Consider the following 922,746-nt stretch of genomic DNA (forward strand, 5'->3'; position numbering starts at 1 on the left):
CAACGACTGGTTCGACGGCCTGATTCAGGTCGTCGCCACCAGCAGCTCCTCTGAATTGTTCGGCGGACGAAGGCCATCCGTCCTGCCCGCGAAGTAGCGCTGGGCAAGCGCGGCGGCCGATACGTGCTGGACCTCTCTGAAGCCCGCATCTCGGGCCAGCGCCAGCATCTCTGCCGGGGTGAAGAAGCTGATGAACGGCGTGCCGTTGGCTCTGGCCCCCGCTGCCGCGCGCTCGATCCCGGGGCGCACCTCGGGATCCGCCAGCTCGATCGGGAGCATGAACGACACGGCGAGCGTGGAGCCCGGTGCGAGCGCCGCGACCTGGCGCAGCGTCGCCGCGATGGCGTCCCTGGTCAGGTACATGCTGACACCGGTGGACGCCACCACCGCCGGCCGCCCCGAGTCGAAGCCCGACGCCGCCAGCCGCTCCCACCACGCGTCCCCTGCCTCGAAGTCGACCGGAACGAGCCGCAGGAACGATGGGACGCCGAGGCCGAGGTCGATGAGGCGCTGGCGCTTCCATGCCTGGGGGCTGGGCCGATCGATCTCGAACACGAGCAGGCGGGAGGCAAGCTCCGGCCGACGCTGGGCGAAGGTGTCGAGGCCCGCGCCCAGGATGACGTACTGCCCGACGCCACGGGCAGCCTGTTCCGCGACGAGATCTTCGACGAAGCGGGCGCGGGCCAGGATGGATGCGCGGAAGGGCCGCGTGAATGGGCTCATGTCCGGACGGCCGCGCCAGCCGTCGTCCGGAGCCGCCAGCTTCAAGCCGACGTCGTCTTCGAACACGTACGGCGGCGCGTCGGCTTCCACGTGCAGCGCCCGCCACAAGGCGACCCGAACCGCCGTGTCGTCTGGAGCCGCCGCTTGTTCATCCTGCATGACGTACTCTCTCCTGGTTTCTGATTGTTGGCGGCCAAACAAGATGGAATCGGGCGGAGCTTCTACGTTCGCGCCGCTCCCTGCGATCGGCCACAGTCCACGTAGGATTCAGGCTTGCCATCGGGATACACGGCGAAATCGTGTTCCATCTTCAGCTCGTCGTCGTCGACGATGATGGCGCGCGCCGTCTCATCAGCCGAAGTCAATTTCGCAGGACGTTGGGTCCAACGCGTGCAGCGCCCGAAGCACGCCGTCGATCCTCTCGACCATGAACGCGTCGTTCGCTGTCGCCCACGTCCGCAAAATCTCGAGCTCCGCGACGATGTCCGGGAGATCGTCGGGGGAAACCGTGGAGAGCGCCCCGTCGTGGAAGTGCGAGACGTATCGCAGGCCGAGATGAGCGCACGCGGGCAGCCAGCGACGCTTGAAGTAGTCGTTCGTGGCGATGGGCACGACGTCGAAGGCGCCGCTGTCGTGGTGCTTGATGCCCAGCGAGACCGTCATGCTCCTCCTTCGCGCAACGGTACGCAGATCCTCGCCGCCGCGCAACGCCCCCACTCGGCCCGCTGGCCGGGCGGACCTGCCGCGGCCGGGCAGAGCCCGACCATCGGCAGCAGCCATGAGTCAGGCTCAGCCTATTCCTTCCCCAGCAGCAGATCGATCACCCAGCAGCCGCGGACGTGCGGCGCCTCGCCACGGCAGTGGCCGAGCACGTCGGCGTCCTCGCACCCGGCCTCCAGCAGGGCGTCGGCCAGGATCGGCATCGGCCCGAAAACGCGGCTCTCGTACATCTGTCGGGCCAGCGCGACGGCCGTCGAGGTCCGCCAGCCCGGGTCGAACGCCACCGCGCGGAGCGGGTTGCCAAAGATGTCGCGGAGCAGCTCGGCCTGGGCGTGCTCTTCCGCGGCGCTGCTGGCGGTGAATGAAGCATCCCCAGACGCGGCGCCAGGATTGGCCATGGCAGCAGCTGCCAGATGAGCGTTGGACGAGGCGTAGTACGCGGCCTTCGGAGCCTGCGGCCGAACCACCTGAAAGCTCAGGGCCAGTGCGTCGTGCGTCGGTTGGAGCGAGATACGTTCGGCCCCATGGGACGCCCGCCACCTACCCTCCAGAGAGTCGAGCGCCTGCCGGACCAGAGCCTCGGCTGCCTGAAGCTCCTCCAGCGTGGCCAGGCCATCGGCGTGGCGGCTCGCAGTTTCCACTGCCGCTTCTGCGAGCTCATCGGGGAGCAGGGCGCGCACGCGGTGATAACATTCACAGGCGAACAGCCGCATCTTGCGGTCGCTCCCCCTGCACGCCGGAAACGTCTTGATGTCCGCAATCCGCAGCTCTTTCGGACCGAGTCCGAGCAGGAAGCGGAGCATGGGATGGGTCCGAGTACATACCAACCATTCCGTCTCGATCATCTGGCGTGTCCGGCCAGAGGGAGCGTGTAACACATTCGCGGCATCGATTCCCCTGTTGCTCGGCGGCGGGTTGGCCTTCTTGGTCGTCACCGGTCGACCTGCTCTTTCTGAGCGGTGATCAGCCGGGTCAGCGCTTGCATCGCAAGCTCTGGGAACGGCTCCGAAACTATCCGGTGGCTTCCCGCGGCGCTGGATGCCCTGTGGCCGCGAGCGCCGCGGCTGCCGCCAGCTTGTGGTTGGCCTGCCAGGGCGGACCGACCGATCGGCCCATCGCGGACAGAAGATCGCTCACGTCGTCGCGGCCGAGCGCCGTTGCAGCGTCGCGAAGCACGCGCTCGCGGTCGTACCAGCGCACGGACCAGCCGCGCGCTTCGGCCGCGGCCGCGAGGGCCTGGCGATACATGACGGAGTCGGCGACGGTCTGCGCGCGATTGTCGGCGATCCGCTCCTCGGTCGTCGGCGGGAGTTCGGGGCACACGCGGATCGCGATGCTCGCGATCGGCACGGGCACCGCCGCGGCCAGCGCCTCGAGGCCCTCGCGCGCGCCGCGCGCGGCGGACGCTCGCACGCGTTCGACGAGCGCCACGGCGTCGGCGAGCGAGAGCGCTCGCGCTCCCGGCGTGTTGAGGTAGCGGCCCACCGCCCACGACCCTTCGTGGTGATGCGGGTGCGTCGGCAAGCCCTCGGTGAGGTCGATGCGCCGGCGATCGAGGAGCTCGCCGCCGGGCGCGAGAGTGACGAGCACCGCCGAGTTGCCGTGCTCGGCGACGCCGACGGTCGCGGTTCGCTGCGTTCGTCCTCTCGCCACCTCTCCCTCCTTCGGGGGCGCGCCCCCGCGGCTGACGCCATCGCTCACTCTCGTCCGGGCAACGGCCACGAGCTTACCAGGGAAGCTCGCCACGTTCACCGAGACAGGAATCGGAATGTGAGGCTGATCCGCGGGCCCGCGGCCTCGACGGCGAGGACCGCATGTTGCCACCCCTCCTGAACGCTGGCGCGCATGATCAGGAGCGAGCCGGGCGCCAGGGCCATGTCGTGCCTCTCGTCCCGGCGACGGCTCCGGCGGAAGGTGAGGACGCGAGGGGCGCCCAGCGACAGGATCGAGGTCGTCGTCCCAGCCACGACGCCGGCGCTGGAATCCGAGTGGAAACCAATCTTCGCCGTCCCGTCGGCATAGAAGTTGGCGAGGCAGTTGTTGATCAAATGCCCCACCACGCCGGCGAGGCGGGCCGCGGGGTCCTGCACGAAGGGCGGCATCTCGCAGTCCGGGTAAGAGATGCCCGAGTAGTTGTACGCCACCCCGCACGAGGCGGTTCGACGTGAATGCATCCGGTCATCCCACGAGAGATTCCGCTCCGCCATGTCGAACATGGCCGCTGGATCCGCGACGAATCCCTCCACGTACTGAACGTCCAGGTCTTCCGGCATGAGTCGCTGCGATCGATAGAGTAGAGGAGTGGTCGCCGCCCGTCCAACGGCCTGCGGCGCGCGGCGGCGCTGCCCACGGCCGTCCACGGGCGCGGGGGGTGCGAGCGCAGCGGGCAGCTCTGCCGACGTTGCGCAGCGCACGACCGGCATGCGGGGGCTCTTCGACGCGCTTGACAAGCCCAGACCACCGCGATACTGGTAACCCAACGGTTACCTATATGGCCCCCGCGAAAGCCGACATCGATGTGTTCTTTGTCATCGCCGATCCAACCCGTCGCGCGATCCTCGATCGTCTGCGCGCGGGTCCTGCCCCGGTGAACGAGATCGCGGCCGACTTCTCTCAGAGCCGCCCCGCGATCTCGAAGCACCTCCGCGTGCTCAAGGCATCGCGGCTGGTGACCGAGGAGAAGGTCGGGCGCGAGCGCTTGTACACGCTGCGACCCGCGCCGCTGCAGAAGGCGATGGCATGGCTCGAGGGCTACCGCGCGTTCTGGGGCCGCAATCTCGAGTCGCTGAAGCGTTACCTGGAGGATACATGACAGCCAAGAGCATCCGAGCCCGTTCGATCGCCGATGTCGCGCAAGGGACGATCCTCGCTCGCATCGAGATCGCCGCGCCGCCGGAGCGCGTCTTCCGCGCGCTGACGACCGACGAGCTGACGAAGTGGTGGGGTTCTGCGGAGCTGTATCGCACGACCGCCTTCACGATCGACCTTCGCGCCGGAGGGGCCTGGCGGACCGATGGCGTGGGGGCAGACGGGAAACCGTTCCATGTCGGCGGCAGGGTTCTCGAGCTCGATCCGCCTCGAAGGCTCGTCCAGACATGGGAACCGTCATGGGATGCGGACGCGCCGCCGACGACGGTCTCCTATCTCCTCGACGCCATCGAGACGGGTACGCGCCTCACGGTCCGGCACGCTGGATTCGGCGCCCGTGTGGCATCGTGCGAGAGCCACGCGGCAGGTTGGGAGCGTGTCCTGGGTTGGCTCACGAACCACGTCGCGCCGCAACCGGAGCCGCGGTTCTTTCTCTGTCGGCTGCTCCCGTCGCGCCCGACCTTCATGCAGGACATGACGGCGGATGAGCGCGCGGTCATGCAGGCGCACGGCAAATACTGGCGCGGCAAGCTCGCCGAGGGCCACGTGATCGCCTTCGGACCCGTCGCCGATCCGGCGGGCGGATGGGGCGTCGGCATCGTTGCCGTCCGCGACGAGGCCGAGCTCCGTACGTTCCAGAGCGAGGATCCCGCGATCACGTCAAACATTGGCCTCCGGTACGAGGCGCTGCCCATGCTCACGGCCGTGTACTGACGGCTGATGGATCCAGGGCACCCAACTCCCGGCCGTGCTCGGATACTTTCCAGAGCTCAGGAGCCTTCAGAAAGGGCACCGCGCGATTCGCGGCCAGGCGAGCGTCGAGCCATACCAAGGATCCCACAGCCCACTCTTGATCGTACTCGCGATCACCGACCGGCAAGTACGACTGGAGATAGAGCGCCAGCGCATCGGATGCAGGGTGATCCTCGTAGCGCGCGGTCGCGACAGAGAAGCCCTGTCCCGCATAGCAGGTCGCGCTGGCGAGCAGTCTCTCTCCGATCACGCCTCGAAACGTCGCGAGCCGACGGGCCGCGATGATCCATGCCGCCGTCAGCTGCTCGCGCCACGATCCGTTGAGCCAGTAGCCAAGCTCGCGATCGGGGAGAGACGTCACCGCATCCAGGAACTGCCGCGCGAACGCATGCCGCCGCTCCGGCGGCTCGTCGAGGAAGTTCGCGTGCAGAAGGAGCAGGTAGAGTGGGGATCCGCGCCTTGACCAAGCGTCCATACGGTTAGTTTGGCTAACTATCCATCGATCGGCCAACCGAAGCCGTTAGGCCAGGTCTGTCCAGCTCGTCGCTTTCTGTGCCTTCCCTCACGAGAAATCCCACGCACCGGCGCTGCGCTGCAACGCCCCAATGCTGTGATGGCGGCGAGGGCCTGGCTCTGCGTCGAGGCGCTGACGTGCTGGTCGGTCGCCAGTCGCGCGAGAAACGCCTCGACGTGGGCCAGCCCGAGGTCGCGCTGACAGCGGCTGCCATCGCACCTCTGCGGCTCTCCCCTTCCTTCGCTCGCCGCTGGCTCCGAGCGCTACCGCCGGCCGCTCCTCCGCGCTACGTTCGCCGCCGTGGACGCCCCCCGACCGTCCGGCGCTCGCCGCGCGCTGCTCATCGGCCTCCCCGTCGCCGCGCTCGCCGCGGCAGCCTTCCTCTTCGTGGGTCGCGACGAGCGCCCCGCGCCGAACGCGCGCCCGCCGAGCGCCGAGTCCCGCGTGGCCCGTGAGCCGCAGCGCCGCGACGAGGCGCCCGTCGTCCCTCCCGCTCCCCCGCCGGCCGCTGCCACCGTGAGCGCCGCGGCACAGGAGTCGGAGCCGGCGCCGGACACCGACCCCGAGGCCAGCATCATCGACCGCATGCGCGCCGCCTTGACGACCAACCCCGAGGAGGTGCTCCGGCTCGACGACGAGGCGTCGCGCGACTTCGGCGACAGCCCCCGCGCCGCCGAGCGCGGCCTGCTCCGCGTGCGGGCGCTCGTGCGCCTGGACCGGATCGGCCAGGCCCGCAGCCTCGCGGAAGACCTCATCGAGCGCTACCCGGACGATCCCTCGGCGAAGAGCGCGGCCGCGTACATGGGGATCCACCCGAGGCCCCGCGGGCCGTCCAGGTAAGCGGCGATACCGCGGGTGCCCTTCGAAGCTCACGTGATATTCATCAGGGCCGCTGAGACCACGATCTTGTAGCAAGAGCAGAACGTTGCGCAGTGAGTCACTGAACCGATTAAGAGTTCGGGCTGGTCCGGCGCGTGTTTCTGGTGATAATCGGGCATGCGCAACTGGCTTCTTCTTGTCGGGGTTCTCCAGCTCTCCGTGGCTGGATTCGGCTGTGGCGACGGATCGGACGGCGGCGGCGAGGGCGGCGCCGGCGGCGAAGCGGGGGACAGCGGCCCCGCCGGGAGCAACTCCTCGGGCGCCGGGACACCTGCGAGCTCGGGCGCGGGCGCCGGAACACCCGCGAGCTCCGGCGCGGGCGCGGGCTCATCCACGGGCTCCGGCGAGCCCACCGGCGGGCCCGCGAGCACGGGCAGCGGCGATCCCGTGGCCGGCAGCAGCACCGGCAGCGGGGGAGAGCCCGGCGAATGCGCCGGCGCCGGCGAGGACGAATGTCCGTTCGAGGCAGGGGTCGAGATCGCCTGCCGCCTTCGCTTCATGTACGGCGTGAACTACGCCTGGCGCGACTTCGGCGCCGATTTCGGCGGTCAGTCCAAGTGGAGCCAGACGGGCATCTCGGGCAAGAAGAGCCAGGTGCTCGCCGACCTGCAGGACATGCGCGCCAACGGCGTGGACGTGGTCCGCTGGTGGATCTACCCCCGCTTCTACGGGGACCAGATCAACTTCGACGGACAGGGCAACCCGACCGGGCTCGGCGGCACCTCGACGCAGGACATCCTGGCGGCGCTCGAGCTCGCGGACCAGGCGCAGGTCAACGTGATGTTCACGCTGTTCTCCTTCGATGGCTTCTACAAGACATCGCACAACCCGCCGAACGGCCTGTCGGTCGCGAGCATGGGGCCCCTCGTCGCGGACGCGGGCCGGCGCGCCAAGCTCATCGAGAACGTCGTCCGCCCCATCGCCCGGACGGTGGCGTCGAGCCCGCACCGCGACCGGATGCTGGCCTGGGATGTCATCAACGAGCCCGAGTGGGCGATGACCGGGCCGAGCCTCTACGGCGGCGACCCGGCGTTCGAGGGGGACTCCAGCAAGTTCGATCTCGTCACACACCAGCAGATGGAGGCGCTCGCCAAGGAATCGGCCGCCGTGCTGAGGGGAGAGACCGGCGCGCCCGTGAGCGTCGGCAGCGCCGCCATCAAGTGGGGTCAGGCGTGGACGCGCTCGGACGTCGACTTCTACCAGGTCCACATGTACGGCTGGGTCAACGACTACTTCCCGTACAACAAGCCCCTCTCCGAGTACGGCCTCACGGACAAGCCGGTCGTCATGGGGGAGTTCCCGATCAACATGGCGGAGATGGACGTGCGCTACGACAAGTTCGTTGGCGACCTCTACAACATGGGGTATGCGGGCGCGCTCTCGTGGTCGATCACCGATCGGGACTTCTCGTGGTCGTCCAACAAGACCGCCGTGAAGGCGTTCGCCGATCAGCACCCCTGCGAGACGCGCTACTGAGCGCTGGGTGAGCGCCGCTGCCGGCGGCGCTCATCTTCCCTGCTTCCCTGCCCCGGCTCCGAACTGGGCCGCTGAGCCGGCCCGGCGAGCTCGTCCTCGATGACACGAGCCGCGCCTGCGTGACAGCTTGCCCCAGCGTGTGGCGCATTGTCACGCGGCGGCGCGATCCGGCCGAGAAGCCGTCTGTCGGGGCGCTGGCGCGCCTCTCCCCTCGACAGGGTTTCAACTGGGCACGTCGGTTGCTGAAGTTGTTGAAGCTGCTGAAGCTGAACAGGTGGAAACGGGTGGGCCCGCTGCTCGCGGAGGTGACCGCCTCCGTGCGGCTCGCGAGTTGTTCACCAGCACCCAGAGGGAGAGCGAGATGGCACGAGATCGCTACGAGGGCCGGGATTTCCGGGACGAGGGGCCGCGCGACGACTGGCGTCCCCGGGACGAGCGGTGGCGCGCGCCGCGGGACGACGATCAGCGCGGATTCCGCGGTCACGAGGGGGACCGCGACGCGTTCGAGCGAGGGTCGTACAGCCGCGGCAACTACGCGAACCAGAGCGGCGGCAGCCGGCAGGGAGAGCTGGGCCAGCTGCCGCGGCCGTACGGTCAGCAAGGGCGGGGAGATGGGAGAGACCCGTGGAGGGCGGGCGGCCAGCAGGCGCGGGACGAGCGCGGCGGCTCCGAGAGGCGCTGGCAGGAGCAGGGGGGCGCCGGCGCGCGCGGCTACCGTGAGCCCGAGGAGCGCCGCGCCTACGGACAGGACAGCCCCTCGTGGGAGGGGATCGGCGGGCGCGACGATCACTTCAGCGGGCGGGGTGCCGAGGACGAGCGAAGAGGGTTCGGCTCCGTGCAGCGAGGGCGCGACGAGAACCGCGGCTGGCGCGACGAGAACCGCGGCTGGCGCGATGAGAACCGCGGCTATTACGGCCGCGACGCGGGCCGCGGATTCTCCGGACCGGACGAGGACCAGGGCCGCGGCGCCTACGGGCGCCACGACCACGGCCGCGACGAGGAGGGCCAGAGCCGGCGCTACCAGGGCGACAACCACGGGCGAGACGACGACCGGGGCCGCGGCCATGCGCGAGACGACTATCAGGGCCGCGGCCATGCGCGAGACGACTACCAGGGCCGCGAGCGCTACCAGGGCCGCGACTACGGGCGAGACGATTACCAGGACCGAGAGCGCTACCAGGGCCGCGGCTACACCCGAGGCGACAACCAGGGCCGCGAGGATCAGTATCGTGGCCAAGGCTACGGGCGCGGCGAGGACCAGGATCGATATCGAGGCGGCGACGTGAGAAACGCCCCTCGCCACCAGGACGGCCGAGGCGACCACGGTCGCGGCTACCTGGGCCGCGGCGAGGAGCGCGAGGGCCGCGGCCGCAGCGAGGAACGCAGCGGATACGGCGACATCTACAATCGCCCGGAGCGCCGGCCCGGGTTCGGCCGCTTCATGGGCGACGAGCTCCCGCAGGGGTACTCGACCCGCGTCCACGAGCGCGACGACGTGCGCGCCTCGCAAGGCCAGGGCCACGAGCGCTCCCCCGCCGAGGACAGCAGGCGGTCCAGGTACCAGAGCCAGGACAGGACCTGGAACTGAGATCAACCGATCTCCGCAGCTCGACGCCCGCGCTGCGGTGTCTGCCCCTGCGCGCAGGAGGAGATTCGAGTTGTCCGCGCCACGGACCTAGAGCATCCTCGCGCGCATGAAACGACAAGCTTACTCCAATCTCCCCAGGCTCGCTTCCATCTGCTGCATCGCCTGGTCGGCGCTGGCCGGCTGCGGTGACGACGACTCGAATGCAACAACTGGAACGACGGGCTCGGGCGGTGGCTCACCCACCTCGAGCAGCGCCTCCGGCACGGGCGGCGACGGCGGCACGGGCGACGGCGGCGGAGGCGGCGACGGCGGCGGTGGCGCGGACCCCGGCACGGCCTCGTCGAGCGCGAGCGGCGCGGGCGGCGCAGACCCCTCCGGCGACACCATCCGCTTCATCGGGCGCTTCGATACGACGAAGGCGGAGGGCCCCCGCTTCTCCTGGGCCGGCAGCGCGATCGTCACGCGGTTCTCGGGGACGTCGATCGGCGTCCGCTTCAACGACGAGTCGACCGCGGCGCAATCCAACTTCTTCCAGGTGGTGATCGACGGCGAGGCGAAGGGCTTCATCAAGGTCAACAGCGAGGAGGATCTCTACACGGTCGCAGAAGGGCTGCCCGACGGCGAGCACGACCTCGTGCTCCACCGCCGCACCGAGCCGCTGGTCGGCGTGTCGCAGTTCCTGGAGTTCGTCCCGGAGCAGGGCGAGGCGCTCCTGCCGGTCCCGGCGGCGCCCGCGCGCCGGATCGAGGTGATCGGCGACTCGATCTCCGCCGGCTACGGCGTCGACGGCGCCAACGAGACTTGCCCGTTCACGAGCGATACGGAGAACAACTACCTCGCCTACAGCGCCCTGACAGGCCGGCTGGTCGGGGCCGACACCACGATCGTCGCCTGGTCCGGCAGAGGCGTGTACCGGAACTACGACGGTGAAGTCGCGCCCACGATGCCCGAGATCTACGGCCGGACGATCGCCGACGAGGCGCAGCCCGCATGGGACTTCTCGTCCTGGGTGCCGCAGGTCGTGGTGATCAACCTGGGCACGAACGACTTCAGCATCAACGTCCCGGGCGACGCCCATTTCCGCGGGCCGTTCACGGAGGCCTACGCGGGCCTCGTCGAGACGGTCAGGACGAACTATCCGGACGCGTTCATCTTCTGCACCATCGGGCCCATGCTGAGCGACTCGTACCCGGAAGGCGCCCAGGCGCTCACCAGGGCGCGCTCCTACATCGGCCAGGTGGTGGAGGACCGGAACGAGAGCGGCGACGACAAGGTGCGCGTCCTCGAGTTCCCTGCGCAGGACGGCGCGACGAACGGACTCGGCTGCGACTACCACCCGAGCGTCAAGACGAACGCGCTCATGGCCCAGCAGCTCGCGGAGGCCATCCGCGAAGAGCTCGACTGGTAAGGGCGGCGCGGGGCCGGGGCATCGTGCCACCGGCCCATCGCGACCGCTGTGGCACGACGCACCACGCATTCTAGGCCCCAGCGCAGCGCGCACCTCGCAGGGAGCGAGCGCCGGTCCCATCCGCTCGCCGTGGCGCGCGCGGATCGGCCATCCAGCGTCATGGTACACGCGGTGCATCTCTCGCCATCAGAACAGCGGAAGGGCGGCGGCGCCGAGAGCGCGTGAGAGCGCGTGAGAGCGCGCCGCCGAGCGAGGAGATCATCCATGCAGACCAAGCGAGACAGCTCCCTGCGGGCCATGGGCAGGAACCACAGCCATGATTTCATGGAGGCGGCGCGCAGGAGCGCCGGTCGCGCGGAGAGCCGAGATGCGTTCATCCCCGACCCGGGCGACGGCCCCACGGAGGTGGTCGACGAGCTCGCCGAGCAGATCGCCGAGCAGTACGTCGCCTCGGCGACTTCGGGCAGGGGCGACACCACCGAGGACTACGAAGACAGGGTGGAGCCAGAGGAGATCGGGGGCCCCTTCGTCATCACGACGGCCGAACAGGAGATCGGGTACAGCAGGGACTCCACGAACCCCGATGACGGCGAGGTGGAGCCGTTTCCTCTGGTCCATCGCTCGCCCCTCCGCTGATCGCGCGCTCGTCCGCGCGCAAACGATCGACGATCGCGCGACGATCGCGCGACGCTCGCCCGGGCAAGACCGCCCGGCCAGCGCAGCGCCGCGCGCCAGCCGAGCGGAGCTCCGGCCGGGGCAGCCTGGCTGGTTCTGCTTGGCGTCCGCCCTCGGCGCGCCTACGAGAGGCGCTGCCGCACAGCTGCACAGAGCACAGAGGAGGACGCGACCATGGCTGAGACCAAGTTCAAGGGAAGCCCCATCCACACCACCGGCGAGCTGCCGTCCGTCGGCGCGACCGCCCCCGACTTCACGCTCGTGAAGACCGACCTCTCCGAGCGAAAGCTCTCGTCGTACGCCGGCAAGAAGATCCTCAACATCTTCCCGAGCGTCGACACCTCGGTCTGCGCGAGATCCGTGCGCACGTTCCACGAGCGCGCCGAGAAGCTCCCGGGCGTGACGGTGCTCAACATCTCGGCGGACCTGCCGTTCGCGCACGCCCGCTTCTGCGCGTCCGAGGGCATCTCGAACGCGGAAGGCCTGTCGACGTTCCGGGGAGATTTCGGCCAGAAGTACGGCGTCACGCTCGTCGACGGGCCGCTCGCCGGCCTGCTCGCGCGCTCGGTCCTCGTGCTCGACGAGCAGAACAAGGTGCTCCACGTCGAGCTCGTCCCGGAGATCGCGCAGGAGCCCGATTACGACGCGGCCCTCGCCAAGGTGCAGTGAGCCGGAGCGCCCGCGCACGCCCGCCACGCGCGCGGGCGCCTCGCGATCTCACGCGCTTGCGCGCCTCGTGATCTCACGCGCTTGCGCGCCTCGTGATCTCACGCGCTGGCGCGCCTCGTGAAACGGATGCGCAGCCCCTCCGGCTGCATCGCGAACGCCATCCGCTCCCGCACCGGCGCTGTGTGATCCGCGAGGTGCACCGTGAAGCTCCGGAGCACCATGCCGACCGTCACCGCGCACTCCAGGAGCGCCATCGCGCGCCCCGGGCAGACGCGCGGCCCGCCGCCGAACGCGAGCGCCATCCTCGGCTCGTGGGGCAGCGTCGACGGCGCGCCCCCGAGCCAGCGCTCGGGGCGAAACGACTCCGGATCGCCGAAATACTCGGGCTTCCTCCCCGTCGCGCGCGTGAGCGCCACGACGCCGGCGCCGGCGGGCACGGCCACGTCGCCCACCGCGGTGTCGTGGTTCGCCTCGAGGAAGAGCAGCGGCGCGGCGGAGCGCAGGCGCAGCGTCTCCTGCGTGACGGCGGCCGTGTACTCGAGGCGCTTGCACTGCTCCAGCGTCGGGATCAGCCCGCCGCCGAGCACGCGATCGACCTCCTCGCGGGCGCGCGCCTGCACGTCGGGGCGCGAGCCCAGGTAATAGAGGATCCACGCGAGGGTGTTCGCGGTGGTGTCCTCGCCCGCGAGCAGCATCGTGAGCACGTTCGCGTAGACCTCGGCGTCCGAGAGGCGCGCCCTCGGGTCCTCGCCGTCCCGCGCGGCGATCATCAGCTCCAGCAGCGTCCGCGGGCGCGCGGGCCGCTCCGCGCCGCCCTCGATCTCGCGCCGCGCGGCGGTCACGAGCTCGAGGATGAGCCGCTTCACCGCGACCAGGGCGCGGTCGTAGGCGCGGTCGGCGGGCAGGCCCAGGTAGCGCCAGTAGGGCAGCGGCGCGAGCATCCGCCGGTTGAGCCCGAGGAACACGCGCTGGAGGTGCTCCTGGAGCGCGTCCGCCCCGCGCTCGAGCGTGTTGAGATCGCGGCCGAAGGCGACCGACGAGGTGACGTCGACCGAGTAACGCATGAGATCGCCGAGCACGTCGCGGGCGGCGCGCTCGTCGGCCGCCCGCGCCCAGAGCTCGCGCAGCCGGCCCGTGATGTCGCGGATGCTCGGGAAGAAGCCCTCGACATGCCTCGGATGGAACGTCGGGTGGATGAGCTGCCGCTGCTTCCGCCACACGTCGCCGTCCGCCGAGAACAGCCCGACCATGTCCGCCTCGCGCGACACGGCCTCGATGGCGCGCACCCGCCGGAACACCGCGGGGCGGCGCTGGAGCACGTCGCGCACGAGCTCGCCGTCCACGACGACGAGGACCGGCTGCCGGCCCATCCGCACGACGAACAGGTCTCCATGGGCGCGCCACCACCGCTCGAACTCGAGGTGCCAGCGGTCGGGGTGGAGCGCGAGCAGATGGCCAAGCACAGGCAAGCCCGGCGGCCCCGGGAGATCCGCGAGCGTCCGCCGAGGGCGCGCAGCCGCGTCGCCGCGGCCGATCGCGTCCTCCAGGGCAGGGAGCGTGGCGTTCATGCCCCCTTCATACAGAGGCGGTGCGCCCCGACGCAAACCCGACAGGCGCCAGAGAGGCGAGAGAGGACGCGCCCCATCGCGCTGGACGATGTCGGGCGGGCGGAGCGCCTGTGCTGGCGAGGTGGCATCGACACGGAGTAAGACGCGGACATGACGGAGCCGCTGGAGCGAGAGCTCGCGAACCTGTCCGGCGCGGAGATGGTGGCGGCGCTCGGCCTCGACGGGGCGCCGGCGTGGGTGCGCCGGGCCGGGCGCGCGGCCTTCGCCGTCCCTTCGTGGCCGCTCGGGCGCGTGCTCGCGCGCTTCGATCGGCGCACCGGCGAGGCGGGGCTCCACGTCGCGGCGCGGGAGGCGCTCGCCGGCTTCGGGGCGCGCTGGACGGCCGACGCGGCGCCGCCGTCGCGCGGGGCGCTGCTCGTCGTGTCGAATCACCCCGGCGCCTACGACGCGCTCGCGCTCATGGCAGCGCTCGGCCGGGAAGACCTCATGATCGTCGCGGCCGAGCGGCGGTTCCTGCGGGCGCTGCCCCACGTGAGCCGGCGGCTGCTCTTCGTGCCGATCGACGAGGGCGGCGCGATCGCGCTCGCGGCGCGGTCGGCCGGCGTGCGCCGCGCGCTGCGGCACCTGCGCCGCGGGGGCGCGCTGCTGCACTTCCCCGCGGGGCGCATCGAGGCGGATCCGGCGTTCGCGGGGCAGGGCGACGCGCTGCTCGCGGCGTGGCAGCCGAGCGCCGGGGCGCTGCTGCGCGCGGCCGCGGCGGCGGGAGGGCGCGCCGCCGTGGCGATCGTCTCGGGGGTGCACTCGCCGCGGGCGAAGCGGCTGGCCATCACGCGGTGGGCCGAGCGCCGCGGGATCACCACGCTGGCGCCGCTCCTGCAGGCGGCGCTGCCGGGCTTCGACGACGTCGAGGTGCGGGTCCGCCTGGGCGAGGCGCGGGACGCGGCGGAGGTGGCGCGCGGGGCCCGCGACGACGCGGCGCTCACGCGGCGGCTGAAGGACGATGCGGCGGCGCTGCTCGCGGGGGCGTGACGGCCCGGCGCCCCGGCGCGGCGCGATCCTGCCCGCTCTTGGCCGAGCCGGTCATCCGCTCACCCGCTCATCCGCGCGCGCGAGCGCCGCGCGCACCGCGGCCGCGGTGCCGTCCCAGGTGGGCAGCGTCGCGGCCCGGACGGCCGCCGCGCGGCTCATGCTCGCCCGGAGAGCGCCGTCCTCGAGGAAGCGGGCGAGCGCCGGCGCGGGGCCCTCGACGTCGTCCCAGAGCAGCGCCTCCGCGCCGTCCTGGACCGCCTCCGCGATCGCGCCGGCGCGGGCGGCGAGCACCGGAACGCCGGCCCGGACCGCCTCCGTGAGCACCATGCCGTAGCCCTCCAGCGACGAGGGCAGGACGAGCGCGTCCGCCGCCGCGAGCTCGGCCGCGAGCGCCTCGTCCCCGAGCACGCCGGGCGTCGAGACGCGCGCCCGCAGGAACGCGGAGCCGGCGATCGCGCGGCGCACCCGCCCGGCGTAGGCCGGGTCGCGCGCCGCGTCCCCGATGAGCACGAGCGTGGCATGCGCGCTCCCGACCCGCTCGAACGCCGCGAGGAGCTCCAGCAGCCGCTTGCGCGGGATGAAGCTCCCCACGAACAGGAGCCGCAGCGGGCCGCCGTCCCGCCGGGCGCGGGGGAGCAAGGGGAGCCGGTCCGCGCCCGGCGTCGCCACGTCGACCCGGGCGAGCCCGAGCTCGCGCCGGAGCCGCGCCGCGGTCGTCGCGCTCGTCGCGAGGTGCGCGTCGCACAGGCGGATCACCGCCGCCTCCGCGAGCGAGAGCGCCGCGCGCCGCGGGCCGGGCGGGAGCTCCCACGCGCTCAGGTGGTGCACGAGGAGCGCGCGCGCGATCCGCCGCGGCAGCGCCGCGAACGCCGGCCCGAGCTCCCGGAAGCAGAGCTCGTCGCCGACCACCACGGCGGGGTCGATCCGCGCGAGGCGCCGCGCGAGGGCGAGGCCGGCGAGCGCCCGCGACCGCGGCGCCGGATCGAGGGACACGACCTCCACGGCGTCGCCCCGGGCGCGCAGCCGCTCGACGACGAGCCGATCGTAGATGTAGCCGCCCGTTGTCTGGTCGAGGGCGCCGTAGACGATCCAGGCGATGCGCATGCGTCAACCCAGTACCACGGGACCTGGCCAGCCCCGCGCGGGCGGCCAGGCGCCGCGCCCGGGCGTCACGCGTCGCGCGGCGGCTACCGGCGCGCCCTCCACGCCGACAGCTCCCCCGCCGCGACGAGGCCGGCGCCCAGCGCGAAGCACACCAGCGAGGTCGCGAGCGCGGGCAGCGGGATGTCGCGATCGCCGCCGTTGTACGCCTCGACCGTGGACGTCAGCAGCCAGTACTGGAACGCGCAGAGCATCGCCACGGCGAGCAGCCTCGCGCCCATCGCGCCCTTCGCTCCAGGGCGCAGATCGTGTTTCGGTCCAGGGATCGGCATCGCTCACCTCACGTCGCACGCCGCCGCGAGAGGCCTACCGCGAACACCTTGCCGCCCTCGACCTCCAGCGCGATGCGCCCGAGCGGACGCAGGTCGCGCGGCGGACCGGACGTGCCCTCGCCCGAGGCCACGTCGAAGCGGCCGTTGTGGCAGTAGCACCGGAGGCACTCTTCCCCGCCCTCCCGCGCATAGGAGACCGGACATCCGAGGTGGGAGCACTTCTGCTCGAACGCCAGGAGCTCGCCGTTCTCGCGGCGGATCAGCAGCGCCGGCGTCGTCTCGTCCGGGTAGCGAAAGATCACGGCGCTCCCGGGCGCGAGATCGCCGACCCGCGCGATCTCCATGCGGCCGGACGGCTCCGCGGGCGGGCGGCGCGAGCGGAGGTACACCACGGCGTTGCCGGTCGCGAGCCCGCCGCTCAGCAGCACGAGGAAGCGGGCGAAGTCGCGGCGGGTCACGTGGTCATCGCCCTCGGACTCGTAGGGGAAGTCTTCTCGCCACTTGGGCAGATCCTCCGCGCCCATCACAGAAACTCCGCCTCCGGCCCCGCCTCCTCCGGCGCGCGCCCGTCGCGCGCGCCCGCCGCCAGCGCGGTCGCGAGCGCCGCGGGGCCGCCGCCCTCGTCGAAGGCGGGCAGGTCGACCGCCATCTCGTCCACGTCGTGCGGCACCATCACGTGCACGCGCGTCGCGATCCGCTGCTTGCCGAAGCGCCAGCGGTTGATCGGCTTGCTCGCAGGCCGCTGCTGCGCGATTTCCTCGCGCGTCCCGTAGAAGAGCGCGCCCGTAGGGCAGACCGTCGCGCACATCGGCTTCTTCCCTGCGCTCGTCCGGTCGAAGCACATGTCGCACTTCTGCATTTGCTGGATCTCCATCTTGATGATCGGGACTCCGAACGGACACGCGAGCTCGCAATTGCCGCACGAGATGCACCGGGGCTTGAGGCTCGAGTGCACGATCCCGTGCTCGTCGACCTTGATGGCGTCCGCGGGACAGACCGACGCGCAGGTCGGATCGGCGCAATGCATGCAGACCATCGGCGCGGTCTGGAGCGACACGCCCGGCGCGACCAGGTCCACGTGCACCATCGGCAACCCGCGGTGCGTGTGGCACTCCGAGCACGCCGCGGCGCACGCCTGGCAGCCGATGCACCGCTGAAAATCGATGAAGAAATCACGCACCACAGCGCTCATGAGGCCTCCAGCTTGAGCTCGGCGAACAGCGACCGCGCCAGCTCGGCTTCGCCGCGCGTGGCGGCGCGCACCCTGCACGCCGCGACCTTGAACTCCGGCATCTTGCTCACGGGATCCAGCGCGCGGACCGTGAGCTGGTTGGCGGCGAGCTTCTCGGGCCAGTGGTACGGGAGGAACACCGTATCCTGGCGGATCGTCTCGACGATCCGGAGCGGGACCGTTATCCCGCCGCGCCGGGTCTCGACCGTGACCAGCTGCCGATCTACGAGGCCGAGCCGCGTCGCGAGCGCGGGGTGCATCTCGCAGATCGGCCCGGGGCTCTTCTCGACAAGGAACTTGATCCGCCGCGTCTGCGTCCCGCTGAGGTAATGAAACACGCTCCGGCCCGAGGTCATGTACAGCGGAAACTCCGCGTCGGGCACCTCCGCGCTCGGGCGGTAAGGCGTGGGGAGCAGCTTGAACTTGCCGTCGGGGTGGTAGCTCCTCCCGTCCTCGAAGAGCCTCGGGGTGCCCGGGTGCCCTTCCGACGGGCAGGGCCAGAACACCCCCATCTCCCGCTCCACGCGCTCGTAGGTGATGCCCGCGTAATCGGCGGTCCCTCCCGCGCTCGCGCGGCGCAGCTCGTTGAAGACGTCCTCGCTGCTCGAGAAGCGGAAGTGCTCCTCCTTCCCGAGCCGCCTCGCGAGCTCGAGGAGGATCCACGTGTCCCGCCGCGCGTTGCCGGGCGGCTCCACGGCGGCGCGGACGCGCACCACGCGGGCCTCCGCCGTCGTCGAGGTGCCCTCTTCCTCCTCGTGCAGCGAGCCCGGCAGCACGACATCGGCGTAGCGGGCCGTCTCGCTCATGAAGAAGTCGATGACGCAGAAGAACTCGAGCCTCTCGAGCGCCTCGCGGGCGAAGCCCGTGTCGGGGTGGCTGACCATCGGGTTGAAGCAGATGTTGAGGAGCCCGCGGATCCCGCCCGCGTGGATCGCCTCGACGATCTCCACCGTCGTCTTGCCCTTGCGCGGCAGCTCGGCGTCGGAGATCCGCCAGACATCGCAGATGTGCTTGCGGTGCTCCGGGTTCTCGATGTCGCGGTTGCCGGGGAGCTGATCGCACTTGTGCCCGTGCTCGCGCCCGCCCTGCCCGTTGCCCTGCCCCGTGATGGTCCCGTAGCCGCAGCCCCTGCGGCCGATCCTGCCGGTGGCGAGCACGAGGTTGATCAGGCCGAGGACGTTCTCGACACCCTTCGTGTGCTGCTCCACGCCGCGCGCGTGCAGGAGGAAGCTCGTCTTCGCCTGCCCCCACGCCGCGGCGACCTCGCGGATGAGCGCCGCCGGGACGCCGCAGATCTCGCCGGCCCACTCGGGCGTGCAGCGCTCCACCGAGGCGCGGAGCTCGGCCCAGCCCGTGCAGCGCTGCTCGACGAACTCCCGGTCGAACCAGCCGTTGGCGACGAGCTCATGGAGCAGCGCCTGGTTGAGCGCGCTGTCGGTCCCCGGGCGAAGCGCGACGTGGTGGTCGGCGGTGCGGGCGATGGGCGTCTCGCGCGGATCGATCACGATGAGCTTCGCTCCCCGGTCGCGCGCCTTCCAGATGTAGTGCGTCAGCGTCGGGAAGCATTCGCTCACGTTGGTGCCCGCGAGCAGCACGACGCCGGCCTCGGGGATGTCGTCCCACGGGTTCGCGACGCGGTCGATCCCGAACGCCTTCTTGTTCCCCGCGCCCGCGGAGACCATGCAGAACCGGCCGTTATAGTCCAGGTTGGCGGTGCCGAGCGCGAGGCGCGCGAACTTGCCCACGAGGTAGCTCTTCTCGTTGCTCAGCGAGACCCCGCTCAGCATCGCGAACGCGTCCTTGCCCCGCTTCGCCTGGATCGCGCGCGCCTTCGACGCGACGAGATCGAGCGCCTCGTCCCAGCCCGCCTTCCTGAACCCGGCCCCCTCGCGGATCAGCGGGTCGGTCAGGCGGTCGGGGTGGTGCGTCTGCATGTACCGCTTGACCCCCTTCGGACAGAGCCGCCCCTCGTTGAACGGGAACTCCTCCCACGGCTCGATGCCGATGACACGGCCGCTCTTGACCTGCAGCTTCACGCCGCACTGCATCCCGCAGAAGCAGCAGTGCGTCTCGACCAGCCTGTCGGGCTCGGGCTTCGGCCCCCACCCGGTCACGGGCGAGTCCGAGACGTGCGGTCCGTACTCACGAATGTAGTCGGAAATAGGCAATCTCAGGTGAGCCATATGTCGTCTCCTCGGCTCCGTTACTCACGAGAAGCGGCCGCAGCGCGCGCGGTGGTGCGCGCGGCCGATGAGCATCCGCCGGCCCCGCGGGGAGATCTCGCTCCACGCAGGTCCGGTCCCCGTCCGCGCCGCGTAGTCGAACCCCACCTCCTCGAGCACCCCTTTGAGATCGTCGGTCTGGAGCTTCGCCGCGAACGCCTCGCGCGTGACCGGACAGACCGCCTTCTCGCCCCGGTCGCCCGCCTCCTTGTAGAACGTGACGCCCACCGACGCGGGGCGCTGGAACACGTGGAAGAGCTTGCCGAACGGCAGGTAAACGAGCGTCACGATCACGGTCAGCGCGTGGAGCTGGGCGAGCGCGCCGTAGAAATACCCGTGCAGCCACTCGTAGCTCACCCAGAGCAACAGCCCGCTCGCGCTCACGGCGAAGAGCAGGAGGAGCGGCAGGAGGTCGCGCTCGAAGCGCTGTGCCGCCACCGCGCCGCCCTCCCGCATGCGGCGGAGCATGGCGAGCATCACCCCCGGCATGACCATGAGGCCGCTGACGACGAGCGCGTGAAAGACCGCCCACCCCACGATGCCGTGGACCGGGATCTCCGAAACGGGGTATCCGAAGAGCACCACGCGATAGACCGCGCCCGCGCCGGACTCGAAGTGAAGCCAGCCGAACACGAGCGGGAACGTCACGGCCGCGGCGAGCGCGCAGCCCCACGCGATGAGCATGTGCGCGATCCACCGGGTCAGGCCGCGGCGCAGGATGAAATCCTGCGCGATGATCTTCGACCACAGCGCCTTGACGACGAGCGTCGGGCGGCGAATGCGCGGCCAGCGGCGCGGCGAGAAGAGCACCTCTACGCCGCGGACCCAGAACTTGCGGGTCGGCGGCTTGCTGAGCCAGACGGAGTACCGGTAAACGACCCCGAAGGTCATGAAGAGGCACGCGAAGGTGTAGCCCACGAGCGCGGAGTCGAAGTCGGCGAGATCGCGGCTTCCGAGGACGATGAGCGCCGCGAGCGCGGCGGCGGCGACGGTCCCGTTGCGGACCGCGCCCCAGTGCGCGAGCGGGGCGCGCTGCGGCGCGAGGATGGCTTGTACGGTGCCGTCCATCATGCGCCGCAAGCTCCGCGCTCGCTCCGCAGCAGCGCCAGCGCGGGTCGCTCCTCGCGCGGAAAGGGGGAGCAGCCCGCCTCGGGGCGCGAGAGGCGGACGAGGATCTCCCCCGACGCGCTCAGCTCCACCTCGAAGCACGCGAGCGCGCTGCACTCGGCGCCGATCGGGTGACCGGTCGACAGGTCGAAGGCGAGCCCGTGAAGAGGGCACTGGACGACGTTGCCCCCGAGGAGCCCGTCCGCGAGCTGCCCTCCCCGGTGAGGGCAGCGCGCCTGCACGGCGAACAGCTCCCCTGCCCGCGTCCGGAACACGGCCACCTCGTAGCCGTCGACATGAAACGCCTTCCCTTCTCCTTCGGGTATCTGGCCCAGGGGGCCAAGGTTGAAGACAGCCATCTCCTTCAGCGCGACCTCACTCATCACCCGAGCTCCTCCCCTGCCGGCGCGTGTGCCGGCCGGATGCCCCCCTCGCCTCCGCGGGCGCCGGGCGCTGGCCCGGCGCTCCTCTCCGCCGATCCACCGCCTATTCCGCCTGCGCGGGCGCGCCGCTCGGCGGCGGGAGCAGGGTCGTGAACTGGGACGGATGGATCGGGCTGTCGGCCTCGCTCCAGGGGTCCGCGTAGGCGTCGACCGAAGCCTGGACCTCCGCGTCGAGGCGCGCCGCGACCCCTTCGGCGTCGTCCACGATCACCCGCCGCACTCTCTCGATCCCGACCCGCTCGACGAAATCGTACGAGCGCTCCATGTACCTGGCCTGCTCTCGGTAATACTGCATGAAGCGGCCCGCGTACCTGATGACCTCCTCCTGCGTATCAACCACGCAAAGCAGATCTCCCTTCCTGACGCGCGAGCCGGCCCCGCCGCCCACGTAGATCTCCCACCGGCCTCCCTCGATGGCGACGGCGCCCACGTCCTTGGTCGTCGCCTCCGAGCAGTTGCGAGGGCAGCCGGCGGTGGCGAGCTTCAGCTTATGGGGCGCCTCGAACCCCTGGAATCGGCGCTCGATCGCGATGCCGAGCGCCGTGCTGTCTCCGACCCCGTAACGGCAGAACTCGCTGCCGACGCACGTCTTGCATGTGCGGAATCCCTTGGTGTAAGCGTGACCGGACGGCATGCCCAGGTCGCGCCACACGTCCGGCAGCCGCTCCTTCTCGATGCCGAGGAGGTCGATCCGCTGGCCGCCCGTGATCTTCACCATCCTCGCCTCGTAGCGCTCGGCCACGTCGGCGATCTTCCGGAGCTGGGCGGGCGTCGTGACGCCTCCATAGATGCGCGGGATGACGCTGAACGTCCCGTCGCGCTGGATGTTCGCGTGCACCCGATCGTTGATGAAGCGCGCGTCGCGCTCGTCCTCGTACTCTCTCCCCCAGATGCCCTTGAGCAGCGAGGCGAGCCCCGGCTTGCTCGCCAGGTCCTCCTGCCCGCCCGCGAGCTCCCGGAACACGGACGAGACGCTGCGCAGCCCGCGCTCCTTGATGAGCCGGACGAGCTCCGGCTTCGCGTAGGGCACGCCGGGCACGTAGTAATGGGCCGAGGGGTCCTCCGCCGCGCCGCTCCCGAGGACCAGCTCGAGGACGGCCTGCACCTGCGGCTTGCACGCCCCGCAGCCCGACCCGGCGCGCGTCGCGGCGCACGCCTGCCGGAGGGTGCGGCACCCGCCCCGCGCCGCCGCGGCGATCTGACCCTTCGAGACGCCGTTGCAGTTGCATATCTGCGCCTCGTCCGGCATGTCCCCCACGCTGGGCTCGCCCGCGCCGGCGTGGGCCCCTGCGGAGAGGAGAGCCGCGCGATCCTCGGGGATCTTGAGGCCCCGCTCGAACGCCTGGAGCAGCCTCCCGCCCGGCGCCCCGCCGCCGAGCAGGATGGCGCCCGCGAGGGTCCCGTCCCGGATCACGAGCTTCCGGTAAATCCCGCGCGACGGCTCGGCGTAGGCGACCTCTTCTTCCGCGTCGCTCGCGGCGCGCTGCTCCCCCATCACCAGGAGATCGACGCCCATCACCTTGAGCTTGGTGGAGACCTTCGAGCCCGCATACGCCGCGTCGGGCCGGCGCTCCGTGAGCCGATCGGCCAGGATCTGCGCCTGTTCCCACAGGGGAGCCACGAGCCCGTAGGTGCGCCCGCGGTGCTGGACGCACTCGCCGAGCGCATGGATGTCCGGATCGTCGGGCGAGCAGAGGTCGTCTCCCACGACGATCCCCCGCTCGACGGTGAGCCCCGCGTCGCGCGCGAGCTCTGCGTTCGGGCGGATGCCGGCGGAGATCACCACGAGATCGCACGCGAGCTCGCTCCCGTCCTCGAAGCGGAGCCCCTCGACCCACTCGTCTCCGAGGATCTCCCGGGTGGATTTCTCGAGGTGGACGGCGAGCCCCATGTCCTCCAGCGCGCGCCGGAGCACGGCTCCGCCGGCCGCGTCGAGCTGGACCTCCATGAGGTGCTTCATCAGGTGCACCACGTGCACCTCCAGGCCGAGCCCGAGCAGGCCCCGCGCGGCCTCGAGGCCGAGGAGCCCGCCGCCGATCACGGCGGCCCGCCGCGACCGCTTCGCGTGCTCGAGGATGCCGCTGCAGTCATCGAGCGTCCTGAACACGAAGACCCCGCTCTTGTACCCTCCCCCCTCCCGCTCCAGCCCCTCGATCCTCGGCACGAAGGCGCGGCTCCCCGTGGCGATGACGAGCTTGTCGTAGGCCTCGGCGACGCCCGAGGCGCCGCGGACAATCTTGCTCCTGCGGTCGATCGAGGCGACCCGGACCCCGGCGTGGAGGCGGACGCCGTTGTCCTCGTACCAGGACAGAGGGTTAATGAAGATCTCCTTCGGATCCTGGATTCCCGCGAGAACGTTCGACAGCAGGATACGGTTGTAATTGCCGTACGGCTCATCGCCGAACATCACGATTTCGAAGCGGTTTCTGCCCCCCCGCGCGACGAGCTCCTCCACGAACCGCGCGCCGGCCATCCCATTGCCGATCACCACGAGGCGCTCCCTCTCCCGTTTCAGGACCGCCTGCCCCCTCCTGCCGGTTGTGCCTCCCTCGACGACGGCAGATCCAGGTTCATCGCTCATGAGATCCAGTCCTCCTTGCCCAGGCAACCGTCCGACGCGCGCTGCGCGCGTCCCCGAGCGCTATCGCCCGCGGTCCCACGCGAGCGCTCGTCGGGTCATCCAGTACAGCGGCCCTCGACGTCACGAGGACGCGGCGGAGCAGGCTCGGTCGCGTTCTCGCATCGAGTTGCTGATGCAACATGAATACAAAAATCGATCCAGCCCCGCGCGGGTCGCCTTGATGTGCGGCGCCTTTGTGGCCCAGAAGACGGAACGGGGGGGTACCGGGTTCCGGACGTCGTGACGAATTATGAGGTTCCGATCGCATACCGCGAGGCACCACGGGTCTCCTCCGGGCGCCCCCGGACGGGCTACATGGCGTCTCTGTGAAGATCGCTTCGTCAGAGGAATAAGGGGGTCTCCGCCTTGTTATGCGGCGAATTCGACTGCCCTGTTCCCGCGCGAGCGCCGGAGCAGGCGCCGAGCCAATGGTCGCTCGGCCTCGGACGGACAGGCGCGCCTCACCGGGCTCAGGGGCGCTCGGCTCTGCCGGACGAGCGTCGCTAGCGGCCTGAGGCCGGAGAGAGCACGCGAGAAGGCCTGCAGTTAATGAAGCGGGCTCGGCCGACCGTTCGGACGACGCAGCAGCTCGTCAGACGGAGCCTAGAGGTCGCGCTCGAAGCCCGCGTATGCCGTGGGCGACTCGCGGACGAGCACCCGCAGGGTTGCGCCCGAGCAAGGCGCCTCTCCCGCGGGCAGCCTCGCGATCTCCTCGGCGAGCAGGCCGGCCACGTGCTCGGCCACGCGCTCGGTCGTGGAGGTGCGCCCGGGGAAGGCCGGGTGCTCGTCGAGGTTCGTGTAGTCGATCGTGTCGAGCACCCGGCGCAGCGACGCGTGCAGCGCGCCGATGTCCATGACCACGTGGTGCGGGCCGAGCGCCTTCGCGCGGATCTCGATCTCGACGGAGTACGTCGCGCCGTGCATCCGGGTCGCCGGGCCGAAGAACGGATCGGAGAAGCTGTGCGCGATCATCACGTGATCGCTGACGCCGAGGAGGAACATGGCGGTGGCTGGCCTCTGACTTCTAGGGTGCCTCTCGCGTAGCCGATCGTGCGCCGTACCGGAAGACCGTCTGCAGCCGCGCCCCGGGCTCGGCCGCGAGCTCCGCGTACACGGACGGCGCCGCGTCGAGCGGGACGGACGGGTCCAGCAGCGCGTCGAGCGCCGGGTCTTCGAGGAGGGCGCGGACGAGCGCGAAGCGCCGCGCGTGGTCCCAGCGGGGCGCGCGCTCCGGCGGGATCGTCGAGACCTGGCTCGCCCGCAGGCGCAGGCGCCGGCGGTGGAACTCCGCGCCGAGCGCGACCGGGCTCGTCCGCGCCCCGTAGAACGACGCGACCGTCACCGTCGCCTCGCGCGCCGCGTGCGCGATCGCGCGGTCGAGCTCCTCCGGATGGCCGGTCGCGGCGATCACGACGTCCGTGTCGCCGCGCGGCCGGTCGTCCTCGGGCCGGAGCGCCGCCGCGGCGCCGAGCGCGAGGCCGACCTGGCGCCGCCGCTCGCTCGGCTCGACGAGCCGGACCACGGCCCCGGCGCGCCGCGCGAGCGCCACGATGAGCAGCCCGACGACCCCGCCGCCGAGCACCACCACGGCGTCTCCGAGCCCCACCCCCGCGTCCCACACGCACGTGATCGCCGTCTCGAGGTTCGCGGCCAGCACCGCGCGCTCGGCCGGGATCGAGCGCGGCAGGCCGCGCGCCGCGCCCGGCCCGAGCAGGTGGAGATCGCCGTGGGGCGCGAGCGCGAAGACGCGGTCGCCCGGCCCGAGCGCCGCGCCCTCGCCGCGGGCGACGACCTCGCCGACCCACGCGTAGCCGTAGCGGCGCGGGTAGGTCGGCGCGCCTTCAGCGTCGGGCGCGTCGAGCGAAGGGTCGAACGGCGTCGGCCCCTCGCCGCGGAAGAGCAGCAGCTCCGTCCCCTGGCTCACGCCCGACGCGAGCGCGCGCGCCACGACCTCGCCGGGCCCGGGCGCGCGCGGCGCGGCCCCCGGGCGCACCTCGACGAGCCCTGGCCGGACGAACCAGAGCTCCCGGGCGGGGGGCGGGGCGGCGTCGCTCGGCGTGACGGCCCCGGGCGGCGCGGGCGCGTCAGTCGGGATAACGCACCTCCCCTCGCAGCAGCACGTTGCCCCCGAGGAGCTCGACCGCCGGCTCGCGCAGGTCGATCGCCGACGCGAGCGGCGCCTCTCCCAGCGCGCCGACCGCGGGGATCGCCGTGTCGCCGAGGAAGCGCGGCGCGATCTCGACCTCCGCGCGGTCGGCGAGGCGCGCGCGCAGGAACGAGGTGAGCACGGCGCCGCCCCCCTCGACGAGCAACCGCCGCACGCCGCGCGCGTGGAGCTCGGCCAGCGCATGCGGCAGCGAGACGAGGCCGCTGTCGTCCGCGGGCACGACGATCACCTCTGCGCCGCGCTCCTCGATCCACGCCTGCGCCGCGCGCGACGCGCGCCCCGCCGCGCCGAAGACGACAACGCGCCCGCCGGCCGGCTGCCCGCTGCCGGGCGGCTGCAGCAGGCGCGCCCCTTCCGGCATGCCGAGGGCGCTCGCCAGCACCACGCGCATCGGCTGGCGCCCCTCGCACCCGCGCAGGGTCAGCCGAGGATCGTCGATCACGACGGTGCGGATCCCCACGAGCACCGCGTCGTGCTCCGCGCGCGCCCGGTGGGCGCACACCAGCCCGGCGGGCGTGCTGAGCATGACGCGCTGGTCCCGGGCCGCGATCCGGCCGTCGAGCGTCTGGGCGAAGTGGAGCGTGACCCGCGGGCGCGGCAGGCTCATGGCACGCTCGCGGGTGCGCGTCCGGCGCGAGCGAACGCGCGGGGGAGAGGGGACTTTGCCGCGGTCCCGAGCCGACAGTGGAGCCTCCGGGGCACGACGGCACTCTAGACCAGAACGTGGCAACCGGGGAGGAGCACGCGCACTCGATCACCCAGCTCCACGCTTTCCCGGAACGCACTCATCTCCGCCCCCAACAGCCTCATCCGTCATCGAGCGACTCGAAGCATCGATGAAGATCAGAGAGACACGGTTCGAGCGTTCTCTGGCGACTCCGACCCTCGATGGGCGAAAAGACGATGTCGAGCGGCGCTCCCACGCGAACACGCAAAGCACCGAGGTCGCCGGAGCGACGCGAACCTGAAGAGCCTCGACTTCTACGTCGACGTGAACTGAGCGCCACCGCTCGCTTGCCGCGCAGGCCCAGGCGCCCTATCGCGCGGGGATGCCGATCAGCTGGCCGGATCTCTCCTCGCGCTGCGAGCGCGCTGGCCTCCCGCTCCGCGGCGGCTTCCACCCGCGCGAGGGCGACGGCGCGCCGGCGGCGGGTGACCTCCCCGCGGGGACGCTGGTCCTGCTCGGCAACGCCGGCCCGTCGATGTGGCGCGCGTTCTCGCGGGCCCGCAAGGACGCCCCTGATCTCGCGCTCGACGACTGGACCGTCGCGGTCGTCTCCCCGCTCGCGGCCGAGCTCGGCGCGACGGCCCTGTTTCCCTTCACCGGCCCTCCCTACTGGCCGTTCCAGCGCTGGGCGCAGCAGGCCGAGGCGCTGTCCCCGTCGCCCCTCGCCATCCTCATCCACCCGCGATTCGGCCTCTGGCACGGGTACCGCGCCGCCCTCGTCTTCGCGGAGCGGCTGTCGCTCCCGCCCCGCGAGGACCTGGCGAGCCCCTGCGTCTCGTGCGCCGGCCAGCCCTGCCTGAGCGCCTGCCCCGTGTCCGCGTTCTCCCCTGGCAGCTACGATGTCGGCGCGTGCGTCGGCCACCTCGACGCCGGGCCGGGCGCAACGTGCATGACCGGAGGGTGCCTGTCGCGCCGCGCCTGCCCGATCGGGCAGGAGCACATCTATCCCGACGAGCAGCGCGAGTTCCACATGCGCGCGTTCCGGCGCGCGATGTCGAGCACGGGCAGCTAGCGAGAACCACGGCGGCGCGGAGAGCGCGCTGGCCGGACGCACGGCGCGGCTCACTCCTTCCTGATGCGATATCCGGCGCGCGGGAAGTGCACCGCGATCTCCCCCACATCCGGATCGCTGCGTCGTATCGTGATCTCGGCGGCCGAGAGCCGCACGACCACGCCCCGGGTCTCCTCTGGACCGTAATCGTCAGCCGTGATCGTCACAGTGTCTCCCGGCGACAGGCCCTCTCCGGTCGCGGTCTCCCCGCCGGCGACGTCGGCCGGCTCGGACGCGCGGGCCGCCGCGAGCGCCTCGGCGGCGGTCATCGCTCGGACGTCGCCGGGGCCGAACGCCTCGATGCGCGCGAACCACGCCGCGAGCGCGGGCCGCGCCTCGATCGCGGCGGACAGCCTGGCGCTCCGATTCAGGAACCAGACCGGGTGAAAGCACGCCGCGTCCGCGATCGAGAACGCATCACCCAGCAGAAAAGGCCGGCCACGGAGCTGGCGCTCCAGCCGATCGAGCGACAGCAGCGCCTGGCTCAGGGCGTGCGGCGCCGCCTGGAAGATCGCGTCCTTGCTGAGCGCCGGCGACATCGCCGCGCGATCGGCCAGGATGCCGGGCGGCAGGACGGCGAACATCTCCACGACCACCGGCGGCACGGCCTGGGACATCAACCGATGATCCGCCCAGTCCTCGATCAGCTCGACCAGCCCGGCCTGGCCCGGCGGGACGCAGGAAGGCTCCGGTCGTATCTGCTCCAGGCGCCGCGCGATGCAGGCCGTGTCACAGTAGATGTCCGCGCCGATCTGCAAGACCGGGATCCGCCGGTATCCCCCCGTGAGCGGCGTCAGCTCCGGCTTCGGCGCCATCATCGGCTGCTCGACCGATCTCCACGCGATCTTCTTGTACGCGAGGATCCGGCGGATCTTCTCCGCGAAGAGCGATAACGGATAGTGGTGCAGGATGAGCTCAGCCATGGACGACCTCGTGCGCTGGCGACCTCTTCGGGTCGGCGTTCGCTGTCGAATCTAATGAGGGCGACCCGCGCCGTTCTTGGGAGATCTTGCGATCCCCCGCCCCCTCTCGAGAGCCCCGGGGCGCCGGATCAGTCCGCCGGCGCGGACCCAGACGCCGCTTGCCCGGGCGCCGCGCGCCCCGCATCGCCCGCGCGCGCCGCATTCGCTGCGCGGCGCCGCCCGCGAGCCGCTAGCCTCCGCTTCGGGGGGCGGCGCCGCGGTCTCGCGGCGCCCTTGAAGAGCCCTCCTGACTCGACAGGTCCCCGCGCCTCGCGCGGGACGAGGAGGCACCGCCCATGCTCGCCGGCCGCATGATGGATTACCCGCTCACGTTGACCCACTTACTCGACCGGGCGCGGACGTACCACGCGCGCTGCGAGATCGTGACCCAGAACCCGGACAGGACCGTCTCCCGCTCCACGTATGCCGATCTCCACCGCCGCGCGTCGAAGCTCGCGCACGCGCTCACGCGGCTCGGCGTCCGCGCGGGCGACCGCGTCGCGACGCTCTGCTGGAACCACGCCCGGCACCTGGAGCTCTACCTCGGCGTCCCGGCCATGGGCGCGGTCCTCCACACCCTGAACCTGCGCCTCCACCCGAGCGAGCTCGGGTACATCGCCTCGCACGCCGAGGACAAGGTCGTCGTCGTCGACCGCTCGCTCCTCCCGCTCTTCCGCAAGTTCGCGCCGGAGGTCCGCAGCATCCAGCGCGTCCTGGTCCTCGACGACGACGGGCCCGTGGATCCGGCGGCGGGCGACGGGCTCGACTACGAGGCGCTGCTCGCGCCCGAGCCGGATCACTTCGACTTCCCGAGCCTGGATGAGCGCGCCGCCGCCATGCTCTGTTACACGTCGGGGACGACCGGCAACCCCAAGGGCGTGGCCTACAGCCACCGTTCGATCGTGCTCCACACGCTGGTCTCCTGCATGCACGACGCGCTCGGCTTCCGCGACCGCGACATCGTCCTTCCCGTGGTGCCCATGTTCCACGCGATGGCCTGGGGGCTGCCGTACGCGGCGATCGCGACCGGCGCGCGGCTCGTGCTCCCCGGCCCGCACCTCGACGCCGCGTCGCTGCTCGATCTCATGGCCAGGGAGCGCGTCACGTTCGCCGCGGGCGTCCCCACGATCTGGCTCGGGATCCTCGCGCTCCTCGACGAGCACCCGAAGCGCTGGGATCTCTCGTCGATGCGCGCCATGGTGATCGGCGGCTCGGCGGCGCCCCCCGCGCTCATCGACGGCTTCCGCGCGCGCCACGGGCTCGTGGTCCTCCACGCCTGGGGGATGACCGAGACCAACCCGCTCGGCACCGTCGCCCACGTCCGGAGCAGCCTTGGCCGCCTCCACGAGGACCCGGCCGCCTCGCTGCAAACGCGCGCGTCGCAGGGTTACCCGGTCCCGTTCATCGATCAGCGCCACGTCGACGCGAACGAACGGCCGCTGCCCTGGGACGGCAGGACGATGGGCGAGCTCGAGGTGCGGGGCCCCTGGGTCGCCTCGTCGTACTTCGGCGGCGAGGGCGAGGACCGCTTCACGAAGGACGGCTGGTTCAAGACCGGCGACGTCGTGACGATCGACGGCGAGGGCTACATGCGCATCGCGGATCGAACGAAGGACGTGATCAAGTCGGGCGGCGAGTGGATCAGCTCGGTCGCGCTCGAGAACGCGCTCATGAGCCACCCGGCCGTCCTGGAGGCCGCTGTGTTCGCGGCGCGCCACCCCCTCTGGGGCGAGCGCCCGCTCGCCGCGATCGTCCTGCGGCAGGGCCAGAGCGCCTCGAAGGAGCAGCTCCACGCCCTCCTCGAGCCGCGCTTCGCGAAGTTCTGGCTCCCGGACGAGTACCTCTTCCTCGAGCGGATCCCGCGCACATCGACCGGCAAGTTCCTCAAATCGAAGCTGCGCGAGGAATTCGCCGATCTCCTGGAGAAGAAGGCATCCGGATGACGCGCTGACGCGCCCGCGCGCCCGGGGAGAAATCGCCGGAAGCTCCCGGCAAGGCGTGTACTACGCTGCCGCCATGGCCGAAGGGGAACCCGAGGATTTCGCCGCCGCGCTGAACACCGCGGCCATCGACGGCTGGATCAGCGCCATGGGTCTCCGGCTGATCCGCGCCACGCGCGACGAGGTGGAGGCCGAGCTCGACATCGGGCCGCAGCACCGGCAGGCCTATGGCATCGTCCACGGCGGCGTCCACGCCGGCATCGTGGAGACGCTGGCGTCGATCGGCGCCGCGCTCCATGCCCTGCCGGACGGCCGCTCGGTCGTCGGGCTCGAGAACCACACGAGCTTCCTGCGCGCGGTCCGGTCGGGGCGGCTGCGCGCCACCGCGCGCCCGCTCGACCGAGGGCGGCGCACCCAGGTCTGGGAGGGCTCGGTCTACGACGAGGAGGGCCGGCTCTGCGCCTCGGGGCGCGTGCGCCTCCTCGTCCTGGAGCCGGACGCGACACTCGCGGGGCAGCGCGCCGGCACGCCCGGGTGATTGCCGACCGCGCGCGCGCCTGACCGCCAGCTCCCCCTGACCCCTGATTGCCCGATCGCCGGCTCGCCTGACCCCCGGATTGCCCGCTCGCCCGATTGCCCGCTCGCCTGAGCGCCTTACACCCTTCGCGAGGTGCCCCCGTTGCGCGACGCAGCCGCCCTTCGGATGATCGACTCCATTCCCCGGCTCGGCTGGGTCGACGCGCCCTCGCCGGTCACGGCGCTGCCGCGGCTCGCCTCCGCGCTCGGCATCGAGTTCCTCGGCGTCAAGCGAGACGACCTCTGCGAGCCCCTCCACGGCGGGATGAAGATGCGGAAGCTCGACTACGTGCTCGCCGCGCCCCCCTTCTCGACCGCGGCGGCGTGGTCCGCGGCGGGCGGCATCGGCTCGGGCAACGTGGCCGCGCTCGTCGCCGCGGCGCAGCGGCTCGGCCGGAGGGTGCACGCGCACCTCTTCTGGACCGACCTCTCCAGGGGCGTGCTCGACAACCTCGCGTTCACCGCCTCGGGCCCGGCCTCGATCCGCTTCTACCCGTCGCGCATCGAGCTCGCGCTCGCGCGCCCGTCGCTCTTCCTGCCGCTCCGCGCCCGGGACGACGACGGCGCGGCGATCGTGCCGCTCGGCGCCACGTCGGCGCTCGGCATGGTGGGCGCCGTGCGCGCGGCGCTCGAGCTCGGCGCGCAGATCCGGGCCGGTGAGCTCCCCGAGCCCGCGCGCGTCTACGTGCCGCTCGGCTCCGGCGGCACCGCCGCGGGGCTCGCCGTCGGGCTCGCGCTGGGCGGCCTGCGCTCGCGGGTCGTGGCCGTCGCCGTGGTCGAGCGCCTCCTCGCCTCGCGCTTCCGCCTCCGCGCCCTCACCGCCGAGCTCCGCGCAGCGCTCGCGCGGCGGGGCGTCGCGCCCGTCCCCCCCGCGGCGCCGATCGACGTCGTGCACGGCTACCTGGGCCGCGGCTATGGCTCGCCCACGCCCGCGTCGCTCGCCGCCTGCGACGCCCTCGCCGGCGAGGGGATCTCGCTGGAGCCGGTCTACACCGGCAAGGCCATGGCCGCGCTCATGGCGCACGCGCGGGAGCGCCGGCTCGGCCCGGTGCTGTTCTGGCAAACCGCGCGGCGCGAGCCCCTGCCCCGGCACGACGGTTTCTGCGAGCGACTCCCGGCCGCGCTGTCGCGGCGCCTCGGCGCCCACTGCGGCGGCGGATCTCGATAAACGACCTACATCTCGGCGCCTGCCCGGCGCTCGTGCGCTGGCGCTCGGCTGCACTTTTCTCCGCTTCGGCCTCGTGCTGCCAGCGCGCGGCGGCAATTTTCTGGATCGCACCGCCATTCCAACGAGATAGAATTGCTGCCTCGCTTGCGCCCTCGGCGACCGTCCATCGCGGCGCTCGTAATGCCGCGGCCCGCGCGCACACAACGCGGGAAACATGCGCAAACCACGCACAACGGACGCGCGGACCACGCGCGGTATCCCCTAAAGAAGGAGTCTTCACATGCTTAGGCCGCTACAGTCGATCTGGTGTGCTCCGCTCGCAACCATGCTGGTGTTGGCCGGGGTCGCGTGTGGGGGCGGCACCGATGGTGCGAGCGACTCCAGCAACAGCGCCGGCGCCGGGTACGGCTCGGGCACGGGCGGCAGCGACTTCGGGTCCGGTGTGTCGGCGGGCGCGGGCAACGGGAACGGCAGCAGCGGCAGCGGCAACGGGTGCAACGCGAGCCTCACGGGCATCGTGCGCGACTTCCGCGCCTACGACGACGGCGAGGGGCACCCCGACTTCGAGACGTTCACGGGTCAGGGCCTGAAAGGCATCGTCGAGCGCGAGCTGGGCCCGGATCAGAAGCCCGTCTATGCGCATGACGGCGGTACCGCGCACACGACCGGGCCCGAGGAGTTCAACCAGTGGTACCGCGACGTCGACGGCGTGAACATGCCGATCCAGTTCACGATCACGCCCGTCGTCGGCGCGGACGGCATTGCCACCTACGAGAACCGGGCCTTCTTTCCCATCGACGAGCAGGGCTTCGGGAACGAAGGAAGGCAGCACAACTACCACTTCACGTTCGAGCTCCACATGACGTTCGTGTACAACGGCGGCGAGGAGTTCAGGTTCTCCGGCGACGACGATCTCTGGGTGTTCATCAACAACCGGCTCGCCATCGATCTGGGCGGCCTCCACGGCCCGCAGGACGACAGGCTCGATCTCGACGCGATGGCGAACGAGCTGGGGATCACGCCCGGGCAGGAGTACGCGCTCGACTTCTTCCACGCCGAGCGGCACACGAGCGAATCGAACTTCACCATCCAGTCGACGCTCGCGTTCACGAACTGCGAACCCATCTTCGTCGACTGATCCGCTCGACTGACCCGCTCGACTGATCCCGCTCCACCTCTCCTGCCCGGCGAGGGCGGCGGGCCCGCTTCCGCGAGCCCGCCGGGGCTAAGGCCGGAACGACCCGCTGACGAACGTCGAATCGGCGAGGCGGTACGGCACGCCCATGATCTCCCTGGGCCGCGGCCCGCGCACGAGCTCGCGCGGGAGCTCGTAGGTCTGGTCCATCAGCCGGATCTCGATCGGCCCGGAGTCCTCGACCTCCAGCGACCACTCGATACCTCCCGGCGGCAAACCCATGTAGGTGAACCCCCAGCGGACATCGCGCTTCGCGTCGGCCGCGCGACCCCGCTCCTCCACGCCCTTTCCGTCCACCTCGGCTCGGATCACCCGGTTCGGGGACGTCACCTCGGCGAACAGCCAGGGGGCTCCCCGGGATGAGGCGATGCGGAGCCGGAGCGCCCGCACGCCGTCGCGCCGGACGTCACCGAGCACCGTGAGCGATGGCGCCGGGAGGGCGAGGGCCGGCGCCTCGCCCTGGCGCGTCACGCGCACGAACGGCACGGCGAACGAGGGCGCCTGCCCGCGATCGTCCGGAAAGTACGCGGCGGTCCACGGGTCGAGGTCTCGGTCGGCCGAGAGCCAGTGGGCCTTCCCGGCGGCGGCGTCGACCGCGTAGGCGAGGCTCGCCGGTCGGGGCCGCGCCTCGGTGAAGCCCGTGGTGGCGCAGGCGACGAGGAGCGCCGTGAGGCCGGAGACGCCGAACGCGAGCGAGAGCCGCGTCGAGACGCCGCCGCCGAGCAGCTCGGCGTGCGGCAGGAAGAGCCCGAAGACGAGCGCGACGGCGAGGGCCGGCACCGCCGCCTTCGGCAGGCCCAGCGCGACGAAGAACAGGTACGGGCCGGGCACGGCGAGCGCGACCGCCGGCACCGCGGTCGCGACGAGGATCGCGGCGTCCGCGAGCGTGAGCGGGGCGTCGCCGCGCCGGATCGTCACCGCCGCGAGCCCGAGCAGGGCGAACGCGAGCGGCCAGGCGAAGTAGAAGCTCGCGCCCGGCATGAGCAGGCTGGCCGCGGCGAGGAGCAACAGCCACAGGAGCAGCGCGCCCAGGGCGAGCTCGCGCGCGCCGAGCCGCCGCCGGAAGAACCGGTAGCCCGCCGCGGAGGCCGCGAGCGCGGCGAGCGCGAGCGCGAGCCGGTACGCGGGCGCGTTGTACGGCTCGAACGGCATCACCCGGAGGGCCGGGTGCACGCTGCGGAGGATCCACGCGAGCCCGCCCACGGCCGCGGCGACGCCGAGGAGCAGCGCCAGGAAGGCGAGGAGCCCCGCGGCGATCCTGCCCGGCGAAGCGGCCCGCCGCCGCGCCGCGTGGAGCACCACGCCCGCGAACAGGCAGGTGACCAGCGCGGCGATCGGGAGCGTCCAGCCGATCGGGTGCGAGACGAGGTGGGCGCCCCACGTGTTGAAGTACACCGCGTCTCCGCGCCCGGGATCGCGCAGGTCGAGCGCGCCGAAGCGCCGCGCGAGCGAGAGCGCGTAGTCGCCGGCGTGCTGCACGCTCCGGAGGTCGAGGTTGTCCACGGTGTCGGACGGGGCATGGTAGTGCGCGGCGTCGTCGGTGAAGGCGAAGTTCAGCCCGGGGATCCCGGCCCGCTTGAAGACGCTGAGATCGGTGCTGTGGCCCATGCGCCGCGCGACCTCGGGGAAGAGCGACGACGCCACCGGGTAGGCCGCGGCGCTGGCGAGCTCGCGGACGGGGAAGGCGTCGCCGGGCCCGGTGTCGAACATCGCGACAACGCCGCCGGCCCCGCGGGCGTCGAAGTTGAGCGCGATCCCCACCTCGCCGCGCAGCGGGTGCTCGTCCATGAACGCCTTGCCGCCGAGGACGCCCCCCTCCTCCGCGTCGGTGAACAGGAGCAGAACGTCGTTGCGCAGCGGGGGGCCGCTCTTCAGGGCGCGCAGCGCCTCGAGGAGCGCCGCCACCCCGCTGCCGTCGTCGGCGGCGCCCGGGCTGCCGGGCACCGAGTCGTAGTGCGCGACGAGCGCGACCGCCCGGGTGCTGTCCGCGCCCGGCAGCCGCGCCACGATGTTCTCGACGTGCGCCGCGTCGTACGGCAGGCCCCACTGCCGGCTGAGGACCGAGGCGCGCTGGACCTGGGGCTGCACGCCGAGCTTCGAGAGCTCCCCGAGCAGGTAGTCGCGCGCCCGTTGGTGGCCCGCCGAGCCGGTGGGGCGCGGCTCGGCCGCGATCTGCACGAGGTGCGCCCTGGCCCGCTCGGCGGAGAACACCTCGGGCGGCGCGCTCGCCGGGATGACGTCGGGAGGGCTCAGCTGTGCGATGCGGAGCGCGACCAAGGCGACCAGCGAGAGGGCCGCGGCGAGGCGAGGAGACCACGCCATGACGGTCCGTCGGCCTCAGCGCACAGGCGCCGGAGGCTCCCCCTGGGCGACGTCGTCCTCGGGCCTGCGCGCGAGGCGCGCGGCCGCGCGCCGGTAGAGCTCCGTGAGCGGCGCGCGGTGCGCGGCGAGGAGCGCCGTGACCCCGGCCAGCCACAGCAGCACGAGCGGCACGAGCGCCGAGGAGGTCGTGTAAACGAGCACGGGGCGGAAGGCGCGCTCGCGCGTGACGAGCTCGCGGCGCGCTTGAACGGCCCGCTCGTAGTCCGGGAGCGACAGCGCGACCGGCGTCACCCCCTCCAGCACCGCGCCTCCAGGGGCGAGCGCGCCGCCGCCCTTGGCCAGATCGTCGTCCTTGGCCCTGCGCACGGCGGCGGGCGCCGGCGCCGCCGACTCGCTGTACGTCGAGTTCCAGCGCTCCGCCCTGTAGCTCCTCGCCGAGACGGCGAAGAGCCCGACCAGGAGCGCCAGGCCGCCCAGGCCGAGCAGCACCACCATCGCGGCGGCGCGTCCACGGCCTCCGAGGAGCCGCCCAGCGAGCCACGCCGCCACCGCCGTCGCGATGCCGACCAGGAGCGCCACGAACGTCGCGGGCGCCAGGAACCACAGGCCCGCCATGAGCACCCCGCCCAGCGCGCGCAGCGCGCGCACGCGCCCGCGGCTCGTCGCCCCGCCGGGGCGGACGGCGATCCACGCGGCCACGAAGCCGATCGCCACCGCGAAGGCGTCGCCGGCGTCCGCGAACCACACCGGCCGGTCGCCGCCGAGCAGCGCGAGCGGCACCACGCGATCGGGCAGCCCGACCGTCAGCGCCACCTCGCTCGCGGTGAGCGGGTAGCTCGGCATCGGCAGCTCCAGGGTCCCTCCGAGCGAGTGCACCGCCGCCTGCGCCAGCGACTGCACCTGGATCGTGTGGCTCCCCGTCTGCAGCGGCACGAGGACCTCCTCCGCGGCCTTGCCCTGGTGCATGATCCGCTGCGCCTTCCCGTCGGTGGCGAGGTAGATCGGCCGCCCGCCCGGCGCGTAGGTCAGGTAATCGATGCCGTTGTTCTCGTAGGTGAGCGCGTCGTCGGCCACGAGGTCTCCGCGCTCGGTCAGGACCAGCTTGCGGCGGTGATCGCGCACCACCGCCGCGAGGACCTCGACCCCCGAGAGCGGCTCGACAGCGACCTCGACGCGCTGCCCTCGCTGCACGAGCAGGAGCCGCGACGTCGCCTGGGTCCGCGGGATCGGCGACTCGGCGGCGTCGACCTGGCGCGCGTCGCCCTTCACCGTGAGGCGGTGCTCCGCGTCGGACTCGAACAGCCACCACTCGTAGGCGGAGCGCGGATCGGGCGAGAAGGCGCCGACCTCCGGGAGCGTGCCCGAGATCTTCATCTCCGCGGCGCGGCCCGAGGTGGGCAGCACGAGCTCGCCGCCCTCGACCCGGAAGCCGCTCGCGCCCGCGACGTCGAGCACCTTCTCCCCGAACGCGAGCGGCAGGCGCACGACGCCGAGGTCGCTGCCCGACCGCATGACGAGCCGGTACTCGAAGCCGATCTCCCGACCGACCCGCACCGCGCGCGACAGCTGGAAGACCGTGGGGCCCGCGCTCTGCGACCCCGCGCCGCCGTCGGGGGTGAAGTGGAGCGTCGCCCCGCGGAGCCCCGAGAGCTGCGCGCCCTCGGCGACGGACCCGCCGGTGATGTCGGCCTCGAACGTGTTGAGCGGACCGGCGACCAGGAGCGTGAGGTCGCCCTCGAGCCACAGGCTGCCCCGGAGCACGAAGCGGCGCGCGGCCGTCCAGAGGTAGTAGTGGTCGTCCTCGAAGCTGATCGGCGCGGCCTCGCGGCGCGACGCGGGCCGTCCATCGTCGAGCGTGGCCTCGATGCGGAGGTGCGCCGGCGGCCCGAAGAGCGGCACGGCCACGGGGCGGTCCGTGAGCACGCCGCCCGAGAGCTCGAACTGGAGCGGCCCCTCGCCCACCGCGCCCGTGATGCGCAGCCGATCGAGCGCGTAACAGCGCTCCTCGCAGCCCCCGGAGCCGCCGCGCTGGTCGACCCAGCGAGAGAGCATCTCCAGCTGTCCAGCCCACGAGTCCGGCGGAGGCCCGTGCGCCTGCGCCTGAGCCGCGGCGCCCTTCGCCGCGGGCGTCGCTGGCGCCGCGCCCGCGGCAGGCGCCGCCGTCGGCGCGTCAGGCGCCTGCCCCATCGAGAGCGACGGAACGACGAGCAGCGACAGCACCACGAGAAGCCACAACAGCGTTGGTGGCGTGGCCTTGTTCCAGCGCGCGAGCGACATAGGGTGACTCCCTTCCTTGACCTGCCGAGCGAACGCGATGGCCGCCGCAGCGTCCTCATCAAACAACCTAGGGAAAAACGACGGCAACAAAATCGACATGAGGCCTTGACAGTTAACGCGTCGCGTCGCAGTGTCGTGGCGTCGCGATTGTGCCTCCGACGAAGCCACAAGGTGGCTCTGTTCGCGGGCACGGCCGTGCGGCGGGGCTCCCCTCGCTCCAGTGCACATCGCGTCTTGCGAGCCCGCGAGAGCGGGCGACGCGCGGGGCACGGGGGCCAACGCTGGATTCATCATTTCTGTACGCCCGCGGTCGTCGCGGGGGGACATACCGAAGTGGGAGGCAGACCATGAGTGAGACCCAGAGCATCACGGAGCCGAAGGCCGAGAACAGCGTGAACGGGAGCGCCGGGCCCGCGCAGGCGGTGGACGCCGGCGCCGGGGCGCCGGTCAAGCCGCCGTTCGTCGAGACGCTGCGCGAGCTGGGCACCTCCTGGGCAGGGGTGGCCATCGGTTACGGGCGGATCGCGCTCGAGGGCGCCGCGCGCGCCCTCGAACGATCGGCGGGGAAGCTCGGCGAGCTTCAAGAGAAGCTCAAGAAGGGCGAAGTGGCCGCGGAAGGCGCCCGCTGAGCCTCCCCTCCAGCGCGCCGCCGAGGAGCGTCCATCACGGCGCTTCTGGCGGCGCGGGGACCGGCGCGCCGGCGATGCCGACGGCAACAGCGTAGATCGAGCCGGCTGCGCCTCCGACGTAAAGGGTCCTCGCATCGAACCCCGGGCCCGCGCCGAACTGCGCATTGGCCACCCCGGTCGGGAAGCGCGCCAGCAGCTCGGCCTCCCCCAGAGCGGCGCCGCCCGCGTCGAGCCTCACGCGATAGAGCCTCCGGTTGCCGTTATCGACCGTGTAGAGGTGACCACACGTATCGAGAACGAGTCCGTCGAGCACGGACGAGGCGACCGTGACCACGAGCGAGGGAGGTTCGCCAGGGTTGTTCAGGTCGATCTTGCGGATCTCGCCGGCAGAGGAGTTGGTGTAGAAAACCGCCCATCGCGCCGGGTCGAAGACGATTCCGTTCGGCTCGCTCACCTCGGGGGCGCCGCTCGCGATCTCGTCGATCGTGGCATCGGGGTTGAGGCGCACCACCCGATCGCCCGCGAGGTCGGTCGCCCAGACGTTGCCCAGCGCGTCCGGAGCGAGGCCGTTCGGGTCCGTGAGGCCTGTCACGTAGTCGTCGACCCTTCCGGTCGCCGAGATCTGGACGACGGCGCCCTGGTCCGGCAGCGCCGCCACGAGGGTCCCGTCGGGCCGGTACCGGAGCCCTGGCACGGGGCCCGGCAGTGACGCGAAGTTCGAGGTCCGGCCCGTGGCGTCGAAGCGAACGAGGTTCGGCCCCTGCTTGGCGACGAGGTAGCCGCGGCCGTCGAACGCGAAGTCCTCGCTGCCGCTGAACACGGCCGTGACCAGCGCCGGCTCGAAGGGCCCGGACGCGAGCGCCGCGCACTCGCCGCTCGGCCCCGCGCCAGCGCCGACAGCCGCCCCGCCGCCTTCTCCGGCGCCCACCGCCGCGCCGCCGCCCTCTCCGGTGCCCGTGGCCGCGCCGCCGCCGCCGCCGCCTTCGCCGGCGCCCGCGGCCGACGTCGCGCTCGCCCCGCTGCTCGATGCAGCGCCGACGTGGCCGCCGCTGCACGCCGACGGCGCCCCGAACAGGAGCAGCGCCCGGCCGAGCAGCCGGTACCCTCTCTTCATCTACCTGGCCTCCTCGCTGCGCACACTACACGCCGCCCACCGCATTGCCTACGGTCGACGGCGCGCGCCCGGGGCGCAAAGGCGGCCGGCGCGACGCGCCGTCGGAGCGGGGTGGGGTGGTGGCCCGCGAGCGCAGCGCAGCGCGTCTAGCGCCGCGAGACGATGACGACGCCGGCGCCGACGATGGCCGCCGCGGCCCAGGTCGTCGCGGAGGCCCGCTCGCCGGCGACCAGGACGCCGAGCGCGATGGCGACGATCGGGTTCACGTACGCGTAGCTCGTCGCGATCGCCGGGCGCGTGCTCCGGAGCAGGTACGTGTACGCGCTGAGGGCGATGATCGATCCGAACACAGCCAGATAGGCGAGCGCGAGGAGCGACCGCGACGAGGGCGCCGCCGCGAGGTGCTCACCCGAGAGCGCGCTCACCGCGAGCATCACCGCGCCGCCCGCGAGCATCTCCGCCGCGACCGCCATCGGCCCTTCCGGGAGCGGCAGCGAGCGGCTGTACAGCGAGCCGAGCGCCCACGACACGGGGGCCAGCAAGATGAGCAGGGCCCCGGCGTGCGCCGCGTGGAGATCACCGCCGAGGTGGAGCAGCGCCGCGCCCGCGAACCCGACGAGGAGCCCGATCCACTCGCGCCGGGAGACCTCCGGGGCGCCGGCGGGCGCGTGGACCGCGCGCGCGGCGCCCCGGCCTCGCGCGGTGGCGAAGAGCGCCAGCCAGAGCGGCATCGTGGACACCACGACCGCGGCGACGCCCGAGCTCACCCACTGCTGCGAGACGACGACGAACCCGTTGCCGAAGACGAGCAGCAGCACCCCGACCCGCGCCGCCGCGCCCCACTGCCGCAGCGTCGGCCGCGGTGCGCCGCGCAGCCGGAGCACGCCGTAGAGCAGCGCGCCGGCCGTCATGAAGCGCGTCCCGGCCAGCAAGAAGGGCGGCATCGTCTCGAGCGCGACCGAGACCGCCAGGTACGTCGAGCCCCAGATCACGTACAGCGCGAGGAGCGAGAGCAGCACCAGCCAGCTCCCCCGCGCCTTCGCCAGCGCCGCGCGCGCCGTCTTCCCAGCCTCGCCTCTCGCCACCGCGATCTGCGCCGGCTCGAGCGCCTCCACCACGAGGAGCCCGCGCCCCTCGCCTCCATAGCTGGAGCCGGCCTCCAGCACCACGTCCTCCGGCTCCCCTTCGCGGGTGATCCAGACCGCGCCGGCGGTACAGCTCAGGAGCAGCGGGCCGCCCCGCAGGCGGTGCGTCCACAGGCGCCCCTTCCCGAGCTCGATCCGCGACGCCTCCCGGCGGCGCGATGGCGGCTCCGAAACAAGTGAGGTCAATTTCATGCCCCGAAGGGTGGGGCCAAGCGAGCGACCGGTACAGAGGCAGTCGGCTGGTAATTGAGGCCGGTACAGTTTCCGGAACAGGCGACTGTGCTGGTCCTCACACCCGGCAGCTGTACCGGTACCGCAGGGCCCGCCCGGCTGTACACTTCGTCTCGTGCAGGTGCAGGCGCCCATCGAAGCCGAGGACGAGGCCCACCTCTACGACCGCGTCGCCGCGCACATCGCGGATCTGATCGCGCGCGGCGCGCTGCGGCCGGGCGACCGGATCCCGTCGGTGCGGCGGCTCAGCCGGCAGCAGGGGGTCAGCGTCGCGACGGTGCTGCAGGCGTACATGCAGCTCGAGAACCGCGGGCTCATCGAGGCGCGCCCGCAGTCGGGGCACTACGTCCGCGCCCGCCGGGGCACGGCGCTGCCCGAGCCCCGGGCCGCGCGCCCCTGCACGACCGCCACGCGGGTCAGCGTGAAGAGCCTCGTCTCCAAGGTCTACCGGGCGTGCCGGGACCCGCACATCGTCCCGTTCGGCGCGGCGTGCCCGAGCCCGGAGCTCCTGCCGACCGACAAGCTGAACCGGATCCTCAGCGCGATCGCGCGGAGCGCGGGCGGCGCCGGCGTCTCGTACGATCCGCCGCCCGGCCTGCCGGCGTTGCGGCGGCAGATCGCCCGGCGCTCGGTCGAGTCGGGCGTCGCGCTCTCCCCCGACGACATCGTGACGACGGTCGGCGCCATGGAGGCGCTCCACCTCTGCCTGCGCGCGGTCGCCCGCCGGGGCGACACGGTCGCGCTGGAATCGCCGGCGTACTACGGGCTCCTCCAGCTCATCGAGAGCCTCGGCATCAAGGCGATCGAGGTCCCGTCGCACCCCCGCACCGGCATGGACCTCGACGTCCTCGAGGAGATGCTGGGCCGCCACCGCATCAAGGCGTGCCTCGCGATCCCGAACTTCAACAACCCCCTCGGCAGCGCCATGCCCGACGAGGCGAAGGAGCGCCTCGTCGCGATGCTCGCGCGCCGCGAGGTGCCGCTCATCGAGGACGACATCTACGGCGACCTGCACTTCGGCGACGTCCGCCCCCGCCCCGCCAAGGCGTTCGACAAGAAGGGCCTCGTGATGCTCTGCTCGTCGTTCACGAAGACGGTGGCGCCGGGCTACCGGGTCGGCTGGACGGCGCCCGGCCGCTTCCTCGACGAGGTCGAGCAGCTCAAGTTCGCGCAGAGCGTGGCGACCGCGACGCTGCCGCAGATGGCGATCGCCGAGTTCCTCGAGATCGGCGGGTACGACCACCACCTGCGGACGCTCCGGCGCCGGCTCGCCGCCCAGGTCGCGCGCATGAGCGAGGCGATCGCCGAGCACTTCCCGCCCGGCACCCGCGTCTCGCGCCCCGCCGGCGGCTTCGTGCTCTGGGTCGAGCTGCCGCCCGGCACGAGCGCGCTCGACGTGCACGACCGCGCGCTCGAGCACGGCATCAGCGTCGCGCCCGGGCCGATCTTCTCGGCCAAGCACCGCTTCTCGAACTACATCCGGGTGAACTGCGGCTACCCGTTCACGGAGCTCAGCGAGCACGCGGTCCGGACGCTCGGACGGATCTGCGCCGAGACCGCCGAGGGATGACGCGATGGACGGCCGCGGCCCCGGCGGCGGCCGGCGCGCCCTGGATGCCGTACCCGCGCTGAAGTAGAACCTTCCCTCTCGATCGAGCGCCCGCCCCGACGAGCCCACGCCCTTGCGCCCCCGACATCCCGCGTCCCTTCCTTCGCCCTCGCCGACGCCCGCGCTGCGGCCTGCGCTCCCGATCCTGCCTGCGCACCGCCCGTCCGAGCCCGCCCGCGCCGCGGCGCCATCGCTCCCCCGCACGGCCGCGGCCTGGGCGCTCGCGGCCTCGCTCGCCGTCCTGCCCGCGTGCGGCGCCGGGGCGATCGCCGCCCTGGGCGCGCCGCCGCCGGAGACGCTGCGCGCGCTGCCGGATCGCATCGACGGCAGCACCCTCCTCGGCGGGGACGCGCAGCGCGCAGCGCAGGCGGGCGCGAGCGCGCTCCGGGTGATCGGCGCGGACATGGCGTCCGACGGCGATCGGCTCGGCGCCTTCGTCGAGGTGCCCGCCGGCGAGTGCATGCTCGCGATGGCGCGGGTCTCGCCGACGATCAGCGACGTCGACCTGTTCGCCTTCGAGGACGACGGCAGCGCCTTCTCGACGGACGAGGCCGCCGACGCGCGCGCGTCCATCCTCGTCTGCCCGCCGCACCCGCGGAGGCTCTATGTCATGGCGCGCGTCATGTCGGGCGCCGGGGCGGTGAGCGTCGGCGTGCAGAGCGTCCCGGTCAAGGCGGCCGACGCGGTCGCCCGCGCCGTCGGCGCGCGCGGCAGGTCCGGCGACGAGAGCGGGCGCCTCGAGTCGTGGCCCGGCCTGGAGGCGAAGGTCAGGGCGCGCCGCGCCGCGGTCGGCGCGCGCTGGGACGACGTCCGGCGCGTCGCGCTGCCCGTCGGATCGAGGACCGCGAGCCGGATCGGCGCCACGCTCGACGGCGGCCGCTGCCTCGACGTGCTCGTCTCCCCGAGCGACGAGGTCGCCTCGCTCGAGGTGGTCGCGGAGGACGAGACCGGCAGGGTCGTCGCGCGCGCGCGCGAGCGGGGCCAGGATCGCTCGCTGCTCCTCTGCTCGGCGGTCTCCGTCGAGCTCTCGATCGCGATCCGCTCGCGCGGCACGCAGGGCCTCGTGGCCGTGGTCGTGAGCCGCTCGCAGCCGGGCGCCGAGGCGGAGATCTCCGGCGCCACGCCGATCGAGCGCGTGACCGAGGGCCGCGACCTCGTCGAGGCGCGGGCGGACCACGCCCGGGCGCTCGCCGGCCGCGGCTACGGCGCGCCGCGCGTGTCGACCGGGGCCGCGCGGCTCGGCAGCCGGACGACGCTGCCGATCGAGCTGCCGGCCGGCTGCGCGCGGATCGACGTGCTGGCCGGCAAGCCGCTCGCCGACGTGCTCGCGGAGCTCTGGAGCGAGGGCCACGCCCTCCTCGGCCGCGCCCGGGGCGGCGCGCGCGCGACGCTCTTCACCTGCGGTCGCGGCGGCCCCGCCCGCGTCGACGTCGAGTCGATGGCGCAGCCTGGCCCGTTCGCCGTGGAGGTCCGCAAGGAGCCCGAGGCCCCGCCGACGCTCGTCGCCCATCCGCTCGCCGCCGCGAGGCTGCTCGGGCGCATGAGCGCCGCCGGCCCCGCCGACGCCGCGGGGGCGGCCGGCGCGCAGGCGGTGGCGCTCGACGCCGCGCGCCTCAAGATCCTCCCGCTCCCGATCCCGGCCAACACGTGCGCCGAGGTGATCGCGGCGCTCGACGCCGACGGCGCGGGCGTCGATCTGCGGCTCGTCGACACCTCGACGGGCGAGAGCTCGCTCGCCAGGGCGCGGCACGTCGTGTCCGACAGCCGCTGCGCCGGCCCGGCGGCCGTCCCCGCGTCGATCGAGCTGCGCCTCGCGGACGGCAAGGGAGACGCGCTCGTGCTGATCCGCACCTCGCCCAGGTCGCGCTGAGCGAGCAGGCGCCGAGGCGCGAGCGCTCGACCACCCGCCGCGCCTTGACAGCGGAACCCCCCGAGCCCTCAGATAATGGCCGAGGGGTCGATCGATGTCCTCGGGTCGCTTCGCCATCGCCACGCACGCCCTCGCGCTGCTCGCCCAGTCCGACGAGAGCTGCGCGAGCGACGCGCTGTCGGCGAGCATCAACACGAACCCGGCCTTCCTGCGGCGGATCCTCGCGCGGCTGTCGCAGGCCGGGCTCATCGAGGCGCGGGAGGGCCGCTCGGGCGGCTATCGCCTGGCGAGGCCGGCGAAGAAGATCCGGCTGAGCGAGGTGTACGCCGCCGTCGAGCCGGAAGGCGCCATCGCGCCGAGCCCGTGCGAGCCGAACGCGAGGTGCCCGATCGGGTCGGGGATCCAGCGGGCGTTCGATGAGGTCGCGGAGGCGGCCAACGCAGGGCTGCTGCGCGGCCTCGCGCAGAAGACCGTCGCGGACATCGCGCTCCGGGCGCAGCACCTCGGCCGCCCGGCGCCTGCGCCGGTCAAGGCCAGCTGATCGCGGAGGCGCCTGGCCGCGCGGCGACGCCGCACCCGGCCACCTGCCCCGGACACACGCGAAGCCGCCATCCCTGCGGGCGGCCGAGCCGCTCCCCTGGCAGAAACTGAAACCGTGCATATAACAGTTGGAGCGAGCGTGGCTGTCGAGGATCGGCCGGCATCGCGCCGGCGCATCGCAGCCAGGGCCCGCTCAATCCCGAGAGAACCGAAAGGACAGCGCCATGGGCAGCAGCCAAGTCATCGAAGTCAACGACCTGAATTTCGCGCAGGAGGTCCTGCAGACGGACACGCCGGTGCTCGTGGACTTCTCGGCATCCTGGTGCGCCCCCTGCAAGCGGCTCGCGCCGATCGTCGATGAGATCGCCGCCGAGACGGCCGGCCAGGTCAAGGTCGTCAAGCTCGACGTCGACGCGTCGCCCGAGGCCGCGCAGCGCTTCGGCATCCGCGGCCTGCCGACGGTTGTCGCCTTCCAGAAGGGCGAGCCCATCGGGCGGCACGTCGGCCTCACGAACAAGAAGACGCTGCTCGCGCTCCTCGGACGTTGACCGAGCTGAGCACCTCGAGCGCGCCGAGCGCATCGAGCCTCCGCCGGCGATCGTCCGCGCCGTGACGTGCCCCACACATCGCGCCCCCTGCGCGACGGAGACGCAACCACAGCGCGCGCCAGGACCGCTGAAACCCCGACACGGACCTGCATTACGTTAGCGGCTCCCGCCTTCACCCCGACCGCACGGGATGTGCGCGACGCGCCGCCATCGCATTGCGCGTCGGCCGTCTTCTACGGACGCAGCATCCCGTTGACATGACCACCCGATACGAGATTTTCTCGCCCGAGGAAGCCCAGCACTCCGCAACGCCGCTCGCTGCCGTCCGTCGAGGCGGTCGAGGGCCGCCACGCGGAGCCCTGCCGGTGTGGGTATTTCTGGCACGGCGCGACCGAGCCTGGCTTCCCGGACGCCATGGCCCTGTTCGACGACGACTTCGAGACGCTCGAGCAGCTCCCCGAGATGCGAAAATCTCGCGGAAAGGGCGGAGATTCGCACGGCCAGAGCCCCACCCCCGTGAGCCTCGGCCGCGCCCGCGCGGAGCTCACGGATCTGTCCAGCGACGGCCCCCGCTACGAGATGCGGTCGCTGCTCGGCGTCGGGGGGATGGGCGAGGTCCACTTCTGCAGGGACCGCCGCATCGGCCGCGACGTGGCCATGAAGGTCATCCGCGCCGAGCACCAGGGCGACACGACGCTGCGCCACCGGTTCCTCCGCGAGGCCCGGGTGCAGGGCCAGCTCGAGCACCCGTCGATCGTGCCCGTCTACGACCTCGGCGTGGACAGCAAGGGCTCGGCGTACTTCACGATGAAGCGCCTCCGGGGCCTCACGCTGGCGAGGATCCTGAACGAGCTCCGCGAGGGCGACCCGACGGCGCTCCAGAGCTTCTCGCGCCGCAGGCTGCTCACCGCCTTCTCGTCGGTCTGCATCGCCGTCGACTTCGCGCACTCGCGCGGCGTGCTCCACCGCGACCTCAAGCCCGCCAACATCATGCTCGGCGACTTCGGCGAGGTGTACCTGCTCGACTGGGGCGTCGCGAAGCTCATCGATACGCCGCTCCAGACGATCGACATGGGCGAAGATCCCATGAGCACGCGGACCATCCCGGGCGACGTGCTCGGGACCCTCGGGTACATGTCGCCGGAGCAGGCGCAGGGGTGCGTCGACACGCTCGACGTGCGCAGCGACATCTACTCGCTCGGCGCGATCCTCTTCGAGCTCCTCACGCTCAAGCCGCTGCACCCGAAGAAGGACCGCACCGAGATGCTCGACTCGCTCATCCACGGCGCCGACGCGCGGGCGTCGGTGCGCGCGCCCGAGCGCGAGGTGCCGCCGGAGCTCGACGCGATCTGCGTGACGGCGACGCGGCGCGAGCCCTCCGAGCGCTACCCGTCCGCCCGCGCGCTCTACGAGGCGGTCGAGCGGTTCCTCGACGGCGACAAGGACGTGGAGCTCCGCCGCGACCTCGCGGCGCGGCACGCGGGGCTGGCCGAGGAGCGCGTGACGGAGGCGCTCGCCGGCGGCAAGGAAGCCGAGGGCGCGAGGAAGACGCTGCTCAGCGAGGTCGGCCAGGCGCTCGCCTTCGATCCGTCGAACGAGCGCGCCCTGGAGACGCTCCGGCGCGTCCTGACCGAGCCGCCGCGCGAGATGCCGGCGGAGGTGCTGGCCGACCTGGACGCGGCCGCGGCGGCGCGGCACCGGCTCCAGCTGCGCGCGGGCATGCGCGCCGAGCTGCTCGCGACGGCGATCGCGACGCTGGTCGCCGCCGTGTGGCTGGGCATCCGGGAGTGGCAGGTCTTCGCCTTCATCCTGGGCTTCACCGCCCTGGCGGCGCTGATGAAGTTCCTCGCCGCGCGCGTCGTCCACCGCCCATCCGCGGAGTGGTACGCCTACGCCGGCTTCGTCTTCAACGTGCTCAGCTTCCTGTGCATCGGGCGCGGCTTCGGCCCGCTGCTCTTCATGCCGATGCTGCTCGTCATCCTCACGTACGGCAACTCGTTCACGTACCGGACGGCCTACCGCGTCGCCGTCGTCGTGACCAGCTGCATCGCGGTGCTGGCCGCCGCGTGGATCGAGTACTCGGGCGTCCTGCCCCGCTCGTACGAGTTCGCGGGCGGCGCGATGGTCATCCTGCCCCAGGCCGTCGAGCACTCGAAGATCGCGACGATGACGGCGCTGACGCTGACGACCCTGTTCATGCTGGTCGTACCGGCGTTCATGATGGGCCAGCACCAGCACGCGCTGCGCGCCGCGGAGCGACGCGCGTTCCTGCAGGCCTGGCAGCTCCGCCAGCTGCTGCCGGAGCGGGCCCAGCCCGGCGCCGCGGCCAGCCCAGGCCTGGAGCAGGCCCCGCGCCGCCGCCCGAGGCGCCCCCACGCCGCGGGGTGAGCGGGGTCAGTCCATCGGCCAGACCGCGACGACCCAGACCGGCGAGCCGCCGCGCGCGGACACGCGGAGCGCGGCGCTCTCCTCGATCTCGGAGCAGAACGCCACGCCGGCGCTCTCCCCGTTCTCGCCGGCGTCGTCGCGCCCGGCGCGGTCGCCGAGCTCGACGGAGATCCGGAGCGCGCGCAGCTCGCCCCGGGCCAGCGCCGCCGCCGCGAAGTAGCAGCGGCCCGGCTCGACCTGGACCGGGACGAGCGTGTCGCCCTGCGCGCCGATCGCCTCGGCGATCGCCTGCGCGCGCGGCGCGGGCGCGTGGCGGCGGCGCAGCGCGGCGGCCAGGTTGCCCCGGGCGCGCGCGCCGAAGTGCCCCGGCACGAACGCGGACATCGGCCACTGCGCGTCGGACAGCACGACCTTCACCGGCCCCGCGGCCCCGAGGAAGGGCACCTCGACGACCCCCTGCTCGCCCAGACAGAAATCGAGCCGCGCGTCGGGCGCGTCGGACCTGTCGCGATCGAGCAGCCTGCCCGTGGTCCCCTCGCGCGCCTCGGCGTCGAGGTCGGTCGCGCGGCGCAACGTGGCGCTCGGGACCTCGGCCATCAGGTCGAGGCGGTGGCAGCCCTCGGGGAGCTTGACCGAGAACTGCCCCGTCCCGATCGACGAGGCGCGCATGTCGGTCGGAGCGACGCGCGGCGCCCCTTCCGCGAGCGCGCGCCGCGCGGCCCGCGCGACCCGGGCGTCGAGCGGCCCCGGCTCGGAGGGCCGCCCGGGGTCGCCGCGGGGCGCGACGGGCCCGGACGCGCGCTCCGGCAGGATGGCCTCGACGCGCTCCAGCGGCCCGCTCGACGCGGCGACGACGACATCGAACGCGCTGCGCGTCGACAGCACCTCGATGGCCACGCGGCGCAGCCCTTCGCGCTCGGCCCCGCACCGCGTGATGGCCGCGACCCCGGCGACGCTAGGGACGCGGCGGTCGTCCTCGGGCTCCGCGCCGCGCAGCTGCTGGAGGAGGCCCTCGAGGGCGGGGACGCCGCCCGACGGCCCTTCGGGAGAGAGCGTGAACTCCGCCGTGCGCGGCGCGAGGAACGCGGCGGTGAGGCACTCGTCCGCCGCCGCGCCGGCCGCGCGGGCCGGGCCGGCGGGCGGATCGACCGCCACGACCCGGGCGCGGCCGTGCTCGAGGAAGATGGGGGGGAGGCGCGCCACGCGCGCGCCCGAGAGCGACCACATCCGCGCGACGCGCGCGGCGTCGTCGCTGAGATCCGCGCGCGCCGGCGTCCCCGCGGAGACGCCGGCGAGCGCGGCGAGGAGCGAGAGGGCCGCGGCGCGCGCCACGCGCGCCACCCGTGATACCGCGCGGCCCCGCTCGGCGGCGCCGCCCGCCGCGGCCCTCAGGCGCCCGCGACTACGACGAGCTGCGCATCGACTCGATGAGGATGCGCGCGACCTCCGGACGGGAGAACTCCGGCGGCGGCAGCTCGCCGCGCTGGAGCAGCTCGCGCACCTTCGTCCCGGACAGGTTGACCTGCGTCGACGCATCACCAGGCGCCGTCTTCGCCGTGGCCATCGCGCCGACCACCGTCGAGTAGAACGCGTTCTCGAAGTTGAGCGTGGTGATGCCGAGCTCTCCGGGGCTGAAGGCATTGAAGATCTCCTGCGCGTCGTACGTGCCGTAGTAGCTGCCGACGCCGGCGTGATCGCGCCCCACGATGAAGTGGGAGCAGCCGTAGTTCTTGCGCGCCAGCGCGTGGAAGATCGCCTCGCGCGGCCCCGCGTAGCGCATCGCCGCCGGGTAGATCGAGAGGAGCACGCGGTCCTTCACATAGTACTTCGCGATGAGCTCCTCGTAGCAACGCATCCGCACGTCCGCCGGGATGTCGTCCGACTTGGTCGCGCCGACGAGCGGGTGGATCATCAGGCCGTCGCAGATCTCCAGCGCCGTCTTGGTGATGAACTCGTGCGCCCTGTGGATCGGGTTCCGCGTCTGGAACCCGACGATGCGGCGCCAGCCCTTCTCGGCGAAGTACGCCCGCGTCGTCGCCGGGCTCCGGTCGTACGCCGGGAACGCCGAGTCGACGGGCCGCTCCAGCACCCGGATCTCGCCGCCGACGTACACGGGGCCCGTGCTCATCAGGTACGCGACGCCCGGGTGCTTCGTCTCGGTCGTCCGGAACACCTCCTGCGCCTCGATCTCCTTGTTCGGCCGCCACTTGTCGCTCAGCTCGATGACCGCGACGATACGGCCGTCGCGCGCGCGGAGCGCCGCCTCGGAGCCCACGCGGAGCCCCTCGGCCGCCTGCTCGGAGACGGCGAGCGTGATCGGCATCGACCACGGCAGGCCGCTCTCGAGCCGCATCTCGCGCACGACGCGCAGGTAGTCCTTCGAGTTCATGAAGCCGCGCAGCGGGGAGAACGCCCCGATCGCGATCATCTCGACGTCGCTCTCGGTCCGCTCGTCGAGCTCGATGACCGGCAGCCCCTTCGCTCGCTCCGCGAGCGACGCCTTCGCCGCGCCCTCGACCCACCGGTTCACGAGCTCGCCGCCGTGCGGCGCGATGAGCCCGCGCGCTCCGCCCGCGGCCGCCCCCGCGACGGCCGCGCCGGACACGGCGACCGCGGCGCCGCGGCGCGGTACGTAGCCGAGCTCCTCGAGCTTGGCGAGGATCTTGGCGAGGCTCTCCTCCTTCGTCTCCTTGCCGGTGTCGACGAGCACCTCGGGGCTCTCGGGCGCCTCGTACGGATCGTCGATGCCCGTGAAGTTCTTGATCTCGCCCGCGAGCGCCTTCTTGTAGAGCCCCTTCGCGTCGCGCTCGGCGAGCACGGGGATCTCGCAGGAGCAGAACACCTCGACGAAGTGGGGGATCTGGGCCCGCTGCTCGTCACGGATCGCCTTGTAAGGGCTGATGGCGGCCGTCATCGCGCACGCGCCCGACCGCGCGATGAGCTTCGCCACGTATCCGATTCGCCGGATGTTCGTATCGCGGTCCTCCTTCGAGAACCCGAGGCCCTTCGAGAGGTTGGTGCGCACCTCGTCGCCGTCGAGCACCTCCACGTGGACGGAGCGGGCGCGGAGCTCGGCCGAGAGCATCGCCGCGAGCGTGCTCTTGCCGGCGCCGCTCAAACCGGTGAACCAGACAACAAAACCTGACATTTAGGCAACTCCTTCGATGATCAAGTGACGACTACGGACTCGGCCGCTCCGGGCCTCGGGTGCAGACCCCTCAACGAGCGGAGGAGGGCTGCGCGAGAGTGCGCGGACGCGCGCCCCGGCGCAATGAGCTCAATCGACGACGGAGAACGTCGACGCGACGAACGCGGCGCCGTCCCACACGAAGAGGCGGTGCTCGGCGATGCGGGGCGCCTCCTCCGGACGCCCTTCGCCGGAGCCGCCGCGCACGCTGGTCACGAGGAACGCGAGCGGGAACGCCGGCCCGGGCCCCATCACGATCTGGCCCCCTTCGTCGGCCGGCGGCTCGCCGCCGCTCATCATGGCGGCGTCCGTCGGGCTGAAGTAAGCGCCGGCGTCGAGGTGCGAGTGATAGAGCACCTTCACCGGGCGCCCCGCCGAGGCGCCCTTCTCGACGGCGTCGGAGAAGCGCTTGCCGTTGAAATCGAAGAACGTGCGCGCCGTCCGGAAGTACCGCTCCGGATCGATGGCGTGGAGCTTGTTCGCGATGTTGTCCATCCGGACGTGCTCGTCGCAGAGCAGCGGCTCGTCCGCGGGCCCCTTCAGGTACCCGCAGGCCTCCTCGTCGCGCGTGTAGCCCGCCAGCGCCTCGTCCTCGACCGCCTTGAGCACGCTCGCCTTGAGGACGACCCCACCGGCGGTCCACGGCTGTGGAGACATCACCATACGTAACGCTTCTCCCATTTCATCGGCGCAAAATAGCGGTCGCCCCGGTCGGGGACAATCGCCACGACGCACCCTCCCTGCTGTTCGCGGTGCAGGCGCTTCGCGATCTCGAAGGCCGCGAAGACGGCCGCGCCGCCCGAGTGCCCCACGTGCAGCGCCTCCTCGCGCGCGAGGCGATCGGACATGTCCCAGCCGTCCTCCGTCGTGATGCGCATCGTCTCGTGGTACGCGCCCTCGTCGTGGATGGCGGGGACGAGCGAGCTCGGCAGGTGCTTGAGCCCCTCCAGCCCGTGGAGCGCCTCCGTGGGCTCCACGGCGATGCAGCGGATCGGGCGGTGGTGCTCGCGCAGCCGCCGGCTCGTCCCGACGATGGTGCCGCTCGTGCCGATGCCGGCCACGAAGTGCGAGATCCTGTCGCCGACCGCCTCCAGGATCTCGCGCGCCGTGCCGTGGTAGTGGGCGAGCGGGTTGTCCTCGTTCGAGTACTGATCCGGGTAGAAATACCGCTCCGGATCCTTCTCGACCAGCGAGCGCACGAGGCGGATCGCGCCGTCGGAGCCCTCCATCGGGTCGCTGAAGATGAGCTCCGTGCCGAACGCGCGCGCGATGTCCTTGCGCGCCTTCGACACGTTCGACGGCATGACGAGCGCCACCTTGAAGCCCATCGCCGCGCCGAAGAGCGAGTAGGCGACCCCGGTGTTGCCGCTCGTCGAGTCGATGAGCGTCTTCTGGCTGGTGAGGCGCCCGTCCGCGGCGGCGCGGGTCATCATCCGCAGCGCGGCGCGATCCTTCACCGAGCCGCCGGGGTTCGCGAACTCGAGCTTGGCGTAGACCTCGACCGACGGCGTGTCGCGGCCGACGCGCGAGAGGCGCAAGAGCGGCGTGTCGCCCACGGCGTCGACGACCGATCCCAGGCGTCGGGAGCGGGCGAGCGAGTGCCTCATGACGGGTCGACCTCCCCCGCGCTCCCCTGCCCCGCGCTCCTCGCGGCGCTGCCCAGCGCCAGCGCGGCACGCATCTCGGCGAGCGCCGCGCGCGCGCCGGCGAGCACGGCGCGCGCGGCGGGCGAGGCGACGAGGTCCGCGGGCGCGAGCGCGGCGAGGTCGATCGCGCCGTCCGCGAGCGCGCCGAAGCCGGCGCCGCGCGCGTAGCGCTCCGCCACCTCGTGCGCGAGCGGCGGCGCGTCGCTGCCGCCGCCGAGCACGCGCGCCGTCGCCGCCCCGAGCCTCGCCTGTCCCTCTGGACCGATCTCCGCGAGCAACACCTGACGGAGATAGCGCGGGTCGTCCACCTCAGCCCCCGGCGATCGCGGGCACGATCGCCACCTGGTCACCGCCCTTCACGGGCGTCTTCAGCCCGTCGAGGAAGCGGATGTCCTCGTCGCCCACGAAGATGTTCACGAAGCGCCGCACGCCCTTGTCGTCGAGGAGTCGGTCGCGGATGCCGGGGTAGCTCTTCTCGAGGTTCTCGATCAGCTCGCCGACGGTGCCGCCGGCGGCTTTGACCTCGTCCTGACCGCCGGTGAGCGTGCGGAGCGGGGTCGGGATGCGGACGGTCGCGGTGTCAGCCATGGTCTTGCTCTCCAGTCTTCAGGTGGGTCGAGGAGCCGCCTTCGCGGTCCCCTTCAACGTGGGTCGGGGATCCGCCTTCGCGGTCCCCTTCAACGTGGGTCGGGGATCCGCCTTCGCGGTCCCCTTCAACGTGGGTCGGGGATCCGCCTTCGCGGTCCTTTTCAACGTGGGTCGGGGATCCGCTCTCGCGGTCCCCTTCAACGTGGGTCGGGGATCCGCTCTCGGCCGGGCACGCGACGACGTAGCGGGACGCGTCGATCGTCGCGATCGCGGCGCGCGCTCCGCACAGGTCGCAGGCGGGCCGCGCGGAGACAGGGACGCTGCGCAGCGTGTCCGTGAGGCCGTCGTACGTCGCGATCCGGCCGAAGATCGACGCGTCGCCCGCCAGGATCGCCAGCGCGCGATCCGCCGCGATCGCGCCGGCCACGCCGCACACCGGACCAGCCACCCCGGCCGTGGCGCAATCCGGCGCGTCCCCGGTCGGCAGGTCCTCGAACAGGCAGCGGTAGCAGGGCGCCCCCTCCCCCGCGACCGCCATCACCGTCGCGCGCCAGCGGATCGCAGCGGCATGGACCACCGGCGTCCTCGTGAGGCGACACACGTCGGCGATCAGGAACCGCGACGCGAAGTTGTCGGTCGCGTCGACCACCACGGAGACGCCCGGCATCAGCCCCGCCGCCGCGCTCGGCGTGAAGCGGCCGTAACGGCGGTCGACGCGGAGCCCGGGGGAGCGGCGGCGCAGCGCCTCCGTGAACGCATCGAGCTTCGGCCGCCCGACGTCGTCGCCGTCGAACAGGATCTGACGATGCAGGTTCGTCAGCTCGACCTCGTCGTCGTCCGCGACCCGGAGCTCCCGCACCCCGGCGGCGGCGAGCGCGAGCGCGGCGGGCGCCGCGATCCCCCCCGCCCCGACGAGGAGGACGCACCCGCGGATCGCCTCGCCGCCGCCGCTCATCGGAAATACTCGTCCAGGCTGAAGTAGCGCTCGCCTGTGTCGCAGAGGACGGTCACCACGTTGGCGTCGGGGCCGAGCTCGCGGGCGACGTCGAGCGCGACGCGCACGGCCGCGCCGGCGCTGATGCCGACGAGCAGCCCCTCCTGCCGGGCCAGCGCCACCTTCGTCTCGTACGCGGCGCGATCGCTGACCGTCCGCACCTCGTCCACAACGCTCGCATCGTAGTTCGCGGGGACGAACCCGGCGGCGAGCCCCTGGATCTTGGTGGGCCCGCGCTCGCCGCGCGAGATCGTCGCGCACGACTCGGGCTCGACCGCGATGACGCGCGTCGCCGCCCGCATCCGCTTGAGCACCCGCCCGACGCCGCTCACCGACCCGCCCGTCCCCACGCCGGCGACGAACGCGTCGATCGTCAGCGACTGCCGGGGACCGGGCCGCCCCGGCGCGTCGAGGCCGGCCATCGCGTGCAGGATCTCCCGCGCGGTCGTCTCCGCGTGGACGCGCGGGTTGTCGGGGTTGTCGAACTGGCTGAGGATGAGCGCCCCCGGGATGTCCGCCGCGAGCTCGCGCGCCCGGGCGATGGCCCCCTCCATCTGCGCCTCGGCCTCGGTCAGGACGACCTCCGCGCCGTAGGCCTCGAGCAGCTGGCGCCGCTCCAGGCTCATGCTCGCCGGCATCGTCAGGATGCAGCGGTACCCCTTCGCCGCGCACGCGATCGCGAGCCCGATCCCTGTGTTCCCCGACGTGGGCTCGATGACCACGCCGCCCGCGCCGAGCAGCCCGCGCGCCTCGGCGCCCTCGATCATCGCGAGGCAGATCCGGTCCTTCAGCGAGCCGCCCGGGTTCTGCTGCTCGGCCTTCCCGAACACGCGCCCCCGGGGCGTCGCCGCGTCGACGCGGCGGATCTCGAAGAGCGGCGTGTCGCCCACGAGGTCGAGGAGGCTGTCGACCACGCGCGGGTGCGACGGGAGCGGCGGGAGCTGCGCTGCGCCGTCCGCGGGTGTGCGGGGGGCGCCGGTGGACTGTGCGGATCGTTCGGGGCTGCTCATGGTGTCGGCTCAGATCACGTAGGTCGAGCGCTCCGGCCGCCCCTTGCGGTGCACGCCGAGCTCGACGCCGCGCTCGCAGACGTCGGCGATCGACACCGAGTCGAAGCAGCGCTCGATGGCGAGCGCCAGATCGTGGAACACGGCCGTGGGCGGGTCGAGCGGCGAGCCCCCCGGCCGGCCGTCGTCATCCGGCGCGATCACGGCGACCGGCCCCTCCAGGGCGCGGACGACGTCGCCCAGGCTGATCTCGCTCGCGGGCCGCGCGAGGTGATAGCCGCCGCGCGGCCCCCGCTTCGAGCTGATGAGCCCGGCCTTCTTCAGGTCCTGGAAGATCTGCTCCAGGAAGCGCGCGGGGATGAGCTCCCGCTCGGAGATCTCGCGGATCTGGGTCGGCCGCCCGTCGTTGTGGAATGCGATATCGAACAATGCGCGCACACCGTAGCGACCCTTGTTCGAGAGCTTCACCGCCAGCCATATGCATTGGTGCATCGGAGAAGTCAAGAACTGCACATTCAGCGACTTCCGCTTCTTTCCGTGCGACACAGCACCCGAACAGCCCACAAAAACCAGGCATCGCGGCGAAATTACCAGCAGAGGTTCACCGTTCGCCGCGTCGGCGCGACGCAGCCTCCGGCTTCCTGTTGAACCGGGTGGGACGGGTTCAGTAGCTTCGAGCTCTATCGAGGCTGCGAGTCGCCGCGCGTGCATGGAGGGGCGCGCGGAACGTGATCGGCGCGCGGGCGTCGCACGGTTCGGGTTGCGGCGCACCAACCTAGGAGTCGGCCGGTGGCTTTCTATCAAGACCCCCCCACACTCGGGAACCAGTACGACGACGACCGCGTGCTGCGGTCCTACCTCGCGCGGGCCCTGCCGCGCGAGGTGGCCGCGTCGATAACGCCTTCGCTGCGGGAGATGGGCGAGCTCGCCGGCGGCCGCCTGTACCAGCTGCAGCTCACCGATCGCGCGAACGAGCCGAAGCTCACGTCATGGGACGCCTGGGGAAGGCGCATCGACCACGTCGAGGTGACCGAGCTCTGGAAGGAGGCGGCCCGGATCGCGTGCGAGCGCGGGGTCGTCGCGACGGCCTACGAGCGGGCGCACGGCGCCTTCTCGCGCGTCCATCAGTTCGCGCTGGCGTACCTCTTCGACGCGTCGAGCGATGTGTACACGTGCCCGCTCGCGATGACCGACGGCGCCGCGCGGACGCTCCTCGCGAGCGACAACCGCGCGCTCATCGACCGGGCGGTGCCCCGGCTCACGAGCCGCGACCCCGCCGCCGCGTGGACCTCGGGCCAGTGGATGACCGAGCGCACCGGCGGCTCGGACGTGGGGCGGAGCGAGACGGCGGCGCGCCTCGGCCCCGACGGGGCCTACCGGCTCCACGGGACGAAGTGGTTCGCCTCGTCGACCACGTCGGAGATGGCGCTCACGCTCGCGCGCCCCGAGGGCAACCCGGAGGGCAGCCGCGGGCTCGCGCTCTTCTACGTGGAGCTCGCGGGCGAGGCGGGGCGCCGCGAGGGCGTGCTGATCAACCGGCTGAAGGACAAGCTCGGCACCCGCAAGGTGCCGACCGCCGAGCTCACGCTCGACGGCGTCCTCGCCACGCCGGTCGCGGGCCTGTCGAACGGCGTCCGGGCGATCGCGCCGATGCTCAACGTGACCCGCACCTGGAACGCGATCGGCGCCATCGCCGGGATGCGCCGGGGGCTCGCGCTGGCGCGCTCGTACGCCCAGAGCCGAGTCCAGTTCGGCACGACGCTGGCGGAGAAGCCGCTGCACATGGACACGCTGGCCGAGCTCCAGGCCGAGTTCGAGGGCGCCTTCCACCTGACCTTCCGCGCGATCGAGCTGCTCGGGCGCGAGGAGACGGGCTCGCTCACCGACTCGGAGGCGAAGCTGCTGCGGCTGATCATCCCGCTCGCGAAGCTCACGACCGCCAAGCAGGCGGTGTCGGTGCTGAGCGAGGTGCTCGAGGCGTTCGGCGGGGCCGGCTACGTCGAGGACACGGGGCTGCCGCGCCTGCTCCGGGACGCGCAGGTCCTCACGATCTGGGAGGGCACGACGAACGTGCTCGCCCTCGACGCGCTTCGGGTGATCCTGAAGGACGGCTCGCTCGACATCCTCGCGGCCGAGGTGGCGCGCCTCCTGACCGGCGTCGTCGAGCCGAAGCTCGCCGAGGCCGAGACGTCCGCGTCGCGCGCGGTGTCGCACGCCCGCGCGTGGATCAAGGAGATGGCCGCCGCCGACCGCCCCGGCCTCGAGGCGGGCGCCCGCCGGGTCGCGATCACCCTTGGCCGGGCGCTGCAGCTCGCCCTGCTCGTGCGACACGCCGCGTGGGCCATGGACCGCGAGCGAAGCCGGACCGCGCTGGCCGCCGCCATCCAGTTCGAGCGCAACGGCGTCGACTGCATCCGGGACCACGATCGCGACACGATCGAGGCCCTCGCCGAGACGCGACAGCGGCCCGACACCTGAACAAAAGGTGGGGCCTACCCACTGAACAGATCCCTCCGGCAACCCGGGTGCGGCGACAGCGCGAGACGGGCGCGGCGCCGCGATCCGCGCCCCGTTCGCGACCCTCGACGATTTTTCCGTGGTCGCATCGCGTTCTGATCATACAGAATTAACGTTTGATTTCGGATGGTTGTGAACGCACGGCCGTCCTGGAAGCGGACGGCATTTGTCCTAGCGGTCTGCGAAGGCACTAGACGGGACAACCTGAACGGGCTTACAGTAATACGTAGCTGCGGCGCTGAACGCGTGCCCGACGCGGGCGACGTGCGGGCGGACCCGTCCATCGAGGCGGGCTCCGCCGGCGCGGCGACCCCGGTGGGGTGAGATCCGCCTGCGCGCGCCTCCGGCGCGTGCGTGGGACTTCGTCCGCCTCCTGGACGGATCGGGCTCGCGTGGCCCCGGGCACGCGTGCGGCGCGCGGCGTGGGCGAGCGCACACGACGAGCTGCGAGCTGCGAGCTGCGAAGAGGCGAGATGAAGACGCAATACACGCTGCTGTCCGGCGAGACGGTCGAGTTCCCGACGCCGACGGGCGAGCTGGGCGCCTTTCTGTCCCGGGTCCTGGCGGCGGGCAAGGAGCCGTCGGTGTCCGATGCTGAGCTGCTCGATCTCGTGCTCGGCCCGGAGAACCCGTTGCTGGACAGGACCGCCGTCGCCGGCCGGAGCGTCGCGACCGCCGACGTGTACCGCGACCCGGCCTTCCACGTGATGCTCGACTGCGTGGCGCGGAAGCGGCTGCCGCCCGATTCGGCGGTCGTCACGCCGCGGACGCGGTTCACGATGACGGTCCCGGACGCCGCGCACCAGCTCGGCATCTCGGAGAGCGCGGTGCGCCAGGCGATCTACGCGGGGCGGCTGCGCGCGAGCAAGGAGGGGGGCACCTACTACCTCGATCCGCAGTCGGTGGCGGGCTACCGGGTGAGCAAGCGGGGGCCGCGGCGCCAGGACCAGATGGCGAAGGGACCGCCCGGGGCCACGCTCGACGCGCGCATCGGCTCGGGGCCGGACGCGAGCTTCCGGGTGAAGCACAGCCGCGACGACTTCGAGCTGTCGGAGAAGCGCGGCCCCGAGTGGACGGGGATGATCCCGGCGGGGTGGCGCCGGATCGCGGTGCTCGGCACGTCGAAGGACCGCTCGCGCTACTGGGAGATCGAGCCCGCCGAGGGCGAGAGCGTGCTGCACTTCGAGGGCTTCTACCTGCGCGGCGGCTTCCGCATCGTGGAGACCGTGAGCACGTCGCCGCGGGCCGTGGCGGCGTTCAAGGACTTCCAGCCGCGATGAGCGCGGGCAGCCGCGGCGCGGCGAGCGGCGGGAAGCGCGGCGAGCGGAGCGCGACGAGCGCACATCGCCGGCGCGCGGTGAACGCGCGGCGCGGTCGCCGGATCAGAAGCGGGCCTGGAAGCTCGTGCCGAGGCCGAAGAAGTCGGGGTTCACGAAGGTGCGCAGGGCCACGGTGCCCTCGGAGGGATCGCGCTCCATGAACGTGCCGTTGTTGTCACGCACGTACTGAGCCCACGCGACGGCGGAGAGGATCGTGCTGATATCCCACCTGAGGCTCGCGCGGAGCTGGAAGATGGGGACGGCGGAGGTGTTGAAGGGGAGGATCGACACATTGCCCTGCTCCCGGACGACGGACGTGCGCGCGATCACTGCGCTCATGGCGTCGACGGACATCGTCCTGAACGCGGCAGGGAACTGCAGGCCGACGCCGAGGCCGGGCGTGAGCCGCGCGGACGCGAGGTGGTAGTCGGCCGCGAGCGCGAAGAACAGCTCGTCGGCCGTCGAGGTCTGGGCGGTCTTCGGGATCGTCTGGAAGGGGATGAAGCTCGGCTGGTTGCGCAGCACGAACGGCAGGTCCCGGTAGACACCCGTGACGCTCGCGCGCGCATATCCGGACTTGACGACCGCCTGAAGGGCGCCGGCGCGTGCCGGCTGGTGGGTGGTGGCACCGGCAGATTCGAAGTCCTTGAGGTTCTGAAAGAGGTTCGTCGCCTCGAGGATCACCGCCCATGTCGTCTTGCCCGGCGCGTACACCTCGGGCTTGAAGAGGATCTGCGGCTTGTCGGGATCGTTGCGATAGAGGAGGAAGTCGATCGACTGCGGGATGGGCTCGTTCCTGGCGTGCGCGACGATCCGGGCCGAGGCGCCGTAGGTGTAGACCGGGTCGCCGGCGACGTCGGGCAAGTCGAAGCGGCCCTGCTGGAAGTAGCCGGCGCCTAGGTCGACGTGAACGCAGGGGTGGAGATCCGCTTCCCCGCCAAGGAGAAATCCGTAGTTGGTCTGAGCGATCCGGACCTCCTCGGTCTCGCTCGTGCCGGGGGTGAGCACCTTCTGGACCTGGGTGAGGCTCGCGATCTTGAACCCCGCGTACACGCTGAACCGGTCGGCATCGAGCTGGACCTTCGCGCCGGGCGCGGGTCCGATGATGCGCGGGAAGATGGACTGGTTGATGGAGGCGTTCGTCCCGCCCCACGAGATCTCGTAGAGGTAGCCGAGACGAAACCGGTCCGTGTCGATGGGCCAGAGCGTGACACCGACGCCGGTCTTCCCGTCTGCCTTGCCGCCTATGTGATAGAAGGCGCCAATGAACGATCCGGCGTCGTAAAACGCCTGATTGAGGTTGTTGTTGTTCCTGGACAGCGCGGCGAGATCGATGCGCAGGATGAGCGAAGCCTCGGTGTCCAGCCGCTCGATGAACCCCGGCATTCTCTTGTAGAGCGCGAGGTGCGTCAGGTTCTCGCGCCCGGTGAAGCGGGAGTTGAGGTTGTCGAAGAAGAGCCGGTATTGCTTCCGATCGCCGACGCTGAGGTTGGGCGAGAGCGGCTGCGCCTGGCCCGTGTCGTGGAGCAGGTCGTCGTCGCCGAGCGTCCACGTGAGGCGCGTGTCCATCGCGTCCCCCGCGCGGACGGGCGGCTCGGTGGCCGCTGGCGGGAGGTAGGGTTCGATCCGCGGGAGGGCTGGGACGGCGGGCGCGGGGGCGGGCTGCGAGATCGGAGGCGGCGCGGCGGCTGCCGGGGCCGGCGCGGCCTGGTCCGAGCCTGGCGCCTCGGGCGCCGGGGCCGGCGCGGCCTGGTGCGGGCTCGGCACCGCCGGCGCCGGCGGCGGCTGCGGCTGGCCCAGCGCCGGCAGCGCGAGCGTGAACAGCAAGGCCGCGGAGGCAGCAGGGGCGAGGAGCGCGCTTCGGTGCATGACGGGCGGTGGCTTTCCTGGGCCTGGGTGAACCGGCGGGCGCGGCGCGGCCGCGGCGAAGGCGAGGAGGTGGCTAGTCGGTCTCCGCGTCGTCGTCGTCGAGGCTGCGCGTCCGGACGCAGGCCTCCTTCGAGGGCTTCGTGGCGGGCGCGCAGCCGGGCGCCCGGCAGACGAGGTCGTCCGGACAGCGGGCTTCTATCGTCCAGTTCAGCGAGCCGCCCGAGAAGTGTCGGAGCGTGCCAGTCACCGCGTCGATCACCTCGCCCCGGTGGGACGTCGGATCGAAGGCGCTCACCGTGCCCGTCTGGATCTGGATCCTGCTCGACCCGTCCGTGATCTTGTAGTTGCCGCGCGCGAAGTAGCTCGTCCACTCGCTGCACTCGGGGTCGTCCGAGCACGCGTTCGCGCAGCTCCTCTCGGCCTGGCTGTCGAAATCGACCTGCCCGTCGCCGTTCAGATCGCAGTTCGACTGCTCCGCGGCGAAGACGTTGTCCCTCGCGGGCCTCGGACCGAAGCGCTCGCCGATGTGGAACCCCTCGACGCGCACGAGCCCGCTCTCGAGGCGCTCCATGGCCAGGGCGCCGGCGATCGTCGGCCCGTCGAGCACCGTCGGCTCCGGGACCAGGCACTCCGCTCCTCCCTGCGCGCGCGCGATCTCGTACGAAGGGAACGAGAGCTGGGTGAAGCCGAAGAACTCGTCGACGGTGCCCGCGAGGTACTCGAGCCGATCGCAGACTCGCAGGTTGGCAGGTGTGCTGAAATTGTACGCGAAGAGGTGGTTGAAGCCGCTGCCCTGGCCGGCCAGATCGGTGACGTAGAAGCCGTCGCTCGAGACACGCGTGACGACGACCTGCTGGGGCGCCGCGGTGTCGATCCGCATCGCTTCGGACGGGTAGGGCGTCGCCGAGCCGCCGCCCTGCACGTCGGCGATGCGCGGCAACGCATAGGCGACCGGCTTCGAGACGCCGGCGCTGAAGGAGCCGCCCTCCTCGGTGTCGTCGTCCGCGAAGGCGCACCCGGGATCGGCGGGGAAATCGACGAGCACGTCGCCCGGCGCGTCGTCGTTGACGCCGTTGGCGCACGCAGGGCGGTCGCCCCGGGACGCGGGCCGGTAGCCGAGGTCCTCGACCCACAGCCGGACGGGCCCGTAGACGGCCGTCACGTGGGCGATCCCCTCGGCGACGCCGTCCCGCAGGCGGATGTTGCGGCCGACCGCGACGCCCTCGTCGTCCGCCTCGACGTCGAGCACCGCACCGGGATCGACGCTCAGCCTGACCATGGCGTCGAAGGGGGTCCGGCGGCCGGCAGCGTCGCGCGCCTCGATCCTGAACGACCAGGTGTCCACCGCGTCGCCGCGGTTGGCCGGCAGCGGCGCCTCGGCGGAGGGGGGCGCTTCCCCGTTCACCTGCACGACCTGGACCCAGAAGCTCGAGACGTCCGGGGGCGGCCCGCCTTCGCCGCCGCACCCGGCGAGCGCGGCGGCCGCGAGCGCCGCTCGGCGTCTCGCCCGCGGCGTCACTGGCCCACCATCCGCAAGCGGCCGTCGGAGAAGTTGCCGAGCCGCCGGTCGACGCACGCAAGGTACTTGCACTGCTCGCCCGCGGCGCTGCACGGGGCGAGCGCGCTCTCGCACTGCTCCCGCACCCAGTCGGTCGGCGCCTCGGCGCAGACGTCGCGCTGGTAGGCGGCGACATCGTCGCGGCAGCGCGCGAGCACACACGCGCCCCGGGAGCACGGCGCCTCGCCGGTCGTGCACGCCCGCCCCTCGACCACCGACTCGGGGCACGCGCAGACGAACCCCTCGCCCACGCCCGCGCAATCGGCGTCCCGCTGGCACGGCGCGAGCTCGCCGCGCTCGTCCGCGCCGCACGGGCTGCCCGCGCGGATGGCGTCGATCAGCGCGTCGCGCTGCTGCACCTGGGTGTCGAGCTGCGTCGTGTTGCGCTGGAGCACGCGGAACCCGCTGCCGCCCTGGGCGAGGTAGCTCGACGTCGCGAGCTCGTAGGTCGCGAGCGGATCGAGCGGCTGCCAGCAGCGCCTCGCCTCGACGTCGCAGCTGCCCTCCTCGCCGCCCGGACAGTCGGCGTCGCCGTTCGGGCACGCGATCGCCGGCTGGCGCGCGCCGATGTACACGTGGGTCGCGACGCCGGACGCGGCGCCGTCGGCCGGGCGCGCGGCGCAGTCGATGACGACCCGCGCGCCCGCGATCTGGGCCTGCGAGACGCACCCGCGGCCGCTCGATCGGCGCGCCACGAAGTCGAAGAGCTCCTGCACCTCGAGTCCGGAGAGCTGCAGCTTCGAGATCGAGTTGTCGAAGGGGAAGACGTTGAACATCTGCTCGACCGTCACCGGGCCGGGCACGAGGTCGGCGCGGATGCCCGTCGTGTTCGTGAGCGCGAAATCGGTCTGGATGCCGAGGCGCAGCCACATCGCCCCGGCGATGAGGTTGCCCAGCGGCGAGTCGCCGCCGCTCGCCGAGGCGCGGCGGGAGCCGCCCGGCGCGTAGCCGACCAGGAGATCGAGGTTCGCGAGCGCGTCGAGCCCCTGCGCGTAGGGCTCGAGCGCCGAGGCGACGATCGGATCGGCGGGCACGTCCTCGGTCACCGGGAAGAGCTCGTACCGGTCCGAGAGCACCTCGAAGCCGTTCAGCGGGTCGTAGCCGCCCGCGAGCTCGGAGGCGTCCCTGGACAGCACGAGGTCGAGCCGCCCGACGAACTTCGCGAACGCACCGGAGTGAGCGAGCACCACGTCGCGCGGCGCGCAGTAGCGCCGGCGCTTCGCGCCATCCCCGGGCGAGCGCTCGTCGTTCAGGAGGATGTAGTGGCGCTGCTCCTCGTCGTCGTAGTACCGCGAGCAGTCGCGGACGCGCTTCGGCGGCTGGAGGACGATGTGGTTGTGCCCGCCGAGCACGACGTCGATGCCCGTCGTGGTCTCGATCATCCGCTCGTCGCCGTCGAGGCCGAGGTGGGTGACGAAGACGATGACATCGACCGTGGGGCGGAGCAGGTCGACGTAGAACTGGGCGACCTCGGTCGTGTTCAGCGGGGTGACGCCGAGCCGGTTCGGCGCCTCGAAGATCGACGTCAGGCTGGAGAGGTTGCCCATCCCGACGACGCCGACCTTGAGGCCCTCGAGGTCGAAGACCGTGAACGGCTGCAGGAGGGCGCCCAGCGGAGAGGCGCCGGGCTGCGCGGGGTCCTCGAGCTGGTAGTTCGCCGCGAGGATGGGGAAGCCGGCGTTCTGCTGGAGCTGGATACCGAGGTTCAGCGCGCCGCGGTCGAACTCGTGGTTGGCGACGATCATGGCGTCGACGCCCATGGCGCCGAGGGCCCGGATCTCCGCCTCTCCCGAGTAGAAATTGAAGATCGGCGCCCCCTGGAAGCAGTCGCCGCCGTCGAGGTGAAGCGCGCGCGACGACCGGGCGCGCTCGCGGCCGAGGAGATGGGACATGCGCGCGGCGCCGCCGACGTTCGCGATCGAGGCCGCCGCGCCGAGGCCGAGCCCCGCGTCCACCTGGCCGAGCTGCAGGCTGTACGGGAAGAGCCGCGAGTGGATGTCCGACGTGTGGAGCAGCGTCAGGTGCACCTGCCCGACGAGCCGCGTCGGCGGCGCCTCCTCCTCGCAGCCCGCCGCGCACAGGCCGAGCGCCACCGCGCAGGCGGCCAGCGCGCGCGCCGCCCCGGACGCGACCGGCACCGCAGGCGTCGGCCCCACCGCATCGAGCGCGCCGCTCACCGCGTGGCGCGCTCTCCCGTGAGCAGGTCGTAGAGGTCCGGCGCGAACGAGGCGGCGACGCAGCACTCGACCTCCTCCGCCGTCGCGCAGGCGAGCGCCTCCGCCGCGACCGCCTCGGCCTCGGCGACCGTCACGCGCCGGAGCGTCTCCTTGATCTCCGGGATCGCCGCCGCCTCCATCGAGAAGTCGCGGAGGCCGAGGCCGAGCAGGAGCAGGGCGGCGAGCGGATCGCTCGCCATCGCGCCGCAAAGGGAGACCGGCCTGCCGAAATCCTGGCCTGCCTGGATCACTTTCGTGATCAGCCGCAGGATCGACGGATCGAAGGGCGAGGCCAGGTAGGCGAGCGAGCGGCTGGTCCGGTCGACCGCGAGCGCGTACTGGATCAGATCGTTCGTCCCGAGGCTCAGGAACGCGGCCTCGCGCGCGAAATGGTCGACCATGACCGCCGCCGAGGGCACCTCGATCATCACGCCGAGCGGGATCTCGTCGGCGCACGGCTGGCCGCGGGCGCGCACCTGCTCCTGCGCGCGGTGCAGCAGCGCGCGCACCTGCCGGAGCTCGCCGAGGCCCGCGACCATGGGGATCATGATCCGCACGTCGCCGTAGGCGGAGGCGCGCACCATGGCGCGGAGGTGCTCGAGGAAGACGTCGGGGCGCGAGAGCGCGAGCCGGACCGCGCGGAGGCCGAGCATCGGGTTCATCTCGGGCGGCACCTGGAACGTGGAGACGAACTTGTCGCCGCCGATGTCGAACGTGCGCAGCGTGACCGGCTTCGGGCGGAGCGCCTCGACGACGGCGCGGAAGATCTCGAACTGCTGGTCCTCCGAGGGCGGGGACGTGCGGTCGATGTAGAGGAACTCGGTCCGGTAGAGGCCGATGCCGTCGGCGCCCTGGTCGCGCGCGAGGATCGCCTCGGCCGGGAGCTCGACGTTCGCCCGGAGCGACACCTTGACGCCGTCCTTCGACTGGGCGGCCCGGTGCCTGGACTCCGAGAGCTCCTTGCCGAGCGCGACGTAGCGCTCGGCGCGGGCGCGCGCGTCCGCGAGCTCGGCCGGGCCGGGGCGAACGACGACCGTGCCGCGCAGCCCGTCGATCACCACGAGGTCGCCCGTGATCACGCGCTGCAGGACGTCGCTGACGCCGACCACGGCCGGGATCTCCAGCGCGCGCGCCATGATGGAGGTGTGGCTCGTGCGGGTGCCGACCTCGGTGACGAAGCCGACGACCGGCTCGTCGACCATCGCCGCGGTGTCGGCCGGCGACAGGTCGTGCGCGATGAGGATCGTCGGCCCGGAGAAGCGCGGGAGCGCCGCGCCGAACGTCGCCGGCATGGCGATCGAGTTCTGCAGCTCGATCAGGCTGCGCGTGGAGAGCGGCGAGGTGTCGCGCGAGGACGGCGGCTCCTGGGGCGGGAGGCTGAACGCGCGCACGAGGCGCTCGCCGACGAACAGGACGTCGTGGCTGCGCTCGCGCAGGTACGGGTCGTCGAGCGCGGCGAAGCGGCCGGCGATCGCCTCGCACGCGGTCGCCACCGCCCACTCGGCGCAGCGGCGCTCCTCGGTGACCTGGCGCTTCACGGCGTCGGCGAGCGCCTCGTCGCCGAGCATCAGCAGGTAGGCTTCGAGGATCGACGCCTCGGCGCGGTGGTCGCCGATGCGCTTCGCCATGTCGCGCAGCTCGTCCTGCGCGCGCTCGACCGCGGCCTCGAAGCGCTCGAGCTCGGCCGCGATCTCGCTGGAGCCGACGCGGCGGCGCGGGTGGTTCGTCCGGTGCCCGCCCATCACGACGGCCGCGCCGATGGCGACCCCGGGGGACCCGGCGATGCCCCGCAGCGTCTCCGTCCGGGCGCCGGGCGGCATCGAGTCGAGCCGGGCGCCGGGCGCCGCCGAGCCGCTCCGGACGGCGTCCGCCGGGGCGGGATGCTCGTCCGGGGCGTCCGACGAGAGCGCGCTCGGGCCGCGCGTCACTCGTGCTCTCCGAAGCGCCCGGCGATCAGCTCGCCGATGGCGGAGACCGCGTCGGCGGCCTGATCGCCCGTCGCGCTCACCTCGATCTGGGTGCCCATCGACCCGCAGAGCAGGAGCACGCCCATCACGCTCTTCGCGTTGGCCGACTGCCCGTCCGGCCCGCTCAGCGAGATCTCGCAGTCGTAACGCCCCGCGAGCTGCACCAGCTTCGTCGCGGCGCGCGCGTGGAGCCCGCGCACATTGATGATGGTGAATCGTCTCGTTACCGCCTCGGTCGTCACCGCTCGCCCCCCGTCACGCTCGTGTCCGACGCCGGGCGAGGCTCCGACGGGGTCGCTCCCGGCTGCGCCAGCCGGAGATCCACGCCGGGCGCCCCGGCCATGCCCTCTCCCACCCCCGAGGGTACACCACTCGTGCTCACCCGGGCGACGTCCCGGTGCACGACCGTGATGGGCAGCCCCGTCTTCCGCCGCAGGCTGTCGCTGAGCGCGTTGGTGAGCACCACGGAGCGGTGCCGGCCGCCGGTGCATCCGATGCCGACGGTGAGGTAGCTCTTTCCCTCGCTGGCGTAGCGCGGCATGCAGAACGAGAGGAGCTGCTCTGTCCTGCAGATGAACTCGAGGGCATCCGGGTTCTTCAGGATGTACTCCCGCACGGGCTCGTCGTTCCCCGTGAGCTCGCGGAGGCCGTGGACGAAATACGGGTTGTCGAGGAAGCGGACGTCGAAGAGCAGATCGGCGTCGAGCGGGATGCCGTACTTGTAACCGAACGAGACGAACCGGGTGGACATCCGGGGCACCTCGACCTTCGCGGGGCGCAGCCGCTCGATGACGACGCGGCGCAGGTCGTGCGTCGACAGCCGGGTCGTGTCGAGCTCGATGGTCGCCCTGGCCCGCAGCGACGCGAGCCGCTCGCGCTCGAGGAGGACGCCGTCGAGCATCGCGATGGCGCCGCTGCCGCCGGTCGTCAGCGGGTGCGGGCGCCGCGTCTCGCTGAAGCGCCGGAGCAGCGTCTCGTCCGAGGCGTCGAGGAAGAGGATCACCACGTCCCGTCCGGTCCGTATCGAGTCGAGCGCCGCCGTGGCGCCCGCCAGGAAGGAGCCCACCCGGACGTCGATGCCGAGCCCGATCCGGGTGATCCCGCCCGACTCGCACGCCTCGACCGCCGGCTGCACGAGCGACGTGGGCAGGTTGTCCACGCAGAAGAAGCCGAGGTCCTCCAGGGCGTGGAGCGCCGTCGACTTGCCCGCGCCCGAGAGGCCCGTGACGACGACGACGCGCCCCGGCGCGCCCTCAGGCCCGTGCAGGCCGTGCTGCTGCTGATCGCCTCCGTTGCTCACCCTGGCCTCCTCGGCCGCGGCAGGCTCACGGACGACTCCGTGGGGCTGAACCCGGAGCTCGGGCGATCGGGGGGCGGCCTGCCCCGATCCACGGGCGGCCGGAAGGCGCTGCTCGGGGGGTTCGGCGCGTCCACGCCGCGCCCGGGCGGCTGCGGCCGGGGCGGGCCGGGCGGCGCGGCGCTCCGCGGGGCGCCTTCCTCGGCGAGCCTCGCCGGCGGCGGGATCGACGACTCCTCCGGCGAGCGCTCGCGGAGCAGCTCGCCCTCCACATTGCCGAAGAACTCGCGGGCCGCGTGGAACCCGGCGTTCTTCAGGAGCTCGTTGCGGGCGGCGACCTCGAGGATCGACGCCATGTCGCGACCCGGGCGCACCGGGATGACGAGCTCCCGGATCTTCACGCCGAGGATGGTGTGGTACCGCTCGTCCAGCCCGAGCCGGTCGTACTCGGTGTCCTTCGACCACTCGACGAGCTTGACCACCACGTCGATCCGCTTGCGCTCGCGGATCGACGTGACGCCGAAGAGGTCCTTCACGTTGAGGATGCCGAGGCCACGCACCTCGAGGTGGTACCGGAGGAGCTCCGCCGGGGCCCCGAAGACCATGCCGGGAGGGCGGTAATCGCACTCCACGGCGTCGTCGGCCACGAGCCGGTGGCCGCGCATCACGAGATCGAGCGCGCACTCGCTCTTGCCGATCGCGCTCGACCCCATGAGGAGGAGGCCCACGCCGAAGACGTCGACGAGCACGCCGTGCAGCCGCAGGCGCGGCGCCAGGCGATCGTCGAGCAGCGCGTGCAGCGCGGTGATCGTGGCGCTCGACCGCACCGCCGAGACGAGGAGCGGCGTCCCCGTCTCCTCGGCGCACTGCGCGAGCTCCGGCACAGGGACGAACCCGATGCCGGAGCCGTTCGCCTCGAACGGCTGGTCGCCCTGCGTGAGGATGACGCAGCACAGGCCGAGCTCGAAGAAGCCGCGCAGCGATAGGAGCCGGTCCTCGCGGGAGAGCTTGTGGAGGAACGAGAGCTCGGTCTGCCCGAGGATCTGCACCCGCGTCGGGACGATGCCGTGGAAGTGGCCGACGAGCGCGAGCCCGGACTTCTGGATGCGGGTGTTCATGATGGGCCGGTCGAGGCCCGCGGCGCCGGCGATGAGCGTGAGGTCGATGCCGAGCCCCTCGTCGGCCATCAGGCTCCGCACCGCGATGGCGGGGCGGTCCGCCCGGCCTCCGCGGGTCGAGGGGGGCATCCGGCCGCCCCCTTCCCCTTCCTGTCCGCCGCTGCGCGGGCCGCTCATGACACCGACCTCCCTTCCTCGGCGGCGATGAGCTCGAACGCCGCGCGCCCGGTCGAGGCGCCGAGCAGCCGCCGCCTGAAGCTCTCGTCGCGCAGGAGGCGGGAGATGCGCGCCAGCGTCTTGAGGTGCTCGCCCGTGGCGCGCTTCGGCCCGATCACGGCGACGAGGATGGCCACCGGCGCCCCGTCGATCGCGTCGAAGTCGATCGGCTTCGGGCAGATCAGGACCGCGCCGATCAGCCGATCGACGCCCTCCATCGCGCCGTGGGGGATGGCCACGCCGCTCCCGACGCCGGTGGACTGCAGGCGCTCGCGCTCGCCGAGCACCCGCTCGATGTCATCGGCCTTGACCCCCGGCTGTCCTGCCGCGAGCAGGGCGGCGAGCCGGCGGAGCGCGTCCGCCTTGGAGCGGACGACCCCCTCCTTCTCGCTGGCGACGGATACCTGGTGCGCGGTCAAGATGTCGCGGACTTGCATGCTGATTTCGGCGCTCGGGCGAGGTGAGAGGGCTCAGGAACGGCGCACGTGGCACGGTCGGCGCGGCGCTCGGCCAGGGCCAAGCGAGCCGATGTGGCCATCGTACCCTGGGGACTTCGGGCACGCGACTCAAGGACGCTATCGCGGCGAGCGGCCCCGGAGGGAGCGTTCTTCGCGTTCTTCGCGTCGCGATCGCTGGGCGACCGCCGCGCCGCTCCAGGCAGGCCCCCCCGGGCAGGTCGGGCATGCGCAGGGGTAAGCTGATGGAGACGAGCGCGTGTCGCCGCCGCGCCCGCCGCGGCGAGCGCGGCGGCTCACCCGGAGGGAACGCGCCGCCTCGCCCGCGAGCGGCGGCTCACAGGAGGGGAGCGCGCCGCGCGCGTCGCTGAGGCGCGCGGCGGCCCTCGCTCCGGTTCGCGCGTCGCGCCTCGGCGACGCGCGCGGCGGCTCACGAGCGGGTGCGTCCCGTCGCGGCCACCGCTTCGCGCTCCACCTCGACGGCGTACTCGCCGGCGCTCGTGCCGCCGCGCTTCCGCGCGATGGTGTGACCCTTCCCATCCCGGATCTGCCGCTCGAGCTTGTCGTGGACCATGTCGATCGACGCGTACATGTCCTCACCCCGCTCGGTCGCATGGAAGGCTAGACTGCCGGAGGAGAGGCGAACGTCGGCGACGTGCGTCAGACCCTCGACGGAGAGGGTGACCTGCGCCGTCATCGCCTGCCTAAGGAACTTCTGAAGCTTGGCCACCTTCTCATGAGCGTAATTCTTCACGGCGTCGGTACCCACCATATGGCGGAACGTGATCGTGATGTTCATCGGGTCCAGCCTTCCTTCCCTGATGCGTAGATGAAACAATCGACTACGGCTACAGAGCACCCCTCCATCTGCATCGTAACACTGATGTAGAGCTCTGGTCTGCACTCAACGGCGCAGCGCTTTCGTTTTGTTTGGCGTCGTTCCGCTTCTGCGTGTCTTGCCGCGGGTTGCCGCGTCTTGCGCCAGCCTGCCGCAGCTTGCCACCTCTCGCGCACCTCGTCGTGCCCGCGCGTCACCGTGGTTTGCCGCGCTGCGTCCTGCGCGGCCAGCGCTCCTCCTCTTCAACAAGCCTTGGCACGCCCCGCTTGTTCCAGCGCCCGGCGCACCGTGTGCGGGGCGTGGCCCGAGGCCAGCGCGATCTCGCCGATCGTGGGTGTGCGTCCGAGCTCGGCCGCGAGCCGCCTCGCGCTCGCGACGACGGCGCGGAGCACCTCGACATCGCCCCGATCGAGCGGCTCGGCGACGCGGAGACCCTCGGACTCGAGCCGGTCGATGATGTACTCGACCTCCTCGTACGAGACCGCCCGGCGGTCGACGACTTCGGCGATGTCGTTGAGGTCCACCCGACCGGTCGACCGATGGCGTGTAAGGAGCTCCTGGATCATGTCGTCGATGACAGGCGGCACGGCGCTAGCGTGCCACCTTCGCGCAGGCCGCGCACGCGCCCGCGCGGGCGAAAGCGGGCCCGAAAGCCGAGCGCGAGACCGAGCTGATCGAGCGGCTCGGCGCCGCGCATCCCGGCCCTCCCCGCGGCCTCGCCGCGCGGAGCCTGGCCAGCCGGCTCGCCCGGCGCGGGCCCGCCGCCGCATCACAGCTCCTCATCACGGCGCTCCACGGTGGACCGCACCTCACCTCGTGTCGCCACGCTCGCCACGATCGACGTCTTCATCTGTTCAGCGATGCTTCCGCCAGGATGCGCGATGCATGACAGAAATGGACGCGTCATCGGGCGGATACACATCAGGAGATCTTCCATGCGCTGGGCCCCTCCCGAATCGCGATCGCGCTATGCGATCCGCGACCATTTCGAAGCAAACCCGGATCCGGTCACGGATCATCAGGAGATCGCATTTCTCTCGACGTGCTATGATTTCCCGTGGGACACGCAGCACGCCCTCGAGCTCGCGCTGTTCCGTGTGTTCGGGATCGCCAAGGGCACACCTCTCCTGGTGCAGACAGGGGAGTTCCTCCAGCGCCCCCAGAAGCGCTACGACGACACCGTCCTTATCCTCTCCGAGATGCTGGAGAACGGATACGACAGCGAGCGCGGCCGGGCGGCGCTGCGGCGCATGAACCGGCAGCACGGGCGTTACGCCATCCCGAACGACGAGTACCTGTACACGCTGTCGACGTTCATCTTCGAGCCCATCCGCTGAAACGAGCGCTTCGCCTGGCGCGCGCTGCTCGAAAAGGAGAAGCTCGCGGCCTACCATTACTGGAAGCAGGTCGAGACGCTGATGAACATGCTGCCTGCCGGCTCAGGGCAGCTGGCGCCGCAGGAACTTGAGCGCCTCCCGGGCAGCGCGGTTCACCGGCTCGTAGGCGTCCGGGGTCGTCCTGAGCGGGGCGCCGATCGGCTCGCCCCGGCGGACGCCGAGGATGCGCTCGACGTCCTCCAGGAGCGATTGCATCGAGTCGTAGCGGTTCCCGGGGGCCTTGCGGAGCGCGGTGGCGACCAGCGCCTCGATCCGCCGATCGATGCCGGGCCGGATCGAGCTGAGCCGGGGGGCCGGGGTGCAGGCGTGCTGGGCGACGACCACCACGTCGTCCGGTGAGGAGAACGGCAGCTGGCCGGCGAGCATGCGGAACATGGTGACGCCGAGGGCATAGACGTCGGTGCGGCTGTCGATGGGATCGGCGAGGGCCTGCTCCGGGGCCATGTAAGGGACCGTGCCCAGTACGAGACCGGCGGCGGTGGTGGGGCCCGTCTTCAGCTTCGCGAAGCCGAAATCCATCATCTTGAGCACGCGCGCGCCGCCCTGGGAGCGGACGAGGAACAGGTTGTCCGGCTTCACGTCGCGGTGGATGACGCCGGCCGCGTGCGCCGAGGCGAGCGCCGACGCCGCCTGCCGTATCAGCGGGAGCGCGACGGCCTCGCTCACGGCCACCTCGCGGCGGAGCAGGACGCCGAGCGACTCGCCGGTGAGCAGCTCGAGCACGATGAACGGGGACCCGTCCTTGCGCTCGCCCGCGTCGAGGACCCGGATGATGTTGGGGTGCCCGAGCTCGGCCGCCGCCTCGAGCTCGCGGAGGAACCGCTCGCGCTGGGCCCGATCGGCGGCGAAGCTGCGGTTCAGGATCTTGATCGCGACCTGCTCCTTCGTGCGGCTGTCCGCCGCGAGGTACACGCGCGACATGCCGCCGGCGCCGATGAAGCCCTGGATCACATAGCGATCCTCGAGGATGGCACCGAACTGCCGCGTCGGCTGCGCCGGCGGCGGCGCGGCCGACAGCGACTGGACGAGGCGCGCGCCGTCGTCGGGGCAGAAGCCGTACGAGCGATCGGTGTACGCGCGGTGGCAGCGCGGGCAAATCATGGGACCCGGGTCATGATGGCGGCGGGGGCGGGGATCCTCAAGGGACTTGCGGGCGGGCGGCGCGCGGCGCCGCTCCCGGCGAGGTGGATCGCGGCGCGCACCTCGGCTATGCGTGCGCCTTTCCTCGTCGACGCGACGATTCACCCCGAGATCGAGAGACAGCCCGTGACCTCACAGAAGCACCCTGCGACCCTCATCCCCGGCGACGGCATCGGCCCCGAGATCGTGGACGCGACGCTGCGCGCCCTCGACGCGCTCGGCGCGCCTTTTGAATGGGAGACGTGCGTGGCCGGCATGGCCGGCGTCAAGGACGCGGGCGACCCGCTGCCGCGGGCCACGCTCGACAGCATCCACCGCACGCAGCTCGCGCTCAAGGGGCCGCTCGAGACGCCGATCGGCGGCGGGTACCGCTCGTCCAACGTGCGCCTGCGGCAGGAGTTCAAGCTGTTCGCCAACGTGCGCCCCGCGCGGACGCTGATCCCGGGTGGCCGTTACGAGAACATCGACATCGTGCTCGTGCGGGAGAACCTCGAGGGACTCTACGTGGGCTTCGAGCACTACATCCCGATCGGCAGCGACGAGCACGCGGTGGCGATCGGCTCCGGCATCAACACCCGGGTCGGCTCGCGCCGCATCGCCGAGTTCGCCTACGACTACGCAGAGAAGAACGGCCGCAAGAAGGTCACCATCGTCCACAAGGCGAACATCATGAAGGCGCTCACGGGCATCTTCCTGGAGACGTCGCGCGAGGTGAGCAAGGGCTACGAGGGCCGCGTGGCGACCGACGAGCGGATCGTGGACGCGTGCGCGATGCAGCTCGTGCTGAACCCGTGGCAGTTCGACGTCATCGTCACGACGAACCTCTTCGGGGACATCCTCTCGGACGAGATCGCGGGCCTCATCGGCGGCCTCGGCATGGCGCCGGGGGCGAACATCGGCCAGCACGCCGCGATCTTCGAGGCGGTGCACGGCTCGGCGCCGGACATCGCCGGCAAGGGCGTGGCGAACCCGATCGCGCTCATGCTCGCCGCCGCGATGATGCTCGACCACGTGGGCCACCGGGAGCTCGCCGTCCGCCTGCGCGCCGGGATCGACGGGGCGCTGAACCTGGACGGGGTCCGCACCCGCGATCTCGGCGGCAAGGCGGACACGAAGACGCTCACCGACGCCATCGTGGCGCGCATCAAGAACGGCTGAGCGGGCGACGTCATCACGGCTGTTCTCGCGCCCTCGCCGCGACGCAGGCCGCGGTGGCCCGCGGGGTCAGCCGCCGCGCGAGAGCGGGAGCGTGAAGTGGAAGGACGTCGTCTCGTCCGGCTCGCTCTGCGCCCAGATCCTGCCTCCGTGCGCCTCGACGATGCCCTTGCAGATGTAGAGCCCGAGGCCCGTGCCGGGCGGGCGGCTCCTGGATGGATCCGACGAGAGCCGCTGGAAGCGCTGGAACAGCCTCGGCAGCTCGTCCGGGGAGATCCCCGGCCCGCGGTTCTCGATGGCGACCTCGAGCTCGGCGTCGCGGAGAGAGAGCGTCACGCGGATCGGCGCGTCGGCGTCGCCGTACTTGGCGGCGTTGAGAAGGAGGTTTCCGAGCACCTGGTCCATGCGCGCCGCGTCCGCGTGGACGGGCGGCACGTCGTCGTCGGCGGTGAGCACGACGGCGTGCTCCGGCCGCTCCGCAGCTGCGAGCTCGACGGCGGCGTGGAGGAGGGCGCGCAGGTCGGTCGGCCGCCGCTCGAGGGAGAAGCGCCGCGCCTCGAGCTTGGAGGCGTCGAGCAGGTCCTCGGCCATCCGCTCGAGGCGCTGGACGCTGGCAAGGATCTTCCCGCTCCACGCCTGGATTCCGGCGTCTCCGGATCGGCGCGACAGCATGCCCGCGCACGCGGCGATCGCGGTGAGCGGCTGCTTGAGATCGTGCGCCACGATGGAGAGCCATTCCTCGCGGAGCCGCTCGCGCTCCATGAAATGGGTGATGTCTTCGTAGCTGGCGATGGCGCCCAGGATCACCCCCTGGTCGTCGCGGATGGGGCCTGCGCTCACCACGACGGGGATGTTGGTCCCGTCGGGCCTCTGGAGATACAGCTCGGCGCAGATCGTCCCCTCGCCGCGCGCCGCGCGGACGAGGGGCATCTCGTGGTGCGAGAGCGGCCGTCCGGTCGGCGCGCACAGGCGCGCGTGCTGGGGAGCCCCGAACGTCATGAGGGGGTGAGGGCCGGCGCAGAGCTGCTCGCAGCGGCGGCTCGCGACGAGCGAGCGTCTTCCGCGCTCATCGAAGACGGCGATGGCAACGGGGAAGTCCTCGATGATGCTGCGCAGCCACTGCTGCTCCGCCGCGAGCCGGTCCTCTGCCTCCCTGCGCGCGGTCTGGGCGTCCCGGAGGAGGGCCTCGGCGCGCTGCTGCGCCGGCGAGCTCGCGCCGCCTGCGTCGTCGGGCCCGCGGTGGTGGAGCTCGGTTCGCTTGTCGCCCTCGCGCTCGGCGGACCCGAGCGCGAGGGCGAAGAGGGCGCCGAGCGCCTGGACGCGCGGGATGAGCTCGTGCGGTGTCGGGCTGCGTTCGCCGAAGGCGCAGGTGAGGACGCCCAGCGGCCGCCCGGCGCCGAGCAGGGGAGCGGCCAGCACCCAGCACGGCCTCAGGCAGGCATCGAGGGCGCGGACGTCGGAGAGGCGCTCGATGACCGCCGCATCCGCCGCGGTGTGCTCGATGCGGCAGCTCTCTGCGGCGCGCAGGACGAGGGACGGGGTGCTCGTGAGATCGTCGAGCGCGCCGTCGAGCGCGCCGGGCAGGCCGGAAGAGGCGAGCAGGCGGACGTGGAGCGCCCCCTCGGCCGGCGAGCGCGCCCCGTGGAGGAGCGCGATGTCGGCGCCGAGCAGCCGGATCGCCTGCTGGACGATGGTGGTGTGGATCTGCTGTGGGTCGAGCGTCCCGGCGAGCGCAGCGCACGCCTCGACGACCGCCTCCGCCAGCTGGGCCGCGGGCGCGAGCTCTCCGTTCGCGGCGGAGAGCTGGTCGTTCGCCGAGATCGTCGTCACGCGTCCCTCGAAGCCTTGGCCTAGCACCTGCTGGGGGAGGTGCCGCTCGAGCGGATGGGGTGACGTACCGGTCGAACGGAACGGTCGAGCGGGCGGAGGCTCACGTGTGCGGCTCTCATCGGGGGGGCGGGTCGAAGCGGCGCTTTGCCCAGCTCACGAGCGGGCTGTTGTCCCGGGCCCGCACGGCGCCGGGCGCGCCGCGGCGCTTCCGCCAGTCCCCCTCGCGGACGCGCCGGCACCCGGCCGCCTGCTCCATCGAGAGGAGGTATGCCTGGGCTTCCCGCCCGCCGGCGAGGCGGATGGGGGCTCGCCTGTGCAAGATCGGGTGTCCCCGGTGGACGTCGAGCGCGGCGAGCGCGGCCGGCGCGATGGCGTAGAGCTCGCCGGTCACGGCGACGAGCCCGCCTTGGACGAGAGCGCCGGTCGTGCCCAGATCGACGAGCGCGTACTCGGGGGTCGTTGTCGCCTCTCCGAGCGGCCGAGCTGTCGCGAGCCATTCGTGCTGCTCCTCGCCCTTCATGAGGTTGTCGTAAACGAAGAGCACCATCTCATGGGTCGTCATTGGCGTGGTCCTCGGGACGGGCTCTGCGGCCCGGCTCCGACGCTCGCAAAGCGAGGGCGCGAGCGCAAGGCTGCTCGGAGCGACGCTGGCGAGCCGCGGCGAAACTGTAGCCCCAGAGGAATGTTGCACCTGCGCACCTCTGAAGAGCTGCCGTTCTTGTGGAGGACCCCCCGATTCCAGGGCGCATCCACCACCAGTGTCCCATGCTCGCTTGACGCTCGCGTTCGTAATCATTCGAGCGCAATGATGCGCAGCAGCCCGATATTTCTCCTGTCCGGCGCGAATGCGGCATTCATCCAGCCGAGCATTCACCTTCTCGGGAGGCGACCTCGATCCATCAACAGCGATTCTCGACCAACTCGTGTAGAAACGATGTTCTTTATGGTCGCCGATTTCGTTGAAGCGGCCACAAGCCGACTCCGCTCGTCGCGATTCGATAGATCTTGAATTGCCCGCCCTGATGCACCGGCCTTACCGCGAGCGCACTCGGAAGACGCGCATCGACGTCGGGGCCGCTCCGCCCCCGGATCCCCCTCCCCCCACCACCGTAGCGCCGGCGGGAGGGTCCACGCGGCGGGGGCGGGTGGGCGCGGCGAGCACCGACCGAGGTGCCATCAGGTCGCAGGGGGCTCCACGTCCCAGGCGCGCCTTGTGTGGCGCGCAACATAACGTCCCAGCAGGCATGGCCCGAAGGGAGACATGCCGGGTGGTGTTCTCAGCGCAAGCGCATCGGCCCCGGTCTTGGCGGATGGCCGAGCGCCCACCCGCCCCCGCCGCGTGGACCCTCCCGCCGGCGCGGGCTTACGGGCTACCAGCTGACCAGGAACTGAAGCGTCTCCGCCCCCCGCACCTCGACCGAGATGGTCGGCTTGGCGCCGTACCCCATGACGAGCGCCTCGAAGTTCCCCAGCGGGTACTCCAGCGTGCCGCGGTGGCAGCTGATGTCGATCTGCACCTCCGACGGCCCCAGCTGCCGCGCCCTGGCCAGCGGCCCCTTCACGAGCGCGCCCAGGCTGCCCGTGTAGCGCATCAGCGCGGCGCCCGGGTCGGTGGCCAGGTGCATCGTGATCCGGCCGAGCGCGCTTTCCCTGAAGGCCCCGACCTGCTGCCGCGCGAGGCGACGGTAGCCTTCCCGCGAGCTCCGGTTCGGGTGCGAGAGCCGCGCAGCCGCGTCGTAGAGGCGCAGGAAGTCGCGCGTCGGATAGTCCGAGAACGGCAGGTAGAGCCCACCCCTCGGCGGGCTCGACAACGTCGACACCACCTGCGCGAAGCGCTCCCCGAGCGTCGCCGCCAGCGCGTTGAAGAACATCCCCTTCATCGCGTAGGACTCGGGGACCCCCGCCACCACGGCGTCGATGTCGATGTTGCCGAGGAGCGGATCGGAAGGACGCACCTCGAACGAAGCTCCGTTCGGCCCGACAAGCTGCCCCTCTGTGGACGGTGCGCTCGGCGGCGCGACGCTTCGGGGCACGGCGCGCATGACACCGCTCTTGGGGATGGGCGTCTCGTTCGCTTGCCGGCGCTGGTCGCTACGGACCTCTTTCATAGGGAGCTCGCCGCAAAAAAAAGACTCAACACAAAGGCCGCTTGCGGCAACCACCGCAGCGAAGGGCACGCGATCCACCTAGCAACGGCCATGCCGACCACTCAATGAACGAGTCACCGCGTGAACACGGGGTTCATGCCAGATTTCCCTTGCATGGATGAAACGCTGGTTCAGCGGTGCAACCGCGCGGAGATGACCGGGACGGCGTTCATCTCCGCTCTGGCCGGCCCACGCGTCTGCGGCGGCACACACCCGCCAGCGCCCCGAACCGAAGGAACACCGCGTCAACGCACCGTGAGGCCCGCGTCAAGTTGCCTCGAGGCTCGCCTCGATGTGCCTTGAAGTTCGCGTCACTACGCCACAAGACTCCTCTCGACGCGCCGTGAGGCTCGCGTTGACGCACCGGGAGTGCCGAGCTGGCGGAGCCTGGCTCGCGCCTCGGACGCTCCTCGGCCCTGAAGGACCGTCGAGCGGCGGCGGTTTCACGCGGGCACCGGCGAGCATCGCGTGCGCCTGCCCACGATGAATCTGGTGGGCGACGAGGTGGACATGCGCGCTCCCCACGCGCTCGACCTGGACGTGGCGCGCGTGCAGAAGCCGCACTTCGGCGCGCAGAAGCCGCACCTCGCCGCGCAGAAGCCGCACCTCGCCGCGCAGAAGCCGCACTTCCGCGTCGAGCGTGGGGAGCCTCTGGTTGACCAGGCGTCATGCTCTGCCATCGAGCGAGACGTGGTGAGGGGGGTTCATGCGCGAGAGCTCCGCGCCCCGCTCGCGCCGTCCATCGAGCGAGGCTGCTGACCGGACGCTGTCAGCAGGGGCGCCCTAGGATGCCGGCGCGTGGGTCAGGACCCCGAGGAGGACCTCATGAACACAGGACTGGGTGGCGTGATCGTCTATGTGCCCGACGCGGTGGAAGCCGCGGCGTTCTACGAGCGCGCGTTCGGCTTCGAGCGCAGCTTCGTCTCCAGCGGCAACGACTACTGCGAGCTGAAGGGCAGGGTGCCGCTCGGGTTCGTGCAGGAGGACTTCGCCCAGAAGGGCCTCCCGGAGCTCGCGAAGAACAGGTCGGGCGAGCGCCCCGCCGGGTTCGAGATCATCGTCACCAGCGAAGACGTCGACGCGGCGTTCGCGCGCGCCGTGAAGGCCGGCGCGGCCCCCGTGTCGGAGCCCCACGACAAGCCGTGGGGCCAGCGCGTCTCCTACGTGCGCGACCTGAACGGCGTCCTCGTGGAGATCTGCTCGCCCTGGACCTCTCCATGAGCTCGCCGCAGCTCACCTCATGAGCTCGCCGCAGCTCACCTCATGAGCTCGCCGCAGCTCACCTCATGAGCTCGCCGCAGCTCACCTCATGAGCTGACGCCGACCGTGCGATCGCGAGCGGTGCGGCGCGCCGCCCGCCGCGAGCATGCGCTCGTGCCCCTGACGGTGCTTCTCCTGACAGGCTTTTACGGCAAGTCCTTGCCGCGCCTGACGCGGCCTGCTTAACCTCCGGCCGTGAACGCGAACGGACGGACACGGGTGCACCTGCTCGTGGCAGCAGCGATCGCCCTGCTCGCGGCCGGCCCCTCGGGGCTCGGCGGCGGGCCCGTCGCGGAGGCCAAGGAGCCCGCCCGGGGAAAGAAGGCGAAGAGCTACGAGTGCCGCGTCCAGAGCCCGCAGAAGTTCCTGAAGCGGCGCACCTTCGTCCAGAAGGGGATGCTCAACCCGAAGAAGCACGCCAAAGCGGTCCGCTACCTCGCCGAGCACTACGGCCACGTCGAGACCGAGGAGACGCGGCGCCACAACGCCGAGAGCGCCCACTCCCAGGCGACGACCGTGCAGTTCATGGGCCTACCGATCTCCGTCCACGAGAAGATCGCGCCCGCGCTCCACTGCGTCGAGAAGCGGATCCGCTCGACGTGCACCCGCAAGTCCCGCCGCTACACGCCGCGCGCGGTCGGCGGGTTCCGCACGGCGAACAGCTACCGCGGCGCCGAGATCTCGAACCACCTCTTCGGCATCGCCATCGACATCGATCCCGACCGGAACCCGTGCTGCGGCTGCGTCGACCCGTGGCCCACGAGCCCGCTGTGCCAGGAGAAGAAGCGCTCTGCCTACGAGCGCACGGCGCTGTCCCGCTGCTGGATCAAGGCGTTCGAGCGCTACGGCTTCGACTGGCTCGGCCACGACGACCTCGAGGACACGATGCACTTCGAGTTCCTCGGGGATCCCGACCGGATCAAGAAGAAGTAGCGCGCGGCGATCACGCGCCGCGGCCGCCCCCGCGCCGCGAGAGCCGCCGCGCGCGCCGCTCCGCCGCGGCCTCGGCGAGGCGGCGATCGTCGTCCGTCTCGAGGCGGATCGGCGGCACCGAGGTCGGCCTGAGCGACGCGTCGACGGCCACGAACGTCACGAAGGCCGTGACCATGGGCCAGATGGCGCCCGTCATCGCGTCCTCCCCCTCGACCGACACCAGGATCTCGAGCGACGTGCGGAAGGTCGCCGTCACCCGCGCAGCCAGACGGACGACCTGACCGACCTTGATCCCATGATCGAACGAGAGGTCGTCGATGCCTGCGGTGACGACCGCGCTGCCGGTGTGCCGCTGCGCGCAGATGGCAGCGCACAGGTCGATCCACGCGAGCACCTGCCCGCCGAAGATCGAGCCGAGCGCGTTCGTGTGCGTCGGCAGGACGTACTCGGTCATCGTCGTGACCGACTCGGAGACGCGCTTCTCGTGCAGGGCCTTCACCCGGCATGCGTATCACGGGCGCCCCCCCGCGCCAGAGCACGCCGGCCCGCCCGGGCCGCCCGGCCTCAGCTGGAGGTCGAGGCCCTGCCCGGGCTCGGGAACGACGGCTCTTCGGGGGCCGGCGAGCGGCCAGGGCTCGCGCTGACCGACGACTTCGTGGGGACCGGCTGGCCCGGCGGGCCCGTCGGGAGCGTGGGCTCGTCCTCCAGGCGCACCGACGTGACCTTCAGCCGCGCGAAGATCGCCTCGGCCTTCTCGTTCATCGCCACCGCCTCGCGCCGCGCCGCCATGTTCGCCACGAAGCTGCGATCGGTCGTCAGGAACCGCGCGTAGGCCTGGAACGTGCGCGCGAGCTCGAGCTCGTTCCCCGTCTCCTCGAAGATGCTCACCGAGCGCGCGAAATAGGCGCGCGCGCTCTTCGTGTGCGCGCTGCCCCAGCCGCCCGCCGCCGTGATCTCGCCGAGCGTCCGGAGCGCGATGCCGAGGTGCACCTTGCTCCGGACCGAGGCGAACAGGTCCACCGCCCGGCTGATCGAGTCGCGCGCCTTCTCCAGATCGCCCCGGAGCATGTAGGCCTTCCCGAGGGCGCGCCGCGCCTCGGCCAGGCCGAGCCGGTCGCCGAGCTCGTCGCAGAGCTCCTCGGCCTGCTGCAGCACGCGCACCGCCTCGTCGGGATCGCCGCTCCGGTAGAGCGTCCCGCCGATGTTCGTCAGGATCAGCGCCGTCCGGTTGCGATCGCCGACCTGCCGCGCGACCTCCAGCGCCTCCTCGAAGAGCTCGAGGGCGTGGCGGTGATCGCGCTGGTCCTGCGCGATCATGCCGAGGTTGTTCAGGCTCATCACGACGCCGAGCAGGTCCGAGATCTCGCGCCGGATCGCGAGCGACCGCTCGAACGTGTTGAGCGCCTGCTTGAACTCGCCCGAGTCCTGCAGGGCGAGGCCGAGGTTGTTCAGCGACAGCGCGATCGAGCGGCGATCCCCCATCCGCTCGCGGCGGGCGAGCGCGTCGCGCAGCCATTTCAGCGCCTCCTGGTACTCGCCCCGGAGCCAGTGCAGCTTGCCGATGTCGTCGATCGTCGAGGCGATCCCCCGCTCGTCCCGCGCGCCCTCGAAGAGGCGGAGCGCGGTCGTGAGGTGCTTGCCGGCCTCGTCGAGCGAGCCGCTGTCGCGGTAGAGCCGCCCGATGCGGTTGTGCGCGGCCCCGCCCTTGCGCCGGTTGTCGAGCCGGTAGGCGAGCGTCAGCATCTCGCGGAACGCGGCGAGCGCGTCGTCGATGCGCCCGGCGAGCTGGAGGACGTCGCCGTAGTCGTGGAGCGCGTCGATGCGCCGCGCCACGTGCGCGTCGCCGAGCAGCGAGAGCCCGCGCGCGTAGTACTCCGCCGCCTTCGCGTTCGAGTAGCGCCCGCGCGCCACGTCCCCGGCGTCGAGCAGCGAGAGCCCCGCCCGCACCGCGTCGCCGATGCGCTCGCGGTGCGTCGCGAGCTCGGCGAGGAGCTCCTCGCTCGCGCGCACCGCCACCTGCTGCTCCAGCCACTCGGCGATCGCGTGGTGGTACCGCCGCTGGGCCGCGGCGCTCATCCGCTTCTGGAGCGCCTCGCGCTCCTTGGCGTGCACGAACACGTACTCGTCCGATCCCGCGAAGCTCGACTCGCTCTGCTTGCGCAGGTAGCCGCGGTCGCACAGCGAGCGCAGCGCGGCGTTGGTCCGGTCGAGATCCTTGTCGCTCTGCTCCTCCCCCCACAGGTCGGGGGCCTGACTGCCGGCCCTGCCGAGGACGAACAGCGCGCCGCTCCAGAACACCGGGCCGATCGTCGCGGCCTGCTCGAGCAGCTGCCGGCCGTCGTGATCGAGCGCGGCGAGGCGGACGTTCACGGCGTCCTCGACCGTCATCGGCAGGCGCGCCGTCGACAGCTTCCCGAGGTGCACGCGCCAGCGCGGCCCGCCCGCGGAGTCGGGCGAGAGCTCCTCGATCACGCCCTGCTCGTGGCAGATGCGGACCATCTGCTCAAGCAGCGCCGGGTTGCCGTTCGCGAAGGAGCAGGCCGCCTCGACGAGCTCCGACGGCACGCCCGGCTGGGACTGCGGCTCGGCGCGCCTCACATCGTCGACGACGTCGATGATGACGACATCGTCGCTCCCGCGCGGCGCGCAGGGCGCGAGCAGCGCCCTCGCCATCTCCGCCGCTGCGGCCTCGCCGAGCGGCGTGAGCTCGAGGAGCACGTGGCGCCGGTCGCCGACCTTGCCCCAGTCGTCCTGGCGGGTGAGCAGCTCCGGGCGGGCGGCGCAGACGATCAGGACCGGGCCCGTGAGGTACTCGATGAGGTAGCGCAGGAGCGCGAGGGAGTCGTCGTGGGCCGCGTGGAGGTCCTCGAAGATGAGGCACAGGGGGCCGTGGACGGCGTCCGCCTCGAGGAACGCCTTCAGGACGGCGCGGCGGATGAGGTCAGCCTGCGCGGGATCGTCCTGCACCGCGCGGGTGAGCGGGCTGTCGCCGAACGCGAGCCCGATGAACTGGCCGAGGAAGTAGATGACGTCGCCGACCTTGCGGTCGCCCATCACGTGCGCGACCTGCGAGCGGACCTCGGCGCGGGCCGCGTCCTTGTCCATGCCGTCGGAGAGGCCGAAGCGGGCGCGCAGGAGCCGCGTGAAGACGCCGTACGCGGACGCCATGTCGCCGGTGCTGCCCGAGGTGACGCGCAGCGCGGCGGAGCCCTGGCGCCGCCGCTCGAGGAACTCGCGCACGAGCCTGCTCTTGCCAATGCCCGGCGGGCCGACGAGCGTCACGGTCCGCGTGGAGCGCTCCCGCTCGACCGCGTCGAGCGCGCGGGCCAGGGCGGACAGCTCCGCCTCGCGCCCGATCAGCGGCGCGAGGGCGGGCGGCGCCGCGCCAATTGCACTGTCCTCTCGGCTCATCTCCTGGCCTCCACGTCCCCGGGTGCCGCAGCGCCGGACACGATGTCCGGAGCCTATACCAGGTTCGGCTTCGGTGGCGTGTGCGGTAAGCTGCCGAGCGTGGACGGCGAGGGCACGGGGACGTCGGGGAGCACGGCGCGCAGCGCCTCGGAGATCCGCGGGCGCATCACGGCTTGCTTCAGCCTGGCCGAGCTGCGCCGCTTCGCGGAGGAGCTCGGTGTGCCGGACATCCCCTGGGAGCGGGGGATCCAGGGAGCGGCGTACGAGCTCGTCCGCCGCTTCGAGCAGCGGCGCGAGCTCGGGCCGCTCGTCGAGCGCCTCCGCGCGGCGAGGCCGCTCGTGGAGTGGCCCGACACGCCGACGGTGCCGTCCGCCGCGTCGAGCGAACCGGCGCACACCGACATCCCCCGGCCGGCGCCGCTGCCGAACCTCTCGCCGATGGTGGCCCCATCACCTCCCCTGGAGGTCGCGACGCTGGTGCCGCCGTCGATGGCGCCTACCCCGCGGACACCGAACGTCACCGGGCCTCAGCCCGCGAATGCGCGGCCGCCCGGCGCCGCGGGGCCGGCGCTGCTCCCGGCCGGCTCTCCGCGCGCCGGCGCGCCGGCGCGCCGGCCGCGCCGCATCGATTCGCGGCTCGCGCTCGCCGCCCTGGGGCTCGTGGCGGCAAGCCTCATCGTGGCCTTCCTCATCGGCAGGGCGTCGAGCGCGCCGGGTGACGACGCGGCGCGCGGGAGCGCCGCGTCCGCGAGCGCCGCGCAGCAGGGCGCCCCACCGCCAGCGGCGCGGCCGGACGGGGTCGCGTCGCGCGCTGCCGCCGCGATCGACCATCGGATCGAGAGCCTGGCGCGGGCGTGCGAGATCCCGCCCGGCTCGGCGGAGGACGTGATGCGCCGCGCCTTCGAGCGCTGCGGGCCGTCGCCCGCCTCGGCGGGGCACCGGACGACGCCGGCGCAGCGGAGCGATCCGCCTGCCGCGCAGGCGCCGGGCGCGCTGCCGGCGTCTCCAGGGGCGGGGCCCCGTGCGGCGGCCGCGACCGGCCTTGCGCCCGCCGGCGGCAACGCCGGGTGCGTGGGGGCGTGCGAGCGGCGACACAAGGCGTGCAGGGCGACGCAGTGCGGTAAAGAGCCCACGCAGAGCACGCAGTACCAGCGTTACCAGGGCTGCCTGTCGGATTGTCTCGAGCAGGCGTCCAAGTGCCGCCTCGGCTGCCTCTGAGCCTCAGGGCGACGCGTCAGAGCGACGGCCGGCTGCGGCGCATCACGTTGACCGTGACGGTCGGCTCGTGCTCGGGGCAGCCGGTGCGACCGGCCTGGCTTGGATCGAAGTCGATGCGAAAGCAGGTCTTGCAGACGCAGAGATAGGCGTCGTGGAACTCGCGGAAGTTGAGGATGTCCGCGGCGAAGAGGCTGAGGACGATGTCGCTGAGCAGGTCTTCCTCGCGCGGGCACGGCTCCCACGGCCCGAGGCCCGTGGCGCGGAGGACGCGCCCGCTGTCGATGGCCGCCGCGAGGAAGCGATCGTCCGCGGCGGGCGGCATGAAGGCGCGCAGCGAGGCGAGCACCCGGAACCGCGCCGCGTCGACGAGCTGCTCGATCTCGGACGCATCCGGGGCCGCCGGGGCCTGATGGCCGAGCGCCACCTGCTTGGAGAAGCCCTCGGTCACGTAGGCTGGTCGCTGCATCCTCCCGGCTGCCACGAGGTGCTTCTCGAACCAGATCGCGAGCGCCGCCGCGCTCCGGGGAGGCCTGCCGACGAACGTGAGCGCCGCGAGCAGCGCGCGGCGCTCGTGATCGCTGGCGACGAGCGACGCCGCGGACGGCAGCGTGGGAATCGAGGTGTGGGAGTCCTCTTGCGGCATGAACACCCCTTTGTTCCGCCCCAGTCTGCCCGAGGTCTTCTCTCGGGGTCCAGGCGCGACGGTGCCCCGGTCGGAGATTGCGGAACTTCCTGCAATGCGTCGCGTTACCGGCTCTTTGCCGCTTTTGTGGTGAACGGCGCGCGGAGGATCTCAGTCCGTGATCTTGAGCGCTCCGCTGTCGTCGAGCGCGCCGCTCGCGTCGGCGCCGTCCGAATCGGCCTCGATCTCCGCCTCGGACGCAGCGGGACGCAGGAACGACAGATCGAGGCCGCCCATGGGCTGCTGCGCCGCCGCGCGCGTGGCGGCGAGCGGCAGCGCCTCGGCGTCCGCAGCGGCGTGCGGGGCGGCGCGGCGCGCTTCCCGTTCAGGTCGCTTGTCGTCGCGGCGCGAGGGCTGCGCCGGGTCGCGCCGGCCGGCGCCGGCCTCGCGGGGCCGCTCCGGCGCGGGCGCCGCGGCGGCCTTCGGCGGGCGCGCGGCCTCCGGGCGCGCGGACGGTGACGGCGTCCGGAGCGCCCTGTCCGTCTTCCTCGCCATGCGCGCGCGGGCGCGGGAAGGGGCGTTCTTCGCGAGCTCGATGCAGCTGCCGCGCATGGCCGAGGGGCAGGAGATGCGCACGTGCATGTGGTCGTCGTGCGACTCGGCGCCCGTGGGCTGCATCATCGCGAGCTGCGCGCGGACGATCAGCGCGCGGGAGACGCCGATCCGCTTGGCGTGGGCGATCAGCGCGGACCGGAGCGGATCGGCGATGAAGATGTGGCTCACGCGGGCGCGAGGATCGGTGAGCAGGTGCTGGACGAGCAGCCAGTTGCGCGGCAGGTCGAAGCGCGCCCCGGGCACGTTCGTCGAGGCGAGCCGGGCGTCGAACCGGAGGAAGATCGGCGCGTGGACCTGCTTGCCGCGCGCGTCGAGCGCGTAGAGGCCGAGGTCGACGTCGCGGCCGCTCTCGTGGGAATTGTGGCGGTGGACCTCGCCGCCGCGCTGGCGCGAGAGGTCCCCGACGTCGAGCACGGCGCCCGGGAAGCGCTTGGCCACGCCGCGCGCCGCGCGCTCGATCATGCCGACGAGCGCCGGTAGCCCCCAGCGGACGTCGGCGCCGGCGTAGGCGGGCACGACGCGGATGTCCTTGCGCGAGGTGTCGAGCCGCACGCCGCCCTCGAGGCGCCCTTCGTTGGGATGGCCGACCGACGAGGCGGGCGCCTGGGGCGCGGCCTTCTCCCTGGCCGGCCCGGACGATCGCGGGCCCGCGTCGCCGGCGCGGGGGCGGTGGCCCTTGCTGTCGTCCTTCGCGAGCCGCGCGCGCGGCGCGCGCTTCGTCGCCCCGCGCGCCTTGGCGGCAGCGGCGTCCCGCGGCTTTGCTTCCGCGGTGGGGCGCGCGTGTGAGCGCGCCGGCGCATCCGGCGCCGCGGCGGCCGTCTGGGAGCCGGACAGGGAGAGCGCCAGGATCGTGAACAGCACGGAGAGCGGTCGAGGCACACCGGTGCGTTACGGGGTTTCGGCGGGCCGGGCCAAGAAGCCGGCGCCGCCTGGCCGCGCCCTCCGCGGGCCGCTCCCGAGACGTGCGCCGAGCGCGCGCCGAATGTGCGCTGGCAAGTGCGGTGAACGAGCGCTGGCGGACGCCACGCGCGCCTCATGCACCCCGGACACACGAGAGGTTCCCGTGGCCCGCCGGAAGCGCGGCCGAGGAGCGCGGATCACCTCGTGACGCCGCGCCGCGGCCGGCGCCGCCCGGCCCCTGTGCCGCGCTGCGGCGCCGGCGCCACGGCATCTCGCGGCGGCAGCGGAGGCTTTTGCCTCGCGGCCAGTTGGGCTACCTCTCGGTCGGCCATGGACAAGGTCTACAAGAGCGCGCTGGACGCCGTGAGGGACATCCCTGGCGGCGCCACGATCCTCTCGGGCGGCTTCGGCCTCTGCGGCATCCCGGAGAACTGCATCGCGGCGCTCCGGCAGCTCGGCACGAAGGATCTCGTGGTCGTGTCCAACAACTGCGGAGTCGACGCCTTCGGCCTCGGGATCCTCCTTCAGAACCGGCAGATCCGGAAGATGATCTCGTCGTACGTCGGCGAGAACAAGGAGTTCGAGCGCCAGTACCTGAGCGGCGAACTCGAGGTCGAGCTCACGCCGCAGGGCACGCTGGCCGAGCGCATCCGCGCCGGAGGCGCCGGGATCCCTGCGTTCTACACCCCGACCGGTGCGGGCACGGCCATCAGCGAGGGCGGGCTGCCCGTGCTCTATGGCCCGGACGGCGCGGTGAAGAGGTACTCCGAGAAGAAGGAAGTGCGAAAGTTCGACGGCCGCGACTACGTGCTCGAGCCCGCCATCCGGGGCGACTACGCGCTCGTGAAGGCCTGGAAGGGCGACCGGTTCGGCAACCTCGTCTACCGCCACACCGCCATGAACTTCAACCCGATGATGGCGATGGCCGCGAAGGTGACGATCGCCGAGGTGGAGGAGCTCGTCGACGTCGGCTCGCTCGACCCGGACCACATCCACACGCCCGGGATCTTCGTGCACCGGATCTTCCAGGGCGAGCGCTTCGAGAAGCGGATCGAGCGGCGGACGGTGCGCAAGGCGTCGGCCGCCTAGGCGCGGGGACAGGGGACACGATGGGACTCACGCGGGAACAGATCGCGCAGCGCGCCGCGCTGGAGCTCAAGGACGGCTACTACGTCAACCTCGGCATCGGGATGCCGACGCTCGTCGCCAACTACATCCCGGCCGGGGTCGAGGTGGTGCTCCAGAGCGAGAACGGGCTGCTCGGCATCGGGCCTTACCCGGCCGAGGGCGCGGAGGATCCGGATCTCATCAACGCCGGCAAGGAGACCGTGACGATGCTCGCCGGCTCCGCGATCTTCTCGAGCGCCGAGTCGTTCGCGCAGATCCGGGGCGGCCACATCGACCTCGCGATCCTCGGGGCCATGGAGGTCTCCGAGAAGGGCGATCTCGCCAACTGGATGATCCCCGGCAAGATGGTGAAGGGGATGGGCGGGGCGATGGATCTCGTGGTGAGCGCGAAGCGCGTCGTCGTGATCATGGATCACGCGGCGAAGAACGGCGCGCCGAAGATCCTGAACGAGTGCGCGCTGCCCCTCACCGGGCGGGGCGTCGTCCACCGGATCATCACCGATCTCGCCGTGCTCGATGTGACGCCCGAGGGGCTCGTGCTGCGCGAGCTCGCGCCCGGCGTGAGCGCCCGAGAGGTGCAGGAGAAGACACAACCAACGCTCCGGGTCCCCTCCGACGTGAACGAGATGGACCTGCGGAGCGCCTGAGGGCTCGCCGATGACCTGGCCTGAAAAGACCCTGCCGACGACCGACGCGAGCGAGAAGCGCTCGCTGGGAGCGGGCGTGTTCCGTCGCTGCGACGGCTGCTCGCACACGCACGACGCCGCCGAGCTCGCGCGCACCTTCGAGGTGTGCTCGCAGTGCGGCCACCACCACAAGCTCGACGCCGACGGGTGGCGGAGGCTCCTGCTCGACGACGGCGAGCTCGCCGCGTGGGACGAGCACCTCGTCCCGAACGATCCGCTCCGGTTCAGCGACGGCAAGAGCTACCGGGACCGCGTCGCGGCGCTCCACAAGAAGGGCCGCGCGAAGGAGGCGATCGAGATCGGCCGCGGCAGGCTGGGCGGCCGCGACATCGCCTACGGCGCGTTCGTCTTCGCCTTCATGGGCGGGAGCATGGGCTCGGTCGTCGGCGAGAAGATCACCCGCCTGTTCGAGCGCGCGACGCGCGAGGAGCTCCCGGTGGTGCTCCTCCAGGCGTCGGGCGGCGCGCGGATGCAGGAGGGCATCCTCTCGCTGATGCAGATGGCGAAGAGCGTGGCGGCGCTCGAGCGGTACCGCAAGGCGCGGCTGCCGTTCCTGTCGGTGCTGCTCCACCCGACGACGGGCGGCGTCGCGGCGAGCTTCGCCTTCCTGGGCGACGCGAACATCGCCGAGCCCAAGGCGCTCATCGGCTTCGCCGGCCCGCGGGTCATCGAGAACACGATCCGGCAGACGCTGCCTGCGGGCTTCCAGCGGTCCGAGTTCCTGCTCGACCACGGGATGGTCGACGCCATCGTCCCGCGCCCCGAGATGAAGGCGTACATCGGGACGCTGCTCCAGCACCTCACGGCCAGCCGCCGGGCGCGGCGATGACCTCGGCGGCGCCGCGGCTGCCCGCGCTGCTCGAGGCGCTCGGGCAGCGGGCGCCGCGGGGGATGGAGCTCGGGCTCGGCCGGGTCCGCGAGGCGCTCGCCGCGCTCGGCGATCCCCACGAAGGCCTCCCGGCGGTGCACGTCGCCGGCACGAACGGCAAGGGCAGCGTGTGCGCGATGGTCGAGTCGATCGCGCGCGAGGCCGGGCTCCGGACCGGCCTGTACACGTCGCCGCACCTGTCTCGCTTCGCCGAGCGCATCCGCGTGGGGGGAGAGATGATCGGCGACGCGGCGCTCGAGCGCGCGCTCGCCGCGGCGCTCGAGCGTGTCCCCTCGCCGCTCACGTTCTTCGAGGCGCTGACGGTCGCCGCGTTCGTGGCCTTCCGCGAGGCGGACGTCGACCTCGCGATCCTCGAGGTGGGCCTCGGCGGGCGGCTCGACGCGACGAACGTGATCTCGGCGCCGCTCTGCACCGCGATCACGTCGATCGCGCTCGACCACCAGGCCGTGCTCGGCCCGACGCTGACGGACATCGCCCGGGAGAAGGCGGGCATCCTCAAGGCGGGCGCGCCCGCGGTGCTCGGCCCCCTCGATCCGGAGGCCGACGCCGCGATCGAGGCGGCAGCGCAGGCGATCGGCGCCGGGCCTCGCCTCCGCGTCGCGGCGACGGAGCGCGGCGGGAGCGCGGGCGAGATCGCGGTGGGGCGCGGCGGGCGCGGGGCGGGCGCGGCGCGCGTCGCCGGGCCGGGGCGCCGCGAGATCGAGGTGGAGCTCGGCCTCCGCGGCGCGCACCAGGTCGAGAACGCGGGCGTGGCGTGCGGCATCGCGTGGCAGCTCGCCGGGCGGTGGCCCGAGGTCGAGCGGGCGCTCGCGGGTGGGCTCGCCGCGGCCCGCTGGCCCGGTCGCCTGGAGCGGATCGACGCGGGCGGCGCCCGTGTCCTGCTCGACTGTGCGCACAACCCGCACGGCGCGCAGGCGCTCGCGGCATGGCTCGACCAGGAGGGTCCGGGGGCGGCGATCACCACGCTCGTGTTCGGGGCGATGGCCGACAAGGGGTGGGGCGAAATGCTACAGGTGCTCGCGCCACGAGCGCACCGTCGGCTCTATGTGACGCCGAAGGGCCGCGCGGCCGCCCCGCTCGACGCGCTGCGCGGGGTCGCGCCGGGCGAGATGATCGGCGATCCGCGCGCCGCGGTGGCGCGCGCGATCGAGGCCGCCGCGCCGGGCGGGCTCGTGGTCGTGGCCGGCTCGATCTACCTGGTCGGCGAGGTGCGCTCGGCGCTGCTCGGCATCGAGGCGGATCCGGTCATCACGCTCTGAAGCGGGCGCGAGCAGCGCGATGTGCAGGCGCGTCGCTGTCCGGCCGCGCGCGGCGGGTGGCACGGGCGATGCCGTCCTCCGCGGCATGGCGTTCAGGAAACGGCGTTCTCCGGTGCTCTTCTCTGCGGCGGCCCTCCTGGCGGCCGCGCTCGCGCGGACGGCGCTCCGCGCCCTGCGGCAGCTCGATCTGCGCGGCCGGGTCGTGGTGATCACGGGCGGCTCTCGCGGCCTGGGGTTGCTGCTGGCCGAGGAGTTCGGCCGGCACGGCGCCCGGGTGGCGATCGCCGGCCGCGACGCGGAGGCGCTCTACCGGGCGGAGCAGCGGCTGCAGGCGCTCGGCGTCGAGGTGCACGCGGCGGCGTGCGATCTCGGCGACCGCGCCGCGGCCGAGGCGTTCATCGACGGCGTGGCGAGGGCGTTCGGTCGGATCGACGTGCTCGTCAACAACGCCGGCGTGATCCAGGTGGCGCCCATGCAGGACCTCCGGGTGGAGGAGCTCGACGAGGCGATGCGCTCGAACTTCTGGAGCGCGGTCCACGCGACGCTGCGCGCGCTGCCGCACCTGAGGCGGCATGGGCGCGCGGCGCGCATCGTGAACGTGGTGTCCATCGGCGGGCGCGTCGCCATACCGCACCTGCTCGGGTACAACGCGTCGAAGTTCGCGATGATGGGCTTCTCGGAGAGCGTGCAGGCGGAGCTCACGCACGGCGGCGCGAGGGGCCCGCGCGTCACGACGGTGATCCCGGGGCCGATGCGCACGGGGTCGATCTACAACGCCGCGTTCGGCGGCAGCCCGCAGCACGAGTTCGGCTGGTTCGGCCTTGCCTCGTCGCTCCCGATCGCGACGATCGACGCGCGGCGCGCGGCGCGGCGGGTGGTGGCGGCGGCGCGCGAGGGGCGCTCCGAGGTGAAGCTCGGGCTGTCGTCGCACCTGCTGAGCTGGGCGCACGGCATCGCGCCGCAGGTGACGGTGAGGCTGATGGGCCTCATCAACGCGCTCCTTCCGCCGCCAGGCGGCGGCGAGGGCACGACGAAGGGCCGAGACCTGCGCACGCCGGCGCAGGGATCGATCTTGCTGCGCCTGAGCAACGAGGCAGCTCGGCGCAACAACGAGGCGCCGCCGGCAGCGGCGCGTTAGCGACCGCGCTGTAACCACGGCGCATTAGCGACCGCGCTGTAACCACGGCGCGTTAGCGACCGCGCTGTAACCACGGCGCGTTAGCGACCGCGCTGTAACCACGGCGCGTTAGCGACCGCGCTGTAACCACGGTGCGGTCGCTACCGCGCTGCAAAACGGCGCAGATGCGGCACGATAGCGGCCACGCCACAAAAGCAGCGTCGATGGAGGCCGCGTCACCGTCGCCGCGGCGGCGATTGGCCGTAGGCCGTCTTGGCAAAGGTTGCTAAGGGTGGTCTCCTCAGCCCCACACCACAGAGAGGGACCGTGCCGAAGCACACCAAGAAGGATCCTAGGGAGGGCGCTCCGTCGGCGACGGGCGCACCGCAGAAGCAGGCCTCAGGCCGCAAGCTCTTCGGCACCGACGGGGTGCGCGGCGTGGCGAACCAGCCGCCGATGACGCCCGAGATGGCGCTGCGGCTCGGGCGCGCGATCGCGTTCGTCGCGAGCCACGGGAAGTCGCGGCAGGTGCGGGTGGTGATCGGGAAGGACACGCGCCTGTCCGGCTACATGCTCGAGACCGCGATCGCGTCCGGCGTGTGCGCCATGGGCGGGCGCGTGATGCTGAGCGGGCCGATCCCCACGCCGGCGGTCGCGCAAATCACGCAGAGCATGCGGGCCGACGCCGGGGTCGTGATCAGCGCGAGCCATAACCCGTATCAGGACAACGGCATCAAGATCTTCGGGCCCGACGGCTACAAGCTGCCCGACACCGCGGAGGAGGAGATCGAGCGGCTCATGGAGAGCCACGAGCTCGACGAGGCGCGGGTGGTCGGGGCGGCGATCGGCAGCGCGGTGAAGCTCGACGACGCGCGCGGGCGGTACGTCGTGTTCTGCAAGAACACGTTCCCCGCGGCGCTCTCGCTGGACGGCGTGAAGATCGTCGTCGACGCGGCGCACGGGGCGGCGTACCGCGTGGCCCCCTCGGTGTTCACCGAGCTCGGCGCGAACGTGACGTCGCTCGGCGTGAAGCCGAACGGCCGCAACATCAACCGCGAGACCGGCGCCCTGCACCCGGAGCACGTGAAGGCCGAGGTGCTCAAGCGCGGCGCGGCCATCGGCATCGCGCTCGACGGCGACGCGGACCGGGTGATCATGGTCGACGAGCGCGGCGAGGTCGTGGACGGCGACGCGATCATGGCGCTCTGCGCGCTCCGGATGCTGCGCACCGGCAAGCTGCCGCGGAACACGATCGTGACGACGGTGATGTCGAACCTCGGGCTCGAGCGGGCGCTCAAGGCCCAGAGCGGGCACGTCGTCCGCACGGCGGTCGGGGATCGCTACGTCGTCGAGGCGATGCGGAACGGGGGCTACTCGTTCGGCGGCGAGCAGTCGGGGCACCTCATCTTCCTGGACCACGCGACGACGGGCGACGGCATCGTGGCGGCGCTGCAGGTGCTCGCCATCATGATGGAGGAGGACAAGCCGCTGAGCGAGCTCGCCTCGAAGGCGATGCAGCGGGTGCCTCAGGTCCTGGAGAACGCGACGTTCGCGACGCGGCTGCCGCTCGACAGCATGCAGCGGACGCGGGTCACCGTGGATCGCATCGAGAAGACGCTGGGCGACAAGGGGCGCATCCTCGTGCGCTGGAGCGGGACGGAGCCGAAGCTCCGCGTCATGGTCGAGGGCGAGGACGCGTCGACCATCGGGGCGTACGCGCTCGAGATCATCGAGGCGGCCAAGCAGGACGTCGCTGGGGCATCGGCGTAGCCAGGGCTGCCCGGCCCCCGGAGAGGGTGTCCTCTGCGCGGGGTGGGGGCCCCGCCGAACTCGGCGCCCCCATGGATCATCCGGCGATGCCGGATGATCCATGGGGGCGCCTCAAACATCGGCCCATCCCCCACCCCGCGCAGAGGACACCCTCTCCGGGGGCCTACCGCTGTCTTAGGGAGGCCCCGGGGCTGGCTACAGGGCGCGGCGCATGAAGAGGTCCTCCAGCGTCTCGCGGCGCGGCGCGACCTCGACGACCTGCGCGCCCGCCGCGAGCGACGCGCGCAGCACGTCGCGCACGCGCGCCTCGCCCTCCACGTCGACCACGACGACGTCGCCTCGGCGCGTGGTCGCGAAGCCCTTCGCGACGAGATCGGCGAGGAGGCCTTCGCTCGCGCCCGCCAGCGTGACCTCGGTGCGCAGCACGTCGCCCCGCAGCAGCTGGCGGATCGCGCCGCTCACCACCACCTGGCCCTCGCGCAGGATCGCCACGCGATCGCACATCGCCTCGACGTCGCTCAGGATGTGCGTCGAGAAGAAGATCGTCCGGCCCTGATCGCGCTCCGCGAAGATGAGATCGCGCACCTCCTTGCGGCCGACCGGATCGAGGCCGCTCATGGGCTCGTCGAGGATCAGCATCTCCGGATCGGCGACCAGCGCGGCCGCCAGCCCCGTGCGCTGCAGCATCCCCTTCGACAGCCGGCGCACCTGCCGATCCGCCGCGTACGCGATCTTCACCTGATCGAGCACCTCCATCGCCCGCCTGCGCAGCGCCGCGCCGCGCATCCCGGAGAGGCGACCGCAGAGCTCCACGAACTCGCGCGGGGTGAGGTAGGGGTAGACGTACGGGTTCTCCGGCAGAAAGCCGATCTTCCGGCGCGCCTCGGGCGACGGCACGCGCGCGCCGAACAGGTACGCCTCGCCGCCGGTCGGGGCGATGAGGCCCGTCAGCATCTTGATCGTCGTCGTCTTGCCGGCCCCGTTCGGCCCGAGAAAGCCGAAGATCTCGCCGCGCCGGACGTCGAAGCTCACCCCCTTGACCGCCTCGACCGCCCTCCGGCGCAAGAAGCCCACCCGGAACGTCTTCAGGAGGCCGCGGACGTCGATCAGCAGCTCGCCCTCCGGCGCCCCTTCCTCGACGGAGCTGGCCGGCGCGGCACCCCGGTCCCGCGGCTCGACGATGCGCTCGGCTGCGTTGCTCATGCGCCCTCCTCCCCCTCGGGGCTCTCGCCCGGCGCGCCGTCTGCCGGCCGCGCCCGGCCGCGCGCGTTGGCCGCGCTGTACTCGTGCAGCTTGTACTGGATCTTGCGCGGGCTGATCCCGAGGATCGTCGCGGCCTTCGAGGTCGAGCCCTTGCACGCCTCGAGCGTGCGCAGGATCGCGTAGCGCTCCAGGTCGTAGATGGTGCTCCCGGGGACGCGCGGCATCGCGTCGACGGACTCGGCCGGCTCGGACGACATCTGCGCCGGCAGGTGCCGGAGCTCGATGCGCGCGCCGTCGCAGAGCACCGCGGCCCGCTCGATCGCGTTCTCCAGCTCGCGCACGTTGCCGGGGAACGAGTAGGACGTCAGCGCCGACAGCGCCTCGTCGGTGAAGCCCTCGATCCGCTTGCCGTTCTCCTGCGCGTAGCGGCCGAGGAAGAACGTCGCGAGCTCGGGGATGTCGCTCCGGCGCTCGCGGAGCGGCGGGATCTCCAGGGTAACGACGTTGAGCCGGTAATAGAGGTCCTCGCGGAACACCCCCTCGGCGATGCGCTGGCGCAGATCGCGGTTCGACGCGGCGAGGATCCGCACGTCGATCTTGAGCGTCTCATTGCCGCCCACCCGCTCGAACGTCCGCTCCTGCAGGAAGCGCAGGAGCTTCACCTGCGTGGCGAGCGGGATCTCGCTCACCTCGTCCAGGAACAGGGTGCCGCCGCTCGCCTGCTCGAAGCGGCCCTCGCGGCGTCCGATGGCGCCGGTGAAGGCGCCGCGCTCGTGGCCGAACAGCTCGCTCTCGAGGAGCGACTCGCTCAGCGCGGCGCAGTTCAGCCGGACGAGCGGCGCCTTCGCCCGCGGGCTGGCGCGGTGGATCATCTCGGCGATGAGCTCCTTGCCCGTGCCCGTCTCGCCCACGATCAGCACGCTCGCGCGGCTCGGCGCCACCTGCTCGACCAGCCGGAGGACCTTCGCCATGCTCGGGTGGCTCGCGATCACGTGCCCGAACGCGTTGCGCTCGCGGAGCCGCTCGCGCAGCCGCGAGTTCTCCTGGAGGAGCCGCGCCCGCTCCACCGCGCGCTCGACAACGACCGCGAGCACCGAGAAATCGAGCGGCTTCGTCAGGTAGTTGTACGCGCCCTTCTTCACCGCCTCGACCGCGCTCGAGATGGTGCCGAACGCCGTCATGACGACGAAGGTCGCGTCCGGCAGCGCGAGCTGCGCCTTCTCCATCATCCGGATGCCGTCGAGCCCAGGCATCTTCAGATCGGTCAGGACCACGTCGGGCGCGAACTCCTCGAGCTTGCCGAGCGCCTTGAAGCCGTCGGCCGCTGTCTCGGTCGTGTACCCCTCCTCGCGGAGGATCTCCGAGAGCGCCGCGCGCGCGTTGGCCTCGTCGTCGACGATCAGGATGCGCCCGCGGGATGCCATGGTGATGGCTTTCCTAGCATGCGCGTCCGCGGAATTGGACGGCTGCTCGGCCCCGGCCGAGCGGCGGCGCGGACCGCGGGCGCTCTGGTCGAGCACGTTTGCGACCGAGGCGCCCGCGCGGCGGCGCGGCGCCGTGCCTCGCGCGGAGAAGGCCGAAAGGCTCGGCGTCACCGCGCGGGGATGCCGTACTTATCGAGCCGTGCGGCGCGCCTGTCGCGGAGCTGCTGCCAGCGAAAACCGCTGTTTCACGCGCCGCCCGGAGTGATACAACGGGCCGCGCGCGAGGTCTCCACCGTCCCGATTGGCGGGCGTTTCCTTGTTCGACCTCGCGGGTGAGGCTCGATGCATACGCTTCGGAAGGTGTTTGCCGACAGGCCCCGGCGCGCTGCGCTCACGGCGCTGCCGCTCGTCGGCTCGCTCACGCTCGCGGGCGCTGCCGAGGCGCAGCAGCCGCAGCCGCCCTTCGGACCGCAGCCGATTCCAGGCCAGCCCGCGCAGCCGCCCTTCGGACCGCAGCCGATTCCAGGCCAGCCCGCGCAGCCGCCCGGCGCTTTCGGGCCCGAGCAACCTCCCGCGCAGCCCGGCCCCTTCGGGCCGCAGCCCGGTCAGCCCGGTCCCTTCGGGCCGCAGCCCGGTCAGCCCGGCCCCTTCGGGCCGCAGCCGGGCTTTCCTGGCGATGCTCCGCCGCAGTTCGGGCCGCAACCGGGGTTTCCGGGCGACGCTCCGCCGCAGTTCGGGCCGCAGCCGGGCCAACCGCCGCCGGACGGGAGCGTCTCTTTCGGCGCGCAGGCGTCGGTCGGTGATCAGGGCCTCCAGGCCAGCGCGACGGCGCCGACATCCACCGCGTGGGACGAGGAGGAGCGGGCGCTCTCCCTCACCGCGCAGCCGAACCTGTGGGGCTCGACCGGCCTCCTCAGGACGTCGTACGCGGGCTCGGGCGCGCCGGGCACCTTCCGGGTGTCGTTCCTGCTCGACTGGTTCTCCACGAGCGGCTTCCTCTGCGATCCGGCGGAGTCGACGCTCGCCGGTCACCCGATCACGTGCGGTCCTGACGCGAAGGAGGACTCGGCGAGCCACGTCGGAGCGTTCTTCGCGCTGAACGCGACCCCCCTGCCCTTCCTCGAGGGGTACGCGTCGATCCGCACGTTCGCGAACGCGAACGACCAGGGTCGCCCGCGGCTGCTGCAGGTGCTCGGCGACACGACGTTCGGCGTGAAGGCGTTCACCCCCACGAAGATCGGCAAGCCGTTCTCCTTCGGCGGCGAGGCGCAGCTGCTCCTGCTCAACGGGACCGGCAGCGTCGGCCTCGCCGGCGGCGGCACGAGCGCGGTCTTCCGCGGGCTCGCGTCGCTCGATCTGCGCAAGCCGCAGGGCAAGGGGTTCCCGCTGCGGGTGAACGTGAACCTCGGCTACAAGCTCGACAACTCCGGCGTCCTCGTGGAGGAGGTCGAGAAGGCGCGCGCGAAGGCGTTCACGGACGATCGCGAGCGGCAGCCGATCTCGCGGATCGAGCGGTTCGGGCTCGGCATCAACCGCGTCGACTTCTTCCAGACCCACCTCGGCGTCGAGGTGCCGCTGCCGAAGGTGCAGCCTTACCTCGAGTACACCCTCGACATCCCGGTGAACCGGCAGGGTTACGAGTGCCACACGAAGACCGTGTCGCGCGGCGACGTCTGCCTCGGGCTCGACGACTTCGCGTCTCCTGACCCGCAGAACCAGGGCGGACCGGGTTATGCCGCGGCGCCGTCGCGGCTGTCGCTCGGCGTGCGGGTGACGCCGTTCGAGAAGGCGTTCCGCGGGCTCTCAGGACACGCGGCGTTCGACCTCGGCCTGTCGGCGACCTCCGTGTTCATCGAGGAGGTCGCGCCTCAGGCGCCGTGGACGCTCTATCTCGGGATTGGCTATGCGTACGATACGAAGCAGAAGGAGCCGCCGCCGGCCCCCGCGCCGCAGATCATCAAGGAGCCGCCGCAGCTCGTGCCGGCGCCGCAGACCTTCGCGCGCGGCTTCGTGCACGAGCAGAACAAGCCCGACGCGGCGGTGGCGGACGCCATCGTGACGATCGAGGGCGCGGCTCAGCCGCCGTACGCGACTGGGCCGGACGGCCGCTTCCTCACACGGCACCTCGATCCGGGGACGTACACCTTCAACATCCGGGCGAACGGGTACAAGCCCGGCACCTGCCAGGCGACGATCCTCCCTGGCGGGGCAGCGCCGGGGCAACCCGGAGCGTTCGGCGCGCAGCCTGGGCCTTTCGGTCCGCAGCCCGGGCAGCCCGGCGCCTTCGGTCCGCAACTCGGACAGCCTGGGCCTTTCGGTCCGCAACCCGGGCAGCCCGGCGCCTTCGGCCTGCAACCCGGGCAGCCTGAGCCTTTCGGTCCGCAACCCGGGCAGCCCGGCGCCTTCGGCCCGCAACCTGGACAGCCTGGGCCTTTCGGACCGCAACCCGGGCAGCCCGGCGCCTTCGGCCCGCAACCTGGACAGCCTGGGCCTTTCGGTCCGCAGCCCGGCGCCTTCGGCCCGCAACCTGGACAGCCTGGGCCCTTCGGCCCGCAGCCCGGACAGCCGGGTCCCTTCGGTCCGCAGCCGGGAGGGCTTGGCGCTGCGCCGAGCCCGACGCAGCCGCAGGGGCCGACGTTCGTGGACGTCGACTGCTCGCTCGAGGCGCTGCCCAAGACGGGCAACATCGTCGGGACGGTGAAGGACGCGGAGAGCGGGGACGCGGTCGCTGGCGCGACGATCCGGCTGGTCGACGCTGCGGGCCGCGAGCAGACGGCGACGGCCGACGGCAGCGGCGCCTTCCGTTTCCCCGACCTGCCGGCCGGCGCGGTGACGCTCAAGGTCGAGGCGCAGGGCTACATGAACCACGTCAACCAGGCCGACGTCCGGACGAGCGAGGACACGCGCGCCGCCCTCACGGTGAACAAGCGGCCGAAGATCTCGCTCGTGAAGGTGCTGGGCAACGAGATCAAGATCTCGCGGCAGATCCACTTCGAGACCGACTCGGCGAAGATCCTCGGCGACTCGAACGCGCTGATGGAGGAGATCGCGGACGTGCTCCAGCGGAATCCGAACATCCGCAAGGTCGAGATCCAGGGGCACACCGACAACACGGGCGGGCGTGAGCACAACCAGACGCTCAGCGAGGCCCGGGCGAACGCGGTGCGCGCCTGGCTGATCCGGGCCGGCGTGGACGGCTCGCGGCTGCTCGCGAAGGGCTACGGACAGGATCGCCCCGTCGCGCCGAACGTCACGCCCGCGAACAAGGCCAAGAACAGGCGCGTTCAGTTCATCATCGTGGAGAAGTGAGCCAGGTCCGCCGCCGGGCGGGCCCGCATCCGTCCGCGCCTCGGCGTCGCTTGTCGGCGCCGGGGCGCTGCGATAGGGCACGCGCATGATCAAGCAGGTCATCGCGACCGCGCTGGCCGTCGTGGCGGGTTGCGCGGCGCCCACCCCGGCGCCCGATGCCCGGCCAGCCGAGAGCGCCCGGCCCTCCTCGGTCGGCGCCGCGCCGACGACGGCAGCAGCGATGGCAGGCGCCAGCGCGGCTGAGGTGGCATCAGCGCCTCGCCCGGAAGACGCAAGCGCGCCGGAGCCGCGGCAGGACGGGGGCGATCGCGCGGCCGCCGACGCACCCGCGGCCGACGCATCGCCCGGCCCAGGAGCGGAGCCCAGCGCAGGCGCCGACCCCAGCGCCACGACATCTGCCCGCGTGGACAACAAGATCCTGCCGGCGCTCGAGAGCGAGGAGCTCACGGCGCGAGCCAGGGCGTTGTTCGACGCCATCGTGAAGAAGGAGCCGGCGCTGGCCGAGTCCTTCTGGTTCCCCAAGGAGCCGTTCATCCCGCTCAAGGACGTGAAGGACCCCGGCAAGTACTGGGACAACCTCCACGCCGCTTACGTGAACGACGTGAAGTCGATGCATCGGAAGCGCAAGAGCTGGGAGGGGGCGCGGTTCGTCGGCTTCGTGGTGGGCTCCAAGCCGACGTGGGTGCCTCCGGGGGACGAGGTCAACAAGATCGGCTATTACCGCTCTTTTCACGGCAAGCTGAACTACGAGATCGACGGGAAGCCGGCGAGCCTGGACGTCCACACGATCATCTCGTGGCAGGGCCGCTGGTACATCACGCACCTCGGCGACTTCAAGAAGCGCTAGGCGTCCGCGCCCGTTCTTGTGGACGCTGCGCGGGCGCGCCGCCATGGTCTCCGCGTGGCGCCGCTCGTCTCCGTCTTGCTCCCGTACCGGCAGGCGGAAGCGACGATCGAGGAGGCGCTGGAGAGCGTGCTCGCCGAGCGCGCGGTCGACCTGGAGGTGGTCGCCGTGGACGACGGGTCGACGGACGGCGGCCCAGCCAGGGTCGCGCGCGTCGCGCAGCGCGATCGCCGCGTCCTCCAGATCGCGACGGGCGGCGTGGGGATCGCGCAGGCGCTCTCGCGCGCGGCGGAGGCAGCGCGCGGCGAGCTCCTCGCCCGCATGGATGGCGACGATATCTCGGTCGGCGAGCGGCTCGCGCGACAAGCGGAGACGCTCCTCCGGGATCCGCGGCTCGGCGTCGTCGGGGCCCGCGTCGAGGCGTTCGCTGCCGGGCCGATCGGCGAGGGCATGCTGCGCTACGTCGACTGGCTGAACTCGATCCTCACCCCGGAGGACCACGCGCGGGAGATGTTCGTGGAGTCCCCGCTGTGCCACCCCTCGGTGATGCTGCGGCGGAGCGCGCTGGAGCAGGTCGGCGGGTTCCGGGAGGTCCCGTGGGCCGAGGACTACGACCTGTGGCTGCGCCTCGACGCCGCGGGCGCGCGGATGGCGAAGCTCCCGGAGCTCGGCCTGCGCTGGCGGCACCGCGAGGGGCGCGCCACCTTCGCCGATCCGCGGTACGCGATCGCGCGGTTCCTCGAGGCAAAGGCGCACTACCTCGCGAGGAAGCTCGGCCCAGCGCGCCCGGTGGCCGTGTGGGGCGCGGGAAAGACAGGCCGGCGGCTGGCGAGGGCGCTCGCCCGGAACGGCGTGGCGCCCGCGCGGTTCGTGGACATCGATCCGCGCAAGATCGGCCGGATCGCGCAGGGCGCGCCGATCGTCGACCCGTCGCGGCTGGAGCGCGGCGCAGAGACCCTCGTCGTCGCCGTGGGGGCGCGGGGGGCGCGCGCGCTCATCCGCGGCCACCTCGCGGCGCGCGGCTTCGTCGAGGGCTCCGACTACCTGTGCGCCTCCTGAGCGCGCGGCGGGCGACGCTTTGCAACGGCGCGCTCTTTTGGGAGGATTCGATCCCACAGCGATGCGGGTCCCGGTGCTCACGAGCAAGCTCGACTTCCCTCCGCCAGAGCGCGCGACCCCGGAGGGGATCGTGGCCGTGGGCGGCGAGGCCTCGCCGGAGCGGCTGCTGGCCGGCTACCGGCGGGGCATCTTCCCCTGGCCTCACGAGGGGCTGCCGCTGCTCTGGTTCTCCCCGGATCCGCGCTTCGTCCTGCCGCCGCGCGAGGCGCACGTCCCGCACTCGCTGCGCAAGCGGGTGCGCCGGGGCGAGCTCGAGGTGCGGACCGATACGGCGTTCGAGCGGGTCATGCAGGCCTGCAGCGCCGCGCCGCGCCCTGGGCAGAACGGCACGTGGATCACCGAGGAGCTCATCGCCGGCTACACGGCGCTGCACGCCGCCGGGGTCGCGCACAGCATCGAGGCGTGGTCGAACGGCGAGCTCGTCGGCGGCCTCTACGGCGTGTCGCTGGGGCGGATGTTCTTCGGCGAGTCGATGTTCGCGCGCGCGCCCGACGCCTCGAAGGTCGCGTTCGCGACGCTCCTCGGGAACCTCGTCGCCTGGGACTTCGCGCTGGTGGACTGCCAGGTGTACACCGACCACCTGGAGCGATTCGGCGCCGTGGAGTGGCCGCGGCGCGAGTTCCTCGGCGCGCTGAAGGTGGCGCTCGACGCCCCGACGAGGTTGGGACCGTGGCGCTTCGACCTCGAGCCCGCGCAGGCGATCGAGCGGCTCATCTCGCGTTGATCGCCGCCGAGCTTCGGCCGCGCGCCGCTCGACCCCGCGCTAGCGCTCGCCGCCCGAGGCGTCCTTGATCTCTCGGAGCAGCTCCTCGATCCGCCGCTCGGCGTCGGGACCCTCGTCGTAGAAGAAGCGCAGCGTCGGCACCACGCGAAGCCCCATCGTGCGGGCGACGTCCCTGCGCAGCCGGCCCGACGCCGCCTCCAGCCCCTTGAGCAGGGCGCGGCGCGCCGCTGCGTCCTCCGCGCCGAACTCGTGGCGCACGTGGACCTTCGCGCTCTGCAGGTCGTCGGTGATCTCCACGCGCGACACGAGCACGCCGGCGATCCGCGGGTCACGCAGATCCCGGAGCAGGTTGGACAGGTCCTCACGGAGCCGCTCGGCGACCCGCGTCGCCCGCTTCACCACGCCGCTCATTCGTCGTCCTCTGCGTCCTCGAACATGTCCGAGGACGCTCCCAGATCTCCATCGTCACGGCCGAGCGCCTGCTCGATGCCGCCCTGCACCCCAGCGCCTCCATCGCCGAACGGCACGATCTCGGTCGCCCGATCCGTGAGGACGGCGTGCGGCAGCGACCCCGCCATCGCCGCCACGTCCGCGAGGACCTTGTCGCACATGACCGACGAGTTCGAGACGACCGCGACGCCGAGCGTCGCCCGCCTCGGATCGTCGAGCACGCCGACCTCGGCGATCGAAACGCGCATCCGGCCCTGCGCCCGCTCCTTCAAGGAGCGCACCACGCTGCGCTTGTCCTTGAGGGAGCGGGCCCCGACGATATCGAGACGGAGACGGAGTACACCCACGAACATCGGATGAGGCTCAGAGCTTCGTCTTGACCTCTTCGATCTCGAAGCTCTCGATGATGTCGCGCTCCTTGATGTCCGAGTAGCCCTCGAGCGAGATACCGCACTCGAACCCCTCGACCACCTCTTTCACGTCATCCTTGAACCGGCGCAGCCCCGACAGGCGACCCGTCCAGACCACGGCGTTGTCCCGGATGAGGCGCGCCTCGCCGGTGCGCTTGACCGAGCCGCTGATGGCCATGCAGCCGGCGACCGTGCCCGCCTTCGTGATCTTGAAGACCTGGCGGACCTCGGCGCGGCCGAGGACCTTCTCCACCTTGGTCGCGGGGAGGAGCCCCTCCATCGCGCTTCGGATGTCGTCGACGGCGTTGTAGATGATGTTGTAGAGCCGGATCTCGACGCCTTCGTTCTCGGCCAGAGCGCCCGCCTTGCCGGCCGGCCTGACGTTGAAGCCGACGATGATCGCCTTCGACGCGACCGCCAGGTTGACGTCGCCCTCGGTGATGCCGCCGACGGCGCCGTTCACGATCGTGACCTTCACCTTCTGGGTCGAGAGCTTCGCCAGCGCGTGGACGATCGCCTCGACCGAGCCCTGCACGTCGCCCTTGATGATCAGCTTGAGCTCGAGCTGATCGGCCTCCTGCAGGTTCTTCGTGATGGACTCGAGCGAGACGCGCGAATCCTGCGGAATGAGCGTCTTCGACGCCTTCTTGCGGCGGGTCTCGGCGATCTCCTCCGCGGTCTTCCCGTCCTTGACGGCGTGGACGGGATCACCCGCGCTCGGCACCTCGTTGAGGCCGAGGACCTCGACGGGCGTCGCGGGGCCGGCCTCGGCGACGGAGCGCCCGAGCTCGTCGGTCATCGCCCGGACCTTGCCCCACGCGGCGCCGGCCAGGAGGATGTCGCCCGTGCGGAGCGTGCCGTCCTGGACCATGACGCGCGCGACCGGGCCGCGGCCACGATCGAGCAGCGCCTCGATGACGGTGCCGCTGGCGCGCTTCTTCGGGTTGGCGCGGAGGTCCTGGACCTCGGCGAGGAGCAGGACCGACTCGAGGAGCTGGTCGATGCCCTGCCCCATCTTCGCCGACACGCTGCAGAACATCGTCTCGCCGCCCCACTCCTCGGGCTGCAACCCGAGCGCGGCGAGGTCGCGCTTGATCTTGTCGGCGTCGGCGCCCGGCTTGTCGATCTTGTTCACCGCGACGAGGATCGGCACCTTCGCGGCCTGGGCGTGCGAGATCGCCTCCTTGGTCTGAGGCATCACGCCGTCGTCGGCCGCGACCACCAGGATCACGATGTCGGTGAGCGAGGCGCCGCGGGCGCGCATCGCCGTGAACGCCTCGTGGCCCGGCGTGTCGAGGAACGCGATCGTGCCGCGCGGCGTCTCGACGCGGTAAGCGCCGATGTGCTGGGTGATCCCGCCGGCCTCTCCCTCGGCGACCGTGGCCTTCCTGATCCTGTCGAGGAGCGAGGTCTTGCCGTGGTCGACGTGGCCCATGACGGTGACGATGGGCGGCCGGATCTCGACCTCCTCGTCGGTGTCGGCCCCGGCCTGCATGGCCGCGGTCAGCGTGTCCTGCTCGCTGACGGCCACGTCCTCGACGCTCCAGCCGAACTCGCTGGCGAGGATCTTCGCCGTCTCCGCGTCGAGCGTGCTGTTGATGTTCACGCCCGTCATGCCCATCGACAGGAGCCGCATGAGCACGTCCGTCGCCTTCAGGCTCATCTTCGCGGCGAGCTGCTGAAGCGTGACCTGCTCCTCGATCTTGATGACCTTCTTGTGCGAGGCCATCTCCTGCGTGGAGACCTGGACCGGCTTGCGCGGGAGCCCGCCGCCTCCCGGGCGCTGCCGCCCGAACATCCCCGGGCGAGTGTTCCGACCGCCCATGGGCCGACCGCCCGGACCGAAGCTAGGACCGCCAGGGCGCGCTTGCTGGGCGTTGGCGCGCGGATCGTAGGTCGTGCGGCGCGCCGGCGGTGTGCCGGTGCGTGCAGCCGGCATCGTGACGCCGGGGCGCCCCTGCCAGACCTCGATGCCGGTCTTCGGCGGCGAGGACGGGCGACGCGGCGCCTGTCCCGGCGCGCCGGCCGGCTCTTCCGGCTTGGCCGCGGGCGCAGGCGGCGTGGTCGGCCGAGCGCCCGGGCGGGCGGCGGCCGGAGCTGCAGGCCGCTGCGGCGCGGGCGGCGGCGACGTCGGCCGCGACGCCCCCTGCGCTGGAGCAGGCGCCGAGGGCGCGGCTTGCGGCCGGGTCGGCGTCTGCGCCGCGGCTGCTCCGGGCGCTGCGGCTGCTGCGGCAGGCGCAGGCGCTGCGGCAGGCGCAGGCGCTGCGGCAGGCGCAGGCGCTGCGGCAGGCGCCGCCGCTGCGGGCGCTGCGGCAGGCGCAGGGATCGGCGCGGGCGCAGCCGCCTGCGCGGGGGCGGCAGCTGGCGCCTCGGGCGCAGCCGCAGCGGGGACGGGCGCCGGCGCGGCGGCGGTGGCAGGCGGCGCCGCGACAGGCGGCGCAGGCTTCGGCTCGGGCGAGGTCACCTTCGTCTCCTCCGCGGCCGCGGACGCCGCGGCAGGCGCGGTTGCTGCGGGAGCGGGAGCCGCCGGGGGCGGCGGCGCAGGGGGCGCAGCCGCAACAGGCGGCATCGCCGGGGCAGGCGCATTGGGCGCGGGTGCGGGAGCAGGCTCGCGCGGGCTCACGGCGACGACCGGCTCGGGGGCCGGCGCCGAGGGCGCTGCGACGGGAGCGGCGGGCGGCGCAACGGGGCGGCGGGGCGCTTCTTCCTGAGCGGCGCGCTCGAGCGGCGGCGAAGCCAGAGCGGGCTCAGCCGCAGGCCGAGAGGGCGCAGGCTCCGGAGCAGCGCGAACGGGCGCCTCCGACAGGTCAGGCCCGCGGCCCGGCGAGGACGGCTCGGGCTCGGCCCCGGGCCGAGCGCGGCGCTTGACGACCGTGGGGCGGATCCTCTCCTCCACCACCTCAGGCGACTTTTGCCGCTCGAGGTGCCGCTTCACCCGCTCGACGACGTCGGACTCGACGGCGCTCATGTGATTGCGCACGTCGCCTATACCCATGGACTGGAAGAGCGCGACCAGCGTCTTCTGGTCCATGTTCAGCTGCTTGGCGACCTCGTAGACCCGGACTTTGCTCATGCACCTCGCTCCACGTTAACCAATCCGCCTCACCCATCCGCGCGGGCGACGATTTGCGGCCACTCTGTCCACCGTCGAGGCGCGTCCGGTAGGACCGGACACCGCCGCCCTGCCCCCGACCGCGCCGCCTCCCCCCATGCCCGGCGCAGTAGCAAGAAGCCGACCGGACCCACTCTCCGGCACCCGCCGCTCGTCGCGGCTGGTAAGCGCGCCCTCCAGGCTGCCGGGTCTTCCCCCGACATCCTCGGACACCGAGAGAACCCCGGCCCCGGAGTTCTCGAGCTCCACGCCCGACGTCCCCGGCCCGCGGCGACGCGAGAGGCCAGCATGGCCAGGCGGCGCCTTCCGTTGCTCGGGGCTCCCACCCTCTTCTGATCGGGCGGCCGCGCTGCGCGAAGGCCGCCCCCTGCGACCGGCGCCGCGGCGCCCGCCCTCCGCGGCTTCCTCGCCCCGCTCGACGCGCGCGCACGTGTCCACGACGTGCGCGGCGTTCGCGATGGCAGCGGCGATCGACGTCGCAGAGATCGCCATCACGGCCACGCCGCGCTCGCGCGGGCCGCCCGCCAGGGCGCCGAGCCCCTGCGTGCTGCCCCACGCGACGGCGCGCCCTTCGGCGACGGCGCGCCGGACCTCCGGCAGATCCGCGCCTGCCGCGGCGTCGCACGCGACCAGGACGAGCGCGGCCTCACCCCGCACGCACGACCCAACGACCGCATCGGCGCCGATCGCCGCGCTCTGGGAGCGGACGGCGGCACGGACGAGCCCGTGGAGCCGGCGCTCGGTAGCCCCTCGGATCGCCCGCGCCAGCGAGACGGTCGTGAGCGGCTCGACGCCCTGCGCCTGATCGCCGGCGCCCTCGGCGCCTCCTCCAGCGGCCCCCACGATCGCGTGGACACGTCCCTTCGCGGCGCGGGCGAGCCCCCGGGCGACCGCCGCCGAGAGGCAGCCCTGCTGCGGGTGGACGTGTGCGCCCCGCCCGAACCCGCCGTCGCCCGGATCGACCGCGAGCACACCGCCGGGACCAAGGATGAGCCGGACGAGCGGACGAGCGCCGCGGACGTCGTCGACGCCGACGCGCTCCCCGCAGCCGACGCACGTGCGCACTCGCCCCTTCTCGAAGGGCTCACGCTCACCCGCGTCGCTCTGTCTGCTCACTGCTGATCCCATCCTCGGTCCTCTACTTCTCCTCGCAGCCTACGCGTGCCTCACTTCTGCGGCGCGACGAACGTCCGCCCGCGCCGCATCGAGCACCTTCTGCTCGCTTTCAACGAAATCCCGCGCCCCCTGCTTGATGGCGCGCGCCTTCTTGATGCCGAGGCCGGTGCGGATCGCCAGCCGATCCTCGTCCTCCCGCAGCACGTCCTCGACGCTGCGGTACCCGGCCTCTTCGAGCAACACCACCGTCCGATCGCCGACGCCACGGATGAACATCAGCCGTTCGCGGTCGGTGAGCGGCTCGGTGCGCGAGCTCGCGGAGCGGATGCGCTCCTGCCGCAGCCGCTCCATCGTGGTGTCCGCCTGCGACTTGATGCGATCGGCGGCCTCGACGCCGCCGAGACCCGGGATGGCCGCGAGCTCCTCGACCGAGGCCTCGCTGACCTCCTCGAGCGCGCGGAAGCCGAGCCGGTACATGGACTTGGCGATCTGCTCCGTCACCACGTCCATCTGCTGCAAGGCGGAGATCGCCTCTTCTTCCATCTGCTTGAACTTGGTCTCGCTGATGATGTCGAGCTTCCAGTTCGTCAGCTGCGCGGCGAGCCGCACGTTCTGGCCCTTGCGCCCGATCGCGAGCGACAGCTTCTCGTCCGGCACCACGAGCTCCATGCGCCCGTCGGCCTCGTCGACGATCACCTTGTGCACCTCGGCCGGCTGGATCGCGGCGATGACGTAGCGCGCCGGATCGCGATCGAACGGCACGATGTCGATCTTCTCGCCGCGGAGCTCCTGGACGACCGCCTGCACGCGCGAGCCCTTCATGCCCACGCACGCGCCCACCGGGTCGACGTCCGCGTCGCGGCTGGTCACCGCGATCTTCGAGCGGGCGCCCGGCTCCCGGGCGACCGACACGATCCGCACGATGCCCTCGTAGATCTCGGGGACCTCGGCCTCGAAGAGCTTCTCGACGAGCCGGGGATCGGAGCGAGAGAGGATGACCTGCGGGCCGCGGGCCTCGCGATCGATGTCCTTCACGTACGCCACGATGCGGTCCCCGGGCCGGTACGTCTCGCGCGGCGTCTGCTCGCGGAACGTGAGCACGCCCTCGGTGCGGCCGATGTCGACGATGATGTTGTTGCCCTTCTCGAACCGCCGCACGATGCCGCGGATGAGCTCGCCCTTGCGATCCTTGTACTCGTTGAAGATGAGATCACGCTCGGCGTCGCGCACGCGCTGCAGCAGGACCTGCTTCGCCGTCTGCGCGGCGATGCGCCCGAAGGTCGTGCGGCCGTGCTTGAGCTTCAGGATGTCGCCGTATTCCTTGTCCTGATCGCGCGCCTTCTCCGCGTCCTCGGGCCGCCAGAAGACCTGGAAGCCGAGCTCCTCGCCCAGCGTCGCATCCAGCTTCAGCTTGTCCACGTCAGTGATGGAGATCTCGCGCTCCGGCTCCGTCACGGCCTCGACCACGGTCATGTACTGGAAGAGGTCGATCTGCCCGGTGTCCTCGTTGAAGCGCGCCTCGAGCTCGCGGGTGGGGCCGAAGACGCTCTGCGCGGCCTTCAAGATCGCGGCCTCGATCGTCTCGACGAGGATCTTCTTGTCGATCCCCTTCTCCTTCGCGACCTGATCGAGGATGCTGCCGAGGCTCGTCTCCGAGGTCGGCATCGCTGCCATCGTTGCCATGACGTCCCTGTCTCCTGATCTTTCTTCTCTCTACTTGCGCTTCTCGGAGCCGCGCTCGCTCCGCTTTGAGCCCGACCGCGGAGCCGCCTCCGCGAGCTGCTTCTTCTGCCCCGACTCCTTAGCGGGCTCCTTGCCCTGCCGCTGCCCCTTCTTGGGCTGCGCCGTGAGCTCGAAGACGAGGCGCGCCTCCACGACATCCGCGAACGGGACCGCGATCCGCTTGCCGTCGACCAGCACGGCGACCTGCCCCTCCGGAGCCTCGAGGAGCTCGCCCCGGAGCAACCGCTGACCGTCCTGCGCGGGGCGCGCCAGCTTCACCTTCGCTGTCCTGCCGAGGAAACGAGCGAACTCGGCCGCTGTACGCAGCCGCCGGTCGAGGCCAGGCGAGCTGACCTCGAGGTTGTAATGGTTGGGTATGAGATCCTCGGCGTCGAGGACCGATGAGACCTCGCGCGACACGTCCGCGCAGTCCTCGAGTGTGACCCCGCCGCCCACGTCGTCCGCGTGGTCCGCGTCCTGGCGCTCGATCGTGAACCGCAGCGTCCAGCCCGCCCGCTCCGTGATCCACTCCAGATCGACGAGCGTGACCCCAAGCGAGGCCAGCACCGGCGCGACGGCGTCACGAACGCGCCCGAGGTCGAACACGGCTCTGGTCGAAGGCTCTATGGGTTGCTGCATGTGAGAGACGTCACTTTCGGCGGATCCAGGTCCTCCCAGCGCGATCGGCCCCGAGCGAGGGCGCCCGGTGCCTCTGCGCCAAAAAAAAAGAGCCGATTCCCCGAACTGGGAACCCGGCTCGCGGATCCGCCTAGTTGTCGGCGGACAACCTAGTCGAATGCGGGCCTTCATGCAAGGGGGGATACGGGCAAACCGCCCCTGCGCGGACGGAGATCTCCCGCCGGTTCCTCCTCACGGCGGCCTGCGGCGCGTCAGCGCTGGAGCGCTCCCCGCCGCGCGGCGGTCACGCGACGCGCCCGCCGGGTCCGTCAGCGTTATGCCAGATTCGGCAGCGCGACGATATCGACGTGCAGGACCTCCTCGAACGCCGCGATTTCCTTCAGACAGGCCTCGCTCGGCCGGCCGGAGACGCGCATCTTCGTGCAGGTCGCAGTGGCCCCCTCGAAGACGGTGTTTGAAATCTCCTCGATGTTGATCCCGTGGCGTTTCATGACGCTGAGGGTGTTCGCGAGGACGCCGACCTTGTCCATCATCCGGACGACGACCGCGTAGCGGGCGGGCGACGTGGCGCAGATGTTGACCACGTTGGGCAGCTCCTCCTCCGTCATGAAGGCCCGGATGATCCGGGCTGTCTCGAGGGCTACCGCGCGCTGGGCCTGCTCCGTCTGCGCGCCGACGTGCGGGGTGCCGTAGACGAGCCCTCGAGCAAGGAGGTGCGACTCGAACGGCGCCGAGCTCTTGTCAGGCTCGGTGGCGAACACGTCAAGGCCGACCCGCAGCCCCTTGCGCGGGATGAGCTCCTCGAGCGCGGCGTAGTCCATCACCTCGGGGCGCGCGGCGTTCACGACGATGGCGCCGTCGGGGAGCGCCTCGAGGACGCTCCGGCTGACGATGCCGCGCGTCTGCGGGGTGGCCGTCAGGTGGACGGTGAAGATGTCAGAGCGGGCAGCCAGATCCTCCAAGGTCCGCGCATAGCTGACGTCCAGCTTGGCGGCGCGGCCCGGCGTCAACGAGCGCGACCAGGCGTGCGGCTCGAGCCCGAACGCGCGGGCGCGCAGGAGCACGTCACGACCGATCGCGCCGAGCCCCGCGATCCCGATCCGCCGACCGAACAGGCCACGGGCCACCGAGTACTTCGCCTTCTCCCAGCGGCCGGCGCGGAGCTCCGACGTCGCATCGACCAGGCGGCGGTCCAGCGCGAGGATGAACGCCATCGTCAGCTCTGCCACCGCGGTCGCGTTCTTGCCGGGACAGTTCGCCACGTAGATGCCGCGCGCGCTCGCGGCCGCGACGTCGATCGTGCCCACGCCGACCCCTGCCCTCACGATCAGGTTGAGCTGCCGCCCAGACGCGATCGCCTTCGCCGTGACCTCCGTGGAACGAACGACGAGAATGCCGATCCCGTCGAGGGCCGCTGGCAGCGTGTCTCTGGTGAGCTCCGGCCGGGACTCGATCTCGATCCCGAGCACCTTGAGCTCTTCCAGAGCCGAGAGGTCCATTTTGTCGGCTACTAGCAGGCGCATGCGGACGGGAACCGTAACAGAAAAGCTCTCGCTGACGATGGGCGTTCTACGCCTCGTCTGCGTCGTCTGCGTCAGTTGCGCCAGCTCATGCGCCAGCGATCATCAGGTTTCTCCCTGGGGTGCAGCGGGCAGACCGACGCTCGGCGCGTTCGTCGCGCCCCCGGACCTCGACGCTCGGCTGCACGCCATCGACGTGGAGGCCGCCGAGCTCGGGCTGAAGCTCGAGGTCGAGCTCCGCGGCGCGCTACGGCGCGTCGGCGAGGTGGTGGTGCGCGGCTACAGCGGGACCGACGCGCTCGGGCGCCGCACCTCGGCGGTCCGCGTGGCGACGCCGCACGGCGTGGTCATCGCCGCGGGGCCCCTCGACAGCGGGCGCGTGGACCGCAGACAGGCGACCCAGCTGATACCGTCGCTCCTCCCCGGCCACGAGCCGGAGGCGACGGAGCAGCTCGGGGTGTTCCGCTCCGGGACCGATCTCAACCGAGACGGCTCTCCGGACGTCGTGCTCAGAAACGAGGGAGGCGAGCTGGAGATCTGGGCCGTGCAGCCGCTCGGCGCGGCCCGGTACGCCGTCGAGCTCGCGGCGCCGCCGCGGTTCGCGCTCGACGTCGACCAGGATGGCATCCTGGAGCTCGCCGGCCGGATCCCGCTGGACGAGGGGGATCCCATCGCGCCGGATCTCCTCGACGTCGCGGGGTTCGAGGGAGATCGCTACACGCACCGCGGCAGCGTCGCTCGAGCGTTCCATCGAAAGCGCGCGGAAGGCCCCGGCGCGGAGAAGGCCGGCCAGGGCAAGCGACAGGAGCCGCCGAAGGACGACGCCGCGCGCCTGCGGGGAGCGCTCGAGCGGGCCTGGCACGCGGTGCTCGCGGGCAGGCCGGCGGCCGAGGCGCTCGCGACGCTCGACCGAGAGCCGGTGACGCCGGCGCTCCGAGGCGCGTTCTCGGCGCACCGCGCGCGCGTCGCGGGCGCGAGCGCGGCGGCCGCGAGCGGTCCACCGGCGCCGCCCGGCGCGGGCGGCGTCCCTACTCGTCCGCAGGGAGCATCGGAAACGCCTGCTCGAAGGTGACGAGGATGTCGCCAGGGAGCGCGTCAGGCTCCTTGTAGCCCCGCGTCAGCGGCACCCCCCAGTCGGCGCGCATGACGACGCGGCTGAGCTGCGGGAAGAGGGCCCGTACCCCGAAGCCAGCCGACTGCTTGAGGCGCAGATCATCGAAGCCGTCGAAGGCGTCGCCGGCGTCGAAGAAGGCCGCGCCCGCGACCTGGCACGACCAGATCTCGAGGGGCCGCGTGCGGAGCTCCAGGTTCGCGGAGAGCACGTCCTCGCCGATGAACGCCGCCGTCGGGTACCCGCGGAGCCGTGTGTCGCCGCCGAGGACCAGCTTCCGGTTCAGGTAGTTCCTGTACCGGTCGAACAGGCGCACGTCGAACACGAGCCGCCCGACGCCGAAGCTCGGCGTGTGAACCCGCGCGCGCGCCTCGATGGAGGCGTCGAAGATCTGCGAGCCGTCGAGCTCGGTGACCGTCTCGACCACGCCGCGCGCGAGGCCGTCGCCGAGCGCGACGGTGTACGCGGCCGCGGCGGAGATCCCGAGGAAGCTCCGGCTGGAGTTGAGCGCGGTCGTGACCGGATAGATCAGGATCGCGAGCTCGTGCCCCAGCCGGTAGTCCTCCTGCAGCGCGAGCGTGTTGAAGTCGAGGACGCGCAAGAAGCGGGTCGAGTACGTCGCGTACTTGAACGTCGGCGCGACACGGGTGTCGCTCACAGGCATCACGCGCTTTTCGAACTCGGCGATCGCGGCAGGAGCGAGGCCCCCGGGCGCGTCAAGGCGATAGGCCTTGCGGCTCGCCTCGATGCCCACCGAGACGTCGTGCTTCACGGCCGAAGACCTCGATGCGCCGCCGCCGAAGCTGCGCGTGACGGCGTAGCTGCCCACCAGGAGATCGCTCCGGTAGCGGTACGGGACGCGATCGTCCCCCGGCGTGGCCTCCGCGTCGAAGGTGGCGAGCTTCGTGCCGATGAAGCGGCGGGTCACCTCGTCGCGCCAGGAGATCTCGAGTTCCCAGGCCCACTCCGCCTGCGTGGCGTAGAGCGGCTGCCCGTAGATGAACTCGCCGCTCGATCCCTCGAGCTTGCCGGTCTCCCGGTCGGTGATCGCGTTCGCCTGGGTCCGCAGCCGCACGTGGCTGCCCCCGATGCGCGGCATCGCGTAGGTGACGCCGAGCGAGAGCGCGCCGGGATCGAGCGCGAGCTGCGCCGCGACGGAGTGGTGGATACCGAGCAGGTTCTGCTCGCTGGGCTGCAGGAACAGGTACTCGAGCTGCCCGCCGGCGATGCGGTAGTCCGAGTTGAGGCGCAGGCTCCAGACGTCCTTGGTGACGACGGCGACGCGCACCCGATCCGGAGCGCCGCCTCGCACGGCGAAGACGAGGACGAGCGACAGCTGGATCAGCTCGCGCAGGTGGCGCGCCGACTCGTCGGCGAGCGCCTGCTCGTAAGGGCGCCCGGCCGCGAGCAGCACCTCGCGCCGGATGACGTACGGCCGCGAGAGGGCGTGGAACCAGTTCAGGAAGGCGGGCGCAGGATCGCGGTCCTCGATCACCTCGAGCGGGACCACGTCGATCCCCTCGACGATCTTGCCCTCGGGGGCAGGCTCGAGCGTCGCGCCGAGGCGCGACAGGACACGCTCGATGGTGGCGCTCTCGTAGCTCGAATAGCCCTCGCGCCGGCCCGGCGCGGCGGTCGCTGCCGTCCCGCCCTGCTGGGCTTGCGCTTCGATCGCAACGAGCGCCCCGAGGGCCGGGAGCGCGAAGCGCATCAGGACGATCGATGCGCTACGCACGAGCCGCTCGCCTCAGAAGGACTCGTTGGCAGGGTACGTCGCCATGACGTTGATCTTGTACTTCACGTACTGGTGCGGGATCGTCCCCCAGTCGGGCGTCGGCATGGCCCGCTTCACGCAGCGGAGCAGCTCCTTCGTCTTCGCGCGGCTCACCGTCGTCGACTTGCCCACGTAGAGGTTGGTCCGCTTGCGCCGGAAGTCCATCTCGAGGACGAAGCTCACCGTGACGCCCGCCTTGCCGGAAGGGGCGCACTGGACGTTGTCGCGGATCGCGCGCGACAGGCCGTCCTCGAAGAACGTGACGTGATCGCAGCGCTCGGGCGGGGTGGTGCCCGGGCCCGGGTTCTCGCACTTGATCGTGGTGAACGGCGAGAGCTTGACGCCCTCCGACAGCTCGGCGCCCGCGTCGGCGAGCGCGCCCGCGTCCCAGGCGTAGGCGCCGGCGTCAGCCGTCGCGGCGTCCGCGGAGGGGATCGACTCGGGCTTCGGGCGCCGCCACAGGTAGAGCGGCACCGCCACCACGATGAGGCCCGCGACGAGCGCGATGATGATCTGGAGCCGCACGGGGCGCTCGCTGCCGCCGCGACCGAGGTAGCGGTACGGCGAGGGCTGAGACGGCGGACTGGAGGTGGACGGGAACGGAGGCCGGCTGTTCATCGGACGCGCTCAGGCTCAATCGATGAGCGTCCGCGCAGGGCGCCCAGGCTCGCCCTTCACCAGCGTCGCGCCGAGCTCGAGCGTCTCCGGGAGCATCCCCTGAACCTGCGCGACCACCTGCTCGACCACGTGACGGGCCTCGTCGATGCTCGGACCCACGATCGAGACCACGAACTTGAGCGGCCCCGTCCGGCCCGCGACGGCCGGCGTGAGGCTGAGCAGGAGCATCTCGGTCAGATCGATCACCCGCTGCGCCGCCTTCCGCAGGGCGAGCATCTCGAGGATGGTCGGGCGCTCGCTGACCTGGCGGTTCGGCCCGCGCAGCTCGTACCGCGCGACCTGCATCGGCACCTCGGCCCAGTCGGCGAACAGGCCGTCCTCGTCGATCGCCTTCATCAGGTGCTCGCGCACGAGCAGGCCGGTGAGGCCGTCGCGCTTCGCGAGGTACTGCTTCGCGCGCCGGTGCTGCGGGGAGTCCGGGCCGAACGTCACGAGCTTCATCCGGCACTCGCCGACCTGCACCTCGCCGCCGTGCAGCAGCGAGACCTGCGACTTGCGCTCGTAGTTGAAGTCCGCGTAGCTGCCGTTCGTGCTGCCCTGGTCCTCGATGAACCACGAGCCCGTCTGCCACTTCAGGATCGCGTGCGCCCCCGAGACGGTGGCCTCGGGCACGCACAGGCTCTGATCGCTGCGACGGCCGAGCGCGAGCTTCGTGTCGTGCAGCGGCAGCAGGGAGCCCACGATCTCGGGCGCGTTCGTCGCGTACGTCACGAGCAGCGACTGCGCCCCGGGGGTGAAGTTCAGCTTGAGCGCGCCGCCCGGCGGCGGGCCCGGATCGAGGCGCTCGCGCGGCAGCTGGATCGGGCTCGTCGTGAGCTGCGACGGGTTGAAGAAGCGCATGTGCCGCGCCTGCGGCCGCATCGACGGGTCCTCGTTGAGGCCGCGGAAGATCTGCCGCACCTCGTCGATCGACAGGCCCGCCGGCACGTCGAACATGATCTGCTGCTTCATCGTCTTGAGCCGCGGCTTGTAGCCGGGCTCCGGGACGCGGCAGGTCCACATCTCCCAGAGGGTCAACGCCATGGCGTACACGTCGTCCTCGGGGCTCGCGCCGCCGTTGCGCAGCCGCTCGGGAGACATGTAGTTCGGCGTGCCGCCGTCGGGCGGGGCGCCAGGGCGGCGCGCCGAGGCGCGCGCGCGCTCCTGGGCGAAGCCGAAGTCGAGGATCACCGCGCGGCCCTCGGAGACCATCACGTTGCCCGGCTTCAGATCGCCGTGCACGAGGCCCTGCGCGTGGATGGCCGCGAGCCCGTTGCAGACCTCGCTCGCGATCTTGCGGAACTCGTCCGCCGAGTAGCCGCCCTGGGCCTTGCGCTTGCGGATGTGCGTGTGGAGCGTCTGCCCGGGGATCTGCTCCATCACGAGGATGGGGCCCCACGGGCTCGGCGCGAGGTCGTGCACGCGACAGACGTTCGGGTGGCCCACCGAGCGCGCGAGGAGGAGCTCCTGGCGGAGCGCCTCGTCGTCGCCTGGCATGCGCGACTCTTCGCGAACCACCTTGAGGGCCACGGTCTGCTGCGTCGAGCGATCGAAGGCCAGGAAGACCTCGCCCATGCCGCCCTTACCGAGGCTCTGACGGATGTCGTAACGGTCATTGATGACCGTTCCGGCAGTGATGGGAGGAGGGGGTGTCTTGGTCACGGCCCGCGGTGGATAAAAGGAGCGCGAACCGGAGCGTGCCCGACACCGGCTGCGGCGCACAGCGTCGTCCATCTGAACGTCGAGCGCAACGGTCGTTCGGAGGGAGAGGTCAAACCCAGCGCGGCGGCGGCCGCCTACCCGCTGATTTGGGCCGAGATCGCCCCTCCGAACGTCCCGGCCGCCGGGATCTCTTGACGATGACGGCTGATTTGTTTACGCGGCTCGGCCAGCCCGGCGCGACCGCCGCGCGCGCCTGCGCTGGCGTGACGTGCGCCGGGCCAGCGAGCGGTTGAAGCCACGCCCCATCTGCCGGACGGGCGAGAAGAGTGGCTCCTCCGCGATGCCCAGGGGACGGCCAAGCGGACCGATGTTCGTCCGGGACGATGCAGACGGCGCAGAGGACGCAAAGGAAATCGTCCGACTGACGCTGTCCGAGGGCGTGAACTGGAGCGGCGAGGGCGGTCGCGTGCGCGCCGACAGCTCCCTGGCTCCGCGGATGGGCCTCTCGATCGGAGGCACGTCGCTCTCCCTCTCTCTTCATCGACGACTCGCCGACGACGCGAACCGCATCTGGATCGGCGGCCTCGCGCAGAACGCGGCTTCCTGCTCATGGTCGCGGTCCGCCGCAGATCGACCCCCTTCAACCCGCGCGCCGCGCAGCGCTCGCGATGGAGCGATCCGCGCAGACCGAGGCGATGCGCAGGCCGTGCAAACGTCCCGCTCCTGCGCGCGATCCGTCTACGTTCTTCACCGCACAGCGACGCGCCAGCGTCACCGACGTTCAGCCTCGCGCGGCCCGCCACGCCTCACCGACCGCACGGACGGCAGCGCACCACGCTCCACGCATTTCCTGCTTGTATCGTGGCACTGCAGATTGACACCTCAGAGTCGCCTCAGTCACACTGCTCGCGAGGCGGCTGCTGTGTGTCCAATCTTCACCTCCTCCCGCTGCCCGAGGAGAGGCGCGACATGCCTGATAGCCGACAGCGAGAGGTAACCGGCAGCTCGAAGGTCTCGAGGGCTGCCGCGACAGACCCGCTGCTGGGGCGTGTCATCAACGGCCGCTTCAAGATCGTCAGCGTCATCGCCCGCGGCGGCATGGGGAAGGTGTACAGGGCCGAGCAGGCGCCGCTCGGCCGCATCTGCGCGCTCAAGGTGCTGAGCCCCAAGTACGAGGGCGACCACGATCCCGAGTTCCACAGGCGCTTCTTCCTCGAAGCGTCGATCGCGGCGAAGCTCACGCACCCGAACACGGTCACCGTGTTCGACTACGGCCAGAGCGACGACGATATCTACTACATCGCGATGGAGTACATCGAGGGGAAGACCCTGCACCGCGTGCTCCGCGAGGAAGGGCCGTTCTCCGAGGCGCGCGCGGCCCACATCGCGCGCCAGATCTGCCGGTCGCTCCGCGAGGCGCACGGGCTCGGCGTCGTGCACCGCGACCTCAAGCCGGGCAACGTGCTGCTCGTCGATCACGAGGACGAGCACGATCACGTGAAGGTGCTCGATTTCGGGCTCGTCAAGGACACCCAGAGCGGCGAGGACCTGACGCAACAGGGCCTGTTCATGGGCTCGCCCAAGTACATGGCGCCCGAGCAGATCACCGACAGCGAGGTCTCGGCGCGCACCGATATCTACGCGCTCGGCGTGATGATGTACGAGATGCTGTCGGGCCAGGTGCCCTTCGACAAGGGCGCGGGCGTCGGGACGCTCATGTCGCACGTCCACGACCAGATCCCGCCGATGCAGGCCCACAACCCGCAGCTCTCCATCTCGCAGACGATGGAGGGGATCGTCTATCGCTGCCTGGAGAAGGACCCGGCGCATCGCTTCTCGTCGATGAACGAGCTCGTCAACGCGCTCAAGTTCACCGCAGGCGGCATCTCCACGCGAGACACGGGCGAGAACCCGCCCATGCTGTCCGGCACGACGGGCTACCGCGCGTCGCTGCCCTCGTATACGTCGGCCACGGCGTACCCGTCGGCGCCTTCGTATCCGTCTCCGTCGGCGCCTTCGTCTACGTCGGCCACGCCGTACCCATCGGCGCCTTCGCGTCCGTCGGCCACGCCGTACCCGTCGGCCGCTCCGCTCTCGACGACGAGCGATTTTCCGGGCCTCTCCACGCCGTACTCGTCGCCCCCCGCGAGCTCACCCGCGACCTATACGGGCCCCCTCGCCACGGACAGCGCCCTCAAGCCGCCGGCGGCGCCCGTCTTCGTCCCCCCGTCGATCACCGACGCGATGGGGTCGCGCCCTGCGCCGCCCGCGGAGGGGCACTCCTCCGCCCAGACCGGCGTAAGCCCAGGCCGAAAGGTCATCCCCTGGGCGCTCGCCTCGGTCGGGGTCGGCGTCGCCGCCGCCATGCTGGCGCGCGGGCCGGTCGCCCACACGAGCGCGGCGGCACACGAGCAGGGCGCGGTGAGCCCTCCTCCGCTCGCAGCGGCAGCCCCGGCAGCGCCGGCGCCCGCGGCGCGCGGGCTGCACATCGAGAGCACGCCGCCCGGCGCGGCCGTCAGGGAAGGCAACAAGGAGCTCTGCGCCGAGACGCCGTGCGAGATCGTCTGGCGAGGGGCCGCGGCCGCGCTCGCGCTGGAGCACGAGCTCGTGTTCGAGAAGCCGGGCTACAAGCCCGCCACGGTGCGCGTCTCCGGCGCCGAGGAGAAGGTGCGCGCGAAGCTCGACCCGGCCGCGTTCCCGGCGCCCGCGACCCCGAGCAAGCCCAGGGCGAACATCCAGAAGCCCGAGCCGTACAAGAGCAACCCCTACTGACGAGGGCGCGGACGCGCCCCGGCCGCTCTTCTGGTAGAGTCGCCGCGCTTTCGCGGCTGCGACCTCTTACCATGGCCGCAGCGGCTTCGCGTTCGCGCGAGGAGCTCACCGGACGCTCCCCGCGTGGACCCGTCGATGAAGTGTTCGGTGTGACGTGGGGAGCAGCGCCGTCAGCGCTCCCGAGCTCTCGCCGGGATCGCCTTCGCTCCCCGGCCCCGCTGAGGACAGGGCGAACTCATGTCGTCTTCCGATTCCTGCTCGCACCGCCGCCGCGACGACGTCGCGGCGCTCGACCCGACCGACGACGCCCGCGCGGCGCGGCCGCGCGGCGCGACGGCGCTCCGGCGGAAGCTCCTCGCCTGCGCCGTCGCCTTCGGCGCCATGACCGCCGCGCGCGGCGCGCTCGCCGACGCCCGCACCGAGGCGCGCCTCCACTTCCGGGCAGGCATGGATCTCATCGCCCAGAAGCAGTTCGACGAGGGCATCCGGCAGCTCCAGAAGGCCAACGAGATCCTCCCGCACCCGAACGTCACCTTCAACATCGCGCGCGCGCACGCCGAGGCCGGCCACATCGAGCAGGCGCTCGCCGCCTACCGCGAGTACATCGCGAGCGATCCCGCGGACCGCGAGCAGGTGACGCGGATCGTCGAGCAGCTGGAGCAGCGCCTCGCCGCGCAGCGCGCCGCGGCGATCCCCGAGCCGAAGCAGCCGCCGGCGCCCGCGCCGCCGCAGCAGCCGTCGCCGCAGCAGCCCGCCCCGGGCGAGGCGCCCGCCCCGCCGCCCCCCGCCGGGGAGCCCGCCGCGCAGGGCGCGCCCGCGACGGCCGCGACGAAGGCGCCAGGGGCGGGATCGAAGGCGGCCCCCGGCGACGCCGCGAGGATCGTCGGCGCGGCGCGGACCGAGGACGTCTACCAGGAGACGGTCGTCACCGCCTCGCGCGGCGCCCAGAGCCCGCTCGACTCCCCGAACTCGACGACCATCGTGACCCGGCAGGACATCCGGCTCTCCGGGATCACGCGCATCCCCGAGCTGCTCCGGCGCGTCGCCGGCATGGACGTCATGCAAATCACGGGCGGCGACGAGAACGTGTCGATGCGCGGCTTCAACAGCCGCCTCGCCAACAAGATCCTCGTCCTCGTGAACGGGCGCACGGTCAAGAACGACGTGCTCGGCTCGACCTTCTGGGAGGCGCTCTCGATCGACGTGGATCAGATCGAGCGCATCGAGGTGGTGCGCGGCCCGGGCTCCGCGCTCTACGGCGCCGACGCGTTCGCCGGCATCGTCAACATCATCACGATCGAGCCGGGCGTCGGGAAGAGCGGCTTCCGCGCGGGCTACGGCGATCACCGGCAGGGCTACGCGTCGGTGTGGGCCTCCGCGCGCGAGGGCGATTTCGCGTACCGCCTCTCCGCGGGCTACACCCGCTACCCCCGGTGGTCGCGCGAGGTCGCGGACGACCGCATCGACCTCGAGACGAGCGGCCAGAGCCAGGATCTCGGCGCGCAGAACGTCCGCATCGACCTCCGGACCTCGCAGCGGCTCGGGCCGCAGCGCGAGCTCACGGTGGGCGCCGGCTACGCCCGGAGCGAGCTCGACATCTACGGCATCGGCCCCTTCAACGACTACAACCTGGAGGTCGCCAACGCCGACGTCGCGGTCGCGTACCGCAGCGAGAACGTCAACGCGCGGACGTACTACTCGAACCTCGACGGGTACTCGCTGCTCAACGCCGCCTACCTCGGGCACACCCTGTTCGCAGGGCGGCCGCAGCAGCACGTCGTGAACGCCGAGCTCGAGTTCGTGAAGACGCTCCGCGCGCCCGCCCCCGTCGTGCACGACTTCCACATTGGCCTCGGCTACCGGCTCAAGGCGACGTCGTGGAGCTACCTCGAGGACGACATGCCGCTCGAGCACCAGGGCTCGGTGTTCCTCCAGGACTCGATGAAGCTCGGCGAGCGCGTCACGGTGGTCGCGTCCGGGAGGCTCGACTACGTGCCCTACCTGGAGCGGCTCATCCCGTCGCCGCGCGGCTCCGTCATCGTCAAGCCGACCGAGCGCCAGGCGATCCGCCTCTCCGGCTCGACGGCGTTCCGCTCGCCCACGTCGCTCGAGGCCTACGTCGACCTGCCCATCCAGCTCGCGCTGCCCGGCCTCGAGCTCCTCTCGACCTCGAGGACGCCGGGCAGCTCCGAGCGCCCCATCGACCCCGAGCAGATCATCACCGCCGAGGCGAGCTACCTGAACCAGCAGAGCGATTACTTCGAGTTCGAGGTCACCGCGTATTACAACCGCGTGAGCGATCTCATCGTGCTCGCCGAGCCGCAGCGCACGACCCTCTCGCAGCGTGCGCACGGGTCCGGGGGGCTGAACCCGGAGACGGGGAGATACACCTCCGGCTTCGGCGGCTTCGAGAACCAGAGCGACGTCTACCACGTCTTCGGCGGCGAGCTCGGCGGCCGCGTCTACCCCATCGAGGGGCTCGACATCTTCGCCAACTACGCGCTCAACCGCTCGGTGCACCAGCGCCCGGACGGGCGCGACGCGCTCGAGGACGCGCGCACCAGCCGGCACAAGGTGAACGCCGGGGTCCAGGTCCGCACGCCGATCGGCGTCGACGGCGAGATCACGCTCCACTACCAGTCCTCGCAGGTGTGGGCCGAGCAGGTCCCGACGGGGACGGTCATCGCCACGAAACAGTACGAGCTGCCCGCGTACACGCTGCTCAACGCGCGCGTCGGCTACCGCTTCCTGGACCGCGCCGAGATCTCCGCGACCGTGTTCAACGCGCTCGACGGGCTCGGCGACAACGCGCTGCAGATGCACCCGTTCGGCAACCGCATCGGCCGGCGCTTCATGGGATTCTTCAGCTACTCGCTCTAGGCAAGGCCATGCTCCGACCCAGCCCCCGCACCGGTCTCCTCCTGCTCGGCGCGCTCCTCGCGGCCCTCCCGGGCTGCGACGACGTGGAGGTCTTCGTCCCGCTGCCGGACCAGAGCGGCCCCGCCGGGGTGCTCGACGGCACGGTGACGTACTCCGGACCCCGGCCCTGCACGAAGGACGGCCACGTCGTCGGCGCCGCGATCGTGCTCGGCTTCGACACGCGCCTGCTGCCGCCGCCCGAGGGGCTCGGCACCTCGGCCGCGAGCATCGACGTGATCCCCGGCGACGAGCTCTTCGGAGGCCTGGGCGCCGCGCTCGATCGCTCGGAGGACGGCGCGCTCCACTGCCCCGAGCCGGACGAGCCGCCCGTCACCGTGAGCGCTACCTGGAGGCTTTCGCCCCTGGCCGCCGGCACCTACCAGGTCCGCGGTTTTTACGACCACGACGGCAATTTTGACCCCACCTTCAGCATCGCCAACCTGCCGACCCGGGGCGACGTGGCCGGAGGTGCGATCGAGAACGCGACCGAGGTGCTCGATGGCGCCGCCCCGCGGTACCGCGCGATCACGATCGCCGCCCCCATCCCCGAGACGGGCACACGCATCAGCGGCATCGCCGTCACCCTCGGCCTCCCGCTCCCGCTGGAGCGGCCGCTCTTCCACCTCGCCGAGGTGCTCGCGCCGGCGTCCGGCGTCACGCAGAGCCCGAGCGAGGTGGTCATGGCCTCGGACTTCCAGCTGGAGACGTTCAGCCCGGCCAACCCCGCCGGCACCGAGGCGTCGCTGCTGCGCCTGCGGCTCGCCGCGGGGGTGCCGGACAGCGAGGTCGCGCGCGCGGCGAAGCCCCCGCTCTCGCTGCCGGTGGGCGGCGAGCCCGCGCCGACCCTCCTCTACGCGCGGCAGGACGTGAACGGCGACGGGGCGATCGACGGCGACGATCATGTCCCCGACTCGGCCCTGATCCCGGCGCTCTTCCCGATCTCGGTGTTCGCGAAGCAGGACGACGAGGAGCCGCTGACCAGCCAGGCCGCGCCCGCTGTGATCCTCCAGGGGCTCACGATCTACGACGATCTCGTGACCACGGCCACGCTCGGCCCGGAGCCGCTGAACGAGCCGCGAGACAGCGCGCTCATCGGCGTCCGGCCCGCCGCGCTGTGCATGCACCCGACCGAGCCGGAGCGGGGGGGCGTGCTCGTGCTCAGCCACAAGACCGACAAGGAAGGCAACGACATCATCGCGGAGCGGGACGTGGCCCAGGTCGAGGAGGCGCTGAGCCGGCAGTTCGGGCGCACCATCGAGGTCGCGTTCGGCTGCCTGCCCGAGGGGAGCTATGCGCTCAACCTCATCTACGGCACCGGTCAGGCCTGGACCGTGCCCAACGAGGCCGGCGTGTGCGCGCCGTCGGAGGCCGAGATGGCCGACGTCTGCGGCGCGCGGCCGCGCCTCGCGTCGCAGAGCGTCGTGCTGCGCATCGGCCCGCCGGACGACAGCGCGTACTGCGCCGAGCATCCGACGCCGGCGGCCTGCGCGCGGTAAACGCCGCAACGCCGCGGCAGCGTCGGGTCGCGCGCGGCGCGCGGCGCGCGGGTCGCGCGCGGCGCGAAGGCCGACGCGATCCGGGCCCGGGCGCGGTGAAAGCGCCGGTTTCCTGCTGGAGGCGGCGGTTGCCTCGCGCGCGCGAACCGATGGTAGGGTCTCGGCATGCGCTGCACTTGCTTTCCCTCGCTTGCTCTTCTGGGGGCGCTCGGCGGCGCCGCGGCGGGCGCGCTCGTTCCATCCGACGCGTCCGGCGGCTGGCCGCCGCCCGCGTCGGCCAGCGCAGCGGACATGGCCGAGCCCGAGCACTGGCCGAACGACCCGGACTACGGCACGTCGGTCACGCAGAGCGGACAGTGGGGCTTCTACTCGTTCATCCCGGCCCCGAGCGGTTACGTCCGGCCGGAGGAGTCCGCGGCCGGCATGGCGATCGATCTCGCCTGGCGCTTCACCCAGGGGGACCCGCGCGTCAGGATCGCCGTCGCCGACTCCGGGATCTTCTGGGGAGAGGGGGACCTGCTGGAGAAGGTGTGGCTCAACCAGGGCGAGCTCGCGGCCCACATGCCGCGGCGCGCGGACGGCGCGGCGTGCGGCGGTGACGGCGCGCTCGCGGGCTTCGACTGCAACGGCGATGGGGTCCTCTCCGTCGCGGACTACAGGGACACGCCGGAGCTCACGCCCGCGGCGTCGGAGGGGCGGCCGCAGGGCGATCGGAACGGGAACGGCCAGCTCGACGCCGGCGACCTCATCCTCAACTTCTCGGACGGGATCGACGACGATCGGAACGGCTACGTCGACGACATCGCGGGCTGGGACTTCTTCAAGAACGACAACGATCCGTTCGACGACGCCAGCAACGGCCACGGCACCGAGGGCGCGAAGACGTCGGCCGCGCAGACGAACAACCAGCTGGGCGGGGCGGGCGTGTGCCCGCAGTGCAGGTTCATCCCGCTGCGCGTCGGCGAGAGCCACGTCGCCGACGCGCAGGACCTCGCGAAGGCGCTCCTCTACGCGGCCGACAGCCGGGCGAACGTCGTGCAGTGCCCGGTGACCGCTGTCGACAACACCGGCTTCGTCCAGGCGGCGCTCGACTACGCCCACGCCCAGGGGACGCTCGTCGTCGCGTCGATGGGCAACGAGGGCTCGCGCCACCACAGCGTGCCCGCGACGAGCAACCACGCGCTGCCCGTGAGCGCCGTCCGCCACGACGGCCAGAGCGTCGCGACGTCGACCACGTTCGTCGACGCGTCGCCGTGCTCGAGCTTCGGCGGCAACAACGTGCTCGCCGTGTCGAGCCCCGGCTGCGCCAGCGACGCGACCGCCGAGCTCGCCGGCGTCGCGGGGCTGCTCTACGCCGTCGCCCTCGACCGCGGCGTGTCCCTGTCCCCGGGGGAGGTGCAGGGCCTGCTCGTCGCGACCGCCGACGACATCGCCGTGCCGGAGTCGCAGGAGCCCGGGTCGCTGTACCGCTTCTCGCAGGCGGGGTTCGAGCAGCGGTTCGGCCACGGCCGCGTCAACGCGAACCGCGCCGTGGAGGCGCTCCGCGAGGGGCGCGTGCCGCCCGCCGTCGACATCACGTCGCCTCGGTGGTTCGAGGTCGTCTACAAGGATCAGGTCCAGGGCCCGGTGCCAATCGAGGGCACCATCTCCGCGAAGCGGGCGATGGCGTACGACTACTGGGTCGAGTGGGCGGCAGGCGCGCAGCCGCTCGCGGCGGATTTCAAGGTGATCCACAAGGAGACGAACGTCGCGCCGACGGTCGTCACCGGCGCCGAGGGCCCGATCGCCTCGCTCGACGTGCGCACGATCGACACGTCCCACCTCCGCGACCCCGACAGTCCCCACGGCGAGGACGATCGCGCGATCACGGTGCGCGTCCGAGCGAGGGCCCACTACGCCACCGGCAAGGTGGAGAGCGAGGCGCGGCGCACGGTCCACGTCGACAGCGATCCGACGCTGGTCCAGGGCTTCCCCGTCCACGTCGGCGACAGCGGCGAGGGTAGCCCGAAGATGGCCGACATCGACGGCGACGGCGTCCTCGATCTCGTCTACCCGACGGCCGGCGGCGCGCTGCACGTGCTGAAGATGACGCCGAAGGGGCCGCAGCCGCTGCCGCGGTTCCCGTACATGACCCGCGTCACCGACGGCCTGCTCGATCCGCCGGCGTCCCCGGCCACGCCCGCTTACCTCGGCGCCCCCGCGTACAGCAAGGTGAACAGCGAGCTCGGCCGCGAGCCGATCCTGAGCGCGCCCGCCATCGCGGACCTCGACGGCGACGGCAGGCAGGAGATCGCGATCTCCACCTGGCCGGGCACGATCTACGTCATCGGCGCGGACGGCGGCGACCGACGGGGGTGGCCGAAACGCCTGCCCGAGATCCCCTCCTGCCCCCTCGATCCCGGGGCTCCGGCGAGCGCGCCGTGCATGTCGGCGGCCGCGCGGATCGCGCGCGGGGCCTTCGCCTCGCCGGTCCTCGCGGATCTCGACGGCGACGGGCGGCTCGACGTGATCCAGGCGGCGTTCGACGGCACGGTCCACGCGTTCGACAGGGATGGCAACGCGCTGCGCGGCTTTCCCGTCGAGGTGCACTACGCGGGTCCGCTCGCCGAGGAGCCGGCGCGGAGCCGCCTCCTCGCGACGCCCGCCGTGGCCGACTTCAACGGCGACGCGCTGCCGGATCTGCTTGTCGCGTCGAGCGAGCGGCTCGGCGAGGACGGCGAGGCCGGGGCGGTCTACGTGATCGATGGGCGGGGCACGACCGCGCCCTCCGGGCCCGTGCTCGCTGGGTGGCCCATCACGGTGCCGTCTCTCTCGTTCGACCCGCTCGCCGCGGAGGGGCTCATGGCCTCGGGCGTCGTCGGGCGGTTCGACGGCGCGCTGGCGGGCGTCGTCCAGGGCAACGGCGCGCCGCCGCTCGTCCTCCCGGCCTCACCCGGCGAGCAGCGCGAGCTCCTGGCGACGCCGGCGGGCGCGCTGCCGCGGGCGAGCGACGGCTCCCCGGCCGGGCTCGACCCGACGTTCGGCCCCCTCTCGCCCGCCGCCGGCGCCCGGACGATGATCCCGCTGCTGTCGCAACCTGCGCTCGGCGACATCGATCAGGACGGCACCCCCGACGTCATCGCCGCGGGCGCCTCGAAGGCGGCCGCGCTCGCCCTCGCGGGCGCGCAGGGGGCGACGCAGCCGGGGCCTCACCTGCTCGCCGTCTGGAGCGGCAGGTCGGGCGCGATGCTGCCTCGCGCCCCGTTCGTGCTCGAGGACTACGCGATCTCGGGCAGCCAGGCGGTCGTCGATCTGAACGGCGACGGCTACCCCGAGGTGCTGAGCGGATCGAGCGGCTACTTCCTTCATGCCTTCGACGGGTGCGGCCGGGAGCCGCGCGGGTTCCCGAAGTTCACCGGCCAGTCGATCACCACGACGCCCGCCGTGGGCGACATCGACGGCGACGGCACGCTGGAGATCGCCGTGGGCACGCGCGACGGCTGGCTCTTCGCCTGGCACACCGACGCGACGACGGGCGCGCTCATCGCCTGGGAGAGCCTCCATCACGACAACCAGAACACGGGCAACCTCGAGACGCCGCTCAGGCAAGGGGTCACGCGGACGGCGCCGCGGCCGCTCACGGTGGACCTGTGTGAAGGCCCGCAGCAGGCCCCGCTCATCCTCCAGCTGGGCGGAGGCTGCGCGTGCGAGGCCGCGGGCGCCGAGCCGCGGCGCGGGTCCGGCGCTCGTGGCGCAGGCGCGGCGCTGGGCGCGGCGCTGGTCGGGGCGATGGCGCTGTGGGGGAGGCGGCGGAGGGGCTGCTGACCGCGAGGTGACCTCGACGCCGCGGCCGCCTTACCTGCACGGGCGCCATGCACGCCGCAGACGCCAGCGCTGAGCGGGCCGACTTCCGCCCGCCGGCAACGGCCCCGGCGCACGCCTCGACGCCAGCGACGGACCCGCGCTCGCCGACGCACCTCTCGACGCCTCGGGCGCGGAGCTGCTCCGGATCGGCCCACAGCTCCCTCCCGGACATCGCACGTCGTCACCTACGCAGAGGAGCAGAAAGAGGAAGGGCGGTCGACGTGGAAAGAGGCTGGTGGGAGCCGCTGTGAGAACCGAGAGGACGGTTCCCGACGTGACCTGTTCATGCCCTAAAGCCTTTGGTTTCTAGTTCGGAAGAGATGCAACACGCCTCAGGGAAGCACACATGAGCCCGGCACGCAGATCGCAATAGACGCGGCATGCGAACATTCAACGCTATCACCGTGGCCGCCATCTACTGTTCCGCCCCTTCGTGCACTGTTGACACATCAACAGAACCAGAGACCGTATTGAACGAGGAGACCCTAGAGTCGGGCGAACTGCTCACAGGAGCAGAAGAGAGGTGCCAAGACGCAATAGACGAGGGGGTCGATATCTGGCGCCTCATGTGCGGGGCAGCGATGGATATATTCTTAACACGCCCGGAAGTGGCTCACTGCATGTCGGAGGGCAACGAAGGGCGAGTCGCGGGCTACAAGAAGTGTCGTTCCAGTTGCCCCACTGCATGCTTCGCGCTGTCGACGCGATGGGAGCTTTATTGTGAAGAGCGCGCGCCCGTGCTCCTGAAGAGCTACTGTGAACAGGCGCGACAAAACGGGCAGAGGAAGTGCCTGAGCTCCTGTTGAGCCAGGGCGCTTGACATCACCGACGAGCGCGCTAGCTGGTGGGGCATGGCGGACGTGATCGCGCAACGTACCATCGAGCTGACACTTCCGAGCGGGACGCAAGGAAGCATCCGAGTTCGAGTGTGGGCACCCGAGTACAGGCCAAGGCCATCCGCTCCGTTCTGGGAAGCTGACGTGGAAGTCGCTGGAGCGGGAAAGACCCATAAGACCAGCGGCGTCGGCATCGATGCCTTCCAGGCGTTGTACTGCGCGCTTCAACTGATCCCGCCGATGCTCGGCATTTATGAGGACTTGGGCCGGCTCTCGTGGCTCGGTGCGGAGTGGCTCGGGTTCCCAGAGATCAAGCTCACCGAGCCGTGACTCCGGCGCGCTGACGCGCGAACGCGCGGCCGGACCAAGGGCGATCCGGTGACCACAAACTAGCCAGTTGAATCTACCCTGTCCGCGCCGCGTCGCCTGGCGCCGTGCCGGCACCTCCCGGCGGCTCCCCCAGCAACCCCGGGACGCGTGCCAGCACTCGCTGGTACGGCTCCTCGGACCTGCTGGTACGCTTCCTCGGACCTGATGGTACGGCTCCTCGGAGCTGCTGGTACGCTTCCTCGGACCTGCTGCTAGGCTTCCTCGGACCTGGTGGTGCGCTTCCTCGGAGCTGCTGGTACGCCTCCCCGGACCTGCTGGTACGCCTCCCCGGACCTGCTGGTACGGCTCTCCGGATCTGCTGGTACGCCTCCTCGGATCGCCTGGCACGATTCCCGGCCGTCTCGGCGGCGCTGGACGCGCTCTCCGGCTCGCTGGGTGCGCTCCACGGTCTGCTGGGTTCGCGCCCCGGCCAGCTGGGAAGCACCCCGGGCGCGCCGGCGCAGTCTCCCGGCGTTGACAACGTGCTCTCCGGACGGCCGAGCCCGTCCGGGTCATGACGAGCTCCACCGTGGTGTTACGCTCGCCCGCTCGCCACCCCCACTGGAGGTAGGTTATGGGAATCGAACTCTCACAAGAACAACACGCCGTCCTGAAGGAGACCCGCGCCGTCGCGACCCCCGCGGAGTTCCAGGCCCTTCTTGATACCGCGCGGCCCGAGATGGACCGCATCGTCCGCGAGGTGATGGAGCCGAGCCAACCCGTCTCGACCACCCTCACGGAGCTCCGGGATCTGTATCTGGCCGTCGTCCAGCACGAGGCGCCGCTCGCGAGCAAGGCCTATGGGCCCGAGCGTCGCGCGCTGCTCCGCGGCGCCATCCAGCTCCTCGATACGGCGAACCTCTGGTTCGGCGAGGGCAAGCGCACCGGCGCCTATCAGGTGCGGCCGATCGACCAGGTGATCAAGGCGAGCCGGCCGTGGCGCGCGCGCCTCAAGGCGTTCGCCGACCAAGCGTTCGCGTTCGAGCCGGACGTCGCCGAGCAGTTCGCCGACGTGAACACGAGCGGCACGCTCACCGAGGAGACCAGCGATCTCGCCATGCTGCTCCGGCTCGCCCAACAGCACCAGGCCCGCCTTGCGCCCGTCGGCCTCACCGAAGACTTCCTGCGCGAAGGCAGCGCGCTGCTCGACGAGGTGAGCGGCCGCGACCTGCTCGGCATCCTCGGGTTGCGCAACCGGGAAGAGGCGATGGTGCTCCGCAACTCCATCGTGACCTACGCCACGCTGCTCGGGAACGAGGCGCGCGCCGCCGGCGTCAACGCCTGCTGGGACATGCCCGAGGTCAAGCGCCGCTTCGGCGCCACCTCGTTCCGCAACGCCCTGCGGCGGCTCCGCCCGAAGCGCCGCGGCAGCGCCGCCGCGCCGGACGAGCCGGCGTCGGCCGAGCCTGCGCCGGTCGAGCCGACGGGCGCGCCGGTCTGACACCGCGCCGGATCGAGAACGCGGCGGGCTAGCGCTGCGGCCCCGCCGCAATCCCTCCATTATTCCGGCAGGAGCGCCTCGCTCAGCCGGTCGCGCTCCGCCAGAGCCGGGCTCTCCTCCGGGAAGACCAGGCTGACCAGCTTCGCGCCCCGCGCCAGGCACCGCACGAAGTCGGCGAGCCGCGCCAGGTCTCATCGGCGCGCGCTGGCCGTTTCGGGAGTGCCTGCGAGGGGCTGCGGCGCGGGTCTTCGGCCTGGGCGCGGCGCGGGCGGAAGCGGTGGGAGACCGCGCCTGCGCCGAGGGCGCGCGCCGCGAGCGCGCTCGGTGAAAGCGGCGCGCCGCTGCGCGAGGGCTCGCGACTCCGCGCGACGGCGGGCGGCCGGCGAGCCACGCGCGCCGCGCCGCGGCGGCCTCCTTGTGCGGCCGCCGCGCTCGGATCACGAGGCGCGCAGTCGCCCGTGGCGGGCGCAGGCCGAACGACTCGGCGGTGTGCTGCCGCGCCGCAGGCGCGGTCAGCACCAGCGCCTTGTTCGGCGGCGAGTCGCCGCGCGTGACCGTGGGCGTCGGCTACATCCACTCCGGCGGCCCTTCCCAATTACCCTCCATCTCTGCGATTAATTGCGCACGGTGCGTCCGGACGAATTGGATTTGCGGGATGCGAACCGCATGGGCCCGGCTCTGCAGCCCCTGGAGGAAACTATTGAAAGCCTCTAAGTCTCCGCCACCCGCCCTTCCGAAGAGCCGCATATACTCAGTCCCGAGTTCCTTCTTGTTGCGGGAATCGGGCGAGGACGTGAAGTCGTCGATGCTGGACGAGTCGACCGTGGCTACGGTGGAGCTCCCGACGGTTCTCATCGCCTGAAAATGCTCGTTCTGGAGATACATCTCCAGCTTGCCGCTCGTCCCAGCGGTGCACTCGTTGCGAAAACTGTTCAGGAAGCCGCACACGGCGAGGCTGAGCCTGCCGTCGCTCGGAACGAGCGTGTGGGCACGGTTCAGCACATCGACCGCGTGCTGAACGGCCTCGACATATCCTCGCAACGCGCTGGCATTGATATAGTTGGTGTAGCCCACTTCGCGCGCGAGCGTTGAAACCTGGGCCGGGGTCATCGCCGCGAGCTCGGTCACGCCGATCCCAAGTGCCGCCATCTTCTGCGTGAGGCGATAATATTCGTCCAGCTTGCCTTGATGGAGAAGTTCGGCACTGCCCTTGTAGCGGTCGACCCAAGACTGGATGACGTCTCTCGTGTCCATGAGGGAGACATCGGGGGGGGTGACGCGGGCGACCGATGACGAACTGCTCGAACTGCTCGAACTGGCTCCCCCTCGCGTTGCCGTTGGCGCGCGCACGGGCGTCATCGGCCTCGTCGATGACGAACTGCTCGAACTGCTCGAACTGCTCGAACTGCTCGAACTGCTCGAACTGCTCGAACTGGCTCCCCCCCGCGCTGCCGTTGGCGCGCGCACGGGCGTCGTCGTCGTCGTCGTCGTCGCGCGGGGCTTTGCGATGGAAACGCTGGGTGCGCTCTTCTTTCTGGGGCAATGCGGGCTCGCGTGGGACCGTGCGTAACAGTAGATACAGGGCATAGGTTCCACCTTCTACGCCCTTGAACAGTTTCAGAGGGCGCGAGTGGCGTCAAGCGGCGAGATCAACCAATGGGGCTCGCGTTGCGCGTAGGACCGGTGCTGCGGACGGGAACGGTAGCCCGAGCGCCCAAGGCCCGTCCGCCGAACGTCGCAATCAGCTGTAACGTGCGACATATCTACGCATTTTCAGATGATAGGCCGCGACCTTCCGGAGCCTATCTGCGGGATCGCGGAGATAGGCCGCCGCTGCGTACCTGCGTATTCCCGTTGCTAGGTCTCGGACGGCGACGGCGTGTCGTCGCGTAAGATTCGTGCCGACGGCTGGGTACCCATCCGCTTCCACAGGGGCAAGCCCCCACGGCAGATGGGCGCGGAAGAGGTCACGGCCATCCTCGACGAGCTTGCAGTCGCACGCCGCACCGCGGCATTCACGCAGAACCAAGCGCTGTGCGCCCGCCTCTTCCTTTACAAGCGGGTTCTCGACCTGCAGATACCCCGGCTCGAAGCGCTCGAACGCGCACGCCGGCCGAAGCACCCCCCCTCGGTCCTCTCGCGGCAGGAGACGCTCACCTTGCTCGAACACCTCGTCCCGCCTCTTCGGCTCATCGGCGAGCTCCTCTACGGAAACGGCCTCTGGCTCCTCGAAGCGCTTTCGATTCGCGTCAAAGACGTCGACCTCGATCGACGACAAATGTCGGCAGTGCAAAGGGCCGTGCACGATGCCGGACGCGCGGCGGAGCTCGCCAAGCGCGCGACATGCCAACCCCTCCGCCACAGCTTCGCGACCCACCTGCTCGAGGCGAGCATCGACATCCGGACGATCCAGACGCTGCTCGGCCACAAAGATGGGCGGATCACGATGATCGACACCTACGTCGTCGACCGTGGCGCTCTCGGCGTCATCAGCCCCCTTGACCGCTGACCGCCGCGTCAGCGGGGAGCGCCTTGAGCTCCGATCCCACCCCGTCGTGCCGGCCCCACTCATCGTGGAAAGGTAGCGTAGCTGACGGCTGCCCCGCCTTGTCAAGGAGACCAGCGCGTGTTCGTGCGGGCTTCACACTGGACGATTCGAGCTCGGCCGGGGGCGTCCACGTCGCGCGCTCGCGATGGGCCCCCCTCGCCGATCCCGTCATCGTCACGCCCACCGGGGCAGCTCCGTCCCGAAGCAGGCGGGCGGCCCAGGATCTGGGCGCCAGCGTGCCATGGGCTATGCCGCGCGCCAGGCACGTGACGTGGGCGCCGCCTCGTTCCGCAGCGGCCTCGAAGCGCTTGCCCAACGTTCGGGATCACAGCTCGCGGGGTCGTGCCTTGCGCGGCCGGCCCCGCTTCACCGGCGGTAGCTCCTGCTGGCGGAACAGCGCGCCAGGCCGGACGCCGAGCACGTCGGCCAGCTTCACGAGGACGGCCACCCCGACGTTGGTCTGGGCGTGCTCTACCTTCTTGAGGTTGCGGAGGCCGACCCCGGCCGCGTCGGCGAGCTCTTGCTGCGTCATCCCGCGCTTGAGGCGGATCCTTCGGACATTGGCCCCGATGAAGTTGAGCACCTCCTGCAGCCGGGGATCATCCATGGGGAGGTCGTCGGCTCTCGTGCGAGCTGGAATAGTGCCCGCTGGGGCACATTTCGATTGCCCGGTCCCCTTTCACCACCGTAATCTCCGTACAAGCAAGTGCTGCCCGCGACGGCGCCAACCGTCCGGGCAGCGTGGCCGAACCCCGCAGCAACGAGGTCCGACATGGAAAGAGTACGTCCACGCCCCGAACAGGGCCAAGAGATCGATCCGCCCTCACGCCGCCGGCCGCGCTCCACGGCGCGCGGCCGGCTCGCCCGCCCGCCCCAGCCCCATCACCAGCCGCTTCACCCCGCCGTCTACCTCGACGCCGCCGCGCTCCTCGAACAGGGCCCGTTCATCCGCAGCGCGCTGCGCGCCCGCGGCGTCCGCGCCGCGGATCTCGACGACGTCACGCAGGACACCGTGCTCGGCGCCTTTTGCAGCATGCGCGCCGGGCGCTTCCGGCCGTCCCCCGATCAGCCGCCGGGCGACGCCTTGCGCGCCTGGCTGGCCGCGGTCGCGTCGCGGCAGGCGTCGCACCACCGCGACAAGGCCTACCGCCGGCACGAGGTGCCCGCTGTCGATCCCGACCGGCTCTCTGCCCTCGCAGCTCCCTCGCCGGAGGAGCGCATCGTCGCGCGCGGGCTGCTCCGCGCCTTCCACCGTCTCCGCGCGGAGCTCCGCGAGGTCCTGGCGCTCACCGCCGCCGGCCTGACGATGCGCGAGATCGCGGCGGAGCTCGCGATCCCGAGGCCGACGGTGGCCACGCGGCTCCGCCTCGCTCGCCGCCTCTTCGCCCGTTCCCTCACCCGCCGACGGAGGTGGCCCCGATGAGCGGCGCACCCGTCGACGCCCCCGCCGAGACGGCGGCCGAGATCCCGACCGCGACCGAGGCCGGCCTGATCGAGATGGTGCTCGGCGTCCCGGCCGTGGGGCCGCGCGTCCTCGGCACGGCCGCCCTCCCGTCCCTTGGTCGCCTCTCTCCGGCGGCCATCGCCGAGCGAACCCAGATCGCGCTCGTGGACGCGACGCGGCTCGCCGCGGCCTTCGAGCTCGGCCGTCGCGCCCACGCCGCGCGGGCTCGCCGAGGCGCGCTCCTCACCGACGCCGCACGCGTGGCGCGGTACTTCGGCCCGAGGCTCGCGCCCCTCGTCCACGAGGAGCTCTGGATCGCAGCGCTCGACAGCCACGGCCGCGTGCGCGAGACGCGCATGCTCGCCCGCGGCGTCGACGACGCTCTCCACGCAGGTCGCTCGACCATCCTGCGCACGGCGCTGGACATGGCGGCCGTCAGCTTCGTCCTGGCCCACAACCACCCGAGCGGCGATCCGACGCCGACCGCGGAGGACCACGCGATGACCGAGGAGCTTCGCGATCTCTCCTACGCGCTGAACGTCCCGCTCCAGGCCCACGTCGTCGTCACGCCAAGCGGGCGGTACCACCCCGTGCTCGAGTAAGCCATCGCGGAGGCGGTGCACCCGCCTCGGTGCACCCGCCTCACCGAACCTCCTGCTCAGAGGGCCGGCCGGCGTACTTGGCGCCTCGGCCCTGGGGTCGTTCGAACGCCGAGACAGGCGCAGAACGTCACCGGGGCCCCGGTCCCCGGTAATAGGCCACCAGCTGGAGCCAGCGCTCATAGAGCGGCCGGTCGGAGCGCAGGCGCTGCTGCCACGCACGGTCGGCCGCGAGCCAGGCGTCCTCGCCCGCGATGCCTTGCGCCGCGAGGATCTCGGCGCCCCTCGCCGGCTCAACGAGGCGCCGGGCCGAGATCCACGCGTGCTGCTCGAGCGTGAGGGCCGGCGCGGCGGCCGCTGCGCCAGCGTCCGCCGGCGCCCTGAAGGGCAACCCGCCGAGGGACTGCCGCGCATCCGCGCTCCCGGCTCCTGCGGGCGCCGCCGGCTTGAACGGCAGCCCGCCGAGGGACTGCCTCGCGTCCGCGCCCGCAGGCGCCGGTTCCGCGGCGACGACTCTCTTGAACGGCAGGACGTCGCGCGGCACGTGCGGCGGGCCGCCCGATACCGGCGGCGCAGGCGCTTCCTCCTTCGGCCGCAGGACCCCGATCTGCGTCGTGGCGAAGGACGGCGCGTCGCCGGCAGGAGGAACCGAGGAGCCAGCGCGGGACACCGACGCAGGCCCCGGCGAGGGCGCCCCTTCCGCCGGCGCCACCGGAGGCGGGGCGGCGGGCGCCACGGGAGGCGGCGCGGCGTGCGCCGAGGGAAACGGCGCCCGCGATGAAGGTGGCGCGGGCGGGGAGAACGCGGGCGGCACAGGCAGAGGCGGCACGAACGGCAGCGCCCGGTCGCCGGTCGGCCACGCGGCCGGCCGCGCGGCCGGCGGCGCCGTGCCCGGCGGCGGGGCGAACGGGAGCGCGCCCGCCGGATCCGCCGGTCTGGAGAACGCGATCGTCGAGGCGAACGACGCCCTCGGCACGTTCGCGGGAGGGCGCGGGGCCGGGCGGCTGCGCGTCAGCCCGAACGCCCACCTGCCCGCAGGGAAGCCCTCGTCGCTCACGCGCTCGCGGAGCTCCGCCAGGTGGGCGCGCTGCCGCGCGACCCAGTCGTCGGGCGAGAACGCAGAGGCCATCCCCGTCGCGATCCAGAGCTCGAGCGCGGCCTCGTGGCGGCGCGGCGGGGGCGTCGACCTCGCCTCGAGCTCGTCGACGATCGACATCACCGCGAACGGCCTCCCGCCGCGCATGCGCACCTCCGGATCGAGCCGGCGCGCGCTCCGCCGCAGGTAAACCTCCCAGCGAGCGGGGTCGGCGACGATCTTCTCGACCTTGCGCACGGGGATCGGCAGCGCCTCGCCCAGGACCGCCGCCTCGACCTCGGGGGGCAGCTCCACCTCCCACGGCTCCTCGACCGTCTCGCGCAGCCCCGCGCCCGTGATCCGCTCGAGCGCCTCGGCCGCCGCCTCCACGAGCGGCTCGTCGCCGGAGCCGAGCAGGCTCACCAGGAAGCCGAGCGCCTCGACATGCCCGAAGCGCCCGAGGCCGCGCGCGAGCCGCGCGCTCGGCGCCGCGCCGGTGAAGGAGAGCAGCGGCCCGAGGTCGCCCGCGTTCCCGCCGAGGCACAGGAGCCACGCCACGCCCGCGGCGCGCGCCGGGCTTGCCCGATCCGCCAGCGTCGCGCGCAGGAGCGAGCGCGTCGGGCCGTGCCCTCGCCGCATCGCCGCCTCGGCGCCGGCGAGGAACACGGCGTCGCTCGCCGTGCACGCGAGCACGCCCTCGATCACCGCGATCGCCTCGTCGCGCGGGCCCGCCGCCGCGAGCGAGCGGACCGCGCGCTCCGCGAGCTCGGGCCGCGCCGACCACGCGAGCCGCGACGCCAGCTCGAACGGCACCGCCTGCCGGAGCGTGAGCACCTCGAGCGCCAGGGCGGCGAGCGGCGCGCGCGGGCCGGCCGCGAGATCGACCATCGCCGCGTCGATCTCGGGGTTCGGCGCGAGCCAGAGGCCCTCGATCCACCCGGGGTACGTCTCCGGCGCGCTGTGCTTCAGCGTGGCCACCGCCGCGTCGACCGTGTCGCGACCCTCGATCGCGCCGAGCGCCAGCGCGACGGCGAACGCGCGCCCCGGATCCGGCGCCTTCGCCTCCGCGAAGTAGAGCGACACGAGCGGCAGCGCCGCGGCGCCGACGCTGGCGAAGCAGTCGAGGTTGTCGAGCAGGCGCTGCTCGAACGGCTCCTGATCCAGCCACGTCTCGATGGCGTTCGGCGTGCGCAGATCGCGGTGGATGGCGATGTCGTCGAGGCAGTCGCGCCCGAGGCGCCGGAGCATCTCCGCCTCCTCGATCGCGGGCTCGTAGACGAAGCGCGGCGGCTCCTCGGCGGCGGCCTCCGGCGCGTGGTCCGCGCCGGAGGCCGCGCCGCCGCCGTCCTCGCCGAGCTTCTTCTCGATCTCGCCCGTCGCGGCCGCCGCCGCGAACGCCTTCAGCGCGTCGAGCGTCGCGGGCTGCTTCAGCTTACGCGGCGGCGGCTGCGCCTCGCGCAGCGGGACGACCGGATCGAGCGCGAGCTCCGGGACGAGCGGGCGCCGCGCGAACGCGTGCAGCGACGGCGTGCCCTGGCTCGCGCGGAAGGGCCGCTCGCGCGGCGGCTCGCTCGACCGGGCACCGCCGCCCGTGAGCTCGCTCCGGCGCGCGAGCTGGATCTGCGCCACGGCCGTCGCGCCCATCGCGAGCGCCGACGTCGCCAGGTCGAGCCCGCCGATCGCCCGGTCGAGCGCCGACGCCTCGCGGGGATCGCCGGCCTGCGCGAGCAGCGCGCGCGCCTCGCGCACCAGCGCCGCCGCTTCGGTGAGCCCGTCGTGGTGGACCGGCGCGAGCACGTCGCTGTCGAGCACCGCGTAGGCGCACTGCACGGCCCGGCGCAGCCGATCGCCGATGCCGGCGCGGTCCATCTGGAACGGGATCTCGGGCACGAGGGCGAGCGCGTCCTCGATGGACCGCTGGGCCAGCACGGCCGCATTCTTCCCGGGCGAGGGGGGCGGGGGCGCGCTCGAGGAGCTCATCGGACCGGATCGAGGCTGGCGAGGAGCGCGCCGCGCTCGGGGCCCTCGGCGTGGGCGCCGATGAGGACGCAGTCACCCGGCGCGCAGCGCGTCCCCCACCGAACCGTGGCCATCGCGAGCATCAACGGCGCGCTCGCGGCGCCGAGATCGCCGGTCTTGAGGAGCGGCTGCTCGCAGATCACGTCGGGCGTGAAGGACTCGAAGGCCCGCGCCATGACGTAGCTCCACTCGTCGACGCGGTGCCGCTCGTTCACGACGTCGTTCATCACCCACGGGATCCGCCGGGCCTTCGCGCCGACGGCCGCCGCCGCCCGCTTGACGGCCGACGTGATGCCGGCCGCGAGGCACGGCTCGTCCGACCCGTACGGCCGCGGCTCGGCGGCGACCGCGACGCCGAGCACCTGCCCGAGGCGCGGCAGGGAGCCCGCGCGCCCGCGGGCCGCGAGGACGACGAAGGCCGCGCCCTCGCCCGGAATGAAGCCATTCTCCGTGCGCATCGAGTGCAAGCGCAGCTCGCGATCGAGCCACTCCAGCGCGTCGGGATCGAAGAAGCTGTCGACCCCGCCCACCGCCACCGCGTCGTGCTCGCCGGAGCCGAGGCGCTGGAGCGCGATCTCGAACGCCTGCGCCGCGCCGCCGCGGCACCCGAGCACCAGGGCCGAGCGCGCGTGGTCGATCGGCACCTGCGAGCGCGCCTCGAGGCCGGCGAGGATCTGCGACTCGAGGCGCGGATCGAAGCCGGGGCGGCTCCTCGGCGGCAACGCCACGACGACCGGCAACGGGCGCGCCGCCCGCCGCCGCTGCCGCTCGGCCGACAGCCACGGGAAGGCGGCCTGCGTGAGCGCGGGGCCGCCGAGGGCGACGAGCCGATCGAGGCCCATCACGTGGTCGCCGATGGACGGCAGGCGGCAGGTCACCATCGGCTCGCCAGCGCGATCGATGAGGTGAGAGGCGCGCGGATCCATCTTCAGCGCGCGCACGCTCATCGTCACCTGGAGCGCGGTGAGCCCGTTCGGCGCGCGCGCGCCGGCGCCGACGATCACCGCCTCGGCCGCCGGCAGCGGCGGGAGCGGCGCGCGCGCCGGCGCCGCCGTGGGCTGCGCGTCAGGCGTGTTCGAGGTCATGGCTCGCTCCCTCCCGCGGCTCGTCCCGGCGCGCGCGCCCCCGCGTCACTCGAGCGCCGCGGACCACCGGCCCAGGTCGAGCTTGCGATGGCCCTCGAGGAGGCGCGCGTCCTCGGGGTTCTTGTCCGGGTCGAACGGGACGACCTCGAAGAGGTGCGCGAGATAGACGTCCACGCCGGGGTACGCGAGGCGGATCTCGGGCGGATCGGTGCGCATCTCGAGCACCGGGTACTCGCCGGCCGCGTCGGGCTCGCCGACGTAGAGGACGTCCCGCGACTCGCCGTCCTGCGCGCCGAGGACGTACGCCTCGCCGGGCAGCGCCTTCTCGACGCCCTCGAACATGCCCGCGAGCATCGGGTCGAGCTCGTCCGCCGCGATCTGCCGGAGCGTCCTCGGCGCGAACCGGGGCGACGCCGGATCCTCGAACAGCCGGAGGAAGCCCGCGTCGAATTCGAGGAACGCCGCGAGGCCGGGCGACAGCTTCTTCTTGTTGGGGAACGCGAGCTTCTTGAGCTTCGCCGCAGGGACCGGCCGCGGGTCCGGGATCGCGCCCGTGCCCGCGATCGCCTCCGTCACCTTCTCGATGAGCGCGCGCCCGCGGAGCCGCGCGGCTTGCCCTTTCGCGGCGGGCTTCTTCTTCGCGCCGCCGCCGGCGCGCTTCATCGCCGAGAGCACCTTCGTGGCCGACGGCAGGTCGTCCCACCCGAGCGCCGCCTCCCCGGCGGCCATCGCCTCGATGAGCGGCGCGTGGTCGGTCCGGCCGAGCTTGACGAGGGCGCGCGCCGCGTAGAGCACGACCTCCCGGCTCGGGTCGAGGAGCATCGCGGCGAGCGGCTCGGCGTCGCCGCGCTCGACGCACGCGTCGGCGAACCCGAACCGCTCCTCCGACTCCTCCCCGAACTGCCCGTCCTGCTTGCGCTCGAGCTCCAGCGCGGCGGCGCGCCCCGCGCCCAGCGACGCGATGGCCGCCTCGCGCGCCTTGGCCCAGGCGCGGGAGACGCGCCCGTCGATCGGCGAGTCGTCCGTGACCCATTTCGGCGCCTGGCGCGTGGCGAAGAGCGCGTAGTCGAGGCGGCCGCGGGCGAGGCAGGCGACCGCGTGCGCCCGCCGCTGCTCCTCGCCCTCGGTGAACGGGTTCAGGGCGTTCACCGCGCAGAAGCGCAGCCACGCGTCGTCCGACAGCGCGGGGACCTTCGCGAGGTCCGGCGCGTACGGCGGCGCCGTGGCCCCCTCCCCGCCGAGCGCGCCCGTCAGCCCGCGGAGGAACCCCTCCGAGTAGCCCGAGGACGCGAGGTACGCGAGGACGCCGCCCGCGCGGCCGCGATCGCCCGCGCCGGCCAGCGCCACGCCGAGCGTCACGAGCGCCTCCGGGTTGGTGGGATCCCACTCGAGCGCGCGCTCGGCGAAGCGCGCGGCCTCCTCGCAGCGGCCGAGGTGCACGAGGTCGTCGGCCACCGCGTCGAGCACGCGGTAGACCGAGGTGGGGTGCCACCGCGGCGTGAGGCGCAACGCGGTCAGGTGCACGCGGAGCGCGTCGTCGTACCGGCCCTGCCGCGTAAACGCCGTCCCGACGAGGCCCTGCAGGAGCGCGAACGAACCCCACCCCGAGATCGTCTCCGCGAGCGTATCGGCCGCCGCGCGCGCGTCCTTGCCCTCCCCGGAGAGCGCCACGTGCACCGTGCGCGAGAGCGGCGCTTCACCGAGCAGCCGGCGGCGGCTCGTCGCGGCGCCGAACGCCTGCACGGTGACGTCGTTCGCCAGAAAATCGCGCCAGGCGGCCTCGACGCCCGCAGCGTCCGCCGTGTTCACGAGCGCCATCCCACGCTCCTCCTCCTCGCCCCTCGTCCGGGTCCCGACGGCATCCCCGCGGCCCGCGGCGGTCACACCACCCGCTTATGGACCGCGTGGACCCACTCTAACATCTCGTACTTCCTGGGCAAAGGAATCGCCGCGCGCCACGTGAGCTCGACGCGCATCGCGTCCGCGTCGATCAGCACCGTATCGAGGTGCGTGCGGTGCTCGGCGCGGGTGCCGAGCGCGAAGCTCGTGAACCCGAGGTGCACGCGCGGCAGCGCGAAGGCCCACCGGCCGCCCGGGGTCGCGCCGGTGATCTCGATCGGCTCGTCGCCCCGCAGCGGCGCCGGCGACCACTGGTCCTCGGGCACGCAGACGTGGAATCGATCGTCGAAGTCGTCCGGCAAGAGGGGCATCTTCGTCTCCATCCATTCCGGGCCGTACGTGCCCGCATACGAGGCGCGAGGCTGCCAGTGACGGTGGATGGCGCCGAGGCCGGCAGGCACGTTGTGGCAGCCCCCGATCGGGTGAGCCGGATCCTCGATCTGCGCGGCCGGCTGATCGACGAGCGAGCGCGCGTCGCGTACGGCGCCGCGTCCGACGGTGTTCCTCGGCTCCCCGAACGGCCGCTCCGGGTCGGAGAGATCGAGGCCGCCCCACGCGAGCTCGTACAGGAGCGGGACCGGCTCGACGATGGGCTGCGCCGGCCCCGGCGCGAGCCCGCCCATCACGCCGTGGGTCCACGCGCGCTCGCCGAACGCCCGGACCGTCTTCGCGATGGGGCCCATCCGCAGCGACACGTCGACGTGCCTGGCCTGCCCCGGCGAGCGCGCGTGGGCGTGCCCGATCAGGAGCACGTCGGTCCCGGGCTTCTCGTCGAAGAGATCGGAGGGCTTGCGGATGCTCGCCTTCGCCGCGTCCGGGCCGTTGAACTCGTCGGCCAGGTACGGCGCGGGCCCCTCCGGATCGATCGCGACGCCGCCGCGCGCGTCCACGCGGAACGTGATCTTGATGATCACCGCGAGCCGATCGCGCCCGTCCTTCGTCTTGACCGGGACCGCGAGGTGCTTGCCTGGGGTCTGGTTGATGATGCGGATCATGGCCCGGACGCGACCTCGAAGCGCCGGAGCCAGCGCTCGATCGAGCCCTCGTCCCAGGGCGCGAAGAACGGCAGATCGACGCCGCTCGCCGCGCGGAGCGGGCGCACCAGCGCGTCGACCTCCCGGTAAGCCGGCGGCACCTGCCGCCGGTTCACGTCGCCGCGCTCGGGCGCGCCGCCCGCCTGGATCACCACCCCGTCGCCCGACGCCGCCTGGGTCGACAGGCGCGACGCGCCGAGGCCGCCCCGGGTCCCGAGCTCGTCGAGCATCGACGGCCCGAGCCAGGTGAGCCAGTTTACGGTGCGAATGCGGCGATAAAACGCCTCGGTGAGCCTGACGTACTCCGCGACGTCATATCCCCAGTACCTGCGCGCGTGCGCGTAGATCGCGGCCGCGGGCGCCTGGGAGTTCTGCGCCTCGCAGTCGGAGAACGTGTACCCCGCGGCCCCCCAGCGGAGCCGGAGCTTCGCCGCGATCGCGCAGATCCGCGCGTGGAAGTCCGCGAGCGGCCATGTCTCCGGGACGGTCAGGTGCAGCACGGCGTGGACCGGCAGGCTCAGCGCGTCCGAGCCCTCTCGCAGGTCGCCGATCTCCGCCCAGAAGCGGTACGAGGTGGGGGACGCCTCGAACGGGTCGCGCGCCCCGCTGCACACGACCGACATCTCGTCCCGCCCGAGCCGCACGAGGTGGGCGGAGATCTTCTGATCGTCCGGCCCGCCGCCGGGCACCGGGGCGACACCGAGGTTCGCGGCGTGGGTGGCGATGTAATCGAGGTGCGCGCGCCGGACGGGCTCGGGGCGATCGGCGCACGACAGCGACACGTGCGCCAGCGCGGGGCCGATCCAGCCCCACACCAGCTCGTTGACCTCGTCGAGCCGCGCCTCGTCCTCCGCGGCGAGCCGCTCGAGGTGGAAGATCGCGCCGAGCGCCCCGTAGACGATGGGCGTCCTGTCGGCGAGCCGCGCGAGCGGCTCCGGCGCGGGGTCGTGGATCATAGGGTCAGCCCGACGCGCGCGATGGGCGCGACGGTCCGGTGGAACCGGTAAAGGAGGTTCTCGAGCGCCGCGCGCGACGGAGCGCGCTTGTAGAGGAACTCGGCGTAATGCGCCCGGAACTCGGTGCGGCTCGACCCGAACGTGGGCAACGTCTTCGAGGGATTCATGACGACCTCGAGCCCGTCCTCCGAGACGTAGTTCCGGATGCAGTTGAGCCACCACAGGCTCGTCGCCTCGAGCTCGCCGCGGATCTCGGGGGTGATCGAGGTGGCGAGCTCGATGCGCAGGTCGGCGACATGATCGGCCGGCTCGGCGTGCACCGGGAACTCGCGGTGCGGCCACGCCTCGAGGTACGCCGCGCGGTCGTCGAGCCACGAGCGCACGAGGCCCTCGCGGACCGACATCGCGCTGCCGTCGAGCGGCAGCGACCCGACGAGGCTCATCCGCGTCACCGGGCGGTCCGCGCCCACGCGCCGGAGCTCCTCGACGATGTTGCGGACGAAGAGCGGCGCGACGCCGGCGACGCGCAGCGTCCAGCGGTACGACGGGCCGAGGACGCCGCCGTCGTCCGGGGGCCAGGAGAGGCGCTCGGCCGCGCCGAGGAGGGGGTCGAAGACGGCCCCGCCCGCGGCGCCACGGTTGATCGCCTCGATGAGCGCGCGCAGCGAGGCGAGCGACATCGGGAACTCGGCCGTGCCCTCCGTCGCCACCTCGATGTCGAGCTCCTGCGGCTCGGGGCTCGCGCGGTACGCGACGAGCAACCCGCCCGCGGCAAACTCCATGTCATAGAGAACTGGCACCGGTCCCTCTCACGTGGCGGATCTCGACCGCGGCGCTCACCCCGTCGAGGGCCGGCCAGGCCGCCCTCCTGGCCCCGGGCGCGGCGGCCGCGTCACTTGCATCCCCCGTTGGCGGTCTTCTTGTTGACGCAGTTGGCCGGAGCGCACGACTCGCAGCTGGGCACGATCGGCGGGTCCGGCTTGCTGAACGCCTGATAATCCTTCGCTTGCCCCTTGCTCATCGTGTCGCCAGGGCCCTTGATCTCGATCACCTGCCGGCCGATGAGCCCGTCCGGGAACTTCACCCGGACGCCCCGGTTCATCAGGCGGAAGAGCGCGAACTTGAGGCGATCGAACAGCGGCGCGCCCCGGCGCAGGCCCTCCATCGCGGCGAGGCCGACGACCCCCCAGGGGCCGCCCGGGATGCGGGGGTTCGCCAGCGCGCCGGTCACGGCGGTCGCGCCCGGCCCCGCCAGGGCGCGCACGCCCGCCTGGTGCGCGGCGAGGACCGCGTTCGCCGCGGCCCCGGCCGGTCCGGGCGCGTTCGTCAGGTTCGCCGCGAGCTGGCCCGCCGATCCGGCGGCCCCGCCGAAGACGACGGGCACCTCGCGCTGGATGCGGCCTGCCAGATCGGGGTTGTGGCGCCGGAGCTTGTCGTAAAACTTGTTGTTGAACGACCCGCGCTGCCCCTTCGGCTTCGAGCAATGCTCGTCGACGGCCTCGCGGAACGCCTGGCATATCACGTCCTTCAGGCCGGACGCCGCGAGCCCGCCTCCGCCGTGGACGAGCTGCTCAGGGGTCTGAACGGCCATCTCAGATGTTCCCGTTCGACTTGTCGCCGGTCCGCACGACGCCGCCGCCCTCGGCCTCCACGTCGGTCGACGCCATGAGGATGGCGACCATCCCCATGATCTTGTTGCTGACGACGCCCAGCGCGACGCCCGGCTGATCCCCGTTCGAGAGCGCGCTCTTCCCCTTCTTGGTCCACATCGGCGTCGCGATGCTGAGCGTCTTCGTCGTGTACCCCGGACCCATCGTCGAGGAGACGGCCACGTTGGGGTACGGCATGGGGACGGGGCCGCCGGGGGTCGGCGTCTTGCAGACGTCGAGCGGCCCCGACGCGACCGAGGTGTGGACCGACGCGACGCTCGCGCACATCTTGTTCTGGTTCAAGAGAGGCATCTTCGTTCGAGGTCCATCGCAGTGCGCGGCGGAGGCCTCCGCTACTTGTCCGCCACCATGGGGGCAAGCTCGGGCTGAGGTCCGGTCGCGGTGAGCTTGATCGTGGATGACTTGATGACGACGGAGCCGGCGGAGATCGTCACGTTGGATCCGCCGACCTTGAGCGCGATCGACGCGGCGTTCATCGAGAGCGCGCCGCCGACGGTGATGTTGAGCGTCGAGCCGCTCGAGATGGCGATGTCGCCGCCGGCCTGCGCCGCCCAGACGCCGCCGACGGTCGTGGCCTTGGCGCCGCCGACGTTGATCGCGACGTCCTTGCCGCTCGCCGAGATGAAGGCGCCGCCCACGGTCGTCGCGTGCGCGCCGAGCGTGAACGAGCTCGCGCCGGTCGCGCACGCCGCGATCTCGGCGCCGCCCACGGTGATGCTGGTGACGCCGGCGACGGCCATCCCGACGCCGAGCGCGGCCGCCTCGACGGCGCTGCCACCGACCGTCTCGCTGAACGACGCCGGCGTGCTCGCGCTGACCGACATGGGCGTCATCGTCGTGTGGCTGCCGCCGATCGTGAGCGAGCGCGAGCCTTTGACGTCGACCTTCTCATCGCCGCTCACGGTCTCGGTCCGCGACGCGCCGATCGAGATCGTCTGCGATCCGCCGATCTCCGTCTCCTCCTGCGCGCCGACGTCCAGCGTGGCGTTCGCGCCCACCGTCTGCTTGTGGTTCGAGCCGACGCCGAGCGTCGCGACGTTCGTGACCTTCTCCGTCTTGTTGTTCGCGACGACGACGTTGAGGTCCTTCTCCGCGTGGACGTGGACATGCTCGCTGCCCCCGCCGTCCTCCATGCGGATCTCGTTGTGGCCCCCGCCGCCGGGGCTCGAGGACGACTGCAGCGCCGACTGCGTCTTGCTGTCGGGAAGCTTGTACGGCGGGCCGTACTTGCCGTTGTAGACGCGGCCGAGGACGATCGGCCGGTCCGGGTCGCCCCCCTCGAAATCGACGACGACCTCCCAGCCGACGCGCGGGATCGCCACCGCGCCGCTCGAGTGCATCTGCGCGACGCGCACCCAGCACGAGCTCTTCTCGTCGCCTTCGCCGCGCCGGTCCCAGGGGAACTGCACCTTCACCCGCCCGTACGCGTCGGTGTGGATCTCCTCGCCCGCGGGGCCGGTCACGGTCGCGAGCTGCGGCCCCGGCACGTCGCACTCCGGCGCCGACGCGGGCGGCCGGAACGGGAGGTCCTTCGGCAGGAGGTGGAAGCGGTTCCTGTAGGAGCCCGCCCCGGGCGAGGGGCCCGCCGCAGGCGCGTCCTCCCACACGTGCTCGATCTCGCGGACGACCCACTCGCCCTCGAGCGCCTGCTCCGGCACGTCCGCGAGCGTCACGGTGTGGCCCGGCGCGAGCGAGGTCACGGTGCCCGCGCCCCGCGCGCCCTGCGACGCGGCGTCGAGCGCCTCGAGGCGGATCCGCGCGCGCCGCGCGCCCTCCGCGGGGTCGACGTAGCGGCCGGGGTAATCGTAGTGCTCGCGGCCGAGCGGCGCCTCGCCGCTCGCCGTGGCCTCGAGATCGAGCGCGGGCTTCTTGAAGTCGTGATCCCGGAGCGTGACCTTGGCCGGGCGGGCGCGCTCGAACAGCGCGAGCGCGGTGACGGCGTGGCCCGAGGTGAGCCCGCTCTCGGGCCGGAACGGGACCTCCGCGGGCGGCTGCGGCTCCGTGTACGCCGCGCTTGAGTCGCCGAAGACGACGATCGCGCCGTCGTCGCCGTGCTCGTGGAAATAGAAGATGCCGTCCTCCTCGAGGATGCGGGAGACGAAGGTGAACGTGTCCTCGCCGAACTGCGTGCACACCTCGCGCTTCGGGTAGCTGCCCGAGAGCCGCCAGCGGCAGCGCGACGCGTCGAGGCCCCGCTCCTCGAGCAGCGCCGTCACGATCTCCTGCGTCGTCTGCTCCTGGAAGATGCGGTGATCCGTGGTCCACCGGAGGACCGCGAGCGGCGACTCGAGCGTGACCGCGATCCGGCGCGCCTCGCTGCGGCTCGCGCGCTCGCGCGCGCGCGTGACGATGCCGCAGAAGAGCCGCGGCGCCCCGCCCTCGCCGGGCGCGACGATCGCCGTCGCGCCCGCGCCGATCCAGCCGCCGGGGTCGACGTCGGGCGCGGAGAGCTCGAGCTCGACCTCGACCTGGTACGAGAAGCTCAGCCCCTCGTGGGCGACGATGCTGCGCACGCGCGCGAGCTCCGGCGGCAGCCCCTCGGCCGCGAAGAACGCCTGGTGGAGGGAGGTCGCGTCGCTCATCCGTTGTGCTCTATCTTCGAGGCCTTCTTCGTGATCGTCGCGCCGGGCGCGGCGATCGCGGGCGCCTTCACCTCGACGCTCGACGGCTTGACGGTGAGCGACGCTCCCCCGACGCGGAGCGAGATCTCGCTCTCGGCCTCGATCTCGATCGTCGGCGCGTTCGCCAGCATCGCGCCGCCGACCGTGAAGGCGAGCCGCGACGTCGCGCTCTCGCCCACGTTCGATCCGGCGGCGATGACGTAGGCGCCGCCGACCGTCTCGGCGGCCGCGCCCTTCACCGAGACGGCGCAGCCGGCGGCGCCCGCGTTGATCTTGGCGCCGCCGACCGTCTCGGCGCACGCGCCGCCCGTCAGGGTCGCGAGCCCGGTCGCCGCGGCGCTGACCCACGCGCCGCCCACGGTGACGTTCGCGGTGCCGAGCACGAGGCGGTTCACGCCGAGCGCCGAGATCGCCATCATCGTCCCGCCGATCGTCACCGTGCGGCCCCCCTTGGCGTCGAGGCTCGACCCCCTGATCGCGGTGACGCTGCGCGAGGCGCCCACCGTCGTCGTCTCGGCACCGCCGACGACCACCGACCGGCCGCCCGACACGGTGAGCGACTCCGCGGCGCCGATGGTCACGTCCTGGTTCGACTTGACGCCGACCTTGCGGTTCGAGCCGACCTTCGCGTCGAGGTTCGCGCCGATCGTCTCCTCCAGGTCGACGCCGACCTTCTCCATCTTGTTATCGCCGACGACGACGTTCATGTCCTTCGACGCGTTGATGAAGATCTCCTCGCTGCCCTTCTTGTCCTCGAACCGGATCTCGTTCGACGAGCCGCCGCCCGGCGTCGTCGCGGTCTGCCACGCGGTTCGCGTCTTGTTGCCGGGCAGGCCGTACGGGACGGGGAACCGCCCGTCGTAGAGGTGCGCGCTCACGTGGGGGGAATCGATGTCGCCCTCGGCGTGGTGCGCGAGCACGTCCCAGCCGACGCGCGGCAGGACCATCGAGCCGCCGAGCGCGAACTGGCCGACGCGCATCCACGTCGACGCCTTGTCGTCGCGCTGGCCCTCGCGATCCCAGTAGAACTGCACGCGCACGCGGCCAGATTTGTCGGGGTGGATCTCCTCGCCCGGCGCGCCCGCGACGACGCCTGTCTCCGGGCCGGCCGGATCGCGCGTGACCGGCCCGCGGCGCGGCGCGCGGTACGACGTCGCCTTCGGGATCGCGACCCACGCGAGGCGGACCGGCTCGCTCTCGCCGGCCGACGCGCCGCGCTGGTCCGAGACGATGTACGTGACGCGCTCGACGAGGTAGCTGCCGTCGAGCCCCTCCACCGGGTGCTCCGCCAGATCGAAGGTGCGGCCGACGCGCAGCCGCGTCGTGGTCGTCTCGCCCGCGACGACGACGCGGCGCGCGCGCAGCGCCTCCAGCCGGACCTGCGCCCGGCGCTTCCCGTCGGCCGGCACCGCGAACCGCCCCGGGAAGTCGTAGAGCTCGCGCGCGCCGCTGCCGGCCTTCTCGTCGAGGCGGAGGCGCGGCTTCTCGTGGTTGCAATCGCGGAGGCGGACCGCCTCGTGGGCCACGGCGGCGCGCTTCGTCACCCGGTACACGGCGCCCTCCGCCTCGAGCAGCAGCGCGTCGTCCCTGTACGCGAGCTCCGCGCCGCCGTCGATCGGCGCCGCCGCGGTCGAGTCGTCGCCGAGGACGAGCTTCGTCGCGCCGCCCTCGTGCTCGAACCAGTAATAGATGCCCTCCTCGTCGAGGAGCCGCTGGACGAAGTCCCAGTCGCTCTCCCGGTACTGCGCGGTGTACGGCCGCTTCGCGTACGGCGCGCTCGTGCGCCACTCGACGTCGGTCACCTCGCCGCGCTCGAGGACCTTCTTGACGATATCGACGACCGTCATCTCCTGGAACACGCGGCTGTCGCGCCCGATCGTGAGCGCCGCGACGGGCGAGCCCAGCGTGAGCTCGAGCCGCGCGCCCTCCACGACGTCGCCGACGTGGCGGACGGCCGAGAGGACCACGCCGCGGACGGGCAGCGCCGCGCCGAAGCCGTCGGTGAGCACGAGCTCGTAGGGCTTGCCCAGGAGATCGCCGGGGCGCAGCGCGCCGCCCTGCGTGAACACGTCGGCCGAGAGCTCGAAGGGGCAGGACAGCGCGAGGGTGCCCGTCAGCCGCGAGACCTCGAGCGCGGCGCCGTCCACGGAGAGCTCGACGACGCGCGCCATCAGCCCACCAGGTTCGGGTTGCCGGAGATCTTGATGCTCCCCGAGGCGTCGAGGGTGATGAGGCCCGCGAAGCTCGCGGAGGCGGGCGTGAGCGTGAGCACGCCGCCGCCGCCGAGCAGGTTCGCCACCCCGCCGACGAGGATGTTGATCTTCTCCCCGTTGATCGCGATCTTGCCCGCGGCGTTCATCGACATGAGGCCGCCGACCGTCACCGCCGCGGGGCCCTTCGTGCCGCCGACCCGGTTCGCGGCCGCGGCGTGCACGCACGCGCCGCCGACCGTCGCGGCGTAGGCGCCGACGACGGACTCGGTGACGGAGGCGCCCGACGCGGTGATCTTCGCGCCGCCGACCGTCTCGGACTTGGCGCCCGCCACCGCGACCGAGACGCCCATGCCGGCCGCCGAGATCATCGACCCGCCGACCGTGAGCGCGTAGCTCGACGTGGCCGTCTTGTCGATGCCGAGCGCCGCGAGCGTCGTGTGGCTGCCCCCGGTCGTCTCGGTGTCGCTGCCCGCGATGAGCTGGCTGATGTTGCCGCTCACCGTCACGGTCTCGGACGCCCCGATCGACACGGTGCGATCGCTCTTGATCTGGACGCCCTGGTCGGCGCCCACGGTGGCGGTCTGGTTCGCTCCGATCGACACGGTCTGGCTCGCGCCGATCGTGATCTCCTCGTCGACGCCCACCTCCACCTTCTCGTCGACGCCCACCTTCTCGGTCTTGTTGTTGTTCGTCTGGCCGTCGAAGTCCTTCGACGCGTTGACGAAGAGCTCCTGCCCGCCGCCGCCGTCCTCCATCCGGATCTCGTTGGATTTGCCGCTCGCCGGGCTCGACGCGGTCTGGAGCGCCATCCGCGTCTTCGCGGCCGGATAGGCGTAGGGCGACGCCTTCTCGGCGTTGTACATCCGGCTCACGGCGATGGGCCGGTCGGGATCGCCGTCGAAATAGGCGATCGACATCTCCCAGGTCATCCGCGCGAGGGCCATGGATCCGCCGATGGGGAGCTGGACGACGCGCATCCAGCACGAGCTCGTGTCGTCGTCCTTCCCGAGGCGGTCCCAGAAGAACTTGCCCTTCATGCGGCCGAGCTTGTCGGTGTGGATCTCGCCGCCGGGCCCCGTGACGACCGCGGCATGCGCGCCCCGGAGCCGCGGGCGCGCGGCGGCCCGCGGCGGGCGGAAGGTGGCCGCGTGCGGGGTGGCGGTGAAGCGGTTGACGTAAGAGCGCCTGTCGTCGCCGTCGAGCCCGCGGCTCACGATCTCGTGCCGCACCGAGGTGAGCAGGTATTTCTGCGACAGGTGCGCGGCGGCCGTGTTCTCGAGCTCGAACCACGAGCCGGCGCGGAAAGTCCAGCGATCGCTGTGGCCGGTGCCGACGCGGGCCCGGGCGAGGAGCTCCTCGCAGCGGATCTTCGCGAGCGCCGCGCCCTCGTCCGGCGTCCTGTGGCCGGCGGCGTACTCGAAGCGCTCGCCGCGCGGCGACGCCGCGCCGGCGTGGGACGACGTGAGGTCGATCTGCGGCGTCTCGAAGTTGTAATCGCCGACGGCCGCCGATTCGGGCGTCGCGATCGTCTCCAGCTCGAAATCGAGCACGCCCGCGCCGTGCTCGCGCCCTTCGACGATGGACCATTGCGCGACGCCCTCGATGGGCGGGAAGCTCGATTGCGCGTCGGCGAAGGTGACGTGCGTCCCGCCGCTGTCGTCGTGGATGAAGTAATGAATGCCCTCGTGCTCCAGCAGCCGCGAGGCGAAGTTCAGGTCCGTCTCGCGGTACTGGACGCAGTACGTGCGCTTGCCGAGCGCGCGCTGCAGCGACCACGCCACGTCGCTGGCGGGGACGCCGGCGCCCTCGAGCACCTCGGACACGATTGTCTTGGCGTCCTTCTCCTGGAACATGCGCACGTCGCTGCGCAGGGACAGGAGCGAGAGCTCGTGGACGAGCTCGACGACATAGCGGCGCTGGTGGCCGTGCTGCACCCCGTCGAACCGCACAGCGGACACGACAAGGTGGAAATGGCGCACCGACGCGCCGTCGATGGCGAGGGAGAGGTGGGCCTTCTCGCCGACGGGCCGCTCGAGGTCGAGGTCGTCGGGGCCGACGAGCTCGACCGTGGCGTGGGTCGGCTGCGAGATGGCCTCCACGACGACCGCGGAGGTCGCGGCGAGGCCGCCCGGGATCGCGCCGCACTCGAGAGAGAGCGAGAGGAGTTGCTCCACCGTCGGCCTCAGTTGAGCCGGATGATGCGGCCGACGATCTTGTGGATGCCCGAGGCCCGCGCGGTGATGTCGTGCGCGAGGGTCTCGATGAGCCCATGGGCGCGGACGACCAGGCTCGCCGCGCCGCTCGCGATCGCGAACTCGTGCTCCGCGGCGACGAGCACGCGGCGCGCCTTGATGAGGAACTCGTCCCCCTCGTCGACGCCGGGCGTCGGCGCGGTGCGCAGGGCGCCGAGCACGACCCAGCCCTCGCCCTCGCGCTGGACGACGAGCCGCTCGCCGCGGACGAGCGCCGTGGCGAGCACGGCCGGCGAGAGCGCCTCGTCGAGCGCCGCGTCGATCTCGGCGCCGCCGAGCGACAGCCGGGCCGTGCGGGCCTGCGCGTCGAAGGCGACGAGCCGCGCGGCGAGGAGCCCGGCGGGCGCCGGTTGCTCCTGCGACGCGGGCGGCGCATCCGCGGCCGGCGCGCCCGCCGGGCGGGGAGGAACGTCGATCGCTCGCACCGCCGCAGCCCGCTTCGCTCGCACCGTCATGCGGTCCTCCTGTGTTCCTGAAGAAGCCTCGCGCCTCGCTCTATCCACCCGAGGATACACGAGGCGCGCCGCCACACACCCGTCGAAAGGCGCGCACGACACGGGCAACGGCAGGTTTCATCCAGGGATATTTCCAGAGCGGCGGGACGTCAGCGTGCCTGCATGACGCCATGCTTCCCGCGTCGCCCCGCGCCGTTCAACCCCGGCCAGGCCCCGGGCGCAGGGCGCGCAGCGAGGCGATCGACCCGGAGGCGGGGCCGGCGCTACCATCGATGTCGCCATGGGCCACATCGTCCGCCGCGCGACCTGGGGAGTCATCGATCTCGATACTCGAACCGGGCACATCTTCGTGCAGGAAGAGTGGCGCTATGTCTGGCAAATCGACCCCGGCGCCCGGCCGTGGACCCTGAGGGAACGGCGGCAGTTCCACGGCACCGTCGACAGGCACGTATGGGGCACGTGGAGCCGCCGCCTCCGGGTCCGGCCGACGGGCGCGCACCCGCTGTGCAATCCAGCGCGCGACCTCCCCGTCGAGTTCGACGTTCGGTGGGTCCTCTCCGGGGGCCACTGGACGGTCAACGTGAAGAAGCTCGCGCCGGGGACCCCCTCGCCGCGGAGCTGGGTCGATTTCGGCGCGCGCCGGATCCAGCTCGATCACCTCGACGGGATCCCGCACGCGGTCGGGAACGCCGCGAATCAAACGAGGAGCCGGTTCTACACGCTACCGCACGAGTTCGGGCACACGCTGCCGACGGCGGCCGGCAGCGCGCTGCCGGTGGACGACGAATACAGCGCCGGGCACGCGCACCTCGCCGATACCGACAGCCTGATGAACATCGGCCGTCAGGTGCGCAGCCGCCATATCCAGGTCGTCCTCGACGAGCTCAACGCCATGCTGCCCGACCTGCGGTTCACGATGGCGCCCTGAGCGGGCCCACGCGGACAGCGCGCTGGCGCGGGCTGGACACGGGCCGTGGGGGCGGCGACGATGCCCGGGTGCCGGCGGGAGGCAGGGACGAGGACGACGAGGAGACGGCGGCCCGCGGCGCGCCGCACGGCGTGACGCTGTTCGATCACGCGCAGATCTCCGCCGAGATCGCCGAGGGCGACCGCGCGCTCGCGCGGGTGATCGAGGCGCGCGGGCTCACGGAAGCGCAGTGGAACGAGGCGACGCTGTACTGGACGCAACGCATGGGCGACGACGTGATGGACCACGCGGAGCGCGCGCGCATCCCCCTCGTCTACTCGGACGCCTTCTCGAAGGCGCAGGACGCGCTCAGGCCGCTGCCGGCGATGGACGTCGAGGGGTATGCGGCGCTGGTCGCCGCAATCCAGGCGGCCGGCTCGCCGGCGCAGCCGCTCGCGGCGCGCGGGCTGTCGATCGCCGATTACCTCCGGCTCTCGCGCCACTTCGCGCGCGCGATGGCGGCGGACCCGGAGCAGGCCAGGCGGTTCTTCGAGGTGCTGCAAGCGCTCTCGCCGCCGGCGGAGGAGGTCGAGGTCTGACGGGCGCGGCGAGGTGAGCCGCCGCCGCGCCGGCAGCTCACCGGGGCGCGTCCGGCCCGGGCCGCGCCGCGGCCACCATCGCGCGGTAGGTCCGCGCGAGCGCCGGGTCGGCCGCGAGCCGCGCCGTCCAGGCGCGCTGGAGCCGGGTGTAGGCGGCGAGCGAGAGCCCGGCGCCCGCGAGCACGACGCCCGGAGGCTCGCCCGCCTCGATGCGCGCGGCTAGGCGGGCGTAGTCCTCGAGCGGCATCGCGGGCGCAGGCGGGCCGAGCGCCGCCTGCGCCGCGGCGTAGGCGAGGTCGAGATCCTGCCCGAGCGACAGATCCGCCTTGAGCGCGGCGGTCGCGACGCGGAGCAGCCACGTCCTCTCGACGTCCATCCAGCGGATCTCGTCGAGCCCGTACGAGGAGAGGACCCTGGCCCGCTCGGCAGGCGCCTCGGCGAGCTCGGCGGAGATGCGCGCGTAGGTGGGGAGATCGACGCCCTCGACCGGCGATCGCGGCACCGGCTGCGCCGGGTCGGGGCCGCCAGGGAGCTGCGGGACGGGCGGTAGCTCGACGTGGGGAGAGAGATCCACCCTGGGTGCGTCCTTCATCGAATCCACCTCGTGACCTTGCTTCCGACCCTGCGCTCCGCCGGGCTGGGCGCGGCGGCGGCATGGCCAACCGCGACGATATCGTCACGCCCAGCGGGCGGTACCACGCCGTCCTCGAGCAGGCCATCGCGGGGGCAGCGCTCCCGCTTCAGCGCAACCCCCTCGCCCCCGGAACCTCCCCGCGCCGCCGCTGTCATTCCGCAGGCACGACGGACAGCCGGCCAGCGCGGCCGAGCGCCCGCCTGAAGGACGCGGATCCGCGCGTCCTCCGCGCGGTTCCAGAGGACGTGAGCGCGCCGCTCCGCGCGGCGCACAGGGGAGATCTATGCCCAGCGCGAACACGACGGACGCCGGGGATGGCGGCGCCGCCACCCATCCGAACCTCACCGCCGCGAGCCAGCCCGACGCGGCGAGCACCGGCGAGGCCGAAGGGCCGGTGCGCTCCGTGGAGATCGTCATCTCCTGGGGCACGACCGTGCTCTTCGTCCAGCACCTGACGCCGCCGCGCGCGTTCGACGTCGGTGAGGGGCGCGACGACGGGCGCCCGTGCGACTGCTTCCTCCCGGGACGCGTGCTCGGCGCGCGCCGCGCGCCGCTCCTCGAGGTCGACGGCGCCGGGCGCGTCGGCTTCGTCCTGCCGGGCGCCGCGACGGGGACGCTCACGCTCGCCCCCGGCGGCGCGCCGCTGTCCGCGGCCGCGGCGCGGGAGCTGCATGTCGGCGTGGAGCGCGCGGCGCGCGCGGCGATCCCCGGGGCCACGCTCGTGCCCCTGCCCGCGCAGGGCCGCGTGGACGTCGAGATCGCGGGCGTGCGGATCCAGATCCACGCGGACGTCGCCGCGGGCGAGCGCGTGCGCCGCTCGCTCGTGAGCCGGAAGAGCCTCGCCCTCCACGCCGTCTCCGCGGCCCTGCACCTCGGGCTCCTCGGCGCCCTCGCTCGCTGGGCGCCGCCCCTCGTCGACCCGTCCACGGGCATGAGCGCGGATCGGATCGCGCTCGTGCAGCAGTACCTCGCGTCCGCGGACGAGCGCGAGCTGCGCGCGGCGATCGAGCGCGAGGGCGAGCCCGCCGCCGACGCGAAGGAGGGCGGCGCAGGGACGCGAGCCAAGGGCGAGGAAGGGTCGATGGGCCACCCATCGTCGTCCACGCCACGCGCGCTCGCGACGGGGAACAGGTGGGGGGTCAAGGGCCCGAGCGACAGCCCCGATCCGCACGTGGCGCGGCAGCAGGCGCTGCGCGACTCGGCCGAGTTCGGGATGATCGGGCTGCTCAACGCCGGGGGCGGCGGCGATCCGAACGCCCCCACGGCGCCGTGGGGGCTCGACGGCGCCGCGTCGTCCGCAGGCGGCGCGGGCCTCCCCCTCGCCGGTTACGGGGGCCTCGCCGGCGAGCGCGCGGCGTCCGGGCTCGGATCCATCGGGACGATCGGGCACGGCGCGGGCGCCGGGTCGGGCCAGGGGTTCGGGAGCGGCCACGGGCGCGCCGGCGCCTCCTCGCCGCCGGTCTCGGCGCGGAGCGCGGCCGCCTACGCTCCGGAGCCCGAGGTCGCCCTCGATCCGAACGGCCGCTTCGCCACCACGTACCGGCCCGGGGGCGGCCACCTCGCCGCGTTCGAGGCCGCCCTCGCGCGCGGCGTCGTGCCCGCGGCGGAGCGCGAGCTCGTCGGCGACGTCGGCGCCCGCTACGCCCCGGAGGTCCCGCTCGCCCCCGACAAGGCGCTCGGCCTGCGCACCGACCTGGAGCGCGCCGCGCTCGGCCCGCGCGGCGGCGCCTTCCACCTGCGCCTCGCGCTCCGCTCCGCGGCGGCGGCGGCGCCCGCGCGGCCGCACCTCTCGGTGCACCTCGTCCTCGACACGAGCGGCTCGATGGCCGGCGCGCCGATCGACAGCGCCCGCCGCGCCGCGCAGGCGCTCGTCGATCGGCTCGCGCCGGCCGACGACTTCTCGCTCACCGCCTTCTCCAGCGACGCCGAGGTGGTGATCGAGGACGGCCCGGTCGGCCCGCGCCGCGCGGCGATCCGCCGCGCCATCGAGGGGCTCCGCGAGGGCGGCGGCACCAACATCGGCGCGGGGCTCTCGCTGGGCTACGCGCAGGCGAGCCGGCCGGGCATCCCCGAGGACGCCGTGCGCGTGGTGCTGCTCGTCTCCGACGGCCGGGCGACGAGCGGCCTCACCCACAGCGAGCGCCTGGCGTGGCTCGCCCTCGACGCCTTCCAGCGCGGCATCCAGACGAGCGCGCTCGGGCTCGGCGACGACTTCGACGGCCAGCTCATGAGCTCGATCGCGAGCGACGGGGCCGGCGGCTACTACTACCTGCGCCACCCGGAGCAGATCGCGCCCGCGCTGTCGACCGAGCTCGACAAGCGCCTCGACCCGGTCGCGACCGCGGTCGAGGTGCGCGTACGGCTGAAGGCGGGCGTCGATCTGCTCCGCGCCTACGGTTCGCGCCGGCTGGACGGCGCCGAGGCCTCCCGCGTCCGCGCCCAGGAGATCGCGGCCGACGTCGCCGCCCAGTCGCGGGACCGGATCGCGGCCGACCGACGCGACGACGCCGACGGCGGCATGCGCTTCTTCATGCCCGTGTTCGCCCGCGATGATCGGCACGCGCTGCTGCTCAAGCTGAGCGCCGGCCCCGGCGCGGGGAAGCGAGCCGTAGCGACCGTCGAGCTCAGGTACAAAGATCGGCTCTCCAAGAAGAACGTGATCGAGGAGATCCCCATCGAGGTGCGCTATGCGGACAGCGACGCCGCCAGCGCGGCGTCCGTCGACGCATCGATGACGCGCACGCTTCAGGGCTTCGCCGCGGGCGAGTCGCTCGCGGAGGCCGCTGCCCGCGTGGCGCGCGGCGATCGCGCCGGCGCCGCCGCGCTCCTCTCCGAGCGCGAGGGCATCCTGCACGAGGCCGCGACCCGGCTGAACGAACCGCTGTTCCTGGAGGACGCGACGCGCCTGTCGCGCCTCCGCGCGCACATGGGCGCAGAGCAAGGCCTCGGCGATCCGCTCGTGCTCGCGATGTTGCTGGAGACGGCGGGGCGATCCCGCCTGCGCTGACGCGCAATCGCAGCGCGCGCACGGGCGGAGGCGTCGCCCAGGTGGTAGGCTGAGCGCGGCCATGACAGACAGAGTCTCATCGACCGGACGCGCTGCGCTGCGAGAGTCGCTGCTCCAGTTCTCCGCTTTCGCCGACGCGCTCGAGTCCCGTTCCATGCGCGAGGCCATCGATGCCTGCATCACCGTCCTGGACGCACCAGGGCCGCTTGACAAACGCGATCTCGCCCCGTGGCTCAAGGTCGTCCACGAGCGCGCGGCCGATGTCTTTCGGCGGGGTATCCGTCAGACCACGGGTGTGCTGCGCCAGCAGATGATGCACGGCCTGAAGCAGGCTGAAGAAGACGCTGTCTGGATGCAGCAGGCCATCGACGCGCTCAGTCGAGACCGCGCGAACTGACATGCTGAGCTGAAACAGCGCTCGTCGCCCACGCGCAGACGACGGCTCGCCGCGACAGGGTGAAAGCGAGCCGGCCGGAGGCGGGAGCAGGCGGCCGCGCACAGCGTGACACGACGCGCGCCGTCCGTGCTACGAGAAGGGACATGTTCGCCTCGGCGTTTCCGCTGCTGCTCCTCGGCTTCTCTCTCGGGATGCGCCACGCCACCGACGCGGACCATGTGATCGCGGTGGCGACCGTCGTGAGCCGGGTGCGGAGCCTCGGGACGGCGCTGCTGATCGGCGCGATGTGGGGCGTCGGCCACACACTCACGCTGATGGTGATCGGCGGTGCCATCGTGCTCTTCGGGCTCGTGGTGCCGCCGCACGTCGGCCTGGCCATGGAGCTCTCGGTCGCCCTGATGCTGATCGGCCTCGGGGTGTACCACCTGGCGCGGCTCTACCGGGCGGTCCGGCGGGGCGAGCCGCCGGCGCCCGACGTCGCTCCGGTCAAGCACGCTTCGCCTGGTGCGCATGTTGCGCATGTTGCTGACCACGACGGCCACCGGCACGACCTCGGCTGGGCGGACCGCGTGTTCGGCGGTTCGCGCGTCTATGCGAGCCTCCGGCCGCTGCTCATCGGCGTGGTCCACGGCCTCGCGGGCTCGGCCGCGGTGGCGCTCCTCGTGCTCACCACGGTGCGCGACCCGCGGTGGGGCATCGGCTACATCGCGCTGTTCGGCGTGGGCACGATCGCCGGGATGACGCTCATCACCGGGGTGCTCGCGCTGCCGTTCGCCTACGCCCGCGCGCGCACCAGCGGGATACACTACGCCTTCGGCGCCGTCGCCAGCCTCCTCAGCGTGGGGTTCGGCCTGTTCCTGGCCTACGACATCAGCTTCGGATCCGGGCTGTTCACCGCGACCCCGCAGTGGACGCCAGGCTGACGGCGCCCGGGCGGGCCGCGATCGCGCGCGCGTCGAAGGAGCGACGCTCGGCGCTCACCGGCTCGCGGTCGACCAGGCACGCTCGGCCTCGCGCGGCGACGCCGGCGCGAGGTGCGCGTCGATCTGGGTCATGAGCCAGTCGAGGAACTCGTCCTTCAGGATCGTTTGCGCCACGTGCAGATCGGTCCAGACGGGCGCGCGCGCGGCGGCCCGGTCGCTCGTCTGCACCACGACCGGGATCGTGCAGAACCTCGCGTCGTCGCGCATCGCGCGGATGAACTCCACCCCGTTCATGACGGGCATGTGGACGTCCACGATGGCCAGCGCGACGGGCTCGCGCGCGAGCAGCTCCAGGGCGTCGCGCCCGTTCTCAGCCTCGAGCACGCTGAAGCGCGGCTCGAGGATCAGCCGGTAGCACTCCCGGATGTCCGCGTCGTCGTCCACGACGAGGATGGTTACCCCCTCGACGGCGCCGAGCACGCGCTCGACGGCGGCGCGGAGCTCCCCCGCGGTGACGGGCTTGCGCACGTAGCCGGCGACCCCTCGCAGGATCGCCTCTGCCGGCTTGTTCACGACGGAGACGAGCATCACGGGCACCCGCTCGCGCGACTGCACAAGCCGGTTGAAGGCGAAGCCATCCATCTCGGGCATCAGGAAGTCCGCCAGGACGAGATCCGGCGTCCACGTCCGGAGGAGCTCCAGCGCCGCGCTCCCGCCGCGCACGGTCCGGACGTCGTACGCCGCGCCTTGCAGCGCCTCGGCCATCCACGCGAGCGTCCCCGAGTCATCGTCGACCAGCAAGAGCTTGGCCATGGCATCACCCCCCTTGCGCCTCGGCGCCACCCGACTCGCCGACACGCCGCAGCCGGAGCCAGAACCTCGCCCCACCTTCCGGCCGCGCCTCGTACCCGATCGCCCCGCCCCACCGCTCCACCGCGATCCGGGCGCCGTAGAGCCCGAGGCCGCTGCCCGCGCCAGGGTCGTGGCCGTGCGCGAACTTCTGGAACAGGCGCGGCGCGACGGCAGGGGAGACGCCAGGCCCATCGTCCTCCACCGTCACGCGAGCCCACCGGGGCTCATCGTGCACGGCGACGCGCACCGACCTGCGCGGAGGCGTGAACCGGAGAGCGTTCTCGACGAGGTTGGAGACCACGCGCGCGAGCCTGCGCTCCTCACCGACGACGGTGCACGGCCGCGCGCAGCCGATCTCCGGCGGCGCCTCCAGGCACACCCCCCGGCTGCGCGCCATGGGCAGGAGCGCCTCGACGACCCGAGCGACGGTGCCGCACACATCGACAACCGCGGCGAGGTCGCCGCCGGAGGCGTCGGACGCCATGCCCTCGGCGGTGAACACGTCGAGGATCTCCCGGATCAGCTCGCGCTGCCGCAGGGCGGCCTTCAACGCGACCACGGCGAGCGCGCCGCTCTTCTCCGGCAGCGGCTGCTCTCCCAGCAGGGACAGCGCGCCGAGGAGGCTGTTCAGCGGGCCGGAGAGGTCGTGAACGATGCAGTGGACGAGGACATCCTTCCGCTCGACCTCGCGCGACAGCGCCTCGTGGACGAGGCGAAGCTCGCGCGCCCGCTGGAGGACGCGGCGGCGCTCCTGGAACAGCGCGTCGTTCCGGGTGATCACGAGCAGCCGCGACGAGCCCACGCGGAGCGCCGTCGCCTCGAGGTGAAGCGCCTCGTCGCCGATCATCTGCGTCCAGAAGTCGGATTGCACGCCCGGCGCGCCTTCCACGGACCAGGCCCGCTCCGCCTCGGGGAGGAACACCTCCAGGAAGGGCAGCGCGCGATCGATCGGGAGCGGCGCGTCGCGCCACGGCGGCGCGAACCCGAGCCTCCGGAACCACGGCGGCGGCTCGCCGCGGATGACGAAGGTCCCGTCGCGCAAACGCTCGAGGACGAGCTTGTCCAGCGCCGCGAGGAGCCACGTGTCCACGTCCATCAACCCCGCAACGAAGGCGCTTCGCTCGCCAGCATGGCGCGCGCCAGCGAGTTGAACGCGCCTTCGACCCCGGCGCCGGTCTTGGCGCTCGTCCTGGTGATCCAGAGGCCCGCCCTCCTCAGCCTGGCCTCGGTGGCGTCGTCGATGTCCCACGCCGCGGTGAGATCGGCCTTGTTCAGGACGACGACGGCCGGGACCTCTCCGACGATCGTCCGCGCAGCGGTGTAGAGGTGGAGCCCGGTCTCCGCCGTGAGGCGCCGCGTGCCGTCGATGACGAGGAGCCAGCCCGCGGAGCCGCGCAGGTACGATGTCTGGACGGCCTGGAACTCGTCCTCTCCGCTCAGGTCCCAGAGGATGAGGTCGAGCTCGCCTTCATCGCACCTCACGCGCCGTGTCTCGATCGTCACGCCGATGGTCGTCCGGTAGGACTCGGAGAAGATGCTGCGCACGAAGCGGGCGACGAGGCTTGTCTTGCCGACCCCCGTCGCGCCCAGCACGCAGACCTTGCGTTTCTCCGCCATGACTCAGTCCTTGCTCTCCGCGCGCAGGTCCACAAGGAAGATCACGCTGCGCGCGCGGCGCTCGAGCGCGCTGGCGAGGCACTCGGGCCGCGCCGCGCCCCCGGCGCAGGACGGGGGCACGACCTCACGCCGCGTCCCCCCGCCGCTCGCCCGCAGGCGATCGGCCGGGATCCCCCGCGCAACGAGCTCGGCCGCGACGTGCTCCGCGCGGGCCTGGCTGAGCGCTCGATTCGACGCCTCCAATCCGACGGGATCCGCATAGCCGATCTCGCGGATCTCGGCGGTCATGCCGGCCTCGCGCCCGCGGGCGATCAGCCGCTCGGCAGCGGCCGCGACCTCGTCGAGACGTGCAGCCTGCTCGCCGGAGAGCCGCGCGGCGCCGCGGCGGAAGAAGAGCTCCATCGCCTCGAGGGATCGCGCCGCCGCGCGCGCGCGGTCGATCGACTCCTGCGCCCTCAGGCCCTCACCGTCGAACCCCGAGACGCCGGGGAGCACCGCCGCCGACCAGCGCGCGCGCTCGATCCAGCGCTCGGGCGCGACCCCGCTGGCCACGACGGCGCCGCCGCGCAGCGCCAGGGTGACCCCGGGCGGCGGCTCCAGAGCGCGCCCCACCCGGCGCTCGACGATCTGCGGATCGAGCGAATAGAAGGGCTCGAAGCGCAGGATGACCTCCTGGCGCACGGGGCCGCCGCGCTCGAGCACGGCCCTCGGGTCCGCGGCGAGCGGATCGCGGAGGCCCGTGAACACGGCCTGGCCGCCGCGCCGCTCCGCCGCGGTGACCAGCAGGCCGGGCTCGCGCCGCAGCGCCTCGCCCCAGCCGTCGATGCGGCGCTGTTCCTCCCGCGAGGCGCGCACCGAGAAGACGAGCGCGGTCGCGACGGCCGCGGCCAGCAGGGCGGCCGCTATCGGCACGGCCCGAGCTCGGCGCGGGACCGGCTGGCGTTGCTGCTGGAGGCAGCGCGAGAGCAGCTCACGGGCGCCCGAGAACGGCGTCCGATCGCCGCGGAAGCCGGCGAGCTCACCGCCGTACGAGAGGTGGACGCGCTCCAGCGTCTCGGACAGGACGAGCCCGTACGCGGGCGGCGCCACGCCGCGAACGATGGACACGAGGAGCGCCGACGGGCCGTGCTCGACCCACCCTGTCAGATCGCCCACGCGGAAGCGCTCCAGCCGCGCGTCGGTCCGGAACGCGTCGTGGGCGAACGCGTCGATGGCGGTGAGCATCGCCGTGACCTGATCGGGATCCCTGTAGGGGATCTCGTCGGCGCTGAGGTGCTCGAGGACGAGCCCCGTCCCGCGGTGGACGAGGAAGAGCTGCTCGGTCCGGTAGACCATCGAGCGGAGCAGCACCACCTCCGCGAAAGGACGCCCCGTGCGGCGCGCCTCGACGCGCCAGCGCACGCTCTGCCAGGACAGGCCGAGGGCGGCCGCCTCGTTGAGGCGCTGGATCATCGCCCGGAGAGCGCAGCGCACGGCCTTGCGGATGGCCGGCCCCATGGCGGGGGAGATCGCGTCCGCGAACGCCCCCGGGTCCTGGCGCACGCGCTCCTGGATCGCGCTCGAGATGAGCGGCTCCAGCGCCCACGAGAGCGCCTCCCCCTTCTTGCGGCTCTCGATCACCGCCTCGGGCAGCGCCCCCGCGACCATCTCGACCATGGACTGGTCCAGCCGCTCCTCGATCCGCTGGATCCGATGCTGCTCAGGGCCCACGAGCAGGGGGCGGAGGTCTTCGAGCGTCCTTCTCGGCGGAGGCGCCCCGCGGCGCGCTCTCGGCTCTCGCATCGTACTTCTCCGGACCGCCGCGCCCGCTCCGCTGGGCGGAGCGGCGCGGCCGCCTCACGCCGCCTCGTCCGAGCGGCGCTCCGTCTTCTGGTACCGCTCCGACGCCGCGGCCGCCTCGCGCGCCGGCGCGTCCGGCGCGGTCGCGTCGGCGCCGTCGGCCCACACGGCGGCCAGCTCACGCTCGAGCATCGCGCTCAGCTCGCTCCGCGTACGCCGCGTCTCGTCGACGAACGCTTTGGACTGATCGAGCATCTGCTGCCGGAGCTCGCGCTGCGTGCGCGCCACGAGCTCCTCCAGCCGCTGGACCCGCTGCGCGACCAGCTCGATCGCCTCCCGCGACTCGCGCGCGACGCTGCCGAGCGCGCCGTCGGCGGCCGCGCGCTGGGCCTCGAGCGACGCGCCGAGCGCCTCGATCTCCCTGCGCATGTGCGCCTCCAGCATGTCCAGACGCCGCCACGCTTCACTCCGCAGCTCCTCCGCCTGGGCGGCGACCTGAGCGTCGGTGTGCGAGAGCCGGCGAGCGAACTCGCGGAACTGGGCGCCGCACAGGATGTCGCGCACCTGCTCCAGGCTGTTGGTGATCGCGGACTCTGCGTGTCCTGCGGTGGCTTCATGCTCCGCCCGCCCGCTCGCCCTCATGGTCATGATCAAGGCCCCCTCTCCGTGCGTGTCGCGCTCGGCCAGCCGAGCTCGCTCGTCATCGCGCTCCCGTATCGCTTCGTCGCGCTCGCGACGCCTCACCGAGCTCGCTCCCCCAGGTTTTCTCTTCCGTCTGGACACGATGCCCCTCGCTCAGCACGTCACGCGCTGCGCAACATGGGTCAGCACCCCGGGTACGGGTAGCCCTTGGATGGTCGCGGGGGCGGCCGCGGCTCGGCCGGAGAACCGCTCGGCCGCTCCGAGGCGCCGCGCTGAACAGGAGCTCTCGGAGCCCGGTAAGATGGTGCCATGCGAACTCCGCGAACCTCCCTGGTGGCCGCGGCCTTTCTCGCGGCCTGCGGCGCTCCGGCCGGCGGCGCTCCTTCTGCGACCGCTCCTTCCGCGAGCGCTCCTTCCGCGAGCGCCGCCGCCTCGGGTTCCAGCTCTCCCCCGGCCGCCCCGCAGCCGCCGGCCCCGCAGGCCGCCGCCCCCGCAGCCTCGGCCTCCCCTGCGCCGGCGCCCTGCGGCGCGCTGGGCTGCCTCGCCTTCGATACGCCGGCCCAGGCCTTCGCCCACGTCCTGGAGAGCGGCCCGCGCGTGCTCGCGGTGGGCGAGGCGCACGCACAGCAGGGCTCGGAGGGCGTCCCCTCGACGACCCGACGCTTCACGGAGCTCTTCCTGCCCGCGCTCGCCGGCCGCGCCTCCGATCTGATCATCGAGCTCTGGGCCGTGGACCCGCGCTGCAAGAAGGAGCAGGTCGCGCGGGTCGAGACGGAGCAGCGGACGGTCACGCAGGGCCAGGCGGCGCAGAACCAGGACGAGTTCCTCGCGCTCGGCCACGCGGCGAAGCGGCTCGGCATCCGGCCCCGCCAGCTCACGCCCTCCTGCCAGGAGGTCGACGCCATCGTACGCGCGGGGCCGGACGCGGTGACGGCCATGCTCGAGATGATCACGCGCCTGACGGCCGCCGAGGTGAAGGCGCTGCTCAACCGCGAGGACGCCGCGGGAAAGGTGGTGATCGCCTACGGCGGGGCGCTGCACAACGACGTCGCCCCGCGCCCTGGTCGCGAGCGCTGGAGCTTCGGACCGGAGCTCTCCGCGATCACCGGCGGGAAATACGTGGAGCTCGATCTCATCGTCCGCGAGTTCATCAAGGAGTCGGAGTCCTGGCGGGCGCTCCCGTGGTATCCCCATTTCGACAGGGAGGAGCACCCGGACAAGGCGGTGCTCTTCAACCCCGCGCCGGGCTCGTACACGCTCATCTTCCCGCGCTCGTCCTGAGCCGGCACCGCCGCGCCGAGCGCCGCCCGGCGGCTTCAGGGCAGGAGGGTGCCTCAGGGCAGGATGGTGCCTCAGGGCAGGATGGTGAACGTGACCGGCGCGCCCGTGAAGGGACCGCCGCCCTGCACGATGCGGTTGTTCTCGAACAGCGCGCTGATCACGCTGACCGTGATCGGCGCACCGGCAGCGCGGAGCTTGTCCCAGGCCGCCGCGTCCGGCGTGTAGCTCAGCTTGGTCGTGAACACCCGGAGCAGCGGCTCGCGCTCCGCGGTCGTGAAGACCAGGAAGTAAGCGCGCCCGTTGATGGGCGTCCCGTGAGCCCAGGCGGCGCGCGCCGGCCCAAGGAGCGCCCCGAGCTCCGCGACGATCGACGCCCCCGGCGCGGCGAGCTCCCGCACGCCCGGCGCCGTGGCGGCCGCCAGCCGCAGCTCCGGCGCGGCCCGGGGCGCCGTCCGCTGCGCCGCCCCCGCGACGTGGTAGGTCAGCTCCGGCGCGGCGTCGCCGGGGAGCATCGCGCCCTCCTCGGGCGCGTCGAACACGGTGCCCTGCGAGGGCTCGTCCTTCGGCTCCACGGCGAGCAGCGCCTCCAGGGCCTCGTCGGTCGCGCCGCCCTCGAAGATGACGTCAGCCAGGCTCGGGTCGGACGACGCCCCGCTCGACGTGTGGTCGTGGCTGTGACCACACGCCCCGGTGTACATCGCGGCCGACGCGAGCGCCGCCAGCGCGGGCACGAGGAGCGCCCGGCTCAGGAAAGGCCTTCGGCTCACGGCGCCTCCGCCCAGGGATCCGCGAAGCGCGGGTCCTTCAGAAACTCGTCGTCCGTCAGGGTTTGCAAGAAGGCGATCACGTCCGCTCTCTCCTCTTCTGTGAGATCGAACCCGCTGATGAGCTCGCTCTTGAACTTGTTCTCGCTGCCCACACCGGCGTTGGGGCCATCCTCGATCGTGCGCCCTCCGGCGGCGTAATGGTCGAGCACCCCCTCGAGCGTCTCGATGCTGCCGTCATGCATGTACGGCGCCGTGACGGCGATGTTCCGCAGCGTGGGCGCGCGGAACCGGCCCATGTCCGCCTCTTTGTGGGAGATCTCGTAGACTCCCCCGTTGCCCTCCGGGTAAGCGCCGTTCCCGTCGATGTTGTAGAGCCCCGTGTTGTGGAACATCACCTCCGTGAAGGTGGTGCCGTCGTGCTCCACCGAGTCCGACAGGTTGAAGCCGCCGTGGCAATGGAAGCACTCCAGCTTCTCGGAGAAGAAGAGATCCATTCCCCGCAGCGCCGCATCGGACATCCCGGAGGGGTCGCCGCCGTATCGGTAACGGTCGTAGGGCGCGCGGTAGGAGAGCAGCGACCGCTCGAACGCCGCGATCGCCTTCGTGATGTTCGCGAGGCGGATGGGCTCGTCGTCGCCGGGGAACGCCTCGGGAAAGAGGTCCTGGTAGAGCGGCTCGCCCTGGAGCCGCTCCAGGAGCTCGTCCTCCATGCCGGCGAGCCCGAGCTCGACCGGCGTCTCGCCGAACATGGGGAGGAGCGCTTGCTCCTCGAGCGCTTCGACGAGCGGATTCGCCCAGGTCAGCGTCGTGAGGTAAGCGACGTTGGCCAGGCTCATCGAGCTGCGCGAGTGCAGCTGGTCGGTGGAGCCCCTGGCGTTCGCGAGGCCGTCGGTGAACGCGAGCTCCTGGCGATGGCACGAGCCGCACGAGTACGTGCCGTTGCCGGACAGGCGCACGTCGTAGAACAGCCGCCTGCCGAGCTCGACCTTCACCGACGACATCGGGTTGTCCTCGGGGACCTTGGGCACCGGAAAGCCCGTCGGCAGCCCCCACGCATAGGCGGCCGCGCCGCCTCCCCCATCGCCACCGCCGCCCTGGCCGCCGCCGCCCTGGCCGCCGCCGCCCTGGCCCCCGGCGCCCTCCCCCGTCGATCCACCCGGGCCTTGTGGCCCATCGTCGTCGCCGCAGGCACAGCAGAGGGCCGCGAGCGCGGCGAGGGCGGAGGAGATCGCCGAGCGGCGGAGAGCGGTCATCGAAGCGAACATCGCCATGGCGCCTAGTCTATCCTGAAGAACGACTGCTGATCGGGGCGCGGCGAGCCGTCGGCGCTGTCGATGCCGAGATGGGTGAAGAGCGGCAGACACTCGGAATCCGACGGATCCGACATACAGCCGGGGATGTCGTCGGCGCTCGCCGACAGGTCGCTGTCCGCGACGAGCGCCGCATAGTCGACGAGCACCTTCGTCGTGAGCGGGTCGATGCCCTCGAAGACGATCTCGGCGATGTTGGGGCGATCGCACGCGGTCACCCCGCCGTCCGCGCCGGGCATGCAGCCAGTGCTCCCGATGTGCACGAGGAACGGCTTGTCGTCTGCCGTGGAAACGCTGTCGAGGCGCAGGAACTTGTACCCGTCGTTCCAGCTCCAGAACAGCCCCGTCAGGTTGAGCGGCGACGGCGCGCTCGACGCGTCTCCGTGGTTCAGGTCGAACGGCACGCCCAGCTTGAACGACAGCCCGTCGTAGTCCCCGACCGGGACGGTCCCGCGCACCACGCCGTTCGTCTCCTGCGTCCCGTTGGCGCAGGTGCCCGATCGGTCCTCGAAATCGAGGAGCACGACGTCCTGGTACTGCCACAGCTCGTCCTGTTCGAGCGAGAGCGGCACCTCCTCGCCGTCCGCGCGGCGCAGGCGCACGTCGTGGATGTAGAGGCGGAAATCGTTCAGCCCCACGTCCGTCGAGGCGCTGCCGACAGCGTACGTCTCGCTGCAGGAGAACACCTCGTCGCGGACGCGGCCTTCGAACTGCAGGTCGACAGCGATCGTCTCAGCCCCGCCGCTCCCCCCGCCGCCACCGCCAACCCCGCCGCTCCCCCCGCCGCCACCGACGCCCGTCGAGGTCGACGCGCCATCGATAGGGTTCACCCCCTCATCGTCGCCGCACGCCATGAGCGCGAGCACCGCCCCGACCAGCGGGAACCAGAGCCGTGATGCACGAAGACCGGATTCCATGAGCGTCCTCCCAAGAACGATGCGCGCCACGGTAGGCCGCGTCGCCCCTCGCCTGAATGCGACATGTTGTCGCTATCGCGATCCGCCCGAGAGCGCGAGTCGATCCAGCGTCGAAAGAGGGCTCGCGGACGGCCTCGGTGCAGCCTTCGGCGGCCAGCAGACAGCGACGCCACCGACGAACGCACTCGCCGACTGCGACGTCGACCAAACCGCCGGCGCGCCCGCCGGGCGAGCGTGCTCGTCCGCGTGATAACACGAATCGATAAAATCGTGCTACTGGGCAGCCCACCTGTGATCCGCTCCCTGAGCACGGCGCTCCCGCTGCTTCTTGTCATCGCGTCCGCCGCGCCTGCGCGCGCCGGCGACAGCGCGGCGCCTGCACGCGCCGGCGCCTCGCCTCCGCCCGCGGCCGGGCCCGGAGCGGCAACGTCGGCGGGCGGCGATGCCTCCGGCGGCGCCAACGCAGCGGCGCCCGCATCCGGCGCCGCGGGCGGAGCGGCACCCGCGTCCGACGCCGCGCCCATCACGGTCGTCGTGCAGGGCGCGGCGCCGCCGCGCAGCGCCTCGGAGTCGGTGCGCGGGCAGGCGGAGATCCGGGCGGCGCCCCACCGGACGGCGAGCGACGTGCTGCAGCTCGTGCCGGGCGTGTTCACCTCCCAGCACAGCGGCGAGTGCAAGGCGCACCAGATCTTCTTCCGCGGCTTCGACGCGGTCCATGGACAGGACCTCGAGATCTGGGTCGCTGGCGCGCCGGTCAACGAGGTCTCCAACGTCCACGGCCAGGGCTATACCGACCTGCATTTCGTGATGCCGGAGGTGATCGGCGAGCTCCGCGCGCAGCCGGGGTCGTACGACCCGCGCCAGGGCGACTTCGCGGTCGCCGGCACGATGCGCTTCGATCTCGCCTACGGCGAGCCGGGGATCACCGCCACCGCCTCCGCGGGCTCGTTTGGCGCGCGCCGGCTCTTCCTCGCTTACCACCCCGAGAACGCGGACGACGCCACGTTCGCGGCCTTCGAGGCGTACGGGACCGACGGCTTCGGGCCCGCCCGCGCCGCCGGCCGGGCCTCGCTCGTCGCGCAGGCCGTCTACCGGCCGCTCGCCGGCGTCTCCGCCCGGGTGATGGCGTCGGCGTTCGCCGCCCGCTGCGGCTCCGCCGGCGTCCTGCGCCTCTGCGACATCGAGTCGGGCAAGGTCGACCGCTTCGCCTCGTACGATCCCGATCAGGGCGGCGACTCGTCGCGCGCGCAGCTCGTCGTCGATCTGCGCGGCTCGGGCGACGGCGCCGCCCGCGGGGAGGGCCTCTCGCTGACGCCGTTCGTCGTGCTGCGCGCGCTCCGGCTGCGCTCGAACTTCACCGGGTACCTCGCGGACCCCACGAACGGCGACGCCACCCAGCAGCTCAACGAGGCGATCACGGCGGGCGCCACCGCGTCCTACCGGCTCACCTTTCCGCTGCTCTCCGACCGCGACACGTTCGAGGCGGGCGTCGTCGCGCGCACCGACTGGATCGAGCAGTCGCAGCGGCGCCTCGCGGCCGTCGACGACAGGCCGACCGCCACGCTCATCGACGCGAAGATCCGCGCGACCGACATCGCCGGCTACCTCGACGCGTCGATCCGGCCGGCGCGGCGGATCACGCTGCGCGGCGGGCTGCGCGCCGACGGCCTCGCGTACCAGGTCGCCGACAACGTCGGCCAGGGGGCGCAGGCGCGCAGCGCGCAGGGCGTCCACGTGGGCGGCAAGGGCACGGTCGACGTGGCGCTGTTCCCCGGGCTCCGCGCGCTCGCCAGCGTGGGCCAGGGGTTCCGCTCGCCCCAGGCGCGCAGCCTGGGCGACGGCGAGCGGACCCCCTTCACGCGGGTGCTCTCCGCCGAGGCCGGGCTCCGCTACGCCGACGAGCTCGTGCGGGCGTCGGCGGCGCTGTTCCACACGCGCCTCAGCGAGGATCTCGTCTTCGACGAGGCGACCGCCCGCAACGAGCCCGTGCCCGCCACGGCCCGCACCGGGGTGGCCCTCGACGCGGTGGCGCACCCCGCGCCGTGGCTCGTGTCGAGCGTCGGCCTGACGTACACCCGGGCCGCCTTCACGGCCTCCGGCGGGCGCTACGCGGCGGGCGATCTCCTCCCCTTCGTGCCCCAGGTCGTCGCCCGCGCCGATCTCGCGGTGACGCCGCGCCTCGGCGCGCTCTTCGGCCGGCGCCTCGAGGCCCGCGCCGGCGCCGGCGTGACGCTGCTCCACGGCCGCCCCCTGCCGTACGGAGAGCTCGGCCACGACGCGCTGGTCACCGACGTGACGGCGCACGTCCGCTACCACCGCGTCGAGCTCGGGCTCGACGTCTACAACCTCCTCGACGCGGCGTGGTTCGACGGCGAGTTCGTCTACCCCTCGAGCTTCACCCGCGGCGCGGCGCCCGACCTCCTCCCCGCGCGGCACGTGACGGTCGGCGCCCCGCGCAGCTTCCTCGCTTCGCTCTCCCTCTACATCGGCTGAGGACCTCGATGACATCCACCACCGCACAGACCCTGTGCCGCCGGCGCGCCGCCCTCGCCGCGGCGCTCGCCGCGGGCGCGCTCGCCGCCGGGTGCGGCGCCGGAGGCGACGACGCGACCTCTGGCAAGCGCCTGACCCTGGCGACGCAGATCGCGCCCGACGCGGCGTCGGTCGCGCCGTTCACGAACGCGCTCGGCTGGACCATCACGCTGTCGAAGGCGCACCTGGCGATCGGATCGCTCCACTACTTCGAAGGCGCCCCGTTCACGGCGCGGCGGCCTTCGCCGGGCGGCGGCCCCTCGCTGCTGGAGCGGCTCGCCCGGTGGGCCGTGCCCGAGGCGCACGCGCACCCGGGCCACTACCAGGCCGGCGAGGCGAGGGGCCAGATGACGCAGGCGACCTCGGTCGACCTGCTGCTGGGGACGACGGCGCTCGCGGACGCGGACGCCGTGAGCGGCGTCGCGCGATCCGCGCGCTTCACGTTCGGCGCGCCTCCCTCGGGCCCGCTCGCCGCGGCGCTCGAAGGGCACGTCGTCGGCGTGGAAGGCCGCGCCGAGAAGGGGGAGCTCGCTCGGGTGTTCCGCGCGCGCGCGCTGGCCGCCGACGTGCTCGACGACGCGACCGGCGAGCCGTCGGTGGAGGGGTGCGTCTTCGAGGAGGTCTTCCTCGACGGGCCCGGCGTCGTCACGCTCGTCGTGAAGCCGGCGGTCTGGCTCGATCAGGTCGACTTCGAGGCCGTCGCCGCGAGCGAGGACGGCGCGCCGGTCGACCTCGAGCCCGAGAGCCAGGCCCAGCGCGGCTTCACGCGGGGCCTCAAGAAGGGGACGGCCTACGCGCTCTCGTTTGCGCCCGGCTCCCCGGAGGAGAAAGAATGACGATGAGGACCACGAAGGGACTGTGGATGGCGGCGGCGCTCGCCGCGGCGGCGCTCGCCGGCTGCGGCGAAGGCGAGCCAGGGGCCGGGAGCGTGGCGTTCTCGACGTGGGGAGAGGACTACATCGAGCAGGAGATCCCGGCCGCCGATCTCGCGGACGGCTGGAGCATCCAGTACGAGAAGTTCCTGTTCGTCGTCCGGAACGTCACCGTCGCCGATCGCGAGGGGAACGTCGGAGCGCGCATGCAGGGCTCGATCCTGTTCGACCACACGAAGGCCGGCGCCAAGCCGGTGGTGACCTTCGACGACCTCGAGGCGAAGCCCTGGGAGGCCGTCTCCTACGAGATCGGCCCGGTGGACGCGGACACAGCGCTCGAGGGCGCGACGGAGGAGGACAAGGCGCTCATGCTCGCGGCGGGAGCGTCCGTGCACATCGAGGCGATCGCGCGGAAGAGCGGCGACGGCGGCGAGGTCGAGAAGCGCCTCGACTGGACCTTCTCGCTCGCGACGCGCTACGCCGACTGCAAGGGCGACAAGGCCGGCAAGGAGACCGAGGGCGTCCTCGTCACGAACGGCGGCACCGACGACGTGGAGCTCACCATCCACGGCGACCACTTCTTCTACGACGACCTCCAGGCCGCGACAGCCGCGCGCCGGTTCGCGCCCATCGCCGCCGCGGACGCCGACGACGACGGGGCCGTCACCCTGGAGGAGCTCGCCGCGGTGCGCCTCGTCGAGATCGAGGAGGGCACCTACGGGACGGGCAGCGCCGGAAACATCAATGATCTCGGGGCGTTCGTCGCGGCGCTCTCGCGCACGATCGGGCACTACCGCGGCGAGGGCGAGTGCGTCTCCGTCGATCCCTGACGGGGCCGGCCGCGGGCTCGCCCGCGGCGATCACTCGATCCCGACCGCCGTCGTGACGTCCTGGAGCTCGCCCCCGTCGAACGCCGGGACCCGCGCGGAGCCGAGCAGCATCTGCACGCAGCTCCCGGCCGGGGTCATCGCGACCTGCGGCTCGATCGCGATGCGCTGCACGGTGCCCGCGGGGTTGAAGAACACCCGCGCCGTCACCGCCTTCGGACCCGCCTTGCCCTTGCAGTGGATCCGCGCGGTGGCGCCCTTCGCTTGCAGCGCCGCGTGGGCCGCGCCGCGATCGAACGGTCTCGCCGCGCTCGGCTGCGCCGTCGCCGCCGGCGCGGTGCCTTCGCGCGTGGGGCGCGGCGACCTCGGCGCGGGCGCCGGCGCCGGAGCGTCGCGAGGGCCAGGCGACGGCTGCCGCTCGCCCGCGCCGTCCGCGTCGCCCGCCGGCGCCGGCGAGCGCGCGTCGCCGCCGCGGCCCGGGCTGACCACCGTCGGGTGCGCCGGCACCGGCAGGCGCTGCACAAGCCGGACGTCGCTCTGCGCGCGGCCGGCGTAAAAGGCGATCACCGCCATCGCGAAGCCGCCGGCCAGGCTGCACGCGAGGAGCAGCGGCCCCCGCCGCGCGGGCCTCGGAGGGGCCTCCGGCGGCGCGCTGCTCGCCAGGACGGGCGCGGGCGTCACCGGGGGGCGCGCGCTGACGGGCGACGACGATGCGCCCGCGCCGGCGGGCGACGACGGCGAGCGCCGCGCGTCCGAGGCCATCTCGGTCGGTCCGGTCATCGACAGGCGCGAGGCAGGCCCCGCCGGGGTGAGCGCCGCCGCGGCGCTGAACGGCACCACCGAGATCGCGCCGCCGGCGGCGCGCACGCTGCGCGGGTCGACGAAGAGCGCCGGGCCGAGCGCGTCGAACGCGTCCTGCGCCGTCTGGAAGCGCTGCGACGGCTCCCGCGCGACGCAGCGCGCGAACCAGGCGTCGAACGGGTGCACGATACAGCCGGCGCGCCCGAGCGCCGTCGCGCGCACCGACGCCGGGTCGATCGCCTCGAAGAGGATCTCGCGGAGCAGCACCGGCATCGCGGTGCCCATCGGGTCGTTCGCGGCGCGCCAGTACATGCGCCCGGTGAGCAGCGCGAACGCGATCAGCCCGAGCGCCCACACGTCGGTCGCCGGCGAGATCTGCCCGCGCGGATCGGACTGCTCGGGCGCCATCCAGAGGGGCGTGCCGAGCGACGCGGTCGCCATCGTGCTCGCCTCCGCGGCGATCTTGGCGATGCCGAAGTCGAGGACCTTGACCGACCAGCGCGCCGTCGCGCTCTGCGTCTTCGCGAGGAAGACGTTCTGCGGCTTCATGTCCCGGTGGACCACGCCCGCCCGGTGGGCGGCGCCGAGCGCGTGGCAGACCTGCCGGAAGATCTCGTACACGTCCTGCGCCGAGAGCAGCCCGCTGCGCCTCATCCGCTGCGAGAGATCCTCCCCCTCGAGCAGCTCCATCGCGAGCCAGGGCACGCCGCTGGCGGCGTCCACGCCGGCGCCGATCACCTGCACGACGTGATCGCTCTCCACCAGCGCGCCGACGCGCGCCTCCTGCTCGAAGCGCTCGCGCAGCCGGGCGTCCGCGCAGAGCTGTGGGTGCATGAGCTTGAGGGCCCGCAGCTTGCCAGTGCTCGCCTGCTCGGCGATGTACACGGCGCCCATGCCCCCGGCGCTGAGGGGCCGAACGATCCGGAACTCTCCGAAGAGCATCCCGACCGCCGGCTGGAACGGCGCGACCATGGCGGGCGATGCTAGCATGGTGGCCATCGCGGGATGTCGGGGCTCACGGGCGCGCCTCGCCGCCTCGCCGCCTCGTCAGGCGTGCGCGCTGTCGGCGCTGCCCGCGCTGCGCGCGCGCGGCGGGAGCGACGCGACGAGGCGCTCGATCCCGATCCGGCCCGCGACGAGCGCGCCCGTCGCCGCGGCGCGGAGCACGTCGCCCGCCGGCTGGGCTCTGCCGGCGAAGTGCCGGACGCCGAAGCGCAGGAACGACGGCTCCCCGAGGAGGTAACGCTCGACGCGCTCCCGCGGCGCGCCGTAGAAGGCGCGCATCACCCGGCGCCGGAAGCGCAGGTCGAGGCCCAGCAGCGATCGCTCGACGCGCCGGCCCCAGTCGTGGAACCCGAGATCGCGGGCGTCGAGCTTCTCGGCGAGGTACTCGCCCGCGAGGGCCCCGTACGCGATCGCCTGGGCGATCCCCTCGCCCAGCATCGGATCGATGCCCGCGGCCTCGCCGACGAGCAGGGCGGCAGGCCGCGCGATCACGGCCCGCCGGTCGAGGCCTCGCTCGGCGAAGCGCTTTCGCCGGTACCGGTCCGGGTCGAGGCCGAGCGCCTCGAGCCGGCTCCGGAGCACGCGCTCGGCGTCGGGCGCGGGGCGCGCCATGCCGAGCGCGCCCTCGTGCAGCACGTAGGCCCCCCGGCAGACGAGCTCCCGCCCGTCGACGATCGTGGGGAAGTCCCACAGGTAGCCGGCGAACGAGCGGTCCCGCATCTCGAAGTGCAGGAGGTCGCGCGCCCGGTCCCCCGCGACGGGCTCGGTGTCGACCTCGACGGCCTGCGCGCGCAGCCTGCCGAACGGCAGCCCCATCGCGCGGCGAACGACGCTGCCGACGCCGTCCGCGCCGACGACGACGCGGCCGTCGAACACCCCGGCCGAGCTCTCGACGCGGGCGCCGTCCTCGCTCAGCGCGGCGCCCGTCACCCGCGCCCCCTCCACGATCCGGACGCCCCGCGCCAGCGCGGCGAGCGCGAGCGCGCGATCGAACTCGGCGCGCCGGACGACGCGGCCGATGTGGCCCTCGCGGAGCGCGACCTCGCCGGCCTGGAACGCCGCGCTGATGCCGTGCACAACGACCGAGGGCACGTCGATCGTCACCCCGATCGACGAGAGCGCCCTGTCCGCTCGCTCGCCGAGGCCGCCCGCGCAGGACTTGTCCCGCGGGTAGCGCTCCTTTTCGAGCACCACGATCCTGTCGGCGAGGGCCGGGCGATGGTGGGCGAGGAAGAGCGCCGTGCTCACGCCCGCCGGCCCGCCTCCGACGATCACGACTTCATGCGCCGCCATGCGGGGGCCGCTCTAGCACGGCGCCCCCGCCGGCGGGCTCACCGCCGCTCGTACAGGGGCACCAGCGTCCGGTAGGGGAAGAGGTACACGCTCTTGCCCGCGAGGTCCGGGTGGCTCGCGGCCAGCTCGCGGATCTCGTTCAGCACCGCATAACGCTCTTGCAAGGGGAGCGCCGAGATGTAGCTGATCGACGCGACCCGCTCGAGGAGCCCATCGAGGTCGAGCTCCTGCGTATGGGTGAACTCGTGCTCTCCGAGCGGCGCGAACAGGCGGGAGTCGGAGAACGTCCGGCGCCAGGCGCCGAACCTGTGTATCGGAGCATCCCGGCCGTGGCGGTCGAGGATGTGGGAGATGCGGGCGACCCAGTCGACGCGCTCGTCGCGCAGGTTGAAGAGCAGGGAGAGGCGCCCTCTCGGCCGGAGCACGCGGTGGATCTCGGCGAGCGCGAGATCACCGTGAAACCAGTGGAACGACTGCGCGGCGACCGCGGCGTCGATCGATGTCTCGGGCAAGGGGATGGCCTCGGCGACCCCATCGAGCGGGATGGCGGACGGGACCATCTGGCCCAGCTTGCGGCGCATCCCCTCGACCGGCTCGAGCGCGAGCAACCGCGCGCCCGTGGGCACCAGGAGGCGCGTGAGCTTGCCGGTGCCGGCGCCGAGATCGAGCACCGTGCTCGTCGCGTCGATGCGGAGCGTGTCGCGCAGGAGCTCGATCGCGCCGCGCGGGTAGTCCGGGCGCCCCTTCTCGTAAGCATCCGCTGCAGTCGCGTAGCCCTGTGCAGCGAGGCGATGGAGAGTCATGGTCTGCACCCGCTCCGCGTTAAGGAGGATCTCGCGCAGCGCCGGAGGGACCACCCACCCCGACGGCCCGTCGAGAGAGGCTACGCAACCGGGAGCCGCGTTGGAAGCGGGTTGTCGCTCAAAATGCGCATCACGTTCTCTCGAAGCACCTTGGCGATCACACGCTCGCTCAAGCCAGCTCGCAGCAGCGCATCCGTCAAGAGCGGAAGATGGGCCGCATCACGCAGCTCACGAGTGGGAATGATGAAACCGTCCCAATCGGATCCGAGCGCCGGCGTGTCCTCGCCGGCAACGTTGATGATGTGCACGAGGTGCTTGACGACGGGCGCGAGCCCGTTTCCTCCGAGATAGATCGGACAGAAGATGATCCCGGCGCACCCGCCGCGATCGGCGAGCGCGCGGAGCTGATCGTCATCGATGTTGCGCCAGTGATCGAACGCGCCGGCGATCCCCGTGTGGCTGACCATGGGTGGGCGGCGGGCGAGCGCGCATGCATCGAGGAAGCCTGCCCGGTTGATGTGCGCGAGATCGACGATGACGCCGAGATCCTCGGCGAGGCGCACGACGTCGCGGCCGAAGGCGGTGAGGCCTTCACCATCCCTGCGGCCGCTGCCGTAGGCGGGATAACACGCCTCGTTGGCGCTGAAATGACAGAGGCCGAGGTAGCGCACGCCGCGCCGCGCGAAGCGAGCGAGGGTGTCGAGATCGCCTTCGAGCGCGTGCGCCCCCTCGACGCCGAGCAGCGCCGCGACGGCGCCGCTGGCCCTCGCCGCCTCGATGTCCTCGGCCGTGAGCGCCTTCACGAGGCGGCCGGGCCGCGCGCGGACGGCCTGCTCCAGGAGATCGATCTGCTCCTCGACGACGGCGGCGAGCCCGCGCCGCTGTCCGATGGGCAGCGAGACCAGCCCGAAGAACTGCGCGCCGACGCCGCCCTCGCGGAGCCGCGGGACGTCGACGTGCCCGCCGAGGGCCGCGAGCGGCAGCGGCGGCTCGTGCCGCTCCTGCAGATCGTAACCGACCCAGCGCGCCCACATGAGGCTGTCGGCGTGGAGATCGATGGCGGGGTACTGCGCGTGCAGGGCGCGGGCTTCGGGTGTTCCGTGCATGGAGGGAAGGCTAGTCGACCCGAGGCGGCCGGTCGCGCGCCGGGCGACGAGGGCTCAGGGGCTCGCCAGCTTGAGGCCGAGGATGGACACAACGAGCAGCGCGAGGAAACCGAGCCTCGCGGCCGTGGCGGGCTCGCCGAACAGGAGGATGCCCGCGACCGCCGCCCCGAACGCGCCGATGCCGACCCAGACGGCGTACGCCGTGCCGATGGGCAAGGTCCGCGAGGCGCTCTCGAGGAGCGCGATGCTCGTGATGATCGCGCCGACCGTGAGCGCCGTTGGCAGCGGGCGCGTGAAGCCGTGTGTGTACTTGAGACCGATAGCCCAGCAGACCTCGAGCAGGCCTGCCAGGAGCAACGCCAGCCAGGACATGACGACTCTCCTCGTGATGCGGCTGCGTCGTCTTATCCTGACCGGGTACGGCGCGTCTCGTCCGGGACGCTCTGTCTGAAGGAGCGCCGCGGGGAACCTAGCAGCGGCGACGGCCTGCGCAACAGGCAGGCCAGCCGGCGCCGCGCCGCGCCTCGAGGCCGCACCGTCGCCGCCGCTCCCGCTCCGCTGGGCGGAGCGGCGCGGTGCGCTGGACCGCGCCGCGGCGCCTCGATCGCGCTCTCCTGGAGCTCGCTACTCGATCTACTCCTCGATTTGCTCCTCGATTCCCCCCTCGTCCGGGAGCATCGAGAAGCTGCCCCCCGCCTGGCGGATCAGCGCGGCGGCGAGCTCGTTGATGTACTCCTCGATCGCGGTGTATCCGGACGGCATCACCTTGGTGTGGTCGCTCGCGTTCGACGAGCTGAGGCCGCGCGCCTGCTCCCACGCGTCCGCCATGCCGTCGCGGTCGGCGTCCGCGGGGGCCGTCCCCGGGCTGAGCCCCTCCATCAGGTTGCTCACGTAGCGGGCGCCCCACGAGCCGTCGCGGCGCTCCATGTTCTTGAAGACGCCCTTCGTCACCACGTCGCGCGGCAGCGAGCCCGCCTGCGCGGCGACGAGCCGAGCCGCGTCCTGCGCGCGTTGCGTCGTCACCGGGATGTACCCCGGGACATCCCGCGTGAAATCGAACTGCGTCGCCGAGCGGTACGACTCGGGCTTGTTGAGCTTGCTGAAGCTCGGGTGGAGGTACGGCTGCTTCCAGGGGTTCTCGACGGTGCCCGTGAACTTCCCGGGATCGTCGATGTAGTTGTCGCCGAGGAAGTACTTGAGCCCCGCGCCGGCGCTGCCGTCGAAGTAGAACGGGATCAGCTGATCGCTCGGCCCCTTGATGTAGGTGTTGCCAACGATGTTGAACTGGCCGCTCGCCCGGTTGTGGTGCACGAACCCGTGCCTCACGTTGTAGGCCACGTTGTTGCGGATGTCGGCCGGGCCGTTCGCGACCGCGGGGCAACGCGCCTTGTGGTGGGCGAACAGGTTGTGGTGGAGCGTGATCCGGTGGCCATCAGGGCCGTTGATGAGACCGTAATTATGCATCCCCTCTGGATGCCCCGTGGTCGCCGACGACTCGATGGTGGACCACTGGACCGTGACGTCATCTGCCTCATAGAGGTCCACGGTCTCGTCGACGCCCCAGGCGATCGACATGTGATCGAGCATCACCTTCGAGTTCCGCGAGATCTGCGTCGCGTCGAACTGCTCTCCGGCCGAGCCGTCGTACACGGGCCGGACCCGCAAGAACCGTGCAATGATGTTGTTGACCGCGGTGGAGTACCTGGCGGTCAAGCGACCGCGGATGGTGATGCCCGCGCCGGGGGCCGTCTGGCCCGCGATCGTCACGTCGCCGTTCCGGATGACGACATCCCCTTCGATCACGCCGCTCACGTCGAAGACGATGATGCGCGGCCCGCTGGCGTCGAGGGCCGCCTGGAGGCTCCCCGACCCGCTCGTGCGCAGGTTGGTGACCTTGATGACGCGCCCGCCGCGCCCGCCGGTCGCGACGGCGCCAAAGCCCTCTGCCCCCGGAAACGACGGGAGCGCGCTGGCTGGAGCCGATATCGCCGTGAGCGCAGAGACCGCGGCGATCGCGCAGCCGAAGCGGCGGAGACCCTGTGCGCCGATGGAAGAGCAAGTAGGAAGGAATGCCATGTGTCTCGTTCCCCTTTCGTACGTATCAGGCGCCGAACAAGACCGGATCGAGCAAGGAAGCCCAGGGTGGGCGCGGCGCTGGGCGCGACGATGTGCCCTGATGAAGCAGGGCGACGCGGAGCAGCGACGCGATGGGCCCGCCCTCGGCTGCCTGGCGCAGGAGGTCTTGAGCGGCGCTCTTCACCGCAAGCCGTACTGTGATGACCCTACAGGAATCGATTCATCGATGGCAATCGACAATTGCCAATCTGTGCGACAGGGCACATCAAAATCGATCTGAGAATTCCATATCGCCAGATGAAGCGATGCTGGTTATCCTGCACGAGCAGCGCACGAGCGGGCTCATGACACCGCGAGTCCCCATCACGGCGTGCTGGCAGGATCCGCGGGATCGCTGCACGCGTCGCGCTCGTCGCCGTCGAGGGAGCCATCGGCGTCGCGGTCGAGCGCGACGCGCTCCCCGGAGCCCGGCGGCGCGCAGGTGAACGTCAGCCGGGCGCCGTCGCCCCGCGCGCCCACGAGGACAAGCGTGGTCACCAGGCAACCGGGGACGACCCCGGACGCCACACGTCGACGGAAGCAACGAATTCCCATGTTCCCCCCAATGCGTCAGACAGACCGGCTCCGTTCCGGCAGGACCGACTATCCCAGACGCAACTCACGGATCCTGCGCTGAAGCGCCCGCTTGGAGACCATGAGGCGCTCCACCATCGCGTCGATGTGTCCACCACACTCCGCGTAGCAGCGGGCGACCTCGTCCGGCGCGAGATGACTCGCCTGGCGGACCTGCGGGCAGCTCTCCACGAGCGCATAGAGCGACGTCCGCGAGACCCCGAGCTGCTCGGCGGCGGCCTTGAAATCCCACCGGCTCCGGCGGAGCGCGTCGATCAGCTCCTCTTCCCGCACGTCGGAGGGCTTGCGCCAGCCGGCGCCCTTCCCCGAGCCCGAGCTCGCCCGCGCCGCCGTGGCGCTCTCCGGCCGCGCCGCTCTCGCCGCAGCCGCGCGATCGCCGTCGGCGTGGCTCCGCTGCTCCGGGGCTGCCCGCTGGAGCAGGTGATCGAGCGCCGGCGCCCCCTCCAGACGCGCCGCGCCCTGGCTCCCCACGACCAGCTGCCGCGCCACGTTCCGGAGCTGACGGACGTTCCCCGGCCAGTCGTACCGCGCGAGCCGGGCCACCACGGACGCCGGCAACCACGGGGCGCCGTCGGGCCGCGGCGCGTCGAGCCGATGCGCATCGCCCGAGGCCGCCAGCTCCTCGCGCAGGAAGTGGAGGAGCAGGCGCCCGAGATCGTCCCGGCGATCGCGGAGCGGAGGGAGCGAGATCTCGTAACCGGCCAGGCGGTGGAGCAGCGGAGCGCGAAAAGCCCCCTCGGCCACCTTGGCCTCCAGATCGGCGTCCGTGGCGGTGATGAGTCGAATGCGCGTCTTCTTCGGCTGCTGGGCGCCCACCGCCTGGATCTCGCCCGTCTCGAGCGCCCTGAGGAGCATCGCCTGCACGTCGGGCGGCGCTTCGCCGATCTCGTCGAGGAAGAGCGTCCCTCCCTCGGCCGAGCCGAAGTAACCGGGACGGTCGCGCAGGGCGCCGGTATACGATCCGCGCTCGGCGCCGAAGAGCTCCGCCGCCGCCAGCAACGGAGGGATCGCCGCCATGTTGACGGCCACGAAGGGCTGATTGCGCCGGCTGCCGGCCTCGTGGATCGCCCTCGCGACGAGCTCCTTTCCCGTGCCCGTCTCGCCGCGGAGGAGCACCGCAGCTCCTAGGTCGGCGACGCGGCGGATATGCCACCGCGTCCGCTCCAGAAGGTCGCTATCACCAACCAGGCCAAGGCGCTCCCCCGGCTCGCGCGGGGACGGATCGACCATGTGGAGCAGCAGGACAACGCGACTGGCGAGCTCGATAACGACCCCCCGCGTCACCTCGCCGAGCGAGAAATCGCGGCTCCCCTCCAGCGGGGCGCCGTCCACCGCGACGTGGGAGCCGCGCTCCGCCGCGTCCAGCCGGATCCGGTCGTCGGGCAGCGCGATGATGCGCAGGGGTTTGCGGCTCAGGTGGGTATCCCCGAGCGGCGCATCGCCGATCGCACCCGGTGGACCGAAGTACGGCTCCATGCGCGACAGCGCGACCGCATCGCGAAGCGCGAGGTCGGCGAGGACGGCGCGCTCACCGATGCGCTCGAGACGAGGATGGTAGAGGACGGACAGGGACGGAGCGAGGCGTGTGCATGCCCGCCGCGAGGGGCTCGTGTCGGGGTGCAGCGTCGTCGCGTTCGCGATCGTGGTGAGCCCTGTTCGCTCGGTCACCATGGGGCGGGAGGATACGCGCCCACCGAAAAGACTTGCAAGCTCAGCGGAGCCGGCGTTCGGTTCCTCCACGCTCCTCCACGTCTTGCGCGACGCGCACATTCGAGCACACCGAGCCGCTTTGGCGCCGTCGTCGCCTGGGCGCGGATACCGTAACGCCAGTTGACACGATGTGCGCTCGAGCGTAGTAGTTTTCCTTTGTGAAGGGCCAAACGGTCGGCGGGAGATACGCGCTGCGGCGTGAGATCGGCCGCGGCGGCATGGGCATCGTCTGGGAGGCCTTCGATCAGATGCTCCGCCGGCCGGTGGCGCTGAAGCGGATGATGCCCGAGAACGTCGTCTCCTTCGACGCAAGGAGCAGCTTCGAGCAGGAGGCGACGACCGTCGCCCGTCTCCGTAACGAGCACATCGTCCAAGTCCACGACTACGGAATCGATGAGGGTTCTCCCTATATCGTCATGGAGCTGCTCGAGGGCGAAGACCTCGAGAGCCGGCTCCGCCGCACGCGCCAGCTCCCGCCGGCGGCTGTGCTGTCCTTGCTCCGGCAGCTCAGCTCGGGCCTCGAGGCAGCGAGCGCGGCAGGCATTGTCCACTGTGATCTCAAGCCCGCGAACATCTTCCTCGCCCGGGGTGCGTCCGGCGAGTCCGTGAAGATCCTCGATTTCGGCGTGGGGTGGCGGCTGTTCGATGCGCGTGACTGGAGCGGCACGCGCATTGGAACTCCCGCGTACATGAGCCCGGAGCAGGTCCGCGGCGCTGTTCCCCACCCCCTGACCGACCTCTGGTCGCTCGGCGTCATCGCCTACCGCGCGCTCACTGGCCACTTTCCGTTCTCAACAGAAAACCTGCCAGGGCTCATCGTCAGCATCTGCACCGATCCGTTCCCGCCGCCCTCGTCGCTCGACGCCGCCTTGCTCCCCGGGTTCGATCGATTCTTCGAGCGCGCCCTGGCAAAGGACCGGACCCGGAGATTCCAGTCGTCCCGCGAGCTCATCACGGCGTTCGCCGCGGTGTGCGACGCGGGGAGCAAGCCCGCCAAGATCCTCATCGTCGATGACGAGCCCGACATGCAGCTCCTGCTGAAGATGCATTTTCGGCACAACAAGAAGGGCTCCGCCTACGAGCTCATCTTCGCCGACAACGGCCAGCACGCCATCGAGGAGCTCCGGCGACACCCGGACATCGATGTCGTCGTCGCCGACATCAACATGCCCGTCATGGATGGGCTCACCCTGCTCGAGCACATCCCCGAGGTGAACCCGCTCGCGAGGACGGTGATCGTGTCCGCGTACGGCGACATGACCAACATCCGTCGCGCCATGAACCGGGGGGCGTTCGACTTCCTCTTCAAGCCGCTCGATTTCGCCGACCTCGAGACCACGCTGGAGAAGTCCCTCCGCTCCGCGGAGCAGCAGCGACAGAAAGCCCAGGCGAACGAGGAGAACGATATCCTGCGGAAGTTCACGAACTCGGCCCTGGTGGAGCGGCTCCGGGCGCTCGGGCCCGCGGGCGCAGCCGCGAGCGAGGCGCTGGAGGCGACCGTCGCGTTCGTCGATGTCTTCCGGTTCACCCGCGTGGCGCAGGAGAAGCCGCCCGCTGAGGCCACGCGGCTGCTCAACGCCAACTTCGAGGTGATCGTCCCGGAGCTCCTGGCGCAGGGAGGCATCGTGGACAAATTCGTGGGCGACGCCGTCATGGCGGTGTTCCACGGGCCGGAGCACCTCGACCGGGCGCTCTCGGCATGCGTCGCCGTACGCGAGCAGCTCGAGACGGTCGCCCGGCGTACGGGGAACGATTCACCGTACGCTCAGGGGGTATGCGCGGGCGTCTCGACCGGCAGCGTCCTGGCGGCGGAGGTCGGCTCGCACGCGTGCGCCCGGCTCGGCTACACGGTGCTCGGGCAGGCCGTGAACGCCGCCTCCCACCTCGCGCGCGCAGCGCTGTCCGGGGAGATCCTCGTCGACGAGTCGGTCTGCCGGGCCGCCCGGCAGGAGTTCAAGTTCGAGAGCGCCGGCGCGCGGAGCATCTGGCCCAGGGGTGAATCGACGACCGTCTACAGGGTGGCGGGGCGCGACGTGGCGCGGCCGCTGCTCGAGGGGGAGCAGACGGTCCAGATCTCCCTGGAGCCCAGGCCGGCGTAGGCGCCGCGCCGACATCATGTCGGCCGGCAGGGCGCCGCACGGCGCCGACATGTCCGCCCGCACGGCACCGGCACGGCGCCGAGACCTCGGCCGGCACGCCCGCCGACACGTCGGCCGACACGTCGGCCGACAGGTTGCCGCGCGCGCTCGACGGAACGCCCGCGGCCGCCGTCACATCCCGGTCTGGAAACGCCCGCATCCCCGCATGTCGGCCGGGCAGCGGACATGCACGCACGGCTGGTACGCGCCGTGCAGTTCCTATTCGCAGACGGTTCGGTTCGATCCCGGATCATTCTTGACCGGATCGAGCGGCTCGGAGCAGGCGGCTCTCTCCAGCGAGCGACGGCCCCGGAGAGCTCGCAGAGCACGCGATTCACCGGACCGCGCGCGCCTGCTGCGACGCGCGAAGTGCCCTTCAAGACCAGCACGTGAGGGAATAATGACGATGACCATAGAGAGAACGACAACTCCGCCCGGCGTCCTGTCATTGCTCTATCACCTGAGGTACACGGGCCTCAGCGTGAACGCGGACAAGAACAAGGTGCTGAAAGACTTTCGCCTGAGCGCTACCGAGAAGAAGGTGTTCAGCAAGTGCGGCGACATGGGGCACCCCGACGACGGCTGCGTCGCGAACGTCCTCTACCTCACGAAGGATGAGGTCAACGGGAGACTCTTCAAGATCACGAGCAACGAGGCGCCCGCCCCGTCGGCGGGCGGCGTGGTACGCAAGCCGGGTCTCCTGTCCTTTCTTTATCATCTTGTGCACACCGCGGAGGTCTACAATCGCTTCCACCCCGACGATGAAGCGCACAAGAACGAATCCAGGAGCTCGCTGATGAGCGAGTTCGAGCTGAGCGAGCGGCAGAAGAAGAAGCTCGACAACCACATCGCAAGGGGCCCGACCGACGACGGTTCGCTCGAGGCCCTGCTGGATCTCGCCGTTCCCGAGCTCAACGGCGACGCCTGGTACAAGGCCTGGTGAGCGGGTAGCCTCGAGCGCTGCTCGAAGGCCGACCGCGGCAGTCGGTGGTCATCACGCGGGCACGGCCCGGCAGGACGAGAGGTCGCTGCATGATCGTTCGGTCGATGGAGAAGACGCTGGAGCTCGTCGAGCCTCATGTCCCGCCGACGCTCGTATCACCGCGAGATTGGCGCGCCTTCGCCCGCTGCGCCCCGGCCCTGCTGGACGCCGCCTCGGTCCTGACCCTCGAATGTCATCTGGGGGCGACCGCTTCGCGGATCGACTTTCTTGCCTGTGTCCTGGCGGAAGGGAGAGAGCTCCTCGCGTCTCGGCTCCCGCGCTCGCGCCGCGAAGGTCCGGTCGCCCCCGGCGGCCTTCCGCCGGCGGAAGACGCCGATCTGCTCCGGGGCCCTCCAGGGCGTCTCCTCGCCGCGTGGACCACGCCCGGCACCCTCCTGTTCGAGCAGGTTCCCCTGCTCTGGTTCGAGTTCGATCAGCCGGCCGCTCGCCGTGGTCCGATCGAGCCGTCCGTGCTCCTCTGCCTGGATCCGAGGCCCCTCACGAACCTGGAGGCCCCGGAGGCAGAGCGCGATTTCAGCCCGAGCGGCAGGCTCCGGCTCGTCGAGGCGGCCCTCTCCGTGCTCCTCGATGGGCCAGTCCCGGCGGCGACCCAGGCCGCGCTGCTTCGCTGCTTCACCCTGTTGCCGGACGGCGGCCACGTCGTTCATCTGTCCGTCATGAGCGCCAGGCAGCCTGCGACACTCAAGCTCAACGTCTCGCTACCGCGCGACCGGCTCACCGGCTACCTGCTCGGGGTGGGCTGGCCGGGCAACCCCGGTGAGGTCGAGGAGCTGCTGGAAACGCTGCGCGTCGAGGACGAGCGCGTCACGATCGACGTCACCCTCGGAGACAGCGTCGCTCCTCGGCTCGGGATCGAGCTCTTCGATCTCGCGACCCGGAAGCTGGACCCGGGCCGGAGCGCGACGCTCGAGCGGCTCTCGTCGCTCGACCTCTGCACGCCCTCGCAGCGCGACGCGCTCACCGCATGGCCCGGCTCCTCGCGCGAGCGCTGCCGGGAGGACGAATGGCCGTCCCGCGTGCGCCGCTGGATCGACCTGAAGATCGTCCTCGGCCCAGATCGAGCACTGTCGGCCAAAGCCTACCTTGGTGTCTTACGCTGCTTCTCCCTCGCCTGAGAACCGACATACACGCTGTATTCTGGAGCGTCGCACCATGAAACGCCCTTCGTCCTCCATCTACAGATCGGCTTTGATGATCCTGGCGGGCGCGGCACACCTGTCGTGCACCGCGGCGGACCACCAGCAGAGGCCCTCTCCCCCGCCCTCCCCTCTCAAGAACACGAGCGCGTCCTCGCCGGTTGACGACGAGACATGCCGAACGGAGCTGTGGAGCAAGTTCCCGGGCTTCACCGACAAGCTGTGCTCGGCCCTCCCCCGAGACATCGATCCCGAGCTGCAAAAAAAAACCATAGAGAGGGGGAAATTCGCGGAAGGCAACCGTCTATACGACATCCTGGCATGGCAGTCCTTCATCGCGATGGCATGGCCGGTGACCGAGGACGGCCGCGCGCGGCCTCGCCTCGCGGATGATGGCGCCCATGGGTGGGACACCTGGAAGAGCAGTTACGACATCTTCAAGCCGGACGGCAGCCCACCCGATGCATGGAACCCTGCCGAGCAGCAGGCCAAGCGGAGCGCTCCGGACGCGAGCTTCCCGATCAATGCCTCCCGCACGCTACAGGACGACAGACAGGCCGATTCGCGCATCCTCTGGGACCAGAACGGCAACAAGGTGTATTACGAGGTGCTGTACAGCGAGCGTCTGTTCAAATACCTCAACGACAACGCGCTGTACAGCATCGACGGACAGATCGCCTACAGCGCGGAATACTGCGCCATCCCCGAGGAGGACTGCGCCAACCCCGACGCGCCCTGGGGCAACACGCAGCACGAGGATCAGACGCCAGCGATCGCGCTCAAGCTCGCGTGGAAGCTGCTGGACGAGAGCGAGAGTCACCTCGAGGGGCGCTTCATCCTCCGGAAGGCGTACGTCCGCACGGGCGCACGCCCGTCGCTGCAGACGTTCGGTCTCGTGGGCGCGAACGTCATGATCAAGACGCTCTCGGCCAAGAAGCAATGGATCTGGGCTGCGTTCGAGCACATCGACAACGTCGATGTCAACCGGCTCGAGACGCACAATGGCAAGCCGCTCAAGCCCTCGTTCAACAATCCGGATTGCCCGCTGTGCCCGATCAATGAGCCGCCGGAGAAGGGCGTCTGGCCGCCCTCGGAGGGTCCGTGGATCGGCCGCACGCAGGTGCACCGGCAGCAGCCGATCCCGGAGGACACAGCCGCCCTGAACAGCCAGGTCCAGGCGCAGCTCAAGAAGAACCGCTCTGCCCTGCAGTTCTACGAGCTCGTCGGCACGCAGTGGCCGACGGACGGCGGGGGCGAGCCGTCGCCGTCGGACAAGCTCCCCGATGCCATCGCGAACGAGTCCGGCGGCCGGCCGTACCGATCTTACCTCGTGAACACTGTCCTGGAGACCTACATGCAGAAAGGCAACGCGGTCGCTGCCGAGGTGAACGGCGCGCTACGCCCCGAGACGACCCGGATATTCCACACGTCGAGCTGCATGGGCTGCCACTCCGGCGCGAGGATCGCCAGGGGAAGGTCGCAGGATAAAATCACGTGGGGAGAGCGCGGCAGCGGTGATTTCTTGTGGAGCTATGCGACGAAGGCCAGCCCGAAGGCCGCCCCGGCGGGCGACAGGCAGGCCTATGGAATGACGAGCGCGGCCGCGGCCGACGCTCAGCCGAAGCAGCGGAAGTAGCTGCACGCGAAGGGCGAGCTCATGCAGATCCTCCCGGGCTACGATGTGACCGCGACCGTCGTCGAAGAGGCGCGGACTGCCACCTATCGGGCCATCCGATCCGCCGACGGGCAGCCAGCGCTGCTCAAGGCGCTCCACGTCGCTTACCCGACCCTGCTCGACGTCACGCGCATCAAGCACGAGCACCAGCTCGCCCAGATGCTCGACAGCCCGTACATCCTGAAGGTACAGCGGCTGGAGAAGCACCAGGGCGTGCCGGTGCTCGTCCTCGAGGATTTCGCGGGTGAGCCGCTGCACTCCGCCATCCCTGCCGAAGGGCTGGACATCGAGCTGCTCCTCCGCGTCGCGATCCAGCTCTGCCGAGCGCTCGAAGCGTTGAATGAACGGGAGATCACGCACAAGAACATCCATCCGGGAAGCATCCTGTTCGAGCGGGAGACCGGCCGCGCCAAGCTCACGGATTTCAGCATCGCTTCCCGGCTGCCTCGCGAGAGCCAGACGATCGAGAGCGTCGCCCGGATCGAGGGGCCCCTGGCCTACATGTCCCCCGAGCAGACCGGCCGGATGAACCGGGCCCTGGACCACCGCACGGATTTCTACTCGCTCGGGGCGACGCTGTACCAGATGCTCACCGGCCGGCCGCCGTTCCTGGCCACCGATCTGCTCGAGCTCGTGCACTGTCACATCGCCCGGCGGCCCACGCCGCCGGAGGAGCTGCGGCCGGGAGTGCCTGCCCCGCTGTCGAGCGTCGTCATGCGCCTCTTGGCCAAGGCGGCCGAGGACCGTTACCAGAGCGCGCGCGGGCTGCGCATCGACCTCGAGACCTGCCTCGCCGGGTGGAGCGCCGCCGGCGAGATAGCGCCGTTTCCGACAGGCAGGCAGGATCGCTCGGAGAGGCTGCAGTTCCCGCAGAAGCTCTACGGGCGCGACGCGGAGGTCGCCGCCCTCACGGGCGCCTTCGAGCGCGTCGCCCGAGGCGCCACCGAGATCGTGCTCGTCCATGGCTATTCCGGCGTCGGTAAATCGACGCTGGTCAACGAGCTCCACAGGCTCGTCGTCGGCCAGACCGGCAGCTTCCTCTCCGGCAAGTTCGATCAGTTCAATCGGGGTCTACCTTACAGCTCCCTCATCGAGGCGTTCCGGCAGAGCATCCGCCAGCTGCTCACCGAGGACGAGGCGCGGCTCTCTGTCTGGAGGACGCGGCTCGGACGCGCGCTGGGCCCCAACGGCCAGATCATCGTCGATGTGATCCCGGAGCTCGAGCTGGTCCTCGGCCAGCAGCCGGCCGTGCCCCAGCTCGGTCCAGCGGAGTCTCAGAACCGGTTTCGTCAGGTCTTCCAGAGCTTCATTCAGGCCTTCGCCCAGAGGGAGCACCTCCTCGTGCTCTTCCTCGACGACCTGCAGTGGGCGGACGCCGCGTCCCTGGATCTGCTCCGGTACCTGAGCGACAACCCCGCCGGCGGCTACCTGCTGCTGATCGGCGCGTACCGAGACAACGAGGTCACGGACGGCCACCCGCTGGGCCGCGCGTTCGAGCGCCTCCAGGTGGAGGCGACGAGGGTCACCCACCTCGCGCTGGCGCCGCTCTCCCAGGACGATCTCACGGGGTGGCTCGTCGACGTCCTCTCGTGCACGAAAGAGCGCGCGGGGCCGCTCGCGTCGCTCCTGGCCAGCAAGACGCACGGCAATCCGTTCTTCGTCATGGAGTTCTTGAAGACGCTCCATCAAGAGCGGCTGCTCGTGTTCGACCCGGCGCTCTCGGACGAGCGCGGCGTGGGCGCGTGGCGCTGGGACATGGATCAGCTCAGGTCCGTCGGGGTCACGGACAACGTGGTCGACCTCCTGGTCGGCAAGCTGCAGAGGCTCCCGCTCGCGGCGCAGAGCGCGGTGAAGCTGGCGGCCTGCATCGGGAGCCGCTTCGACTCGAACATCCTGTCCATCGTGTTCGAGCGCTCGCCGCGGGAGACGGCCGACGCCCTGTGGGAGGCCGTGCAAGCGGGCCTCATCCTGCCCACGGATCAGTCGTACAAGCTGCTCCTCGGCGCCGAGCCGGGAGATCCCTTCGATGAGTCGCTGGAGGAGCTCGCCGTCCCGTACGAGTTCCTGCACGACCGCGTGCAGCAGGCGGCCTATTCGCTCATCCCCGACCAGGACCGGAAGAAGACCCACCTCGACATCGGCCGCCTCCTCCGGCGGCGCCTCCCGGCCGAGCGCGTCGCGGAGCGGCTCTTCGAGGTGGTCAATCACCTGAACGCCGGCGCCGAGGTGGTGCGCGACACGACGGAGCGCCAAGAGATCGCGCAGCTCGATCTCACCGCCGGTCGCAGGGCAAAGGCGTCCGCCGCCTACGAACCGGCGCTGCGCTACCTCGCCGCCGGCACCGAGCTCGTCGGGGCGGAGGGGTGGAGCCGCTGTCATGAGCTGACGTTCGCGCTGCACCTCGAGCGGGCCGAGTGCGACTATCTCATGACCCGCTTCGCGGACGCCGATGAGAGGTTCGCGCTCCTGCTCCGCAACGCCCGCGCCGACGACGAGCGGGTCGCCGTGCATACCGCCCGTGTGACCCAGCTCCTGCACCTGCGCCAGTACGAGCAGGCCGTGGAGACCGGCTTGCTCGCGCTGCAGCTGCTCGGCATACGGCTGTCGTCCAAGCCGCACATCGGTGAGGTGCTGCTCGAGCTCGCCCAGGTTCGATGGAAGCTGCGGGGCAGGCAGATCAGCGAGCTCAGCGAGCTGCCGGACCGCATGACGCCGGAGATCCGGGCGGCGATGGGTCTGCTCATCACCCTCTGGTTCCCTGCCTACCTGCTGCAGCGCGAGCAGTTCATCGGGCTCATCATCCTCAAGCTCGTGCAGCTGTCGCTCACCTACGGCAACACCGAGGCCTCCTCGTTCGCGTTCGCCTGCTTCGGCATGTTCAACAGCTCGGTGCTCCGCGATCCCGAGACGGGCGCGGCGTACGGCAAGCTCGCCCTGGTCCTGGCGCGCAAATTCAATGATCCATCGGTGACGTGCAGGACGCTGTTCGTCATCGCGAGCTTCCTGGAGGTGTTCTCATCGCACCTGCGCGAGGCGCTCGATCTGCTCGTGGAGGCGATCCAGTGCGCCGTCGACTCCGGCAACCTGGTGCAGGCATCGTACTGCATGTGCCTGAACATCTACTGGACCTCTCTGGTCGACACCCCGATCGCCGAGGTCGCCGCGCAGGCTCGCCGGTATCTCGAGTTCGGACGACGGACGGACGCCCAGAAGGTCGTCCAGTGCATGCAAATCACCCTGCGCTGGACGCGAGAGCTACAGGACGCCGACCCCTCCGCGCTGCGCTCGAACGAGCACTCGCTCGAGCCGGACGCGTACGTCACCGACGACATGGAGCGCGCGCAGCACCTGCTGCTGGCGCTCCAGATCGGCTACCTGTTCGAGCGTTATGACGAGGTGGTGGAGATCGCGTCGCGGCTCGAGGCCTACAAGGACATGCTGGACCCGAGCTCGGCGTTCGTTCCGCACCACGCGTTTTACCGGGCGCTCGCGGCGCTCTCGCTGCTTCCGGACGCGGACGGCGCGGACAGGAGCCGCCTGCGCGGCGCGATCGACAAGGCAAAGCGGATCTTGCACAAGTGGGCCGAGCACAGCACGGTGAACGCCCGCCACAAAATTGCGCTTGTGCTGGCCGAGGAGGCGCGCGTGGAGGGCCGATCCAGGCAGGCGGCGAGGCTCTACGACGACGCGATCTCCGCCGCGCGGAAGAGCGAGTACCTCCACGAGGTGGCTTTGGCGTGCGAGCGCGCGGCGCTGTTCCATCTGAACAGGGGCAAACCGCAGCTGGCCGGCTCGTACCTCCAGGAGGCGCGCGGCTGCTATCTCACCTGGGGCGCGCACACCAAGGTCCGCGCGCTCGACGAGCAGTATCCGGTGCTCCTCATGCGGTCGTCTCCGGCGCAGGTCAAGCATCAGAGCGGCACCGCCGTGACGGCGTCGCCGACGCCCCAGGATCTCGACTTGACCACGGTCGTCAAGGCGTCCCAGGTGCTCTCCAGCGAGATCATGCTCGGCCGGCTCCTGGACAGGATCATGCAGATCATGCTCGAGAACGCAGGCGCAGAGAAGGGAGTCCTCCTCATCAAGGAAGACGGCCACCTGGTGATCGAGGCCAAGGGGACGATCGCGTCCGGCGAGGTCACCGTGCTGCAGTCGATCCCGATGGATCAGAGCCCGGATCTCCCGCACGCGCTGGTGAACTACGTCGCCAGGACGCGGGAGAGCGTCGTGCTGCGCGACGCGGCCCGGGATGAGCGGCTGGTCAGCGACCCCTACGTCGTGCGTTGCCAGCCGAGGTCGGTGCTCTGTGCCCCGCTCGTTCATCAGGGGCAGCTCGTCGGTGTGCTGTATCTCGAGAACAACCTCATCACCGACACCTTCACCTCGGATCGGCTGAAGGTGCTCCGACTGCTCTCGTCGCAGGTCGCGATCTCGATCGAGAACGCGCGGCTCTACAACGATCTCGAGCGGAAGGTCGACGAGCGGACCGAGGAGCTCAAGCGCAAGAACGTCGCGCTGGCGTCGACGCTCGAGCACCTCCAGCAGACCCAGCAGCAGCTGATCCAGGCGGAGAAGATGGCGTCGCTCGGCAACCTCACCGCGGGAGTCGCTCACGAGCTCAAGAACCCGCTGAATTTCGTCAACAACTTCGCCGAGCTGTCCGTTCGATTCGCGGATGAGCTCATCGGTCTCTCGACCGAGATCCATCTCGACGACCCGCACACCGGCGAGGTCATGGCGAAGATCAGGGAGGTGCTCCCGATGCTGAGGATCAACGCGAACAAGATCGCGGAGCACGGCAAGCGCGCGAACGCCATCGTGAACAACATGCTGCTGCACTCCCGTGTCCTGTCGGGCGTCCGAGAGCCGGTGAATTTGAACGCGCTTGTCGAGAAGTCGGTCGAGCTCGCGATGGTCGGCAAGCTCGCCGCGGCGCCCGCCCTGGACGTGGTGGTCGAGAAGGAGTTCGACGCTTCGCTCCCGCCGATCGAGGTGATGGATCAGGAGCTCGCTCGCGTGATCATCAACCTGGTCAACAACGCGCTCTACTCCGTGGGTGAGCGGGCGCGGGCGGAGAGGGGCGCCGCGGCGGAGCCACCTCGCATCCGGGTGTCGACGCGCCGGGTCGGGTCGATCGCCGAGATCCGGGTCTGGGACAACGGCACCGGGATACCGGAGCCCATCCGTGAGAGGATCTTCGACCCGTTCTTCACGACCAAGCCCAACGGGCAGGGCACAGGGCTAGGGCTCTCCATCTGCTATGAGATCGTGCGTCACGGCCATGGAGGCGTGATCCGCCTCGGGAACACCGAGAAGGGGCGCCACGCGGAGTTCATCGTGGAGCTGCCGGTGCGTGGCCCCGCGTCCCGCCCGTCCGCGGCCGCGCCGGTGGCTGACGTCGCGGTCAATCCGCTGAGCAAACACCGGAGCTGACCAGGGCCGGCGCCGCCGGCGGGGCGAGCGCGGCGCTGGCCGGCGCGGCCGGCCGGGCCCCCGCTACGGAGCCGGCGCGGGGCGCCCCTCGACCGCCGCGAGGTAGTCGCGCACGGACTGCTTCATCCCGACCTCGAGCGCGTGCGCCACGAGGTGGTGACCGATCGACACCTCTTGAATCTGCGGCGCCTCGCGGACGAGCGGCGCGAGGTTCTCCACGGTGAGGTCGTGCCCCGCGTTGATCCCGACCCCGGCCGCCACGGCGGCCCTCACGGTCGCGACGATCTTGTCGAGCTCCGCGCGGTGTTCGCCGCGATCGAACGCCTGCGCGTAAGGACCCGTGTAGATCTCGATGCGATCGGCCCCGATCTCCGCGACCACGGGCACCACCGCCGGGTCGGCCTCGACGAAGAGGCTTGTCCGGATCCCCTCCTCCTTGAGCCGCTTCACCACGGGCTGGAGGACGAAGCGCCATTTCGCGACGTCCCAGCCGCGATGCGAGGTGAGCTCGCCCGGAGTGACCGGGACCAGCGTGCACTGGGTCGGCCTGAGCTCGAGCGTGAGATCCAGGAACTCCTCGCGGAGATCACCCTCGAAGTTCGTCTCCACCGTGGTGATGTGGCGAGTCACCGCCCGCGCGTCGTCGGGCGTGATGTGCCGCCGGTCCGCCCTCGGATGGATGGTGATGCCGTGGGCTCCGTAGTCCACGATCTTCCGGGCGAAGGAGAGGACATTCGGGGCGTCGTGTCCCCGCGAGTTCCGCAGGAGCGCGATCTTGTTCACGTTGACGCTGAGCTTCATGGGACATCCTCTCGCCGGCTCGTGCGCGGCGCTCGCGACGCCGCTATACACGATCGACGCCGCGAGGCGAACACGCGGCGCGCCGCCAGCGCAGCCGGGAGCGCGCCGCCAGCGCGCAGCTGGGGAGCGCCGTCGGCGCGCAACTGGGGGAGCGCCGTTGCGCTCCCGGGCCGGCCCTCCGGCCGCGGCGGCGCTCCCCGCGCGGCGCGGCCGTTCGGCGCCTACACGCGCCGCGCGGCCCGCGAGCCCCGCACCGCGACGTCGGTCGCGAGGAGCGACACGACGAGGATGCCGACGGCGACGAGCGCGTTGTTCCACACCGTCGCCATCAGCAGCGCCGGTATCGTCCAGGCGCTGACGAAGAGCCACACCGCCAGGATCGCGGTGGCGTAACGCGCCCTGGGCGCCCAGAGCGCGATCAGGGCGAAGACGACGCACAGCGCGCCCACCACCCAGGTGTTGGTGAACTCCTCCCGGCCGTGGCGCCAGAGGAACGCGGAGATCAAGAGCCAGATCCCGAGCGCGATGTTGATGCCACGCAAAGCCGCCATCCGATGCTCCATTGGCCTCCCTCCCTCGCGGATCGCCGTGCCGGCGCCTCCGCCGCGCGACGCCCTGGCTCCCTCGCTCTGCCCGCTCGCCGCAGGCGTCCTGCCCCGAGCGGCCTCGGCCCGCCGATCGCGGAGCCCGCTCACCCCACCCGCCGAGCGCCGGCGTCCCTGCGCCCGGTCCACACACCCGAGAGCCCAGCGAACGCCGTGCGAATCCAGTGCCATGCGCCTCGCCCCGGGAGCGGCCGCGCGGCCAGAGGCCGCGTTCATGAGGGCCGCCGCGCGGCGGTTCGGCTAGAAGCCCCGTCGCCATGGACTTCTTCGCGACCGCCGCCAAAGGAACCGAGCCCGCCCTCCGCGACGAGCTCCGCGAGCACCGGTTCCGCGGCGTCCGCGCGGATCGCGGCGGCGTCCACTTCTCCGGCCCGCCGGACGAGGGCTTCCGCGCGTGCATCGAGCTCCGCACCGCCGTGCGCGTGCTCGTCGAGCTCGCCTCGTTCGACGCGCCCAGCGGGGACGCGCTCTACGAGGGCGTCTCGCGCGTCGACTGGGCCCCTTACCTGAGCCCGGTCCACACGCTCGCCGTCCGCGCCTCCTGCCGCTCGAGCGCGCTGACCCACACCCAGTTCATCGCGCAGCGGACCAAGGACGCCATCGTCGACCAGATCCGGCGCCGCGTCGGCGCCCGCCCGTCGGTCGACCTCGACGACCCGGATCTCGCCCTCTTCCTCCACCTCGTCCGCGACCGCGCGACGCTCTACGCCGACCTCGGCGGCGCCGCGCTCCACCGCCGCGGCTACCGCACGCACATCGGCGGCGCGCCGCTCAAGGAGACGCTCGCCGCCGCGCTGCTCCGCCTCTCCGGCTGGGACCGCGCCCGCCCGTTCGTCGACCCGATGTGCGGCGCCGGCACCATCGCCCTCGAGGCCGCGCTCTGGGCGCGGGACATCGCCCCCGGCCTGCGCGCGCAGCGCTTCGGCTTCGAGCGGTGGGCGTGCCACGATCAGGCCGCCGCGCGGCGCACGACCGAGCTCCGCGACGCCGCCCGCGCGCGGATCCGGCCGGATGGCCCCGCGATCGTCGCCGCCGACATCGACCCCCGCGCCGCCGAGATCACCCGCGGCAACGCCCGGATGGCCGGCGTGCAGATCGAGGTCCGCTGTCAGTCCATCACCGCGCTCGCCCCGACCGCGCCGCCGGGCCACGTCCTGACCAACCCGCCGTACGGCGAGCGCCTGCCGGGGACGCTGGCCCTCTACCGCGACATGGCGGCGGCGCTGTCGCGGCTCGCGGGCCACCGCGTCGCCATCCTCGCCGGCACCGAGGACATCGAGCACGCCATGCGCCGGAGGCCGGAGCGGTCGCTCGTCGTGTTCAACGGCCCGATCGAGTGCCGGCTGCTGACGTACGACATCCCCTGAAGCGGCGCGCGGCGTCGGAGAGGGCGCGCCGCGCGGGAGGGCGCGTGCGAGACGTGCGAGACGTGCGAGACGTGCGAGACGTCAGGAGAGCAGGCGCATCACAAGGAACATCGCCAGCGCCGTCAGGAGCATCCCGGCGACGAAGCCGATGATGAGCCCCCGCTTGCCGGCGAGCCAGCTCGGCTCCCGCGCCTGCGGAGGCGCCGGCGCAGCCGCGGGCGGCGCCTGGGGCACGACGACGTGATCGGGCATCGTCGCGCGGCGCTCCAGCACCGTGCGCTGCTCTGCGATGGTCGCGGCGAGCTCGAACGGCACCGACGCCGCCGGGGCCGCCGCCGGGGCTGCCGGCGAGGCGCTGTCGGCCGCGGCCGGCGCTCTCCGCACGACCGCCGCGGAGTCCCCGACGGTCTCCGCGCTCGCCGCGCCGAACCCCATCGCCCCGAACCCCTGCGGGCTCGCCGCCTGGAGCTCGCCGGGTGTCACCGTGGGCATCTGGCTCTCGGCCGGGGGGTGGGACGAGACCAGCCGGAGCGTGTTAGCGGCGCGCGGCGATCTCCTGTCCCACGCCCCCGCCGCCCCGCCGTCGAGCGGGCTCTGCGGCGTCGCCGGGACAGGCACGGAATCGACGCGCACCAGGCCGACCTCGGCCCGCTTCTCGGGTGTGCCCAGCCCGAAGTCCTCGGCGGAGCGGAGCGTCGCCTTCACCTCGCGGCCAGGAGGCGTGATGTCGAGCTCGTCGCCGTCGTCATAGGCCGCCGTGTGGACTCGCACCTTCGCCGGACCGAGCAGCTCGTCGCGACGGACCATGGTGAGCGTGCTGTCGTCGTCCCCGCTCGCGCCGTCGTCCGCGCCCGGCTCGTCCAGGCCGTTCCCCGAGAGCAGCGCCTCGCTGGGGCCGTGGGACCAGGACGGAAGCTGCAGCGAGATCTCCGGCACCGACTCCCCGGCCCAGCGCTGCGGCTCGGCGCCCGCCCCCGGCGCGACCGCCTGCGGATCGAGCGTCTGCGGGAGCTCCGAGGGAGGCGACCCGTGGTGAAGCACCACCGGCGGCGGACGCGCGGCCTCGGCGCCAGCCCTCCCGCCGGCCCCCCCGGAGACGAGCGTCCGGGCCGACTCGATCGAGAGCTCCGCCCTCGGGGCCTGGCCGGAGAGCGGCGCCGACGTCGAGCTCGGCAGCGACGTCAACGGCGGGAGCGACATCGGCCCCCGCTGCAGCGACGCGTCCCGCGAGAACAGCGAGCTCGGCTGCCGGCGCGAGATCGGCCCGAGCCCCACGGCCGTGTCGGGCAGCTCGGCCAGCAGGCAGTGCAGCGTGTACCCGAGCTCACGCGCCGTCTGGTACCTGTCCGCCGGCTCCTTGGCGAGCGCCTTCACGATCAGCGCCTCGAGGCGCGGATGGATCCCGGGCGCGCAGCTGCTCGGCGCCGGCACCGGCGCATGGATGTGGAGCGTCGCCGTGTGGAGCGGCGTCTCGCCCTCGAACGGCAGCCGCCCCGTGACGAGCTGGAACAGGAGGACCCCGCAGGTGTACAGGTCGGCCCGCTGATCCACCGGCAGCAGCCCGCACTGCTCCGGAGCCATGTAGGCCGGCGTGCCGACGAACGTGCCCGCGCGCGTCACGACGGACAGCGGGTCGGCGAGGAGCTCGGGCTCCTCGCCGGACGAGCCCGTGTCGAGGATCTTGGCGATCCCGAAATCGAGCACCTTCACCCGCTCGCCGTGAGGGTGCATGGGATCGGGGACCACCATGACGTTCTCGGGCTTCAGATCACGGTGCACGACGCCCATCTCGTGGGCGACCGCGAGCGCCTCACACACCTCCGAGAGGATGCGGACCGCCCGCGCCTGGCCGATCGCGCCGTGGCGCTCGAGGAGGACGTAGAGGTCGTCCCCCGAGAGCAGCTCCATCACGATGTAGCTGAGGGCGCCCTCGACCCCGTACTCGAAGATCTTGACGGAGTTCGGGTGCTTCACCCGCGCCGCGGCCTTCGCCTCGCGCTGGAAGCGCCGGATGAACGCGCGGTCCGCGGTGAACTCCGGGTTCATGATCTTGATCGCCACCCGGCGGGGCTCGGCGTCGCGCTCCGCGATGAAGACGCTGGCCATGCCGCCCTCGCCGAGGAAGCGGGTGATCGTGAACCGCCCGGCCACCTTGCGGCCGAGGAGCGCCTCATGCCTCATGCGCCAGGCACCTGCCGGCGTCTGCCCCGCTCGCCCGCTTCCGGGCGGCCGCGCCGCATGCCCGCCCCAGGGCGGCCGTGCCCCTCGCGCAGGAGAGCGCTGCGCCCACGGCTGTCCGCGCGCCCGCGCGACCCGCGCGTCCGATGCGAGGGAGAGTGCACGCGGCGACCATACCAAAGAACTCGACAGCCGACGACTTGTCGGCCCCCGGCGGCGCGCGTGCGCGCGTGCGCGCGGGCGCGCCGCGCGCCATCGACCGTCCCGAGCACCGCTGCGTCCGCCGTCACCCCGGAGACGGGCGCCGGTCGCGAGCTCGTCCGGCAACAGTTAACTCTTTAACGCCACCCCCGATGCGCATGTGCGACAGGTGCTTAACTTATCGAAAGAGCTCGCGTTCGAGCGTCGGCGAGCGTTGGCAACGTTCTTGCCTTGGGGGGACTACCTCGCGCTGCGCCCTGTGCGCCGTGAAGGGTCAGCTTGTGCGTCGATCTCGACAGGCAGCTTCCGGAGGATCGTTGATGAATCGAATTTTTAGGCGTGCGGTGCTCCTCGGCACCGTCGCGCTGACCGTCGTGGGGGCGGGCTGCGCCGAGGAGCGGCCGTCCATCAGAAGGGTGCAGAGCGATGCGCTCGCCAAGTCCTTCTTCGTTGGAGGGGACCTGAAAGACATCGTCGATGACCCCGAGTTCTACATGCGGGGTACGGTCGTCGACGTCGGGTACGGCGCCGCCCAAGATGGCCTCTTCACGTCGACCTACGCCCAGCCCGTCTCCCGGATCAAGTGGGAGATCACCGAGCGCCAGCTCAACGCCCGGCTCGCCTACGAGCGCATCGAGGGGACCGACGGCAAGGGCAACAACTACAACGGGCTCACCAAGAAGTCGACGAACGACGGCCAGATCGTCGCGAGCTACGCGATCGAGTCGCATTTCGACATCGTGCGCGACTACAACCCGTCGACCGGCGAGGAGTCGAACGTCATCGTCGAGAACACGAGCGACCGGCTCTGGTACGAGCGCGAGTACATCCGCGTCGACTGGTCCCGCAACCTCGCGACCGACGCCTACAACTTCGACACCCTGTCGCAGATCGGCCTCTACGGAGGTGTCGAGTACGAGCCGCTCGCCTATTACGTCAGCGACCCTGCCTCCGCCGACGCCCCGCGGTTCGACGGCAAGAACGGCTACTTCGACGTCACGACGAAGGCGTTCGCCACGCCCGCGATGCTCGACCTCTCGAGCCTCGGCTGGGGCATCGACAAGTACCCGGCCTGCATGCTCCCTGGCGACTTCGCCGGCGGCACCGACCCGTACGGCAACTGCAACCCGGTCGAGATCACGATCCGGCAGTCGTTCAAGAAGGTGGTCGACAACGACTACGAGCCGGTCGACTTCGACGGCGTGAGGTTCCAGGCCTTCGGCATCTTCAACTTCGATTACCGCTACGGCTACGAGCGCAACTACGGCATCGTGGACAACCAGTGGCGGCGCTTCGCGGCCCGCTACAACCTCTGGAAGCGCAGCCATTTCTACGCGGATCCCGAGGCGATGGAGGGCGCGATCGCCTGCGCGACCCGGGAGACGGCCCCGGGCGGCGACGTGAACGCCGATCCGAACCTCGATGACAACAAGGACGGCACCGCGGACGCGTGCGCGGCGGCCGGCGCCGGCTCGCAGTGCGACGTGTACAAGCAGAAGTGCACGCTGCCTTACACGGAGCGCGAGGCGGTCGTCATCCCCTGGTACGTCGGCGGCAACACGTCGGAGGACATCTTCGAGGCGACCCAGTGGGCGACCGAGGAGTGGGATCTCGCGATGAAGACCGCGATCCAGACGTCGCGCCTCGTCGAGTGCCGGAAGACGGGCGGCCAGGACTGCGACGCGAAGTTCCCGATGTGGAAGGGCCAGCAGGACGACATCGACGAGGCCGTCGCGCTCTCGCGCGCGCTGAACGCGTGCCGCCGCGAGCAGGGCTGGGACGCGTCGGTGTGCGACGACCAGGCCAAGCAGGCCGTGGAGCAGCTCTCTCAGCGGCGCGGCGGCGACCCGGCGACGCTCGCGATCGGGAGCGTCGTCACGCAGCCTTCGGTGATCGTGCTCTGCCACAACCCCATCATCGAGGGCGATCACCCCGCCTGCGGCGACACGAGCGTTCCCCTCGAGGAGCGCGTCGCCCCGCGGCTCGGCGACCTTCGCTACAACAGCGTGCTCATCGTCGAGAAGCCGCAGACCCCGTCGCCCTGGGGCATCATGGTCGACGCCGACGACCCGATCACGGGCGAGAAGGTGGCCGCCAGCATCAACATCTGGAGCCACGTCACCGACTCCGCGGCGCAGCAGCTCGTCGACATCGTCCGCTACATCAACGGCGAGATCCCGACCTCCGAGATCACCGACGGCAAGTACATCCGCGACTGGGCGCAGGCGAGCCGGATGTCCGGCGGCGGCCAGGGGCCCACGATGACGAAGCAGGAGGTCACGTCGCGGCTCGCGAGCGCCACGAAGCTCGACGCCGAGGCGTACGCGGGCCTCGTCGCGCAGGGCGTCTCCCCCCAGCTCAAGTCGCTCATCGAGCCGATGAAGGCGAAGGTCGCCGACATCGCGGTGCGGGGCGACCTCCCCTCCCCGCAGCAGGCGGTCGTGGGCGCCCGCATGAAGGCCGCCCGGGGCAGCCTCGCCGAGTCGGAGCTCCTGAACCCGGCGATGCTGAAGCGGGCGGGCGTCCCCGCCGGCCTGCCCATCGAGGGCCCGCTCGCGGACGCGGCGTCGCCGTTCGCGATGAACAACCCGAAGATGCACTCGCAGCTCCGCCGCATGCACGACAACGCGCTCGCCGAGCGCGGCGCCTGCATCCTGCACGAGGCCCCCGAGGCCTCGGCGATGACGGGCCTCGCGGAGGCGCTCCGCGAGAAGTTCCCCGTCGGCGACGGCGAGACGGCCGACGAGAAGCGGGGGCGCTACGAGAAGATGTTCAAGTACATCCAGCGCCGCTACCAGTACGCGGTCATCGCGCACGAGATGGGGCACTCCATCGGCCTCCGGCACAACTTCGTGAGCAGCTACGCCTCGCTCTTCTTCCGGCCCCAGTACTGGCAGCTCAGGACGAAGAACGGGAAGGTCAAGGCGGAGTGCACCGGTGAGGCGGGCGAGAGCCCGGAGGAGTGCGTCGGGCCCCGCTACTACGACGGGATCACGGACGAAGAGCAGAAGAACATGATCTGGATGTTCCAGCACTCCACGGTCATGGACTACCCGGGCGACGTCTCGCAGGACCTGGTGGGCCTGGGCGTCTACGACTTCGCCGCCGCGCGCTTCTTCTACGGCGACAACGTGAGCGTCTACGACAACGGCGACCGCAACTACCTCGCCGGCGGCAGGGTCGGCGGCGGGCTCCTCGCCGCGACGGACAACTTCGGCGGGCTGGCCGGCATCAAGTACGGCATGTTCGCGAAGGGCAACGCCACGAGCGCGCCCAGCGTCAACGACTTCCACTACTCCCAGCTGCAATCGCAGTACGAGGTCATCCGCGACTGCTACGACGTGGAGGCGACCCCGCCCGCGACGTGGAACGAGCAGCTCGACGGCAAGTGGCACCCGCTCCTCGACGGCGGCATCGTCAAGGTCGGCCAGGAGACGAAGCGCTGCCGCCAGCAGCCGGTGGACTACGTCGGCTGGAAGGAGCTGCGCAAGCCGCAGGACAGCGAGACCGCGATCGGCGCCTTCCGCGGCGGTCCGGCGGTCGACGCCCAGAACCGCGTCCGCGTGCCGTACGGGTTCGCGACCGACAACTGGGCCGACACCGGCAACGTCTCGGTCTTCCGTCACGACAACGGCGCCGACCCGTACGAGCAGCTGATGTTCCTGCTCACCACCCAGGAGAACAGGCACATCCTCGACAACTTCCGGCGCAACCGGACGACGTTCAGCGTCCGCGCCGCGGCGGACAGGTCCTACAGCCGCTACAACGAGAAGATGCTCGGCATCGCCGGCGGCATCGGGTTCTACGGGACGATCTACCAGGATCTCGCGACGAACCAGGGCCTGTCGTTCGACACGCTGTGGCCGCTCCTCGTCGAGGGCAGCCTGCAGGAGAACGTCGTGGCCGCGACGGTGGCGTTCGATCACTTCACGAGGCAGCTCGCCCGCCCGGAGGAGGGGCCGCACTACCTGCGCGATCCGCTGTTCAACGACCCGGTCCTCCGCTCGAACCTCGACGGCGACGACTACGGCGCCGGCGAGGACTTCGGCTCCTTCGGCGGCACGACCAACAGCCCGGTGCTTGTGCAGATCCCGAACGGCTCGACCGGCTACCTGAAGGACATCGGGTTCGGCGGTCACCCGCTCGAGAACAGGAACTCGGAGACCAACGGCGACTTCGACACCGACTACTCGTTCAACGCGGGCAGCTACTACGACAAGATCCACACGGCCATCCTGCTCTCCGAGTCGGAGGACCGGTTCGTGAGCCAGTCCCGCCGCGACTTCTACGACGCCCGCTTCCGCGCGGTCGGCATGGCCGACGTGCTGCCCGAGGGCTACCGCCGCGTGCTCGCCAACGCCCTCACCGGCGATCGCTCGCTCCTCGCGCCTCGCCTCGAGGCCGGCGAGGACGGCTTCCCGGTGCTCGACACGGCGAGCAAGGATCCCGACCCGCTGGCGAAGGAGTTCCCGGCGCGCCCGATGGGCTGGGTCAGCTGGTGGCCGAACGAGGGGCCGAAGGTCTGCTTCCCGACCGACGGGAAGAACCTCTGCACGAACTACATCGGCGGCGACTTCGACCCGGCCGTCGTGGACCGGACCGTCGCGGTCGATCCGCAGATCGGCTGGGAGGTGCAGAAGTTCCTGATCGCGTGGACGCTCGCGAACATCCCCGCGAACGGCAAGACGAACTGGCTCGACATGATGCGCGTCTACCGGCTCGGCAGCGACGCGGACCCGGGCTTCGAGCAGCGCATCGAGTGGCAGGACCCGACGTCCGGGCAGGTCTACTACGCCCGCACGTACGGCATGGAGTGCCTCTTCGGGGCCGGCAAGAACAGGGCGGCCTGCGAGGACTCCGGCGGCAAGTGGGTGCAGAAGGGCATCGCGGCCCGCGTGCTCGAGTACGCCAACGCCCTCACCGCGAAGGGCTACCAGCTCGACGCGAGGCACGAGGCGCAGCCGGGCAACCCGACGGACAGCATCCCCGCGGATCCCGCGTACGTCGCCGACTACGGCCCCGGCTTCAACAAGTACGGTCGCGCGATGATCACGTACCACCCGGACGGCGCCGCGATCATCATCCCGGATCCGGCGATCAAGGACGTGCCCGCGGTCGGCCCGCTCAAGGAGGTGCCGGCGTGCGATCAGAACATCAACGAGAACTGCACCCAGCTCACGATCTACAAGAACCACTACGCGTACGAGCTGAGGGGCTACAAGTCGGTGCCTGACTACCTGCTCAAGATGATGGCCCAGTTCGGCCTCGCCGACCCGGAGCAGCTGGGCATCTTCCCCGACTGAGCCGCGCCTCCTCACGCCGGGGCCCCGCGCCGGGGCCCCGCGCTCCCCCCTCATAAGCGGTTAACCAAGCTTCACGCCGCGTTCTCCTACATCCGAACGTTTACGTGGTCGTTCACGACCTATCGTTGACGACCACGACCACGTAAACGTTCACGTTGTTGACGCCCTGCGCGGCGTCCGGCCGTCCGGGGACATCCGGCCCGAGATCACCTGGCCGAGCCCGCCTGCTGCCGTTGGAGGTCGCGCGGGCGCCAGGGCGGCACTACGCTCGCCGTGGCGCTGCGCGCGCTGCGGCATGATCCCTTCCCCCGCCCTCCACGCCATCGCCCCGGCCCACCGCTCGGACGCGCGGGCCTTCGCGGCCTACCTCATCGAGCACGTCGCCGAGTCCGGCCGGCGCGGAGTGCCCCATTTCGCCATCGCGACGTCGCTCGCCCCCGATGAGGTCGAGCACGGCGCGCGCGACCGCTGGGGCAAGCGGCTCGACGAGCCGCTCTGGGGACGGGCCTGGCTGCTCCGGTCGAGCGAGCCGCGGGCGCGCATCATCGGGCACATCGAGCTCCGCGGCGGCCGCGTCTGGTCCGAGGGCCACCGCGCCGTCGTCGCGATGGGCATCCTCGGCCCCCACACCGGGCAGGGCCACGGCCGGCGCCTGCTCGAGACCGCTATCGCGTGGGCCCGCGACGAGGCGGGCCTCGAGTACCTGGACCTCGGCGTCTTCGCCAACAACGAGCGCGCCAGGCGGCTCTACGCGGGGATGGGGTTCGTCCCGATCGGCACCCGGGAGGACGCGTTCCGGGTCGACGGCGCCATCCTGGATGACATCCAGATGACCCTCGCGCTCCGCTCTCCCGACCCGCGCGCGGTCGCCCCGTCGGAGCGCTGAGCCGCGGCGCGGGCGTCCCCGGGCCCGCCCGCGGCCGGCCCGGGCCCCGCACGAGCGCCGGACGCGCGCTGGAGGGTACCCGCCGCGGCGCAGATGCGTCATGAGGACAGCGCCGTTCAGGCGCCCGTCCGGAGGCCCGGCCATCGCCGGCCCGGTCGCCGGCGGTCGTCACCGCAGTCCATCGCCACCGAAAGCCACCATGCTCCGCTCGCCGCTCCTGCCGATCTTCCTTACCGTCTTCGTCGACGTCCTCGGCCTCACGCTCGTCCTCCCCCTCCTGCCGTTCTACGCCGAGCACTTCGGCGCCAGCGAGCTCGTGGTCGGCGTGCTCGCGGCGAGCTACGCGGTCTGTCAGCTCGTCTCCGGGCCGATCCTCGGCCGGATCTCGGACCGGGTGGGCCGCAAGCCGACGCTGCTCGCGAGCCAGACCGGCACGTTCATCGGGTTCCTGGTGATCGGCTCGGCGGGCTCGCTCTGGATGCTCTTCCTCGGGAGGATCATCGACGGGCTCACGGCCGGGAACCTGACGATCGCGCAGGCGTACATCAGCGACGTGACCCGGCCCGAGGAGCGCACCAAGGCGTTCGGCCTGATCGGCATCGCCTTCGGCTCCGGGTTCCTGCTCGGCCCGGCCATCACGGGGGAGCTCGCGAGCCGCTTCGGCTACGGCGCGCCGGCGTACGGCGCGGCGGCGCTCTCGCTCCTGTCCGTCCTCCTCACGGCCACGCTGCTCCCGGCGAAGCCGCCCTTGCCGGCGGCCCAGGACGGGGCGACCTCCGCGGCCGCCCGGCCGGCGTCGCTCGGCCGCGGGGACGCCTTCCGCCGCTACTTCGACCGGCCGCTCCCGCGCCGCCGGCTGCTCGAGTTCTTCGCCTTCTCCCTCTCCTTCTCGACGCTCATCGGCGGCCTTGCGCTCTTCCTCGAGCGGCGCTTCGCGTTCGGCGTCAAGGAGACGGGCTACCTCTACGCCTTCTCCGGCCTCATCGGCGGCAGCATCCAGGGCGGCCTGATCGGCCGGCTGGCGAAGCGGTACGGCGAGGAGCGGCTCGCGCTGATCGGCTTCGCCACGATGGTGGTCGGCTACGGCCTGCTCGGCGTCGCGTACACCCTGCCCGTGCTGCTCGCGCTCGTGGGGATCGCGGCGTTCGGCGCGGCGGTGGTGCGGCCGGCCGTCACCACGCTCCTCACGAAGAGCGTCGGCCGCGACGAGCAGGGCGCGGCGCTCGGCGTGAGCCAGTCGCTGGCGAGCATCTCGCAGATCATCGGCCCCATCGGCGCCGGCTGGCTGATCGAGCACCGGGCGCTCGCGGCGTACGGCCTGATGGCGGCGACCTTCGCCGCCCTCGGCGTCCTCCTCGGCCTGCAGAAGATCCCCGTCAGCGAGCCGATCGAGCTCTGAGCGGCCTGCTCAGGCGCGCGCCCCCTTCACAAAGGGTAGGAGGGCGTCGACGAGCGCCGGCGTGGCGTCGTCGAGACGCCGGGGGTTGTGCCACGCGAACGGCTCGACGAGGCGCGACGGCCGGAGGCCGAGCTTGCCGCGCGAGCACTCCACGAGGAGCGACAGCGCCCCGTGGCGATCGTGGAGCCAGTCGATCTCCAGGCCCGCCTTGCGGACGCCCCAGGCGAAGCGGACGTGGGACATGGCGCGGTACGGCCTACGGTCCGCGGCGCGCGCGACGCGCAGCGCGAAGGCGCGGTGCTCGGCGGCGTCGGCCACAGGCCAGAGGCTGTGCGCCGGCGGGTACAGCACGGCGCCGCCGGCGCTGTGCAGCGACAGGGCGCGGTCGATCCGGCGCGACGACAGCGCGTGCGCGATGGCCTCCACCTCCGGCTCGCTGGCGGGGCGGCTGCCGGGCGAGAAGAGGAGCCCGATGAAGCGCTGGATGAGGCCGCGCTCGTACCATCCCGCGTCGAAGTTCCGGTTCAGGTCGACGCCCCGGGCATTGCCGCGCACGTACCGGTGTCGCCCCGCGCGGAGGTTCATCTCGACGCGGAGGAGCCCATCCGGGTTCACGATCGGGACGGCGAGGATCGACCGGCCGCCGAGATCCTGGGTCGCGAGGCGATCGAGCAGCGCGAGGTGGGCCTCGATGCCGATCCACTCGAGGGGGTGGATCCCGGACAGGATCACCGTCGTCCGCACGCGCTCGCGCGACCCGGCTCCCGTCGAGGAGCGCAGGCTGGCGCGCTCGGCGCGCTCGCTCAACGGAGCGAGCGCGGCGTCGCTCGGCGCCGGGTCGTCCGCGCCGCCCGGCGCGCGGCTGCCATCGGCATCCGCATTTGCATCCGGGTCTGCATCCAGCGTGCCGTGGAAAGGGACGCCATGGAACGAGACGCCGTTCGCAACGCTCCGTCCTCCGTGGGCGCTCGGCGCCAGGAGGCCCGCGGCTTGCTTCTCGCCGCGTGCAGCGGCCAGGCCGGCTGCGCCGAGGTGAACGGCGAGCAGCGGTTCGCCCCGGATCGAGCGCCCGATCAGCGTGACCTGCGCCCCGCGGTCGGCGAGCCGCTCGATCGCCTCCAGGAGCTCGCCGTACCCGCGGTAGGGACCGAGCCCGCGGCGAGCGAGCAGACGGGACAGCGGCGCGCGTCGGTGTACAAAGAGGGCCGCCCTCAGGGCAGCCCGGCCTTGCTCTTCCGACGCCTGATCGGACTTCGGCATGCAGGGCTCACCTTTACCCTAGATGGCACGAACTATAGACCACCGGCCGCGCGTTCGTGCGATCCGGACCAGGTCAAACCAGGGATTACCGTGGCAGCGGGCGCGCGTATGGAATTCGACGGCAACGGGTGGGCGGAAGGACGTATCGAGCTGCTGCCTCCGAGCCAGGGGTGGTCGCTGCTGTCGCCGGAGCCCGAGGCGCGGATCGACGAGCACCGCTGGGCACATCAGGCGCGCGTCTTCTTCGGAGCGGAGCTCACGCTCGTACAGAAGAAGGCGTACCCGTCGGGGACCACGCCGATGGCCGACGCCGTCGAAGTGGACATCGCGCGCACCGCCTCTTCTTCTACGCCGCGCACGTCGAGCCGCGTGCTCGTCGCGACGGTGCCGCTGGATCGCGCGCCGCTCGTGCGCGCGGCGGCCGCGGCGGGGGTGCAGGCGATCGGCGGGCGCGGGTTCGACGCGCTGCTCGCGCGGGCACGGCGGGTCTGGCAGGTACAAGAGCCGGCGATCGTCGGCGACGACGGGCGAGCGCCCCTGGTCGTCACCGCGGTGCTCGCGGCGGTGCTGCTCGCGCCCGTGGTGCCGCCCGGCGAAGAGACGATCTTCGGGGTGAAGGGGGCCAGAGAGCGGCTGCAGCGGCTCGGCTGGTGACGGGGCGGCGCGCCGCGCCCGTCCTCGGCCGCCTGCCGGGCAATGTTGTCCTCGGCGCTCTGAGGTGCCTGCTCGCCGGGCGCCTGTACTAGCGTGCGCGCCCGTGCGCTCCCGCTTCCCGCTCGTGGCCGCCCTGTTCTTCGTCTCTGGCGCGACCGGCCTCCTCTACGAGGTCGCCTTCTCCAAGCTGCTCGCCTACGTCTTCGGCGCCACCGCGTATGCCGTGAGCACGGTCCTCGCCGCCTTCATGGGCGGCCTCGCCCTCGGCGCGCACCTCGGCGGCCGCCACGCCGCGTCCGCGCGCCGCCCGCTCGTCGTCTACGGCGCGCTCGAGGCGATCGTCGGCGCGATCTGCGCCGTCTCGCCGTTCCTGTTCGAGGCGCTGACCTCGGCCTACGTCGCCGTCGCCCGCGCGGCGCCCGACTCGCTCGCGCTGCTCACCGCGGCGCGCGCCGCGCTGACCGCCCTCGTGGTCGTCGTCCCCACGGTCGCGATGGGCGCCACGCTCCCGGTGCTCTCGCGCATCCTCCGCGCCGGCGCCGCGCCCGACGGCGGCGCGCCCCCCGCCGCGGACCACGACGCCGCGCGCCGCCTCGCCTCGCTGTACGCCATCAACACGGCGGGCGGCGCGGCCGGCGCGCTCTCCGGCGCCTACGTCGTCCTCCCGCACCTGGGCGTCCGAGGCGCGCTCTGGTCCGCGGCGATCGCCAACCTCGCCCTCGGCGCCGTCGCGATCTCCGCCGGGCTCCGCGGCCCGGCGCCCGCGCTCGACGCCGCGGCGGCGGCTCGCGCTGCCGGGGCCCGCTCCCCCGAGGCCCGCTCCCTGGACGCCCCCCTCCCCGCCCCCGCCGACCGCGGCGAGCCGGCGTTCCTGCTCCCGCTCGCGTTCGCCTCGGGCTTCCTTGTCTTCGCCGCCGAGGTCGTCCAGACGCACCTGCTCGCGCTGCTCATCGGCAACAGCGCCTACGCCTTCGGGCTGATGCTCGCCGTCTTCCTCGTCTGCCTCGCGGCCGGCGCCGCGCGCTCGCATGTCCTCGCGCGCCGCCACGGCGAGGGCGCGCTCTGGCGCGGGCTCGTCTCCGCGGCCCTCTCGCTCGCGGCCACCATCCCGCTCTGGGACCAGCTCCCGCGGATCTTCGCCTTCGCGGGCAAGCACGTCGACAGCTGGGCCGGCCGCGAGGCGTGCCGCGCGCTCGCCGCGCTCGCGATCCTCGCGCTGCCCACGCTGTGCATGGGCACCACCTTCCCCCTCCTCCTCGCGCGCGCCGCCGCGCACGCCGACGTGGCCGCGCGCGTCGGCAGGCTCACCTCCGCCAACACCCTCGGCACGATCGCCGGATCCATCGTCACCGGCTACCTGCTCCTGCCCGCGCTCGGCTCGGAGCGCGCGCTCCTCGCGATCGCGCTCGCCTTCGCCCTGACCGCCGTCCTCGCCGCCGCGCGCGCCCGCGCCGAGCTCCCCCGCGCCCTCGCCCTCGCCGCCGCCGCGGCCGCCCTCGCCGCCCTCGCGCCCCGCTGGGACATGGCGCGCCTCACGAGCGGCGCGAACGTCTACTTCGCCATGGGTCCGCGCCCCGAGCGCATCGACTTCGTGCGCGAGGACGTGCACGGCGGCGTCACCACCGTCGCGCACCGCGCCAGCGTCTCGACCATGTACACGAACGGCAAGTTCCAGGGCGACGACGGCCCCGAGATGACGGCGCAGCGGCGGTTCGCGCACTTCCCCTCGCTCTTCGTCCGCGACGAGCGCGCCGCGCTCGTCATCGGCCTCGGCACCGGCACGACGACCGGCACCATCGCCGCCTACCCCTTCGAGCGCATCGACGTCGTCGAGATCTCGCCCGCCATCGTCGAGGCCTCTCGCCGCTTCTTCGCGGGCCCGAGCCTCCAGGCGCTCGACGATCCCCGCGTGCGCCTCTCGCTCAACGATGGCAGGAACGAGCTGCTCGTCGCGCAGCGCCGCTACGGCCTCATCACGATCGAGCTCTCCAGCGTCTGGTTCGCGGGCGCCGCGAGCCTCTACAGCCGCGAGTTCTACGAGCTCGCCCGGTCCCGGCTCGCCGAGGGCGGCGTCCTGCAGCAATGGGTGCAGCTTCACCACATCCGGCGGCGCGAGCTCGCCGTCGTGGTGCGGACGATGCGCAGCGCGTTCCCGCACGTCGCGCTGTTCGTGGGCGGCGCGCAGGGCATCCTCGTCGCGAGCGGCGCGCCGCTCGTCGCCTCGGAGGCGCGCCTCGCCAGGCTCGACGCGCGCCCGTCGCTCCAGGCGACGCTCGCCGGCGCGCGGCTCGAGGACCTCCTCGACGCCCTCGTCACCTCGGGCGACGATCTCGACCGCTTCGTCGCCGACGCGGCCGAGGACGGCGGCCCGATCCTGTCCACGGACGACAACCTCTACCTCGAGTACGCCACGCCGAAGGGGAACGTGCTCCCGTACGGCGCGTCGCTCGACGCGACGCTCGCGCTCCTCGAGCGGTACCGGACGCGGGCGCCGCGCACGCGGCACCTCGCGCCCTGAGGTCGCTCAGCCCCCGCCCGCGGGCGCCGCGCCCCCGCCGTCACGTGGCGGCGCGCTCTCCTTGGCCGGCGCGCTCGGCGCGGGGGGCTCGCCCTCCTGCGCTTCCGACGTGGCCCGCGGCTTGACCTGCACCGGCTTGATCTCGTCGCCCGTCGCCACGAAGCCCTTGCGGGGCGGCGGCGCCTTGAGCTGCGCGGCCTGCTCCGCGCGCTGCTTGCGCTGCTCGAGGCTCAGCACCTCCAGCGCCAGGCCGCCCCTGTACGGATCCTGCCCCAGGAAGGGGCGCCCGTTCACCTCGGCCACGTGGAACTCGACCCGGCGGTTCTCGCTGCGGCCTGCCGCCATCTCGTTCGGCCCGAGCGGGCGCGACTCGCCGAAGCCCACGGCGATCAGCCGGTCGCTCTCGACCTCGTGATCGACCAGCCAGTCGGCGACCGCGAGGGCGCGCCGGGCGCTGAGCGCCTGGTTGTGCTCCTCGCTCGACTGCGCGTCCGTGTGCCCCTCGATCCGCAGCCGCGTCACCTCGGGGTGCTCCTTGATGAACTGGAGCAGCGTCTCCAGCGTCTTCTCGCTGCCCGGCCGGATCGTCGCCTTGCTCGTGTCGAAGACGATCTTGCCCTCGATGTAGACCTGGCTCTCCCCGCCCTGCTCCGACCAGGGCTTCTCCGGGTACCATCGCGGGAGCGCCTGCTGCTCCTCGGCGCGCGGCAGCTCCCGCGGCGGCAGCCGGTTGTCGCTGCACCCCTGTCCAGCAAACGCGGCGGCCGCGAGCGCCGCCGCGAGCGCGAACGGCAGGGAGGTGCGGGCGGCCTGCTTCCTCTTCGGGTCCATGTCGCCCTGCAGCGTGTCAGAACCGGCGCTCGGACCGCAAGTAACCTGGCGGACGCCGGGCCGACCGGCGCGGAACGCGGCTTATGGTAAGAGGATCGCCATGTCCGCGCTGTCGTCCACGCCCGAGGGCTCGCCCATCGATCCCAAGCTCACCGGGCTGCGCGCCCGGCTCCGGGAGCTCGGATCGGTCCTCGTCTGCTACTCCGGCGGGGTCGACAGCGCCTTCGTCCTCGCGGTCGCGCACCAGGAGCTCGGCCCGAGGGCCGTCGGGATGACCGCGGTCTCGCCGAGCCTCGCGCCGGCCGAGAAGGAAGAGGCCACCTCGATCGCCCGGCTGATCGGCGCCGACCACCGGCTCGTCGAGTCGTCCGAGATCGACGATCCGAGCTACGTCGCGAACAACCCGGATCGCTGCTTCCACTGCAAGAGCGAGCTCTACCGGATCGCCGCGCGAAAGCGGTCCGAGTGGGCGCTCGCGGCGATCGTGAACGGCACCAACACCGACGACCTCGGCGACTACCGCCCCGGGCTGGAGGCGGCGCGGGAGGCGGGCGTGCTGAGCCCCCTCGTCGAGCTCGGCTTCAGCAAGGCCGACGTCCGCGCCGGCGCGGCGCGCGTCGGCCTGCCCATCTGGGACAAGCCGGCCGCGGCCTGCCTCTCCAGCCGGATCCCTTACGGGACCAGCGTCACGCGCGAGCGGCTCGCGCAGATCGGCGGCTTCGAGGCGGCGCTGCGCGGCCTCGGGTTCCGTCAGGTCCGCGTCCGCTACCACGACGAGCTCGCGCGCATCGAGCTCGACGCGGGCGAGCTCGCGCGCGCCGCCGAGCCGCCCGTGCGCGCCGAGATCGTGGCCGCCGGCAAGCGGCACGGCTTCCGGTACGTGACGCTCGATCTCGGCGGGTACAGGACCGGAAGCCACAACGAGGTCCTCGTCGGCCGCGCCCTCAAGATCGTGAGCTGATCTCGCTGGAGCCGCGCGGCCTCAGACGAGCGAGGAGCGCACGACCTTGGCGCGCTCGTCGCGTTCCTTCAGGTGCTCGAGGATGATCACCGCCGTCTCCTCGATGGCGCGCTTGGTGACGTCGACCACCGGCCACTCGGGGTGCGCGGCGAAGAGGCGGTTCGCGAAGTCGAGCTCCTGGCGGACGTGCTCGCGCATCGCGTAGTTGGTCTCGGAGGGCATCCCGAGCTGGCGCAGCCGCGCCTGCCGGATCTCGCAGAGCTGATCGATCCCGATGGTCAGCCCGACGACCCGATCCTGGTGGGCCTCCATCAGCTCGAGCGGCGGCGGGACGCCGAGCACCAGGGGCAGGTTCGCGACCTTGAGGCCGCGCTGCGCGAGCAGCGTCGACAGCGGCGTCTTCGACGTGCGCGAGACGCCGACGAGGACGATGTCGGCCCTCTTGAAGTTCCGCGGCTCCTTGCCGTCGTCGCTCTTCACCGCGAACTCCACCGCCTCGATGCGCCGGAAGTACTCCTCGCTCAGCGGGAGCATCGCGCTCGGCAGGTTGATCGGCTCCCGGTCGAGGAAGGTGCCGAGCCGGACGATGAGCGAGCCGATCAGATCGATCGCCTCGATGTTCAGCTCGGCGGTGGACGCGTGCAGGAACTCGCGCAGCTCGGGGCTCACCACGGTGAACACGACGAGCGCGCCCTCCCGTGCCGCGCGCTCGAGCACCGGCCGCGCGACCTCCGGCGTGCGCACCCGGGTGTGGAGGCGGATCTGCACCCCCGCGTCCGGGTACTGGAGGAGCGCGGCGCGCACGGCCTTCTCCGCCGTCTCTCCGGTGGAGTCGCTCAGGACGTCGATGAACTTCGCCTTGTCCATGTCCGATCCCTCCGTCGCCATTTCGGCTCAGGCGCTCGAGGCAGGGCTCGTGCCTCGGCGTTCAGCAGAGCGCGGAGGATCGCGCGCGGCCGCGCGCCACGTCAACCAAACAGCCCCTTCAGCTTCTCCATGAACGTGGCCTGCTGAGGCTGCACGTTCTCGCCGAGATCCTTCGCCAGCTGCGCGATGAGCTCCCGCTGCGTCGCGGTGAGCTGCGTCGGCACCTCGACGCTCACCTCGACGAGCTGGTCGCCGCGCCCGCCCACGACGCGGCGTGGTATGCCTCTGCCCTTGATCCGGAGCACCGCGCCGGGCTGCGTGCCCGGGGGGATGCGGAGCCGGCCCTTCCCCTCCAGGGTCGGGATCTCCAGCTCACCGCCGAGCGCCGCGCGTGCGAACGAGATCGGCACGGAGCACACCACGTCGTCGCCGACGCGGCGGAAGAGCTCGTGCGGCGAGACGCGGATGGTGAGCTCAAGATCGCCCGGCCCCCGGTCGGAGCGGACGGCGTTGCCGCCGCGCTCCACGAGCCGGGTCGCGCCGTTCTCCACGCCCGGAGGGATCGTCACCTCGATGGTCTTCTGCTTCGCCGCGAGGCCGGCGCCGCGGCACGTCCGGCACGGGTCGGTCACGATCCGCCCCGTGCCGCGGCACCGCCCGCAGGGGCGCTCGATCGCGATGGGGAACATCCCCTGCTGCATCCGGACGCGGCCGCGGCCCGAGCACGCCGAGCAGCGCTCGGTCGACGCGCCGGGCGCGGAGCCCGAGCCGGCGCAGTCGCCGCACGGCTCGACGCGATCGTAGGTGATCTCCTTCGTGCAGCCGAACGCCGCCTCCTCGAAGGTGATCCGCACCTCCTTCTGCAGCGTCCCGCGGTCGCCGACCCGGATACCCAGGGCGCCGAGGAGATCGCCGAAGATGGCGTCCAGGTTGAGGTCCTGCATGTCGAAGGGCACGCCCGGGACCCCCGAGCCGGCGGAGGCGCCGACGGCGGCGGGGCCGAACCGATCGAACGCCGCGCGCTTCTGCGGATCGCTCAGGATCTGGTAGGCCGCGTTCAGCTCCTTGAAGCGGACGTGCGCGCCCTGATCCCCCGGGTTCTTGTCGGGATGGTGCTGGCCGGCGAGCCGCCGGAAGGCGCTCTTGATTTCATCCTGCGTCGAGGAACGCTCGACGCCCAATACTTCGTACGGATCCCGCACGACGTGCGAAATAGCATCGATCGCCCTCCCGGGACAGCGGCTACCGGGCCGCCTAATCCGCGGATTTCCCTTCGGGCCCCGCGAGTTCGCGCTTCATCACCTTGCCCGTCGGGTTGCGCGGCAGCGCGTCGACGAAGACGACCTCGCGCGGGACCTTCGGGCCCGCGAGCCGCGCGCGGCAGTGGGTCCGGATGTCGTCCTCGCTCGCGGCCGCGCCGGGGCGCAGGGCGACGACCGCGCGCACGCGCTCCCCGAAGGCGCGGTCCGGGACGCCCACCACCGCGGCCTCGGCGACCGCCGGGTGCTCGTGGAGGATCGACTCCACCTCGGCGGGGTACACGTTCACGCCCCCCGAGATGATGAGCTCCCGCTTGCGGCCCTCGAGGTGGTAGCAGCCGCGCGCGTCGCGGCGGGCGAGGTCGCCGACCGAGAAGTAGCCGTCGCGCGTCGACTCGCGCGTGGCGCCTGGGTCCCTGTGGTAGCCGGAGACCAGCAACGAGCTCCTCACGTAAAGCTCACCCACCTCGCCGTCCTGGCACGGCGTCCCGTCCTCGCGCAGGAGCATCAGCTCGCTGCCGGCGACGGGGCGCCCGATGGTGCCCGGCGAGGCGCGCAGATCCCCGGGGCCCGCGATCGTCACGATGCCCGTCTCGGTCGCGCCGTAGAAGTTGAAGAGCCGGTCGCCGAACGCCGCCATCACCTCCGCCGCGAGCGCCGGCGAGAGCGGCGCACCGCCCACGAAGATCGCGGTGAGCGACGACGTGTCGTAGGCGCTGAGCCGCGCCTCGCCGAGCTCGAGGACGCGGTGGAGCATCGTCGGGACGACCGCCGTGGTGGTCACGCGGTACCGCTGGATCGCCTCGAGGAAGAGCTCGGGCTGGAACTCCGGGAGGATGACGATCGTGGCGCCGACGATGAGCGACAGGTTGACGAAGCCGAGCGCCGTGAGGTGGTAGAGCGGGCACACGGCGAGGTGCACGTCCCCCGCGCGCATCGGGGTCGCGCCGATGGCCCCGAGCGCCGGCAGGACGATGCCGCCGCCGAAGCCGCGCACCGCGCCCTTCGGCTTGCCGGTGGTGCCGGACGTGTACATCACCACCGCGGCGCGCTCGCTCCGATCCGGCGAGGCGCCCCGCTCGGCGGCGAGATCGTCGAACGCGGCGAGGAGGTCGTCGAGGTGCGAGAAGCCCGGGGCGCGCTCGCCGATCGCGATCATCTCCTCGGGCGGGATGCCCTCGAGCCGCGGCGCGGCCTCGCGGATCACGCCGGCGATGTCGGAGTCGAACAGGAGCAGGCGCGCCCCGGAGTGGCCGGCGAGGTAGGCGAGCTCCGCGGGGGTCGATCGCCACGAGGCCGCCACCACGGACGCGCCGACGCGGGCCAGCGCGACCTGGCACATCAGGAACTCGGGGCGGTTCTTGAGCGCGAGCAGCACGGTGACGCCCGGGCCGACGCCGCGCCGGTCGAGCGCGGAGCCCACCCGATCGATGGCCTCGTTCAGCGCGAAGAAGGAGTAGACCCGATCCTCGGCCGCGGGCCCCGCGCCTCGCTCCGCCGCGCGGGGCGCGAGGCTCAGCGGCTCGATCACCGCGATCCGGTGCGGGTTGTTCTCGGCGTGGAAACGGAACAAGAGCGACGGGTTCGCCTTGCCTCTCGCGAGCTCGCGCGCGAGCACCTTGAGCCCCGGCCAACGCAGCGCGGCGAGCAACCCCGCCTGCGTCACTGCCCGCCCGGCGGCGAGCGTCGCGTCGATCGTGCCTCGCCCGCTCGCCAGCGCGGCCCTGACCCCTCCGAGTCGCATGGCCGGCGACTTTACTCTCACCCGCATTGGCCCGCATGCGCCGTGGTAGGGTGGGTCCCGTGACGGAAGCTGACCGCCGCTCAGCCCAGCGTGCCGCGATCGAGCTGAGCGTAGAGTACAAACGGCTCAACACGTTCTTCGCCGACTACACACGAAACATCTCGAAAGGCGGGACGTTCATCCGGACGGATCGCCCGCTCGCGATCGGCACCGAGTTCGTGTTCGCCCTCTCGATCCGGAACCTGGCCGAGCCGCTCCGCCTTCGCGGGCGGGTGAAGTGGATCGTCACGACCGCCGAGGCGACGGAGTCGGCTCCGGCGGGGATGGGGATCGAGTTCCAGTACGCGAGCGAGGCGGAGCGCGCCGCCACCGAGGCGGTGGTCGAGCAGCTGATGATGAGCGAGCTCGGCGAGACGCTCGCCTCCAAGCTGCTCGGCCGCAAGCTCGGCGACGGCCCGCGGTAGCGCCTCCGAGGGGTGCGCTCACGCTCCCCCCGTGTACACTGGCTCGCAATGTCGCTGCCGCCCCTGTTCCCTCGGCGCCGTCTCGCTCGGGGTCTCGCCGCGCTTGCCCTCGCGCTCTCTCCCGTCGCCTGCGGGGCCTCTGGCTCGCCGGGGGCGAAGGGGCCGCCAGGCGCCGAGGGCCGCGTCGCCGCCGTCGAGGTCCGCGACGCCGATTTCTCCGCCAGCCTGTTCTCCATCGTGCGCGACGGCAAGCAGAGCCCGCAGCGCACGGGCCTGCTCATCGGCGTGGTCCGCAGGCAGCTCGCGCACGCCGCCGGGCGCTTCAACGCAGGGCAGCCCGACCGGGCCGTCGAGAGCGTCCTGGGCGCGCTGGCCCTCGTCCGTCCCGGCGAGGGGCGCGCCGAGATGATCGACGCCGTGGGCGAGCGCGCCATCGCCGGCGCGATCGAGCGGCTCAGCCCGCGCGGCGACGAGGGCCGGGTGCGGGCCCTCATGGAGCTCCGCTCCGCCGCGCTGCCGAGCGGGAGCCGGGCCCGCGCCGAGAGCGACGAGCACCTCGCCGCGCTCGAGCAATGGATGAAGGAGACGCGCACCGGAGGGCCGCTCGAGCAGCTCGGCGCGGACCAGCGCGCGGCCGTCTCGCGCGCCCTCGTCGACGGCCGCGCGGAGTCGATCCAGCGCGCGGCCGCCGCCACCGTGGCGTGGATCGATCGGGCGATCGAGTTCAACATCGAGTACCGGCAGGGCGGCGCGAGGCCGGAGCGCGAAGAGGCCGTCGAGGCGGCGCGCGCGCTCGAGTCGGGCGGCGCGAGCCTGGCGGCGCTGTTCCTCCGCTTCGGGGACGCGAAGGGCGCGATCGATCAGATCGACCGCACGAGCGTGCGCCGGGTGATCCCGCCCGGCCTGTACCAGCGGCTCAAGGCCGCCGCCTCCGACGACGACGCGGTCTCGTGGCAGGCGCTCGCCGCCGCCTTCGCGCAGCACGAGGCGCAGGAGCGCGACGCCGAGACCGGGATGCGGCAGGATCTGCTCGACGGGGCGATCTGGGGCGCCGCCCTCGAGGCCTACCGGCGCGACCCGCTGAACTACGACAGCGCAACGCTCCTCTCCCAGGTGATGATCCGCCTCGGCATGTCCGAGGCGACGCCGCTCGTGATCGCCGGCGCGCTCGGCGACCGGCCGAGCCCGGGCGCGCTCGGGGCCGCGCTCGGGCTCGTGCTGAGCGCGCTCTCGGAGGAGGCGTCAAACGACGATTTCGACGCGGCCCGGCGCACCTACAACGCGGCGGGGCCGCTGCTCGTGCTCGCCGATCGGGCGGCGCGCGGCGGCGGCGCGCTCGATCCGTCGGGCGCCCGCGTCCGTTCTCTCATGGCGTCGCTCGAGCTGCGCGCCGGCAACCTCGTGGCCGCGCTGCCGCTGCTCCGCGCAGCGACGGCGGCCGAGCCGACGGTCAACGGGCTCACCGTGCTCGCGATGGCCGAGCGGCAGGCCGGCGAGCACCAGGCGGCGCTCGAGGACGTGCGGCGGGCGCTGGGAGCTCCGGACGCGCGCAGCGCGCCGCTCGAGATCATCCAGGCGCACCTGCTCGCCTTCGAGCTCCACCGCGACGCTGGCACGCAGGACCGGGCGAAGGAGTCGCTCGACGCCGCGCTCGCCGCCGCGCTCGACACCCGGCAGCGCGCCCGGGATCCCGGCGCCAAGGCGCGGACGGAGCGGCTGCTCGGGCGCATCCTCGACGGCTATGGCGACGAGAAGGGCGCGACCCGGGCGTACGATCGGGCGTTCGCCCTGGTGGCGGCCGAGCCGCCGCAGCTCGGCGCCACGATGCTCGACGCCGTGGGGCGCGCGCTCGTGGAGCGCGATCTCCCCGCCGCGCGGCGGGCGCTGAAGCGCGGCCTCGAGGCGAACGTGGACGAGGACGATCTCATCTACGGCGGGCTCTGGGTCCTGCTGCTGGAGCGCGCCCTCGACGTCGCGACCGACGGCACCGCGGGCCGCGCGCTGGACAGCGCGACGAGCCGCGCGTCCTGGACGGGAAAGCTCGCGGCCTGGGCGAACGGTGGGCTCAGCGACGCGGATCTCGGCAGGCTCGCCCGGAGCGCGGCGCAGCGCGTGGAGGCGCAATTTTACACGGCGATGGCCAGGAAGGCGGCGGGTGATGCCGGCGCGGACGAGCGGCTCCGCGCGGTGTCGAAGAGCCCCGTGATCGACCTGCTCGAGGTGCACCTCGCGCGCGAGATGCTGGCGCCCGCGCTGCACCTCGATCTGCCCCGCAACGCGGGCCTTCCGTAGAACGGGCCAGCGATCGCGCGCGGGTATGGATGACCGGCGCCCGAGGTGCGATATGGTCTCCGCTGGTCAGGTGGCGAGTTGGTCGGATGACCAGCGCATAGCGCGGAGCGCTCATGGCGCGCGACGCCGCGCGATAAGAGCGCGCGGAAGGAACAAAGGGCTTCCACGCGTGCGCCTTGTCGTTCGATCATCGATGAATGTCCGATGACCGGATCGATCCGCTCGAGAAGCTCGCCGCCGCTCACCGGAGCCTGGAAGAGAACCTGAACGATCTCGCGCGCGCCGCGCGCGCGCTCAGCGATCCGCGCGGGCGCGCCGCCGCGCTCGAGGGTCTCTCCAGCGTGGTGGCCTACTTCGAGCGGTCGATGAGCCGGCATCGCGAGGACGAGGAGCGCTCGCTGTACCCGCGGCTCGCGGTGCTCGAGGCGATCGCGCCCACCCTCGAGCGCCTCCGGCAGGAGAACAAAACGCAACAGCGCGCGATCGACGCGCTGCGCGCCGCGATCGAAAGGGACGGCGGCCCCGAGGCCGTGGAGACGATCCCCCAGCTCATCGAGGACCTGCGCGCTGCGCACCAGCGCCATGTGGAGAGCGAGGAGCAGGAGGTATTTCCGGCCGCTCGCCGGTTCCTGCAGGCCTCGGCCAAGCAAGGGATCTGGAACGAGATGGAGACGCGCCGAGGGCGCGGCGGGCAAGGCAACCCGGCCAAGGGCATCAGCGGGCGCCCATACCGCCCCGGCGGGATCCGCAGGGGCCCGTAGGACCGCCCCGGAGGACACGCCTCGGCCGCGACCGCTCGGCGTTGTCGATGGGAGACCGTTCCTAGAATTGCTCCTCGCGCGCGCGCTCGAGCGCGGCGCGCAGGTAGTTCTGCGCTCGAAGCGTGTGCGCCCCGTCGGGGTGCTGGTCCAGGTGGCTGCGGAACGCCTCCGCCGATTGCATGAAGCTCCCCAGCCGATAGAGGCTGACGCCGCGGGCGAGCTGCCTGGGATAGGAGGGGTCGAGCGCGGCGAGCTCGTCGATCTTCTTCAGGCGATACTGCTCCTCGGCGCGCCGCGCCTCCGCGGCGCGGAGCGCCGCCGCGGGCGGCCCCGACCCGCCCACCTGCGCAAGGCGCGCCGCCGTCTCCTCGTCGGGAGGAGCCGGAAGGGTCTGCGCGCTCCTCGCGGCGGCGAGCGGATACGCGAGCAAGAACTTGAACAGCGCGCGCTCCTCGTCGAGCGTCGGGGCGAACGGATCTCGCTGGACGCCGACGATGGCGTTCCAGCGCTTCTTGAAGAGCACACCGAGCACGACGCCATCCATGGCGACGCGGCGGGCCCCCTCCCCGCCGCTTCGCTGCGCCGCGCCCCCCTGCCCCAGCCAGGCATTCCGGCGGAGCAGCCCGAGGAAGTCGCCGCCGACCTCGCGGAGCTCGTCGGACTCCTCGCCGGTCGCCTCGAAGCGGCGCACCTCGCGGACGAACGCCCTCAGCTGGTAGGCGCGCAACCGGAGCACCGCCTCGTCCCCCTGGGCGAGCGCGCGGCCCACGGCGTCGCTCACCCGCGCGCGCGCGGCGAGGAGCTCGGCCTCGGTGTGATCCGCGTCGGCGTCCACGAGCCCGAACGCGCGGATGGCGGAGCCGAGCTCGCGCACCTCGGCGTCGAGCCCGAGCTCCTCGGCCTCGCGGGCGCGGGTGGTGTCCGCGTCTCGCACGCGCGCGAGGGCTCGTGCGTCGGCGAGCGGCAGCGGCAGCTCGGCTGGCTCGACCGACCGCGGCACGGCGAGGATCGCCGCGGAGCCCGCGATGAACACGGCCACGAGCCCCGGCTCCCAGCCCTCGAGGTGCCGCTTCCAGCCGCGGCGCGCCCCCGCGTCGGCCCTCGTGGACGACGCGACCGCGACCGCGGGGGTGCTGCTGCCGCTGCTGTTCGATCGGGTCGAGCGACTCGGGCGACTCGAAGAAGAACTCGAGCGCGGCTCCCGGCGCTTGACAGCGACGCTCTCGGCTCGCGACATTGATCGTCTCCTCTACGCTCCAGAATACCCCACGCGGCGCGCCTCAGCGCCGCGCAGCTAGCCAGCGAGGAACGTGCGAGATCACCGGAAGCACCCGCGCAAGCAAATCGAGCTCTCGATCGCGTTCCGGATCGGTGACGGCCCACGCGTCGACGCGATATGCCGCGACCTCAGCCTCGGCGGGATGTTCATCGAGACGAGCTCGTCGGCTCCCTTCGGCGCGACCGTCGAGGTGCTGCTGTCCCTGCAAGGACTGAAGCAGGTCGCCGTGATCCCGTCGGTGGTGCGATGGACCACCCCTGAGGGGATGGGGGTGCAGTTCGGCATGATGGGCGCGCGGGAGACCTACGCGCTAACCCAGCTCCTCGGCTCCCTCTAGAGCGGCGATCACCCGCACAGGAAAGAGCGGCGGTCACCCGCACAGGAGACGGGTCCAGATCGGCGTTTTCGGCGCGCAGGCGCACTCCGGTGCGCTGAGCACCGAAAACGCCGAGATGGGCCCGTCTCCGAAGCGGGTGACCGCCGCTCGGGCTCAGTCGTCGATGGTCAGGGGGATGTCGAGCTGCATCGATCCTCCCGCGAAGCGCCCTCGGTAGAGGCCCTCGGCGCAAGCCTGCAGCGCGGGCCGGAGCGGCGGGTTGAAGCGCAGGGCGGCGACGCTGCCGTCGGGGCGCACGGAGACGTGCAGCGTCGAGACGATCGATCGGCGGACCGAGGACCTGCCGCCCGCGCTCTCCCGCGCGAAACAGCTCGACAGCAGCGACTGCACGGAGGCCGGCGTCAGCGCCGGCGGGCCAGACGCCTCCTGCGCCTCCGGGGCCGGCGGCGCGGCGGCGGGCGAGGGCTCGGTCGTCAGCGGCGAGAGCAGCGCAGTGGGCTCGGCGACCGCAGAGGCGGCGGGCTCCTCCGCGCGAGCCACGACCGCCGGGGCCGGAGCGGATCCGCCCGGCGGACGCGCGCCGGCAGCCGGCGGGGGCGGAGCGGGTGCAGGCGCCGGCTCCGGCGACGCGACCGCGGCGGCGCCCTCCTGCGGCGCGGGGCGATCGAGGAGGCGCGCCTCGCGGCCGCCGTCGAGCGAGAAGGTGCCGCGCGACGGGCCGACGAGGAGGTGGGCGGTGGTCGCGCCGCGGTACGCCGCAGGGCCGACCGCGACGGTGCCGTGCTCCACGTCGACCTCCACGCGGCCCTCCAGCCGGGTCACGGTGAACAGCGTGCCGTGCACCGCGACGCGGGTGCCGTCCACCTCGACGGCGAACGCCTCGACGAGCCCCTCCTCGGGCGCTCGCGTGACGACGTCGGCGCGCACCGAGCCCCGCTCGAGCGAGATCACGTGGCCGACCCCTGCCGCGCCCACGGCGCGCACGACGGCGCGGCTGTCCGGCAGGAGCGTCCAGCGCACCGAGCCGACATCGACGAAAGAGACCGCGTGGTCCGCGGCCTCGACCGAGTCGCCGGGCCGGAGGGCGCGGAAGTCCAGCTCGCCGGACGCCCGGTCGCCGCCGGCTGCCGCGGGGACCTCGGCGAGATCGCGGGCGCGCGGCGGCGTCGACGTCGCCGTGACGGGCGGGGCGGAGCGCCCGGCCGCGAGGACCGCGAACGCGATGGCCGCCGCCGCCGCCGCGAACCCGAGCGCGCGCCCGAGCGGCGAGCGCTGCGGCGGCGCGGCGCGGTGGACCGGAGCGGCCCGCTCGATCCGCGCGAACAGCTCGCGCTCGATGGTCTCCCAGCGCGGCTCGGGCGGCTGCTCGGCGCGGAGCACCCGCTCCATGTGCTCGCGTGCCCGGTCGTAATGCTTTGCGCCGCTCATGCGTCCTCCGCGTCGACAGCCGATGGATCCGCCGCGGGGTATCCCACGGCGGCGCCCCCCACGGAAACGCGCGTGCGCGCCGCTGCCGGCCCTGCGCCGTCCGCCTTGTCCGCGCCGCCCTCGGCCAGCTCGGCGGCGAGCTGGGCGAGCGCGGGCTCGGCGCGCATCATCGCCTCGATCTCGCGGCGCGCATAGAACAGGCGCGTCCGCACCGTCAGGACCGGCGCGCCGACGATCTCCGCGATCTCGGTCGGCGGGATCCCCTCGAGCTCGTGCAGGACGTAGACGACCCGCTTCTTCTCGGGGAGGCGCTCCAGCACCCGCCGAAACGCGTCGATCCTGCGAGCGCGAGCCGCGTCCTCGTCCGGGAGCATGCCGCGGTCCACCTCCATATCGGCGCCGAGCTCGCCCACGAACACCGGCCGGCAGCGCGCAGCGCGCCGCGCCATCAGCACGGCATTGACCGTCACCCGGTGGAGCCACGTCGTGAACTTCGATTGCCCGCGGAAGTCGCCCAGGCTCCGGTGCACCTGGATGAACACCTCCTGGATGACGTCCTCGACGTCGGCGGTCGGCCCGAGCATCCTGAAGACGAGGCGCGCGACGTCGCGGCGGTAGCGGCGGAAGATCTCCGCGAACGCCGTCGGGTCACCGCTCTGGAAGCGGCGGATCCACTCGCCCACGTCGTCGGGCTCGGTCACCTGCGGAAGCCTACCCGCCCCCTCGGCGCTCATGGAGCTCGACGGAGAGACGAGGAGCGCCGGACGACGAGAGCGGTCGCCACCCGCGAACGCGCCATCGAGCGGCGCGTGGGCGTCTCTTGCAACGCACTCGGGCAGATCGTCGCCACGGCCGTCCGGCGCAGCCGCGTCAGCAGGGAAGAACGACCGCGAGAGGTGCGCCCACAGCGACCCCGTCTCGACCGCCACGGTATGCACGGAGAGCTCTGGTGCGCCGAGCCGCCGGATCATTCATGGCGCCGCACGGCTGCTCTCCCGGAGCGGCGGTTACGCCGAACGCAGAAAAGTTGTTCCTTGAGCCACATTGGCGCGACCTTCCGGCGCATGATCTTCATCGCCGTATCGCTGACCGTGGCCCTCGTCGCCGCCGACCTGCTCGATCTGGGCTCCCGCCGCCGCGATCGCGTCTAGCGAGCGCCTTCAGCCCCTGACAAAAAGGGGCCCGGCTGGAGCCCGCGCCGGCCTCTAGGCCGACGCGCGCTCCAGCCGGGCGAGTCGAGAAGATCGCGGTGCCGTCCGGGTGGTCCCCGTCGGCTTCAGCCCGCGGCCTCGGCCCCCGCCGCGCCGCCCTTCTTGGGCAGCTCGAAGAGCGCCGACAGCTCGACCTTCTCCTGCTTCTTCTGCTCGAGGAGCCGGTTGACCGCGCGAAGCACGCGCGTCTTCGCGGGGCCGCTGATCGGCTTGCCCTGAAGCGCGGCGCTCAGCGTGCGGTCGGTCACGGGACGACCGCTGCGCGGCTTCTTGGTGCTGGCCGCCTCCTTCTTCTTGGCGGCGTCCTCGCTGCCACGCGCCAGCCGCTTGGTCAGGCGAATCGCCCGATCCTCCGGCTGCAGCCGTTCGATCTTCACCGACGCCGCGATGATGCGGCGGGGGTCGATCTTCTTTTCCTTCAAGAAATCTTCGATCTTGGTAGCCATCGTCGTCACTTGCCCCGAAAGGGCGGCGACCCTATCACGCGCGGCGCCGCCGTGCATCTGCGACGTTTACCCCCTGCGCCGCGCTGGGGTAGCTTGTCGGGGTGACCTCCCTGCCTGAGCTCGACGAAGCCGCGCGCGTCATTCACGAACGAATTCCAGCGCCTCCGCGCGTCGGTGTGGTGCTCGGATCAGGGCTCGGCGGCTGGGGCGACGAGCTCGCCGAGCTCGTGAAGGTGCCCTACGCGGACATCCCCGGCATGCCCCGGCCAGCCGTCGCCGGGCACCCCGGCTTCCTCTGCGCCGGCCGCGTCGGGGACGTGCAGGTCGCCTGCCTGCAGGGGCGCGCGCACCTCTACGAGGGGCACCCGCTGGCGAAGGTGGTGTTCGGCGTGCGGGTGCTCGCCCGGCTCGGCTGTCGCGCGGTGCTCCTGACCAACGCGGCCGGAGGCATCAACCCAGGGTTCGCCGCCGGCGACCTCATGCTGCTCACCGATCACCTGAACCTGATGGGGGCGAACCCGCTGGTCGGGCCGAACGACGAGGCGCTCGGCAAGCGCTTCCCCGACATGACCTACGCGCACGATCCCAGGCTGATCGAGCTCGCGAAGACAGCGGCGAGCGACGCGGGCGTCGCCCTGCGCGAGGGGGTCTACGCCGCGCTGCTCGGGCCGACGTACGAGACGCCCGCCGAGATCCGGATGCTGCGCACGCTCGGGGCCGATGCGGTCGGGATGAGCACGGTCCCGGAGATCATCGCGCTCCGGCACATGGGCGTGCCGGCCGCGGCCATCTCGTGCGTCACGAACCTCGCCGCGGGGCTGACCAAGCGCGAGCTCGACCACAAGGAGGTCGAGGAGACCGCGCGGGAGGCGCGCGCCCGGTTCACGGCGCTGCTCTCGGCGTGGGTCCGCCGCGTCGGCGCCGACGTCGCGGCCGGGAGCTCGGCGTCGTGAGCCCCCCTCCGCGCGACGCCGGCGACGCGCTCGCCTCGACTGAAGCGGCGCAGGCGATCGACTGGGACGCGCTCGACCAGGCCGCCCTCGCCGTCCGGACGCGGGCGCACGCGCCGTACTCCAGCTACCGGGTGGGCGCGGCGATCCTCGTGCGATCCGGCCGCGTGTTCACCGGCTGCAACGTCGAGAACGCCTCGTACGGGCTCACCATCTGCGCAGAGCGCTCCGCCATCGTGCAGATGGTCGCGGCCGGCGAGCGCGATCCGATCGCGCTCACCGTCGCCACCAGCGGGCCCGTGCTCGGCAGCCCGTGCGGGATGTGCAGGCAAACCCTCGCCGAGTTCGCCGTCGATTTCCCGATCCGCCTCATCGCCGCCGAGGCCGACGGCGTGGCGCCGCGGACCACCTCGCTGGCGGCGCTGCTCCCCGAGGCGTTCGGGGCGGCCGCGCTCTCGCGCTGATCGCCCCGAGCGCCCTCCAGGGAGCGCCGAGGGCTCACTCGATAGAGAGCGCCTCGGCTTGATCGATCTGCGACAGCGCCGCGGCGAGCGCCTCCCGCGCGCGCTCGAGCGAGACGCGATCCTCACCCCACTTCGAGCGTGCCTTCTGCAGGCGAGTGCGCTCGACGGCCAGGTGCTCGGTGAGCTGCTCGCCGTGCGCCCGCAGGGTGTCGCGCTCCTCGGTCCGCTGCGAGAGCTGAGCGCCGAGCTCGCTCCCGCGCCGCTCGGCCTCGGCGAGCTGGCCCTGGAGCGCCTCGATGGAGCGCGCCCGCTCGGCGAGCTCACCCAGCAGGCGCTCGCGCTCTCCGGCGGCCGCGGAGAGCTCGCCCGCGCGCTGCTCCAGCTGCCGATCGAGCTCCTGCTTCCGGGCCTCGAGGTCCGCGATCTGGTTGCGCGCTTGCCCGAGCTCCGTGGAGAGCCCGCGGGCGACCTCGTCCAGCTCACGCCGCTGCGCCGCCCAGGCGGCCTCCCGCTCGGCGGTCTCGGTCTGGTGCGCCGCGCGCGTGTCGGCGAGCGCCTGCGCGTGCGCGGCCTCGATCTGGGCCTGCTGCTCGGCGGCGCGCGCCTCGATCTCGGCCACCCGCTTCGCGTGGGCCTGCTCGGCCTCGCGGACGGCCTGCTCGCGCTCCTCGATGAGCTCGCGCTCCCGCGCCGCGAGCTGCGTTGCGAAGCTCTCCCGCGCGGCCGCGAGCGCCCTCGCGTGCTCCTCCGTCTGCTGCGCGATCGCCCGCGCATGCTCCTCGGCCTGCCCCTCGAGGGCGCGCGCGTGCTCGGTCTGGAGGTGTTGCAGCGCGCCCGCGTGCTCGCGATCCCGCCGTCCGATCTCGTCCGCGTGCTCGCTCCGGAGCCCCTCGACGGCGCTCGCGTGCTCGCCCCGCAGCGACTCCAGCGCGGACGCGTGCTCGCCCCGCAGCGACTCCAGCGCGGACGCGTGCTCGCCCCGCAGCGACTCCAGCGCGGACGCGTGCGCGGCCTGCTGCTTCTCGATCGCGGCGGCGTGCTCGTCGCGCGCCCCCTGGAGCGCGGCGGCGTGCTCCGCCTGGGCGCGCTCCAGGGCGGCGGCGTGCTCGCTCCGCGCCGTATCCAGCGCAGCGGCGTGCTCCCGGTCGCGCCGCTCCGTCGCGGCTTCGTGCTCGCGCCGCAGCGCCTCGACGGCGGCCTCGTGCTCGCGCCTCGACGCGTCGAGCGCCCCGGCGTGCTCTGCCCGCAGCCCCTCCATGGCGGCGGCGTGCTCGGATTTCGCCCCCTCCGCCGCCGCCGCATGCTCGGCCCGGAGGCGGTCAAGCGCCATGGCGTGCTCGCCGGTCAGCTTCTCGACGGCGCCGGCGTGCTCGCCGGTCAGCTTCTCGATGGCGCCAGCGTGCTCGCCGGTCAGCTTCTCGATGGCGGCGCGGTGCTCGGCGGCCTGCTGCTCGCGCCGGGCGGCGTGCTCGGCGTTGAGCCGCTCCACCTCCGCCCGGTGCTCCGCGGCCGCCTGCTCGAAGCGCTCGCGCTCCGCCTGCGCGCTCTCCTCGAGCTCGCGCTGCGCCGAGGCCTCGAGGGCGGCGATCGCTTGCGTCTTCTCGTCCGCCGCCGCGCGCAGCGCCTCCGTGTGCGCCGCCTCCGCGTCCATCAGCGCCTGCCGGGCCGACGAGAGATCGGCGTCGCGGGCCGCGATCTGCCCCTGCAGCTTCTCCGCGCGCGCCTTGAAGTCGTCCGCGCGCTTCGCGGCGAGCTCCTTGTCCGCGCGGAGCGACGCGACCTGTCCGTCGAGGTCCTCGCTCGCGCGCTCGAGCTCCAGGATCCTGTCGACCTGATCGGCCTTCTCCCGCTCGAGCGACAGCGACTGATCCCGGAGCTCCAGCAGCTCCTTGTCCTTGCGCGACATCTGGTCGCGGAGCGCGAGGATCTCCTTGTCCTTCTTGTTCAGCGCCTCGCGCAGATCCAGGAACTCGCGGCTCGACACGCCGCCGGGCCTGGAGCCGGCGCCGGCGCCGGCGCCGGACGCGAGCTTCACCTTGAGCTCGTCGAGCTCGCGCCGCAGGCGGGCCGCCTCCTGGCTGCCGTCGTTCGTCGAGGAGAGCTCGCCCTCGAGGCGGAGCGAGGTCGCGCGCGCAGCCGCGACTTCCTTGGTGAGGCGGACGATCTCTCCCTTGGACCTGTCCAGCTCGCCACGCAGACGCTCGATCTCGGCCGTATCGGCGTCGGAGCGAGGCGGCGCGGGCGGCGCGGGGGTCAGCCGCCCGCGCTCGGAGATCGGAGCCCGGTACGCCGCCCCGCGCTCGGAGATCGGAGCCCGGTACGCCGCCCCGCGCTCGGAGACCGGCGCCCGGTACGCGGCCACCGGCGACGAGCTCACGGGCGGCGGCGCCGAGGCCGGCACCGGCGTCTTCGTGGGCGCCAGCGTCCGGGACGACGGCGCGACCGAGGGCCTGACGTCGGTGCGCTCCTCCTCCTCATCGCGGATCAGCCGGGTGAACGCGCCGCCGATGAACTCCTCGATGTCCTCGTCCGACTTGCGGGCGTCCGACCGCGCGGCGGCGCCCTGCGGGGGCCTCGGCGGAGCTGACGCCCGGGCGCGATCGTGCGCAGCGGCGACAGGGGGCGCCGGCGGCACGGCAGACGGTGTGGCGGCAGGCGGCGGCGCCGCGGACGTCGGCCTCGGCGCGGGGGGCGGCGGCACCGCGGACGGCGGCCTCGGCGCGGGGGGCGGCGGCACCGCGGACAGCGTGGCGGCGGCAGGCGGCGGCGGCGCCGCGGACGGCGGCCTCGGCACTGGCGGCGGGACCGACGGCGCAACGGCGGGCGGAGGCGCGACGCTCCCGGGCGTGCCGTCCGAGCCCACGGCGGCCGTGATGATCGTGGGATCGCCGGAGTCCTCGTCGATCTCGGCCTCGAGCACCTCGGCCTCGTCGATCATGATCGGATCGGCCTCCGCGTCATCCCCGTCGATCGGGACGTAGGTGCGGATGTGCTCGAGGAGCTCGCCGAACGCGATCGGCTTGTGGATGTAGTCTTCCGCGCGCGTCCTGAGCTTGCGGTGCTGCTCGAACGTCTCTTCGCTCGACTCGCTCGACATGATGACGAGCGGGACGTCCTTGAGCTGCACGTCCTTCTTGAGCTTGTTGCAGACCGAGAAGCCGTTCATGCGCGGCAGCTCGATCGACAGCAGGATGAGGTCGGGGCGCTCGGCCGCGGCCGCCTGCAGGCCGACGTTGCCGTCGTCGACCACCTGAACGGTGCAGCCGAGGCGGCCCAATTCCGTGCGGAGCTCCCCGGCAAACGCCGGATCGCTCTCAAATACGAGGACTTTCGTCATGTTCCGGGGTGTGCGCGGGTTCGGAGGGGAAACCAAGATATCGGCCCCCTTCAACGAGTGTCAAACACGAGGCTGGCGGCCCAGCTCAGATCGCGCGGCCGCCGTCCGCCTGCCAATCCCGCCGACGGGGCGCCGAGCGGAAATCACCCGGCCAGGGGGCGATACCGCACAATCCTACATAGCTCTTGCCGAGGAGCAGGGAGACAGCGGAAGACCCGCGCGCTCGCCGATCAGGGCGCGACGAAGTGGCCGGGCGCCTCGTCTCCGAAGCACAGCCCCATCTCACGGGCCGTGACGACCGTGTCCGAGTCGAGCGGCACCGTCTTCGTCTTGCCGGCGACCTCCTCGAGGGGGACGAGCTCGATCCGGTTCGAGCGCAGCGCCACCATCCCGCTGCCGCAGTCCTCGACGAGGCAGCGCGCCGCGGCCGCGCCGAAGCGGAGGGCGAGCAAGCGATCCGCCGTCGTGGGTCCGCCGCCCCGCTGGAGGTGGCCGAGCACCATCGAGCGCGCTTCCTTGCCGGTGCGGGCCGCGAGCTCCTTGGCCACGCGCTCGGCCACGCCCCCGAGCACGGCGGTCCGGCGGAACGCGTCGCCCGCGTCCTTGATGATCAGCTCACCGCCTTGCGCGTACGCCCCCTCGGCCGCCACGACGATGGAGAAGCGGCGCCCGCGCGACTCCCGCAGGCGGATCTTCTCGGCGATCGCCTCGAACCGGAACGGGATCTCCGGCATCAGGATGGCGTCGGCTCCGCCGGCGATCCCGGCGTTGAGCGCGATCCAGCCCGCGTGCCGCCCCATCACCTCCACGACCATGATCCGCTCGTGCGCCTCGGTCGTGGTGTGGAGCCGGTCGAGCGCCTCGGTCGCGATGGAGACCGCCGTGTCGAAGCCGAACGTGAGGTCCGTGCAGCAGACGTCGTTGTCGATCGTCTTCGGTACGCCGATGACGAGGGGCAGCCCGCGCTGGAGCAGCTCGTGCGCGATCCGCATGGAGCCGTCGCCGCCCACCGAGATGAGCGCGTCGAACCCCTCCGCGCGGAACCGCCGCACGAGATCCTCGGATCGATCCCGGGGGACGAGCCCGTGCTCGCCAGGCGTCGGGTAGTGGAACGGATCGCCCCGGTTCGCGGTGCCCAGGATGGTGCCCCCGAGGTGCGCGATGCCCCGGACCCGCTCGCGATCCAGGCGGATGAGCCCGTCCGGAGCGTCGTCGAGCAGGCCGCGGTACCCTTGCCGGATCCCCCAGACCTCCCAGCCACGCTCGAGCGCGCCGAGCGTGGCCGCGCGGATCACAGCGTTGAGCCCCGGCGCGTCGCCTCCGCCGGTACTGATAGCGATCTTTCGTGCCGCCATGAGGCTCGCAGCATCGCGAGCCGCCCCCGGCGACGCAATAGACATCTCCTCCACCTGGCCTCGAAAGGCACGGATACGCGTGGCGATTCGACGGAGCGACGGCGGCGGACAGCGGCGAACGCGGCGCGCTGGACGAGCCCGGGGAGCGAGGCGAGCGAGGAGCGCCTGCGCGAAGCGACCTTCGCACCCGGCGCGCGTGCGCCGTGTGGTCGGGGCCGCCACGGGAGGGGTGTCGATCCGGAGGCGCGCAGGCATGACGGTCGCGAGCGCCGGCGACAGGGTATAGGGGCGTGCGCATGCGATCACCCCGGCTGCGTGCCCCTGTATGAACCGCGCCACCCTGATCCGAGGCATCCAGGTCATCGTCACGCTCACGCTCGCGTCGTTCGCTTACGTCCTCTACAGCGAGATCCACGACAAGCAGGCGAGCCTCGCCGCCGCGTTCGCGCACGTGCGCCCGGGCTGGCTGCTCGTCGGCGCCGTGCTGGCGCTGCAGGAGGGCGTGTTCGGAGGCCTCAGGATCTGGACCCTCGGGCGCGTCCTCTGGCCCGAGCTCCGCGTCCGTACCGCGGTGACCTCGGAGTTCGTGCTGATGTTCTGCGCCGGGGTGACCCCCGGCCAGGCCGGCGCGGCGCCGTCGCAGGCCGCCGTGCTCGTGCACGGCGGCATGCGGCTCGTCGACGTGGCCACGGCGGAGCTGCTCACCGCCTCGTGCACGATCACCTTCTTCCTCCTGTCTGCCGTGGTCATCTTCGTGCTGCAGCAGGGCGGGATGCTGGTCGTGCCGGCGGGCCCGCAGATCGAGTGGCTGCTCCTCTTCACCGTCGCGATGTTCGGCTCGGGCCTCGTCGCGCTCATCGCCGCGGCGGCGTACCCGCCCCTCCTCAAGGGGATCGTCCGCGCGCTGTCTGTGCCGCTCGGAAAGCTCCTGCGCGCCATCCTGCTGGGCGTCCGGCGCGTGCCCCGGCTGCGGGCCCGCGCCGAGGCCGCGCTCGCCTCCCCCGGCGCCACGACCGCGCGCCTGCTGCTGGGCGTGGACGAGTTCCACCACGGCTTCCGCATCTACATGCGCCGCGGAAAGCGCGCCTACGCCGCCGCGCTGCTGCTCACGTTCGGCTTCTTCTGCTCGCGGTTCGCCGTCGCCTACTTCATCCTGCTCGGGCTCGGCATTCCGACCTCGCCCTCGACGTTCGTCTCGGTGGGCCCGCCGATCGTGCAGGTCGTCCTGATCCAGACGCTGCTCAACTTCGCGCTCTACATGACCCCCACGCCCGGCGCGAGCGGCGTCGCCGAGCTCGGCTCGAACGCGCTCATGTCGCCCTGGGTCCACGGCGCGTTCGTGGTGCCGTACGTCGTCCTCTGGCGGGTGCTCACCCTGTTCCTCTGCATGTTCGTCGGGGGGGTCTACGTCTTCCGCTACCTCGGCACCGACGTGCTCGAGGAGCGCGTGAAGCAGACGGAGGCGGAGAAGCGCGCGCTCGCGGAGGCGGCGCGCGCCGCGAAGGCGCCGCTGGGTGGAGAGGACACCACCGACCGGCAGCAAGGCGTGGGGTGACGCGGGAACGGGGGTGGCGCGGTCGGCGCGGCTGGCGCAGGCCGGCTCGCGAAAGCCGCGCCAGCCACGCCCGGCGGAGGATCAGCGCGCGGAGATCGGCACGGCCGCGAACTGGACGAGCTTCCCGCGCCGCACCTTGAGGAGGGCGACCGACCCGTCCTTGAGCTTGGCGATGGCCGCCCGGAGGCCGGCGACGTCCTTCACCGGGGCGCCGTTCACCTCGAGGATCACGTCGCCCACCTCGATCTCCTGGACCTTGCTGCCCGAGGCGAACCCGTCGACCCGCACGCCGCCGCCCGGGGCCTCGGAGACCTGGATGCCGAGCTTCTCGGCGCTCAGCTGGCGCTCGGGCCGGGCGCCCTGGCTCGGCCGCGCGCGGCCCGCCGCGTCGCCCTCCTCGTCCTGGAGCGCGTCCAGCTTGGCCACGACCTGCTGCTGCTTCTGGGCGCGCACCAGCGTCACCGCGATCTCGGAGCCGGGCGCGTTGCGCGCCACGTTGCGCCGCAGCTCCTCGGCGTGCTGGATGGGGACGCCGTTCACGTTCACGATCACGTCGCCCGGCTTGATGCCGGCGCGCGCGGCCGCGCCGCCCGGCTCGACCTCGGCGACGAGCGCGCCCCGAGGCCCGTCCAGCTGGAGCGCCGCGGCGAGATCGCGCGTGACGGGCTGGAACAGGAGGCCGAGCTTGCCGCGCTCGACGAAGCCCTTCTCGCGGAGCTGCGGGAGCACGTCCTTCAGCGCGTCGATCGGGATCGCGAAGCCGATCCCGTTCGCGCCGGCCCGGATCGCGGTGTTGATGCCCACGACCTCGCCCCGCCAGTTGAACAGCGGGCCGCCGCTGTTGCCCGGGTTGATCGACGCGTCGGTCTGGATGAAGTCGTCGTACGGCCCCGCGCCGATCGCGCGCGCCTTCGCGCTGACGATGCCGAGCGTGACCGTGTGGCCGAGCCCGAAGGGGTTGCCGACCGCGAGCACGTGCTCACCGACCCGCAGCTGCTCGCTCGCCCCGAGCGGCGCCACAGGCAGGCCGCTCGCGCCCTTCAGGCGGAGGAGCGCGAGATCGAGCTTGGGATCGCGGCCGACGACCTCGGCATCGAACTCCCGCTCGTCGGCGAGCCGCACGCGGACGCCGGACGCATCGTGGATGACGTGCTCGTTCGTCACGACGTAGCCGCTCGGGTCGATGATGAAGCCGGTCCCGAGCGCCGTCTGCGTCGGCTGCTGGCCCCGCGGGTTGAGCCGTCCGCCGCCTTGCGGGCCGAAGAAGAACTGGAAGGGGTCGAGCCCTTCGGGCCCCTGGACCTCATGCGTCGTCGTGATGTTGACGACCATCGGCTTGACCCGGTCTGACAGGGCAGCGACATCGAAGGTGGCCGGCACCGGCGCCGTCGACGGCGGGAGCGTCACGGTCGCGACCGGCGGCGTCGCGGCCTGCGGCGAGGCGGCGGCCTGGGTGGAAGGAGGCGTGGCGTGGGCCTGTTGACCGCAGCCGCCGATGGCCAGCGCCGCTGCCGTGAGCAGCGCGAGGGCCGAAGCGCGAGGGCGATGGGAAACCGCTTGAATCATGAAATCTCCGTCGGGCAGTCGAAGGGTCCTGCGATCGACGAACATGGGATCGACTGCGTTCATTCCGCCGCACCAAGAACGCCGCGGCATCGGCTGACAAGAGCGCTCTCCTCGGCCCGCGCGGCTACGTGCCGCGCCTGCCTGCCCGTCCATGGCGGCACGCGCGGCACGCGCGGCACGCGCGGCACGTAGCCGCGCGGCGGTGTCCGTCGAGATTTGAGCCGCGCGCTCGGCAAGGCTGCTAGGGTGCGCGCTCCTGTGGAGGCGAGCGATGGCGAGCGATGAGGGTCTGCTGCGAGGGCGCAAGATCGGGTTTCTTGGCGGCGGAAACATGGCCGAGGCGCTCATCCGCGGCCTCGTCCAGGGGGGCGCCGTGGGCGCGGAGCAGATCCGCGCGAGCGATCTCAAGAGCGAGCGGCTCTCCTTTCTCCGCGGGCGCTACGGCATCGAGACCACCGAGGACAACGAGGCGCTCTGCCAGTGGGCTGACGTCCTCGTCATCGCCGTCAAGCCGCAGATCGTCGATCGCATCCTCGCCCCCATCTCGTCGGGGCTCGGCCGCTCGGACGTCGTGATCTCGGTGGCGGCCGGCGTGCCGATCGACGCCATCGAGGCGCGCCTGCCCGAGGGAGCGCGCGTCATCCGCAGCATGCCGAACACCGCGGCGATCGCGCTCGCCGGCGCCACGGCGATCGCCGCCGGGAGCCACGCCACGAGCGAGGACGTCGAGATCGCGCGGACCCTGTTCCAGGCGGTCGGCCGCGTCGTCGTGCTCGACGAGTCGCTGCTCGACGCGGTGACCGGCCTGTCGGGCAGCGGCCCCGCCTACGTCATGGTGATGATCGAGGCGCTCGCGGACGGCGGCGTGAAGGTCGGCCTCGGCCGGGACGCGGCGCTGCTGCTCGCGGCGCAGACGGTGTACGGCGCCGCCAAGCTCCAGCTCGAGACCGGCGAGCACCCGGGCCGCCTGAAGGACATGGTGACGAGCCCCGGCGGCACGGCCATCGCGGGGCTCCACACGCTGGAGGCAGGCGGCCTCCGCCGCACCTTGATCGACGCGGTCGAGGCGGCGTCCAACCGCTCGGCCGAGCTGGGCGCCCAGATGGCGCAGAAGCTCCGCCGCACCTGAGCCTGACAAGGAGCGAGCCTGTCCCCGAATGCTGACCACGAGCAGGGGAGCAGCCGCGCCACGCACGGTGTCACCGCCGGAGCTTGGCTTTGAAAGTACAAGACACTCCATGGCATGCAGCCGCGCCCGTTCTCCGACCTCAGGTGTTGGCGTTCGGCCGGCTCTTGACTATGTTCGCCGCGTCGCAGCGGGACAGGCGATCGCCGGCGGACGGGGAAACCCGGCCGCGGGAGGAAAGTCCGAGCTCCGCAGGGCAGGGTGCCGGGTAACGCCCGGTGAGAGCGATCTCGAGGAAAGTGCAACAGAGAACAGACCGCCGCGCCGCGCGCTCCGCGAGGGCAACGAGCCTCCCGCCCGGATGGGCCGGGCTCCGAGCCTCCGCTGGCTCGCCGCGCGGCAAGGGTGAAACGGCGGGGTAAGAGCCCACCGCGCCCTTGGCAACAAGGGCGGCACGGCAAACCCCACCTGGAGCAAGGCCGCGTAGGGAGGCGTCCGCGACGGCGACAGCCGGCGCGGCAAGGGCTGCCCGCCCCAGGCCTCCGGGTTGGCTGCTTGAGACGCGCGGCGACGCGCGTCCTAGAGGAATGATCGTCGGCGCGAGGGGGGCGACTCCCCGCGCAACAGAACTCGGCTTACGTCTCCTGCGACCACGAAGCTCCGCCCCGGCGGGGCTTCGTGCTTTTGTGCTCGCTCGCCGCTCACCTGTGGCAAGTCGCTACGCCGCCAGCGGCTGGAGGCGGTCGCGCAGCTTCTTCTTGGCGCGCGCCTCGAGCTGCCGAGCCCGCTCGCGCGACACGCCCAGGCGACGCCCGATCTCGGCGAGCGACAGCTCCTCCTCGGGATCCGCCATCATCCGGGTCTCGACGATGTACCGCTCGCGCGGGTCCAGGTTCTCCACCGCCTGCGTCAGCCGCTCCCGGAGCAGGGCCCCCTCCTCCGCGCGCGAGAAGCGCTCCTCCTGGTCCTGATCGTCCGCGGGCAGCGTGTCGACAAGCGACCGGGCGCCGTCCTCGAACACCTTCGTGTCGAGCGAGACGTCCCGGGCCTCCAGCCGGTGAGCCATCTCCAGCACCTTCTCCGCGGGCGCGCCGAACTTCTCGGCCAGCAGACGATCCCCCTCCTCCCCCTCGCCCACGAGGCCCGCGATGCGCGCCCGCTCCCGGCGCAACCGGAAGAACATCTTCGAGCGGAGCGGGCCCGAGCCCACGCCGACCAGGCTCCAGGAGTGGATGACGTGGTTCAGAATGTACGCCCGGATCCAGTAGGCCGCGTAGGTCACGAAGCGGTTTCCGCGGTCCGGGTCATACTTGCGGATCGCGTGGACGATCCCGAAGTTTCCCTCGGCGATGAGGTCGGCGAGCGGGATCCCGTACCGCCGGTAGCTGATCGCTATCGAGACAACATGCCTCAGGTTTGCGAGCGCGAGCGCGGCTGCGGCCTGCTCGTCGCCGTGGTCCCGCCACCGTCGAGCGAGCTCGACTTCTTCCTCGCGCGACAGCTCCGGGATCTGCCGAACATGCGTGATGTAGCGCGAAACAGCGCTGGCCTGATCTCGGGACGTTTGCACAGGGTTTCCTTCGAGGTCCGAAGACCCCGGTTCGGTTGGTGAGGCCGGCCGACGCCGGACCCCGTCTCCTGCTGTCGAGGTCGGCCGGGGCCGGACCTCGATCGCGTTGAACGCTCCGCCGGCACTTGCCGCCGAAGTGGTTGGTTCGAGATTCCGAAGAGAGCAGCCCACCCAGGCTGCGATGCAGCTGGCATGCCGCCCCGGGCGGGCAGCTTGTACACCATGGCTGCGAAGCGCTGGCGCACGCGCCTCTGGCGCGCCCGAACGAGGGACGAGCCAAACCGAAGGCGCTAGAGAGCCAGGAAGGCCGCGATGCTCCGGGCAGACGCGCTCACGCGGCCCGTGTGCATCTCGCGTCGGCCGCTCCAGAGACGAGCGGCGCGAGCCAGGACGGAAGCGACGCCCGCGAAGAGAGCGGGCGCGTATTCAGACGGAATCTGACGGAAACTGACGGAAACTGACGGAATCTGACGAATCAGACGGAGAACGAGGAGCCGCAGCCGCAGGTGCTCTTCACCGACGGGTTGCTGAACTTGAAGCCCGAGCCGTGGAGGCCTTCCACGTAGTCAATCTCCGTGCCGTCCAGGTACTGGAAGCTCAGCGGGTCGATGAAGAGCTTGATGCCCCTGTCCTCGAACTCCTCGTCGAACTCCGTCGGCTTGTCCTCGAAGTACAGGTCGTACGAGAAGCCGGCGCACCCGCCGCCCACGACGCGCAGGCGCAACCCCTGCCCCAGCAGCTCCTCCGCTGTCGCGATCTCCATCACCTTCTCGGCTGCCTTCTGCGTGATCGTGATCATCCTGGAATCTCCTCTGCGTGCTTTGTCGGCGGGGGACGGCAGGTCCTGTCTCTGACGGGGCGCGCTCGCCCCGCCGGAAGGCGAACCGTGCGGTGAGCCCGGCCGGCCGTGCCCTGGGGTGGGGTGCTCAGGGCTCGTCAAAGATACGCACCTTCAGCGATGTCCGCCAGTGCCTCAGCCGGAGCGGCGTCAGGCGGCGCCCGGGCCGGCCGTTCGTCCAGGGGATGACCACGAGCTCGCCGTTCGTCCCGCGCGCGCCCTGCTTCCAGTGCGCCCAGAGGCCACCCCCGGCCGCTCATCCAGCAGCATCGCGCAGCGCCCACGGATGAGCCCGCGGCAGGGACCACCGCCATCGCCCGCTCGCAGCCGACGCTTGACGCCGGCAGGCAGGCCCCGCAGCATTCAATCTGTTAATCCGGATTGAGAGATTTAACGTCTCGGTCCTGCCGCGTGGGACCGGGCTCGACCGTCCCCCCGGACCGCAAGCCGGGCGACGGCGGGCCCCGGGCCGCCCGGCCTTCGGAGCAGAACGGCTGCCCTGCAGCCGCAGCACTCACGGGAAAGAAGCCCAGGAGATGAGCAGAGCCATGAACGGAAGCGAACGCCCCGCGCGCCTCGAGGAGATCCTCGAACACCGGATCCTGTGCCTCGACGGCGCGATGGGCACGATGATCCAGCGCTACCGCCTGGACGAGGCCGACTACCGCGGCGAGCGCTTCCGCGATCACGCGATCGACCTCAAGGGCAACAGCGATCTCCTCGTGCTGACGAGGCCGGACGTCATCTCCGAGATCCACGGAGCGTACCTGGACGCCGGCGCCGACATCATCGAGACGAACACCTTCACGGGCACCTCGATCGCCCAGGCCGACTACCGGCTCGAGTCGCTCGCCTACGAGCTCAACCTGACCGCGGCCCAGATCGCCCGGAAGGCGGCCGACGCGTGGACGGCGCGCACGCCCGGCAAGCCGCGCTTCGTCGCGGGCGCGATGGGGCCGACGCCGAAGACGCTGTCGATCTCGCCGAGCGTGAACGACCCGTCGTTCCGCGCCGTCGGCTTCGACGAGCTGCGGCGGGCGTTCGCCGAGCAGGTGCGCGGGCTCGTCGACGGGGGGGTCGACGTGATCCTCGCCGAGACGTTCCTCGACACGCTGAACATGAAGGCGTGCCTCGTCGCGATGGAGGAGGTCTTCGCGGAGAAGGGGCGGCGCCTGCCGATCCTGCTCAGCGTGACGATCACCGACAGGAGCGGCAGGACGCTCTCCGGCCAGACGATCGACGCCTTCTGGACGAGCGTGGAGCACGCGAGCCCGCTCAGCGTCGGCCTCAACTGCGCCCTCGGCGCGAGCGACATGCGGCCGTACCTCGTGGATCTCGCGAAGCTCGCGCGGGCGCGGGTGAGCTGCTACCCGAACGCGGGCCTCCCCAACGCGTTCGGCGAGTACGACGAGCTCCCGGAGACGACGTCACGGCTGCTCGCGGAGTTCGCGGAGAGCGGGCTCGTGAACATCGTCGGCGGCTGCTGCGGGACGACGCCGGATCACATCCGCGCGATCGCCCGGGCGACGGCGGAGCTGCGGCCGCGGCCCGTGCCCGCGGAGCGCGACGGCTTCGGGCGCTTCGCCGGCCTGGAGACGCTCGTCATCCGGCCCGACACGAACTTCCTGATGATCGGCGAGCGGACGAACGTGACCGGCTCGGCCCGGTTCATGGAGCTCATCAAGAAGGGCGACTTCACGACCGCGCTGGAGGTGGCGCTCGATCAGGTGCGCGGCGGGGCGAACCTCCTCGACGTGAACATGGACGAGGGCATGCTCGACTCCGAGCAGGCGATGACGACCTTCCTGAACCTCGTCGCCACCGAGCCCGAGATCGCCCGCATCCCGATCATGGTCGACAGCTCGAGGTGGTCGGTCATCGAGGCGGGGCTCAAGTGCATCCAGGGCAAGGGGATCGTCAACTCGATAAGCCTCAAGGAGGGGCCCGAGGACTTCCTCGAGAAGGCGCGCGCCGTGCGGCGCTACGGGGCGGGGGTCGTGGTGATGGCCTTCGACGAGATCGGCCAGGCCGAGACGGTGGAGCGCAAGGTCGCGATCTGCCAGCGCGCGTACAGGCTGCTCACCGAGGAGGCGGGCTTCGATCCGCAGGACATCGTCTTCGACCCGAACATCCTCGCGATCGCGACCGGCATCGAGGAGCACGGCGACTTCGCGAAGAGCTTCATCGAGGCGACGCGGATCATCAAGGCGACCTGCCCGGGGGCGCGCGTGAGCGGCGGCGTGTCGAACCTGTCGTTCTCGTTCCGCGGGAACAACGTCGTCCGCGAGGCGATGCACTCGGCCTTCCTGTTCCACGCGATCCGGGCCGGAATGGACATGGGCATCGTGAACGCGGGGCAGCTCGCGGTCTACGAGGACATCCCGAGGGACCTGCTCGAGCGGGTGGAGGACGTCCTCTTCAACCGGCGCCCGGACGCGACCGAGCGGCTCGTCGAGCTCGCCGAGCAGGTGAAGGGCAAGGGCAAGAAGAAGGAGCTCGACCTCGCCTGGCGCGACGGCCCGGTCGAGGAGCGGCTCTCGCACGCGCTCGTGAGGGGGCTCGTCGACTTCATCGAGGCGGACGTGGAGGAGGCGCGGAGGAAGTACGAGAGGCCGCTCTCCATCATCGAGGGGCCGCTGATGGACGGGATGAAGATCGTCGGCGAGCTGTTCGGCGCCGGGAAGATGTTCCTGCCGCAGGTGGTGAAGAGCGCCCGCGTGATGAAGCGCGCCGTCGCGCACCTGCTGCCGTTCATGGAGGCCGAGAAGGCCGCCGGGGGCTCGTCGTCGCAGGGGAAGGTCGTGATGGCGACCGTGAAGGGCGACGTGCACGACATCGGCAAGAACATCGTGGGCGTGGTGCTCGGGTGCAACAACTACGAGGTGATCGACCTCGGCGTGATGGTGCACCAGGACAGGATCCTGGAGGCGGCGCTGCGCGAGGAGGCCGACATGATCGGGCTGAGCGGCCTCATCACGCCGTCGCTCGACGAGATGGTCAGCGTGGCGCGCGAGATGGAGCGGCGCGGGATCCGGCTGCCGCTGCTCATCGGCGGGGCGACGACGAGCCGGCAGCACACGGCGGTGAAGATCGCGCCGGAGTTCAGCGGGACGGTGGTGCACGTGCTCGACGCGTCGCGGGCCGTGGGCGTGGTGTCGAGCCTGCTCGATCGGGCGAACCGGCCGGCCTTCGACGCGCAGAACCGGCAGGAGCAGGCCAAGCTGCGCGAGCTCTTCGCGAGGAAGCGGGCGAAGCCGCTCGTGACGCTCGCCGCGGCGGACGAGGGGCGGCTCGAGATCGCGTGGCGGCCCGAGGACATCGCGAGGCCGTCGTTCACCGGGCGCCGCGTTGTGGAGGTGCCGCTCGCGGAGGTCGCGAGGTACATCGACTGGACGTTCTTCTTCACCGCGTGGGAGCTCCGGGGGCCGTTCCCGCAGATCCTGGAGCACCCGCAGTACGGCGAGGCGGCGCGCGAGCTGTTCGATCACGCGCAGAAGGTGCTGCAGCGGATCATCGACGGCAGGTTGCTCCAAGCGCGGGGCGTCTACGGCTTCTGGCCGGCGAGCGGCGAGCAGCGGGACATCGTGCTCTACGCGGACGAGGCGAGGGAGCGGGAGCTCGTCCGGTTCAACATGCTGCGCCAGCAGCAGGTGAAGGGGCAAAGCGGCGCCGAGGAGGACGGAGATGGCGGCGACAAGGCCGCGGGCGGGGTGAGGCCGCACCTGTCGCTGGCCGACTTCGTGGCGCCGCGGGAGCGCGGGCTCGCCGATCACGTCGGCGCGTTCGCGGTGACGGCGGGGCTCGGGCTCGACGAGATCGTGCGCGCGTACGAGAAGGACAAGGACGACTACAGCGCGATCATCGCAAAGGCGCTGGCGGACCGGCTCGCGGAGGCGTTCGCCGAGCTGCTCCACGAGCGAGCGCGCAAGGACTGGGGGTACGGCGCGGGAGAGGCGCTGACGAGCGAGGAGCTCATCGAGGAGAAGTACCGGGGGATCCGGCCGGCGTTCGGGTACCCGGCCTGCCCGGATCACACCGAGAAGCGCAAGCTGTTCGCGCTGCTCGACGCGCCGTCGGTCGGCATCGAGCTGACGGAGAGCTGCGCGATGACGCCGGCGGCGAGCGTCAGCGGCATCTACCTGGCGCACCCGAAAGCGCGGTATTTCATGGTGGGGCGCCTCGGCAGGGATCAGGTCGCGGACTACGCGAAGCGCAAGGGGATGACGGTCGAGGAGGTGGAACGGTGGCTGTCGCCGAACCTGGGGTATGACCCGAAGGCGGCTGTCGAGGGGGAGAGCGCCGTCGTGGCGGCTTGACGACGGGCAGAAGCGGCGAGGAGCCCAGGGGCGCACGTTCCGGCCCAGGGACGGCGTCGGAGCGCGGCGGCGATCCGACGCGGCCCGCGCGACGAACGTTGTGATAACAAGTTCCCCATGTCCGAAGCCGACTGGTTTGCGCTGAACCGCGCCGCCTGGAACGCGCGCACCCGCGTGCACCTGGCATCGAAATTCTACGATCTGGACTCGTTCCGGGCCGGCGCGAGCTCTCTCAAGCCGATCGAGCTCGATCAGGTCGGCGATGTGCGCGGAAAGACGCTCCTCCACCTGCAATGCCATTTCGGGCAGGACACGCTCTCCTGGGCGCGGCTGGGCGCCCGCGTCACCGGGCTGGACCTCTCCGACGAGGCCGTCACGGCGGCGCGAGCGCTGGCGCAGGAGCTCTCGGTGGACGCCCGCTTCGTCGAGGCCAACGTCTACGACGCCCCCGAGGCCCTCGGCGGCGAGACGTTCGATATCGTCTTCACCTCGTACGGCGTCCTCGGGTGGCTCCCGGACATGACGCGCTGGGCGCGCACGGCCGCAGCGTGCCTGAAGCCCGGGGGCGTCCTGCACCTCGTCGAGTTCCACCCTCTCGTGTGGACCTTCGACAATGCATTCGAGCAGATCACCTATGCATACGACGGACACGGGGAGCCGATCCTCACCGAGGAGACAGGCACGTATGCCGACAGGAGCGCGCCCGTGACGCTGAAAGAGGTCGGCTTCAACCACGGGATCGGGACGGTGGTGACGGCGCTGCTCGACGCGGGCCTCACGCTGGAGCGCCTGCGCGAGCTCGACTGGTCGCCCTACGACATCTTTCCGGACATGGTGGAAGGACCGCCAGGGCAGTTCCGCATGAAGAAGTTCGAGCGCCGACTGCCGCTCGTCTATGCGCTCGCGGCGCGGCGGCGTCCCTGAGCCCGTAGCGCACGAAGCTGCGTCCCGCTCGAAGAGCGGGGCGCCTTCAGGCGGCGATCGCGTTCAGCGGGCTCACCCGGCCGAGGCCGCCGTAGAGGTCCTGGACGCGGCCGAGCCACACGAGGAGAGGATCGTCGGCTTTGAGGAAGGGGGCGGTGGCGATGGACCCCACCCAGAGCAGGAAGCCCGCGACGATGTAGTCCGCATAGCCAGGGTCCGCCCCCGCGAGGAACGGCGCGCCCCCCTTGAGCGTGAACCGGACCGAATCGAAGCCGGCACGCGCCGCGTCGAGCCGCTCCGCGCGCCCGCTGGCCAGCTCCTCCAGCGTGAAGCCGAGCAGCTTCTCGCGGGTCTGCCGGAAGTACGCGCGATCTCGCTCGTGGGCATGGTCGTGGACGTCCTTCACATAACTCATCAGCAGCGACCGGCCGGCGCTCACGAACAGGCTGGCCTCGACGAAGCGACAGAGCTCACGCTCGGCCGGCGAGGCGAAGAGGGGCGGCCGGTCCGGATACGCCTTGTCGAGGTGGTCCGCGATCGCCCAGGAGTCGGAGACGGTCTTTCCGTTATCGTCGATGATCGGCACGGTCTTGTGCGCGCCGCCCTCGATCGCCGGGATGTCCGTGAGCCCGATCGGCACGGTGTCGAACGGGAGGCCCTTGTGGGCCAGCGCGTACTTGATCCGCCAGCAAAACGGGCTCGGCCGGCGGTCGTCCCGCACCTGGAGATCGTAGAGTCGGATCGCTGTCATGGCGGCGGCCATCTTCCGGTCGAGCTGCGCGCCGCCGCAAGCCCCTCGCACGCTCAGTGCGCCGTCATCCCCCGGCCGCGGCCAGCACTTGCCATCACGGACACAGGACGCGCTCGTCCAGGGGGAGGCGCGGGCTGCACTCCGGGCGCGCGAAGCTGTCGGGCGACCGCAGCACGCCGCCGAGGCGCGCGTCGGCCAGCGCCACGAGCGCGGCAGGCGCGGCGGGCAGCGGTCCGTCGCACGGGATGGGCTGCACCATTGCGTGGACCATCGGACCGGGCCGGAGGAGGCTCTCGTACAGCGCGTGGCCGAAGACGAGCGCCGCGGCCTCGCCCCGCTGCACGGCGTCCCGCACCTCGCCGGCGCAGCGCTCCAGATCGGAGGCATCGCCGAGGAGGGGCGCCTCGCGCGCGTTGTCGTAGAGCAGCAGGAGCCCGCCCTCGTCGAGGAGCGCGAGCCCGTCCAGCTCGCGCGTGCGCGCCGGGGGGAGCGCCTCGGCGCCGGGGTGGATGCGCGCGGCGATCGCCCGGTGCTGGCGCGCGTGGAGCTCCGCCTTCGCGCGCGGGAAGGCGGCCCACACCAGCATGTTGAGGAAGTCGTGCCAGTTGCTCGGTCGCGTGGGCACGCAGCCCTCGACGTGGATGCGCGCGTCGTAGAGCGCCGAGGGGTCGACGGGCCCGCGCCGCCCGCGCCGGCGAGGCCGCGGCTTTTGCTCCGCGAAGCGCACGGGGAACCCCTCGCCGAGCGCCCGGTTGTAGTCCTCGACCGGCGGCCAGCCGGCACACCCCGCGAACGCCTCGGCCGGGGGGCGGATGGGCCAGTAGAGCCGGCTCTTCTCGTAGAAGAGCGGCTCCCAGGGAACGGAGGTGCTCCCTGGCGCGCCGCTCGGGTGCGGCGCAGCTCGGCCGGCGGCGCTCACGCGGCGCAGCGTAGGAGCAGCGCGGCGAGAGCTCAAGCCGCGCGCGAGGCGGCGCCGGGACGCGCTGAGCACGAGGCGCCGGCCACGCGCCGGGATCAGCCCCGCCGGCCGCCCGGCGAGCGATCAGCCCCGCCGGCCGCCCGGCAGGCCCGCGGTGAACCGAGCGCACGGAGCGGGTCAGCAGGGCGCCGGTGTCCGAGACTCCCTGTCTCAACTCACCCAGTCTCCCTGGATATCCATGCTCGCCCTCATGCAGCCATCACGCAACGAGAGCTCGCGCCAAGCCTGGAGTGATGGCCGTTCGCCACGGACGTCGCCGCACCGGATCTGCCCCCACGCCCGCCGCCCGCGTGTCATCCTGAGATAACGAGATGGCTCGCCTCGAGGACAGCCTGCCAGAGAACGCCCCCGGCGATTACTTCGTCGACCGGTCGTGCATCGACTGCGACGTATGCCGGCAGCTCGCTCCCTCGGTGTTCGCGCGTGCGCCCGCCGTCGAGCAGAGCATCGTCGCTCGCCAGCCCGCGACGCCGGACGAGCACCTCCGCGCGGCCATGGCGCTGGTGTCGTGTCCGACCGCCTCCATCGGCACCGCCGCGCCGGCGGCAGGGATGGCCGCCGCGACCTTCTCCTTCCCCGAGCCGATCGATGAGGATGTCTATTATTGCGGCTATACCTCGTCGTCCTCCTTCGGCGCGGCGAGTTACCTCCTCGTGCGACCCGAGGGCAATGTGCTCGTCGACTCGCCCCGCGCCGCCAGGCCCCTCATGAAGCGCATCCGCGAGCTCGGCGGCGTCCGGGCCCTGGTGCTCACCCACCGCGACGACGTCGCCGATCACCGGATCTTCCGCGACAACTTCGGGTGCCATCGCGTGATCCACGAGGACGACATCGACGACGGAACAGCGCTCGCCGAGGTGAAGATCAAGGGGCTCGACCCCGTGCCCCTCGCGCCCGATCTCACGTTGATCCCCGTCCCGGGCCACACGCGGGGCAGCGTCGCGCTCCTCTTCCGGGACCGGTACCTCTTCACCGGGGACCATCTCTTCTTCTCCGGTGAGCTCGGGCGACTCGACGCGTCGCGCGACGTCTGCTGGTATTCCTGGGCGGAGCAGATCCGCTCGATGGAGCGCCTCCTCCAGCACCGGTTCACGTGGGTCCTGCCCGGCCACCTCCGCCGGTACCGCGCTCCCTCCGAGGACGCCATGCGCGCCGAGCTCGACGAGCTCATCGATCGCATGAAGAGGGCGTGACGCGCGCACAGGCCCATGCGCGGTGACGTGCGCGCGCTTCGGCGAGGGGCCCGCCTCGGTCCGCCGGGCGCCGTGGTACGATCGCGTCCCTGATGACGCCGGACCTCATCGTTCGCGGGTTGCGGGTGGTCACCGGGGGCGCCATGCGGCCGGCCTCGGTGCATATCCAGGGCGGCACCATCGTCTCCGTCGCCGGCTACGACGAGTTGCCGGAGGGCTGCCCCGTCGTGGACGCTCGGGGCGCGGTGGTGATGCCCGGGCTGGTCGATGCGCACGTGCACATCAACGAGCCCGGGCGGACCGAATGGGAGGGCTTCGAGACGGCGACGCGCGCCGCGGCCGCGGGCGGCGTCACGTCGCTCGTCGACATGCCCCTCAACAGCATCCCGCCGACGACCACGGTCGCGCACCTCGAGAAGAAGGCGCGCGCGGCGGAGGGCCGGTGCCTCGTCGACGTGGGCTTCTGGGGCGGCGCCGTCCCGGGCAACGCGGGGGAGCTGGTCCCGCTGCTCCAGGCCGGCGCGCTCGGCTTCAAGTGCTTCATGGTCGACTCGGGCGTGGCGGAGTTCGGCCACGTCGCCGAGGCGGACCTCAGGGCCGCGCTCGAGGTGCTCGCCGGCACGGGGGCGCCGCTGCTCGTGCACGCCGAGCTCCCCGGCCCCATCGACGCGGCGCGCGCGGCGATCGCCGGCCTGGATCCGCGCACGTACGCCGCCTACCTGCGCTCGCGCCCGCGGGAGGCGGAGGACCAGGCGATCGCCCTGCTCGCGTCGCTCTGCCAGGCGACGGGCGCGGCGGCGCACGTGGTCCACCTCTCGTCGGCCACGGCGCTCGACATCCTGCGGCGGGCGCGCGACGGCGGCGCCGCGCTGTCCGCCGAGACGACGCCGCACTACCTGCACTTCGCCGCCGAGGAGATCCCGGACGGCGCGACGCCCTTCAAGTGCGCTCCGCCGATCCGCGAGCGGCAGAACCGCGAGGAGCTCTGGGCCGCGCTCGCGGGCGGCCTCATCGATTTCGTCGTCTCCGATCACTCCCCGTGCACCCCCGAGCTCAAGCGGCTCGAAGCCGGCGACTTCGACGCCGCCTGGGGCGGGATCTCGAGCCTGCAGCTCGGCCTGTCGATCGTCTGGACCGACGCCCGCCGCCGGGGCATCCCGCTCGAGCGGCTCGCGGACTGGCTGTGCCGCGGGCCCGCGAGGCTCGCCGGACTGCGCCGCAAGGGGGAGATCGCGCGCGGGTTCGACGCCGATCTGGTGCTCTGGGATCCCGACGCGAGCTTCCGGGTCGAGCCGCCGACCCTCCAGCACCGGCACAAGGTGACGCCGTACGCCGGAGAGGAGCTCCACGGCGTCGTGGAGGCCACCTACCTTCGCGGCGAGAAGGTCCATGAGCGCGGGAGCTTCCCCGCGGAGGCGAGAGGGCGATGGCTGAAGCGAGAGGGGTGACGGGGCCGGCGTTCGCGGAGGCGCTCGATCTGGCCTCGGAGCGCCTGGGCGGCGCGGTGCTCGCGGCGAACGACGAGTTCTTCGCGCCGAAGGAGAACCTGCTCAAGGCAGGGAAAGCGGTGTTCCTCGAGCACGAGTACACCGATCGCGGGAAGTGGATGGATGGCTGGGAGACGCGCAGGCGCCGGACTCCCGGCTTCGACTGGTGCCTCGTCCGGCTGGGGCTGCCAGGGATCCTCCGCGGGGTCATCGTCGATACGGCGTTCTTCCGGGGCAATTACCCCGAGCACTGCTCCATCGAGGCGTGCGCGGCGCGGCCCGACGCGCGGGTCGAGGACTTGCTCGACCCACGGACACACTGGGTCGAGATCTTGCCGCGCTCGCCGCTGGCCGGCGACTCGCAGAACGCGTTCGAGCTGAGCAGCGCTTCGCGGTTCACGCACCTCCGCCTGAACATCTACCCGGATGGCGGCGTGGCGCGGCTCCGGGTGCACGGCGACGCCCTCCCCGACGTCCGCCGGCAGGGCCGCCCGGGCGCGGAGATCGACCTCGCGGCCGCGGAGAACGGCGGGCGCGTGCTCTCGTGCAGCGACATGTTCTTCGGGGTGCGCCACAACCTCATCATGCCCGGCCGGGCGGCGAACATGGGAGACGGCTGGGAGACGCGGCGCCGGAGGGGGCCCGGGTACGACTGGGCGCTCGTGGAGCTCGCGGTTCAGGGCGAGATCGCGCGGATCGAGGTCGATACGAACCACTTCAAGGGCAATTACCCCGACAGCTGCATGATCGAGGGGATCGACGCGGCGGGGCGCTCCGCGGCGGAGCTCGCCGGCGCGGGCGAGTGGCGGGAGATCGTGCCGCGGACGAAGCTCCAGGCGCACACGCGTCATCTCTTCGAGGAGGAGCTCCGCGCGGCGGGGCCGTTCACGCACGTGCGCCTGAACATCTATCCTGACGGCGGCGTGAGCCGGCTCCGCATCTTCGGCAAGGCGACCCGGAGCGGGGCGGCCGAGCAGCGGCTCCGCTGGCTCAACGCGCTCACGGGGCCGGAGGCCGAGGCGGAGCTCCGCGTGGCGTGCGGCTCGCCGGCGTGGGCGTCGCAGGTGGCGGCGGCGCGGCCGTTCCGCGACGAGGAGCACCTCTCCGCGGCGGCGGCGCAGGCCTTTGCGCGGCTCGCGCCGGAGGACTGGCTCGAGGCGTTCCGCGCGCACCCCCGCATCGGAGAGACCAGGCCGCAGGCGGAGGCCGCGGAGGCGAGCGCGACGGCGAGGCGCTTCTCGAGCCAGGAACAGGCGGGGATGAGCGCCGCGGCGGTGGATACGCGGGAGGCGCTCGCGCGCTTGAACCGCGTCTATGACGAGAAGTTCGGGTTCATCTACATCGTCTGCGCCACAGGGAAGAGCGCGGACGAGATGCTGGAGGCGCTGCGCGCGCGGATCGAGCACACGCCGGAGCAGGAGCTGCCCATCGCCGCGGACGAGCAGCGGAAGATCACGGCGATCAGGCTGAAGAAGCTCCTGTGGGGCGGATAGCGCCCCGGGGCGCGGCCCCCGAGGAGGGAGCCCGTCGGGCGAAGGGAGCGCCGGCGCATCGGGTGTCCGGGCGATCGGGTGTCCGAGCGTGGGGCGCTCAGCGCGAGAGCTGGCCTCGCAGCGCGCCGTCGGGGAAATCGGCGGTGCGCACGGCGACGTAATATCTCTCTGGATCACCGAGCAACGCGCTCAGATCGTCGCGGGCCGCGCTCACGCAGCCGCGGGAGCTGCCGCCGGTCGGCGGCATCAGCGTGATGATCCCGCGGCCCGCGCGGCCGGCGGAGCCCTCGTGGATGCGCGCCGCGGTGGCCGGCGCGATGCCGGCCACCGCGAGGTCGAAGCAGACCTCGCCACGCTCGAGATCGAGCGTGACGCGCGCCGTGCCGCTCCCCTTCGGGTCGCCGGGGCCGGGCACTTCGTCTTGCCCCGTGAGCGCCGCCGTGAGCGAGCGGATCGGGCGCTCGGGCAACGCCGCGCGCGCCAGCGCCGTCGCGAGGAGGACGGCGCCCAGCGCGAGCATCGTGAGGTGTTGCATGTCTCCCTCCTGCACATCACGGGGATGTGCGGTTCGAGGGCGCCACGAAGAGCAAAGACGACGCCGCCCACGCGCCGCGAGCCGCCCCGCACGTCGGTCGATCGCGGGGGCGGCGAGGAGGCCGCGACGGACACGGCGACTCGCCCCGATCGCCGAGGCGCGCTGGAGAGAGATAGAGGCGGACAGCGGACCCGGATCAGCACACGACGCGGGGAATCGGCATCGCCCGCGCGAGGTGGCGAGGCGGCCCGTGCTCCACACGGGCGGACAGGCCGCGGGCGCGGCCAGAGCAGCGGTGGAGGCAGCTGCATGAGCACGCCCGGTCCGTCGCGGGCGGGGGCTCAGGGTTGACGACGAGTCCGCCTTCTGCCAGGAGACGGACGCGCGCGAGGCGCGCGGAGAGCACGGCGGAGGCACACGATGAGCACAGAGATCTCGAAGACCGACAACGACGACTGGACCATGCCCAAGCTCATCGCGCTCGCGTTCACGACGCTCCTCGTGGCCTTCTCGGTCATCTACCTCATCTCTCCCTGAACGGCGCGCGTTCGCCCGTTTCCCGGCGCGCGCCGGCCCCACGAAGGGCGGCGCGCGCTACAGCTTCCTTGCGCAGCGCACGCCGAGCGCGTCCGTCACATCGGTCGGGTCCCAGCCGGTCCGCAAGCGAGCGGAGAGGTCCTGCGGTCTAGGCTGCCACCAGCTGCCGCCGCGGATCACCCGCGCGGCGCCGCGCTCGACGTTCGCGCAATCACGGCACGGCTGGGGGTACGTCCCCTCGAAGTCCAGGGTCCACTCCCACATGTTCCCGGCGAGGTCGGCCTGCCCCCACCGGCCATCACCCCTCGGCGATCTCGATCCGACGACGGCGCTGCCCGTCATGTCGAACACGGCGTAGGTCGAGTTCGGAAGCGCGTTGCCCCACGGATACGCCCGCTGCTCGCTCCCGCCAGCCGACGCGTAGTCCCACTCCGCCTCTGTCGGGAGCCGCCCGCCGTCCCAGGCGCAGAAGGCGAACGCGACGAACCAGCTCACGCAGCTGATCGGCTTGAGCTCGTTCCCGCCCGCCTCGTCGGTCCACGAGTGCAATCCCGGGTTGCACTTCAAGCCCTCCCTGAGCGCCGCCTGGCTCGCGGGCAGACGGGAGTCCCACGCCGCGTCCCAGCCGCTCCGCACGATCGCCGGGTGAGCTCCGGCGCCGGCCGCGGGTCGGCTCGCGGGATACGCCTCGACGAACTTGCGGAACCGTCCGACGGTGACCTCGTAGCGATCCAGGCGCAGATCGCTCACCTCCGCAGGATACGCCTCGTCGTTGCTCCGGTCGTACAGGCCACCCGGAACGCGCGGGCTCGCGCAGCAGGGCTGGTTCCGATCCGGCCCGCAGGTCTCGCCCGCCCCGGTCTCGCCCAGGCGGCAGCTCGGCGGCAGGATGCACCGGCCCGCGCCGCACCACCCAGCGCAACCGGCAAGACCCCACCGCCCGTCGCTGCCGCACACCTCGATGCGATCGCCGGCGCACCGCACCTCGTCGGGAGAGCACTCGACAGGGGTCCCCCCGCCCCCGCCTGCGTCACCGCCCCCGCCGCCGCCAGCCGCTGCGCCGCCGGCCTCGCCGCCGCCCGTCGCCCCACCACCCGCCGCGCCACCGCCGGTCGCTCCGCCACCCGCCGCGCCACCGCCGGTCGCTCCGCCGCCGGTCGCGCTGCTGCCAGCCCCGCCGCCACCGACCGCCGTGCCCGACCCACCACCTGCTCCGCCGCCAGCAGCGCCAGCGCCGCCGTCGCCATCGACGAAGCTCCGCACCCTCTGCTCGCAGCCCGACCCGAGCGCGGCCATCGCGACGGCCATCCAGCCAGCACCGCGCCGGCGATCCCGAGCTTCACCCGAACGAATCCGTAGAGCGCCCACCGTTCACCCTCACAGTCGCCCACCGACGGGCACCTGCCATCGTATCATGTGGGACACCTCCTTCACCCCGCCCGACCGTCGAGCTCACGGCGCCTCCGGGCGCACCACGGACGGCAGGCGCACGCGTCGCGCTCGCCGCGCGGGACGGCGCTCTCGCGCGGATGCGCGCTCAGCTGCCTCGGTACGTGGTGTAGCCGTGAGGGCTGAGCAGCAGCGGGACGTGATGGTGCTGCGCCGGGTCCCGGATCTCGAAGAGGATCGACACCGTGGGATAGAAGCTCTCGCACCCGAGCGCCGCGTAATAGGCGCCAGTGTGGAAGGTGAGGCGGTAGCGGCCCTGGAGGGGCCGTTCGCCGGGCGGCAGCAGCCCCTTCTGCCGGCCGTCGCCGTCGGTCGTGCCCCGTCCGACCTCCCTGTAGCCGCCGTCGTCGCCGACCTCCAGCACCACCAGCACGCCGCTCGCCGGGCAGCCCCGTGACGTGTCCAGCACGTGCGTCGTGATCGCGCTCATCGGTCCTCCTCGCCGCTCGGGCCCTTCGCGAACCGGGCCATTCCAGTGCTCTCCTATCACGCGCTCCGGCGCGCCACGATGGCTTGAAAGGATCGGCCCCTGAGCTCGTCCGGCGTCAGGCCGGTCCTCTCCGCCGCCTCGCCCTCCGTCATCGCCCCCGCGCCGATCGCGCGCAGGAAGAAGCCCAGCAGCCCCTGCCCCGTCGCGGCGTCGTCGAACACCGTCCCGGCGACGGTCGCCTGGGCGGCCCGCTCGACGAAGCTCCGCAGCCGCGCGGCGGCCGCGTCGACGCCCTCCAGGAAGAACGCGTACGTGGCCGCGTAGCGGACCGGCAGCTCCGCGGGGTGGAGGTCCCAGCCCTGGTAGTAGCCGCTCTCGAGCGCGCGGCGAACCTGCCCGTACTTCAGCCGCCACGCGCCCACGACCGCGCGACGGTTCTCCTCGCTCTGCTGCGGCGTGAGCGGCGCGCCGCCGGGGCGCGCGCGGTGCGGGCCGACGGGCAGGAGGTTGCTCGCGCCGTCGGAGAGCCAGAGCCCCGAGCCGGCCAGCGCGACCTGCATCACGTGCCGCGCGAAGTCGCACGCCGGGTGGGCGAGGTGCTGATGGGCGGCCGTGATCTCGCAGCTCGCCGTGTAGTCATAGGCCCCGAAGTGCGCCGCCACGCACCGCCCGCGGGCCGCCTCGACCAGCCCGGGCAGCGCGATCTCCCCGCGCGGGCCGATGATCGACGCCGGCGTCTCGACCATCAGCTCGATCCGGATCGAGCCGGCCGGCAGCCGCAGCGCGCCCTCGAGCGCGTCGAGGGCGTCGGCCAGGGCGGCGACCTGCTCGGGCGCGATCACCTTCGGCAGCGTCACCGCGAAGGCGGGCGGGAGCCCGCCGCCCGACGCGGCGATGAGCGCCGAAAAGAAGACGTCGAGCGTCCTCAGGCTCCGCTCGGCGCACCCGTCGCCGAGCGGCTTGATCCTGATCCCGAGGAACGGAGGCAGGCTGCTCGCCGCCATGCCCAGGGCGACCTCGCGCGCGGCGGCGGCGGCGTGCGCGTCCTCCTCGTTTCCGGGGCGCACGCCGTACCCGTCCTCGAAATCGATGCGCAGGTCCTCCACGGGCTCGCGGCGGAGCTTGTCGAGCACGCGCGCGTGCACCGCGTGCGCGAGCCGCGCAGCCCCGGAGGCGCCCTCGGCCGCGCCTCCGCCCGCCTCGATCGCGGCGGCGAGCGCGAGGGCGTCGGCGCGCCCCTCCGGGAGCCCCTCGGCCCCCGGCAGGCCGATCGCCCGCGCGAAGGAGGCGAAGTCGGGCGCGTGCTCCTCGACGGCGCGGAGGGCCACCGCCCCGAGCTTCCGGGCCGTGTCGGCCTTGAACAGGTGGGCGCCGCCGTAGACGGTGTGGACCGGCTGGCGCGCGCCGGTGTGGTCGAAGACAGAACGCCCGCTGCGGAGGCGCGAGAGCGCGCCGCGCAGCGCTTCGGAGGAGAGGCTCGTCTGGAACATGGTGTGCCTTCAGCGGGTAGGGCGTACACGAGATGCCGCCTGACTCGGCACGTCAAGTGGCGCTCGCGCTCCTCGCGAGGAGGCGCCATGCTGCGACCCGCGCCGCTCGAGCGAGCGCGAGGAGCGCCGCGCGCGGCGGCGGCGCTGCGCGCGCAACGGGGGCACCGGCGCCGCCGTTGCGCGCGCAGCGCTCGGGGTGTATCCGTCGTTGGAGGACTTGAATCGATGATGAGACGCCGAGACTTTCTTCGCGCCACCCTGGTGACCGCTGGTTCGGTGGTCGTGCCGACTGCCTGCTCCGATGATGGGGACGCCATCGGCGCATGCGACGTGCACCAGGATGACGCGTTCTTCCCGCAGTCGGTGGCCTCCGGCGATCCGCGGCACGATAGCGTCGTGCTGTGGACCCGGCTCATCGATAGGAAGCAGCCGCAGTCGGATCTCAACCTGGCGATCGTGATCGCGCTCGACGAGGGGTTCACGCAGCTCGTGGTGCTCACACCGGGCTCCGACAACGTGGCCACGGTGGGGTCGGGCAGTACGCAGCTCCGCGTGACCGCCCGGTCGGAGTTCGATCACTGCGTCAAGGTCAAGGTGAACGGCCTGAGCCCCGGCACCACGTACTATTACCGCTTCTACTACATGACAGGAGAAGGCTGCGTCAGCTCGCGCGTCGGGCGGACGCGGACGGCGCCCGCGCCGGGCGCGGACGTGCCGGTGCGCTTCGCCTTCGTGTCCGGCCAGGACTACATCGGTCGCTACTACAACGCTTATGTGGCCCTGGCGAAAGAGGAGCTCGACTTCGTCGTCCACCTCGGGGGCTACATCCACGAGACGACCGGGAACCCGAGCCTCCAGGCCCCCCCGGGGCAGCGCGGCATCTCCTTCTCCGACGTGGACGGCGCCCTCGCCTTCCAGCCGGCGGAGGGCGCGGCCTACCACGCCGCCAAGTCGCTGAGCAATTACCGGGAGCTCTACAAGACGTACCGGTCCGACCGGGCGCTGCAGCGGGTCCACGAGCTCTTTCCCATGATCGCTGTCTGGGGCGATCACGAGTTCTCCGACGATTGCCACGGCGCGACGGCGGCCTATCTGGACGGCCGAGAGCCGGAGACGGACGAGTACCGGCGCAAGTCGGCGAACCAGGCCTGGTTCGAGTACATGCCGGCCGAATACCCGAATGATCCGAAGGGCGACGAGTTCCGCTACGACAGAGCGGTCGCGTACCCGGACGATATCACCATCTACCGGGACTTCCCGTTCGGGAAGCACGTCCACCTCGTGATGACGGATCTCCGCTCCTACCGCGCGGATCACCTGATCCCGGAGGAGGCCTTCCCGGGGAAGGTCATCGCGCGGAAGGCGGACATCGAGGCCGAGTTCATCGAGGCAGAGGAGCTCGAGGCGTTGGCCCCCTACAGGAGCCACTACATCGAGGACATCGACGCGATGGGTCGATACAAGGATGCGCTGGTGCTCGCCGCTCCCCTGTTCGGCTTCGACCCGCGCCTCGGGTTCGCTCACGACGAGACGCCGCGCCCCGTCAGCGCCAGCGTCGTCAACGAGATCGTCGCGAAGCTGAACGAGCAGAGGCCCGACACCGCCCCGGTGCCCCTCATCAGCGAAAGCGAGATGAGCTTCATGGACGTCGGGTTCGCCTACGCCGATCTCGGAAAGACGGACTATTACAGCGCGTTCGGATCTCGTTACTTCGTCGTGAAAGAATCCTTCGACCCGATCTCGAGGATCGCTCTCAAGGCCGACGAGGCGCGCGGGGTCGTCATGGGAGACGCGCAGAGAGCCTGGTTCCAGAAGACGATGGAGGAGTCCCAGAGCACCTGGAAGGTATGGGGGAACGAATACCGCCTTTCACAGCTCGTCCTCGCCCACACAACGCAACCCGCGGAGCCCGAGCAGGAGCCGCTCACCCGGCACTTCTACCTGAGCTGTGACGGCTGGGACGGCTTCCGCAGGGAACGGGACGAGCTCATCGAGATGCTCGCCACGGTCGAGGGCAACGTGGTGTCGATCACCGGCGATCTCGGCGCCTTCCTCGCAGGGACGGCGGCTGTGGAGGGCGCCACGGCCAAGATCGTGGAGTTCGGCGGCGCCGCGATCTCGTCGGCCACGTACCGCTCGGTGCTGACGAAGCAGCTGGCGAGCCATCCGACGCTGAAAGACGTCCTGCAGGGGGAGGACATCGACGACAGCATGCAGAAGGCCAATCCGTACCTCGCCTTCAGCAACGCCAAGAGCAACGGGTTCTGTGTCGTCGAGGCGAATGCTGACGAGTTCGTCGTGAGCATGCACATGATCCCCGAAGACGCGCTCGCCGCCCCCCTGTACGACGAGACCGGCTCGGCGGCGCTCGACGAGCAGATCACGATCGCGCGGTACAAGACGAAGGCGGCCGAGTCCGAGCTGTACTTGGAGGACCAGGGCACCTGGACGCAGTGGATCCCGCGCACCGCAAGCTAGGACGCAGGATCGATCGACCGAGCTGGGCGGCCAGCGCTGCCGCCTCGCTCTAGCGCGCCAGCATCACCACGGTGCCGTCACGGCAGGCGATCGCCATCCGCTCCTCGCCGGCAGGGATGACGGCGACCGGCGCGGAGCAGACGCGCTCGGCCGCGATGGAGACATTGCCGTCCGCCTCGACGACGCCGGCGCGCCCGCCCGCGCGCACGAAGCCGACGCGGCCGGTGCGATCGATCACCACCGGCGGGCTCGGCTTCGCGTCCACCGGGCCGAAGAAGCCGGAGAGCCCGGCGTCGGCGGGTGGGGACCCCGGAGGCCTGTCGACCGCGACCCGGAACGCCAGGTCGCCCGACGCGTTGACCCCGAGGAGCAGGCCGGTCGTGGAGAGGACCACGGCCAGGCCCCCGGCGCCGATGGCGGGTGGCCCGTCGAGCGCGCTGAAGGCCGCGCCGGCGCGGACCCCGGCGGTCCCTGTCGGCAGATCCAGCGCGACGAGGCGGCGGGCATCGACGACAGCGAGCAGCGTGCGGGCGTCGGCGAGGGCCGCGCCGCGGCGAGGCACGCCTCCGAGAGAGCCGAGCCGCCTCGGCGCGCCGGGCGGACGCCAGGTCAGCACCGCGCCCGACTCGGTGGTCACGAGCGTGCCTTCAGGGCCCGCGAGCAAGGCGCCCGTCGCGCGATCCGCAATGTCGGCGCGGGCGCGCACGGTCCCGTCCGCGGCGAGCTCGACAAGGGAGCGCCCCAGGGCCGCCACGAGCCCGCCGTCGTCGAGCGCAAGGGGCGTCACGTCGGCGTCGCGCCCCCGGAGGCCGAGGGGGACGGCGAAGCGCACGCTCCCCGCAGGCGTGAGCCCGACGGCGACGCCGGACGAGGTGATCAGCGCGAGGGTGCCGTCGCTCGTGAGCACGGCGGGCGCGAGCGGCGCGCTGTCGCCGATGCGCACGCGCCAGCGCTCCCGGCCGTCCGCGCCGAGCTTGACGACCTCGGGGACCGTCAGCGTGAGGAGGAGATCGCCCGCGGCGTCCACGAGCGGCGCAGCGTCGATCCCGCCGCGGAGCTGCTTTCGCCACGCCTCGCGCGCCGGGAAGGGCAGCCGCGCGGCGGAGCGGCCCGTGCGGCGCGCGTCGAGCCGCTCGCTCGGGGCGAAGCCGCGGGGCGCGCCGACCACGATCGTGTGCGGCCGGCTCGTGTCGACGGCGTCGGCGAGGGCGAGCGGCGCCGCGGCGGAGAGCAGGAGCGCGGCCGCGGCGAGGCCCGCCGTCCGGGCGCGACGCGGCCTTCGCGGGCCGGGCGGCGAGGTGCGCGCGGCGCTCATCGGCCGCCCTTCACGGTGAACTCGACCTGCACCTCGGGGATCTCGGCGCCGCCCGGCGCGACGAACGGCGGCGCGACGCTGCCGTAGGCGGTGAGCATGTCCCCGCGCTGGGCGGGGTTGTCGGCGCCATGGACGAGGCGGACCTTGCACGCCTCCGGAGAGCGCGGCGCGGCGCCCGCGCTCGCGGCGGCCGCGCCGCTCTCCTTCCCGCCCGCGCAGCCGGACGCGGGCGGGATCGAGAGCAGGATCAGCGTCGCGTATCCCTGCCGGCGCACCTCGAGGACCTCGCCGGTCAGCGCGATCGGCTTGCCGATGGCGTCCTTCCCGCCGGCGGCGAGCTCGGCGTACCCGATCGGGCCGCGGCCGGCGAACTCCTTCGCGGCGGTGTCGAGCCGGTCGACGCGGCGCACCGCGAGCTTCGCGATGCGCGGCGCCATCCCCTGCATCTTCGCGCGCACCTCGAACTGGGTCGCGCCCACGGACGAGACGTTCATCACGTGCGCGAAGGTGCCGTCGGGGCGGACCGCGATCGGGTGCGCGCCGGCGAAGATCTGCGCGCCGCGGGCCGTGCGCCCGGCGAGCACGAAGCTCTCCTTGTCGATGACCACGCTCGGGCCGGGCGACTCGATGGTGAGCGGGACGATGCCGACCGCGACGCTCACCATGCCCTGCTCGCGCGGGCCGTCGGGCGGATCGACGGTGTACGGCACCTGCCGGCTCAGCGTCTTCGTCTCGTCCGAGGGCCCCGCGACGGCGTCGGTGACGTCGATCGACTCGATGGCCCGGCCGCTCGTGAGCGCGACCTCCTTGCCGTCGAGGATCACCTGCGTGCCCTTGCTCGCCTCGACGACGACCTGGATCGAGGGCCGCTCCCCTTGCAGCGTGCCGAGGTCGGGCCGGATCCGGTAGGCGACGTGGATGGAGACGCCGACCGTCTCGTCGCGCCCGCTGCCGGGGCGGTCGATGGCGACCTTCATCCGGTTTTCGCCGACGGAGAGCGGGCTCGCGAGCGGGATCTGCGCGACGCGGCCGGCGGTCGTCGCGCGCCCATCGCCGATGGAGACCGCGGTGCCGTCGGGACAGCTGTCGCACCGGAGCTCGATGACCTCGCGGCCCCCGGCGTCGGCGCGGGCGCGCGCGGTCACCGGGGGCGCGCTCGGCCAGAGGAGCGCGAACAGGACCGCGCCGAGCGCGAGCACGCCGCCCGCGACGACGACGGCGACGGCCCGGCGCGACGTGCGCGGGCGCCTCTCGCCCTTCGGCGCCGGGAGCCGCTGCTTCATGCGGTGGGGGCGCATGAGCGCCGGGTTCTGCAGCGGAGGGGCGCGGAAGCGCGCCGGCGCGATCGTGGCGCCGAGCTCGCCGGCCGGCTGGTAGCGCGCGTCGAGCTCGGGATCGGGCTCGGGGTCGGGCGGGGCGCCGGGCGCGAGCGGCGCGATGCCCGGCCGGGCGACGCCGACCAGCGTCCGCGATACGGCGGGCATCGGCGCCGGAGCGCGCGGCGCCGCGAGGCCCGGGCCGATCGGCACGGTGTGGTCGAGGCGCAGCTCGCCCGGCGCCGCGTGGAGCGGTGAGGCCGGCGCCGCGTGGAGCGGTGAGGCCGGCGCCGCGGGCGCGTCGAGGCGCGCTCCCGGGGCCACTGCAGCCGGGGTCCCGACGACGAGCGTGCCCCCGGCCAGGCGCGGATCGGCCTGCGCTTGCGGTGGCGCCGCCCCGAAGATCGCGGCGGGCATGCCGACGATCGTGCGCGAGGCGGCGGCCGGCCCGCCGGCCATGGGCGGCGGCGCGGCCTGGGCGGGGCCCGCGCCGGCCGGCGCGGCGGGGGCGGACGGCGTCTGTCGGAGCAGGTCGGGGAGCGTGACGCCGACCATGGTGCGGGCCGCGGGCTTCATGCCGTAGTAGCCGGCCGCTCCGCCCGGCGGCGCGAGCGCGGCGCCGCAGTGCGGGCACGCGATCGAGCCCTCGGGTACGGGTCTCCCGCAGTGCGGGCAGTGCATGGCGCCATGGTAGCGAGGAACCGCGGCGCGGTCAGGCTCCGGGCGCTGCGGCCGGCGCGCGGCGCCTCCCCGGCGGCCGGAAATCGCGGCAAAACGTGCGAGAGGCGCGCGAGGACGCCCCCCGCGGCGCCGGAGCGGGCGCACAGCGCAACAGTTGGCCCTGGCGTGGCAGGTGGGCTAACGCGGGACGTATGCTCGCGAAGCGCATCATCCCGTGCCTCGACGTCAAGGACGGCCGCGTCGTGAAGGGCGTCCGCTTTGTGGGGCTGCGGGACGCCGGCGATCCCGTCGAGGCCGCCCGCCGTTACGACGCCGAGGGCGCGGACGAGATCACGTTCCTCGACATCACCGCGTCGCACGAGAAGCGCGGCATCATCCTCGACGTCGTGGCGCGCACGGCGGAGGTGCTGTTCACGCCGCTGACGGTCGGAGGCGGCGTCAAGTCCGAGCAGGACATCAAGGCGCTCCTCGACGCGGGTGCGGACAAGGTCGCGATCAACACGGCCGCCGTCAACGATCCCGACCTCGTGCGGCGCGCCGCGGACCGCTGGGGTGCGCAGGCGATCGTCGTGGCCATCGACGCGCGCCGGATCGCGGATCCCTCGCGCGTGGCCTGGACGGTGGTGACCCACGGCGGCCGTCGGGACACGGGGCGCGACGCGGTCGCGTGGGCCGAGGAGATCGCGCGGGCGGGCGCGGGCGAGCTGCTCGTCACGAGCATGGACCGCGACGGCACGCGGGACGGCTACGACCTCCTGCTGACCGCCGCCATCGCGCGGGCCGTGCCGGTCCCGGTGATCGCCTCGGGCGGCGTCGGGACGCTGGATCACCTGCGCGCCGGCCTCGTCGAGGGCGGCGCCGACGCCGCGCTCGCCGCGTCGATCTTCCACGACGCCGAGTACACGATCGGCGAAGCGAAGGCGTACCTCGAGGCGGCGGGGGTGCCGGTCAGGCCGGCGCGCGCGGGCGGGCCGGGCGACGCGGCGGACCGGGGGCGCTCGTGAGCGCTTGCGTCACCCTGGAGGAGGTCGTCGCGGCGGCGCACGCGCGGAGCGCCTCGCTGGTGCCGGAGACCTCGGGTTACCTCGCGCTCGCCGTCAGCGACGCGACGTCGCGCCTCCCCCTCAGGCTCGACGATCGCGCGGTGTTGCTCACGACCGAGGGCACCGTCACGGTGCGCACGCGCGGCGACGCGGTGGCGCCGGCCGAGGCGGCGCGGCTGCTGCGCGACCTGCTCGCCCGGCTCCTCGCCGCGTCCGCCGGCAGCATGCCCAACCTCACGGCGACGGCGCGCCCGCGCCCCGCGCACGAGCAGGACCCGGAAGCCGTCGCGCGGGAGCTCGAGGCCGCGCTGATCCCGGTGAACCGCAACGCCGCCCGGCGAGCGCTGGCGCGGCTCGCCCGTGAGACGCTGCGCGCCAAGGAGGCCGGCCGGCTGAGGCGCCCGCGCCCGGAGGTCCAGGCGAAGGCTGCGGCGCCGGAAGCGGACGAGGTGCGGCCGCCGCCGCCAGCGGAGCACGCGCGGCGCGATGCGACCGCCGCTCCCCCGCGCAGCGACGCCCCGGCTGCCGCGCGCAGCGACGCCCCGGCTGCTCCGCGCAGCGACGCCCCCGCGGCCGCGCGCAGCGAAGCCCCTGCTGCCCCGCTGCCGAATCCCATCGTGGAGCTCACGCTCAGCCCCGGCCCGGTCGCACCTGCGGTCGTGGAGCTCACGCTCAGCCCCGGGCTCGTCGCGTGTGCAATCGCCGGGGTGGCGCACCCGGCGCCCGCGAGCGCAGGCGATGCTGCCGGGGCGGTAGCTGTCGAGCCGTGTCCCGAGAACCCATCGGCGCCTGCGCACACCGGCGAGCAGGTCGAGGCGCTGCCGGAGCCCACCCCGACCGTCGTGCAGGCGGTCGTTGAGCTCCATGAGGCCGCAGCGCCGGCCGAGATCCCGGCCATCCCGGAGCTCATCGAGCCTGCTCGGACGATCGCGCCGGTGGCGCCGCTCGCGCGCACGGCGGCGGGGATCGCTCCTGAAGAAGCGCGGCCCGTGCCCGCGCCATCGCTCGTCGTCTGCGGCCCCTCTGCCTGCAGCGAAGCGCTCACGAGCCCCGAGGGGATCGAGGTGTTCCTCGTCGACTTTTCCCCGGCTCCTCCCGGCGTCGCGCTGTCTTCCCGGGAGCCGACGCCGACCCAGTCGATCCTCGTCGAGTTCTCCCCGGAGCCCGCCGACGTCGCGCCGCTCTCGCAGGAGCCGACGCCGACCGTGGCCACGGCCGTCTGGGAGGAGAGAGAGGCGGCCGACGGGGCCGCGCTCTCCCCCGTGGCAGACGCGCCTGCCAGCGCGACCGAGGTCCAGGAGTCCATCGAGACGTCGCGCGCGCCCGCCATCCAGTTCATGGCGGCGGACGCGGCGCTCCAGGTCACACCGGCCTATGGCACCTGGCCGCTCGTTCGTCGGGCGGACCTCGCCGTGCCCGCGGTTCCTCGAGCGGCCGTCGCGCCGTTCGACGAGACGCCAGCAGCGCGTCACACGCTGCCCTGGCCCCTTCCGGCGCAGCGCGACGACGCTCCGGCTGCGCCGCACCCGACGGCTCCGGCCGCGCCGATCGAGGCGTTGCTGGCTGCGGAGGCCGACGGTCCGGAAACCGCGCACGCCGGCACGCCGCCCGCGGACGCAGCACCCCAGGAACTGTCCGCGGACGCAGCAGCTCCCGAGGAACCGCGCGCCGATCTGGCTCCCGAGCTGCCATCCGCGAACGCAGCTCCCGAGCTGCCGCCTGCTGTTCTGGCTCCGGAGGAACCGCCCGCAGACGCAGCTCCCGAGCTGCCGCCCGCTGATCTGGCTCCGGAGGAGCCGCCCGCGGACGCAGCTCCCGAGTTGCCGCCAGCTGTTCTCGCTCCCGAGGAACTGCCCACGGACGCAGCAGCTCCCGAGCTGCCGCCCGCCGATCTCGCTCCCGAGGAACTGCCCGCGGACGCAGCTCCCGAGCTGCCGCCCGCCGATCTCGCTCCCGAGGAACTGCCCGCGAACGCAGCTCCCGAGCTGCCGCCTGCTGATCTCGCTCCCGAGGAACCGCCCGCCGACGCAGCAGCTCCCGAGCTGCCGCCCGCCGACCTCGCGCCCCCGGATGCAGCATCGGCGCAGCCTCCCGCCGACGCAGAGCCGGAAGAGACGCCGTGCCCGGCGGAGCTCGGCCCCATCGACGCGATCGTGTGGAACGCCTCGCGGCGATCGCGGAGCGCGCGCCCGCCCGCGGATGGCGTCGGTGCAGGCGCTTCCCGGGTCGACGAGCTCGTCGCGCGCTTCGTCGCGCAGTCCGAGCACAGCGCGCAGCGCCGCGCGGCGCGCAGCATGAAGGCGCTCGCTGGCCTCGACCTCACCCTCACGCCGCCGCCGGTCGCTGCGGTCTCCGGCGGCACCTCCGCGCGCGCCATCCCCGGCGCGCGCCCGCCGCTCGCCGGGGCGCTGAGCCCCGCTGCATCCGGGCGCGCGACGCCCGGATCCGCTCCGGTCGCCCCGACGGACGACGGCAGCAGGCCCCCTGTGCCGCTGGTGGCCCCGCGCCGGCGAGGTCTGTCCTTGTGGCTTGCGCTCCTCGCGCTCGCCCTGCTCTGCGCCGGGCTCGCTGGAACGCTGCGGCCGGAGGTCTTCGCCTCGCTGGCGGAGCCGCTCGCAGGGGGAGCGCTCCAGATCGTCCCGCGCGCCGAGGCGAGGACGCCCTCCCCTCACGATTGACGTTGCCCCGGGGGAGCGACGACACTCGTCGCCATGCAAGAGCAGAGCATGGCGATCGTGAAGTCGCTCGTGAGCGTGGCGTGGGCGGACGGCGAGTTCCACGAGGCCGAGCGCGAGATGGTGGAGGGGCTGATCGCGGCGTTCGAGGCGAACGAGGACCAGGCGAAGGAGATCCGCGCCTACGCCTCCCAGCGAAGGACCCTGGACGACGTGCCGCTCGGTGAGCTCGGCGGCGACGACCGCCGCGCGCTGCTGCAGCACGCCGTGCTGCTCACGTTCGTCGACGGCGAGCAGCATGACGCGGAGAAGCAGTACATCGCCGCGCTGACAAGGAAGCTCGAGCTCTCCGAGCCGGAGTCCGCGGAGATCATCCAGGCGGCCGAGGCCCGCGCCCGACGCCTCCTGACCTTGCTCTGACGCAGCCTGCGCGGCGCCCGAACGCCGCTCGCCCGGCCGCCGCCGGGACTCCCGCTGCGACCGCGGCCGGCCGCCCTCTCCGGCCGACCGCGATCCGCCGTGCTCCGCAAGGAAACCGACCCCCCAGGCCGAGTCGCTTCGCCGCTACGCGCCGCGCGGTCATGGATCGCCGAGCAGGCTGCCCGCGCGCGAGGCGCCCCAGACAGCGTCGCGCAGCGCAAGGCGGGCATCGTCAAAGGCGCTCCACACGCCGCGCTCCCCCACCCCAAGCGCCATCCCCACACCTTCAGCTCCAGGCGGCATTTCCAGCAAGGAAAGGCCTTGGCCGGATAGCGACAGCAGAATCTCTTGACAGCGTGGACGGCATGCAAGACTATATCCAACAAAGATAACGACTTTCATTTTCATATTCATGAAGGGATCGCCGACCATGCCTGTGAAGAGAACCTGGTTGTCCGCGCAGCGGACCGTGCTCGCGACGTTCGGACTTTCCTGGTGCGTGCTGCTCGGCGGAGTGGCTGCGTGCGGAGACGACTCCGGCGACGCAGCGAACTCCGGGGGCGGCGGCGCTGGCGGCGCTCCCTCGACGACCAGCAGCGGCGGCGGCGGAGCAGGCGAAGGCGGCGGCAACGACACCGGCGGCGGCGGCGCCGGCGAGGGCGGCGGCACCGGCGGCGCTGGCGGCACCGGCGGTGCTGGCGGTAGCGACACCGGCGGCGGCGGCGCTGGCGAGGGCGGCGGCACCGGCGGCGCTGGCGGCACCGGCGGCGCTGGCGAGGGCGGCGGCGCTGGCGGCACCGGCGGCGCTGGCGAGGGCGGCGGCGCTGGCGGCACCGGCGGCGCTGGCGAGGGCGGCGGTACCGGCGGCGGCGACACCGGCGAGGAGCCCTGGTCGACCGGATTCGCGGGGGTCGTGGCGCTCGACGAAGCCACGGACGACCGCTTCTGGGCCGTCGCGTTCGACGCCGAGTCCAGAGCTTACGCTGCCGGGCACGTGGCCGTGGCGGGCGACACGTACATGGCGGTGGCGCGCTTCAAGACCGATGGCTCGTTCGACACGACCTTCGGCACGAACGGGGTCGCGAGGGTCAACGTGGTCGCAGGCAAGACCACGGAGACAGCGCGCGGCATCGTCCTGCAGTCCGACGGGAAGGTCGTGCTCGCCGGCCAGGTCGAGCACGACCCGAGCGCCACGCCGTCGGACGCGGATCTCGCGGTCGTGCGGTTCAACACCGACGGCACGCTCGATACGACCTTCGGCACGGAGGGCATCGCCATCCACGATCTCGGCGCCGGCGAGGGCAACACGGGCGATCTGCTCTGGGGCGCCGACCGCGACGCGAGCGATCGGCTGGTGCTCTTCGCCAGCAGGAAGCCGGCGGCTCGCGCCGATCGGGATCGCGCGATCGTGCGGCTCACCGCGAACGGCGCCCTGGACACCACGTTCGCGACGGAGGGCGTCCACACGCTCGACGTCGACGGGCTGAACCTCGGCGACAACCCGCGCAACGGGTTCGTGCAGGCCGACGGCAAGATCTTCTCTTCCGGCTACACGAGCGTGGGCGGGAGGAACCAGATCGTGCTGCTGCGGCTGAACCAGGACGGCACCCCGGATACGACCTTCTCGTCGGACGGCGTCGTGAGGCTCGCGCCGTTCCCGCTCGGCATGGCCGAGGCCTACGGCGCGGCTCGCCAGTCGGACGGCAAGTACGTGACCACCGGATACGGGCGCTCCGAGGAGAGCGGCGCCGTGGATCTCGTGTCCTTCCGCGTCACGGCCACGGGCGGATTCGACCCCTCGTGGGGCGTGGGCGGCGGCGTCCTCCTCGACGTGGCCGGCGACAACGACCGCGGGCGCAACCTCCTCGCCCTGCCCGGCGATCGCGTCGTGATGGTCGGGAGCGCCACCCCCGCGACGGGCAACGTCGACGGGATGATCGCCCTGTTCGACAAGAACGGCGCCCTGGACACGCGCTTCGATCCCAGCGGATACCGGCGCTACAGCTTCGATCGCCCCGATGACTCGCTCTACGGCGTCGCGCTGTCGCCGAACGGCGCATGGCTCGCGGCCGCCGGGTACCGGTCCGACGGCGACGGGCCCGAGGACGACGACGCGACGCTCGTCCTGCTGCCGGTCCCGGCGCAGAGGGACTGACGCTCACACGACCGACGCGCGCCGGGAGGCGCCCCCCGCCGCGTCGTGCTGACAGGCGGGGGAGCGCTCCCTCCGTGTTGACGGGCAGGGTACGACGGACGATTCTCGCGCGAAACGAGCTCGGGGCCGCCGCGACGCCGGCGGGCCCCGGGCGCGCGCCCGTATCTCGGAGAGGCTGCATGAACAGCGTGAGGCCGACAATGAACCGCGCCCGGAGCGAGAGGGCGGGCCACCGCCTCTCGACAGCGCTCCTGCTGTCGCTCGTCGGCGTCGCCGCGGCCGCCGGGTGCCGCAAGCCGCCCCCGGACGAGGTGGTCTATACGGGCCAGGGCGCGGGGCCCGGCGCCGCGCAGCCGTCAGGCAGCGGCGGGTCTGCGCCCGTGCCTTCGACCGGGAGCGGCGCCACGAGCACCTCGGCGGCCTCCTCCGCGATCACCACGACCGCTGGCGCGGGGGGCGCCGCGAGCGCCGGCGGCGCAGGGGGCGCCGGCGGCGGCGAGCCGGCCCCCGGCGACGTGTGCCCCCCGGTCCCCGTCGCCGAAGGCCCCTTCAGCAAGGCCAAGCTGATCACCGCAGCGGCGGACTGCGCGCTGAACCGCGCCTGCGAGTTCGAGGCGCAGGCGCGCGCGCTGCACGAGAGCGCCGCGGCCCTCGCCCGCGGCCCGGGCGAGCCGAGCGCCGCCGCCGCGCGCGGCGCCTGGCTCGCCGCCATGGCGGTCTGGCAGGAGGTGGAGCTCTTCCGCTTCGGCCCCGCGGCGAGTTCCACGCAGCCCGGAGGACTGGACCTCCGGGATCAGATCTACTCCTGGCCCCTCGTGAGCCGGTGCAAGGTCGAGGAGCAGATCGTGAGCCGCGCCTATGCGCAGCCGAGCTTCTCCTCGTCGCTCATCAACGGGCGCGGCCTCGCGGCGCTCGAGTACCTCGTCTTCTACGGCGGCGGCGACAACGCCTGCTCGCAGTACTCGCCCATCAACGCGAACCGCACCTGGGCGGCGCTCGCCGCGGGAGAGCTCGCGCAGCGCAAGGCCGATTACGCCGCCGCAGCGGCCGCGGACGTGCTCGCCCAGGCGGGCGCGCTCGCGCGCGCATGGGCGCCCGAGGCGGGGAGCTTCCGGGAGAAGCTCACCCAGGCCGGCCAGGGGAGCCCCGTCTTCGCGACCGAGCAGGACGCGCTCAACGCGGTGAGCGACGCGATGTTCTATGTCGAGCGAGAGCTGAAGGACTGGAAGCTCGGGCGCCCGCTCGGCTTCACCGAGGACTGCGTCACGCCCACCTGCCCGGAGGCGCTGGAGTCCCGCTTCGCCCTGGCCTCGGCGGCGCACATCCGGGCCAACCTGCGCGGCTTCCGGCGCCTGTTCCAGGGCTGCGGCGAGGGCGGCGAGGGCGTCGGGTTCGACGACTGGCTGCGCGCGGTCGACTCCGCCGATCTCGCCGATCGCATGCTGGCGGCGCTCTCGGGAGCCCAGTCGGCCGTGGACGCGCTCGACCTGCCGCTGGAGCAGGCGCTCTCGACCGACCGGGCGAAGGTCGAGTCGGTCTACACCGCCGTGAAGGCCCTGACTGACTTGCTCAAGACGGAGTTCGTCAGCGCGCTGAACCTCGAGCTGCCCCAGTCGTCGGAAGGTGACAACGACTGAGCCCCCTGGCCGCGCGGGCCCCCTTGGGCTCGCGGCGGCGTGGTCGCGCGCGTCCGCGGCGCTGCATCGAGCGCTGTTTCGCCCGATCGACATCGCCTGGCTCGCGGCGTTCCGCGCCCTGTTCGGGCTCACGATGTGCGTGAGCATGGCGCGCTTCATCGCGTATGGTTGGATCGACGAGTTCTTCGTCAAGCCGGGCTTTCACTTCAAGTACTGGGGCCTCGCCTGGGTCGAGCCGCTCCCGCTGGCCGGGATGCACGCCCTGTTCTGGGCGCTCGCGGCGCTCGCCCTGGCGCTCGCCCTCGGCTTCATGTTCCGCGTCGCGGCGCCCCTGTTCGTCGTCGGCTTCACCTACCTGCAGGTCATCGACGTCACGACGTACCTCAACCACTACTACCTGGCGAGCCTGCTGGGCCTCTTGCTCGCGGCGTCGCCCGCGCACCGCGCCTGGTCCATCGACGCGCTGCTCTCGCGGCGCAGCGAGCGCTCCGTCTCCGCTGCGTGGCTCTACCTGCTGCGCTTCCAGGTCGGCGTCGTGTACACGTTCGCGGGGCTCGCCAAGGCCCACGCCGACTGGCTCCTGCACGCGCAGCCGCTCCGCATCTGGCTCGGCTCGCGCACGGACATGCCGGTCATCGGCCCGCTCTTCACGCACCCGTGGGCCGCGCCGCTCATGAGCTGGGCGGGCTTCCTGTTCGACACCAGCATCGTCTGGCTCCTCCTCTGCCGGAGGCTCCGCCCCTTCGCGTACGCCGCGGTGATCCTGTTCCACGTCGTCACGCGCGCGCTGTTTCCGATCGGGATGTTCCCGGTGATCATGGTCCTCTCCGCGCTCGTGTTCTTCCCCCCGGAGTGGCCCCGGCGGTTCCTCTCCCGGCTCCGAGCGCGCGCGCTCCCCGCCCGCGGCGGCGCCGGCGCGCCGCACGCCCCGCTAGCGCCTACAGACGAACCTGCCCTCCTCCCGGCGGCGCCGCCCTCGCGATCGCTGCGCGCCCTCGGGCTCGCGCTGGGCGCCGCGTACTGCGCGGTTCAGCTCGCGATGCCGCTCCGTTTCCTGGCGTATGGCGGCAACGTGCGCTGGCACGAGCAGGGGATGCGCTTCTCCTGGCGCGTGATGGTGCGCGAGAAGAACGGGAGCGTCACCTTCATCGTCCGCAGCAGGCAGACCGGCCGGACATGGCATGTGAGCCCGCGGGAGTACCTCACGCGCCTGCAGGAGCGCGAGATGGCGGGCCAGCCCGATCTCATCCTGCAGCTCTCCCATCACATCCGCGAGGACTTCGAGCGCCGCGGCCGAGGGCCGGTGGAGGTGCGCGTCGACGCCCTCGTCTCGCTCAACGGCCGCCGCATCGCGCGGCTCATCGATCCCGGCGTCGATCTCGCCGCGGTCCGCGACGGCCTCGGCCCGGCGCCCTACATCCTTCCAGGTCCAGACGGGCCTCCTCCCCACATCCGGCCCCTCTGATCGAAGCGGGTGACCGCGGCTCTAGAACGACGCCTTGGCCCCGATCTGGATCCAGCGCGGCGCGTTCGGCCGGGCGCCGAAGGGCCGGCGCGACACGATGTACTGGGAGCCGAGGATGTTCCGCGCGTTCGCGTAGAGCACGAGCGGCCCGACGACACGCACCCTGGCGCTCGCGTCGAAGAGGAGCTGCTCGTCGGTGGCGAGCGCTCGAGACATGGGCTCGCTGCCGGCCTTCTCCCGCATGGCGGACATGTAGGTGGCGCCCACGGCGACGCCGGCGCGCTCGTGCTCGACCCCGACCGAGAGGCTCGCCTGGTGCCGCGGGACATAGGGCATCTCGTCCCCCTTCACGACGCGGCCGAAGATGGGGTCGTCCGAGGCGAAGCTCGAGAGGAACTCGGTCCGGGTGAGCGTGTAGGCCGCGGTGATCGGCAGCTTGAGCTGGCCGAGCGCGACCTCGTGCTCCGCATACGCCTCGACTCCGTAGATCCGGGCCTCGCCCGCGTCGTACTGGCGATCGAGATCCGCGTCGAGACAGCCGCTGGAGAGCGTGCAGACATCCGTGATGTTCGAGTAATCGTTGAAGTAGCCGATGATCTCCGCGCGCAGCGGCCCGTCGGCGAAGCGAGCGCCGCCCTCGTAGTTCACGCTGAGCTCCGGCTCGACGTGCTCGTCGCTCCCCGGGGCCGGGGGGCTGAACCCTCGGTAAGCGCCGGTCAGGAGGCCGAGGGCATCGGTGATCGCAAGGTAGGCGCCGGCGCCGGGCAGGAGCGCCTGCGCGAGCCGCGTTTGCTCGCGCCCGGCCGCGCGATCCACGAGGGCAGAGCGCATGAGCTCGACCCGGACGCCGGGCGTCACCGTGAGCGCTCTCCACGTGATCGCGTCGCTCGCGTGGAGCGCGACCGCCTCGGTCCACGCCTCGTTGAACTGGGTCACGACGGTCGGTCCGCCGTCCGGCACGAGCGCGCCGCCGAGCACGAGAAACCCGTTCTCGCTGTGGCGGCGCTCGACCCGATCGTGGTGCAGGCGCAGGCCGTACTCGACGCGGTGCGAGACGGGCCCCGTGGTGACGTTCCAGCGGACGCGGGTCTCGACGCCTTGCGAGACGAAGTCGCGCTCGTTGGGGCCGATGAGCAGCGCCTCGCCCGGCGTCGAGCTGTCGAGCTGCCCGGTCAGCACGGCGTAATACACCGCGTTCTGCGGCGTCTCCGGGGCGGCGAGCACGTCGAAGAGGTTGGCCCCGCGGAAGCCGTTCACCTTGCGCCACACGCGCGAGAAGTCGTTCCGGTACACGGTCGTCGTCACCGAAAGGTCGCGCGACGGCTCGAGCACGTGGGTCACGGCGACCGCGGTGCGGTGGTTGCGCATGCGGTCGAGCGCGGTCACCCCGTAACGGCGGAGCGGGTTCTCCTTGAAGTCCCCGTCCGTGATGCCGAGGTACGTCTCGTTGGAGAGCTCTTCCGAGTAGGTGAGCTTGAGGCGGAGCTCGTTCTTGATGCGGGCGGCCGGGTCGACGAGGTAACTGCCCTTGACCATCACCTCGTTGCGGTAAAACCCTGTGTCCGCGCCGCTCGGGAGCTCCTTGAAGCCGTCGCTCCGCAGGTGCACGCCCTCGACGAGGAAGTCCATCTGCCCGTCGCTCGTCCCGAGATAGGCGTGCGCCTTGCCATAGCCGTACTGGCCCAGCGCGAGATCGAGCGCGCCCGACGCGAGCGACGGGGCGGAGCGGGTGACGAGATCCACGGTGCCACCCACGGTCTGCGGGCCATAGGCGATGGCCCCTGGCCCCTTGATCACGCGCACGTTCGACATGCGGGTGATGAGCGGGAAGTAATAAGCGGCCGGCGCGGAGTACGGCGCAGGAGAGATGGGGACGCCATCCTCCATGAGCGTCACCTTCTTGCTGCGATCGGGGTTGACGCCGCGAACACCGATGTTCGGCCGCAGGCCCAGCCCGTCTTCGCCCCTCACGTACACGCCGGGAACGCTGACCAGCACGGCGTGGGGATCGTCGTACTCGAAGCGCTCGAGCTGGCGGCTCTTGATCACATGAGCCGAGCCCGCGGTCCGCGTCACGCGCGTGCCCGCGACCGTCACCTCCACCGGCGCATCGCCTGCAGGCGCCGCCGGCGCCGGTGCAGCGCCTTCCTGGCTCGCCGCCGGCGCTCCCGTGCCCGGAGGCGCTGCCGGCATCGCTGGATCCCCCGGGGCCTCCGCGCTCGGTTCAGGAGACTGCGCATGAGCGACCCCGGCCACGGTGATCAGAAGCACGGGAACAGCGAGCCCAAGACGGGCCCGTAAGGGACGGGTCTGCGTTGACATGTAATATATATTACTAATCTACCGAATCCCACAGCATCGCGAGCTCGGTGGGCTCGCGGCGTGTCGAACTCGCGGTCATCAGGGGCCTACTACAAATGAAAGTCAACATCGAGTAGCCCTTGAACAGCGCAGGCCGACGTGCGCTCACGCGAGACGGCAGCGCAGACGACAAGGAGCGTGCACCGCCGCCCGCGCAGCCACAGAAGGTCTCCGCCGGTCCGGGGGAGGCCGCCTCGTTCTCAGGCGCAGGAGCGCGTTCGGAATGGGAATGGAAGAGGACGGGCGTCTCGACGACGCGCCTCCGATGGGCTGCCCCGCAGGGCCGAAGCTTCCACGCGATGTTGCCGCGCCGTCGCAACCACGTCGCCCCTTCAGCGCATCTTCCCGCCGCTCGGACCGCCCCGGAGCGTTCGTCGTCGAGGAGTGCTCATGAATTACGACATCGGCATGATCTGCCCAGCCTGCGGCTGCGTCACCATCTTCCAGGCCGGCACCACCACCCCGCGGCGATGCGCGCGCTGCCACGACATGGACGCGGATACGCCGCTCCCGCCGCCAGCGTACGAGCGGCCGACATTCGCCGGCGGGCGCAGCCGAAGGCCCGATGCCGCTCAGCGCGACTGGATGGAATGATCAGACCGGCGCGCCGAGCTGCCGAAGGAGCTCCCGCACCACCCCGCAAGCGCAGTGCTCCCGGTAGGCGCGCGTCGAGCGCACGTCGTCGATGGGCGAGATGTCCTGCGCGACCGCCGCGTCGATCTCCGCCGCGGTGAGCTCGGCGAGCGGACGGGACATGCAGAGCGCGCGCACGCTCGGCAGGAGCGCCGTCGTCGGCGCGACCGACGCCATCCCCAGCCCGAGCCGCGCGGCGCGCCCGGATCGCACCTCGGCCACGCCCGCGAGCGCGACCTTCGAGATCGCCTGCGCCCGTCGCGCGCCGATCTTCCGCCAGTACCAGGGCGACCCGGGCGCCGGCAGCGCGATCTCCACGGCGACGATCACCTCGTCCGGCGCGCGCGACGTGCGCTTGTAGCCCGTCTGCAGGGCGCCCATCGGGATGCGCCGCTCCCCGCGGACGCTCTGCACCACGACGGTCGCGTCGTAGGCGGCGAGCGCGGCCACGCCGTCGGCGGCCGGCGACGCCGTGGCCAGGTTGCCGCCGAGCGTGCCGCGCGCCTGGATCTGCACCGCGCCCACGTCGCGGCTCATCCGCGCGAGGAGCGGCGCACGCGCGGCGATGGCGTCGCTCCGGAGCATCTCCAGGTACGTCGTCGCGGCGCCGACCCGGAGCGTGTCGCCGGAGAGCGAGATGCCTCGCAGCTCCGAGAGCCGGGACACGTCGACGACGAGCGGCGCCGCCGGGCTCCCTGCCGCGACCTCGAGCGGAGGCCTGAGCTCCTGCTCGACGACCCAGTCGGTGCCGCCGGCCAGGAGCGTGACCGGCGCGCCGAGCGCGGCCCGCTCCGCCACGATCTCGCAGAGCGGACCGAGCCCGGCCACGCGCCGCATCTCGAACAGGCGCAGATCCGCGAGGCTCACTGCGCCGCCCCTCCCCCGCCGCGGCGCAGCGCGGCGGCGGCGCGGACGCTCTCGACGATCCGCTGGTACCCGGTGCAGCGGCACAGGTTGCCAGCGAGCGCCTCGCGCACCTCGAGCTCCGAAGGATCCGGGCTCCGCGCGAGCAGCGCCTCCGCCGAGAGCAGCATGCCCGGCGTGCAGATCCCGCACTGCGCGCCCCCCTCCTCGACGAAGCAGCGCTGCAGCGGCGACAGGTGTCCGGCGCAGGCGAGGCCCTCGACGGTCGTCACGTGCCGCCCCTCGCACTGCCCGATCGCGACGAGGCAAGCGTTCACGGGGTCGCCGTCGAGCAGCACCGTGCACGCGCCGCACTCGCCCTCCGCGCACCCCTCCTTCGTGCCCGTGAGCCCGAGCGGCCCCCGGAGCGCGTCGAGCAGCCGCGAGAGCGGCGGCAGATCGACCTCGCGCGGCGAGCCGTTGACGACGAGCGATACCTTCATAGACGCTCTCCTCTCCCCGCCAAAGGGCGTGACGCCGCGGCGCCCCGAGCCGCCTCGAGCAGGCGCTCCGGCGTGAGCGGCAGCGCGCCAACGGCGATCCCCGTCGCGTGCTCGATCGCCGCGGCCACCGCAGGCGCGCCGCCATCCATCGGCATCTCGCCGATGCCCTTGGCCCCGCCGCCCGGGCCGAACGGGAACGGCTCCTCGACGAGCACGACATGGAACGGCGGCGCGTCGAGCGACGTCGGGATGATGTAGTTGGTCATCCGCGGGTTCTTGATCTTGCCGCCCTGCCAGACGATCTCCTCGGAGAGCGCCCAGCCGATCGCCTGGAGGCTGCCGCCCTCGATCTGCCCCTTGCACATCACCGGGTGGATCGCCTTGCCCACGTCGGTGGCCGACCAGAAGTCGACGACCGTCACCTCGAAGGTGTCGAGGTCCACCTCGACCTCGGCCACGTCGCACGCCCAGCCGAAGCACGGGTACGCGTCTCCCTTGTACGCCTCGTCGTCCCAGCGCACGTAGCCCGGCGGCTCGTACTGCTTGAGCGACGTCACCTGGCCCTCGCGCGCGAGCAGCCGGTCGGCCGCCTCCTCGAAGCTCAGCGCCGCCGGCGCCGACGCCTGCTCCGCGCGCACGCGGCTCGCCAGCTCCCGCGCTGCGGCCTCGACGATCGAGCCGACCACCATCACCGTACGCGACGCCACCGTGGGGCCCGAGTCGGGCACCGTCGTCGTGGACGGCACCGCGAACTCGACCCGATCGAGCGGCAGCCCCGCCGCGTCCGCGGCGATCTGCCGGAACACCGTCTCCGTGCCCTGGCCGATGTCCGTCGACGCCGTGCGGATGCGGAGCCGCCCGCCGGGCGCGAGATCCAGCGCGACCTTTCCCTTGTAGTAGCGCTCCCCCGACCCGGTGAAGCCCGCGCCGTGCATGAACACAGAGAGCCCGATCCCGCGCGCCACGCGCCCGCGGACGACCGGCCCGGCCGCGCGCTTCTGCCGGTAACCGCTCGCCGCGATCGCCCGCGTGATGCACTCCTCGCCCGCGACGCTCACGCGGAGCACCTGCCCCGTCGCTGTCGAGTCGCCGGGGCGAAGCACGTTCTTCGCCTTCAGATCGAGCGGATCGCAGCCGAGCTCCCGCGCGACGCGGTCGAGGTGCCGCTCGATCGCCCAGATCGTCTGCGGCGCGCCGAAGCCGCGGAAGGCGCCGTTCGGCGGCGTGTTCGTGGCCACGGCGGTCGCCTCGATCCACACGTCGTCCCAGCGGTAGGCGCCCGCGGCGTGGAGGGCGCCGCGCGACAGGACCACCTGCGTCAGCGTCGCGTACGCGCCGCCGTCCATGAGGATCCGGATCTTCAGCGCGCGCAGCGCGCCGTCGCGATCGCAGCCGCTCGTGATCTCGCAGGACGCCGGGTGGCGCTTCGTCGTCGCCTCGATGTCCTCCGTCCGGTCGTAGATCATGCGCACCGGGCGGCCGCTCTTCCTCGCGAGCAGCGCCGCGTGGAGCGCGATGATCGACGGGTACTCCTCCTTGCCCCCGAAGCCGCCCCCCGTCACCGACTGGGTGATGTGGATCCGATCGGGAGGGAGCCCGAACGCCTTCAGGAACGCCTTGTGGACGTAGAACGGGCACTGGATCGAGCCCGTCGCGTGCGCGCCGGCCTCGTCCCACCAGGCGATGACCCCCTGCGGCTCGATGTAGAGCTGCTCCTGGTGGTGCGAGGCGTACGTCCCGGTGACGACCACCTCGCAGCGCGCGAGCGCCGCGTCGATCGCGGCCTCGCTCGCCTCGCCCCGCTCCCGCGCGGCGTCGGCGCGCCCATGCGTGATGAGGTACCGCTTGATGACGTTGTCGGCGCCCCAGAGGATCTCCCCGCCATCGAGCGCGGCGCGCGCGTCGAGCACCGGCGGCAGCGGGTCGATGTCGAGCGCGACGGCCTGGACCGCCCGCGCGAGCTTCAGCCGGTCCGCGCAGCCGAGCAGGACGATCGGCTCGTAGGCGTGGTTCACCTTTCCGGTCGCGAGGATCGGCTGATCGTCCAGGATCAGCGCGACCACGTTGACCGGGACATCCTCGGCGAGCACGACGGTGACGTCGCTCCAGTCGAACGCGGGGTCGAGCCGCACTCCCCGCAAAATCCCGCGGGGCACGGGGCTCCGCACGGTGCGCCCGAAGATCTCCCCCGGCATCGCCGGGATGTCGTCGACGTAGCGCGACGCCCCCGTGACCTTGTGAGGGCCGTCGGTACGGGGCACGCTGCTCCCCACGGTGCTCGCTGACGCTGGAGGGCTCGTCGCCATTCGTATGCTCCTCCTCACCGACGATAGCCCGGTCCCCGGGGACGCGTCGACCCGAGCGCGCCGCGCGGCGTGACCCGCGCAGAGGGACGATCGCCGGCCGCCTTCAGGCGAGAAAACGCGGTGGGCCCCCGAGCACGCGGATCACGTCGACCGGCACATTCAGGTCGTGCAGCACCCCTGGATCGTCCACCTCCTCGTCGACGCACCTGTCGCCGAGCGCCCTCAGGTGATCCCGGAGCGGGGGTGGATCGGCCTCCAGGTAGCGCTGGAGCGCCTCGGTGCGCAGCACCACCGGGTGCCCGCCGCGGCCGAGGTGCCGCGGCCGCACCGCGAGCGGCGGCGTCGGCGTCGTCAAGCAGGCGCCCGCCTCGAGGCGGGCGAGCAGCCGCGCCACCGTCGCGGCGCGCGCGGGCGGCACGTCGACCGGCGTCACGATGACGGCGTCGGCGTCGCCGATGCGCGGCGCGGCGACGGCCAGCGAGCCCGCCGGCCCGAGGTCGTCCGGCGCGGACCACGAGACCAGGTCGATGCCCGGCTGCACATGGGCCAGCAGCGCGTGAAAGACGGAGCTGCGCACCACCACGAGCACCCGCGCGCTCTCGGCCGAGAGGCGAGCCTCCGCGTGCGCGATCGCCAGCGGCCGCTCGGCCCCGCCCTTCGTCGATGACGGCCAGGCCAGGAGCGCCTTCGGCCCCCCGAGCCGCTTGCCCGCGCCCGCGGCGAGCACGATCGTGGTCACTCGATTCATCCAGCCTGCTCCTCTCCGGCGGACGTCGTGCCGGCCGATGACCATCGAGCGCGCTGCCGCCCCGCGCGCCACGCGACGAGCTCCGCGGCCAGGGCGACGCCGATCTCGGCCGGCGTGCGCGCCCCGATGTCGAGGCCGACCGGCATCCTCACCCGCGCGACGTCGCCCTCCGCCACCCCCTTCGCCTCGAGCCGCGCGCGCGTTCGCGCTGCCTTCGCGCGGCTCCCGACGCCGCCCACGTACCCGAAGCCGCGCGCGAGCGCCCACGCGAGCGCCTCCTGATCGAGGGCGTGGTCGTGCGTCATCACGAGCGCCGCCGCCTCGCCGAGCTCCCTCGGCAGGCCCGTCAGCACCTCCGGGTCGTCGTGCTCGGCAAGGACGAGCCGCACCTGCTCCCCCGGCGCCGGCGCCAGATCCCGCGGCGCATCGTCGTACGCCGACGGCGCGCGGGCGAGCGCCGCCGTCGGCACGCGGGCGGGGTCGGCGGCGGCGGCGCGCGTGTCGCAGAGGGTCACGCGGAAGCCAAGCGACGCGAGGAGCGGCCCGGCGAACGCGCCCACGTGCCCGGCGCCGATCACGAGGACGTGCACAGCGGGCAGCATCGGCTCGATGAGGACCTCGACCGAGCCGCCGCAGCACATGCCCAGCGTCGGGCCCAGGCGGAACGTCTCGAGCTTCGGCGCGCTGGCGAGCTCGTCGAGCGCGCGCCCCATGATGCCGAGCGCCGCCCGCTCGACGGCGCCGCCGCCGATCGTGCCGATCGCGGTGAGATCGTCGAAGAGGCAGAGCTTCTGCCCCGGCGTCGACGGCGCCGAGCCGTGCCGCGCCACCACCGAGGCGAGCACCACCCGCCGCCCCGCCTCGAGCGCGTCCAGGGCCGCCCGAAGCACGTCGTGCGGGAACGCCGTCCTCGGGATGACCTGGCTCAGATCCGGCATGGTTGAGACTCTAGCGACCCGGCGACCGAAAACGAGAGCGCCGAGAGCCCCGGCGCCGAAAGAGCTTGCTGGAAGGCCGCGCTTGTCGCGAAAGTCGAGCGCGCTCGGAGAGCGGCGCAGGCGTCCCCCGAGATCCCGCCCCGCTGTGACCGCCGGGATCCAAATAAAAACGCGGAGTTACAAGCCACGATGACCTCCCCCGCCACGCTCGACGCCGACCTCCAGCGCGCCCTCTCCGATCCGGGCTTCACGCCGGGCCGCCGCCACTTCGCCGCCCTGATGGATCTGCTCGAGACGGCCGATGAGCCCGCCGAGCTGGCGGAGCGGGCGCTGCGGCGCGCCGGCGCCGCGGCGCTGCCCGCAGCGCTCGAGCGCGCGGCCGGCGCGGCGCCGGCGCTGCGCGCGCCGCTCACCCGGCTCGTCGGCAAGCTGATGGCCTCGGGGCCGATCGATCCCGAGGTCTCGGAGCGGGCGCGCGACTACCTGCTCGCCTGCCTCGGCGACGACGATCGCCGCACGCGCCGCATGGCGGCGGTGGCGCTCGGCAAGCCGCGCGCGGCGGACGCCGGGCGGGCGCTCGTCGAGCAGGCGCTCGCCGAGGCGGCGCGCAGCGAGCGCTCGCCCGACGTCCGCCGCGCGCTGATCGACGCGCTCGGCAAGGTCGGCGGCGGCGCCGCGCTCGAGGCGCTGGCCGAGCTCGACGGCGACGACATCGCCGGCGTGCGCGCGCGCGCCGAGCTCCTGGCCAGGAGGACCCTCACGCGCGGCGAGCTGTCCGAGATCGCCGGCGATCGCGCGCCGGAGCGCCCCCTCCGGGTGGCGGTGCGCTGCCGGCGCGGGCTCGAGGCGATCCTCGCCGAGGAGCTCGCGGCGCTCGACGCGGGCTCTCCCGGCGGGGCGCTCGTCCCCGAGCTCCGGAGCGATCCGTGCGGCGGCGCGCGAGTCGAGGCGGTGCTGAGCGGCCGCCTCGACGCCCTGTTCGGGGCGCGCACGATGCTGTCGTTCGCGTTCCCGCTGCCGCTGCGGAAGCTCGACCAGGGCGCCGACCTCGCCGCGGCGGTCGCGGAGCGGCTGCTCTCGCGGGAGGCGCGCGAGATCCTGCGCCGCTTCACCCAGGGCGCGATCCGCTACCGCATCGACTGGGCCGGCGGCGGCAAGCGCCGGGCAGCGGTGTTCCGCGCCGCGGCCGCCGTCGAGGCGGAGGCCCCGGAGCTCGTGAACGATCCGACCCAGAGCACGTGGGACGTTGTCGTCTACGAGGGCGCTGGCCGTGTCCGGATCGAGCTCGCGCCGCGCCTGCCCGACCCACGGTTCGCGTATCGCCGGGGCGACGTGCCCGCGGCGTCGCACCCGACGATCGCGGCCGCGCTCGCGCGCATCGCGGGGGCGCGCGGCGACGACGTCGTCTGGGATCCGTTCGTCGGCTCGGGCCTCGAGCTCTGCGAGCGCGCCCTGCTCGGACCGTACCGGCGGCTCGTGGGCTCGGATCGCGATCCTCGAGCCCTGCAGATCGCGCGCGAGAACCTCGACGCCGCGGGCGCGCGGGGCGCGGAGCTCCTCCAGCGCGACGCGGGCGGCGCGCCGCCCCCGGGCGAGGCGCCCACGCTGATCCTGACGAACCCGCCCCTCGGGCGGCGCGTCGAGCGCACGGGAGACCTCGACGCCATGCTCGATCGCTTCGTCGAGGGCGCCGCGCGCGCGCTCGCGCCGGGCGGCAGGATGGTGTGGATCTCGCCGTTCCCCGAGCGGACCGAGGCCGTCGCGCGCCGCTCAGGCCTCCGGCCCGAGACGCTCCTGCGCGTGGACATGGGCGGCTTCGACGCGCAGATCCAGAGCTTCCACAAGGAGGCGCTCCGGCCGGCCGCGAGCCACGATCGACGCGACGGCCGGCGCGGGGACCGGCTCGACCACCCCCCTGCCGGGCGCGGTGGGCGCGGCCCCCAGCAGGCCGAGCTGAGCGGCGAACAGCATCGCCCCCCCCGCCAGGAGCAGCGCCACCACCACCGCGATGATGATCCCGAGCCGCCCCGAGCGGTCAGGCGGCGCGTCGGTGATCAGACCGAAACCGTCGGCCGCGCCGAGGGGCGACGGCCCCGGCGCGGCTGAGCCCTGCGCTGCGCGCTGAGCGGGCGCTGCGCTCTGCTGCGCGGCACCGGCGCTGTGCGTGACCGACGAGGCTTGCTGCGATGGGCTGAGCGCGCCGGCTGCGCCGGAGGTCGGCCCGAAGGGCGCGCCGCCCCCACCGTCGGCCCTCCTGGACGACGCGGCCGCGGGCGCCCCCGCGGCTCGTTCGAGCGGCGCCGCAGCGGAGCGACCTGTCGCCGCATCAGCGAGCGCCTGGGACGCGCCCAGCGTCGGCGTCGCGTCGACCAGGGGCGGCACGACCGGCGTGGGAGCTTCCCGCGTCCGCGTGGGGACGTCGTCGTCATCGTCATCGTCGCGGTCGTCGACGACCGTGGGCGCATCGAGCGTGGGCTCGTCGAGCATGTCCCCGTCGAGATCGCCGAGGAAAGGCAGCTCCCCGCTCCGCGGCTGAGGTCTCGCGACAGCTTCGGGCTCTGCGTCCGGGCGCTCGCGCCCCGGGAACGCCGGCGCTGGCGCCCCGACCGCGACCTGCTCTCGAGGCCCTCCAGCCGGCGGCGCCGCGCCAGGCGCGGGCCGCCCCGCGTCGGGCGCGCGATGCGCGGCGGGCGCCGCTCCTCCGGAGCGCGCAAGCGCTGCGGCCGCTGGCCCAGCGGGCCCGCGGAGGTTCAGGGGCGTCGCCTCCCGCGTGGCCATCCTGGGCTCCGAGCCCTCACGGGCGTCGCCGGACGTCTGGGTCACCGGGACCGCCCCCACGCCCGGAACGCGCGCTCGCGCGACCGGGGGGCGCCCTTGCGTGGCCGGAGCCGCGGCGGGCGCCCTGGGGATCGGGGCGGCGCCCGGCCTGGAGGCCGACGCGCCGAGTTGCGCCGCCGGAGGCCGCGCGCGCTCGGCCGGGAGGGGCGGCGCCGGTTGACCCGCGGCCACTGCCGCCGCGCGCTGCGCGATGACCTCGTCGAGCTGGCTCGAGCTGAACGGCGAGACCCGCATCAGCGTGCGCACCTCGTCGTCGTCCTCGTCGTTCGTCGCGTCCTCGTCGTCGAGCGGGAGCAGCGTGCGCACCGCGGGATCGGGGTGCCATTCCTCGAGCGCGCGCCGGAACGCGGCGGCGTTCGTCGTCCGCGCGGAGCGATCGCGCTGGAACGCATCGTCGAGGACCCGCTGGAGATCGTCGTCGCCCACGTCGAAGACGGCGAGCGGCGCCGGCGAGGAGCTCGCGATCCGTTGCCGCGTCTCGGCGTCGCTCCCGCCGCCGAAGGCGCTCGCCCCGGTCAGCACCTCGTAGAGCGTCGCCGCGATGGCCCACACGTCGTCGCCGGCCGAGAGCGTCCCGCCCCCCACCCGCTCGGGCGACTGGTACGCGATGCGGCTCGGCGTCTGGCGCAGGTCGGCCAGGATCGCCTTCGACGTGCGATCGACAGCGGTCGTGAGCACGCACTCCGGCGAGATGGCGCCGTGCGCGACGCCGAGGGCGTGAAGCGCCTCGATCCGCTTCGCAAGACGAATGGCCCAGCCGACGGCGTCGAGCTCGTTCACCGGGCCATCGCGCAAGATCCGAGTTGCAAGCGTTTCCACTTACGAAGCCAGGGTAGTACCGGTCCGCCGAAGTTTGTACCTGGATCCGCGCGCCGTTCGTCCCCGGGGCGACCGATTCCAGGGTGCGCGCCTCGCCGTGTACGCTCGGAGGCGGCGCCCCTGACGGACGGCGCTGGCGCGCCGATCCGCGGCGCGGGGAGCCGCGCTCGTCATGACCGCTCGCCCCCGGCCGCGTCGGTCGGGACGATGCGAACGCGCCGTACCCGCCGGCCGGCGACATCCATCGCCACGAGCGTGTAGCCCTCGCACTCGACGCGCTCGCCCGCCTCGGGTGGGTGCTCGAGCCGGCCGAGCATGTAGCCGCCGACCGTCTCGACGGTCTTCACCTCGGGCAGCAGCACGATGTGCGCGTCGCGCTCCAGGTCCGTCAGCAGGACGCGGCCGTCGACGTCGACGATGCCCCCGCCACGGCGGTGGATCGGCGGCACCTCCTCGTCGTTCTCGTCGCGGATCTCCCCGACGATCTCCTCGATGAGGTCCTCCATCGTCACGAGCCCCATGAACTCGCCCGAGGCCGACGTGATGATCGCCACCGGCACCTGGCGCGCCTGCATCTCGAGGCGGAGGCGCTCGACCGAGGTGTTCTCGCGCGCGAAGATCGGCTTGCGGAGCAGCTCGGCGACGCGCGCCGCGCGGCGGCGGTGGCTCAGGACGTCGAACAGGTCGCGCAGGTGCAGGTAGCCGAGCACGTTCTTGCCCTGCTCGTCGAGCACCGGGTACCGGGAGTACCCGGCGTCGGCCACGATCCGCACCGCCTCGTCGATCGTCATGTTCGCGCGCAGGGTCGCCGCGTCGGAGCGGAGCGACATCACGTGCCTCGCCGTGCGGCGGCGCAGGTCGAAGATGCGCACGAGCATGCTGCGCAGCGCCGGATCGAGCCCCGCGGGGCTCTTGGTCAAGAGCAGCCGGAGCTCCTCCGACGTGTGCGCGATCTCCTCCTCGCCCACGGGCCGGAGCCCGAAGAGCCGGACGAACCCGTTCGCCATCGAGTTGAGCACCCAGATGACCGGCCACATCAGGACGAAGAACCCGTGCAGCGGCCGCGCCGCCCAGAGCGTAACCTTCTCGGTCCGCTGGATCGCGAGCGACTTCGGCGCGAGCTCTCCGATCACGGTGTGGAGCGACGTGATCAGGATGAACGCGATGCCGACGGAGATGGCGTGCGCGCCGATCCCCGACCAGGCGTCGAGCGGCGCGAGCAACGGCTCGATCAGCTGGGCGATGGCCGGCTCGCCGATCCAGCCGAGCCCGAGGGACGCGAGCGTGATGCCCAGCTGGTTGGCGGACAGGTACGCGTCGAGCCGCTGCGACATCTGCAGCGCGAGCCGGGCCCGCGCGTCGCCCTCGCGCACGAGCTGCTCCAGCCGCGTCGGCCGCATCTTGACGATGGCGAACTCGGACGCGACGAAGAACGCGTTGAGGAGCACCAGAAGCAAGGTGCCCAGGAGGTAGACCAACGTCATGCCGGTCGACGTCCTCCTCCCGGTGCGCCCGCCGCCCCGCGCCTCCTCGGCGACGAGCCGCGGCTAGATCCTCGCACGTTCGAGGATCTTGCTTCGCAGGTCCGGGTCGTCGTTGCTGAGTCCATCGACCAGAGCATCGGCCGGGGATTGCCCCTTGGCGATGAGCGCGCTGAGCCGATCGAGGTGGACGCGCTCGTCCTTGCCGTTCTTGTTCAGGCGCGCGCGCCGCTCGAGGCCGCCCGAGGAGATCGAGACGAGCCGCTCGGCCAGCGCCGCGAGCGGCTTGCCGCGGAACGTGGCGCGGAGCGCGCGCTCGGCGATCTTCGGGCGCACGGCCTCGAGCTCGTCGAACCTGAAGCTCTCGGACAGGGCGTCGGCCTCGTCGAGCGCGCGCGCGTCGTAGAGGATGCCCGCCCAGAGCGCCGGGAGCGCGCAGACGAGGTTGGCCGGCAGCGAGTCCGCGCCGCGGACCTCGAGGGTCCGCTTCAGCCTGACCTCCGGGAAGAGGGTGTTGAGGTGCATCTCCCAGTCGCCGCGGGTGGCCCGGTGCCCCTCGAAGCCGCGCTCCAGGAACTCGCGGAAGGTCTGCCCCGTGTTCTCGATCACCTCGCCGTCGCGCTTGATGAGGAACATCGGCGCGTCGACCGCCCACGCGACGTAGTCCGAGAAGCGGCGCCCGCGCTCGAGCACGTTGCGGATCAGCCCCTGCCGCGCGGCGTCGACGTCGAGCCAGACCTTGGCGCGGTAGCTCCGCCCGCCGAACAGCGCCCCCTCGTAGAACGGGGAGTTCGCGAAGATCGCCGTCACGAGCGGGGAGAGCCGGAGCGACACGCGGAGCGCGCGCATCGCCGCCTCCTCGCTGGCGTAGTCGAAGTTCGCCTGCACGGTGGCGGTGCGGCGCATCATGTCGAGGCCGTGCGCGCCGCGCGTCGGCAGGTAGCGCCGCATGATCGCGTAGCGCGCCTTGGGCACCCAGGAGAGATCGGCTTGCCTCGCGAAGGGGTGGAACCCGATGCCGAGCCAGGCCAGCTTGAGCTCGGCGGAGATGTCTCGCAGCTCCGCGAGGTGCCCGCTCATCTCCATACAGATCTGGTGGATGTTCTCGAGGGGCGCTCCGGACAGCTCGAGCTGCCCGCCTGGCTCGAGGGTCACCGAGGCGCCAGCCCGGGCGAGCGCGATCAGCGGACCGCCGGGGGTCTCGTGCTCGGGCGTCCACCCGTGCCGCTCGACGAGCGCCTGGAGGATGTTGAGGACGCTCCGCTCGCCCTCGTACGGGATGGCAGCGCCCGTCCTGGCGTCGACCCCGAACTTCTCCGCCTCGGCGCCGATCCGGTGAAGGGCCTCGGGCTTCGTGGCTTCGTGGAAGGGAAACAGCAGATCGTCGAACGTCTCCAGCGGTTGAGACTTCGAATCACTCCCGTGGCTTGCATCGGCCATCATCACGTTTCCGGTTGGGTTTCGTTCTCGCTTAGAGCGCGCGCCTGAGAAGGGGCGCGCGCTGCGTCGTACGGAGCATCTTCGCGAGCGCGCCCAGGTGCGCCAGCGTTGTCCCCGTCCCTCCCCCGAGCATTCGCGCGCCCGCCTCGATGAGCCGCGCCGCCGACACCGCCCAAGCATCGCAGATCTCGGCGGGCGTGATGCGATCGGCACCGTCCGCCTGCGCAGATTCCGCGCCGAGCAGCACGCCGACCTGAACCTCATGCGCCACGCCCTCGAGGCGCCGGAGCACGTTGAGCCCGAGCTCGACCGACGGCACCTCGAAGAGCAACGCGTCCGCGCCGCTGTCGAGGGCCGAGCGGGCGACCTCCTCGAAGCCCTCGCCATCGGCGGTGCGCCCTGCGCCGTCGAGCTCCACGAGCGCCCACGTCGCCAGCTGCGTCGTGCTGGCGCTGACCACCGCCGCGCGGCGCGCGAGCCGCGCGACCGTGGGGCCGACGCACGCTGCCTGAGCTGGATCGAAGCCGCACGCGACGAGGATCTCGCAGCCGGCCGCCGCCAGCCTGGCCGCATGGACGGCGTAATCCTCCGCGATCCGGTCGGCCATGGGCGCGGCAGCAGTGTGGCCCAGGATACCCGCCACCGCCACGCGGCGCGCGGCCGCGCCCGCCGCCTCTGTAGCGAGCTCGACCGCGGTTCCGGTCAGCGCGGCGGCGCGGAACGCCATGCCGATGGGCGCCAGAGCGCGCGTCGTCGTCGCGGACGTGAGCGCCCGGACCACGTCGATCCCCAGCGCGATCTCCTGCTCGTGCAGCTCAGCGACCGCCCGCGGCGACTCGCGGAGCAGCCGGCCAAGGGCGGTGGTGGAGGAGACCGCGGTGCCTCGTCCACGGAGCGAAGCGAGCGGATCGCCGCTGATGATGAGCGGACGACCCACGGGAGGCCGAGAGGTGGAGGCCTCGAGCGCATTCACGTCCTTCGCTGCTTTCCAGGGCTCCTCTACCACCGGTCTATAAGGGGAAACTAGCCCAAGACGGCCCTTCCGCGTCGCGAAATGGTGCAGCCCAGCGGGCTGGAGCACAGCGTTCCACGCAGCGGAGTCGGGGACAACCTGACGGACGCACACCGGCGCTCGGCGCGGCGCCGGGGAGGAACGGGGGATCGGCCTTCATGAGGGGCTCCGCTTTGCCATGGTCCGTCATGTGGCCGGGAGGCGCCGGCCCCCTACCCCTCGGCCCCGGCGCGCGACGAACTTCCGGTCGAAGAGCCGCACCCGGCGGACGAACAGATCGAGCAGGAACACGACCATCGCAGCGTAGATGAACTGCTGCCAGAGCTCCTCGTGGAACGTCACCTTCTCCCCTGCCGGGTCGAAGATGGCCGCCACGCCGTTCGGATCGACCGCCCCGCCGGTCGACGTCGCGGCCTTCTCGAGGATCGCGAGCTCGGGCTCGAAGCTCGCGTACTCGCGCGGGTACGGGTTCGAGACGTGGCCGTAGCTGACGGCGACGGGCCGGAGCGAGCCGTCCTCGGCCTCGCGCAGGTGCTCCGCCCGCAAGAGGAACGAGCCGTACCGATCCAGCGCAAGCGCCGTCTCGTAGCGCCCCGGCGCGGTCTGACGCATGTCGACGACCCGCGTCGCGCCGCCCGGCTCGGGCCCGATGATGCTGAGCCGGGAGGTCAGGTTGTTCTCGAACCGGTCGTCGGCCCCGAACGCGTCGACGGACGCGCGCAGCTCGCCGTCGACGATCTCGGCCCTCATGTCGAGCTCGCGCCGGTGCTTCTGGCGCATGTGCTCGTGGACGAGCTGCCCCCAGAATTTCTCGAAGCCTGGCCACCTCAGCCACTCGACGGCCCAGCGCGCCTTGACGTCGGTCGTCCAGGCCAGCGTCCACCCGAGGCCGACGCGCCAGCGCGCGAGGATCGGCTCCTCGGTGTCGCTCGTGAGCAGCTCCTGGGCGGGCGGCGGCTTCAGCTTCGTCGAGACGTAGCCGTGCAGGTTGGGCGCCGTGCGGACGTCGACGCCGCGGAGGAACGCCGCGTCGCCGACCTGGGTCACCGGGAACCACTCCTCGACGGCGGCGGCGCGCGCCACCATCTCGGTCTCCTTGGTGAAGATCCGCGGCAGGTTGTTCGGATCCGGGACCGCGTGGAAGCGCCCCCCGCCCACGTCGGCGATCATCTTGAGCAGCTGCTCGTCGAGGTCGTTCCCGAGGCCCACCGTGGTCACGGTGATCGACTCGGCGATCATGGCGGACACGAGGTCCCGGATGCCGCCCGTCGACGCCTTGCCGTCCGTGAGGAGGATGACGTGCTTCTTGCGCGCCTGCGTGACGGTCATGTCCTGGTAGGCGGCGTCGAGCGCGGAGAAGATCTCGGTCCCGCCGCCCGGCTGGATGCGCGCGATCTCACCCGCGATCCGCGACCGGTTGCGCGCGGGCTGCATCTTCACGTAGCGCGTCGGCGCCGAGTCGAACGCGATCACCTCGATCAGATCGTCCGACGACAGCACCCCCGCGGTCGCCTTCGCCGCGGCCTTGGCCATCTCGAGGGGCAGCCCGGTCATCGATCCCGAGCGATCCATGACGAGCGCCATCGCGACGCTCGGCATGTCCTTCTTTCGCTCGTTGTCCATCCGAACGGGCAGGATCCGCTCGATGGTGGTGCGGTACCAGCCGCCGAGGCCGTACCCCGACTCGCCGCCGGCGAAGAGGAACCCCCCGCCGAGATCCCGCACGTAGCTCTCGATGATCTCCTGCCCCTGCAGGCTGAGCGCTTCCTTCGGGGTATCGGACACGATCAGGAAGTCGTAGCGCTCCATCTCCTTGAGGGAGCCCGGGAATCCTGCCGGCGGCCTGACGTCGACGTCGAGCTGCTGCGCGGTGAGCGCGCTCGAGAGCGGGCCGGCGTGCTGCGGCGTCCCCTCGATGTAGAGCACCGACGGGCGCCCAGGCACGTCGATGGTGGTCGCGTACCGGTTGTTCTCCTTGAACTTATCGTCCGCGATCTGGTCGAGCTCGAGCGCGTAGGTCACCTGCCCCGCGATGCGCACGACGCTCTTGAACACGACGTCGTTCGGCCCTGCCTTGAGCTCGAGGTCCCGGATGCCCTCGAGGCCGTTCAGCGCCTCCCCCTGGAAGAGCCGCGCGCGCGCCTTGGTGGCGCGGCTGGCGTAGATGTCGGCGTGGATCTCGAACGTCTCCCCGACCTTGACCCGGTCGGGCATCCTGAGCTCTCGCACCGCGACCTCGGGGGGCGCGGGCCGCCGGTACGGGATGGAGAACAGCCGCACGCCGACGTCGCGCGCCCGGTTGGCCTCGGCGAGCACGTCGCCGTCCGTCTGGACGCCGTCCGACATCAGCACGGCGCGCTTGAGGTAGCCGGGCGGATACAGCCCGTACGCGAGCTGCAGCGCGGCCTGGAGGTTCGAGCCCGCGCCGAGATCGCCGCGCTGTCCGTTCGCGTCGACGTGGCGCCCGATGGGCGGCGCGCGCCGCTCCGCCTCTCGACCGGCCGCCTCGCCGGCCGCGCGCTCGGCGAGCCGCGGTCGCCGCGCGAAGGTGATCACCTTGATGACGCCGTCCTCGGGCTTCTCGGCGAACGCCTTGTCGAGCGTCGCTCGCGCGTCGTCGAGCGCCTCGTCCGTGACCGACTCGGAGACGTCGATGAGGTAGATGGTGGCGACCTTCTCCGTGGTCGCGGACCTCGCGAGCCGCGACAGCCCGAGCGCGATCAGCGCGACGAACGCGACCCGCAGCAGCACCGAGAGCACGCGCTGCGGCAGGGGAAGGTCGGCGAGGGAGCCCGCGAGCACCCCGACGAACCAGGGCGCGAGCAGGATCGCGCCGAGCATCTTCGGGTTGAGGAGCTCGTACTTCACCCCCTCGCGCACCCACGTCAGCGTCGGATCCGGGTGCAGGAGGACATACCTCCGGTACGCCCAGAACAGGATCCCGCCGAGGGCGACGCATGTGATGGCCCACGCGGCGATGCGCAGCCTGCGACCACGGAACGCGCTCACACCGTCACCCTCCTGTGGTACGTGAACCACTCGATCGCGGTCACGAGGAGCACCGCCGCGAGCAGGTAGACCCAGAGCTCACGGCGAACGCCGATCTTGAACTCGCTCACCGCGCCCGCGCCGCGGCCGTCGACCTTGAGCTCGACGGCGGGGGCGATCGCGCTCTCCTCCGGCGCCGAGAGGTTCGCGGCGAACATGCTCTCCTCCTGCGCGCCCGCGGCGCCGACGCGCAGCGTGTAGAAGCCGGCGTGCTGCCCGAGGAACACGGCGCGCCCCTCCTGGATGGGGACCGCGCGCGTCGTCCCGTCGGGCTGCTCCAGGCTGGCCACCTCCGCGGACGAGGACGCCGGGATGTGCCAGACGGAGCCCGTGCGGAACGAGGAGATGTAGCTCGTGTCCTCCTCGACGAAGTTGTTGATCGCGTTGAGCAGGAAGAGCGGCCAGGCGATGCGGAGCGGGAAATCGCTCTCGCGCACGTCGAAGCCGAGCGCGACGAATTTCACGCCGCTGCGCCGCCCCTCCAGCAGCAGCGGGCCCTTGTAGCTCCGGCCGACGACCCTGTCTTCCTTGTTGCCCTTGAGCACGTGGGCGCGCGCGACGTTCACGTCGCTGAGCGCCGTGTAGCGCAGGAGCGGGTGCTTCGCGTCGAGCTCGTCGAAGCCCAGGCGGTAGTTCGGGTCGTCATCGAGGACCTCCTTGCCCACCTCGAACGGGACGCTGGTCCCGGTCGGGTTGAGGTAGAGCAGGCTCCCGCTCCCCGGCGCGACGCTCGGCGCCACGCCGTCGAAGATGGTCACGTCGAACGACGAGGCCGCCGGGTACCGCTGCGGGTCGACGAAGGTCACGTCGAGGTACTCGTCGAGGAGCAGCGCCGCCTCGAGGAACATGTTCCCCGCGGAGACGACCTGGACGCGCGCGCGGCGCCGCTCGGGGAGGAGCGCGTAGGCGCGGTTGTCCGCGGGGAGGTCGTCCGAGCTGCCGTCGGCCAGCGCGAGCTTCGCCTCGAGCGTCTTCGACGCGCCGGAGAGGTTCGGGTAGAAGCGGGGCAGCTTCTCCTTGGGTTTGAGCCGGATGCGCGTCAGATCCGTGAGCTGGCCGTCGCCGAGCAGCGACAGCTCGAGATCGAGGGGCTCGTCGCTCGTGTTGGTGACCTCGAGCATCACCTCGTAGCGGCTCTTGTCGAGCGGGTAGCGCCGCACCGAGAACTCGGTGATGGCGGCGTTCCTCGATCCCTTGCCGATCGGCAGGTACGAGAGCTTGATGTCGCCGAGGCGCACCTGTCCGCCGGCGTCGGTCGGCTCGCCGAGCGCGCCGTCGCTCACGACGATGACCTCCGGCGACGGGAGCCCGCTCAGGGTGTCGCTCGCGAAGCGGAGCGCGCGCGCGAAGTCGGCGGTGGCGTCGGTCGGCCTCACCGCCGCGACGGCCGCCTCGAGCTCCGAGATCTCTCCGGTGAGCGTCGACAGGGGCGTGATGGCCGCGTCCATCTGGGCCAGCAGCATGCGGTCGCTGCCGGAGAGGCCGCGGACCATCTTCCTGACCTCTTCCTTCGCGAGCTCGATGCGCGAGGGCGCGACGTCGATGGCCTGCATGCTCGCGCTCGCGTCGATGAGGACGACGATGTTGCGCCCCTCGACGAGGTTCGCCTGCGGGCGCGGATCCCCCAGCGCGAGCAGGAGCAGCGCGAGGAGCGCGAGCTGCAGCAGCAGCGACAGGAGCCGCTTCAGCTGCGAGAACAGGCTCGTCGCCTCCTTGTCCCGGAGGATGCGCTCCCAGATCCTCGAGAAGGGGACCGCGACGGGCCGCCGGCGCAGCTTGAGGATGTAGAAGACGACGACCACGGCCCCGGCGAGGGCGCCGATCTGGAGCAGTGTCTGCAGCGGAACGCCGGTGAAGTGCAGCATCGCTACCGGAGGAAGCCGCCTCTGCGGAACACGCGAAGGATCAGCTCATCGAAGGGGACGGACACGTCCGCGCGGAAGTAGCTCACCTGCCGCGACGTGCAGAAGCGGCGGATCTCGTCGAGGTACTGCTCGTAGGCCTCGGCGTAGCGCTCGAGCACCTTGGGGGTCACCGTGACCTCGCGCTCGTCTCCGGTCTCGCAGTCGTAGACGCGCACGTCCCCGCGCAGCGCAGGCCGGGCCTCGCGCGCGTCGACGACGTGGAGCACGAACGGCTCGAACCGGTTGTACCGGAGGACGTTGATGCCGCGCTCGAAGCCCGCCGGATCATAGAGATCGCTGAGGATCACGGCGAGGCCGCGCCGCTTGTGCTGCGCCACGAAGGTCTTCATCGCCTCGCCGAGGTCGGTCGGGCCCTCGGCGCGCGCCTGCCCGAGGAAGCGGAAGATCCTGAAGATGCGCGCCTTGCCGCGGGTCGACTGCATGCGCCCGCTGATCTCGTCGGTCGCGGTGACGATCGCGATGCGGTCGAGGTTGGCGAGCCCGACGTACGCCAGCGCTGCAGCGAGGCGCTTTGCGTGCCGCAGCTTCTCGCCGTCGCCGAACGCCATCGACGCCGAGGTGTCGACGATGAAGTAGATCGAGAGGTCCTCCTCCTCCTCGTAGAGCCGGATGAGGAGCCGGTCGAAGCGCTGGTACGCGGCCCAGTCGAGGTACCGGAAATCGTCGCCGGGCGCGTAGTCGCGGTGGTCGGCGAACTCGACCCCGGAGCCGGTCTTCTTGGTCCGCCGCTCCGCGCGCATCGCCCCCGAGAAGACGCGGCGGCTCACCATCGCGAGATAGTCGAGCTTGCGCTGGAACTCGTCGTCGAAGAGCTCCTCGTCGGGGGCGCTCGCGGAGAGCGCGGAGATGCGGCGCAGCGGCGCGGCGGCCCTCTTGAACGCGTCGAAGAGCCCCATGCTACCTTCGACGGCGCCTCATTTGCTCTCCGGAAGGTGCTTGAGGATCGCCTGCAGCACCTCGTCGGTCTTCACGCCCTCCGCCTCGCCCTCGAAGTTGAGCAGCACGCGGTGCCGGAGGGCGGGGAGCGCGCACGCGCGCACGTCGTCGACCGACGCCGCGAACCGCCCTTCGAAGAGGGCGCGGATCTTCGCGGCGAGCAGCAGCGCCTGCGCCCCGCGCGGCGACCCGCCGAACTTCACGAACCGCTTCACCTCGTCGAGGCTGCCTCCCTCGGCGGGGTGGGTGGCCTGGAGGAGCCGCACCGCGTAGTCCTGGACGTGCTTCGCCACGGGCACCTCGCGGACGAGCCGCTGCATGGCGATGATCCGCTCCTTGTTCAGGACCGGCCGCACCTCGATCGCGTCGGTGCCGGTCGTCCGCTCGAGGATCGAGTTCAGCTCGTCGCGGCTGGGGAACGGCACGTGCAGCTTGAAGAAGAACCGATCGAGCTGCGCCTCGGGCAGCGGGTACGTCCCCTCGCTCTCGAGGGGGTTCTGCGTCGCCAGGACGAAGAACGGCTCTTCGAGCGTGTAGCTCTGCCGCGAGACCGTGACCCGGTGCTCCTGCATGGCCTCGAGGAGCGCGCTCTGCGTCTTCGGCGTGGCCCGGTTGATCTCGTCGGCGAGGACGATGTTCGCGAAGATCGGCCCCTTGCGGAACGAGAACGACCGCTGCCCGCCCGCGTTCTCATCGATGACCGTGGTGCCGATGATGTCCGCGGGCATCATGTCGGGCGTGAACTGGATGCGCGAGAACTGGAGGTCCAGCGCCTCGGCCATGGTGCGGACGAGCATCGTCTTGCCGAGCCCCGGCACGCCCTCGAGCAGCGCGTGCGAGCCGGCGAGCATGCACGTGAGCACGCCGTCGACCACCTCGCGGTTGCCGACGATGACCTTCCCCACCTCCTCGCGCAGCTCTCCGATGCTCGCGCGGAACTCGTCCACCTCGGCCCGCGCTGCTTCCTTCGTCTTCTCGGCCATGACTTCCTGCTTCGCGCCCGCTGTCGCGGAGCGCCTGGTGAGGCGCGGTCGCGTTCGAGCCGCCGGCTCGACTCACTCGCGCGGCCTGATGAGCTGGAAATACCGGTTCACGTAGAACCGGTATCCATCAGGGATCTGATCCTTGTTGATCTGCTGCTCTGCGACCGTGTGATAGTCGGTGAAGACCTTCTTGTAGCCGGTCCCCTTGAAGCCCCGCTCGGCCGCGCTGAGGATCACCTCGCTGTTCGAGGGCCCTTGCTGCGTGTCGAGCCCCTGCGCCTGGACGTCCTGGGTCCCCATCTTCGGGTCGGTGCGCTTGCCCGCGACCTCGCCGCCGCGGCCGGAGCCGACGCCGTCACCCCCGGGCTGGTTGCCGCCGTTGCTGTTGCCCTGGCCGCTCCCCGGCCCCTCCTGCCCCTGCCCCTGCCCGCCGCCGGGTATCAGGATCTTCTTGCCGCCGGGCCCGATCACCAGCTCTTGCCCCTGGCCTTGCCCGCCCTTGCCCTGACCGCCCTGGCCTTGCTGGCCCTCCTGCCCTTCCTGCTCGCCGTCGCCCTGCCCCTGCTGGCCCTGCCCCTGCTGCTCCTCACCGCTGCCCTGACTGCCGCGCGCGCGCTTTCCGAAGCGGAGCATCCTGGCCATCCGCTGCTTGCCCCCCTGCCCTTGCTGGCGCACGAGCTCCCGGAGCTCCTCGAGCCGCTGGCGCAGCTCTTCCTTCTCCTGCTCGGACATCTCCTCCTGCTGCATCCGGTTGATGTCCTCGGCCGCCTGCTCGAGATCGTCCGCTGACATCCCGAGGTCGCGCATCAGATCCTCGGCAGCCTTGGCGAGCTCGCGATCGAGCCGGTCGAGCTGGCGCCCGGTCCGCTCCTTCTGCTCGGCCTCGCGGTCGAGCCGCTCCAGCTCGCGCTCCTTCTTCTTGAGCAGCCTCTCCTGCTCGGATCTCTGCTGATCGTTCGCGGAGGCCTTCTGCTTCTGCTTGAGGAGCTGCTCGCGCGCCTCGGCGCGCTTCTCGTTGATCGCGGCGAGGGCCTCCTTGCGGCGCGACGCCGCCTCGGAGAGCGCCTTGCGCAGCCGCTCGACCTCTGCCTTGTCGAACTTCTGCTTCTTGTCGCGGAGCTTCTCGGCGAGCTCCTTCAGGTCCTTCTTCGCCTTCTCGAGATCCTTCTTCTCGAGGGACTCCCCCACGCCCTTCGCCAGGTCGCTCTTCTTGAGGTCGAGCCCCGTCTCCTTGAGCGCCTCTTCGAGCGCCTTCAGATCGGCCTCCGCGCCCTTCAGGAGCTCTCGCTCGAGCGCCTCCATGCGGCGGAACGCCTCGGTGCGATCGAGGCGCTTGTTGGCGATGTCCTCGATGAGCTGGTTGAACCGCTCGACCGCGGACTTCATCTCCGGGCTCTGGTCCTGCCGATCGAGCGCCTTCGCCGCGTCCTTGAAGAGCTCGATGTCATCGGGCGACATGGCGAGCGCGTCGATGGTCGCCGCCACGGGCGCCTGCTTCCGCGGGGTGCGCACCTCCAGCAGCGCCACCGCCAGCACGCCGAGGCCCACCGCGGCGGAGGTCCACAGCTCGCGAGGGAGCGCGAGCGGCGCGGCGCCAGCGGGGCGCAGCCCTGCGGCGTGTTCGCAGGCGTCGTCGATCGCCGCTTCCATCAGGGGGGTGCGCTGCGCTGCGGGCAGCGCGTCGAAGGCGAGCGCGATCGTCAGCCGATCGTGGAGGCCGTGGTGCCGATCGAGGGCGATGGTGCCGGCGCGGGGAGGCAAGCGGCGCAGCATCGCCACGACGAGGGTGGCCAGCACGAGCAGCCCGGCGCCGAGGAGGAGCTGGCGCGCGCGCGGCTCGCCGAGGTACGCCGGGAGCGCCTTGTGCACCGCGAGCGTCCCGGCGGCGAGCGCGAGCGCGAGGGTCAGCGCGCTCGGCAGCGCGCGCAGCGCGCGCCCGAACCGGAGCCTCAGCTCGACCGCGAGCGCGGCGCTGCGAATGCGGTCCAGTTGCTTCGTGCGAGAGTCGCTCACGGTGCTCAGCGCTCCGGGCGCCCCCCGCGGGGGCCCTCGAAGGGGAAACGTCGCAGCATTGTACCTGCTGACGGGTCAGGCGCCCGAAAGTTCCTGGGAGGCTCCGCGCGACGTACGTGGGAGGCTGCGCGCGACGTACGAGGGAATGACGCGCGGCGAGCCCTGATGATTCCCGTGCAGGGCAGCCTCTGCGCTCAACGCGCCGCCCGCATGGATGCGCGTTGACGGTGGTGGGTGGGGGTCTTCCCTCGGGGCGCTGATCGGGCGGCTCTTCTGCGCCCGGCTCGGCGGCGACACGCGTACGTTGCGTGGGAACAAGGTGACGGGCCACTGCGCGCGGCGCCCGCCTCGGATTGGATCACTTCATCGACTTCTTCTTGGACGCCGCCTTCGTGGCGGCCGGCTTCTTCGCCGCGACCGGCTTCTTCGCAGCCTTGGCGGCCGGCTTCTGCGCAGCCTTGGTGGCCGGCTTCTTCGCCGCGGCCGGCTTCTTCGCAGCCTTGGCGGCCGGCTTCTTCGCCACGGCCGGCTTCTTCGCAGCCTTGGCGGCCGGCTTCTTCGCCACGGCCGGCTTCTTCGCAGCCTTGGTGGCCGGCTTCTTCGCCACGGCCGGCTTCTTCGCGGCCTTGGTGGCCGGCTTCTTCGTCGCGGCCGACCGCTTCGCAGCCGCCCTGCTCGCCGTGGCGCCGTTTGCCCCCGACTTCTTCGCCCCCGTCGCCCGCTCTCTGGAAGACGGCTGCGCCGCGGCTTCACGCTCCTCGCCAACCGCGCTCGCCTGAGCCCTGGCGCCGTTCGCATCAGGGACCTGCTTCGCATAACGCGCGAGCGTCTCGCGCACCCGCGCGTCCAGATCCGAGAAATCGAACGGCTTGTTCAACCAGGCGTCCGCGGCGAAGAGCGGCGAGGTCATCTCGTTCAGGTTCTCGCCGATCCCGGTGAGCATGATGACGCCGGTGCTCGCGAACGGCCGTCCGTCGGACGTGTCGCTCTTCAGCCGCTTGCAGATCTCCCAGCCGCTCATGCCGGGCATCATCACGTCCAGGATCACCAGATCCGGCTGGTGCTCGCGCGCGAGCTCCCAGGCGGCATCGCCCTCGGAAGCCTCGATCACAGAGAAACCCAGGTTCCTCAGGTGACGCGCAACGAGGCTCAACATCGCCGGTTCGTCTTCGGCCACCAGCACACGGGGCGGCATCGTGCTCGCGAAAGGCATCGTGGATGCGGATGAGAGTACGTGCGCGCGAACCGGTCAAGAGAGAACGAGAGCGCGCGGCCGCGGCGAGCGCTCTTCACCGTCGCCGCCCGTCGCCGCCCTCCCGAGCGACCCCGAGCGCCCGGGAGGATGCGCTCACGCGGCGCGCGCGAGGGCGATCTTTTCCGTCTGCCCCGCCGCATAGAAGCGTCGCAGCGCCGCGAGAAGCTCGGCATGACGCCCATGGCGGGCAAACTCGGCCTCGAGTCGGCCCGCGAACCGCGCCGCCAGATCGTTCGCGATCCGGTAGCGATCGCCGGTCTCCGTGCCCGGTGGATCCATGAAGGTGACCCGCTCGAAGAGATGGGCGCGGATCCGCGCGGCGCGCTCGGGCTCGAAGCGCCCCGCCCCCGATGGGGCCGCCTCGTGGCGGCGTCCGAGCGGCGGGCCAGGCGGCTCGACCTCGTCAGCCAGATCGCCGTAAACAAGCAGCACGTATTTGTCGACCTCGGCCTGGAGCTCGAGCTCGAGCTGGGTCGCCGGCAGCTCCCTGCGGGCCCGCTCGGCCACATAGAGGAAGTGGCTCACGCCCTCGACGATCTGGCAGATCTCGTCGAACGTCCGCTCTCGCCCCCGCGTGATCGCCCGGCGGGGCAGGTGCAGCGCGATCTCGATATCCCCGTCGGCGTGCCGGATCAGCAGCGCTTCGCGTGCGCTGCCGTCCGTCAGCCGGATGAAATCGTCGACCGCGGGCGCGTCATCGAGCGCATAGGTGCGCGCCAGATGCTGCTGGATCCGGGACGGAAAGGTCGCCCCCAGCATCAGTTGAGCCCGCCCGTACCACGGCTCGGCACGAGCCCTCGTGCCCCGAGCTCATCCGCGAGGCGGCTCGATCCCGTACGAACCCAGCGCTCGTACAGCCGGAGCACCGAGCGCTCATCCCGAGCCCCCGACGCGAGCGTACCGTCGGCCACATCGTTCAGGACGCTCACGAACCGCTCGAATTTCTCGGCCATCTCCGAAAGAACATCGGGCCCCTGGCCGACGCGCGCATTGAGGCGCAGCATAGCGGCGGCATGGTGGTAGGCGGTCGACCCGACCCCGACCACGTAGCCGCGATCGACCCCCTTGAGCTCGATGTGGCCGCCGAAGAAGCCGACCACGTAGAGGACGCTGTCTCCCAGGTTGCGCAGCCGCTGGAAGCGCTCGGCTCCGGAGGCCTCCAGCGCGTCGCGCAGAAGAAAGGTCAGGGGCTGGTTGAAGGCAGACTCGGCATGCTCGTCCGGGTGAGCAAAAGCACAGAGCAGACCGACGAGGTAACTCGACGCCGCCTCGGTGACGGCGACGTTCCGAACTCGGAGCGCCTCGTCCACAACCTCCTGGAAATAGCGGGTCATGCTCGGGGAGAGAGAGATCGCTTGGCTCACAGCGGCACCTCACTTATGCGGGTGCCCTGGATACCGACGTAACCCGGGCCACCGCGCGCTCAGGTCAACCAGACACGTCCTGACGGCCTCCCTCGGGCTGGAGGCCCTGAGGGCATCGCGTCACTGTGCTGCCGCAGCTTTGCCCTCATAAGTGCATTTTAGCCGACGGGCTCCGCCGAGCCCAGCCTTGCGCCACGCACCTTCCCCTGCGATCTCCAGGACTTACAGCCACCTCTGCGCCTGGCTGCCAACGCGCAAAGTGCCGGCCAGGGGCCACTCTTGACACCCTCCAGGGGGTGGCTATCTTCCGCGCGCTCGCTAGCACTCGCCACAGGTGAGTGCTAGCAAAGTGCCCAGACTGCAATCGTAGGGGGCCTTCCGGCGCGCTCCATCGCGCCGGCTGGGTCCGCCGTTCGTGGGACGCGGCGCTCGTCCCCGGAGGACTTGCAAAGATGAAGATTCGACCGCTCCAGGACCGCGTGATCGTTCAGCGCGTGAAGGAAGAAGAGAAGACCAAGGGAGGTCTCTACATTCCGGACACCGCGAAAGAGAAGCCGATCGAGGGGACCGTCGTCGCCGTCGGCAACGGCAAGGTCGCCGAGGACGGTACCGTGCGGAAGCTCGACGTCAAGGAGGGCGATCGCGTCCTCTTCGGCAAGTACTCGGGCACCGAGGTCAAGATCGACGGCGAGGAGCACCTCATCCTCCGCGAGGACGACATCCTCGGCGTGATCGAGAAGTGACGCGGGCGACAGAAGGAACTTAGGAGAGACACCATGGCAGCCAAGGAAATCATCTACAACGAGTCCGCCCGCAGCATGATCCTCGCGGGGGTCAACGCCCTCGCCGACGCGGTCAAGGTCACCCTCGGCCCGAAGGGGCGCAACGTCGTCATCGAGAAGAGCTTCGGCTCGCCGACGGTCACCAAGGACGGCGTCACGGTCGCCAAGGAGATCGAGCTCGAGAACCGCTTCGAGAACATGGGCGCCCAGATGGTCCGCGAGGTCGCCTCGAAGACGAGCGACATCGCCGGCGACGGGACGACCACCGCGACGGTGCTCGCCCAGGCGATCTACCGCGAGGGCTCCAAGCTCGTCGCGGCCGGGCACAACCCGATGGAGATCAAGCGCGGCATCGACAAGGCGGTCGAGGCGATCGTCGAGCACCTCCGCAGCTCCGCCAAGCAGACCAAGGACGCGAAGGAGATCGCGCAGGTCGGCACGATCAGCGCGAACGGCGACGAGACGATCGGCAAGCTCCTCGCCGACGCCATGGAGAAGGTCGGCAAGGAGGGCGTGATCACGGTCGAGGAGGCCAAGAGCGCCGACACGACCCTCGACGTTGTCGAGGGCATGCAGTTCGACCGCGGCTACCTCTCGCCGTACTTCGTGACCGATCCCGAGGCCATGAAGGCGAACCTCGAGGACTGCTACATCCTCATCTCGGAGAAGAAGATCTCCAACATGAAGGACCTGCTCCCGGTGCTCGAGGCGATCGCCAAGAGCCAGAAGCAGCTCCTCATCATCGCCGAGGACGTCGAGGGCGAGGCGCTCGCGACCCTCGTCGTGAACAAGCTCCGCGGCACGCTGCACTGCGCGGCCGTCAAGGCGCCCGGCTTCGGTGACCGCCGCAAGGAGATGCTGAAGGACATCGCCACCCTGACGGACGGCCAGGTGATCGCGGAGGAGCTCGGCCTCAAGCTCGAGAACGTCACGATCAGCGATCTCGGCCGCGCGAAGACGGTCCTCATCGACAAGGACAACACCACGATCGTCGGCGGCCAGGGCAAGAAGGACAAGATCAAGGCCCGGCAGCAGGAGATCCGCGCTCAGATCGAGAACACGACGAGCGACTACGACCGCGAGAAGCTCCAGGAGCGTCTCGCGAAGCTCGTGGGCGGCGTCGCGGTCGTCAAGGTCGGCGCTGCGACCGAGACCGAGATGAAGGAGAAGAAGGCCCGCGTCGAGGACGCGCTCCACGCGACCCGCGCGGCCGTCGAGGAGGGCATCGTCCCGGGCGGCGGCGTGGCGCTCATCCGCGCGCAGAGCTCGCTCGAGAAGCTCAAGGTCAACGACGAGCAGCGGTTCGGCGTGAACATCATCCGCCGCGCCATCGAGGAGCCCCTCCGCCAGATCTCGGCCAACGCCGGGGAAGAGGGCTCGATCGTCGTGCAGAAGGTGCGCGACGGCAAGGACTCGTACGGCTACAACGCCGCGTCGGGCGACTACGGCAACCTGCTCGAGATGGGCGTCATCGATCCGGTCAAGGTCGTCCGGTCGGCGCTCCAGAACGCGGCCAGCGTCGCCAGCCTGATGCTCACCACCGAGGCGCTCATCGCCGAGCGGCCGAAGGAGGAGAAGCCGGCGGCTGGTGGCGGCCACGCGGGCCACGGCCACGACTTCTGATCGCGACGCGCCGCGCTGACCGTTAAGCCCGGCGGGCGAGGGCCGACTTCCTCCTCAGGAAGCCGGCCCTTCGCCATTTCGACTTCCGGCGGGCCGCGGCGCATGATCTGATCCGGCGCAGGTTCGCGATGAGCACCCTGACTACAGAGCGCCTGGCGCTCACCCCGGTCTCGCTGCCCCTGCTCGAGGCGGTCATCCGCGGAGATCGCGCCGAGGCCGAGGCCCTGTCCGGCGCGCGCTTCCCTGGCGCCTGGCCCGGGCGCGCCCTCGTCGAGCGCGCCTTCAGCTCGCCGCTCGACCGGCTGCGCGACGATCCAGAGGCGTTCCTGTGGGGCACGCGGCTGATGGTGACGCGCGCGCAGGAGGAGCGCGTCGTCGTCGGCAGCGTGGTGCTGAACGGCCGGCCCGACGAGACCGGCACGGTGGAGATCGGCTACGGCGTCGAGGGCAAGTCCCAGGGCCAAGGCTACGCGACGGAGGGGTCGCGCGCCGTCCTGCACTGGACGCTGCAGCAGCCGGGCGTGAGGCGCGTCATCGCGACCACGCCGGCCTGGCACCGCGCGTCGCTCCGGGTGATCGAGAAGCTCGGGATGCGCCCTGCCGGAACGCTCGATCACGACCTCCTGGGCGAGCTCCTCGTCTTCGAGCGCTACCCCGAGTAGCGCCCCTCCGTCCACGGACAGGGGCCCGCCTCGGCGCCGCTCACCCTCCTGCGCGGCTCACGCCGCCGCGCGGGTCGCGCCGCCGGGCCCACTCGCACAGGGTCATGCCCGCCGCGATCGCCACGGGGTACGAGTGGTTGATCCCGTACATGGGGATCGCGATCACGTCCTCGCACGCGTCGAGCAGCGCCTGCGGCAGCCCGTCATCCTCGCTGCCGAAGAGGAACACGAGCCCGCTGGGGAACGGCGCCTCCCAGAGGGTGCGCCGCGCGTGATCGCGCTCCACGCCGATGAGCGGGCGGCCGCGCGCCGCTTCGAGGAAGCTCGCCTCGTCGGGGCACTCGACGATGGTCTCGTACTTCTGCATGCCCATCGAAGCGCGCTCGTAGTAGGGCTCGGTCCCGATCAGGAAGATCTCCCGCACCAGGAACGAGTGCGCGACGCGGATGATGGCGCCGATGTTGAACGGGTTCTTCGCGCGGCAGACGGCGATGGAGAAGTCGCTCCGCAAGGGGGCGAGCTCTTCGCGGATCTCCCGGGTGGTGAGCCCGAAGGGCGGGATCTTCACGGCGCGCTGGCTCCCCTACTCGGCGGCGGCGAAGCGATCGAACAGCGGATAGATGGGCCCCTCGTGGACCCTGATCCGCTCGGTCGTGCCCGTGGCGTGCTTGACCAGGAGCACGAGCCCCGCGCGCGGCACGGCGTCGAGCGCGCCCCGGATCGCCGCGACGGACATGCGCCGCACTGGCTGCCCGGCGATCTCCAGCACCTCGTCGTCCTTGCGGAGCCCGGCGCGCTCTGCAGGCCCGCCCTCCATCGTCCGCGAGATGAATGCGGAGCCGGAATGCAGCTGGTACCAGAGGCCGAGGCCGAACTTGGCGTGCGCCGGCTGGAACGCGAGCGTGAGCGAGCCGCCCGCGTCGAGCTCGACCTCGATCTCGCCTGCGGCTCGGTGCGTATCGCTCGGACGGCCGATGTCGCGCACCCCGATCGGCTTGTCGATGAGCGGATTCGCTTCCCAGACCTCCACCCGGAGCCGGTCCTCGGGCAAGATCTGGAAGTTTCCGCTGGGTCCTTCGGGCCAGGTCGGCTCCAGCGTGTTCGCTTGCTCCGCCGTCCGAAAGATCTCCGCGCCGTTGACGAAGACGCGGACATAGGGGTCCGGGAGGTCGCCGGCGCCGGAATCCCAGGCGCGGCCGTCCCGAGTGCGCTCCGGGATTCTCGCCCGGACGACCCTTAGCCATCGGACATCCTCGGGCGGCGGAGGATGCAGCTCCTGGTCTGAAGGAGGCTCGTGCAGGCGGGTCGAAAGCTCGGGATAGAGCGCCGAGCAGCCGCCCGCGGCGAGCGGTGTGCCACCTGCAGCGAGCAGCAGGATGAACGCGGGCAAGCAGAGCGATAGCGCGCGATGCCGTTGGAGGACCAAGATGGCGCCATTTTTGGCCGGAGCCGGCGTCAGCCGCAACTAAACCGTGCTATTTCGGGCTCCCATGCAGGATCAGCCCGTCATTGCTACCAGCGACCTCAGCGCGCACGTCGGCAGCACTGTCGTGCTCCGCGGATGGCTCTACAACAAGCGATCGAGCGGCAAGCTCCACTTCCTCGAGCTGCGCGACGGCTTCGGCACCGTCCAGTGCGTGATGGCGAAGAGCGACGTCGGCGACGAGGTCTTCGCGGCCGCCGACAAGGTCACCCAGGAGAGCGTGATCGATGTCGTCGGCGAGGTGAAGGCGCACCCGAAGCGCGCGGGGGTCTACGAGATCGCCGCGTCCGGCTTCCGTGTGCTCGGCCCCACCGCCGGCGAGTACCCGATCTCCCCGAAGGAGCACGGGACCGACTTCCTCATGGATCACCGCCACCTCTGGCTGCGATCGAAGCGGCAGCACGCGATCTTGCGCGTCCGTCACACCATCATCCAGGCCATCCGCGACTTCTTCGACGGGCGCGGGTTCACGCTCGTCGATGCGCCGGTCTTCACGCCGAACGCGTGCGAGGGGACGAGCACGCTGTTCCAGACCGACTACCACGGCGAGAAGGCGTACCTCACCCAGTCGGGGCAGCTTTACATGGAGGCGGCAGCGGCCGCGTTCGGAAAAGCGTACTGCTTCGGGCCCACGTTCCGCGCGGAAAAGTCGAAGACCCGACGCCACCTGGCCGAGTTCTGGATGGTCGAGCCCGAGGTGGCGTTCATGGACCTCGCGGGCGACATGGACCTCGCGGAAGACTTCCTCTGCTTCATCGTCGAGCGGGTTCTCGAGCGGCGCCGCCCCGAGCTCGCGGTGCTCGAGCGCGACGTCGCGAAGCTCGAGGCCGTCAAGAAGCCGTTCCCGCGCATCCGCTACGACGAGGCCGTCGCCATCCTGAACGAGGCGCGCGCGGAAAAACGCAAAATGGCCGGAGAAGCCGAAATTCCGGATTTTCCCTGGGGAGAAGACTTCGGCGGCGAGGACGAGACGATCATCTCCGGCCGGTACGATCGCCCCGTCATGATTCACCGCTATCCGGCTCAGGTGAAAGCCTTCTACATGAAGCGCGATCCGACGGACGACCGGGTCGCGCTCTGCGTCGATGTCCTGGCGCCGGAAGGTTATGGAGAGGTGATCGGGGGCGGGCAGCGCGAGGATGATCTCGCCACCCTCGAGCGGGCAATCGAGGCGCATCAGCTGCCCCCCGAGGCGTTCGGCTGGTACCTGGATCTGCGCCGGTATGGCACCTTCCCGCATGCGGGCTTCGGGCTCGGCGTCGAGCGGAGCGTCGCCTGGATCTGCGGTCTACCGCACGTGCGCGAGACGATCCCGTTCCCGCGCATGCTGAATCGGCTCTCGCCTTAGTGCCGCGCGTCAGAGATCCTGCCGGAAATTCTGGGCGCCGCTTGGCAGCGCCTCGTTCACGGCGCGATGCGCCACGACGCCGACGCAGCGGGCCGACGCGGGGGAGCGTGGAAGCGTGAAAGCGTGGGAGCAGACGAGGCTAGCCGCTCCTCGCGCGCACCCACGCGTCGGAATCGCGACGCTGTGCGAGGAGCGTGAGTAAGAGGTAACGCGAGCGGCAAGCCCACGCGACGCGCGACAACGGCGGGCAGTGTGGTCAGGCCGTGCCCGTGCCCCGCCTCGCCGCTGGGGATCCGTTTTTGCTCCGCTTGCAGGGCGACTCTGTCGTATCAAGAAAGCATAGGGCGCAACCCGCGACCCACGCTCACTCGGCCGACCGACGGAGCCACCCCTGCTTGCAGATGAGGGAGCGCTCTACCGGCGAGCCGGACCCTGCCCCCGCCTCCCCGACCCAACTCGCGAGGACAAAGCTATGGCTCGTCTCGTCGGCTTTATCGGTAACCGTCCGGATCTCGGCGCGCGTGCGATCGAGCTCGAAGAACGTGCCCTCACGGTTCGCCGAAGGGAGGGCGTGATCCCTGGCTGGGGGGTCGGTTTCTACCAGGGAGGAGAGATTCTCCTCAAGCGCCGGCCGATCGACGATCGACCCGAGATCAGCCTGGTCGACATGACCAAGGACGTGCGCGCCGACATCCTCGTGGCGCATGTCCGGGCTGCGACCGTCGGCAGCCTGCGCACCGAGAACACGCACCCCTTCCGTTATCGGCAGTGGCTGTTCGCCCACACGGGCACGGTCGAAGGGTTCGCCCGCCTGCGGAACCAGCTGAGCGACTCGCTGCCGCAGTTTCTCCAGCGCGACGTTCGCGGCGAGACGGACAGCGAGCTCCTCTTCCACCTGTTCCTGTCCTTCCTCCACGACAGCGGCCAGCTCGATCGACCCAACGTGGACGCGGCGAGCGCGCGGACGGCCCTCCGGTCCTCCATCGCGCTCGTGGACCGGCTCTGCGCGGAGGAAGGGGCGGGGCCGAGCGCGATGAACATCGTGGTCACGAACCCCGAGTACCTGCTCGCCGCCCACGGCGGCACGTCGATGGCGTACCGCATCTACCAGGGCAGCGAGGACATGGAGCGGCTCCTCAGCGACGGCGGGTTGGGCCGAATGCGCATGCCGGACTATGCCGCGAGCCGGTTGACGCTCGTCGCGTCGGACTTCGATGACGACCAGGCCCCCGCGGGGTGGACCCACGTCGGCGAGCGTGCGATCGTGACGTTCACCCGCGCCGATGCTCCCGCGATCGAGCCGATCTGAACGCCCGGAGGGCCCGCAGGAGGCCAGGGCCCATGCGCCGCCGGCCGGCGCTCCGGACGCCTCTCGGCCGTCGCGAGCGTGTCCATCGCTGCTCGTCGCCGTGATCGCGGGCGGGTCGCTCCTGGGGTGCGGCCGCGGAGGACCGGCCTCCTTTCCCACCGCCGCCGAGCTCTCTGACGAGCGCCGCCGCCCCGACGGCGTGGCGCTCGATCCGGCGAGCACCCCGCCGCCACCGACGAACCAGGCAGACGTCGAGGACAGCGTCGTGACCCTCCGGACGCCTCTCGGCATCGGCGCCGCGCTGGACGTCGTGGACGAGTTCTTCCGGCGGGTGGTCGCCGAGGACAGCGAAGCCTTGAGCGAGTTGCTGACGCGCGATGCCCTCGCGATCCACACCGGCTCGGGCGGTTCGGGGCAGCCGCCGAGCGCCGGGCTCTGGTGGGAGCAGCGGTTCCGGCGACTCGAGTACGGAAAGCTCGCCGGAGAGCCGGTCTATCGGGAGTCGGAGCTCCAGATCTTCCGGGCCGAGGACGCGCTCGCGACGCCGCAACACCCCGCGATCCAGCCGGAGACGCTCGATGACCAGGACGTCGTGATCCGCGTGCCGATCGCGACCGCGCGGGTCGCAACGGATCGCCTGCTCGGCGACGAGATCGTCGTCTGGCTGCGCCGCGACGGCCCGCGATTCAGGATCTATCGGCTGCTCGAGGACTTCCAGTTACAGTAGGCTTTGCGCTTGTGCCATATCTCCGACAAGATCGGGGCTCGATGAGCCGCCTCAAGATCGCGTTCGTGGGCTCCGGGGGAGCGGCGCGAGGCCTTGCGCACCTCGGCGTGCTGAAGGCTTGCGAGGAGCTGGGCATCCATCCAGAGATCTACGTGGGCGCGGGAGCGGGCGCGCTGGTCAGCGCGACGTACGGGCAAGACATCCCGCTCGATGTGCTGCTCGACGCCTACCGCCTCCCCTGGAGACGGCGTCACCGCGGGCCTCGCCTCCACGTGTCGAGCTTCTTCGGAGCTCCCGCCCTGCGCGATCTGCTCGACCCGGGATACCTCTGCTCGGGGGTGTTCTCGATCGACAAGCTCGAGCGCTACGTGCGCCGGACGCTGCCGATCAACGACTTCCGGCAGCTGCCGCACGCCGTCTACGTGACGGCGGTGGACGTGGACAGCGCCAAGCGCGTCGTGTTCGGCCCGGGCTACGACGAGGCCACGCCGATCAGCCAGGCGGTGGCCGCCAGCTGCTGCGTGCCCGGCCTGTTCCGGCCCTACCGCATCAACGGCCGCTATCACTTGAGCGGCGAGGTGATCCGGACGCTCTCCGCCGATGTGGCCGTGAATGCCGGCGCGAACATCGTGATCATCTCCAACATCTACCGCCCCGAGGAGCGCGACGAGTCGCAGCGCTCGATCGCGAGGAGCGGCGCGCCCAGCGTCGTCCGGCAGTCGCTCAGCATCCTTCTGGCCGAGAAGGAGCGCCGGGGCGTCGAGCTCCTCTCCAAGCTCTACCCGAACGTCACCTTCCTGGACGTGGCGCCCGCGATCGGCCGGTACAGCTACATGAACCGGTTCGCCGCCAAGCCGCTCGTCCTGCGCGGCTACCGCACCGCGCTCCGCATACTCGCCGCCGCGAAGGAGAAGGGCGTCTTCGATGCCCCCTCCTCCAAGAGCGCGCTGAACTAGAGCGGCGGTCTCGTCGCGCAGCGACCGACCGCTACATCCCCGCGACGATGCGGTACCCGTCCTGGTACTCCACCAGCTCCAGCCGGTTGTCGTCGACCTTGCGGCGCCACTCTTCGCCCTTGCCCCCCGGGATGCGGTAGCTCGCGCTGAAGGTGTAGTCGACGTAGATGACGTCATCCCCCTTCAGGACGCGCCGGTAGCGGATCTCGTAGCGGATGGCGCGAGCGTCCTGGAACTTGCCGGCGAGGTACGCGCGCAGGCCAGCGTAATCGAGGTCGTCCGCCGCATCGATGTTGCCGCCGTCCTCGTAGTACTTGGGCGACGCGAGCTTGAGCAGCTCGCCCACGTTCTTGCTCTCCACCGCGTTGCGATACTTCTCGCAGAACGAGATGATCTTGCGGTTGTCGTCGTTGTCCTCCACGTCTGTGTTCGGGATGTAGTGGGTCGCGCACCCGGCGAGGACGGCCGAAGCAACGACGAGGAGCGAAGCGACAGCTTTTGTTTGGCGGCAGAACATACGCGGGCAGGACAACGCTCGGGGGAAGCAGCTGATTCCAGCTGGGAACCTTGCCAGATCGAGGCGCGGATCGGCAAGCGAAGCGATCACGACCACCAAGGATGACGGGGACGGGCAGCCGCTACGCGTGCTCCTCGAGCCAGCGGAGCAGGGCGAGATGGCCAACCGGACCCTCGTGGTCGACAGGAAGGTCCGGATCGACCTTGCGCAGGCGCTCTTCGTCGCCGGGATCCGCCTGCAGCAGGAGCGCGACCGCGCCGCTGGCGAGCGCGCGGTGCTGGGCGCCGGTGAGTCCGAGCAGCTCGCGCGCGACCGGCCCCGCGTCGTCGGCCGCGAGGACGACCATGCGGTCGGCGTCGGAGGACGCGACGAGCTCGGCCGCGGCGCGGAGCGCCTCCAGCGCGCCGCCGAGCCCGGCGCCGACCGCGAAGCTCGGCCCGGTGAGCTGGTACGCGATGGCGCACTCGCCCGCGATCGCGTTCGGCGACGTCGCAGGGAAGAGGCGCGGCTCGACGAAGCGGGCTCCGCGGGCGCGGCGGCGGGCGTCGTACACATCGTTGGTGTCGATCGTGGCGAACGCGTGGCCCGCGACGATGCCGGCCCCCCGCAAGCGATCGGCGCCGACGATGGCGGCGAGGGCTGCCACCGCGGTCAGCCCGAGCCGGCAGAGCGGGTCGAGGCGCGCGAGGCGGTCGCGCGCGATGCCTGTCGCCTCGGCGAGGCGCCCGAGATCGGAGCCCGTCACGTGCGCGTGCGCGCGGAGAACCACGGCGCGAGGGCGCGGCGGGCGGCGCCCGCTGGCGGAGGACGTGAGCAAGAGGGCGGCGTTGGCGCCGCCGAACGCTGCCGAGAGCTTGAGCGCCGAAGAGAGCGGGCGGGGCTCGGCGCGGTCGAGCAGGTGAGCCGGCGCGTCGGGGTCGAGCTCGCCTTCGGAGGCCGCCGGCGGAGCGATGGACGCCTGGAGGGCGGCCGCTGCGGCGAGCGCCTCGAGCACGCCTGCGGCCCCGAGCGTGTGCCCTATCTGAGCCTTGAACGGGTGGACCACCGGCGGAGGCGCATCCGCGCCCAGCAGCGCGCCCGAGCCCTCCACGGCGCCGCGCGGCGAGAGCAGCGCGGCGATCGCGCGCGACTCCATCGCGTCGTTGTAAGGCGTCGCCGTGGCGTGGGCGCTGATCAGACCGACGCGCGACGCAGGCCACCCGGCGTCGGCGAGCGCCGCGGCGCCAGCGCGCGCGAGCCCCGAGCCGGTTCGATCCGGGGCGGTGATGTGCACCGCGTCCGTGGAGGCGCCGAAGCCGGCGACGCGGACGATCACCGGGGCGCCGCGGAGACGGTCCTCGCGGACGAGGGCGACGACGGCGGCGCCCTCGCCGAGCGCCATGCCGTCACGGCCGACACGAAACGGGCGCGACCTGGACGCCGTTGTCGCGCGGAGCGCCTCGAAGCCGGCGGCCACGAAGATGCTGAGGGCGTCGTAGCCACCGGCGAGCACGAGATCGCAGGCGTCGCGATCGAGCCAGCGGAGACCGAGGCCGATCGCCAGGGTGCTCGCCGCGCACGCCGCGAGCAGGTGTGTGCGCAGCGGGGTCCGCTCGAGCCCGAACGCCGCGAGCGCGTCGTTGAACGGCGCGAAATACGTCGCGCGCGAGGCCAGCGCGGCGAGCGATCCGGCGTCGGCGCCCTCGGCGCGGGCGGCGAAGAACCGCTCCGCGGTGAGCATGCCGCCGCTGGAGGTGCCGAGGGCGATGCCGATGCGCTCGCCACGAAAGCCCGGACGCACGCCCTCCAGCGCCGCGAGCGTCTGTGAGAGCGCCGCCTTCAGCAGGTCCGTGGCGCGATCGGCGCCTGGAGCGACGCCGAGCTCCGCCGGCGCGCGCGCGGCGAACGGCCGCAGCAGGCCGGCGCGAGCAAGCTCCGCGTCGCGCGCGATCGCGACAGGCGCAGGCTCGCCAGCCCGAGGGACGCGGTAGGCGAGAGGGCCGAGGCCGAGCGCCGAGACAGCGCCCGAGGCGATGACGCAGGCGTCGCTCATGAGCCGCCCCCCGGCCGGAGCGCGTCGGGATCGACGAACGCGCGCGGATCCGGCGCGCGATCCCGCTCCTCGGCCTCGCAGATCACCGTGATGAGCAGCCCGGTCGAGGCCTGCGCGTAACGGACGTTGCCGCAGCCCATGCCCTCGGCGATCACGACCTCCTCGTCGAGCCGGCGCCGGCGGGCGCCCTCCGCCGTCGACCACGTGGTGCGGCGCGCGCCGATCACGCCTCGGTCGTTGACCCGCAGATCGATCACGGCGTCGCCGTCGCGCAGGACGAAGGAATCCGTGCTGTCGGCGCGCGAGTACCAGAGCAGCGTCCCCGCCGCCGGGTGGAGCATCCACCAGCGCAGGAAATCTACCGGCAGACCGCGGAGCGCAGTCCGTGGCGTCGAGGCATCGCCGCGCCTCAGCAGATCGAGCGCGGGAACGGCGAAACGGAAGCGATCGCCGCGGGCCCACAGGTCGAGCGCGGTGGTGCCGCCCGGGCCGAGGAGGATCATCCGCAGCGCGCCCTCGGGCGCGAGAATGTCGCTCCCCGCCGCGCGTGCTCGCCCTTCGATCGCCGGCGGGGCGACCGCTATCGCGCCGCGCGCCTCGAGCACGTGGCCTGTGCGTGGCTCCCGCAATGCCAGGCGGACGCGGAGCGTGCGCGGGCCAGCCCCCTCGACCTCGCGGCGGAGACCTGCGAGGCGCTCGCGCCCCTCCCGCCACGCGGAGGGGTCGAGCCGCGCGGCGGACGTGCCCGCCGATGGGCCAGGCAGGAGGCGCGCCAGCTCGGCGTCGAGCGCGCCGCCGCGCCGCGGGGCGCTCGCGGCGCAGGCAGGGAGGCTCGCGAGCAAGAGCAGGAGGCGCCCGGCGCTGACGAGGTGCCGCGCACGACGGCGGGGAGCGGGCAGCGATGTCCTCACGCGTCGCCGGGAGCGACCAGCAGGATGGCGTATCCCCGGTCGGGTGCGCCGCCCACGACGAGCACGCTCGCGAGGTCGCGGCAGGCGAGCGCCGCGACCGCCGCAGCGGCGGCGAACCCGCCGGCGCCCTCGTGATCGCCTGAGCGCGACGCGAGCGTGGAGCGCCGCACCTCGGCCCACGGTGAGCCCTGCAGACAGGCGACGAGGCGCTCCTCCTCCCGTCCGACGAACACGGCGGCTGGCGACGGGACGGTGGCCTGTGCTCGCAGGGCGACCTCTCCCGGAGCGCCGAGGCGCGCCGGCGCTGGCGCTCCCGCGAGCATCCCCACGCCGTCACCCCGCCAGGAGTTCCACCAGGACACCATCGCCACCGGGCGCGCCCCTCGCTCACGCACACGCTCGGCGCTCTCGAAGAGCAGCACGGCAGCGCCCTCGCTGCGGACACCGCTGCTGACGACCTGCGAGCAGATCGGACCGAGGCACCGCTCGATCATCGGGCTCGTCTCCTCGACGCTGCCCGCGGCGAGCGCCTCCCCCTCCCCGGCCGTGATGAGCTCGATGGCCGTGACCATGGCCGCTTCCGCGGTCGCTCCGAGATCGGCCATCGCGAACACCGGGCCACGGAGGCCCAGGTAGATGGAGGCATGCCCGACCGGCGACGAGGGGACCAGGTTCGGAAAATCGGCGGGGCTCGCGTACTTCGCGCCCTTGTCGTAGATGCGCCGCATGTAGGCGGTCGAGGCGTCGACGCTGCCAAAGGACGCGCCGACGATGGCGCCGGGCAGGGTGCGGCTCGGCGCGACGTCGGCCGCCGGATCGCCCGCGCCGGCCTTGGCCTGTACCGCGCCTCCGAGCCCGGCCTCAGAGAGGGCCGTGAGGATCGCGGCCGTCGTCAGCCGGCCAGCTCGGTCGAGCCGCCTCGCCCGCGCGAGATCGAGGTGCGCGGCCGTGTTGAAGGGGATGGCCCCTTCCGCTGGCGGAGGGCCAGGCTCGAGATATGCGGCGCCGCCGCGGGACGCCAGGACGCCGAGCGGGCCGATCGTCGCGGCCGCGGTCACGACGACCGAGCGCCGCCGGGGCGCGCTGCCGGCGTCGAGCGGAGGTGGGAAACGGCCGGGCTGCGCGAGCACGAGCACGCTGTCCGTGCCGCCGAAGCCGAACGAGTTCGACATCGCCGACCGGATCGGCGCCTCGCGCGCCTCCTTGAGGTGCACGAGCTGGCAGTCCGGATCGACCTCTTCGAGGCCGCCGGTCGGGGGCATCACGCCGCGCGCGATGGCGAGGGCGGTGATCGCCGCCTCGACCGCGCCCGCTGCGCCGAGCGTGTGCCCGATCTGCCCCTTCGATGAGGAGACGGCGATGCGGTTCACCTCGGGGCCGAGGCAGGCGCGCAGGGCGGCGCTCTCCATGACGTCGTTCAGCGGCGTCGCGGTGCCGTGCGCGTTGACGTAATCGAGATCCGAGGGCGTGAGCGCCGCGCACCGGAGAGCGTCGCGCATGACGCGCGCGGCGGTGCGCCCCTCGCGCTCGGGGTTGGTGATGTGATGCGCCTCGGCGCCGGTCGCCCATCCGCGGAGCTCGACGATCGGCTCCGCCCCGCGCGCGCGCGCGGCGTCCTCGGACTCGAGGAGCAGGAACGCCGCCGCTTCGCCGAGGTTCAGACCGGCGCGCCGCCGATCGAACGGGCGGCACGGCTCCGGATCGACGGCCGCGAGCGCGCCGAAGCCGGTGTACGTCAGCCGGCACAGGCCGTCGGCGCCCCCCGCGAGCACGCGGGTGGAGAGGCCGGCGCGGAGCCAGGCCGCGCCCAGCAACACGGCGTTCGCGCCGCTCGAGCAGGCGCTGCAGACGCTCCTCACCCGACGGAACGGACCGACGGCGGCGCGGACGTGGTCGGCCGTCGAGGAGAGGGGATGCGAGAGCATCCGCTTCAGGGGGGCGATCGCGCTGGGGTCGTGCGACAGCCAGGCGAGCAAGTCCTCCGTCTCGAACATCCCGGCGGTCGTCCCGCCGACCACCAGGTCGACTGGAACGGCCCTCGGGTCGATGCCCGCGTGTCCGAGCGCCTCGCGGGCCGAGAGCACGGCCATGGCGTCGGTTCGAGACCACCCTTCCGCCTCGCCCGGCGGCGCGATCTCCTCGGGGGAGAGGTCGCGGACCTCCGCGGCGATGCGCCCGCGCGTCCCGGGGATCTCGAACAAGGAGAGCGGCGCGAAGGCCCGTTCTCCTGCGATGAGCCGGTCCATCGTCTCGCTCGCCCCGCGCGCCAGGGGCGAGACGACCCCGATGCCCGTCACCCAGATTCGCACGCCCGAACGGCTCTCTGCGGCGCGTTCACGCCGCCGCGGTCGACTTGACGATGTGGGCCACGAGCGCGTCCACCGATGCGAAGATCGGCCTGGCTTCGTCGCCCTCCGGGATGCGGACGCCGAAGCGCTCCTCCACGCTCATGGCGAGCTGGAGCGCGTCCAGCGAATCGAGGCCCAGCCCCGCGCCGAACAGCGGCGCGGCGTCGTCGATGTCGGCCGGCGTCTTCCCCTCGAGGTTCAGCTCCTCGACCATGAGTTCTTTTAACTTCTGCCGCACGTCCTGCGCGTTCATGAGCACGTCCCAGCGGGGTAGCACAATTCCGCGCCTTTCCACCAGGGGGCAGCGCTTTTTCTGACGGTTTGGTAAAGAGCGCCCATGGCCCTCGTCGACTACGCCACCTCTGCAGGCGTCGCGCTGCTTACGCTCAATGATCCGCCCGTCAACGGCTACACCCACGAGATGATGAAGGACCTCGACGCGGCCATCCTCGAGGCCCGCTTCGACAACGATGTCCATGTCATCGTCATCACCGGGCACGGCGAAAAGTTCTTCTGCGCAGGAGCGAACATCAACATGCTCCGCGAGTCGGACCCGACGTTCAAATACTACTTCTGTCTCCACGCGAACGAGACGTTGAGCCGCCTCGAGCACACGCCGAAGCTCTGCATCGCCGCGCTGAACGGCCACACGGTAGGCGGTGGTCTCGAGATCGCGATGGCCTGTGACCTCCGCATCGCCCGCAAAGGCGCCGGCAAGGTCGGCCTCCCCGAGGTCACGCTGGGCGTCCTTCCAGGCACCGGAGGCACCCAGCGCCTGGCCAGGCTCATCGGCAAGTCACGGGCGATCCAGCTGATGTGCGAGGGGCAGACGTTCGATTTCGAGACAGCGCTCGCGGTTGGCCTGATCAATGACGTCTGGGAGACGGCCTCCCATGACGAGTTCATGGACCGGATCCTCGCGTACAGCCACACGTTCACGCTGCCGGACCGCGCGGCGCTGGCGGTCGGGCGCATCAAGCGCGCCGTTCAGACGGGCTTCGAGGTAGGGCTTGAACAGGGGCTCGCCCTCGAACGAGAGCTCCAGGCCGAGCTGTTCACGTCGGAGGACGCCCGCGAGGGGCTCGCTGCGTACATGGAGAAGCGGAAGCCGGTGTTCCAAGGCAAATGAGCGCATGCCGCGGCAAATGGGCGCACGCCGCGGCAAATGGGCGCACGCCGCGGCAAATGGGCGCACGCCGCGGCAAATGGGCGCACGCCGCGGCAAATGAGCGTACGCCGCACGTCGAGCAATGCGCTGCCTCGCCGTTCTTCTCCGTGGGCAGCCGGATCACGCTGACGCCGCCTTGAATGTAACAAAAATCACTTATTGCTGGTAGCGTCGGAGGGTTGGACGATTTTCAAATCAGAGGGGGCTGCTGCACGTAAGTTCAGGCATGCAACAGCGTGTTGAGCATGCGCCCCTTCTGGAGCGGCCCAGCTTCGAGACCGTGTACACTGTCGGGCTGTCATTCCTCCGACAAGCGCTTCGCTGGCTCGGCGTGGCAGAGCGCGACGTCGACGACGTCGTGCAAGAGGTCATGATCGCTGCGTATCACGCGCTGGATCGCTTCGATCCGAGGCGCTGCTCAGACGAGGCGCGCACCAGACATCCCCCCTGCGGCCACGCCTCGAGCCTGGAACGCGGGGCGCCACAAACGGCGAGCCCGCTCGGCGAGCCCCTCAGGCGCTGGCTGTTCGGCATCGCCTGGCGACAGGTCGGCCACTATCGCGGGCGCGCCCACCGCCGCCGAGAGATCGCGGTCGGCGCCGGGGCGAGCTGGCCGTTCGAGCCGGCCGACCCCGGCTTGACCTCGGAACAGCTGCTCGCACGCGAGCAAAGCGGCCGGCTCGTCGGCAGGCTGCTCGGCGGGATCGACGCCGAGCGACGCGTGGTCTTGATCATGCACGATCTGCTCGATGTGACGACCGCCGACATCGCGCGCGACCTGGACGTGAAGGAGAACACGGTGCGCAACCGCCTCCGGCTGGCCCGCGAAGACTTCCGCGTGGCGGTGAAGCGCATGAACGCCGAGGACCGACGCGCACTCCACGATCCGTTGAGCCTCCAGGTCGCCGAGCGCTCCCGCGGGGCGGACGAAGAGCCGCTCATGAGCACCGCCAGGCTCATCCCCGAGGTGCCGGACGCACTCCGGCGCAGGATCTGGCTCGCCGTCACGCGCGCGATCGCCGAGGCGCACGCGGTGGGCCCGAACCCCACGGCTTGCGCCGCGCCAGCTCCGTAGGCGACCGTCGCACGCACCGAAAGGAGGCCGGCGCAACCGAGGGCCCGGGATCGGCCGCTCTCAGCGCTCCAGCATCCTGCCGTAGTGCTCGGCGAGCGCCGTCCCTCCCAGGCGGGAGAAGAAGGAGGAATAGCATATCCAGATCGCCAGCCCGTTCATGTCGTCGAAGATCGGCGGGAGATACGGAGGCGGGCGGATGATCCCGTCGGTCACGTGCGCGTGGAGGACAGGGACGTCCTCGTGCGCGACCTTCCCCACGAACAAGAAGGGAATCAGCATCGCCCGATCGTGCTGAATGGCCGCGCGCATGAAGGCGTAGTTGAGGACGATCCCCTTGCAGTAGCAGGCGTCCTTCGTGAACGGCGCCCCTCCCGCAAGCACGCCGCCGCGGAAGACGCGCCTGGCATTCTGGAAGCACTCGTCTTCTTCGTAACCTTCGGTGCGGTACCACTCGAACACGTCGAGGAACGACGCCCCGTCCTCCGCCTTGTCCACCGCGAGGATGCGGTCGTTCAGCTTCTTCGCGCGACGCGGCGTGCTCCTGAAGGTGAGGATCTCCACGAGAACGGCGAGCCCTTCCTGAACCGCCGTGGTGCGCGGAGGCCCTTTCGCGAGCCAGCGCGCCACCGGCTGAGCTTGCCCGTTCAAGCTGGTCGCCACGTGCACCCACCCCTCGTGCGCCTCGAGGATGTCGACATCGCTCTTGGCGAACATCGCGCCGCTCCGGATCTTCACGTAGTCGCTGCCGGCGGCGGCGTCCGCGAGGAGCGAGTCGTCCACCTGCACGCGGATCGACGCGCCGCCGAAGAAGCGGTCGAAGCGGGCGTTCAGATCGAGCGCCGCCATCTCCGCCGTGATCTCCCGCTGCTGCGACGGGCCGAGGCGCTCACCGCCGATCGCCGTCAGGAGGTCGTAGAGCACGACCCCCATGTCCCGCACGCTCGTCTTTCCGTCTGGCAGCTTGTCCTTCGGAGATCCGTAGAGCTCGCGGGACAGCGCGTAGAACGCCTTCGTTCCCCGTCCGATGAGCATGCTCACGACCTTCCGGTACTCGTCCGCCGTCGCGCGGAGGATCTGCCCGAGCCGATCGCGCTTGCCGAGCTCCCGCTCGGCGTCGCGCAGGATCTCCTCGAGCTCGCGCTGCTTGGCCTCCGGGTCGAACCCCAGATCGTCCGAGTAGGCGACCTGCGGCAGCTCGCGCTGCTTCGAGCGGAGAAATTGCTCTTCGACGTCCGCCTCCCAGCGGAGCGCCTGGAGGATGCGGATCGGCCGCTGCGCATCGAGCACGCGCTGGGCCAGCGTCGCGAGGATCTCCTTGTAGGAACGCCACGGCCCCGCGACCGGCGGGAGCGGCGCGTGCGGGATCGGTCCGTCGTGCAAGCTCAGGGACTCGAGCGGCGCCGACGGCGCTTCACCGCTCTCCGCACCGCCTTCCCCAGGGCCGCCCTGGCCGCCGGCCTCCGCCGCTCCCGCGCCGTCCTCCGCCGCGCCAGCGCTGCCGCTGCTCGGCTCGTCGGCTGGCTCGCTCACCTTGAGCTCGCGCTGCGCCTCCACGTCCGCTGCGTGCGCCCCCCTCCTCTCCCGGGCCTCAGAGCTCTGCGCCATTGCGATCGATTGCTAACACTGGCTCACCTGTCCGAGCAAACCTCCACGGGCCAGGACAAGCGCCGCGGGGAGAGCCGGCTTCGCCGGATCCTTGTCGGCATCGCCGCCTCGGGGTACGAGCCCTGCCCGTATGAGCGATCCCGAGCACAGGAATGACGCCGAGACGACCGCCGAGGAGGAATCGACCGCCCTCTCGGATGCCGCGCTCCTCGAGCGCACGGCGGAGGGGGCCAGGCGGCTCCGCTCGGCGATCGCGGCGGCGGTGGTAGGGCAGGACGATGTCGTCGAGGCCATGCTGATCACGCTCGCCGCGCGCGGGCATGCGCTGCTCGTCGGCGTCCCGGGGCTCGCCAAGACGCTGCTCGTGTCGTCCCTCGCGAGGGCGCTCGACCTCAGCTTCGGGCGCGTCCAGTTCACGCCTGACCTGCTGCCCGCCGACATCACGGGGACCGATGTGCTGCACGAGCAACACGGGTCGCGGAGCCTGCGCTTCCAGCCCGGCCCCATCTTCCACAACCTCGTCCTCGCGGACGAGGTGAACCGGACGCCGCCGAAGACGCAGGCCGCCCTGCTCGAGGCGATGCAGGAGCGCAAGGTGACCGTCGGGACCACCACGCACGCCCTCCCCGACCCGTTCCAGGTGTTCGCGACGCGAAACCCGATCGAGCAGGAAGGGACTTACCCGCTGCCAGAGGCGCAGCTCGACCGCTTCTTGCTGGAGATTCACGTCACCTACCCGAGCGAGGCCGAGGAGCGCGAGGTGGCGCGACGGACGACCTCGGGGAAGCCGCCGGCGATCGCGGCGGTGCTCAAGGCGAGAGAGGTGCTGGCGATCGGGCGCCTCGTCCCGAGGATCCCGGTGACCGACGAGGCCGTGGACCTCGCGGTGCGCCTCGCCAGGGCGACGCGGCCGGGGGCGGAGCGCGCGGCGCAGGAGGTCCGGGACTACGTGCGCTACGGCGCGGGGCCGCGCGGGAGCCAGGCGCTGGTGATCGCGGCCAAGGCGCGCGCTGCGCTCCGCGGCGAAGCAGCCGCAGACGTGGACGACGTGAGGGCGCTGCTGATCCCGGCGCTGCGGCACCGGATCGTGCTGTCGTACCGCGCCGAGGCGGACGGCGTCCGCGACGTCGACGTGCTGAGCGCCGTGGAGAGATCGGTGCGCTGAGCGGCGCCGCGGCGCGGACGCCCATCACCGGGCGCGAGGCGCCTGTTGCTGCGCTTCCTTCACCGGCGTGACCGCCTTCATGGCCTTCAGATCCAGCGCGAAGCGCAGCGTCCCCGGCCCGCGCCCGTCCCAGCTCACCGCGACGACGCCGCTCTTCTTCAGGCTCAGGCCGGCCCAGCCGCCATCGCCGAGCAGCGACGTCACCAGCGCCGACAACGAAGGCTCGTGCCCCACCAGCGCCAGCGGCTGAGCCCCCTGGTGCTGCGAGAGCCGGCGAAGGATCTCGGCCGTGTCGCGCGAGGGAGAGAGCTCGGCGACCACCGACACCTCGTCGGTCAGCCGGGCGGCCTCGGCGATGATCTCCGCGGTCTGCACCGCGCGCACGAGGGGGCTCGTCCAGATCACCCCAGGACAGCGGTCCTTCTGCTTCGCGAGCCATTTGGCGACGCGCCGGGTCAGCTTGCGCCCCTTGCCCGTCAACCAGCGACCTGCGTCGCCGAGGTCCGGCGCGTCATCCACGGCATGGCCATGGCGGATGATCAGGATCTCCATGACCTGACCTTAGCCCGGACGAGCGCCAGCCGGGGAGCGCCGTGCGCGCGAAAGAGGCGGCGGCGCCGCCTCGACGCCCATCAGAACTCGCACTGATGGGTCGCATCGTTGCAGTGCGAGCCCGGCGCCACGAAGGGACAGATGCTCCCGCGGAAGCTCTCGCACGGGAAGCCGCACGTGAATGAAGTGTGCGTGTAGCAGCTCTGCCCCTCGTCGCAATCGGCGTCGGAGGCGCATCGGCAGTTGAAATCGTCAGGGAACCCGTTCCCGTTTTCATCAAGGCCGTTGCAGCACTCGGTCACGTAGACGTCGCTCGCGCTGCAGTCCTCGTCCGCGCAGTCCAGCGCGCCGTCGCAGTCGTTGTCGATCCCGTCGGTGCACGCGGCGGTCCCGAACTCGGGGCCAGGCGCGGCGCCGTTCGCGCAGCTCCGGCATGAGCCGAAGGTGGCGCAGCCGGGATCAGCGCAGTCGACGTAGTGATCGCCGTCGTTGTCGAGGTCGTCGTCACAGATCTCGCGCGGGTTCGGGGCGATCTCGACGTTGAGCACGAAGGGGCCCTCGTTCGGTCCGCTCGCGGGATCGATCGTGAAGCCGTCGAGGAAGACGAAATAGGTGCCGGGGTACAGGATGCTGAAATCGAGCAGGGAGGCCCGCGACCCGCCGCTGTCGTCGTCGCAGCCGATCTCCCGGCCGGAGTTGCAGACGCCCGTGCGGACGTAGAGCGCCGTGTCGAAGGCCGACCCGCGCGAGTCGACGCGCACGCGCGACGGCGCGGTGAGCACGAAGAAGAAGACCGCCTCGCCGGCGTCGCCGCCGCACTCACCCCGGGTCTCGCTCACGTGCCCGGTGGTGTCCCCCGTGTAGGTGCCAGTCCCGGGGATGCGCCTCGGCGACAGGCAGTTGGCCTGCTCGAGCACGCACACCGGGCTGCTCGCGCAGTCCGGGTCCTGGCAGTCGACCAGGGCGTCGCCGTCGTCGTCGACGTCGTTGTTGCACCGCTCGGGCGTCGGCTCGCAGCTCGGCGCGAAGGCGCAGGCGCTGTCCGCGCAGTCGACGCGCTCATCGCAGTTGTTGTCGACGCCGTCGTCGCAGATCTCCGGCACGCAGCGCTTGCAGGCCGGCGCGGAGACGCACTGCGGATCCGCGCAGTCGACGCGCCCGTCGCAGTCGTTGTCTGCGCCGTCCTCGCACCGCTCCGGCGAGCCGGGCGGCTCGCACGCGCACGGGAAGATGCCGCGGCAGTCGGGATCGCCGCAGTCGACCAGGAGATCGCAGTCGTCATCCTCGCGGTTGTCGCAGCGCTCGCGCCGGGAGCTGCAGGCGCAGAGCGGCTCGGAGCCGCAGTCGGCGTCGTCGCAGTCGAAGGCGAGATCGCAGTCGTCATCGACGCCGTTGCCGCACTTCCCGGCCTCCGAGGTGGAGCAGCCGCAGACCGGCGTCCCCGAGCAGTCCGCGTCGAAGCAGTCGACGATCGTGTCGCAGTCGTCGTCGGCGCCGTTCTGACAGCGCTCGCCGGCAGGGCTCGGGGTACAGCCGCAGATCTCCCCCGCTGCGCAGGCGGGATCGAAGCAGTCGCTGACGCCGTTGCAGTCGTTGTCCGCGGCGTCCGTGCAGATCTCCGGCGCGCCCGGGAAGACGGACGGGTTGAGGTCGTTGCAGTCGCTCCCGCCGCAGAACGTCGGGCCGACGCCGTCCCGATCGTCGTCGCGGGGACGATGGTCGCAGCGCCCGTCTGCGCAGTCGTCGCTCGTGCAGTCGTCGCCATCGTCACAGTCCGTGGGGCCGCCGCACGCGTCGAAGCCTCCGACGCCCTCGCCTCCGTTCGATGAGGTCGACATGCTGCCGCTCGTCGCTCCACCAAAGCCGCCCCCTCCAGCGCTGGCGTTCGAGAGGTCGGGGAGGCTCGTCCGGCCGCACGCTCCCGCCAGGGCGCCGAGCGCCACCCATGCGCCGAGCGCCATGAGGTACCGTCGAATCCGGGAAGGCCGCGGAAGCGCCCCCTCGACCCACGCTGAAGAGCCCGGCTTCATCTCTCACCCTCTCGCACCGGCCGCACGCTGCCCGCGCTTCGGTCTACTTTACAACCCCGAGTTTCCAGGAAAGCAAGTTCTGATCCGTTGGCGCTGGCCGGTCGGCGAGGCGTTGCTCTGGAGCGCGCTGCCTCGCTCTGCGCGGCTGGCGCGAGCAGCTGCGAGGGCTGCTCACGAGCTGGCCTGCACGCCGATCCGGCCAGCCCGCGCCACGGGATCAGTTGCGGGTCGGAGCATCCGCGTGTAACGAGGGCCGGTGGGCGCGCAGCTCCAGATCGAGTACGAGCGGCCGCCTCCTGGCCTTCAGCGCGGGCGTTACCCTGCGCCACAATGGGTCATCCTGGGGATCGGCGCCGCGGTGGTGCTCATCGCAGCCGCCGTCCTGACCTGGCGAGCGCGGCGCGCCTTCAGCGCACGCGGGAGAGGCGGACCCCGCTCCTCGAGACGAGGGTGACGGGAAACGAGGAGCCAGGCGAGCACTTCAGGGGGAGGAGGAATGATCAACCGCAGTGCGATCGCAGGTTGACACCGAGCGGACCGGACCGGTAGGCACCATAGAGGGATGCGCACCCGGTCGGCCGATGTAGAGAGCCGACCGAGCGCGCGACGAGCCTGCAACAGCCGGGGCCCAGAGACGCGGCCCCAGTGAGGCCCTTTGGGTCCTGAAGAACACCGCGCAACCGCGGCCCGTGGATACATGGCACCGATCGAACGTGGCGTTGAGCTTGTGCATCGCGTGATCGCGCAACTGAAGAAGCGCCCTTCCAGCCATACCGCCGAGGGAGCGAGCCAGGCGGCTCTCGATGCGCTCGAGTCCAGGCTGATGGTCGAGCTGCCGCCCACGCTGCGGGCGTTCCTCGAGTTCGATTTCAGGCTCGATAGCCTGGGCCCGCGGTTCAAGGGGCGGCATCGCTTCGGCCAGGATCCGGCGGCGCCTCGACCGAAGCTCACCTCGGTTCGCAAGCTGGCCGAGGCGAAGACCGACCTCGGCTGGACCGAATCGCGGCTCCGGGCCAAGGTCGTGAGGCTGCCCAACCTCCCCGGTCAGCCGTGGAACGCGCTCTACCTCGGGGAGGCCAGGCGGGACGGCGAGCTCGTCATCCTCGGCCTCGACAACGAGGACACGAACGTCCGGGTCTTCCCGCGCTACACCGCGTTCGACCTGTACCTTGCCGAGCAGTGCGGCCTCATCAAGCTGCGCGAGTCGCATCGGCTCGAGGACCTCGAGTCGCACGTGGCGCTCAACCCCGAGCTCGGGTCCGCCGAAGAGGACGACGAGGGCGACACGGAGTATTGATCGCTCGGCCGCGACGCCCTCACCCCGGCGCCGCTCGGCCGTGGACGACGTCGGTGACGAACGCGATGGCTGCCGGTGCAGGAGCGCTCCACTTCCGGTTCCGGGTGGACGACGGCGACCCTCGTGACCGGCTCGACAAGCTCGTCGTCCACCTGCTCGACCGCGCCGGCCATGCGGCCTCCCGCGCGGCGGTGCAGCGGTGGATCGCCGCCGGTCGGGTCCTCGTCGATGGGGAGCCCGCGCGCGCGTCGGTGGCGGTGCGCGCAAGCGCGCTGGTCGAGGTCCGCCCCGAAGAGCCGTCGCCCTCGCCCACCGCGGCCGATCCCGACGTGGCCATCCCGGTGGTGTACGAGGATGAGCACCTGCTCGTCATCGACAAACCTGCCGGGCTCGTCGTGCATCCGGCCCGCGGCCACGCGTCCGGCACGCTGGTCAACGGGCTGCTGGCCCTGCCCGGGTTCGCCCTGGCGCCCGCCGATCCGCGCGATCCCATGGGCCATGTCCGCCCGGGGATCGTGCACAGGCTCGATCGAGGGACGAGCGGCCTGCTCGTCGTGGCGAAGGACGAGCCCACCCGCGAGGCGCTGAAAGATCGGTTCGCCAGGCACGAGATCGAGCGCGAGTACGCCGCGATCGTCGCCGGCGAGGCGCGAGACGCCACCTACGAAACGCTCCACGGCCGGCACCCGACCGACAGGCTCCGGTTCACGTCATGGATCCGCGGCGGCGCCGGCGCACCCAGCGCTGGAGCCGGCGCGCCCGGTTCACGCGTCGCCACACCGCGCCGCGCCGTGACGCACGTCCGCGTGCTCGAGAGGCTCGGCGACGCCGCGACCGTCGTCGCGTGCTCGCTGGAGACGGGCCGCACCCACCAGATCCGGGTGCACCTCGCCGAGCGCGGCAGGACACCCGTCCTCGGAGACCCCCTCTACGGCAAGCCGCCGAAGAAGCCGGCGGTACGGGCGATCGCGGAGGAGCTGGGCCGGCAAGCCCTCCACGCGCGCGTGCTCGGGTTCATCCACCCCGCCACGCAAAAGCCCGTCCGCTGGGAGAGCGCGCTGCCAGCGGACATGCGCAAGGCGCTCGACCAGCTGCGGGCGCTCGCTACCAGATCTTCGATTTGATGTGGCCCTTGGACTTGATGAGGATGTCGACGAGGGCGCGGTCGTAGAAATTCTTCTGGTAGAGGTCCGGCGCGACGCGGCTCTTGTAGAGGGCGCGCCCTTCCTCGATCTCTTCGGACAAGACCGTGAAGAGGTCATCCTGCTGGATGCCCTGCACGATCTTCTCCTCGTTGTAGAGCGAGAGATCGCTCGCGATGGCGCGCGCGAGGCGGCGCGCCGCCTCTTCCGTTTCAATCAAGGGCATCCGTCTCTCCTCCAGGTTCGCCAGCCGGGGGCACGCGCTCCCGAGCCGACGGGGGCCTAGGATGCAGCAGCCCAGGCGGCGCTGTCAAAGTAGCTCGTCGTCCGACGACCCGACCCCGCACCCGCGCGGCGGCGCGAGGGGCGCGGCGGGCATGGGGGTGGTCGCGCGGGGCGCGCCGGCGGCAGGCCGATCCGCATCCTGGCGCGCCGCGGCGAGGGCGGCGAGCCCCGAGAGGAGCGGGAACGCGACCAGCGCGTAACGCCCGGCACCGAAGAACACGGCGTGCGTCGCCGCGGTCGCAGCGAGGACGGCGAGCGCGGCGCCTACGAGCACCGGCGCCCGGAGGAGCGCGCGGCCCTTGAGCAGCGCGAGGCCGAGGAGCGCGAGGTAGCCAACCCATGCATGGACGTGCAGCGCGGCGACGACCCCCAGCGCGAACAGCGCGAGCCGAGCGATGTCGAGCGCGCGGTGCGCGAGCGAGGGGCGGCGAGCTGCGCCGGGCGCCTGCGCGGGCCTGCGCGCCGCCCACACGAGCGCGGCGAGGAGGACGACGCGCTCGAAGACGGTCTCGACGGCGCCGAGCGCGACCTTGTGGGCATCGCTGAACGCCGACGGGTTCGAGGCGTGGAGGTACCACCCGGCCGCGCCGCAGTAGTCGAACGTCGCCGCGAGCTTCCTGGGCACGAGCCCGAGCCATTCGCCCGGGTGCTCCGCGATGTACCGGCGCGCCTCGCGGCCGAAGCAGGCGTCCTTGCCGGCTTCATCGAAGACCTCGCGGCACGCCTCGGGGACCTGGACCGGCGCCCAGGCTCCGGTGGACGCCGGATCCGCCCCGATGAGGAGATTCCATCCGCCGTTCACGCTCACCAGGGCGCACTGGTTCATCCGCAGGCAGTTGCGCGCGGTCCAGGGCGCGCACACGAGGAGCGCCGCGATGACGGCCAGCAGGACGGGCGCCGCGCGCGCGGCGAACGGGGGGAGGAGCCGGGGACCGCCAGCAGGCGGAGAGCCCGAGAGTGCGAGGCCGGCGAACAGGGGCGCGAGCAGGAGCGCCTGCGGGCGGACGAGGGTGGCGGCGCCGATGAGCAGCCCGATGGCGGCGAACGGGGCCAGCGCGGGGCGGCGCTCGCGCGCCCTCGCGGACGCCCACGCAGCGCAGGCGACGAGCGAACCGGTGACGCCCTCGGTCATGAGCGCCGGGGTGTACGCCACGAGCCCGGGGTGGAGGGCGACGAGCCCGCCGGAGAGCGCCGGCACGGCGCGCGAGCGCGGCGCGGCGCGGGCCGCCAGGCGATGGACGGCGAGCGCCGCGAGCGCGCCGAGCACGGCGTTCAGCAGCATCGCGACCGCGGGGTGCGCGCCGAGCAGCGCGTACAGCGCGCCGACCGCGCCCGGATAGCCCACCGGGTAGTGCGCGGCGTACGTGACGACGCCGTCCGGCCATAGCCACGTGTAGCCGAGCCCCGCCGCGATCCGCTCGGCGATGCGCTGGTAGTACGTCCCGTCGGCGGTAGGCGGGAAGCGCCCGGCCGCCCAGACGACCGTGGCGAGCCGCGCGGCGAGGGCGAGCGCGAAGATCGCGCCCGCGTCGCGCCGACGCGCGACGACCGAGGCGCCGTCGCTCATGACGAGCGCGCGAGCGACAGCGGGAAGCGCGCAAGCAAGCCGGTGGCCCGCAGCGCAGCGACGACCTCGCACGCGGGCAGACCGACGACGTTCGAATAGGAGCCGTCGATGCGCGCGACGGCGAACGCGCCGATGCCCTGAATCGCGTAGGCGCCGGCCTTGTCGAGCCCCTCGCCGGTCGCCGCGTACGACGCCACCTCGTCGTCGTCGAGCTCGCGGAAGCGCACCCGCGTGACGACCGTCTCGGCGTGGAGCGCCTCGGCGAGGCCCGGGGCGGACGCCGTCGCGGCCTCGGCCCGATCGCCGCCGGCGATCGCGAACCGCGTCCATACCTGGTGCTCGCGGCCCGAGAGGGCGCGGAGCATGGCGCGCGCGTCGACCTCGTCACGCGGCTTGCCGAGGATGGAATCGCCGAGGATGACCGACGTGTCGGCGACGAGGATCGCGCCCGCCCCGGCCGCCTGGCGCAGGCGCCGCGCGGCCGCGAGCTTCGCCAGGGTGACGCGCTCCAGGTAGGCAGCGGCGTCCTCGGCGGCGCGCCCCGCCTCGTCGACCTCGGCTGCCGCGACGCGGAGAGGCAGGCCAAGCGTGGTCAGGATCTCTCGCCGGCGCGGCGAGCCGGAGCCGAGCAGGAGCGGGTGTGAGTCGTCGATCATGGTCGTGCTGACGCCGGCGGCGCCGGCCCCGGCCGGGCGTGGTCCTAGCACGGCGCCAGCGCGACCGCGGGGCACGACGCAATCCGACGCAAACCGAGCCTCGGACGCCACCCGGACGCCAGCGGATCGCGACGCGTCGATTGCTCTTTTGACTCTCCCCCCGGCAGTAGTAGAGGGTCGGGCGCGATGCGCGCCAACCGGAGGGAGCCTGCACGATCGAGCCTCCCGCTGCTGGTGGCGTCCGGGGTCTTGATGGTGGCCCTCCTTCCGGCGCCGGTGCGCGCGGACGAGTGCGCGCCGGCCAGCAGGCTGTCGGGCTGTATCGATGCCGACAACCTCTGGCCTCACGCAGGCGGCGGCCCTTTCTTCGCCGTGGGGAGCACAGGGACGGCTCCGAGCTCGAAGGCCTCGTTCGGCCTCGTGGCGAGCTACCTGTCGCGGCCAGTGGGCCTGCGCACCGACTCGCCCGACCCCGAGGGGACGGTCATCCATGCGCTGGACAACATGGTCGACGCGACCTTCCTGGCGTCGTTCGGGCTCACCGATCGCCTGGAGGTCACGGTCGCCGCTCCCGTCACCCTGTACCAGGACGGGGCAGGCTTCTCCGACGTCCTCGGCACCGACACGGAGCTCCAGCGCAGCGTGGTGCGCGACGCTCGCCTGGGCGCCACGTTCGCGATCTTGCCGCCGGCCCAGCGTGGTCCGCTCGACGGCTTCTCGCTGGCAGCGCGCCTCGATCTGGGCGTGCCCACCGGCGACGGGTCGGTGTTCGCCAGCGCCGGGACCGTGACGCTCGCGCCGAGCGTCACCGCAGCGTACCGGCTCGGCAAGCTCCTGCTCGCGACCGAGGTCGGGGCCCGGCTCCGTGGCTCGAGCATCCTGATCGACGCCGAGGTCGGCCCACAGCTCCTCGGCGCCCTCGGCGCCTCGGTCGACGTGCTCCCGGACCGCTGGCTCACGGCGTCCGCGGAGGCGTTCGCCCTCTACACGCTCGCCGAGCAGCCCGCCGGAGCCCCGGCGCTGGTGCCGGCGGAGTGGATCCTCTCGGCCACGAGCGCACCGCTGCTCGCAGGCGACGTCTCGCTGTCCGCGGGCGGCGGCGGCGCCATCCCGTTCGCCTCCGACGGCGCGCTCACCGTGCCGCGCTTCCGGTTCAACCTGGGGCTCCGCTATGCGCCGACGGGGCGCGATGCGGACGCCGACGGCGTCCTCGATCGCGACGACGAGTGCCCGCTCGTCGCGGAGGATCGCGACGGCTTCCGGGACGGCGACGGATGCCCCGATCCCGACAACGACGGCGATCGGATCCCCGACGGTCGCGACAGGTGCCGGGACGAGCCCGAGACGATCGACGGCTTCCAGGACGGCGATGGCTGCCCGGACGCGGACGACGACAGCGACGGCGTCCCGGACGACGCCGACGCCTGCCGGAACGACGCCGAGGACCGCGACGGCTTCCAGGACAGCGACGGATGCCCCGATCCCGACAACGACGGCGACGGGATCCTGGATGCGCGCGACACGTGCCCCATGGGCGCGGAGGACGTCGACGGCTTCAAGGACGACGACGGCTGCCCCGATCCCGACAACGACATCGACCAGGTCCCTGACGCCAGCGACCAGTGCCCGGACAACGCCGAGGATCGCGACGGCTTCCAGGACGACGACGGCTGCCCCGAGCGCGACAACGACGAGGACGGCGTGGCCGACGCGGCCGACGCATGCCCCATGACCGCCGAGACGATCGACGGCACGAACGACGCCGACGGCTGCCCTGAGCCGGCCGGCAGGTCGTTGCCGCGGTGGTCCGGCGATCAGGTCGTCCTCGACGGCCTGGCCCGCTTCCCAGCAGCGAGCGCCCGCGTGCCGCCGGCCCTCGCGGCGCAGCTCGGCATGATCGCTCAGCTCATGCGCGGGCGCATGCCCCTCGACATCGTCATCGTGGAGGCCTACGCCGATCGTCAGGGCGATCAGTCCGCGCGCGCCCTCGACCTCGCGGGCGCGCGCGCGAGCGCCGTCAAGGAGCTCCTTGCAACCGCGGGCTTGCCGGCAGAGCGGATCACGGCCGCCGCTGGCGACCCATCAGCCAAGCGCGCACCAGGCGCACCCCAGATCGAGGTGACGGCGACCCGCGCTCGGCGCTCTGAAGGAGCTCCGGGTGCTCCGGGCGCAGCCACCTCGACGACCGGAGAGAAGAAACAGCGATGAATGTCCTCGAGGCACGCCGTGCCCGCCATTTGATCATCCGCCTGGACCGGGGCGAGGAGCTCCCTGCAGCGCTGGTGCGCGCCCTCGATGAGGCCGAGGCGCGCGCCGGCTGGATCGAGGGGGTAGGCTCGCTGGAGAAGGCCGAGGTCGCGCTGTTCGATCAAGCTTCCCGCACCTACGCGAAGACGCGCGTCCTCGATGGCCCGTGCGACGTGGTGGCGCTCTCGGGGAACATCGCGCTCCAGCAGGGAGAGACCTCGCTTCGGCTGTCGGCCACGCTGGCCCGCGAGTCGGGCGTCGGCCTCCAGCTCGCCGCCGGCGAGCTCGTGTGGGCGCGCGTCTACGGGCTCGAGCTCCGCGTCACGGCGTTCGACGATCTGCCCCTGGTGCGGGTGTTCGACGATCGAACGGGCGCGATGCAGCTCGCGACCCAGTCGTCCGCCATCCCCGCGCTCGCGGGCGAACCGCCCCGCCTGGCGCCTCCGGTGCAGGCCGCGGAGCTGCCGCGCGCGACGCCCCCGGCGCCCGCCATCGAGCCGCCGCGCGCGACGCCTCCGGCGCCCGCCATCGAGCCGCCGCGCGCGACGCCTCCGGCGCCCGCCATCGAGCCGCCGCGCGCGGCCTCAGCGGGCTCCGCGGAGCTCGCCGCCGCGCCGCTACCGCAGCGCCCGACCCGTCCTCGCCAGGACGACGAGCTCTATCCGGAAGTGGGCGACAGCGTGACCCACTTTCACTTCGGCGACTGCACCGTGATCAGCTCGGATGGCGAGCGGATCCGCCTCCGCCAGGAGCGCGACGGCCGCGTGCGCGAGGTCTCGCTGACGATGCTCCGCATCGAGCCTCCCACCGTCGACGCGGCGACAGGCAGGAAGCAGTTCCGCCTCGCGCGGAAGAACTGAGAGCGACCGCGCCACCTCGTCGAGAGGTGGCGGACGGCGCCTGCGCGCTCAGAAGACGCGCTGGGCGATGTGGATCGAGTCCCCTGCCTGGAGCGGCACATCGGGGATCTTGTTGTCGATGATGTCCTCGACCGAGACGGTGGTGAACACCGTCTTGCCCTGAGACTTCCTGCGGATCGTGACCCGATCCTTGTCCGCGATGCTGTTGAACCCTCCCGCCATCGAGATGGCGCGGAGCAGCGTCATGCCGGGCTGGAGCGGCAGGGACCCGGGCTTCTGCACCTCGCCGAGCACCTCGACCCGCTTCGAGTTGTACTCCTTGATGCTCACGCTCACGCTGGGATCGGTGAGGACCTGCCCCTCCATGAGCTTCGCGCGCACGAGCTCCGCGACCTCCTGAGGCTCGAGGCCCGACACCTTGAGCCGCTTCACGTAAGGGAAGTCGACCGTGCCGTCCGGCGCGACGGTGAACGTCGAGGGCAGCTTGTCTTCTCCGACGATGCGGAGCTCGAACACGTCGCCGACCCCGATGGTCGTCGCCTCCACCGGCGGAGGCAGGTTCGCTGGCTGGGGCGCTCGCGATGAGCACGCAGCGAGCGCCAGCGCGAGCACGGCGGCGGTCCACCGACCAGCGCGCCGCATCACATGAACCAGCGCACGCCCAGGTAGGCTTCGAACTGCTGCCATCCGAGGTAGTTCGGCGTCGTCTCGCCGGCGGGCGTCAGCGATGTGCTGCTGATGTTGTTGCCGTAACGCAGCGTCGAGTTGATGCCCAGCGAGTCCCCTATCCGGTACTCGCCGAACAGGGACGCGTCGACGCGGACGTCTGTCCAGGGATCCGCAGATGTGGAGGCGGCTCCGTTCCCCGGAATCGCGGGATACACGTGGGCAGCCACTCCGCCGTCGGCGATCAGCAGAAAACGCCCGCCGAAGAAGTAGGTGAGCTTGAGGTAACCGCGATCGCGCTCGTAGTAGGTCGAGAGATAGCTGTCGTGGAAATCGCGCGTGAAGCCGGCCGACAGCGACGACAGCGCGAGCGTGGCCGCCTCGGGATCGGCCGAAGGGTTCGGCGTCAGGTACCACTTCAGCTCGAGCTGGCCGATGACGCTGTCGAAGTCGTGCACCTCGGCCTGGCTGTCTGACGTGTAGAAGCTCGCGCCCCAGCCAGCCATCGCGAGGAGGCCAAACGACGACGTCACGAGGCCGTTGATGCCGAGCTGCGCGCGCAGGGGATGAGAGGAGAGCTGGGCAGCCGGGTTCGGGTAATTCACGAACCCGAGCGACGCGTCGTAGATGAGCGCTGTGCGGGGCAAGAAGCGCCAGCGACCCCGCGTCCGGATCGTGTGGTGCAAGTTCGTCAGGCTGTCGAACTCGTCGACCTCGAAGAACGTGCCCAGGAAGCGATAGCCTAGCCGCCAGTCGAGCAGCCCCCCGCCCGGCGTCCACACGAGCTCCGCCCCCGCGTCGGCGTGGACGCGCCGAAAGCTCTGGTTGGAAATCCCCAGATCCGAAGAGGCGATGGTCCGGCCGAGCGACGCATCGAGGATCCCGGACCAGGGGCGCCGGGGCAGGATCGTCAGCTTGGCGTCGAGCAGGCCGCCGATGTTCCGCTGCTCACTCAGCCGGTCCTTCCCTACCTCGCTGCCGGATACAGGGAAGAACTCTTCATAGGTCGCCGCGATGCCGGCGCGAAACTCGACGTCTGGCGGCGGCGCGTCGGGCGTCACCTCGTAGCGCTGCTGGCTCAGCGTCGAGAGCGAAAACGACGGCGTGATACGGAGCCGCAACGAGCCAACAGGCCCGAGATCATCGAGGCCTGCATAATCGTCTTCGTCTCGGCGGAAGAAGTTGGAGTCATAGCCGAACTCCGCGGCGACTCCGGGATGCAGCTCGAGATCGCCGGTGCGTATCCCGATGCCCTCGGTGTAGCGCCGATCCTTGAGCCACGGCTGATCCTGCGCCAGGGCCAACGCCGGGGACAGAGTGAGTGTGACTGCGGCAGCGGCTATGGTTTCACGAAGTTTCATCGCCTATTGGGCAGTGGCAATCCGAGAGAGGCGGTCGCCTACCGAAAACAGCTACTGCACGCAGGCGGCTCGATGATGATCTGGCTGACGGGATACTCGGAAGGATCGTCCTTGGGGAGGTTCGGATCGATCGTCGCCGTCACGGCGCTATCGCCGATAAAGCCCGCTTCCTGTCCGATGCACTGGTTGGCCTCGGCCGTCAGCTGCTCAGTCCGCTGCCGCAGCACCGTCAAGATAGTGAACTCATGGTTGGAGAGATCGACGTCACGCCGATTCACGGCGAGCTCCAGGCCCTGCCGCCGCTCGCGGGCGGAGCGGATGGCGACATCGATCTGATTCAGCTTGTCGTCAAGACAGAGCGTCTTCACGACGTCGCGCTGCGACCGGGCCGTCTCCAGCTGGCGACGAACCGACGTGCGGGCTCCGTCCATCCGGGCGAGGTAGGTCTCGCTCTGCGCGAGCTGCTCTGCGGGCGAGAGCGTCACCTGCCGCGCGAGGCCGGCGGAGGCGTCCGGCGGAGGCGCCGTCTGCGCCTGCGCAGCGGCGATCCCGTGGCCGACAACGACCGAGATCAGCGCCACAGCGGCGAAGCCAGGGATCTGTTCACGCTTCATCGAAGCCTCCGGAAATCAGACCCGCGCAGTATAGGTGCGGGTAGACGTAATTGTCAAAACGCAATGAACATGCCGAGCAGCCAGCTGCGCGCGTCCGTCGGGAGCCCCCGTACGGCGCTCTCTCCGTTCGATGCGCGACGTCAGCACGCCATTCACGTGCAAGCGAGGAGAGAGAATTGCGTCTTGTTCACGGACCCGGAAAGCCTCGGGGGCTATTGGCTCACGAACGTGACAGGAATCACAACCGTCGCGCCGCCGCCCTCAGGCGGCGCGAACTGCGCGCTCTGGACGCGCGCGACGACGCACGAGACCACCGTGCCGGACAGCCCGCCGCCGCCGGAGGGGGTCGCCGAGAGCACCTCGCCGTTGGGGCCGATCTTCGCGGTGATCCGGACCGACCCCTTCATGCTCGGGTCCTCTTGAAGACCTTTGTTGTAGCAACGGCGGAAGCCGGCGGTCATACCGGCCACGACGGAGGGCGCGTTCGAGACGCTCCCGCCGGAGACCGCGGCGCCGCCCACCTGGGCGTTGCCCACCGGCCCCTTGACCGTCTGTGCCGAGCCGGCCGTCGCAGGGCCGCTGGTCCCGGTGTTGCCAATCGTGGCGAGCCCGCCGCCGCCGGCCGCGCCAGGTCGCACGGTGCCACCCCCGGCGCCGCCCATGTTCAATCCCGCCACACCGCCCTTGCCGACGCCGGCCCCTGACGCGGCCGCGTTTTCGAGCAAGCCGGTGGGCACGTCGCCCGAGCTCAGGACGCTGGCGGTCGCGTTCCCGCTCGAGTTGAGCGCGCCCAGCATCTGCATGTCGAGCTGCGCGAGCTCGTTGGTGAGCGCCGACGCGCGGGCGTCGTTCATCCCGCCAGAGCCCTTCCCCGGGCTGGCAGCCCCCGCCCCCTTGTTCCCACCGCCAGCGGCCTTGGGCGCTTCGGCAGCAGGCGCCGCTGTCGCGGCCGGCGCCTCGACGTCCTCCTTCGGCTGCTCCACCGGCGGCGGGGGCAGCTGCTTCACGGACTCAAGCAGTTGCGCGACGTCGATCTCATCGTCGACCACCGGGTCCATCCAGTCGGAGTAGATCGAGCCCACGGCGCCGAAGTGGAACAGGAACGAGAACGCGGCGATGATCGTGGTCGTCCAGTCGATGTCGTTCGCGATCCCCGACCGCACCGAGACGGGCAGCTGCGGCTTGGGCTGCACCGGCGGCGGCGCGACGAACTGGAAGAGGAACGTCGTCTCCCCCACGACGAGCTTGCCGCGCGCCTCCTCGCTGAGCTGGACCTGGTAGGCCTGGACATTGCCGACCGCCACGCGCTTGGCCGACGACTTGAGCGCGGAGAGCTCGGAGACGCCGCCCTTGAAGGCGACCCGACCGGTCATCCCGTCCAGGAAATTGAGGAAGTACTCGCCCCCCACGAGCTCGAACACCCGAAAATTCGGCGGGATGCTCTTGCTCGGGATGACGAACATGCTCTTTTCGCTGGGGCCGATGGTGACGTGGGTGCGCTGCTTGATGACGCGCTCCTCGATCACCTTTCCCCCCTGAACCAGGCCGATCCTGAGCACCTTCGGGCCGGTCACCGGTGCGACCGCCCGCATGACCGCGGTCATCTGCCCGGGCTGCCCGGGGCGCGACGGGGTGGGGTGCGGGGGCTGCTGGGTCATTCCAAAGGACTCCGGGAGAGGGGGGACGAAGCGGGCGCCGATCGCGATCGCGCGCGGCTTGCGGAGCCGCGCCCCGGGGCCCGGCAGGCCCCGGGCCCGGATCCGCGAGCGACGCGCCGCGCAGCGGAGGGCACCATAATTTGCGAGGGTACACGGACAGCTCGGGGCGGTCCAGGAGAGCGCGCGGCGCTCAACGGGGCGCCCGGCGAGAGCGTCGAGGCGATCCGGAAGGGCGCACGGGGCCCCCGACGCCATCGGCGCTATCGGCGCTATCGAGTGGTTCCAGGGCGACCCGCACGAGCGCGTCGATCGCCTCGCGCCCTCGTGCGGCAGCGGCGCGGCTGGCCCGCCCAGCGGCCGCGGACGCGATCGCGCCGGCGCCCCCCGCGCCCAGGACGAGCGCGATGACCGAGGGCCCGGCGTGCGCGAGGTACGAGAGCGTGGCCAGGAGCAGCGCGGCGAGCGCCGACAGGCGCGCCGCCGCGCGCGGCCACCCCGCGCCGGCGTCGAGCCGCTGCTCGATCTCGGCGAGGAGCTCGTTCGCCACCGCGATCTTCGCGCGCGGGTCGGCGGCGGCCATGACCTCGAGCGCGAGGCGGCGCTCCCAGCTGTCCGGCGGCGACCGCCTCGCGAGCTCCGCCAGCCGCGCCTCGCCGGGCAGCGCGCGGAGCGAGCGCGCGAGCGACATCAGGTCGCCGCCGGTCGCGCGCGCGACCTGCGCGGGGTGCTTCCACGAGACCGCGGCGCAGGCGGCGCTCGACGCGATCGACAGCGCGCTCAAGAGCACGGCGACGGCGGACACACCGGCCGCCTAGAACGGCTCCTTGAAGATCGCCTGCTCGATGCGGTCCAGGAACGGCTGACGCAGCTCGGCGAGCGTGAGCTTGGGCTGGATCCGGCTGACGTCGACGGCCGCGATGGGCTTCTGGATGCGGCCCGTGATCGTCACCTCCGCGAGCGTGATGACCCCGCGCTGCTTGCCCTTCTCCTGCGCGCTCGCCGGCGCGCCGTGGCCGAGGATCGCGAGCAGGACCGAACCCAGCGCAAGTGCCTTGTACATGCTCATGGTCTCCCTCACGTGTCGGTCGCGGCGTCGGCGACGCCTCCATCCGGCGCGGCGGCAGGAGGAGGAGCCGCGGGCTGAGCCGCGGCGGCAGCCGCGTTGAGCTCCCCTTCCTTCAGCTTGGCGCGGTTCAGGAGCTCCTCCGAGTCGTCGCGCTGGCCCTTGTTGCGCAGCTCCTGGAACCTCGTCAGCGATTTGATCGCCTCCGCCACCTGCTGCTTCGGCGTCATGCCAGGGACGGCCGGGGCGAACAGGTAGAGCAGGCCGAGGTCGTAGTGGACCTGAGCCAGGTTCGGGTCGCGGCCGAGCACCCAGTCGAACTCGCGCTTCGCGTCGGCGTAGCGCTCGAGCAGGCGGTACGCGTCCCCGAGGTTGAGGTGCGCGGCGACGTGCTCGGAATCGAAGCGGACGGCGCCCTCGAGGAGCGGCAGCGCCTCCTGCGCGTTGCCCGCCTCGAGCAGGTAGGTCGCGAGCTGCACCCGCGCCTCGACGAGATCGGGGCGGCGCGTCACCGCCTTGCGGAACTCCTCCAGCGCCGCGGCGCGCTGCCCCTGCTCCCGGTAAATCAGGCCGCGGAGCAGCAGCGCCTCGGCGTTGTCCCTGTCGCGCGGCGGGTTCTCGCTGACCGGCTCGAACCCGTCCAGGATCGCCTGGAGCGCGTACAGCGCGAGATCGAGGCGCCGGTTCCTGTAGTGATCGCGGGCGATGATCACCATCGCCGGCCGGTAGTCGGGGTTGATCTTCAGCGCCTCCTGCGCGATCCGCTGGGCAGCGCCGGTATCCCGCTGGAGCGACTTGACCTCCGCGAGCGTCGCCGCGACGGCCGCCGACTTCGGCATCTGGCCGCGCTTCTCGCTCAGGAGCCGCTCGGCCTCGCCGAGCTGGTTCTTCCTGGCGAGGAGCATCGCGTACGCGATGATGGCGGGCTCGTAGTCCGGCACGAGCGTGAAGGCCTGGCGGTAGCTCGCGCCGGCGCCCGCGTCGCGGAGCCGCTCCTGCACCACGCCGAGCGAATAGAAGGCCTGGTGCGCGCGCGGATCGGCCTGCGTCGCCTGCCCGAACTGGGCCCTCGCGTTGACGAGATCGCCGGTCGCGAACGCCTGCAGGCCGCTCTGGTAGAACGCCGCCGCCCGGGCGTTCATGGCCGGCGCAGCCGTCTGGGCGGGCAGATCGTAAGGGCCCGCCGAGCTCGGCATGTCGTTCATGCCGTACGGCGCCTGGACGGGCGCGGTCGCCGCGGGCCCCGCCGGAACCGTGGGCACCTTGGGCGGCGGCGTCGCCTCCTCGCCGCAGGACGCGAGGGCGAACGGCGACATGACCGCGAGCAGGCTGGCGAAGAGGGTGACAGGGAGGCGGCGCATCATGGGACGACCGGCAGGGGCAGGGGGAGGCCGTCGGGCGCGAGCGGCGGGGTCATGCCGGGCCGCGTCCGGAGGAAGAGGCCATCCTTGTACTCGAACGGGCGCTTCGTCTCGGGATCGATGACCCCCTGGCTCCACTCGCGGAGCTTGGCGTCGCCGAGGATGTCCGTGAAGAACGCGAGCCGCTGGATCGCGAGGTCGACCGCTGGATTCCGGACCTTCCACGCCTTCGCCCAGACGACGGACTCGACGTAGAACTTGACCATCGCCTTGTCGGCATCGTTGAGGAGCCGCTCGCGCGCCGCGCGCCACTGCTCGCGCCGGTTCTGCCGGAGCGCGTCGGCCGTCTCCTGGAGATCCTCGCGATCGCTCGTCTCGGCGAGCTTGAGCAGCTTCTCTTCCTTGTCCGTGTACAGCCTCAGCCCCGGCGGGCGGGCGTTGTAGAGGCCGGTGCGGCAGGAATCGTAGAGCGAGCCCTGACGCGCGCGCGCGGCCACCGACCACGGGCGCGACTCGTAGGCGGTGATGACCTCCTGGAGCTCCTTCCAGTACCTGTCATTGGCCTTGGTGATATCCGCCTCGAAGGCCCGCTTCACCTGATCGATGACCCCCTCGTAGCGGTGATGGCCGGTGTCGTAATCGAACTCGGCCTTGATGCGATCGTCGATGGCCTTGTAGGCGCACTCCGCCGCCATGTCGGCCTGCACCGAGCCGAGGGCCTTCACCTTGTCGCCGGTCGCCGAGCTCCGGAAGGACGTGAACGCCGTCATGGTGTTCTTGCACCAGTCCCGCGCCTTCGGATCGCCGCCGGCGGAGCGCATCTTGGATGCATGGTACGCCGCCTGGACGACATACCCGCTCGCGGCCGGGTTGTTCTTGTTGGCCGCGTAATAGGCCTCCATCGACTGCGTGGCCTTGGTCCGGGCGGCGCGGTTCGGGCCCTCGTCGGCCCCGCGCTCGTCCCAGGCCTTCAGGTCCGCCGAGGCGACGAGGAAATCGATGTCGGCCTTCTGCTCGGGCGGCGGGTTCAGGCTCATGAAGGTGGCGCGCGAGGCGGTCATCTTGTCGCGCTCCCCGATGTTCGCGTAGAGCAACACCGAGTTCCTGGCGGCGTCCCGGCGCGCCGCCTGCTCGAACCGGACGTTGCGAGCGATGGTGTCGTAGGTCTCGGCCGCGCTGCGGTAGTTGAAGAAGAGGACGTACGCGGCGGAGAGCGCGTCGTAGGCCTGCTTCAGGTACTTCACCCGCTCGGCGTAGCGCTTCGGATCGGGGTTCTTCGGGGGGCTCGCGCCCGGATCGCCCTTCTCGAGCTTCGACAGGTTCTCCTCGCTGCCGTACTCCTTGATGAACAGGGAGTACATCGCGATGGCCTGGTCGTAGTCGCCCACCTGCTTGTAGCAGTAAGCGCCGTTCATGGCGGCCTCCGGCGCCTCGTCGCGGGCCGGCGCCTTCTCGAGCGCGACCTTGTAGAGCGCCGCGGCCTCGCGCCAGGCGGCGACGCGCGCGGGGCCGTCCGGCATCTTCTCGGCCTTCTCGAAGGCGCGGGCGGCGTCGATGTAATAGCCGCGAGAGATCGTCGGGCGGGCGATGTCGCCCTCCTTCAGCTTCTGCTCCTCGCTGACGGCGCAGCTCCGCGTGAGCGCCGCCTCGGCGAGCTTGCGGCTCTGCTCGACGTTGTTCTCGAGGTTCGACATCGTCGTGAGCCGCTCCCACGCCTTGTAGCCGAACTCCGTCTTGCCGCACTGCGCTTCGTAGATGGGCTCCATCCGCTTGCGCGCCTCGGCGAACTGGCCGTAGAGGAAGTAGTAGTCGGCCGCCTGGAACGCGTAGAGGTCGATGTTCTTCGGGGCGTCGAGCGCGGGAGGGACCCGCTGGATGTACTCGTCCCGCGCGGTGACGGCCGCCTGGACCTGGGGGGGCAGCGGCTCGGCGACGACGCGCTGCTGGTCGCCCTCGCCGACGATCTTGACCTTCTCGCGCGGCTCGATGCCCTCGGCGCCGCTCGTTCGCTGGAAGAGCTTGTTTCGATCCAGGAGCGCCTGGTGCGCGGTGTCGACGACCATGTACGCCGCGGGCTGCAGGTACTTGTCGTCCTCATTGGAGTCCCGCACGCCGACCGCCGAGCTCCTCGCCTGCTCGATCTCGTGCGTCGCGGGCGAGCGATCCATCGCCACCGTGATGACCACGACCATGTGGTTCGCGTCGGCGAGCCAGTACCGGCTCTCGTACGCGTCCGGGGCGTTCTCGTCCTGGGCCAGGTAGCCGGCCCAGCCCTGCGCGGCGAGGCGGTACTCGCCGAGCGCCCGCTCGAAGATCGGGTCGCGCGTCTCCTTGTCGTCGACGGTCAGCGCCTGCTGCACGAGCGCGCTTCCGGCGTTGGTGTGATCGGCGGCAGCACGGCGCAGCCCGCCGCGCACGAGCCGCTCGGCGGTCTGGATGGCCTCGGGATCGTCCTTGTTCGCCTCGACCCACGGGGTCGTCCCGACGTACTGGGCGAGCTTCGTGCGCGCCTCGAGCGCCTTCGCCGAGTTCATCGCCCGCTCGGCCGTCCCCTCGCGCGACTGCGAGGTGAGCGTGTCGTAAATGTCCGCGATCTGGTTCTGGACGACGGGCGCGTCGCGGTGCATCGGCCACTTCTTGAGGAGGATCTCGCTCACCTCGATCGTGTTCCGATACTGATTGAGCTCCTTGAACTCCAGCGCGAGCGCCTTGTAGATCTCGACCGTCCACTTCTGATCCTGCGGGATCAGCTTGGGATCCTGGACGCGCTCGATGGCGATCCGCATCTTCTGCTCGGCCATGCGCGGGTCGGTCTCGACGTCGAGGACGTCGTTCCGCGGGACGTAGGGCTCGTCCGGTCCGGGGCCGACGAAGTCGAGGTACGTGAGCGAGCCGGCGATGTAGGTGTACGCCTCCGCGCGAAAATCCGCGCCAGGATCGCCCGTCAGCTTCTCCTGTTCGTCGGTGTAGCGGAGCAGCTCGATGAACTGGCGTACCGAGGTCTCGTAACGCTGCTGCTTGAAGTACGTCCAGGCGAGCTTGTACATCGCGACGCCGTGGACAGGGGGCTTCTTGTACTTGATGGACTGCCGGTACGCCGACTCCGCCCTGTTGTAGTTGAACGGGCCGCCGGCGCGGTCGATCTCGTTGAAATGGTAGTCGCCGATCTGCCACCAGACCTCGGCGATGTAACGGGGCTCCGCGCCGAGCGCGGTCTTCTGCGGGATCGGCTGGCAATCGTCCGGATACGGATCGACGTACGCCGTCTCGTCCTCGGTGACGGGCGCGCGCCCCCGCGCGCCCTTCCGCGTGGCCTGGAGCGCCCGGCCGCCCGGCGTGGACCCGATGGGCGTCGGGTGACGCGCCTCCCAGCCGGTCCAGTAATCGTTGTCGTGGTCCTGCGGGAGCTTGCCGACGGTGTCGCGCGTCGGATCCTTCGGGTCGACTTCAACCGGGTAGGGATACTTGGTGTGGCACACGAGCGAGCGCCACACCTGCTGCGCCTCGGGGAACCGGACCGAATCGTTCAGCGCATGGCCGAGGTAGTAATAGATCCCGGCGAGCTCGCGGTACTGGGGAAACTCGCGGATGACGCGCTTGTAGAGCGCGATGGCCGGGAGCAGCGCGACGCTGAGATCCTCGCTCGCGTCCGTGTCGGTGCGCGCGCGCTCCTCGTAGAGCGCGGCCAGGCGGAACATCGCGTCGGGCGTGTTCTCGGGGTGGGCGTTGGGGCCGCTGTAGCGCTCGACGAACACCTCGAGCCTGCGGATCGCCTCTTCCCGGGCGTCGCGGAGCCCCTTCCTCTCGATCTCGATCTCGCGGTCGAGCGACGAGAGGATGCGGCGGCGCCGGTCCTCGTAGTGGTGCTGCACGATGCGGGTGATGGCGCTCCGGTAGTCGCGCGCCGCCTTCTCGTAGGCGGCCGCCTCCTTCTCGAGCGCGGCGAGCGCCGCCAGCTGGGCCGGCGTCGGAGGAGGAGGAGGCGGCGCCTGCTTGCGCCCGACCGACATCGGCGGCGCGAAGGGTTGCACCGCTGGCACAGCCGGCGCCGTGGCGCCAGGCGCAGGCGTGGTCGGCGCAGCCGTGGCGCCAGGCGCAGCCGTGGTCGGTGCAGCCGTGGTCGGCGCAGCCGCGGGGACGGCAGACGCCGCCGGCGCTGGCTGGCCACCCGGCTGGGAGAGCGCGAGCGGCGCGACCGCCAGCACCAGGGCAAGGCTGGCAAACCCGAGCGCGCCGCGCGGGCGACGGCGTCCCGTTCGCACAGCGCCGAGCGGCGCGCGCGCGACCGACGGTCCGAGGATCTGCGCCCCTGCCCCTGTTCGCGGCGCGCCAGAGATCTGCGGCGCGCTCGCGCCACCACGCTCCTTGCTCACTTCTCGTCCTCCGGATCGCCGCTGTCGTCGAGGACCTCGTTGAGCTCCTCCTTGAGGACCCGATCCTCACGGGCGCGTTCGACCTGCAGGCTGCGAACGCGCGTCATCTGCTCCTCGCGGACCTCCCACGCCTCCTCGGTGATGCCGACGTCGGCGCGCAGGATGATGTTCTTCAGCCGGTCGCGGACGAGGCCGAAGTTTCGCATCGCGACCTCGCCGACGACGAGGCGCGCCTCCCTGTCGAGCCCATCGAGCTGCACCGAGTAGTGAACGACGTTCGCCGTCTCACGACCGACGATCTGCCGGAGCCCCGAGGACTTCTGGGCGACCTCCCCCTCGATGTCGCGGAGCGCCGCCTCGACCCTCGCGTCCGCCGCGTCGCCGGCCCGGAGCACCGGCGTGATGCGCTGCGCGTACGCCGCGAGCTCCGCACCGCCGGCGCCCGCCGCGGCCAGCTCCACCTCGCGCGTCAACGCGTCGCGGTGGGCCTTGCGCACCTGCGCGTCCTCGATGAAGCGCTGATCGCCGAAGCCGACCTGGACCCGGCCCGCGCTGACCTGCTTGCGGAGCACGTCGGCCTGCTGGCGGTAGAGCGCGAGGTCGCGCTCGTTCTGGGCGAGCTCGATCTCGAACCGGGCGATGCTCGCGGGATCCCGGACGACCCCGGCGTGCGGGCCATCGCGGAGGAGCCGCCGGAGGCCGTTGACCGTCGCCTGCAGCGAGTCCATCTGCAGCGTGAGCTGCTGCAGGCGCTGCGACTGGGTGTTCCACTGCTTGAGCGCCTGCGCCTCGCGATCCTGGAAGTCGGCGTCCGTGACGGGCACCCGCGCGAGGCGCTTCTCCAGCGCCCTGCGCCTCGCGCGCGCGCCGCCGATCTCGCCCGAGAGCGAGTCGTCCTCCACGTCATCCATGCCCTGGCCGAGCGCGAGGCGCGCCAGCGCGACCCGGTTGAGCAGCGAGAGCGCCTGCTCCTCGCCGGCCTTGAGCTCCGGGAACGCGCGCACCCGGTTGGGCGAGCTGAGAACGGCGTTCAGCTTCTCGATGAGCTCGTTCGACTGCTTGATCAGCTCGCGGCAGTGGTTGATGTCGTCGATCACCGCGAACGCGGCCGGGCCGTCCTCGGCCTCGCGCGCCCACTGCACCGCCAGCGGCGGGAGCGAGGTGGTCGTGTCGAGCGCCTCGAGCTGCTCCTGGCTCAGCTTGTCGTAGTAGACCGCGGGATCGCTCGTCGAGCCGAGGAAGGCGTCGACGCGCGCGCGCATCGGGTCGTAGGTGGCGCGGACCCCCTCGTACACCTTCAGCGCCTTCTCGAAGCGGCCGGCGCGCAGCATCAGATCGCCGCGGAGCAGCGAGCCGTCCGCGATGTTCTGGCTGTCCGGCTCGGCGATCGCGAGGATCTCGAGCGACCGCTGGGCGCGATCCACGTCGCCCAGGCGGACATACACCCACGCGAGCTCGTAGAGCATCGCCCCGAACTCGGGCGAGACGCGGTCGATGTGGCCGTAGGCCTGCACGGCCTGGGACCACTGATCGGCCTCGTAGAAGAGCCGCCCGATCGCGAGCCACGCGAGGTCGATGACGCGCCGGTGCTCCGGGGTGTCGGCCGGCAGCTGCGTCACCTTCTGGAACAGATCGATCGCTGCGACGTAGCGGGTCTTGGGCACCGCCGGCGGCGCCTCGCCCTCCTTGAGCGGCTCGGGCGGGGGCGTCGCCTCCTTCACCGCGATCAGGCCGAGCAGGTACCTCGCCTGGTGGAAGTACTCGCTCTGCGGGTCGACCGCGCCGAGCGAGGCCTTCGCGCCGCCGAAGTCCTTCTTCACGTAGAGGCCCTTGCCGCGCGCGTACGCGAGGGCGCTCCCCGCCGTGGAGGCCGGGACGCTGTTCATCGACGCGAAGACGGCGTCGAGCGCGTCGTAGTCCTTGATCCGGAGGCAGATGTCCACGAGCCGGCCGAGCGCCTTCGCCTGGTAGGCGGCGAAGCGCGGCTCGGCGCCGCTCGCGACGATCCGCAGGAAGACCCGGCGGGCCGAGAGGTACTGCTTCGAGCGGAAGTACGTCTCCCCGAGCAGCGTGAGCGCGTCCGGGAACGCCGTCGGATGGTCGGGGTACTTCTCGACCACCTGGTTCAGCACGTTCGCCGCCCGCTCGTAATCCCTGGAGCCCATCAGGAGCTGGGCATCTGCGATGCGCTGGGCCGGCGTGCGCTGCTCGCCGCGGGATTTGTGGATCGCCGCCTGGATGGCGCCCAGCCCGGAGGTGACGCTGCCGATCTGCTGAGAGGCGCTCGTGTAGGCGCGCTCAGCGTCCAGGGCCCACGCTTCGGCGGGGGCCGCGGTCGTCGCCGCGCCGAGCGCGAGCACGCCAAGCAAGGCAGGGAGTACCCGCGATCCGGTGTCCCAGGTCATGGTGGCTTGTCCTAACGAGCTCGAACCTACTTCCCACCCGCGGCGGCGGACGGCTGCCCGGGAGCATCCGAGAGGCCGCTCACGATCTTCTCGACGAAGCGGATGGCTGGCCGCTCTTCGAGCGGGGTCGTGACGCCGCCCTTCTCGAACGCGACCGCCTGAAGGTTGATGGTCTTGCCCTCGACCGCCGTGAAGGAATGGCTGGAGCGCACCTCGAAGCGGTAGCCCCTGAGGTAGGAGAACACCCCGTAGCCGTTGCCCTGCAGGTTCACGAGCACCTGGAGCGTGTGATCCCCCGGCGGAACGGAGCCGTTGAAGATCGGGATCTCGCTCTGCTCGGCAAGGGCGCCCGACTGATCGGTCTTGTTGTACTGGACGGCGCCATCCAGGACGATCAGCACGCGCGTGACGCGGAACGCGGACGACAGCTCGTTGTTGAACCGGATCGCGGCGCGCGAGCCGGCGCCGCCGCCGGAGAGGATCGTGTCGCTGAGGAGCGAGAGCCGCGTGTGGCTGCGGCGGATCTGCTCCTTGAGCTCGTCGATGCGTTGCTCCAGATCGCGCAGCCGCACCGCATAGGTCGGACCATCCATCGCCGGAGCGGCGGCCGCGCCGGCAGCCGGCGCGCTCGTCGGGGCAGGAGGCGCCGCCGGGGCGGCCGCCGCGCCGGCAGCGGGGGCGACCGTCGCGGCAGGCGCCGCCGCCCCCGCAGCCGGTGCGACCGTCGCGGAAGCAGGCGCAGGAGCCGCTTTCGCTCCGTTGACAGGCGCAGGCGCTGCGGGGACAGCGGGTGCTGTGGAGGCCGCCGGCGCCACAGAGGCGGCGGGAGCAGCGGCCTTGCCGGTCGCGCCGCCCGGGGCTTGCGCGAAGGCGGGCATCGACATCAAGAACGAGGCTCCCACCCCCACTGCCAGCATCCTGATAAGTCGCATCGAAAGGTAACCTCGTGGTTGAACCCTCGTCAGCAGAGGGGGGCGACCTCACGCCCGGTGCCGGGGAGTCTAGTGGCGGCGGGCTTCCGAGCGCAACGACCTGGACACCTGCCTCCTCCTCCGGCGCAGGCTCCCGTCGCTCACCGCGCGAGGACAGCACGGCGCAGCCGAAATCGTGTGAGGGCCCCCCCGCGGCGGGCGCGGACCGCGTCCTCGGCCGTTCCGCAGGGCGCTGCCCCGGGAACGTCACGCGAGCGCGACCGGCTCTCCCCACCGGCGGCGTGCGGCGTGCGTAAAGGTCCGCGCACGCCCGTCCCCCTGCCCTTCCCCGGCCGCGGGCGCTGCGGGCGAAGGGGGCTCGCTCGCTCGGGGGCGGATCCGCTAAGGTGCGCTTGTGTCAGGGGAAGGAGTGCTCCTCAGATCTTCGAGCCGCGCCGCGCGTCCGATCCGACGCCGCGGCCGCCGCCGCGAACACCCCGCTGTCCGGGCCGCCGAAGGAGCGCCGCAGAGGCTCGGCCGCTCCGGGAGCTAGGATGGTCCCGATTTCTCGAGAGGAGGTCACGGACGAAGCCCTGATGATGCGCTTCCAGGGCGGCGACCGCGCGGCGTTCGCCGGGCTCGTCCGGCGGCACAAAACGTCCATCTACAACTTCATCCTGCGACAGGTCCGCGGGCCTGCGATCGCCGAGGATCTGGTGCAGGATGTGTTCGTGAAGATCGTGCAGAGCGCCTCCGACTTCAAGCACGAGGCCAGGTTCACCACCTGGGCGTTCGCCATCGCGCGCAACGTCTGCATCGATCACCTGCGCAAGATGTCGCTCCGGCGCCACCCGTCGCTCGACCAGGGCTCCGGGGAGGGCGGCGACGGCCCGACGCTCGGCGAACGGACCGCGGACCCGGCGCCCCAGGCCGCGGTGGACCGGGTCGCGATCGGGACCGAGATGGGGCAGCGCATCGTCCGCGCCGTCGAGGGTCTCCCGCACGAGCAGCGGGAGGTCTTCCTGCTCCGGGAGATCGGGCACGTGCCCTTCAAGGACATCGCCCACATCGTGGGCGTGCCCGAGAACACGGTGAAGAGCCGGATGCGCTACGCCCTGGAGCGGCTCCAGGAGGCCCTCTCGGAGTACGAGGATTACGCGAGGGCGCTGCGCTAGCGCTCCGGAAGAGCTGTCTATGGACTGCGAGAAGTTCGACCAGCACGTGATGGACGCGCTCTACGACGAGCTCGACGAGCTGACGTATGCGGCCATGAAGCGGCACATGGACGGCTGCGCCCGGTGCGCGTCGGCCTTCGCGGGGCTGCGCGCGGCCCGCGACGTCGGCGCCTTGCCGTTCGAGGAGCCAAGCGAGGAGCTCGAGGCGCGGATCCTCGACGCCGTCGAGGTCGCGCAGAAGAAGACGCCGTTCCGGCGCAAGGCGCTCCGCGCGCTGGCCTGGGCCGGCAGCCACGCGATGCGGCCGCAGCTGGCGATGGCGGCGCTGTTCGTGCTCGTCATCGGATCGAGCCTGCTGCTGCTGCGGCCGAAGACGGGCGTGGCGCCGGTGCGGGTCACCGAGTGGGGCCAGCCCGCGTCGTCGGATCAACACGAGGCGCCCCGCAGCGTCGCGCCTACCCCCACGGCCGTCGCGATGGAGGAAGGCGACGGCCGGCGCTCGGCCGAGGCCAAGGCGAACGAGGCGCCCAGGGCGGAGGCGGCGAAGGAGAAGAGCGCGCGTGCGTCCGCGTCCCCGGACGACGGCGCGAGCGCCGCGCTCCACGAGGCGCAAGCGCTGCAACGTAAGTCGGGCTGCGCGGCCGCCGTCGGCAAGCTCGACGAGGTCGGCGCGCAGTACCCGGGCACGCCGTCCGCGCACGCCGCGATGTGGGAGGCGGCCCGGTGCTACCAGGCCTCCGGCGACACAGCGAAGGCGCGCGAGCTGCTGCTCGCGCTGCGCTCCGCGAAGGGCTACGGCGACCGCGCCGAGCAGCAGCTCGCGGGCCTCGAGGCGAGCGCCGCCGGCGCGCAGGCGCAGAACTCGGCGCCGGCGGCCGCCGCCCCCGCCGCTGCGGCGCGGCGCGCTGCGGCCAAGGCGGCGATGCCGGCGGCGCCGCCGCGCAACGCCGAGGAGCAAGGTGCCGCGAGCCCCTCACAGGCGGCGCCCGCCGACACCGCGATGTCCCGCTGACAGATTCCGGGCGTCGGCGCGGCCCGCGCCTCCGCCGTCCCCGGCGCCGCGCCTCGACCTCACCGCGCGCGCCGCGGTGGCGCCAGCGTCAATTCGGCCTCACCGGCGCGTCGCGGATGTAGGCGATCGTCCTGATCGTGCCGACGATGCGCTCGCGCTCGTCCGGCGTGAGATCGACGAAGCGGATCCCCATGCCCGGGTTCGGGTTGTCGTGGAGGGGGCGCACCTCGTTGATCCACTGCACCGTCCCCTCGAGCACGTACGAGCCGTCGGTCCCCGGCGGCGAGAAGCGGAGCGTGAGCCGCGTGCCGATCGAGAGAGGCTGCGTCGTGCGGACGAAGATGCCCATCTCCGAGATGTTGGTGATGGACGCGTAGAGGAACGTGTCATCGGTCTCGCAGTCCACGAGCCAGGTGACGTCGAGGCGCTCGGACGAGCGCCGGTCGAGCGAATCCGGGGCGGGGATCTCGTGCTCGGCGTCCTCGCCGGGGCGATGCGCGTCGCCGTAGGCGCCGGCTTGCGCGCAGGACGGCGACGTACCGCCAGGCGCGTCGGGCGGATGGTTCGAGTCCCCGCGGCCCCCGGTCATGAGTCTGCGACTAGCCGCTTTCCGCACGCGCGTCGAGGGCGCTCGACGACGAGAAGCACGCGTGCGTCGCCGGGCCGCGCAAGACGAGCCGCGCAGCGCGGCATGCGTCGGGAAGCCCACGAGGGCAGCTCACCGCACGCGGATGACGCCGCCGCGGATGCGGTCCTCGTGCTCCGGCCCGCGCGTCACCTGAAAGCGCGTCTCACCGGCGAAGAGGCCGAAGTAGAGCGTGTAGTCGCCCGGGGTGAAGTTGGGCTCGAGCTGGAGCTCGTGGTCGTCCACGACGACGTCGCCCGGCTGCCACAGGCTCAGCGGGTAGCGCCCCTCGAGCACGGGATGGTCGCCGTTGTATCGACGCTGGAACCCGTCGATGTGAACGAACATCTTCCAGTTGCCGGTGATCGGCCGGTGGACCCGGAAGTACGTCCGCAGATGGTAGCTCTTCTGAGGGACGACGCTCGAGACCTTCTGGCCGTCGTCGTCGGTGAGCTCCCAGCCGAGCACCTCCAGCTGATCCTCGAGCATCGCGTCGAGCGGGTTCTCGGGAGCGGCGGGCTCGTCGAGGACGATACGGCCGAGCCAGCTCTCGTTCGGCCTGCCCCCGAGCTCGTTCGACGCAAGGAGGATCTGGCTGGAGCGGCCGTCGAGGACGGGCAGGTTGCGCCGGTAGCGCTTGCGAAAGAGGCTGTTCAACCGGGGCAGATCGTCGGACTTCACGACGAGCCAGCGGCGAGCGGCGGGGACGATCGGAGCGGCGACGCCGTCCACCGAGCTCCCCGCGGTGAGCCAGTCGAACGCCTGCGGGACATCGGTGAACGAGGTGACCTCGCCGCCCTGGTAGTAGGCCGCCGTGCGGCTCCGGACGCCGAGCGTCGCGAGCGGCTCGCCGGGCTTGCGAAGGGACTCGTAGGACGCGAAGACCTCCTTCGGCGAGAGCTGGGCCGCGAGCGCCGGATAGTACCAGAAGCTCAGCGCGAAGCCGGCGACGAGGCCGGCGAGCGGCGTGCCGACGGCGCGCGGGATGGAGGCGCGCGCGACGGCGTGGCGGAACGCGTCGCGCGCCACGAGGAGCAGCACGGGGCTCGCCGCCATCACCATGGGCAGCGCCCACCAGGCGTTCATCCCGTACGCGGCGAGGTGGTTCGGCATCGTCGCCACGGTGCCCCACCCGATGCGCTTGCCGACGAAGAGCATCGCGCCGACGCCGACGAGCGCCGCCTCGATGACGATCAGCAGGAAGAGCAGGTTGCCGTTCCAGATGCGAGCGAGCTCCGCGGCGCCGGCGTGCACCTCGTCGAGGACGCGCCGCGCCCAAGCGCTGAAGCTGCGATCGAGCTCGCGGGGCTGCTCTTCGAACCAGGTGAGCGCGACGAGGCCGGCGAACGCGAGCAGGACGAAGCGCATCGCCGAGGCCGCTTCGACCTCGAAGCTCTTCGGGAAGACGGGCTTGTCGACCGAGAAGACGCTGAGCGCCCTGTCCGGTGAGGTGACGAGATCGCGGTAGAGGACGAAGGCGAGCACGGCGCAGCCGACGGCGAGCGCTCGCGAGGAGGGGGCGCCGCGCTCGAGATCGCGGATGGCGAGCGCGGCGATGGCGGCGAGGAGCGCGGGGCCGCTGAACGGGAGCGCCCCGGCGTGCGGCGCGAGGACCGCGAAGGCGCCGTAGGCGAGCGCAGACGTGACGATCAAGGCGATCCGGACGCCGGCCTCGCGATCGAGGAGAGGGGCGACGACCTCGCCCGCTCGGTCCGCGGCGGGGGCCCGGAAGAGCCGGCCGACGGCGAACGGCAGGAAGGCGCTCCACGGAAAGAGGGCGTGGCCGAACTGGCGCAGCGTGAGATCGAACGTGGACTCGACAGGCGGCTTCTTGAGGAGCACCACGCCGAGGGCGCGGGGGAGCGGCTCGCCGGCGCTGGAGCTCGCGAGCACGAGGGCGCCCTGCGCCGCCGCCGCGACGCCGAGCACCAGCGCGGCGGCGCCCACGAGGTCGCCCAGCGTGGGCCCCCGGCCTTCCGGCTCGGGCCAGGCGCCGGACGTCCGGAGCAGGAGCCAGGTCAGGCCGGCGCCGAGCGCGGGGACGGCGACCCCGATCAGCAGGCCGCGGCTGAGGTATCCGGCCACGACGCCGAGGAGCCCCACGGCGAGCCACGCGGCCGACGCGGGCAGGGCGCCGCGCTGCGCCCCTCGCCCGCCCTCGAGCAGCGCGCCGGTCAGCCCGCAGAACGCCATCGTGAGCGCGGCCATCGTGACGATGTCGCCGAGCAGGGTGCGCGCCTGCATCACGTAGAGCGGCATCGTCACGAGCACCGCGACGCCGTACAGGCCGGCCCTTCGATCGACGAGGCGGGCGAGGAACTCGTAGAGCACGAGCGCGCCGGCGAGACCCCACAGCGCGAGCGGGAGGCGCCCGGCCCAGTCGTGCAGACCGAACACGCGGAAGCCGAGCGCCATCGAGGTGAACCCGAGCTCGCCCATGCCGAGGTCGGTCAGGGTCGGCAGCTGCCCCGGAGCATCCGGGAGATCCACGCCGCGCGCGCCGAAGACGTGGATGGCGATGCGGCGGGCCAGATCGGCACGGTCGAGCTCGTAGGGGTCCCAGATGCCGCTCTTGCCGATGAGCGGCAGCAGCGTGAGGGCCGCGAGCGCGAGGGCCGCGAGCCTCGCGAGGCCGGCGCGCCCGCTCCCGGCGGCCACGAGGCCGCGGTCCAGGGCCGGCGCGTCACCGATCTCAGCCGAGCGCGCCTCGGGAGGGGGCACCTCGGCGCGGGGTGGGGCTCCGTTCGCGTGCGGGTCGGGGGCGGCGGGCGGGGCTCCGCCCTGTGGGTCCCCTCGGTGGACGCTCGACATGCAGGGCATCCCCTTACCGCCTTCGCGCGCGCGTGACCACGGATCGTGGGGAAGCGTTTGTAGCCCCCCTGGGCGTCTGCTATCGCGCGCGGCGTGGTGAAAGCCCGTCCCCAGAGCGCGCCCCAGGGCGCGAAAGCGCGCCCGCAGGCGCCGAAGCCCGCCCCGGCTTCCCGCGGCCCCCGTCCTGCCAAGAAAGACAGCCGAGGCAGCCGCCGGGGAGCGCAATCCAGCGAAGCCCCCCGGGCGAGCGACGCGGCGATCCCGCGAGGTCGCCCTCCCCGGCGCGAAAATGAGGCGCACGCCGACGATAGATCGCGACGCGCGAGCGAGCAGGGCGGCGCGACGCGCGCTGCCGAGCCGGGCAAGGAGAAGGAGCGGCGGGCCGGCGCGGCCCGCGCTACCGAGCCGGGCAAGGAGAAGGAGCGGCGAGCCGGCGCGGCCCGCGCTACCGAGCCGGGCGAGGGGGAGAAGACGGCCAAGCAGAGGGGCTCCGCGGCGCGCTCCTCCGGCGCGGCCCGCGGCCGGGCAGGGCGCGGGCCCCGCGCGGGAGGCGGCGAGGAGAAGCGACGGCTCCCGGACGGGAGGCCTGCCAGCCGAGGCGCCGCGCAGCAGCAGCGCAGGAAGGCGGCCGAGCCGAGGCGGACGGAGGAGACCGACGCATCGCTGCCGAAACGATCCGGGCGCGTGGCGCTGGTCGGGCGCCCCAACGTGGGCAAATCGACGCTGCTGAACGCGGCGCTCGGCCATCCGCTCGCGATCGTCTCGCCGACGCCTCAGACGACGCGCGACGCGATCCTCGGGGTCGTGCACCACGGCCCGGCGGAGATCGCGCTGCTCGACACGCCCGGCCTTCACCGGCCGCGCACGGAGCTCGGGCGCGTGATGAACCAGGCGGCGCGCGAGGCGGCGCGGGGCGCCGACGTGATCGTGTTCGTGACCGAAGCGCCGGATCCCGCGCGCCTGCCGCGGCGCGTGAAGGAGGATGAGGACGGCCCGCCGCTCGCGCCGCACCCGAGCGATCTGACGCTGCTCGCGGACCTGGGGAGCGAGGCGCCGGTGGTGTTCGTGCTCAACAAGGTCGACCGGATGCGGGACAAGGCGCTGCTCTTGCCGCTCCTCGACGCGTTCGCCAAGCTCCGGGAGTTCGCGGCGATCGTCCCCATCTCGGCGCTGCGCGAGGACGGCGTCCAGCGCGTGCTCGACGAGGTGGCGAAGCTCTGCCCCGAGGGGGACTGGGGCTTCGCGCCCGATGAGCTCACCGACAGGCCGACGCGCTTCTTCGCCGCCGAGTACGTGCGCGAGCAGATCCTGCGCGCGACGAAGGCGGAGGTGCCCCACGCGAGCGCCGTGCAGATCGAGCGCTACGTCGAGCCGACGGGCGAGGGCGCGCTGCACATCGACGCGACCATCCACGTGGAGCGGCCCGGGCAGAAGAAGATCCTGATCGGCGCCGGCGCGGAGCAGCTGAAGCGCATCGGCACGGAGGCTCGGCTCCGGATAGAGGAGCTCGTCGGCCGGCAGGTGAACCTCAAGCTCTGGGTCCGGGTGACGCCGGAGTGGCGTGAGTCGCGAGAGCGGCTGGACGAGCTCGGTTACAACAAGGGAGAAACCTCGTGAGCGCGGCAAAGCCAGCCCTTTCCAGATCGAACAAGCGCAGCCAGGGAGCCGCCGGAGGCGGGCGGACGGCGAAGAAGGGCGACGCCCCCGAGAAGAAGAGGGGCGGCGTCGCTCCCAGGAAGGGCGCTGCCGCCTCCGGCAAGGGCGCTGCCGCTCCCGGAAAGAGCGCAGCGGCCTCTGGAAACAGCGCCGCCGCTCCCGGAAAGAGCGCAGCGGCCTCCGGAAAGAGCGCTGCCGCTCGCGGAAAGAACGCGGTGGCGCCCGGCAAGAGCGCCGCCGGCTCGAAGAAGGGCGGCCGATCAGGCTCGAGCAAGGGCCGCGCGCTCGCCGGGCCGATCGGCCACGAGGCGGAGCAGGACAGGGAGGAGCTCGCGGCGGACCTGGCCGAGGAAGTCATCGCGGCCGCCGAGGACGCCGCGGCCGATGCGCCTGCGCCGCCCCCGTCGGCCGGGATCGTGGCGCTGGTCGGGCGGCCCAACACCGGCAAGAGCACGCTGTTCAACCGGCTGATCGGCAAGCGCGTCGCGATCGTGCACGACGAGCCCGGCGTGACCCGCGATCGCCACTACGGCGACGTCACCTCGCGGGGACGGCGCTTCACGCTCGTCGACACGGGCGGGTTCGACCCCGAGAGCGATGATCCCATGCGGCAGGGGATCAAGCGGCAGATCGACCTCGCCATCGCCGAGGCTGACGTCATCGTGTGCGTCCTCGACGCCGTGACGCCGGTCACGCCGTCCGAGCACGCCGAGCTCGGCTTGCTGCGCCGCGCGGGCAAGCCCGTGATCTACGTCGCCAACAAGGCGGACTCGCAGAAGGCCGAGGTGGAGGCGACGGAGCTGTACCGCCTCGGGATGGATCGGCTCATCCCGATCAGCGCCCTCCATGGCCGCGGCATCTCGGATCTGGAGATGGCCATCGAGGCGGCGCTCCCCAAGGAGCCCGCGGCGCCCGAGGAGTCGGCCGAGGGGGCGCTCCGCATCGCCATCATCGGGCGGCCCAACGCGGGGAAGTCGTCGCTCGTCAACCGCATCGCGGGCGAGGAGCGCATGCTGGTCGACGCGACGCCCGGCACGACGCGCGATCCGATCGACACGCTGGCCGAGCGCGACGGGAAGCGGTTCTTGCTGATCGACACGGCCGGCATCCGGCGCAAGGCGAAGGTGACGAAGGAGGACAGCGCCGTCGAGGCGGTCAGCGTGATCCACGCGATCCGCGCCATGGAGCGGGCGGAGGTCGTGCTCCTGCTCTGCGACGCGGCCGAGGGCGTGGCCGAGCAGGACGCGAAGATCCTCGGCCTCGCGGTCGATCGCGGGTGCGGCGTCGTGATCGGCCTCAACAAGATCGATCTCCTCGATCGCAAGGCGCTCGCCAAGGCGGAGCAGGACGCCCGCGACAAGCTCTCGTTCGTGCCGTGGGCGCCGATCGCGCACGTGAGCGCGCGCAGCGGGCGCGGCGTGGCGAAGCTCATCGAGACCGTCGCCGAGGTGGCCGACGCCTACCGCAAGCGCGTGCCCACCGGGGAGCTCAACCGCTTCTTCGAGCAGATCCTGCTCACGCACCCGCCGCCGACGCACGGCGGGCGCGCGCCCCGCCTGTTCTTCGTCACGCAAGCCGAGACGTCGCCGCCGCTGTTCGTCGTCGTCGCGAGCGATCCCGACAAGCTCCACTTCAGCTACCGGCGCTACGTGGCGAACCAGCTCCGGCAGGCGTTCGGGCTGGAGGGCGTGCCGGTCCGCGTGAAGTACAAGGAGCGCAGACGGCGGGGATAGCGGGGACAAGCCGGGGGCAGCCCAGCTGCCTCCTCACAGACCGTTCCGAGTTACCCCAGGGCAGCCAGAAGAACCGACGAGCTGCCCCGGGCTACCCCGCCGCCCCGGGCAGCGGCGCCAGCACGTCGGCGATCCTCGCGAGGCCGGCCACGTCGTGGATGTCGTACGGGAACGCCGGGACGTCGACGCGGACGCTGCCGGCGCTCTGCTCGTCTTCGAGCGCCGCCTCGAGGGCGATCAGGTTCAGCTGATCGAGCTTGCCCATGCGGCTCTCGTCCTTGGCGGCCTGAAGCAGGCGCGCCGCGGCGCCGGAGGCGAGCGCAAGGCTGCTCCCGTCGAGCGCGGCGGCGATCTCGCCGACGCCGGGGAGCGCGCCGTACACCGGGTGGACGCGGTTCACGACGAACGCGTCGCGGTGCATCTGCTGCTCGCGCAGGCGATCGGCGAAGTACAGCACCTCGCGCACGCAGAGCGGATCGGGCGTCGTGACGAGCACGTAGGCCACGTCGGGGCCGCGGAGCGCCGACGCCACCGCGTCGGCCCGCTGCTTCCAGCCGCCGAAGACCGCGTTCATCTCGCTGATGAACCCCGCGATCTGCTCGAGGAAGCCGCTGCCGGTCAGCTTGCCGATGCCCCGCAGCACCGCGGCGGTCGAGCGCGCCAGCAGGTTGAGCGAGAGCTTGCCGGAGCTCTGGAAGGCCTGCACGAACCACCGCGTCGCCGCGCCGTCGATGGCGCCGACGAGGCGCTCCGGCGCGTCGAGGAAATCCAGCGCGTTCGCCGTGGGCGGGGTGTCGAGCAGGACGAGGTCGTAGCTCGGGTCGCTCCTGACGGCGTAGAGCTTCTCCATCGCCATGTACTCCTGCGTGCCCGCGAGCGACGTGGAGATGTACTTGTAGAGGACGTTGCCGAGGATCCGGTCGCGCTGCTCGGGCGTGGGGGCGAGCGACGCGACGAGGCCGTCGAAGGTCGACTTCGTGTCGAGCATCATGACCGTCATCGAGCCGGGCACGTCGACCCCCGCCCTGGCGAAGCGGACGGGCTCGATCGTCTGCGCCTCGGTCGTCATCTCCTCGAGCCCGAGGCTCTGGGACAGCCGCCGCGCCGGATCGATCGTCAGGCAAAGGACGCGCTTGCCGCGGCGGGCAGCGGCCAGGCCGAGCGCTGCAGTCGTGGTCGTCTTGCCGACGCCGCCGCAGCCGACGCAGAGGATCACCCTGCGCGAGGCGAGCAGCGGGGCCAGACCGGCGTGGTCTGCCTGAAGGGAGGCGTCGGCGGGCGGGCTGTTCCGGGGGGGTGCGAGCGAGCCGGGCATTGCGCGCGACCTGAGGCCGCGGCCCCTTGTAGCACGAACCGGGGGGGCGCGAGCGCCCAGCCTGCGGCGTCGCGAGCGGCCAGCTGCGGCGCAGCGACCGCTCAGCCTGCGTCGGCGCGGCCGCTCAGGCGGCGCGGAGGATGCGCAAGCACCCCGCAGCGGCCCGGGCAATGGAGGCGCCACGCTCCGCCGTGCCGCCACGGCCGCAGAGCAGCACCTCGCCGCCCGACACCGAGAGGCTCTGGACCTCGACGTCGGCGGTGAGCGTGGCGATGCGCGAGCCGACCGCCGCGCTCTGCACCGCGTCCGGGTTGGCGAGGAGCGGGGCGTAGGCGGCGAGCTCCTCACACGCCGGCCACGCGCCCGCCCCGGCGACGAGGCAGCCGCTGTCGTCCACGAGGACCACGACGTCCAGGTTCGCCTCGGCGCGGGTCGTCGAGAGCTGGTAGTGCAGCGCGGTGACCGGATCGTCGCTGCGGCGGCGCCGCCGCTCGGAGGCGGGGATCCCCTCATCCAGGGCCGGTATGCCCTGCTCGACCGAGGGCGCGCCGGGATCGACCGGGCGCTCGGCGCGGCCTCCCGGCCTGCCGCCGCGCTGGCCGCCAGCGCAGCCGTCCGACGCGAGCTGAGGCACAAGCTGCTGGTTCGATAACGAGAGCGACACGAACACCTCCTCGACGCGAAGGATGGTCGCAGCGCACGAGGGCGGCCAACTTTGCTAAGTTCTGATCGACGATGCGCGGCTTCATCGATCTGCACTCCCACTGGGTCGCCGGCGTCGACGACGGCGCCCGCACCGTCGAGGAGAGCCTCGCCCTCCTCACCGCGCTCCGCGGCGCCGGGTTCGACACCGTCGTGGCGACGCCGCACATGCGCCCCGGGATGTTCGACAACACCCGGCACGGCCTCCAGGCCGCCTACGACGCGACCTGCGCCGCGCTGCGGGCCGCGGCCGGCGCGCGTGACCTGCCCGCGCTCGATCTGTCGTCGGAGCACTTCTTCGACGACATCGTCTTCCAGCGCCTCCTCGACGGCAGCGCCCTCCCCTTCCCGGGCGGCCGCGCCGCGCTCGTCGAGTTCCCGACCCGGAGCTTCCCCGCCCGGGCCGCGGAGCGGATCTTCGATCTCAGCCGCCGCAAGCTCCGCCCCGTCATCGCCCACCCGGAGCGCTACGAGCCCGTCTTCGACGACATCTCCTCGCTCGATCCGCTGCTCGACGCGGGCGCGGTGCTCCTCCTCGACGTCGCGGCGCTCACCGGCAAGTACGGGCGCACCCCCCGCCGGGCCGCCGAGCAGCTGATCGAGGCCGGCTACTACTACGCCGCGTGCAGCGACGCCCACGCCGCAAAGGACGTCCCCGACGTGCGCGACGGCATCAAGGCCCTCTTCGCCAGGGTCGGCGAGGAGGAGGCGAGCTTCATGCTCATCGACGGCCCGCGCGCGATCCTCGAAGGCACCGTCGACCCCTGAGGCCGTGATCCGCCCGCTCGCTTGACGGGCCGGCGCCCATCGCTATAAGCGAACGCCACGTTCACTATTCGCCATGGCGCAGTACCTCAAAGACAACGTCCAGGAGAGCATCACCTCCGCCGCGCTGACGATCTTCGCGCGGAAGGGGTACGAGAGCGCGACCATGGCCGAGATCGCCCGGGCGGCCGGCGTCTCGACGGGCAACATCTACAGGTACTTCGCGAACAAGGACGCGCTCTTCTACGGGATCGTCGACGACGGCTTCGCCCGCGCCTTCACGATCCTGCTGCGCCGCCGCGTGAAGGCGCTCGACGGCGTGGAGGACGTCCGGGCGCTCCCGCCGACGGCCACCTACCACCTGATCTCCGAGGAGCTCCTCCGCTTCTGCATCGAGAACAGGCTACGCGTCGTGATCCTCCTGGGGCGGGCCGGCGGCTCCAGGTACGAGCGGTTCTCCGAGGAGACCGTGGAACGCCTCATCGCGCTGGCGATCGAGCACTTCCGCGCCCTCGACCCATGCCTCTCGGTGACCGAGGCGATGCGGTTCAACCTGGACCAGATCTACCAGGGCTTCGTCAGGACGATGGTGAACACCCTCGCCCGCTTCGAGGACGAGGACGCCATCCGAGAAGCGGTCCACTGTTATTCGAAATACCACCTTGCCGGACTCAGGAGCTTCTTCGTGTAAGCTTCGCTTCGCCTCGCCTCAAAAGTGAACGAACCATTCATCATTCACCCATCGAGCTCGACCCCTCGCGGAGGCGAGGGGCGCAAGGAGGCCCATCATGCTGGAGAGCACGCTTGATCTGCCCGTCGAGGCGCGCGCCGTCCTCGAGGAAGAGGCCACGCTCCTCGAGCGCGTGCGCGCCGCGCTGGCCAGGGCCCAGGAGCGCGCCGCGCGCGCCTTCGGGCGCGCACCGCGCGAGCTCAGGTCCGTCGCGGCGCTCCGGGAGCTCCGCGACGAGGCCGCCGCGGCCTCGGCCGACGATCTGCCGGCGGTGCTCCTCGAGATGAGCGTGCGGCAGCGCCTTATCGAGCAGGAGCCCAGGGAGACGCTGCCCGACCCGCTCTGCCCGTACCTCGCCCACCTCCGAGTCGACGAGGGCAAAGGGGCGAAGGACTACCTGCTCGGCCACGCGACGTTCCTGGATCCGTCGGCCGACGTGCGCATCCTCGACTGGCGCGTCGCGCCGGTGGCGCAGATCTTCTACCGGTACCGCGAGGGCGACGAGTACGAGGAGGCCTTCCCGGGGCGCGTGGCCGAGGGCGTGGTGAAGGCGCGCCGCATCGTCGTCGTGGAGCGCGGCGCCCTCACCCAAATCGTGGGCGACGGCCTCGTCCTGACGCGGCGACGCGACGGGCGATGGACCCTCGCGGAGCGCGCGGCGCTCGCCATGCAGCCGGGCGGCGCGGGCACGGCCGCCCGACCCGGGAGCCTCGGCGTCGGCGCCGGCGCCGCGGACCACGCGAAGGCCGCGGAGGTCACCGCCCTGCTCGACGCCGACCAGTACGCCGCCGTGTGCGCGCCCCCCGAGCAGCCGCTCCTCGTGCTCGGCAGCGCCGGGAGCGGAAAGACGACCGTGGCGCTGCACCGCCTCGCCCGGATCGCCGCGCTCGATCCGGCGCGGTGCCCGCTCCCGGCCATGAACGTCGTCGTCCCCGAGGAGGGCCTCGCGCGCCTGTCGCGCCGCCTGCTCTCGCCGCTCGGCGCGGGGGAAGCCCAGGTGAAGACGCTCGACGCCTGGTCGTCGGCGACCGCGCGCGAGGTCTTCGGCAAGCCGATCGCCCTGTGCGACGATCCCCCGGCGCTCGTCTCCAGCCTCAAGCGCCACCCGGCGCTTTACCGCGCGTTGCGCGAGCGGTTCGCCAGGCTCGCCCCGGCGAACACGACGCTCCCGCGGCTGCGCCGCCGCCTCGCCGACCTCTTCACGGATCGAGGGTTCCTCGAGGGCGTCGTCGCCGCCTCGGGCGGGGACCTCCCCAGGAGCGCGGTCGAGGAGACCGTCCGGCACACCCTGCTGCAGATCGCCGAGCCGCTCGACCGGCAGCTCGCCTCGATCACCGTGGCCTCGATGAAGCGGGCGCTCGACGGCCGCGCCATCGCCGAAGGGACGCCGGACGAGCTCGCGGGGACGCTCGACATCGACGATCTGCCGATCCTGCTCTTCCTTCGCGCCGCTCGCCGCGGCCTGGACGGGGCGGGGTGGTCGCACCTCGTGCTCGACGAGGCCGAGGACTTCTCGCTGTTCGAGCTGTTCGTCCTGGGGAAGCTCCTTGGCGAGACGCGCAGCGTCACGCTCGCCGGCGACGAGGCGCAGCAGACCTCCTCGAGCTTCGCCGGGTGGGACGCGGCGCGAGCGGCGCTCGGCGTGGGCGACGCGGCGACCTGCCGCCTCGCGGTGTCGTACCGGTGCCCGCAGCCGGTGACGGAGCTCGCGCGGCGGCTCCTCGGCGAGCTCGCGCCCGAGGCGCCCGCGCGCGCGGCCCGGGACGGCGCGCCGGTCGGGCTCTTCCGCTTCCCGAGCGAGGCGCAGGCGCACCTGTTCCTCGCCGGCGCGCTCCGCGATCTCGTCGGACGGGAGCCCCGCGCCTCGGTGGCCGTCATCGCGCGGGACGCAGGCGCCGCGCGGGATCTCCACGCGCTGATCGCGGACCTGCCGGAGGCGAGGCTCGTGCTGGAGGGAGCGTTCTCGTTCGAGCCGGGCATCGACGTCACCGACGTGGACAGCGCGAAGGGGCTCGAGTTCGACTACGTCGTCGTGCCCGACGCGACCGCGGCGGCGTACCCGATGAACCACGAGGCCCGCCGTCGGCTCCACGTCGCGGTGACGCGGACGTCGCACCAGCTCTGGCTCATCTCCGGGGCGGCGTGGTCGCCGCTCCTCGGCGACGTGGGGGCGAGCTGACGCTCGCCGCGGCGCCCTGGGGGCGCGGCCCGGCCGGCGCGGAGACGGCGGCGGGAGGGAGCGGGCTGTCCCTCACCGCCGCGGTCCCGGCGAGCGCGACCCCGAGGACGGCGGCCCCGAACACCAGCAGCGCCTGCAGCCAGCGCCGCGGGGCGGGCGGAGGCTCCACCTCGTCGTCGGCCGAGCGGTCCCCGGGATCGAGCGACTCGAGCGCGGCGCGCAGCTGCTGCGTGCGGAGGTGGGACGCGTCGCCCAGGATCTGCGCGAGCCAGCCGGCGACGAGCGCGTCGTTGCCCGGGTTCGCGGCGCCCGGGATCGCCTCCTCGAGCGCGCGCATGAGCTTCGCGGCCGTCGCCGTGCGCGCGGTGGGCGACTTGGCGAGCGCCTCGGAGACGAGGCGATCGAGCGCGGGGGGGATCGGCTCGGGCGGCGGCGGCGCGCTCAGGCGCTCCGCGAACCCGCGCCGGGACGGGACCGCCCGCGACGACAGCGGCGCGGCAGGCCGCTCGCTCGCGATGTGGGTCATCGTGCTCTCGCTGTCGTCGGCCTGGAACGGATGAGCGCCCGACAGGAGCTCGTAGAGGAGCACCCCGACCCCGAAGAGATCGGACCGCCGATCGCACGGCTGCCCCCGGATGTGCTCCGGCGCCATGTACGGCGCGCTGCTCCGGAACAGGAACGCGCCCCCCTCGCCGCCCGCCGCGCCCACCGTTGAACCGCGCCCGCCGTCCCCGCGCAGCGCCTGCGGCCGTCGCTCGGACATCCCCCCTTCCTCGAGCTTCGCGATGCCGAAATCGACCATGCGGACGAGCCCCTCGGACGTGATGAGGACGTTGTCCGGCGAGACGTCGTAGTGCAGGAGCTCCCGGGGGTTGCCGCCCTCGTCCCGCAGCTCGTGCGCGGCGTCGAGGGCCGCGCAGATCTGGTAGGCGAGCCTCGCCGCGACGAGCACCGGCGCCGGGCGCCCGCGCGCGGCGCGCAGCACCGACGAGAGCGGCTCCCCGCTCACCCACTCCATGACATAGAAGAACGTGCCATCCGTCTCGCCCAGATCCACGACGGGCACCACGTTCGGGTGCCTGATGCGCGCGGCCAGCGCGGCTTCGTCGAGGAATGTCCGGACGGCATCGGGATCGGGCGAGAGCTCCGGGCGAAGCACCTTGATGGCGAAGAGCCGTTGAAACCCGTGCTCCCGCCTCAGACGCGCCGCCCAGACCTCGCCCACGTCGCCTGCGGCCACCCGCAGGACGAGCTCGTACCGGCCCAGGGAAAACCCCGGGAAAAAGCGCCCCCCGCCCCCCACGCGGAAGATGTGGCCCACAGTTGAAGAGCCCGCCAGTGCTCCCTGTGTGCGACGATCACGATTGTTGCCCTGGTTGTGAGACTCGACCTCAACAAGGAACCGCTTCCGACCGCGACATCACCGCCCTCCGGAGCGCCCGCCGGGCCAGCCCGCTGCTCGGACGTTTTCGGTCCTATCCCGGATGCGGGGGTCTTGCTTCCTGAACAACCGGACAGTAAAGCTGCCGGAAACTGTTGCCCCGCGCGTCGTGGGTCCACCCCCGCGGTCCCCCCGCCGTCGCCCCCCTCCTATCGCTCCCTCCCGAGGTACGCATGAGTGACGAGAAGAACACCAAGCAGAAGTCTGCCGCCCTCGAGCTCGCGATCGCCAGCGTCGAGAAGGAGTACGGCAAGGGGGCGATCATGCGCCTCAAGGACGGGCAGACGCTGCACGACGAGGTCGCGGCCGTGGCGACCGGCTCGCTCGGCCTGGACATCGCCCTCGGCATCGGCGGCTACCCGCGCGGCCGCATCGTCGAGGTCTACGGGCCGGAGTCGAGCGGCAAGACGACCCTCACCCTCCACGCCATCGCGGCCGTCCAGCGGGCGGGCGGGACGGCGGCCTTCATCGACGCCGAGCACGCCCTCGACGTGAACTACGCCAAGAAGCTCGGCGTGAAGACCGACGAGCTGCTCATCTCCCAGCCCGACTACGGCGAGCAGGCGCTCGAGATCGCCGACATGCTGGTCCGCTCGAACGCCGTCGACATCATCGTCGTCGACTCGGTCGCCGCGCTCGTCCCCAAGGCCGAGATCGAGGGCGACATGGGCGACAGCCACGTCGGCCTCCAGGCCCGGCTGATGAGCCAGGCGCTCCGCAAGCTGACCGGCACGACCTCGCGCTCGCAGTGCCTGCTGATGTTCATCAACCAGATCCGGATGAAGATCGGCGTCATGTTCGGCAGCCCCGAGACGACGAGCGGCGGCAACGCCCTCAAGTTCTACGCCTCGGTCCGGCTCGACATCCGCCGCATCGGCGCCATCAAGGAGGCCGCCGCGGGCGGCAAGGAGCCGGCGGTCGTCGGCAACCGGACCCGCGTGAAGGTCGTGAAGAACAAGATGGCTCCCCCGTTCCGCGAGGTGGAGTTCGACATCCTGTACGGCCAGGGCATCAGCCACAGCGGGGACGTCATCGACCTCGCGACCGAGGCGAGCATCATCGAGAAGAGCGGCTCCTGGTTCTCGTTCCAGGGCGAGCGCATCGGTCAGGGCCGGGAGAACGCCCGCACCTACCTCGAGCAGCACCCGGCGGTGCTCGACAAGATCGAGTCGATGGTCCTCGCGAAGCACGGGATCTCGCGCGTCGGCGGGGCCGCCCCGACGAACGGCGCCGCGAGCCCCGGCCCGAAGGGCGGAGCGGCTGCGGCGGAGGCCCCCGCGCAGGCGAAGGGTCGCGGCGAGGCAGCCTCGTCCGGCCAGGACGCCCGCCGTCCCCCGGGCAAGACGAACTGACGCCGGCCGCCACCGACGCCATGCACCTCTACGTGATGCGGCACGGCCCGGCGGAGGAGCGGGCGACCAGCGGGCGCGACGCGGACCGGAGGCTCACCCCCGAGGGCCGCGAGCGCGTGGCGCGGGTCTCGCTCGAGCTCCACCGCCTCCGGGGCGGCGCCCCGCTGCCGCTGGTGCTCGCGAGCCCCCTCGCGCGCGCGAGAGAGACCGCCGAGATCGCGGCGCCGATCTGCGGCGCGCCGGAGGTCGAGCTCCGGGACGAGCTCGCGCTCGACGCCGGGCTCCCGATCTCGCTGGTCGCCGCGCTCGCCCGAGGCGGCGCCGACGCGCTGCTCGTCGGGCACCAGCCGAACGTGGAGCACCTCGTCCGTACGCTCGTCGACACGCCCGGCCGGGGCGCGACAGCGCTGCTCCTCGCCGGCTTCTGTACTGCCCTGGTCGTCGCCCTCGAGCCGGAGCCTTCCCGGCACGCGCAGGGCCGCTGGCGCACGACGCAGATCCTCGATCCCCGGGCGCTCGCCTCGCGATGAGCGAGGCGGTACGCACACGCCGTGTCATGGCGGGAGAGAGAGCAGGAGCAGAAGACGCGCGTCCGAGGCGGAAGGCGGCCCGACCGGGGCAGGCGCTCGTGGCCTTCACCACAAACACATGAATTTGCAGTGGAAATCCAGATCACCGGCGAGCGGCGGCCGGGACGCCGTCCGTCTCCCTCCGGTGGGGCCGGCCACCCGCTTACATAGTCACAAATCCGAATGATTTCGATGTTCTCGGCCGCTCGCTTGACAAGGATCCCACCCGAGAATACGCCCAAATAAGGAGGATTGAGATGGCGGGACAGATGGCCTTCCCCTTCGCTCAACCCCCTCCAGGCCGTCTGTCGCGCAGCGGTGGGAAGGGCGCGGCGCGTACTTCCCTGCTGCCGCGTGTCGCCCGGGCGGTCGTCCGGGTGCCGGACCCCCGTCATCATCCGATCGACATCGATCTGCCGCCGGGCCAGCCGCACATCTACGTGCACGAGGGGGCGCGCCAGGCGCTCATCCGGCGGCTGGAGCTGGCCCAGAAGCGGCCGGTCCTCCTCTCGGTGACCGACAACTACCGGCAGATGATCTCCTCCTCGCTCCGGGAGGGCATCCTGCAGGCGCGCGTCCACCACATGTTCCTGGATGCGCCGGCGGTCGTGCAGGAGGCGCTCGTCCGGTACGTCGTGACGCAGGACCGCGCCGCCTCGCTCGTGGTCGGCCAGTACATCGACGAGAACGGCCACCGCATCCGGGCGAGCCGGCCGGTGAGCACGCCGCTCTCGACGCAGGGGCGGACGCACGACCTGCTGATCCTGTTCCAGAAGCTGAACCACGGGTACTTCGGCGGCGGGGTCGACGCGCTGATCACCTGGGGCAAGCGGACCAAGGCGCGGAAGCCGCGGCGCACCATCAAGCTCGGGAGCTACTCGGCGGTCGAGCGGCTGATCCGCATCCACCCCGTGCTCGACCGGCCCTGGGTCCCCCGCTACTTCATCTGTTACGTCATCTACCACGAGATGCTCCACCACGTGATGCCGGCGAGCCACGGCAACGGGCGCCGGATGCTCCATCCGCCCCAGTTCCTCGCCCGCGAGCGGCTCTTCCGCGACTACGAGCGCTCCCTCGCCTGGGAGCAGGACCACGTGGGGCGGCTCCTCCGCACCTGACGCATCCATCGCCTGCGGACGCACGTCATCCGGCGGCGTGTCGAGCGACGAACGCGACCAACGCAACGAACGCGACGAACCATTGCGCGAAGGTGCGGCTGGCTCTAAACCGGCGAACCCCCGTTCGGGCCGCGCCAGCCGGCGCCCCGTGGGCGACCCCGTAACCTCGAAAGTGTGGAAGGCCAGCGTGCAGGAGATTCTCACCCAGGAAGCGAGCCCCAAGCGGGCGATGGAGGCCCTCGAGTGGGCCGTCCAGCGAGCAGAGAAGGCCGAGGCCGAGCAGCCCGAAGCGGGCACCGAGCCACGCGCCTCGTCCAGGGTGATCTCCGGGCGGCCCGCCGACTTCAAGGCCGCGGCCGCCGCCTACCTGCCCGATGTCCGCAAGCTGCTCGACCGGGTCATGATGAGCGACGACGCCGAGGCCGGGCTCGACGCCCTGCTCGAGTCGGGCGCCCTCGCCGCGATGCTGCCCGAGGTCGAGGCGATGGTGGGCTTCGGCGACGGGGAGTGGCGCCACAAGGACGTCTGGAAGCACACGAAGCAGGTGGTGCGTCAGGCCGTCCCGAGGCTCGAGGTCCGCTGGGCGGCCCTGCTCCACGACATCGGCAAGACGAGGACGCGATCCATCTCGCCGACGGGCGAGGTCCACTTCTTCGGTCACGCCGAGGTCGGCGCGCGCATGTTCGACAAGATCGACCGGCGGCTGCCGCTCTTCACGAAGGAGGATGCGCTGAAGAACAGCATCCGCTTCCTGATCCTGCACCACCTCCGGGCGAGCCAGTACGACGCGTCGTGGACCGACAGCGCGGTGCGCCGGTTCGCCAAGGAGATGGGCGGCTGCCTGAAGGACGTGCTCGACCTGTCGCGGGCGGACATCACCACGAAGCGGCCCGAGAAGAAGCGGAAGGGGCTGAAGCAGATCAGCGAGCTCGCCGAGCGGGTGCTCCATGTCCAGGCGGAGGACGCGGTGGTGCCGCCGCTGCCGAGCGGCATCGGCGACGTCATCATGCATGCGTTCGGGCTGCCGCCGTCGCGGCGGATCGGCGAGATCAAGCGCGCGCTGGAGGAGGCGGTCGAGACGGGCGAGGTGGCGTCGCACCAGGAGGCGGACGTCTACATCGCGTTCCTCCGCGAGCACGCGGCGCGATTCGGGATCTGAGGGCGTAGAGCAGGGGGCCCGGGAGGGGGTGCCGGCTGCCCGGCCCCCCATGAACCAGGACGCTCAGCGCAGGGGCGCTTCGCAGGTGAGGCAGCGCTGGGGGACGCCTTCCTTGTGGTAGTGCTCGCCGCAACGACCGCAGAGACGAGCGTCGGCCTCGAAGGCGATCAGCTTGTCGGTCGCCTTGCAGCGGAGGCCGGCGACCTGCGGCGGCTCCAGCGGGCGCACCTCGCCGGCGGCATCGTCGGGCGGAGGCAGCGCGCCTTCCTTGATGTCCGCCGCTCGCGCGGGGATACGCACCCTCGCCTCGGCCAGCACGCGCGCGGCCGCCGGGAGGTGCGCTCGCAGCGGGATGGCGATCGCCGTGCCGCTGCCCTGGACCGTGAGCGCGGTCTCCGTGAGCAAGAGGCCCGTGACATCGTGCCAGCCGATGCGCTCGATCTCGCCAGGTCCGCTCTCCAGCCCCACCCCGGCATCACCGACGCGAAGCGACTTCATCGACCATTGACCGAAGAGCCCCACCGCCGCCCCGAGGAGCAAGGCGCCGAGGAGCAGGTACGTGGCTGCCGGGTGCGCGCCCGCGTCCTCACCCCGGAACCACTGGCCGTAAACACCCGCCCCGGCCAGCAGCGCCGCGACGGACATGCCGAGCATCGTGAGGCCGAGCTCGAGCGACGCCTTCGGCTCGAAGCGTCGCTCGCTCCGCGGATCGGTCCGCTGCCGCAACACGACCTCACCGCCCTGCCCCGTGGTCCCCGAACCCTTGCGCTTGCGCTTCACCGGTCTGTCGGCTGCCATTGGCGGCTTCCTATCGGAGGAGACGCCCGGACGCAAAGGGGCTCAGCCCAGGCCAGCGCTTCGCGCGGGCAGCCAGACGGGAGCCGCGCCCCGCCCCGCCCGCGCCCCGCGCGGCAAGGACGGAGAGGTATGCTGGGACAGTGATGCTCTCGATGCCCAACGCAGCGACGTACGTCCTGCCCGCGCTGGGCATCGGGATCGCAGCCCTCGCGATCCTGGGGCCAGGCGCGCCACGCGTGGCCACCGGCGTGCGGGTGTGGGGGGCGCCAGTCGCCGGAAGCGAGGCGCTGGCGCTCCGCGTCGAAGGGGTGCGCCGCCTCCACGGCGCCGACGATCCGGCGGCGATCCCGCAGATCGAGGTGAGCGCCACGTCCGCAGGGTCGCCGCTCGAGCGATGGACCGGCTCGCTCGACAAGGACGGCATCGGCGAGGCGCTGCTGCGCGCGCCAGCGGGGCTGCGGGAGCCGGTGACCGCGCGGATCGCGCTGGGTGGCGACACGCTCCTGGAGCGGCAGCTCCCGCTGCTGCCTCCGCTCTCAGGGGCGGACACGGGCGCGCTGCCAGGCGCGGCGCACGCGACCGCGCTGCCAGGCGCGGCGCACGGGGAGCTCCGCCTGCAGGTCACGGCGGCGCGGGGAGCCCTTGCAGCTCCGTTTCCGGAGCGGGTGCGGGTCGCGATCGAGACGCAGGACGGAACGCCCGCGGCAGGGGCTCGCCTCGAGGCGAGCGCCGTCGGGGCAGAGATCGCGGGGCGCGGCAGCGATCCGGCGCAGATCACGACCGATGCGCGCGGCGCCGCGGAGCTCACGCTCAAGCCGCTGGCGCACACGGTCGAGCTCACGCTCCGCGCGACCCACCCGGGGAGCGCACCGCCAGGGACACGGATCGCGAGCGGCACCTGGGAAGGGAAGCTGCCCGTGATCCCAGGAGCCATCTGGCTCGATCCGGGCGGTCTCGATGGCGAACGGCCCGAGCTCCGGTTGATCTCCCCGACGCCGAGGCCACGCGCCTACGTCTCGATCGGAGGTGTGCGCGGCCGTGCGCTCGGGACGATCGTCCCGCTCGCGGCGGACGGGGCGGGCTTCTTCTCGGGGAGGGTGATGCTCCCGGACGGCGCCGCGTCCGGGGAGGCGGACTGGGCCGTTGTCGCGAGCGACCCCTACGAGCAGGGCGCGGGCACGGTGGCCTGGCCGATCACGTCCGCGGCGGCGTCCGCCTCGCCGCGGCGCGTGGAGCTGCTCGCGGACGGGATGCCGGCGGCCGAGGCGCGCGAGCGGGCCCGCGCCTCGCATGCGCGGCGCGCTGGCCTCGGGGTCCTCACCGCCTCCGCGGTGGCGCAGGTGCTGCTGCTGGCGCTGCGATCCAGGACCGCACGGCGCCGCCTGGAGGCGCACGTCGCCGCCGCCTCGGGCGGCGAGGGCAAGGACGGGACCCATGGCGCGCCGCTGTCCAGGGAGGATCGCGACCGGCTGCTCGCCGCCGTGCGGGCGGAGCCGCTGCTGTCGGCGCTCGCCCTCGCCGCGCTCGTCGGGCTCTCCTTCGCGGCGGTCGCGGCGCTCGCCACGTTCCGATGACCCGAGGGCGCGTGCCGCCTCGTGGATTTGATCCGCGACGGGTCCCGAGCCGCTAGACTGGACGGCCAGGCGGCACGGGGCGGGAGGACGACAGACAGGGCATGTCCGAGCAGCAGCGGTACCGGGTCATCAAGCGCCTCGCCTCCGGAGGCATGGCGGAGGTCTTCGTCGCGGAGAGCGCGGGGATCGAAGGGTTCAAGAAGCAGGTCGCGATCAAGCGCGTCCTGCCGCAGCTCAGCAAGAAAGAGCAGTTCATCGCGATGTTCCTCGACGAGGCGCGCCTCTCGGCGCACCTCTCGCACTCGAACGTCGTGTCGGTGTTCGACATCGGCGTCGGCGACGGCACCTACTTCATCGTCATGGAGTACGTGGACGGCGCCGACCTGAGGGCCCTCCTCGATCACCAGAAGAAGGTCGGCCGGCCGATGACCGTCGAGGTCGCCGCCTTCATGGCCGCGAAGATGTGCCAGGGCCTCGCCTACGCGCACGATCTCGCGACCGGGGACGGGAAGCCGCTCCAGATCGTGCACCGGGACATCACGCCGGCCAACGTGCTCATCACCCGCTACGGCGAGGTGAAGATCGTGGACTTCGGGCTCGCGAAGGCGTCGAGCCAGCTCGCCGAGAGCGACGCGGGCATCATCAAGGGGAAGTTCGGCTACCTGGCGCCCGAGACGGTGCTCGAGCAGGGCGTCGACCAGCGCGTCGACATCTTCGCGCTCGGGATCATCCTCTGGGAGATGCTCGCAGGGCGCCGGCTGTTCCTCGGCGACTCCGACTACATCACGGTGCGGCTGGTGCGCGACGCGGTGATCCCCTCGCTCCAGCAGATCAACAGCGATGTGCCGCGCGAGCTGGAGCAGATCATCCGCCGGGCGCTCGCCCGCGACCCGGCGGCGCGCTACCTGTCGGCGCGCGAGCTCGGCCGCGACCTGACCCGCTTCCTCTACCGCTACGGCCGCCCGGTGAGCGAGGACGACGTCGCCTCGCTCGTGGAGCGCGCCAAGGGCGGGCCGGCGCGGGCGGTCGACGGGACGCAGAAGATCGCCGAGCTCATCGACATGATGCTCCTCGAGTTCAAGTCGCTCACGAAGGAGCCGACCGCCGGCGGCAGCGGGCTGAGCCTGCTGCCCACCCTGGAGGGCGCCGCGATCCTGACGCACGGGAACGAGCACCCGAGCTCGCCGCCCCCGCGCAGCGAGGGGCCGCTCGGGGGGCTCGCCGACGAGCTGGAAGGCCCGGACTCGCTCCACCAGGACGAGTCCTCGTCCTCGGTGACGGCCTGGTTCCGGGGGCTCATTCCGCGCTAGATCCCGTGCAGGGAGGCCAGCGACGTGACGTCCGCGCCGCCGCGCTGTCCCCCATGACCGGTCACCGGCCAGGGGAGCGTTCCTCCGGCCCACAGCAAAGGCAAAGAGAAGATGAGCGTCGAGATTGGTAAGCCGTTTCCGCGCTTCGCCCTGCCGAACCAGGACGGCAAGACCGTGAAGCTCGAGGATTTCGCGGGCAAATGGCTCGTCCTCTACGTCTATCCAAAGGACGACACGCCGGGATGCACGATCCAGGGCAAGTCGTTCACGGCCTCCAAGGCCGATTTCGACGACGCCAACATCGCCGTGGTCGGCGTCAGCGAGGACGACGTCACGTCGCACAAGAGCTTCTGCGACAAGTTCTCGTTCACCATCGACCTGCTCGCCGACACGCGCCACGAGCTGCTCAAGGCCGCGGGCGTCGGGCAGAGCGAGTGGAAAGGCACCCTGTACTGGGACCGGACGACATTCGTCATCGATCCGTCGGGCGTGCTGCGAAAAACCTACCTGAAGGTGAAGCCCGACGGGCACGAGCAGGCCCTCCTCAAGGACATCGCGGAGCTCAAGGCCCAGGCCTGAACGCCGCGACCGCCTGCGAGGGCAGGGCGCACGGAGGAGGGCGCTCCGCCCGCGCAAAAACTTGCTCACGCTGGATTTGCTGGCATGTCGCCCCTACCCTGTCGCCCTTGTGGCACCACGCCCTCCTTTCGCTCGCGGTCGAATCGTATCGCTCACGATCTTCGCGGTGATCGCCGCGGCGGCGATCGCGAGCGCTTCCGTGGTGGGCGCCTGTAAAGGCGCCGGGGGCGGCGGGTCCGTCGGCTCGAGTACGGGCGACGCCAGCGGCTGTCCGATGGGGCCAAGACAGGCGCTGTTCACCATCACCGTGCGCGCGAGAGGCGCCACCGTCCCGCCGGACACCACCGTTCACATCGCGTGGAGCGCCGCGGACGAGCCGATCTTCGTCCTGAGCGATCCGACCACATGGAAGACGCTCGACGAGGCCAACCTGGTGTGCGCCGTCGATCGCGCACAGCCGCCTCCCGAAGCGCTGGAGACGCTCGTCTGCGAGCTGTGGACGGCCGGGGTGACGTGGGTGAAGATCTCGGGGACAGGCTACGACGACTTCGAGCAGACGCTCGCGCCCGTCATGAACGACGAGTGCGAGAGCTTCCTGCCTCAGAACGTCGATATCGAGCTCGTCCCGGCGGTGGACGGGGGCACGGGCGAGTAGCCGGTAGCCGGAGGGCGGCGGACCGGGGCGATGTGATCGCTGCCAAGCCCAGGCGCGCTCTCCTGTCGAAGGCAGCATGCGCCCCCAACTGCTCTTTCCCCTGCTTCTTCCCGCCTTCCTCTCCGCTTGCAGCTCAGCTCCGGAGGCCAAGGCCCCGGCGCCCGGCGGGCAGACGTTCCCCGAGGCGGTCGCGATGATGTGCGACGTCGACAGGAGAGCCGGGCTCGACCCGGAGGCCGATCCGATCAGCGTCGGGCAGATGCGGTCGGCTTGGATCACAGAGCACGTGGAGAGCCCCGATGGAATCGAGCTCCGCACGATGCTCAGCGTGAAAGGGGCCGCAGAGCAGGGCGCGATGTTGCGCGAAGAGGCCAAGAAGGCAGGACTCGCGCGCTGCGCGCTCGCGGACTCGCTGGAGGCGGACGGGACAGGCGGGCTATCGCCATGAGGCGGTCCCATTGAGGCATCTCGGGACGTGATCACGGCTTTGATGCGCTGCTCCAGCTCTCCACCGCTGGCCGCTCACGCTCTCACGAAGACATCTGGAGACCGTGTCTCATCGGCTCGCCGGGCCGCTTTCGTCCGCCGTCAGGAGAGCACTTCCGTGGCATCCTTCGCCGCGAAAACGTTATCGATCCAGCGGTCGAGGGTCGTGATGTCCATGCATGCCTGGATGCGCGCGCTCTCGCACTCGGCGAGCACGATCCCTGCGCGCGCGAGAAGCCGGAGCAGCGTGCCCCTCTTGGCCTTGAGCTCGCCCTCACGCAGGCCCTCGAGCTTGCCGCGATCGATGAGCTTCTGCACGAACGGGGGGAAATTTGCCTCGCCTTCGATCTGCCGTTCCATGACCAACGCCTCCAGAGCCCGCCGCATGGGCTCACGCAACGCGTTCCAGATGACCTGAAAATAGACCGCCGCGTGCTCCTGGTCGAGCCGGCCGAGGGCGGCGAGCGCGGCCTGGACCACGTTGAGCCCGCTCGGCCCGTTGCCGTGCACCACGGCCGAGAGCACGGCGAGTTCGATCTCATTCTCCGCCTCGTTCGGGTCGGTGATCTCGGGGACCACGGCTGGACCGAGCACCAGCGGCTCGACGTGGCCCAGCCCCAGGCCGAGGTCGATGTTCTCCGCCGCCCAGGTGGCCACGCCCGCGTCCGGCGCCACGACAAGGACGACCGTGCCGCAGCGCTTCCTGGCGCGCACGACCGTGACGTACGTCGGCCACGAGAACTTCTTGTCGGGATCCTCGTCGCGCTGGACCTCGAGGACGATCGCCAGCGCGAGCGCGCCGCTCGCGTCTCGAAGCTCGAGCACCAGGTCGGCGCGGAACTCGACTGGGATGAGCTGGTCGAGCGACGACTCGACCACCGCAACCGAGGTGTGCGGCGGTACCTCGACGTGGAAGAGCGTCGCGAGAAAGCGGGGCGCGAGCTCCGGGTGCTCACGGAAGATCTCGACGAGGGCGTTGTGCTCGAGCGTCGGCATGACGAGGGGTCTCGAGCACGCACCGTGCCGAGACGAAACGACGGGAACTCGCGAGGAGAGAGCCGACTCCGGGGTGGCGGCGCCATGGCGGACCTGCGAAGAAGCTCTCCGTCACGGAAAGGCGGCGGCCTATCGAAGCTCGAGAGAGCACGCCCTGGTGACGATCCTCCCACGGGCTCACCGCCCCAGAACCGCGGCGGCCCCCATCGCCCCCACCGCCCTCGCCGCCGCTAACGAGAGGCGCCCTCACTTCGCCGGGTGGCGAGCACCTCCCGCTCTGGCGCCACCTCGCTGGCTCGCCCTCCCCTCCCCGCCTATCCTGATCTCATGGCCGCGCCGACCCCTCTCCGCCTCGCCTGGGCGACCGACGTCCACCTCAACTTCCTCTCCCGCGAGGACCTCGCCGCCTTCTGCTCCACCCTCGCGGCCACCGCCTCCGATGCCGTCCTCTTCACCGGCGACATCGCGGAAGCCACGAGCCTCCGCCCCCTCCTCGAGACCGTCGCCCAGGCCATCGAGCGCCCGCTCTACTTCGTCCTCGGCAACCACGATTTCTACCGCGGGAGCATCGCCGCCGTGCGCACGATGGCCGCCGAGCTCTCGGTCACCTCCCCGTGGCTCCGGTGGCTCCCGTCGATCCCCCACGTCGAGCTCGGCCCGGACACCGCCCTCGTCGGGCACGACGGCTGGGCCGACGCCCGCCTCGGCAATTACGAGAGATCGCCCGTCATGCTCAACGATTACGTGCTCATCCAGGAGCTCACCTCCCTCGACCGGCGCCGCCGGAGAGAGGCCCTCCACCGCCTCGGCGACGAGGCCGCGGAGTACCTGCGCCGCGTCCTGCCCGTGGCCCTCGAGCGGTACCGGCGCGTCATCGTCGCCACCCACGTCCCCCCGTTCAAGGAGGCCTGCTGGCACGAAGGCCAGATCTCCAACGACGATTGGCTCCCCCATTTCACCTGCAAGGCCACAGGCGAGGTGATCCGCGGGGCCGCCGTGCGGTACCCGGAGCGGCAGATCGAGGTGCTCTGCGGCCATACGCACGGCGCCGGCGTGGCGGAGATCCTCCCGAACCTCGTTGTGCGCACCGGCGGCGCCGAATACTACGAGCCCGCGGTGCAAGGCGTCATCACGACCGCGTAGGCCACCATCGCGCCGCGCGCCCCGGCTCCCCACCGGACCACTGCCCTCGCGGGCATCCATCCCAGGTACCCACCTCCTCCGGCACGACGTATCCTGCGCGTCCACGACCTCCGCCGACCTCGGCAGAACGGTGAGCCATGCCGACGAACGACCCCGACAGTCAGCTCGACGAGCTCCTTCGCGCGCTCGACGCAAACCCTCGCGCCGCCGACGTCTTCTATCCCAGGCAGGTGAAGACGAGCCCACCCGCCGGCGCGACGGACTACGACATCCCCGTCGCCCCCGGGGTGACGCTCGGCGCGCGCTGGCACCTGTCCGACCCACGCAATCCGACCGTGCTCGCGTTCCACGGCAATGGCGAGACCATCCCCGACTACGACGACATCGCCGAAGGCTGGCATGACATCGGGCTCAACCTCTTCATGGTCGATTACCGTGGCTATGGCTGGAGCAGCGGGCAGCCGTCGCTGCGCTCTCTCCGTGAAGATCCCTTGAAGGTCTCCGACTTCTTCCTGCGCGAGCTCGCCGACAAGAGCCGCGCCGCAGGCCTCGATCAGCCGCCGAAGCCGCTGCTCTTCGGCCGCTCTCTCGGCAGCTCCCCGGCGTCGCGCATCGCCGCGCACCGCGGCGACGCGTACCGCGCGCTCCTCCTCGAGAGCGGGTTCAGCGACGTGCGGCAACTGCTCGCCCTCTTCGAGATCGACCTCGGCGATCTGCGAGACGAGGCGCACCGCAGCTTCTCGAACCCGGAGCTCCTGAGGAACGTCGAGATCCCGGTCCTCGTCCTGCACGGCGCGCGCGACAGGCTGCTCCCGCCGGACCACGCCCGCGAGAACCACGCGGCCGTCCCCCACGAGAGGAAAGCCCTGCACCTCATCGACGGCGCCGGGCACAACGATATCCTCCTCTTCGCGTCCGCCTATTTCGGAGCGATACGGGCCTTCCTGCAGAAGCACTGAGAGAAGCGCCGCGCAGGACCGCCGAACGGAGCTCGCTTTACACCTCGAACAGCAGAAACGGCTTGCCGGTGAGCTTCCTCAGCAGCGGCATCGCCACGTTGTACACCGGAGTCCCGTTCGACGTGTGCCCCTCGAGCGCCCCGTGGTGCGCGTGGCCGTGGAAGACCACGTCGGCGCCGTACAGATCGATCGGCGCCGCAAGGCGGCTCGTCCCAAGGAACGGCCTTATCTCCACGTTCTCGCCGACGGTCGTCTCGAGGATCGGCGTGTAATGCATGATCACGATCTTCTTCTCGCTGTCGAGCTGCGACAGCGCCGCCTCGAGCTTCAGCGCCTCGGTCACGGCCTCCTGCACGAACGCCTTGAGCGGACCCTCGCCGAACGCCTGCAGCGTCGCGCTCCCGAAACCGCCCATGAAGCCCTTCACGCCGGCAACCCCGATGTCGTCGCGCAAGATCAGGTGATCCCCGTCGAGCACCTCGACGCCCGCGTCGCCCAGGAGCTTCGCTATCTCGGCGCCCGCCCCCCGGTCGAGATCGTGGTTGCCGAGCACGGCGGCGCACGGCATCGAGAGCCCGGCGAGCGCGTCGGCCAGCACCTTCGCCTCCTCGGGATGGCCACGATCGGTGAGATCGCCGCACAGCACGAGCAGCTCCGCCTCCGCGTTCACCGCCTTCACGAGCTCGCGCATCCTGGCGCCGTGCTCCGGCCGGCAGTGCAGATCCGAGGACGCCGCGATACGGCGCTTGCCCGGCTCCCCGTTCCCTGTGGCGGCGGCGGCGCTCATGATCCCGGCTTGCGGACCCGCGCCGCCTCGACCTCCACCCCCGGCCCCTCCGCGCCGCCCGGAGCCCCGTCACGGCGCGGCTTGCCCTTGCCGAGGCGAGGCCGCCCCGCCGCAGACGGCCGGCGCTTCCTGCACAGCGCCCCCCGCGCCGCCTCGGGCGCGGACGCAGCGGACCCCACGACGAGCCCGAGCTTCTCGTAATCGTGCACGTACTGCTGCCTGCTGATCAGGTTGCCCCGGCATACCCGGAGCGGCGCGTCACCGGCCCGCGTCTGCTCCAGCGTACGCCGGCAGAGCTCGTCGATGATCCACCCAGGCACCCGGCTCCGCGCGCCCGGATAGACGAAGCGGTACAGGGTCAGGTGCGCGAACAGGACCTCCCAGTAGGGACCGAACCGGGCGAGGAGCCTCTCCCAGTCCATCTCGTCCCCACACGCGTAGATCAGGTGGTTCACGTCGGCGCCGTCGTACCGCTCCCGCTCGTCCACGAACGCCTTCGTGAAGATGATCTCCTCGACCGGCGCGATCAGGCAGGAGTGCCCCAGGATCGTGGCCGGACGCGCGTGCTCGAACCAGCCGCCATCCACCACGGCCAGGCCGTTGCTCGACGAGAAGATGAGATCGATGAATCGGTCGCCCGCGTAGGCCTTCCCGATCCACCGCGGATCGACGAGCTCCGTCTCGAAGCCGGCCCGCTCCAGCGCCCTGAACGCCGCCGGCACCTCCCGCTCGTCCAGCATCACATCGAGATCCTTCGTGTCCCGGAAAATGCCCGTGTACGCGAAGAAGGCATACGCCCCCGCCACCATGAACGGCACACCGGCGCAGAGGAGGGCGTCCATCGCCCTCACCCTCACCTCCAGCTCGCCCGCGCGGGAGAGCTGACCGGCGGGGTCGTCGAAGGCCGGAGGAGCGAGCGCCGCGCGCTCGCCGGCGCGCGTCGCCCGGGCTGAAAGCGCGTGCTCCGCGTCGCCTGCGACAAGGGATCCGCTGCGGACCATCCCCCTCTGCGTAATGAACAGGACGTGCGATGGCGACCCCCCTCCCCCCTCACGCGCCCGGAACATGCGAGGACTGCGTGGACGCCGTGGACCACGCCGGAAGACGCCGGAACGACGCGAACGAAGGAAGAGAAGCGGTCTCGTCCTCGCTGACCATTGCACGACGTGGCGGGTCTGGCTCAAGCTCGCCTGCCGGGACCGCTCGGCGCGCTCCGAGCTGGCTGGCAACGAGCCGCGGCCCCCGACGCTCGAAGAGGAGGCACATCCGTGAACACCGCCATCGCGACGATCAATCCAGCGACCGGAGAGACGATCGAGACGTTCGAACCCCTCTCCTCAGCGGCGCTGGAGCAGAAGGTGGCGCGCGCGCACGCCGCGTTCCGCAGCTTCCGGCAGACCCCGGTCGCCGAGCGGGCCCAGAAGCTGCGCCGGGCAGCCGACATCCTGGACGGCGAGAAGGAGCAGCTCGGGCAGCTCATGACGCTCGAGATGGGGAAGACCATCGGCTCCGCCATCGCCGAGGCCCAGAAGTGCGCGACCGCGTGCCGCTACTACGCCGACAACGCCGAGCGCCTGCTCGCCCCCGAAGAGGTCGCCACCGACGCGGGCAAGAGCTACGTGGCCTTCCACCCGCTCGGCGTGGTGCTCGCCATCATGCCGTGGAACTTCCCGTTCTGGCAGGTCTTCCGCTTCGCCGCGCCGGCGCTCGTCGCCGGCAACGTCGGCCTCCTCAAGCACGCCTCGAACGTCCCCCGCTGCGCGCTCGCGATCGAGGACATCCTCCGCCGGGCCGGCTTCCCGGAAGGGGTCTTCCAGGCGCTGCTCGCCGGGACCGACGTCGTGCCGCGCCTCCTCGCCGACCCGCGCATCGCGGCCGCGACGCTCACCGGCAGCGAGAACGCGGGGCGCAGCGTCGGCGCCCACGCCGGGAAGCACCTCAAGAAGGTGGTGCTCGAGCTCGGCGGCAGCGATCCGTTCATCGTCATGCCGAGCGCCGACCTCAACGCCGCCGTGGGGACCGCGATCCGGGCGCGCATCATCAACAACGGCCAGTCCTGCATCGCGGCGAAGCGCTTCATCGTGCACGAGTCGATCGCGCCCGAGTTCGAGCAGCGCTTCGTCGCGACCATGCGGCGCCTGCGGGTCGGTGATCCGATGGATCCGTCGGTCGACGTCGGGCCGCTCGCCACGCCGCAGATCGCCGCGGAGCTCGAGGAGCAGGTGCGGGCGTCGGTGGCCGCGGGCGCGCTCCTCCTCACCGGAGGCAAGCGGCTGAAGGGGCCGGGCAACTACTTCCCGCCGACCGTGCTCACCGACGTCCAGCGCCCCTCCCCCGCCGCCGACGACGAGCTCTTCGGCCCGGTCGCGGCGGTCTTCCGCGTCACCGACCTCGACGAGGCCATCCACATGGCGAACTCCACCCGGTTCGGCCTCGGGGCGAGCGCCTGGACCCGCGACGCCGACGAGCGCGAGCGGCTCATCAACGAGCTCGATGCCGGCCAGGTGTTCATCAACGGGATGGTCGTGTCCGACCCCCGGCTGCCGTTCGGCGGCATCAAGATGTCCGGCTACGGCCGCGAGCTCTCCTCGTACGGCCTGCGCGAGTTCGTGAACGTCAAGACCGTCTGGATCGCCAAGGACGAACGGCCGAGGGGCCTGCCTGCATCCGAGTGATCCGAGGAGGATCGAGATCGACTCGTCCCCGGGCAACCCCCACGGGATCCCGCGCACCGCCCATTCGGTCCTGACGCGCGATCTTGTCGACCGCGAGGGCCACCCGACGCGCGAGGCGCTCTCGCGCGTCCTCGCCTTCTTCCGCGAGCGACTCCACCCCTGACCGCCCACAACGGAAGCCGCGCCCAAGCCGGAACGCGACGCGACGCGACGCGATCACGAAACCACGCGACGAGGCACCGCCGGTTGCGTCTCCGTGAACGTCGACTTACCGTTATTGATTGTGTCGGACGATCCGGCCGTGGCCGCTCTGCTGAGCGAGTACCCCCCTGCAGCGCAACAGCTGACCTTGCGCGTGCGCAAGCTGCTCCTCCGCATCATTCCCGACGTCCACGAGCACGTCTATCCAGGCTGGCGGCTCGTCAGCTTCCGGATGGGCAGCGGCGACCAGCACACGATCTGCTGGCTCGCCCCGCAGCGCGTCGGCGTGACCCTCGGCTTCGAGCGCGGCGCCGAGCTGCCGGATCCGAACCGCCTGCTCACCGGCGAAGCCAAGCAGGCCAGGAACCTCCATATCCGCGCTGCCAAGGACGTGGACGTCGCCGCGATCGCCACGCTTGTCGCGGCCGCCGTCGCGCTCCACCGGGACCGGTGAGGATCGCGCGGAGCGCCGCTGCGCGACGGCCGCGCCCGCGGCTCAGCGGCGCCCGTGGACGACCCGCCCGCCCGTCTTGCCGAGCGCGTACGAGAACCCGAGCTCCAGCGTGGAGCGGGTGACGATCGCCCCGAGATCGAGCCCCTGCTCCACCATGAGCCGCGCGGCCTCGGGCGCGATCCCGACGAGCACCACCTCGGCCCCGAGCAGCCCGGCGGCGCGCGCCGCCTGCGCGAGGTGGTTCGCCGCGCTCGCGTCGACCACCGCCATGCCGGTGACGTCGATGATCACGACGCGCGCCTGGTGCTCGGAGATCTCCTTCAGCATCGCCTCGATGAAGCGGCCGGAGCGGTGCGTGTCCAGCGCGCCCACGATCGGCATGACGAGGACGCCGCGCGCGATCGGCACCACCGGGCTCGACATCGCGGCGATCGTCTCGAGGAGCGCCTCCTGGCGGCTGCTCAGCGACTCGAGCGCCCTCGTCCGCTCCTTGATCCGCGACAGGAGCCGCGCGTTCTCGATCACGACGGCGGCCACCGCGGCCACGCGCTCGATGAGCGCCAGGTCGGTCGCCGAGCACGCGTCGGGCTGCGGGCTGGCCAGGACGAGGACCCCGAGGACCGCCTCCCGGGAGAGCAGCGGCACGCCGACCAGCGTGCGCGCGCCGCTCCGGCGCGCCTCGGCGACGTCGCGGAAGTGCTCGTGCTCGCTCGACGCGGTGTCGATGACGAGCGAGCTGCACGAGCGCATCACCCGGCCCACGAACGAGTCGTCCGCGACGGGCGCGCGCTGGTCGTCGACGAGGCTCTCGCGCTGGGCCATGCCGATCACCAGGAAGTCGAGCGCGCGCTCGTGCCCCCCCGCGCCCAGCCTGCGGTTCGCGATCCTGCGCGCGGAGCTCGAGGCGAGGTGATCCGAGAGGGCGCTCGAGAACGGCGTGCGCTCGAGGGTCACGAGGTCGACCCCCGTGTCGATGCAGCGCGACGCCGGCAGATCCGCGAGGGCCTCCGGGACGCCGCGCGTGGCCATCTCGTAGAGCGCCTGCACGCCGCGGTACCCCATGTCGTACTCGCGCTGCACGATCGCCGCGTGGATCACGCCGTCCTGGAGCATCGCGACCGTCGAGGTGACGAGATCGAAGGCGACCACCTTGAGATCGCCGGACCGCCCGAGCTTCATCGACGCCAGCCCCAGGCTGGGGCCGTTCTCGCTGCACACACCCAGGGCGCCGGCGAGGCCGGGGTTCGAACGCACCGCGTCGACGGCGAGCACGATCGAGCGCTCCACGTCGAACTGGTTCTCCGAGAGCGAGTCCACGCGGACCGCCGAGCCGGCGATCGCCTCGCGGAAGCCCTCGATGCGCCCCTGGGCGTTCGGCACGGCGAAGGACTCCGCCTGGATGGTGATCTCGCCTCCCTGCGGCAATAACCGCAGCATCGCCTCGCCTGCGATCCTCCCGGCGGCCCGGTTGTCGGTCCCGACGTAGAGCAACGACCGGCTGCCCGGCGCGGCCGGCGTGTCGATCGTGATGACCGGGATGCCCGCCGCCATCGCGCGGCCGATGGCCGGCTCGAGCGCCACGGGGTCGATGGGCGCGATCGCGATCCCGCCCACCCGCCGGCGGATCCCTTCTTCGAGGAGCGCCTCCTGAGCCGCGGCGCCGGCGGACATGACGCTCCTGAACTCGACCCCGACCCGGAGATCGCGCCCCGCCGCCAGCGCGCCGTCCCGCAGGTTGTTCCAGTACGCCGTCATCGGCCGGCGGGGAGCCTTGTAGACGCGGATCATCGGCTGGCCTGGCGCGCGGCTCGCGGCGTACGATCCGCGCCCCCCATCGGCGACGCGCCCCTCGCCGCCGGCATCCTCCAGGACGGCGAGGTCGATCGCGCTCCAGCGCGGGCCGGTCTGAACGCTCCGGATCCCGTCCGCGAGCGTCTCGATGAGCTCGAGGGGATCGACCGACTCGGCGACGGAGCTCAGCACCTCCTCGAGCAGGCGCAGCTCCTGGGCGCTCTGCGCCTTCTCCTCGAAGAGGCGGCGCCGCTCGAGCGCGGCGCCCACGCTCGCCGCGACCGACTCCACGAGCGCGCGGCGCGGGCCCGAGAGCGGCGTCGCGTCCGGCTGCTCCAGGGCGAGGTAGGCGCCCGGCGCGCCGAACATGGGCACCGCGATGACGTGGACGTGGACGCCGTCGGGCAGCCAGCCAGGCGCTTCCGCGAGCTCGGGCAGGTGCGCCCGGTACCACGCGGTCGCGGGGACGAGGCACGGGCCGTTCGCCGCCTCGGGCGCCGCGGCGGGGCCGAACGGAGCCGACGCGCTGAGCGCCCCGCCGTCGGACGGCATGTTCACCCGGCCCGGCAGGAGGCCGTCGAGCCCGACGACCGCCCTGTACGAGAGGCGCCGGCCGGTGCGTATCAGCAGGCTCCCGCGCCGCGCGCCCGGGAGGCCCTCCATGGCTCGCCGCACAAGGTCGTGGAGAGTCGAGAAAACGTCCAGTCCGGTGGTCATGCAGATCCGTTCAGCCGCTCGCTCGCTCGCTGCGCGGCGCGCGTGCGGGCGCATCCCGTAGCAGGCGTGAGCGGGCTCGTGCTTGTCAAGCGGAGACGATGGGACCACCGTAGGACCACGAGGAGCTCGCACCCGCATGAAGCTCGCCTCTCTCCGCGGCCCAGGCCGCGACGGCACGCTCGTCGTCGTCCGCCGCGACGGCCTCGCCTACACGCCTGCAGGCGAGGCCTTCCCCACGCTCCAGGCCGCGCTGGACGACTGGGAGCGCGCCGAGCCCGCGCTCCGCCGCATCGCGGCCGACGTCGAGTCCGGCGAGGCGGCCGTGACGCCGCTGGTCGCGGAAGAGCTCGCTGCGCCGCTTCCGCGCGCCTACGAGTGGATCGACGGCTCGGCGTACATCCACCACATCGTGCTCGTGCGCAAGGCGCGCGGCGCCGAGCCTCCCGAGACGCTGACGACCGATCCGCTCGTGTACCAGGGCGGCTCCGGTGTTCTCCTCGGCCCGACCGACGACATCGTCTTGCGCGACGAGGCCTGGGGCCTCGATTTCGAGGCCGAGGTCTGCGTCATCCTCGGCGACACCCCGCAGGGCACGCACCGCGAAGAGGCCCACCGGCACATCCGCCTCTTCCTGCTGGCCAACGACGTGACGCTGCGCAACCTCGTGCCCGCCGAGCTCGCGAAGGGGTTCGGGTTCTTCTGCTCCAAGCCCGCCACCGCGTTCTCGCCGTTCGCGATCACGCCCGACGAGCTCGGCGACGCGCTCCGCGACGGGCGCGTCCACCTGCGGCTCCGCTCGACGTACAACGGCGCGCTCATCGGCGATCCCGAGGCCGGCCCGGAGATGCACTTCTCGTTCTTCGAGCTCATCGAGCACATCGCCAGGACGCGCGGCTTCACGGCGGGGACCCTCCTCGGCAGCGGCACCGTCTCCAACGAGGACCCGGCGCGCGGCGTGTCTTGCCTCGCCGAGCGGCGCATGCTCGAGATCCTCTCGGACGGGGCGGCCAGGACGCCGTTCATGAAGCCAGGAGACACGATCATGATCGAGATGCTGAATCGCGCGGGAGAGAGCCTGTTCGGGCGCATCGCGCAGCGGGTGGTGACCCGATGAGCGCCACGGTGAAGGGGCTCGCGCTCTACGGCTACTGGCGCAGCTCGTGCAGCTGGCGCGTGCGCATCGCCCTGGCCCACAAGGGCATCGAGCACGCGTACCGGCCGGTGAACCTCGTCCGGGACGGCGGCGAGCAGCTCCGCGACGAGTACCGGGCCAAGAACCCGATGGCGCAGGTGCCCCTGCTCGAGTTCGAGCAGGGCGGCGCCGTCCGGCGTGTGTCCCAGTCGGTGGCCATCATCGAGCTGCTCGAGGACCTCTTCCCCGCGCCGCCGCTCCTGCCCGCGGATCCGTACCTGCGCGCCAGGGCGCGGCAGCTCGTGGAGATGATCAACTCCGGCACGCAGCCGATGCAGAACACCGCCACGCTGAAGTACGTGAGGGACGAGCTCGGCGGCGACGAGAAGGCCTTCGGCCGGCGCTTCATCGCCTCTGGCCTCGCCGCGTTCCAGGCGGCGGCGAGCGAGCTCTCCGGGCGGTTCTGCGTCGGCGACGAGGTCAGCGTGGCGGACGTGTTCCTCGTGCCCCAGCTCTACAACGCGCGGCGCTACGAGGTCGACCTCGCGCCGCTCTCGACCCTCACGCGCATCGAGGCCGCGTGCATGGATCTGCCCGCGTTCCAGGCCGCCCACGCCGACCGCCAGGTCGACGCGGTCGCCTAGCTCGCCCCCTGCGTTACCCCTCGCGACGGAGGACCCGGATGGCCAAGGTGGAGTCGATCGGCATCAAGCGCGTGGAGGCGCTGCACTACTACGTGCGCGACCTGGAGCGGAGCCGCAGGTTCTACACGGAGCGGCTCGACTTCGCGGAGATCGCCGCGAGCTCGCCGGAGCTCACGGCGGCGGCGGCGCAGCGCTCGGTCGTCTTCCAGGCCGGCGAGTGCGTCGTCGTCTGCTCGCAGCCCGCCGGCGAGGGGGGGCGGGCGTGGCGGTACCTGCGCAAGCACCCCGACGGCGTGGGCACGGTCATCTTCGAGGTGGAGGACATCGACCGCGCCTTCCGGCTGCTCGACGGCCGCGGGGGCACGCCGATCGACGAGATCCACCGGGTGACGGAGGCAGGCGGCACCTTCGCCTCGTTCTCGATCACGACGCCGTTCGGAGACACCACCTTCCGCTTCGTGGAGCGGCGCGGCTACCCCGCGCTGTTCCCCGGCTGCGTGGCCTACGACGCGCCGCGCGGCGGCGAGAACCGCTTCGGGATCGCCCGGTTCGATCACATCACCTCGAACTTCCAGACGATGGCGCCCGCTCTGCTGTGGATGGAGCACGTGCTGGGGCTCGAGCCGTTCTGGCAGATCGCGTTCCACACGAACGACGTGGCGAAGGACGCGGACCACGGCTCGGGCCTGCGCTCGGCCGTGATGTGGGACCCGGCCTCGGGCGTGAAGTTCGCGAACAACGAGCCTTACCGGCCGCACTTCAAGAGCTCGCAGATCAACGTCTTCAACGAGGAGCACCGCGGCGACGGGGTGCAGCACGTGGCGCTCGCCGTGGAGGACATCCTCGCCGCCGTGCGCGCGATGCGCGGCCGCGGCGTGGAGTTCATGCCGACCCCGGCCGCCTATTACGACATGCTGCCCGAGCGCCTGCAGCGGCTCGGCATCGGGCAGATCGACGAGGACGTGGCGGAGCTGCGCGAGCTCGAGGTGCTCGTCGACGGCGACGGCGCGAGGTCCTACCTCCTCCAGATCTTCCTCAAGGAGTCGTCGGGCACGCACCGCGATCCCGACGCCGGGCCGTTCTTCTTCGAGCTCATCCAGCGCAAGGGGGACCGCGGCTTCGGCGCCGGCAACTTCCGGGCGCTGTTCGAGAGCATCGAGCGGCAGCAGAAGGCGGGGCACGGCTGATGCTCGATCGCGTCGTCGCCGGGATCGTCCCGCCCAAGCACCACATCGCCCTGCGGAGCGAGGCGGGGGATCTCCGCTACGAGGAGTGCCTGACGCGGGCGGGCTTCGACGGCCCCTACACGATCGCCTACCACGAGCGCCGGCCGCACGAGCACCGGGTCGCGGAGGCCGCGCACGGCTTCACGCTGCCGGTCGCCGCGCCGGCGCGCCCGCTGGCGAAGCGGCACTACCGGTCGCAGGATCTGCCGCGGCGGGGCGGGCCCGCCGTCGACTGCCGCGTGCCGCTGCTCTTCAACGACGACGTGGTGATCGGGCTCGCCCAGCCGGACGTGGCCGATCCTGTGTACTTCGCGAACGCGGACGCCGACGAGCTGTTCTTCGTCTTCCACGGGGGCGGCGTGCTGCGCACGATGCTCGGCGATCTCCGCTTCGAGCAGGACGACTACGTCGTCATCCCGAAGGGGCTCTTTTACCGCTTCCTCCCGGACGCCGCGCCCCAGCGGTGGCTCTCGATCGAGGCCGCGGACATCCACCTCCCGGGCAAGTGGCGCAACGACGTCGGTCAGCTGCGGATGGACGCGCCGTACTCGCACCGTGATTTCCGGCGGCCCACGTTCGTCGGCCCCCTCGACGAGGGCATTCGGTCCCTGGTCGTGAAGCGCGGCGGCGCCTTCCACGGCTTCACCCTCGAGCGCTCGCCGCTCGACGTCGTCGGCTGGGACGGGGCGGTGTACCCGTTCGTGTTCCCGATCCAGCGCTTCCAGGCGCGCGTCGGGCTCGTCCACCTGCCTCCGGACTGGCACGGGACGTTCGCCGCGCGCGGCGCCCTCGTCTGCAGCTTCGTGCCGCGCCCGACCGACTTCCACCCGGAGGCGATCCCCTGCCCGTACCCCCACGCGTCGGTCGATTGCGACGAGTTCCTGTTCTACTGCCGCGGCAACTTCACCTCGCGCCGCGGCGTCGGCCCCGGCAGCATCTCGCACCATCCGGCCGGCGTCCCGCACGGGCCGCACCCGGGCGCGTACGAGGCGAGCCTCGGGGCCCGCGAGACGAGCGAGCTCGCGGTCATGCTCGACACGACCCGCCCGCTCTCGGCCACCGCGGCCGCGCTCGCGGTGGAGGACCCGGGCTACCAGGACAGCTTCATCGCGGGGGCAGGGGCGAGTTGAAGCAGGCGGTCGTGCACTCGTTGAAGCGCTGCGACTCCTCGAAATCGATCCCGTTCAGCCCATTGCAGGACATGCCGAGGATGCAGCGGGCGTTGCACACGATCGACCCGACGCAGTCGTCGGGGTTGGTCGAGAACGGGAATCCCAGCCCGCACGCCATGAAGACGTCGTTGGCGTCCTCGCAGACGGTGCGGAAGATCGAGATGCCGCAGCCACGGAGGCTGTCTCGATGGCCGTCGCAGCTGTCGAACAGGTAATTCTCGTCCTTGCATTCGAGCTCCTCCTCGACGCAGGTCACGTACTCGTCGAAGGAGCCGGTGCAGCTCGCCTTCACGGCGGCCGCCCGCGCGGTCTCCGCCTTGTCGACGCACTCGAGGTACCTCGCCTCGCTGCAGCCGGAGCAATCGCAGATGCGGTCGCAGGCGCGCTCCTCGGGCGAGGGGCAGCCAGCGGACACGAGCGCGCCAGCGGCGGCGGCCAGGGAGAGGAGCAGCCGGTGGGTGAGCGGCGGGCGGCGCTTGGGGGCGAGCACGGTGACCTCCTCCCCCTACTCTATTTCATTTCGGCATCTTGCCGAGCCGCTCGAGCAGCGCACGCACGAGGAGCGGCCACGCGACCGTGGCGTCCGCGTACACCTCGGAGAAGCGCCCGCCCTCCTGCGGCGGGGTGAACTTCCCCCAGCTCACGCCCTCGGAGTACGTGCAGCCGGACAGGCCGCCCCAGTGAACGGGCTCGGGGCAGATGCGGACGCCGTACTGGAACCGCGGGTGATCGACCTCGATGTCCAGGCGATCGCCGACGATGTCGTAGAACGGCGCGACCTGCTGGGCCCAGTTGCGCGGCACGCCGCCGCCGATGGTGAAGATGCCGAGGCGCTTCTTCTTGCGGACCAGGCGGGCGTAGCTCAGCAGATCGAGGAACGGATTGTACGGCGGCGGCACGGCCTCGCGCCACAGGTCGAAGCCCGGCTTGTCGCCGTGCTGCGCCTTCACCTTGCGCAGCATCCACGTCGCCACGTCGAGGCCCATCTCGCTGTCGGTGAAGGCCGGCACATAGACGGGCACGTCGCGGAGGTACGCGCTCCGGAGCACGCCCGGCGAGTCGCCCATCTCGGCCAGCGCCTTGCCGAGCTGGCGGCAGATGATCTCGCTCGACCAGGGAGAGCCCGGGTCCAGCTTGTCGAGCTCTTTCCGGACGAAGACCTCGATCGCGTTGAGGTTCTTCTCCATCTCGAGCGTGTCGTAGACGCGGTTGTACCCCTTCTCGAAGTACGTCTCGTCGGAGATGCCCGGGTTCGCCTTGTAATGGGTCAGGCCGACCGCCTCGCTCAGCCCGTGCGCCATGAGCGCTCCCGTGCTGATGATGCAGTCGATCATGCCGGCCTCGATCATCCTGACGATGACGACGCCCATCTTGGCGACCGTCATCGCGCCGGAGAACGTCGCCACGACGAGGCAGTCCTCATCGCGCACCATCGCCTCGAGCACGTCGCACGCCTCGCCGAGCGCGCGGCCGCTGAACGCGGTCCTGCTCATCGCGCGGAGCAGATCGTCGAACGAGTCAATCTTCAGCGGGTCGAGCGCGGCGAGCGGGACGAGCTGGTCTTCGACGCCGTCGCCGAGCTGGCGGTGCGAGGAACGAGGATGCTTCGGAGAGGACATAGGGCGCGAACATATACCCGCGCGGGGGGTGGGCCGTCGAGCGCGAAGCTCCCCGCGAGAGCGGCGAACTCAGGGCCGGACGGGCAGCGAGCACGCGAGGCGGCGCGCGGATCTGTCCGCGGGTCCGCCCGCTGGTCTGCCCGCTGCCGTGCCCTCCGTTCCGCCGGTTCCGCCGAGCTTCCCGGCGCCCTGGCCGATCCCGCGATCGCCGCCTTCGGCGCGCCGGGCCGCGAGATCGGCGCGAACGAACACGAGCGGGCCATCGCTGGGCTGGCCGTCGGTCCGCCGCTCCAGATCGATCAGCGCGGCGATCTTCGCCACGCAAACGTCACGACCTGACACACGGACGTCATAGACAGCCGTGCTCGCGGGCGCGCGGCGGCCATCGACCGTCGCGAACGCGCTCGCGCGATCGAGCAGGAAACGCGCGCCGGGCGGGCGCGCGGCGCACGCCGGCATGCGGGTGAGCTCGGTGCGGACATTCGGGACGATCTCCCAGCCGTCGAGCGGCAGGAGCGGCGGGGCCTTCGCGGTCGCTCCTTGCCCCGTCGCCGCGGCAGGCACGATCGGCACCGTCCGGCCGAGCGTCAGGCCGTGGAAGCTGAGCAAGAGGGGCACGCCGGCGCTCGTCGGCTGCCCCAGCGCGGGCTCGCCGAGGTTCGCGAGCGAGGCGATCGGCCGCGGGGCCTCGCCGGAGGACCACGCGACGAGCGACGCCCCGCGGAGCCACGCGACGGGGCCATCCGGCGCCTCGCTGAAGGCGACCTCCGCCTCGGGCATCAGCTCCAGCGGCACCTCGGCGACCTCGGCGCCGCGGCCCGGCCTCACCTGGATCAGCACGTCGCGGCCCGACGCGCGCACGCCGAACAGGATCCGGCCCCCGGACGCCGCGAACCGGGCGAGGATCGCGTCCCGGCCGACGCCCTCGGGCGCCGGGCCCGTCCACGAGCGGACCCTGGCCTGGAGCTCGGTCGGGTCGAGCCAGCGCAGCGTCCACGTCGCCCGCGGCGCGGCGGAGGCGCCGCGCGCCTGGAGATCGGCGCCGGCGCCTCTGGCAGCGGCGCCGTCGGGCGAGCGCACCTCGAGCGCGGCGACGGTGGAGAGCTGGCCCCAGCGCCTGTCGCTCACCGACGAGACGCGCCGCTGGCCGTCCGGTCCGGGCTTCATGTCGCGGACGAGCAGCGCGAGCGCCTCCTGGGTGCTGCGCGGCGGCGGCACGCCCGCCGGCGAGAGCGGCGGCCCCGGCTGTGTCGTGCAGGCCAGCGCGCGCTCCGGCAGCGCAGGGGCCGGCGGCGGGCGGAGCGGCAGGAGCGGCGCGGCCCCGAGCGCGGGACCGCCGGACGGCGCTCCCTGCGCGGGCAGCGGCGGCCCCCAGCCGACGCGGAGGTGGGTCGAGATCCTCAGGCCGGCCTCGTTCACGGCCAGCATCCCGGGCTCGGCGAGCAGGTCGCCACTCCGGGCGATCTCCGCCGCGGCCTGGGGTGGGACCTCGATGGGCGACCACGTGCGGCCGGCGTCATCCGACGCGAGCACCTTCCCTTCCCCGACGGCGATCCCGCGGCCGGCGTGGACCACGGCGTGCGCGGCCCCGGCGAGGCGAGCCCGCGAGGCCTCGCCGCCGGAGGAAAGCACGACGGCGGTGAGCTCTCCGGCCTCGTCGGCCACCACGAACGACAGCGCGCCGTCCTGCCCCTCCTCGATCGGGCTGACCACGTTGACGTCGTCGCCCCCGCCGCGCAGCCAGCCGAGCGGGAGCAGCGGAGCCTCCCTGCCGCCGGCGTCGATCACCGCGACATGGGCGCCGGGCGACGCGCCCTCGTGGCCGTCACCGCGCGGCGCGGGCTCGTCGCGGGGCGCGACGTCGCTGTCCCAGAGCCCGCGCAGGATCGCGATCCGGCCATCGGCGAGCGCGCCGGCGCCGCGCCAGCGGACGTCCGTGCCCGGGCGGACCGTGCTCCACCGGCCGCTCGGCTGGCGCACGCACACGCTGCCCTCGTCCTCCGCGTCGCACGGCGCGAGCAGCAGGGCGCCGCCGCTCGGGGACACGCGGAGCTCGGCCTCGCCGCTCCGCACGAGGACCGGGGGCTCGCTGCCGAGAGGGCGGTCGGGCTTGACCTGGAGCACGCCGAACGGATCGTGGCGGCCGTCCGGCCCGCCCTCGCCGAGCGCGCAGGCCACCCACGCCGCTCGCCCCGCGCGGCCGACGCCGCAGACGTTCAGCCAGTCGCCGCGGCCGAAGGGGGCGACCTCGTGGAGCGCGCCGGTGGCGAGATCCACACGGGCGAGGACGCCGTGGCTCGCCGTGATCGCGGCGGACGTCCACGCCGCGCCGCTCGAGATCGCCGCCTCGAGCGGGTGGCGCCCCGTCGCGCGGATCCAGCGGAGCAGGGGCGCTCCTGGGCCGGGATCGGACGCGTCGTCGACGGGCGCGGGCGCGGGCCCGAGCCGCGCCTCGGCGACCAGGATCCGCGCCTCGCGCTGCCCGGACGACGAGGCCCTGCCCTGCGTCACGGCGATCAGCTCGCCGTCTCGCAGACGGACGTCGGCGACGCGGAGCAGCGCGGCGGGGTCGGCGCCCTCTCCGTCGCCGCCCGGCGCCGGCGCGACGGGGCGCCACGACGCGCCGCCGTCGGCCGTGACCGCGAGCCCTGCCGCCTCGAAGAGCCCGGCGCCGTGCCGCGCGTCGCGGAACGCGAGGGCGCGCAGCGGCAGGGCGGGCAAGCCCGGCAGCGTGCGCGGCTGTCCCGTCTCGATGTCGAGGAAGATCGGGGAGTCGGCGATGGCGTCCCAGACGGCGACGACGGCGGGCCCTCCGCCGATGCGCTGGAGGTCCGCCTCGGACCGGGCGAGGACCGCGGGCGCGCCGAGCGGGTCATCGAACCGGTAGACACCGTGGACTCCGCGCCCGACGAGCCGCGGGCCGGTGGCGGACGGAACCAGCACGAGCTCGATCAGGGGTTCGGGGCACGCCGCGGTCTCCGGCCGTGCCGCGCCGTCGGCCCCGACGAGGACGCGCTGGCCGCCGACGAGCGCGAGCGTGCCGCCGGCGACCCGGGGCCCGATCGCTGTCGCGCCGCTCGCGTCGACCCAGCGGGCGGGCACGGGCGCGGGCGGCGGGGGGCGCTCCGCCGCGGGCGCGCCGCGCTCTTGCGGCGCGGGTCGGGGCGGCGCGCCGCCGCAGCGGGCGAGCGCGAGCGCAGCGAGGAGCGCGGCCGCGCGCCGCGACCTGCGCGGTGGCGCTGCGAGGCGGGGAGCGCCCGCCGCTCTGGACTGCATCATCGGGGCTGAGACTACCGTGATTCGCTGGCCGCCGCGGCGCCGTGACGGGCCCGCGGGCAGCGCCCTGCGGCCGGCATGCGCCCGCCAGAGGTGCGGTGTCCATGGGGCGGTACACGGAGGCAGCGCCCGCGACAGGGACGCAGCGACCGCGACAGCGAGGCTCAGTGGACGGCCGAGCCTGCCGGGACCGGGGCGGTCTCGTCTGCCAGCGCGGCTGCCCTGCGGGCGAGGAGGGCCATGAGCCCCCTGGCGCCGACCACGGCATGGTCGGACACGCAGTTGTTGAAGATCGCGTGCACCTGCTCTGCCTCCTGGGAGAGCCGCGCGACGGTCTCCGCCCAGGGAGCGAGCTCCACAGGATCGTAGACGTACCTGAACTTCTCGTTCACGCCGACGGGCGCGTCCCAGGTCTCCTCGCGCCGGCCGTGGAAGCGCACAACGGCGAGGCGAGGATCGGCGACGAGGGGGGTGGGAGGCATGCTGTTGTCCTTGCCCTGCGGCTCATCGACGATGACGTAGAATGCGCCGAGGTCCCGGAGGAGGTCCGCGACGCGCTCGATGCGTCCGGGCATGCCCCATGACCCGTGCCGGAGCTCGACGGCGAACGGGAGCCCGTCCATCCGTCTCCGGCAATCCTCGATCACACGCACGTTGCCGCGCGTCGCCGTGAACCACGGAGGGAACTGGAAGAGCACATACCCCAGCTTGCCCGCCTGGCGCAGCGGATCGAGCGCCAGCCGGAAGCGTTCCCAGAGCGCGTCTCTGACCTCGGCCGGCAGGTCTGCCGGGTAGAGGCGCCGCCGGTCGAAGAGCGAGGCTGGCAGCGCGCCCTGGACGTCCGGGGGGAGGCGGGCGGGCTCCACGGGGTGCTGGGTGAGCGGCGCGAACGCCTTCATGTTGAACACGAAATCAGGCGGAGTCCGCTCGACCCACTGCGCCACCATCCCCGGACCCGGGAGGGCGTAATAGCTCGAGTTGACCTCGACCACGGGGAACTGGGAGGCGTAGAACTTCAGCCGTTGTGCCGGGCTCGACACGCCCTTCGGGTAGAATCGATGGCTCTTCACCAGGGTCGGGTCCGTCCACCCGGCGGTCCCGGCGAGGGCGTTGCCGATGCGGGCGGGCACAGGCGCGCACGCCGCGAGCGCCGCGGCCCGCGCGAGCCGCTGCTCCTGCTGGAGTGGAGCCTCCTCTGAAGGCGACCGCGGCGGGTCGCGCAGGGCTTCTTCGTGCATATCGGGAGCAACCTAAGGCCTCTTTCCGGCGATGGAACCGCGCGCCCGGAGATACGGCGGCAGGCGCTCATTGCATCTCACGAAGGTCCTCTCTCCAGTCGTGCGCATACGCTGGTCGTGCGCGTACGCTCCCGCTCGCTCGACGAGCTCCCGGATTGCCAGATCCTGATCCAGGCGGTCTTCCGTCACCCTCTTTCTCCGCGGTTGAAGCCGCGAATGCAGAGCGCCGACAGCGTGGAGAGCCCAGATTGTGCATGCGCGGACCGGTCGCCTGCGCTATACTGAATAGGGGCCAGGGGGATTGATATATTCCTGCCCGGCAGGACAGAGGTGATCGATGTACTCAGCGAATCGTCGCCGGAATATCGAGCGGGAGGAGCGCATGCTGCTCCGCGAGAAGCGGGAGCATGCGGCCGGCAAGCTCCTTCAAAAGGTGCCGCAGCTCACGAGCCTGAACCTGGAAATTCGAGAGAGCCGGCCCAATTCGTCCACGAATGACACGCAGTACATCCGTCGCGTCGTTGTCGAGCATGCGCATGCGCTGTTCGAAATGCCGTGCTCGTACTCTTCCTGTGACAACGGCGGCTACGACGTGACGCAGGAGATCCTGAGCGGCCTCGCTTCGCGCACGGCGCGGTTCGAGGGGGAATGCGCCTGTCGAGGGAGCTGTGGTGCCGAGTGCTGCTCCCGGGTCCTCCGGTACGTCGCCACGGCCACGTACCGGAGCCCCGAGGCGTAGGGCGGGCGCTTATCGCCCGGGACGGCGTACGCCGCGAGCGGCGGCCGGGGCGCTGTCCGCGCCTCGGCTCGCGCTCCACGCTTCACTCGGTGATGGGAGGCTGTGGCCCCGGGACGATCCCTGCGATGTCCGGATCCTCCCCCGGTGCCCCGCCATCCCCGGGGCCCTTGTCCTTGCGGCGCGCGAGACGGTTCGCGTCTTTCTCGCGCTGCTTCTCCTGCCGGGCGCGTTCTTTTTGCCGCTTCATTGCTGCCTGTTTCTGCTGCATAGGGAGCCAGGCCTTTCAGCGCCTCCGGGCGGCGCGTTCTTCAGCACCTCGCGGTGCGTCCTGAAGGCGCAGGCGCGGCGCACGAGCGGCGCCGCGCCGCGCCCGCGATCAGTACCGGTCGCCGCGACCGCCGCGGCCGCCGGAGCCGCCGCGACCGCCGCGGCCACCACCACCGCCGCCGCCGAAGCCGCCGCCGCCGAAGCCGCCACCGCCGCCGCCGAAGCCACCACCACCGCCGCCGCCGCCGAAGCCGCCACCACCACCGCCGCCGCCGAAGCCGCGCGCCGGGCGCTCCTGCGCTTCGTTGACCTTGAGCGCGCGGCCATCGAGGACCGCGCCGTTCAGCTGCGAGATCGCGCTGTTCGCGGCCTGGGCCGAGCCCATGGTCACGAACGCGAAGCCGCGCGGCTGCCCCGTCTCGCGGTCGGTCGGCATCGCGATCTCACGGACCTCGCCGGCTGCGGCGAACGCGGACTCGAGGGTCTCGCGGGTGGTGCTGAACGAAAGGTTTCCTACGTAGAGACGATTTCCCATGCCATCCTGCTTTTTTTACGGCTTTCTGGTGCGCCACTGCGGCGCTCTCGGCCTGCCATCCGACGAAGCCGTACGGATCGAACGGAGACGTGCCGCGCGGAACTCCCGCGCGGTCACACGGTGCGTCGTCCAGTCGTCCGAGCGAGCTGCAGGCTCCCTCACGAGAGGGAAACAGGAAAGCGTCGTATCGAGGGCCAGGGACGTTCGTGAGAAGAAGCATCCTAGCCCGATGCGCCGTCTTTCGCAAGCGGGCCGTCCGTGGTCGAGGCCACTGCGCGTCGCCACCTCGCGCCACCTCACCGCGCGCCACCTCGCGCCTCGCGCGGGCGCGCCAGCTCCACGCGGCCTCCTGTTCGCCTCGCCGCGCCAGCTGGCTGTGCGCTTACGGGCGGCTCGGGTGATCGCCGGTACGGGCGAGGCCGTCCGCTGCGGCCGCGACGTCCCCCCGCGGCGCGGGTGAGGCCGCGGCGGCGCCGGCCTCGGCGGGGGCGGAGCGGCTCGCGATCCAGAGCCAGAGGACGAGGGCGCCGAGCGCGACGCGGTACCAGCCGAACGGCGCGAGGCCATAACGCTTCAGGTAACGCAGGAAGACCGCGATCACGAGCAGGGCGACGGCGAACGAGACGGCGAGCCCGACCACGAGCGCCACGATCCCGCCGGGGGCGTCGAGCAAGGCGCGGCCGTTCTTGACGAGATCGAAGACGGTCGCGGCGCCGAGCGTGGGGATGGCGAGGAGGAACGAGAACTCGGCGGCCGCGGCGGTGCTGAGGCCGGAGAGCTGCCCGCCGACGATGGTGGTCATCGAGCGCGACGCGCCGGGCCAGAGCGAGAAGCACTGCGCGAAGCCGATCGCGAGCGCGCGCTGGAGCGTGACGTCCTCGACGCGCGGAGCGCCCTGATCCGGCCGGCGGCGGCGGACCGACTCGACGCCGATCATCAGGAAGCCGCCGATGATGAGCGCGGCCGCGACGGGCCCCGGGCCGAACAGGTGCGCCTTGATGGCCTTGTGGAAGAGCAGGCCGACCACGGCGGCGGGGAGAAACGCGAGGGCGAGGGCGAGCGCGAGGCGGAGGCTGTCCGGATCCCGCCGGACCATCCCGCGGACGGTGGTCGAGAGGCGCTCGCGGAAATAGACGACGACGGCGAGCACCGCGCCGAGCTGGATCACGATATCGAGCGTCTTCGCCGCCTCGCTCTGGTGGCCGAGCCACGCGCCGAGCAGGATGAGATGACCGGTGGACGAGACGGGAAGGAACTCGGTCAGACCCTCGAGGATCCCGAGCAGGACGGCATCGAACCAGAACATTGCGCCGAGTCTACCCTCACGCGGGCCAGAGGTGCGCGAGCGCGCGCACGGGATCGACCTGCGTGGCGGGATCGCGGCGCGGCCGCGGCGGCGCGGTGGAGAGCGCCGGCCGTCGGCGCGAGCTCCCGTGGAGGCTGGGCCTCCGAGCCCCGCGCCGCCAGCCACGCGGGCGATCGGCGCCGGCGCCAGGGCGCTGTCCGCGGGGACACGCTCGACCGCCCGCGGGGGCACGCTCGACCGCGACGCGCGCGTCGTCCTGGCGGGGGCGATCTCACCGGCGATGGCCGCGCAAGGCGCGAAGAGCGGCGCGTCCCGGAGCCGCGCGCCGCCGTGTTCGCGGCCGCGCATGGAGGACGCGGAAGAGAGCGTCGTAGTCGGCGCTCACCTGGGCCAACGAGCGGAGAGGGCGCCAGCAGCACAGCGGTAATCGCCGCAGCCCCCGTTTACCTCGATCACGAGCCGTTTCACGAGCCATCGCTTGGCGAACTCAACAGGAGTGCTCCAGGCACCTGCCCATCGCTACCGCAGTTCGCCCCACGGCTCGACGCGGGCGATCGCACGGACCGACGCAAGCTGCAGAGCACGAAAACGCCAGCTCCCCACGAACAGGGCACCTGGGACAGGGGAAGTCCCGACAGAAACAGGGAAGTCCCGATCAGCCCGTAGGCGCCAGCCGTGCGAAGCCGTGCGAAGAAGAGAAGAAGGGCACCGCAAGTACCGAAGCTCACACAAGAGCCATGTGAAGATTCGAACAAGTTACATTTGTTTCCGGCGTGCATCGCGACCGTGAACCAAGGCGGGCGCCCGCAGCCGCACTGAACTGGGCCGTTCGCGTTGCATCTTCGACGTCCCGAGTGCCTCCACGACACCGTCCAAGCAGGTCGAACGGAACTCTAGATCTTCGTGCTGGCCTGTCGAGAGGGCATGTTGCGCTGTTGACTCGAACAAACATCGTCGTGTACACCTCGATGGAAGAGGCCGTCGGCGCCGGGGGGTGCCGCCGTGCAGGCCATCGACACCACGCAAGCGCGCTCGCGCACTTCCGCGGCACAGCGGCAGGAGATGCGGGCCCGCGATCGTCGGAGGGAGGCAGCACTGTGTCATCGATCGTAAGAGCCCATCGCACCTCTTCACAGGGTCAGCACAGGGACGCCACGATCTCGTCTTCCCGACGAAAGTATTGCGTCCTCGTCGTCGACGACGACGAAAGGGCCCTGAGGTCCATTTCTGCAGTCCTCTCCGGGGACGTCGACGTCGTGGAATGTACGTCGGCTGAGCAGGCGCTCGCATTGCTCGAAACCAGGGAGTTTCACCTGGTCTGCTCCGACGTGGTGATGCCTGGGATGAAAGGGGACGAGCTGCTCCGGAGGGTGGCGAACATGCCCGTGTACACGAGCTGTCTCCTCATCACCGGCGCCGAGGAGTACACGCGCTCGAAGGAGGCCGTGTATCACCACGTCCTGCTCAAGCCGTTCAATCCGGCCCGGCTCACGGCGCTCGTCCTTCAGCTGGCGCGCCTCACCGAGATGAAGCGCTCGGTCCACTCGATGGCGGACTCGCTCACGCCGACGGACGCCGGGAGCGAGCTCGTGTCGTGCGGCTGGCCCGACGCCGGGATGGCGCCGGAGTCGTCGCACGCGCCGAGATCCACGAGGCTGGAGGCCTGCGTGACGTGCGGCGCCACCCCGCACGATCTGCCGCACGAGCCGGAGCCGGCGAGGGCCGCCGCGTCCGCGCTCCGCGCCCGGAAGCGATGGGCCCGGTGAGCCTGCGGCCGCGCCGCCGCGTCGCGGGCGGCGGCGCGACGGCGCGGCCGACGCGCGGGTCAGGCGCCGCTCGGGCCCTGCTCCTCCCACCACCTCGCCATGCGCACCTGCATCTCATCGACCGAGACGTCCTCGATGACGGCCGACAGGATCCACTGGTGCCCGAACGGGTCCTCGATCCTGCCCTCGCGCCGGCCGTAGAACTGGTCCGCGATCGGGTAGATGGTCTTGGCCCCCGCCTCGATGGCGCGCGCGGCGACCGCGTCGGGGTCCTCGACGTTCAGCGTGAGGACGATCGGTGAGCCGCCGAGCGCCTTCGGGCCGCGCGCGTTCCACTGGGGGGCCTCGTCGGCGACGCTGATGACGGAGTCGCCGATCACGAGCTCGGCGCAGACGATGGCGCCGCCGAGCTTCGGGTCGGCGAGGCGCAGCTTCTCGGTCGCGCCGAACACCTTCTTGTAGAACGCGATGGCGTCGGGCGCGCCGGCGACGACGAGGTGCGGCACGACGGCGTGGTACGGGGGCGGGGCGATAGGGTGGGGTCGCTGGGTCATGGGCGAAGGATGCCCACGCGGCCGGACCGGGTATTGTAAAAACATGCCGGCCTGCCGAGCCGGATGAGCCGACAGCGCCGGCTCAGCCATCCCCGGTGGTCAGCCGTCGAGCGGGACATGGTTCCGCTCGCGGCGCCTGGTCACGTACTCGGTGGGCGTGAGGCCGGCGAACGCGCGGAAGTCGTGGATGAAGTGCGCCTGGTCGTAATAGCCACACGCGGCCGCGACGCCCGCCCAGGAGACGCGCTCGCCGCGCTCGATCGCGGAGACCGCCTGCTGGAAGCGCTGCACACGGCAATAACGCTTCGGGGTGAGCCCGACCCGCTCGGTGAAGCTCCGGATGAACCGCTTCGAGCTCATCCCGAGCTGCCCTGTCACGTCAGCCACGGTCCACGCGCGGGACGGGTCCGCGAACGCGGCGAGCGCGAAATCGACCGAGGGATCGCGCTCGAGCGGCGCGCGCGGGCGGAGGAGCCGCGACGCGAGGGCGGACTCGAGCGCGCGGAGCCTCTCCTCGGGGGTCTTCGCCTCGAGCACGCGCTCGCGCACGAGGGCGGCCTCGCGCCCCCACAGCGCGTCGAGCGAGACGTGGGCGCCACCGAGCGCGGCGGCGTCCGGGCCGAAGAACGGGGCCGCGCCGCCCGGGGAGAGCTCCGCGCCCACGATCGCGCGCTGCTCCGCCGTGTCGATCGCGAAGTGCTCGGCGTGGGCGCCGCAGACGGCGATGCCGGAGAGGCGGTGGCAGCGAGCGGGGGCGGGGGGATCGCCGTCGGCAGCGCCGTGCTCGGCAGCGCCGTCGTACCAGCGCAGCTCGTCCTCGGCGAGGTTGATGAGCAGGCTCATGGCGCCGCTGGGGAGCACGCGCTCCAGCAGGTCGGGGAGCTCGGGGGCGGCGTAGTACCAGAGCAGGCGGACGAAGCGGCCGAGGGGGGGAGGCGGGGTGTACGTGACGAAGCGCATGGGGAGGCCCGTGAGGGGCAGCATGCCATGGACAGAGGCGTGAGGAAGCCGTTCCAGACGCGTGGCGTAGCCAGGGAGGCGCGTCCCGGAAGGAGCGCGACGCTCGGCGGCTGGACGGTGAGGAGGGCGATCTCTAGGATGCCGGCTCGTGACGACGGCCGTACGAGAGGCGAAGACCCGGGCGGGGCGAGGCAAGACCGTCGGGGCGAAGCGCCGCTCCAAGATGGAACACACGGCGACGGAGTCCAAGGAAGCGGTGCTCGACACGGTCTTCGCCGACGCGCCGGCGGCCCCTCGGGCGAGCGGCGACCTGCCCGAGATGGTCCGCAAGAACCGGCGTGAGCGGGCAAGGCGGCGGCTGCTCGATGCGCTCGAGGCGCGAGGGCCTTATCCCGTTCCGGAGGGGCTGCGCGGCGAGCTGCGCGCGCTGGTGGAGCGGTGGGGGCAAAAGGGCTTCGAGGATGCCTTTCCGGATGCAGACGTGTTCGAGATCCGGTGCGCTGAAGAGCGCGCGGTGCTCGAGGCGGCAGCCAGGGGCGACGAAGAGGCGCGCTTCGCTGCCGCGGAGCGGGCCTACCGGCGGGAGATCGAGGCGAGGTACGGGCAGATCGAGATCCGCGGACTCCAGCTCAGCATGCGCGTCCCGCAGGATCTCGAGATCGCCTATATACCGTTGCACGTCGAAGAGCCGTCCGAGGAGCCGCGCGCGGCGAAACCCAGGAAAGGGGCGGGCAAGCGACCCAAGAGAGGCGCAACGGCGGCCGAAGCGGAGGCAGCGAGCGCCATGCTGCACGCCCTCGAGCGGCCACGGGTGCTCGCCACAGACGCGCTCGTGAGCCACCCACGGCTTCTGATCATCGGTGAGCCGGGGAGCGGCAAGTCGACGCTCCTCGCCTACCTGGCCACGCGCGCCGCTCGGAACGAGCTGACCACCTCGACCCAAGGACGCGATCGGGCATCGATTCCGTTCGTCGTGCCGGTGAGGGCACTTCAAGAAGCCGCTGCGACCCCGGAGGAGATCGCTCGCGCCGCCGGCGCCGAGGCCTGGTTCGTGGGAGCAGCGCTCCAGCGCGGCCGTGCGCTGCTCCTCGTCGATGGCCTGGATGAAGCCCGGACGCACGTGGCGGGGAAGGTGCTCCCGACCCTCACGGCGATGCTGGATGCGTATCCGGGGATCCCGGTCGTCGTCACGACGAGGCCGGCCGCCACGCCCGGGAAGGACGAGGCCGCGCCCAGGGGCTTTGCGCGCGCGCGCCTCGTGCCGATGACGCGCGACGAGGTCGCCGTCTTCATCGATCGCTGGTGTCTCGCCGCCGAGCTGAGCCTCAACAAACCTCGCGGACAGGCCGAGGTCGACGCGCGCGCCGCCGCAGACGACCTGAAAGAGCGGGTGCGGGCGAGCCGGGCGATCGAGAAGCTCGCACAGACTCCCCTCCTCTGCTCCGTCATCTGCGTCGTCCACCGCTTCCTGGGTCAGCGGATCCCGGAGCGACGGGTCGCCCTGTACGAGGCGATCACCAACGTGCTGCTCTATGAATGGGACCGGGCCAAGTTCGCGGACGGCGCCGCCATCGGCAAGCTCGACGCCCACGCGAAGCGTGCCCTGCTCGCCCGGCTCGCGCTCTCGATGCACAGAGCGCGCGTGGCGGAGCTGCCCGCGGAGGAGGTCGTCAAGAGGCTCGCGGCGCACCTGCCGGATCTCGGCCGCCCGGAGGAGGAGGCGGAGGCGATCGTGGCCGAGATCCGCGACCGCAACGGCGTGCTCGTGGAGCGGGCGCCGGGATCGTTCGCGTTCTCGCACCTGACGTTCCAGGAATATCTCGCCGCGATGGAGCTCGTGAACGCGCACGCCTACAACGAGCTGCTGCGCAATTACCGGGACAAGTGGTGGCACGAGGTCATCGTCCTTTCCGCCGGGTTCCCGGGGGCGCACGCGGACCGGATCATTCGCGGGCTGCTCGACAGGGACGGCGAGGGCGTAGCTGTAGGGACGATGCTCGCGGCCCAATGTACAGAGACCGCCATCGAGGTCAGGCAGACGCTCCGGAAGGAGATCGAGAGACGCGTCGCACGGCTGGTTCCGCCGGCGAGCGCGGTGGAGTTTAGGACGCTTTTCCATCTCGGCGAGGTGGCTGGACCGGTGCTCCTCCGCTCGCTCGACAAGGCGAGCACGGAAGGGAAGGCGTCGATCATCCTGGCGCTTACCTATATACTGTATGAACCAGCGACGAGGGCTGTCCTCAAATTCCTGAAGGATCCCAGTCGGACGAGTCATCCGTTTGCCGACTTGGGAGGAATGAACCATCGACGCTACACCCTCGCGATGTGCGCTGGCATGTTCGTCAAGTACATGAGCGAGTCCTCGGAGGCAGTATTCTCTGCGTCCCTCGACGCCATCGCCTCGGCCGACCCGAGCGCCACCCAGCTTCTGCGAGGTTTCCGGAATAGCGAGGATAACCCTCAGGAGATCGCCAAGCTCGAAGCGCTCATCGCCCGCGCCGATGCCGCGCACGCGAAGGTTTCCTCCGCTTCCGCTGCCCGCCCGCCCAGACGCGCCGCACGTTCTGGTTGATCGCCTCGGAGAACTCATCGGGGCCGTCGATGAGTAGCCTCTCGAGCTGAAAGCCAGGGCGGCCTATCAACGGAACAATGTACTTGAGGTATCTCTCGATCGCCTTTCCCCGGTGCCAGGTCAGCCAGTCCCGCCTTAAACCGAGATCCTTGATCGTGCGCTTCGCCTGCTCATCTCCCTTACGGGCCCTGATCGCGCCGCTCCTCATAAACACGAAACGGTTTCCCGGCTCGCCGTCGTCGGGCCGGACGTATCCCCCGCTCGGCCACGCGTCACCCTTGGCTACGTTGCACCCCATGCAGGCAAGAAAGTAGTTGTTCCAGTCGTATGCCTGCGCGGGGAAGCGCGCCTTGGGGCGAAAGTGATCGACCTGCCCGGGCGGCCTTTCCTTGCCTCTTGTCCCGGGGTGCGTCGAGCTGACCGGTGACTGGCAGTACGCGCAGAAGCCGTGCGACATCGCCGCGATAGCCATCCGGACGCAGGCCTCGGCGCGCCACACAGCAGGGAAGTCCCGCTTCCCCTTCCGGTTGGCTGGCAGCACGCCCGGCGCGTAGGACGTGAACCCCTTCTTGCGCTTCGCCCCTTGCTCGGCGAGCTTCTCGAAGGCCTTCGCCTTCTTCCAGAACGCCGCCGCATCCGGGAACGCCGCGTCGACCGTCTCTCGCCAGTCAGCGGGCGCTTCGACGCCTTCTCGCCGGAGCCGGATCATCCCGTCTTTTTCCCTTCTCGGAGAGCTGTGAGTCCAGTTGCTTCAGCAACGCGATCTGCGTCCGCGCGATCCCGGACAGAAGCGGTCCATTGCCCTCACGCTCCTCCTCCCGCGCAAGCACGCCTTGGAGATCATCCAGGTGCTTGAGCAGCGTCTGCCGGTCGCGCGCCGTCGCCGTGCCGTCCTCCACCTTCCGTGTCAGCTCGGCGGCCTTCTTCTCCAGCGCCTCGTACGTCGGCGAGAGGCGTGACGGAACATCGAAGACAGCATCGTCGACCATCACCGAGTCGACCTCGGCACCGTCGAGCCGCTCCAGATCGCCCTTCGTCAACCGCCGCACCCTCGAGCCCTCGCCCGGCTTCTCGTCCAGCACGAGGACCGCGATCGTGCGCTCCTTGTCGTCGATGGCGGCCTGCACCACCGCGGGCGAGTGCGTGGTCAGCACGAAGCGCGTGCCCGGAAACAAGCTCGTGAGCTGGTCGATGATCCGCCGCTGCCAGCGCGGGTGGAGGTTGAGGTCGACCTCGTCGATGGCCACCATCGCCTCGCCGGCGAGCGGATCGTCGAGCGCGGAGAAGGTCTGCGCGTAACGGATCGCGAGATCCAGCACGACGGAGAGCATCGCGCGGTACCCGTCGGAGAGTTCGATGATCGAGAGCGAGACGCCCCCGCGACGGAACGCCACCACCCGGCGCCCTCCCTGCTCGACGATCTCCACGTCTTCGATGCGCGTGTCGAGCCCCACGAGCCACTCGCGGAGCCGCTTCCAGACCGCCCGCGCTGCGGGGTCGTACTCTCCTCGCTCCTCTAGGAGCGCGACGTACGCGGCGAGGTCCCGGAAGAGGTACTCGTCGAAATCGACGAGCGTGCGCGTGGCCGGCCGGCGCAGCGCGTCTTCGAGGTGCGTCGGAAGCGGCCGGACGAGCGCCGGCTCCCACTCCGGACCGAGGAGCGCGGGCCCGGTCGCCTGGCGCGGCCTGACCGGCGGGCGCAGGGCGCGATACTGTCCATAAGCAAAGATGTGGTGCGCGCGCGGCAGCCGCGCGCGCTCGGAGCGCCCTGCCCCATCGGTCCAGCGCGCGATCGGCTCAGGGCCAGCACCGTAGAGCGCGATCGACCCGGCCGACCCGCCGTGGCGCAGCGGAAACCGGTCGAGCCCCTCGCCGTCGCCGGGCGCGAGCGAGGCGAGCGCCTCGACGATGCTCGTCTTGCCGGAGCCGTTCTGCCCGATGATGACCGTGACCTGCGCCCCGAGCGGCACCTCGCTGTGCACGAAGCAGCGAACGTTCTCGAGGACGAGCCGTGATCCATCCACGGTGCCCGCCCCCATCGGGGGCACGGGCGACGACTTGCTCTGCTTGCGACGCTTCGTCACCCGCCGACTATAGCCAGAAGCACCGCAGAGAGCGCGCTTACCGGCGTGTCTTCAATAAGCCAGGGCGCCCGCTCAGCGTCGCCTGTGCTCGAAGGCACCTGGAGCGCAAATGCTACCACGACCGTCGCCCCACCTCAGTAAGGCGGCAGCATCCTCCGGAATCCGTGGCCCAGCGCCAGCGCCAGGAAGATCAGGTTGCGCAGCGGCAATACCGGCCAGAAGAGGCTGAGAGGCCCTTCCGCTCGGGCGGTTCGCTCCGCCCCAGCCGCGGCGCCCTCGTCGTGCTCGCCCCGGAAACGCCGCGCGAGTCGCGCGCCGAGCCGCCGCATCCACGCGACCGAACGCGGGAAATCGGCGATCCCGTCGAGCCACGCTCCAGGGATCCCGCGCGCCCCCAGCGTCGCGCCCGCGAGGCCGCCGACGATCGCTCCCGTGCTGTCGGCGTCGCCGCCGAGCAGGATCACGTCCTCCACCGCGCGGCGGAAATCGCCCGGGTGCGCGAGCCAGCAGAACAGGGCCGCTGGAACGGTGTCCACGATGAAGCCGCTCACGCCCTGATGGAGGCCTGTCGCCGCGGCGAAGTCCTCCGCCGAGGCGCGCCGGCCGAGCAGCTCCGCCGCGCGGTCGAGCCTGCGGCGGAGCTCCTCGTCCGCGACACGCTCGCGGAGCAGCGCGAGCAGCTCGGCCGGACTCACCTGCTCGGGCGTGCGCACCGCGGCATACGCGGCCGCGAGCGCGATGATCCGCGCGCCCTCCTCGGCGCGTGGATCGGTGTGCGTGATGCGCGTGGACGCGCGCACCACGGAATCGATGCGCGAGGGCGTGAGCGCGAGGGCCGCGCCCAGGATCGGCGCGCGCATCGCGGCGCCGTTGCCCGCGGAGAAGACGCCGCTCCGCTCCGGAGAGAACCCGAGCCACAGCTTGAGGATCGCCCGCAAGGTGGCGTAACCGACGCCCGCCGGCAGCGAGGCGAGCCAGCCGCGGAGCTGCCACGCGAGAGCGCGCGCGAACCGCGCCGCGTCCCCCGGCGCGGCCAGGAGCGCCTGGGCCGTCATGCACGCGTGCTCGGCGTCGTCGCTGATCATCCCGCGGCCGAGCACGAAGCGGTGCTCGATCGGCGACGCGCCGAAGAGGCGAGCGGCGCGGCGGCGCGACAGGCCCTCTCTGGGCAGGCCGAGCGCGTCGCCGACCGCCGTCCCAAGGAGGACGCCGGCGAGGCGGTCCTCGCGATCGATGGGTATCGTCTCGATGGACATGCGAGCACGTGTTTCACGTTCCGTGCCCGGAGAGCGCAGCGGAGATCCGCGCTTTCACCCGCCCTGGCCAGGGTGGCGGCTCGCCAGGATGGCAGTCCCTCGACAGGCGGATCGACACCGTGTCGCGAGAGCCCCGGTAACCAGCTCCGGAACCAGGCCCTTCTCGGCTCCTTCGGCGCTCCGCCCGCGTGGCTGGCTACGCCCGCCGGCGCCGCCGCGCGAGCGCGAGGCCCGCGAGGGCGGCGAACGCAGCGGCGCCTCCGCCCGGGCCCGCCGAGCCGCCAGCGCTGCAGCCGGCCGCCGCCTGCGCACCTTCGGGCGCGTCGCCGGCGAGATCGGTCGCCTCTTCGACGTCGGACAGATCCGGCAAAGCGTCGGACTCGTGGCTCCTCAGCAGCGCCGGCTCGTCCTCCAGCGCGTCGTCGGCGATCGGCCGGACGACGACCTCCTTGAAGTAGCCCTCCAGGCCCTTCGAGCCGGCTCGCAGCGCCGCGACCGGCGGCGCTGCGGCGCCGGTCGCCTCGACCCGGAACAGCGTGTTGCCGAGCGTCACATACCAGCGCCCGTCGAACCAGCGCGCGTGGCCGAGCGCGCTGCTGATCTCCTCGGGCGCGGCGCCCGGGCGGCCGATGTAACGCTTGCCCTCGTTGAGGAACACCACCTCGCCAGAATCGCTGATGCCGTCGTGGCCGATGCGGAGCTTCTGCTGATCGAGCTGGCTCGAGGTCTCGAAGGAGCTGAGCTGGTGCAGCTCGCCGTCAGGGGTCCGCAGCCACACCTGGTTCACGTCCCCGTCGCTCCTCAGGAACCCGGCTTGCCCCGCGTGCAGGAGCAACCCCGCGGGGTCGCCCGCGATCGAGTCGCCGAGAGCCACCTCTTCGCCATCCGCCGTGTACAGGAAGCTCGAGCTCGTGCTCCCGTCCGACCACCGGCCAGCGACGTTCGTCCCGTCGGTGACGGGCCGCTCCAGGTTGCCAGGGTGGTCTCCAAGGGTGCCCACGAGCAGATGGCGGATGAACGGCTCTTCGTGCGTCGCGTAATAGATATCACCTGTGGCCGCGATGTCGGACTGGAACGGCGAGTCGCTGCCTGTCCGGCTCCAGATGCCCCGGCTGTGCCCCGTCGACATCGTGTGCGCGTAGGCCCTGCCCCCGTCCTCCGTGACCCACACCAGCGAGTCGCCGTTCACCGCGTCCAGCCGGCCCGTCGTGATCCTGGTCCACACGCCGTCGACCGACGTGAAGATGCGGCCGTACCCTGACTGGATCGCGGCGCCCGACGGCGTGAGCGCGCCGTAGGTGGGGGTGCTCCCGGGTGGATCCTGCGGCAGCGTCGCGAGCCAGCTCACCTGCTGCGAGGCGCGGTCGAGGACGCCGAGCGACTGGAACTGATGCAGGAACAGGACACGGGCAGCGTCGAAATCGAGGATCGCCCCCGGGGCGCGATGCACGGCGACGAGCTTCGGGCTCCGCTCGATAAGGAGGGGCCCGAAGGTCGCCGTGGCCTCGGAGCCGGCGCCCGCATTGCCCGAGAGCGTCACGGTGAGCTCTTCCCCCGATTCGAACGCCGGGAAGGGGCGAGTGAGGAGCATCAGCGTCCCCGGAGGCGAGCTCGGGGTGCGGTCGATGCAAGCGCTCGCCGTCTGCGTCCGGCCTCGGACCTCCACGCAAAGGCGCTGGCACGCCTGAGTCGATGTCGCGAAACACCTCACGTCGAGCGGCACGTTCCCCGAGATGACACTGTGCGGGCGCGGGCTCGAGAGGTACAGAAGCGGCGCCTCCTGGGCCAGCGCAGCCGCGGCCGTGAGCGACAGGAACGATGCGGCGGCGATGCTGATCAGCGTACGACAATCGCGCATGGGACCTCCACTTGATGAACACTTGGATGCTGCCCCGTGGCGCCGTGTTCACGGCATCCCTCGCCAGGGGCAGCGCGCGCGGCTCCTTGGAGCAACGCGAGCGCGAACGGAAGCGGCTTCGCCCCCGCTCGCACGCTGTCATCAGATCACCCCGGTCACTCGAGCGCTCGAGCCTGCCAGCTCCAATGTGCTCCGAGCACCGACGGCGAGCTCAGCGAAGCGGCCATCGCCGAGCCCGCCCTCCAGGACGCCTGCGCCTCAGGGGCAGCGCGGAGCTGTGTACTCGCCGCTGGGATCGGTCTCCCAGAGCGAGCCCACGCTGACACGGAAGCGCACCTCGGCCTCGTCGATGGAGAGGATCTCGAGCGTGCCCGGTCCAAACGACCCACCGCCCCACGGGCAGTCGTCCGGCTGGGGAGAGTAGGGCTCACCCGTCTCGCTCATGTGGCTATAGCTGACGAGCGCTGGATCCTCGAGATCGTAGACGCCGACCTGCTGGTAGGCGCTGGGCAGCACGATGCTCAGCGCCCAGTGCCCGCCGCAGGTGAGATGCGTGGTCGGGGAGCCGCACGAGACACCGAGATCCGATGCACGAAGGAAGAGGTCATTGGGATCGAGCGCCGGGCCGCCGCCGCCCGACCCGCTGCTGCCCCCGACGTCACCCTGGCTCTCCCAGTACCGGTCCCAGAGCACCTCCATCTGAGCCCGCGTCAAGGCGACAGCCGGCAACGCATCACCTGGCTCGGCGTCGCCCCCGGAGCTGCCGCTGCCCGCAGGGTCGATCGAGCCGCTCTCGACCGGCGGATTGGCGGGATCGTTCGAACCGCTCTCGTCCGACGGATCGGCGGGGTCGTTCGCCCCGCCGTCGTGCATCGCGCCCTCGATGAAGCTCACGTCACAGGCGGCCAGCAGGAGGGGCGCCAGGACCCACAGCATGGAAGCGTTCTTCGTCGTCATGGCGTCCACCATTGCACGACCAGCGCCAACCTGACGACAGACCAAAACCACGGCAAAACGACGGTGCAACACGCGACCTGTGCCGCGGGTGTGCCAGCGTGCGCCTTGACGCCCTGGCCCCGTCCTCCGGTTGTGCCGCCGGCTTCCTGGCGTTTCTGGGGGGCTTCGTCACCACGATGAGCGCTGAGCGACCGCACTCGCCCGTCGCACCCCCGGCAGCGTCGGGGGTGCGAGGCGCGAGCTCACCACGTGGTCAGCTGAGCTTCGATCCTGTGCAGAGTCGCCTGCTCGTAATCGTAGGCGAACCCCAGCAGCTCAGCCTCGCTCCAGTGAGGGCCGACGAAGATCAGGCTGAAGGGAGCCCCGTCGCTGTATTGACCAGCGGGGACGACCACCCCGGGCAAGCCCGAGATGTTGATCGCGGACTCCGTCGTCGCGGGATAGGTGTCCGAGCCAGACAGCTCCGGCACCGTGTCATAGGTCTGCGGAAACGCGAGGCCGTCCAGATCGTGCGTCGCCATCACGGAATTGAAGACGTTCACGTACTGGTCCCGCAGGGCCCAGAAGCCCGACAGATCGGGCGCGTCCTCGGGGAAGAGCAGCGAGGCGGCCAGCACGGGGAGCTCGTCGACGTACCAGGACAGCGGCCCGCCGACGGGATCGAACGGAGATATCCCCGTGAAGGCCGCCAGTCCGTCGATCGAGCCGACGACGGTCCCGCCGATCTTGACCCCCTTGAGGTAGCGCTGGAAGTCGTAGGCCACAGACTCCGTCCCTCGCATGTCATAGGGCTCACCGGGCAAGGCCAGATTGGCGAAGCCGCTCCCGGCGAAGGGATCTTCGACGACGATCGCGCCCTCGTCCTCCAGCTCCTCGATCGCTTGCTCGTACAGCGCCTGCGTCTCGGGAGACAGGCCGCCGTTGCGCCACCCTGAGCCGTACAGGCCGATTCGCTTTCCGCAGAGGGCGGTCTTGCTCAGCTGGCTCGTGTAGCCCCCCACGGGCAGGTGTCCATTGGACAGGCTCGTCTTGGGGTCCTCCGGGGAGTAGCCCGCGAGGATATCCATCACCATGGCGGCGTCGCGGACAGTCCGCGCGATGGGGCCCACCACGTCCCTCGTGCTGCCGGCCAGGGGCACGACGCCGGCCGTGGGGACGAGGGCGAACGTCGGCTTGATGCCGACGAGGCTCTGCGCGGCCGCAGGGTTCTGGATGGATCCCCCCGTCTCCTCCGCGAGGCCGAGCACGGCGAAGTTGCCGGCCACCGCCGTGGCCGTGCCGCTGCTGCTCGCCCCGGGCACCAGGGTCGGGTCCACGGCGTTGTAGGTGGGCCCCGCCCAGCTGCTGTTCGCTCGGGTGCCGTCGTCGCTGAAGGCCGGGATGTTCGTCTTCCCAAGGATGATGGCCCCGGCGGCGATCAACCGATCGACGACGACGGAGTTCTTGATGGGGAGCAGATCGACACCGCCGGCGACCTGCGAGCTGAGCGGAGCCCAGCCCGCCGTCGACGGCAAGCCGACGTGATCCATCGACTCCTTGATGACGACGGGGATCCCGGCCAGGGGGCCGAGGGCCACGCCGTTCCTCCGCTTCCTGTCGATCTCGCGCGCCTGCGCGACGGCGTTCGGGTTCATCGAGGTGAACGCGTTGTAGGACGACTCGTACTGCGCGATCCTCGAGAGATAGGCGTTCGTCAGCGCCTCCGCCGTATAACGGCGCATCAGGTACGCCCACTGCACCTTCGAGATCGTGAGCTCAGATATGTCGATAGCGGGAACGCCAACCGAGGCGGTCACACCATAGGCGGTGCTGGGGGCCCCTGCGGCAATACCAACGAAAATGGCTGCTACCAAGGCAGCGCCAGGAAGAATGTTCTTGTTCACGATGGACTGCTCCCTCTCACTTCAGGATATCGACCCTATGCCGGATGAACCTCCGCCGTCGGGTGCCGATTCGAAACCTCGAGCTCGAGTCACACGAGCACAGCGGACCAGAGCTCGACGAGGCATGGAATCGTCGAGATCCGTTCGATCAAGGCCATGTGATGGCGCCCGTCGTCGAGGACGAATCGCCAACCCGTGACAATGACAATACCAACCCGTCCAGCGAACCAACTGGCTCGCACCATCTCGACGGTTCGTCGAGAGCCAATTTAGCTAGGATGTACAGCGGCCTTGAGCAGAAGATTCTTCGTGGCTTTTTACCAGCCAAGCAGGTGACACAGAGACAGAAGATGCGCGCCTCGAACGCAGTTGCTCTCCTACAAAGATGAAGAATATGCGAGAGCTAGGCGCATCATACTTCATGTAAGATATAGCAAGTCGGGGTTCGGTGGCAAGTTGATGTTCGAATTTTTTGAATAGTTAGCTGGTATCGCCGGGGGCGGGGCGGCGTCGCTCCTGTCCATCCGGCACGGGGCGTTGCGCGGTGCGCGGTGCGCGGTGCGCGGTGCCCAGCCGCCCAGCGATGCGCGGCGGGCACGCTCGTCGAGGTGGCCGCTGCCCGGGGCGGGCCCGCGTCGTTCAAGGCGCTTCGGCCAACCGACGGTCAGCGGAGGCCTGCCCCCGGGGTGGGAGAGCATTCTGTGGAACCATGTGTTCCGTTCTCCTTGGAAAGTGACAGCCAATCAACAACTCAAGCACCCCTCGAAGGGGCCTCCTTATACATACTCCGCAGCCTGCGGACGCTCGTCCACGTCGGCCCGGCTTCGCCCCCGGCGGGGCGATGCCGCAGAGCCAAGCGCCGCGCGGCGCGCCGGCGCACGCTGGCGCACGTCGTCCCCCCCATGTCAGAGAAGCCGTCACCCGATCTGGACCTCTCACGGAGGATCAGAACACCGGTCTCGGGGAACAGAGACAGGCCTTGAGGGGAGAGAGGACTCAGGATCCTTCACAAGAAATCGTCCAATGGCTCCTCGCCCATGCTGGACGGACTGCGGTGAAGCTGGCCACGGACACGGGGCGACGCTCCGCGCCTGCCCAGACGTCGGCCTCCGCGGCCAGCCCCGGCGCTCGCCGTGGACTTTCACGGCCGATGACGCCGATACTCGAGGGGATGCAACCAGGGGAAGTGCTCGGAGGCCGCTTCGAGATCGTGAGCCGGGCGTGCGCCGGCGGCATGGGGGAGGTCTTCCAGGCGGTCGATCGGCGCTCGGGCGAGGTCGTGGCCGTCAAGGTGTGCCTCGACGAGCAGAAATCCGGCGACGAATCGCGCCTCTCTCGCGAGTCCAGGGTGCTCGCAGAGCTCTCCTGCCCAGGTATCGTGCGCTACGTCGCGCACGGGCTCGGCGCCTCGGGCGCGCCGTGGCTCGCCATGGAGTGGCTCGATGGCGAGGATCTCGAGCAGCGGCTCCAGCGCGAGGTGCTCACCGTGGACGAGGCGATCGCGCTCCTGGTGGGCGCCGCCGCCGCGCTCGCGGCGGTCCACGCGCGCGGCGTCGTTCACCGCGATCTCAAGCCGAGCAACCTGTTCCTGGTGAACGGCGACGCCGCACGCGTGAAGCTGCTCGACTTCGGCATCGCCGGGATCCCCGACGCCACGCAGCTCACGCGGACGGGCGCCTTCCTCGGGACCCCGGCGTACATGGCGCCAGAGCAGGCCCGGAGCGGGCAGGACGTCGATGCCCGCGCCGACGTCTTCGCGCTCGGCTGCGTGATGTTCGAGTGCCTCACCGGCCAGCCGGCCTTCTGCGGGGCTCACCTGATGGCCGTCCTCGCGAAGATCCTCCTCGACGAGGTGCCGCGGATAAGCGCCCTCTGCCCAGGCGTCCCCCCCGCCCTCGACGCGCTCTGCGCCCGGATGCTCGCCAAGAACCCGGACGACCGCCCCCGCGACGGCGCGGAGATCGCCGCGGCGCTCGAGGCCATGGGCGTCTCCCCGCTGTCGCGCGCGCCGTCGGAGCCGCCGCCTTCGAACCGGCGCCGCCAGTCCTCGCTGACCCACAAGGAGCGGCGGGTGCTCTCGGTGGCGCTGATGGGACCCGGGCCGCGGCTCGCCGCTTCCCCGGGGCGGGCCGACTCCGAGACGGTGGTCGCCGTCGTGTCGCCGGAGCTGCGCCGGGAGATCGAGGCGCTCGGCGCGTGCCTGGAGCTCCTGGCGGACGGGTCGATCCTGGTGATCCTCCTCGGAGCGGGCGTGGCGACGGATCAGGCCGCGCAGGCGGCCCGCTGCGCGCTCCTGCTCCGCGCCGCCGGCGGGGACCGACCGGTGGTCCTCACGACCGGCCGCGTGGAGGTCACGGGCGGCCGGCCCGTCGGCGACGTCATCGACCGCGCCGTCCGGATGCTGGCGCAGCCCACGGCGGCGCTCCCGGGCGCGCCGGCGGCAGGACGCGGGACGCCCATCGCCATCGACGAGGTGACCGCCGCGCTGCTCGACGCCCGCTTCGAGGTCGTCGAGACCGAGGCGGGCCTGTGGCTCCGGGGAGAGGAGCCGCTCGCCCGCGGCGCGCGCATGCTCCTCGGCAAGCCCACGGCCTGCGTCGGGCGCGACTGGGAGGTGGCCACCCTCGAGGCCCTCCTGGCCGGGTGCATCGAGGAGTCTCGGGCGCGCGCCGTGCTCGTCACCGCGCCGGCGGGCCTCGGCAAGTCGCGCCTCGCCTACGAGATCATCCGCCGCGTCCGGCAGCGCGACGAGCCCGTCGCTGTCTGGATCGGCCGCGGCGACCCGCTCCGCAAGGGCGCCCCGTTCGGGATGCTGCGGCAAGCCCTCCAGGGCGCGTGCGGGATCCGCGACCGAGAGCCGATCGAGGCGCGCCGGGAGAAGCTGCTCGCGCGGGTGACCGAGCGCGTCCGCGCGGCCGACGCGCAGCGCGTGGCGGAGTTCCTCGGCGAGCTCCTGGGCGCGCCGTTCCCCGACGAGGACAGCGCGCCCCTCCGCGTCGCCCGCAAGGACGCCCCGCTGATGGGCGATCAGATGCGCAGGGCCTGGCTCGATTTCGCCTCGGCCGCGTGCGCCGCGCAGCCGCTCCTCCTCGTGCTGGAGGACCTGCACTGGGGCGACCTGCCCACCGTCCAGTTCATCAACGACGCCCTGCGCCGGCTCGTGGACCAGCCCCTCCTGGTGCTCGCCCTGGCGCGCCCCGAGGTGTACACGCTGTTCCCCGGGCTCTGGGCCCACAGGGATCTCCAGGAGCTCCGGCTCAAGGAGCTGAGCTCCCGGGCCGGCGCGCGGCTCGTGCGGCAGGTCCTCGGCGACGGGGTGAGCGCCGAGACCGTGGCGCAGCTCGTGGCGCAGGCGGACGGCAACGCGTTTTACCTGGAGGAGCTCATCCGGGCGACCTCCGAGGGGAGCCAGGGCGCGCTCCCGGAGACCGTGCTGGCGATGGTGCAATCCCGGCTGGAGCGCCTCGACAGCGCGGCGCGGCAGGTGCTGCGCGCGGCGAGCATCTTCGGGCGGGTGTTCTGGCGGGGCGCGGTGGAGGCGCTGCTCGGCGGCCCCGGCGGCGTCTCCGGGCTCGCGGAACACCTCGATCGCCTCGAGCGGCTGGAATGGATCGGCGCGCGCGACGAGGCGAGGTTCGAGGGGGAGCGGGAGCTCGTCTTCCGGCACGCGCTCGTGCGCGAGGCGGCTTACGGGATGCTCACCGACCAGGATCGCACGCTCGGCCACCGGCTCGCCGGCGAGTGGCTCCAGCGCGCGGCCGAGCCCTCGGCCGCGGTGATCGCCGAGCACTTCGATCGGGGCGGCGAGCCGCTGCGCGCCGCCGCGTTCTATCGTCAGGCCGCGGCGCAGGCGCTCGCCGCGAACGACCTCGTCGTGGTGCTCTCGTCGACCGGGCGCGCCATCGAGCTCGGCATCAGCGGCGAGGCGCGGGGCGAGGTCCTCCTGCACCGGGCCGAGGCGCACCACTGGCGCGGCGAGCTCGTCGAGGCCGCGCGCTGGGCGACCATGGCGGTGGAGGAGCTGCCCCGGCGCAGCGCGCCCTGGTACGCCGCCGTGCGCGAGGCCGCGATCGTGCTGGCCCGGCTGGGGCAGCACGATCGCCTCGCCAGCCTCAGCGGCGATCTCGCGGACGCCTGGACGGGAGAGGGCGCGACGGGCCCGCTCCTGGCGGCGTCCGCGGGGACGGCGCTCTACCTGACGATCAGCGGCCTCTACGCGCACGCCACGCCGCTCCAGGCGCTCATCGACGCCGCGGCCGAGCGCTTCTGCGACGACCCGGCCGTGAGCGGGGTCGTCCTCCGCGAGCGCGGCTGGCGCGAGCTGTACGCGGGTCGGCACGGCTCGGGCCGGGCGCTGTTCGCGCGCTCGGTCGCCTCCCACGAGCGCGCGGGGAACCTGCGCCTGGCCTGCTTCTGCCGGCTCGATCTCGGCTTCCAGGAGCACCAGCTCGGCGCGTACGGCGAGGCGGAGGCCATCCTGCGCGGCGCGCTGGCGGACGCCGAGCGCATGGGCCTCGACGGCTGCATGGCGGTCGCGTGGAGCACCCTCGGCGCGCCCCTCTGCCGCCTGGGCGCGCTCGACGAGGCGCGCGAGGCCCTGAGGAAGGCCATCGCGTTCCTGGAGGCGCAGGGGGATCGCCGGCTCGCGGGCGCGTCGCGCACCTACCTCGCCGGGTGCCTGATGCGCGCGGGCGATCTCGCCGGCGCCGAGGCCGAGGCCCGGCGCGCCGTGGCGCAGCTGGAGAGGATAGGCCCGCTCGTCGTGCTGGCGCGGGCGACGCTGGCGGCCATCCTGCTCGCGCGCGGCGAGACCTCCGAGGCGCTGGCCGAGGCGCGCGCGGCGGTCGCGTTGCTCGAGCGGCTGGGCATGGTCGAGGAGGGCTCGGCGTTCGCCCGCCTGGTCCACGCCGAGGCGCTGTTCGCGGCGGGCGACCTCCCGGCGGCCCGGACCGCCATCGCGCACGCCCGGGCGAGGCTCCTCGACGTCGCCGCCCAGCTCGACGATGCCGCGCGGCGCGAGCAGTTCCTCCAGCGCGTCGAGGAGAACGCACGCACGCTCGAGCTGGCGCGCGCGTGGGTCGACGAGGCGGGCTCCACGGGACGGCGAGGCGTCTAGCGTCTGTCGCTCTTCACGGCGAAGGTACACAGGCCGCTCAGGCCGGCGAGATCGGCAGTCCCCTCGGAGAGCTCGCGGCCGCCGCGCCCTGCGCCGGCGCCGGCAGGCTCGGCCCGTCGAGCAGCGCTCCGACCGCCGCGAGCGCCGCGAGGAGGACGGCCGCCCCCGCCCACAGCGGGCCCGCGGCCATGTTCGGTGACGCGTAGAGGAACGCGATCGCGCCGAGCAGCGCCGCGAGGAAGAGCGCCGCGGCGAGCGCGCGCGCCCGGCGGGGGCGCGCCACGTCGTGAAGGACGTAATCCGGGTCGGTGCGCAGCGGGCCCTCGTCGGGCGAAGTCGCGGTGGACCGCCACTCCGGCGGCCGGAACCAGACAAGCAGCTTGCCGGAGAGGCGCGGCTCCGCCGCCGCCATGCGCGCGAGCCTCCGCCACGGGTCGACGTTGGCGCGCAGCGCGCTGAAGCTGGCCAGCGGCTGGACGACGCCGTACCGCGGGGGCGCCCCCTCGGCGCGGAAGGTGCCGAACAGCCGATCCCAGACGATGAGCACGCCGCCGTGGTTCCTGTCGAGATACGCGGCGTCGACGCCGTGGTGCACGCGGTGATGAGATGGCGTGTTCAGCACCCACTCCAGCGGACCGAGGCGGCCGACGAGCCGCGTGTGAATCCAGAACTGATAGAGGACGTTCAGCGTATAGGTCGTGACGACCATCCCCGTGGGGAAGCCGAGCACGGCGAGCGGCCAGAAGAACGGCCAGTACAAGGCCCGCTGGAGCCAGCTCTGGCGCAGCGCGACCGAGAGGTTGTAGTCCTCGCTCTGGTGGTGGACCGCGTGCGCGGCCCACATGAAGTTCACCCGATGGCTCGCGCGGTGCGCCCAGTAGTAGCAGAAGTCGACCGCGACGAAGCAGGCCGCCCAGCTCCACAACGCGCCCTCCGGCAGCCGCGCGAGCGCGGCGCGCTCGTACAGGAAGAGATAGACGAGGACTCCGCCGCTCACGACGGAGACGATGACCTGCTGCCCGACCCCGCACGAGAGGTTGGCGAGCGCGTCGGAGAAGCGGTAGTCGCGGCGCCCGCGGCGGCGACAGAGCCAGAGCTCGACGCCGATGAGCGCGAAGAAGGCCGGCACCGCGAACAGGATCAAGCTCGGCGACATCCCCTGTCCTCCATGGAGCCGCCGCGCTGCGGATCGGCTCGCGTCCGCCCAGTCTAGCCTGGAACGCCGCCGGCGCGCCCGGAGACGCACCACGCGAGAGGCGCCACACCAGCCGACCTCTTCCCTGTTGACGCTGAACCGTTTAAGTGGTCTGCCACGGGCCACGCCGGCGCGCGAGCGACCCCCCGGAGCGGAGATTTGGTTCGTCGCGGATTCAGGGGGAGCTCACCGCCGGCGCCGGCGATGCCACCCCGCGACGGTGGCGCAGCAGCTCGGCAGATCCCTGCGAACCGGACGCGCGCTCCGGGCGGCAGGGCTCAGCGATCCGTGAGGAACGACACTCGAACCACATGAGGAACCGACCATGAAGAAGACCGTCTTGCTCGCTTTGGGTTTGCTCTCCCTCGCCGCGTGCTCCTCCTCCGACCCGGCGGACCCCGCGCCCTCCGGCGGCACGGGCGGGTCCGGCAACACCGGCGGCGGCGGAAGCGGCGCGACCGGCGGAAGCGACGCCACCGGCGGCGGGGGAAGCGGCGCGACCGGAGGAAGCGACGCCACCGGCGGCGGCGGGGACGGAACCGGCGGCGGCCAGGAGCTCGACTGCGCCCAGCAACCGGAAAAGTGCTACGTCCGCGCCGAAGGTAGTAAGCTCACGCTCGACGGGAAACCGTACAGGTATATGGGCACGAACTTCTGGTCGGCTCCCTACATCAGCCGCGAGCGCCTGCGCACCGAGCTCGACATCCTCGAGGCCCACGGCGCCCTGAACCTCAGGATCATGGCGCTCAGCGAGGGCGACATCCCCGCGGCGCAGCAGAACGATCAGACGTACGGCCCACAACGGATCTTTCCGGCGTCGTCCGACAAACCGTGCGCCGATGCGCAGCTCGAGGCGTTCGCCGACAACCTGGCGACGGTGCTCGACGAGATGCACAGCCGCGGGATGAAGGCGGTGATGACCCTGAACGACTTCTGGCACTGGTCCGGCGGTATGCCCCAGTACATGAAGTGGGCGCACGAGCAGCCGACCCTCTCCTGCGGAGAGGACTTCAGCGCGTACCAGGTCGGCCTGACCCACCCCACGACGGGCGCTGCCCTGCTCGCGGCGGACCACCACGTGCCGTTCACCGGCTCGATCCGGTTCCAGCAGGGCACAGGCCAGGACTGCCAGGCCGTGGCCATCGGCGAGTGGGCCATCCCTCACTCGGGCACGCTCGATCCGAACACGAACCCGTGGCCCGACCAGATGGATCTCTCGTCGCTGTTCTTCTGCAACAAGAAGGCCCAGGAGTTCTACTTCAGCCGGGCCAAGGTCCTGATCGAGAAGCTCAAGGACCATCCGGGGATCATGGCGTGGCAGCTCGGGAACGAGCCGCGATCGTTCAAGGGCTGGGGCCCGCTCTTCAAGCTCTGGGTCGAGAGGAACGCGAAGTTCATCAAGGACATCGACCCGAACCACCTCGTCTCCATCGGCTCGGAGGGCGACCTGTCCTATAACTGGGGCGACTACGCCAACAGCGATTACAGGGCGTTCCACGACGTGCCCGGCGTCGATTACCTCACCTTCCACGTGTGGCCCGAGAACTGGGAGTGGTACGACCCGTCGCTGCCGATGGACAGCGCCGCCGACAAGGGGCTCCTGGCCGCGATCACCAAGAGCAACGGGTACATCGACGCGCAGCTCGCGCACGCGAGGGCGCTGGACAAGCCGATCGTCGTGGAGGAGTTCGGGCTCGCCCGGGACGACAAGTCCGAGCCGGTCTCGTCGCCCGTCGCCAAGCGGAACGAGTATTACGCTTCCATGTTCGACGCCGTCGTCGAGAACCCGGAGCTCGCCGGCGTCAACTTCTGGGCCTGGGCCGGGATCGGGAGGCCGTCGGACGACGGCAACGACTACTGGCTCCTCGGCAACGACTACATCGGCGATCCGCCCCATGAGCTCCAGGGGTGGTACTCGGTGTACGATGACGACACGGAAACCTTGAATCTTATCATGAGCTACGCCGACCAGCTCAACTCGACGCAGTAGCGCCGGCGGCCATAACAGAGCCCCTATCCAATTCATCTCATGCGGAGGTCACCTTGATTCGTCGCTCCACCTTTCTCATGGCGTTGTTCTCGCTCGCGTTCTCGGCCGGTTGCTCGAAGCCGGAGGCTGAAGGCGGAGCAAGCGCGAACAAGCCCGAGGCAACAGCCGCCAAGGGTGCGGAAACCAAGGGTCCGGAGAAGAAGAAAGACAAGATCACGATCGGCTTCTCCATGGACACCCTCAAGGAGGAGCGGTGGCAGCGCGACCGCGACCTGTTCAAGGCGAAGGCCGAGACGCTCGGCGCCCAGGTGCTCGTGCAGTCCGCGAACAGCGACGACGCCCTCCAGAACTCGCAGGCGGAGAACCTGCTCACGCAGGGCGTCGACGTGCTCGTTGTCGTGCCCCACAACGCCAAGACGACGGCCACCATCGTCGAGTCGGCGCACAAGCAGGGCGTGCCCGTCATCGCGTACGACCGGCTGATCCTCGACTCCGACGTGGACCTCTACGTGTCCTTCGACAACGTCAAGGTGGGCGAGCTCCAGGCCGAGGCCCTCGTGAAGAAGTTCCCGAAGGGGAACTACATCCTCATCGGCGGCTCCCCGACCGACAACAACGCGAAGCTCTTCCGCGAAGGGCAGATGAACATCCTGAAGCCGCTCATCGACAAGGGCGACATCAAGACGGTGGCGGACCAGTGGGCCAAGGACTGGCAGCCGGTCGAGGGCCTCAAGATCACCGAGAACGCCCTCACCAAGAACAACAACAACGTCACGGCGGTCGTCGCGTCGAACGACGGGCTCGCGGGCGCGGCCGTCCAGGCCCTCGGCGAGCAGAAGCTCGCCGGCAAGGTCGGCGTCTCGGGCCAGGACGCCGAGCTCGCCGCCTGCCAGCGGATCGCGGCCGGCACCCAGAGCATGACCGTCTACAAGCCGCTCAAGCTGCTCGCCGAGAAGGCCGCCGAGCTCGCCGTCAAGCTGGCGAAGAAGGAGCCCGTCGGCGAGAAGACGCAGACGGTCAACAACGGCAAGAAGGACGTCCAGAGCGTGCTCATCACGCCGGTCGCCGTGGACAAGGACAACCTCGCCGCGACGGTGATCGCGGACGGCTTCCACAAGGTCGAGGACGTCTACAAGGACCTCCCCAAGGACCAGTGGCCGGCCAAGTAGGCCCCTAGCTGGACATCCAGGGCCCGGCGAGCGCCCCGGCCGCCGCGAGGCGACCAGCCGCCGGGTCAGGTCCGCCCCTCCCCCTCTGCGACCGTCTCGACGGCCGCGATCCTGAATGAGGCTCTTCGCCCGGAGAGCCACCGGCGCGCAACATCCCCTCTCGCCCGCGGCCCGTGGGCGGCGCATCGTCCGAGGCGACCCCGCTCCGCACGGCGGAACGCCGCGCGTCGCCGGGGGCCTTGCGATCATGGCGATCCTCCGTGATCCAGGGGCTCCTCGAATCCGGTGCTTCCTGCGTGGACCGGAGCCGTGCGCTGGTCATGATGCTGCGCCCTCGCAGCGCCGCGCGAGGCAAGGAGACGCGATGTCCTCCATGAAGCGACGAGAGCCACGGAAGCACGGTCCGACCGCGACGGTGTCACGGCGCTCCGGCGAGGTGGCGTGGTGAAGGTGGCCGTGTCCATGTGTCCGGCCGTCCCGGGCTCGGCCCCGACCCTCTCCGGCGCCGCCATCCCCAGGTACACGCGCCCGTTGCTCATCCCACAGGTCATGCCCCTGGCCACGGGGCTCGGCGCGGGCAGCGCGGGCCACGATGCCTACGAGATCGCTGTCCGGCAGTTCGAGCAGCACATCCTGCCACCCGAGATGGGTTTGCCCCCGACGACCGTCTGGAGCTACGGCTCCATCCATCATCCGGAGACGTTCGCCTATCCGGCGCTCACCGTCGAGGCGAGGTACCGCAGGCCGGTGCGGGTGAAGTGGATCAACGATCTCAGGGACCCTGAGACCGGCCGCTTCCTCCCTCATTTGCTCCCCGTCGACCCCACCCTGCACTGGGCCAACCCGCCCGGCGGGGCGCAGGGCCGCGACAGCCGGCCCGCGTTCCCTGGCGATTGCCCGCCAGGACCGTACCGGGGCCCCGTGCCGATCGTCACGCACCTCCACGGGATGGCCAGGATGGGGCAAGAGAGCGACGGTTATCCCGAGGCCTGGTATCTCCCCGCGGCGACCGACATCCCCGAGGGGTACGCGGCGACAGGCACCTTCTACGACTACTACCAGCGCACGTCGCCGCTCGGGGGCCTGTGGGAGCCGGGCGCGGCCGTGTTCCAGTACCCGAACGACCAGCGGGCCGCGACGCTCTGGTACCACGACCACACGCTCGGCATCACCCGGCTCAACGTCTACGCGGGGCCGGCCGGCTTCTACCTGATCCGCGGCGGGCCGGACGATCTGCCGCAGGGCGTCCTGCCCGGACCCGCCCCGCGACCGGGAGACCGCCCAGGAGCGAGGGTGTACGAGATCCCGCTCTTGATCCAGGACCGCTCCTTCAACGACGACGGGTCGCTCTTCTATCCAGCGTCGCGCGGGCTCGCCCCCGAGCTCGCGGACATCTACATCCCGAAGGGCGATATCCCGCCGATCTGGGTCCCGGAGTTCTTCGGCGACGTCCTCGTCGTCAACGGCCAGGCATGGCCCTATCTCGAGGTCGAGCAGCGGCGGTACCGCTTCCGCATCCTGAACGGCAGCGCCTCGCGGTTCTTGATCCTGAAGATGGATAACGGCCTCCCGTTCTGGCAGATCGGCTCGGACGGCGGATTCCTCCCTTCCCCCGTGGAGCGCGGGACCCTCCTGCTCGCTCCGGCCGAGCGCGCGGACGTGATCGTGGATTTCAGCGGCGTCCGCGCCGGCGCCGAGCCCGTCCTCCTCAACCTCGGTCCGGACGCGCCGTTCACCGGCGGCCCGCAGGCCGCCGCCGATCCGGCGACGACAGGGCAGGTGATGCAGTTCCGCGTCGTGCCGGCGACCGGCGCGGACTCGAGCACGCCACCGCACCGGCTCGCGCTGCCGCGGCTCGCCCCCCTCGGAGATGCGGCGCTCGTGCGCCAGGTGTCCCTGAACGACCTGAGCTCCGCGCTCCGGCCCGACGCCGGCCTGAGCGTGGCCGCGCTGGGCACGCTGGAGCCTCCTCCGGGCTCCCGCGCGGCGAGGCCGCTCTTCTGGCACGATCCCATCACCGAGAACCCGGCCCTGGGATCGACCGAGGTGTGGGAGATCTACAACTTCACCGTGGACGCACACCCGATCCACGTCCACGAGGTCCACTTCGCGATCGTCGATCGCCAGCCGTTCGACGGCGCCCCTCGCCCGCCGGAGGCCGGGGAGGAGGGCCGCAAGGACACCGTCGTCGCGCTGCCGTTCGAGATCACGCGCATCAAGATGGTGTTCGAGAGCCCCGGCCGGTTCGTGTGGCACTGCCACATCCTCGAGCATGAAGACAACGAGATGATGCGGCCTTACCAGATCGGTCCCACGCCGCCCGGGATCCCGACTCGCTGATCTCCCGCCCGGCCTGACGCCGCGCGACGTTGCGCGACCCCGCGCACGCCTCGCGCGGCGGCGCAGGTCCTGCGAGCGCCAGGCCCGGTCCCGGCCGCCGTGCCCGCGCTCATCAGCCCGCCGAAGGCTCCGCGAGGTCCAGGATCCGACCGCTCCCCGAGGTGCTGCTGGAGCAGGCTCGTCAGCGATGCGGTCTGCTTCTTGCTCCGCGCACCCTCACTCGAGCACGTCGCCACATCCGAGGAGACCATGAGCGCCCCGTCGGTCCTGCCTGAATTCGATCCCGCACGCCCGGTCCGCGAGCTCATCGATGCGGCGTTTCCTGAGGCGCGCGTCGAGGAGATCACCGCCCTCGGACCCGACAACCCGTCGGGCCACGACCAGACCGAGAAGGCCGCCGGCTACGGCGTACCCCGCCGGATCACGGTGGTGAGGCCCGATGGCTCCAGGCAGAAGCTGGTGCTGCACACGTCGACGGCGGACGCGTTCGGCCACGACAGGCGGGCGGATCGCGCGGCGGCGGCGCTGCTCGCCTTCGACACCTTCGGGTCGATCCCGGCGCACGTCGAGGTCGTGGACGTCGGCTCGCTGACGCGCGACGGTCACTTCCTGTCCCTGCGGGATGCGGGCGAGTTCTATCTCCTGACCACGTACGCGGAGGGAGACGTCTACGCCGCGGATCTGCGCCGGATCGCGAGGGAGCGGCGCGCGGGCCCCGGGGATCTCGCGCGCTGCGAGGCGCTCGCCAGGTACCTCATCACCCTCCACGGCGCGAAGGGCGCGCAGCCGGGCAGCTACCGCCGCGCGGCGCGCGATCTCGTGGGCCACGGTGAAGGCATCTTCGGCATCATCGACGGCTATCCGGACGACGTGCCCGGCGCGCCGCCCGAGCGGCTCCAGGCGATCGAGCGGCGCTGCGTGGCGTGGCGATGGAAGCTCCGCGGCCGGGATCATCGGCTGGCCCGCACGCACGGCGATTTCCACCCGTTCAACATCGTGTTCGACGAGGCGTCGCGGCTCACGCTGCTCGACACGAGCCGCGGGTCCCAGGGCGATCCCGCGGACGACGTCACCTGCCTCGCCATCAATTACGTCTTCTTCGCGCTGGACGCGCCCGGTGCGTGGGAGGGCGGCTTCCGCGCGCTGTGGCGGCGGCTCTGGGAGGTCTACCTCGGCTCGGGCGGCGCCGCGGGGCTGCTCGACGTGGCGGCGCCGTTCCTCGCGTGGCGCGCGCTCGTGCTGGCCAACCCCGGGTGGTACCCCGCGGTCACGGCGCGGGCGAGGGACGCGCTGCTCTCCTTCGTGGAGCGCGCCCTCGACGCCCCGCGCTTCGATCCGGACGACGCCGAGAGGCTCTTCGCGTGAGCGGCGGGGTCGTCTGGATCACGGGGCTCCCGTCGTCGGGCAAATCCACGCTGGCCGCGCGGGCGCACCGGGCGCTGCTCGGCGAGGGGCGGGCGAGCTGCCTCCTCGACGGGGACGAGGTGCGCGACGCCCTGGTCCCGCGGCCCGGCTACGACCCGCGCGCCCGCGACGATTTCTACGAGACGCTCGCGCGCCTCGCGGCGCTGCTCGCGCGCCAGGGGCCGATCGTGATCGTGGCGGCGACGGCGCACCGCCGCGCCTACCGGGAGCGCGCCCGCGCGCTCGCGCCGCGGCTCATCGAGGTCCACGTGGACGTCGCGCCGGCGACCTGCAGGGAGCGCGACCCGAAGGGCCTCTACCACGCGGCCGGCGCCGGGGAGATCGGCGCGCTCCCGGGCGCGGGCGCCGACTACGAGGCGCCGCTCGCGCCGGAGCTCGTCGCGCGCGGCGGCGAGGACGAGGCGGCGCTCGCGGCGCTGCTCGAGCGCGCGAGAGCCTGGTCCGCCTCGGCGGGGGCGGGGCCGTGATAGACACGGTCACCGTGCCCGCGCAGGAGACGCTCTTCGACGAGATCAAGCGGTACGTCCGCTTCAGCGAGCAGGACGAGCGCTGGCTCGCCGTGCTCCGCGCGCACGCGGAGCCGCACTTCCCCCGCATCGCCGACGAGTTCTACGATCGCATCCGCGAGCACGAGGGCGCGCACGACGTCTTCACCGGCGAGGAGCAGGTGGAGCGGCTCAAGCGATCGCTCGTCCGCTGGATGACGCGCATCTGCACGGGGCCCTACGACGGCGCGTACTTCGACGAGAGCGCCAAGATCGGGCGGATCCACGTCCGGGTGGGCCTCCCCCAGCGGTACATGTTCACGGCGATGACGCTCATCCGGCTCGCGTTCCACGAGATCGCCCAGGGCGCGCTCGGCGCGGAGGTGATCCCGGTCAGGGCGGCGGTGAGCAAGGTGCTCGATCTCGAGCTCGCCATCATGCTCGAGACGTACCGCGACGACTTCCTCGCGCGCGCGCAGCGCGCCGAGCGCCTGGACCGCGAGGAGGTCGGCCGCACGCTCGCGCGCACGGAGCACCGGTACAAGAGCGCGGTCGAGCTGGCCCGCGTCCTCGTCGTGGGCCTCGACGCGCACGCGGTCGTGCGGCTCTTCAACCGGGAAGCGGAGCGGATCACGGGGCTCGCGCGCGAGGACGTGCTCGGGGTGCCGTTCGTCGAGGCGCTCCTCCCCGAGGAGATCCGCGCGGATCACGGCGCGCTCGTGGAGGACGTCGCCGCGGGCCGGCGCCCCAGCGTCGATCTGCTGGAGAGCATCGTGCGCACGCGCGCCGGCAAGATCCGCGATCTGCGCTGGCAGCTCGCGTACGCCCCTTCCGCGGCCGACGACGAGGTGGTGCTGTTCGCGATCGGGCAGGACACGACCGACGAGAACGCGCTCGCCGCGCGCGTGCGCCAGAGCGAGAAGCTCGCCGCGGTGGGGACCCTCGCGGCGGGCCTCGCGCACGAGATCAGGAACCCGCTGAACGGCGCGCAGCTCCACGTGACCTTCCTCGAGCGGGGGCTCGCGCGCGCCGGCCTGAAGGACCCGGACACGCAGGAGGCGATCCAGGTCGTCCGCGACGAGATCCGCCGCCTCTCGGCGCTCGTCAGCGAGTTCCTGGACTTCGCCCGGCCGCAGCCGCTGTACCTCCGGCCGACGCCCGTCGTCCCGCTCTGCGAGCGGGCGGCGCGCGTCGCGGCGTCGTCGGACGGCGCCGGCGCGCAGGCCGCTGTGAAGGTCGACCTGCCCTCGACCGACATCGTGCTCGACCTCGATCCCGCGAAGATCGAGCAGGTCCTCTTGAACCTGCTCCGCAACGCGATCGAGGCGGTGGACGCGTCCGGAGGCGGCACGGTCACCCTCCGCGCGCGGCGGCAGCCGCGCCACGCCGTCGTCGAGGTGGAGGACGACGGCCCCGGGATCGCGAGCCCGGACGCGCCGATCTTCGATCCGTTCTTCTCGACGAAGCCGAACGGCACCGGGCTCGGGCTGGCGATCGCGCACCGCATCGTCACCGATCACGAGGGGACCATCGAGTTCCAGAGCCGCCCGGGGAAGACGCTCTTCCGCGTGACGCTCCCGCTGCGCCGCTCCGGCTGACCTCCGCCGCTCTCCTGGCCGCGCGCGACGGCCGCCCCAGGGCTGGCACGCAACTTGGTAGAGATCCGGGCGTGGAACCGCGCAGCACCGAACAACCGCTGATCCTGCTCGTGGACGACGACGTACAGAGCGCTCGCCTCCTCGAGCGCCTGCTCGAAGAGGACGGCTTCCGGGTGGAGCTGGCCACGAACGGCGCGCTCGCCATCGCGCGGCTGTCCCGGCGTCCGATCCCGGACATCCTGGTGACCGATTTCCGGATGCCCCACGCCGATGGAATCGCGGTCGCGCGCTACGCGAGATCGCTCCGGCCGGATCTCCCGCTGTTCTTCTTCACCGGGTATCCCGACCTCGTGGCGCGCCTCGGGCGAGGGCTGGAGCCCGCGGCGGTTGTGCACACGAAGCCGATCGACTACATCGCCCTGAGCGACGAGCTCCGCGCCACCGCGGACGCGGCGCTCGGAGGCGCCTCGCGCGCCACGCGGCCGAGCTCCCCCTTCCCTTCCCCGGCCTGAGCAGGGGGCGCCAGGCCCGGCGAACGGCTTGCGCCCGCGTGCAACGGCTGCGGCGCCCGCCGCCTGCCCCGGCGCGGCCGTCCCGCCGGCATCGTCGAGCCGCGCCGCCGCGCCGCCGCTGAACGAGTGTCGCAGCGCCTCGCGGACACGGTATGTTCGGCAGGAACGATATGAACGCTGAGAAGAGGCAGAGCTCGAGGGTGCTCGTCGTGGACGACGAGGCGAGCGCGCGCTCGGGGCTGGAGAAGCTGCTGCGCCAGGAGGGTTATACCGTCGACGCGGCGGCGGACGGCGTCGAGGCGGTCGAGGTCGCGGCGGAGCGGCCGCCGGACGTCGTCATCACGGATCTGAAGATGCCGAGGATGGATGGGGTGGCGCTGCTCGGGAAGCTGCGCGAGCAGGATCCGGCGCTGCCGGTGATCGTCGTCACCGCGTTCGGGGACGTGACCTCGGCGGTGCTGGCGATGCGGGCGGGGGCCGAGGATTACCTGACGAAGCCTGTCGACTTCGACGCGCTCCTCCTCACGCTGGAGCGCTCCCTCGAGCGGAGCGCGCTCCGGGTCGAGGCGGAGAACCTCCGCCGGCAGCTCCGAGAGCGCCAGGGCGAGGGCGTGGAGGGGCTCATCGGGACGAGCCCGGCGATGCAGAAGGTCTACCGGATGGCCCGGCAGGTGGCCGGCGCGCGGGCGACGGTGCTCATCACCGGCGAGAGCGGCACGGGCAAGGGCGAGCTCGCGCGCGCGATCCACGCGAAGGGCTCGCGCGCCAAGGGGCCCTTCGTGACCCTGCACTGCGCGGCGCTCGCGGAGTCCCTGCTCGAGAGCGAGCTGTTCGGCCACGAGCGCGGCGCGTTCACCGGCGCCGACAAGCGGCGCATCGGGCGGTTCGAGCAGGCGCACGGCGGGACGCTCTTCCTCGACGAGGTCGGCGAGATCGCCCCCTCGACGCAGGTGAAGCTGCTCCGCGTCCTCCAGGAGAGGACGTTCGAGCGCGTCGGCGGGAACGACTCCGTGACCGTCGACGTGCGGCTCATCGCGGCGACGAACCGCGATCTCGCGGCGGCGGTGCAGGAGGGCCACTTCCGGGAGGACCTCTACTACCGGCTCAACGTCGTCCACATCGACATGCCGCCGCTGCGCATCCGCGACACCGACGTGCTGCTCCTGGCGAACCACTTCCTGCGCCGGTTCGCGGCGGAGAACCACCGCAAGATCGAGGGGTTCACCGACGAGGCCCGGGCGAAGCTCATCGCGCACCGTTGGCCGGGGAACGTGCGAGAGCTCGAGAACGCGATCGAGCGGGCGGTCGTCCTGTGCGACGACGCGCGCATCGACGCGGAGCACCTCCCGATCGACGCGGCGCCGGTCGCCAAGGGGGCCCTGAGGATCCCGGGCGCCACCATGGCGGAGATCGAGCGCTATGCCATCCTGTCGACGCTCGAGGCGACGAACGGCTCCACGACGCGCGCGGCCGAGCTCCTGGACATCAGCATACGCACCATCCAGTACCGCCTGCACGAATACGGGCTGACGGCGAAGTCCAAGCGCCCGCCGGCGGCGTAGTAGAGCGGTTTTCGCCCCCTCTGCACCATGCCGAGCAGAGCGGCGGTCAGACCACGTCGTGCATCCAGCCGTGGCGATCTTGCGCGAGGCCGTGCTGGATGTCGAGAAGCGCCTCGCGGAAGCGCGCCGCCACGGGGCCCGTCTCGTTGTTGTGGATGGAGAAGGTCCCCTCGCGGGACTTCACGGCGCCGATGGGCGTGATGACCGCGGCCGTTCCGCACGCGAACGCCTCGGTCATGCGGCCCTCGCGCACCGCCGCGCGCCACTCGTCGAAGGTGACCCTGCGCTCCTCCGCGGAATAACCGAAATCCCGGGCGAGCTGGATGATGCTGTCGCGGGTGATGCCCGGCAGGAGCGTGCCTGTCAGCTCGGGGGTCACGATCACGGGGCGCCCCCCCTCCTCGTAGACGAAGAAGATGTTCATTCCCCCCATCTCCTCCACGACGCTGCGCTGGACGGCATCGAGCCAGACCACCTGCGCGCAGCCCTCGGCCGCGGCGTTCATCTGCGCGAGCAGGCTCGCGGCGTAGTTGCCCGCGAACTTGGCCGCGCCCGTGCCGCCCGGCGCCGCCCGGACGAAATCCTCGGAGATCCAGACCGTCACCGGCTTCACGCCCTGAGGGAAATACGCGCCTGCAGGCGACGCGATCACCAGGAAATCGTAGTCGCGCGACGCCCTCACCCCGAGCGCCACCTCGGTGGCGAACATCAACGGTCGGACATACAGGCTCTCGCCCACGGGCGAGGGGACCCATGCGCGATCCTGGCGGATCAGGGCGTCGACCGCGCCGACGAACAGATCAACCGGCATCTCCGGCATCGCCAGCCGGCGGGCAGAGCTATTGAAGCGGCGCGCGTTCGCCTCCGGCCGGAACGTCTTGATGCGCCCGTCCGGCTGTCGATAGGCCTTGAAGCCCTCGAAGATCGCCTGACCGTAATGCAGCACCATCGCCGCAGGATCGAGCGTGATCGGCGCGTACGGCCGGAGCTGCCCCCGGAGCCAGCCCCTGTCCGCCGCGTACGGGATCACGACCATGTGCTCCGTGAACACGCGCCCGAAGCCAGGGTTCTGCATGCGCTGCGCGCGCTCCGCGTCGCCGAGGGGATGCGGCGTGGCTAGGATCTCGAGATCGACCTTCGTGGCAGGCGCGCTTTCGGTGCTCATCGTGCTCGACTTCCGCGGCGGACAGCGGTCGACCCGGCTCGAGTGGGCCGACGCGCGTCATCGTCGCGCGGCATTTTTCGAAAGAATCCTGCCGGGATGCAAGCACTTTCTCGCGAGAAAGCACCTCGGCGGCGTGCAGAAGCGAGCGCGCAAGCGGGCGGCGCGTCACGACCGAAGAAAGGGATTTCTGTCGCGCTCCTCGCCGATCGTCGTGGAGGGGCCGTGTCCGGTGACGACCCGGGTCGACGGATCGAGCGTGAGCAGCTTGCCCCGGATGGATGAGACGATCGCCCGCGAGTCGCCACCCCACAGATCGGTCCGGCCGATGCTGCGCCGGAACAGGGTGTCCCCCGTGAACGCGACGGCGCCCGACGCCGCGAGCACCAGGAACGAGACGCTGCCCGGCGTGTGCCCCGGCGTGTGGAGCACGTGCAGATCGAGCCCGCCCGCCTTCACGACCGCGCCGTCGTTCAGGTCGCCGTCGACCTCGCACCGCTCCGGCAGCGCAATGCCGAGCATCGCCGCCTGGACGGGGAGCATGTCGTAGAGGAAGCGGTCGGCCTCGTGAATGCGGGCCGCGGCGCCGGACCAGCGCTGGAGTGGCGCCGTGGCGCCCACGTGATCGATATGCGTGTGCGTGTGCACGATGGCAGCGACCGTCGCCCCGGCCTGCTCGACGCGCCCGCGGATCTTGTCGAAATCGCCGCCGGGGTCGATGACCACGGCGCCCTTGCTCACCGGGTCGACGAGGATCGAGCAGTTGCACCCCAGCGGACCGACGGAGAACGTCTCGAGCAGCACAGGGCGAGCTTGTAGCACGCGGAGCCCCGACCTCCACGCGCGACATCGTCGGCGAGGCGGCGCCGCGAGCTCCGATCGAGCACCGCCCGGAGCGCGCGGCGCTGAAGGACGCGCGGAGACGTCGGGTCCTCGCGGACCTCGGGCGCTCGATCCCGCGCGCGCTGGCCGCCCGCGACCGCTACTTCGGGGCGCTCACGATGGTGCCGCCCGTGCCGAGTCCGTTGGTCCAGTAGACGCGGGTCGCGTCGAGGGCGATGCCGTAGGGCGAGGGCTCGCCGGCCGCAACGGCCCCGATGATGCCGTTCGGCAGCATCCGCATGACGTTCGGTGAGGTAGGGTCCGTCCAGTAAACGCCCGTCGCGTCGGCGGCGATACCCCTCGGGTTCCCCTGCCCGCTCGCGATCACCGTGGGCTCTCCGCCGGTCTTGGCCACCCGCATCACGTTGCCGGTCCTGCTGGTCGTCCAGTAGACGTGCGTCGCGTCGACGGCGATCTCGCGCACCTGGCCTTGATCCGCCGCCAGCGTGGTGAACGGGCCTTCGCCCATGGAGTCTTTGGGCGCGGACATCACCATGCCGCGCTCGTCGCGCACGGTCCAGTAGACGTGCGTCTCGTCGACCGCGAGGGCGTGCGTCGTCCCGCCCCCGTCCGAGATGACGGTGAACGGCCCGTTGCCGTTCGAGTCCTTCCGCGCGCGGACCACGGAGCCGCCTTCCTCGCGGTTCGTCCAGTAGACGAACTCCTCGTCGATCGCCACGCCGAACGGAGCCGGCTGCCCTGCGGCGATCGCCACCGGCGCCTCCTGGCCGCCGACCCGCGCCCGCATCACCTGACCGTCGCTCTCGCCGGCCACGCCCTGGTTGGCCCAGAAGACGTGGGTGGCGTCGGCCTTGATATCGGCCGGCTGGACCTGCGCGGTGGCGATGTAGACCGCGACAGCTTCGCCCTGCGTCCACTGCCTGACCACGCCCTGCTCCCCGTTGGTCCAGAACACGACGCCGTTGGCGACAGCGAGGTACAGCGGATCCTGCTGGCCCGAGACGTGGAGCGAGGTGCGAATGCACGTGCCGTCCCGGCAGGTGCCATCGCACTCGACGGGGCAGGTGCCGCAATGGAGGGCGTCGTTGGTCACGTTGACCTCACAGCTGTTCTCTGCATCCGCGTCGCAATCGACGTAAACGTCCCCGCAGACCGGCGGCTCGTCGACGATGGGCCCCACGCCCCCGCTCCCCCCGGTCCCCGCGGTCGCTCCTCCCACGCCCGGCTCGCCCCCGGTGCCCTGGCCGCCCACGCCCGCCGCGCCCCCCGTGCCCGTCGCGCCGCCCTCGCCTCCTCCCGCGGAAGCCGTGGTTCCCGGACCGGACCCGCCGGTAGTGAAGAGGTTCGACGCCTCAGGCGTGGAGCAAGCTGCTACGGCGAGTCCGGAAACGAGCCCGAGGAGAACGGTGCGACGCATTGTGCTGTGCATGGAAACCTCCACCCATACAGGCTACACGAGCCTGTCGAGAAAACGCATCTGTGAACTTGATGTGTTTTGAAACCTAATTCGTCCGCGCACGACCGGGCACGCCTCGTGCGGATCCGGAGGAGGATGACGCCGATGCAGCGGGCGAGGGCGCTCGTGGCAGGACAGCGGGCTCGACCCCGACGCGCGCGGGTGTGCAGGTGCGCTGGTTCGGCCGCCCCGCGCGGGCGCGCGCGGCAGGAGCTCCGGCAATGTCGCTGGATCTACCGACAAGTGGTCGCGCTCCGCCGGCGACGGGCGAGCGCCGCCCAGCGCGCAACGGGCTCTCGCCACGTCGGGGCCGCGGGCGCGACTCCGCATCTCGTGCCGCCGGCGCTCCCCGTCGCGCGGCCGTGAGACACAGGCAGGAGGGGTCTCCGGACGCCCTGGCCGGAGACACGATGAGGCAGCGCCATCAGGGCAGGAGACGGCGCAGCCCGGCGACTCACGATCACGGCGGAGCGGTGGAATCTCGAGCGTCGAGCGTCGAGCGTCGAGCGTCGAGCGCGCGGCCGCGGCGGTGGGTGCGATCTCCCGAAGGCCGCTCGGGAGGCCCGGCGCACGCGCGCTCCGTGAGCTCCAGCCTCAGCGCCGCCCGCTCGCTCCCCCGCAAGCGCCTCGCCCCGCGCCCAACCGGGAAGATGGCGCTGGGCGCGCAGGGGCGCTACCCTCCGGACGCCGCGTGTGTGAACGTACGATGTCATCCAGGGTGGATCCGCTGTTCCGCCGCGTGGCGCGCGGTCACGGGGGAGCGCGCGGCGCGGCTGTGCGTGCCCTGCGCTGCGGCCTCGTCGACGACGACGCCGCGCGCGGGGCTCGGCCTGGAGGCGCCAGCGCATGAGCGAGTCCGTGTTCATCGCGGGAGGCCAGGCGAGCTCCGCGGCGCGAGAGCGCGCGATGACGTTCGTCGGGCGCACGCTCGTCCACCGCTATCGCCTCGAGGAGCTCGTCGCGATGGGCGGCATCGCCGCCGTCTTCAGGGCAAAGAAGCTCGCGACCGGCGAGGACGTGGCCGTCAAGGTGCTCCACCCGGACGCCGAGGAGCTGCCGGAGCTCATCGAGCGCTTCGAGCGCGAGGCGCTCGCCGGTCGCCACATCTTCCACCCGAACGTCGCGGCGGTCTACGAGATCAACCAGCTCGACGACGGCGCGTGGTTCATGGTGATGGAGTTCATCCGCGGCATCACGCTGCGGAAGCTCATCGACCAGGGCCCCGTCCCGCCGCTGCGCGCGGCGAACATCGCGCGCCAGCTCGCGAGCGCGCTCAACGCGGCGCACGACTTCGGGATCGTGCACAGGGACGTGAAGCCGCTCAACGTCATGGTCCTCGACGGGCCGGAGGAGCGCGTCCTGCTCATCGACTTCGGCCTCGCCAAGGTGCCGATCGAGCAGTTCTCCATCACCGACGACGGCTCGCGCCGCTCGCTGACGAACGCCGGCGTGCTGCTCGGCACGGTGGCGTACATGGCGCCCGAGGCGGCGCTCGGCATGCGCTCTGTCGACCGGCGGGCCGACCTCTACGCGCTCGGGGTCATCCTCTACGAGATGCTCGCGGGCAAGCACCCCTTCACGGCGGTCGAGCCGTCGGCGCTGTTCGCGCAGCACCGGTCGGCCGTGCCGCCGCCGATCGCCGAGCGCTCCCCCGGCGTCGTCGTCCCGCCCGCGCTGGAGGCGGTCGTGATGCGCCTGCTCGCCAAGGACCCGGACGACCGCTTCCCCCACGCGCGCGCCGTGCTCGTGGCGCTCGACGCCGCCATCCAGAAGATGAGCGCGCCCGAAAGCGGCATCGCCCTCGCCGCCCCGTCCAGCCTCCGGGCCGCGGCCAGCTTCATCGAGCGGCGGACGTCGCGGGCCGTGATCGCCGGCGCGGGCATCGTGTTCTTCGCGATCGGGAGCGTGATCGCCTGGCTGCTCGCGTCGCGCTGAGCGCGCGGCGCCATCGCGCGCGCGCTCAGCGGCGCTCGACGTCGTCGCGCGCTCAGCGGCGCCCGGCCGGCTCGCAGGTCCCCACGGGGAGCCCCGCGAGCGCGGTGTGATCCGCGCACCGCTCGCCGATCGGGCACGGCGCGGCGCGCTCGCCGCGCGGATCGCAGAGCGCTCTGCAGGTGTTCGAGGGGTCGCAGATGCTGCCGGGCGCGCACGCGAACGACGCGTCGCACGGCTGCCCGTCCGAGCCCGCGCCCGCGTTCCAGCACGACGTCGAGCCGTTGCCCCAGAACACGCAGGCAGCGCCGTTGTCGCAGTCCTGCGCGAAGAGATCGCAGCCGTCGCCGTCGATGCAGGCCCCCCTCGTGAACGAGCCGCCATCGAGGAAACACGCGCTCCCCGGCGCGCAGTCCGAGGCGGCGCTGCAGGTCGCGGCGCAGACCTGGGCCGGGTTGCACGACTGCGCGGGCGCGCACTCCGACGCGGCGAGGCACGTCTCGCCGGGGCCGGCGCCCGTCCTGGGCTCCCGCGCGAGGCTCGTCTTGCGCGGCAACGCGAGCGCCTCGCGATCGAGGAGGACGCCCGACTTGTAGACGCGCGACACGCGCTCGAGCGCGCGGACGTCGGCGAGCGGATCGCCGTCGACAACGAGCACGTCCGCGAGCGCGCCTCGCTCGAGGCGCCCCAGATCAGCCCGCCCGAGCACGTCGGCGGCGCGGCGCGTGGCGGCGGCGAGCGCCTCGAGGGGCGGCACCCCGACCTCGACGAGGAGCGCGACCTCGCGGCGCAGGCTCAGCCCATGAAAGACGCCCGGGTTGCCGGCGTCGGTGCCGGCGGCGATCGTGACCCCGGCCCGGTAGCAGGCGACGAGGTTCGCGATCGCCTGGTCGCGCCGCCGCTTCACGAGCTCCAGGAAAGGCGCCGTCCTGAGCTCCGCGAGCAAGGAGGGATCGCGCAGGGCCGCGATGACGCCGGCCGGCACGTCATCGACGAGGGCGGGGTCGTCGAGCTCGGTCAGCGCTCCGTGGGCCGTGCGGTACAGGCCGTCGGCCACCGCGAGCGTGGGGACGACGACGGCCCCGGCGGCGGCCATCCTCCGCGCGAGGTCGGGTGAGATCCGGTCCTCGTCCGGGACGTGCGCGAAGAGCGTCACGCCGCCGTCGAGCGCGGCCTCGATGTCCGAGGCCGCCGTCGCGTGGGCGATCACCCGGACGTCCGCGGCCGCGGCGGCCTCCTGGATCGCCGCCACGGACGGGCGCGTCAGGCGCGGGAGCGGCAGCGATCCGCCCCCCTCGAGCACGATCTTGATGAAATCGGGCGCCCTCGGGAGGAGCGCCTCGAAGGCCTTGTCGACGTCGGCGGGCGAGTCGATGAAGACGCAGTAGTCGCCGGGCGGGCTGCCTTGATAGCAGGGGTGCCCTCCGGTCGGCGTGAGCAGCGGCCCGGCGGCGAAGAGCTGCGGCGCGAGGAGGTCGCCGGCGTCGATGCGCGCTCGCTGCTCGAAGATGACGTGCTGGGATGAGCCGAGGTCGAGGTACGAGGTCACGCCCGCCCGGAGCATCGCCTTCGTGTGGTCCTCGAGGTGGAGGTCGCCGTCATAATAAGCATAGGGCCCGGCGACGCTCAGCGAGTGGACGTGGAGATCGATGAGCCCGGGGAGGACCGTCTTGCCAGCGACGTCCACGACCTCGCCGCCCCCGGCCTCGACGCGGGGCTCGGCGTCGCCGAAGACGACCTGCTTCACCCTGTCTCCCTCGATCACCACCGTTGCCCTGGCCGCGCGCGTGCCGTCGAACACCATGCCTCCCTTCAGCACGGTGCAGCCCGCACACCCCACCTCGGCCGCGCTGGGCGTCGAGGGGCTCTCCGCGACGCCGCAGCCTGCGAGCCACGTTGACCCAGCGACGAACCACAAAGCGAGACGACCCATCGCCAGTCCGAGCGAAGTACGACGCATGACACTCCGTTATCGATGGGCGCCAGGAGCACCCGAGAAGCGGCAGACCGCGTACCGGACACGGCGCACGAAAGCAATCGAATGAAGCGGCGCGCACGGCGCGGTGCACGCGCGCCCGCAGCGTGCCGCGTTATCCAGGATTGTTCGTATCGAGGCGGGCGGCTCGAGCGAGGCGCTTTGTCCCCGACGGCCCCTGGGCATCTCCGGCCCGAGCGGAGGACGGCTCCAGATCGCAGGCGAGCTTGACAGACGTGCCTATACCGGAAGTCCAGCCGCCCGGGCACACGGAGGGAACGCAGGGAGTCACGCGCGATGTTGTTCCGGCCTTCTCTGCTGCTCCGGCGGCGATCCGGGTTACCCGGAAGAGCCACCGATGTGGGGCGAGCATGAGAAAGGAGCCGGCGGACGCCCTCCTTTGGCGGCGGCGTCTCTCGCACTATCCACCGATCGGGTGCGCCCTGGAATGATAGGGAGTCCAACCGAGCTTCCGTCGCGCGGAGACGAACCACCGTATTGACGAAGACCCTTTGCGTGCCTCACCTACCTGTGGGAGGCTCTGCGATGAGTGATCCGAAGATCGAAAACAATTCTCCGAAAGATCTGGAAGTGACCGTGAAGGAGCTGCGCAACGCCATCAACGACTTGTCGGCCAGGCTGGACGACATGGCAACAGCGACTCCGGCCAACTACCACTGCGGCGGCTGCGGCGGTTGCGGCGGTTGCGGCGGTTGCGGCGGATGTCGTTGCGGCGGATGTCGTTGCGGCGGTTGCGGCGGTTGCGGCGGTTGTCGTTGCCGCTGTAGCTAGCCCTGAGGCCGACGAGGCCGAGCGATAGAGCCCTGGAGGGAGACGAGGAGCGCGAGAGTTCGAGAAAGGCACCTTCCCGTCTTCCCCGGCTCACCACGATCGCGCGACGGTGCGCGATCGTGGTGAGCTTGCGAGCTTCTTCTCTCCTTTGCTTGTCGGAGCGCCGCTCCCCGAGCACCAGAACTGAACCTCTTTACCGAAAGTGCAGGACGGCGCTCGTCGAGGCGCCGCCGCGCTGCGCTTTCCTGGAGTTCTCGCGTGGCCACTCAACTGCCCAGCTCAGCGACCACCGCTCCCGCGCTCGAGGGGACCGCCCCGCCTGCGCCGGCCGAGGCGCGCGAGAAGCTCGCGCGATCACGCGTCCTCATCGTCGGGCTCGAACCGTGGGGCGTCATCGCGGCCACCGAGCTCGCGTGTCTGGGCGTCGGCGCGCTCCACGTCCTCGACGACAGGGAGGTCACGGCCGACGATCTCGGCCCCTTCGCCGAGGCGGATCTCGGAGAGGATCGAGCGCGCGCGCTCTCCGCAGCGCTGTCGCGGCTCGCCCCCGGCTGCGCCGTCACGCCCGGGACGCTGCTCGCCGCCGCGGAGCGCCCGATCGTCCAGGAGGACACCGGCTGGGACCTGATCCTCGCCTGCGTCTCCGGCGATGATCTCCTCGTCCTTCAGGGCGTCGCCCGCTTCGCTCACGCGGCGTCCGTGCTGTCGCTCAGCGCGCACCTCGAGGGGCTCGAGGCGGTGATCGGACCGGCCGTCGTGCCGGGCGAGACAGCATGCTGGGACTGCTGCCGCCTGCGGAGGCTCGCTCTCAGCGATCAGCCAGAGGCGGATCTCGCGCTCCACGCGTCGCTCCTCGCCGCGCGCCCGGAGCGCCGCGCGCGCACCTACCTCGCCCCGATGCCGGCGTTCCTGGGCCACGCCGTTGCGCTCGCGGCCGTCGATCTGCTGGTGAACCGAGCCGCGTCGCGGCTCGCGGGACGGTTCATGGTCCAGGGCCTCGTCGACCCGGAGGCGTCGCTCCACGCCGTCCTGCAGATGCCCTGGTGCGCGGTCTGCGGCGGCGCCGCCGAGGCCCTCCGCGCCGGAAGCGCACGTCGGGGCTCGAGCGCACACCTGCGCGACGCGCCCGACCCCGCGGCGCTCCGGCGGATGCTCGCCGGCGTCGTCGACGCGCGGGCAGGCATCGTCCACCGCCTCACGCTGGACGCGGCGAGCCCGGCGCTCGCCCCTGAGGCGTGCGTCACGGCCACGGCGTTCCTCGGCGAGTACACCGACGGCTCGCCGCACGCCCGCCGCTCGCGCGAGCCGCAGGCCGGCATCGGAAAGGGCCTCACGGCCGTCGAGGCCCTGATCGGAGCGACCGGCGAGGCGGTCGAGCGCTACTCTGCCGAGCTCGTCGACCGAGAGCAGCTCCTTCGCTCCTCGGTCGCCGGCATGAAGGGCGACTTCATCGCGCCGGAGCAGCTCTGTCTCTACAGCGAGGAGCAGTATGCAAAGCCCGGATTCCCCTACGCGCGGGTCGATCCGGCCGCGCCCATCGACTGGGCCCTCGGGCGCTGGATGGACACCGGCGCGCCCGTGTACGTTCCGGCGCTCCCGACCTACTTCGGCTTCTGCGCAGGACACCACGCCCACCACTTCTGCCAGGTGACCTCGAACGGGCTCGCCGCGGGCGCGACGCTCGAGGGCGCGTCGATGGGGGCCGCGCTCGAGCTCATCGAGCGCGACGCGTTCATGATCTCGTGGCTCGCCCGCCGGCCCGGGCGGCGGATCTTGCCCGACGACTCGCTCGACCCCGAGCTGCACGAGATAGCGAGGCAGCTCGAGGAGCGCGGCGCCCGGATCGAGCTGTACCTGCTCGACGCGGGCGTCTCGGTCCCCGTGGTGATGTGCGTCGGTTACGGCGACGGCAAGCGGTGGCCCGGCGCGGTGGTCTCGATCTCCGCCCACCTGAGCCCCCTCACCGCGATCCGGAAAGCCATCCTCGAGCAGGGCCAGATAGGCAATTACGCCTTCCGCCTGATGACGGGCGAACACGTCGCCATCCCCGAGCGGCCGGAGGACGTGCTCACGCTCGAGGATCACGCGGTCTACTACCTCCCCCCGAGCCGCGCCGCGGCCTTCGCCTTCCTCCGCCGGGGGAGCACGGTGACCGCCGCCGAGCTCGAGGAGCCCGAGGAGGTGTCGCTGCCCGAGCTCACCCGGCGCGTGCAGGCCGCGGGGCTGCGCATCGCGATCGTGGACGTGACGTCGCCCGACCTCGCGGCGACCCCGTTCCGTGTCGCCCGGGCCCTCGGGCCCGATTTCCAGCAGATCCATTTCGGCCACGAGCTCGTGCGGCTCGGCAATCCGCGTCTCCGTTCGATGACCCCCCACGGCATCAACCCTGACCCTCACCCGATGGCCTGAGAGAGGACACCATGGCAAGGAGCAAAGAGGCGGACGTTGCGCGGCTCTATCATCTCCAGTCCTCCCACGTGAGGTCGCGGCCGCTGGAGCCGCCGTTCGACGGGGATCTCCAGCCGCTCAACTTCCGCACCTACGTCGGCGCGGCGCGCACGCCGCTGCCCGGGCGCGATTTCGCGATCGACGCCCCGCTCGGCGCGGTGCTGGAGCAGCGGCGGTCGCAGCGCGAATTCGCCCTCGAGCCGATGTCCATCGAGGCGCTCGGGCGGCTCCTTCACGCGAGCTACGGCGTCCGTGGCACGCGAAACGTCGAAGGGGCATGGACCTGCGATCGCCCGGCGCCCTCGGCCGGCGGCCGGTATCCGCTCGAGATCTATGTCGCGACGCAGGCCGTCGATGGGGTCCCGGACGGCCTGTACCACTACGACCCCCGTGCGCACGAGCTCGAGCTCCGCCGGGAAGGCCTCGCGCACGGCACGCTCGTGGATCTCACGGCGGGTCAGGACATGATCCTGAACACCAATGTCGTGGTCATCATCACGGCGGTGCCGTTCCGCACGATGTGGAAATACGGCCAGCGCGGATATCGATTCCTGTGGCTGGACGCAGGGCACCTGGGCCAGAACCTCTATCTCGTCGCGACGGCCATGGGCCTCGGCCCGGTGGCGATCGGCGGATTTTATGATGAGGAGCTCAAGGCCTTCCTGGCGCTCCCGGCCGAGGAAGACACCCTGTACATCGTCTGCGTCGGTCAGCCCGCGCCGGCCGGGGGCCGGAACGGGCCTCAGCGAGCCTGAACCAGAAGCGTCGGAGAGCACCATGCCCAGCATTCGACTCAGCCGCTCGGCCAGCATCACGCCCACCGACGTGGGCGTCATCCTCCGCTCCGATCTCGGCACCTTCCAGCTCACCGGCCTGGACGTGAGCGCGTTCGTCGAGCGGATGGTGCCGCTGCTCGACGGGTCGCGCGACCGGGAGGCGCTCGTCGAGGCGCTCGCGGACTACTCGCGGCAGAGCGTGACGGCGTTCCTCGACCTGCTCGAGGCGCGCGGGCTGGTCGAGCCGGTGCCCAGAGGGGCGCCGTCCGGCGACGGCGAGCGCCTGCGCGGGCAGCGCGAGTTCCTCCGCAAGTGGTCGTCGGCCCCGGAGCAGGCGGCGCAGCGGATCGCGAACGCGCGCGTGCTCGTGGTGGGCCTCGAGCCCTGGGGGGCCTCGGCCGCCCTGGCGCTCGCGGGGGCGGGCGTCTCGGCGCTCCGCCTGATCGACGGCGGCGCCGTCGGCACGCGCGACGTCGCGGTGGTCCGCGCGCGGGGGGAGGCGGCGCTCGGCGCGCCCCGCCGCGGCGCCGTGGCCGCGCTGATCCGCGAGCACGCGCCGCTCTGCCGGGTGGACGAGAGCTCCTCCGCCGCGCTGGAGGGGGACGACCTCCTCTCGCCGGAGGGGCGCCCTCACCTCCTCGTCGCGGCGGTGCGCGGCGACGACGCGGAGCTCCTGGAGCGCGTCGCGCGGTTCGGCCATCGCGCAGGGCTCGCCTCGCTCTTCTCGCACCTCGCGGGGACGACGGCCGTCCTGGGCCCCCTCGTCTTCCCGGGGAAGACGGCGTGCCGGATCTGCGCGACGACCGAGGCGCTGAGCCCCTCGCCCGCGGCGCGCTCCCTGGCCGAGCCCGCGCCGCACGCCGGCACGATGGGTCAGCTGCTCGGCCACCTCGTGGCGATGGAGGCCCTCAAGGTGCTCTCGGCGTACACGCCCTCCAGGCTCGGGGGCAGGTTCCTGATCCAGGACCTCGCGACGCTCGAGACATCGCACCACACGCTCGTGAGGTTGCCCTGGTGCAGGGTGTGCGGCGAGGGATGACGCGGGGCTGGAGGTGCTCTAGCCTGCGGCCGTGAAGAGGCCTCCCCTTCCAGCCGCCTCCCGCATCGCCGGCGCGCCCGCCGCCGGCGCCCATGGCCCGGGCCTCGCGCGATGATCGGTCGAACCCTCGACGACCGCTACACGATGCTCCGGCTGCTCGGCCAGGGCGGGATGGGCGCCGTCTACGAGGCCCGGCACGCGGGCACCGGCCGCCGCGTTGCGGTGAAGGTCATCCTCGGCCAGGCCGCGGACGACGAGCTCGTCCGCCGCTTCCAGCGCGAGGCGCGCGCTGTCGGCGCGGTCGAGTCGGAGCACATCGCGCAGGTGTTCGACACCGGGCGCGACCGCGAGACCGGCGCGCCGTACATCGCGATGGAGTTCCTCGAGGGCGAGGACGTGCAGGCCCTCATCGAGCGGCTCGGCCCGCTCCCGGTCGATCTCGCGCTCCGCATCGGGCTGCAGGCGTGCCTGGGGCTCGAGCGCGCGCACGAGGCCGGCATCGTCCACCGCGACATCAAGCCGGCCAACCTGTTCCTCGCGAAGAAGCAGGGCGGCCAGCGCGTGGTCAAGGTGCTCGACTTCGGCGTCGCCAAGGTGACGGACAACAGCCTCGGCAACGGCGGGATGACGAAGAGCGGCGCGCTCCTCGGCTCTCCCCTCTACATGTCGCCCGAGCAGGCGCGCGGCAACGGCGCCATCGACGCGCGCTCGGACGTCTGGTCGCTCGGCGTCAGCCTGTACCACGCCCTCTCGGGCCATCGGCCCAACGAGCACCTGACCGGCCTCGGAGAGCTCGTCCTGGCCATCTGCACGACCCCGGTGCGCTGGATCCAGGAGATCGCGCCCTGGGTGCCGCCGGAGGTCGCCCGCGTGGTGCACCGGGCGCTGGTGATCGATCCGGCGGGCCGCACAGCGAGCGCCGGCGAGCTCGCGGCGGCGCTGCGCGCGTTCCTGCCCGGCGGCGAGGCGATCGTCGAGGCGATGCTGGTGCCGCTCGACCCCGTCACACGCGCGTCGCGCGCGTCGTTCGGCGCCATCTCGGCCTCCGCGCACGCCTCGAGCGCGCCGTTCGGCGCTGCGCTGACCCCGCCGCGCGGGTCGGCCGCGCCCTTCGAGGCCGCGGGGCGCCCGTCGGGCGGGCCCTCCGGACCGTTTGCGCTGTCGGCCACGGCGCCCGCCACGAGCGTGCGGCTATCGAACCGCCCCGAGCGTCCGGCGTCGCGCCCGCCCGTCGCCCTGATCGTCGGCGGCGTGCTGGCCGCCGCGCTCGCGGGCGGGGCGGGCGTCTACTTCGCCGTGCGCAGCGCGCCGCCGACCGCGCCCGCGCCCTCGGCCGAGCCGGCGCCGCCTGCGCGCGCCGAGGCCGAGCCGCCTCCGTCCGCCCGCGTCGAGCCCATGCCGACGCCGTCCGCCAGCGCCGAGCCGCCGCGCGCCGACACGCCCGTGGATCCGCCGGCCGCGGCCTCGTCGATGCCCGCGGCGCAGCCCTCCGCTGCGACGACCGCCCGCGCCGCCGCGTCGGCGCCGGCGAGCGGCGTCGCTCGACCGCCCGCGCCGAGGCCGTCTGCGCCCAGGCCGCCCCAGAGGCCCCCGAGGAATGACGATGACGAGACATCGAGGAAATAGCCTCCGCGTCGCGTGGTGTGTCGCCGCGCTCCTGTCGCTCTCCGCGGGTGTCGCCCGCGCGGAGCCGTCCGCGGACCAGGCGGCCGCGGCCGAGGCGCTCTTCCGCGAGGGGCGCGATCTCGTCGCGCAGGGCAAGCTCGCCGAGGCGTGCCCCAAGTTCGCGGCGAGCCAGCGGCTGGACCCGGGTTATGGCACCCAGTGGAACCTGGCGGACTGCCTCGAGCGGCTCGGCCGCAGCGCGAGCGCCTGGGCGGCGTTCCGCGAGGCGGCGGACATGGCGAGCCGGGCCGGCCAGGCGGACCGCGAGGCGAAGGCGACCCGCCGCGCGGCCGATCTGGAGAAGAAGCTCGAGCGCCTCGCGATCACGGTGGCCACGCCGGCGGACGGCCTCGTCGTGAGGCGCAACGGCGCGGTCCTCGACGCCGGCGCGTGGGGCGCGCCGCTCCCGGTCGATCCGGGCAAGCACCGCGTCGAGGCGACCGCGCCCGGCAAGAAGCCGTTCTCGGTCGAGGCGCAGACCGCCGGCCCCGGCCAGGTTGTCACCGTGGAGGTCCCGCCGCTCGAGGACGACCCCGCGGCGACCGCGGCGACCCTGCCGCCCGGCGCGCAGCCCGGGCCGCTCTCCGCGCCGCTCCGGCCGGCCGCGGGCGGCGATGGAGACAGCGGCGCGGGCACCCGCCGCACCCTCGCCTTCGTCGCAGGCGGCGTCGGCGTCGCCGGCGTCGTGACCGGCTCGATCTTCGGGCTCCTCGCCAGCTCGCGGTGGAACCAGGCCCAGGACGATCACTGCCGGACCGAGACGCTCTGCGACGCCCGCGGCGTGACGCTCGTCGAGGACGCCAAGAGCGCCGCGAAGCTGTCCACCGCCGGCTTCATCGTCGGCGGGGTCGGGCTCGCGGCCGGCGTCGCGCTGTTCGTGACGTCGCTCGGCGACACGGAGCCCGCGGCGGCGCGGATCGTGGTCGCGCCTGCCGTCGGCACGACCGGCGGCGGGCTGGCGATCCACGGCCGCTTCTGACCCCCCGGCCGCGCCCAGCGCCACGGCGCGCCGCGGCGGCCGGCCCCGCTGCGGGCCAGCCGCCGTGCCCGGGAGGGCGCGACGCGCCGCTCCCGGGCGAGCGCGCCTCACTCGTCGATCACGAACTCCACGCGGCGGTTCTTCGCCAGGCTCGCCGGGTCGGTGCCCTCGGCCACCGGCCTGTCCGACCCGAAGCCCTCGGCCGTGAGCCGGCCCGGGCTGACGCCCTTCTGGATCAGGTACTTCCGGACCGCCTCGGCGCGCTGCTCGCTCAGCTCCTGGTTCAGCTCGGGCGTGCCGGTCTCGTCGGTGTGCCCCTCCACCCGCAGCCGCTCGATCTCGGGGTTCGCCTTCATGACGAGCGCCACCTGGTCCAGGGTCCTGTACGAGTCCTGCTCGAGCTCGGCCGAGCCGGTCCGGAAGCGGATGGTGTCCCGGATCACGAACTCACCCTGCTCGTACGCGACCCGCGGCTCACCCTTGTCGGGGCAGCCGTCGTCGTCCTCGACGCCGTTGATCGTCTCCTTCTCGTCCGGGCACTCGTCGTCCGCGTTCGGCACGCCGTCGTGATCGTCGTCGGCATCCTCCTCGGGGCAGCCGTCGCTGTCGTAATCGGCGTCGCGATCCTCCGGGACGTCGGGGCACTGGTCGCGCTCGTCGTCGACGCCGTCGTGGTCCCTGTCGTGCGAGGTCGGCGTGTACTTCACGCCCGCGAACACGCGGAAGATCGGCACGCCGTAGCCGGCCAGCGCGCCGATCCCCGGGCCCGCCGTGATCTCCCACTCCTCGCTCGGGTTGATCTTCACGTAGCCGAGCGCCTCGAGCGGCGTCTCCTCCTCGTCGAGGCTGTCCGCGGCGATGCCGATGCCGCCGTTCGCCTCGGCGCCGATCTCGACCTTCCCGTCGATGCCGCCGAAGCGGTAGCCGAGCGCCGCGGCGTACGTCAGCTCGCTCGCCGCCTCGACGTTCGCGTACGTCGTCCCCTCGCGGATCGCGACGCCCGCGTTGACGCCGAACCGGAGGCCGGGCGCGAACCGGTGGTCGAGCACGATGCGCGGCCAGAACACGACGTTGCGCGCACCGCCCGCGAAATCTCCTGTGTGCGTCGGGACGCGCAGCTCGGCCACGAGGCCGAGGCCGATGGAGTCGCGGTCGTCGAGCAGGCGCAGCTTCGGCACGAGCCGGATGTCGCCGAGGCCCGCGAACGACGGGGAGCCCTCGCCCGACTGCGCGAGGAAGAACGGGATGTCGAGGCCGAGCGCGAACGGCTCGGCGATCGTGACCGACGCCATGAGATCGGCGCCCAGACGGCCGCTCACGATCTGGCTCCGCACCTCGCCGTCGCCCGTCGCGACGATCAGCGGGTTGCGGGCGTAGTTCAGGAACAGCCCGAACGCCCATGGGTCGCCGGGCTCGCGGACGCCGGAGCCCTCCGTGACGACGAAGGCGTCGTGGGTGACGGCCGGCTTGAAGCGCTCGACGTCGATGTCCGTGCTCTGCGCCGACGCGGGCGTCGCGGCGGCGAGGACCGCGCAGGCAGCGCAGGTGGTGGCGGCGAGGATCGGTGCGCGCATGGATCTCCTCTTCATCGGGTTCATCGGGCGGCTCCGGGTCCGCGGCGCGGGCGCCTCCGCAACCGGAGCGCGAGCCCGCCGGCGGCGAGCAGCGACAGGGCTCCCCCTCCGTACGGCGCGGGCCCCGCCGCGCAGGCGCAGGCGCCGCCCTGGACCGCATCCCCCGGCATGAGCTCCGGTTCGCCCGGGCCGCCCGCGCCGCTCGACGCCCCGCCGTCGACGCAGCGCCCGGTCGGCGCGCAGCGCAGGTCCGCGCCGCACTCGGACGCGCTCGGCGAGCACGGGCCGCACTGCCCGCTGACACACACGAGGTCGCCGCACTGGGCGTTCGACGTGCAGGTGTCCCCGGGCGTGGGGACGCACCGGTGGTCCGCGGAGCAGTCCTCGTCCGCGTCGCAGTCGACGTCGTCGACGCACGACACCGGCAGGATGCAGTCGCCGTCCACGCAGATGCCCCTGCCGGCGCAGTCCGCGTCGCGCGTGCAGCCGGAGGGGGGGACGATCACGTCGGGCACGCGATCGCCGTCCGCATCGCCGGCCACGCACGGGGCGGAGAGGCCGATGTCGAGATCGCCCGGCCCGAGCGCCGCCGCGTCGTTCACCGACCGGAAGTACAGGTTCGCCTCGCACGCCACGCCGACGCCCACGAGGTCGAGCGCGATGGATGCCTGCGCGTACCCCCGCGTCGGGTCGTTGATCAGCAGCGGGTCGAGGTCCGTCCCTGCCTCGGTTGCGACCTGCGCGTCCGTCACGTCGACGGGCTCGTACCGCCCCGACGCCCCGGAGAAGGACCAGACCCTCACGAGCGTGCCGTCGCCCTTCACGCCGAGCACGACCTCGTAGCCGCCCGGCGACTCGTCGATCGTGAACCGGTCGTCGATCCCCGCCGTCGCGGCGGTGCCGCCGGTCTGCCGGTTCCTGTCGGTGTCGATGAACACGAAGAGCGTCGCCTCCGCGCTGATCGCGGCCGTCTCCGACACATACCCGCGCACCCAGAACCGCCCGTCGGCGGCGACCGCGTACGCGGAGCGGAAGTCGATCGATCGCTCCGGCGTGTCGAAGGTCCCGCCGTCGCCCGCGACGTCCTCGTCGCCGTAGGGCCACCGCGGCTCCCCGGTCCTGTCGATCGCGACGATCTCGTCGAGCACCGGCGTCGTCCGCCCGCCCGTCCACGTCTGAGCGGACGAGCTCCTCGGAAGGAGCGCGACGCCGAGCGCCGCGCCCACAGCCAGCGGCGCGACCCACGAGCGCCCCCGCGCGCACCCATCTTTGTGTTGTGCCATGGCGGGGAGCATCCTCGCACAGGTCGCCGCAACCCTTACAAATGAAAGGCGATTCGCGCCCAGAGTGCGCAAGGGTGCGCGCCTGCAATACCATGCATCCACACCTCCGTTCGCGCGCGAGCGGGAGGCGTGAGAGGCGCTCACCGTCGATGCGATGTCGATGCGATGTCGACGCGCTCACCCTCCTTGCCGATTGGGCAGCTGATCATCGCTCCTCCCCGCACGCACGAGCGAAGCGCGGAGAGCACGGCAGAGGGCGATCCGCGCGCGCCGGAGGCGCGGCCTCCACGCGCGGCGGCCCGGAGCGCCGAGCGACCGTGACGCGGGCGACCGAGCGCCCCTTCTTTTCATCAACAAGCGGCTCGCCGGGGGCTCCGGCGCGATCACATGGCTTGGCCACGCGCCCGGGTTCTGTAACTGTCCCGCGGTCAGTTACGCGTCGCTGCGCCGCCGTGGGCTCGGGGGGTCCGAGCGCTGGCGCCTGGCCTCGCGACATGAATCCCTCTTCCGATCGAAGGAACCGCGATGCACTGCACACTCCAGAAACACCGCCCCGGAGCGCTCCGCGTGGCTTGCCTGCTGCTCGGGTCGCTCGCCGCCGCGTGCTCGGACGAGGGTCCGGCGCCGCTCGAGGGGAGCGCGTTCGACGTCGAGCGTTACGACCTCCGGGGCGAGTTCGACTGGGAGCGGAGCCGCCTCGTGGCGACGCTGGGCGTCACGCTGTCGCTCACCGGAGACGGCCCGAGGGCGGTGGTCCTCGACAGCGCCGTCGCCGAGGTGAAGGAGGTCCGGCGGAAGGGCGGCGGGGCGCTCCCGCACGCGCTCGATCCGCAGCGCCAGGCGCTCGCGATCGACCTCTCGAGCGAGCCCGAGGCGATGAGCGGCGCGCCGATCGCGCTCGAGATCGACTACGAGGCGCTCTCCGGCGACGCCCTCCGCGCGGTGCCGGCGCGCATGGGTGATCCGGTCGCCGTGCGCGCCGTCTACACGGTGTCGGAGCCGCTCGGCGCGTCGCGGTGGATGCCGTGCCACAACGCGCCCTCGGACCGGGCCATCTTCTCGGTCGCGATGCGCGTCGACGGCGGCGAGGCGCTGATCGCCAACGGCGATCTCGTCGGCGACGAGGATCTCGGGGCGTCGGGCCACCTCGTCCGGTACGAGACGGCCTACACGCTGCCGCCCTACCTCATGGCGTTCGCGATCGGCGACTTCGAGGTCGAGCGCGGGACGAAGGGCGATCTCCCCATCGCGGTCTGGCACCGCCGCGGGTTGCCCGGCGATCACGGCAGGATGGCGGACGAGCTCGCGCGCGCCATCGGCCGCTTCGAGGAGCTGCTCGTGCCGTACCCCTTCGAGAAGTACGCGCTCGTGCTCCTGCCGGACTTCTCCGTGGGCGGGATCGAGCACGCGAGCATCAGCTTCCAGCGCGAGGAGCGGAGCACGCAGCCCGCGCTCGCCTCCGATCTCGAGCTCACGACGCACGAGCTCGCGCACCAGTGGTTCGGCGACCTCGTGACGGTGGAGACCTGGGACGACCTCTGGATCAAGGAGGGGATGGCGACGTTGCTCGCGCAGGAGGGCGTCCGTGTCTACACGGACGAGAGCGGCGCGGGGACGCTGAACGGCGACGAGCTCGGCCCCCGGGAGGGCGACGCCGTCCGCGATCCGTCGCTCGCTCCGGGCGAGAAGTACACGAGCGGCCCCTACGGCCGCGCCGCCTGGCTGCTCACCCAGATCCGCAGCCTCGCCGGCGAGGAGGCGTTCTGGTCGGCGCTCCGCGGGGTGCTCGAGGAGCGCCGGTTCGGGACCATCGGCACGGACGCGTTCCTCGACGCCTTCGCGCCGGCGCTCGGCCCGGAGGCGGCCGCGCGCGCGCGGCGCGCGGTCGTGGCCAAGGCGCTCCCGTGGCTCACGGTCGACCCCGCGCCCTCCGGCGGGGCGTTCGTGACGGTGCACGACCCGGAGGGCGCGCTCGTCGCGCCCCTGGAGCTCGCGTGGGTGGCCGGCGACGGCCCGACCCGCGTGCAGACGCTCACGCCCGGCGAGCGCGTCGAGGTCGCGCCCGCGCGCCCGGGCGAGCTCCTCGTCGTCGATCCGCAGGACCGCCACCCCGAGTGGGCCTTCCTGACAACCGATCGCGATCTCGAGGCCTACGCCGCGACGCTCGCCCCGCGCCGCGTCCCCGCGGATCCCGAGGGCGTCTCGTGCTTCCTCGACGTGGGCGGCGCGCACCAGCTCGCCGCGCTCCAGGACGGCCTGCCCGAGGGGCTCGCGCCCGAGGAGTTCGAGGCGTTCGTCGAGGGCCTCGACGGCGAGGCGGCCCGGGCGGTATCGCTCGCCGCGGCGTGCGACGTCGCGTGCGCGCCGGGCCTCGACGCCGACGTCCGCGGCGCGTGGTCGAGCGTTCTCACCGGCCTCTTCGCTGGAGCGCCTTACAGCTACGGCCTCGACTACGTCGGAAGCTACGCGTCGTGCAGCGCCGTCGTGTCCCCCGAAGCGCTGTTCGCCGAGGACTGGTCCGCGCTCGAGACCGGGCTCGCCTCGGGCGGAGTCTCCGACGTGCGGCTCCAGTACCTGTCCAAGTTCAAGCTGCCGCACGAGGCGGCGCTCCGCACGTGGGGCAGGGTCGCGCAGAGGGCGAGCTCGGTGCGCGCGCGCGTGCTCGCGATCCGGCACCTCGCGACGTACGTGGACGGGCTCGACCCGGCTGCACTCTCGGGCTTTCGCGCCTTCTTCGCCGGCGTGCTCGGCGCGACCGATGTGTCCGACGTCCTCGCCGCGGATCTCCGCGCCGTGGTGGCCTCCGCCGCGCCCACGGCGGCCGGCAACCAGGGAGCGCTGGACGGCCTCGCCCGGGTGCTCCGCTCGCCCGCGGCCCGCTCGGCCCACCCCGCCGCCGTCTGCGCGGCGGTCGCGCTGACGAGGGGTGACGAGCAGGCTTTCCGCCGCTTCGCCGCGGGGATCGAGGGCGCCGACGTGACGGACACCACCGCCGATCTGCTGCGCTCTCCCGTCCATTGCCTCTGACGCGCGCTCGCCGCGACATCGCATCTCGCACCTCCCGCCGCCGGCCTCGCTCCAGGGCGAGGCCGGCCCTCTGCGCCGCAGCCGAACGCTGCTATGCTCCGCTGCCCATGTCGGAGCTCGTCCAACTTCTTCGCCAGAACGCCCCGATAGCTCGCATCGCCGAGCACCTCGATGGCCTGACGCACGAGGAGCGCCGCAGCGCCCTGTCGACCACGACGCGCGCGGATCAGCGGGCGCTCTATGCCGCCGCGAGCCACGCCCCCCCGATCACGCTCGACTTCTTCGTCCCGGACGGCACCCCGCGCCGCGTGGCGGTTCGTCACGAGGGCAGGAACAGCCTTCCTCTCCCGTCCACATTCCGCTTCTTCGAGAAGCGTTTTGCCTTGCCCGAGGACGGCAGCGCTCGGCTCTTCGGCTACAACGAGGGTTCCACGCGTCCCTGGATTGGCCCGGGCTTCTTCGTCGCGGTCCCGACTGCCGGCAACCCTGCGTGGCAGGAGCGTGGCGCCATCGTGATCGACTACTTCCAGGTGCCTGATGGGCCTGTACCTGACGGCTGGCCCCGGGTCGTCCCCAACAGCAAAGGACTCCAGTTCTTCGTCTACAACGGAACCCGTGATTTCATGCGTCGGGTCTCGAAGGACGTGTCCATCGGCGCGGCGTTCAAGGGCGAGCGTTCGCTCGACCATTACTTCACGCTCTGCCGCTCGCCGTCCGCGTAGCCGTCACCAATGCGAACGTGAACGTGAACGTTTACGTGGTCGTGGTCGTGGTCGTGGTCGTCAACGATAGGTCGTGAACGACCACGACCACGACCACGTAAACGTTCGGAGGTGGGAGAACGCGGCGCGAGGCTTGGTGAACGCCTACGCCCCCTAGTTTGGAGGGCTCCCCCCTCCCAGCCGCGACAGCATCCCCTTTCGCAGGAGCCCCACCTTGTTCCGCATCGCGGTCACCTGTTGCCGCATGCCGTCCGCCTGCTCCGCGAGGTCGACGATCCCCGCGGCCGTCGCCGCCTGGGCGAGGGCTCGCGCCTCGTCGGCGAGGCGCCCCATTCGCCCTTCCACCTCGTCCATCGCCGCCACCACCTCGTGGATCTGCTCCGGCGTCGTCGCGTCCCGCTGGCGCGCCGCGGTCTCCTGCACCAGCTGGTTGATGCTCCTCCCCTCCTCCCCGAGCGCCGCGAAGCGCTGGAACAGCTCCCCGAGCTGCTCCGCCCTCCGCTTGATCTCCTCGCCGCGCGCCGCGAGCGCCGTGGCGGTCGCCTCGTGGCGATCCCGCGCCGCCGCGATCGCCGCGATGAGCGACCCGAGCGCCAGGCTCACGCGCTGCTGCGCCTCGGCCGCCTCGGTCGTCGACTTCGCCGCGCGCTCGATCCCCTTGCGGGTGTCGAGGGAAAGCCGCCGCGCCGACTCCGCGAGCTCCTCGAAGCGGACGAGCTCGCGCTCGAGCGCATGCGCCGCTTCCGCGAGCTCGCCCCCGCCCTTGCCGTGATCGTCCTTCCCACCCCCGCGGCCGTTCTTCTCGCGCTTGTTCACGTCACACTCCCTGCGCTGCCTGTCCCACCTCCTGGGAGGCCCCGCCGTTTCGCCTGCTGGCGATGTTTGGACCGGTGTACTGTATCAAAACGACGGCTCGTACGTCGGACGCACCTCGGAGGAACGGATGCGAAGCGCGTGGCTCGTCCTCGTCGGAGTTCATGCCCTGCTGGGCTGCGGAGCTGCGCCGCGGAGAGAGCCGGCCGCCGACGCCGACCCCACGCACGCCGGGGTCTCCGCCCCGCGCGCCGTCCCGGAGGGCTCGACCCGCGAGGCGCGCGCCGCCCTGCGCTCGCCCGAGGAGAAGCAGCGCTCCGCCCTGCGCCCGCCCAGGAGCACGCGCGCCCGCGACACCGCGCCCGAGGTCCCGAAGCCACGCGCCCCGATCCCGGTGTCCGACAAGACGAGCACGCCTGTCCGCTCCGCCGGAAATACCGGAAACAACCGCCCGCCCGCCCGCTCGCCCGTGAAGGAGCGCGCCCCGATCTCCCTCCCCGGGAAAGGCGGCGCCGCGCGCTCGATCGAGGCCGACTGCAAGGCGCTCGGCCCGGAGGTCCAGAAAGCCTCGAGGATGATCGAGGTGCTCCGGCAATCCGACCTGAACACGCCGCCCGACGTGCTCGGGAGGATCGCGGATCGGCTCGACCTCTGGGCCCGCGCGGCCGCGGTCCAGGCCTCCGATCCGGAGCTCGCCCAGGGCGCCAAGGGCATCCGGGAGAGCTTCGCCCGGACCGGCGCCGCGGCCCGCAAGCTCCAGGCGTCGCTCGGCGCTCACGACAGCAAGAAGGCCGGTGTCGCCCGCGCCGCCCTGGAGAGGGAGCTCGACCAGGACGCCAAGGCCGTGAGGGGCATTGCCGCCCGTTGCAAGAGCAACCCCTATGACCCGATGAAGGGCAAAGCCCATATCCCGCCTCACGTCGTGCGGAGCGTCGTCCAGGAGCGCTTCGGCGAGATGCGCGCTTGCTTTGAAAAGGGCCTTCGCCAGAACCCCAAGCTCCAAGGGCGCCTGCCCGTACACCTCGTCGTCGACGGCGAAGGGAAGGTCACCTACGCGGGTGACGCCGACCGCCCGCCCGAGGACGCGCCGCTCCTGATTGCGCTGCCCTCGCCCGGCGCGACGCCGCCGTCGTCGCCCGCTCCCCCGCTCCGCGACGCCAAGGTCGTCGGCTGCGTCCTCGAGGTCTTCCGCGGCCTCCGATTCCCCTCCGCCGCAGACCGCAAGAGCGTTGCGACGGTGGTCTATCCGGTCGTCTTCGGTGTGGACGACAACCGCTCTCCAGCGACCTCCTCCAGGTGACGCACAGCGCAACCGCGGCAGCGAGGCGCTGGCCCCTTGCCGTCCGGGCGAGGCCGACGCCAAGCACGCTCAGCCTCACTTGCGCCACTTGCAAAGTTATTTCCTTCTCAGGGGCCTGAGGGTAAGCATTCCGCCGATGAAGCTCTCGCTCACCGAGCTCCAGGACATCCGCCGCACGCTCGCGGCGCGCATCGTCTTCGGCCTCTCCACGCCCGGCACCGAGATCGCCGCGCTCCCTGCCTATCTCGCGCCGCCGCCGGGAGGGATGATGGGCCGCGCCGTGGTGGTCGACGCGGGCGGCACGAACCTGCGCGCCGCCATCGTGGAGCTCTTGCCGGGCGGCGAGTCGCGCATCGTCGCCGGGCCCGTGCCTGCGAAGTTCCCGGGCGGACCGGAGATCACGGGCGACGCCTTCTTCGACGTGCAGGCGGAGCTGGTCGAGCGCCTGGGCGCCGTGCACGGCTTGCCGGTGGGGTACTGCTTCTCGTATCCGTCGGAGACGCTGCCGTCGCTCGACGCGCGGCTGCTCCGCTGGACCAAGGGCGTCCAGGTCGCCGGGGTCGAGGGCACCAGCGTGGGCGAGCGGCTCGGCCGGGCGCTCGGCGCGCGGAGGCTCCGGCCCGGTCCGGTCCGGGTGCTGAACGACACGGTGGCGAGCCTGCTCGGCGGTGCCTTCGCGCACGGCGGGTCGCAGCCCGCGGCGTTCATCGGGCTCATCGTGGGGACGGGGACCAACATGGCCACGTTCCTCCCCGCCGGCCGGATCCCGAAGCTCAAGACGGGCCACTTCGTCGCGCCGATGGCGGTCAACCTCGAGAACGGAAACTTCAACCCTCCGCACCTCCAGCCGTTCGACGCGGAGCTCGACGCGACCTCGGAGAACCCCGGCGCGCAGCGGTTCGAGAAGGCGGTGTCGGGGGCCTACCTGCCCCGGCTCTTCGGGCGGCTGTGTCCGGACCATGCCCCGCTGACGAGCTCCGCGGATCTCGTGCGGCTCCGCGACGAGGGCGCCGACGAGGAGCGGCAGGTTGCTGGCGACCTGCTCCAGCGCTCGGCCGACCTCGTGGCGGCGGGGCTCGCGGCCGTCACCGACGTGCTCGACACCCCTCCCGGGGTCGGCATCCTCGCGGAGGGCAGCCTCTTCTGGGGCGATCCCCGCTATGCGCCGCGGGTGCAGGAGACGCTGCGCGCCCTCGTCGGCTCGCGCATCGAGCCCCGGGTCGCCCGGCTCGAGCACGTCAACCTCATCGGGTCGGCCTGCGCCGCGCTGTTCGCCTGAACGGGTCCGAGGCGGCAGGATCACACATTTCTGGCCGAATCCGTTTTTTGCGACCACCATGACGCAGCATTGACCCCATGGGAGGAGCTCGTCCGGTGATGTGTGAAACAACAGCGCGCATCGGCTCGACCGGACCGGTCGGGCGGGTGGGGCGCTTCCGGTCGTCGCGGGCGGGCCCCGGTGGCCGGAATGGCTATTGTCTTTAGAGAGATGCTCCCGTCGAACCGCAGACTCGCGTTCCGCAGGCAGCCGCACCTGCTCGACGACACCGGGAGCGTCGGCGTGTGGATCACGCAGCCGGCGGGCATGGTCGTCCAGCTCTTGCGGGAGACGGTGGCGACCGGTGAGGCCGCGCGCTTCATCTCGGTCGACGCGTACCAGAAGCTCGTGGGCGTCATGCGCCCGGGGGAGCGGGCGTTCTTCATCTACGACATGGGGCTCATGGTGCGGTACGAGAGCGAGGCGCGCGTGATCCTGACCCAGTGGGGACTCAACGTGCGCGACAAGATCGAGCACATCGTCGTCCGCCCGCCCCCGGAGATGAACAAGCTCGGGCGCATGGGGATCCAGACGATCGGGGCGGCGATGAGCCTGGCGGGGGTGCAGCTCGACATCGTGGACGATATCGAGCCGTTCCTGCGCGAGCAGAACCTGCGGCCGCGGATCAGCCTCACCTGAGACGAGGCCTCGGCGGCCGCCGGGCTTCAGTGACCGCCGCCGGTGCCCTTGATGTCCAGCTGAGGACGGGAGGGGTGCGGCCAGTCGAGGTGGAAGAACTTGCCGCGCGGCTGATCCGTGCGCTCGTAGGTGTGCGCCCCGAAGTAGTCCCGCTGCGCCTGCAGGAGATTCGCAGGCAGGTGGGCCGCGCGGTACCCGTCGTAATACGACAGGGCCGACATGAACGCAGGCGCCCAGACGCCGTTCTGCGCCGCGATCGACACCACCTTGCGCCAGTTCGACTGCCCCTGCTTGATCTGATCGTTGAAGTACGGATCGAGCAGCAGGTTCGTCAGGCCGGGATTGCGCGTGTACGCCTCCGTGATCTTCTGGAGGAAGCGGGCGCGGATGATGCAGCCGCCGCGCCAGATGCTCGCGATCGTGCCGAAATCAAGCGTCCACTTGTACTCCGCCTGCGCCGCCGCCATGAGCTGGAAGCCCTGCGCGTAGGCGCAGATCTTCGAGCAATACAGCGCGTCGCGGATCGCCGTGATCGTCCCCTGCCGGTCCGCGACCGGGGTCGGGGTCGGGCCAGAGAGCTGCTTCGAGGCCTCGACGCGCTCGTCCTTCAGCGCAGAGAGGCAGCGGGCGAACACCGCCTCAGCAATCGCGTTCGCGGGGATGCCCATGTCGAGCGCGTTGCTGCTCGTCCACTTGCCCGTGCCCTTCTGCCCCGCCGTGTCGAGGACGAAATCGACGAACGGCTTGTCCTTCTGGACAGGGTCCTTCTGCTGGAGGATATCGGCGGTGATCTGGATGAGGTACGAGTCGAGATCTCCGCTGTTCCACTCGGAGAAGACCCGGGACATCTCGTCCTTCGACATCCCGAGCAGCCCGTCGAGGAGCGTGTACGCCTCGCAGATGAGCTGCATGTCGATGTACTCGATGCCGTTGTGGACCATCTTCACGTAATGGCCCGCGCCGTTCGGCCCGATGTACGCCGTGCAAGGGACCCCGCCCTCCACCGGCTTGCCGGGGGACGCGCCCTCGATCGGCTTGCCGGTCGCCGGATCGACCTTGGCGGCGATCGCGCGCCAGATCGGCTCCAGGTGCTGCCAGGACGCGGGATCGCCGCCGGGCATCAGCGAGGGGCCGAAGCGCGCCCCCACCTCGCCGCCGGAGACGCCCGAGCCGAAGAACTTGCACTGCTTCGCGTACTCCTGCTCCCGGCGGATCGTGTCGGTCCAGAGCGAGTTGCCCAGATCGACGACGATATCGTCCGGCTCGACGCCCGCCTCGATGAGCTGCTTGACCACCATGTCCACCGGCGGACCGGCCTTGACCAGGATCACCGCCTTGCGCGGCTTCTTCAGCGCGCGGACGAAGTCCTTCAGCGTCTCGCAGCAGACCAGGCCGCCGGGCGTGCTCGGGTTCCTCGCGACGAAGTCCTTCGCGACCTGCACCGTGCGGTTGTACACGGCCACCTTGAAGCCGTGGTCGGCCATGTTGAGCGCGACGTTCTCGCCCATGACGGCCAGCCCGATCATGCCGATGTCGCAGCTGGATGTGGCATCATTCATCCCGGTTCTTCTCCTTCACACGTGGCTCTTTCGCCGCCAGCGACCGCTGTGCTGCACGGCCAAGATGACGGGTCAGCAAGCCGCGAGCCGCGAATCGCAGGCCGCAGGCCCGCGCGCCGTCGATCTCGCTGGGTCGGCTGGGAGCCACGGGCGCGCATTCTGAGCAGGCCGGCGGCGCGGCGTCCAGTGCGCTCGCACGCCATGGTAGGCTCTCGCCGATGCGACCGGGCCCGGCGCTCGCAGGCCTCCTGCTCCTCGCCTCCGCGGCGGCCTCGGCCTGCGGGCCCGCCACGTACAACGTCCGCGCCGCCCGCGCGTTCGCGAACGAGGACGCCCGCCGCGCCATCATCGACGACCGCGCCGCGGACCTGGAGCGAGCGGCCTGGCTCGCCGACGAGGTCCTCTCGAGCACCCCGTACTCCCCGGGAGACGCGTGGATCGCGGCGCTCCGCCTCGACGACGACGAGGGCGAGCGGCTCCGCGCGCGCCTCGAGAAGACGCCCCCCTACGACGGAGAGCACGAGGTCCCGCTCGCCAAGCTCTACCGCGCGAAGCTCGACGAGGCGCTCGCCCGCGCGCCTCTTCAACAACGCGCGCGCGGTGAGCGCGGCGCGCCGCCCGCGTTCGCGCGCCTCTTCGACGCGCTCGCGGCGCTCGCCGCGCCGTCGGGCGAGGCGAGCGCCGCGAGCCGCCTGCCGGCCGCGTGGCAGGCGCTCGCCGAGCACGCGCGGGCGCTCGCCGCCGAGGAGCGGAGCGTCGAGCGGCTCTCGGCCGGGAGGCCCCTCGGCGCCCCCGACACGCCCGAGCTCGCCGCCGCGAAGGCGAGGGCCGCAGCGCGGCGGCGGGCGCTCGCCGGAGCGCACCGGGACGTCGCTCTCGCCGCCGCCGCGCTCCGCGCGGCGAGCGCGGGGCAGGAGCCCGCCCGGACGATCGCGCGCGACGCCCTCCAGGCGCTGTCGTTCGTCCTGCGAATGCACATCGAGGCGCTCGCCGCGGCGCCGTACGTCGTGAAGCAGGCCCGGCGGGTGGCGCGGGACGAGCCCGGCTACAGGGCCGCCGTGGCGCGCGCGGAGGCGATCTCCAGGGTGCTCGAGGAGCAGCGCGCGGCGCTCTCCGCCTGCGCCGAGGCGCTCTCCGCGCCGGCGCGGACGCCGCTCGAGGACACGGCGGGCTTCGAGGCGCAGGAGGGCTTTCTCGAGCAGGGCCGGGCGATCAGCCTCGACGCCGTCCACCTGAAGCTGAAGGGCGACGTCGAGCTCCTGTTCTTCCACCAGCTCGCGAGCGCGGGCTCCTCCGGCGGCGTCAACGATTACCGGGGCAGGACGCGGCGGCTCGCCTACGACGTCGATCCGGTGTTCATGGTCGGCGGCCGGGCGCTGCTCACGTACGACTTCGACCACGCGCGCGACGCCGCGCGGCTCAACGCCGGCTTCACGACCGACCGGCTGTTCTCGTCGGGCGGCGACATCCAGTACGACGGCTCGCTCGGCAGGCTCGTCGGGCTGAACGGCTTCGCGAGCGACGTCTTCGACATCGGCGCCGACCTCGCCGGCGTGAGCACGAGCCTCAAGATCGCGCGGTTCACCGCCGGGAACGTGACCGAGCTGGCCGTCGATCCGGCGACCGACCGCGACGCCGGCCCCGTCGCCAGCGCGCCCTTCCAGCTCTTGCTCCGCCAGATCGACGTCGGCTTCGACCTGACGAAGCTCTTCCCGGAGGCCGCGGACGACCTCTACCTCGAGGAGCTGCTCGCGGGCTTCAGGTACATGGACTACAAGCTCCCGCGCATCTTCTATGCGCTCCGCGAGCGGGACCCGGGCGAGGGCGACGTCTACGTCTTCGAGCGGCAAAGCCCCGCCCAGAGCGTGACGTCGCGGTTCTACCAGGGCGGCTTCAGCGTGCGGATGGGCAACGGCGAGTGGCCGCGGCTCGCGCCGTTCGGCGATCTCGGCCTCTACGGCGGCGCCGGCCCGGTGCGCTACGCCTTCTCCGCGGATCCCGCGGTCCCCGGCGCCCCGCGCGAGGTCGACGAGGCGACGATGATCGCGCTCTCCGGCAACGTGTCGGTGGGGCTCCGGCTCCGCTTGACTTCATACCTGAGCCGGCTCCGCCTGCTCACCGAGCTGTCCTACAACGTGGAGGCGATCGGCCAGGGTATCCTATCGAGTATCCGCGCGACCAGACGCGGAGACGAGACGATCTACACGATCGGTCGCAAGCTCGATATCGGCGGGTTCGACGTGTTCCACGGGCCCCGGCTGCTGGCAGTGCTGGTACTCTGACGGGACAGGCGGCACCGGCGCTCCGCCGGTGCATCTGACGATGTCGATGTGTCTGTCGTGAAAAACGATCAGAACGGACGGGCGCCACATCACCGCTGAAGGGCCCCGTAAGCCACGGAATCACGGGATCTTCTCGCGACGACGAGCGACCACGAGCGACGACGCGCGACGACGCGCGACGACGGTCGGTGCTCCGCGCGAGCGGCGCCAATCAGCGCAGAGCGCTTACCTGTTGCCTGGTGCGCGCAGATCCAACGAACGCGCCCTACATCGGGAGTTTCATGTGGGGAGTCTTACGGTCTACAAGTTTGTAAGGTCTGCAAGTTAACGAGTGCGGCCGTCCGACCAGGTGGTGTAACCTCGTTCGACGCGGGTGAGACTATGTCGCTGAACTTCAACGAGGGGATGCTGTTCGCTGGTAGGTACCGCGTCGTGCGCAGCATCGCGACGGGTGCGATGGGGGCGGTCTACGAGGTCGTCCACGTCGAGACGGATCGGCGGCGGGCGCTCAAGGTCATGCACCCGCACCTCGCCGAGAACCCCGAGTTCCACGCGCGGTTCAAGCTCGAGGCGCGCATCGCCGCGCGCATAGCGACCGAGCACATCGTCGAGGTGTTCGACGCCGGGATCGACCTGGACACCGGCATGCCGTTCCTCGTGATGGAGCTGCTCCGCGGCGAGGAGCTCAGCAAGCGCATCCGCCGCGGCGGGCGTCTACCACCTGAGAACGCCATCGCCTACCTGCGCCAGACCGCGCACGCCCTGGACAAAACGCACGCGGCCGGCGTGGTCCACCGCGATCTGAAGCCCGCGAACCTCTTCCTCGCGGCGAGCGACGACGACGACGAGATCCGGATCAAGGTGCTTGATTTCGGCATCGCCAAGCTGGTCGCCGAGACGGCGGTCGAAGGGGCGAACACCGCCGCCCTCGGGACGCCTCTCTACATGGCGCCCGAGCAGTTCAGCGGCGAGACGATCACGCGGGCGGTGGACCTCTTCGCGCTCGGCATGATCGCGTACACCACCCTCGTCGGCAAGGCCTACTGGCTGAACGACATGCGCGAGTACAGCAACTCGCTCGCGTTCGCGGTGATCGCGATGCACGGCCCGCAGGAGCCCGCGTCCACGCGCGCGGAGACGGAGGGGGTGAAGCTGCCCCCCGGCTTCGACGCGTGGTTCGCGAAGGCGACGGCGCGCGAGCCCGAGGCGCGCTTCCCGACCGCTTCGTCCGCGGTGGAGGCGCTCGCCGAGGTCTTCGACATCGCCCCCATGACGATCAGGTCGTCGCGCCTCCTCGGGCTGGAGACGCCGGTCCCGCGGATGAGCCAGCTGAACCAGGGGCCCGCGTCGTCGATGCCGGTGGCCGCCCAGTCGTCCACCGGCGTGGAGACCAGGGTCGGCACCGGAACCGGCACGACGGCGGCACCGCGGAGCCGATCCGCGCTCGCCGTCGCGGCCATCGCCCTTGTCGGCGGCAGCGCCATCGCCTTCGCCGCGTTCAGCAAGGGCCGGTCCCCCGCCCCCGGCCCCACCGAGCACGCGCAGGCGGCGCAGGCTGCGGCCGTCGCGCCCCCCTCCACGCCGCCCGAGGCCGCCCCCGGCGCCGCCCGCCCCGAGGCGGCCGGCACGCCTGAGGCGGCCGGCACGCCTGAGGCGGCCGGCACGCCCGAGGCGGCTGGCAAGGCGGCCGCCATGCCCACGTCGACCGATCCCGCGGCGCCAGCGACCTCCGCCGCCGCGCTGCCCTCGGACGGCGGCCTGGCCATCGCTCCCGAAGTGCTGGCGAACGCAAAGGCCTCGCCGGCGACGCGCACCCCGGCGGCGCGCACCCCGGCGCCGCCGCCCGGCGCCTGGCGCAAGATCGCGCCGACCGCCTCCCCCGCAGCGAACGCAGCGAAGCCCCGGGAGTCGCTCTACGGGGCAGACTGAGCGCGGCCCTACAACGCGCTGATTTTTTGCCTGGGGCGGTCCCAAAGAAGGTATCTCCTGTTATCTCCGATGCGAACCTTCTGGCCCGGGTCCGTCTTGAGCGGACTCCTGTGCATTGCTATCGCCGCGCCGGCGAACGCGCAGCCTGACGCCGTGGCCGTGGCCGAGTCGCTCTTCAACCGCGGCCTCGCGGACATGCTGGCGGGGAAGTTCCAGACCGGCTGCCCTGCCCTCACCGAGAGCTACCGGCTCGATCCTCGCGCAGGGCGGCTGTTCACGCTCGCCGAGTGCGAGGCCAAGTGGGGGCGCACCGCGACCGCGGTCGCGCGCTACAACGACTTCCTTTCGTTCTACTCCCGCCTGTCCGAGTCCGAGCAGCTCAAGCAGTACGATCGCTACAAGCTCGTGCTCGAGCAGCGCGACGCGCTCGTGCCGCTCGTACCACAGCTCACGCTGTCGCTGCCGGCCGACGCGCCCGCCGGGACGCAGGTGCAGCGCGATGGCATCACGCTGGAGGGGCCTTCGCTCGGGATCGCGCTCCCCGTCAACCCGGGCGAGCACGTCGTGACGACGAAGGCGCCGGGCGGGCCCGCGCACGAGGTGCGGTTCACGATCGAGAAGTCGGAGCAGAAGACGATCGAGCTCGAGGTGAAGCTCCCCGAGGCGCCGCCGCCCGCGCCGCCGGCGGATCAGCCGCTTCCTCATCAGCCCGCCTTGTCGCCGTCGCAGCGCGACGAGGGCGCGTCGCGGACGCCGGCGCCGACCGGGACCAGCGGCCGGCGCGTGCTGACGTACGTGACGGGCGGGCTCGCCCTGGGCGGGCTGATCGCCGGGGGCGTGACGGGAGCGATGGCGCTCAGCGAGAGCCGCCACGCGGAGGAGGACTGCGACGACGTCGGCTCCGGCAGGGCGGTATGCAAGACCGCCGAAGGGCAGGCCGCTGGAAAGCGCGCGAAGGACCTGGGGCTTGTGAGCACGATCGGCTTCGGCGCCGGGGCGGCGCTGGCCGGGACGGCGCTCGTGCTCCTCCTGACGGAGCCCTCCTCGTCCGGCTCGCAGGCCAGCGCCGCGCCCTACCGCCAAGCAGGCGCGGTGAGCTGGTCGCTGCTCGCGGGACCGACCGGCGGCGGCGTCGTGGTGCGCAGCCAGTGGTGAACCAGCCCGCGCCTGTCGCCGCCTTCGCGCACGCACGGTAGCGCGGCGCACGCGCCACCACGGCGCGCCGCGCGCGCGCCACGACGACGCGCGCGCTCACGCCGCCTCGAAGCCGCGTCGCGATGCGATGTCCAAGGGAAATCCACGACGGCCGCGCCGCGCACCGTCGGAACCTTGCGCCTCGTCGTGGCGCGCGGCCGAGCGTAGTATCCCGTGGAAAACTACAGGCCGACGCGCCCTGGCGGGTGAGGCGGTGAGGAAAGGGAACTCATGATCACGAAGACCACGATGGCCATGTTCGGGGTCGCAGTCTCCGGTCTGCTCGCAGGCTGCACGGAGACGCTCGACTCGCAGCAGATCAAGACCGGAGGGATCTCGGCGACCCTGGAGGCGATCGCCGAGAGCGCGTCGTCGACGACCCTGCGGGCCACCCTCAAGGCCGGCGGCGACGAGAGCAACACGTACGTCATCCTGAGCGCGGGAGATCGGATCTCGGCGACCGTGGACGGCGAGGCGGTCGCGATGTCCGCCGAGAGCTCCGGGGTCTATGAGGCCGACGTCAATGTCGGCGCCGGAGGCACCGAGATCAAGGTGCTGCTGGACCGCGACGACGAGGGCGACGACGACGCGACGAACAACGTGGGGACGCTCCCCGATCCGTTCGACCTCGAGGCGCTGCCCAGAGAGCCAGTCCCGCGCGGCGAGGACCTCACGATCGCCTGGGCGCCGAGCGCGTCCGGGGACGACATGGTGATCGACGTGAAGGGCCACTGCATCTTCTCCAAGACGTTCGATGTGGGGGGCGACCCGGGGACGTTCACCATCGACGCGGACGAGCTGGAGGCGACCAGCTCGCAGGAGCCCGAGAGCTGCGACGTGGACGTCGTGATCCGCCGCTCGCGCAACGGCACGACGGACAACAACCTGGACCCGGAGAGCTCGTTCGAGCTGAGCCAGGTCCGGGGAGGCCGCTTCACCTCGGCCCCCTGAGGCTCAGGCGAACAGCGCGGCGTAGTCGTCCTCGCGGAAGCCCACGAGCACCCGGTTTCCCTTCACCAGCACAGGCCGCTTCACGAGCTTCCCGTCCTCGGTGAGCCACCGCGTGACCTCGTCGTCGCTCGCGGCGTCCACCCGCGCCTTGCCGAGCGCGCGGTAGCTCTGCCCGCTCGTGTTGAGCCACCGGCGCACCGAGAGCCCGCTCGCCGGGACCCACCGGGCGAGCTCTGCCGCCGTCGGCGGCTCATCGACGATGGGGCGCACGGCGACGTCGATGCCGCGCTCGCCGAGCCACTTCAGCGCTCGCTTGCAGGTGCTGCAGCCGGCATAAGAGAGGATCTGGACCTTGCTCATGCCGGGCCTTCTGCCCCCTCGGCCGCGCGACATCAAGCGCGGACGAGCGTGAAAAAAGAGATGGAAAGCGCGCGCATAGCAGGAGAGAAAAAAAAGGGCTCCTGTGCAATGCGCCCGGAATGCGCCGGGAATGCGCCAGAAGACGAGCAATGAACCGATTGCCCGCGGGCGGTTCATGGCGCGCGCCGGCGCCGACGGAGGACGAAATGCCGCATCGCGCGACGGGCCGTCTGGTATAGGGGGCGCGGAAAGGAGCCGCCCCCAGCGGCAGCGCCCCTCGTGATCCGTCTCGATTCCATCAGCAAGCAGCACGGCAAGCAGATCCTCTTCCTCGAGGCCTCCGCGGCGGTGAACCGCGGCGAGAAGGTCGGCCTGGTGGGGCCCAACGGCTCGGGCAAGACGACCATCTTCCGGATGATCACCAAGGAGGAGGCGCCCGACGGCGGCCAGGTCGCCATCGATCGCGGCGTGACCGTCGGCTACTTCAGCCAGGACGTCGGCGAGATGAAGGGCAGGAGCGCCGTCGCCGAGACCATGGACGGCGCCGGCCCGGTCTCCGACGTCGCCGCGGAGCTCCGCGAGCTCGAGGCCGCGCTCGCCGACCCCGAGCGGATGGATGAGATGGAGAGCTTGATCGAGCGCTTCGGGCAGGCCCAGGCCCGCTACGAAGAGCTCGGCGGCTACGCGCTCGACGCCAAGGCGCGCGAGATCCTCGCGGGGCTCGGCTTCAGCCAGGCCATGATGGACGGCGACGTGGGCGCCCTCTCGGGGGGGTGGAAGATGCGCGTCGCGCTCGCCCGCATCCTCCTCATGAGGCCCGACGCGCTCCTGCTCGACGAGCCGACCAACCACCTCGACATCGAGTCGATCATCTGGCTCGAAGGGTACCTGAAGCAGTATGCAGGGGCGCTCGTCATGACCTCGCACGATCGAGAGTTCATGAACCGCATCGTCACCAAGATCATCGAGATCGACGGCGGCGAGCTCACCAGCTACTCCGGCAACTACGAGTTCTACGAGCAGCAGCGCGCCATCAACGAGCAGCAGGCCGAGGCGCAGTACGAGCGCCAGCAGGCGATGCTCGCGAAGGAGATGCGCTTCATCGAGCGCTTCAAGGCCCAGGCCGCCAAGGCGGCGCAGGTCCAGTCGCGCGTGAAGAAGCTGGAGAAGATCGACAAGGTCGAGCCGCCGAAGCGCAGGAGGACGATCCGCTTCGAGTTCAAGCCCGCGCCGCGCTCGGGCGACGACGTGGCGCGGCTCAGCGGGGTGAAGAAGTCGTACGGAGGGCGCTCCATCTACGACGGATTCGACCTCCTGATCCGCCGCCGCGAGCGCTGGTGTGTGATGGGCGTAAACGGCGCCGGCAAATCCACCCTCCTCAAGCTCGTCGCGGGGACCTCCGCCCCGGACGCAGGCGGGGTGAACGTCGGCGCGAGCGTGAAGCTGGGGTATTTCGCGCAGCACGCGATGGAGCTCCTCGACCCGACCCGCTCCGTCTGGGAATCCATCGTGGCGGCCTTCCCGCAGGCCTCGATCGGCTCGCTCCGCACGCTCGCCGGCGCGTTCGGCTTCTCGGGCGACGACATCGACAAGCCCTGTCGCATCCTGTCCGGCGGCGAGAAGGCGCGCCTCGTGCTCGCGATCATGCTCTATGATCCGCCGAACTTCCTCGTGCTCGACGAGCCGACGAACCACCTCGACATGGCGACCAAGGAGATGCTCGTCGGGGCGCTCTCCTCGTTCGAGGGCACCATGCTTTTCGTCTCGCACGATCGCCGCTTCCTCGCCGCGCTGTCCAACCGCGTCCTGGAGCTCCTGCCCGACGGGCCGCGCGTGTATGGCGGGGGATACCTGGAGTATGTCGCCCAGAGCGGACACGAGGCGCCAGGCATCCGGAGCTGACCCGCGCCGACGTGGCGCTCGCGGCGTGTGGCGCGTGATGCGCGTGGAGCGCGCCGCGCGCGGCGAGCAAGCTCCGCCCGGGAGCGGCGCTCTCTCGTCGATTTCGTCGATTCGAGTCGGCGCTAGGTGAACACGCGCTCAAGGATTCGCGCTATCGTGAGGTCCCCGATGGATCTGCTCGGTAGACCGAACCCAAAGCGGCTCTCCGACTTCATCCAGCGCCACCACGACGCGCTCCTGGATGCCTGGAAGTACCGAGTCCAGGCGCTCAGCCCGGCGCGGCGGCTGCCGGCGCCGAGGCCGACCGATCACCTGCCGGACATCCTCGCCTACATCGCCGAGGGCACGCGCAGCGCGGGCACGGCGGCCGCGATCGACCGGAAGCACCGGGGGCTCCCTGGGCTCCATGCGTTGAGCCGGCTCGCCCACGGGTACGATCTCGCCGACGTCGTGATGGAGTACGCGGCGCTCCGCGCGGTGATCCTGGAGCTCTGGGAGCGGGACGGCGGCGACGGGGGGCGTGAGATCATCCAGCTGAACGGGACGATCGACGAGGCGATCGCCGACGCGGTGTCCCGTTACCAGGCGGCGCGCGTGCGCCTGCTCCAGGCGCTCGACGCCATCTCCACGGCCGCGCTCGGCAGCAGCGATCTGGACACCTTCCTGAAGGCGCTCCTCCGCGCCACCCGGGAGGCGGCGGCCGCCGTGGACGTGGCGATCGTCCTGCTCGGGGACGGGGACGCCCTCGAGGTCCACGCGACAGCGGGCATCGACGACGGGCCGCTGCCCGGGCCCCCGCTCGAGGCGGCGCGGGAGTTCGCCCGCGCGGTCCTCGCGCTGCGCGGGCCCACGTCGCTCGACGCCGCCGCCGGCGGCTTGCCCGTGACCGCGCGGGAAATCCGGGCGAGGGGGCTGCGCGCCGTCTACGGCGTGCCGCTGATCCACGAGGGGCACTCCATCGGCGTCGCGATCCTCGGCTCCCGCAACGCCGAGGAGTTCTCCGAGGACGACGCGCTGATGCTGCGCACGATGACCAGCCGGGCGACCGGCATCATCGTGCAGGCGCAGCTCGTCGCGAAGGAGCGCGCGGCGCGGCGCCAGGCGGACGACGCCCGCGCCCTGCTCGCGACCGTCGTCGAGCAGATGCCGACGGGGCTCGTCATCGCCGAGCCGCCGACGGGGCGCGTCCTCCTCTCGAACCCCCAGGCCGGGACGATCTTCGGGCTGCCGCTCCTGGAGATCAGCGACATCGATGGATACGCCGTCGGCCGGGGCTTCGACCCTCGGTCGGGCAGGCCGTACGAGGCCCGGGATTGGCCTCTCGCGCGGACGATCACGACCGGCGAGGTCGTGATCGACGAGGAGATCGACATCGTCCGCGACGACGGCGCGCAGGGGCGGATCCTCGTGCGCTCGGCGCCGGTCCGGGATCCGGTCGGGCGCGTGATGGCGGCCGTCGTGACCTTCTTCGACATCACGGAGCGGACGCGCGCCGAGCGGGGGGAGCGCTTCCTGGCCGCCGCGAGCGCCGCCCTCAGCGACACCCTCGACTTCCAGGGCACGCTCGACCGGGTGGGGCACCTGACGGTCCCCGAGCTGGCAGACTGGTGCGTCATCCAGACGCTCCCGGACCTCGAGCAGTCGCGCGGGATCACGGTGACGCACGCGCGCCCGGAGGAGCTCCAGAGGGCGCGGGCGCTCTTCCGCGAGCTGGATCCCCCGCCGCCGCTGATGGCGCTGCTGGAGCGGGCCCTCTGCAGCGAGCGCCCGGAGCTCATCGGGGATCTGTCGCACCCGCTGGTCGCCTCGCTCGACGAGAACGGCGCCTTCCGCCGGTTCGCCCGGGCGCTCGGGATCACGTCGGCCCTGGTGGTCCCGATGGTCGCGCGGGGCCGCACCTTCGGCTGCATCACGCTGGCGACGGCGGGGTCCGGCCGGGTCTACGACGAGGCGGACCTCGCTGTGGCGCACGACCTGGCGCAGCGGGCGGCGCTCGCGGCGGACAACGCCCGCCTGTACGAGGCGGCGCAGCGCGCGATCGAGCTCCGGGACAACGTGCTCGCCACGGTGTCCCACGACCTCAGGAACCCCCTGAGCGCGATCCTCACGGCGGCCGCCGTGATGACGAAGCGCGCGGCGACGCGGGGGGAGAAGGGCGACACGAAGGCGATCCAGGCGATCCAGCGCTCGGCGCACCGGATGGATCGGCTGCTCCACGACCTGCTCGACTTCGCGAGCCTGCGCGCCGGCCGGCTGGCGCTGCGCCGGCAGCCGCAGGATCCGCGGGAGATCGGCCGGGAGGCGGTGGAGACGTTCGAGTCGCAGGCCCAGGAGAAGGGGGTCCAGCTGGGGGTCGTGGCGGCCGACGACGTCCCGCTCGTCACGTGTGATCGCGATCGGGTGCTCCAGGTGCTCACCAACCTCCTGAGCAACGCGCTCCAGGTGACGGGCGCCCAGGGGGCGATCACGCTGCGGTGCGAGCGCGGGGAGGAGCACGTCGTCTTCTCGGTGGCCGACACGGGGCCGGGGATCCCGGAGAGCGAGCTGCCCCACCTCTTCGAGCGGTTCTGGCGCGGCCAGCGGAACGGCTACAAGGGCACCGGGCTCGGGCTGGCCATCGCCCGGGAGCTCGTGGCGGCGCACGGGGGGACGATCCACGTGGAGAGCCGCGTGGGCGTGGGGACGACGTTCAGGTTCACGATCCCCGTCATGGACGAGGGGTGAGCCGGGGGCGGCGGGCAGACGGGACAGCCGCCGCAGGGGAGGAGTGGACGATCGAGCGCGCCGGTCCCAGGAGTCCTCGGGAAGGAGGAGACATGGGAGTCGATACGACGCACGATCCGCCGGGCGACCCGCGCCTCGCGCACGAGGTCAGCGAGGAGAAGCGGCCTCTTCCGCAGGCGGATGTCCCGGGCGTTCGCGGGCCGATCACGCCGCCTGGCGAGCTCGAGGACACTGCCCCCGACGAGGTCGATAGCTGGGGCAGCGAAGGCGGCGCCGGCTCGTACGCGGGGGGGCCGATCATCTCGGACACGACGCTCCCCGCGGGGAGGTCGAGGGGCAAACCTAAATAGCGGCGCAGCGCGCATGTCCCTGGGCTGGTCCGGCCAAGGGAGCGCTACGATCTCGTCGCCCAGGCTCGTTCCTGGTTGCGCATGAGGCATTGCCGAACCGCCCGGCCGGCGACACGGACACTCCGAGGCCTGCACGGACACGCCGCCCGGCGACACGGACACTCCGAGGCCTGCACGGACACGCCGCCCGGCGACACGGACACTCCGAGGCCTGCACGGACACGCCACTCGGCGACACGGACACTCCGAGGCCTGCACGGACACGCCGCCAAGCGACACGGACATGCCGAGGCCTGCACGGACACGCCGCCCGGCGACACGGACATGGCGGCCGCTCGCACGGCCGCGCCGGGAGCTTCGCCGGCCTCCGGACCGAAGCACGGCCGGACCGTGTCGCGCCGCCGGCTGTCCAGGATAGGGGCGCAACGTACCGAATAGGCGTCATCATGCGCAATGCGTGCAACGAGCACGACGCATTCTTGCTAGCGGCTCGCCCGCGAGCGCTTGTGTCGATAAGGTCGCATCATGGCGAAAAAACCGTCCCAATCACCGTACGAGCGCTGGCTCGATCAGGCAAAAGCGGTCGCGCAGGCAGAGAATCCGCTCCGGATGCCTTATGACGTCTTCCTCAAGGAGGCTGGCCAGGTCGCGGGCTTCGTGGCGGCGCGCTGGGAGCCGACGGCGTCGCTCCCCGGCCTCCAGCGCGTCAAGGCGCGGCTGCCGGCGAGCACCGCGGACGACATCCTCTCGCTCGTCCATGCCGCGCAGACCGCGCAAACCACGCTCCTCCTCCTCGTGGATCCGGTCGTCATCGACCATGGCGAGCGCGCGCGCTTCCTGATTGAAGAGCTCGAGTCGGCCATCGAGTTCCTCCTGGACGACGGCGTCGACGAGCCCGCCGATACGCAGCTCGCGACGATCCAGGCATTCCACGCCGACAGCGCGCAGCGCTCCAGCGCGCTCCACCAGGCGCTCAGCGATTATGCCGGCCTGGCGGAGTCGCTCAAGGACCGGCTCATGGAGATCGACGAGGCGTTCGACGTGGCGCTGATCAAGGAGGCCAGAGAGCTCGCCAGGGCGCTGGCGGCAGCGCCGGCGGCGCCGCCGCCCGCCGATTCCGAGGTGAAAGAGGCGACGAGGATCCGCAACGGGATGCTCGTGCTCCTGATGAGCAAGATGGGCCTCGTGCGAAAGGCGGCCGCGCGGGTGTTCCAGCGCCATCCGGAGATCCTCCGCGAGGTGACGAGCACGTACGAACGCCGGCGCCGCGCGGCGGCCCGGCGCGCGAAGGCGCAGCAAGCGCCCAAGCCGGCGGCTCCGGCGGCGCCGATCGCCGACCGAACCGCCGCTCCCGAAGCCCACTGACCGCCGATTTTCTGGCCGCTGGCGAGGCCGTTTTCGGAATATCTTGGCGACCGCCGCAGCCGCTCCTGCCGGCCGTCCGTGGACGCCATGACCCACCGTGACCCTACCAGCGACGATCCGCCGCCTTCCGGCACGTGGAGCGCGACCACCTCGTCGAGGAACGGAGCCGACGCGCCGGGGACCGACGCGCTCGCGGCGTGGATGCCGACCGAGCGGGTCAGCGCGTGGCCCTGGGGACAGTGCGCGCTCGAGGTGGGCGAGACGCTCGCCGACGAGGAGGACGGCGGCGGAAAGTACCGGATCGTGCGCCTGATCGGCCGCGGCGGCATGGGCGAGGTGTACGAAGCGGAGCGCGCGGGCACCGGCGAGCGGTTCGCGCTGAAGTGCATGCGCATGGGCCGGGCGGACGATCCGAAGATCGTGCGGAGGACCCAGCAGGAAGCCATCGTGCTCCGGAGCCTGCGGCACGCGCACCTGGTCCCCGTCCACGCGATGGGCCTGCGGAGCGACGGGCTCGTCTGGATGCTCATGGAGCTGCTCGTCGGCTGGACGGCGGGGCAGCTCCTCGACGGCCTGGGGAAGCTGCCGGTGCCATGGGCGCTCACGATCGCGCGCGACGTGTGCCTGGGGCTCCAGGCCGTCCACCCGTTCGCGGTCCACCGCGACATCAAGCCGGACAACATCCACATCGACGAGCAGGGCCACGTGCGCGTGCTCGACCTGGGCGCGGGGAAGTTCAAGCGGCTCGGCGTGATCACGACCGGGGGGTTCTCGATCGGGACGGTCGCCTACATGTCGCCCGAGCAGATCATGACGCCCGACGCGGTCGACGCGCGGAGCGACCTCTTCTCGACGGGGATCGTGCTCTACGAGCTGCTGAGCGGCCGGCACCCTTTCGCCGCGGACGGCGACGTGGTCCACAAGAACAAGATCGGGCTCGCGATCGCGCACGACACACCGCGCCCGCTGCTCAGCGTCGCGCCGTGGGTGCCCGCCGCCGTGGGGGAGATCGTGGCGCAGGCGCTCGAGAAGGACCCTGCGGACCGCCAGGACGACGCGGAGCAGCTCGCGATCGCGCTCGACGCCGCGCTGCGGCGCATGGAGCACGAGATGGGGGAGCTGCCGCCCCTCCGGACGATCGGCACGCGGGTGCCGTTGCCGGCGGCGTGCCGGCCGCAGGAGGGGGCGCGCGGCGAGGCGGCGGCGCAGGGCCGGGGCGAGACCGAACCCCTCCCGGCGGCGCGCGGGCGCGGGCACACGGAGCCGATGCCGTCGCTGCCGCCCGCGAGGCCGGAGAGCGCGCCGCCGCGCGGGCGCGGGTACACCGAGCGGATGCCGTCGCTGGCTTCCATCGCGGCCGACCAGGGGGTGGCGGAAGACCAGGCGGGGAAGGCGCCGGCCGGTGGGCGGGGCACCGGCGGCAGGCGCGCCGGGGACCGGGCGTGGCGCCCGTCGCCACCCGCCGTGCGCGACGTGTCGAAGGAGCCGCGGCTCGACACGGAGGAGCTCGTGGCCGAGTTCCGAGCGCGCCACGCCGAGACGGCCCCCATCCAGCGGCTGGTGCTCACGACCGGCGACGCGGCCGGCGCGGACACCGAGGCCGCCACCGCCGAGCCGCCGCGCCCCGCGGGGCGGATCCGCCAGTTCCTGGCGGATCCGCCGCCGTGGGTCGGCGTGGTCCTCCTGGTCTGGATCGTGGGCTGGGTGGGAAGCGCGGTGTACGTCTATCTTCGCGCCAGGCCCGGCCCCGCCGCCGGCGACGGGTCCGCCGGCGAGGCGCGCGTCGCGGCGCCCTCCGGCGGGCTCGCCTCGACGCCGGCGCCGGCCCCCGCGACGGCGGCCAGGGAGGACACCGCCGCGGAACCGACGAGCGCGACGGCCGCCGCGGAGAGCCCGGCAGCCACCCCGAGCGCCGCGGCCACGGAAGACACGATCGCCCGGCCGACGAGCGCGGCGGCCACGGTGGAGAGCCCGGCGGCCGCCCCGAGCGCCACGGCCACCCCGACCGCCAGGGCCACCCCGCGCGCCGTGACCGGTGGCGCCTCGTCACCGCCGCCGCGGAGGCGCGCGCCGGTGCGCCAGCTGCCGGAGGAGATCTACTAGCTCGTGAACGGACGGGGGATGCGTTTTCTTTGGCCGCTCGGCGGCCCTTCCGCCGATATCTCCTGAGAGGGTGGCAACGATGGCAGAGACGCCGACGCTGGACGACATGATCGAGGCCCATGTGAGGCAGGCGATGAAGCGTGTCTCCGGGCTGTGCCCGCCGGAGGTGGAGGAGGAGATCCGGCGGCTGCTGCGGGTGGCGCTCGACACCGACCCGGAGATGCAGCGGCTGCTGCAGGCGAGCGTCGAGAGGCCCGCGGTGAAGGAGAGCGACAAGGTGGACGTCCGCGCGCTCCGCGGCGAGCGCCCGGAGCCCGGCCCGGCCGCGGTCAAGAAGGGCGGCGAGCCGCGGAGGCGGCGGTGACCGCGACGGTGGTGGCGCTGCCGCGCGAGCGCCCGCTGAGCGCGGAGCAGCGGCGGCTGGTGGAGAGCGACCCGGAGCTCGGGCGGCGCGCGGTGGGCGCGATCGTCAAGCGGTACGGGATGGTCATGGCGCCGGACGAGATGCTCCAGGAGGCGGCGCTGGCGGTGGTGCTGGCGGCGCAGTCGTACGACCCGGCGCTGGGGCCGTTCGGGCGGTGGGCGTTCTACAAGGCGTGCCACGCGATCCTCGACGCGGCGAAGGTCGGCGGCAAGCACGAGGCGCTCCGGAGGAAGGCGCGAGCGGCGATGCTCGGCCGGCTCACGGAGGGGCGCGCGCGCGGGCACGGCGCGCTGGACGAGGAGCACCTGCTCGAGGTCTTCAGCATGGGCGAGGATCCGATCCACAAGAAGGTCGCCGGCTTCTGCAACGACCTCGTGGACGAGGCGCTGCGGGCGACGTGGCAGGGCGCCGGCGAGGGCGCCGTGGCGCGGCGCGAGCAGGCGGCGACGGCGGTGCGCGTGCTGCAGGAGGCGATGGCCGGGCTGACCGAGACGCAGCGGACGATGCTGGCGATGCGGTTCCAGGAGGACGCGGAGCTCGACGCCATCGCGTCGCGGGTCGGCATGAGCTCGCGGACGATGCGGCGGCGGATGAAGGAGCTGGTGGAGCTGCTCCGGTCGCGCCTCGCCGCCGAGGGGGTCACCGCGATGCCGGAGTGGTTCCGCGGCGAGCACGGCGAGCTGTTCGAGGAGACGAGCCGAGAGGCGAGCGCGGAGCGCGCGGGCGGCAGATGAGCGAGGACGGGCGCAGGCGCACGAACACCGACCCGGCCCTGAAGGGGGTGCCACGGGAGCTGCGGCCGTTCGCGCGCAAGATCGAGAACCCCGTGAAGCGGCCGGGCGACGACGCGTCGCTGGACAGGGCGGTGACGCAGCTGCGGGAGCTCGGCGGGCGGGTGGAGACGGAGGCGAGGGATCCGCTGTTCTATGAGGTCGACGCCGAGCCGGCCGAGCGGAGGGGTGCGCTCGCGGCAGAGCGGGGGATCGGGAACGTGCGGGTGTACGTGGCGCCGATGGCGCTGCCCGGCGCGGAGGCGGGTGCCGCGGAGGCGAGGAAGCGGACGCGGCTGCGGGCGGCGCTGGCGCTCGGCGTGGTGGGCCTCGGCGTTGCCGGCGCGATGGCGATGGTGGGGCGGTGCAGCGACGGGAAGACCGCGGCGTGGGCGCGCGACGGGGTGAGCGCGCGCGTGGCGGAGACGGCGGCAGGGGTGAGCGCGCGCGGCGTGGAGAAGAACGCGGGCGAAGCCGCTGCGGGGAGCACAGGCGCCCCCGCTGCGGAGAGCGCCGACGCGGGCGCAGCCACGACGGCGCGCGGCGCCGTGTCGACGGCGCTGGCGCCATCGATGAGACGGCCGCCGGCGCCACGCAAAGCCGCCCAAGCGACGAAGGACGGACCGGACAGCGAGCCTGCGAAAGAGGTCGCGCTGCCGGCCGTCAAAGCGCCGCCAGCCGATCCGCTGGAGGGGGCCATCTACCGATGAGCCGCGGTGCTCGGAGAGCGCAGCAGGAGCGACGATGAAGACGGGAATGCGTCTCGCAGGACTGACATGGTGCACGCTCGCCGCCCTGGCGGTGCCGCCGCTCGCGCATGCGCAGAGCGATACGACACGAGAACAGCTCGCGACGACCGAGGGACAACGAGCCGCGCCGTTCTTTCAGCAAGGTCTGACGGCAGCCGACGAGGGGCGCTGGGCCGATGCCGAGGTCGCCTACCTGAAGGCGTGGGCCATCGCGAAGACGTACGACATCGCCGCCAACCTCGGCGTCGTCGAGCTGAAGCTCGGCAAGCCGCGCCTGGCCGCGACGCACCTGGCGTTCAGCCTGCGCGCGGCGCCGCCGTCGACGAAGGCGCCGAACCTGGCGCGGACGACGCAGCTGATCGAACAAGCGGCGAAGCAGCTCGGCGTGCTGCGCGTGCGCGTCAACGTCGCGCAGGCGACGGTGCTGATCGACGGCAAGCCGCTGCTGATCGAAGAGACCCCGGAGGAGATCTTCGTGGATCCGGGGACGCATCGGGTGACCGCGCGGCGCGACGGGTACGCCGATGCAGAGCAGGTCGTGACGGTGGCGGCGGGGACGGCGCAGAATTTGACGCTGGCGCTGGTGGAGCGGAAGGCGGCGCCGCCGGCAGAATCGGCGATGCGCACACCCGCGCCGACGCGGCCGATAGCCCCGGCAGACGCCGGATGGACGCCGGAGCCGAAGCGGAGCTGGGTGCCGGTGATCGCGCTGGGAGCGGCGAGCGCCGTTGGGCTCGGCCTCGGTGTGGGGTTCACGGTGGCGTCGAATGGGGTACATGTTGATGCGCAGGCGCAGAGCGACGCAATTCGAGCGGCAGGGGGGCGCTGCATCAAGGCGCCCAGCGCGTCCATCGGGCCGTGCGCGGAGCTGGAACACACGGTGTCGCATGGAGAGACGTTGGGCGACGTCGCGCGGGTGACATACATCGCGTCAGGCGTGTTGGCGCTCGGCGCTATCACCTATGCGCTCTGGCCTCGCGATGCCGCGACCTCGCTGAGCGTGCGCCCGTCCGCCGAGGTGCGATCGGGCGGCGGCATTGTCGGCGTGCGGGGGATCTGGTGAGGCTCGCGAAGGAGAGGACGCGATGAGGATGCACAAAAGGTGCTGGACGGTGGTGACAGCGGCGCTTGTCCTCGGCGGCGCGAGCTGCGGCGACTTCTGGACTCACTGGACCGACGACTGTGAATTGATGCTTACCTGCGGGTATTTGCTCCAAGGGGGGGATGGTACGCCCACGGACTGCGTGCCGAGCGAGGGCAGAGACGCGGTCGCCGACGAGTGCGGGGTGTTCGTGTCGGCGACCGGGGATGACGTGAACGCCGCCACGAAGGAGGCGCCGGTGAAGACGCTTTCGGCAGCGCTTTCGCTGGCGGAGAAGAACGAGACGCGGCGGGTGTACGCGTGCGCGGAGACGTTCGACGAGGCGGTGGAGGTCGCCGGGACCGTGACGATCTACGGCGGCCTCGACTGCGCGAACGGCTGGGGCTGGGTCGGCCGGGAGAAGAAGACGACGCTGACCGCAGTGGCAGGAAAGATCCCGCTCGTGATGCGCGGAGGCAGCGCCGAGGCGACGGTGCGCGTGGAGGACGTGCACGTCCAAGCGCGCGGGATCGGCCCTGAGGATGCGGCGCTCGCGGGGGCGTCGTCGATCGCGGCGGTGGCGGACGAGGCGAGCGTGGAGCTCGTGCGGTGCGTGGTCGAAGCCGGGGACGCGGCGGCGGGGGCGGAAGGCGCGCCCTACGAGATGAGCGCGATGGGGGGCGCGATAGGGAACAGCGGCAACGAGGCCTGCTCGGCACCAATCGTCGTTCCCGGTGCGAGCCCCAAGAACGACTGCGGCACGCCGGAGGACGCGAGCGATGATTCGTCGGGCGGTTTGGGCGGCGTAGGGGCAGCGGACGTCGGCGGGGCCGGGTCGAAAGGCACGCCAGGTGCGAAGCTGAACGGTGGCGCGGGAGAAGAGGAAGCGCCGACGGTGTGCAGCGAAGGGATGTCGGGAGAGAACGGCACCGACGGCATGCCCGGCGCGGGTGCGAGCGGCCTCGGAGAGCTCAGCGCTTCGGGTTACGTCGGCGCCGCCGGCCGCGACGGCATGAAGGGCGGCACCGCGCAGGGCGGAGGCGGCGGCGGCGGAGCAAAGGGCGGCACGGGCGCAGACAAGTGCCCGAACGAAGCGTCGGCTGGTGGCGCGAGCGGCGGCTCTGGAGGCGCGGGTGGTTGCGGCGGAGCCGGTGGGAGAGGCGGCGGCGCGGGAGGATCGAGCATCGCGCTGATCAGCCTGAACGCGGCGCTGAGCTTCGAGGACGTGACGCTGAAGACGGGGCGCGGCGGAGCGGGAGGCAAGGGCGGAGCCGGGCAGGAAGGCGGCGAAGGCGGAGCTGGCGGTCCCGGCGGCAAGAAGATCGACGGAGCGACGTCGCTCAACGATGCGTGCGCTGGCGGTTCTGGTGGCAAGGGAGGCCCAGGCGGTGGCGGTGGCGGGGGTCGCGGCGGTCACGCGCTGGGGATCGCGTACAAGGGAGCGGCGCCGCCGGTGCAAGGAGCGACGGTGGAGCTTGGCGAAGCGGGCATCGGCGGCCTCGGAGCGAGCGCGGAAGGCGAGGGAGCTGCGGGCGTGAAGGCCGAGGTGCAGGCGTTCTGATGGCGGAACTTCGGGTCAGGTCGATCGTGTGAGAATTGAAGCGCTCTGGAGGGAATGAGCTTCTCCGGAAAATTCATGGGCAACATCGCTTCAGGAGGCTGGACGCAGAGAGCGCCCAGGTACCTTCCGGCGTGCTGCGGCAACGCAGGTCGGTGGGCTGCTCGGGGCTAACAATACTGCTGAGAAAGCGTGGGTGTCGGGCGGGTGGGCCGATGGTCTGCTGAAATCCTCCACTGCTTCGTCAGGCCTATAGCCTGGATATCTATCCAATGGCCATTGGCAGCAGCCCGGGAGAGGCGGACCCCTTTTTGGCCAGGCGCCTGACGGCGACGAGTGCGCGCCGACGTGACTCACGCGCGCCGAGCAGAAAGCAGCGCCTCGTGCGCTGAGGTGATCGTGAGAAGGATTGAGCGCGCCGCCGTCTGCGGCACGCCATGGCTCGGCTCGTCTTGACGACGAGCGCGCGAGGAGGACGAAGGTGTATCCACAGCTCGCCATCGAGGCAGCAGCGCACTCGGACGTGGGCCGGCGGCGCAGCCACAACGAGGACAGCTTCGCCGCGCTGCCGCGCCTCGGGCTCTTCATGGTGGCCGACGGCCTGGGAGGCAACGCGGCCGGCGAGGTCGCGTCCCGCATGGCCATCGAGGTCGTCAAGGGCTGCTTCGAAGTCGACGAAGACCTCGAGGAAACATGGCCCTACGGCACCGGCTGCGCGCACGACCGCGACGAAGTGCGCCTGGTCATGAGCGTCCGCCGCGCCAACAGGGCCATCTACGAGGCCAGCCAGCAGCAGGAGGCGGTGCGCGGCATGGCCACCACCTTCGCGGGCGTGCTGCTCGGGCCCGGCATGACGTACATCGCGCACGTCGGCGACTCGCGCGTCTACCGCATGCGCGGCGGTACGCTGCAGCGGCTGACGCGGGACCACTCGCTGCTGGAAGAGCTGCTCGGTGACGGCGACGGAGCGCGGGAGGCGGTCGAGGCGCTGAGCAACCGGGCGAGGACGATCACCCGCGCGTTGGGGGCCGACGAGAGCGTCGACATCGAGACGCGCGTCGAGCCGACCCAGCCGGGCGACCTCTTCCTCGTCTGCTCCGACGGGCTGTGGGGCCCGGTGCCCGAGGGGCGCATCGCCGGGATCCTCGGGGCGCATCGCGACCTGGGCTTTGCGGCCGAGCTGCTCATCGACCTCGCCAACGAGCACGGCGGGCCGGACAACGTGACGTGCGTGCTGGCGCGCCTCGGAGGCGGGTGACCCGATGAACGCCGGCGAGGAGGTGGACATGGATGACGAGACCGCAGCGGACGGGGGTGCTCGGAGTGAAGTCATGAGGAGATTGCGTGTCTGGGTGTTGTGCTCCGCGCTCGCGGGGCCGCTCGCGTGGAGCCCGAGCGCCGGCGCGGCGGATCCGCCCGCCGACGTCTCCGCGAGGCAACGCGCCCTCTTCGACAAGGGCGTCAGGCTGTTCGACCAGAGCAGGTGGGCAGAGGCTCGCGCCGTGTTCCTCGAGGCGTGGGCGCTGAAGAAGAGCTATGCCGTGGCCGCCAACCTCGGGGACGTCGAGCTCATCGTCGGCGACCCACGCAGCGCCGCGGTGCACCTGGCCTATGCGCTGCGCGAGCTCCCCGCCGACGAGGCGCCCGCGCTGCGGACGCTCCTCACGACGCGACTGGAGGAGGCACAGCGACTCGTCGGGATCCTGCGGGTCAGGGTCGCGCCGCCGGGAGCCGAGCTGCTCGTCGATGGCAAGCCGCTGCCGGAGGAAGAAGCGCCGGAGGAGATCTACCTCGAGCCGGGGACGCACCGGCTGACGGCGCGGCGCGACGGATACGCCGATGCGGAGAAGGTCGTGACGGTGGCGGCGGGGACGGCGCAGAACTTGACGCTGGCGCTGGTGGAACGGAAGGCGGACCCGCCGGCGATGCCACGCGCGACCACGTCGCCCGCGCCGATCGACGAGACGCCCGCGGCACGTACGGATGCCGCTCCCGAGGCGAAACGAAGCTGGGTGCCGGTGATCGCGCTGGGCGCGGCGAGCGTCGTCGGGCTCGGCGTGGGGGTGGGGATGACGGTCGCCTCGAACAGCGCGAACGACGAGGCGCGCGCGCAGAGTCGGTCGATCCAGAATGCTGGCGAGCAATGCATCGAGTCGTCGAGCCTGTTCACGGAGCGGTGCCGAGAGCTGCATCGGCTCGGATCTAAAGCCCATGACCTCGGCGACGTCGCGTTCGGCAGCTACATCGCATCAGGCGTGCTCGCTGTAGCTGCAGTGACGTATGTGCTTTGGCCAAGCCTGGCAGGCACCAGCTCGACGGGAGTGTCGGTCCGAACCGATATCCATCTGAGCGGCGGTGGCATCGTCGCAGTTGGAACGTGGTGATGAGCCGAAGAGGTCACGTCATGAGGCTTCGAAGAATGTGGGCGCTTACGGCAACCACTGCGGTCGCCGTAGCCGCCGGCGGCTGCGATGGGCTCTGGTACCACATCGACGATGACTGCGAGTTGATGCTCACTTGCGAGCACTTCCGACCGACGAGCAGCGCAACCGGTGGCGGCGGCACCAACGCCGTATGCGACGCAGACCCCACCGAGGATGCGAGCACGGTGACGGACGAGTGCGCGGTGTTCGCGAACCCGAACGCTCCGCCCGGCGGCGACGGCTCCAAAGCCATGCCCTTCGCCTCGCTCGCCGAGGCGGTCGCCAACGCCCACGGAAAGCGCGTGCTCGCCTGCTCGAGCTCCGCCTTCGCCGAAAGCCTCACGCTCGACGCCGAGATCGAGCTGATCGGCGGCTTCGACTGCGACGCGGAGTGGACCTGGAGCGCCGAGGCACGCAGCGCCATCGATGCGCCCGCTGGGCAGATCGCGCTCACCCTGACGAACGCCGCGAGCGGGGCCAAGGTGCGAAGCTTCGCCGTGCGCGCCGCCAGCGCCACCGAGCCGGGCGGCTCGTCGATCGGCGTCGCGGTCGCCGACGTCGAGGCAAAGCTCGAGCGGGTTGATGTGACCGCGGGCGATGGGATGGACGGCCCCAACGGCGAGACGCCCGCGGACGCGCCGCTCGCAGGCGCGAGCGCAGAGGCGATGAAAGCGTCGAACGCGTGCGTGGCGCCGAACCAGGTCATCGGCGGGACCGCGGGCGCGACGACGTGCGAGGACGGCGAGACGCGCGGCGGAGACGGCGGGACCGGGGGGATCACGGGGACAGAGGAGGGCAACGGGCTGGCGGGGAGCGATGGAGAGCCGATGCCGGTGCCGAATCCGGAGGAGTACGGGCTCGGGGGGCGCGGCCAGAGCGATCCTTCAGGCAACTGCCGAAGCGGTGTGGAGGGCGCGCCGGGTGCGCCTGGCGGTCCCGGGTCGGCCGGCAGCGGCGCTGCGCTGACGCTCGCCGGGATCAGTGGCGGAGACGGCGGCCCAGGCATGACGGGCGGCCGTGGTCAAGGGGGCGGTGGCGGCGGCGGCGCCAAGGCGGGGACGTTCTGCTCGCTCAACTCGACGCTCGTCGACGGCGTGGGCGCGAGCGGCGGCGGGGGCGGGGCCGGCGGGTGCGGCGGGAAAGGCGGCGGCGGCGGCAAGGCCGGCGGGTCGAGCATCGGCATCCTCAGCCTGGGCACAAAGCTGGTGCTGACCGAGGTCACCGTGACTGTCGGCAAGGCGGGGAAGGGCGGGGACGGAGCGCACGGGCAACCGGGCGCTCTCGGAGGTGAAGGTGCTGCTGGTGGCGAGCGGTCGGGGTTCGGTGACTCGAAGCGCGGCTGTCAAGGGGGAAATGGCGGCGATGGCGGCCTCGGTGGCTCCGGCGGCGGCGGCCGAGGCGGCCACGCGATCGGGATCGCCTTTGCGTCGACCCCGGCCGCGGCCCCTGAGCTGAAGACATTCGCGCCGGGCACGGCCGGCAACGGCGGCAGCGCCGCGCCCGGCGGCCCGCCCGAGAGCGCCGGCGCGCCGGGGAGCGCCGGCAGCTGCTGGGACTTCGAATCAGGTCGATCATGTGAGAATTGAATCGCTCTGGAGGGAATGAGCTTCGCAAAAGTTATGAACGGCAACATCGCTTCAGAAGGCTGGACGTGCGCAGGAACCGAGCAGTAGATTCCAGCGTGCCGCGGCAACGCGGATCGGTGGGCTGCTCGGGGCTAACAACACTGCTGAGAAAGCGTGAGCGTCGGGCGGGTGGGCCGATGAGCTGCTGAAATCCTCCACTGCTTCGCCAGGCCTAGAGTCCGGATATCTATCCAATGGCCATTGGCAGCAGCCCGGGAGAAGCGGCTTCTTTGGGGACCCTGTCGCCGTGACAGGCACGGGCGCGCACCGCGCGTGCGCCCACGTGGATCGCGCACCCTAAGCAGGACGCAGCGCCTCGTGCGCTGAGGTGATCGTGAGGAAGATTGAGCGCGCCGCCGTCTGCGGCGCGCCATGGCTCGGCTCGTCTTGACGACGAGCACGCGAGGAGGACGAAGGTGTATCCACAGCTCGCCATCGAGGCGGCGGCGCACTCGGACGTGGGCCGGCGCCGCAGCCACAACGAGGACAGCTTCGCGGCGCAGCCGTGTCTCGGGCTCTTCATGGTGGCCGACGGCTTGGGCGGCAACGCGGCCGGGGAGGTCGCGTCGCGGATGGCCATCGAGGTGGTCAAGGGCTGCTTCGAAGCGGATGAGGACATCGAGGAGACATGGCCGTGCGGCACGGGAAGCGCGCACGACCGAGACGAGGTGCGGCTGGTGATGAGCGTGCGCCGAGCGAACCGGGCGATCTACCACGCGAGCCAGCGGCAGGCGCTGCAGCGCGGCATGGCGACCACCTTCGCCGGCGTGCTGCTCGCGCCCGGCATGGCGTACATCGCGCACGTGGGCGACTCGCGGGTCTACCGCATGCGCGGCGGCAAGCTGGAGCGGCTCACCCGAGACCACACGCTGCTGGAGGACCTGCTGCGCGAGGGCGACGGCGCGCTGGCGGCGCTCGAGGCGCTGAGCGACCGGGCGAACGCGATTACGCGGGCGCTGGGCGCCAACGAGAGCGTCGACATCGAGTCGCGCGTGGAACCCACCCTGCCGGGCGACGTCTTCCTCGTCTGCTCCGACGGGCTGTGGGGCCCGGTACCCGAAGGGCGGATCGAGGGGATCCTCGGGGCGCACCGGGACCTGAGCTTCGCCGCGGAGCTGCTGACCGACCTCGCCAACGAGCACGGCGGGCCGGACAACGTGACGTGCGTGCTGGCACGCCTGGGAGGCGGGTAACGCGATGGGTACAGCCGCAGACACGATCGTGAACGATGAGCCTCTGCCGGACGCGGGTGCTCGGGAGGACGTCATGAGGAGATCGCACGTGTTGATGCTGTGCTCCGCGCTCGCTGCTCCGCTCGCGTGGAGCCCGGACGTGCGCGCGGCGGACCCGCCCGCCGACGTCTCGGCAAGGCAGCGCGCCCTCTTCGACAAGGGCGTCCGCCTCTACGACCAGAGCAGGTGGGCCGAGGCGCGCGCGGTGTTCCTCGAGGCATGGGCGCTGAAGAAGAGCTATGCCGTCGCCGCCAACCTCGGCGACGTCGAACTGATGCTTGGCGACCCGCGCAGCGCGGCCGAGCACCTGGCCTATGCGCTTCGCGAGCTCCCGGCGGACGAGCCGCCGGCGCTGCGGACGCTGCTCACAAAGCGGCTGGCCGAGGCACGGCAGCTCGTCGGGTCCCTGCGGGTCAGGGTCACGCCACCAGGGGCCGAGCTGCTGATCGACGGAACGCCGCTCCTGGTCGAAGAGACCCCGGAGGAGATCTTCGTGGATCCGGGGACGCACCGGGTGACGGCGCGGCGGGACGGGTACGCCGATGCGGAGAAGGTCGTGACGGTGGCGGCGGGGACGGCGCAGAACTTGACGCTGGCGCTGGCGGAGCTACCGGCAGTAGGCGCCGCGAAGCCTGAGAAGCTGCCGGAGCCGGCCGTGGCGCTGCCGGTACACAACGCGCGAGAGCAAGAGCGTGGACCGAGGACGGCGGTGATCACCGGCGGCGTGGTTGCGGCTGGCGTTGCAGCCGGTATCGGAACCGTATTGGCGGTGGTCGCCGCAAACAAGTGGTCCGCGGCCAACGACCAACGAAGCAAGTTGACAGCCGAAGATGGCGCCTACGCGTGCGCCGCGTCGCAGCGCACGACAACCTGCCGTGATGCGGTGGAGCGGTACGACAACGCGTCCGCCCTATGGAATGGGGCAATCTGGAGCTGGATCGGTGCGGGGACGGTGGGCATTGGAACGGCAGCATATGCCTGGCTGGCAAAGAAGCCTCCCCACCAGGCGGGCAGCCTGACGGTGAGTCCGATGTTCGCGGCACACGGCGGCGGTCTCGTGGTGACGAGCACGTGGTAGCGCAGCGAAAGAGGCGGTACATGATGCGCACGAACACGCGAGATTGCGGGACTGGGAAGGAAAGGCCGACGGGCGAGGCTCACGTGACGCCGATGGCAACGTTCCTGAAGGCAGGTCACGGCGTTCGACCTTCGCCGGGGAAAGCTGCGGTGCAACGCGCGCGGTGGATGAGCGAAACGATGGTGATGTTCGGCGTGGTACTCGCCGCCGGCGGAGCAGGATGCTTCGTCCAGCCGCCGGAGTGCCTGCTGGGTATGTGTCTCGACGCTGTGCCAACAGGGAGCGGCGGTGGCGGCGGTAGCGGCAACCCAGCATGCAACGCCGATCCCACGCAAGACGCCGACGCGGTGACGGAGGAGTGTGCGGTGTTCGCGAACGCGAGCGCGATGCCGGGCGGCGATGGCACCAAGGCGAAGCCGTACACGTCGCTCGCGGAGGCGGTGTCGAACGCGAACGGCAAGCGGGTGCTTGTGTGCGCAAGCGGAGCGTTCGCTGAGAGCGTGACGATCGAGGCCGGCGTCGAGGTGATCGGCGGCTTCGACTGCGGGGCGGAGTGGTCGTGGAGCGCCGAGGCGCGAAGCGCGATCGATGCGCCCGCGGATCGGATCGCGCTGACGCTGACGGAGGGCGCGAGCGGGGCGAAGGTGCGCAGCTTGGCGGTGCGCGCGGCGAGCGCGACGCTGCCGGGCGGGTCGTCGATCGGCGTCGCGGTCGCCGACGTCGAGGCGGAGCTCGCGCAGGTGGACGTGACGGCGGGCGACGGGATGGACGGCACGAAGGGCGAGACGCCGGCGGAGGTGCCGCAAGCGGGAGCGAGCGCACCGGCGATGAGCGCGTCGAACGCGTGCGTGGCGACCAACCTGGTCATCGGCGGGACCGCGGGCGCGACGACCTGCGAGGACGGCGAGACGCGCGGCGGCGACGGCGGGACCGGGGGCATCACGGGGACGGAGGAGGGCAACGGGCAGGCGGGGCGCGATGGAGAGCCGATGCCGGAGCCGAATCCGGAGGAATATGGGCTCGGGGGGCGCGGGCAGACAGATCCTTCAGGCAACTGCCGAAGCGGCGTGGAGGGCGCGCCGGGTGCGCCTGGCAGTCCCGGGTCGGCCGGCAGCGGAGCTGCGCTGACGCTCGCCGGGATCAGCGGCGGCGACGGCGGCCAAGGCATGACGGGCGGCCGTGGTCAAGGGGGTGGCGGCGGCGGCGGCGCCAAATCGGGGATGTTCTGCTCGCTCGACACGACCCTTGTCGATGGCGTGGGCGCCAGCGGCGGCGGGGGCGGGGCCGGCGGGTGCGGCGGGAAAGGCGGTGGCGGTGGCAGAGCCGGAGGGTCGAGCATCGGGATCCTCAGCCTCGGGACGAAGTTGGTGTTGACCGACGTGACCGTCGCAGTGGGCAAGGCGGGCAACGGTGGACAGGGCGCCAGCGGACGACGCGGCGCTGATGGAGGCATGGGCGCGACTGGAGGTACCGCCTCGGACCATGTGGACTCCATCCCCGGCTGCGATGGCGGCCGAGGCGGCGCCGGCGGCCCCGGCGCTGGCGGCCGAGGCGGCCACGCCGTGGGCATCGCCTATGCGGCGGCCCCACACGCAGCGCCGGCCGTGCAGTTCACCCCCGGCACGGCGGGCGACAGCGGCGCCGCCGCGCCCGGCGGCCCGCCCGAGAGCGCCGGGGCACCGGGGAGCGCTGGAAGCTGCTGGAATTTCGGTTCAGGTCGATCGTGTGAGAATTGAATCGCTCTGGGGGGGATGAGCTTCGCAGGGGTTATGAACGGCAACATCGCTTCAGGAGGCTGGACGTAGAAAGCGCCCAGGCAGTACCTTCCGGCGTGCTGCGGCAACGCGGATCGGTGGGCTGCTCGGGGCTAACAACACTGCTGAGAAAGCGTGAGCGTCGGGCGGGTGGGCCGATGGGCTGCTGAAATCCTCCACTGCTTCGCCAGGCCTATAGTCCGGATATCTATCCAATGGCCATTGGCAGCAGCCCGGGAGAAGCGGCCCCCTTTTTCGCCAGGCGCCTGACGGGGACAGGCGCGCGCGTGCGCCGACATGGCTCGCGCGCCCTGAGCAGGAAGCAGCGCCTCGTGCGCTGAGGTGATCGTGAGGAAGATTGAGCGCGCCGCCTTCCGCGGCGCGCCATGGCTCGGCTCGTCTCGACGACGAGCATGCGAGGAGGACGAAGGTGTATCCACAGCTCGCCATCGAGGCGGTGGCGCAGTCGGACGTGGGCCGCCGCCGCAGCCACAACGAGGACAGCTTCGCGGCGCTGCCATGCCTCGGCCTCTTCATGGTCGCCGACGGCCTCGGCGGCAACGCCGCTGGAGAGGTCGCTTCTCGCATGGCCATCGAGGTCGTCAAGAGCTGCTTCGACGTGGACGAAGATCTCGAGGAGACCTGGCCCGACGGCACGCCGGAGGTGAAGAGTAGCGTCATGAGAAGATCCAGCATCCTGGTATTGTGCTCGGCGCTCGCGGCGCCGATCTCGTGGAGCCCAAGCGCGTTGGCGGCGGACACGCCCGCCGACGTCTCCGCGAGACAGCGCGCCCTCTTCGACAAGGGCGTCCGCCTCTACGACCAGAGCAGATGGGCCGAGGCACGCGCCGTGTTCCTCGAGGCATGGGCGCTGAAGAAGAGCTATGCCGTGGCCACCAACCTCGGCGACGTCGAGCTGATCGTCGGCGACGCACGCAGCGCCGCAGTCCACCTGGCCTATGCGCTGCGCGAGCTCCCCGCGGACGAGGCGCCCGCGCTGCGGACGCTGCTCACGAAACGACTGGCCGAGGCGCGCCAGCTCGTCGGCACGCTGCGGGTCTGGGTCACGCCGCCAGAGGCCGAGTTGCTCGTCGACGGAAAGCCGCTGTTGGAGGAAGAGGCCGCGTACGAGATCTACCTGGAGCCGGGGACGCACCGGTTGGCGGCGCGGCGAGCGGGGTACGCCGAGGCGGAGCAGGTCGTGACGGTGGCGGCGGGCGGCTCGCATGAGGCGGCGCTGGCGCTCGCGGAGCTACCGGCGGCGACGCCCGCGAGCAACGCGCCAACGCCGCCCCACGCGACTCCCGCACGGCAGGTCAAGGTCGAGCCGGGTGCGCTGCGGAGCTGGGTGCCAGTGATCGCGCTCGGAGCGGCGAGCGTGGTCGGGCTCGGCGTGGGGGCGGGCATGACGGTGGCGTCGAACGCGGCCAGCGCGAACGTCGACCGGCAGATGAGGGAGATCCTCGGTGAAGGGGGCCAGTGCGCCAAGCCGACAGATGCGTTCGTCGCGCGATGCTCCGAAATCCGCCGCACCGGCACGCGCGCCGACGCATTAGGCAATGCGGCGCGCGTGGCCTACATCGCTGCTGGCGCGCTGGCAGTCGCGACGGTGGGGTACGTGCTGTGGCCATCGAGTAAGCCGAGCCAGTCGGCGCACGTGGGCGCGTGGCTCGACGTGCGGAGCGACGGCCTCGGTGTCGGCGCGGTGGGGGTGTGGTGAACGCGAAAGGCGACGCGATGACGAAGAGACGGACGCGATGGGCGATAGGCTGCGCAGCGCTGCTACTCACGACCTCTGCTTGTGAGAGCTTCTGGAGCGACATCACCGACGACTGCGAGCGGATGCTGACGTGCGAGCACTTCCTGCCCGACGGGGACGGAGGAGGCGGCAGCAACGCCGTGTGCAAAGCGGACCCCGCCGAGGATGCGAGCACGGTGACGGACGAGTGCGCGGTGTTCGCGAGCGCGACCGCTCCGCCCGGCGGCGACGGCTCCAAGGCCATGCCCTTCGCCTCGCTCGCCGAGGCCGTCGCCAACGCCCACGGAAAGCGCGTGCTCGCCTGCGCGAGCTCCGCCTTCGCCGAAAGCGTCACGCTCGAGGCCGAGGTCGAGCTGATCGGCGGCTTCGACTGCGACGCGGAGTGGACCTGGAGCGCCGAGGCACGCAGCGCAATCGAGGCGCCCGCCGGCCAAATCGCGCTCACCCTGACGAACGCCGCGAACGGCTCCAAGGTGCGCAGCTTCACCGTCCGCGCCGCCAGCGCCACCGAGCCGGGCGGCTCGGCGATCGGCGTCGCGGTTGCCGACGTCGACGCAGAGCTCGCGCTGGTGGACGTGACCGCGGGCGATGGGATGGACGGTGCGAAGCGCGAGACGCTCGCGGACGCGCCGCTCGCGGGCGCGAGCGCACCGGCGATGGGCGCAACGAACGCGTGCGAGCTCCCCGCTGCCGTGCGAGGCGGCGAGGCCGGCGTGACGACGTGCGAGGACGGCGAGACACGCGGCGGCAAAGGAGGGCCCGGAGGAAGCCCGGCGATGGATGACGGCAACGGCCAACGCGGAGAGGACGGCGCGCCGCTACCGGAGGAGAACCCCGACGAGTACGGGCTGGGCGGCGCTGGGCAAACCAATGCAGCAGGCAATTGCAGACGCGGCGAGGATGGCGAGCCAGGCGGAGCCGGCGTCGCCGGCCTCGCCGGCAGCGACACGACCCTGACGCTGACGGGCATCGCCGGCGGCGACGGCGGCACCGGCACCTCGGGCAAGCGGGGTCAAGGCGGAGGTGGCGGCGGCGGCGCCAAGGCCGGGCTGTTCTGCGGGACCGCTGCGGCCCCGGTGGAGGGCCCCGGCGCCAGCGGCGGCGGTGGGGGCGCCGGCGGCTGCGGCGGTAGAGGAGGAGGCGGCGGCAAGGCCGGCGGGTCGAGCGTCGGGATCCTCAGCCTGGGCACGAAGCTGGTGCTGACCGACGTCACCGTCTCGGTCGGCAAGGCCGGCAAGGGCGGCGATGGCGCTGGCGGTCGCGGCGGCGCCGCCGGGGGCAGCGGCGGGACTGGGGGGACGGCCTCGCCCCTCGGTGGATCCATCGGCTGCGATGGCGGTCGAGGCGGCCAAGGCGGGACCGGCGGCCCCGGCGCCGGCGGCCGAGGCGGTCACGCGGTCGGCATTGCCTATGCCGCTGCGCCGAGCGCCGTGCCGGCGGTGCAGTTCATCCCCGGCACCGCCGGCAACGGCGGCAGCGCCGCGCCCGGCGGCCCGCCCGAGAGCGCCGGCGCGCCGGGGAGCGCCGGCAGCTGCTGGGACTTCGAATCAGGTCGATCATGTGAGAATTGAATCGCTCTGGAGGGAATGAGCTTCGCAGGATTGATGACCGGCAACGTCGCTTGAGGAGGTTGGACGTGCGCAGGGACCGAGCAGTAGATTCCAGCGTGCCGCGGCTACGCGGGTCGGTGGGTTGCTCGGGGCTACAACACTGCTGAGAAAGCGTGAGCGTCGGGCGGGTGGGCCGATGGGCTGCTGAAATCCTCCACTGCTTCGCCAGGCCTATAGTCCGGATATCTATCCAATGGCCATTGGCAGCAGCCCGGGAGAAGCGGCTCCTTTGGCGACCTTGCCGCCGTGACAGGCACGGGCGCGCACCGCGCGTGCGCCGAGGTAGCCCGCGCGCCCTGAGCAGGATGCAGCGCCTCGTGCGCTGAGGGGATCGTGAAGAGATGGAGCGCGCCGCCGTCTGCGGCGTGCCATGGCTCGGCTCGTCTTGACGACGAGCGTGCGAGGAGGACGACGGTGTATCCACAGCTCGCCATCGAGGCAGCGGCGCACTCGGACGTGGGCCGGCGCCGCAGCCACAACGAGGACAGCTTCGCGGCGCTGCCGTGCCTCGGCCTCTTCATGGTCGCCGACGGCCTCGGCGGCAACGCGGCCGGAGAGGTCGCGTCGCGGATGGCCATCGAGGTGGTCAAGGGCTGCTTCGACGTGGACGAGGACCTCGAGGAGACATGGCCGCACGGCTCCGGCAGCGCGCACGACCGGGACGAGGTGAGGCTCGTGCTGAGCGTGCGGCGCGCCAACAGGGCGATCTACGACGCGAGCCAGCGGCAAGCGCTGCAGCGCGGCATGGCGACGACCTTCGCGGGCGTGCTGCTCGGCGCGGGAATGGCGTATATCGCGCACGTGGGCGACTCGCGGGTCTACCGCATGCGCGGCGGAAAGCTGGAGCGGCTCACCCGAGACCACACGCTGCTGGAAGAGCTCCTGAGCGCGGGAGACGGTGCGCTGGCGGCGCTCGAAGCACTGAGCGGCCGGGTGGACGCCGTCACACGCGCGCTGGGGTGCGACAAGAGCGTGGAGATCGAGTCGCGCGTGGAGCCAACCCAGCCCGGCGATCTGTTCCTCGTGTGCTCGGACGGCCTGTGGGGACCCGTGCCGGAGGCGCGCATCGAGGGGATCCTGGGGCGCCACCAAGACCTGAGCCTCGCCGCGAGCCTGCTGGTCGACATCGCCAACGAGCACGGCGGGCCGGACAACGTAACGTGTGTATTGGCGCGCCTCGGAGGCGGGTGACGTAGGCGCTGTGGCAGGCGCGACGAACGGCGGACTCGAGGGGATGCCTTCGGTCGGGCAGCACAAGGCCGGGCTCCGCGGTGCACCGGACAAGAAGGCTCACGGTTCAGGAGGGAACATGGAGGACATGCTGGGTGCAATGTGGCTCGTCTCGCCGCTCGGGCTCGCGATGATCGCATGCGTCGCGATCGGCTTCGCGGTCACCGCGCGCGAAGCGCTGGGACGGGAGCGCGGGCTTCGTGAGGCGCGCGAGCACGCGCACGATGAAGAGGAAGCAGCCCTCACCGATGCGAAGGCGCAGGCAGCGGGGGAGCGGGACCGTTACCGGCGCCTCCTGGACTGTCACGTCGATGCGGCGCTCGCCGAGCGGAGAGACGCCCGAGGACGCCCCGTCCCGTGGCCGGGAAGGGTCCTCGAGTCGTTCTGTGCGACGACGCCTTCGTGGAGGAGAAAGCTGGCCGAGTGCACGGGGCTTTCACCGAGGGAGGTGGAGCGGCTGCTGAGGAGCGACCTGCCCATGACGCCCGGCCTCGCGCGGCAGCTGGAGACCTTCACCGGCACGCCGGCGCGGTACTGGGAGCGCCTCTGGCGGTTGCACGACGACCGCCGAACGGACGCTGAGGATACCGTGGTGGTCCAGGTCGGCGAGCCCGTCACCAAGCGTGAGAGCTCGGCGTCGCCGCCGATACCTCCCCGCACGCTCGACGTTCCACCTCCCGTGGTGCCGTCTCCCGAACTCGCACCCAGAAGCCCGCAGGCGAAGCTCCCGCCGCCTCCCCTGCCGCAGCTCCGGCCACCGCGCCCTGTCCGCGCCGTCGCGGGGGAAGAGCTCGCCCGTCGCGCTGCCCCCCTGACGAGCTTCCCGCTGCAGCCCGACGGAGACGGGGCGAGCTCTGCCAGTGCGTCCGATTGGGAGGAAGCAGAGCGCTCTCCCCTGAACACGACGCTCCCGGGAGTAGGGCGCCATGGGTGAGCGCAGCCGAGCATCGCACTCGGGCCACGCGACGGACCGGCGCGGAACGATGAGCAGCAACGGGGCGAGCGAGGCGCCCCCTCCCCTCCCGCCCCCCGCAACCACGTCACCGCGTCATCCAACGCACAGCGTCACCGGAGTCGCAGAAAAAAATGAGGCCTGCGGACGATTGTGCAGCGAACCGGGGCCGCTCGACGGAACTAGAGCATAGAGGAGGCCGGAGACGGCTCGGCAGGGCGACCGGTGGACCACCCCCGCAGCGCGGAGGGGGTCCATCACGCCGGTGGGTTGGCCGAGGGACGGCTGGATCGTCTTCACACCCCGCGCTCGGCGCGCAGTCCAGGAACAGCGACTCCCTCCTCGCCTTGTTCTCTTGACAATTTCCGTACGATTCGCTCGCTGGCGGGGCGCTCGCATGCTCGTCAGCGCCGGGAGAGGCGCGCCGGGAAGCGGTGGGAGCTGCTGGAACGTCGCGACCGGCGAGCGCTGCGGAGAGTGAGGGAATCATGTCATCCCGTGAGAATCTCAGACGGCCACAGGCAAGTAAGCGCAATGTCAACGATTTTCGCGAGAGACCCCTGGGCGAGCAGCTTCGTCGACGGCAGAATGGGCGGCCTCATCCGAGAAGGAGCGCCCATGTCCAAACGTCGGCCGATCAACACCACCGGCATGTCCCGCTCGGGAAACGCGATCCACGTGAGCGCGCGGGAGATGTGGGAGCTCGCGTGGTTGCGGAAGCTGGGTCTCGAGGACATCGCGTGGGACGCGGCGCGCTATTGCGAGGACTGCAGAGCGGAGCGCGCCGCTCAAGGGGAAGACGTGGAGGACATCGCGCCGCCCTCCGGGATGCGGCCCAAGTTTCTGGCGTAGAACGCCGGCGGGCACACACGCCGTCCGCCGGCGTTTCACGAGCGCGCGGCGAGGGCGGCGCGAAGATGGGCGTGGACTGGGGCCCCTCCCTGCCCGCGCGGAGCGCGGGCTTTGGGAGGGGCGGGCGGCGCGCAGGCGCGAAGCGCCGAGCACCGACCGGGGGTGGGCATCACTCTCTGTTCTGGTCGTCTCACCCCTTCCTCTCCGTGTGTCTGCCTCAGACCTCACGGCCGCACCTCTGCCTCACACCTCACTGCCGCTGCGCGGGCCGAGGCGCGCACCGCTGCATGTAGGCCGGCTCGGGGCAGCCGTCGTGCGTCAGGATCTCGCCGTCCAGGCACTTCACGAGCGCCGCCCGGATATCGAGGCACCTCCCCCGCCCCGCCGCCACACATCGGTGCTCCGTGGTCGTCCCGTTGGCGCAGCCGTCGAGCTGGCCCTCGGGGCACTCGAGGAGCGGCCCGGTCGAACAGTCGTTCTCCCGCCGCTCGCCGGCCGCCGTCGACGTCCCCTCGGTCGCCTGCTGCCGGCTGGAGCAGGCAGCGCTCGAGGCGAGCGCGAGCCCCGTGAAGAAGAGCCCCGTGAAGAAGAGGCTCAGGCCCCGACGAGGCGAGTGGCAGCGCGTGTTCATACCGTCGTTCTCCGTGGATGAAGCCCGGCCGCTGAGCCCCGAAGGCGGGTCGCCGCCCGAGCGGCCGGCAGCCTACTTCACTCCACGGGACGACAGGGGCCCCGCGCACGCCCGCCTCGTCCCGCAGGCGCGGCCGAGGTCGAGACCCGATGGCCGCGGTCAAAACGCGCCGCCGCCGTGCGCGAGCAGCGACCAGCTGTCGCCGCCCGTCCGGTTCGTCACGCCGCCGATGGTCAGGTCATCAAAGAACGCAGGGCGGAAGTTGAACCGAGCGCCCAGCTTGACGTTGCGCGTGACGAGCCGCTCCACGCCCGCGGTGAGCGGAACCGACACCGCGAACGGGTCTCCGCCGCGGCCCGCCCAGCCCACATAGCCCACGCCCGCGACCACGAACGGCTGCACGATCGCCTCGTCAGCGCGCAGGATGTTGTAACGCAGGCCCGCGTCGAGCGCGGTCATCACCAGCGACTTCCCCGCGATCGTTCGCTGGTTCACCGAGCCTGTGTAGTTGGCCTCAACGGCCACGCGCGGCGACATGGTCCCGGTCACCCGCACGTTCCAGCTCGGCCCGACGCCCGCGGCGCCGCCCACGTAGCCCAGCACGCCAAAGCCGCCCTCGACCGCGACAGTGGGCTCCGGGATGCGCCGGATGAGCGGTTGATCCGCCGGAGGGATGTTGCCTGTCGGCCGGACGTGCTGATCCCGGCCCGCCGCGCCCTGCGCCTCCGCCGCGCCGGCGAGCGCCATCATTCCGGCGGCGGTCATGGCAGCCGCCGCGAGTCGTCGCGTGCTCATTGCAGTTGTCTCCGGTTGGCTCGTTCCGTCTTCGACGACCGCCTCGTGCACACCCCAGGCCACACGCGGCTGTGCAGCGCAGGTCCGGCGGGCTGCGCCCTGCGCCGCGCCGGCGGCCACGACCGAAACCACGGCGCCGCTCGCACGTAGCTCGGACATGGAACTCATGGAACCGCGACGCCGAGCGGGCGGGCGAGCGAGGACGGGGACCCCGATCTCCCTTCCCGGGCGCCTTCCTTCCTGTTCAAGTGGGGACCGCCCCGCGCCCTCGCGCGCGGGCGCGCAACAACCCGAGAGATGCAGGAGGCGAGCGTGAAGACGATCCGGACAAGGGCCTTGCTCCTCCTCGCGCTCGCGGCCGCCGGCCTGGGCACGGCCGCGTGCCAGGGGGAGCAGCCGAGCCTCGCGCCCGCCGCGACCGAGCTCAAGGCGCCGGAGCCGAAGGCGCCCGCCGCGGCGACCTTCGCGATCGACCGCGCGGGCAGCAAGGTCGAGCTCGTGATGGATGCGCCGCAGGAGAAGATCCGCGGGCGGATCGCGGGCGCCGCCGCGGGGACGCTCCAGGTCGACCCCGCCGACATCACGAGGACGACGGGCCTCATCACGGTCGACCTCTCCACGATCGAGCTCTTCCAGACCGCCGTGGGCGACGACGGCAAGCCCGGCGAGGAGAAGAAGAGCGACCTGCAGAACCAGCACGCGCGCACCTGGCTCGAGATCTCGAAGGACACGCCCGACGACGTCCGCGCGAAGAACGAGAAGGCCCAGTTCGCGATCCGGTCGCTCTCGACCTCCGGCGAGAAGGACCTCTCGAAGCTGTCGGGCGCGGAGAGGACGGTCACCGTCACGGCGTCGGGCGACCTGCTGCTGCACCAGCGGCAGTCCCCGAGGACCGTGGAGCTCATCGCCACGTTCAGGTACGAGGGCGAAAGGCCCGCGAGCGTCACCGTCAAGACGGCGAAGCCGTTCCCGGTGGGGCTCGCCGAGCACGACGTCCGCCCGCGCGAGGCGTTCGGCAAGCTCGCCCAGAAGACGCTCGAGGTGCTCTCGCCGAAGGTCGCCAAGGAGGCGATGGTGACGCTCGAGCTGACCGCGACCGCCGGCGCGGCCCCCACAGCGCCGGCGGCGGCAGCGGACGGCGGCGCGCGGTGAGCGCGGCGCGCCGCCCGAACGTGGGCCGTTGCGGCGACGCAGCGGCTCTGAGATGACACGGCGGTCCGGAAGCCGCCGGAGGCCGGATGACGCCTCGCCCGCCGTAGGGCGCAGCCCGTCGAGACGACAACGGTGGGCGCAGGCCCGTCGAGACGAGAACCAGAGGAGCCACACGATGCTGTCGAAGAAGAGCATTTACGAGACCCTCGCCGCGCTGAGCGCCGGCGCCATGGTGATGAGCGGCTGCGCCGGCGCGCAGGCGCCGGTCAACGCGAGCGAGGTCCCCGCGGAGCAGACCGCCCCCGCGGCGCCGGCCGAGACCGCGCCCGCAGCGGCGCCGACCGAGGCCGCCTCGGGCGACGCCGCCGCGGGCGCGAACGTCCCCGCCGCCCCGGCCGAGCCCGCGCCGCCGAGCGACGCGCAGTCCGCCGCGACCTCGCCGCAGGTCGCCCCCACGGCCACCCCGGCGGCCACGGCCGCGCCGCCCACGCCGCCCACCGGCGCCCCGGCCAAGCCCGCCGCCAAGAAGACGGGCGCCGCCGCGAAGAAGCCCGGCCACGCGGGCTGCGGCCAGGGCACCTGCGGCTGATCGCGGCCTCCCGCACCCTCCCCCTACCCCCATGACCGGCAGCGCGCTCACCGGCGTCGGCCTCGGGCTCCGATGGGAGTTCCTCGACGAGGTGCTCGCGGCGCTCGACGCGCCCGATGCGCCCGATCGCGACGCGCGCGACGCGGCGCTGCCCGTCCCCTTCTTCGAGCTCTCCCCCGAGAACTACATGCGGCGCGGCGGCTTCTTCCCCGCCGCGATCGAGCGCGTCCGGGAGCACCGCCCGATCCTGACGCACGGGCTCACCCTGTCCGTCGGCGGGCTCGATCCGCTCGACGCCGGCTACCTGCGCGCGCTCGGGGGGTTCCTGGAGCGGCTCGATCCCCCCTTCCACAGCGACCACCTCTGCTTCTCCGGGGTCGACGGCGCGTTCCTCCACGACCTGCTGCCGCTCCCGCACACGTCCGCGGCCGCCGCGCACGCCGCGGCCCGCATCCGCGAGGCGGAGGAGCGGCTCGAGCGCCCGATGGCGATCGAGAACATCACCTACTACCTGGTCCCGGGCCGCGCCTCGCTCGACGAGGCCGACTTCCTCGTCGAGGTGCTCGAGCGCGCCGGCTGCAGGCTCCTGCTCGACGTGAACAACGTCTACGTCAACGCCCGGAACCACGGCTTCGACCCGGTCGCGTTCCTGGAGAAGATCCCTCCCGAGCGCGTGGCCGCGATGCACGTCGCGGGGCACGAGTGGCGCGACGACGCGGGGGTCCTCGTCGACACGCACGGCGCGCCGGCCATCGCCCCCGTGCTCGACCTGCTCGCCCGCGCGGTCGCGCGGACCGGGCCGGTGCCGGTCGTGCTCGAGCGGGACAACGACGTGCCGCCGCTCGGCGCGCTGCTCGCCGAGCTCGCCGAGGTCGACGCGGCGTACCGGCGCGGGCTCGCCGCGCGGGAGGCACGAGCGTGAGCGGGGCGCGCGAGGCGGGCGAGACCTGCGAGGAGGGCGAGGCGGCGAACACGCCGCCGCCGGAGCTCGCGGCGCTGGAGCGGGCGCTCCAGCGGAGCGTGACCGCGCCGGACGGCGAGGCGCTCGCGGCCGATCCCCGCGCTTGGCTCGCCCGCGCCGGGCTCGAGGGGCCGGACCTCGAGGCGATGGCGGCGCTCCCGCCGAAGCGGCTGCTGCTCTACCGGAGCCTCATCCGCCGCGGGCTGACGGGCGCGATCCGCGCCGGGATCCCGCGGACCGCGGCGCGGCTGGGCGCGCGGTTCGAGGCGGACGTGGCGCGCTTCATCGAGGCGGAGCCGCCCCGGTCGCGCTACCTCCGCGACGTCGCGTTCGAGTTCGTGGGCTTCGCGGCGCTGCGCTGGGCCGGGGACCCGGAGGTCCCCGCGTACCTCGCGGATCTCGCGCGCCACGAGCTGGCCGCCTTCGCGGCGGCGTGCGCCGAGCAGGACGAGGAGGCCAGCGCGGGCGGGGCGTCAGGGCCGCTCGGCGACGAGGCGCCGGCAACACCGGACGACGAGGCGCCGGGGACACCGGGCGACGAGGCGCCGGGGACACCGGGCGACGAGGCGCCGGGGCCCCTGGGCGAAGCGCTGTCGCTCGACCGGGGGGCGCGCTTCCAGCGGGCCGCGGCGCTCGTGCGCTACGAGCACGCGGTCCACAGGCTGCAGGGCGACGCGTCGGCGCGCGACGTGCCGGCCCGCGAGCCCACCCGCCTGCTCGTGTACCGCGACGCCGCGCACGACGTGCGCTTCCTCGAGCTCACGCCGCTCGCGGCCGAGATCCTGGGCCGCCTCCTCGCGGGCGCCGCGCTCGGGGACGCCGTTGTCGCGGGCTGCGCCGCGCTGGGACACCCGGTCGACGGGCCGGTGCTGGAGAGCACCGCGGCCCTGCTGAGCGATCTCGCCGAGCGCGGGGCGCTCCTCGGGCCGTCGCGATGATCGCCGGGGCGCAGACGGTGTATGCCGTCAGGACCGCCATGGATGAGCTCGCCCTGAACGAAGCGATGGACCGGTACGCGTGCGGCGACGCGCGCGCGTTTCCGGAGCTGCACCGCGCGCTCGCGGCGCGCCTCCTCGCGTACCTCACCCGCATGAGCGGCTCGGAGACGCTCGCGGGCGACCTGACGCAGGAGACGTTCCTGCGGATGCACCGCGCCCGATCGAGCTTCGCCCGCGGCGGCGCCGTCGCGCCGTGGGCCTACGCCATCGCGCGCAACGTCTACCTGGATCACGCGCGCGCCCAGAAGCACCGCGGCACCGAGCGCCTCCCGAGCGATCCGGGCGCGGAGCCGCCGGACGCGCGCGGCGCGGACGCCGAGGCGGTGGCGATCGCCTCCGAGACGGCGCGGGCGGTGGAGCGGACGCTGGCGGACCTGCCGGCGTCGCAGCGCGAGGCGTTCATCCTGATCCGGTACGAGGGCCTCAGCGTGCAGGACGCCGCGGCGATCCTGGGGACGACCACGAGCGCGGTGAAGCTCCGCGCGTTCCGCGCCTACGAGGCGCTGCGGGCGGCGCTCGACGATCTCAAGCGGCGGCCCGAGGCGGAACCAGGAGGCGCGGAAGAGCGCCGCCGGGGCAAGGGCCAGGGGAGCGTCCGGGGAGGTGCCAATGTCGAATGAGCGCGACTTGCTGAGCGGGCTGAAGGACATCCCCGATCCCGCGGCCCACCTCGCCGCCCGCCCGCCGCCGGCCCGGGTCGACGCGCCGGCCGAGCCGTCGCCGACGCGCTCGGCGCGCGAGCGCCTCGTCGTGGGCGCGATCCTGGCGGGGCTCGCGTGGATCCTGCTCCGGACGTGGGCGGAGGGCTTCCGCGACGACCTCGGATCGCCCCGGGTCGCCCTCCCGCTCGTCCTCCTGGCGGCGCTCTCCGGCCTCGGCCTGCTGCTCGCGCTCTTGCCGCGCGCCCGGGGCCTGCCGGCCGGCGTGCGGGCGCTCCAGGGGCTCGTCGCCGCGGTGGCGGTCGGGTTCCTGGGCGCGGCGGTCCTCACGTCGCGTGGGGACGACGTGCTGGCGCCCCTGAGGGTGCACCTCGAGTGCAGCGCGGTCGCGCTCAGCATGGCGCTCGTGCCGTTCGCGCTGGCGGCGCTCGTGCTGCGCCGCTCGTTCCTCTCGGCCCCGGCGTGGCGGGGCGCCGCGATCGGGGCCCTGTGCGGGCTCGGGGCGGCGATCGGCATCCACGCGCACTGCTCGCTCGACGAGGTCCTCCACGTCGCCTTCGCCCACGGCGTGCCCATCGCGGCCGGCGCGCTCCTCGGCGCCGCCGCCGGGGCGCTGCGCGGGCGAGCCTGAGGCGCCGCGCCGCGTCGCGCGTCCTCCCCGGCCTTCGCTGCGAGGCGGCGCGACCGCCGCGGACCTGCCGCAGCGCGCCGCGAGGAGGACGCCCCGTGGCGCTTGCGCCGCGGCGCTGGCCAGGTCTAACGCAGGAGGCAGGAGAAACGGGTCGATGCAGCGCGCGCTCCTCTTTCTGGCGGCAGGACTGTGGCTCGGATGCGGCAGTTCCGGCGCCGGGGCCGCGAACAGCGGCGCCACGACGGGCGTGACCGCCGGCGGCGGTGACGGCGCGAGCGCCGGCAGCACGAGCGTCGGCAGCACGAGCGCCGGCAGCGCGAGCGGCGGCGGCGCGGGCGGCACCGGTGGAGTGGGCGGCACCGGTGGAGCGGGCGGCGGCGGCTCGCAGGCCGAACGCGCGTTCGTTGTCTATGTCGGTGGTCACGAGGGGCTCTTCGTCTTCCGCCTGGACGGCGCCGACGGCGCGCTCTCGGCCGTGCAGGGCCCGCTCGACGCCGAGATGAACCCGACCTTCCTCGCCGTCGACCCCGCGCGCCAGCGCCTCTTCGCGGCGAACGAGCTGAACGAGGTGGACGGGGAGCTGTCGGGGGCGGTCAGCGCGTTCCGGATCGATCCCCAGGGCGGGACGCTCGAGCTCATCAACAGGGCGTCCTCGAAGGGCGCGGGCCCCGCCCACCTGTCCACGGATCGCTCCGGGCGCTTCGTCCTCGTCGCCAACTACGCCGGCGGGACGGCGGCGGTGCTCCCCGTGGGCCAGGACGGCGCCCTCGGCCAGGCGGCCTTCGACGTGGCCTTCGGTCGCCGGACGAGGCCGCACCACGCCATGACCGATCCGGCGAACCGGTTTGCGTTCGTCACCAACCTCGGGCTCGACGAGATAGCGCAGCTCACCTTCGACGCGGACACGGGCCAGATGGAGCCGAACGACCCGAAAGCCCTCTCGCTCCCCGAGGACACGACGCCTCGACACCTCGAGTTCCACCCGAACGGCCGGTTCGCCTATGTGATCAACGAGTCTGCCGGCTCGATCACCACCCTGAGCTACGATCCGTCGCGCGGGACGTTCACCGCCCTGGCCACCGTCTCGACCTTGCCCGACGGCGCGAGCGCCGAGGGAAACAACGCCGCCGAGGTCCAGGTGTCCCCGTCGGGCAAGTTCGTGTACGGGTCGAACCGCGGCCACGACAGCATCGCCATCTTCGCGGTCGATCCCGAGCGGGGCACGCTCACGCCCGCCGGCCATGCCTCGACGCAGGGCATGACGCCGCGCCATTTCCAGATCTCGCCGACAGGCAAGCTGATGCTCGTCGCGAACCAGGATTCGAGCAACATCGTCGCGTTTCGCGTGGACGAGGCGACAGGCGCCCTCGAGCCGACAGGCCGTGTCACCGAGGTCCCCGAGCCTACCTATGTCGGGATCGTGGCCCTGCCGGACCGCTAGGCGGGGCGAGCGACGTCGCCGACGCGGACCATTGTTCTGATGAATGGACGGGTCGTCGAACTGAAGCCAGGCGATGATATCGGATTGAGCTCAACAGGCGTGTGCTCGCGCCGACCCGGCGAGAACCGGACACCGCCGTGGATCACCGCCCGGGATGGCGCTTCGGCTCCTCCCCCGACTTCCGCAGCATCACGATCTTCCCCGTCGGCGTCGCCACGGTCTTCACGAAGGCGGCCCGCTGTCGCCCGAGGACCCAGCTCGCCTCGGCGAGCTCCTCCTCGGCGCGCTGGCCCTTCACCAGCAGCACGAGCCCGCTCGGCCGCACGAAGGGCACCGTCAGGGGGATCAGCATGACCAGGCGCCCCACCGCGCGCGCCGTCACCGCGTCGAACGCGCCCTGGAGATCGCCCTTGCCGAGCTGCTCGGCGCGCTCGGCGCGCACCGACACGTTGGTGAGGCCGAGGCCCTCGGCCACCGCGACGAGGAACGAAGCCTTCTTCTGCGTCGCCTCCACCAGCGTCACCCTCAGATCGGGCCGAGCGATGGCGACCGGAAGGCCGGGGAGGCCCCCGCCCGAGCCGATGTCGGCGAGGCGCGCCCCCGCGCTCAGCTCCTCGAGGAGGGGCAGGAGCGTGAGCGAATCGAGGACGTGTTTCTCCCAGACCTCGACCGGATCCGTGATCGAGGTGAGGTTCATCAGCTCGTTCATCGCGAGCAGGCGCGCGAGGTAATCGCCGAGCTTGGCGATCGTCGCGGCGTCGAGGGTGACGCCGATCGCCGCGAGGCGCTCCGCGAAGCCCTCCGGAGGCGTGAGCGGAGCGGGAGCCGGCAGCGGGAGAGGAGCGCGTTCGTCAGGGGGCATGGACGTCCGCGCACCCTAGCAAGCTCTCCCTCGTGAAGCGCCGCAATTCTCGCGCTCGCCCTCCCCGCCCGCTCCGGGGCCGCCCTTGTGGCGGGTCGCTACACCGCCGAGAGGCGCCTCTGCAGCTCTTCGGGAGAGACGTCCTCGATCCGGCTCGCGAAGGACCAGCGATGGCCGAACGGATCGCGGAGCCAGGCCGTCCGGTCTCCGAACGGCTTGTCCTGCGGCGGGCGATCGATGGTCGCGCCTGCCGCAGCGGCCTGCGCGACGAGCGCGTCCACGTCCTCCACGTAGACGACGACGGCCGGGCTGCTGCCTCCCAGCGTCTCGGGGCTGATGGCGCCGAGCTCGGGATACTCGTCCGACAGGAAGAACCGGGCTCGGCCGATGGACAGCTCGGCGTGGCCGATCCGCCCGTCGGGCATCGGGATGCGCGAGTCCTCGCGCGCGCCGAACGCGCGCTTGTAGAACTCGATGGCTCCCGCGGCGCTCCGCGCGCTCAGGTAGGGGAAGCACGTCTGACCTTCCGGGACGGGGTGGACCTTGCTCTTCGTCATCGTCGCGCTCCTTCGTGCTCGTCTTGGATCATGGCCTTTCCCGGGGCACCGGCGGGGATTAGCGCGCCTCGCCTGTCCGGGAATGCGCAGCCCGGAGCCCCCGCAGCGGGCTTCGCAGGGAGAGGTCGCCGCGGGCGGCAGGGGAAGCTGCGCTGCTCGTGGAGGCGCCGCCTTGGCGTTCCGGGTCGTCCGCCATTCTGAGGGCTCGCGCTGGCCAGGTATTGGACGAAATTTACCTCCGCGGCAGGCGGCGTCTGTTCGGCGCGCGGCGCGGCGGGTAGGCTCGCGGCATGAAGATCGTCCTTCCGGGCGGGAGCGGGGCCGGGTTCACGTTCGCCTTCACCGAGTGGTCGGCGGCGGCGCGCGACCTCGTGGCGCGATGGCGCACCGAGAGCTGAGGAGGTGAACAGCTCGACGCCTGCGAAGCGTCAGCCGTCCATCGTCGCCTCGAGGAGGCCTTTTCCATCGCGAAGGGTCTTTCGTTCACAGACTACCTCAGCTCGCAGACGTCGACCGTGTCCACCATCACATGGGGCACGAGGACGCGTCCACGCTTCGTGTCGTAACCGATGTCCGCGGGGGTTCATAAAAGGCAACGATCTGGACAGACCTCGTCCGCCGGCTTCGGTTGACCCATTGACGGATGGTTAGGCCTTATGAGTACCACGAGAGAAAAGGCACGGCTTTACGCGGTCGCTGCGCACGGGGACCAGCGGTACGGCGACCGGCCGTACTCCTTTCACCTGGATGCAGTCGCGGCGCTGGCAGAGCCGTATGGAGAAGAGGCGGTGGTGGTCGCCTACCTGCACGACGTGGCGGAGGACACCGACGTTACGCTCGCGAGCATTGAAGCGGAGTTCGGATCGCGCGTGGCCACATGCGTGGGCCTGCTCACCGACGAACCCGGTGCGAATCGCAAGGAGCGTAAAGCAAGAACCTACGCCAAGCTGGCACAGGCCAGGGGCGAAACCGAGCTCGCGCTCATCGTGAAAGCCGCGGACCGCCTCGCCAACGTGCGCGCGTGCATCGCTGACCGCAAGGCGAGCCTGTGGCGGCTCTATCAGAGCGAACAGCAGGCATTCAAGAACGCGGCCTTCCGCAGCGGACAATGCGATCCGCTGTGGTCGGAGCTTGACCGATTGCTCGAGGATGGAGCCTTCGATGGCCAGGCCTGACCCGCCACGAGCTCGAGGCCATCAGGCGTCGTGACCGAGCGCAGATGGACGCCTGGCGACGGAAGTCCGAGAAGTGATCATGACTTCCCCATGGCCGCGCGTCCCCTTCAGAACGTGGCGTCGAGCTGGAGGCGACCGACGTGGCGGGCCTCGGCGGTGTCCTTGCCGAAGATGTAGAAATAATCGCCCTGGATCTTCAGGGCATACCCGTTCACATAGTAATTGAGCCCGCCGCCGACCTGCTTTCCCTGCGTGTCGACGAGGTCGACGAGCTTCGGATCGGTGCCGCGCTCCGCGAAGATCTGGTCCCAGCGCGCGGCGACCTCGAGCCGCTCGGTCAGCAGGAAGCCCGACTGGACGAAGTAGCCGTAACCCGAACGCGTCCACTCCCGCACGGGCGCGCCGTCGATCTCGCCCTCGAAGGAATCCCGCTCGGCGTGGCGCACCACGGCCTCGGCCGAGAGCGAGAAGCCGGCATACTTGAAGACGAGATCCGCCGCGCCGTGCAGGTAGTCGGCCGCGCCGTGCGCGAGCGTCGTGCCATAGGTGCTGTTCTGGCGGTTGGTCTGGTGGTTGTAGGCGCCCGCGACGCCCACCGCGAGCCGGGGCTTCGCCTCGCGGGAGAGGTCGCCCTCCTGGTCGTCGTCGAACGCGCCGAACGGGCGGACCGCGAGCCGCGCCACCGCGAGCGGGCCGTGCTTCTGGCCGCCGAAGCGATTGCGCCCCTCGCCGCCGCCCACGAAGAGGTTGTACGACAGCTTGCCTCCCAGGCCGAAGAGATCGGGTGACGAGAGCATCAGGCCGACGTCGCGATCGAGCGTGAACTCGCGGACGGCGATCTGGCGATCCACCAGCTGGAGGGTGAACTCGCGCGTGGTCCGCGCCCGGTCGAACGGGACGAAGAACTGGCCGACACGCACGTTGAGATCGCGGATCCCTGTGTACTCGATGAAGGCGTCGAAGACGGGAGAGGGGCTGTCCTTCTCGAAGTCGTTGCCGCCGAAGGCGAGCTGCACGGTGTACTTGAGATCGGGCGAGAGGACATGGCCGCTCGTCGTGAGGCGCACCGTCTTCACGTTGATCTCGTTCGTGTCGTCCTCTGCCGTGTGCGTGATGGTCTCGCGGAGCTGCACGCGGGCCCGGATCGTGGACGAGAACTTGTCGTCCGCCGTCTTGACGGTGAAGCCCTTTCCAGGAGCCGCCGTCACCTTGACGCCGCTGCCCTTGTCCTTCTCCGCGCTGGCCCGCTCCTCGGCGGCCGCCTTGCGCTCGGCCTCGAGGCGCTCGAGGAGCGCGCGCTGCTGCTGCTCGAGCTCCGCGACACGGCGACTCAACGGCTCGACGCCGGCGGCCGCCCCCGTCTCCTGCGGCGCCGGGGCCGGAAGCGGCGCTGAGGCCTGGGGCGGCGCCGCGGGCTGCTGAGCGGACGCCTGGAAGGGGAGCGCGGCGGCGACGAGCGAGAGCGCCGCTGCCGCGCGGACCGTGTGCGACTTCTTTCCGTTGATCGATTTCAAGCGCGTTGTTCCTCGGATCAAACCAGCTGCTGACGACGCACGACGCACGACGCACGGCGCACAGCGCTCTACGCGCGGCGCGCACGGCCGACGCCGGCCGCCGGCGCGAAGGCGCACCACGCCCTCGCAGTCGGCGGACCATCACTCCCCGGCCTGCGCTCCGCGTCCCACGCACGACGCGCAGACGAGAGGCCGCGGTCAGGAGCACCCGGCTGGGCAGCAGCGACGCCAGCAGGGAACCACCGAACGTGTCATCCAATATAACGGACGAAGATCTCTGTCAAGAGATGGATCGCGCCCACAAAAAATCCCTGAATGCGGGCTCCCTCACCATCCAACGGGCCTTGGAACATCCGTCATATAGGACACCCGGTGCGGGCGGCGCCTCCGGCTCGGGGAGGGCGCCGGATCGCGCGAAAGGGTTCCAACCGACCGCGAGGCAACTAAGATGGCCCCGACGCACGCACGAGGCGCTCCGATCGGCGCCCCGCCGCGGTGCGTAGGGATCTCATGAGCCAGAACCCGGACCGCAGCGATCCGCTCAACATCGCCGGCAGCCTGATCGCCGACAAGTACAGGATCGATCACGCCGTGGGCGAAGGCGGCTTCAGCGTCGTCTACAGGGCCGAGCACGTCATCTGGAAGCAGCCCGTCGCCGTCAAGTGCTTCACCCTCCTCGCGGGCGCGCCGGCCGAGCAGCGGGAGCAGCTGCTCCAGGCGTTCATCCAGGAGGGCAAGCTCATGACCGAGCTGTCCAGCCGCTCGGCCGCGATCGTCCAGGCCCGCGACATCGGCACGTTCAACGCGCCGGACGGGCAGTGGCTGCCCTACATGGTCCTCGAGTGGCTCGACGGCAGGCCGCTCGATCGGGTCCTCTACGACGAGACGACCGACGGCGCGCCGGCGCGCGACCTGCGCGCGACGATGGCGCTGCTCGAGTCGGCCGCGATCGCGCTCGATCTCGTGCACTCGCGGAACATCGCGCACCGCGACATCAAGCCGGCGAACCTGTTCGTCGTCGGCCAGCCGCGCGACGCCTCGATGTTCGTGAAGGTGCTCGATTTCGGCATCGCCAAGGTGATGGCCGATCACGCGGCGGCGGCGACGGCGCTCGCTCAGACCGGCAAGGACATCACCGCGTTCACGCCGAGCTACGGCGCCCCCGAGCAGTTCAGCCGCACCCACGGCGCGACCGGGCCCTGGACCGACGTCTTCGCGATGGCGCTCATCATGATCGAGGTGATGCTCGGCGGAGCGCCGGCGCTGCAAGGCGACGACTACCTCCAGCTCGCGGTCGCGAGCCGCGATCCGTCGCGCCGGCCGACCCCGCGGACGCTCGGCCTCACGGTCAGCGACGAGGTCGAGGCGGTCTTCGCGAAGGCGCTCGCCGTCGCGCCGGCCGACCGCTTCCCCACCATGGGCCGCTTCTGGTCGGCGCTGCACCGGGCGGTCTTCCCCGAGGACCCGGCCTGGGCGCTCTCCACGGGCGGCGGCTCGCTCGCGCCCCCGCCCGGCGCGCCGTCGCCCCGCGCGTCGGCGCCGCGGCTCCCGTCCTCGCCGCGGATCTCGCTGCAGGCGCAGACCGCGCCGACGATGGCGGCGCCCTCCACGGCCCCGGGGCCGCCGCCCGCGCTGACGTCGCAGCCGGTATCCGTGGCCGGCTCGAGCGCCGCGAGCGACGCGGCGGCGCCGAGGGCGAAGGGCCCGCTGCTCTTCGGCGGCGTCGCGCTCGCGCTCGCGGCCGGCGGCGCGATCACATGGAGCTTGCTGCGCTCCGCGCCGCCTTCGGAAGAGGCGTCGCGGAGCGCGCCGGTCGCCACCGCGTCCGCCACCGCGGCGGCGCCGACGGCGAGCGCCACGGCCGCGGCGGCTGCGCTCCCCGAGCGGCGGACGGAGTGCCCTGCAGGCATGGTGCTCGTCCCGGGCGGCAAGTTCTTCATGGGCTCCGACGAACCGGAGTTCAAGCTGTGGCAGCCCGCGCACAAGGTGACGATCGACACGTTCTGCATCGACGTCCACGAGGTGACCGCGGGCGACTACATGGCGTGCTCGGACAAGGGAGAGTGCAAGCGGCCCCCGGCCGCGCCTGACTTCCCGAACACGGACGGGTCGCCCGCCGCCGCGCACCAGAAGACGCTGACGGCCCTCGCCGAGCAGTGCACCTTCGGCAAGCCCGAGCTCGCGAAGCACCCGATCAACTGCTTGCCGTGGAGCCTCGCGAACGCCTACTGCCAGGTCCACGGCAAGCGCCTGCCGACCGAGGCGGAGTGGGAGTACGCGGCGCGCGGCTCCGACGGGCGCAAGTTCCCCTGGGGCGACAAGCCCGGCGACCACACCTTCATGAACGCGTGCGGCACCGAGTGCACGGCGTGGGAGAAGGCGCGGGGGCTCAAGCCGAGCGAGCGCATGTACGATGCCGACGACGGCTTCTCCGGCACGGCGCCGGTCGGCTCGTTCCCGAACGGCAAGACGAGGTTCGGGGCCGACGACGTGGTCGGCAACGTGTGGGAGTGGACCGCGGACTGGTTCGAGACCTACAAGGACGAGGAGCAGGTGAACCCGAAGGGGGCGCCGGCCGGCGATCGCAAGGCGATCCGGGGCGGCGCCTACAACGGCGGCTTCGCGCTCTGGCTCAACCCGGCGTTCCGCTACCACCAGCTCGCGACGGCGAGCGCGCCGGGCATCGGCTTCCGCTGCGCCGCGCGCCTGTAGCCGTGCCGGTCCCCACCTCGCAGCTCGCGAACCCCTCCATCGCCGGCCCGCTCGGCACGCTGGCGTTCTCGCAGGTGCGCCCGCTGAGCTCGTCGCTCGCGCTGCGCGCGATCCGGTGGCACCAGAGCCTGGAGCGGCTCGGGGTGGTCCTGCCGTTCGCGCTGGTGCACGACGCGGGCCTGCTCTTCTCGACGCCGCGCGAGCAGCTGGAGCTCGGGCCGCGCTGCGACGCGAGGGAGCTCGCGGGCCGGCTCCGGGACGCGGAGCGCATCGTGGAGGGGTACCGGGCGGTGCTCCGGGAGCTCGCCGAGAGCGAGGCCGCGCGGTGCGCGGCGCAGCTCCGGATGAGCGACGACCTGGTCACGGTCGTGCTGTCGCGCCTCTTCGGCGCGGTCGCGGCGCGGACCCACACGCCGCCGGCCTACCGCGCGATGCTCCCGGCGGACGCGGCGCTCTTCGAGGGGATCGAGCCGCAGCTCCGCGGGCTGTTCCTGTCGGCGCGGCGCGAGTTCGAGCAGCGGGCGCTGGAGGCGCTCGACGTCTCCCGGCTGTACGTGCTCACGATGTCCGACGCGCTCGACATCGAGACGCTGCGCCTGTTCGGCATGCTGGGCTCGGAGGCGTCGGCCGGGGCGCTCGCCCAGGTCGATCTGCTCGCGGCGCTCTCGTCGCCCGAGGCGAACGACATCGTGAATTTCTCGCTGGAGATCCTGCCGAGCGTGCTCGAGACGAAGACGCGCCCGGCCGCGGGCACGACGGCGGCGCACGGCTACTCGGGGCTGGGCACGCGCGGGTCGATCGACAGCATGGTGCTGACGGAGCTCGCGTGGGACGATCTGGAGCTGGCGCGCCGCATCGCGGACAACGAGGTGCTGTATTTCGCGCGCGAGCAGAGCCGGGACGAGCAGCGGCGCATCCACTACCTGCTCGTCGACGCGTCGGCGTCGATGCGCGGCGATCGCCAGACGTTCGCCCGGGGGATGGCGATCGCGACGGGCAAGCGGCTCTTGCTGGAGGGCGAGGACGTGGCGTTCCGCTTCTTCGACGCGCGGCTGTACGAGCTCTACCGGGCGAAGAACGGGCAGCTGCCGACGGCGCACCTCTTGTCGTTCAAGGGGGAGCGGGGCAGGAACCCGGCGCGCGTGTTCGCGGAGCTCGCCACGGATCTGGATCTGACGCGGCACCACGATCCGCGCACGCCGGTGGTGCACCTCTTCACGCACGCGGCGCTCTACATCCCGCGGGAGATGGTGCAGGCGGTGCAGAGCCACGCGCACATCTCGGCGGTGTTCATGCTGCCATCCGGGGGGGAGCTGGACCTCGACTACCTGGATCTGCTGGACGCGCACTGGGTGGTGGACCACGCGACGGTGGCGAGTGGGGCGGCTCGGGCCAGCGCGGCGAAGGCGATCCTCGGGGAGAAAGACCGGCAGGACCGGCAGGACCGGCCCGAGGAGGGAGGTTCTGCCGCACGGCGCCTGGGGGCCCCGCCGAACTCGCACGTGGCCTGAGCCTTGCCCGCTGGGCAAGGCTCAGGCCACGTGCTCAAACATCGGCCCATCCCCCAGGCGCCGTGCGGCAGAACCTCCCTCCTCGGGCCTACGGGGATGGATGGGGAGATGGGGAGATGGCGAGAGGGGAGCGGCCTTTCCTTCAGTGATGCGCTATCAAGCCCCGCATCTCGAACGGGTTCACCTGGTACTCCTCCTCGGTAATGAAGTCGTCGATGCCGAGCCACTCCGCCAGAGGCCGGCATTCATCCGCCTTCCATGGGGCCACGAGCGCCGCGATCTCCTCGGGCGTGCGCGGGTAGACCTTGACCCCGGCGAGGGAGCCGGCGCTGCTCAGCTGGCCCGCCGCCGCGGCGCCGCGCGACATGATGAAGCTGAGCGCCAGCACGCTGCCAGGAGCGCAGAACGCGTGCAGCTTCCGCAGGATGTCGCGCGAGCTCTCATCGTCCATCATGTAGAGGATGCCGATGCCGCCAACCGCGATGCGGCGCTCTGCGCCGAAGAACTGCGCCGCCGCCGCGATCAACGGCGATGGGTCTCGCACGTCGGCCTGGATGTAGCGCATGTTCGGCTTGTCAGCCAGGATCTGCTCGCCGTAGATCACGCTCACCGGGTCGACGTCCGAAAACAGGATGCGCGCATCAGGCAGGTAGTCGTTGAGATGGCCCTGCGTCGGTAGCCCCGAGGCGAGATCAAGCACGTTCGTGATACCCGCCTCGGACCATTGCTGCCCCACGAGCTGGATGAACCAGCGGTTGAGCTTCGCGTATTTCGGATACGTGGGTACGAGCTTCATGATCGCCGTGGCAGCGACGCGATCCACCTCGTAGTTGTGGTGTCCTCCGAGAACGTAGTCGTACACCCGACCGACGTGCGGCTTGGTCGTGTCAATCTCCATGGTCTCCTCCCCAGAGTGAGCTCACTGCGCGCTCGTCAACGGCCGCGATACAACCCAGAAGGCCCTCGCTGCGGGCGCGAACTGCCACACACATCGAGCCCTTCCCGCCGCAGCGCATAGAGGATACCGCTCTGAAGATTGGCCAGGACCACGATGCCCGCGAGGTGGGCGTCCTGATCGCTCAGCGCGCGGGCTGCCTCGGGGCGGATGCCGACCAGCACCGGGTGGGTGCCGAGGAGGTCGAGCGCGCGCGCGGTGCGCACGAGCGCGTCGACCGCCTCCGCGTCCATCGCCGGCACGCCGGTCACATCGATGATCGCGGTGCGCGCTTGCCGGTCCACCACCTCCCGCAACAGGCACTCGGTGATCCTCCCCGCTCGCTCGGTATCGAGCTTTCCAATGAGCGGCAGCACCAAGATATGATCGTACACGGGCATGATCGGCGTCGAGAGCTCGATGATCACCCGGCGCAGCTCGCGCTCGCGGTTATGGATGGCGCGCTCGAGCGCGAGCTGCATCTCGTCGCGCTGGACGCCGACCTCGCGCTTCTCCTGCTCTGCCACCCCGTCCACGAGCAGCGTCAGGTAGTCGTTCACGAGCGTCACAGCCTCGCGCGCCTCGGGCGTACTTCCGGGCAGACGCGCCAGCACCTCGCGCAAGAGGACGCGGCTCAGTCCGAGGAGCGCCCGCAGCCCGAGCCCCTGCTGCCCGAGCTTTTGCCCGAGCGACATGACGGGCGCCGTGTCGCCGGCAGAGGAGAATTGGAACAGCTCGTCGAGGATCTGCTGCGCGACCTGCGGCAATCGAAAGGGTGGGAGACCGCTGCGGTTGTGTAGGGCGTTGTCCTTGAGCACCTTCGCCGCGCTCTTCGCCAGCGCCTGGCGCTCCGGGCCGATCCAGCTCTGCATAGGAGGTCCCCTTCCTTGGCCTTGGCCGTTCCATGTCGTATGGGCGCCCACAAAGTGGGAGAACAGGCCGCCCTCGGATCGCGCTTGTTGATCTGAGTCCAGACTGGAGTGGACCTCGGCCTCATGCCGCAATCCACTCACCATGCAGGCGAATGTGTGGCGTTCGCGAGGAACGCGCCCCCGAGATGCGGTCTCACGCCCCCGCGCTGTGAATCTATCGTATCAGTGTCCTGACTGTCTATGTTCCATGACAAAAGCAGCCTGCAGCGGCGTGACCACCGCACAAGGTGTGGCCCGCGCCTCGCCGCTCCTGGGCCTGCCGCCGACCGGCTCCAGCACGCCCATGTCGCCTGAACGCGCACCCGGCACCACGTTTCCAGCGTGAAGCGTGCGCTTCCGCCGGGTCCGGTCAGCCGCGTACTTCCAGGGATCGTTACGGAGTTCTGCCGTGATACGCCGGCTCATTGCCGGGCTTCCACTTGATGTTGCAACCGATGCTCGGGCGCTGCTCCGAGGCGACAGGCGCCGAGGAGAGCACCGCGTCGATGGCGGCGCGGAGATCGCGGCCCGTCACGGGGACGTCGTTGCCAGGACGGCTGTCGTCGAGCTGACCGCGATAGACCAGCCGACGATCCGGGCCGAAGAGGTAGAAGTCCGGCGTGCAAGCGGCCCTGTAAGCCCTGGCGACCTGCTGCGCCTCGTCGAGGAGGTACGGGAACGTGTAGCCGACCTCGCGCGCCTCTCTGGCCATCGCCTCGGCGTTGTCCGCTGGATACGCGACGATGTCGTTCGAGTTGATGGCCACGATGGCCACGTCGTCTGCACCATAATCGCGCCCCAGCCGGGCGAGCTCGTGGCGGATGTGCTTGACGAACGGACAATGATTGCAGATGAACATCACGAGGAGCGCCTGCTGCCTTTTGAAATCCGACAGCGCGACCTGCTTTCCTGTGAAGTCGGGCAGCCTGAAGTCGGGCGCCGGGGTGCCCAGCTCAAGCATCGTGGACGGGGTGCGTGCCATGACAGGGTTCTCCTCTCGCTGTGACGGCGCGCACCCTACCACGCCGCGGCCCTCGCCGCTGAACACCTCCCCGCCTTCGCGGCCGCGGCGGCCGTCCTCTGGCGCGCGCTCCCCTGCCCTCTCCAGCGCCGAGGCGCCTCCCTCGAGGTCTGAGCGCCTGTACCGGCAGGGGGCCGAGGCGGCCGCAGGGCGCGGCGGTCACCGCGGGAAGTGGCGCTCGATCATCGAGAAGAACGCCGCCCCGCCCGGCTCGCCGCCGATGCTCCAGTACGTCACCCCGCCGAGCCCGCCCTGCCTGGCGACAACGACCTTCTCCTCGAGCGACGCGAGGTCCTCGAAGAAGAGGCGCTCCCCGCTCGAGAGAAGCCGGTTCGGCGATCTCCCCGCCGCGAGCCGCCCGCCCTCGTCGTCCGGGCACAGGCTCATGTGCTCGGTGCTCGTCTCGTAGCTGTCGCCCGCGAGCTCCAGGCACTTGCTGAGCGGCTCGCACCCCACCACGGCGCCCCCGCTTCCCGGCGCCTCCGGCCCGAGGAGTCCGTAGTTCGGCAGCCCGAGGAGGAACTTCTCCCGGCGCGCGCCGCCGTCGAGCGCCCCGATGTACGAGACGGTCTCCTGGAGCCATCCGAGCGGCGCGACAGGGCCCACGTGCGGTCCGTCGTGCCAGTGGTAGTCGTACCCCATCACGTGCACGTGATCCGCCGAGGCGCTCAGCGCCTCGTAGTCGAACACGCCCTTCGCGGACACGACCGCCGGCACCGCGAGCGAGAGCTCCTTTCCACGCGCGTGGAGGGCGCGCGCGAGCTCGTCGATGAACGCCGAGAAGGCGGCCCGCTCGGCCCGGACGGTCTCGCCCGGCCCGAGGACCGATGAGAGGTGCTCGTAATCGATGTCGATCCCGTCGTAACCGTTCTCCATCACGAGCGCGACGATCCCCCCCACGTGCCTCGCCCGGAGCGCTGGATCGTGGAGCATGGCGTGCACCGCGACGACGTCGGGCCGGTCGATGGCGGCGATGAGGGGGATGAGCCGGGTCCGCGCGCCGCCGGCCGTCGTGCCGTCGAGGACGCGCCGGTCGTGAAAGCCGGCGAACGGGGCCTCCCGGCCGCGCGGGTGGTTCTCGAACGCGGTCGGCGAGGCGACGCGCCACCACTTCGGGTGCACGGCGTCGAACGCCCCGGCGTGGGCCGCGAAGGTGTCGTATCCGAGCTCCGTCGACTCGGGATCTCCGAGGAACTCGTGCAGCCACCCGCAGAAGCGGTGATCGCCCGGCGCGCGCGTCGCCTGGCTCGCGCGCTGCGCGCCGGGCGCGGCCGACGCCGAGAGCTCGGCGCTCCCCACCTCGTCGAGCGACGGCGCGCGCTCGGCCACGCCACCGCAAGAGATGGAGAACGCGGCGGAGCAGGCGAGCATCAGAGTCTGGTGAAACAGCTTCATATCGGCCGCGCTCTAGCAGCCCGCCGCCGCATCGACAGCCCGGTTCTCACGCTTCCGCGGGCCGCCTCACGCCGAGCCCGCGATGCGCCGTTTGACGCCTACTCCATCCCTGCCCCTCACCCTTCAGGTGGTGGGGTATTTCGGCCGAAGGCGGGGTCTTTTGAACCGCCAAGACGCCAGAAGACGCCAAGATTTTTGTGTTTTTCTTGGCGTTCTTGGCGTCTTGGCGGTTCCATCATTCCGGCAGGATGGGGGAATTCCCCCACCCGCCCTCGCGCCTCCCTCCACCGGCGGCCGGGCCGGCGACGTCGCCTGCGCACGCGCCCGCCGCTCCCTCGGCCAGGGCCGGTGTACTACGCTCGCTGCCGGCATGACCCAAGGCGTCCGCCCCCTGCACGAGCTCCGCGACGAGGCCCGCTCCGCGCTGGCCAGGAGCGATCTCACGCGCGCGCGCGACGCGCTCTTCAGCGCCCTCCAGCACACCATCGCCCGCGAGGAGGAGTACGTCGCCATGACGGACGAGCTCCGCGACGTGCTGGTCCGGCTGGGCGACGCGCGGAGCGCGCTCACCGTCTCCTGGTACGGCGGCAACGAGCAGAGCCAGCGCCCGCTCATCGCCAAGGTCCCGCCCATCGACCGCGCGCGCACCGTGCTCGCCTGGGCCGAGCGCGAGCAGGACCCGGAGCGGCAGAAGCGGCTCTACGGCCGCGCCGCCGACGAGTACGAGGCCGCCGGCCTCGTCGCGCAGGCCGCCATCGCCCGCGAGCGCGGCCAGGACTTCGCCCGCGCCCGCGCCCTCTGGTCGCGCCTCGCCCAGCTGCTCTCCTCGTCGGGCAGCGACCTCTACGCCGCCGGCCTCGCCCGCTTCAACCTCGCCCGCACCTCGCTCCGCACGGGCGACGCCGCGGCGGCGCGCGAGGCCGTCTTCGCCTCCGTCCACCTGCTCGAGGAGGCCGCCGACAGGTACGAGACCATCGGCCAGCGCGAGCGCGCCTTCGACTGCTACCAGGTCCTCATCGCCGTCGGGCGCGAGAGCCGCGCCTTCGAGCACGTCCTCGAGGGCTACGTGAACGTCATCCGCATCCTGCGCGAGGACCACCTGCGTTACTACGCGCTCCAGTCCTACGAGGAGGCCGTCGCCGCGGCCGAGAAGCAGGGCGAGGTCTCCGCCGCCGCAACGCTCGCCCGCGAGATGGCCGCGTACGCCCGGAAAGAGGGGCTCGCCGCCGTCGCCAACTTCGCCGTGCTCACGCAGGCCCGCCTCTGGCAAGAGGTGTCCGCCGTCTCGCAGAAGCGCGCCGCCCCGCCCGAGATCGCCGAGAACGCGCTGCTCGCCGCCGTCATCGCGCTCGGCGAGGCGGGGCAGTACAGCAAGGTGGGCGGCGTCTACCGCGCGCTCACGCAGCTGCCGCTCGAGGAGACCCGGAAGAAGCACTACGCCCGCGCCGGCCGCCGCTACGTGAACGCGCAGGACCTGCCGATCGACGCCGCGCCGCTGCCGGCGCACCTCCGCCACGAGCTCGGCTTCCCCGACGTCTGGCACATCGACCTCGTCGAGTGGGAGCAAGCCGGCAGCGCCGCCCAGGCGTGCGGCGACATCGTGCTCGACCCGGCGCAGTGGTCCGAGGTCACCCGCCGCCGCGCCATGCTCGCCCGGCTCACCGCGCTCGCCGTCGAGGGCGCTACGCCCGAGGCCACCCCCGCGCAGCAGCTCATCAGCCTCGCGGAGCAGCTCGCGACGGTCGAGCTCTACACGATCCTCTCGCCGCTCGAGCGCCTGTTCCGCCGCGCCGAGCCGAAGATCCGGGTGGCCGTCGTCCGCGCGCTCTCCCACTTCCTCTACAAGCGCACGTTCATCACCCTCCGCGATGCGCTCGTGGATCCCGACCCCACCGTCGTCCACGAGGCCGCCCGCGCGCTGGAAGAGCTCCGCTTCGCCCACGCCTTCGATCCGCTCGCCCGCATCTACCGCGAGTCGCAGGCCGCCGCCGTGCGCGCCAGCGCGGTGCGGGCGATCGCGAAGATCGACACCCTCGAGGCCGGCGAGATGCTCCTCGGCATCCTCCAGCACGAGGGCGCCGAGGAGCGCGCCGTGGCCGTCGAGGCGCTCAAGCGCGTGCGCGGCATGAAGTTCGTGGAGCTCGCCCGCGGGTCGCTCTCCGAGCTGACAGGCTCCGCGCAGGCGGTGGTGCGAGAGATCCTCCAGAGTCGTGGCCTCAGCCCCTGAGCGCGCCTGCACGACCGCGCGCCCGTACGACCACACGCCCGCTAGCCGCGCCGGGGCTCCACGACGAACCACAACGGCACAGCGCGGGGGTGATCCGCTGTCCGGGCAGCGAGCGCAGACTGCGCCTGGCTCCTCCCCTCTCTCACGCACCAGAAACCGTGCCTCGGACCAGCCTCAGACGAGCCTCAGACGGAGAAGACGAGTAACCCCGCGATTGCGCGCTGCGGCAAAGGGATTCCCCTAACGAGTTTGGTTCTCGCAGCGCTTCTGGAGGGTGCACGTCGACATCCAGTCGGGATACCCTGCACGCGCCAATCCAACTCATCCCGAGAGATTCTCGGAGCGCGATGACGTAAGCATGGAAGCGGACGGAGCGCTTGGGGGAGCGCTGGGAAACCGCCGTCCGGGCTCCCGATGGTGCGCTGCTCGACACAGGTCGACTTCTCAGCGCGCCACCGGCGGCTCTTGTCTCGTGTGGGCAGCAGCTGGGCGCCGTATCGCGGCGCCCAGCTGCCCGCCTCCAGCGCGCGCCGCTCCGGCGGCGGCGCGGCGGCTGGAGCGCGGCCGCGCTGGTGCAGGGCGGCCGGAGCTCGGTTCGCGCGAGGGCGCTCAGCCGCGGAGGATCGACTCGAGCGCGGGCACGATGCGGGCGTAGCGGAACTTGTATCCGAGCTCTTCCGCCCGCCTGGGATAGACGCGCTGCCCGGTGGTGACGATCTCGGCCGCGTCGCCCATCCCCAGCTTCACCACGGCCTCGGGCACGCGGAGCCACGACGGCCGGTGGAGCACCGCGCCGATCGCCTGCGCGACCTCGTCGCCGGTCTGCGCGTTCGGCGCGGTCATGTTGAAGGGGCCGCGCACCGCGTCGTTGTCCAGGGCGAGCAGGGTCATCCCCACGACGTCGTCGCGGTGGATCCACGAGATGACCTGCTTGCCGTCGCCGACGGGCCCGCCCAAAAAGAACCGGAAGGGGGCGATCATCTTGTCGAGCGCGCCGCCGCCCTCGCCGATCACGACGCCGATGCGCAGCTGCACCGAGCGGACGCCGTGCTGCTCCTCGACGGCGCGGGCCGCCTCTTCCCAGCGGACGACGACGTCGGCGAGGAAGCCCTCGCCGGGCGCCGCGTCCTCGTCGAGCACCTTGTCGCCCGGCTGCGGGCCGTAGTAGCCCACGGCGGACGCGCAGAGGAACGCGCTCGGCTTGCGCTTGGCCTTGCCGATCGCCTCGCCCATGAGGCGGGTCGTGTCGACGCGGCTCCTCAGGATCTCGCGCCGCGCCTCCTCGGTCCACCGCTTGACGATGGTCTCGCCCGCGAGGTGGATGACCGCGTCCACGCCGTCGACCTCCTCGAACCACGGCCCCGGGGCGTCCGAGCTCCACGTCACGACGCGCGCCCCGGGCAGCGCCGCCTGCGTCCGCGCCACGTCGCGCGTCAGCACCGTCACCCGATCACCCCGCGCGAGCAGATCCTTCACGAGACCGCGCCCGATAAACCCGCTGCCGCCAGTGACAAGAACCGTCTTCACGCGATCTATCTATCACGGCTCGGACGGAGGCGGGGCTTCCCTTCGAGCGCCGCCCTCGGAGCGCTCGGACGGCCTGCAGCTGTCCAGTCGTGACGCCGAGCGCTGGAGACGGTAAGACGCGGGATGTGATGGATGACCTAGAGACCTTCAAGAAGCTTCCTCTCGGCGGCCTCGATCGCCGCTCGCTCGTGGGCTCGCTGGCCGAGCACGGCGCGCGCGTGGCGACCGAGCAGCTCGCGGCGCACCGCGCCCGTATCCGCCCGGCGGGCGCGCGCATCGCCCCGGACACGGCGGTGCTGATCCTGGGCGGCTCGAACGGCATGACCCGGGCGCTCGCCCTGCAGCTGCTCTTCGGGGAGCGGGCCGCCGTCTTCGCCGTGCACTTCGACAGCGAGAAGATGCAGATCGGCCCGCACCACGTGAAGGCGATCTCGGACGCGGCGGCGGCCGAGGGGCTCACCGCGCGCTTCTGGAACAACGACGCCACGAGGCCGCAGGTGATCGACGAGGTCGTCGCCGCGCTGAAGGAGCGGTATCGGGCGGTGCACCTCGTGAACGGCATCGCGGCCGGCGCGATGAAGCGGTACGCGGAGCACGGGCCGACGAAGGTGAAGGACCTCGACGTCGCGTTCGATCCGGTGCTCCAGATCCCTGATTTCTCGCGCCCGGAGAACATCCGCAAGCTCGGGCTCGTCGAGGTGGACGTCGCGAACGACGCGGACATCGAGCGGACCAACAAGTTCATGGGCACGTCGTCGCTCCTGTGGGTCGAGCCGCTCGCCGCGGCGGGGCTCATCGCGAAGGGCGAGAGCGTGGTGTCCTTCTGCGACTACGACTACCCGAGCGACGATCCGGTCTACGCGATGGGCCCGCTCGCCGGCGCGAAGATCCTCCAGCGCAAGACGATGGCGGAGATCCGGGAGCGGTTCGGGGCGAAGACGGCGCGCATCTGCTATCCGGCCCTGGCCACGACGGCGCTCGGGGCGATCCCCGGCGGGCTGCTGATGTACGGGCTCAGCACGCAGATCTTGAAGGAGCGCGGGCAGTTCAAGGACGTCATCGATCTCGCGGGCGAGACGATGGAGATCTGGCGTCCGAGCTGGGACGGCAGCGATCTGCGGGTGGACGCGGCCTACCAGGCGTGTCTGCCGGAGTTCAACAAGCGCAAGGAGCAGATCGGTCCGAAGGACGTCCCCGGCGCGTTCCGGCAGCTGTTCGGGTGAGCCGTTGCGCGCGGGGCCTCGGCTCCGCGCGCCGCGCTCCACGGCCGGCCGCGCTGCACGCGCGGCCGGCGGACCGCCCCGCTCTACCCTTCAGCCCGCGCGACCTCGGGCTCGAGCCGGGCGACTTGGACCTTGTCGGACAGGCGGATGATCCCCACCCAGGCGAGCACGCGGATGACCTGATACGCCGGGTCGATCTCGAACCACCGCACCGCGAAGTTCGGGCTCATCGCGTACTTGTGGTGGTTGTTCTGGAAGAGCTCGCCGAGCGTCACGAAGTCGAGGACCAGCGTGTTGCGGGAGTCGTCGTCGCTGTTGAAGTTGCGGTAGCCGTAGCGGTGGCCGCACCAGTTCACGATCGCCCCGTGCAGCGGGCCCATGGTCCAGTGGAGCGGGAGGAACAGGAACTGCCACCAGTGCGAGGCGAAGGCCACGTAGAAGAGCACGTAGCCGGTGCCCCACGCGAGCCGGCCGATCCACGCGTTGCCGATGCGGTCGAGCGCGGGCCACTCGGGGTAGCCGCCGAGAAAGCGCGGCTCCACGTCGGCCGTGCCGTCGTAGATCGCGTCGTAGCGGTGCGCGGTGTCCAGCATCATGCGGACGACATTCGAGTAGTACCGCGGCGAGTGCGGATCCTTCGGCGTGTCGCTGTACGCGTGGTGCATGCGGTGCAAGATCGCGTAAACCCAGGGCACGAGGTACGACGAGCCCTGCGTGAGGTACGTGAGGAAGTGGAAGATCCGCTCCCATGGCTTCGACATCGTGAACATCCGATGCGAGGCGTACCGGTGCAGGAAGAAGGTCTGGAAAAAGACCGAGAGCGTAGAGTGGGCGATGAGGACGATCGCGATCTCCATGTTCGCGTCCTAACCCGGTGACGCGCGGCAGGGGGTCAGCTCACGGTCACGATTCCGTAACGGGCCCCGGGTCCGCGCGGCCTCTGGTCGCCTCTATCTTCGCGAGATTCCGCGGGAATCCCCGTGATTGTCCGTGATTGATCGAGTCCGTTCATGGTAACAGCGGTGTCGTGAAGGCCGTGATCATCGGGGCGGGCCGGGGCAGCCGGCTGCGTCATCTGACCGAAGAGCTGCCGAAGACGCTGGTCCCGATCCTCGGGCGCCCGATGCTCGACGGCATCCTCGAGGCGCTCGCCGCGGGCGGCTTCCGGCGGTCGGATATCGTGTTCGTCTGCGGCTACAAGGCCGACGTCATCCGGGCCGCCTACCCGGATCTGACGTACGTCGAGAACCGCGACTGGGAGCAGAACAACATCCTTCTCTCGCTCCTCTGCGCGCGCGAGCACCTCGAGGGCGGCTTCGTCTCGACGTACGCCGACATCGTCTACCGGCCCGAGATCGTGGCGGGGCTGGTCCGCTCTCCGCACGACATCGCGCTCGCCTGCGACACGGACTGGCGGCGCCGCTACGTGGGCCGCTCGCAGCACCCCGAGACCGACGCCGAGAAGCTCCGCGCCGGCGGGGATCGCGTCCTTCAGATCTCGCGCCGCATCCCTCCGGAGTCCGCGACCGGCGAGTTCATCGGGGTGATGAAGCTCTCGGCGCGGGGCGCCGGGCAGTTCCTGGCCGCCTTCGACGCCGCGCGCGGCGCCTTCTCGGGGCGGCCGGAGTTCCGCGAGGGCCGCACGTTCCAGCGGGCCTACCTCATCGATCTGCTCCAGCACATGATCGAGTCCGGCGCCGACCTCCACAAGCTCGACACCCACGGCGGCTACATGGAGATCGACACCCTGGAAGACGCGTCGATGGCCGACGCGTGGTGGCGCGGCGCGCCCTGAGGCTCTGATCTGTTCTAGAACGCGTCGGCGAAGGTCGCGCCTTGGGCGAGGAGGCCGGGGAGACCGCCGGTGTGCAGGAACAGCACCCGCTTGCCCGAGAGCTCGCCTCGCTCGGCCAGGTCCCAGAGCCCGGAGAACGCCTTGCCCGTGTACACGGGGTCGAGGACGAGGCCTGACAGCCGCGCCACCTGGAGGATCCGCGCTCGCTGCTCCGGCGTGGACACCCCGTAGGCAGGGCCCTTCGCCGAGTCGTCGATCACGAGGTGGGCGGGCGAGCCGAGGCGCGGCTCGAGCGCGCGCGCGTCGTCCATGATCCCGACCACGATCCGCGCGAACGTCGCCCTGTCCTCGCAGACCGCCATCGAGCGCACCTCGCCGGCGACCTCGTAGCGGGCCGCGCCGAGCGCCGTGCCCGCCGCCGTCCCGCCGGAGCCGCACGCGTGCACGATGACGTCGAACGGCTTGCCCCCCGCGAGGCCGAGATCGAGCTGCTTCCGGATCTCCTCCATCGCGCGCACGTAGCCGAGCGCGCCGAGGCCGTTCGAGCCGCCCTCGGGGATCACGTACGGCCGGCCGCCCGCCGCGCGGATCTCGGCGGCCGCCTCGGCCATCAGGGCGCCGCGTTCCCTGTACGCCTCGGGCGAGATCAGCCGGATCTCCGCGCCGGCGAGCCGGTCGAGCAGCACGTTGCCCTCGAGCGGCGCGAGGGCCGTCGGATCGCTCGTGCGCAGGAACAGCACCGAGCGCAGGCCGAGCGAGGCGCTCACCAGCGCGGTCGCGCGCGCGTGGTTCGACTGGAGGCCGCCGCAGGTGATCACGCAGCCTGCGCCCTCCTCCCGCGCGGCGGCGAGCAGGTACTCGAGCTTGCGGATCTTGTTGCCGGCCTCCGCGCCCGCCGTCATGTCGTCGCGCTTCACGTGGAGGTCGACGCCGAGCGCCTCGGCGAGCCGCTGCGGGCGCTGGATCGGTGTCGGAAGGTGGCTCAGCGCGAGTCGTTTGCGCATCGTTTCTCCCCTCTGTCTGCCAGGGGCGCCCGCTGCTGCGCGCGGGCGGGCGGCCCTCGCAACCGCCCTCTAGCACCCTGGGCGGCCCTCGTCTGCTGTGTCCCGCGCGAGCTCGACCGAGGGCCCGGCGCGCCCTGGCCAGCTCAGTGAATCACGCCCAGCTTGAGCGTGAGCAGGTACTGATCGGGGAGCTCGGCGCCCGCGGCGTCGTCGAAGGCGCCGCCCGGGAACAGGACCCCGGCCTCGGTGCCGAACTGGAGGGTGACGAGCCTGCCCATCGCGATGCGCGCGTCGACGCCGAGGTCCAGCTCGACGCCGAGATCGCGGCGGCGGCTGTCGCCGCCGTCGTAGTTGGCCAGGCTGCCGCCCGCCCGCGGGGCGCCGTAGGGATCGACCAGATCCGAGGTCGCCTCGGCGATGACCGCGCCCGCCTTGAGGTCGAGCCAGCGCGCCGGCCGCACGAGGATGCGCGGGTTCACGTAGGCGGCGCCGGGCACGCCTCCCTTGGACGGCAGCGACCTGATGCCTGGCTCGGGGGACGCGGCGAAGAGCTCCCGCTCGGCGATCGTGGCGGCGCGCGCGGTCTTCCAGGCGAGCACCTCGTCGAACAGGAGGAGCCCGACGTTGTGGCTCGGGTCGAAGGTGAAGCGCCGCGAGACGCCGTCCGTCGGGTCGTCGTCGCCCGAGGCGTAGCCGGCCTCGATCTCGGTGACGACGCGCCCCCACCGCCCGGCAGGCCGCCCCCCGCGGCCCGCGACGTGCACCGCGCCGAGCGTCGCCGCGCCGCCGACCGAGCGCACCACCACGGGCGAGCGCCCGAACCCAGGACCGGACGGCGGCGGGGGCCCGCTCGGGGCGAACGACGCCGACCCGAGGATCACCGCGGCCTCGAGCTCGCCGTAGACGTGAGCGCGCCCCCCCGGCACCGGCGCGTTGAATTTGCCTGCCACGTCGAGGATGCCGGCTGTGAGCACCTCGTTGAACCGGGCCGCGCTCGTCTTCGCGCGGCGCTCGCGCGCCTGCCGCCGCATGGCGCCGTAGATCCCGATCTCGCCGCGCCGCTCTCGCCAGAGCGCGGACACGACCGCCTGGAAAGCGCGATCGCCCTCGCCTTCGTCCTGCCCCTCGACGTCGTTTCCGAGCAGGTCGGCCGCGTTGTCCTCGAACACGAGGTCGGCCGCGACGGTCACGTGGAGCGGCCCGCCCTTCCCCATCGGCGTGGCCGCGAAGAGGACGCGTTCCATGAGCGATCCGCGCTCGTAGTCGCCGAAGACGCTCGCGCGCTCGCCGTCGTTGACGACGAGCCCCATCCCCCAGTGCGCGCTCTGCTGGCCCACCCGGACGACGCCGAGCGCCCACGGCAGCTCCAGGTAGAGGGTGCGCGGGTGCACCTCGTACCACGCGAGGGCGGCGCGCGCGTCGCGCACCTGCTCGACGTCACGCGTGGTGTCCCCGGCGATGAGCCCCCGGACGACGTCGATCTGCGCCACGATCGAGGCCTTGTCCTTGAAGTGGAAGCGCGGCGAGAGGCGCAGCCAGTGGGCGATGTACTGGCTCTGCCCGAGCGTCGTCGCGCCCGGAGCCGACAGGGGCGGCGCCCGGAGCGGCAGATCGCTCATGGCGCGGTAGCGGAGCTGGTACTCGCCCTGCAGCGAGAACGTCGACCGGGTGGGGTCCGGCGGGGGCGGCGGCTTGCGGCCGGTGTCGAGCACGAGCCGCTCCTCGAAGTCGTCGACGGCCGGCGCGGCCGGCGGAGAGCCTTGCTCGGAGCTCGCGCCTTCGGCGGGCTGAGCGCCGCTCGGCGAGGCTTGCTCGGTGCTCGCTCCTTCAACGGGCTGAGCGGCGCTCGGCGAGGCGAGCGCGACAGCAAACGCAAGGGGGGCGAGGGTGACGAAGGTGAAGCGCATCGGAAGCAAGCAGCCGCTCACCAGCGCCCGGCCGGGAACGCGCGCCCGAAGGATAGGCGGATCGATCCCCGCGGGGCACTGGATTCTTCCGCCAACGGCGAGCAGCTGGCTTTTCGCGGGGCATCCGCCGCTCTAGCGTGCGCCTTCGTGACCCTTTCCACGCCGAGCGCCGCCGCTGGTTCTCCTTCTTCACCGCCTCCTCCGCCTCCGTCAGATCCGTCAGATCCGTCACGTCCGTTGCTCCTCGGCCGATCGCTCTCGCTCGCGGATCTCGAGGAGGTCGCGCGGCGCGGTCGTCCGGTGGCGATCTGCGCCGAGGCGCGCGAGCGGGCGGCGGCTTCGCGCCGGGCGATCGACGCGATCGCGGCGGCGGGCGACGCCGCGCCGGCGGTGTACGGGATCAACACCGGCTTCGGCGCGCTCGCGGAGACGCGCATCGCGGATCACGACATCCGGGCGCTCCAGCGCAACCTCGTGCGGAGCCACGCCTGCGGGGTCGGGCCGGAGCTCGGCGAGGCCGAGGTGCGCGCCATGATCGTCCTGCGCGCGCAGGTGATCGCGCTGGGGCACTCGGGGGTGCGCACGGAGGTGCTCGATCTGCTCGCCGCCCTGATCGAGCGCCGCGTGAGCCCGCGCATCCCGGCGCAGGGATCGGTCGGCGCGTCGGGCGATCTGGCGCCGCTCGCGCACCTCGCGCTGACGCTGATCGGCGAGGGCGAGGCGCGCTTCGAGGGGCAGCTCATGCCGAGCGCGGTGGCGCTCGCGAAGGCCGGCCTCGCGCCGATCGAGCTCGCGGCGAAGGAGGGGCTCGCGCTGATCAACGGGACCCAGTACATGACCGCGCTCGGCGCGCTGGCGCTGCGGGACGCGGCCGCGCTCTGCACGGTCGCGGACATCGCCGGCGCGGTGAGCCTCGAGGCGCTGATGGGCTCGAAGCGCCCGTTCGACGAGCGGCTGATGCGCGTCCGCCCGCACCCGGGTCAGGCCGGCACGGCCGGGAACCTGCGCGCGCTGCTCGGGGGCAGCGAGATCATGCAGAGCCACGCGGACTGCCCCAGGGTGCAGGACGCCTACTCGCTCCGCTGCATGCCCCAGGTCCACGGCGCGACGCGCGACGCTGTCGCCTGGGCCGCCGAGGTGCTGACCCGCGAGGTCAACAGCGTCACGGACAACCCCACGGTGTTCCTCGGGGACGGGGCGGATGGCGTCGCCGAGCTGATCTCGGGCGGCAACTTCCACGGGCAGCCGGTCGCGCTCGCCCTGGATCTCGCCGCGATGGCGGCGGCGGAGCTCGCGAACATCAGCGAGCGGCGGGTCGAGCAGCTGGTCAACCCCGCGCTCTCGACGGGGCTCACGCCGTTCCTGGCGCCGCACAGCGGCCTGCACTCGGGGTTCATGATCGCCCAGGTGGCGAGCGCCTCGCTGGTGAGCGAGAACAAGGTGCTCTGCCACCCGGCGAGCGTCGACTCGATCCCCTCGAGCGCCGGCCGAGAGGACCACGTGAGCATGGGCAGCATCAGCGCCCGAAAGCTCGCGCAGGTGATCGAGAACGTCCGGAGCTCGCTGGCGATCGAGCTCATCACGGCGGCCCAGGGCGTGGACCAGCGGCTCCCGCTCCGCCCCAGCGCGGGCGTCGCCGCCGCCCACGCCGCCATCCGCCGCGTGGTCCCCGGGCTCACCGAGGACCGCCCCCTCTACCGCGACATCGCGGCGGCCGCGGAGCTCATCCAGAGCGGTGCGCTCATCGCCGCGGTGGAGGAGGCGGTGGGGCCGCTCAACTGATTATTTCTGTTACTGAAGTTACATCTGAGACGATTTAGAGGAAATCTTACGCGAGATAAGGGAATGCGATCGGTCCATTGCGGGGCGAGTTGCTGTACATTGGCTCAGTGCCGATTCCGGTCAGCGTCCCGCCGTTTCCCTTCGATGCCGTGCGGGATCTGCTCGGGGTGGTGCGGACGATCTACGCGGCGGCGAAGGAGGGGGGGTCGTCGCGGGAGGAGCTCGCTCGCATCGCGCAGGTGGGCAAGGAGCTGAGCCGGGCGCTGGATCTGGCCGGGTCGCCCCAGCAGGGGGCGTCGGGGCTGTCGGCGGCCTGGAAGGTGGCGGACAGGGCGATGCTCCAGGTGAACGACCTGGTGGATCCGCTCACACCGGCGGCGCCGCTCCTGATGGCGGCCCGGAGCCGGGTCACTGGGAGCCGGCTGACCCTGAGGAGCAAGCCGCAGGGGCGGTAGGCGGTAGGCGGCCAGCCCCCTCGGTGGCCTGCTGTAGGGCTGGAATCGTCAGCTGCGACCGAAGAACCTGCGGCCACGCGACCGCTCGGCGTCGCGCCGGATGCCCTGCATCACCACGCGGATGAGCTCACGGTTGTAGGCGCGCCTGTCGTGGCGCTTGTGCTCGGGCAGCTTGACGCCCAGAGCGTGTGCGAGACGTTCTACGTTCTCTACCTTCGCCTCACGCAAACAGTCGATGTCCAGATCCATGGAGTGGCGCTCCCATTACTCGAATCCACTCGGCTTGTCGAGCCCAGAGGACACGAGCGTGGCTGCGCGCCGTTTCCCATCGGGTTCCCGCCGGACCGTGGCAGGCTCCCATCAGACCGTGACGGGCATGGGGCGTCCCGGGCACGTCGGCGCCACGAGGCGCGCCAGCTCGGCGCGCCGCACGTAGGAGGTAGCCCCGCCCGGACTCGAACCGGGACGCCCGCGAGGGCCGCGGATTTTAAAACCGACCAGACGGACGCCATGGGCGCCGATGCCCCGGTTTCGGCCGGGAATCTAGGGGGGCCTCCCGTCCTAATGGCGCCGGTGGAGCACCCGCCCGCCCGTTCCGGCGACCCGTCCGCCCTTTCGCCAGACCCCGGACCGCCATCGCCGCCCTCCCTCCCCTCGCTGCACATGCCGGACGACCAGAGCCGGACCGAGCGGAACGCGGTCGCCCCGCCGCGGCAGCTGGATCTCGCCTCGCCAGGGCCGAGCGGCGCTCCGGTCGGTTCTCAGGCCGACCTGCTGGAGCAGATCGCCAGCGCCCTCCGCACGGCAGCGGCGCGCGGAGACCTTGATACCGCTCGCGCGCTCCACGCCGCACTCGCCGGCGCGCTCGGGGTGACACATCCGACGGGCGAGGCGAGCGGCGCGCGGGTTATCCCGCTTCGCGGACGCGGGAGACGAGGCTAACAACGATCGCGAATTGTCAAGCGGTGCTCGTCGCACTCGTCCTGCTCCTCGCCGCGGTGGTGGTAAGAGAACGGCCGGCGAGGGCGGCAACCCTCCCGGCTTGAGATGCGAAGCGAGGTTCACGTGGGAGGCCAGGCGGGCGAGGCGAACAATGAGGCGGCGCGCCTGCGCGCAGCGGCGCGCGCGTGGCTGACCGGCGCGGACGCCCGATGGCTCGCATGGTGGACAGCACGCCGCCGGTCGCGCCTTGAGTGGGTCTACAAGGGAAGCTGGCCGAAGCTCGATCCCTGCCCTGTACATCTCCGGGAAGAGTCGGAGCACGGGCCGCGCATGCGCCTCGATTCGACGCCCGCGAGCGCATCGACTCCGCGTGAGAGCGTCTTTTCCGTTCAGACCGAGCCGGCAGAGCAAGCGTTCCTGGATCTCATCGGGCGGCCCGACGGTCCGCGTGGAGACGCTTTCATCGACGATGCGGTGAAGGTGTTTCGGTTCCTCGTCAAAGCTTCGATTATGGGGTCTCCGGCTGACCTGGAGGTCCTTCGCGGTTGGGCCGCTGAACTCGACAGCGATCATGTCCGCCGAGCGAGCGTGGTTCGCTGCATCGTGCGTGGCGCCAAGTCCTTCGCAGAGTGGCCCGGGCCGACAGAGCGCGCCGTCAAGGAAGGATTTGAGCGCTTCCCGGTGGTTGAGCCGGACGATCGTCTGGCGGCCGAGCGTGGCCGGCCTCCGGGGCCCGCTCCGGCTCCGGAGCTCGCCGCGACCAGGGCGATCGATCGGCTCTACTTCTGGATTGCACGGGGCGAAGAGCTCGCCAAGGAAGACCCGAGCGTCAACGATGGTCTTCAAGCGATGCGCCGTATTGTCGCCGTCTACGAACTGCGAGAGGACCTAACTGCCATCGACGCGCGCTTCGGCCGGCTGGATCCCGCGACGCTCTACGACGAACTAGCGAGTGCGGCAGGGCGCAAGAAAGGCGGCAGGGGCAACGTTGGGCTGCCCGGGCTAGCTGGACGCCTGAGCGCCTCCGTCGGCGCTTTCGGCGACACGGAGAAAAGCGTCGCGGCTCAAGCGTTCCGTGATGCTCAACTCAGGCTGAGGGGGCGCCGCTGCTGACGAAAAGCCCAGCCGTCTGACTTGGGTTCTTGGAGAACCCAAGATGAGCGACTTGCGTTTCCATAATCCAAGTCGTCGCCCTGCGGTTTCAATACGCGCCATGCTGTCCCCGTATGCAGCAGTTGACGAAGACGCAGACGGTTCTGGTGCTCGCGGGGCTTTCAGGAGCAGACCCGCGCACGGTGCGGAACTACCTCGAAACGGGGAAGGTCCGCGGGGCATTGAAGGAGCGGATCGAGCTCGCACAGCGCCAGTTGGCGCAGCTGCAGAGCTCTCTGGCGCCGGTGGTGAAGGGCTGAAACCGAGCCGTTGACGGCGCCGAGCGGGGACCGGCGGACAGGCTCAACAAGGAAGCTGGCGGGCGCCGGGTGCAAGCCGAGGCCGCGCCGTGAGGAGACGTGTATGGAGAGGATGAACGCAGCGGCCGTGCCGAGCAAGGCCGCTGACATCAGGGGGAAGGCGCTGCCCGGGCGGAAGAGCGGCAGCGACATCACGGCGCGCGTGCTGGCCACGCTCGCGAGCCCAGACGGGCCTGCCGCGGATCTGGTCCCGATGCTGGTCAAGGTCGTGCAGGTGGTCGTCCAGGAGGTGCAGCACGCCGAGCAAGCCGAGGACGACCCCGTGCTCGACGCTGGCAGCGCCGCGGCGTTCCTCGGCGTCTCGAAGGAGACGGCGAACCGGATGGCCAGGAAGGGCGAGATCGCGGCGATGAAGCTTGGCTCTCGGCTCGGCTGGCGCTTCCGCCGGTCCGATCTGCTGGCGTACCTCGAGGCGAAGCGCCGCTGGCCGGCGCCGGAGCCCGCGAATGACGCGGAGGGCCTCCCGACGGATGTTGCAGGCGTCTTGGCAGAGATGGGTCTGCCCGCCCGTAGGGGGCGACGATGAGCCGCGCATGCACAGCACATCGCGCCGCGGCCGACGGTAGTGCAGACGAGATCGGACGCATCCTCGCTGGCCTGCGGGCATTCCTCTCGGAGCTGGGGCCGCCCCCGGAAGACGTGCGCTCTCTGCTCGTGCTCGGCTGCGTTCGTCCGCGCGGCCCTGAGTTCGCGCTCACCTCCAGGTCTGCTCTCGTGGCGCACCTGCGGCGGCAAGGCGACGACGGGACCGCGCAGGCTCTTGATGCGCCGGTGCCGGCGGGGGCCGTTCGTGTGGTCGCCGTGGGGAGCGATGGTAGCTACCGCACCGCGCTGGCGTGGTGGCCATCGACGGCGGAGCGCATCAACGCCTCCGGGGGATGCGCGTGACGGCCGCAGCTCCGCATCTGGGCAACGACGCGTCGCGCGCCGCGCTCTCGGGGACGGTGGCACGCCCCGCGTGCACGCATCCGCCTGACGTCGCCGGGATCGAGGCCGTGAGCGCTCTGTCTCTCGCGGAAGCTGCCGCGGAGTACGCGCGGCGCGGCTTCCGCGTGATCCCTCTGCACAGCGTCCTGCCAGCCGGCGGCGGCTGTAGCTGCCCGCAAGGAGCAGCGCACGGGAGGCATGCCGGGAAGCATCCCCGGATTCGGGACTGGGAGCGGGAGGCATCGAGCGACGTCGCCAAGGTCCGGGCATGGTGGGAACGATGGCCGAAGGCGAACGTCGGGCTGGCGATGGGCGGCCCGGCTGCCCTGTTCGCCGTCGATGTCGATGGGCCAGAAGGGCGCAGCACGCTCGAGGCGCTTGAGCGGGAGCACGGCCCGCTGCCGGAAACGCTCCGCATGGCGTCGGGCCGCGACGGCGGCGGTCACCTTCTCTTCGCCGTCCCGCCCGAGCTGGCCGATCTCGGCGCAGAGCTCGCGAACAGCGTCGCCAAGCTGCCCGGGATCGATGTGCGCGCGCAAGGCGGGCAGATCGTTGCCCCGCCGTCGCTCCACCACACGGGACGGCTCTACGCCGTGGCGCACGTCGCCCCGATCGCGAGCGCCCCCCGATGGCTGCTCGAGCGGCTGACCACGCCGAAGGCGCCCCCCGCCAGACCGCAGCTCACGCCCGCCATGCAAGAGGCGGCGCCGCGCAGCACGGACGCTAGGACGCGCGCAGCGGCGTACCTCCGGACGATGGATCCCGCGATCTCGGGACAGCGAGGTCATGACGCGCTCTGGCGCGCCGCCTTGGCGATGGTCTGCGGATTCGATCTCGCCCACGACGTCGCGCTCGATCTGCTGCGCACCGAGTACAACCCGCGCTGCCTGCCGCCGTGGTCCGAGGCAGAGCTCCGCCACAAGGTCGAGGATGCAGGCCACGCCGGGGTGCCTCGTGGGTACCTGCTGCACGAGGCGGGGCATGCGGACCGCTTGCGGACCTCTGCTGCGCTGGCGATCGACCCGGCGCGAGATGAAGGCTGCGAGGAGCTCGAGCGCGATGCGATCGTGAACGAACCGCAGAGCATCGCGGCCGTCTTGAACGAGCTTCGGGGACTTCCCAGGGAGAAGCGAAGCGGTGCCGCACGTGCGCCTGGCATCCTGCGCCTCGCTGCGACGCTGTCCGAGGACTCGCCGGATTGGACCGACCTCTACGAGGGGCTGAAGGTGCTCGGTGTGGGCGTGCTCCCTTGGAAGCGCGCGGTCCGCGCCTTCAGGGGGCGCGGTCACAGCGCGAGCTCTAGTGATGCCCACCCGGGCGAGACCGACGAGCGCCCCGTGATCGTCGTGACGACGGCGGAGCACGAGGTCAACGACGGCGCGGTCCAGGCGCTTGCATCGGTTCCGGGCGTCTACCAGCGCGGGTGGATGCTGGTCGACATCGTGCGGGAGACGGCGAGCGTCCCAGGGCTCGCACGCGCCGAGGGGACGCGCCGCATCCGCACGATCCCCCTGCCCCGGCTGCGTGAGCTCCTCACGGTCGCTGCGCGGTGGGTCGTACAGCGGACCGATCCGCAGACCGGCGAGATCACCATGCGGACGGCGCATCCGCCGGATTGGAGTGTCCGCGCCGTTGAAGCGCGCGGCCAGTGGGAAGGCATCCCACGGCTCACCGCGATCGCAGAGTGCCCGGTTCTACGACCCGATGGGAGCATGCTGCTCGTGCCCGGCTACGACGCACGAACGGGCATCCTCTATGCGCCCGTCCTCAACTTCCCGGCGATCCCACACGCGCCGACGATGGATGAGGCGCGTGCGGCGGCGCGCGAGCTCCTTAAAGTCGTCGAGGACTTCCCCTTCGAGAGCGATGTGCATCGCGCGGCGTGGCTCGCGTCGGTCCTGACGCCCCTCGCGCGGTTCGCCTTCGAGGGGTCGGCGCCGATGTTCGTCTACTCGGGGAACGTGCGCGGCGCGGGCAAGACCCTGCTCGCGAAGGTCGTCGGGGAGATCGTCACGGGCCGGTCGATGGCGACGATGACGCAGGTCGAGAGCGAGGAAGAGGAACGCAAGCGGATCACGTGCATCGCGCTGGAGGGCGATCCGCTGGTGCTCATCGACAACATCAGCCGCCCCCTCGGCAGCGGCACGCTGGACAAGGCGCTGACGGATGTCTTCTGGGGGGAGCGGCTCCTCGGCAGCAACAACCGCCCGCAGCTCCCCATGCTCGCCACGTGGTACGGCACCGGGAACAACGTTGCCTTCCGAGGCGACACGGCGCGGCGGTGCTGCGTGATACGGCTCGACAGCCCGCACGAGAAACCCGAGACACGCGACGACATGCGCCAGCCGCATCTGCTCGGCCACGTCCGGGAGCATCGCGCGAAGCTCGTCGCGGCCGCCCTGACCATCCTCCGCGCGTGGACTGCTACAGGGATGGATCTGCACACGTTGGAGCCGCGCATGAGGTCGTGGGGCTCGTTCAACGAATGGTCGAGGGTGGTCTGCGGTGCGATCGTCTGGCTCGGCTATCCGGACCCCGGCGAGGCGCGCGGCTCTGCGGACGATGAGGACGACCCGGAGGCGACGGCGCTCGATCAGCTCGTCGACGGCTGGGCCAAGGTCTGCGCGGACATCTCCCCGGAGCGGAACGCATGCACCGTCGCTCAGGTGCTCGATGCTCTTCAGCAGGACGATGCGGATCGCGCCGCCGTACGCATGCAGCACACGCCGAAGCCGGCGAAGTGGCCGGTGCTCCGCGCCGGCCTGGCCGAGCTCGTGTCAGGTGTCCCGGCGGGCAAGCTGCCGAACGTCAAACAGGTCGGCTACCTGCTGCGCCGGTACAGGAACCGCAACGTAGGCGGGCGCAAGCTCGTTCAGACGAACATCGTGCGCGGCGAACGCCTCTGGACCGTCGTTCCCGTGCAGCGGCCGTGACGGGGCGCCGAGGGGCCCGGGCACCCAGCGATCGTGCTGGGCTACTTCAGCGCGCAGTAGGGGCGCTGCGGCTCCCGTAGCTCCTTCTCGGCATCGCGCAGAAGCGCCGCCGCGTCGCCGCAGTGGCTCGCCTGGCCCAAGATCACGCATGCGCACGTTCCCGGCTGCCAGCCGGAGGACCGCGATCCCGGTGAAGTCCGCCGCCGTCGCGTTGAGCTCGGCGCGCACGTCGTCCACGCCCCCCGACGTTGCCGCTGCCACCGCCGCGCGCGAGCTCCCGGAGCTGGCCGAGAAGGGTCCGCGCGCGTCGGGCCGCACCGTTGCGAGCTTCGAGGCAGGGTGGTGTCCGCTTTGGCCTCCCGCTTGGCCACCGGCCGGGCTAGATGGGTGGCACGATGGCCAATTACTACTCCAACAGCTTCCAGTTCCCACCCGACGTCGTCCAACATCTTCGGCAGTTCGACAGTCTCCCCGAGGCGTGGGAGCACTCCACCGACGGCGCCTGCATGCTCTGGCTCGCGCGCTCGATGGCGAACGCCCCCGGCCAGATCGGCTGCGTGTCACGCGGGGCCCTGCATGCCGCGACGACGATCGATGAACTCATCGATACGCGGCACGAGGTCTGCCGCGATGTCAGCGATCCGATCTGCCTCGGATACTTCCACGCCCGAGACGCAATGTACGCGGCTGCCGGCGTGGAGGATAGGCCGTGGCCGGAGCCCGGGCCGCGCGCCGACTACGAGAGCAGGCCGCAGGACGAGCGCGCCTACGCAGCAGCCGTCGCAGAAGCTCGCGCGCTGGCAGCCGACGTCCTCCGCGGGCGCAGGCTCCTCGAAGAGATGCTCGAGCTGGCTCGGTAGATCGGCATGGCAGGCCGGAGGCGTCGGCGTTCGCCTGCGCCTCCGGCTTGCGCCCGGCTACCCTCCGCTGCCCAGACGCTCGGCGAGGCCGTAGTGCAACGCGGCGACGCTGCCCGCTACCAGCAGGACCGCCGGGCCGGTGAGCTCGAGCTTGAAGGAGCTCTGCGGGGGCCGACCAGAACCATGCGCATGGTTGATGGGGTTGGGTGGCGATGGTGGCCATCTCCCCCCGCCCCTCCGGATGCGATCGACTTTGTTTCGATGGCACGTGATCCAGCACACGGGAAAATTTCTGATCTCGCCCACGGCGTCTAAGGACCATCGCCACCATCGCCACCTCTGGGGAGGGTGACCGAAGGCGAAGAGCGACGGGGGCTGCACCCACGGGGCAAGGACGTAAGCCCTCGGAATCAGAGCCAAAAAAAAATACTTGCGGTTCTGCGCAAGAACTATTAAGCTCGTCTTAGGCGATTCTTATTTTTGTTGTTGACGCGCGGTCGCTTGTGCGGTAGTTACGCCTCGCGTGCACGGCTTGCTGCCGTGACGCTTGGAAGTGAGCGTCTACTCGCGTTGCTCGACTGAGCGAGCGCAAAAGCGAAGGGCCTCCCGGCGGCAACCGGGGGGCCCTTCCTGTTGCGTTGCGCGGGAGCTTCGAGCGCCTGCGTGCAACCGTCCCGTGGTGGAGACGGTGGCATGGTACGACTGCACGCGTAGTCGTCAAGGCGTGTCGAGATCCCACGGACGAGGTCAGCGAGCGCAGGTTCAGGTGCTCAGGCAACACGAGCCGCGCAGCGCGGCGAAAGAGGGATCATGGCGTACGAGACGAAGTTCGTTTCAGGGGCAGATGCGAAGACGCTGACCACGCGAGTGCAGAGGGCGGAGCGAGACGGCTGGGAGTACGTTGACGTGAAGCTCGCAATGGCTCCCGTTCGCCCGAACGACAAGGATCCGCCTAACTATCACGTCTACATGTTGGCCACCCTGCGCCGACTCGTCGACTAGCAGACGCGGAGATCTGGGCGAGTGGCGTGATAGGCTCGCGCGCGTGCCCCGCCGCCGCTGCGCCGCCCAGATCCTCCGCTCGGTTCCACTGCGAGATCGCGCCGTGCTGCTCCGCTTCGGCCTCGACTTAGACGACCCAGCGGCCGCGGCGCTCTTCGTCGAGGGCGTGCGCGTGGCCGACGAGCTCATCGCGGAGGAGCTCCGACGCGAGGCGGAGCTCAGCTGACGCCGCGCCCCCCGTCGAACAGTTATGCGGGGGTTCGATGCCCTGGGGGCTGCGTCCTCGTATGGGACGGGTTCGGGCTGGAAAATCGGAAACACAAGGCGAGAGGGCGGTGGCCTGCCTCGGGAACGGCGGAGGTCGGCCGGATGCGTTCCCGCGGGGCCATGGATCTCGAGGCTTGGGGCGACTGCGCGCCGTGGCATGCGCGCTGTAGCCCGTGAACTCGGGGTGGAAGCCGCCGTCGACGAGCATGAGGGACACCTCGTCGTGTCGCCGAGAACGCTCAATCCATCGTTGCGCAACATGATGCTTCATAATGCGCAATCGACACATGCCCTGTGATTATCTCTAGACCAGAGGCACTCAAGAGCTCAAGTTGTGAACCCATGAGCAAGCGACCTGTTACTGTGTTGCTCGATGACGAGGTGGAGGCGCGCCTTCACCGGCGACGCGTCAGCCGCGACCGGATCCGTTCGTTCTCCGACGTCACGCGCGAGGCATTGATCAGGGGCCTCGACGTGATCGACCGCGAGCAGCTTTCGGCGCAAATCGCGAGCACGCCCACCTTCCTCGCCGCCGCGAGCGGCACGAACGACAACAACGGAGGCGCGCCCGAGTGCGCGTGAGGCAATGTCCGAGACACCGACGCTCAGTGAGAGCGTGAACCACTATCGCTATGATCGGCCGGGGCCGCTGGCCATCGTCTCGTCGGCATGGGGGCGCGAGTTTCCCGCCGTCCCCCACGGCGGGCCGCCGAACCGCTTTATCGCACTGCCCGCACCCAAGGCAGCCGCCCCAAGCCCCTTCCCGGCCTCATCGCTCCCCCGAGCCGTGCGCGTGTGCACCGTGCCGGGGAAGAACGCGAAACCCGTCGGCAAGCGGGGGAACCGCGCGGCCGCAGGGTCGAGCAGCGGGCCGAGCGATGCCGCAGCGAAGGCGCGCCTCGGCGCGCTCGCCGCGAAGGTCGCCCAGCTCGCCGCGATGGTCGATAAGGTCGACGAGCGTAAGGAACGCGATCGCCTCCTCGCGTCGCGTCCGGACCTCATTCCCGAGGTCGTCGCGGTGCTCAATAAGGCTCCGATCGCAACGGTTCGCGACGCGGTGAAGAACTGGCCCCGCGAGCCGGCAAGCCGGCTCCCCCCGAAGGAGAAGCAGGCGCTCGACGTCCGCATGGGTCTCAGCAAGCCGACGCAGGGGATCCGGCGGGAGGGGAACGCCGTGGTGTTCGGCGTCATGACGCGCGAGGACGCATGCAACGCGCTGGCCGCTCAGGGTCCGCGAGGAAGGCAGTGATCGTGAGCATCCTAGAGAAGGCGAAGAAGATGAAGATCGGCAAGAACGACACGAGTGGCACGCCCTCAACGCTGGAGATCGCACGCTCCACGCACGCTGCGGCGGAGCAGGAGAAACGCGACACCGCGGAGTGCCTCGGGGAGGCGGAAGCGGCCCTCGCTGCCGCAGAGGCGGCCTATGACGCGGAGCCGTCCGAGGAGCTCGGGGAGAAGGTCATCGCAGCCCGGCGGACCCGCGACCTGGCCGAGCTCCGCGCGAAGCGGGCCCGGTGCCGGGCCGAAGAGGCGGCCGCGGGGTGTGCCGCCGCAGAGCATGCGGCCGCTGTCGCGGGCCTCGCGGCGGACATCGCGGCCGCAGAGCGCGCCCTCGAGAGCGCCAGCAAGGCCGAGAGCGAGGCGCGCGGCGACGTGGAGCACGCGAACCCCGCTCCGGCGCTGCGGCAGCTCATGGGCTTCAACTGCACGCGCGAGCGGGATGCCTGCGCGGCGCACGAGCGGGCGAGGAGCGCGCGGGAAGCGAGCGTCGCGACGCTGGAGCAGCTCGAGGCGAAGCTGCTGGAACTGGCGCCGGAGCGGGAGAGCGAGATCGCCGGCCGGCGGAAGGCCCGCGCCTCGCGCGCGCTCGAGGAGCTCGTCGCCGGCGCGAGCCTCGCCGCGGTCCGGCGGGAGCTCGCCCCGAGCGTCGAGGCCATCATCGCCGCCGAGCAGATCATCAGGGAGCACGTCGCACGCATCGAGGGGACTATGGGCCGCGCCCGCGCCGACGCGCTCCGCGCTCGCGAGCTCGGGGCAGACGTGGAGCCCATCAACGAGCACCACGGGATCATGAACATCCTTGAAGCGCAGTTCAGGGCGACCCCGGACGAACACAAGAACGTCAAGCAACACGGCGTGATGCTCGGCGTCCTCAGCGGCGCGATGCGGCCCGACGACATGAAGCGGCCGGAGATGTTCAGCTCGTACCAGCTCGTGCTTCGGTATCCGCCTCTTCGCGAGATCGATCGGGACTCCACGCATCACATCGCGCCTGGGGACATCGATCGATACCTGAGTTACCCTAGCGTGAACGCGGCGCAGCAAGGCGAAGCGGACCGCAGGGCAGCGAGGAAGGAGCAGGACAGAGCAGCTCAAGCCGCGTGGCGCACGAACGGCCAGACGATCGACGAGCTCCCTCCCGTTCCCCGCACTATGGCCGAGATCGTGGGTGACTACCTGCCGCGCGTCGGGGGTATCGTCGCGCCAAACATGGGGCGCCGCGCGAGCTGAAAACACGCCCGCGGCTCCCCGCTGCTGGCCGTCTCCTTCGCCTGCTCAGGTCCTACACCGTAGCGGCCGAAGCCCCTCGCCAGCGCAGCGATCCCAAGGGCGCGCCACCTGTACGCCGCGGTTGCAGGCCCGGAGGAATCCGCTCGAAGCACGCGCGGCTCACGGGCCTGGCGCTGTGTCAAGCGAAAAGGCGCGTCGGAGGAGGCGCCTCGTGGCGCGCCCAAGCCTTGGCCACCGGGGACGGACGAATGCGTTACGCCAGCGGGCCAATATTTCTCAGTCAAAGCGCCGATCGCTGTCGATTTCGTGCCCTTGACGCCGTCCGGCTGGCGAAAGTACCGTCCAGCGGTGCGTTTCGTCGCGAAATCGCTGTGGATATGCCTGGTGTTTGGCGTCGTGACGGGCTCTGCGGGTTCAGTCCGCGCGGAGGACCCCTATCCCGCACCCGGAAAAGGCGGCGACTCGACGGTAAAGGACCACCTTCGCCGCGCCAAGCGCGCTCGCGCACAAGGACAGTGGACCGAAGCAGTTGCCGCCTACAAAGCGGCCTTCGAGGCAGCCGATCCGGCGTCTACCACAGAGAAGGAACGCACCGAGATCGCGGGTGAGCTCGGGCTCTGTGAGCTCGCGCTTCGCAAGTACCGTGACGCGGCGGAGCACCTGGCGTGGAGCCTTGAGCAGGGCGAGGCGCCACCTCTCGCGCAGCAACAACGGTTCTCGGAGGGACTGCGTAAAGCCCGGCCATTCGTCGCCACGCTCTTTCTAGCGGTGGATCCCCCGGACGCCGAGGTGCTCGTCGACGGCAAGGGCATCGGCCGGACCGCGCGGACGTACAAACTGTTCTTCGAGCCGGGAAACCACATGGTGCGGGGCCGTGCACCGGGCTGTAAGGACGCGCTTCATCACTTGCGCGCCGTGGCGGGCGCGGAGCACGAGTTCACGATGCCGTTGCTGTGTGCGGCCGAGAGCAGCGCCGAGGCAGATGCACCGGCGGCGCCGGCGCCTGTGAGCACGGCGCCAGCCGCGCGCGCGCAGGCCCCCGGGCGGGTGGCATCGTGGCTCGGGCCGGCGCGTATCGCCGGCATCGGTCTGACCACGGCGACGGCCTCCCTCGGCGCCCTGTTCATGGTCCGCGCGAGCGCATCCAACGGCGATCTCAAGGAGCGCAACAGCAAGCTGGACGCGCTCGGGTTCACGCCGTGGGCGTGCCGCGAACCGTCGCCACCTTCGGCGTGCAACGAGCTGGCGGTCCTCCGGCGAGAGCGAGATCAGTTCGCCGCCCTCGGCACGGCGATGGTGGTGGCGAGCGGCGTGCTCGGAGCCGCGACCGTCGCCTCGTTCTTTACGGATTTCTCCTTTCTTCAGGCCGAGCCCACGGGAGCCCGCGTCGCGTTCTCGCCGACCGCAACGCCAGGGCAGATCGGCCTCGTGGCGCACGGGGTGTGGTGATGCGAGGAGCCAGGGACATGCACTTTCTCCAGGCCCGACACCTGCGGCGGCTGTGCGCCGCCGCCGCACTCTCGACGAGCGGCGCGGGAGGGCTCTCCGGCTGCACATACACGGAGGACTGCAGCGAGGAGCGGATGTGCGTCGCCCCCCCGCCGTCGCCGTGCGAGGTGAACGAACCGGGCGTGGGGCCCGTGATGGATGAATGCGGGGTGTTCGCCAGGGCGAGCGCGCCCGGGGACGCCCCGCGCGCTGGCACGCGGGCTGAGCCGTTCACGTCGCTGCAAGACGCGATCGTGGAGGCGCAAGCGCGGGGCCTGCGCCACGTCTATGCCTGTGGCGAGACGTTCCAGGAAGAGGTCACCCTGACCTCGGGGATCCACCTCTGGGGCGCTCGTCGCTGTGAGGATGGCGACTGGTCGGTCGACTGGTCTTTCGGCGGGCCGAATGGGCCGACCGTCATCGCCCCGCCTTCGGGGATCCCGCTGCGGGTCGTGGGGGACGACGGCGCGACGTCGGTGATCTACGGCGTGCGCGTCGTGGCGGCGGACGCCTCCGCGAGCGATGGCAAGTCGTCGATCGCCATGCTCTTGAGCGCGGGGGCCGGGGCGAGCGTGCGATCGAGCGCGATCGTCGCGGGCGACGGCAAGGACGGGGAGCCGGGGAAGGACGCGGACAGCGAGCGGGCGGCCGACGGAGTGGAGGGGAACGACGGCGCGAGCGCCTGCACGGACGACTCCCCGACGGGCGCCCTCCCGGTCGTGACCGTGTGCGGCGACGGCATCGAGTCCACGGGCGGCTACGGGGGCGACGGCGGGCTCGAGTCGGGGGGCGACGGCGCGCCGGGGCAGCCGGAGCCGGCGGCGAACCAGGACCAGGAGAAGACGGGTCTCGGAGGCGCCGGCGCGGATGTCCTCGCGAGATGCGGCGAAGGGAAGCCCGGCCCCAACGGCGCCAACGCCGATCGCGCTGACGGTGCGGTCGGCATGGGCTACCTCACCGAGGACGGCTGGGTCGGTACGCGCGGGGATAACGGGAAGCGGGGCGGCGTCGGCCATGGCGGTGGCGGCGGTGGCGGCAGCAAGGGGCGAGGAGAGATGGTCGCGTGTCGAGCGGGCAGACCCGAGGGCGGCGCGGCCGGCGGCTCGGGCGGGAGCGGCGGCTGCGGTGGCCTGGGAGGCTACGGCGGCGGCTATGGCGGGGCGAGCATCGGCGTCGTCGCGTTGCAGGGGAGCTCGGTGACGCTCGAGGCGACCACCGTGACCGCGGGCAACGGCGGCGCCGGTGGGGTTGGCGGAACGGGCCAGCCAGGCGGGGTCGGGCGACCGGGCGGGGACGCTGGAAAGGGCATGGATGGCCTGTGGGATGCGTGCCCGGGTGGCAAGGGCGGCAACGGCGGTCGCGGGGGCGATGCCGGCGGCGGCCTCGGGGGCTCCTCCTACGGCGTCGCCTCCATCGGCGCCTATGTGGGCATCGCCCCGGATGCTTCGCTCAGGCCTGGAGGCGCCGGCGATGGCGGTCCCGGGGGCAATGCGGCTCCCGGTGACCCGGTGGGCAAGGGAGAGTGGGGCCACTCGTTGCCCTACGTTCAGTTCGAAGCGCCCGAGCCTGAACCGCCCCACTGAAGGGTCGGGAGCACGCCGGGTCACACCGAGGGAGAACCATGCGCATCACAGCAGCGATCCACCTGTCCCCCGTGCTGCTGCTCGTCGCGGCTGGCTGCGGCACCGCGCCGGGCCCGAGCGACGCTGGCGGAGCGGCGTGCGACGGGGCGTCGTCGTGTCCAGGCGACGCCCCGCCGGAGTCGGTCTGTCTGGAGCGCCTCGCCGCCGGCGTGCTGGAGGATGGATGCGGGGTGTTCGTCGCGGGGATGTTCGGCGACGGGGACGACGCGAACCCCGGCACGAAGGACAAGCCGGTGCGCACGCTGCAGCGCGGTGTCGAGCTCGCGCGCACCGGACGAGGGCGCGTCTTCGCGTGCGACGACGGGTTCTACGGCGCCCTCGAGCTGCCGTCCGGCGTCGATCTCATCGGCGGATACCACTGCTTGAGTTTTGCGCGTGAGCCCGGCGGGCGCCCGACGCTTCAGCTCGTAGGAGACTACGACATCCCCCTGACCGTCGTGCCCGCGAGCTCCGGAGACACGGGAGCCGCTGACGGGGTATCGACGATCGTCGACATGCAGTTCACCGCGAGCGGCGCGATCGCGATGCTCGTCCAGTCCGGCACGGCGGTGGAGCTCATCCGGAGCCGGGTTCACGCCTCCTGGGGCTGGGCGGGCCGCGATGGCGAGGAATGGCCCTATCCGAACCAGGCAGCGGAGGGGCCCGATGGGCAGTACGGGGGTGACGCTTGCTCGGCCGCCGTCGTCCCCGGCGCCCCTGCGGCGGTGAACCCGTGCGAAGGAGGGATCCCGAGCGTCGGCGGGAAGGGAGGGGACGGGCTCCCCGACGGCGCCGGCGATGGCGAGGACGGGCAGCCGTTCGAGGCGTCCAAGCCGACGTACGGGCGGGGGGGGAACGGGGACCTGCCGAGCACCGGGTGCGAAGATGGAGAGGTCGCGCTCCAGGGCGCACACGGTTTCGTCGGCGCAGCCGGCAAGGGCATGGGGCGCATCACCGAGACAGGGTGGGAAGGGGACGGAGCCGGCGACGGGAGCAGGGGCATGCCCGGCCAGGGGGGCGGCGGGGGTGGCGGCCGTCGGGGAGGGCTCTCCGTGTGCAGTGCGGCGTCGAAGGGAGGCGCCGGCGGCGGTTCCGGCGGCGCCGGCGGCTGCGGTGGTCGAGGCGGCGTGGGGGGCGGCAACGCCTGGCCGTCGATCGGCATCGTCGCGCTTCACGCCAAGCTGACCGTGCGGGATAGCAAGATCGAGGCACGCGACGGCGGGCAGGGCGGCGACGGCGGGCCCCCCGAGCTAGGCGGTCTAGGCGGCCGCGGCGCGCCGGGAGGCGCCTTGGGGGACGGCATGTGGTCCTGTCACGGCGCCAACGGAGGCGAGGGCGGCGCCGGCGGCTACGGCGGCCCCGGGCGCGGCGGCGACTCGATCGGCATCGCCTACCTCGACGAGGACAAGCTCACGCTGGAGGGCGTCACCTATGAGCTCGGACTGCCGGGCAAGGGCGGCGTGAGCTGGGATATTTGGACCGGCGACGAGGTCACGGGCGAGGAGGGCATCGCCGCCGAGACGCTCCGGTTTCCTGAATAGCCGGACTGAAGCTCGCCCAGCGAACCGCGTCGTCCAACTTCAGCGGTCGCGAACGTCCAGATGCCGCCCCACGGCCCGGTCGCGGTGTCCGCGAGAGTTACCCGCATTACTTTCCATGTAGAAAATCATTCCAGCTTTACTTAGTATTCCGGGCTGGGAGGCAGCTCATGTCGAAGCGCAGTCTTCTCGGCAGGCTCGGAGCTCTGCTTGTCATCGGGTCCGTCGGCGCGATAATGATACCGGCATGTACGATCCGAATCGGGAAAGGCGGAGAAACGGAGGACAGCAAGCCCACACCTGACGAGACACCCACCCCGGACGGGATGCAGCCAGCGCCCGACGAGACGCAGCCCACACCGACAGACGACGGCGCAGAGGATAGCACGACGTTTACCCCGGAAGAGGAAGCTGCGATCGATGCAGCGTACAACGCAGACCCGAGGGAACTCGCCTTGATGAACGCTAAGGCGACCTATGCAGCCTATGCGCTCTCCGGGCTCACCGAGACCCAGGTCATTGATCCGACCATCGTTGACGAGCAGACACTTCGCCAGATTATCGACCAGAACACGGAGCTTGCCTGGCAGCTAGCCGAGGAGTGGATCGCAACGCTCGATCCGACAACGCTGTCCGTCGGATATCCGATCAAAGTCGAGTGCATGGACCCACCCCTTCTGTGCCAGTCGAGCGTGAAGTGTCCATTCGCCAAGAGATGCGTGCTCAACGATTGCGGCGATGGTCGTTGTAGGACGTGCCCTAATATCTGGGATCTTGGCAATCTGATTATTGGAGGGTGGTGCACCTACACCTGCTACAACGATCTCGATATCGTGGGCGCTGCCATCACGTTAAAACCGGCAATCGGAAGCCAACTGGTCCCCTGGATTCAGCTCTGTAGGCCGAAGTGATAGAGGGACTCGCCATGGACTCTGACGAAGCTTCGAAGCGCGCCGCCCGGCTCGCGCAATGTATCTCTGGAGCCCTGAACCTTGCGGGTTTGCTCGCGTCGCCGCGCGCAGCGCGCAAACTCGGGGTGATGCCGTCTCGCGAGCACGCCGTCGAGCACCTGACCGACCTCTTGACTGTGCTCGGCGAAGGCCCCGACGCAGGGCTCAGCGCGGGTGCGCGGCCGCTAGACGCAGCGTCGGAGGTAGAGAGACTGCTCGCGCTGTGCCGGGACTGGTCGCCATCCCCAGACATCCCGGCCGAGATCCTGCGTGCCGCGCGTGACGTGCTCGTTGCGTTCGCCATCCCGGAGCCGTCCGGAGGGTGGGATGACTGGGAAGGCGCGCCGCCTGAAGCACCGCCCGAGCCAGAAGACCAGGACCCGCGCCCGCCGCCTACGGAGGCGGAGCTGGCAGCGATCCCGGATACGGCCACCTTCGCCGCAGCCCTCGTGTGGTGCGGCTATCTCGCGTCACCCAAGATGGTCGCGAAGATCCCCCCCGCGGATCTGCGCCGTCCAGCGCTCGGCCACATCGACAGCTTGCTCGCCACCTTCCGGCCAGTCCGCCGGAATCAGCCGGAGACGCGGGCATGGTGGCTAGCGCTGCTCGAGCGCCTCGAGAGCTTCCGGGCGCTCTGCGAAGCATGGGACGGCACCACAGCGCCACCCATGCCATTGCAGGAGGCCGCGCGGGCGGTCCTCATGTACCTAAATCACAAGTCGAGTTCGGAGGAGTACGAGGCGCTCGATGAGGAGGTAAGCCCGTTCTACCTCCAGCCTCCCGGCCCGCGGGGCGCGTAGGCTCGGCGGTTCGCCAGGTATCGGAGCTTACGGACGGCCACGCTGCGTCTGCGAGCGTGGGGAGTTCGTTCGCCGAAGCGGTTGCTCTCGGTACGGGTGAGCGGCACGGCGTGGCGCCTCCGAGCGGGAGCGCGGGCGCCTAGAACGGGAGAGAGGTGTTGCCCTGGCTCCCGTGACGGAGCCATCGTTGCTCCCGAAGGGAGAGAGATGGCCGGCCGGCAAGCCGGCGGCGATCCCAAAGAGTAGAGCGGGCCCGCGCGGTGTTGGTCGCACCGCGCGAGCCCTTGGCCGACCCCCCGACATCCCGGGAGATCACCCATGACGCACGTATCAGCTTACGCACCCTGCGCCAAGTCGCACCCCCTCGCCCCTTCCACCCCGGAGAGTGTCGCACTCCGCGCGCTCAGCACCCCCGCGCGAGCGCTAGGCATCCCGGACGCATACGCTCCGACAGCGCCGCGAACCGTTGACGAGCTCCTCTCTCTGTGCATGGCTCCGCCTCGGAGCCGGCGCAGCACGGCCGAGAAGGCCCGCCAGACGAGCATGCCCTACGCCTCATGCTGCTCGGCCGCTGTGCCTCGGGGCTCGATCTGCAATCCGTGCGAGCCCACGCGCCCTCGCCGCCAGCGGGGGGCTTGAGCCATGCCGCGACGCGCGACGGGCAACGTCTACTTCAGCGCAGGGCGCTGGTACGCGCGGGTTAAGCTCGGGGAGAAGCTCCGCCCGAACATCGCCCTCCCCACGTGCACGAGCGAGGACCAGGCCGTCGCGCGCAAAGACGTGCTGGCGGGGCTCGCGACGAAGCTGCGGGCCGCGCCGCACGTCGCTCCGGACATCGCCCGGGGGCTGCTCGAGCGCGCCGCGCAGCGCGACGGGAAGGCGCTCACCGCGGTGGTCGACGCCGTCGACACGCTCTGCAAGGACGAGGCGCGCCCGCAGGAGCCTGCCGCTGGCGCCGGTCTGCTCGGGCGCACCGTCGAGGCGTTCGGGAAGCAGTGGACGTCGGGCGAGCTCGCGAGACTCTACCCCGATCACGTGAGGGAGAAGCGGAGCGCGGGCGGAGATGTCTCCCGGCTCGAGCTCTACGTCTATCCGCTCGTCGGTTCGGTCCCCCTCCCCGCCTTCTCTCTGGACGACGCACAACGGGTGATGCGCGCGCTCCCTCCGCGCTCTGCGGCGACGCGGCGCCACGTCGCGCAGCTCATGCACCGGCTGCTGGCGATGGCCGTTTTCCCGGCCCGCCTCATCGCCGCGAATCCGCTGCCCAAGGGATTCCTGCCCAAGGTGGGCACCGGCAAGGCGAAGAGCTGGCTCTATCCCGACGAGGACGCCCGCCTCCTCACCTCCCCTGCCGTTCCGCCCTGCTGGCGCGTGCTGTACGGCTTCCTGGACCGCGAGGGATGCAGGTCAAGCGAGGCCGCCGGGCTCACGTTCGGCGACGTGGACCTCGAGCGGGGGGTCCTCACGCTGGACGAGAACAAGACGGACGACCCGCGCGCCTGGGCGCTCCGCCCTGACGTCGCGCGCGCGCTCCGCGCCTGGCGTGCCCTCCGCGGCGACCCGCCGGCTGGCGCGCCAGTGTTCGTGGGCGAGGACGGCGCCGCGCTGAACAGCCGTGACGACCACATGGCGGCGCGCTTCCGCGGGCACCTGCAAGCCGCAGGCGTCGACCGTGCGGAGCTCTTCGAGGCGAGCAAGACGCGGCAGCCGATCCGGGCGCACGACCTCCGGGCGACCTTCATCACCGTGAACCTGGCCAACGGCCGCTCCGAGACCTGGATCGCCGATCGCACGGGCCACAAGTCGAGCCAGATGATCAACCGCTACCGGCGCGCGGCCAGGACGGCGGCCGAGCTTGGGCTTGGGGAGCTCGCCCCGCTCGACACCGCGATCCCGGAGCTCCGCGCCGAAAAGGCGGGGGGAAAGGGCGGGACCGGCTCATCATGGGCGAAGGCGCCGTGGCGACAACGCTCAAAAAGTCTAATGAATTCAAGTGGTAGCCCCGCCCGGACTCGAACCGGGACGCCCGCGAGGGCCGCGGATTTTAAATCCACCGCGTCTGCCATTTCGCCACGGGGCCAAGATGCTGATATTACTTTGATTTTTACTGTTGGGGGCCCACGCTCGCCTTCGTCTGTGCCGTTTCCGGCGAGCTCGGGGATCGCCTGGGCGAGGGAAGCTAGCTCGCCTAGGCCCGGCTCTGCAAACGTCCTGGCGGCTCGGCGGGTTCTCTGGAGGACGCCCCGGAGGACACGCCAGCACAGCGGGATCGCGGTGCTGGCCAGCAGGCGCGCGTCCTCGTCGGGGTAGAGGCAGGCTTTCGCCTTCGCAGGGCCGAGCATCGGGAGGAAGCCGCGGGGGAGCGGGTTCGTCGCGACGAGGCGGCACGGGAAGCGCGAACGTAGAGCCGACCGGCGTCGTTGCGGAAGAGCGACAAGGTGGTCGGGCTGCTGCGCAGCGGGCACCGGCCCATGTCGCGACATGCCCGCCGCCTGCTCGGCCAGGTGGTGTCCTCGCGTGAGAAGCCGCGCCTCGAGGAGGCCATCGTCCTGCGGTACGCCGGCGAGACCGGCGGCAGCTCGCGGAGCGCCGCCTGAACGCTCGTATCTGAGCCCAGGCCACGGGTGATGCGACGAATGTATTGCAATTGCAAACGGATTCGCATATCGATGCACCATGGGAGACCATGCGCGCCCAGCGCTCTGGTGCTGCGGAGGTATCCGGCGATCGCGGGCGGTATCCAGGCGACCGTGGGCTCTCAAGGAACCAAGTCTTCTTGGGAAGGGACAAGGATCATGAACCACCGAGCTCGATATACCCTTTCGGCGCTGATCGCGGCAGCATCGATGAGCGTCGGAGGCCCAGCCTCTGCCGACGTGACCATCTCGGGAAACGTATCGCCTCAGAACCCAGCGGACCCATGGGACCTCGGACCGAACCGGCTCCGCGTGGGAACCGGCGCGGTCGAGGTGACCGATGGCGGGACGTTGATCAGCCCCGGCGCAACCGTGCGGGCGAGCTACGATCCCGGCATCATCCTGGTCGACGGGTATGGCTCGACCTGGATCAACAACGGATCCATCGAGGTCGGCGACGATCTCGAGAGTCGGATCGTCATCCGTCACGGCGCCGAGGCGATCACCGATGATCTCGTGTTGGGCATCGGAGGCGACACGAAATATGGCCGCGCGCTCGTCGAGGGGTACGACGCCACCCTGACGAGCAGGACGACGACCTACATCGGCACGCAGGGGCATGGAACCCTGGAGCTCAAACAAGGAGCGAGCTTCTTCTCACACGACGTCTACTTCGGCGGCATCATCGGCCGCAGCTGCGGGACCTGCACCGGCGAAGCCATCATTGCGGGCACCGCGACGAGGTGGGTGAGCACGGGAGCGTTCGTCCTGGGCATGAGGAGCCGCGGCTTGCTGGACATTCGCAGCGGCCAGCTCTCCACCGTGGACGCGCGCATCGGCGGCGATGGCTTCATGAACAGCAGCGCGAGCGTCAGAGGCTGGGGCGGCACCTGGACCAACCAGGGGCTCCTCCAGGTGGGATCGAACTACGGATATGGCACGCTCACCGTCGGCGCTTATGGGACCCTGACCACAGAAGATACCGAGATCCGCTCGGAGCTCGGAGGTGGCTTCGTCAAGGTGAACGACGTCTATGCGTCGTGGCTGAACAGCGGCGATGTTTCAATCTTCGCCTCTCTGTCGCAGTCTCCGTCGCTCCTGATCGACAAGGGCGCCTCCGTGAGGATCGGCGGCCTCCTCCGGACAGGGCTGTTGTTCGGCGGCTATCCCTATCTGGGGCCCTCCGTGCGGCTCGCGAAGGGCGACCTCGTCGCAGGCGCGATCGACGTCGATGCGGGCGACCTCGACTTCGCCGGCGGGCGCCTCGAGACCGGCAGCTTCCTGGGCGATCTCGCCAACACGCAGGCCGGCCAGCTCTCCGTCGGAGAGGTCTACCCTTCGACGGGCATCGCCGGCACCTACAGCCAGGGGCCGGGCGCAGCCCTCCGCATCACGGTCGCAGGCTCGAGCTCCTCGCCGCTCCTCGAGGTGGATGGGGACGTCCACCTCGATGGGGCGCTGGAGGTCCTGCCGGCCGCCGGGTCCGTGTCGTTCCAGGCCGGGGACACCATCGCTCTGCTCGGCTGGAGCGGTGACCTCACGGGGACGTTCGCCGCCGTGAACATCGCCTTGCCGCTCGCCCCAGGGCTCGCCTGGGACACTTCCGCGCTGTACACGACCGGCGAGATCACCGTCGTCACCACAACCTGAGCGCCGCTGGCTTTCGAAGCAGAGGCGGCTCTCCGCGATGTACCTCTCCGACGGGGAGGCCTGGATCTCGGCGCAATGGCGGCGAAACCGGAGTGAGGGACCCGCGAAGCGACAACCGAGGAGCGGGCCGCGCCATGGCCCGGCTGCGGTCCGCCGATGTGACGCGCGCTGGCATATCCCTCGCATCGAAATTCCGCGAGTGACGGATCGCGTCGCGTGGAGGTGGCGCATGCACACTGGGATCGGCCTGACCATGGCGGCGCTCGTCGGAGCGTCGGCCTGCGGCACAGCGGACGAGGCGACCGAGGCACTGCCGGACCCCGATGGTAACGTCGAGGTGCCGCCGCGGAGCTTCTACGTGGAGCTGAGTCAGGACACGACGGCGGAGAGCGCGCTCCCGCAGATCGTCCAAGCCGGTCGGCTCGAGCTCGCCGCGGCCTGCGCCGATCGCCCGGACGCGGCGCTCCGCATCTTCAACCCGTTATACCCCCGCGCCTTCGCTGACGTGCCCTGCGCCTCGATGGTCTGCGACGGCGAGAGCGGTGGCGCGCCGACCCAGGATGAGAGCGGCGAGCCCATCGGAGCGGCTCAGCAGCCGTGGAGCCCCATCGGCTTGGGGTGCAGCATCTTCATGTTCGGGGCCGGCATGATCGCAACTTCCGCGGTGTGCCCCAGGGCGAGGGATCCGCGGGATGCTCAGCGCTGCTCCAACTACTCAGGTGCGGCGCTCGGCACCCTGGGAGTCCTCTGCAGCTTCATCTGAGCCATGAGCAAAGAGCTGAGGACCATCGGCATCCTGGCCTCCGGCGTGGCGATCGTCGCCGCGGCGTGGCTCGACGCGCCGGTTCCTGAGGGGACCTTCCCGCCCCTCGGCTGGCTCCGCGCCGGCCTACCCGTCTACCTGTACATCTTCGGCCAGTGCTGGCTCGCCGAAGGTCGTGCCCGCGAGCGGCGCGCACGCGGGCTCAGGGACGAGAAGTAGGTGCGCAGGGCTCGGATCCCTCCGGGGCACGACCCGCCGAGCTCGTGCGCGACGTGCTCGCCGTCGAGGAGGTCGTCGAGGCCGAACTGGACGTGGATGCCGTAGCGCTCGCCTCGGCCCCTCCGGCCCCTCCCGCTTCACGCGCTCGCTTCCGACGCAACCGGCGACGCCCCCAGCCGACCCTCTGCCGAGGACCGCCGACGAGCTCCGCGACCTCATCCCCGAGGGCGAGGCCGCAGCTCAGGGCGCTGTCGAGCGATGCGACGACGGCGGCCCGTGACGATGGGCTGGTCGGCGCGGCTCTTCGAGGCGCAGGGCTTCAGGGTGGGGCCGCTTGAGCCTAACTTCGAGGACGTGTGATCCGCCATCCGGCATCACACCCCTTGGAATCCCGGCGAACGTGATGAACGCAACGGTTCAAACGCTGCGCTTCTTTCGCCATGGAAACGGGCGACCATCTCCATGACACTGTCGCTGCTCCCACGGCGCGCTCGGCCGAGCAGCTCCAGGGCCGCAACGCCATCGCATTCGCGGATGCGCCTCGACCCTGCTCCGGGCTGCTACTGTCCTCCCATGCCGTCCACGCGTCGCCTTGCCGCTGAGATCGTCCGCATGGTGCCACCGCGCGACCGCGCGCTGCTGCTTCGGTTCGGCCTCGACCTGAACAATCCAGCGGACGCGGAGCTCTTCGTTGAGGGCGTCCGGGCCGCCGACGATGCCATCGCCGCGCAGCAGCGTTGGGAGCGCGCAGCGCTTAGCTCCTCGAACCGAGCGCGATCGCGTCCCTAGCAATGGCCAGGCGAAGACAGAGTAGCTGACATTGCTCAAGCGCCGCGCCGAATGCTCCACTGCGCGTCCTGCACAGCAGCCGTAGGAGACGCGCAGCGGCGTCGGCAACTGGGGCGTGGCGGTCGATGCCATGATGTCAATCGATGATCGGCGGTCCGGGCCGGCGATCGATCTCGAGGCCTTCCCGGCGACGCCGTCCGACGTCTCCTGGTCGTCGACGCCCTCCATCGGCAGCGCGGAGAAGGCCGTCCTCATCGACTTCACGAACGGCGCATCGCAGGACCACACGGTCCGCGATCGGCGGCTCGTACCTGACGATCGTCGACGCGCCCTACCCCGGCAGGCTGCTCGTCACCTCGAAATCACGCGGGGCGCTCTCGAGGAGCTGCTCCTCGCCTCACGAGCGCGAAGCGCCGCCACGCTCGACGGCCCCACGACAAGCGCAAACGGCTCTCCCGCGGCGTGATGGCGCGAGCCGTGCGCCCGCCCCGCGTCAGCCCCCGCCGCCGCCGACCTCGCGCCAGCGGATCTCCACCCGCTTCGCGCCGAGCTGCGTCGCGAGCGCCGTGATCTGCCGCTCGGCCTGCGCCTTCGCGCGCGCCATCACGTTCCCCTCGAGGGCGGCCTTCTCGATCGCCGCCGTCGCCTCCTTCCGGGCCCGCCCCTCGAGCTGCTCGTTGCGCCGCGCGAGCAGGCTGGTCGACCGCGTGTAGACGTACGTCTCGTCCTCGTCGAGCCGGGTCGAGAAGACCTCGGGCGCCGGCAGCGTGAGCCGCGCGACCCCGGTCTCCGGATCCATCGCGATGTCGCCCTCGCCGATCCGCGCGAGATCGACGCCGATCGTGACGTGGCCGACCGCGACGAGCAGGAGGGCGTCGGTGGCCTGCACCAGACCGAACAGGCGGTTCTGCCGGTCGGCCAGATCCACGACCTTCTCGACGTGCACCTCCGTGGTCTCGAGCCGTGACAGGTCGCGGATCGCGATGACGAGCGCAGGAGACGGCCGCGCGACCACGACGCTCGAGGGCGCGGGCGCGGGACCGCCGAGGCGCGGCGCCACCACGAGCGCGCCGAACCCGACCGACGCGAAGAGCGCCACGACGAGCAGCGCGATCCGCGCAGCGCGGCCCGCCTGCGCGCGGGGGCGCGGCGCGTGAACTGCGGCCGAAGCGTAGGGGTCCTGGAGCGGGCCTTCCATCGGAGGGGTCTACCTTGGAGGACCACGGGCGCGCAGCAGGCGCCCGCGGCGGCTCGGCTGGACGCCGACCCGAGGAGCCGCGCGTCCTCCGCAGAGAGTACCCAGAACTGGAAGGCCCGAGGGCGAGAAGAATCGACCAACCCGGCCCAGCCCAGCCCACCCGCCGCGCCCGCCCGCCCGGCGCACCGACGGCTAGGACGCCGCGACCCCCCTCACGCCGCGCGCGCCGCAGACCGCGGCGGCGCCGCCGCCTGCTCCGCCCCCGAGGACGAGAGCGCCTGCTCGAGCATCCAGTCGTCGACGTCGCCCTCGGCCGCATGCTCCAAGGCGAGCCGCACGTCTCGGTTCGCGCAGCCCTCGGCCGCGATCCGCAACCGCTCCTCGGTCTGGCCGTCGCGCGAGCCCGCGAGCGCCAGCGCGGCCCCGATGCGGAGCTCGGCCGGCGCCCCGCCGTCCTCGAGCACCGTGAACGCCTGCTCCCGCGTGAGCTTCGCCGTCCGGTAGTCGGCGCCGGCCTCGCCCACGAGGCGGCGCAGCGCCGCCCGCCAGGCGGGCGCAGGCAGGCCGCGGCGCCCGAGGAGCGCCACAGCGCGCCCCGCCTCGTGGGCGCCTCGCCCGCTCCGCTCCCGCAGCAGCGCGAGCAGGTGCTCGCGGCGCCGCTCCGCGAGCACCATGCTGAGCCCGGTCTCGCTGGGATCGCGCAGCAGCTGCGGCGGCACGAGGGTGAGCGAGAGCTCCTCGCCCCCGGCGAGCGCGAGCTCGACCCCGAGCGCCGTCTCCTCGACCCGCTCGATGCTGGCGAAGGAGATGAAGCGCTCGCCGGCGTCGTCCCGGAGCGAGAGCCCGTCGCTGCCCACCACCAGCACGCGGCGCGCAGAGCCCTCCCTGAGCAGCGCCGCCAGCACCCACGCCGAGGCGCCCGTGACGACGCCGAGCGAGAGCGCCACGTCGAAATCGAGCACCGACCAGCAGAGCAGCGACATGAGCGCCGCGACCCCGACGAACAGGCGGCGCCCCGGCAGCGACGGCGCGTCGTCGTAGAGCCGAGCGCTCCACGTGCCCCGCGCTCGCCCGGCGGCGATCACGCCGAGCAGCCGCTCCGCGTCGACCGGATCGTCGACGCGCACCCGGATGACATCGCCGTCGTCGGTCTTCAGCGCGACCTCGCCGCCGGAGCTCGAGAGCCGCGCGCGCGTGAGCGAGAGGAGCGGGAACGCGCGCCGATCGCCGGGGCGCTCGATCCACAGCGCGTTGCTCACCCGGACGACCGCCGCGCCGGACGAGCCCACCGCCGCCCAGAGCCAGGCGATCGGCGTGTAGAGCAGGCACGCCAGGCAGAGCAGCGCGAGCAACGACCCGAGCAGCGCGAAAGGCACCATGACGGCCGCCACGATCGGGCCCGCGATCGGCTCCACGAGCGACGCGACGGAGAAGACGACGAGGAGCCACGCCAGCGCCGAAGAGAGCAGCCGGCCGATGGATCGAGCGTCGGCGTAGGGCTGGATGAGGACCCCACACCGCTTGAACACGCCGTCACTTCCAGCGGTCCCTGCCACCCCATCACGGTGAAGGCCCCCGCCTGCGAGTTCAAGCGCACAGCGCAATTTCAGCGCAGGAGGAACCCCTGCGCTGCCGTCCCCGGCGACCGCGCTCAGTACGCGTCCGCCGGGGCGCGCGCGTCCGCAGGGAGCGTGAGCGGGAGCATCTCCACGGCCGCGTCCCCGCCGGCCAGCCACTGATACCGCGCCAGGTTCGAGAGGACGCGGCCCACATAGGTGCGCGTCTCGTCGTACGGGATCCGCGCTACCCACACGTCGGTGTCCCGGTCGATGCCCCCACCGAGCCAGTGCGACACGGCCTTCGGACCGGCGTTGTACGCCGCCGTCGCGAGCGGCAGGCTGCCCTCGAATGTCCGGAGCAGCTTGCCGATGTAGAAGCCGCCGAGGCGCAGGTTGAGCGGCGCGCTCTTGAGCTGCCCGAGGTCGAAGCCGAGCGAGAGCTCGCTCGCCGCCTTCTGGGCCGTCGACGGCATGAGCTGCATCAGCCCGACCGCGCTCGCGGGGCTCACCACGACAGGATCGAACGCGCTCTCCTGGCGCATCAGCGCGTGAACGAGGCCCCTCGGCAGCCCGTGCTGCGCCTCGAGCGCGCGCACCTCGCCGACGTACGGCTCCGGATACACGCACTCCCACGTCCAGCGATCGGCCTGCGAGGGCGCGCGCTGGAGCGCCGCGGCGGAGACCGCCTGCGTGCCCACGCGGTAGCGGCGCTTCGCGGGCGAGAGCATGCCGTACATCCGGCAGAGCGCCTCGCTCTCCTGCCCCGCATAGGCCGCGGTCGCCTCGCGCTCGTTCTCGGCGAGGTAGCTCTCCGCGTCGCCGTCGAGCCCCATCGACGCGAGCAGCGCCGCGGCGGGCGGCAGCTTCACCTCGACCGCAGGGGCGTCCCCGAGAGACGCCGGGACGAGCAGCGGCGGCATGGGCGCGCCCACCGCCGCGAGGCGCGAGCGCGAGAGCAGCGCGCCCCACGAGAGCGGCTGCTCCCGCATCACCTGCGTCCAGAGCCGCACCGCGCCGTCACGGTCGCCGCCGCGCAGCGCCGCGAGCCCGGCGAGCTCGCGCAGCCGCGCCGCGTCGGCCGGCTTCGCGTCGCGCGCGAGCTGCTCCAGCGGCCGCCGCACGCGCGCGGCGCCGCCCGTCGACAGCGTAGCGAGCGCCCGCTCGTAGACCGCGTCGTCGCGCCGATCGCTCCGCGGGTAGGCGTCGAGGAACCGGCCGTACTGCGCGACGGCCTCCGCGTAGCGCCCGACCTGCATGAGGAGCCGCGCGGCGAGCAGGCTCGAGAGCTCACCCCAGCGGGTCTTCCGGAACCTGCGCGCGACGGCGAGGTGCCGCTCGATCGCCTCCGCCTCGCGCCGGAGCCGCGAGAGCGAGCGGGCCGCCAGGTGCAGCTGCTCGGCCTGGCGCGCCGACGGCGCGGCGGCGACCTTGAGGAACGCCGCGGCCGCGGCCTCGTAGTCGCGCGCCTGGTAGAGCGCCGTGGCCCTGCGGTGGTGGAGCTCCGACGCCGGCACGCCCGACATCTTGTCGAGCTCGGCGATCGCCTCCGCCGCGCTGCCCCCGGCGACCATGGCGTCGACCTTCTGGAGCCGCTCCTCCTGCGAGAGCTGCCCCGGCAAGGCGGCGAGGAGCGCCGCTGCCTCGCGCCCGTCGGGCGACGACGGCGCGCTCTTCACGATCCACCGGAGGTCGGCCTGCGCGAGCGCCGCCGCGGCGGCCTTCTCCCCAGGGCGCTCGGCGGCGTCGCGCACGCCGAGCTGGACGCGCGCACGCGCCATCCGCGCCGCGGCCTCGTCGCGCGATCTGCGCGCGCGCTGGGCCGCGGCCACGGCCCGATCGGCGAGCGCGCGAGCCTGCTTGAGATCGCCGCCCTTCAGGGTGGCGAGCGCGGCGCGCGCGAGGCCGGTCGCGCTGCCCGAGCGCTCGAAGTACGCCGCCGCCTCGAGGAACGGCCCCGCCACGAACGCCGCCTCCGCCCGGTAGCGCGCCACCTCGCGCGAGAGGAGCGGCAGCCCCTGCTCCAGGCCATGCAGCAGCTCCACCGCCTTGCCGTGATCCCCGAGCTCGAACGCGACGCGCGCCCGCGCGTACTTCATCGAGGGCAGCGCGCGCTGCTCCATGGGCAGGGCGTCGAGCCGCTCCGCCGCCTCGGCCCAGCGCTCGAGCCGCACCGACTCGACCCAGGCGCCGTCCACCATGGGCGGCGCGGACAGCGCGAGGGCGAGACCCGCGGGCGGCACGAGGGCGGGCGGCGCCGCGGACGGCGCGGCGCGCGCGGTGCTCTGCGACGGGGGCGGCCCGGCCGCGTGGTGCTCCGCGCACGCGGCGAGCGAGAGGCCGAGGAGCCACGCGACGGCCAGCCGGCGGCGCGCTCCCCTTGAAGACGGCTTCGGTGGCGACGGAGCCCGTTTCATAGCCGACCCGGCGCGTTGGACGACCCGCCGGCAGCGCGTCCTGAGGACGGAGCGCCGCGGAACGACGGCCTCCGCGCGCAGGCCGCTCGAACCGCAGCGCACGCGCTGCCGACCCCTTTAGCTAGCAAGCCTGGGCCCGAGGTCGCAAACAAAGTGTCGGGCCCGACGCGATCCACCGCTTCCCGATCTCCACATCCTCCTCGAACAGGAAGGCCGCGACCTCGTCGAGCGACCCAGCGCGGTTCGGCGGCGCACCCAGACGGAGCGCGGCGGCCTTGCCGAACGCGGCGACCACCGGGTGCGGCGAGCTCGCGAGCCGCAGGAGCTCGGGGACGAGCTCCTCCGCCCCGAACGCGCCCGCGAGGATCGCCGCCAGCGGCCGCGGATCGGCGGGGCAGTCGTAGCTCCACGACAGCGCCGAGCGCAGCACCGCGATCGTCTCGGGCGCCGCCGCGCGCGCCGCCGCCGTGCGGTAGCCGCCCCCCGGCAGCGCGAGCTGCGCGTCGCCGCGGCTCGTCGCGCAGATGCCGTCCGCCGCTTGCAGCAACTCCGCGGCGATCGGCTCGGTCACGCCGTCGCCGAGCACCGTCAACCCCTCGATGTCCGCGGCCACGGGCCGCGACGCCTCCTGCGCATACCCCTCGAGGTTGGCGAGGAGCCGCTCCAGGTCCACAGCGCCCGCGGCGCGGCCCGCCAGCACCTCGCGCTCGGTGTGCACGGTCACGAGGCTCGACACGATGGCCGGCGTCCCGCCGCGCATCGTGTGCGACACGTCCACGCTCACCCGCTGGACGGCGGGCCACCGCAGCACCCGCGGCTCCGTGTCCGGGTCGACGACGATCCCCCAGGGCACGACGGCCATCGTCACCTCCCGCGCGCCGCGCTGGATCGGGGGGCGGTGCTCGGCGCGGACCAGCGCGAGCAAGCCGAGCGCGCTCCCCACCGCGATGAGCCCCAGCGAGAGCGCGTGGCTCCCGGCGCTCCAGACGGCCGCGGAGGCGCCCGCGAGCCCCGCGGTCCCGGCCGCCGCGAGCGGCGCGCCGGTCGAGCCGGGCTCCGGGTGGAGCCACACGTAGCGGAAATCCGGCGGAGGCAGCTTGCGCAGCACGGTGACGACCCCGGACGACCAATCTAGGCTGCCGCGCCACCGCGCGCCACCGGGTGCGCCGGGCGCCCGCGCGCCCCACGCCGATGGCGGCGTTCCACGCGTGCGGTGGTAGCTTCGCGGGCGGTGCTGCTCTCCCGCGTCCGCCTCGTCCATGTCGGCCCGTTCGAGGACCTCTCGCTCTCGCTCGAGGACGCCGCCGGCGCGCCGCGCCGGCTCGTGGTCCTCTTCGGCGGCGACGGCGTGGGCAAGACATCGATCCTGTCGGCGATCGCGTCCACCCGGCCCGGGTACGCGGTCGCGCAGCCGAGGCCGCGCGGAGACGACGGCTCGCAGCCGCTGGTCGTCGCCGACTGGATGCTCGGCACGGACGACCCGGCGCGCGCACACCCGCTGCGGGTCACGAGCCCGAACGCGCGCCTCGACGAGCCCGAGGACGCCGCGATCTTGCGGCGGAGGGAGCAGTCGCTGTTCGAGCGGCGCGCTGCCGAGGGGGGCTTCGTCCTTGTCGCGCTCTCGGGAGCGCGCTGGTTCTCCCGCAGCGCGATCGTGCTGACGGCGCCCGAGCGCAGCATCCTCCGCTACGACGTGCGCGCGGCCGCGAGCTTCGACGACGCGACGCGCACCGACCTCGCCCGCGAGACGAAGCAGGTGCTCTCGTTCGTCCCGATCGCGGCGGCGCTCGCGCGCGACAGCCGGAAGAGCCGGCCGGAGGTGCTCTCCGACGCGCAGCCGGACGCCCGGCCGGGCGCCCAGGCAGAGCGGCTCGGCGCGCTCGATCGCGCGCTCAAGGAGGTGCTCGAGGCGCTGCTCGACGGCCACGGCGTGACGTACGCCGACGTCGACCCGCTCCGGCTCGAGCCGATCTTCGAGCGCGCGGACGGCCAGCGCGTCGACTTCGACGATCTCGGGCGGAGCGCGCGGCACACCGTCGCGTTCGGCGCGCTCGCGCTCCGCGCGCTCGCGTCCGCGCACCCGGGCGGCGATCCTCGCCTCGCCGAGGGCGTCGTGCTGATCGACGACATCGAGGCGCAGCAGCCGGTGCACCGCCAGCGATCGCTCGCCGCGCGCCTGCGCGCCGCGCTGCCCAACGTGCAGTGGATCGTCACGACCTCATCGCCGGCGATCGCGCTGGGCTGCGAGCTCTCCGACGTGATCGCGCTCCGCCGCGAGCCCTCGTCGGGGCGCGTCGAGCTGCACGAGGGCCCGGACGCCGTGCTGCACTGAAACACGCGGCGCGGCGCGCGCGGCGTGCCGCCGAGCGGCGGGCGGCGCCGCGCCTCCCTCCGCTCCCGGGCTCCTGCGCCGCGCGCGTCAGGCGAGCGGCACGGCGAGGAGCACGATCTCCTTGCCGCGGACCTCGATCTTGTAGCGCATGGGCTTTCCGTGCTTGCGCCCGAGCTCCTGCTCGCTCGCCTTCAGGCGGGCGACGAACGCGTCGCGGGTGATGTGGTCCACCGGATCGCCGAGCGACTTCTTCGCGGCGATGTACTCGGCGAAGATGCGCGCGTAGTAGGCGTCCTCCGGCTCCTCGAGGAGCGCCTTGGCGTCGGCCGGGATCTCCCCCGCGGACAGCGCGGCCATCCGCTCATCGACCTCGAGGGCGTCCCGGAAGGACGCCGAGGTCGGCGCGCGCGACGGGCGCCCCTCGGCGTCGGTCTCGTCCTCCTGCACCCCGAGCAGCTGGTTCAGGAGCGAGTTCAGGCGGAACACGAGCCCGCCGAGCTCGGCGTGCTCGATCTGGAACCGGAGGTCGGTCCGGCCGTTCATGATCGCGAGCAGGCCGTCCTCGATCTCGGAGACCGGCTGCGAGATGTACGCGTCCAGGAAATACGCGGCGATCACGACGAGCACGAGCCCGAGCGCGGTGACGCCGAGGAGCGGCCAGAGCAGCGCGCTCGCGAGCCCCGGCGTCCGGAGCTGCGCGATGCTGAGCAGCACCGCCCGCCGCCCGTCGCCGTAGCCGTCGAGCGCGTGCCCGACGGCGCTGTACTCGCCGGACAGCCCGCCGATGTCGACCGTCTGGCCGGAGCGCAGCGCCTTCAGGGCGCCGTCCTTCGCCGGCGACGCCGTGAGCGCCGCGACCAGCTGCGGGGAGGCGTCGCGCGATTTCGCCACCACGTCGAGCCCGTCGCCCGACTGCATCGCGACGACGAGGACACGCCCGCTCGTGCGCTCGCTCGCGTTGGTCAGCCGCTCGTCGTTCAGCGCGGTGCCCACCGCGACGGCGCCGATGATCTGCCCGGCGTCGCTGCGGATGGGCGCGTAGGACGCGAGAAGCTGCTCGTTGCGCGCCCGGCTGACCCACACGTCCGAGCCGGTCACCCCCTGCTCGATGGCGAGCTTCAGCGACGGGTAGACCGCGCCGAGGTCATCTCCGCGCATGAGCGCGGAGGCGTTCCGCCCGAGCACCACGCCCTTGGTGTCCACCAGGACCACGAGGGAGGGCGGGGTCCTGGCCAGCTCGGGCGAGGCGGCGACCGCCTCCCGGATGGCGTTGGCGGCGCTGGTGGCCGCCTCGGCGCGCGCCGGGGCGGTGCCGGCGTTGAACGGCTCGCGCAGCTTCGGGTCGCTCGCGTGCGAGTCGAGCCACCGCTCCAGCACGAGGCCGTCCACCTGGAGCTGCGCCATGGCGGCCGCGAGCGCGCGCGGCGCCTCGCCGGGGCGCCCCATCTCCGCGAGGGAGGCGCGCGTGAGGGCGTAAAAAAGCCCTCCGACCATGAGGACAATCACGGCGAAGACTGCGATGATCTTTCCGCGCATCCTGCGTCTCCACTCCTTCTTTCCGGGGCTCAGGGCAAGCTACCATCCGCTGCGGCGCTGCTACAACTCTCCACCCAGCTCATGGTGCACTTGAATCAGCCGCACTCCGAAGCCCCGCGCCTCTACGTCGTCGACGACGCGCTGTTCGAGCAACATCGCTCGCGAGGCGCGCACCCCGAGCGCCCGGAGCGCCTCGAAGCCGCCCGCCGCGCCATCGAGCGCTGCGCCGCGGCCGGCCTCTCGCTGGAGCACGTGGCGTCGCGCGACGCCACGGAGGAAGAGCTCGCCCGGGTGCACGCCCCGCGGTACCTGGAGTCGCTCGGCCGGCTCAGCGGCCACTATGCGGCGCTCGACCCCGACACGTACGTGGTCCCGCGCTCGGTCGAGGCGGCGCGGCGCGGCGCGGGCGCCGCGGTGGCGCTGGTCGACGCGGTGCTCGCCGGCCCCGGCCGGCTCGGGGTCGCGCTGCTCCGTCCGCCCGGCCACCACGCCACGCGCGACGCCGGCATGGGCTTCTGTCTCCTGAACAACGTCGCCGTGGCGGCGCGGGCGGCGCTGAGCAGCGGGCTCTCGCGGGTGGCGGTGGTCGATTTCGACGTGCACCACGGCAACGGCACGCAGGACATCTTCTGGGACGATCCGCGCGTGCTCTTCTGCTCGCTGCACCAGTGGCCATTCTACCCCGGCACCGGCGCCGCCGACGAGCTCGGCGGAGGTGACGGCGCGGGTTACACGGTGAACGTGCCGCTGTCCGACGGCGCGACGGACGCGGTCTACGAGGCTGCGTTCGACGAGCTCCTCCTTCCGGTGCTCGACGAGTATGCGCCCGAGCTGATCCTGGTCTCGGCGGGGTTCGACGCGCACGAGCGCGATCCGATGGCGGCGATGAAGCTGTCGCGCGCCGCGTACGCGGCGATGGGCCGCCGGCTCGCGGCGATGGCGACCGCGAAGGCGGGGGGGCGGCTCGCCATCTTCCTGGAGGGCGGCTACGACCTGACCGCGCTCGAGAGCTCGCTCACGGCGGCGCTGCTCGCGGCGTCCGGCTGCGAGGCAGCAGACGACCCGGCTGGAGGGTCGGTGCCGCCGGCGCAGCCCGCGCAGCGCGCGCCGATCTCGACCCGCCACCGCGCGGACCTGGACCGGGCGCGCCGGGCGGCGCTGCGCCGGTGGACGACGCTCTGAGCGAGGCGACCAGCGGCGCGCGCAGGGGGACCAGGGTCGAGGCGTGAGCGGGCCCGCCGGGTCCTCTGCCTGCTGGAGGAGGCCGGCGCCTCCTTAGAGTGGGGTCGGGCCGGGAAGCCGGGGCGGGGATCGAAGAGCGACACGCGGTGCGTTTCCCTGATTGCACTCTGCGCGGAGCTGAGTATTCTGCCAGGCCTTCGCAGCCCAACGGGCCGCGAAGAACGGTGGGTATAGCTCAGTTGGTAGAGCACTGGATTGTGGCTCCAGTTGTCGCGGGTTCGAATCCCGTTACTCACCCCAGGTAGAACAGCCCGAAATCGTTGGCGAAAGCGGCGACCCGAGGGCTGGACGGGTGGACGAAGCCGGGGGGGCTTGGGTCCGCTGGCGAGGGTTGCCGGCGACCTTGCCCAGAGCACGGCGAGCTCGATCTCGATGGCGTCGAAGGGCTCGACCCGGACGCGGGCGGCGTCGCGGTGGACGACCGCCGGCCCCCGGCGGTGATCCGCGCCGAGCACGTACACCTCCGGCGTCCGCTGGATGGGGTCGGCTGGCCCATGGGCGAAGCCTGTCCGGGGGCGCGCGGCGAGGCGAGGCGGTGAGGAGCAGGGACGAGCGCGCCCGCACATCGAGCCATGGACGAGCTCGCGCGGCGTCGCGAATCGCTCGCTTCGATAAGCACGCTTCGATAAGCACGCTTCGCGCGCCTCGGAGATATCGATTCATGGATATCCACCCACCATGGTGGGCCGTTATCCATTCTCCCGGAGACAGCAAGTCTCATTTTTGTAACCAACTCGCCACACTACCCGCGTAGCGTCCGCGCGCATGAAGACCACTCTCCCCGGGAGCCGCGCGTCGACGGCGCGCCTCATCTCCGCTGCTTTCATCGCGATCAGCGCACCTCAGCTCGCGGCGTGCGCCGCGGATTCGAGCGATGCCGCGGATCCTACCGAGTTGCCGGCCCCCGGCGCCGTCGATGTCGTCCGCCCGCTCACGCTCTCGGAGCGCGCTCGTGTGCCCGAGAAGGAGCCGGGGTTCGTCGCCGCGGCGCTCGGCGACAACGAGCTCGTCATCACCCATGACGGCAGCATGGCGCCCTTCGCCGCGGGCGACGTGCTCGGCGGCACGCAAGGAGGCGGCTACCTCGCCCGCGTCGTGAGCGTACGCACGATCGACGCGACGCGGGTGGCGCTCGCGACGACGCCCGCTCCTCTGACGGAGTTCATCACCGAGGGCCATTTCCACGTCCACTACGACGCGCGCGAGTACGCGCGCGCCATCGACGATCACGTCGCGCGCACCCGCGAGCTCGGCGTGGAGGACGGCGAGCAGATCGCGAGCGCGGCGGAGGCCCTGAAGATCTCGTCCGGCGCCTCCATGAAGCTCCTCGATCTCTCCTCGGCCTCCCTGCCGGCGTCGTGCGGGGTCACCGCGCACGGGGCGGCGGCGCTCGACGTCACGGCCGAGCTCTCGCCGGCGCTCGATCTCGAGGTCCACATCGGCCCGAGGGGCAAGCTCAACCCGGTGCCGGAGCTGAAGCAGCTCCGCCTCGTCGCGTCGGGCCAGCTCGACGTGAGCGCCAGGCTCCAGGGCACCGGCACGGTCACGGGGACCTGCTCGGTCGATCTCCTGGAGCTCGCCGGGGGCGTCCCGAGCCTGCCGCTGCCGACGCTGACGTTCTGGGTGGGCCCCGTCCCCGTCATCGTCACGACGGACGTCGTGCCGAGGGCGAAGGCGGATCTGGGGCTGTCCTTCACGGCCGCCGAGGTGGACGCCGTGGCGCAGGCGACCGCCGAGATCGAGGCCGGGGTCGACTACAGCAACGGCACGTGGAGCACGATCTGGGAGCCCTCCGGCTCGGCCTCGGGCTCGGCCTCGATCGGCGCGCCCGGCCCGATCACGGCGTCCGGCAAGGTGAGCGCCGGCGCCGAGCTCCGGGCGCGCCTGTACGGCATCGTCGGCCCGAACGTCGGAGTCCAGGCGTACGCGCGCGTCACGGCGGAGACCGCGCCGCCCTACTGCTCGTACGACGCGCGGGTCGACGGCGGCGTGCGGGCTTACGCCGAGGCGGTGGCAGGCGTGTCGGTCGGCCCGCTGGATCTGACGCTCAAGCGCCTCGAGCTCGTCGATCTCGAGCTCCTCCACTTCGACGGACCGCGCGCCTCGGGCCCGCTCCGCGACGCGCCCGAGTGCGACGCGGAGCCCTGATCGCCTCGCCCCTCATCGCGCCATCCGTCCGGGAGGCGAGGCGCCCGCGCCTTCCCGCGCGCGGGAGGCGCGGGCGCCGCGCTCAAGGGTCCGCGCACGCGACGTAATCACAGGACGCCTCGTTCACGCACTCCTCGGTTCGCTCCACGAGGTCATTCCCCTCGAGGCCAAGGCACGCGGTCTCGCAGCTGGTCTTGCTCGGCGGCGGAGCGTCGTTCTCCTCCGCGCAGAGGATGCGGTGCTTGCAGAGCTCACTGCATGCGTTCAGGATCTCTTCGTCTTTGCACCCTGCGGCCCCCGCGGCAAAGAGGCCGAGAACGGCGGCGATGACGAGCGGGATCGATCGGAGTTCTGCGTTCTTCATGGGCAGCTCACCTCGGTTGTGGAACGGAGACTCTCCCCGGCGAGCGACCCGCTGCCGACCGGCAGCCCGCGTCAGCGCACGAGAAGAAGGCGAGCGCGCGACCCGGCACGGTAGCAGCGCTTTGCAGAAGGCCAGCGCGCCTCACCATGAGGCCGCGCCTCCGCGCAGAGCATAGACGAATCCCTGGCCGCCGCCCACCGCGCGGCGGCACGGCGGCACGGCGGCACACGACACGCGAAGACCTCGGCCCCGCGCCGACGTCATCTCGGTTCCCGCTGCCGCACCCCCCCGCGCTGGCTCGATGCGCCGGGCGTGGTACATTGCGTCATCGCGCGTCCTGACGCGCCCTCCACGATCGACGACGAATGCCCTCCAAGGAATCCGACACCCTGCTCGAAGCCGATCCAGCCGAGCGACCGGATCGCGAGAAGCCCGAGTCCACGCGGCTCCCTCTCGTGCTCTTGGTCGACGGGGACAGGAGCATCTGGCAGCCGCTCGGCGCCCTCCTCTCGAAGCGATATCGCCTCGTCGTATGCTCCTCGGCCGTGGACGGGGTCGCCGCCTTCACCGAGGACACGTGCGCGGTGATCGTCGATGTGCGGATGTCAGGGCTGGAGGGATTCTGGGTTTGCGATCAGATCCGCAAGATGCAGCCGGAAGTGCCCGTGATCTTCTATTCGGCTCATCACGACGAGAAGGACTCGTTCGAGGTCATCAACGCGCACCGGCCTTTCGCCTATGTCGACAAGCACGGCGCGGAGCAAAAGCTCCTCGACGCCCTCGAGAAGGCGACGCGGATATTTCAAAGCACCCTCCGCAGCCGACGGATCATCGAGCGGCTGCAGCGCCGCCGGCAGGAGGCGGTCTGACGCCTCGGCAGGGCGAGCCGCGCCCGCGCGGCGATCGGCGAGATCTCTGGCGCACGCTGGTCCAGCTGGCGCTGAGCCTGTCCGCCCTCTTCGCCGGGATCGCGCTCGCGGCGCACCTCGCCCGCGAGCAGCTGGACGCGCTCGGCCGCGGGTTCGTGGACCGCTTCGGCCTCGCCGGGATGTTCGTCGGCACCTTCCTCGCCGACGCGTTCTCGTTCCCGATCCCGCCGCAGTTCTACATGCTGACCGCGATCACCTCGGGTGGCTCGCAGGTCGCGCCCCTGATCGCCATCTCGACCGCCTCGCTCGTCGGCGGCTGCACGGGTTACCGCCTCGCCGGCCGCCTCGCGCGGATCCGCCTCTTCGCGGCGCGCATCGAGCGGACGCGACCCAGGATAGACCGGCTCTTCGAGCGTTACGGATACTGGGCGATCGCGATCGGGAGCATCTCGCCGATCCCCTTCTCGATGCTCTGCTACCTGTCCGGGCTGTACCGGATCCCGCTGCGCTACTTCTTGACCATGGTGCTGTTCCGGGTGCCCCGGCTCCTCCTCTTCTACGCGCTCATCCGGGCGGGATGGAGCCAGTGAGGCCGGCGGCGTGAGCGCTACCTGGGGCTGTCCGTCTCCTCGGGCGACGGGTTCACCCTGACGCGCTCCAGGATCTGGTCGACCATGCCGAGATCGATCCCGGAGCGCTGCTCCACGACGTTCCTGGAGAACAGCCGAGTCGCCTCCTTCGCGAGCTCCTCGTCCGGGAGGAACGGCCGCGCGGGCGACCGCGGCGCCGGCAGGCCGATCTCCTTCTCGAGCTCGGAGATCGCCCGGATCATCTCCTGGTAGCAGGCGGAGGCGATCTGCACGGCGAACGGGAACACCTGGACGTTGCCCCGGCCGGCGCGCACGGCGTGCAGCGTCGCGGCGGCCTGCTCGGCGAACTGGCGACTCCCGTACGCGTTGGCCATCTGCGCGTACATCGCGATGGACTCCTGGTCCGCCGCGAGGTCCTCCTCCTTCGTCCGCGGCGCTCCGGACGGGGGCACCGACGACCACCGGACGATCATCCGCGCGTAGTCGTCGAGCGCGCGCCGCTGGAGGGCCAGTCGCTCCAAGAGCGCTTCTCGCCGCTGTCTCTGGAGCTCCGCTCTCTCCTCGTGCTCGGCCCGCCGCTCCGCGCTGAGATCCGCCGATCTCCGCGCCAGGTAAGCGCCGATGAAGAGGGCGACGCCGTTGCTGACGGCGATGAAGAGCATCTCCAAGATCTTGGGATCCATGCCGGTGCCCACGACTTCTATCACGTTCGCGCTGAACGCAGTGAGTTGCCGCAGATCGCGGAGAAAAGTTGGCCGCCGCCCTCCTCCCGTGCAGGTGCGCCGTCATCCCACAGGCGGCCGTGGCCGCGCTCGGAGCCGCGCGGGCAGGCGTGATAGGATGTCCGCATGACCGGTTCACTCGACGCCGGGGCCGGCCCGCACCTCGATGGGCTCGCGGGCCCGCTGCGCGAGGCGCTGGGGAGGAGCCTCGCCGACCGGCTCGCGCGCTGCCCCGGGGCGGAGCTCAACCTGGACAACGCGTTCTGGGGCGCCCCCGAGCCGCGCGACCTCGGCGAGGCGCTCACCCGGTTCGGGCCGACGTGCGTCAACGTCGTTGTGCGCATCTTCGAGCGACTCCGCGGCATCGACCCGACGCTCGGCCTGTGGATGCAGATCAGGTATCTGCGCAACGTCTGGTGCGGCGGGAGCGCCGGATTCAAAGTGGTCTACGTGGAGCCGGCGGCCATGCGCGAGCACCTCGACCGCCACTTCGCGGGAGCGGGCGGCCCCCGCGTGGCGCGCGACACGATCCTCGGAGGGATCGAGCACCAGCGGGGCGCGCTGCTCGGCTCGCTCGCGGCGAGCATGGCGGAGCTCTTCCGGGGCGGCGAGCCGCTCGACGCGGACAGCTGGCGCGAGGTGCACCGGCCGGACCAGGAGGCGGTTCACCTCTGCGTCGGCAAGCACGAACCGCGGCCGCCGGAGCTCGACGACATTCACCTCGACTGGAGGTCGCCGGTGGTGGGCGTCGACGAGGAGCGCCGCCGCTGCCGGTACGGGCTCCGCATCGGCGTGGTCCACTGGGTGCAGGCGCGATTCGGGCTCGGCAAGCCGGTGTTTCCGTTCCAGAGCATCGATGACAGGGTCGCCGCCCTCGCCGGGCGCCGCGAGGCGCCGGCGCGCTGGGCCGAGTTTGCGGCGCGCTGGCGCGACGCGCGGTGGCCGCTCGCCCTGCGCGGCGGCGCCGGCGCAGCGGAGGCGCAGGCGTGGCTTCGCGCGTGCGACGCGCTGGTCGCTGCGCAGCGCGCGGACGCGTGAGAGGCCACAGGCGGCCGGCATGCCCTACCCCGCTCCCGACGGCACCCAGCTGATCGAGCACCTCGGCGCCGGCGCCACGTTCGACGTCGCGCTGGTCCGGCTCGGAGGCCCGCCGCCCGGCCCCACGCTTGTGTGCAAGCGCCTCGTCCCCGGCGTCCTCCACGAGCACGCGGGGCGGGCCGCCATGGTCCGCGAGGCAAAGGTCCTCTCCCTCGTTCGCCACCCCGCCCTGCCCGCGCTCGCGCGCGTCGGCGCCGATCGCCACGGCCCATTCCTCCTCGAGAGCCGGCGCGAGGGCACCTCCCTCCGCGACGCGCTCGAGGGATGGCGCGGCCGCGGCCGGCCGCCGCCCGCGTCGCTCATCACCCACGTCGTCAGGACCGCGATCGAGACGCTCGCCGAGCTCCAGGAGATCGAGTACGCCGGAGGCCCGATCCGCTTCGTTCACGGCGATCTCGGCCCTGATCACGTGCTGCTGGGTCCGCTCGGTGACATCGGCCTCGTCGACCTCGGCGCCGCGCGGTTCCGCGGCATGGAGCCGGACCTCGAGACCGCCGACCGGGGCACGGTTCCCTTCGTCGCCCCCGAGATCGCCCGCGGCGAATCCCCGCCGACCCAGCGCGGCGACGTCTACTCCATGGCGGCGACCCTCGTCTCCTTCGCCACCGGCGCGAGCCTGACGCGCGCGCGCGAGCACGCAGCGGCGCTCGTCGAGATCAGCGAATCTGGCCTCTGCCTCGACCCGCTCTCCGTCACGGACGCGCTCTCGCCGGGGCAGCGCCGAGCGCTCGCTCGCGCGCTCGATCGCGATCCGGAGCGCCGCGTCGGTACGGCGCGGGCGCTGCTCGACGCGTTCGACGCGGCCGCTCCGCGGGCCGAGGGCGGCGCCGAGTCAGCGCGCTGACTCGGCTCTCTTGCACGCCAAAACCGTGGACGCACGCGGCCCATGAGATAAGTCTCGCCCGCATGAAGCCCCACCTAGGTCACGACAAGCTCGGCCTCGACACGCTCGCGATCCACGCCGGACAGCCGCCGGATCCGACGAGCGGCGCGGTCATGACGCCGATCGTCCTCTCGAGCACCTTCGCTCAGGAGCGGCCGGGCCACCACAAGGGGTTCGAGTACTCCCGCAGCGGCAACCCCACCCGCAAGGCGCTCGAAGAGTGCATCGCCGCGCTCGAGGGGGGGCGCCATGGCTTCGCCTTCGGCAGCGGCTCCGCGGCGACCGCCACCCTGCTCCACACGCTCCGTCCCGGAGATCACGTGCTCTCGGGCGATGACGTCTACGGCGGCACCTTCCGGCTCTTCGACAAGGTCATGCGGCCGATGGGCCTCGCCTCGACCTCGGTCGACATGAGCGACCTCGACGTCGTCCGCAAGGCGCTCACCCCGGCCACGCGGATGATCTGGATCGAGACCCCGACGAACCCGATGCTCAAGATCTTCGACATCGCAGGGCTCGCCGAGATCGCGCGCGCGCACGGGGCGCTGCTCGTCGTCGACAACACCTTCGCCACGCCGGTGCTCCAGCGGCCGCTCGACCTCGGCGCTCACGTCGTGGCGCACTCGAGCACGAAGTACCTGAACGGGCACTCGGACGTCGTCAGCGGCGCGCTGGTCACGTCCGAGGACGCGCTCGCCGAGCGGGTCGGGTTCCTGCAGAACGCGATCGGCGCCGTCCCGAGCCCGTTCGATTGCTACCTCGTGCTCCGCGGGATCAAGACGCTCGGCGTGCGCGTGCGCCAGCAGTGCGCGTCGGCCGCGCTCATCGCCGGGAGGCTCGCCGGGCACCCCGCTGTCCAGGCGGTGCACTACCCCGGCCTCCCCACGCACGCCGGCCACGCGCTCGCCGCGCGGCAGATGCGCGCGCCCGGGGCGATGATCTCGTTCGTGGTGCGCGGCGGCCTCCCCGTCGCCTCCAGGTTCCTCGAGCGGCTCGCGATCTTCGCCTGCGCCGAGAGCCTCGGCGGCGTCGAGTCGCTCGCCGAGCACCCCGCCCTCATGACCCACGCCTCCGTGCCCGCCGCGGCGCGGGAGGCGCTCGGCATCGCCGACGGCCTCCTCCGGCTCTCGGTGGGCCTGGAGGCCACCGAGGACCTCTGGAACGACGTCGCCCAGGCGCTGGACGACGCTCACGCGCGCGCGACGGGCACGTGAGCGCGCGCTGCCGCCGTTTGATCGCGGACCCCCGAGTACGATAGAAGCGAGGAGCGGCCTTGGGGCCGCCACCTACCACCGGAGCTTTCCATGCGTCTCGCTCGCCTCAGCTTCGTGCCCGTGCTCGGCCTCCTCCCCCTCCTCGGCCTCGGCTGCAGCGGCGCGGAGCCGCCGACCCCGCGCGGCGCATACAAGATGAACTTCGCCGACCCGGGCATCGACTGCTCCCAACAGGGGCATATCGCGACCCTCGGCGAGGTGACCGATGTCCAGAAGGTCCAGCTGGTCACCGACGGCGAGGACGGCGCCTCGGTCGACTGCTCCGTGTCCGGCTCGGGCACCTTCTCCGTCTCGGCGGTGGCCAGGAACCCCGCCGATTTGTCGAAGATCCAGGTCAAGATCGACGCCATCTCCCCCGCGGCGACCCAAGACGCGCCGGCCACCGGCGACATCAGCTTCTCCTCCGCGAAGACGGCAGAGCAGACCTTCTACTCCGATAAGGCGACCCCGTGTAAGTTCTGGTTCGAGGGCAAGCAGGGGGTCGACGCGGGCAAGATCTGGGTCGGCTTCGAGTGCCCGGCGATGCTGAACGAAGGCGAGATATGCCAGATCAGGCTGGGCGTCCTGGCCTTCGACAGCTGCGGAGGCTGAGCCGCGCTGGCAGCTGACAGGCGGGCGCGCGGGGGGGCGCCCCGCGCGTCAGCTCTTCTCGGAGCGCGAGGCCGACACCGCCGGGACCGTCGACCGATCGCCCATGCTGACCTGCTGCGAGTCGGCGGGCGGACCGATCGTCGCGCTGTTCGGGAGCTCGACCTCGTCCTGCTCGTCGATCCGGATCACGAGCGCCGTGATGTTGTCCTCTCCGCCGTTCTCGTTCGCCTTGGCGATGAGGCGGCGGCACATCTCCGGGACCTCCTCGGTCGAGCTCACGATGTGGAGGATCTGGTCGTCCGAGAGCATCCCGCTCAGGCCGTCGGAGCAGAGCAGGTAGACATCGCCGGGCTGCGGCTCATCGCTGAGCAGATCCACGGAGACGCTGTCGTGCATCCCGAGCGCGCGGGTGATGACGTTGCGCGGAAGCTCGGCCCGCTGCTCCTCGGTCAGCTCGGGCATCGCCATGATGTAGTCGTTGAACAGCGAGTGATCGCGCGTCAGCTGGCTGATCGAGCCCTTGCGGACACGGTACGCGCGGCTGTCGCCGACGTGGCCGACGTAGATCCGGTTCTTCTTCTTCGAGAAGAGCGCCCCCACGACCGTCGTGCCCATCCCGGCGCAGTCGCGCGACCGGATGCTGCGCTCGAAGATCTGGCGGTTCGCGACCCGGATGCCCGCCTGGAGCCGGTTCTCCTCCTCCGACAGGCTTGTGTCGAAGTGGAATGGCCAGGTGGCGTCCTCCCGCGACGTGGACCGGAAGAAGTCCGCGATCGACTCGGTCGCCAGCTTGCTGGCTACGTCCCCCGCGCGGTGGCCCCCCATGCCGTCCGCGACGATGAACAGGTCGTACTCCGACAGGACGGCGTAGCTGTCCTCGTTGTGGTCGCGTTGGAGACCAACGTCCGTCATTCCTGAAGCGATCGCTCGCATAACCTCGGGAATCCTTGAGACGGCTCCGGGCCTTCGGCTTCGAACACCAACCATTTCACGCTAGCGAAAACCTGTCAAGCAGGGCCTCTCGCCCCCTAATGGGCGTCTTCAGAGCCTTCTTCAGAGCCTTCGCGCGTCTTCTCACGCCTTCTCACGCCTTCTCACGTCACGCCGTTCACGCCGTTCACGCCGTTCACGCCTGTGCACGCCCAACCGCCGACCTTCCTGATGCTACCGACTCCGACCGGGGGGACCGCAAGCCTCTTTTTCACTTCTTCGCTTCACGGGACGGTTCATTGTGAGCTGGGCTGGTCCCGGGCACGCCTCGCCCCGTGGCGCTCGGACGCAAGCGCCGGCGCGGGCACGGCCGCGGGTCGCGCGAGGGCAGGACAAGAAGGCTGCGAGGCGTCGCCAGGCCGGGCCGGGCTCGGCGCGCGCGGCGTCACGACACGCCGGGGCGCTGCCGGCGGGCGATGTCGCGCATCACACGCCGCCACGCCGCCGCGCCCCCCTCCGCGAAGGGCCCGGCCCCATCGCGGGCCGCGGGGAGGGGCGACCGCACGGCGCTCCGGTCTGCCAAGCTCGGTCGCCGACCCCCGCGCCGCGCGGCCAAGGGCCCGCTCACACGTCCAGGATGTCCTTTTCCTTGCCGGCGATCACCGTGTCGACCTGCTTCGTCCCCTCGGCCACCACGTCGTCGACCTTCTTCTTGGCCCGGTCGGCCTCGTCGCCGCTGACGTCACCGTCCTTCTCGAGCGAGTCGATCATCTCGTTCGCGTCCCGGCGGTGCTTCCGGATGGCGACTTTAGCGTCCTCTCCGTTCTTCTTCGTCAGCTTCACCATCTCCCTGCGCCGCTCCTCCGTGAGCGGCGGGATCGGGAGTCGGATGAGATCCGCGTCCACCTGGGGATTCAGGCCGAGATCGCTCTCCCGGATCGCCTTCTCGATCGCTTTCACCTGGTTCTTCTCCCAGGGCTTGACGCTGATGAGCCGCGGCTCCGGCACGGACACCGTGGCCATCTGCACGATCGGCGTCGGCACGCCGTAGTAGTCGATGCGGATGCCGTCGAGCATGGCCGCGTTCGCGCGCCCGGTGCGCACCTTCGCCAGGTCTCGCCGGAGAGCTTCGATGGCCTTCTCGATCCCTTCGCGCAGCTCCTTGATGACGTCCTCGAGCATGATCCGGCTTCCTCCGTGTGGGGCTCGCCCAGCCCGCCCTCTTCGCGGGCGGGGGCGGAGCTTACCGCGTATTTCCGGGCCGGCGGAGAAATCGATCCGCCTGACATCGCCGGCGTCGCGGTCGGAAGAGCGCTCGCCTCCGCCTGGGCGCATGCGGACGCGCACGCGCCCGAGCGCCGCCGCGCCGTCCCCCCGCCGAGCGCGCCACCCCCACTGTCGCGATCGTGCCGAGCTGTAGTAACTCTGGGAGGCAGGGCGACCCGATGCGCGATCTGGACTGGAACAGCTTCGACGTCCTCGTCGTCGACGACGAGCAGGACAACCTCGACGCGTTCCGGTTCGCCTTCAGGAAGTCGTTCAAGATCCATTATGCGCTGGGCGGCGCCGAGGCCCTCTCGCTCCTCGATCGCCTCGATCCCGCGGTGATCGTGGCGGACCAGCGAATGCCGGGGATGAGCGGTATCGAGTTCCTCAAGCAGGCGAAGGAGCGGCGGCCCGACGCGGCGGGCGTGCTGCTCACCGCCTACGCGGACATGACGGTGCTCATCGACGCGGTCAACTCGGGCGCGGTCGACCGGTACGTCCAGAAGCCCTGGAACTCGAAGGAGCTCGCCGTCATCCTCCGGCAGGCGATCGTCGGGGTCGCCACCCTCCGGGAGAACCGGCGGCTGCGCGAGCAGCTCGCGCAGTACGCGGGCTACCTCGAGCGCGAGCAGCGGGACCCGATCGATTTCGGCGAGATCGCCGGCGAGAGCGAGGCCATGCGCGAGGTCGCCGCCCGGATCGGCGAGGTGGCGAAGGCGGCGACGCACGTGCTGATCGAGGGCGAGGAAGGGGCGGAGAAGGAGGTCGTCGCCCGGGCGATCCACGTGGGCTCCCCCCGGGAAGAGCAGCCGTTCGTCAAGGTGACCTGCGCCGCGTTCCGGGGCGACACGCTCGAGCGGGAGCTGTTCGGCTGGCGGCGAGGCGCCTTCGACGGCGCGTTCGCCGAGCGCGCAGGCCGGCTCGAGCTCGCCCACCGGGGGACGATCTACCTCGACGAGCCGGCGCCGCTCACGCCCTCGCTCCAGGCGAGGCTGCTCCGCGTGCTCACCGACGGCGAGGTCGAGCGGCTCGGGTCGACGGAGACGACGCGCGTCGACGTGCGCGTCGTGCTGTCGCTCACGCCCGGCATCGACGAGGCCTGGGCGCGCGCGGGCGTGCTGCCCGAGCTCGTCTCCCGGCTCTCGGTGTTCCCGCTCAGGCTGCCCCCGCTCAGGGAGCGGCGCGAGGACATCCGCGCGCTCGCCGAGCACTTCCTGCGCAAGGTCGCGCGGCGCAACGCCCGCGCGGCCACCGCGCTGTCGGAGGAGGCGATCGCGAAGCTCGCGGCGTACACGTGGCCGGGGAACACGCGGGAGCTGGAGAACGTGGTCGAGCGCGCCGCCATCCTGTCGCGCGGCGACGTGATCCTGCCCGAGCACCTCGCGTTCACGGCGCGCGCGCAGCCGGCCGAACCGCCCGCGCGCGCGCCCAGGGCCGCCGCGCCGGCGGAACCGGAGGCGGACCCGGCCGGAAGAGAGCCCGCCGCGCCCGCGTGCGCGCGGCCAAGGCTCGACCTGAGCTCCCAGCTCGACGACATCGAGCGGCGGGAGCTCCTCGCCGCCCTGGACCGCTGCGGAGGGAACAAGGCGGAGGTCGCGCGGCAGTTCGGCATGCAGCGCACGACCCTCTATTACAGGCTGAAGCGGCTCGGAATCGAAGGTTGAAGAGGGTCGACGACGGTCGACGACGGCCCCGCCGCGACGCCGCGGCGCGTGGCCACGGTCGACGCCGGGGGCGACTTGCGGCAGATTGCGTCGGCATGCTGAAGGTCGGCGAGCGCGCGCCGGAGATCGACACGCTGGCCATCGACGGCCAGCGCTTCGTGCTGTCGGCGCAGGGTGGGCTCTGCACGGTCGTGTACTTCTTCCCGAAGGCCTTCACGCCCGACTGCACCGTCGAGGCCCAGCTCTTCCGCGACAACCACGCCGAGATCGCGCTCGCGGGCGCCAGCATCGTCGGCGTCAGCACCGACGACCACAGGACGCAGTGCCGGTTCGCCGAGGCGCAGAAGGTCCCTTACCCGATGATCGCCGACCGCGATCGCAGCGTGTGCCGCGCCTACGGCGTCCTCTGGCCGCTCATCGGCCTCGCCCGGCGGATCACCTACGTCGTCACGCCCGCCCTGGAGATCGCGGCGGTCTTCCACCACGAGTTCCAGGCCCGGAAGCACCGCGACGACGTGCTCTCGTTCATCGACAGGCGCTTCCGGGCGGCGCGCCCCCGCGCGGAGTGAGTGAGCGCGGTGCCCGCCGTGCGTCCCGCCCCCGAGCCCCGCGCGCCCGGCGAAGGCGCCGCGCTCCTCGAAGGAGCGGCGCCGCTGCCGCGTGACTTCTACGCTCGCCCCGCGCTCGTCGTCGCGCGGGCGTGCATCGGCAAGGTGCTCGTCCACACGACGCCCGAGGGCACCGCCGCCGGACGCATCGTCGAGACCGAGGCGTACCGCGGCCCGGAAGACCTCGCCGCGCACAGCGCGGGCGGGCGACGGACCGTGCGGACGGAGGTCATGTTTGGCCCGGCGGGCTATGCGTATGTGTTCCAGCTCTACGGCATGCACTGGGCGTTCAACATCGTCGTGGCCTCCGAGGGAGAGCCGCACGCTGTCCTCATCCGCGCCATCGAGCCGATGGTCGGCCTCCCGCTCATGAGCCGCCGGCGGGGCGTCGCGTCTGGGCGGATCGAGCTCACCAACGGGCCGGGGAAGCTGTGCAAGGCGCTGGGGCTCGACCGCTCCGCGTACGGGATGGATGTCTGCGGAGCGCAGCTCTCGCTGCTGCCCGGCGCTGCTGGGCCCATCGGCAGGTCGCCTCGCATCAACGTCGACTATGCAGGTGCGTGGGCGAAGAAGCCGTGGCGATTCTACGAACGCGGCAATCGCTATGTCTCCGTTCCGCCTCGCCATTGAGCGGACGTGAGGGCGCGAGCGCTCGAAGCGCTCGCGCCCGGCCCCGGGATCGCGCGACAATGGGCTCATGGGATTCTGGCCTTTCGGGGGGCGTGAACCTGCCAACGTCGAGAGCGCGTCGCAGGTTGTCACGGCGGGCACGCATCGGGAGACCCTGCGGGGAAAGTTAACGCTCTATTTCAAGGAGCCGCAGACGCGGAGCGCCGCGGACAGGGCCGCGGAGCGGTGCGCGCAGATCGCCGGTGACCTGCTGCGCGAGACCGCAGAGCGCGAGGCGCTCCTCGGCAAGGAGGCGGAGCTCGCCGCGGCCATCGCGGCCCGCGCGCCGCGCGGCCTCCCGGGGCTCCGCGCGATCGAGCTCGCGTCGCTGCACGTCGTGACCGAGCGCACCACGCAGTCGCGGCGCGGCGAACCGACGCCGCCCGTCCAGGATCCCACGCGGCTCGCGGGCGCGCGCACGCCGTCGAACAAGCCCTCGCCGGGCGGCGTGAGCCGGACCACCAGCGTGCCGCCGGCCAGCAGCCGCGCCTTGGCGCAGGCTCCCGGCGCGCTGCCGACCGTCGGTCGCAACACGCCGTCGAGCATCCCGCCGCCCATCAGCGTGCGCTCGCCGCCGAGCTCCGGCGCGCAACGCGCCCGCGCCGCCGGAGCGGGCGCCGCGCGGGCGTCGAGCCCGGGGCTCATCGGCTCGCCCCCCACCGTGATCGCGGCCGCGCTCTCGCCGCTCCTGCGCGACGCGTCCACGCGGCTGCTCCTCGGATGCCTGCGGGCGCACGATCTGATCATCGTGCGCCGCGTCGCGATCGATCCTGGCGCCGCCGATCAGCTGGCCACGCTGCTGCCCGTCTCGGAGGCGCCGCCGGGTGAGTTCGAGGCGAGCCGGGCCGCCGAGCTCTCCCGCTGGCACACGGTGCTCGGCTCGCCCGTGATCAGCCAGCTGCGCACGGAGTCGTGCGCGATCAGCGCGCAGAAGGCCCGGGTCGCGCTGGGCGCCGCGAACATCGCGGCGGGCGTCGCGGGGGAGCTGATCGACGCGCTCTGCCGCACCGCCTTCCCGGGCCTCGCGCTGTCGAGCGCGCACATCGATCGCTACGCGGAGCAGGATCTGAACGAGCTGGCGGCCGAGAGCGTGGCGCGCATCCTCCGGCACCCGAACTCGAAGCCGCTCCGCCTCGCGCTCGGCCCGCTGCTCGACGCGGTGCACGGCGACGTGGACGGCATCTCCCGCCTCGCGAAGGCCTCGCTCGGCAGCGCGCACTGAGGCCGATGCCACCGCTCGGCGCGTTCCCTTCTCGGCGGGCTGGCGCTAGGAGGCGCAGGTGCGACACCATGATCTCTCCCATGAGCTCTCTTTCTCCCGCAGATCGCTCCGCGGCCACCTCTCCCTGCTCGTCGCGCTGCTCTGCGCGTGCGGGCCGGCCGAGCGCGCCGCGCCGCCCGCGCAATCCGTCACGAAGGCGGCCGTGGTGAGCCCGGCCGACGCTCGATCCGACGCGGAGGCCGGCGCAGAGGCCGGCGCCGAGCAGGCGCTCGCGGCCTTGTCGGCGCGCGTGCTCGAGGAGTACCTGCGCGACGAGCCGGTCCGCGCCACCGAGGCGGGGGACCACCGGTACGACGCCGTGTGGCCGGACGTCACCGCGCAGGGCGAGGCCGCGCGCCGGCGCACGATCGAGGCGGCGCTGGCCGAGCTCGGGGCGCTGCCCGCGGCGCGCCTCGGCGTCCAGAGCCGCGTCGACGCGGCGATGATCGAGAACCAGCTGCGCTCCTCGCTGTTCGCGATCGACGAGCTCCGCGAGGCGACGTGGAACCCGATGGTGTACACGGGCCTCGTCGGCGACGGGCTCGATCCCCTGATCACGAGGAGCTTCGCGCCGCTCGAGGAGCGCCTGCGGAGCCTCGGGGGTCGCCTCTCGGGCATCCCCGCGCTCGTGCGTGCGGCGGAGCAGCGCCTCACGGCGCCGCCGCCGCGCATCCACACCGAGACGGCGATCGCGCAGAACAAGGGGCTCATCGCGCTCTGCAAGTCCGAGCTGCCGGCGCTGTTCGCGTCGGCCCCGGCGCAGCAGGCCGAGCTCGACGCGGCCGCGAGCGCGGCGGCGGCGGCGCTCGAGGGCTTCCAGGTGTTCCTCGAGAAGGACCTGCTCCCGAGGAGCAACGGCGACTTCCGGCTGGGCCGCGCGCGCTTCGAGAAGAAGCTCCGGTTCACGCTGGACGACGCGGCCATCGACGTCGACGGCGTGGTCGCGAGCGCCCGCGCCCTGCTCGCGGCGACGCACGCCGAGATGCTCGAGACCTCGAGGGAGCTCTGGCCGACGCTCTTCGGGAAGCAGCCCTTCCCGAGGGTCGAGGCGCAGGACGAGAAGATGGCCGCGATCAGGAAGGTGCTCGACGCGCTCGCGGCCGATCACCCGACGAACGCGACCATCGTGAAGGCGTCCGAGAAGCTCCTCGCGGAGGCGACCGACTTCGTCCGCGCGCGCGACCTCGTGCGCATCCCGGAGGAGCCCTGCCGGGTGATCGAGATGCCCGAGTACCGCCGCGGGGTCGCGATCGCCTACTGCGACGCGTCCGGCCCGCTCGAGGCGAAGCAGGAGACGTTCTTCGCGATCGCGCCGACGCCGAAGGACTGGCCGAAGGCGCGCGTGGACTCGTTCTACCGCGAGTACAACTCGAGCATGCTCGCCGACCTCACCGTCCACGAGGCGATGCCGGGCCACTTCCTGCAGCTCATGCACAACAACAGGTTCCCCTCGAAGGTCCGCGCGGTCTTCTCGAGCGGCCCGTTCGTCGAGGGCTGGGCTGTCTACACCGAGTGGCTGATGGCGCACCACGGCTTCGGCGGCCCGAAGGTGCGGATGCAGCGCCAGAAGATGGTGCTGCGCATGTCGGTGAACGCCCTCCTCGACCACGGGGTGCACGCGGGCGCGATGGGCGAGGAGGAGGCGCTTGCGCTCATGACGAAGGACGCCTTCCAGGAGGAAGGCGAGGCCGTCGGCAAGTGGCGGCGCGCCCGGCTCACGAGCGCGCAGCTCACCACGTACTTCCACGGCTTCACCGAGATGATGCGCCTGCGCGCCGAGCACGAGCGCAAGCCGGGCTTCACCGAGCGCGCCTACCACGACCGGCTGCTCAGCCACGGCTCGCCCTCCGTGCGGCACCTCCCGGCGCTGCTCGCGGAGTAGCCCCCCCGGGCCCCCCACGAAGCAGAGCGACGCTCACCCGCACAGGAGACGGGTCCAGATCGGCGTTTTCGGCGCGCAAGCGCACTCCACTGCGCTGAGCACCGAAAACGCCGAGGTGGGCCCGTCTCCGAAGCGGGTGCGCGTCGCTCGGTCAGACGGGGCTGATCGAGCCACCGAGCTCGACGAAGCGCGCCTTGGGGAACGCCTTCTGGCAGGCATCGAGCTGCCAGTCGCCCTTGAAGAGCACGACCGCGTTCCCGTGCACGTCGAGGGCGCCGTAGCCGTAGAGGTTCGACTCGAGCTCGGCGAGGGGCACCGGCTCGCCCTCGACCCAGCGGGCCAGGCTGAACGAGAGCCGCTCGATCCGGGCGTCGACGCCGTACTCGGCCGCGAGGCGGTGCTTCACGACGTCGAACTGGAGCTCGCCCACGACCCCCAGGATCGCCTCGCCCTCCCGCCCCTCGGGCGGCCGGAAGAGCTGGACCGAGCCCTCCTGCGCGAGCTGCTCGAGCCCCTTCTTGAGCTGCTTGCGCTTCATGGGATCGATCATGACGACGCGGGCGAACTGCTCCGGCGGGAACTGCGGCAGCGCGGCGTACTTCACGGGCGAGCCGCTGCAGAGCGAGTCGCCGATGAGGAAGAGCCCCGGATCGAAGACGCCGATGATGTCGCCCGCGAAGCCGTCCTCCACGAGCGTGCGCTCCTGGGCCATGAACTGCACCGGGTTGGTGAGCCGGATGTCGCGGCCGAGGCGCACGTGGTGCACCTTCATGCCGCGCTCGTAGCGGCCGGAGCAGACGCGGAGGAACGCGATCCTGTCGCGGTGGGCCCGGTCCATGTTCGCCTGGATCTTGAAGACGAACGCGGTGAAGCGGTCGTCGTCCGGGGCGATGGGGCCCTTGTCGCTGCCGCGCGGCGCGGGCGGGGGCATGAGCTCGATGAACGCGTCCAGGAACTGCGGCAGGCCGAAGTTGGTGATGGCGCTGCCGAAGAACATGGGCGTGACCTCGCCGCGGGCGAGCTTGTCGCGATCGAGCGCGTCGCCGGCGGCGTCGATGAGCTCGATGTCCTCGCGCAGCTGGCGGGCGCCCTCCTCGTCGAGCGCCTCGACGAGCTCGGGCGCGTCGAGCGACACGACCTCCATCGGGGCGATCTCGGCGCCGTGCGCGACGAGCTCGAAGAGGAAGACCTGCTTGCGCTCGCGGTGGTAGACGCCGCGGAACTTGCCGCCCGCCGAGATGGGCCAGGTGACCGGATAGACGCCGATGCCGAGGACCTCCTCGACCTCGCCGATCAGCTCGAACGGGTCGCGCCCGGGGCGGTCGAGCTTGTTCACGAAGGTGAAGATCGGCATCTGCCGGAGCTTGCAGACGCGGAAGAGCTTCTTCGTCTGCGTCTCGACGCCCTTCGCGCAGTCGAGGATCATGATGGCGGCGTCGGTCGCCATCAGCGCGCGGTAGGTGTCCTCGCTGAAGTCGGCGTGGCCAGGGGTGTCGACCAGGCTCAGGAGCCGGCCCTTGTACGGGAACTGGAGAACGCTGGTGGAGATGGAGATGCCGCGCTCGCGCTCCATCTCCATCCAGTCGCTGACGGCGTGGGCGCGCGCCTTCTTGGCCTTCACGGCGCCGGCGAGCTGGATGGCACCTCCGTAGAGCAGGAGCTTTTCGGTTAGGGTGGTCTTGCCAGCGTCGGGGTGGGAGATGATCGCGAACGTCTTTCGACGGGCGATCTCGCGGGTGAGCATCGGGTCGGGCACAGCGGCGCGGCAGGATAGAGTCCGTGGGGGCTGCGTCAACCCAAGGGGCGACGGAGCCAGGGCGGACGGGGGTGGTGCGCGAGCGGGCGGCGGGGGTCCCCCCACGAACTCGGGCCTTTTGGGGGGCTGGTGCCGCGCTGGACGGGGGACTCGGTCAGAGAGGGGGCGCTGCGAGGCGGGCCGGCCCTCGGGTTCGTGGGGCCCACCCCCGCCGCCCGCTCGCGCACCACCCCCGCCCGCCCTGGCTCTTTGTAAGGGGGTCTTTGTAAGGGGCTCGTTATTTCGGGGCGCGAAGGGAGAGGGAGACGGTCACGCCTACGGGGTCGGCGCTGGGCGTGCCGATGGGCTTGTTCTTGAGGAGCTGACGGATGCAGCGCTGCGCGTCGGGGGTGACGCCACGTGAGTCGAGGATCTCGACACCCTCGGCGCGGCCGCGCACCCGGACGAGGAACTGGACCTTGATGCTGCCCGACGCGCCAGAGAGGCCGCCATTGTCGGCAACACACTTCGCCAGGTCGGGGGCGACCTTTTCTAGCCGCTTGGCCACGTTCGGGACGTCACCGTTCATGAACTCGGGCTCCTTGATCTCCACGAGAGGGAGCGGCGCCGACACGATCGATGCGTCAGGCACGCCGCCGTCGATGGGGCCGGCGTCGCCGGGAACACCGCCGTCAGACGGGGGGGCGCCGCCGTCGGGAGGGGGCGGCTCGGGCTGCGGCGACGGCGGGAGCCAGCCGGCATCCGCCTCGCCCGGCTCGAGGCAACGCACGAAGCCACGGTGCGGATCCTCCAGCGCTCCGTGCGGACAGCGCGGAGCGCCGCCAGCGTCAGGCGCCGACGCCGTGATCCACCCCTGCTCCGGCGGCTCCTGCCGCGGCGGCGCGCCGCCCTCGGCGACCGCGCCGACGCAGGCGCCGACAGCGCCCATCGACAGCGCCACAGAGATCGCCCACTGACCCAGACGCCCACCTGCTGCTCTCCACCGCATCGGCCGTTGTGATACTGCGGAACGGGCGCGCGTACAGGAGAAACCGCGGGCAGCCCGTCGACGCAGCCGCGAGGCGCTCGCCGACGGCGACGACCGCGGTCCCGGAGCCCGCGAGAGCGGGCTCAGAGGGCGATGTGGGCGAGCGATCCCGCCGAGACGTCCCAGAGCGCCCGCGCCCGGGACAGGGCGTCCGCATGCGCCTTGGTCCCCTCGGCGGGCCCTGTCACGGAGATCACGCCGCTCGCCCCGAGCTCGATCCGCTCGATGCCCGCGTCCGGGAGCTCTTCGCGGAGCTCCTTCGTCATCCGCTCGCCGATGCGCTGGAGGAGGCGCGCGAGCCGCTCAGGCGCGATGTCCCGGAACACGAGCACCTGGGGGAGCGTGAGCTCCGAGACGAGGCGAGCGCGGTCGGAGAGGCCCTGCTCTCCGAGCCGCCTCTCGACGAGCGCCGCGAACACGCTGCCGTAGGCCCGGTCGACCTGCTCCCGCCGGAAGCGCTCGTCGATGGCCGGTCCGAGCCGCGTCTCCAGCTGCGCGACGCCGTTCAGCCCGTTGGCGAAGCGCCCCTCGTTCTGCGCGAAGTACTCCCCGCGCGCGCGCAGGTCGCTCGCCAGCGACGCGAAGTGCTCGCCCATCGTCGACAGGGCGCGCAGCACGAGATCGGTGAACCTGAGCTCCTCCCGGATCCAACCGACGTCCGTCACCCGGTCGGCCATGAACGGCCAGACGACGAGGTTGTAGTAGTTGTTGAAGTCGAGGAGGTACTTCAGCCGATAGAGCTCGAAGCTGCCGAACACCGGATACATGCGCTCATAGAGCCGGAGCGTGCTGTCGTACTTGAACCGGTAGTACGCGTCGTAGGCCGCGACCTTCTCCTCGAACCCGGCGCGGTCGCCGCGGACGTCGGAGAGGATCATCTGCGTGATGAACTCGTTCGCGGTCGCGATGAAATCGGAGCCGGGGCTGTAGAAGGGATCGGTGAACGCGCCGGCCTCGCCGGTGACGGCGTAACGGTCGGTCGAGAAATACTGCTCCGCGTGGTACGGCAGGTGGGCATAGCTCTGGAAATCCTCGAGCTCCGCCCCCTCGAGCAGCTCGCGCGCGGCGCGGTGGGCGCCGAGGAAGCGCTCGAACTCCGCGCGCGTGCGCGGCCCGGGCAGCGCCCCGGCCGGCACGTTGCCTGCGCCGATCCGGTCCTTGTCGAACACGACGCCCACGCTCATCAACGCGGGTCGGGGATCCGCGTTCGCGGTCCCCTCCAGATCACCGGCGAGCGGGATGAACCAGATCCAGTACCCGTCGTACATGAAGTGGTTCGTCGACAGGTGGCGCGACGTGTACCGCGCGCGCGACCGCCACGCCGCGTCGGTGACCCCATCGAGCCCCGCGACGCCGCGGTAGCGCCCCCACGCGGCCGCCGTGTTGAGCCGCGCCTCCTTGTGCACCTTCACGCCGAGCTTGCGGAAGAGCACGTGCCGCCGCCCGGAGGCGTCGCAGACCCAGCGGCAGGCGACCTCGCGCCGCTCGCCGCCCTGCTCGTAGACGACCGTGTGCCGGCCGCGCCCGTCGATCGCGACGTCGACCACCTTGGCGCCGAGCTCGACCTCGGCGCCCGCGGCGCGGTTCATGGTCACGAGATCGCGCTCCAGCCGCGCGCGCTCGAGCTGGAAGCTCGGGTGGAACGGCATGTGGTCGGAGCCGATCTCGCTCATCCGGGGCAGCGGGAGATCCTTGTCCGGAGAGTCGAAGAAGAAGCGGAGCCCGTTCTTGGGCAGCTGGTGCTGGTAGAGGTACGTGCCGAGGTTCAGCCGGCGAACCATGTAGTTCGCCGCGACCTCCACCGTGCTCTCGCCGACCTTGTAATCCTCCATCGCCTCGGCGGCCTCGAGCACGAGGACCCCGAGGTCGGGGCACGCGAGGCGGAGCTGCCGCGCGAGGAAGCCGCCGGCGATGCCGCTGCCGATGATGACGATATCGAACGTGCGCATGACGAGAGCCCTTATACCGCGCCGCCGCCCGGCGGCGCGGGCTCTCCGAGCAGCTCGGCGCGGAGCGCGCCCGGCATCGCCTCCACCTCGTCCGGACGGAGCAGCCCGTCGCCGTGGATGATCGACGCCGAGAGGCGACCGCCGAAGCGGCTGAAGATCACCTGGAAGCCCGGCGGCGCGACGACCGCGGGCAGCGGGTACGCCGAGCGCACCGGGAGCCCCGCGAACCGCTCCACCGTCACCGCGCCGGGGTTCGAGACGATCAGCGAGGCGAGCTCACCCTGGAAGGGCTGGTCCCCCAGCCAGCGGTAGATCGGGCCGGGGAGCCAGCGGGCCAGATCGAGCGCGGCGATCATGGCGAGATCGAGCCTGTCGCGCACCACGGCGCGCTGCTGCTCGGCGAGGCGGGCCACCGCGCGCGCGTCGTCGTGGAGCTCGTCGCGGCCGAGCGAGAGCAGGGCCATCGTGAGGTGATTGCCGAAGAGCCGCCGCGCCCCCCCCTTGGGGTCGAGCGAGAGGGGCAGCGGGATCACGTGGTGCGGCGGGGCGAAGCCGCGGCCCGCGAGCGCCCGGTCGGCGAGCCGCGTCGCCGCGATCAGCATGAGGCTCGTCTCGGCGAGCCGCGCGCGCTGGCGCACCCGGAGATCGAAGGCGCGGGTCTCCTCCGCCGAGAGCGTGAGCCGGAGGACGCGCGAGGCCGAGGGCCGCACCTGAGGACAGGCGCGCGCGAGCGACAGGATGGGCGCGCGGCCGAGCGACAGCACGTGGGCCTTGTACGCGCGCGCCAGCGCGACCCGCTCGTCGCGATCCATGGCAGCCAGCAGGCGCTCCGGCGCGTCATGCCGCTCCTGCCGCGGCGGCGGGTCGTCGGGCGCGTCGCCGCTCCCGGAGCCCAGCCAGGCGGCGAGCCGATCCGCGCCCCTGCCATCCGTCAGCGCATGGTGGTGGCGGAGCACGACCGTATCGCCGTCGCCCACGTCGCGCACGACGTCGAGCGCCCACGGCCGCTCCGCGGAGGTCCGGTCCGCGAGCAGCGCCTCGAGGCGCGCCGCGCGCTCGCGCTCGCCCGCCACCTCGTGGAGGCGCAGCCCGGGGGCGCGCCGGTGGTGATCGACGACCCAGCGGGGCCGCCCCGCCCGCCCGAGCACGCTGTTGTCCAGCCGGAACCGGAGCTCGGGGAGCGCCCGGGTCGCGCGCTCGATCCGCACCGCGAGCCGCGCCAGATCGAGGCGACCGTCGAGCTCGATCACGAACAGGCAGTGGTTGCCCGCCTGGCCGCGCGATCGCATGGCGCGATCGTTCATGAGGTGGAAGAAGTCGATCCCCCCGAGCAGAACGGGCGATGTCATGGTCTCCGCGAGGCACCGCCGATCAGGGGGAGCCGCGCGCGACCCTAGCAGCCACGCGGGCCGCACGACAGCGCCCGCAGGCGCGGGATCACCCATCCTCGCCGCGCACGCCGCGCGCCCGCGCAAGAAAACGAAAGTATCCACGCTGTGGATACATGGCTCATCGTATATTCTCGGAGTGAATCTTTCGGCGATCGACGTCAACCTGGTGATCGCGCTCGACGCCTTGCTGCAGGAGCGCAGCGTGACGCTCGCGGCCCGCCGGGTGGGCCTCAGCCAGCCCGCCATGAGCCACGCGCTGACGCGGCTGCGTGAGCTCTTCTCCGACCCGCTGCTCATCCGGGTCGGCCGGCAGATGGCGCTCACCTCGCGCGCCGAGGCGATGACGCCGCAGGTCGCCGCGATCGTCCACGATCTCGCGGGCCTCTTCGGCGAGACGACGCCGGCGTTCGACCCGGCGACGAGCGATCGCACCTTCCGGATCGCCGCCACGGAGTACGTGGAGCTCGTCCTCCTGCCGCGGCTCAACGCGGCGCTCGCGCAGGGCGGACCGAGGCTCGCGCTCCACCTGCTCCCGCTCGACGGCCGCGCCGTCGACGCGCTCCGGAGCGGCGAGATCGATCTCGCGATCGGCGTCTTCCCGCTGGAGAGCCTCCCCTCCGACCTGCGCCGCGCGCCCCTCTTCGACGATCGCTTCGCGGGGCTCGCGCGCATGAGCCACCCCACGGCGCGCGGGCAGGTCGATCTCCAGACCTACGCGGCCCTCCCGCACGTCGTCGTCCCCAGGCGCGGCGCCCACGACGGGGTCGCGGACGATCTCATCGCGGCGCGCGGGATCGCGCGCCATGAGGCGATGACGGTGCCGCACGTGCTCCTCGTGCCGCACGCCATCACCGCGTCGGATCTCGTGGCCACTGTGGCCACGCGCCTGGGCAGGGCGTTCTCCAGCCTGGTGCCGCTCCGCACCTTCGACCTGCCGTTCGAGCTGCCGCCCATCGAGATCGCGATGGCGTGGAACAGCCGGACCGAGGGCGATCCCGCGCGGGCGTGGCTGCGCGGCGTCGTGACGGACACCGCCCCGAGCCCGCGGGAGGCGGCCCGGCGCAAGCGCGCCTGAGGGGGTTCGGGGCGCGGCGAGGCGCGCCGCGCCCGGGGGCTACCGGCCGAGCGCCTCGGCGCGGTTCACGATGCGGGGCGTGAGGAAGATGACGAGCTCGTTCCGTACGTCGCTCGCGCGGCGCCGCTGGAAGAGGAGGCCGAGGACCGGGATGTCCCCGAAGAACGGCACCTGATCGAGGTTCCGGCCGGTGTTGCGGGTGAAGATCCCGCCGATCACCGCCGTGTGCCCGTCCATGATCAGGAGGTCGGTCTCCGCCTCGCGCTTCAGGATGGTCGGGTCGCCGCGGGCCGACGTCTGGTTGAAGTCGGGCTCGTCGCGGTTGATCTTCACGTGCATCGCGACGCTGCCGTCCGACGTGACGTGCGGCTTGACGAGCAGCTGGAGCTTGGCCTCCTGGAAGGTCGTCTGCACGCCCTGGGCGCTGATCTGCGAGAACGGGATCAGCGTCCCCTGGCTGATCCGCGCCTCCCGGTTGTCGAGCGTGAGGATGCGCGGGCTCGAGACGACCCGCAGCATGCCGCTCGCCTCGGCCGCGGAGAGCCGGACGCCGAGGTTGACGGTGTTGTTGATCGAGCCGAGCGTGAAGCCGAGCGCGCCGCCCTGCCCGGCGCCGACGATGGCCGGCAGGTTCACCGCGAAGTTCGGGTTCGAGACCGTGCTCGAGAACGGCGAGAGGCCGCCGGTCGGGCTGTTCGAGTCGGTCGCGCCGCCGGCGATGCCGATCGCCGACGGGAAGACGAGCCCCGTCGGGTTGCCGGTCGCCGCGCTGAACGTCCCGTCGCCGCCCCACTGGATGCCGATGTCGCGCACGTAGCGGCTCGTCGCCTCCACCACGCGCGCCTCGATCAGCACCTGCGGCGTCTGCGTGTCGAGCGAGCGGACGAGCTCCTCGATCTGGTTCAGGTTCCCCGCGACGTCGCGCGCGATGAGCACGTTGGTCCGCTCGTCGACCGCCAGCGAGCCGCGCGGCGAGAGCATGTCCTTCGAGCGGTCCTGGAGGTCCTTCGCGTCCGCGTAGTTGATCGGGATGAGCCGCGTCTCGAGCGGCGCGAGCTGGAGCTCGCTCTTGCGCCGCGCGATCGCGAGCTCCCGCTCCTTGTTGAGATCGGCGATCGGGGCGACGCGGATCATGTTGCCCTGCCGGACCACGCCGAGGCCCTTGGCCTGGAGCACCGTCTCGAGCGCCTGGTCCCACGGGACGTTGCGCATCCGGATGGTGACCGTCCCGGTCACGTTGTCGGCGGTCACGATGTTGACCCGCCCCACGTCGGAGATCAGCCGGAGGACGTTGTGGATGTCCGCGTCCTTCAGGTCGAGGTCGATGCGCCGCCCCGTGAACCGCCGCTGCTGCCCGGCGATCGCGGGCATGAACGCGCCGGCCTGGTCGGGCTCGACGAGCGACTCCTGGCTGCTCGCCGCGCCATCGAACGAGGTCTCCACCTTCGGCGCCCCGTCGTCGAGGACCGCCTCGCGCGCCACCGTGCGGGTCCGCCTCGCCGCGCCGCCGTCGGCGGCGATCCCCGAGAGCGCCGTGGGCAGCGCGCCCTTCGCGACGCTCAGCACGAGCGCGTTGCCCTCGCGCGCGACCACGCCCGAGGCGCCCTCGGCCTGCTCGACCTCGACGACGACCCTGGAGCCGTCGCTGTTGCGCCGGTACGTCGAGATGGCCCGCACCGGGCCGCCGAAGGCGCCGACGTCGAGCTTGCGCTGGAGGGCGTCGGGGAGCCGGACGCCGCTGAGCTCGATGACGCGGCGCCCCCCCTTGCCTGTCGACTCGCGGTAGCCCGGGATCGACGAGAGCTCGATGACGACCCGATCGAGCGTCGCCTGGTGCTCGAAGCGCACGTCGGTGATCGCCGCCGGCTCGCGCTCCGGCGCCGCCGCCGCGGGGCCGGCCGGGGCCCGCGCCGCCATGGGCGCCGTCGCGTCGGCGGCGGCGAGCTCGATCACGAGCGCGCCCTGCTCGGCGCGGATCCGGTAGGCAGCGGGGCGCGCGAGCTGCACGAGCACCCGCGTCGTCCGCTGGGTCGCCTTGCCGAACCCCTGCGTCATCACCCCGGCCACGATCGCGTTGCCGCTCGTGATCGCGCCGGAAGCCCCGCCTGCCTCGGCGCCCTCGAGGTCGATGAGGAGCCGCTTGCCGCCGTCCGCGACCCGCGCCGAGAAGCGCGGCTCGCCGGTCGTCGCGACGACGATCTCGGCCTTGCCCTCGTCCGGTGCCGTGAGCCTGACGTCGCTGACCTTGATCGGGGCGGCGGCGTCTGCGTCTCCCGCAGGAGCGCCGAGGATCAACATCACCCCGAGTGCCGCAGCACGGCGAAGCGCGCCCCGCCTCGGGCGATAGTCTCGATTGCTCTTCATTGCACTCCCGCTTCGCGGTGACGCGAGATCTGCGTCACGCTGCCGGGAGGCTACTTCGGGTGCCCGGCGCGGGCCCAATTCGTGGCGGTCACGGGCCGCCGAGGGCCGCCTCGTTCTCCTCGCCGAGCGGCCTCAGCGCGATCACGCGCGTGGTCGGCGGGATCTCCGGGTGCGACGGGTCCTCGCGGATGAAGACGACGTCCGAGTCGCGGATCCGATCGATGCGCCAGTTCACGGCCACGTCGACGCCCGTGGGGCCGCCCGCATGGACGATCTCGGCCTTGCCGACGAAATCGCCCACCTTCACCACCCACCCGAGCCCCGTGGGATCGGTGAGCAGCGCGCGGGCCGGCGCGCGCGAGACGACGCCGACCAGCCTGAGCTCGTCGAGCGCGAAGCGATCCACGAGGACCTGGCGCTGGATCGTCACCCGACCCCGGGCCTGCGTCGCGAACAGCGACTCGAAGCTCCGGAACGGGTCGCGGCTCCGGTCGCTCTCGGAGAAGTCGGCCTCCTGGAACTCCCGGAGCGGCAGCGGCGGCAGCTCTGGCGCGCCGGCGTCCGCGGCCGCGGACGCGGCGCCGGCCGCGGGCGCGCGCGGCGGCGAGGCGGAGGCCTGCGCCCCGGGCGGGCGCGGCTGGGTGGAGGAGGTCAGCGGCTCTTCCTCCTCGCACCCCGCGAGCGCGAGGGCCGCGGCGGTGGTCGCCCCGAGGGCGAGCAGCATCATCCGGCCGGCCTTCACCGGACACCTCCGCCGCTGCGACGCTTCACGCCGCTCGTCGCGGTCTCCCCGGCGCGCACGGCGCGGAACGCGGTCGCGAGGCACTCCACCTTGACCTCCACGTCGCTCCCCACGACCTTCGGCTCCTTGATCTCGACCTCCTCGAGGTTGATGATGCGATCGAGCTGCCCCACGCCGTGGAAGAACTTCGCCACCTGGTGGAACTTGCCGGAGAGCGTGAGCTGCATCGGCACCTTGGAGAAGAACTCCTGCGGGATCTCCTCGGTGGGGCTCCATGACGTCAGGTTGACGCCGGAGACGGTCGCGACGCCCTGGATGGCGGAGAGGAAGGCCGGCGTCTCGGACTCGTCCGGGAGGATCTTCTTCTGCTCGCGGCTCATCTGCTCGCGGCGGGTCTTCTCGTCGAGGTCCTTCTGGTAGGCGGCCTTGGACGCCTGCGCCTTGGTGAGCTCCGCCTGGAGCACGCCCTGCTTCTGCACGGCGCCCTCGATCTGCGAGTCGACGTCGGCGTAGAAGCCGACGAAGTACAGGATGCCGACGAGCGCCGCGAAGAGCGCGCCGACGCCGAGCTTGGCGAGCGGCGGCAGCCGGTCGAGCGCCGAGCCGGCCTGCACGGGCATGGGCTTCGTGGCCATCAGTACCTCACCTTCAGCTGCAGCGCGAACGAGACGAGCTCGAGCCGCGACTCCTTCTCGTTCTCCTTCTTCCCCGGGAGCAGCTGCACGTCGTAGAAGTACGAGGACAGCTTCAGCCGCTGGGCGAGCTCGTAGACGTCGGTGCCGTCGCGCGCGAGCCCCTCGACGCGCACGGTCCGCTCGGACTCGACGTAGCTCGTGAGCCACAGCCGGCGGCTGTCCCAGGACGGGTTGTAGACGGCGAGCGGGTTCTCCTTGCGGAGCTGCGCGAGCTTGTCCGGATCGGCGGTCGGCCCCTTGCCGTTCGTGAGCAGCTGCGCGAGCTCGAGGAGCACCGCGGTCGGCCCGCTGCGCGCGGCCTGGAGCTTCGCGATCGCGTCCTCGCGCGCGCGCAGCACCTCGAGCGCCTTCTTGATCTCCTCGTGGTTCGCCACGAGCGTGCGGATGTCCTGGATCTGGCTCTGCAGCAGCGAGTTCTTCCGGTTCTGCTCGTCGAGCTCCTCGACCTTCGTCTGGTGGAAGAGGAAGAGGGCGACGATCTCGAGGATCACGACGCCGAGCGTGACGAGCAGCCACCGCTGGCTCGCCTGGGGCGCGGCCCCGCGCGTGCCGCGCCGCTGCGGGAGAAGGTTGACGCGAATCACGAGCGCTTCTCCCGGTCCTTGCGCATCGCCAGCCCGAGCGAGACGCAGAACTGCGCCGCCCGGAGCCGGAGCAGCTCCTGGTTGACTTCCTTCGCTTCCACGGTGATGCGCTCCATCGGCTGGATCAGCTCGACGGCCACCCGGGCGCGCCGCCCGATCGCGGCGGGCAGCGCCGGCAGGTTGGACGAGCCGCCGGTCAGGTAGATGCGGTGCATGTCGCCCTCACCGCTCGTCGCCAGGAAGAAGTCGAGCGAGCGCTGGATCTCCCCGGCGATCGAGTCGCACACCTGCTCGATGGTCTCGATGACCTGCGCGGGCACGCCGCCCGGCCCCGAGGTCACGCTGGCGCACTTGAACTCCTCGGCCTGCTCGAAGCTGATGCCGAGCTTCCGCTGGATCTGCTCGGTGATGTAGTTGCCGCCGTTGCCGATGTCGCGGGTGAACGCGCTCGCGCCGCGCGACACGATGTTGATCGACGCGAGGCTGGCGCCGACGTTGATGATGGCGAACGTCTGGTCCGGCGGGATGCCGCGGTTCACCTCGAACAGGTTCTGGACGGTGAACGCGTCGATGTCGACCACCATGGGCTTGAGCTTCGCCGTCCTGGCGATCTGGGTGTAGTCGTTGATCTCGTCGCGCTTCGCGGCGACGAGCAGGAGGTCCATCTGCCCGGCCTCGGGGCGCCGGCGCAGCACCTCGTAGTCGACGTGGACGTCCTTGATGTCGAAGGGGATGTGCTGCTCGGCCTCCCACTGGATCTGCTCGTCCAGCTCGGCGGCGGTCATGAGCGGCACCGTGATCTTGCGGATGATGACCGCCTGGCCGCTGATGCTGAGCGCTATCTCGCGCTGGCGGATCTTGGCCTCGGAGAAGGCCCGGCCGAGCGCCTCGACGATGGCCTGCGCGTTCATGACGTGGCCGTCGACGATGGCCTGCGGCGCGAGCGGCGCGTAACCGAGCCGCACGAGGCCATAGCCCCTGCGGCCTTCCTTGATCTGAGCGATCTTGATCGCGCTCGATCCGATATCGACCCCGATCAAGTTCTTGCCTTCCGACATCCCGTCCGTCCTGCTCCGCGCCCGCCGTGGTGAAGCAAGGGAAGCCCGGGCTGCGTTGCCCGGCTCCCGGGCGCCCGATCCCCTGTGATCGCCTCTGGTCGCTTCTGGCGAAGCTTCGCACCACCGACGATCGCTGGGCAAAAAACCGCTTTACGCTCGCCTCCCGCCCGCCTATCGAAGTTCGATATGCGGTGCGGCGCCGCCGGTCGGGCCGGCGAGCGCGCGCCAGCCCAGGGTAGCACCGTCCGGGGCTCGGTCGTCGGGCACGGATGACGTCAGGTCAGAGTCCCCTCATGCATCCGGAGTTCTCCCGTTTCTGCGGCATCGGCCCCCGCGCCGGGGCCGCGATGGAGCCCACCTCTTCGTCATCGCGGCCACCGCGGTCATCGCGGCTGCGATGTGCGCTCGCCGCCCTCGCGGCGGCCTTTCTCCTGAGCGCCGCGCCCGGCGCGGCGGTCGCCGAGGACGGCCAGCACACGGTCTACGCCGGCCAGACGCTCGGCAAGATCGCGAAGCGGTACCGCATCACGGTCGACGCGCTCCGCGAGGCGAACGGGCTCAAGCCTGGCCAGCGGATCCATCCGGGCCTCGTCCTCGTGATCCCGGAGCGGGGTGAGCCCGGCGCGCGCGCGCGGTCCACGCGCGCCGCGCCTGGCCGGGCCGCCGCGCTGCGCGACGAGCGGGAGCGGAGCCGCGGCGCCAGCGCGAAGGAGCGCGACGCCGAGGCCCGTCCCCCGGGGAAGGGGTCGGCGAAGAGGGACGCGGCGATGCCGCCGAACAAGCGCTATGTGCAGCGACCCAAGCGCCCCGGATGGGTCCGCCTGGTGCGAGGCGCCGAGCGGCTGGACGTCCAGCTGCTCACGCCGAAGGGGCGGCTCGTGCCCAAGGCCCTCCCCAAGCTCAGCCGGCTGATGCGCGCATCCCCCACCGCCTCGATTGCCATCGATCCGCGGCTCGCCACGCTGATTGGCCTGGTGAGCGACCACTTCGGCGGCAGGCCCCTCCGCGTCGTCAGCGGTTATCGCCCCTACTCACCCACCCAGTACACCCCACACTCCAACCACAACCACGGTCGCGCCGTCGATTTCATGGTCGAAGGCGTGCCCAACACCGTGGTCCGCGATTTCTGTCGAGGTTTCCGCAACGCAGGTGTCGGATATTATCCCAACTCTACGTTCGTTCACCTGGACGTCAGATCAGATAAAGTGTACTGGGTGGATTACTCGGGGCCTGGAGAGGCGCCGCGCTACGAGGGAGCGAAGGGTTCCGTCGCGGCCGATGAAGCGGCGCGCGATGTCCCCGTGTCCGCAGAAGAAGAGGTATATGGGTCAGGCGAGACCCGTGCCACTCAGCCGCAATCCATGAATACTACAGGGACAAACTCGGACACGTTGCGCGGAGGCGGCGAGGCGGAGAAGGTCCTGGGGTCAGGTTCACCCACCCCTGCTCCTGAAACTTCGCCCGCGAAAAGGTGAGCTGTCCCGGCCGCTGGCGATAATCCACACACTGAACATCCGCACCAGACACAATTGCACGGCTCTGCCTTGCACGCTGCGAGAGTTGTGGCACCAATCCACCTCACGTGCAGCAATCGACCCGACTGCAGCGGGAGGGGCTCGCTCCTCCCATGTCGCTCTCCGCGTGCTGCGACGGGGGCGGGTTCGTCCAGCCGGTCGCCTTTGGCCCGACGTGTCCGGTCGTTCCGTGTGAGCGCGCGCTGACCGATGCGCCTTCTGCGCTCGGCCTCGATGGAGCGCCGAGCGTCGCGGTGCAGGAGCCGGGGGCGTCGCTCTCCCGCGAGCTTTGGGAGTCGGCGGAGGCCGCGTCAAGATGCACGCATGAAATTTGGGAATCCGTGGAGGTCACGTCGGCCTGCACCTACGAGGGTCCGTGGCAGCTGCTGGAGCCAAGCAGCGAGCCGGACATCGAGCCGGACGGCGGCCCGTGTAGCCCGCCGCGCTGTACCGAGGCGGCCTGCACGGGCGGGCCGCGCGACCACGAGCCGACGTGCGCGCCGCTCCGCCCGGAGGTGCTGCAGGGGTACTTCCCGCTCGTCCGCAAGCTGGTGCGGCAGGTGTCGCGCCACCTGCCGCCCAACGTGCAGCGCGACGACCTGCTCAGCGCAGGGATGCTCGGGCTCGTCGACTCGCTCCGCAAGAACGGCGGGAGCGACGGCGAGACGTTCGCCGGCTACGCGAAGCTCCGGATCCGCGGCGCGATCGTCGATGAGCTCCGCGCGCAGGACTGGCTCTCGCGGCGAGCGCGCGAGGCGGTCGAGGCGGAAGCCGCCAGCAGGGTCGGCGGCGCGACGGTCTTCGTGAGCCTGAGCGAGGTGACCCCGACCGAGGAGTCGGTGCACATGTCCGGCGAAGACGACCCGATCGAGGCGATCTCGGCGCAGGCGACCCGGCGGGCGCTGTCCTTCGCGATCGCGCAGCTCCCGGAGCGGGAGCGGCGCGTGATCGGCATGTACTACTTCGAAGGGGCGAAGCTGAAGGACATCGGCGCAGAGCTCGGGATCGGCGAGCCGCGCGTCTCGCAGCTGCACACGCGCGCGCTTGGCATGCTGCGAGGCATGCTGTCCCACGCCTGACCGCCGCCCAGCTCCGTCCCCGGAAGGCCGGCCACGGAGGCCCGGACGCCTGCGCCGCTTCGCGCGGCAGGGCCGCGCTCAGGGGGCGAGCCGGCGCGCCCGGCCGGGCATCGCGACGCCGACCGCGAAGAGCGCGGTCTCCTCGTAGGCCTGCTGGAGGGCGGGGTCCCCGGAGGCCCGGTGCACGAACGCGTTGCGGTGCGCGCCGCGATCGAGCGCGACAACGCGGGCGCAGCCGAGGTCGAGCAGCGCCTCGGTCGTCGCCTCGTCGCTGTCGAAGGTGGTCGTGGCCACGAGCAGCGTGCCATCGTCGAGCACGCAGGCAGCGCTGCGCCGGCGCATGGTCCCGATCTCGCGCGCCTCCGGCCGCAGCCTGCCGTCGTCGGCGGTGAGCGGCAGCTCGGTCGCGTCCGCGTCCGGCGCCAGCGGGGCGCCGCCCGCCGGGCGGATCTCGACGCGGCCCTTCCGGACCAGCAGCAAGCCTCCCTCGCCGCGGAAGCGAAGGCCGACGGTGCCGCCCACGGCGAGCCCGCGCGGGCCCCGCCGCCGGCCGGTGCCGACGCCGATCGCCGCGAGGACCTGCCGCCGCTCGTCGGCCGGCACCTCGGCGTCGAGCTTCGGCGCGCTCCGCGGCGAGATCTCGCGCGAGCCGGCGCGGAGGCGGAACAGGAACCGGTCCGGTGCGAAGGCGTGGACGCGGACCTGCGCGCCGAGGTGCACGGTGTCGGCGGCGTACACGGCCGGGCTCCACGCCGGGGGCGGCTGCGCGCCGCCGTCCGCGGCCCAGCCGGCGCTCTCGCCCGGCAGCGACAGGTCCGGCGCCGGGGGGCCGTGTGTCCAGCGCGACTCGAAGAAGAGAAAGGGGCGCGGCGACGCGGCCGCGGCGTGCTCCGGCGGCGCGATCGACATCGCGGGCGAGAGGCGCTCGGCGGTCAGGATGCCGTCCTGCTGGGGGCTCAGGAAGGCGACGCCGAGGGGGTCCGGCGCCCTGCCCAGCGAGACGCCGGCGAGGCACCCGGCGCGGTCGAGCGCCGCCCGGAGCGCGGCCGCGTCGAGGGCGCCGCCCCACGCGTGGACCACGAAGCCGCGGTCGGTCATGCACAGCGCCGCGCGCTCGACCACGAGGTCGTCGCCGTCGCCGGGCGAGGGCGCCGCGCTGGTCGGGGCGCGCTCCGCCGGAGGGCCGGGGAGGATGGCGAGCGGGGCCGCGGCGCTCCCTGCCTCGAAGAGCGAAGGGCCCTGCCAGAGCGCCCAGGGGAAGCGCGTGGATCCCTCCGCGCGGGGCGCGCCGGGGCTCGCCGCCGGGCGCTGCCAGAGGGCCCAGGGGACGCGCTCGACGTCCCCGCCGGACGGCCACGCGCCGAAGTACGGCCGGCCCGAGAGGTCGACCCCGAGCGTCGCCGCGCCGTCGCGCGGGGGCACGAGCGCGCGGCCGCCGACGACCATGCCGAGCGCCTCCGTCCCGGCGTGGGGCGCGCCCGGCGCGCGCGTGGAGGCGCCGAGGCCGATGGCGCCGCGGAGCGTCGACGGGTTGGGGATCTGCCCCGTGCCGCGCGGGCCGACGGTCGGCCTGGGGGCCTCGTATCCCGCCTGCAAGGTGAACCGGATGTGCCGCGTGTCGATCGCGAGCAGGTGGACGCGCAGCTCTGGCCGCCGCGGATCGGGCCGGAGGGTCGTCGCGGCGAACGGGCTGGAGGGGCGCTGCGGATCCTCCTCGACGCCGGGGAGCGCGCGCGGGAGCGAGGGAGCCACCAGCACCCAGGCGCCCTCCCCCGGGAGCGGGGGATCGACCGCCGGCGCGACCGGCGGCGGCGGCCAGAGCGAAGGCCACCCCTCCGGCGCGGGCTCGGCAGACGCGGGGCCGCGGGTCACGTACGCGGCGGCCGGCGCGGCGCGGAGCCTCGCCCCCGCGCGGTCCACGGCGAGCGCGAGCCGCTCGACCGCGGCCGCCGCCGTCGGGCCGAGCAGGCGCTCGGCGGACGGCCCGGCGAGCTCGCCGAGCGAGGGCACGCGCCGCGGGAGGTGGTGCGCGCGGGCGACGAACGGATCGCGCCCGCCCGTGTCGACCTCGCCGGTGCCGGCGTTGAGCGCCGCCGGGACCGCCTCCGGCCCGAGCGCCATCACCAGGCCCTCGTCCACGAGGTCGAGCCGCGCGGACGCGGGCGGGTTGTCGAACGAGATCTCGGTGCGCGACGCGCCGTCCACGCTCCCGGTCTCGAGCCAGCCGTCGATCGCCGCGCGGAGCCGCTCGCCGACGGGCCGCGCTCCCGCGCGCCCATCGCCGCCCAGATCGAGCTGCGTGATCCCCTGCACGACGCCGAAGGCGGTGGTGGTCACCGCGACGCGGCTGCCGCGGGCGACGAGGCCGCGATCGTCGCCGAGGGGCGTCCCGGTCAGGTTGCGCACGCCGTCCAGGCTCACCGGCCGGCCGGAGCGGGTGAGCCGCACGCGCGCCCGGTACAGGTCGGCGGCGCCGCGCCCGTCGGGCGCGCGCTCCGCGTCGGCCCCACGCTCCGCGGCGCGCGGACCCGGGACGCCCGCGACACCGAGGAACAGCACCCGGCGGCCCAGGAGCGCGTCGGAGAAGAACCCGCCGCGCTCCTCCCAGACGAAGTCGTCCGGGTTGACGGCGCCGCCGATCGCCTCCCCGAGCATCCCGGCGATGGCGTCCGCGGTCCGCGCCGGCGGGGGCGGGGTCGAGAGCCGCGCGACGGCCCCGAGAAGAGCGACGCCGAGCGCGATCGGGAGCCGACCGCGCAGGTGATCGATCCACGGCGAGAGCGGTCGGTCCGTCATCCCTGCGCGCGCGCGCTCCCTCCGGAGGCGGGGCCGGCCTGGGCCGCCGCGGCGCGCGGGCGGATCCCGAGGAGCTGGCGCGCGCGGTCCGGCTCGACCACCTCGCGGCCGACGCTCCGCGCGAAGGCGGCGGCGCGCGCGACGAGCGGCGCGCTCCCCTCGGCGAGCACGCCCTTGTCCAGGTAGATGTTGTCCTCCAGCCCGACCCGCGCGTGCCCGCCGAGCTGCATGGCGAGCTCGGTCATCGGGCGCTGGTGGCGGCCGACGGCGGCGACGCCCCAGGTGGCGCCTTGCGGGATCTGGGTGATCATGAACCGGAGCACGTCCTCGCGCGCCGCGATGCCGCCGGGCACCCCCAGGACGAACTGGAAGTGGAGCGGCTCCGCGAGGAGCCCCTCGGAGAAAAGGCTGAGCGCCTCATGGATATGGCCGACCTCATAGCACTCGAGCTCGGCGACGCTCCCCCCGGCGCGGATCCGGGCGGCCATGTCCCGGATGAGGGGCCGGGTATTGTCGAAGATCCCTTCGCCGAAGTTGATCGTGCCGCAGTTCAGGGTGGCCATCTCGGGGCTGCAGAGCAGCGGCTGGGCGCGCTCGTCGACGCCCATCCCGACGGCGCCCCCGGTCGACGTCTGGACGATGACGTCCGTCTTCTCGTTGATCGCGGCGATCGCCTCGGCGAACAGCGCGCGCGACTGGCTCGGCGACCCGTCCGGGTTCCTGACGTGCAGGTGGACCACCGAGGCGCCCGCGTCCCGGCAGCGGGCGGCCTCGTCGGCGAGCTCGCGCGCCGTGATGGGGAGGTGCGGCGTCTGCGCCCGGGTCGTCTCCGCGCCGACGATCGCGGCCGTCAGGATGAGGGCGCTCTGCGGCGGCGTGACAAGGATCCGGGGGGGCGGCGTGATGATCGGCCGCGGCTCCGGGAGCTGCGCGTGGTCCGGGGGCGGCGCCGACAGCGCCGGCAGGACGAGGCGCGGCCGACGCTGGAGCTCCTTCGGGACGACACAGGTGCCGAGCGCCCGGCAGACGATGACCGGCTCGGCCAGCGCGTCGGCCGCCGAGGGCGCCACCCCGGCTTCGCGGACGCTGGCGACGACCTTGCGCGCCTCGAACGCCATCGCGCGCGACGTGGCGCCGACCTTGGTGACCACCCCGGTCGCCTCGATGAAATCGCCTGCTCGGACAGGGGCGAGGAACTCGACCGCCTCGTACGCACGGAAGAGCCCCTCGTCGCCGTCGAGACGGATCAGGAGCTCGGTTGCGACGTCGCCGAAGAGCGCGAGAATACGCGCTCCATCGCACAGCTCGCCCGCGTAATGTGCGTCGTGCGCGCCCATCCTGACGCGCAGCGTGACCGTGAGACCAACCCCTGTGCTCATGGGCGTGAAGACTCAACAGTCGACAGTCGGTAGTCAACAGAGGAAACTGCCCCCGCCGATGAACCTCGTAGAAGCCAGAAATCTCCCGCGCCACGTCGGAATCATCATGGATGGCAACGGTCGCTGGGCGGAGCTGCGCGGCGAGCCGCGCGAGGCCGGGCACAAGGCCGGCAGCGCCGCCGTGCGGCGGATCGTGCGCGTCTGCCGGAGGCTCGGCGTCGAGGCGCTGACGCTGTATGCGTTCAGCGAGCAGAACTGGGCGCGGCCTCGGAACGAGGTCGACGCGCTGATGGGGCTGCTGCGCGAGTACCTGATGAGCGAGCGCTGCGAGATCCTCGAGAACGACATCCGCCTGGTCGCGATCGGCGACATCAGCCGGCTCCCCGAGGCCGTGCGCGACGTGCTCGACCCGCTCCGGAAGGCGTCCGCGACGAACCGCCAGATGACGCTCGCGCTGGCGCTGTCCTACGGCGCGCGCGAGGAGATCGCCGCCGCGGCGCGCGAGCTCGCGATGGAGGCGGTCGCCGGCAGGCTCGATCCGGAGTCGATCGACGGGGCGCTGCTCGCCGCGCGGCTGCCGAGCCTGAGCGTCGGCGAGCCGGATCTCATCATCCGCACCGGCGGCGAGCAGCGGCTCTCCAACTTCCTGCTCTACGGGGCCGCGTACGCCGAGCTGTCGTTCACCGAGCGGCTGTGGCCCGACTTCACCGAGGACGACCTGTTCGCCGCCATCGCGGCCTACCAGCGACGCGACGGCGCGGCGCCGCCCGCGCGCGACGCGGAGGGCGGCGCCGGGGGGGAGCCGGCCAGCGCCCGGGGCGCGCTCGACGCGGAGCGGCCGTGGCGCGCGCGCGAGATCGCCGCGCCCGCCTCGCACGGGTCCCACGACGGCTCACGGACGGGGGTCTGAGATTGGCTGCTTCCAACCTCACGATGCGGGTCATGACCGCGCTCGTGGCCGCTCCCCTGCTCCTCTCGCTGCTCTACCTCGGCCCGAGCTGGGGCTGGGCGGCGCTCGTCGCGGTCGCCTCGGCCATCGGCGCGCTCGAGCTCTTCGCGATGACACACGCGGACGACCGCGTCGCGCGGGCCATCGGCGTCGCGCTCACGCTCGCCGTCCTCGGCGTGATCTGGCGATTCAGCGGCTCGCCGGGCGCGCTCCTCGCGCTGATCTTCCTGCTCCCGTTCGTCGCGATGCTCATCACGCTCGTGCGCCTCGGCGAGATGCGCACCGCGGCGCTGCGCGTGCTGGCGATGACGTTCGGCCCGCTCTACGTGGGCGGCGGGCTCGGCGCGCTGGCGCTCCTCCGCCGCGACGGGGGCGCCGACGGCCCCTCGTTCGTCGTGCTGGCGATGCTGCTCTCCTGGTTCTCCGACACCGGCGCCTATTTCGCCGGCCGCTTCCTCGGCCGGCGCAAGCTCTACGAGGCCGTGAGCCCGAAGAAGACCGTCGAGGGCGCGCTCGGCGGCCTGCTCTTCGCCGTGATCGGCGCGCTCCTTGCTCACTTCTGGTTCCTCCGGTCGCTGCCGCTCGTGGACGCGCTCGCGCTCGCGATCGTCGCGGGCGGCCTCGGTCAGGCGGGAGATCTCGGGGAGTCCCTGTTCAAGCGCTCCTTCGGGATCAAGGACTCTGGCGGGATCGTGCCCGGCCACGGCGGCATCCTCGACCGCGTCGATGCCCTGCTCGTCACCGGGACCATCACGTATCTGTATGTCCTGTGGTTGAGGCCCTGAAGGGCGCCGCGCGCCGCACGCCCCCCGGAGACCGCGCATCCATCGATGCGCGACACCCACATCGCACGCACCCGCCGCCTCGCCCCCCGACGCGGCTTTCCTGCCGTCAACGCGGCGCCTCCTCGAACACTGGCGGCCTGACGCATCGCCCCGCCCGTCCGGAACCGCGATGACGCATCGCATGGTTGCGCCCGACGTTGAACGGAAGGGCTCAGCGCACTAGAAAGTTACATAGCCATGGAAGAACAGCTCAGTACCAAGACCACGACTTCGCCTGTGAGCGTCCCTGCTGCTCCGAGCCACAGGCACAAATACGAGTTCTTCAAAGTCGTCCAGGGTTATCTCGACGAGGCTGCCCGACTGATCGAGCTGCCGGGTTACATCACCACGATCCTGAGCCAGCCGAAGAACGAGATCATCGTCAATTTCCCTGTACGGATGGATGACGGCAGCATCCGGCTCTTCAAGGGCTACAGGATCCAGCACAACAACCTCCTCGGGCCGTTCAAGGGGGGCATTCGATATCACGAGACGGTGTCGCTCGACGACCTCAAGGCGCTGGCCGCGATGATGACGTGGAAGTGCGCGCTCATGAACCTGCCGCTCGGCGGCGGAAAGGGAGGAATCAAGTTCAACCCGAACGAGGTGTCGCGCGCCGAGCTCCAGCGGATCACCCGCCGCTTCTTCCATGCGCTCGGCGGAAACATCGGCCCGGAGACGGACATCCCGGCTCCCGACATGGGCACCGACGCGAAGACCATGGCCTGGGCCATGGACACGTACATGAACACCGTCGGCCAGCTCTTCAAGCAGGCTGTGAAGGGGGTCGTGACGGGCAAGCCGGTGGCGTCGGGCGGCACGTACGGTCGCGAGAAGGCGACGGGCCAGGGGGTCGTCCACTGCATCACCGAGTGGGCCGAGGACAACGACGTGAACCTCGGCGGCGCGACGCTGCTCGTGCAGGGCTTCGGCAACGTCGGCTCGAACACGGCCGTGCTCCTGTCGAAGCTCGGCGCCTCGACCGTCGCGGTCGGCGATCACACCGGGTATCTCTACAATCCGGAAGGGTTCAATCCGCACAAGCTGCAGGACTACGTGAAGAAGAACCGCTCGATCGCGGGCTACCCTGCCGGCAAGCCGATCAGCCGAGAGGAGTTCTTCCGGCTCAAGGCGGACATCTTCATCCCGGCGGCCCTGGAGAACCAGGTCGGCGTGGAGGAGGCGAGCTGGCTGCAGGTCCGCCTGGTGGCCGAGGGCGCGAACGGGCCGTGCACGCCCGAGGGGGAGAAGATCCTCCTGGAGCGCGGGATCCATATCCTGCCCGACATCCTCGCCAACTCGGGCGGCGTCACGGTGAGCTACTACGAGTGGGTGCAGAACAAGCGCTCGGAGACATGGACGCTCGAGGAGGTCGACTCCCGGCTCGAGAAGGCGATGAAGCGGGCCTACCGCGAGGTGACCGAGATGGCGCGGCAGAAGAAGTGCACGCTGCGCCTCGCCGCCTATGCCGTGGCGCTGCAGCGGCTCGCGGCGGTGTATGGAGAGCGCGAGATCTTCCCCTGAGATCGCTTGTCCGCGCTCCTCTGGCCCGCCGTCCGTCCGCGACGGCGGGGCGCTAGAGCTTGGCCCGTCCCGGTCCGTCTCCCGCCTTCGGCGCGCGCGTGATCTCGGCCGCCCGGCCGGCGACCCGGAGCGCGGTGCCCTGCACAGCGTGCTTGTACTTGACGTAGCCGAGCGCGAGCAGCCCTGTCCCGCGCGGATCCTCGACCTGGCTCGTGACGGCGCCGACGGCCGCGCCGTCGGGCAGCGCGATCTCCGCGCCCGGGGGCACGCCGCCCTCCCCCTCGACGGCGAGCTGCACGAGCCGCTTCTTGGCGTGACCGCGCGCCTGGAGCATGAACACCGTCTCCTGCCCCAGGTAGCACCCCTTGCTGAACGAGACGGCGCGCTCCTCGATCGAGGCCTCCTGCGGGAAGTTCTGGTCGTCGAAGTCGACGCCGAACCGCGGGACGTTGTTCTCGACCCGGAGCGCCTCCCACGCCGCCGCCGCCACCGGCAGGACCGCGCGGGCCTCGCCCTCGGCGAGGAGCGCCTCGAGGACGGCGCCCTCGGCCTGCCGGGGCGCCACGAGCAGCGCGCCCCCGAGGCCGGTCCAGTCGACGATCGCGGCCTCGGCTCCGGCCGCGCGCCCGGCCGCCGCGAGATCGGGGGACCGCGGGCCGTGGACGAAGACCCAGGCGTGCTCGCCGGAGGCGTCCTGGACCTCGGCGTCCTCCATGATGAGGTGGCGGTCGAAGAGCTCGCGGAGCTGCTCGACGCGCTCCCGCAGCGCGCCGACGTAGATGCGATCGGCCGCGATCACGATCCACACCTCGGCGAAGATCTTCCCGGTCTTCCCCACGTTGAGCCCGTACGCGCCGCCCGCGGGAGGCGCGGCCTTCGCCCCGGCGGGCAGCGGCTTCTGCGGCGCGAGATCGCAGGTGACCAGGCCGTTCAACCAGGTCTGCCGGTCCGAGCCGGTGACGACCAGCGTCCCGAGCTCGGGCATGGCCTGCACGAGCGCCCCTTCGCGGAGCGCGCGCCGCCGCTCTTCCAGTCCGTGAGCGTTGCTCATCGAGGCCGGATCGTGGAGGAGGGAGCCCGCGCCGTCGAGGGGCGGCCCGAACTTTCAGCGCTCAGGGATCGACCTCGGCGACGAGCGCCGGGAACTGAGCCGACTTGTGGACGCCCGGCGGGACGATCGCCGCGTCGACGTGGCCGACGAGGCGGCGGAGCGCGTCGGCGTCGGCCGAGAGCACCTCGGCGACGACGATGAGCGCCCTCGGGAGCGACGCGACAGCCTCGATCACCGCGTCCGCCGACGCGCACCGGAGCAGGACCGCGCGCGCGCCGACCTTCGCGGCGGCCTCGGCCCCCTCCTTGCTCTCCGCCAGCGCGAGCGGGAGCATGCGCATCGTCCTCGCCCCCTTCGCGAGGCGGTCCCAGTCGTCGAGCGGCAGCGTCGCGTCGATGCAGACCCCGTCCGCCCCGTGGTAGCGCGCCGCGAGGGCGCCGTCGCGATCGCTCACCCGCGACAGGCAGAGCGACGGCACCGTCCTCGTCGCCCGCGCGGCCCCCTGCATGGCGGGCCCTGCCTCGGCGAACGCGAGCGCGGAGATGTTGAGCTCATGCAGCCGCGCCGCATCCTCCGCGGGCGCCTCCGAGCCGACGAGCCCGACAAGAGCCATGTTCTTCCTGCGGGTGGAGATCACCTGGAGAAGATCGCGTGTGGACGGGACGATCGATCCTGCATCGAAATCCTGCATGGGGAGGGCCGGTAGACGAGACGAACGCGCGGGTCAAGCGAGGGATCGCTCCGGGTCCTCGAGCGCGGGTCGGGAATCCGTGGCTGGAACGTCCTGCACGCGCATCCACACGGCGGTCTGATCGCCCTCGTAGCAGACGCTGCCTTCGTGACGGAACTCGAACGAATAGCGGATCATGTGCCGCTTGACGCCGAGCCGGGAGCGCGTCGCCACGCACGTCGCCTCGATGGGCGCGCCCGGCTGGACCAGCTTGCGAAAGACCACCCGGTGGATGTTGGTGCCATAACCGATCCAGCCCTCGCGGTGGCGCAACCCGAGCAGGTGGTAGGCGTGCACGAAGCCGAGCATGCCCGTCGCGTGCACCATGATGGCGCCGGCGACGTGGCGCGGGTGCAGCAGCGGATGCGCCCGCTGCGCGTCGACGAGCGGCATCGGCCTGTCGGTCGGCATGCGACAGCGCACGAGGCCCTTCTCGGCGTCGACCTCGAGGAGCTCGTCGAAGAAGAGCACCGAGGGGTCGTAAGGGAGGTCCGCGAGGAACTCGGCATCGAACGGACCGAGCTTCACAGGAAGGGGCGCGCCGCTCGCCGCGCCGGGTGCAGAGGTCGTCATCGGTTGGCTCTGGGATCCCGAATCCCCCCGGGCCGGCTCCTAGCAGCGGCCGATCGCGTGGGCAACGCCGACCAGCGGCGCGCGCCGCGAGGCGCGGGGCCGGCGGGCTCGGCGAAGCCTGCCGGCGGGCTCAGCGCCTCGCGGAGCGGTCGCGGCGCGCGCGGCGCGGCGCGGCGCGATCGCCCCCTGGGCCGTGCGCTGCGCATGCGCGTGCGTCGCGCGCGCGACGCACGCGCGCACAGGCGTCCTTATTTGACGCGTTGCCCGACGTCGCGTAATCCACTCGACCATGTCAGGCAGTCGTGGACCTCGCGGGCCTGCGGCGCTCGCGCTCAGCGGGTCGCTCCTGGGACTCGCGTTCAGCGCCTCATCGACGTTCGATTACATCCGGCACCTCGACCGGCAGGTCCACGACCTGCACTGCAGCTTCGTCCCGGGCCTCGGCGCGCAGGCGGGCGCCGACACCGCGTGCCGCGTGGCCATGTACAGCCCCTACTCCGCCCTGTTCCGCGAGAGCTTCTGGGGCGGTATCCCCATCTCGCTGTTCGCCCTGGGCGCGTTCGCGTTCTTCGCGGCGTTCGCGCTCTATGTGCTGCTCTCGGCCCAGCACGCGCCGCGGCGCGCGGCGCACTTCCTGTTCGTCGCGGGCCTCACGCCGCTCGCCGTGTCGCTCCTGATGGCGACCATCTCGGCGGTGCGCCTCGGGGTGTTCTGCAAGACGTGCGTCGGCATGTACATCTCGTCGGCGCTGCTCGCGGCCGGGGGCGTCTGGGCGTTCCTCGAGGACCGCAGGGCGGCCCGCGCCGCGGCCTGGTCCAGCGCGGCGCCGCGCGCGCCCTCGTCGGCAGGCGCGGCCGGGGTGGGGCCCACGGTCCCCGGGGCGCCCCTCGGGGTCGACGGGCCGGGCGGCGCCGCCGCAGCGCCCGCCGGCCCCCCGCGCCGCGTGGGCTCGCTGCTGCTCCTGCCGGGGTGGCTCGTCGCGCTCGCCGTGTGCACGGTGACGCCGGCGCTGCTCTACGCGAGCGCCCTGCCGAGCTACGCGAGCTACATGACCGGCTGCGGCAAGCTGGAGAAGCCGACCGAGCCCAACGGCGCGCTGCTCCACGTGACGCGCCCGGGCGCGGTGCAGCCGGCGACCCTCTTCGTCGATCCGCTCTGCCCGACCTGCAAGGCGTTCCACCAGCGGCTCGTGTCCGAGGGGGTGTTCGACAAGCTCGACACGACGCTGGTGCTCTTCCCGCTGGACAGCGAATGCAACTGGATGCTCGACCGGCCGGTGCACCCGGGCTCGTGCCTCCTCTCGAAGGCCATCCTGTGCAGCGATCACCGGGCGATGGATGTGCTCGAGTGGGCCTACGAGAACCAGGAGACCCTGCTCGAGGGCGCGAAGGCGGGCGCGGGCATCGCCAACGTGCAGGCGGCGATCCGGCAGCGCTGGCCGGGGCTCGACGCATGCATGGACTCGAAGGAGACGGCGCTGCGGCTGAACCGTATGCTCCGCTACATCGTGGACAACAAGCTCCCTGTCTCGACGCCGCAGATGTTCCTGGGCACGACGCGGCTCTGCGACGAAGATACGGACATCGGGATGTCGTACGCGATAAGGCAGCTCGCGCCGGCGCTCCGGACGAAGTGAGGAGATCATGAGAGGCGCAGGGATCATCGGGATCGTGGCCGGGTGCGCGCTTCTTGTCGCGTCCGGGGTGACGGTGCACAGCGAGGTGCAGGCCGCGTCGCAGCGCCTGAAGACGGGTGTGGCGGCGGCGGTGAAGCCGGCCGTGGCCATCGCCAACGACGCCGAGGCGCCGTATTGCACGCCCGCGTTCAAGACGGTGCTGCAGCGGGTGCTCAACGCGTGCGGCCTTGTCGGGGCGGAGGCGCGGCGCGGGTGCCAGCCGGCCGACGTGAAGACGCTCGCGTCGATCAGCGACGACGACTTCAACGCGCTCTTCACGCCGCTGAAGCAGCGCGGCGGGGTCGTGATGTTCGACGACGCCTCGGAGAAGCTCGACGACGACGGCAAGAAGATGATCGAGGAGATGTGGCTCGATCGGCGCGGCGCCCGCTATTTCTTCATCGTCGCTCGCGCGTCGAAGACGGGTGGGCCGGAGTTCAACCGGACGCTGTCGCACAAGCGCGCGAACAGCGCGTTCTTCGACATCTCCGACAAGTTCAAGGAGCAGGACCTGGACAAGAAGGTCGGGATGCTGTGGCTCGGGAACGAGTTCGCGCAGCTCGGCGCGGAATACTGCCAATGGAACGTCTCGCGCAAGAACAAGGCATGTACGGCGGAGGCCATCAACCGGAGCGCGTTCGTCTCGTGGGTGGACTGTCAGCTGTGAGCCCCGCGAGCAGGAGCGGCGCCCTCCGGAGCGCCTTCGTGGCTTTCGCCCTGGCCGCGGGGCTCGCGGGCGGGTGCGACACGGACAAGGCCGATCTCCCGCCGCCCCCGATGCCCGGCCAGGGGCGGAGCAACGCGGTGACGGCGCCGGGGGCCGCGGCGCCGGCGAGCGCCACGGCGCCGGCGAGCGCCACGGCGGGTGCGGCGCCGGCCGCCCCGCGGCTCCTGTGCGCGGGGCAGTCTCCTCGGCCTGCGCCCTCGGCGGGCGGGCTCACGGCGGTCGCCGCCGGCGGCGCGGAGAAGCTGCCGGCGAACATCGGGTTCGGCGTCGGCAAGTGGGTGTGGGTGAACTTCTGGGCGGCGTGGTGCAAGCCGTGCCTGGAGGAGATGCCGCGGCTGCTCGGGTGGCAGCAGAAGCTGCGGGCGGCCGGCGTGCTCGTCGACCTCGCGTTCATCTCGATCGACGACGACGAGCGGCAGCTGTCGCGGTTCCTCGAGGCGCAGCCGGGCACGGGGGTGCGCGCCTCGTACTGGCTGCCCGACGGGCCCCAGCGGGCGGCGTGGCTGCGGGCGCTCGGCGTGAAGGAGACGACCGAGCTGCCGATCCACGCGCTCGCTGCGCCGAGCGGGCAGGTGACGTGCGTGATCCAGGGGGCCGTCGAGGACAGCGACTATCCGACGATCGCGGCGCTCCTGGGGTCGAAAAAGCAGTAGGCGGGGGCGCTCCTCGAGGCGCGCCGTCGCAAAGCGGCGCTCGGCTTGAGTGGAGGTCGCGGCCGAACCTATCGTCGAGGGAGCGCCCTCGTGAAAACCTCCCCGCTGAGACACCGGTTCGCCTTCCTCTTTCGTCTGTCGTCGCTGGTGGCGTCGACGGCGCTCCTCTTCGCGAGCTGCAACGGCAGCAACGGCAGCGCCCCGCAGCAAGGGTCAGGCGATCCCTGCGAGAGCGCGCAGGACTGCGCGGACGGCGTCCCCTGTACGGTCGATCGCTGCGTCGGCGGGCGGTGCGAGTCGGAGGCGGACGACACCCGCTGTCCGGGCGGGCGCTGTGATCGGGCGAAGGGCGTCTGCGTCAGCGGCAAGGCGTGCGCGACGCCGGCCGACTGCGCGGACGCGGATCCGTGCACCCAGGCAGAGCGCTGCAACGAGTCGCTCCGGCAGTGCGTCTTCGAGGGGCTGGACGGCGATGGGGACGACGCGCTGCCCGTGATCTGCGGCGGCACGGACTGCGACGATGCCGATCCGCGGAACGCCCCGGCACTCGCCGAGCTGTGCGACGGCGCCGACAACAACTGCGACGGCGCGGCCGACGAGGGCGAGGACAGCGCCCTCTGCGGCGCCGACGATGCGCGCTGCGTGAGCGGGCGCTGCGAGTGCCCGGCCGGGCAGGGGTACTGTCCGCTCGGGTCCGCCTCGGGGTTTCACTGCATCGACGTTCAGTCCGATCCGGAGAACTGCGGCGCGTGCGGGGCGTCCTGCCCCGCGGACACGACCTGCGTGGGCGGGCAGTGCACGTGTGCGGATGGCCTCGCGCTGTGCGGATCCACGTGCGTCGACCTCTCCGAGGACGAGCGCAACTGCGGCGCGTGCGGCGAGGCGTGCGGCGAGCGGGACTGCATCGAGGGCGTCTGCACGGCGTGCGGCGGGGTCGGCGAGCCCTGCTGCGACGGCGCGAGCTGCCGGGACGTCCTCAGCGAGTGCGGGGACGACGGAACGTGCGCCGTGAAGGCGTGCGCGGAGCCGATCGAGGCGCTGCCGGACACCCACCTCCCGCGGTGCTCGGCCGACACGGAGCCGTGCATCGACGCGTGCACGGTGAGCTCCTGTGTCGACGACTGCTTCGCGGCGGACACCACGGCTCCCCGCTCGTACCGCGGGGTGTCGTTCGACTGCGCCGGCTGCGTCGACGTTCAGATCCAGGCCTGCACGTCGCGGATATGCCAGCGGAGCCTGTCCGTGGCCTCTTGCTGCGTCGTCGAGCGCTGCCGCGGGGTCATCGACAAGGTGTGCGAGGCCGAATGCGGCGAGGAGCTCGACGCGTTTTATAGCTGCTCCGACGCGACGGACTGCGGCTTCTTCCTAGTGGCCGAAGAGCCGCGCTCCTGCTTCCCCTGAGGCGCCCTCGTGCGCGAGCAACCACCGCTTCCGCTCGATGCCGCCCGCGTAGCCCGTGAGGTCGCCGCGGGCGCCGACGACGCGGTGGCAGGGGATGATCAGGCAGACCGGGTTCCGGCCGTTCGCCAGGCCCACCGCGCGGGACGCGGACGGCTGGCCGAGGGACGCCGCGACCTCGCCGTAGGAGCGCGTCGCGCCGGGAGGAATGCGCTGGACCTCCGCCCAGACGCGGCGCTGGAACGGCGTGCCGCCGGGCTCGACCGGGATGCCTGAGAGCGCGCCGAGATCGCCGCGCCAGTAGGCCCTCAGTCGGCCGGACAGGCCGTGAGGATCCGCGGCGCTGCGCAGCGTGACCGCGCCGTAGCGCGCCTCCAGCAAGGTGCGAAGGCGGGGCGCACAGTCCGAGAAATCGAGCCCGTGGACCGCGCCGCCGCCGGCCGCGAGGAGCATGACCCCGACCGGCGACTCGACCTCATCCAGCAAGAGATCCATTCGACACCTCCCTCTCTGCAGGCCGCGCGCCCTGCGCGTCCGCCGTCCACAACAGCACCGCGGCGTAGGCGCGCCACGGGCGCCACGCCTCCGCCATGGCCGCGAGATCCGCGCCGGAGACGCCGCCGAGCGCGCGCCGCAGGCCGAGATCCGTGGCCGGGAACGCGTCCGGCTCGCGCAGCGCGCGCATCGCGATGTAGTGCGCGGTCCACGCGCCGACGCCGGGGACCGCGCAGAGCGCGCGCACCGTCTCCTCCAGGCCGCGCGAGGCGTCGAGCGCGACCTCGCCGGAGGCCACGCGCGCCGCGAGCGCCACAATCGTCGCGGCGCGGGCGCGCGGCAGGCCGAGGTCCGTCAGATCGGCCGCGGCGAGCGCCTCGGGCGCCGGGAAGACGAAGCGGAGCCCCTCGGCGCCCTCGGGCAGGCCGCCGCGGACCGCCAGCGGCTCGCCGTGCCGCTCGACGAGGCGGCCCGCGAGCTGCGTCGCGGCGCGGACGCTCACCTGCTGGCCCAGGATCGCCCGCACCGCGAGCTCGAAGCCGTCCCACGCGCCCGGCACGCGCACGCCCGGCATCGCGAGGACCCTCGGGGCGAGCCGCGGATCGGCCCCGAGGTGCGCGGCGATCGCGTCGGGATCGGCGCCGAGGTCGAAGAGCCGCCGCAGCCGCTCCGCGCAGTGGATCAGCCCCTCCGTGCCGGGCAGCCGCAGCCGCGCGAGGAGGTACGGCTCGCCGGGCGCCGGGCGCACCTCGACGACGCCGTGGCCGCCGGCGACGCGCACCGTGCGGCGGTACGCGCCGGGGTCCGCCGACTCCACGCCGGGGATCGCGCGCGCCCCGAGGAAGCCCGCGAGCGCGCCCCAGTCGAGCGGCGGCCGGAACGGGAGGCGGAGCGCGATGTCCGGTGCGCCGCCCTCGCCGCCCCCACCCTCCCCTCCCCCGCCCCGCTTCGACACGGCCTTTCGCAGCTCGCGCGGCGAGCGCTCGTAGGCGGCGCGGATCGCGTCGTTGAAGCGGCGGACGCTCGAGAACCCCGACGAGAGCGCCACCTCGGTCATGGAGAGCGCTGTCTCGTCGAGGAGCTTCTTCGCGAAGAGCAGGCGCCGCGTCTGCGCCACCGCGAGCGGGGAGGCGCCGACGTGCCGCAGGAAGAGCCGCCTCAGGTGGCGCTCGCCCACGCCGAGCCGCGCCGCCAGCGCCGGGGCGTCGGCGTCGTCGAGCGCGCCCTCCGCGATGAGCCGGAGCGCCCGCGAGACGAGGGCCGACGTGCCCAGCCACGCGGGCGTCCCGGGCGAGGCCTCGGGGCGGCAGCGCAGGCACGGGCGGTAGCCGGCCTCCTGCGCGGCGGCCGCCGAGGGGAAGAACACGCAGCGCTCCCGCTTCGGCGTCCGCGCGGGGCAGATGGGGCGGCAGTAGATTCCGGTCGAGCGCACGCCCGTGAAGAAGCGACCGTCGAAGCGACGATCGCGGGTCTCGAGCGCGCGGTAGCACGCGTCCTCGTCGATCCGCATGCAGGCGTCGTAGCGCGGGTGCCGCCGCGGCTCTGGCGCTTTTCGGACCTGTGAGGGCGGACGGGTCCCGCCGCCCTGATCGCCCCACCAGGGATCCGGAGAGAATTCAACGCAAAGGCGCAAAGGCGCAAAGGCGCAAAAAAGAACAAATTTTCATGCCTTTTTGCGGCTTTGCGGCTTTGCGTTCAACCTCTCGCCGCTTGCGAGGCAGAGCCCTGGCAGGATTTCTGGCCCGCAGCATTGGCTGCCGGGCCCGTGCGCGGGACGCCCGCCGAGCGCGCCGGCCCGGGTGGTCTCGCCGCGGAATGGTACGCTCGGCGCGGCATGAAGAGCGTGTTCGACACCCTTGCCGCCATGGGGCACGAGCAGGTGCTGTTCTGCGCGGACGAGCCCGCGGGCTACCGCGCGATCATCGCGATCCACAGCACGGCGCTGGGCCCGGCGCTCGGCGGGACGCGGCTCCTCGGGTACGCGAGCGACGAGGAGGCGCTCGCGGACGCGCTGCGCCTGTCGCGCGGCATGACCTACAAGAACGCGCTCGCCGGGATGGACGTCGGCGGCGGCAAGGCGGTCGTCCTCCGCAGCGGCGCGGAGCCGCTCGACCGGGAGCGGCTGTTCCGCGCGCACGGGCGCTTCATCGAGCGCCTCGGCGGCAGGTTCATCACGGGCGAGGACGTGGGCACCACCCCCGCGGACATGGAGCTCATCCGGCGCGAGACGCGCCACGTGAAGGGCCTCGCCGGCGAGGGCGGCGACCCGTCGCCGTGGACCGCGCGGGGCGTGCTCCGCGCGATCCAGGCCGGGGCCCGCCAGCGGTGGGGCAGCGACGAGCTCGCGGGCCGGACCGTCGCGCTCCAGGGCTGCGGCAGCGTCGGCGGCCGGCTCGCGGCGGAGCTCCACCGGCTGGGCGCGCGGCTGCTCGTCGCGGACGTCGACCCGGAGCGCGCCCGCCACGTCGCCGCCGAGCTCGGCGCCACGATCGTGCCGCCGGACGCGATCACCTCGGCCCAGGCCGACATCTTCGCCCCGTGCGCGCTCGGCGGCGTCCTCGACGACCGCGCCGTGCAGGAGCTGAAGGCCGAGATCGTCGCGGGCGCGGCCAACAACCAGCTCCTCGAGCCGCGCCACGGCGACGCGCTCGCCGCGCGCGGCGTCCTCTACATCCCCGATGTCGTGGCCAACGCAGGCGGCGTGCTGAGCGGCGGCGCGGATCTCTTCGGCTGGCCCCGCGCCGAGGTCCACCGGCGCGTCCAGGCGATCTACGACACGGTCCTCAGGGTCCTCGAGATCGCGGCGAGCGACGGCGTGTCGCCGCAGCTCGCCGCCGAGCGGCTGGCCGAGGCGCGCCTGCGGGAGCGCGCCGCGGCCGGGTGATCGCTACCGCGTCAGCGCCCCTGGCCCCTGCGCCGGCTCGGCGGCCGGGCCGTTCTTGAGCGCCTTCACCGACTCGACCATCAGCGACACCGCGAGCCCGATCAGCGCCAGCCCCACGACGCCGTTCATCGTCGTCGCGTTCAGCGCGAGCCCCTCGGTCCGCACGGCGGCGAACGCGGTCCGCACCTGGAGGATGAGGGCCCACACCGTGATCGTCATGACGAACACCATCGGGATCGCCGTGTACCAGATGCGCCGCTTCTCGCGGTGCAGCCAGACGGTGACCGCGAGGAGCGTCAGCGCCGCGAGCAGCTGGTTGCTCGTGCCGAACAGCGTCCAGAAGTCGAGGTACGCGGGCCGCACGCCGGGCGCGGGCGGGCGCGCGGTCATGATGAACAGCGTGGGCGGCGCCAGCGAGATCGCGGTCGCGGCCGCGGACACCGCGCGCCCCTTCCAGTTGAAGAGCTCCTGGAGGATGTAGCGGCTGAGGCGCGTCGAGACGTCGAGCGTGTCGAACACGAAGGTGGAGAACGCCATGGCGCCGAACGTCGCGGCGAACAGGAAGTGCTCCTTGCCGATGATGACGGTGAGGAACTTGCCGATCCCGTCGCCGTAGATCTTGCCCGGCCCGGGCAGCTTCGTCCCCTGCGCCACGATGACGAGCGTCGCGAGCGCGATCAGCGCGACGAACGCCTCGGCCAGCATCGCGCCGTAGCCCACCGGGTGGGTGTGCGTCTCCTTCGAGATCTGCTTCGACGTCGTCCCCGAGCAGACGAGCCCGTGGAAGCCGGAGCAGGCGCCGCAGGCGATGGTGACGAACAGGAACGGGAAGAGCATGCCGGTCGCGCCGCCGGCGTTGAACGTGGTGAACGCGGGCTGCCGCAGCTCGAACTCCCCCGGGTAACGGAGGTTTCCAAAGAAGATGCCGATCACGCCGACCGCGAGCGCGATGTAGAGGACGAACCCGCCCAGGTAGCCGCGCGGCTGGAGGAGCAGCCAGACCGGCAGGAGCGAGGCGATGAGGCAGTAGACGAGGATGATGAGGCCGAACGCGCGCTGCGGGTTGTCGAGCGGCAGGACGAACGCTGTCGAGATCTTGGTACCGAGCCAGACGACGCCGAGCGTCGCGGGCACGAAGATGAGCGTGGTGAGCCAGAGCGGCGGCTTGAGGTATTTCTCGACCACGCCCATGACGATGGAGAGGCCGAGGTAGGCAGCGCTCGCCGCGGCGACGGCGCCGCCGGGGTTGAACTGGAACGTACCGCCCTCGAACTCCTCGGTCTTGCCGACGAAGGTGCTCGCCGTGATGTCCGTGAAGGCGACGATCACGTAGGCGAGCGCGAGCCAGATGAAGATCATCATCGACAGCCAGGCGCGCCGGCCGATGTGCCGCTTCGCAATCTCGGCGACGCTCTCGGCCTCGTGGCGGACGCTCGCGATGAGCGCGGAGAAGTCGTGCACCGCGCCGATGAACACGACGCCGATCGCGATCCAGAGAATGCACGGGAGCCACCCGAACGCCTGGCCGGCGAGGATGGGGCCCGCGATCGGCCCGGCGGCGGCGATGGCGCTGAAGTGCTGCCCGAAGAGGTAGAACGGCTTCGTGGGGACGTAGTCCTCGCCGTCGTTCACCTTCACCGCGGGCGTCACGGCGCCGTCGTCGAGCGCGTAGTTGCGCGCGACGATCCGCCCGTAGAAGCGGTAGCCAAGGCACAGCACGACGATGACGGTCAGGGCGAGCAGCGGCAGCACGCGGCGGAGTATAAGACCATCCGCGGGCGACAGTGATCCGGCAAACGAAGGGGAAGGGCGGCGGTGGGTCACCGGACGGGCGCAGGCCCCCGCCCTTCACGGCGCCAGAGCCCGAGGGTGCCGTCGGGAGGAGCCCCCCTCGGGGACGCGGGGCTCTCAGAGGCTGGCGTTCATCGTGTCCCAGTAGCTGTGCAGGCCGCGGAGGTTGTTCCCTCCGTCGACGAACACCGTATCGCCGGTGATCCAGCGCGCCTCCTCGCTGCAGAGGAACGAGACCACGGGCGCCACGTCGGCCGTCTCCCCGATCCGCCCGAGCGGCGTGCGCTCGAGGAACCTCTGGGCGCTGAGCCCCTCCGTGAACCCGATGCCGTCGACGAGCGGCGTCCGGATGAGCCCCGGCGCCACCACGTTCACCCGGATGCCGTGGCGCCCGAGCTCGGACGCGGCCACCTTGGTGAGCTGCGCGAGGGCCGCCTTGGAGGCGCAGTAATGCGACATGCCGTCGGTCGCCAGCACCTGGTTGATGGAGCTGATGTTGACGAAGGCGCCCGGCTGCTTCGCGGCGATGAGGCCGCGGGCGACCGCCTTCATGAAGAGGAAGGGGCCCTTCAGGTTGATGTCGAGGACGCGGTCGAACTCCTCCTCCGGCAGGTCCGTCAGCAGCGCGAGCGTGGCGATCCCCGCGTTGTTCACGAGGATCCCCGGCAATCCGAACGCCGACGTCGCCGCCTCGACGGCGCGTGACACGTCTTCGGCGCGGGACGCGTCGCCCAGGAAGGGCAGCGCGCGCGCCTTCCCGTCGGCCGCGCGGTTCAGCTCCTCGGCCGCCGCCTCGACCTTCGCCGCCGTCCGGCCGAAGAGCAGCACGTTGCTGCCGCGGCTCATGAGGTCTCTCGCGATCCCGAGACCGATCCCCTGACCACCCCCGGTGACAATTGCGCTCTTGGAAACAAGCTTCATCTCGATCTCCCTGAATGCGGAAAGCAAATCCAACGGCCTTGATTGCCTAGAGGAACTCCGGCCGGCCGAGCGCCGATCTCGCTCAGGCCGGCAGCATCATCGGCGCGCGCACCTTCGCGGCGATCTCCTCGCCCCGGAGCCGCGCGACGAGCGCGAGCGCGAACGCCATCGCGGTGCCCGGCCCCTGGCTCGTGACGAGCAGCCCGTCCTCGACGACCGGGCTCGCGAGGAGCTCGCCGTGCGCCGACACCACGTCGTTCACGGACGGGTGGCACGCCATCCTGCGGCCCTGGAAGAGCCCGTGCGCCGCGAGCGCGATCGGCGCGGCGCAGATCGCCGCGACGACCCGGCCCGCCTGCGCCTGCGCATGAAGGCGCTCCCCGACGGCCGGCGAGCTGGCCAGCCGGTCGGCCCCGCCCTTGCCGCCCGGGAGGACCACCACGTCGAAGTCGCCCGTCACCGCCGAGAGATCCGCGTCCGGCACGAGGCGCACGCCTCGGCTGCAGCGCACCGGGCCCGGCCCATCGAGCCCGGCGAGGACGACCTCGACCTCGGCGCGGCGCAGGACATCGACGATGATCGTCGTTTCCATCTCCTCGGCTCCCTCGGCAAGGATCACGAGCGCTCGCGGCGTCTTCATCAGCGCCGGCATGGGGCCGCGGGCCGCCGGATGCAAGCCGGACGCAAGCCGGACGCAGACCAACTACAAATCGCCCGCTGCGCGGACGCAGGCTGAGCGAGCGCGTGCAAGCAGGTGCAAGCAGGTGCCAGCCGATGCAAGCGCGCGCGAGCTTGCGGAGGCGAGCGGCGCGGAAGCCCCTTTGCCTGGGCACGGCGACGCGCTAGGAGCGGGGCATGGCGGAGCCGTCCGACGATCCGTTTGGCCTCTCGGGGCAGACCATCGAGGGGAAGTACCGCGTCGCCGCCGTCATCGGCGACGGTGGGTTCGGCGTCGTCTACCGGGGGATGCACGAGGGCTTCGGCGAGCTCATCGCGATCAAGTGCCTGAAGCTGCCGGCCTCGCTCGACGCCGCGGAGCGCGACGCGCTGCTCGAGACGCTGCGGGGCGAGGGGCGGATCCTGCACCGGCTGTCGCGGGCTACCTCGGGCATCGTGCAGGCGCTCGACGTCGGCGCGTTCACCACCCAAGCCGGCGTGTGGGTGCCCTACCTGGTGCTGGAGTGGCTGGAGGGCCAGACGCTCGGGCAATACCTCCGGGAGCGGCGCGAGCGGGGCGAGGCCGGCATGTCGATCGCCGAGGCGATCCAGCTGCTCACCCCGGCCGCGCGCGCGCTCGCCGTCGCGCACGCGCACAAGGTCGCGCACCGGGACGTGAAGCCGGCGAACCTGTTCCTCACCCAGGTCGGCGGGGCGCGGACGCTGAAGGTGCTCGATTTCGGCATCGCCAAGGTGCTGTCCGACCACCCGACGTTCACCGAGGCGCTCGCCGCGACCCGGCAGGGGCCGAGCGCGTTCACGCCGCGCTACGGCGCGCCCGAGCAGTTCAACAAGGCGCGCGGCGCGACGGGCCCGTGGACCGACGTGTTCGCGCTCGGGCTCATCTTCGTCGAGCTCGTGAGCGGCAGGCGCGCGCTCGAGGGGGACGACCCCACGCAGCTCTACGTCGCGTCGGCCGACCCGGCGGTGCGCCCGACGCTGCGCGCGCGCGGGCTCCCGGACGCGCCCGAGGCGATCGAGCGCGTGCTCGACAAGGCGCTCGCGATCGAGCCCAAGCACCGCTTCACGAGCGCAGGCGAGTTCTGGGACGCGCTCTCGGCCGCGGCGCACGGCGAGCGCGCGGGGTCCTTCGCGGGTCGCGGCGGTTCCTCCCCGGAGCACGCGGCGGGGCAGTCGACCGCGGAGTACGCGGCCGCGCAGGGGCTCGGCGTGGCCGTCGGGCCGAGCGAGCCGACGATGCTCGCCGACGCGCACGCGCCCGCCCCGGCGCGGCCTGCCATCGTCAAGGTGAGCCACGGCGCGAGCGGGCCGCCGGCCGCCGGCGCGAGCGGGCTGCCGGCCGCCGGCGCGACGGGCGGCGCGGCGCCTCGGGCGAGAGACGGGGGCGGCGCTCTGGCGACGGGGGGCTCCAGGACCGCGCAGGTCGAGGACTCCATGATCGAGACGGTCGCGCCCGCCAGCCCCCCTGCGGCCGGCGCGGCCCCGTATCCCGGCGCGGCCCCGCACCCCGGCGCGGCCTCGCACCCCCAGGCCGCGGCGGGCGGACCGCCGCACGCCGCGCCGCCGGTCGCAGCGCCGCCGCAGCGCCGCAGCGCCGCGCGCGCGGCGCTTCCCTGGTTCGTGGCGGCGCTCGTGCTCGGCGGCGCCGGTGCGACGGCGTATGTCCTGACGCAGGCGCCCGACAAGAAGCCGGCCAAGGCGCCGGCCGCACGCTCCACCGCGGGGTCGTCCGCCGGGCGCCCCGCGACGACCGCGGCGGGCGTGCCGGCGCCCGCCAGCGCCGCGCCGACCACGAGCGCCTCGGCCGCGGCGCCTTCCGCCGAGCCCGCCGCGCCCGCGGCGCCGCCGGCGGACATGGTCTTCATCGGGCCCATCTCGACCACGATCGGCGCCGCGGGCGAGGCGCGCCAGGTGACGCTCACCCGCGGGTTCTACATCGATCGCAACGAGGTGACCGTCCGCGCCTACCGGGCCTGCATGCAGCAGCGCATGTGCTCCACGGCGGATCACGTCTCGCTGACGCCCGAGCTCCTGCCCGGCGCGAAGGCGCCGACGACGCCCGAGGAGCAGCGGGAGGTAGAGCTCTGGACGCGGCGCTGCAACGAGCCTCGCGGCGCGACCGGGCACCCGATCAACTGCGTCGATTACTCCCAGGCCGAGAGCTACTGCCGCTTCCGCGGCCGGCGGCTGCCCACCGAGGCGGAGTGGGAGGTCGCCGCGCGCGGCGCGGCCGGCCGGGCCTTCGTCTGGGGCGACGAGGCGCCGGCCTGCGAGCGCGCCTGCTACGATCGCAACGAGGGCTGCCTCGCGCGCGGCGCCGACGTCTCGACCTGCGCGTCCGGCGCCCACCCGAGCGATCGCACCCCGGAGGGGGTCTACGATCTCGCCGGCAACGTGTCCGAGTGGGTCTCGGACGGCCTCGTCTTCCCGCCGCCCGGCGGCGAGAACCCGCAGGGCGACCCGTCCTTCCCGCTCAAGGTCGTGCGCGGCGGCAGCTTCCTGGACGGCGCCGAGAAGCTCTCCGCCACGTACCGCACCGCCGCGGCGCCCGTGACCGCGCACGCGTGGATCGGCTTCCGCTGTGCCATGGATGCGCCGGCGCAGGAGGGCGCCGCCGCGCAGCCGCCCGCCCCCGCGCCGCAGGCTGCGCCGGCCGAGCAGGGAGCGGCGGCGCCCTGAGCTGAAGCGCTGAGCCCCTCGTCCTCCCGCGCGGCATGGCCAGATCCGGTGCCGTGCGTCGACGGATCACCGAGCCGACAGGGCCCGGGCGGGTCGTTTCGCTCGAAGAGCTACTACTTCGCCCAGAGGACCGAGAGGTCGAGCTCGATCGCCTCGAAGGACGCGACTGCACCGTGGCCGAACGGCAACCCCGCGGCGCAACGAGCTACAGCCTGCAAGTTCACCGAGGCTGCTGACGAATCTCCGAAGAGAATTCACCGCCCGTGCTGGGCGCCGCCCCCATCGCCTGCGGGCCGGAGCAGGCCCCCCCGCCCTGCAGCTCACAGGACGATGAACTTGTCGTCCGTGTACACGAGGACGAAGCGCGTGTCCGCCGGCGCGCCGCTGGCATCGAAGCAGGCGACGTTGACGTTCGTGTTCGTCTCGGTGCCGGACCAGCCGACGACCTTGCAGTACTCCGGCCCGGTGCCGTACGCCGTGATCTGCACGTTCGAGCCCGACGCCGACATGCCGGGCAGGCTGACGGAGTAGCGGCCTGCGGACGTGCGCCCTGCGGTGATGTCGGCCTCCACCTCGCCCAGGTCCCCCGCGATGTAGCCTTCCTGATAAGAGAGGCTCGGCGTGTATGCCGCCGCCGTGGCGTTGTTCGCCCAAACGTAGCTGTAGGAGAGCCCGCCGTTCACCGGCCTCGAATGCGCGAAGTTGAGGGTGAACTGGCTATCCGACGGGGCGCCCGAGCTGTCGAAGCAGCGCACGCGGACCACCGCGTCGTCTCCGGACTGCCCCCAGCTGCCGACCTTGCAGTGATCGCTGCCCGGGCCGTACGCCGTCACCTCGACCGTCGCGCCGCCCGCGGTCTGCCCCGGCAGGGTCACCGCATAGTAGCCCACCCCCTCGCGCGCGATCGTGTTGCTCGCGCCGCTCGAGTTGAACTGGTACGTCGCGGCGGGCGTGTACGCCGACGCCGTCGGGTCGTTCGCCCAGACGTACGCCTCGTCCGAGGATCCGGTGCCCGACTTGTGGACATAGGCGACGCTGAACAGGGTGTCGACCGGCGCGCCGCCGGCAGTGAAGCAGTTGACATGAACATCCACGTCATCGCCGCTCCTGACCCAGGAATTGACCTTGCAGCGCTCGGCGCCCGCGCCGTAGGCCGTGACCTGGACATGACCGCCCGGCGCCGCGCCCACGTCCGGAAACCGCACGCGATATCGGCCCGCACCGAGCTGCGTGACGGTGTTGTTCACGCCCTGCCCGAATACGTCTCCGGAGGAGTTCCGCGAGTAGCTCGAGCTCGCGGTGAACGAGCCCGTCGCCTGGTGCGCCCACGCATACGCCCACGCACGGGACACGAACGCTTGCTGGGCGTCGCCCACCTCGCCCTCCTCGGCCTCGTACGCCACGGCGCAACCTGCGCCCATGATGCCGACGACGAGCGATCCCAGCAGCAGTGCCTTGCTCTTCATGACATGCTTCCTTTCCACGAGTTCGATGTTGGATAACGGCCATCGCTGCCCCGGCGCGACCGCGACAAGGCGATGACAAGGCGATTGCAACGCACATGCCGCGCGCGGCCACCCGGCGCGTCCAGCGATGGCGCTGCCTCCTGTTCCGGGGCGAGACGCCGGATCGGGCGTGTTCAGGCCGTGATCGCGACACGCCGGCCGCGACCGGCGACCGGGTTGCTGCGCGTCGCCGTCACGCGCTCATGACACCCTCGCTGTCACGCTCCCATGACAGGCGTCATCTCCGCGTGTCAGCGCGAGGGGGCCAGCGAGGAGCGCGCCGCTCAGGGGATCTCCAGGCGATCGCCGGGCGCCGGGCTCACGATCGCGCCGCTGGGTGAGCGGCCTGAAACGTCGGTCGACGCGCCGAGCGCGGTGAGGAAGCCATTGCGGTCGGGCGGGCGGCTCTCGTCCGCTACGCAAGCCGCCGAGGCGGGTCCCTCGGGACGCCAGCCGTCGAGGTCCTTCCGGAAGATTCGTTGTCAGCTCGGAGTCAGCGCTTGATCTGGGCGTCAGGCCAGAGCCCGAGGATCTCTTGCAACTGCTGCTCGGGACCGAACTCCTCCCAGACGATCCCATTGCAATCCCGCGTCTCGGAGAAGGCGCTGGCGGCGTCGTCCTCCCAGCCCAGGTGACGCAACGCCGGAGCTTCGCCGGCGGGGATCTGACGGATGGAGAAGTTCACCGTGTCGGTGCGCCAGAGCGCGTACTGGTCCGGCACGATCACGTGCGGCTGGGCCGCCAGGCGCTGCGTGTAATCCGCAATGGAATCCGTCAGTGAACGCACGCCCAGAGCAATGTGAATTCTTCGCATCGATGACCCTTCTCACAGCGCCCACTCGATGAGACACACCATGATGAAGCGCTGCGCAGAGACCGATACCATGGGTGAGGCAAGGACACCAGCCTCGGCGTGCGAGCCCGGCGGACGCGGACCACCTCGTTGATGCGCTGCCACATCAGGCCGCTATCCCGCGTCCGGTACAGCCCACCGAACAAGCGACGATGGCGCCATCCGGCACCATGTGATAGCGGATCGTCGAGCCCTCGACCTCGACCCAGCCGAGGCTCATCCGACCCTGGGAGGTGCTCCCGGCGCCGCCATCCCACGCGCCGCCGTCGCTGAGCTGGTACTCCGCGTGAATGCCCATGATCGGCATCGACGTCCCCGAGGCGCTCCCGCCGTAGTACGGGCCGAAGCTCGCCGTATCGATGGTCTCGGGGCTCGGAGGGCTGGCAGGGTCCGGCCAGCTCGTGTCGTGGTCGGGATCGACGACCCCGACGGCCAGGCATGCCCCGCCGCGCTCGTCGATGCCCAGGTCGCAGGCGTCGCCGATTCGATTGCCGTTCATGTCGAGCTGGTCCGGGTTCACGTCGAACGGGCAGTTGTCCTCCAGGTCGGCCACGCCGTCGCCGTCGTCGTCCTCGTCGCACGCGTCTCCGAGGGCATCGGCGTCGATGTCCGCCAGATCCGCGTTCGCCACGTGGGGGCAGTTGTCCAGCGTGTTGGACACCCCGTCGCCGTCGACGTCGTCGTCACAGGCGTCGCCCCTGCCGTCTCCATCGACGTCGCTCTGACCGTGGTTCGGGGCCTCGGGGCAGTTGTCGATGTCGTCGTCGTATCCGTCGCCGTCGCGGTCCGTGTCGCTCGGGTCGGGCGCGCCGCCGCCGCCGCCGCCATCTCCGTCATCGTCGCTGCCGCCCTGAGCACCGGCACCACCGCTGCCGCCGGCTCCGCCGCTGCCGCCGGCTCCGCCGCTGCCGCCGGCTCCGCCGCTGCCGCCGGCTCCGCCGCTGCCGCCGGCTCCGCCGCTGCCGCCGGCTCCGCCGCTGCCGCCGGCTCCGCCGCTGCCGCCGGCTCCGCCGCTGCCGCCGTCACCGCCGCTGCCGCCGTCACCGCCGCTGCCGCCGTCACCGCCGCCGTCGCTCCAGCCCTGCATGGGGCCGATGCACGCCGCGAGCGAAGAGCACAGCAGCACATAGGTCGCGATGTGGTTCCAACGCATCATCCATCTCCTCAAGCCATGCCTGGATTCAAGGACTCGATGGCAGCCGCATGAGATCCGCCACGAGGACGAGCTGGCTCCGGTATTCGCTGACATCCGGGCCGTCACCGTGGTCGCTGCTGCAGGCGGCGAGGGCAAGCGGTATCCATCGTCGTCGCTGCTCGGCTCCCACGGCTCGCGAGGATCGGCGCGCATCCCGTCCGTGTCCAGCACACCGCAAGAGTCCAACTCGCCGGCGTCCGGGCATCGCCGACGCCGGCCGCCCCCGGGGCTCGCGAACGCCGGGAGCGCCCTCACCGGTCGGGGACGGAAACCCGTGGAGGCGGACCCCGGATCAACGCTTCGAGGACGGCGGCGCGATCGGACGGGCGTCGGGCCCGCTCGCCGCCGGATCGAGGGAGCGAACCGATCTTCCCGGCGTGGTGCTCAGCCAGCGTCAACCCGCAGCAGGATTGACCTTGCGGACGCCAGGTTCCTATGATGCCTGGCCCCTGAAATTTCAGGAGGGCCATCCATGACATTCATCACGCTGGCACATTCCTCGGGCAACCGCCCGCCTCTTCACATTCGACCTCTCGCCATCGAATTTCTACTGCAAGAGGAGAAGGGAACGCTCCTCAATGAACTTCATGGACGACGCCACCTGGAAAGTCGCCCGATCGAATCCTTGTTAAGCGCCATCCAAGGGGATGACCCATTCACAAAGATTCCATTCTCAAAGAGCTCGACACACGCATGGGGATACATTCGCCTCAGCGCAATCGAGTACGTCACGAGCATCAACGACGCAACGGCGGTCCACACGTCGAGCGGCCGAGATTACATGGCCGCAGAGTCACCGATCGAGTTCATGGCCAGGTTTCCCGACGAGACGTTCGATTGCATGCACAGCAACGAGGGACAGGTCATCTACTTTCGTCGCGAGCGACTGCTCGGAGCGTCTCCCCTCGAAGACTCATCCACCTACGCTTACACCTTTGACAGCCGGGAGAGCGTACACAGCGACCAGCTCGAGCCGAACTGGACAATGAACATGACAGTCGCTCAGACCAAAGACGGTCGAGTATTTTTCCGGGCGAACCGGATAAAAGGCCTCCGGACGGACCAGAGCGGAATCATTGAATTACACGGCGCAGTCAAGCTCGCAGGCGTACCGGCCGAGGCTGTACTGAAAGCATGCCCGATCGCGCGTCCGGTGTCCTTCGCGCAATGCGCCGCCGGACAAGGCGGATCGGAATATAGATACGACTGGGTGCTGGATCGGGACACGGTCCATGCGATTGTCCCGAGAAATCCGGGGTTAGGCCTGGACACCTACATCGGCACCCCATTTTCAGGTCTCGACACGGTCGATCCGATCGACAAGCTCATAGCTCAGCTCGACTTGACGTCATTCATTCGACTGACTCGCAGGTCGGACGGACGCGGCACGAACGTTCCATCAGACTACAACAGCCAGCATCCGTGGGCCTACTATCGTCCGGAAGCCATTCTGACCATGGAAGCGAGAGGCCATGGAACAGCGATCACGACGAGCACCCATTCGCATGTCGTCGATGAAACACCGGAGGAAGTTCTGGGCTCCTTCAATCAGCTCTGGTGAGCGCCGAAGCGCTCGATCCCGTCCGAAATGTGTCCGCTCGCCTGGTACGGCCAGACGTCTGGCCGGGACCGCCGCCGAGCAGCCCAGGGGCTCGCGGTCGAACGCCCTGCCACAGGCCGAAGCTCGCCTCGATCGCGTCGAGCTCCGCGAAGTCGTCGCTGTTGGCCTCCTACGCGCCGCCCTGCGGGGGCGCTTGACACCCCCGAGGCGTTCCGGGTCTCCTCCGGAGGCGACATGCATCTCCGGTTCGATCCGAGCACGCTGGACAGCCCGCCCCCGAAAGGCTACTTCGCCGGCACCCACCGCGAGATAGATCCCGACGAGACGCTGCGCCGCGTGCGTCGCCTGATGCCCGTCATGGGCATCACCCGCATCGCCAACGTGACTGGCCTCGACAGCATCGGTGTCCCGGTCGTGATGGTGTGTCGGCCGAACTCCCGCTCGCTGTCCGTATCGCAGGGCAAGGGGCTGGATCTCCGGACGGCCCAGGCCTCCGGCCTCATGGAGTCGGGTCGGCGTGTGGGAGATCACGTCGGACATCGGCATCCCCGCGTTCCTGTGCAAGATCTGCGACCGACGCGACAACGCCCTGCGGAGGCTCGGCGTCAACGAGGGAATGGGCTGTCATCCCGTGCGCGAGATCGCGCTGCTGCGCGCGTTGACCGAGGCGGCCCAGAGCCGGCTCACCCAGATCGCCGGTTCGCGTGATGACCGCTACCCGAGCCAGTACGTGCGGCAGCGCGACCCGAACATCACGGCTGCTCCCTGTGATTTTTTGTTTTTTCTCGTGGTTTCAACCCGTTTGTCGCTCTAGGATCCGTCGATTGTGAGCGGCGAACGTCGTGACGGCCTCCGCTCGGCGGCGTCGACGGGCTGCCCAAGGAGGACCTGAGTCATGGCGGAACGACAAGCAGCAGAGTTGCTCTCCGTGGATGCGGATGCCGCAGAGCCGGTATCCGACGCGCGCCCGCGGGCGCGCGTCGGCAAGGAGAACGTACCGGGCACGCTCTTTCGCGGCGCGGACGGCGAGCTTTACTTCATCCCGGATCATCGACTCCCGCTCTTCCGCGTCTTCGACACATCGAGGGCCCGGGTCGAGCCGCTGCTGGCCGAGGAGCCGAGCGAGCCCGCAGAGGACCGCTCGTCCGCCCGGCTGAAGGCGATTTACACGACCATCGAGATCCACGATCCCAGGAACGCCGACGGCTCGCCCGCAGAGACGGACGGCATCATCTCCGCGTCGGTGCGCCCCGAGACGGACTGACAGGCCCGCCGGGCGGTTCGGGCGTGGCGCATCGCCCCGTGAGATCCCGCGCCGGCGCGCCCGCGCCGAGCACATCCCGGAAAGAGATCCACCTTTCCCGGATCCGATGCTTTCGGGCACACCCGCCGCGTCCTTAGTCTGCTGCTTATGCAGATGAAGGCAGCCGTCTACGAGCGATACGGTTCTCCCTTGGTCCTCGAGCTGCGCGAGATGCCCGCGCCGGAGCCGCGGGACGATCAGGTGCGCATCCGGGTGCACGCGACAACGGCGACGGCGGCGTGCCAGATGATGCGGCGAGGCGACACGCTCATGGCGCGGGTCGTGCTCGGCTTCTTCCGGCCGCGGCGGCGCTTCCGGGTGCTCGGGATCGAGGTCGCCGGCACCGTGGAGCGCGTCGGCCGGCGCGTCACGCGGTTCCGCCCCGGCGATCGCGTGTTCGGCTTCACCGGGTTCGGATCCGGCGGATACGCGCAGTACGTGTGCCTGTCCGAGGACGCGTCGATCGCGCACGCCCCCGCCGGCCTGAGCCACGAAGAAGCGTGCTCGCTCGTCGACGGACCGACCACCGCGCTCTACTTCCTCCGCGACCGGGCGCGGCTCCGGACCGCCGAGCGGATCGCGATCGTCGGCGCCTCCGGGAGCATCGGCACGGCGGCCGTCCAGGTCGCGCGGCACCTCGGCGCGGAGGTGACGGCGGTCTGCAGCGGGCGAAACGCCGACCTCGTGCGCTCGCTCGGCGCGCACCACGTCGTCGATTACACGCGAGACGACTACGCGGCGCGCGCCGACGCGTTCGACGTCGTGTTCGACACGGTCGGCGCGAGCTCGTTCGCGCGCGCGCGGCGCTGCCTCTCCCGCGGAGGCCGATACCTGATCACGGTCGGGGGCGCCGAGCTCTACCTGCGCGACGCATGGAGCCGGATGTTCGGGAGCAAGAAGCTCGTCTTCGGAATGTCCGTCGACAAGAAGACCGCGCTCCCCGAGGTCTCGGAGCTCGTCGCGCGCGGAGCGCTCCGGCCGGTCATCGACAGGCGCTACACGCTCGAGGCCATCGCGGACGCGCACAGGTACGTCGAGACGGGGCGCAAGCGGGGCAACGTTGTGATCGAGGTAGGCGCGTGATACCCCGACTCGCGTGGGCACACGCGACGCGCTGAGGCTCGAGTCCATCGGGCAGATCCACGGGCTCATCGGGCGCCCGCCGCCCGCGCATCCGCTGGTCTCCGTGATCGCCGCGTCGTGGCAGGAGCCGCTGCGCATCGAGATCCCGATCATCGGGCGACCCATCGAGTCCGGGCTCTACGTGATCAGCCTGAAGCGCGGGGACGAATGCCACGCCGAGTTCGGGCGACAGGTGCACGACGGGCAGGCCGGCATCATCGTCTTCGCGTCACCGGGCCAGGTGATCACGCCGATCGGCGGTGAGAGCGAGCTCGCCCACGAGGGGGAGGGCTGGACCGTCGTCTTCCACCCCGACGTGCTGCGCGACACGCCGCTCTCGGACGCGATGCACCAGTACCGGTTCTTCGGCTACGCGACGCACGAGGCGCTCCACCTCACACGGCCGGAGCGAGAGACGTTCACGGGCCTCGTCCGGCAGATCGAGCGCGAGTCCTCGGTCCCTCCCGACGCGTTCGCGCCGGACGTGCTCTCGGCGCAGCTCCAGCTCCTCTTCACGTACTGCCAGCGCGCGTACGCGCGCCAGATCGAGGTCCGAGCGCGGGCGGGCGGCGTGGCGGAGCGGCTCGACCGCCACCTCGACGCGTGCTTCGCGTCGGCCGCGCAGGTCGAAGGCGGGCTCCCCACGGTTCGATCCTGCGCGCGCGCGCTCGGGTACTCGCCCGACTACCTGAGCGATCTCCTCCGCGCGGAGACGGGAACGAGCGCGCGCGACCACATCCACCGAGCCCTCATCGAGGCCGCCAAGGCGCGGCTCCTCGCGTCGGACGCGAGCGCGAGCGCGGTGGCTTACGCGCTCGGATTCGAGCACCCGCAGCACTTCTCGAAGCTCTTCCGGCAGAAGACCGGACAGTCGCCCGGCGAGTGGAGACGCGCGGCGAAGGGGCCGACTACGCGCCGCGCGACCTCGGCGTGATCTCACGCGCCGCACACGTGGCAGACGGTCACCTCAACCCGGGTCGGGTCGCGCCGCCGGCCAGACCGACGTGTCCAGCGAGACGACGCCGCCCTCGAAGCGGATCGGCGCGGCAAGCAGCGCCCGGAACGCCTTGTACCCTGCCCCCCCGGGGCGGAAGGCGTGCAGGAACACGTGGTGGCGCCCGTCGGCGCCCACGGCCACGGACGGGTGCCCTGGCCCCCACCATTCTTCACTGGAGCTCAGGAAGACCTCGGACGACTTGCGGTACGGGCCCGTGGGGGCGTCCGCCACGGCCACGCCAATGCCGTAGTGCGCTGTCGAGAAGTCGTTGCCGGCGTAAAGCAGATGATAGCGCCCGCCCTCCTGGGTGATCCAGACGCCCTCGATGAGGTGCGCCTCCCAGGGCTGGTCGTTCTCGAGAATGACGGCGGGCTCCCCCTCCAGCCCGCGGCCGTCGGCCGACAGCCGCTGGGCGTAGATGCGGGTCTTGAGCGCCCGCGATATCCCGGCGATCTCCTCCGCTTCCGCGCCGCACGCCCGCGCCCGCAGCTCCTCCAGCCGCCCCGCGAACCCCGTGAATTCCGCGGTCGCCGCCTCGATCAGCGGCTGCAAGACGAAGAATTGCTCCATGGGCTCGAGGGTCGCCGCCCACGGCCACAGCGTCAGCGCCAGGACCGCGGTGCGCTGGTCTTTGCGGGCCACGAACAGCTCGCGCACAAGGGCGGGCTCCCGGTGAAGCAAGGCCGCCAGCTGGCGGGGCCAGCAAGCGCCACGCGCGCTCGCCCACCCGCACAACGCACGGATCGCCATAGCCATAGAGGATCTCCGGCGCGATGGCCTCGGTCAGCAGGGGCCGCAGCGGCGCCCCGCCCTTCCGCGGCGGCGGCGGGGTGCGGGCGAGCGGCATGCGGGTCCCGAGGTCGCGCGCCAGCGCCGCGGCACGGCCCCGGCCGCTGCTACCCCGGCCCGGGAATGCTGCGATGTTGTACCACGGTCGCCGTCCTCGACATGCTGTACGTGTTCATGACGCCGGGGCTCGCCGGCGACGCTGAGCGCCAGCGACCCAGGCGACGACCGACATGGAACAAGGCACATGCCGAGCAAAACGAAAGAACGACAGGAATCTCCACTTCCGAAGGGCATCGGGAAGCCGGCGCTGCGGGCGCTCGCTTCGGCCGGCGTCTCTCGCCTGGACCAGGTCGCCCGGCTCACGGAAGCCCAGCTCATGGCGCTTCATGGCGTGGGCCCCAAGGCGATCGCGGTCATCAAGGCTGCCCTCGAAGCAGAGGGAAAGTCCTTTGCCAAAGACGCGTAGCCCTCGTCGTCGATACGCCGCATCCCGCGTGCGCCTGCTCCAGGGGGCGCCGACGATGGCCACAACATGCGCCGGGCGGCCGCAACCTTCGCTCAGGCACGACGGACAGAAACCGCGTCCCTCACCGCTGAAGGCGACCAGACGGATCTCGCGCCGGAGCCGCGAGAAGCCGCCGCAGCGCAGCCCGCAATCAGAGCTCGCCTTGAATGGCGCCTGAGAGACAGTTTGACCTCGACGAACCGCAGGCCCTCCGGCTCGAGACGTCACGAGCGTCAATCGATCCGGCGCGGGCGAGCCGCGATTCACGCATTCACTCGCCTTTCGACCTCGACGCTTGTCGATCACGGCTGCAATCGCGAGAGCTCTGCCGCGCATCCGGCGAGGCCTGACCCCGCAATCCTGCTTCGTCCAAGGGTGCGGGTCGACTTTCCTGCTATACCTGGCAATACGCGTCGGGTCATTTGCCCGACTATCCAAAGACTCAACATGACTCTGGTCCGAGGTATTCGATGGCTTTTCGCAAGCAGACAGCGGCTCCGGGAATGGCGCCGGGGCTCAGCCTCGCAGCAGACTGCGCGGTCCTGGTCCTTGCATCGATCGCTTCGTCGGCGTCGACCGGAGGTGTCATTCACTGGGGCTCTGTCGTCACGATGGCACCGATAGCGCTGGCGGGATGGCTGCTCGGCAGCCGCATCTTGCACCAGTACGACGTCTTCAAGGCGCAGGGCCTCGCGGGCGATCTGGTCCTGACATCCGTCTTGGTGCTCGCCGTCGCGTCTACGCTCGCTCTCTTCAGGGCGACAGTAGACGGGTACGCTGCGGATGCGACGCTGAAGCACTTCCTCGCCGTACTCTGGTCCGGCACGCTCCTGCTCCGCGTCACGCTCCCCGGGGGGCGGGGGCTAGCCAGGCACGAGCCCGACGATACCCTCGTCATCGGCGTCGGCCCGCTCGGCCGCCACACCGCCCGTCAGATCCGCGCTCAGAGATCGTCACGCGGGGCGATCTGTCACCTCTCCTTCGTCGACGAGGTGGATAGCGGTCGAGTCGATGGTCGAATCCTCGGGACGAGCGACGACCTCGAGCGCATCCTGCGGGAGCGCGTGTTCGGCGAGGTGTACATCGCGGGCAACTCGCTCCGGCACGGAAGCGCGATGCAGGCCAGCATCCGGGTGTGCGAGCGGTTCGGGATACCCTTCGCGCTTCCGGCCAGTCATTTCCGGTTCGATCGGGCGCGCCCGGCGGACGCCCGCGCCATCTCCGATGGCTACGTGCATTACCTCAGCGTGGAATACAAGCCCTACCAGATGGCCGCCAAGCGCGTCCTCGACATCCTGGTATCGGGCTGCTTGCTCGTCCTGCTCTCGCCGTTGCTCCTCGTCGTCGCGGCGCTCATCGCGCTGACCTCGCCAGGTCCGATCCTGTTCCGGCAAGAACGGGTAGGGCGCTATGGGCGCACATTCCGGATGCTCAAGTTTCGCTCGATGGTTGTCAACGCAGAGGCGCTGAGGTCGAGCTTGATGACGAGGAACGAGCAAGCCGGGCCAGTGTTCAAGATCAAGAAGGACCCGCGGGTGACCCGCGTCGGCGGCGTCCTTCGCAAGTACAGCATCGACGAGCTTCCGCAGCTCGTCAACGTGCTGCGCGGCGATATGGCCCTTGTCGGGCCGCGCCCGCCGCTCCCCAGCGAGGTTGAAAAATACGAGGCCTGGCAGCGCCGGCGCCTCTCGGTGCGTCCCGGCCTGACGTGCGTGTGGCAGGTGAGCGGCCGCAGCGACATCTCGTTCGATGAGTGGATGTACCTCGATATGCGGTACATCGACCACTGGAGCATAGCGGAAGACATCAAGCTGCTCCTGAAGACTGTCCCGGTCGTGATCGCCGGCCGCGGCGCCAGCTGAACCCTGGCCGCGCCGCGCCGCGCGGCGCGCAAGCTCGAAGCGGCGAACGTCGCACCGAAGGTCCTCTGGCGGCTCGTTCGCGCTTCGGCCGGAGACACGGTGTTCGTCAATGAAACCGCTCTTCTCCGCGCCCGTCGAGCCGGTGAACCCGGGCTGACGGCGCGCGCACCGCGCGCGCACCGCGCGCGCACCGCGCGCGCACCGCGCGCGGGCGAGCGCGTGCCAGCGCGTGCCAGCGCGTACGATGCCGGCTCGTCGTCCCGTGAGATGCGCGCTCTGGGAGCGGCGCCCACGGCGCCGCGGGTTCTGCTCTGAACGGCTCGCCGACGACTTGCCGCTATTCCAACTCGGAGCCTTTTTTCTTGCGGCGGTCTCGTTTGCCGCTATATACGCACTGTCGATTTTTTGGTGTCACGGGGGGAAAAGCGATGACTGACAAGAAGCAATGGCGGGTCCTCATCGTCGATGATGAGCCAGTATTTACCGCCAGGTTGACGATCGCTTTGAAGACACTTGGGTTCCTCGCCGATGCGGCGATCGACTGCGAGGCGGCGATCCGGAGCATCCTGCAGGACCCGCCCGACGTCGTCTGCGTCAGCCTGAACCTTCCTCGCGAATCGGGGTACCACCTCTGCGAGCTGATCCGCAGGAGCCCAGCGCTGCATCGCTTGAAGATCATCGTGATCAGCGACAGGCACTCTCCTGAGGTCATTGCCTACGCCGAGGAGGCGGGAGCGAACGCATTCCTCAAGCGGCCATTCAAGCACGAGCTGCTCGCCGAGTGCATGGTCACCGTGCTCGAGGAGACTCGGACGCCGCAGGTCGAGGCATCTCAGCACATCCCGGGCACGGCCTTCGCGCTGGGGTGAGCGGCGTCGATCCGGAGCACCTCGCGCCATGATCCTGGGACCGCCGCGCGCTGGTCCAGGCGTACCAGGCGCTGGCGGGCTCGCACGACGATCCGGGCTGGCTGCGCGCATTCGCGCTGCGCATGGGCGGCGAGGGCGGGTGGGCCCGGCGGCGATCGTCGCTGACGCAACGCGCGGGCCGATGCGCTCCACGCCCTCCGGTAGGCGCGACACGTGGTGTCCGCCCACCATCGAGTGTTTGAACGTGCAGAATCTGAACGTGCGGAGACAGACGCGCGTCCTGGTGCCGTGAGCGCTTCAATAGCCCCCATCGGTACACAGCAACAAGGGTGCACCAGCTTCGATCAGGAGAAGCTGCCATGGTAAACAAGATCCTCCCCACGCTGGCCGTCGCGGCCGCCCTGTCCGCGCTGGGTGGTTGCACCTTGGCACCGGGGCCCGCGCTCGACGCCAGCCGCCTGCAGGACGACCTGTCGACCAAGACCGGCGCCGACGTCTATCCGGTCAAGCTGATCACCGCCGACCTCGTGCGCGCGCAGACTGACTCCATCGCGCTGGCCGCCGCCGTGCCCGATTCGCCGGCGCGCGCGGGCGACCTGGCCCAGTCGCTGAGCGAATACGAATACGAGCTCGGCCCGCAGGACCTCGTCGGCGTGACCGTGCTCGATCACCCGGAGCTGAGCTCGGGCCTGATCACCACCCCGGTGACCGCCCCCACCGTGCCGCTGCCGGGCGTGCTGCAGATCACGCCGACCAACCCGCAGGCCGACCAGAGCGGCTATCGCGTGAACCGCGATGGCGAGCTGTACTACCCGCCCGTGGGCAAGCTGCGGGTGCGCGGCAAGACCGTCGACGACCTGCGCGGGATGATCATCCGGGCTCTCCGCAACACCGTGCGCGACCCGCGCGTGGACGTGCGCGTGATTGCCTACCGCAGCAAGCACGTGGACGTGACCGGCCAGGTGCGCGCGCCAGGCATGCTGCCGGTGACCGACGTGCCGATGACGCTCGTCAACGCCATCACGCGGGCCGGCGGGTTTGCGCCGGACGCCGACGTGCAGAAGGTGCGCCTGATGCGTGACAGCCGGCTCTACGAGTTCGACCTCGAGGCGCTGATCGAGCGCCGCAACGGCGCGCACGACTTCCTGCTCAACGGCGGCGACGTCGTCTATGTGCCGGACCGCCTGTCGAGCCGCGTGTTCGTGCTCGGCGAGGTGGTGCGGCCGCAGTCGCTGCTGATGAACAAGGGGCGGCTGTCGCTGGCCGACGCCCTGGCCGGCGTCAGCAGCATCGACATCCGCACCGCCGATCCGCGCCAGATCTTCGTTGTGCGCGGCATGCGCGACAAGCCGCAGACGCCCGACGTGTACCGGCTCGACATGACGCAGGTGGACGCCATGCTGCTCTCCACGCAGTTCCAGCTGGAGCCGCTCGACGTGGTCTACGTGGGCACGTCCGACGCCGTGCGCTTCAACCGCGTGCTGGACCAGATCACGCCCGCCATCCAGACACTGTTCTTCAGCAAAGAACTGGCTCGCTAGCCCAGTCAGTACGGAGCCGACATGAACCCCCCTGTCCAGCGCCCCCACGGTACGCCGCTACCCCTGGAGGACGACGAGTTCATCCTGCGCGATCTGGCGCGGATGGTGCGCCGGCAGCTTGGCTGGGTGATCGGCATCACGGCCGTCGTGGCCGCCGCCGCCACGCTGTACGCCTACTCGATGCCGGCGATCTATTCGGCCGACGCGCTGCTGCAGGTGCAGGCGAGCAACCCGGAAAGCGCGCTGCTGGCGCGCGCCTCGCAGATGATGGGCGGTGACAAGCCGCTGCCCACCGAGACCGAGATCGAGATCATCCGCAGCCGCTCGGTGCTGGAGCCGGTGCTCGACGCGTTCCGGCTCAATGTGTCGGTGGCGCCCGTGACCATGCCGTTCATCGGCGGCCTCGTGCGTCGCTTTGCCACGACGGGCGAGCCGGCGTCGGCGTGGTTCGGTCTGAAGAGCTATGCGTGGGGTGGCGAGCAGATCGACGTGGAGCTGCTCGGCGTGCCGCCGGCGCTGGAAGACGTGCCGCTGACGCTGCGCGTGCTCGATGACGGCGCGTTCGCGCTGTTCGATCCCGATGGCATGCAGCTGCTGACCGGACGGGCCGGAGCCACCGTCGACGAGGGCCCGCTGCAGATCCGCGTCGCCAAGCTCGTGGCGCGGCCGGGCACCGAGTTCACCGTGACGCGCGCCAACCAGCTCGCGGCCATCGAGGAGCTGGGCAAGTCGCTGCTGGTGATCGAGCAGGGCAAGCAGACCGGCATCGTGCAGATATCGATGGAGAGCAGTGACCGCGTGGCGGCCATGCAGATCGCCAACGCGGTGGCGCAGTCGTATGTGCGGCAGAACCTCGAGCGCCACCAGGAGGAGACCGCGCGCACGCTGGACTTCGTGAACGCCGAGGTGCCGCGCGTGCGCGCCGACCTGGAGAAGGCCGAGGACGCGCTGGCCACGCTGCAACAGCGGCAGGGCGCGGTGCGGCCCGCGTCCGAGGCGCAGTCGTACCTGGAGAGCGGGCTCGAGATCGACCGCCAGATCGCGATGCTGACTTTGCAGCGCACGCAGCTGCTGCAGCGCTTCATGCCGGGGCACCCGGACGTGCAGACCATCGACACCCAGCTGGGCCAGCTGCGCGCCATGCAGCAGAAGCTGGAAGCGCGCTTTCGCGACATGCCCGCGTCCGAGAAGGCGGGCGTGCGCATGGAGCGCGACGTCAAGATCGCGCAGGAGATCTACATCTCCCTGCAGAACAAGGCGCAGGAGCTGATGATCAACCGCGCCGGCATGGTGGGCAACGTGCATATCCTCGATGAGGCGTTGATCCCGTCGTCGCCGGTCAAGCCCAAGCGCGCGCTGATCATCGCGGCTGGCCTGATCCTGGGCTTCGTGCTGGCGGTGCTCACGGTGTTCATGCGCCGCGCCGTGTTCGGGCGCATGGGCGAGCTCGAGGAGATCGAGCACCGCCTGGCGCTGCCGATGTTCGGCGAGATTCCGTTCAGCCCCGCGCAGAGCTGGCGCGAGGACCACCCGCGGCTCGAGGCCAGCGAGCCGCCCGAGCTGCCAATGCCGGTGGAGCTGGCCGGCGCGGAGCGCGTCCCGGTGGCGCCCGAACACGCCGAGGAATGGCTGCCCGCCGCCACGCGGCCGGCGCTGGCGGAGAGCCGCCCGCATGACGAGGCCATGGAGGCGCTGTGCGGCATCTGCGCGCAGTTCCAGTTCACGCTCAAACAGATGGACCATCGCGTGGTGGCGATGGTGGGCGCCACGTCGGGCGTGGGCAAGAGCTTCGTGGCGCAGAACCTCGCCACGCTGCTGGCCAAGTCGAACCGGCGCGTGCTGCTGATCGATGCCGACCTGCGCCGCCGGCGCCTGTCCGGCAACTTCAACCGTGCCGCGGGCACGGGCCTGTCCGAGCTGCTTGGCGGCCGGCTCGATGCCAATCAGGCCGTGGTGCCCACCGGCGTGCCGAACCTCTGGCTGGTGCCGGCCGGCAACTTCGGCGCCACGCCGGCCGAGCTGCTGATGAACACGCGCTTGCGCCAGGCGCTGGAGAGCTATGCGCGCGCCTACGACCTCGTCATCATCGACACGCCGCCGGTGCTCGACCACAACGACGCCATGCAGGTGGCCGCGCTGGCCGGCGCCACGGTGGTGGTGCTGCGCACGGGCGCGCATACCGAGCAGCAGATCGTGGAGGCGGTGAAGCGGCTCAAGCGTGCCGGCGGCAACGTGGTGGGCGGCATCCTCAACACCGTGAGGAGCAACGGCGGCCACCAGCCGGCCGACAGCACGGACGACGTGCTGGCCCGCGCCACGGGCCAGGCAGCATGACGCCCGACGGAGCAACCCCGGCAATGGACCTCGCCCTCGACGCCCCCGCGCGACGCAACCAGCGGCAGCTGCATCCCGCGCTGGTGCCGGGGCTGTTCTTCGCGTTCGTGCTGTTGATGATCCTGCTGCGGCTGGGGCGCGTGGTGGAGCTGTTCTATCCGGCGGGCGCGGTGCTCGTGGGGCTGCTGTGCTATCAGCGCTGCCCGACCCATTACGTGTCGTTCATGTGCTGGCTGTACTTCCTCTCGCCCGAGGTGCGCCGCCTCGCGGATTTCTCCAACGGCGCCTTCAACCCGATCAGCCCGATCATGATTACCCCGGTCCTGGTGGCCGTGATGAGCGGGCTGACCGTGCTCACGCACTACCGCGTCGTGGCCACCAAGCGCGCGTTCCCGTCGCTGCTGCTGGTGCTGGCGCTGACCTATGCGCTGGTGGTGGGCTGCATCCGCAACAGCATCCCGTCTGCGTTGTACTCGTTCGGCTACAACATCATCCCGGTTTTCATGGGCTTCCATATCCTCTCCACGTGGAAGCATTACCCGATCTATGCGCGTGTGCTGGTCACCACGTTCAGCTGGGGCATGTTCGTGATTGGCGTCTACGGGGTGATTCAGTACGTGCTGATGCCGCCGTGGGATGCCATGTGGCTGGTTCGCTCGGGCATGAACTCGGTGGGCGAGCCGTTCCCGTTCAGCTTCCGCGTGTTCAGCACGCTCAATTCGCCGGGGCCGCTCGCCACGGTGCTGATGAGCGGGCTGCTGTTCATGGTGGCCGGGCGCGACAAGGTGGTCTGGGTGGGCGCGTTGTCGGGGCTGGCGGCGCTGCTGCTGACGGCGGTGCGCTCCGCATGGGGCGGGCTGATCATCGGCGGACTCTATGCGCTGGCCTGCATCGACGGGCGCACGCGCTCGCGCGTGATCCTGGCCATCCTGCTCGTGGCCGCGCTGTCGGTGCCGATGTTCGCGATCGATGAATTCGCCAAGCGGGTGCTGGACCGCATGGAGAGCTTCACGTCGATCCAGGACGACCACAGCTTCCAGGAGCGGCTGCAGTTCTATGAATCGTTCCTGTCGGTGGCCACCAGCGACATCGGCGGGCAGGGCATGGGGTCGGTCGGCATCGGCACCAAGCTCGACTCCGCCACGAACCAGCTCGGCAAGTTCGGCGTGTTCGACAGCGGCCTGATGGAGATTCCGTATGTGATGGGCTTGCCCGGCACGTTGCTGTACATCACCGGGCTGCTGTGGATGATGGGCCGGGCGATCAAGCGCGGGCTGGCGATGAAGTCGAACCGCCTGCTGGCCGCGGCCGTGGGCACGTCGATCGCGCTGGTGTCGATGCTCGTGTTCTGCAATACGCTGAACGGGCTCGACGGCATCCTGTTCCAGCTCGGCGTGACGCTGCCCGTGATCGGCCATCGCTATGCCCGCATGCTGGCCGCGCAGGGAGGACCCAGCGCATGAGTCCAACGCTATCTGCAGTTGTACCACCGTCTGGCACCGTGGCCCGCAGCGGCGGGCGCGCCAGACACTGACATGACGCTGAAGGGAGAGTCCAGATGACCGCACCTCTGTTCCAGATCGGCGTGACGCTGCCCGTGATCGGCCCCCGCTATGCCCGCATGCTGGCCGCGCAGGGAGGACCCAGCGCATGAGTCCGCAATCGACCATGCCGGCGCCGTTGAAGGTGGCCATCGTCACGTATGTGGTCGACCACAACGACGGCCAGGGGCGTGTCAATCACGAGATCGTCGCCGCCGCGCTGGCCGCTGGCTGCGAGGTCACGCTCGTGGCCAACCGCGTGGCCGAGGTCTGGCGCAAGCACCCGCGCGTTCACTGGCAGTGCGTGCCCGAGGTGCGCCTGCCCGCCGCGCTGCTGCGCGACCAGGTATTTGCCATCGCCAGTGGCTGGTGGCTCGCGCGCAACCGGCACCGGTTCGACATCGTCCACGTGAACGGATTCATCACGTGGGCGCGCGCCGACGTCAATACCGCGCACTTCGTCCACCATGGCTGGCTGCATTCGGGGTACTACCCATACCGGCTGCGCGATGGCTGGCGCGCCGCGTACCGATGGCTGTACACGCACGTCAACGTGCCGCTCGAGCGCCGCGCGTTCCGGCAGGCGCGGGTCGTGGTCGCGCTGACGCCGCGCATCGTCGCCGAGCTGCACGCCACGGGCGTGCCTGCCGACGGCATCGAGGTGATTCCGAACGGCGTGGACACCAGCGAGTTCGCGCCGGGCAAGGTCTGCCGTGAGCGCTTCGGGCTGCCCGCCGGCGTGCCGCTGCTGCTGTTTGCCGGCGACCTGCGCACGTCGCGCAAGAACCTGGACACGGTGCTGGCCGCGCTGGCCGATGTGCCGGAACCGGTGGCGCTGGCCGTTGCCGGCACCACCGAGGGCAGCGTCTACCCGCAGCTCGCGCGCGACCTCGGCGTGGCCGAGCGGGTGCACTTCATCGGTCACGTGGCCGACATGCCCGCGCTGATGCGCAGCTGCGACGCGCTGGTGTTCCCCTCGCGCTACGAGGCGATGTCGCTCGTGGTGCTGGAGGCGATGGCCAGCGGCATCGCGGTGCTGGCGGCGCGCTCGACGGGCGCGGCGGGATTCGTGCCGCCCGATGCAGGCGTGGTGCTGGACGACCCGAACGACGCGTCCGCGCTGGCCGCCGCGATCCGCCAGCTCACGGCGGACCCCGCTGCGCTGCGGCGCATGGGCCAGGCCGGCCGCGCCGCCATGCTGGGCCAGGGCTGGGGCGCGATGGGCGAACGCTATCTGCAGTTGTACCGCCGTCTGGCACGGCGGCCCGCAGCGGCGCGCGTGCCAGCCACTGACATGACGCTGGAGGGAGAATCCAGATGACCGCACCTTGGGCGCTTGCCGAAACCTCAGCGCTGCGTCCGCCCGGGGCATTGCGCACGGATTCCGGCGCGCCCGACAGGCCGGAATCGCTGGCCGCGCAGATGGCCGAGGCCGCGCGCACGTCGCTGACTGCCTTATCCCGGTGATCGCCGCCAAGACGGCCCAGGCCTACAGCGAGGCGGCCAATCGTTGCGAATGAGCGGATGCGCCGATGACGTGAGAAGTGATTGGGGGGAGCCGAGATGAAAGTCGCAGTAGTGCATGACTGGCTGGTGGCCTACGCCGGTGCGGAACGGGTGCTGGAGCAGATCCTGCGCTGCTATCCGGACGCCGACGTCTTCAGCCTGATCGACTTTGCCGAGGAGCGCGCCTTCCTGCAGGGCCGACCGGTCACCACGTCGTTCATCCAGCGGCTGCCGTTCGCGCGCGAGCGCTATCGCGGCTACCTGCCGCTGATGCCGCTGGCGATCGAGCAGCTCGATGTGTCCGGCTACGACCTCGTGATCTCCAGCTCGCACGCGGTGGCCAAGGGCATACTGACCGGCCCGGACCAGCTCCACGTGAGCTACGTCCACACCCCCATCCGCTACGCGTGGGACCTGCAGCACCAGTACCTGCGCGAGAGCAACCTGCAGTGCGGTCTGCGCTCGGCGCTGGCGCGCATGCTGCTGCACTACATCCGCAACTGGGATACGCGCACGCGCGATGGCGTGGATCACTACATCGCCAACTCGGCGTTCGTGGCGCGGCGCATCCGCAAGATCTACGGGCGGCACGCCAGCGTGATCCACCCGCCCGTGGACGTGGACGCCTTCGTGCCGGGCGGCCCGCACGAGGACTACTACGTCACGGTGTCGCGGCTGGTGCCTTACAAGCGCATGCCGCTGATCGCGGAGGCGTTCCGCGCCATGCCGGACCGCAAGCTCGTGATCGTCGGCGCGGGACCCGAGCTGGACAAGGTGCGCGCCGCCGCCGGCCCCAATGTGCAGGTGCTCGGCCATCAGCCGTTCGAGGCGATGCGCCGCATCATGCAGCACGCGCGCGCGTTCGTGTTCGCGGCCGAGGAGGATTTCGGCATCTCCGTGGTGGAGGCCCAGGCGTGCGGCACCCCGGTCATCGCCTATGGCCGGGGCGGCGCGCTGGAGACCGTGCGTGACGAGACCAGCGCGATGCCGACCGGAGTGTTCTTCGCCGAGCAGAGCGCGCCCTCCATCGTCGATGCGGTGGAGCGGTTCGAGCGCAATGCCGCGCTGTTCCGCCCTGAATCCTGCCGGCTCAACGCCGAGCAGTTCTCCGCCGACAATTTCCGCGAGGCGCTGCTGGGCTTCGTGGCGCGTGCGCAGGCCATCGCGGCCTCGGGCCGCCAGCCGGACCAGCCCGAAGGCGGCCCGGCGCGCGTCGAGGAAGACGCGCGCGGCAAGAACCTGATGTACCGGTGGCGGCCCGCGCTGGCCGCGGAAGCGACGCGGCCATGATGGACGTGACGCTGCGGCGCAACCTGCTGATCAACCTGACCGGATCGGCCCTGCCGACGCTGGTGTCGCTGGTCACGGTGCCGCTGTACATCAAGGTGCTGGGCGTGGAACGCTTCGGCGTGATGGCGCTGGTGTGGGTGCTGGTGGGGTACTTCACGCTGTGCGACTTCGGCATCAGCCTGGCCGGCCAGAAGCACATCGCGCGTGCGCTGGCCGCGGCCGATCGCGAGGACGTCGGGCGCACCTTCTGGAGCGCGCTCTGGACCAACCTGGCCACCGGGCTGCTCGGCGCGGCCATCCTGTGGGCGGTGGCCGGCGCGTACTTCCACTGGGTCACGCATGCGTCGGAGGCGCTGCTGGCCGAGGTGGCGCAGGCGTTACCGTGGATCGCGCTGGTGATCCCGGTGGGCAACGTGGGCGTGGTGTTTGCCGGCGCCATCAGCGCGGCCGAGCGCTTCTCGGTGTTCAACATCAACCAGACCATCGGCACGGTGCTGTTCCAGGTGCTGCCGGTGGCGGCCGCCTTCGTGTTCGCGCCGACGCTGCAGGTGGCGCTGGGCGCCGCGGTCATCGCGCGCGCGATCCTTGCGCTGATGCTCGGCGTGGCGGCGCTGCGCGTGCTGGAGATCCGCACCGTGCAGCCCGCGCAGCGGTCCAGCGTGCGCGGGCTCTTCGGCTACGGCCGCTGGATGCAGCTCACGATGGCCGCGAACATGATCGGCGAATCGCTCGACCGCGTGGTGGTGGGCGCGCTGCAACCGCCGCGCTTCGTCACGTACTACGCGGTGCCGCAGAACCTGGTGTCGCGGCTGAGCCTGCTCTCCGAAGCGCTCTCGCGCACGCTGTTCCCGCGCCTCGCGGCCGCGCCGCGCGAGGAAGCGGTGGAGATCGCCCACCACTCCCTGGGTTTCCTGCAGACGCTGCTCACGCCGGTCACCGTTGGCGCGCTGTTCGTGCTCGAGCCGTTCCTGCACCTGTGGGTGGGTCAGGAGCTGTCCACCAGCTCGGGCGATATCGGCCGGATCATGATCGTCGGTGTGTGGTTTGCCGGACAGACCACCGTGGCGCGCAACCTCATGCTGGCACAAGGCAAGGAGGCAGGCGTGGCGCATGTGTCGATGCTGCTGCTGCCGGCCTTCGCGCTGTTGCTGTGGGGCGGGGTCTACCTGTTCGGCATCCTGGGCGCGGTGATGGCGGCGCTGGTGCGCGGCGTGGTCGAGTATGCGGCGCTGCTGCGGTACTGCGGCATGCGCGCGCGGCCGCTGTTGCGCGAGATGGCGCCGCACCTGGCGTTCGTCCTGGTGGCGCTGGTGGTGGCCTCGCACGTGGAGGGCTGGATACCTTGCCTGGCGGTGGGCACGGCCCTCGCCCTGGGCAACATGGGATGGTCGCTGCACAGCTCGGCCACGTTCCGCGACGTGGCGCAATCGGCCTGGCAGCGGCTGACGCGACGCGCGCGGGATGCCGCCCCGCAGGACGTTGCCACGCAGGCGAACCACGGAGGCAAGACATGAGGATTCTTCACCTGGCCAACCACGCGCTCGACGTCGGCAACGGCATCGTCAACACCATGGTGGACCTCGCGGTCGCGCAGGCCGCCGCCGGGCACGAGGTGGTCATCGCGTCCGCCGAATGCGGGTTTGGCGACTGGCTGGCTGGCACCGGCGTGCGCCACGTCACGCTGCCGCAGCGCAAGCCGCTTGCGTTGCCGCTGGCCGTGCGCGGACTGCGCCGGCTGACGCGCGCGATGGGGCCGGAGATCGTCCATGCGCACATGGTGTCGGGCGCGCTGATCGCCTGGCTGGCGCGGCGTATGGGCGGCGCGCGCTACGGGCTGGTGACCGCGGTCTACAACGAATTCCAGCGCAGCTCGGACCTGATGCGGGTCGGTGACCGCGTGGTGGTCGTCAGCGGCGCCGTGGCGACGTCGATGGTCCGGCGCGGCATTCCGGCGGACAAGATCAGCGTGGTGCGCAACGGCACCATTGGCTCGGCGCGGCTCGCGCGGTGGCCGGTGACCGACATGTCGCTGGCCGGGCCGTCGATCGTCACGGTGTGCGGGCTGTACGCACGCAAGGGCGTGCTGGACCTGATCGCCGCGTTCGCCGATGTGCGCCGCGCGGTGCCGGCGGCGCAGCTCTACCTCGTGGGCAATGGCCCGGACCGTGCCGCTTGCGAGCGACTGGCGCGCGACCTCGGCCTGGCCGATGCCGTGCACCTGCCCGGCTTCGTGCGCGACCAGCGCCAGTGGATGCGGGCCGCCGACGTGTTCGCGCTGGCATCGCATTCGGACGCATTCCCGCTGGTGCTCAGCGAGGCGCGCGAAGCCGGTTGCGCGATCGTGGCCACGGCGGTGGGCGGCGTGCCCGAGGCCCTCGAATACGGCGCGGCCGGCATGCTCGTGCCTGCGCGGCGTCCGCGCCTGATGGGCGAGGCCCTGACGGCCCTGCTGCGTGACCGGGCCCTGCTGGACCGCTGGCGCGCGCGCGCCGCCACGGGCACCGCCTGGCTGCGCGTGGACCGGGTGCAGCGCGAGTATGCCGAGGTCTACGGCGCATTGCTGTCCGGCGCACGCCGGCCGGCGCGCGCCTGCACCGTCGATGTGGCCGATGCCGCGAAGGAGCTGGTGCGCCATGGCTGAGCAGGACCCTCCCGGCATGATGCGCGTGGACTCGACGGCGCATGAGGCCAGCCCGGCGAGCGCGCCCCTGACCGGCGCCCAGCGCGTGCTGTTTGTCGATCAGAGCGGACAGCTCGGCGGCGCGGAGCTGTGCTTGCTCGATATCGCGCGTCATCGGCGCCATGACAGCGAAGTGCTGCTGTTCGACGATGGCCCGTTCCGCGAGCGGCTGGCCGCGCAGGGCGTGCGGGTCAGCGTGGAGGCAAGCGCCGCCGTGCGCGGGCTGCGGCAGCGCGGGCTGGGTACGGGCGCGCTGCGCGGCCTGCTGGCGCTGCCCTCGCTGGTGTGCCGGGTGGCCCGGCGCGCGGCCCGGGCCGACGTGGTCTACGCCAACACGCAGAAGGCCATGGCCGTCTGCGTGCTGGGCAAATGGCTGCACCGCCGGCCCGTGGTCTGGCATCTGCACGATATCGTCGATGCGAGCTTCTTCGGCCGGTCGCAGCGGCTGGCCATCCGCTGGCTGTCGCGCGGCCTCACGCGCGTGGTGGCCAACTCCCACGCGAGCGCCGACGCATTTCGCGCGCTGGCCGGCTCCGCCGTGCCCGTGGACGTGGAGCACAACGGCATCGAGCCGGGGCCGTTCGACGCCGCGTTGCAGCGCGACCGCCTGGCACTGCGCGTGGCCAACGGCCTGCCGGCGGACGGCCTCGTGGTGGGGCTGTTCGGCAGGCTGACGCCGTGGAAGGGGCAGCGCGTGCTGATGGATGCCATCGCGCGCATGCCCGGCGCGACGCTGGTGCTGGTGGGCGCCCCGCTGTTCGGCGAGCACGCCTATGAAGCCGCGCTGCGCACGCGCGCGGCGCAGCCCGATCTCGCTGGCCGCGTGCATTTCCTCGGCTTCCGCGCCGACGTGGCGGAGCTGATGCACTGCATGGACGTGGTGGTGCACGCCTCTGTGTGCGCCGAGCCATTTGGCCGCGTGGTGGTGGAGGGCATGCTGGCCGCACGGCCCGTGGTGGCCACGGCGGCAGGCGGGGTGAAGGAGATCGTCGACCACGGCGAGACCGGCCTGCTGGTGCCGCCCGACGATGCCGGCGCGCTGGCGGCGGCGCTCGCGTCGCTGTCGGACGCCGGCGTGCGCGACGCAATGGGGGCGCGGGCGCGTGCCGCCGCCATGACGCGCTTCTCGCCACAGGCCATGCTCGCGGGCGTGGACCGCATCGTTACCGACGTGGCCCGTGTCGATCGTGGGAAGTGAGCATCCACGTTTTCGTGCACTTGTCTGCGGGCCAGGACGCTGAGGAGTGGACGCGGCGCTGGTCGGCGGGACCCCTGATAGGTATCAACGAACGTACACCTTGCGGTCACGCTCGCGCCGAAGCCCACGGCCGCAACGTGGTGTTCTCTCGGGCGCGCGCCGCGGACCGTCCCATGCGCTCCTAGCGCCGCGAGCCAGAGCTCTTCATGCACAAGCGGCGCGAGCTTGGGCTGAAAGAACTGGGCGACGTCGCGCGCGGAGCGCGCTTCTCTTAAAGCGTGTTCGCGTGCCAGTGGCGTCGAGGACACATAGGGAGCTTATTCATTCGAATCTCCGCAACTTGACAGGAATGTAAAAGCCACATACGCTCCCGAGTGACTGGAGCGTGCGTGCGGGCTGCCCGCCGTATCATCCGTCGCTTGGGGGGCAAACCATGGCTTCGATGGGTGTGGGGCTCATTGTCCCGGTCGAACGTCCTTTGATCACGTTTCCCGTACGGCGATACCCGTGGAAGAACCGGCGCGGCACGCCGAATCACCGGCCATTCTTGCAGGCCGGCGGCGTCGCCGTGGCGAGCACCGTGCTTGCGTGGGGCGGCGGGGGAAGCCCGTGTTCCTATAACAACTCCTCCTGCCCCGGTTCCGTCGAGCAGGCGAACATCCTGTCAGGAGACGCATCTTGACTTCGGCCGTGACCCTCGACCGGTGGACCGCCGCCCAGACCGCCGAGCTTAGCTATTGGCGCGAGCTCGATCTGCGCGAGATCCTGCGCATCTGCGCGGAAAAGCCGGAATTCCTGTCGCTGTTCGACGACGCGACGCAGCGCGACCTTCTGTACGGCAAGGATGTGCTGGAGGTGGGCTGCGGCCCCCTGGGCGTGAGTGTGGTGTCGTTCAGTCGTCACAAGACCGGGGTGCGCCGGCTGGTCAAGGTCGATCCCCTGCCCCGCCTGCCTATGCGCGAGACTCGGCTGGTCGTGGACACCTGGGCTGCCCCTTTCCTGACCTGGGTCGAGGGTCTTGCGGCCGAGGGCGAGTACGTCCAGACGCCGGGCGAAGATCTGGGCTTCGAGGCCTGTTTCGACACGGTGGTCACCTACAACGTGCTCGACCATGTTCGCGAGCCGCTGACCATCCTGCGCAACGCGGCGCGGGCGCTGCGTCCGGGCGGCAAGCTGCTGGTCGGCGTCGACTGTCTATCGCTGGTCGGGCGCTGGCGCTTCGAGCTGCTGACGCGGCAGATCCACAAGGGCAGCATCCTGGTCGAGGCCCACCCGCACACGTTCCTGCCCAGCACGGTGGGTCGGATGATCGAAAGCGCGGGCTTCCGCCTCAATGCCATAGCCGGAGTGCCGGGGCTGCTGCGGCGGCTTGCCGGTCGCCACTCACGTCCGGCCTTCCTCGCCACCAGGCTGTAAAAAACGCGCTCGCCACCACGAGATCGTGGGGTTCGGTATCGAGGATGGCGGATCCGAGAGTTCAATTCTGAAGCGTGCCGCCGCTCCTGCTGACCGACCACGACGGAGGGCGCGCCGGCACCGCCCGCGCGTGGCTTCGCGTAGGCCGGCGAACGCCATGAGCAACCCCGAGATCGAGGCAGCGCTCGCGCTCGCGCACGAGCGCTGGGAGAAGATGTTCCCCGTCGAGGACGAGCGCGCCAGGCTCGCGAGCTGGGACCCGCCGTACTTCGCGCCGGGGCTCGGCCTCGTCGCGGAGTTCAGCCTCTTCGAGGCGCGCACGAACCGAGGGCCGTCCGGCGAGCTGATCGTCGTGCCGCTCGCGCGGATGGGCGAGCCCGCGGCGGCGCTCGACGAGCTCGCCGCGACGCTCGACGGGCTCAGGTCCCGCGGCGTCTCCTCGCAGCTCGACGCGCCGCTCGAGGCGACGGTGGGCCTCGCGCCGGCGCGCTACAGCGCGGACATGTTCGCGACCGACGAGCTCGGGGCGCGCCGCCGCGCCGAGGCGCTCGCGTCGATGAACGCCCGCTTCGAGGCCGTGGCCGCGCGAATGAACGAGGTCTATGGCCTGCGGCTGCCGCGCTACCTCGCGACCTTCGCGGCGTTCTGGCGCAGCCTCGACGCGATGGAGCGGCAGGGGATGAGCGATCTCGGGCGATCGCCGGGTGGGATCATGATCTGGTTCGAGGACGGCGGGCTCGAGCGGAAGACGCGCGGCGGGCTCGACCCGCGCCTCGAGTGCCGGTTCCGCGCCGACCCGCCCGAGCTGGTCACCGTGATGTGGGGCGACACCGACGGGCTGCACCATGGCCTGTGGTACGACGACCCCGCGGATCCACCGACGTGCATCGCGCACAATTACGCCCGCGACTCCGCGGAGACCTGGAGAGACAGCGAGCCCACGCCCCTCGCGGTGCTCGCTGCCCGCGCGCGCGAGCGCGAGCGCATCTCGGGCCCTTACGAGGAGGAGCCGGCGCCGCTGCAGGTGTACGCCGCGCTCGCCGCCATCGAATGGTTCGAGGAGGCCGACCGCGAGGCCCTCGCCGAGGATCCGCCCGCGCAACGCTGGCTCGATGCGGACCGCATCCCGACCCTCGGCACGTTCGGGCCCGCGCTGCCGCCCGGCGCCGGGAGCATCCGCGTGGGCTCGCCCGATGAGCGCGTGAAGGCGTGGAAGACGCAGCCGCCGCGCGTGCAGACGTGGATCGAGTCGGCGAAGCGCGATTGCGCCGAGGGGCGGCCCGCGGCGGCGCTGACGTTCGGGCTCGACCTGCACTGGCTCGGTACGGACGAGCACCGCGACGCCGCGCTCGAGCTGCTGGTGATGGCGTATGAGAAGCTCGGGCGGCGCGCGCACGCGGAGACCGTGAAGGTGCATTATGCGCACCGCGATCTCCGGAGCGTGAGCGTGTTCCTCGGGCCGGGCGAGGAGGACGGCGGACCTTAGCGCTGTGAGCGGCTCAGACGCCGTGATTGCCCGTACCGTGCAGGCCCCGCGCGGGGGCGCGCAGCGCGGGATCGTCGCCCGAGAGCTGGGGCAGCATCGCGACGAACGCCCACTCCTGCACACCCGAGTCGTCGAACGTCAGGTGAACGCGGTCGCCGTCGCGCTCGAACGTGATGATGAACAGCGCACCGTCGAGCACGGCGTCGTCCGACGTCATCGTGAACTGCTCCTCGAAGTCCTCCTCGACGAGGAACTCGCCCGACGCCGCCGCGCGAGCCTGCGGATCGTCCACGCGCACCACCAGCTGCGGCAGGTCGGTGCAGTGCACCGCGCCGAGCCCGCGCAGCAGCACCGCACGCAGCCACGCGCCGCCGAGATCGAAGCCGCCGCCCCAGAAGAACACCAGGCGATCGACGCTGAGCACGTTCGCCTCGTCGCCGAACAGGCCCTTGAGCAGGAACCGCGACGTCGCGTCGCCCGGCCACGGCACGCCGTGCCGCCGGCCAAACTCGACAAGCGGCGCGGGCACGGCGCCCTCGCTCCACGGCGCGTCGGCGGTCTTCTCGTAGGTGACGTAGTCCGCGACGAGCCGCCGCAGCTCCGCCGCGGCCTGCTCCGCCGCGGCGGCCGTCGAGAACTCCGCTGCCTGCATCACGACGTGGCTCATGTGTGCAGTGTATGCGATTCCGCGGGGCGACGGCGAGGAAGCCTTCGATTCAGGCGAAGACCATCACGGAAGGGAAGGACCGTGATGAAGCAGGGACCGGAGACCCCTGATTCCGGTCGCGTCGTGCACGGGTACCCCGCTGCTCGTGCCGGAACAAGCGGAGTCCTGGCGGGTGCGCCCCGCGTCGCGGGCGCGGTACTCGGCGATCATCTCCTTCGTCACGTCGCGATCATAACAGAGAGGCGCCGCGCCTCCCGGCCGCGAGTAAGCGCTGCGCTTGCCGCATTGTCTGCCCGCTCGATCGGTATCGTAAGGACACGGGCAGCTCCCGCTGTACGCCGCTCGTGACTCGGCGATGAGAGCCTTCCGGATCGCGGCGTCGGTCTTCGGCGCATCTGCCCTGGCCGAGGACGCCGCGAACATCGCCATTCCAACGACGAGCCAGTACCCAAGCCGCATCACCTGGCATCGTACCGACCCTCCGGAACCTCACAACATGTTCTTTCGTTCATGTGCCCCCGTGTGTTCCCATCGGTCGAGCGGCTCCCTCGTGGCCACTCTTCGCCGTGTTCTTCGCCAGGTTCGCGTAGAATCGAGCGGAGTGGACAGATCGTCGATGGCACGGAGACCTCTCAGCGACGCACCGCAGCGGTCGCTCACCCAGGCGGGTGAGCAGCACCCGTTGCGCGCGAGCTGTCAGGTCGTCGAGGCGACAGCGGATGTCGCGGTAGGCTACTGGAGCTCCCTGGCCACCGCGGTCTGGATAAAGACGACCCACCCGCACCACGCCGCCTCCCTGAAGGCGGCGATCATGGGGGCGCAGGCAAGCTCCCCGTCCCGCAAGGTGTGGCTGCTGCAGATCGTGACCCCTGAGGCCATCGTACCCGACACGCGCAGCCGCAGCGCCCTCGCCGCGATGTTGGGTTCGGTGGATGGCATCGTGTCCCACTCGGCGGTGATCCACATCGGGTCGGGCTTTCGCGCGTCCCTCGTGCGCAGCATCGTCACGGGGCTCAACGCCCTGGGACGCCAGCAGTTTCCACATCGTGTCTTCGCCAGCATCGAGGAAGGCGTCGCCTGGCTGGCCACCCACGGCCTGCCGGACGGGGCGGCCGCCCATCACGACCTCTCGGCGTTCCATGAGGCCGCGGTGGCGGGCCAGCTCACGAGCGTTCGGACGTGAGCTCCCGGCCCAGGACATCGTGGCACCGAGCCTCGCGTCCCCGCGTGTCCTCGGCGCCACCTCCGCGACCGATAGAGGAGCTTCTCCTCGTCTTGACGGGCGCGCCGCGACCAGGGATCCTCGCCGGCATGCGTCTCGCCGCGTTCGGGGTGATCCTGTTGCTCGTGGGCGACGCGCACGCCGAGTCGACGGCGCCGGCGCCCGCCGTCGACACCACCCGGCGCGACGTGGGCACCGGCCTCTCCGTGGGCGGACTGGTCCTCGGTTCCGTCGGAGCGGGCATGTACTTCCTCACCCGACCGCGCGGCGAAGATTCCTGCGGTTGCGCGTCCCGCGCATGGGTGTTTCCCACCGTGCTCATGAGCGTCGGAGGCGCGATGACCCTCACGGGTGTACCGCTCTGGATCACGGGTCAGATGAAGATCGATCGCACAACGACCCAGGCCGAGCTGCAGCTCGGTCCGCTCGGCGGAAGCGTCCGGCTCCTGTTTTGAAGCGCGCTCACGGCTCCGCGGGCGCCCCGTCCCGTATCCCGAGCGTCTCCTCGCGCGCCGACAGGCACGCCTCGCTCCCCACGACGAACGCGCGGCAGTTGTCCGGCCTGATCTCGTAGATGGCGCAGCGCAGGTCCTCGCAGAGGTGCTGGCATCGCCCGCTCGCCGCGAAGCGCAGCGTGATCTTGCCGTCCCGCGCCCGCCGCACGTAGGCGCGCCCCGTGAGGTCGCCGCGCCCGGCGCCCCGGAAGCGCGCGAGGTCCACCTCGTCGAGCAGCACGTTGGCGTCGTGGCAGCAGGCGCCGCACGAAAGGCAGTCGAGCGCCACCTCGCGGATCGCCCCCGGGTGCGTGCTGTCGCGCTCGCACCAGTCGAGGACCGAGCCCTCGTACTGCCGCTTCACCCGCGCCGTCGCGAGCCCCTTGGCCGGCCCCTCGCCCACGCGGCGAAAGCGCTGCTGCTCGATCGACAGGAGCGACCACAGCCCGAGCTCCGTGAGCTTCCCGTCCTCGCCGATGGAGAGCAGGAGGTCGACCCGCTCGTCCGGCAGCACGATGGCCGCGTGCCCGCCGGCCCTCACGTGCGCCGCTGCGCGGCTCAGGAAACGCGGGCGAAACCGGCGCCAGATGGGGCGAGACACGACGTATGCGGACATCGGGGCGCATCTTCGCGCCCCGGCCCCCCGCTGCCAAGCCCCGCCCTCGCCCGGCGGCGGCGCTGCGCTATGTTGGAAGGGTGCGACATCGCAAGAAGATCGTCATCGTGAAGACCGGTGAGCCCGTCCCCCCGGTCCTCGAGCGACGCGGCCAGTTCGCCGACCTGATCGAGCAGACGATCGGCGCCGGCTGGAGCGGCGGATACGCCACCGTCGACGCCCGCACGGACGAGCTCCCCGCTCACGGCGCCCCCGAGACCGCCGCCTTCGTCGTCACCGGCTCGTCGGCCAACGTCCCCCACCGCGAGCCCTGGATGCTCCGCTGCGAGGCGTGGCTGCGCGGCGTCGTGCACGCCGGCACCCCCACGTTCGGCATCTGCTTCGGCCACCAGATCCTCGCCCAGGCCCTCGGCGGCGAGGTCGTCCGCAACCCGCGCGGCCGCGAGATCGGCAGGATCCGCGTCCAGCGCCGCGCCGACGACCCCCTCTTCGACGGCCTGCCGTCGAGCTTCGAGACACACGCGACCCACGTCGACACGGTCGGCACGCTGCCCGAGGGCGCCACGAGCCTCGCGTTCACCGAGCTCGACGACCACCAGGTCATCCGCTTCACGAGCACGTGTTACGGCGTGCAGTTCCACCCCGAGATGGACCACGACGTCATCGCCGGCTACATCGCGTGGCGGAGCGAGATCTTGCAGGCCGAGGGCCGCGACGTCCCGGCGCTCCTCGCCCCCATCGCGCCGGATCAGCTCGGCACACGGACGCTGCACAATTTCATCCGGCACGTGGTCGTGCGCGGCGCCTGATCCCTACGCCGCCGGCCTGACCTGGGTAGTCCCCGCCCTGACTGACGCGCCGGTCAGTCGCCTCTCGACCTGGCCCGCCGGCCGCGCGGCGGGCTCACCCGCTCCGGCGCCTCGCCGGGGGCGTCCCCCGCCGCGGGCGCGGCGCGCTCGGCCTCCGGGCCCCTCGCCGCGAGCCCGGCCGCGGGGTCCATCCGGAGGTAGCCGCGCCGCAGGAAATCGTGCAGCGCCGTCACGATCCGCTCGCGCGGGCGGGCCTGCTCCTCGAGGGCGTTCTCGAACAGCACCTCCTTCAGCGCGCCGATCGTGAACGTCGCGTAGAGCTCGGTGTCCCCCGGCTCGATGACGCCGAGCCGCTGCCCCTCCGCGAGGCTCTGCTGCAGCAGGAGCTTCACCTCCTGGCGGAACGCCCGCAGCTCCTTGACGAACGCCGGGTCGAGCCCGGCCGCGTGCGACAGGAGGATGCTCGTCAGCGCCGGATCGTCGAGCAGGACGGCCACGATCGCGCGGATGTTGTGCTTGACCTGCGCCTCGACGTCCGCCGACGGGTCCACGCGCAGGATGGCGCCGCCGAGCCGCGAGAAGAGGCCGCGCACGAGCTCGCCGAACACCGAGCGCTTGTCGGGGAAGTACAGGTAGAACGTCCCCTTCGCGACCTTCGCGAGCGCGACGATGTCGTCGACCTTCGCCTCGTGATACCCCTTCTCGGAAAACACGGTTCGCGCGGCGCGGAGGAGCGCCTGGCGGCGCTCGGCCTTGTCCATGGGCCGGTCGCTTTACCATCACCGGCCCGCCATCTGGGGACCGATGTCTCCCCTCCGGCGTCGAGCAGGCCCGCCGCCCGAAAAGATCCGGAAAGTTCGCGGCACAGCGCACGACACGCGGACGCCGGGGGGCACCACGCGCCATCAGACGCAACCAGACGCAACCGAGCGCGGCGTCGGAACCTTGCACCCTGGACGCAGCGATGGCCCGAGATGGCCGGTAAACGACGTGGCGCGGCGACCAAGACGCACCGGATTGCTTGATTTCCCATACATCCCGTTGTAGCCATCACGACTGACCAGCCAGTCAGTCGGACGCTGGGGACCGGCGACGGCGGTGGGAGGAGCCCCGATGGGAAGGCAGATCCAGGAACCGGTCGTGGTCGGCATCGACGTCGGCTCGACGACGGTGAAGGCCGTCGTGCTCGATCCGCAGACGCTCGAGATTCTCTGGAGCGACTACCAGCGGCATCAGACGAAGCAGCCGGAGAAGGTGCTCGAGCTCCTCGAGACCATCGAGGCGTCGTTCCCCGCTTCGCCGAGGGACAGCTGGCGGGTGTTCATGACGGGCTCCGGCGCCGCGCCCCTCTGCGCTGGCCTGGGCGCGAAGTTCGTCCAGGAGGTCAACGCGGTCACGCTCGCTGTCGAGAACCTGCACCCGGACGTGGGCAGCGTCATCGAGCTCGGCGGGCAGGACGCCAAGATCATCATCTTCCAGCGGGATGAGAAGACGGGCGACAAGACCGCCGCGCCGTCGATGAACGACAAGTGCGCCTCCGGCACGGGCGCCACCATCGACAAGTGCATGATCAAGGTGGGCCTCCCTTCGACGGAGGTGGTGAAGATCCACTTCGACGACTCGAAGCTCCACCACGTCGCCGCGAAGTGCGGCGTCTTCGCCGAGACGGACATCGTGAACCTCGTGAAGAGCGGCATCCCCTCGACGGAGATCCTCTGCTCTCTCGCCGACGCGATCGTCCTCCAGAACCTGTCGGTGCTGACGCGCGGCTCGACGCTGAAGCACAAGGTGATCCTGCTCGGCGGCCCCAACACCTACCTCCCCTTCCTCCAGGAGTGCTGGCGCAAGCGGATCCCCGAGACCTGGGACGAGCGCGGCTACGACTGGCCGAAGGACCAGCCGGTCGAGGAGACGATCTTCGTCCCGGAGAACGCGCAGTACTACGCGGCGTTCGGCGCGTGCGTCTACGGGCTCAAGGAGGCGCCGGAGGTCGGCCGCTACGCCGGCAAGTCGGGGCTCATCGAGTACATGACGAACGGCAGGAAGGCCCGGCTCGGCGAGAGCGCGGGCCCGCCGCTCGTGAAGACCCGGGACGAGGTCGACGAGTTCCGGAAGCTCTACAGCATCCCGCGGTTCACGCCGATGAAGCTCGAGCCCGGCCAGGTGGTGCGCGGGGTCATCGGCCTCGACGGCGGCTCCACCTCGTCGAAGGCGGTGCTCATCGACGAGGACGGGAACATCGTCTGCAAGGCCTACCAGCTCTCCAAGGGCAACCCGATCCAGGACGCGAAGGAGCTGCTCGCCCAGCTCCGGCAGTACGTGCTCGATCAGGGCGCGACGCTCGAGGTGCTCGGCTTCGGCGGCACCGGGTACGCGGCCGACGTGCTCCAGGAGTGCATGCGCGCCGACGTCAACATCGTCGAGACCGTCGCCCACATGATGAGCGCGGTGAAGTTCTTCGGCGACGTCGACGTCATCTGCGATATCGGCGGACAGGACATCAAGGTCCTGTTCATGAAGAACGGCGATATCGCGAACTTCCGCCTCTCCAACTCGTGCTCTGCGGGCAACGGCATGTTGCTCCAGGCGATGGCCGACCAGTTCGGCCTGAAGGTGACCGAGTACGCCGACACGGCGTTCGGCGCCGAGCTCGCGCCGAAGTTCAGCTACGGCTGCGCCGTCTTCCTCGACACGGACCGCGTGAACTTCCAGAAGGAGGGCTTCTCGAAGGAGGAGCTGCTCGCCGGGCTCGCCCAGGTGCTGCCGAAGAACGTGTGGCAGTACGTCGTGCAGATCCCGCGGCTCGCGGCGCTCGGCACGCGCTACGTGCTGCAGGGCGGCACGCAGTACAACCTCGCGGCGGTCAAGGCGCAGGTCGATTACATCAAGGAGCGCGTCCCCGGCGCCGAGGTGTTCGTCCACCCGCACACCGGCGAGGCCGGCGCGCTCGGCGCCGCGTTCGAGACGCTCCGGGTGGTGAAGCGCAAGGGCCGGTCGACGTTCATCGGGATCGACGCGGCGATCGCCCTCGAATACACCACGAAGAACGACGAGGAGACGGTCTGCCACTTCTGCCCGAACGAGTGCAAGCGGACCTTCATCGACACGAAGCGGCCTGACGGGACGACGAGCCGCTACATCTCGGGCTTCTCGTGCGAGAAGGGCACCGTCGAGAGCGAGCAGGCGATGCTCGCGCTCGTCGCCGAGCGGAAGAAGATCGCGAAGCAGTTCCCGAACCTCGTCGACTACGAGTCGAAGCTCGCCTTCCGGCACTTCTACGGCACGGCGCCGCTCCCGGAGGAAGGCGCGCCGGTGAAGGACACGGTCGTCAAGAAGGGCTTCCTCGGCATCCGCCGGGTGGAGACGACGCGCCCGTTCCGGCGGAGCGGCATCGAGGTGCGGGAGCGCCTCCGCCGCGTCCGCATCGGCATCCCGCGCGTCCTCAACATCTACTCGACCGGCCCGTATTACCGCGCCTACTTCGAGGCGCTCGGCGTCCCCAAGCAGAACGTCGTCTTCAGCGACGCGACGAGCGAGGAGATGTGGGTCGAGGGCGGCAAGTACGGCTCCATCGATCCGTGCTTCCCGTCCAAGGTGGCGCAGGCCCACGTCCACAACCTGCTCTTCCACCACCACAGCGACGAGAAGAAGCTCAATTACATCTTCTTCCCCATCCTCACCCATGTGCCGAGCTTCGGCGAAGGGGTGATGGACAAGACGAGCTGCCCCATCGTCGCGGGCGTGCCGGACGTCATGAAGGCGGCCTTCACGAAGGAGGTCGACTTCTTCAAGACGCGCGGCATCGAGTACCTCGACCCCGCGCTCACGTTCTCCGAGATGACGCTGACGGCGCGCCGGATGTTCGAGACCTGGGGCCCGCGGCTCGGCATCACCGAGGACGAGAGCGATCACGCGCACCGCGAGGGGATGCGGGCGCTCTCGCAGTTCGAGCGCGACCTCCAGGACAAGGGGCGGGCCATCCTCGAGACGGTCGAGTCCGAGAACCGGGTGGCCATCCTGATGATCGGGCGGCCGTACCACTCCGACCCGGGCCTGAACCACGGCATTCCGGAGGAGTTCCAGGTGCTCGGCTATCCGATCCTCTCGGTGCGGTCGATCCCGCGCGACATGGAGTACCTCGCGCGGTACTTCAAGGACGAGATCGCGACGGGCCAGCACCCGCTCGACATCAACGACGTCTGGCCGGAGAACTACTCGGCCAACAGCGCGCAGAAGGTCTGGGCGGCCAAGTTCGCCGCCCGGCACCCGAACGTCGTCCTGCTCGATCTCTCGAGCTTCAAGTGCGGCCACGACGCGCCGACGTACGGGATCATCGACAGCATCGTGAGCTCGAGCGCGACGCCGTACGCGGCGCTGCACGACATCGACGCCAACAAGCCGGGCGGCTCGATCAAGATCCGCGTGAAGACCTACGCGCACAGCCTCAAGCTGCACGAGGAGGCGCTCGAGGACGCGGCGAAGAAGAAGGCGCAGCTGGTCCAGCGCATCGAGGAGAAGCGGCTCGAGCTGCTCCAGCTGAAGCGCGACCAGCAGGCGGCGCGCAAGATCACGGATCCCGCGCTCGAGCGGGAGATCGCGGCGCTCGCCGAGAAGGTCCGGAGCTACGTCGCGCCGGTCTCGCCGCCCGAGGCGCAGAAGACGGGCCTCGTGCAGCTCAAGAAGAAGCAGTCCGACGGGACCGTCGTCCCCCTGGAAGCCTGAACCACGTCGAAGGTCGAGGGGGGGACGGCGGGGCCGCCCCTTCCAGCATCCAAGCGAAGGGAAGCCACGCCATGCAACATACGAGCACGACGAGCACGACCACCACGCAGAAGACGCGCCTTCCTCTGGTGGGCGAGGCGCGATCCAACAAGACCGACGTCGACATCGAGGCGGAGCTCAGGGCGTTCGAGGAGGCCGAGCGGGAGCGGCTCGGCCTCAAGGCCGAGCGGCGCCAGTGGGTCGACAACATGCTCAAGCCGAAGATGACCAAGAAGGAGCGCGAGAACGTGACGCTCCTCATCAGCGGCCTCACCGCCGCGCAGGACTTCCTGTGCGAGGGCGCGCTGAAGGGCCTCGGCTACAACGTCCACTACTTCGGGATGAGCGACAGCGCGGGCCTGCAGACGGGCAAGGAGTTCGGCAACCGCGGCCAGTGCAACCCGACGTACTTCACGGTCGGCGGCCTCGTGAAGTACCTCATCGACCTGCGCGACAAGCAGGGGATGTCGACCGAGGACATCATCAAGAACTACGTCTTCCTGACGGCGGGCGCGTGCGGGCCCTGTCGGTTCGGCATGTACGTGACCGAGTACAGGAAGGCGCTCCGCGACGCCGGCTTCGACGGCTTCCGGGTCATGCTGTTCCAGCAGACCGGCGGGCTCTCGCAGGCGACGGGCGACGACGTCGGGCTCGAGATGAACCCCGCGTTCTTCATCGCGATCATCAAGGCCATCGTCTGCGGCGACACGCTGAACGCGCTGGGCTACCGGATCCGGCCTTACGAGGTCGAGCCGGGCGCGACGAACCGCGCGATGGAGAACGCGAAGCGCATCCTCTACAAGGCGCTTTTCGAGCAGACGAACGTGTTCAAGGCGCTCTACGAGGCGCGCAAGGAGTTCGAGAGCGTCCAGGTGGACAAGCTCCGGCCCAAGGCGAAGACGTCGATCATCGGCGAGTTCTGGGCGATGACGACCGAGGGCGACGGCAACTACGCCCTGCAGAAGTTCCTCGAGAGCGAGGGCGGCGAGAACGACATCCAGCTCACGACGGCGTGGCTGCTCTACAACATCTGGGAGTGCGCCCGAGACACCCGCGAGCGGCGCGACCTGCGCGGCGCCGATGAGGGCAATTACGGCCTCGCCAGCCTGGACGAGTTCGGCGTGGCGAAGCGCCTCGCGACGATGCGCCTCGCCGAGGGCGCGCTGCGCGTCGGCTTCCAGGCGTTCGCGCTGCCGCTCGGCCTGCTCGACTACCACCTTCCGGACATGGAGCTCGTGGCGGAGGTGGCGAAGGACTACTACTCGAACGACCTCCGCGGCGGCGAGGGGCACATGGAGGTCGGCAAGCTCATCGTGAACGCCGTGAAGTCGAAGGCGCACGTGACGGTGAGCGTGAAGCCGTTCGGCTGCATGCCCTCCTCGGGCGTCTCCGACGGCGTCCAGTCGCTGATCACGTCGCGCTACCCCGGGACGATCTTCTGCGCGGTGGAGACGAGCGGCGACGGCGCGACGAACTTCTACTCGCGCATCCAGATGTACATGTTCAAGGCGCGCATCCTGGCCGAGCAGGAGCTCACCCGCGCCTACGAGGAGGCCGGCGTCACGGAGGCCGAGGTCCGCGCGTTCCTCGCGAGGAACCCGAAGTACGCGAGCCCGCTCCACCACCCGCCGCACCGCGTCGCCGGCTCGGCCGCCAACCTTGTCTACGAGGTGGCGCCGCTCATCAAGCAGACGGCCGCCGAGCGCGCCGTGGGCAAGGCCAGGGCGGCGGCGGGCGCGCTCCGCGACGCCGTGATGGCCGCCCCGGCCAAGGCGAAGGCGGCCAAGGAGTTCCTCACGGACCCGGAGACGCTCGCCCGGGCCCGCGAGGACGTCGCGCTGATCCGCGACATCGTCGGCGGCAAGGCCGCGGAGCGGTTCAGCCCGCTGGTCAAGCGCCTGGCCGGCAAGGCGTACTTCGAGAACAACCCCGAGGTGAGCCACGTGAGCCACGGGGCGAACAGCGTGGAGCCCATCGCCGCCGAGTAACGCGGACGAGGCGGACGCCGCCGGGCGAGCTGCGCCCGGCGGCCCCCTCAAACTCTCCGCGCCTCTCCGCGATCGGCGCGCTGCGCCGCCCCGCCCCGCCCGCCGCGCGCCGTCCGGCCGCGACGCACGCGCGAAATTCTGCTAGATATCGCGCGCCATGACCGAACTGCGCTCGTTGTCTCCCGATGCTCTTGCCTCGCTCACCCGTGAGCTCGAGGCGCGTTTTGCGGCCTTTGAAGCCCGCGGCCTGAAGCTCGACATGACGCGCGGCAAGCCGTCGTCCGAGCAGCTCGATCTCGCGAACGGCATGCTCGCGCTGCCCGGCGCGGGCGACCTCATCGCCTCGGACGGCTCGGATACCCGCAACTACGGCGGCCTCGACGGTCTGCCCGAGATGAAAGCCATCTTCGCCGAGATGCTCGAGGTCCCCTCGGAGCAGGTCATCGTCGGCGGGAACAGCAGCCTGACGATGATGCACGACGCGGTGGTCCGCGCGCTCGTCCACGGCGTGCCCGACGGCAGCGGCCCCTGGGTCAAGCAGCCCAAGGTGAAGTTCCTGTGCCCGAGCCCCGGCTACGATCGTCACTTCGCGATCTGCGAGCACCACGGCATCGAGATGATCACGGTCGACCTGCGCGACGACGGTCCGGACATGGATCAGGTCGAGAAGCTCGTCGCCGAGGACGCGGCCATCAAGGGCATGTGGAGCGTGCCGAAGTACTCCAACCCCACCGGCACCACGTACAGCGCCGAGGTCGTGCGCCGGCTCGCGGCGATGAAGACGGCGGCCCCGGACTTCCGCCTCTTCTGGGACAACGCCTACGCGGTCCACGACCTCTACGCCGAGGGCGACAAGCTCGCGAACATCGTGCCGGCGTGCCAGTCCGCGGGCCACCCGAACCGGCCGATTGTCTTCGCCTCCACGTCGAAGATCTCGTTCGCCGGCAGCGGCGTCGCCGCCATGGCGTCGAGCCCCGCGAACGTGGCGGACGCGAAGAAGCACCTCGGCATCCAGACCATCGGTCCGGACAAGGTGAACCAGCTGCGGCACGTGCGGTTCTACAAGGATTACAAGGGCCTGCTGAGCCACATGCAGCGGCACGCCGAGCTCATGCGGCCCAAGTTCGAGGCGGTGACGACCACGTTCGAGCGCGAGCTCGGCGGAAAGGGCATCGCCACCTGGACCTCGCCGCGCGGCGGCTACTTCGTCAGCCTCGACACCCTCGACGGCTGTGCGAAGGAGGTGGTGCGCCTGGCCAACAAGGCGGGCGTGAAGCTGACCGGCGCCGGCGCGACGTACCCGTACGGCCGCGATCCTCGCGACCGCAACATCCGGGTCGCGCCCTCGATGCCGCCGCTGGAGCAGATCCGCGTCGCCATGGACGTCGTAGCGGTCTGTGTCCAGCTCGCGAGCGTCCGCAAGCTCGCTGGCTAGAGCGACGGTCACCCGCTTCGGATACGGGCCCACCTCGACGTTTTCGGTGCTCAGCGCACCGGAGTGCGCTTCCGCGCCGAAAACGCCGATCTGGGCCCGTCTCCTGTGCGGGAGACCGCCGCTCTGCTCCGCACGTAGAGGTGGGCGGAAACCGCTGTACGTCGTCGCTCGCCCGCATTGCGATCGACGCACCGCAGTGCAAGGGTGGGCGCTCCCTCTCGGAGCGCCTCACCATGCAGCAACTCACCCTCGAAGGTCAGCAGAGAGTTTCCGACCTGTCACAGCGCTATTTCGTCAGCACCGACGCGGTGATGACGCTGTTGCAGGCGCTCGTGAACGGCCATGGAACGATGGCGCAGTTCTACCACCCCGAGCTGGGCGGCGGCGGGCAGTGGATGCAGGGCGGCATGACCATGGTCGGGGACATGTTCAACAACGGTCTCAAGGCCAAGGTGGACGGCCTGTGCTCCGAGCTGTCCAGCCTGCTGGCCAACCAGCCGTTCGTTCCAGCGCCCCCGAGCTATCCATCGCAGGGCGGTCAGCAGCAGCAGCAGGGTGGCAGTGGAGGTTTTGGGGGATCGCCGGTCAGCCTGTTCGTCCCTGGATCGGGAGGGGGCTCGGGCAGCTGGTGGCCCGGGGAGCTCGGCGTGCCGAGCTCCAGCGGATCGCAGAACAACGTCCGATATGCCTACTTCCCCGGCGCGCGGCGCCTGGCCGTCGAGGTCAACGGGCGCGTCAGCGTCTATGACACGCTCGATCACCAGATCGGCGGTGTGTCGCAGCAGCAGGGGTCGGGGGCGTCGGTGACGTTCACCAGCCAGTACGGCGTCGTGAGCGTGCTGAGCTTGCCAATCATCTCCGGCGACCTCGCCGTGAAGCAGGCGCCGATCGCCCCGCCCGCTCCGGCGCAAGCGGCCGCGCCGGCGCAGGCGGACGCCGCCCTCCCCCGCCCTGCTCCGGCGCAGGAAGGGGATATCTTCGCCGCCATCGAGCGACTCGCCGATCTGCGGCAAAAGGGGTTCATCACCGAGCAGGAGTTCGCCGCGAAGAAGACAGAGCTCCTCGGCAGGCTCTGAGCACGAGCAAAGGACTGTCGCCGAGGGCGAGGAGGAGCGGGCGGCGAGCGCCGGAGAGGAGCGCTCGCCGTGCTCCGTCAGCCGTCACCCGCCGTGACAGACCGCTTCGATGTTGTGCCCATCGGGATCACGCACGAACGCGCCGTAGTAGCCCGGGTGGTACTGCGGCCGTAGCCCCGGCGGACCGTTGTCGACGCCTCCAGCAGCGAGCGCGGCCCGGTAAAACGCATCGACGTCGGCCCGCGTCTTCGCGACGAAGGCGACATGCAAGCCGCCCTGAAGCGGGGTTCCCGTGCCGATCCAGAAGTCCGGCTTCCCCTTGGGCCCCAATCCGGCGTGGCTGCCCGCCCCCCCGGTCATCTCCGGCGTGATCTCCATCACGAGCCCGTAGCCAAGGGGGGCCAGGGCCGCCAGATAGAAGGCCTTGCTCCGCTCATAATCCGAGACTGGAAAACCGATGTGGTCGATCATCATGCGCGCCATCATCGCCCAGACAGACGCGCGCCAGCTGAAGAAAAGGACTGCGCCTCTCCTCGCAGCGAGGCGCACCAGGCACGGCTGTACACAGCATTCCTATGGGCGACACGGAATTGCCATCTTCAGCAGGAACTCGGCACTGCGCACCACGGCCGCTCGCGCGCCAAACGCACCATCCATCCACACGCAGGCTTCTGCCCGGCGCCGCGGTGTTCGGCGGGCGGCGCTGCCTGGCCTACCGCGCGGGCCGCGCGCTCGCGCGCTCGAGGCCGCGGAGGACCTCCTCGAGCGCTTCCTGGGTGATGAGACCCACGTGCCGGAAGACCTCCCGGCCCCCTCCGTCGAGGACGACGACGCTCGGCACGTGGTGCAGCCCGGCGAAGGGCCCCTCTCCGGCGATCGTCGGGGCGTCCGCGAGCGCCACCGGGTACGGGAGCTTGAGCGTCGCGACGAAGGCCTCGACGAGCGGCCGGTTCTCGCTCGCCTCGAGGACCAGGAGCGCCGCGTTGACGCGCGGCGTGTGATCGCGGAACAGCCCCGCGAGGAACCGCGCCTCCGCCTGAGACGCCACATCGTAGGTCGCGACGAAGCCGATCACGCTGAACCTGCCCGAGAGCGACCCGGTCGAGAGCTCGCGCCCGTCGAGGGTCTCGTACGAGAAGCTCCGCACCGGGCCGGGCGCCGGGGCCGCCGCGGCGACCGGCGGCCCCGCCGCTGGCTCCCGGACGGCGTCGCCGCCCCCACCGCAGCCGATCGCGAGCAGCAAGAGAGGCGTGCAGACCGGCGCGAGCGGCCTCATGGCAGCGGATCACCCTCCAGGTGGGCGTCGAAGAGATCAGCGCAGAGCTGCAGCGAGGGTGGGAGCTCGGCGCCCTTGCGCCGCTGCGCCAGGACGGCATGGCACAGCTCCTCGATGACCAGCTTGATCGGCGTGGCCTCGAGCTGCGCGCCGTCGAGCAGGATCCCCGGACCCGGGGCGTCCTCCGCGCGGACGATGGGATCGTGCCGCGCCCAGGCGATGCCATCCTCGGGGAGATAGCGACACCAGAGCACCCGCACGAAGCGCAGGTAGAGCGGCGTCACCAGCGCCACCACGCGATCACCCCCCGCGGCGACGCCGCGCAGCGCGAAGCCGCCCGCCGGGCGCGGTGCGTGCTCCCCCCCCTCGATCGCGACCTCGATCCGCTCGCGGCGCCCGGCGTCGCTCTCGACCGAAAGGAGCGGCGCATAGATCGCCACCGCAGGCACCTGCAGCTTGGGCGCGTCTTCCGCGAGGACGTCGAGCCACGCCTCGCGCGCCTCGGGGCCGAGCTCCCCGTACACGTGGGCCGCGGCGATGGCCGCCTCGGCGTCGGTCGCGAGCGCGGCGAGCCACTCCCGCCAGGCAGCGAGGATGCGCGGGTCGAGCAGCGCGCCCGACGACGCGGGCAGGCCCTGCGCCGCGCCGTCGGGCGCGGCGGCGTCCAGCGAGGGCTCCTGGACGAGATCGACCGAGCTCGGGTCGCGGCGCTCCGTCATGCCACCCTCAGCGCAGCGCGTCGCGGCGACGCGCCCCGACGTCGCGCTCCAGATCGCACAGGAGCTCGGCGAACTCGTCGCCCCGTCCGAGCGGCGCCGCGAGCGTGATCTCTCCGCCGCGATCCGCGAACAGGAGCGCGACGCCGTCGCTCGCCTCGACGATGCTCTTCACGAACACGACGTCCGCTGGATGGACCAGGACGTGCTGCACCAGCATCCCGGCGCTCGCATCCGCGATGGAGAGGGGGCCGCGCGCGGGCCCGAGCTGCTCCGCGGCCCCCGAGGGCTGCCCGCCGGCCGGAGACGCAGACGCGACTCGCCTGGAATTGCTGTCGTTCCGGCCCATGGACGGCGGAGCTAAGCACCGCTCGCCGGAGGGATCCAGCGGGCACACCCGGCGGGGATGGCCAGCCCCCTCGCCGCGTCAAGATGCCGCGTCCCTCCCTCGATCCGCGGGCCCCGTGGCGTTCTCGATCCCGCCAAAGCGGCGCGAGATCGTCGGGCCGCTCACCTTCACCCCTCTTGATTCGCACGGGCGGCTCGCCGGCGGCGTCGTCGGGAGGCGACAGGCCGCGGGCCCGAACAAGACGAGAGCCGACGGGAGCCGACGAGAGCCACCGCCGCGAGCCGGGGCAGGCGGGCTCTGGGGCCCACGGAGCGCTCGAGGATCGCCGCGCGGGGCGAAAGCGCCGCGAGGGGCGCTACACTCCCGCCGATGTCAGCCTCACGAGCCTGCAGCGAGCGAATGGAGGAGCGCCGCGAGACGTGCCCGGCGCCGCAGCCGAAGACCGCCGTCGACGACGACGAGCGCGAGCACGACGAGCACGACGAGCACGACGAGAACGACGGCAAGCTGATCGACCTGCCGCCGCTCGGGCACGACGAGGAAGAAGGGGGCGACGAGGGCTTCGACGACCTCCTGCAGACGCTCGACGACGCGGAGCAAGGGCTCGACGACGCGAACGCGAGCGACCTCGAGATCGGCGTCGAGCTCGCCGTGGACGACGGCGGGACCGGGGAGGACGAGCCCGCGGAAGAAGGCGTCGACGTCGGGGCGCTCCACGAGGGGATCGCGGAGGCCGACGCGAGCACGTGGCTGTCCGATGAGGCCGTCGAGCAGAGCGACGCCGAGCAGGACGATCTCGACGATCACGGCGGGGCGCACGGCGACGACGGCGGCGCGGAAGGGACGGGAGAGGACCCGGCGGACGACGTGGACGAGGGGGAGCTGCCGGCGCTCGACGCGGACCAGGAGGGCGCGTACGAGGGCGAAGATCTGCTCGCTGAGCTGCCCGATCTCCCCGACGACCAGGCCCCCGTCTGGGATGCGCTGCCCTGGGTCGTCGTCGAGGACGCAGGCGCCGCCGTCCCGTGCAGCACGCTCGCGGTGGCCGGCGGCTACGTCGTCGCGGGCAGCGCCGGCGCAGAGCCCGGGCTGACGAGCGAGCCCGCCGCGCGATCGGGAGGTCGCCCGCGCCGCGCGGAGCGGGCGAGCGGCGAGCGCGGCGCCATGCTCGTCGTCGACGCGGGGGCGCTCTCCGCGCGCCGCGCCGGCATCGACACGTCGGCGTCCTCGATCGCGCTGTCGGACAGCGCGATCCTCATCGCCACGCGCCGCGGCAACCTGCTGCTGAGCGACGACCGGGGGAAGAGCGCGAGCACGCTCGGCGCGTGGGGCTCGGGCGGCGCGCCGGTGACGCTCGCGACGACGCCGGGGCGCCTGTGGGTGCTGGCCGGCAAGACGCTGTGGTCGCCCGCGGCGGGCGCGGTCGTGTCGCCGCCGGAGACCGGCTCCGCCGTGACCGCGGGCTCGCCCCGCCGCGACGGCGCGCCGTCTCCATCGAAGGGCGCGCTCTCCCTGTCGCCCGGGCCCGCGCTGCGGGACGGCGTGCTCCGGATGAGCGCGAGCGAGGGGGTGATCGTCGCGCTCACGAGTGCGGGCGAAGGACCGCAGCTCGAGCGGCTCCGCGGCGACGACGAAGGCTCGCCGGTCGTGCCGCTGTCGGGGGCGGCGCGGCGCGCGGCCGAGGCCGACGACTGCAGGCTCGCAGCGGCGGCCGGCGGGCGCTCGATCGCGATCTCCGGCGCCGGGCTCCTCTGCGTGTCGCGCAACGGCGGCGAGACCTTCCGCGTGCTGGAGGGGCTCGCGGTGGTCGTCGCCCTCGCCTTCGCGGGCGACCACAAGACCTCGCCGCTGCTCGCGCTCGTCGCGCGCGAGGGCGAGCGCCGTGCGCAGCTGGTCCACGTGCCGTCGAACGCCGCCCCGACGCTCGTCGCCGAGCTCGGGGCGACGCGCCCCGGCGCCCCCGAGGAGGAGGCCGCGTCGATCGGACCGGCGGCGATCGCCTGGGACGCGTCGCGCGAGATCGTGTGGGTCGCGTGCTGGGCGGGGCTCGTCGCGCTCACGCGACAGAGAAAGCACTGACGGTCGTCCTCCGCCTCGCGCGCGGCGCGCTCAGCCGCCGACGAACGACGCGTGCAGCAGGCGCTGCGCGGCCGCGACGTCCGCGGCGTCGACGAGGGCGCCGAGGCGCAGGGGGCCCGCGACCGTGAACCGAGGCGCGATGCCGGCGCGCCCGAGGACCTCCACGAAGCGCGCGAGCGGCTCCGCCGTCGCGGAGAGCCCGTCGCCGACGACGCTCACCGCCGCGAGCCCCTCGACGAGCTCGAGCGACGGCAGCAGCGCGGCGAGCTTTCGCCTGGCCCCCTGCCACTCGGGCACGTTGAGGAGCGGGATCACGAACGCGCCGCCGCCGTGACCGAAGGAGAGATCCCGGAAGCCCAGCCCGAGCTCGCCCGCCACGCGGAGGACCTCGTCGAGCCGGAGCCCGCCGTCCGCCCGCGCGAGCACGACGTTGCCCTCGGCGACGATCGCGCGCGCCGCGAGCTCCTTCGGCGCCGAGCCCGGCGCGAACCGGCGCACCACCGTCTCCCGCGCGCCGGGGCCGGTATCGAAGGTCGACCGCGCGACCAGGGCCACGCCGGAGCGCCGCGCCCACTCGACCGCCTGAGCGCAGACGACCTTCGCGCCGCACTCGGCCATCTCCTGGAGGACCGCGCAGTCGAGCTCGGGCAGGTGACGGGCGTCCGGGACGACCCGCGGGTCGGCCGAGTACACGCCGTCGACGTCGCTGTAGATCTCGCAGCGCTCGGCGCCCAGCGCCGCCGCGAGCGCCACGGCCGTGGTGTCGGAGCCCCCGCGGCCGAGCGTCGTGATCTCGCGGCGGTAGCTCATCCCCTGGTAGCCGGCGACGATCACGATGCGGCCGCGCGCGAGCTCGTCCTCGATGCGGAACGGGCGGACCTCGATGATGCGCGCGTCGAAATGGCGATCGTTCGTGAGGATGCCGGACTGGGAGCCCGTGAACGAGATCGCCTCGAAGCCCCGGGCCTGGATGGCGATCGAGAGGAGCGCCATCGAGACGCGCTCGCCGGTCGAGAGCAGCATGTCGAGCTCGCGCCGGGGAGGATCCGCGGCCGCGCTCGCCGCCTGCCGGGCGAGCGCGAGCAGGCCGTCGGTGGTCTTGCCCATCGCGCTGACCACGACGACGACGTCGTTACCGGCGCGCCTCGCGGCGACGACGCGCTCGGCGACCTTGCCGATCCTGTCGACGTCGGCGACCGATGAGCCGCCGTACTTCTGCACGATGATCGGACGGCCCGCCTTCGCGGGCGACGCGCCCGGCTCGCACGGCGAGCCCTCCTGCTGGGCGCGGTTCGACGGCTGCTCGGCCATGCTGCACCTCCAAGCGCTGCGCGCGCTGCGCAAGAGCTCGGGCTATCACGGGCGCAGTACGCGGGCCAAGCGCGCGGCGACGCGCGGGAAGCGAGGAAGCGCTCAGGCGAGCTCGCTCTGGAGCAGCATCTCGTAGAGCTCCGCCTCCGAGTCGCGCCCCTCGGCCCGCGCCCGAGCAGCGAGCCGCGCGAGCACGTCGCGCCGGCGCGGCGCGACCTCCAGGCGGACGGCGTCGTCCCCCTCCTCCATCCGCGCCGAGAGCAGGGCGAGGAGATCGAGATCGCGACCGAGCCGATCGAGCACGTCGGCGAGCGCCATCGCCACCCCCTGGTCGGCGGGATCGGCGCGGAGCCGATCGGCCAGCCGCTCGGCCAGGAGCTCGTCGTCGACGCCGAACACGCGGGCCAGCGGCACCTGCCCCTCCGCCAGCGTGACGCTGCTGGGGATGGGCGCCGTGAGGTCGGTCGACGTGTCGGTCCCATCGAGCGTGGGCATCTCGTCGATGGTCCCGGGGTCGATCGGCGCGGCCTTGGGCGGGGAGGCCGGCGCGCGGGGGACAGGGGGAGGCTTGTTCGGCGCCGGCGCGATCACCACGGGCTCGGGCGGGATCGTGCGCCGGCGCGGGGCGGCGACGTGGACCTCGATCCGCTGCTCGGCGCGGGGCCGCTGGACCGGGCCAGGCGGCGCCGCCGGGGCAGGCGCGACCGGCGGCGCGATCTCGCCCGAGACGCGGCGGAACGCGGCGGTGATGCCCGGATCGCGCGGCCGGAGGCGCAGCGCGAGGCCCAGCTGTCGCTGCGCCGCGAGGAGATCCCCCCGGGTTCGCTCCTCGATCTCGGCGGCCTCGGCGAGCAGGGCCGCGACGGCGGCGGCGCCGTCGCCGAACGGCGCTCCCCTCGCGCGAGCGGGGCCCGCGTCGTCCGCGCGGCCCTGGAGGGCGAGCTCCACCGCGTCGCGCAGCCGCCCGAGCGCGACCGACGCTCCCCCGAGATCGCCGAGCGCGGCGCACCAGCGGCCCTCGAGCAGCCGCGCCTCCAGCGCCTCCGGCACGCCGGGCGGGACGCTCCGCACGCGCGCGATCGCCGCCGGGAGATCCCCCGCGATCTCCGCGAGGCCGCGGCCGAGCTCCAGATCGAGCGCGCAGGCGGGCGCGCCGCTGCGCGCGGCGAGGGCGCGCGCCCGGGCGAGGAGGTCGAGCGCGCGCCTCCCCTCCCCCGCCGCCCGCAGCGAGCGCGCGAGGCCCGCGACCACGTCGGGGCTCTCCGGCGCGTAGCGGAGCGCCCGCTCGAAGAGCACCCGCGCGTCGGCGACGTCGCCCCGCGCGAGGAACGCCTCCGCGGCCCTGCGAGACACGGCGTGGCGCGCCTCGGGGCCGCGCGCGGAGGCCTCGAGGTGCTCGGCGTCCGCGAGCGCGCCGCGCACGTCGGCGACGTCGAGCCGCGCGTGGAATCGCGCCCACCGCAGCGCCTCGATCCCGGGCGCGCGCGCCACGCCGAGGTTCAGCGCGTCGAGGCGCACGTCGACGGCGTCCGCGAGCGCCGCCGCGCGCAGCCACGCGAGCGCGGCGAGCGGGCCGTAGGGCTCCGCGTGCGCGGCGCGCGCGAGCGCGGAGAACGCGCCGTCGTGATCGCCGACCGCCTCGAGGAGCGCGCCGCCGAGGAGGCCGGCGTCCACGGCGGGCATGGCGTCGACGACGGTCGAGAGCGCCCCCTCGGCGCGCTCGCCGATCACGAGGTCGAGCCAGGCGAGGCGCGAGGAGATCTCGGGGTGCCTCGGGGCGCGCTCCAGCGCGGCGAGGTAGGCGCGCCGCGCCTCGTCGAGCCCGCCCGCGAACGCGAGCTCGTCGGCGGCGCCCGCGAGCTCGGCCGCCTCGAGCGCCCTGAGCGCGCGGTCGCCCAGCGCGGGAGGCGCCGCGCCGAGCGCGCCCTCGGCGCGGAAGCGGCCCGCCTCCGCGGTGACCACGGCCCACTGCACCCCCTCCACCGCGGGCGCCCTCGCGCCCGCCGCGGGCAGCAGCAGGCGGACGATCCGCTCGACCGCGGCGTCCAGAACGATCGCGCCCTCGACGAGGCGCCCGTGCGCGCCCGCCATCATCGAGAGCGCCTGCAGCGCGAGCGCGTGCGGCGGGGCGGCGAGCCCGATGCCGCGGGCGCGCTCCGGCAGGAGCCTCAGCGCGCGCTCCCCCGGGGCCACGGCGACGTCGAACGCGAGCGCCGTCTCGCCGGATCGCAGCGCCACCAGCGCGCCGTCCTCGATGGGCGCGATGATGAGCTGCGGCGCGCCGTCGCCGAGGAGGCCGCGGAGCCGCGGCGCGGCCCAGCCGGCGAGCTCGGTCCCCTGCGCCTCTACGGAGAGCCGGACGAGCTGGCCACGCCGGTGCCGGAAGCGCGCCACGCCGCCGGAGAGGTCGACGGGGAACCGGATCCCGGCGAGCCGCACCACGAGCTCGGTGACGCGGAGCGGACCGAGCGCGAACGGCTCCCCGAGCTCGATGGCGAGCGCGCCCTTGCTGACGGCGAGCCGGAGGACAGGACGGTCGTCGGGCGGGCGCGGGGCCGCGCCGCCGCCGGGCGCGAGCGCGCGGATCGACGGCGCAAGGCCCAGCGCGCGCGCCGGCCGGCCGCGCCTCTGTCCAGCAGCCATACCCGCCAAGGGTATCAACCCGGCGGCATTTCAGGCGAGTTCACGGCGATCGCGCCGGACGAGGCGCGGCGGGGCGGGTCAGACGTCGCCCTTGGCGAGCTTGTCCTTCATTTTCTGGAGGAGCGCCGGGAACCCATCCTTCTTGATGATCTTCGTGAACTGGGCGCGGTAGCTCCCCACCAGGCTGACGCCCTCGGTGACGATGTCCTGCACGCGCCAGACGCCGCCCTTCTCGGAGAGCTTGAAGGCGATCTCGACCGGCTCCTCGCGCGCGTCCTTCCTGGAGACGGCCTTGGTCTTGACCGTGACGGCGCTGCCGCTCGCCGTCTCGCTGAGGTACTCGACGTTGAAGTCGAGCGTCTTCCTCAGGTTGCGCTCGTAGGCCTTGCGCACGAGCTGCTTGAGGAGCTCGCTGAACTGCTGCTTCTCGGCGTCCGTCCGCGCGGCCCACTCGCTGCCCAGCGAGGCCTCCGCCAGCGCCGAGTAATCGAGCATCTCGTCGAAGACCGCGCCCACCTTCTTCTGGTTCTCGCCTCCCCCCTTCTTCAGGAGGTCGAACAGGGCCGTCTGCTTGGCCTTGACGACGTCCGTCGCCGTCCCGGCGCTGGCGAGGCCCACCGGGCCGAGCGTGAGCGCGAGCAGCGAGAACGTCGCCGCGAAGAGATGGTTCATCCTGCGTGTCACGTATGGTTCTCCTTCTGTGCCTGCGGGCAGCGAGCGCGCCTGGGGAGGCTTCTACTGCTCACCCTGGCCCTACGCAAACGGCCTGCCAGGTCGGACGCAGGGCCCGGCGGCCCGGCGACGTCCGGCCCCTGCTCTCCATGAACACCGCGAAAAGAGACAGCAATCCGGCTGCACTGGCCCGCTCCCCAGGGGCAGACGACCGCCTCGGCGGCCTATTCACGCGCGGCGGCGGGCTCGGCCGCAATCTCTCGGCTGGGCGCCCGGAGAAGCTCGTGCGCGGCGCAGCGGGGCGTGAACGGAGCGCCACGCGTCCGATGTGACGATGCATCGACCGCGGCCGCGCGGGCTCCGCGTCAGCCCGCCGGGCGCGATCGTGGGGAGAGCTCCGCGGCGACGGCGAGGCGCTCCGCGCCGCCGGACTCCGTCGGCCGGTCCGGGACCCTCACCCGGAACGCGGTGCCCTCGCCCTCGCGGCTGTCCACCTCGATCGCGAAGCCGTGATCGTCGAGGATCCGCTTCACCACGGCCAGGCCGATGCCCATGCCGTGCGTGCGGGTCGTGAAGAACGCGTCGAAGAGGCGATCGCGGGCGCCCGCGGGGATGCCTCGCCCCTGGTCGCGGATCTCCAGGAGCCAGGCGCCCGGGTCGCGCCAGAGGCGCACGGTCACGACCGCGCCCGCGGAGCTCGCCTGGATCGCGTTCCGCACGAGGTTCCAGACGACCTGGCGCATCTGGGCCGCGTCGGCGGTCACCGGCGCGGACGCCGGCCCGTCGAAGCGCACCTCGACGTCGCTGCCGCGGCCCGAGCGCCCCGCGAGCACGACGACGTCGCGGGCCGTCGCCGAGAGGTCCACGCCCTCGAGCGTGGGCACCCGCGGGCGCGACAGATCGAGCATGTCGCCCACGAGGTCGTTCAGGCGCGCGGTCTCGCGCTCGATGATCTCGCAGAGCTTGCGGTCCTCGTCGGAGAGCGTCCCGCCCGTGCGGAGGAGCTCGATGGATCCCGCGATCGAGCCGAGCGGGTTCCTGATCTCGTGGGCCAGCCCGGCGGCGAGGCGGCCCAGCGCCGCGAGCCGCTCGGCCTGCTCCGCCCGCGCGGTGGCCTGCACGAGCCGGCCGCCCGTCGCGCGCAGCCGCTCCGCCAGGTAGCTCGCGAGCAGCGTGACCACCACGATCGCGAGCAGGTTGACGAACATGGGGTACCGCAGCTCGCCCCACTGCGTCGCGTACGCCCCGGCCGGCTGATCCGGCGGCACCCCGAGGAGGTGCAGCCCGAGCGCCGCGCACAGGACGAGGTACGCCGCCGCCCCCGACGCCGCGGCGACGATGGCGCCGGGGAGCCCGAGGAGGATCGCCCCCGTGAGGCAGGTGAGGCCGTAGAGCGACGTCGCGCCGCTCGAGGCCCCGCCGGTGATGTACACGAGCGCGGTCCAGGTGATCTGATCGGTCACGAGCTGCGCGCGCGCGATCGCCCGGAGGGCGCGGTTCATGCGCAGGAACACGGCGTAGATGCCGGAGACGCCGTATGCGGCGGCGACCGTGACCAGCGCGACGTTGCTGGAGAAGCTCCCGGGGGTGAAGCCGCCGAGGTACACCGCCGCGGTCACGACGAGGAAGACGGTGAGCACCGCGAGGCGCAGCGCGATGAGCCAGGTGAGCCGGCTCGCGAGCGGCGCCTCGGCGCCGCCGGGAGCGCCGGACGGGAGCAGCATCGCCGGCGCCGAGGCGCGGGGGTCGCGCGACGGCGCGGCCTCGGCGTGATCTCGCGGCGCCCCGGCCTCGCCGCCCGGGCTCGCCGGGGAGGCCGCGGGCGACATCACTCCGCCTTGATCTTGCCGGCGAGATCGAAGATCGGCAGGTACATCGAGATGAGCACGACGCCCACCATGCCGCCGACGAGCACCATGAGGAGCGGCTCGAGCAGCGACGTCAGCGCGGCGACGGCGACGTCGACCTCCTCTTCATAGAAGTCGGCGATCTTGTTGAGCATCGTGTCGAGGGCGCCGGTCTGCTCGCCGACCGCGACCATCTGCACGACCATGCCAGGGAAGACCTGCATCTCGCCGAGCGGCTCGGCCATGTTCTTCCCTTCGGAGATCTTCTGGCGGGAGTACATGAGGCCCTCCTCCACGACGACGTTGCCGGCCGTCTTCGCGACGATGTCGAGCGCGTCGAGGATCGGCACGCCCGAGCCGAGCAGGGTGCCGAGCGTGCGCGAGAACCGCGCGACGGCGATCTTCTGCATGACCGGGCCGATGATGGGGAGCCTGAGGATGAGGCGGTGCACCATCCGCTTGCCGGACGGCGAGCGGTAGAAGTAGGTCGCGCCGAAGACCGCGGCCCCGGTCAGGACCACGATGAGCGGGAGGTAGGTGACGAACGTCTTCGAGACCGCGATGACGATCTTCGTGAGCTGCGGGAGCGCGTCCTTCGCGCCGAACTCCGCGAACATCGTCTCGAAGGACGGGATGACGAACGACATCAGCACGACCATGACGACGACCATGATCACGATGACGGCGATCGGGTACGCGAGCGCGCCCCGCACCTGACGCGCGAGCTTCACGCGCTTCTCGATGTAGATCGCGAGCCGGTTCAGGATGCTGTCGAGGATGCCGCCCACCTCGCCGGCCTGGACGAGGTTGACGAACAGGTCGTCGAAGATCTTCGGGTGGCGCCGGAGCGCGTCGCTGAACGTGGCGCCCTGCTCGACCGTGTTCTTGATGTCCTTCAGCGCCGCCTGGAAGACCTTGTTCGGCTCCTGGTTCGCCAGGATCTCGAGGCACTGGACCAGCGGGAGGCCCGCGTCGATCATCGTCGCGAACTGGCGGATGAACTTGACGAGGTCCTTCGGCTCGACGCCCGAGCCGAAGCTCAGGCTGAGGCTGAGCTGAGCCCCCTTCTTCTTGACGCGGGTGGGGTTGAGCTGCTGAGCGCGGAGGCGGTTCTGCACCGCCGCCTCGTTCTCGGCCTCCATGGTGCCCTTCCGGATCTCTCCGGTGCGGCCGCGCGCCTCCCAAACGAACTCCGCCATAGTGCTCCCGGTCTTCTCCCTGGTCCACGACGGGCAGAGCCGACGCGCCGGGGCGGCCCCGCCTCGGGGACGCCAGGATAAAGTTCCCGGAGGTCCAGGGTCAAAGACGGCGGGGCGTTCTCTGATCCGGCAGGGGGGGTGGTGGGGGGCGGTGCGACGGGACGGGGGATCGGAGGACGGGGAAGGAAGAGAGGGAGAGGGCGCCACGCCGAGCAGCACGCGCCGGCGGGGGCCTCCGCGCGGCGGGGGCGGGCGGGCGCTCGGCCATCCGCCAAGACCGGAGCGAGAGAGCTTGCGCTGAGAACACCGCCCGGCATGTCTCCCTTCGGGCCATGCCACCTGGAACGTTCCGTCGCGCGCCACACAAGGCGCGCCTGAGACGCCGCGCCCCCTGACACCGGATGGTACCTCGGTCGGTGCTCGCCGCGCCCACCCGCCCCCGCCGCGCGGAGACCCCCGCCGGCGCTCACCTCGATCCAGCCCTGCCGCTTCCATCAGATCGCGATGGGCCTGAGCCCGGATCGCAACCGCTCGCACACGGACACGACCGGACGGCGAAGGCGTCGGTGCGCGGCCGCTGCGAGAGCTAGCTGCGCCCGCGCTCCGCCACGTAGCGGACCGCGCCGTGCACCTCGCGGAGGAGCGCGCCCTGCCGGCGCTCGACGCGCACGAGCTCCTGGTGGCCCTCCCACGCGCCGACCGGCGCGACAAGGACACCCCCGTCGCTCAGCTGCGCCTCGAGCGCCGTGGGAGGCTCGGTCAGCGCGTACGTCACCGCGACCTTCCAGGGCCGCTCCGACGACGGCGTCCGCTCGTCCGCGAGCACGCGCTCGGCGAGCGAGCGCCCGTCGCCGCACAGCAGCGTGACGCCCGCGCCCTCGTCGAACGGCGCGGCGGCGCTGGCGGCGAGCGCCTCGCCGCCCTCCCGGCGATCCGGCCGCGCGCCGAGCAACCGCACCGCGCGCGCGTGCAGCACAGGGTCGATCTCGATCGAGGCGACGTGCCCTGTCGGGCCCACGATGCGCCGCGCGAGCGCCGCCCCGTAGCCGGTGCCCGTGCCGAGCTCGAGCAGGCGATCGCCCGGCCCGAGATCGAGCAGGCTGTACGTGAGCAGGTACGCGTGCGGCGCGCTCACGGTCGCGTGACCCGCGCGGTCGAGCGGGAGCGGGGTGTCGTCCGCCGACGCGGCGAGATCCTCCGGCAGGACGAAGCGCTCGCGCGGCACGAGCAGGATCGCGTCCAGGTAGTGGGCGAGGAACTCGAAGCGGCGCGCGAGCTCGGCCACGAGCGGCGCCCGCGCGACGCGGCCGGCCTCGGCGAGCTCGACGTCGCACGCGATGGCCGCGTCGAGCCGCTCGGGGACCGGCTCCCAGCGATCGGGCCGGCGATCGTCGTACCTCGCCGCGAGCGCGGCGAGCGGCGCGACGGCGGCGCGTATTTCGGTGCCCACGGGAGAAGCCACGGGGAGATCCTGAAGCAGGACCGCCGGTGCGGCTCGATCTTTCAGGGAACACGCCGCGATTGTCCACGCGTCGCCCGGCTCATCCGTCCGGCCGCCAGAGCTCGTTTGACACGGGCGCCCCGCCCTCCTCATCCTCGGCCATGACCCCCGTCGATCTCACGCCGATCGCAGCGCTCGCGATCGAAGCGCACCGCGCGGCGCCGTGCGCGTGCGTCGCCGCAGCCGTGCGCACGCGAGACAACGTCCGGTACGGAGCGGGCGCCGCTGGACGCCTGTGGCAGGAAGACAGCCCGCCGGCCGGCGCCCGCGGCGCGACGCCGGCCGCGGCGACGGGCGACGCGATCTTCGATCTGGCGTCGGTGACGAAGCCGTTCACCGCGCTCGCGTTCGCCCGGCTCGCCCGCGCCGGCAAGCTGAGGTTCGACGAGCCGCTCGGGCAGGTGCTGCCGGAGCTCGCCGGCACGCGATCGGCGCGCGTGCCGCTCGAGCTCCTCGCCGCCCACCGCGCCGGGCTCGAGGCGCACCGCCCGCTCCATCCGCCCGGCGACGACGCGCCGATCGATCCCCTCGGCGCGCTGCTCGACTGCGCGAACGGGCGCCGCGCGGAGTGCGAGGGCGATCCGCCCGCCGGCGGGTTCCCGCCGGTGTACAGCGACCTCGGGTACCTGCTGCTCGGCGCCGCTGTCGCTCGGCGCGGCGAGGCCGAGCTCGACGACGTCGTCGCGCGGGAGGTGACGGGGCCGCTCGGGCTCGCGGTCGCGCCGGTCCGCGCGCTCCGGCGGCGCGATCCGCGGTTCGACGAGCGCGTCGTCCCCACCGAGGACGTCGCGTTCCGCGGGGGCGTGCTCCGCGGCGCGGTGCACGACGACAACGCCTGGACGATCGCGCGCGACGGGATGGCCGGGCACGCGGGCCTCTTCGGCGACGCCATGTCGGTGGCGCGGCTCGGGGTCGCGCTGCTCGAGGCGCTCGCGGGCGAGCGCCCGGAGTGGCTCTCGCGCGACGAGGTAGAGCGGCTGATCGCGCCGCGCCCGGGCGGGTCGCTGCGCGCCGGGTTCGACGGCAGGAGCGGCGAGAGGCCGAGCTCCGGCGCGCGCTTCGGCCCGCAGACCTTCGGCCACCTCGGCTTCACCGGGACGAGCCTCTGGATCGATCCGGAAGCGGAGCTCGTCGGCGTGCTGCTCACGAACCGCGTCCACCCGACGCGCGCCTCCGACGCGATCCGTCGCGCGCGGCCCGCCGTCTATGACGCGATCGCGGAGGCCATGGCGCGGGCGCGATGACGCGAGGGAGGATGGCGCGCCGCATCGCTCCCGCGTTTTCGCGGGCCGGCGCGGAGCGATGCTAGGCTGCCGCGGTGTCACACGGCGCCGTCCCCGAAGAGCTGGGCCCGTCCTCCGGGCTGGTTCGCTCGCCCGCAGAGCCGCCGCGCGCGGACGGCGCGCCGAGGCCTCCCGACGCGGGCCACGCCCCGCCGCCCGGATCCGCCAGGGCGCCGCGGCGCGCGCAGACCCCCGCCGCGAGGCCGAGCTCGCTCCGCCAGAACGCCGCGCAGAGCGGGCGCTTCGTCCGCGCGTACCTGACGACGTTCACGGTCATCGCGAGCTACCTCTGGTTCTTCTTCCTCCGCCGCCTCTTCGGAGAGACGTGGGCGAACAACCGCGTGGACGAGGTCCACGCGAAGAACGCCCGCCGCATCGAGCGCACGATCGTCGAGCTCCAGGGGCTCTTCATCAAGGTCGGCCAGATGCTCAGCATCATGGCGAACTTCCTCCCCGCGACCCTGCGCGCGGGGCTCGAGGGGCTGCAGGACCAGGTGCCGCCGCGCCCCTACGAGGAGATCGAGGCGCGCATCGCCGAGGAGCTCGGGCGCCCCATCGGCGAGGTCTTCGCCCGCTTCCACAGGGAGCCGCTCGCGAGCGCGTCGCTCGGCCAGGTGCACGAGGCGTGGCTCATGGACGGCACGCGCGTGGCCGTGAAGGTGCAGCACCGCGACATCGACGAGATCGTCCGCCTCGACCTGCGCACCATCCGCCGCATCATGGCGATCGTCGCGCAGTTCGTCCCCGTGCAGGGGCTCGACGCCTACTACCACCAGATCCGCTCGATGATCCTGGAGGAGCTCGACTTCGTGCGCGAGGCCAGGAACATCGTGCGCATCGCCGACAACTTCGCGAAGCAGCCGCAGGTCCGGTTCCCCCGGCCCATCGACGCCTACTGCACGCGCCGGGTGATGACGACGACGTTCGTCGAGGGGATCAAGGTGGGCGACGTCGCGGCGCTCGACGCGCACGGCGTCGATCGCAAGGCGCTCGCCCGGCAGATCGTGCAGGTCTTCTGCCAGCAGATCTTCATCGACGGCGTCTACCACGCGGATCCGCACCCGGGGAACATGCTGGTCGGGCCGGGAGGGGAGCTCGTCCTGCTCGACTTCGGCGCGGTCGCCGAGCTCTCCCAGGAGATGCGCGAGGGCATCCCCGAGTTCCTCGAGGCGGTGATCCGCCGCGACACGGAGGGGATCATCAAGGCGCTGCGCAAGATGCGCTTCTTCTCGCGGCGGGACGCCGTCGACGTCAGCGAGAAGGTCGTCGAGTTCTTCCACCAGCGCTTCCAGGACGAGGTGAAGCTCGAGTCGTTCAACCTGAAGGACATCAAGCTCGACCCGCAGAAGGGCATCGAGAGCCTGATCGACCTCCGGCGCATGAACATCGGGCTGAAGGAGCTCTCCGGCGCGTTCCACGTGCCGCGCGACTTCGTGCTGCTCGAGCGCACCCTCCTCCTCTTGACCGGCGTCTGCACGCAGCTCGATCCGGACCTGAACCCGATGGACGTCGTGCGCCCCTACCTGCAGGACTTCGTCCTCGGCAGCCGCGACTGGGCCCAGATCGCCCTCGAGGCGGCGAAGGACATGGGGATCAAGGCGCTGACGATCCCGGACGACCTGCGCAAGTACCTCACGCGCGCCAACCGCGGCGAGGCCGAGGTGAAGATCCGCGGCCTCGCGCAGGCCGCGTCGCTCGTCTATACGGGGGTGCGCCAGCTCATCTACGCGGCGCTCGCGATCGGCGCCGGCTTCGCGGGGTTACAGCTGCACCTGGCTGGCCAGGCGGCGCTCGCGCGCTATTGCCTCTACGGCGCCGCTGCGGCCGGCGCGCTGCTCGCAGGGAGCCTCCTGTTCACGAACCGAGGGTGACGACACGCCATGAGCTCGATCGATCTTTCCCAGTACGAGGCCGACGTCGCGGCCGCCGAGGCCGAGGTGACGCGGATCAGGGAGGAGAACGCGGAGCTCGCCGAAAAGTACCGCGGCGTTCCCGCGGAGGACGCGCGCGAGATCCTCCGCCGCGGCGCGGCGTCGCTCGCCGCCGCGCGCGACCGCTGCGAGGCGGCGCGCGTCGCGCTGAAGCTCGCGCAGACGACCGGCTCGCCCCACGGGCTGCTCACGAAGGACGGGGTCGTCGCGGGCTCGGTGGCCGTCACCATCCCCGCCGGCTCGTCGAGCGGCGAGCGGGCCCGCCTCGTCGAGGAGGCGCTCTCGGCCGAGCTCACCGTCGTCGCGCGCGACCTCGGCGTGGTGCTCGCCGCGCCCGCCGATCGCTACACGCGGGAGCGCCCCGGGCGCGACGCGGAGGGGCGCACCATCCTGGACGTCTCCGGCCACGTGGAGGGCGATCTGCTGATGCCCGCCGTCTCCAAGGCGGCCAAGAACGCGCGCAGGAGCTGAGCGCGGCGCTCAGCCCCTGAACGCGGCGATGATCGCGGCGGCCCGCTCCTCGACGCGCGCGCGGAGCGGGGCGAAGCGCGCGTCCGAACGCGCGCGGTCGAGCACCGTGCAGCGCTGCATCCAGAAGGCGTCGAAGAGCCCTGCGTCCACCGCGCCGGCGAGCACGCGGAAGAGCGCGTCGTCGTCGCCGAGGAAGGCGAGGATCTCGGCGTACATCTGGAAGAAGAGCGGGCGCAGCCGGCTGCCCGGCTCGGAGCTGTCCGACTTCGCGCTCAGGAACGCCCGCTGCTCGTCCGAGAGCCGCGACGTCGCGAGCACGTCGCGGTAGATGCGCGCGTACTGGATCGGGATGGTCTCCATCGCGAGCGGCAGATCGTCGATGGGGAACGCGGCGCCGCGCCACAGCCCGAAGCGGGCGCGCATCACCGCCTTGTGAAAGCGGCTCGACGGGTCCTCCGCCGGCAGGTCGAGCAGCACGCCGGCCGCCGGCCAGTCGCCGAGCAGCGCGCGGCCGCGCGCCAGCTCCCAGCGCGGGAACGGCTCGCTCGGATCGAGCGCCAGCGCCGTGTCGAGCCGGAACATCGCCTCGTCGACGAGCCCCGCCTCGAGGAGGATGCGGCCGAGCAGCTCGTGCGCCTTGGCAAGGCTCGGCGCGCACTGGAGCGCCTTGCGCAGCGCCGGGACGGCGCCGACCGGATCACCCGCGCTGAAGCGGACCGTGGCGAGGGCCACCCACGGCTCGCCGAGCGCGGGGGCCAGCGCGATCGCCCGCTCGGCGGCCTGCTGCGCCTTCGCGAACTGCGCCGCGCCTTCACCCCGCGCGCCCATCAGGCGCGCGAAGGCGATCGCGTAACCGGACAGGATGCTCGGATCGTTCGGGGAGAACGACAGCGCCTCCTCGAACAGCGCCACGGCCGGCGCGGCGTCCCCGTACCAGAGGCGCCGCATCTGGTGGCGCGCGCGCAGGTAGAGATCGATCGCGCGCGGGTCGCTCGGCGACTCGCGCTCGCGGCTGGCGGCGTCGACGGTGAGCGCCGCGGCGATCGCGCCCGCCGCGTCGTCGCTCACGGTGAGCAGCGCCTCGGGCGAGCTGTCGAACCGCTTCGCCCAGAGCTGGAACCCGTCCTCGACGCCGATGACGCGCACGGTGACGCGCACGCCGCCAGGAGGCATGCGCGACGCCGGCCGCGAGTACGGCGCGGGGGGCTGCGAGCGCGGCCCGTCCGGCGCGTAGCCGCCGCCGCCGGTGCGTCGGATCGACCCCTCGACGACGACCTGCACGCCGAGCTCGCGGCCGACATCCCTGGGATCGCGGCCGTCGAGCCGCACCCGGGAGACCGCTGCGCGCGGCCGGACCTTGAGGCCGGCGGTCATCGACAGGGTGTCGGTGAGGTCCTCGGTGAAGCCGTCGGCGAGGTACTCGTCGTCCGGCGCGCCGACGTTGCGGAACGGGAGCACGGCGACCGTCTTCAGCGACGACGTCGGCGTCGGCGCGGGCGTGAGCACGGGCGCGGGCGCCGCCAGCGTGGGCGAGTTGAGCCGCCGCTGCGGCGCCGTCACCGCCTCGACCGGCGACGCGGCGACGCGGGTCGGGTTCTGCTCGATCGGCTGCGGCGCCGTCGGCGCGGCCGTGGCGGAGGACGCGGCGATCGCGGACACGAGCGACTGCGCCGGCTGCGGGGCGATCGACAGGCGCGAGCGCGCGAGCAGCAGCGCGCGGTGGGCCTCGGCCGCGCTGGCGTAGCGGTCTTCACGGCGGATCGCCATGCACCGGAGGACGACGTCCGCGACGGCGAGCGGCACGTCCGGACGGACGGAGCGCGGATCGGGCGGCGGGGACTTGAGCCTGGACATGGCGGCCGCGATCGCGCCGGCACCCGGCCACGCGCGCCGGTGGGTGAGGCACTCGAAGAGGATCATGCCGAGCGCGTAGATGTCGGTGCGGGCGTCGAGGTCGGGCTCGCCGGTCAGCTGCTCCGGCGACATGTACGCGGGGGAGCCGAGCACGAAGCCCTGCGACTCGGCGGCGCTCGGCCCGGACGAGGTGCGCGCGATGCCGAAATCGGTGATCACGACGCGCCCGTTCCTGTCGACGAGCACGTTCTCGGGCTTGAGGTCGCGGTGCACGATGCCCGCCGCGTGCGCGGCGCCGAGCCCGTCGCAGAGCGAGCAGCCGATGCCGATGGCCTGCTGCGACGGCATCGGGCCCGTCCGCGCGAGAACGCTGTGCAGCGACTCGCCCTCGACGCACTCCATCGTGAGGAACTTCTCGCCGTCGTGGTCGCCGAAGTCGAACGTCCGCGCCACGTTCCTGTGCGTGACGCGGCGCGCGAGCTTCACCTCTTGCCGGAAGCGCTCGAGCATGCCGGCCGAGTCAGCGAGATCACGGCGGAGCATCTTGAGGGCGACCACCTCGTCGAGCTCCACGTCGCGGACGCGGTACACGCTGCCCATGCCGCCGGTGCCGAGCAGGCCGAGGATCTCGTAGCGCCCGGCGATGCGCTGAGGCGCCGCGACGAAGCCGGACCCATGGCTCGGCTCGCTGCGCGGCTCCGTGCGGGGCGTCGGCTCGGAGGCCGTAAGTCGCCTGTCGCTCACCCGCTCAGTCTACCCATGCTGAAGGGGAGAAGTCAGCGCGAGCGAACCACCGGACAGAAAACATGAAATTCGCCGCGTCCTGCTCACCTCGACATACCTTCTTCCCGCTTCCGCTCCCCGCGTCGCTCCGTTATATGTACGCGCTCCGCGGGTGGACGAATGCAGCATCACACCAAGCATGAGCCGTCGTCCTCTCTGCTGGAGGTGAGCCTCGATCCGGGCGAGGCGCTGCTCGCGGAGGCGGGCGCGATGGTCGCGCGGTCGCCGAGCCTGCGGACGGAGGTCCGGCTCAACGCGGGCCGCGGGGCCGGGCTCCTCGGGCGGCTCAAGGCGTTCTTCGTCGCGCTGCTCCGCAAGCTCGCGGGGGGCGAGACGTTCTTCGTCAACCGGATCGAGGCGCCGGAGGGCGGGTGGGTGTGGCTCGCCCCGCCGCTCAGCGGCGGCATCCAGCACGTCCGCCTCCAAGGAGAGACGGTGCTCTTCGGCGCGGGCTCGTACCTCGCGAGCGCGGGCGACGTCGACGTCAAGGTGCGCTGGGGTGGGCTGCGCGCCATCCTCGCGCGGGAGGGCGTCTTCTTCATCGAGGCCTCCGGCGTCGGGGATCTCTGGATCACGAGCTACGGGGCGATCGAGGAGCTCCTGTGCGACGGCTCGCTCGTCGTGGACAGCGGGCACCTCGTCGGGTTCGACGCGTCGCTCGCGCTCAAGATCAGGAGCCCTGGCGGCGGGCTCATGGGCTTCATGGTCTCTGGCGAAGGCGTTGTGTGCGAGCTCTCGGGCCGCGGCCGCGTGCTGATCCAGTCGCGCAGCGCCGGCGCGCTCGTGGGGTGGCTCGCGCCGCTGCTCCCGCCCTGAGGGAGCGGCGGAGACGTCCGATGCAGGTGAATCTCCTCTACCGTCCCTCCCAGGCCCTCGCGCAGTGCTGGCTCGACCCGGGCGAGCGCGTGTTCGCCGAGAGCGGCGCGCTCGTGGGCATGTCGACGAACGTGCGCGTGGAGACGCAGTCGGGCGGCCTCATGTCGGGCTTGAAGCGGATGCTGGCCGGAGAGTCCTTCTACAGGAACGCGTTCGCCGCGGAGGGCGGGCGCGGAGAGGTGCTGTTCGCGACACCGCTGTCCGGGGACATGGCCGTGCTCGAGGTGGGTGACCGGCAATGGTGCGTCCAGAGCAGCGCCTATGTCGCGTCCAGCCCCGATGTCGAGGTGAGGACGCGCTCGTCCGGCCTGCGCGGCGTCTTCTCGGGGGCGGGGCTCTTCGCGCTGGAGACGGCGGGGCAGGGCCAGATGATCATCGGCGCGTTCGGCGCGCTCGAGGAGCTCGAGGTGAGAGGCCACGTCGTCATCGACACGGGGCACATCGCAGCGTGGGAGTCGACGCTCGCCTGCCGGATCGGCAAGAGCACGTCGACGTGGCTCGGCACGTGGCTCTCGGGCGAGGGCCTCGTCTGCCACGTCGAGGGGAACGGCAGCCTGTGGGTCCAGTCGCGCAACGCCGGCAGGTACGGCGCGGCGATCGGCGCGCGGCTCGCCCCGCGGCAGCCCTAGAGATCGGGGGACGGCGTGCGCGACGAGATCCGAGGCAACCCCGAGTTCGGCGTGCTCCACGTGACCTTCGAGCACGCCGGCGAGCAGATCGTCGCGGAGAGCGGCGCGATGGTCGCGCGCGACGCGGCCGTCGACATGAAGACCAGCCTGCAGGGCGGGCTCGCCAGCGCGCTCAAGCGCAGGATGACGGCCGGAGAGAGCCTCTTCCAGAGCACCTTCACGGCGACGGCGCCCATGCAGTCGATGCGGCTCGCGCCGGCCCCCGAGGGCTCGATCGAGCGCCTCGTGCTGCGCTCGGGCATGGAGGTGTTCCTCCAGTCGGGCGCCTATCTCGCCTCCACGCCCGGCATCACGCTCGACACGACGTGGCAGGGGGCCAAGGGCTTCTTCGCCGGCGGCCTGTCGTTGCTCAGGGCGTACGGCGAAGGGCTGATCTGGTTCTCGAGCTACGGCGGTATCCACGCGATCGACGTCGGTCGCCAGCACGAGGGATATCTCTGCGACAACACCCATCTGCTCGCGTTCACCGAGGGCCTGAGGTACCAGGTGCGCAAGCTGGCCGGCCTGAAGGGCCTGTTCCTGTCCGGCGAGGGGCTCGTCTGCGAGTTCCGCGGGCACGGGAGGCTCTGGCTGCAGACCCGGAACCCGGGAGCGCTCTCGGCGTTCCTCCATCCGTTCCGGCCCGTGGGCGGCGGCCACTAGCGCTGCCCGCCGGCGGTCCGGCCAGGCCTTCCGGGATCGCCGCGCCGGCGGGCGGCCTGCCTGGCCCGCCCGGTGCTTGCCCGGCGCGCGCGACGATCCGAGACGCGCTCGTGGATTTCGGCGCTGGCGACGGCGCGGTCCCGGCCGTCCGCCATGGGCCGGCGCGCCGTCATTGCCTTCCCGGAGGCGGACTCGCTAAAGTAGTCCCGCCTCGCTGAGGAGGCTCGTACGGCGAGCGGTGGGTGCCACGGATCCACAGGGGCTCGCGGGGCGAGCCTGGCCCCGCCTGAGTACCCCGAACCCGCTATGTGGAAGCTGACGATCGAGGATGACGAGGGGAAACAGACGGGGCTCCCCCTCGCCCATGAGGAGTACGCGCTCGGACGCGGAGAGTCGAACTCGATCCGGCTGACCGATCGCAACGTCTCGCGCACCCACGCCACGCTGGCCAAGAACGGCCAGGGCTGGGTCATCCGGGATCTCGACAGCTACAACGGCACGTACGTCAACGGCGGGCGCGTCAACGGCGAGCAGCACCTGCGCCACGGCGACCTCGTGCAGCTCGGCGACTACCGCATCGAGATCGTCGATGAGGCGCTCTCGTCCGCCGTGACGAGCCCGACGCCGCCGCCGGGCAGCCGCAGCACGGCGCACCTGCCGCTCCACACCCGCCCGAACCGGCTCGTCATGGTCGTCGGCCCGACCCCCGGCGCCGAGTTCCCGCTCGACGGCGAGCGCTTCACGATCGGGCGCTCCGAGGACGCGACCATCTCGATCAACCACAGCTCCGTGAGCCGCCTGCACGCCGAGCTCATCAGCCTCGGCAGCGGCCGCTACGAGGTCGTCGACAAGCAGAGCGCGAACGGCGTGCGCATCAACGGCGTCGAGCTCAAGCGGGGCCTGCTCGAGGCGGGCGACGCGCTCGAGCTCGGCGACGTCCGCCTCCGCTTCGTCGCTGCTGGCAAGATCTTTCGCGCGGGGCCGGACGGCGGGCCTGGCGTGGCGCCGGGCGCCTACGGGAGCGTGGCCCCCTCCGCGCAGTCGTCCCGCTCGCTCGGCGGGGCGAGCAAGGCGATGGGGCTCCTGCTCGCTGTCGCCTTGATCGTCGTCATCGCCGTGATCGTGGCCACGCGCGCCCGGTCGCACGGGTCCACGACGCCCGAGCCGGAAGTGAGGCCCGTGGTGGCGGCGCAGGCGGGCGACGACGCGAAGCTCCTCGACGCGGCGCAGGAGCACCTCCGCTCGGGGGACATCGACGCCGCGCACCGGAAGCTGCAGGAGATCGCCGAGACGTCGCCGGTCCGGGAGACGCCGCGCTTCAAGGAGATCGAGGAGCGCTGGGCGGAGGGGATGTTCCGGCAGGTCGAGCAGGCCGGGACCAAGGCGGACAAGCTCGCGCTGCTCAACGAGATCGCGAAGACGACGGGCGTCCCGACGGCGCTGCGCGCGCGGGTGGCCGAGATGCGGCGGCAGGTCGACCCCGAGGCGCCGCCCGAGCCGGAGCCGGTGCCGCAGCACGTCGGCTCGCCGGCGCCCTGGCTGCCGCAACCCGCGCCTGCGCCCGCGCCCGCGCCCTCCGCTTCGGCTTCTGCCTCGGCGCCGGCGCCCTCGGCCTCGGGCGCCGCGCCGGCGAGCTCTGGCCTCGACTCGAGCTCGTACCCCGCCCAGCGGCGGGCGCTCGAGCCGAAGGTCTGGAACGGGAAGGCGTCGGCCAGCGAGATCAAGCTGCTGCGCGCGATCTGCATCCACCAGGGCGACGCGGTCTGCCGCGACAAGGCGACGGCGGCCCTGGACAAGCAGGAGAAGAAGGGCCCGTAGCCGCCGCTTCCATCCTTCTTTCCCACGTGCGTCGATGACCTCCAGGAGCAGCACCAGGGCTCACGAGCCGGCCGCCCACGCGCCGGATGCGCGCGAGGCCCACGTCCACGAGGCGCCCCCGCCGGGCGGGCATGATGTGCCTCCGGCTGCGCGCGATGGAGGCGCCGTGACCGTGGTTTCGCCGGCGCGGAACGGGCTCGCCTCGCCGGCTGCCCGGGCGATGGCGACCCTCGCCCTGCTCGTGCTCGTCCCCTACGCGCACCCGAGCCTGTCGCGGCTGCGGGTGCTCACGCCGCTGCCCGAGGGGGAGGGGCTCGTCGTGGTCCCGGCGCCGGCGCCGGTGGCGTCGGTGGGCGAGACGACGCTCGTCACCGAGACCACCGAGCAGGCCGAGCTGCGCCAGCCCGAGGAGGTCGCGCTGCCGGCCGCGGCCGCCGAGCTCATGCCGGCGGCGGTCGCCTCCGAGGGCAAGCCGCCGCGGCCGATCGAGGACCCGAGCGGCAAGGCGATGACGCCGTTCTTCCGCGCGCTCGCGGCGGTGGAGCGCAAGGCGCCGCAGTCGATCGCGCGCATCACCTACTTCGGCGACTCCATCGTGGCGAGCGACTTCGTGACGGCGACGCTGCGGCGCAAGCTGCAGAAGCGGTTCGGGGACGCCGGCCACGGGTTCATGCTGATGGCGAACGCCTGGCCCGGATATTTCCACAACGACGTTGTGCGCTTCGCCGGCCCAGGCTGGCAGGTGAGCCGCGTGGTGGGCCCGTTCGCCAAGGACGGGCTCTACGGGCTCGGCGGCGTGTCGTTCCGGTCGCAGGGCGCGGGGGTGTTCTCGCGCTTCGCCACCGCGGAGTCGGGGACTTACGGGCGCGCGGTCTCTCGGTTCGCCGTCGATTACCTGAAGCACCCCGAGGGCGGGCGGATGGAGATCAAGATCGACGGCGAGAGCCGCGAGATGATCGACACGCGGGCCGACGCGGCCAGCTCGGCGATCGCGACCTACGAGGTCCCGGACGGGCCGCACGGCATCGAGGTGCGAGCGCACGGCCCGGGGGTGCGGGCGTTCGGCGTCTGGATGGAGCGGGACACGCCCGGGGTGGTGCTCGACGCCATCGGCATCCAGGGCTGCCGCATCCGCTTCCTCGACAAGAGCGACGACGCCCATTTCGCCGAGCAGCTGCGCGCGCGGAGCCCGTCCTTGACGGTGTTCCATTACGGCATGAACGAGAGCGAGGACGGCGAGCTGTTCCCGCTCGATCAGTACGAGTCGACGATGAAGGCGGTGCTCGAGCAGGTGACCGCGGCGCTGCCCGGATCGTCGTGCCTGCTGGTGGGCCCGATGGACCGCGCCGACAAGAAGGGCGAGGTGTACCGGAGCCGCCCGGTGATCCCGAAGCTCGCCGCGATCCAGCGCAGGGTGGCCGGGCAGGTCGGCTGCGGCTACTTCGACACCTTCGGCGCGATGGGCGGCTCGGGCTCGATGGGGATCTGGGTCCAGCGCGGGCTCGGCGGCGCCGATCTCGCGCACCCGTCGGGCGCGGGGGCCGAGGTCATCGGCCGCTGGCTGTACCTGGCCTTGATGGACGCCTACGAGGGCTGGAAGGCGAACGCCGCGCGGCCCTGAGGTTTACGCGGCCTCGCGGTCGTCGGACTTCGATGCCGCCGGTTCGTCCGCGGCGCGGCGCCTGTGCTCCCGGGCGATGCCGGCCACGACGCCGAGCCACACGAGCGCGAGGGCGATATTGACCATCGCGAAGTGGCGTGTGGAGAGCGCGAGCACCTGGCCGGCGATCACCCCCACGGCGGCGAGCACATCGCCCGCGCGGACGACGAAGGTGTCGATGGCCGCCTTGGCGCTGTACTTGGCGTCGCGGCCGACCGGCAGGAAGAGCGCCTGCCGCGCTGTGTTCTGGATGGAGTAATCGGCGCTGTTCTCCGCGATCTTCGCGACGCGCACGACGGCGAGCGCCGGCAGGACGGCGAGGGACGCGTAGCCGAGCAGCGCGATGGCCGGGAGGATGAACAGGGCGAATCGCACGCCGAGGTACTTGAAGATGCGGGAGACGAAGAAGAGCTGCAGGACGACGCCGAACGTGTTGACCCAGTAAAAGAAATCCCCCTTGAAGGTCCCGATGATCGCGCCGAGCGCCGCCTTTTTCCCCTTCTCGGTGCGCGGGTGGACGAGCCCTGCCTCGGCGCCCTCGACGATCTTGCCGCCTGCCTCGACGTCGAACGCGCCGCCCTTGACGGCGGCGATCTTCCCTTCGAGCAGGCGCGACGCCTGCGGATCGACGAGGTAGACCGGCGCGCCCGCCGCGAGCGGCGCGCCCGGGGCCGCGCCGGCGGGGGCCGCGTCCGGCGCGCCGCGCAGCTCGCTCCCCGTGTCGAGCGCGCTCGTGGCGGACTCGATCAGGGTGCGATCGAGGATGTACTCGCCTGTCGAGTTCACCCAGTTGAGGACGAGCGTCAGACCGGCGATGAGGAGCAGATACCGGTCGCCCGCGATGATCTTGAAGCCGCCCGCCGCGCCCCCGGGCGGCGCGTCGGCCTTGTCCGCGGCGCCCTTCGAGCCCGCGAGGTCGTCGCGGTGGACGAGGTAGGTGAGCCCCAGGCAGGCGAGCAGCACGCCCGCCGCGAGGAGCATCATGTTGTAGGGGCCGATCGGCACGTAGACGCGCTTCGCGATCTGCGCGCCGAACATGGCGCCGAGCGAGCTCCCGATGCCGACGATGGCGAAGAGCCGCTTGCCCTGCTCGGGCGTGTAAACATCGTTGGCGAAGGACCAGAACTGCGCGATCACGGTGAGGTTGAAGCAGCCCACCCACAGATAGAAGGGCACCCCGAGGGGGACGCCGAGGCGCGCGAGGAGGAAGAAGAGGACGAGGTTCGCGGCGAAGAAGAGCGTGAGCGCGGTGGTGAGCTGCATGCGCCCGAAGCGCCTGGCCAGGGCGCCATAGGCGCGGACCACGCCCACGAGGAGGAGCGCCTGGCCCGCCGCCGCGTAGGCCTTCACCTCGGGGCCGTCGAGGTCGAGCCGCCGCCCGCCGAACTCGAGCCCGCCGCCCGCGAGGATCAGCGGCTCACGGACCACCTTGAGGAGGTAATAGCCCGTGAGCAGGAGGAACACGTTCAGCGTGAGGACGAGCACGCTGAAGACCTCGCGCGGCTTCACCTCGGCGAAGATCGCAAGGAGCCTGTGAAGCACGCCCCGGGCCCGTGTCTCGTTCTCGCCTGTGCTCGCCACCCGCCGCTCCATCCGCGGAAAACCGCCGTTCTGGCCGCACCGGCACAGGACCGATGCCGAGCGCGGGAGGCTATCGAGCCTGGTCCCGGCCGGCAACCTCCCTCTCGCGTGTGAACCGCCGCACCCGCCGCGCCGTCGCGTGGACGTTCGACAGGCGCGCGCCGCGCAGACAGGCGTCTCTCGGGTCGGGAACTCCGCTATGCTCCCGCGCCGCGACGTGTTTCCGTGTGAGAGGCGAGGCGGATTGGGCACCAACGAGAAGGGACCGACGCGCGCGCTCGGCCCGGCCTTTCGGAGGCGCGCGGCCGCGCTCGCGAGCTGCGCAGCGCTGTCGCTGTGCGCCGAGGCACAGGCCGCGCCTCCGGCGGAGGGCGCCGCGCCGCCGCCCGTGGTCCCGGGGGCGCCGCCGGCGGCGCCTCGCACATCGGCAGAGCCTGCTACGCCGGCGGCTCCTCGCACATCGGCAGAGCCTGCTACGCCGGCGGCTCCTCGCACATCGGCAGAGCCTGCTACGCCGCCACGGCCTCCCGCCGCGGCGCCGCTGGCGCCCGGCGCGAAGCGCCCTGTGCCGGACTACGACGGTCGCCCGGACGAGGCGACGAGCGCCGGCGACGCGCTGCTCTGGGTGCCGCGCATCGTGTTCTTCCCTGCTTACCTCGCCAGCGAGTACCTGGTCCGGCGGCCGCTCGGCGTTCTCACCGTCGCGGCGGAGCAGGGTGAGTGGATCAAGGAGCTCAAGGACATCTTCACCTTCGGGCCGAACAACAACATCGGCGTCGTCCCGACGGCGCTCCTCGACTTCGGCTTTCGCGCGAGCGTCGGCTTCTACTTCTTCTATGACGACCTGTTCGTCCCCGGCAACGAGCTCCGCGTCCACGCCGCGACCGGCGGGGTCGACTGGTGGCGGCTCACGGTCGCCGACCGGATCCCCCTCGGCGGGCGCGCTCACCTGAAGCTCCGCGGCGAGGCGGACATCCGGCCTGACTGGCTGTTTTCCGGGATCGGTCCCAGCTCGCTGGACCGCGACTGGGCCCGCTACAGGGCCCGCAGCGTCGAGGGGACCGCGACGCTCCACGCCGATTTCGGCGCGTTCAGCTTCGTCGAGGCGACCACCGGCGCGAAGACCGTCGACTTCCACGACATCTGCTGCAAGCCGACGGTCGGCTTCCGGGTCGCGCGCGGCCGTTATCCGATGCCGCCGTCGTACGACACCGGGTATACGGCCTACCGGATCGGGGGCCGCGCCGGCCTCGACTCGCGCCTGCCGCGCCCGGCGCGGGGCCACGGCGTCCGGCTGGAGCTGTCCGGAGAGCACGCCGTCGACCTGGAGCGGCCGCTGGAGAGCCGGTGGCTCCGCTACGGCGGCTCGCTGGGCGGGTTCGTCGACCTCACCGGGCACGATCGCATCGTGAGCCTCGTCCTCTCGGCGGCGTTCGCGGACCCGCTCGGCGCAGCGGAGGTCCCCTTCACCGAGCTCGCCGAGCTCGGCGGCGACGCGCCGATGCGGGGCTTCCGCGAAGGGCGCCTCCGCGGGCGGAGCGCCGCCGCGGCGACGCTCGAGTACCGTTATCCGGTCTGGGCGTTCGTCGATGGCACGGCGCAGGTCGCCGCGGGCAACGTGTTCGGCGAGCACCTCCGCGATTTCGATCTCGACCTGCTCCGCATGTCGTTCGTGCTCGGCCTGCGCACGAGCGGCGAGCGAGACCACTCCATCGATGTCCTGATCGGCTCGGCGACAGAGACCTTCGAGCAGGGGGCCGGCCTCCAGGAGCTGCGGTTCATGGTCGGCGCCACCCACGGCTTTTGACAGCTATTGATCGAGCGGCGGTCACCCGCTCGGCAGGGCGTGTCCCGAGCGAGGCCTGGCTCGGCGGGAGCTTCAGTTGGGCGGCTCGGCGTCGTCGGGGCGCTCGATGCCGACGAGCTTGTAGCCGCGGCGCGGGCCGAGGTCGTAGAGGTGGGCGCGCAGCGGACCGGGCGCCTGCCCGTTCAGGACATCGATGATGGCGTAGCGAGAGGGCGCGTCGTCGGGCGCGCCGCCGTCCCCCGCGATGTGGGGGAGCGAGAGGCACACGCGGCCGTCCGGCGAGGGGCGCACGACCGGCCGCGCGCGCAGGGCGAGCGACTCGCCGGCGTACATCGCGGCCTCGTAGCGGAGGTCTTGCGGGCGCGCGACGCCGGTGCGCCGCGCGAGATCGACGCCGCACAGCGCCTCCGATGAGGCCAGGGCGACGTCGGCGAGGGGCGACAGGCGCGTCAGGTACCGCGCCATGATCGCGCGCTGTCGCGAGAGGAGCTTGCCGATCAGGAACGCGGTGTGTCGCGGCGCCGTGAAGTCGCCTGTCTTCACGGCGGCCTCGACGAGCTCCGGCGTGAAGCGCGCGAGCGTCCGGGCGGCCCAGGCGCCGTCGAGCTCGGTCATCCGCCCGAAGGCCGGGTTGGGGTAGCCGCCGCGCCAGGCCTCCGGCCGGAAATCGCGATCGCTGAAGAAGCCGAAGATGTCGCCCTGCGGATCGTGGCTCGCCCGGTCCCAGGGCCGCTCGGGGATGCCGAGCGTCACGAAGTCGAGGAGCGCGTACTCCGCGTCGAAGTAGAAGGCGTGGCCGAGGCGCTTCGAGATCTCTTCCCACTCCCACTCGCTGCCGAAGCAGTCGCCGAGATCGATGTAGTAGTGGCGCACGTGGCCCGGCGACGCGTCCTTGTCCTTCGGGTCCTCGGCGAGCCAGACATCCATCGAGTTCTGCTCGCGCGAGTCGAAGTGGTTGAGCCAGGCGGCGAGCAGGCGCCCCCCGCGCAGGTCGCGCCGGTCCTCGTGCGGGATGACGTCGTTCGGATCGTCGTCCCGGGTCCCCTCGTACCTGAACGGGCCCATGGCACGGCCCGGGAGCCAGCGCGACGCGACCATGCGGACCCGGTCGCCGCGCTTCGAGGCCTTGGCGAGCACGCCGTCGAGCGCCGCCTGATCGAAGGGCCTGGCGACACCGCTGTTGTCGGTCACGGTGAGCCCAGGCGACAGCTTCAGGATCGACGGCTTCAGGTAGACAACGCTGTCGCACGGCGCCCAGAAGCCGGCGGCGTGGTAGAGGCGCGCCGCGATGGCGGTCGCGCCGGTGGCCCGCTCGGGCTGGTCCGAGGGGTCGGCCTTGAGCATGAACTTGCCGACGCCCTCGACCTTGACCCGGAAGCCGGGGTTCGCGCCGTTCGGCTTGCCCATGTCGATGACCCAGGACCCGTCCGGCGCCTCGGGATCCAGCGTCTTGTCGCCGCACGGCCCGCGCACCAGCTCCTCGACGGAGAGCGGCCGCTTGCCGAGCCGGTTCGTGAACCAGCTCGAGTCCGGCACCTCGTCGACGCTGTTCACGTTGGCCGCCTCGCCCCCCGGATCCACGGCGAAGAACCGCGACACCGGGCGGAAGACGAGGTTGTCGGCGGCGTCCCACGCGAACGAGGACTCGTAGGGCGCGGGCGAGCAGAGGCGGTGCTGCGGATCGTCGCTGGACGCCTCGGGATCGGGCCGGCAGGGCAGCGAGACGGGGCTCAGGTCGGCGTCGCGCCAGACCGGATCGCGCAGGGGGAACCGGCGCACGTCGCCGCTGCACGCCGCGCTGAGCAGGGCGAGCAGCGGGAGAGCGCGGGTGAGCGGCGCCTTGAGCATCGGCGGGGGATGGTAGTGGAGAGGGCGCCGCTCGGGGCGGTTTTCGGCGAATCAAGCGGGGCGAGCGCGGTCGAACGCGGACGAGCGCGGACGAGCGCGGACGAGCGCGGGCGATGGCGGGCGAACGCGGACGATGGCGGGCTCGTCAGAAGCCTTCTTGCCGGAGCCGCGCGATCACGGAGCGGTAGAAATCGATATAGAGCCAGGGGTTCCCGTCGCCCGGACTCTGTCCGAAGAGCTGGCCTATCTCGTCGAAATGGTCGGCCGGGATACAGCCCCAGAAGTCCCCCCACCGCGCGTCCCGCGCGCGCACCAGGCCGTCGTTCGGGAACGACTCGCCGATGCCGCCGTCGAGCAGGGTCTCGGTCAGCAACAGCAGCGGGTGGACCGGATCGAGGCCGTCGTCGAACTGCGCGACGAAGGGCGCGGGGGTGAGCGTCGTGCAGTCCCTGCCGCCGCGCGCGCGGTTCGTCCGCCCGCCGAAGGAGGCATAGAACACCCCGGGAGCATCGGTGAACCTCGCGTTGAACTCCGCGATGCCGGGCGTCGAGAACTGCTCGAGCGCCGCGAAGACGCTCGTCTCGTTGCCTATCTGATCGTAGAGCGGCGCGCCGATCGCGTTGATGAGATCGTCCAGGATGTCCTGCAGGCGCTCGTGGGCGACGAGCTCGAGCGCCACGTCGGCGACCTTCGAGCCCAGGTGGGGTGTGGCGACGGTGACGATGGAGGCCACGAGATCGGGCCTGTCGTGCGCGACAACGCGCGCGTCGAGCCCCCCCTGCGAGTGGGCGATGATGTTCACCTTCTCGTGGCCTGTCGCGTCCAGGATCTGCTCGATCCGCGCGAGCAGCTGCGCGCCGCGGACCTCGGAGCTGTTGAACGGGTCGACGGCGGGCGTGAAGACCGTCTCGCCGCCCTCGGCGAGGGCCTCTTTGAGGTTGTAGAAGTAGCTCACGTATCCCGCGCCCGCGAAGTCCTCGAATCCGAAGAAGCCGTGAGCGAGCACGATGGGATACGGCGGCCCGAGCTTCCCCGACGGCCAACCGCCGCCGACTTCGCCCGGGTCGTCCGACAAGCCCGATGAGCTCGCCCAGCCGCCCGAGGCGGAGCCGCCGCCCGCGCCCGTGAGCACTTCGCCGGTGTCCGCCGGCGGATCGAACTGCTCCCCGGCCGCGCTGCAGCCCGCGAGGAGAACACACGAGGCGACCATCACCCACCCTCCCAGAGCAGCGGACACCCGCCGTCGCCTTCGACGAGCACCCGTGTGAGACTTGCACTTACGCGAACCGCCAACACACGATGAGGAGACTGCCGACGAAGAAAGATCCAGCACGACCACCTCCTGCCGGAATCAGCTCAGACTCTGCTGATGGGATGCTGATGTCAAGCGCTGTCGGAAATTTGAATCATTCGTGATCTGCAGCGCATTGCGTCGCGGGCGGCGTTGCGAGCAGCGGTCGGCCTCCTGCAATACGCCACGGGTTTTGACGCCGCGCTGGCGCATTGCGTCGCGGGGCGACGTTGTTTTTCCATGCGGAGGGGCGGGCTGGCTCCGGTAGGTTCGTGGGCCATGCGATCTGTCCAGAGCTCGTTTGCGCTTGTCCTGGTGGGTACCCTGGCCGCTTGCGGTGGCGCGGCGCCTCCTCCGTCGGAGCCGGATCGTGCGGAGGCCGAGGTGGCTGCAGCGGCGCCGGCCGCGAAGGAGGGTGAGGCGGCGGAGGGTGAAGGTGGGAAGAAGGAGGAGGACGCCGCGACGGAAGCGTCACGGCAGATCCCGACGACGTGCGAGCAGCGGGGCAACGAGTGTTTGCCGCCGGTGGCGTTCGTGAAGCGGCTCTGCAGCGGGTTCCATCCGGACGTGGCGCTCACCCTGTTCGCGAAGGGGTCGCCGTTCACGCGCGGGTACCTGACGCGGGACACCGAGGCGGTGAACGCCTCTGGCGGGTCGTCCTCGAACGACAAGCTGGTCTTCGATGAGGAGGTGCTGATCCTCTATCACCGGGAGCCGGAGACCGGGGGCATGGTCGTGAGCGGCGCCGGCGGCGGCTACGAGGTCCTGCGATGGGACGGGACGTGCGCCACGCTGATGGCGGAGGAGGTCCGGCAGCACGTGCCGCCGAAGCCGAAGTTCGCGGCGATCCCGTGGAAGAGCCTCGACCAGAAGACGCGCGACGCGTTCCTGGCCGACGAGAAGACGGGCAAGCTCATCATCGAGCGGAAGAGAGAGTGCAAGGGCGCGACGATGGGGGCGGTCACCGCCAAGTGCGAGAAGGTCGACAAGCAGATGGCGGCGGCGCTGATCGAGTACGTGCGCAACGGCGGAGCGCTGCCGGCGCCGGGCCCGCTGCCCTGAGGGGCGGAGGGGGAGCGGGGCGCTTCCGGATGGGGTGGGTGGGAGCGCCGCCGGGACGATGAGGGACGGGGGACCGCGGTCGCGGTCGGGGACCGCGATCGCGGTCGGCTACTCCGGCTTGTCCTTGGGCGCCACGTAGTCGGGCGGGAGCTGCGCGGCCTCGTTCCCGCCGGTGAAGAAGTACTTGTCGAGCTCGGTCATCCAGATCCGCTGGCCGGCCTCGGAGATGAGGTCGAGGCGGTACTCGTTGATGAGCATCTTCGAGTGCTCGAGCCACATCCGCCACGCCTCCTTCGAGACGTTGTCGAAAATCCGCTTGCCCAGCTCGCCCTTCAGCGGCGGCTTCTCCAGCCCCTCCGCCTCACGGCCGAGCTTCACGCACTGGACCATCCTCGCCATAAGTTGCCCGACTCCTTTTCCTTTTCGCGGGCTTCTTAGCCGAGCCGCGAGGAGCCGTCGAGAGCGGCAGGCGTGCCGGCGAGGTCAGCGGGTAGCCGACCAGAGAGGGGCCCGACCGGAGCGGGCGGGCGAGCGGCGGCAGCAGGTTGAGGCAGCGGCGGAGGGGCAAGGCTGACGGAGGCGCCTGGAGGCAGCAGCAGGCAGGAAAGCCGGGAGGATCGAACCAACGGACCCCGACCGGCGGCATGGCGACGTCCGCGACGGCGTCAGCGACGGAACGATCTGGCGCCGAGGGGTTGACGGCAGCACGGTTTCTAGCAATATTCGGTCCGTCTGAACGAACCACGAGGGGGCGATCGGCTTCGACGTGGGGACTGAAGGTCTGTCTGCGTGCTGGCGGCTCCTGCTCCGCCTATCAAGCGGGACGTTACAAGTGCGAACGACAACGCATACGCTGTCGCGGCCTAATAACCGCTAAGCCATCCGAGGAGAAGGTCGTCCTAGTACTCTAAGGGTGTCAACCACAGGGCTGGGTCGCGTGAGGACGCCCTCGATAACGCGGCCGAGATTCAGTGAGGGATAGGTCGTAGCCGAATCTACGAACGCCGTCGCCGGCGCATGGCGACTACGCACGTGAACGAAGGTAGACTGGATGCCTTGCGGACCCGGGTTCGATTCCCGGCGCCTCCACCAAGAAGACACGGCGAGAGCCGTGTCTTCTTGCTTTTGTGGGATCTGCGGGTGACCTGACAAATTTCGGTAGGGGTCTGGGCGGGGCTGGACGGTGTGAGACAGGGCACCGGCAGTGGGTAGCCATGGCCGAACGGGCGGAACGGAACGGAACGGGGCGGGATGGCCGACTGAGGGGCCCGCGACCGGATCCCGGAACCGCCCTGCTGGAAACCGGGACCAGTGGAGCAGGAGCGGATGCAGGTGGACCGGCGGCGACCCCGATCTCCCTAGCCACCTGAGACGAGCCTGCCGAGCGGGCTCTTCTTGACACGGGACGGGATCTCCGCTGACCTCGCAGAGGGAGTTGGCCATGGGGTGGATCGAGCGGCAAAGCGGACCGGAGAGACGCTCTCTCGGCGCGGACCGCACCCGTCGGCGCGTGGGGTTGCGCCACCTGGTCTTCTGTCAACGAGATGGTCGTCTCGTTGTCAGTCGCCCAAGCAAGTCCGTTGTCATAGACGACGCAGCCCTGTGTTGTCTAGGCAAGCCCGACAGGACTCTAGTCGCCACCAACATCGCGCCAACGAACGCGTCGGCCACCCCAATCGCAGGCGAGCAGCTCACGTAGAACATCGAGGAACAAGCATGGTGGACACGATATCGATCGCGAAACCCGTCAAGATTCAGCCAGTAAACCTTGATGGCACATTGCACTTGAAGCAGAACTCCGTCGGAGAACTGCAACTAACGATCCAGTCGCGCGGATTGGTCCTAAGCATAGAGGGGATACAAGGTGTCACGCTCGACGGGCAAGACGGCACAGCTTACCACGCTGATTGGATTGCTCTTACAGACGCAAAATCTCACATATCAACCAGAAGCGGCGTCTCTTCAGAGCTCGTGCTCAGTGTGCCCTCGATAAGACTTGTCGAGTCGACCGAAGACGCGACCACGGCCAGGACTTTGACCGTGCTTGTCTGCGGCTGCTTCTTTGCGCCGCCATCTCCAATGGACTTTAATGTGGCTGGGTTCCACTGGAGGGTTTCGGCGTTGCACTCGCCAGCAGAAACGACCGATCTGCTCAGTACCACAAATGGCACCGCTATCACAGCCAGGTTCGACTGCGCCCTAGAACCAGGGCAATCAGCTTCCGAAGCAGAAAACGTAGCTGAAGATCTCATGTGGATGCTGCGGCTTGGCGATGCGCGTCCGAATCACTGGTGTCGCACGCTACTGCTCGACAGCGCGGGCCAAGTCGTCTGGACTGAATACCGTAGTGGACCGCTTCCAGGCCGCGTATCCGCGGGACCATTGCCCTATGATCCAAACAACCCGGTCAACACCAAGAAGTTTCTAGAAGGATGCTACGCGGCGTACAAGGCCAACAAGGAGCCTTACAGGCTTCAAGGCATCATACACATGTTAGCCCTCGCTCGCGCTGAAGCGCCTACTGAGATAAAGGCGCTCATCGCTTCAAATATACTAGAGATAATTCGCTACAACTATGGCGTTAATGTGCTAGCACCTAGCGGGCGCGCCTTTCTTGATGGCGACGACATATGCCGACCTTCTAATCGAAAGCGGATGTCTCTCAATGAATTGATCGTTAGTCTTTGCAACGACCTCTCCCTTTCTGGGTGGTCTACTGACTTTAAGGACTTACGAAACAGTGTCACACATCAAGGAGTCGTACCAGGGGCCAGTCCCAAGGAGCGCTACTACAACACTATGGACCTGATTCATTTCATCGATCGGGTTACCCTTGCTCTCCTAGGCGTTGACCAACTAGGCTTGAATTACTATCGATGTAACATTCGGGAAGGGCACAACGACTGGATTGTTCCGTTCGTTCGGTAGCACAAGGCCCAGCGACAGGACGTGCCACCAGGTAGTTGGACTCGGATCCGGAGCGAGCTTGCCGGGGCAGGACGAGCTCGTGGGCGACGCGCGCCGCCGCAACATCGCCCACTGCGAGCGCCGCCCCATCCGGCGCTACCCGCCGCGCCGGATGCGCTCGGCGGCAAGGTCGATGACGCCGCCGCCCGCGTCGGCCCCTGGCGCGCCGAGCAGCCGCCCGATGGTCTCGTGGGCGATGCGCGCCGCCTCCACGTCGCCTGCCGCGAGCGCCTCCCTCATGCATTCCGCCAGCTGGCCGAGCAGCACCGTCCGCGGGTCCGCCGGTTTCGTCTGCGATTCGTCCGGCGCACGAGGTTTCGCGCACTTAGCCGCCGTCGACGGCACGGTTGCCGCTCCCGACTCATGCGGAAACCTACGCGATCCCTGCGGATCCCCACCCTCGGCAGGCGTTTCGATTCCCGGCGCCTCCACCAAGAAGACACGGCGAGAGCCGTGTCTTCGTATGCGTTCTGTAGACCCCATCCTCGCGTGGTGCGCGCCGTCGCCGTAGATTCGCGGCGCGATGCGAGAGCAAGAGCGGCCTGCGAGGAAGGGTGGCTGGACCCAGCAGCGAGCGGAGGAAGCGGCGGTCGACGCCGAGGTCGCCGCCCGCGTGCACGTCGCCCGCAAGCGCGCCGCGGCGAAGCCACGTGCCACCGATGCCTCGGCCGAGTCGTCGACAAGGCGCCGGAAGCCACGCGTCGACCGCGCGAGCATCGACGAGGCGTCGCCAGCGCGCCAAAGCCGGCGAGCGGCGCGCCCGGCGGGCGGCAAGGTGGCGTCCGTGCCCGCCACATCGGACGGCGACGCTGAGCTGCGATCAGCTGGGCGCCGCGGCCGGCGCCCGGGGCCACGGACTGGCCGCGAGCCGCTGCCGAGCGTCGGCGTTCTCGAGGGTCTGCTTCCAGGACTTGGGAGCGAGCTCGATGATCCGCTCAGGCGGCCAGGTGGGCAGCAGGATCAGCACGTCGCGCAAGTAGGCCCAGGGCTCGATACCGTGCAGCGCACAGGAGGCGATGAGCGACACGATGGTGGCGTTCCACTCGGCACCGTCCTTGCTGCCCACGAAGATCCAGTTCTTCCTGCCCACGGCCTCACGGCGGAGCTCAAGCTCGCTCCGGTTGTTGTCCAGGCGGAGCCGACCATCCTCGAGGAAGCGATTGAGCGCGGTCCATTGGTTGAGCGCATAGCCGATGGCGCCAGCGATGGGGCTCCTCGGCAGGACGAGCAGGTCCTCTGTCTCAAGCCACACGCGGAAGGCCACGAGCACGGGCTCGGCATCCGTTCGGCGCTGCTCGGTTCGACGGCTCGGAGGCAGCTCCTTCGTCGCCTTGTCGATCGCGTAGAGCTTGCGAATGAAGCCGATGGCTACCGTCGCGCGCTCCCGGTCGGAGGTCATCGCCTCGAAGAACTTCCGCCGGCAATGCGCCCAGCAACCGACCTCGGTCACCTGCTCGGTGCGGAAGAGCTGCTCGTAGACATTCGAGGCGTCGGCCTGGACATAGCCCTTGTAGCCGCGAAGGAACTCCTTCGGGCCATCCTGGTTGTGGTGCGGCGTGAATCGGAACAGGACGTGCTCTCGGTCCGCCACCAAGACCCAGAAGTGGCCCCGCCGGCACTTGTCCTTTGCTTGCACGAGCACGCCGGTGGCATCGATGGCGATACAGTGCGCGTTCAGGGCGTCCTTGGCCATCGCCCCGACAAGGATCGCGAGCTTGTTGGCGCACGATTCGACCCAGCCGCACAGCGTCGAGCGCGAGAGGTGAAGGCCCCAGCGCTCGAACATCTTCTCCAGCCGGTGAAGCGGCAAGTGATCCGCGTACTTGCTCACCAGCACGTGCGCGAGCAAACCCGGACCGGCGAGGCTGCGCGGAACAGGGCTGTCGGGGACGTCGGCGATCGTGATGCCTTGCTCGGGCTCACCTTTGACCGCGAACTTCGGCCTCACGATCTGCAGCCGCACGAAGCTCGCGGGCCGCCACTCGAGCGTCTCCGATACCTCCTCGCCGATGCGGACAAGCGCGGTTGCGCGCTCGTCCTGCGCCTCCGGCGGCAACAGCTCGATCCGCTCGACCGGCAGATGCTCGGGCAGGCGTTGCCGCCCGTGCGGGCGGGCTTGACGCCCCTTGTCCCCGCTTCCGGAGGAGCCGTTCGGCGCCGCGCCATCGCGCCCGTCTGGCGAGCCGGTCGCGCCCGCGTCCGGCTGCGCACCGGCGCCCGCGAGCATCTGCAAGATCGCGTCGAAGGCGAGCTGCATCTGCGCTGGGTCGACGTGCTCGGCCTTCTGGCCGAAGATGTGCCGGCGAAACCGCTCCAGCTCGATGCTGGCGAGCTCGTAGAGCTTGCGGTACTCGTCCCGCTCGTGGGCAGCGCGTGCGAGCTTGTCCTTGAGCTCGCGAATCTGCTCTTCGACCGGCTTGCTCACGGCGCTGTAAGTACTCGTGAGCTCCTGCTTTTTGAAGGGGCTTGTTGAGGAAAATTTCCGCCGCTCGATGCAATGCAACCGTGGGTGCTACCCGGGAGCGTGCGAAGCTGTCAGGTGGGATCAGAGCGCCGGAGGCGATGCGGTCTCGGCGAACGGGACCGCTCTCCGCAACTTCGAAGGCGCAAGGGCGATGCCTTCAAGGATCTTCGCGAGCTCGGCGGCGTCGATGATGACGCTCGTGGCTCCCGGAGTGACGGCACGCGGGGCTCGGAATGCCCCGCGCTCAAGCCTTTTGTAAAGTAGACAGTACCCGCTGCGGTCCCACCAAAGGGCCTTGCAGCGGTCGGCCGCCCGGTTGAAAAAGAGGAACAGGGCTCCGGAGAGCGGGTCCTGTCGCAGCACCTCGCGCACGACGGCAGCGAGACCATCGAACGAGCGCCGCAGATCGAGCGGCTCGGTGGCAACGTAGATCGAGACGCGGCCAGGGATCATCGCGCCCCCCCGAGCGCACGAACAACGCGCGCCAGCGTAACCTCGTCGAACGACGGCGGGACGCGGACGACCGCGCCGTCGGGCAGGACGACCTCAAGCGGTGCGCCCGAGGAGAGCGCCGTCGCCTCCGGGGAGGCTACCACCACCGGGAGGAATGAAGGCAGCTTCGCCGCGTCTGGGCGCTGCCGGCACTCGCTCCGCTTCATCCCCAGTCGGCGGCTCCAGGAGTAGAGCGTCCCGGCGTTGACGCCCTCCTGCTCCGCGAACACGCGGGCTGAGTGCCCGCTCTTGTGCCAGCGCGTCACTCGATCGCGCCAGGTGCTTCTGCTTTCGTCCATCGACACCTCCGGCGCAGGGTTTTACGCAGCGTTTGGGCCTCAGGACAGCATGCAGGTCGCCGAACGGATACTGTCTTCTTGCTTTTGTGTGACTTGCGCGCAATTTAGTAAATTTTAACAGGGGTGGATCCGGAGCCGGTCCGGTTTGGGTGGAATCATCGGGAGTGGGCGCGGCGGGTGATGCGAGGCTGCGGGGCTCCACGGAGCTCCACGGCGAGCACCCGGCCGGCGGAGCCAACCTCGGGTCCGAGCCTACAACGCCGGGAGGAGCGCGGCCGTAGGAGCGGGCCAGCGGACGTGGCTAGCGGGGATGCCGCCCGCGGGTGGGGGACCCTGCCCTAGCCGAAAGGCTCCGAACCGGAGCCGCGGCCGCCAGGCGGACGGGCTGTTCTTGACATGGGCCGGCATCTCGGATGGTCTCCAGGTGGGGAGAGCCATGCGGATAGCTACAGATGTGGGCGGAGCCGGGCAGACACCACCAAACGCTTCCGCGAGGCAGGGGGTAAGTGCACCGCTGTCCATGCCTTCCAATCCGATAGGAGCTAATTCCTCCTGTGCACCCGACTGCCCATAGCCAGTTCAAGTGAACACTAGCCACTCAGCAGGGCGATATGAGCTGGAAATATAGCGTCATCAAGGCTCTCCGGAGCCGTCCCTACCTGGTCCTCTTGTTCGGGATCGGTTGCCTTTTGGCTGGGTTCAGCGCTGTCGCAATCGCAAGCCCTGAGGTTCTGAAGGCTTCGGGGATTTACGTCTTGGCTGGGTTCATGGCCTTGCCGATCGTAGCGGCAACGATCATCGAATGGCGAGCAGTAGCTATCCCTGAGCCACATCAACCACCAGAAGAACCCAAATCTTCACTGGAGGAGAATACATCGAGCGAGGCCGGACGGTTCTGCAAGGACCTGAGGCGTCGGCTCGAAGAGGCTTCCAGAATCACACACGCAACATTTGTAAACAACCAACAGCGTACCCAGGATGAATGGCTAAAGACTGCGGAGCAATGGAGTAGAGGATCTTTTGCCGCATACGGCCCGCGATACAGCGACGTGCTACTAGAATCATATCGAGCCGCCACAAAAAGCGTCTTTGCAACCAGCATTCCAGACTATTCGGAAACATGGGACAGCGCCTTTGGCGACCGGCTACTGGAAGCACATAAAACGAACGATCACCGTGCCCATGTCGATCGGGTGTTCGTATTTGACACGAGAGGCAGCATAAACGACGCCGCAATACGTCAAATGAAGCATCAAAATGACGCCGGCGTGCGCATTTGGGTCTACATCGACGCTGAGGATCCCACGTTTCAGTTCCCACCGGGCATCAGCCGCGATTTCACCATCATTGACGATGCCATTGTTGCCACCACACGCTCTTATGGCCGTCAAGGGGAAGGATTGGAGGCGGTTTGGGAGTACCGAGACGAAACTCACCTGAGACAAGTAAGAATCATCAGGGACAAGCTGCTAGCCGGCTCGATAAAACTAGAAAAATTTCTACAGCAATACGATTCCATCAATGAGCATTCCTCGACATAACCAACCTTTCGCACGCGCCGCGCAAAGCGCCATCTCATCCGTGGACCTCCCTCTCTATGCCAACGTCGGGCGAGACAGGCTCCCCTAGAAATCTTCGGCGGCGGCTGGTTCGCGCCGTCCGGATTTCTGTCAACGAGACGGACGTCTCGTTGTCAATCTTCGCGAACGCTCCGGACTCCAAGCATGACGATGCCGCCCGTACCCTCCACAGAACGCTCCAACGGGAAACCATCGCGCTTGGCGACCCTGGAGTATCTCGACCGCGACGTCGCCCTCGCCCCACCAGGTAGCAGGATCCGCGGGGTTGCCGATGCCCCGCCCTCGCCGGGTCTCCGCAGCGGCGGCCTATCTTCGGAGATGCGCAGATAGGCCGCGGAAGTCGCTGCCTATTCACGGGAATACGCAGATATGCGGCGGAGCGTCGCGACCTATTCGCGGGAATACGCAGATATGCCGCGGCGCTTCGCCGCCTACATGCGATAACCCGCCGCTAGGCCCTGCGACGCAACTGATTGCGACGTTAGCCGGACCTATTCGAGGCCACCAAATCCGCTGACAACGACATGACCGGACGAAGGTGGGAACAGACGCCATATGGACGTAGCCGCTCCGCAGACCGCGTCTTTCCCCTGGCCAGATTCGGTTACACGCTACGCGACGCCAGATGAGGGCCGTGCCCTCGCCGAGCGAAGAGGAGCGAGCGATGCCAGGAAGCAGGGAGCTGGTACAGCTGCGTGCAGAGCTGTCGAGGTATCGAGAGCAGAAGAGCCGTGGGAAATTCCCGAGCGAGCTGCGGGAGCGAGCCGAGGCCTACGCCAAGGCGCGCTCCCGCTCGGGGGCAACACCGACCGAGATCGCCACGGAGCTCGGTGTCCACAAGATGACTGCCGACCGATGGGTGGCTGACGGTGAGCGCGCAGACGAGGGGGCGTCGCCAAGAGCCCCCAAGGCGGCTCAGCAGATTCCGTTCCTACCCGTCGTGGTGCGCCCCGAGCGCCGCGAGGCGCCGCCTTTGCGGCTCAACGTCGCGTTTGCCGACGGGACGCGGATGCAGGTATGTGGGATAGGCGCGCGCGAGCTCGTGGAAGCGCTCGAAGCGTTGCGGAGGGGACGGTGACCCCCGCGACGATAGCCGTCTATCTGGCGGTCGGTCCAGTGGACTTGCGTGGTGCGTTCGACCGGCTCGCCGCGATCACCCGGCAAGTGCTGTGCCTGGACCCGGCCAGCGGCGCGCTGTTCTTGTTCCTCAACAGGAGGCGTAACCGGCTCAAAGCCCTTTGGTGGGATCGCAATGGATACACGATCTTGTATAAGCGTCTCTCGAAGGGTGCATTTGCTCTGCCTTCGTTCACCGAGGCCGACGGCAGGTGTATCGAGCTGTCAGCACAGGACTTCGCGCAGCTGCTCGCCGGTCTGCCTGTAGAAGAGCTGGCAAGCCGCCGCCGGCTGGTCCACTGAGGCGTCTGCGCCGGCGCTCGTTCACCGCGCTGCCGGCGCCAGCGCGGCCCGATGGCGGCCGGCGCAGCCGGATGCGGAGATGGAGCAGGGCGCGCGCTGCATCGCGCCCGAAGACCTCGCGAGCGCGCGCCGCCGATGGCGCACCATGGCGGTCCTGCATTCCCGCCTTCGACGAGAAATTCTCATCGAAAACAGCGAATTTTCTCTGCATAAGGTACTTGTCAAGAGCAAGCGCAGGGGGCATCCATGGCGCGCCTTGACCTCGACGACACGCCCCGGTGAGACCGCGCTGCCGCAGTCGACGGAGGCAGAGCGCCTTGACGGCGCGGCGCTCGTGCTCGGCTATCTCCAGGCCAGGGGACAAGGACAGGGGAGCCCCGCCGGCCCCGCGTCGGTGGTCGACGCGCTGCTCCGGCGGGTGCAGGAGCTCGAGGCGAGGCTGGCCGAGCTCTCGACGGCGGAGCAGCAGGCCCAAGAGCTCGCTCGCACCGTCGCGTCGCTCAAGGCGTACAATCAACAGCTGCAGGAGACGATTCGGACCCTGGAGATCGGATTCCGGCGCCACGTCTCCGAGCAGGTCTCGCCTGACCAGCTGCGGCTTTCGCTGGCCGGAGAGCCAGATGCCTGTCCGGCTCCGACTTCGTCGCAGGCCGAGAGCGTCGACGCCGCGCCCGAAGTGGACCCGGGCGAGGCCAGCGGCCCGCCGCCGGGCTCTGCGAGCCCACCGGAGCACTCGGGGACGGCAGAATCCTCCTCCGGCTCCGATCCCGGAGGTGGCAAGCCAGTCAAGCGCCACGAGCACGGGCGCCGCCGCATCGGTGTCATTCCGAGGGTGATCATCGAGTCGCTGCCGCAGGAGGTGCTGCTCAAAGGCCTCGAGCGCTTCGAGCGTGTGGGCGCCGAAGACAGCTCGAGCATCGGCTACCGGCGTGGCGGCCTCCTCGAGCTCGTCACGCGTCGCCTCAAGTACGTGGCCAAGGCGGAGGCGCCGGCGGCGAGCAGCGCAGCTGAAGAGGCGCCGGCTCCTTCGCCAGCCGCCGGGCCGGCCTTGAATCACGAGCGCGGCGAGCCGCTCGTCGTGCGGGAGCACGAGCTCCTGGGGATCCCCGCGGACACGTCCTTCAAGCAAAGCCCCTTCGTCGACGGCGTCCTTGTACGCTACACGCCCGAGTCGGACGCTGCGGAGGACAGCGGACCGGTGAAGATCGCGTCGCTGCCGGAGCGCCCGATCGACAGGTGCCTTGCCGATCCGAGCCTCTTGGCCCACCTGTTCGTCCACAAGCTCGACTACCACACGCCCTACTACCGGCAAGAGGTGGAGTCGGATCGCCACGGCTTCCGCATCGGCCGCGGCAACATGACCCGCTGGCAGTACGATTGTGGTGGCATCGCGATGCGCATCGCCGATGCTATCTGGAGCGACGCGCTCTCGAGGTCGTGGTTCGCCATGGATGCGACGGGCACCGCCATCCGGGCCAAGGACAAGCACCGCTATGGGCATGTCTTCGTCCTGGTCGCGCCGGGCGATGGGGTGCTGTTCCGCTATACGCCGACGTACGACGGGCCCACCGTCGCGAAGCTCTTCGGCGGCTACCAGGGGACGCTCGTCGCCGATGCCTCGGCCAACCACAACGTGCTGTTCGGGCCGGGCAAGGCGCGTGAGGCCGGCTGCTGGAGCCATGCACGAAGGCGCTTCTTTAAGGCGTTCAAGGCCGGGGCGGGCAAGGAGGCGGCGTTCGCGCTCCAGACCCTCCAGGCGCTCTTCCGCGTCGAGGAGGAATGCGCCCTGTGCAGCCCGGACGAGCGCCTCGAGATCCGGCAGCGCAAGTCCGCACCGCTGATTGAGAAGCTCTTCGCCTGGGTCGAGGCGCAGCGGCAGGTCGTCCCGGAGCATTCGCCGTTGCGCGAAGGGCTGGTCTATCTGCACAACCAGAGGGAGGCGCTCTGCGAGTTCCTCTCCAACGGGGAGATCCCCATCCACAACAATGCCTCCGAGAGGGCACTGCGCCGCGTCGTCAAGGGACGGCGCAACTGGCTCTTCCACGGCAGCGACGAGCACGCTGTCCGGTCTTGTGCCATCTCGTCGCTCATCGCGACCTGCCAGATGCACGGGCTCGACCCCGAGCTCTACTTGCAGGAGATCCTGACCGTGGCTCCGAGCTATCCGCTCAGTCGCATCCTCGACCTGAGTCCCAAGAACTGGGTCGCGACGCGACAACGCCTCATCGCCGAGGGGCGGCTCAAGTACCTGGACCTGGCTCGGATCACCGGCTCGCGGCTCGCCTTCCGCGACCGCTGATCGCGCCGCGTCGCCCGCTTCCGTCGCGCCCACAGCGCTCGTCGCGTCCGGAGCGGCCGAGACCGGCGCGCGTCCTTTCCGCGCCGAGGTGCGTCGGCTCGTCGAGCCGGTGCTGTCGTCGCTTCGCCCGGCCGCCGTCGAGCTCGTCCTGGCGGGGCCCCTTCGGGTCGCATCGCTTCGGCGCTGCTTGTCCGCGTCTCGCGTCGGCCGCCGTCCGCTCACCTCCTCTGCGGACGGCTGGGCGGCGCTCTTGCGGCGCCGCACGCCGGCGGCCTCCGTCGCTCCCGAGCGCTCCTGCTGCCCGGCCGCGCGACGCGGGCGCCCGGTCGCGCGGCCGGGGGCGTCCTCGCGGCCTGGCCACGCGACGTGCGGCGCAGACAGCTTCAGCACCGCCGTCGTCAGGCTCGGCACTTCGACGCCTGCGTCCCCGCTCCGTCGCTCCGTCATCGCACCGCGACTCTACGCACGGGGCCGCCTTCCACAAGCACGCTTCGGAACGCGCTCTGCGGAGCGGCTACATATGGACGAACGATGCTCAGCGCCGGTCCTCGAACGAGGGGCCTGTTCGACGAGATTCGCGGCACATTGACGGGGAACGTGCGTGGTGCTTGACCGCGGACTGCGACTGCTCCGCAGCCAGCTGAACAAGACGCGAGGTCGTGGCGCGCCACGGCGTCCTCCTCGGCGGGGTTGCGGCTCACCCGCAGGCCGTTGACTGGGCCAAAAAGCAAGGCTTTCCGGGTACTTATCGCTCGACCGGCGACGTTGGTCGCGTCCGAGGCCGGCTCGTGGTACTCTCCATGTTCGCATGAAGCGGTACTCTGCTCAGGTTGCGGATGCGGTGGTTGAAGCTCTTGCCACCTCGTTCCACTACAAGGAGGATCTCGGATCATTCTTAGTGCGCTGCGGTGTCCCGGGAGACACTGTGCAAGCCTGTCAGTTTACGCGGAACGGGCCACCTCGCCGGGTCAGCGCGAGAATGCTCGTGGACGGGCTCGCGGCTCATCCTGCCACGGGGACCGAGTTGATGCGACTCATCATTCAAGGCCTACTGGCGGAGGACCTTGACTTTCCAAGGCTTAGAAAGCTCGAAGACGGTGAACAGCGCGTAGCGAGCGCACGTCGCGCTCTGTCAGAGTTGAAGGACCTCGTCAGCGGCGAGTTCGCTGCCGAACGGAGGAAACGAGAACGGCAGGACGGCCTCGAAAAGAGCCGCCTCGATGCTTCGCTGATTCAGCATCGTGCATCGATGCTCCGAGGGCTCCGCGATCGCTTCATGGCACTGTTTGCGGCGAGCGACCACCAGGGTCGCGGCAAGCAATTCGAAGTGCTTCTCAAAGACCTCTTCGAACTGTTCGACCTTTCTCCACGAGGCTCGTTTCGCCCAGACGGGGAGGAGATTGACGGCTCGATCATTCACGAGGGACAACACATCCTCGTCGAAGCGAAGTGGGAGACAAAGCCCATCGAGACCGCGCCGATCGGCGTGTTTCGTCAGAAGGTCGAGGACAAGCTCAAGACGACACTTGGGTTGTTCGTATCCATGTCCGGTTACTCACCCGCGGCGGTGGAGAAAGCTGGCGGCGGTGGCGCCCGTTCGATGATCCTGATGGAGGGAACGGAGCTTATGCCGGTGTTTGAAGGGCAGGTAGATCTTCGTGACCTTCTCGCGCGGAAGATTCGCCGTGCGCATGAGACTGGAGAAGCGTTCTTTAAGCCATATTCTTAGCTAACCGAGCCGTCCGATTGGCGCCGGCTAACAAGCCGATGGATCTGGCGGCCGCTGCGCGGCCGCAGCTCATCGTCTACCTCGTTAGGCCGCTTACGCGCCGGAGTGCTCGACCTGCTTGTCTCTGCTGCAGCGAGCAGCCGCCCGATGGTCTCGTGGGCGATGCGCGCCGCCTCGACGTCGCCCTCGGCGAGCGCCGCCCCGTCCGGCGCTACCCGCCGCGTCGGCTGCGCTCGGCCGCGAGGTCGACCACGACGCCCGCGCCGGCCCCTGACGCGCCGAGCAGCCGCCCGATGGTCTCGTGGGCGATGCGTGCCGCCTCCACGTCGCCCGCCGCGAGCGCCGCCCTCATGCCTTCCGTCAGCTGGCCCAGCAGCACCGTCCGCGGGTCCGCCGGTTTCGTCCGGGATTCGTCCGGCTCACGAGGTTTCGCGCACTTAGCCGCCGTCGTCGGCACGGTTGCCGCTCCCGTCGCATGCGGAAACATACGCGATCCCTGCGGATCCATACCCTCGGCAGGCGTTTCGATTCCCGGCGCCTCCACCAAGAAGACACGGCGAGAGCCGTGTCTTCTGCTTTTGTGTGCCCTGACAAAGTTTGGCGAGGGTCTGGGCGGGGCTGGACGGTGTGAGGCAGGGCACCGGCAGCGGATAGCCATAACCGAACCGGCGGAACGGGACGGGGCGGGATGGCCGACTCGGGGCCCGCGAGCCCGATCCCGAATCCGCCCTACTGGAAGCCGGGACCAGTGGAGCAGGGCCGGATGCAGGTGGACCGGCGGCGACCCCGATCCCCCGCCTAGCCGAGACGAAGCCGCCGAGCAGGCTCCTCTTGACACGGGACGGTATCTCCGCTGGCCTCGCCGAGGGAGGTGGCCATGGGGGTGACTGTAGGCGTTCGGCAGAGCACATCCTGAGGGTGGATCGAGCGGTAATCAGGACCAGAGAGACGCTCTCTCGGCGCCGATCGCACCCGCCGGCGAGTGGGGTTGCGCCGCCCGGTATTCTGTCAACAAGACGGTCGTCTCGTTGACAATCTTCGCAAGGAACTGGATCCGAGCATGACGAAGCCGCCCGTGCCCCCAACAGAGCGTCGCGACCGGAAGCCATCGCATCTGGCAACCGCGGCCTGTGTCCTATTCGGCATAGCGCTGCTCGCGAGCTTAGCGCTTGGTTTCGTTCTCAGCGACAAAGCTGCTGTCGTGGCCATTGCTGCGCCAACGCTACTACTCGCCATGGCGTCCGCACGACTCGACCTATTTTAAGAGATCAAGGGCGCGGGCGTGGCCCCTCGCGGCGCGCGCCGGGGTCGGCGATACTGGACGCGGAGCGGCGGCCTATCTTCGGAGATGCGCAGATAGGTCGCGGAAGTCGCTGCCTATTCACGGGAATACACCAATATACCGCGGAGCTTCGCGACCTATTCACGGGAATACGGAGATTGGCCGCGGCGCCTCGCCGCCTACATGCTACAATCCGCCGCCAGGCCCTGCGACGCAACTGATTGCGACGTTGGGCAGGCAACGGGACAGCTATCTACTTCGGGAGACGCATGACTCGCACCAAGGTTTTCCTCGGTTACATCGCAGCGGCTCTTGCATCGAGTCTTGTATCGGCTTCCTGCGCGCGACGGGAACAGTCGGAGTCCGGAAGTGGCGAACCAGCTGCTCCGTCGCACGCGCCTTCTGTAGCGAAGTCCGCGAACAAGGATCCCGAGAGGTCCTCCAGCGAGGTGGAACCAAGCCCGGAGCCCACGCTTCAGCCACGAGCCACGAACGACTTACCTCAACCTACGCCTCGCTCCCCTCCGATCCTCGAGGCAGACCCGAATTCGAAGGGAGTGAGAATGGGCAAGCCGCTTTTTTCCTGCTACTACGTGAGTTTTGCCTGGGGCAGTCAGGCTTACGGGAACGTCCTTGATGATCAGGGCCGAATTTGGTTCTATGACCTGGGAAGGACCTGGGACCCCCAACCCGCCGGGGACGGACTCTATCTTGAGACCGGGCTGAGAGAGCGATTCAGAAGTCCCGTCCTCCAGTCGCGCCGCGTTCCTCCTGCGCAGCTGGCCGACATGCGGAAGAAGGCGGAGATCGCTCGAGGCGGTCAAATCGAGAAGAAGCACGTGTCGCGTGATGTGGGCAGCGCCGGCTGCGAGGCCTACCTGTGGGAGAGATCCGACGCGTACCGGGAAGTTAAGCTCGGCAGCCGTGGCGGCTCTGAGATTCGCAACTCCAGCTTGGAGGCCGGCCATCTCCTAGAGTGGCTATGGGGAGAACTCGGCATGGGCACCCATCCGCAGTCCCGGCAGAAGTAATGGCTCCGAAAGCGTACACGAAGCTGCCCAACGCACGGCTGCACACCGACGAGCGATTCCGTGGCGCCTGCGGCGCCCCTCCGTCGCTCGCGGGTGAGCCGAGCGTTGGGCAGTTGCACATGGAGGGACGTTTCGGAGATCAGCCCGCTCTCGGGGAGGATCGCCTCTGGCGGGATCGTGATCGGCGACGGTCCTTTCGGCGCGGCGCGGAGGTCAACGCCGCCGACATGCTGGGGAGCCCATTGGCCCAGTCTTGGAAGCCCCTAGTCTTGGAAGCCCATCGAGACGGCTGCGGAACCGGGCTTGCCCGGGTTCGCGTTCAGATCGCCGGCGCCGCCACCGTCACCAGGGATGCCGTACTTGATCGGAGAGTCGGGCTCGACGTTGGGGCCCAGGTCGACGGTATGTGCCACCGCAAGAGAGTGTCCTCCATGGCCTCCACCACCGCGACCGCCATTGCCGCCTTTCCCGCCATCGCCACCACGGCAGCCTGGCTGCGACCCAGCCCTGTTGCCTCCGCCAGTGCCGCCGTACCCACCCACGCCGCCGTACTGGCCCTTTCCGCCTCGCCCGCCGTTGCCGCCCCGACCCGTGAGGATGCTGGTTTTACTCACGTGGACGCTGGCGTGGTAAGACAGAATCCCGATGCTGGATCCGCCTGGACCGCCGCCCTTGCCGGGCTCGCCGCCGCAGCCGCCAGCACCGCCGGAACCACCCGAAGCGCCGCCCTGTGCCGCTCCTGTGCCGCAGAACATGGCTCCTCCGCGCGAGCCGCCCCCACCGCCGCCGCCGTAGCCGTGCTGCCCCGTCTGGCCATCCTCGCCAGCGCTGCCTTCTAGCCCTGTGTCTGTGAGCCTCCCCTGCCCTGACGCACCGTTACCGTTCGCGCCGTCATCCCCCACCAGGCCGCGCGTTCCATCTGTGCAGGACATGACGCCTTGCCCAGTTCCACCCAAGCCGTACGCCATCGGGTTGGTGACTGGCAAAGGGTCGCCACTTTCGCCGTCGCTACCATCACCCTTGGTACCGACGCCGCCCATCCCGCCTGAGGAAACACCGTCGTCACATGAGGTGGTGACCCGCGCCCCTCCCGTCACGACATCAGCAGAGCACGCCACGGCTCCCGGGTTCCCTGGTGCCCCCTCCCGTGCTGATTCGGCGCCTCCGTCAGCGCCAATGGCCCCATCTGCGCCGTCCCCAGCCACGATCTCGCTCAGGCGCACGTCCACCGTAACCCCCGGCAGGGCGCGCATGGCGATGGAAGAGCCGCCCGGAACCGTAGCGTCGTGCGCGACCATCCGCATCCTGGTCAGCGTCGTGGCCACGGAGCTTCGGGGTTCGGACTCGGCAGCATCGTCCGCAACGGTGAGCGGGATCCGGTTCGGTCCTGGAGCGATCGTGGTGAGCTCGCCGAGCGGATGCAGCGGCCAATGTTTACGGGGATCGCGACAATTGAGCCCACCCCATACCTCCATACCTGCTGGCACACGCACTTCTACGTTGAAAAGATCGGCACACACGTAGACGCGCATTCCATGGTCGCGGGCGAGATCGAACGCACGCGCGAAGGTGGCCACGGGATTGTCTCGCGTGCCCGGATCATCGTCGCGGCCATCCACGGTTAGATATATACCCTCGCAGTCGACTGGGCGGCTGGGAATACCGTGATCGGCATTGCAGTCTACCACCGGTGTGCACGTGAGCGTTTCCTCGCAAGGTTCCCACGCTCCCGGATCAGCACTGCACCCGAGCGTCCCGATCCCCGCAGACATGGCGACAACAAGCAGCCGAGGCCATTCCTCGGACGCTTCATGCCACCGGTTGCGCCTCGACAGTGAGCTCATCATCCTCTCTCCTCGTATCGATGCCACTTACTCTGGCGCAGCGGGGTTCGGGTCGTTCGGATCGTCGGTAACGAAGGGAAGAAACTCGGCTACCACGCCATCGTCACCCGCGCTCTCGGTGGCGTCTGGGTCGCCACCAGGTCCACCCTTGCCCGCGGTTCCGAGCGCGAACGTCGCCTCGACCTCCTCCCGCGTCACCTCCGTGGCCCCCAGATACGCGATGCCGACCGAATGGCCGCCGAGCCCGCCGCCTCCGCCGCCTCCGGGCCCCCCGTTGCCGCCATCGCCGCCGCGGCACCCTGGAAGTGTGTCGGGCACCGCTCGTCCGCCATCGCCGCCGGGGGCTCCGCTACCCCCCGGCAGCCCCGCCCCGCCCGCCCCACCCCGGCCGCCGCGTCCCGTCTCGATCGTCGTCCCGCGGATCTTGACCTTGGACCCCCTCGTGGCGATACCGATGCTCGCGCCCCCGGCAAAGCCACCTTTCCCCGGCTTCCCGCCGCAACCGCCAGAGCCGCCAGAACCGCCGAATGCACCCCCGATCGGGCCTGCACCGCAGGCCATGGAACCACCCCTCGCGCCACCGCCCCCACCGCCCCCCTGGCCAGGGCGCCCGAATTTGCCGTCCTGTCCCTTACCCAGAGTAACCCCCCACCTGACGGCGCCTGGGCGCCTCCCTCCTTGACCCTGCGCACCAACGGCACCGTCGAGGCCGCGCTGCCCATCGCTGCACGCCGTACTTCCCAGCTGGCCCACGCCTCCGGCACCGGCGCCGGTCGGGTTGGGATCTGGGAGAGGCTCCCCGTTCCCAGCTCCGGAGCCCCGATCCACGAGCCCGAGGCCGCCCTCGCCGCTGACCGATCGCCCGTCGTCGCACTCGGTTGTAACGGCCGGCGTCCCTGCCATGGCGTCCGCCGTACACGCGTCTGCCCCCGGGCGTCCTGGCGTTCCATCGGATGCTGCCGCGCCCTCAGCCGCGGCTCCAGGCTCGCCGTCTGCTCCGTCTCCAGCAACGATGCGGCTGTCGATCACTTCGATCTCACTGCCATCACGGAGGTAGATCGGAATCGAGCTTCCGCCCGGCTTTCCACCACGCCCAGTGATGACCTCGCTCGCCACGAGCTTGAGCTGGACCCCTTGGAGGGTTGCTATCCCGATGGATCCTTTTTGGACGTGGTCCACATCGTTGCCGTCGGGGGCCAGGAACCGCAGGTTGGCAAACGTAAGTCCCTGTCCGCCAAACCGCACCACCTGCGGGACGGGCCCCTCCGGAGCAACGACAGTCCTCGCGCTGGCACCGAGGTGCCGCCAGCCGTTCGCGCAGTCGAACCCGCCCCAGATGCTTATGCCGTAAAACCCAAGCGTTTCTTCGAAAGTTTCCGCGCACGCGTAGACGCGATGGCTGCCCATGTCTGCAAGTTCGAGGGCTTTCGAGAAGGTCTTCACCGGCTCCGCGCGGCTGCCGGGGTTCGCGTCGTCTCCCAGGCTTGAGCTGACGAAAATACCGCATCCGTCTTCCGGCGTTCTCACCAAGGGGTCATCGTCGCAGACGGGTACCCTATCCGGACCGGAGGAACACCCGCACAGGAAGGCAGCGATTCCGTACGCGAGCGCGATGGGCACCATGATAACCACCCCGCGCCGTCTTTTCGATGAGGTATCCATGACCTGGAGCTCCACGTTCGTCACCATGCACCGATCATTATCAGCCCCGCGTGCTGTCCGCTCACCGTCGGAACGACACGCACGCCATCGCTGGGCGGCGAGGTTCGGTCCACGAGCAGGGACGCGAGCGTCAGCACACCGATCGCGCCGCCGGACGCAAGGGTCACCCAGCCGGCTTTCTTCAGGAGATCCCGCTTCCCTTGGAGGTCGCGCAGCTCCGAGCACGCGCGCGGTGCGTTCGGGCGCGCACATCGGCCCGCGTCCTCGTCTGCGCCACGCAGCGCGGTAGCTCGGTCGTGGAGTTCATCCTCGGTGTAGGCACTCCAGATCAGCAACCCGCCGCCGGCTGCCATGGTTGCCCCCGCCACGACCGCGCCACCGATGCGGAGCGTCGACGCGGTGGAGGACGGCTCCACGGAAGACGACGCCTGCGCTCCTCGCGCGGAGCTCTTGGTTGAGGTTCCCTTCGCAGGGGTGCCCGGCGCTGCGGCGCGCGGTACCTGCAGCGAGATGGTCGTCGGCTTCCCGGCCTGCGCATCGAACGACGCGAACGCCTCCTCATGGCCCGCCAACCGAGCCCGCACCATGTGCTGACCGGGCTCCAGGAATAGCCTGTAGGTCCGTGCAGGCGCGCTGATGGGCTTGCCGTCGATGAGCACCTCCGCATCCGGCGGGTCGACAGACAGGTAGAGGGTCGCGACATGCGACGCTGCCTTGCGTTGCCCGGCCTCGAACCGCAGCTGTGGTTCAAGGGGCAGGACGTTGCGCTGCTGGAGGCTCCAGGCGAGATGCTCGGCAGCATCACGGTACTTGCGCAGCTCGAGCTCACACAGGCCGAGCTCTCCGGCGATCTCGGCGCGCTCCTTCACCGTGTTCGACGCCGGGTCTGTCGCATCGAGCGCCGCATTGTAGGCCGCGTGTGCCTCGGTCCACCGACCTGCGTCACGGGCTCTCTGCGCACGGCGAACATGGTCCTTCACCGTCGAACTGCCGCTTCGCTCCAGCGTCGAATAGATGTCCTCGGCGCTGGCGGGGCTCGTGTAGACACCAGCGGCGCCAAGCATCAGGCAGAACAACAACGAAGGCGCAACGTCACGCATGCGGGGACCGTACTTACGCGAAGCGCGCGGCGTCAACCGTGATTAATTCGCAGGGAATGAACGTTTTGCCAGGCAAAGATCGGCCCGACGACGTAACGGCGCCCGTCGACCCTCCGAGCAGTGGAGCCGCCCAGGTACGCATTCCACAAAAGCGCACATTATCCGACCAAAGTTGACCGACCCTTCTCTTTCTTGAACCCTTCCGGCCAGCTCAGGGGTGCTACCAGCTGTGGGTAAGCCAGCACGAACTCCCCGCCACTTCGAGCGCTTCCGCCGCCTCATCAGGCGGGTCGGTGTCCCCGCGCGACACGCCGAGGACCTCGCGCAGGAAGCGCTCCTGCGGGACTGGGAGGCGAGAGGGCGGCTCGAGCCAGGCGTGGATTCAGCGCCGTACTCGGTCACCATCGCCCTGAACCTCGCCCGCACGCACCTGCGGGACGCGAGCCGTCGGGGTGAGGTCCTGACCCCGTTCGACGAGCACGACTTCCGCGGGGACGAACCGAGCCCGGAAGCCTTGCTCCGGAGGCAGGAGCGGGAAGCCGTCATGCGCGACCTGATCGAGCAGGTCGATCCCAAGTACCGCGACCTCTTGGTCGAGCACGAGCTCGAGGAGAAGTCGCTCGCCGAGATCGCCGCCAAGCTGGGGCTCAAGCTGGACACCGTGAGGAGCCAGCACCGCAGGGCACGCGAGCAGCTGGAGGAGGCGAAGCGGCGCTGGATGGCGCAGCAAGAATTCCGGGGCTGGGACAAGGTGCCTTGCGTTCCGGTGGCGTTCGGCCTGTTCCGTCGCTCGTGGTGGACGACCGCGCTGCACCTGCAGAAGGTCGGGGCGAAGGTCTTCGCGCAGGCGGCGCTCGTCGTGCTGACAGGCGCCGTCGTCGCGACAGCGCCACGCTCGTCAAGCTCGGCCAGTACGACCCCGTGGTTACGGCCGGCAGCGATCCACGCCGGTGCGGCCACGCGCCCGCAGCAGCACACCGCGCCGCCCCTCGACAATCCAGACGCACGCCGCGCGGTCGCCGCGGACTCGCCCCCGGTGCAGGGCGGCATCCCAGCACCCGGCGAGAATGCACCGGCCGCAAGGAACGGCAAACCCGCTTCGCCGGCCGCAACAGCTGCACGTTCCTCGCCGCCCGTCCGCGCCGTACGCACGGTCGCGAGCGAGCGCGAGAAGGACCTGATCCTCCAGGCGCGCAAGGCCATCGAAGCCTACAACGCCAGGGCTGACGTCGAGGCGCGACGCCTGCTCGACATGCACGCCATGCAGTTCCCTCGGGGTCACCTGGCCCGGGAGCGCGAGGCGTTGCTGCTGCAACTCCGCTGAATCGGCGGCCGGAGCGCCCCGCGCTCAGAAGGCCACCGAGGACGGCAGCAGCGCGTCTCGGAGGCGATGCATTTCGCGCGACCTACGACGCTGACCCGAGCCTCACCGTCTGCAGGATCATCGCTTCGATGGCCTCGAATGGCTGCGCGCGGCGAGCGGCCGCCACGGCCTGCGCGTCGGCGCCGACGGGTTGCCGCCTTCGAGCAGCACCCAGGGAGCCGACGCCGAGTACGCCTCGGTCCCGGCTATGGGCAGGCTTGGCGCATCTGTGAGTCGATTATTGGCCCTCCTTCATCCGCGGCTCGATGGGCGGATCGAGCGCATCACCATGGACCCCGCGCAACACGATCGCGGCGTGCTGGGCTCCGTGCTCGACTGCATTCAGAGGATCCATTCCATATGTGGTGAATGGGCGGCCATCGAGGTCTATGGTGACAGCCCAAGGCCATTCTTTCTCCGGAGGGTTTCGGGTCGGCTGGTGGATCCGAACCACGATGTCGCGCGGCTCGCCCTCTTCTGGGGTCAGCTTAAAGGTCAGCTCGAGCATCACTTACATCTCCTGTCGCAGTCTTTGAGGCATCGACTATATTCATCAGTACACTTCTTTAGGCAGGTCGTGTCGCCCCTTGGGCAGTTGTCACGGCAGAGTTCCCATATCTTGTCACACTTTTCCTTGCACGCCTCTAGGCAGTCGGGGGTGCACCCTGCCATCGCCTCAGAGGCTCCGCTTCCCACCGGTGCGTTTTGCGGCCTTGCCGGCACATACCCGAAGGCCCCATCCCCTCCTGTCGGGGTGATGATGCTGCCGCCGGCACCTTCGTTTCCCTCACCGCGGACCCAGCACTCTCCCACATCGTAATTACACGCCGCGAGCCCGAAGCACAGAACAACAAATATCTTGTTCATTTCGACCTTGCCCCAAATCTCCAAGCTGGTCCAGTGGTCACCATCACAACCAGACTTCCAGGAAGAACGCGACTACTGCCGCCCGTCCAGTCCACATGGACGCTGGTGGACACGCCCAAGGGCCCGGCGAAGTACCAATCGGAATGGGCGCGGCCGCCTGGTGCAACCCCCACCACGCGGTTACAGATCACGATATTGCATACCGGCATCGAGTAGATCGCCAGGGACGGCCCGAGGCTGACGGTCGTTGTCTTCGTGGCGTACCCAAGAGTGACGGCCGTTCGGTCGTAGAACCCGACACCATAGCCTGGAACGATGCTGAGCATGTTATGGGCTTCGAGCCTGAAGTCCCCCTCGCTGCGCCAGAGCCACCCGGCGAAGGGGCTCACGGCCAGCCTGGGCTCGATCCCGATCTGGATCCCGCCCACGCTGACGCCGCCGCTGAACTCGAGTGCGTGTGCCGGCACCGGAACACTATTGGCGAGCGCGCAGGCACAGCCGCACAGCACGAACACGCGCGCCTTTGCCTTCAGCCCGTGCCCCATGCCCTCCCCCGATCCCGGATGCTTCTCCTGACGCAAGGCGGCGTCAACAGGTGACTTAGGCCACCTTACGTCCAAGCGGTCCTTGCAGACGAGGGTCAGAGCGCGACCGGCAACGTGGATGGTCAAGGTGTGCGTCAGCGAGTTCGGCACCGTCCCGTTCACCCGCTCGTTCACTACGTCTGAGGCGGATTGCTCGACGGCTCTCCGTCCCGTTACTGGCGTCGGCTGGGCTTGTTTGCCACCCCTCAAAGAACGCGCTCAGTATGGCGCCCGGGGGCCTCCATCTTCTTGGCGCTGCTCGGGTTCATCGTCAGGGCCGAAGACTGAGGGCGGATCGCGCCGATCGTGCCGCCGGGAGACACGACGATCTTCGGGGTGAAGGGGGCGAGAGAGCGGCTTCAGCGGCTCGGGTGGAAGGGCGCCTGACCGGGAGGGCGCGAGGCGCCTCGCCCGATCCAGCGCTCAAGGAGCGCTCGACTTCACGCTCGCCCCCCGGCGTCCGTTCGCCTTGATCGGCGCGGCGCGGAAGGCGCGGCGGTACGCCTGCGGGCTCGTGGTCACGAGCCGCTGGAAGTGCTCGCGAAAGGCGGTCGGCGAGCCGAACCCGACCCTCGCCGCGATCGACTCCACCGAGTGCCCCGTCGTTTCGAGCAGCTGCTGCGCGCGGCGCACGCGGGCCCGGAGCAGCCATTGGAGCGGCGTGGTGCCGGTCTGCTCGCGGAAGCGGCGGCTCAGCGTGCGCACGCTGAGGGCCGCGCGCCGCGCGATGTCCTCGAGCGTGAGCGGCTTGTCGAGGCTCTCCTCGATCCACCGCAGCAGCGGCTCGAGCGACGAGCCGTCCGGCGCGGGCGGTTCGTGGACGATGAACTGCGACTGCCCCCCGTCGCGCTCGAGCGGCATCACCGAGAGCCGCGCCGTGTCCGCGGCCACGGCCGAGCCGTAGTCGAGCCGCACCATGTGGAGGCAGAGGTCGAACGCCGCCGCGGCGCCCGCCGACGTCAGAAACTGCCCCTCATCCACGTAGAGCACCTTCGGGTCGACGCGAATGGCCGGGTGGCGGCGCGCGAGCTCGTCCGTCGCGAGCCAGTGGGTCGTGGCGCGGCGCCCGTCGAGCAGCCCGGTCGCGGCGAGGAGGAACGCCCCGGAGCAGATGGAGGCGACGCGGGCGCCCGAGGCCGCCGCGGCGCGGACCGCGTGCAAGAGCGCCTCCGGGACCGGGACGCTCACCTCGGCGATGCCCGGAAGGATGATGGTGTCCGCTCGCGTCAGCTCGTCGAGGCCGCAGCGCACCCGGAGATCGAACGCTCCGGCGCTCACCTCGCGCGTCACCCCGCAAACACGGACTTGATACCCGGCCCGACCCCCGGGCAGCCGGACACGCCCGAACACCTCGCAGGGCGTCGACAGGTCGAAGGGGACGACCCCGTCCATCGCAACCACAGCCACGACGTGCATGGCCGAAAGATGCTTGATGATCCACTTCATGCCAACGGTTTTATGATCCGACGCGGGTCCGGGACGTTGGGCTGGCCAGAAGTCGTCGAAGATTGGCACGAACGCCCCCTCGCGGGACCGTCCCGGCTGTGCCATATCCCGGCCGTGCCAACTGCCGAGCGATGACGGCTCGGTGCCACTGGCATCCGGGGCATGCCCCGTTTGCGAGCCCCTCCGACCGTCTCACGTCTCGGAGCCGTCGTGTTCGTCCCGAGAAGGCGAACCGTGAAGAGCGCCTCGCGCCGCGCCATGGAGCCCCCCTCATGCCCGCCTACCAGATTCTACGGTTGATCAAGTTCCTTGGCGTCATCCTGTACGCGGGCGGCCTCATTGGCAGCTTCGTCGCCACGGTGCACGCCGATCGCAAGCGCGCCGTCCACGCCGTGGCCTCCCCAGGGCTGGTCGTCACGTGGATCGCGGGATACCTGATGACCACGCAGCTGCAGATTCCTTTGATGGAGCTCTGGGTCATCGCAGGGCTCGTCCTGTCGCTGGTCTCGCAGCTCGCCCTCGTTCGCAGCGTCGCGCGCGAGCGGCGCACGCTCGGCGCGTTCGTCTCGACCTTTGCCCCTCTCTTCGTGGTGCTGCTGATGATGGTCTTTCGGCCCACCTGGTCTGACGTCCGATCATGAGCGCGCTTCGCACCCTGCGCGTCGTCGGCTTCCTGGAAGGGCTGTCGTTCCTGGTCCTCCTCACCGTCGCGATGCCGCTCAAATACATCTTCGGCCTGCCGATCGCGGTCCGGATCGCCGGCAGCGCCCACGGGCTCTTCTTTCTCCTCTTCGTCTCGGCGCTCTTTCGCGCGGCCACCGAGCGCGACTGGCCGCGTCGCCGTTCGCTCACGGCGCTCCTCGCGTCGCTCGTACCGGGCGGGACCTTCGCGCTGGATCGGACGTTGAAGCGCGAGATCGAGGGCGACACGGGGACCGCGCCCCATGGCTGACGCCACGGTATCGGGCCTCTTTCGGGCCTCTTGACGATGGCTGCGCGCGGCGAGCGGCCGCCGCGGCCTGCGCGCCGCCTCCACGTCGCCCGCCGCGAGCGCGGGCCCAGCCGGGGCTACCTGCCGCGCCGGGTGCGCTCGGCGGAGAGATCGATGACGCCGGCCGCGTCGTGAGCGGCCGAGGTGTGGCGCCCCGTTCACGCGTCGCGTCTCGCGCTGCGATTTGGACGGAAAATCCGCATGGATCGGGAAGGTACGAGCTTTGCTCCCACCGCCGTCATGAGGAATTACTTTCGTTCGCTGGTTCTCGTGGGGGCTCCTTTCGTCTTCGTCGCGGGCTGCGGCGGATCGGACGGCGACGCGATCGCCGAGCCCACCGAGGCGCCGGCAACCCCGTCGACTCCGGCGGAGGTAGACACCACCTATGAACAGATCGGGCGCGGCTGCGGCGACGACGGCTCCGTCGTTCGCTCGCTGGCGCACGTCCCCGCGCTCACCACCAACAACCTCTGGATCGCCCCAAACAACGACGCCGCCGGCCTGGCCGCGTCCAAGGACGACAATGGCTGGGGAGCGAGCGTGGGCGTCTACGAGCTCGGGTTCGAGTCGACCGGGGACAACATGGAGAGCCACTCCGCCGAGCAGGCAGCGCGATGCGACGCGGCCAGCGAGATCTTCAACCCCATCGGGGACGGCGCGCGGCACCGCTTCCTCAACGTCCTCGTCTACGCCGGCGATCACCCGCACGCCGAGGCGATGCCCGCCGAGGGTCTCCCCGCCGCGGTCGAGGCACCGGTCCGCCTGAAGGGCTATCTGGACGTGGCCGCGGGCACGCGCGAGGAGATCGAAGACGGCGTCGTGTACGAGGACACGCAGCACCAGTACGTGCCCATCTACGTTCATTGCGAGAAGCCCATGAAGATCACCTACGAGGAGCGCCTGTTTTCACGCGTGGAGGTCGAGGCGCTGAAGATCGACACCCGCATCTGTCGCCCCGTCGCCGAGGACGGCTACAGCTGCCTCTCCGAGCGCCCGCAGCCGATCGAGGGTGCGTGCACGTTCGTGGCGGCCGACGCAAAGTACGTGGCGACGAGCGGCGAGGAGCACCATATATCGCTCGGTGGCCGCATCGAGCGCGGCGAACAGCTCAGCTACACGATCACGGTCGACCGGTTCGCCTTCCACTGAACGAGGGTCCTCGGTCAGGGAGCGTGACGTCGGAGCGCATGCACGTGCACCGGGATGCGCTCGATGGCGCACCGATCAGCCGCCCGATCGAGCCCCGGATCGCCGAGCGGCATACGCGGCCGCGGCGAGGAGGAGAAGGCCGCCGAGGACGGGGGCAGCGCGTCCCGGAGGCGACGCGTTTCGCGCGACCTACGACGCTGACCCGAGCCCGAGCGTCTGCTGGATCATCGCTTCGATGGCCTCGAATGGCTGCGCACGGCGAGCGGCCGCCACGGCCTGCGCGTCGGCGCCGACGGGTTGCTGGAACGGCGTCTCCGGTTCGTGCACCGCGCGCCAGATGGCCTCGACCACCAGGTTGGCATCCGGGACCGGTGCGGCCTTCTGGAACGAGCTCATCGCCGACGCGAAGGCGTCCAGGTGGGCCTGGTAAGGAGATCCGAACTGACGCGCCGATCCCAGAGCCTTGCGCAAGATCTCCGTCGTTGGGAACGCGCCCGGCTCCACGACCCGCACGCGGACGCCGAACGGCTTGGTTTCATGGTAGAGGGCTTCGGACATCCCCACGAGCGCAAACTTGGTCGCGGCGTAGATGCCGTCCCCCGGCAATCCGAGGAAACCGGCGACGGAAGACACATTGACGATCACCCCGTGTCTTCGGGCGCGCATCGAGGGCAGCACCGCCCTGCTCATCCGCAGCGGACCGAAGAAGTTCGTCTCGAACATCCGGTATGCCTGGGCGTCCGACGTCTCCTCGACCGTGGCGTGCAGGTAGATCGCCGCGTTGTTGACCAGCGCGTCGAGCGGGCCTGCCGCCAGCACCTGGGTGACACCGCGCTCGACAGCCACGTCGTCGGTGACATCGATCACGACCGGCGTCACACCGAGCTCCCTCAACTCGCCGACGGTTCTTCCGCTCAAGTCACGCACGCCGGCGAACACCTCGTCCCCACGAGCTCGGAACGTCTTGGCGGCCTCGAAACCGAATCCGCTGCTGCACCCGGTAATCAACACCCTTGCCATAGGACTCCTTTCTCATCGTGACCGGCATTGCCCAGCCAGCCGCCTCAAGCACCGGAACGCGGCGGGGAGCAGCTACCCAGAGACAATAGCTCCTCAGTGGCACTTGTCAAGAAGGCGCACTTTTCCTCGCGTGCGCTCCTCGCCGGCAAGACGAACCGGAGGCGCGCCTCAGGAGGAAACGACCGAGCCGGCGCTCATTGCGGCGAGGAGCCGCTCCCACCGCGGCCGAACTCGCGCGCGAGCGTCCGGAAGGCCTCGTCCACGAGCTCTGGCAGGTCCTCGGTGGCCCCGCGCGCGATCCACGCGTCCATCGCGGATTGCACGACCGCCATCGCGCAGCTCGCCAGCACGCGCGGCGCGAGATCGTGCCGCGCGTCCAGGCCCATGCGCTCGGCCAGCGGCTCGCAGATCTCCTCCCCGCAGTGTCCCAGCCGCTCGCGCTGCCTCGCGCGGATCGCCGGCGTCCGGGCGACGAACTGCTGGATCAGGGCGAAGCGGGGCAGATCCCCCTCGTGGAACTTCACGATCGTCTTGACGGCGTTCCGCAGCGCCACGACGGGCGGCTCGCTCCGCGGGCGCGCCCGCACCGCCTCGCGCGCCGCCTCGATGAACTGGTCCATCCACGCGATCACGAGGTCTTCCTTCGACTCGAAGTAGCGGAAGAACGTCCTCCGTGAGACCTCGACCACCCCGAGCACGTCATCGAGGGTCGTCTGCTCGTAGCCGTTCTTCAGGAAGAGCTCGATCGCGGTCTCGATGATCTGCGCGCGCGTGCGCTCCTTCTTGCGTTCCCTGAGCCCCGAGGGGCCGGCCTCCTTCATGCGGGCCAAGGTACCACGCACGCGCTCCGGGTGCTCCTCCCTGAAGGCCGCGGAGCGTCGCGACCGTGGTCGCGGGGATACGGAGGTTGGCCGCGGTGCCTCGCCGTCTACATGCTATAACCCGCCGCCAGGCCCTGCGACGCAGCGGATCGCGACGTTGACCGGACATGGCATGAATCGAGGGGACGAATGAACGGAGCAGACCCGATCGCGAGGGCCGTCGGAGCGATCGTGGACTCTGGCACGCTCGCCAACGCAGCGACGCTGGTCTGGCGCGACGGCGAGGTGGTTCAGCGCGCGTCTGTCGGGTGGCGAGACCTGGAGGCCAGGCTGCCCCTCGAGCATGACAGTCTGTTCCGCATCGCGTCGATGACGAAGCCGATCACCTCGACGGCGGCGCTCATGCTGTTCGAGGAGAGGCGCTTCGCGCTGACCGATCCGATCGCTCGCTGGGCGCCGGAGTTCAGAGACATGCGCGTCCTGCGCTCTCCCACGGGCCCGCTCGACGAGACCGACCCGGCAGAGCGACTGATCACCTTCGAGGATCTGCTGACGCACCGCTCGGGACTGACCTACGGGGCTCTGCATCGTGGCCCCCTGGCGAAGGCCTATGGGGAGGCGCTGGGAGGCGACATCGACAGCCACGTGGCGCCCGACGACTGGATCAAGCGGCTGGCTGCCTTGCCGTTGCTCGACCAGCCGGGGGCCACCCTTCACTATGGCCACTCGACCGATCTGCTCGGGTTGCTCATTGCGCGCATCGAGGACGCGCCGCTCGGCGACGTGCTCAAGCGCCGGATCTTCGATCCGCTGGGCATGGCCGACACCAGCTTCATCGTGCCACGTGAGAAGCGGGACCGGCGGGTCAAGAACTGCGGGTTTGATGGCTCGAGCCGCCTCGCCACGCGCGTCACCTGTCCAGGCGACTCGACGGTTCCTGAACGGCCTGATGACATGGATTATGTCTCCGGCGGCCAGGGGCTGTGGTCGACGCTGGACGACTATCTCGCGTTCGCGCGCATCTTCCTGGGAGCAGGCGCCGTGGATGGCGTGCGTATCCTGCGGCCTGAAACCCTCGCCTTGATGACCTCCAACCGCCTCACGGAGCAGCAGCGCCCCACGGCTGAAGTGGGAGGCATGCCGCTCTTCCGGGGCGGTCACGGGTTCGGGATGGGCGTCGCCGTGGTGCTCGATCCGAAGAAGGCCGAGCCCACGGTGTGTGGGGGCCGCGAGGGCGCAGTCGGTTGGCCAGGCGGCTTCGGAGGCTGGTGGCGCGCGGACGCGGGCGACAGCTCGGTGCTGATCTTTCTGGCACATAACATGGTCGAGCGGGACCAGCTCAGCAGAGGCATCGGCCTGGGAGTCTACGAAGCCATCACCCGGTTCCAGGCCCTGGCATCGGCCGGCGACCACTGACGACCTTGTCACTCAGGAGCCGGCCAGCGAGCCGTCCCGGCTGACGGGACGCGCGGTGACGGAGGCGGCCGCGCTCTCCGAGCGGGAGTTCGGTGAGCTCCTCGGCCGCGACGGGCTCGCACGAGGCGCAGCTCGGCGAGCGGCGCAAGGCCGCACCCCTGGAGCTGCCGGAGCAGGGCGCGAAGATTTTTTCGAGCGACCGATGAGTTCTCCGCGGACGGGGGGTCCATCGAGCAGAAGGAGGACATTTTCATGTCCCACAAGCTCTTCGTCAGCCTGCCCATCAAGAACCTCGATCGCACCGTGGCGTTCTTCAAGGCCCTCGGCTTCACGTTCAACCCGAAGGTCACGGGCGAGCAGGCCGCCTGCATGCTCATCGGCGAGCACGCCTACGCGATGCTGCTCGTCGAGCCGTTCTTCAAGACGTTCACCAAGAAGGAGATCTGCGACACCGCGACGCACGTGGAAGGGGCCTTCGGGCTGTCGTGCGAGAGCCGTGCCGAGGTGGACGCGATGGTGGCGAAGGCGCTCGCCGGCGGCGGCAAGGAGGCGGGGCCGCCGGAGGACCACGGGTTCATGTACAGCCGGAGCTTCGAGGACCTCGACGGGCACCACTGGGAGGTGGTGTGGATGGATCCGAAGGCCGGGCAGTAAGCCGCACGGATCCAGGCGGAGGAGAAGACACTCCCCGCGCTCGTGCGCCCCTTCACGTACCAAGAGAGCTGGCTGCTTCGCAGAACCATGCCTCACCGCTTCGACGCGCCCAGGCAGCCCGATCCGCGCGCTTGACAATCAATAAGCCGCGGCTTATAAGTCGTGGATGCAGAGCGCGGCCGTGGTCGAAGACAAGATCTTCCAGGCGCTGGCGGACCCCAGCCGCCGGGCGATCTTCGAGTCGCTCACGCGTGGCGAAGCGGCCGTGAAGGACCTCACGTCGCGCTTCGACATCTCGCAGCCGGCGATCTCGCAGCACCTCGCGACGTTGAAGGACGCCGGCCTCGTGAGCGGCCGGCGCGAGGGGCGCTGTGTCTACTACCGGGTGGAGCCGCGCGGACTGAAGCCGCTCGTCGACTGGATCGCGCACTACCGCGCCTTCTGGACGGAGCGCGTCGATCGCCTCGAACAACTGCTGGAGAAAATGGACGAATGAACCCCACCGACACGACCGCAGAATCGCAGACCGAAGCCATTTCGTTCGAGTTCGATCTGAAGCACTCGCCGGAGAAGGTGTGGCGCGCGCTCACCGAACCGGCGCTGCTCGCGGAGTGGCTCCTGCCCACCATCGGTCTCCAGCTCGAGCCGGGGGCGGCGTTCACGCTCAAGACGCAGCCGTACCCCGGCTGGGACGGCACCGTGAATTGCCGGTTCGTCGAGATCGAAGCACGTCGGAAGCTCAGCTACACGTGGAGCGTCCCCTTCCTGGAAACCGTCGTGACCTTCACGCTCACGCCCACGGCGTCGGGCACGCGCCTGTCGCTCGTGCAATCGGGCTTCAAGCCGGACCAGAAGCAGAACTTCGGCGGCGCGCGCTACGGCTGGAAGATGATGGGCGGGAAGCTCGTCGACCTGCTCGAGAGGATCTCATGAGCCGGGCGAGGCTCGTGGCCTACTGGGTGACCACAGGCGTGGTCGCGTCGTCCATGGTCTCGGGCGGCGTGGCCCACGTCCTCCACGCGCCGGCGAGCGTCGATGGCTTCGTGCGCCTCGGCTACCCGCTGCACTTCGTCACGTTCCTGGGCATCTGGAAGCTGCTCGGCGCGCTCGCGCTGCTGGCGCCGAGATTCCCGCGCTTGAAGGAGTGGGCGTATGCGGGCCTCGTGTTCGACCTCACCGGCGCCGCCTTCGCCTGGGCCGCCGTCGGCGCCAGCGACTCCATGAGCAACGCTGGCCACATCATCGCGCCGCTCGTGGTCCTCGCGCTTGCGGTGACGTCGTGGGCGCTGCGGCCGGACTCACGCAGGTTGCCGGAACCTCTTCACAGACCGTCGGTGTTGATGGCATGATCGCGAACATGGCCTCCTCCAAGCAGCAAGCCGCAGACAGACAGCACGCCGCAGACAGCCACGATTGGATCCGCGTCCAGGGTGCCCGGGAGAACAACCTCAAGGACGTCAGCGTCGAGATCCCCAAGCGGCGGCTGACCGTGTTCACCGGCGTCTCGGGATCGGGCAAGTCGTCGCTCGTGTTCGGCACCATCGCGGCGGAGTCACAGCGGCTGATCAACGAGACCTACAGCGCGTTCGTGCAGGGGTTCATGCCGACGCTGGCCCGGCCCGAGGTCGACGTGCTGGAAGGGCTGACGACCGCGATCATCGTCGACCAGGAGCGGATGGGCGCCAACTCCCGCTCGACGGTCGGTACCGCGACCGACGCCAACGCGATGCTGCGGGTGCTGTGGAGCCGCCTCGGCAAGCCGCACATCGGCTCGTCCAATGCCTTCTCCTTCAACGTCCCGTCCGTCCGTGGGGTCGGGGCGATCTCGATCGAGAAGGCCGGCGGGAAGAAGACCGAGAAGCGCGAGTTCGTGGTCAACGGAGGCATGTGCCCGAAATGCGAGGGCATGGGATCCGTCTCCGACTTCGACCTGTCCCAGCTCTACGATGACAGCAAGTCGCTCAACGAGGGTGCGCTCAACATCCCCGGGTACTCGATGGATGGATGGTACGGGCGCATCTTCAACGGGTGCGGCTTCTTCGACCCAAACAAGCCGATCCGCAAGTTCACGAAGAAGGAGCTCCACGACCTGCTCCACAAGGAGCCGACCAAGATCAAGGTTGAAGGCATCAACCTGACTTACGAAGGGCTGATCCCGAAGATCCAGAAGTCGATGCTGTCCAAGGACGTCGACGCGATGCAGCCCCACATCCGGGCGTTCGTGGAGCGCGCGATCAAGTTCTCCACCTGTCCCGAGTGCGGCGGCACGCGGCTCAGCGAGGCTGCCCGGTCCTCGAAGATCAAGGGGATCAACATCGCCGACGCCTGCGCGATGCAGATCAACGACCTGGCCAGGTGGGTGCGCGATCTGAACGAGCCGTCCGTCAAGCCGCTCTTGGCGACGCTGCGGCACACGCTCGACTCGTTCGTCGAGATCGGGCTGGGCTACCTCAGCCTCGACCGGCCGTCGGGCACGCTGTCGGGCGGCGAGGCGCAGCGCACCAAGATGATTGGCCACCTCGGGTCGTCGCTCACCGACGTCACCTACGTCTTCGACGAGCCGACGGTGGGGCTGCACCCCCACGACATCCAGCGGATGAACGAGCTGCTGCTGCGGCTGCGCGACAAGGGCAATACCGTCCTCGTTGTCGAGCACAAACCGGAGACGATCGCGATCGCCGACCATGTCGTCGACCTGGGCCCGGGCGCCGGCACCGCCGGCGGAGAGGTGGTCTTCACGGGCACCGTCGACGGGCTGCGGGCGAGCGGCACGCTCACCGGGCGTCACCTGAGCGACCGGGTCTCCCTGAAGCGATCGGTGCGGAAGCCGTCAGGAGTCATGAAGGTGCGCGGCGCGCGCGCGCACAACCTGAAGAACGTCGACGTCGACATCCCGCTCGGCGTGCTGGTGGTGGTGACCGGCGTGGCGGGGTCGGGCAAGAGCTCGCTGATCCACGGCTCGGTGTCCGGCCGTGACGGGGTGGTGTCGGTCGACCAGACCCCGATCCGTGGCTCGCGGCGGAGCAACCCGGCGACGTACACCGATCTGCTGGAGCCGATCCGCAAGGCGTTCGCGAAGGCCAACGGCGTGAAGCCCGCCCTGTTCAGCGCCAACTCCGAGGGTGCCTGTCCGACCTGCAACGGCGCCGGGGTGATCTACACCGATCTCGCGATGATGGCCGGCGTCACCACGGTGTGCGAGGACTGCGAGGGCCGGCGGTTCCAGGCGTCTGTCCTGGAGTACCGCCTCGGCAAGCTCAACATCGCCGAGGTGCTCGATCTGTCGGTCGCGGAGGCGGTCGGCTTCTTCGGCGCTGGCAAGGGGCATACGCCGGCCGCGCACGCGATCCTGCAGCGCATGGCCGACGTGGGGCTCGGCTACCTGCGGCTCGGCCAGCCGCTCACCACGCTGTCGGGTGGCGAGCGGCAGCGGCTCAAGCTCGCGACACACATGGGCGCCGACGGCGGCGTCTACGTGCTCGACGAGCCGACAACCGGGCTGCACCTGGCCGACCTCGAGCAGCTGCTCGGGCTGCTGGACCGGCTCGTCGACTCCGGCAAGTCGGTCATCGTGATCGAGCACCACCAGGCGGTGATGGCGCACGCCGACTGGATCATCGACCTCGGGCCGGGCGCGGGCCACGACGGCGGGCGGATCGTGTTCGAAGGCACCCCGGCCGACCTGGTGGCCGCGAAGTCGACGCTGACCGGCGAGCACCTGGCGGCGTTCGTCGGAAGCCAGCCGAAGGCTGCCTCGTCTCGCCAATCTCGCTGAGCGAGCCCGCTTTTCCCCGTGGGAGCTTGACGTGCTACAATGCGTGCATGTCGTTCGCTCCGGACATTCTGGTCACCTCCCGCGACGGAACGAGCCGCTCGCTCGTCGTCGAGGTGAAGCTGTCGATCCACGATCTCCAGGCGTCGGAACAACAGCTCAAGGCGTACATGGTGCGCCATGGCTACGCTACCGGGATGCTCGTCACGCCGGACGCAGTGCGCATCTACCGCGACACGTTTGCAAGCTACGAGGAAGGCTCGGTGGAGCTGGTCGGGGCGTTCTCGACGGCGGGCGTCTTCGAAGCCGGCGTGGCGTCGACAATTCGCGCGATTGAAGAGCCAGGACTGCGCGGGGTTCAATTCGAGGACGAAGTCCAGCGCTGGCTGGAAGGGCTCACGAATCCATCCAATCTTGCCGCCTTGGCGCCGGACTTGCGTGAGGCCGTAGAGGATCACGTGGTGCCCGCTCTGGAGCAAGGAGAGGTGCGTGCGGCTGGGCCGCGTGCGAGCATGAGGCGCACCGGGACCTGAACGATGCGGCACGTCTTCGTCGAGACCAACTGGGTCGTAGACTATGCCGCGCCTGCGCATCACAAGAAAAAGGCGGCGGTTGATCTTCTCGACCGTGCTGCCGCGGGAGAGATCGAGCTTCATCTTCCGTCCATTTGCCTGAACGAGGCACGTCGTCCAATCCAGGAGCTCAAGCCTCGGCATGAAGCAGATGCCATTCGCCAGTTTCTGCGCTGGAGCAAGGCGAACGGAAAAATCTCGATCGACGAGGAGGCCACGGCGTTACGGGTGCTCAGCATGTTCGAGAGCAGAGTGAAAGAGGAGCTCAAGCAGCTCGACGCGATGCTCACGTCGCTGCGCAAGCACCCAGGGCTCGACGTCTTCGCGCTCGACGACGCCATGCTGGAGCGCGCGATCGAGCTGAGCGGCGGCGAGCTCGAATTCGTCAAGCCGTTCGACCAGGCGATCTTGGCTGCGGTACTGGTGCGGGCCGAGATGCTGAGGGCCGCTGGGGCGACAGATCTTTCATTCTGCGAGCTCGACGGGGATCTCCAGCCGTGGGGGAAGAACGGATCTTCCAAACCAGCATTGACGAAGCTCTACGACGCCGCCGGGATCTGGGTCTACGGTGACTTCGATCTTGCTGCGCCAGTGCGCCCCGCGAGCTAGCTGTCCGAGCTGGGCGATCGCGCTGAGCGAGTCCGTAGCCGAGATGACCGACGAGCAGCAGGCGAATCCAGACGCCACCTTGAAGTCGCTCAAGAAACGCGTCGCCGAGCTGCGTCGCATCCTGGGCTGACAGTTCCGACGTCGAAACTGCTCAGGGGTCGCTCTGCGCACTAGGTCGTTGCCCGTGAAAGCGCGCTCGCCGACGCGGCCCCGAGCACCAAGCCGACCGCCGCGGCAAGGAGTCCGGTCAACCCGAGCCCGGCGCAGCCCAGGCTCGCCGCCAGGAGGGCAATGCCGCTCGCCGCGAGCCAGGTCGAGGTCGGCGCCGCGCGCCGCGCCAGGCGGCGGCCGAGCCACCCACCCGATGGAAGGCCCACCCCGAGGCACACCGCGGTGCACACCGACACGAGCGGCGCGCCGGCGCAGCTGGGCGCGATTCGGGCGACGATCAGCCCTGCGACGAGCGGCCATGCACCGGCGAGGAGCCCGTAGCGCACGGCATCCGCCCCTCGTCGGTCGCGCTGTGCCATCCCCTTGCTCGCGGCCGCGGGGCTAGGGAGCGGCGCCGTCGCCACGCTGTCGTCGGTGTTTCGGCCGGGCTCCGAGCTCTTGGTGGGCGGGAGCGTGTTCGTCATCGCTCTCGGCGTGATGGCCGTCCTGAGCCGGCTCAAGAAAGGCGAAGCCTCGGGGTGCGGTCCTGCATGCAAGGTGGACGGCAGTTGCTGCGAGCGCGGCGCAGCGCAGCGCAGCGCGTGATATCGAAGAGCGCGCATGCCGCGAGCGTGGCTGAAACGCTACCATCGGTCTACTCTGCCCGCGGATGAACCCGCTCGTCGTCGTCCCGTTGTTCGTGATCACTGCAGTCGCCGAGATCGCCGGCTGCTATCTCGTGTTCCTCTGGAGGCGAGGCGAGCGGTCGCCGCTGCTGCTCGTCGGCGCGGCCGCGTCCCTCGGGCTCTTCGCTTGGCTGCTGTCGTTTCATCCGAGCGCCGGGCGAGCCTACGCAGCGTACGGCGGCGTCTACGTCGCGTCCGCGGTCGCGTGGGGGTGGCTCGTCGAGAAGCAACCGCCCGATCGCTGGGATCTGATCGGGGCCGCGGTGTGCCTGATCGGCACGGCAATCATCACCTTCGGACCGCGCGTATAGCTACTCCCGCGTCCAGTGGTCGCGCGCCTTGGCCCTCCCAAAGGCGAGGCGCGGTCCAGATGCTCCTTTGGAGCTCCCATGCCCCGCGGCAGTCAGGATCCGGGGAACCACGTACAGTCTCAGCGGAACGATCCAGGAGCCGCTCGCCGGGAGCACCGCCGACCGGGCGCCCTCCCCCTGCCGAAGGCGCCGGTGGTAGATAGACAGGGGCACCTCCTCTTGACACGGGACGGCATCTCCGCTCGCCTCGCAGAGGAGCGCAGCCATGGCGGTAGCTAGAGAGACAGCGAGGCCCGGCACCATGCCCCCCGACGCACGCTGGGCGGTACGCAGCCCGTCCTCCACCATCGCTCCCCCTTTCGCGCTCAGCGGCGGGCTCTTTGCTTTGGTTCGCCGAGCCTCACGCCGTAGGCAGGCGCCAGTTCCATCTACACGCCTGCTCGCCTCCCGCAACACACGACGGAAGGTGGCGCTCAGCAGGGGAGCTGTTCTGGTCGAGCCGTCGCTGGTCGTAACGGCCCAGATGAGCGTCGTATGAGTAGTCGAGCCCCGAGCATCTTCATCAGTTACAGTCGCGCGGACGCCAAATGGAAGGATCGGCTCGTCGCGCAGCTTCTGGTCTTCGCGCATGAGGGGTTATGCGAAGTCTGGGACGACACCCGGATCGACGCGGGGAGCGATTCGCTTCAGGAGATGCGAGAAGCCCTTGAAAGAGCCTCCGTGGCCGTGCTCCTTGTGTCAGCCGACTTGCTCGCGTCGACGCTTACTCGAAACAAGGAAGTATCCCACCTCTTGCAACGCCGAGCCACAGACGGGCTCCAAATCTTTCCAGTCATCGTCGAGCCATGTGATTACGATGCGGTGGACTGGCTCCGCCGCATGGCCGTGCGACCCAAGAACGGGAAAGCCCTCTCAACCCGCAAGAGGCCTCAGGCAGAGACCGAGCTCCTCGCGATCGCCAAGGAAATCCGCGTTAGCCTCGAGTCGTCCACGACGAACACAGCACCTGCGCGAGCCCAGGACCATACGAAGAAAAAGGTCCTGTGGGTGGACGACTACCCGACGAACAACGAGCGCCTCATCAAGAGCTACCGCGTCCATGGCGTCCACTTCGACCTCGTCATCGACAACGACCAGGCCATAGAACGACTTCAGTTCAACAGCTACGACCTGGTCATCACCGACATGAAGCACGAATCTGACAAGGAGGCCGGCCTCCAGCTGCTCCGATGGCTAAGAAAGCTACCGTCGCCGCCGCCAGCGATCGTGTTTTCTGGAATTGGCCCTGGAGACTATCGATATGATGAGGCGTTAGAGGAAGGGGCAATTCTCGTGACGAACAATTCCCACAGCCTGGAACTAAAGATCAAAGAGCTGCTTCGATTACATTGAATATTAACCAAAGTACGCCATCGTCATTGAGTCGCCCCCTCGACGACCATCGCGTCCGGCCTCACGCTGGAAGCCCGCGTGCGACGCTTTCGCCTAGACGTCGGGCAGCAGCTCGTCCACGTATTCGCGTGGCCAGCCCACCTGCACGGGGGTAGCCAGCGCGCATCGTTTCTTCTGATCGGAGGTCGACTTGAAGCTGCTCGAGAACTTGCTTTGGCTGTGCAAGATCCCCTCGCCGCCCGGTGAAGAACGCAACCTGGCCGACGAGCTGGCTCAACGTCTCGCGGCGCTCCCCTTGGCCTCGCCGCTGCGCCGCTACGGGGACTCCCTGGTAGCGCCGCTCACGCGCGGATCCGGAGGCCCCAAGATCCTGCTCGTCGGGCAGCTCGACGTGGCGAACCCAGGGCACCGAGGCGAAGCGCGGACGGAGAACAAGCGCGTGCTGGGCGCTGGAGCCGCAGAGAAGAGCGGCCTCTGCCTGATGCTCGATCTGGCCGAGCGCCGGCCGCAGATACACGCCAATATTACCCTCGTGTTTCACGCGCGCGGAGCGTGCGGCTTCGACGCAAGCGAGCTCAGGGTGGTCATGAAGCAGGACGCCGAGCTCCGGGAGGCCGACTTCGCCCTGGTGCTCAGACCGACGGACAACAAGCTTCAGCTCGGCTCGGGAGGCTCGACGCACGCGACGCTCGCCTTTGCCGGCCGCACGGGGCACAGCGGGCTGCCCGGGGCCGGCGTGAACGCGATTCACAAGTTCGCGCGCGTGCTCTCTCAGCTGGCCGCATTCGAGCCCGTACCCGACGTCGTCGACGGCCTCACCTGGTACGAGATGATGAACGCCACCTCGGCGCACGGGGGCCGCTCCGGCAGCGTCGTGCCAGACCAGCTGGAAGTGAACGTGCACCACACGTACGGTCCCAGCACGAGCTCCCATACCTCGCAAGAGCGGCTGATGGCGCTCGTGGACCGCGTGGGGGCCGTCCGGTTCGAGGAGCTCTCCCGCCCGGCGCCGCCGAACCGGAACCACGCGCTCATCGCAGCTCTCGAAGAAAGCGGCGTTCAAGGCGTCGAGGCCCGGCAAACCTGGTCGGAAGTCGCAAGCTTCACGACGCTCGGGATCCCGGCGGCGAACTTCGGACCGGGCGCGGAGCGGACGATGCACGCCCTGAACGAGGTGACGGAGCTCTCGGAGCTCGCGCGGGCGCAAACCATCCTCGACCGGTGGCTCGCCAAGATGACGTGACTTCTGTTGGCATCTTCAGAGAGGTATCGAACATGGAGGCGGGGAGACAGGGAGATTCATGGGGCGTTAACTCCTCAGCTCCCCCACCGCGCGGATGGACGCGGATGCCGCCTCGACCTCCGCTGAATCCGCTGTGGCTCCTCCAGGCCGGCTGAGCTTTCAGCGCTCTTGCGGCTCATCGCGGCGCGCGGGATCCCGTCTCTGGGCGCCGGCAGCGACGGCGCCAGCAACGCTCATGGCGCGAGCGCCGTTGCGGCTGGACAACAAGCGCCGAAGCCCGTCCTGGAGACTCGTGACAATGGGGACACCATCGAAGCCGAGATCGCAGTCGATCAGCAATCTCGCCATGACCGGCGAGATGCCCGCGATGGCGCACTGCGCCCCGAGCAACGAGGAAGCGCGCACCGTGTCGCGGAGGTGGCGAGCCCCTTCCGCGTCCATGAAAGGCACGCCGGTGACGTCGATGATCACATGCTCCGCCTGCGTGTCCACGATCGCCTGCAGCAGCACGTCGAGGATACGGGCGGCGCGCTCGGCGTCGATCTGGCCGATGAGCGGCAGCGCGAGGATGCCGTCCCAGAGCCTGAGCACGGGCGTGGACAGCGCGGCAATGGCGCGCTGCTGCTCCTCGCTCACGCGGAGCTGCTCCTCGAGCCGCTGGGTCCGCTCGGCGATCGCGGCCTCGAGCTGCTCCGTCTGGACCCGCAGCTCGTCCTCGGACCGCTTGAGCTCGCCGACGTCCACGTGAATCTGCAGCACTTCGGCGACGTTGCCCTCAGCGTCGCGGATGGGATGGAGCGAGGAGGCGACCCAGCGGGCCACTCCCTTCTGGAGCGTGTCTGCCTGGACCGGATCGTAGCGAATGGTGGGCAACGCCGTGGCCTCGCCCCGCCAGAACGCCTGCTCGACGAGGGGCATCGACCCATTGGCGGACACCTGCTCGTCCTTCAGCAAGCGCCACCCGGCGACATCCCGGAGGCTCAAGCTCCAGAGCTGCTCCCACCGGCGATTCACCTCGAGCACGCGGCTCTCGCCATCGTACATCATCATGCTCACGATGCCCCCGTCGAGCAGGGCCTTGTAGCGGCGCGCGGGGATCTCCAGCTCGGCAACGCGCCGGCGCAGCGCATCGATCTCACGCTCGAGCTCGGTGATCGTCGGAGTTGTCTTCTGTTCCATGTTCTTTCGGTCCGCGCGCTCCGTGACGAGCATCCTCCCCGGAAAAGACGGCCACGGTGTGGGCCGGGTCGCGTCCGACGAGCGCGGCGCGGGCGCGTTGATGACATGATGGCCCACGCCGACAGGAGGCGCGATGCGTTCTATCTCCGGTCGCGGCGGGCTTCAACCCGGCGGACGTCTGCTGGATGAGGAGCTCACTTGCATCGCTGATCACGAGGGCTCGGCGAATCCAGCTGTCGAGCTCGGTGAGATCCGGCCAGGTTCCCGGGTTCGTCACACCACGGGATTGCCGAGGATGCCTCGACCCGCGCCGCGTTGTCGGTTGTCGCATCAACCCGGGTCGGGTTCACAGGCCCGATCGGATCCGCTCAGGGTGATCCAGGCTTTCCGCACGGGTCCGCCGCCACGGCCGCGCTGCGGCCTTCCCAGAGGCGAGCGAGCGGACTCCTCGGGTCGACCGCGCCCGCGCCGGCGAGCGCCGCCCACGTCAGGATGGGGCCATCGCCCTCGAGCACGCGCAGCGGCGGCGGATATCCGGTCGCGGCGAGCTTCAGCCCGGCGGGCGTCGGCAGGAGGAGCAGATCCGGGTTGTCGAGGCTCACGCGCTCCCGCAGCAGCTCGATCACGGTCGCGTCGCCGCCGGCAAACGGCGCGAGGCAGCGCTCCAGCAAGGGCCGCAGGGCCTTCTTCGACGCGGCGGACCGGTCGAGCAGCTGGGTCACGGGCGCGCCCGTGCGCGCGTCGAGCACCTGCCAGCGCTCGGGCCCTGGATCCCAGGGGTGCGTGCCGCCCTCGTACCGCATCGCATCGTGGGAGCGGACCGCGAGCAGCCCCTTCTCGTTGAGGGCGACCTCGAAGGTGCGCGACGCGGCCATTCGCTCGCCCGTCTTGCACGCGCGCAAACTCGCCTCGTCCCCCTGCCCGAACACCCACGCGCCGCTCTCGAGCGCGCGGTTGAGCGCCGCCTCGCTCTTCGCCGTCGCGGCGCCGAAGATCTCGGGCCACGCGAGCTCCTCGCCGCACGCCTCGCCGGGCTCGAAGGGGATCCCGATCCCGTCGGACGGGCCATCGGGGTTCGGCCGCGGCGGGAAGCGGCGCGCCCTCTTCTTCGTGGCCACGAGCAGCACATCGCGCGCGCCCACCGAGGCGAGATCGAACGGCAGCGAGGCGCCCCGCGGGCTCGTCCACGTCCCGATGAGGTGGCCGTCGGCCCGGCAGGTGCCCGCGAACTGGCCCGTCGGGCGCGCCGGGTTGCCCTCGACAAGCGCGAGCTCGCCGGCGTCGGTGACCGTCCCGGCCAGCGGGATGTCGACGCCGACGTGGGCATAGAAGTAACGGCCCCGCACGGTCCCTCCGTCGCGCTCGAGCCGCGCAAAGACCTCGAGCTTCGGCCCGATCGTGCCGTGGAAGCCGCGCTCCAGCGCACAGGCGCTCTGCGGGGCCGGCGCGGCGCTCGCGGCAGGCGCGGGCGCGACGCCCACGGCGCGCCCCGACGGAGACGGCGCCGCCGAGGCCGCCGCCTTGGCCACGGCGGGCGCAGCGCCCGCGGCAGGCGAGGGCGCGGCAGGCGAGGGCGCGGCAGGCGAGGGCGCGGCCGCCGGGCCGCACGCCGGCAGAGCGAACAGCAGCGGCAGGAACGCTCGATATCGCATGGACAGCCATTGTGCAGAACAGGACCTGGCAAATCCCCTCAATTTGTCGGTATCTCAGGCCGGCCTGAAGCGGAGCGGGAGCGACACGGGGCCACGCACGGTGAGCGTGCGGTTGTAGGGGATCTCGCCCGGCGCGCGGGTCACCTCGCCGATCCTCGGGAGCAGCACCTCGAGCGCGACCTTCGCTTCCATCCGGGCCAGCGCAGCGCCAAGGCAGAAGTGCGCGCCGTGCCCGAAGGTCAGGCTCGGCTGGCCGCGGTGCAGATCGAACCGATCGGGATCCGTGAAGCGCAGCTCGTCGCGGTTCGCCGAGCCGACAAGGGCCAGCACGAGCGAGCCCGCGGGGATCGTCACGCCGGCCAGCGCGACGTCCGACGTCGTGAGCCGGGGGACGGACTGGGTCGGGCCGTCATAACGCATCATCTCCTCGATGAACCTCGGGATGAGCTGCGGCGAGGCGCGCAGCCGCTCGAGCTCCGCGGGGCGCTCCGCGAGCAGGAGCATCGAGCTGCCGAGGAAGTGGGTCGTTGTCTCGAGGCCGCCGCCAAGGATGCTGACGAGCAGATCGATGATCTCGCGGTCGCCGAGGAGCTCGCCGGCGCGGGCGAGCTCGCTCACGAGGTCGTCGGAGGGCGATCGCCTGCGGGCCGCGATGACGTCGGCCATGTACCGGTCGAGCTCCGCGATCGTGGCGCGGACGCGGGCGGCGTGCTCGGCGCTCGCCGGCTCGGGCGTCACGGACAGGAGATCGTCCATCCACCGCTTGAAGTGCGGCTCGAGCGCGTGATCCAGGCCGAGCAGCTCGCTGATCACGAACGCCGGCAGCGGCGCCGCGGCCGCGGCGATGAAGTCGACCTCGCCGTCGAGGCGGCCCGCGAGCCGCTCGCACAGATCCCGGGCCCGCTGCTCGATGCGCGCGATCGCCGGCGCGCCGAAGGCCCGGCTCACCAGGCCGCGGAGCCGCGCGTGATCCGGGCCATCCATGGCCAGGATCGAGCTCGCGAGCGGGTTGTGCCCCACCCACGCCGGCTGCCAGGCGGCCCGGAACCCCTGGGACGAGAACCGCTCCGGGGTCCGGAGGACGGTCGCGACATCGGCGTACCGGCTCACCGCCCACATCCCGCCAGGATCCACCTGGCAGACCGGCGCCTCGCGGCGCATCACCGCGTACGGCGTATAAGGATCCGCCCGGAAGGCGGGTGTCATGATGTCCACGCGCTCGCTCATGCGAAGAGACCTCCCGCGATGGCCCCGAGCACACGCCGGGCCCGCGCGGGAGAGGCCGTTTCCATGGGAGATCCGCGGCTCGTCCGTGGCGCTTCGCGAGCCCGCCGGTCAGGGTGACCGGTCACGCCTGTCACCTTGATAAGGTCGTCCCATGCGCGCAGCCGATCTCGACATCCGGAAGCTGCTCGACATCGACGCGCGCGGCGGCGTCGTCCGCTTCGCCGGGGAGCGCGCGGTCATCCTCGACGCCGGGGCGCTCGGGAAGCTGCGCGAGGAGCTCGTCCGGCTCGCGGGGTTCGCGGGGGCGCGCGCCGTGCTCACGCGCTTCGGCGTCGAGCACGGGGCCCGGATGGCGGAGGCGATGACGTCCCGGCTCGCCTGGGACAGCGAGGCCGAGCTGCACGGCGCGGGGGCCCTGCTCCACACGCTGCAGGGCTTCATCCGGCTCGCGCCCGGGGACACGACCCCCCTCGCCTCGCGCGGCGCCACGCTGCTCTCGTCGTACGAGGCCGAACAGCACCTCCTGCACCTCGGCCGCGCGGACGAGCCGGTCTGCTGGATGCTCGCCGGCATCGCGAGCGGCTACATGACCCGGGCGACGGGCGAGGCGGTCTACGTCATCGAGGATCGGTGCATCGGCCGGGGCGACGACGTCTGCCACTTCCAGGGCCGGACGCGCGCCGCGTGGGGCGGCGCGCTCGAGGAGCACCTGCCGTTCTTCCGCGAGAGCGTGCTCGACCCGTCGCTCCGCGAGGCCGCGCCGCCGCGGAGGGTGATGGGGCGGGCGCTCGACGCGAAGGCGAGCGCCCTGCCCTTCGCCGCGCCGCGGGGCGAGCCGCCGACCCCGCTCGTCGCGGAGAGCCCGGCGATGCAGCGGGCCCTCGACCGCGCGCGGCGGGTCGCGCCTGTGGACTCGACGATCCTGCTCACGGGCGAGAGCGGCGCCGGAAAAGAGCGGGTGGCGCGGCTCATCCACGGCGCCTCGGCGCGCGCCGCGGGCCCGTTCGTCGCGGTCAACTGCGCGGCGATCACCGAGACGCTGCTGGAGAGCGAGCTCTTCGGGCACGCGCGCGGCTCGTTCACCGGCGCTACCTGCGACCGCGCCGGGCTGTTCGAGGCGGCGCGCGGGGGCACGCTGCTGCTCGACGAGGTCGGCGAGGCCCCGCCCGGGGTGCAGGCGAAGCTCCTCCGCGCGCTCCAGGAGCGGCAGGTGCGCCGCGTCGGCGAGAACACGAGCCGCCACGTCGACGCCCGGATCCTCGCGGCGACGAACCGCGATCTCGCGGCCGACGCCGCGGCGGGCCGCTTCCGGCGGGACCTCTACTACCGGCTGCGGGTCATCGAGATACGCCTTCCGCCGCTCCGCGAGCGCCGGGAGGACGTCCTGCCGCTCGCGCGGGCGCTGCTCGGGGCTGCGTCGCGACGGCTCGATCGGCCTGTCGCGGGCTTCACGCCGGAGGCCGAAGGCGCGCTGGAGCGCCACGGGTGGCCCGGCAACGTGCGCGAGCTCGAGAACGCCGTGGAGCACGCGGTCGCCCTGGCGCTGGGGGGCGTCGCCGATCTGGAGGACCTGCCGGACGACGTCCGCGGCGCCGCGCCCACCGGCGGCGGGGGCGAGGAGCCGGCCGCGCGGACGCTGGAGGGCGTCGAGCGGCGAGCGATCCTCGCGGCGCTCGAGCGGCACGGCGGCAACCAGGCCCGCGCCGCCGCGGAGCTCGGGATCGGCGCGTCGACGCTCTACCGGAAGCTCAGGAGGTACGCCCGCGGCGCCGGGTAGCGAGGTGCAATGCGTCGGCGACGGGCGGGCCCCGCCGGTGCCGGAACCCGGAAAACCATGGGGCCCAGCGCTCCGTTCCTGAGAAGCTCCACGACCAGCACATCGGTGCTTGACTAGGGCGACGTCGGTTGGTACTCCTCCGCGCCCATCGACGGAAACGACCTCCTCGGAGGTCCCGGCGCGGTCAGCTTCATCGCTGTTCACGCCGCACGAGAGTGGTTTCCTGAGCCTTGGGACCGCCGTTTGCGGGAGTAACTCAGTGGTAGAGTGCAACCTTGCCAAGGTTGACGTCGCGGGTTCAAATCCCGTCTCCCGCTCCACGACATAGACGCTGCAACACCGGCCGCCGCTGAGCACTGCTCCGCGGCGCTTGTGGAGCGTCACTCAATGCCCTCGCCCAGCGCGAGGAGGGCGAAGCTCGCCAGCCAGTGCTCGCCCATGTAATCGCCGGCGACGTGCGGCAGGCTGGCGTCGAGGTGCCGTTCCGCCGCGTCGAGGGCGCGGGCGCGGACCGCGTCCCCTTCGGGCAGCGCAGCGGCGAGCGAGCGCCAGCACCAGGCGCGGCTCAGGTTGAGCCCGTCGAGGTGGGCGATCTTGCCGTCGCTGCGATCGCTGACCGTCGCGGGCTCGAACAGGGTCGCTGGCTCGCCGCGCGCCGCCCGCGGCAGGAACCGCGCGAACCAGCCGCGGAACTCCGGTCCGGGCAGGGCCCGGCGCATGCACTCGGCCTCCATGAGAGCGGGCGAGAGGAAATCGTCCTGCGAGGGCTCCCACGCCTGGCAGTCCGCGTCGCGGCCGTACCAGGCGCGGGCGGCCTCGGCGCAGCGCAGCGACAGCCGCTCGTCGCGCTTCACGGCGGCGTACTCCTGCGCGAGGGCGAGGGCGAAGGCGCTGTTCGTGTGCGCGCCGGCGCGGACCGGATACGTGGCCCTGGGCAGGTACTCGAGGAGCCGGCCGGCGAACGCGTCGCCGAGCGGGGCCAGCGCGGCCGACCAGCGCCGCCCCTCCTCGGTCTCGTCCCGCGAGAGCTCGGCCGCCAGCATCAGCAGCCACGCCCACCCATAAGGCCTCTCGAAGCCGCGGCTCGACGGCCGCCGCAGATAGGCGAGCTCGCCGGCGACCTTCTCGCCCGTGAGCTGCGCGTCGAGCAGCCCGCGGACCGGCGCGGCGCCGGGCACGCCGGGGAAGAGGCGGTGGATCCGCGCGAGGAGCCAGTGGCCATGAACGCACGAGTGCCAGTCGAAGCTGCCGTGGAAGATGGGGTGAAGGTCGCGCGGGCCCTTCACGTCCTCGGGGCCGGCCATGACGTGATCGAGCTTGTTCGGATACTCCCGCGTCACGTGCCCGAGCGCGATGGCGGCGAGACGCGAGGCGATGTCCGGTGTCAGGGCGTGCGTCATGCGATGGCGACCTCAGCGCCGGAAGGCGAGCAGGTACATGAGGAGCGTGTTCCCGATCAGCAGGAGCAGCGCGGTGGGGAGCTGGACCTTGATCACGCCGTCGCGATCGGGCAGCCCGAGCAGGGCCGCTGGGACGATGTTGAAGTTCGCGGCCATGGGGGTCATCAGCGTCCCGCAGAAGCCGGACAGCATGCCGATGGCGCTCATGATCGCCGGGTCGCCGCCGAGCCGGCGCACGATCAGGGGGAGCCCCACGGCCGCCGTCATGACGGGAAACGCCGCGAAGGCGTTCCCCATGATCACCGTGAACATCGCCATACCCACGGTATAGGCGGCCACCGCGGCGAGGCGGCCGCCGCGCGGGAGCGCGCTCCCGGCCAGCTCGCCGACCACGTCTCCGACGCCCGCGGCCGCGAACACGACCCCGAGCGCGGCCAGCAGCTGGGGCAAGATCGCCGCCCAGCCCACGATGTCGAGCAGGCGCCGGCCTTCCTGCAGAGGCGCGAGCAGCGGCGGGCGCAACCAGGCCACGGAGACCACGAGCGCCAGCACCACGCCGAGGGCGAGCGAGATCAGCGTCGCCTGCTTCGGGTCGAGCAAGTGCGCGCCGTGGATCTCGACCCGCTTGAGGACCAGCGCGCCCAGGAGGGCGGTCGCCGGGATGATCAGCGCCGGGACGAAGAGGAGGTCGCCGCGCCGCTCGGCGCTGGCGCGCCGCTCCCCGGGTGTCGTGGTGGCGGGGCGCCCCTGGCCCAGGCCCCGGACGCCCGCGAGGAGCACGAGCGAGATCACGAGCACCCCGTTGCCGAGATCCCCGAGGCGCGCGCCGAAGAGGAAGCTCATCGCCAGGAGACCCCAGAAGAGGGTGTTCTTCCATCGCCTCGAGTTCTCGCGGTCGACCGCGCTCAGGACGGCCGACGCCGCGAAGAACAGCCCTGCCACGAGGTAGACGACATCGAGCGTGATCATTCGGCCGCCTTCCCCGCGTCCGCGCGGGCGAGGTCGCGGTGGAGCCGCCGGTCGAGCAGGAGGAGCCGAGTCCCGTGGATCAGGAGCGCCAGCACCGCCGTGGGGATGGCCCAGACCGACAGCTGGAGCGGCTCCACGAAGATGCCGTTCTGCTCGAGGAACGCCTTGATCAGCAGGATGGACGCGATGGCGAGGAAGATGTCCTCTCCGAAGAACAGCGCCACGTTGTCGGCCGCCGCCGCCGAGGCGCGGATCAGCCAGCGCGTCCTGTCCGGCAGCGGTCCGTACCGGTTCTCCGCCACGGCCTCGGCCATGGGCGCGATCAGCGGGCGGACCATCTGCGCGTGGCCGCCGAGCGAGGTCAGGCCGAGCGCCGCGCTGAGCTGCCGCACCGCGAAGTACACGAGCAGGATGCGCCCGGTCGTGGCCGTCTTCACCCGTGAGATCAGCGTGCGCGCCCGCTCCTGGAGGCCCGATCGCTCGAGGAGGCCGATGACCGGCAGGACGAGCCAGACGAGGCTCACATAACGGTTGTCGTTGAACGCCTTGCCCAGGGCGGAGATCCCCTCGACGAGGCCCATGCCCGCCGAGAGGCTGGTCACGATGGCGGCCGCCGCGACGACCAGGAGCGGATGGATCCGGGCCACGAAGCCGACGACGACGACCGCGACCCCGAGGAACGTGAGCATGCTTCTTCCCCCGTGTTCGCAGCCACCGTGGCACGCCAGCGGCGGCATCGCCCATGAGCGCGCGCAGCGCAGCGCGGCCGGCCGCCTCTCCTTGACGCCGGCCGGCGCCTCGGATGGCCTGCCCCGAGGCGACGGACACAGGGGTCGCCGGCGAGGGCGAGGTGATGAGGGCTCGGCCCCCGCAGCCTGCAGCTCAACGGAGGATCGCCAGCGTGGACCACCAGACCAACGAAGAACTCGTCATCTCGTCGGACAAATCGCGTCTCGACATCGATCTGATCCACACCTTCCTCGCCTCGGCCTACTGGAGCAAGGGCATCCCCCGGGAGGTGGTCGAGCGGGCCATCCAGGGCTCGCTCTGCTTCGGCGCCTACAAGGCGGGCGCGCAGATCGGGTTCGCCCGGGTGGTCACCGACCAGGCGACGTTCGCGTACCTGGCCGACGTGTTCATCGTCGAGGCGGAGCAACGAAAGGGGTACGGCAAAGCGCTTGTCGCTCACGTCACGGAGACCCTCGGCCGGCTCCGGTTGCGGCGGACGTTGCTCGCCACCGCGGACGCGCACGGGCTCTACCGGCAGTTCGGCTTCACGCCGCTCGCGAGGCCGGACAGGATGATGGAGATCAACATCACGGACATCTATCAACAGGAGGGCAAAACGGGGACATCGTGAGCCGCGGCGCGCTGCCCGGGCCGAAGCTCCGTCACAGCCCCAGGCGCCGCAGCGGGAGCTCCCGGGCGCGCGTCTTCGTCAAGGCGAACACGGCGTTCGCTATCGCGGGCGCCACCGGCGGCACCCCGGGCTCCCCGACGCCCCCGGGCGGGGCGTCGCTCTTCACGATCTCCACGTGGATCCGCGCCGGCACCTCCGGGCTCCGCACCACCGGGTAGTCGCGGAAGTTCGTCTGCTCGACCGCGCCGCCCTTCATCGTGATGGCGCCGTGGAGCGCGATGCTCATCCCGAAGACCACCGCGCCTTCCATCTGCGCGCGCACGCGGTCCAGGTTGATGACCGTGCCGGGGTCCGCGACGAGCCACACCTCGTCGACCTTCACCTTGCCGAGCGCGTCCTTCGAGACCGCGGCGACGACCCCCACGTACGTGAGGAAGCTCCGGTGCGCGGCGAGGCCCAGCGCGCGGCCCGCCTTGCGCGCGGCGTCCCACCCCGAGAGCTCCGTCACCCGCTCGATGACGTGCCGGAGGCGGCCGACGTCGACCGGGTGCTGCTCGATCGAGGCCCCGTAACGTTCGGGGCCGCGAGCGCGAGGTCGAGCACGCCGAGGCCGAGCTCGTTGTCGCTCGGGGTCTTCACCCTGCCGTCGAACGTCGACGGGATCGGCGGAAACGCCGTCCGGTGCAGCCAGGCGCTCACCTTGCCGTCCGCGTCGAGCCCCGCCTTGAGGTACTGCGCGCTCACGCTGTGGAAATAGCCGCTCTGCACGTCGTCCTCGCGGGTCCACTGCACCCGCACCGGCGTCCCCATGGCGCGCGCGAGCAGCGCCGCCTCGGCCACATAGTCCGGCTTGGACTTCCGGCCGAAACCGCCGCCGAGGAACGTCACGTGCACGGTGACCTTGCCCTCGTCGACGCCGAGCGCCCGCGCCACCTCGGTGCGCGCCGGCTGGGGGTTCTGCGTCGGCGCCCACACCTCGCAGCCGTTCGCGTCGACCCTCGCCACCGGCGGCTCCATGGCCGGCGGATAGGACAAGCAAACGCGTTCCGCAAAGTCAAGATTCTCGGCGCCGTTCCTGACTCGTGCAGTCCGCTTGTATGAGCTCATTGACAGAACGGGCCTTATGCGATCAGGCAGGCCTTCCACGCCTGAAACGCCCGCGATTACCGCGACGTAGCACCAAGCGGAAGGCATCCTACCGTATAGCTGTACCCTACTGGCTCGCCGGTGCCGGGGGGTGAGCGCTCGGGGCGCCCGCGCTTCCGGCCGGTCTTGCCGGGCGAGCGAAGGTCCGGCGCCAGCTCGGGGGTGCTGCTCTGCTGCTCTTCGCTCACGGTGTTACATGGCCGCCTCCGTAACGCGCAGTGTCACGATCCGGCGTGGGGCCGCTGGAGTTGCGGGACGGGGGCGATGGCTGCGCCTACTCCGGTCCCGAGGATAGCCACAGGGTGCCGGCGGCTCGCGGGCTCGGCAACAGGTTTATCGCCACGCGGCGCGCGGTGTAGACGGCCTGTTGAGTGCCGTTTCTGCGCGGCGACGGGCGCGGCGCAAAGGGGGTGGGCCGAGCCACCGACCGCTCGAGCTGAGGCGCGCCACCCGGGCGGCCACCCGGCCGGCATGGCGGAGGCGGCGAGGTGTGGGATCTCCCGCCGGACCGGCCCGCGGCGGGCGCAGGGAGTGCGCGGCGGGGACGGACGAGGGACAGCCTTGACGCTGTGTCCTACACATTGTAAGACTGGTTGGCCATGAAGAAGCTACTGCAACGCCTCACGGGGAAGGAGGCGAGCGCCGAAGGGGGTCCCGGCGCCAAGCTCCCCTTCCTCTCGGACAAAGAAACGCTGATCCTCCGCATGCTCGTCGCCCAGGGCGAGATGTACGGGCTCCAGCTCGTCGAGTCGTCCAACGGGGAGCTCAAGCGTGGGACCGTCTACGTCACCCTCGACCGGATGGAGGACAAGGGCTACATCGAGTCGCGGAGAGCTCCGACGGAGCCGGGTGACGGACCCGCAAAGCGGATGTACCGCGCTACGGGGCTGGGGGAGCGTGCGCTCGCGGCACGCGAAGCTTTCGCCATGTCATTGGCCGTGGAGTTCGGACGATGAAGCAATCAGGACACGTAAATCCAGTCGCTCTGGCTGTCTCCACGGTTGCTGCCACAATTTCCATGACGATACAGTATTCTACTGGCGCTTCTGAACTATTGGAGCAGCTTGCTGGCGAGCACGTAAAGGCTTCGAGCGTCGCGACGTTCTTTACCATGCTGTCTGCCTTTATTGGCATAATGATCGGCGTTATCGCTCGCGTGAAGCCCGCTCCAGGCCCACGCGTCGTCCGCCGTTACGTCGCCGGTCCTCCCGGGTCGCGCCTACACGTAGCCGCCGTCTTCTTCTACTCCCGCAAGACCGTCGAACGCGTCTTTGACCCGATGCTTAAGGACATGCGGGACGAGTATTTTGAGGCGCTTGCGAAGGCGCAGACGTGGAAGGCTCGATGGGTCCACGCGCGCTATTACTGGAGCTTCACCGCAGCGGTCTGCCAGGGATTCGGGTTTTCGCTTCTGGATGGTGTCGTTCGTGTGTTCAAGGCGCTGACGTGACCATGGCTGACAACTCGCCGCCTACGCCTGCTGCTTCGCAACCATCAGCTCATGAGCTGTTCCGAACGCTGTCGTCTAAGCTGAATGGATCAAGAAAGACTATCGATGGAATCCTAGGTTCCGCCGGTATCGACCCTGATATTCTTGGGAAGGCGTCAGATGCCTCCGTGCGTCTTTACGAGCTGGACAAGAAAATAAAAGACGCCTGGAGCAGTTTCGGGGCAAATGGTCCCGAATTGGCTTCTCGGAGGGAGGAGCTTCGACAGCAAGTTCAACGGTTTAAGAGCGAAGTCGAAAACTTCGCCAGTGGCCGCGCTGAGGATGAGGCAATTCAGCGGGTTAATCAAAAATTTGCTCGCTTGTTGCAGCGGGAGCCGGGGTCGAATCGACAAGCTGTCGATGAGCAGAAGAGGAAAGAGCTGGCAGATGCGATCGTTGACCTTGGTCAGCGAACGGCAATGGCCGAGAGTTCGTTACGTAGCGCGACTGAAGAACTGCTGGAGGTAGATGGGCAAATCAGGGCTGCCGAAGCGTCGAGGAAAGAGATTGTAGCAAAGCCGAGTGCGGAATTGTCTCGTCTGGGCGCCGAACTGGACGAGTTCATGCGCCACGCGAATGCGCTACACAAGGAAGCTACCGCGGGCAGGTCTCTTGCCGAGGCCGGCGTGGCGACTGTTGAGGTTAACCGTGGTGAGTTCGAAAAGGCCAGGGAGTACCATAGGGGGCAGGCCGGGTGGGCCATTGTTGTCCTTGCCCTTGGAACTGCATACGCGGGGTTGGTGGTGATATGGATTTTCGGTGATGTAGCTCATCTATCCGGGCAACAGTTCGATTCTGGTGTCGGGACGATTGCCAGCCTGGCGCTGCTTCTCAGCGGGCGGTTCTCGGTCCTGCTTGGCATCGGGTACCTGCTTGTTTTTGCCGGAAAATTGCACTCTCGGCATTCGCAGCAGGCGGTTTTGTATCAAGATAGGTTGGCCGGACTGGATGCGGCGAAGATGATAATTCACTACGGTAGCACGTCGGTGCGTGAGGAAATCCTGAAGCGCATGACGACCACATACCTTAGCCTCGACACGAACGCGTTCCAGCCGCCCCCTGTAGTTCGACATGGCCTTTTTACTACCCGCGACGTGACCCGTATTGCACGAGCGACATCGGACGTAATCGGCGCTGCGACGAAACCGAAGGGGTAGCTACATCAGCACCATCATGCCGACCTCGCGGCGCGTGCGCTCAGCCGCGCCGCAATCGACGTGGTACATCCACGCTGAACGTGCTCGTCCCACGCCTCATCATCGGCGCCGCCGTGGTTCTCGCCGGCATCCTCGCCTGGCGGGACCGCGTCCACCTGCCGCTCGCGGTCGCCCTCGGGGGCGTGCTCGCCAGCGGCCTGGTGCGGGCGCACGTGGCGCTCCCGCCGCGGGTCGAGCTCGCGCTCTACCACGCCGCCCCGGCGCTCTCCGCGTGGTGCGCGCTCCGGGTGCTCGCGGGGCTCGGGCCCTGGAGCGCCCCCGTGGCGCCCGGCGTGCTCTGGGCGCGGTGCTGTGGCGGGCGCTGGTGGTGTGCCAGGCGGGTGGGAGCTGGCGCACGTCGAGGCGCACGTGGGCGCGCTGCTCGCGCAGCTCGTCGCCGCGGCGCTGTGGTGGCGCTCGCCGCGGCCCGCCGGCGTCTCGGAGACCTGCACGCTGGTGCTCGCCGGCGGGGACGTGCTCGGGCTCGCGGGGCCCCTGAGCTTCCCGAATGCGTGGGCGGAGCTCGGGTGGGGGTGGGCCGTCGCCGCCGCGCAGGTGGGCGTGATCGGGCGGTGTTGGTCGTGCTGCAGCTGCGGGGTGCTGCTCACCCCGGAGGGCGGAACCCGAGAGGGCAGCGAGGGGGCGTGAGCTGTCGCGGCGACGTGGCGCTGGGGAAGCTGGTGGCGCGTCGCGTGGGTCGGGGAAGGGTGAGGCTACACGAGAGAGAACCGGTTACCATTGCAGTCGGAGGCGACGTTGAAGCGCGTGTCCATGCCGTGCCGTCGGTACGTCTTGCCGCACGTGTCGCAGACGTCATCGAAGCTCGCGGTGGGCCACAGGCCGTTCTCGTCCTTGTAGCGCGTGCAGTTCTCCGGGATGCCTGCCTCGCAGGCCCCGCAGTGGTGGTTCATCCGGAAGAACGAGCAGCCCCGCTGCGCCATCCGTCGATGATACGGCGGGGAAGCAAAGGCCGCCACCCGCTCGGGATGGCGGCCCCCCGCTCTCCTTCCACGCGTGGAGGGCGGCCGAGGCCGGGGGATGGGTAGGGTTCGGTCCGAGAAATCGACGCGGTTCGTGACGATCTTGGCGTGGGGCAAGGACATCGTGGCCTACCTGCCGATGGGCGCGGTTCAGCATCGCCAGGCCGGAGGCAGACGGATGTCCGCCAGTGCGCCGAGGTGAAGCCGGTCGTCGCGTGCCTGTCGAACGTGGCGGCGAGCGGCGGCTACTGCGTGGCCGAGGCCGCGCACGCGATCGTCGCGCAGCCGCAGACGATCACGGGGAGCATCGGCGGGGTCTCGGCGCGCTTTTCGCTCGGTCCGCTGCTCGACTCGACGTGCGGCGCGCCGAGGGGTCGCCCGGGAGGTGTCGCTCGCCATCCACTGCGAGGGGGAGCGGGTGCTCGCGTACTGCGCGGAGGCCGATGACCTCGACTAGAGGACCTTGCCCGACTCCCTAGCGAGTCCTTGCGCGGATTTTATCGCGGGAGAAGCTGTGCGTAATCTGTTCGCCCAGTGGGTAGCACCAGTTCAGAACTGATCACGGATCGCTAGGAATCGCGCGCCGGAATGCGCGACCAAACATGTGGGCCCTTTTCGGAGGGAGATCCCAACATGTAGCGGTTCTCCTTGACGGAAGTGTCCTTCGCGAGTTTGAAAGAGGTGTGGTCAGGGCCGACCCGCGTGGTCCTCGCATGGTGCGGGGTCAGCGGGATTCGTGCGCCTGAACACAGAAGCCCGGGACCACGGACTCTTGGTGGAGGAGGTGGTCCCGGGCTGTCACGGAGGTCCGGTCATGCGAAAGACCAAACACCCGCCACGGGTGAAGGTACACAACGACCCCAACGACGGCAAGGTTCAGCTGAGCAACCATGCTCAGGGTCCACAGCCGGCGGTCAGGTTAGAGCTCAACGGGACCGCTGCCGCGTTCGTCGCCGGCGTGGTGTCGACGCTGGTCTGCCTGCTCATGAGCTTCCTCGCTGTGCTCCTGAGCGGCGGAGGGTAGCCGCGCACGAGCCGGAGGCGTGGGGCAGCGCCTGCGCCTCCGGCTCAGCAGCATCGCGTCCCGGTGGAGATCGGTCCAGGCCGAGCCGATCGGGATGCGTGCGTCCTACAGCAGCAGCGCGCGCGGCTGGCCGTCGATGACGGCTATGCCGGTCTCGCGGCGCGTGCGCCCGCCGGAGGCGTCCGCCTCCGCGCGAGCCGCGGGGGCGGCGAGGGCCGGACGGGCGGCGTGCAGGGGCTCGTCGGCGCGGTGGACCCAGTCCCGGATGGCCGTCGCGAACGCCCAGGGCCGGCCGGTGCCGACGCCGTGGACGGGCAGCGGGTCGTCGGCGTCTCGGGCGAGCCGGCGCGCCGTCGTTGGATCGCAGCCCTCGAGGCGGGCGCAGATGGCGTCCCAGCCCTCGAGGCGCTCGCCTTCGCCGCGGCGGCGGTCCGCCCAGTCGTCGAGGTAGCCCGACCAGGCCCACCGGAGCGTGGTGCCGCGCCGGCGCCGGACGGGGAGCGGGTCGACCCGGAGCGCCGCCCAGGCCTGCGCGGTCGGGGTGGACACGCCGAGGTGTCCCGCGATGGCGGCCCAGCCCCACAAGCGTTCGCCGCGGCCGCGGGGCGTGGGAGGCGCGGGGCGGCGACGCTGCATGCTGGCGAGGAGGTACTGCCGGCGGCGCCGGCGGAGGCCGAGCAGCCCGAAGAGCAGGCGCCAGGGGGCCCAGCTGGTGACGGGCGAGGGGAGCTCGGGGGTTACGCTCGGGCACCTGATCCGGTTTCGGCCTGCTGCGGCGCCGGTTCACGGTTCAGGGCAGCAAGCACCAGCCGGGCCTCGTGTTCGCTGCGGACACCGCGCGCGCTCGCTCGCCGCACGTTGGCTGCCATCACCGGGCGGCCGTCAACCTCGTACTCACGCGCGACCTGTTCCAGCTCAGCCGACCAACGCTGATCGATCGGAGCCAGCGGCGGCGAGGGGGCTTGCTCTCGCCCGTCTCGCTCCCTCCCGAAGACCAGCCCCGCGAGCTTGAGGAAGCTCGCCTCGTCCCAGCCGTGCTTCAGCGCGATCTCGGCGGCGGCGCCGATGCCGAGCGAGAGCGCCTTTGGGCGCTTGGCTCGTCGTCCGCCTTCGCAGACTTCTCTGGCTTCGCAGGCCGCGGTTCGATGGGTCCGGCAACACGGCCCCGAACCGCTCCACGGTCGCCCCGAACCGTCTCGCTGTCGCCCCGAACCGCTCCACCGAACCGCCTCGCTGTCGCCCGGAACCGCTCCACCGCTCCACCGAACCGCTCCACCGCTCCACCGAACCGCTCCACCGCTCCACCGAACCGCTCCACCGAACCGCTCCACCGTTGCCATTTTCGCTTCGGGCCCCGGGTAGCCCCACGGTCTGGTGCCCTTTTCGCCTCAGAGGGAGCGACGTGCTCATCCCGCCCATCGACGACGCGAACGCCGCGGCGATCGCTAAGGCGCTCGGCCCGCGCCTGCGCGAGCAGAAGTGACGCGCCAGAACGCTGTACGAGCCCGGCGGAGAGCACGACTTCGTCAGCCTCGCGTCCCGCAAGGCTCGCGGCCCGCGATGGCAGGCTGGCTTTCATGAAATGGAATGCTTTCGTGATGGCCGGATTGCTCTCACTGAGCCTGCCGAGCGTGTCGCCCGCCGCTGAAGAGTGCGGCTCGATCTTCTTTGCGCCGGGGACCAGCGAGCTCGACGTTCCTGTCGTGACGAGAAAGGTGCGCTTCGCCGACATGGACGGGAACGGCGCCGACGACTGGATCTTGATCGAGACCCATCAATTCACGCTCGACCTTCGCAACCGCGACGGCACGCAGCTCGCCAGCTCGACGTACCCGGACGCTGGGGGCGGCGACGTGTTCCTGCACCAGGTCGAGGTCGCCGATGTCACCGGCGACGGCCAGCTCGACTTCATCGTCAAGGACGACCAGGGCGTGTCCGTCGTCCAGCAGACGTCCGGCAACCTCACGCCGCTCGGAACCATCCACGGCACGCCGAGCACGCGCGACCACCTCCCCCTGCTGCTCGCCGCCGGGCACTTCCTCAGCCGGAGCCAGGCGGACATCGTCGTCGAGACGGCCGCGGGCGAGCTGCGGCTGTTCCACGCGTCGGATGGCGCGTTCCGCGCGGTGCAGACGCTGAGCGATGTCGCCGTGCTGGAGAAGAGCTTCGTTCACGGGGCTGCGATGCCCACGGGAGACGTCGATGGGGATGGCCTGCAGGACTTGCTGTACCCGTCCGTGGGCGGCCTCGCCAACGCCCAGAGGACCGCCTCGGGGAGCTTTCAGCCGAACCATCGGCTGGCCATGGACGAAAGCTACGAGCTCGGGGCGTTCGGCGACTTCGACGGCAACGGGCTGCAGGATGTGGCTGTGGTCGCGAGGCGCCCGCGTCCGTCGGGGTACGACGAACTGCTGCTCCAGACGTGGCTCCAGGCCCCCGCGGGAACGTTCAGATCGAAGACTCGGACATCGCGCTCTATGTGCACGTGAGGAACGCCGGCCCCTCGGCGGCGCGTCGCGTGCGCCTGGAGCAGGAGCTACCTGAGGGCATGGTCGGCGTCACCTGGACGTCGGACGAGGATGCGGACTGCGCCGTGCAAGCGAGCAAGATGTCTTGCGAGCTGGCGGAGCTGACAAAGTTCGACTCCTGGCTCATCACCGTGCGTGGCAAGCTCGATTATCGAGGGCGCAGGGTCGAGACATGGGCGACCGCCCGCAGCGACACGAAGGATCCGGACGAGAGCAACAACAGGTTCGGGCGCGTCGTGCCGGAAGGGTTCCTCGGCGGGATTCCCAGCTCGTCGCCGGACGGGGATGCCTCGATCGGGTGCGGCTGCCGCCTCGTGGCATCGCCGGACAGCGCGGCGCCCCGGGCTCTTTGGCTCGCGCTCGCGGCCGCCTCACGAGAAGGGGCCCGCCGCGGCCGCTCCCGTCACAGCCCCAGGCGCCGCAGCGGGAGCTCCCGGGCGCGCGTCTTCGTCAAGGCGAACACCGCGTTCGCGATCGCGGGCGCCACCGGCGGCACCCCGGGCTCCCCGACACCCCCGGGCGGGGCGTCGCTCTTCACGATCTCCACGTGGATCCGCGCCGGCACCTCCGGGCTCCGCACCACCGGGTAGTCGCGGAAGTTCGTCTGCTCGACCGCGCCGCCCTTCATCGTGATGGCGCCGTGGAGCGCGATGCTCATCCCGAAGACCACCGCGCCTTCCATCTGCGCGCGCACGCGGTCCAGGTTGATGACCGTGCCGGGGTCCGCGACGAGCCACACCTCGTCGACCTTCACCTTGCCGAGCGCGTCCTTCGAGACCGCGGCGACGACCCCAACGTACGTGAGGAAGCTCCGGTGCGCGGCGAGGCCCAGCGCGCGGCCCGCCTTGCGCGCGGCGTCCCACCCCGAGAGCTCCGTCACCCGCTCGATGACGTGCCGGAGGCGGCCGACGTCGACCGGGTGCTGCTCGATCGAGGCCCCGTAGTTCGGGACCTTGTCGACGCCCAGCTCGGCGGGCGTCGCCTTCCGGGCAGGGCCGAGCACCTCGAGCAGCACCTCGCGCGGATCCGCCTGCCGCGCGTGCGCGATCTCGTCGATGAAGCTCTGCACCGCGAAGGCGTGGAAGATGTTGCAGACCGACCGGAGCCACCCGATCCGGACGTGCGCCGGCGCGTCGCACGCCTCGGCGCGGACGTTCGGGGCCGAGAGCGCGAGATCGAGCACGCCGAGGCCGAGCTCGTTCTCGCTCGGGGTCTTCACCTTCGCGTCGAACGTCGACGGGATCGGCGGGAACGCCGTCCGGTGCAGCCACGCCGTCACCTTGCCGCCCGCGTCGAGCCCCGCCGTGAGGTGCTGCGCGCTGACGCTGTGGAAGTAGCCGCTCTGCACGTCGTCCTCGCGGGTCCACTGCACGCGCACCGGCGCGCCCAGCTCGCGCGCGAGCAGCGCCGCCTCGGCGACGTAGTCCGGCTTGGACTTCCGGCCGAAGCCGCCGCCGAGGAGCGTCACGTGCACGGTGACCTTGCCCTCGTCGACGCCGAGCGCCCGCGCCACCTCGGTCCGCGCCGCCTGCGGGTTCTGCGTCGGCGCCCACACCTCGCAGCCGCCCGCGTCGACCTTCGCCACCGCCGAGGGCGGCTCCATGGCCACATGCGCGAGGTGAGGCACGTAGTACTCGGCCTCGACCGTGCGCGCCGCCGCCTTGAGCGCCCCGTCGACGTCGCCGACCTTCCGCACGACCTTGCCCGGCGCGCGCACCGCGCGCGAGAGCGCCTCGCGGTAGCTCGCCGAGTCGTACGACGCGTTCTCGCCGTGATCCCATGTGATCTGCAGCGTCGCGCGGCCGCGCATCGCGGCCCACGTCGTGTCCGCCACGACCGCCACGCCCCCGAGCGGCTGGAACCCCACCCCGACGCCCTTCGGCGCCGGCAGCTCCACGAGCTTCTTCACGCCCGGGACCGCCAGCGCGCGCGCCCCGTCGTACCGCACGACCCTGCCCCCAACGACCGGCGGGTGCGCGATGACCGCGGTGAGCATGCCCGGCAGGCGCACGTCCGCGCCGAACAGGGCCGCGCCCGTGACGATGGCCGGACCGTCGAGCAGCGGGAGCGGGCCGCCGACGCGCTTGAGCTCCGAGGCGGGGCGGAGCGCGACCGTCTCCGCGTCCGGCACCGGGAGCTTCGCCGCGTCGGCCACGAGCTCGCGGAAGTCCAGCGAGCGCTTCGACTTCGCGTGGTGGACCGCGTGCTGCTGGGCGACGCACTCCGCGGCGGGGACGCGCCACTTCCTGGCCGCGGCCGCGACGAGCATCGCGCGCGCGGTCGCGCCCACGCGCCGCATCGGCTCATAGCCGCCGCGCACGCTGCGCGAGCCGTCGGTGTTCTGATCGCCGTAGACCTTGTCGCCGTCGGCCTGCACGATCTTGACCCGCGCCATGTCCGCGCCGAGCTCGTCGGCGACGAGAACCGGCAGCGAGCTGCGGATCCCCTGCCCCATCTCGGACCGGTGGGAGACGATCGACACGGTCCCGTCGGGCGCGATGTGGAGGAACACCCCGGTCCGGAGCCCCGGCTGCGCCTTCGCGTCGGGGGACGTGGGCGGCGCAGCGGACGCGGGCGGCGCGGCCTCGGCGACCCCGAGCGCGAGCCCGCCCACAGCGAGCCCGAGCCCCGCGAGGAAGGAGCGGCGGAGGAGGACGACGCGTTGCTGTTCCATCTTCACTCCGTGGGAAGGCCGGCGGCCTTGCGGACCGCCGCGCGGATGCGCGTGTACGTGCCGCACCGGCAGATGTTGCCGGCGAGCGACCTGTCGATGTCGTCGTTCGAGGGCCGCGGGTTCTTCCGCAGGAGCGCGGCCGCGCTCATGATCTGCCCCGCCTGGCAGAAGCCGCACTGCGGGACGCCGAGCTCCACCCACGCGCGCTGGAGCGGGTGATCGCCGGTGGGGCTGAGCCCCTCGATCGTCGTCACCGAGCCGCCCGCGGCGCGCTTCACCGGCGTGACGCAGGCGCGCACCGTCTCGCCGTCGAGGTGCACGACGCACGCCCCGCAGAGCGCCTGGCCGCAGCCGTACTTCGTCCCCGTGAGGCCGAGCACGTCGCGCAGCACCCAGAGCAGCGGCATGTCCGGATCCACGTCGAGCTTCTGCTCCGCGCCGTTCACCTTCAGGATGATCATGGTCGGGACTCCTCGGGCGGGCACGCCGCGCCCGCCTTCACCCACGCGTCGACGAGCGCGCCGAAGGCCGCCTGCGAGCCGGGCGCCTTCGTTCGGCCGTGGCCGGGCGCCCACCCCCACGCCACGAGCTCGTCCCGGTTGGAGTGCTCGACGATCTGCGCGAGCGTCTTCTTGCCGTTGCGCGCCGGATCCTTGATCTGCGCGCAGATCGCCGCCGGCGACCGCCCGAGCCACGCCATCTCCGCCGGCGCGAGGTGCCAGCCCGGCGCCCCGGGGACGCGGGCGAGCTCGAGGTTCTGCGCCTGATGGCACGACGTGCACTCCATCGCCGCCACCCCGCGATCGTTCGGACCGCGCTCGGCCGGCGGGCTGTGGCGCTCGCCGGCGTCGCCCTGGCGCGGGACGCCATCGTGAGGGTGGCAGTTCACGCAGCGCGGGTGGAGCAGCACCTTGCTCGCCTCGAGGAAGAGCGAGGCCGCGCGCGCGTCGTCGTCCCGGATCGCCGCGAACGCCTCCGGACTGCGGAGCTCGCCCGGAGCGACGGGCGGAAGGACGACCGGCCTGGGCGCCTCCGCGGGCCGCGAGTCGCACGCCGCGGCGAGGAGGCCGACGCCAGCCAGCAGGGACCAGAGGAGGAGAGGCTGCATCGCCCGGCCTACCCTGGTGACCCGGCGCGCGGACGACAAGCCCCGATTCGACCTGCGCCCTCGGGGCGTCCCCCGTCGCGTCCCCCGTCACGTCCACTGACAGCGCAGCTCGTGTTACGTCACGGTTTCCGGCGACAGGGCGGCGCGTGGAGCGCGCGATGACGGCGGCCGTGAAACGTCCGTGAGCCGGTGTCTACAGCGCGCAGCGCAGCCGCTGCCGCGCCTGTAGCGAACTGTCACGAGGGCGCCACGCAGCGCGGCTCCACGCCACGACGCGACACCCCGACGCCGGCGCATGTCCTGGTAACCCCTCCGCCGGGGCGATGGCTCGCGGCGTGCAAGCCAGCTCCGGCATGAGCAAGACGCTAGGAATAGGCGAGGCCACCCAGCCATCGCCCTGCCTGATCGCCCCAGCTGAGGCAGGCTGCCACACCGCGTCGAGCTCGGAGCGCGGGCCGATGCCCGGAATGCACGTGGGCTCCCAGCTCCGGCTCATCCGCGCGCTCGGCCAGGGAGGGATGGGGAGCGTCTGGCTCGCCGAGCACGTCGCGCTCAGGACCCATGTCGCGGTGAAGTTCCTTCGCGACATGTACATGGACCACCCGCTGGCCGTCGTGCGCCTCCACCGGGAGGCCGAGGCCGCGGCCCGCATCCAGAGCCCGCACGTGGTGCGCGTGTTCGATGTGAGCTTCACCGACCAGGGGGTCCCCTACATCGTGATGGAGCACCTGGAAGGGCAGACGCTGCAAGATCTGGTGGAGCGCCGCCGGCGGCTCTCGCTCGAGGAGACCGTCTCCATCCTCCGCCAGCTCTGCGCCGCGCTGGCCAGGGCGCACGAGGCGGGCATCGTTCACCGCGACATCAAGCCCGAGAACATCTTCCTCGTGGAGGGCGAGGGGGAGCCCTTCGTGAAGGTGCTCGACTTCGGCATCGCCAAGAACACCCTCGACGAGGCCGAGCGGCTCACCGTCACGGGCGCCATCCTGGGGACGCCGCACTTCATGTCGCCCGAGCAGATGGCGGGCGGCGCGCGGGTCGGACCGCACAGCGATCTCTGGGCCCTCGGCGTCGTGGCCTACTTCTGCTTGACCGGGCAGATCCCCTTCGGCGGCGCCACCGTCGCCGCGGTGGCGGTGGCGATCGACCGCGGGCCGCCCCCGCCGCCGTCCCGGCTCGCCCCGGAGGTGCCACCCGCGATCGACGCCTGGGTCCTCTCGCTGCTCGAGCCCGACCCGGCGCGCCGCGCCCGGAGCGCGCGCGCCGTCCTCGAGGCGCTGGACGCCGCTCTCGCCGCTCCACGCGCCGCGCGGCCCGCCCACACCGAGCTCATGCCCCCGCGCGAGTCCCTCGGCTCGGGCGAAGGCTTCTCGTCCCTCGTGACCACGCTCCTGCCATTCGGCACGCTGGGCGTGGGCGTGAGCTCGCCTCGGCAGCGGGCGCGGACGCGCACCTGGGCCCTGGCGGCGGGCGCCGTCATGGGCCTCAGCACCCTTGCGTGGGCGGGGGCATCCGGTGTCGCCTCCGGCGTCACCCGGACCGCGCCGGCAGCGCAGACCGCGTCGCTCGCGATGATGGCCGGCGGAGCGCCCGGGCGCGCCGCCCCCGCCGCCGTCGAGCCCGCGGCCCAGTGCGAGACCAGGGGCCCGCTGCCCGAGGAGCGGGCCGCGGCCACGGCGCCCCAGGTCGAGGCGCGAGCGGCGGCCACGGCGCAGGACGACGCCAGGCCGCACCAGGCCGAGGCACGGGCTGCGGCCACGACGCAGGCTGCGGCCACGGCGCAGCCTGCGACCCGGGCGACCGCCGACGCCAGGGTGACGGCCGTGTCCGGCGCCCCGAGCGCCCTGCCGGCGGCGCTCGCCGCGCCGTCCGCAACGCCGGTCAAGACGGTCGCGACGCGCACGCGCTGGCGCCGCGATCTCGGCTTCTGACAGGAGAGGAGACCCATGCGCCCCCGGCCCAGCACGCTGATGGTGATCGCCAGCCTGATCCTCGCGGCGCCGCCGGCGCTCGCCGGCGACACGGCGGACACCGCCGACGGCACCGCCGAGGAGAAGGCGCGGCGCGACGCCCGGGAGCTCGTGTACCAGGGCGACGAGCTCTTCATCCTGAGGAGGTACGCGGAGGCGCTCCGCGCCTACCAGCGCGCCGAGCAGCTCGTCCGCGTGCCCTCGACCTCCATCGAGGTGGCGAAGGCGCTCGCCGCGATCGGCCGGCTCAGCGAGGCGCGCGAGCTCGCGTCCACGATCGCCTCGTCGCGCGCGCTCCCCGGGGAGCCCTGGCCGTTCATGCAGGCGCGGCGCCGCGCCGACGCCCTGCGCGACGAGCTCGACAACCGCATCCCCCGGCTGAAGGTGCGGCTCGTGCCGAGCCCCGCCGGGGCCAGGCTCAGGGTCGACGGCCAGGAGGTGAAGGTCTCCTCGGAGGGGACTCTCATCGATCCCGGCAACCACTGGGTCGAGGTCGAGGCCGACGGCTACGCCGGCGCCCGGCAGCGGGTCTATGTCCCGGAGCGGGAGACCACGGCGCTCGACGTCGCCCTCACGCCGGAGCCCCGCCCGGACGGCGTCTCGCCGTGGGCCGTCGGCGGGTTCATTGCCTCGGGCGCCGGGCTGGCGGTGGGGCTCGGCGTTGGCGCGGCCTACCTGAGCGCGAGGAGCGACCTCGCCGAGGCGTGCCGGCAGGGCGCCTCGGGTTGCTCCGAAGATGCGCGAGGCGACGCGAACGCCCTGGGTTGGGTCTCGAACGTGGGGTTCGGCCTTGCCATCGCCGGCGCGGCCGTCGGCGGCATCAGCCTCGGCCTGGAGCGCTCGAAGGCCCCGGCCTCGAGCGTCACCTGGGCGGTCGGTCCGGGCTACATCAGCATGCGGGGGACGCTGTGAGGGCGCGCCGCGCTGCCGCCTGCGCGTTCGCCGCGTGGCTCGCCGGGTGTCAGGTCGTCGCCCCGCTGCCCGACGCCGAGGACGGCGACACCTCGGCCGAGGGCGACGGCATCGACAGCGGCGCCGCCGCGGGCGACGCCGGCGATGGGAGCCCGGAGAGCTGGGTTCCGCCCGCGCAGGAGGCTGGCCCGTGCGAGATCGCCGCGTGCTCAGCGCACTGCGCCCGGTCGATGGATCTCTGCGAGCTCACGCCGCAGTACCCGTCGGTCGAGGCGTGCTGCACCGTCTGCGAGGCGATGCCGTCGCCCGAGGGGTATGCCGGGTGCCGCGCGGCGGAGGCCGGCGATCCCGCCGGCTGCACCGCGGCCGGGCCGCTCGGCCCGGAGGGCGACGCCGACTGCGTCGGGCGGTGCGAGGCGATGTGCACGCTCTACGCGGCCATATGCCCGATGGAGCTCGCGGACATCGCGGCCTGCGAGGAGCGCTGCGCGGCCTTGCCGGCGCCGGAGGTGTTCAACGCGTGCGGCTCGATCATGGCCGAGGGCTCGCTCGGGTGCAGCACGCAGCAGATCTACGCAGCGCTCGGCGCGGTCGACAAGAAGGCGCGCGACAAGGTGTGCCGCGACATCCTGGAAGGCCACTGCCCTCCCCCGGCGTGCGCGGCCGGCGACTAGCTCGAGCCTGCCTCGCGAACGGCACCGCAAGCGGGGGAGTCTGCCTGCTCTCCGCCGGTGCGTTCGCCTGGGCAGCCGATCCTTGGGAGCGGGAAGCGCTCGCCGCGGAGGCGGGCGGCGATGTCTAGCCGGTAGGCGCCGTGCCGTTCGGTCCGGCGCCGGGCACGGCGGGCCCGGCCGTGCCGTTCAGCGCAGCAGGCGCCGCCGTGCCGTTCGGCGCTGCGGCGGTCGCAGCGCCGGGCGCCGCCGGTTCAGCCGGCGCCTCGTCGCCCGGGGCGGCGACGGAGTCGCTGTGCGCCGTCGCGCGACCAGTGCGGCCCTTGTAGAGAGAGGGCGATCGTATCGGCGTCCTCCTCGTCCCAGCGCAGGTACGCGACGGCGCGGCGGGTCTGGTCGTAGGCGTGGACGACCAGCGAGAACGCCCGCGCCCTCCCTCTCCGCGGCCTCGGTCGGCCCGGAGCCTTTGCCGTGCTCCCGCACGCCGAGGGCCGCGAGCAGCTGCGGACCGATCTCCCCGGCGCGCCTCACCTCCTCCTCGGTCGCCGCCGTCTTGCTGGCGACCTCCGCCCAGCTCGCAGTGAACAGCGCCGAGAGCGCGACAAGGTCGTTCGCCGCGTCGATGTGCCCCAGCCCCGCGCGGATCTGCGCGACCGTGTCGGCGTCGAGCAGGCCGCGCCGGGCCAGCGCCTCGGCGTCGCTCAGCAGGTTCTCGCGCAGCGGGGCCGCATCCGCGAGCAGCGGCTTCAGCGCGTTCTCGGCGTCTCCGCTCGACAGCCACGCGAGGTGCGCGTACCACGCGGCCAGCGTGTAGGTCTCGAGCCGGTCGAGCAACGCGACATCGTGCGTCGGCACGTGCTCCGCGATGGCGGAGCGCAGCGCGAGGAGGCCGGGCAGCACGCCCAGCACCTGAGAGACGACCCGGGGAATATCGAGGTTGATGGCGATCAGCCGATCCGGGCTCAGCGCCTCGATCTCGGGCAGGATCTTGTTGAACGACGCCGCCGCCTGGGGCGGGGCCGCGGTCTTCCTGGGAGCGGGCTTCTTCTTGAGCGGAGAAGGCTTCGTCATGAGGGGATGACCTCTCGGGGCTCGCCGAGCGGGCTCACCCGAGCTCGTCTCCTCGGCAGCCGCCCGCGTGGCTGCCCAGGCACGCTGGATAGACATATCGCGTCCGCGTCAAGCCGCTCCCATCACGCTCGCTTGACAGAGCGGCGCCGCCCTTCATAGCGTGGGTGGTGAGGAGGGATACATGGCGAAGCGCGTCCTGCTGCACCTCGCGGCCATCGGGATCACGGCGGCGTGGGGAAGCTTGACAGTGCCCGGATGCACGATCCGGTTCGGGCCCGGGACCGGCGATGAGACGGACCACGGCACGCCTGGCACGGCAGACGGCGACGAGAGCGGCGGAACCGCCACCGAAGGCGAGCCCGAGGAGCCCGCGACGGAAGAGGACCCCACCGAGCAACCGTTCGAGGGGATCGATCCGGAAGAGCTCGCGCTTGCATCGGCGAAGGCCAGCCTCGCGACGTACTACTTCGCCGGGACGGTCGATGCGCTCGGTATCGACCCGGCCACGCTCGATGAGGCGACATGGCGCCAGCTCATGGAACAGTATATGCCGCTTGCCGAGGCAGAAGCAGAGCAGTGGCTCTCGACCATGGATCCATCCACGCTGCCCCTCGTGAAAAACGAGCCGCGCTGGGAGTGTAAAGAGCAGTGGTCGTGTGCTTACGTCGCGAAGTGCTGGAACCCGCCTTACGTGAATCTCAATCATAACTGCTGGGTAAATGACTGTGGAGATGCCCGCTGCAGGGCCTGTCCTGACTGGTTCCCGGACTTCTTCAAGAATCTGGTCATGCACTCGTGGTGCTCGTATGTGTGCGTCGAACCCGTGGCCTATGGGAAAGTGGTGGCCGTGGGCGCGGGCGGGGTGTCTGCGCTCGGTAGGGCGCCGATCCCGCCTTTCTGTATGGAACCCCCTCCCCTGTGAGGATGGCCATGGATGTAGAAGAGAGTTTGAGGGCACTCCGTGAACGTATAGTCAGAGCGGAGGGCAAACCGGAATCGGAGGAAGCGAGGGCGAGGTGGGAGGCCTCGCTGAAGCGGGCCGTGGCGTTCATGTCGACCTTTTACGGCGTGCTGGGGATCGCGACGGCCCTCGCGGCACCGCGCGCGCTCGCCAAAGGGACGATGGACGACTTCAAGGCGATGACGCAGGAGCGGGTCTTGGGGCTCCTCGACGACTATTTCGCGATGATTGATGCGTACAAAGCGGGAGAGAGCGAGGACATCGTTCCCGAGATGCTTCAACACGAGGCATCGGTGCGCATGTTTCGCGCATTGCTCGCAACATGGCAGTTCGGTCCGGTCGCGCCCGAGCCGCTCGTGCGGCTTGCGCGCGAGATCCTCTCCAAAATATTTAGGATAGATGTCAGCGACGAAGAGTTAGATCGGTGGGAAGGGCCTAGCGATCCAGCGCCGAGCGGCGACGCCGCGAGCGGGGCGGGAGGCGAGTAGCTAAGAAGCCGATCGGCGCCATCATCGCGGCCGGATGTTGAATGCTGCCCGATCGCAGGTGGGTTAGCGGCATCTGTGCCGACGTCAGCCTGGCTTATTGGCTTAGCGGCTATGACACACTCTCGAACGGGAGGCGATGGTAAGTCCGGCCGCCAGGGCGCCGATTGGTCCGGGCGTACAGTCCCGATGCCATGACGCGGTAGCTGAACATCACGTTCGTTGCTGGGCGGGACTTCTGCGACAGGCTCCACAGCACATACTCGGTGTAGAAGTCCCGAGCCTGGATGCTCTCTCCGTCAGGACGCCCCTGGAGGAAGCGCTCGACACACGCTTCGCTGGCGGAGTTCAGGGGACAGAAGTCCGCGACCCTCCTGCCCATGTAACCAAAGTGCCCTTGAGTGCACCAGGCTTCGAGCAGCATGATGCCCGCGTTTGAAGTCGCATAGCGCGAGAACTTGCTGACCGCCGCACTGCAGGGGCATGCACGAGGGCTCTCGGTGAGGTACGTGGAGAAGAGGCGGCCGATCTGATCGCAGAGCGCAGGATCCACGTCATATCCTTCGATGACGAAGCACGTGCGGGGAGGCACATATGCGTATGAAGGAGTGCAGTCCTCGGGCGAGTAGGGCTGGTCGAGTACCGCGCGCATCCATGAAGGAGGCACGAATCCAGGAGCTTCAGCGCTGATGCAGGCTTTCAGCATATCCGTCCCAGCCATGCCCGGTTCCCACCCTTGCCTGCACCGCAGGACGTCCGAGCGCTGCTTGGACGTGAGCGGCAACGTTTCTTCCGGTGCGGGCGGGGGAAACGCCACAGCGTACTGCCCGGCATGCTCCGTGACGACCCCCAAGCGTCTGAGGAGCAGCAATAGGTCCCCGAACGTCGTCGGTGGGTCATGTCCCACGAAGCGCGCGATGGTGGCCAGCGTTTCGACGGTCGCCGCGCTCGATCTCGGGAGGCGCGACTGGCGCAAGGTCATCGGCCTCTTCCTGCGGAATTCCCGGGTAAGCTCGCGCTCGATCCCCTCGGTCGTTACACCGCTCTCCACCGCGTGAAGCAGAGAATGCAGCGTGGGCGTAGCCACCAGCGCTATCCATCCCGCGACCACGGCTGCAACAGACGGGCGGGCGTATCGAAGCAGCTCGCGCGTCCTTGCGACAAGATCCTCCTGCTCCTCGTGCGTCGCGTACCGAACGCTCGGCGGTCCATCGCTCGGCGGAGAGGACTCCGCCTCGTTCTCGAGCGTCACGAGGCCGGCGGCGTCGCTGTTGGCTGAGATAGCCGCGGCTTGGGAGCCGTTCCGACGGCCGCCAGCCTTGAGCATGTTGTCGGCTGCCTGGTAGGAGATGTTCAGCTTGGCTGCCAAGGCGCGGACCCGCCTCTTGTACTTGTCACTCATGGGAGTCTCTCCGAAGGCTCCCGGCGACGTCCCCCACCCGCGACCTGGAGCCCACGAGAGCTCATCCGTCGCGCGAGCTTCGACCCGCTTCGCTCCGCTGAACGGCCCCGTGGGGGTGGGCCGGAGGAGTGCCGGGCGGCAACGGCGCCCGCTGCAGGGGACGGTAGAGTGAGCGTTCCCGGTGTGTCAACGGGTTTGAGGTCTCCCCGGACGCCCGGCTACTAAATTTGCATTGCGGCGTCGGAGGAGAATTTCTCAGTCAAACGGCTGCTTTCTGGCGATTTGCGTTGGTTGACGCCAAGCGGCTGCCGCAAGTACCGTCGTGCATGCGCCGCGTCGCCCATGCGCTCTCAATTCTTCTCATGCTCGGGGCCGAAACAACCTTGCCGAGCTCGGTCAGCGCTCAGACGCCTAAACAGAAGGTGTCATCGGACGGCAGTGCAACGGTGAAGTCCCATGTCCGCCGTGGCCAGCGAGCGCGCGACGCGGGGCGCTGGGCCGAGGCACACGCGGCCTTCGAGGCGACCGAGGCGGCGTCTGGGGACGGAGCGTGAGCGCAAGGAGATCGCCGGGGAGCTCGGGCTCTGCGAGCTCGCGCTGCACAAGTACCGTGATGCGGCCGAGCACCTGGCCTGGAGCCTCGAGCAGCGCGAGGCGCTCCCTTTGCCGTTGCAGCTGAGGTTCGAGGAAGGACGGCGCAGAGCAGCGTCGTTTGTGGCGACGCTCATCCTGGCCGTGGACCCGCCGGACGCCGAGGTCTTCGTCAATGGCAAGTCCATCGGCCGGCCCGCGCGGACCTACCAGCTGTTCGTCGAGCCGGGCCAACACATGGTGCGAGCGCGGGCGCCGGGGCGTGAGGACGGGTTCCATACGCTGCGCGCCGTGGCGGGCGCGGAGCACGAGGTCACGCTGCACCTTCCCCGTGCGGAGGAGAGCAGCGCCGCACCGGCGGCGCCGACGCCCGCGAACACGGCGCCAGCCGCGCGCGCGCAGGCCCCCGAGCGGGTGGCATCGTGGCTCGGGCCGGCGCGTATCGCCGGCATCGGTCTGACCACGGCGACGGCCTCCCTCGGCGCCCTGTTCATGGTCCGCGCGAGCGCATCCAACGGCGATCTCAAGGAGCGCAACAGCAAGCTGGACGCGCTCGGGTTCACGCCGTGGGCGTGCCGCGAACCGTCGCCGCCTTCAGCGTGCAACGAGCTGGCGGTCCTCCGGCGAGAGCGAGATCGGTTCGCCGCCCTCGGCACGGCGATGGTGGTGGCGAGCGGCGTGGTCGGCGCGATGACGGTCGCCTCGTTCTTCACGGATTTCTCCTTTCTGCAGTCCGAGCCCACGGGTGCCCGCGTCGCGCTCTCGCCGGCCGCAACGCCAGGGCAGATCGGCCTCGTGGCGCACGGGGTGTGGTGATCCGAGGAGCCAGGGACATGCACTTTCTCCAGGGACGACACGTGCGGCGGCTGTGCGCCGTCGCCGCCTTCTCGACGAGCGGCGCGGGAGGGCTCTCCGGCTGCACGTACGCAGAGGACTGCGGTGAGGAGCGGATGTGCCTCGCCCCCCCGCCGTCGCCGTGCGAGGTGAACGAGCCGGGCATGGGGCCCGTGATGGACGAGTGCGGGGTGTTCGCCAGCGCCAGCGCTCCCGGGGAGGGCGCGCGCGCGGGCACGCGGGTCGAGCCGCTCGGCTCGCTGCAAGCCGCCATCGTGGAGGCGCAAGCGCGGGGTTTGCGCCACGTCTATGCGTGCGGCGAGACGTTCGAGGAAGAGGTCACCCTGGTCTCGGGGATCCACCTCTGGGGCGGCCGTAGCTGCGATGACGGCGGGTGGTCGTTCGATGGCGCCAACCACCCGACGATCATCGCCCCGCCTTCGGGGATCCCGCTGCGGGTCGTGGGGGACGAGGGCGCGACGTCGGTCATCTACGGCGTGCGCGTCGTGGCGGCGGACGCCTCCGCGAGCGACGGCAGGTCGTCGATCGCCATGATCTTGAGCGCGGGGGCCGGGGCGATCGTGCGATCGAGCGCGATCGTCGCCGGCGACGGCAAGGACGGGGAGCCGGGGAAGGACGCGGACAGCGAGCGGGCAGCGGACGGCGTGCTGGGAATCGACGGCGCGGACGCCTGCACGGAGGACTCCCCGACGGGTGCCCTTCCGGTCGTGACGGCGTGCGACGACGGCGCCGAGTCCACCGGAGGCTACGGCGGGCTCGACGCGGGGGGCGATGGCGCGCCGGGGCAGCCGAGGCCGGCGGGGAACCAGGACCCGGAGAAGACGGGTCTCGGAGGCCGCGGCGCGGATGCCCTCCGATGTGGAAACGGGGAGCCTGGCTCCGACGGCGCCAACGCCACTCGAGCTGACGGCGCGGTCGGCATGGGTTACCTCACCGAGGACGGCTGGGTCGGCGTTCGCGGTCAGGACGGGGAGCGGGGCGGCGTCGGCCATGGGGGGGGCGGCGGGGGCGGCAGCAAGGGGCGAGGCGAGCAGCTCGCGTGTCGGGCGGGCTTGCCTGAGGGCGGCGCGGCCGGTGGCTCGGGCGGGAGCGGCGGTTGCGGGGGCCGGGGAGGTCACGGCGGCGGCTCTGGCGGGGCGAGCATCGGTGTCGTCGCGCTGCAGGGGAGTTCGGTGACGCTCGAGGCGACCACCGTGACCGCGGGCAAGGGCGGCAACGGCGGCGTCGGCGGAACCGGCCAGCTGGGTGGCGTCGGGCGATGGGGCGGTCAGGCGGGCCAGACGTTCGTTATGGGTATGTGGGAAGCATGTCGTGGCGGCCGTGGAGGCAACGGCGGTCGCGGGGGCGATGCCGGCGGCGGTCTCGGGGGCCCCTCCTACGATGTCGCATCCTTCGGCGCCTTCGTGGGCATCGGCCCCGACACCGAGCTCCAGCCTGGAGGCGCCGGCGATGGCGGGTCCGGAGGCAATGCGGCGCCCGATGACCCTGTGGGCAAGGGAGAGCCGGGCCACTCGTTGCCCTACGTTCAGTTCGGTCCGCCGGACCCTGAACCACCTCGCTGAAGGGCAGGGAGCACGCCGCGTCACACCGAGGGAGAACCATGCGAATCACAGGAGCGATCACCCTGTTCCCCGCGGTGCTGCTCGTTGCGGCCGGCTGCGGCACCGCACCAGGCCCGAGCGACGCCGGCGGAGCGGCGTGCGACGGAGCGTCGTGGTGTCCAGGCGACGCGCCGCCGGAGTCGGTCTGTCTCGAGCGCCTCGCCGCCAACGTGCTGGAGGATGGCTGCGGGGTGTTCGTCGCGGGGATGTTCGGGAACGGGGACGACGCGAACCCCGGCACGAAGGACAAGCCGGTGCGTACGCTGCAGCGCGGCGTCGAGCTCGCGCGCACCGGACGAGGGCGCGTCTTCGCGTGCAACGATGGGTTCTTCGACGCCCTCGTGCTGCCGTCCGGCGTGGATCTCATCGGCGGATACCACTGCTTGACCTTTGCGCATGCTCCCGGCGGGCGCCCGACGCTGCAGATGGATACCTTCGACATCACCCTGACCGTCGTGCCCGCGAGCCCCGGCGACACGGGAGCGGCGGACGGGGTATCGACGATCGTCGACATGCAGCTCGTTTCGCACGGCTCGATCACGATGCTCGTCCAGTCCGGCACGGCCGTGGAGCTCATCCGGAGCCGAGTTCATGCCTCTTCCGCGTGGGGGGGCCGCGATGCCGAGAAATGGCCCTATCCGAACGAGGCGGCGGAGGGGCCCGATGGGCAGTACGGGGGCGATGCGTGCTCGGCCGCCGTCGTCCCTGGTGGCGCAGCGGCGGTGAACCCGTGCGAAGGAGGGATTCCGAGCGTCGGCGGGAAGGGAGGGGACGGGCTTCCCGACGGCGCTGGCGATGGCGGGGACGGGCTGCCGTTCGTGGCGTACAGCCCGACGTCCGGGCGGGGGGGACACGGGGAGGTGACAGGCGTCGATTGCGACGAGGGAGCTGTCGGGCGCAGCGGCGCGCAAGGTGTGACCGGTGCCGCCGGCAAGGGCATGGGGCGCATCACCGAGGCAGGGTGGGAATCCGACAAAGCCGGCGACGGGAGCAGGGGCATGCCAGGCCAGGGCGGCGGCGGGGGTGGCGGCCATCGGGGAGGGCTCTCCGTGTGCGGTGCGGGGTCGAAGGGAGGAGCCGGCGGCGGCTCCGGCGGCGCCGGCGGCTGCGGCGGTCGAGGCGGCCGAGGTGGCGAGAACGGCTATCCGTCGATCGGCATCATCGCGCTTCATGCCAAGCTGACCGTGCGCGATAGCGAGATCGAGACATCCGAGGCCGGGCAGGGCGGCGACGGCGGGCCCCCCGAGGAAGGCGGCCGAGGCGGTCGCGGCGCTCCGGGAGGCGCCTTGGGGGGCGGCCTGTGGTCCTGTCAGGGTGCCAACGGGGGGGACGGGGGTCCCGGCGGCTACGGCGGCCCCGGGCGTGGCGGCGACTCGATCGGCATCGCCTACCTCGACGAGGACCAGCTCACGCTGGAGGGCGTCTCCTATGAGCTCGGACTGCCCGGCAAGGGCGGCGTGAGCTGGGATATCTGGTCCGGCGACGAGGTCACGGGGGAGGAGGGCATCGCCGCCGAGACGTTCCGGTTTCCTCAGTGAGCAGGAGCACAGCACACCGGGCGAACACCTTTTGGTAGAAGCCGAGGGGGCGTCAGACGCCCGTGCTGTCGCTCATCAGACGTTCATCCCGAGGCCGCCGGTTCGGCGCTGAGTCCACCGCGCCGGTCTCGCAGGAACAGCCACGGCTACAGCTACTGCGAGATCTGTCGTGACGAATGTCAGCAAGATAAGCCCTATACGCATGAGATTTGTTCTTCGTGCGGATTCAAATGAACATGACGACCTCCCCGATCGTTCTGAGCGCGACACACGTCACCTTCGACGCGGCAGGCGCAGAGCGTCTGGTGCGGCTCGGTGCGACCAACATCGTGCGCGCGCACGAGCACCTTCTTATCGGGCCGAGTCGCCTGATTCCCGCAGAGCATGTCCGGATGCGTGAGGTGTGGTTTTCCTCGTGCGAGCAATGCTCGGACAGAGACGATGCGGGCGAGAAGTGGGATCAGCTCTATTCACCCGATCTTCGATGGGATCCGCCCGTTGTCCTGTGGGCAACGAAGAGTCTTGACGACCTGGTGAACCTCTGGCGTATTTGTCGCTACTTGCGAAGCCTGGGGATGAAGTACAGTGACGTCCTCATCATGGAGTTCGAGCGTGTCTACGGCACGATGAAAAGGTTTCCCGAGCCACCGAGGATCCCGCCGTTCGACTGCTCCGGATCGATAGCTCACCACACCGACGAGGTCCTTCTGGACCACCTCGACAAGGCGCGCCCCTGGCCGGTGGAACGTTACGAACGTGCCATCGGCCTCTGGGAAACCTACGCGGATGAGAACCCGCTGCCTTTCGTCGACAGCTGCATCGCTGGTGTCGAAGGGTTTCCAGAGCTCGCTTCGCTGTGGGCGCTCCTCTCTTACTTTTTCCCACGGAGAGCCGCGACAGGCGCCCTGGGCCTCAGCCGATATGACGACCTTATTCTTGCCATCCTGTCCGCGGAGGAGTGGCAGACTCCAGTACGGGTAATCTGCAATAGGTCGCAGCTTGGTGAAGACTTGCGGGATCTCGTCTCCTGCACAGGGGACCTGTACTTGGGAGATCGTCTTGCCCAGTGGGCAAAGCACGATTCGGGCGCCGCGGTGGAGCGCGCACCTGGCCCGAAGCCGCCTGAGTACCCGCTGCTCTCGACGGTCTACCGCCTCACCGAACGTGGCGTGCAGCTCCGAGACAAGGGGCTCGATCAGCTCGCGGACGCGCCGCGCCTTCCCGTAGCGGGGACCGAGGCGTACTCACCTGTGGCCCCCTGGGTGCTGCTCGAAGACGGACGGCTCGCTCGCCTGTGAGCGCTAGCCTAAAACCCGCGATCGGAAGCCAGCTGGCCCACTGGATTCAGCTCTGTAGACCGAAGTGACAGAGGGACTCGCCATGCCCCCTGAGCCAGAAGACCAGGACCCGCGCCCGCCGCCTACCGAGGCGGAGCTGGCAGCGATCCCGGATACGGCCACCTTCGCCGCGGCCCTCGTGTGGTGCGGCTATCTCGCGTCGCCCAGGAGGGTCGCGAGCGTGTCGTAGCCCGCGCTGACGCCGTGGTCGCGCTTGAGCAGCAGGTGGATCTTCGTCGCGCCACGTGACGCGCGCTCTGCCCCGCCGCACGACGGCGGAGGGCCATCAGGTGGCCCCGTGAGGCTGCAAACTGGCAGGGATGAGCGGTCTGGTCAGCGTCGCCCCGCTCGCCGCGCTCAACCGAGCGACTGCAAGATCGAGCTGAATCCGTGCTGGCCGTGGCGGCTGCCCTGCGGGGACAGCCACGCTTCGTAGGTGTCGCCGCCCGGCGAACGGAGCTGGATGAACTCGAGGCTCACGAGAGGGTTGAAGGGGTTGCCGGGGCGGGGGCCGATGTCCTGGCCGGGATACGTCGCGTCCTGGTTGAAGGCGCGGGTGCCCTGATCGAGGGCGGCGAGGTGCTTGTAGTTGCCGCGTTTGCCGAAGTCGCTGTACTCGCGAGAGACGAGGACGCGGCCGCGGTTGGTGAGGCCGACGTGAACGTTGGGCACGTAGGTGGAGACGCCGATCACGGCGGCAGATGCGGCGTTGAGGACTCCGCCGGCGATGCGGCGGGCCGTGCCGGCGGGCGCCTGGTACTCGACTCCGCTCCAGTTGCCGATGATGCGCTCGCCGGGCTGGAGCTCGTAATACTGGGCGTAGAAGTCGCTGAATTTTTGCTCGATCTCCTCCGGGCTCATGTTGGCGGCCTCGGCCATGGCCTTCTTGCGGACGTACATCGAGTACGCGAAAGCGGCCGCCATGAACACGAGCGGGATCAAGTAGTACATTTGCATGACCATCTTCTCCTAGAGAACCCACGCTCCAGTCCGGAGCCACCGAAGGCGATGGTTACGCGGCGGCGCACGCCAGGTCAAGGGGGCGCGCTTCGAGTGATCAACCAGCGATCGGACAACCGTCGATGCGCAAACGCCCCGTCGCGTACCGCTCCGCCCGGCAACAGGGCTTCCTTCACTCACGCGCTCGAGCGCTGGGACTGCGCCTTCAAGCACGGAGGGCTCGACGCCCTCCGTCCGAAGCCGCGCTCGGATCGCTTGACTTGAGGTGCCGCCGCCACGCGCCGGGGGCCATGCCGGCCCACTGCCGGAACGCGTGACTGAACGAGGCCTCGGACGAGTAGCCGGTGAGGCGCGAGACCTTCGCGAGCGGCGCGCCCTCGCGCGAAGGGGTGAAGGCGATCGCCGCAGAGGCGCTCTCGGCCCTCGGCGGCCTCGACATCCTCGTGAACAACGCGGGCGGGTCGCGCGGGTTTCTGGGAGGCTCCCCGACGATCCCCGACGAGGAGTGGCAAGACACCCTCGCGCTCAATCTCCTCTCCGCGGTTCGCCTCACGAACGCGGTCCTGCCGGCGCTCCGCGCCTCGAAGGCCGCCGCGGTCGTGAACATCTCGTCGACGGCAGCGACGATTCCGTACGGCCCGTTCGCGCATTACTGCGCTGCGAAGGCGGCGCTCGACACCTACTCGCGCACGCTCGCCGTGGAGCTCGCGTCGAGCGGCGTCCGCGTGAATGTCGTGACGCCGGGGCCGGTGGCGACACCGAGCGCCGACGAGCTGCGGAAGACGTTCACCGACGGGATGGGCCTTCCGGCCGACGCGTTTGTCCAGCAGGTGCCGCTCGGACGCCTCGGCACCACCGACGACGTCGTGGAGGTCGTCGCGCTCCTCGCGTCGGATCGCGGGAGGTGGCTGACCGGCGGGAATTACCGCGTCGACGGCGGAATGACGGCGCGCTGACGGTCAGGCCTTCATCGGGCAGCCTCGACCCACTCTTTCGACCCGTGAACGACGCGTCGCGACACTCGCGGTCCCGCCACTTCGGTTCGCCGCGCCACACTTCTTCACGCAGCCATCCGCCTTCTTTTACCTACGCGCCATCGAGCATTCCCCGGCGCTAGGACCTTTCCATCGTGGAGCAGCGTCGCCTCGTAACCGTCTCCGTGACGAGCGTTCATCGTCGCCGCCGGCGCCCACGTGTCGTCCGCCGGGTCATAGATCGCGGCCTGATTGGCGCCGTGCGCGCCTGGTGACCCCGTGACGAGGACCTTCCCGCTCGGGAGCGGCGTGCTTGTAACACAGCACCCCGCGATGCCCGGCGTGGACCTGACAGTCCACGCGTCGACGGCAGGCTCGTAGATCTCGGCGCCGGAGGGGCTGAAGGCCAGGACGCTCCCGTCTTGAAGCAAGAGCGGCGCGAGTCCCGATCTCACGCTGGGCATCGCCGCCACGGTCGTCCAGGTGCCCGCCGCCGGATCGAAGACCTCCGCCGTGTCGACGAGAGTGGAAGTAGTGGCCGAGATCCAGCTCGACCCGCCGGCGACGAGCACCCTGCCGTCCTGCAGCAGCGTGGTCGAATGGCCGCGCCGGGCGCGGCGTCGACCCACAGGGCGATCGATCCGCCCGCGAGGGCCGCCGCCTGCTCGGGGAACGCCTTCCGCAGCGCGGCGTGCGCCTCCGAGCCCCCCTCGCCGGCGCCGGCGCAGCCGAGGCTCGCCCCGAGCGCGGCCAGCAGCAGGAACGCCGGGCCTGCCGCCGCGGCCCTCCGGGTACATGCCCGAGCCCGCGCCTCCCGAGCGCCGCTCGCCGGCGCGTCATGCTCCTGCCTGTCCACGGATCTTCGCGTGCGCTCCGGCAGACCGGCGCGATCGTGACTCTGGCGGCCTCGGTGATGACGCACCGGCATCTCCCGGAAAGTAAACGATGCTCGACTCGGAGGTTCGGGCCTCGCGAGCCAGGGGCGAGTTGCGCTCTGGTTGCGTCCTGGAATGCTCGGAGCAGACGTGGCATTCACGGCGCCGCGCACCCCCTCGGCGGTCGGGCGCCCCTCCGGGCGTCGAATTCCTACGGGGAAGCGGCGAGCACGGGAGTCGTGCAGGGCTCCGCTCGCGTTCGGACGCGGGCGGCTCAGGGCGCGCTGCGCGCTCGGCTCAGTAGGGACGCTGGCCGACGAAGTTGCCGGGAGGATCGTAAGTGCACACCCAGAACTGCCAGGCGCTGACCCCTTCGAACGGTGAGCCGTCCGCACAGCTGGCGATCCCGCAGCCGAGCCGCAGGGAGTCGGCCCAGACCACCTGGGTGTAATGGCCGCACGTGGCGGCGCTGCAGGCGTTGCTCGCGAGGTCGTAGCTGACCGCCTCGTCGATCCACGAGCCGACGACATCCTCGGGGGCGGGTGAGGCGCCGCTCGACGTCGCGAAGAGGTTTTCTCCGTAGCCGTTCGCGCTGTGGCGGAACACACACTTGTCGGCATGGGCCTGAGCCACCGCGGCGAGCTCGGACGACCACGAGAGCGGGGGCAGCGGCTGCTCGGCGGGCGGGTCGACCGCGGCGCGCGCCGCGTTGTGGGCCGCCGTCATCCCGACCATCCGGGGCGGCTCGTCGTCGCCCTGGCCGCTCGCCGGGGCGTCGGCGTCGTCGGACGAGCTGCCGCACCCGGCAGCGAGGGCGAGCATCAGGGAGAACAGCGCGAACCCGTGGAGACGTGAGCCGAGCGTATTCACGGAAGAATTGTCCTACAGCTCGGCCGCGCGCCGCAACAATTACTTCGATGATGGCTATGTCGACTCACGACAGACCTTGTACCGATAAGCCTACAGCCGTGTGGACGGCGGCGTCCGGGCATGGCGCCGGACGTCGGGATGGTCGTTATCCATCCGGGGACGCCCCATAGCCGCCAGAACATCCCGGGCCAGACCAACGCCCGGAGGGCGACGTGTGCCTGCGGCATCCCGATGCGCCCCTTGGCGTGCTCTGCGTCGCGCGGGGCCACGCGCATCGCGCGAACGGCGCTCGTGTCGACTGCGACACTGGGCCTCCTGGCAAGGACCAAGCTGACGGCGCCCGGCGCCGCCCAGGGCCCGCTCTTTCGACCCATGAACGACGCGTCGCGACGCGCGCGGTCCCGCCACTTCGGTTCGCCGCGCCACACTTCTTCGCGCAGCGATCCGGATTCTTTTACCTACGCGCTCTGGCCGATCACGGGCGTCCGGCGGCGAGGTCACCCGAGACACGGACCAGGGGCGCCGCCCGCCTGCGTCTTGCTCGATCGCGCAACGGATTACCCGAGGGCGCGCAGGCCTCCCTCCCGCGCCCGCGCCATTCCTGGCCTCGCACTGCTGGATCGGAGGTTGCTGTAGACCCCCCTCGGGCGATGGCCCGGGGGGACCGGGGCAACGCTCGGCAACCGTTCGACAGAGGGAGTATTTGATCATGCGTTGTACCAAGCTCACATCGAGACGTGAGCGTCAGTCCAGACGCCACCGTCAATCGAGGGGAGAGAACACGTTTACCTCGGCTGTCCGCTCCGCCAGTTCCGCTCCACAGCGCGTCATCCTGCGCGCTGGGATTGCGCTCGCTGCCCTCTGCGTCTTTTCCGCGCCTGGCTCGGCCGAGGCCGCATACCGCAATGGCGAGACCTCACACTGGAGCAAGTTCACCCTCAAATACGGTTTCCGATTCGTGGAGGGCGCCCCGATCACCGTTCCCCATGGAACGGCCTGGACCTCGGGGCGCCTCATCGATCTGAAGAAGCGGATCGACGGCCTTCCCTTCACGCGTTACCAGCCGCTCATCGTCGGGGCGTGGGAGTCGGCGGACTGGGGGCACTTCTCCGCGACGTTCTTCGGTCAGCCGTTTCGCGTCACCGTCACGGCCGGCAACCCCGACGAGCTCCACTTCGGGCTGTGCCGCATCGAATTCGGACAGCTGAGCGGCTTTGGCGTCACGCTTCCCGTCATCAGCGAAGAGCACCTCTGCATCAACTTCCGTGTAGACGACGAGGGTTCGGGAGGCGCGAACAACAACATGATGGGGCTCTATTTCCCCGAGATCGATCTCGAGATGTGGCCCAAGAGAGAGGACCGTCTGCGGATCGTCACGCAGGGCAACGAATTCGAGTTCGACTCCCGCGAATGAGCCTTCGCGCGTAGCGATGCGCCCCGCAGCGCGGCACCAGCGCTTCGAGCCTCCGGGGACGGTTGGCGCTTTCCCCTACGGGCGAGGGTATCTCTTCGAGCCCATCCGCGAACCACCTCGACCCGGGAGCTCCTCGAGGCGCTCCGCCAGCCGGGCGTGCTGGCTGGGGAGCAGATCGCGCGCCGAGATCACGCGACCGGTCAGCTCGTCCATGGGCACGCCGAAGGACCGCCGTCCCCGTAGGGGCGATCTCACGAGCGCTCAGGCGCCTGCGAGGAGCCCCGGGCATTTCAGTTTGACGGCCGCGCACGCCGCGGGTTGCGGCGAGAAGTCATCGATGGACGACGCACACGTGATCGCCTCGAAGGCGTCGCCCGTGGCGATCATGCAGGCCTTGAGCTCCGCGACCGTGGCGGTGCACCCCGCGAAGCCGGCGGTGTCGCACGAGCCGGCCTGCTCGGGCGCCCCCGGAGCGCGGATGCAATCCGCCCTGGCGGTCTCGCAGTCCGTTCCATCCACGACGCTGGCGAGCACCCCGGTGAGGTCGCACAGGTCCTCCTTCGAGAGATCGAGTGACGCGGTGACGTCGTCGCACACCTGCTCGGCCTCTGCGGCCGTCAGCTCGCCGAGCTGCTCGCCGTCGAGAGGATCCCCGCCGCCGGTGTCGGTCCCGCCGCCGGTGTCGCTTCCGCCGCCGGTATCGGTCCCGCCGCCGGTGTCGCTTCCGCCGCCGGTGTCGCTTCCGCCGCCGGTGTCGCTTCCGCCGCCGGTGTCGGTCCCGCCGCCCGTGTCGGTCCCACCGCCGGTGTCGGTCCCACCGCCGGTGTCGCTTCCACCGCCGGTATCGGTTCCGCCGCCCGTGTTGCTTCCGCCGCCGGTGTCTGTCCCGCCGCCAGTGTCGCTTCCGCCGCCGGTGTCTGTCCCGCCGCCGGTGTCTGTCCCGCCGCCGGTGTTGTCGTCGGCTTTGCCCCCATTGCTTTCCTCGCCATCGTTGCATGCCACGAGCGAGAGCGAGAGGCCGGCCATCAACAATCCAAGAAGCTTCATTTGTATCATCGGGCCCCCATCAACGAGAATGTTCACCTGCGTGTCCACGCGGCGATCGAGGACGGCTCCGCCGAAGGATGCGAACGGAGCTGCATCGTCGATCGGGCAGGCGCGCAATGCATGAACCTACCACAAACAGGATTGAATTCTCCTTCCCTCCTCGGCAATTTGGTCGCGCTGGCCGGCCACGGCCGGCGGGGACGGGCGCATCGTCGAGGCGTTCGGTCTGGGACGACGCAATGGCGTCTCCAGCGCTCCACGCCATTCGGCCGGTGCGGATGCAGCCCGTCCTCGTACAGGACGGATACCGGAGGGCAAGCCTCGCACCTCGGGGCCAGCCCTCTCCGATGTACAGACTCGCCAGCATCTGGATGACAAGGAAAGGCCTTGATGAAAGCCCGCTCCGCTCGTCCGCCTGGCTCCTTCCCGTTACGCTATCCTCGTGGTTCCGTGAACCAGGTGTCGCGACGCGCGCGGTCCCGCCACTTCGGTTCGCCGCGCCACACTTCTTCGCGCAGCGATCCGGCTCCTTTTACCTACGCACTATCCTCGCTCAAACCGGGGAGGGACGACTTTCACCTTCCCTCTTTCGTCTTCCACTCGGCATCACGAGGCCTTCGAGCGCCCGGGACGGCGCCGCGCGCGTGGGCACAGGTGCGTCCACATGGCGCCTCATCCGAGCGGCTTTCACGAACTACCATGGTTGATATAGATCATGGCCTGGACATGCCCCTCATCACGCACCCTCGGCTTCGACCCATCATCGCGCTCGCGCCGCTCACGGCGCTCACGGCGCTCGCCTGCCAGGAGGTGCCGCGCGCCGCCCCAGGAGCTCGCGGGCCCACCGCGCCAGCTGGCATCGAGCCGGCGCCGGCCGCGCCGATCGCGGCGGAGACCGCCGAGCCGGCGCCGGAGCCCGCGCCGCTGCCCCCGGTCTCCCCAGGGCTCGAGCTGCAGGACGAGCCTTATGCAGAGGCGCGCGCGAAGTTCAAGACCAAGCTCATCTCCACGGATCCGGCACCTCAGAGCTACCAGAACGTCCCGCCACCCCCGGGCGCGCGCGAGATATCGTATCTCTCCGGCGGCCTCAAGCTCAAGGCATGGGTCAGTGAGCCCCCGGCCGACGGAGGCCGCCTGCCCGCGGTCGTGTTCCTGCATGGTGGATTCGCCTTCGCCCTCGATGACTGGGAGATGGCAGAGCCCTATCGCGACGCGGGCTTCGTCGTCCTCATGCCCATGCTCCGAGGAGAGAACGGCCTCCCCGGCGGGTTCTCGATGTTCTTCCACGAGGTCGACGACGTGCTCGCCGCCGCCGACGCCCTGGCCAAGCTGCCCTATGTGCAACCCGATCGCCTCCATGTGGCAGGCCATAGCGTGGGAGGGACACTCACCCTCCTCGCAGCGATGGGCTCCGACCGGTTTCGCGCCGCCGCGTCGTTCTCCGGGTCGCCCAACCAGATCGACTGGTCCTCGGGTCACACCAGGCTCATCCCTTTCAGCCCGTACGACATACGGGAGTTCCAGATCCGCTCGCCGGTTGCCTATGCGACGAGCTTTCGGTGCCCGGTGCGGCTGTACCACGGGCTGTCCGGCGGGGAGCGCTTCTTCGGCCCCGCGAGCCAGCGGCTCGCCCTCCTGGCGCAGCGCAGCGGGCTCGACGTCAAGGTGGTGCCGGTCGCAGGGGATCATTTCACTTCCGTCCCGGAGGCGATGAGGCAAAGCATCGAGTTCTTTCGCGAGCAGCAGTGACCGCCGCCGCGATCGGCCCGCGCCCTGCGCGCCTCGTGCGCGGGCAAGGCGGACGTTGACACCGCCCGACGCAGGCGCGTGAATTCGGCGGTGGACCCCTCGCCGCTGCCGTCCTCCCGGCCGAGCGCGCCGCGCACCGATCCGGACAGCGCCCCGGCCGAGCAGCCCCCGCTGACGCTCGTCACGCTGGTCGCGTCCCAGGGGCCCGCGTCCGTCGCCCCCGGCGGGGCCGGCGGCCCCGTGTCGACCGCCCGCCCCCCGTCGAACGCCCGCCCCGCCTCGGCCGCCGCGGCGGCCCGGCAGTGCCCCGGGGGTGGCTGCGCTTCGCCTGGCGCCAGGACGCCGGCGTCGGGGAGGTCATCCCCCAGGATGCCATCGCGATCGAGCCTCCGTGGCCAGCCGCAGGGCTCGGAGCGCGCGGGCTCGGTCGATCCAGAAATCGACCGAGCCCGTGTCGGGTCTTCCTCTCCGTTTACGGAAAAGGGTTGAGGCGCGTGGAGCGAGGGGCATCGGCGCCCCCACCGCCCGCGCGTCCGACCTCACCCTGCAACGAATGTTCTGGGAGGACCCCCATGCGACAATTCACCTTTCTGGCTCGCCTCTCTCCCCTGGCCCTCACCCTCCTGGCCGTCACGGGCTGCGGGGACCTTGCCCCGGAGACCCAGGCGGATCCTTTCATTGACCACGAGCCGGGCGCCGAGGAGCCCAGCGACCCGGACGCGAAGCCCGCCGCTGCCACGACGGGCCCTGTCGTCGCTCTCACGTCCATTCAACGCGAAAAGGCCCCTCTGCTCGCGGAGCTCATGGACGGCGCGCCTTCGAGGTTCCGGGCGGACCTCCTCGCGGATCCGAGCCCCGCGAGCCGCGTGGCAGAGGCGTCCGCCGTGCTCATCGACGCCGAGGCCGCGAGCGCCGACGACATCCGCTCCTACGCGTCCGTGCTCCGGGCAGCGCGCCTCGCGGGGGTGCCTGTGATCCTCGAGAACGCGCGCGACGCCGAGAAGGTCGCGCTGGCGCTGGGCATCGGGATGTCCGCGCAAGTCGTCTACGCGGCGCCCAGCCCGGGCGGCCAGCGCTTCGACGTGCGCGTCTTTGGCGACGTCACCGGCGAGGAGACCGAGGAGCACAGCTCGGTGCGCTTGCCGGCCTCCGCGAAGGCGAGGTACACCCGGATGACGACGGACGAGCGGGCCGAGCTCGGAAAGAGGCTCGAAAGGAGCGAGGCCGAGCTCGACGCGCTGTTCGACGCGGCGCCCGAGGCCGAGCCCATCACCATCGACGCAAAGCCCCGGATCGCCTCGAGGTCCGAGGTCGCGCAGACGGCGCTACCTGCCCGGGGCGAGCTCCTCGCCGAGATCAAGGGCCTGCTCGCGGACCACAACGCCCACGCGCTCGCCCAGATCGTGACCGAGCCTATGCCCGAGGGCACCTACCGCTCGTACAACGTGACGTCCCCCTCCATCAAGTGGGAGTGCGGCGACGACGGCCAGCGCTCGGTCATCGACCGCAACTTCACGGTGACGCTCCTCGCCTCCAACGCGCCGGAGGGCAAATACGTCGTCATCGCGGGCAATGGCACCCAGTACAACCCCGGCGGGCTCAAGTGGAACTCGGGGAACAACCGCGGCTACTTCCAGGAGACCCTCCAGCACTCGATTCGCCCCCTGTCGGGGGGGCTCTCGCCCTACGCCCACAGGCCCCACTCGGCCAACGAGTCCTCGACGTTCACCACGTCGAACGGGTTCTCGGTCGGCGCGGGCGTGGGCGTCGATGGGCCGTCCACGAGCTTCAGCTTCGATGTGAGCGAGCAGGCCTCTCAGTCCTTGAACGACTTCGACGTGATCGATTTCTCCTCGGGCTCGATCTTCGGCTGGCAATACAAGCTGGCCTCGGTGAGCGGGCATTCTTACAAGAAATGGGAGGACCTCCACAACGACACGTGGGGCGGCCTCTACGGCCTGCCCAACCTCGCCAAGAGCACGCTCACGGAGGAATACGAGGGTATCTACTCGGCGAGCCTCCAGGATCAGTCGCTTTACCCGGTGGAGAACGTCAACCTGCAGTCGGTGCGGCACACCTGGGTCTCCAACGATTACCTCCTCTGGGAGGAGATCAAGACCACCTCATGCGGGAAGGCGGCCGGCTCCGTCGTCACCGTGGACCTGAGCTCGGTCAACGTGGCCAAGCTGGGCACCATCCCCTTCAGAGAGACGTTCGATCAAGGCATCGCGCCGAGCGTGTGGACCGCGATCAACGAGGGCATCACCGGCAGCTCGTCGAACTGGCGGGGGGCAGGCGGAGCGGCGACCGAGACGGGCGGCGCGTTCGATTACCCCCAGACCGCGGCCGACGGAGCTGTCGACATGCGCGGGACCTACCTCGTCGCGCCCCGCACGGCCTTCGGGCAGGGAGCGCTCTCGGCGAAGATCTACGCGGGCGACCCCGACGGCTTCGGCCTCATGTACGCCATCAACGACACCGGCTCGAGCTACTACCGGGTGATGTTCGACGCGAGCTTGAGCGTCGCGCGCCTGGTCCGGGTGGACAACGGCGTCTTCACCGAGCTCGCGGTCAACACGAGCTATGTGCCGCCGCAGAACACATGGATGACGGTGCGGGTCGAGCGCGAGGGGACGACGCACCGTATCAAGGTCAATGATCAGGTGGTGCTGGCGGTGGCGAGCGAGGCGACGTACGCGTGGGGTTCGGTCGCCCTGTTCTCGTGGGCGATGAGCGACGTGCGCTTCGACGACGTGACGATCACGACCCTCTGACGCGATCCTGAGACACGGTCTCGTCCATGAGCGCGGCGAGGCCCCGGTGCAGGAGCGTCGAGCTTCTTTCACCTGCGCGCCGGCATCGCGAAGCTCCGCGCGCTGATCGAGCGCGTCACGGAGCGTGTTCGTCGACTGAGCGGACGTCGATGCCCTGCTTCCGCAGCGCGACGCGGAGCTCGTGCCGGCCGAGCGCCGTGCGCCCGCGCCAGTACTCGAGGTTGAAGTCCGTCGCCTCGATGAACCCGTATCCCACCCGGTCGCCCGACTGCACGCGGACGAGGACGACCCCGTTCGAGTGGTTGTTCGTGTGGGTGATGCCCCCGGTCGCGGAGAACGGGCACCTGCCGAGCAGCACCTTGCCCGCCGCGTCGGCGGTCAAGCTCATGTCCGCCGATGAGGTCCTGCGTGGCGCGCGCCCCGGCGGCGAGCGGCGTCCCGTCGAGCAGCACCACCGGCGCGTCCGCCGTGGTGCCTTGCCGGAGGACGACGCGGTCCAGCCCGAGGACGGGCGCCGACGCGTTGATCTCGACCCACCCGGCTGGCCAGCGCGCCTGAGCAGACGCTGTGCCACCGGGCTGAACGCCCACTTCTTCGCGCAGCGATCCGGCTTCTTTTACCTACGCGCGGACGGCGCGCTCGAAATGGGTGACCTCCCGCCGGACCCAGGCGACGCCCAGTCAAGATTCTCGGAGCCGTTCCTGGCTCGTGCAGTCCGACTGTAAGAGCTCATTGACAGAGCGCGCCTCATGCGGCCAGGCAGGTCTTCCACGAATAAAAATATTGTGATTACCGATATTTAGCATCAAGCGGGAGGCGTCCTACCGTACAGCTGTACCCTGCTGGTGTCGTTCACTGACGTCGGCTCCGCGGAAACCTGCATAGGATTGCCTCAGCGTTGGGCGGCATGGTAATTCGTTCAATGCGCCTGCCGCCTGCTGCGGTCGGAAGCGGTTCGTGGTATGAACATTTCTCGGAGTGGGAGCGCCAACGGTTCCAGCGCACGGGCCAAGCAGCTTCCAATCCGTGTCGAGGAGGAAGCTGTGCATAGAGCTTTACAGTGTCCTTTTCCCGCCACGCCGCCCCACCCGCAGGCGGCACAGCTCGCGCACGATTGCCTCGAATGGACTCGCAAGTGTGGCCTGCTCCCCGATGAATCGCCACGAACGCTCGACAAGGTGCGCAGCTATTCGGCGCTCGCCGCTCATTGTTACCCCGATGCACATTTCGAGCGGCTTCGGGCGATTTGCGACTACTACAGCTGGCTCTTCTTCTTCGATGATGTGTGCGAGAACACGTCACTGAACGGCGCCGAACCGAAGGTTGTCTCGAGGCTGCTGTTCGATGTGTACGGGGTGCTGCGAGGGCCCACGGCTGCCGTTGGGCATGCGCCATTTGCCCAAGCGTTGGCGGACATCTGGCGACGTATCGGCGATAGTTGTCCTGGGTTCTGGCGGCGGCGCCTCATCCGCCACGTCGAAAACTACATCGATGGCTGTGTCTGGGAAGCGCAAAATCGCCAGCTCGACCGCGTACCCAGCCGCGCGGTGTTCGAGGGGATGCGCATGCACACGTCCACCATGTACGAGTTCTGGGACTTCATCGAGTATGCCGGCGACCTGTTCTTGCCGGATGAGGTCGTGGAACATCCCTTGGTGACGGAGGTGCGTCGCGCCGGCAACGCCATCGCGTCTTTTGCCAATGACATTTACTCGCTGCGCAAAGAGACGAGCAACCGCGACGTGCACAATCTGGTTATCGTGCTCATGCACGAAGAGCGCATCGATCTCGAAGCAGCGTACGCGCGCGCCGTCGGTCTCCACGATGCTCAAGTCGAGCACTTCCTGGAGCTGGTGACGCACCTGCCTACGTTCTCTGCAACCATCGACCGGAGCCTGGCGCGCTACCTGGAGGGCATACGCATCTGGATCCGCGCCAACCACGATTGGTCGATTGTCACGCCCCGTTACAATGAGCCCGATGCGCGATGAAGTGCTACCTCGACTCGTGGCGCGACAAGGAGCGGCTGGAGAAGAAAGGCCGCACGCCCAGGCCGCGGCGGTGACGACCCGGAACCCGGGTGCGCTATCGCAGCCTGCGCTCGTTCCCCGCTTGCCTGTTCCTCACCTTCGAGGGCGGCTTCGATCTCGACGAGACCGCCGTGGGCACCCGCGTGGTGCATACCGAGCGCTTCCGCTTCTTCGCGCCGTGGCGCTGGGTGATGGAGCCGTTCCTGCGTGAATGGCTGGCGAGGGACGTGCGCGAGGAGATGGGGCGGCTGAAGACGCTGATCGAGGCAGAGCACCTCGCGCGCCCGGCGCAGCGCGCTTTCCCGAGGAACGACGCGAAACCCGCTCCCTGACCGCAGCTTGGCGCGCTCTGCGCCGCGCGGGGCCCGTATGGAGCACTTGACGCGTAGGTTGGTCATTGCCCATGAACGAACCCCGCCAGTGGAGCCCAGCAGCGCAGTCGAACCTGCGGACGAACGCAAGAGGCCGCGCGTCGAGCTGCGCGCGGCGTCGCTCCCGCGATCGGAGTACTGTTGCACCGATGCGCCACCCGCTGGCCGATCCCCTTCGCTTGCGCCTGCTCCTCTCCATCGGCGTGGTCCTCCTGGCGGGGCCTGGGTGCAGCCGCGAGCCGGCGCCGGCGCCCCCAGCGGGGCCTTCGGCCGCGCGTCCGTCGTCGGAGACGCCGTCAGCGGGGCCGGTCGCGCCTCCGCCGCCGGCGGGAGCGCCGGGGAGCACCACCCGGGGCGAAATCGCGGGCGTGCGCTACCTCGAGCACATGACGGGCGGGGCGCGACCCGACGAGCGGGTGCCGATGATCGTCGCGCTGCACCCCATGGGCGGGGACCCCGCGGACTTCCAGCAGCTGCTCCGGCGCTACCGCCGCCGCGCCCGGCTCATCCTCCCGTACGGCCACCCGAGCGGCGGGATGTACATCTGGTACGACTCGGTCGGCGATGACGTCGCCGCCCCCGTGGTCACGCGGGAAGCCGATCGGATCGCCGCTGCGCTCGCCGCCCTGGTGGCCGCCCGCCCCACTGTCGGCAAGCCCCTCGTCACCGGCTTCTCACAGGGCGGCATCATGACCTTCGCCCTGGCGGTCACCCACCCCGAGGCGCTGGCGGCCGCCTTCCCCATCAGCGGTCTGCTCCCGCCGTCGCTCTACCCGTCGGCGGCGCTGAGCTCGGGCCCGCGCCCGGCGACGCTTCCGCCGGTCACGGCCTTCCACGGCGCCTCCGACCTGGCGGTGCCGACCCGAGGCGCGCGCGACTCGATCGCCGAGCTGCGGCGCGCCGGGTACACCGCGGAGCTGCGCGAGTACGCCGGGGTCGAGCACGACATCTCCGACGAGGAGGTGGGCGAGATCTTGGAGCGGATCGGGCGGGCGGCCGACGGCCTCGCGGACGCGGCGCCGGCGCCTTGAAGCGGTCGCGCTCGTCGACTTCTGCGCGGGGCGCCGAAGGGGTAGCTCAGGGCAGGACGCTGGCACCCTTGCCGAGCGCCGGGAGGCCCCATGTCGGCAGCGACCCCGGCTGAGAAGCTTTTGGGTGTACAAGTGGACATGCGGTATGGCGCTCGATGCCCTCGAGTGCCCGGCCTGCAAGGGCAGGATATCGCTGTGCCCTGCTGGCGAGGGCGCCCGACCCGGCCTGCGTGACCCCGCGCCTCGCGGAGTCGGCGCGGCTTCAGCGCTCGTCGGCGCCGATGTCGATGCGCGCGCCGCTCGTCCGCGCGCCGCCGTCGATGTCGGTGGCGCCGCTCCGGCTGCCCAGATCGATGCCAGCGTCGACGGCAGGCGAGCCGCTGGTCAGGTGGAGGTCCGACGGGGGCCCGACGAGGAGCGGGTCGACGAACCTCGCGCGCGGGTCGGAGAAGGCGCCCGCCGAGCTGCGGCTCGCGCCGAAGAAGATGTTGTTGTCGACGGTCACGTTCCTGTTGTTGCTGCCGCTGCTCACGTAGTCCTTGCCCGACGTGGCGCGGAGGATGTTGTTCTGGATGAGCACGCCGTTCGCGTTGTTCTGGAGGATGATCTCGCCGCCGGCGCCCTGGTAGAGCGTGTTGTTCAGCACCGCGATGTCCGCCGCGTTGCCCCTGCTCGTGTCGTAGCCGCCGATCATGATGTTGCCCTGGTAGCTCCGCGACACGAAGTTGTTCCGCACGGTGATGTTGCTGGTGGTCCTGCCCGCGTGCTCGCTGGCGATCTCGATGCCGATGTCGCTCGAGTCCACCTTGTTTCGCTCGATGACGATGTCCTTGCCGCCGTCGACGTAGATGCCGTCAGCCGACCGCTCGCCGTCGTACGCGGGGTTTCCGGCCGAGGAGATGTTGTAGACGATGTTGTCCACGCACACGCCGTCTCTCGCCTGGTCCGAGCCCGAGGGGCCGGTGCCCTCGAAGCCGATGAAGTCGATGCCGATGTTGTCGTTGTCGTGGACCGTGTTGCGCGAGACGACGAACTTGGTGACGTTGCCGTTGAGGACCATCGCCTCGCTCGAGCCGAGCTTGCAGTCCCGGATCTCGTTCCCGTCGATGAGGAGATCGGTCATCGGCGTCGCGGACGTCCCGTAGAAGGCGATGCCGTGCGCGTCCTGGGAGCTCTCGATGTGGTGCACGAGGTTGTTGCGGATCTCGAGGAAGCTCGAGCTGCCGCTCACGCTGATGCCCATCGGCGTGTCGCCGCTGCCCTTGAAGTTCTGCACCGTCATGCCGGTGACCTTGATGTAGTTCTTGCTGGAGATGTCGATGCCGACGCCGCTCTTGCCGGTCCCGTCGAGGATCGCGCCGGCCTCGCCCTTGAGGGTGATGCAGCCGGCTGAAGCGGTGCCGCTCCTCGTGAAGGAGACCTTCTCGTTGTAGGTGCCCGCCTTGACGACGACGGTGTCGCCCGCGGCCGCCGCGTTGAGGCCGGCCTGGATCGTCCTGTGGTCGCCGCCCGATGGCGCGACGGTGATGGTCCTGCCGCTCGAGCGATCGCCGCACGCCCCGGCCACCGGGCTGGGGGTGGGGTCGGGGTCGGGGTCGGAGGTGGAGCCGGCGTCGCCGCACACGCCAGGCGACCCGCCACCGCCGCACGTCTGGGCGCCAGAGCACGTTCCACAGCTCGCCACGGTGCGGGGGCTGCCGCAGCTGTCATTGGCGGAGAGCGGGCCGCAGCTCCTGGCGAGCCGCGAGCAGAGCTGCGCGTCGGTCTCGGGGACGCACTCGGGCGGCGGCCCGCTGGTGAGGGTGGCGTTGAGGACCAGCAGGTCGATGTCGGACGCGTCGGCGGTGCTCGTGGTTCCATAGCGGATCTTGAGCTTGCCGCCCGACACGAACCGAGCGTGCGGGGACGGGAGCGCGAGGGTGGCGGCGCTCCAGGCCCAGGACGAAGCGAACGCGTTGTCGCCGATCTTGACCCAGGTGCTGGTGCTGTAGTCCCAGGCGTCGAAGGTCCAGAGCATATCGGCCTTCGCGGGTCCTCGGTAGTTCACCGACAGGCTGAGCGCCGAGACGTCGGCGTCCGAGGCGCCGGCCGGCAAGGCGTACTCGCACTGAGCCTGGCTGCCGGGGTTGAACTCGACATACTTGCTCCACGTATCGGCCGTGCCGCTCAGATCTTTCGTCGCCAGGGCCTGAGCGCCCTGGCCTCCGGTGGACCCCTTGAGGACGGTCAGCTTCGAGCAGGTCATCGTCGCGCTCGAGGCGAGCCCGGCGCCGAGCGTGTCGGAGTCGGACGCATCGGGTCCGCCTTGCGTCGCGCACGCGGGAAAGAGCCCGACGGCGAGCAGAAGGGCGCCGGGCGGAGCGTACCGATGCATCGTGGGAGTCATCCGGTTCTTGCGCGATCGGTTCATGGGTCGTGGTCCTCGTTGTTTGGCTCATGACGCTGGAGTCGCGTACACGACGCGTGCTCCAGACGCTTCGACGCGAGGACATTGCAAGCAGGCGGCCATGACGCTCATCGTGGGGGAACGACGAGGTGATCACCTGGATGGCGCGATTCGATGGCTGGAGCGATCACGCGATGTTGCGCAACGATCGTACGGTTGCGCATCGTTCGGACAGCCGCCGGTTCGCGAGGCGTCGGGGCGAGGAGGGGTTCAGCGCGAGCGAACAAGGACGGTGGCAGCAAATTTTCACCCTGTCAGATATTTCTGACTGCGTGTAATCCAACCTGGGTCGGGGCGACCGCCGGCAACGCGGCGCGCCTGCACGTCCTGGATCACCGGGGCAAGCACTACTCGGTGCGCGGTCCCCTGAACATCGCGCGCCCGGTCCAGGGCTGGCCGGTGATCGTGCAGGCGGGCGCCTCGGAAGCAGGCCGGCAGCTCGCGGCCGAGACCGCAGAGGTCGTGTTCGCGGCGCAATCCACGCTGGAAGGCGCGCGACGCCTCTACGCCGACGTCAAGGGCAGGCTGGAGCGCCTGGGGCGGCACCCCGACACACTCAAGATCTTGCCGGGCGCGCCGGTCGTCGTGGGGGACACCGTCCAGGAGGCGCAGGAGAAGCGCGCGCGGCTCGACAGCCTCGTGCACTTCGACAGCAGCATCGCCTCGCTCTCGATCGCGCTCGGCTGCGACGCATCGCGGTTCGATCCGGACGCGCCGCTCCCCGAGATCCCGCCCACGAACGCCGGCCAGAGCGGGCGCGAACGCGCGATCTCCCCTACTTGCCGGGCGGCCTCGACGATTTCGTCGATCCCGTCGTCCCCGAGCTCCAGCGCCGGGGCCTGTTCCGGCGTGAGTACGAAGGGCGAACGCTGCGCGAGAACCTGGGGCTCGCGCGGCCCCCCAACCGATTCTTCCCGATCCCCGCGCTGAGCGCTGAGCGCTGAGCGCTGCCGGGGCGCCCGTTCGATAACCCGTCAGCTCCTCGACCGTCGCGCACGAGGAGAACGATGTCACGAGCTACAGTCACCTTGAAGACCCGAGACGGGCAAACCGAGGCCTCCGTAGCCGCAGATGCGCAAACGAATCCGATGGCTCCGTCCACCTTGCCCTCGAGTGCCCGGCCTGCAAGGGCAGGATGAAGCTCGTCGCCATGATCACCGAGCCGAGCAACATCGCCCGCTTCCTCACCGCGCTCGGTGAGCCGACCGACGTTCCAGGCCGGCAGCGGTGCTCCTTGGCCAATTTCTGAAAGACCAGTTCGCTGGATTTCGTCGCCGGCGTCCGACAATCTGTAGCGGGCCTCTTTCATGAAGTTTTCAGGCTGACAGGGTTCGCTCTCCAGGGCGGCCTTGTCCCCACGGTGCCCGGCCCACTGGCGCAGCCGCATGGCAAGGAAGACATCGCCGGTGTGGGTCAACCACTTACGCAACTCGTCTCCAGCCGATGAACGTCGAACAAACACGTTCACCGGCGTTGACCACTGTTTATCGAGACACGAGAACAGCAGCTCATCGAACCGAGATAGAGCCAGCGGTGAGAGCCGCCTGCCGGGGCTCGCGCGCTCGACGATACGCCCTATTCCAGGCTGTCGCCCGACGACACGGTGCCAAATCGGCTCAGGTAAGGTGTGCCTCGTGCATCAAATTGGCATGCCCATACGCGGTCAGGATCATACGCGGTAGCACCTCCAATAGACACAGGCGGAGCCGCTTGCACACTCGGCAGCGCCTCGAGGATCGCCTCGCTCCCCGCACGCCAGCGAAAGGACCATCTCGTCATCTCGGAAGGTCTCGGATGATGCGCATTTCGACGTTCGACGATACGGCCTCGCGTGTGGCGATACCAATCATTGAGCCGTTTGGCCACGTACAGATCCCCCGTGTATGAAAACCATGCATCAAGCTCAGATTCAGCGTTGATCGCGTTGACAAAAACTTTAACCGGCGAGAGCCATTCTTGCGATAGCTGTCGCAGGAGGAGCTCGTCAAAGCGCGATAGTAATAGCCCATGACCTGCCCGTCGGGGAAAGAGTCCGGCATGATAACGCCCAAGGTTGGCCAACTGCGGGTGGAACATGCTCCCAGATGCACAGAACCTAGAAAAGGCGACGGGCGAGCGACGGCACCACAATTTCCAGAGCGTCGCCGCGAGAGCTGTCTCGAGCTTCGACCATTGAACCACGGGCGGCTTGCGTAGCAGAGCATCCGCGATATTGAGGGATATGGCCCTGCCTGGGCCGGGCCCTTGCGGGAATGCTCCGGCGGCCTCTGGGCTGAGATCAACGACAAACACTGTGCGCCCTCGCGCGACTACGGAAGCGCAGATTCGGCACAGGCTCATCAGGCCGCCTGGTGTCGGCGGAAGCGCCACGCAGACCGGCGGCCCATCAGAACGCGCAAGATCTTCATTGAGATCGGCAGACGGCTCTCCACCCAAATATCTAACGCGCGCAGCACGATGACGTTTCAGATCGATTCTTGATGGCCCCAGGAGGAGTTCGTCATCCTCGACCACGACGGGGGATGCCACCTTCGCTAGAGCCGCTCCGGCAACCCTGCCCATGGCAACGTAGACTGCGCCCTGTATCGGATCATTCATCATCTGAATCCGCACGATCTGCATTTACACGCTGGCGGGTATGGTGTACCCGATTGGCAGGCTTCGAGGCAACTCCTGCACGATGTATGGCGCCATTTGTCGCAGCCTGGATATCCCGTGATGCACCTGCCGCCGATTTCCTGGCAATCCACGAACATGTCTGTGCATGTCTTGTCGGGCGTGCACCCTGCCATCTGCTCAGTGGCGCCGCTCCCCACGTCGTCACCGTTCCCGAACCGGTCCCCCGTAGCTGCTGACCCCGGTGGGTATGGTTCTCCGGCCCCTGTGCCTTCCGTCCCCCTGAGATAGCACTCGCCCACGTCGTAGTTGCACGCCCATACCGTGAGACCGAGAGGAATAAGAACAGGGATCGCCTTCAGTTTCTGCCTGTGGCGCATGCTCATCCTCCAAGTTTTTCCAGATGCGTGTGCGGAGGGGCGGCGTCAACTGTGATTCAGGGCATGGATTGCGTCCCTGCGGCTACGGCTTGTCAACCTCGCCCCGGTCCGAAGCCGAGCTCGCGCTGAGCGCAGCGGGTGGCACATCGTCGCGGCCGAGTTCGGCGCGGACCATCGAGGGTCGAGGTGAAGTCGAAATGAACAGGCTGGCTATTGTGGATGGTACTTCACTCCGCTCCTCCTTCCGCCTTGACGTCTGAGCTCACGAACGCGGCTGCCTCGCCGGTGTCTGCCTGGAGCGGCCGCGAAGGGCGAGGGACACGGCTTCGGTTCGGCGCGCCGCGTGGCGAGCGAGCGGCTTCGGACGGCGCCCCGCGGCGGGAGATGCTACCCCCTCGCCCCACCGTGACCCCCCGCGTTCCGCAAGAGCAGCCCCCCGCGCCGCCCGCCCCCGGCGGCCGGACCTCGTCCCCGCCCCCGTCCGGGAGGAGCCCGGTCCGCTTTCCCGAGGAGCTGCCCATCTCGGCGCGGGTGCGCGACATCGCCCGGGCCATCGAGGCGCACCAGGTCGTGATCGTCGCGGGCGAGACCGGCTCGGGTAAGACCACGCAGCTCCCCAAGATCTGCCTGGCCATGGGCCGCGGCCTCTCCGCCCGGATCGGCGTCACGCAGCCGCGCCGCATCGCCGCCACCAGCGTCGCGGCCCGCGTCGCCAAGGAGCTCAACGTCGAGCTCGGCAAGGAGGTCGGCTACAAGATCCGCTTCTCGGACAGGACGAGCCCGGCCACCTACGTCAAGTACATGACCGACGGCATCGTCCTCGCCGAGATCCAGGGCGATCCGCGGCTCTCGGGCTACGACACGCTCATCATCGACGAGGCCCACGAGCGCAGCCTCAACATCGACTTCCTGCTCGGCTACCTCAAGCGCCTGCTGCCGAGGCGCCCGGATCTCCGCGTCATCGTCAGCTCCGCGACGCTCGAGACCGACAGGTTCGCGGCCTACTTCGACGGCGCCCCGGTCATCGAGGTCTCCGGCCGCACGTACCCGGTGGAGGTCATCCACCGCCGCCCGGAGAGCGGAGAGGCCGAGGTCGCCGACGCCGTCGCCGCCACGGTCGAGGAGATCACCTCGATCGATCCGCGCGGGGACATCCTCGTCTTCCTCCCGGGAGAGCGGGAGATCCACGACACCATGGCCGAGCTCACGCGCCACGGCCTGCCGCACACGACGCTGCTGCCGCTCTACGGGCGGCTCCCTCAGGGCGACCAGCAGCGCGTGTTCCAGTCCCTGCCGGGGCGGCGGATCGTGCTCGCGACCAACGTCGCGGAGACGTCGCTCACCATCCCGGGCATCGTGTACGTCATCGACTCCGGGCTCGCCCGCGTCAACCGCTACAGCCCGCGCACGGGCGTCACCCAGCTCCAGATCGAGGCCATATCCCGCGCGAGCGCCGACCAGCGCAAGGGGCGCGCGGGCCGCGTGCAGAGCGGCGTGTGCTTCCGGCTCTACGACGAGCAGGACGACAGGGGGCGGCCCGCGTACACCGATCCGGAGATCCTGCGCGTCGGCCTCTCGGGCGTCATCCTCCAGATGAAGGCGCTCGGGCTCGGCGCCATCGAGGATTTCCCCTTCCTCGACGCGCCGTCGAAGCGCGCCGTGGACGAGGGCTACCGGGTCCTCGAGGAGCTCGGCGCGCTCGACGACGCGAGCGAGCTCACGGACACCGGCAGGAAGCTCGCGCGGCTGCCGCTCGACCCGCGGCTCGGCCGGATGGTCCTCGGGGGCGAGAGCGAGGGGGCGCTCGCCGAGGTGCTCATCATCGCCGCGGCGCTCGGCGTGCAGGATCCCCGGGAGCGGCCGCTCGCCGCCCAGAAGCAGGCCGACGACGCGCACCGCAAATTCAAGGACGAGACCTCCGATTTCGTGGGGCTCCTGAAGCTGTGGAGCTTCTACCAGGACGCGCAGGGCCGGCTGACCCAGAACCAGCTCAGGAAGGCCTGCCGCGACCATTTCGTCTCGTACCTCCGCATGCGCGAGTGGGCCGACGTGCACCGGCAGATCAGCCGGATCACGAAGGAGATGGGGTTCTCGCCGAACGAGGCGCCCGCGAAGGGCGACGCCATCCACCGCGCGCTCCTGCCAGGCCTGCTCAGCCGCATCGGCATGTGGAACCAGGAGAACAAGGTGTACCTGGGCGCCCGGCAGACGCGCTTCCAGCTCCACCCGTCGTCGGGCCTCGCGAAGAAGCCGCCCGCGTGGATCATGGCCGCCGAGCTGGTCGAGACGTCGCAGCTCTTCGCCCGGATGGCGGCGGCCCTCGATCCCGCGTGGATCGAGGCCGCGGCCGGGCCGCTCTGCAAGCGCAGCCACAGCGACCCGCACTGGGCCGCCAAGCCGGCGGCCGTGATGGCCCGGGAGCAGGTGACGCTGTACGGGCTGCCGATCGCGCGGGATCGACGGGTCGACTTCGGGGCGATCGACCCGAAGTCCGCGCGCCAGATCTTCCTCGTCCACGCGCTGGTCCGGCAGGAGTACGCGACGCGCGCGCCGTTCATGGACGCGAACCGGCGGCTCTTCGAGGAGGTCAGCCGGCTGCGCGACAAGGCGAGGAGGAGCGAGATGCTGGCCGACGAGCACGCGCTCGAGCTCTTCTTCGACCGGCGCGTCCCCGAGGGCGTCTACAACGGCAAGACGTTCGAGGCGTGGCGGAAGGAGGCCGAGGCGGAGGACCCGCGGGCGCTCCACCTGGCGCTCGCCGACGTCCTGCTCGACGAGGCCGCGGAGCTCACGCCCGAGCGCTTCCCCGATTCGCTCGACCTCTACGGCGCCGCCGTGCCGCTCTCCTACCGCTTCGATCCGGGCGAGGACGACGACGGCATCTCCCTCTCGCTGCCGCTCGTGCTCCTGCCGCAGGCCGATCCCGACGAGCTCGAGTGGATGATCCCCGGCTGGCACGCCGAGAAGATCGCGCAGCTGCTCGAGTCGCTGCCGAAGTCGCTCCGCAAGGCGCTCGTCCCGCTCGCCCCCCTCCGCGAGGTCGCCCGGGAGATCGCGGCGGAGCTACGGCCGTTCCAGGGCCCGCTGCGGGCCACGCTCGCGCGCGCGGTCGAGGACCGCACCGCCGAGCGCGTGCCCGAAGGCGCGTTCCGGCCCCAGGATCTGCCGCCGTACCTGCGCTTCTACTTCCGCGTGCTCGACGAGGACGGCCGGGTGATCGGCGAGGGGCGCGAGCTCCGCGAGCTCAAGGAGCGGCTGTCCGGCCGGGCGCGCGAGGCCTGGGCGAGGGTCGGCAAGGCGGGCCTGGAGCGGGACGGGCTCACGTCGTTCAGCGTCGAGGCGCTGCCCGAGCGCGTCCAGGTCGACGCCGGGCGCCACAAGGTGTTCGGCTACCCGGCGCTGATCGACGGGGAGACGTCCGTGTCGGTGCGCGTGCTCGCCTCGAGGGCCGCGGCGGCCGAGGCGACGCGCGCCGGGCTGCGGCGGCTCCTCTTGCTGCAGCTCGGGGGCAAGATGAGCCAGCTCGAGCAACCGCTGCGGAGCGCCGTGGCCGTGAGCGGCCTCGGTGCCAAGGTGGCCCCGGGCGAGCCGGGCCTCGCCCGGCAGATCGCGCTGCGCGCGCTCGACGAGGCGTTCCAGCTCGGCGATCCCGGCGCCTTTCCGAGGACGAAGGCCGCGTTCCTGGCGCGCCTCGACAAGGGCCGCGCGTCGCTGCAGGGCGTGCTCGGGAAGCTCGCGGGGCTGGCGCGGGAGATCGGCGTCGAGCTCGACCGCGTGCAGGCGATGCTCCGGTCGATGACGGGCAAGCCGGGCGCGCCCCGGCCGGCGCTCGACGACGTGCGCACGCAGGTCGACTTCCTGCTGCCGGTCGGGCTCTTCTCGCGCGCCCCGGTCGACCGGCTCGCGCACCTGCCCCGGTACCTGCGCGCCGCGCAGATCCGGCTCGAGCGGCTGCCCAACGGGCCGCAGAAGGACCAGAGCAAGGCCGCGCAGGTGCTGCCGTTCTGGCAGGACTACCTCAAGCACCAGCAGGGGCTGCGCGACAAGGGGGTGCCCGCGGAAGAGCTGGAGTCGTTCCGCTGGCTGATCGAGGAGCTCAGGGTGTCGCTCTTCGCGCCCGAGCTGAAGGCGGCGGTCCCGGTCTCGGCGCAGCGGCTCACGGAGCAGTGGAAGCGGCTGCTGGGATAGCGGCGTACGCCCGCTCGCCGTGACGCGCCCGCTCCAATGAGCGCTGGACGCAGCGCTCACCCCGCTGGCAGGCTGCCCGCCGGCGAGGCGCCTCGTCCAGGTCCTCGGTGAGCGATGCAGGCAGGTGACATCATCGACGGCCGGTTCTGCATCGAGCGCCTCGCGGCCTCGGGCGGGATGGGGGCCGTCTACCGGGCCCGCGATCAGGAGACCGGCGAGGCGGTCGCGATCAAGCTCGTGACCACCGAGAGCGCCCAGCACCTCGTCCGCTTCGCGCGCGAGGCCCACATGCTCGCGGCCGCCCGGGTGCCCGGCGTCGTGCGCTACGTCGCGCACGGCGCCACCGCGTGGGGACAGCCGTTCCTCGCCATGCAGTGGCTCGACGGCGAGACGCTCTCCGACCGGCTCACCCGCCAGGGCCTCACCCTCGAGGAGACCCTCGAGCTTGGCCTCCACGTCGCGAGGGCGCTCGGCGCCATCCACAGGCTCGGCCTCGTCCACCGCGACCTGAAGCCGAGCAACCTGCTGCTCGAGGGCGGCTCGCTCGAGCGCGTGCACCTCATCGATTTCGGCCTCGCCCGCGCCGTGACCGACGAGCCGCTCACGGCCGCCGGCCTCGTCCTGGGCACGCCCGGATACATGGCCCCCGAGCAGGCGCGCGGCGAGATCAGCGTCGACACCCGCGCCGACGTGTTCGCCCTCGGCTGCATCCTCTACCGCTGCCTCACCGGCCGCGCCGCCTTCCAGGGCAACGCCGGGCTCGCCGTGCTGATGAAGGTCCTCCTCGAGGAGCCGCCCCGCGCGCGCGACCTCCGGCCCGGCACCCCCGCCGCGCTCGACGATCTCATCGCCCGCATGCTGGCGAAATCCCCGCTGGATCGGCCGGCCGACGGCGGCGCCGTGGCGGCCGAGCTCGCCACGATCGGCGCGCCCGAGAGCAGCGTCGGCGGGCCCCGATCGTTCCCGCCGCGCGCGGTGGAGCTCACGACCGGCGAGCGACGCGTGACCTGCCTCGTGGTCACCCGCGAGCGCGCTATCAACACAAGCGCCGCGGCGGAGCCGCACCAGGACCACGCAGGCGCCGCGGCGGAGCCGCGCCAGGCAGAGCTCTGGCAGCTGCACGACGTGGCCGAGCAGTACCGCGGCGAGCTCGAGCTCCTCGAGGGCCGCTCGCCGCTCATCGTGCTGTCCGGCGCGGGCGCGCCGACCGACCTCGCGGCGCGGGCCGCCCGGTGCGCGCTCGCGCTGCAGGAGCTGCTCGGCGGCGCGCCCGTCGCGCTCGCCACAGGCCGGGCGGAGCTCTCGGCGCGCGTGCCCGTCGGCGAGCTCATCGACCGCGCCTTCCAGATGCTCGCCGCCCACGACGACCGCGCCGTCCCCGCGGGCGTCCGCATCGACGAGGTGACCGCGGGCCTCATCGGCATGCGGTTCGACGTCACCGAGGACGCCGCGGGCCGCGTCCTGCACGGGGCGCGCGACGAGCGGACCGCGCAGCTGCTCGGCAAGCCGACCACCTACGTGGGCCGCGAGCGCGAGCTCGCCATGCTCGTGGCCGAGGTCGATCGCTGCATCGACGAGGGCGCCGCGGGCGCGGTGCTCGTGACGGCCGAGGCCGGGATGGGCAAATCGCGCCTGCGAAAGGAGCTCATCCGCAAGCTCCGCGAGCGGGGAGACAGGATCGAGGTCTGGATCGGCCAGGGCGACCCCATGGGCGCCGGCGCGGCCTTCGGCCTGCTCGCGAGCGCGCTCCGGGACGCCCTCGGCGTCGCCGACGGCGAGCCCCTCGAGGCGCGGCAGCGCAAGGTCCGGAGCCGCGTGGAGCAATACGGGGGCACCGACGCGCCCCGCGTCGCGGCCTTCCTCGGCGAGCTCGTCGGCGCGCCGTTCCCCGACGAGCACGACGTGCAGCTCCGGCTCGCGCGGCGCGACGCCGTGCTGATGGGCGACCAGCTCCGCCACGCCTGGGAGGACTTCCTCCGGGCGGCGTGCCGCGCGGGGCCCGTGCTCCTCGTGCTCGAGGATCTCCAGTGGGGCGACCTCCCCACCGTCACGATGGTCGACGAGGCGCTGCGCCAGCTCAAGGACATGCCGCTGCTCGTGCTGGCGCTGGGGCGGCCCGACGTGCGCCGGCTCTTCCCGAAGCTCTGGGAGGGCCGGCTGGCCCACGAGCTCCACCTCACGCCGCTCCCGCGCCGCGCGAGCGAGCGGCTCGTGCGCGAGGCGCTGGGCGCGCACGCGCGGCACGACCTCGTGGGGAGGCTCGTCGAGCGCGCCGACGGCAACGCGTTCTTCCTCGAGGAGCAGATCCGCGCGGCCGCCGAGGGCAACAGCGAGGGCCAGCCGGAGACGGTGGTGGCCATGGTGCAGGCGCGGCTGGAGACGCTCGACGCCGAGGCGCGGCGGCTCCTCAGGGCGGCGAGCATCTTCGGCGAGACGTTCAGGTCGAGCGCGGTCGCCGCGCTCCTCGGGAGCGCCGACATCGCGCAGGTCCTCGCGGAGCTGCTCCGGCGCGAGGTGATCGTGCGGCGGGGCGAGGGGCGGCCGCGGGACGACGCGGAGTACTGCTTCCGCCACGCGCTCGTCCGCGAGGCGGCCTACGGCATGCTGACGGCGCGCGACCTCCGCATCGGCCACGCGCTCGCGGGCAGCTTCCTCGAGGCGGCCGGCGAGGGTGATCCGAGGGCGCTCGCCGAGCACTTCGAGCGCGGCGAGGAGCCCGAGAAGGCCGCCGAGTGGTACCTGCGCGCCGCCGACAACGCGCTCCGCGGCAACGACCTCGCCGAGGCGATCGCCTGCGCCGAGCGCGGCATCGCCTGCAGGCCGGATCCCGCCGCGGTGGGCGCGCTCCGCCTCGTCGAGGCCGAGGCGCTGCTCTGGCGCGGCGAGCCGGCCCTCGCGGAGCAGCGCGGGATAGAGGCGACGCGGCACCTCGTGCCGGGCTCCGTGGCGTGGTTCTCGGCGTTCACGCAGCTCGCGGGGGCGGGGCACAAGCAGGGCCACTACGAGCGCGTCGAGCGCTGGATGATGGTCGTCCTCGGCACGGAGCCGCTCGACGGCGCGCGCATCGCGAGGAACGCCTGCCTGCTCGAGGGGGCGATCGTGCTCCTGCTCGGCGGCCGCTACGCGTGCGTCGACGCGCTGATCGACGCCGTCGAGCGCGCGACGGAGGACGCGTCGGCCGCGGATCTCATGATCGAGGCGAAGCTCCTCTACCTGCACGGGCTCCTCCGGCAGCACAACGGCGATCCGAGCGCCTGCATCGCGAGCATGGGCGCGGCGCTCGCCGCGTTCGAGGACATCGGCGATCGCCGCGAGGCGTGCCGGGCGCGGCTGAACATGGGCCTCTGCTACGTCCAGTTCGGGTACTTCGAGGCGGCGGCGGGGGTGCTGCGCGCCGGGCTCGAGGAGGCGGAGCGGATGGCGCTCGACGACCGGGTCCCGAACGCGCTGCAGAACCTCGGCCTCGCGCTGGCCCACGCCGGCGAGGTCGACGCGGCGAGGGCGGCCCTGCGGAGCTCGATCGAGGCGCTCGAGCGCCGCGGCGACCGGCGGCGGGAGTGCGAGAGCCGGCTCCAGCTCGCGCGCGTCCTGCTCCTCGCGGGCGAGCCCGCGCTCGCCGAGGCGGAGGCGCAGGCGGCCGAGGCGCTCGCGCGGGGGGTGCCGGAGCGGCTCCCCGCGGCCATCGCGGCGCGCGCGCGCGCGCTGCTCGACCTCGGGCGCGCCGGCGAGGCGCTCGCCGCCACGACGCAGGCCCTGTCCCTGCTCGAGTCGGGCCGCCGTGACGAGGAGGGCCCGCTGGTGCGCCTGGTCCACGCCGAGGCGCTGGCCGCGACGGGCCAGATGGCCGAGGCCAAGGGCGCGATCGCCCTGGCCCGCAACGGGCTGCTCGTGCGGGCCGGGAGGATCGGCGATCCTGTCTGGCGCGAGCGCTTCTTGCGCGACGTCCCCGACAACGCGCGGATCCTGGAGCTCGCGCAAGGCTGGCTCGACGGCCACGCGCCCTGAAGCGCCAGCCGCGCTGGGGCCAGGGGGAGAGGCCATCACGGCGTCCGGGAGCGCACATGGCGGTGATTCCCGCCTTCGCGCGGGAGCATCTTTTTGTCGCGCGGGACAGGAGACGTCGCAAGTAAGCTGAGCCTCTACCTCTGACCTCGTGTTCGAACACAGGGAGGCATCTCCATGCTCAGGTCGTCCGTCGTTCTGATTCCCCTCGTGGCCCTCGCTGTCTCTGTCTCGTGCAGCAGCGAAGACAGATACCGGCCTGCCACGACGGGGGGCCTGCCCACGGGCGGCGTCACGACCGGCGGCGGCCAGGGCGGCGGCACCGGCGGGCAGGGCGGCGGCGCCGGCGGGCAGGGCGGCGCCGGTGGACAGGGCGGCGCCGGCGGGCAGGGCGGCGCCGGCGGACAGGGCGGCGCCGACATGCCGAGCTGTTCCAACGACGTGAAGGACAGCGACGAGGCGGACGTCGACTGCGGCGGCTCCTGCGCAACGCCGTGCCGGGTCGATCAGGCGTGCGCGAAGGCCACGGACTGCTTCTCAGGACGGTGTGAGGAGGGCGGCGGGGGCAGCGGCGGCGCCGGGCGCACGTGCGTGGCGGCGCGGTGCGACAACGGCGTGAAGGACGGCGGCGAGACGGACACCGACTGCGGCGGCGGCGCCGCGCCGCGCGGCGACAACCCGGCGTGCCCGCCGTGCAAGACCAGCAAGGGCTGCGCGACGCGCTCGGATTGCGAGTCGTCGAGCTGCGTGAACGGCCAGTGTCTGGAGCCGGCCTGCAGCGACGGCGTGAAGAACGGCCAGGAGACCGGCGTCGATTGCGGCGGGCTCTGCGCTGGCTGCGCGCCGGGCGGCGCGTGCTCCGTGTCGACCGACTGCCGCGAGTTCGTCTGCCGCGAGCAGGTCTGCCAGGAGGCGAGCTGCAGCGACGGGGTGAAGAACGGCGAAGAGACCGACTTCGACTGCGGCGGGATGGACTGCGGGACCCGTTGCCCTGCGGGGCAGCGATGCGCGAAGGACACCGACTGCGCGACGGGGACCTGCAACAGCACGACCCGCACCTGCGCCTGCCCCGAGGGGATGGTGATCGCGCCCGTGGCGGGCGGAGGGAACTACTGCATCGATCAGTACGAGGTGACGAAGCAGGAGTACAACGGCTTCCTGCAGGCGAGCCCGGTGCTCGCCGGCCTGCCGGCCGAGTGCGCCGGGAACAGCAGCTACCAGCCCTCGGACGGGTGGCCCTTCACCAACGGGAGAGCGCCCATGAACTACGTCGACTGGTGCGACGCGTATGCGTACTGCACGTACAGGCGCAAGCACCTTTGCGGCAGGATCGGCGGTGGAGCGAGCTCCCCCGACGAGCTGGCGAGCGCCGCGCAGAGCGAGTGGTACAATGCGTGCTCTGGCCAGGGAGTGAACGAGTATCCCTATGGGCACACGTATGAGCGGATATGCAAGGTCGACGATCCGACCGGCTCGTTCGCCACGAAACCCGAGCCCAACACGCCGGCCCCGGCGTGCGTGGGAGGCGTGACGGGCCTCTATCACATGAGCGGCAACACGGCCGAGTGGGAGAACTCCTGCGACGAGGAGGGCAACTGCCTTGTTCGCGGCGGCTCGCGGGCCTCCGAGCCGGACGCAGCGGACGACGCGAGCGGCACGCTCAAGGCGGCCAGGTGCGACGCGCGCCTGTCTGCGCGCCGGCTCGACAACACCGATCCAAACATCGGCTTCCGCTGCTGTCTCTGATCGTTCGAGCCCCTCCCGGGCGGCGGCAGCGCTCACCGGCGCCGCCGCCCGGCCGACAAGCTCACTGCGCCGGTTCGGGATCGCAGCCGTAGAGGACGTCGACCGCCGCCATGGCGTCGTCCTGGACCAGCCGGCACGCGTCGGGGCAGAGCGTGATCATGTCGTTCTCGATGAAGAAGGAGCCCGGGGTGCACGCCGCCGCGCTCGCCACCTGGCCGAACGATTGCGGCTCGCTCCCGTCGCCGGGCGTGTACTGGACGACCACGGTCGAGAGGTCGATGATCTCCCCCGGCGGCGAGTCCGGCACCTCGAACTCGCACGCGACAACCGCGCCCGTGATGACGCCCTCCGCGATCGCCTGGAACACCACGTCATAAGAGTCCGTCTGGCAGAGCGGGAACCTGAGGCCGCCCGTCCTCTTGCTGAGCGTCTGGTAGCCCGTGCCCGGCGCCACGGCGGTGCCGCACGTCTCCTCGACGACGTCCGCGTCGGGCGCGTAGGCGTCCGTGGCGGTCGTGTTCTCGTGGAGCCCGACGATGCTGTGAAAGACGTAGTTGGGCGCTGTCGCGTCGCCGAAGACCGCCGGGTCCAGGCCGAACAGCAGCTCCTCGAAGTCCGTGGCGACGTCCTCCCAGGGCTGCCGCGTGTCGTCGATATAGATGTTGCGCGGGAGGTGCGTCGACTGGCAGCCCACGTGATCGTCGGTGATCACGGTGATCACCTTGAACGAGTCCTCGCGCACCCACTCCGACCACCCGGACGGCGCCACCCCGTGCTGGTCGGGCAGGCCGCCGTTGTAGCTCCCGAGGAGCACGCAGAGCGCGTCGTTGCTCCTGATCTCGTGGCTGTAATGGTAGAAGACGGGCGGGTTGTTCCCCGGCGCCTCCGGCACCGGGGCGCAGCTCGCCGTGCTGAGCGGGGCGCCGACGCAGATGGAATCGTCGACCTCCGCAGCGCCGTGCGCGGAGATCATGATGACGCGGTAATCGATACCGCTCTCACCGATGATCGAGGCGAAGCTCTCATTGATGTTGTTCTGTACGCTGATGATCTCGTTCGCCATGCTGGGCGAGTTGTCGATGACGAACACGATGTCGACCGGCCGCTTCGTGAGCGTGGCCTCGGCGACCGTGGCGACACAGGCCGTATCGGGCGTCACGGGGCCGCTGCCACCCGTGTTGGAGCCGCTGGAGCCGTTGCCGATCATCCCCCCGTCGTCACCGCCCGCGCCGCCCGCGCCGCCCTCGCCGCCCCCGCCGCCCTCGCCGCCCCCACCCGCGCCGCCGGCTCCACCGACGTTCGCTCCAGCCGTCGCGCTCGCGTCGCCCTCCGCCCCGGAGCTGCAGGAGCACCCTGCGGCGCCGGTCATCACCAGAACACCCAACCCAAGAAGCGGAATCAACATGGTAGACCGGGAGAGCTTCACATGAACCTCGACCGCTAGGGCGCATGAACGCGCTATTTCAGATTGCACAATTGCAACGAGATGTGGTGACGATTTTGACCTGACCGCGATTTTTCTCGGAGGCTGTTCCATGACATGTGTCATGGAAGCGTCTTTGTCATTCCACGTGGTGCGCACGGCGAGGCGCCGTGGAGGGACGCGCGGGCACGGTCCGGGGCCACCGGCCACGCTCCACGCGCCACGCTCCACCTGGGGCGCGAAGCGAGGGCGCCAGCTGGAACGCGGCGCCGCGGCGCGTCGGGCGCCTCGGCTCCTCGGACGCTCCGCGTGGGCTGGATGGTCTCTGCACAATGCGCCCCTAGGATGCAGGTATGAGCCTACGTCATGACTTTCCTCGCATCGGCATCGATGCGATCGCGCTCGCCGTCCCCCGCCGGTTCGTCGAGCTCACCGAGCTCGCCGAGGCGCGGGGCATCGCGCCCTCCAAGTACCTGACCGGCCTAGGGACCCGCCGGATGGCGATCGCCGCGCCCGACGAGGATCCGATCACCCTCGGCGCCAACGCGGCCCGCCGGCTGTTCCAGCGGTCGGGCGCGAGCCCCGCGGACATCGGGCTCTGCGTCGTGGGCACCGAGACCGCCGTGGACCACGCGAAGCCGGCGGCCTCCTTCCTCCACGGCCTGCTCGGGCTGCCGAGCGCGTGCCGGGTCTTCGAGGCCAAGCACGCCTGCTTCGGGGGCACCGCGGGCCTCCTCAACGCGGTGGACTGGATCGCCTCGGGCTCGGCCCGGGGCCGCGCCGCGCTCGTCGTCTGCTCGGACGTGGCGCGCTACGCGCTCGGCTCCGCGGGCGAGCCCACCCAGGGCGCCGGCGCCGTGGCACTGCTCGTGCGCGAGCGGCCGCGCCTCGTCGAGATCGAGGTCGGCCAGACCGGCACGTACGCGCGCGACGTCTACGATTTCTGGCGGCCGCTCCACCACAAGGAGGCGCTCGTCGACGGTCACTACTCGGTGCAGTGCTACCTCGACGCCCTCGCCGGGGCCTACGGCGACTGGCGCCGCGTGGCGGGCGACGGCGATCCCCTCGCGCGCACCTGCTATCACGTCCCCTACGGCAAGATGGCCCGCAAGGCCCACCGCCACCGGCTGGCGCTGGACGGCCTGACCGAGCAGGCCGCCGACGAGAGCTTCGCCGTCGAGGTGGAGCCGTCGCTCGATCTGCCGTCGCGCATCGGCAACATCTACACGGGCTCGCTCTACCTGGCGCTCGCGTCCCTGCTCACCACGCAGGCCCGCGCGCTCGAGGGGCAGCGCGTCGGGCTGTTCAGCTACGGCTCGGGCTGCTGCGCCGAGTTCTTCGCGGGAAGGATCGGGCCGGAGGCCGGGGCGCACGTGGCCGCCCTCGAGATCGACGCCCCGCTCGACGGGTGCCTTCGCGCCTCCGTCGCGGAGTACGAGGCGCTGCGCAGAGGCGACGAGGCCGCCGACCGCCGGCCGGCGCCCGAGGGCGCCGAGCGCGGGGGTGCGAGCCTCGACAGCCGGGTTGTGTACCTGGGGCTCGACTCGAGCGAGCGGCGCGTCTACGCGAACGAGTGAGCGCCGGCTCGGGCAGCTCGCTCAGCCGGAGCCGGGCGAGGGGGGCGTGAGCTCCGAGAGCTTCACGGTGAAGAGCTCCGCCCCGCCGGCCGCGGCGACGACGACCCGCAGCGTGCCGGAGGGGGCCGGTCGCTTCAGGCGCGCGGCGACCGCGCGCGTGACCGGCGCGAGCGGCGCGATGACCTCGGCCATCGCCGAGCGCGCCATCACGCCGACCAGCATCGGCGCGCGCTCGCCCGCGGCCAGGGCGGCGCGGAGCATGCGCTCGGGTTCGAGCGCCGGGTCGCGCTGCTGCAGGCCGATCGCGATGAGGTAGCCCGTCGGTTCTCGCAAGGAGAGGAGATAACCCGTCAGCGGCGCGGGGGCGCTGCCGCGGGCCGGAAGGCTCTGCAGCAGGCGCGCGAGCTCCGGGCGGTGTTCGGCGAGCAGCTCGGCCCGCTCATCGTGATCGGACATGCCCGTCCGCCCCTGCTTCGCGTGGGCGTTCGGCGTGAGACCGCGATTCCGCGGGGTGATCGTCGCTGCGTCTTTCGGGACCATGTTCCTCCAGCGAGGGCTCCTGCCCTCCGTGTTGTTTGTTCCGGTCACCGCGCCGCGCGTGTCACGAAATCGGACGCGGTCGCGCGTCGCTCGCAAACGCCGGCCGCGCGGCGGCGGCTGCGCCCCTCGTCCATCGCGAGGGCGCGGCCCCCGTCCGCGGCGAGGGCGCGGACCTTGCGATGAGGCGCCGCAAGCTCGCTGCCCTCCGGCGCGGAGCGCTCCGGCGCCCGGCGCGCCTGCGCGGAGGAGCGCCAGCCAGAGGGAGATCCAGCGTATGCGAGATCGAATGGGGAGGATTGGACAGGTGATGGCCGCAGCCGCCATGGTGGGGGGCTGCGCCTCCACCGAGGCGCCGCGAGACCCCGCGCCGCCGGTGGACGGCGTGGCGGCGGCGCCCGCGGCGCCCGACACGGCGCCGGGCCCCGCGCGCCTGCGGGCGGCGTACATCGCGGCGGTGCAGGCGTCGGCGCCGGAGGGCTACCGGGTGATCGAGGCGTCCCCGGGCGGGAACAGGGCGAGCCTGCGCGCGCCGAACCCGGCGCACCGGCTCTCGGCCGATTTCAGCGCGTCGGGGGTGCGGATCGCGCCGGAGGAGGGCGAGGCGCGGTGGAGCTTCTCGATGGCCGCCGCCCGGTACGGCTGCGCGGGCGATCTGCGCCAGGTGCCGCGCGCGGCCCCGACCGCCACGAAGAACCGCGTGGAGCTCCGCCGGCAGGGCGCGTCGCCGGGAGAGGGGCTCGTGGAGTGGTACGTGAACGGGCCGCTCGGGCTGGAGCAGGGCTTCACGGTGCCCGGAGCGCCGCCCTGCCTCGCCCCCGGGGACCAGGACCTCGTCATCGAGCTCGCCCTGGGCGGCGATCTCCGCGCGACGCCGCTCGCCGGCGGCGAGGGGGTCGCGCTGCGCGAGGCGTCCGGCGCGGTGGCGATGCGGTACACGGATCTCCACGCCACCGACGCCGCGGGGCGGACGCTGCCCGCGTGGATGGAGCTCGGCGTCGACGGGCGCACGCTGTCGCTGCGCGTGGACACCGCCGGGGCCGCGTACCCGGTGACGGTGGATCCGCTCGCCGCCTCGGAGCGGACGGCGCTCATCGCGGTCGACGGCGCGACCCCGATCCACCTGGACGGCGACGCGATCGCCATGTCGGGCGACACAGCGATCGTCGGGGCGCCCGGGAGCGCGGCGTACGTGTTCGTGAAGAGCGGCGGCGCCTGGACGCAGCAGGCCAGGCTCGTCCCGGGCGACGGGCCCGCGGGCGACGGCTTCGGCGCCTCGGTCGCGATCTCGGCGGACACCGCCGTGGTCGGGGCGCCCGGGGGCGCGGGCGCCGCCTACGTGTTCGTGCGGAGCGGGGGCGTGTGGTCCGAGCAGGCCAAGCTCGTCGCGAGCGGCGGGCCGTCGAACCCGGCGGGCCGGGCGGTGGCGGTCGACGGCGACCGGGCCGTCCTCTCCGCCGAGACGTCGGCCTACGTGTTCTCCCGCAGCGGCGGCGCCTGGAGCGAGGAGGTCGAGCTCGTCGCCCCGGCCGGCGCCAACGCCTGGAGCGCGCCGCCCGTCGCGATCGAGGGCGGCACGGTGGTCGTGGGCTCGCCGGGGGACTCGTGGTGGTGGGAAGGCGACGGCGAGGGCGCCGCCTACGTGTTCGACGCGAGCGACTGGGGCGGCGCGCACCGGCTCGCCGCGGACCCGCCCCAGGCGTTCGACCGCTTCGGGAGCTCGGTCGCGATCTCGGGCGGGCGCATCCTCGTGGGCGCGCCGGGCGTCCTCAGCCCGCCGATGCCGTGGTACGAGCTCGGGCGCGGCCTGGCCTACGTGTTCGACCGCGGGGCGAGCGGCTGGCGCCAGGACTCCAGGCTGATCGCGACCGACGGCAGGACGGGGGACGGCCTGGGGAGCGCCGTTGCGCTCTCCGGCAGCATGGCGGTCGCCGGCGCGATCCTGGCCGATCGCGTCGATCAGCCGGACGCGGGCGCGGCGTACGTGTTCTCGCCGGCGGGCGGTGAGTGGATCGAGATCGAGAAGGGCAGGCTCACCGGCAACGGCCCGACCGAAGGCGCCTTCGGCAAGGCCGTCGCCGTGTCGGGGAGCTCGGTCATCGCGGGCTCTCCCGCGTACGCGTTCGAGCTCGCGCAGGACAGCGACGGTGACGGGGTGGTCGACGACCACGACAACTGCCCTGCCGCCGCGAACCCGTCGCAGGTGGACGCCGACGCCGACGGGCACGGCGACGCGTGCGACCCGCGGTGCGTGACCTTCCGGCGCGGCCTTGGCGGCGACGTGGCCGACGCGACGCTCTGGCAGGTGTCGCCCACGTGGAACGACGGCGCGAGCACCACGCTCTCGACGGGCACCGGCACGGGCGGCGTCCGGCGGAGCCTCCTCCGGTTCAACCTCGCCGGCGTCCCGGCGAGCGCGGAGATCGCCTCGGCGACGCTGTCGCTCTACCAGACATACAAGATCGAGAGCAGCACCGTGCGCGTCCACCGGGCCACCGCCGCGTGGACGGAGTCGGGCGTCACGTGGGGCAACTCCGGCGGCGGCGGCCATTTCGATCCCGCGATCGAGGCCTCCTTCGTCACCGGCGGTCCTTCCGGCACCACCGGCTTCCGGAACGTCGACGTGACCGCGCTCGCGAAGGCCTGGGTGAGCGGCGAGCTCGCCAACCACGGCGTGCTGATCGAGGAGGCCGCGGTGACCCGGAGCACCCTGCGGAGCAGCGAGAGCGCGAGCGCCACGGAGCGGCCGGCGCTCACGGTCTGCTACCACGACACCTGCGAGGACGGGATCCAGAACGGCGCCGAGTCCGGCGTGGACTGCGGGGGCCCGAGCTGCGCCCCGTGCGCCCCCGGCAGCATCCTCTGGAGCAAGCGCTTCGTCAACGGCTGGCACGAGTCGATGCGCGCGCGCGCCGTCGCAATCGACAGCGCCGACAGCGTGATCTTCGGCGGCTACGCCTATGGCACGATCGACTTCGTCGGGCAGGGCGACCCGACGCTCATGGAGATGTTCAACACCAAGTTCCTCGCCAAGCTCGACGCCGCGGGGAACCACGTGTGGGACGAGCGCCCGCTCGGCGGCAGCACCTTCCTGAGCCTCGCCGCGTCGGACACCGGCGAGCTGATCGCGGGCTCGAACTCCGGCCTGCAGCGGTTCACCGCGTCGGGCGATCTCCTCGCGGAGGTCGCTGGCCTCGGCCAGGTCAAGGTCGCCAGCGCCGGCGCGGGCGCCGCGCTCGCCGGCGTCGTCTGGGACACGGTCGATCTCGGCACCGGCCCCCTCGCCGGCGGGCCGGGCAGCGATCTCCTTGTCGCGAAGCTCGGCGCGGCGGGCGCGCCGATCTGGATCAGGACCTTCGTGAGCGACCCGTACGACAGCGACCCCGCGAGCGTCACCGTGGACGGCGCGGGCAATGTCATCGTCCTCGGCCGCTTCTCCGGCGCGCTCGACCTCGGCGGCGGACCGATGGCGAGCTCGCCGGCGGCTCACGGCATGTACCTGGCGAAGTTCGACGCGGCAGGGAATCACGTCTTCAGCCAGGTCGTCTCCGGCACGCCGGATGACGCGGACGTCGCCGCGACCCCGTCCGGGGAGCTGATCGTCGCCCTCGGCACGACCGTGACCAAGCTCACCCCCTCGGGCGCGCCCCTGTGGAGCGTCGATACGACGGGCCTCGGCCTGCTCTCCAACACCTGGGGCATCCCTGCCGTCGCCCTCGACGGCGCCGGCAATGTGTTCATCAACCCGCCCGGCGCGATCGCGAAGCTCTCGCCGTCGGGCGCCGTGCTGTGGTCGGTCGACCCGATCGGCGACGCGGAGCACGGGGACATCTTCGATCTCGCGGTGGACAGCGCCGGCAACGTGATCGGCGTGGGCACGTACGACCGCAGGGACGCGATCGTCGTGAAGCTCGCCCCGTAGCCGGGGCAGCGCCCCGGCGCGGTCGCCGTCGTCGCGGGCTCCTGGCCGCCTGGCCAGGAGCCCGGGCTCACGAGCTCCGCGCGCGCGCCGTCGACTCCAGCCCGCCGGGCACGAAGTCCGTCCCCTTCTGGACACGGTCGTTCCACGTCTCGGGGGGCTTGCCTGAAGGCGCCTCCCTCATCGTGATGCACCCCGGCACCGGGCACACAAGCGCGCACAGATTGCAGCCGATGCACTCCTCCTCGTCGACGAACGGGACCCGCGACGGCGCCGCGTCCCCGCTCGGATCCGCCGTCACCGCGCGATCCGGGAGGACCTTCGGGAGGTGGGTGTGGCCCGCCGCGCGCGCCTCCGCCTCCGTCCTCCCCGGCAGGTGGATGCACTGGTGCGCCCCGTCCATGCAGGCCACGTAACAGAGCTGGCACCCGATGCACTTGTCGGCGCTGATGTCCGCGACGACGCGGTACGAGAGGTCGAGCTCGCCCCACTCCTGGACCTGCGGGATCGCCCTGCCGCGCAGCTCGTTCACCGAGCGCATCCCGTGATCGTCGAGCCAGTCGCTGAGCCCCTCGATCATCTCCTCGACGATGCGGTAGCCGTAATGCATCACCGCGGTGCAGACCTGGACGCTCGTCGCGCCGAGCGCGATGAACTCGGCGGCGTCGCGGGAGTTCGAGATGCCGCCGATGCCGGAGATGGGCAGCCGCCCGACGCCGGGGTGGCGCGCCAGCTGGCTCAGCATGTGGAGCGCGATCGGCTTGACCGCGGGCCCGCAATACCCGCCGTTCGTCGACGCGCCGCCGACCCGCGGGAGCGGGACCATCCGCTCCAGATCGACGCCCATGAGCGACTTGACCGTGTTGATCAGCGAGACGCCGTGCGCCCCGGAGCGGAGCACGGCCTCGCCCGGCTCCAGGATGTCGCCGACGTTGGGCGTGAGCTTCACGATGACCGGCGTCGTCGCGAACTCGACGGCCCAGCGCGCGATCTCCTGGAGGACCGCCGGCTCGTTGCCGACGGCCGAGCCCATGCCGCGCTCGCACATCCCGTGCGGACAGCCGAAGTTGAGCTCGAGCCCGTCCGCGCCCGTGTCCTCGGCCTTGCGGATGATCTCGCGCCACTCGTCCTTCGTCTCGACCATCAGCGAGGCGATGAGCGCGTGGCCCGGGTAACGCCGCTTGATCTCGCGCATCTCCTTGAGGTTCACGTCGAGCGGGCGATCGGTGATGAGCTCGACGTTGTTGAGCCCCATGAGCCGCGTGTTGCCGTAGTCGATGCCGCCGAACCGGCTCGACACGTTGACGATCGGGTTCCCGAGCGTCTTCCAGACGGCGCCGCCCCAGCCGGCGTCGAAGGCGCGCCGGACCTGATCTCCGGTGTTGGTCGGCGGCGCCGAGGCGAGCCAGAACGGGTTCGGGCTCTTGATCCCGGCGAAGTCGATAGAGAGGTCGGCCATCGCTCAGCTCCCTTGCGGTGAGGGTCCGGGCGCCGCGCCGCCCGCCCGCGTCGTCATCGCTTCGTGCATCGCGCGCGCGGCGATCTTCGCCTCGGCGACCGCGTTGACGACCTCCTTGCCGCCGTTCACGCAGTCGCCGCCGCTGTACACCTTCGGGTTGCCCGTGCGGTGCGTCGCCGGGTCGACCACCACGCGCCCCCTCGGGTCGAGCACCACCCCCTCGAACGCGAGCGCCACCTGCGTCGCCCGGCTCTGCCCGATCGCGACCGCGACGAGGTCGGCGGGCAGGACCTCCTCTTCGGCCGGCCCCGGCGCGGGGCCCCGCGCGCCCGCGTCGGCGGGCGCGATCCGCAGCGCGACGACCTTGCCGCCCTCGCGCACCACCTCGACCGGCACCCGGTTCTCGATGAGCCGCGCGCCGGCGACCCGCGCGCCCTCGAGCTCGTGCGCGTAGCCCGACATCTCGGCCTCGGAGCGGCGGTACACGACGGCCACGTCGACCCCGAGCAGCGCGAGCTCGTGGGCGACGTCGAGCGCCGTGTTGCCGCCGCCGATGACGACCGCGCGCCGCACGCCCGCGAGGTCGAGGCCCGGGTCGGCCTTGAGCCGCTCGATGAACGCTGTCGCGCCCACCACGCCGTCGCCGTCCTCCCCGCGGAGGCCGAGGCGCGCGTCGGCGCCCAGGCCGAGCCCCAGGAAGACAGCGTCGTGCTCCGCGAGCAGGTCGCGCGCGGAGACCTCCCCCGGCCCGGCCGCCTGCGCGACGACCGAGACGCCGGCGCGGAGCTCGACGTCCCCGAGCGACAGGACCCACTCGAGCTCGTGGAGCGCCTCGTGCCCCTTCATCTTGTAGGGCGCGATCCCGAGCGTGTTCAGGCCGCCGGGGATCGCCTTCCGCTCGAAGATCACGGCGCGGTGCCCCTCGAGGGCGAGGTAGCCCGCCGCCGCGATCGACGCGGGCCCCGCGCCCACGAGCGCGACGCTCTTGCCGGTGGGCGGCTTCGCCCGGAAGATCCGCGGATCGCGCGCGAGGGCCGACTCGACGGCGTAGCGCTGGAGGCGGCCGATCGCGATCGGCTCGCGCCCCCACCCGTTGTAGACGCAGTCGCCCGCGCAGAGCACCTCGACGGGGCAGGCCTGCCCGCACGACTGGCCGAGCAGGTTGGCCGTCAGGATGGTGCGGGCCGCGCCCTTCACCTGGCCGGCCGCGATCTTCCGGATGAACGTCGGGATATCGATCGCCGTCGGGCACGCCTTGATGCAGGGCGCGTCGACGCAATAGAGGCACCGGTTCGCCTCGGCGATCGCCTCGGCGTCGGTGTAGCGCGGGCTCTTGTCCTCGAATCGCTCTTCGATCCGGCCGGACGGGAGGGCTGAGAGGCGTATCGGGGCTCGGGTCATGCTGGCGCTCGCGCGGCTCCTCTCGGGTGCTGAGGGGTGACTAGAAGGCCTGGGCTCCCTGGGTCGGGCCGAGCCGGCGCGGGAGGTAGCGCCCGGCGCCCCGCTCCACGTCGAGCTTGCCGTCCACGCACTGGACCCGGCCGTTGACGATGACGTGCGTCGGCTTCCCCTTCACCTCGAAGCCCTCGAAGATGCTCCGGTCGCACCGGTGATGGTGGGTCTTCGCGGAGATCGTGCTCGTCCCCTTCGGATCGAAGACCACGAGATCCGCGTCGCCGCCCGGCACGATCGAGCCTTTGCGCGGGTACAGCCCGAAGATCTTGGCCGGCTGCGTGGAGAACAGATCGACGAAGCGGTGGACGTCGATCCGCCCCGCGAGCACCCCGTAGGTCCAGAGCAGGGCGAGGCGGTTCTCGATGCCGGCGGCGCCGTTCGGGATCCGCGAGAAATCGTCCTTGCCCATGTCCTTCTGGCCAACCTGGTTGAAGGGACAGTGGTCGGTCGCCACCGTCTGGATGAGCCCCGACGAGAGCGCGGCCCACAGCGCGTCCTGGTGGCCCTTCGGCCGGATCGGAGGGCTCATCACGTAGGCCGCCCCCTCGAAGCCAGGCTTCTCGTACACCGAATCGTCGAGCAGGAGGTACTGCGGGCACGTCTCGGCCATGACCACCTGGCCCCGGCTCCGCGCCTCGGTGACCGCGGCGAGCGCCTCCTTGCAGGTGAGGTGGACGATGTAGATTGGCTCGCCGATCATCCGGGCGAGCATGATCGCGCGCCCCGTCGCCTCGCCCTCGATCGGCGCGGGGCGGCTCTGCGCGTGGTACCGCGGGTGGGTCTTGCCCTCCTTCAGGAGCTTCTTCTGGAGCGCGACGACCGCGTCGCCGTGCTCGGCGTGCACGGTCACGAGCGCGCCGAGGCCCTTGGCGGCCTCCATCACCTGGATGAGCTCCGGATCGTCGACGCCGATGGCCCCGCGGTAGGCCATGAAGGTCTTGAACGACGGGATGCCGTGCTCGCGCGTGCAGACGGCCATCTCCTCGAGGGTATCGTCGCCGAACCAGGTGACGGCCATGTGGAAGGCGTAATCGGAGACCGCCTTCTTCGCCTTCTCGTTCCACATCGCGAGCCCGTCGAGCAGCGCTTGCCCCCGCGCCGGGATCACGAAATCGATGATCGAGGTCGTGCCCCCGGCGACGCCCGCCGCCGTGCCGGTCTCGAAATCATCGGAGCTCTCCGTCCCCATGAACGGCAGCTCCATGTGCACGTGGGCGTCGACCCCCCCGGGGAAGATGAGCTGCCCCGAGGCGTCGATCACGGTGTCTCCCGCGCGCTCCTTCGACAGCCCCGCGCCGACCGCGGCGATCTTCCCGTCCTCGCAGTAGACGTCGCCGACGAACCGGTCGCTCGCTGTGATGATCTCGCCGTTCTTGATCAGGATGCCCATGTTGCTCCTCCGCGGGTGAGCGCCGGGCGGCGGGTCCCCTCCGGGGGCGGCGCCGCCCTCCCGCCGCCCCGGGCCCTCAGGGCAGCTGTTCCGTGAGCTCGCCGTACGTCTCGGGCCGGCGATCGCGGTAGAACTGCCACGTCCTCCGCACCTCCTCGATCAGGTCGAGGTTCATCTCGGCGACGACGAGCTCGTCCTTGTCCTCGCTCCCCGTCGCGAGGAAGCTGCCCCGCGGGTCGCAGAAGTAGCTCGTCCCGTAGAACTTGCCGATGTTCCACGGCGCCTCGGTGCCGACGCGGTTCGAGGCGGCGATGAAGTAGCCGTTGGCCACGGCGTGCGCGGGCTGCTCGAGCTTCCAGAGGTACTGGGAGAGCCCGGCGACCGTCGCCGAGGGGTTCCACACGATCTCGGCGCCGTTCAGGCCGAGCAGCCGCGCCCCCTCCGGGAAGTGGCGATCATAGCAGATGTAGACGCCGATCCGCGCATACCGCGTCTGGAACGTGGGATAACCGAGGTTCCCCGGCTTGAAGAAGAACTTCTCCCAGAACCCGTTCGTGTGCGGGATGTGCGTCTTCCGGTACTTGCCGAGGTACGTGCCGTCGGCGTCGACCACGGCGGCCGTGTTGTAATAGACGCCCGCCATCTCCCGCTCGTAGATGGGGATGATCATCACCATCTTGTACTTCTTGGCGTACGCCGCGAGCCGCTCGACCGTCGGGCCGGGGACGGGCTCGGCCACATCGCACCATTTCGCGTCCTGCGAAGGACAGAAGTAAGGTGTGTTGAAGACCTCCTGCAAACAGAGGATCTGCACACCCCTCTTCCCCGCCTCGTCGATGAACGACAGGTGCTTCTCGAACATCGCGTCCCGGATGGCCATGACGGAGGCGCCGTCGTCGGCGATCGGGGTGGAACACTGGATCAGCCCGCCAAGTACGTTCCGTGCCATCAGAACCACCTCGTGATGACGATCTTGCGCTCCGTGTAGAAGTCGATGGCCGTCGGGCCGTGCGCCTTCAGATCGCCGAAGAAGCTGCCCTTCTGGCCGCCGAAGGGGAAGAAGGCCATGGGCGCCGCGACGCCGATGTTCACGCCGACCATCCCGGCGCCCACGCGGTGCTGGAACTCGCGCGCCGCGCGGCCGCTCGACGTGTAGATCGACGCCGCATTGCCGTACTCGCTCCGGTTCGCGATCGCGATCGCCTCGTCGAGGTCGTTCGCGCGCATCAGGCACGCGACCGGCCCGAAGATCTCCTCGGTCGCGATCACCATCCCTGGCCGCACGTCGTCGAAGACCGTGGGCCCAACCCAGTTGCCGTCCGGATACCCCTCGACCCTGGCGTCCCGGCCGTCGAGGAGCAGCGTCGCCCCCTCCGCCACGCCCTGGTTGATGTACGAGAGCACCCGGTCCCTGTGCGCCGCCGAGATCACCGGGCCCATGGTCACGCCCGGCTTCGATCCGTCGCCCAGCACGATCCCCTTCGCGTGGCGCACGAGCCCGTCGCGCACGGCCTCGTAGGTGTCGCCGACGCACACGACGACGCTGCCGGCCAGGCATCGCTGGCCGGAGCAGCCGTAGATGGACTCGGCCACGTTGGCGACCGTCATCTGCCGCTCGGCGTCCGGCATCACGACGAGGAAGTTCTTCGCCCCGCCGAGCGCCTGGACCCGCTTGCCCGCCTCCGCGGCGCTCTTGTACACGTGGCGCGCGACCGCCGACGAGCCGACGAACGACACGCCCGCGATGTCCCTGTGCGCGCAGAAGGCGTTCACGACGTCGCGGCCGCCGTGGACCAGGTTCACGACCCCGGGCGGCAGCCCGGCCTGCTCGATCAGCTCGAAGATGCGCTGCTGCGAGAGCGGGACCTGCTCCGACGGCTTGAGCACGAACGTGTTCCCCGTCGCGATCGCGTACGGCAGGAACCAGAGCGGCACCATCGGGGGGAAGTTGAACGGCGTGATCGCGGCGAAGACGCCGAGCGGCTGGCGGATCGTGTGGCAGTCGATCCGGGACGCCACGTCCTCGAGGGCCTGCCCCATCAGGAGGGCCGGGATGCCGGCCGCGTGCTCGACGTTCTCGATGCCGCGGCCGAAATCGTTCCGGGCCTCGGACAGCGTCTTGCCGTGCTCGGAGGTGCAGATCGCCGCGATCTCGTCGCGATGGGCGTCGAAGATCTCGCGCAGCTTGAAGAGGTAGCGCGCCCGCTGCACCGGCGGCGTCGCGCTCCAGCCCGGGAACGCCGCCTGCGCGGCCTTCACCGCCGCGTCGACGTCGGCCGCCGTCGAGAGGGGCACCTCCGCAAGAGATTCCCCGGTCGCCGGGTTCTTCACCTCGAGGCGCGTCGCCCCCGAGGCTCGAGACCAGGCGCCGCCGACGAAGTTTTCCAGCACACGCATCGTGAAAAACCTTTCCCCCCGGCGAGGTCGTCACTCGGCAGCCCCGACCAACAGGCCGGGCGCCGCCCCTGGCTGCTGGGCATCACAGCCCACCGATCGAGCGCTACATGCGGTGGGGGCCATCCGTCAAGCCTCGGTGTGACGCGGCACGCGCCGCACCCGCCTACGGAAGATCCCCAGCGCACATCCCGTAGTATAGACCACAGAGCAGCTGGCGGCCCACCATGCAACTGCCCAGCAGCACGTCATGAAATACTTTGGAAATAACTCGGGTATGCCCTGGCTGGGCCGCGCGAGCGACGCGAACGACACGAGCGACGCGAGCGATGCGAACCAGAGGACCATGCCGCTCGAGCGACTCCATCCGCCGCGCTGCCCCACGTCGAGCCGGCCCGGCGCGACTCCCTCGCCGCCGCGCGCGCCGCACGGGAGTCGCGTCGAAGCGCGGCGCGGACCGTCCACCGGAGCACCGCATCGAAAGTGGCTCGTGGTCGTTGCTCCGTCGATCGAACCGTCCTAGGTGCACCCCATGGACCTCGCGGATCCTTGCCCGGTGGCCAGGCGCACGACTATCCCACGGGATGGCTGTGCGCGCTGGCGGCTCGGCGGTGCGCAGACGTAAGATCGGTGCGCGCTCGGTGAGACGATGACGAAACCCAGCATGCTGTTCGACACGACGGAGCACGTGCTCATCGCCGTCCACGGCAGGGAACCGCCGAGCGACGAGGAATGGGAAGGGTATATGCAGGCGGCGGGAAGTCTCCCGCCCACCTGCACGAAGACTCTCGTGGTGACGGCCGGGGGGGGACCCAACGCGAAGCAGCGGGCATCCATCAACGACTACGTCAGCAAGACCGCGCTCACGGTGGCGATCTGCACGGACGCGCTCCTCGTCCGGCAGATCGGGACTGCGCTCAGCTGGTTCAACCCGCGGGTCAAGGCGTTCCGGGGCAGCGATGTCGTGGCCGCGCTGCGCTATCTGGAGATCATCGGGCCTGAGGCCGCCGAGGTGCAACACAAGGTCACGAAGATGAGACTCGAGATCGAGGGCCGGCCGTCCCGCGCGCCGCGCTGACCCGGGGGCCGCCGGGGAGATCGTGGCGACGCCTGGGGCGCGGGGGTGGTAGGAGGGGGACCGGACCACCGCGATGAACACGACCCGCTGGCAGCAGCTCATCTCCTCGCGAGCGGCGCGAGAGGCCTCGAACGGCGCGTGGCGTCCCCGCTTCTTCCGGCCGGCGCGCGAGGACGACGCGGAGGAGCTCGGCCGCCTGCTCCACGACGACGCCCGGATCGAGATCTTCGACACGATCGACCGGCAGCTCGCCGATCTCGTGAAGACCCGCCACCCCCGCGAGCGCCTCGGTGAGCGGGACGTCACGCGGCTCGTGGGAGAGCACCTGAACGGCGCCCCCATCGAGGCCTATGGAGTCTGGGTCCACTATCCGTGGTCGCACCGCCTCGTGCACCTGCTCGATGAGGCCGAGTTCGTCGAGCTGCGGACCGACAGGAACAAGCACAAGATCAGCGGCGAGGAGCAGGCGGCGCTCGCCCGCCGGCGCATCGGCGTCGTCGGCCTCTCGGTCGGGCAGTCCGTCGCGATGACGATCGCGCTCGAGCGGGGGGCCGGCGAGCTGCGCCTCGCGGACTTCGACCGCCTCGATCTCTCGAACCTGAACCGGATCCGGACCGGCGCGCACAACCTCGACCTGCCGAAGGTCGTCGCCACGGCGCGCGAGATCGCCGAGCTCGATCCGTTCCTCCACGTGACGTGCTTCCCCGAGGGGGTCACGGAGGACAATATCCAGCGCTTCCTTCTCGACGGGGGCAAGCTCGATGTCCTCGTGGACGAGTGCGACAGCCTCGATATCAAGCTCCTGCTCCGCACGACCGCGCGCGCCCACCGCATACCGGTCGTGATGGAGACGAGCGACCGGGGGCTCATCGACGTCGAGCGCTTCGATCTGGAGGGCGATCGGCCGATCCTCCACGGGCTCGTCGGCGATCTCACGCCCGAGCGCCTCCGCGGCCTGTCGACCGAGGACAAGGTGCCTTATGTCATGCAGATCATCGGGCAAGACGCCATCTCGCTCCGGCTCCGCGCGTCGCTCGTCGAGGTGCAGCAGTCGGTGAGCACATGGCCTCAGCTCGGGTCGGCGGTCGTCCACGGCGGGGCGGCGGCCGCGGACACGGCGCGCCGGATCACCCTCGGGGAGCCGGTGCGGTCAGGCCGGTATTATGTCGACCTGGAGGAGCTCATCAGCGGCCCCGAGGCGGAGCCCGCCTCCGCGGACGCGCCGCGCGCGGCGGGCCCTGCCCTCGCCGCGGCGGCGGGCCCGCTCCCGGCCGCCGAGGCCGGCGCCGTCGCGCTCGACCCGGCGCGGCTGCGGCGGCTCGTCGCGGCGGGCGTGGCGGCGCCCTCGGGCGGCAACTGCCAGCCCTGGCTCTGGGTCCACGAGGGGCGTCGCCTCGGGCTGTTCCACGACCGCGCGCGCTCCGAGTCGCTCGCCGACTTCCAGGGCGCGGGCGGCGTTGTCGCGCTCGGCGCGGCCGCCGAGAACGTCGTCCTCGCCGCGCACCGCGAGGGGCTCAGCGTGCGCGTCTCGCCGTTCCCGCGCGAGGGCGACGAGGACCTGGCCGCCACGTTCGCGTTCTTCGGCGCGCCGGCCCCCGGCGCCGAGGAGCACGCCATGGATGGCCTCGCGGACGCCATCGGGCTCCGGCACACGAACCGGCGCCCTGGCCAGCGGGCGCCGCTCGCCGAGGAGCACCGCGCCGCCCTCCGCGCCGCTGTCGAGTCCATCCCCGGGGCGCGCCTCGGGCTGCTCGAGGCGCCGGCGGAGCTCGACGAGATCGGCGCCCTCATCGGCGCCGGCGATCGGCTCCGGATGCTCGCGAGGCAGACCCACGCCGACATGATGAGGGAGGTCCGCTGGACCGAGGCGGAGGCCGAGGCGCGCCGGGACGGGCTGTTCGTCGGCACGCTCGAGCTCTCGCCGACCGATCTCGCGGGGTTCAAGATCTGCCGGGATTACCGCGCCCTGGCGCTCGTGCGGCGCTGGGGCGGCGGCCGGGGGCTCGAGAGGATGGCGCAGAAGGCGATCCGCTGCGCGACGGCGGTCGGGCTGATCACCCTGCCGCGGGTCCGGCTCACCGACTATTTCCAGGGCGGCAGGGCGGTCGAGCGCGCGTGGCTCACCGCGACGCAGCTGGGCATCGCGGTCTACCCGATGACGACGTTGCCTTACCTGTTCGCGCGGCTGATCCGGGGCCGCGGCGAGGGGCTCGACGCGGAGACCGCGGAGGCCGCGGCCGGGCTCCGGGAGCGCTATCTCCGGCTGTTCGACGTCACCGACGCGACGGCAGAGGTCCTGCTCTTCCGCCTGTCGCTCGCGGGCCCGGTGTCGGCGCGCTCCCTCCGCCGCCCCATCGACGACGTGCTCGTCGTGCGCTGAGCGGGCGGCCCGCGCGCAGCCTGCCCTCACGGGGTCGGGCGATCGCCGAGGAGCCAGCTGCGCGCGGCCCCCTCGTCCTTGAAGACCCGCACGAGCTGCGCGGTCCCCGCCTCACGGGCGATCCGGCTCGCCTGCAGCGCCGCGAGATCGCTTTGCACGAGCTCGGCGGCCCTGATCACCCCCATCGCGGTCGAGGTCGCCGCGATGTCGCGGAGGAGCTCCGTCGCCTCCTCGGAGGCGATGGAAAAGCCACGGAAGTCCACGAGGACGCGGATCCTCCGGCCGTAGAGCGAGCCGAGGGCCTTCCTGTACTCCGCGGCGTACGCCTGCGCCTCTTCGGTGCGCACGACGCCTTGCAACGTGACCTCGATGAGAGCGTTGATGAGGTCGATCTTGAGCTGGTACATGCCGCCTCACCTGGAGGACCGAGAGCGAGACTGAGACCGGGAGACCATAGCGTCGCGCCGCCGCTGATCCAGGCCGTTATCGCGGCTTCGGCTCGGTGAGCCGGTAGATGTGCTCCACGAACTCCGGGACGAGCTCCCTGGCGACGATCCAGAGCCGTCCTTCGCCGAGGTCGTGCAAGCCGGCAGGACCATCGAACGTCATCTTGCCGCGCTCACCGAAGTAGATGAACGACTTCCTGTCGTGGCTGCGGAACCAGCCGCACGCCGCGTCGAGCAGCGGGCCGAGCGCGGCGTCTCCGCCGGCGCGCATCGGGAAGACGCGGACCGAGTCGAGGAGGCGGAAGAGGTTCGTGCCGAGCTCGCCGAGCTCGAGGACCGCGACCGCCAGCGGCTCGCCGTGCTGGCGCGCCACGAGCAGCACGCGCTCCCGCTCCAGGCCCGCGCTGCGCCAGCGCTCGACGCAGGGCCCCATCCCGAGCCTGCCGGGCACGAGATCGAGCGCCTCCGCGTACATGCGCGGCGACGTCGCGCACAGGAGGCCGAGCAGCGCCGCCTGCTCCCCGGGGGTCGGCTCGCCGATCTCGATCGGCCCGCCGGCTTCGCGCGGCGCGCGCGGCGCGGCGCGCGCGTCCACCCCCATCAGGCGGAAAGGCAGCGACAGGACGTGGCCCGTCTCGTGGCGCGCGCGGGCGAACTCGAACAGCGATCGCTCGTTCCACGCGACGTGCGCCTCCGCGTAGGCGATGATCCAGCGGCACTCCGGGTCGGCCATCGCGTGCTCGAAGCAGCGAGTGAACATGTCGCGGAGCACCTGCCGGGAGCTCAGGTTCGACGCGGACTTTGGCCGCTTCGCGAGCTGATGAATCATCCACGTGCTGTGGTATGGCTTCATGATCGAGAAATTGCCCTCGATCCCGTGCTCGGACAGACACGCCACGTTGTACAGGAGGTGCGGCACCGCCGCGGCCTTCTGCGCCATGGTCAGGAAGCTCGGCTTGATGGCCTCGAAGTGCTCCGGCCGCCGCCCGGAGAGGTTGAAATAGCCGGACGAGTCGAAGAGATCCCAGAGCTCCGCCTGCCACGCGGTCCCCCCGTAGGTCGTCGCGTGCAGGATGCGGGACACGAGCCTGAGCCAGCGCCGCTCGTCCTCGCGCCGCGCGGCGGTCACGTGCACGCTGCAGAGCTGGGTGTCCGCGCCCTCCACGAGCGACACCGACCGCACCTCGCCCCGCAGGTGGACGACGCCGTCGTCGCCGTCGGGGAGCTCCAGCGAGAGCTTGTGCCTGGGGAGCAGCGGCGGGTGCCCCCTCGTCAGCGCCATCCGCAGGCCCGAGAAGGACACGTCGACCACCTCGGCCTCGATCGGCGGGATGTGAAGCCACTCGGGGTGCAGGAAGCGCGCGGTGAGATCGGCCTCGACGCCCCGCTGCAGCAGGCTCTTGCGGAGGCGCTCCACGCGCGCCGGCAGCGCGGAGACGAGCTCGCCCGGGCGCACCTCGTCCGCGCGGACGTTGAAGCGAAAGACGGAGTTCTGCCCGGCGATCTCGACCGCGGCGTCCTCGCTCCAGCCCTTGATGCCGAGCCACGTGACCGTCCCGGTCCCCACCTCGCCGAGCATCACGCAGAGGGGCGGCGCGCTCTCGGCGGCGCGGCGGACGACGCCCTTCCTCCGCAGCAGGAAGCCGAGGATGTTGCGCACCCTCCTGGGATCGTCGATGATCTCGCGCACGTGCCCCGCGTCCGTGGCCGAGGGCCTGAACAGGCTCGCCGCGGCCGCCTTGGCCGTGCCCGCGTCGACGAGGGCGCGCAGCACGTCGCGGATCTGCCCCGCCGCGCGGGAGGGGATTCCGTCCTCGAACGACAGCCCGATGAGCGGCCCCCGCAGGCCCATCGACTGGAGCACCAGCACGGCGGAGAGCGGACCGATCTCGACGTCGCCGGCGTACAGGCGCACCCGGACGACGCTGCCGAAAGGGAACGAGGTCCGATAGTCGGGCTCGATCCAGGCGCCCATCGAGCCGAGCAGGACGACCGGGTAGCTCAGGTCGCGCCCCTCGATGCGCAGCCAGGCAGCGCCGCCGTCCAGCCAGCACGCCTCCGGCACCCTGACCGCCGGATCTCCCCCGAGGGGCGCCCGATCCAGAGGCCCCCCGTCAGCGCCGCCGCCGGCGGCCCAGCGCGCGTCCTGCCCGAAGCCGACCTTCGGAACCACGGTCACGCGGTCGCCCCCTCTGTCGTGAGGCCACGCGTTCCAGGTGAGGAACAGGCAACGATGCTGCTTCGCCCGCATGGCGAGGAAACACGGCGCTGTTCGGCGATCTCGCCAACACCCCGCAGGAGCTCACCTGGAAGCCGGGAAGGAGGCAGATCCACTTGCGCGTACTTCCAACTCCTCTGTACCGGATGTCAACATCCCGCGTCAAGCGCCGCCCGTGCCGCGCGCGCCGACGTGTGTCGCCGCCGTCGGTGCCATCGACGCCCATCGACGCCCATCGACGCCCATCGACGCCATCAACACCGTTGACGTACTTTGCGTTCACGCATCCGTCGTAATCGCCGTCGCCCCGCGCCCTGAACACGGGAGCAAGATCGCCCAGGATCCACCGGAGAGCGGGGCGAGGGTCCGGACGTGGCGGGCGGCCACGGCTGTCCATGCTACAAAGCGCCACCCCGATGCCTGACATGAGCGCCTTTCTGCACGCCGACGGCTGGATCACGCTGGCGACCCTCAGCGCGCTGGAGATCGTGCTTGGAATCGACAACATCGTCTTCCTCTCCATCATGACGGCGAAGCTGCCGCTGGAGCAGCAGCCGCTCGCCCGCCGCATCGGCCTCGTGCTCGCCCTCGGGATGCGGCTGCTCCTCCTGCTCGCGATCTCATGGGTGATGGGACTCAAGGCTACCCTGTTCAGCCTGCTCGGACACGACTTCAGCGGGCGTGATCTGATCCTGCTCGCCGGCGGTGTGTTCTTGATTGGCAAGGCGACCCACGAGATGTTCGATAAACTCGAGGTCGACGATCCCAGGGAAGAGCAGCCGAAGGCGAAGGCGTCGTTCCCCTCCGTCATCGCGCAGATCGTGCTGCTCGACATCGTCTTTTCGCTCGACTCGGTCATCACCGCCGTCGGCATGGCGCAGCACATCTCGATCATGATGGTGGCCATGTTCATCGCGGTGGGCGTGATGCTCGTCTTCGCCGGGAGCATCGGCGCGTTCATCCAGCGCCACCCGAGCATGAAGATCCTCGCGCTGAGCTTCCTGCTCCTCATCGGCGTGGTGCTCATGGCCGACGGCATGGGCCAGCACATCAGCAAGGGGTATATCTACTTCGCGATGGCCTTCTCGCTCGGCGTCGAGCTCATCAACATGCGCCTCCGGGTGCGCCAGCGGCCCGTCCAGCTGCGCACGAGGATGGGGAGCTCTCCGGACCTCTCGCCGGCGCACGAGCAGGCTCCGCCGGGGAGCTGAGCCCCACGCCGGGATCTCCGCGGAAGAGCCGGAGAGGCGGCGGAGGCCGGGGCCCTTGGAGCGAGCACCGGGAGAGCCTGTAAACAATTCGCACAGAGGTGGTCTACGAGGGTCGACGGCGAGAGCGGCCGGTCCCAGAAGTGACACCGGGGTTCTCCACCGAGGTGAGCGTGAGCGACGAGCGAGACGACCAAGGAGACTCAGAGCGAGGAAGGCAGCGGCGCATCGTGGTCGTCGACGACGACGACGCGATCGTCGAGACGCTGGCGGAGGTGCTGCTGGCGGAAGGGTATGAGGTCGAGGGGTACACCGACCCCCTCGAAGCCCTGGAGCGGCTGCGCTCCCAGGCGCCGCCCGACGCCATCGTCATCGACTGCGTGATGCCGTTCCTGGACGGGCCGCGCCTCATCGAGACGCTCGCGGCCGAGGGGAGAGCGGCGCCGGTCGTGCTCGTGACCGCGCTCAGCGATCCCGGCTTCTGCATCGATCCGAACCACCCGGACGCGACGAGGATCATCAACAAGCCGTTCGACCTGGAGCAGCTGCTGGAGACGCTCGACGACCTCACGAGCGCGCCCCCGCTGAGCGAGCCAGAGTCGCGGCGGCGCACGCGGACCGCGTCGACGCAGCGGACGTAGCGGCGCCGGACGCCCGCAGGCCGGGGGGCGCCCCGACCGCCGCGCGGGCGCGCCTGCCCGCGTGGCGGAGCGGCGCGCTCAGGGCCGGGGGAGCGCCTCGGAGAGCCCGTGGACGACCTCGGCGCCCACGGGGACGGTGACGCTCGACTGCTTGAAGTCGCCGCCGACCGGCTCGTAGGAGCCGTCGAGGCACTGCGCGAGGAACGTCTCCGCGATCGCGTTGAACGACATGGAGTTCTCCGGGCGGGCGAAGCCGTGGCCCTCGTCGGGGTACAGCACGTACGTGACCGGGATGCCCTTGCTCGTCATCGCCTTGACGATCTGATCGCTCTCGGCCTGCTTCACGCGCGGGTCGTTGGCGCCCTGGCCGATGAGGAGGGGCCGCTTGATCTGGTCGGCGCGGTAGAGCGGCGAGCGCGTGCGCAGGAGATCGCGGCCGTCCTCGGTGCGGGGGTCGCCGACCCGCTTCGCGAAGAGCTCGAGCATCGGCGCCCAGTAGGGCGGGATGGACTGGAGCAGGGTCACCAGGTTCGACGGGCCGACGATGTCGACGCCGCAGGCGAAGGTCTCCGGCGTGAAGGTCAGCCCGACGAGCGTCGCGTAGCCGCCATAGCTGCCGCCCATGATCGCCACGCGGGCCCTGTCGGCGATGCCCTGCGCCACGGACCATTCCACGGCGTCGAGCAGGTCGTTGTGCATCTTGCCCGCCCACTCGAGGTCGCCCGCGTTGACGAACCTCTTCCCGAAGCCCGTCGAGCCCCGGAAGTTGACGCTCAGCACGCCGTAGCCGCGGTTCGCGAGCCACTGGTGCATCGGATCGAGGCGGAAGGAGCTGCGCGCCCAGGGGCCGCCGTGGACGAGGAGCACCATCGAGAGCGGCCTCTCCGGCTTGCCGTCGCCGTCGGGGTCGGCGGCGCGCGGCAGCGACAGGTAGCTCACGAGCTCGAGGCCGTCGCGCGCCTTGATGACCACGGGCCGCATCTTCACGAGCGGCTGCGACTCGAGCGCGGCGCGGTTCGTGAAGAGGAACGTCGCCTTCTTCGTATCACGGTCGTAGAGGTAGTATCGGACCGGGCCGTCCGACACGGTGTATCCGACGGTCCAGCGTTTGTCGTCGAGCGACCGGCTCAGCACGTCGAGCTCGCCGTCGGCGACCGCGCGGAGGGCGTCGAGATCCGGCTGGATGCTCTTGTCGAGCACCTGCCAGCGCTTGCGCTCGCGCTCGGAGGCCGCCGCCTGGACCTTGCCCGTCTTCGGGTGGACGATCACGGCGCTGACATCGGCCTTCGCGTCCTCGGCGAGCACCGCGGGCTTCGCGGTCCGCGGATCGAGGGTGACGAGCGCGGAGGTGTTGCGGCCGCGGCTGTCCCGGAAATAGAGCGTCTTGCCGGCCGCGTCGAAGCCGATGGCGCCGCTCGTCACGACGTCCTCGGGGCTGAACGCGACGAACGGCTTCGGCTCCTTGCCGGTGAGGTCGAGGAACTCCTGGCCTCCGTCGCGCGTCATCCGCGACGCGAGCCGCGCCTTGAACTCGTCGTCGGCGACGAACCCCACGAACCCGTCGTTCCGGCGCACGAGCTTGCGCTCGCCGGAGCGGACGTCGACGCGATACAGGTCGTGGACCTTCTTGTCCCGATCGTTCATGCCGATCAGGATCTCGTTCGGGATCTTGAGGCTCATGCCCTCGAACGTCGCGGAGATGCCCTCGAAGGGGGTGATATCCTTGATCTGCCCGGTCTTGAGCTCGACGGCGTAGATGTGCCAGTTCTCGTCGCCGCCCTTGTCCTGGCGATAGAGGACGTACTCGCTCGTGTAGGGGAACAGGAAGGTGCGCACCCCGCGGCTCTGCTCCTTCGTGACCGGCTTGGCCGACGCCGGCTCCCGGGCCGGGCCGACCCACACGTTGAGCACGCCCTCGGAGGGGGCGAGGAACCCGAGCCGCTGGCCATCCGGGCTGATCTGGGGGGACATGCGATCGGGGTTGCCGAAGAGCATGCGCCGGGGAATGAGCGTCGCGTCGGCGCGCGGCCCGGCCTTCGCAGGCGCGGCCGGGGCCGCGGCCGCCGGGGCCACGGCCGCCGGGGCCGCGGGCGCTGCCGGGGCCGGCGCGGCGGCCTGTCGGGGAGGCGGCGGCGCGGACGCCGGGGCGCCGCCGCAGGCGAGCGGCGTGATCAAGGGCAGCAGGAACAGCGATCGGAGCTTCTGGGGCAAGTCCATGGGTTCACCCGGGGCGCGGAGCCGCTGGCGGCACCCCGCATGCGCCGGGCCCGCGCGCCGAGCGTCATAACCGAGATCCCGGAGGCCGGTCTACGGCGCCGCGCTGAAGACGCCTGGGATCCGCCCAGCCCGGATCGCCCGACCCGGGCGACCGTGCCCGACTCCCTCGCGTACTCGGCCCTGACCGCCGGGCCCTCGGCCTCGCTCCCGGGGGAGCTCGGCGGGATCGCCTGCCCAAACTCGATGAGCTCCTTGCTGTCGATGGGAGAGGTCGCGATGCCCGTGGCGTGTCCGAGCTGTGCTAGAGCACCGCTCGTTCTGAAGAGAGAGCAGAGCGCCGGGGCCGAGCGAGAGAACCTCATTTCTCCGGCGTCCTTGGCGCCCTGGCGGCCCCGCCCCTCCGTCGCCCCGGCCCCGCCGCGGCGCGCTGGCGGGCCGGTCGTGAAGGAGGTGTCGTGATCTCCAGCAGCGTCCCCGAGCTCCGTGTCCGCACCCGCAACGCCATGCCTGTCCGCGAGGGCGGCGACTACGTCCTTTACTGGATGATCGCGAGTCGCCGGACACGGTACAATTTCGGTCTGGAGCGCGCGATCGCCTGGTCGATGGCGCTCGATCGACCGCTCGTCGTGCTGGAGGCGCTCCGGTGCGGCTACCGCTGGGCGAGCGACAGGATCCATCGCTTCGTGATCGACGGCATGGCCGACAACGCGCGCCGCCTCGCGGCGGCCGGCGTCGCGCATCACCCCTACGTCGAGCCCGCCGAGGGGGCCGGCAAGGGCCTGCTCGGCGCGCTCGCGGCGCGGGCGTGCGTGGTGGTGACCGACGACTACCCCTGCTTTTTCCTCCCGCGCATGGTCGCCTCGGCGGCGCGGCAGGCGCCGGTCCGCCTCGAGCAGGTGGACTCGAACGGCCTCTTGCCGATGCGCGCGGCCGATCGGGTGTTCACGACCGCGCGCTCGTTCCGCATCTTCTGGCACCGGGTGATCGGCGAGCACCTCGGCGCGCAGCCGGCGGCCGATCCGCTGAAGCGGGCGAAGCTCCGGCCTGCGGCGCCCCTCCCCCGCGCGATCGCGCGCAGGTGGCCCGCGGCCTCGCCCGCGCTGCTCGGGGGCGACCCTGCGGCGCTCTCCGCGCTCCCCATCGATCACACCGTCCCGCCGGCGCCCTGCCGGGGCGGCCCGGAGGCGGCTGGCAAGGCGCTCGCGCGCTTCGTCGCGGACCGGCTGCCGCGCTACCTGGAAGAGCGCGATCACCCCGACGCCGGCGCGACGAGCGGCCTGTCGCCGTACCTGCACTTCGGCCACCTCGCGGCGCACGAGGTCTTCACGGCCGTCGCGCGGCGCGAGGCCTTCCGCGTCGAGCAGCTCGGCCGCCCCGGGGACGGCGTGAAGCGGCCGAGCGGCAGCCGCGAGGGGTTCTGGGGGATGAGCGCCTCGGCCGAGGCGTTCCTCGAGCAGCTCGTCACCTGGCGGGAGCTCGGGTTCAACGCCTTCGCGCTCGGGGCGAGCGAGGGAGACGGGCCGCGCCCCTCGTGGAAGCGCGATCCGACCGAGTACGAGTCGCTGCCGGACTGGGCGCTCGCCACGCTCGAGAAGCACGCGCGCGACAGGCGCCCGCGCGTCTACCCCATCGAGGCGCTCGCGGCGGGGGCGACCTACGACCGGATCTGGAACGCGTCGCAGGTCGAGCTCCTCCGCGAGGGGCGAATGCACAATTACCTCCGGATGCTCTGGGGCAAAAAGATCCTGGAGTGGTCGCGGACGCCGCGCGAGGCGCTCCAGGTCATGATCGAGCTCAACGACCGGTATGCGCTCGACGGCCGCGACCCGAACTCGACCTCGGGCATCTTCTGGGTGCTCGGCCGCTACGATCGGGCCTGGGGTCCAGAGCGGGAGATCTTCGGCACGATACGTTACATGTCGTCCGAGAACACGGCCCGGAAGCTGCACCTCAAGGAGTACCTGGCGCGTTATACGCCGTAGCGCGCGCGGCCACCGGCGGCGCGGGCGGCGCGCCGGGGGAGCTCGCCCTCGGGGTTCCGGGAGGCGCGGCCCGGGGGCTCGCCCGCGGGTGTAGACTGGCGGGGCAGCCAGCGATGCAGGGCGACTCACCGCCGGCGGCGCCCGTGGGAACGGCGGCGCTGGATGCCGGCGGCGCGCAGGCGGCCGGGGCGCACGCGGGGTTCGACGCGGCCGCCGAGGTGAGCTATCGAGCGGCCGTGGATCTCCTCCGTGAATTTTTCAGCAGGCTGAGGGAGCTCGAGTCGCTGCTCCAGTGGGGCGGCTACCCCGTCCTGATGATCATCATCTTTGCCGAGACGGGGCTGCTCATCGGGTTCTTCCTGCCCGGGGACTCGCTGCTCGTCACCGCCGGGGTGCTGGTCAACGCGGGGCTCATCAACCCGCTCGGGTTACCGAACTTCCAGAACCTGCTCCTGATGAACGTCACGCTGATGGCGATGGCGATCATCGGCGACGCGGTGGGCTTCTCGATCGGGCGGCGCGCCGGCCCGAAGATCTTCACGCGCGAGCAGTCGCTCCTGTTCCGCAAGGATCACCTGATCGCGACGCAGAAGTTCTACGAGAAGCACGGCGGCAAGACGATCATCCTCGCGCGCTTCATGCCGTTCGCCCGGACGTTCGCGCCGGTCGTGGCCGGCGTGGGGCAGATGCAGTACCGGCGCTTCGCGATGTTCAACATCGTGGGCGGCGTGCTCTGGGTCTTCTCGATGACCTTCCTCGGCTACTTCCTTGGCAAGGTCTTCGACGCCAAGCAGATCGAGCGGGTCGTCTACCTGATCATCTTCGTCTCCGTGGCGCCGGTCCTCTTCGGGGCGATCAAGCACAGGCTCCAGCAGAAGAAGGACGCCGAGCGGATCGGGGCCGAGCCGTAGCCGCTCTCCGGCGGACGTCGCGAGCGGATCGCGTCGAGTACGTCATCGCGCGAGCCCTCCCGGGTTGAGCGCTCGCGAGAGGCCACCGAGGCCGCCCGCCTCTTGTACTCCGCACCACCTCCCCGCTACGCTCTCCTCTCACCATGGCGCAGCAGCCCGCCGTCCCCTCCGGCGTCCCCGTTCCCGGCGACGTCCTCGCGGGCAAGTACCGCATCGAGCGCGTCCTCGGCGCGGGGGGCATGGGCGTTGTCTTCGCGGGCTGGGACGTCGTCCTGGAGCGCCGCGTCGCCGTCAAGCTCCTCCTCCCCGAGGCCGCCGCGCTCCCCGACGCCGGCGCCCGCTTCCTCCGCGAGGCCCGGGCCGCCGCGGCCCTCGACGGACAGCACATCGCGCGTGTCCTCGACATGGGCACGCTGGGCACCGGCGCCGCCTACATGGTGCTGGAGCACCTGACCGGCGACGATCTCGGCCAGGTGCTCCAGACCCGCGGCGTCCTCCCGCTCGCCGACGCCGCCGACTACGTGCTCCAGGCCTGCGAGGCGATCGCCGAGGCCCACGCGCGCGGCATCATCCACCGCGATCTCAAGCCGAAGAACCTCTTCCTCACCCGCCGCCCCGACGGGACTCCCCTCCTCAAGGTCCTCGACTTCGGCCTGTCGAAGTTCACCGCCACGGGCGACTCTGTCAAAGAGGCGAGCCTGACCGCGACGGGCCTCATCATGGGCTCCATCCATTACATGTCGCCGGAGCAGATTCGCAGCCTGAAATACGCGGATGTGCGGACGGACATCTGGGCTCTCGGCGTGATCCTGTATCGCATGCTCACCGGGCGGCACCCGTTCGAGGGCGACAGCATCACCGCGGTCACGGCGGCCATCATCGTGGACACGCCCACCTCCGTCCTGGCCCTGCGGCCGGACCTGCCGCCCGCCGTCGGGGAGCTCGTGGGCCGGTGCCTTGCGAAGGACCCGGGCGCCCGCGTCCAGAGCGTCGCCGAGATAGGCCGCGTGCTCGCGCCTTTCGGGACGCAGCGCGGGCGGCTCTCGTTCGAGAGCATCGACCGGATCCTGCCCGAGCGTGCTTCCCGCGCCGGGTACCCGCCGGTGGGCGCTCCCCCTGCAGCGCCCGGCGCGCTCGGCGCGTCCTCGCCCGCGTGGCGTGGAGCGCCGGGAGCGGCCGAGGCCGCGACGGCGCCCATGCAGGAGCGCCCGGACACGCCGTCGTCGTCCGGGAGCGAGGCGGCGGGCACGGCGCACGCGACGCTGCCGCACGCTTCCTGGGGCAACACGACGCGGACCCGGGCGCCGCGCAACCGCGTGGCGCTGCTGGCAGGCGCCGCCGGCGCGCTCGTCCTGACCGGGTTCATCCTTGCATTGCGGCTGACGGCGAGCGAGCCCTCGGACAGCGACTCGCCCGTGGCCTCATCGAGCGCGGAGACCGAGCGCGAGCCTGTGTCCCCCGGCGCGGTCGGCGCTCCCGGCGCAGCCGACGCGGTGACGGCGATCCCCGTCGCCGCGATGGAGACCGCGACCGCCGCGCTCGAGGCCAGCGCAGCGCCGCTCGCGAGCGCCTCCCCGGACGCCGGCGCGAAGGCAGCGGCATCTTCGATAGCATCGACACCGCCGGTGAAGGCGAGCGCGAATACCGTGAGCACGACCAGACCGCCGTCGTCTTCACAGGTCAAGACGCAGAACAAGCCCGAGGATCCTTGGAAAAAATGGGACTGAGACGAACAAGAGGTACTCGCGCGATGCGCTGCGCCGCCCTGTGCGCCGTCCTCTGCGCGATGAGCCGCTCGGCTTCCGCGCAGCCCAACGATCCGAAGGCCCAGGCACAGGAGCTCTTCGAGCAGGGCCGCGCAGCGGTGGAAGCGCAAGACTGCGCGCGCGCGATTCCGCTCTTCCGCCGGAGCCAGGCGGCCTATCCGTCGCGCGGCACGCTGCTCAACCTGGCCCAGTGTGAAGCGGATCTCGGGCGCGTGGCGAGCGCATGGCAGCACTTCAAGGAGCTGCTCACCCAGCTGACGCCCGGCGATCCCCGTCTGGCCATCACCCAGCAGCGCATCAGGGAGCTCGAGCCGCGCGTGCCCAAGCTGGTCATCGAGCTTGCGGGGGGCGCACCGGCGCCGGCGGAACTGCTCCTCGATCAAGCGCCGCTGCCGCAGGCCAGCATCAGCAGCGAGCTCCCGCTCGACCCCGGGAACCATGCCGTCGTCGCCCGATGGCCCGGCGGCCGGCAGACCGACGCGCCCGTGACCCTCGCGGAGGGTGCGCGCAGCGTCGTGCATCTCGAGCCGCCGCCGGCCGCCGCGCCGCCTCCGGTCCCCGCACCCGACGCGCCGCAGCCCCCCGCGACCTCCTCGGGTTCGGCCCCCGCCCCCGCGGCTCCCTCGAGCTTCAAGCGCACGCTCGGCTTCGTCATCGGCGGCGTCGGCGCCGCGGCCGTGGGCGGGAGCCTCATCACGGGCGGGCTCGCTCTCGGCACGAAGGGCGATCTCGAGAAGGAATGCCCGGATCCCTCGCCGTGCAGCGACGACGGCATGTCCCTCCGCTCGCGAGGCCAGACGCTCACCACCACGAGCACCGTGCTCGGCGCCGTCGGCCTCGTCGGCATCGGCGCTGGCCTGGTGCTCCTCCTGACGGCGCCGGAGCAGCGCAGCTCGGTCGCCCTCGCGCCCGCGATCCTGCCGGGCGGCGGCGGCGGCGCGCTGCTGCGCAGCCGCTTCTGACGGTCCGGACCGGCGCGGCGGGCGGGCAATCGCCACAATCATCAACAATTACGATCACTTGGCAGCGATCTCAAAAAAGATCGCCCGGCGTGTCGATCCCGCGTACCGCCGTTCGTCGTGACGATGAAGCCACGGTTCGCCCCGGGCAAGAGACCCTCCGGAGCCCAGCTCCACCAAGGAAGCAAGGAGACACGACCATGCGATTCATGATCCTGATCAAGGCCACCAAGGACAGCGAGGCGGGCGTCATGCCGAGCGAGCAGCTCCTCACCGAGATGGGGAAGTTCAATGAAGAGCTCGTCAAGGCCGGCGTGATGGTCGCGGGCGAGGGGCTCCACCCGAGCACGAAGGGCGCGCGCATCCGGTTCTCGGGCGACAAGAGGACCGTGGTCGACGGGCCCTTCGCCGAGACGAAGGAGCTGATCGCGGGCTTCTGGATCTGGGACGTGAAGTCGAGGGAAGAGGCGATCGAGTGGGTGAAGCGCTGTCCCAACCCCATGTACGAGGAGTCCGAGATCGAGATTCGTCAGGTGTTCACGCCGGACGACTTCGGTCCTGCGCTCACGCCCGAGCTCAGGGAGCAGGAGGAGCGCCTGCGCGCGCAGGTGGCGGAGAAGAAGTAGCCCCGCGGGCCTCGGGGGCTTGCGCCGGCGCGGGGGGCTTGCGCCGGCGGCGGAAGGTGTTCTGATCGGGCGCCGTGACGGCCCCCGAGGTGCATCGCGCCATCCACGCGGTCTTCCGCATCGAGTCGGCCAGGCTCATCGCCGGCCTCGCGCGGATGGTGCGCGACGTCGGCCTCGCCGAGGAGCTCGCGCAGGACGCGCTCGTCACCGCGCTCGAGCGGTGGCCGGAGTCGGGCGTCCCGGACAAGCCGGGCGCCTGGCTCATGGCCACCGCGAAGCGCCGCGCGATCGACGAGCTCCGCCGGAGCAAGCGGCTCGAGCGCAAGCACGAGGAGCTCGGCCACGAGATCGAGGCCCAGCACGCGCTGGCCGCGCCGGATCTGGACGCCGCGCTCGACGATGACGTCGGCGACGACCTCCTGCGCCTCGTGTTCACGGCCTGCCATCCGGTCCTCTCGGCCGAGGCGCAGGTCGCGCTCACGCTCCGCCTGCTCGGAGGCCTGACGACCGAGGAGATCGCGCGCGCGTTCCTCGTCCCGGAGCCGACCGTCGCCCAGCGGATCGTCCGCGCCAAGCGGACCCTCGCCGAGGCGCGCGTCCCCTTCGAAGTCCCCCGCGGGGCCGAGCTCGCGCCCCGCCTCTCGTCGGTGCTCCAGGTCATCTACCTGGTCTTCAACGAGGGCTACTCGGCGACGGCCGGCGACGACTGGATGCGGCCTGCCCTCTGCGAGGACGCGCTCCGCCTGGGCCGCATCCTGGCCGAGCTCGCGCCGAAGGAGCCGGAGGTCCACGGCCTCGTCGCGCTGATGGAGATCCAGGCGTCGCGCTCCAGGGCGCGGGTCGGACCGTCGGGAGAGCCCATCCTGCTCCTGGATCAGAACCGCGCGCGCTGGGATCACCTGCTGATCCGCCGCGGCCTGACGGCGCTCGAGCGCGCCGAGGCGCTCGGCGGCGCGCGCGGTCCCTACGCGCTCCAGGCCGCGATCGCCGCCTGCCACGCGCGCGCGCGCACCGCGGAGGAGACGGACTGGGCGCGCATCGCGGCGCTCTATGCGGCGCTCGCCCAGGTCACGCCGTCGCCCGTCGTCGAGCTGAACCGCGCCGTCGCGCTCTCGATGGCGTTCGGCCCGGCGGCGGGCCTCGCCGTCGTCGACGCGCTGATCTCGGAGCGCTCCCTCGATAGCTACCACCTCTTGCCGAGCGTGCGGGGCGACCTCCTCGCGAAGCTCGGCCGCCTCGACGAGGCGCGCGCCGAGCTCGAGCGCGCGGCGTCGCTCACGCGCAACGCGCGCGAGCGCGACCTGCTCCTCGCGCGCGCCGCCGCGTGCGCGGGCGGCTCGGCGCTGCCGTCGCGATGATGGCGCTGGGGCCGCCGTCGCGGGGACAACGGCGGGCGCCGCCGTCGCGGTGACGGACTGGCTCCGCGCCGAGGAGCGCTCCCCGAAGGGCGCGGCCCTCGGCCACCGTCCCTAGGGCGCGGCGGATAGCCGCCAGCTCACCCTCGATCCACGGCCGCCGCGAACACCGCCCCGCTCGCCGCCGTCGCCGCGCTGGCGAGCCATCGCTCCAGCGCTGCGGGCTCGTCGCACGCGAGCACCCGCGCCTGCACCGCCTCCGGCACCGCGAGCCCCCGCGCCGAGAGCACCGAGAGGATCGCGCGCGCCTGGGTGCGCGCCTGGGTGCGCGCCTCGACCCACTCGTCCGTGAACCGCGCCGCGTCGCGCTCCTCGAACAGCGCCGCGACCGGCACGGCGCCGAGGCCGTGCTTGCCCAGCTCCGGCAGGAGGGGCACCTCCGCGCCGGGACGGTAGGTGATCGACGCCGTCCCCGGCCGCACGACCTCGAGCTCCCGCCGCTCCGCGTGCGCGATCCACACCCACGGCCACTCGTGCTCCAGGTAGAGCTTCACCTTCTCCTCGAGGTAGCGCCTCGACTGCGTGCCCCGGATCTCCACGGCCAGCACCGGCGTGCCGCGGTAGGCGTCGTTCCGCGGCGACGAGAGATCGCCCACCACCACCACGTCCGGCGCCCGGAGCGACGGCCCTGCCGGGTCGCTGAGATCGCAGTACACGTCGGTCATCACCGTGAAGCCCTCGCGCGCGTGCGTGCGGAAGAGGGCGGCGAGGAGCGCCATCACGATGCCATGGATATCCTTGCTACCCATCTGCTCGATCAGCTCCCCGCGGTGCAGCTCCCACGGGCTGCCGTCGTAACAATCGTCGGGCGTGCCCAGACGGCGGCCGGTCGGGCCGAAATCGCGCAGCTCGATCGGCCCCGTGTTCCGGGGCGGACGGGTCGGCAGGCCGTTCGTGCGTGCAGTCATGCCCACGATCCTAGCACGTCGCCGCGCCCCCCTCTCCGGGCGCGCTCGCCGCAGCCACAGACGTGCTCTTCCGGCGGCCCGTGGGGGGCCGCCTCGCGCTCGAGGTCCTCAGCCCGAGAGCCGCTGATCCGCGACGTCGAGCGCCGCGTCGAGCGCCGCGATCCCCTCGTCGATCTCGGCCTCGCTGATGATGAGCGGCGGCGCCACGAGCAGGTGGCTCACCCACCCCATGAGGGACACTCCGCGCTTCGCCGCCTCGGCGACCACCGCGTCGACCACCAGGGGCCGCCGAGCTGCCTTGTCCTGCGGCACGTTGAACGGCTCCTTGGTCGCGCGGTCCTTCACGAGCTCCACCGCCCAGAACAGGCCGATCCCGCGCACGTCGCCGATCGAGGGGTGCTTCTCCTTGAGGGCGCGGAGCTTCGCGCCCACGACGTCTCCCATCTTCGTCGCGCGGTCGAGGAGGTCCAGCCGGCGATACTCGTCGATCGCGGCGATCACCGGGGCCAGCGTGAGGGGGTGGGCCTCGTAGGTGTGGCCGTGCGCGAACATGTTGTCGTCGAAGTAGTCCGCGATCGCGCGGGAGGTCGCGACGACCCCGAGCGGCGCGGCCGCGTTCGTCACGCCCTTCGCGGTCGTCAGGATATCCGGCACCACGCCCCAGTGATCGACCGCAAACCACTTTCCGGTCCTGCCCCAGCCGCTCATCACCTCGTCCGCGATGAGGAGCACGCCGCGCTTCCGCGCGACCTCGGCGATCTTCGGCAGGTAGTCGGCCGGCGGGATGAGGACGCCGTTCGTACCCACGACCGGCTCGACGATCACCGCCGCGACGTTCTCCTCGTGGTCGATCATGTAAGCCAGGTAATCGGCGCACGCGACGCCGCACTCGGGGTGGCTCCGGCCGAGCGGGCAGCGGTAGCAGTTCACCTCCGGGCCGAACACCACGCCCGGGATCTTGCCGGCCGGCTCGATGAACCAGCGGCGAAAATCGCCGGTCGCCGCGACCGAGCCCGCGGTGGACCCGTGGTACGACGTGTAGCGCGCGATGATCTTGTGCTTGCCGGTGTAGAGCCGGGCCATCTTGAACGCCGCCTCGTTCGCCTCCGTGCCCGACGTCGCGAAGAAGAACTTGTCGAGCCCCTTCGGCATCACCTCCAGGAGCTTCTGCGCCACCCTGGCCCGCACCTCGCACGTGTGCGCCGGGCTGATGTAGGCGAGCTGCCTCGCCTGCGCGCAGATGGCCTCGATCACGGCCTCGTTCTGGTGGCCGAGGTTCGAGCAGATGAGCTGCGAGGACAGGTCCAGGTAGCGCTTGCCGGACGCGTCCCAGAACGCGCAGCCCTCCGCGCGGGTGACATGGATCGGCTTCCAGCCGCGCTGGGCGCGCCAGGTGCCGTACGTGTGCTTCGTGGTCAGCTCGACGATGTCATCGCTCATGGCAACCTTCGCGGTTCGAGGAGGCGCTCAGCGTAGAGCGTGATCAGACCTCCTCGCACGCGAATTCCCCGGCGCCGCTCGCCCGCTCCTGCGCGCCGCGCCTGCGATTCCGTGCAGCGCGCCCGCGATTCCGGGCGGCGCGCCCGCGATTCCGGCCCGTCACCAAGGACGGTCGTGTTCCGTCCATGAGCGGGCGAGCTCGGCGGCAACGTGAGGTCGTGCGAGGTGGCGCGAGGTGACGTGAGGTGACGAACGCGCGCTCCCCGGACGAGACGTTCCGCGCGCTCGCAGACCCCACGCGGCGCGCGATCCTCGACGCGCTGGCCGGCGGCGAGCGCTCGGTCACCGAGCTGTGCGCGATGTTCGACGTGCCCCAGTCGGCGATCTCGCAGCACCTCAGGGAGCTGCGGGACGCCGGGCTCGTCGCGCCCCGCCGGGAGGGGCGCTCGCGGCTCTACCACGTGGAGGCCGCGCCGCTGCGCGCGTTCTACGACTGGGCCGCTCATTACGAGCGATTCTGGGCGAAGAAGGTCGACGCGCTCGGCGCGCTGCTCGATCGCGAGGCGAACATCGCGCGCAGAGGCGGCAGATCATGAGACGCTCGCGCCCTTCGCCGTCACGCTCGATCAGCTCGGCGCGTGCGGGCTTCATTTCTCTCTCCTCCTTGTTGATGGAACGGGCGTGTCGTCGATCTCGAGATTGCCGATCATGGCGGCGAGGACATGCCCCGTGGTCTCAAGTTCTGCGGCCGGAATGCCCCGCGTCGCGCGGCGCTCCACCTCGACCAGCACGTCCTGTACCCAGTCGTACTCCGCGTTCTGAGGCGTGCAGCGCACGCGGAAGGCGCGCGCGTCGCTCTCGTCGGGGGTCCTCTCGACGAGCCCCTTCTTTTCGAGGCGGCCGACGAGGGCCGAGAGCGACGCGGCTGTGATCTGCAGCCGCTCGGCGAGCTCGCGCTGGGTGAGCCCCACGCGCTCTCCGAGCAGCGCGCCGATCAGGCGGAACTCCGCGAGCGTGACCCCCCGCTCGGCGAGGCGCTCCTGAATCAGCTGCAAGGCGGTCCGATCCACGCGAGCGATCCGCGCGAGCAGCAGCGTGGTGAAGACGGTCAGCGTGTCGGGCACCCAATAGTTAGTAAGACTAACTAACATTATCAAGTGGGATCGCAGGGCCCGCGAGAGCCCCTTCGCCGGGCCGAAGCGTGCGGCGAGGGGGGCGGCGCCCGGTGCTCGACATCGCCTCTACCTCCGGTTCCGGTTCCGGTTCCGGTTGCGCGAGCACCAGCAGGTCGGCGGGCCCCTGGGGCGTGAGAGAGGCGCCGCTGCGCGAGTTGCGCGAGCGCTCGCGCAACTCGGCGGCCGGCGGGCGCTCGTGCCGCGGGATGGGCCGCCGCTCGTCGTGGAGCGCCGCCGGAGGGCGGATCGGCATCCCCGCGAGCACGAGCTGACGGGATGAAGGCCGGAGCGCGCCGCCAGCCGGCCGCGCGCAAGGAGACCCGGTGAGCAACGCTCAGGAGAAGCCCATGGGGCACCGCCCTGCCGGCTGCGGCGCGGCGGGGCGGAGCGCCGGCTCCGCGGGGCTGCCCTGGACCGCAGCCGGGCGGCCTTCCGCCCTCGCTCGCTCGCGCTCCCCTTCCAGGATCATCGCCACATCCCCGCTCGGCCCCATGGTGAGCCCGCGGCGCACGTGGTGAATGGGCGCCTGGCTCTCGAGCCGGAGCCGATATCTCCCGAGGATCGTGCCGAGGGCGACCTTCATCTCGTACATCGCGAACGCCGCGCCCAGGCACCGGCGGGCGCCGCCGCCAAAGGCGATGAACTCGAAGGGTGTGAATTTCCGATCGAGGAACCGCGAAGGGCGGAATCGCTCCGGCGAAGGGTAGAGATCCTCGCGGCCGTGCAGGAGCAGCGGCGAGGCGGCGATCGCCTCGCCGGCCGGGATGGTATAACCCTTGAGCTGGAACGGCCTTTTCACGACGCGGGCCACGTCCACCACCGGCGGGTGGAGGCGGAGCGCCTCCAGGCACACCGCCTCCAGGTACGGCAGCGACGCGAGCGCGTCCGCCTCGGGCGCGGGACCGAGCGCGTCGAGCTCGTCGAGGAGGCGCGCGAGCACGGCCGGCTCGCGGTGCAGCCAGTACATCGCCCACCCGAGCGACATGGCCGTCGTCTCGTGGCCAGCGAACAGGAGCGCACGGAGCTGGTCTGCTATCTCGACGTCGCTCATGCCCGCGCCGTCGTCGTGGCGGGCGCTCATCATCAGGCCCAGGATGTCCTGCGAAGCGTCCCCCTCCGCGCGCCTCGCCCGGATCTCCTCGAAGAGCAGCGCGTCGAGCGCCCTGGCCGCGCGCTTGTGGCGCGCGTAGGGGCCGAAGCCGGCGAAGTCGCGGCGGAGCGCAGGGATGATCATGAAGCTCGGGCTCAGCGACTCGATGAGCCCGAGCACGGCCTCGCGGGTCCTGCCGACGCGCACCTCGCCCCTCACGCCGAAGACCACGCGGACGATCACGTCGAGCGCGATCGCCTGGGTCGCCGCGAGCATCGAGAACGAGCGGCCCGGCCGCCACCGCGACGCCACGCCCAGGCTGATGTCCGCGATCGCGCCGCCATAACCCCGCATCGCGCCGGCGCTGAACGGCGGGGCGAGCAGCCGCCGATCGCGCCGGTGGCGCGCGCCCGCCGTCACGACCACCGACGAGGTCCCGAAGACCGGCTCCGTCAGCTGGACACCCCAGACATCGAACTCGTCGGGGTCGGCCGTGTAGACAGCGCGGATCGCCTCCGGATCGCCCGTGATGGTCAGTATCCCGTTCGGCGACCTCAGACGAAACGTGGGGCCGTACTCGGCGGCGTAGCGCCTGAAGACGGGCTCGGAGGAGATGAATCCTGCACGAATGGTGTCCACAAGGCTGAGCGACTTCGGCCCGGGCGGCAGATTTCCCATCAAGCTGCTCCGTGAATGAACGAGGGTTGTCGGGATGTCCCCGGCCGGAGAAGACCGGGGCGCCGGGGACATTCCGACACGCAGACCGGCGTTCGGTTCCCTCGGTCCCGTCGGTTCCGAGCGATCGCCGGCCCGGGCTCAGGCGAGCGTGGCCGCGCGCACGGCGTCAGCGTGACGGCTCCGGCGCGCCCCGCGCGGCCTCGGCGCCAGGCGGACGGACAGCGACCGCGCGGGACAGGAGCAGCGCGCCGGTGAAGAGGTAACCCGACCAGGAACGGAAGACATCGTAGGAGCGGCCCAGCAGCGGAGCGCTCCGAAGAATGTCCCCGATGCGCCACATCTCCTCGTGGCGCGTGATCTCGAAGCTCTCGCCGCCGTCGATCATGCAGAAATCGTAGGTCAGGATCACCCGCACGGGATACGCGCAGCGCGGGAACAACCTCAGGTACAAGGTGCTGTCGACCAGGGCGCGGCCCGCGTCACGCGGCTCGGAGAGCCGGACGCTCAGCTGAGAGACGTCGAGGTCGAAACGGCCGCCGACGCGAGATCCCGAGAGGCCGACCTGGTACGTCTCGATCCCGCGCACGCGCCGCCATGGATTGACGAACTCGATGCCACGGGCAAGGTAGGGATAGACCTCCTTCTCGAGCGTCGCGATCGGAACCCTCGTGTCGTACATGAGGAGCGAGAGGCGTCGGAAGCGCGCCTCCAGGTCGGCGAGCCCGAGGCGCGGCATCGTGGGGATCGTGAACGGGAGGCAGTTCACTTTTGTCGCCATGTCGTGACTCTCCATCCGGATACGCCCCCGCCCGGTGTGAAGCGCCGGTCCGGGCGCGGAGCGATGAAGGCCGAGACGCAATGCATGGGCCGAGGCGGAGCGTGCTGGAGGCGCGTGCTCTGCGGCGCATCGCTCCGCCCCGCGCGCCGCGTGTGCGCCGCCGCGCAAGGCGCTCGAAAGGCGCTGTTCTCCGCGTGGTTCAGGGAGAGGATCGGCGCGTCCGGCGTGGATTGCCCTGGTCCCTGGGGCGCCCGCGGTTATCTTCCGGCGCCGTTCGGCACGAAGCGCGCGGCGTTTCGCCCTCTCTGCCGGCGTCGAGTCACGAGGAGAAGAAGTGTCACGGGTCGTGGAGCGCGCAGCGAAGACCGCCAGCAGTCTCACGGAGCGGCGCAGAGCCGCGGCGCGGCGGGTCGCCGCGTTCATGGCGCTCACCCTCGCCTCGGCGGGCTGCGCCGCGCAGGGAGCGCCGGCGCCCGCCGCGCGCGGCGGCGCCGACCCCGGCGCGAGCGCGGGAGCGCCGGCGCCCGCCGCGCGCGGCGGCGCGGACCCCTTCGCGAGCGCGGCGGCCGAGCCGATCTTCCGTGAGGCGGAGTCGCTCGCGGGCCGCTACCGCGTGATCGGCGTGCAGCTCTTCGTGCTCGACCAGGCCGCGGAGGCGGGCGCGGCCGGCGCGCGCGGCGCGGCGCGGCGGGCGGCGCTCGAAGCAGAGGCCGCGCGGCTGGGGGCGAGCGTCGCGGCGGCCTACGCCGCGCTCGTCGACGCGCCGGCGCTGCGCGCAGCGGAGCAGCGGCCTCGAGCGCTCCTCGCGCTCGCGCGGGCGCTCCAGGACGGCGGCGACGCGCGCGGCGCCGAGGCGCGGCTGCGCCAGCTCGCCCTCGAGCACCCGGCGTCCGGCGAGGCGGCCGAGGCCCACCTCGCGCTGGCCGACCTGGCGTTCGCCGCGGGGCGCCTCGACGAGGCCGTGAGCGCCTGCGACGGCGCGCTCCGCGGCGCCGCGGGGGCGCCGCTCCGCAAGCGCGCGCTCTACGTGAAGTCGTGGAGCCTGCGGGGCCTCGGCGGCCGGAGCGCCACCGACGGGGCCATGAGGGCGCTGCGCGCCATCGTGCAGCTCGGCCCCGCGCGCGCCGGCTCGCTGGAGGCGACGATCGACGAGGCCGCGGAGCGAGAGCTCGTCGAGCTCTACGCGGCGCACGGCGACCTCGCCCAGGCCCGCGCCTTCTTCGCGGGCGCGGGCGAGCGCGCGGGCCCGCGGCTGCTCGGCGAGGTGGAGGCCCGCGCCGCGCGGCGCGGGCGCCCGGAGCCGCCCGATCGACCGGCGCTGTGAGCGCCGCCGCCCGGGAGCCTCACCCTTCGCCCGCGTCGATCCGGAACCGCGGCGCCTCGATGCGCTCCCCCCGGCACGCCGGGCAGCGGCTCGGCTTCGCGAGCGACCGCCGCTCGTCGAACGCGTAGCCGCAGCGCAGGCAGCGCGCCGGCGCGACCGAGAGCCGCTCGCCGCGCGCCCGCAACGAGCGCGCGAGGTGCTCGAGGTGCGGCGCCACGTCGCGCTCCCGCATCCCGAGGCGGGTGGAGAGCTCCCACGCGGTCGCCGCTCCCCTGCGGAGCTCCTCCAGGAGCGCCTGCCGCACCGTCTCCGACCGGGGCGCTGGGCTCGGCGGTGGCTTCGGGTCGCTCATCGCTCTCCGCGAGCGTGACACCGCGGGGGCGCCGGTCCAGCGCCGATCGTCCGCGGCTCGCGCGCTCGCGCCGCGCTCCAGCGCCGCACGGCCACGACAGGCGCACAGGTGCTGCCTCTCACGACGGCGGAGCAGCGCAGCGCGGCACGGACCGCGCGGCCATTGCGCTGCCCACAGCGCGCACGGAGAATGCCGCTCCGGAGAACAGCAGCGCATGATCCCGTGCCCGTCCGACGACGCCCTGGCCACCTGGCTCGCGGGCAACTTCCCGCACGACGACGCGGCGACCATCCGCGGGCACGTGGCCGGCTGCGACGGCTGCCGCGCGCGGCTCTCGACGCGCCCCAGCGAGAGCGACCTCGGGGCGCCGCTCTTCCTCAACACGATGCACCAGCGCTTGGGCGCGAGCGAGCGGCCGCCGTCGCCCCCGCTCTCCTGGGCGCCGCCCTCGGCCTTCGACGACTACCGCGTGGTGCGGCCGCTCGGCCGCGGGGGCATGGGGCAGGTGTACCTCGCTCACGACGAGGTCCTCGACCGGCCCGTCGCGCTCAAGTTCGTCGCGGCGGACAGCCCGGATCCCAGGACCATCGAGCGGCTGCGCGTCGAGGCCCGCGCCATCGCGCGCCTCCAGCACCCCAACGTCGTCGCCGTCTACCGGATCGGCGAGGTGCGCGGGCGGCCGTACATCGCCTACGAGTTCGTCGAGGGCGAGCCGCTCGAGCTGCTCCCGAAGCCGATCCCGTGGCCCGCCGCGCTGCGCCTCGCGCTCGGCCTCGCCCGCGGGCTCGCCGCGGCGCACCGGCGGGGCGTCCTCCACCGCGACATCAAGCCGGCGAACGTGATGCTCGACGCGAGCGGCGAGGTGAAGCTGCTCGACTTCGGCCTCGCCAAGCTCGCCGACCGGCCCGGCGCCCCCGCCCTCGACGCGGGCCCTCGCGCCGCGCCGAGCTCCGCCGTCGCGCCCGCGCCGTGGGCGCTCGCGGACATGTCCGCCCTGACGACCGCGATCCCGGTGGCGCTCGACGCGGCCTCCGCGCTCGTGACCGCGAGCCTGACCGACGGCGGCGTGATGATGGGCACGCCGCTCTACCTCGCGCCCGAGCTCTGGGCGGGCACCGCCGGCACGCCCCGCTCCGACGTCTACGCGCTCGGGCTGGTCTTCTACGAGCTGTGCGCGGGCCGGCTGCCTCACGCGGGGCTCGACGTGCACGCGATCGCCAGCTGGGTGACGGCGCGGGCGCTCCCGCCGCTGCGCTCGATCTGCCCCGACGTCCCGGAGATGTTCGCGGCCGTCATCGATCGCTGCGTCCTGCGCGAGCCGGAGGCGCGCTTCGCGTCGGCCGAGGAGGTGCAGGCCGCGCTCGAGGAGACCGAGGCGCTCTGCCGGGCGTTCCAGATCGTGCGCCCCGCGTCGTCCCCCGCGAGCGCGCAGGACGCGGGCGCGGACGTCGTGCGCGCCTCGTTCGAGCGCCTCGCCCCGCGCGCGGAGGCGCTCGTGACGCGCTTCTACGAGCGGCTCTTCGCCCGCGAGCCGGCGCTCCGGGCGCTGTTCCCGCCGGACATGCGCGAGCAGCGGCTCAAGCTCGCCGCGGCGCTGCAGCTCGTCGTCGACAACCTGCGCGCGCCGGACAAGCTGGTCGAGATGCTCGAGGCGCTCGGCCGCCGCCACGCGGCGTACGCCGCGTTGCCCGAGCATTTCGACGCCGTGGGCCGCGCGCTGCTCGAGGCGCTCGAGGAGCTCGAGGGGGACGCGTGGTCGCCCGTCACCGCGCGGGCGTGGGCGGGCGCGTACGCGCAGGTCGCCGAGGCGATGCGGCGCGGGCTCGAGGCCGCGCGGGAGGGGGTGGTCTCCTCCACGCGGGCGCCCGCGCGGCTGCACGCGGCGGAGACCCGCCTCGCCACGAGCGCCGACGCGAGCCTGGCCTACAGGATCGCGGGCGCCGGGCCGATCGATCTGGTGCTGGTCCAGGGGTGGGTGACGCACGTGGAGGCCGCGTGGGAGGGCGCGCTCATCTCCCGGTTCTTCGCCGAGCTCGGCGCGTGGGCGCGGCTCATCGTGCTCGACCAGCGCGGCACCGGGATGAGCGAGCGCGAGGGCGCGGGCGCCCCGGCCGAGCAGCAGGCGGAGGATCTGCTGGCGGTGCTGGACGCGGCCGGCGTGGCGCGCGCCGCGCTCCTCGGCGTCGGCGCCGGGTTCGCGCCGTGCGCGCTGCTCGCGGCGGCGCACCCGGCGCGGGCGCGCGCCCTGATCGCGCTCGGGAGCGCGGCGCAGATGTCTGCCTGGCCGGGGTGCCTCTTCGGGCTCGCCGGCGAGGCCGCCGAGGAGGCCGAGCGCGCGCTGCGGAGCGGCTGGGGCGAGCCGCTCTTCCTCGATCGCCTGGCCCCGTCCGCGGCGGATGACGGCGCCTTCCGGCGCTTCTGGGCCGCGTACCTGCGCCACGGCGCGAGCCCTGGCGGGGCGGCGCGCATGCTCCGGGCACACGCTGCGGCCGACATCCGCTCCGCGCTGGGCCGGGTGAGCGCCCCGACGCTCGTGCTGCACCGCGCCGGCGATCGGGCCGTCCCGGCGGCGGCCGGGCGCGACCTCGCCGGCCGCATCCGCGGCGCGCGCCACGTCGAGCTGCCAGGCGACGATCACCTGCCGTTCGTCGGCGAGTCAGGTCCGCTGCTCGCCGAGCTGCGGGCCTTCCTTGGCGCGGATGCCGGGGGGAGCCCCGTCTCGGGCCTCGTGCCTTCCGCGGCGCTCGGCGCCGCCTCCGGCGGCTGACGCGCTTGGCGCGGGGCCAGGTACGCGGTGCGTCGTCACCCGGCTCGCGCCGCGGAGCTCTCGTGGACACTCCTGCGCCCCGCAACGAGCCGCCGGCCCCGCGCCGCCGCTCGGACGCTCGCTCAACCGATGTTTGCCCGCGCTACGATGAGCCTATGAGCTGACGAGCTGACGAGCTGATGAGCTGATGAGCTCGAGTTCAGCGTGCGGACGTCCGCGTCTCCGGCTTCGCCCGATATGACTTGAGAGTTCTCCTTATCTCGATGTCTCTCCAGGAAAAGGGAAACATCCTGTCTACCTTGCGATCCCATGATTCCCCCGCTAGCTTGAATTGATGATGGGATGGTCGCGCCCGCTGACCTGCTGTGTCGCTGCCGTGCTTGGCGCATTCGCGAGCGCTTGCTCCGGGACGGAGCAGGGCTCTGCCGGCGCAGCGGCAGGCACGGCGGGCGCAGGCGGGGCGGGAGGCGACGGCAGCGCCGAGAGCGCGGGCAGCGCCGAGAGCGCGGGCGGCGCCGAGAACGCGGGCGGCGAGGACGCGGGCGGGGGCGCCGACTGCCCTCCTGGTGAGGAAGGCTGTCCGTGTGGGCCTCTGGGCCAGTGCGACGACGGGCTCCGCTGCGCAGACGGCGCATGTATTTCGGAGCGTGCCAGCGCGGATGATGATCCGAGGGTCGACGGCGACTGCGACTGGCGGGGAGGCCCGGAGGATCCCTCGTTCCAGCGCTCGGATACGTGGGGCACCACGGGGGCAGCGCTCGTCTCCCCCGAGGTCGAGGGCAACGGCAACCCCGGGGCCGGCGTCATCGGGAGAGACGCGGTGTGCCAGATGGCCGGCTTCTATCAGCGCCTCTCGATGCCGGATCTCGCGTGCGCCGGGCCGCTCCTGCTCACGTTCGCCGCGCGCATCGGCTGCGAGCTCGCGATGGACTGCCTCGGCCCGCCGGGGGTCGGGGTCCGGATCGACGGAGGGATCACCGACCTCGATCTCATGCCCTCTTCGTCCTTTGCCCCGCAACGCGTGTGCCTGGGAGAGCGCGCCTACGGCAGGCCGATCGAGCTGCTCCTCGGGCCCGCCCGGCGTTCTCCCCTGTGCGATGAGGACACCGGACAGGACTTCACGCTGACGTTCGATGACGTCGCCCTTCAGCCTGATGAAATGAACGAGTGTCCGCCGCCTGGCCAGGTGCTGAACGGCGACTTCGAAGCAGGCGCCGCCGGCTGGAAGGCGACTGCCGAGGGCGGCGTCTCCGAGATCGAGCGCGGCCTGGGCCAGGGCGGCGGCAAGGGCGGACATCTCGCCACCACGCTGTTCTGCCAGGCTCCCTCGCTCGAGGGCGCGCTCTCGGCGCCCTTGCCGTCCGCCGCGCTGCCGAGCCCGGCGCTCCGCATCTGGAGCCGGGGCAGCCCTGGGGCGATCGTCGACGTGATGCTGAGCACGCACCGGCTGACGGCCCTGACGGGCACGGGCGAAGCGCAGGTCTCGCATGCCTGCTTGCCCCGGTGGGCGCTCGGCATGGCGCACCGCCTCGCGTTCGCCTTCCGGAACCGGCACAGCCAGCCGTGCATGGAGGAGAACAAGCGGGACTTCACGGTGGATGATCTCGCCATCGTCTCTGACGACCGCTGCCCGGGAGACGCGCCGATCTTCGACCCGGGCTTCGAGAACCCCGGCGCCGACGCAGGCCTCTCGCCGACATGGGTCCTCAACGCGGAGGACCCCGCGCGCGGCAGCGCCAGGCTCGCCGTCGACTCAGCGGCCGCGCACGCCGGCGACGTCTCGCTCTCGCTGTCCGTGCGGAAGCCGTGCCGCGAGCCCTCGGCCTCCACCGTGTTCACCGTCCCCGAGCCTCAGGGGACGGCCGGTCCGGCGCTGAAGTTCTGGTACCGCACGAGCCACCTCCTCGCGGCGACCGCCTCCTCGACGCCAGGAGGCGCCCTGGCTGCCAGCGAGCGCTGGACGCAACAGACGATCTGCCTGGATCCGCGCACGGCGGGCAGGCCCCAGCCGATCTCTTTCAAGATAAGAGCCAGCGGCACCTGCGATGCGCCGCTCGACGACGAGGCCTTGCACGTGGACGACGTCGAGGCGACGACCGATCCCTCCTGCCCGGCCGGGGCGCTCCCCTGAGCTGCGGAGTCCTGGCGCCTCGAGTCGCCGGGCAGAAGGTGCCTCTCGGCTCAGCCGCGCTTCCGGCCCACCACGATGACGATCGGATAGGCGAAGTGGACCTCGTCCCCCCGGAGCTCTGCGCCCACGCCGAGCGCGTCGACGCCGACGTCGGCGCGGTAGAGGGCCCGGAGCCGGTCCGCTCCGCCGGGCTCCGGGAAGGAGGCCCGGAGCGCGGCCTCGAGCTCCACCTCGAGCCGGTACCGCGTCGTCGTCTCGATCTCCAGCCCCGCCGCGTCGAACAGGGCGCCGAGCTCGCGCTCGGTGACCGCGCTCGCGTGCGACGGATCGCGGATCTTCTCGGCGGCGTCGTACGCCGCCCGCTTGTCCTCGGCCGGCGCCACGTCGATCACGGCGACTCGCCCGCTCCTCTGGCACACGCGGGCCATCTCGCGCAGCGTCACGAGCGGCTCCAGCAGGTGATGGAAGCTGTAGCGCGTCGTGACCAGGCGATAGCTCTCGTCCGGATAGGGCAGCCGGCTCGCGTCGCCGAGCTCCCAGGTGACATTGGAGAGGCCGAGGCTCGCCTGCCTCTTCCGCGCCTCGTCCAGCATCGCCGGGACGATGTCGAGCCCCCGCACGCTCGCCACGCGCTGGGCCAGCGCGCAGGCGACGATCCCCGGCCCGCAGGCCACGTCGAGGGCCGCGTCGCCCGGCGCCGGGGCGAGCGCGTCGAGCAGCAGCCCCATGGCGGATTCCGCCGAGTGGGCCCGGACCTCGGCGAACGGCCTGGCCTGGCGGGTGAACTGTTCCTGTATCAACGCATCGTGCGCCGCGGGAGTGGCTTCCTTCATGGCGCTCGAGGGTGGACGCGCTCCGGCTTTACGGCTGCCCGCGAACGGACAAAGATCACCGCCGAGAGGCCACGCCTTGCAAGCCCGCGTCCTGACCCCGACGGAGACCACCGAGCACCTCGCGCGCCTCGGGCTCGATCATGCCGGCGCGCGCGCGTTCTCCTACGAAGACGAGCTGCGGGGGGCCGTGTACGGCTGGCACACCCACGCGCGGCACCAGCTGCTCTGTCCTCTGGCCGGCACGGCGCGCCTCGAGGTCGAGGACGCGTCCTTCCTGCTCCCCCCGCAGCTCGCCGCGCTCATCCCCGCGGGCGAGCGGCACGCCACCACCTGCGGCGACGCGTCCATCGTCTCGATTTACTTCGAGCCCGCCGCGTTCCCCTCCCCCCTCGCGGCGGTGAGGATCTTCGAGATCCCCGCGCTCCTGCGCGAGATGGTGATCTACGCGCGCCGCTGGCCGGTCGCGCGGCGCCCGGACGACGCCGCGGCCAACACGTTCTTCGCGGCGATGGCGGACATCATCGGCCCGCTCCTCGATCGCGGCGCCACGTACCGGCTGCCCCGCGGCAAGACGCGGCCGGTGCAGCGCGCGATCGAGTGCGCGCTGCGCGACGTCTCCAGCGCCGATCTCCCGCGGGCCGCCGCGTTCGCCGGGGCGACCGAGCGCACGCTGCGGCGGCGGTTCCGCGAGGAGACCGGCGTCACGTGGCGCGGCTTCGTCACGCGCGCGCGCGTGCTCCGGGCGATCGACCTGCTCTCCAGCCCGAGCGCCAGCGTCACGCAGGTCGCGCTGGACGTCGGCTTCCAGAGCCTCGGCGCGTTCGCCGCCGCGTTCCGCGCCGTCACCGGCCAGACGCCGAGCGAGTTTCGCAGGACCGCCCGGCCATCGCCGGGCGGTGGACACAAGGGCTGACCTGAGCCGATCTGACGGCGCGGACGCGCCCCTCGAAGAGCGCGCCGCGGACGGCGGCGCGCTCCGCGAGGTCGCGGGTCACTGCGTGATCGCCCGGAGGTCGAGCATCTCTTCGACGCTCGGGACCACGATGAGGTCGCAGCGGCGGTTCTTCTGCCGGCCCTCGTCGGTGTCGTTGGTCGCGACCGGATCGGTGTCCGCGAAGCCCGCCGCGCTCCAGTTCGCGACGGGGAGCGCGCCCCCGCCGCCCTTGACGTCGGCCGGGCTGACGAGGAACACGAGCACCTCGCGGGCGCGCATCAGCGACAGGCCCCAGTTGTCGCGGAACTGGCCGCCCACGAGCGGCTTGTTGTCCGTGTGGCCGGCGACCTGGTAGTCGCGCTGGAGCAGCGACTTGTCGTTCTTGACGACCGTCGCCACCTTGAGGAGGATCTCCTTGCCCTCCTTCTTCAGCGTCTCGCGCCCGGAGTCGAAGAGGACGTCGCCCGGCAGCGAGATGACCATCCGGTTGTTCCGGATGTTCACCGCCAGGCCGAGCTTCGTGAGCTCGTCCAGCTTCTTCTTGAGCGTCTCGAACCGCGCCTTGATCGCCTCCAGCTGGCGGGCGCGGGCCTTGAACTCGGCGAGCGCCTTCTCGCGCTCCTCCAGCGTCGAGCTCAGCTGCGACACCTGCGTGCTCGTCGCCTGGAGGTTCTCGTTCAGCTTGCCGATGTCGACCCCGGCCGCCTCGAGCTGCTTCGTCAGCTCCGCGACCTTCGCCTGGGTCGCCTCGAGCTCCTTCTGCGTCTCGGCGAGGCGGCCCTCCGTGGTCTGGTGCTGGCTCTGAAGGCGGTTGTACTTGTCGAGCTGGGCCTTCCACTCCTCCTCGGAGTAGCCGCACCCCAGCGAGGACGACGCGATCACGGCAGGCAGGAAGGCCGCGAAGGCGGTTCTGCGACCTTTCAAGACACGAGGGTGCATGAGCACGCTCCTTCACTCTAGTTGGTGAACATGGGCCGGGGCCGATGGCTCGGCCCGCGCCCGGTTCCAGGTGACAGCGGCCTGTCAGGCCGTGCGGACGCGTACCCTACCGAGGTCGCGCGCGATTGTAAAAGGCCGTATCGAGCCGCCCGACCCCCGCCTCGCGCGCCTCTCTCCGTCGCCGCGCCCCGCCACCGCGTCCGCCAGGCGCGGCGCGCTGACGCGGCGCGTGGTTGCGCCATCACAACACCGTCGCGCTTGTCCATTGTTCCCTCCTGCGCACCTGCTAATGGGACGGCCCATGGCCTATCGCATCACGCTGATCCCGGGCGACGGCATCGGCCCGGAGGTGGTGACGGCGACTCAGGATGTGGTCTCCGCGGCCGGCGTCGCCGTCGACTGGGAGATCCATCACGCGGGCATCGAGGTCGCGAAGCTGACGGGCTCGCCGCTCCCCCTCCCCGTGCTCGACGCCGTGCGGAAGAACCGGATCGCCCTGAAAGGCCCGGTGACGACGCCGATCGGGGGCGGGTTCCGCTCGGTCAACGTCACGCTCCGGCAGACGCTCGACCTCTACGCGAACGTGCGGCCGATCCGCAGCCTGCCGGGCGTCGACCCGCGGTTCGACGTCGACATGGTCATCGTGCGCGAGAACACCGAGGGGCTCTACGCCGGGCTCGAGCTCATGATCCTGCCCGGCGTGGCCCAGAGCATCAAGCTCACGACCGAGCGGGGCTCGACGCGCATCGCCGAGTTCGCGTTCCGGTACGCGAAGAAGCACGGCCGGAGCAAGGTGACGATCGTCCACAAGGCGAACATCATGAAGATCTCCGACGGCCTCGCGCTCGACTGCGCGCGGCGGGTGGCCGTGGGGCACCCCGAGATCCAGCTCGGCGAGATGATCGTCGACGCGGCGGCCATGACGATGGTCCGCGATCCGAACCGGCTCGGCGTGATCGTGACGGAGAACCTCTACGGCGACATCCTCTCGGACCTCGGGGCCGGCCTGGTCGGCGGGCTCGGGATCGTGCCCGGGGCGAACATCGGCGACGACGCGGCGGTCTTCGAGGCGGTGCACGGGTCGGCGCCGGACATCGCGGGCAAGGGCTACGCGAACCCGACGGCGCTCGTGCAGAGCGCCGTGATGATGCTGCGGCACCTCGGCGAGCACGACGCGGGCGATCGGATCGAGCGGGCGCTGACGACGCTCTACCGGGCCGGCCAGGTGCGCACGCGCGACCTCGGCGGCGCCGCGAGCACGAGCGACTTCACCCGGGCGCTCTGCGCGGAGATCGAAAGGCCTCGCGCCGAGGCCTAGCGGAGGGCATCCTGATCCCGCAGACGTGGGATCCGCCTTCACGTGGCTGCTCGAGTGGTGCGCCGAGCTCGTCGGCGCGACGGACGGGGCTGCCGGCGCCGCGGGCGACGACGCGAGGCGCCGGCGGCGGCTGCTGCTCTTCCTCGCGCTCTCGTCGCTCGTCGCGGCGAGCTACTTCCTCAGCGAGATCTGGGGTGTGAAGGGCCTGCTCCCGGCCGCCCTGTTCTTCGCGCTCGCTGTGAAGGCGACGCGCGCCGTCCTCGACGCGCGCGCGTCCCTGTGGCGCGCCGCCGCGCTCGACCTCGAGGACCCGGCGCAGCGCCCGCGCGCCGGCGCGGATCCGTGGTTCTCCCCCCCGACGGCGAGGGTCCTGCGCGCGCTGGCCGCCGTGATCGACGCCGCGCGCCGCGAGCGCTACGCGGCCGCGCTGGAGCGGCTCCCGTCGGTCGATCGGGCCGCGCTCCGGCCCGACGAGGCGCGGCTGCTCGAAGCGGCCCGCGCGCTGCTCTCGCTGGGCCTCGGCGACCCGACGCGCGCGGCGCAGCAGGCGATCGTCGCGCTGCCCACGGGGATCGACGCCATCGACGCGCGGCTCGGCCGCGTGGTGATCGCCGACGCGTGGAAGAGCCCCGCGCGGCTCGAGGCGATCGATCGCGCGTGGCGGCGGGAGCTCCAGGGCGGCGTGGCGTCCCAGGCGCTCGAGCGCCTCCTGTCGCTGTCGCGGCTGCGCTTCGCGCCGCACGCGCTGGAGGCGCTCCAGCCCGTCGAGGCGCGCGCGCTGTCGGCCGAGGCCTGGTCGATCGGGGAGGAGGAGCTCGCCGCGGCGCTCGAATCCCGCGCGCGGAGCGGCGTCTACCGCTGAACCGGCGGCGCGCGGTGGCGGCTCGCGCGGCTCGCGCGGCTCGCGCGGCTCACGGCGGCGGCTCGCGCGGCACGGCGGGCGCGGTCTCGCGCAGGAGGCGGAGGCCGCCGAGCGAGATCTCGACCACCGCGGCGAGCCGCTCCGCCACGAGCCGCTCCGCGGAGGGCCCCGCGGCGCGCGTCTCCGCGATGAAGGCGAAGCAGCGCCGGCCGGAGCCGCCGAAGGCGACCGCGAAGCCGTCGATCGGCGCTCCCGGCGGGGTGTCGGCGACGCCGATCGCCACGACCGTGTCGAACCCCTCCGGCACGTCGATCCGGCGCTCGGCGGCGGTGAGGCCCTCGCCGGGGCGCGGCAGGTCGCGCCAGAGCCGCGCGCGCGCCTCGCACGCCGCGCGGCTCGCGCGGCCGTCCTCGCGCCAGGTGCGCACGAGCAGCGACGTCGACGACGCGGCGTGGGTCGCGACGAGCCAGGGGCCCTCGCCGTCCTCGACGCGGAAGCCGCGCGCGTCGGGAAGGGGGAGCCGGAGATCGAAGCGATCCGAGCGGTATTCGCCGAGCTCGCCGTCGCCGAGCGTCGACGCCGCCTGCGCGGGCGGCGCGGGCTTCGGCGGCTCGGGCGGCGCGGCCGGGGTCGGCGCGCACGCGGGTACAAGGGCGAGCAGCGCGGCGGCCGGCGCGAGGGCGCGGCGCCGCGCGCGCGCCTCCGGCTGCGGCCCGTGCCCCGGCGCTCCGGCGGGCTCGGCGCGCGGCTCCGGCCTCATCGCGTGAGCAGGACGAGCAATACGCCTGCGCCGCCCTCCGCGTCCGGGGCCGTCGCGAAGGCGGCGACGTGGCGGGCGACGCGGCCGTTGCTCAGCCAGGCGGCGATCTCGCCGCGGAGCACCGCGTGGCCGCCGGGCGAGTGGTTGCCCTTGCCGTGGACGATGGCGACGACGCGGTCGCCGTCGCGCTGGCGCTTGCAGACGAACGCCTCGACGGCCTCGCGCGCCGCCTCGAGCCTCAGGCCGTGCAGATCGAGGGTGCCGTCGACGGCGTAGCGTGCGCGGCGGAGCCGCCTGAGCTCGCGCGGATCGACGTCGAGGCGCCGGCCCTCGATCCGCTCGCTGTCGTCCGTGGTCTCGAACTTGATCCCCTCGATGACGAGCGAGCGCATGCGCGAGCGCGCGTCCTCGTCCGGATCGAACGTGATCGTCGGGAGCGCGGCCCGCTCGACGCGGCTGGCGGTGACCGGGATCCGGGTCGCGCGATCCTCGAGCACGCGGACGCCGGCCATGTAGATGGCGAAGGTCTCGGGGTCGACGGGCCGCGGCGCCTGCTCGGCGCCAGCCCGCGGCGCCGCGCCTGCGCCCGGGGGCGCGGGCGATCTCGTCCTGGGCCTCGCCTCGGGCGAGGCCACCGTCGCCTTGGGCTTCGCCTCGGGCGAGGCCGCCGTCGCCTTGGGCTTCGCCTCGGGCGCCGGCTTGGCCTTGGCCTTGTTCAGCTGCCGGAGCGTGGAGAACGGCTGATAGAACGCCTCATTCACCTTGCGCGCCGCCGCCTTCGCGGCTCGCGCCGGGCTGGCCGTCGTTCTCGTGTCTCTCTCGCTCTTCGCGCCCTTCGCCATCCCCCAGAACATCGCTCGCGAGCCCGCGGAGTGCAAACCGGACGGCTTCGATGCCGGCGAGCTGCCCGTCCTCGAAGTGCCAGTCGGGGTCGTCGAGGCCGGGGAAGTCGTGCGGGTTGCGGATGTCCTCGGCCGTGAGCGTGGGGATGAGGCGCCGCGCGAGGTCGATGACCTTGGCCCTCTGCGCGCCCTCCATGTCGGCGAGCAGCGCGAAGATGCGATGGAAGAGCTCGGCGGGCGAGGGGGCGGCTTGCGGCGCGCCGGGGCGAGCCGCGTCGTGAGAGCGCATCGGGCGCAGCATACGTCATCGCGCCGGGCGCGCCGCGCGCCCCGCCCCGGCGCGCGAGGCCGCGCGCGGAGCTCAGCCGCCTCCCGCGCGTGGCAGCCCGGGCCGCGGCGAGGGAGAGCGGGGCTCCGCCGGCACCCCGAACGGCTCGTCAGGCGCGCAGGAGAGGGCGCGCCGTGACCGACGCCCCCGCCCGCCCTACGGTTTCCACTCCGCGCGGCGCGAGGGACGGGGACCCACCCGCCCCCGGCGCCGCTCCTGGATCGAGGTCAGCGAGGCTCTCCGAGGCGCATGATCGGCCCGGGGCGGTCCTCTGCCGGCGTTGCCTCTGATCGCCCGGGGTCATGGGGCTGCCCGTAGGGATGGAAGTCCCCGTACGGCCTGAAGGGTCTGAACGGCCGGAAGTGCCCATACGGCCTGAAGGGTCTGAACGGCCGGAAATGCCCATACGGCCTGTGCGGCCCGAAGGGCCTGAACGGCCGGAAATGCCCATGATATGGGACGTCATCCGGGGGAATCCTGGCGTCGGCGAAGTCCGGGCTCGTCGTCTCCTCGACGAGCACGAGTTCTTGAATGGGCGTCGTGCTCCCCGCAGCAGCCATCTGCGCGGTGCCGAGCGCCATTCCGGACAGCGCCAGGCCCCCGAGCGCTTTCACCAGCTTCATCACGGAATCCTTTCGCGATGCGAGCGTCTTGCCGGGCGTCATCCCGTGCGGGCTGCGTCCATGGCGATGCAAGCGTGAGGCCCGTTCGAGGCGGACCGCTCGTGCCACGCCGCGACGGCGCGGGTTCCTGACACCGCGGCTCGGCGCCGCGCGCGCCTCGCACGCCGCGGGGCGCCTCGTGTGCGCGCGGCGGACAGCGACCGGTACCGGCCTGCGCGCGTGCGCGTCGATATCGACGCGGCGGCCCCTTCCCGGCTCAGGGCGTGATCAGGACATTCGACAGATCATCGACGATCCTGCCGACATCGCCGCCGTCGAGATTGACGAGCACGGTGACAGAAGCATCCTTGTCGACCGCGTAATAAGACGACGACGTGAAGCCCCAGATACCGCCGTCGTGACCGACCTGGACGCCGAGCGGAGACTCCCGGCGCGACAGCCCGAGGCCGTACCCGGTGACCTCGCCGAGGGGCGCGTCGACCCACGCGGTCATCTCTTCGAGCTCGGCGGGGCCGAGCAGCGTGCCGTCGAGCAGCTTGCGGTAGAAGCTCGTGAGGTCGCCCGTGGTCGAGACCAGCGCGCCCGCCGCGCCGGCGGCGGACGCGTCGATCGCGGAGGTCATCTCGACGAGCTCCCCTCGGCTCCGCCCGTAACCGTGCACGAGGCCGGGCAGGGCCTCCTCGGCGCCGTCGAGGTAGGTGTGCGCGAGCCCCGCCGGCTCGAGGACGCGGGCGCGGAGCAGCTCGCCGATGGGCTCTCCCGAGGCTGCTTCGAGGATCAGGCCGGCGATGATGTAGTTCGTGTTGGAGTAGGCGAAGCCGCGCCCTGGCTCGAAATACGGCGGCTTCGACGCCGCGAGCTCGATGAGCTCCGCGGGTGTCCACGCGCGCGTCGGATCGTCGAAGGCCGCGGTCCAGAACTCGTCGAGCGCCGTGTAATCGAAGACGCCGCTCGTGTGGTTCAGGATCTGTCGCACAGAGATCTGCTCTCCGCGGGGGACACCGCCGACGTACGCCGAGACGGCGTCGTCGAGCGACAGCCGGCCTTCTGCGCGGAGCATCAGCGCCAGCGTGGAGACGAAGGTCTTCGTGATGCTCCCTGCGCGGAAGAGATCGCCGGCCTGGATGGCCACGTCGGCCTCGGTGTCCGCGACCCCCGCGGCGCCGAGCCAGCTGCACCCGCCGAGATGCACGGCGGCGGCCGCGCCGGGGAGCCTCTGCGCATCCACGGCCGCGTCGAGCGCACTCTGGAGCTCGACCGAGAGCTCGTTGCAGCCGGCGCCCGGCGCAGGGTCTGGGCCGCCAGGACCAGCGGCGGCGCTCCCGACTCCGACGCTCTCACGGCCCTCGTCGTCCGTGGCGGCCACCATGTCGAGCGGAGCGGGCGAGGAGCTCGTGCACCCCGCGAGCAGGACAACGCCAATACAAGAAGAGAAGAGAGCAGTCGGCCGAAGAACACGGCTCATCAATCGGGTCTCCATGGCTTCCCCGTGCGGTCCATTGCTGCGCTCCGCCACGCCGCTCCTGAGCGCCAGGGGCGGCCCCGCGAAGGACGGGCATCAAGACGCGACGGGTCCGACCGTGTCAACCGGTCCGCAAAGAGGCGGGTGCTCTCGCCCACGCCGGACGTCGATAACGCAGCTTATCGCGTGAGTCGGCAGACAGGCCGTTCCCACGAATCACGCAACGGCGAGCGCCCGCAGCAAGGTGATCACGGCGATCGAGTGGCTGATCCGGCCGTCCTGCATCGCCGCCCTCACGTCCTCTGCGCTCATCACGACCGCTTCCGTGCTCTCGTGCTCGTCGCCCTCGGGCTCGGCGACCCGCCGCGCGCCGCGCGCCAGGTAGAGGAAGCAGCGGTTCGCCTGGAGCGCAGGATTCGGGTGCACCCACCCGAGCGTCTCGAGCGACTCCACGGCATACCCCGTCTCCTCCAGGAGCTCGCGCGGCGCAGCGGTCGCCGGCTCTTCCCCTGGATCGACGAGGCCGCCAGCCGTCTCGATGGTCACCGCGTCGACCCCGTGCCGGTACTGCCGCACCAGGACGAACTGACCTTCATCCGTGATCGCGGCCACCGAGATCCAGTCGGCGAGCTCCAGCGTGAAGGCAGGATAAGACGCGCCCGCAGCCATGACTTCATGGCGATGGATCGCGAGCGGACCGAACGTACCGGCGAGCGCCGAGGCGTGCCGGCGAGGAATCGTGATACCCATCCCGCCTCACTACTACGGCGTGCCTCTCGCCGCCTTCTCCGGCACCGCTCCTGTCTTCTCCGTCACCGCTCCCACCTTCTCCAGCGTGGTGGTCGCCTTCTCGGGCGGTCCCGCCTTCTCCTGCGTCGTGCTCGCCGTCTCCGACGCTCTCGCCCTCTCCTGCGTCGCGCTCGCCGTCTCCGGCGCCGCGCTCGCCGCCGTCTCCGGCGCCGCGCTCGCCTTGTTCGGCACAGGGCCCGCCATCTTCTCCGGCGCCGTGCTCGCAGACCTGTCGCGGCGCTCCCGCCGGAGCACCTCCTCCGCATCCTCGCCGGGCATCCGCTCGGTCGCCCCTCGCCCTTCGTCCTGCGGCGGCGGCCACGCGGTCACATAGCGGGGTGCCTCGCCGGGTCCGGACGCATCGATCCACGAGACGCTCCCTGTCCCTGGCGCGCGCACATCGACGTGCACGAACGAGCTGTTCGGATAGTACCCGCAGCCCGTGTCGGCGAGCGCGCGGCAGGCGGCTGCGAGCTCGTCGTTCCGCACCCCGGCGATGCGCAGATCGAGCGCCCGCCCCGTCTGGTGCAGGCTGCCCTGGCTCTGAGGCCGGTACCCGCTCACGAGCGACACGAGCCGGCCCGGGTACCGCCGCGCCAGCGCCTCGATGCGGGAGAGCAGCCCGGGATCGAGCAGCCGCACGCCGGGCGCCATCTCCCCTGCCTGCACCCCGCTCGCCCTGCTCCCGGCGGCTCGCGGCTCATCGCCAGCGCGCCGCCCCTTGCGGCTCGCCGCTTCCGGCCTCCGCGCGGGCGCCCCCTCGTCGGACAGGATCGGCCGCGGCGTGCCCCACGGGCGCGCAAGCAAGGAGAGGGCGCGCCGGGCCTCCTCGCGCGGCTTCCCCTTGCAGTCGACCAGCTCGAGGCGCTCGGGCTCCAGCCCGCTGCGATCCATCGAGAGCACCGGTCCGTGGCACGGCTTCGGAGGCGCCTCCCGCTCCACCCCCTTCTTCGCCCCGCGCCGCTTGCTCTCGGCCGTGCGCGCCGCCCGCCTCTTCTCCTTCTTCCTCTCGCCGCCCGCCTTCTTCTTGGCGCCCGCCTTCGCCGAGCCGCCCGCCTTCGCCGAACCGCCCGCGTTTTCCTCCACGTCTGCAGCCGCGTGCGGCGCGTTCTTGCGGGCACGGGCCCTCCCCCTCCGGTCCCCCGCCCCGTTCGTCTTCTCGTCGCCGCTCGCCGAGGCGCTCTTCACGCGGCGATCGGGCGAGCTCTCCCGCGTCTTCGTTCGCTGCGTTTGCTCCGCGCCTGCGGGGCTCGCCGGCGCGCGGCCCCGACGGGTCTGCTCGCTCTCCTCTTCCCTCGATTCCCCGGACCTCTCGGCAGCGGCGTGCGCCCTGGGCAGCGGCTCCGCGCAGAGGGGCTCCGCCAGGATCGCCGGCACCGCGATGCTCACCAGCACCGAGAGCGCGGCCGCGCGAGCACGCCTCAGGCGCGCACGCGGCTCCCCCCTGCGCACAGCTCCCCCTGCGTCCCGCGGCGCCGCGCCTGCACTGCTCACGGATCGAAGGCTCATCATGGAAAGCTCCAGTCGGGTCGGGTGCGAGTGCCATCCGCCAAGGAGCGGATCTCCCAGACACGGGGTCGCCGCCCGTCCGCAGGATGTGGGATTGGGAAGGGCAGTCAGCGGTCCGCTTCTTGAATCGACCTGGGACGAGACCGGCAACCTCGAAACAGCGTCTCCGAGATGCCCCTCGCGGAAGCTCGCAAGCTCGGAAGGCAACCTCGGAAGGGAGACTCGGAAGGCAAGCTCGGAAGGGACCGAACCTGAGGGCAGGAATGGCATGAAGTGCGGAGGGCAGCCCAATTTTCTGCGGCGCTGACCAAAGGCTGTGGTAGGAACCCAGCTGCCTCGCGACTGCGGTCGGGTCGTGAGCGCGGCTCCGGGGTGCATGGGGGCAGAGCCCCTCGTCACGCGGTCCGCGGTCGGGTATCGCCCGGCGCACCACGCACTGCGGCGTGGCCCTACCCTCACGATCAACGCAGCCAGCGTGATCAGCGCGGAGATAGGCGTCGCGTCCCTTGCGCAACATCGTCCGGGCCATCGCGGATCGCGGGGGAAGCGCCCGGCCCAACACGCACCAGCCTCATTCACCACAACATCGATGCAAGCGGGGCGCCACGCGCGGGATGCGGAAGCCGAACCCGGTGGCGCGTCCATGATCGCTCCGAGGTCACCAGGGGCACGACATGCGGCGAATTCGTAGAGACGCAACCAAGGTCTGGCACAATCCCGAGCTCCACACGGCCTATGGCCGTGGTCAGCCGAACAGCGCGGGGCTGCCGCGTCCGACGCAGACCGGCGAGGACCGGCGGGCAGCCAAGCAACACCGCGCCGCGCTCGAGGCGCTGTTCTCTCCGCGCAAGGAGCCGGAGGCAGAGGACAGCAAGGGCGGGCGCGTCAAGTCCGGACGCGACGCCGCGTCCAAGGCGCCGGGGCGCATCGTCCTCGCGCCGCCTCCGCAGAGCGACCCGAAGGCCATCGAGCGCCAGCGGCTCCTGTCGAAGCTGCTCTGCGCGTCGGGCCGGCCCAACATCTCCAAGGCCGCGAACGAGTTCCTCCGCGCCGGCCACGCCTTCCCCGCGGAGCAGGACGTGTACCTGCAGCTTCTCGAGCACAGCGACGAGCAGCGCATCCAGGAGGCGATCGACGAGCTCGCGGGCATCCTCGTCGGCGAGCTGCCGAAGCGGCGCGCCGTGCTCGAGTCGCGGCTCCGCCGCATCGAGGAGTTCGCGGAGGAGCCCGCGACGCGCGAGGCCGCCGAGCGGCTGCGCCGCCAGGTGAGCGGCAGGCCCGAGGCCCCGACCGCGGACGGCGCGGCCCGGCGCAGCGCGGATGGGGGCGTCTCCGAAGCGAGCGGCGAGGCGGAATGACGCGCGCGGAATTCGAGGCCGAGCTCCGCAAGCTGATCCAGGCGTTCGAGACGGGCACGGGCAACGAGCGGTGCGTCGCGTGCGTCTCGTGCGAGCGCTGCGTCGACTGCACGTTCTGCCGCAACTCGAAGGCGCTGCAGCGGTGCCACTACTGCGTCGACACCCAGCGCTCCTCGGACAGCACGCACTGCCGCGGCTGCCGCGATCTCATCGCGTGCAGCCACTGCGTCGCGTCCGAGCGGTGCACGCAGTCGTCGTACCTCGTGCGCTCGGTCGACTGCACCGGCTGCACCTACTGCTTCGGCTGCGTGGGCCTCGTGCGGAAGGACTTCCACATCCTCAACCAGCCGTACGATCGCGGCACCTACTTCAAGGTCACGGCCAAGCTGATGCGCGAGCTCGGGCTGAGCGCGGGCACCGGGGCAGAGCCCGCCGCCGCGCCGAGCCGAACCGCGGCCGCGCAGCGCTAGCGATGCGCGCGGTCGTTCAGCGCGCGCTCGGCGCGCGCGTCGAGGTCGGAGGCCAGGTGGTCGGCGCGATCGAGCGCGGCCTCGTGGCCTTCGTCGGCGCCGCGAAGGACGATGACGACGCCGACGCCGACCACGTCGCCAGCAAGATCGCGGGCCTCCGCGTGTTCAGCGACGACGCGGGCAAGATGTCGCGGGCGCTCGCGGACGTGCGCGGCGGCGGCGTGCTCGCGATCAGCCAGTTCACGCTCTTCGGGGACGTCCGGCGCGGCCTGAGGCCGAGCTTCGACGGCGCCATGGAGCCCGTGCGCGCCGAGGCGCTGTACGATCGCTTCGTCGCCGCCTTGCGGGCCCGCGGCCTCACGGTGGCCACGGGCCGCTTCCGCGCCGACATGCGCGTGTTCGTCGAGAACGACGGCCCGGTCACCATCCTCATCGATTCGAAGCGGACGTTCTGAGGGATCTGCCGCGAGCGCCGGCGACGGTCACCCCCTTTTCCCCGAGCGCCGCGCAGGCTACGGGGGAGCCATGCGGGTCACCATCGTGGGCGCGGGGGCGCTCGGGCGGGTCTACGGCGTGCGCCTCGCCGCCCAGGGAAACGACGTCACGTTCGTGGTCCGGCCCGAGCGCGCCGGCGACGTACGGCCGTTCGTTGTCGAGCAGGTGAACGGCGCCGATCGACGCGACACGCTCGATCGCCCGCGCCTCGCGGCCGAGATCCCGGCCGACGCGGACGTCGTCCTGATCACCGTGCGCTTCGATCAGCTCGTCCCGCGCGCTGACCCCGGCGGCGCCGCACCGCGCGCGGCGGGCGGCAGGTCGGTGGCGGAGCTGCTCCGCGGCGGCCCGGCCGCGCCCGCCGTGGTGCTCACGCCGCTCCTGCCCAGGGAGCGCGCCGACCTCGAGGAGGCCGCCCAGCGCCGCATCACCCCCGCGATGCCGGGCGTCTCGGGCTACCTCGACGAGCGCGGCGTGGTCCGCGCCTGGATCACCGAGCTCGCGCCCACGCTCATCGACGAAGAGGGAGGCGCCCCCGCGGAGCGACCGCTGCTCGAGGAGCTCGCGCGCCGCCTCACGAGCGCCGGTGTCCCGGCGCGGCTCGAGCCCGACGTGGGCGCGCAGAACGTGGCCACCACGACCGCGTTCTTCCCGCTGATCGCCGCCATCGACGCGGGCGGCGGCGCGAGCGCCCTCCTCGAGAACGACGGCGTGCTCCGCACCGTGATCGAGGCCACGAGGGAGTCCGTGGCGCTCGCGGACCGGCTGGGCAAGGTGGCCCCGTGGACGAAGCTCCTCCTCCGGTTCATCGGGCCGCTCACGCTGAAGCCGGGCGTCGCGCTCGTGCGCCTGCTGGCCCCGGAGTTCTTGCGGTTCCTCGACGTGCATTTCGGCCCCAAGCTCCACGCGCAGCACCTCGCGATGGGCGCCACCGTCCTCGAGATGGGCCGAGAGCGCGGCGTGAGCATGCCGGCGCTCGAGCGGCTGCTCGCGCACCTCGGCGGCCGCCCGCGGGCGCGCTGAGCCGCGGCCTCCTGCGCGCGTCGGCGTGCCGCGGCGTCAGCGCGCGCGCGCGGCCGCGAGCTGCGCCGCGAGCACGATCGCCTCGCGCATGCCGCGCGGGTCGGCGCGCCCCGTTCCCGCGAGATCGTACGCGGTGCCATGGTCGACGCTCGTGCGCACGATCGGCAGGCCGAGCGTGACGTTCACGGCCTCGCCGAAGCCCAGGAGCTTGCTCGGGATCGTCGCCTGGTCGTGGTACATGGCGACGACGCCGTCGAGCGCGCCGCGCGCCGCGAGGCGGAACGCCGTCTCCGCGCCGACGGGCCCGGTCAGCTCCGCCGCCGGGCCCGAGCGGGAAAGCCGCCGCGCCGCGAGGCGGATCCCCGGCGTGATCCGCACCTGCTCTTCGTCGCCGAGGAGCCCGCCTTCGCCTGCGTGCGGGTTGAGCGCGGCGACGGCCACGCGCGGCCTCTCGCGGCCGAGATCGCCGAGCAGCCGCGCGAGCCACACCGCGGCGCGCGCCACCTCGCGCGGGCTCACCGCCTCCGGCACCTCGCGCAGCGGCAGGTGGGTCGTCACGAGGGCGGTCACGAGCTTGCCCGAGGCGAAGGCCATCGTGACCTCGCGCGCGCGGAGCCGCCGGCCCAGGTGCTCGGTGTGCCCGAGGAAGTCCGCGGACCCCGGCGCGCCGCTCGTGGCGATCGCGTGCTTCGACGCGGGCCCCGTGACCAGCGCCGCCGCGACGCCTTCGCGGACCAGATCCGTCGCCGCGTCGATCCACGCGAGCTGCGCCGCGCCGTCCTCGGCCTCGGGCCGACCGAACGCGCTCGGCCGCGAGAGCCGCGCGCTGCCCGCCCAGAGCCCGATCGTGCCGGGCGCGAGCTCCTCGATGGCGGCGCGCCCATCGACGACGACGAGCCGGCGGGCCGCGACCCGGACGAGCTTCGCTGCCCGCCGGATGATCGCCTCATCGCCGACGAGCACGCAGCGCGCGCCCTCGACGGACGCCGCGCCGGCCACGGCCACCTCGGGGCCCACCCCGCTGGGGCACCCGACGCTGATCGCGACGATGGGCGGCCCGGCGGGGCGCGAGCGACCGCCGCCGCGCGCCGCACCGCCGGCGGTCGCTCGCGCCCCGCCGCGGCGGACCGGCGACGTCATCGGGTGATGCGCCGCTCGCGCCCGGGCGGCGTGGCGTCGTTCGCCGAGGGCGCCGCTCGCCGCTTGGCTTGCTCGGCCTCCTCCTCCTCGTCGCCCTCGTCCTCGTCGCCCTCGTCGTCGCTGTCCTCGTCCTCGTCCTCGTCGCGCAGCTCCCCGCGCTCGTCGCCCTGGGCCTCCTCGCCGGCCCCGCTCCGCTGGAGCGCCCTGCTCGCATCGCCGCCCTCGGGACCACCGGCGCCGGGGAGCGGCGACTCGAGGCGGTACCCGGCCCCGCGCAGCGTGACGAGCGGCAGCGCCGCGCCGAGCTTCGCCCTGAGACGCCTCACGTGGATGTCGACGGTCCGCGCGCCGCCCTCGTACTGGCTGCCCCAGACACGGCGGAGAAGCTCTGTCCGCGACACAACTTTTCCGCGGCGCTCGCACACGTACGAGAGCAGCGCGAACTCCTTCGCGGTGAGCGGCACGTGCATGCCGCCGACCGAGACGTCGTGGGCCGCGCGATCGATGACGATCGCGCCCACCTTCACCCGCTCCTCGGTCGCGAACTCGCTGCGGCGCCACTCGACGAGGCGCACGCGCGCGTAGAGCTCGGCGGGCACGTACGGCACGAGCAGGAAGTCGTCGAAGCCGCTGGACGGCTCGATCCGCGCGATCTGCGCGACGCTCACGGCGACCAGCGCGCCGACCTCCTCGAGGCGCGGCTCGCGCCGCAGCGCGCGCAGCGCCGCGGCGGCCAGGTCCGGCCTGTCGAGCGCCTCGACGACGATCGCCCGCGCCTTGCTCTCGTCGTCGTGGAAGAGCCGCGGTGGATCATCCCAGAGATCCAGGGTTCGCACGTCAGCGCCCAGCGAGCGCAAGACCGATGCGGCACCCTCGTCGCGCTCCAGATCCGGTCCGTGTCCAACGATGGCTATGAACGAGCGACGCGCCATGAACGCCCCGTATACGGGTGTCACGACGGGCCGGCAAGACGCACCGCGCTAAACCCACCAATACCGCTGCGAGGCTTACCTTCCGCCTGGCGTTCCAGCCTTGAAAATCAGCCGATCCGCGTTCCGCCGACCGTGATGAGATCGATCTTGATTGTGGGGCAGCCAACACCCACGGGGACGCTCTGTCCGTCCTTGCCGCACGTCCAGATGCCGTCGGAGACGGCGACGTCGTGGCCGAGCATGGTGACGCGCCGGAGCACCTCGGGGCCGTTGCCGATGAGGTTCACGCCCTTGAGGGGCGCGGTCAGCTTGCCGTCCTCGATGAGATAGCTCTCGGTCAGAGAGAACACGAAATCGCCGTTCGAGATGTCGACCTGGCCGCCGCCGAACTTCTTCGCGAAGACGCCTCGCTTCACGGACCTCACGATCTCCTCGGGATCATGGGGGCCCGCGAGCAGGATGGTGTTCGTCATCCTGGGCATCGGCGCGGCGGCGAAGCTCTCGCGCCGCCCGTTGCCGGTCGGCGTGAGCCCGAAGTGTCGGGCCGACAGCCGGTCGTGCATGTACCCGACGAGCTTGCCGTTCTCGATGAGCGTGCTGCGCTCGGGCTCGTGGCCCTCGTCGTCCACGTTGATCGTGCCGCGCGACTGGAGGAGCGTCGCGTCGTCCACCACCGTGCAGAGCGGGCTCGCGACGTCCTTGCCGATCTGTCCCGCGTAGTTGCTGGTCCCCTTGCGGTTGAAGTCCGCCTCGAGCCCGTGCCCCACCGCCTCGTGGAGCAGGATGCCGCTGTCGCCCGGGGCGAGCACGACGTTCATCTCGCCGGCGGGCGCGTCGCGGGCGTCGAGCATCGCGACCGCCTGCCGCGCGGCCTCCTCGGCGTGCCACTCCGGCGACTTGCCCTCGAAGTAGGCCGTCGTCATGCGCCCGCCGCCGCCGCTCGATCCTTCCTGGCGCTTTCCGCTGCGCTCGGCGAGCGCCCGCACGCCGAAGCGGATGAGCGGCTGGACGTCGTGCGCCATCCGCCCGTCGCTCGTGGCCACGAGGACCTCGCGCACCTCCTCGACGAAGCTCGCCTCCGCCTTGACGATGCTGGGATCGTAGGCGAGCGCCGCGGCGCTCGCGCGCTCGAGCAGCGCGCGCTTCGCGAGCCCGGGGGCGTCGAGCGAGATGCTGGGCAGCTCGTAGCGGGTCGGCAGCTCGCGGCGCCTGAGCTCGATCTTCTCCTTGCCGCCCGAGCCCGTCGCGATCTGCGCCGCCGTCTCGGCCGCGCGCCGCATCGCCTCCCAGGTGAGGTCCTCCGTGTACGCGTACCCGGTCGCGTCTCCTCGCTGGACGCGAACGCCGACCCCCATCGACACCCCACGCGAGGCCGCCTTGAGGATCCCTTCGTCGAAGGTGAACCCGCCTCCGGCGCGGTACTCGAAGAAGAGGTCAGCGTAATCACCTCCCTTGGACAGGGCGACCGAGAGGAGCCGCTCGCAAAGCGCGGCGTCGACGGCATTTTCCTCTCCAGGAGCGAACGGGGCACGGTAGGCCTGGCTGCGCGACATGGTGCCCAACTCTAGGTCCATTCGCCGGGACGGTCGAGAAACGGCGGCGCTCCGGTGCGCCCTCCCGTCGACGCCCGCGCTCGCCCCCGGCGACGGCCGAGCTCGCGACCTACCCCCTGCCCTTTCATCTGGCGCGGCGCGCATACATCGCCCGCGCGCGATGGGTACCCCGGGCGCGCCCGCGCCTCCGGTGATGGCGGGGCCGCGCGACCTCCAGCGAGGCGGCCGCCGGTCGCGGAAGATCGCACGAAATGTGCAACAAGGCCGCTCGACTGCTAGGCTTAACGCTGTCTTCGCGGGAATGGCGGCGCTCGCCACCTTCCCCGCGATCTTCGCGAATCCCCGGCCGTTCAGCGCGTTCCTACTGGGTAGGGCGCGCTCTTCGACGCGCCTCGACCGGACCGCCCAGCGTCCGACCGGGGCGGGGGCTCGCGGCCACCGCGCCAGGCGGTCGCCGCGTCGCCAGACAGGGCCCTCGGGGGGCCGCACACTGCAAACAAGCACCTTCGCGGTAGCTTCCGGAACTTCCGGTGCCGCGCGCTTGTACGTGGTGGCGGGATTGGCTAGGTGTTTTTTAGGCGAGGTGAGGGATGCCGACGAGGCGCCCGAGCAACGCCTTGCTGCCCTCAGCAGGAGATTCCCATCGCCGTGGCGGTCGATCGCGACAAGGTACTCCAGACCGCGCAGAAGCTTGTCGAGCGGAAGCGCTTCGACAAGGCGATCGCCGAGTACCAGAAGCTGGTCGCAGACGATCCGAAGGACGTCCGCACGCTGCTCAAGATCGGCGACCTCTACCTGAAGACGGAGGAGTACGTCGAGGCGATCACCACCTACGAGCGCGTCGGCCAGTTCTACTCCCTCCAGGGCTTCGCGCTCAAAGCGATCGCTGTTTACAAGCAGATCCGCGAGATCATCCACAAGCACGTCCCGCAGTACGAGGATCGCTTCGGCCACATCGTCCCGCGCCTCGCGGAGATTTACACGCAGCTCGGGCTCACGAGCGATGCGCTCGCCGCCTACGACGAGGTCGCGACGCGCCTGCTCCGCGCGGGGCGCGACCGCGACGCGATCGACATCTTCAAGCGGGTCGTCGACCTCGACCCGAACAACCCCCTCGCCTATCTCCGCCTCGCGGAGGCGCTGATCCGGGTCCGCGACTACGACGCCGCGATCCAGCGCTTCGGCACGGCGGCCGAGCTCCTGCTCAAGCTCGGGCGGCGCGACGACGCGCTGAAGGTGGTCGAGCGCCTGCTGCAGCACCGCCCCGACGCCCGATTCGCCCGCATGGCGGCCGAGATCTACCTCGACCGCGGCGACCCGAGCGACGCGATGTCGGCCCTGACCAAGCTCCAGATCGCGTTCAAGGAGAACCCGCGAGACCTGGAGACGCTCGCGCTCCTCGCCCGGGCCTTCGACCTGCTCGGGCAGCCGGCCAAGGCGATCGAGGTGCAGAAGGAGTCGGCGCGCATCGCCAAGGAGGCCGGGCGGGTCGACCAGTTCACCGCGCTCGTCTCGGCCCTGCTCGCGCGCGCCCCGAACGACGAGGGCGTGCGCCAGCTCGCCGCCCAGATCGCGCCCTCGTCGAGGAACACGCGCGCGTCGATCGACGTCGAGCTCGAGGAGGACGAGGACGAGGAGGCGGAGGAGCTCGACGTCGAGGACGACGAGCCCGCGTCCGCGGTGCCGATCCCGCTCCGCGCGTCGCAGCCCTCGACGTCGCCGATCGCGAGCCCGAGGCAGATCGTCGCGCACGCCGAGAGCCTCCGGCGCGACCGGCAGTACGACAAGGCGATCGCCCTCCTGAAGGGCGGCGTCGCCCGGCTGCCGGCCGCTCGGGAGCTGCGCGAGAAGCTCTGCGATGTCCTGATCGAGGCGGGCGACCAGGACGCCGCCGTCGAGCAGATGCTCGCGTTCGCGCAGCAGCTGGCCAGCGAGGACGCCGTCGACGACGCGGCGAGGCTCCTCGACGAGGTGCTGCTCCTCGATCCCGGCAACGCCCAGGCCACGGAGATGCTCAACCTGCTCGGCTACGCCGTGCCGCAGGAGGAAGAGCTCGCGGAGGAAGACGGGCCGGAAGCCTCGCCGACGGGCGGTGAGAACGACGCGTATGCGTCCGAGGTGCCGAGCCAGGACCTCTACGACCCCGACGCGCCGCTGCCCGCGTACACCCTCGATGAAGACGGCGTCGTCGAGGCGCTCCCCCGGCGGCCCGAGCTCGTCACGCACCTCGACGATCCGTTCGCGAACGAGCCGCCGCTGCCGAGCTTCCCGATCGAGGACGTCGAAGAGGTCGAGGACGTCGAGGAGCTCGAGGCCATCGACGACGAGGAGGAGGAGACGGCGTCGGTCAACCCGAGCCGCGTGCCTGAGCACCCCCTCGCCGTCGCTGCGTCCCAGGCTCCGCCCCCGGCGTCCTCGATACCTCCCCCGCCCGTGCTCGCCGCGCCGCCGCCCGCCCTTTACAGCCCGGTGTCGGGCCGACCGGCGTCGGTCCGGCCGGTGTCGGGCCGCTCCGTGCCGCCGGGCTCCTTGCGGCGCGCGGACGCGCTCGACGAGGACGCGCTCGAGGAGGTCGAGTTCTTCGCGCAGCACGGGATGTTCGACGAGGCGCGGAACATCCTCGAGGAGCAGCTGGCGCGGCTGCCGAACCACCCGCTCCTGATGGAGCGGCTGCGCGAGGTCACGGAGCTGGCCTCGGACGCGCGGGTGGTGGTGCGGGCGGCGACCGACAACGAGAGCGGCACCCGGGCCGTCCCGCGCGGCAGCGAGCGGCCGGACGAAGATCGCGCGTTCGACATCGCCGAGTCGCTCAAGATGATCGACGAGCTCGAGGTCGTGCCGGGCTCGGTGACGGGCGTCCAGGACGATCCTCGGCAGATCAGCGTCGAGAGTGTCTTCGAGCAGTTCAAGGCGGGCGTCGCGGCGCAGATCTCCGAGTCCGACGCGTCGACGCACTACGATCTCGGCGTCGCCTACAAGGAGATGGGCCTCTACGCCGACGCCATCGGCGAGTTCGAGCTCGCCGCCCGCGACCCCGGGCGAGAGTGCGTCTGCCAATCGATGATCGGCGTCACCCACCTCCAGATGGGCAACATCGAGGCAGGCATCGACGCGCTCATCCGCGGGCTGCACGCCTCGCACAAGACGGTCGAGCAGGAGCTCGCGCTGACCTACGAGATCGCGAACGCCTACGAGATGCGCGGCGTCCCCGAGCAGGCGCTCTACTACTTCCAGCGCGTCGCGCGGATGAGCCCGAGCTACAGCGACCCGCGCGGCAGCGTGGCGGAGCGGCTGCGCCGCATCGACGTCCCGAAGCCGGCCGCGCGCGCCGTCGGCGCCGAGATGATCGCGGACGAGTTCGACGCGGCCTTCGACGATATGCTCCCGAGCGGCAAGCTGCCCTGAACACCGCTCGCGTGCGGTCGCGCGGTCGCGCGGGTGCGCCCTGGAACCGCCAGAAATTGGGCCACGGCGGGCGCTCTCCGGTACCGGACGGGCATGAACCGACCGCTCCTCTTCGCCGCCCTCACCGCGGTCCTGGCTGCTGGCTGCGGCGCCGGGATCGAAACGAACGCTCGATCCGGTCGCCCGCAGGACGCCTCCGCCAAGGTGGCGGCGCGAGCGCGGCGCGAGGTCCCGCAGCGCGCGAAGGGCTCGCTCGACGAGCGCGGCCCGATCGCCGAGCAGGCGCCCGGCGCGCGCAAGCCCGGCGATTATGTGGCCTACCGGTTCTCGGGCAGCTTCAGGAAGACGCCGCTGCTCCTCACGCAGCGTGTGGTCGCGCGCGAGGGGGACGTCCTCGTGGTCGACGTGACCCTCGAGGACGGCAAGCAGACCGAGGCGCTGCGGGTCCGCATGAGCGACGAGCCCAGCAGGCGCGGTGAGATCCTCGGCGCGGCGTGGATCGACGACGGCGCGGAGCGGCCGGCGACCCTCTCGGCCTACGACGCGATGATGGCCAAGACCGCGCTCGCCGCCGACGAGAACGAGGACGTGCTCGGCAGCGAGGCGGTGAACGTCGAGGTCGGCGGCTCCTCCATCCCGTGCCAGCGGACGAGCTTCCGCGTGCGCATCGGCAAGACGAAGGCGACGATGCGCACGCTCCAGAGCGACGACTTCGCCTGGGGCGACGTGGGCGGTGAGATCACGGCGGAGGACGGGCGCGTGCTCTACCGCGCCGAGCTGATCGACAGGGGCCACGCGGACACGGAGGAGCGCGCGGCCGCCGGCGCGGAGCCCGGCCCCGCGCCCCGGCCGGCGACCGTGGCGCGCTCCGCCGACGAAGACGAGGCGTACGACGACTACGAAGACTGAGCCGGCAGGGGCGCGTCGCCCCGATTTCCCTTCGCGACGAGGATCTCGATCGAGCGCGCGGCCGCCGCCTTGACCAGATGGCCCATCTTCGGGTGCTCGGGCTCGAAATCCGGCTCGATCCCCTCGGCGCGCAGCGCCTCCGTGCAGACCGGCCCGATGGACGCCACCACGCCCCGCGCGAGCGCGGCGCGCAGCCGCTCGACGAGCCCCTCCTCGGCCGCCACGAGGAGCGCATGCTCGACCTGCGCGCGGCTCGTGAAGAGCGTGATCGCCGCGCCGCCGTCCGCCATGAGGCGGAGCGCCTGACGGAGCGGCGCCGTGTCCTCCGGGAGCGCCCAGCGGTACACAGGCACCGGCGTGACCTGCGCGCCGGCCGCCGAGAGGCTCGCGTAGAGCTCGTGGCTCGGCGCGCCGTGCTCCTGGACGGCGACGCGCTTTCCGCTCAGATCGCCGAGCGCGCTGACGGCCTCGACGATCTCTCGCCAGGTGTTCGGCTCGCGGACGGTGATGAACCCGGTCAGACCCAGCTCGCGCAGCGCCGCGGCTGGCTTGGGGCCGCGCACGACGATCTGCACGGACGAGAGCGCCGCCGCCAGGAGAGATACGCCCTGGGCGTCCGCGCCACCGTCGCTGTCGGACGCCCCGCCGGCGCCCTGGTTCGGCTCGAGCGCAGGCGCCGCCTCAGCCACGAGCGCCCGGGTCCCGACGCCGGTCATCAGGATCACGAGGTCGAACTCGGCGCCCGCGAGGCGGCGCGCGAAGTCGAGGGCGCGCTCGTTCCTCTCGATGGGCACCTCGCGGAGCGTGGGCGCCGTGACGGGCACGCCGCCATACCGCTGGATCAGCGAGGCCATCTCGGAGGCGCGGCGGCTCTCGAAGCAGATGACGCGGCGCCCGGCGAAGTCAGACGGCGCGGGCGGAGAAGGACGGTCGTTGCGTGGGTGGGTGGGCGTGCTCACCCGCGCAGCATAGCCCGGGTCCGGCGCTGGCGGGTTTCGGGCGGTGGACCAGTTTGCTAAGCTCCTCCGTGTGAGCCATCCGATGAGCAACGAGGCTTCCGGGGTCCAGGGGAGCGGGCTCTCGCGTGCGACGTCGGAGAACGACGTCGGCCCCGATCCCGTGATCGGCGCGGGCATGGCGCTGCTCGGCATCTTCTTGATGGGGGTGGGGGGCGCGCAGGGCGCGCACTACCTCTTCAACTTCGGCGTGCTCGTGGCGGTGCTCGGGGCCGTCCTGTTCGTCCTGTTCGTGGCGCTCACGGCGCTGAAGCAGCGACGGGCGCTCGGCCTCGCGAGCCGCGCTCCGAGCCCCGAGGGCAGCGCCGAGCAGCGCGACGCGCGCGACTGATCAGCCGAGCGCCGCTGGCGCCCGGCAACAGCGCGACCTACCGAGACGGATCAGACGAGCGCGCTCGCGCCCGGCTCACGCCGGGGGCTCGCCGCCGGGATCGCTCCGGTCGTCCGGCGGCGCCGGGGAGCCGGCTTCATGGCCGGCCTCGACGGAGAGGTCGGGCTCGATGTCAGCGAGCGAGACGCCGAGCTCCTCGGCGATGCGCTCGATCTCGGCACGCTCGGCCGGCGTGGGCGCGCCGTCCGCCGCCGCGAGCCGGATCAAGAGGCGCACGACCTCCACCCGCTCGCTCGCGTTGCAGAGCGCCTTGAGCTCGCGGTAACAGCGGTCGACCTCGCCCTCCTGGAGCGCGGGCAGCTTGCCCTGGAGGGCGTTGAACACCGCCTCGACGCCGCTCGGCGCGAGCCCGTCGACGTGCGTGAGCAGCTCGCGGAGCAGCTCGTCTTCCTTGTCGGAGAAGCGGCCGTCGACACAGGCGACCTTGCCGAGCAGGACGATGACGGTGGCGATGTAGCGGAGGACGACCGCCTCGTCGTCCGGGAGCGCCGCGCGGAGCTCCGTCAGGAGGGCGTCGAGGTTCGGGAACGAGCCCCCCTGCTTCAGGCCGAGCCAGGCGAGGAGTCCCACGTGATGAGGCTACCAGATCCTCGCCGGGCAGGGCAGCCCGGCGGAGCTCCGCCCTCTTTGCCCGTTACGCCCGTCACCGCGGTCGTCCATGTCGCCGTCTTCGTCCATTCCTCAGCGGCCTACTCCTCGCCGCCGCGGTCCGCAATCCAATCGTCCACGGGGTTGTCGGACTTCGGGGTCTTCAGGATCGAGCCGTCGGGCCCGTCCTTGCGCACCACAAGGGTGCGCCGCGTCGTGGTGTCGGGCGTCTCGCGCGCGACCACGGTGATCACGTTGACCCCCGGCCGGAGCGGCGCCTCGAACGCGAACTCGGCCTTCTTCGGGTCGGCGCCGTCGCGGTTCGACTTGTAGTAGAGCTTCCGCGACCCGACGAAGATGAAGGTGTCGAGCAGCCGCTCGCTGTCCGACGCCGTCCCCGTGATCTTCACGGTGCCGGCCGTCGTCGCCAGCGCCGCCGCGGCGATGTCCAGCGTCGGCGGTGCGTGCGAGTAGAGGTCCTCGAACGCGACCGCCGCCGGGGCCGGCCCGCCGCCAGAGGCCACCTCGCGCGCCGCGACGAACGCGAAGCGCCCCGCGCCGAGGTCGATCTTGAGGAACCCGCCTGGCGCCTCGCCGAGCACCTTGACCACGGCGCCCGCCGGGAGCCGGCCGAAGCCGCGCGCGCTCGCCTCGGGCGACGGGAGCAGGGTCACCCCCTCCGCCCCAGCCTTCATGGTGGAGCCCCCGCCGCTCAGCTGGATGCGCGGCGAGATCGGGATCTTCACCTTCTCGCTGGCGAACTCGCGGAGATCGCGATCGCCGACCGAGAGCGTGAGGGTCGCCTCGGGCTCCGACAGCTGCTGCTCCACGTCGAAGCTGAAGACCACCTTGCGCACGTCGCCCGGCTTGATGTTCGAGATGTCGAAGCGCCCCGCGTGCAGCATGAGCCCGTCGCCCGAGAGGTTCGCGATGTTCGCCTGCGTCTCGTACGACGGCCCCTTGCCGACGTTCTTGACGGTCAGGTACATGCTGACCCGCTCTCCCTTCTGGATGAGCCCGTCGCCGTTGCCCTCGCGGTCGTCCGCGATCTGATAGGCGTACTGGAAGAGCGGCCGGTCGAGCGCGCGCACCGTGGGCCGGATCTCGACCGCAGGCGGCTCCGGCGCGGCGGCGACCTCGAACTTCACCTTGAGGCCGTCGCTCCGCGAGAGGGCGTCCATCGGGATCGTGCAGACGCGCTTCTCGTTCGCCTTCCTCGGCTTCGTCGAGCCGACCTTCCGCCCCTCGACCTCGCACCAGCCGAGCGGCGCCTTCGCGCTCTTCGTCTGGCCAGGGCCGATCTTGCCGAAGATGAGCTCCTTGCTGTCGAAGTACGGGTTGTCGCTCTCCGTCGTCCCGCGGAGCCGGTAGACCGGCTGCTTTCCGTTGTTCTTGACCGTGACCCGGAGCTCCATCGGCTGCCCCGCGGTCACCTCGGCGCTCGGACGATCGGTCTCGACCTTCACCTCGAGCTCGGACTTCGCCGCCGGCGTGACCCCCTCGGGCGCGTCGGACCAGTCGACGCCGAGCTTCGTCAGCTCGGCCGCGACCTTGCCGAGCTCCTCCTTGCCGACCTGGTCGATGTAGTCGTGCATCGCCCGGAGCTGCTGGAGCCTCGGCGTGGAGGGCGGCATCCGCGCGGCGAGCTCCCGCGCGAAGCGGATGGGGAAGTCGACGGAGAAGTCCTCGTCGATGTCGCCCCCGCGCTCCCGCATCTGCTCGCGGTCGGTGCTCGTGAGCTGGTAGCGGACGACCTCGGACGGCTTACCCGCGGCCGCCGCGCGCGCGTTCGAGAGGTGCGCCGAGAGATCGCGCTCCCGGAGCCCGTCCTTCTGGACCGTGAGATCCATCTCGAGCTCGTCGACCGTCATCGGATCGAGCTCGATGTCCGGCGTGACGCCGACGCCCTGGATGGAGATGTCGCCCGGCGTCAGGTACTGCGCGATCGTGAGCTTGAGGGCCGCCTTCTCGGCCGTGACGTCGGGGAAGACGAGCTGCACGCTGCCCTTGCCGAACGTCTGCGAGCCCACGATGACGGCGCGATCGTTGTTCTTCAGCGCGCCGGCCACGATCTCGCTCGCGCTCGCGCTGTTGCCGCTCACGAGCACCACGATCGGGTACAGCGGCTCGGTGCCTGGCCCCTTGGCGCGCTTCTCCTCGCGGCCCTCGGAGGCGCCGACCGTGGACACGATGACGCCGTCGGCGAGGAACTTGTCGGCGATGCGCGCGGCCTGATCGAGCAGGCCGCCCGGGTTGCCGCGCAGATCGAGCACGAGCCCCTTCAGCTGCCCCTTGCTGCGCAGCCCGTCGAGCGCGGCGTCGAGCTCCGCGGTCGAGGTCGCCTGGAACGTCTTGAGCCGGACGTAGCCGACGCCGCCCTCGAGGGCGCGCGACTCGACGGACCTCACCTTGATCACCTCGCGGCTGAGCTCGAAGGCCTTCGGCCCCTGCCACCCGCCCTCGCCCTCGCGGGTCACCCACACGGTGACCGGGGTGCCGGGATCGCCGCGGAGCCTCCGCACAGCGTCGTCGAGCGGCATGTTGAGCGTCGACTCGTTGTTGATCTTCACGATCCGATCGAGCCGCTTGAGGCCCGCCCTGCCCGCGGGCGTGTCGGGCATCGGGTTCAGGACGGTGAGCATCTGGTCGCGGATCGAGATCACGACGCCGAGCCCGCCGAACGCGCCCGACGTGGAGAGGTTCATCTCCTTGTACGCCTCGGGGCTCAGGAACGACGAGTGCGGGTCGAGCGTGTGCAGCATGCCGTTGCACGCGGCGTACTCGACGTCCCGCAGATCGACCTCCGTGCCGCGGAGGTTCTTCTGGAGGAAGGTGAAGACCTCGCGGAGGCGCGCGGAGACGTCCCAGGGGCCCTGGATGTTGTCGATCCGGAACTTCTTCTCGCTGGTCTCGACGCGGACGGTGACCTCGTTGGGATCCTCGTTGAGGACGATCACCTGCGCGACGTCGCGCTGGACGGCGTTGAGCGCCGACAGCAGCATCTCCTTCGGCTTGACGCGATCCGGCTCGACGTACTTGTCCCGGATCATCTTCAGCGTCTCGTTGACGGCCTCGAGACGCGTGAGGTCGTACGGCGCCTTGGCCACCTGCCCGGTGACCGCGAGCGCAGGCTCGAACCCGCGCCAGAGCCCACCAGGGCCGAACTGAAGGACGAAGTACGCTGCCAGCGGGAACGCGGCGGAGACGACGAGCGCCTTGGCGACGCGCTCCAGGGGTCGGTGAGGCATACGGCGATCGAGTATAGACGCACCCCAGCGAGCGTCGACCGACGTCGATGCTCGCTGGCCCGAGCACCGCGTTTCAGCGCGGGCGCTACACGGGCTTGTGCGTGTCCTCTTGCTTTTCTTCGGGCTTCGCCGGGAGCTGCTTGGCCGCCTCCTCTTCGTCGTCGCGGAGCCCCTTCTTGAAATTCCGGATGCCCTCGCCGATCCCCTTCCCGACGTCGGCGATCCTCCCCGCGCCGAAGAGGAGCAGTGCGAGGCCTACGAGGAGGGCGATTTCAAGCGGTCCGATGCGGCCCATAGCGTTGATCCCTTGAAGGCTGCCACGCTCTCTGCGGCAGGTGGCGGCGGTCCACAGCCCGGTTCGAGTGGACCCATACCACCCATCCTCCGCACCGGCAACGCAGCGGTTCGAAGCGCGGAGACCCGTGCTAGGCTCGCGCACCGGCTTCGCTGGAGGAGAGACCAGGCGCGTGAGCACCCGCTCGCTCCGCCAGCGGTTCACAAATCAAGAACGGCTCGACGGGACAGACGGGATCGCCAGCCGGCCGGCCCGGACGCCAGCCTCGGATGAGGCAGGTGGTGATCCATGGCTCGAGCCCTCGCAGGCTTCGCGACAGTCGACACGGGGAAAACACGATGCCGATGAACCGCTTGAATCGTAAGGCAGCGCATTGTCTGGCAGGAGCGTCCGTGGCAGCGGCGGTGCTCGCCGGCGCCGCCGGGCGCGCGAGCGCTCAGCAGGCGAGCGGGGGAGACACGGTGAGCGTCGACGGCAAGGGGATCGTCGGCGGCGCGTTGCTCGGCGGCGAGGTCGTGATGCTGACCATGGGGGCGATCGGGGTCGAGCGCGCCTGGCCGTACCTCGTGTTCGGCGGGCTCGGCGCGGTGGGCGGCGGCGTCGCCGGCTACTTCGTCGAGGCCGCGGAGCCGCCCGCGGAGGTGCCGCTCTACATGCTCGCCGGGGGCATGGCGCTGGTCATCCCGACCCTCGTCGTCACCCTGAACGCCACCGCGTACAAGCCCCCCGAGTCCGACCAGAGCGAGCCGATCCGCAACGAGCCGGCCGCGGAGCCCGCGCAGCCGGGGATCAACGTCCAGCTCACGACGGACGCAGCGCAGATCCTCCGGCGAGCCCGCCGGGAAGAGCCCCGGCTGGGCCTCGTCGACATCACGCCGCGCCGGGTCGCGCTCGGCGTGCCCGCGCTCTCGTTCAAGCCGCTCTACTCCCAGGACGAGATGTTCAAGTTCGGCGTGGCGCAGGGGCACGAGGTCCGCGTCCCCGTCCTCCGGGCGACCTTCTGAGGGGCCCGGGGTCGCCCCGGGCGGCGGCGCGGGGCAGGCGCCCCCCTGCCCCGCGCGCCGGTCTCTGTGCCGATCCCTACGCTCGGCGTTAGGCTCTCGCCGTGGCCGACCTCCACGATCCTCCGCTCCCCTGGTCCACGCGGCTCTGGTTCGCCTTCGCCTGCTTCTTCCGCGTGCTGTTCGATCCCCAGTTCGCCGAGCGGGCCTGGCAGGCGCGCGAGGCGGTCGCCGCCCTGCCGCCGGCCGAGCGCGCTGAGCCGCGACAGCTCGAGCGAGATCGCGCAGGCGGCGCGCCCGAGGCCCCCGAGGCCGCCGCGGCCGCGGCGAGCGAGCCCGCCCCCGCGCCGGTCACCGCCCCCGCGCCGCAGGCCGCGCCCGCGGTGAGCTCGGCGCTCCAGCTGCTCTCGCTGCTCCAGCGCGAGGGGCGGCTCGTCGACTTCCTCGAGCAGGACATCGCCTCGTTCGGCGACGCGGACGTCGGCGTGGCGGCGAGGATGGTCCACGAGGGCTGCCGCAAGGCGCTGCGCAGCCACGCGAAGCTCGCGCCCGTGCGGCGCGAGGACGAGGGGGAGAAGGTGACGCTCGAGGCCGGCTACAACCCCTCCGAGATCAAGCTGATCGGCAACGTGTCCGGGACCGCGCCCTACAGAGGGGTGCTGCGCCACCGGGGCTGGCGCGCCGACGACGTCTCGCTGCCGACCCCGGTCGCCGGCCACGACGCCAGCATCATCGCCCCCGCGGAGGTCGAGCTATGAGCGCGCGCTACATCATCGGCATCGATCTCGGCACCACCCACTGCGCGCTCGCCTACGCGCCCCTGCCCGAGGACGGAGCCGACGCGCGGCTCACGCCGTCGCCCGAGGTGATGGCGGCCCCGCAGCTCGTGGCGCAGGGGACGCTCGAGGCGCGCCCGCTCCTGCCCTCCTTCATGTACATCCCTCACGAGAGCGAGGGCCCCCAGGCGCTGCCCTGGGACGCCGAGCGGCGCTTCGCCGTCGGCGAGCACGCCCGCGCGCGCGGCGTCGACGCGCCGGCGCGCCTCATCTCGAGCGCGAAGAGCTGGCTCAGCCACGCTGGCATCGACCGGCGCGGCTCGACGCTCCCGCTCGGCGCGCCCGAGGACATCGAGAAGATCTCGCCCGTCGAGGCGTCGTGGCGGTACCTCGAGCACCTCACCGAGGCGTGGGATCACCTGTTCGCGAAGGACGATCCGGCGCTCGCGCTCGCGAAGCAGGAGATCGTGATCACGGTGCCCGCGTCGTTCGACGCCGCCGCGCGCGATCTCACCGTCGAGGCCGCGAGCGCCGCGGGGTTCGAGGACCTCACCCTGCTCGAGGAGCCGCAGGCCGCCGTGTACGCCTGGATCGACGCGGCCGGCGAGGCGTGGCGCAAGCACCTCCAGCCGGGCGACGTGCTGCTCGTGATCGACGTCGGCGGCGGGACCACCGACTTCTCCGCGATCGCCGCGGTCCCGCGCGACGGCTCGCTCGAGCTCGTCCGCGTGGCGGTCGGCGACCACATCCTGCTCGGCGGCGACAACATGGACCTCGCGCTCGCGCACGTCGTGAAGGCGAAGCTCGCCGCCGAGGGCAAGGAGCTCGATCGCTGGCAGATGACGTCGCTCACCCACGCCGCGCGCGTCGCGAAGGAGCGGCTGCTCGGCGATCCGTCGATCAGCGAGGCGCCGATCGCGATCGCCGGCCGCGGCTCGAAGCTGCTCGGGGCGGCGATCCGGACCGAGCTCACGCGGGACGAGATCACCCGGACGCTCGTCGACGGGTTCTTCCCCGAGGTCCCCTCGTCCGCGCGCCCCGCGACCCGCGCGCGCGCCGGCCTGACGCAGCTCGGCCTCCCGTACGCGCAGGACCCGGCGATCACCCGCCACCTGGCCGCGTTCCTGGGGCGACAGGCCGGCGCGACGTCGAAGCTTCCGGGCTTCGCCCCGCAGGGAGGAGCGAACGCCGAGCCCGGCCGAGCGCCGCTCCTCCTGCACCCGACGGCGGTGCTCTTCAACGGGGGCGTCATGAAGAGCGCGGCGCTGCGCGAGCGGCTGGTCGCGACGCTCGGCGCCTGGCTCGAGCAGGACGGCGCGCCCCGGCCGCGGGTGCTCCCGAGCGACGACCTGGATCTCGCTGTCGCGCGCGGCGCCGCCGCCTACGGCCTCGCGCGGCGCGGCCGCGGGCTCCGGATCCGCGGCGGGACGGCGCGGGCCTACTACGTGGGCATCGAGGGGGCCGTCCCCGCGGTGCCCGGCCTGGAGCCGCCGATCACGGCGCTCTGCCTGGCGCCGTTCGGCATGGAGGAAGGCACCGAGGCGACGCTGCCGCCGCAGGAGTTCGGCGTGGTGGTGGGCGAGCCGGTGCGCTTCCGCTTCTTCAGCTCGTCGGTGCGCCGGGATGACCAGGCCGGGACCGAGCTCGAGAGCTGGAAGCCCGGAGAGCTCGAGGAGCTCTCGCCGATCGAGGTCACCTTGCCCGCGGAGGGCCGCCGGGAGGGCGACATGGTGCCGGTGCAGCTGCGCGCGTCGGTCACCGAGGTGGGGACGCTGCTCCTGGAGGCGATCCCCCGGGAGGCGCAGAAGCCGAACGAGCGCTGGCGGATCGAGCTGTCGGTGCGCGCCGAGGCGTGAGCGCGAGGTGCCCGACATGGCACCGACGATTCGCAGGCTCCGCGTCGTCCATTCGACGAGATATACCTACGATCGCCCGGTGGAGCGCAGCGTGCACAAGCTGCATCTCTGCCCGGTGCACGACTGGGATCAACGGGTGCTCTCGCACACGCTCACGATCGATCCCGGCGTGACCACCATGGAGTTCGAGGACGTCTTCGGGAACCGGGCCACACGCTTCGAGATCAACGCCCCGTATACCACGCTCACGATCTCGGCCGACTCGATCGTGGAGCTCTGCGACGCCGATCCGTTCGCGTTCGCGAAGAAGAAGATGCGGCCCGCGTTCCCCCTCGTCTGGATGCCCTGGGAGCAGGCGATCATCGCGCCGTACGTGCGCCCGGCGGAGCTCCCCGACACCCAGAGCCAGGCGCTCTTCGATTACGCCATGTCGTTCGTCGAGAAGAACGACGCGGACCTGATGGAGACGCTCTTCGCGATCAACCTGACGCTCTTCCGCGATTACCAGTACGTGCCGGGCTCGACGAACCTCGCGACCACCCCGTACGACGTCTTCGTGAACCGGCGCGGGGTCTGCCAGGATTTCGCGAACCTGTTCATCTGCATGGCGCGGCTGCTCGGCATTCCGGCGCGCTACGTGTGCGGATACCTCTATACCGGCAACGTCGGCGCGAGCCGCGCCGGCTCCGACGCGACCCACGCGTGGGTGCAGCTCTACATCCCGAACATCGGCTGGAAGGGGTTCGACCCCACGAACGGCGTGCTGGCCAGCCTCGACCACGTGCGGGTCGGTTACGGCCGCAACTACATGGACGTAACGCCGACGGCGGGGACGCTCTACACCGCCGCCGCCGAGACAATGAACGTCGATGTGACGGTGAGCGAGGTCGACTAGGTCTCTCCGCGGGATCGTCCGCGCACCGACAGGCGCCTGTCGCACCGAGCCCACAGCGACAGCGGAGAGCGCGAAACAGCGGCCGCAGGCGAGGCAGGCGTCCCGCCCCTCCCTGCGGCCGCAGCACGAATCGCCGAAGGTCGCACGGACGGATCCGCGAGACCTCGGCGCGTCGCGATCACTGGCCGTCCTGGAGACAGGCGGTGCCCTGTTCGATGCACGCGCCGTCAGCGGTGGTGGCCGCCTCGGTGCCGCACGCGTTGCACGCCTCGTCCGCCGCCTCGTCCGTTGTGCACGCGACATAGCAGGGGTCGCCGTCCGCCGCGCCACACGCCTCGCAGATACACTCCGTAACTGCCTGGTATTTCGGGATCGAGGACTCGCAGAGGTCCGCCGGATCGGCGTCGGCCACGAGGGGCGCCGAGCAGGTCACACACGCGTCGCTGCCGCCCGTGCCACCGCCACCGCCCTCGCCGCTGCCGCCCTCGCCGCTGCCGCCCTCGCCGCCCGTGCCGCCGCCGCCGCCCTCGCCGGCCGAGCTGCTCGCGCTGGTCCCGCCGCCCGTGCCCGTCTCGGTGTCGTCCCCGCAACCCGCGGAGAAGGCGGTCGCGCCAAGGATGAGAGCCATCGAGCCAATGCTGACAAGATTAATATTACGCATGTTGTCCTCCGGCGCGCTCGAACGAGCGCCCGTCGTCGATCGTCGCTTCGTCTGTCAGTCCCAAGGGGACTCGCCGGTCGCGACAACCCCCGCGTGCCGGCGGCGGCACACTACTCCACCCAGGCTGTGACGCTCAACTATCTTTCATGCGGCGTGCGAAAACAGCTGTCCGCGCCTCGCCCGGTCGAGCGACCCCAAACACCATGGCATGAGCGTTGAGGACGAGCCCACCAGCGCCCGCGGCTCGGGGATCGCCCGACTCCGACGCCCGGACGAAACCACACCGAAATCGCGCGTCGCGAACCGCGCGCATCGCCGTGGCCGGGGGCCCGCGGCCCACGCTCGCGGCGAGCGTCGCAGCGAATGCCGCAAGTCGCGAGTTCCGAGCCTCCTTGTGCTCCACGGAACGCCGCGCCGTCGCCGGGATCGCCGCCGCCCGCGCCGCGCGCTGCCCGCGGCGCTGCGCGATCTCGATGCCTCGCGCGAATCTGGAGATGGCGGCGGACGCCGCCGGGAGCGCGCGCCTTTGACGACTTGAAGGTGGAAGTTGGAAAGCGCTCGTGACAGCGGCCCTGGAGCACGGATCTGCTATGATCAGAGCCGCGGCGCCTGCGTCGCGCGCGATCGCGGAGCCCGGCCTCGCGCTGCGATCGCGCGCGACGGGCGCCAGCGATACGGCCCCACGCGCGCCGCGCAGCGACGGCGCGCGCGGGGCTCGTCGCGCGTCACGGGGGGAGGGCACGATGAGCATTCGTCTGCGCGTGTTGCGCGTGTTGCGCGTGTGTCTGGCGGTGACGCTCGCGGGCCTGTGCGCCTGCGCGAGCACGCCCGTGCAATGGGCCTCGCCGGAAACGCAGCCGAAGCTCCCGCCCCCACGGGAGATCAACGCCGTCGCGCGGCCGGACGCCGCGCACTGCGCGGCGATCGTCGGGGCCACGCTCATCGACGGCCGGGGAGGGCCGCCCGTGCGCGACGCCGTCGTCGTGGTCCGCGGTGACCGCATCGTCGCCGCGGGCGCCCGCGGCGCCACCGACGTCCCGGCCGGCGCGGAGGTCGTCCCGGGCGCGGGGCTCTCGGTGCTGCCCGGCCTCATCGACGCGCACTTCCACCTCGACGGCGATGACGGGCTGCCCGGCGTCGTCCTGCAGCGCGGCGTCACCTCGCTGCGCGAGCCGGGGAACTGGATCGAGGCGTATGACGCCGCGCGCAAGCTCGGTCCGACGCCGCGGCTCTTCCTGGCGGGGCCGCTGCTCGACGGGCTGTATCCGGCCTATCCGGAGAGCGCGATGCTTGTGCGCGACGCGGCCGAGGCGCGCTGGGCCGTCGATCAGCTGGTCGAGCGCGGGGCGTCGGCGATCAAGGTCTATTTCCGCCTGCCCCTCGGGCTCGTCGAGGAGGTCGCCAAGGCCGCGCACGCGCGCGGGGTGATCGCCGTCGCGCACCTCGAGACCGTGGACGCCGCGGCCGCGGTCCGCGCCGGGCTCGACGGCATCGAGCACATCACGTCGCTCGGCACGGCCCTCGTGCCGCCGCGCGAGGCGGAGCGCTACCGCCAGTCGGTGATCGCCGACAACGACGCGCGTTTTCCGGGGCGCTTCGAGGTCTTTCGCGGCATCTCCCTCGGCGCGCCGCGGACCCGAGCGCTGCTCGGGCTGCTCGCGGCGCGGGGCACCTTCCTCACCCCGACGCTCGCCATCTTCGAGCGCCGCGCCGGCGACGCGGGCGCGACGGAGACCCAGGTGCGCGGCTTCGAGAACATGATGAAGCTCACCCTCGCGGCGCGCCGCGCCGGGGTGCGGGTGGTCGTCGGCTCCCACGGCAAGGCGCCGGGCGCCGAGCGAGGGTGGGCCTACCAGCACGAGATGGAGCTGCTCGTCGAGAGCGGCCTCTCGCCCATGGAGGTCCTCGTCGCTGGCACGCTGGAGAACGCCAGGTACTTCCGCGCCGACGACCGGCTCGGCAGCGTCGAGCCGGGCAAGCTCGCCGACCTCGTCCTGATCGAAGGCGACCCGCTCGCGGACATCCGGGCGATGCGCCGCGTGAAGCGGGTGATGCTGAACGGGAGGTGGGTCGGCCCTGCTCAGGCCGAGTGAGCCGCACGCGCGCTCGCCGCCGCGGGCTCGGCGCGCGCGTCACGTGGAGTTGCGCGGAGTTGCGCGGACAGGGCGAGCGCACGCGGAGCGCGCCGCCGCCATCGCGCGGCGCGCTCCGACAGAGGGCCTTCAGCCCATCTCGATCTCGACGCGCACCGTCGAGCCGGCCGGCGACAGGGGAATCACGTTCCCCGCGACGGTCTTGCCGTCCACGGTCAGCTTCTTCACGCCCTTGCACACCCCCGAGTTCTTGACGCTGATCTCGTAGGTGGCGCCGCGGAAGCGGCGGGAGATGGAGAAGCTCTTCCACGCCTTGGGCACGCAGGGATCCAGCTTCAGGCCGTCGTACTGGGGCTGCACGCCGAGGATACCCTGGCTGACGGACACGAACGTCCAGGCCGCGGTGCCGGTGAGCCAGGCATTCTTGGCCTCACCGAAGACCGGGGCGTCCTTGCCGGCGATCATCTGCGCATAGACGTAGGGCTCGGCGCGATAGGTCTCGATCTGGCTCTCCTTGGCCGAGGGGCAGATGGAGAGATAGTACTCCAGCGCGCGCTCCCCTTCGCCCAGGAGACACCAGCCGAGGTGGATCCATGTGTTGTTGTGGCAGAAGATGCCTGCGTTCTCCTTCACGCCCGGCGGATACGAGGTGACCTCGCCGAGCTCGAGGTGATAGGTCGAGTACGCGGGCTGCTGCAGAACGATGCCGTTCTTCGTGTAGAGGTGCTTGTGCACGCTCTCCATCGCCTGCTTGGCGCGGCCGTTGTCCGCGCCGGCGCCGCCCAGGACGCACCAGCCCTGGCTCTCGATGAAGATCTTCCCCTCCTCGTTGTCCTTGCTCCCGACAGGCCGGCTCTCGGCGTCGTAGGCGCGGCGGTACCACTCGCCGTCCCAGGCCTCCTTCTCGACAACGGCCAGCATCTCCGCGTACTGATCGCGCATGCGCGCCGCGTCGGACTTCTGGCCCATCCAGTCGTACAGGGCGGCCATCTCGCGGCTGGCATAGAGGAAGAGGCCGGCGATCATCACGGACTCGGCCTTCGAGTCCTTCACGTCACCCGCGGTCTGGAAGCTCTCGTTGGGCTCGGTGCTGAAACAGTTCAGGTTGAGGCAGTCGTTCCAGTCCGCGTGGCCGATCAGCGGCAGGCCGTGCGGGCCCCGCTTCTTCATCGTGTAGGCGATGGACGTCTCCAGGTGGTGGAGCAGGTCCTCCTTGGAGCCCGCCTTGTCGGCGTAGCCCACCGCCTCCTTGAGGATGCCCTTGTCGCCGGTCTCCTTGATGTACGCGCACGTGGAGAGGATCAGCCACAGGTGATCGTCGTAGAAGTCGCCGCCGATGTCGGCGTTCCCCTTCTTCGTCAGCGGCTGGTACTGGTGGTAGCAGGTGCCGTCGCTGAGCTGGGTGGCCGCGATGTCGAGGATGCGCTGGCGGGCGCGCTCGGGGACGAGGTGCACGAAGCCCAGGAGATCCTGGTTCGAGTCGCGGAAGCCCATGCCTCGGCCGATGCCGGTCTCGTACATGCTGGCCGACCGAGAGAGGTTGAAGGTCGCCATGCACTGGTACTGATTCCAGGTGTTGAGCATGCGTGTCGCGTGCTCGTCCGGGCAGTCGGCCTGGAAGTTCGACAGGATCCCGGCCCAGTCCGCCTTCAGCTGGGCGAACGCGCCGTCCACGACGCCGGGCGCCGAGTACTTGGCGAGGATCTCCTTGCCCTTCTGCTTGTTCAGGACGAAGGGCGCCTTGAACTTGGGCAGATCCCCGTGGTCCACGTACGAGAGCACGAAGCTCAGCGTCTCGCTCGCGCCGGGCTCGAGCGAGAGGCTCACCTGGTGGCTGCCGATCGGGTTCCAGCCGAACGCCTTGGAGTTCGTGGCCTTCCCCTTGGCCGGCACCTGGGCCTCGTGGAGGCCGTGGTGGACGCTGCCGCAGAAGGCGTCACGGCTCGTGTCGAAGCCGTCGATGGCGCGCGTGCAGGCGAAGAGCGTGTAATGGGAGCGGCGCTCGCGGAACTCGGTCTTGTGGTAGATCGCGCTCCCCTCGATCTCCACCTCGCCGATGGAGTAGGTGCGCTGGTAGTTCGTCATGTCGTTGAGCGCCTCGAAGAAGCAGAACTCCTGATAGGAGAAGAGCTGGATGTCCTTCTTCGCGCCGCTCTTGTTGGTGACCCGGGTGCGCCAGATCTCCACGTTCTCGCCGGGAACGATGAAGTAGAGCACCTCCACCTCGACGCCGTTCTTCTCGCCCGTGATCTTCGTGTAGCCCAGGCCGTGGCGGCACTCGTAGCGATCGAGGGCCGTCTTGAGGGGCTTCCACATGGGGTTCCACACGACCCCACCGTCGTTCACGTACAGGTAGCGCCCGCCGAGGTCCATGGGCACGTTGTTGTACCGGTAGCGCGTGAGCCGGCGCAGCTTGGCGTCCTTCCAGAACGTGTAGCCGCCCGCCGTGTTGGTGCAGAGGCCGAACATCTCGTCCGAGCCCAGGTAGTTGAGCCAGGGCAGCGGCGTGTCGGGCCGGGTGATGACGTACTCGCGGCTCTCGTCGTCGAAGTGGCCGTACTGATTGCTCATGGACGCGCGGTCTCCGTGGATAGCGACAGAAAAAAACCCGGAGGCAGCGCTGCCCCGGGTCGGATAAGCCGTTATTTGTCAGGCCTGGGGCCTCCGAGCGAGCTCAGAGGGCCGCCACTCTAGACCCCGGCACCTCCGCTTGTCAACCGGGCCTGGGGGCGCGCCTCGCTCACGGAGCCGCGTATCCGCCGCTTCAACCTACCTTGAACGTGTCGTAACGGCCGGCGCGCGGCGCGACGCGCGCCTCCAGCGCGGCGCGCTCGGCGGGCGGCATCGGGAAGGAGAGGGACCGCGCACCCAGGTTCTCGCGCACCTCGTCGATCGACGAGCAGCCGATGATCACCGTGTCGGCGTGGCTCGCCGCGTAGTGGATGAGCTCGCTCGCGCTCGCGGCGCGATCCTGGAGCAGGCGGCCCGCGGCCATGATCTTCATGCCGATGACGCCGACGCCGCGCCGCCGTGCCTCCTCGACCACGGTCGTCAGGAACGGGAGCCGCGCCGGATCTGCGGGGTTGACCGCGCAGAGCACGGTATCCACAGGATAACGCCGCATCGCCTCCAGGAGGATCCGCGGGTCGTGGTGGCCGGTGATCCCGACGTGGCGCACGCGGCCGTCGGCCCTGGCCTGCTCCACGGCCTCGATGGCGCCCCGCTTGCCGAAGATGGCGTCGAGCTCCTCGATCTCCCGCAGATCGTGCAGCTGCCATGAATCGAGGTGGTCTGTCCCGAGCCGACGCAGACTGTCGTCGAGCAGCCGCAGCGCGCCGTCGCGATCGCGCGCGTGCGTCTTGGAGGCGAGGAAGACCTGCTCGCGCGCCTTCGGGCCGGCGGCGCGGAAGGCTTCACCGTAGTAGTCCTGGCTCTGCTGGTATGCAGGCGCGGTGTCGCAATACCTGACCCCGAGGCGCAGGGCCTCCAGGATCACGGGCACCGCCTCGCGGTGACGGCCGGTCGTCCGGAGGATCCCCTCGCCCCCGAGCGACACCGGCTCCACCTGCGCGCCGGTCCGCCCGAGCGTGCGCGCGGGCACCCCGCCGGCCGCAGGCGCCTCGCCGGCCGCAGGCGCCGCAGGCGACGGGCAGCCGGCTGCCCCGACCGCCACGGCCGCTGCGGTCGTGGCGACCGCTCCCAGCACCCCACGACGGCCACCGTCGGCACTTCCCGTCTCGCTCGGCCCGCGCATACGGCCCTCCTGGAGAGGACTCTACCAACCGGCAGGTCGAACGTAAACCGAGGCCTGGATCCATGCAGTCACGCGGCTCGGGCGAGCGGCGGCGGGTGCGCCGCTCTCCTCATCGAGGCCGCAGCCCGGGGGGCGGACGCCGTCTTCAGCGTGCAGCCGAGCGAGGGGCAACCGTCAGGGACGAGCCCTGGGCACGCGGAAGTGGCCGTCAGCCACTCGCTACCACCGGTCGTCGGAGTCGTCGTCGTCCGACCGATCGTCGTCCTCGAACACCAGCCTGCCAATCACCACCTGGCGCGCCGTCGTGGGGTAATAGGCCGTGACGGCGGCCGTGCTCCAGGTGTGTCCGACGATGGTTTCCGAGGTGTTCATGTAGAGCCGCATCGTCCCGTAGCCGGCGCCGGAGGCCCCCCGGCCGCTCGAGGCGTACCTGGAGTCGGACGAGCCGTGGTGCGTGCTCGTCGAGTCGACGATGCTCACCTCGAACTGGAATGTGCCCGCGACGAGGGGTGTGACGGGGAGCTTCGCCCTGGGCGCCCGGCGGAGGATCGCGACGTGCCCGGTCGACGACTCGCCAGCGGGGTAGCGGATGGCGATGATGTCGGCGGCGCGCGCGTCCTTGGGGTCGTGGATCCTCTCGAATCCGTTCTCCTCGACGATGGCGTCGTAGTAGGCGGCCGCGCTCGGGCTCCGGCTGCCCAGCCAGTCGTTGAGCGACGCTTCGGTGAAGCCGTAGCCCCGCTTGAGCAGCTCCGTCAGGAAGGTGGCGCACTGCGTCCGGTTCGCGTAGCGCCGCGCGCCGGCCACACCAGCCCAGCTGATGAAGCTGGGGCTCGAGTTGTATTCGTTGTTCTCAGCGCTGATGTTGTCCACGAGGCTCTCCGCCCACCTGAGGTGGTCGGCGTGATGCGCAGCCGCGGTGCGCGGCGAAAGCCACACGAGCCCCGGAAGGACGAGACAAGCGATCTCCAGCACACGACGACGAACGCTCGCCATGATCCACCTTGCAATGCAGTGAGTTGCCCGAACTGGCGCGTCGCACTCAGCGCGCGGATTCCCGTGATGTATTAAGTACGATCGAGAGGCGCCGTTCAATACAAATTTGCAACACAATCATCTTTGGGAGTCGCTTGTCCCACAGGCGCACAGACGGACAGGCATCCTCGCGCTCGCGCTCGCGCGGCGCACGGCGATGCGATGGGCAGCGCGGCGCGGGGGAGTGACCCACGTGACCAACAACCAGCGGGGCAGTGCGAGGCAACCCGGCAGCCCGGCAGCCGGCAACCCGGACAACAAACCTCGCGACCGCTGCCCCGCACGATGCGGGGCACGCGCTGACGTCGACGAAATCAGTCGATTTCGAATGAGGGTCTGTGTTAACCTGGCCTGTTGTTCCGACGCCCGGGTGGCTCGGGTACAGGCGCGAGGAGGGGCGTGTCAGACCTGGAGCGACGGGCGGGCGGCCTCGATCGGTCGCCAGCCGGTCACTTCGACTTGATGCGGAACTCCACCCGCCGGTTCACGGCGCGGCAGCCCTCGTCGTTCGTGAAGCAGAGCGGCGCGCCGGCGCCATACCCCGGCGCCGTCATCGGCGTCGCGACGCCGCGCTGGACGAGGTAGCGGACGACGGCGTTCGCGCGGCGCTCGGACAGCTTGATGTTGTGATCCACGCTGCCCTGGTTGTCCGTGTGGCCCTCGACCGTGAGCGCGGTGATCTCCGGGTGCGTCCGCAGGATGTTCGCCACCGCGTCGAGGACCGAGAACGACTCCGGCCGGATCTCGTCCTTGTCGAGGTCGTAGAAGATGGGCCGGGCGATCTTGATGCGATCCCCCTCGATGACCGCCTCGGCAGGCGCCGCCGGCTGGACGGCCACGGGAGGAGGAGGAGGCGGCGGCGCCGCGCTCGCCGCCACCGACATCTCGGTCTTCGCCGACCCGCACCCCGCCGCAAGGGCGCCCAGGACCACAAGCCAGATCGCTCGGTTCGCTCGCATTTCGCGGCTCTAGCACGGGGAATCGCCCGGAAGAACCGGAAGAAATGCGCGGGCGCGCGCGAGCCGGCGCGGCGGCGCGCCGGACCTGCGGAATGCGCCGCGGCGATCCAGTATCGTTGCTGCGCGCACGCATGTCCGCCCCCGCGAAGAGCCCGAGCCTGATCGTCGGAATCGACCTCGGCACCACGCACACCGTCGTGGCGTGGGCCGAGCGCGACGCAGGTCCCGGTGCGATCCGCGTCTTCTCGATCCCGCAGCTCGTGACCGCCACCGAGACCGAGGCGCGCCCGCTGCTGCCGTCCCTGCTCTACGCGCCCCTCCCCGGCGAGGCGCCGGCCGATCCGTTCGGCGACGCGCCCTTCGCGATCGGCGAGCACGCGCGCCGGCGCGGCGGCGAGATCCCCGGGCGGCTCATCGCCTCGGCGAAGAGCTGGCTCTGCCACCCCGCCGTCGACCGCACGGCGCCCATCCTGCCCTGGGGCGCGGCCGAGGAGGCGACCTCCCTGCAGCGCGTCTCGCCGCTCGACGCGAGCGCCCGGATCCTCGCCCACGTGCGGCGCACCTGGGACGACGCCTTCCCGGAGCGCCCGCTCGCGGCCCAGGAGGTCGTGCTCACCGTGCCGGCCTCGTTCGACGAGGTCGCGCGCGAGCTCACAGTCGAGGCCGCCCGCCGCGCCGGCCTCTCGGCGCGCCTCCTGGAGGAGCCGCAGGCCGCGTTTTACGACTTCATGCGCCTCGCCGGCGCCGAGGGCCTCGAGGCCCTGCTCGAGCGCTCGGGCGGCGAGGCGATGGTCCTCGTCTGCGACGTCGGCGGCGGCACGACGGATCTGTCGCTCATCCGGGTCGCTCGGGGCGCCGGCGCGGCCAAGGGCCCCCCCGAGGTCTCCCGCGTCGCGGTCGGCCACCACCTCTTGCTCGGCGGCGACAACATGGACCTGGCGCTCGCCCACCTCTGCGAGCCGCGCCTCGTGGGCGCAGGGGAGAAGCTCGACCCGGCGCGCTTCGGCCAGCTCGTGCTGGCCTGCCGCGCCGCCAAGGAGCGCCTGCTCGCGGGCGAGGCCTCGTCCGGCGGCGCCGGCGGCGCCGCGCCTTCGCCGCCGGATGACGCGCCGGTCACGGTGCTCTCGCACGGCGCGCGGCTCGTGGGCGGCGCGCTGACGACGCGCCTCGGCCGCGAGGAGGTCGAGGGCGTCGTGCTGGACGGCTTCTTCCCGGACGCGCCGCGGGACGCCCGGCCGCAGCGCGGGCGGAGCGGGCTCGTCGCGTTCGGCCTGCCCTACGAGCGGGACGTCGCGATCACCCGGCACGTGGCCTGGTTCTTCGCGCGCCACGCCCCGGAGGCGCGAGGGCCGACCGCGCTGCTCCTGAACGGCGGCGTCTTCCGGGCCCGCCGCGTCGCCGAGCGCCTCGCGCAGGTCGTCGAGCGCTGGGGCGGCCCGCCGCTCGATCTGCTCCCGCACGCCGATCCCGACCTCGCGGTGGCGCGGGGCGCTGTCGCGTATGGCCTCGCCCTCGCGGGCCGCGGCGTGCGCATCGAGGGGGGCGCGGCGCGCGGCTACTACGTCGGCCTCGAGCCGCCCGCCGGCGGGGGGCCGCGGCCAGCGGTCTGCGTCGTGCCGCGCGGCGCGAAGGAGGGCAGCGTCCACGCGGCGGCCGGGCGGACCTTCGCGCTCGTCGTGGGGCGCCCGGTGCGGTTCGACCTGTTCGCGTCGGATGACGCGCGCGCCGATCGCGCGGGCGACCTCGTCGCCCTCGAGGACGACCGGTTCGAGGCCCTGCCGCCGATCGCGGTGGCGTTCGACGCGGGGGACGCGGCGCGCGCCGCGACCGGAAAGCAGGCGGAGGTGCGGGTGCAGATCGAGGGAGAGCTCTCCGCGATCGGCACCCTGGATCTCGCCTGCGTCGAGGTGGACGCCGCGGCGCCGCGCCGCTTCCGGCTGGCGTTCCAGCTGCGCGAGGACGGCCGCGGCGCGCGCGCGACCGAGGCCGAGGGCGGCGCCCCGGCGGAGCGGGTGCAGGCGAGGCCTCACGCCGCGGCGGCGCCGGGCGGCAAGCGCCTCGACGAGGCACGGGAGGCGATCGAGCGGGTGTTCGGCAAGGGGCGGCCCGACGTGACGCCGCGGGAGGCGAAGAACCTCGTGCGCGAGCTCGAGCGCGTCCTCGGGGAGCGCGCCACCTGGACGACGGAGACCGCGCGGGCGCTGCTCGACACCCTCGTCCCGAGCGCGCGCTCGCGGCGGCGCTCGGCCGATCACGAGCGCGTGTTCTGGTCGCTCGCCGGCTACTGCCTCCGCCCCGGGTTCGGCGACCCGGGCGACCCGGCGCGCGTCGCCGCGCTCGCGCCGCTCTTCGCCGAGCGGCTGGCGTTCCCGCAGGAGGCGCGCTCCTGGCAGCAGTTCTGGATCGCCTGGCGCCGCATCGCGGGCGGCCTCGACGAGCCGCTGCAGGTCGCGATCCGGGATCTGGCGGATCCGTTCCTGGCCCCGGCCGAGCAGCGGCTGAAGAAGCCGAAGGGGGTGAAGCCGGAGGCGCTCGACGATCTGCTCGAGCTCTGCGCGTCGCTCGAGCGCGTGCCCGCCGGCCGGAGGAGCGAGCTCGGGGCGTGGATCCTGGAGCGCACATGGACCGACCGCGACGCCCGGCTCTGGGCGGCGATCGGCCGCCTCGGCGCGCGCGTGCCGGCCTACGCGAGCGTCCACCATGTGGTGTCGCCGGCGGCGGCCGAGCGGTGGATAGACCACCTGCTGCGCGAGAAGTGGCAGGAGCTGCCGTCCGCGGCGCCGGCCGCGGTGCAGCTCGCGCGCAGGACCGGGGACCGGGCGCGCGACGTCTCGGACCGGGTCCGCGGCGAGGTGGAGCGGCGGCTAGAGAAGGTGGGCGCCCCCGAGGCGTGGCTCAAGGCGGTGCGCGAGGTGGTGGCCTTCGAGGAGTCCGAGCGCGCGGCGTTCTTTGGAGAGGGGCTGCCGGTGGGGCTGCGGCTTGTGAGCGAGTAGGAGCGGTCAGCGGCGAAGTCGACCGCTGAACTGCACCCCGCTCTACTCGCCGGAAGCCGCCTCGATGCATGCCTCGAGCTCCGGCGTCGCCCGCCAGCCGCACTCGCCCGACGCGCCCCGCTCGCACACGCTGTGCTCCTTGTAACACCCGTACTCCTCGAGCCACTCGCACGTGGTGACGACATCCACCCCCTTGTCCGCGCAGATCTGCCCGCTGCAGCCCGTCACCACGCACGGCCCAGCCTCGCCGCCGCCGATGCACGCCTCGAGCTCCGGCGTCGCCCGCCAGCCGCACTCGCCCGACGCGCCCCGCTCGCACACGCCGTGCTCCTTGTAACACGCGTATTCCTCGCGGTACTCGCAGGTCGTGGCCACCTCCTCATCCGAGCAGACCTGACCGCTGCAGCCGGTCACCACGCACGGGGCAGGCTTGTCGCCGCCGATGCACGCCTCGAGCTCCGGCGTCGCCCGCCAGCCGCACTCGCCCGACGCGCCCCGCTCGCACACGCCGTGCTCCTTGTAACACGCGTACTCATCGCGCCACTCGCAGGTCGTGACCACCTCGTCATCGGCGTCGGCACAGACCTGACCGCTGCAGCCGGTCACCACGCACGGCGCAGGCTCGCCGCCGCCAAGGCACGCCTCGAGCTCCGGCGTCTCCCGCCAGCCGCACTCGCCCGACGCGCCCCGCTCGCACACGCCGTGCTCCTTGTAACAGGCATATTCCTCCCGGTACGCGCAGTCCGTGACCACGTCCTCGTCCGCGCAGACCTGGCCGCTGCAGCCGGTCACCTGGCACGAGACCGGCTCGCCGCCCGCCACCCCACCTCCCCCAGGGCCTTCCCCCCCGCCCTCGATCGAGCCCTGACAGCCTTTGCCCTTGGCGCCGGTGAGCAAAGGTACGAAGAGCACGAGCATCGCAACGACAAGCCGGTGACGTTTGCTGAAAAGATCCATCGTCAAGCCTCCTATCAAGTAGAGACGAACCTGCCATTCGGCAGCCGCAGGCGCCAGGATTCACACCTCGTGCCAAGCACGGCGCCGGCGCATCCCCTCGCATCCCCTCGCATCTCCGCGCGCAGACGCGATGCTCCCGCGGTGACGAGCAGCTGCCCACAAGCCGCGTGAGCCGCCTCCAGGTCATGAGACCTCACCCCGGGATCAGGGCATCGAACATCGCCACGGCGCACGCCTTGCGGGCAGGCCCATGACCGCCGGCAGCCCGCCGGCCGCACACTCTGGCACAAGCCACGGGAATACCCGCAAATTCCTTGGATCTTCCGTGGGGTTCCGCATGGCCCGTTACTTGCTAAGTGCGCCGGGCACGGGACCTGAACGGTGCACGCGCACCGGCGCAGACATGACGCCCTGTGTCTCGTCCTCAACGAGGTGGACTATGACCTTCCTGTCTAGAACTTACGCCGGCTGGCTCGTCCTCGCGACGGCGGCGGCCTCGGCCGGACTCACCGGCTGCGGGAAAGGCTCGACGGGGCCTTCCTCCGAAACCGGCTCGACCGATTTCATCTCTGACACTCCGAGGGCCGGCGGAGGAAGAGATGCGGCCGACGGTGGCGGCGAGGGCGCAGCGGGCACCGGAGGCGACGGCGCCCCGACCGCGCCTCCGGCCGACGGCGACGCCGAGCGCGCGATCACCGAGGCCGACATCATCCAGGTCAAGGACGGCAAGCTCTACGCGCTCTCGCAGTACTCGGGGCTCAGCGTCATCGACATCTCCCGGCGCGACCGGCTGAGCCTCGTCGGGCGCTACCGGGCGAGCGGGATCCCCTTCGAGATGTACCTGCGCGACGGGATCGTCTACGCGATGTTCTCGTCGTGGACCCAGTACGTCTACGACGCGGCCACCGGCGAGTACTCCTATGAGCAATCGAGCCACATCGAGGCGCTCGACGTCTCCGACCCGGCGGATATCCAGCAGATCGGCTCGTTCGACCTGCCGGGTACCATCTCCGACTCGCGCATCGTCGGTGACGTGCTCTACACCGTCACGTTCGAGGACGGCGGTTGCTGGGGATGCAAGCAGTCGCGGAACACCACGATCACCTCCCTGGCCGTCGGCGCCCCCGCCGACATCGCCGTGGTCGATCAGCTGAGCTACGACGACGACCCCAACGACTACGGGTGGCAGCGCAGCGTGAGCGTCACCCAGGACCGCATGTACATCGCGGGCATCGAGTGGGACGGCACCGACGAGGGGCACTCCACCATCCAGGTCGTCGACATCTCCGATCCCGGGGGCGCGCTCGTCGAGGGCGCGAGCGTCGAGGCCGTCGGTCAGATCCAGAGCCGCTGGCAGATGGACGAGCACGAGGGTGTCCTCCGCGTCGTCAGCCAGCCCGGCCTCTGGCGGACCAACGCGCTGCCCGGCGTCCAGACCTTCGCCGTCGCGTCCTCGCAAGAGCTGACGCCCCTCGGCTTCACCGAGCTCACCCTGCCCCGGCCCGAGACGCTGCGCTCCGTGCGCTTCGACGGCGACCGCGCCTACGCGATCACGGCGGAGCAGACCGACCCGCTCTTCACCATCGATCTCAGCGATCCGGAGCACCCCGCCCAGCTCGGCGAGCTCGAGATGCCCGGCTGGGTCTACCACATGGAGCCGCGCGGCGACCGGCTGCTCGCCCTCGGCTTCGACAACGCCGCCACCGACGGCGCGCTCCACGTCTCGCTCTTCGACGTCTCCGACCTCGCGAAGCCCACGATGCTGGAGCGCGTCCATTTCGGCGGCGACTGGGCGAGCTTCGCCGAGGGCCAGGACCGGATCCACAAGGCCTTCACCATCCTCGACGATCTCGGCACCATCCTCGTGCCGTACAGCGGCTGGGACATCGACGAGGCCGAGGGCTGCGGCTCGTACGAGAGCGGCGTCCAGCTCGTCGACTTCACGGCCGACACGCTCACGAAGCGCGGCTCGGCGCCGGCGCGCGGCCAGGCGCGCCGCGCCTTCGTCCACGACACGCGGCTCTTCGCCGTCTCCGATCAGGAGGTCGGGACGTTCAACATCGATGATCGCGACGCCCCGGTCGAGGCCGCCGACCTGGCCCTGGCGACGGTCGTCAGCAACACGGTCGCCACCGGCGATCTCGTGGTCCGCATGGGCGCGGACTGGTGGACCCAGGCCGCGGAGCTCGAGGTCGTGTACGCCGCGGACCCGGGGCGCACCGAGCCGATCGGCAAGCTCGACCTCTCGACGCTGGCCTCCGGATCGAAGAGCGACTGCTATGGATCCGGCCTCTCCAGCGCGCAGCTCTTCGCGCACGGGCAATACGCCTACCTGCTCTGGCCCTCGTACACGGACTCGTCGAAGACGAGCCTCGCCGTCATCGATCTCACGAACCCCGAAGCCCCCCGGATCGCGAGCCAGCGCGATCTGCCGTTCACCAGCAACGCGCTCTACTATAACGGGTACTACGGCAGGATCGTCGCCGCGGGCGCCGCCGTCGTCCAGGCAGGGAGCACGCTCGTGCTCCGCAACGTCGAGGACCCGTACTACTACTACGAGGACGGCGGCGGCGCCCCGCCGCCGCAGCCCCGCGATCCGTCGCTCGAGATCATCGACCTCTCGAACCCGTCGAGCCCGACGCACCGCTCGCTGCCCCTGCCCGACGGCGCCGGCTACACGGGCCTGCAGCTCGACGGGACCACCGTGCTGACGTCGCACTGGGTGCCGCTGCAGGGCGACTCCTCCAGGGCGCGCTTCTACCTCGACCGCATCGACGTGGCCGATCCCTCCTCGGCGGTCGTGCGGACGCCGGTCAACGTGCCCGGCTCGCTGCTGGCCTTCGATGGCGCGTCGGACCGCGCGCTCACGGTCGATTACGAGGCGGTCGAGTTCAACGTCCCGGGCTACCGGGAGTGCTTCAGCGCGTTCAGCTACTACGCCGAGTTCGTGCCGACGAACCAGCAGAACTACGATGGCCCCGGCGTCTGCCGCGGGACGCGCCACACCCTCAAGCTGCTCGACGTCGGCAGCGCGAACGCGCGCCTCCGGGACGAGCACTCGCTCGACGACGACACCCGCCTGGACCAGGTGTTCGTGGGCGATGACCGCGTGTTCATGTACACCTCCGGGTACTACGCCGTGGGCGACGCGGTGGGCGGGGGCGCGTACTCGTCCGGGATCCTCGTGGCCAGCGGGCTCAAGGGAGGCAGCATCGATGTCGCGACGAAGGAGCTCTCGAGCCCCGACGCCGGCTGGCCGCGCGCCGTGGACGGGACACGCCTCCTCCTCGCCGGCTACAACCCGCCCGGGCTCTCGGTGCTCGACGCGGCTGACCTCGACGAGCTGACGCTCGAGATGAAGGGCGAGCTCTCGTCGTACGTCTCGCAGGTGACGATCTCCGGCGACACCGCGCTCTGCGCGCTCTGGTACCACGGGCTCGAGGTCGTCGACCTCGGCGACTGATCCCCGCGCCGCCCCTTCACCCCGCGCGGCTCGTCACGGGCCGCGCGGCGAAGGCGCCGCGCGGCCGCTACCCTCCCCCGTAGATCTGCCCGATCTTCTGCACCGAATCCCACACGTACACGCAGCCAGAGCTCAGCAGGAGCCCCGGCAGGATCACCGCCGACCAGGCGAGCGAGAGCCGCGCGCTCGGCGCGGGGCGCTCCGTCTCCACCAGCGCGTCGCGGGCGAGGCGCCGGACCGCGTCGGCCCGGGCCGGGTCGAGCGGGGCGACCGGCGGCAGATCGGCGAGGCCCCTCGCCAGCGGATCCTCTCCTGAGAACGGCTTCATCGAGAACCTCCTCGCGTCTGTCCATCCGGCGCGTCCGCGGCGTCCGCGGCGGAGATCGAGGTCGTCGATCCCCGCCGGGGCCGCTCAGCATTTCGCCTTTCGAGGCGGGCCGCAAGCTCGGCGCGGGCGCGCGACAGGCGCTTGCGCGCGGCGTCCTCGCGGATGCCGAGCACCTGGGCGACCTGCGCCGTGTCGAGCCCCTCGACGGCCCCGAGGAGCAACACCTCGCGGTGCACCGCCGCGAGATCGCGGAGAACCGCCTCCAGCGCCGCCACGTCGGCTCGGGCGTCCGCCGTGCCCTCGGGCTCGGGCGCGGCCGGCGCGGGCTCGCGGGAGAACAGCGCGGCGCGGGCGAGGTCGATCAAGGCGGAGCGGCGGTGGCTGCGGTAGCGGTTCCTGGCGATCGTGAACAGCCACGCGGCGAGATCGGTGTCCTCGGCGAGCCGGCCGGCGTGGCGCGCGACGGCGAGCCAGGTGTCCTGGAACAGGTCCTCGGCGACGTCGCGCCGGCCGGAGAGGCGCACGAGGAAGCTGAAGATCCGGGGGTGGTAGCGCGCGTAGAGCGCGTCGAAGGCGCGCGGATCGCGGCGCCTCAGGCGCGCCGCGAGCTCGGCGTCGGACGGAGCTGCTGCGCCCTCCCTCTCCACGCCGGCATAACGCGCGAGGGCCGCGGGCGTGACAAGGAAGTTTTCCGGTCACGGGATCCGCGGCGCCGTGTTGGGGCTCGTGAAGGCCGGCGCCCACGGCGGCGGCGACGACACGCGGCAAGCAGAGAAGAGCAGACGAGAGGGAGGCACCGATGTTCGATTTCTTCGTCGAGGGCGGCTGGGGGATGTGGCCTATCCTTGTCTTCGGGATGGTCACGGTCGGCGCGGGGCTGCAGTTCGCCCGGCGGCCGGAGCCCGGGAAGCTCGGGTTCATCGCGGCCATGGGGCTGACGACGCTGGTCGCGACGATCCACGCGACGTGGATCGACCTCGGCGCTGTGTTCAGCTACCTGTCCGACCCGGCGAAGGTGCCTGACGGCGAGCTCGCGCGCGTGCTCGTCGTGGGGCTGAAGGAGAGCACGCGGCCCGGGTCGCTCGGCGGGTTGCTGCTCGCCATCGCGTGCCTGCTCTCGGCGGTGGGCGTGCTGCGCGCCGGTCGAGCGGCGTGATCCGCGGCGCGGTGGCGCTTGGCGCCGGGGCCCGGGTGCGGCACACAAGGTCCATGGGCAGAGCCGAGCTCGCGCAGCTGATCGACCGCGAAGGCCTCGACGCCTCGGACGGCTCGCGAGGCCGCCTCGCGATCGCCGTCCCGGCGGCGTGGGCGCGCGACGGCGCCGACATCGAGATCGCCGTGCCCGCCCGCGTCACCTGCGCCCGCTGCGACGGCGGCGGCTGCGACAGCTGCGCCCGGAGCGGCGCCCACCGCGCCCCGGCGGAGGTCGCCGCGAGGACGCTGCGGCTCCGGCTCCCCCCCGATCTGAGCGGCGGCGTGACGCTCCGCTTCGTGCGCCCGTTCGGCGAGCACGCCCCGCTCGATCAGCTCCTCGTCGAGCTCCGCGAAGACAGCGCGGCGTCGCCGGGCGTGCACCGCGTCACGCCGCCCCCGTCGGACGCGCTCGCGCGCTCTCCGGGGGCGAGCGGCGGGCGCTTCCGTGTGCTCGGGGCCGAGCTCGGCGCGCCGGCCGTCATCGCGACCCTCGCCGCGATCGCGGCGGTCCTGGGGCTCCTGCTCGGCCGCTGAGCGCGCGGGGAGGCCGCGCGCTCCGCCCTCGGTCGACGCGGGCGAGGCCGGCTGGAGGGCCTCGCTGCCGTGCTTTGCTCATGCTAGCGAGAGGCCCGCGGACGCGCGCGGGAGCCGACAGCACCGCCACCGCCGCGCAGGGAGAGCAAGCACATGAGCCTCAGCGAGCCCATGCGGGCCAGGATCGCCACCATCATCCGCGAGAGCGATGTCGTCCTGTTCATGAAGGGCACGCGCACCGTGCCGCAATGCGGGTTCTCCGCCACGGTGGTGAACATCCTCGACGAGCACCTGCCCGAGTACCAGACGGTGGACGTGCTCTCGGATCCCGCGCTGCGCGACGGCATCAAGGAGTTCTCGAGCTGGCCCACGATCCCGCAGCTCTACGTCCGCGGCGAGTTCATCGGCGGCTGCGACATCGTGAAGGAGCTGCACGCGACCGGGGAGCTCGTGAAGGCGCTCGGACTCGCGCAGGGCGAGGCGCAGGCGCCGCCCACGCTCCGCGTGACCGCGGCGGCGCTCGCGGCGTTCGCGGCCGCGAAAGAGTCCGAGGCCGACTTCGTCCACATCGAGATCGACCCGTCCTACAACTACGGCCTTTACTTCGGCCCGCGGCAGGCAGGCGACGTCGAGGCCCAGGCGGGCGGGGCGGTGTTCCTGCTCGACCGCGCGAGCGCGCGGCGCGCCGAGGGGCTGTCGATCGACTTCGTCGAGGGCCCCTCCGGCGGCGGCTTCAAGCTGGAGAGCCCGAACGAACCGCCGAAGGTGAAGCAGATCTCGTCGACCGCGCTCAAGGCCCTGCTGAACAGCGGCGAGGCGCTCGAGCTGTTCGACGTCCGGACCGAGCAGGAGCGCACGATCGCCAGGATCGAGGGGGCGCGTCACCTCGATCAGGCAGGGCAGCGGTACCTGGAGACGCTCGCGAAGGACGCGCGGATCGTCTTCCACTGCCACCACGGCGGCCGCAGCCAGGCGGCCGCGGAGCACTACCTCGCGAAGGGCTACAGGAACCTTTACAACCTCCAGGGCGGAATCGATGCGTGGTCGCAAGATGTCGATCCCTCGGTGCCGCGGTACTGACCGCCTCGGCCAGAGGCACGCCCACGACGAGCAGCCGCACACCCACGACGGGAGAGGCGCGGGCATCACGTCTCGATAGATTTTTTTAACCACAACGGCCGACATCCGAGAGCCTTCAGGGCCGGCGTGGGATCATGTATGCGTAAGGTGTGGGTGCCGACGATCAGTCGACGATCAGGGCGTCCGACACCGCGCGGTCGGCGTCGCCGGAGGGGGCGACGCCTGGTCTGGTGGTCATCTTCGCCCGCGGCCAGCCTGCCTGCGCGCCGATCCCGCTCGAGGGCGGCGCGGTCGTGCTGGGCCGTGCGGCGGCGGACGACACGGTGGTGGTCGAGGACGAGCAGGTGTCGCGCCGGCACGCCCGCATCGCGCTGTCGGGCGGGGGTCTCCGGATCACCGATCTCGGCAGCAGGAACGGCACCTTCGTCGATGGAGCGCAGATCGAGGATCAGGTCTTCTCGTCGCCCCCGCGCGTGATCCGGCTCGGGAGCACGCTGCTGCGCTTCACCGCGGACATCGAGCCGTTCCAGCGCGGCGGGGTCCTGGAGCACGAGGACGGGCTTGTCGGCCCCACGCTCAGGCAGGTCCGCGAGGCGATCCACCGCGCGGGGATGCGCGGGGATACCTTGCTGCTCACCGGGCCGAGCGGCTCGGGCAAGGAGCTCGGGGCGCGCGCCTACCATGCGGCGACGGGCCGGGGCGGCCCCTTCGTCGCCGTGAACTGCGCCGCGATCCCGGAGGGCCTCGCGGAGCGGCTGTTCTTCGGGGCGCGGCGCGGGGCCTACTCGGACGCGACCGCCGACGCCGACGGCTATGTCCAGGCGGCTCACGGCGGCACGTTGTTCCTCGACGAGATCGCGGAGCTCGATCCGGCGGTTCAGCCGAAGCTGCTCCGCGTCCTCGAGACCCGGGAGGTGGTCGCGCTCGGCGACACGCGCCCGCGCAAGGTGGAGTTCCGCCTGTGTGCGGCCACGTTGAAGGATCTCCAGGCCGAGGTCGCGGCGCGCCGGTTCCGGGACGACCTCTATTACCGGATCGGCCGGCCGGAGGTGCGGATCCCGTCGCTGACGGAGCGGCTCGAGGAGCTCCCCTGGCTGGTGGCGGCGGAGCTGAGGCGCACCGGCGCGCGGCTCGCGCCGGGCGCCAGCTTCCTGGAGTGCTGCGCGCTGCGCGCGTGGCCGGGCAACGTGCGGGAGCTGCTCTGCGAGGTGCGGCAGGCGGGCCTCGCGGCGCTCGCGGCCGGGCGCACCGCCGTGGAGGTGGCGGATCTGGCGCCGTCCGCGGGCCTCGACATCACGGAGGTCGCGAGGCGCACGCCGGCGCCGCCGGAGATGCGGCGGCTCGCCATCGAGACGGCGCTGCGGCGCGAGCAGGGGAACGTCACGCGCGCGGCGCGCTCGCTCGGGATGCACCGGAACCAGCTGCGCCGGTGGCTCGCCCGGCATGGCATCGACTCGTCGGCCTTCGCCGGCGCGGGCAAGCGCAAGGGCGCCTCCCTCCCCTCCGCCAAGGACGGCGAGCGCCACGAGCCCTCGTGACCGGGGGCCGATGAGCGGTTGAATCCGGCGGTCGACAGCCTAGGAAAGCGAACGGGGAGTCTTCATGAGCTCAGAGATCAGAACCACGGATCTATGCGACGAGCACCCGGACGTCCTCGTCGCCGATCCGATCTTCCGGGATTACGGCGGAGCCCGGCTGTTTCACGGGCGCATCACCACGGTGAAGGTCCACGAGGACAACGTGCTCGTCCGCAAGGCGCTCGAAGAGCCCGGCCAGGGGCGGGTGCTTGTCGTGGACGGAGGCGGCTCCCTCCGCTGCGCGCTCCTCGGAGACAACATCGCCGCCATGGCCCACCAGAACGGCTGGGCCGGTGTGATCGTTCATGGATGCATCCGCGACGCGGAGGCGATCGGCCAGATCCCGATCGGCGTGAAGGCCCTCGCGACGCACCCGAGGAAGAGCGCCAAGAAGGGCGCGGGGGACCGCGACATCGCCGTGACGTTCGCCGGGGTCACGTGGGTTCCTGGCGAGCTCGTCTATGCCGATCATGACGGCATCGTTTGCGCGCACGCGCAACGTGCCTGAGAGCCCCCGAGCGCGCTCGCGTCCGAGGTGCGGCAAAACGCACGTCCCTGGGCGCTTTTGCCACACCTCGAGAGGAGGGCGCGCGGCGGCCGCGCCCGGTATGGATGGGCTCGGATCCGGTCAGGACGCGTGAAGGTCGCGCGCCGCGTCGAAGCGCGCCAACTGGCGCGGCCAATGCATCACGAGTCGGGAAGGAGCGATCAACACTCGTAGAATCGGGAGGACAAGAATGGGCAACATCACATCGGAACTGAAGAGCGATCTGAACAAGAGCCTGGAGTCGCTCCAGACCCTGCGCGACGAGATCCGCGTCAGGCTCCACCTTGCCGGCATGGACGCGAAGGACGCCTGGGACAAGCTGGAGCCCAAGCTCCTCGACGCCGAGAAGCTGGCCGACGACGTCTCCGAGGCGTCGCGGCACGCGCTGCGCGAGATCGTGGAGAAGGTGAAGGAGTTCCGCTCGTCGCTCCCCTCCTGATCGCCGCGCCACCGCGGCGGAATCGAGACGGAATCGAGACGGGAACACAACGAGATCGCGGTGGGGGCGCGACGCCGGGTCAGCCCCGCAGCGCGGCCGCCACGACGCGCGCGACGCTCCCCCACCCTGGATCCGCGGCGCAGGCCGCGAGCCGCTCCCCGACAACGTGGGAGCGCCGGTGATCGTAGAAGCGGGGCGGCCGCGGGAAGGCGGTGAGCGGCGCGCGCAGGAGGGTCTTCTCGACCTGCGCGAGCATCGCCGTGTTGTGCACGAAGCCGAGCCCGCCCCGGATGTCGGCGAGAGTCGAGCCCGGGTGGCCCCCCCAGGGCGGGACGACGGCCGCGTGCGCGGCGGCGGGCGCCTGGTTCACCGCGATCACGCCGTACCGAAGATCGAGCAGCGCGCGGTCGAGCGCGGCCCCGACGGCGGGGTCCTCCTCGCTCATCGGGTGCACAACGATCGTCGCGCCAAGGCTGCCCCGGAGCCGGTCGTTGCAGAAGCGGGTCGCCGCCTCCAGGAACTCGACCGGATCGCTCGAGCCGACCTCGACGACGGAGAGCACGCCGCCGAGCGGCTCGGTCGAGAACAGCGGCTCGGCGGCGTCCGACGCGTCGAGCCCGGCGATCAGCGTCCAGGGGAGCTCGCCCGGCCCCGGCGCGCCGATGCGCGCGACCCCGCGCGGCAGCGGCACGTCGGCGGAGGCCTCGAGGCGCTCGGGCTCGATCGGCGCGCGCCCGGCCGTGAGGTCGGCGTACCGCGCCTCGGTCTCCGGGTGGGCGGCGCGCCGCGGCGGCACGGCGGTGAGCGCGCGGCGCAGCATCCGGAAGAGCAGCGGCCGCTGCGCGAAGCCCCTGGGCAGCACGAGGACGCTCGCGGCGTGACCGCCGTGCGACGCGCCGCTCACGACCTGGCTCGCGAGGCACCTCGCCTGGAACCAGAGCTCGTCGCCGCCGTAGAGCCACGGCATCACGAGGACCGGGCTGGCGCCGCCGAGCGTGGAGGAGATGGGCTTGTCGAGCAGCCGCTCTCCCGAGGCCCGCCGGCGCGCCTGCGCCGGGCCCGGCGGCCCCCAGACGAGCGCGTCGTGCGCGCCCGCCGGGCCGGTGACGTGGACCTCCGAGACGGCGGGGTGGGCCGCGAGGTAGGCGCCCGACTCGGCGCCGCCGTAGACGAAGCGGAGGAGCCCGCGCGCTACGAGCGGCGCGAGGGCGCGCTCGACCAGCGCGCCGAGGGGCGCGCTCCGCGGGCTCATCGCGAGCGCCACGACGCGCCCCTCGACGAAGAGCTTGTGCAGCGCATCCCGGAGGGGGACGCCGGCGACGTCGCCCGCGCCGAGCACCAGCGCGACGCCCCCTTCGGGGTCGCGCTGCTGGTAGAAGCGCGCCTGCTCTTCCCGGACGCTCTCGCGCGTCGCCCCGGGCTGCATCAGCACGCGCGCGCGGAGGGGCCCGTGCAGGGCGGTGTCCTTCAGGCGCGTCGGGAACACCTCCACCTCGATCCGGCCGTCCGCGCGGGCGCGCACCGCCCCGCTGCCGAGGCGGGGGCGCCCGCGCGCGGCGATGTCCTCGAGCGCCTCGGCCAGGCGGCGCACCTGCGAGAGCGTGACGCAAGGCCCCGCGAGCCACGCCTCGCCGCTCGCCGCCGAGCCGGGATCGAGCCCCCGGTCGGCGCACGACGCCTCGACCTCGGCGCGCGCGGCGGCGAGCAGGCCCGGGAGCGACGCGCGGAGCAGGGAGGCCTTCTCGAGGACCGGCATGCGAGCGAACCCGAGCGCGGCGTCGCCCAGCTCGGACAGCGCGCGATCGAGCTCGGCCGGGGGTGTCTCGGCGCCGATCGCATCGCGCGGCGTCGAGACCGCCGGCACGGCCGAGGCGGCGCTTCCGGGCGCGAGTTCTGTGACGGCGACGACTTCGGGGACTGGCATCGGGACGGAGATTACAGGCTGGAGATCGCGCGCGCGAGCGCGGCGACGGTTCGCGGCGCGCGTGTAGCCGGCGTGCTCGGGATTCGGTACAGTCCACCGCCATGGATTGCGCTTTCACCACGGGTCTGGGCCCCGCGCGCGCGCCCTCCTCCAGGGCAGCTCTCCGCCCGGCAGCTTGCGGCCTCCTTCTCGGCCTCGGCGCGCTCCTCCTCGCTCCAGCGGCGACAGCGCAACAGAACGCTCAGCCGATCCCGCAGGGCCAGGCGCAGCCCGGCGGAGCTGCCCAGGCGCCGTCCGGAACTCCTCAGCAGCAAGGGTATCCCCAGCAGGGTTACCCTCCTCAGCAGGGTTACCCTCAGCAGCAAGGGTATCCTCAGCAGGGTTACCCTCAGCAGCAAGGGTATCCTCAGCAGGGTTACCCTCAGCAGCAGGGTTACCCTCAGCGAGGTTACCCTCAGCAACAAGGGTATCCTCAGCAGCAGGGATATCCTCAGCAAGGCTATCCTCAGCAAGGCTATCCTCAGCAGCAGGGGTATCCTCAGCAAGGCTACCCTCAGCAGCAGGGATATCCTCAGCAGGGCTACCCCCAGCAAGGTTACCCTCAGCAGGGATACCCCCAGCAAGGTTATCCTCAACAGCAGCCCGGCTATGGTCCGGGCTACGCCCTGCCGGCCGGGCCCCCGCCGCCCCCGAAGCCCCCCGAGTCCACCTGCTGCCGCTGGTCGGTCCGCTACAACGCCCTGGATCTCCTGTTCGGAAAGATGACCTTCGAGGGCGAGGTCGCGATCATCGGGCCGCTCACCATCGGGATCGCGCCGTCGTGGATCTGGGGCTCGCTCGAGGACGCGTCGCTCGACACGACCGGCTACGCGCTCGCGGCCGACGTCGGTGTCTACGTCGAAGGCAAGGCGCTGCGGGGCTTCTGGGTCAAAGGACGCCTCGGCTACGAGTCGTTCGAGGCGGTCATCACCCCTTCCGGGCGGCTCGAGGGCCGCGGCGATGTGAGCAGCGTCGTCCTTGGCGGCATGGTGGGGAGCACGAACGTGCTCAGCCGAGACGGCGGATTCGCCATGTCAGGAGGCTTCGGGATCGGCGTGGCGCTCGCCGATCCCGTGACGATCACCGCAGGCCCCTACCAGTATTCCTTCTACGAGAAGGCGGGGAAGATCAAGCTCATGGGGTCGCTCTCGCTCGGCGTCGTCTTCTGATCGACGCCCTCGCTTGCCCGGCCCCAGTACCGTGGGTCGGAAATCCTGCCAGGGATCCATCCCGCGAGCGAAGAGAGATTTCAACGCAAAGGCGCCAAGCCGCAAAGGCGCAAAACTGCACGAGATTTATTCTTTTTTGCGTCTTCGCGTCTTTGCGCCTTTGCGTTGAAATCTCGCTCCGGATCCCTGGCCGGACTCCTGGTGGGTGGACTGGCCTGCCCGCGCGCGACGCCGGCCCGGCGCGGTGAGCGCGGCGCCTGCCACGGGAAAGGCGGCCGGCGGCGAAGCTTTCGCCGCGCGGCGGCCGCGCGGGACGGCCGGCGGCGTCCCTGGAACTTGGCCCCGCGCGCGGCGACGTGGGACTCCTGCACCATGCCCTCTCGCATCGCCCGCCGCCCCGGGCCGGCGCTGCTGCTCCCGTTCCTGGCGGCGCTCCTGTCGATCGCGTTCGCCCTCCCCGCGCGCGCGTGGGTCGAGGTGCACATCGCCGGAGACGACGTGCGCCTGTCGATCGACCGGGCCGGCGCCGCGACGGTCGAGCACAAGGTCACGCTGAAGATCTCGGGCGGGCCGCTCCGCGGGCTCGACATCCAGGGCGTCGACCCGGACGCCCAGCTCGATCAGGGCAGCTACGCCGTGCCCTTGAAAGCCGCGGAGGCGGGCTCGCTCGCGTCCGCGACGCCGGTCGCGATCGAGCTCCTGCCCCCCGACCCCCGGCCGCGCGAGGACGGCACGCGCCGCCCGGCGGCGATGCGGGCCCGCTTCGACGGCAAGGGGCTGAGCCGCGGGGTGTTCGTGCTCTTCTTCCGCTACCGCACGGACCTCATGAAGCGCGGGCTCATCCGGCAGGACGGCCCGAGCTCCCGCGTCTCCTGGAGCGGCCCCGTCTGGGACGACGGCTACGACTCGGCGCGGCTCACCGTCGCGCTCCCGGCCGCGCCCGACGAGCCGCGCGTCGACGAGGCGCGCGCCGGCGACGCGGGCGAGGAGGCGTCCCCCGACGCGCTCCCGGCGCCGACGACGCTCTCCACGCTCCGCCGCGCGCTCGACAAGGACGAGCTGGAGCTGCTCCGCCCGTACGCCCCCAAGGCCGAGCCGATCCGGTGGGCCATCCGCGCCGACGCGCGCGCCTTCCAGCCCGAGCCCGCCGCGGCGAAGCCCGGGGCCGACACGCTCGGCCGCATCTCGGACGCCGCGACCGGCAGCCCCGATCGCAGCCGCACCCTCTACGTGGCCGCGGGCGTGGTCCTCTTCGCGCTCTACAGCGCCCTCGTCGCGCTCAAGGCGCGCGAGCACGAGCGCCTCGCGCGCGCCGCGGGCGCCCTGCCGCGGCCCCTCGTCCCGATCCCGCTCGCGCCGCGCGCCGCGCTCGCGGGGCTCGCGCTCGTCGCCGGCGTCGCCCTGGAGCTCCTGCTCAGGGACGGCACGCCGGGCGCCGCGCTCGTGGCCGCGGCGACCGCGCTCGCCGCGCACCGCACGCCCCGCCCCGAGCGCGCCGCCGCGACCTTGCGGCGCCCTGGCAAGTGGCTCCCCATCGCGGAGGCCGAGGCGTTCCGCGAGCCGCCGCGGACGCGCGGCGTCTACCTCGACGTCTCGACGCGCGCCGGCAAGGCGCTGCTCGTCGCGCTGCTCGCCGGGCTCGGCGCGGGCGTCCACGCCGTGGCGGCCGCCTCGCCGTACCACGCCCACCTGCTGGCGCTCGACGCGACGGCGCTGCTCGCGATCTTCTGCACCGGCCGGCTCGCCGAGCTCCCCGCCGATCCGGCGGCGCGGCCGGTCGCGTTCCTGCGCGACGTCGTGCGGCGCGTGCGGCGCCTGCGGAAGGCGCCCGCCGGCGCCGCGGGCGCGGCGCAGGAGCTCCGCGTCGTCGGCCGCCTCCGCATCCCGGACGGCAGCCCCGACGCCGACGAGCTCCGGCTCGGCCTCTCGCCGCGCGCGGCGCTCCCCGGCTTCGTCGGGATCGAGGTCGGCGTCGTCTACGCGCCCGGCGCCGGCGGCGCCATCGGGCTGCCCGAGGTCCTGCTGCGCGTCGCCCCCGGCTCGCCGTGCGAGCACGCCGTCGAGGGGCTCGCGAAGAGCGGCCGGTCCTCGCGCGGCCGGCGCCCCGGCGAGCGCGTGCTCGCGTTCACGCCGCGCCTGCCGACCGCGAGGATGACGGCGGCCATCGCCGCCGCGCTGGTCCGCGCCGTGTCCACCCCGCCCGCGAGCGCCACGCCGACGAAGCCGTCCGGCGCCGGCGCGGCCGGGGCGACCCGCGCGCCGCGCCCCCGCAAGAAGGCGGTCTCCGCTGCCGCGTAGCGCCGGGTCAGCCCCCGTCCCGACACGCTTTCGCGATCCGCGAGCCGCTCACCAGAGTTCGTGAGCGTTCGTAAGCGCTCGTAGACAGCGCGCGAACATCTCGATATATGGCCGCGCGATGAGCTTCGGAGTTGCGGGCTCGAGCTTTCTTACGCGGTTCCAGCCCATGCGCACGCCGCTGCTCGTCAGCGAGCGGATCTACGCTGCTGCCGGGGGCTTGCTCGGGCTGCTGGCCACCGGGGTCGTGATGCACGCTTGCATCGGCCCCTCCGCGCACGCTCCGCTCCTGATAGCGCCGATCGGGGCTTCGACCGTGCTCGTGTTCGGGGTCCCCGCCAGCCCGCTCGCCCAGCCCTGGTCCGTGCTCGGCGGCAACGTGCTGGCGGCCGTGATCGGCGTCACGGCGGCCCGCGCCATCCCCGATCCGCTGTGCGCCGGCGCCGTCGCGGTCGCGGTCACCATCGCCGTCACGAGCCTGCTCCGGTGCTTGCACCCGCCCGCGGGCGCGGTGGCGCTCACGGCGGTCATCGGCGGGCCGGCCGTGACGAGCCTGGGCTATCACTTCGCGCTCGTGCCGGTCGCCATCAACTCCCTGCTGCTCGTGGCAGCGGGGCTCGTGTTCAACAACCTGGTGCGCCGCAGCTACCCGCACGTGGTGACCTTGCCGGCCTCGCCCCACGGCACCGCCGATGCGCCGCCAGAGCTCCGCGTCGGCTTTTCGCCGGGCGACATCGACGCCGCCCTCGAGCGCCTCGGTACGCCGCTCGACGTCGAGCGCGACGATCTGATCGCCCTCGTCCGGCACGTCGAAGAGGAGGCGCACCGGCGCCTGCGCGGAGGCGTCACCTGCGGCGAGATCATGTCGCGCGATCTGGTCACGATTCACCCCGACGATCCGAGCGCCCTCGCGCTCCGCCGCCTCCGCGAGCGCGCCCTGCGCGTCCTGCCGGTGGTCGACGAGCGAGGCGTCGTGCACGGCGCGATCGACGTCTCGATCGCGTCGGCCATGCCCGAGGCCACCGTGCGCGACCTGCCGTCCATCTACTTCGAGACCGCCGGCGAGGACACGCCGATCAACGAGCTCTTCCAGCTCCTCTCCCGCGGGCGCGTGCACGAAGCGCTGATCGTCGACGCCAAGATGCGCCTGCGCGGCATCGTGACCCAAACGGATCTCCTGGCCGTGATCAGCCGCGCGCAGCTCGCCAAGGGCTCGGCGCTGGTCGGGTAGCGCGCCGAGGGCAGTACGCCCCTATGCGACACAGGCGCGCATCGCCACAGCGCACCATCCATGCACACGCCTTCACGTGCAGGAACACCTCGTCAGAACGATAAATCGAAGGCTGCGCCACTCGAGCGTATAGCGAGCGATGATCGAAGCATGATAGTTTCGAGATAATCGTCTTTGTCTCCAGCGCCATCGCTGAAACGGATCGAATCGTGCATGGGTCGGCGCTTTCGCGGCCTCTCCAGCGAGGGCTGGGCGGCCAGTCGACGCTCGCGACCCCATCGTCGGCCTTGGTCACCTCGGAGTTTGGTCACACGGCATATTTACATGTGTCGATGCACGTGTTGAACCGGCCCTGAAGGAGCTCTGGCGCCCACCATGCCTGTGAGGTCATCTGCCCTCGAACAGGCCCCAACCGATCGGGAGCGAACATGGCAGAAAGACCCCTTGTCCGCGTCATCACCTCCACGCCGCTGTCCGTGTGTGCTGCGGCCTGCGCCTGGCTCGCCGCGGGCGACGCGCTGGCGGCGTACCAGTTCGACGCCACGGAGGCCGCGTACGACGCGACCTACACGGCGGCCCCCATCGACGTGACCGGCGTCGTCGTCGACGAGGCAGGGTCGCCGATCGCGGGGGCGGAGGTGACGGCCATCGGCTGGGGGAGCGGCGCGGTCAACCACGGCGAGATCGCGTTCACCGACGGCGCGGGCGCGTTCACGCTGGCGGCGCTCGCGCGGCGCTCGGTCCTGCTGCGCGTCGAGGTCGACGGGTACTACAGCGAAATCGTCCCTGCCGATCTGCACCTGCCGCTCGCCGAGGCGGCCGCCGGGGTCGGCCGCGTCGTGCTGACGGAGCAGCGCGCGGGCCGCGCCCGGATCCTCGTGGGGGGCGACACGATGTTCGGTCGGCGCTTCATCGACAGCGACGAGGACGGCGTCGAGGGAGAGGTGGGCGATCTGATCCGCCCCGCGACACGGCAAGCCGACGCGAGCGCCATCCTCTCGTTCCTGCGCGACGTCCTCTCGTCGGCCGACTACACCCAGGTCAACCTGGAGTGCCCCGTCACGGCCAACCCGCAGACGCCCCACCCTTACAAGTCGTTCACGTTCTTCTCCTACCCCGAGACGGTCAGGGCGCTCGCGCTCTCCGGCGTCGACGCCGTGAGCCTCGGCAACAACCACATGTTCGATTACCTGGGGGCAGGCGTCGCCGACACGCTCATCGCCGTCCCGAACGCCGGCCTCGACTGGTTCGGCGCGGGGCTCGACGAGACGATGGCGAAGGGCACCGTGCTCTACCGGACGCTCCGCGGCGTCGACGTGGCCTTCCAGGGGTTCAACCAGCTCGTCAACGACGGGACGACGCTCCCGGAGTACACGCTCACCGCCTCCGACGGGCCTCCTCCCAAGGCCGGCGCGCTCGAGCTCAGCCTCACGGAGATCAGCGACTTCATGGCGGAGGACGCGGTCGGGCGCTTCGCCATCCCGGTGCTTCACGGAGGCATCGAGTACAGCGACTATCCGTCGTCCGGCATGCGGCGGCGGTTCACCCAGCTCGTCCAGAAGGGCGCCGGCATGGTCGTGGCGCACCACCCGCACACGATCCACGGCATCGGGCTGTACAACGCCGGCGCCGGCCCTCGCTATATCTTCATGTCGCTCGGCAACATGGTCTTCGATCAGGACGTCTTCGAGACGTACCAGTCGTACCTCGCCGCCATCGACATCGACGAGGACGCGAGCGGCAATCGCGCTGTGCACCGCGTGCAGCTCATCCCGTTCCAGAACGAGGACTACGTCCCGAAGCTCGTGGGCGGCGCCTGGCTCGGCCGGGCGATCCGCCACATCGGCCACCTCTCCACGACGCTGCCGGCGGCCCCCGCGCCCGGCGAGGCGGCGGACGGCCTGACCGGGGCGGTCGTGTTTGCGAGCGGCCCGCGGGCCGCCGCGGCGAGCAGCCCCTCGCAGTACACGACGAGCGATGCCGTCGAGACGCGGACCGTGCCGCTCACGAGCCGCCACACAGGCCCCCTCGCGCACCTGCGCTCGAACCCGGCGGACTCGCTCGCCGCCGTCCGGACGACGGCGGCAGCGAGCTGCGATTACGGCCGGGAGATCATGCTCTACGGCGACTTCGAGGACGGCGACGTCGACGACACCTCCCACGAAGGCTCGATGTGGTCGATGAGCGAATACCGCTACATCGAGAACAGCGTCGTCCACGGCGGGACCGGCGCGATGGTGTTCCTGCGCAAGTCGAGCAGCACCTCCGAGGTCTCGACCTACATGAACAACCGCGTCAAGTTCGAGCCTGGCCGCAAGCTGACGCTGACCGGCTACATGAAGGGAAACAACGCCGGCCAGATGCGTGTGCAGGTCTACTGGTACACGAGCGGCGGGACCAGCGTGTCGAACAGCGTCGTGTTCACGCGCGCGGCAGGCACCTACGGCTGGCAGCCGTTCACCGTCGACCTGACCCCGCCGTCGAACGCGGGCTCGGTCCGGTTCTATTTCAGGGCGGGTGTACCGGCGAGCGGCGAGGCCACCTCGTTCCTCGACGACGTGTCGCTCATCGAGTGGGAGGGCACCGTCGCCGACAGCTCCCTCGGGTCCGCGTTCGCCACGCCGAACGACTGGAGCTTCGTGCGTTGCACCGCCACGGATCCGGCGCTCAAGAGCCTCGGCGTGACGATGACGCACCGGTCGTACGCGCTGGCCCCGGCGACGCCCTGAGCGCGCCGCCGCGGCCCGCGAGGGCGGCCGGCGCGGCGGGCGCGCGAACACGCCGAGCGGCGTCGAGCAGGCCGAGCTCGACGCCGAGGCAGAGCTCGGGCCCGCCGCCGACCTCGAGCGCGCCCACGCCCCGCAACGTCATGTAGCCGCCGGCGCAGACGAACGGCGAGAGGCGCTCCGCAAGCGCATACGAGGCCGAGACACGCGCCTTCAGCACCTCGTTTCGCCCGGGGAGAGACCCCTGCAACGGGCCGCGGTGGTAAGCGCCGACGTCGGCGCTCAGCGAGAGGTCCTCGACGTCGAGCGGCAGGCGCGAGCCCATCGCGAGGCCCACGGCGTACAGGGGCTCGCGCTCCGCCGGGCGCCCGTCGTCGCCGTTCGGCACGTCCGGCGCGCGCGGCTCGCTGTGGAGCCCGAAGCTCAGGATCGTATAGGCGTACCGGCTCGAGAACTTGAGGCCGACGTTGCCGTGCAGGCCGGTGCTCCCCCAGAGCGCGAGCCGGACGCCCCCCTCGCGCGGCAGCGGGATGAGGCCGAGCGACTCCCCCTCGAGGTTGTCGGTCACGTTGATGACGCCGATCTGGAGGCCGTCGATCTTGCGGGCCACGTTGATGATGCCGATCTGGAGCCCGCGCTGCTCCTGCGAGACGTTGATGGCGCCGATCTGGAGCCCGTCGACGCGGCCGATGTTGACGCCGGCCGCCTGCACGCCCGTCACCTGCCCGCGAGCGACGTTGACGGCGCCGGCCGCCTGCAGGCCGTCGACGTCGGCGTACGTCTGGTTGGCGACGCCGGCGATCTGCGCGCCGGTGACCGTCGTGCTCGCCCAGCCGAAGAGCCCCGCGAGCTGCACCCCCGCGAGCGGGGCGTCCGCGAAGGCGAAGCCGCCCGCGAGCTGCAGCCCCTCGGCGCGCCCCGAGACGACGCTCGCGACCCCGAGCTGGACCCCGCGCAGATCCCCCGACGTCCACGAGAACAGGCCGACCTGGGCGCCGTCCACGAACCCGACGCGCCCCAGCAGGAGCGCGAGATCGAGGTGGGTGGCGAGATCGGGCGCCGTGGCGTTGGTGCTCAGCGGGAAAATGAGCGACAGGTTGACGGGGAAATAGGGCGTCTCCGGGCCGCGGCGCGCTGGCTCCCCGCCCGCGCCGCCGGCGCCGGACGGGTCGCTCGGCCAGGCAGACCGGGGCGGGGCGCGCCCGGGCGCCGCGTCCGCCGGCTGCTGCGCGGAAGCGCTGCGCGGCGCCAGCACGGCCGGAGCGACCGCGCAGGCCGCGAGGATCGGCGCGGCCTGGAGAGGACACCTCGCTCGGCGCGCGCGCGGCGACATCGCACCATCGTACACGCGTGCAGCGCGGAAAGGCTGCTCCGCGGGCGGAGAATCGAGCGGCGTCGATGGCGGCGCCGCATGGATCCATCACAGCACCCCTGACCTCGACTTCCGCGCGCTGCTTCGATAGCCTGCGTGTGGGCGCTGCGTCGTGGACTCGCCACCTGCGCGGAGCCCGCGCCACGGACTCGCCACCATGAAGCCATCGTCTCTCGCGCCCGTGCTGGCCCTCTCCGCGCTCGCTTCCGGCTGCGGCTCCGAGCCTGAAGGCCCAGACCTCGTGTGGCCGATCGGGGGGACGGACGAGATCCAGCCGATGTCGTCGAGCTTCGGTCCCCGCCTGCAGACCTCGCGCGATGGCGTCTATGACTTTCACCGCGGCATCGATATCCCCACCGTCATGGGCACCCCGGTGTACGCGGTCGCCGACGGAAAGGTGATACGCGCAGGCCGCTACGAGGATTTCGAGGACGTCGTTGTGCAGATCGAGCACTGCGATCCGCCGGGCGCGTGCCTCTACAGCAACTATATCCACCTGACGATGCCGCTCGTCGAGACCGGCGATCAGGTCGGGCGCGGTCAGCACATCGGCTATACCGGGCTCGCCGCCAGCAGCCTGTTCCCCCACCTGCACTTCGAGATCCGCGAGGGAGGGCACGAGAAGGCGTACTGCGCGCACCCGCTCCGCTTCCTCCCGACGCCGGGCGGGCTGCCCCCGGCGCTCTCCGTGCGCCGCACCGACGAGGACTCCACGTCGAGCGTCTCGGTCGAGGTCGAGGCCACCCTGCCAGGCATCTCCCCGGGCCTCGTCGAGCTCGCGGTCGCGACGTCCAGCCGGTCGACCGGGGAGGTCCTCGAGGAGCGCGTGTTCAACTACGAGGAGTGGAACCGCAAATATACAGGGGATGGAGACGCCACGACCATCGACGAACAGAGCCTCGGAGGCATCCGGATCGAGCCGGCGAAGTTCAACGCGCAGTCCGCGGCATACGTGATCGCGTTCCGCTTCAGCGACCTCGGCGGGACGGCGTCGGCCGACGACCTCCAGATCACGGCGCGGGCGCGCGACGTCGACGGCCATGTCGTCGAGGCGCGCGCGCGCTGATGCGACGCAGCGCGATGCGGCGCGCGGCTCAGGCCTCGCCGACCAGCGCCGCCATGTCCGCGGGCAGCGGCGACGTCACAACGAACGCGGGCACCGCGTCGCTGCCGCCCCACCCGATGTAGTGCGCGTGCAGCGCGTGGCGGCTCAGCCCCTCCACCGCGGGCCCGCCGTAGAGCACGTCGCCGGCCAGCGGGTGCCCCACCGACGCGAAGTGCGCCCGGATCTGGTGCCGCAGCGCCCGCGGGGCCCGCGCCTCGACGAGCTCCCAGAGCCCCACCTGCCGCACGCGCTTGTACATCGTCGCGGCCGGCCTCGGGGCATATCGCGCCACGTCGCGCGGGTGGATGCACGGGTAGACCCGCTTCTTGTCCTTCGGGTGCGGCGCGAGCGGCACCTCGATCGAGCCCATCTCGGGAAGATCGCCGATCTGGCAGATCAGCAGGTAGCGCTTGTCGAGCCGCCCCTCCTTCAGCCCGGCGCCGAGCGCCGTAAACGCCGCGGCCGTGCGCGCCGCGAGCACGAGGCCGCTCGTGTCCGTGTCCAGCCTGTGGCACAGCCCGGGCTCCCGCGGAGAGAAGCCGATGCCCGCCATCTCGGGGTACCGCGCCACGAGCGCGTTCGCGACCGTCCCGCGCTCGCCCGGATGGAGCGGCGCCGTCGGCACCCCGGCGGGCTTGTTCACCACAACCAGGTCGTCGCGCTCGAGCACCACGTCGAGCGGCGCGGAAGGATCCGGCGTCGCCGCGCCGGAGGCCTCCGTCGGCTCGACGTCGACCTCCAGCACCTCGCCGGCCGCGGCCACGTCGCCCTTCGACGCGCGCCGACCAGCGCCGCTCTTCCCCACGCCGAGGACGCGCACGCGCCCCTCGGAGAACAGCCGCTTCGCGCCCGCACGCCCCAGCCCGGGGAGAAGCTGCACGAGCAGCTTGTCGAGGCGCGTCCCTGCATCCAGCTCGGTGATCGTGATCTTCATAGCTCCTACGGAATCGCCCCCTGCCACCCGAGGCCGAGCGCGGGCGCTCGCCGGCTCCCGACCACGCTCTCTCCTATCACTCCCAGCATGGGCAGGCCGTACCGGTTCCACGAGGAGCTCGCGCTGCGGGCTCCGGCGCCGGCAGGGCGGGTCACATGCCACGCGACGCCCGCCCCGAGCAGGAAGCCCGCCGCCGTGGCGCCGACCCAGGCCCGCTGCTGCACCTCGGTCGGGGACTCGAACACGAGCGGGCTGGCCAGCGCGGCGGCGCCCAGCCCGCCGAGCATCGCGCCCACGTCGATCGCCAGGATCTCCGACGGCGTGACGTCGAGCTGCGTGGCCGCCGCGGCCGCCGCCAGCCAGCCGAGCGCCGCGCCGTAGCCCATCCCAGCGATCGGCGTCCGCTGCACGTCGCCCCGCCCCGCCCACTCGACGAGCCCGCCCAGCATGAGCCCCAGCCCGCCGCCCGACTGCGCCATCAGCGCGCCGCCCTCGGACATCCGGCCCAGCGAGAGCCCGAGCGCCGCCAGCGTGATCCCGGCGGTCCCGCCGATCAGCCCGGACGCCCAGCGCTCCTGGGCCGGATCCGCCGCGTGCTGCGCGAAGCGGCCCTGGTAGATCAGGTGCCCCGCGATCGTCGGCCACCACGTGCCTGACCCGAGGTACCACGCGTCGGCCACGCCGACGTCCCACTCCTCCGCGATGATGATCGCGCCGCCGAGCCCGATGCCGGCGCCGACCGCCAGGAGCGGGTAGAGCAGGCGCGGATCGTCCGAGCCGCTCGATCGCTGGATCGAGAAGCCCACGAGGCCTCCGTAGAGCGTCGCGTTGGCCGCGAGCGTCGCCTTCCCCATGCTGCGCGCCGGCGTGGCGAGGCGCCCGCGGCAACGCTCGGGGCACGGCGCCTCGCGGGCCGACGCAGGGTCCGCGGCGGCGCCGGCGTCGAGCTCGGCCAGGAGGTCGCGGAGCATCACCGCGGCGCGCACCGCGAGATCGTCCCGCGCGACGCGCTCGACCCGCACCCGCAGCGACCTCGATCCGCCGGACGCAACGGCGAGCCTGAGCTCCACCTCGTCGCCGCGCAGCTCGAGGCTCGGCGCGATGAAGAGCTCGTCGCCGGATCGCGCGCGCTCGATGAGCTCGGCCTCGTCGGGGCGCGATCGCGAGGCGACGCGGCCCGCCAGATCCACCGACAGGCCGAGGTCCTGCGCCGTGTCCGACAGGAGCGCGTCGAGCGCGCTGGCGAGCGGCGCGGCGCGCTCCTCGGCCTCGAGCGCGACGGCGGTCGCGAGCACCACGGCCGATCTCGACGGCCGATCGGGTCGCGGCGACGGCGACGGTCGCTCGTCTCCTCCGGAGCGCGCGGGTGACGCCGCGTCCACAGGCGGAGTCGGCCCGGGCAACGCCGCGCCTTCGGGCTGAGCCGACGCTGGCAGCGCCGCGGCGAGCACCGCGGCGAGCGCCAGGGCGCCCGCGCCACCGCGGAGGTGCCAGGGGTCGATCATGGGGTTGCTGCTTCGGCCAACGGCGGCGCTCGCCGCGGTGGCCACGCCGCTCGGGGCGTCGATCAGAACATGAACGTGCCGCTCGCGAAGAGGTCGAACGTGTTGCTGTCGTTGACGTAGAAGCGGCGGCCGACCGCGTTGATGGTCGGGCGGTAGTTGGGGTTCGGGCTGCCGGTGACGGTGAGGCGCCCGTCCGCGTCCTGCCGGCGGCAAGGCCCTGCCGCCCCGAGGCTGTCCTTGAACTGGGAGTTGCACGGCTGGTCGCCGCCGATGCCGTGCCCCCCGTCGTGGCGGAAGCCCGCGCCGATCTGGAACTTCACGAGCTCGGCCGCCCGCCACGTCACGCTCGCCGAGGCGCGGTACGAGCCGTACGGCTGCACGTCGCTGAGCCCCGTGAAGTACGTCCGCTGCGAGCCCTCGTCGACGATCGACGGCGAGCAGGCCCTCGCGTCGCCCGTCCTGCACAGGTCCGGGTCGTACGCGTCGTTGTCGCGGAACGCCGCCCACTGCGGCTGGCGCAGCGAGCTCGCGTCGCTCGAGCCCAGCGCGTCGAACAGCTCCGAGTAGTCGCGCCCCTCGGAGTGGTACTCGCCCGTGAAGCGCAGATCGAGCGTGAGCCCGGTGTACTTCTCGCGGTTCTCCCAGGGGACGATCATCACGCCGAGCATCACGCTGCCGACGAGCGGCGGGTGGTTCACCAGCGACGTCTTCAGGTCGGTGAGGCCGTAGTCGCTCGACTCCTGCTGGAACTCGAACAGCGCCTTGAACCCGCCGTACGGCTCGACGTACTTGATCCGCTTCGACAGGTACGTGTGGACCTCGAGGCCGATGGTGCCGCGCGACACGCCGGGGTCGCGCTGGGCGACCCGCTGCCCCTCGAACTCGCTGTCGCTGCTGTTGTTCCGGTTGACGTCCGTCGGATCGGCGCACTTCACCTGGCCGCTCTTCGGCGACTCGGTGCAGGCGTGCATCGGCTCGCTCACGGGGAAGCGCCCCTCGACCCCGAACAGCCAGGTCGGCTTCGTCCGGTCGCGCGCCTGGTTCATGATGTTCACGTCGAGGCCGACGGCGAGGTACTCGATGCCGCTCCGGTTCGGCGACGTGAAGGGCAACTGGAACAGCTGCTCCCCGGGGGCCCCCGCGAGCGCGACGGCCTGCGCCTCCGCCCCGGCGCTGCCGTTGAGATCGGTGAGCTCGCGCGCGTGGTTCAGGATGAGCGGCATCCTGAGGTAGAGCGCCAGGTCCCGGTAGAGGCCGACGTCGAGGCGCAAGTTGAGCTTCGAGGTCGCCTCGTTGTAGGTCGCCACGTTGAGCAGGTTCGACGTGTAGCCGCCCGACGACAGCCCCGGCCCGGCGATGCTCGTCTCGCGCCGGATCTTCGCGCTCTTCGTCGCGTACTCGAAGCCGAAGCTGAAGTTCAGATCAAAGGTGTCGCCTTCGTCGAAGGCGTCGACGACGCTCGTGACCTCGCCGGTCTCCATCATGAGCCGCGGCTCGGTGGCGCTCCGCGGCTCGTCGGCGGCCGCGGGGGACGCCGCGAGGAGAGCCGCCGCTAGGGCCGCGAGCGACGCGAACGCCGAGCCCCCAGCCACATTGATGGCGACGCGAGCGAGATGGCCTTCGCAGTACCTTCTGCCGTGCATGCTCATGGTTATCCGTCGGACGGACGCTACCGGCCGGGGCAGGAGGGTGTCAATCCGCGAATCGCTCGCCCGGCTCGCGCGGTCCCGCCCCGCCGCTCCCGCCGCAGCAATCCGCTCCGTTCTGCTCCGTTCCGCGCGGCCCTGGCCGCGGGGGCGCCGCTCAGCGCGCCAGGGAGCGCTCCTCGGAGGCGAACGGGCTCTTCCCCTCCTCGCTGTCGGGGAAGATCTCGCTCGTGATGTCCTCCGCGGCGAGCTCCTCGCGGGCGGTGCTCAGGTCGCGCGACGTCTGGTCGAGCCGGTCGGCGAGCACCCCCAGGAACTGCCAGAGCAGCTTCACGGCGAGCTCGTGCTCCTTGCGGAGGATCTCGAAGAAATCGGCGCGCCGGACGGCGATGAGCTCGCTCTGCTCCACGGCCGAGACGGTGGCCGAGCGCGGCATGCTGCGGATGAGGGCCATCTCGCCGAAGTGCTCGCCCGGGCCGACCTCGCTCAGCACCGATTCGCCGCGGATGATCCGGACGAGGCCCGAGAGCACGATGAAGAGCTCGTCGCCGCGATCGCCCTCGCGCACCACGATCTGGCCGGGCTCGAACGAGAGCACCTCGGCGACCTGCATGACCCGGAGCATCTCGCGCTCCTGCAGGCGCGCGAAGAGCGGCATCTTCGCGAGCACGTCGCGCTTCAGGGCGAGCAGCCTGGCGCGGACGCTGTCGCGGTGGTCGCCCTGGCCGAGCCGGACGAGGATCGCGGTGATGTTGTCCTTGCCGCCCTTCCTGTTCGCGAGATCGATGAGGCCGTTCGCCGCGACCTCGCCGTTCTCCTCCTCGAAGAACGGCTCGAGCTCCGCGGTGTGCGCGATGTACCCGTGGAGCCCGTCCGACGCGAGGAGGAACTGGTCGCCCGGGAGCACCTCGATCGTGAGCGTGTCGACCTCGACGCGCTCGTACACGCCGACGGCGCGGGTGATCGCGTTCTTCTGCGCGACCTTCTCGATCTGATCGCGCGTGAGCTTCCCGCGCTTGATGAGCTCGTTGTAGACGGTGTGGTCCTCGGTGACCTGCTGGATGCGGCCCTCGCGGAGGAGGTAGATGCGGCTGTCGCCGACGTGCGCGATGTAGCCGTGCGAGCCGGCGATGAGGAGCGCGGAGAGCGTCGTGCCCATGCCGCGCTTCGTCGTGTCGGCCTTCGCTTCCTCGTGGATCCGGGCGCACGCGCGCTGGACGGCGTGCTCGAGCAGGCTGAGGACCTCCTTCATCGCGGCGCGCCGCACGTTGCTGCGCGCCTGGTTCTCGATGAGGTCCCGCTCCTTCTTCAGCTCCTCGTGGATGATGCGGACGGCGAGCGCGCTCGCGACCTCGCCTGCGGCGTGCCCGCCCATCCCGTCGGCGACCACGAAGAGCGCGAGCTTCTTGTCGACGAGGTAGTTGTCCTCGTTGTGGTCCCGCATGCGGCCGACGTCGGTCGCCGCATAAAACCTGATGTTTTCGGACAGGCCCATCGGTTCGGGCAGGCTAACCGAGGGCGCGGGAGGAAATCACTACCGATTGCGCCCACCGCGAACCATACGTCGGCGGACGGTGGCGGACGTCGACGGACGACCTCCTCCCGTCCATCGCGCCCTCGCCGCGCCCGGGGCGTGCTCGCTGGCGTACGGCGCGTGCGGCGCGGCGCGGCGCGGCGGCGCGAGGAGGAGCGGCGTCGGGAGGCGCTCGGGGGGCGGGTGGGGAATCGACCGCGTGGCCGCGGTTACGAGCGGCGGTACATTCGGAGCGCGTAGAATGGGGGGTTGTATGCGGCTCGTCCTCTTCGATAACACCGACGTCGGGTTGGGTAGCGCGCGGCGGGCAAACGGCGCGAAGCGTCGCGATGGCGCGGCGGCGCGCGCGCACCCAGCTGCGGCGGACTCCGCCGGTTCCGCCGAGACCGGGGACCTCGAGGTCCTGGGCGAGGCCGTGGGCGCGACGATCGGGCTCACGCCGATCTGGCGCGCCGGCGCGCTGCTGCACCGCATGACGGGCGCGGCCGACGCGTGGCAGTCCGCCGCGAGCTGGGCCGAGGCGCTCGGCTGGGCGGCGCGCGCGGCGCGGGAGCGCGGCCGGAAGATCGCGTCGCTGCAGGCCTGGGGGCACGGCGGCTGGGGGTACATGCGCATGGGCGCGACGCGGCTCGACGAGGCCGCGCTCCGGCCCGGCTCGCCGCTTGATGACGCGCTCGACGCGCTGAGGGCCGAGCTCGCGGGGCCGGACGCCCTCGTGTGGCTCCGCTGCTGCAGCGCCTTCGGCCACACCGGCCGGTCCTTCGCGCAGGCGCTCGCGAGGCGGCTCGGCTGCCGCGTCGCGGGGCATACGTACATCATCGCGTTCTACCAGAGCGGGACGCACTCGCTGCGCCCGGGCGAGACGCCGTCGTGGGATCCACACGAGGGCGTGCGCTTCGACGGCGAGGTGCCGACCGGCGCCAAGTGGTCGTCGCGCGCGGCGCCGAACACCGTCTCGTGCCTGGCGGGCGATCTCCCGCAGGGCTACTGAGGCCGGAGGCGCGGGTGAGGCCCCGCCCGCTCGGGCGCTCGACCCGCGCCGCCGCGCCGGCGTACGCTGCCGCCATGACGTCGTCCGGAGCGCAGCGAGCGCGCGCGCTCGATCTGCTGAGCCGCGGAGACATGGTGGGCGGGATCGCCGGGCTCGAGGGGCACGTCGCGGGCGCGCCGGACGACGCGGGGGCGTGGCTCGCGCTCGGGGCCGCGTACGCGGCGGAAGAGCGCTGGGCGGACGCGGCGAGGGCGCTCGCGCGTGCGGTGGAACCCGGTGGAGGGGAGGAGGAAATCGAGGCGCGCCTCGCCTACGCCCGCGCCCTGGTCCGCCTCGGCCGGCTCGACGAGGCGGCCGCGGAGCTCCGGCGGGGCGCGGCGATCGAGCCGCCCGATCCACGGGCGCTGCGCGAGCTCGGGGTCGTGCTGTACGATCTGCGGCTCTACGACGAGGCGGCGCGCTGGCTCGCGCGCGCGTGCGAGGCGGCGCCGGAGGACGCGCGCGCGGCCTTCGCGCTCGGGCTCGCGCACGAGGCGCGGCGGGAGATCGCGCCGGCCATCGCGGCCTACCGCGAGGCGGTGAGGCGCGCGCCCTCGTTCGCCGACGCCCGGCTCACGCTCGCGGACGCGCTCGCGTCGATCGGGGAGCACGCGCGAGCGCTGGGCGAGCTCGAGGCGCTGCTCGCGCGCGAGCGGAGCCACGAGCAGGCGGCGAGGAACCGCGAGGTGCTGCAGCGCGCGCTCGCCGAGATGCGCGCGCGCCGGCTGCTCGGCAAGACGGAGCGCGAGCTCGCGCGGTCGGCGCTCGTCATCGAGGCGCAGCTCAGGCGCCGCGAGGCGCGCGCGGCGCCCGCGACGGCGGAGGGCGCGGCGGCGCGGCAGATCGTCCGCTACACGGCGCCGCTCCTCGAGCTCCACGTGACCCTCGACTCCCCGAACAATGGCCCCGGGAGCGGCGCGATCGAGGCGCTGCACCTGGCGCTGACCGATCCGGACCGCGCCGCGCGCGCCGAGGATGACGTCTTCAAGGTCACGGTGATCGGCGAGGACGGCCGGCAGGCGCCGGTCAGCTACGCGACGGGCGCGTCGCTCACGCTCGTGCGCGAGGCGATCGGCTGCCCGATGACGCAGGCGAACGCGCTCTATACCTCGCTGCTGAAGGGGAGCCCCTCGGTCGACTGGGGCGGCGCGACGCTGCGGTTCGCGAGCGTGCCAGGCACCGGCGGAGCGCCCGGCGGAGAGCGGCACGGCCTCCTCGTCAGCCAGCGCGCCTAGCCTCGGCTCGGCGGGGCGGCGCCGCGCGGCGCGTCGCCGGGCGCGATCATCCCGAGATCGAGCAGCGAGGAGTAGTGCCCGTCCGGCGCGAGGATGACATGGTCGACGAGCGGCACGCCGATCACCTCGCCGGCGGCGGCGACCGCGTTGGTCATGGCCACGTCCTCGGGCGACGGCGCCGAGTCGCCGCTCGGGTGGTTGTGCACGAGCACGAGCGCCGAGGCCGCGTCCGAGAGCGCGGCGCGAAGGATGTCCCTGGCCGTGACGGAGCAGCCGTGGAGCCCGCCCTGCGCGACCCTGCGCGCTCCCCTCATCCCGTTGCGGCCGTCGAGCGAGATCACCCACATCTGCTCGTGATCGAGCGGGCCGAGCTGCGCCGCGCACCACGCCGCGATCGAGGCCGAGGTGCGGACCGGAGGCCGCGGGCGCACCGCGCGCTCGAAGGCGCGCCGCCCGAGCTCGAGCGACGCGGCGATCCGGAGCGCCTTCGCGAGCCCGAGGCCGGGGTGCTCGGCGAGCGCGTGCGGGCCGAGCCGCGCGAGCCCCTCCAGCCCGGCGAAGCGCGAGAGGAGCGCGGCGGAGACGAGCGTCACGGGGGTGCCGACCAGCCCTGTGCCGAGCACGATCGCGAGCAGGTCGGCGTCGCCCAGCGACCAGATCCCCTCCTCGAGCGCTCGCTCTCGCGGGCCGACGAAGGCGGCCAGCGCCGAGGGGTCGTCGGTGCACGTCTCGGGGAGGTGATCGGACAGCAGGGGGGCGCGCTTCCACGGGCTCATGCGCGAGCGACAAGCACGCGGCGGGCCCGCCCGCCGGCCCGGGGCGCCGCGGGGGCGCGCGCGCCGGCGAGGCGGCGGAGCGGCGGCGGAGGGTGGCGGCCGCCAGGCCCTCGCGCCGTCGCGCCCTCGCCCGGCGCGCGAACGGACAGCGCGCGCGTCACTCGACGCGGACGATCGTCTCCGCGGGGAGGCTCTCGGCGAAGGCGTCGCGCGCCGCGCGCACCCTCGCCTCGACGAGGCCGTCGAACGTGAGCTTCGTGCGGTACTCGACGCCGGACCACCTCGGATAGGAGCCGATGTCGACGTCGCGGTGGTCCTCGACCACGCGGTCGAGCATGGGCTTGAGCTGCCCCTCGTCGAGGGTCGTGAACACCGCGAGCGAGACGAACGGCGCCCCGCCGGAGAGCTCGGCCTGGATGAGCGCCTGCTTCGCCCGGAAGATCTGCGGCACGCCGGGCAGCATCCACACGTTGCGCATCACCACGCCGGGCCACGCGGCGCTGCCGCCGGTCACGAGCCGCGCGCCCTCCGGGATGCGGGCCATGAGCAGGTGCCCCTCGGTGAGCCGATCGCCGTAGTAATCGCGCAGGAGGCCCTCGATGTTGGGCGCGCTGACCACCGGCACGCCGAAGGCGCGCGCGACGCCCGCGATCGTGAGATCGTCGTGCGTCGGGCCCACGCCGCCGCTCGTGAAGACCCAGTCGTGCGACGCCGCGAGCGCCCGCACCTCGGCGGCGATCACCTCGAGCTCGTCGAGCACCATGACCGCCCGCTCCAGCTTGACGCCGAGCGCGCGCAGGGTGCCCGCGAGCACGACCAGGTTCTCGTCAGCGATCTTCCCGCTGAGCAGCTCGTTGCCGATGATCAGCGCCGCTGCGGTCCTCATGTCACCCTTCTTCCGCTCAGCTCTCGAACTCGCGCGTCACCGGGCGCCCGTCGGCGTCCATCCCGAGCAGCTCCTCGACGCGCTTCTCCGCGCGATCGAGGCGCTCCTGCGCCGACCGCGAGAGGCGGATGCCCTCCTCGAAGAGCGAGAGCGCACGCTCGAGCGGCAGATCGCCGCCCTCGAGCTCCGCGACGATCTTCGCGAGGCGGCGCGTCGACTCCTCGAACGACATCGCGCCCGCGGCCGCGTCGCCGCTCCGCGGAGCGCGGTCGGCCTCGGGCTTCGCCGGCGCCCCGGCGGCGCCGGGCTCCGCGCTCGGCTCGGCGCGTGATTCGGCGCGTGATTCCACGCCCGCGCCGCCCTCGTCCGTCGCGTTGCTCATCGTCGTCATGAGCCAGCGTCCCCCGGGGGTGCGGCCGGCGCAAGCAGGACGGCGCTCGCGCCGGGCGGCACCGCCGGCACGAGGAGCACGCCGTCGGGATCGGAGACGACAGGCACCGCCAGCCCATCCGGCCGGACGAGCCGTGCCGGACGCGAGGAAGCGCTCCCGGTCGCGCTCCGGTCGTTCGGGACGATGGCCACCCACACGACGCCCGTCGCCAGCGCGGAGCGCGGCCGATCGAGGGCCCGCGCGTCGGCGCCGGAGAGGGCGGCCCGCGCGAGCGCGCGCACTCCTTCGTCAGGATCGAGATCCCGCGCCGCGACGAGGACGCGCCTGCGCTGCACCTCGGTGCGCCGGGACAGGCCGCGGACGATCGCGCGGCGCACCGCGGGGTCGTCCTCGAAGCGGTACGCGCGGGCGAGAAGGGAGACGCTGTCCGGCATCGGGTCGCTCCCGAGGCCGAGCGCGACGTGCGCGCGCACGACGGGATCGCTCCCCTCGAGCAGCCGCTCGATCCTGCCGCGGACCACCTCGTCGTCACGGGCCGCGAGCGCGCGGGCGGCGAGCGGCGACAGCGGTCCGCCCGCCTCCGCCAGGGCGGCGAGCCGCGAGGTGGCGATCGCCCCGCCCCCGGGCTCCGCGAGCAGCGCGACGCCGGCGGAGATCGCCGCCGCGTCGGGCGCTGCGTCGCCGCTCTTCGCGGCGCCCGCGGCGCCCCCGGCGCCGGGCGGCGACGCGGCCAGCGCCGCGAAGAGCGGCGCGAGGGCGGCGAGGGCGCGCTCGCCCCGAGCGAGCGCGCCGCGCGCCGCCGCGTGGACCGCCGCGCGATCGCAGGAGGACGGGGAGCAGGCGCCGACGACATCGACCGCGTCGCGGAGGCCGAGCGCCACGGTACCGAACACCCCGACGGCGCGATCGCTCGACCCGCTCGGCGCGGCGAGCGCGGCGAGCAGCCGCTTCTCGAGCGCCTCGGGCGCGTCGCGCAGCACGAGCCCGCGGACCACCCCGGCGCGCAGGCCGAGCCTGCGGAGGTCCGCGTCCTTCGCGGCGCGCGGGCCGTCGAAGAGCTCCGCGACCGCGGCCCGCGCCTCGGCCCCCGACATCGTCGCCAGCGCGAACGCGACCGCCGTCGCGAGCTCGGGGCGCTCGCTCAGGACCCGGCGCAGCTGCCGCGCCGCCTCCGCGCCGCCCGCGCGGCCGATCGCCGCGACCGCGCGGGGCCGCGCGTCGTCCGGGAGCAGCGGGAGGGCGCGCGCGAGCGCCGGCACGAGCCGCTCCGCCGGCCCGAGCTCGGCCAGCCTGAGCCCCTCCATCCGCCCGAGCTCGGATCCGAGCAGCGCGGCCACGGCGTCCGCCGCCTCCGGCGCGCCGAGGTACACGAGGATCTCCGTCGTCGGCTCGAAGAGCCCCGGCTCTGGCTTGCGGAGCCACGCGCGGGCCTTCGCCAGCGCCGCCTCGTCGCCGAGGCGCGCGAGGGCGCGCGCCGCGGCCACCTGCGCCGCCCTGTCGCCGCCCTCGAGCATCGGCCGGAGCGCCGCGATCGCCCGGAGATCGCCGAGATCGCCGAGGAAGCTCGCGAGCGCCGGCTCGAGCCGCTTGCGGCTGCCGAGCAAGAGCTGGAGCGACGCGGGCGGGTGCGCCTTGATCGCGCGCGCGGCGGCCTCGCCCGCGGCCCCGCCCTGCACGATCGCGTTCACGAGCACGCCGAGCGCGCGCCGCTCGCCCGTGCGCGCGAGCGCGAGGGCGGCGGTGCCGCGCAGCACCTCGCCGAGCGGCGACGCGGCGCCGCGCGCGGGCGCGCCCTCCGAGAGCTCGCGCGCGAGGAGCTGGCGCACGCTGTCGCGCTGCGCGTGGGGCGCCAGCGCCCGCACCGCCGCGAGGCGCGCCCTGGGATCGCGCGCCCCCGGGGCGCCGTGCTGATCGAGCGCGGCGAGCAGCGCGCTCACCGCCTCCTCGGTGCCGATCGCCCCGAGGCGCTCGATGCCGCGGAGCCGCGCCGCCGGGTCGCTCGACGAGAGCAGCCGCTCGCCGACGGCCACGCCGAGGCTGCCGCGCAGCGGCGTCGCGCCGGCCTCGGCCCCCGCGGACGCCTTGCCGCCTTCCTCCGCGGCCTGCGGCGCCCGGGCGGTCCGCGCGACCGGCTGAGGCGCTGCCGGGCCCGCCATCGCGGTGGCCGCGAGCGCCGCGGCGAGGCCCAGGGCGCGGGGGGTTCCAGGGAGGAATCGCATTCGCTGCGCCGCACTATCCCGCGATCGACGGCCCGATGTCACGCCCCAGGCCGAGCCGTGTCAGCGCCGCGTGACAGCCTGGAATTTGATGGAAGCACGCGCTAGGTCGACCTACCGTGCAGCCGCGAAATGCGGCTGTGAGAGAGGTGACGCTTGATCGACCTGGTACGGACACTGGAAAAGGCCATCACGGTCTCCGCCGGCAAGGCATGGCCGGTCTTGCAGCGACTGAGCCGCCTCGGCGGCGAGCCCAGGCCGTTTCACCCGAAGTGGAGCGACAAGCCGATCCCGAGGGGCGGCGAGCGCACGAAGCCCCCGCTCGGCTGGCCTCGCGAGACGGACAGCCTGTGCCCGCGCTGCGTCAAGGAGGCGCGCGACGAGATCCTGAGTGGCAGGGCGGATTGGACCAAGCTCATCACGGACAAGCCCGGCGAGATCCGCGCCAGCATCGTCGCGCGCGAAGGGCGCGTGGTCATGGAGAAGACGTGCCCGAAGCACGGCTTCTTCTCGGACACGATCTCGATCGACCCGGCGTTCCTGGCCCGGATCGAGCGCCTCTTCGGCGGCCGCGACGTCGAGATGACGAAGGACAGGATCCACGACCACGGATCGAGCACCATCCGTTACGGTCGCGGCGCGGTGCTCACGGTCGACCTGACGAACCGCTGCAACATGATGTGCGACCCGTGCTTCATGGATGCCAATCAGGTCGGCTACGTGCATGAGCTCTCCTGGGAGGAGATCACGAGGATCCTGGACGACGCGGCGGCGGTGCGCCCGCGCCGCCAGATGTCGATCCAGTTCTCCGGCGGCGAGCCGACGCTGAGCCCGCACTTCCTCGATGCGATCCGGTACGCGCGCGAGAAGGGGTACTTCGCGGTCCAGTGCGCGACGAACGGGATCCGCTTCGCGGACGAGCCGGGCTTCGCCAGGAAGGCCAAGGAAGCGGGCCTCCGGATGGCGTACCTGCAGTTCGACGGGGTCACGAACGCCGCGAACGGCCACCGGAAGATCGGGAACCTCTACGACGTGAAGCTGCGGGCGATCGAGGAGCTCTCGGCCGCGGGGATCGACGTCATCCTGGTCGTGACGATCGTCAACGGGGTCAACAACGATCAGGTGGGGCCCATCATCGACTTTGCGGTCCAGAACGCCGACAAGATCACCGTCGTCAGCTTCCAGCCGGTCAGCTTCACCGGCCGCGACGAGGACATCTCCGACGAGCTGCGCGAGAAGCAGCGCTATACGCTGAGCCACCTCGCGCACGACATCGCCCGGCAGACCGGCGTGACCGACCCGCTGCGCGACTGGTTCCCCCTGTCGGCGCTCAGCCCCTTCGGCAACGTGACCGACCTCCTCGACGGCCCTGACAAGGACTGGGGGCAAATCAACTGCGGCTGCCACCCGAACTGCGGGATCGGGACCGCGCTGTTCGTCCACAAGAAGACGAAGCAGATGGTCCCGCTGCTCGACTTCATCGATGTCGAAGGGCTGCTCTCCGACCTGCGCGCGATCTTCGACACGGGGCGCGGCCGCGCCCTCACGAAGGCGCAGGTCGTCGCCGCGCTGCTGCGCCATTACCAGCCGGACAAGGCGCCGCCCGGCTTCCACCTCGCGACGCTCGTGAAGCAGTTCATGAGCCAGACGGGCGCCGCGCACGCCGGCGAGGGCGACGCCGGCGAGTACGAGTGGCGGGTCCTTTTCGTCGCGGGCATGTGGTTCCAGGACCTGTTCAATTACGACTTCCGCCGCACCGAGATGTGCATCATTCCGTACGGAACGCAGCTCGGCGAGATCAGCTTCTGTGCGTACAACACAGGGGCTGGATGGCGGAATATCCTCGAGAAGATGAAGGCCAACGCCACGGTGGCCGAGTGGTACAAGAAGCACGGTAGGCACCCTGTCTATGCGAAGAATCAGGATCTTCCTTTACCGGCCTACGACAACCCCCTAACGATCATCGAGCACGACCTTGCGTTGCGCGAGCGCGAGCAGGGCGGCACGCGCTCACGGCGGGCGGCCAGGCGGCTGCCGATCGTGAGCTGATCGCGGTCCCACGTCGCGCGGGCAGGGAAGGGAAGCGCAGCGCAGCGCGGCCCCGGATCGCCGAGAGACAGGTCACGTGAGCCGCCGGGCTCGGCGCCCCTGGGCTCGGCGATCAGTCGCAGGGCACCTCACATCGACACAGAATCCGGTTCTCCTCGCGGCCGTGTGGGAGGAGGCTCGCGTGAGCGGCGCGGGAGTCGTGGAGAACGCACCACGCATGGTGTAGTCTGGTCACGTGACCTTGCACGCGGGCCGCTATGAGAGCTTGCGCGCCATCGCGTCAGGCGGCATGGCGACGGTGTATCTCGGGCGGGCCGTGGGCGCCGGCGGGTTCGAGCGCCTCGTCGCCCTGAAGATGATGCACCCGCACATCGCGGCGGAGCCCGAGTTCGTCGCGATGTTCCTCGACGAGGCCCGCCTCGCGGCGCGGGTCCGCCACCCCAATGTCGTCGCGACGTTCGATCTCGTCGAGGACCCGCTGTTCCTCGTCATGGAGTACATCGAGGGGCCGTCGCTGCACAGCTTGCTCCGCACGTGCGCGCGGGCGAAGCGGCCCGTCCCGCTCGGGATCGTGCTCCGCATCTTCCTCGACGTGCTCGCGGGTCTCCACGCCGCGCACGAGCTCACGGGGGGCGAGGGCGAGCCGCTCAACCTCGTGCACCGCGACGTCTCGCCGCAGAACGTGCTCGTCGGCGTCGACGGCATCGCGCGCATCACCGACTTCGGCGTGGCCCGCGCCGAGACCAGGCTCATGTCGACGCGGGGCAACGCGCTCAAGGGCAAGCTCGCCTACATGGCGCCCGAGCAGATCCGGGCCGCGAACGTCGACCGTCGCAGCGACGTGTACTCGGCCGGCGTGGTGCTCTGGGAGATGCTCACGGAGGAGCGCCTGTTCAAGGCCGACAACGACGGCGCGCTGCTCGCGCAGATCCTCCAGGGCGCGCCCACGGGTCCGCGCGGGGTGGTCCCGTCGGTGCCGGCCGCGCTCGACCAGATCTGCCTGCGCGCGCTGCGCACCGACCCCGACGATCGCTTCCCGACCGCCGCGGCGTTCGCCGAGGCGCTGGAAGACGCAGCCACGCAGACGCCGGGCCTCGCTGTGTCGTCGCCCCGGGCGGTGGAGGCGCTCATCAAGGAGGTCGGTTTGCGCGGGCCGCCGGAGAGCCTCACCGCGCCGGTCAGCGCGCGGGGCGCTCCCGCCTCGGCGCCCAAGTCGGGGCGATCGCCGCTGAGCCAGCGCTCTCCGTTGAGCGATCCGCTGAGCCCGCGCTCTCCGTTGAGCGATCGTCTGCCCCTGAGCCAGCGCGCTCCTTTGACCCAGCGGAGCGTCGATGCGGCGCAGGACAGCTCGGGCGCCGAGGGCAGCGCGCCGGGGCTGGGCGCCGTCGTCTCCGAGGCCGTCTCCCGCGGCCGGCACCACATCGCGCGCCGCCGCGTGCTCGCCAGCGCCTGCGCGGTCGCGCTCGCGGTCGGGGCGGGCGCCTTTCTCGCCGTCGGCCAGCACGAGCCAGCCGCTCCCTTCACGGCGGAGAGCGCCTCTGTCTCCCGGATCTCGTCCTTCTTCCCCGCGGCCGCGGCGGCCAGCGGGCCGGTCCAGGCGGCAGCGCCCGGGCATCCCGGCGAACTGGCCGGCTCCGCGGTCCCCGGCGGCTCCGCTCAGGGCGTGATTCCCGGCGGAGCCGCCCAGAGCCCCGCCCCTGACCGGTCCACCCAGGGCTCCGCGCCCGGTGGGCCCGCGCAGATCCCTGCCCCCACCGCCAACCGCGCGACGAGCCCCGCCCCGCGGCCGAGCTCCAGAGCGACCCCGCCCGCGGCCGTCAAGCCCAGGACGAGCCGGCCCGACACGCGCACGACCAGCGGATCCACGGCCCCGACGGCGAAGCCGGCCACCCGCTCATCGACCGTTCGGAGCCCGGCGCCGAAGACCGCGCCAAAGGCGCCAGAGCCGAAGCGGAGCGCTCCGCGGACGACCTCCCGGACGCCCTTCAAGCCATCCGGCCTGTGACGCACACAGGGCTGTGACGCACGACGTCACCGCGGAGATAGCCCAAGACGGTACGTGCGCATGGATCCAGCGCGCCCCCCGGGCCGAGCCATGATCCTTTTCGCCGCCTCGTCCAACACTCCGACCATGGAGACACGTCCAATACCCCGACGACCGCGAGCACCCGCGACCTCGGCGCCGATAACGCGACGTCGGGTCGCGCTATCGCACATTGAACGCGCTGCGGCGCCGCCTACATGCTCACGGAAGACAGCAGAACGTCAGTGGTCGCCTCACGAGCGCGATAGGGGAGGTAGGCTATTCTTGTCGTGGGGCGGTAAGTGCTCGCCCAAGTGAAAGACGCGCCGCGCGTCGGACGTTACCTCGGGGGGAACCAGCTCATGCGCTCGCTTTTTGAGCAGGTCGTCGAGTGCTGTGGCCTCGCACCCGCGTTCGCCAGAAAGATCATCCAGGAGGCCTGCGAGCGGAGCGATGTGTCACCGCCCGAAGCGATGACGCCAGCCGATCTCATCCGCACGCTCCCTCACATCCGCCAGGCCCTCGGCGTCTTCCTCGATCCCGGGGAGGTGGCGCTGAAGACGGCCGCGATGCGAGCCCTCGTCAAGGGCTCCTGGCCGTCGATGGCCGCGGTCGTCGCTCCTGGTTCGAACCAGGAGAGCCGGACCTCTCAGGACGAGCCGAAGGCCAAATCGAGCTCGTAGAGCTCGTAGTGCGAACGCCGCATTCCGAGCGCGACATACGTCGACTGCGCTCGCGCGTTCGCGGTCTCCACGTACAGGCGGATACCGCATACGTCCCCCGCGTCCGCCGCCATCTCGTGGACTCGCCGATACAGCGCCCGGAAGACCCCGCTGCGCCGCTGCGCGGGGGTCACATAGACAGACTGGATCCACCAGAAAGTACCGTTTCTCCAGTCACTCCATTCGTAGGTGACCATCAGCTGCCCGGCCATCTCGGACGCGTGCTCGGCCACCAGATAGAACCCTTTGGCGGCATCCGCGATCAGCGCGGCGGCGCCGCGGAGGGTGGTGGCGGCATCCAGCACCTTGCCCTCCGTCTCGAGCGCCATCGCCCGGTTGTTCGCCGCGATCAGCGCGGCGTCGGTGGGCGCCGCCCGGCGGATCACGAGCGCTGTCACGAGGCGACCTCCCGGCGGGCGTCGCAGGGACGTTCTCCGGCCGAACGGCCGGAGAGCGCGGAAGCGCGGCATCGGATCGACATGGCCGACCCCATACCGCGGGCAGCACGGCTGCTCAATCACCACGCGCACCACGCGCACCACGCGCGGCGCCTCGATCCAGCGACGAGCGCGCGGCCGGGCCGTTGACGACCGGTCGCGAAGGCGTCGCCGCGGCGCGTTATGTTTCGAGGAGCGATCCTCGACGAGCGCGCCCGGCGCTCGGCGCGTGGTCCATGGCTCCGCCGCGCCGGCTGCCTCTTGCGGCGGTTGGCGGAGGTTGTGCTCCTCGCCCGATCGCGCATACCCTCCGGGCGCCGAAGCCTCCCGGAGGGTGACCCTTGACACTGCTCGTCAGCGACTCGATTGCCCAGCGCGTCCAGCGGCTGGAGATCCCTTTCAACAGCTTCGGGGTCGATCCTTACGGCATCTCCCAGAAGCACCTGGGTCTCTTCTTCTCCCTCCTGGATTTCTTCTATCATCATTACTTCTCGGTGGGCGTGACGGGCCTGGAGAACGTCCCCGCGCGCGGGCGGGCGATGCTCGTCGGCAATCACTGCGGGGGAGTCGCCATCGACGGGGCGATGGTGGTCGCGTCGATGTTCTTCGCGATGGATCCTCCGCGCCTCGCCGAGGGGATGGCGGAGAAGTTCATCAATCGCCTCCCCTTCACCTCGCTCTGGTCGAGCCGCACAGGGCAGTTCACCGGCCTCCCCGAGCACGCGAGCCGCCTCCTCGAGGACGAGCGGCTGCTCATGGTGTTCCCCGAGGGGGCGCGCGGCACCGCCAAGCTCTACAGCGAGCGCAACTCGCTCGTGCACTTCGGATCGGGGTTCGTCCGGCTCGCGATGAAGACGAGGACGCCCGTCATCCCCTTCGGCTTCGTCGGCGGCGGCGAGGCGGTGCCGACCATCGCCAACTCGTACACGATCGGCCGGCTGTTCGGCGTGCCGTACATCCCGATCACCCCGTACCTCATCCCGGCGCCGCTGCCGGTCCAGCTGGAGATCACGTACGGCGAGCCGATGACGTTCGCCGGGACCGGCGCCGAGGAAGACGAGGTGATCCTGGGCCACGTCGAGCAGGTGAAGGCGAGGATCGCCGAGCTCATCGAGGACGGGCGAAAGCGGCGCCGCGGGAAGCTTTCGGTGGACTGGCGCGGCGCCACGCCGCCCAGGCCCGCCTCATCGAAGGAGCACGCATGAGGGTCCTCATCCCAGGGATCACCGGCCAGCTGGGCCGCATGGTCGCGACGCGCCTCCTCGAGGAGGGGCACGAGGTGATCGGCATCGACCGGCGGCCGTGGCCGACCGCCCCGGCCGGCGTCGAGATGCACAACGTGGATCTGCAGAAGCGCGCCGCGGAGGACGTGTTCCGCAAGGCCCGGCCCCAGGCCGTCATCCACATGGCGACCGTGACGCACCTCGTGGAGCAGACGGAGGAGCGGTATCGGATCAACCTCGGCGGCACGCGCGTCGTCTTCGACAACAGCCGCGCCTGCGGGGTCGAACACGTGATCTTCGTCGGCCGACACACCTACTACGGCGCCGGACCCGAGTCGCCGCTCTACCACACGGAGGAGGATCCTCCGATGGCGGTGTCCACCTTCCCCGAGCTCGCCGACCTCGTCGCGGCCGATCTCTACGCCTGCACGGCGCTCTGGCGCGCTCCCGAGCTCTGCACGACCGTTCTCCGCATGTGCTACACGCTCGGCCCGACAGGCCACGGCACGCTGGCGAGCTTCCTCCGCGGCCCCCGCGTCCCGTACGTGCTCGGGTTCGACCCGCTGTTCCAGTTCATGCACGAGCAGGACGTCGTGACCGCCATCTGCCTCGCCCTCGAGAAGCGCATCCGCGGCGTCTACAACGTCTCTGGCCCGCAGCCTGTGCCCCTGTCGCTCATCATCCGGGCGGCGGGCCGGGTGGCGTTGCCCCTCCCCGAGTTCGTCCTGCGCAACGCGTTCGGCCGCTTCGGCCTGCCGAAGCTCCCTCGCGCGGCGCTGACCCACATCAAGTACCCCGTCGTCGTGGACGGGGCCGCGTTCCGCGCCGCGACCGGGTTCAAGCACGACATCGACGAAGCCCAGGCCATCCGCGAGTACCGCGACGCCCACCCGGTCCCGGCGAGCCGCCCCTGAGCCGGGGAGTTCATCTCGTGAGATAAGGAGGTCCCGATGCTGTCCGAGAAGGTCAATCAGTTCGCGCCGGCCAGGCTCACCGCGGACATCGACGATCTGCCCGAGCCGGAGAGGAGAGCGCTCGGCAAGCTCATCGAGGCTTCGCGGCAGCTCGATCCCGTGTTCGATCGGCAGGCCTACGCGGGGAACCCGGAGCTCCGCGAGGAGCTCGTCGCGGACGGCACCCCGGAGGGGCGGGACAGGCTCGCCTACTTCGACATCATGCGCGGCCCGTGGGACAGGCAGGATCACCACCGCCCCTTCGCCATCGACAGGCCCCATCCGCCTGGCGCTGGCTTCTACCCGGAAGATCTCTCGGCCGACGAGCTCAACGCGTGGATCGAGCAGCACCCGGGCGACAAGGAGGCCTTCGAGAGCCTGTTCACGCTCATCCGCCGGGACCAGGGCCGGCTCGTCGCCGTGCCGTACAGCCAGGCCTACGCCGCGTGGCTCGGCCCCGCCGGCGCGCTCCTCGAGGAGGCCGCGGCGCTCACCGCGAGCGAGAGCCTAAGGCGGTTCCTGCGGTCCCGGGCCGCCGCGTTCCGCTCCGACGACTACTATGCATCCGACAAGGACTGGATGGACCTCGACAGCCGCGTCGAGGTGACCATCGGCCCTTACGAGACCTACGAGGACGAGCTCCTCGGCCTCAAGGCCTCGTTCGAGTCGTTCGTCACGGTGAGCGACCCCGACGCTTCCCGGAAGCTCTCGAAGTACAAGGAGCTCCTCCCGGAGATGGAGCGCAACCTGCCTGTCCCCGAGGACGTGAAGACCGCGCGGGGCGGCGAGAGCCCCATCCAGGTCGTCGACCTCGTGTTCAGCGCCGGCGACGCCCGCAAATCGGTCCAGACGATCGCGTTCAACCTGCCGAACGACGAGCGCGTCCGCGCCGAGAAGGGGGCCAAGAAGGTCCTGCTCCGCAACGTCATCGAGACGAAGTTCGAGCTGATCATGCGCCCTATCGCCGAGCGCATCCTCGACCCGGCGCAGCTCGATCACCTGTCCTCCGACGCGTTCTTCAACGAGACGCTCTTCCACGAGCTCTCGCACAGCCTCGGCCCTGCGTTCACGACCGTGAGCGGGGAGCGGGTCGAGGTGCGGATCGCGCTCGGCCCGACGTACTCCGCGCTGGAGGAGGCCAAGGCCGACGTGATGGGCGCTTACAACGTCCTCTTCATGATCCAGCGAGGCCACTTCGCGGCCGATTTCAGGGAAAAGCTCCTCATCTCCTATTTCGCAGGGCTCTTCAGGAGCACCCGCTTCGGCGTGGCCGAGGCGCACGGCAAGGGGGCCGCGCTCCAGATCAACCGGTTCCTCGAGGAGCGCGCCGCCCGCTTCGACCCGGCGACACGGCGCTTCACCGTCGACGCCGAGGAGCTCGAGGCCGCCATCACCCGCCTCGTCCGCGATCTCTGCATGGTGCAGCACCGCGGCGACAGGCAGGCCGCCGGCGAGCTCCTCGCCAGGTACGGAGAGGTCTCGGAGCCGATGCAGCACGCGCTCGGCGGCCTCGCGGGGATCCCGATCGACATCCGCCCGATCTACCCGCTCGCCGGCGAGTGAGCCGCCGGCGAGCGGCGCTCACGGCCCGATCTGCACGAGGAACGCGTCGCCGGCGCCCTGGCTCACGGCCATGGCTGCCCCGCGATCGAGGACGCCGTCGAAGCGGCCGGTCACCCAGCCATCGCCGAGGAGATCGACGGCGACGGCCGCGCCGCGCTGCTCGCTCGAGTCGCCGAACGAGCGCAACCAGATCGGGTTGCTGGCAGGGTCGAGCTTCGCCACGAACACGTCTGCGGCGCCCGTGGCGAAGTGCGCCTCCGTGCCGATATCCAGGTTCCCCAGGAAGGAGCCGGTGAGGAGGATGTTGCCCGCGAGATCGACCGCGACGGAGGCGCCCTCCTGGTCGGCGTCGTCGCCGAAGTCCTCGCACCACTGCAGGACGCCGTTATCGTCCAGGCGGATGAGGAAGACGTCCTTGTCTCCATTGCTCGTGAGCAGCGACTCGCCGAGCGAGATCGCCCTCCGGAACGAGCCGGTCACGAGGATGTTGCCCGCTCCATCGACGGCCACGCCGAGCGCCTCGGCCGCGTTGGTCGCGTCGGCCGCCTTGCTCCAGACGTGGTCGCCCGAGGGGTCGAGCTTCGCGACGAACAGGTTGGTCTTGGCGTCGGTGGTGAGCGGCCTCTCGCCTCCGAGATCGACCTCCCCGCTGAACCAGCCGACGACGACGATGTCGCCGTCGCCGTCGACGGCGACGCCGGTACCGGCCTGATCTCCCTGGCCGCCGAACCGCTTGGCCCAGTCGACGTGGCCGGCGGCGTCGAGCTTGACCAGGAAGGCATCGCTCCTGCCGTGGCTCTCCAGGGTGAACCGCTCGCCACGGCGGCCCTCGCCGAAGTCGAGCGTGCCCGAGAACTCGCCGGTGATGAAGGCGTTCCCCGCCTGGTCCACGGCGACCGCCGCCGCGTGTTGCGTGGCCTCGTCGCCGAACCGCCGGCTGAACTGGTGAGCCCCTGTCGCGTCGAACCGCGCCACGACGACGTCGGTGCGGCGGCCAGCGCCCGCGAGCACGCCGCCGCCGAAATCGACGTCGCCGGCCGCGCTGCCCGCGAGCACCACGTCGCCCCCCGGCGCGAGCGCGACCGCCCGGGCGACGCTGTCCGCGAAGCGCCGGCCGAACCGGAACCGACCCTCGCGCGTGGAGGCGTCGCGGGAGAACGAGACGAGGAAAGCGTCCGGCTCGCCGAGCGCGCCCAGCTCGTCCGACGGGCCCGCGCCGAGATCGGTGCTGCCCGACGCCGAGCCGACCACCACGACGGCGTCGGCGGAGGCAGCGACGCCCAGGCCCTGCTGAGCGCCGGCCCCGCCGAGCGCGACGCTGTGCACGGGATCGCCCGTGCACGCTCGCCCGTCGCAGTTCTCGTCCTCGGGCGTGGCGCAGCTCTCGAACGCGGGCAGCACCTGGCCGACGCAGGCGCCGACGTCCGTCCCGTCGTCATTGCACGCGGCGACGCCGCCGACGCAGCGGCCGACGCCCTGCGTGCCCTGCGGCCCCGCGTAGCAAGCCGCCTCGGTGAGGGGAACGCAGATCTCCTGAACCTCGCCGCCACCGCCCACCCCGCCGCCGCCGCCTCCCCCCTCGCCCACCGGCGCGGGATCGGCCGCGACGTCGGGGAACGGCGCGATGAAGGCGCACGCGCCGAGGCCGGCGCAGGCAAGGGCGAGCGCCGCGACGGCGCCCGCTCCGGGGCGAGGTGCGCCGCTCACAGCACTCCCTGCACGGCGACCCCGGCGCCGTCCGCGCCGACCCATGGCGAGAGCGCCGTCGGGCGGGGGGCGCGCGGAGCGGGCGCAGGCCGCCGCCCGGCGGCGTCCGGAGGCGCCGCGGGCGAGGAGGACGAGGGCCAGAAGAGGTAGGTGGCGAAGCCGCCCGCGATGAGGGCGGCCCCGGTGAGCACCGTGCTCGTGACGGCGAGCGCTTGCCCGCGATCGTGCAGCGCCTGCCGCTCGCCCAGCGAGCCCGGGGCAGGGTTCTCGTTCTTCTTCAGGAAGCTGTGCCGCACGTCGTACGCCATGGCGCCCGTGACCACGGCGCCGGCGGCGAGCGCGGCCGCCGTCCCCACGACGACCACCGGCGAGATGCGCGGGCCGGGCGCCGGCGCGCTGGGCAGCGCCTGGCGCGCGGGCGCGCTCGACCGCAGCACCGCGAGCGAGCGCTTGCCGCCGAGCTCGGCCCGCAGCTCGACGACGGCGCCCGTCTCGGCCTGCACCGTCGCCTCGAACCGCGCCGCATAGTTCTCGGCCGCCACAACGACCCGCCGCGCCCCGGGGCTCACGAGGATGGCCGCGCCGACGAGCGCGGCGTGGATCGGCTCACCATCGATCTCGACGCGCACGCCGGTCGCGTCCTCGGGCAGCTGCAGGACGATCTGCGACGTCTTCACGCGAAGCTTCTCTCGTCGTGCCCGCGACTCCCTGGCGAGCGCGATCTCGTTCCGCGCGGTCGCGCCGGACGCGGCGAGCTCAAATGCGTTGAGCGCCTCGACGACGTGGCCGAGCGCCTCGTGACAGACGCCGAGGTGATACCAGAGAGGCGGGGACACGACGATCTTGCTGATGCGCTCGTACGTCTCCAGCGCCTCTGCCCACCGCCCGCCGTCCTCCGCGGCGAGGCCGAGCGCGAAGAGGCGCCGCGCGGACGCGAGCTCCGCGGCGCTCGGCTTGTGGGGCGCAGCGACAGCCGCAGTATCGCTCGCGACCGCGGCCGGCGGCGCGCGGCTGGCGTCCTCCGGGGAAGGCTCGGCGAACGCAGCCGGACCGACGCCGACCAGGGCGAAGAATACCACTCCGCCGATGGTGATCCGATGCTTCACCCACGCCTCCTTCCATCACCAAGCGATAGAGGCAGTCTAACCGTACTCACGCCGACCGATCCTCGACAACTGGAAAATTGTTTGAGATTAGCGTCCGATCCTGGAACGCTCTTGCACGACCCTCCTGGAACGCTCTCCCACTGTCGGTGAGAGCTTCAGCATGGTCGGACTCACGACGACACAGGAGTCGCAGGTACGAGCTGTGATAGCGCCCGTCGATCTTGTGCCAGGCCAGCTTCTCGGCCGCTATGAGCTGCTGATCGCCATCGCGCAGGGCGGAATGGGGACCGTGTGGGCGGCCCGAGAGCGCGGCGGGGCGGCGGGCGACAAGATCGTGGCAGTCAAGACGATGCTGCCGGCGCTCTCCAGCGATCCGCGCTGCAAGCGCATGTTCCTCACGGAGTCGCGCATCGCCTCCCGGATCAAGCACCCCAATGTGTGCGCGATCCTGGATCAAGGTGAGCAGAGCGGGGTGCTCTACTTCGTGATGGAGTGGATCGACGGCGACGCGCTCGTGGCGCTGCTCGGCGGCAGCACCCGCAAGCAGGGCAGCCCGCTCCCCCTGCCCGTCGCTGTGAGGATCGCGATCGAGGCGGCGCGTGGGCTGCATGCGGCCCACGAGCTACGGGACGACGGCGGCGCGCTGATCGGGCTCGTTCACCGGGACGTCTCGCCGCACAACATCCTGATCACGCGGGACGGCTCGGTGAAAATCGCCGATTTCGGCGTGGCCAAGGCCATGGCGCAGGTGGACAACCCGACGACCAACACCGGGCACATGAAGGGCAAGATCCTCTTCATGGCGCCCGAGCAGGTCTATAGCGAGCAGCTGGACCGGCGGTCCGACGTCTTCGCGCTCGGGATCGTGCTCTATCAGCTGACGACGGGCACGCACCCGTTCGCCGCCAGCCACGACCTCGCGACGATGGCGCGCATCGCGCGGCCCGAGCCGGTCGATCCGCCGGGCCCCCTCGTCCCCGGGTACCCCCCCGCGCTCGAAGCGGCGGTGATGCGCGCGCTCGCCAAGGATCCGGCCGAGCGCTTCGCGACGATGGCCGAGCTCGCGGACGCGCTCGAGGCGGTGGACGCTGCGCTCGGCAGCCGCCCTGGCGAGGTCACGGGGTACATCCGCAACGCGCTCGCCGCGCGCACCGCGCGTCGCACGGCGCTGCTCAAGGACGCGTTGCGCGCCGCGGAGGGCAGGGCGCGGGGGCGCACCCCCTCGCGCCTGGACCCGCGCCGCCGCGCCCGGACGATCGCCACCGCGGCGGCGCTCGTCGCCTCGGGCGCGCTGCTCGGGGCGGCGACGCTCCTGTGGATCGGCCTCGGGGAGGGCCCCGGCGCGCCGCCCGTGGCGGTGCCCGCGGCGCCGACCGTCACGGTGGAGCCGCGCCCGGGGGTCGCCACCGCCGAGCCGCGCCCCGCGCGCGTGTCAGGGCCGGCCCCGTCCACCGCGCCCGCGGCGCCGCCGTCCTCCACCCCCGCCGCGAGCGCGAGCCCGCCTCGCTCCCGATCGCCCGCCGAGACCGGGCGCGCCAAGTTCCGCGAGCCCGGCTTCTAGCGCGCGCCGTTCCGCGGCGCGCGCGCCGAGGCCCCGCCTCGCGCCGAGGAATATTCGATCGGCGCCGGTTGTCCTCGGGCGGCCGGGCTTGCTATGAGCTCCCACCCGTTATGCACGACGTACGCGCCCTGAACGAGCTGGTCGCCAAAGAGAGCGCCTTCATCGACACCCTGCTGAGCGAGGTCGGCAAGGTCATCGTCGGCCAGACGTACATGATCGAGCGCATCCTCATCGGGCTGCTCACCGGGGGGCACGTCCTCCTCGAGGGCGTCCCGGGCCTCGCCAAGACGCTCACGGTGCGGACGCTCTGCGACGCCATCCACGCGAAGTTCTCGCGGATCCAGTTCACGCCGGATCTGCTGCCCGCCGACCTCATCGGCACCGTCATCTACAACCACCAGAAGGGCGACTTCACCTCGAAGCTGGGCCCGATCTTCGCGAACCTCGTGCTCGCCGACGAGATCAACCGCGCCCCGGCGAAGGTGCAGAGCGCGCTCCTCGAGGCGATGCAGGAGCGGCAGGTCACGATCGGCGACACGACCTACCCGCTGCCGAGCCCGTTCGTGGTCATGGCGACCCAGAACCCGATCGAGCAGGAGGGGACCTACCGCCTCCCGGAGGCGCAGGTCGACAGGTTCATGCTCATGGTCAAGGTCGGGTACCCCGCGCGGGCCGAGGAGCGGCAGATCATCGACCGCACGACAGGGGTGGTCGAGGGCAAGGCCGCGAAGGTGACGACCCCCGAGGAGCTCGTGTCCGCGCGCAAGGTCGTGCGCGACGTGTACATGGACGATCGCGTGAAGGACTACATCGTGGACGTCGTCTTCGCGACGCGCGAGCCCGGGCAGAAGGGGATGCGGGAGCTGAGCAGCCTCATCGAGTACGGGGCGAGCCCGCGCGCCTCGATCGCGCTGGCGCTGGCGGCGCGCGCGCACGCCTTCCTGCGCCACCGGGGCTACGTCACGCCGGAGGACGTGAAGGCGATCGGCCCCGACGTGCTCCGGCACCGGGTCGTCCTGACCTACGAGGCGGAGGCCGAGGAGGTCACGTCCGAGCAGATCGTCCGGCGCGTGTTCGAGGTGGTCGAGGTGCCGTGATCAAGGCCTCCGGCTCGAAGAACCCGCTGCCGCCCGAGCTCCTGAAGCAGCTCCGGCGCATCGAGATCCGGACGCGACGGCTCGCCAACGAGCAGCTCTCCGGGACGTACTCGTCCGTCTTCAAGGGGCAAGGGCTCTCGTTCCGCGAGGTGCGCGCCTACCTGCCCGGCGACGACGTGCGCTGGATCGACTGGAACGTCTCGGCCCGCATGAGCGAGCCGTTCGTGAAGGTGTTCGTCGAGGAGCGGGAGATGACCGTCATGCTGGTCGTCGATGCCTCGCAGAGCGAGCAGTTCGGCACGCGGCGCGCGTCGAAGGCGCGCGTCGCCGCCGAGATCGCCGCGCTCTGCTCCTTCAGCGCCATCAAGAACAACGATCGCGTGGGCCTCGTGCTCGCGACCGAGGCCATCGAGAAGCTCGTCCCGCCGAAGAAGGGGGACAAGCACGTGATGCGCGTCATCCGGGAGATCCTCGGGCACGAGCCGAAGTACACAGGGACGAACCTGAAGCTCGCGCTCGAGACGCTGGTGAAGGTGGCCGAGCGGAGGAGCGTGGCCTTCGTGATCAGCGACTTCTTCGCGTCCGGCTTCGAGCGCTCGCTCTCGCTCGCGAGCGCCAAGCACGACGTGATCCCGGTGATGCTCGTCGACCCGCGCGACGAGGAGCTGCCCGACGTGGGGCTCGCGACGTTCGAGGACCTGGAGACCGGGGAAGAGGTCGTGGTGGACACCGGCGACCGGGCGGTGCGCGACCACTACCGCGCCGCCATGCGCAAGGTCCGGAGCGATCGCGACAAGCTGTTCAAGAAGCTCGCGCTCGACGCCGTGGTGGTAAAGACCGGCGAGAGCTTCGTGAGCCCGCTGCGCGACCTGTTCGCCAAGCGGGCGCGGAGGCTCAGGCGATGAGCACGCGTCGCTCGGCGGTCCACGCCCCGCGCGGCGCGAGCCCGCTCGCGTGGGCCGCGCTGGCGGCGGCGCTCGCGTGCGCGTCGCCGGCGCGATCGCAGCCGGACGCCGGCGGCGCCGGAGGGCCCGCCGCAGACGACACCCCGCCGCCGCCGCCAGCCCCGGCCCCGGCAGCCCCGGCGCCGGCAGCCACGGAGCGCGGCGAGAGCGTATGGGCCTCGTGCGCGGAGCACGTGCCGCCCGGCGCGACGCGCCCCAGGATCGAGGAGACGTTCCCGAGGAACGGGTTCAGCGGGTACGCGGCCCACCTCGAGATCACGGTCACGCACGGCAAGGGCGAAACGGTGCTGCCGGAGGGCTTCAAGGTCCAGGGCGACAGCGACGCCGCGCGCGCGATCCAGAAGGCGGGGTTCGTCCTGCCGGAGGCCGACGCCGGCGCGGGGCCGACCAGCACGACGACGGCGACCGACGCCGGCGCCACGACCAGGCTCGTCATCCCGTTCGTCCCGCTGCCCAAGGAGCCCGGGAGGAGCGCCCTCTTGCTGCCGCCGGTGCCGATCGCCGTGTCCCGCGCGAGCGGGGAGCTCGTCACCGTCTGCACCCGGCCGCACGAGATCGTGATCGAGGACCCGATCGCCAACGAGCGGGATCCCAAGGTCAAGCCGAACCCGCCGGCGCGGCCGCAGCGGGAAGAGTGGGTGCTCGCGAAGCAGCTCACGGTCGGCATCCTCATCGGCGCGGCGCTCGGGCTGCTCGTGGCGTGGCTGGTCCGGCGCTGGCTGCGCCGGCCCCGCGTGGTGGCCGCGCCGCCGCCCAAGCTGCCGTGGATCGCCGCGCTCGAGGAGCTCGAGGCGCTCCGGCGCTCCGACCTGCTCGGCGAGGGGCGCACCGATGAGTACTTCGACCGCGTGAGCGACTGCGTCCGCAAGTACCTCGGCGCACGGTACGGCTTCGACGGCCTCGAGACGACGAGCGACGAGATGCGGGACCTGCTCGCGCGGGTGCGCCCGCCCGTGCCGGTGCTGCCGCAGATCGCGCGGTTCCTCGCCGACTGCGACCTCGTGAAGTTCGCGCGCCTCCAGCCGACCGAGGCCGACTGCCTCACGGCGCTCGACGACGGCGAGAACATCGTGCACCGCACGACTCCGCCCGCGGTGCGGCCCGGCGACGGCGCCGGCCCCCGGAGCTCGCCCGCCGGCGGGCAGCAGCCGCCCGCTCGTCCGTCCCGGGCGCCGGAGGAGGCGCCTTGAGCCGCACGAAGCGCGCATCGCTCGCCCTCATCGCGACGCTCGTCGTCGCCGCGCTCGCGTGCGTGTACCCCTACCTCGCGCGCCGCGACGCTTGGTCCTCGGCGAGCTGGCAGAACCCGTGGTTCTTGCTCGCGCTCATCGCGGTGCCCGCCGTCTGGTACTGGGGCATCTTCGCGGAGGACGCGCGCAGGCCGCGGCTCCGGCTCGGCACGGTCGCGCCGCTCGCGCGCGGGCCGCGCGGCCTGCGCAGCCACCTGCGCGACCTGCCGGGCGTGCTGCGCGCCGTGGCGCTCGCGCTGCTCGTCCTCGCGATGGGGCGGCCGGTCAGCGTGCTCCGCGAGCAGCGCTCGGACGACAAGGGCATCGACATCGTCGTGGCGCTCGACCTGTCGGGCTCGATGCGCGCGATCCTCGACGCGCGGGCGAGCGACCTCCCCGGCCAGCCGAAGCTGCCGCGCGGCAAGCGGCTGACCCGGCTCGACACGGCCAAGCTCGTCCTCCAGGACTTCATCAGCCGCAGGAGGACCGATCGCCTCGGCGTCGTCGTCTTCGGCAAGGCCGCCTACGTGCTGTCGCCGCCGACGCTCGACTACCACCTGCTGACGCAGATGGTCTCGCAGATGACGCTCAACGTGATCGACGGCAGCGCGACGGCGATCGGCGACGCGCTCGGCACCGCGGTCGCCCGCCTGCGCAGGAGCGACGCGCAGTCGAAGGTCGTCATCCTCCTGACCGACGGCGACTCGAACGCAGGGGCCATCTCCCCCGAGTACGCGACCCACCTCGCGACCTCGCTCGGCGCGAAGGTCTACACGATCCAGATCGGCACCGACGACGAGGTCGAGGTCGAGGACGGCATCGATCTCTTCGGACAGCCGCGCTACGTGCGCCACCGCTTCCCGGTGAACCCCGCGCTGCTCCAGGAGATCGCGCAGAAGACCGGCGGCGCGTCGTACGTGGCGACCGACGCGAAGGCGCTCGCGGACAGCATGCACGACGTGCTCGACCGGCTGGAGAAGACCCGCTTCGAGGCGTCGAGCGCCGCGTACGAGGATCTCTTCCCGTTCCTGCTGCTGCCCGGGGTGTTCCTGATCGGGCTCGACGCGCTCCTGCGCGCCTGGCTGCTCCGGAGGTTCCCGTGAACTTTGCGGCCCCCTGGTTCCTGCTCGGGACGGCGTTCGCCGCGCTGATCGGCCTCCTGCTCATCCTGGGCGGCTTCGGCGTCGCGCGCGCCATCAAGCGCTTCGGCGACGAGGATCGCGTGAAGGCGCTCACGACCGCCGATCCGGCGAAGCGCCGCGCCTGGAAGGGCGTGCTGCTCGTGCTCGCGACGGCGCTCGCGTTCGTGGCCGCGGCGCGCCCCCAGTACGGCAAAGGCACGCGGCTCGTGCCGGCGACCAACGTCGACGTGGTGGTCGTGCTCGACTACTCGAAGAGCATGTACGCGCGCGACGTCGAGCCGTCCCGCATCTTCCGGGCGAAGGTCGAGGTCGCCCGCCTCATCAAGGATCTCGAGGGCGCGCGCTTCGGCGCGGTCGCGTTCGCGGGCGAGCCGATGGGCTTCCCGCTGACCGCCGACGGCGCGGCGATCGCGCAGTTCTTCCGCCAGCTCGACCCGAACGACATGCCCATCGGCGGCACGGCGATCGCGCGCGCGCTCGACCAGGCGAACGAGCTCCTGAGGCGCGATCCGAAGTCCGCCGAGCACAAGCGGATCATCCTGCTCGTCACGGACGGCGAGGACCTCGAGGGCTACCCGCTGAGCGTCGCCCAGGCGATCGGCGCCCAGGGCACGACGATCCACGTCGTCCAGATCGGCGGGCGCACGCCGGAGCCGATCCCGGAGATCGGCCAGGACGGCCGCATCGTCGGGTGGCGGACGGATCGCCAGGGCAAGCCGCTCACGACCGAGCTGTCGCTGTCGGGCGAGCAGCAGCTCGCGTCGATCGCGCAGGCCACGCCGGGCGGGCAGATCATCCGCGCGGAGAAGGGGACCACGGGCATCGAGA

The 922,746-nt window shown here is 71.6% G+C and carries 736 protein-coding genes, 3 tRNA genes, 2 other RNA genes, 10 pseudogenes and 1 riboswitch (1 of these 752 only partly in view); of the genes and pseudogenes, 399 read left to right on the plus strand and 352 right to left on the minus strand.

Annotation, left to right across the window (positions count from 1 at the left end; translation table 11 throughout):
- Positions 1 to 24: 24 nt before the first annotated feature.
- The 5 genes from WMF45_RS31865 to WMF45_RS31885 form a co-directional block, all read right to left on the minus strand.
- A complete protein-coding gene (locus WMF45_RS31865) occupies positions 25 to 882 on the minus strand; it encodes a class I SAM-dependent methyltransferase (protein ID WP_437719601.1) in 858 nt (285 codons plus the stop codon).
- A gap of 192 nt (positions 883 to 1,074) precedes the next feature.
- Positions 1,075 to 1,386 (minus strand): hypothetical protein, encoded by a 312-nt coding sequence (locus tag WMF45_RS31870; RefSeq protein ID WP_437708810.1) that lies wholly within the window; start codon positions 1,384 to 1,386, stop codon positions 1,075 to 1,077.
- A 131-nt stretch (positions 1,387 to 1,517) separates the two neighbouring features.
- Entirely contained in the window at positions 1,518 to 2,378 is an 861-nt protein-coding gene (locus WMF45_RS31875; protein ID WP_437708811.1) for a hypothetical protein, read from the minus strand.
- A gap of 76 nt (positions 2,379 to 2,454) precedes the next feature.
- Complete coding sequence (locus tag WMF45_RS31880) at positions 2,455 to 3,096, minus strand: hypothetical protein (RefSeq protein WP_437708812.1); 642 nt, start codon at positions 3,094 to 3,096, stop codon at positions 2,455 to 2,457.
- Positions 3,097 to 3,191: 95 nt separating this feature from the next.
- Positions 3,192 to 3,716, minus strand: coding sequence for an alpha-ketoglutarate-dependent dioxygenase AlkB (locus tag WMF45_RS31885; RefSeq protein ID WP_437708813.1), 525 nt, complete (start codon positions 3,714 to 3,716; stop codon positions 3,192 to 3,194).
- A gap of 218 nt (positions 3,717 to 3,934) precedes the next feature.
- Between WMF45_RS31885 and WMF45_RS31890 the strand changes: the two genes are divergently transcribed.
- A complete protein-coding gene (locus tag WMF45_RS31890; protein WP_437275476.1) occupies positions 3,935 to 4,255 on the plus strand; it encodes an ArsR/SmtB family transcription factor in 321 nt (106 codons plus the stop codon).
- A complete protein-coding gene (locus WMF45_RS31895) occupies positions 4,252 to 5,025 on the plus strand; it encodes an SRPBCC domain-containing protein (RefSeq protein ID WP_437708814.1) in 774 nt (257 codons plus the stop codon). The genes WMF45_RS31890 and WMF45_RS31895 overlap by 4 nt, the downstream gene beginning before the upstream one ends.
- Here the strand turns inward: WMF45_RS31895 and WMF45_RS31900 are convergent.
- A complete protein-coding gene (locus tag WMF45_RS31900) occupies positions 5,009 to 5,539 on the minus strand; it encodes a DUF6000 family protein (RefSeq protein WP_437708815.1) in 531 nt (176 codons plus the stop codon). The genes WMF45_RS31895 and WMF45_RS31900 overlap by 17 nt on opposite strands.
- Positions 5,540 to 5,556: 17 nt before the next feature.
- Positions 5,557 to 5,772, minus strand: a pseudogene (locus WMF45_RS31905) (phage integrase N-terminal SAM-like domain-containing protein); the annotation flags it as partial.
- Positions 5,773 to 5,878: 106 nt separating this feature from the next.
- On the opposite strand from WMF45_RS31905, the gene WMF45_RS31910 reads away from it, so the two are divergent.
- The 6 genes from WMF45_RS31910 to tpx all read left to right on the plus strand — a co-directional run bounded on the left by WMF45_RS31910 (position 5,879) and on the right by tpx (position 12,273).
- Positions 5,879 to 6,418, plus strand: a complete 540-nt coding sequence (locus tag WMF45_RS31910; RefSeq protein ID WP_437708816.1) for a tetratricopeptide repeat protein — start codon at positions 5,879 to 5,881, stop codon at positions 6,416 to 6,418.
- Positions 6,419 to 6,574: 156 nt separating this feature from the next.
- Entirely contained in the window at positions 6,575 to 7,933 is a 1,359-nt protein-coding gene (locus WMF45_RS31915; RefSeq protein WP_437708817.1) for an endo-1,4-beta-glucanase, read from the plus strand.
- Between the two features lie 361 nt (positions 7,934 to 8,294).
- Positions 8,295 to 9,521 carry a hypothetical protein gene (locus tag WMF45_RS31920; protein WP_437708818.1) on the plus strand — a complete coding sequence of 409 codons (1,227 nt, stop codon included), beginning with the start codon at positions 8,295 to 8,297 and terminating at the stop codon, positions 9,519 to 9,521.
- A gap of 106 nt (positions 9,522 to 9,627) precedes the next feature.
- Positions 9,628 to 10,929 carry an SGNH/GDSL hydrolase family protein gene (locus WMF45_RS31925; protein ID WP_437708819.1) on the plus strand — a complete coding sequence of 434 codons (1,302 nt, stop codon included), beginning with the start codon at positions 9,628 to 9,630 and terminating at the stop codon, positions 10,927 to 10,929.
- 264 nt (positions 10,930 to 11,193) lie between these two features.
- A complete protein-coding gene (locus tag WMF45_RS31930; RefSeq protein ID WP_437708820.1) occupies positions 11,194 to 11,565 on the plus strand; it encodes a hypothetical protein in 372 nt (123 codons plus the stop codon).
- A 213-nt stretch (positions 11,566 to 11,778) separates the two neighbouring features.
- On the plus strand, positions 11,779 to 12,273 hold the full coding sequence (gene tpx / locus WMF45_RS31935; protein ID WP_437708821.1) for a thiol peroxidase: 495 nt from the start codon (positions 11,779 to 11,781) through the stop codon (positions 12,271 to 12,273).
- A 98-nt stretch (positions 12,274 to 12,371) separates the two neighbouring features.
- Here tpx and WMF45_RS31940 read toward each other — a convergent pair whose 3' ends face one another.
- Positions 12,372 to 13,841, minus strand: a complete 1,470-nt coding sequence (locus WMF45_RS31940) for a cytochrome P450 (RefSeq protein ID WP_437708822.1) — start codon at positions 13,839 to 13,841, stop codon at positions 12,372 to 12,374.
- A gap of 150 nt (positions 13,842 to 13,991) precedes the next feature.
- Here WMF45_RS31940 and WMF45_RS31945 point away from each other — a divergent pair, with 150 nt between their 5' ends.
- Entirely contained in the window at positions 13,992 to 14,870 is an 879-nt protein-coding gene (locus WMF45_RS31945) for a 1-acyl-sn-glycerol-3-phosphate acyltransferase (RefSeq protein WP_437708823.1), read from the plus strand.
- Between the two features lie 51 nt (positions 14,871 to 14,921).
- Here WMF45_RS31945 and WMF45_RS31950 read toward each other — a convergent pair whose 3' ends face one another.
- The 11 genes from WMF45_RS31950 to WMF45_RS32000 all read right to left on the minus strand — a co-directional run bounded on the left by WMF45_RS31950 (position 14,922) and on the right by WMF45_RS32000 (position 26,700).
- Positions 14,922 to 15,974, minus strand: coding sequence for a glycosyltransferase family 4 protein (locus WMF45_RS31950; protein WP_437708824.1), 1,053 nt, complete (start codon positions 15,972 to 15,974; stop codon positions 14,922 to 14,924).
- Positions 15,975 to 16,057: 83 nt separating this feature from the next.
- A complete protein-coding gene (locus tag WMF45_RS31955) occupies positions 16,058 to 16,303 on the minus strand; it encodes a DUF6755 family protein (RefSeq protein ID WP_437708825.1) in 246 nt (81 codons plus the stop codon).
- A gap of 8 nt (positions 16,304 to 16,311) precedes the next feature.
- Complete coding sequence (locus WMF45_RS31960) at positions 16,312 to 16,827, minus strand: ubiquinol-cytochrome c reductase iron-sulfur subunit (protein WP_437708826.1); 516 nt, start codon at positions 16,825 to 16,827, stop codon at positions 16,312 to 16,314.
- On the minus strand, positions 16,827 to 17,495 hold the full coding sequence (locus WMF45_RS31965; RefSeq protein WP_437708827.1) for a 4Fe-4S dicluster domain-containing protein: 669 nt from the start codon (positions 17,493 to 17,495) through the stop codon (positions 16,827 to 16,829). Before WMF45_RS31965 ends, WMF45_RS31960 begins: the two co-directional genes overlap by 1 nt.
- Positions 17,492 to 19,717 carry a molybdopterin oxidoreductase family protein gene (locus WMF45_RS31970; protein ID WP_437708828.1) on the minus strand — a complete coding sequence of 742 codons (2,226 nt, stop codon included), beginning with the start codon at positions 19,715 to 19,717 and terminating at the stop codon, positions 17,492 to 17,494. The genes WMF45_RS31965 and WMF45_RS31970 overlap by 4 nt, the downstream gene beginning before the upstream one ends.
- A 24-nt stretch (positions 19,718 to 19,741) precedes the next feature.
- The gene (locus tag WMF45_RS31975; protein WP_437708829.1) at positions 19,742 to 20,827 is read right to left on the minus strand and encodes an MFS transporter; all 1,086 of its coding nucleotides are present in this window, start codon (positions 20,825 to 20,827) and stop codon (positions 19,742 to 19,744) included.
- The gene (locus tag WMF45_RS31980; RefSeq protein ID WP_437708830.1) at positions 20,824 to 21,246 is read right to left on the minus strand and encodes a Rieske (2Fe-2S) protein; all 423 of its coding nucleotides are present in this window, start codon (positions 21,244 to 21,246) and stop codon (positions 20,824 to 20,826) included. The genes WMF45_RS31975 and WMF45_RS31980 overlap by 4 nt, the downstream gene beginning before the upstream one ends.
- 103 nt (positions 21,247 to 21,349) lie before the next feature.
- A complete protein-coding gene (gene nirB, locus WMF45_RS31985; protein WP_437708831.1) occupies positions 21,350 to 23,887 on the minus strand; it encodes a nitrite reductase large subunit NirB in 2,538 nt (845 codons plus the stop codon).
- Positions 23,888 to 24,529: 642 nt separating this feature from the next.
- Positions 24,530 to 24,928 carry a 6-pyruvoyl trahydropterin synthase family protein gene (locus WMF45_RS31990; protein ID WP_437708832.1) on the minus strand — a complete coding sequence of 133 codons (399 nt, stop codon included), beginning with the start codon at positions 24,926 to 24,928 and terminating at the stop codon, positions 24,530 to 24,532.
- 22 nt (positions 24,929 to 24,950) lie between these two features.
- Positions 24,951 to 25,919 carry a zinc-binding dehydrogenase gene (locus WMF45_RS31995; protein WP_437708833.1) on the minus strand — a complete coding sequence of 323 codons (969 nt, stop codon included), beginning with the start codon at positions 25,917 to 25,919 and terminating at the stop codon, positions 24,951 to 24,953.
- 91 nt (positions 25,920 to 26,010) lie between these two features.
- The gene (locus WMF45_RS32000) at positions 26,011 to 26,700 is read right to left on the minus strand and encodes a RibD family protein (protein WP_437708834.1); all 690 of its coding nucleotides are present in this window, start codon (positions 26,698 to 26,700) and stop codon (positions 26,011 to 26,013) included.
- 442 nt (positions 26,701 to 27,142) lie between these two features.
- On the opposite strand from WMF45_RS32000, the gene WMF45_RS32005 reads away from it, so the two are divergent.
- Positions 27,143 to 27,832: a hypothetical protein gene (locus WMF45_RS32005; RefSeq protein WP_437708835.1), complete on the plus strand. Its 690-nt coding sequence runs from the start codon at positions 27,143 to 27,145 to the stop codon at positions 27,830 to 27,832.
- Between the two features lie 50 nt (positions 27,833 to 27,882).
- Here the strand turns inward: WMF45_RS32005 and WMF45_RS32010 are convergent, their stop codons facing one another.
- Positions 27,883 to 28,794: a glutathione S-transferase family protein gene (locus WMF45_RS32010; protein WP_437708836.1), complete on the minus strand. Its 912-nt coding sequence runs from the start codon at positions 28,792 to 28,794 to the stop codon at positions 27,883 to 27,885.
- A gap of 335 nt (positions 28,795 to 29,129) precedes the next feature.
- On the opposite strand from WMF45_RS32010, the gene WMF45_RS32015 reads away from it, so the two are divergent.
- The 4 genes from WMF45_RS32015 to WMF45_RS32030 all read left to right on the plus strand — a co-directional run bounded on the left by WMF45_RS32015 (position 29,130) and on the right by WMF45_RS32030 (position 33,655).
- Positions 29,130 to 30,776, plus strand: coding sequence for a long-chain fatty acid--CoA ligase (locus tag WMF45_RS32015; RefSeq protein WP_437708837.1), 1,647 nt, complete (start codon positions 29,130 to 29,132; stop codon positions 30,774 to 30,776).
- A gap of 73 nt (positions 30,777 to 30,849) precedes the next feature.
- A complete protein-coding gene (locus WMF45_RS32020) occupies positions 30,850 to 31,311 on the plus strand; it encodes a PaaI family thioesterase (protein WP_437323753.1) in 462 nt (153 codons plus the stop codon).
- A gap of 165 nt (positions 31,312 to 31,476) precedes the next feature.
- Positions 31,477 to 32,517: a 1-aminocyclopropane-1-carboxylate deaminase/D-cysteine desulfhydrase gene (locus WMF45_RS32025; protein WP_437708838.1), complete on the plus strand. Its 1,041-nt coding sequence runs from the start codon at positions 31,477 to 31,479 to the stop codon at positions 32,515 to 32,517.
- 325 nt (positions 32,518 to 32,842) lie between these two features.
- The gene (locus WMF45_RS32030; protein ID WP_437708839.1) at positions 32,843 to 33,655 is read left to right on the plus strand and encodes a fibro-slime domain-containing protein; all 813 of its coding nucleotides are present in this window, start codon (positions 32,843 to 32,845) and stop codon (positions 33,653 to 33,655) included.
- A gap of 87 nt (positions 33,656 to 33,742) precedes the next feature.
- Here WMF45_RS32030 and WMF45_RS32035 read toward each other — a convergent pair whose 3' ends face one another.
- Positions 33,743 to 36,034 carry a M20/M25/M40 family metallo-hydrolase gene (locus WMF45_RS32035; RefSeq protein WP_437708840.1) on the minus strand — a complete coding sequence of 764 codons (2,292 nt, stop codon included), beginning with the start codon at positions 36,032 to 36,034 and terminating at the stop codon, positions 33,743 to 33,745.
- Between the two features lie 15 nt (positions 36,035 to 36,049).
- Entirely contained in the window at positions 36,050 to 38,311 is a 2,262-nt protein-coding gene (locus WMF45_RS32040; RefSeq protein WP_437708841.1) for a hypothetical protein, read from the minus strand.
- A 347-nt stretch (positions 38,312 to 38,658) separates the two neighbouring features.
- Here WMF45_RS32040 and WMF45_RS32045 point away from each other — a divergent pair, with 347 nt between their 5' ends.
- Complete coding sequence (locus WMF45_RS32045) at positions 38,659 to 38,940, plus strand: hypothetical protein (protein WP_437708842.1); 282 nt, start codon at positions 38,659 to 38,661, stop codon at positions 38,938 to 38,940.
- Between the two features lie 34 nt (positions 38,941 to 38,974).
- Here WMF45_RS32045 and WMF45_RS32050 read toward each other — a convergent pair whose 3' ends face one another.
- Together WMF45_RS32050 and yedA are read right to left on the minus strand one after the other, a co-directional pair.
- Complete coding sequence (locus WMF45_RS32050; protein WP_437708843.1) at positions 38,975 to 40,054, minus strand: SMP-30/gluconolactonase/LRE family protein; 1,080 nt, start codon at positions 40,052 to 40,054, stop codon at positions 38,975 to 38,977.
- A 146-nt stretch (positions 40,055 to 40,200) separates the two neighbouring features.
- Positions 40,201 to 41,385, minus strand: coding sequence for a drug/metabolite exporter YedA (gene yedA / locus WMF45_RS32055; protein ID WP_437708844.1), 1,185 nt, complete (start codon positions 41,383 to 41,385; stop codon positions 40,201 to 40,203).
- 160 nt (positions 41,386 to 41,545) lie between these two features.
- On the opposite strand from yedA, the gene WMF45_RS32060 reads away from it, so the two are divergent.
- The 5 genes from WMF45_RS32060 to WMF45_RS32080 all read left to right on the plus strand — a co-directional run bounded on the left by WMF45_RS32060 (position 41,546) and on the right by WMF45_RS32080 (position 48,385).
- Positions 41,546 to 43,000 (plus strand): PLP-dependent aminotransferase family protein, encoded by a 1,455-nt coding sequence (locus WMF45_RS32060; RefSeq protein WP_437708845.1) that lies wholly within the window; start codon positions 41,546 to 41,548, stop codon positions 42,998 to 43,000.
- Positions 43,001 to 43,112: 112 nt separating this feature from the next.
- Positions 43,113 to 44,909: a hypothetical protein gene (locus WMF45_RS32065; RefSeq protein WP_437708846.1), complete on the plus strand. Its 1,797-nt coding sequence runs from the start codon at positions 43,113 to 43,115 to the stop codon at positions 44,907 to 44,909.
- Between the two features lie 94 nt (positions 44,910 to 45,003).
- Positions 45,004 to 45,450, plus strand: a complete 447-nt coding sequence (locus WMF45_RS32070) for an Rrf2 family transcriptional regulator (RefSeq protein ID WP_437708847.1) — start codon at positions 45,004 to 45,006, stop codon at positions 45,448 to 45,450.
- Positions 45,451 to 45,673: 223 nt separating this feature from the next.
- Positions 45,674 to 45,997 carry a thioredoxin gene (gene trxA, locus WMF45_RS32075; RefSeq protein WP_437708848.1) on the plus strand — a complete coding sequence of 108 codons (324 nt, stop codon included), beginning with the start codon at positions 45,674 to 45,676 and terminating at the stop codon, positions 45,995 to 45,997.
- Positions 45,998 to 46,411: 414 nt separating this feature from the next.
- On the plus strand, positions 46,412 to 48,385 hold the full coding sequence (locus tag WMF45_RS32080) for a serine/threonine protein kinase (protein WP_437708849.1): 1,974 nt from the start codon (positions 46,412 to 46,414) through the stop codon (positions 48,383 to 48,385).
- A 6-nt stretch (positions 48,386 to 48,391) separates the two neighbouring features.
- On the opposite strand, the gene WMF45_RS32085 is transcribed toward WMF45_RS32080, so the two are convergent.
- The 9 genes from WMF45_RS32085 to WMF45_RS32125 form a co-directional block, all read right to left on the minus strand.
- On the minus strand, positions 48,392 to 49,717 hold the full coding sequence (locus WMF45_RS32085; RefSeq protein WP_437708850.1) for a hypothetical protein: 1,326 nt from the start codon (positions 49,715 to 49,717) through the stop codon (positions 48,392 to 48,394).
- Positions 49,718 to 49,787: 70 nt separating this feature from the next.
- Complete coding sequence (sat, locus tag WMF45_RS32090) at positions 49,788 to 51,533, minus strand: sulfate adenylyltransferase (protein WP_437708851.1); 1,746 nt, start codon at positions 51,531 to 51,533, stop codon at positions 49,788 to 49,790.
- Between the two features lie 129 nt (positions 51,534 to 51,662).
- Entirely contained in the window at positions 51,663 to 52,235 is a 573-nt protein-coding gene (locus tag WMF45_RS32095) for a Mov34/MPN/PAD-1 family protein (protein ID WP_437708852.1), read from the minus strand.
- Positions 52,229 to 53,179 carry a PLP-dependent cysteine synthase family protein gene (locus WMF45_RS32100; RefSeq protein WP_437708853.1) on the minus strand — a complete coding sequence of 317 codons (951 nt, stop codon included), beginning with the start codon at positions 53,177 to 53,179 and terminating at the stop codon, positions 52,229 to 52,231. The genes WMF45_RS32095 and WMF45_RS32100 overlap by 7 nt, the downstream gene beginning before the upstream one ends.
- Positions 53,176 to 53,526, minus strand: a complete 351-nt coding sequence (locus WMF45_RS32105; RefSeq protein WP_437708854.1) for a hypothetical protein — start codon at positions 53,524 to 53,526, stop codon at positions 53,176 to 53,178. Before WMF45_RS32105 ends, WMF45_RS32100 begins: the two co-directional genes overlap by 4 nt.
- Before the next feature lies 1 nt (position 53,527).
- Complete coding sequence (locus tag WMF45_RS32110) at positions 53,528 to 53,806, minus strand: MoaD/ThiS family protein (RefSeq protein ID WP_437303463.1); 279 nt, start codon at positions 53,804 to 53,806, stop codon at positions 53,528 to 53,530.
- The gene (locus WMF45_RS32115; protein ID WP_437708855.1) at positions 53,799 to 54,761 is read right to left on the minus strand and encodes a HesA/MoeB/ThiF family protein; all 963 of its coding nucleotides are present in this window, start codon (positions 54,759 to 54,761) and stop codon (positions 53,799 to 53,801) included. The genes WMF45_RS32110 and WMF45_RS32115 overlap by 8 nt, the downstream gene beginning before the upstream one ends.
- Positions 54,758 to 55,810 carry a cysteine synthase A gene (gene cysK / locus WMF45_RS32120; protein ID WP_437708856.1) on the minus strand — a complete coding sequence of 351 codons (1,053 nt, stop codon included), beginning with the start codon at positions 55,808 to 55,810 and terminating at the stop codon, positions 54,758 to 54,760. The genes WMF45_RS32115 and cysK overlap by 4 nt, the downstream gene beginning before the upstream one ends.
- A gap of 9 nt (positions 55,811 to 55,819) precedes the next feature.
- On the minus strand, positions 55,820 to 56,299 hold the full coding sequence (locus WMF45_RS32125) for an RrF2 family transcriptional regulator (protein ID WP_437708857.1): 480 nt from the start codon (positions 56,297 to 56,299) through the stop codon (positions 55,820 to 55,822).
- 297 nt (positions 56,300 to 56,596) lie between these two features.
- Here WMF45_RS32125 and WMF45_RS32130 point away from each other — a divergent pair, with 297 nt between their 5' ends.
- Both WMF45_RS32130 and WMF45_RS32135 read left to right on the plus strand, forming a co-directional pair.
- A complete protein-coding gene (locus tag WMF45_RS32130) occupies positions 56,597 to 58,285 on the plus strand; it encodes an acyl-CoA dehydrogenase family protein (protein ID WP_437708858.1) in 1,689 nt (562 codons plus the stop codon).
- A gap of 512 nt (positions 58,286 to 58,797) precedes the next feature.
- Positions 58,798 to 59,604 (plus strand): helix-turn-helix domain-containing protein, encoded by an 807-nt coding sequence (locus tag WMF45_RS32135; protein ID WP_437708859.1) that lies wholly within the window; start codon positions 58,798 to 58,800, stop codon positions 59,602 to 59,604.
- Positions 59,605 to 59,706: 102 nt separating this feature from the next.
- On the opposite strand, the gene WMF45_RS32140 is transcribed toward WMF45_RS32135, so the two are convergent.
- From WMF45_RS32140 to WMF45_RS32190, 11 genes are all read right to left on the minus strand, one after another.
- Positions 59,707 to 61,512 (minus strand): hypothetical protein, encoded by a 1,806-nt coding sequence (locus tag WMF45_RS32140; protein WP_437708860.1) that lies wholly within the window; start codon positions 61,510 to 61,512, stop codon positions 59,707 to 59,709.
- A gap of 73 nt (positions 61,513 to 61,585) precedes the next feature.
- A complete protein-coding gene (locus tag WMF45_RS32145) occupies positions 61,586 to 63,031 on the minus strand; it encodes a hypothetical protein (protein ID WP_437708861.1) in 1,446 nt (481 codons plus the stop codon).
- Positions 63,028 to 65,247 (minus strand): bifunctional metallophosphatase/5'-nucleotidase, encoded by a 2,220-nt coding sequence (locus WMF45_RS32150; protein WP_437708862.1) that lies wholly within the window; start codon positions 65,245 to 65,247, stop codon positions 63,028 to 63,030. The genes WMF45_RS32145 and WMF45_RS32150 overlap by 4 nt, the downstream gene beginning before the upstream one ends.
- A complete protein-coding gene (ptsP, locus tag WMF45_RS32155) occupies positions 65,244 to 67,214 on the minus strand; it encodes a phosphoenolpyruvate--protein phosphotransferase (protein WP_437708863.1) in 1,971 nt (656 codons plus the stop codon). The genes WMF45_RS32150 and ptsP overlap by 4 nt, the downstream gene beginning before the upstream one ends.
- Positions 67,211 to 67,495: an HPr family phosphocarrier protein gene (locus WMF45_RS32160; protein WP_437708864.1), complete on the minus strand. Its 285-nt coding sequence runs from the start codon at positions 67,493 to 67,495 to the stop codon at positions 67,211 to 67,213. Before WMF45_RS32160 ends, ptsP begins: the two co-directional genes overlap by 4 nt.
- Complete coding sequence (gene rapZ, locus WMF45_RS32165; RefSeq protein ID WP_437708865.1) at positions 67,492 to 68,553, minus strand: RNase adapter RapZ; 1,062 nt, start codon at positions 68,551 to 68,553, stop codon at positions 67,492 to 67,494. The genes WMF45_RS32160 and rapZ overlap by 4 nt, the downstream gene beginning before the upstream one ends.
- Entirely contained in the window at positions 68,550 to 69,845 is a 1,296-nt protein-coding gene (gene hprK, locus WMF45_RS32170) for an HPr(Ser) kinase/phosphatase (RefSeq protein WP_437708866.1), read from the minus strand. The genes rapZ and hprK overlap by 4 nt, the downstream gene beginning before the upstream one ends.
- Complete coding sequence (locus WMF45_RS32175; protein WP_437708867.1) at positions 69,842 to 70,321, minus strand: PTS sugar transporter subunit IIA; 480 nt, start codon at positions 70,319 to 70,321, stop codon at positions 69,842 to 69,844. The genes hprK and WMF45_RS32175 overlap by 4 nt, the downstream gene beginning before the upstream one ends.
- 448 nt (positions 70,322 to 70,769) lie before the next feature.
- Positions 70,770 to 71,138 carry a ribosome hibernation-promoting factor, HPF/YfiA family gene (gene hpf / locus WMF45_RS32180; protein ID WP_012238397.1) on the minus strand — a complete coding sequence of 123 codons (369 nt, stop codon included), beginning with the start codon at positions 71,136 to 71,138 and terminating at the stop codon, positions 70,770 to 70,772.
- Positions 71,139 to 71,419: 281 nt separating this feature from the next.
- On the minus strand, positions 71,420 to 71,764 hold the full coding sequence (locus WMF45_RS32185; protein WP_437708868.1) for a sigma-70 domain-containing protein: 345 nt from the start codon (positions 71,762 to 71,764) through the stop codon (positions 71,420 to 71,422).
- A gap of 182 nt (positions 71,765 to 71,946) precedes the next feature.
- Entirely contained in the window at positions 71,947 to 72,114 is a 168-nt protein-coding gene (locus tag WMF45_RS32190) for a hypothetical protein (protein ID WP_437708869.1), read from the minus strand.
- On the opposite strand from WMF45_RS32190, the gene WMF45_RS32195 reads away from it, so the two are divergent.
- Positions 72,113 to 72,514: a hypothetical protein gene (locus tag WMF45_RS32195; RefSeq protein WP_437708870.1), complete on the plus strand. Its 402-nt coding sequence runs from the start codon at positions 72,113 to 72,115 to the stop codon at positions 72,512 to 72,514. The genes WMF45_RS32190 and WMF45_RS32195 overlap by 2 nt on opposite strands.
- A gap of 102 nt (positions 72,515 to 72,616) precedes the next feature.
- Here the strand turns inward: WMF45_RS32195 and WMF45_RS32200 are convergent, their stop codons facing one another.
- Entirely contained in the window at positions 72,617 to 73,675 is a 1,059-nt protein-coding gene (locus tag WMF45_RS32200) for a serine/threonine-protein kinase (protein ID WP_437708871.1), read from the minus strand.
- 165 nt (positions 73,676 to 73,840) lie between these two features.
- On the opposite strand from WMF45_RS32200, the gene WMF45_RS32205 reads away from it, so the two are divergent.
- A complete protein-coding gene (locus WMF45_RS32205; RefSeq protein WP_437708872.1) occupies positions 73,841 to 74,872 on the plus strand; it encodes an isocitrate/isopropylmalate dehydrogenase family protein in 1,032 nt (343 codons plus the stop codon).
- A gap of 66 nt (positions 74,873 to 74,938) precedes the next feature.
- On the opposite strand, the gene WMF45_RS32210 is transcribed toward WMF45_RS32205, so the two are convergent.
- The 3 genes from WMF45_RS32210 to WMF45_RS32220 all read right to left on the minus strand — a co-directional run bounded on the left by WMF45_RS32210 (position 74,939) and on the right by WMF45_RS32220 (position 78,807).
- Entirely contained in the window at positions 74,939 to 76,699 is a 1,761-nt protein-coding gene (locus WMF45_RS32210; protein ID WP_437708873.1) for an ATP-binding protein, read from the minus strand.
- A 115-nt stretch (positions 76,700 to 76,814) separates the two neighbouring features.
- Entirely contained in the window at positions 76,815 to 77,261 is a 447-nt protein-coding gene (locus tag WMF45_RS32215; RefSeq protein ID WP_437542663.1) for a gamma-glutamylcyclotransferase family protein, read from the minus strand.
- A gap of 808 nt (positions 77,262 to 78,069) precedes the next feature.
- Positions 78,070 to 78,807 (minus strand): DUF2378 family protein, encoded by a 738-nt coding sequence (locus WMF45_RS32220; RefSeq protein WP_437708874.1) that lies wholly within the window; start codon positions 78,805 to 78,807, stop codon positions 78,070 to 78,072.
- Between the two features lie 549 nt (positions 78,808 to 79,356).
- On the opposite strand from WMF45_RS32220, the gene WMF45_RS32225 reads away from it, so the two are divergent.
- From WMF45_RS32225 to WMF45_RS32235, 3 genes are all read left to right on the plus strand, one after another.
- Positions 79,357 to 79,605 (plus strand): hypothetical protein, encoded by a 249-nt coding sequence (locus tag WMF45_RS32225; RefSeq protein WP_437708875.1) that lies wholly within the window; start codon positions 79,357 to 79,359, stop codon positions 79,603 to 79,605.
- A gap of 66 nt (positions 79,606 to 79,671) precedes the next feature.
- Positions 79,672 to 80,067, plus strand: coding sequence for a VOC family protein (locus tag WMF45_RS32230; RefSeq protein WP_437708876.1), 396 nt, complete (start codon positions 79,672 to 79,674; stop codon positions 80,065 to 80,067).
- Positions 80,068 to 80,301: 234 nt separating this feature from the next.
- On the plus strand, positions 80,302 to 81,039 hold the full coding sequence (locus tag WMF45_RS32235; RefSeq protein ID WP_437708877.1) for a M15 family metallopeptidase: 738 nt from the start codon (positions 80,302 to 80,304) through the stop codon (positions 81,037 to 81,039).
- A 10-nt stretch (positions 81,040 to 81,049) separates the two neighbouring features.
- Here WMF45_RS32235 and WMF45_RS32240 read toward each other — a convergent pair whose 3' ends face one another.
- Together WMF45_RS32240 and WMF45_RS32245 are read right to left on the minus strand one after the other, a co-directional pair.
- Positions 81,050 to 81,538, minus strand: coding sequence for an acyl-CoA thioesterase (locus WMF45_RS32240; protein ID WP_437708878.1), 489 nt, complete (start codon positions 81,536 to 81,538; stop codon positions 81,050 to 81,052).
- Positions 81,539 to 81,603: 65 nt separating this feature from the next.
- Entirely contained in the window at positions 81,604 to 84,450 is a 2,847-nt protein-coding gene (locus tag WMF45_RS32245; protein ID WP_437708879.1) for an ATP-binding protein, read from the minus strand.
- 42 nt (positions 84,451 to 84,492) lie between these two features.
- Between WMF45_RS32245 and WMF45_RS32250 the strand changes: the two genes are divergently transcribed.
- Positions 84,493 to 85,668: a hypothetical protein gene (locus tag WMF45_RS32250; RefSeq protein ID WP_437708880.1), complete on the plus strand. Its 1,176-nt coding sequence runs from the start codon at positions 84,493 to 84,495 to the stop codon at positions 85,666 to 85,668.
- A gap of 16 nt (positions 85,669 to 85,684) precedes the next feature.
- On the opposite strand, the gene WMF45_RS32255 is transcribed toward WMF45_RS32250, so the two are convergent.
- Positions 85,685 to 86,311, minus strand: coding sequence for a hypothetical protein (locus tag WMF45_RS32255; protein WP_437708881.1), 627 nt, complete (start codon positions 86,309 to 86,311; stop codon positions 85,685 to 85,687).
- A 150-nt stretch (positions 86,312 to 86,461) separates the two neighbouring features.
- Positions 86,462 to 87,784 (minus strand): penicillin-insensitive murein endopeptidase, encoded by a 1,323-nt coding sequence (locus WMF45_RS32260; RefSeq protein ID WP_437708882.1) that lies wholly within the window; start codon positions 87,782 to 87,784, stop codon positions 86,462 to 86,464.
- 351 nt (positions 87,785 to 88,135) lie between these two features.
- Between WMF45_RS32260 and WMF45_RS32265 the strand changes: the two genes are divergently transcribed.
- The 6 genes from WMF45_RS32265 (at position 88,136) to glmM (ending at position 94,654) form a co-directional block, all read left to right on the plus strand.
- A complete protein-coding gene (locus WMF45_RS32265; protein WP_437542683.1) occupies positions 88,136 to 88,894 on the plus strand; it encodes a CoA transferase subunit A in 759 nt (252 codons plus the stop codon).
- Positions 88,895 to 88,914: 20 nt separating this feature from the next.
- Positions 88,915 to 89,580: a CoA transferase subunit B gene (locus WMF45_RS32270; RefSeq protein ID WP_437708883.1), complete on the plus strand. Its 666-nt coding sequence runs from the start codon at positions 88,915 to 88,917 to the stop codon at positions 89,578 to 89,580.
- 10 nt (positions 89,581 to 89,590) lie between these two features.
- Positions 89,591 to 90,448, plus strand: coding sequence for an acetyl-CoA carboxylase, carboxyltransferase subunit beta (gene accD, locus WMF45_RS32275; protein ID WP_437293688.1), 858 nt, complete (start codon positions 89,591 to 89,593; stop codon positions 90,446 to 90,448).
- Positions 90,445 to 91,767, plus strand: coding sequence for a bifunctional folylpolyglutamate synthase/dihydrofolate synthase (locus WMF45_RS32280; RefSeq protein WP_437708884.1), 1,323 nt, complete (start codon positions 90,445 to 90,447; stop codon positions 91,765 to 91,767). Before accD ends, WMF45_RS32280 begins: the two co-directional genes overlap by 4 nt.
- A gap of 85 nt (positions 91,768 to 91,852) precedes the next feature.
- Positions 91,853 to 92,905: an SDR family NAD(P)-dependent oxidoreductase gene (locus WMF45_RS32285; protein ID WP_437708885.1), complete on the plus strand. Its 1,053-nt coding sequence runs from the start codon at positions 91,853 to 91,855 to the stop codon at positions 92,903 to 92,905.
- Positions 92,906 to 93,211: 306 nt separating this feature from the next.
- The gene (glmM, locus tag WMF45_RS32290; RefSeq protein ID WP_437708886.1) at positions 93,212 to 94,654 is read left to right on the plus strand and encodes a phosphoglucosamine mutase; all 1,443 of its coding nucleotides are present in this window, start codon (positions 93,212 to 93,214) and stop codon (positions 94,652 to 94,654) included.
- Positions 94,655 to 94,849: 195 nt separating this feature from the next.
- Here glmM and WMF45_RS32295 read toward each other — a convergent pair whose 3' ends face one another.
- Both WMF45_RS32295 and WMF45_RS32300 read right to left on the minus strand, forming a co-directional pair.
- Positions 94,850 to 95,857 carry an ABC transporter ATP-binding protein gene (locus WMF45_RS32295; protein WP_437708887.1) on the minus strand — a complete coding sequence of 336 codons (1,008 nt, stop codon included), beginning with the start codon at positions 95,855 to 95,857 and terminating at the stop codon, positions 94,850 to 94,852.
- Positions 95,854 to 97,281 (minus strand): sigma-54-dependent transcriptional regulator, encoded by a 1,428-nt coding sequence (locus WMF45_RS32300; protein WP_437708888.1) that lies wholly within the window; start codon positions 97,279 to 97,281, stop codon positions 95,854 to 95,856. The genes WMF45_RS32295 and WMF45_RS32300 overlap by 4 nt, the downstream gene beginning before the upstream one ends.
- Before the next feature lie 342 nt (positions 97,282 to 97,623).
- Between WMF45_RS32300 and WMF45_RS32305 the strand changes: the two genes are divergently transcribed.
- The 4 genes from WMF45_RS32305 (at position 97,624) to aat (ending at position 103,277) form a co-directional block, all read left to right on the plus strand.
- Positions 97,624 to 100,590 carry a carboxypeptidase regulatory-like domain-containing protein gene (locus WMF45_RS32305; RefSeq protein ID WP_437708889.1) on the plus strand — a complete coding sequence of 989 codons (2,967 nt, stop codon included), beginning with the start codon at positions 97,624 to 97,626 and terminating at the stop codon, positions 100,588 to 100,590.
- An 85-nt stretch (positions 100,591 to 100,675) separates the two neighbouring features.
- Positions 100,676 to 101,437, plus strand: coding sequence for a hypothetical protein (locus tag WMF45_RS32310; protein WP_437708890.1), 762 nt, complete (start codon positions 100,676 to 100,678; stop codon positions 101,435 to 101,437).
- 54 nt (positions 101,438 to 101,491) lie between these two features.
- A complete protein-coding gene (locus WMF45_RS32315; RefSeq protein ID WP_437708891.1) occupies positions 101,492 to 102,493 on the plus strand; it encodes a glycosyltransferase in 1,002 nt (333 codons plus the stop codon).
- Between the two features lie 61 nt (positions 102,494 to 102,554).
- Positions 102,555 to 103,277, plus strand: a complete 723-nt coding sequence (aat, locus tag WMF45_RS32320) for a leucyl/phenylalanyl-tRNA--protein transferase (protein ID WP_437708892.1) — start codon at positions 102,555 to 102,557, stop codon at positions 103,275 to 103,277.
- 39 nt (positions 103,278 to 103,316) lie between these two features.
- On the opposite strand, the gene rbfA is transcribed toward aat, so the two are convergent.
- The 7 genes from rbfA to WMF45_RS32355 all read right to left on the minus strand — a co-directional run bounded on the left by rbfA (position 103,317) and on the right by WMF45_RS32355 (position 112,225).
- Positions 103,317 to 103,688: a 30S ribosome-binding factor RbfA gene (gene rbfA, locus WMF45_RS32325; protein ID WP_437708893.1), complete on the minus strand. Its 372-nt coding sequence runs from the start codon at positions 103,686 to 103,688 to the stop codon at positions 103,317 to 103,319.
- Positions 103,685 to 104,080 (minus strand): DUF503 domain-containing protein, encoded by a 396-nt coding sequence (locus WMF45_RS32330; protein WP_437542711.1) that lies wholly within the window; start codon positions 104,078 to 104,080, stop codon positions 103,685 to 103,687. The genes rbfA and WMF45_RS32330 overlap by 4 nt, the downstream gene beginning before the upstream one ends.
- A gap of 10 nt (positions 104,081 to 104,090) precedes the next feature.
- On the minus strand, positions 104,091 to 107,210 hold the full coding sequence (gene infB, locus WMF45_RS32335) for a translation initiation factor IF-2 (protein ID WP_437708894.1): 3,120 nt from the start codon (positions 107,208 to 107,210) through the stop codon (positions 104,091 to 104,093).
- Positions 107,211 to 107,225: 15 nt separating this feature from the next.
- On the minus strand, positions 107,226 to 108,377 hold the full coding sequence (locus WMF45_RS32340) for a YlxR family protein (protein WP_437708895.1): 1,152 nt from the start codon (positions 108,375 to 108,377) through the stop codon (positions 107,226 to 107,228).
- Between the two features lie 27 nt (positions 108,378 to 108,404).
- Positions 108,405 to 110,048: a transcription termination factor NusA gene (gene nusA, locus WMF45_RS32345; RefSeq protein ID WP_437293702.1), complete on the minus strand. Its 1,644-nt coding sequence runs from the start codon at positions 110,046 to 110,048 to the stop codon at positions 108,405 to 108,407.
- Between the two features lie 30 nt (positions 110,049 to 110,078).
- The gene (rimP, locus tag WMF45_RS32350) at positions 110,079 to 110,726 is read right to left on the minus strand and encodes a ribosome maturation factor RimP (RefSeq protein ID WP_437708896.1); all 648 of its coding nucleotides are present in this window, start codon (positions 110,724 to 110,726) and stop codon (positions 110,079 to 110,081) included.
- Between the two features lie 314 nt (positions 110,727 to 111,040).
- Positions 111,041 to 112,225 (minus strand): phosphoglycerate dehydrogenase, encoded by a 1,185-nt coding sequence (locus tag WMF45_RS32355; RefSeq protein ID WP_437708897.1) that lies wholly within the window; start codon positions 112,223 to 112,225, stop codon positions 111,041 to 111,043.
- 61 nt (positions 112,226 to 112,286) lie between these two features.
- Between WMF45_RS32355 and WMF45_RS32360 the strand changes: the two genes are divergently transcribed.
- Positions 112,287 to 113,318: an FG-GAP repeat domain-containing protein gene (locus tag WMF45_RS32360; RefSeq protein ID WP_437708898.1), complete on the plus strand. Its 1,032-nt coding sequence runs from the start codon at positions 112,287 to 112,289 to the stop codon at positions 113,316 to 113,318.
- Here WMF45_RS32360 and WMF45_RS32365 read toward each other — a convergent pair.
- Genes WMF45_RS32365 through WMF45_RS32375 form a run of 3 tightly spaced genes read right to left on the minus strand, consistent with a single transcriptional unit; the run spans position 113,275 to position 117,450 of the window.
- Positions 113,275 to 115,092 carry a hypothetical protein gene (locus WMF45_RS32365; RefSeq protein ID WP_437708899.1) on the minus strand — a complete coding sequence of 606 codons (1,818 nt, stop codon included), beginning with the start codon at positions 115,090 to 115,092 and terminating at the stop codon, positions 113,275 to 113,277. The two genes, WMF45_RS32360 and WMF45_RS32365, sit on opposite strands and share 44 nt — an antisense overlap.
- A gap of 12 nt (positions 115,093 to 115,104) precedes the next feature.
- Positions 115,105 to 115,749, minus strand: coding sequence for a hypothetical protein (locus tag WMF45_RS32370; RefSeq protein WP_437708900.1), 645 nt, complete (start codon positions 115,747 to 115,749; stop codon positions 115,105 to 115,107).
- Positions 115,750 to 115,764: 15 nt separating this feature from the next.
- Positions 115,765 to 117,450 (minus strand): protein kinase domain-containing protein, encoded by a 1,686-nt coding sequence (locus tag WMF45_RS32375; protein WP_437542728.1) that lies wholly within the window; start codon positions 117,448 to 117,450, stop codon positions 115,765 to 115,767.
- Positions 117,451 to 118,419: 969 nt separating this feature from the next.
- On the opposite strand from WMF45_RS32375, the gene WMF45_RS32380 reads away from it, so the two are divergent.
- The 6 genes from WMF45_RS32380 to WMF45_RS32405 all read left to right on the plus strand — a co-directional run bounded on the left by WMF45_RS32380 (position 118,420) and on the right by WMF45_RS32405 (position 131,126).
- Positions 118,420 to 120,222 (plus strand): protein kinase domain-containing protein, encoded by a 1,803-nt coding sequence (locus WMF45_RS32380; RefSeq protein WP_437708901.1) that lies wholly within the window; start codon positions 118,420 to 118,422, stop codon positions 120,220 to 120,222.
- A gap of 237 nt (positions 120,223 to 120,459) precedes the next feature.
- Entirely contained in the window at positions 120,460 to 123,102 is a 2,643-nt protein-coding gene (locus WMF45_RS32385) for a TonB-dependent receptor domain-containing protein (RefSeq protein WP_437708902.1), read from the plus strand.
- An 8-nt stretch (positions 123,103 to 123,110) separates the two neighbouring features.
- On the plus strand, positions 123,111 to 124,637 hold the full coding sequence (locus tag WMF45_RS32390) for a hypothetical protein (protein WP_437708903.1): 1,527 nt from the start codon (positions 123,111 to 123,113) through the stop codon (positions 124,635 to 124,637).
- 165 nt (positions 124,638 to 124,802) lie between these two features.
- A complete protein-coding gene (locus WMF45_RS32395; RefSeq protein WP_437708904.1) occupies positions 124,803 to 128,441 on the plus strand; it encodes a S8 family serine peptidase in 3,639 nt (1,212 codons plus the stop codon).
- Between the two features lie 890 nt (positions 128,442 to 129,331).
- Positions 129,332 to 129,646, plus strand: coding sequence for a DUF6968 family protein (locus WMF45_RS32400; protein WP_437708905.1), 315 nt, complete (start codon positions 129,332 to 129,334; stop codon positions 129,644 to 129,646).
- Positions 129,647 to 130,259: 613 nt separating this feature from the next.
- Entirely contained in the window at positions 130,260 to 131,126 is an 867-nt protein-coding gene (locus tag WMF45_RS32405) for a hypothetical protein (protein ID WP_437708906.1), read from the plus strand.
- A 567-nt stretch (positions 131,127 to 131,693) separates the two neighbouring features.
- Here WMF45_RS32405 and WMF45_RS32410 read toward each other — a convergent pair.
- Complete coding sequence (locus WMF45_RS32410; protein ID WP_437708907.1) at positions 131,694 to 132,380, minus strand: hypothetical protein; 687 nt, start codon at positions 132,378 to 132,380, stop codon at positions 131,694 to 131,696.
- 19 nt (positions 132,381 to 132,399) lie between these two features.
- Here WMF45_RS32410 and WMF45_RS32415 point away from each other — a divergent pair, with 19 nt between their 5' ends.
- Together WMF45_RS32415 and WMF45_RS32420 are read left to right on the plus strand one after the other, a co-directional pair.
- Entirely contained in the window at positions 132,400 to 132,696 is a 297-nt protein-coding gene (locus WMF45_RS32415; protein ID WP_437708908.1) for a hypothetical protein, read from the plus strand.
- A gap of 309 nt (positions 132,697 to 133,005) precedes the next feature.
- Positions 133,006 to 133,635 carry a tyrosine-type recombinase/integrase gene (locus tag WMF45_RS32420; protein ID WP_437708909.1) on the plus strand — a complete coding sequence of 210 codons (630 nt, stop codon included), beginning with the start codon at positions 133,006 to 133,008 and terminating at the stop codon, positions 133,633 to 133,635.
- A 364-nt stretch (positions 133,636 to 133,999) separates the two neighbouring features.
- Here the strand turns inward: WMF45_RS32420 and WMF45_RS32425 are convergent, their stop codons facing one another.
- Complete coding sequence (locus WMF45_RS32425; RefSeq protein ID WP_437708910.1) at positions 134,000 to 134,281, minus strand: helix-turn-helix domain-containing protein; 282 nt, start codon at positions 134,279 to 134,281, stop codon at positions 134,000 to 134,002.
- Between the two features lie 165 nt (positions 134,282 to 134,446).
- Here WMF45_RS32425 and WMF45_RS32430 point away from each other — a divergent pair, with 165 nt between their 5' ends.
- Both WMF45_RS32430 and WMF45_RS32435 read left to right on the plus strand, forming a co-directional pair.
- Positions 134,447 to 135,097 (plus strand): sigma-70 family RNA polymerase sigma factor, encoded by a 651-nt coding sequence (locus WMF45_RS32430; protein ID WP_437708911.1) that lies wholly within the window; start codon positions 134,447 to 134,449, stop codon positions 135,095 to 135,097.
- Positions 135,094 to 135,720 carry a JAB domain-containing protein gene (locus WMF45_RS32435; protein ID WP_437708912.1) on the plus strand — a complete coding sequence of 209 codons (627 nt, stop codon included), beginning with the start codon at positions 135,094 to 135,096 and terminating at the stop codon, positions 135,718 to 135,720. The genes WMF45_RS32430 and WMF45_RS32435 overlap by 4 nt, the downstream gene beginning before the upstream one ends.
- Before the next feature lie 127 nt (positions 135,721 to 135,847).
- On the opposite strand, the gene WMF45_RS32440 is transcribed toward WMF45_RS32435, so the two are convergent.
- The 12 genes from WMF45_RS32440 to WMF45_RS32495 form a co-directional block, all read right to left on the minus strand.
- Positions 135,848 to 138,772 (minus strand): hypothetical protein, encoded by a 2,925-nt coding sequence (locus WMF45_RS32440; protein ID WP_437708913.1) that lies wholly within the window; start codon positions 138,770 to 138,772, stop codon positions 135,848 to 135,850.
- The gene (locus tag WMF45_RS32445; RefSeq protein ID WP_437708914.1) at positions 138,769 to 139,896 is read right to left on the minus strand and encodes a beta-ketoacyl synthase N-terminal-like domain-containing protein; all 1,128 of its coding nucleotides are present in this window, start codon (positions 139,894 to 139,896) and stop codon (positions 138,769 to 138,771) included. The genes WMF45_RS32440 and WMF45_RS32445 overlap by 4 nt, the downstream gene beginning before the upstream one ends.
- Positions 139,897 to 139,941: 45 nt before the next feature.
- Positions 139,942 to 141,714 (minus strand): hypothetical protein, encoded by a 1,773-nt coding sequence (locus WMF45_RS32450; RefSeq protein WP_437708915.1) that lies wholly within the window; start codon positions 141,712 to 141,714, stop codon positions 139,942 to 139,944.
- Positions 141,715 to 141,776: 62 nt separating this feature from the next.
- Positions 141,777 to 142,790, minus strand: a complete 1,014-nt coding sequence (locus tag WMF45_RS32455) for a DUF2169 family type VI secretion system accessory protein (RefSeq protein WP_437708916.1) — start codon at positions 142,788 to 142,790, stop codon at positions 141,777 to 141,779.
- Positions 142,787 to 143,785 (minus strand): type VI immunity family protein, encoded by a 999-nt coding sequence (locus WMF45_RS32460; RefSeq protein WP_437708917.1) that lies wholly within the window; start codon positions 143,783 to 143,785, stop codon positions 142,787 to 142,789. Before WMF45_RS32460 ends, WMF45_RS32455 begins: the two co-directional genes overlap by 4 nt.
- Positions 143,782 to 144,585, minus strand: a complete 804-nt coding sequence (locus WMF45_RS32465; RefSeq protein ID WP_437708918.1) for a hypothetical protein — start codon at positions 144,583 to 144,585, stop codon at positions 143,782 to 143,784. Before WMF45_RS32465 ends, WMF45_RS32460 begins: the two co-directional genes overlap by 4 nt.
- A 92-nt stretch (positions 144,586 to 144,677) precedes the next feature.
- A complete protein-coding gene (locus WMF45_RS32470; RefSeq protein ID WP_437708919.1) occupies positions 144,678 to 145,376 on the minus strand; it encodes a hypothetical protein in 699 nt (232 codons plus the stop codon).
- 1 nt (position 145,377) lies between these two features.
- Positions 145,378 to 145,737: a PAAR-like domain-containing protein gene (locus WMF45_RS32475; RefSeq protein WP_437708920.1), complete on the minus strand. Its 360-nt coding sequence runs from the start codon at positions 145,735 to 145,737 to the stop codon at positions 145,378 to 145,380.
- A 50-nt stretch (positions 145,738 to 145,787) separates the two neighbouring features.
- The gene (locus WMF45_RS32480) at positions 145,788 to 148,037 is read right to left on the minus strand and encodes a type VI secretion system Vgr family protein (RefSeq protein ID WP_437708921.1); all 2,250 of its coding nucleotides are present in this window, start codon (positions 148,035 to 148,037) and stop codon (positions 145,788 to 145,790) included.
- Positions 148,034 to 150,247: a type VI secretion system Vgr family protein gene (locus WMF45_RS32485; RefSeq protein WP_437708922.1), complete on the minus strand. Its 2,214-nt coding sequence runs from the start codon at positions 150,245 to 150,247 to the stop codon at positions 148,034 to 148,036. The genes WMF45_RS32480 and WMF45_RS32485 overlap by 4 nt, the downstream gene beginning before the upstream one ends.
- A complete protein-coding gene (locus tag WMF45_RS32490; RefSeq protein WP_437708923.1) occupies positions 150,247 to 152,463 on the minus strand; it encodes a type VI secretion system Vgr family protein in 2,217 nt (738 codons plus the stop codon). Before WMF45_RS32490 ends, WMF45_RS32485 begins: the two co-directional genes overlap by 1 nt.
- Positions 152,464 to 152,471: 8 nt before the next feature.
- The gene (locus WMF45_RS32495; protein ID WP_437708924.1) at positions 152,472 to 152,996 is read right to left on the minus strand and encodes a hypothetical protein; all 525 of its coding nucleotides are present in this window, start codon (positions 152,994 to 152,996) and stop codon (positions 152,472 to 152,474) included.
- A 280-nt stretch (positions 152,997 to 153,276) separates the two neighbouring features.
- Here WMF45_RS32495 and WMF45_RS32500 point away from each other — a divergent pair, with 280 nt between their 5' ends.
- Together WMF45_RS32500 and WMF45_RS32505 are read left to right on the plus strand one after the other, a co-directional pair.
- Positions 153,277 to 153,924, plus strand: coding sequence for a hypothetical protein (locus WMF45_RS32500; protein ID WP_437708925.1), 648 nt, complete (start codon positions 153,277 to 153,279; stop codon positions 153,922 to 153,924).
- 68 nt (positions 153,925 to 153,992) lie between these two features.
- Positions 153,993 to 154,502 (plus strand): hypothetical protein, encoded by a 510-nt coding sequence (locus WMF45_RS32505; protein WP_437708926.1) that lies wholly within the window; start codon positions 153,993 to 153,995, stop codon positions 154,500 to 154,502.
- Between the two features lie 37 nt (positions 154,503 to 154,539).
- Here WMF45_RS32505 and WMF45_RS32510 read toward each other — a convergent pair whose 3' ends face one another.
- On the minus strand, positions 154,540 to 155,094 hold the full coding sequence (locus tag WMF45_RS32510) for a hypothetical protein (RefSeq protein WP_437708927.1): 555 nt from the start codon (positions 155,092 to 155,094) through the stop codon (positions 154,540 to 154,542).
- Positions 155,095 to 155,419: 325 nt separating this feature from the next.
- Between WMF45_RS32510 and WMF45_RS32515 the strand changes: the two genes are divergently transcribed.
- The 3 genes from WMF45_RS32515 (at position 155,420) to WMF45_RS32525 (ending at position 159,463) form a co-directional block, all read left to right on the plus strand.
- The gene (locus WMF45_RS32515) at positions 155,420 to 158,143 is read left to right on the plus strand and encodes a vWA domain-containing protein (protein ID WP_437708928.1); all 2,724 of its coding nucleotides are present in this window, start codon (positions 155,420 to 155,422) and stop codon (positions 158,141 to 158,143) included.
- 154 nt (positions 158,144 to 158,297) lie between these two features.
- A complete protein-coding gene (locus WMF45_RS32520; RefSeq protein WP_231864310.1) occupies positions 158,298 to 158,540 on the plus strand; it encodes a hypothetical protein in 243 nt (80 codons plus the stop codon).
- A gap of 143 nt (positions 158,541 to 158,683) precedes the next feature.
- Positions 158,684 to 159,463, plus strand: coding sequence for a high-affinity nickel-transport family protein (locus WMF45_RS32525; protein WP_437708929.1), 780 nt, complete (start codon positions 158,684 to 158,686; stop codon positions 159,461 to 159,463).
- A 54-nt stretch (positions 159,464 to 159,517) separates the two neighbouring features.
- Here WMF45_RS32525 and WMF45_RS32530 read toward each other — a convergent pair whose 3' ends face one another.
- Genes WMF45_RS32530 through WMF45_RS32550 form a run of 5 tightly spaced genes read right to left on the minus strand, consistent with a single transcriptional unit; the run spans position 159,518 to position 164,359 of the window.
- The gene (locus WMF45_RS32530) at positions 159,518 to 160,276 is read right to left on the minus strand and encodes a response regulator (protein WP_437708930.1); all 759 of its coding nucleotides are present in this window, start codon (positions 160,274 to 160,276) and stop codon (positions 159,518 to 159,520) included.
- Between the two features lie 4 nt (positions 160,277 to 160,280).
- Positions 160,281 to 161,411 (minus strand): ATP-binding protein, encoded by a 1,131-nt coding sequence (locus WMF45_RS32535; protein WP_437708931.1) that lies wholly within the window; start codon positions 161,409 to 161,411, stop codon positions 160,281 to 160,283.
- On the minus strand, positions 161,411 to 161,932 hold the full coding sequence (locus WMF45_RS32540) for a Rab family GTPase (RefSeq protein WP_437708932.1): 522 nt from the start codon (positions 161,930 to 161,932) through the stop codon (positions 161,411 to 161,413). Before WMF45_RS32540 ends, WMF45_RS32535 begins: the two co-directional genes overlap by 1 nt.
- 3 nt (positions 161,933 to 161,935) lie before the next feature.
- Positions 161,936 to 163,714 carry an OmpA family protein gene (locus WMF45_RS32545; protein WP_437708933.1) on the minus strand — a complete coding sequence of 593 codons (1,779 nt, stop codon included), beginning with the start codon at positions 163,712 to 163,714 and terminating at the stop codon, positions 161,936 to 161,938.
- Positions 163,715 to 163,768: 54 nt separating this feature from the next.
- Positions 163,769 to 164,359: a hypothetical protein gene (locus tag WMF45_RS32550; protein ID WP_437708934.1), complete on the minus strand. Its 591-nt coding sequence runs from the start codon at positions 164,357 to 164,359 to the stop codon at positions 163,769 to 163,771.
- Positions 164,360 to 164,662: 303 nt separating this feature from the next.
- Here WMF45_RS32550 and WMF45_RS32555 point away from each other — a divergent pair, with 303 nt between their 5' ends.
- A complete protein-coding gene (locus WMF45_RS32555) occupies positions 164,663 to 165,634 on the plus strand; it encodes a hypothetical protein (protein ID WP_437708935.1) in 972 nt (323 codons plus the stop codon).
- 71 nt (positions 165,635 to 165,705) lie between these two features.
- On the opposite strand, the gene WMF45_RS32560 is transcribed toward WMF45_RS32555, so the two are convergent.
- Genes WMF45_RS32560 through WMF45_RS32570 form a run of 3 tightly spaced genes read right to left on the minus strand, consistent with a single transcriptional unit; the run spans position 165,706 to position 168,628 of the window.
- Positions 165,706 to 166,401, minus strand: a complete 696-nt coding sequence (locus WMF45_RS32560; RefSeq protein WP_437708937.1) for a hypothetical protein — start codon at positions 166,399 to 166,401, stop codon at positions 165,706 to 165,708.
- A complete protein-coding gene (locus WMF45_RS32565) occupies positions 166,398 to 167,672 on the minus strand; it encodes an MbnH family di-heme enzyme (RefSeq protein WP_437708939.1) in 1,275 nt (424 codons plus the stop codon). The genes WMF45_RS32560 and WMF45_RS32565 overlap by 4 nt, the downstream gene beginning before the upstream one ends.
- A gap of 5 nt (positions 167,673 to 167,677) precedes the next feature.
- Positions 167,678 to 168,628, minus strand: coding sequence for an MbnP family copper-binding protein (locus WMF45_RS32570; RefSeq protein WP_437708941.1), 951 nt, complete (start codon positions 168,626 to 168,628; stop codon positions 167,678 to 167,680).
- Between the two features lie 291 nt (positions 168,629 to 168,919).
- Between WMF45_RS32570 and WMF45_RS32575 the strand changes: the two genes are divergently transcribed.
- The 3 genes from WMF45_RS32575 to WMF45_RS32585 are packed head-to-tail and all read left to right on the plus strand — an operon-like array spanning position 168,920 to position 172,862.
- Positions 168,920 to 171,121, plus strand: a complete 2,202-nt coding sequence (locus WMF45_RS32575) for a TonB-dependent receptor (protein ID WP_437708943.1) — start codon at positions 168,920 to 168,922, stop codon at positions 171,119 to 171,121.
- Between the two features lie 8 nt (positions 171,122 to 171,129).
- Positions 171,130 to 171,996, plus strand: a complete 867-nt coding sequence (locus WMF45_RS32580; protein WP_437708944.1) for a hypothetical protein — start codon at positions 171,130 to 171,132, stop codon at positions 171,994 to 171,996.
- Between the two features lie 2 nt (positions 171,997 to 171,998).
- Positions 171,999 to 172,862 carry a hypothetical protein gene (locus tag WMF45_RS32585; RefSeq protein ID WP_437708946.1) on the plus strand — a complete coding sequence of 288 codons (864 nt, stop codon included), beginning with the start codon at positions 171,999 to 172,001 and terminating at the stop codon, positions 172,860 to 172,862.
- A 30-nt stretch (positions 172,863 to 172,892) separates the two neighbouring features.
- Here the strand turns inward: WMF45_RS32585 and WMF45_RS32590 are convergent, their stop codons facing one another.
- From WMF45_RS32590 to WMF45_RS32625, 8 genes are all read right to left on the minus strand, one after another.
- The gene (locus tag WMF45_RS32590; protein WP_437708948.1) at positions 172,893 to 174,632 is read right to left on the minus strand and encodes a protein kinase domain-containing protein; all 1,740 of its coding nucleotides are present in this window, start codon (positions 174,630 to 174,632) and stop codon (positions 172,893 to 172,895) included.
- 75 nt (positions 174,633 to 174,707) lie between these two features.
- The gene (locus WMF45_RS32595) at positions 174,708 to 175,958 is read right to left on the minus strand and encodes an NAD(P)/FAD-dependent oxidoreductase (protein ID WP_437708950.1); all 1,251 of its coding nucleotides are present in this window, start codon (positions 175,956 to 175,958) and stop codon (positions 174,708 to 174,710) included.
- A gap of 38 nt (positions 175,959 to 175,996) precedes the next feature.
- Complete coding sequence (locus WMF45_RS32600; RefSeq protein ID WP_437708952.1) at positions 175,997 to 176,761, minus strand: class I SAM-dependent methyltransferase; 765 nt, start codon at positions 176,759 to 176,761, stop codon at positions 175,997 to 175,999.
- A gap of 80 nt (positions 176,762 to 176,841) precedes the next feature.
- Entirely contained in the window at positions 176,842 to 177,867 is a 1,026-nt protein-coding gene (locus tag WMF45_RS32605) for a dipeptidase (protein ID WP_437708954.1), read from the minus strand.
- Between the two features lie 54 nt (positions 177,868 to 177,921).
- Positions 177,922 to 178,239 carry a quaternary ammonium compound efflux SMR transporter SugE gene (gene sugE / locus WMF45_RS32610; RefSeq protein WP_437708956.1) on the minus strand — a complete coding sequence of 106 codons (318 nt, stop codon included), beginning with the start codon at positions 178,237 to 178,239 and terminating at the stop codon, positions 177,922 to 177,924.
- 21 nt (positions 178,240 to 178,260) lie between these two features.
- Positions 178,261 to 178,329, minus strand: a riboswitch (guanidine-III (ykkC-III) riboswitch).
- A gap of 171 nt (positions 178,330 to 178,500) precedes the next feature.
- Positions 178,501 to 179,943, minus strand: a complete 1,443-nt coding sequence (locus WMF45_RS32615) for a pectate lyase family protein (protein ID WP_437708958.1) — start codon at positions 179,941 to 179,943, stop codon at positions 178,501 to 178,503.
- Positions 179,944 to 180,306: 363 nt separating this feature from the next.
- Positions 180,307 to 180,480 carry a hypothetical protein gene (locus WMF45_RS32620; RefSeq protein ID WP_437719685.1) on the minus strand — a complete coding sequence of 58 codons (174 nt, stop codon included), beginning with the start codon at positions 180,478 to 180,480 and terminating at the stop codon, positions 180,307 to 180,309.
- Between the two features lie 105 nt (positions 180,481 to 180,585).
- Positions 180,586 to 182,247, minus strand: a complete 1,662-nt coding sequence (locus tag WMF45_RS32625) for a sigma 54-interacting transcriptional regulator (RefSeq protein ID WP_437708960.1) — start codon at positions 182,245 to 182,247, stop codon at positions 180,586 to 180,588.
- A 197-nt stretch (positions 182,248 to 182,444) separates the two neighbouring features.
- Between WMF45_RS32625 and WMF45_RS32630 the strand changes: the two genes are divergently transcribed.
- The 5 genes from WMF45_RS32630 to WMF45_RS32650 all read left to right on the plus strand — a co-directional run bounded on the left by WMF45_RS32630 (position 182,445) and on the right by WMF45_RS32650 (position 193,671).
- Positions 182,445 to 184,385 (plus strand): protein kinase domain-containing protein, encoded by a 1,941-nt coding sequence (locus WMF45_RS32630; RefSeq protein ID WP_437708962.1) that lies wholly within the window; start codon positions 182,445 to 182,447, stop codon positions 184,383 to 184,385.
- Positions 184,386 to 184,830: 445 nt separating this feature from the next.
- Positions 184,831 to 185,367, plus strand: a complete 537-nt coding sequence (locus WMF45_RS32635; RefSeq protein WP_437708964.1) for a hypothetical protein — start codon at positions 184,831 to 184,833, stop codon at positions 185,365 to 185,367.
- Between the two features lie 89 nt (positions 185,368 to 185,456).
- Positions 185,457 to 186,542, plus strand: a complete 1,086-nt coding sequence (locus WMF45_RS32640; RefSeq protein ID WP_437708966.1) for a hypothetical protein — start codon at positions 185,457 to 185,459, stop codon at positions 186,540 to 186,542.
- Positions 186,543 to 186,579: 37 nt separating this feature from the next.
- Positions 186,580 to 188,199: a hypothetical protein gene (locus WMF45_RS32645; protein ID WP_437708968.1), complete on the plus strand. Its 1,620-nt coding sequence runs from the start codon at positions 186,580 to 186,582 to the stop codon at positions 188,197 to 188,199.
- A 21-nt stretch (positions 188,200 to 188,220) separates the two neighbouring features.
- Positions 188,221 to 193,671, plus strand: a complete 5,451-nt coding sequence (locus tag WMF45_RS32650; protein WP_437708970.1) for an AAA family ATPase — start codon at positions 188,221 to 188,223, stop codon at positions 193,669 to 193,671.
- Between the two features lie 63 nt (positions 193,672 to 193,734).
- Here the strand turns inward: WMF45_RS32650 and WMF45_RS32655 are convergent, their stop codons facing one another.
- Entirely contained in the window at positions 193,735 to 194,472 is a 738-nt protein-coding gene (locus tag WMF45_RS32655; RefSeq protein ID WP_437708971.1) for a pyridoxine 5'-phosphate synthase, read from the minus strand.
- Between the two features lie 221 nt (positions 194,473 to 194,693).
- Positions 194,694 to 195,023 (minus strand): SPW repeat domain-containing protein, encoded by a 330-nt coding sequence (locus tag WMF45_RS32660; protein WP_437708973.1) that lies wholly within the window; start codon positions 195,021 to 195,023, stop codon positions 194,694 to 194,696.
- 311 nt (positions 195,024 to 195,334) lie between these two features.
- On the opposite strand from WMF45_RS32660, the gene WMF45_RS32665 reads away from it, so the two are divergent.
- Complete coding sequence (locus WMF45_RS32665) at positions 195,335 to 196,444, plus strand: THUMP domain-containing class I SAM-dependent RNA methyltransferase (RefSeq protein ID WP_437708975.1); 1,110 nt, start codon at positions 195,335 to 195,337, stop codon at positions 196,442 to 196,444.
- 81 nt (positions 196,445 to 196,525) lie between these two features.
- Here WMF45_RS32665 and WMF45_RS32670 read toward each other — a convergent pair whose 3' ends face one another.
- Positions 196,526 to 198,625: a serine/threonine-protein kinase gene (locus WMF45_RS32670; protein ID WP_437708977.1), complete on the minus strand. Its 2,100-nt coding sequence runs from the start codon at positions 198,623 to 198,625 to the stop codon at positions 196,526 to 196,528.
- 518 nt (positions 198,626 to 199,143) lie between these two features.
- Here WMF45_RS32670 and WMF45_RS32675 point away from each other — a divergent pair.
- From WMF45_RS32675 to WMF45_RS32685, 3 genes are all read left to right on the plus strand, one after another.
- Entirely contained in the window at positions 199,144 to 204,126 is a 4,983-nt protein-coding gene (locus WMF45_RS32675; protein WP_437708979.1) for a zinc-dependent metalloprotease, read from the plus strand.
- Positions 204,127 to 204,421: 295 nt separating this feature from the next.
- Complete coding sequence (locus tag WMF45_RS32680) at positions 204,422 to 205,012, plus strand: N-acetyltransferase family protein (protein ID WP_437708980.1); 591 nt, start codon at positions 204,422 to 204,424, stop codon at positions 205,010 to 205,012.
- A gap of 199 nt (positions 205,013 to 205,211) precedes the next feature.
- Positions 205,212 to 206,411: an MFS transporter gene (locus WMF45_RS32685; RefSeq protein ID WP_437708982.1), complete on the plus strand. Its 1,200-nt coding sequence runs from the start codon at positions 205,212 to 205,214 to the stop codon at positions 206,409 to 206,411.
- Positions 206,412 to 206,420: 9 nt separating this feature from the next.
- Here WMF45_RS32685 and WMF45_RS32690 read toward each other — a convergent pair whose 3' ends face one another.
- Positions 206,421 to 207,671 (minus strand): M14 family metallopeptidase, encoded by a 1,251-nt coding sequence (locus WMF45_RS32690; RefSeq protein WP_437708984.1) that lies wholly within the window; start codon positions 207,669 to 207,671, stop codon positions 206,421 to 206,423.
- Positions 207,672 to 207,779: 108 nt separating this feature from the next.
- Here WMF45_RS32690 and WMF45_RS32695 point away from each other — a divergent pair, with 108 nt between their 5' ends.
- Both WMF45_RS32695 and WMF45_RS32700 read left to right on the plus strand, forming a co-directional pair.
- Positions 207,780 to 208,325, plus strand: coding sequence for a hypothetical protein (locus WMF45_RS32695; protein ID WP_437708985.1), 546 nt, complete (start codon positions 207,780 to 207,782; stop codon positions 208,323 to 208,325).
- Between the two features lie 103 nt (positions 208,326 to 208,428).
- Entirely contained in the window at positions 208,429 to 210,843 is a 2,415-nt protein-coding gene (locus tag WMF45_RS32700; protein WP_437708987.1) for a fused MFS/spermidine synthase, read from the plus strand.
- Positions 210,844 to 210,849: 6 nt separating this feature from the next.
- Here the strand turns inward: WMF45_RS32700 and WMF45_RS32705 are convergent, their stop codons facing one another.
- Complete coding sequence (locus WMF45_RS32705) at positions 210,850 to 211,674, minus strand: OmpA family protein (RefSeq protein ID WP_437708989.1); 825 nt, start codon at positions 211,672 to 211,674, stop codon at positions 210,850 to 210,852.
- Between the two features lie 100 nt (positions 211,675 to 211,774).
- Between WMF45_RS32705 and larE the strand changes: the two genes are divergently transcribed.
- Positions 211,775 to 212,635, plus strand: coding sequence for an ATP-dependent sacrificial sulfur transferase LarE (larE, locus tag WMF45_RS32710; RefSeq protein ID WP_437708991.1), 861 nt, complete (start codon positions 211,775 to 211,777; stop codon positions 212,633 to 212,635).
- 21 nt (positions 212,636 to 212,656) lie between these two features.
- Here the strand turns inward: larE and WMF45_RS32715 are convergent, their stop codons facing one another.
- The 3 genes from WMF45_RS32715 to WMF45_RS32725 all read right to left on the minus strand — a co-directional run bounded on the left by WMF45_RS32715 (position 212,657) and on the right by WMF45_RS32725 (position 216,505).
- Positions 212,657 to 213,502: a pyruvate, water dikinase regulatory protein gene (locus tag WMF45_RS32715; RefSeq protein ID WP_437542827.1), complete on the minus strand. Its 846-nt coding sequence runs from the start codon at positions 213,500 to 213,502 to the stop codon at positions 212,657 to 212,659.
- A 101-nt stretch (positions 213,503 to 213,603) separates the two neighbouring features.
- Positions 213,604 to 214,704: a molecular chaperone DnaJ gene (dnaJ, locus tag WMF45_RS32720; protein WP_437708993.1), complete on the minus strand. Its 1,101-nt coding sequence runs from the start codon at positions 214,702 to 214,704 to the stop codon at positions 213,604 to 213,606.
- Positions 214,705 to 214,756: 52 nt separating this feature from the next.
- Positions 214,757 to 216,505, minus strand: coding sequence for a class I adenylate-forming enzyme family protein (locus WMF45_RS32725; protein WP_437708995.1), 1,749 nt, complete (start codon positions 216,503 to 216,505; stop codon positions 214,757 to 214,759).
- Positions 216,506 to 216,564: 59 nt separating this feature from the next.
- Here WMF45_RS32725 and WMF45_RS32730 point away from each other — a divergent pair, with 59 nt between their 5' ends.
- The 3 genes from WMF45_RS32730 (at position 216,565) to WMF45_RS32740 (ending at position 220,022) form a co-directional block, all read left to right on the plus strand.
- Positions 216,565 to 216,969, plus strand: coding sequence for a PilZ domain-containing protein (locus tag WMF45_RS32730; protein ID WP_437708997.1), 405 nt, complete (start codon positions 216,565 to 216,567; stop codon positions 216,967 to 216,969).
- 48 nt (positions 216,970 to 217,017) lie between these two features.
- The gene (locus WMF45_RS32735) at positions 217,018 to 219,261 is read left to right on the plus strand and encodes a hypothetical protein (protein WP_437708999.1); all 2,244 of its coding nucleotides are present in this window, start codon (positions 217,018 to 217,020) and stop codon (positions 219,259 to 219,261) included.
- 197 nt (positions 219,262 to 219,458) lie between these two features.
- The gene (locus WMF45_RS32740; protein WP_437709001.1) at positions 219,459 to 220,022 is read left to right on the plus strand and encodes a hemerythrin domain-containing protein; all 564 of its coding nucleotides are present in this window, start codon (positions 219,459 to 219,461) and stop codon (positions 220,020 to 220,022) included.
- 61 nt (positions 220,023 to 220,083) lie between these two features.
- Here the strand turns inward: WMF45_RS32740 and WMF45_RS32745 are convergent, their stop codons facing one another.
- Entirely contained in the window at positions 220,084 to 221,259 is a 1,176-nt protein-coding gene (locus tag WMF45_RS32745; RefSeq protein WP_437709002.1) for a hypothetical protein, read from the minus strand.
- A 73-nt stretch (positions 221,260 to 221,332) separates the two neighbouring features.
- Between WMF45_RS32745 and WMF45_RS32750 the strand changes: the two genes are divergently transcribed.
- On the plus strand, positions 221,333 to 221,638 hold the full coding sequence (locus WMF45_RS32750; RefSeq protein WP_437709004.1) for a PilZ domain-containing protein: 306 nt from the start codon (positions 221,333 to 221,335) through the stop codon (positions 221,636 to 221,638).
- Positions 221,639 to 221,791: 153 nt separating this feature from the next.
- Here the strand turns inward: WMF45_RS32750 and WMF45_RS32755 are convergent, their stop codons facing one another.
- The 3 genes from WMF45_RS32755 to WMF45_RS32765 all read right to left on the minus strand — a co-directional run bounded on the left by WMF45_RS32755 (position 221,792) and on the right by WMF45_RS32765 (position 224,780).
- On the minus strand, positions 221,792 to 223,066 hold the full coding sequence (locus tag WMF45_RS32755) for a FecR domain-containing protein (RefSeq protein WP_437709006.1): 1,275 nt from the start codon (positions 223,064 to 223,066) through the stop codon (positions 221,792 to 221,794).
- A complete protein-coding gene (locus tag WMF45_RS32760; RefSeq protein ID WP_437709007.1) occupies positions 223,063 to 224,037 on the minus strand; it encodes an RNA polymerase sigma factor in 975 nt (324 codons plus the stop codon). Before WMF45_RS32760 ends, WMF45_RS32755 begins: the two co-directional genes overlap by 4 nt.
- A 305-nt stretch (positions 224,038 to 224,342) precedes the next feature.
- Complete coding sequence (locus WMF45_RS32765; protein ID WP_437709009.1) at positions 224,343 to 224,780, minus strand: hypothetical protein; 438 nt, start codon at positions 224,778 to 224,780, stop codon at positions 224,343 to 224,345.
- Between the two features lie 44 nt (positions 224,781 to 224,824).
- Between WMF45_RS32765 and WMF45_RS32770 the strand changes: the two genes are divergently transcribed.
- On the plus strand, positions 224,825 to 225,676 hold the full coding sequence (locus WMF45_RS32770) for a purine-nucleoside phosphorylase (RefSeq protein ID WP_437709011.1): 852 nt from the start codon (positions 224,825 to 224,827) through the stop codon (positions 225,674 to 225,676).
- On the plus strand, positions 225,673 to 226,137 hold the full coding sequence (gene cdd / locus WMF45_RS32775; RefSeq protein ID WP_437709012.1) for a cytidine deaminase: 465 nt from the start codon (positions 225,673 to 225,675) through the stop codon (positions 226,135 to 226,137). Before WMF45_RS32770 ends, cdd begins: the two co-directional genes overlap by 4 nt.
- A gap of 34 nt (positions 226,138 to 226,171) precedes the next feature.
- Here the strand turns inward: cdd and WMF45_RS32780 are convergent, their stop codons facing one another.
- Positions 226,172 to 229,474 carry a response regulator gene (locus WMF45_RS32780; RefSeq protein WP_437709014.1) on the minus strand — a complete coding sequence of 1,101 codons (3,303 nt, stop codon included), beginning with the start codon at positions 229,472 to 229,474 and terminating at the stop codon, positions 226,172 to 226,174.
- A 230-nt stretch (positions 229,475 to 229,704) separates the two neighbouring features.
- The gene (locus WMF45_RS32785; protein WP_437709016.1) at positions 229,705 to 230,829 is read right to left on the minus strand and encodes a 6-phosphofructokinase; all 1,125 of its coding nucleotides are present in this window, start codon (positions 230,827 to 230,829) and stop codon (positions 229,705 to 229,707) included.
- Positions 230,830 to 231,154: 325 nt separating this feature from the next.
- Between WMF45_RS32785 and WMF45_RS32790 the strand changes: the two genes are divergently transcribed.
- A complete protein-coding gene (locus WMF45_RS32790; RefSeq protein WP_437709018.1) occupies positions 231,155 to 232,384 on the plus strand; it encodes a lysylphosphatidylglycerol synthase transmembrane domain-containing protein in 1,230 nt (409 codons plus the stop codon).
- 81 nt (positions 232,385 to 232,465) lie between these two features.
- On the opposite strand, the gene WMF45_RS32795 is transcribed toward WMF45_RS32790, so the two are convergent.
- Positions 232,466 to 233,950 (minus strand): Do family serine endopeptidase, encoded by a 1,485-nt coding sequence (locus WMF45_RS32795; RefSeq protein WP_437709020.1) that lies wholly within the window; start codon positions 233,948 to 233,950, stop codon positions 232,466 to 232,468.
- A gap of 271 nt (positions 233,951 to 234,221) precedes the next feature.
- Between WMF45_RS32795 and proC the strand changes: the two genes are divergently transcribed.
- Together proC and rnpB are read left to right on the plus strand one after the other, a co-directional pair.
- Positions 234,222 to 235,079: a pyrroline-5-carboxylate reductase gene (gene proC / locus WMF45_RS32800; RefSeq protein ID WP_437709022.1), complete on the plus strand. Its 858-nt coding sequence runs from the start codon at positions 234,222 to 234,224 to the stop codon at positions 235,077 to 235,079.
- A gap of 184 nt (positions 235,080 to 235,263) precedes the next feature.
- Positions 235,264 to 235,728: RNase P RNA component class A (gene rnpB / locus WMF45_RS32805), an RNA gene on the plus strand.
- 66 nt (positions 235,729 to 235,794) lie between these two features.
- On the opposite strand, the gene WMF45_RS32810 is transcribed toward rnpB, so the two are convergent.
- Positions 235,795 to 236,646 (minus strand): sigma-70 family RNA polymerase sigma factor, encoded by an 852-nt coding sequence (locus WMF45_RS32810; protein ID WP_012238497.1) that lies wholly within the window; start codon positions 236,644 to 236,646, stop codon positions 235,795 to 235,797.
- 475 nt (positions 236,647 to 237,121) lie between these two features.
- On the minus strand, positions 237,122 to 237,445 hold the full coding sequence (erpA, locus tag WMF45_RS32815; RefSeq protein ID WP_437293785.1) for an iron-sulfur cluster insertion protein ErpA: 324 nt from the start codon (positions 237,443 to 237,445) through the stop codon (positions 237,122 to 237,124).
- A 587-nt stretch (positions 237,446 to 238,032) separates the two neighbouring features.
- Here erpA and metH point away from each other — a divergent pair.
- Entirely contained in the window at positions 238,033 to 241,800 is a 3,768-nt protein-coding gene (metH, locus tag WMF45_RS32820; protein ID WP_437709024.1) for a methionine synthase, read from the plus strand.
- 117 nt (positions 241,801 to 241,917) lie between these two features.
- Positions 241,918 to 242,724, plus strand: coding sequence for a class I SAM-dependent methyltransferase (locus tag WMF45_RS32825; RefSeq protein WP_437709026.1), 807 nt, complete (start codon positions 241,918 to 241,920; stop codon positions 242,722 to 242,724).
- 46 nt (positions 242,725 to 242,770) lie between these two features.
- On the opposite strand, the gene WMF45_RS32830 is transcribed toward WMF45_RS32825, so the two are convergent.
- Positions 242,771 to 243,475, minus strand: a complete 705-nt coding sequence (locus WMF45_RS32830; protein ID WP_437709028.1) for a glutathione S-transferase N-terminal domain-containing protein — start codon at positions 243,473 to 243,475, stop codon at positions 242,771 to 242,773.
- A gap of 94 nt (positions 243,476 to 243,569) precedes the next feature.
- Positions 243,570 to 244,394, minus strand: coding sequence for a DUF3025 domain-containing protein (locus WMF45_RS32835; protein ID WP_437709030.1), 825 nt, complete (start codon positions 244,392 to 244,394; stop codon positions 243,570 to 243,572).
- 371 nt (positions 244,395 to 244,765) lie between these two features.
- Here WMF45_RS32835 and WMF45_RS32840 point away from each other — a divergent pair, with 371 nt between their 5' ends.
- The 3 genes from WMF45_RS32840 to WMF45_RS32850 all read left to right on the plus strand — a co-directional run bounded on the left by WMF45_RS32840 (position 244,766) and on the right by WMF45_RS32850 (position 248,627).
- Positions 244,766 to 245,647: an MBL fold metallo-hydrolase gene (locus WMF45_RS32840; RefSeq protein WP_437709032.1), complete on the plus strand. Its 882-nt coding sequence runs from the start codon at positions 244,766 to 244,768 to the stop codon at positions 245,645 to 245,647.
- Positions 245,648 to 245,739: 92 nt separating this feature from the next.
- Positions 245,740 to 247,095: an allantoinase AllB gene (gene allB, locus WMF45_RS32845; RefSeq protein ID WP_437709034.1), complete on the plus strand. Its 1,356-nt coding sequence runs from the start codon at positions 245,740 to 245,742 to the stop codon at positions 247,093 to 247,095.
- Entirely contained in the window at positions 247,074 to 248,627 is a 1,554-nt protein-coding gene (locus tag WMF45_RS32850; protein WP_437709036.1) for an allantoicase, read from the plus strand. The genes allB and WMF45_RS32850 overlap by 22 nt, the downstream gene beginning before the upstream one ends.
- 97 nt (positions 248,628 to 248,724) lie before the next feature.
- Here the strand turns inward: WMF45_RS32850 and WMF45_RS32855 are convergent, their stop codons facing one another.
- From WMF45_RS32855 to WMF45_RS32870, 4 genes are all read right to left on the minus strand, one after another.
- Positions 248,725 to 249,162, minus strand: a complete 438-nt coding sequence (locus tag WMF45_RS32855; protein ID WP_437709037.1) for a CHRD domain-containing protein — start codon at positions 249,160 to 249,162, stop codon at positions 248,725 to 248,727.
- 594 nt (positions 249,163 to 249,756) lie between these two features.
- Positions 249,757 to 251,007: a formylglycine-generating enzyme family protein gene (locus tag WMF45_RS32860; protein WP_437709039.1), complete on the minus strand. Its 1,251-nt coding sequence runs from the start codon at positions 251,005 to 251,007 to the stop codon at positions 249,757 to 249,759.
- A 229-nt stretch (positions 251,008 to 251,236) separates the two neighbouring features.
- Positions 251,237 to 251,578 carry a hydroxyisourate hydrolase gene (gene uraH, locus WMF45_RS32865; protein WP_012238509.1) on the minus strand — a complete coding sequence of 114 codons (342 nt, stop codon included), beginning with the start codon at positions 251,576 to 251,578 and terminating at the stop codon, positions 251,237 to 251,239.
- A 56-nt stretch (positions 251,579 to 251,634) separates the two neighbouring features.
- A complete protein-coding gene (locus tag WMF45_RS32870; RefSeq protein ID WP_437709041.1) occupies positions 251,635 to 253,068 on the minus strand; it encodes a DUF6986 family protein in 1,434 nt (477 codons plus the stop codon).
- Positions 253,069 to 253,293: 225 nt separating this feature from the next.
- Between WMF45_RS32870 and WMF45_RS32875 the strand changes: the two genes are divergently transcribed.
- Entirely contained in the window at positions 253,294 to 255,546 is a 2,253-nt protein-coding gene (locus tag WMF45_RS32875) for an alkaline phosphatase D family protein (protein ID WP_437709043.1), read from the plus strand.
- Positions 255,547 to 255,595: 49 nt separating this feature from the next.
- Here WMF45_RS32875 and WMF45_RS32880 read toward each other — a convergent pair whose 3' ends face one another.
- Positions 255,596 to 256,861: a hypothetical protein gene (locus tag WMF45_RS32880; RefSeq protein ID WP_437709045.1), complete on the minus strand. Its 1,266-nt coding sequence runs from the start codon at positions 256,859 to 256,861 to the stop codon at positions 255,596 to 255,598.
- Complete coding sequence (locus tag WMF45_RS32885; RefSeq protein WP_437709047.1) at positions 256,858 to 258,858, minus strand: zinc-ribbon domain-containing protein; 2,001 nt, start codon at positions 258,856 to 258,858, stop codon at positions 256,858 to 256,860. Before WMF45_RS32885 ends, WMF45_RS32880 begins: the two co-directional genes overlap by 4 nt.
- Before the next feature lie 191 nt (positions 258,859 to 259,049).
- Here WMF45_RS32885 and hisF point away from each other — a divergent pair, with 191 nt between their 5' ends.
- Genes hisF through WMF45_RS32900 form a run of 3 tightly spaced genes read left to right on the plus strand, consistent with a single transcriptional unit; the run spans position 259,050 to position 262,996 of the window.
- A complete protein-coding gene (gene hisF / locus WMF45_RS32890) occupies positions 259,050 to 259,862 on the plus strand; it encodes an imidazole glycerol phosphate synthase subunit HisF (RefSeq protein WP_437709048.1) in 813 nt (270 codons plus the stop codon).
- Complete coding sequence (locus WMF45_RS32895) at positions 259,859 to 262,579, plus strand: hypothetical protein (protein WP_437709050.1); 2,721 nt, start codon at positions 259,859 to 259,861, stop codon at positions 262,577 to 262,579. Before hisF ends, WMF45_RS32895 begins: the two co-directional genes overlap by 4 nt.
- Positions 262,580 to 262,612: 33 nt before the next feature.
- Positions 262,613 to 262,996 carry a TerB family tellurite resistance protein gene (locus tag WMF45_RS32900; RefSeq protein ID WP_437709052.1) on the plus strand — a complete coding sequence of 128 codons (384 nt, stop codon included), beginning with the start codon at positions 262,613 to 262,615 and terminating at the stop codon, positions 262,994 to 262,996.
- A 159-nt stretch (positions 262,997 to 263,155) separates the two neighbouring features.
- Here WMF45_RS32900 and WMF45_RS32905 read toward each other — a convergent pair whose 3' ends face one another.
- Positions 263,156 to 263,428: a hypothetical protein gene (locus WMF45_RS32905; protein WP_437709054.1), complete on the minus strand. Its 273-nt coding sequence runs from the start codon at positions 263,426 to 263,428 to the stop codon at positions 263,156 to 263,158.
- On the opposite strand from WMF45_RS32905, the gene WMF45_RS32910 reads away from it, so the two are divergent.
- The 3 genes from WMF45_RS32910 (at position 263,427) to WMF45_RS32920 (ending at position 268,253) form a co-directional block, all read left to right on the plus strand.
- Positions 263,427 to 265,151 (plus strand): hypothetical protein, encoded by a 1,725-nt coding sequence (locus WMF45_RS32910; protein WP_437709056.1) that lies wholly within the window; start codon positions 263,427 to 263,429, stop codon positions 265,149 to 265,151. The two genes, WMF45_RS32905 and WMF45_RS32910, sit on opposite strands and share 2 nt — an antisense overlap.
- A gap of 179 nt (positions 265,152 to 265,330) precedes the next feature.
- Positions 265,331 to 266,788, plus strand: coding sequence for an imelysin family protein (locus WMF45_RS32915; protein ID WP_437709058.1), 1,458 nt, complete (start codon positions 265,331 to 265,333; stop codon positions 266,786 to 266,788).
- The gene (locus WMF45_RS32920) at positions 266,775 to 268,253 is read left to right on the plus strand and encodes an HTTM domain-containing protein (protein WP_437709060.1); all 1,479 of its coding nucleotides are present in this window, start codon (positions 266,775 to 266,777) and stop codon (positions 268,251 to 268,253) included. Before WMF45_RS32915 ends, WMF45_RS32920 begins: the two co-directional genes overlap by 14 nt.
- A gap of 21 nt (positions 268,254 to 268,274) precedes the next feature.
- On the opposite strand, the gene WMF45_RS32925 is transcribed toward WMF45_RS32920, so the two are convergent.
- Positions 268,275 to 270,446: a TonB-dependent receptor family protein gene (locus WMF45_RS32925; protein WP_437709062.1), complete on the minus strand. Its 2,172-nt coding sequence runs from the start codon at positions 270,444 to 270,446 to the stop codon at positions 268,275 to 268,277.
- 558 nt (positions 270,447 to 271,004) lie between these two features.
- On the opposite strand from WMF45_RS32925, the gene WMF45_RS32930 reads away from it, so the two are divergent.
- Positions 271,005 to 271,208 carry a hypothetical protein gene (locus tag WMF45_RS32930; protein WP_437709064.1) on the plus strand — a complete coding sequence of 68 codons (204 nt, stop codon included), beginning with the start codon at positions 271,005 to 271,007 and terminating at the stop codon, positions 271,206 to 271,208.
- Here WMF45_RS32930 and WMF45_RS32935 read toward each other — a convergent pair whose 3' ends face one another.
- From WMF45_RS32935 to WMF45_RS32955, 5 genes are all read right to left on the minus strand, one after another.
- Entirely contained in the window at positions 271,209 to 272,114 is a 906-nt protein-coding gene (locus WMF45_RS32935; protein WP_437709065.1) for an FAD binding domain-containing protein, read from the minus strand.
- Complete coding sequence (locus WMF45_RS32940) at positions 272,111 to 272,593, minus strand: (2Fe-2S)-binding protein (RefSeq protein ID WP_437709066.1); 483 nt, start codon at positions 272,591 to 272,593, stop codon at positions 272,111 to 272,113. Before WMF45_RS32940 ends, WMF45_RS32935 begins: the two co-directional genes overlap by 4 nt.
- Positions 272,590 to 274,899: a xanthine dehydrogenase family protein molybdopterin-binding subunit gene (locus WMF45_RS32945; protein ID WP_437709068.1), complete on the minus strand. Its 2,310-nt coding sequence runs from the start codon at positions 274,897 to 274,899 to the stop codon at positions 272,590 to 272,592. Before WMF45_RS32945 ends, WMF45_RS32940 begins: the two co-directional genes overlap by 4 nt.
- A gap of 103 nt (positions 274,900 to 275,002) precedes the next feature.
- The gene (locus WMF45_RS32950; protein ID WP_437709070.1) at positions 275,003 to 275,647 is read right to left on the minus strand and encodes a nucleotidyltransferase family protein; all 645 of its coding nucleotides are present in this window, start codon (positions 275,645 to 275,647) and stop codon (positions 275,003 to 275,005) included.
- Complete coding sequence (locus WMF45_RS32955; protein WP_437709072.1) at positions 275,644 to 276,585, minus strand: XdhC family protein; 942 nt, start codon at positions 276,583 to 276,585, stop codon at positions 275,644 to 275,646. Before WMF45_RS32955 ends, WMF45_RS32950 begins: the two co-directional genes overlap by 4 nt.
- Positions 276,586 to 276,774: 189 nt before the next feature.
- Between WMF45_RS32955 and WMF45_RS32960 the strand changes: the two genes are divergently transcribed.
- Positions 276,775 to 278,691: a HEAT repeat domain-containing protein gene (locus WMF45_RS32960; protein WP_437709074.1), complete on the plus strand. Its 1,917-nt coding sequence runs from the start codon at positions 276,775 to 276,777 to the stop codon at positions 278,689 to 278,691.
- A gap of 1,721 nt (positions 278,692 to 280,412) precedes the next feature.
- Here WMF45_RS32960 and WMF45_RS32965 read toward each other — a convergent pair.
- The 11 genes from WMF45_RS32965 to WMF45_RS33015 form a co-directional block, all read right to left on the minus strand.
- Positions 280,413 to 281,726, minus strand: a complete 1,314-nt coding sequence (locus WMF45_RS32965; protein ID WP_437709076.1) for a hemolysin family protein — start codon at positions 281,724 to 281,726, stop codon at positions 280,413 to 280,415.
- 63 nt (positions 281,727 to 281,789) lie between these two features.
- A complete protein-coding gene (locus tag WMF45_RS32970; protein ID WP_437709077.1) occupies positions 281,790 to 283,166 on the minus strand; it encodes a glutamate--cysteine ligase in 1,377 nt (458 codons plus the stop codon).
- A 28-nt stretch (positions 283,167 to 283,194) separates the two neighbouring features.
- Positions 283,195 to 284,244: a homocysteine S-methyltransferase family protein gene (locus tag WMF45_RS32975; RefSeq protein ID WP_437709079.1), complete on the minus strand. Its 1,050-nt coding sequence runs from the start codon at positions 284,242 to 284,244 to the stop codon at positions 283,195 to 283,197.
- A gap of 117 nt (positions 284,245 to 284,361) precedes the next feature.
- A complete protein-coding gene (locus tag WMF45_RS32980) occupies positions 284,362 to 287,184 on the minus strand; it encodes a VWA domain-containing protein (protein WP_437709081.1) in 2,823 nt (940 codons plus the stop codon).
- The gene (locus WMF45_RS32985; protein WP_437709083.1) at positions 287,181 to 289,088 is read right to left on the minus strand and encodes a vWA domain-containing protein; all 1,908 of its coding nucleotides are present in this window, start codon (positions 289,086 to 289,088) and stop codon (positions 287,181 to 287,183) included. The genes WMF45_RS32980 and WMF45_RS32985 overlap by 4 nt, the downstream gene beginning before the upstream one ends.
- A gap of 2 nt (positions 289,089 to 289,090) precedes the next feature.
- Positions 289,091 to 290,044, minus strand: a complete 954-nt coding sequence (locus tag WMF45_RS32990; RefSeq protein WP_437542928.1) for a DUF58 domain-containing protein — start codon at positions 290,042 to 290,044, stop codon at positions 289,091 to 289,093.
- A gap of 18 nt (positions 290,045 to 290,062) precedes the next feature.
- The gene (locus tag WMF45_RS32995) at positions 290,063 to 291,067 is read right to left on the minus strand and encodes an AAA family ATPase (RefSeq protein WP_437323898.1); all 1,005 of its coding nucleotides are present in this window, start codon (positions 291,065 to 291,067) and stop codon (positions 290,063 to 290,065) included.
- 72 nt (positions 291,068 to 291,139) lie between these two features.
- A complete protein-coding gene (locus tag WMF45_RS33000; protein ID WP_437709085.1) occupies positions 291,140 to 293,080 on the minus strand; it encodes a hypothetical protein in 1,941 nt (646 codons plus the stop codon).
- Between the two features lie 358 nt (positions 293,081 to 293,438).
- Positions 293,439 to 294,293, minus strand: coding sequence for a response regulator transcription factor (locus WMF45_RS33005; protein WP_437709087.1), 855 nt, complete (start codon positions 294,291 to 294,293; stop codon positions 293,439 to 293,441).
- A 135-nt stretch (positions 294,294 to 294,428) separates the two neighbouring features.
- Positions 294,429 to 295,094, minus strand: a complete 666-nt coding sequence (locus WMF45_RS33010) for a hypothetical protein (protein ID WP_437709089.1) — start codon at positions 295,092 to 295,094, stop codon at positions 294,429 to 294,431.
- Entirely contained in the window at positions 295,094 to 295,699 is a 606-nt protein-coding gene (locus WMF45_RS33015; RefSeq protein WP_437542940.1) for a hypothetical protein, read from the minus strand. Before WMF45_RS33015 ends, WMF45_RS33010 begins: the two co-directional genes overlap by 1 nt.
- A 452-nt stretch (positions 295,700 to 296,151) precedes the next feature.
- On the opposite strand from WMF45_RS33015, the gene groES reads away from it, so the two are divergent.
- The 3 genes from groES to WMF45_RS33030 all read left to right on the plus strand — a co-directional run bounded on the left by groES (position 296,152) and on the right by WMF45_RS33030 (position 298,766).
- On the plus strand, positions 296,152 to 296,442 hold the full coding sequence (gene groES, locus WMF45_RS33020; protein ID WP_012238539.1) for a co-chaperone GroES: 291 nt from the start codon (positions 296,152 to 296,154) through the stop codon (positions 296,440 to 296,442).
- A 33-nt stretch (positions 296,443 to 296,475) separates the two neighbouring features.
- Positions 296,476 to 298,104 (plus strand): chaperonin GroEL, encoded by a 1,629-nt coding sequence (groL, locus tag WMF45_RS33025; RefSeq protein ID WP_437542942.1) that lies wholly within the window; start codon positions 296,476 to 296,478, stop codon positions 298,102 to 298,104.
- Positions 298,105 to 298,232: 128 nt separating this feature from the next.
- Positions 298,233 to 298,766 carry a GNAT family N-acetyltransferase gene (locus WMF45_RS33030; protein WP_437709091.1) on the plus strand — a complete coding sequence of 178 codons (534 nt, stop codon included), beginning with the start codon at positions 298,233 to 298,235 and terminating at the stop codon, positions 298,764 to 298,766.
- 40 nt (positions 298,767 to 298,806) lie between these two features.
- Here the strand turns inward: WMF45_RS33030 and WMF45_RS33035 are convergent, their stop codons facing one another.
- Both WMF45_RS33035 and WMF45_RS33040 read right to left on the minus strand, forming a co-directional pair.
- On the minus strand, positions 298,807 to 299,334 hold the full coding sequence (locus WMF45_RS33035; RefSeq protein WP_437709093.1) for a TrmH family RNA methyltransferase: 528 nt from the start codon (positions 299,332 to 299,334) through the stop codon (positions 298,807 to 298,809).
- 15 nt (positions 299,335 to 299,349) lie between these two features.
- Complete coding sequence (locus WMF45_RS33040; protein ID WP_437709094.1) at positions 299,350 to 300,156, minus strand: PDZ domain-containing protein; 807 nt, start codon at positions 300,154 to 300,156, stop codon at positions 299,350 to 299,352.
- Positions 300,157 to 300,256: 100 nt separating this feature from the next.
- On the opposite strand from WMF45_RS33040, the gene asnS reads away from it, so the two are divergent.
- The 4 genes from asnS to WMF45_RS33060 all read left to right on the plus strand — a co-directional run bounded on the left by asnS (position 300,257) and on the right by WMF45_RS33060 (position 304,589).
- A complete protein-coding gene (gene asnS, locus WMF45_RS33045) occupies positions 300,257 to 301,597 on the plus strand; it encodes an asparagine--tRNA ligase (protein ID WP_437709096.1) in 1,341 nt (446 codons plus the stop codon).
- A gap of 571 nt (positions 301,598 to 302,168) precedes the next feature.
- The gene (locus WMF45_RS33050) at positions 302,169 to 302,906 is read left to right on the plus strand and encodes a class II glutamine amidotransferase (protein ID WP_437709098.1); all 738 of its coding nucleotides are present in this window, start codon (positions 302,169 to 302,171) and stop codon (positions 302,904 to 302,906) included.
- 100 nt (positions 302,907 to 303,006) lie between these two features.
- Positions 303,007 to 303,633 (plus strand): hypothetical protein, encoded by a 627-nt coding sequence (locus WMF45_RS33055; protein WP_437709100.1) that lies wholly within the window; start codon positions 303,007 to 303,009, stop codon positions 303,631 to 303,633.
- Positions 303,634 to 303,674: 41 nt separating this feature from the next.
- Positions 303,675 to 304,589, plus strand: a complete 915-nt coding sequence (locus tag WMF45_RS33060) for a patatin-like phospholipase family protein (protein WP_437542959.1) — start codon at positions 303,675 to 303,677, stop codon at positions 304,587 to 304,589.
- A gap of 31 nt (positions 304,590 to 304,620) precedes the next feature.
- On the opposite strand, the gene WMF45_RS33065 is transcribed toward WMF45_RS33060, so the two are convergent.
- From WMF45_RS33065 to WMF45_RS33085, 5 genes are all read right to left on the minus strand, one after another.
- Positions 304,621 to 305,106: a hypothetical protein gene (locus WMF45_RS33065; RefSeq protein WP_437709102.1), complete on the minus strand. Its 486-nt coding sequence runs from the start codon at positions 305,104 to 305,106 to the stop codon at positions 304,621 to 304,623.
- A 121-nt stretch (positions 305,107 to 305,227) separates the two neighbouring features.
- Positions 305,228 to 307,138: a beta-ketoacyl synthase N-terminal-like domain-containing protein gene (locus tag WMF45_RS33070; RefSeq protein WP_437709104.1), complete on the minus strand. Its 1,911-nt coding sequence runs from the start codon at positions 307,136 to 307,138 to the stop codon at positions 305,228 to 305,230.
- Positions 307,135 to 308,049, minus strand: a complete 915-nt coding sequence (locus WMF45_RS33075; protein ID WP_437709106.1) for a hypothetical protein — start codon at positions 308,047 to 308,049, stop codon at positions 307,135 to 307,137. Before WMF45_RS33075 ends, WMF45_RS33070 begins: the two co-directional genes overlap by 4 nt.
- The gene (locus WMF45_RS33080) at positions 308,046 to 310,358 is read right to left on the minus strand and encodes a beta-ketoacyl synthase N-terminal-like domain-containing protein (RefSeq protein ID WP_437709108.1); all 2,313 of its coding nucleotides are present in this window, start codon (positions 310,356 to 310,358) and stop codon (positions 308,046 to 308,048) included. Before WMF45_RS33080 ends, WMF45_RS33075 begins: the two co-directional genes overlap by 4 nt.
- 25 nt (positions 310,359 to 310,383) lie before the next feature.
- Positions 310,384 to 310,650, minus strand: coding sequence for a phosphopantetheine-binding protein (locus WMF45_RS33085; protein WP_044969499.1), 267 nt, complete (start codon positions 310,648 to 310,650; stop codon positions 310,384 to 310,386).
- A gap of 84 nt (positions 310,651 to 310,734) precedes the next feature.
- Here WMF45_RS33085 and WMF45_RS33090 point away from each other — a divergent pair, with 84 nt between their 5' ends.
- Positions 310,735 to 311,526, plus strand: a complete 792-nt coding sequence (locus WMF45_RS33090; RefSeq protein ID WP_437709110.1) for an enoyl-CoA hydratase/isomerase family protein — start codon at positions 310,735 to 310,737, stop codon at positions 311,524 to 311,526.
- Positions 311,527 to 311,791: 265 nt separating this feature from the next.
- The gene (locus tag WMF45_RS33095) at positions 311,792 to 312,640 is read left to right on the plus strand and encodes an RNA polymerase sigma factor (RefSeq protein WP_437709111.1); all 849 of its coding nucleotides are present in this window, start codon (positions 311,792 to 311,794) and stop codon (positions 312,638 to 312,640) included.
- Positions 312,641 to 312,700: 60 nt separating this feature from the next.
- On the opposite strand, the gene WMF45_RS33100 is transcribed toward WMF45_RS33095, so the two are convergent.
- Positions 312,701 to 314,245 carry a flavohemoglobin expression-modulating QEGLA motif protein gene (locus WMF45_RS33100; protein ID WP_437709113.1) on the minus strand — a complete coding sequence of 515 codons (1,545 nt, stop codon included), beginning with the start codon at positions 314,243 to 314,245 and terminating at the stop codon, positions 312,701 to 312,703.
- A 130-nt stretch (positions 314,246 to 314,375) separates the two neighbouring features.
- Between WMF45_RS33100 and WMF45_RS33105 the strand changes: the two genes are divergently transcribed.
- Positions 314,376 to 315,410 carry an AAA family ATPase gene (locus tag WMF45_RS33105; RefSeq protein WP_012238556.1) on the plus strand — a complete coding sequence of 345 codons (1,035 nt, stop codon included), beginning with the start codon at positions 314,376 to 314,378 and terminating at the stop codon, positions 315,408 to 315,410.
- 24 nt (positions 315,411 to 315,434) lie between these two features.
- Here WMF45_RS33105 and sixA read toward each other — a convergent pair whose 3' ends face one another.
- Together sixA and WMF45_RS33115 are read right to left on the minus strand one after the other, a co-directional pair.
- Positions 315,435 to 315,962: a phosphohistidine phosphatase SixA gene (gene sixA, locus WMF45_RS33110; RefSeq protein WP_437709115.1), complete on the minus strand. Its 528-nt coding sequence runs from the start codon at positions 315,960 to 315,962 to the stop codon at positions 315,435 to 315,437.
- Positions 315,963 to 316,042: 80 nt separating this feature from the next.
- Positions 316,043 to 317,992, minus strand: a complete 1,950-nt coding sequence (locus tag WMF45_RS33115; protein ID WP_437709117.1) for a MopE-related protein — start codon at positions 317,990 to 317,992, stop codon at positions 316,043 to 316,045.
- Between the two features lie 736 nt (positions 317,993 to 318,728).
- Between WMF45_RS33115 and WMF45_RS33120 the strand changes: the two genes are divergently transcribed.
- Together WMF45_RS33120 and WMF45_RS33125 are read left to right on the plus strand one after the other, a co-directional pair.
- Entirely contained in the window at positions 318,729 to 319,289 is a 561-nt protein-coding gene (locus WMF45_RS33120) for an SMI1/KNR4 family protein (RefSeq protein WP_437709119.1), read from the plus strand.
- Between the two features lie 53 nt (positions 319,290 to 319,342).
- Positions 319,343 to 320,413: an RluA family pseudouridine synthase gene (locus WMF45_RS33125; protein WP_437709121.1), complete on the plus strand. Its 1,071-nt coding sequence runs from the start codon at positions 319,343 to 319,345 to the stop codon at positions 320,411 to 320,413.
- Here WMF45_RS33125 and WMF45_RS33130 read toward each other — a convergent pair.
- The 3 genes from WMF45_RS33130 to WMF45_RS33140 form a co-directional block, all read right to left on the minus strand.
- On the minus strand, positions 320,394 to 320,657 hold the full coding sequence (locus tag WMF45_RS33130; protein ID WP_437542982.1) for a hypothetical protein: 264 nt from the start codon (positions 320,655 to 320,657) through the stop codon (positions 320,394 to 320,396). The two genes, WMF45_RS33125 and WMF45_RS33130, sit on opposite strands and share 20 nt — an antisense overlap.
- Positions 320,658 to 320,741: 84 nt before the next feature.
- The gene (locus WMF45_RS33135) at positions 320,742 to 322,283 is read right to left on the minus strand and encodes a hypothetical protein (RefSeq protein ID WP_437709123.1); all 1,542 of its coding nucleotides are present in this window, start codon (positions 322,281 to 322,283) and stop codon (positions 320,742 to 320,744) included.
- Complete coding sequence (locus WMF45_RS33140; protein WP_437709125.1) at positions 322,280 to 322,939, minus strand: Maf family protein; 660 nt, start codon at positions 322,937 to 322,939, stop codon at positions 322,280 to 322,282. The genes WMF45_RS33135 and WMF45_RS33140 overlap by 4 nt, the downstream gene beginning before the upstream one ends.
- Positions 322,940 to 323,125: 186 nt before the next feature.
- On the opposite strand from WMF45_RS33140, the gene WMF45_RS33145 reads away from it, so the two are divergent.
- Both WMF45_RS33145 and WMF45_RS33150 read left to right on the plus strand, forming a co-directional pair.
- Entirely contained in the window at positions 323,126 to 325,147 is a 2,022-nt protein-coding gene (locus WMF45_RS33145) for an OmpA family protein (protein ID WP_437709127.1), read from the plus strand.
- Positions 325,144 to 326,046 carry a PPC domain-containing DNA-binding protein gene (locus WMF45_RS33150; protein ID WP_437709129.1) on the plus strand — a complete coding sequence of 301 codons (903 nt, stop codon included), beginning with the start codon at positions 325,144 to 325,146 and terminating at the stop codon, positions 326,044 to 326,046. Before WMF45_RS33145 ends, WMF45_RS33150 begins: the two co-directional genes overlap by 4 nt.
- Positions 326,047 to 326,094: 48 nt before the next feature.
- Here the strand turns inward: WMF45_RS33150 and WMF45_RS33155 are convergent, their stop codons facing one another.
- From WMF45_RS33155 to WMF45_RS33200, 10 genes are all read right to left on the minus strand, one after another.
- Entirely contained in the window at positions 326,095 to 326,688 is a 594-nt protein-coding gene (locus tag WMF45_RS33155) for a polysaccharide biosynthesis/export family protein (protein ID WP_437709131.1), read from the minus strand.
- Entirely contained in the window at positions 326,688 to 328,016 is a 1,329-nt protein-coding gene (locus tag WMF45_RS33160) for a hypothetical protein (protein WP_437542997.1), read from the minus strand. Before WMF45_RS33160 ends, WMF45_RS33155 begins: the two co-directional genes overlap by 1 nt.
- Positions 328,017 to 328,111: 95 nt before the next feature.
- Positions 328,112 to 328,687, minus strand: coding sequence for a hypothetical protein (locus WMF45_RS33165; protein ID WP_012238568.1), 576 nt, complete (start codon positions 328,685 to 328,687; stop codon positions 328,112 to 328,114).
- A gap of 212 nt (positions 328,688 to 328,899) precedes the next feature.
- Positions 328,900 to 330,345, minus strand: a complete 1,446-nt coding sequence (locus tag WMF45_RS33170; RefSeq protein ID WP_437709133.1) for an AgmX/PglI C-terminal domain-containing protein — start codon at positions 330,343 to 330,345, stop codon at positions 328,900 to 328,902.
- 190 nt (positions 330,346 to 330,535) lie between these two features.
- Positions 330,536 to 331,147 carry a hypothetical protein gene (locus tag WMF45_RS33175; protein ID WP_437709134.1) on the minus strand — a complete coding sequence of 204 codons (612 nt, stop codon included), beginning with the start codon at positions 331,145 to 331,147 and terminating at the stop codon, positions 330,536 to 330,538.
- A gap of 9 nt (positions 331,148 to 331,156) precedes the next feature.
- Positions 331,157 to 331,411 (minus strand): hypothetical protein, encoded by a 255-nt coding sequence (locus WMF45_RS33180; RefSeq protein ID WP_437293850.1) that lies wholly within the window; start codon positions 331,409 to 331,411, stop codon positions 331,157 to 331,159.
- Between the two features lie 8 nt (positions 331,412 to 331,419).
- On the minus strand, positions 331,420 to 332,772 hold the full coding sequence (locus WMF45_RS33185) for a tetratricopeptide repeat protein (RefSeq protein ID WP_437709136.1): 1,353 nt from the start codon (positions 332,770 to 332,772) through the stop codon (positions 331,420 to 331,422).
- Positions 332,769 to 337,142 (minus strand): tetratricopeptide repeat protein, encoded by a 4,374-nt coding sequence (locus WMF45_RS33190; RefSeq protein WP_437709138.1) that lies wholly within the window; start codon positions 337,140 to 337,142, stop codon positions 332,769 to 332,771. Before WMF45_RS33190 ends, WMF45_RS33185 begins: the two co-directional genes overlap by 4 nt.
- Positions 337,139 to 339,547 carry a tetratricopeptide repeat protein gene (locus tag WMF45_RS33195; RefSeq protein ID WP_437709140.1) on the minus strand — a complete coding sequence of 803 codons (2,409 nt, stop codon included), beginning with the start codon at positions 339,545 to 339,547 and terminating at the stop codon, positions 337,139 to 337,141. The genes WMF45_RS33190 and WMF45_RS33195 overlap by 4 nt, the downstream gene beginning before the upstream one ends.
- A 26-nt stretch (positions 339,548 to 339,573) precedes the next feature.
- Complete coding sequence (locus WMF45_RS33200) at positions 339,574 to 340,140, minus strand: hypothetical protein (RefSeq protein WP_437709141.1); 567 nt, start codon at positions 340,138 to 340,140, stop codon at positions 339,574 to 339,576.
- Between the two features lie 872 nt (positions 340,141 to 341,012).
- Here WMF45_RS33200 and WMF45_RS33205 point away from each other — a divergent pair.
- Positions 341,013 to 341,633, plus strand: coding sequence for an RNA polymerase sigma factor (locus tag WMF45_RS33205; RefSeq protein WP_012238576.1), 621 nt, complete (start codon positions 341,013 to 341,015; stop codon positions 341,631 to 341,633).
- A gap of 19 nt (positions 341,634 to 341,652) precedes the next feature.
- Positions 341,653 to 342,645: a zf-HC2 domain-containing protein gene (locus WMF45_RS33210; RefSeq protein WP_437709143.1), complete on the plus strand. Its 993-nt coding sequence runs from the start codon at positions 341,653 to 341,655 to the stop codon at positions 342,643 to 342,645.
- 88 nt (positions 342,646 to 342,733) lie between these two features.
- Here the strand turns inward: WMF45_RS33210 and WMF45_RS33215 are convergent, their stop codons facing one another.
- Together WMF45_RS33215 and WMF45_RS33220 are read right to left on the minus strand one after the other, a co-directional pair.
- Positions 342,734 to 343,234: a TIGR02266 family protein gene (locus tag WMF45_RS33215; RefSeq protein ID WP_437709145.1), complete on the minus strand. Its 501-nt coding sequence runs from the start codon at positions 343,232 to 343,234 to the stop codon at positions 342,734 to 342,736.
- Positions 343,235 to 343,363: 129 nt separating this feature from the next.
- On the minus strand, positions 343,364 to 346,081 hold the full coding sequence (locus tag WMF45_RS33220) for a glycosyltransferase family 39 protein (protein WP_437709147.1): 2,718 nt from the start codon (positions 346,079 to 346,081) through the stop codon (positions 343,364 to 343,366).
- A 684-nt stretch (positions 346,082 to 346,765) separates the two neighbouring features.
- Between WMF45_RS33220 and era the strand changes: the two genes are divergently transcribed.
- Positions 346,766 to 347,698, plus strand: a complete 933-nt coding sequence (gene era, locus WMF45_RS33225; protein WP_437709149.1) for a GTPase Era — start codon at positions 346,766 to 346,768, stop codon at positions 347,696 to 347,698.
- A complete protein-coding gene (gene der / locus WMF45_RS33230; protein WP_437709151.1) occupies positions 347,695 to 349,470 on the plus strand; it encodes a ribosome biogenesis GTPase Der in 1,776 nt (591 codons plus the stop codon). Before era ends, der begins: the two co-directional genes overlap by 4 nt.
- 91 nt (positions 349,471 to 349,561) lie before the next feature.
- On the opposite strand, the gene WMF45_RS33235 is transcribed toward der, so the two are convergent.
- Positions 349,562 to 350,785 carry an ArsA family ATPase gene (locus WMF45_RS33235; protein ID WP_437709153.1) on the minus strand — a complete coding sequence of 408 codons (1,224 nt, stop codon included), beginning with the start codon at positions 350,783 to 350,785 and terminating at the stop codon, positions 349,562 to 349,564.
- Between the two features lie 124 nt (positions 350,786 to 350,909).
- Positions 350,910 to 351,449, minus strand: a complete 540-nt coding sequence (locus WMF45_RS33240) for a hypothetical protein (RefSeq protein ID WP_437709155.1) — start codon at positions 351,447 to 351,449, stop codon at positions 350,910 to 350,912.
- A gap of 71 nt (positions 351,450 to 351,520) precedes the next feature.
- Between WMF45_RS33240 and WMF45_RS33245 the strand changes: the two genes are divergently transcribed.
- From WMF45_RS33245 to WMF45_RS33255, 3 genes are all read left to right on the plus strand, one after another.
- A complete protein-coding gene (locus WMF45_RS33245) occupies positions 351,521 to 352,255 on the plus strand; it encodes a tyrosine-protein phosphatase (protein ID WP_437709157.1) in 735 nt (244 codons plus the stop codon).
- Between the two features lie 73 nt (positions 352,256 to 352,328).
- Positions 352,329 to 352,943, plus strand: coding sequence for a TetR/AcrR family transcriptional regulator (locus WMF45_RS33250; protein WP_437709158.1), 615 nt, complete (start codon positions 352,329 to 352,331; stop codon positions 352,941 to 352,943).
- 97 nt (positions 352,944 to 353,040) lie between these two features.
- Positions 353,041 to 355,161, plus strand: a complete 2,121-nt coding sequence (locus WMF45_RS33255; protein WP_437709160.1) for an ATP-binding domain-containing protein — start codon at positions 353,041 to 353,043, stop codon at positions 355,159 to 355,161.
- Here WMF45_RS33255 and WMF45_RS33260 read toward each other — a convergent pair.
- Positions 355,109 to 356,482, minus strand: a complete 1,374-nt coding sequence (locus WMF45_RS33260; protein WP_437709162.1) for a protein kinase domain-containing protein — start codon at positions 356,480 to 356,482, stop codon at positions 355,109 to 355,111. The genes WMF45_RS33255 and WMF45_RS33260 overlap by 53 nt on opposite strands.
- 293 nt (positions 356,483 to 356,775) lie before the next feature.
- On the opposite strand from WMF45_RS33260, the gene recA reads away from it, so the two are divergent.
- The 4 genes from recA to WMF45_RS33280 all read left to right on the plus strand — a co-directional run bounded on the left by recA (position 356,776) and on the right by WMF45_RS33280 (position 360,800).
- Positions 356,776 to 357,954 carry a recombinase RecA gene (gene recA / locus WMF45_RS33265; RefSeq protein ID WP_437709164.1) on the plus strand — a complete coding sequence of 393 codons (1,179 nt, stop codon included), beginning with the start codon at positions 356,776 to 356,778 and terminating at the stop codon, positions 357,952 to 357,954.
- A gap of 20 nt (positions 357,955 to 357,974) precedes the next feature.
- On the plus strand, positions 357,975 to 358,484 hold the full coding sequence (locus WMF45_RS33270; RefSeq protein WP_437709166.1) for a SixA phosphatase family protein: 510 nt from the start codon (positions 357,975 to 357,977) through the stop codon (positions 358,482 to 358,484).
- 416 nt (positions 358,485 to 358,900) lie between these two features.
- Positions 358,901 to 359,641 (plus strand): hypothetical protein, encoded by a 741-nt coding sequence (locus tag WMF45_RS33275; RefSeq protein ID WP_437543046.1) that lies wholly within the window; start codon positions 358,901 to 358,903, stop codon positions 359,639 to 359,641.
- Between the two features lie 187 nt (positions 359,642 to 359,828).
- Positions 359,829 to 360,800 (plus strand): HDIG domain-containing metalloprotein, encoded by a 972-nt coding sequence (locus WMF45_RS33280; RefSeq protein WP_437709168.1) that lies wholly within the window; start codon positions 359,829 to 359,831, stop codon positions 360,798 to 360,800.
- Positions 360,801 to 360,863: 63 nt separating this feature from the next.
- On the opposite strand, the gene WMF45_RS33285 is transcribed toward WMF45_RS33280, so the two are convergent.
- Positions 360,864 to 361,598: a hypothetical protein gene (locus WMF45_RS33285; protein WP_437709170.1), complete on the minus strand. Its 735-nt coding sequence runs from the start codon at positions 361,596 to 361,598 to the stop codon at positions 360,864 to 360,866.
- 143 nt (positions 361,599 to 361,741) lie between these two features.
- Between WMF45_RS33285 and WMF45_RS33290 the strand changes: the two genes are divergently transcribed.
- The 5 genes from WMF45_RS33290 to WMF45_RS33310 all read left to right on the plus strand — a co-directional run bounded on the left by WMF45_RS33290 (position 361,742) and on the right by WMF45_RS33310 (position 366,164).
- Positions 361,742 to 363,172, plus strand: a complete 1,431-nt coding sequence (locus WMF45_RS33290) for a hypothetical protein (protein WP_437709172.1) — start codon at positions 361,742 to 361,744, stop codon at positions 363,170 to 363,172.
- A gap of 101 nt (positions 363,173 to 363,273) precedes the next feature.
- Complete coding sequence (locus tag WMF45_RS33295) at positions 363,274 to 364,482, plus strand: serine/threonine protein kinase (RefSeq protein ID WP_437709173.1); 1,209 nt, start codon at positions 363,274 to 363,276, stop codon at positions 364,480 to 364,482.
- Between the two features lie 111 nt (positions 364,483 to 364,593).
- Positions 364,594 to 365,061 (plus strand): peroxiredoxin, encoded by a 468-nt coding sequence (locus WMF45_RS33300; RefSeq protein WP_437709175.1) that lies wholly within the window; start codon positions 364,594 to 364,596, stop codon positions 365,059 to 365,061.
- 166 nt (positions 365,062 to 365,227) lie between these two features.
- Entirely contained in the window at positions 365,228 to 365,716 is a 489-nt protein-coding gene (locus WMF45_RS33305) for a hypothetical protein (RefSeq protein WP_437709177.1), read from the plus strand.
- A gap of 76 nt (positions 365,717 to 365,792) precedes the next feature.
- On the plus strand, positions 365,793 to 366,164 hold the full coding sequence (locus WMF45_RS33310; RefSeq protein WP_437709179.1) for a hypothetical protein: 372 nt from the start codon (positions 365,793 to 365,795) through the stop codon (positions 366,162 to 366,164).
- A gap of 140 nt (positions 366,165 to 366,304) precedes the next feature.
- Here the strand turns inward: WMF45_RS33310 and WMF45_RS33315 are convergent, their stop codons facing one another.
- The gene (locus WMF45_RS33315) at positions 366,305 to 367,198 is read right to left on the minus strand and encodes a hypothetical protein (RefSeq protein WP_437709181.1); all 894 of its coding nucleotides are present in this window, start codon (positions 367,196 to 367,198) and stop codon (positions 366,305 to 366,307) included.
- A gap of 327 nt (positions 367,199 to 367,525) precedes the next feature.
- Here WMF45_RS33315 and WMF45_RS33320 point away from each other — a divergent pair, with 327 nt between their 5' ends.
- Both WMF45_RS33320 and WMF45_RS33325 read left to right on the plus strand, forming a co-directional pair.
- Positions 367,526 to 368,341, plus strand: a complete 816-nt coding sequence (locus tag WMF45_RS33320; RefSeq protein WP_437709183.1) for a metallophosphoesterase family protein — start codon at positions 367,526 to 367,528, stop codon at positions 368,339 to 368,341.
- 137 nt (positions 368,342 to 368,478) lie between these two features.
- Positions 368,479 to 369,300: an alpha/beta hydrolase gene (locus WMF45_RS33325; RefSeq protein WP_437709185.1), complete on the plus strand. Its 822-nt coding sequence runs from the start codon at positions 368,479 to 368,481 to the stop codon at positions 369,298 to 369,300.
- 37 nt (positions 369,301 to 369,337) lie between these two features.
- Here the strand turns inward: WMF45_RS33325 and WMF45_RS33330 are convergent, their stop codons facing one another.
- Entirely contained in the window at positions 369,338 to 370,087 is a 750-nt protein-coding gene (locus WMF45_RS33330) for a metallophosphoesterase family protein (protein ID WP_437709187.1), read from the minus strand.
- A complete protein-coding gene (locus tag WMF45_RS33335; RefSeq protein WP_437709189.1) occupies positions 370,084 to 371,088 on the minus strand; it encodes a hypothetical protein in 1,005 nt (334 codons plus the stop codon). Before WMF45_RS33335 ends, WMF45_RS33330 begins: the two co-directional genes overlap by 4 nt.
- 267 nt (positions 371,089 to 371,355) lie before the next feature.
- Here WMF45_RS33335 and WMF45_RS33340 point away from each other — a divergent pair, with 267 nt between their 5' ends.
- The 3 genes and pseudogenes from WMF45_RS33340 (at position 371,356) to WMF45_RS33350 (ending at position 373,417) form a co-directional block, all read left to right on the plus strand.
- The gene (locus WMF45_RS33340) at positions 371,356 to 372,762 is read left to right on the plus strand and encodes an NAD-dependent succinate-semialdehyde dehydrogenase (RefSeq protein WP_437709191.1); all 1,407 of its coding nucleotides are present in this window, start codon (positions 371,356 to 371,358) and stop codon (positions 372,760 to 372,762) included.
- 10 nt (positions 372,763 to 372,772) lie between these two features.
- Positions 372,773 to 372,925 (plus strand): annotated as a pseudogene (locus tag WMF45_RS33345) (dienelactone hydrolase family protein); the annotation flags it as partial.
- 138 nt (positions 372,926 to 373,063) lie between these two features.
- A complete protein-coding gene (locus WMF45_RS33350) occupies positions 373,064 to 373,417 on the plus strand; it encodes a DUF1801 domain-containing protein (RefSeq protein WP_437709193.1) in 354 nt (117 codons plus the stop codon).
- Between the two features lie 42 nt (positions 373,418 to 373,459).
- Here WMF45_RS33350 and WMF45_RS33355 read toward each other — a convergent pair whose 3' ends face one another.
- The gene (locus WMF45_RS33355) at positions 373,460 to 375,925 is read right to left on the minus strand and encodes a substrate-binding domain-containing protein (protein ID WP_437709194.1); all 2,466 of its coding nucleotides are present in this window, start codon (positions 375,923 to 375,925) and stop codon (positions 373,460 to 373,462) included.
- A gap of 136 nt (positions 375,926 to 376,061) precedes the next feature.
- On the opposite strand from WMF45_RS33355, the gene WMF45_RS33360 reads away from it, so the two are divergent.
- From WMF45_RS33360 to WMF45_RS33375, 4 genes are read left to right on the plus strand one after another with little or no spacing between them, the layout of a single operon-like run.
- Positions 376,062 to 377,039: a fumarylacetoacetate hydrolase family protein gene (locus tag WMF45_RS33360; RefSeq protein WP_437709195.1), complete on the plus strand. Its 978-nt coding sequence runs from the start codon at positions 376,062 to 376,064 to the stop codon at positions 377,037 to 377,039.
- The gene (gene maiA / locus WMF45_RS33365; RefSeq protein ID WP_437709197.1) at positions 377,036 to 377,701 is read left to right on the plus strand and encodes a maleylacetoacetate isomerase; all 666 of its coding nucleotides are present in this window, start codon (positions 377,036 to 377,038) and stop codon (positions 377,699 to 377,701) included. The genes WMF45_RS33360 and maiA overlap by 4 nt, the downstream gene beginning before the upstream one ends.
- Before the next feature lie 38 nt (positions 377,702 to 377,739).
- Positions 377,740 to 378,888, plus strand: a complete 1,149-nt coding sequence (locus WMF45_RS33370) for a 4-hydroxyphenylpyruvate dioxygenase family protein (protein ID WP_437709199.1) — start codon at positions 377,740 to 377,742, stop codon at positions 378,886 to 378,888.
- A complete protein-coding gene (locus tag WMF45_RS33375; protein ID WP_437709201.1) occupies positions 378,888 to 380,057 on the plus strand; it encodes a homogentisate 1,2-dioxygenase in 1,170 nt (389 codons plus the stop codon). Before WMF45_RS33370 ends, WMF45_RS33375 begins: the two co-directional genes overlap by 1 nt.
- Here the strand turns inward: WMF45_RS33375 and WMF45_RS33380 are convergent.
- The 4 genes from WMF45_RS33380 to WMF45_RS33395 form a co-directional block, all read right to left on the minus strand.
- Positions 380,032 to 380,589, minus strand: a complete 558-nt coding sequence (locus tag WMF45_RS33380) for a hypothetical protein (protein WP_437709203.1) — start codon at positions 380,587 to 380,589, stop codon at positions 380,032 to 380,034. The genes WMF45_RS33375 and WMF45_RS33380 overlap by 26 nt on opposite strands.
- Positions 380,590 to 380,614: 25 nt before the next feature.
- Positions 380,615 to 381,718, minus strand: coding sequence for a deoxyhypusine synthase family protein (locus WMF45_RS33385; RefSeq protein ID WP_437709205.1), 1,104 nt, complete (start codon positions 381,716 to 381,718; stop codon positions 380,615 to 380,617).
- A gap of 69 nt (positions 381,719 to 381,787) precedes the next feature.
- Positions 381,788 to 384,997 (minus strand): hypothetical protein, encoded by a 3,210-nt coding sequence (locus WMF45_RS33390; protein ID WP_437709207.1) that lies wholly within the window; start codon positions 384,995 to 384,997, stop codon positions 381,788 to 381,790.
- A gap of 161 nt (positions 384,998 to 385,158) precedes the next feature.
- Positions 385,159 to 386,232 (minus strand): DUF72 domain-containing protein, encoded by a 1,074-nt coding sequence (locus WMF45_RS33395; protein ID WP_437709208.1) that lies wholly within the window; start codon positions 386,230 to 386,232, stop codon positions 385,159 to 385,161.
- Between the two features lie 337 nt (positions 386,233 to 386,569).
- On the opposite strand from WMF45_RS33395, the gene WMF45_RS33400 reads away from it, so the two are divergent.
- Positions 386,570 to 386,971 (plus strand): hypothetical protein, encoded by a 402-nt coding sequence (locus tag WMF45_RS33400; protein WP_437709210.1) that lies wholly within the window; start codon positions 386,570 to 386,572, stop codon positions 386,969 to 386,971.
- 82 nt (positions 386,972 to 387,053) lie between these two features.
- Here WMF45_RS33400 and WMF45_RS33405 read toward each other — a convergent pair whose 3' ends face one another.
- The 3 genes from WMF45_RS33405 to WMF45_RS33415 form a co-directional block, all read right to left on the minus strand.
- The gene (locus tag WMF45_RS33405; protein ID WP_437709212.1) at positions 387,054 to 387,239 is read right to left on the minus strand and encodes a hypothetical protein; all 186 of its coding nucleotides are present in this window, start codon (positions 387,237 to 387,239) and stop codon (positions 387,054 to 387,056) included.
- A gap of 108 nt (positions 387,240 to 387,347) precedes the next feature.
- Positions 387,348 to 387,773, minus strand: a complete 426-nt coding sequence (locus WMF45_RS33410) for an RNA recognition motif domain-containing protein (RefSeq protein WP_437709214.1) — start codon at positions 387,771 to 387,773, stop codon at positions 387,348 to 387,350.
- A 382-nt stretch (positions 387,774 to 388,155) separates the two neighbouring features.
- Positions 388,156 to 389,079 carry an undecaprenyl-diphosphate phosphatase gene (locus WMF45_RS33415; protein ID WP_437709216.1) on the minus strand — a complete coding sequence of 308 codons (924 nt, stop codon included), beginning with the start codon at positions 389,077 to 389,079 and terminating at the stop codon, positions 388,156 to 388,158.
- 1,223 nt (positions 389,080 to 390,302) lie between these two features.
- On the opposite strand from WMF45_RS33415, the gene WMF45_RS33420 reads away from it, so the two are divergent.
- Positions 390,303 to 390,845 carry a response regulator gene (locus WMF45_RS33420; RefSeq protein ID WP_437555529.1) on the plus strand — a complete coding sequence of 181 codons (543 nt, stop codon included), beginning with the start codon at positions 390,303 to 390,305 and terminating at the stop codon, positions 390,843 to 390,845.
- 59 nt (positions 390,846 to 390,904) lie between these two features.
- On the opposite strand, the gene WMF45_RS33425 is transcribed toward WMF45_RS33420, so the two are convergent.
- Together WMF45_RS33425 and WMF45_RS33430 are read right to left on the minus strand one after the other, a co-directional pair.
- On the minus strand, positions 390,905 to 391,399 hold the full coding sequence (locus WMF45_RS33425) for a VOC family protein (RefSeq protein WP_437709218.1): 495 nt from the start codon (positions 391,397 to 391,399) through the stop codon (positions 390,905 to 390,907).
- 99 nt (positions 391,400 to 391,498) lie between these two features.
- Positions 391,499 to 392,383 (minus strand): helix-turn-helix domain-containing protein, encoded by an 885-nt coding sequence (locus WMF45_RS33430; protein ID WP_437709220.1) that lies wholly within the window; start codon positions 392,381 to 392,383, stop codon positions 391,499 to 391,501.
- Positions 392,384 to 392,507: 124 nt separating this feature from the next.
- On the opposite strand from WMF45_RS33430, the gene WMF45_RS33435 reads away from it, so the two are divergent.
- Positions 392,508 to 394,931 (plus strand): NACHT domain-containing protein, encoded by a 2,424-nt coding sequence (locus WMF45_RS33435; protein WP_437709222.1) that lies wholly within the window; start codon positions 392,508 to 392,510, stop codon positions 394,929 to 394,931.
- Here WMF45_RS33435 and WMF45_RS33440 read toward each other — a convergent pair.
- The 6 genes from WMF45_RS33440 to WMF45_RS33465 form a co-directional block, all read right to left on the minus strand.
- On the minus strand, positions 394,846 to 395,640 hold the full coding sequence (locus WMF45_RS33440; RefSeq protein ID WP_437709224.1) for an HNH endonuclease: 795 nt from the start codon (positions 395,638 to 395,640) through the stop codon (positions 394,846 to 394,848). The genes WMF45_RS33435 and WMF45_RS33440 overlap by 86 nt on opposite strands.
- Positions 395,600 to 397,015 carry an AAA family ATPase gene (locus WMF45_RS33445; protein WP_437709226.1) on the minus strand — a complete coding sequence of 472 codons (1,416 nt, stop codon included), beginning with the start codon at positions 397,013 to 397,015 and terminating at the stop codon, positions 395,600 to 395,602. The genes WMF45_RS33440 and WMF45_RS33445 overlap by 41 nt, the downstream gene beginning before the upstream one ends.
- Positions 397,016 to 397,149: 134 nt before the next feature.
- The gene (locus WMF45_RS33450; protein WP_437709228.1) at positions 397,150 to 398,271 is read right to left on the minus strand and encodes an ADP-ribosylglycohydrolase family protein; all 1,122 of its coding nucleotides are present in this window, start codon (positions 398,269 to 398,271) and stop codon (positions 397,150 to 397,152) included.
- Between the two features lie 196 nt (positions 398,272 to 398,467).
- Entirely contained in the window at positions 398,468 to 400,129 is a 1,662-nt protein-coding gene (locus tag WMF45_RS33455) for an MYXO-CTERM sorting domain-containing protein (protein ID WP_437709230.1), read from the minus strand.
- A gap of 258 nt (positions 400,130 to 400,387) precedes the next feature.
- Positions 400,388 to 401,086 carry a hypothetical protein gene (locus WMF45_RS33460; RefSeq protein WP_437709232.1) on the minus strand — a complete coding sequence of 233 codons (699 nt, stop codon included), beginning with the start codon at positions 401,084 to 401,086 and terminating at the stop codon, positions 400,388 to 400,390.
- Positions 401,087 to 401,328: 242 nt separating this feature from the next.
- Positions 401,329 to 402,807, minus strand: coding sequence for an amidase (locus tag WMF45_RS33465; protein WP_437709233.1), 1,479 nt, complete (start codon positions 402,805 to 402,807; stop codon positions 401,329 to 401,331).
- Positions 402,808 to 403,013: 206 nt separating this feature from the next.
- On the opposite strand from WMF45_RS33465, the gene WMF45_RS33470 reads away from it, so the two are divergent.
- Positions 403,014 to 403,358 (plus strand): hypothetical protein, encoded by a 345-nt coding sequence (locus WMF45_RS33470; RefSeq protein ID WP_437709235.1) that lies wholly within the window; start codon positions 403,014 to 403,016, stop codon positions 403,356 to 403,358.
- A 761-nt stretch (positions 403,359 to 404,119) separates the two neighbouring features.
- The gene (locus tag WMF45_RS33475; RefSeq protein WP_437709237.1) at positions 404,120 to 408,085 is read left to right on the plus strand and encodes a serine/threonine-protein kinase; all 3,966 of its coding nucleotides are present in this window, start codon (positions 404,120 to 404,122) and stop codon (positions 408,083 to 408,085) included.
- Between the two features lie 37 nt (positions 408,086 to 408,122).
- Here WMF45_RS33475 and WMF45_RS33480 read toward each other — a convergent pair whose 3' ends face one another.
- The gene (locus WMF45_RS33480; protein ID WP_437709239.1) at positions 408,123 to 409,241 is read right to left on the minus strand and encodes a sterol desaturase family protein; all 1,119 of its coding nucleotides are present in this window, start codon (positions 409,239 to 409,241) and stop codon (positions 408,123 to 408,125) included.
- Positions 409,242 to 409,920: 679 nt separating this feature from the next.
- Between WMF45_RS33480 and WMF45_RS33485 the strand changes: the two genes are divergently transcribed.
- The 8 genes from WMF45_RS33485 (at position 409,921) to WMF45_RS33520 (ending at position 420,361) form a co-directional block, all read left to right on the plus strand.
- Positions 409,921 to 411,270 (plus strand): glycoside hydrolase 5 family protein, encoded by a 1,350-nt coding sequence (locus tag WMF45_RS33485; RefSeq protein WP_437709241.1) that lies wholly within the window; start codon positions 409,921 to 409,923, stop codon positions 411,268 to 411,270.
- 77 nt (positions 411,271 to 411,347) lie between these two features.
- Positions 411,348 to 412,439 (plus strand): D-xylose ABC transporter substrate-binding protein, encoded by a 1,092-nt coding sequence (xylF, locus tag WMF45_RS33490; protein ID WP_437709243.1) that lies wholly within the window; start codon positions 411,348 to 411,350, stop codon positions 412,437 to 412,439.
- 462 nt (positions 412,440 to 412,901) lie between these two features.
- On the plus strand, positions 412,902 to 414,779 hold the full coding sequence (locus WMF45_RS33495) for a multicopper oxidase family protein (RefSeq protein ID WP_437719602.1): 1,878 nt from the start codon (positions 412,902 to 412,904) through the stop codon (positions 414,777 to 414,779).
- 249 nt (positions 414,780 to 415,028) lie between these two features.
- Positions 415,029 to 416,144, plus strand: coding sequence for an aminoglycoside phosphotransferase family protein (locus WMF45_RS33500; RefSeq protein WP_437709245.1), 1,116 nt, complete (start codon positions 415,029 to 415,031; stop codon positions 416,142 to 416,144).
- Positions 416,141 to 416,671 carry an adenylyl-sulfate kinase gene (locus WMF45_RS33505; RefSeq protein WP_437709247.1) on the plus strand — a complete coding sequence of 177 codons (531 nt, stop codon included), beginning with the start codon at positions 416,141 to 416,143 and terminating at the stop codon, positions 416,669 to 416,671. The genes WMF45_RS33500 and WMF45_RS33505 overlap by 4 nt, the downstream gene beginning before the upstream one ends.
- Before the next feature lie 14 nt (positions 416,672 to 416,685).
- Positions 416,686 to 418,287 carry a protoglobin domain-containing protein gene (locus WMF45_RS33510; RefSeq protein ID WP_437709249.1) on the plus strand — a complete coding sequence of 534 codons (1,602 nt, stop codon included), beginning with the start codon at positions 416,686 to 416,688 and terminating at the stop codon, positions 418,285 to 418,287.
- A gap of 71 nt (positions 418,288 to 418,358) precedes the next feature.
- Positions 418,359 to 418,799 carry a response regulator gene (locus tag WMF45_RS33515; RefSeq protein ID WP_437709251.1) on the plus strand — a complete coding sequence of 147 codons (441 nt, stop codon included), beginning with the start codon at positions 418,359 to 418,361 and terminating at the stop codon, positions 418,797 to 418,799.
- 170 nt (positions 418,800 to 418,969) lie between these two features.
- Positions 418,970 to 420,361: a sigma-54-dependent transcriptional regulator gene (locus tag WMF45_RS33520; RefSeq protein WP_437709253.1), complete on the plus strand. Its 1,392-nt coding sequence runs from the start codon at positions 418,970 to 418,972 to the stop codon at positions 420,359 to 420,361.
- 46 nt (positions 420,362 to 420,407) lie between these two features.
- Here WMF45_RS33520 and WMF45_RS33525 read toward each other — a convergent pair whose 3' ends face one another.
- The 3 genes from WMF45_RS33525 to WMF45_RS33535 all read right to left on the minus strand — a co-directional run bounded on the left by WMF45_RS33525 (position 420,408) and on the right by WMF45_RS33535 (position 423,783).
- A complete protein-coding gene (locus WMF45_RS33525; protein ID WP_437709254.1) occupies positions 420,408 to 421,526 on the minus strand; it encodes a branched-chain amino acid aminotransferase in 1,119 nt (372 codons plus the stop codon).
- A 165-nt stretch (positions 421,527 to 421,691) separates the two neighbouring features.
- Complete coding sequence (locus tag WMF45_RS33530; protein ID WP_437709256.1) at positions 421,692 to 422,327, minus strand: MBL fold metallo-hydrolase; 636 nt, start codon at positions 422,325 to 422,327, stop codon at positions 421,692 to 421,694.
- 178 nt (positions 422,328 to 422,505) lie between these two features.
- Complete coding sequence (locus WMF45_RS33535; RefSeq protein ID WP_437709258.1) at positions 422,506 to 423,783, minus strand: hypothetical protein; 1,278 nt, start codon at positions 423,781 to 423,783, stop codon at positions 422,506 to 422,508.
- An 885-nt stretch (positions 423,784 to 424,668) separates the two neighbouring features.
- Between WMF45_RS33535 and WMF45_RS33540 the strand changes: the two genes are divergently transcribed.
- Positions 424,669 to 425,757 (plus strand): serine/threonine-protein kinase, encoded by a 1,089-nt coding sequence (locus WMF45_RS33540; RefSeq protein ID WP_437709260.1) that lies wholly within the window; start codon positions 424,669 to 424,671, stop codon positions 425,755 to 425,757.
- A 52-nt stretch (positions 425,758 to 425,809) separates the two neighbouring features.
- Here the strand turns inward: WMF45_RS33540 and WMF45_RS33545 are convergent, their stop codons facing one another.
- Positions 425,810 to 427,687 carry an amidohydrolase family protein gene (locus WMF45_RS33545; protein ID WP_437709262.1) on the minus strand — a complete coding sequence of 626 codons (1,878 nt, stop codon included), beginning with the start codon at positions 427,685 to 427,687 and terminating at the stop codon, positions 425,810 to 425,812.
- Between the two features lie 1,092 nt (positions 427,688 to 428,779).
- On the opposite strand from WMF45_RS33545, the gene WMF45_RS33550 reads away from it, so the two are divergent.
- The 5 genes from WMF45_RS33550 (at position 428,780) to WMF45_RS33570 (ending at position 435,428) form a co-directional block, all read left to right on the plus strand.
- The gene (locus WMF45_RS33550; RefSeq protein WP_437709264.1) at positions 428,780 to 430,930 is read left to right on the plus strand and encodes a TOMM precursor leader peptide-binding protein; all 2,151 of its coding nucleotides are present in this window, start codon (positions 428,780 to 428,782) and stop codon (positions 430,928 to 430,930) included.
- Between the two features lie 11 nt (positions 430,931 to 430,941).
- Entirely contained in the window at positions 430,942 to 431,724 is a 783-nt protein-coding gene (locus tag WMF45_RS33555) for a SagB/ThcOx family dehydrogenase (RefSeq protein WP_437709266.1), read from the plus strand.
- Between the two features lie 22 nt (positions 431,725 to 431,746).
- The gene (locus WMF45_RS33560; RefSeq protein ID WP_437709267.1) at positions 431,747 to 432,784 is read left to right on the plus strand and encodes a TOMM precursor leader peptide-binding protein; all 1,038 of its coding nucleotides are present in this window, start codon (positions 431,747 to 431,749) and stop codon (positions 432,782 to 432,784) included.
- Between the two features lie 111 nt (positions 432,785 to 432,895).
- Complete coding sequence (locus WMF45_RS33565) at positions 432,896 to 434,410, plus strand: serine/threonine-protein kinase (protein ID WP_437709269.1); 1,515 nt, start codon at positions 432,896 to 432,898, stop codon at positions 434,408 to 434,410.
- A complete protein-coding gene (locus WMF45_RS33570) occupies positions 434,388 to 435,428 on the plus strand; it encodes a hypothetical protein (protein ID WP_437709271.1) in 1,041 nt (346 codons plus the stop codon). The genes WMF45_RS33565 and WMF45_RS33570 overlap by 23 nt, the downstream gene beginning before the upstream one ends.
- Before the next feature lie 107 nt (positions 435,429 to 435,535).
- Here the strand turns inward: WMF45_RS33570 and WMF45_RS33575 are convergent, their stop codons facing one another.
- Together WMF45_RS33575 and WMF45_RS33580 are read right to left on the minus strand one after the other, a co-directional pair.
- Positions 435,536 to 437,002, minus strand: a complete 1,467-nt coding sequence (locus tag WMF45_RS33575; RefSeq protein ID WP_437709273.1) for an OmpA family protein — start codon at positions 437,000 to 437,002, stop codon at positions 435,536 to 435,538.
- Between the two features lie 20 nt (positions 437,003 to 437,022).
- Positions 437,023 to 438,285, minus strand: coding sequence for a hypothetical protein (locus tag WMF45_RS33580; protein WP_437709275.1), 1,263 nt, complete (start codon positions 438,283 to 438,285; stop codon positions 437,023 to 437,025).
- Positions 438,286 to 438,810: 525 nt separating this feature from the next.
- On the opposite strand from WMF45_RS33580, the gene WMF45_RS33585 reads away from it, so the two are divergent.
- Positions 438,811 to 441,312, plus strand: coding sequence for a M1 family aminopeptidase (locus WMF45_RS33585; RefSeq protein WP_437709277.1), 2,502 nt, complete (start codon positions 438,811 to 438,813; stop codon positions 441,310 to 441,312).
- 107 nt (positions 441,313 to 441,419) lie between these two features.
- Positions 441,420 to 442,034, plus strand: coding sequence for a hypothetical protein (locus WMF45_RS33590; RefSeq protein WP_437709279.1), 615 nt, complete (start codon positions 441,420 to 441,422; stop codon positions 442,032 to 442,034).
- A 153-nt stretch (positions 442,035 to 442,187) separates the two neighbouring features.
- On the opposite strand, the gene WMF45_RS33595 is transcribed toward WMF45_RS33590, so the two are convergent.
- Complete coding sequence (locus tag WMF45_RS33595; RefSeq protein ID WP_437709281.1) at positions 442,188 to 442,850, minus strand: hypothetical protein; 663 nt, start codon at positions 442,848 to 442,850, stop codon at positions 442,188 to 442,190.
- Between the two features lie 127 nt (positions 442,851 to 442,977).
- Here WMF45_RS33595 and WMF45_RS33600 point away from each other — a divergent pair, with 127 nt between their 5' ends.
- The 3 genes from WMF45_RS33600 (at position 442,978) to WMF45_RS33610 (ending at position 446,104) form a co-directional block, all read left to right on the plus strand.
- Positions 442,978 to 444,147, plus strand: a complete 1,170-nt coding sequence (locus WMF45_RS33600) for a hypothetical protein (RefSeq protein ID WP_437709282.1) — start codon at positions 442,978 to 442,980, stop codon at positions 444,145 to 444,147.
- A 136-nt stretch (positions 444,148 to 444,283) separates the two neighbouring features.
- A complete protein-coding gene (locus WMF45_RS33605) occupies positions 444,284 to 445,426 on the plus strand; it encodes a hypothetical protein (RefSeq protein WP_437709284.1) in 1,143 nt (380 codons plus the stop codon).
- Positions 445,427 to 445,615: 189 nt separating this feature from the next.
- Complete coding sequence (locus tag WMF45_RS33610) at positions 445,616 to 446,104, plus strand: hypothetical protein (RefSeq protein WP_437709286.1); 489 nt, start codon at positions 445,616 to 445,618, stop codon at positions 446,102 to 446,104.
- 26 nt (positions 446,105 to 446,130) lie between these two features.
- On the opposite strand, the gene gndA is transcribed toward WMF45_RS33610, so the two are convergent.
- A complete protein-coding gene (gene gndA / locus WMF45_RS33615) occupies positions 446,131 to 447,663 on the minus strand; it encodes an NADP-dependent phosphogluconate dehydrogenase (RefSeq protein WP_437543211.1) in 1,533 nt (510 codons plus the stop codon).
- A gap of 218 nt (positions 447,664 to 447,881) precedes the next feature.
- On the opposite strand from gndA, the gene WMF45_RS33620 reads away from it, so the two are divergent.
- From WMF45_RS33620 to WMF45_RS33635, 4 genes are all read left to right on the plus strand, one after another.
- Positions 447,882 to 449,945, plus strand: a complete 2,064-nt coding sequence (locus WMF45_RS33620; protein ID WP_437709287.1) for a hypothetical protein — start codon at positions 447,882 to 447,884, stop codon at positions 449,943 to 449,945.
- A 381-nt stretch (positions 449,946 to 450,326) separates the two neighbouring features.
- Entirely contained in the window at positions 450,327 to 451,874 is a 1,548-nt protein-coding gene (locus tag WMF45_RS33625; RefSeq protein WP_437709289.1) for a serine/threonine protein kinase, read from the plus strand.
- Between the two features lie 96 nt (positions 451,875 to 451,970).
- Entirely contained in the window at positions 451,971 to 453,029 is a 1,059-nt protein-coding gene (locus WMF45_RS33630) for a hypothetical protein (protein WP_437709291.1), read from the plus strand.
- 270 nt (positions 453,030 to 453,299) lie between these two features.
- Positions 453,300 to 454,019, plus strand: a complete 720-nt coding sequence (locus tag WMF45_RS33635) for a hypothetical protein (protein WP_437709293.1) — start codon at positions 453,300 to 453,302, stop codon at positions 454,017 to 454,019.
- Positions 454,020 to 454,022: 3 nt separating this feature from the next.
- Here the strand turns inward: WMF45_RS33635 and WMF45_RS33640 are convergent, their stop codons facing one another.
- The gene (locus tag WMF45_RS33640; RefSeq protein WP_437709295.1) at positions 454,023 to 454,379 is read right to left on the minus strand and encodes a Spx/MgsR family RNA polymerase-binding regulatory protein; all 357 of its coding nucleotides are present in this window, start codon (positions 454,377 to 454,379) and stop codon (positions 454,023 to 454,025) included.
- Between the two features lie 279 nt (positions 454,380 to 454,658).
- Between WMF45_RS33640 and abc-f the strand changes: the two genes are divergently transcribed.
- From abc-f to WMF45_RS33740, 20 genes are all read left to right on the plus strand, one after another.
- The gene (abc-f, locus tag WMF45_RS33645; protein ID WP_437709297.1) at positions 454,659 to 456,281 is read left to right on the plus strand and encodes a ribosomal protection-like ABC-F family protein; all 1,623 of its coding nucleotides are present in this window, start codon (positions 454,659 to 454,661) and stop codon (positions 456,279 to 456,281) included.
- A 156-nt stretch (positions 456,282 to 456,437) separates the two neighbouring features.
- Positions 456,438 to 459,005, plus strand: a complete 2,568-nt coding sequence (locus WMF45_RS33650) for an ATP-binding protein (RefSeq protein ID WP_437709299.1) — start codon at positions 456,438 to 456,440, stop codon at positions 459,003 to 459,005.
- Between the two features lie 875 nt (positions 459,006 to 459,880).
- Positions 459,881 to 460,720: a hypothetical protein gene (locus WMF45_RS33655; protein WP_437709301.1), complete on the plus strand. Its 840-nt coding sequence runs from the start codon at positions 459,881 to 459,883 to the stop codon at positions 460,718 to 460,720.
- An 87-nt stretch (positions 460,721 to 460,807) separates the two neighbouring features.
- Positions 460,808 to 462,823, plus strand: coding sequence for a serine/threonine protein kinase (locus tag WMF45_RS33660; RefSeq protein ID WP_437709303.1), 2,016 nt, complete (start codon positions 460,808 to 460,810; stop codon positions 462,821 to 462,823).
- A gap of 79 nt (positions 462,824 to 462,902) precedes the next feature.
- Complete coding sequence (locus WMF45_RS33665) at positions 462,903 to 463,187, plus strand: hypothetical protein (RefSeq protein WP_437709305.1); 285 nt, start codon at positions 462,903 to 462,905, stop codon at positions 463,185 to 463,187.
- Positions 463,184 to 463,981, plus strand: a complete 798-nt coding sequence (locus WMF45_RS33670) for a sigma-70 family RNA polymerase sigma factor (RefSeq protein WP_437709307.1) — start codon at positions 463,184 to 463,186, stop codon at positions 463,979 to 463,981. The genes WMF45_RS33665 and WMF45_RS33670 overlap by 4 nt, the downstream gene beginning before the upstream one ends.
- Positions 463,978 to 464,727, plus strand: coding sequence for a hypothetical protein (locus WMF45_RS33675; RefSeq protein WP_437709308.1), 750 nt, complete (start codon positions 463,978 to 463,980; stop codon positions 464,725 to 464,727). Before WMF45_RS33670 ends, WMF45_RS33675 begins: the two co-directional genes overlap by 4 nt.
- Before the next feature lie 46 nt (positions 464,728 to 464,773).
- Complete coding sequence (locus tag WMF45_RS33680) at positions 464,774 to 465,829, plus strand: PEGA domain-containing protein (protein WP_437709310.1); 1,056 nt, start codon at positions 464,774 to 464,776, stop codon at positions 465,827 to 465,829.
- 22 nt (positions 465,830 to 465,851) lie between these two features.
- A complete protein-coding gene (locus tag WMF45_RS33685) occupies positions 465,852 to 467,408 on the plus strand; it encodes a PGRS family protein (RefSeq protein ID WP_437709312.1) in 1,557 nt (518 codons plus the stop codon).
- A gap of 478 nt (positions 467,409 to 467,886) precedes the next feature.
- Complete coding sequence (locus tag WMF45_RS33690; RefSeq protein ID WP_437709314.1) at positions 467,887 to 468,663, plus strand: PP2C family protein-serine/threonine phosphatase; 777 nt, start codon at positions 467,887 to 467,889, stop codon at positions 468,661 to 468,663.
- 4 nt (positions 468,664 to 468,667) lie between these two features.
- Complete coding sequence (locus WMF45_RS33695; protein WP_437709316.1) at positions 468,668 to 469,789, plus strand: PEGA domain-containing protein; 1,122 nt, start codon at positions 468,668 to 468,670, stop codon at positions 469,787 to 469,789.
- A 20-nt stretch (positions 469,790 to 469,809) separates the two neighbouring features.
- Positions 469,810 to 471,414 carry a hypothetical protein gene (locus tag WMF45_RS33700; RefSeq protein ID WP_437709317.1) on the plus strand — a complete coding sequence of 535 codons (1,605 nt, stop codon included), beginning with the start codon at positions 469,810 to 469,812 and terminating at the stop codon, positions 471,412 to 471,414.
- A gap of 455 nt (positions 471,415 to 471,869) precedes the next feature.
- Positions 471,870 to 472,646 (plus strand): PP2C family protein-serine/threonine phosphatase, encoded by a 777-nt coding sequence (locus WMF45_RS33705; protein WP_437709319.1) that lies wholly within the window; start codon positions 471,870 to 471,872, stop codon positions 472,644 to 472,646.
- Positions 472,647 to 472,719: 73 nt separating this feature from the next.
- On the plus strand, positions 472,720 to 473,763 hold the full coding sequence (locus WMF45_RS33710) for a PEGA domain-containing protein (RefSeq protein ID WP_437709321.1): 1,044 nt from the start codon (positions 472,720 to 472,722) through the stop codon (positions 473,761 to 473,763).
- 167 nt (positions 473,764 to 473,930) lie between these two features.
- Positions 473,931 to 475,499: a hypothetical protein gene (locus WMF45_RS33715; protein WP_437709323.1), complete on the plus strand. Its 1,569-nt coding sequence runs from the start codon at positions 473,931 to 473,933 to the stop codon at positions 475,497 to 475,499.
- Positions 475,500 to 475,947: 448 nt separating this feature from the next.
- Entirely contained in the window at positions 475,948 to 477,237 is a 1,290-nt protein-coding gene (locus WMF45_RS33720) for a PEGA domain-containing protein (protein WP_437709325.1), read from the plus strand.
- 17 nt (positions 477,238 to 477,254) lie between these two features.
- Positions 477,255 to 478,847 carry a hypothetical protein gene (locus tag WMF45_RS33725; protein ID WP_437709327.1) on the plus strand — a complete coding sequence of 531 codons (1,593 nt, stop codon included), beginning with the start codon at positions 477,255 to 477,257 and terminating at the stop codon, positions 478,845 to 478,847.
- Positions 478,848 to 479,300: 453 nt separating this feature from the next.
- Entirely contained in the window at positions 479,301 to 480,077 is a 777-nt protein-coding gene (locus tag WMF45_RS33730) for a PP2C family protein-serine/threonine phosphatase (RefSeq protein WP_437709329.1), read from the plus strand.
- Between the two features lie 118 nt (positions 480,078 to 480,195).
- Complete coding sequence (locus WMF45_RS33735) at positions 480,196 to 481,050, plus strand: helix-turn-helix transcriptional regulator (protein ID WP_437709331.1); 855 nt, start codon at positions 480,196 to 480,198, stop codon at positions 481,048 to 481,050.
- A gap of 636 nt (positions 481,051 to 481,686) precedes the next feature.
- Positions 481,687 to 481,920 carry a hypothetical protein gene (locus tag WMF45_RS33740; RefSeq protein WP_437709333.1) on the plus strand — a complete coding sequence of 78 codons (234 nt, stop codon included), beginning with the start codon at positions 481,687 to 481,689 and terminating at the stop codon, positions 481,918 to 481,920.
- Positions 481,921 to 482,170: 250 nt separating this feature from the next.
- Here WMF45_RS33740 and WMF45_RS33745 read toward each other — a convergent pair whose 3' ends face one another.
- Entirely contained in the window at positions 482,171 to 482,551 is a 381-nt protein-coding gene (locus WMF45_RS33745) for a hypothetical protein (protein WP_437709335.1), read from the minus strand.
- Positions 482,552 to 482,710: 159 nt separating this feature from the next.
- Complete coding sequence (locus tag WMF45_RS33750) at positions 482,711 to 483,466, minus strand: hypothetical protein (protein WP_437709337.1); 756 nt, start codon at positions 483,464 to 483,466, stop codon at positions 482,711 to 482,713.
- 192 nt (positions 483,467 to 483,658) lie between these two features.
- On the opposite strand from WMF45_RS33750, the gene WMF45_RS33755 reads away from it, so the two are divergent.
- The 7 genes from WMF45_RS33755 (at position 483,659) to WMF45_RS33785 (ending at position 489,777) form a co-directional block, all read left to right on the plus strand.
- A complete protein-coding gene (locus WMF45_RS33755) occupies positions 483,659 to 484,498 on the plus strand; it encodes a hypothetical protein (protein WP_437709339.1) in 840 nt (279 codons plus the stop codon).
- Positions 484,499 to 484,673: 175 nt separating this feature from the next.
- Positions 484,674 to 485,087 (plus strand): hypothetical protein, encoded by a 414-nt coding sequence (locus WMF45_RS33760; protein ID WP_437709341.1) that lies wholly within the window; start codon positions 484,674 to 484,676, stop codon positions 485,085 to 485,087.
- A gap of 31 nt (positions 485,088 to 485,118) precedes the next feature.
- Positions 485,119 to 486,009 (plus strand): DUF692 domain-containing protein, encoded by an 891-nt coding sequence (locus tag WMF45_RS33765; protein WP_437709343.1) that lies wholly within the window; start codon positions 485,119 to 485,121, stop codon positions 486,007 to 486,009.
- Complete coding sequence (locus WMF45_RS33770) at positions 486,006 to 486,986, plus strand: HvfC/BufC N-terminal domain-containing protein (RefSeq protein WP_437709345.1); 981 nt, start codon at positions 486,006 to 486,008, stop codon at positions 486,984 to 486,986. The genes WMF45_RS33765 and WMF45_RS33770 overlap by 4 nt, the downstream gene beginning before the upstream one ends.
- A 38-nt stretch (positions 486,987 to 487,024) precedes the next feature.
- A complete protein-coding gene (locus tag WMF45_RS33775) occupies positions 487,025 to 487,666 on the plus strand; it encodes an RNA polymerase sigma factor (RefSeq protein ID WP_437709347.1) in 642 nt (213 codons plus the stop codon).
- Positions 487,656 to 488,336 carry an NrsF family protein gene (locus WMF45_RS33780; RefSeq protein WP_437709349.1) on the plus strand — a complete coding sequence of 227 codons (681 nt, stop codon included), beginning with the start codon at positions 487,656 to 487,658 and terminating at the stop codon, positions 488,334 to 488,336. Before WMF45_RS33775 ends, WMF45_RS33780 begins: the two co-directional genes overlap by 11 nt.
- A 154-nt stretch (positions 488,337 to 488,490) precedes the next feature.
- Positions 488,491 to 489,777, plus strand: coding sequence for a lactonase family protein (locus tag WMF45_RS33785; RefSeq protein ID WP_437709351.1), 1,287 nt, complete (start codon positions 488,491 to 488,493; stop codon positions 489,775 to 489,777).
- A 142-nt stretch (positions 489,778 to 489,919) separates the two neighbouring features.
- Here the strand turns inward: WMF45_RS33785 and rsmG are convergent, their stop codons facing one another.
- Positions 489,920 to 490,639, minus strand: coding sequence for a 16S rRNA (guanine(527)-N(7))-methyltransferase RsmG (gene rsmG, locus WMF45_RS33790; RefSeq protein ID WP_437709353.1), 720 nt, complete (start codon positions 490,637 to 490,639; stop codon positions 489,920 to 489,922).
- Between the two features lie 98 nt (positions 490,640 to 490,737).
- Complete coding sequence (locus WMF45_RS33795) at positions 490,738 to 491,196, minus strand: VOC family protein (RefSeq protein WP_437709355.1); 459 nt, start codon at positions 491,194 to 491,196, stop codon at positions 490,738 to 490,740.
- Between the two features lie 656 nt (positions 491,197 to 491,852).
- On the opposite strand from WMF45_RS33795, the gene WMF45_RS33800 reads away from it, so the two are divergent.
- Positions 491,853 to 492,371, plus strand: a complete 519-nt coding sequence (locus WMF45_RS33800; protein WP_437709357.1) for an HD domain-containing protein — start codon at positions 491,853 to 491,855, stop codon at positions 492,369 to 492,371.
- Positions 492,372 to 492,478: 107 nt separating this feature from the next.
- On the opposite strand, the gene WMF45_RS33805 is transcribed toward WMF45_RS33800, so the two are convergent.
- Positions 492,479 to 493,885, minus strand: coding sequence for a porin (locus WMF45_RS33805; RefSeq protein ID WP_437709359.1), 1,407 nt, complete (start codon positions 493,883 to 493,885; stop codon positions 492,479 to 492,481).
- Between the two features lie 510 nt (positions 493,886 to 494,395).
- Between WMF45_RS33805 and WMF45_RS33810 the strand changes: the two genes are divergently transcribed.
- Together WMF45_RS33810 and WMF45_RS33815 are read left to right on the plus strand one after the other, a co-directional pair.
- Positions 494,396 to 496,597: an SUMF1/EgtB/PvdO family nonheme iron enzyme gene (locus WMF45_RS33810; protein WP_437709361.1), complete on the plus strand. Its 2,202-nt coding sequence runs from the start codon at positions 494,396 to 494,398 to the stop codon at positions 496,595 to 496,597.
- A 2-nt stretch (positions 496,598 to 496,599) separates the two neighbouring features.
- Positions 496,600 to 498,108 (plus strand): hypothetical protein, encoded by a 1,509-nt coding sequence (locus WMF45_RS33815; RefSeq protein WP_437709363.1) that lies wholly within the window; start codon positions 496,600 to 496,602, stop codon positions 498,106 to 498,108.
- 142 nt (positions 498,109 to 498,250) lie between these two features.
- Here the strand turns inward: WMF45_RS33815 and WMF45_RS33820 are convergent, their stop codons facing one another.
- From WMF45_RS33820 to WMF45_RS33835, 4 genes are all read right to left on the minus strand, one after another.
- Positions 498,251 to 499,006 (minus strand): SAM-dependent methyltransferase, encoded by a 756-nt coding sequence (locus WMF45_RS33820; RefSeq protein ID WP_437709365.1) that lies wholly within the window; start codon positions 499,004 to 499,006, stop codon positions 498,251 to 498,253.
- A gap of 35 nt (positions 499,007 to 499,041) precedes the next feature.
- Positions 499,042 to 499,914, minus strand: coding sequence for an STAS domain-containing protein (locus WMF45_RS33825; RefSeq protein WP_437709367.1), 873 nt, complete (start codon positions 499,912 to 499,914; stop codon positions 499,042 to 499,044).
- A gap of 433 nt (positions 499,915 to 500,347) precedes the next feature.
- A complete protein-coding gene (locus tag WMF45_RS33830; protein ID WP_437709369.1) occupies positions 500,348 to 500,935 on the minus strand; it encodes a thioredoxin family protein in 588 nt (195 codons plus the stop codon).
- A gap of 198 nt (positions 500,936 to 501,133) precedes the next feature.
- A complete protein-coding gene (locus tag WMF45_RS33835; protein WP_437709371.1) occupies positions 501,134 to 502,369 on the minus strand; it encodes a glycosyl hydrolase family 18 protein in 1,236 nt (411 codons plus the stop codon).
- Positions 502,370 to 502,739: 370 nt separating this feature from the next.
- On the opposite strand from WMF45_RS33835, the gene WMF45_RS33840 reads away from it, so the two are divergent.
- Complete coding sequence (locus WMF45_RS33840; RefSeq protein ID WP_437709373.1) at positions 502,740 to 504,596, plus strand: HEAT repeat domain-containing protein; 1,857 nt, start codon at positions 502,740 to 502,742, stop codon at positions 504,594 to 504,596.
- Positions 504,597 to 505,205: 609 nt separating this feature from the next.
- On the opposite strand, the gene WMF45_RS33845 is transcribed toward WMF45_RS33840, so the two are convergent.
- The gene (locus tag WMF45_RS33845; RefSeq protein ID WP_437709375.1) at positions 505,206 to 506,123 is read right to left on the minus strand and encodes a TIGR01777 family oxidoreductase; all 918 of its coding nucleotides are present in this window, start codon (positions 506,121 to 506,123) and stop codon (positions 505,206 to 505,208) included.
- Between the two features lie 128 nt (positions 506,124 to 506,251).
- Here WMF45_RS33845 and WMF45_RS33850 point away from each other — a divergent pair, with 128 nt between their 5' ends.
- A complete protein-coding gene (locus tag WMF45_RS33850) occupies positions 506,252 to 507,346 on the plus strand; it encodes a hypothetical protein (protein ID WP_437709377.1) in 1,095 nt (364 codons plus the stop codon).
- Between the two features lie 83 nt (positions 507,347 to 507,429).
- Here WMF45_RS33850 and WMF45_RS33855 read toward each other — a convergent pair whose 3' ends face one another.
- Positions 507,430 to 508,203, minus strand: coding sequence for an acyl-CoA desaturase (locus WMF45_RS33855; RefSeq protein ID WP_437543291.1), 774 nt, complete (start codon positions 508,201 to 508,203; stop codon positions 507,430 to 507,432).
- A 170-nt stretch (positions 508,204 to 508,373) separates the two neighbouring features.
- Here WMF45_RS33855 and WMF45_RS33860 point away from each other — a divergent pair, with 170 nt between their 5' ends.
- Entirely contained in the window at positions 508,374 to 509,141 is a 768-nt protein-coding gene (locus tag WMF45_RS33860) for an NTP transferase domain-containing protein (RefSeq protein ID WP_437709379.1), read from the plus strand.
- A 14-nt stretch (positions 509,142 to 509,155) separates the two neighbouring features.
- On the opposite strand, the gene WMF45_RS33865 is transcribed toward WMF45_RS33860, so the two are convergent.
- Both WMF45_RS33865 and WMF45_RS33870 read right to left on the minus strand, forming a co-directional pair.
- On the minus strand, positions 509,156 to 510,145 hold the full coding sequence (locus tag WMF45_RS33865) for a D-cysteine desulfhydrase family protein (protein WP_437709381.1): 990 nt from the start codon (positions 510,143 to 510,145) through the stop codon (positions 509,156 to 509,158).
- 143 nt (positions 510,146 to 510,288) lie between these two features.
- Positions 510,289 to 512,052 carry a hypothetical protein gene (locus WMF45_RS33870; protein ID WP_437709383.1) on the minus strand — a complete coding sequence of 588 codons (1,764 nt, stop codon included), beginning with the start codon at positions 512,050 to 512,052 and terminating at the stop codon, positions 510,289 to 510,291.
- Between the two features lie 237 nt (positions 512,053 to 512,289).
- Between WMF45_RS33870 and hutH the strand changes: the two genes are divergently transcribed.
- Both hutH and WMF45_RS33880 read left to right on the plus strand, forming a co-directional pair.
- Positions 512,290 to 513,834 (plus strand): histidine ammonia-lyase, encoded by a 1,545-nt coding sequence (gene hutH, locus WMF45_RS33875; protein ID WP_437709385.1) that lies wholly within the window; start codon positions 512,290 to 512,292, stop codon positions 513,832 to 513,834.
- A 107-nt stretch (positions 513,835 to 513,941) separates the two neighbouring features.
- A complete protein-coding gene (locus WMF45_RS33880) occupies positions 513,942 to 514,289 on the plus strand; it encodes a hypothetical protein (RefSeq protein WP_231864341.1) in 348 nt (115 codons plus the stop codon).
- A gap of 48 nt (positions 514,290 to 514,337) precedes the next feature.
- Here the strand turns inward: WMF45_RS33880 and WMF45_RS33885 are convergent, their stop codons facing one another.
- Positions 514,338 to 514,538, minus strand: coding sequence for a hypothetical protein (locus WMF45_RS33885; RefSeq protein WP_272095040.1), 201 nt, complete (start codon positions 514,536 to 514,538; stop codon positions 514,338 to 514,340).
- An 816-nt stretch (positions 514,539 to 515,354) separates the two neighbouring features.
- Between WMF45_RS33885 and WMF45_RS33890 the strand changes: the two genes are divergently transcribed.
- From WMF45_RS33890 to WMF45_RS33970, 17 genes and pseudogenes are all read left to right on the plus strand, one after another.
- Entirely contained in the window at positions 515,355 to 516,344 is a 990-nt protein-coding gene (locus WMF45_RS33890; protein ID WP_437709387.1) for a hypothetical protein, read from the plus strand.
- Between the two features lie 113 nt (positions 516,345 to 516,457).
- Positions 516,458 to 516,643, plus strand: a complete 186-nt coding sequence (locus WMF45_RS33895) for a hypothetical protein (protein ID WP_437709389.1) — start codon at positions 516,458 to 516,460, stop codon at positions 516,641 to 516,643.
- A gap of 103 nt (positions 516,644 to 516,746) precedes the next feature.
- Positions 516,747 to 517,229: a helix-turn-helix domain-containing protein gene (locus tag WMF45_RS33900; protein ID WP_437709391.1), complete on the plus strand. Its 483-nt coding sequence runs from the start codon at positions 516,747 to 516,749 to the stop codon at positions 517,227 to 517,229.
- Entirely contained in the window at positions 517,226 to 517,591 is a 366-nt protein-coding gene (locus WMF45_RS33905; protein ID WP_437709393.1) for a hypothetical protein, read from the plus strand. Before WMF45_RS33900 ends, WMF45_RS33905 begins: the two co-directional genes overlap by 4 nt.
- A complete protein-coding gene (locus WMF45_RS33910; RefSeq protein WP_437709394.1) occupies positions 517,540 to 520,563 on the plus strand; it encodes a bifunctional DNA primase/polymerase in 3,024 nt (1,007 codons plus the stop codon). The genes WMF45_RS33905 and WMF45_RS33910 overlap by 52 nt, the downstream gene beginning before the upstream one ends.
- Positions 520,564 to 520,958: 395 nt before the next feature.
- Complete coding sequence (locus WMF45_RS33915; protein ID WP_437709396.1) at positions 520,959 to 521,423, plus strand: hypothetical protein; 465 nt, start codon at positions 520,959 to 520,961, stop codon at positions 521,421 to 521,423.
- Between the two features lie 810 nt (positions 521,424 to 522,233).
- Positions 522,234 to 522,425 (plus strand): hypothetical protein, encoded by a 192-nt coding sequence (locus WMF45_RS33920; RefSeq protein WP_437709398.1) that lies wholly within the window; start codon positions 522,234 to 522,236, stop codon positions 522,423 to 522,425.
- 43 nt (positions 522,426 to 522,468) lie between these two features.
- Positions 522,469 to 522,651, plus strand: a complete 183-nt coding sequence (locus WMF45_RS33925) for a hypothetical protein (protein WP_437709400.1) — start codon at positions 522,469 to 522,471, stop codon at positions 522,649 to 522,651.
- A gap of 383 nt (positions 522,652 to 523,034) precedes the next feature.
- Positions 523,035 to 523,274 (plus strand): hypothetical protein, encoded by a 240-nt coding sequence (locus WMF45_RS33930; protein WP_437709402.1) that lies wholly within the window; start codon positions 523,035 to 523,037, stop codon positions 523,272 to 523,274.
- 34 nt (positions 523,275 to 523,308) lie between these two features.
- On the plus strand, positions 523,309 to 523,941 hold the full coding sequence (locus tag WMF45_RS33935) for a hypothetical protein (protein WP_437709404.1): 633 nt from the start codon (positions 523,309 to 523,311) through the stop codon (positions 523,939 to 523,941).
- 2 nt (positions 523,942 to 523,943) lie between these two features.
- Entirely contained in the window at positions 523,944 to 525,206 is a 1,263-nt protein-coding gene (locus WMF45_RS33940; protein WP_437709406.1) for a hypothetical protein, read from the plus strand.
- Between the two features lie 348 nt (positions 525,207 to 525,554).
- Entirely contained in the window at positions 525,555 to 526,655 is a 1,101-nt protein-coding gene (locus tag WMF45_RS33945) for a hypothetical protein (RefSeq protein ID WP_437709408.1), read from the plus strand.
- 17 nt (positions 526,656 to 526,672) lie between these two features.
- Positions 526,673 to 528,277: a hypothetical protein gene (locus WMF45_RS33950; protein ID WP_437709410.1), complete on the plus strand. Its 1,605-nt coding sequence runs from the start codon at positions 526,673 to 526,675 to the stop codon at positions 528,275 to 528,277.
- Between the two features lie 38 nt (positions 528,278 to 528,315).
- Positions 528,316 to 529,857: a hypothetical protein gene (locus WMF45_RS33955; protein WP_437709412.1), complete on the plus strand. Its 1,542-nt coding sequence runs from the start codon at positions 528,316 to 528,318 to the stop codon at positions 529,855 to 529,857.
- 167 nt (positions 529,858 to 530,024) lie between these two features.
- Positions 530,025 to 530,765 (plus strand): hypothetical protein, encoded by a 741-nt coding sequence (locus WMF45_RS33960; protein WP_437709414.1) that lies wholly within the window; start codon positions 530,025 to 530,027, stop codon positions 530,763 to 530,765.
- Positions 530,766 to 530,854: 89 nt separating this feature from the next.
- The gene (locus WMF45_RS33965; RefSeq protein WP_437709416.1) at positions 530,855 to 531,604 is read left to right on the plus strand and encodes a hypothetical protein; all 750 of its coding nucleotides are present in this window, start codon (positions 530,855 to 530,857) and stop codon (positions 531,602 to 531,604) included.
- A 1,221-nt stretch (positions 531,605 to 532,825) separates the two neighbouring features.
- Positions 532,826 to 533,431: pseudogene (locus WMF45_RS33970) on the plus strand (tyrosine-type recombinase/integrase); the annotation flags it as partial.
- A gap of 167 nt (positions 533,432 to 533,598) precedes the next feature.
- On the opposite strand, the gene WMF45_RS33975 reads toward WMF45_RS33970, so the two are convergent.
- Positions 533,599 to 533,684: transfer RNA gene (locus WMF45_RS33975), tRNA-Leu, on the minus strand.
- Between the two features lie 391 nt (positions 533,685 to 534,075).
- On the opposite strand from WMF45_RS33975, the gene WMF45_RS33980 reads away from it, so the two are divergent.
- The 6 genes from WMF45_RS33980 to WMF45_RS34005 all read left to right on the plus strand — a co-directional run bounded on the left by WMF45_RS33980 (position 534,076) and on the right by WMF45_RS34005 (position 538,127).
- Positions 534,076 to 534,201: a hypothetical protein gene (locus tag WMF45_RS33980; protein ID WP_437709418.1), complete on the plus strand. Its 126-nt coding sequence runs from the start codon at positions 534,076 to 534,078 to the stop codon at positions 534,199 to 534,201.
- A gap of 351 nt (positions 534,202 to 534,552) precedes the next feature.
- Positions 534,553 to 535,890, plus strand: a complete 1,338-nt coding sequence (locus WMF45_RS33985) for a hypothetical protein (protein ID WP_437709420.1) — start codon at positions 534,553 to 534,555, stop codon at positions 535,888 to 535,890.
- 229 nt (positions 535,891 to 536,119) lie between these two features.
- A complete protein-coding gene (locus WMF45_RS33990) occupies positions 536,120 to 536,653 on the plus strand; it encodes a hypothetical protein (RefSeq protein ID WP_437709422.1) in 534 nt (177 codons plus the stop codon).
- A gap of 3 nt (positions 536,654 to 536,656) precedes the next feature.
- Complete coding sequence (locus tag WMF45_RS33995; RefSeq protein ID WP_437709424.1) at positions 536,657 to 536,872, plus strand: hypothetical protein; 216 nt, start codon at positions 536,657 to 536,659, stop codon at positions 536,870 to 536,872.
- A gap of 573 nt (positions 536,873 to 537,445) precedes the next feature.
- The gene (locus WMF45_RS34000) at positions 537,446 to 537,661 is read left to right on the plus strand and encodes a hypothetical protein (RefSeq protein WP_437709426.1); all 216 of its coding nucleotides are present in this window, start codon (positions 537,446 to 537,448) and stop codon (positions 537,659 to 537,661) included.
- 130 nt (positions 537,662 to 537,791) lie between these two features.
- A complete protein-coding gene (locus WMF45_RS34005; protein WP_437709427.1) occupies positions 537,792 to 538,127 on the plus strand; it encodes a hypothetical protein in 336 nt (111 codons plus the stop codon).
- A gap of 27 nt (positions 538,128 to 538,154) precedes the next feature.
- On the opposite strand, the gene WMF45_RS34010 is transcribed toward WMF45_RS34005, so the two are convergent.
- The 4 genes from WMF45_RS34010 to WMF45_RS34025 all read right to left on the minus strand — a co-directional run bounded on the left by WMF45_RS34010 (position 538,155) and on the right by WMF45_RS34025 (position 543,940).
- On the minus strand, positions 538,155 to 538,859 hold the full coding sequence (locus WMF45_RS34010; RefSeq protein WP_437709429.1) for a DUF4230 domain-containing protein: 705 nt from the start codon (positions 538,857 to 538,859) through the stop codon (positions 538,155 to 538,157).
- Between the two features lie 212 nt (positions 538,860 to 539,071).
- Positions 539,072 to 540,388, minus strand: coding sequence for a hypothetical protein (locus tag WMF45_RS34015; protein WP_437709431.1), 1,317 nt, complete (start codon positions 540,386 to 540,388; stop codon positions 539,072 to 539,074).
- Between the two features lie 122 nt (positions 540,389 to 540,510).
- The gene (locus WMF45_RS34020) at positions 540,511 to 542,832 is read right to left on the minus strand and encodes a transglycosylase SLT domain-containing protein (protein WP_437709433.1); all 2,322 of its coding nucleotides are present in this window, start codon (positions 542,830 to 542,832) and stop codon (positions 540,511 to 540,513) included.
- Between the two features lie 121 nt (positions 542,833 to 542,953).
- Positions 542,954 to 543,940 carry a hypothetical protein gene (locus WMF45_RS34025; RefSeq protein ID WP_437709435.1) on the minus strand — a complete coding sequence of 329 codons (987 nt, stop codon included), beginning with the start codon at positions 543,938 to 543,940 and terminating at the stop codon, positions 542,954 to 542,956.
- A 123-nt stretch (positions 543,941 to 544,063) separates the two neighbouring features.
- Between WMF45_RS34025 and WMF45_RS34030 the strand changes: the two genes are divergently transcribed.
- Positions 544,064 to 545,164: a hypothetical protein gene (locus WMF45_RS34030; protein WP_437709436.1), complete on the plus strand. Its 1,101-nt coding sequence runs from the start codon at positions 544,064 to 544,066 to the stop codon at positions 545,162 to 545,164.
- Between the two features lie 87 nt (positions 545,165 to 545,251).
- Here the strand turns inward: WMF45_RS34030 and WMF45_RS34035 are convergent, their stop codons facing one another.
- The gene (locus tag WMF45_RS34035; RefSeq protein ID WP_437709438.1) at positions 545,252 to 546,700 is read right to left on the minus strand and encodes an MXAN_5187 C-terminal domain-containing protein; all 1,449 of its coding nucleotides are present in this window, start codon (positions 546,698 to 546,700) and stop codon (positions 545,252 to 545,254) included.
- Positions 546,701 to 546,781: 81 nt separating this feature from the next.
- On the opposite strand from WMF45_RS34035, the gene WMF45_RS34040 reads away from it, so the two are divergent.
- The 3 genes from WMF45_RS34040 (at position 546,782) to WMF45_RS34050 (ending at position 550,090) form a co-directional block, all read left to right on the plus strand.
- Positions 546,782 to 547,882, plus strand: a complete 1,101-nt coding sequence (locus WMF45_RS34040) for a histone deacetylase family protein (RefSeq protein ID WP_437709440.1) — start codon at positions 546,782 to 546,784, stop codon at positions 547,880 to 547,882.
- Positions 547,883 to 548,106: 224 nt separating this feature from the next.
- A tRNA-His gene (locus tag WMF45_RS34045) sits at positions 548,107 to 548,182 on the plus strand.
- Positions 548,183 to 548,707: 525 nt separating this feature from the next.
- Positions 548,708 to 550,090 (plus strand): hypothetical protein, encoded by a 1,383-nt coding sequence (locus tag WMF45_RS34050; protein ID WP_437709442.1) that lies wholly within the window; start codon positions 548,708 to 548,710, stop codon positions 550,088 to 550,090.
- Positions 550,091 to 550,172: 82 nt separating this feature from the next.
- Here WMF45_RS34050 and WMF45_RS34055 read toward each other — a convergent pair whose 3' ends face one another.
- Positions 550,173 to 550,454 carry a hypothetical protein gene (locus WMF45_RS34055; RefSeq protein WP_437709444.1) on the minus strand — a complete coding sequence of 94 codons (282 nt, stop codon included), beginning with the start codon at positions 550,452 to 550,454 and terminating at the stop codon, positions 550,173 to 550,175.
- A 365-nt stretch (positions 550,455 to 550,819) separates the two neighbouring features.
- Between WMF45_RS34055 and WMF45_RS34060 the strand changes: the two genes are divergently transcribed.
- Both WMF45_RS34060 and WMF45_RS34065 read left to right on the plus strand, forming a co-directional pair.
- Complete coding sequence (locus WMF45_RS34060; RefSeq protein ID WP_437709446.1) at positions 550,820 to 551,323, plus strand: response regulator; 504 nt, start codon at positions 550,820 to 550,822, stop codon at positions 551,321 to 551,323.
- 155 nt (positions 551,324 to 551,478) lie between these two features.
- Complete coding sequence (locus WMF45_RS34065; RefSeq protein ID WP_437294033.1) at positions 551,479 to 551,913, plus strand: YqaA family protein; 435 nt, start codon at positions 551,479 to 551,481, stop codon at positions 551,911 to 551,913.
- Positions 551,914 to 551,930: 17 nt separating this feature from the next.
- Here WMF45_RS34065 and WMF45_RS34070 read toward each other — a convergent pair whose 3' ends face one another.
- Positions 551,931 to 552,596 carry a hypothetical protein gene (locus tag WMF45_RS34070; RefSeq protein WP_437294034.1) on the minus strand — a complete coding sequence of 222 codons (666 nt, stop codon included), beginning with the start codon at positions 552,594 to 552,596 and terminating at the stop codon, positions 551,931 to 551,933.
- Positions 552,597 to 552,761: 165 nt separating this feature from the next.
- Here WMF45_RS34070 and WMF45_RS34075 point away from each other — a divergent pair, with 165 nt between their 5' ends.
- The 4 genes from WMF45_RS34075 (at position 552,762) to WMF45_RS34090 (ending at position 556,481) form a co-directional block, all read left to right on the plus strand.
- On the plus strand, positions 552,762 to 553,673 hold the full coding sequence (locus WMF45_RS34075) for a hypothetical protein (RefSeq protein ID WP_437709449.1): 912 nt from the start codon (positions 552,762 to 552,764) through the stop codon (positions 553,671 to 553,673).
- 19 nt (positions 553,674 to 553,692) lie between these two features.
- Entirely contained in the window at positions 553,693 to 554,577 is an 885-nt protein-coding gene (locus tag WMF45_RS34080) for a protein kinase domain-containing protein (protein WP_437709451.1), read from the plus strand.
- A gap of 62 nt (positions 554,578 to 554,639) precedes the next feature.
- Positions 554,640 to 555,830 (plus strand): cystathionine gamma-synthase, encoded by a 1,191-nt coding sequence (locus WMF45_RS34085; RefSeq protein ID WP_437543346.1) that lies wholly within the window; start codon positions 554,640 to 554,642, stop codon positions 555,828 to 555,830.
- Between the two features lie 90 nt (positions 555,831 to 555,920).
- Entirely contained in the window at positions 555,921 to 556,481 is a 561-nt protein-coding gene (locus WMF45_RS34090; RefSeq protein ID WP_437709453.1) for a hypothetical protein, read from the plus strand.
- Between the two features lie 48 nt (positions 556,482 to 556,529).
- Here WMF45_RS34090 and WMF45_RS34095 read toward each other — a convergent pair whose 3' ends face one another.
- Together WMF45_RS34095 and frr are read right to left on the minus strand one after the other, a co-directional pair.
- The gene (locus WMF45_RS34095) at positions 556,530 to 557,393 is read right to left on the minus strand and encodes a Stp1/IreP family PP2C-type Ser/Thr phosphatase (protein ID WP_437709455.1); all 864 of its coding nucleotides are present in this window, start codon (positions 557,391 to 557,393) and stop codon (positions 556,530 to 556,532) included.
- 642 nt (positions 557,394 to 558,035) lie between these two features.
- Positions 558,036 to 558,593 carry a ribosome recycling factor gene (frr, locus tag WMF45_RS34100; protein ID WP_437709457.1) on the minus strand — a complete coding sequence of 186 codons (558 nt, stop codon included), beginning with the start codon at positions 558,591 to 558,593 and terminating at the stop codon, positions 558,036 to 558,038.
- 263 nt (positions 558,594 to 558,856) lie between these two features.
- On the opposite strand from frr, the gene WMF45_RS34105 reads away from it, so the two are divergent.
- The 5 genes from WMF45_RS34105 to WMF45_RS34125 all read left to right on the plus strand — a co-directional run bounded on the left by WMF45_RS34105 (position 558,857) and on the right by WMF45_RS34125 (position 564,761).
- Positions 558,857 to 560,341: a sigma-54-dependent transcriptional regulator gene (locus tag WMF45_RS34105; protein ID WP_437709459.1), complete on the plus strand. Its 1,485-nt coding sequence runs from the start codon at positions 558,857 to 558,859 to the stop codon at positions 560,339 to 560,341.
- A 95-nt stretch (positions 560,342 to 560,436) separates the two neighbouring features.
- Positions 560,437 to 560,910 carry a peroxiredoxin gene (locus WMF45_RS34110; RefSeq protein WP_437709461.1) on the plus strand — a complete coding sequence of 158 codons (474 nt, stop codon included), beginning with the start codon at positions 560,437 to 560,439 and terminating at the stop codon, positions 560,908 to 560,910.
- 9 nt (positions 560,911 to 560,919) lie between these two features.
- On the plus strand, positions 560,920 to 561,579 hold the full coding sequence (locus tag WMF45_RS34115) for a DNA-3-methyladenine glycosylase (protein WP_437709463.1): 660 nt from the start codon (positions 560,920 to 560,922) through the stop codon (positions 561,577 to 561,579).
- A gap of 67 nt (positions 561,580 to 561,646) precedes the next feature.
- Entirely contained in the window at positions 561,647 to 562,840 is a 1,194-nt protein-coding gene (locus WMF45_RS34120) for a hypothetical protein (protein WP_437709465.1), read from the plus strand.
- A gap of 58 nt (positions 562,841 to 562,898) precedes the next feature.
- Positions 562,899 to 564,761: a DUF885 domain-containing protein gene (locus tag WMF45_RS34125; RefSeq protein ID WP_437709467.1), complete on the plus strand. Its 1,863-nt coding sequence runs from the start codon at positions 562,899 to 562,901 to the stop codon at positions 564,759 to 564,761.
- A 151-nt stretch (positions 564,762 to 564,912) separates the two neighbouring features.
- Here the strand turns inward: WMF45_RS34125 and WMF45_RS34130 are convergent, their stop codons facing one another.
- From WMF45_RS34130 to WMF45_RS34145, 4 genes are all read right to left on the minus strand, one after another.
- A complete protein-coding gene (locus WMF45_RS34130) occupies positions 564,913 to 566,505 on the minus strand; it encodes a peptide chain release factor 3 (RefSeq protein ID WP_437555533.1) in 1,593 nt (530 codons plus the stop codon).
- Between the two features lie 289 nt (positions 566,506 to 566,794).
- Positions 566,795 to 567,445, minus strand: coding sequence for a hypothetical protein (locus tag WMF45_RS34135; RefSeq protein ID WP_437709469.1), 651 nt, complete (start codon positions 567,443 to 567,445; stop codon positions 566,795 to 566,797).
- Between the two features lie 182 nt (positions 567,446 to 567,627).
- On the minus strand, positions 567,628 to 569,493 hold the full coding sequence (locus WMF45_RS34140) for an NAD(P)/FAD-dependent oxidoreductase (protein WP_437709471.1): 1,866 nt from the start codon (positions 569,491 to 569,493) through the stop codon (positions 567,628 to 567,630).
- Positions 569,494 to 569,504: 11 nt separating this feature from the next.
- On the minus strand, positions 569,505 to 570,842 hold the full coding sequence (locus WMF45_RS34145; protein ID WP_437709473.1) for a wax ester/triacylglycerol synthase domain-containing protein: 1,338 nt from the start codon (positions 570,840 to 570,842) through the stop codon (positions 569,505 to 569,507).
- A 178-nt stretch (positions 570,843 to 571,020) separates the two neighbouring features.
- Between WMF45_RS34145 and WMF45_RS34150 the strand changes: the two genes are divergently transcribed.
- Positions 571,021 to 571,959, plus strand: coding sequence for a LysR family transcriptional regulator (locus WMF45_RS34150; protein WP_437709474.1), 939 nt, complete (start codon positions 571,021 to 571,023; stop codon positions 571,957 to 571,959).
- Between the two features lie 39 nt (positions 571,960 to 571,998).
- On the opposite strand, the gene WMF45_RS34155 is transcribed toward WMF45_RS34150, so the two are convergent.
- From WMF45_RS34155 to pilM, 5 genes are all read right to left on the minus strand, one after another.
- On the minus strand, positions 571,999 to 574,257 hold the full coding sequence (locus tag WMF45_RS34155; protein WP_437709476.1) for a type IV pilus secretin PilQ: 2,259 nt from the start codon (positions 574,255 to 574,257) through the stop codon (positions 571,999 to 572,001).
- 154 nt (positions 574,258 to 574,411) lie between these two features.
- On the minus strand, positions 574,412 to 575,065 hold the full coding sequence (locus WMF45_RS34160; protein WP_437709478.1) for a pilus assembly protein PilP: 654 nt from the start codon (positions 575,063 to 575,065) through the stop codon (positions 574,412 to 574,414).
- Complete coding sequence (locus WMF45_RS34165) at positions 575,062 to 575,700, minus strand: type 4a pilus biogenesis protein PilO (protein WP_437543374.1); 639 nt, start codon at positions 575,698 to 575,700, stop codon at positions 575,062 to 575,064. Before WMF45_RS34165 ends, WMF45_RS34160 begins: the two co-directional genes overlap by 4 nt.
- Positions 575,700 to 576,344 carry a PilN domain-containing protein gene (locus tag WMF45_RS34170; protein WP_437709480.1) on the minus strand — a complete coding sequence of 215 codons (645 nt, stop codon included), beginning with the start codon at positions 576,342 to 576,344 and terminating at the stop codon, positions 575,700 to 575,702. The genes WMF45_RS34165 and WMF45_RS34170 overlap by 1 nt, the downstream gene beginning before the upstream one ends.
- Positions 576,341 to 577,402: a type IV pilus assembly protein PilM gene (gene pilM, locus WMF45_RS34175; protein WP_012238809.1), complete on the minus strand. Its 1,062-nt coding sequence runs from the start codon at positions 577,400 to 577,402 to the stop codon at positions 576,341 to 576,343. The genes WMF45_RS34170 and pilM overlap by 4 nt, the downstream gene beginning before the upstream one ends.
- A gap of 293 nt (positions 577,403 to 577,695) precedes the next feature.
- Between pilM and WMF45_RS34180 the strand changes: the two genes are divergently transcribed.
- Positions 577,696 to 578,877: a DUF882 domain-containing protein gene (locus WMF45_RS34180; RefSeq protein WP_437709482.1), complete on the plus strand. Its 1,182-nt coding sequence runs from the start codon at positions 577,696 to 577,698 to the stop codon at positions 578,875 to 578,877.
- A 380-nt stretch (positions 578,878 to 579,257) separates the two neighbouring features.
- On the plus strand, positions 579,258 to 579,995 hold the full coding sequence (locus WMF45_RS34185) for a sigma-70 family RNA polymerase sigma factor (protein ID WP_437709484.1): 738 nt from the start codon (positions 579,258 to 579,260) through the stop codon (positions 579,993 to 579,995).
- Positions 579,996 to 580,073: 78 nt separating this feature from the next.
- Here WMF45_RS34185 and WMF45_RS34190 read toward each other — a convergent pair whose 3' ends face one another.
- Both WMF45_RS34190 and WMF45_RS34195 read right to left on the minus strand, forming a co-directional pair.
- Positions 580,074 to 582,791 (minus strand): hypothetical protein, encoded by a 2,718-nt coding sequence (locus WMF45_RS34190; protein WP_437709485.1) that lies wholly within the window; start codon positions 582,789 to 582,791, stop codon positions 580,074 to 580,076.
- Entirely contained in the window at positions 582,788 to 584,170 is a 1,383-nt protein-coding gene (locus WMF45_RS34195; protein WP_437709487.1) for a 3-keto-5-aminohexanoate cleavage protein, read from the minus strand. Before WMF45_RS34195 ends, WMF45_RS34190 begins: the two co-directional genes overlap by 4 nt.
- Positions 584,171 to 584,228: 58 nt before the next feature.
- Here WMF45_RS34195 and uppS point away from each other — a divergent pair, with 58 nt between their 5' ends.
- From uppS to WMF45_RS34210, 3 genes are all read left to right on the plus strand, one after another.
- The gene (gene uppS, locus WMF45_RS34200) at positions 584,229 to 585,080 is read left to right on the plus strand and encodes a polyprenyl diphosphate synthase (protein ID WP_437709489.1); all 852 of its coding nucleotides are present in this window, start codon (positions 584,229 to 584,231) and stop codon (positions 585,078 to 585,080) included.
- A 23-nt stretch (positions 585,081 to 585,103) separates the two neighbouring features.
- A complete protein-coding gene (locus WMF45_RS34205) occupies positions 585,104 to 585,904 on the plus strand; it encodes a phosphatidate cytidylyltransferase (protein WP_437709491.1) in 801 nt (266 codons plus the stop codon).
- 237 nt (positions 585,905 to 586,141) lie between these two features.
- On the plus strand, positions 586,142 to 587,467 hold the full coding sequence (locus tag WMF45_RS34210; RefSeq protein WP_437709493.1) for a Glu/Leu/Phe/Val family dehydrogenase: 1,326 nt from the start codon (positions 586,142 to 586,144) through the stop codon (positions 587,465 to 587,467).
- Positions 587,468 to 587,519: 52 nt separating this feature from the next.
- Here the strand turns inward: WMF45_RS34210 and ygfZ are convergent, their stop codons facing one another.
- The 3 genes from ygfZ to WMF45_RS34225 form a co-directional block, all read right to left on the minus strand.
- Complete coding sequence (ygfZ, locus tag WMF45_RS34215) at positions 587,520 to 588,518, minus strand: CAF17-like 4Fe-4S cluster assembly/insertion protein YgfZ (protein WP_437709495.1); 999 nt, start codon at positions 588,516 to 588,518, stop codon at positions 587,520 to 587,522.
- A 61-nt stretch (positions 588,519 to 588,579) separates the two neighbouring features.
- Entirely contained in the window at positions 588,580 to 589,209 is a 630-nt protein-coding gene (locus tag WMF45_RS34220) for a hypothetical protein (protein WP_437709497.1), read from the minus strand.
- Between the two features lie 33 nt (positions 589,210 to 589,242).
- On the minus strand, positions 589,243 to 589,821 hold the full coding sequence (locus WMF45_RS34225; protein ID WP_437543391.1) for a hypothetical protein: 579 nt from the start codon (positions 589,819 to 589,821) through the stop codon (positions 589,243 to 589,245).
- A gap of 289 nt (positions 589,822 to 590,110) precedes the next feature.
- Here WMF45_RS34225 and WMF45_RS34230 point away from each other — a divergent pair, with 289 nt between their 5' ends.
- The 4 genes from WMF45_RS34230 (at position 590,111) to WMF45_RS34245 (ending at position 594,277) form a co-directional block, all read left to right on the plus strand.
- Complete coding sequence (locus WMF45_RS34230) at positions 590,111 to 591,457, plus strand: vitamin K epoxide reductase family protein (RefSeq protein WP_437709499.1); 1,347 nt, start codon at positions 590,111 to 590,113, stop codon at positions 591,455 to 591,457.
- A gap of 7 nt (positions 591,458 to 591,464) precedes the next feature.
- A complete protein-coding gene (locus tag WMF45_RS34235) occupies positions 591,465 to 592,163 on the plus strand; it encodes a hypothetical protein (protein WP_437709501.1) in 699 nt (232 codons plus the stop codon).
- On the plus strand, positions 592,160 to 592,876 hold the full coding sequence (locus tag WMF45_RS34240) for a thioredoxin-like domain-containing protein (RefSeq protein ID WP_437709503.1): 717 nt from the start codon (positions 592,160 to 592,162) through the stop codon (positions 592,874 to 592,876). The genes WMF45_RS34235 and WMF45_RS34240 overlap by 4 nt, the downstream gene beginning before the upstream one ends.
- Positions 592,877 to 592,966: 90 nt before the next feature.
- Entirely contained in the window at positions 592,967 to 594,277 is a 1,311-nt protein-coding gene (locus WMF45_RS34245) for a MopE-related protein (RefSeq protein WP_437709505.1), read from the plus strand.
- Here the strand turns inward: WMF45_RS34245 and WMF45_RS34250 are convergent.
- Both WMF45_RS34250 and WMF45_RS34255 read right to left on the minus strand, forming a co-directional pair.
- Entirely contained in the window at positions 594,242 to 594,769 is a 528-nt protein-coding gene (locus WMF45_RS34250) for a methylated-DNA--[protein]-cysteine S-methyltransferase (RefSeq protein WP_437709507.1), read from the minus strand. The two genes, WMF45_RS34245 and WMF45_RS34250, sit on opposite strands and share 36 nt — an antisense overlap.
- The gene (locus WMF45_RS34255) at positions 594,750 to 596,279 is read right to left on the minus strand and encodes an AlkA N-terminal domain-containing protein (protein WP_437709509.1); all 1,530 of its coding nucleotides are present in this window, start codon (positions 596,277 to 596,279) and stop codon (positions 594,750 to 594,752) included. The genes WMF45_RS34250 and WMF45_RS34255 overlap by 20 nt, the downstream gene beginning before the upstream one ends.
- 324 nt (positions 596,280 to 596,603) lie before the next feature.
- On the opposite strand from WMF45_RS34255, the gene WMF45_RS34260 reads away from it, so the two are divergent.
- Positions 596,604 to 597,653, plus strand: coding sequence for a Glu/Leu/Phe/Val dehydrogenase dimerization domain-containing protein (locus WMF45_RS34260; RefSeq protein WP_437709511.1), 1,050 nt, complete (start codon positions 596,604 to 596,606; stop codon positions 597,651 to 597,653).
- Between the two features lie 3 nt (positions 597,654 to 597,656).
- Here the strand turns inward: WMF45_RS34260 and WMF45_RS34265 are convergent, their stop codons facing one another.
- The 3 genes from WMF45_RS34265 to WMF45_RS34275 form a co-directional block, all read right to left on the minus strand.
- A complete protein-coding gene (locus tag WMF45_RS34265) occupies positions 597,657 to 599,405 on the minus strand; it encodes a carbon starvation CstA family protein (protein ID WP_437709513.1) in 1,749 nt (582 codons plus the stop codon).
- A 156-nt stretch (positions 599,406 to 599,561) separates the two neighbouring features.
- Positions 599,562 to 600,365 carry an SDR family NAD(P)-dependent oxidoreductase gene (locus WMF45_RS34270; protein WP_437709515.1) on the minus strand — a complete coding sequence of 268 codons (804 nt, stop codon included), beginning with the start codon at positions 600,363 to 600,365 and terminating at the stop codon, positions 599,562 to 599,564.
- Positions 600,366 to 600,447: 82 nt separating this feature from the next.
- Complete coding sequence (locus tag WMF45_RS34275; RefSeq protein WP_437709516.1) at positions 600,448 to 601,005, minus strand: DJ-1 family glyoxalase III; 558 nt, start codon at positions 601,003 to 601,005, stop codon at positions 600,448 to 600,450.
- Between the two features lie 215 nt (positions 601,006 to 601,220).
- On the opposite strand from WMF45_RS34275, the gene WMF45_RS34280 reads away from it, so the two are divergent.
- The gene (locus WMF45_RS34280; protein WP_437709518.1) at positions 601,221 to 603,722 is read left to right on the plus strand and encodes an SUMF1/EgtB/PvdO family nonheme iron enzyme; all 2,502 of its coding nucleotides are present in this window, start codon (positions 601,221 to 601,223) and stop codon (positions 603,720 to 603,722) included.
- Between the two features lie 320 nt (positions 603,723 to 604,042).
- On the opposite strand, the gene WMF45_RS34285 is transcribed toward WMF45_RS34280, so the two are convergent.
- The 3 genes from WMF45_RS34285 to WMF45_RS34295 all read right to left on the minus strand — a co-directional run bounded on the left by WMF45_RS34285 (position 604,043) and on the right by WMF45_RS34295 (position 607,236).
- Positions 604,043 to 605,188, minus strand: coding sequence for a hypothetical protein (locus WMF45_RS34285; RefSeq protein ID WP_437709520.1), 1,146 nt, complete (start codon positions 605,186 to 605,188; stop codon positions 604,043 to 604,045).
- Between the two features lie 532 nt (positions 605,189 to 605,720).
- Complete coding sequence (locus WMF45_RS34290) at positions 605,721 to 606,041, minus strand: hypothetical protein (RefSeq protein ID WP_437709522.1); 321 nt, start codon at positions 606,039 to 606,041, stop codon at positions 605,721 to 605,723.
- A 145-nt stretch (positions 606,042 to 606,186) separates the two neighbouring features.
- The gene (locus tag WMF45_RS34295; RefSeq protein WP_437709524.1) at positions 606,187 to 607,236 is read right to left on the minus strand and encodes a thrombospondin type 3 repeat-containing protein; all 1,050 of its coding nucleotides are present in this window, start codon (positions 607,234 to 607,236) and stop codon (positions 606,187 to 606,189) included.
- A gap of 511 nt (positions 607,237 to 607,747) precedes the next feature.
- On the opposite strand from WMF45_RS34295, the gene WMF45_RS34300 reads away from it, so the two are divergent.
- The 6 genes and pseudogenes from WMF45_RS34300 to WMF45_RS34325 all read left to right on the plus strand — a co-directional run bounded on the left by WMF45_RS34300 (position 607,748) and on the right by WMF45_RS34325 (position 612,195).
- Positions 607,748 to 608,836: a hypothetical protein gene (locus WMF45_RS34300; RefSeq protein WP_437709525.1), complete on the plus strand. Its 1,089-nt coding sequence runs from the start codon at positions 607,748 to 607,750 to the stop codon at positions 608,834 to 608,836.
- A 234-nt stretch (positions 608,837 to 609,070) separates the two neighbouring features.
- Positions 609,071 to 609,346 (plus strand): annotated as a pseudogene (locus tag WMF45_RS34305) (YcaO-like family protein); the annotation flags it as partial.
- Between the two features lie 7 nt (positions 609,347 to 609,353).
- On the plus strand, positions 609,354 to 609,650 hold the full coding sequence (locus WMF45_RS34310) for a YcaO-like family protein (protein WP_437709527.1): 297 nt from the start codon (positions 609,354 to 609,356) through the stop codon (positions 609,648 to 609,650).
- 81 nt (positions 609,651 to 609,731) lie between these two features.
- Positions 609,732 to 610,100: a hypothetical protein gene (locus WMF45_RS34315; protein ID WP_437709529.1), complete on the plus strand. Its 369-nt coding sequence runs from the start codon at positions 609,732 to 609,734 to the stop codon at positions 610,098 to 610,100.
- A 153-nt stretch (positions 610,101 to 610,253) separates the two neighbouring features.
- The gene (locus WMF45_RS34320; protein ID WP_437719603.1) at positions 610,254 to 611,222 is read left to right on the plus strand and encodes an NAD(P)-dependent alcohol dehydrogenase; all 969 of its coding nucleotides are present in this window, start codon (positions 610,254 to 610,256) and stop codon (positions 611,220 to 611,222) included.
- Positions 611,223 to 611,235: 13 nt separating this feature from the next.
- Complete coding sequence (locus WMF45_RS34325) at positions 611,236 to 612,195, plus strand: helix-turn-helix domain-containing protein (RefSeq protein ID WP_437709530.1); 960 nt, start codon at positions 611,236 to 611,238, stop codon at positions 612,193 to 612,195.
- A gap of 33 nt (positions 612,196 to 612,228) precedes the next feature.
- Here the strand turns inward: WMF45_RS34325 and WMF45_RS34330 are convergent, their stop codons facing one another.
- A complete protein-coding gene (locus WMF45_RS34330) occupies positions 612,229 to 612,915 on the minus strand; it encodes a family 43 glycosylhydrolase (protein WP_437709532.1) in 687 nt (228 codons plus the stop codon).
- A gap of 376 nt (positions 612,916 to 613,291) precedes the next feature.
- On the opposite strand from WMF45_RS34330, the gene WMF45_RS34335 reads away from it, so the two are divergent.
- The 14 genes and pseudogenes from WMF45_RS34335 (at position 613,292) to WMF45_RS34400 (ending at position 631,275) form a co-directional block, all read left to right on the plus strand.
- Positions 613,292 to 613,513 carry a helix-hairpin-helix domain-containing protein gene (locus tag WMF45_RS34335; RefSeq protein ID WP_437709534.1) on the plus strand — a complete coding sequence of 74 codons (222 nt, stop codon included), beginning with the start codon at positions 613,292 to 613,294 and terminating at the stop codon, positions 613,511 to 613,513.
- A gap of 542 nt (positions 613,514 to 614,055) precedes the next feature.
- On the plus strand, positions 614,056 to 615,414 hold the full coding sequence (locus WMF45_RS34340) for a sugar transferase (protein WP_437719604.1): 1,359 nt from the start codon (positions 614,056 to 614,058) through the stop codon (positions 615,412 to 615,414).
- A 428-nt stretch (positions 615,415 to 615,842) separates the two neighbouring features.
- Positions 615,843 to 616,283 (plus strand): response regulator, encoded by a 441-nt coding sequence (locus WMF45_RS34345; protein ID WP_437709536.1) that lies wholly within the window; start codon positions 615,843 to 615,845, stop codon positions 616,281 to 616,283.
- 359 nt (positions 616,284 to 616,642) lie between these two features.
- The gene (locus tag WMF45_RS34350) at positions 616,643 to 617,824 is read left to right on the plus strand and encodes a polysaccharide biosynthesis/export family protein (protein WP_437709538.1); all 1,182 of its coding nucleotides are present in this window, start codon (positions 616,643 to 616,645) and stop codon (positions 617,822 to 617,824) included.
- Between the two features lie 21 nt (positions 617,825 to 617,845).
- Entirely contained in the window at positions 617,846 to 620,158 is a 2,313-nt protein-coding gene (locus WMF45_RS34355; protein ID WP_437709540.1) for a polysaccharide biosynthesis tyrosine autokinase, read from the plus strand.
- 23 nt (positions 620,159 to 620,181) lie between these two features.
- Positions 620,182 to 621,621 (plus strand): O-antigen ligase family protein, encoded by a 1,440-nt coding sequence (locus WMF45_RS34360; protein ID WP_437709542.1) that lies wholly within the window; start codon positions 620,182 to 620,184, stop codon positions 621,619 to 621,621.
- Between the two features lie 217 nt (positions 621,622 to 621,838).
- Entirely contained in the window at positions 621,839 to 623,020 is a 1,182-nt protein-coding gene (locus WMF45_RS34365) for a glycosyltransferase family 4 protein (RefSeq protein WP_437719605.1), read from the plus strand.
- Positions 623,017 to 623,166 carry a hypothetical protein gene (locus WMF45_RS34370; RefSeq protein WP_437709544.1) on the plus strand — a complete coding sequence of 50 codons (150 nt, stop codon included), beginning with the start codon at positions 623,017 to 623,019 and terminating at the stop codon, positions 623,164 to 623,166. The genes WMF45_RS34365 and WMF45_RS34370 overlap by 4 nt, the downstream gene beginning before the upstream one ends.
- Positions 623,167 to 623,262: 96 nt before the next feature.
- Positions 623,263 to 624,438: pseudogene (locus tag WMF45_RS34375) on the plus strand (glycosyltransferase family 4 protein); the annotation flags it as partial.
- Positions 624,439 to 624,491: 53 nt separating this feature from the next.
- Positions 624,492 to 626,009, plus strand: a complete 1,518-nt coding sequence (locus WMF45_RS34380) for an oligosaccharide flippase family protein (protein ID WP_437709546.1) — start codon at positions 624,492 to 624,494, stop codon at positions 626,007 to 626,009.
- Positions 626,006 to 627,136 carry a glycosyltransferase gene (locus WMF45_RS34385; protein WP_437709548.1) on the plus strand — a complete coding sequence of 377 codons (1,131 nt, stop codon included), beginning with the start codon at positions 626,006 to 626,008 and terminating at the stop codon, positions 627,134 to 627,136. Before WMF45_RS34380 ends, WMF45_RS34385 begins: the two co-directional genes overlap by 4 nt.
- A complete protein-coding gene (locus WMF45_RS34390) occupies positions 627,129 to 628,373 on the plus strand; it encodes a glycosyltransferase (RefSeq protein ID WP_437709550.1) in 1,245 nt (414 codons plus the stop codon). The genes WMF45_RS34385 and WMF45_RS34390 overlap by 8 nt, the downstream gene beginning before the upstream one ends.
- Positions 628,374 to 629,063: 690 nt before the next feature.
- On the plus strand, positions 629,064 to 629,789 hold the full coding sequence (locus WMF45_RS34395; RefSeq protein ID WP_437709552.1) for a class I SAM-dependent methyltransferase: 726 nt from the start codon (positions 629,064 to 629,066) through the stop codon (positions 629,787 to 629,789).
- 157 nt (positions 629,790 to 629,946) lie between these two features.
- A complete protein-coding gene (locus tag WMF45_RS34400; RefSeq protein ID WP_437709554.1) occupies positions 629,947 to 631,275 on the plus strand; it encodes an ADP-ribosylation family protein in 1,329 nt (442 codons plus the stop codon).
- A 13-nt stretch (positions 631,276 to 631,288) separates the two neighbouring features.
- On the opposite strand, the gene WMF45_RS34405 is transcribed toward WMF45_RS34400, so the two are convergent.
- Together WMF45_RS34405 and WMF45_RS34410 are read right to left on the minus strand one after the other, a co-directional pair.
- Complete coding sequence (locus tag WMF45_RS34405) at positions 631,289 to 631,942, minus strand: hypothetical protein (protein ID WP_437709556.1); 654 nt, start codon at positions 631,940 to 631,942, stop codon at positions 631,289 to 631,291.
- A gap of 186 nt (positions 631,943 to 632,128) precedes the next feature.
- Positions 632,129 to 632,371, minus strand: a pseudogene (locus tag WMF45_RS34410) (hypothetical protein); the annotation flags it as partial.
- A 253-nt stretch (positions 632,372 to 632,624) separates the two neighbouring features.
- Here WMF45_RS34410 and WMF45_RS34415 point away from each other — a divergent pair.
- Positions 632,625 to 633,125, plus strand: a complete 501-nt coding sequence (locus WMF45_RS34415) for a hypothetical protein (RefSeq protein WP_437709558.1) — start codon at positions 632,625 to 632,627, stop codon at positions 633,123 to 633,125.
- A gap of 128 nt (positions 633,126 to 633,253) precedes the next feature.
- The gene (locus WMF45_RS34420) at positions 633,254 to 633,619 is read left to right on the plus strand and encodes a hypothetical protein (protein ID WP_437709560.1); all 366 of its coding nucleotides are present in this window, start codon (positions 633,254 to 633,256) and stop codon (positions 633,617 to 633,619) included.
- A 7-nt stretch (positions 633,620 to 633,626) separates the two neighbouring features.
- Here WMF45_RS34420 and WMF45_RS34425 read toward each other — a convergent pair whose 3' ends face one another.
- Positions 633,627 to 634,274: a YkgJ family cysteine cluster protein gene (locus tag WMF45_RS34425; RefSeq protein WP_437709562.1), complete on the minus strand. Its 648-nt coding sequence runs from the start codon at positions 634,272 to 634,274 to the stop codon at positions 633,627 to 633,629.
- An 80-nt stretch (positions 634,275 to 634,354) separates the two neighbouring features.
- Between WMF45_RS34425 and WMF45_RS34430 the strand changes: the two genes are divergently transcribed.
- Positions 634,355 to 635,083 carry a glutamine amidotransferase gene (locus tag WMF45_RS34430; protein WP_437709564.1) on the plus strand — a complete coding sequence of 243 codons (729 nt, stop codon included), beginning with the start codon at positions 634,355 to 634,357 and terminating at the stop codon, positions 635,081 to 635,083.
- A 53-nt stretch (positions 635,084 to 635,136) separates the two neighbouring features.
- Here the strand turns inward: WMF45_RS34430 and WMF45_RS34435 are convergent, their stop codons facing one another.
- Entirely contained in the window at positions 635,137 to 635,844 is a 708-nt protein-coding gene (locus WMF45_RS34435) for a TetR/AcrR family transcriptional regulator (RefSeq protein WP_437709566.1), read from the minus strand.
- 352 nt (positions 635,845 to 636,196) lie between these two features.
- On the opposite strand from WMF45_RS34435, the gene WMF45_RS34440 reads away from it, so the two are divergent.
- The 4 genes from WMF45_RS34440 (at position 636,197) to WMF45_RS34455 (ending at position 644,343) form a co-directional block, all read left to right on the plus strand.
- A complete protein-coding gene (locus tag WMF45_RS34440) occupies positions 636,197 to 639,805 on the plus strand; it encodes a BadF/BadG/BcrA/BcrD ATPase family protein (protein ID WP_437709568.1) in 3,609 nt (1,202 codons plus the stop codon).
- Positions 639,806 to 639,876: 71 nt separating this feature from the next.
- Positions 639,877 to 641,832: a 2-hydroxyglutaryl-CoA dehydratase gene (locus tag WMF45_RS34445; protein ID WP_437709570.1), complete on the plus strand. Its 1,956-nt coding sequence runs from the start codon at positions 639,877 to 639,879 to the stop codon at positions 641,830 to 641,832.
- A 157-nt stretch (positions 641,833 to 641,989) separates the two neighbouring features.
- Entirely contained in the window at positions 641,990 to 643,267 is a 1,278-nt protein-coding gene (locus tag WMF45_RS34450; protein WP_437709572.1) for an aminotransferase class I/II-fold pyridoxal phosphate-dependent enzyme, read from the plus strand.
- Positions 643,268 to 643,500: 233 nt separating this feature from the next.
- The gene (locus tag WMF45_RS34455) at positions 643,501 to 644,343 is read left to right on the plus strand and encodes an SHOCT domain-containing protein (protein ID WP_437709574.1); all 843 of its coding nucleotides are present in this window, start codon (positions 643,501 to 643,503) and stop codon (positions 644,341 to 644,343) included.
- A gap of 84 nt (positions 644,344 to 644,427) precedes the next feature.
- Here the strand turns inward: WMF45_RS34455 and WMF45_RS34460 are convergent, their stop codons facing one another.
- From WMF45_RS34460 to WMF45_RS34475, 4 genes are all read right to left on the minus strand, one after another.
- Positions 644,428 to 644,814, minus strand: a complete 387-nt coding sequence (locus WMF45_RS34460; protein ID WP_437719606.1) for a VOC family protein — start codon at positions 644,812 to 644,814, stop codon at positions 644,428 to 644,430.
- Between the two features lie 241 nt (positions 644,815 to 645,055).
- Positions 645,056 to 645,619, minus strand: coding sequence for a TlpA family protein disulfide reductase (locus WMF45_RS34465; RefSeq protein ID WP_437709576.1), 564 nt, complete (start codon positions 645,617 to 645,619; stop codon positions 645,056 to 645,058).
- Positions 645,616 to 646,338, minus strand: a complete 723-nt coding sequence (locus WMF45_RS34470; RefSeq protein ID WP_437294115.1) for a hypothetical protein — start codon at positions 646,336 to 646,338, stop codon at positions 645,616 to 645,618. The genes WMF45_RS34465 and WMF45_RS34470 overlap by 4 nt, the downstream gene beginning before the upstream one ends.
- Before the next feature lie 7 nt (positions 646,339 to 646,345).
- Entirely contained in the window at positions 646,346 to 646,684 is a 339-nt protein-coding gene (locus WMF45_RS34475; RefSeq protein ID WP_437709578.1) for a hypothetical protein, read from the minus strand.
- 369 nt (positions 646,685 to 647,053) lie between these two features.
- Here WMF45_RS34475 and WMF45_RS34480 point away from each other — a divergent pair, with 369 nt between their 5' ends.
- Positions 647,054 to 648,763 carry a hypothetical protein gene (locus WMF45_RS34480; RefSeq protein WP_437709580.1) on the plus strand — a complete coding sequence of 570 codons (1,710 nt, stop codon included), beginning with the start codon at positions 647,054 to 647,056 and terminating at the stop codon, positions 648,761 to 648,763.
- 30 nt (positions 648,764 to 648,793) lie between these two features.
- Here WMF45_RS34480 and WMF45_RS34485 read toward each other — a convergent pair whose 3' ends face one another.
- The 6 genes from WMF45_RS34485 to WMF45_RS34510 all read right to left on the minus strand — a co-directional run bounded on the left by WMF45_RS34485 (position 648,794) and on the right by WMF45_RS34510 (position 657,897).
- Positions 648,794 to 650,074, minus strand: coding sequence for an aspartate kinase (locus WMF45_RS34485; RefSeq protein WP_437709582.1), 1,281 nt, complete (start codon positions 650,072 to 650,074; stop codon positions 648,794 to 648,796).
- Between the two features lie 102 nt (positions 650,075 to 650,176).
- Positions 650,177 to 652,717 carry a tetratricopeptide repeat protein gene (locus WMF45_RS34490; protein ID WP_437709584.1) on the minus strand — a complete coding sequence of 847 codons (2,541 nt, stop codon included), beginning with the start codon at positions 652,715 to 652,717 and terminating at the stop codon, positions 650,177 to 650,179.
- Between the two features lie 78 nt (positions 652,718 to 652,795).
- A complete protein-coding gene (locus WMF45_RS34495) occupies positions 652,796 to 653,389 on the minus strand; it encodes an MlaC/ttg2D family ABC transporter substrate-binding protein (protein WP_437709586.1) in 594 nt (197 codons plus the stop codon).
- Between the two features lie 365 nt (positions 653,390 to 653,754).
- Complete coding sequence (locus tag WMF45_RS34500; protein WP_437709588.1) at positions 653,755 to 655,218, minus strand: sensor histidine kinase; 1,464 nt, start codon at positions 655,216 to 655,218, stop codon at positions 653,755 to 653,757.
- Positions 655,218 to 656,435 carry a type II secretion system F family protein gene (locus WMF45_RS34505; protein WP_437709590.1) on the minus strand — a complete coding sequence of 406 codons (1,218 nt, stop codon included), beginning with the start codon at positions 656,433 to 656,435 and terminating at the stop codon, positions 655,218 to 655,220. Before WMF45_RS34505 ends, WMF45_RS34500 begins: the two co-directional genes overlap by 1 nt.
- Positions 656,436 to 657,021: 586 nt before the next feature.
- Positions 657,022 to 657,897, minus strand: coding sequence for a protein-L-isoaspartate O-methyltransferase family protein (locus WMF45_RS34510; protein WP_437709592.1), 876 nt, complete (start codon positions 657,895 to 657,897; stop codon positions 657,022 to 657,024).
- A gap of 140 nt (positions 657,898 to 658,037) precedes the next feature.
- Between WMF45_RS34510 and WMF45_RS34515 the strand changes: the two genes are divergently transcribed.
- From WMF45_RS34515 to WMF45_RS34525, 3 genes are all read left to right on the plus strand, one after another.
- On the plus strand, positions 658,038 to 659,180 hold the full coding sequence (locus WMF45_RS34515) for a serine hydrolase domain-containing protein (protein WP_437709594.1): 1,143 nt from the start codon (positions 658,038 to 658,040) through the stop codon (positions 659,178 to 659,180).
- A 74-nt stretch (positions 659,181 to 659,254) separates the two neighbouring features.
- On the plus strand, positions 659,255 to 661,090 hold the full coding sequence (locus tag WMF45_RS34520) for an AarF/UbiB family protein (RefSeq protein WP_437709596.1): 1,836 nt from the start codon (positions 659,255 to 659,257) through the stop codon (positions 661,088 to 661,090).
- 9 nt (positions 661,091 to 661,099) lie between these two features.
- Positions 661,100 to 661,621: a hypothetical protein gene (locus WMF45_RS34525; RefSeq protein ID WP_437709598.1), complete on the plus strand. Its 522-nt coding sequence runs from the start codon at positions 661,100 to 661,102 to the stop codon at positions 661,619 to 661,621.
- 9 nt (positions 661,622 to 661,630) lie between these two features.
- On the opposite strand, the gene WMF45_RS34530 is transcribed toward WMF45_RS34525, so the two are convergent.
- Positions 661,631 to 664,219 carry a protein kinase domain-containing protein gene (locus WMF45_RS34530; protein WP_437709600.1) on the minus strand — a complete coding sequence of 863 codons (2,589 nt, stop codon included), beginning with the start codon at positions 664,217 to 664,219 and terminating at the stop codon, positions 661,631 to 661,633.
- 159 nt (positions 664,220 to 664,378) lie between these two features.
- Here WMF45_RS34530 and WMF45_RS34535 point away from each other — a divergent pair, with 159 nt between their 5' ends.
- The 5 genes from WMF45_RS34535 to WMF45_RS34555 all read left to right on the plus strand — a co-directional run bounded on the left by WMF45_RS34535 (position 664,379) and on the right by WMF45_RS34555 (position 669,904).
- Positions 664,379 to 665,074, plus strand: a complete 696-nt coding sequence (locus tag WMF45_RS34535; protein WP_437709602.1) for a TIGR00266 family protein — start codon at positions 664,379 to 664,381, stop codon at positions 665,072 to 665,074.
- 20 nt (positions 665,075 to 665,094) lie between these two features.
- Entirely contained in the window at positions 665,095 to 665,763 is a 669-nt protein-coding gene (locus tag WMF45_RS34540) for a TIGR00266 family protein (RefSeq protein WP_437709604.1), read from the plus strand.
- Between the two features lie 15 nt (positions 665,764 to 665,778).
- Entirely contained in the window at positions 665,779 to 666,465 is a 687-nt protein-coding gene (locus tag WMF45_RS34545; RefSeq protein ID WP_437709606.1) for a TIGR00266 family protein, read from the plus strand.
- A 306-nt stretch (positions 666,466 to 666,771) separates the two neighbouring features.
- Positions 666,772 to 668,283 (plus strand): FHA domain-containing protein, encoded by a 1,512-nt coding sequence (locus WMF45_RS34550; protein WP_437709608.1) that lies wholly within the window; start codon positions 666,772 to 666,774, stop codon positions 668,281 to 668,283.
- Between the two features lie 166 nt (positions 668,284 to 668,449).
- Positions 668,450 to 669,904: a GDSL-type esterase/lipase family protein gene (locus tag WMF45_RS34555; protein WP_437709610.1), complete on the plus strand. Its 1,455-nt coding sequence runs from the start codon at positions 668,450 to 668,452 to the stop codon at positions 669,902 to 669,904.
- Between the two features lie 3 nt (positions 669,905 to 669,907).
- Here the strand turns inward: WMF45_RS34555 and WMF45_RS34560 are convergent, their stop codons facing one another.
- On the minus strand, positions 669,908 to 671,524 hold the full coding sequence (locus tag WMF45_RS34560) for an NTP/NDP exchange transporter (RefSeq protein ID WP_437709612.1): 1,617 nt from the start codon (positions 671,522 to 671,524) through the stop codon (positions 669,908 to 669,910).
- Between the two features lie 565 nt (positions 671,525 to 672,089).
- Here WMF45_RS34560 and WMF45_RS34565 point away from each other — a divergent pair.
- Positions 672,090 to 673,331 (plus strand): BamA/TamA family outer membrane protein, encoded by a 1,242-nt coding sequence (locus WMF45_RS34565; RefSeq protein ID WP_437709614.1) that lies wholly within the window; start codon positions 672,090 to 672,092, stop codon positions 673,329 to 673,331.
- 72 nt (positions 673,332 to 673,403) lie between these two features.
- On the opposite strand, the gene WMF45_RS34570 is transcribed toward WMF45_RS34565, so the two are convergent.
- On the minus strand, positions 673,404 to 675,179 hold the full coding sequence (locus WMF45_RS34570; protein WP_437709615.1) for a hypothetical protein: 1,776 nt from the start codon (positions 675,177 to 675,179) through the stop codon (positions 673,404 to 673,406).
- Between the two features lie 145 nt (positions 675,180 to 675,324).
- Positions 675,325 to 676,389: an esterase/lipase family protein gene (locus tag WMF45_RS34575; protein WP_437709617.1), complete on the minus strand. Its 1,065-nt coding sequence runs from the start codon at positions 676,387 to 676,389 to the stop codon at positions 675,325 to 675,327.
- Between the two features lie 360 nt (positions 676,390 to 676,749).
- Here WMF45_RS34575 and WMF45_RS34580 point away from each other — a divergent pair, with 360 nt between their 5' ends.
- Entirely contained in the window at positions 676,750 to 677,532 is a 783-nt protein-coding gene (locus WMF45_RS34580) for a hypothetical protein (RefSeq protein ID WP_437709619.1), read from the plus strand.
- A gap of 108 nt (positions 677,533 to 677,640) precedes the next feature.
- On the opposite strand, the gene WMF45_RS34585 is transcribed toward WMF45_RS34580, so the two are convergent.
- Complete coding sequence (locus WMF45_RS34585; RefSeq protein WP_272095228.1) at positions 677,641 to 677,931, minus strand: oxidative damage protection protein; 291 nt, start codon at positions 677,929 to 677,931, stop codon at positions 677,641 to 677,643.
- A 348-nt stretch (positions 677,932 to 678,279) separates the two neighbouring features.
- Between WMF45_RS34585 and ssrA the strand changes: the two genes are divergently transcribed.
- Together ssrA and WMF45_RS34595 are read left to right on the plus strand one after the other, a co-directional pair.
- Positions 678,280 to 678,624: a transfer-messenger RNA gene (gene ssrA / locus WMF45_RS34590) on the plus strand.
- Positions 678,625 to 679,248: 624 nt separating this feature from the next.
- Positions 679,249 to 680,460, plus strand: a complete 1,212-nt coding sequence (locus WMF45_RS34595; protein WP_437709621.1) for a hypothetical protein — start codon at positions 679,249 to 679,251, stop codon at positions 680,458 to 680,460.
- Positions 680,461 to 680,595: 135 nt separating this feature from the next.
- Here WMF45_RS34595 and WMF45_RS34600 read toward each other — a convergent pair whose 3' ends face one another.
- The 4 genes from WMF45_RS34600 to tnpA all read right to left on the minus strand — a co-directional run bounded on the left by WMF45_RS34600 (position 680,596) and on the right by tnpA (position 683,754).
- Entirely contained in the window at positions 680,596 to 680,739 is a 144-nt protein-coding gene (locus tag WMF45_RS34600; protein WP_437709623.1) for a hypothetical protein, read from the minus strand.
- Positions 680,740 to 681,319: 580 nt separating this feature from the next.
- On the minus strand, positions 681,320 to 683,002 hold the full coding sequence (gene tnpC / locus WMF45_RS34605; protein WP_437709625.1) for an IS66 family transposase: 1,683 nt from the start codon (positions 683,000 to 683,002) through the stop codon (positions 681,320 to 681,322).
- 42 nt (positions 683,003 to 683,044) lie between these two features.
- Positions 683,045 to 683,416, minus strand: coding sequence for an IS66 family insertion sequence element accessory protein TnpB (gene tnpB, locus WMF45_RS34610; protein WP_437709627.1), 372 nt, complete (start codon positions 683,414 to 683,416; stop codon positions 683,045 to 683,047).
- Entirely contained in the window at positions 683,413 to 683,754 is a 342-nt protein-coding gene (tnpA, locus tag WMF45_RS34615) for an IS66 family insertion sequence element accessory protein TnpA (protein WP_437709629.1), read from the minus strand. The genes tnpB (WMF45_RS34610) and tnpA overlap by 4 nt, the downstream gene beginning before the upstream one ends.
- A gap of 611 nt (positions 683,755 to 684,365) precedes the next feature.
- On the opposite strand from tnpA, the gene WMF45_RS34620 reads away from it, so the two are divergent.
- The 5 genes from WMF45_RS34620 to WMF45_RS34640 all read left to right on the plus strand — a co-directional run bounded on the left by WMF45_RS34620 (position 684,366) and on the right by WMF45_RS34640 (position 690,781).
- On the plus strand, positions 684,366 to 685,295 hold the full coding sequence (locus WMF45_RS34620; protein WP_437709631.1) for a hypothetical protein: 930 nt from the start codon (positions 684,366 to 684,368) through the stop codon (positions 685,293 to 685,295).
- A gap of 703 nt (positions 685,296 to 685,998) precedes the next feature.
- Positions 685,999 to 686,412 carry a helix-turn-helix domain-containing protein gene (locus WMF45_RS34625; RefSeq protein ID WP_129572567.1) on the plus strand — a complete coding sequence of 138 codons (414 nt, stop codon included), beginning with the start codon at positions 685,999 to 686,001 and terminating at the stop codon, positions 686,410 to 686,412.
- Entirely contained in the window at positions 686,409 to 686,753 is a 345-nt protein-coding gene (tnpB, locus tag WMF45_RS34630) for an IS66 family insertion sequence element accessory protein TnpB (protein ID WP_165373740.1), read from the plus strand. Before WMF45_RS34625 ends, tnpB (WMF45_RS34630) begins: the two co-directional genes overlap by 4 nt.
- A 256-nt stretch (positions 686,754 to 687,009) precedes the next feature.
- A complete protein-coding gene (gene tnpC / locus WMF45_RS34635; RefSeq protein WP_437709634.1) occupies positions 687,010 to 689,052 on the plus strand; it encodes an IS66 family transposase in 2,043 nt (680 codons plus the stop codon).
- A gap of 808 nt (positions 689,053 to 689,860) precedes the next feature.
- Complete coding sequence (locus tag WMF45_RS34640; protein ID WP_433935480.1) at positions 689,861 to 690,781, plus strand: restriction endonuclease; 921 nt, start codon at positions 689,861 to 689,863, stop codon at positions 690,779 to 690,781.
- A 211-nt stretch (positions 690,782 to 690,992) separates the two neighbouring features.
- Here the strand turns inward: WMF45_RS34640 and WMF45_RS34645 are convergent, their stop codons facing one another.
- Positions 690,993 to 691,268 (minus strand): hypothetical protein, encoded by a 276-nt coding sequence (locus WMF45_RS34645; protein ID WP_437709635.1) that lies wholly within the window; start codon positions 691,266 to 691,268, stop codon positions 690,993 to 690,995.
- A 1,358-nt stretch (positions 691,269 to 692,626) separates the two neighbouring features.
- On the opposite strand from WMF45_RS34645, the gene WMF45_RS34650 reads away from it, so the two are divergent.
- On the plus strand, positions 692,627 to 693,094 hold the full coding sequence (locus WMF45_RS34650; RefSeq protein WP_437709637.1) for a hypothetical protein: 468 nt from the start codon (positions 692,627 to 692,629) through the stop codon (positions 693,092 to 693,094).
- Between the two features lie 263 nt (positions 693,095 to 693,357).
- Here WMF45_RS34650 and WMF45_RS34655 read toward each other — a convergent pair whose 3' ends face one another.
- Positions 693,358 to 693,507: a hypothetical protein gene (locus tag WMF45_RS34655; RefSeq protein WP_437709639.1), complete on the minus strand. Its 150-nt coding sequence runs from the start codon at positions 693,505 to 693,507 to the stop codon at positions 693,358 to 693,360.
- Positions 693,508 to 693,525: 18 nt separating this feature from the next.
- On the opposite strand from WMF45_RS34655, the gene WMF45_RS34660 reads away from it, so the two are divergent.
- Both WMF45_RS34660 and WMF45_RS34665 read left to right on the plus strand, forming a co-directional pair.
- A complete protein-coding gene (locus WMF45_RS34660; protein WP_437709641.1) occupies positions 693,526 to 693,933 on the plus strand; it encodes a hypothetical protein in 408 nt (135 codons plus the stop codon).
- Between the two features lie 447 nt (positions 693,934 to 694,380).
- Positions 694,381 to 694,719 (plus strand): hypothetical protein, encoded by a 339-nt coding sequence (locus tag WMF45_RS34665; protein ID WP_437709643.1) that lies wholly within the window; start codon positions 694,381 to 694,383, stop codon positions 694,717 to 694,719.
- Positions 694,720 to 694,965: 246 nt separating this feature from the next.
- Here WMF45_RS34665 and WMF45_RS34670 read toward each other — a convergent pair whose 3' ends face one another.
- On the minus strand, positions 694,966 to 696,627 hold the full coding sequence (locus WMF45_RS34670) for a hypothetical protein (protein ID WP_437709645.1): 1,662 nt from the start codon (positions 696,625 to 696,627) through the stop codon (positions 694,966 to 694,968).
- Positions 696,621 to 697,700, minus strand: coding sequence for a hypothetical protein (locus WMF45_RS34675; protein ID WP_437709647.1), 1,080 nt, complete (start codon positions 697,698 to 697,700; stop codon positions 696,621 to 696,623). Before WMF45_RS34675 ends, WMF45_RS34670 begins: the two co-directional genes overlap by 7 nt.
- Before the next feature lie 229 nt (positions 697,701 to 697,929).
- On the opposite strand from WMF45_RS34675, the gene WMF45_RS34680 reads away from it, so the two are divergent.
- Positions 697,930 to 699,024: a sigma-70 family RNA polymerase sigma factor gene (locus WMF45_RS34680; protein ID WP_437709649.1), complete on the plus strand. Its 1,095-nt coding sequence runs from the start codon at positions 697,930 to 697,932 to the stop codon at positions 699,022 to 699,024.
- 277 nt (positions 699,025 to 699,301) lie between these two features.
- Here WMF45_RS34680 and WMF45_RS34685 read toward each other — a convergent pair whose 3' ends face one another.
- The 3 genes from WMF45_RS34685 to WMF45_RS34695 form a co-directional block, all read right to left on the minus strand.
- Entirely contained in the window at positions 699,302 to 699,571 is a 270-nt protein-coding gene (locus WMF45_RS34685; RefSeq protein ID WP_437719607.1) for a hypothetical protein, read from the minus strand.
- 355 nt (positions 699,572 to 699,926) lie between these two features.
- Positions 699,927 to 700,649, minus strand: a complete 723-nt coding sequence (locus tag WMF45_RS34690; RefSeq protein WP_437709651.1) for a hypothetical protein — start codon at positions 700,647 to 700,649, stop codon at positions 699,927 to 699,929.
- Between the two features lie 288 nt (positions 700,650 to 700,937).
- On the minus strand, positions 700,938 to 701,930 hold the full coding sequence (locus WMF45_RS34695) for a GlxA family transcriptional regulator (protein ID WP_437719608.1): 993 nt from the start codon (positions 701,928 to 701,930) through the stop codon (positions 700,938 to 700,940).
- 302 nt (positions 701,931 to 702,232) lie between these two features.
- Here WMF45_RS34695 and WMF45_RS34700 point away from each other — a divergent pair, with 302 nt between their 5' ends.
- The 3 genes from WMF45_RS34700 (at position 702,233) to WMF45_RS34710 (ending at position 704,100) form a co-directional block, all read left to right on the plus strand.
- Positions 702,233 to 702,601 (plus strand): hypothetical protein, encoded by a 369-nt coding sequence (locus WMF45_RS34700; protein WP_437709653.1) that lies wholly within the window; start codon positions 702,233 to 702,235, stop codon positions 702,599 to 702,601.
- Positions 702,598 to 702,912 (plus strand): DUF3817 domain-containing protein, encoded by a 315-nt coding sequence (locus WMF45_RS34705; RefSeq protein WP_437709655.1) that lies wholly within the window; start codon positions 702,598 to 702,600, stop codon positions 702,910 to 702,912. The genes WMF45_RS34700 and WMF45_RS34705 overlap by 4 nt, the downstream gene beginning before the upstream one ends.
- Positions 702,913 to 703,191: 279 nt before the next feature.
- On the plus strand, positions 703,192 to 704,100 hold the full coding sequence (locus WMF45_RS34710) for a hypothetical protein (RefSeq protein ID WP_437709657.1): 909 nt from the start codon (positions 703,192 to 703,194) through the stop codon (positions 704,098 to 704,100).
- 189 nt (positions 704,101 to 704,289) lie between these two features.
- Here the strand turns inward: WMF45_RS34710 and WMF45_RS34715 are convergent, their stop codons facing one another.
- Both WMF45_RS34715 and WMF45_RS34720 read right to left on the minus strand, forming a co-directional pair.
- Positions 704,290 to 705,120 carry an SDR family oxidoreductase gene (locus WMF45_RS34715; RefSeq protein ID WP_437709659.1) on the minus strand — a complete coding sequence of 277 codons (831 nt, stop codon included), beginning with the start codon at positions 705,118 to 705,120 and terminating at the stop codon, positions 704,290 to 704,292.
- A 194-nt stretch (positions 705,121 to 705,314) separates the two neighbouring features.
- On the minus strand, positions 705,315 to 705,941 hold the full coding sequence (locus WMF45_RS34720) for an acyl-CoA-like ligand-binding transcription factor (RefSeq protein ID WP_437709661.1): 627 nt from the start codon (positions 705,939 to 705,941) through the stop codon (positions 705,315 to 705,317).
- Positions 705,942 to 706,130: 189 nt separating this feature from the next.
- Here WMF45_RS34720 and WMF45_RS34725 point away from each other — a divergent pair, with 189 nt between their 5' ends.
- From WMF45_RS34725 to WMF45_RS34760, 8 genes are all read left to right on the plus strand, one after another.
- Positions 706,131 to 707,357, plus strand: coding sequence for a serine hydrolase domain-containing protein (locus tag WMF45_RS34725; RefSeq protein WP_437709663.1), 1,227 nt, complete (start codon positions 706,131 to 706,133; stop codon positions 707,355 to 707,357).
- Positions 707,358 to 707,609: 252 nt separating this feature from the next.
- Entirely contained in the window at positions 707,610 to 708,011 is a 402-nt protein-coding gene (locus WMF45_RS34730) for a VOC family protein (protein ID WP_437709665.1), read from the plus strand.
- A gap of 166 nt (positions 708,012 to 708,177) precedes the next feature.
- Positions 708,178 to 708,507 (plus strand): ArsR/SmtB family transcription factor, encoded by a 330-nt coding sequence (locus WMF45_RS34735; protein ID WP_437709667.1) that lies wholly within the window; start codon positions 708,178 to 708,180, stop codon positions 708,505 to 708,507.
- Positions 708,504 to 708,944, plus strand: coding sequence for an SRPBCC family protein (locus tag WMF45_RS34740; RefSeq protein ID WP_437709668.1), 441 nt, complete (start codon positions 708,504 to 708,506; stop codon positions 708,942 to 708,944). Before WMF45_RS34735 ends, WMF45_RS34740 begins: the two co-directional genes overlap by 4 nt.
- Complete coding sequence (locus WMF45_RS34745; protein ID WP_437709670.1) at positions 708,941 to 709,360, plus strand: DoxX family protein; 420 nt, start codon at positions 708,941 to 708,943, stop codon at positions 709,358 to 709,360. Before WMF45_RS34740 ends, WMF45_RS34745 begins: the two co-directional genes overlap by 4 nt.
- Positions 709,361 to 709,368: 8 nt before the next feature.
- Positions 709,369 to 711,786: an ATP-binding cassette domain-containing protein gene (locus WMF45_RS34750; RefSeq protein WP_437709672.1), complete on the plus strand. Its 2,418-nt coding sequence runs from the start codon at positions 709,369 to 709,371 to the stop codon at positions 711,784 to 711,786.
- A 47-nt stretch (positions 711,787 to 711,833) separates the two neighbouring features.
- On the plus strand, positions 711,834 to 712,316 hold the full coding sequence (locus WMF45_RS34755) for a hypothetical protein (RefSeq protein ID WP_437294159.1): 483 nt from the start codon (positions 711,834 to 711,836) through the stop codon (positions 712,314 to 712,316).
- Positions 712,317 to 712,319: 3 nt separating this feature from the next.
- Positions 712,320 to 712,964 carry a hypothetical protein gene (locus tag WMF45_RS34760; RefSeq protein WP_437709674.1) on the plus strand — a complete coding sequence of 215 codons (645 nt, stop codon included), beginning with the start codon at positions 712,320 to 712,322 and terminating at the stop codon, positions 712,962 to 712,964.
- Between the two features lie 170 nt (positions 712,965 to 713,134).
- On the opposite strand, the gene WMF45_RS34765 is transcribed toward WMF45_RS34760, so the two are convergent.
- A complete protein-coding gene (locus tag WMF45_RS34765; RefSeq protein WP_437709676.1) occupies positions 713,135 to 713,599 on the minus strand; it encodes a hypothetical protein in 465 nt (154 codons plus the stop codon).
- 185 nt (positions 713,600 to 713,784) lie between these two features.
- On the opposite strand from WMF45_RS34765, the gene WMF45_RS34770 reads away from it, so the two are divergent.
- The 3 genes from WMF45_RS34770 to WMF45_RS34780 all read left to right on the plus strand — a co-directional run bounded on the left by WMF45_RS34770 (position 713,785) and on the right by WMF45_RS34780 (position 716,746).
- On the plus strand, positions 713,785 to 714,111 hold the full coding sequence (locus tag WMF45_RS34770; RefSeq protein ID WP_437709678.1) for a YnfA family protein: 327 nt from the start codon (positions 713,785 to 713,787) through the stop codon (positions 714,109 to 714,111).
- Positions 714,112 to 714,645: 534 nt separating this feature from the next.
- Positions 714,646 to 715,503, plus strand: a complete 858-nt coding sequence (locus tag WMF45_RS34775) for a TIR domain-containing protein (RefSeq protein ID WP_437709680.1) — start codon at positions 714,646 to 714,648, stop codon at positions 715,501 to 715,503.
- Positions 715,504 to 715,693: 190 nt separating this feature from the next.
- A complete protein-coding gene (locus WMF45_RS34780) occupies positions 715,694 to 716,746 on the plus strand; it encodes a peptidase dimerization domain-containing protein (protein WP_437709682.1) in 1,053 nt (350 codons plus the stop codon).
- Positions 716,747 to 716,905: 159 nt separating this feature from the next.
- Here the strand turns inward: WMF45_RS34780 and WMF45_RS34785 are convergent, their stop codons facing one another.
- The 3 genes from WMF45_RS34785 to WMF45_RS34795 form a co-directional block, all read right to left on the minus strand.
- Positions 716,906 to 717,925 carry an STAS domain-containing protein gene (locus tag WMF45_RS34785; RefSeq protein WP_437709683.1) on the minus strand — a complete coding sequence of 340 codons (1,020 nt, stop codon included), beginning with the start codon at positions 717,923 to 717,925 and terminating at the stop codon, positions 716,906 to 716,908.
- 368 nt (positions 717,926 to 718,293) lie between these two features.
- Positions 718,294 to 719,577, minus strand: coding sequence for a hypothetical protein (locus WMF45_RS34790; RefSeq protein WP_437709685.1), 1,284 nt, complete (start codon positions 719,575 to 719,577; stop codon positions 718,294 to 718,296).
- A 54-nt stretch (positions 719,578 to 719,631) separates the two neighbouring features.
- On the minus strand, positions 719,632 to 720,804 hold the full coding sequence (locus WMF45_RS34795; protein WP_437709687.1) for a cytochrome P450: 1,173 nt from the start codon (positions 720,802 to 720,804) through the stop codon (positions 719,632 to 719,634).
- 151 nt (positions 720,805 to 720,955) lie between these two features.
- Here WMF45_RS34795 and WMF45_RS34800 point away from each other — a divergent pair, with 151 nt between their 5' ends.
- Together WMF45_RS34800 and WMF45_RS34805 are read left to right on the plus strand one after the other, a co-directional pair.
- Positions 720,956 to 722,581 carry a sigma 54-interacting transcriptional regulator gene (locus tag WMF45_RS34800; protein ID WP_437709688.1) on the plus strand — a complete coding sequence of 542 codons (1,626 nt, stop codon included), beginning with the start codon at positions 720,956 to 720,958 and terminating at the stop codon, positions 722,579 to 722,581.
- 245 nt (positions 722,582 to 722,826) lie between these two features.
- Positions 722,827 to 722,901: transfer RNA gene (locus WMF45_RS34805), tRNA-Gly, on the plus strand.
- A 60-nt stretch (positions 722,902 to 722,961) separates the two neighbouring features.
- On the opposite strand, the gene WMF45_RS34810 is transcribed toward WMF45_RS34805, so the two are convergent.
- From WMF45_RS34810 to WMF45_RS34820, 3 genes are read right to left on the minus strand one after another with little or no spacing between them, the layout of a single operon-like run.
- Positions 722,962 to 723,981 (minus strand): DUF2891 domain-containing protein, encoded by a 1,020-nt coding sequence (locus WMF45_RS34810; protein ID WP_437709690.1) that lies wholly within the window; start codon positions 723,979 to 723,981, stop codon positions 722,962 to 722,964.
- Positions 723,982 to 723,993: 12 nt separating this feature from the next.
- A complete protein-coding gene (locus tag WMF45_RS34815) occupies positions 723,994 to 724,950 on the minus strand; it encodes a DUF979 domain-containing protein (protein WP_437709692.1) in 957 nt (318 codons plus the stop codon).
- The gene (locus tag WMF45_RS34820; protein WP_437709694.1) at positions 724,947 to 725,639 is read right to left on the minus strand and encodes a DUF969 domain-containing protein; all 693 of its coding nucleotides are present in this window, start codon (positions 725,637 to 725,639) and stop codon (positions 724,947 to 724,949) included. Before WMF45_RS34820 ends, WMF45_RS34815 begins: the two co-directional genes overlap by 4 nt.
- 212 nt (positions 725,640 to 725,851) lie before the next feature.
- On the opposite strand from WMF45_RS34820, the gene WMF45_RS34825 reads away from it, so the two are divergent.
- Positions 725,852 to 726,310: a GNAT family N-acetyltransferase gene (locus WMF45_RS34825; RefSeq protein ID WP_437709696.1), complete on the plus strand. Its 459-nt coding sequence runs from the start codon at positions 725,852 to 725,854 to the stop codon at positions 726,308 to 726,310.
- Between the two features lie 31 nt (positions 726,311 to 726,341).
- Here the strand turns inward: WMF45_RS34825 and WMF45_RS34830 are convergent.
- A pseudogene (locus WMF45_RS34830) lies at positions 726,342 to 727,330 on the minus strand (xanthine dehydrogenase family protein molybdopterin-binding subunit); the annotation flags it as partial.
- A 725-nt stretch (positions 727,331 to 728,055) separates the two neighbouring features.
- Between WMF45_RS34830 and WMF45_RS34835 the strand changes: the two are divergent.
- The 4 genes from WMF45_RS34835 to WMF45_RS34850 all read left to right on the plus strand — a co-directional run bounded on the left by WMF45_RS34835 (position 728,056) and on the right by WMF45_RS34850 (position 730,789).
- Positions 728,056 to 728,412, plus strand: a complete 357-nt coding sequence (locus WMF45_RS34835; RefSeq protein WP_437709698.1) for a PadR family transcriptional regulator — start codon at positions 728,056 to 728,058, stop codon at positions 728,410 to 728,412.
- Positions 728,409 to 728,906 (plus strand): hypothetical protein, encoded by a 498-nt coding sequence (locus WMF45_RS34840; RefSeq protein WP_437709700.1) that lies wholly within the window; start codon positions 728,409 to 728,411, stop codon positions 728,904 to 728,906. Before WMF45_RS34835 ends, WMF45_RS34840 begins: the two co-directional genes overlap by 4 nt.
- A 2-nt stretch (positions 728,907 to 728,908) precedes the next feature.
- A complete protein-coding gene (locus WMF45_RS34845; RefSeq protein WP_437709702.1) occupies positions 728,909 to 730,102 on the plus strand; it encodes a hypothetical protein in 1,194 nt (397 codons plus the stop codon).
- Between the two features lie 369 nt (positions 730,103 to 730,471).
- Positions 730,472 to 730,789 (plus strand): hypothetical protein, encoded by a 318-nt coding sequence (locus WMF45_RS34850; protein ID WP_437709704.1) that lies wholly within the window; start codon positions 730,472 to 730,474, stop codon positions 730,787 to 730,789.
- Between the two features lie 65 nt (positions 730,790 to 730,854).
- Here WMF45_RS34850 and WMF45_RS34855 read toward each other — a convergent pair whose 3' ends face one another.
- Positions 730,855 to 731,082, minus strand: coding sequence for a hypothetical protein (locus WMF45_RS34855; RefSeq protein ID WP_437709706.1), 228 nt, complete (start codon positions 731,080 to 731,082; stop codon positions 730,855 to 730,857).
- Positions 731,083 to 731,319: 237 nt separating this feature from the next.
- On the opposite strand from WMF45_RS34855, the gene WMF45_RS34860 reads away from it, so the two are divergent.
- Positions 731,320 to 731,568 carry a S49 family peptidase gene (locus tag WMF45_RS34860; protein WP_437709707.1) on the plus strand — a complete coding sequence of 83 codons (249 nt, stop codon included), beginning with the start codon at positions 731,320 to 731,322 and terminating at the stop codon, positions 731,566 to 731,568.
- Positions 731,569 to 731,935: 367 nt separating this feature from the next.
- The gene (locus WMF45_RS34865; protein WP_437709709.1) at positions 731,936 to 732,145 is read left to right on the plus strand and encodes a hypothetical protein; all 210 of its coding nucleotides are present in this window, start codon (positions 731,936 to 731,938) and stop codon (positions 732,143 to 732,145) included.
- A gap of 105 nt (positions 732,146 to 732,250) precedes the next feature.
- Here WMF45_RS34865 and WMF45_RS34870 read toward each other — a convergent pair whose 3' ends face one another.
- Positions 732,251 to 732,694 (minus strand): hypothetical protein, encoded by a 444-nt coding sequence (locus WMF45_RS34870; RefSeq protein ID WP_437709711.1) that lies wholly within the window; start codon positions 732,692 to 732,694, stop codon positions 732,251 to 732,253.
- A gap of 1,028 nt (positions 732,695 to 733,722) precedes the next feature.
- Between WMF45_RS34870 and WMF45_RS34875 the strand changes: the two genes are divergently transcribed.
- Together WMF45_RS34875 and WMF45_RS34880 are read left to right on the plus strand one after the other, a co-directional pair.
- On the plus strand, positions 733,723 to 734,634 hold the full coding sequence (locus tag WMF45_RS34875) for an FG-GAP repeat domain-containing protein (protein WP_437709713.1): 912 nt from the start codon (positions 733,723 to 733,725) through the stop codon (positions 734,632 to 734,634).
- Positions 734,635 to 734,663: 29 nt separating this feature from the next.
- Positions 734,664 to 734,837, plus strand: a pseudogene (locus tag WMF45_RS34880) (hypothetical protein); the annotation flags it as partial.
- Positions 734,838 to 735,076: 239 nt separating this feature from the next.
- Here WMF45_RS34880 and WMF45_RS34885 read toward each other — a convergent pair.
- From WMF45_RS34885 to WMF45_RS34895, 3 genes are read right to left on the minus strand one after another with little or no spacing between them, the layout of a single operon-like run.
- On the minus strand, positions 735,077 to 737,347 hold the full coding sequence (locus WMF45_RS34885) for a molybdopterin cofactor-binding domain-containing protein (protein WP_437709714.1): 2,271 nt from the start codon (positions 737,345 to 737,347) through the stop codon (positions 735,077 to 735,079).
- Positions 737,348 to 737,349: 2 nt separating this feature from the next.
- Complete coding sequence (locus WMF45_RS34890; RefSeq protein WP_437294175.1) at positions 737,350 to 737,808, minus strand: (2Fe-2S)-binding protein; 459 nt, start codon at positions 737,806 to 737,808, stop codon at positions 737,350 to 737,352.
- Positions 737,805 to 738,455, minus strand: coding sequence for an Isoquinoline 1-oxidoreductase subunit (locus WMF45_RS34895; protein WP_437709716.1), 651 nt, complete (start codon positions 738,453 to 738,455; stop codon positions 737,805 to 737,807). Before WMF45_RS34895 ends, WMF45_RS34890 begins: the two co-directional genes overlap by 4 nt.
- Before the next feature lie 458 nt (positions 738,456 to 738,913).
- Between WMF45_RS34895 and WMF45_RS34900 the strand changes: the two genes are divergently transcribed.
- From WMF45_RS34900 to WMF45_RS34910, 3 genes are read left to right on the plus strand one after another with little or no spacing between them, the layout of a single operon-like run.
- On the plus strand, positions 738,914 to 740,383 hold the full coding sequence (locus WMF45_RS34900; RefSeq protein ID WP_437709718.1) for a serine/threonine-protein kinase: 1,470 nt from the start codon (positions 738,914 to 738,916) through the stop codon (positions 740,381 to 740,383).
- Positions 740,384 to 740,398: 15 nt separating this feature from the next.
- The gene (locus tag WMF45_RS34905; RefSeq protein WP_437709720.1) at positions 740,399 to 741,334 is read left to right on the plus strand and encodes a PEGA domain-containing protein; all 936 of its coding nucleotides are present in this window, start codon (positions 740,399 to 740,401) and stop codon (positions 741,332 to 741,334) included.
- The gene (locus tag WMF45_RS34910) at positions 741,331 to 742,008 is read left to right on the plus strand and encodes a hypothetical protein (RefSeq protein ID WP_437709722.1); all 678 of its coding nucleotides are present in this window, start codon (positions 741,331 to 741,333) and stop codon (positions 742,006 to 742,008) included. The genes WMF45_RS34905 and WMF45_RS34910 overlap by 4 nt, the downstream gene beginning before the upstream one ends.
- Positions 742,009 to 742,194: 186 nt before the next feature.
- Here the strand turns inward: WMF45_RS34910 and WMF45_RS34915 are convergent, their stop codons facing one another.
- Positions 742,195 to 743,076 (minus strand): hypothetical protein, encoded by an 882-nt coding sequence (locus WMF45_RS34915; protein WP_437709724.1) that lies wholly within the window; start codon positions 743,074 to 743,076, stop codon positions 742,195 to 742,197.
- A gap of 181 nt (positions 743,077 to 743,257) precedes the next feature.
- On the opposite strand from WMF45_RS34915, the gene WMF45_RS34920 reads away from it, so the two are divergent.
- Positions 743,258 to 743,998, plus strand: coding sequence for a hypothetical protein (locus tag WMF45_RS34920; protein WP_437709726.1), 741 nt, complete (start codon positions 743,258 to 743,260; stop codon positions 743,996 to 743,998).
- An 8-nt stretch (positions 743,999 to 744,006) separates the two neighbouring features.
- A complete protein-coding gene (locus WMF45_RS34925; RefSeq protein WP_437709728.1) occupies positions 744,007 to 744,525 on the plus strand; it encodes a hypothetical protein in 519 nt (172 codons plus the stop codon).
- A 109-nt stretch (positions 744,526 to 744,634) separates the two neighbouring features.
- On the opposite strand, the gene WMF45_RS34930 is transcribed toward WMF45_RS34925, so the two are convergent.
- Complete coding sequence (locus WMF45_RS34930; protein ID WP_437709730.1) at positions 744,635 to 745,924, minus strand: DUF6042 family protein; 1,290 nt, start codon at positions 745,922 to 745,924, stop codon at positions 744,635 to 744,637.
- Positions 745,925 to 746,380: 456 nt separating this feature from the next.
- Between WMF45_RS34930 and WMF45_RS34935 the strand changes: the two genes are divergently transcribed.
- From WMF45_RS34935 to WMF45_RS34955, 5 genes are all read left to right on the plus strand, one after another.
- Complete coding sequence (locus tag WMF45_RS34935) at positions 746,381 to 747,331, plus strand: PEGA domain-containing protein (RefSeq protein ID WP_437709732.1); 951 nt, start codon at positions 746,381 to 746,383, stop codon at positions 747,329 to 747,331.
- A 17-nt stretch (positions 747,332 to 747,348) separates the two neighbouring features.
- A complete protein-coding gene (locus tag WMF45_RS34940; protein WP_437709734.1) occupies positions 747,349 to 748,932 on the plus strand; it encodes a hypothetical protein in 1,584 nt (527 codons plus the stop codon).
- 38 nt (positions 748,933 to 748,970) lie between these two features.
- A complete protein-coding gene (locus WMF45_RS34945; protein ID WP_437709736.1) occupies positions 748,971 to 750,509 on the plus strand; it encodes a hypothetical protein in 1,539 nt (512 codons plus the stop codon).
- Between the two features lie 230 nt (positions 750,510 to 750,739).
- A complete protein-coding gene (locus WMF45_RS34950) occupies positions 750,740 to 751,807 on the plus strand; it encodes a hypothetical protein (RefSeq protein ID WP_437709738.1) in 1,068 nt (355 codons plus the stop codon).
- A gap of 82 nt (positions 751,808 to 751,889) precedes the next feature.
- Positions 751,890 to 752,036 carry a hypothetical protein gene (locus WMF45_RS34955; protein ID WP_437709739.1) on the plus strand — a complete coding sequence of 49 codons (147 nt, stop codon included), beginning with the start codon at positions 751,890 to 751,892 and terminating at the stop codon, positions 752,034 to 752,036.
- Between the two features lie 167 nt (positions 752,037 to 752,203).
- Here WMF45_RS34955 and WMF45_RS34960 read toward each other — a convergent pair whose 3' ends face one another.
- Complete coding sequence (locus tag WMF45_RS34960) at positions 752,204 to 752,803, minus strand: hypothetical protein (RefSeq protein WP_437709741.1); 600 nt, start codon at positions 752,801 to 752,803, stop codon at positions 752,204 to 752,206.
- A 347-nt stretch (positions 752,804 to 753,150) separates the two neighbouring features.
- Between WMF45_RS34960 and WMF45_RS34965 the strand changes: the two genes are divergently transcribed.
- Positions 753,151 to 753,762, plus strand: a complete 612-nt coding sequence (locus WMF45_RS34965; RefSeq protein WP_437709743.1) for an SDR family oxidoreductase — start codon at positions 753,151 to 753,153, stop codon at positions 753,760 to 753,762.
- A 104-nt stretch (positions 753,763 to 753,866) separates the two neighbouring features.
- Here the strand turns inward: WMF45_RS34965 and WMF45_RS34970 are convergent, their stop codons facing one another.
- The 3 genes and pseudogenes from WMF45_RS34970 to WMF45_RS34980 all read right to left on the minus strand — a co-directional run bounded on the left by WMF45_RS34970 (position 753,867) and on the right by WMF45_RS34980 (position 755,525).
- Positions 753,867 to 754,235: a hypothetical protein gene (locus WMF45_RS34970; protein ID WP_437719686.1), complete on the minus strand. Its 369-nt coding sequence runs from the start codon at positions 754,233 to 754,235 to the stop codon at positions 753,867 to 753,869.
- 12 nt (positions 754,236 to 754,247) lie between these two features.
- Positions 754,248 to 754,577, minus strand: a pseudogene (locus WMF45_RS34975) (kelch repeat-containing protein); the annotation flags it as partial.
- 375 nt (positions 754,578 to 754,952) lie between these two features.
- Positions 754,953 to 755,525: a CAP domain-containing protein gene (locus tag WMF45_RS34980; protein WP_437709745.1), complete on the minus strand. Its 573-nt coding sequence runs from the start codon at positions 755,523 to 755,525 to the stop codon at positions 754,953 to 754,955.
- A 709-nt stretch (positions 755,526 to 756,234) separates the two neighbouring features.
- On the opposite strand from WMF45_RS34980, the gene WMF45_RS34985 reads away from it, so the two are divergent.
- Complete coding sequence (locus WMF45_RS34985) at positions 756,235 to 756,939, plus strand: hypothetical protein (protein WP_437709747.1); 705 nt, start codon at positions 756,235 to 756,237, stop codon at positions 756,937 to 756,939.
- 261 nt (positions 756,940 to 757,200) lie between these two features.
- Here WMF45_RS34985 and WMF45_RS34990 read toward each other — a convergent pair whose 3' ends face one another.
- Positions 757,201 to 757,986, minus strand: a complete 786-nt coding sequence (locus WMF45_RS34990; protein ID WP_437709749.1) for a hypothetical protein — start codon at positions 757,984 to 757,986, stop codon at positions 757,201 to 757,203.
- Between the two features lie 726 nt (positions 757,987 to 758,712).
- Here WMF45_RS34990 and WMF45_RS34995 point away from each other — a divergent pair.
- Positions 758,713 to 759,735: an alpha/beta hydrolase family protein gene (locus tag WMF45_RS34995; protein ID WP_437709750.1), complete on the plus strand. Its 1,023-nt coding sequence runs from the start codon at positions 758,713 to 758,715 to the stop codon at positions 759,733 to 759,735.
- A gap of 572 nt (positions 759,736 to 760,307) precedes the next feature.
- Positions 760,308 to 762,509: a hypothetical protein gene (locus WMF45_RS35000; RefSeq protein ID WP_437709752.1), complete on the plus strand. Its 2,202-nt coding sequence runs from the start codon at positions 760,308 to 760,310 to the stop codon at positions 762,507 to 762,509.
- A 115-nt stretch (positions 762,510 to 762,624) separates the two neighbouring features.
- Here WMF45_RS35000 and WMF45_RS35005 read toward each other — a convergent pair whose 3' ends face one another.
- Positions 762,625 to 762,897 (minus strand): hypothetical protein, encoded by a 273-nt coding sequence (locus WMF45_RS35005; protein WP_437709754.1) that lies wholly within the window; start codon positions 762,895 to 762,897, stop codon positions 762,625 to 762,627.
- 8 nt (positions 762,898 to 762,905) lie between these two features.
- Between WMF45_RS35005 and WMF45_RS35010 the strand changes: the two genes are divergently transcribed.
- The 4 genes from WMF45_RS35010 (at position 762,906) to WMF45_RS35025 (ending at position 765,941) form a co-directional block, all read left to right on the plus strand.
- Positions 762,906 to 763,067, plus strand: coding sequence for a hypothetical protein (locus WMF45_RS35010; RefSeq protein ID WP_437709756.1), 162 nt, complete (start codon positions 762,906 to 762,908; stop codon positions 763,065 to 763,067).
- A 485-nt stretch (positions 763,068 to 763,552) separates the two neighbouring features.
- The gene (locus tag WMF45_RS35015; protein WP_437709758.1) at positions 763,553 to 764,500 is read left to right on the plus strand and encodes a terpene synthase family protein; all 948 of its coding nucleotides are present in this window, start codon (positions 763,553 to 763,555) and stop codon (positions 764,498 to 764,500) included.
- Between the two features lie 89 nt (positions 764,501 to 764,589).
- The gene (locus tag WMF45_RS35020; protein ID WP_437709760.1) at positions 764,590 to 764,871 is read left to right on the plus strand and encodes an SRPBCC family protein; all 282 of its coding nucleotides are present in this window, start codon (positions 764,590 to 764,592) and stop codon (positions 764,869 to 764,871) included.
- Between the two features lie 188 nt (positions 764,872 to 765,059).
- On the plus strand, positions 765,060 to 765,941 hold the full coding sequence (locus WMF45_RS35025) for an alpha/beta hydrolase (RefSeq protein WP_437709762.1): 882 nt from the start codon (positions 765,060 to 765,062) through the stop codon (positions 765,939 to 765,941).
- A gap of 262 nt (positions 765,942 to 766,203) precedes the next feature.
- Here WMF45_RS35025 and WMF45_RS35030 read toward each other — a convergent pair whose 3' ends face one another.
- The gene (locus WMF45_RS35030) at positions 766,204 to 768,351 is read right to left on the minus strand and encodes a right-handed parallel beta-helix repeat-containing protein (RefSeq protein WP_437709764.1); all 2,148 of its coding nucleotides are present in this window, start codon (positions 768,349 to 768,351) and stop codon (positions 766,204 to 766,206) included.
- 348 nt (positions 768,352 to 768,699) lie between these two features.
- On the opposite strand from WMF45_RS35030, the pseudogene WMF45_RS35035 reads away from it, so the two are divergent.
- Positions 768,700 to 769,331: pseudogene (locus WMF45_RS35035) on the plus strand (LLM class flavin-dependent oxidoreductase); the annotation flags it as partial.
- Positions 769,332 to 769,962: 631 nt separating this feature from the next.
- Here the strand turns inward: WMF45_RS35035 and WMF45_RS35040 are convergent.
- Complete coding sequence (locus WMF45_RS35040) at positions 769,963 to 771,009, minus strand: hypothetical protein (protein WP_437709765.1); 1,047 nt, start codon at positions 771,007 to 771,009, stop codon at positions 769,963 to 769,965.
- A 779-nt stretch (positions 771,010 to 771,788) separates the two neighbouring features.
- On the opposite strand from WMF45_RS35040, the gene hrpA reads away from it, so the two are divergent.
- The 3 genes from hrpA (at position 771,789) to WMF45_RS35055 (ending at position 781,319) form a co-directional block, all read left to right on the plus strand.
- A complete protein-coding gene (hrpA, locus tag WMF45_RS35045) occupies positions 771,789 to 775,571 on the plus strand; it encodes an ATP-dependent RNA helicase HrpA (RefSeq protein ID WP_437709767.1) in 3,783 nt (1,260 codons plus the stop codon).
- Between the two features lie 114 nt (positions 775,572 to 775,685).
- A complete protein-coding gene (locus WMF45_RS35050) occupies positions 775,686 to 779,576 on the plus strand; it encodes a serine/threonine-protein kinase (RefSeq protein WP_437709769.1) in 3,891 nt (1,296 codons plus the stop codon).
- A 174-nt stretch (positions 779,577 to 779,750) separates the two neighbouring features.
- Positions 779,751 to 781,319 (plus strand): formylglycine-generating enzyme family protein, encoded by a 1,569-nt coding sequence (locus WMF45_RS35055; RefSeq protein ID WP_437709771.1) that lies wholly within the window; start codon positions 779,751 to 779,753, stop codon positions 781,317 to 781,319.
- A 61-nt stretch (positions 781,320 to 781,380) separates the two neighbouring features.
- On the opposite strand, the gene WMF45_RS35060 is transcribed toward WMF45_RS35055, so the two are convergent.
- A complete protein-coding gene (locus WMF45_RS35060; protein ID WP_437709773.1) occupies positions 781,381 to 782,688 on the minus strand; it encodes a hypothetical protein in 1,308 nt (435 codons plus the stop codon).
- 407 nt (positions 782,689 to 783,095) lie between these two features.
- Between WMF45_RS35060 and WMF45_RS35065 the strand changes: the two genes are divergently transcribed.
- Positions 783,096 to 784,319 (plus strand): hydroxymethylglutaryl-CoA synthase family protein, encoded by a 1,224-nt coding sequence (locus tag WMF45_RS35065; protein ID WP_437709775.1) that lies wholly within the window; start codon positions 783,096 to 783,098, stop codon positions 784,317 to 784,319.
- 21 nt (positions 784,320 to 784,340) lie between these two features.
- Here the strand turns inward: WMF45_RS35065 and WMF45_RS35070 are convergent, their stop codons facing one another.
- The gene (locus WMF45_RS35070; RefSeq protein ID WP_437709777.1) at positions 784,341 to 784,775 is read right to left on the minus strand and encodes a hypothetical protein; all 435 of its coding nucleotides are present in this window, start codon (positions 784,773 to 784,775) and stop codon (positions 784,341 to 784,343) included.
- Between the two features lie 391 nt (positions 784,776 to 785,166).
- Between WMF45_RS35070 and WMF45_RS35075 the strand changes: the two genes are divergently transcribed.
- A complete protein-coding gene (locus WMF45_RS35075; protein WP_437719609.1) occupies positions 785,167 to 788,778 on the plus strand; it encodes a DNRLRE domain-containing protein in 3,612 nt (1,203 codons plus the stop codon).
- A gap of 67 nt (positions 788,779 to 788,845) precedes the next feature.
- On the opposite strand, the gene preA is transcribed toward WMF45_RS35075, so the two are convergent.
- The 5 genes from preA to WMF45_RS35100 all read right to left on the minus strand — a co-directional run bounded on the left by preA (position 788,846) and on the right by WMF45_RS35100 (position 795,476).
- Positions 788,846 to 790,234 (minus strand): NAD-dependent dihydropyrimidine dehydrogenase subunit PreA, encoded by a 1,389-nt coding sequence (preA, locus tag WMF45_RS35080; protein WP_437543736.1) that lies wholly within the window; start codon positions 790,232 to 790,234, stop codon positions 788,846 to 788,848.
- Positions 790,235 to 790,237: 3 nt separating this feature from the next.
- The gene (locus WMF45_RS35085; RefSeq protein ID WP_437709779.1) at positions 790,238 to 791,635 is read right to left on the minus strand and encodes an FAD-dependent oxidoreductase; all 1,398 of its coding nucleotides are present in this window, start codon (positions 791,633 to 791,635) and stop codon (positions 790,238 to 790,240) included.
- Positions 791,636 to 791,675: 40 nt separating this feature from the next.
- Positions 791,676 to 793,079: a dihydropyrimidinase gene (gene hydA, locus WMF45_RS35090; protein WP_437543740.1), complete on the minus strand. Its 1,404-nt coding sequence runs from the start codon at positions 793,077 to 793,079 to the stop codon at positions 791,676 to 791,678.
- A gap of 76 nt (positions 793,080 to 793,155) precedes the next feature.
- Entirely contained in the window at positions 793,156 to 794,028 is an 873-nt protein-coding gene (locus WMF45_RS35095; RefSeq protein ID WP_437709781.1) for a nitrilase-related carbon-nitrogen hydrolase, read from the minus strand.
- Positions 794,028 to 795,476 carry a CoA-acylating methylmalonate-semialdehyde dehydrogenase gene (locus WMF45_RS35100; RefSeq protein ID WP_437543743.1) on the minus strand — a complete coding sequence of 483 codons (1,449 nt, stop codon included), beginning with the start codon at positions 795,474 to 795,476 and terminating at the stop codon, positions 794,028 to 794,030. The genes WMF45_RS35095 and WMF45_RS35100 overlap by 1 nt, the downstream gene beginning before the upstream one ends.
- 646 nt (positions 795,477 to 796,122) lie before the next feature.
- Between WMF45_RS35100 and WMF45_RS35105 the strand changes: the two genes are divergently transcribed.
- Both WMF45_RS35105 and WMF45_RS35110 read left to right on the plus strand, forming a co-directional pair.
- Complete coding sequence (locus WMF45_RS35105; RefSeq protein ID WP_437709783.1) at positions 796,123 to 796,551, plus strand: hypothetical protein; 429 nt, start codon at positions 796,123 to 796,125, stop codon at positions 796,549 to 796,551.
- A gap of 73 nt (positions 796,552 to 796,624) precedes the next feature.
- Positions 796,625 to 798,931, plus strand: a complete 2,307-nt coding sequence (locus WMF45_RS35110; protein ID WP_437709785.1) for an Rv1355c family protein — start codon at positions 796,625 to 796,627, stop codon at positions 798,929 to 798,931.
- 26 nt (positions 798,932 to 798,957) lie between these two features.
- Here the strand turns inward: WMF45_RS35110 and WMF45_RS35115 are convergent, their stop codons facing one another.
- Both WMF45_RS35115 and WMF45_RS35120 read right to left on the minus strand, forming a co-directional pair.
- A complete protein-coding gene (locus WMF45_RS35115) occupies positions 798,958 to 799,338 on the minus strand; it encodes an STAS/SEC14 domain-containing protein (RefSeq protein WP_437709787.1) in 381 nt (126 codons plus the stop codon).
- Positions 799,339 to 799,414: 76 nt separating this feature from the next.
- Positions 799,415 to 801,556, minus strand: coding sequence for a hypothetical protein (locus WMF45_RS35120; protein WP_437709789.1), 2,142 nt, complete (start codon positions 801,554 to 801,556; stop codon positions 799,415 to 799,417).
- A gap of 464 nt (positions 801,557 to 802,020) precedes the next feature.
- Here WMF45_RS35120 and WMF45_RS35125 point away from each other — a divergent pair, with 464 nt between their 5' ends.
- Positions 802,021 to 802,806, plus strand: coding sequence for a TerC family protein (locus WMF45_RS35125; RefSeq protein ID WP_437709791.1), 786 nt, complete (start codon positions 802,021 to 802,023; stop codon positions 802,804 to 802,806).
- Between the two features lie 170 nt (positions 802,807 to 802,976).
- Positions 802,977 to 803,444 (plus strand): response regulator, encoded by a 468-nt coding sequence (locus tag WMF45_RS35130; RefSeq protein ID WP_437709793.1) that lies wholly within the window; start codon positions 802,977 to 802,979, stop codon positions 803,442 to 803,444.
- Positions 803,445 to 803,522: 78 nt separating this feature from the next.
- Here WMF45_RS35130 and WMF45_RS35135 read toward each other — a convergent pair whose 3' ends face one another.
- On the minus strand, positions 803,523 to 805,661 hold the full coding sequence (locus tag WMF45_RS35135; RefSeq protein WP_437709795.1) for a S9 family peptidase: 2,139 nt from the start codon (positions 805,659 to 805,661) through the stop codon (positions 803,523 to 803,525).
- 455 nt (positions 805,662 to 806,116) lie between these two features.
- On the opposite strand from WMF45_RS35135, the gene WMF45_RS35140 reads away from it, so the two are divergent.
- The 6 genes from WMF45_RS35140 (at position 806,117) to WMF45_RS35165 (ending at position 813,263) form a co-directional block, all read left to right on the plus strand.
- Entirely contained in the window at positions 806,117 to 807,643 is a 1,527-nt protein-coding gene (locus tag WMF45_RS35140) for a deoxyribodipyrimidine photolyase (RefSeq protein ID WP_437709797.1), read from the plus strand.
- 218 nt (positions 807,644 to 807,861) lie between these two features.
- A complete protein-coding gene (locus WMF45_RS35145) occupies positions 807,862 to 808,554 on the plus strand; it encodes a VTT domain-containing protein (protein WP_437719610.1) in 693 nt (230 codons plus the stop codon).
- Between the two features lie 143 nt (positions 808,555 to 808,697).
- Complete coding sequence (locus tag WMF45_RS35150) at positions 808,698 to 810,281, plus strand: serine/threonine-protein kinase (protein ID WP_437709799.1); 1,584 nt, start codon at positions 808,698 to 808,700, stop codon at positions 810,279 to 810,281.
- Positions 810,282 to 810,340: 59 nt separating this feature from the next.
- Entirely contained in the window at positions 810,341 to 811,282 is a 942-nt protein-coding gene (locus tag WMF45_RS35155) for a tetratricopeptide repeat protein (protein WP_437709801.1), read from the plus strand.
- A 197-nt stretch (positions 811,283 to 811,479) separates the two neighbouring features.
- A complete protein-coding gene (locus WMF45_RS35160; RefSeq protein ID WP_437709803.1) occupies positions 811,480 to 811,905 on the plus strand; it encodes a YciI family protein in 426 nt (141 codons plus the stop codon).
- Between the two features lie 74 nt (positions 811,906 to 811,979).
- A complete protein-coding gene (locus tag WMF45_RS35165; protein WP_437709805.1) occupies positions 811,980 to 813,263 on the plus strand; it encodes an RNA polymerase sigma factor in 1,284 nt (427 codons plus the stop codon).
- 137 nt (positions 813,264 to 813,400) lie between these two features.
- On the opposite strand, the gene WMF45_RS35170 is transcribed toward WMF45_RS35165, so the two are convergent.
- Both WMF45_RS35170 and WMF45_RS35175 read right to left on the minus strand, forming a co-directional pair.
- Positions 813,401 to 814,228, minus strand: coding sequence for a Uma2 family endonuclease (locus WMF45_RS35170; RefSeq protein ID WP_437709807.1), 828 nt, complete (start codon positions 814,226 to 814,228; stop codon positions 813,401 to 813,403).
- A 108-nt stretch (positions 814,229 to 814,336) separates the two neighbouring features.
- Positions 814,337 to 815,668 (minus strand): aminotransferase family protein, encoded by a 1,332-nt coding sequence (locus WMF45_RS35175; RefSeq protein WP_012239035.1) that lies wholly within the window; start codon positions 815,666 to 815,668, stop codon positions 814,337 to 814,339.
- A gap of 245 nt (positions 815,669 to 815,913) precedes the next feature.
- On the opposite strand from WMF45_RS35175, the gene WMF45_RS35180 reads away from it, so the two are divergent.
- Positions 815,914 to 816,264, plus strand: a complete 351-nt coding sequence (locus tag WMF45_RS35180; RefSeq protein ID WP_437709809.1) for an ArsR/SmtB family transcription factor — start codon at positions 815,914 to 815,916, stop codon at positions 816,262 to 816,264.
- A gap of 51 nt (positions 816,265 to 816,315) precedes the next feature.
- Here the strand turns inward: WMF45_RS35180 and WMF45_RS35185 are convergent, their stop codons facing one another.
- The 3 genes from WMF45_RS35185 to WMF45_RS35195 all read right to left on the minus strand — a co-directional run bounded on the left by WMF45_RS35185 (position 816,316) and on the right by WMF45_RS35195 (position 819,389).
- Entirely contained in the window at positions 816,316 to 816,819 is a 504-nt protein-coding gene (locus WMF45_RS35185; protein ID WP_437719611.1) for a MarR family winged helix-turn-helix transcriptional regulator, read from the minus strand.
- A 358-nt stretch (positions 816,820 to 817,177) separates the two neighbouring features.
- A complete protein-coding gene (locus WMF45_RS35190) occupies positions 817,178 to 818,611 on the minus strand; it encodes a cytochrome P450 (RefSeq protein ID WP_437709811.1) in 1,434 nt (477 codons plus the stop codon).
- Between the two features lie 166 nt (positions 818,612 to 818,777).
- Positions 818,778 to 819,389 (minus strand): hypothetical protein, encoded by a 612-nt coding sequence (locus WMF45_RS35195; protein WP_437709813.1) that lies wholly within the window; start codon positions 819,387 to 819,389, stop codon positions 818,778 to 818,780.
- A gap of 334 nt (positions 819,390 to 819,723) precedes the next feature.
- Between WMF45_RS35195 and WMF45_RS35200 the strand changes: the two genes are divergently transcribed.
- The gene (locus tag WMF45_RS35200; RefSeq protein WP_437709815.1) at positions 819,724 to 820,713 is read left to right on the plus strand and encodes a hypothetical protein; all 990 of its coding nucleotides are present in this window, start codon (positions 819,724 to 819,726) and stop codon (positions 820,711 to 820,713) included.
- A 19-nt stretch (positions 820,714 to 820,732) separates the two neighbouring features.
- Here the strand turns inward: WMF45_RS35200 and WMF45_RS35205 are convergent, their stop codons facing one another.
- Positions 820,733 to 821,065 (minus strand): transcriptional regulator, encoded by a 333-nt coding sequence (locus WMF45_RS35205; protein WP_437324296.1) that lies wholly within the window; start codon positions 821,063 to 821,065, stop codon positions 820,733 to 820,735.
- 214 nt (positions 821,066 to 821,279) lie between these two features.
- Between WMF45_RS35205 and WMF45_RS35210 the strand changes: the two genes are divergently transcribed.
- The gene (locus WMF45_RS35210; RefSeq protein WP_437709817.1) at positions 821,280 to 823,832 is read left to right on the plus strand and encodes an alpha/beta fold hydrolase; all 2,553 of its coding nucleotides are present in this window, start codon (positions 821,280 to 821,282) and stop codon (positions 823,830 to 823,832) included.
- A gap of 376 nt (positions 823,833 to 824,208) precedes the next feature.
- Positions 824,209 to 825,963 (plus strand): hypothetical protein, encoded by a 1,755-nt coding sequence (locus tag WMF45_RS35215; protein WP_437709819.1) that lies wholly within the window; start codon positions 824,209 to 824,211, stop codon positions 825,961 to 825,963.
- Between the two features lie 50 nt (positions 825,964 to 826,013).
- On the opposite strand, the gene WMF45_RS35220 is transcribed toward WMF45_RS35215, so the two are convergent.
- Positions 826,014 to 826,796, minus strand: a complete 783-nt coding sequence (locus WMF45_RS35220) for a class I SAM-dependent methyltransferase (protein WP_437709820.1) — start codon at positions 826,794 to 826,796, stop codon at positions 826,014 to 826,016.
- 76 nt (positions 826,797 to 826,872) lie between these two features.
- Between WMF45_RS35220 and WMF45_RS35225 the strand changes: the two genes are divergently transcribed.
- On the plus strand, positions 826,873 to 827,709 hold the full coding sequence (locus WMF45_RS35225) for an AraC family transcriptional regulator (protein WP_437709822.1): 837 nt from the start codon (positions 826,873 to 826,875) through the stop codon (positions 827,707 to 827,709).
- A gap of 78 nt (positions 827,710 to 827,787) precedes the next feature.
- Here the strand turns inward: WMF45_RS35225 and WMF45_RS35230 are convergent, their stop codons facing one another.
- Positions 827,788 to 828,669: an OmpA family protein gene (locus WMF45_RS35230; protein WP_437709824.1), complete on the minus strand. Its 882-nt coding sequence runs from the start codon at positions 828,667 to 828,669 to the stop codon at positions 827,788 to 827,790.
- A 301-nt stretch (positions 828,670 to 828,970) separates the two neighbouring features.
- Between WMF45_RS35230 and WMF45_RS35235 the strand changes: the two genes are divergently transcribed.
- Together WMF45_RS35235 and WMF45_RS35240 are read left to right on the plus strand one after the other, a co-directional pair.
- Complete coding sequence (locus WMF45_RS35235) at positions 828,971 to 829,987, plus strand: isocitrate/isopropylmalate dehydrogenase family protein (RefSeq protein ID WP_437709826.1); 1,017 nt, start codon at positions 828,971 to 828,973, stop codon at positions 829,985 to 829,987.
- Positions 829,988 to 830,012: 25 nt separating this feature from the next.
- A complete protein-coding gene (locus WMF45_RS35240) occupies positions 830,013 to 830,849 on the plus strand; it encodes a hypothetical protein (protein ID WP_437709828.1) in 837 nt (278 codons plus the stop codon).
- Between the two features lie 49 nt (positions 830,850 to 830,898).
- On the opposite strand, the gene WMF45_RS35245 is transcribed toward WMF45_RS35240, so the two are convergent.
- From WMF45_RS35245 to WMF45_RS35275, 7 genes are all read right to left on the minus strand, one after another.
- The gene (locus WMF45_RS35245; RefSeq protein ID WP_437709830.1) at positions 830,899 to 831,609 is read right to left on the minus strand and encodes a hypothetical protein; all 711 of its coding nucleotides are present in this window, start codon (positions 831,607 to 831,609) and stop codon (positions 830,899 to 830,901) included.
- Positions 831,606 to 832,370: a Smr/MutS family protein gene (locus WMF45_RS35250; protein ID WP_437709832.1), complete on the minus strand. Its 765-nt coding sequence runs from the start codon at positions 832,368 to 832,370 to the stop codon at positions 831,606 to 831,608. The genes WMF45_RS35245 and WMF45_RS35250 overlap by 4 nt, the downstream gene beginning before the upstream one ends.
- Complete coding sequence (locus WMF45_RS35255) at positions 832,363 to 832,740, minus strand: hypothetical protein (RefSeq protein ID WP_437709834.1); 378 nt, start codon at positions 832,738 to 832,740, stop codon at positions 832,363 to 832,365. Before WMF45_RS35255 ends, WMF45_RS35250 begins: the two co-directional genes overlap by 8 nt.
- A gap of 266 nt (positions 832,741 to 833,006) precedes the next feature.
- On the minus strand, positions 833,007 to 833,402 hold the full coding sequence (locus WMF45_RS35260) for a hypothetical protein (protein ID WP_437709836.1): 396 nt from the start codon (positions 833,400 to 833,402) through the stop codon (positions 833,007 to 833,009).
- 256 nt (positions 833,403 to 833,658) lie between these two features.
- Complete coding sequence (locus WMF45_RS35265) at positions 833,659 to 834,867, minus strand: serine hydrolase domain-containing protein (RefSeq protein ID WP_437709838.1); 1,209 nt, start codon at positions 834,865 to 834,867, stop codon at positions 833,659 to 833,661.
- Between the two features lie 213 nt (positions 834,868 to 835,080).
- Positions 835,081 to 835,614, minus strand: a complete 534-nt coding sequence (locus tag WMF45_RS35270; protein ID WP_437709840.1) for an NUDIX hydrolase — start codon at positions 835,612 to 835,614, stop codon at positions 835,081 to 835,083.
- 12 nt (positions 835,615 to 835,626) lie between these two features.
- A complete protein-coding gene (locus WMF45_RS35275) occupies positions 835,627 to 837,048 on the minus strand; it encodes a YcbK family protein (protein WP_437709842.1) in 1,422 nt (473 codons plus the stop codon).
- Positions 837,049 to 837,836: 788 nt separating this feature from the next.
- Between WMF45_RS35275 and WMF45_RS35280 the strand changes: the two genes are divergently transcribed.
- The 4 genes from WMF45_RS35280 to WMF45_RS35295 all read left to right on the plus strand — a co-directional run bounded on the left by WMF45_RS35280 (position 837,837) and on the right by WMF45_RS35295 (position 840,508).
- Positions 837,837 to 838,520 carry a hypothetical protein gene (locus tag WMF45_RS35280; protein WP_437709844.1) on the plus strand — a complete coding sequence of 228 codons (684 nt, stop codon included), beginning with the start codon at positions 837,837 to 837,839 and terminating at the stop codon, positions 838,518 to 838,520.
- On the plus strand, positions 838,517 to 838,990 hold the full coding sequence (locus WMF45_RS35285; RefSeq protein WP_437709846.1) for a hypothetical protein: 474 nt from the start codon (positions 838,517 to 838,519) through the stop codon (positions 838,988 to 838,990). The genes WMF45_RS35280 and WMF45_RS35285 overlap by 4 nt, the downstream gene beginning before the upstream one ends.
- Before the next feature lie 2 nt (positions 838,991 to 838,992).
- Positions 838,993 to 839,445, plus strand: a complete 453-nt coding sequence (dtd, locus tag WMF45_RS35290) for a D-aminoacyl-tRNA deacylase (RefSeq protein WP_012239060.1) — start codon at positions 838,993 to 838,995, stop codon at positions 839,443 to 839,445.
- A gap of 70 nt (positions 839,446 to 839,515) precedes the next feature.
- Entirely contained in the window at positions 839,516 to 840,508 is a 993-nt protein-coding gene (locus WMF45_RS35295; RefSeq protein ID WP_437709848.1) for a ketopantoate reductase family protein, read from the plus strand.
- A 36-nt stretch (positions 840,509 to 840,544) separates the two neighbouring features.
- Here WMF45_RS35295 and pdxA read toward each other — a convergent pair whose 3' ends face one another.
- The 3 genes from pdxA to WMF45_RS35310 all read right to left on the minus strand — a co-directional run bounded on the left by pdxA (position 840,545) and on the right by WMF45_RS35310 (position 844,133).
- Complete coding sequence (gene pdxA / locus WMF45_RS35300; protein WP_437709850.1) at positions 840,545 to 841,648, minus strand: 4-hydroxythreonine-4-phosphate dehydrogenase PdxA; 1,104 nt, start codon at positions 841,646 to 841,648, stop codon at positions 840,545 to 840,547.
- Positions 841,645 to 842,484, minus strand: coding sequence for a winged helix-turn-helix domain-containing protein (locus WMF45_RS35305; RefSeq protein ID WP_437709852.1), 840 nt, complete (start codon positions 842,482 to 842,484; stop codon positions 841,645 to 841,647). The genes pdxA and WMF45_RS35305 overlap by 4 nt, the downstream gene beginning before the upstream one ends.
- 203 nt (positions 842,485 to 842,687) lie before the next feature.
- A complete protein-coding gene (locus WMF45_RS35310) occupies positions 842,688 to 844,133 on the minus strand; it encodes a TldD/PmbA family protein (RefSeq protein ID WP_437294273.1) in 1,446 nt (481 codons plus the stop codon).
- Positions 844,134 to 844,781: 648 nt separating this feature from the next.
- On the opposite strand from WMF45_RS35310, the gene WMF45_RS35315 reads away from it, so the two are divergent.
- Positions 844,782 to 847,538 (plus strand): tetratricopeptide repeat protein, encoded by a 2,757-nt coding sequence (locus WMF45_RS35315; RefSeq protein ID WP_437709854.1) that lies wholly within the window; start codon positions 844,782 to 844,784, stop codon positions 847,536 to 847,538.
- A 93-nt stretch (positions 847,539 to 847,631) separates the two neighbouring features.
- A complete protein-coding gene (locus WMF45_RS35320) occupies positions 847,632 to 848,447 on the plus strand; it encodes a hypothetical protein (protein ID WP_437709856.1) in 816 nt (271 codons plus the stop codon).
- Here the strand turns inward: WMF45_RS35320 and WMF45_RS35325 are convergent.
- Positions 848,435 to 849,406: a uroporphyrinogen-III synthase gene (locus WMF45_RS35325; RefSeq protein WP_437709858.1), complete on the minus strand. Its 972-nt coding sequence runs from the start codon at positions 849,404 to 849,406 to the stop codon at positions 848,435 to 848,437. The genes WMF45_RS35320 and WMF45_RS35325 overlap by 13 nt on opposite strands.
- A gap of 82 nt (positions 849,407 to 849,488) precedes the next feature.
- On the opposite strand from WMF45_RS35325, the gene WMF45_RS35330 reads away from it, so the two are divergent.
- Positions 849,489 to 849,794, plus strand: a complete 306-nt coding sequence (locus WMF45_RS35330; RefSeq protein WP_437709859.1) for a hypothetical protein — start codon at positions 849,489 to 849,491, stop codon at positions 849,792 to 849,794.
- Positions 849,795 to 849,869: 75 nt separating this feature from the next.
- On the opposite strand, the gene WMF45_RS35335 is transcribed toward WMF45_RS35330, so the two are convergent.
- The 3 genes from WMF45_RS35335 to WMF45_RS35345 all read right to left on the minus strand — a co-directional run bounded on the left by WMF45_RS35335 (position 849,870) and on the right by WMF45_RS35345 (position 853,985).
- Positions 849,870 to 850,424: a TerB family tellurite resistance protein gene (locus WMF45_RS35335; protein ID WP_437709861.1), complete on the minus strand. Its 555-nt coding sequence runs from the start codon at positions 850,422 to 850,424 to the stop codon at positions 849,870 to 849,872.
- Between the two features lie 119 nt (positions 850,425 to 850,543).
- A complete protein-coding gene (locus tag WMF45_RS35340; protein ID WP_437709863.1) occupies positions 850,544 to 853,690 on the minus strand; it encodes an MXAN_5808 family serine peptidase in 3,147 nt (1,048 codons plus the stop codon).
- An 85-nt stretch (positions 853,691 to 853,775) separates the two neighbouring features.
- Positions 853,776 to 853,985 (minus strand): twin-arginine translocase TatA/TatE family subunit, encoded by a 210-nt coding sequence (locus tag WMF45_RS35345; protein WP_437524059.1) that lies wholly within the window; start codon positions 853,983 to 853,985, stop codon positions 853,776 to 853,778.
- A gap of 392 nt (positions 853,986 to 854,377) precedes the next feature.
- Here WMF45_RS35345 and WMF45_RS35350 point away from each other — a divergent pair, with 392 nt between their 5' ends.
- The 4 genes from WMF45_RS35350 (at position 854,378) to WMF45_RS35365 (ending at position 858,513) form a co-directional block, all read left to right on the plus strand.
- Entirely contained in the window at positions 854,378 to 854,989 is a 612-nt protein-coding gene (locus tag WMF45_RS35350; RefSeq protein ID WP_437709865.1) for a hypothetical protein, read from the plus strand.
- 101 nt (positions 854,990 to 855,090) lie between these two features.
- Positions 855,091 to 855,744, plus strand: coding sequence for a DUF2760 domain-containing protein (locus WMF45_RS35355; RefSeq protein WP_437709867.1), 654 nt, complete (start codon positions 855,091 to 855,093; stop codon positions 855,742 to 855,744).
- Positions 855,741 to 857,618: an Hsp70 family protein gene (locus WMF45_RS35360; protein ID WP_437709869.1), complete on the plus strand. Its 1,878-nt coding sequence runs from the start codon at positions 855,741 to 855,743 to the stop codon at positions 857,616 to 857,618. Before WMF45_RS35355 ends, WMF45_RS35360 begins: the two co-directional genes overlap by 4 nt.
- Before the next feature lie 16 nt (positions 857,619 to 857,634).
- The gene (locus WMF45_RS35365) at positions 857,635 to 858,513 is read left to right on the plus strand and encodes a transglutaminase family protein (protein ID WP_437709871.1); all 879 of its coding nucleotides are present in this window, start codon (positions 857,635 to 857,637) and stop codon (positions 858,511 to 858,513) included.
- A gap of 178 nt (positions 858,514 to 858,691) precedes the next feature.
- Here WMF45_RS35365 and WMF45_RS35370 read toward each other — a convergent pair whose 3' ends face one another.
- Positions 858,692 to 859,141 carry a hypothetical protein gene (locus tag WMF45_RS35370; protein ID WP_437709872.1) on the minus strand — a complete coding sequence of 150 codons (450 nt, stop codon included), beginning with the start codon at positions 859,139 to 859,141 and terminating at the stop codon, positions 858,692 to 858,694.
- 776 nt (positions 859,142 to 859,917) lie between these two features.
- Between WMF45_RS35370 and WMF45_RS35375 the strand changes: the two genes are divergently transcribed.
- Entirely contained in the window at positions 859,918 to 861,267 is a 1,350-nt protein-coding gene (locus tag WMF45_RS35375) for an amidohydrolase family protein (protein ID WP_437709874.1), read from the plus strand.
- A gap of 129 nt (positions 861,268 to 861,396) precedes the next feature.
- Here the strand turns inward: WMF45_RS35375 and WMF45_RS35380 are convergent, their stop codons facing one another.
- From WMF45_RS35380 to WMF45_RS35395, 4 genes are all read right to left on the minus strand, one after another.
- Positions 861,397 to 863,838, minus strand: coding sequence for a GH36-type glycosyl hydrolase domain-containing protein (locus WMF45_RS35380; RefSeq protein WP_437709876.1), 2,442 nt, complete (start codon positions 863,836 to 863,838; stop codon positions 861,397 to 861,399).
- Positions 863,839 to 864,031: 193 nt separating this feature from the next.
- Positions 864,032 to 865,021, minus strand: coding sequence for an aldo/keto reductase (locus WMF45_RS35385; RefSeq protein WP_437709878.1), 990 nt, complete (start codon positions 865,019 to 865,021; stop codon positions 864,032 to 864,034).
- Between the two features lie 219 nt (positions 865,022 to 865,240).
- A complete protein-coding gene (locus tag WMF45_RS35390) occupies positions 865,241 to 866,017 on the minus strand; it encodes a hypothetical protein (protein ID WP_437709880.1) in 777 nt (258 codons plus the stop codon).
- Between the two features lie 488 nt (positions 866,018 to 866,505).
- Positions 866,506 to 867,015 (minus strand): OmpA family protein, encoded by a 510-nt coding sequence (locus WMF45_RS35395; protein ID WP_437709882.1) that lies wholly within the window; start codon positions 867,013 to 867,015, stop codon positions 866,506 to 866,508.
- Positions 867,016 to 867,146: 131 nt separating this feature from the next.
- Here WMF45_RS35395 and WMF45_RS35400 point away from each other — a divergent pair, with 131 nt between their 5' ends.
- On the plus strand, positions 867,147 to 870,008 hold the full coding sequence (locus WMF45_RS35400) for an Hsp70 family protein (protein WP_437709884.1): 2,862 nt from the start codon (positions 867,147 to 867,149) through the stop codon (positions 870,006 to 870,008).
- 42 nt (positions 870,009 to 870,050) lie between these two features.
- Here WMF45_RS35400 and WMF45_RS35405 read toward each other — a convergent pair whose 3' ends face one another.
- Positions 870,051 to 870,965, minus strand: coding sequence for a hypothetical protein (locus tag WMF45_RS35405; RefSeq protein WP_437709886.1), 915 nt, complete (start codon positions 870,963 to 870,965; stop codon positions 870,051 to 870,053).
- A 439-nt stretch (positions 870,966 to 871,404) separates the two neighbouring features.
- Between WMF45_RS35405 and WMF45_RS35410 the strand changes: the two genes are divergently transcribed.
- A complete protein-coding gene (locus tag WMF45_RS35410) occupies positions 871,405 to 874,428 on the plus strand; it encodes a beta-propeller domain-containing protein (RefSeq protein ID WP_437709887.1) in 3,024 nt (1,007 codons plus the stop codon).
- A 67-nt stretch (positions 874,429 to 874,495) separates the two neighbouring features.
- Here the strand turns inward: WMF45_RS35410 and WMF45_RS35415 are convergent, their stop codons facing one another.
- Positions 874,496 to 874,756 (minus strand): hypothetical protein, encoded by a 261-nt coding sequence (locus WMF45_RS35415; protein WP_437709889.1) that lies wholly within the window; start codon positions 874,754 to 874,756, stop codon positions 874,496 to 874,498.
- Positions 874,753 to 875,403, minus strand: coding sequence for an RNA polymerase sigma factor (locus WMF45_RS35420; RefSeq protein ID WP_437709891.1), 651 nt, complete (start codon positions 875,401 to 875,403; stop codon positions 874,753 to 874,755). The genes WMF45_RS35415 and WMF45_RS35420 overlap by 4 nt, the downstream gene beginning before the upstream one ends.
- 152 nt (positions 875,404 to 875,555) lie before the next feature.
- Between WMF45_RS35420 and WMF45_RS35425 the strand changes: the two genes are divergently transcribed.
- The 6 genes from WMF45_RS35425 to WMF45_RS35450 all read left to right on the plus strand — a co-directional run bounded on the left by WMF45_RS35425 (position 875,556) and on the right by WMF45_RS35450 (position 880,127).
- The gene (locus WMF45_RS35425; RefSeq protein WP_437709893.1) at positions 875,556 to 875,912 is read left to right on the plus strand and encodes a hypothetical protein; all 357 of its coding nucleotides are present in this window, start codon (positions 875,556 to 875,558) and stop codon (positions 875,910 to 875,912) included.
- Between the two features lie 53 nt (positions 875,913 to 875,965).
- On the plus strand, positions 875,966 to 876,484 hold the full coding sequence (locus WMF45_RS35430) for a hypothetical protein (protein ID WP_437709895.1): 519 nt from the start codon (positions 875,966 to 875,968) through the stop codon (positions 876,482 to 876,484).
- A 153-nt stretch (positions 876,485 to 876,637) separates the two neighbouring features.
- Complete coding sequence (gene grxD / locus WMF45_RS35435; RefSeq protein WP_437709896.1) at positions 876,638 to 877,564, plus strand: Grx4 family monothiol glutaredoxin; 927 nt, start codon at positions 876,638 to 876,640, stop codon at positions 877,562 to 877,564.
- A gap of 149 nt (positions 877,565 to 877,713) precedes the next feature.
- A complete protein-coding gene (locus tag WMF45_RS35440) occupies positions 877,714 to 879,102 on the plus strand; it encodes a sigma 54-interacting transcriptional regulator (protein WP_437709898.1) in 1,389 nt (462 codons plus the stop codon).
- Between the two features lie 64 nt (positions 879,103 to 879,166).
- Positions 879,167 to 879,649, plus strand: coding sequence for a ribonuclease E activity regulator RraA (gene rraA, locus WMF45_RS35445; RefSeq protein WP_437709900.1), 483 nt, complete (start codon positions 879,167 to 879,169; stop codon positions 879,647 to 879,649).
- Positions 879,650 to 879,878: 229 nt separating this feature from the next.
- On the plus strand, positions 879,879 to 880,127 hold the full coding sequence (locus tag WMF45_RS35450; protein ID WP_437543878.1) for a hypothetical protein: 249 nt from the start codon (positions 879,879 to 879,881) through the stop codon (positions 880,125 to 880,127).
- A 79-nt stretch (positions 880,128 to 880,206) separates the two neighbouring features.
- Here the strand turns inward: WMF45_RS35450 and WMF45_RS35455 are convergent, their stop codons facing one another.
- On the minus strand, positions 880,207 to 882,051 hold the full coding sequence (locus WMF45_RS35455) for a hypothetical protein (RefSeq protein ID WP_437709902.1): 1,845 nt from the start codon (positions 882,049 to 882,051) through the stop codon (positions 880,207 to 880,209).
- Between the two features lie 11 nt (positions 882,052 to 882,062).
- On the minus strand, positions 882,063 to 882,686 hold the full coding sequence (locus tag WMF45_RS35460) for a hypothetical protein (RefSeq protein WP_437709904.1): 624 nt from the start codon (positions 882,684 to 882,686) through the stop codon (positions 882,063 to 882,065).
- 126 nt (positions 882,687 to 882,812) lie between these two features.
- On the opposite strand from WMF45_RS35460, the gene WMF45_RS35465 reads away from it, so the two are divergent.
- From WMF45_RS35465 to WMF45_RS35480, 4 genes are all read left to right on the plus strand, one after another.
- Complete coding sequence (locus WMF45_RS35465) at positions 882,813 to 883,259, plus strand: hypothetical protein (protein ID WP_437709906.1); 447 nt, start codon at positions 882,813 to 882,815, stop codon at positions 883,257 to 883,259.
- Positions 883,260 to 883,631: 372 nt separating this feature from the next.
- A complete protein-coding gene (locus WMF45_RS35470; RefSeq protein ID WP_437709907.1) occupies positions 883,632 to 885,557 on the plus strand; it encodes a hypothetical protein in 1,926 nt (641 codons plus the stop codon).
- Positions 885,558 to 885,675: 118 nt separating this feature from the next.
- Entirely contained in the window at positions 885,676 to 886,785 is a 1,110-nt protein-coding gene (locus WMF45_RS35475; protein ID WP_437709909.1) for an HPP family protein, read from the plus strand.
- Between the two features lie 428 nt (positions 886,786 to 887,213).
- Entirely contained in the window at positions 887,214 to 889,514 is a 2,301-nt protein-coding gene (locus WMF45_RS35480; RefSeq protein WP_437709911.1) for a CapA family protein, read from the plus strand.
- Here WMF45_RS35480 and WMF45_RS35485 read toward each other — a convergent pair.
- Positions 889,453 to 890,844: an LA_2272 family surface repeat-containing protein gene (locus WMF45_RS35485; RefSeq protein ID WP_437709913.1), complete on the minus strand. Its 1,392-nt coding sequence runs from the start codon at positions 890,842 to 890,844 to the stop codon at positions 889,453 to 889,455. The genes WMF45_RS35480 and WMF45_RS35485 overlap by 62 nt on opposite strands.
- 196 nt (positions 890,845 to 891,040) lie before the next feature.
- Here WMF45_RS35485 and WMF45_RS35490 point away from each other — a divergent pair, with 196 nt between their 5' ends.
- Positions 891,041 to 891,949, plus strand: coding sequence for a M23 family metallopeptidase (locus WMF45_RS35490; RefSeq protein ID WP_437709915.1), 909 nt, complete (start codon positions 891,041 to 891,043; stop codon positions 891,947 to 891,949).
- Between the two features lie 28 nt (positions 891,950 to 891,977).
- Here WMF45_RS35490 and WMF45_RS35495 read toward each other — a convergent pair whose 3' ends face one another.
- The 4 genes from WMF45_RS35495 to WMF45_RS35510 form a co-directional block, all read right to left on the minus strand.
- A complete protein-coding gene (locus WMF45_RS35495) occupies positions 891,978 to 892,922 on the minus strand; it encodes an RluA family pseudouridine synthase (RefSeq protein ID WP_437709917.1) in 945 nt (314 codons plus the stop codon).
- A 5-nt stretch (positions 892,923 to 892,927) separates the two neighbouring features.
- Positions 892,928 to 894,427, minus strand: coding sequence for a hypothetical protein (locus WMF45_RS35500; RefSeq protein WP_437709919.1), 1,500 nt, complete (start codon positions 894,425 to 894,427; stop codon positions 892,928 to 892,930).
- Positions 894,428 to 894,489: 62 nt separating this feature from the next.
- The gene (locus tag WMF45_RS35505) at positions 894,490 to 896,070 is read right to left on the minus strand and encodes a hypothetical protein (protein ID WP_437709921.1); all 1,581 of its coding nucleotides are present in this window, start codon (positions 896,068 to 896,070) and stop codon (positions 894,490 to 894,492) included.
- Positions 896,071 to 896,230: 160 nt separating this feature from the next.
- Entirely contained in the window at positions 896,231 to 897,568 is a 1,338-nt protein-coding gene (locus tag WMF45_RS35510) for a Stp1/IreP family PP2C-type Ser/Thr phosphatase (RefSeq protein WP_437709923.1), read from the minus strand.
- Positions 897,569 to 897,860: 292 nt separating this feature from the next.
- Between WMF45_RS35510 and WMF45_RS35515 the strand changes: the two genes are divergently transcribed.
- A complete protein-coding gene (locus WMF45_RS35515; protein WP_437709925.1) occupies positions 897,861 to 898,598 on the plus strand; it encodes a hypothetical protein in 738 nt (245 codons plus the stop codon).
- Between the two features lie 74 nt (positions 898,599 to 898,672).
- Positions 898,673 to 899,872, plus strand: a complete 1,200-nt coding sequence (locus tag WMF45_RS35520) for a tetratricopeptide repeat protein (protein WP_437709927.1) — start codon at positions 898,673 to 898,675, stop codon at positions 899,870 to 899,872.
- On the opposite strand, the gene radC is transcribed toward WMF45_RS35520, so the two are convergent.
- The 4 genes from radC to WMF45_RS35540 all read right to left on the minus strand — a co-directional run bounded on the left by radC (position 899,869) and on the right by WMF45_RS35540 (position 904,144).
- Positions 899,869 to 900,648 (minus strand): RadC family protein, encoded by a 780-nt coding sequence (gene radC / locus WMF45_RS35525; protein ID WP_437709929.1) that lies wholly within the window; start codon positions 900,646 to 900,648, stop codon positions 899,869 to 899,871. The two genes, WMF45_RS35520 and radC, sit on opposite strands and share 4 nt — an antisense overlap.
- 157 nt (positions 900,649 to 900,805) lie before the next feature.
- Positions 900,806 to 901,534: a competence/damage-inducible protein A gene (locus WMF45_RS35530; protein ID WP_437709931.1), complete on the minus strand. Its 729-nt coding sequence runs from the start codon at positions 901,532 to 901,534 to the stop codon at positions 900,806 to 900,808.
- A gap of 16 nt (positions 901,535 to 901,550) precedes the next feature.
- Positions 901,551 to 901,916, minus strand: coding sequence for an exodeoxyribonuclease VII small subunit (gene xseB / locus WMF45_RS35535; protein WP_437709933.1), 366 nt, complete (start codon positions 901,914 to 901,916; stop codon positions 901,551 to 901,553).
- A 5-nt stretch (positions 901,917 to 901,921) separates the two neighbouring features.
- Positions 901,922 to 904,144, minus strand: a complete 2,223-nt coding sequence (locus WMF45_RS35540) for a HEAT repeat domain-containing protein (RefSeq protein WP_437709935.1) — start codon at positions 904,142 to 904,144, stop codon at positions 901,922 to 901,924.
- Between the two features lie 153 nt (positions 904,145 to 904,297).
- Here WMF45_RS35540 and WMF45_RS35545 point away from each other — a divergent pair, with 153 nt between their 5' ends.
- The 3 genes from WMF45_RS35545 to WMF45_RS35555 all read left to right on the plus strand — a co-directional run bounded on the left by WMF45_RS35545 (position 904,298) and on the right by WMF45_RS35555 (position 908,896).
- Entirely contained in the window at positions 904,298 to 906,190 is a 1,893-nt protein-coding gene (locus WMF45_RS35545; protein ID WP_437709937.1) for a radical SAM protein, read from the plus strand.
- A gap of 235 nt (positions 906,191 to 906,425) precedes the next feature.
- Positions 906,426 to 908,195 (plus strand): protein kinase domain-containing protein, encoded by a 1,770-nt coding sequence (locus tag WMF45_RS35550; RefSeq protein WP_437709939.1) that lies wholly within the window; start codon positions 906,426 to 906,428, stop codon positions 908,193 to 908,195.
- 380 nt (positions 908,196 to 908,575) lie between these two features.
- Positions 908,576 to 908,896: a hypothetical protein gene (locus WMF45_RS35555; RefSeq protein ID WP_437709941.1), complete on the plus strand. Its 321-nt coding sequence runs from the start codon at positions 908,576 to 908,578 to the stop codon at positions 908,894 to 908,896.
- On the opposite strand, the gene WMF45_RS35560 is transcribed toward WMF45_RS35555, so the two are convergent.
- The gene (locus WMF45_RS35560) at positions 908,863 to 909,333 is read right to left on the minus strand and encodes a GNAT family N-acetyltransferase (RefSeq protein ID WP_437555546.1); all 471 of its coding nucleotides are present in this window, start codon (positions 909,331 to 909,333) and stop codon (positions 908,863 to 908,865) included. The genes WMF45_RS35555 and WMF45_RS35560 overlap by 34 nt on opposite strands.
- A 380-nt stretch (positions 909,334 to 909,713) precedes the next feature.
- Between WMF45_RS35560 and WMF45_RS35565 the strand changes: the two genes are divergently transcribed.
- From WMF45_RS35565 to WMF45_RS35575, 3 genes are read left to right on the plus strand one after another with little or no spacing between them, the layout of a single operon-like run.
- Complete coding sequence (locus tag WMF45_RS35565; RefSeq protein ID WP_437543916.1) at positions 909,714 to 910,577, plus strand: lysophospholipid acyltransferase family protein; 864 nt, start codon at positions 909,714 to 909,716, stop codon at positions 910,575 to 910,577.
- Entirely contained in the window at positions 910,574 to 911,509 is a 936-nt protein-coding gene (locus tag WMF45_RS35570) for an SDR family oxidoreductase (protein WP_437709942.1), read from the plus strand. The genes WMF45_RS35565 and WMF45_RS35570 overlap by 4 nt, the downstream gene beginning before the upstream one ends.
- Positions 911,510 to 911,545: 36 nt before the next feature.
- Positions 911,546 to 913,111, plus strand: coding sequence for a dipeptidyl-peptidase 3 family protein (locus WMF45_RS35575; protein WP_437709944.1), 1,566 nt, complete (start codon positions 911,546 to 911,548; stop codon positions 913,109 to 913,111).
- Positions 913,112 to 913,129: 18 nt separating this feature from the next.
- On the opposite strand, the gene WMF45_RS35580 is transcribed toward WMF45_RS35575, so the two are convergent.
- Together WMF45_RS35580 and WMF45_RS35585 are read right to left on the minus strand one after the other, a co-directional pair.
- Positions 913,130 to 914,818, minus strand: a complete 1,689-nt coding sequence (locus WMF45_RS35580) for a hypothetical protein (protein ID WP_437709946.1) — start codon at positions 914,816 to 914,818, stop codon at positions 913,130 to 913,132.
- Entirely contained in the window at positions 914,815 to 915,924 is a 1,110-nt protein-coding gene (locus WMF45_RS35585; RefSeq protein WP_437709948.1) for a hypothetical protein, read from the minus strand. Before WMF45_RS35585 ends, WMF45_RS35580 begins: the two co-directional genes overlap by 4 nt.
- A 223-nt stretch (positions 915,925 to 916,147) precedes the next feature.
- On the opposite strand from WMF45_RS35585, the gene WMF45_RS35590 reads away from it, so the two are divergent.
- The 6 genes from WMF45_RS35590 to WMF45_RS35615 all read left to right on the plus strand — a co-directional run.
- Positions 916,148 to 917,485: a serine/threonine-protein kinase gene (locus WMF45_RS35590; protein ID WP_437709950.1), complete on the plus strand. Its 1,338-nt coding sequence runs from the start codon at positions 916,148 to 916,150 to the stop codon at positions 917,483 to 917,485.
- A 110-nt stretch (positions 917,486 to 917,595) separates the two neighbouring features.
- Positions 917,596 to 918,582: an AAA family ATPase gene (locus WMF45_RS35595; protein ID WP_437524192.1), complete on the plus strand. Its 987-nt coding sequence runs from the start codon at positions 917,596 to 917,598 to the stop codon at positions 918,580 to 918,582.
- A complete protein-coding gene (locus WMF45_RS35600; protein WP_437709952.1) occupies positions 918,579 to 919,487 on the plus strand; it encodes a DUF58 domain-containing protein in 909 nt (302 codons plus the stop codon). Before WMF45_RS35595 ends, WMF45_RS35600 begins: the two co-directional genes overlap by 4 nt.
- Positions 919,484 to 920,737 (plus strand): hypothetical protein, encoded by a 1,254-nt coding sequence (locus tag WMF45_RS35605; protein ID WP_437709954.1) that lies wholly within the window; start codon positions 919,484 to 919,486, stop codon positions 920,735 to 920,737. Before WMF45_RS35600 ends, WMF45_RS35605 begins: the two co-directional genes overlap by 4 nt.
- Complete coding sequence (locus tag WMF45_RS35610) at positions 920,734 to 921,879, plus strand: VWA domain-containing protein (protein WP_437709956.1); 1,146 nt, start codon at positions 920,734 to 920,736, stop codon at positions 921,877 to 921,879. The genes WMF45_RS35605 and WMF45_RS35610 overlap by 4 nt, the downstream gene beginning before the upstream one ends.
- On the plus strand, positions 921,876 to 922,746 hold the 5' portion of the coding sequence (locus WMF45_RS35615) for a vWA domain-containing protein (RefSeq protein ID WP_437709958.1). Its footprint extends 275 nt past the window's final position; only the first 871 of its 1,146 coding nucleotides appear in the window; its start codon is at positions 921,876 to 921,878; the stop codon falls past the right edge of the window. The genes WMF45_RS35610 and WMF45_RS35615 overlap by 4 nt, the downstream gene beginning before the upstream one ends.

The organism is Sorangium sp. So ce448 (genome assembly GCF_051520915.1).
GTDB lineage: Bacteria > Myxococcota_A > Polyangia > Polyangiales > Polyangiaceae > Sorangium > Sorangium cellulosum_B.

Coding starts and splice junctions, on each gene's coding strand:
- WMF45_RS31865 (WP_437719601.1), bottom strand. CDS start 882: ATGCAGGATGAACAAGCGGCGGCTCCAGACGACACGGCGGTTCGGGTC.
- WMF45_RS31870 (WP_437708810.1), bottom strand. CDS start 1,386: ATGACGGTCTCGCTGGGCATCAAGCACCACGACAGCGGCGCCTTCGAC.
- WMF45_RS31885 (WP_437708813.1), bottom strand. CDS start 3,716: ATGCCGGAAGACCTGGACGTTCAGTACGTGGAGGGATTCGTCGCGGAT.
- WMF45_RS31890 (WP_437275476.1), top strand. CDS start 3,935: ATGGCCCCCGCGAAAGCCGACATCGATGTGTTCTTTGTCATCGCCGAT.
- WMF45_RS31895 (WP_437708814.1), top strand. CDS start 4,252: ATGACAGCCAAGAGCATCCGAGCCCGTTCGATCGCCGATGTCGCGCAA.
- WMF45_RS31900 (WP_437708815.1), bottom strand. CDS start 5,539: ATGGACGCTTGGTCAAGGCGCGGATCCCCACTCTACCTGCTCCTTCTG.
- WMF45_RS31915 (WP_437708817.1), top strand. CDS start 6,575: ATGCGCAACTGGCTTCTTCTTGTCGGGGTTCTCCAGCTCTCCGTGGCT.
- WMF45_RS31920 (WP_437708818.1), top strand. CDS start 8,295: ATGGCACGAGATCGCTACGAGGGCCGGGATTTCCGGGACGAGGGGCCG.
- WMF45_RS31925 (WP_437708819.1), top strand. CDS start 9,628: ATGAAACGACAAGCTTACTCCAATCTCCCCAGGCTCGCTTCCATCTGC.
- WMF45_RS31930 (WP_437708820.1), top strand. CDS start 11,194: ATGCAGACCAAGCGAGACAGCTCCCTGCGGGCCATGGGCAGGAACCAC.
- tpx (WP_437708821.1), top strand. CDS start 11,779: ATGGCTGAGACCAAGTTCAAGGGAAGCCCCATCCACACCACCGGCGAG.
- WMF45_RS31940 (WP_437708822.1), bottom strand. CDS start 13,841: ATGAACGCCACGCTCCCTGCCCTGGAGGACGCGATCGGCCGCGGCGAC.
- WMF45_RS31945 (WP_437708823.1), top strand. CDS start 13,992: ATGACGGAGCCGCTGGAGCGAGAGCTCGCGAACCTGTCCGGCGCGGAG.
- WMF45_RS31950 (WP_437708824.1), bottom strand. CDS start 15,974: ATGCGCATCGCCTGGATCGTCTACGGCGCCCTCGACCAGACAACGGGC.
- WMF45_RS31955 (WP_437708825.1), bottom strand. CDS start 16,303: ATGCCGATCCCTGGACCGAAACACGATCTGCGCCCTGGAGCGAAGGGC.
- WMF45_RS31960 (WP_437708826.1), bottom strand. CDS start 16,827: ATGGGCGCGGAGGATCTGCCCAAGTGGCGAGAAGACTTCCCCTACGAG.
- WMF45_RS31965 (WP_437708827.1), bottom strand. CDS start 17,495: ATGAGCGCTGTGGTGCGTGATTTCTTCATCGATTTTCAGCGGTGCATC.
- WMF45_RS31970 (WP_437708828.1), bottom strand. CDS start 19,717: ATGGCTCACCTGAGATTGCCTATTTCCGACTACATTCGTGAGTACGGA.
- WMF45_RS31975 (WP_437708829.1), bottom strand. CDS start 20,827: ATGATGGACGGCACCGTACAAGCCATCCTCGCGCCGCAGCGCGCCCCG.
- WMF45_RS31980 (WP_437708830.1), bottom strand. CDS start 21,246: ATGAGTGAGGTCGCGCTGAAGGAGATGGCTGTCTTCAACCTTGGCCCC.
- nirB (WP_437708831.1), bottom strand. CDS start 23,887: ATGAGCGATGAACCTGGATCTGCCGTCGTCGAGGGAGGCACAACCGGC.
- WMF45_RS31990 (WP_437708832.1), bottom strand. CDS start 24,928: ATGTTCCTCCTCGGCGTCAGCGATCACGTGATGATCGCGCACAGCTTC.
- WMF45_RS32000 (WP_437708834.1), bottom strand. CDS start 26,700: ATGAGCCTGCCGCGCCCGCGGGTCACGCTCCACTTCGCCCAGACGCTC.
- WMF45_RS32005 (WP_437708835.1), top strand. CDS start 27,143: ATGCCGATCAGCTGGCCGGATCTCTCCTCGCGCTGCGAGCGCGCTGGC.
- WMF45_RS32010 (WP_437708836.1), bottom strand. CDS start 28,794: ATGGCTGAGCTCATCCTGCACCACTATCCGTTATCGCTCTTCGCGGAG.
- WMF45_RS32015 (WP_437708837.1), top strand. CDS start 29,130: ATGCTCGCCGGCCGCATGATGGATTACCCGCTCACGTTGACCCACTTA.
- WMF45_RS32020 (WP_437323753.1), top strand. CDS start 30,850: ATGGCCGAAGGGGAACCCGAGGATTTCGCCGCCGCGCTGAACACCGCG.
- WMF45_RS32025 (WP_437708838.1), top strand. CDS start 31,477: ATGATCGACTCCATTCCCCGGCTCGGCTGGGTCGACGCGCCCTCGCCG.
- WMF45_RS32030 (WP_437708839.1), top strand. CDS start 32,843: ATGCTGGTGTTGGCCGGGGTCGCGTGTGGGGGCGGCACCGATGGTGCG.
- WMF45_RS32035 (WP_437708840.1), bottom strand. CDS start 36,034: ATGGCGTGGTCTCCTCGCCTCGCCGCGGCCCTCTCGCTGGTCGCCTTG.
- WMF45_RS32040 (WP_437708841.1), bottom strand. CDS start 38,311: ATGTCGCTCGCGCGCTGGAACAAGGCCACGCCACCAACGCTGTTGTGG.
- WMF45_RS32045 (WP_437708842.1), top strand. CDS start 38,659: ATGAGTGAGACCCAGAGCATCACGGAGCCGAAGGCCGAGAACAGCGTG.
- WMF45_RS32050 (WP_437708843.1), bottom strand. CDS start 40,054: ATGAAGAGAGGGTACCGGCTGCTCGGCCGGGCGCTGCTCCTGTTCGGG.
- WMF45_RS32070 (WP_437708847.1), top strand. CDS start 45,004: ATGTCCTCGGGTCGCTTCGCCATCGCCACGCACGCCCTCGCGCTGCTC.
- trxA (WP_437708848.1), top strand. CDS start 45,674: ATGGGCAGCAGCCAAGTCATCGAAGTCAACGACCTGAATTTCGCGCAG.
- WMF45_RS32080 (WP_437708849.1), top strand. CDS start 46,412: ATGGCCCTGTTCGACGACGACTTCGAGACGCTCGAGCAGCTCCCCGAG.
- sat (WP_437708851.1), bottom strand. CDS start 51,533: ATGTCAGGTTTTGTTGTCTGGTTCACCGGTTTGAGCGGCGCCGGCAAG.
- WMF45_RS32095 (WP_437708852.1), bottom strand. CDS start 52,235: ATGGTGATGTCTCCACAGCCGTGGACCGCCGGTGGGGTCGTCCTCAAG.
- WMF45_RS32100 (WP_437708853.1), bottom strand. CDS start 53,179: ATGAGGCACTCGCTCGCCCGCTCCCGACGCCTGGGATCGGTCGTCGAC.
- WMF45_RS32110 (WP_437303463.1), bottom strand. CDS start 53,806: ATGGCTGACACCGCGACCGTCCGCATCCCGACCCCGCTCCGCACGCTC.
- WMF45_RS32115 (WP_437708855.1), bottom strand. CDS start 54,761: ATGAGCGGCGGCGGCGAGGCGATCCGCGGGTGCGTCCTCCTCGTCGGG.
- cysK (WP_437708856.1), bottom strand. CDS start 55,810: ATGAGCAGCCCCGAACGATCCGCACAGTCCACCGGCGCCCCCCGCACA.
- WMF45_RS32125 (WP_437708857.1), bottom strand. CDS start 56,299: ATGCACCAATGCATATGGCTGGCGGTGAAGCTCTCGAACAAGGGTCGC.
- WMF45_RS32135 (WP_437708859.1), top strand. CDS start 58,798: ATGAAGACGCAATACACGCTGCTGTCCGGCGAGACGGTCGAGTTCCCG.
- WMF45_RS32140 (WP_437708860.1), bottom strand. CDS start 61,512: ATGCACCGAAGCGCGCTCCTCGCCCCTGCTGCCTCCGCGGCCTTGCTG.
- hprK (WP_437708866.1), bottom strand. CDS start 69,845: ATGAGCGGCCCGCGCAGCGGCGGACAGGAAGGGGAAGGGGGCGGCCGG.
- WMF45_RS32175 (WP_437708867.1), bottom strand. CDS start 70,321: ATGCAAGTCCGCGACATCTTGACCGCGCACCAGGTATCCGTCGCCAGC.
- hpf (WP_012238397.1), bottom strand. CDS start 71,138: ATGAACATCACGATCACGTTCCGCCATATGGTGGGTACCGACGCCGTG.
- WMF45_RS32195 (WP_437708870.1), top strand. CDS start 72,113: ATGCGCTGGGCCCCTCCCGAATCGCGATCGCGCTATGCGATCCGCGAC.
- WMF45_RS32190 (WP_437708869.1), bottom strand. CDS start 72,114: ATGGAAGATCTCCTGATGTGTATCCGCCCGATGACGCGTCCATTTCTG.
- WMF45_RS32200 (WP_437708871.1), bottom strand. CDS start 73,675: ATGATTTGCCCGCGCTGCCACCGCGCGTACACCGATCGCTCGTACGGC.
- WMF45_RS32215 (WP_437542663.1), bottom strand. CDS start 77,261: ATGACGACCCATGAGATGGTGCTCTTCGTTTACGACAACCTCATGAAG.
- WMF45_RS32220 (WP_437708874.1), bottom strand. CDS start 78,807: ATGAAAGAGGTCCGTAGCGACCAGCGCCGGCAAGCGAACGAGACGCCC.
- WMF45_RS32225 (WP_437708875.1), top strand. CDS start 79,357: ATGCGCGCTCCCCACGCGCTCGACCTGGACGTGGCGCGCGTGCAGAAG.
- WMF45_RS32230 (WP_437708876.1), top strand. CDS start 79,672: ATGAACACAGGACTGGGTGGCGTGATCGTCTATGTGCCCGACGCGGTG.
- WMF45_RS32245 (WP_437708879.1), bottom strand. CDS start 84,450: ATGAGCCGAGAGGACAGTGCAATTGGCGCGGCGCCGCCCGCCCTCGCG.
- WMF45_RS32250 (WP_437708880.1), top strand. CDS start 84,493: ATGTCCGGAGCCTATACCAGGTTCGGCTTCGGTGGCGTGTGCGGTAAG.
- WMF45_RS32255 (WP_437708881.1), bottom strand. CDS start 86,311: ATGCCGCAAGAGGACTCCCACACCTCGATTCCCACGCTGCCGTCCGCG.
- WMF45_RS32265 (WP_437542683.1), top strand. CDS start 88,136: ATGGACAAGGTCTACAAGAGCGCGCTGGACGCCGTGAGGGACATCCCT.
- WMF45_RS32270 (WP_437708883.1), top strand. CDS start 88,915: ATGGGACTCACGCGGGAACAGATCGCGCAGCGCGCCGCGCTGGAGCTC.
- accD (WP_437293688.1), top strand. CDS start 89,591: ATGACCTGGCCTGAAAAGACCCTGCCGACGACCGACGCGAGCGAGAAG.
- WMF45_RS32280 (WP_437708884.1), top strand. CDS start 90,445: ATGACCTCGGCGGCGCCGCGGCTGCCCGCGCTGCTCGAGGCGCTCGGG.
- WMF45_RS32285 (WP_437708885.1), top strand. CDS start 91,853: ATGGCGTTCAGGAAACGGCGTTCTCCGGTGCTCTTCTCTGCGGCGGCC.
- WMF45_RS32295 (WP_437708887.1), bottom strand. CDS start 95,857: ATGAGCAACGCAGCCGAGCGCATCGTCGAGCCGCGGGACCGGGGTGCC.
- WMF45_RS32300 (WP_437708888.1), bottom strand. CDS start 97,281: ATGGCATCCCGCGGGCGCATCCTGATCGTCGACGACGAGGCCAACGCG.
- WMF45_RS32305 (WP_437708889.1), top strand. CDS start 97,624: ATGCATACGCTTCGGAAGGTGTTTGCCGACAGGCCCCGGCGCGCTGCG.
- WMF45_RS32310 (WP_437708890.1), top strand. CDS start 100,676: ATGATCAAGCAGGTCATCGCGACCGCGCTGGCCGTCGTGGCGGGTTGC.
- aat (WP_437708892.1), top strand. CDS start 102,555: ATGCGGGTCCCGGTGCTCACGAGCAAGCTCGACTTCCCTCCGCCAGAG.
- rbfA (WP_437708893.1), bottom strand. CDS start 103,688: ATGAGCGGCGTGGTGAAGCGGGCGACGCGGGTCGCCGAGCGGCTCCGT.
- WMF45_RS32330 (WP_437542711.1), bottom strand. CDS start 104,080: ATGTTCGTGGGTGTACTCCGTCTCCGTCTCGATATCGTCGGGGCCCGC.
- infB (WP_437708894.1), bottom strand. CDS start 107,210: ATGAGCAAAGTCCGGGTCTACGAGGTCGCCAAGCAGCTGAACATGGAC.
- WMF45_RS32340 (WP_437708895.1), bottom strand. CDS start 108,377: ATGGGATCAGCAGTGAGCAGACAGAGCGACGCGGGTGAGCGTGAGCCC.
- nusA (WP_437293702.1), bottom strand. CDS start 110,048: ATGGCAACGATGGCAGCGATGCCGACCTCGGAGACGAGCCTCGGCAGC.
- rimP (WP_437708896.1), bottom strand. CDS start 110,726: ATGCAGCAACCCATAGAGCCTTCGACCAGAGCCGTGTTCGACCTCGGG.
- WMF45_RS32355 (WP_437708897.1), bottom strand. CDS start 112,225: ATGGACCTCTCGGCTCTGGAAGAGCTCAAGGTGCTCGGGATCGAGATC.
- WMF45_RS32360 (WP_437708898.1), top strand. CDS start 112,287: ATGGGCGTTCTACGCCTCGTCTGCGTCGTCTGCGTCAGTTGCGCCAGC.
- WMF45_RS32370 (WP_437708900.1), bottom strand. CDS start 115,749: ATGAACAGCCGGCCTCCGTTCCCGTCCACCTCCAGTCCGCCGTCTCAG.
- WMF45_RS32380 (WP_437708901.1), top strand. CDS start 118,420: ATGCCTGATAGCCGACAGCGAGAGGTAACCGGCAGCTCGAAGGTCTCG.
- WMF45_RS32385 (WP_437708902.1), top strand. CDS start 120,460: ATGTCGTCTTCCGATTCCTGCTCGCACCGCCGCCGCGACGACGTCGCG.
- WMF45_RS32390 (WP_437708903.1), top strand. CDS start 123,111: ATGCTCCGACCCAGCCCCCGCACCGGTCTCCTCCTGCTCGGCGCGCTC.
- WMF45_RS32395 (WP_437708904.1), top strand. CDS start 124,803: ATGCGCTGCACTTGCTTTCCCTCGCTTGCTCTTCTGGGGGCGCTCGGC.
- WMF45_RS32400 (WP_437708905.1), top strand. CDS start 129,332: ATGGCGGACGTGATCGCGCAACGTACCATCGAGCTGACACTTCCGAGC.
- WMF45_RS32405 (WP_437708906.1), top strand. CDS start 130,260: ATGGGAATCGAACTCTCACAAGAACAACACGCCGTCCTGAAGGAGACC.
- WMF45_RS32410 (WP_437708907.1), bottom strand. CDS start 132,380: ATGGACACGAGAGACGTCATCCAGTCTTGGGTCGACCGCTACAAGGGC.
- WMF45_RS32425 (WP_437708910.1), bottom strand. CDS start 134,281: ATGGATGATCCCCGGCTGCAGGAGGTGCTCAACTTCATCGGGGCCAAT.
- WMF45_RS32430 (WP_437708911.1), top strand. CDS start 134,447: ATGGAAAGAGTACGTCCACGCCCCGAACAGGGCCAAGAGATCGATCCG.
- WMF45_RS32435 (WP_437708912.1), top strand. CDS start 135,094: ATGAGCGGCGCACCCGTCGACGCCCCCGCCGAGACGGCGGCCGAGATC.
- WMF45_RS32440 (WP_437708913.1), bottom strand. CDS start 138,772: ATGAGCTCCTCGAGCGCGCCCCCGCCCCCCTCGCCCGGGAAGAATGCG.
- WMF45_RS32445 (WP_437708914.1), bottom strand. CDS start 139,896: ATGACCTCGAACACGCCTGACGCGCAGCCCACGGCGGCGCCGGCGCGC.
- WMF45_RS32450 (WP_437708915.1), bottom strand. CDS start 141,714: ATGGCGCTCGTGAACACGGCGGACGCTGCGGGCGTCGAGGCCGCCTGG.
- WMF45_RS32455 (WP_437708916.1), bottom strand. CDS start 142,790: ATGATCCGCATCATCAACCAGACCCCAGGCAAGCACCTCGCGGTCCCG.
- WMF45_RS32460 (WP_437708917.1), bottom strand. CDS start 143,785: ATGATCCACGACCCCGCGCCGGAGCCGCTCGCGCGGCTCGCCGACAGG.
- WMF45_RS32470 (WP_437708919.1), bottom strand. CDS start 145,376: ATGGCCGTTCAGACCCCTGAGCAGCTCGTCCACGGCGGAGGCGGGCTC.
- WMF45_RS32480 (WP_437708921.1), bottom strand. CDS start 148,037: ATGAGCGACGCGACCTCCCTCCACCAGGCGTTCTTCGCGGCCGAGGGG.
- WMF45_RS32485 (WP_437708922.1), bottom strand. CDS start 150,247: ATGGCGCGCGTCGTCGAGCTCTCCGTGGACGGCGCCGCGCTCGAGGTC.
- WMF45_RS32495 (WP_437708924.1), bottom strand. CDS start 152,996: ATGACGGTGCGAGCGAAGCGGGCTGCGGCGGTGCGAGCGATCGACGTT.
- WMF45_RS32500 (WP_437708925.1), top strand. CDS start 153,277: ATGGGCCACATCGTCCGCCGCGCGACCTGGGGAGTCATCGATCTCGAT.
- WMF45_RS32510 (WP_437708927.1), bottom strand. CDS start 155,094: ATGAAGGACGCACCCAGGGTGGATCTCTCTCCCCACGTCGAGCTACCG.
- WMF45_RS32515 (WP_437708928.1), top strand. CDS start 155,420: ATGCCCAGCGCGAACACGACGGACGCCGGGGATGGCGGCGCCGCCACC.
- WMF45_RS32520 (WP_231864310.1), top strand. CDS start 158,298: ATGCGCGAGGCCATCGATGCCTGCATCACCGTCCTGGACGCACCAGGG.
- WMF45_RS32525 (WP_437708929.1), top strand. CDS start 158,684: ATGTTCGCCTCGGCGTTTCCGCTGCTGCTCCTCGGCTTCTCTCTCGGG.
- WMF45_RS32530 (WP_437708930.1), bottom strand. CDS start 160,276: ATGGCCAAGCTCTTGCTGGTCGACGATGACTCGGGGACGCTCGCGTGG.
- WMF45_RS32535 (WP_437708931.1), bottom strand. CDS start 161,411: ATGGACGTGGACACGTGGCTCCTCGCGGCGCTGGACAAGCTCGTCCTC.
- WMF45_RS32540 (WP_437708932.1), bottom strand. CDS start 161,932: ATGGCGGAGAAACGCAAGGTCTGCGTGCTGGGCGCGACGGGGGTCGGC.
- WMF45_RS32545 (WP_437708933.1), bottom strand. CDS start 163,714: ATGCGAGAGCCGAGAGCGCGCCGCGGGGCGCCTCCGCCGAGAAGGACG.
- WMF45_RS32550 (WP_437708934.1), bottom strand. CDS start 164,359: ATGACCATGAGGGCGAGCGGGCGGGCGGAGCATGAAGCCACCGCAGGA.
- WMF45_RS32555 (WP_437708935.1), top strand. CDS start 164,663: ATGCGAACTCCGCGAACCTCCCTGGTGGCCGCGGCCTTTCTCGCGGCC.
- WMF45_RS32565 (WP_437708939.1), bottom strand. CDS start 167,672: ATGGCGATGTTCGCTTCGATGACCGCTCTCCGCCGCTCGGCGATCTCC.
- WMF45_RS32570 (WP_437708941.1), bottom strand. CDS start 168,628: ATGGAATCCGGTCTTCGTGCATCACGGCTCTGGTTCCCGCTGGTCGGG.
- WMF45_RS32580 (WP_437708944.1), top strand. CDS start 171,130: ATGACATCCACCACCGCACAGACCCTGTGCCGCCGGCGCGCCGCCCTC.
- WMF45_RS32585 (WP_437708946.1), top strand. CDS start 171,999: ATGAGGACCACGAAGGGACTGTGGATGGCGGCGGCGCTCGCCGCGGCG.
- WMF45_RS32590 (WP_437708948.1), bottom strand. CDS start 174,632: ATGGTCGCGCCGTTCCAGCCGGCGGTCGGGATGCTCTTCGGAGAGTTC.
- WMF45_RS32595 (WP_437708950.1), bottom strand. CDS start 175,958: ATGGCGGCGCATGAAGTCGTGATCGTCGGAGGCGGGCCGGCGGGCGTG.
- WMF45_RS32600 (WP_437708952.1), bottom strand. CDS start 176,761: ATGACTCTCCATCGCCTCGCTGCACAGGGCTACGCGACTGCAGCGGAT.
- WMF45_RS32605 (WP_437708954.1), bottom strand. CDS start 177,867: ATGCACGGAACACCCGAAGCCCGCGCCCTGCACGCGCAGTACCCCGCC.
- sugE (WP_437708956.1), bottom strand. CDS start 178,239: ATGTCCTGGCTGGCGTTGCTCCTGGCAGGCCTGCTCGAGGTCTGCTGG.
- WMF45_RS32615 (WP_437708958.1), bottom strand. CDS start 179,943: ATGGCATTCCTTCCTACTTGCTCTTCCATCGGCGCACAGGGTCTCCGC.
- WMF45_RS32625 (WP_437708960.1), bottom strand. CDS start 182,247: ATGGTGACCGAGCGAACAGGGCTCACCACGATCGCGAACGCGACGACG.
- WMF45_RS32635 (WP_437708964.1), top strand. CDS start 184,831: ATGACCATAGAGAGAACGACAACTCCGCCCGGCGTCCTGTCATTGCTC.
- WMF45_RS32640 (WP_437708966.1), top strand. CDS start 185,457: ATGATCGTTCGGTCGATGGAGAAGACGCTGGAGCTCGTCGAGCCTCAT.
- WMF45_RS32645 (WP_437708968.1), top strand. CDS start 186,580: ATGAAACGCCCTTCGTCCTCCATCTACAGATCGGCTTTGATGATCCTG.
- WMF45_RS32650 (WP_437708970.1), top strand. CDS start 188,221: ATGCAGATCCTCCCGGGCTACGATGTGACCGCGACCGTCGTCGAAGAG.
- WMF45_RS32655 (WP_437708971.1), bottom strand. CDS start 194,472: ATGAAGCTCAGCGTCAACGTGAACAAGATCGCGCTCCTGCGGAACTCG.
- WMF45_RS32660 (WP_437708973.1), bottom strand. CDS start 195,023: ATGGCGGCTTTGCGTGGCATCAACATCGCGCTCGGGATCTGGCTCTTG.
- WMF45_RS32665 (WP_437708975.1), top strand. CDS start 195,335: ATGGACTTCTTCGCGACCGCCGCCAAAGGAACCGAGCCCGCCCTCCGC.
- WMF45_RS32670 (WP_437708977.1), bottom strand. CDS start 198,625: ATGAGGCATGAGGCGCTCCTCGGCCGCAAGGTGGCCGGGCGGTTCACG.
- WMF45_RS32675 (WP_437708979.1), top strand. CDS start 199,144: ATGAATCGAATTTTTAGGCGTGCGGTGCTCCTCGGCACCGTCGCGCTG.
- WMF45_RS32680 (WP_437708980.1), top strand. CDS start 204,422: ATGATCCCTTCCCCCGCCCTCCACGCCATCGCCCCGGCCCACCGCTCG.
- WMF45_RS32685 (WP_437708982.1), top strand. CDS start 205,212: ATGCTCCGCTCGCCGCTCCTGCCGATCTTCCTTACCGTCTTCGTCGAC.
- WMF45_RS32690 (WP_437708984.1), bottom strand. CDS start 207,671: ATGCCGAAGTCCGATCAGGCGTCGGAAGAGCAAGGCCGGGCTGCCCTG.
- WMF45_RS32695 (WP_437708985.1), top strand. CDS start 207,780: ATGGAATTCGACGGCAACGGGTGGGCGGAAGGACGTATCGAGCTGCTG.
- WMF45_RS32705 (WP_437708989.1), bottom strand. CDS start 211,674: ATGGACCCGAAGAGGAAGCAGGCCGCCCGCACCTCCCTGCCGTTCGCG.
- larE (WP_437708991.1), top strand. CDS start 211,775: ATGTCCGCGCTGTCGTCCACGCCCGAGGGCTCGCCCATCGATCCCAAG.
- WMF45_RS32715 (WP_437542827.1), bottom strand. CDS start 213,502: ATGGACAAGGCGAAGTTCATCGACGTCCTGAGCGACTCCACCGGAGAG.
- WMF45_RS32725 (WP_437708995.1), bottom strand. CDS start 216,505: ATGCGACTCGGAGGGGTCAGGGCCGCGCTGGCGAGCGGGCGAGGCACG.
- WMF45_RS32735 (WP_437708999.1), top strand. CDS start 217,018: ATGTCGCTGCCGCCCCTGTTCCCTCGGCGCCGTCTCGCTCGGGGTCTC.
- WMF45_RS32740 (WP_437709001.1), top strand. CDS start 219,459: ATGTCCGATGACCGGATCGATCCGCTCGAGAAGCTCGCCGCCGCTCAC.
- WMF45_RS32745 (WP_437709002.1), bottom strand. CDS start 221,259: ATGTCGCGAGCCGAGAGCGTCGCTGTCAAGCGCCGGGAGCCGCGCTCG.
- WMF45_RS32755 (WP_437709006.1), bottom strand. CDS start 223,066: ATGAGCGGCGCAAAGCATTACGACCGGGCACGCGAGCACATGGAGCGG.
- WMF45_RS32760 (WP_437709007.1), bottom strand. CDS start 224,037: ATGATCCGGCGGCTCGGCGCACCAGAGCTCTCCGTGCATACCGTGGCG.
- WMF45_RS32765 (WP_437709009.1), bottom strand. CDS start 224,780: ATGCACGGCGGCGCCGCGCGTGATAGGGTCGCCGCCCTTTCGGGGCAA.
- WMF45_RS32780 (WP_437709014.1), bottom strand. CDS start 229,474: ATGACGAAAGTCCTCGTATTTGAGAGCGATCCGGCGTTTGCCGGGGAG.
- WMF45_RS32785 (WP_437709016.1), bottom strand. CDS start 230,829: ATGGCGGCACGAAAGATCGCTATCAGTACCGGCGGAGGCGACGCGCCG.
- WMF45_RS32790 (WP_437709018.1), top strand. CDS start 231,155: ATGAACCGCGCCACCCTGATCCGAGGCATCCAGGTCATCGTCACGCTC.
- WMF45_RS32795 (WP_437709020.1), bottom strand. CDS start 233,950: ATGATTCAAGCGGTTTCCCATCGCCCTCGCGCTTCGGCCCTCGCGCTG.
- proC (WP_437709022.1), top strand. CDS start 234,222: ATGGCGAGCGATGAGGGTCTGCTGCGAGGGCGCAAGATCGGGTTTCTT.
- erpA (WP_437293785.1), bottom strand. CDS start 237,445: ATGATCACGATCACGCAGAAGGCAGCCGAGAAGGTGATGGAGATCGCG.
- metH (WP_437709024.1), top strand. CDS start 238,033: ATGAACGGAAGCGAACGCCCCGCGCGCCTCGAGGAGATCCTCGAACAC.
- WMF45_RS32825 (WP_437709026.1), top strand. CDS start 241,918: ATGTCCGAAGCCGACTGGTTTGCGCTGAACCGCGCCGCCTGGAACGCG.
- WMF45_RS32830 (WP_437709028.1), bottom strand. CDS start 243,475: ATGACAGCGATCCGACTCTACGATCTCCAGGTGCGGGACGACCGCCGG.
- WMF45_RS32840 (WP_437709032.1), top strand. CDS start 244,766: ATGGCTCGCCTCGAGGACAGCCTGCCAGAGAACGCCCCCGGCGATTAC.
- allB (WP_437709034.1), top strand. CDS start 245,740: ATGACGCCGGACCTCATCGTTCGCGGGTTGCGGGTGGTCACCGGGGGC.
- WMF45_RS32850 (WP_437709036.1), top strand. CDS start 247,074: ATGGCTGAAGCGAGAGGGGTGACGGGGCCGGCGTTCGCGGAGGCGCTC.
- WMF45_RS32855 (WP_437709037.1), bottom strand. CDS start 249,162: ATGCAACACCTCACGATGCTCGCGCTGGGCGCCGTCCTCCTCGCGACG.
- WMF45_RS32860 (WP_437709039.1), bottom strand. CDS start 251,007: ATGGCCGTCGCGATGGCCGCGCTCGGGTCGGGCTGCGAGCAGAGGGTG.
- uraH (WP_012238509.1), bottom strand. CDS start 251,578: ATGAGCGCGATCACGACGCACGTGCTGGACACGTCACGGGGCTGCCCG.
- WMF45_RS32870 (WP_437709041.1), bottom strand. CDS start 253,068: ATGTTCCAGACGAGCCTCTCCTCCGAAGCGCTGCGCGGCGCGCTCTCG.
- WMF45_RS32875 (WP_437709043.1), top strand. CDS start 253,294: ATGATGAGACGCCGAGACTTTCTTCGCGCCACCCTGGTGACCGCTGGT.
- WMF45_RS32880 (WP_437709045.1), bottom strand. CDS start 256,861: ATGAGCGCCGCGCGCACCTCGCCGCCCGGCCCGCGAAGGCCGCGTCGC.
- WMF45_RS32885 (WP_437709047.1), bottom strand. CDS start 258,858: ATGCACTGCCCGCACTGCGGGAGACCCGTACCCGAGGGCTCGATCGCG.
- hisF (WP_437709048.1), top strand. CDS start 259,050: ATGCTCGCGAAGCGCATCATCCCGTGCCTCGACGTCAAGGACGGCCGC.
- WMF45_RS32900 (WP_437709052.1), top strand. CDS start 262,613: ATGCAAGAGCAGAGCATGGCGATCGTGAAGTCGCTCGTGAGCGTGGCG.
- WMF45_RS32910 (WP_437709056.1), top strand. CDS start 263,427: ATGCCTGTGAAGAGAACCTGGTTGTCCGCGCAGCGGACCGTGCTCGCG.
- WMF45_RS32905 (WP_437709054.1), bottom strand. CDS start 263,428: ATGGTCGGCGATCCCTTCATGAATATGAAAATGAAAGTCGTTATCTTT.
- WMF45_RS32915 (WP_437709058.1), top strand. CDS start 265,331: ATGAACAGCGTGAGGCCGACAATGAACCGCGCCCGGAGCGAGAGGGCG.
- WMF45_RS32925 (WP_437709062.1), bottom strand. CDS start 270,446: ATGCCGGCAGCGCCTCCGGGCACGGGAGCGCCGGCGGCGAGCCAGGAA.
- WMF45_RS32930 (WP_437709064.1), top strand. CDS start 271,005: ATGAATTACGACATCGGCATGATCTGCCCAGCCTGCGGCTGCGTCACC.
- WMF45_RS32940 (WP_437709066.1), bottom strand. CDS start 272,593: ATGAAGGTATCGCTCGTCGTCAACGGCTCGCCGCGCGAGGTCGATCTG.
- WMF45_RS32945 (WP_437709068.1), bottom strand. CDS start 274,899: ATGGCGACGAGCCCTCCAGCGTCAGCGAGCACCGTGGGGAGCAGCGTG.
- WMF45_RS32950 (WP_437709070.1), bottom strand. CDS start 275,647: ATGAATCGAGTGACCACGATCGTGCTCGCCGCGGGCGCGGGCAAGCGG.
- WMF45_RS32955 (WP_437709072.1), bottom strand. CDS start 276,585: ATGCCGGATCTGAGCCAGGTCATCCCGAGGACGGCGTTCCCGCACGAC.
- WMF45_RS32960 (WP_437709074.1), top strand. CDS start 276,775: ATGACCTCCCCCGCCACGCTCGACGCCGACCTCCAGCGCGCCCTCTCC.
- WMF45_RS32965 (WP_437709076.1), bottom strand. CDS start 281,726: ATGACGTTGGTCTACCTCCTGGGCACCTTGCTTCTGGTGCTCCTCAAC.
- WMF45_RS32970 (WP_437709077.1), bottom strand. CDS start 283,166: ATGATGGCCGATGCAAGCCACGGGAGTGATTCGAAGTCTCAACCGCTG.
- WMF45_RS32985 (WP_437709083.1), bottom strand. CDS start 289,088: ATGCTGCACTTCACCGGCGTTCCGCTGCAGACACTGCTCCAGATCGGC.
- WMF45_RS32990 (WP_437542928.1), bottom strand. CDS start 290,044: ATGGGGCTCTTCGACGCGTTCAAGAGGGCCGCCGCGCCGCTGCGCCGC.
- WMF45_RS32995 (WP_437323898.1), bottom strand. CDS start 291,067: ATGGCCGAGAAGACGAAGGAAGCAGCGCGGGCCGAGGTGGACGAGTTC.
- WMF45_RS33005 (WP_437709087.1), bottom strand. CDS start 294,293: ATGCCTTTCGCGAGCACGATGCCGCCCCGTGTGCTGGTGGCCGAAGAC.
- WMF45_RS33010 (WP_437709089.1), bottom strand. CDS start 295,094: ATGCTGGGGGCGACCTTTCCGTCCCGGATCCAGCAGCATCTGGCGCGC.
- groES (WP_012238539.1), top strand. CDS start 296,152: ATGAAGATTCGACCGCTCCAGGACCGCGTGATCGTTCAGCGCGTGAAG.
- groL (WP_437542942.1), top strand. CDS start 296,476: ATGGCAGCCAAGGAAATCATCTACAACGAGTCCGCCCGCAGCATGATC.
- WMF45_RS33030 (WP_437709091.1), top strand. CDS start 298,233: ATGAGCACCCTGACTACAGAGCGCCTGGCGCTCACCCCGGTCTCGCTG.
- asnS (WP_437709096.1), top strand. CDS start 300,257: ATGCAGGATCAGCCCGTCATTGCTACCAGCGACCTCAGCGCGCACGTC.
- WMF45_RS33060 (WP_437542959.1), top strand. CDS start 303,675: ATGAGCCGCCTCAAGATCGCGTTCGTGGGCTCCGGGGGAGCGGCGCGA.
- WMF45_RS33065 (WP_437709102.1), bottom strand. CDS start 305,106: ATGTTCTGCCGCCAAACAAAAGCTGTCGCTTCGCTCCTCGTCGTTGCT.
- WMF45_RS33070 (WP_437709104.1), bottom strand. CDS start 307,138: ATGAGCGACGCCTGCGTCATCGCCTCGGGCGCTGTCTCGGCGCTCGGC.
- WMF45_RS33085 (WP_044969499.1), bottom strand. CDS start 310,650: ATGAACGCGCAGGACGTGCGGCAGAAGTTAAAAGAACTCATGGTCGAG.
- WMF45_RS33090 (WP_437709110.1), top strand. CDS start 310,735: ATGGCCCTCGTCGACTACGCCACCTCTGCAGGCGTCGCGCTGCTTACG.
- WMF45_RS33095 (WP_437709111.1), top strand. CDS start 311,792: ATGCAACAGCGTGTTGAGCATGCGCCCCTTCTGGAGCGGCCCAGCTTC.
- WMF45_RS33100 (WP_437709113.1), bottom strand. CDS start 314,245: ATGGCGCAGAGCTCTGAGGCCCGGGAGAGGAGGGGGGCGCACGCAGCG.
- WMF45_RS33105 (WP_012238556.1), top strand. CDS start 314,376: ATGAGCGATCCCGAGCACAGGAATGACGCCGAGACGACCGCCGAGGAG.
- sixA (WP_437709115.1), bottom strand. CDS start 315,962: ATGGAGATCCTGATCATCCGCCATGGCCATGCCGTGGATGACGCGCCG.
- WMF45_RS33115 (WP_437709117.1), bottom strand. CDS start 317,992: ATGAAGCCGGGCTCTTCAGCGTGGGTCGAGGGGGCGCTTCCGCGGCCT.
- WMF45_RS33130 (WP_437542982.1), bottom strand. CDS start 320,657: ATGCCCTTGATTGAAACGGAAGAGGCGGCGCGCCGCCTCGCGCGCGCC.
- WMF45_RS33135 (WP_437709123.1), bottom strand. CDS start 322,283: ATGAGCGACGGCGCCTCGGTCGTCGCGCGTCGGCGCGACGCGGGCGCG.
- WMF45_RS33140 (WP_437709125.1), bottom strand. CDS start 322,939: ATGATCGACGACTCACACCCGCTCCTGCTCGGCTCCGGCTCGCCGCGC.
- WMF45_RS33145 (WP_437709127.1), top strand. CDS start 323,126: ATGCGCGCCAACCGGAGGGAGCCTGCACGATCGAGCCTCCCGCTGCTG.
- WMF45_RS33150 (WP_437709129.1), top strand. CDS start 325,144: ATGAATGTCCTCGAGGCACGCCGTGCCCGCCATTTGATCATCCGCCTG.
- WMF45_RS33155 (WP_437709131.1), bottom strand. CDS start 326,688: ATGCGGCGCGCTGGTCGGTGGACCGCCGCCGTGCTCGCGCTGGCGCTC.
- WMF45_RS33165 (WP_012238568.1), bottom strand. CDS start 328,687: ATGAAGCGTGAACAGATCCCTGGCTTCGCCGCTGTGGCGCTGATCTCG.
- WMF45_RS33170 (WP_437709133.1), bottom strand. CDS start 330,345: ATGACCCAGCAGCCCCCGCACCCCACCCCGTCGCGCCCCGGGCAGCCC.
- WMF45_RS33180 (WP_437293850.1), bottom strand. CDS start 331,411: ATGAGCATGTACAAGGCACTTGCGCTGGGTTCGGTCCTGCTCGCGATC.
- WMF45_RS33185 (WP_437709136.1), bottom strand. CDS start 332,772: ATGATGCGCCGCCTCCCTGTCACCCTCTTCGCCAGCCTGCTCGCGGTC.
- WMF45_RS33195 (WP_437709140.1), bottom strand. CDS start 339,547: ATGACCTGGGACACCGGATCGCGGGTACTCCCTGCCTTGCTTGGCGTG.
- WMF45_RS33200 (WP_437709141.1), bottom strand. CDS start 340,140: ATGGATGGTCCGACCTATGCGGTGCGGCTGCGCGATCTGGAGCAACGC.
- WMF45_RS33205 (WP_012238576.1), top strand. CDS start 341,013: ATGGTCCCGATTTCTCGAGAGGAGGTCACGGACGAAGCCCTGATGATG.
- WMF45_RS33210 (WP_437709143.1), top strand. CDS start 341,653: ATGGACTGCGAGAAGTTCGACCAGCACGTGATGGACGCGCTCTACGAC.
- WMF45_RS33215 (WP_437709145.1), bottom strand. CDS start 343,234: ATGACCGGGGGCCGCGGGGACTCGAACCATCCGCCCGACGCGCCTGGC.
- WMF45_RS33220 (WP_437709147.1), bottom strand. CDS start 346,081: ATGTCGAGCGTCCACCGAGGGGACCCACAGGGCGGAGCCCCGCCCGCC.
- WMF45_RS33235 (WP_437709153.1), bottom strand. CDS start 350,785: ATGCCCGGCTCGCTCGCACCCCCCCGGAACAGCCCGCCCGCCGACGCC.
- WMF45_RS33245 (WP_437709157.1), top strand. CDS start 351,521: ATGCGCGGCTTCATCGATCTGCACTCCCACTGGGTCGCCGGCGTCGAC.
- WMF45_RS33250 (WP_437709158.1), top strand. CDS start 352,329: ATGGCGCAGTACCTCAAAGACAACGTCCAGGAGAGCATCACCTCCGCC.
- WMF45_RS33255 (WP_437709160.1), top strand. CDS start 353,041: ATGCTGGAGAGCACGCTTGATCTGCCCGTCGAGGCGCGCGCCGTCCTC.
- recA (WP_437709164.1), top strand. CDS start 356,776: ATGAGTGACGAGAAGAACACCAAGCAGAAGTCTGCCGCCCTCGAGCTC.
- WMF45_RS33270 (WP_437709166.1), top strand. CDS start 357,975: ATGCACCTCTACGTGATGCGGCACGGCCCGGCGGAGGAGCGGGCGACC.
- WMF45_RS33285 (WP_437709170.1), bottom strand. CDS start 361,598: ATGGCAGCCGACAGACCGGTGAAGCGCAAGCGCAAGGGTTCGGGGACC.
- WMF45_RS33290 (WP_437709172.1), top strand. CDS start 361,742: ATGCTCTCGATGCCCAACGCAGCGACGTACGTCCTGCCCGCGCTGGGC.
- WMF45_RS33295 (WP_437709173.1), top strand. CDS start 363,274: ATGTCCGAGCAGCAGCGGTACCGGGTCATCAAGCGCCTCGCCTCCGGA.
- WMF45_RS33300 (WP_437709175.1), top strand. CDS start 364,594: ATGAGCGTCGAGATTGGTAAGCCGTTTCCGCGCTTCGCCCTGCCGAAC.
- WMF45_RS33310 (WP_437709179.1), top strand. CDS start 365,793: ATGCGCCCCCAACTGCTCTTTCCCCTGCTTCTTCCCGCCTTCCTCTCC.
- WMF45_RS33315 (WP_437709181.1), bottom strand. CDS start 367,198: ATGCCGACGCTCGAGCACAACGCCCTCGTCGAGATCTTCCGTGAGCAC.
- WMF45_RS33320 (WP_437709183.1), top strand. CDS start 367,526: ATGGCCGCGCCGACCCCTCTCCGCCTCGCCTGGGCGACCGACGTCCAC.
- WMF45_RS33325 (WP_437709185.1), top strand. CDS start 368,479: ATGCCGACGAACGACCCCGACAGTCAGCTCGACGAGCTCCTTCGCGCG.
- WMF45_RS33330 (WP_437709187.1), bottom strand. CDS start 370,087: ATGAGCGCCGCCGCCGCCACAGGGAACGGGGAGCCGGGCAAGCGCCGT.
- WMF45_RS33335 (WP_437709189.1), bottom strand. CDS start 371,088: ATGGTCCGCAGCGGATCCCTTGTCGCAGGCGACGCGGAGCACGCGCTT.
- WMF45_RS33355 (WP_437709194.1), bottom strand. CDS start 375,925: ATGACCACCGGACTGGACGTTTTCTCGACTCTCCACGACCTTGTGCGG.
- WMF45_RS33360 (WP_437709195.1), top strand. CDS start 376,062: ATGAAGCTCGCCTCTCTCCGCGGCCCAGGCCGCGACGGCACGCTCGTC.
- maiA (WP_437709197.1), top strand. CDS start 377,036: ATGAGCGCCACGGTGAAGGGGCTCGCGCTCTACGGCTACTGGCGCAGC.
- WMF45_RS33370 (WP_437709199.1), top strand. CDS start 377,740: ATGGCCAAGGTGGAGTCGATCGGCATCAAGCGCGTGGAGGCGCTGCAC.
- WMF45_RS33375 (WP_437709201.1), top strand. CDS start 378,888: ATGCTCGATCGCGTCGTCGCCGGGATCGTCCCGCCCAAGCACCACATC.
- WMF45_RS33385 (WP_437709205.1), bottom strand. CDS start 381,718: ATGTCCTCTCCGAAGCATCCTCGTTCCTCGCACCGCCAGCTCGGCGAC.
- WMF45_RS33390 (WP_437709207.1), bottom strand. CDS start 384,997: ATGATGCAGTCCAGAGCGGCGGGCGCTCCCCGCCTCGCAGCGCCACCG.
- WMF45_RS33395 (WP_437709208.1), bottom strand. CDS start 386,232: ATGCACGAAGAAGCCCTGCGCGACCCGCCGCGGTCGCCTTCAGAGGAG.
- WMF45_RS33400 (WP_437709210.1), top strand. CDS start 386,570: ATGTACTCAGCGAATCGTCGCCGGAATATCGAGCGGGAGGAGCGCATG.
- WMF45_RS33405 (WP_437709212.1), bottom strand. CDS start 387,239: ATGCAGCAGAAACAGGCAGCAATGAAGCGGCAAAAAGAACGCGCCCGG.
- WMF45_RS33410 (WP_437709214.1), bottom strand. CDS start 387,773: ATGGGAAATCGTCTCTACGTAGGAAACCTTTCGTTCAGCACCACCCGC.
- WMF45_RS33415 (WP_437709216.1), bottom strand. CDS start 389,079: ATGTTCTGGTTCGATGCCGTCCTGCTCGGGATCCTCGAGGGTCTGACC.
- WMF45_RS33425 (WP_437709218.1), bottom strand. CDS start 391,399: ATGACCCAGCGACCCCACCCTATCGCCCCGCCCCCGTACCACGCCGTC.
- WMF45_RS33430 (WP_437709220.1), bottom strand. CDS start 392,383: ATGCTGCCCCTCACGGGCCTCCCCATGCGCTTCGTCACGTACACCCCG.
- WMF45_RS33440 (WP_437709224.1), bottom strand. CDS start 395,640: ATGATCCGGCTCCGGCGAGAAGGCGTCGAAGCGCCCGCTGACTGGCGA.
- WMF45_RS33450 (WP_437709228.1), bottom strand. CDS start 398,271: ATGTCCATCGAGACGATACCCATCGATCGCGAGGACCGCCTCGCCGGC.
- WMF45_RS33455 (WP_437709230.1), bottom strand. CDS start 400,129: ATGCGCGATTGTCGTACGCTGATCAGCATCGCCGCCGCATCGTTCCTG.
- WMF45_RS33460 (WP_437709232.1), bottom strand. CDS start 401,086: ATGACGACGAAGAACGCTTCCATGCTGTGGGTCCTGGCGCCCCTCCTG.
- WMF45_RS33465 (WP_437709233.1), bottom strand. CDS start 402,807: ATGCGCCGTTATACGGCGGAGGCGCTGACGAACGCCTATCTCTCGAGG.
- WMF45_RS33470 (WP_437709235.1), top strand. CDS start 403,014: ATGAACCTCCGCCGTCGGGTGCCGATTCGAAACCTCGAGCTCGAGTCA.
- WMF45_RS33475 (WP_437709237.1), top strand. CDS start 404,120: ATGACGCCGATACTCGAGGGGATGCAACCAGGGGAAGTGCTCGGAGGC.
- WMF45_RS33480 (WP_437709239.1), bottom strand. CDS start 409,241: ATGTCGCCGAGCTTGATCCTGTTCGCGGTGCCGGCCTTCTTCGCGCTC.
- WMF45_RS33485 (WP_437709241.1), top strand. CDS start 409,921: ATGGGCACGAACTTCTGGTCGGCTCCCTACATCAGCCGCGAGCGCCTG.
- xylF (WP_437709243.1), top strand. CDS start 411,348: ATGGCGTTGTTCTCGCTCGCGTTCTCGGCCGGTTGCTCGAAGCCGGAG.
- WMF45_RS33495 (WP_437719602.1), top strand. CDS start 412,902: ATGTGTCCGGCCGTCCCGGGCTCGGCCCCGACCCTCTCCGGCGCCGCC.
- WMF45_RS33500 (WP_437709245.1), top strand. CDS start 415,029: ATGAGCGCCCCGTCGGTCCTGCCTGAATTCGATCCCGCACGCCCGGTC.
- WMF45_RS33520 (WP_437709253.1), top strand. CDS start 418,970: ATGAACGCTGAGAAGAGGCAGAGCTCGAGGGTGCTCGTCGTGGACGAC.
- WMF45_RS33525 (WP_437709254.1), bottom strand. CDS start 421,526: ATGAGCACCGAAAGCGCGCCTGCCACGAAGGTCGATCTCGAGATCCTA.
- WMF45_RS33535 (WP_437709258.1), bottom strand. CDS start 423,783: ATGCGTCGCACCGTTCTCCTCGGGCTCGTTTCCGGACTCGCCGTAGCA.
- WMF45_RS33540 (WP_437709260.1), top strand. CDS start 424,669: ATGAGCGAGTCCGTGTTCATCGCGGGAGGCCAGGCGAGCTCCGCGGCG.
- WMF45_RS33545 (WP_437709262.1), bottom strand. CDS start 427,687: ATGGGTCGTCTCGCTTTGTGGTTCGTCGCTGGGTCAACGTGGCTCGCA.
- WMF45_RS33555 (WP_437709266.1), top strand. CDS start 430,942: ATGGCAAGGAGCAAAGAGGCGGACGTTGCGCGGCTCTATCATCTCCAG.
- WMF45_RS33560 (WP_437709267.1), top strand. CDS start 431,747: ATGCCCAGCATTCGACTCAGCCGCTCGGCCAGCATCACGCCCACCGAC.
- WMF45_RS33565 (WP_437709269.1), top strand. CDS start 432,896: ATGATCGGTCGAACCCTCGACGACCGCTACACGATGCTCCGGCTGCTC.
- WMF45_RS33570 (WP_437709271.1), top strand. CDS start 434,388: ATGACGAGACATCGAGGAAATAGCCTCCGCGTCGCGTGGTGTGTCGCC.
- WMF45_RS33575 (WP_437709273.1), bottom strand. CDS start 437,002: ATGCGCGCACCGATCCTCGCCGCCACCACCTGCGCTGCCTGCGCGGTC.
- WMF45_RS33580 (WP_437709275.1), bottom strand. CDS start 438,285: ATGGCACAACACAAAGATGGGTGCGCGCGGGGGCGCTCGTGGGTCGCG.
- WMF45_RS33585 (WP_437709277.1), top strand. CDS start 438,811: ATGCACTGCACACTCCAGAAACACCGCCCCGGAGCGCTCCGCGTGGCT.
- WMF45_RS33590 (WP_437709279.1), top strand. CDS start 441,420: ATGTCGGAGCTCGTCCAACTTCTTCGCCAGAACGCCCCGATAGCTCGC.
- WMF45_RS33600 (WP_437709282.1), top strand. CDS start 442,978: ATGCGAAGCGCGTGGCTCGTCCTCGTCGGAGTTCATGCCCTGCTGGGC.
- WMF45_RS33605 (WP_437709284.1), top strand. CDS start 444,284: ATGAAGCTCTCGCTCACCGAGCTCCAGGACATCCGCCGCACGCTCGCG.
- WMF45_RS33610 (WP_437709286.1), top strand. CDS start 445,616: ATGGCTATTGTCTTTAGAGAGATGCTCCCGTCGAACCGCAGACTCGCG.
- gndA (WP_437543211.1), bottom strand. CDS start 447,663: ATGAATGATGCCACATCCAGCTGCGACATCGGCATGATCGGGCTGGCC.
- WMF45_RS33620 (WP_437709287.1), top strand. CDS start 447,882: ATGCGACCGGGCCCGGCGCTCGCAGGCCTCCTGCTCCTCGCCTCCGCG.
- WMF45_RS33625 (WP_437709289.1), top strand. CDS start 450,327: ATGTCGCTGAACTTCAACGAGGGGATGCTGTTCGCTGGTAGGTACCGC.
- WMF45_RS33635 (WP_437709293.1), top strand. CDS start 453,300: ATGATCACGAAGACCACGATGGCCATGTTCGGGGTCGCAGTCTCCGGT.
- WMF45_RS33640 (WP_437709295.1), bottom strand. CDS start 454,379: ATGAGCAAGGTCCAGATCCTCTCTTATGCCGGCTGCAGCACCTGCAAG.
- WMF45_RS33655 (WP_437709301.1), top strand. CDS start 459,881: ATGGCGAAAAAACCGTCCCAATCACCGTACGAGCGCTGGCTCGATCAG.
- WMF45_RS33660 (WP_437709303.1), top strand. CDS start 460,808: ATGACCCACCGTGACCCTACCAGCGACGATCCGCCGCCTTCCGGCACG.
- WMF45_RS33665 (WP_437709305.1), top strand. CDS start 462,903: ATGGCAGAGACGCCGACGCTGGACGACATGATCGAGGCCCATGTGAGG.
- WMF45_RS33675 (WP_437709308.1), top strand. CDS start 463,978: ATGAGCGAGGACGGGCGCAGGCGCACGAACACCGACCCGGCCCTGAAG.
- WMF45_RS33680 (WP_437709310.1), top strand. CDS start 464,774: ATGCGTCTCGCAGGACTGACATGGTGCACGCTCGCCGCCCTGGCGGTG.
- WMF45_RS33685 (WP_437709312.1), top strand. CDS start 465,852: ATGAGGATGCACAAAAGGTGCTGGACGGTGGTGACAGCGGCGCTTGTC.
- WMF45_RS33695 (WP_437709316.1), top strand. CDS start 468,668: ATGAACGCCGGCGAGGAGGTGGACATGGATGACGAGACCGCAGCGGAC.
- WMF45_RS33700 (WP_437709317.1), top strand. CDS start 469,810: ATGAGGCTTCGAAGAATGTGGGCGCTTACGGCAACCACTGCGGTCGCC.
- WMF45_RS33710 (WP_437709321.1), top strand. CDS start 472,720: ATGAGGAGATCGCACGTGTTGATGCTGTGCTCCGCGCTCGCTGCTCCG.
- WMF45_RS33715 (WP_437709323.1), top strand. CDS start 473,931: ATGAGCGAAACGATGGTGATGTTCGGCGTGGTACTCGCCGCCGGCGGA.
- WMF45_RS33725 (WP_437709327.1), top strand. CDS start 477,255: ATGACGAAGAGACGGACGCGATGGGCGATAGGCTGCGCAGCGCTGCTA.
- WMF45_RS33735 (WP_437709331.1), top strand. CDS start 480,196: ATGGAGGACATGCTGGGTGCAATGTGGCTCGTCTCGCCGCTCGGGCTC.
- WMF45_RS33740 (WP_437709333.1), top strand. CDS start 481,687: ATGTCCAAACGTCGGCCGATCAACACCACCGGCATGTCCCGCTCGGGA.
- WMF45_RS33745 (WP_437709335.1), bottom strand. CDS start 482,551: ATGAACACGCGCTGCCACTCGCCTCGTCGGGGCCTGAGCCTCTTCTTC.
- WMF45_RS33760 (WP_437709341.1), top strand. CDS start 484,674: ATGCTGTCGAAGAAGAGCATTTACGAGACCCTCGCCGCGCTGAGCGCC.
- WMF45_RS33765 (WP_437709343.1), top strand. CDS start 485,119: ATGACCGGCAGCGCGCTCACCGGCGTCGGCCTCGGGCTCCGATGGGAG.
- WMF45_RS33775 (WP_437709347.1), top strand. CDS start 487,025: ATGGATGAGCTCGCCCTGAACGAAGCGATGGACCGGTACGCGTGCGGC.
- WMF45_RS33780 (WP_437709349.1), top strand. CDS start 487,656: ATGTCGAATGAGCGCGACTTGCTGAGCGGGCTGAAGGACATCCCCGAT.
- WMF45_RS33785 (WP_437709351.1), top strand. CDS start 488,491: ATGCAGCGCGCGCTCCTCTTTCTGGCGGCAGGACTGTGGCTCGGATGC.
- rsmG (WP_437709353.1), bottom strand. CDS start 490,639: ATGCCCCCTGACGAACGCGCTCCTCTCCCGCTGCCGGCTCCCGCTCCG.
- WMF45_RS33795 (WP_437709355.1), bottom strand. CDS start 491,196: ATGACGAAGAGCAAGGTCCACCCCGTCCCGGAAGGTCAGACGTGCTTC.
- WMF45_RS33800 (WP_437709357.1), top strand. CDS start 491,853: ATGAGTACCACGAGAGAAAAGGCACGGCTTTACGCGGTCGCTGCGCAC.
- WMF45_RS33810 (WP_437709361.1), top strand. CDS start 494,396: ATGAGCCAGAACCCGGACCGCAGCGATCCGCTCAACATCGCCGGCAGC.
- WMF45_RS33820 (WP_437709365.1), bottom strand. CDS start 499,006: ATGGAGATTGACACGACCAAGCCGCACGTCGGTCGGGTGTACGACTAC.
- WMF45_RS33825 (WP_437709367.1), bottom strand. CDS start 499,914: ATGCAGAGCTGGATCGGCCCGGAGCGCCAGGCGCTGGCGAAGAGCGCG.
- WMF45_RS33830 (WP_437709369.1), bottom strand. CDS start 500,935: ATGGCACGCACCCCGTCCACGATGCTTGAGCTGGGCACCCCGGCGCCC.
- WMF45_RS33835 (WP_437709371.1), bottom strand. CDS start 502,369: ATGAAGCTGTTTCACCAGACTCTGATGCTCGCCTGCTCCGCCGCGTTC.
- WMF45_RS33840 (WP_437709373.1), top strand. CDS start 502,740: ATGACCCAAGGCGTCCGCCCCCTGCACGAGCTCCGCGACGAGGCCCGC.
- WMF45_RS33850 (WP_437709377.1), top strand. CDS start 506,252: ATGGATGACCTAGAGACCTTCAAGAAGCTTCCTCTCGGCGGCCTCGAT.
- WMF45_RS33855 (WP_437543291.1), bottom strand. CDS start 508,203: ATGGAGATCGCGATCGTCCTCATCGCCCACTCTACGCTCTCGGTCTTT.
- WMF45_RS33865 (WP_437709381.1), bottom strand. CDS start 510,145: ATGCGCAAACGACTCGCGCTGAGCCACCTTCCGACACCGATCCAGCGC.
- WMF45_RS33870 (WP_437709383.1), bottom strand. CDS start 512,052: ATGCGCTTCACCTTCGTCACCCTCGCCCCCCTTGCGTTTGCTGTCGCG.
- WMF45_RS33885 (WP_272095040.1), bottom strand. CDS start 514,538: ATGGATCTGGACATCGACTGTTTGCGTGAGGCGAAGGTAGAGAACGTA.
- WMF45_RS33895 (WP_437709389.1), top strand. CDS start 516,458: ATGCAGCAGTTGACGAAGACGCAGACGGTTCTGGTGCTCGCGGGGCTT.
- WMF45_RS33900 (WP_437709391.1), top strand. CDS start 516,747: ATGGAGAGGATGAACGCAGCGGCCGTGCCGAGCAAGGCCGCTGACATC.
- WMF45_RS33905 (WP_437709393.1), top strand. CDS start 517,226: ATGAGCCGCGCATGCACAGCACATCGCGCCGCGGCCGACGGTAGTGCA.
- WMF45_RS33915 (WP_437709396.1), top strand. CDS start 520,959: ATGGCCAATTACTACTCCAACAGCTTCCAGTTCCCACCCGACGTCGTC.
- WMF45_RS33920 (WP_437709398.1), top strand. CDS start 522,234: ATGGCGTACGAGACGAAGTTCGTTTCAGGGGCAGATGCGAAGACGCTG.
- WMF45_RS33930 (WP_437709402.1), top strand. CDS start 523,035: ATGAGCAAGCGACCTGTTACTGTGTTGCTCGATGACGAGGTGGAGGCG.
- WMF45_RS33950 (WP_437709410.1), top strand. CDS start 526,673: ATGCACTTTCTCCAGGCCCGACACCTGCGGCGGCTGTGCGCCGCCGCC.
- WMF45_RS33955 (WP_437709412.1), top strand. CDS start 528,316: ATGCGCATCACAGCAGCGATCCACCTGTCCCCCGTGCTGCTGCTCGTC.
- WMF45_RS33960 (WP_437709414.1), top strand. CDS start 530,025: ATGTCGAAGCGCAGTCTTCTCGGCAGGCTCGGAGCTCTGCTTGTCATC.
- WMF45_RS33980 (WP_437709418.1), top strand. CDS start 534,076: ATGTCGCGACATGCCCGCCGCCTGCTCGGCCAGGTGGTGTCCTCGCGT.
- WMF45_RS33990 (WP_437709422.1), top strand. CDS start 536,120: ATGCACACTGGGATCGGCCTGACCATGGCGGCGCTCGTCGGAGCGTCG.
- WMF45_RS33995 (WP_437709424.1), top strand. CDS start 536,657: ATGAGCAAAGAGCTGAGGACCATCGGCATCCTGGCCTCCGGCGTGGCG.
- WMF45_RS34000 (WP_437709426.1), top strand. CDS start 537,446: ATGCCGTCCACGCGTCGCCTTGCCGCTGAGATCGTCCGCATGGTGCCA.
- WMF45_RS34005 (WP_437709427.1), top strand. CDS start 537,792: ATGATGTCAATCGATGATCGGCGGTCCGGGCCGGCGATCGATCTCGAG.
- WMF45_RS34010 (WP_437709429.1), bottom strand. CDS start 538,859: ATGGAAGGCCCGCTCCAGGACCCCTACGCTTCGGCCGCAGTTCACGCG.
- WMF45_RS34020 (WP_437709433.1), bottom strand. CDS start 542,832: ATGAAACGGGCTCCGTCGCCACCGAAGCCGTCTTCAAGGGGAGCGCGC.
- WMF45_RS34035 (WP_437709438.1), bottom strand. CDS start 546,700: ATGCGCGGAAAGATCATCGCAGTCTTCGCCGTGATTGTCCTCATGGTC.
- WMF45_RS34040 (WP_437709440.1), top strand. CDS start 546,782: ATGGTGCACTTGAATCAGCCGCACTCCGAAGCCCCGCGCCTCTACGTC.
- WMF45_RS34050 (WP_437709442.1), top strand. CDS start 548,708: ATGAAGACCACTCTCCCCGGGAGCCGCGCGTCGACGGCGCGCCTCATC.
- WMF45_RS34055 (WP_437709444.1), bottom strand. CDS start 550,454: ATGAAGAACGCAGAACTCCGATCGATCCCGCTCGTCATCGCCGCCGTT.
- WMF45_RS34060 (WP_437709446.1), top strand. CDS start 550,820: ATGCCCTCCAAGGAATCCGACACCCTGCTCGAAGCCGATCCAGCCGAG.
- WMF45_RS34070 (WP_437294034.1), bottom strand. CDS start 552,596: ATGGATCCCAAGATCTTGGAGATGCTCTTCATCGCCGTCAGCAACGGC.
- WMF45_RS34075 (WP_437709449.1), top strand. CDS start 552,762: ATGACCGGTTCACTCGACGCCGGGGCCGGCCCGCACCTCGATGGGCTC.
- WMF45_RS34080 (WP_437709451.1), top strand. CDS start 553,693: ATGCCCTACCCCGCTCCCGACGGCACCCAGCTGATCGAGCACCTCGGC.
- WMF45_RS34085 (WP_437543346.1), top strand. CDS start 554,640: ATGAAGCCCCACCTAGGTCACGACAAGCTCGGCCTCGACACGCTCGCG.
- WMF45_RS34090 (WP_437709453.1), top strand. CDS start 555,921: ATGCGTCTCGCTCGCCTCAGCTTCGTGCCCGTGCTCGGCCTCCTCCCC.
- WMF45_RS34095 (WP_437709455.1), bottom strand. CDS start 557,393: ATGACGGACGTTGGTCTCCAACGCGACCACAACGAGGACAGCTACGCC.
- frr (WP_437709457.1), bottom strand. CDS start 558,593: ATGCTCGAGGACGTCATCAAGGAGCTGCGCGAAGGGATCGAGAAGGCC.
- WMF45_RS34105 (WP_437709459.1), top strand. CDS start 558,857: ATGCGCGATCTGGACTGGAACAGCTTCGACGTCCTCGTCGTCGACGAC.
- WMF45_RS34110 (WP_437709461.1), top strand. CDS start 560,437: ATGCTGAAGGTCGGCGAGCGCGCGCCGGAGATCGACACGCTGGCCATC.
- WMF45_RS34120 (WP_437709465.1), top strand. CDS start 561,647: ATGGGATTCTGGCCTTTCGGGGGGCGTGAACCTGCCAACGTCGAGAGC.
- WMF45_RS34130 (WP_437555533.1), bottom strand. CDS start 566,505: ATGCTCACCCGCGAGATCGCCCGTCGAAAGACGTTCGCGATCATCTCC.
- WMF45_RS34135 (WP_437709469.1), bottom strand. CDS start 567,445: ATGGGCGCTGTCGGCGCCTGCGTCGGCGCGGTCGCCGAGGGCGGCGCG.
- WMF45_RS34140 (WP_437709471.1), bottom strand. CDS start 569,493: ATGCGCACGTTCGATATCGTCATCATCGGCAGCGGCATCGCCGGCGGC.
- WMF45_RS34145 (WP_437709473.1), bottom strand. CDS start 570,842: ATGACATCGCCCGTTCTGCTCGGGGGGATCGACTTCTTCCACCTCATG.
- WMF45_RS34155 (WP_437709476.1), bottom strand. CDS start 574,257: ATGTTGATCCTCGGCGCTCCTGCGGGAGACGCAGACGCCGCCGCCCCG.
- WMF45_RS34165 (WP_437543374.1), bottom strand. CDS start 575,700: ATGGCCACGAAGCCCATGCCCGTGCAGGCCGGCTCGGCGCTCGACCGG.
- pilM (WP_012238809.1), bottom strand. CDS start 577,402: ATGTCGGAAGGCAAGAACTTGATCGGGGTCGATATCGGATCGAGCGCG.
- WMF45_RS34180 (WP_437709482.1), top strand. CDS start 577,696: ATGCATCCGGAGTTCTCCCGTTTCTGCGGCATCGGCCCCCGCGCCGGG.
- WMF45_RS34190 (WP_437709485.1), bottom strand. CDS start 582,791: ATGACGGACCGACCGCTCTCGCCGTGGATCGATCACCTGCGCGGTCGG.
- WMF45_RS34195 (WP_437709487.1), bottom strand. CDS start 584,170: ATGAGCACAGGGGTTGGTCTCACGGTCACGCTGCGCGTCAGGATGGGC.
- uppS (WP_437709489.1), top strand. CDS start 584,229: ATGAACCTCGTAGAAGCCAGAAATCTCCCGCGCCACGTCGGAATCATC.
- WMF45_RS34205 (WP_437709491.1), top strand. CDS start 585,104: ATGCGGGTCATGACCGCGCTCGTGGCCGCTCCCCTGCTCCTCTCGCTG.
- WMF45_RS34210 (WP_437709493.1), top strand. CDS start 586,142: ATGGAAGAACAGCTCAGTACCAAGACCACGACTTCGCCTGTGAGCGTC.
- ygfZ (WP_437709495.1), bottom strand. CDS start 588,518: ATGAGCAACGCTCACGGACTGGAAGAGCGGCGGCGCGCGCTCCGCGAA.
- WMF45_RS34220 (WP_437709497.1), bottom strand. CDS start 589,209: ATGCAGGATTTCGATGCAGGATCGATCGTCCCGTCCACACGCGATCTT.
- WMF45_RS34225 (WP_437543391.1), bottom strand. CDS start 589,821: ATGACGACCTCTGCACCCGGCGCGGCGAGCGGCGCGCCCCTTCCTGTG.
- WMF45_RS34230 (WP_437709499.1), top strand. CDS start 590,111: ATGTCAGGCAGTCGTGGACCTCGCGGGCCTGCGGCGCTCGCGCTCAGC.
- WMF45_RS34235 (WP_437709501.1), top strand. CDS start 591,465: ATGAGAGGCGCAGGGATCATCGGGATCGTGGCCGGGTGCGCGCTTCTT.
- WMF45_RS34250 (WP_437709507.1), bottom strand. CDS start 594,769: ATGGATCTCTTGCTGGATGAGGTCGAGTCGCCGGTCGGGGTCATGCTC.
- WMF45_RS34255 (WP_437709509.1), bottom strand. CDS start 596,279: ATGCGGATCGACGAGGACGCGTGCTACCGCGCGCTCGAGACCCGCGAT.
- WMF45_RS34260 (WP_437709511.1), top strand. CDS start 596,604: ATGAAGAGCGTGTTCGACACCCTTGCCGCCATGGGGCACGAGCAGGTG.
- WMF45_RS34270 (WP_437709515.1), bottom strand. CDS start 600,365: ATGAAGCTTGTTTCCAAGAGCGCAATTGTCACCGGGGGTGGTCAGGGG.
- WMF45_RS34275 (WP_437709516.1), bottom strand. CDS start 601,005: ATGAAGACGCCGCGAGCGCTCGTGATCCTTGCCGAGGGAGCCGAGGAG.
- WMF45_RS34280 (WP_437709518.1), top strand. CDS start 601,221: ATGGCGGAGCCGTCCGACGATCCGTTTGGCCTCTCGGGGCAGACCATC.
- WMF45_RS34285 (WP_437709520.1), bottom strand. CDS start 605,188: ATGAAGAGCAAGGCACTGCTGCTGGGATCGCTCGTCGTCGGCATCATG.
- WMF45_RS34290 (WP_437709522.1), bottom strand. CDS start 606,041: ATGCGAAGAATTCACATTGCTCTGGGCGTGCGTTCACTGACGGATTCC.
- WMF45_RS34295 (WP_437709524.1), bottom strand. CDS start 607,236: ATGATGCGTTGGAACCACATCGCGACCTATGTGCTGCTGTGCTCTTCG.
- WMF45_RS34300 (WP_437709525.1), top strand. CDS start 607,748: ATGACATTCATCACGCTGGCACATTCCTCGGGCAACCGCCCGCCTCTT.
- WMF45_RS34315 (WP_437709529.1), top strand. CDS start 609,732: ATGGCGGAACGACAAGCAGCAGAGTTGCTCTCCGTGGATGCGGATGCC.
- WMF45_RS34320 (WP_437719603.1), top strand. CDS start 610,254: ATGAAGGCAGCCGTCTACGAGCGATACGGTTCTCCCTTGGTCCTCGAG.
- WMF45_RS34335 (WP_437709534.1), top strand. CDS start 613,292: ATGCCGAGCAAAACGAAAGAACGACAGGAATCTCCACTTCCGAAGGGC.
- WMF45_RS34340 (WP_437719604.1), top strand. CDS start 614,056: ATGGCGCCGGGGCTCAGCCTCGCAGCAGACTGCGCGGTCCTGGTCCTT.
- WMF45_RS34345 (WP_437709536.1), top strand. CDS start 615,843: ATGACTGACAAGAAGCAATGGCGGGTCCTCATCGTCGATGATGAGCCA.
- WMF45_RS34350 (WP_437709538.1), top strand. CDS start 616,643: ATGGTAAACAAGATCCTCCCCACGCTGGCCGTCGCGGCCGCCCTGTCC.
- WMF45_RS34355 (WP_437709540.1), top strand. CDS start 617,846: ATGAACCCCCCTGTCCAGCGCCCCCACGGTACGCCGCTACCCCTGGAG.
- WMF45_RS34360 (WP_437709542.1), top strand. CDS start 620,182: ATGGACCTCGCCCTCGACGCCCCCGCGCGACGCAACCAGCGGCAGCTG.
- WMF45_RS34370 (WP_437709544.1), top strand. CDS start 623,017: ATGACCGCACCTTGGGCGCTTGCCGAAACCTCAGCGCTGCGTCCGCCC.
- WMF45_RS34380 (WP_437709546.1), top strand. CDS start 624,492: ATGATGGACGTGACGCTGCGGCGCAACCTGCTGATCAACCTGACCGGA.
- WMF45_RS34385 (WP_437709548.1), top strand. CDS start 626,006: ATGAGGATTCTTCACCTGGCCAACCACGCGCTCGACGTCGGCAACGGC.
- WMF45_RS34390 (WP_437709550.1), top strand. CDS start 627,129: ATGGCTGAGCAGGACCCTCCCGGCATGATGCGCGTGGACTCGACGGCG.
- WMF45_RS34400 (WP_437709554.1), top strand. CDS start 629,947: ATGAGCAACCCCGAGATCGAGGCAGCGCTCGCGCTCGCGCACGAGCGC.
- WMF45_RS34405 (WP_437709556.1), bottom strand. CDS start 631,942: ATGAGCCACGTCGTGATGCAGGCAGCGGAGTTCTCGACGGCCGCCGCG.
- WMF45_RS34420 (WP_437709560.1), top strand. CDS start 633,254: ATGCGTCTCGCCGCGTTCGGGGTGATCCTGTTGCTCGTGGGCGACGCG.
- WMF45_RS34425 (WP_437709562.1), bottom strand. CDS start 634,274: ATGTCCGCATACGTCGTGTCTCGCCCCATCTGGCGCCGGTTTCGCCCG.
- WMF45_RS34435 (WP_437709566.1), bottom strand. CDS start 635,844: ATGGACAAGGCCGAGCGCCGCCAGGCGCTCCTCCGCGCCGCGCGAACC.
- WMF45_RS34440 (WP_437709568.1), top strand. CDS start 636,197: ATGGGAAGGCAGATCCAGGAACCGGTCGTGGTCGGCATCGACGTCGGC.
- WMF45_RS34445 (WP_437709570.1), top strand. CDS start 639,877: ATGCAACATACGAGCACGACGAGCACGACCACCACGCAGAAGACGCGC.
- WMF45_RS34450 (WP_437709572.1), top strand. CDS start 641,990: ATGACCGAACTGCGCTCGTTGTCTCCCGATGCTCTTGCCTCGCTCACC.
- WMF45_RS34455 (WP_437709574.1), top strand. CDS start 643,501: ATGCAGCAACTCACCCTCGAAGGTCAGCAGAGAGTTTCCGACCTGTCA.
- WMF45_RS34460 (WP_437719606.1), bottom strand. CDS start 644,814: ATGATCGACCACATCGGTTTTCCAGTCTCGGATTATGAGCGGAGCAAG.
- WMF45_RS34465 (WP_437709576.1), bottom strand. CDS start 645,619: ATGAGGCCGCTCGCGCCGGTCTGCACGCCTCTCTTGCTGCTCGCGATC.
- WMF45_RS34470 (WP_437294115.1), bottom strand. CDS start 646,338: ATGACGGAGCGCCGCGACCCGAGCTCGGTCGATCTCGTCCAGGAGCCC.
- WMF45_RS34475 (WP_437709578.1), bottom strand. CDS start 646,684: ATGGGCCGGAACGACAGCAATTCCAGGCGAGTCGCGTCTGCGTCTCCG.
- WMF45_RS34480 (WP_437709580.1), top strand. CDS start 647,054: ATGTCAGCCTCACGAGCCTGCAGCGAGCGAATGGAGGAGCGCCGCGAG.
- WMF45_RS34485 (WP_437709582.1), bottom strand. CDS start 650,074: ATGGCCGAGCAGCCGTCGAACCGCGCCCAGCAGGAGGGCTCGCCGTGC.
- WMF45_RS34490 (WP_437709584.1), bottom strand. CDS start 652,717: ATGGCTGCTGGACAGAGGCGCGGCCGGCCGGCGCGCGCGCTGGGCCTT.
- WMF45_RS34495 (WP_437709586.1), bottom strand. CDS start 653,389: ATGAACCATCTCTTCGCGGCGACGTTCTCGCTGCTCGCGCTCACGCTC.
- WMF45_RS34500 (WP_437709588.1), bottom strand. CDS start 655,218: ATGTCGCCCGCGGCCTCCCCGGCGAGCCCGGGCGGCGAGGCCGGGGCG.
- WMF45_RS34505 (WP_437709590.1), bottom strand. CDS start 656,435: ATGGCGGAGTTCGTTTGGGAGGCGCGCGGCCGCACCGGAGAGATCCGG.
- WMF45_RS34515 (WP_437709594.1), top strand. CDS start 658,038: ATGACCCCCGTCGATCTCACGCCGATCGCAGCGCTCGCGATCGAAGCG.
- WMF45_RS34525 (WP_437709598.1), top strand. CDS start 661,100: ATGAGCTCGATCGATCTTTCCCAGTACGAGGCCGACGTCGCGGCCGCC.
- WMF45_RS34535 (WP_437709602.1), top strand. CDS start 664,379: ATGCAGCATCACACCAAGCATGAGCCGTCGTCCTCTCTGCTGGAGGTG.
- WMF45_RS34540 (WP_437709604.1), top strand. CDS start 665,095: ATGCAGGTGAATCTCCTCTACCGTCCCTCCCAGGCCCTCGCGCAGTGC.
- WMF45_RS34550 (WP_437709608.1), top strand. CDS start 666,772: ATGTGGAAGCTGACGATCGAGGATGACGAGGGGAAACAGACGGGGCTC.
- WMF45_RS34570 (WP_437709615.1), bottom strand. CDS start 675,179: ATGCTCAAGGCGCCGCTCACCCGCGCTCTCCCGCTGCTCGCCCTGCTC.
- WMF45_RS34575 (WP_437709617.1), bottom strand. CDS start 676,389: ATGGTCGCCTCGTGTGTTCTCCTCGCGGGCTGCAGCGCGGCCGGGGAG.
- WMF45_RS34580 (WP_437709619.1), top strand. CDS start 676,750: ATGCGATCTGTCCAGAGCTCGTTTGCGCTTGTCCTGGTGGGTACCCTG.
- WMF45_RS34585 (WP_272095228.1), bottom strand. CDS start 677,931: ATGGCGAGGATGGTCCAGTGCGTGAAGCTCGGCCGTGAGGCGGAGGGG.
- WMF45_RS34595 (WP_437709621.1), top strand. CDS start 679,249: ATGGTGGACACGATATCGATCGCGAAACCCGTCAAGATTCAGCCAGTA.
- WMF45_RS34600 (WP_437709623.1), bottom strand. CDS start 680,739: ATGAGGGAGGCGCTCGCGGCAGGCGACGTGGAGGCGGCGCGCATCGCC.
- tnpB (WP_437709627.1), bottom strand. CDS start 683,416: ATGATCCCTGGCCGCGTCTCGATCTACGTTGCCACCGAGCCGCTCGAT.
- tnpA (WP_437709629.1), bottom strand. CDS start 683,754: ATGGACGAAAGCAGAAGCACCTGGCGCGATCGAGTGACGCGCTGGCAC.
- WMF45_RS34620 (WP_437709631.1), top strand. CDS start 684,366: ATGAGCTGGAAATATAGCGTCATCAAGGCTCTCCGGAGCCGTCCCTAC.
- WMF45_RS34625 (WP_129572567.1), top strand. CDS start 685,999: ATGCCAGGAAGCAGGGAGCTGGTACAGCTGCGTGCAGAGCTGTCGAGG.
- WMF45_RS34640 (WP_433935480.1), top strand. CDS start 689,861: ATGAAGCGGTACTCTGCTCAGGTTGCGGATGCGGTGGTTGAAGCTCTT.
- WMF45_RS34645 (WP_437709635.1), bottom strand. CDS start 691,268: ATGTTTCCGCATGCGACGGGAGCGGCAACCGTGCCGACGACGGCGGCT.
- WMF45_RS34650 (WP_437709637.1), top strand. CDS start 692,627: ATGGGCAAGCCGCTTTTTTCCTGCTACTACGTGAGTTTTGCCTGGGGC.
- WMF45_RS34660 (WP_437709641.1), top strand. CDS start 693,526: ATGGCCTCCACCACCGCGACCGCCATTGCCGCCTTTCCCGCCATCGCC.
- WMF45_RS34670 (WP_437709645.1), bottom strand. CDS start 696,627: ATGGTGACGAACGTGGAGCTCCAGGTCATGGATACCTCATCGAAAAGA.
- WMF45_RS34675 (WP_437709647.1), bottom strand. CDS start 697,700: ATGCGTGACGTTGCGCCTTCGTTGTTGTTCTGCCTGATGCTTGGCGCC.
- WMF45_RS34685 (WP_437719607.1), bottom strand. CDS start 699,571: ATGCTCGAGCTGACCTTTAAGCTGACCCCAGAAGAGGGCGAGCCGCGC.
- WMF45_RS34695 (WP_437719608.1), bottom strand. CDS start 701,930: ATGCACGTCGTGGCTGTGGTTGCGATGGACGGGGTCGTCCCCTTCGAC.
- WMF45_RS34700 (WP_437709653.1), top strand. CDS start 702,233: ATGCCCGCCTACCAGATTCTACGGTTGATCAAGTTCCTTGGCGTCATC.
- WMF45_RS34705 (WP_437709655.1), top strand. CDS start 702,598: ATGAGCGCGCTTCGCACCCTGCGCGTCGTCGGCTTCCTGGAAGGGCTG.
- WMF45_RS34710 (WP_437709657.1), top strand. CDS start 703,192: ATGAGGAATTACTTTCGTTCGCTGGTTCTCGTGGGGGCTCCTTTCGTC.
- WMF45_RS34715 (WP_437709659.1), bottom strand. CDS start 705,120: ATGGCAAGGGTGTTGATTACCGGGTGCAGCAGCGGATTCGGTTTCGAG.
- WMF45_RS34720 (WP_437709661.1), bottom strand. CDS start 705,941: ATGAAGGAGGCCGGCCCCTCGGGGCTCAGGGAACGCAAGAAGGAGCGC.
- WMF45_RS34725 (WP_437709663.1), top strand. CDS start 706,131: ATGAACGGAGCAGACCCGATCGCGAGGGCCGTCGGAGCGATCGTGGAC.
- WMF45_RS34730 (WP_437709665.1), top strand. CDS start 707,610: ATGTCCCACAAGCTCTTCGTCAGCCTGCCCATCAAGAACCTCGATCGC.
- WMF45_RS34735 (WP_437709667.1), top strand. CDS start 708,178: ATGCAGAGCGCGGCCGTGGTCGAAGACAAGATCTTCCAGGCGCTGGCG.
- WMF45_RS34740 (WP_437709668.1), top strand. CDS start 708,504: ATGAACCCCACCGACACGACCGCAGAATCGCAGACCGAAGCCATTTCG.
- WMF45_RS34745 (WP_437709670.1), top strand. CDS start 708,941: ATGAGCCGGGCGAGGCTCGTGGCCTACTGGGTGACCACAGGCGTGGTC.
- WMF45_RS34750 (WP_437709672.1), top strand. CDS start 709,369: ATGGCCTCCTCCAAGCAGCAAGCCGCAGACAGACAGCACGCCGCAGAC.
- WMF45_RS34755 (WP_437294159.1), top strand. CDS start 711,834: ATGTCGTTCGCTCCGGACATTCTGGTCACCTCCCGCGACGGAACGAGC.
- WMF45_RS34760 (WP_437709674.1), top strand. CDS start 712,320: ATGCGGCACGTCTTCGTCGAGACCAACTGGGTCGTAGACTATGCCGCG.
- WMF45_RS34765 (WP_437709676.1), bottom strand. CDS start 713,599: ATGACGAACACGCTCCCGCCCACCAAGAGCTCGGAGCCCGGCCGAAAC.
- WMF45_RS34770 (WP_437709678.1), top strand. CDS start 713,785: ATGAACCCGCTCGTCGTCGTCCCGTTGTTCGTGATCACTGCAGTCGCC.
- WMF45_RS34775 (WP_437709680.1), top strand. CDS start 714,646: ATGAGTAGTCGAGCCCCGAGCATCTTCATCAGTTACAGTCGCGCGGAC.
- WMF45_RS34785 (WP_437709683.1), bottom strand. CDS start 717,925: ATGGAACAGAAGACAACTCCGACGATCACCGAGCTCGAGCGTGAGATC.
- WMF45_RS34790 (WP_437709685.1), bottom strand. CDS start 719,577: ATGCGATATCGAGCGTTCCTGCCGCTGCTGTTCGCTCTGCCGGCGTGC.
- WMF45_RS34795 (WP_437709687.1), bottom strand. CDS start 720,804: ATGAGCGAGCGCGTGGACATCATGACACCCGCCTTCCGGGCGGATCCT.
- WMF45_RS34800 (WP_437709688.1), top strand. CDS start 720,956: ATGCGCGCAGCCGATCTCGACATCCGGAAGCTGCTCGACATCGACGCG.
- WMF45_RS34810 (WP_437709690.1), bottom strand. CDS start 723,981: ATGACGCACGCCCTGACACCGGACATCGCCTCGCGTCTCGCCGCCATC.
- WMF45_RS34815 (WP_437709692.1), bottom strand. CDS start 724,950: ATGATCACGCTCGATGTCGTCTACCTCGTGGCAGGGCTGTTCTTCGCG.
- WMF45_RS34820 (WP_437709694.1), bottom strand. CDS start 725,639: ATGCTCACGTTCCTCGGGGTCGCGGTCGTCGTCGTCGGCTTCGTGGCC.
- WMF45_RS34835 (WP_437709698.1), top strand. CDS start 728,056: ATGAAGAAGCTACTGCAACGCCTCACGGGGAAGGAGGCGAGCGCCGAA.
- WMF45_RS34840 (WP_437709700.1), top strand. CDS start 728,409: ATGAAGCAATCAGGACACGTAAATCCAGTCGCTCTGGCTGTCTCCACG.
- WMF45_RS34845 (WP_437709702.1), top strand. CDS start 728,909: ATGGCTGACAACTCGCCGCCTACGCCTGCTGCTTCGCAACCATCAGCT.
- WMF45_RS34855 (WP_437709706.1), bottom strand. CDS start 731,082: ATGGCGCAGCGGGGCTGCTCGTTCTTCCGGATGAACCACCACTGCGGG.
- WMF45_RS34865 (WP_437709709.1), top strand. CDS start 731,936: ATGCGAAAGACCAAACACCCGCCACGGGTGAAGGTACACAACGACCCC.
- WMF45_RS34875 (WP_437709713.1), top strand. CDS start 733,723: ATGAAATGGAATGCTTTCGTGATGGCCGGATTGCTCTCACTGAGCCTG.
- WMF45_RS34885 (WP_437709714.1), bottom strand. CDS start 737,347: ATGGAACAGCAACGCGTCGTCCTCCTCCGCCGCTCCTTCCTCGCGGGG.
- WMF45_RS34890 (WP_437294175.1), bottom strand. CDS start 737,808: ATGATCATCCTGAAGGTGAACGGCGCGGAGCAGAAGCTCGACGTGGAT.
- WMF45_RS34895 (WP_437709716.1), bottom strand. CDS start 738,455: ATGCAGCCTCTCCTCCTCTGGTCCCTGCTGGCTGGCGTCGGCCTCCTC.
- WMF45_RS34900 (WP_437709718.1), top strand. CDS start 738,914: ATGCCCGGAATGCACGTGGGCTCCCAGCTCCGGCTCATCCGCGCGCTC.
- WMF45_RS34905 (WP_437709720.1), top strand. CDS start 740,399: ATGCGCCCCCGGCCCAGCACGCTGATGGTGATCGCCAGCCTGATCCTC.
- WMF45_RS34915 (WP_437709724.1), bottom strand. CDS start 743,076: ATGACGAAGCCTTCTCCGCTCAAGAAGAAGCCCGCTCCCAGGAAGACC.
- WMF45_RS34920 (WP_437709726.1), top strand. CDS start 743,258: ATGGCGAAGCGCGTCCTGCTGCACCTCGCGGCCATCGGGATCACGGCG.
- WMF45_RS34925 (WP_437709728.1), top strand. CDS start 744,007: ATGGATGTAGAAGAGAGTTTGAGGGCACTCCGTGAACGTATAGTCAGA.
- WMF45_RS34930 (WP_437709730.1), bottom strand. CDS start 745,924: ATGAGTGACAAGTACAAGAGGCGGGTCCGCGCCTTGGCAGCCAAGCTG.
- WMF45_RS34935 (WP_437709732.1), top strand. CDS start 746,381: ATGTCCGCCGTGGCCAGCGAGCGCGCGACGCGGGGCGCTGGGCCGAGG.
- WMF45_RS34940 (WP_437709734.1), top strand. CDS start 747,349: ATGCACTTTCTCCAGGGACGACACGTGCGGCGGCTGTGCGCCGTCGCC.
- WMF45_RS34945 (WP_437709736.1), top strand. CDS start 748,971: ATGCGAATCACAGGAGCGATCACCCTGTTCCCCGCGGTGCTGCTCGTT.
- WMF45_RS34950 (WP_437709738.1), top strand. CDS start 750,740: ATGAACATGACGACCTCCCCGATCGTTCTGAGCGCGACACACGTCACC.
- WMF45_RS34955 (WP_437709739.1), top strand. CDS start 751,890: ATGCCCCCTGAGCCAGAAGACCAGGACCCGCGCCCGCCGCCTACCGAG.
- WMF45_RS34960 (WP_437709741.1), bottom strand. CDS start 752,803: ATGCAAATGTACTACTTGATCCCGCTCGTGTTCATGGCGGCCGCTTTC.
- WMF45_RS34985 (WP_437709747.1), top strand. CDS start 756,235: ATGCGTTGTACCAAGCTCACATCGAGACGTGAGCGTCAGTCCAGACGC.
- WMF45_RS34990 (WP_437709749.1), bottom strand. CDS start 757,986: ATGAAGCTTCTTGGATTGTTGATGGCCGGCCTCTCGCTCTCGCTCGTG.
- WMF45_RS34995 (WP_437709750.1), top strand. CDS start 758,713: ATGCCCCTCATCACGCACCCTCGGCTTCGACCCATCATCGCGCTCGCG.
- WMF45_RS35000 (WP_437709752.1), top strand. CDS start 760,308: ATGCGACAATTCACCTTTCTGGCTCGCCTCTCTCCCCTGGCCCTCACC.
- WMF45_RS35005 (WP_437709754.1), bottom strand. CDS start 762,897: ATGAGCTTGACCGCCGACGCGGCGGGCAAGGTGCTGCTCGGCAGGTGC.
- WMF45_RS35010 (WP_437709756.1), top strand. CDS start 762,906: ATGAGGTCCTGCGTGGCGCGCGCCCCGGCGGCGAGCGGCGTCCCGTCG.
- WMF45_RS35025 (WP_437709762.1), top strand. CDS start 765,060: ATGCGCCACCCGCTGGCCGATCCCCTTCGCTTGCGCCTGCTCCTCTCC.
- WMF45_RS35030 (WP_437709764.1), bottom strand. CDS start 768,351: ATGAACCGATCGCGCAAGAACCGGATGACTCCCACGATGCATCGGTAC.
- WMF45_RS35040 (WP_437709765.1), bottom strand. CDS start 771,009: ATGCAGATCGTGCGGATTCAGATGATGAATGATCCGATACAGGGCGCA.
- WMF45_RS35050 (WP_437709769.1), top strand. CDS start 775,686: ATGCAGGCAGGTGACATCATCGACGGCCGGTTCTGCATCGAGCGCCTC.
- WMF45_RS35055 (WP_437709771.1), top strand. CDS start 779,751: ATGCTCAGGTCGTCCGTCGTTCTGATTCCCCTCGTGGCCCTCGCTGTC.
- WMF45_RS35060 (WP_437709773.1), bottom strand. CDS start 782,688: ATGACCGGCGCCGCAGGGTGCTCCTGCAGCTCCGGGGCGGAGGGCGAC.
- WMF45_RS35065 (WP_437709775.1), top strand. CDS start 783,096: ATGAGCCTACGTCATGACTTTCCTCGCATCGGCATCGATGCGATCGCG.
- WMF45_RS35070 (WP_437709777.1), bottom strand. CDS start 784,775: ATGTCCGATCACGATGAGCGGGCCGAGCTGCTCGCCGAACACCGCCCG.
- WMF45_RS35075 (WP_437719609.1), top strand. CDS start 785,167: ATGGCCGCAGCCGCCATGGTGGGGGGCTGCGCCTCCACCGAGGCGCCG.
- preA (WP_437543736.1), bottom strand. CDS start 790,234: ATGGCCGACCTCTCTATCGACTTCGCCGGGATCAAGAGCCCGAACCCG.
- WMF45_RS35085 (WP_437709779.1), bottom strand. CDS start 791,635: ATGACCCGAGCCCCGATACGCCTCTCAGCCCTCCCGTCCGGCCGGATC.
- hydA (WP_437543740.1), bottom strand. CDS start 793,079: ATGGGCATCCTGATCAAGAACGGCGAGATCATCACAGCGAGCGACCGG.
- WMF45_RS35095 (WP_437709781.1), bottom strand. CDS start 794,028: ATGGCACGGAACGTACTTGGCGGGCTGATCCAGTGTTCCACCCCGATC.
- WMF45_RS35100 (WP_437543743.1), bottom strand. CDS start 795,476: ATGCGTGTGCTGGAAAACTTCGTCGGCGGCGCCTGGTCTCGAGCCTCG.
- WMF45_RS35105 (WP_437709783.1), top strand. CDS start 796,123: ATGACGAAACCCAGCATGCTGTTCGACACGACGGAGCACGTGCTCATC.
- WMF45_RS35110 (WP_437709785.1), top strand. CDS start 796,625: ATGAACACGACCCGCTGGCAGCAGCTCATCTCCTCGCGAGCGGCGCGA.
- WMF45_RS35115 (WP_437709787.1), bottom strand. CDS start 799,338: ATGTACCAGCTCAAGATCGACCTCATCAACGCTCTCATCGAGGTCACG.
- WMF45_RS35125 (WP_437709791.1), top strand. CDS start 802,021: ATGAGCGCCTTTCTGCACGCCGACGGCTGGATCACGCTGGCGACCCTC.
- WMF45_RS35135 (WP_437709795.1), bottom strand. CDS start 805,661: ATGGACTTGCCCCAGAAGCTCCGATCGCTGTTCCTGCTGCCCTTGATC.
- WMF45_RS35150 (WP_437709799.1), top strand. CDS start 808,698: ATGGCGCAGCAGCCCGCCGTCCCCTCCGGCGTCCCCGTTCCCGGCGAC.
- WMF45_RS35155 (WP_437709801.1), top strand. CDS start 810,341: ATGAGCCGCTCGGCTTCCGCGCAGCCCAACGATCCGAAGGCCCAGGCA.
- WMF45_RS35160 (WP_437709803.1), top strand. CDS start 811,480: ATGCGATTCATGATCCTGATCAAGGCCACCAAGGACAGCGAGGCGGGC.
- WMF45_RS35170 (WP_437709807.1), bottom strand. CDS start 814,228: ATGACTGCACGCACGAACGGCCTGCCGACCCGTCCGCCCCGGAACACG.
- WMF45_RS35175 (WP_012239035.1), bottom strand. CDS start 815,668: ATGAGCGATGACATCGTCGAGCTGACCACGAAGCACACGTACGGCACC.
- WMF45_RS35185 (WP_437719611.1), bottom strand. CDS start 816,819: ATGTTAGTTAGTCTTACTAACTATTGGGTGCCCGACACGCTGACCGTC.
- WMF45_RS35190 (WP_437709811.1), bottom strand. CDS start 818,611: ATGGGAAATCTGCCGCCCGGGCCGAAGTCGCTCAGCCTTGTGGACACC.
- WMF45_RS35195 (WP_437709813.1), bottom strand. CDS start 819,389: ATGGCGACAAAAGTGAACTGCCTCCCGTTCACGATCCCCACGATGCCG.
- WMF45_RS35205 (WP_437324296.1), bottom strand. CDS start 821,065: ATGAGCGACCCGAAGCCACCGCCGAGCCCAGCGCCCCGGTCGGAGACG.
- WMF45_RS35210 (WP_437709817.1), top strand. CDS start 821,280: ATGATCCCGTGCCCGTCCGACGACGCCCTGGCCACCTGGCTCGCGGGC.
- WMF45_RS35220 (WP_437709820.1), bottom strand. CDS start 826,796: ATGAAGGAAGCCACTCCCGCGGCGCACGATGCGTTGATACAGGAACAG.
- WMF45_RS35230 (WP_437709824.1), bottom strand. CDS start 828,669: ATGCACCCTCGTGTCTTGAAAGGTCGCAGAACCGCCTTCGCGGCCTTC.
- WMF45_RS35235 (WP_437709826.1), top strand. CDS start 828,971: ATGGCCTATCGCATCACGCTGATCCCGGGCGACGGCATCGGCCCGGAG.
- WMF45_RS35245 (WP_437709830.1), bottom strand. CDS start 831,609: ATGAGGCCGGAGCCGCGCGCCGAGCCCGCCGGAGCGCCGGGGCACGGG.
- WMF45_RS35255 (WP_437709834.1), bottom strand. CDS start 832,740: ATGCGCTCTCACGACGCGGCTCGCCCCGGCGCGCCGCAAGCCGCCCCC.
- WMF45_RS35260 (WP_437709836.1), bottom strand. CDS start 833,402: ATGAAGCTGGTGAAAGCGCTCGGGGGCCTGGCGCTGTCCGGAATGGCG.
- WMF45_RS35265 (WP_437709838.1), bottom strand. CDS start 834,867: ATGAGCCGTGTTCTTCGGCCGACTGCTCTCTTCTCTTCTTGTATTGGC.
- WMF45_RS35270 (WP_437709840.1), bottom strand. CDS start 835,614: ATGGGTATCACGATTCCTCGCCGGCACGCCTCGGCGCTCGCCGGTACG.
- WMF45_RS35280 (WP_437709844.1), top strand. CDS start 837,837: ATGCGGCGAATTCGTAGAGACGCAACCAAGGTCTGGCACAATCCCGAG.
- WMF45_RS35285 (WP_437709846.1), top strand. CDS start 838,517: ATGACGCGCGCGGAATTCGAGGCCGAGCTCCGCAAGCTGATCCAGGCG.
- dtd (WP_012239060.1), top strand. CDS start 838,993: ATGCGCGCGGTCGTTCAGCGCGCGCTCGGCGCGCGCGTCGAGGTCGGA.
- WMF45_RS35295 (WP_437709848.1), top strand. CDS start 839,516: ATGCGGGTCACCATCGTGGGCGCGGGGGCGCTCGGGCGGGTCTACGGC.
- pdxA (WP_437709850.1), bottom strand. CDS start 841,648: ATGACGTCGCCGGTCCGCCGCGGCGGGGCGCGAGCGACCGCCGGCGGT.
- WMF45_RS35310 (WP_437294273.1), bottom strand. CDS start 844,133: ATGTCGCGCAGCCAGGCCTACCGTGCCCCGTTCGCTCCTGGAGAGGAA.
- WMF45_RS35320 (WP_437709856.1), top strand. CDS start 847,632: ATGAACCGACCGCTCCTCTTCGCCGCCCTCACCGCGGTCCTGGCTGCT.
- WMF45_RS35330 (WP_437709859.1), top strand. CDS start 849,489: ATGAGCAACGAGGCTTCCGGGGTCCAGGGGAGCGGGCTCTCGCGTGCG.
- WMF45_RS35340 (WP_437709863.1), bottom strand. CDS start 853,690: ATGCCTCACCGACCCCTGGAGCGCGTCGCCAAGGCGCTCGTCGTCTCC.
- WMF45_RS35345 (WP_437524059.1), bottom strand. CDS start 853,985: ATGGGCCGCATCGGACCGCTTGAAATCGCCCTCCTCGTAGGCCTCGCA.
- WMF45_RS35360 (WP_437709869.1), top strand. CDS start 855,741: ATGAGCGCGCGCTACATCATCGGCATCGATCTCGGCACCACCCACTGC.
- WMF45_RS35365 (WP_437709871.1), top strand. CDS start 857,635: ATGGCACCGACGATTCGCAGGCTCCGCGTCGTCCATTCGACGAGATAT.
- WMF45_RS35370 (WP_437709872.1), bottom strand. CDS start 859,141: ATGGCTCTCATCCTTGGCGCGACCGCCTTCTCCGCGGGTTGCGGGGAC.
- WMF45_RS35375 (WP_437709874.1), top strand. CDS start 859,918: ATGAGCATTCGTCTGCGCGTGTTGCGCGTGTTGCGCGTGTGTCTGGCG.
- WMF45_RS35380 (WP_437709876.1), bottom strand. CDS start 863,838: ATGAGCAATCAGTACGGCCACTTCGACGACGAGAGCCGCGAGTACGTC.
- WMF45_RS35385 (WP_437709878.1), bottom strand. CDS start 865,021: ATGCGCGGGCCGAGCGAGACGGGAAGTGCCGACGGTGGCCGTCGTGGG.
- WMF45_RS35390 (WP_437709880.1), bottom strand. CDS start 866,017: ATGGCGAGCGTTCGTCGTCGTGTGCTGGAGATCGCTTGTCTCGTCCTT.
- WMF45_RS35395 (WP_437709882.1), bottom strand. CDS start 867,015: ATGCGAGCGAACCGAGCGATCTGGCTTGTGGTCCTGGGCGCCCTTGCG.
- WMF45_RS35400 (WP_437709884.1), top strand. CDS start 867,147: ATGTCCGCCCCCGCGAAGAGCCCGAGCCTGATCGTCGGAATCGACCTC.
- WMF45_RS35405 (WP_437709886.1), bottom strand. CDS start 870,965: ATGGATCTTTTCAGCAAACGTCACCGGCTTGTCGTTGCGATGCTCGTG.
- WMF45_RS35410 (WP_437709887.1), top strand. CDS start 871,405: ATGACCTTCCTGTCTAGAACTTACGCCGGCTGGCTCGTCCTCGCGACG.
- WMF45_RS35415 (WP_437709889.1), bottom strand. CDS start 874,756: ATGAAGCCGTTCTCAGGAGAGGATCCGCTGGCGAGGGGCCTCGCCGAT.
- WMF45_RS35425 (WP_437709893.1), top strand. CDS start 875,556: ATGTTCGATTTCTTCGTCGAGGGCGGCTGGGGGATGTGGCCTATCCTT.
- WMF45_RS35430 (WP_437709895.1), top strand. CDS start 875,966: ATGGGCAGAGCCGAGCTCGCGCAGCTGATCGACCGCGAAGGCCTCGAC.
- grxD (WP_437709896.1), top strand. CDS start 876,638: ATGAGCCTCAGCGAGCCCATGCGGGCCAGGATCGCCACCATCATCCGC.
- rraA (WP_437709900.1), top strand. CDS start 879,167: ATGAGCTCAGAGATCAGAACCACGGATCTATGCGACGAGCACCCGGAC.
- WMF45_RS35450 (WP_437543878.1), top strand. CDS start 879,879: ATGGGCAACATCACATCGGAACTGAAGAGCGATCTGAACAAGAGCCTG.
- WMF45_RS35455 (WP_437709902.1), bottom strand. CDS start 882,051: ATGCCAGTCCCCGAAGTCGTCGCCGTCACAGAACTCGCGCCCGGAAGC.
- WMF45_RS35465 (WP_437709906.1), top strand. CDS start 882,813: ATGACCTTCGAGGGCGAGGTCGCGATCATCGGGCCGCTCACCATCGGG.
- WMF45_RS35470 (WP_437709907.1), top strand. CDS start 883,632: ATGCCCTCTCGCATCGCCCGCCGCCCCGGGCCGGCGCTGCTGCTCCCG.
- WMF45_RS35475 (WP_437709909.1), top strand. CDS start 885,676: ATGAGCTTCGGAGTTGCGGGCTCGAGCTTTCTTACGCGGTTCCAGCCC.
- WMF45_RS35480 (WP_437709911.1), top strand. CDS start 887,214: ATGGCAGAAAGACCCCTTGTCCGCGTCATCACCTCCACGCCGCTGTCC.
- WMF45_RS35485 (WP_437709913.1), bottom strand. CDS start 890,844: ATGTCGCCGCGCGCGCGCCGAGCGAGGTGTCCTCTCCAGGCCGCGCCG.
- WMF45_RS35490 (WP_437709915.1), top strand. CDS start 891,041: ATGAAGCCATCGTCTCTCGCGCCCGTGCTGGCCCTCTCCGCGCTCGCT.
- WMF45_RS35495 (WP_437709917.1), bottom strand. CDS start 892,922: ATGAAGATCACGATCACCGAGCTGGATGCAGGGACGCGCCTCGACAAG.
- WMF45_RS35500 (WP_437709919.1), bottom strand. CDS start 894,427: ATGATCGACCCCTGGCACCTCCGCGGTGGCGCGGGCGCCCTGGCGCTC.
- WMF45_RS35505 (WP_437709921.1), bottom strand. CDS start 896,070: ATGCACGGCAGAAGGTACTGCGAAGGCCATCTCGCTCGCGTCGCCATC.
- WMF45_RS35510 (WP_437709923.1), bottom strand. CDS start 897,568: ATGGGCCTGTCCGAAAACATCAGGTTTTATGCGGCGACCGACGTCGGC.
- WMF45_RS35515 (WP_437709925.1), top strand. CDS start 897,861: ATGCGGCTCGTCCTCTTCGATAACACCGACGTCGGGTTGGGTAGCGCG.
- WMF45_RS35520 (WP_437709927.1), top strand. CDS start 898,673: ATGACGTCGTCCGGAGCGCAGCGAGCGCGCGCGCTCGATCTGCTGAGC.
- radC (WP_437709929.1), bottom strand. CDS start 900,648: ATGAGCCCGTGGAAGCGCGCCCCCCTGCTGTCCGATCACCTCCCCGAG.
- WMF45_RS35530 (WP_437709931.1), bottom strand. CDS start 901,534: ATGAGGACCGCAGCGGCGCTGATCATCGGCAACGAGCTGCTCAGCGGG.
- xseB (WP_437709933.1), bottom strand. CDS start 901,916: ATGAGCAACGCGACGGACGAGGGCGGCGCGGGCGTGGAATCACGCGCC.
- WMF45_RS35540 (WP_437709935.1), bottom strand. CDS start 904,144: ATGCGATTCCTCCCTGGAACCCCCCGCGCCCTGGGCCTCGCCGCGGCG.
- WMF45_RS35555 (WP_437709941.1), top strand. CDS start 908,576: ATGCGCTCGCTTTTTGAGCAGGTCGTCGAGTGCTGTGGCCTCGCACCC.
- WMF45_RS35570 (WP_437709942.1), top strand. CDS start 910,574: ATGAGGGTCCTCATCCCAGGGATCACCGGCCAGCTGGGCCGCATGGTC.
- WMF45_RS35575 (WP_437709944.1), top strand. CDS start 911,546: ATGCTGTCCGAGAAGGTCAATCAGTTCGCGCCGGCCAGGCTCACCGCG.
- WMF45_RS35595 (WP_437524192.1), top strand. CDS start 917,596: ATGCACGACGTACGCGCCCTGAACGAGCTGGTCGCCAAAGAGAGCGCC.
- WMF45_RS35605 (WP_437709954.1), top strand. CDS start 919,484: ATGAGCACGCGTCGCTCGGCGGTCCACGCCCCGCGCGGCGCGAGCCCG.